Annotated in this window: 630 protein-coding genes, 3 tRNA genes, 2 rRNA genes and 8 pseudogenes (2 of these 643 cut by a window edge); 282 read left to right on the top strand and 361 right to left on the bottom strand. The window is 72.6% G+C overall.

What is annotated here, in order from left to right; all coding sequences use genetic code 11:
* Both WMF33_RS18225 and WMF33_RS18220 read left to right on the top strand, forming a co-directional pair.
* Window positions 1-1,829, top strand: partial view of an alkaline phosphatase family protein gene (locus tag WMF33_RS18225; protein WP_437339492.1) — the 3' portion only. The gene continues 238 nt to the left of window position 1, outside the view; 1,829 of the gene's 2,067 nt are visible here — the last part of the coding sequence; the start codon falls outside the window, past its left edge; it ends in the stop codon at window positions 1,827-1,829.
* A 91-nt stretch (window positions 1,830-1,920) separates the two neighbouring features.
* Window positions 1,921-5,319, top strand: a complete 3,399-nt coding sequence (locus tag WMF33_RS18220; protein WP_437338315.1) for an alpha/beta fold hydrolase — start codon at window positions 1,921-1,923, stop codon at window positions 5,317-5,319.
* Between the two features lie 65 nt (window positions 5,320-5,384).
* On the opposite strand, the gene rpsD is transcribed toward WMF33_RS18220, so the two are convergent.
* The 8 genes from rpsD to WMF33_RS18180 all read right to left on the bottom strand — a co-directional run bounded on the left by rpsD (window position 5,385) and on the right by WMF33_RS18180 (window position 14,068).
* Window positions 5,385-5,996, bottom strand: coding sequence for a 30S ribosomal protein S4 (gene rpsD / locus WMF33_RS18215; RefSeq protein WP_437338314.1), 612 nt, complete (start codon window positions 5,994-5,996; stop codon window positions 5,385-5,387).
* Window positions 5,997-6,127: 131 nt separating this feature from the next.
* Window positions 6,128-6,910: a class I SAM-dependent methyltransferase gene (locus WMF33_RS18210; RefSeq protein WP_437338313.1), complete on the bottom strand. Its 783-nt coding sequence runs from the start codon at window positions 6,908-6,910 to the stop codon at window positions 6,128-6,130.
* A gap of 174 nt (window positions 6,911-7,084) precedes the next feature.
* Entirely contained in the window at window positions 7,085-7,669 is a 585-nt protein-coding gene (locus WMF33_RS18205; RefSeq protein WP_437338312.1) for a hypothetical protein, read from the bottom strand.
* Window positions 7,670-8,520: 851 nt separating this feature from the next.
* Window positions 8,521-9,672 (bottom strand): ferritin-like domain-containing protein, encoded by a 1,152-nt coding sequence (locus WMF33_RS18200; protein WP_437338311.1) that lies wholly within the window; start codon window positions 9,670-9,672, stop codon window positions 8,521-8,523.
* Between the two features lie 237 nt (window positions 9,673-9,909).
* On the bottom strand, window positions 9,910-11,043 hold the full coding sequence (locus tag WMF33_RS18195; RefSeq protein WP_061625397.1) for a UTP--glucose-1-phosphate uridylyltransferase: 1,134 nt from the start codon (window positions 11,041-11,043) through the stop codon (window positions 9,910-9,912).
* Window positions 11,044-11,305: 262 nt separating this feature from the next.
* Window positions 11,306-11,953: a glutathione S-transferase family protein gene (locus WMF33_RS18190; RefSeq protein ID WP_437338310.1), complete on the bottom strand. Its 648-nt coding sequence runs from the start codon at window positions 11,951-11,953 to the stop codon at window positions 11,306-11,308.
* A gap of 343 nt (window positions 11,954-12,296) precedes the next feature.
* Window positions 12,297-12,557 (bottom strand): hypothetical protein, encoded by a 261-nt coding sequence (locus WMF33_RS18185; protein WP_437338309.1) that lies wholly within the window; start codon window positions 12,555-12,557, stop codon window positions 12,297-12,299.
* Between the two features lie 17 nt (window positions 12,558-12,574).
* The gene (locus WMF33_RS18180) at window positions 12,575-14,068 is read right to left on the bottom strand and encodes an O-antigen ligase family protein (protein ID WP_437338308.1); all 1,494 of its coding nucleotides are present in this window, start codon (window positions 14,066-14,068) and stop codon (window positions 12,575-12,577) included.
* 247 nt (window positions 14,069-14,315) lie between these two features.
* Here WMF33_RS18180 and WMF33_RS18175 point away from each other — a divergent pair, with 247 nt between their 5' ends.
* Window positions 14,316-14,921 (top strand): polysaccharide biosynthesis/export family protein, encoded by a 606-nt coding sequence (locus tag WMF33_RS18175; protein WP_437338307.1) that lies wholly within the window; start codon window positions 14,316-14,318, stop codon window positions 14,919-14,921.
* 282 nt (window positions 14,922-15,203) lie between these two features.
* Here WMF33_RS18175 and WMF33_RS18170 read toward each other — a convergent pair whose 3' ends face one another.
* From WMF33_RS18170 to WMF33_RS18160, 3 genes are all read right to left on the bottom strand, one after another.
* Entirely contained in the window at window positions 15,204-16,418 is a 1,215-nt protein-coding gene (locus WMF33_RS18170) for an alpha/beta hydrolase (RefSeq protein ID WP_437338306.1), read from the bottom strand.
* Window positions 16,418-16,954, bottom strand: coding sequence for a VOC family protein (locus WMF33_RS18165; protein ID WP_437338305.1), 537 nt, complete (start codon window positions 16,952-16,954; stop codon window positions 16,418-16,420). The genes WMF33_RS18170 and WMF33_RS18165 overlap by 1 nt, the downstream gene beginning before the upstream one ends.
* A 208-nt stretch (window positions 16,955-17,162) precedes the next feature.
* Complete coding sequence (locus tag WMF33_RS18160; RefSeq protein ID WP_437338304.1) at window positions 17,163-18,377, bottom strand: hypothetical protein; 1,215 nt, start codon at window positions 18,375-18,377, stop codon at window positions 17,163-17,165.
* 102 nt (window positions 18,378-18,479) lie between these two features.
* Between WMF33_RS18160 and WMF33_RS18155 the strand changes: the two genes are divergently transcribed.
* Window positions 18,480-19,292, top strand: coding sequence for a nitrilase-related carbon-nitrogen hydrolase (locus tag WMF33_RS18155; protein ID WP_437338303.1), 813 nt, complete (start codon window positions 18,480-18,482; stop codon window positions 19,290-19,292).
* A gap of 30 nt (window positions 19,293-19,322) precedes the next feature.
* Entirely contained in the window at window positions 19,323-20,342 is a 1,020-nt protein-coding gene (locus WMF33_RS18150) for an AraC family transcriptional regulator (protein WP_437338302.1), read from the top strand.
* A gap of 84 nt (window positions 20,343-20,426) precedes the next feature.
* On the opposite strand, the gene WMF33_RS18145 is transcribed toward WMF33_RS18150, so the two are convergent.
* The 3 genes from WMF33_RS18145 to WMF33_RS18135 form a co-directional block, all read right to left on the bottom strand.
* The gene (locus WMF33_RS18145) at window positions 20,427-20,981 is read right to left on the bottom strand and encodes a GNAT family N-acetyltransferase (RefSeq protein WP_437338301.1); all 555 of its coding nucleotides are present in this window, start codon (window positions 20,979-20,981) and stop codon (window positions 20,427-20,429) included.
* Between the two features lie 73 nt (window positions 20,982-21,054).
* Window positions 21,055-22,080, bottom strand: a complete 1,026-nt coding sequence (locus WMF33_RS18140; RefSeq protein ID WP_437338300.1) for an SMP-30/gluconolactonase/LRE family protein — start codon at window positions 22,078-22,080, stop codon at window positions 21,055-21,057.
* Between the two features lie 33 nt (window positions 22,081-22,113).
* A complete protein-coding gene (locus WMF33_RS18135; RefSeq protein ID WP_437338299.1) occupies window positions 22,114-22,596 on the bottom strand; it encodes a hypothetical protein in 483 nt (160 codons plus the stop codon).
* Window positions 22,597-22,835: 239 nt separating this feature from the next.
* On the opposite strand from WMF33_RS18135, the gene WMF33_RS18130 reads away from it, so the two are divergent.
* The 3 genes from WMF33_RS18130 to WMF33_RS18120 all read left to right on the top strand — a co-directional run bounded on the left by WMF33_RS18130 (window position 22,836) and on the right by WMF33_RS18120 (window position 27,324).
* A complete protein-coding gene (locus WMF33_RS18130; protein ID WP_437338298.1) occupies window positions 22,836-24,170 on the top strand; it encodes a cytochrome P450 in 1,335 nt (444 codons plus the stop codon).
* A 186-nt stretch (window positions 24,171-24,356) separates the two neighbouring features.
* The gene (locus WMF33_RS18125) at window positions 24,357-26,450 is read left to right on the top strand and encodes an alpha-amylase family glycosyl hydrolase (protein ID WP_437338297.1); all 2,094 of its coding nucleotides are present in this window, start codon (window positions 24,357-24,359) and stop codon (window positions 26,448-26,450) included.
* A 199-nt stretch (window positions 26,451-26,649) separates the two neighbouring features.
* Window positions 26,650-27,324, top strand: a complete 675-nt coding sequence (locus tag WMF33_RS18120) for an O-methyltransferase (RefSeq protein ID WP_437338296.1) — start codon at window positions 26,650-26,652, stop codon at window positions 27,322-27,324.
* 501 nt (window positions 27,325-27,825) lie between these two features.
* On the opposite strand, the gene WMF33_RS18115 is transcribed toward WMF33_RS18120, so the two are convergent.
* Window positions 27,826-28,236, bottom strand: a complete 411-nt coding sequence (locus WMF33_RS18115; RefSeq protein ID WP_437338295.1) for a VOC family protein — start codon at window positions 28,234-28,236, stop codon at window positions 27,826-27,828.
* 359 nt (window positions 28,237-28,595) lie between these two features.
* Here WMF33_RS18115 and WMF33_RS18110 point away from each other — a divergent pair, with 359 nt between their 5' ends.
* The 3 genes from WMF33_RS18110 to WMF33_RS18100 all read left to right on the top strand — a co-directional run bounded on the left by WMF33_RS18110 (window position 28,596) and on the right by WMF33_RS18100 (window position 33,054).
* Window positions 28,596-28,841, top strand: coding sequence for a hypothetical protein (locus WMF33_RS18110; protein WP_020735633.1), 246 nt, complete (start codon window positions 28,596-28,598; stop codon window positions 28,839-28,841).
* Between the two features lie 131 nt (window positions 28,842-28,972).
* Window positions 28,973-30,778, top strand: a complete 1,806-nt coding sequence (locus tag WMF33_RS18105; RefSeq protein WP_437338294.1) for a hypothetical protein — start codon at window positions 28,973-28,975, stop codon at window positions 30,776-30,778.
* Window positions 30,775-33,054: a hypothetical protein gene (locus tag WMF33_RS18100; RefSeq protein WP_437338293.1), complete on the top strand. Its 2,280-nt coding sequence runs from the start codon at window positions 30,775-30,777 to the stop codon at window positions 33,052-33,054. The genes WMF33_RS18105 and WMF33_RS18100 overlap by 4 nt, the downstream gene beginning before the upstream one ends.
* Before the next feature lie 271 nt (window positions 33,055-33,325).
* Here WMF33_RS18100 and WMF33_RS18095 read toward each other — a convergent pair whose 3' ends face one another.
* The 3 genes from WMF33_RS18095 to WMF33_RS18085 form a co-directional block, all read right to left on the bottom strand.
* Complete coding sequence (locus WMF33_RS18095) at window positions 33,326-33,901, bottom strand: c-type cytochrome (RefSeq protein WP_437338292.1); 576 nt, start codon at window positions 33,899-33,901, stop codon at window positions 33,326-33,328.
* A 369-nt stretch (window positions 33,902-34,270) separates the two neighbouring features.
* Window positions 34,271-35,239 (bottom strand): TauD/TfdA dioxygenase family protein, encoded by a 969-nt coding sequence (locus WMF33_RS18090; RefSeq protein WP_437338291.1) that lies wholly within the window; start codon window positions 35,237-35,239, stop codon window positions 34,271-34,273.
* A gap of 83 nt (window positions 35,240-35,322) precedes the next feature.
* A complete protein-coding gene (locus WMF33_RS18085) occupies window positions 35,323-36,138 on the bottom strand; it encodes a class I SAM-dependent methyltransferase (protein ID WP_437338290.1) in 816 nt (271 codons plus the stop codon).
* Window positions 36,139-36,677: 539 nt separating this feature from the next.
* Here WMF33_RS18085 and WMF33_RS18080 point away from each other — a divergent pair.
* Complete coding sequence (locus WMF33_RS18080; RefSeq protein WP_437338289.1) at window positions 36,678-37,841, top strand: hypothetical protein; 1,164 nt, start codon at window positions 36,678-36,680, stop codon at window positions 37,839-37,841.
* A 45-nt stretch (window positions 37,842-37,886) separates the two neighbouring features.
* Here the strand turns inward: WMF33_RS18080 and WMF33_RS18075 are convergent, their stop codons facing one another.
* Window positions 37,887-40,853, bottom strand: a complete 2,967-nt coding sequence (locus WMF33_RS18075) for a LamG-like jellyroll fold domain-containing protein (protein ID WP_437338288.1) — start codon at window positions 40,851-40,853, stop codon at window positions 37,887-37,889.
* A gap of 309 nt (window positions 40,854-41,162) precedes the next feature.
* On the opposite strand from WMF33_RS18075, the gene WMF33_RS18070 reads away from it, so the two are divergent.
* Entirely contained in the window at window positions 41,163-42,239 is a 1,077-nt protein-coding gene (locus WMF33_RS18070) for an AraC family transcriptional regulator ligand-binding domain-containing protein (RefSeq protein ID WP_437338287.1), read from the top strand.
* A gap of 11 nt (window positions 42,240-42,250) precedes the next feature.
* On the opposite strand, the gene WMF33_RS18065 is transcribed toward WMF33_RS18070, so the two are convergent.
* The 4 genes from WMF33_RS18065 to WMF33_RS18050 all read right to left on the bottom strand — a co-directional run bounded on the left by WMF33_RS18065 (window position 42,251) and on the right by WMF33_RS18050 (window position 47,652).
* Complete coding sequence (locus WMF33_RS18065; RefSeq protein WP_437338286.1) at window positions 42,251-44,290, bottom strand: rhamnogalacturonan lyase; 2,040 nt, start codon at window positions 44,288-44,290, stop codon at window positions 42,251-42,253.
* Between the two features lie 256 nt (window positions 44,291-44,546).
* Entirely contained in the window at window positions 44,547-44,882 is a 336-nt protein-coding gene (locus tag WMF33_RS18060) for a 4Fe-4S binding protein (RefSeq protein ID WP_437338285.1), read from the bottom strand.
* On the bottom strand, window positions 44,879-46,540 hold the full coding sequence (locus tag WMF33_RS18055) for an FAD-dependent oxidoreductase (RefSeq protein WP_437338284.1): 1,662 nt from the start codon (window positions 46,538-46,540) through the stop codon (window positions 44,879-44,881). Before WMF33_RS18055 ends, WMF33_RS18060 begins: the two co-directional genes overlap by 4 nt.
* A 281-nt stretch (window positions 46,541-46,821) precedes the next feature.
* Window positions 46,822-47,652, bottom strand: coding sequence for an NADPH-dependent oxidoreductase (locus WMF33_RS18050; RefSeq protein WP_437338283.1), 831 nt, complete (start codon window positions 47,650-47,652; stop codon window positions 46,822-46,824).
* Window positions 47,653-47,936: 284 nt separating this feature from the next.
* On the opposite strand from WMF33_RS18050, the gene WMF33_RS18045 reads away from it, so the two are divergent.
* Entirely contained in the window at window positions 47,937-48,662 is a 726-nt protein-coding gene (locus WMF33_RS18045) for an alpha/beta hydrolase (protein WP_437338282.1), read from the top strand.
* A 37-nt stretch (window positions 48,663-48,699) separates the two neighbouring features.
* Complete coding sequence (locus tag WMF33_RS18040; RefSeq protein ID WP_437338281.1) at window positions 48,700-49,644, top strand: hypothetical protein; 945 nt, start codon at window positions 48,700-48,702, stop codon at window positions 49,642-49,644.
* A 212-nt stretch (window positions 49,645-49,856) separates the two neighbouring features.
* Here WMF33_RS18040 and WMF33_RS18035 read toward each other — a convergent pair.
* Window positions 49,857-49,934 (bottom strand): annotated as a pseudogene (locus tag WMF33_RS18035) (hypothetical protein); the annotation flags it as partial.
* 303 nt (window positions 49,935-50,237) lie between these two features.
* Here WMF33_RS18035 and WMF33_RS18030 point away from each other — a divergent pair.
* Entirely contained in the window at window positions 50,238-50,861 is a 624-nt protein-coding gene (locus WMF33_RS18030) for a hypothetical protein (RefSeq protein ID WP_437338280.1), read from the top strand.
* On the top strand, window positions 50,855-52,267 hold the full coding sequence (locus tag WMF33_RS18025; protein ID WP_437338279.1) for a hypothetical protein: 1,413 nt from the start codon (window positions 50,855-50,857) through the stop codon (window positions 52,265-52,267). Before WMF33_RS18030 ends, WMF33_RS18025 begins: the two co-directional genes overlap by 7 nt.
* Before the next feature lie 59 nt (window positions 52,268-52,326).
* On the opposite strand, the gene aroA is transcribed toward WMF33_RS18025, so the two are convergent.
* Window positions 52,327-53,628 (bottom strand): 3-phosphoshikimate 1-carboxyvinyltransferase, encoded by a 1,302-nt coding sequence (aroA, locus tag WMF33_RS18020; RefSeq protein WP_437338278.1) that lies wholly within the window; start codon window positions 53,626-53,628, stop codon window positions 52,327-52,329.
* A gap of 216 nt (window positions 53,629-53,844) precedes the next feature.
* On the opposite strand from aroA, the gene WMF33_RS18015 reads away from it, so the two are divergent.
* Complete coding sequence (locus tag WMF33_RS18015) at window positions 53,845-55,674, top strand: PEGA domain-containing protein (protein ID WP_437338277.1); 1,830 nt, start codon at window positions 53,845-53,847, stop codon at window positions 55,672-55,674.
* A gap of 47 nt (window positions 55,675-55,721) precedes the next feature.
* On the top strand, window positions 55,722-58,880 hold the full coding sequence (locus WMF33_RS18010) for a Kelch repeat-containing protein (RefSeq protein ID WP_437338276.1): 3,159 nt from the start codon (window positions 55,722-55,724) through the stop codon (window positions 58,878-58,880).
* Window positions 58,881-59,084: 204 nt separating this feature from the next.
* Here WMF33_RS18010 and WMF33_RS18005 read toward each other — a convergent pair whose 3' ends face one another.
* The 3 genes from WMF33_RS18005 to WMF33_RS17995 form a co-directional block, all read right to left on the bottom strand.
* Window positions 59,085-59,999 (bottom strand): isoaspartyl peptidase/L-asparaginase, encoded by a 915-nt coding sequence (locus WMF33_RS18005; protein WP_437339491.1) that lies wholly within the window; start codon window positions 59,997-59,999, stop codon window positions 59,085-59,087.
* A gap of 55 nt (window positions 60,000-60,054) precedes the next feature.
* Window positions 60,055-60,618, bottom strand: coding sequence for a hypothetical protein (locus WMF33_RS18000; protein ID WP_437338275.1), 564 nt, complete (start codon window positions 60,616-60,618; stop codon window positions 60,055-60,057).
* Between the two features lie 1,028 nt (window positions 60,619-61,646).
* The gene (locus tag WMF33_RS17995) at window positions 61,647-62,147 is read right to left on the bottom strand and encodes a hypothetical protein (RefSeq protein WP_061626733.1); all 501 of its coding nucleotides are present in this window, start codon (window positions 62,145-62,147) and stop codon (window positions 61,647-61,649) included.
* Between the two features lie 540 nt (window positions 62,148-62,687).
* Between WMF33_RS17995 and WMF33_RS17990 the strand changes: the two genes are divergently transcribed.
* The 3 genes from WMF33_RS17990 to WMF33_RS17980 all read left to right on the top strand — a co-directional run bounded on the left by WMF33_RS17990 (window position 62,688) and on the right by WMF33_RS17980 (window position 68,302).
* The gene (locus WMF33_RS17990; protein WP_437338274.1) at window positions 62,688-64,508 is read left to right on the top strand and encodes a hypothetical protein; all 1,821 of its coding nucleotides are present in this window, start codon (window positions 62,688-62,690) and stop codon (window positions 64,506-64,508) included.
* A gap of 79 nt (window positions 64,509-64,587) precedes the next feature.
* Entirely contained in the window at window positions 64,588-66,003 is a 1,416-nt protein-coding gene (locus tag WMF33_RS17985) for a pyridoxal phosphate-dependent aminotransferase (protein ID WP_437338273.1), read from the top strand.
* A gap of 85 nt (window positions 66,004-66,088) precedes the next feature.
* Complete coding sequence (locus WMF33_RS17980; RefSeq protein WP_437338272.1) at window positions 66,089-68,302, top strand: protein kinase domain-containing protein; 2,214 nt, start codon at window positions 66,089-66,091, stop codon at window positions 68,300-68,302.
* A gap of 83 nt (window positions 68,303-68,385) precedes the next feature.
* Here WMF33_RS17980 and WMF33_RS17975 read toward each other — a convergent pair whose 3' ends face one another.
* The gene (locus WMF33_RS17975; protein ID WP_437338271.1) at window positions 68,386-68,877 is read right to left on the bottom strand and encodes a response regulator; all 492 of its coding nucleotides are present in this window, start codon (window positions 68,875-68,877) and stop codon (window positions 68,386-68,388) included.
* A 397-nt stretch (window positions 68,878-69,274) separates the two neighbouring features.
* Between WMF33_RS17975 and WMF33_RS17970 the strand changes: the two genes are divergently transcribed.
* The 3 genes from WMF33_RS17970 (at window position 69,275) to WMF33_RS17960 (ending at window position 72,209) form a co-directional block, all read left to right on the top strand.
* Window positions 69,275-69,784 (top strand): DUF2505 domain-containing protein, encoded by a 510-nt coding sequence (locus WMF33_RS17970; RefSeq protein ID WP_061628829.1) that lies wholly within the window; start codon window positions 69,275-69,277, stop codon window positions 69,782-69,784.
* A gap of 218 nt (window positions 69,785-70,002) precedes the next feature.
* The gene (locus tag WMF33_RS17965; RefSeq protein ID WP_437338270.1) at window positions 70,003-71,355 is read left to right on the top strand and encodes an NAD(P)/FAD-dependent oxidoreductase; all 1,353 of its coding nucleotides are present in this window, start codon (window positions 70,003-70,005) and stop codon (window positions 71,353-71,355) included.
* 140 nt (window positions 71,356-71,495) lie between these two features.
* On the top strand, window positions 71,496-72,209 hold the full coding sequence (locus WMF33_RS17960; RefSeq protein WP_437338269.1) for a hypothetical protein: 714 nt from the start codon (window positions 71,496-71,498) through the stop codon (window positions 72,207-72,209).
* 21 nt (window positions 72,210-72,230) lie between these two features.
* Here WMF33_RS17960 and WMF33_RS17955 read toward each other — a convergent pair whose 3' ends face one another.
* From WMF33_RS17955 to WMF33_RS17945, 3 genes are all read right to left on the bottom strand, one after another.
* Window positions 72,231-73,721 carry a tetratricopeptide repeat protein gene (locus tag WMF33_RS17955; protein ID WP_437338268.1) on the bottom strand — a complete coding sequence of 497 codons (1,491 nt, stop codon included), beginning with the start codon at window positions 73,719-73,721 and terminating at the stop codon, window positions 72,231-72,233.
* 77 nt (window positions 73,722-73,798) lie between these two features.
* Window positions 73,799-75,964 carry a serine/threonine protein kinase gene (locus WMF33_RS17950; RefSeq protein ID WP_437338267.1) on the bottom strand — a complete coding sequence of 722 codons (2,166 nt, stop codon included), beginning with the start codon at window positions 75,962-75,964 and terminating at the stop codon, window positions 73,799-73,801.
* A 44-nt stretch (window positions 75,965-76,008) separates the two neighbouring features.
* Window positions 76,009-76,665, bottom strand: a complete 657-nt coding sequence (locus WMF33_RS17945) for a hypothetical protein (RefSeq protein ID WP_061623338.1) — start codon at window positions 76,663-76,665, stop codon at window positions 76,009-76,011.
* A 154-nt stretch (window positions 76,666-76,819) separates the two neighbouring features.
* On the opposite strand from WMF33_RS17945, the gene WMF33_RS17940 reads away from it, so the two are divergent.
* Window positions 76,820-78,046: a lipin/Ned1/Smp2 family protein gene (locus tag WMF33_RS17940; protein WP_437338266.1), complete on the top strand. Its 1,227-nt coding sequence runs from the start codon at window positions 76,820-76,822 to the stop codon at window positions 78,044-78,046.
* Window positions 78,047-78,055: 9 nt separating this feature from the next.
* Here WMF33_RS17940 and WMF33_RS17935 read toward each other — a convergent pair whose 3' ends face one another.
* On the bottom strand, window positions 78,056-78,874 hold the full coding sequence (locus WMF33_RS17935) for a lysophospholipid acyltransferase family protein (protein WP_437338265.1): 819 nt from the start codon (window positions 78,872-78,874) through the stop codon (window positions 78,056-78,058).
* Between the two features lie 202 nt (window positions 78,875-79,076).
* Window positions 79,077-80,138: a hypothetical protein gene (locus WMF33_RS17930; protein ID WP_437338264.1), complete on the bottom strand. Its 1,062-nt coding sequence runs from the start codon at window positions 80,136-80,138 to the stop codon at window positions 79,077-79,079.
* A gap of 177 nt (window positions 80,139-80,315) precedes the next feature.
* Here WMF33_RS17930 and WMF33_RS17925 point away from each other — a divergent pair, with 177 nt between their 5' ends.
* Entirely contained in the window at window positions 80,316-80,753 is a 438-nt protein-coding gene (locus WMF33_RS17925; protein WP_437320544.1) for an acyl-CoA thioesterase, read from the top strand.
* Window positions 80,754-80,790: 37 nt separating this feature from the next.
* On the opposite strand, the gene WMF33_RS17920 is transcribed toward WMF33_RS17925, so the two are convergent.
* The 9 genes from WMF33_RS17920 to WMF33_RS17880 form a co-directional block, all read right to left on the bottom strand.
* Entirely contained in the window at window positions 80,791-82,341 is a 1,551-nt protein-coding gene (locus tag WMF33_RS17920) for a class I adenylate-forming enzyme family protein (protein WP_437338263.1), read from the bottom strand.
* The gene (locus WMF33_RS17915) at window positions 82,329-83,339 is read right to left on the bottom strand and encodes a mandelate racemase/muconate lactonizing enzyme family protein (RefSeq protein WP_437338262.1); all 1,011 of its coding nucleotides are present in this window, start codon (window positions 83,337-83,339) and stop codon (window positions 82,329-82,331) included. Before WMF33_RS17915 ends, WMF33_RS17920 begins: the two co-directional genes overlap by 13 nt.
* Before the next feature lie 59 nt (window positions 83,340-83,398).
* A complete protein-coding gene (locus WMF33_RS17910; protein WP_437338261.1) occupies window positions 83,399-84,340 on the bottom strand; it encodes a 1,4-dihydroxy-2-naphthoate polyprenyltransferase in 942 nt (313 codons plus the stop codon).
* Between the two features lie 186 nt (window positions 84,341-84,526).
* A complete protein-coding gene (gene menD, locus WMF33_RS17905) occupies window positions 84,527-86,371 on the bottom strand; it encodes a 2-succinyl-5-enolpyruvyl-6-hydroxy-3-cyclohexene-1-carboxylic-acid synthase (protein WP_437338260.1) in 1,845 nt (614 codons plus the stop codon).
* Window positions 86,372-86,404: 33 nt separating this feature from the next.
* A complete protein-coding gene (gene ubiE, locus WMF33_RS17900) occupies window positions 86,405-87,136 on the bottom strand; it encodes a bifunctional demethylmenaquinone methyltransferase/2-methoxy-6-polyprenyl-1,4-benzoquinol methylase UbiE (protein WP_437338259.1) in 732 nt (243 codons plus the stop codon).
* Window positions 87,133-88,404, bottom strand: coding sequence for a hydroxymethylglutaryl-CoA reductase, degradative (locus tag WMF33_RS17895; RefSeq protein ID WP_437338258.1), 1,272 nt, complete (start codon window positions 88,402-88,404; stop codon window positions 87,133-87,135). The genes ubiE and WMF33_RS17895 overlap by 4 nt, the downstream gene beginning before the upstream one ends.
* An 80-nt stretch (window positions 88,405-88,484) precedes the next feature.
* Window positions 88,485-89,495 (bottom strand): polyprenyl synthetase family protein, encoded by a 1,011-nt coding sequence (locus WMF33_RS17890; RefSeq protein ID WP_437338257.1) that lies wholly within the window; start codon window positions 89,493-89,495, stop codon window positions 88,485-88,487.
* A 154-nt stretch (window positions 89,496-89,649) separates the two neighbouring features.
* Window positions 89,650-90,207 (bottom strand): GbsR/MarR family transcriptional regulator, encoded by a 558-nt coding sequence (locus WMF33_RS17885; protein ID WP_437338256.1) that lies wholly within the window; start codon window positions 90,205-90,207, stop codon window positions 89,650-89,652.
* A 178-nt stretch (window positions 90,208-90,385) separates the two neighbouring features.
* Entirely contained in the window at window positions 90,386-92,134 is a 1,749-nt protein-coding gene (locus tag WMF33_RS17880; protein WP_437338255.1) for a phosphoenolpyruvate carboxykinase (GTP), read from the bottom strand.
* Between the two features lie 166 nt (window positions 92,135-92,300).
* On the opposite strand from WMF33_RS17880, the gene WMF33_RS17875 reads away from it, so the two are divergent.
* Window positions 92,301-93,158 (top strand): metallophosphoesterase, encoded by an 858-nt coding sequence (locus WMF33_RS17875; protein ID WP_437338254.1) that lies wholly within the window; start codon window positions 92,301-92,303, stop codon window positions 93,156-93,158.
* Window positions 93,159-93,194: 36 nt separating this feature from the next.
* On the opposite strand, the gene WMF33_RS17870 is transcribed toward WMF33_RS17875, so the two are convergent.
* Together WMF33_RS17870 and WMF33_RS17865 are read right to left on the bottom strand one after the other, a co-directional pair.
* A complete protein-coding gene (locus WMF33_RS17870) occupies window positions 93,195-95,186 on the bottom strand; it encodes an FTR1 family protein (protein ID WP_437338253.1) in 1,992 nt (663 codons plus the stop codon).
* A 91-nt stretch (window positions 95,187-95,277) separates the two neighbouring features.
* Complete coding sequence (locus tag WMF33_RS17865; protein WP_437338252.1) at window positions 95,278-96,465, bottom strand: aminotransferase class V-fold PLP-dependent enzyme; 1,188 nt, start codon at window positions 96,463-96,465, stop codon at window positions 95,278-95,280.
* Window positions 96,466-96,975: 510 nt separating this feature from the next.
* Here WMF33_RS17865 and WMF33_RS17860 point away from each other — a divergent pair.
* The gene (locus WMF33_RS17860) at window positions 96,976-100,530 is read left to right on the top strand and encodes a protein kinase domain-containing protein (protein ID WP_437338251.1); all 3,555 of its coding nucleotides are present in this window, start codon (window positions 96,976-96,978) and stop codon (window positions 100,528-100,530) included.
* 219 nt (window positions 100,531-100,749) lie between these two features.
* Window positions 100,750-101,433 carry a DNA mismatch repair endonuclease MutH gene (mutH, locus tag WMF33_RS17855; RefSeq protein ID WP_061623594.1) on the top strand — a complete coding sequence of 228 codons (684 nt, stop codon included), beginning with the start codon at window positions 100,750-100,752 and terminating at the stop codon, window positions 101,431-101,433.
* A gap of 27 nt (window positions 101,434-101,460) precedes the next feature.
* Here mutH and WMF33_RS17850 read toward each other — a convergent pair whose 3' ends face one another.
* Both WMF33_RS17850 and WMF33_RS17845 read right to left on the bottom strand, forming a co-directional pair.
* A complete protein-coding gene (locus WMF33_RS17850) occupies window positions 101,461-103,188 on the bottom strand; it encodes a serine/threonine protein kinase (protein WP_437338250.1) in 1,728 nt (575 codons plus the stop codon).
* A 284-nt stretch (window positions 103,189-103,472) separates the two neighbouring features.
* The gene (locus WMF33_RS17845) at window positions 103,473-105,590 is read right to left on the bottom strand and encodes a hypothetical protein (protein WP_061627911.1); all 2,118 of its coding nucleotides are present in this window, start codon (window positions 105,588-105,590) and stop codon (window positions 103,473-103,475) included.
* Window positions 105,591-106,515: 925 nt separating this feature from the next.
* On the opposite strand from WMF33_RS17845, the gene WMF33_RS17840 reads away from it, so the two are divergent.
* From WMF33_RS17840 to WMF33_RS17830, 3 genes are read left to right on the top strand one after another with little or no spacing between them, the layout of a single operon-like run.
* Entirely contained in the window at window positions 106,516-107,847 is a 1,332-nt protein-coding gene (locus tag WMF33_RS17840) for an HD domain-containing protein (protein WP_437338249.1), read from the top strand.
* Window positions 107,847-108,617, top strand: coding sequence for a hypothetical protein (locus WMF33_RS17835; RefSeq protein ID WP_437338248.1), 771 nt, complete (start codon window positions 107,847-107,849; stop codon window positions 108,615-108,617). The genes WMF33_RS17840 and WMF33_RS17835 overlap by 1 nt, the downstream gene beginning before the upstream one ends.
* Complete coding sequence (locus WMF33_RS17830; RefSeq protein WP_437338247.1) at window positions 108,614-109,894, top strand: DUF4147 domain-containing protein; 1,281 nt, start codon at window positions 108,614-108,616, stop codon at window positions 109,892-109,894. Before WMF33_RS17835 ends, WMF33_RS17830 begins: the two co-directional genes overlap by 4 nt.
* Before the next feature lie 40 nt (window positions 109,895-109,934).
* Here WMF33_RS17830 and WMF33_RS17825 read toward each other — a convergent pair whose 3' ends face one another.
* The 4 genes from WMF33_RS17825 to WMF33_RS17810 form a co-directional block, all read right to left on the bottom strand.
* Window positions 109,935-110,867 carry a hypothetical protein gene (locus tag WMF33_RS17825; protein ID WP_437338246.1) on the bottom strand — a complete coding sequence of 311 codons (933 nt, stop codon included), beginning with the start codon at window positions 110,865-110,867 and terminating at the stop codon, window positions 109,935-109,937.
* Between the two features lie 262 nt (window positions 110,868-111,129).
* Complete coding sequence (locus WMF33_RS17820) at window positions 111,130-111,711, bottom strand: ExbD/TolR family protein (RefSeq protein ID WP_061624316.1); 582 nt, start codon at window positions 111,709-111,711, stop codon at window positions 111,130-111,132.
* A gap of 15 nt (window positions 111,712-111,726) precedes the next feature.
* A complete protein-coding gene (locus WMF33_RS17815; protein ID WP_020735581.1) occupies window positions 111,727-112,296 on the bottom strand; it encodes a biopolymer transporter ExbD in 570 nt (189 codons plus the stop codon).
* A gap of 220 nt (window positions 112,297-112,516) precedes the next feature.
* Entirely contained in the window at window positions 112,517-113,137 is a 621-nt protein-coding gene (locus WMF33_RS17810) for a MotA/TolQ/ExbB proton channel family protein (RefSeq protein WP_231864858.1), read from the bottom strand.
* Between the two features lie 1,001 nt (window positions 113,138-114,138).
* Between WMF33_RS17810 and WMF33_RS17805 the strand changes: the two genes are divergently transcribed.
* The 3 genes from WMF33_RS17805 to WMF33_RS17795 are packed head-to-tail and all read left to right on the top strand — an operon-like array spanning window position 114,139 to window position 115,994.
* Window positions 114,139-114,816: a MotA/TolQ/ExbB proton channel family protein gene (locus WMF33_RS17805; protein WP_044985938.1), complete on the top strand. Its 678-nt coding sequence runs from the start codon at window positions 114,139-114,141 to the stop codon at window positions 114,814-114,816.
* 3 nt (window positions 114,817-114,819) lie between these two features.
* Window positions 114,820-115,386 (top strand): ExbD/TolR family protein, encoded by a 567-nt coding sequence (locus WMF33_RS17800; protein WP_020735579.1) that lies wholly within the window; start codon window positions 114,820-114,822, stop codon window positions 115,384-115,386.
* On the top strand, window positions 115,383-115,994 hold the full coding sequence (locus tag WMF33_RS17795) for an ExbD/TolR family protein (protein ID WP_061624314.1): 612 nt from the start codon (window positions 115,383-115,385) through the stop codon (window positions 115,992-115,994). Before WMF33_RS17800 ends, WMF33_RS17795 begins: the two co-directional genes overlap by 4 nt.
* A gap of 114 nt (window positions 115,995-116,108) precedes the next feature.
* Here WMF33_RS17795 and WMF33_RS17790 read toward each other — a convergent pair whose 3' ends face one another.
* The 3 genes from WMF33_RS17790 to WMF33_RS17780 form a co-directional block, all read right to left on the bottom strand.
* Window positions 116,109-119,438 carry an SNF2-related protein gene (locus WMF33_RS17790; protein ID WP_437338245.1) on the bottom strand — a complete coding sequence of 1,110 codons (3,330 nt, stop codon included), beginning with the start codon at window positions 119,436-119,438 and terminating at the stop codon, window positions 116,109-116,111.
* Window positions 119,439-119,530: 92 nt separating this feature from the next.
* A complete protein-coding gene (locus tag WMF33_RS17785; RefSeq protein WP_437338244.1) occupies window positions 119,531-121,747 on the bottom strand; it encodes a sodium-translocating pyrophosphatase in 2,217 nt (738 codons plus the stop codon).
* A gap of 164 nt (window positions 121,748-121,911) precedes the next feature.
* The gene (locus WMF33_RS17780; protein WP_437338243.1) at window positions 121,912-123,423 is read right to left on the bottom strand and encodes a TolC family protein; all 1,512 of its coding nucleotides are present in this window, start codon (window positions 123,421-123,423) and stop codon (window positions 121,912-121,914) included.
* A gap of 441 nt (window positions 123,424-123,864) precedes the next feature.
* Here WMF33_RS17780 and WMF33_RS17775 point away from each other — a divergent pair, with 441 nt between their 5' ends.
* The 5 genes from WMF33_RS17775 (at window position 123,865) to WMF33_RS17755 (ending at window position 131,178) form a co-directional block, all read left to right on the top strand.
* On the top strand, window positions 123,865-125,706 hold the full coding sequence (locus WMF33_RS17775) for a cytochrome-c peroxidase (protein WP_437338242.1): 1,842 nt from the start codon (window positions 123,865-123,867) through the stop codon (window positions 125,704-125,706).
* A 113-nt stretch (window positions 125,707-125,819) separates the two neighbouring features.
* A complete protein-coding gene (locus WMF33_RS17770; RefSeq protein ID WP_437338241.1) occupies window positions 125,820-128,027 on the top strand; it encodes a hypothetical protein in 2,208 nt (735 codons plus the stop codon).
* 99 nt (window positions 128,028-128,126) lie between these two features.
* Entirely contained in the window at window positions 128,127-129,740 is a 1,614-nt protein-coding gene (locus WMF33_RS17765; RefSeq protein WP_437338240.1) for an aldehyde dehydrogenase family protein, read from the top strand.
* Between the two features lie 21 nt (window positions 129,741-129,761).
* Window positions 129,762-130,538 carry a 5'/3'-nucleotidase SurE gene (gene surE / locus WMF33_RS17760; RefSeq protein WP_437338239.1) on the top strand — a complete coding sequence of 259 codons (777 nt, stop codon included), beginning with the start codon at window positions 129,762-129,764 and terminating at the stop codon, window positions 130,536-130,538.
* Between the two features lie 37 nt (window positions 130,539-130,575).
* A complete protein-coding gene (locus WMF33_RS17755) occupies window positions 130,576-131,178 on the top strand; it encodes an adenine phosphoribosyltransferase (protein ID WP_437338238.1) in 603 nt (200 codons plus the stop codon).
* Window positions 131,179-131,182: 4 nt separating this feature from the next.
* Here WMF33_RS17755 and WMF33_RS17750 read toward each other — a convergent pair whose 3' ends face one another.
* Window positions 131,183-132,397: a hypothetical protein gene (locus tag WMF33_RS17750; protein WP_437338237.1), complete on the bottom strand. Its 1,215-nt coding sequence runs from the start codon at window positions 132,395-132,397 to the stop codon at window positions 131,183-131,185.
* 175 nt (window positions 132,398-132,572) lie between these two features.
* Here WMF33_RS17750 and WMF33_RS17745 point away from each other — a divergent pair, with 175 nt between their 5' ends.
* A complete protein-coding gene (locus WMF33_RS17745; RefSeq protein ID WP_437338236.1) occupies window positions 132,573-133,811 on the top strand; it encodes an esterase/lipase family protein in 1,239 nt (412 codons plus the stop codon).
* On the top strand, window positions 133,808-134,572 hold the full coding sequence (locus tag WMF33_RS17740; RefSeq protein ID WP_437338235.1) for a uracil-DNA glycosylase: 765 nt from the start codon (window positions 133,808-133,810) through the stop codon (window positions 134,570-134,572). Before WMF33_RS17745 ends, WMF33_RS17740 begins: the two co-directional genes overlap by 4 nt.
* A 1-nt stretch (window position 134,573) precedes the next feature.
* Here WMF33_RS17740 and grxD read toward each other — a convergent pair whose 3' ends face one another.
* The gene (gene grxD, locus WMF33_RS17735) at window positions 134,574-134,888 is read right to left on the bottom strand and encodes a Grx4 family monothiol glutaredoxin (protein WP_437338234.1); all 315 of its coding nucleotides are present in this window, start codon (window positions 134,886-134,888) and stop codon (window positions 134,574-134,576) included.
* 677 nt (window positions 134,889-135,565) lie between these two features.
* Between grxD and WMF33_RS17730 the strand changes: the two genes are divergently transcribed.
* Together WMF33_RS17730 and WMF33_RS17725 are read left to right on the top strand one after the other, a co-directional pair.
* Complete coding sequence (locus WMF33_RS17730) at window positions 135,566-136,243, top strand: hypothetical protein (protein ID WP_437338233.1); 678 nt, start codon at window positions 135,566-135,568, stop codon at window positions 136,241-136,243.
* 237 nt (window positions 136,244-136,480) lie between these two features.
* On the top strand, window positions 136,481-138,055 hold the full coding sequence (locus WMF33_RS17725; RefSeq protein WP_437338232.1) for a hypothetical protein: 1,575 nt from the start codon (window positions 136,481-136,483) through the stop codon (window positions 138,053-138,055).
* A 3-nt stretch (window positions 138,056-138,058) separates the two neighbouring features.
* Here WMF33_RS17725 and WMF33_RS17720 read toward each other — a convergent pair whose 3' ends face one another.
* The 5 genes from WMF33_RS17720 to WMF33_RS17700 all read right to left on the bottom strand — a co-directional run bounded on the left by WMF33_RS17720 (window position 138,059) and on the right by WMF33_RS17700 (window position 147,362).
* Entirely contained in the window at window positions 138,059-141,166 is a 3,108-nt protein-coding gene (locus tag WMF33_RS17720) for a hypothetical protein (RefSeq protein ID WP_437338231.1), read from the bottom strand.
* Window positions 141,167-141,393: 227 nt separating this feature from the next.
* On the bottom strand, window positions 141,394-142,722 hold the full coding sequence (locus WMF33_RS17715) for a zinc-ribbon domain-containing protein (RefSeq protein ID WP_437338230.1): 1,329 nt from the start codon (window positions 142,720-142,722) through the stop codon (window positions 141,394-141,396).
* A gap of 369 nt (window positions 142,723-143,091) precedes the next feature.
* On the bottom strand, window positions 143,092-144,831 hold the full coding sequence (locus tag WMF33_RS17710) for a sigma-54-dependent transcriptional regulator (RefSeq protein WP_437338229.1): 1,740 nt from the start codon (window positions 144,829-144,831) through the stop codon (window positions 143,092-143,094).
* Window positions 144,832-145,128: 297 nt separating this feature from the next.
* The gene (locus tag WMF33_RS17705; protein ID WP_437338228.1) at window positions 145,129-146,775 is read right to left on the bottom strand and encodes a GMC family oxidoreductase N-terminal domain-containing protein; all 1,647 of its coding nucleotides are present in this window, start codon (window positions 146,773-146,775) and stop codon (window positions 145,129-145,131) included.
* Entirely contained in the window at window positions 146,772-147,362 is a 591-nt protein-coding gene (locus WMF33_RS17700) for a gluconate 2-dehydrogenase subunit 3 family protein (protein WP_437338227.1), read from the bottom strand. The genes WMF33_RS17705 and WMF33_RS17700 overlap by 4 nt, the downstream gene beginning before the upstream one ends.
* A 178-nt stretch (window positions 147,363-147,540) precedes the next feature.
* Here WMF33_RS17700 and WMF33_RS17695 point away from each other — a divergent pair, with 178 nt between their 5' ends.
* Window positions 147,541-149,181: a hypothetical protein gene (locus tag WMF33_RS17695; protein WP_437338226.1), complete on the top strand. Its 1,641-nt coding sequence runs from the start codon at window positions 147,541-147,543 to the stop codon at window positions 149,179-149,181.
* Window positions 149,182-149,248: 67 nt separating this feature from the next.
* Here the strand turns inward: WMF33_RS17695 and WMF33_RS17690 are convergent, their stop codons facing one another.
* The 4 genes from WMF33_RS17690 to WMF33_RS17675 form a co-directional block, all read right to left on the bottom strand.
* Window positions 149,249-151,348, bottom strand: a complete 2,100-nt coding sequence (locus tag WMF33_RS17690; RefSeq protein ID WP_437338225.1) for an ATP-dependent DNA helicase — start codon at window positions 151,346-151,348, stop codon at window positions 149,249-149,251.
* Between the two features lie 10 nt (window positions 151,349-151,358).
* Complete coding sequence (locus WMF33_RS17685) at window positions 151,359-151,784, bottom strand: hypothetical protein (protein ID WP_437338224.1); 426 nt, start codon at window positions 151,782-151,784, stop codon at window positions 151,359-151,361.
* A 128-nt stretch (window positions 151,785-151,912) separates the two neighbouring features.
* Window positions 151,913-152,287 (bottom strand): PilZ domain-containing protein, encoded by a 375-nt coding sequence (locus WMF33_RS17680; protein ID WP_437338223.1) that lies wholly within the window; start codon window positions 152,285-152,287, stop codon window positions 151,913-151,915.
* Window positions 152,288-152,374: 87 nt separating this feature from the next.
* On the bottom strand, window positions 152,375-152,884 hold the full coding sequence (locus WMF33_RS17675) for a hypothetical protein (protein ID WP_061622969.1): 510 nt from the start codon (window positions 152,882-152,884) through the stop codon (window positions 152,375-152,377).
* A 130-nt stretch (window positions 152,885-153,014) separates the two neighbouring features.
* On the opposite strand from WMF33_RS17675, the gene WMF33_RS17670 reads away from it, so the two are divergent.
* The 5 genes from WMF33_RS17670 to WMF33_RS17650 all read left to right on the top strand — a co-directional run bounded on the left by WMF33_RS17670 (window position 153,015) and on the right by WMF33_RS17650 (window position 160,939).
* Window positions 153,015-154,817, top strand: coding sequence for a peptidylprolyl isomerase (locus tag WMF33_RS17670; RefSeq protein ID WP_437338222.1), 1,803 nt, complete (start codon window positions 153,015-153,017; stop codon window positions 154,815-154,817).
* Window positions 154,814-156,109: a M16 family metallopeptidase gene (locus WMF33_RS17665; RefSeq protein WP_061622967.1), complete on the top strand. Its 1,296-nt coding sequence runs from the start codon at window positions 154,814-154,816 to the stop codon at window positions 156,107-156,109. The genes WMF33_RS17670 and WMF33_RS17665 overlap by 4 nt, the downstream gene beginning before the upstream one ends.
* 288 nt (window positions 156,110-156,397) lie before the next feature.
* A complete protein-coding gene (locus WMF33_RS17660; RefSeq protein ID WP_437338221.1) occupies window positions 156,398-157,507 on the top strand; it encodes a methyltransferase in 1,110 nt (369 codons plus the stop codon).
* Window positions 157,504-158,820 (top strand): adenosylhomocysteinase, encoded by a 1,317-nt coding sequence (gene ahcY, locus WMF33_RS17655; RefSeq protein WP_437338220.1) that lies wholly within the window; start codon window positions 157,504-157,506, stop codon window positions 158,818-158,820. Before WMF33_RS17660 ends, ahcY begins: the two co-directional genes overlap by 4 nt.
* Before the next feature lie 46 nt (window positions 158,821-158,866).
* Window positions 158,867-160,939: a bifunctional aldolase/short-chain dehydrogenase gene (locus WMF33_RS17650; RefSeq protein WP_437338219.1), complete on the top strand. Its 2,073-nt coding sequence runs from the start codon at window positions 158,867-158,869 to the stop codon at window positions 160,937-160,939.
* A gap of 21 nt (window positions 160,940-160,960) precedes the next feature.
* On the opposite strand, the gene WMF33_RS17645 is transcribed toward WMF33_RS17650, so the two are convergent.
* Together WMF33_RS17645 and WMF33_RS17640 are read right to left on the bottom strand one after the other, a co-directional pair.
* Entirely contained in the window at window positions 160,961-162,466 is a 1,506-nt protein-coding gene (locus WMF33_RS17645; protein WP_437338218.1) for an MATE family efflux transporter, read from the bottom strand.
* A 66-nt stretch (window positions 162,467-162,532) separates the two neighbouring features.
* Entirely contained in the window at window positions 162,533-165,403 is a 2,871-nt protein-coding gene (locus WMF33_RS17640; RefSeq protein ID WP_437338217.1) for a serine/threonine-protein kinase, read from the bottom strand.
* 278 nt (window positions 165,404-165,681) lie between these two features.
* Between WMF33_RS17640 and WMF33_RS17635 the strand changes: the two genes are divergently transcribed.
* Window positions 165,682-166,176 carry a hypothetical protein gene (locus WMF33_RS17635; protein ID WP_061622011.1) on the top strand — a complete coding sequence of 165 codons (495 nt, stop codon included), beginning with the start codon at window positions 165,682-165,684 and terminating at the stop codon, window positions 166,174-166,176.
* 412 nt (window positions 166,177-166,588) lie between these two features.
* Window positions 166,589-168,625, top strand: coding sequence for a DsbA family protein (locus tag WMF33_RS17630; protein WP_437338216.1), 2,037 nt, complete (start codon window positions 166,589-166,591; stop codon window positions 168,623-168,625).
* 114 nt (window positions 168,626-168,739) lie between these two features.
* On the opposite strand, the gene WMF33_RS17625 is transcribed toward WMF33_RS17630, so the two are convergent.
* Both WMF33_RS17625 and WMF33_RS17620 read right to left on the bottom strand, forming a co-directional pair.
* Window positions 168,740-173,146 (bottom strand): hypothetical protein, encoded by a 4,407-nt coding sequence (locus WMF33_RS17625; RefSeq protein WP_437338215.1) that lies wholly within the window; start codon window positions 173,144-173,146, stop codon window positions 168,740-168,742.
* Window positions 173,147-173,270: 124 nt separating this feature from the next.
* Complete coding sequence (locus tag WMF33_RS17620; protein WP_437338214.1) at window positions 173,271-174,074, bottom strand: sensor histidine kinase; 804 nt, start codon at window positions 174,072-174,074, stop codon at window positions 173,271-173,273.
* Window positions 174,075-174,393: 319 nt separating this feature from the next.
* On the opposite strand from WMF33_RS17620, the gene WMF33_RS17615 reads away from it, so the two are divergent.
* From WMF33_RS17615 to WMF33_RS17605, 3 genes are all read left to right on the top strand, one after another.
* On the top strand, window positions 174,394-174,858 hold the full coding sequence (locus WMF33_RS17615; RefSeq protein WP_061622135.1) for a response regulator: 465 nt from the start codon (window positions 174,394-174,396) through the stop codon (window positions 174,856-174,858).
* Between the two features lie 220 nt (window positions 174,859-175,078).
* Window positions 175,079-175,522: a response regulator gene (locus WMF33_RS17610; RefSeq protein WP_061622134.1), complete on the top strand. Its 444-nt coding sequence runs from the start codon at window positions 175,079-175,081 to the stop codon at window positions 175,520-175,522.
* Window positions 175,523-175,897: 375 nt separating this feature from the next.
* Entirely contained in the window at window positions 175,898-176,707 is an 810-nt protein-coding gene (locus tag WMF33_RS17605) for a sensor histidine kinase (protein WP_437338213.1), read from the top strand.
* 104 nt (window positions 176,708-176,811) lie between these two features.
* Here WMF33_RS17605 and dapE read toward each other — a convergent pair whose 3' ends face one another.
* From dapE to ndk, 4 genes are read right to left on the bottom strand one after another with little or no spacing between them, the layout of a single operon-like run.
* Window positions 176,812-177,915 (bottom strand): succinyl-diaminopimelate desuccinylase, encoded by a 1,104-nt coding sequence (gene dapE, locus WMF33_RS17600; RefSeq protein ID WP_437338212.1) that lies wholly within the window; start codon window positions 177,913-177,915, stop codon window positions 176,812-176,814.
* Window positions 177,912-178,787 (bottom strand): 2,3,4,5-tetrahydropyridine-2,6-dicarboxylate N-succinyltransferase, encoded by an 876-nt coding sequence (locus tag WMF33_RS17595; RefSeq protein ID WP_061622132.1) that lies wholly within the window; start codon window positions 178,785-178,787, stop codon window positions 177,912-177,914. Before WMF33_RS17595 ends, dapE begins: the two co-directional genes overlap by 4 nt.
* A gap of 42 nt (window positions 178,788-178,829) precedes the next feature.
* Window positions 178,830-179,708, bottom strand: a complete 879-nt coding sequence (locus tag WMF33_RS17590; RefSeq protein WP_437338211.1) for a hypothetical protein — start codon at window positions 179,706-179,708, stop codon at window positions 178,830-178,832.
* Window positions 179,708-180,142, bottom strand: coding sequence for a nucleoside-diphosphate kinase (ndk, locus tag WMF33_RS17585; protein WP_061629540.1), 435 nt, complete (start codon window positions 180,140-180,142; stop codon window positions 179,708-179,710). Before ndk ends, WMF33_RS17590 begins: the two co-directional genes overlap by 1 nt.
* A 359-nt stretch (window positions 180,143-180,501) precedes the next feature.
* Between ndk and WMF33_RS17580 the strand changes: the two genes are divergently transcribed.
* The 7 genes from WMF33_RS17580 to phoU all read left to right on the top strand — a co-directional run bounded on the left by WMF33_RS17580 (window position 180,502) and on the right by phoU (window position 187,456).
* Window positions 180,502-181,197: a response regulator gene (locus WMF33_RS17580; protein WP_020735531.1), complete on the top strand. Its 696-nt coding sequence runs from the start codon at window positions 180,502-180,504 to the stop codon at window positions 181,195-181,197.
* A gap of 8 nt (window positions 181,198-181,205) precedes the next feature.
* The gene (locus WMF33_RS17575) at window positions 181,206-182,681 is read left to right on the top strand and encodes an ATP-binding protein (protein ID WP_437338210.1); all 1,476 of its coding nucleotides are present in this window, start codon (window positions 181,206-181,208) and stop codon (window positions 182,679-182,681) included.
* 87 nt (window positions 182,682-182,768) lie between these two features.
* Complete coding sequence (gene pstS, locus WMF33_RS17570) at window positions 182,769-183,884, top strand: phosphate ABC transporter substrate-binding protein PstS (RefSeq protein ID WP_437338209.1); 1,116 nt, start codon at window positions 182,769-182,771, stop codon at window positions 183,882-183,884.
* 89 nt (window positions 183,885-183,973) lie between these two features.
* On the top strand, window positions 183,974-184,936 hold the full coding sequence (gene pstC, locus WMF33_RS17565; RefSeq protein ID WP_437338208.1) for a phosphate ABC transporter permease subunit PstC: 963 nt from the start codon (window positions 183,974-183,976) through the stop codon (window positions 184,934-184,936).
* Complete coding sequence (gene pstA / locus WMF33_RS17560; protein ID WP_437338207.1) at window positions 184,933-185,847, top strand: phosphate ABC transporter permease PstA; 915 nt, start codon at window positions 184,933-184,935, stop codon at window positions 185,845-185,847. Before pstC ends, pstA begins: the two co-directional genes overlap by 4 nt.
* 9 nt (window positions 185,848-185,856) lie before the next feature.
* Window positions 185,857-186,714: a phosphate ABC transporter ATP-binding protein PstB gene (pstB, locus tag WMF33_RS17555; protein ID WP_437338206.1), complete on the top strand. Its 858-nt coding sequence runs from the start codon at window positions 185,857-185,859 to the stop codon at window positions 186,712-186,714.
* Window positions 186,715-186,730: 16 nt separating this feature from the next.
* Window positions 186,731-187,456, top strand: coding sequence for a phosphate signaling complex protein PhoU (gene phoU, locus WMF33_RS17550; protein WP_020735525.1), 726 nt, complete (start codon window positions 186,731-186,733; stop codon window positions 187,454-187,456).
* On the opposite strand, the gene WMF33_RS17545 is transcribed toward phoU, so the two are convergent.
* The 4 genes from WMF33_RS17545 to WMF33_RS17530 all read right to left on the bottom strand — a co-directional run bounded on the left by WMF33_RS17545 (window position 187,453) and on the right by WMF33_RS17530 (window position 189,934).
* On the bottom strand, window positions 187,453-187,956 hold the full coding sequence (locus WMF33_RS17545; protein ID WP_437338205.1) for a molybdenum cofactor biosynthesis protein MoaE: 504 nt from the start codon (window positions 187,954-187,956) through the stop codon (window positions 187,453-187,455). The two genes, phoU and WMF33_RS17545, sit on opposite strands and share 4 nt — an antisense overlap.
* Window positions 187,953-188,468 carry a cyclic pyranopterin monophosphate synthase MoaC gene (gene moaC / locus WMF33_RS17540; protein ID WP_061629535.1) on the bottom strand — a complete coding sequence of 172 codons (516 nt, stop codon included), beginning with the start codon at window positions 188,466-188,468 and terminating at the stop codon, window positions 187,953-187,955. The genes WMF33_RS17545 and moaC overlap by 4 nt, the downstream gene beginning before the upstream one ends.
* A gap of 75 nt (window positions 188,469-188,543) precedes the next feature.
* Window positions 188,544-189,662 carry a GTP 3',8-cyclase MoaA gene (moaA, locus tag WMF33_RS17535; RefSeq protein ID WP_437338204.1) on the bottom strand — a complete coding sequence of 373 codons (1,119 nt, stop codon included), beginning with the start codon at window positions 189,660-189,662 and terminating at the stop codon, window positions 188,544-188,546.
* Between the two features lie 20 nt (window positions 189,663-189,682).
* Window positions 189,683-189,934 carry a MoaD/ThiS family protein gene (locus tag WMF33_RS17530; RefSeq protein WP_063823977.1) on the bottom strand — a complete coding sequence of 84 codons (252 nt, stop codon included), beginning with the start codon at window positions 189,932-189,934 and terminating at the stop codon, window positions 189,683-189,685.
* A gap of 127 nt (window positions 189,935-190,061) precedes the next feature.
* On the opposite strand from WMF33_RS17530, the gene WMF33_RS17525 reads away from it, so the two are divergent.
* Window positions 190,062-193,604 (top strand): protein kinase domain-containing protein, encoded by a 3,543-nt coding sequence (locus WMF33_RS17525; protein ID WP_437338203.1) that lies wholly within the window; start codon window positions 190,062-190,064, stop codon window positions 193,602-193,604.
* 160 nt (window positions 193,605-193,764) lie between these two features.
* Here WMF33_RS17525 and WMF33_RS17520 read toward each other — a convergent pair whose 3' ends face one another.
* Complete coding sequence (locus tag WMF33_RS17520; RefSeq protein WP_437338202.1) at window positions 193,765-194,457, bottom strand: hypothetical protein; 693 nt, start codon at window positions 194,455-194,457, stop codon at window positions 193,765-193,767.
* Between the two features lie 470 nt (window positions 194,458-194,927).
* On the opposite strand from WMF33_RS17520, the gene WMF33_RS17515 reads away from it, so the two are divergent.
* The gene (locus WMF33_RS17515; protein ID WP_437338201.1) at window positions 194,928-196,931 is read left to right on the top strand and encodes a PAS domain S-box protein; all 2,004 of its coding nucleotides are present in this window, start codon (window positions 194,928-194,930) and stop codon (window positions 196,929-196,931) included.
* A gap of 24 nt (window positions 196,932-196,955) precedes the next feature.
* Here the strand turns inward: WMF33_RS17515 and WMF33_RS17510 are convergent, their stop codons facing one another.
* The 3 genes from WMF33_RS17510 to WMF33_RS17500 form a co-directional block, all read right to left on the bottom strand.
* Window positions 196,956-200,519 carry a protein kinase domain-containing protein gene (locus WMF33_RS17510; protein ID WP_437338200.1) on the bottom strand — a complete coding sequence of 1,188 codons (3,564 nt, stop codon included), beginning with the start codon at window positions 200,517-200,519 and terminating at the stop codon, window positions 196,956-196,958.
* A gap of 196 nt (window positions 200,520-200,715) precedes the next feature.
* Window positions 200,716-201,588 carry a fibro-slime domain-containing protein gene (locus tag WMF33_RS17505; RefSeq protein ID WP_437338199.1) on the bottom strand — a complete coding sequence of 291 codons (873 nt, stop codon included), beginning with the start codon at window positions 201,586-201,588 and terminating at the stop codon, window positions 200,716-200,718.
* 234 nt (window positions 201,589-201,822) lie between these two features.
* On the bottom strand, window positions 201,823-202,620 hold the full coding sequence (locus tag WMF33_RS17500) for a hypothetical protein (protein ID WP_437338198.1): 798 nt from the start codon (window positions 202,618-202,620) through the stop codon (window positions 201,823-201,825).
* Window positions 202,621-202,665: 45 nt separating this feature from the next.
* Between WMF33_RS17500 and WMF33_RS17495 the strand changes: the two genes are divergently transcribed.
* The gene (locus WMF33_RS17495) at window positions 202,666-203,385 is read left to right on the top strand and encodes a hypothetical protein (protein WP_437338197.1); all 720 of its coding nucleotides are present in this window, start codon (window positions 202,666-202,668) and stop codon (window positions 203,383-203,385) included.
* A gap of 34 nt (window positions 203,386-203,419) precedes the next feature.
* Here the strand turns inward: WMF33_RS17495 and WMF33_RS17490 are convergent, their stop codons facing one another.
* Genes WMF33_RS17490 through WMF33_RS17480 form a run of 3 tightly spaced genes read right to left on the bottom strand, consistent with a single transcriptional unit; the run spans window position 203,420 to window position 208,390 of the window.
* Entirely contained in the window at window positions 203,420-205,342 is a 1,923-nt protein-coding gene (locus WMF33_RS17490; protein ID WP_437338196.1) for a L,D-transpeptidase, read from the bottom strand.
* A 58-nt stretch (window positions 205,343-205,400) separates the two neighbouring features.
* On the bottom strand, window positions 205,401-206,765 hold the full coding sequence (locus WMF33_RS17485) for a DUF1552 domain-containing protein (protein ID WP_437338195.1): 1,365 nt from the start codon (window positions 206,763-206,765) through the stop codon (window positions 205,401-205,403).
* Entirely contained in the window at window positions 206,762-208,390 is a 1,629-nt protein-coding gene (locus WMF33_RS17480) for a DUF1592 domain-containing protein (RefSeq protein WP_437338194.1), read from the bottom strand. Before WMF33_RS17480 ends, WMF33_RS17485 begins: the two co-directional genes overlap by 4 nt.
* Window positions 208,391-208,741: 351 nt before the next feature.
* Here WMF33_RS17480 and WMF33_RS17475 point away from each other — a divergent pair, with 351 nt between their 5' ends.
* The 3 genes from WMF33_RS17475 to WMF33_RS17465 all read left to right on the top strand — a co-directional run bounded on the left by WMF33_RS17475 (window position 208,742) and on the right by WMF33_RS17465 (window position 213,305).
* Window positions 208,742-210,151 (top strand): hypothetical protein, encoded by a 1,410-nt coding sequence (locus WMF33_RS17475; RefSeq protein WP_437338193.1) that lies wholly within the window; start codon window positions 208,742-208,744, stop codon window positions 210,149-210,151.
* A 14-nt stretch (window positions 210,152-210,165) separates the two neighbouring features.
* Complete coding sequence (locus tag WMF33_RS17470) at window positions 210,166-210,753, top strand: hypothetical protein (RefSeq protein WP_437338192.1); 588 nt, start codon at window positions 210,166-210,168, stop codon at window positions 210,751-210,753.
* A gap of 107 nt (window positions 210,754-210,860) precedes the next feature.
* Window positions 210,861-213,305: a hypothetical protein gene (locus WMF33_RS17465; RefSeq protein ID WP_437338191.1), complete on the top strand. Its 2,445-nt coding sequence runs from the start codon at window positions 210,861-210,863 to the stop codon at window positions 213,303-213,305.
* A gap of 451 nt (window positions 213,306-213,756) precedes the next feature.
* Here the strand turns inward: WMF33_RS17465 and WMF33_RS17460 are convergent, their stop codons facing one another.
* Window positions 213,757-215,319 (bottom strand): tetratricopeptide repeat protein, encoded by a 1,563-nt coding sequence (locus WMF33_RS17460; protein WP_437338190.1) that lies wholly within the window; start codon window positions 215,317-215,319, stop codon window positions 213,757-213,759.
* 141 nt (window positions 215,320-215,460) lie between these two features.
* Here WMF33_RS17460 and WMF33_RS17455 point away from each other — a divergent pair, with 141 nt between their 5' ends.
* The 4 genes from WMF33_RS17455 to WMF33_RS17440 all read left to right on the top strand — a co-directional run bounded on the left by WMF33_RS17455 (window position 215,461) and on the right by WMF33_RS17440 (window position 223,231).
* Window positions 215,461-219,468, top strand: coding sequence for an RHS repeat-associated core domain-containing protein (locus WMF33_RS17455; protein WP_437338189.1), 4,008 nt, complete (start codon window positions 215,461-215,463; stop codon window positions 219,466-219,468).
* A 56-nt stretch (window positions 219,469-219,524) separates the two neighbouring features.
* A complete protein-coding gene (locus WMF33_RS17450) occupies window positions 219,525-220,304 on the top strand; it encodes a hypothetical protein (protein ID WP_437338188.1) in 780 nt (259 codons plus the stop codon).
* A 118-nt stretch (window positions 220,305-220,422) separates the two neighbouring features.
* Complete coding sequence (locus tag WMF33_RS17445; RefSeq protein ID WP_437338187.1) at window positions 220,423-221,700, top strand: hypothetical protein; 1,278 nt, start codon at window positions 220,423-220,425, stop codon at window positions 221,698-221,700.
* Between the two features lie 229 nt (window positions 221,701-221,929).
* Window positions 221,930-223,231 carry a hypothetical protein gene (locus tag WMF33_RS17440; RefSeq protein ID WP_437338186.1) on the top strand — a complete coding sequence of 434 codons (1,302 nt, stop codon included), beginning with the start codon at window positions 221,930-221,932 and terminating at the stop codon, window positions 223,229-223,231.
* Between the two features lie 67 nt (window positions 223,232-223,298).
* On the opposite strand, the gene WMF33_RS17435 is transcribed toward WMF33_RS17440, so the two are convergent.
* From WMF33_RS17435 to WMF33_RS17425, 3 genes are all read right to left on the bottom strand, one after another.
* Complete coding sequence (locus tag WMF33_RS17435) at window positions 223,299-224,876, bottom strand: hypothetical protein (protein ID WP_437338185.1); 1,578 nt, start codon at window positions 224,874-224,876, stop codon at window positions 223,299-223,301.
* Window positions 224,877-225,062: 186 nt separating this feature from the next.
* Window positions 225,063-225,971 (bottom strand): hypothetical protein, encoded by a 909-nt coding sequence (locus tag WMF33_RS17430; RefSeq protein WP_437338184.1) that lies wholly within the window; start codon window positions 225,969-225,971, stop codon window positions 225,063-225,065.
* Window positions 225,968-227,506: a hypothetical protein gene (locus WMF33_RS17425; RefSeq protein ID WP_437338183.1), complete on the bottom strand. Its 1,539-nt coding sequence runs from the start codon at window positions 227,504-227,506 to the stop codon at window positions 225,968-225,970. The genes WMF33_RS17430 and WMF33_RS17425 overlap by 4 nt, the downstream gene beginning before the upstream one ends.
* A 270-nt stretch (window positions 227,507-227,776) precedes the next feature.
* On the opposite strand from WMF33_RS17425, the gene WMF33_RS17420 reads away from it, so the two are divergent.
* Window positions 227,777-231,667 carry a serine/threonine-protein kinase gene (locus WMF33_RS17420; protein WP_437338182.1) on the top strand — a complete coding sequence of 1,297 codons (3,891 nt, stop codon included), beginning with the start codon at window positions 227,777-227,779 and terminating at the stop codon, window positions 231,665-231,667.
* 156 nt (window positions 231,668-231,823) lie between these two features.
* Here the strand turns inward: WMF33_RS17420 and WMF33_RS17415 are convergent, their stop codons facing one another.
* The 8 genes from WMF33_RS17415 to WMF33_RS17380 all read right to left on the bottom strand — a co-directional run bounded on the left by WMF33_RS17415 (window position 231,824) and on the right by WMF33_RS17380 (window position 256,658).
* A complete protein-coding gene (locus WMF33_RS17415) occupies window positions 231,824-233,383 on the bottom strand; it encodes a protein kinase domain-containing protein (protein ID WP_437338181.1) in 1,560 nt (519 codons plus the stop codon).
* A 257-nt stretch (window positions 233,384-233,640) separates the two neighbouring features.
* Window positions 233,641-245,166 (bottom strand): tetratricopeptide repeat protein, encoded by an 11,526-nt coding sequence (locus WMF33_RS17410; protein WP_437338180.1) that lies wholly within the window; start codon window positions 245,164-245,166, stop codon window positions 233,641-233,643.
* A 71-nt stretch (window positions 245,167-245,237) separates the two neighbouring features.
* Entirely contained in the window at window positions 245,238-246,146 is a 909-nt protein-coding gene (locus WMF33_RS17405) for a tetratricopeptide repeat protein (protein WP_437320457.1), read from the bottom strand.
* 671 nt (window positions 246,147-246,817) lie between these two features.
* Entirely contained in the window at window positions 246,818-248,860 is a 2,043-nt protein-coding gene (locus WMF33_RS17400) for an AgmX/PglI C-terminal domain-containing protein (protein WP_437338179.1), read from the bottom strand.
* An 89-nt stretch (window positions 248,861-248,949) separates the two neighbouring features.
* Window positions 248,950-249,192 (bottom strand): hypothetical protein, encoded by a 243-nt coding sequence (locus tag WMF33_RS17395; RefSeq protein ID WP_437338178.1) that lies wholly within the window; start codon window positions 249,190-249,192, stop codon window positions 248,950-248,952.
* Between the two features lie 386 nt (window positions 249,193-249,578).
* Window positions 249,579-251,048, bottom strand: coding sequence for a tetratricopeptide repeat protein (locus WMF33_RS17390; RefSeq protein WP_437338177.1), 1,470 nt, complete (start codon window positions 251,046-251,048; stop codon window positions 249,579-249,581).
* 11 nt (window positions 251,049-251,059) lie between these two features.
* Entirely contained in the window at window positions 251,060-254,905 is a 3,846-nt protein-coding gene (locus WMF33_RS17385; RefSeq protein ID WP_437338176.1) for a hypothetical protein, read from the bottom strand.
* Window positions 254,906-254,996: 91 nt separating this feature from the next.
* A complete protein-coding gene (locus tag WMF33_RS17380; RefSeq protein ID WP_437338175.1) occupies window positions 254,997-256,658 on the bottom strand; it encodes a tetratricopeptide repeat protein in 1,662 nt (553 codons plus the stop codon).
* Between the two features lie 636 nt (window positions 256,659-257,294).
* Here WMF33_RS17380 and WMF33_RS17375 point away from each other — a divergent pair.
* Both WMF33_RS17375 and WMF33_RS17370 read left to right on the top strand, forming a co-directional pair.
* Complete coding sequence (locus WMF33_RS17375) at window positions 257,295-258,146, top strand: hypothetical protein (RefSeq protein WP_437338174.1); 852 nt, start codon at window positions 257,295-257,297, stop codon at window positions 258,144-258,146.
* Entirely contained in the window at window positions 258,031-258,780 is a 750-nt protein-coding gene (locus WMF33_RS17370) for a YraN family protein (protein ID WP_437338173.1), read from the top strand. Before WMF33_RS17375 ends, WMF33_RS17370 begins: the two co-directional genes overlap by 116 nt.
* Before the next feature lie 264 nt (window positions 258,781-259,044).
* Here WMF33_RS17370 and WMF33_RS17365 read toward each other — a convergent pair whose 3' ends face one another.
* The 3 genes from WMF33_RS17365 to WMF33_RS17355 all read right to left on the bottom strand — a co-directional run bounded on the left by WMF33_RS17365 (window position 259,045) and on the right by WMF33_RS17355 (window position 261,224).
* Window positions 259,045-259,914: a HAMP domain-containing protein gene (locus WMF33_RS17365; protein WP_437338172.1), complete on the bottom strand. Its 870-nt coding sequence runs from the start codon at window positions 259,912-259,914 to the stop codon at window positions 259,045-259,047.
* Window positions 259,915-259,990: 76 nt separating this feature from the next.
* On the bottom strand, window positions 259,991-260,755 hold the full coding sequence (locus WMF33_RS17360) for a HEAT repeat domain-containing protein (RefSeq protein WP_437338171.1): 765 nt from the start codon (window positions 260,753-260,755) through the stop codon (window positions 259,991-259,993).
* Between the two features lie 331 nt (window positions 260,756-261,086).
* On the bottom strand, window positions 261,087-261,224 hold the full coding sequence (locus tag WMF33_RS17355; protein ID WP_437338170.1) for a hypothetical protein: 138 nt from the start codon (window positions 261,222-261,224) through the stop codon (window positions 261,087-261,089).
* A gap of 30 nt (window positions 261,225-261,254) precedes the next feature.
* Between WMF33_RS17355 and WMF33_RS17350 the strand changes: the two genes are divergently transcribed.
* The 9 genes from WMF33_RS17350 (at window position 261,255) to WMF33_RS17310 (ending at window position 272,692) form a co-directional block, all read left to right on the top strand.
* Window positions 261,255-263,018 carry a carboxypeptidase regulatory-like domain-containing protein gene (locus WMF33_RS17350; protein WP_437338169.1) on the top strand — a complete coding sequence of 588 codons (1,764 nt, stop codon included), beginning with the start codon at window positions 261,255-261,257 and terminating at the stop codon, window positions 263,016-263,018.
* A 143-nt stretch (window positions 263,019-263,161) separates the two neighbouring features.
* Window positions 263,162-264,523, top strand: a complete 1,362-nt coding sequence (gene ftsY / locus WMF33_RS17345; protein ID WP_437338168.1) for a signal recognition particle-docking protein FtsY — start codon at window positions 263,162-263,164, stop codon at window positions 264,521-264,523.
* A gap of 645 nt (window positions 264,524-265,168) precedes the next feature.
* Window positions 265,169-265,864 (top strand): outer membrane beta-barrel domain-containing protein, encoded by a 696-nt coding sequence (locus WMF33_RS17340; protein ID WP_437338167.1) that lies wholly within the window; start codon window positions 265,169-265,171, stop codon window positions 265,862-265,864.
* A 139-nt stretch (window positions 265,865-266,003) separates the two neighbouring features.
* On the top strand, window positions 266,004-266,804 hold the full coding sequence (locus WMF33_RS17335) for a hypothetical protein (RefSeq protein WP_437338166.1): 801 nt from the start codon (window positions 266,004-266,006) through the stop codon (window positions 266,802-266,804).
* 230 nt (window positions 266,805-267,034) lie between these two features.
* On the top strand, window positions 267,035-267,730 hold the full coding sequence (locus WMF33_RS17330) for a HEAT repeat domain-containing protein (protein WP_437338165.1): 696 nt from the start codon (window positions 267,035-267,037) through the stop codon (window positions 267,728-267,730).
* A gap of 287 nt (window positions 267,731-268,017) precedes the next feature.
* Entirely contained in the window at window positions 268,018-269,631 is a 1,614-nt protein-coding gene (locus WMF33_RS17325) for a hypothetical protein (RefSeq protein WP_437338164.1), read from the top strand.
* Window positions 269,632-269,642: 11 nt separating this feature from the next.
* A complete protein-coding gene (locus WMF33_RS17320; RefSeq protein ID WP_437338163.1) occupies window positions 269,643-271,100 on the top strand; it encodes a cytochrome c3 family protein in 1,458 nt (485 codons plus the stop codon).
* Window positions 271,101-271,208: 108 nt separating this feature from the next.
* Window positions 271,209-271,463: a hypothetical protein gene (locus WMF33_RS17315; protein ID WP_020735484.1), complete on the top strand. Its 255-nt coding sequence runs from the start codon at window positions 271,209-271,211 to the stop codon at window positions 271,461-271,463.
* Window positions 271,464-271,507: 44 nt separating this feature from the next.
* Complete coding sequence (locus WMF33_RS17310) at window positions 271,508-272,692, top strand: hypothetical protein (RefSeq protein ID WP_437338162.1); 1,185 nt, start codon at window positions 271,508-271,510, stop codon at window positions 272,690-272,692.
* A 15-nt stretch (window positions 272,693-272,707) separates the two neighbouring features.
* On the opposite strand, the gene WMF33_RS17305 is transcribed toward WMF33_RS17310, so the two are convergent.
* The gene (locus WMF33_RS17305; RefSeq protein WP_020735482.1) at window positions 272,708-273,604 is read right to left on the bottom strand and encodes a GGDEF domain-containing protein; all 897 of its coding nucleotides are present in this window, start codon (window positions 273,602-273,604) and stop codon (window positions 272,708-272,710) included.
* 77 nt (window positions 273,605-273,681) lie between these two features.
* Between WMF33_RS17305 and WMF33_RS17300 the strand changes: the two genes are divergently transcribed.
* A complete protein-coding gene (locus WMF33_RS17300; protein ID WP_437338161.1) occupies window positions 273,682-274,440 on the top strand; it encodes a DUF3105 domain-containing protein in 759 nt (252 codons plus the stop codon).
* Window positions 274,441-274,481: 41 nt separating this feature from the next.
* The gene (locus tag WMF33_RS17295; RefSeq protein WP_437338160.1) at window positions 274,482-278,963 is read left to right on the top strand and encodes a sigma 54-interacting transcriptional regulator; all 4,482 of its coding nucleotides are present in this window, start codon (window positions 274,482-274,484) and stop codon (window positions 278,961-278,963) included.
* 16 nt (window positions 278,964-278,979) lie between these two features.
* Here the strand turns inward: WMF33_RS17295 and WMF33_RS17290 are convergent, their stop codons facing one another.
* The 7 genes from WMF33_RS17290 to WMF33_RS17260 all read right to left on the bottom strand — a co-directional run bounded on the left by WMF33_RS17290 (window position 278,980) and on the right by WMF33_RS17260 (window position 286,993).
* Window positions 278,980-279,705 carry an SCO family protein gene (locus tag WMF33_RS17290; protein ID WP_437338159.1) on the bottom strand — a complete coding sequence of 242 codons (726 nt, stop codon included), beginning with the start codon at window positions 279,703-279,705 and terminating at the stop codon, window positions 278,980-278,982.
* A 60-nt stretch (window positions 279,706-279,765) separates the two neighbouring features.
* Entirely contained in the window at window positions 279,766-280,764 is a 999-nt protein-coding gene (cyoE, locus tag WMF33_RS17285; RefSeq protein ID WP_437339490.1) for a heme o synthase, read from the bottom strand.
* Between the two features lie 365 nt (window positions 280,765-281,129).
* Window positions 281,130-282,029, bottom strand: coding sequence for a carboxypeptidase regulatory-like domain-containing protein (locus WMF33_RS17280; RefSeq protein WP_437338158.1), 900 nt, complete (start codon window positions 282,027-282,029; stop codon window positions 281,130-281,132).
* A gap of 184 nt (window positions 282,030-282,213) precedes the next feature.
* Entirely contained in the window at window positions 282,214-283,491 is a 1,278-nt protein-coding gene (locus WMF33_RS17275) for a hypothetical protein (RefSeq protein WP_437338157.1), read from the bottom strand.
* 20 nt (window positions 283,492-283,511) lie between these two features.
* Window positions 283,512-284,015, bottom strand: a complete 504-nt coding sequence (locus WMF33_RS17270) for a T3SS (YopN, CesT) and YbjN peptide-binding chaperone 1 (protein WP_061621412.1) — start codon at window positions 284,013-284,015, stop codon at window positions 283,512-283,514.
* A gap of 44 nt (window positions 284,016-284,059) precedes the next feature.
* Window positions 284,060-285,805 carry a hypothetical protein gene (locus WMF33_RS17265; protein WP_437338156.1) on the bottom strand — a complete coding sequence of 582 codons (1,746 nt, stop codon included), beginning with the start codon at window positions 285,803-285,805 and terminating at the stop codon, window positions 284,060-284,062.
* Window positions 285,806-286,147: 342 nt separating this feature from the next.
* The gene (locus tag WMF33_RS17260) at window positions 286,148-286,993 is read right to left on the bottom strand and encodes an SDR family NAD(P)-dependent oxidoreductase (protein WP_437338155.1); all 846 of its coding nucleotides are present in this window, start codon (window positions 286,991-286,993) and stop codon (window positions 286,148-286,150) included.
* Between the two features lie 264 nt (window positions 286,994-287,257).
* On the opposite strand from WMF33_RS17260, the gene WMF33_RS17255 reads away from it, so the two are divergent.
* The gene (locus WMF33_RS17255) at window positions 287,258-288,070 is read left to right on the top strand and encodes a J domain-containing protein (RefSeq protein ID WP_437338154.1); all 813 of its coding nucleotides are present in this window, start codon (window positions 287,258-287,260) and stop codon (window positions 288,068-288,070) included.
* Window positions 288,071-288,114: 44 nt separating this feature from the next.
* Here WMF33_RS17255 and WMF33_RS17250 read toward each other — a convergent pair whose 3' ends face one another.
* From WMF33_RS17250 to WMF33_RS17240, 3 genes are all read right to left on the bottom strand, one after another.
* Window positions 288,115-288,849, bottom strand: coding sequence for an OAM dimerization domain-containing protein (locus WMF33_RS17250; protein ID WP_437338153.1), 735 nt, complete (start codon window positions 288,847-288,849; stop codon window positions 288,115-288,117).
* A 122-nt stretch (window positions 288,850-288,971) separates the two neighbouring features.
* Entirely contained in the window at window positions 288,972-291,053 is a 2,082-nt protein-coding gene (locus WMF33_RS17245; protein ID WP_437338152.1) for a hypothetical protein, read from the bottom strand.
* 502 nt (window positions 291,054-291,555) lie between these two features.
* Window positions 291,556-293,106 carry a lysine 5,6-aminomutase subunit alpha gene (locus WMF33_RS17240; RefSeq protein ID WP_437338151.1) on the bottom strand — a complete coding sequence of 517 codons (1,551 nt, stop codon included), beginning with the start codon at window positions 293,104-293,106 and terminating at the stop codon, window positions 291,556-291,558.
* Between the two features lie 234 nt (window positions 293,107-293,340).
* Between WMF33_RS17240 and WMF33_RS17235 the strand changes: the two genes are divergently transcribed.
* The 4 genes from WMF33_RS17235 to WMF33_RS17220 all read left to right on the top strand — a co-directional run bounded on the left by WMF33_RS17235 (window position 293,341) and on the right by WMF33_RS17220 (window position 298,281).
* Window positions 293,341-293,937, top strand: a complete 597-nt coding sequence (locus tag WMF33_RS17235) for an FxsA family protein (RefSeq protein WP_437338150.1) — start codon at window positions 293,341-293,343, stop codon at window positions 293,935-293,937.
* A 468-nt stretch (window positions 293,938-294,405) separates the two neighbouring features.
* Window positions 294,406-294,924, top strand: coding sequence for an NUDIX hydrolase (locus WMF33_RS17230; RefSeq protein WP_437338149.1), 519 nt, complete (start codon window positions 294,406-294,408; stop codon window positions 294,922-294,924).
* Window positions 294,925-295,304: 380 nt separating this feature from the next.
* Window positions 295,305-295,997, top strand: coding sequence for an oxidoreductase (locus tag WMF33_RS17225; RefSeq protein WP_437338148.1), 693 nt, complete (start codon window positions 295,305-295,307; stop codon window positions 295,995-295,997).
* A gap of 160 nt (window positions 295,998-296,157) precedes the next feature.
* Complete coding sequence (locus WMF33_RS17220) at window positions 296,158-298,281, top strand: RecQ family ATP-dependent DNA helicase (protein ID WP_437338147.1); 2,124 nt, start codon at window positions 296,158-296,160, stop codon at window positions 298,279-298,281.
* Between the two features lie 136 nt (window positions 298,282-298,417).
* Here the strand turns inward: WMF33_RS17220 and WMF33_RS17215 are convergent, their stop codons facing one another.
* The 4 genes from WMF33_RS17215 to WMF33_RS17200 all read right to left on the bottom strand — a co-directional run bounded on the left by WMF33_RS17215 (window position 298,418) and on the right by WMF33_RS17200 (window position 303,155).
* Window positions 298,418-298,630, bottom strand: coding sequence for a hypothetical protein (locus WMF33_RS17215; protein WP_148313657.1), 213 nt, complete (start codon window positions 298,628-298,630; stop codon window positions 298,418-298,420).
* Between the two features lie 394 nt (window positions 298,631-299,024).
* A complete protein-coding gene (locus WMF33_RS17210; RefSeq protein ID WP_437338146.1) occupies window positions 299,025-300,080 on the bottom strand; it encodes a tyrosine/phenylalanine carboxypeptidase domain-containing protein in 1,056 nt (351 codons plus the stop codon).
* A gap of 180 nt (window positions 300,081-300,260) precedes the next feature.
* Window positions 300,261-301,580 (bottom strand): PhoH family protein, encoded by a 1,320-nt coding sequence (locus tag WMF33_RS17205; protein WP_437338145.1) that lies wholly within the window; start codon window positions 301,578-301,580, stop codon window positions 300,261-300,263.
* A 213-nt stretch (window positions 301,581-301,793) separates the two neighbouring features.
* Window positions 301,794-303,155 (bottom strand): sigma-54-dependent transcriptional regulator, encoded by a 1,362-nt coding sequence (locus tag WMF33_RS17200; protein ID WP_020735460.1) that lies wholly within the window; start codon window positions 303,153-303,155, stop codon window positions 301,794-301,796.
* A 411-nt stretch (window positions 303,156-303,566) separates the two neighbouring features.
* Here WMF33_RS17200 and WMF33_RS17195 point away from each other — a divergent pair, with 411 nt between their 5' ends.
* From WMF33_RS17195 to WMF33_RS17185, 3 genes are all read left to right on the top strand, one after another.
* A complete protein-coding gene (locus WMF33_RS17195; protein WP_437338144.1) occupies window positions 303,567-305,255 on the top strand; it encodes an aminotransferase class I/II-fold pyridoxal phosphate-dependent enzyme in 1,689 nt (562 codons plus the stop codon).
* A gap of 89 nt (window positions 305,256-305,344) precedes the next feature.
* Complete coding sequence (locus WMF33_RS17190) at window positions 305,345-306,079, top strand: glutathione S-transferase family protein (protein ID WP_437338143.1); 735 nt, start codon at window positions 305,345-305,347, stop codon at window positions 306,077-306,079.
* 115 nt (window positions 306,080-306,194) lie between these two features.
* A complete protein-coding gene (locus tag WMF33_RS17185) occupies window positions 306,195-306,902 on the top strand; it encodes a hypothetical protein (protein WP_437338142.1) in 708 nt (235 codons plus the stop codon).
* Between the two features lie 87 nt (window positions 306,903-306,989).
* Here the strand turns inward: WMF33_RS17185 and WMF33_RS17180 are convergent.
* Window positions 306,990-307,874 (bottom strand): annotated as a pseudogene (locus WMF33_RS17180) (alpha-amylase family glycosyl hydrolase); the annotation flags it as partial.
* Between the two features lie 447 nt (window positions 307,875-308,321).
* Between WMF33_RS17180 and WMF33_RS17175 the strand changes: the two are divergent.
* The 4 genes from WMF33_RS17175 to WMF33_RS17160 all read left to right on the top strand — a co-directional run bounded on the left by WMF33_RS17175 (window position 308,322) and on the right by WMF33_RS17160 (window position 313,276).
* Entirely contained in the window at window positions 308,322-309,218 is an 897-nt protein-coding gene (locus tag WMF33_RS17175) for a hypothetical protein (protein ID WP_437338141.1), read from the top strand.
* A gap of 66 nt (window positions 309,219-309,284) precedes the next feature.
* Window positions 309,285-310,733 (top strand): serpin family protein, encoded by a 1,449-nt coding sequence (locus WMF33_RS17170; protein WP_437338140.1) that lies wholly within the window; start codon window positions 309,285-309,287, stop codon window positions 310,731-310,733.
* A gap of 220 nt (window positions 310,734-310,953) precedes the next feature.
* Window positions 310,954-312,141, top strand: a complete 1,188-nt coding sequence (locus WMF33_RS17165) for an acyl-CoA dehydrogenase family protein (RefSeq protein ID WP_437338139.1) — start codon at window positions 310,954-310,956, stop codon at window positions 312,139-312,141.
* An 82-nt stretch (window positions 312,142-312,223) separates the two neighbouring features.
* Window positions 312,224-313,276 (top strand): LNS2 domain-containing protein, encoded by a 1,053-nt coding sequence (locus tag WMF33_RS17160; protein ID WP_437338138.1) that lies wholly within the window; start codon window positions 312,224-312,226, stop codon window positions 313,274-313,276.
* Between the two features lie 45 nt (window positions 313,277-313,321).
* On the opposite strand, the gene WMF33_RS17155 is transcribed toward WMF33_RS17160, so the two are convergent.
* Entirely contained in the window at window positions 313,322-314,512 is a 1,191-nt protein-coding gene (locus tag WMF33_RS17155) for a vWA domain-containing protein (RefSeq protein ID WP_437338137.1), read from the bottom strand.
* Window positions 314,513-314,836: 324 nt separating this feature from the next.
* Here WMF33_RS17155 and WMF33_RS17150 point away from each other — a divergent pair, with 324 nt between their 5' ends.
* The gene (locus WMF33_RS17150) at window positions 314,837-315,463 is read left to right on the top strand and encodes an HAD family hydrolase (RefSeq protein WP_437338136.1); all 627 of its coding nucleotides are present in this window, start codon (window positions 314,837-314,839) and stop codon (window positions 315,461-315,463) included.
* On the opposite strand, the gene WMF33_RS17145 is transcribed toward WMF33_RS17150, so the two are convergent.
* A complete protein-coding gene (locus WMF33_RS17145; RefSeq protein ID WP_437338135.1) occupies window positions 315,460-316,170 on the bottom strand; it encodes a DUF2293 domain-containing protein in 711 nt (236 codons plus the stop codon). The two genes, WMF33_RS17150 and WMF33_RS17145, sit on opposite strands and share 4 nt — an antisense overlap.
* Before the next feature lie 220 nt (window positions 316,171-316,390).
* Between WMF33_RS17145 and WMF33_RS17140 the strand changes: the two genes are divergently transcribed.
* Together WMF33_RS17140 and WMF33_RS17135 are read left to right on the top strand one after the other, a co-directional pair.
* Complete coding sequence (locus tag WMF33_RS17140) at window positions 316,391-316,975, top strand: class I SAM-dependent methyltransferase (RefSeq protein ID WP_437338134.1); 585 nt, start codon at window positions 316,391-316,393, stop codon at window positions 316,973-316,975.
* Window positions 316,976-317,062: 87 nt separating this feature from the next.
* Window positions 317,063-317,872, top strand: coding sequence for a fumarylacetoacetate hydrolase family protein (locus WMF33_RS17135; RefSeq protein ID WP_437338133.1), 810 nt, complete (start codon window positions 317,063-317,065; stop codon window positions 317,870-317,872).
* Between the two features lie 427 nt (window positions 317,873-318,299).
* Here the strand turns inward: WMF33_RS17135 and WMF33_RS17130 are convergent, their stop codons facing one another.
* The 4 genes from WMF33_RS17130 to WMF33_RS17115 form a co-directional block, all read right to left on the bottom strand.
* On the bottom strand, window positions 318,300-319,760 hold the full coding sequence (locus tag WMF33_RS17130) for a serine/threonine-protein kinase (protein ID WP_437338132.1): 1,461 nt from the start codon (window positions 319,758-319,760) through the stop codon (window positions 318,300-318,302).
* 160 nt (window positions 319,761-319,920) lie between these two features.
* A complete protein-coding gene (locus tag WMF33_RS17125) occupies window positions 319,921-322,044 on the bottom strand; it encodes a DUF2169 domain-containing protein (RefSeq protein WP_437338131.1) in 2,124 nt (707 codons plus the stop codon).
* 154 nt (window positions 322,045-322,198) lie between these two features.
* Window positions 322,199-323,059 carry a hypothetical protein gene (locus tag WMF33_RS17120; RefSeq protein ID WP_437338130.1) on the bottom strand — a complete coding sequence of 287 codons (861 nt, stop codon included), beginning with the start codon at window positions 323,057-323,059 and terminating at the stop codon, window positions 322,199-322,201.
* Window positions 323,060-323,068: 9 nt separating this feature from the next.
* Window positions 323,069-324,685, bottom strand: a complete 1,617-nt coding sequence (locus WMF33_RS17115) for a hypothetical protein (RefSeq protein WP_437338129.1) — start codon at window positions 324,683-324,685, stop codon at window positions 323,069-323,071.
* 271 nt (window positions 324,686-324,956) lie between these two features.
* On the opposite strand from WMF33_RS17115, the gene argJ reads away from it, so the two are divergent.
* The 6 genes from argJ (at window position 324,957) to WMF33_RS17085 (ending at window position 330,427) form a co-directional block, all read left to right on the top strand.
* Entirely contained in the window at window positions 324,957-326,132 is a 1,176-nt protein-coding gene (gene argJ, locus WMF33_RS17110; protein ID WP_437338128.1) for a bifunctional glutamate N-acetyltransferase/amino-acid acetyltransferase ArgJ, read from the top strand.
* 326 nt (window positions 326,133-326,458) lie between these two features.
* Window positions 326,459-327,319 carry a hypothetical protein gene (locus WMF33_RS17105; protein ID WP_437338127.1) on the top strand — a complete coding sequence of 287 codons (861 nt, stop codon included), beginning with the start codon at window positions 326,459-326,461 and terminating at the stop codon, window positions 327,317-327,319.
* A 169-nt stretch (window positions 327,320-327,488) separates the two neighbouring features.
* Complete coding sequence (locus WMF33_RS17100) at window positions 327,489-328,067, top strand: OmpH family outer membrane protein (RefSeq protein ID WP_236644638.1); 579 nt, start codon at window positions 327,489-327,491, stop codon at window positions 328,065-328,067.
* Between the two features lie 41 nt (window positions 328,068-328,108).
* On the top strand, window positions 328,109-328,576 hold the full coding sequence (gene fabZ, locus WMF33_RS17095) for a 3-hydroxyacyl-ACP dehydratase FabZ (RefSeq protein ID WP_020735442.1): 468 nt from the start codon (window positions 328,109-328,111) through the stop codon (window positions 328,574-328,576).
* A gap of 23 nt (window positions 328,577-328,599) precedes the next feature.
* On the top strand, window positions 328,600-329,301 hold the full coding sequence (locus WMF33_RS17090) for a TlpA family protein disulfide reductase (RefSeq protein WP_437338126.1): 702 nt from the start codon (window positions 328,600-328,602) through the stop codon (window positions 329,299-329,301).
* Between the two features lie 25 nt (window positions 329,302-329,326).
* On the top strand, window positions 329,327-330,427 hold the full coding sequence (locus WMF33_RS17085; RefSeq protein ID WP_437338125.1) for an enolase C-terminal domain-like protein: 1,101 nt from the start codon (window positions 329,327-329,329) through the stop codon (window positions 330,425-330,427).
* 49 nt (window positions 330,428-330,476) lie between these two features.
* Here WMF33_RS17085 and WMF33_RS17080 read toward each other — a convergent pair whose 3' ends face one another.
* Together WMF33_RS17080 and WMF33_RS17075 are read right to left on the bottom strand one after the other, a co-directional pair.
* Window positions 330,477-331,151, bottom strand: a complete 675-nt coding sequence (locus WMF33_RS17080) for a pseudouridine synthase (RefSeq protein WP_437338124.1) — start codon at window positions 331,149-331,151, stop codon at window positions 330,477-330,479.
* Between the two features lie 14 nt (window positions 331,152-331,165).
* A complete protein-coding gene (locus WMF33_RS17075) occupies window positions 331,166-332,374 on the bottom strand; it encodes a protein phosphatase 2C domain-containing protein (RefSeq protein ID WP_437338123.1) in 1,209 nt (402 codons plus the stop codon).
* Window positions 332,375-332,632: 258 nt separating this feature from the next.
* On the opposite strand from WMF33_RS17075, the gene WMF33_RS17070 reads away from it, so the two are divergent.
* A complete protein-coding gene (locus WMF33_RS17070) occupies window positions 332,633-332,782 on the top strand; it encodes a hypothetical protein (RefSeq protein ID WP_020735437.1) in 150 nt (49 codons plus the stop codon).
* Window positions 332,783-333,043: 261 nt separating this feature from the next.
* The gene (locus tag WMF33_RS17065; protein ID WP_437338122.1) at window positions 333,044-334,006 is read left to right on the top strand and encodes an FHA domain-containing protein; all 963 of its coding nucleotides are present in this window, start codon (window positions 333,044-333,046) and stop codon (window positions 334,004-334,006) included.
* 114 nt (window positions 334,007-334,120) lie between these two features.
* Here WMF33_RS17065 and WMF33_RS17060 read toward each other — a convergent pair whose 3' ends face one another.
* From WMF33_RS17060 to WMF33_RS17030, 7 genes are all read right to left on the bottom strand, one after another.
* Entirely contained in the window at window positions 334,121-335,260 is a 1,140-nt protein-coding gene (locus WMF33_RS17060) for an acyl-CoA dehydrogenase family protein (RefSeq protein WP_061622194.1), read from the bottom strand.
* Between the two features lie 76 nt (window positions 335,261-335,336).
* Window positions 335,337-335,480 (bottom strand): hypothetical protein, encoded by a 144-nt coding sequence (locus WMF33_RS17055; RefSeq protein ID WP_020735434.1) that lies wholly within the window; start codon window positions 335,478-335,480, stop codon window positions 335,337-335,339.
* Window positions 335,480-335,764: a CcmD family protein gene (locus WMF33_RS17050; RefSeq protein WP_437338121.1), complete on the bottom strand. Its 285-nt coding sequence runs from the start codon at window positions 335,762-335,764 to the stop codon at window positions 335,480-335,482. Before WMF33_RS17050 ends, WMF33_RS17055 begins: the two co-directional genes overlap by 1 nt.
* Window positions 335,765-335,768: 4 nt before the next feature.
* Window positions 335,769-336,554, bottom strand: coding sequence for a cytochrome c biogenesis protein (locus WMF33_RS17045; protein ID WP_437338120.1), 786 nt, complete (start codon window positions 336,552-336,554; stop codon window positions 335,769-335,771).
* Between the two features lie 118 nt (window positions 336,555-336,672).
* A complete protein-coding gene (locus WMF33_RS17040) occupies window positions 336,673-338,061 on the bottom strand; it encodes a TolC family protein (protein WP_437338119.1) in 1,389 nt (462 codons plus the stop codon).
* A gap of 64 nt (window positions 338,062-338,125) precedes the next feature.
* Complete coding sequence (locus WMF33_RS17035; RefSeq protein ID WP_437338118.1) at window positions 338,126-339,664, bottom strand: sigma-54-dependent transcriptional regulator; 1,539 nt, start codon at window positions 339,662-339,664, stop codon at window positions 338,126-338,128.
* A gap of 22 nt (window positions 339,665-339,686) precedes the next feature.
* Window positions 339,687-340,826, bottom strand: coding sequence for a diguanylate cyclase (locus WMF33_RS17030; protein WP_437338117.1), 1,140 nt, complete (start codon window positions 340,824-340,826; stop codon window positions 339,687-339,689).
* Window positions 340,827-341,006: 180 nt separating this feature from the next.
* Between WMF33_RS17030 and WMF33_RS17025 the strand changes: the two genes are divergently transcribed.
* Window positions 341,007-341,981 carry a COX15/CtaA family protein gene (locus WMF33_RS17025; RefSeq protein WP_437338116.1) on the top strand — a complete coding sequence of 325 codons (975 nt, stop codon included), beginning with the start codon at window positions 341,007-341,009 and terminating at the stop codon, window positions 341,979-341,981.
* A 12-nt stretch (window positions 341,982-341,993) separates the two neighbouring features.
* On the opposite strand, the gene WMF33_RS17020 is transcribed toward WMF33_RS17025, so the two are convergent.
* Window positions 341,994-342,686: a hypothetical protein gene (locus tag WMF33_RS17020; protein WP_437338115.1), complete on the bottom strand. Its 693-nt coding sequence runs from the start codon at window positions 342,684-342,686 to the stop codon at window positions 341,994-341,996.
* Between the two features lie 61 nt (window positions 342,687-342,747).
* Here WMF33_RS17020 and WMF33_RS17015 point away from each other — a divergent pair, with 61 nt between their 5' ends.
* Window positions 342,748-343,323 (top strand): DUF99 family protein, encoded by a 576-nt coding sequence (locus WMF33_RS17015; RefSeq protein WP_437338114.1) that lies wholly within the window; start codon window positions 342,748-342,750, stop codon window positions 343,321-343,323.
* A 9-nt stretch (window positions 343,324-343,332) separates the two neighbouring features.
* Here WMF33_RS17015 and WMF33_RS17010 read toward each other — a convergent pair whose 3' ends face one another.
* Window positions 343,333-344,409 carry a hypothetical protein gene (locus tag WMF33_RS17010; protein WP_437338113.1) on the bottom strand — a complete coding sequence of 359 codons (1,077 nt, stop codon included), beginning with the start codon at window positions 344,407-344,409 and terminating at the stop codon, window positions 343,333-343,335.
* 628 nt (window positions 344,410-345,037) lie between these two features.
* Between WMF33_RS17010 and WMF33_RS17005 the strand changes: the two genes are divergently transcribed.
* The 4 genes from WMF33_RS17005 to WMF33_RS16990 all read left to right on the top strand — a co-directional run bounded on the left by WMF33_RS17005 (window position 345,038) and on the right by WMF33_RS16990 (window position 354,179).
* Window positions 345,038-345,607: a bactofilin family protein gene (locus tag WMF33_RS17005; protein ID WP_063823922.1), complete on the top strand. Its 570-nt coding sequence runs from the start codon at window positions 345,038-345,040 to the stop codon at window positions 345,605-345,607.
* Window positions 345,608-345,775: 168 nt separating this feature from the next.
* Window positions 345,776-346,624, top strand: coding sequence for an SRPBCC family protein (locus WMF33_RS17000; RefSeq protein WP_437338112.1), 849 nt, complete (start codon window positions 345,776-345,778; stop codon window positions 346,622-346,624).
* 473 nt (window positions 346,625-347,097) lie between these two features.
* Window positions 347,098-350,220 carry a PD-(D/E)XK nuclease family protein gene (locus WMF33_RS16995; protein WP_437338111.1) on the top strand — a complete coding sequence of 1,041 codons (3,123 nt, stop codon included), beginning with the start codon at window positions 347,098-347,100 and terminating at the stop codon, window positions 350,218-350,220.
* Window positions 350,217-354,179, top strand: coding sequence for a UvrD-helicase domain-containing protein (locus tag WMF33_RS16990; protein WP_437338110.1), 3,963 nt, complete (start codon window positions 350,217-350,219; stop codon window positions 354,177-354,179). Before WMF33_RS16995 ends, WMF33_RS16990 begins: the two co-directional genes overlap by 4 nt.
* A 48-nt stretch (window positions 354,180-354,227) precedes the next feature.
* Here the strand turns inward: WMF33_RS16990 and WMF33_RS16985 are convergent, their stop codons facing one another.
* The 5 genes from WMF33_RS16985 to WMF33_RS16965 form a co-directional block, all read right to left on the bottom strand.
* A complete protein-coding gene (locus tag WMF33_RS16985; protein ID WP_437338109.1) occupies window positions 354,228-355,016 on the bottom strand; it encodes an SDR family oxidoreductase in 789 nt (262 codons plus the stop codon).
* 261 nt (window positions 355,017-355,277) lie between these two features.
* Entirely contained in the window at window positions 355,278-357,692 is a 2,415-nt protein-coding gene (gene lon / locus WMF33_RS16980) for an endopeptidase La (protein WP_020735422.1), read from the bottom strand.
* Between the two features lie 51 nt (window positions 357,693-357,743).
* On the bottom strand, window positions 357,744-358,589 hold the full coding sequence (locus tag WMF33_RS16975; protein WP_148313651.1) for a hypothetical protein: 846 nt from the start codon (window positions 358,587-358,589) through the stop codon (window positions 357,744-357,746).
* A 98-nt stretch (window positions 358,590-358,687) separates the two neighbouring features.
* On the bottom strand, window positions 358,688-360,664 hold the full coding sequence (locus WMF33_RS16970; RefSeq protein WP_437338108.1) for a hypothetical protein: 1,977 nt from the start codon (window positions 360,662-360,664) through the stop codon (window positions 358,688-358,690).
* Entirely contained in the window at window positions 360,664-361,707 is a 1,044-nt protein-coding gene (locus WMF33_RS16965; protein WP_437338107.1) for a PEGA domain-containing protein, read from the bottom strand. Before WMF33_RS16965 ends, WMF33_RS16970 begins: the two co-directional genes overlap by 1 nt.
* Window positions 361,708-361,858: 151 nt before the next feature.
* Between WMF33_RS16965 and WMF33_RS16960 the strand changes: the two genes are divergently transcribed.
* Both WMF33_RS16960 and WMF33_RS16955 read left to right on the top strand, forming a co-directional pair.
* Window positions 361,859-363,601, top strand: a complete 1,743-nt coding sequence (locus tag WMF33_RS16960; RefSeq protein ID WP_437338106.1) for an OmpA family protein — start codon at window positions 361,859-361,861, stop codon at window positions 363,599-363,601.
* A 76-nt stretch (window positions 363,602-363,677) separates the two neighbouring features.
* Window positions 363,678-365,993 carry a thrombospondin type 3 repeat-containing protein gene (locus WMF33_RS16955; protein ID WP_437338105.1) on the top strand — a complete coding sequence of 772 codons (2,316 nt, stop codon included), beginning with the start codon at window positions 363,678-363,680 and terminating at the stop codon, window positions 365,991-365,993.
* A 165-nt stretch (window positions 365,994-366,158) separates the two neighbouring features.
* Here the strand turns inward: WMF33_RS16955 and WMF33_RS16950 are convergent, their stop codons facing one another.
* From WMF33_RS16950 to WMF33_RS16940, 3 genes are read right to left on the bottom strand one after another with little or no spacing between them, the layout of a single operon-like run.
* Window positions 366,159-367,064, bottom strand: coding sequence for a hypothetical protein (locus tag WMF33_RS16950; RefSeq protein WP_437338104.1), 906 nt, complete (start codon window positions 367,062-367,064; stop codon window positions 366,159-366,161).
* Window positions 367,061-368,233, bottom strand: a complete 1,173-nt coding sequence (locus WMF33_RS16945) for a PEGA domain-containing protein (protein ID WP_437338103.1) — start codon at window positions 368,231-368,233, stop codon at window positions 367,061-367,063. Before WMF33_RS16945 ends, WMF33_RS16950 begins: the two co-directional genes overlap by 4 nt.
* Window positions 368,230-369,909 (bottom strand): serine/threonine-protein kinase, encoded by a 1,680-nt coding sequence (locus tag WMF33_RS16940; RefSeq protein ID WP_437338102.1) that lies wholly within the window; start codon window positions 369,907-369,909, stop codon window positions 368,230-368,232. The genes WMF33_RS16945 and WMF33_RS16940 overlap by 4 nt, the downstream gene beginning before the upstream one ends.
* Window positions 369,910-370,212: 303 nt before the next feature.
* On the opposite strand from WMF33_RS16940, the gene hisB reads away from it, so the two are divergent.
* Together hisB and hisH are read left to right on the top strand one after the other, a co-directional pair.
* A complete protein-coding gene (gene hisB, locus WMF33_RS16935) occupies window positions 370,213-370,800 on the top strand; it encodes an imidazoleglycerol-phosphate dehydratase HisB (protein ID WP_020735415.1) in 588 nt (195 codons plus the stop codon).
* Window positions 370,801-370,803: 3 nt separating this feature from the next.
* Window positions 370,804-371,481 carry an imidazole glycerol phosphate synthase subunit HisH gene (gene hisH / locus WMF33_RS16930; protein WP_437338101.1) on the top strand — a complete coding sequence of 226 codons (678 nt, stop codon included), beginning with the start codon at window positions 370,804-370,806 and terminating at the stop codon, window positions 371,479-371,481.
* 16 nt (window positions 371,482-371,497) lie between these two features.
* Here the strand turns inward: hisH and WMF33_RS16925 are convergent, their stop codons facing one another.
* On the bottom strand, window positions 371,498-372,397 hold the full coding sequence (locus WMF33_RS16925) for a sensor histidine kinase (protein WP_437338100.1): 900 nt from the start codon (window positions 372,395-372,397) through the stop codon (window positions 371,498-371,500).
* Window positions 372,398-372,763: 366 nt separating this feature from the next.
* Between WMF33_RS16925 and WMF33_RS16920 the strand changes: the two genes are divergently transcribed.
* On the top strand, window positions 372,764-373,240 hold the full coding sequence (locus tag WMF33_RS16920; protein ID WP_437338099.1) for a pyridoxamine 5'-phosphate oxidase family protein: 477 nt from the start codon (window positions 372,764-372,766) through the stop codon (window positions 373,238-373,240).
* 57 nt (window positions 373,241-373,297) lie between these two features.
* Here WMF33_RS16920 and WMF33_RS16915 read toward each other — a convergent pair whose 3' ends face one another.
* The 10 genes from WMF33_RS16915 to WMF33_RS16870 all read right to left on the bottom strand — a co-directional run bounded on the left by WMF33_RS16915 (window position 373,298) and on the right by WMF33_RS16870 (window position 387,766).
* Window positions 373,298-374,704 (bottom strand): HAD family hydrolase, encoded by a 1,407-nt coding sequence (locus WMF33_RS16915; protein ID WP_437338098.1) that lies wholly within the window; start codon window positions 374,702-374,704, stop codon window positions 373,298-373,300.
* Between the two features lie 65 nt (window positions 374,705-374,769).
* Window positions 374,770-374,946, bottom strand: a complete 177-nt coding sequence (locus WMF33_RS16910; protein WP_437338097.1) for an HAD hydrolase family protein — start codon at window positions 374,944-374,946, stop codon at window positions 374,770-374,772.
* Window positions 374,947-375,129: 183 nt separating this feature from the next.
* Entirely contained in the window at window positions 375,130-376,014 is an 885-nt protein-coding gene (locus tag WMF33_RS16905) for a PP2C family protein-serine/threonine phosphatase (protein ID WP_020735409.1), read from the bottom strand.
* 852 nt (window positions 376,015-376,866) lie between these two features.
* Entirely contained in the window at window positions 376,867-379,395 is a 2,529-nt protein-coding gene (locus tag WMF33_RS16900; RefSeq protein ID WP_437338096.1) for a penicillin acylase family protein, read from the bottom strand.
* 830 nt (window positions 379,396-380,225) lie between these two features.
* Window positions 380,226-380,909, bottom strand: a complete 684-nt coding sequence (locus WMF33_RS16895; protein ID WP_437338095.1) for an HAD-IB family phosphatase — start codon at window positions 380,907-380,909, stop codon at window positions 380,226-380,228.
* Window positions 380,910-380,955: 46 nt separating this feature from the next.
* Window positions 380,956-381,993 (bottom strand): aldo/keto reductase, encoded by a 1,038-nt coding sequence (locus WMF33_RS16890; protein ID WP_437338094.1) that lies wholly within the window; start codon window positions 381,991-381,993, stop codon window positions 380,956-380,958.
* A 178-nt stretch (window positions 381,994-382,171) separates the two neighbouring features.
* Window positions 382,172-382,714, bottom strand: a complete 543-nt coding sequence (locus WMF33_RS16885) for a non-canonical purine NTP pyrophosphatase (RefSeq protein ID WP_437338093.1) — start codon at window positions 382,712-382,714, stop codon at window positions 382,172-382,174.
* Window positions 382,715-382,726: 12 nt separating this feature from the next.
* On the bottom strand, window positions 382,727-383,569 hold the full coding sequence (locus WMF33_RS16880) for an SIR2 family NAD-dependent protein deacylase (protein ID WP_061625621.1): 843 nt from the start codon (window positions 383,567-383,569) through the stop codon (window positions 382,727-382,729).
* A 260-nt stretch (window positions 383,570-383,829) separates the two neighbouring features.
* On the bottom strand, window positions 383,830-385,290 hold the full coding sequence (locus WMF33_RS16875) for an STAS domain-containing protein (protein ID WP_437338092.1): 1,461 nt from the start codon (window positions 385,288-385,290) through the stop codon (window positions 383,830-383,832).
* Window positions 385,291-385,585: 295 nt separating this feature from the next.
* On the bottom strand, window positions 385,586-387,766 hold the full coding sequence (locus WMF33_RS16870) for a response regulator (RefSeq protein ID WP_437338091.1): 2,181 nt from the start codon (window positions 387,764-387,766) through the stop codon (window positions 385,586-385,588).
* A gap of 366 nt (window positions 387,767-388,132) precedes the next feature.
* Here WMF33_RS16870 and WMF33_RS16865 point away from each other — a divergent pair, with 366 nt between their 5' ends.
* From WMF33_RS16865 to WMF33_RS16835, 7 genes are all read left to right on the top strand, one after another.
* The gene (locus tag WMF33_RS16865; RefSeq protein ID WP_437338090.1) at window positions 388,133-389,131 is read left to right on the top strand and encodes a formylglycine-generating enzyme family protein; all 999 of its coding nucleotides are present in this window, start codon (window positions 388,133-388,135) and stop codon (window positions 389,129-389,131) included.
* A gap of 108 nt (window positions 389,132-389,239) precedes the next feature.
* On the top strand, window positions 389,240-390,913 hold the full coding sequence (locus tag WMF33_RS16860) for a protein kinase domain-containing protein (RefSeq protein WP_437338089.1): 1,674 nt from the start codon (window positions 389,240-389,242) through the stop codon (window positions 390,911-390,913).
* A gap of 76 nt (window positions 390,914-390,989) precedes the next feature.
* On the top strand, window positions 390,990-391,982 hold the full coding sequence (locus WMF33_RS16855; protein WP_437338088.1) for a hypothetical protein: 993 nt from the start codon (window positions 390,990-390,992) through the stop codon (window positions 391,980-391,982).
* An 89-nt stretch (window positions 391,983-392,071) separates the two neighbouring features.
* The gene (gene hisA, locus WMF33_RS16850; protein WP_061621521.1) at window positions 392,072-392,797 is read left to right on the top strand and encodes a 1-(5-phosphoribosyl)-5-[(5-phosphoribosylamino)methylideneamino]imidazole-4-carboxamide isomerase; all 726 of its coding nucleotides are present in this window, start codon (window positions 392,072-392,074) and stop codon (window positions 392,795-392,797) included.
* 37 nt (window positions 392,798-392,834) lie between these two features.
* Window positions 392,835-394,523 carry a tetratricopeptide repeat protein gene (locus WMF33_RS16845; RefSeq protein ID WP_437338087.1) on the top strand — a complete coding sequence of 563 codons (1,689 nt, stop codon included), beginning with the start codon at window positions 392,835-392,837 and terminating at the stop codon, window positions 394,521-394,523.
* Window positions 394,513-395,169 (top strand): CDP-diacylglycerol--glycerol-3-phosphate 3-phosphatidyltransferase, encoded by a 657-nt coding sequence (gene pgsA / locus WMF33_RS16840; protein WP_061621324.1) that lies wholly within the window; start codon window positions 394,513-394,515, stop codon window positions 395,167-395,169. The genes WMF33_RS16845 and pgsA overlap by 11 nt, the downstream gene beginning before the upstream one ends.
* A gap of 44 nt (window positions 395,170-395,213) precedes the next feature.
* Window positions 395,214-395,684, top strand: coding sequence for a hypothetical protein (locus tag WMF33_RS16835; protein WP_437338086.1), 471 nt, complete (start codon window positions 395,214-395,216; stop codon window positions 395,682-395,684).
* 87 nt (window positions 395,685-395,771) lie between these two features.
* On the opposite strand, the gene WMF33_RS16830 is transcribed toward WMF33_RS16835, so the two are convergent.
* Window positions 395,772-398,045, bottom strand: coding sequence for a hypothetical protein (locus WMF33_RS16830; RefSeq protein WP_437338085.1), 2,274 nt, complete (start codon window positions 398,043-398,045; stop codon window positions 395,772-395,774).
* A gap of 223 nt (window positions 398,046-398,268) precedes the next feature.
* Here WMF33_RS16830 and epmA point away from each other — a divergent pair, with 223 nt between their 5' ends.
* Both epmA and WMF33_RS16820 read left to right on the top strand, forming a co-directional pair.
* The gene (gene epmA, locus WMF33_RS16825) at window positions 398,269-399,555 is read left to right on the top strand and encodes an EF-P lysine aminoacylase EpmA (RefSeq protein WP_437338084.1); all 1,287 of its coding nucleotides are present in this window, start codon (window positions 398,269-398,271) and stop codon (window positions 399,553-399,555) included.
* On the top strand, window positions 399,552-400,103 hold the full coding sequence (locus WMF33_RS16820; RefSeq protein ID WP_437338083.1) for a hypothetical protein: 552 nt from the start codon (window positions 399,552-399,554) through the stop codon (window positions 400,101-400,103). Before epmA ends, WMF33_RS16820 begins: the two co-directional genes overlap by 4 nt.
* 100 nt (window positions 400,104-400,203) lie before the next feature.
* Here WMF33_RS16820 and WMF33_RS16815 read toward each other — a convergent pair whose 3' ends face one another.
* Window positions 400,204-401,175: a hypothetical protein gene (locus WMF33_RS16815; protein WP_437338082.1), complete on the bottom strand. Its 972-nt coding sequence runs from the start codon at window positions 401,173-401,175 to the stop codon at window positions 400,204-400,206.
* 112 nt (window positions 401,176-401,287) lie between these two features.
* Here WMF33_RS16815 and WMF33_RS16810 point away from each other — a divergent pair, with 112 nt between their 5' ends.
* On the top strand, window positions 401,288-401,680 hold the full coding sequence (locus WMF33_RS16810; RefSeq protein ID WP_437338081.1) for a DUF423 domain-containing protein: 393 nt from the start codon (window positions 401,288-401,290) through the stop codon (window positions 401,678-401,680).
* 30 nt (window positions 401,681-401,710) lie between these two features.
* Here WMF33_RS16810 and WMF33_RS16805 read toward each other — a convergent pair whose 3' ends face one another.
* From WMF33_RS16805 to WMF33_RS16790, 4 genes are all read right to left on the bottom strand, one after another.
* A complete protein-coding gene (locus WMF33_RS16805; protein WP_437338080.1) occupies window positions 401,711-405,016 on the bottom strand; it encodes an efflux RND transporter permease subunit in 3,306 nt (1,101 codons plus the stop codon).
* Window positions 405,017-406,222 (bottom strand): efflux RND transporter periplasmic adaptor subunit, encoded by a 1,206-nt coding sequence (locus tag WMF33_RS16800; protein WP_437338079.1) that lies wholly within the window; start codon window positions 406,220-406,222, stop codon window positions 405,017-405,019.
* 276 nt (window positions 406,223-406,498) lie between these two features.
* Window positions 406,499-408,055: a hypothetical protein gene (locus WMF33_RS16795; RefSeq protein ID WP_437338078.1), complete on the bottom strand. Its 1,557-nt coding sequence runs from the start codon at window positions 408,053-408,055 to the stop codon at window positions 406,499-406,501.
* A gap of 98 nt (window positions 408,056-408,153) precedes the next feature.
* Window positions 408,154-412,560, bottom strand: a complete 4,407-nt coding sequence (locus tag WMF33_RS16790) for a DEAD/DEAH box helicase (RefSeq protein WP_437338077.1) — start codon at window positions 412,558-412,560, stop codon at window positions 408,154-408,156.
* A 125-nt stretch (window positions 412,561-412,685) separates the two neighbouring features.
* Here WMF33_RS16790 and WMF33_RS16785 point away from each other — a divergent pair, with 125 nt between their 5' ends.
* Window positions 412,686-413,336, top strand: coding sequence for a Uma2 family endonuclease (locus tag WMF33_RS16785; RefSeq protein ID WP_437338076.1), 651 nt, complete (start codon window positions 412,686-412,688; stop codon window positions 413,334-413,336).
* Window positions 413,337-413,356: 20 nt separating this feature from the next.
* Here the strand turns inward: WMF33_RS16785 and WMF33_RS16780 are convergent.
* The 4 genes and pseudogenes from WMF33_RS16780 to WMF33_RS16765 form a co-directional block, all read right to left on the bottom strand.
* A pseudogene (locus WMF33_RS16780) lies at window positions 413,357-413,704 on the bottom strand (sigma factor-like helix-turn-helix DNA-binding protein); the annotation flags it as partial.
* A gap of 199 nt (window positions 413,705-413,903) precedes the next feature.
* On the bottom strand, window positions 413,904-415,118 hold the full coding sequence (locus WMF33_RS16775) for an alpha/beta hydrolase (RefSeq protein ID WP_437338075.1): 1,215 nt from the start codon (window positions 415,116-415,118) through the stop codon (window positions 413,904-413,906).
* Window positions 415,119-415,531: 413 nt separating this feature from the next.
* Window positions 415,532-416,842 carry an MFS transporter gene (locus WMF33_RS16770; RefSeq protein WP_061626714.1) on the bottom strand — a complete coding sequence of 437 codons (1,311 nt, stop codon included), beginning with the start codon at window positions 416,840-416,842 and terminating at the stop codon, window positions 415,532-415,534.
* Between the two features lie 291 nt (window positions 416,843-417,133).
* Complete coding sequence (locus WMF33_RS16765; protein ID WP_437338074.1) at window positions 417,134-417,259, bottom strand: hypothetical protein; 126 nt, start codon at window positions 417,257-417,259, stop codon at window positions 417,134-417,136.
* A 39-nt stretch (window positions 417,260-417,298) separates the two neighbouring features.
* On the opposite strand from WMF33_RS16765, the gene WMF33_RS16760 reads away from it, so the two are divergent.
* Complete coding sequence (locus WMF33_RS16760) at window positions 417,299-417,667, top strand: GNAT family N-acetyltransferase (RefSeq protein ID WP_437338073.1); 369 nt, start codon at window positions 417,299-417,301, stop codon at window positions 417,665-417,667.
* On the opposite strand, the gene WMF33_RS16755 is transcribed toward WMF33_RS16760, so the two are convergent.
* From WMF33_RS16755 to WMF33_RS16745, 3 genes are all read right to left on the bottom strand, one after another.
* A complete protein-coding gene (locus WMF33_RS16755; protein ID WP_437338072.1) occupies window positions 417,568-418,569 on the bottom strand; it encodes a helix-turn-helix transcriptional regulator in 1,002 nt (333 codons plus the stop codon). The genes WMF33_RS16760 and WMF33_RS16755 overlap by 100 nt on opposite strands.
* A gap of 487 nt (window positions 418,570-419,056) precedes the next feature.
* Window positions 419,057-419,434: a DUF6289 family protein gene (locus tag WMF33_RS16750; protein ID WP_437338071.1), complete on the bottom strand. Its 378-nt coding sequence runs from the start codon at window positions 419,432-419,434 to the stop codon at window positions 419,057-419,059.
* Window positions 419,435-419,647: 213 nt separating this feature from the next.
* Window positions 419,648-420,394, bottom strand: a complete 747-nt coding sequence (locus WMF33_RS16745; protein WP_437338070.1) for a 2TM domain-containing protein — start codon at window positions 420,392-420,394, stop codon at window positions 419,648-419,650.
* 109 nt (window positions 420,395-420,503) lie between these two features.
* Here WMF33_RS16745 and WMF33_RS16740 point away from each other — a divergent pair, with 109 nt between their 5' ends.
* On the top strand, window positions 420,504-421,667 hold the full coding sequence (locus WMF33_RS16740; RefSeq protein ID WP_437338069.1) for a serine/threonine-protein kinase: 1,164 nt from the start codon (window positions 420,504-420,506) through the stop codon (window positions 421,665-421,667).
* Window positions 421,668-421,727: 60 nt separating this feature from the next.
* Here the strand turns inward: WMF33_RS16740 and WMF33_RS16735 are convergent, their stop codons facing one another.
* Entirely contained in the window at window positions 421,728-425,639 is a 3,912-nt protein-coding gene (locus tag WMF33_RS16735) for a M36 family metallopeptidase (RefSeq protein WP_437338068.1), read from the bottom strand.
* A gap of 359 nt (window positions 425,640-425,998) precedes the next feature.
* Between WMF33_RS16735 and WMF33_RS16730 the strand changes: the two genes are divergently transcribed.
* Window positions 425,999-426,757 carry a CDP-alcohol phosphatidyltransferase family protein gene (locus WMF33_RS16730; protein WP_437338067.1) on the top strand — a complete coding sequence of 253 codons (759 nt, stop codon included), beginning with the start codon at window positions 425,999-426,001 and terminating at the stop codon, window positions 426,755-426,757.
* Between the two features lie 459 nt (window positions 426,758-427,216).
* Here the strand turns inward: WMF33_RS16730 and WMF33_RS16725 are convergent.
* A pseudogene (locus WMF33_RS16725) lies at window positions 427,217-427,330 on the bottom strand (GNAT family N-acetyltransferase); the annotation flags it as partial.
* A 75-nt stretch (window positions 427,331-427,405) separates the two neighbouring features.
* On the opposite strand from WMF33_RS16725, the gene WMF33_RS16720 reads away from it, so the two are divergent.
* The 3 genes from WMF33_RS16720 (at window position 427,406) to WMF33_RS16710 (ending at window position 432,061) form a co-directional block, all read left to right on the top strand.
* Complete coding sequence (locus WMF33_RS16720; protein ID WP_437338066.1) at window positions 427,406-428,758, top strand: hypothetical protein; 1,353 nt, start codon at window positions 427,406-427,408, stop codon at window positions 428,756-428,758.
* A gap of 79 nt (window positions 428,759-428,837) precedes the next feature.
* A complete protein-coding gene (locus tag WMF33_RS16715) occupies window positions 428,838-430,535 on the top strand; it encodes a L,D-transpeptidase (protein WP_437338065.1) in 1,698 nt (565 codons plus the stop codon).
* 224 nt (window positions 430,536-430,759) lie between these two features.
* Entirely contained in the window at window positions 430,760-432,061 is a 1,302-nt protein-coding gene (locus WMF33_RS16710; protein ID WP_437338064.1) for a UDP-glucose dehydrogenase family protein, read from the top strand.
* A gap of 50 nt (window positions 432,062-432,111) precedes the next feature.
* Here the strand turns inward: WMF33_RS16710 and WMF33_RS16705 are convergent, their stop codons facing one another.
* The 6 genes from WMF33_RS16705 to WMF33_RS16680 form a co-directional block, all read right to left on the bottom strand.
* Window positions 432,112-433,659: a sigma-54-dependent transcriptional regulator gene (locus WMF33_RS16705; protein ID WP_437338063.1), complete on the bottom strand. Its 1,548-nt coding sequence runs from the start codon at window positions 433,657-433,659 to the stop codon at window positions 432,112-432,114.
* Window positions 433,656-435,899 (bottom strand): ATP-binding protein, encoded by a 2,244-nt coding sequence (locus WMF33_RS16700; protein ID WP_437338062.1) that lies wholly within the window; start codon window positions 435,897-435,899, stop codon window positions 433,656-433,658. The genes WMF33_RS16705 and WMF33_RS16700 overlap by 4 nt, the downstream gene beginning before the upstream one ends.
* Window positions 435,900-436,198: 299 nt before the next feature.
* Window positions 436,199-438,277 (bottom strand): S8/S53 family peptidase, encoded by a 2,079-nt coding sequence (locus tag WMF33_RS16695; RefSeq protein WP_437338061.1) that lies wholly within the window; start codon window positions 438,275-438,277, stop codon window positions 436,199-436,201.
* Window positions 438,274-439,386 (bottom strand): hypothetical protein, encoded by a 1,113-nt coding sequence (locus WMF33_RS16690; RefSeq protein WP_437338060.1) that lies wholly within the window; start codon window positions 439,384-439,386, stop codon window positions 438,274-438,276. Before WMF33_RS16690 ends, WMF33_RS16695 begins: the two co-directional genes overlap by 4 nt.
* A 162-nt stretch (window positions 439,387-439,548) precedes the next feature.
* Window positions 439,549-439,857 (bottom strand): hypothetical protein, encoded by a 309-nt coding sequence (locus WMF33_RS16685; RefSeq protein WP_061621885.1) that lies wholly within the window; start codon window positions 439,855-439,857, stop codon window positions 439,549-439,551.
* A 311-nt stretch (window positions 439,858-440,168) separates the two neighbouring features.
* Window positions 440,169-441,641, bottom strand: coding sequence for a DUF4178 domain-containing protein (locus WMF33_RS16680; protein WP_437338059.1), 1,473 nt, complete (start codon window positions 441,639-441,641; stop codon window positions 440,169-440,171).
* A 140-nt stretch (window positions 441,642-441,781) separates the two neighbouring features.
* Here WMF33_RS16680 and WMF33_RS16675 point away from each other — a divergent pair, with 140 nt between their 5' ends.
* From WMF33_RS16675 to WMF33_RS16665, 3 genes are all read left to right on the top strand, one after another.
* On the top strand, window positions 441,782-443,386 hold the full coding sequence (locus WMF33_RS16675) for a polyamine aminopropyltransferase (RefSeq protein WP_437338058.1): 1,605 nt from the start codon (window positions 441,782-441,784) through the stop codon (window positions 443,384-443,386).
* Between the two features lie 4 nt (window positions 443,387-443,390).
* On the top strand, window positions 443,391-445,040 hold the full coding sequence (locus WMF33_RS16670) for an FAD-dependent oxidoreductase (RefSeq protein ID WP_437338057.1): 1,650 nt from the start codon (window positions 443,391-443,393) through the stop codon (window positions 445,038-445,040).
* 265 nt (window positions 445,041-445,305) lie between these two features.
* The gene (locus WMF33_RS16665; protein WP_020735368.1) at window positions 445,306-446,124 is read left to right on the top strand and encodes a PP2C family protein-serine/threonine phosphatase; all 819 of its coding nucleotides are present in this window, start codon (window positions 445,306-445,308) and stop codon (window positions 446,122-446,124) included.
* A 301-nt stretch (window positions 446,125-446,425) separates the two neighbouring features.
* Here the strand turns inward: WMF33_RS16665 and WMF33_RS16660 are convergent, their stop codons facing one another.
* The 4 genes from WMF33_RS16660 to groES form a co-directional block, all read right to left on the bottom strand.
* A complete protein-coding gene (locus WMF33_RS16660) occupies window positions 446,426-447,193 on the bottom strand; it encodes an MBL fold metallo-hydrolase (RefSeq protein WP_061629442.1) in 768 nt (255 codons plus the stop codon).
* 4 nt (window positions 447,194-447,197) lie between these two features.
* Window positions 447,198-447,854, bottom strand: a complete 657-nt coding sequence (locus WMF33_RS16655; protein WP_437338056.1) for a Crp/Fnr family transcriptional regulator — start codon at window positions 447,852-447,854, stop codon at window positions 447,198-447,200.
* A 201-nt stretch (window positions 447,855-448,055) separates the two neighbouring features.
* Window positions 448,056-449,735, bottom strand: a complete 1,680-nt coding sequence (gene groL, locus WMF33_RS16650; protein ID WP_437338055.1) for a chaperonin GroEL — start codon at window positions 449,733-449,735, stop codon at window positions 448,056-448,058.
* A gap of 68 nt (window positions 449,736-449,803) precedes the next feature.
* Window positions 449,804-450,100 carry a co-chaperone GroES gene (groES, locus tag WMF33_RS16645; protein WP_020735364.1) on the bottom strand — a complete coding sequence of 99 codons (297 nt, stop codon included), beginning with the start codon at window positions 450,098-450,100 and terminating at the stop codon, window positions 449,804-449,806.
* A gap of 564 nt (window positions 450,101-450,664) precedes the next feature.
* Here groES and WMF33_RS16640 point away from each other — a divergent pair.
* From WMF33_RS16640 to WMF33_RS16625, 4 genes are all read left to right on the top strand, one after another.
* A tRNA-Gln gene (locus WMF33_RS16640) sits at window positions 450,665-450,738 on the top strand.
* A 39-nt stretch (window positions 450,739-450,777) separates the two neighbouring features.
* Window positions 450,778-450,852: transfer RNA gene (locus WMF33_RS16635), tRNA-Glu, on the top strand.
* 258 nt (window positions 450,853-451,110) lie between these two features.
* Window positions 451,111-451,806 carry an NUDIX hydrolase gene (locus WMF33_RS16630; protein ID WP_437338054.1) on the top strand — a complete coding sequence of 232 codons (696 nt, stop codon included), beginning with the start codon at window positions 451,111-451,113 and terminating at the stop codon, window positions 451,804-451,806.
* 95 nt (window positions 451,807-451,901) lie between these two features.
* A complete protein-coding gene (locus WMF33_RS16625) occupies window positions 451,902-452,294 on the top strand; it encodes a hypothetical protein (RefSeq protein WP_437338053.1) in 393 nt (130 codons plus the stop codon).
* 36 nt (window positions 452,295-452,330) lie between these two features.
* Here the strand turns inward: WMF33_RS16625 and WMF33_RS16620 are convergent, their stop codons facing one another.
* The gene (locus WMF33_RS16620; protein ID WP_437338052.1) at window positions 452,331-453,302 is read right to left on the bottom strand and encodes a hypothetical protein; all 972 of its coding nucleotides are present in this window, start codon (window positions 453,300-453,302) and stop codon (window positions 452,331-452,333) included.
* 539 nt (window positions 453,303-453,841) lie between these two features.
* Between WMF33_RS16620 and WMF33_RS16615 the strand changes: the two genes are divergently transcribed.
* Window positions 453,842-454,726, top strand: a complete 885-nt coding sequence (locus WMF33_RS16615; RefSeq protein WP_061629437.1) for a DNA adenine methylase — start codon at window positions 453,842-453,844, stop codon at window positions 454,724-454,726.
* A gap of 27 nt (window positions 454,727-454,753) precedes the next feature.
* On the opposite strand, the gene WMF33_RS16610 is transcribed toward WMF33_RS16615, so the two are convergent.
* The gene (locus WMF33_RS16610; RefSeq protein WP_437338051.1) at window positions 454,754-455,020 is read right to left on the bottom strand and encodes a hypothetical protein; all 267 of its coding nucleotides are present in this window, start codon (window positions 455,018-455,020) and stop codon (window positions 454,754-454,756) included.
* Between the two features lie 295 nt (window positions 455,021-455,315).
* Between WMF33_RS16610 and WMF33_RS16605 the strand changes: the two genes are divergently transcribed.
* The 4 genes from WMF33_RS16605 to WMF33_RS16590 all read left to right on the top strand — a co-directional run bounded on the left by WMF33_RS16605 (window position 455,316) and on the right by WMF33_RS16590 (window position 464,106).
* Window positions 455,316-459,953, top strand: a complete 4,638-nt coding sequence (locus WMF33_RS16605; RefSeq protein WP_437338050.1) for a DUF2339 domain-containing protein — start codon at window positions 455,316-455,318, stop codon at window positions 459,951-459,953.
* A 76-nt stretch (window positions 459,954-460,029) separates the two neighbouring features.
* A complete protein-coding gene (locus WMF33_RS16600) occupies window positions 460,030-461,280 on the top strand; it encodes a hypothetical protein (RefSeq protein WP_437338049.1) in 1,251 nt (416 codons plus the stop codon).
* A gap of 188 nt (window positions 461,281-461,468) precedes the next feature.
* Entirely contained in the window at window positions 461,469-462,362 is an 894-nt protein-coding gene (locus WMF33_RS16595; RefSeq protein ID WP_061623921.1) for a LysR family transcriptional regulator, read from the top strand.
* Window positions 462,363-462,414: 52 nt separating this feature from the next.
* Window positions 462,415-464,106: a right-handed parallel beta-helix repeat-containing protein gene (locus WMF33_RS16590; RefSeq protein ID WP_437338048.1), complete on the top strand. Its 1,692-nt coding sequence runs from the start codon at window positions 462,415-462,417 to the stop codon at window positions 464,104-464,106.
* A gap of 78 nt (window positions 464,107-464,184) precedes the next feature.
* On the opposite strand, the gene WMF33_RS16585 is transcribed toward WMF33_RS16590, so the two are convergent.
* From WMF33_RS16585 to WMF33_RS16575, 3 genes are all read right to left on the bottom strand, one after another.
* Window positions 464,185-464,907: a type II toxin-antitoxin system RatA family toxin gene (locus WMF33_RS16585; protein ID WP_437338047.1), complete on the bottom strand. Its 723-nt coding sequence runs from the start codon at window positions 464,905-464,907 to the stop codon at window positions 464,185-464,187.
* A 400-nt stretch (window positions 464,908-465,307) separates the two neighbouring features.
* Window positions 465,308-466,849, bottom strand: coding sequence for an aminopeptidase (locus WMF33_RS16580; RefSeq protein WP_437338046.1), 1,542 nt, complete (start codon window positions 466,847-466,849; stop codon window positions 465,308-465,310).
* A gap of 292 nt (window positions 466,850-467,141) precedes the next feature.
* Window positions 467,142-468,254: an S-(hydroxymethyl)glutathione dehydrogenase/class III alcohol dehydrogenase gene (locus WMF33_RS16575; RefSeq protein ID WP_437338045.1), complete on the bottom strand. Its 1,113-nt coding sequence runs from the start codon at window positions 468,252-468,254 to the stop codon at window positions 467,142-467,144.
* 570 nt (window positions 468,255-468,824) lie between these two features.
* Between WMF33_RS16575 and WMF33_RS16570 the strand changes: the two genes are divergently transcribed.
* Window positions 468,825-469,844, top strand: coding sequence for a hypothetical protein (locus WMF33_RS16570; RefSeq protein WP_437338044.1), 1,020 nt, complete (start codon window positions 468,825-468,827; stop codon window positions 469,842-469,844).
* Window positions 469,845-469,907: 63 nt separating this feature from the next.
* On the opposite strand, the gene WMF33_RS16565 is transcribed toward WMF33_RS16570, so the two are convergent.
* Together WMF33_RS16565 and WMF33_RS16560 are read right to left on the bottom strand one after the other, a co-directional pair.
* A complete protein-coding gene (locus tag WMF33_RS16565) occupies window positions 469,908-470,939 on the bottom strand; it encodes a serine/threonine-protein kinase (RefSeq protein ID WP_437338043.1) in 1,032 nt (343 codons plus the stop codon).
* Window positions 470,940-471,628: 689 nt separating this feature from the next.
* Window positions 471,629-472,048, bottom strand: a complete 420-nt coding sequence (locus WMF33_RS16560) for a TerB family tellurite resistance protein (protein ID WP_437338042.1) — start codon at window positions 472,046-472,048, stop codon at window positions 471,629-471,631.
* Between the two features lie 309 nt (window positions 472,049-472,357).
* Between WMF33_RS16560 and WMF33_RS16555 the strand changes: the two genes are divergently transcribed.
* The gene (locus WMF33_RS16555) at window positions 472,358-473,401 is read left to right on the top strand and encodes a serine/threonine protein kinase (protein ID WP_061623916.1); all 1,044 of its coding nucleotides are present in this window, start codon (window positions 472,358-472,360) and stop codon (window positions 473,399-473,401) included.
* 42 nt (window positions 473,402-473,443) lie between these two features.
* On the opposite strand, the gene WMF33_RS16550 is transcribed toward WMF33_RS16555, so the two are convergent.
* From WMF33_RS16550 to WMF33_RS16500, 11 genes are all read right to left on the bottom strand, one after another.
* Entirely contained in the window at window positions 473,444-474,787 is a 1,344-nt protein-coding gene (locus tag WMF33_RS16550) for a GNAT family N-acetyltransferase (RefSeq protein WP_437338041.1), read from the bottom strand.
* 2 nt (window positions 474,788-474,789) lie between these two features.
* On the bottom strand, window positions 474,790-475,920 hold the full coding sequence (locus WMF33_RS16545) for a D-alanine--D-alanine ligase family protein (RefSeq protein WP_437338040.1): 1,131 nt from the start codon (window positions 475,918-475,920) through the stop codon (window positions 474,790-474,792).
* A 519-nt stretch (window positions 475,921-476,439) separates the two neighbouring features.
* Entirely contained in the window at window positions 476,440-478,251 is a 1,812-nt protein-coding gene (gene ftsH / locus WMF33_RS16540) for an ATP-dependent zinc metalloprotease FtsH (protein ID WP_437338039.1), read from the bottom strand.
* A gap of 305 nt (window positions 478,252-478,556) precedes the next feature.
* Window positions 478,557-481,469 (bottom strand): PAS domain S-box protein, encoded by a 2,913-nt coding sequence (locus WMF33_RS16535; RefSeq protein WP_437338038.1) that lies wholly within the window; start codon window positions 481,467-481,469, stop codon window positions 478,557-478,559.
* A gap of 228 nt (window positions 481,470-481,697) precedes the next feature.
* On the bottom strand, window positions 481,698-482,123 hold the full coding sequence (locus WMF33_RS16530) for a DoxX family protein (RefSeq protein WP_061622265.1): 426 nt from the start codon (window positions 482,121-482,123) through the stop codon (window positions 481,698-481,700).
* A 96-nt stretch (window positions 482,124-482,219) separates the two neighbouring features.
* Window positions 482,220-483,074, bottom strand: a complete 855-nt coding sequence (locus WMF33_RS16525; protein WP_437338037.1) for an ABC transporter ATP-binding protein — start codon at window positions 483,072-483,074, stop codon at window positions 482,220-482,222.
* Window positions 483,071-483,994 carry an ABC transporter permease gene (locus WMF33_RS16520; RefSeq protein ID WP_437338036.1) on the bottom strand — a complete coding sequence of 308 codons (924 nt, stop codon included), beginning with the start codon at window positions 483,992-483,994 and terminating at the stop codon, window positions 483,071-483,073. Before WMF33_RS16520 ends, WMF33_RS16525 begins: the two co-directional genes overlap by 4 nt.
* The gene (locus WMF33_RS16515) at window positions 483,991-485,421 is read right to left on the bottom strand and encodes an ABC transporter substrate-binding protein (protein ID WP_437338035.1); all 1,431 of its coding nucleotides are present in this window, start codon (window positions 485,419-485,421) and stop codon (window positions 483,991-483,993) included. Before WMF33_RS16515 ends, WMF33_RS16520 begins: the two co-directional genes overlap by 4 nt.
* Before the next feature lie 4 nt (window positions 485,422-485,425).
* A complete protein-coding gene (locus WMF33_RS16510) occupies window positions 485,426-486,400 on the bottom strand; it encodes a HEAT repeat domain-containing protein (protein ID WP_437338034.1) in 975 nt (324 codons plus the stop codon).
* A gap of 23 nt (window positions 486,401-486,423) precedes the next feature.
* Window positions 486,424-486,708 (bottom strand): 4Fe-4S dicluster domain-containing protein, encoded by a 285-nt coding sequence (locus WMF33_RS16505; protein ID WP_061625266.1) that lies wholly within the window; start codon window positions 486,706-486,708, stop codon window positions 486,424-486,426.
* Between the two features lie 19 nt (window positions 486,709-486,727).
* Complete coding sequence (locus WMF33_RS16500) at window positions 486,728-488,461, bottom strand: fumarate reductase/succinate dehydrogenase flavoprotein subunit (protein ID WP_437338033.1); 1,734 nt, start codon at window positions 488,459-488,461, stop codon at window positions 486,728-486,730.
* A 491-nt stretch (window positions 488,462-488,952) separates the two neighbouring features.
* Here WMF33_RS16500 and WMF33_RS16495 point away from each other — a divergent pair, with 491 nt between their 5' ends.
* The 3 genes from WMF33_RS16495 (at window position 488,953) to WMF33_RS16485 (ending at window position 496,190) form a co-directional block, all read left to right on the top strand.
* Window positions 488,953-493,404 carry a serine/threonine-protein kinase gene (locus WMF33_RS16495; RefSeq protein WP_437338032.1) on the top strand — a complete coding sequence of 1,484 codons (4,452 nt, stop codon included), beginning with the start codon at window positions 488,953-488,955 and terminating at the stop codon, window positions 493,402-493,404.
* A complete protein-coding gene (locus tag WMF33_RS16490) occupies window positions 493,401-494,687 on the top strand; it encodes a patatin-like phospholipase family protein (protein WP_437338031.1) in 1,287 nt (428 codons plus the stop codon). The genes WMF33_RS16495 and WMF33_RS16490 overlap by 4 nt, the downstream gene beginning before the upstream one ends.
* Window positions 494,688-495,068: 381 nt before the next feature.
* A complete protein-coding gene (locus WMF33_RS16485; protein WP_437338030.1) occupies window positions 495,069-496,190 on the top strand; it encodes an ABC transporter substrate-binding protein in 1,122 nt (373 codons plus the stop codon).
* Between the two features lie 187 nt (window positions 496,191-496,377).
* Here WMF33_RS16485 and WMF33_RS16480 read toward each other — a convergent pair whose 3' ends face one another.
* The gene (locus tag WMF33_RS16480) at window positions 496,378-498,576 is read right to left on the bottom strand and encodes a PilZ domain-containing protein (protein WP_437338029.1); all 2,199 of its coding nucleotides are present in this window, start codon (window positions 498,574-498,576) and stop codon (window positions 496,378-496,380) included.
* Window positions 498,577-498,881: 305 nt separating this feature from the next.
* Here WMF33_RS16480 and WMF33_RS16475 point away from each other — a divergent pair, with 305 nt between their 5' ends.
* A complete protein-coding gene (locus WMF33_RS16475; RefSeq protein ID WP_437338028.1) occupies window positions 498,882-499,244 on the top strand; it encodes a hypothetical protein in 363 nt (120 codons plus the stop codon).
* A 7-nt stretch (window positions 499,245-499,251) separates the two neighbouring features.
* On the opposite strand, the gene WMF33_RS16470 is transcribed toward WMF33_RS16475, so the two are convergent.
* A complete protein-coding gene (locus tag WMF33_RS16470) occupies window positions 499,252-504,402 on the bottom strand; it encodes an AAA family ATPase (protein WP_437338027.1) in 5,151 nt (1,716 codons plus the stop codon).
* 262 nt (window positions 504,403-504,664) lie between these two features.
* Between WMF33_RS16470 and WMF33_RS16465 the strand changes: the two genes are divergently transcribed.
* Window positions 504,665-505,306 carry an RNA polymerase sigma factor gene (locus WMF33_RS16465; protein ID WP_061623461.1) on the top strand — a complete coding sequence of 214 codons (642 nt, stop codon included), beginning with the start codon at window positions 504,665-504,667 and terminating at the stop codon, window positions 505,304-505,306.
* Window positions 505,299-506,696 carry a FecR domain-containing protein gene (locus WMF33_RS16460; protein ID WP_437338026.1) on the top strand — a complete coding sequence of 466 codons (1,398 nt, stop codon included), beginning with the start codon at window positions 505,299-505,301 and terminating at the stop codon, window positions 506,694-506,696. The genes WMF33_RS16465 and WMF33_RS16460 overlap by 8 nt, the downstream gene beginning before the upstream one ends.
* Window positions 506,697-506,870: 174 nt before the next feature.
* Here WMF33_RS16460 and WMF33_RS16455 read toward each other — a convergent pair whose 3' ends face one another.
* A complete protein-coding gene (locus tag WMF33_RS16455; protein WP_437338025.1) occupies window positions 506,871-507,611 on the bottom strand; it encodes a hypothetical protein in 741 nt (246 codons plus the stop codon).
* A gap of 462 nt (window positions 507,612-508,073) precedes the next feature.
* Here WMF33_RS16455 and WMF33_RS16450 point away from each other — a divergent pair, with 462 nt between their 5' ends.
* Together WMF33_RS16450 and WMF33_RS16445 are read left to right on the top strand one after the other, a co-directional pair.
* Complete coding sequence (locus WMF33_RS16450) at window positions 508,074-509,204, top strand: hypothetical protein (RefSeq protein ID WP_437338024.1); 1,131 nt, start codon at window positions 508,074-508,076, stop codon at window positions 509,202-509,204.
* A gap of 137 nt (window positions 509,205-509,341) precedes the next feature.
* On the top strand, window positions 509,342-510,715 hold the full coding sequence (locus tag WMF33_RS16445) for a hypothetical protein (protein WP_437338023.1): 1,374 nt from the start codon (window positions 509,342-509,344) through the stop codon (window positions 510,713-510,715).
* Here WMF33_RS16445 and WMF33_RS16440 read toward each other — a convergent pair whose 3' ends face one another.
* Window positions 510,716-511,840 (bottom strand): STAS domain-containing protein, encoded by a 1,125-nt coding sequence (locus WMF33_RS16440; RefSeq protein WP_437338022.1) that lies wholly within the window; start codon window positions 511,838-511,840, stop codon window positions 510,716-510,718.
* A 294-nt stretch (window positions 511,841-512,134) separates the two neighbouring features.
* Window positions 512,135-513,445, bottom strand: coding sequence for an expansin EXLX1 family cellulose-binding protein (locus tag WMF33_RS16435; protein WP_437338021.1), 1,311 nt, complete (start codon window positions 513,443-513,445; stop codon window positions 512,135-512,137).
* 422 nt (window positions 513,446-513,867) lie between these two features.
* Between WMF33_RS16435 and WMF33_RS16430 the strand changes: the two genes are divergently transcribed.
* The 4 genes from WMF33_RS16430 (at window position 513,868) to WMF33_RS16415 (ending at window position 522,215) form a co-directional block, all read left to right on the top strand.
* Window positions 513,868-515,379 (top strand): 3' terminal RNA ribose 2'-O-methyltransferase Hen1, encoded by a 1,512-nt coding sequence (locus WMF33_RS16430; protein ID WP_437338020.1) that lies wholly within the window; start codon window positions 513,868-513,870, stop codon window positions 515,377-515,379.
* Window positions 515,376-517,943 carry a polynucleotide kinase-phosphatase gene (locus WMF33_RS16425; RefSeq protein ID WP_437338019.1) on the top strand — a complete coding sequence of 856 codons (2,568 nt, stop codon included), beginning with the start codon at window positions 515,376-515,378 and terminating at the stop codon, window positions 517,941-517,943. Before WMF33_RS16430 ends, WMF33_RS16425 begins: the two co-directional genes overlap by 4 nt.
* A 348-nt stretch (window positions 517,944-518,291) precedes the next feature.
* Window positions 518,292-520,283 (top strand): S8 family peptidase, encoded by a 1,992-nt coding sequence (locus WMF33_RS16420; protein ID WP_437338018.1) that lies wholly within the window; start codon window positions 518,292-518,294, stop codon window positions 520,281-520,283.
* A gap of 264 nt (window positions 520,284-520,547) precedes the next feature.
* A complete protein-coding gene (locus tag WMF33_RS16415; protein ID WP_437338017.1) occupies window positions 520,548-522,215 on the top strand; it encodes a LamG-like jellyroll fold domain-containing protein in 1,668 nt (555 codons plus the stop codon).
* 439 nt (window positions 522,216-522,654) lie between these two features.
* Here WMF33_RS16415 and WMF33_RS16410 read toward each other — a convergent pair whose 3' ends face one another.
* The gene (locus WMF33_RS16410; protein ID WP_437338016.1) at window positions 522,655-523,056 is read right to left on the bottom strand and encodes a hypothetical protein; all 402 of its coding nucleotides are present in this window, start codon (window positions 523,054-523,056) and stop codon (window positions 522,655-522,657) included.
* Here WMF33_RS16410 and WMF33_RS16405 point away from each other — a divergent pair.
* Entirely contained in the window at window positions 523,016-523,900 is an 885-nt protein-coding gene (locus tag WMF33_RS16405; RefSeq protein WP_437338015.1) for a polysaccharide deacetylase family protein, read from the top strand. The two genes, WMF33_RS16410 and WMF33_RS16405, sit on opposite strands and share 41 nt — an antisense overlap.
* Before the next feature lie 353 nt (window positions 523,901-524,253).
* Here WMF33_RS16405 and WMF33_RS16400 read toward each other — a convergent pair whose 3' ends face one another.
* From WMF33_RS16400 to WMF33_RS16315, 18 genes and pseudogenes are all read right to left on the bottom strand, one after another.
* On the bottom strand, window positions 524,254-524,448 hold the full coding sequence (locus tag WMF33_RS16400; RefSeq protein ID WP_437338014.1) for a hypothetical protein: 195 nt from the start codon (window positions 524,446-524,448) through the stop codon (window positions 524,254-524,256).
* A 78-nt stretch (window positions 524,449-524,526) separates the two neighbouring features.
* Window positions 524,527-524,700, bottom strand: coding sequence for a hypothetical protein (locus WMF33_RS16395; RefSeq protein ID WP_437338013.1), 174 nt, complete (start codon window positions 524,698-524,700; stop codon window positions 524,527-524,529).
* Window positions 524,701-524,886: 186 nt separating this feature from the next.
* Window positions 524,887-526,272, bottom strand: coding sequence for an MFS transporter (locus tag WMF33_RS16390; protein ID WP_437338012.1), 1,386 nt, complete (start codon window positions 526,270-526,272; stop codon window positions 524,887-524,889).
* A gap of 438 nt (window positions 526,273-526,710) precedes the next feature.
* Window positions 526,711-529,746, bottom strand: a complete 3,036-nt coding sequence (locus WMF33_RS16385; protein ID WP_437338011.1) for an ATP-binding protein — start codon at window positions 529,744-529,746, stop codon at window positions 526,711-526,713.
* A complete protein-coding gene (locus WMF33_RS16380; protein ID WP_437338010.1) occupies window positions 529,743-530,030 on the bottom strand; it encodes a hypothetical protein in 288 nt (95 codons plus the stop codon). Before WMF33_RS16380 ends, WMF33_RS16385 begins: the two co-directional genes overlap by 4 nt.
* A gap of 152 nt (window positions 530,031-530,182) precedes the next feature.
* Window positions 530,183-531,154: a macrolide 2'-phosphotransferase gene (locus tag WMF33_RS16375; RefSeq protein WP_437338009.1), complete on the bottom strand. Its 972-nt coding sequence runs from the start codon at window positions 531,152-531,154 to the stop codon at window positions 530,183-530,185.
* A gap of 400 nt (window positions 531,155-531,554) precedes the next feature.
* Window positions 531,555-533,909, bottom strand: a complete 2,355-nt coding sequence (locus WMF33_RS16370) for a pyridoxal-dependent decarboxylase (RefSeq protein ID WP_437338008.1) — start codon at window positions 533,907-533,909, stop codon at window positions 531,555-531,557.
* 349 nt (window positions 533,910-534,258) lie between these two features.
* On the bottom strand, window positions 534,259-535,377 hold the full coding sequence (locus WMF33_RS16365; RefSeq protein ID WP_437338007.1) for an MbnH family di-heme enzyme: 1,119 nt from the start codon (window positions 535,375-535,377) through the stop codon (window positions 534,259-534,261).
* Window positions 535,325-537,211, bottom strand: a complete 1,887-nt coding sequence (locus WMF33_RS16360) for an FAD-binding oxidoreductase (protein ID WP_437338006.1) — start codon at window positions 537,209-537,211, stop codon at window positions 535,325-535,327. Before WMF33_RS16360 ends, WMF33_RS16365 begins: the two co-directional genes overlap by 53 nt.
* A complete protein-coding gene (locus WMF33_RS16355; RefSeq protein ID WP_437338005.1) occupies window positions 537,208-537,336 on the bottom strand; it encodes a hypothetical protein in 129 nt (42 codons plus the stop codon). The genes WMF33_RS16360 and WMF33_RS16355 overlap by 4 nt, the downstream gene beginning before the upstream one ends.
* Window positions 537,337-537,408: 72 nt before the next feature.
* Entirely contained in the window at window positions 537,409-537,735 is a 327-nt protein-coding gene (locus tag WMF33_RS16350; RefSeq protein WP_437338004.1) for a hypothetical protein, read from the bottom strand.
* A gap of 33 nt (window positions 537,736-537,768) precedes the next feature.
* Complete coding sequence (locus WMF33_RS16345) at window positions 537,769-538,812, bottom strand: NAD-dependent epimerase/dehydratase family protein (RefSeq protein ID WP_437338003.1); 1,044 nt, start codon at window positions 538,810-538,812, stop codon at window positions 537,769-537,771.
* Between the two features lie 44 nt (window positions 538,813-538,856).
* A pseudogene (locus WMF33_RS16340) lies at window positions 538,857-539,106 on the bottom strand (deoxyhypusine synthase family protein); the annotation flags it as partial.
* Window positions 539,107-539,661: 555 nt separating this feature from the next.
* Complete coding sequence (locus WMF33_RS16335; protein ID WP_437338002.1) at window positions 539,662-540,834, bottom strand: DTW domain-containing protein; 1,173 nt, start codon at window positions 540,832-540,834, stop codon at window positions 539,662-539,664.
* A 214-nt stretch (window positions 540,835-541,048) separates the two neighbouring features.
* Window positions 541,049-541,231, bottom strand: coding sequence for a hypothetical protein (locus WMF33_RS16330; protein ID WP_061628774.1), 183 nt, complete (start codon window positions 541,229-541,231; stop codon window positions 541,049-541,051).
* 307 nt (window positions 541,232-541,538) lie between these two features.
* Window positions 541,539-541,853, bottom strand: a complete 315-nt coding sequence (locus tag WMF33_RS16325; RefSeq protein ID WP_437338001.1) for an RNA recognition motif domain-containing protein — start codon at window positions 541,851-541,853, stop codon at window positions 541,539-541,541.
* Between the two features lie 769 nt (window positions 541,854-542,622).
* The gene (locus WMF33_RS16320; protein ID WP_437338000.1) at window positions 542,623-542,829 is read right to left on the bottom strand and encodes a hypothetical protein; all 207 of its coding nucleotides are present in this window, start codon (window positions 542,827-542,829) and stop codon (window positions 542,623-542,625) included.
* A gap of 86 nt (window positions 542,830-542,915) precedes the next feature.
* A complete protein-coding gene (locus WMF33_RS16315) occupies window positions 542,916-543,851 on the bottom strand; it encodes a hypothetical protein (protein ID WP_437337999.1) in 936 nt (311 codons plus the stop codon).
* 619 nt (window positions 543,852-544,470) lie between these two features.
* On the opposite strand from WMF33_RS16315, the gene WMF33_RS16310 reads away from it, so the two are divergent.
* Window positions 544,471-545,355 carry an SDR family NAD(P)-dependent oxidoreductase gene (locus WMF33_RS16310; protein WP_437337998.1) on the top strand — a complete coding sequence of 295 codons (885 nt, stop codon included), beginning with the start codon at window positions 544,471-544,473 and terminating at the stop codon, window positions 545,353-545,355.
* A gap of 9 nt (window positions 545,356-545,364) precedes the next feature.
* The gene (locus WMF33_RS16305) at window positions 545,365-545,781 is read left to right on the top strand and encodes a GIY-YIG nuclease family protein (protein WP_437337997.1); all 417 of its coding nucleotides are present in this window, start codon (window positions 545,365-545,367) and stop codon (window positions 545,779-545,781) included.
* Window positions 545,782-545,821: 40 nt separating this feature from the next.
* Here the strand turns inward: WMF33_RS16305 and WMF33_RS16300 are convergent.
* Together WMF33_RS16300 and WMF33_RS16295 are read right to left on the bottom strand one after the other, a co-directional pair.
* Window positions 545,822-545,986, bottom strand: a pseudogene (locus tag WMF33_RS16300) (LuxR C-terminal-related transcriptional regulator); the annotation flags it as partial.
* Window positions 545,987-546,419: 433 nt separating this feature from the next.
* Window positions 546,420-547,070 carry a glycoside hydrolase family 11 protein gene (locus WMF33_RS16295; protein ID WP_437337996.1) on the bottom strand — a complete coding sequence of 217 codons (651 nt, stop codon included), beginning with the start codon at window positions 547,068-547,070 and terminating at the stop codon, window positions 546,420-546,422.
* Window positions 547,071-547,107: 37 nt separating this feature from the next.
* Here WMF33_RS16295 and WMF33_RS16290 point away from each other — a divergent pair, with 37 nt between their 5' ends.
* The gene (locus tag WMF33_RS16290) at window positions 547,108-547,473 is read left to right on the top strand and encodes a hypothetical protein (RefSeq protein ID WP_437337995.1); all 366 of its coding nucleotides are present in this window, start codon (window positions 547,108-547,110) and stop codon (window positions 547,471-547,473) included.
* Window positions 547,474-548,353: 880 nt separating this feature from the next.
* Here the strand turns inward: WMF33_RS16290 and meaB are convergent.
* From meaB to WMF33_RS16270, 4 genes are all read right to left on the bottom strand, one after another.
* Window positions 548,354-549,358: a methylmalonyl Co-A mutase-associated GTPase MeaB gene (gene meaB, locus WMF33_RS16285; protein WP_437337994.1), complete on the bottom strand. Its 1,005-nt coding sequence runs from the start codon at window positions 549,356-549,358 to the stop codon at window positions 548,354-548,356.
* A 1-nt stretch (window position 549,359) separates the two neighbouring features.
* Window positions 549,360-552,017, bottom strand: coding sequence for a methylmalonyl-CoA mutase (gene scpA, locus WMF33_RS16280; RefSeq protein WP_437337993.1), 2,658 nt, complete (start codon window positions 552,015-552,017; stop codon window positions 549,360-549,362).
* On the bottom strand, window positions 552,010-552,462 hold the full coding sequence (locus WMF33_RS16275) for a VOC family protein (RefSeq protein WP_437337992.1): 453 nt from the start codon (window positions 552,460-552,462) through the stop codon (window positions 552,010-552,012). The genes scpA and WMF33_RS16275 overlap by 8 nt, the downstream gene beginning before the upstream one ends.
* 101 nt (window positions 552,463-552,563) lie before the next feature.
* The gene (locus tag WMF33_RS16270; RefSeq protein WP_437337991.1) at window positions 552,564-554,063 is read right to left on the bottom strand and encodes a M14 family metallopeptidase; all 1,500 of its coding nucleotides are present in this window, start codon (window positions 554,061-554,063) and stop codon (window positions 552,564-552,566) included.
* A 188-nt stretch (window positions 554,064-554,251) separates the two neighbouring features.
* Here WMF33_RS16270 and WMF33_RS16265 point away from each other — a divergent pair, with 188 nt between their 5' ends.
* The 4 genes from WMF33_RS16265 (at window position 554,252) to WMF33_RS16250 (ending at window position 557,351) form a co-directional block, all read left to right on the top strand.
* On the top strand, window positions 554,252-554,875 hold the full coding sequence (locus WMF33_RS16265) for a rhomboid family intramembrane serine protease (RefSeq protein ID WP_437337990.1): 624 nt from the start codon (window positions 554,252-554,254) through the stop codon (window positions 554,873-554,875).
* On the top strand, window positions 554,872-555,558 hold the full coding sequence (locus WMF33_RS16260) for a uracil-DNA glycosylase family protein (protein WP_437337989.1): 687 nt from the start codon (window positions 554,872-554,874) through the stop codon (window positions 555,556-555,558). The genes WMF33_RS16265 and WMF33_RS16260 overlap by 4 nt, the downstream gene beginning before the upstream one ends.
* 485 nt (window positions 555,559-556,043) lie before the next feature.
* Window positions 556,044-556,367, top strand: coding sequence for a hypothetical protein (locus WMF33_RS16255; RefSeq protein WP_061628764.1), 324 nt, complete (start codon window positions 556,044-556,046; stop codon window positions 556,365-556,367).
* Window positions 556,368-556,541: 174 nt separating this feature from the next.
* On the top strand, window positions 556,542-557,351 hold the full coding sequence (locus WMF33_RS16250) for a class I SAM-dependent methyltransferase (RefSeq protein WP_437337988.1): 810 nt from the start codon (window positions 556,542-556,544) through the stop codon (window positions 557,349-557,351).
* Window positions 557,352-557,434: 83 nt separating this feature from the next.
* Here WMF33_RS16250 and WMF33_RS16245 read toward each other — a convergent pair whose 3' ends face one another.
* Both WMF33_RS16245 and WMF33_RS16240 read right to left on the bottom strand, forming a co-directional pair.
* Window positions 557,435-557,812 (bottom strand): response regulator, encoded by a 378-nt coding sequence (locus WMF33_RS16245; RefSeq protein WP_437337987.1) that lies wholly within the window; start codon window positions 557,810-557,812, stop codon window positions 557,435-557,437.
* Window positions 557,796-559,811: a PAS domain-containing sensor histidine kinase gene (locus tag WMF33_RS16240; protein ID WP_437337986.1), complete on the bottom strand. Its 2,016-nt coding sequence runs from the start codon at window positions 559,809-559,811 to the stop codon at window positions 557,796-557,798. The genes WMF33_RS16245 and WMF33_RS16240 overlap by 17 nt, the downstream gene beginning before the upstream one ends.
* A gap of 538 nt (window positions 559,812-560,349) precedes the next feature.
* Between WMF33_RS16240 and WMF33_RS16235 the strand changes: the two genes are divergently transcribed.
* Window positions 560,350-565,011 (top strand): AAA family ATPase, encoded by a 4,662-nt coding sequence (locus WMF33_RS16235; protein ID WP_437337985.1) that lies wholly within the window; start codon window positions 560,350-560,352, stop codon window positions 565,009-565,011.
* Window positions 565,012-565,024: 13 nt separating this feature from the next.
* Here WMF33_RS16235 and WMF33_RS16230 read toward each other — a convergent pair whose 3' ends face one another.
* The 3 genes from WMF33_RS16230 to WMF33_RS16220 all read right to left on the bottom strand — a co-directional run bounded on the left by WMF33_RS16230 (window position 565,025) and on the right by WMF33_RS16220 (window position 569,099).
* The gene (locus WMF33_RS16230) at window positions 565,025-566,281 is read right to left on the bottom strand and encodes a cytochrome P450 (RefSeq protein WP_437337984.1); all 1,257 of its coding nucleotides are present in this window, start codon (window positions 566,279-566,281) and stop codon (window positions 565,025-565,027) included.
* Between the two features lie 464 nt (window positions 566,282-566,745).
* Window positions 566,746-567,318 (bottom strand): RNA polymerase sigma factor, encoded by a 573-nt coding sequence (locus tag WMF33_RS16225; RefSeq protein ID WP_437337983.1) that lies wholly within the window; start codon window positions 567,316-567,318, stop codon window positions 566,746-566,748.
* A gap of 332 nt (window positions 567,319-567,650) precedes the next feature.
* Window positions 567,651-569,099, bottom strand: a complete 1,449-nt coding sequence (locus WMF33_RS16220) for an RNA polymerase sigma factor (protein WP_437337982.1) — start codon at window positions 569,097-569,099, stop codon at window positions 567,651-567,653.
* Window positions 569,100-569,568: 469 nt separating this feature from the next.
* On the opposite strand from WMF33_RS16220, the gene WMF33_RS16215 reads away from it, so the two are divergent.
* Window positions 569,569-570,831 (top strand): hypothetical protein, encoded by a 1,263-nt coding sequence (locus tag WMF33_RS16215; protein ID WP_437337981.1) that lies wholly within the window; start codon window positions 569,569-569,571, stop codon window positions 570,829-570,831.
* A 115-nt stretch (window positions 570,832-570,946) separates the two neighbouring features.
* Here the strand turns inward: WMF33_RS16215 and WMF33_RS16210 are convergent, their stop codons facing one another.
* On the bottom strand, window positions 570,947-572,008 hold the full coding sequence (locus WMF33_RS16210; RefSeq protein ID WP_437337980.1) for a hypothetical protein: 1,062 nt from the start codon (window positions 572,006-572,008) through the stop codon (window positions 570,947-570,949).
* A gap of 734 nt (window positions 572,009-572,742) precedes the next feature.
* Here WMF33_RS16210 and WMF33_RS16205 point away from each other — a divergent pair.
* Window positions 572,743-573,561, top strand: coding sequence for a hypothetical protein (locus tag WMF33_RS16205; protein ID WP_437337979.1), 819 nt, complete (start codon window positions 572,743-572,745; stop codon window positions 573,559-573,561).
* A 236-nt stretch (window positions 573,562-573,797) separates the two neighbouring features.
* On the opposite strand, the gene WMF33_RS16200 is transcribed toward WMF33_RS16205, so the two are convergent.
* Window positions 573,798-573,992 carry a hypothetical protein gene (locus WMF33_RS16200; protein ID WP_437337978.1) on the bottom strand — a complete coding sequence of 65 codons (195 nt, stop codon included), beginning with the start codon at window positions 573,990-573,992 and terminating at the stop codon, window positions 573,798-573,800.
* Window positions 573,993-574,152: 160 nt separating this feature from the next.
* On the opposite strand from WMF33_RS16200, the gene WMF33_RS16195 reads away from it, so the two are divergent.
* The 4 genes from WMF33_RS16195 (at window position 574,153) to WMF33_RS16180 (ending at window position 575,989) form a co-directional block, all read left to right on the top strand.
* Window positions 574,153-574,473, top strand: a complete 321-nt coding sequence (locus WMF33_RS16195) for a hypothetical protein (RefSeq protein WP_437337977.1) — start codon at window positions 574,153-574,155, stop codon at window positions 574,471-574,473.
* A 252-nt stretch (window positions 574,474-574,725) separates the two neighbouring features.
* Window positions 574,726-574,857, top strand: coding sequence for a hypothetical protein (locus WMF33_RS16190; protein ID WP_437337976.1), 132 nt, complete (start codon window positions 574,726-574,728; stop codon window positions 574,855-574,857).
* Window positions 574,858-574,859: 2 nt separating this feature from the next.
* Window positions 574,860-575,654 (top strand): hypothetical protein, encoded by a 795-nt coding sequence (locus WMF33_RS16185; RefSeq protein ID WP_437337975.1) that lies wholly within the window; start codon window positions 574,860-574,862, stop codon window positions 575,652-575,654.
* Complete coding sequence (locus tag WMF33_RS16180; RefSeq protein ID WP_061614382.1) at window positions 575,573-575,989, top strand: nuclear transport factor 2 family protein; 417 nt, start codon at window positions 575,573-575,575, stop codon at window positions 575,987-575,989. Before WMF33_RS16185 ends, WMF33_RS16180 begins: the two co-directional genes overlap by 82 nt.
* Window positions 575,990-576,045: 56 nt before the next feature.
* On the opposite strand, the gene WMF33_RS16175 is transcribed toward WMF33_RS16180, so the two are convergent.
* The 5 genes from WMF33_RS16175 to WMF33_RS16155 form a co-directional block, all read right to left on the bottom strand.
* The gene (locus tag WMF33_RS16175) at window positions 576,046-580,236 is read right to left on the bottom strand and encodes an ATP-binding protein (protein WP_437337974.1); all 4,191 of its coding nucleotides are present in this window, start codon (window positions 580,234-580,236) and stop codon (window positions 576,046-576,048) included.
* A gap of 137 nt (window positions 580,237-580,373) precedes the next feature.
* The gene (locus tag WMF33_RS16170; protein ID WP_437337973.1) at window positions 580,374-580,772 is read right to left on the bottom strand and encodes a nuclear transport factor 2 family protein; all 399 of its coding nucleotides are present in this window, start codon (window positions 580,770-580,772) and stop codon (window positions 580,374-580,376) included.
* 112 nt (window positions 580,773-580,884) lie between these two features.
* Entirely contained in the window at window positions 580,885-586,314 is a 5,430-nt protein-coding gene (locus WMF33_RS16165; RefSeq protein WP_437337972.1) for a type I polyketide synthase, read from the bottom strand.
* Window positions 586,301-591,541 (bottom strand): amino acid adenylation domain-containing protein, encoded by a 5,241-nt coding sequence (locus tag WMF33_RS16160; RefSeq protein ID WP_437337971.1) that lies wholly within the window; start codon window positions 591,539-591,541, stop codon window positions 586,301-586,303. The genes WMF33_RS16165 and WMF33_RS16160 overlap by 14 nt, the downstream gene beginning before the upstream one ends.
* A 495-nt stretch (window positions 591,542-592,036) precedes the next feature.
* Window positions 592,037-592,855: a transposase zinc-binding domain-containing protein gene (locus WMF33_RS16155; protein WP_437337970.1), complete on the bottom strand. Its 819-nt coding sequence runs from the start codon at window positions 592,853-592,855 to the stop codon at window positions 592,037-592,039.
* A 1,187-nt stretch (window positions 592,856-594,042) separates the two neighbouring features.
* On the opposite strand from WMF33_RS16155, the gene WMF33_RS16150 reads away from it, so the two are divergent.
* Entirely contained in the window at window positions 594,043-594,210 is a 168-nt protein-coding gene (locus WMF33_RS16150) for a hypothetical protein (protein WP_437337969.1), read from the top strand.
* A 168-nt stretch (window positions 594,211-594,378) separates the two neighbouring features.
* On the opposite strand, the gene WMF33_RS16145 is transcribed toward WMF33_RS16150, so the two are convergent.
* On the bottom strand, window positions 594,379-595,575 hold the full coding sequence (locus WMF33_RS16145; protein WP_437337968.1) for a serine hydrolase domain-containing protein: 1,197 nt from the start codon (window positions 595,573-595,575) through the stop codon (window positions 594,379-594,381).
* Between the two features lie 276 nt (window positions 595,576-595,851).
* Here WMF33_RS16145 and WMF33_RS16140 point away from each other — a divergent pair, with 276 nt between their 5' ends.
* Window positions 595,852-597,546, top strand: a complete 1,695-nt coding sequence (locus WMF33_RS16140; protein ID WP_437337967.1) for an alpha/beta hydrolase — start codon at window positions 595,852-595,854, stop codon at window positions 597,544-597,546.
* A 54-nt stretch (window positions 597,547-597,600) separates the two neighbouring features.
* On the opposite strand, the gene WMF33_RS16135 is transcribed toward WMF33_RS16140, so the two are convergent.
* The 3 genes from WMF33_RS16135 to WMF33_RS16125 are packed head-to-tail and all read right to left on the bottom strand — an operon-like array spanning window position 597,601 to window position 599,938.
* Window positions 597,601-598,266: a glycine-rich domain-containing protein gene (locus tag WMF33_RS16135; RefSeq protein WP_437337966.1), complete on the bottom strand. Its 666-nt coding sequence runs from the start codon at window positions 598,264-598,266 to the stop codon at window positions 597,601-597,603.
* 2 nt (window positions 598,267-598,268) lie between these two features.
* Window positions 598,269-599,285: a hypothetical protein gene (locus WMF33_RS16130; protein WP_437337965.1), complete on the bottom strand. Its 1,017-nt coding sequence runs from the start codon at window positions 599,283-599,285 to the stop codon at window positions 598,269-598,271.
* Window positions 599,282-599,938 (bottom strand): hypothetical protein, encoded by a 657-nt coding sequence (locus WMF33_RS16125; protein WP_437337964.1) that lies wholly within the window; start codon window positions 599,936-599,938, stop codon window positions 599,282-599,284. Before WMF33_RS16125 ends, WMF33_RS16130 begins: the two co-directional genes overlap by 4 nt.
* Window positions 599,939-600,214: 276 nt before the next feature.
* Between WMF33_RS16125 and WMF33_RS16120 the strand changes: the two genes are divergently transcribed.
* Window positions 600,215-600,367, top strand: a complete 153-nt coding sequence (locus WMF33_RS16120) for a hypothetical protein (RefSeq protein WP_437337963.1) — start codon at window positions 600,215-600,217, stop codon at window positions 600,365-600,367.
* 297 nt (window positions 600,368-600,664) lie between these two features.
* Here the strand turns inward: WMF33_RS16120 and WMF33_RS16115 are convergent, their stop codons facing one another.
* The 11 genes from WMF33_RS16115 to WMF33_RS16065 form a co-directional block, all read right to left on the bottom strand.
* A complete protein-coding gene (locus WMF33_RS16115) occupies window positions 600,665-602,797 on the bottom strand; it encodes an ATP-binding cassette domain-containing protein (protein ID WP_437337962.1) in 2,133 nt (710 codons plus the stop codon).
* The gene (locus tag WMF33_RS16110; RefSeq protein WP_437337961.1) at window positions 602,794-605,529 is read right to left on the bottom strand and encodes an ATP-binding cassette domain-containing protein; all 2,736 of its coding nucleotides are present in this window, start codon (window positions 605,527-605,529) and stop codon (window positions 602,794-602,796) included. Before WMF33_RS16110 ends, WMF33_RS16115 begins: the two co-directional genes overlap by 4 nt.
* Window positions 605,526-606,677: an HlyD family secretion protein gene (locus WMF33_RS16105; protein ID WP_437337960.1), complete on the bottom strand. Its 1,152-nt coding sequence runs from the start codon at window positions 606,675-606,677 to the stop codon at window positions 605,526-605,528. The genes WMF33_RS16110 and WMF33_RS16105 overlap by 4 nt, the downstream gene beginning before the upstream one ends.
* 1 nt (window position 606,678) lies before the next feature.
* On the bottom strand, window positions 606,679-607,641 hold the full coding sequence (locus tag WMF33_RS16100; protein ID WP_437337959.1) for a sigma-54 interaction domain-containing protein: 963 nt from the start codon (window positions 607,639-607,641) through the stop codon (window positions 606,679-606,681).
* Window positions 607,642-608,297: 656 nt separating this feature from the next.
* Window positions 608,298-608,735, bottom strand: a complete 438-nt coding sequence (locus WMF33_RS16095) for a hypothetical protein (protein WP_437337958.1) — start codon at window positions 608,733-608,735, stop codon at window positions 608,298-608,300.
* A 95-nt stretch (window positions 608,736-608,830) separates the two neighbouring features.
* Window positions 608,831-609,268 carry a hypothetical protein gene (locus WMF33_RS16090; protein WP_437337957.1) on the bottom strand — a complete coding sequence of 146 codons (438 nt, stop codon included), beginning with the start codon at window positions 609,266-609,268 and terminating at the stop codon, window positions 608,831-608,833.
* 215 nt (window positions 609,269-609,483) lie between these two features.
* Window positions 609,484-612,360: a CHAT domain-containing protein gene (locus WMF33_RS16085; RefSeq protein WP_437337956.1), complete on the bottom strand. Its 2,877-nt coding sequence runs from the start codon at window positions 612,358-612,360 to the stop codon at window positions 609,484-609,486.
* Window positions 612,357-613,418, bottom strand: coding sequence for a hypothetical protein (locus tag WMF33_RS16080; protein WP_437337955.1), 1,062 nt, complete (start codon window positions 613,416-613,418; stop codon window positions 612,357-612,359). The genes WMF33_RS16085 and WMF33_RS16080 overlap by 4 nt, the downstream gene beginning before the upstream one ends.
* The gene (locus WMF33_RS16075) at window positions 613,415-614,155 is read right to left on the bottom strand and encodes an RNA polymerase sigma factor (RefSeq protein WP_437337954.1); all 741 of its coding nucleotides are present in this window, start codon (window positions 614,153-614,155) and stop codon (window positions 613,415-613,417) included. The genes WMF33_RS16080 and WMF33_RS16075 overlap by 4 nt, the downstream gene beginning before the upstream one ends.
* A 312-nt stretch (window positions 614,156-614,467) precedes the next feature.
* Window positions 614,468-614,683 carry a hypothetical protein gene (locus tag WMF33_RS16070; RefSeq protein ID WP_437337953.1) on the bottom strand — a complete coding sequence of 72 codons (216 nt, stop codon included), beginning with the start codon at window positions 614,681-614,683 and terminating at the stop codon, window positions 614,468-614,470.
* Window positions 614,684-614,766: 83 nt separating this feature from the next.
* Window positions 614,767-615,300: a hypothetical protein gene (locus tag WMF33_RS16065; protein ID WP_437337952.1), complete on the bottom strand. Its 534-nt coding sequence runs from the start codon at window positions 615,298-615,300 to the stop codon at window positions 614,767-614,769.
* Between the two features lie 203 nt (window positions 615,301-615,503).
* Between WMF33_RS16065 and WMF33_RS16060 the strand changes: the two genes are divergently transcribed.
* Window positions 615,504-616,532 (top strand): phosphotransferase family protein, encoded by a 1,029-nt coding sequence (locus tag WMF33_RS16060; protein ID WP_437337951.1) that lies wholly within the window; start codon window positions 615,504-615,506, stop codon window positions 616,530-616,532.
* A 110-nt stretch (window positions 616,533-616,642) separates the two neighbouring features.
* Here the strand turns inward: WMF33_RS16060 and WMF33_RS16055 are convergent, their stop codons facing one another.
* Window positions 616,643-617,539 (bottom strand): hypothetical protein, encoded by an 897-nt coding sequence (locus WMF33_RS16055; RefSeq protein ID WP_437337950.1) that lies wholly within the window; start codon window positions 617,537-617,539, stop codon window positions 616,643-616,645.
* 394 nt (window positions 617,540-617,933) lie between these two features.
* On the opposite strand from WMF33_RS16055, the gene WMF33_RS16050 reads away from it, so the two are divergent.
* The 5 genes from WMF33_RS16050 (at window position 617,934) to WMF33_RS16030 (ending at window position 622,811) form a co-directional block, all read left to right on the top strand.
* Window positions 617,934-618,713 carry an alpha/beta hydrolase family protein gene (locus WMF33_RS16050; protein ID WP_437337949.1) on the top strand — a complete coding sequence of 260 codons (780 nt, stop codon included), beginning with the start codon at window positions 617,934-617,936 and terminating at the stop codon, window positions 618,711-618,713.
* Window positions 618,714-618,740: 27 nt separating this feature from the next.
* Window positions 618,741-619,238 carry an anthrone oxygenase family protein gene (locus WMF33_RS16045; RefSeq protein ID WP_437337948.1) on the top strand — a complete coding sequence of 166 codons (498 nt, stop codon included), beginning with the start codon at window positions 618,741-618,743 and terminating at the stop codon, window positions 619,236-619,238.
* 243 nt (window positions 619,239-619,481) lie between these two features.
* Window positions 619,482-621,008: a serine/threonine-protein kinase gene (locus WMF33_RS16040; RefSeq protein ID WP_437337947.1), complete on the top strand. Its 1,527-nt coding sequence runs from the start codon at window positions 619,482-619,484 to the stop codon at window positions 621,006-621,008.
* Between the two features lie 16 nt (window positions 621,009-621,024).
* Window positions 621,025-621,996: a hypothetical protein gene (locus tag WMF33_RS16035; RefSeq protein WP_437337946.1), complete on the top strand. Its 972-nt coding sequence runs from the start codon at window positions 621,025-621,027 to the stop codon at window positions 621,994-621,996.
* Window positions 621,996-622,811, top strand: coding sequence for a hypothetical protein (locus WMF33_RS16030; RefSeq protein WP_437337945.1), 816 nt, complete (start codon window positions 621,996-621,998; stop codon window positions 622,809-622,811). Before WMF33_RS16035 ends, WMF33_RS16030 begins: the two co-directional genes overlap by 1 nt.
* 20 nt (window positions 622,812-622,831) lie before the next feature.
* Here the strand turns inward: WMF33_RS16030 and WMF33_RS16025 are convergent, their stop codons facing one another.
* Window positions 622,832-623,440 (bottom strand): nuclear transport factor 2 family protein, encoded by a 609-nt coding sequence (locus tag WMF33_RS16025; RefSeq protein ID WP_437337944.1) that lies wholly within the window; start codon window positions 623,438-623,440, stop codon window positions 622,832-622,834.
* Window positions 623,441-623,762: 322 nt separating this feature from the next.
* Window positions 623,763-624,896, bottom strand: coding sequence for an STAS domain-containing protein (locus WMF33_RS16020; protein ID WP_437337943.1), 1,134 nt, complete (start codon window positions 624,894-624,896; stop codon window positions 623,763-623,765).
* Between the two features lie 858 nt (window positions 624,897-625,754).
* Between WMF33_RS16020 and WMF33_RS16015 the strand changes: the two genes are divergently transcribed.
* Window positions 625,755-627,290 carry a lectin gene (locus WMF33_RS16015; protein ID WP_437337942.1) on the top strand — a complete coding sequence of 512 codons (1,536 nt, stop codon included), beginning with the start codon at window positions 625,755-625,757 and terminating at the stop codon, window positions 627,288-627,290.
* A 7-nt stretch (window positions 627,291-627,297) separates the two neighbouring features.
* Here the strand turns inward: WMF33_RS16015 and WMF33_RS16010 are convergent, their stop codons facing one another.
* From WMF33_RS16010 to WMF33_RS16000, 3 genes are all read right to left on the bottom strand, one after another.
* Window positions 627,298-628,332 (bottom strand): zinc-dependent alcohol dehydrogenase, encoded by a 1,035-nt coding sequence (locus WMF33_RS16010; RefSeq protein WP_437337941.1) that lies wholly within the window; start codon window positions 628,330-628,332, stop codon window positions 627,298-627,300.
* Between the two features lie 292 nt (window positions 628,333-628,624).
* Entirely contained in the window at window positions 628,625-629,233 is a 609-nt protein-coding gene (locus WMF33_RS16005) for a GrpB family protein (protein WP_437337940.1), read from the bottom strand.
* A 110-nt stretch (window positions 629,234-629,343) separates the two neighbouring features.
* Window positions 629,344-629,751, bottom strand: a complete 408-nt coding sequence (locus WMF33_RS16000) for a hypothetical protein (RefSeq protein WP_437337939.1) — start codon at window positions 629,749-629,751, stop codon at window positions 629,344-629,346.
* A gap of 335 nt (window positions 629,752-630,086) precedes the next feature.
* Here WMF33_RS16000 and WMF33_RS15995 point away from each other — a divergent pair, with 335 nt between their 5' ends.
* From WMF33_RS15995 to WMF33_RS15985, 3 genes are all read left to right on the top strand, one after another.
* A complete protein-coding gene (locus WMF33_RS15995) occupies window positions 630,087-631,883 on the top strand; it encodes a glycoside hydrolase family 15 protein (RefSeq protein WP_437337938.1) in 1,797 nt (598 codons plus the stop codon).
* A 26-nt stretch (window positions 631,884-631,909) separates the two neighbouring features.
* Window positions 631,910-632,953, top strand: coding sequence for a glucose 1-dehydrogenase (locus WMF33_RS15990; RefSeq protein ID WP_437337937.1), 1,044 nt, complete (start codon window positions 631,910-631,912; stop codon window positions 632,951-632,953).
* A 73-nt stretch (window positions 632,954-633,026) separates the two neighbouring features.
* Window positions 633,027-633,491 (top strand): GNAT family N-acetyltransferase, encoded by a 465-nt coding sequence (locus WMF33_RS15985; protein WP_437337936.1) that lies wholly within the window; start codon window positions 633,027-633,029, stop codon window positions 633,489-633,491.
* Between the two features lie 61 nt (window positions 633,492-633,552).
* Here WMF33_RS15985 and WMF33_RS15980 read toward each other — a convergent pair whose 3' ends face one another.
* Together WMF33_RS15980 and WMF33_RS15975 are read right to left on the bottom strand one after the other, a co-directional pair.
* Window positions 633,553-634,413, bottom strand: a complete 861-nt coding sequence (locus WMF33_RS15980) for a hypothetical protein (RefSeq protein WP_437337935.1) — start codon at window positions 634,411-634,413, stop codon at window positions 633,553-633,555.
* A gap of 327 nt (window positions 634,414-634,740) precedes the next feature.
* On the bottom strand, window positions 634,741-636,291 hold the full coding sequence (locus WMF33_RS15975; RefSeq protein ID WP_437337934.1) for an outer membrane protein assembly factor BamB family protein: 1,551 nt from the start codon (window positions 636,289-636,291) through the stop codon (window positions 634,741-634,743).
* Window positions 636,292-636,730: 439 nt separating this feature from the next.
* Here WMF33_RS15975 and WMF33_RS15970 point away from each other — a divergent pair, with 439 nt between their 5' ends.
* Window positions 636,731-637,819, top strand: coding sequence for a HisA/HisF-related TIM barrel protein (locus WMF33_RS15970; RefSeq protein ID WP_437337933.1), 1,089 nt, complete (start codon window positions 636,731-636,733; stop codon window positions 637,817-637,819).
* Window positions 637,820-637,832: 13 nt separating this feature from the next.
* Here WMF33_RS15970 and WMF33_RS15965 read toward each other — a convergent pair whose 3' ends face one another.
* The 5 genes and pseudogenes from WMF33_RS15965 to WMF33_RS15945 form a co-directional block, all read right to left on the bottom strand.
* The gene (locus WMF33_RS15965; protein WP_437337932.1) at window positions 637,833-639,302 is read right to left on the bottom strand and encodes a protein adenylyltransferase SelO; all 1,470 of its coding nucleotides are present in this window, start codon (window positions 639,300-639,302) and stop codon (window positions 637,833-637,835) included.
* A gap of 130 nt (window positions 639,303-639,432) precedes the next feature.
* Window positions 639,433-639,861, bottom strand: coding sequence for a hypothetical protein (locus WMF33_RS15960; protein WP_437337931.1), 429 nt, complete (start codon window positions 639,859-639,861; stop codon window positions 639,433-639,435).
* Between the two features lie 28 nt (window positions 639,862-639,889).
* Window positions 639,890-640,141 carry a hypothetical protein gene (locus WMF33_RS15955; RefSeq protein WP_437337930.1) on the bottom strand — a complete coding sequence of 84 codons (252 nt, stop codon included), beginning with the start codon at window positions 640,139-640,141 and terminating at the stop codon, window positions 639,890-639,892.
* Window positions 640,114-640,425 (bottom strand): annotated as a pseudogene (locus tag WMF33_RS15950) (ester cyclase); the annotation flags it as partial. The pseudogene WMF33_RS15950 and the gene WMF33_RS15955, both read right to left, overlap by 28 nt.
* A gap of 34 nt (window positions 640,426-640,459) precedes the next feature.
* A complete protein-coding gene (locus WMF33_RS15945; protein ID WP_437339489.1) occupies window positions 640,460-641,410 on the bottom strand; it encodes a helix-turn-helix domain-containing protein in 951 nt (316 codons plus the stop codon).
* Window positions 641,411-641,689: 279 nt separating this feature from the next.
* On the opposite strand from WMF33_RS15945, the gene WMF33_RS15940 reads away from it, so the two are divergent.
* On the top strand, window positions 641,690-642,871 hold the full coding sequence (locus tag WMF33_RS15940; RefSeq protein ID WP_437337929.1) for a DUF418 domain-containing protein: 1,182 nt from the start codon (window positions 641,690-641,692) through the stop codon (window positions 642,869-642,871).
* A gap of 225 nt (window positions 642,872-643,096) precedes the next feature.
* Here WMF33_RS15940 and mnhG read toward each other — a convergent pair whose 3' ends face one another.
* The 7 genes from mnhG to WMF33_RS15905 are packed head-to-tail and all read right to left on the bottom strand — an operon-like array spanning window position 643,097 to window position 649,043.
* The gene (gene mnhG, locus WMF33_RS15935) at window positions 643,097-643,726 is read right to left on the bottom strand and encodes a monovalent cation/H(+) antiporter subunit G (RefSeq protein ID WP_437337928.1); all 630 of its coding nucleotides are present in this window, start codon (window positions 643,724-643,726) and stop codon (window positions 643,097-643,099) included.
* Window positions 643,723-643,989, bottom strand: a complete 267-nt coding sequence (locus tag WMF33_RS15930; RefSeq protein WP_437337927.1) for a monovalent cation/H+ antiporter complex subunit F — start codon at window positions 643,987-643,989, stop codon at window positions 643,723-643,725. The genes mnhG and WMF33_RS15930 overlap by 4 nt, the downstream gene beginning before the upstream one ends.
* On the bottom strand, window positions 643,986-644,459 hold the full coding sequence (locus WMF33_RS15925) for a Na+/H+ antiporter subunit E (protein ID WP_129575141.1): 474 nt from the start codon (window positions 644,457-644,459) through the stop codon (window positions 643,986-643,988). Before WMF33_RS15925 ends, WMF33_RS15930 begins: the two co-directional genes overlap by 4 nt.
* Window positions 644,456-645,979: a proton-conducting transporter transmembrane domain-containing protein gene (locus WMF33_RS15920; protein WP_437337926.1), complete on the bottom strand. Its 1,524-nt coding sequence runs from the start codon at window positions 645,977-645,979 to the stop codon at window positions 644,456-644,458. The genes WMF33_RS15925 and WMF33_RS15920 overlap by 4 nt, the downstream gene beginning before the upstream one ends.
* A complete protein-coding gene (locus WMF33_RS15915) occupies window positions 645,976-646,323 on the bottom strand; it encodes a Na+/H+ antiporter subunit C (protein ID WP_061624825.1) in 348 nt (115 codons plus the stop codon). Before WMF33_RS15915 ends, WMF33_RS15920 begins: the two co-directional genes overlap by 4 nt.
* Window positions 646,320-646,739 carry a Na+/H+ antiporter subunit B gene (locus tag WMF33_RS15910; protein ID WP_061624824.1) on the bottom strand — a complete coding sequence of 140 codons (420 nt, stop codon included), beginning with the start codon at window positions 646,737-646,739 and terminating at the stop codon, window positions 646,320-646,322. Before WMF33_RS15910 ends, WMF33_RS15915 begins: the two co-directional genes overlap by 4 nt.
* A 3-nt stretch (window positions 646,740-646,742) precedes the next feature.
* The gene (locus WMF33_RS15905) at window positions 646,743-649,043 is read right to left on the bottom strand and encodes a putative monovalent cation/H+ antiporter subunit A (protein ID WP_437337925.1); all 2,301 of its coding nucleotides are present in this window, start codon (window positions 649,041-649,043) and stop codon (window positions 646,743-646,745) included.
* Between the two features lie 418 nt (window positions 649,044-649,461).
* On the opposite strand from WMF33_RS15905, the gene WMF33_RS15900 reads away from it, so the two are divergent.
* From WMF33_RS15900 to WMF33_RS15890, 3 genes are all read left to right on the top strand, one after another.
* Window positions 649,462-652,437 (top strand): UPF0182 family protein, encoded by a 2,976-nt coding sequence (locus WMF33_RS15900; RefSeq protein ID WP_437337924.1) that lies wholly within the window; start codon window positions 649,462-649,464, stop codon window positions 652,435-652,437.
* 486 nt (window positions 652,438-652,923) lie between these two features.
* The gene (locus tag WMF33_RS15895) at window positions 652,924-654,420 is read left to right on the top strand and encodes an SBBP repeat-containing protein (protein ID WP_437337923.1); all 1,497 of its coding nucleotides are present in this window, start codon (window positions 652,924-652,926) and stop codon (window positions 654,418-654,420) included.
* A 203-nt stretch (window positions 654,421-654,623) separates the two neighbouring features.
* Window positions 654,624-655,769, top strand: coding sequence for an FAD-binding oxidoreductase (locus WMF33_RS15890; RefSeq protein WP_437337922.1), 1,146 nt, complete (start codon window positions 654,624-654,626; stop codon window positions 655,767-655,769).
* 78 nt (window positions 655,770-655,847) lie between these two features.
* On the opposite strand, the gene WMF33_RS15885 is transcribed toward WMF33_RS15890, so the two are convergent.
* From WMF33_RS15885 to WMF33_RS15855, 7 genes are all read right to left on the bottom strand, one after another.
* A complete protein-coding gene (locus WMF33_RS15885; protein ID WP_437337921.1) occupies window positions 655,848-656,897 on the bottom strand; it encodes a hypothetical protein in 1,050 nt (349 codons plus the stop codon).
* 49 nt (window positions 656,898-656,946) lie between these two features.
* Window positions 656,947-657,462: a hypothetical protein gene (locus WMF33_RS15880; RefSeq protein WP_437337920.1), complete on the bottom strand. Its 516-nt coding sequence runs from the start codon at window positions 657,460-657,462 to the stop codon at window positions 656,947-656,949.
* 66 nt (window positions 657,463-657,528) lie between these two features.
* Window positions 657,529-659,151 carry an FG-GAP repeat domain-containing protein gene (locus WMF33_RS15875; protein WP_437337919.1) on the bottom strand — a complete coding sequence of 541 codons (1,623 nt, stop codon included), beginning with the start codon at window positions 659,149-659,151 and terminating at the stop codon, window positions 657,529-657,531.
* 5 nt (window positions 659,152-659,156) lie between these two features.
* Entirely contained in the window at window positions 659,157-663,143 is a 3,987-nt protein-coding gene (locus tag WMF33_RS15870; protein WP_437337918.1) for a serine/threonine-protein kinase, read from the bottom strand.
* 215 nt (window positions 663,144-663,358) lie between these two features.
* Window positions 663,359-663,547 carry a hypothetical protein gene (locus WMF33_RS15865; protein WP_437337917.1) on the bottom strand — a complete coding sequence of 63 codons (189 nt, stop codon included), beginning with the start codon at window positions 663,545-663,547 and terminating at the stop codon, window positions 663,359-663,361.
* Window positions 663,548-663,762: 215 nt separating this feature from the next.
* Window positions 663,763-665,262 (bottom strand): sigma-54-dependent transcriptional regulator, encoded by a 1,500-nt coding sequence (locus tag WMF33_RS15860; protein ID WP_437337916.1) that lies wholly within the window; start codon window positions 665,260-665,262, stop codon window positions 663,763-663,765.
* Between the two features lie 319 nt (window positions 665,263-665,581).
* Window positions 665,582-666,976: an SGNH/GDSL hydrolase family protein gene (locus WMF33_RS15855; protein ID WP_437337915.1), complete on the bottom strand. Its 1,395-nt coding sequence runs from the start codon at window positions 666,974-666,976 to the stop codon at window positions 665,582-665,584.
* 266 nt (window positions 666,977-667,242) lie between these two features.
* Here WMF33_RS15855 and WMF33_RS15850 point away from each other — a divergent pair, with 266 nt between their 5' ends.
* The 3 genes from WMF33_RS15850 to WMF33_RS15840 all read left to right on the top strand — a co-directional run bounded on the left by WMF33_RS15850 (window position 667,243) and on the right by WMF33_RS15840 (window position 671,354).
* Window positions 667,243-668,775, top strand: a complete 1,533-nt coding sequence (locus tag WMF33_RS15850) for a sigma 54-interacting transcriptional regulator (protein ID WP_437337914.1) — start codon at window positions 667,243-667,245, stop codon at window positions 668,773-668,775.
* Between the two features lie 100 nt (window positions 668,776-668,875).
* Window positions 668,876-670,453, top strand: a complete 1,578-nt coding sequence (locus WMF33_RS15845) for a serine/threonine-protein kinase (protein ID WP_437337913.1) — start codon at window positions 668,876-668,878, stop codon at window positions 670,451-670,453.
* A 10-nt stretch (window positions 670,454-670,463) separates the two neighbouring features.
* Entirely contained in the window at window positions 670,464-671,354 is an 891-nt protein-coding gene (locus tag WMF33_RS15840) for a hypothetical protein (protein WP_437337912.1), read from the top strand.
* 46 nt (window positions 671,355-671,400) lie between these two features.
* Here WMF33_RS15840 and WMF33_RS15835 read toward each other — a convergent pair whose 3' ends face one another.
* Entirely contained in the window at window positions 671,401-671,877 is a 477-nt protein-coding gene (locus tag WMF33_RS15835; protein WP_061627788.1) for an SRPBCC domain-containing protein, read from the bottom strand.
* Window positions 671,878-672,049: 172 nt separating this feature from the next.
* Between WMF33_RS15835 and WMF33_RS15830 the strand changes: the two genes are divergently transcribed.
* Window positions 672,050-672,373, top strand: coding sequence for a helix-turn-helix domain-containing protein (locus tag WMF33_RS15830; RefSeq protein ID WP_020735210.1), 324 nt, complete (start codon window positions 672,050-672,052; stop codon window positions 672,371-672,373).
* Between the two features lie 353 nt (window positions 672,374-672,726).
* Here WMF33_RS15830 and WMF33_RS15825 read toward each other — a convergent pair whose 3' ends face one another.
* The 3 genes from WMF33_RS15825 to WMF33_RS15815 form a co-directional block, all read right to left on the bottom strand.
* The gene (locus WMF33_RS15825; RefSeq protein WP_437337911.1) at window positions 672,727-674,625 is read right to left on the bottom strand and encodes an ABC transporter ATP-binding protein; all 1,899 of its coding nucleotides are present in this window, start codon (window positions 674,623-674,625) and stop codon (window positions 672,727-672,729) included.
* A 424-nt stretch (window positions 674,626-675,049) separates the two neighbouring features.
* On the bottom strand, window positions 675,050-675,943 hold the full coding sequence (locus WMF33_RS15820) for a sigma-70 family RNA polymerase sigma factor (RefSeq protein ID WP_437337910.1): 894 nt from the start codon (window positions 675,941-675,943) through the stop codon (window positions 675,050-675,052).
* A gap of 169 nt (window positions 675,944-676,112) precedes the next feature.
* Window positions 676,113-677,414, bottom strand: a complete 1,302-nt coding sequence (locus tag WMF33_RS15815) for an MBL fold metallo-hydrolase (RefSeq protein ID WP_437337909.1) — start codon at window positions 677,412-677,414, stop codon at window positions 676,113-676,115.
* Between the two features lie 404 nt (window positions 677,415-677,818).
* On the opposite strand from WMF33_RS15815, the gene WMF33_RS15810 reads away from it, so the two are divergent.
* From WMF33_RS15810 to WMF33_RS15785, 6 genes are all read left to right on the top strand, one after another.
* Window positions 677,819-678,298: a carboxymuconolactone decarboxylase family protein gene (locus WMF33_RS15810; protein ID WP_437339488.1), complete on the top strand. Its 480-nt coding sequence runs from the start codon at window positions 677,819-677,821 to the stop codon at window positions 678,296-678,298.
* Window positions 678,299-679,111: 813 nt separating this feature from the next.
* The gene (locus tag WMF33_RS15805) at window positions 679,112-680,941 is read left to right on the top strand and encodes a type I restriction-modification system subunit M (RefSeq protein ID WP_437337908.1); all 1,830 of its coding nucleotides are present in this window, start codon (window positions 679,112-679,114) and stop codon (window positions 680,939-680,941) included.
* A complete protein-coding gene (locus tag WMF33_RS15800) occupies window positions 680,928-682,238 on the top strand; it encodes a restriction endonuclease subunit S (protein ID WP_437337907.1) in 1,311 nt (436 codons plus the stop codon). The genes WMF33_RS15805 and WMF33_RS15800 overlap by 14 nt, the downstream gene beginning before the upstream one ends.
* Window positions 682,235-685,276 (top strand): type I restriction endonuclease subunit R, encoded by a 3,042-nt coding sequence (locus WMF33_RS15795; protein WP_437337906.1) that lies wholly within the window; start codon window positions 682,235-682,237, stop codon window positions 685,274-685,276. The genes WMF33_RS15800 and WMF33_RS15795 overlap by 4 nt, the downstream gene beginning before the upstream one ends.
* Window positions 685,276-686,007 (top strand): M48 family metallopeptidase, encoded by a 732-nt coding sequence (locus WMF33_RS15790; RefSeq protein ID WP_437337905.1) that lies wholly within the window; start codon window positions 685,276-685,278, stop codon window positions 686,005-686,007. The genes WMF33_RS15795 and WMF33_RS15790 overlap by 1 nt, the downstream gene beginning before the upstream one ends.
* Window positions 686,008-686,705: 698 nt before the next feature.
* Window positions 686,706-687,656 carry a hypothetical protein gene (locus WMF33_RS15785; protein ID WP_437337904.1) on the top strand — a complete coding sequence of 317 codons (951 nt, stop codon included), beginning with the start codon at window positions 686,706-686,708 and terminating at the stop codon, window positions 687,654-687,656.
* Window positions 687,657-687,698: 42 nt separating this feature from the next.
* Here the strand turns inward: WMF33_RS15785 and WMF33_RS15780 are convergent, their stop codons facing one another.
* The 4 genes from WMF33_RS15780 to WMF33_RS15765 all read right to left on the bottom strand — a co-directional run bounded on the left by WMF33_RS15780 (window position 687,699) and on the right by WMF33_RS15765 (window position 689,626).
* Complete coding sequence (locus tag WMF33_RS15780) at window positions 687,699-688,055, bottom strand: hypothetical protein (RefSeq protein WP_437337903.1); 357 nt, start codon at window positions 688,053-688,055, stop codon at window positions 687,699-687,701.
* Window positions 688,056-688,069: 14 nt separating this feature from the next.
* Window positions 688,070-688,270 carry a hypothetical protein gene (locus WMF33_RS15775; protein WP_437337902.1) on the bottom strand — a complete coding sequence of 67 codons (201 nt, stop codon included), beginning with the start codon at window positions 688,268-688,270 and terminating at the stop codon, window positions 688,070-688,072.
* Window positions 688,271-688,654: 384 nt separating this feature from the next.
* Window positions 688,655-689,011, bottom strand: coding sequence for a hypothetical protein (locus WMF33_RS15770; RefSeq protein WP_437337901.1), 357 nt, complete (start codon window positions 689,009-689,011; stop codon window positions 688,655-688,657).
* A 228-nt stretch (window positions 689,012-689,239) separates the two neighbouring features.
* Window positions 689,240-689,626: a fucose-binding lectin II gene (locus tag WMF33_RS15765; RefSeq protein WP_437337900.1), complete on the bottom strand. Its 387-nt coding sequence runs from the start codon at window positions 689,624-689,626 to the stop codon at window positions 689,240-689,242.
* Window positions 689,627-690,034: 408 nt separating this feature from the next.
* On the opposite strand from WMF33_RS15765, the gene WMF33_RS15760 reads away from it, so the two are divergent.
* Window positions 690,035-690,460, top strand: a complete 426-nt coding sequence (locus tag WMF33_RS15760) for an STAS/SEC14 domain-containing protein (protein WP_437337899.1) — start codon at window positions 690,035-690,037, stop codon at window positions 690,458-690,460.
* Between the two features lie 80 nt (window positions 690,461-690,540).
* Here WMF33_RS15760 and WMF33_RS15755 read toward each other — a convergent pair whose 3' ends face one another.
* Complete coding sequence (locus tag WMF33_RS15755; protein ID WP_437337898.1) at window positions 690,541-693,891, bottom strand: PQQ-dependent sugar dehydrogenase; 3,351 nt, start codon at window positions 693,889-693,891, stop codon at window positions 690,541-690,543.
* 517 nt (window positions 693,892-694,408) lie between these two features.
* On the opposite strand from WMF33_RS15755, the gene WMF33_RS15750 reads away from it, so the two are divergent.
* The gene (locus WMF33_RS15750) at window positions 694,409-695,179 is read left to right on the top strand and encodes a hypothetical protein (protein WP_437337897.1); all 771 of its coding nucleotides are present in this window, start codon (window positions 694,409-694,411) and stop codon (window positions 695,177-695,179) included.
* A 96-nt stretch (window positions 695,180-695,275) separates the two neighbouring features.
* Here the strand turns inward: WMF33_RS15750 and WMF33_RS15745 are convergent, their stop codons facing one another.
* Window positions 695,276-695,776, bottom strand: a complete 501-nt coding sequence (locus WMF33_RS15745; RefSeq protein ID WP_437337896.1) for an MGMT family protein — start codon at window positions 695,774-695,776, stop codon at window positions 695,276-695,278.
* A 92-nt stretch (window positions 695,777-695,868) separates the two neighbouring features.
* On the bottom strand, window positions 695,869-696,636 hold the full coding sequence (locus tag WMF33_RS15740; protein WP_437337895.1) for a thaumatin family protein: 768 nt from the start codon (window positions 696,634-696,636) through the stop codon (window positions 695,869-695,871).
* Window positions 696,637-696,905: 269 nt separating this feature from the next.
* Between WMF33_RS15740 and WMF33_RS15735 the strand changes: the two genes are divergently transcribed.
* Window positions 696,906-697,586 (top strand): hypothetical protein, encoded by a 681-nt coding sequence (locus tag WMF33_RS15735; protein WP_437337894.1) that lies wholly within the window; start codon window positions 696,906-696,908, stop codon window positions 697,584-697,586.
* Between the two features lie 176 nt (window positions 697,587-697,762).
* Here the strand turns inward: WMF33_RS15735 and WMF33_RS15730 are convergent, their stop codons facing one another.
* From WMF33_RS15730 to WMF33_RS15710, 5 genes and pseudogenes are all read right to left on the bottom strand, one after another.
* On the bottom strand, window positions 697,763-699,397 hold the full coding sequence (locus WMF33_RS15730) for a hypothetical protein (protein WP_437337893.1): 1,635 nt from the start codon (window positions 699,395-699,397) through the stop codon (window positions 697,763-697,765).
* The gene (locus tag WMF33_RS15725; RefSeq protein ID WP_437337892.1) at window positions 699,394-703,503 is read right to left on the bottom strand and encodes an RHS repeat-associated core domain-containing protein; all 4,110 of its coding nucleotides are present in this window, start codon (window positions 703,501-703,503) and stop codon (window positions 699,394-699,396) included. Before WMF33_RS15725 ends, WMF33_RS15730 begins: the two co-directional genes overlap by 4 nt.
* 185 nt (window positions 703,504-703,688) lie before the next feature.
* Window positions 703,689-704,090, bottom strand: a complete 402-nt coding sequence (locus tag WMF33_RS15720) for an alpha/beta fold hydrolase (RefSeq protein ID WP_437337891.1) — start codon at window positions 704,088-704,090, stop codon at window positions 703,689-703,691.
* An 85-nt stretch (window positions 704,091-704,175) separates the two neighbouring features.
* Window positions 704,176-704,337: pseudogene (locus tag WMF33_RS15715) on the bottom strand (alpha/beta fold hydrolase); the annotation flags it as partial.
* 186 nt (window positions 704,338-704,523) lie between these two features.
* Entirely contained in the window at window positions 704,524-705,681 is a 1,158-nt protein-coding gene (locus WMF33_RS15710) for a hypothetical protein (protein ID WP_437337890.1), read from the bottom strand.
* Window positions 705,682-705,807: 126 nt separating this feature from the next.
* Between WMF33_RS15710 and WMF33_RS15705 the strand changes: the two genes are divergently transcribed.
* On the top strand, window positions 705,808-707,238 hold the full coding sequence (locus WMF33_RS15705; RefSeq protein WP_437337889.1) for a sigma 54-interacting transcriptional regulator: 1,431 nt from the start codon (window positions 705,808-705,810) through the stop codon (window positions 707,236-707,238).
* A gap of 34 nt (window positions 707,239-707,272) precedes the next feature.
* On the opposite strand, the gene WMF33_RS15700 is transcribed toward WMF33_RS15705, so the two are convergent.
* Complete coding sequence (locus WMF33_RS15700) at window positions 707,273-708,769, bottom strand: hypothetical protein (RefSeq protein ID WP_437337888.1); 1,497 nt, start codon at window positions 708,767-708,769, stop codon at window positions 707,273-707,275.
* A gap of 282 nt (window positions 708,770-709,051) precedes the next feature.
* Between WMF33_RS15700 and WMF33_RS15695 the strand changes: the two genes are divergently transcribed.
* Window positions 709,052-712,948, top strand: coding sequence for a protein kinase domain-containing protein (locus tag WMF33_RS15695; RefSeq protein ID WP_437337887.1), 3,897 nt, complete (start codon window positions 709,052-709,054; stop codon window positions 712,946-712,948).
* 47 nt (window positions 712,949-712,995) lie between these two features.
* Here the strand turns inward: WMF33_RS15695 and WMF33_RS15690 are convergent, their stop codons facing one another.
* A complete protein-coding gene (locus WMF33_RS15690) occupies window positions 712,996-714,174 on the bottom strand; it encodes an acyl-CoA dehydrogenase family protein (RefSeq protein ID WP_437337886.1) in 1,179 nt (392 codons plus the stop codon).
* 30 nt (window positions 714,175-714,204) lie between these two features.
* Complete coding sequence (locus WMF33_RS15685) at window positions 714,205-714,615, bottom strand: YybH family protein (RefSeq protein WP_437337885.1); 411 nt, start codon at window positions 714,613-714,615, stop codon at window positions 714,205-714,207.
* Window positions 714,616-715,169: 554 nt separating this feature from the next.
* Between WMF33_RS15685 and WMF33_RS15680 the strand changes: the two genes are divergently transcribed.
* Window positions 715,170-719,081, top strand: a complete 3,912-nt coding sequence (locus tag WMF33_RS15680) for a protein kinase domain-containing protein (RefSeq protein ID WP_437337884.1) — start codon at window positions 715,170-715,172, stop codon at window positions 719,079-719,081.
* Between the two features lie 18 nt (window positions 719,082-719,099).
* Here WMF33_RS15680 and WMF33_RS15675 read toward each other — a convergent pair whose 3' ends face one another.
* The 5 genes from WMF33_RS15675 to ptsP all read right to left on the bottom strand — a co-directional run bounded on the left by WMF33_RS15675 (window position 719,100) and on the right by ptsP (window position 728,360).
* Window positions 719,100-721,841 (bottom strand): family 20 glycosylhydrolase, encoded by a 2,742-nt coding sequence (locus tag WMF33_RS15675; RefSeq protein WP_437337883.1) that lies wholly within the window; start codon window positions 721,839-721,841, stop codon window positions 719,100-719,102.
* A gap of 9 nt (window positions 721,842-721,850) precedes the next feature.
* The gene (locus tag WMF33_RS15670; protein ID WP_437339487.1) at window positions 721,851-722,861 is read right to left on the bottom strand and encodes an SIS domain-containing protein; all 1,011 of its coding nucleotides are present in this window, start codon (window positions 722,859-722,861) and stop codon (window positions 721,851-721,853) included.
* A gap of 16 nt (window positions 722,862-722,877) precedes the next feature.
* A complete protein-coding gene (nagA, locus tag WMF33_RS15665; protein WP_437337882.1) occupies window positions 722,878-723,975 on the bottom strand; it encodes an N-acetylglucosamine-6-phosphate deacetylase in 1,098 nt (365 codons plus the stop codon).
* A complete protein-coding gene (gene nagE / locus WMF33_RS15660) occupies window positions 723,975-725,702 on the bottom strand; it encodes an N-acetylglucosamine-specific PTS transporter subunit IIBC (protein ID WP_437337881.1) in 1,728 nt (575 codons plus the stop codon). The genes nagA and nagE overlap by 1 nt, the downstream gene beginning before the upstream one ends.
* A gap of 75 nt (window positions 725,703-725,777) precedes the next feature.
* The gene (gene ptsP / locus WMF33_RS15655) at window positions 725,778-728,360 is read right to left on the bottom strand and encodes a phosphoenolpyruvate--protein phosphotransferase (protein WP_437337880.1); all 2,583 of its coding nucleotides are present in this window, start codon (window positions 728,358-728,360) and stop codon (window positions 725,778-725,780) included.
* 432 nt (window positions 728,361-728,792) lie between these two features.
* Between ptsP and WMF33_RS15650 the strand changes: the two genes are divergently transcribed.
* Window positions 728,793-730,370 carry a glycosyl hydrolase family 18 protein gene (locus tag WMF33_RS15650; RefSeq protein ID WP_437337879.1) on the top strand — a complete coding sequence of 526 codons (1,578 nt, stop codon included), beginning with the start codon at window positions 728,793-728,795 and terminating at the stop codon, window positions 730,368-730,370.
* 25 nt (window positions 730,371-730,395) lie between these two features.
* Here the strand turns inward: WMF33_RS15650 and WMF33_RS15645 are convergent, their stop codons facing one another.
* From WMF33_RS15645 to WMF33_RS15635, 3 genes are all read right to left on the bottom strand, one after another.
* Entirely contained in the window at window positions 730,396-731,508 is a 1,113-nt protein-coding gene (locus WMF33_RS15645) for a hypothetical protein (protein WP_437337878.1), read from the bottom strand.
* Window positions 731,509-731,635: 127 nt separating this feature from the next.
* On the bottom strand, window positions 731,636-732,190 hold the full coding sequence (locus tag WMF33_RS15640; protein WP_437337877.1) for a hypothetical protein: 555 nt from the start codon (window positions 732,188-732,190) through the stop codon (window positions 731,636-731,638).
* A gap of 137 nt (window positions 732,191-732,327) precedes the next feature.
* Window positions 732,328-733,692, bottom strand: coding sequence for an extracellular solute-binding protein (locus WMF33_RS15635; RefSeq protein ID WP_437337876.1), 1,365 nt, complete (start codon window positions 733,690-733,692; stop codon window positions 732,328-732,330).
* Window positions 733,693-733,996: 304 nt separating this feature from the next.
* Between WMF33_RS15635 and WMF33_RS15630 the strand changes: the two genes are divergently transcribed.
* The 4 genes from WMF33_RS15630 to WMF33_RS15615 all read left to right on the top strand — a co-directional run bounded on the left by WMF33_RS15630 (window position 733,997) and on the right by WMF33_RS15615 (window position 739,205).
* Window positions 733,997-734,347 (top strand): hypothetical protein, encoded by a 351-nt coding sequence (locus WMF33_RS15630; protein ID WP_437337875.1) that lies wholly within the window; start codon window positions 733,997-733,999, stop codon window positions 734,345-734,347.
* 77 nt (window positions 734,348-734,424) lie between these two features.
* Window positions 734,425-735,777, top strand: coding sequence for a hypothetical protein (locus WMF33_RS15625; protein ID WP_437337874.1), 1,353 nt, complete (start codon window positions 734,425-734,427; stop codon window positions 735,775-735,777).
* Window positions 735,778-736,257: 480 nt separating this feature from the next.
* Window positions 736,258-737,943, top strand: coding sequence for a glycoside hydrolase family 43 protein (locus tag WMF33_RS15620; protein WP_437337873.1), 1,686 nt, complete (start codon window positions 736,258-736,260; stop codon window positions 737,941-737,943).
* Window positions 737,944-738,146: 203 nt separating this feature from the next.
* Window positions 738,147-739,205 (top strand): hypothetical protein, encoded by a 1,059-nt coding sequence (locus WMF33_RS15615; RefSeq protein WP_437337872.1) that lies wholly within the window; start codon window positions 738,147-738,149, stop codon window positions 739,203-739,205.
* A 72-nt stretch (window positions 739,206-739,277) separates the two neighbouring features.
* On the opposite strand, the gene WMF33_RS15610 is transcribed toward WMF33_RS15615, so the two are convergent.
* The gene (locus WMF33_RS15610; protein WP_437337871.1) at window positions 739,278-740,723 is read right to left on the bottom strand and encodes a right-handed parallel beta-helix repeat-containing protein; all 1,446 of its coding nucleotides are present in this window, start codon (window positions 740,721-740,723) and stop codon (window positions 739,278-739,280) included.
* Between the two features lie 454 nt (window positions 740,724-741,177).
* Here WMF33_RS15610 and WMF33_RS15605 point away from each other — a divergent pair, with 454 nt between their 5' ends.
* Window positions 741,178-742,350, top strand: coding sequence for a hypothetical protein (locus tag WMF33_RS15605; protein WP_437337870.1), 1,173 nt, complete (start codon window positions 741,178-741,180; stop codon window positions 742,348-742,350).
* Here WMF33_RS15605 and WMF33_RS15600 read toward each other — a convergent pair.
* Window positions 742,347-742,925 (bottom strand): TetR/AcrR family transcriptional regulator, encoded by a 579-nt coding sequence (locus WMF33_RS15600; RefSeq protein ID WP_437337869.1) that lies wholly within the window; start codon window positions 742,923-742,925, stop codon window positions 742,347-742,349. The genes WMF33_RS15605 and WMF33_RS15600 overlap by 4 nt on opposite strands.
* A 129-nt stretch (window positions 742,926-743,054) precedes the next feature.
* Here WMF33_RS15600 and WMF33_RS15595 point away from each other — a divergent pair, with 129 nt between their 5' ends.
* Window positions 743,055-744,077, top strand: a complete 1,023-nt coding sequence (locus WMF33_RS15595; RefSeq protein ID WP_437337868.1) for a hypothetical protein — start codon at window positions 743,055-743,057, stop codon at window positions 744,075-744,077.
* A 51-nt stretch (window positions 744,078-744,128) separates the two neighbouring features.
* Here the strand turns inward: WMF33_RS15595 and WMF33_RS15590 are convergent, their stop codons facing one another.
* Window positions 744,129-746,360, bottom strand: coding sequence for an ATP-binding cassette domain-containing protein (locus WMF33_RS15590; protein ID WP_437337867.1), 2,232 nt, complete (start codon window positions 746,358-746,360; stop codon window positions 744,129-744,131).
* A 401-nt stretch (window positions 746,361-746,761) separates the two neighbouring features.
* Here WMF33_RS15590 and WMF33_RS15585 point away from each other — a divergent pair, with 401 nt between their 5' ends.
* Window positions 746,762-747,826 carry a hypothetical protein gene (locus WMF33_RS15585; protein WP_437337866.1) on the top strand — a complete coding sequence of 355 codons (1,065 nt, stop codon included), beginning with the start codon at window positions 746,762-746,764 and terminating at the stop codon, window positions 747,824-747,826.
* Window positions 747,827-747,943: 117 nt separating this feature from the next.
* Here the strand turns inward: WMF33_RS15585 and WMF33_RS15580 are convergent, their stop codons facing one another.
* Window positions 747,944-748,957 carry a hypothetical protein gene (locus tag WMF33_RS15580; protein ID WP_437337865.1) on the bottom strand — a complete coding sequence of 338 codons (1,014 nt, stop codon included), beginning with the start codon at window positions 748,955-748,957 and terminating at the stop codon, window positions 747,944-747,946.
* Window positions 748,958-749,070: 113 nt separating this feature from the next.
* Between WMF33_RS15580 and WMF33_RS15575 the strand changes: the two genes are divergently transcribed.
* The gene (locus WMF33_RS15575) at window positions 749,071-749,700 is read left to right on the top strand and encodes a TetR/AcrR family transcriptional regulator (RefSeq protein ID WP_437337864.1); all 630 of its coding nucleotides are present in this window, start codon (window positions 749,071-749,073) and stop codon (window positions 749,698-749,700) included.
* Between the two features lie 60 nt (window positions 749,701-749,760).
* On the opposite strand, the gene WMF33_RS15570 is transcribed toward WMF33_RS15575, so the two are convergent.
* Window positions 749,761-751,377 carry a hypothetical protein gene (locus WMF33_RS15570; protein ID WP_437337863.1) on the bottom strand — a complete coding sequence of 539 codons (1,617 nt, stop codon included), beginning with the start codon at window positions 751,375-751,377 and terminating at the stop codon, window positions 749,761-749,763.
* A 364-nt stretch (window positions 751,378-751,741) separates the two neighbouring features.
* Here WMF33_RS15570 and WMF33_RS15565 point away from each other — a divergent pair, with 364 nt between their 5' ends.
* A complete protein-coding gene (locus WMF33_RS15565) occupies window positions 751,742-753,058 on the top strand; it encodes a sensor histidine kinase (RefSeq protein WP_437337862.1) in 1,317 nt (438 codons plus the stop codon).
* A 174-nt stretch (window positions 753,059-753,232) separates the two neighbouring features.
* Here WMF33_RS15565 and WMF33_RS15560 read toward each other — a convergent pair whose 3' ends face one another.
* On the bottom strand, window positions 753,233-753,637 hold the full coding sequence (locus WMF33_RS15560; protein WP_437337861.1) for a hypothetical protein: 405 nt from the start codon (window positions 753,635-753,637) through the stop codon (window positions 753,233-753,235).
* Window positions 753,638-753,841: 204 nt separating this feature from the next.
* A complete protein-coding gene (locus WMF33_RS15555; protein ID WP_437337860.1) occupies window positions 753,842-755,830 on the bottom strand; it encodes a PAS domain-containing hybrid sensor histidine kinase/response regulator in 1,989 nt (662 codons plus the stop codon).
* Window positions 755,831-756,202: 372 nt separating this feature from the next.
* Between WMF33_RS15555 and WMF33_RS15550 the strand changes: the two genes are divergently transcribed.
* Window positions 756,203-757,036: a hypothetical protein gene (locus WMF33_RS15550; protein WP_437337859.1), complete on the top strand. Its 834-nt coding sequence runs from the start codon at window positions 756,203-756,205 to the stop codon at window positions 757,034-757,036.
* 54 nt (window positions 757,037-757,090) lie between these two features.
* On the opposite strand, the gene WMF33_RS15545 is transcribed toward WMF33_RS15550, so the two are convergent.
* Both WMF33_RS15545 and WMF33_RS15540 read right to left on the bottom strand, forming a co-directional pair.
* Window positions 757,091-757,582 carry a hypothetical protein gene (locus WMF33_RS15545; RefSeq protein ID WP_437337858.1) on the bottom strand — a complete coding sequence of 164 codons (492 nt, stop codon included), beginning with the start codon at window positions 757,580-757,582 and terminating at the stop codon, window positions 757,091-757,093.
* Between the two features lie 80 nt (window positions 757,583-757,662).
* On the bottom strand, window positions 757,663-760,557 hold the full coding sequence (locus WMF33_RS15540; RefSeq protein WP_437337857.1) for a CHAT domain-containing protein: 2,895 nt from the start codon (window positions 760,555-760,557) through the stop codon (window positions 757,663-757,665).
* On the opposite strand from WMF33_RS15540, the gene WMF33_RS15535 reads away from it, so the two are divergent.
* From WMF33_RS15535 to WMF33_RS15520, 4 genes are all read left to right on the top strand, one after another.
* On the top strand, window positions 760,556-761,458 hold the full coding sequence (locus tag WMF33_RS15535; RefSeq protein WP_437337856.1) for an alpha/beta fold hydrolase: 903 nt from the start codon (window positions 760,556-760,558) through the stop codon (window positions 761,456-761,458). The genes WMF33_RS15540 and WMF33_RS15535 overlap by 2 nt on opposite strands.
* Before the next feature lie 251 nt (window positions 761,459-761,709).
* Entirely contained in the window at window positions 761,710-762,168 is a 459-nt protein-coding gene (locus WMF33_RS15530) for a hypothetical protein (protein ID WP_437337855.1), read from the top strand.
* Window positions 762,169-762,254: 86 nt separating this feature from the next.
* On the top strand, window positions 762,255-763,499 hold the full coding sequence (locus tag WMF33_RS15525; RefSeq protein WP_437337854.1) for a winged helix DNA-binding domain-containing protein: 1,245 nt from the start codon (window positions 762,255-762,257) through the stop codon (window positions 763,497-763,499).
* A 68-nt stretch (window positions 763,500-763,567) separates the two neighbouring features.
* Window positions 763,568-764,521 carry a class I SAM-dependent methyltransferase gene (locus WMF33_RS15520; RefSeq protein ID WP_437337853.1) on the top strand — a complete coding sequence of 318 codons (954 nt, stop codon included), beginning with the start codon at window positions 763,568-763,570 and terminating at the stop codon, window positions 764,519-764,521.
* A gap of 59 nt (window positions 764,522-764,580) precedes the next feature.
* Here WMF33_RS15520 and WMF33_RS15515 read toward each other — a convergent pair whose 3' ends face one another.
* A complete protein-coding gene (locus WMF33_RS15515; RefSeq protein WP_437337852.1) occupies window positions 764,581-765,576 on the bottom strand; it encodes a TetR/AcrR family transcriptional regulator in 996 nt (331 codons plus the stop codon).
* Window positions 765,577-765,666: 90 nt separating this feature from the next.
* Here WMF33_RS15515 and WMF33_RS15510 point away from each other — a divergent pair, with 90 nt between their 5' ends.
* On the top strand, window positions 765,667-767,013 hold the full coding sequence (locus WMF33_RS15510; protein ID WP_437337851.1) for a hypothetical protein: 1,347 nt from the start codon (window positions 765,667-765,669) through the stop codon (window positions 767,011-767,013).
* Window positions 767,014-767,062: 49 nt separating this feature from the next.
* On the opposite strand, the gene WMF33_RS15505 is transcribed toward WMF33_RS15510, so the two are convergent.
* From WMF33_RS15505 to WMF33_RS15495, 3 genes are all read right to left on the bottom strand, one after another.
* Window positions 767,063-768,268, bottom strand: coding sequence for an MFS transporter (locus WMF33_RS15505; RefSeq protein WP_437337850.1), 1,206 nt, complete (start codon window positions 768,266-768,268; stop codon window positions 767,063-767,065).
* Between the two features lie 185 nt (window positions 768,269-768,453).
* Entirely contained in the window at window positions 768,454-769,563 is a 1,110-nt protein-coding gene (locus WMF33_RS15500) for a Kazal-type serine protease inhibitor family protein (protein WP_437337849.1), read from the bottom strand.
* A gap of 134 nt (window positions 769,564-769,697) precedes the next feature.
* A complete protein-coding gene (locus tag WMF33_RS15495) occupies window positions 769,698-770,411 on the bottom strand; it encodes a hypothetical protein (RefSeq protein WP_437337848.1) in 714 nt (237 codons plus the stop codon).
* 137 nt (window positions 770,412-770,548) lie between these two features.
* Here WMF33_RS15495 and WMF33_RS15490 point away from each other — a divergent pair, with 137 nt between their 5' ends.
* The 3 genes from WMF33_RS15490 (at window position 770,549) to WMF33_RS15480 (ending at window position 777,220) form a co-directional block, all read left to right on the top strand.
* The gene (locus tag WMF33_RS15490; RefSeq protein ID WP_437337847.1) at window positions 770,549-775,885 is read left to right on the top strand and encodes a sigma 54-interacting transcriptional regulator; all 5,337 of its coding nucleotides are present in this window, start codon (window positions 770,549-770,551) and stop codon (window positions 775,883-775,885) included.
* 294 nt (window positions 775,886-776,179) lie between these two features.
* Entirely contained in the window at window positions 776,180-776,644 is a 465-nt protein-coding gene (locus WMF33_RS15485) for a BON domain-containing protein (protein WP_437337846.1), read from the top strand.
* A 30-nt stretch (window positions 776,645-776,674) separates the two neighbouring features.
* Window positions 776,675-777,220 (top strand): hypothetical protein, encoded by a 546-nt coding sequence (locus WMF33_RS15480; RefSeq protein WP_020735133.1) that lies wholly within the window; start codon window positions 776,675-776,677, stop codon window positions 777,218-777,220.
* Window positions 777,221-777,288: 68 nt separating this feature from the next.
* Here the strand turns inward: WMF33_RS15480 and WMF33_RS15475 are convergent, their stop codons facing one another.
* The gene (locus WMF33_RS15475) at window positions 777,289-777,888 is read right to left on the bottom strand and encodes a cysteine hydrolase family protein (RefSeq protein ID WP_020735132.1); all 600 of its coding nucleotides are present in this window, start codon (window positions 777,886-777,888) and stop codon (window positions 777,289-777,291) included.
* Window positions 777,889-778,119: 231 nt separating this feature from the next.
* Between WMF33_RS15475 and WMF33_RS15470 the strand changes: the two genes are divergently transcribed.
* Window positions 778,120-779,043 carry a Ku protein gene (locus WMF33_RS15470; protein ID WP_437337845.1) on the top strand — a complete coding sequence of 308 codons (924 nt, stop codon included), beginning with the start codon at window positions 778,120-778,122 and terminating at the stop codon, window positions 779,041-779,043.
* A 118-nt stretch (window positions 779,044-779,161) separates the two neighbouring features.
* Window positions 779,162-780,385, top strand: a complete 1,224-nt coding sequence (locus WMF33_RS15465) for a putative sensor domain DACNV-containing protein (RefSeq protein WP_437337844.1) — start codon at window positions 779,162-779,164, stop codon at window positions 780,383-780,385.
* 18 nt (window positions 780,386-780,403) lie between these two features.
* Here the strand turns inward: WMF33_RS15465 and cheB are convergent, their stop codons facing one another.
* Genes cheB through WMF33_RS15430 form a run of 7 tightly spaced genes read right to left on the bottom strand, consistent with a single transcriptional unit; the run spans window position 780,404 to window position 790,139 of the window.
* Complete coding sequence (gene cheB, locus WMF33_RS15460) at window positions 780,404-781,438, bottom strand: chemotaxis-specific protein-glutamate methyltransferase CheB (protein ID WP_437337843.1); 1,035 nt, start codon at window positions 781,436-781,438, stop codon at window positions 780,404-780,406.
* Window positions 781,435-782,265, bottom strand: a complete 831-nt coding sequence (locus WMF33_RS15455) for a CheR family methyltransferase (protein ID WP_437337842.1) — start codon at window positions 782,263-782,265, stop codon at window positions 781,435-781,437. Before WMF33_RS15455 ends, cheB begins: the two co-directional genes overlap by 4 nt.
* 4 nt (window positions 782,266-782,269) lie before the next feature.
* The gene (locus WMF33_RS15450) at window positions 782,270-784,627 is read right to left on the bottom strand and encodes a HEAT repeat domain-containing protein (RefSeq protein ID WP_437337841.1); all 2,358 of its coding nucleotides are present in this window, start codon (window positions 784,625-784,627) and stop codon (window positions 782,270-782,272) included.
* The gene (locus tag WMF33_RS15445; protein WP_437337840.1) at window positions 784,624-787,161 is read right to left on the bottom strand and encodes a methyl-accepting chemotaxis protein; all 2,538 of its coding nucleotides are present in this window, start codon (window positions 787,159-787,161) and stop codon (window positions 784,624-784,626) included. Before WMF33_RS15445 ends, WMF33_RS15450 begins: the two co-directional genes overlap by 4 nt.
* Window positions 787,151-787,588: a chemotaxis protein CheW gene (locus WMF33_RS15440; protein WP_437337839.1), complete on the bottom strand. Its 438-nt coding sequence runs from the start codon at window positions 787,586-787,588 to the stop codon at window positions 787,151-787,153. Before WMF33_RS15440 ends, WMF33_RS15445 begins: the two co-directional genes overlap by 11 nt.
* Window positions 787,585-789,759 (bottom strand): chemotaxis protein CheA, encoded by a 2,175-nt coding sequence (locus WMF33_RS15435; RefSeq protein WP_437337838.1) that lies wholly within the window; start codon window positions 789,757-789,759, stop codon window positions 787,585-787,587. The genes WMF33_RS15440 and WMF33_RS15435 overlap by 4 nt, the downstream gene beginning before the upstream one ends.
* On the bottom strand, window positions 789,756-790,139 hold the full coding sequence (locus WMF33_RS15430) for a response regulator (RefSeq protein WP_437320101.1): 384 nt from the start codon (window positions 790,137-790,139) through the stop codon (window positions 789,756-789,758). The genes WMF33_RS15435 and WMF33_RS15430 overlap by 4 nt, the downstream gene beginning before the upstream one ends.
* Before the next feature lie 510 nt (window positions 790,140-790,649).
* On the opposite strand from WMF33_RS15430, the gene WMF33_RS15425 reads away from it, so the two are divergent.
* On the top strand, window positions 790,650-793,187 hold the full coding sequence (locus WMF33_RS15425) for a hybrid sensor histidine kinase/response regulator (protein WP_437337837.1): 2,538 nt from the start codon (window positions 790,650-790,652) through the stop codon (window positions 793,185-793,187).
* Between the two features lie 122 nt (window positions 793,188-793,309).
* Here WMF33_RS15425 and WMF33_RS15420 read toward each other — a convergent pair whose 3' ends face one another.
* The 3 genes from WMF33_RS15420 to WMF33_RS15410 form a co-directional block, all read right to left on the bottom strand.
* Complete coding sequence (locus WMF33_RS15420) at window positions 793,310-793,840, bottom strand: hypothetical protein (RefSeq protein WP_437337836.1); 531 nt, start codon at window positions 793,838-793,840, stop codon at window positions 793,310-793,312.
* Window positions 793,841-794,368: 528 nt separating this feature from the next.
* Window positions 794,369-794,749: a response regulator gene (locus WMF33_RS15415; protein WP_437337835.1), complete on the bottom strand. Its 381-nt coding sequence runs from the start codon at window positions 794,747-794,749 to the stop codon at window positions 794,369-794,371.
* Between the two features lie 95 nt (window positions 794,750-794,844).
* A complete protein-coding gene (locus WMF33_RS15410) occupies window positions 794,845-797,931 on the bottom strand; it encodes an ATP-binding protein (protein WP_437337834.1) in 3,087 nt (1,028 codons plus the stop codon).
* A 640-nt stretch (window positions 797,932-798,571) separates the two neighbouring features.
* On the opposite strand from WMF33_RS15410, the gene WMF33_RS15405 reads away from it, so the two are divergent.
* The 7 genes from WMF33_RS15405 to WMF33_RS15375 all read left to right on the top strand — a co-directional run bounded on the left by WMF33_RS15405 (window position 798,572) and on the right by WMF33_RS15375 (window position 810,827).
* Window positions 798,572-799,864: a cytochrome P450 gene (locus tag WMF33_RS15405; RefSeq protein WP_437337833.1), complete on the top strand. Its 1,293-nt coding sequence runs from the start codon at window positions 798,572-798,574 to the stop codon at window positions 799,862-799,864.
* Window positions 799,865-799,949: 85 nt separating this feature from the next.
* Window positions 799,950-801,284: a P1 family peptidase gene (locus WMF33_RS15400; protein ID WP_437337832.1), complete on the top strand. Its 1,335-nt coding sequence runs from the start codon at window positions 799,950-799,952 to the stop codon at window positions 801,282-801,284.
* A gap of 32 nt (window positions 801,285-801,316) precedes the next feature.
* Window positions 801,317-801,937, top strand: coding sequence for a peptidoglycan-binding domain-containing protein (locus WMF33_RS15395; RefSeq protein WP_437337831.1), 621 nt, complete (start codon window positions 801,317-801,319; stop codon window positions 801,935-801,937).
* A gap of 13 nt (window positions 801,938-801,950) precedes the next feature.
* The gene (locus WMF33_RS15390; RefSeq protein WP_437337830.1) at window positions 801,951-806,555 is read left to right on the top strand and encodes a hypothetical protein; all 4,605 of its coding nucleotides are present in this window, start codon (window positions 801,951-801,953) and stop codon (window positions 806,553-806,555) included.
* 270 nt (window positions 806,556-806,825) lie between these two features.
* The gene (locus WMF33_RS15385; protein WP_437337829.1) at window positions 806,826-808,463 is read left to right on the top strand and encodes an FAD-binding protein; all 1,638 of its coding nucleotides are present in this window, start codon (window positions 806,826-806,828) and stop codon (window positions 808,461-808,463) included.
* Between the two features lie 11 nt (window positions 808,464-808,474).
* Window positions 808,475-808,810, top strand: a complete 336-nt coding sequence (locus WMF33_RS15380) for a 4Fe-4S dicluster domain-containing protein (protein ID WP_437337828.1) — start codon at window positions 808,475-808,477, stop codon at window positions 808,808-808,810.
* A gap of 253 nt (window positions 808,811-809,063) precedes the next feature.
* Complete coding sequence (locus WMF33_RS15375; RefSeq protein WP_437339486.1) at window positions 809,064-810,827, top strand: ABC transporter ATP-binding protein; 1,764 nt, start codon at window positions 809,064-809,066, stop codon at window positions 810,825-810,827.
* A 57-nt stretch (window positions 810,828-810,884) separates the two neighbouring features.
* On the opposite strand, the gene WMF33_RS15370 is transcribed toward WMF33_RS15375, so the two are convergent.
* Window positions 810,885-811,910: a phosphatase PAP2 family protein gene (locus WMF33_RS15370; protein ID WP_437337827.1), complete on the bottom strand. Its 1,026-nt coding sequence runs from the start codon at window positions 811,908-811,910 to the stop codon at window positions 810,885-810,887.
* A 1,363-nt stretch (window positions 811,911-813,273) separates the two neighbouring features.
* Here WMF33_RS15370 and WMF33_RS15365 point away from each other — a divergent pair.
* Window positions 813,274-813,663 (top strand): KGG domain-containing protein, encoded by a 390-nt coding sequence (locus WMF33_RS15365; RefSeq protein ID WP_437337826.1) that lies wholly within the window; start codon window positions 813,274-813,276, stop codon window positions 813,661-813,663.
* A 118-nt stretch (window positions 813,664-813,781) separates the two neighbouring features.
* On the opposite strand, the gene WMF33_RS15360 is transcribed toward WMF33_RS15365, so the two are convergent.
* Window positions 813,782-815,707 carry a PE-PGRS family protein gene (locus tag WMF33_RS15360; RefSeq protein ID WP_437337825.1) on the bottom strand — a complete coding sequence of 642 codons (1,926 nt, stop codon included), beginning with the start codon at window positions 815,705-815,707 and terminating at the stop codon, window positions 813,782-813,784.
* Between the two features lie 532 nt (window positions 815,708-816,239).
* Between WMF33_RS15360 and WMF33_RS15355 the strand changes: the two genes are divergently transcribed.
* From WMF33_RS15355 to WMF33_RS15325, 7 genes are all read left to right on the top strand, one after another.
* Complete coding sequence (locus WMF33_RS15355) at window positions 816,240-817,535, top strand: endonuclease/exonuclease/phosphatase family protein (RefSeq protein WP_437337824.1); 1,296 nt, start codon at window positions 816,240-816,242, stop codon at window positions 817,533-817,535.
* Window positions 817,536-817,682: 147 nt separating this feature from the next.
* Window positions 817,683-819,335: an FAD-dependent oxidoreductase gene (locus tag WMF33_RS15350; RefSeq protein WP_437337823.1), complete on the top strand. Its 1,653-nt coding sequence runs from the start codon at window positions 817,683-817,685 to the stop codon at window positions 819,333-819,335.
* Between the two features lie 122 nt (window positions 819,336-819,457).
* Window positions 819,458-820,495: a hypothetical protein gene (locus tag WMF33_RS15345; protein ID WP_437337822.1), complete on the top strand. Its 1,038-nt coding sequence runs from the start codon at window positions 819,458-819,460 to the stop codon at window positions 820,493-820,495.
* On the top strand, window positions 820,495-821,946 hold the full coding sequence (locus WMF33_RS15340) for a hypothetical protein (RefSeq protein WP_437337821.1): 1,452 nt from the start codon (window positions 820,495-820,497) through the stop codon (window positions 821,944-821,946). The genes WMF33_RS15345 and WMF33_RS15340 overlap by 1 nt, the downstream gene beginning before the upstream one ends.
* A 31-nt stretch (window positions 821,947-821,977) precedes the next feature.
* Entirely contained in the window at window positions 821,978-823,528 is a 1,551-nt protein-coding gene (locus tag WMF33_RS15335; protein WP_437337820.1) for a thrombospondin type 3 repeat-containing protein, read from the top strand.
* A gap of 471 nt (window positions 823,529-823,999) precedes the next feature.
* The gene (locus WMF33_RS15330; protein ID WP_437337819.1) at window positions 824,000-825,091 is read left to right on the top strand and encodes a hypothetical protein; all 1,092 of its coding nucleotides are present in this window, start codon (window positions 824,000-824,002) and stop codon (window positions 825,089-825,091) included.
* 243 nt (window positions 825,092-825,334) lie between these two features.
* The gene (locus WMF33_RS15325; protein ID WP_437337818.1) at window positions 825,335-826,681 is read left to right on the top strand and encodes a hypothetical protein; all 1,347 of its coding nucleotides are present in this window, start codon (window positions 825,335-825,337) and stop codon (window positions 826,679-826,681) included.
* A 41-nt stretch (window positions 826,682-826,722) separates the two neighbouring features.
* On the opposite strand, the gene WMF33_RS15320 is transcribed toward WMF33_RS15325, so the two are convergent.
* Both WMF33_RS15320 and WMF33_RS15315 read right to left on the bottom strand, forming a co-directional pair.
* On the bottom strand, window positions 826,723-830,994 hold the full coding sequence (locus WMF33_RS15320; protein WP_437337817.1) for a hypothetical protein: 4,272 nt from the start codon (window positions 830,992-830,994) through the stop codon (window positions 826,723-826,725).
* A gap of 279 nt (window positions 830,995-831,273) precedes the next feature.
* Complete coding sequence (locus WMF33_RS15315; RefSeq protein WP_437337816.1) at window positions 831,274-831,900, bottom strand: TetR-like C-terminal domain-containing protein; 627 nt, start codon at window positions 831,898-831,900, stop codon at window positions 831,274-831,276.
* Window positions 831,901-831,977: 77 nt separating this feature from the next.
* Between WMF33_RS15315 and WMF33_RS15310 the strand changes: the two genes are divergently transcribed.
* From WMF33_RS15310 to WMF33_RS15285, 6 genes are all read left to right on the top strand, one after another.
* Window positions 831,978-832,454 carry a hypothetical protein gene (locus WMF33_RS15310; protein WP_437337815.1) on the top strand — a complete coding sequence of 159 codons (477 nt, stop codon included), beginning with the start codon at window positions 831,978-831,980 and terminating at the stop codon, window positions 832,452-832,454.
* Complete coding sequence (locus WMF33_RS15305; protein ID WP_437337814.1) at window positions 832,451-833,053, top strand: hypothetical protein; 603 nt, start codon at window positions 832,451-832,453, stop codon at window positions 833,051-833,053. Before WMF33_RS15310 ends, WMF33_RS15305 begins: the two co-directional genes overlap by 4 nt.
* Window positions 833,050-833,922, top strand: a complete 873-nt coding sequence (locus WMF33_RS15300) for a hypothetical protein (RefSeq protein ID WP_437337813.1) — start codon at window positions 833,050-833,052, stop codon at window positions 833,920-833,922. The genes WMF33_RS15305 and WMF33_RS15300 overlap by 4 nt, the downstream gene beginning before the upstream one ends.
* A 1,191-nt stretch (window positions 833,923-835,113) precedes the next feature.
* Complete coding sequence (locus WMF33_RS15295) at window positions 835,114-836,037, top strand: transposase (RefSeq protein WP_437337812.1); 924 nt, start codon at window positions 835,114-835,116, stop codon at window positions 836,035-836,037.
* Between the two features lie 551 nt (window positions 836,038-836,588).
* Window positions 836,589-840,395 (top strand): transcription-repair coupling factor, encoded by a 3,807-nt coding sequence (gene mfd / locus WMF33_RS15290; protein ID WP_437337811.1) that lies wholly within the window; start codon window positions 836,589-836,591, stop codon window positions 840,393-840,395.
* A gap of 141 nt (window positions 840,396-840,536) precedes the next feature.
* Complete coding sequence (locus WMF33_RS15285; RefSeq protein ID WP_437337810.1) at window positions 840,537-842,306, top strand: metallophosphoesterase; 1,770 nt, start codon at window positions 840,537-840,539, stop codon at window positions 842,304-842,306.
* An 82-nt stretch (window positions 842,307-842,388) separates the two neighbouring features.
* Here WMF33_RS15285 and WMF33_RS15280 read toward each other — a convergent pair whose 3' ends face one another.
* A complete protein-coding gene (locus WMF33_RS15280; RefSeq protein ID WP_061627755.1) occupies window positions 842,389-842,655 on the bottom strand; it encodes a hypothetical protein in 267 nt (88 codons plus the stop codon).
* 300 nt (window positions 842,656-842,955) lie between these two features.
* Between WMF33_RS15280 and WMF33_RS15275 the strand changes: the two genes are divergently transcribed.
* Both WMF33_RS15275 and WMF33_RS15270 read left to right on the top strand, forming a co-directional pair.
* Window positions 842,956-843,399, top strand: a complete 444-nt coding sequence (locus tag WMF33_RS15275) for a PA2169 family four-helix-bundle protein (RefSeq protein ID WP_020735094.1) — start codon at window positions 842,956-842,958, stop codon at window positions 843,397-843,399.
* Between the two features lie 65 nt (window positions 843,400-843,464).
* The gene (locus WMF33_RS15270; RefSeq protein WP_437337809.1) at window positions 843,465-844,457 is read left to right on the top strand and encodes a hypothetical protein; all 993 of its coding nucleotides are present in this window, start codon (window positions 843,465-843,467) and stop codon (window positions 844,455-844,457) included.
* Between the two features lie 134 nt (window positions 844,458-844,591).
* Here the strand turns inward: WMF33_RS15270 and WMF33_RS15265 are convergent, their stop codons facing one another.
* The gene (locus WMF33_RS15265; protein ID WP_437337808.1) at window positions 844,592-845,320 is read right to left on the bottom strand and encodes a hypothetical protein; all 729 of its coding nucleotides are present in this window, start codon (window positions 845,318-845,320) and stop codon (window positions 844,592-844,594) included.
* Between the two features lie 860 nt (window positions 845,321-846,180).
* Between WMF33_RS15265 and WMF33_RS15260 the strand changes: the two genes are divergently transcribed.
* Window positions 846,181-847,599, top strand: coding sequence for a sigma 54-interacting transcriptional regulator (locus WMF33_RS15260; RefSeq protein WP_437337807.1), 1,419 nt, complete (start codon window positions 846,181-846,183; stop codon window positions 847,597-847,599).
* A gap of 590 nt (window positions 847,600-848,189) precedes the next feature.
* Window positions 848,190-848,795: a hypothetical protein gene (locus WMF33_RS15255; RefSeq protein ID WP_437337806.1), complete on the top strand. Its 606-nt coding sequence runs from the start codon at window positions 848,190-848,192 to the stop codon at window positions 848,793-848,795.
* A gap of 178 nt (window positions 848,796-848,973) precedes the next feature.
* Here the strand turns inward: WMF33_RS15255 and WMF33_RS15250 are convergent, their stop codons facing one another.
* A complete protein-coding gene (locus WMF33_RS15250; protein ID WP_437337805.1) occupies window positions 848,974-853,782 on the bottom strand; it encodes an nSTAND1 domain-containing NTPase in 4,809 nt (1,602 codons plus the stop codon).
* Window positions 853,783-854,034: 252 nt separating this feature from the next.
* Complete coding sequence (locus tag WMF33_RS15245) at window positions 854,035-854,511, bottom strand: PEGA domain-containing protein (RefSeq protein ID WP_437337804.1); 477 nt, start codon at window positions 854,509-854,511, stop codon at window positions 854,035-854,037.
* Between the two features lie 745 nt (window positions 854,512-855,256).
* Between WMF33_RS15245 and WMF33_RS15240 the strand changes: the two genes are divergently transcribed.
* Window positions 855,257-856,777: a serine/threonine protein kinase gene (locus tag WMF33_RS15240; RefSeq protein WP_437337803.1), complete on the top strand. Its 1,521-nt coding sequence runs from the start codon at window positions 855,257-855,259 to the stop codon at window positions 856,775-856,777.
* Window positions 856,778-857,027: 250 nt separating this feature from the next.
* Here the strand turns inward: WMF33_RS15240 and WMF33_RS15235 are convergent, their stop codons facing one another.
* The 3 genes from WMF33_RS15235 to WMF33_RS15225 form a co-directional block, all read right to left on the bottom strand.
* Window positions 857,028-857,504, bottom strand: coding sequence for a single-stranded DNA-binding protein (locus WMF33_RS15235; protein ID WP_061627762.1), 477 nt, complete (start codon window positions 857,502-857,504; stop codon window positions 857,028-857,030).
* A 279-nt stretch (window positions 857,505-857,783) separates the two neighbouring features.
* Complete coding sequence (recA, locus tag WMF33_RS15230) at window positions 857,784-858,812, bottom strand: recombinase RecA (RefSeq protein ID WP_437337802.1); 1,029 nt, start codon at window positions 858,810-858,812, stop codon at window positions 857,784-857,786.
* Window positions 858,813-858,968: 156 nt separating this feature from the next.
* Window positions 858,969-860,573: a YifB family Mg chelatase-like AAA ATPase gene (locus WMF33_RS15225; RefSeq protein ID WP_437337801.1), complete on the bottom strand. Its 1,605-nt coding sequence runs from the start codon at window positions 860,571-860,573 to the stop codon at window positions 858,969-858,971.
* Between the two features lie 250 nt (window positions 860,574-860,823).
* Between WMF33_RS15225 and WMF33_RS15220 the strand changes: the two genes are divergently transcribed.
* The 6 genes from WMF33_RS15220 (at window position 860,824) to WMF33_RS15195 (ending at window position 870,149) form a co-directional block, all read left to right on the top strand.
* Window positions 860,824-861,960 (top strand): hypothetical protein, encoded by a 1,137-nt coding sequence (locus WMF33_RS15220; RefSeq protein WP_437337800.1) that lies wholly within the window; start codon window positions 860,824-860,826, stop codon window positions 861,958-861,960.
* Window positions 861,961-862,311: 351 nt separating this feature from the next.
* Window positions 862,312-864,372, top strand: coding sequence for a hydantoinase/oxoprolinase family protein (locus WMF33_RS15215; RefSeq protein ID WP_437337799.1), 2,061 nt, complete (start codon window positions 862,312-862,314; stop codon window positions 864,370-864,372).
* Between the two features lie 34 nt (window positions 864,373-864,406).
* A complete protein-coding gene (locus WMF33_RS15210) occupies window positions 864,407-866,128 on the top strand; it encodes a hydantoinase B/oxoprolinase family protein (protein WP_437337798.1) in 1,722 nt (573 codons plus the stop codon).
* A gap of 31 nt (window positions 866,129-866,159) precedes the next feature.
* A complete protein-coding gene (locus WMF33_RS15205; protein WP_437337797.1) occupies window positions 866,160-867,701 on the top strand; it encodes a hydantoinase/oxoprolinase N-terminal domain-containing protein in 1,542 nt (513 codons plus the stop codon).
* A 10-nt stretch (window positions 867,702-867,711) separates the two neighbouring features.
* The gene (locus WMF33_RS15200; protein WP_437337796.1) at window positions 867,712-868,809 is read left to right on the top strand and encodes a DUF917 domain-containing protein; all 1,098 of its coding nucleotides are present in this window, start codon (window positions 867,712-867,714) and stop codon (window positions 868,807-868,809) included.
* Window positions 868,806-870,149 carry a purine-cytosine permease family protein gene (locus tag WMF33_RS15195; protein ID WP_437337795.1) on the top strand — a complete coding sequence of 448 codons (1,344 nt, stop codon included), beginning with the start codon at window positions 868,806-868,808 and terminating at the stop codon, window positions 870,147-870,149. Before WMF33_RS15200 ends, WMF33_RS15195 begins: the two co-directional genes overlap by 4 nt.
* Window positions 870,150-870,177: 28 nt before the next feature.
* Here WMF33_RS15195 and WMF33_RS15190 read toward each other — a convergent pair whose 3' ends face one another.
* Window positions 870,178-872,640, bottom strand: coding sequence for a SpoIIE family protein phosphatase (locus WMF33_RS15190; protein WP_437337794.1), 2,463 nt, complete (start codon window positions 872,638-872,640; stop codon window positions 870,178-870,180).
* Between the two features lie 17 nt (window positions 872,641-872,657).
* The gene (locus tag WMF33_RS15185) at window positions 872,658-873,035 is read right to left on the bottom strand and encodes an STAS domain-containing protein (RefSeq protein ID WP_061626502.1); all 378 of its coding nucleotides are present in this window, start codon (window positions 873,033-873,035) and stop codon (window positions 872,658-872,660) included.
* Between the two features lie 607 nt (window positions 873,036-873,642).
* Here WMF33_RS15185 and WMF33_RS15180 point away from each other — a divergent pair.
* A complete protein-coding gene (locus WMF33_RS15180; RefSeq protein WP_437337793.1) occupies window positions 873,643-876,438 on the top strand; it encodes a beta-propeller fold lactonase family protein in 2,796 nt (931 codons plus the stop codon).
* A gap of 90 nt (window positions 876,439-876,528) precedes the next feature.
* Here the strand turns inward: WMF33_RS15180 and WMF33_RS15175 are convergent, their stop codons facing one another.
* Window positions 876,529-881,523 carry an AAA family ATPase gene (locus WMF33_RS15175; RefSeq protein ID WP_437337792.1) on the bottom strand — a complete coding sequence of 1,665 codons (4,995 nt, stop codon included), beginning with the start codon at window positions 881,521-881,523 and terminating at the stop codon, window positions 876,529-876,531.
* A gap of 228 nt (window positions 881,524-881,751) precedes the next feature.
* Complete coding sequence (locus WMF33_RS15170; protein ID WP_437337791.1) at window positions 881,752-882,294, bottom strand: SPW repeat domain-containing protein; 543 nt, start codon at window positions 882,292-882,294, stop codon at window positions 881,752-881,754.
* 147 nt (window positions 882,295-882,441) lie between these two features.
* Here WMF33_RS15170 and WMF33_RS15165 point away from each other — a divergent pair, with 147 nt between their 5' ends.
* From WMF33_RS15165 to WMF33_RS15155, 3 genes are all read left to right on the top strand, one after another.
* Window positions 882,442-884,085, top strand: a complete 1,644-nt coding sequence (locus tag WMF33_RS15165) for a ribonuclease J (protein WP_437337790.1) — start codon at window positions 882,442-882,444, stop codon at window positions 884,083-884,085.
* Window positions 884,086-884,431: 346 nt separating this feature from the next.
* Window positions 884,432-885,781, top strand: a complete 1,350-nt coding sequence (locus WMF33_RS15160) for an RNA polymerase sigma factor RpoD/SigA (protein ID WP_437337789.1) — start codon at window positions 884,432-884,434, stop codon at window positions 885,779-885,781.
* Window positions 885,782-886,149: 368 nt separating this feature from the next.
* Window positions 886,150-887,166, top strand: coding sequence for a sugar-binding protein (locus WMF33_RS15155; RefSeq protein ID WP_437337788.1), 1,017 nt, complete (start codon window positions 886,150-886,152; stop codon window positions 887,164-887,166).
* A gap of 48 nt (window positions 887,167-887,214) precedes the next feature.
* Here WMF33_RS15155 and WMF33_RS15150 read toward each other — a convergent pair whose 3' ends face one another.
* The 7 genes from WMF33_RS15150 to WMF33_RS15120 all read right to left on the bottom strand — a co-directional run bounded on the left by WMF33_RS15150 (window position 887,215) and on the right by WMF33_RS15120 (window position 897,304).
* Entirely contained in the window at window positions 887,215-889,686 is a 2,472-nt protein-coding gene (locus WMF33_RS15150) for a substrate-binding domain-containing protein (RefSeq protein WP_437337787.1), read from the bottom strand.
* A gap of 296 nt (window positions 889,687-889,982) precedes the next feature.
* Complete coding sequence (locus WMF33_RS15145) at window positions 889,983-890,978, bottom strand: aldo/keto reductase (RefSeq protein WP_437337786.1); 996 nt, start codon at window positions 890,976-890,978, stop codon at window positions 889,983-889,985.
* A 252-nt stretch (window positions 890,979-891,230) separates the two neighbouring features.
* Window positions 891,231-891,989, bottom strand: a complete 759-nt coding sequence (locus tag WMF33_RS15140) for an SDR family NAD(P)-dependent oxidoreductase (protein ID WP_437337785.1) — start codon at window positions 891,987-891,989, stop codon at window positions 891,231-891,233.
* A 259-nt stretch (window positions 891,990-892,248) separates the two neighbouring features.
* Window positions 892,249-893,013, bottom strand: coding sequence for a hypothetical protein (locus WMF33_RS15135; RefSeq protein ID WP_437337784.1), 765 nt, complete (start codon window positions 893,011-893,013; stop codon window positions 892,249-892,251).
* A 25-nt stretch (window positions 893,014-893,038) separates the two neighbouring features.
* Window positions 893,039-893,890, bottom strand: coding sequence for an SDR family NAD(P)-dependent oxidoreductase (locus WMF33_RS15130; RefSeq protein ID WP_437337783.1), 852 nt, complete (start codon window positions 893,888-893,890; stop codon window positions 893,039-893,041).
* Between the two features lie 94 nt (window positions 893,891-893,984).
* The gene (locus WMF33_RS15125; protein WP_437337782.1) at window positions 893,985-896,195 is read right to left on the bottom strand and encodes a glycoside hydrolase family 3 N-terminal domain-containing protein; all 2,211 of its coding nucleotides are present in this window, start codon (window positions 896,193-896,195) and stop codon (window positions 893,985-893,987) included.
* A 104-nt stretch (window positions 896,196-896,299) separates the two neighbouring features.
* Complete coding sequence (locus WMF33_RS15120; RefSeq protein ID WP_437337781.1) at window positions 896,300-897,304, bottom strand: beta-ketoacyl-ACP synthase 3; 1,005 nt, start codon at window positions 897,302-897,304, stop codon at window positions 896,300-896,302.
* 111 nt (window positions 897,305-897,415) lie between these two features.
* Between WMF33_RS15120 and WMF33_RS15115 the strand changes: the two genes are divergently transcribed.
* On the top strand, window positions 897,416-898,147 hold the full coding sequence (locus WMF33_RS15115; protein WP_061627404.1) for a hypothetical protein: 732 nt from the start codon (window positions 897,416-897,418) through the stop codon (window positions 898,145-898,147).
* A 220-nt stretch (window positions 898,148-898,367) separates the two neighbouring features.
* A complete protein-coding gene (locus WMF33_RS15110; protein ID WP_437337780.1) occupies window positions 898,368-898,811 on the top strand; it encodes a hypothetical protein in 444 nt (147 codons plus the stop codon).
* A 183-nt stretch (window positions 898,812-898,994) separates the two neighbouring features.
* Here the strand turns inward: WMF33_RS15110 and WMF33_RS15105 are convergent, their stop codons facing one another.
* Window positions 898,995-899,366: a hypothetical protein gene (locus tag WMF33_RS15105; protein WP_437337779.1), complete on the bottom strand. Its 372-nt coding sequence runs from the start codon at window positions 899,364-899,366 to the stop codon at window positions 898,995-898,997.
* 253 nt (window positions 899,367-899,619) lie between these two features.
* On the opposite strand from WMF33_RS15105, the gene WMF33_RS15100 reads away from it, so the two are divergent.
* On the top strand, window positions 899,620-901,317 hold the full coding sequence (locus tag WMF33_RS15100; protein WP_437337778.1) for a hypothetical protein: 1,698 nt from the start codon (window positions 899,620-899,622) through the stop codon (window positions 901,315-901,317).
* Between the two features lie 256 nt (window positions 901,318-901,573).
* Window positions 901,574-903,574 (top strand): DUF1565 domain-containing protein, encoded by a 2,001-nt coding sequence (locus tag WMF33_RS15095; protein ID WP_437337777.1) that lies wholly within the window; start codon window positions 901,574-901,576, stop codon window positions 903,572-903,574.
* A 42-nt stretch (window positions 903,575-903,616) separates the two neighbouring features.
* Here the strand turns inward: WMF33_RS15095 and WMF33_RS15090 are convergent, their stop codons facing one another.
* A complete protein-coding gene (locus WMF33_RS15090; protein WP_437337776.1) occupies window positions 903,617-905,140 on the bottom strand; it encodes a cyclic nucleotide-binding domain-containing protein in 1,524 nt (507 codons plus the stop codon).
* Between the two features lie 229 nt (window positions 905,141-905,369).
* Between WMF33_RS15090 and WMF33_RS15085 the strand changes: the two genes are divergently transcribed.
* The 4 genes from WMF33_RS15085 to WMF33_RS15070 all read left to right on the top strand — a co-directional run bounded on the left by WMF33_RS15085 (window position 905,370) and on the right by WMF33_RS15070 (window position 909,154).
* Window positions 905,370-906,206, top strand: coding sequence for a metallophosphoesterase family protein (locus tag WMF33_RS15085; RefSeq protein ID WP_437337775.1), 837 nt, complete (start codon window positions 905,370-905,372; stop codon window positions 906,204-906,206).
* 87 nt (window positions 906,207-906,293) lie between these two features.
* Complete coding sequence (locus WMF33_RS15080) at window positions 906,294-907,028, top strand: AgmX/PglI C-terminal domain-containing protein (protein WP_437337774.1); 735 nt, start codon at window positions 906,294-906,296, stop codon at window positions 907,026-907,028.
* A 182-nt stretch (window positions 907,029-907,210) separates the two neighbouring features.
* On the top strand, window positions 907,211-907,369 hold the full coding sequence (locus WMF33_RS15075) for a hypothetical protein (RefSeq protein ID WP_437337773.1): 159 nt from the start codon (window positions 907,211-907,213) through the stop codon (window positions 907,367-907,369).
* A gap of 75 nt (window positions 907,370-907,444) precedes the next feature.
* On the top strand, window positions 907,445-909,154 hold the full coding sequence (locus WMF33_RS15070) for a L,D-transpeptidase (RefSeq protein ID WP_437337772.1): 1,710 nt from the start codon (window positions 907,445-907,447) through the stop codon (window positions 909,152-909,154).
* On the opposite strand, the gene WMF33_RS15065 is transcribed toward WMF33_RS15070, so the two are convergent.
* From WMF33_RS15065 to WMF33_RS15045, 5 genes are all read right to left on the bottom strand, one after another.
* Complete coding sequence (locus tag WMF33_RS15065) at window positions 909,141-910,397, bottom strand: pyridoxal phosphate-dependent aminotransferase (protein WP_437337771.1); 1,257 nt, start codon at window positions 910,395-910,397, stop codon at window positions 909,141-909,143. The two genes, WMF33_RS15070 and WMF33_RS15065, sit on opposite strands and share 14 nt — an antisense overlap.
* 141 nt (window positions 910,398-910,538) lie before the next feature.
* Window positions 910,539-912,971, bottom strand: a complete 2,433-nt coding sequence (locus tag WMF33_RS15060; protein ID WP_437337770.1) for a S8 family serine peptidase — start codon at window positions 912,969-912,971, stop codon at window positions 910,539-910,541.
* Window positions 912,972-913,078: 107 nt separating this feature from the next.
* Complete coding sequence (locus tag WMF33_RS15055; protein ID WP_061625368.1) at window positions 913,079-914,611, bottom strand: acyl-CoA carboxylase subunit beta; 1,533 nt, start codon at window positions 914,609-914,611, stop codon at window positions 913,079-913,081.
* A gap of 16 nt (window positions 914,612-914,627) precedes the next feature.
* Entirely contained in the window at window positions 914,628-916,031 is a 1,404-nt protein-coding gene (locus WMF33_RS15050; protein WP_437337769.1) for a VWA domain-containing protein, read from the bottom strand.
* Window positions 916,032-916,064: 33 nt separating this feature from the next.
* On the bottom strand, window positions 916,065-916,913 hold the full coding sequence (locus WMF33_RS15045) for a redoxin domain-containing protein (RefSeq protein WP_437337768.1): 849 nt from the start codon (window positions 916,911-916,913) through the stop codon (window positions 916,065-916,067).
* A gap of 24 nt (window positions 916,914-916,937) precedes the next feature.
* On the opposite strand from WMF33_RS15045, the gene WMF33_RS15040 reads away from it, so the two are divergent.
* The 3 genes from WMF33_RS15040 to WMF33_RS15030 all read left to right on the top strand — a co-directional run bounded on the left by WMF33_RS15040 (window position 916,938) and on the right by WMF33_RS15030 (window position 919,025).
* On the top strand, window positions 916,938-917,558 hold the full coding sequence (locus WMF33_RS15040; RefSeq protein ID WP_437337767.1) for a hypothetical protein: 621 nt from the start codon (window positions 916,938-916,940) through the stop codon (window positions 917,556-917,558).
* An 819-nt stretch (window positions 917,559-918,377) separates the two neighbouring features.
* Window positions 918,378-918,451 (top strand) — tRNA-Arg (locus WMF33_RS15035).
* 34 nt (window positions 918,452-918,485) lie between these two features.
* Window positions 918,486-919,025 carry a nucleoside deaminase gene (locus tag WMF33_RS15030; protein ID WP_437337766.1) on the top strand — a complete coding sequence of 180 codons (540 nt, stop codon included), beginning with the start codon at window positions 918,486-918,488 and terminating at the stop codon, window positions 919,023-919,025.
* 150 nt (window positions 919,026-919,175) lie between these two features.
* Here the strand turns inward: WMF33_RS15030 and WMF33_RS15025 are convergent, their stop codons facing one another.
* The 3 genes from WMF33_RS15025 to WMF33_RS15015 all read right to left on the bottom strand — a co-directional run.
* Window positions 919,176-921,515: a biosynthetic peptidoglycan transglycosylase gene (locus WMF33_RS15025; protein WP_437337765.1), complete on the bottom strand. Its 2,340-nt coding sequence runs from the start codon at window positions 921,513-921,515 to the stop codon at window positions 919,176-919,178.
* 392 nt (window positions 921,516-921,907) lie between these two features.
* Window positions 921,908-922,024, bottom strand: a 5S ribosomal RNA gene (gene rrf, locus WMF33_RS15020).
* A 136-nt stretch (window positions 922,025-922,160) separates the two neighbouring features.
* Window positions 922,161-922,746, bottom strand: a 23S ribosomal RNA gene (locus WMF33_RS15015) (it continues 2,422 nt past the right edge of the window).

Below are 922,746 nucleotides of genomic sequence, written 5' to 3'. Positions count from 1 at the left end.
TCGCGCCGAATGAGGAGTTCGCGAGCGTGAACGTCCAGCTCTTCGGAAACGACGACATCGGGCCGGGCGACGCCCCCACCATGAAGGGATTCGTCAAGGATTACATGACAGCCCTCAAGAAATCGGGCGTCGCCGGCGGCGATCCGGACGCGCTCCGGGACCTCGCCGGAGAGGTCATGGAGAGCTACACCCCCGACCAGCTCCCGGTGATCAATGGGCTCGCAGAGCACTACGCCGTCTGCGATATGTGGTTCTCGTCGGTCCCGTCTCAGACGAACCCCAACCGGGCCTTCGCCTTCTGCGGTACCTCCCTCGGGCTGACGGACAACGGCTGGCTCGAGAAGGACCCGAGGGCCAAGCTCGTCGAGGAGAAGGTCGGGTATCGCCTCGGCGACGACCAGTTCGAGACGACCACCCTCTGGAACGCCCTCCATGAGGCCGGGCACGACGACTGGTCGATCTTCTGGCAGACGAGCACGCTCCCCGAGAAGATCTCGATCGCCCTCACCGGCGGGAAGAGCCGCCTCCAGCCGATCATCGAGCACATCGTCCAGTTTGCGGAGGACCTCGACGCCGATCACCAGAAGTACCTGATCGAGCTCTCGTCCGGCGAGCTCCCGTCCTGCTACACGTACCGGCTGTTCCCCGGCCTGCGCGCGATCCCGGGCGTGGAGCGCCGCTTCGCGCGCATCGAACGGTTCCACGAGCAGGCGCGCGCCGGCACCCTCCCGCGCTTCAGCCTGGTCGAGCCGTTCTGGACCGTCTCGCAGGAATCCACGGATCTCTCGTGGGAGCAGAGCCTCGCCACCGCGTTGGGGAACGACTACCACCCGCCCGGGAACCTGAGCGCGGGGGAGACGTTCCTGCAGAGCGTCTACATGAGCCTCATCGCGAACAGGGCGGCCTGGGAGAAGACGCTGCTCATCGTGACGTTCGACGAGGGCGTGGGCACCTTCGACCACGTGCCGCCGCCCGCCGCGGTGCCCCCCTGGGGGAGCGGCGGCTCCGCGCCCACGACCCAGCACGGCTTCAACTTCGATCGTCACGGCGTCCGGGTGCCCGCGATCCTGGTGTCGCCGCGCATCCGGCGAGGCACCGTGTTCCGCTCGACCCGCGAGCAGCCCTACGATCACACCTCGCTCATCGCCACGATCCTCAAGTGGTATGGCGAAGAGCGGCGCTTGTCCGCGTTCCAGGAGCGCGCGATGGGCGCGCCCACGTTCGAGGAGGTCCTCACGCTCGAGGAGCCCCGCCGCGACGAGCGCGACGTCCGGTTCCTCCAGGTGAAGCGCGAGCCGGGGCAGCCGTTCAAGTACCTGGATCGGTTCACCCTGCGGGGCCACGCCGGCGAGCGCATCTCGACCGCCTCCCGAAAATCGACGATCCTGGGCTTGCTCTCGCTCTCGGACCCGAAGGTCGCGGAGTACTTTCCGACCCTCGGCGGCGAGGCCGTCCAGCTCTTCCTGGAGAAGAGCGCGAGGGAGGCCAGCTCGGGCAAGGTGCGCGACGGCGACGAGGTCGCCCTCGTCTCGACCGAGCTGGAGATCGGCGCCTACAACACGCTGGGGGCGTGGAGCCTCACCGGGGACTGTTACTACTTCAACGATTACGATCCGGCCGTGGACGAGGACAGGTACGAGAAGCAGACCTGGGTCCTCGAGGCCGCGGAGAAGGGCCGACCCGTCCGGTTCGGGGACGCGGTGGCCTTCAGGAACAAGCGATCCGGGGCGTACCTGGCCCCGGACGGGAACGGCGTGAAGACCCAGAGGAGCGCTTATCATTGGACCATCGAGCCGATCACCTCCCCGCCCGCGACGCCAGGCCGGTGACGACCGGCGATCCGCGCCGGTGATGGACGCGGATCGACGCGCAGCGCGGCAGCGAATCGTCAAGGAAGCCGAAACATCCATGGAGCAGAGCATGAATCGTCTTTCGTCCGACATTGAAGAGATCGACGGTGAATACGACGTCGTCGTCGTGGGTTCGGGCTACGGCGGCGCGATCATGGCGTCGCGGCTGGCGCGCGCCGGCATGAAGGTCTGCGTGCTCGAGCGCGGGCGGGAGCGGACGCCGGGCGAGTACCCGAACACCGCCCTCGAGGCCGTCGCCGACATGCAGATGAACCTGCCGGAGGTGGGTCACGAGGGCTCGCGCACGGGGCTGTTCGATCTGCACGTCAACAAGGACATCGGCGTGCTCGTCGGCTGCGGCCTCGGCGGCACCTCCCTCATCAACGCGAACGTCTCGATCCGCGCCGAGCCGCGCGTCTTCGACGACCCGCGCTGGCCGGCCGAGCTCCGGAGCGAGAAGATGGAGCACCTCAACACCGGATACATGCTCGCCGAGCGGATGCTCTCGCCGAACCCGTACCCCGAGAGCTACCCGCCGCTGCCCAAGCTGACGGCGCTGCAGCGCTCGGCGCAGGCGATGGGGCAGCCGTTCCGGCGCACCAACATCAACGTGACCTTCAAGGACGGCATCAACGCCGCCGGCGTCGCGCAGAAGGCCTGCAACAACTGCGGCGACTGCTGTTCCGGCTGCAATTACGGATCGAAGAACACCGTATTGATGAACTACCTCCCCGACGCCAAGCGCCACGGCGCCCACATCTTCGTCGAGGTGAGCGTGCGCCACGTCGAGCGGCGGAACGACGGGAAATGGAACGTTCATTACCAGGTGCTCGACACCGGCCGTGAGGCGTTCGACGCGCCGACCTTGGTGGTCACCGCCAAGATCGTCGTCCTCTCCGGCGGGACGCTGGGCTCGACCGAGATCCTGCTCCGCTCGAAGGAGCTCGGATTACCCTTGTCCGACCAGCTCGGCCAGGGGTTCAGCGGCAACGGGGACATGCTCGGGTTCGGCTACAACTGCACGCCTCAGCTCGACGGGCTCGGCTTCGGTCACCGGGCGGTCTCCGCGACGTCGCCGGTCGGGCCGTGCATCACGGGCGTGATCGACATGCGCAACCAGGCCGACATCAAGGACGACATCATCATCGAGGAGGGCTCGATCCCCGGCGCGCTGGCGCCGCTCTTGCCGCTCATGTTCAAGGTGGCCTCCTGCACCGGCGGCTCGAACACGGCGCCGCAAAACGCGTTCGCCCAGGGGGTGCGCGAGGCCGAGTCGCTCCTCCTCGGCGCGTATCACGGCGCCACGATGCACACGCAGACCTACCTCGTGATGGGGCACGAGGCGAACTGCGGCACGATGAAGCTGGAGGGCGATCAGCTGCGGATCGACTGGCCGCAGGTGGGCACCGAGCCGATCTTCGAGAAGATGAACGCGCGCCTCTTCGAGACGACGGCGCCGCTCGAGGGCGTCTTGGTCAAGGACCCGATCTGGTCCCCGAAGATCGGCGACAAGCTGATCACCGTGCACCCGCTCGGCGGCTGCATGATGGCCGACTCGGCCGAGTCGGGCGTCGTGAACCACAAGGGCACGGTCTTCGCCTCGAGCGCGGGCGCCGCGGTCCACGAGGGGCTGTACGTGTGCGACGGGTCGATCGTCCCCGTCTCGCTCGGCGTCAACCCGCTGCTCACGATCTCGGCGCTGGCGGAGCGCTGCGCCATCCACCTCGCCCGCGACCGCGGGCTCCACATCGATTACTCGGACAAGGGTCCGATCCCGCCCGAGCCCCAGACGCGCAAGCCGGGGATCCGCTTCACCGAGACGATGAAGGGCTACTTCTCGAAGGCGGTCGACAGCGATTTCCAGACGGCCGCCGACCTGGGAAAGCAAGAGGATTCGAGCTTCAAGTTCATCCTCACGATCGTGTCGGAGGACGTCGACGCCATGCTCGCGAGCCCCGAGCACGAGGCGCGCACGCTCGGCACGGTGGACGCCCCCGCGCTCTCGGGGCGGCCGCTCACGGTGACGCACGGGACGTTCAACCTCTTCGTGCAAGATCCGGACGCCGCCGACACGCGGCTCATGAAATACAAGATGCGGATGCGGTCGGAGGAGGGGCGCTCGTTCTATTTCTACGGGTTCAAGGTGATCAAAGACCGCCCGTTCTGGGACGCGTGGCACGACACCACCACGCTCTACATCACCATCCACGAGGGCGAGGACGAGACGGGCCCGGCGATCGGCAAGGGCATCCTGGTGATCGAGCCCGAGGATTTCATCCGCCAGCTCGGGACGCTCGACGTCACGAACGCGAAGAACGCCGAGGAGCGCCTCGCGACGACGGTGAAGTTCGGGCGCTACTTCGCGGGCGTGGTCTACGACTATTACGGCGGCGTGGCGGCGCCCCTGGAGTTCGCCGACTCGAACCCCCCGCCCGAGAAGCGCAGGCCGCTGCGGGTGCCCGGCCCGCGCTTCTACCCGTTCAAGAGCGGCGATGGAGTCGACCTCCTCCTGACGCGGTATCAAGGCGGCTCGAAGGGTCCGGTGATGCTCGCGCACGGGCTCGGCGTCTCGAGCCGCATCTTCTCGACCGACACCATCGAGACGAACCTGCTCGAGCACCTCGTGGCGCACGGCTACGACGTCTGGCTCCTCGACTTCCGGTCGAGCGTGCTGCTCCCCGCGTCGAAGACGCAGTACACGGCCGATCAGATCGCGCTTTACGACTACCCCGCCGCGGTGGCGAAGGTGCGTGAGGCGACGGGCGCGGCGGGCGTGCAGGTCGTCGCCCACTGCTACGGCGCGACGACGTTCACGATGGCGATGCTCGCCGGGCTGAAGGGCGTCCGCTCGGCGGTGATCTCGCAGATCTCCACGCACGTGGTCACGCCCGCCATGGTGCACCTGAAGGCGGGGCTGCACGCGCCCAGCGTGCTCGACGCGCTCGGCGTCGGGTCGCTCACGACGAACGCCTCGTCGCACGAGGGGTTCTTCTCGCGCCTCTACGATCGCGCGCTCGCGCTGTATCCCGTCGGGGACGGCGAGCACTGCAACAGCGCGGTGTGTCATCGGATCTCGTTCATGTACTCGCTGCTCTACGAGCACGCGCAGCTCAATTACGCCACGCACGATCGGCTCTACGAGCTCTTCGGAGAGGCGACGATGCGCGCCTTCGAGGGCCTCGCGCTGATGACCCGCAAGGGTCATGTGGTCGACGCCGAGGGGAAGGACGTGTATCTGCCGCACCTCGATCGGATGGCGATCCCGATCCGCTTCATCCACGGCGCGGAGAACCAGTGCTTCCTGCCGGCGAGCACCGAGAAGACCGTCGAGGTGCTGTCGGCGAGGAACGGCGCGGGCCTCTATTCGCGCAACGTCATCCCCGGGTACGGCCACATCGACTGCATCTTCGGGAAGAGCGCGTCGACCGACGTGTACCCGTTCATGGTCGAGCACCTCGACCGCACCTGAGGCCCGCGTTGCGGGCCGGGGCAGCGGCCTCGCCGCGCGCCGGCGCGGCGAGGCGCGCTGCTGCGTCACAGCCGCTGTGAGTAGTACTCGATGATGAGCTGGACCTGGATGGGGAACGGGATGCTCGTCTCGTCCGGCAGGCTGGTCACGCGCGCCTGCCGGGCGTCCTTGTCGACCGAGAGCCACGAGGGGGCCAGGAGGTCCGCTCTCGCGAGCGCCTCCACGACGGTCTGGTGATCGCGGCGCCGCTCGCGCACGCTCACCGTCTCTCCGGAGCTGACGCGGTAGGAGGGGATGTCGACGCGCCTCCCGTCGATGAGCACGTGCCCGTGGGTCACCAGCTGTCGCGCGGCCGGGATGGTGCGGGCGAAGCCGGCGCGGAAGACGACGTTGTCGAGCCGCCGCTCCAGGAGCTCGATGAGCTTGGTCCCGGCGGCCAGCTTGCTCCTGCGCGCCTCGAGCATGAGCGTCCGGAGCTGCGTGTCGGTCAGGCCATAGTTGAGGCGGACCTTCTGCTTCTCGCGCAGCCGCAGCGCATACTCGCTGAGCTTCTTGCGGGCCTGGCCGTGCTGCCCGGGGGGGTAGGGCCGGCGCTCGGTCTTCTTCGCCGAGAGCCCGGGGAGCTCGACCCCGAGCGCGCGCATGACCTTGACGCGAGGTCCGGTGTAGCGGCTCATGGCCAGGCCCTCCGCGAGAGGGCGCGCGCGTCGCGCGGGGGGAGCGCGGCGCCGTCGGGCGCAGGTGCGTCAACGTGTTCCTGAAGGTTCATCGGGATCCTTGTCTTGTTTCCTGGTCTGTTCTTGAGGGCTCACACGCGCCGGAGGTGGCGGAGGATCGGGAAGCGTGATTTGCGGAGGAAGCGCGCGAGCCCGTTCGTGGCGCGAACGCGGGCGCCGAGCGGCTCGGGGTAGTCGTCGTCGTGGAGGACCCGCAACCACGGGAACGTCTCGACGCTGCCGTCATCGCGGTGGAGCTCCACGTGGCGCGCGCCCCTCGCGGCGGCGGGGCGAAGGCGGAGGCAGGGGGTCGCGTCGAGCAGGAGCTCCACATCTCGCTCGAGGCGCAGGGAGGCCTGGGTCAAGAAGGCGGAGATCCGCTCGGGGCCGAGCTGGGAGAAGAGGCCGAGGCCGAGGATCAACGTGGGCCAGCCGCGCGCCTCGGAGAGCTGCTCGATCCAGTGATCGCAGCCAGGGGACGCGGCGGCCAGCGCGTACCGCGGCGTGCGAGGGGCGCGCGGGCGCTTCCAGGCGACCACGCGGGGGACGTCGATATCGATCCAGTGGAGCAGGCCGTTGTCGATGCGTGAGAATCGCGTGCACGGGCCGGTGAAGAGCCCGATGGCCAGGCCGTCCGGGTGACGGCGGAAGAAGTCGTGCACGACGTCGTCCACGAGCAGGGCGCGGGCCGCGAGCGGGCGGAGCTCCTGCTCGGTGAAGCCGGCGCGCTCGACCTCGAGCAAGCGCGCGAGATGGCGGGCCTCCTCGTCGTGGAACCCGAGGTCCGGGAACGCGTCGGAGGCGTAGGCGCACGCGGCGACGCCCGCGAGCTCGCGTCGAGCAAACGAAGGGGCCCGGTCGACATTGAAAGTCATTTTCATTTTCATGACAGATCTGTGGGTTGCTTGTCAAGTTGGCGACTCGGCGCTCTGCGCTCTGCGGCGACCTCAACCAGGTTCGACTCGACCTGCTGCCTCACCTGCAGCGTCGACCAGGTTGACCAGCGGCGTGCCCAGCACCTGGCCGACGACGCCACCGCGGTGAGGCTGCTAACGCCCTCTCCCGGCAAGGGCGACCGCTCGGAGGCCTCGTTCGGCCGGTCGCTCCTCCGAGCGGCGCGTCAGGCGCGTCGGGCTGGCCCAGCGTCGCGCGCCGGCCGCCTTCATCGACGTCGCCATGGCGCGGAGCGCGCGGAGCTCGATGTCGTCGGCGATGCGCTCTTCGAGGAAGCGCATCGGCGAGCCTGGCGTTCGCGCGCTCGCCCAGAGGAGCGCCGCCGCCTCCCTCGCGGGCGCAGCGGCGCGCGCGGTCGCCCAGCGGGCCGCGAGCGCGGCGACGCAGAGCCCACGGTAGGCGCGCACCTCGCCGGCGAGCACGGCGTCGAGCGCGCTCGCGAGCCGGCGCGCCGCGCGGGCGTTCGTCAGCGCGCGGTCGATGAGGACGCGCAGCGCCTCGCCGGACGGCTCCTCTGCGACGGCGCCGTCCTCTCTTCCCATCGCGGCGCTCACCAGGGTGCCGATCGCCTCGCACGAGAGCGCGAGCGCCACGATCAGCCGGAGGACGCGCGGCGAGCAATGCCACGGGCGCGAGCCGGCGAGCCCGAGCGGGGCCCTCGCGGGGACGAGCGAGCGCACGAGCGCTGCGTCGAGCGGCGGGGCGTAGCTCCCCCACCCCCGAAGAGCCGCTGCGCGCTCGCCGACCAACGGCGACGGCGCTGCCGGACCGCCCTTCACGAGCGCCTCCCCCCGCCGCCCGCCACGCCGCGAAACGCGCGGCACCCAGCGTCGCGAAGCGAGAGCTGCCGCCAGAAGGCAACCAGGCCGTCTTCAAACCCCGCCAGAGCGCGCCTTGGATTGATAATGATCTTCATTTTCAATAAACATAGGCCGAAGCGGGTGAGCGGGTCAAGAAATTCCGCGGGGCGGCGACTCGATCCATCCGACCCACCCGACCTGACCCAGGTTGAGGCGACCTGACCCTGAACCGACCTGACCCAGGTTGAGGCGACCCGACCTGACCCAGGTTGAGGCGACCCCGAGGTAACCCAGAGCTGACCGGGGTTGGCGCCATGCCCCAACCCGGGTCGGGTCGCTGCGGCGACCTGACCCGGGTTGAGGCAACCGAGGCAACCCAGACCCAACCCGGGTTGGATCGCTGCGCTGCTGCGGCGCTGCTGCGCCGCAACCTGGTTCGGGTCGACCTGACCCGGGCTGAGGCAACCGGAGGCAACTGACGCGACCAGAACGGACCCGGGTTGGGATCGATGGCGGGCCAACCCGGGTCGGTCGTTCAACCCGGGTCGGCTCAACCCGGGTCGGGCCAACCCGGGCCGGGTCGGTCGTTCAACCCGGATCGGGCCGGTTGATCCTGGGTCCGGCCAACCTGGGTCGGGTCAACTAGCTCAACCCGGGTCGGCCGGTTGCACTCTGGTTGGATCAGCTCAACCCGGGTCGGCTCAACCCCGGTCGGCTCAACCCCGGTCGGCTCAACCCGTCGCCTGCGCCGACAGTAGCGCGCGCATCGCAGGCGTCACGACCTCCGCGATCGCGCGCCTCCACGACGCGGCCACCACGGCGTCGCCGGGGCGACCGTGCGCAGCGAGCGCGTCGGCGGAGGCGTCCGTCGCCGCGACGGACGGCGATGGCGCGGCAAGACCCGCCTCGAAGGCCGCCGCGACCGCGCGGCGCACCGCCTCCCCGCCCGTCTGGAGCGCCCAGGCCACGAAGCGCCACGCGAGCTCGGCGTGCCGCGCCTCGTCGTCCGCGATCGCCGCGAGGACGCTCCGGACCGCGGCGTCGGTCGCGTGCGCGAGCTGCTCGCTGGCCTGCACCGCCGCCAGCGTCTCGCCGATGCAGCCTTCACGCACGGCGCGCGCCGCGAGCTCCGCCAGGTCCGACGTCACCTCGACGACGCCGCCGAACGCGAACGGCGCCGGCTCGATCGCCGCGCCGGCGTACGCGCTCGCCAGCCCGAAGCAGAGCGCCGCGTGGCGCACCTCGTCGCGCGCAGCCTCGTGCGCGGCCGCGAGCATCTCGGCGGGGGCGCCGACCGCCATCATCTCCAGCGCGAACCGCGAGAACGAGGCGACCGATGCGTGCTCGAGCAAGGCGTCGCGGAGCCACGCCTCGGCCAGCGCGGCGCGGGCCTCCTCCCCGAGCCCCGCGAGGTCCGGGCGCGGCGCGCCGCCCCACCCGCCCGCATCTCTCCGCTGCTCCCGCGCGGTGCGGGCGCGCTCGCCCACGAGAAAAGGCCGGCCCGAGCCGCCGCAGCTCGCGGTGAACTCGTAGCAGCACTCGCCATTTCGAAAGACACCGTCACCGATGCTGCTGTACCAGCACCCAGGCGGCGGGAGAGGGACGTTCGCGCCGACGGGATCGAGCGGCTCGCAGGCGCCCGTAAACACGCCGCCGGAGCCCCCCTCGCCCCCCTCGCCCCCCTCGCCCCCCTGCCCCCCCGCGCCGCCCTGCGCCCCGGGGTCCACGCACACCGTTCCTTCCTCGTCCCACGAGACGCCGCCGGCCTGCACCGTCGTGACGCCATCGGCGCCCCCACCGCCCTCCCCGCCCATCCCACCACGCGCCCCCGCGCCATCCTCGCTCGCGCCGCCGCCGCCATCGCCCGGCGCGGGGTCGTCCATGACCACGTTGGCGCAGGCGACGCTTTCAACCGCCAGACCGAGCGTCGCGGTGGCGAGGATTGCGCGGGTCAGACGGCGCGCGAACACGCTTCGAAAATGAGCGGGAGCAGGGGGCTTGATGGTCATTGGCCATCGAGAAGCATCCTGCATACCAGCAAGATTCGCCGAATTCAGGGCTCCTCCGCCGGCGCGCACGGCACAGCGTGGCACATCACGCCGGCACAGGTACCCCTCGACTCAGCCCAGAAACCCTCGCGCTCGCGCGATCGCCTCGATCGCCGGCCGCCGCCGCTCCAGCTCGTCGGTATCCTTGACGGGAAGGAACCGGGCCGCGAGCCCGTCTCGAGGCACACGCAGGAACCTGGCCGGGAGACCGAAGGTGATCTCGTTCAAGATGCGCTCGAACTGGATCGCCTTGCGATCTCCCACCTTCTTCTCGACCTCCACGTAGACCCAGTCCATCGCGAGCGCGCTGAGCGCCTCGGCGCTCGCAAGGAAGGTGTTGGTGTTGAAGACCGGCACCACCTTCGGATCGAAGCCGACCGGCAGCCGGAAATCCTCCGCGATCACCGGGCGGCCGTTCCAGCGCAACGGGCCGCCCCCCTTGTCGCCGCCCTTGTCGACCACCTCGACCGTGAGGGGCCCGCCGTGGCCGAGGTGCCAGCCGAGGATGACCGGATCCACCGTCGCGCCGAGGTTGTCGAGGTTGGCGATCCAGACGGTCTTTCCGCCGCGCGCGAGGAAGCGGCCGAGGACGCCGCTCTCCCGGAGCGCGTCCGGCAGGTCGCCGTGACCGGTCGCATAGACGCTCGGCTCGCCGTCCTCGTCGAGGAACAGATCCCCTTCCGGGGTGAGGCGCAGGGAGACGTGCTGCTCGAACGTGGTGCAGAGATCGCCCTGCTCGTCGAGGCGCGCGCCGAGCGCCTCGCGGATCGGGCCGTTCGTCGCCTCGCTGGTCATCAGCCACAGCGGCACCGGGACGCCCGTCGCGCGCCGGAGGTGATCGCTCTCGGCGAGGCGCAGATCGAGGAAGGTCCGACCGGGCAGCACCTCCACGAGCGCCTTGACCACGCCGCCCATCCGGGTGGCCATCCCGCCCGCGAGGACGCAGAGCGCGACCTCGCCGCGCCGGAGCGCGGCCAGGCCCGCCTCGCGGCAGCGGGCGTGCTCGGGCGTGCCCTCGGCCGGCAGCTCCATGACGTCGCCGGGCGCGGGCGGCTCGACCGTGCCAGGGAGCCGATTGCGGGCGTCCCGGTCCTTGCCGATGGACGCGGCCCACCGGGCGACACGGTCGGGGTCGAACCCTCGTGCCCGGAGGCGGGCGAGCAGCGGGGCGGGGAGCGCGGCGATCTGCTGGGCGAGCGAAGACACGCTATCTTCAAAAGCACGATGCGCCGCGCGAGGCAACGGGAGAGTGCAGCGGTTCGCGCGCCAGCGAGCGCCGAGCGGGTCTCCCGGCGGCGCCGCTCCCGGCGTGCTCCGCCGGGCTCCGGGCCGCGCTGAATGCATCGTACGTTGTTCCCTGATGGGCGTCCGGAGACGCCGATTTCGCGCTCGCCGAGGACGCGCGAGCGCCCCCAGGGAATACGAAGGCCCGTCAGCCGCGTCCGCGCTCGGCCGCTGGCGCGCGCTGCTACGCGTGCTTCGCGAAGGGCGCCATGTGCTCGGCGAGCGCCTTCTGGAAGGCCGGCCTCGCCTCACACCGCAGGCGGTACGCCTCGAGGGCCGGGATCTCCGCGACGAGCGCCGTATGGCGCAGGATGCGCAGCACGGTGGTCATGAGCAGGTCCCCCGCGGTGAAGCGATCCTCGAGGTAGTCCCGCTCGCCCAGCCAGTCGGACAGCTTCGTCAGCCGCGCCTTGACGGCCTCGACCGCCGACGGCCGGCGCAGCTGCGCCCATTCCTCCTTCGGATGGAACAGGTCGATCTCGGCGAGGTTCTGGACATGCGGCTCGACCGAGTTCAGCGCCGCGAACATCCACGACTTCGCGCGCGCGCGACCGACGGGATCGGACGGCATCAGCGCCTCGGAGCGCTCGGCGATGTGCAGCACGATGGCGCCGGACTCGAACATCACGAGCCCGTCCTCCTCGTAGGCGGGCACCTGCCCGAACGGCTGAATGCGGCGGTAGTCCGCGGACGCCTGCTCCTCGTTCCCGATCAGCCGCTCCTCGTAGGTGAGGCCCGCCTCGGCCAGCGCCCAGCGCACGCGGAGATCGCGCACCAGCCCCCGGGCAAAGGGTGGAACCCAGCCAAATGCACATACCGTGATCTTGGGCATCTCGCTTCTCTTCTCTCAGGGGGGCTGACCGGTGAGCTGCCGATCCGCCGATTCGAGGCCAAGGGATGGGGACCGATCCGCGCGAGGTCGTCTCGGCCGCTCCAGCCGAGCCGGCTCTGGCCGAGCGGTCCGATCCGAGCGCCGGCGAGGCTACCAGCGCCCGGTCGCGCCCGTCCATCCCTCGATCCGCCGCCGTCTGCGCGCGGCGCCGCGCCCCATGTCTCCTCCGGCCCGAGGCGCCCGGCAGCGCAAGGCCCGCCCGCGAGGCGGGTTCCATGGAACCTCGCGGCGCGGCTCGTCGCGGACGTGAGTCACGATGGATCGCCGTACTCGCCTCTCGCGGTCAGCGGCCCGCCGACTCCAGGAACAGCTCTTCCACCGCCGTCGCGGTCGCCGCTCGTTGGAGCCATCGCTCCAGCACGCTCAGGTCCGTCTCGCTCAGGATCCGGCCCCTCGCCTCTTCGCTTGCCTGAATGCCGCGCGCGCCGAGGATCATCAGGATCGCCGCCGACGGCCGCTCCAACGCCCGGGGGGCCTCGGCCGGGATCGGCGCGGCGGTGGGGTCGCCCGGCTTGCGGATGGGGGCCGACATGCCGACCAGCATACCACCCCGGGGCGCGCTCACCCGAGGAGCCGGAGCAGGACGTTGAGCAGCACGAGCACGGCGAACATCCCGCCGCACACGAGCGCGACCTCCCTCAGGGACACGCGCACCGAGATGCGGGCGTCCTCGGCCCGCGCCGCTCCATACAGCGCAGCGGAAGCGCCGAGCGTCATGTAAAGGACGTCCTTGTAAGCCCACGACAGGAAGAAGATCCCGAGCAGCGCGCCGCACAGGCTCACGAAGATCGCCGGCGCGAACCGCCTCGCCGCAGGGCCGACCTCGGCGTCGCCCAGCCAGATCGAGAGCGGTACTTTGATCGACGCATACAGGACGAGCGCGAACAGGCACATCCCGAGCAGGCCCGTCTCGGACGCGGCGAGCAGGTAGGAGTTGTGGGCGGTCAGGCCGAGCGACGACTCGTCGCCGAACTGCCCTGCGCCGACGCCGATGCCCCGGGTGCGCCGGATCATCTCGAACGCCTCCCGGAGCAGCTCGACGCGCTCCTCCGAGCTCTCGCTCGCCTCGTCGCCGCTGCGGCCGCCGAGCAGGAGCATGGGCGGGCCGATGAAGCAGGCGGCGACGGCGCCGAGGGTCCCGCTCCACCGGATGAACGTGAGGCCGAGGACCGCCAGGTACACGATCACCCCCGAGCGCGAGCGCGACAGGACGACCATCGCGCCGATCGCCGCGATGACGGCCACCACGGGGAGCGCGCGCAGCGCCGCGGCCGCGCGCGAGAGCAGCCGATCGGTGAGCAGGTGCGGCAGCGCAGGCCGAAGGCGCGCCCCGCCGGGAGCCGCGGGCGCGCGCGGGACGGCACCGCCGGGAGCCGCGGGCGCGCGCCGGCGGCCGCGCCGCTCGGCGAGCGCGATCGCGAGCGGGATCGACATGCCGGCCATCAGGGAGAGCTCGTTCGGATCGGCGAGCGAGCCGCGGTAGCGGACGCGCCCGTCGATCGTCGACGTGCCGAGCGGCCCGGGGCGCTCGCACCGGTAGTTGCCGTCGGGGACGGGCGGATCCTTGCGGCAGTCGAGGTTGGTCTCGCAGGGGCGTCCATCCGGCTCGAGCTCGCCCTTGCCTTCCCAGTCGTCGGGCGCGGCGAGCATGCAGCCGTAGGGCTGGAACGCCTGCACGATCGCGACCGCGGTGGTGACGACGGCGCAGCCGACGAGCGTGATCGCGAGCGCGCGCACCCCGCGCGGCGAAGCGGCGGCGAAGGCGACGGCGAGGAAGACGCCCGCGACGGTCGCGAGCTGCAGGCCGCGCTCCTCGAGGGCGGCCGGGCGCTTGAGCGCGGTCGTGAGGGCCGCCCAGGCGAGGAACGCGAGCGCATAGACGACCTGAGGCGCGAGCGTCGGCTTGAGCCGCCGCCATACGACGTCGAGGGCGACGCAGAGCAGGGTGAGCCCGAACGCCGCGTGAACGAGCGGAATCCCCTCGAGCGCGGGGATGAACTCCTGCGGCTTGAGGATGACGAGCGCGCACAGCGCGCACACGACCCACGCTGCCATGGTGTGGCGCGCCGCGAGCGCCGCGCAGGCCGCCCGCGCCGCGAGCTCACGACGGCCGCGGTGAGGCGCCCTGCGCAAGCGCGATGAGGCGCGGCGCGCATTCCCCCCTTCCGCGCGACGGATCTAGCACCGTGGGCTCGACCGGCACGCGGGAAGCGCCGGTGCGCGGGCGAGGAGCAGGCGCGGGGCGCGGCCGCGGGATCGGCGCTTGCTGGTGCGCGATTCCATCATGGAGGGTGAACACCGCATGTGCTCCCGCTGTGTCCGGATTGCCCTGCTCTGCTCCGCGCTGATGGCCCTCGTGGCGTCCTCGGGTTGCGGCGCGACCGCCCCGCGGGTCGATTTCGAGGCCGAGCGCCGCGCGACGAGCGCCTACGCGGTCGGCCCCGGCGACGTGCTGGAGGTGCGCGCCTGGAAGAACGAGGCGCTGAGCCACCGCGTCACGGTGCGGCCAGACGGGTTCATCACGGTCCCGCTCGTCGGCGATATCCTGGCGTCGGGGCGCACCGTCATGGGCATCGCCGAGGAGATCGCGACGCAGGCGGCCAAGTTCTACCACGAGAAGCCGGTCGTCAGCGTGGAGGTGGCGGAGCTCCACAGCTACCGCGTCTACGTGATGGGCGAGGTGTCGCGTCCGGGCGAGTTCACGCCGAGGGCTCAGATCACCGTTCTCCAGGCGCTCGCCCTCGCCGGCGGCTTCACGCGCTTCGCCGATCCCGACGAGGTGGTGATCGTCCGGCGCGACGCGCTCGGCGAGCGCAGGATTCCGTTCGTGTTCGATGAGGTCGTGGAAAAAGGCGATCTCCGCGGGGATCTGCCGCTGCAGACGAACGATACGGTGGTGGTGCCGTAGGGCGTCGGTGCGCGGCGACTCCGGGCCGCCACGTCCGGCTGGCGATCGGCGCGGCGCGTGTTGGCATCCTGGGCTGGATGCGCCCCGACGCCGCGCTGCAGCTCCTCGCCGCGTTGCTCCTCTCGCTCCCGGCGCTCGCCGCCGCGTGTGCGCCCTCCAGCCCTGGCATCCGGCTCCCGCCGGGCGAGTTCTTCGGGGGCGCGGATCGGGTGGCGCCCTGCCCGCGCAGCGCGGTCGAGGAGGCAGGCCGGCACATCCGCCCCGCCGAGCCGCGCCCCACGCCTATCCGAAGCGCTCGCGGATCCACGCCGCGATGAGCTCCGCCGCCGCCTGCCGGTGCCCGTTCAGGAAGTGCGTCGCCCCCTGGAGCTCCACGTAGCTCCTGTCCTGCGCGGCGCTCGCCTCGAAGCTCTCCCGCGCCTGCCGCAGCCGGATCTCCGTGTCCGCCGTCGCGTGCACGAACAGCGTCGGGATCGCGACCGCGCGCAGGCTGTCCGCGAGCCGCGCCCGCGACGACAGGCTCGACCACGTGGACAGCCACGCTCGCGCCGTGAGCGTCCGCGCCACGCCGCCATAACCGTAGTTCGCGACGAACGGATCCGGCGACGCGAAGATCGACCCGAGCGCGCGGTCGTCCGGCTCGATGGTCGGGTCCAGATACGCCGGATCCGCCACCGTGCGGTACACGGTCATGAATCGCCCATGCGCGCTCCGCCGCCGCACCCGGCTCCACTCGGGGTGCTCCGGGGCCATCCCCTCCAGCGCCGCCGCCGCGTCGGCTTGCGCCTCGACCGCCGCCCGCGCCGCGGCGTCGATGCGCGCGACCCGCGCCCGCTGCGCCGCCCGGTAGCGCGCGAGCCACGCGCGGCCGTACCTGCACGGCTCCGGCCACGGCCGCCAGCCGTTGTCCGGATCGTACATGTCGAGCGACGGATCGACCGACAGCGGATCTCCCTCGTCCACCACCGAAGGGTCGATCGCCTGCTCCAGGAACACCCCCTGCCCCGGGTGCGCCGCCAGCGCGACGATGGCGTCCCCCAGCCGCCGCCCCTCGGCCGCCGCGCCGGCCTCCGCCAGCGCGAGCAGCGCGCCGCCCCCCGAGTTGCCGAGCAGCACCACCGCCTCGGCGCCCCGCGCCCGCGCCGCCTCCACCGCGGTCTCGACGTCGAGCACCGCCTTCTCGTGGAGACAGTCGGTGTCGTTGTTCACGTAGCGCGTCGCGCACCCGAGCGCCGCCACCCCCCGCGCCGCGAGCAGCGGGCAGAGGTAATGGACCGAGAAATCCGCCCGCGGGTGCGCGAGCACCGCCGCCACCTTGAACCGACCGCCCGGCGGCGTCCAGAACAGGCCCCGCACGAGCGCGCCGTCGCGCCCCACGGCCGCGACCGGCTCCCGCCCCAGGGGAACGGCCGGATCGTCCTCGGGCAAGGGCCAGTAACCGACCGCCGAGGGGCGGCGCCCATGCCCCAGCATCGCATCGACGACACGCGCGCTCATCACGCCACCTGCGGACGGTGGATGATCGCGGGCCGCGGCAGCTCGAGCGGCGGCATGGGATCGAGGAGCGCGCGCTCCGCCTCGGCCACCTCCTCCTCCGAGAAGGGCCGCAGCGTCTGGCAAAACTCGACCAGGATGCCGTTGGGATCCATCGTGTAGATGGAACGGCAGAAATCGTGATCCGCCTCGGTGACCTCGTGACCGTGCGAGAGCCACCGCGCGAGCATCCGGCTGTAGAACTCGCTGGTCGGCGCGGTGAAGGCGAGGTGGTTCACCCACGCCGGCAGCCCCAGCCCCGTCGAGATATCCGTCCTGAAGCGCCCCCGCACCGCCTCTTCGTGCACTTCCCAGAACGCCAGGAGCGGCCCCTCCGGCTCGCTCGTCTGATAAAAGGCGTGCCTCGCCCAGCCCCCGTCACGGCTGCCCTCGTAAGGGACCGCCATCACCTTGACGAGGCGGAACCCCATCACCTGGGTATAAAACCGGTGCGTGGCGACCAGATCTCCGGCCGCCAGCGCGATATGATGCACGCCCATCGTACCCCCCTTGTGCAGGACGATCATGCCACGAGCGGGCGAGCTCGTTCAAGGTGAATGCCATCCCATCGCCCCGTCACTCGAGCGCTCGCGCGTCGCGGCGCAACGCGGATGAGCCGCGCGTGCCCCCCTCGGCCGATAAGGCTGCTTCGTTCCGAACGGCGAGATCTCGAGGGCCCCGAGCGCGGTGCGCTCGGGGCGCTCGCCGCTACCGCGGCGTCCCCATCCACACGCGGGACGTGACGGGGTCGAACACGAGCCGCCTCGCGTCCGCATAGAACGACGCGGCCACCTGCGCTGCGGGGATGGACCACGTCCCGATCCCGCCGCACTGCCTGGCTTCGGGCGGCGTGTCCTTGAGGAAGAGCATCACGTCCTGCGCGGCGACGGCGGCGGATCCGTCGGTGCTGACCAGCTCGAACGGCGCGCCCCGGAGGATGCGGTAGGCCGAGACCTGCTCCGCGTGCCCCGGGACGCAGGTGCTCAGCGACATCGCGGCCTCGGGCACCGGCTCGAGGTCGATCCCCGCCGCCTCGATCGCCGCGAGGAAGGCGCGATTGATGTTGACCGATCGCCGGTACACCGCGTCGTCGTACCCCGTATCGAGCTGCGCGACGGCCTGCGCCGCGCCGATGCGCGCCGGGACGGTGGGCACGTTCGGGAAGCCCGCCTGGACCGCGGCGAGATCGGAAGAATAGTATCCCGCGGTCCAGAGCGGCTTCATGCCCTCGGCGCGCAGGATCTCATCGGGGCAGAGCGCCCCGGCGTCGGCCCGGTAGACGGCGCCGTCCTCGTAATCGAGCGTGAACGCATTGAGCGACAGGAAGTCCGTGCCGAGGATGCCGGCCTGGCGCACCGTGCCCTGAATGCCCGAGTGGTCCTGCACGGTGAGGCGGACGGTGCCCCAGGGGCCGTAGAAATCGAAGTCGGCGAACCGATCGGCGCTGCCGGCGATTGGCTCTGGGACCACCCCGCCCGCGAAGCCCTGCGGGTCGATGGTGCTGGCCGTGGTGCCGAAGTCGAGGAGGAAATGGCCTTCCGCCGCGCCGACGCGCGCGAGGGCATAAGGCATCTGGCTGGAGATCACGAGAGGCCGCTTCTCGCCATGACAGCCCTGGAGATCGGCGAGCGGGGCCCCGCCCGCCCCCGCGCCGCCCGCCTCGGCCCCGCCAGCGCCGCCCGCGCCCGCCCCGGCCCCGCCAGCGCCGCCCAGGCCTTCCCCGGCGCCCCCCGCGTCGCCCGCGCCAGCGGACGGCGGCGCCTCGCCCGTGGTCGCGCTCTGGGCGGGCGAATCCGCGCGATCGGGGGCGCCGCAGCAGGCCGAGACCGCGACCAGCGAGAGGACCGCGGCGGCGGCGGCGCGCGGCCTCGCACGAGGGGAGCTCGACCCCAGCGAGCGCTCGAACCCAAGCATCCGCGCCATGGTACCCGGCATTGCCGCATCGCGTCAACCTCGGTGGCTCGATCGCGCGCGGGGCCCATCGGGTACGCTGGAGCCCCGGAGCGCCGCTGGAGGGTCGATCTCATGCGCATCGCCGTGCTGCAGGCCAACGCCGTCCCGGGACAGGTGGACACCAACGTCGCGCGCATCGCCGGCGCGGCCCGGCGCGCCGCCGAGGGCGGCGCTCACCTCTTGGTCACTCCGGAGCTGTTCACGACGGGCTACGTGCCGGCGCTGGTGCCCCGGACGCTGCTCCAGACCTCGCCCGAGGCCATCGTCCGGCGGCTCGCGGACGTCGCGTCGAGCTGCGGCATCGCGCTGGTCGCCAGCGCGCCCGACCGCGGCCCCGACGGGGAGCTCTTCATCGCCGCGCACCTCTTCGATCGCGCCGGGGCGCGCCTCGCGACCTACCGCAAGACGCACCTCTACGGCCCGGACGAGGCCGCGGTCTTCACCCAGGGCCGCGGCGAGCTGCCCATCGCGGCCCTGCACGGCTTCCGGATCGGCCTCTTGATCTGCTACGACATCGAGTTTCCCGAGGCGGTGCGCGGCGTCGCGCTGGCCGGCGCCGATCTCGTGTGCGCGCCGACCGCGCTGCCGGAGCCGTTCGGCGTGGTGGCCCGCACGCTGCCGCCCGCGCGCGCGCTGGAGAGCCAGGTGTTCATCGCCTACGCCAACCACTGCGGGCAGGAAGGAGACACCGTCCTGTGCGGCCAGAGCATCATCGCGGCCCCGGACGGCTCGGTCCTGGCCGCCGCGGGCGCCGCCGGCGAGGACCTGCTCTTCGCCGATCTCGATCCCGAGCTCCAGCGCGCGTCGCGCGCGGACAACCGCTACCTCTCGGAGCGCCGCCCCGACCTGTACGCCGCGTGGGAGCGCCCGGCCCGCGCGGGATAGCCAGCGCGTGCGCTATCCTCGGCCCGCGCCATGTCCTACGGCGAGCTCGTCTTCGCATCCTTGCCGGCCGCGCTCATCGAGTTCGCCTCGTCGCGCGGCGTCCCTCGCGACGATCTCCTCCGCGCCGCCGGCGTCTCGGCCGAGGCGCTCGCCGCGCCCGACGAGCTCGTGCCGTACGCGTCGCTCCTGTCGCTGTGGGCGCTCATGCTCGAGCGCCTCCCCGGCGAGCCGCTCGGGCTGACCTACGCGCGCTGGATCCCGGTCTCGGTCGTGGGCATCGTCGGGCACGTCGCGCGCCACAGCGAGACCCTGCGAGAGGCGGTCGCGGTCTATGGCCGCTTCTTCAGGCTCATGGACCCGCACCTCCGCATCGTCATCGAGGAGCGGGGCGAGGTCTTCCACCTCGCGCTCGAGCACGAGCCGCGGGTCGTCGCGATGGCCGAGCCGATCGAGATGATGGCCGCGGGGCTCGCGCGCTTCATCGCGCTCTACCTCGACGGCGCCGCGCGGCCGCTCGAGGCCATGTTCCGCCACCCCCGCCGGCACCCGACCCCGCTCTACGAGGAGGCGCTCGGCGCCCCGGTCCGCTTCGAGGCGGCCGCGACCGGCCTCGTCTATGACGCGCGCGTGCTCGACGCGCACCTCGTCGGCGCGGATCCCTCGGTCCGCGACTACCTCGTGCGCCACGCCGAGCAGCTGCTCGCCGCGCGCGCCGCGCCCGCCGGCGCGGCGCCGCTCGACGCGCGCGTGCGCGCCCTCATCGGCGAGCGGCTCGATCGCGGCGAGGTGGACCAGGCGCGGATCGCGCGCGCGCTGGGCATGAGCACGCGCTCGCTCCAGCGCGCCCTCAAGGATCTCGGCACGTCGTTCACGGCGCAGCTCGACGAGGCCCGGCGGGGCAAGGCGCTCGAGCTCCTCCGCCGGCGCGATCTCGCGCTCCAGGAGATCGCCTTCCTGCTCGGCTACGGCGAGCCGCGCCACTTCTACCGCAGCTTCCGCCGCTGGACGGGCACCACCCCGGGCGAGTACCGGCGCACCCGCGTCCGATAGATCCGTGCGTCAGACCTCCGGCCTGAGAGACCGGTCGATCGCGAGCGGTCGCGGGAAATCGAGGGCTCGGGAGCCCAGCGCACGTCACCCCTCTGCGACGAACCGCCAGGTTACATCGCCGCTCTCGCGCCGTGTTTCGAGATCTCGCACGCCGAGCAGCGGCAGCGTCTTGGTCCAGAATCGGATCGCCCGAGCGTTGTCATGGATGGCACAGAGGTGCCACCGCCCTGGATACTGACGGAGCAGCAGCTGGAGGGCATGTCGGCCCGCGCCGGTTCCGCGGCTCCCGTGGATCAAGAAGAGCTCGGCGATGCTGAAGTCGACGTCGTCCGGCATGTATCTGAACGGTCGCAGGCCGACACATACGAACCCGACCGGTCGGGCGTCGCTCGCAATGACGTACGCTCGCTGGAACGGCTGCATCGGATCCTGCGCCGACCGCGGAGCGCGCAGGTTGCCGGGCGGCGTGACGCTCGAGACCCAATCATCGACGATGTCCGGTTGCCATCGACCGGCCTCGTCCAGAGCGTAGAAGCTCGTGTCGAAGCCGGAGAGCTCGTGGACGTACATCGGCCAAACGTTCCGGAAGAACTCACGCGACTCCCGCGTGCGCCACGCGTCGACAATGGAGATGTTCATCTCTTCCTCGATATGCCGCGACGACGCCAGCCTGCTGGAGGGAGGCCCGAAGCGCGCATCTTTCGTCCGCAGATCACCTCAGCTCGTAGACGTCGACCGTGTCCACCATCACGTGGGGCACGAGGACGCGTCCGCGCTTCGTGTCATAACCGATATCCGCGGGCGTCTCCTGCTCGGGGATGGCGACCTCGAAGGTCCCGCCGAGCTTTCCGCGGAGCACCGCCGACGCGTCGTGGCTGGTCACGAGGAGCGCATCTCCGAGGGAGATCAGGCCATCGAGGCGGCCGCCGGGCGCCGTGGTGGTCACGTCCCGCTTCGCGCCCTTCTCGTCGAGCACGAAGACCTCGGGTGCGCCGCTCGAGCAAACCACGAGCCCCTCGTCGCTCCACGCGAGGCCGTTCGGCATGCGCAGGGCGGTGGTCTTCGCCAGCGCCCTGGCCTTGCCCTTCTCGATGACGTACACGGCGTCGCTCGACGTCGCCTCGAGGTTGCCGGTCGCGCCGATCGTGAAGCCGGAGTCGGACACGTAGACCTTGCCGTCCGGCGCCGCCGCGACGTCGTTCAGCAACGTCGTGCCGGGGATGGCGATCTCCCCCTTCGGCGCCCCGGTCTTGAGGTCGAACATCCGGAGGGTCGTGAGGTCGGCGACGTAGAGCACGCCCTTCGCGATCGCCGAGCCCGTCGGCGCGTCGAGCCTGACCTTGTTCTTGCCGCCCTCGATCCACTTCAGGCTCGTCACCTGACCGTCGGGCGAGAGGACGGAGATGAAGCCGTTGTTGTCCCTGTCGCCCGGATTGCCGTTGATGTTCGAGACGAGGTAGCGGTCGCTGTCCGCGTCGTAGAGCACGCTCTCCGGCTTGGCGAAGCCGGTGTACCTCGCGACCGGGCTCGGCGCGGCGCGCCTGGGCGGCTCGGGCGCCGCCGTGGACGCCGCGGCAGCCGCCGGAGCCGCAGGCGGGGGCTCGACGCCGCTCGTCGCGACGGGCGCAGCGGAAGCGGAGGCCGCCGGTGCCAGCGCGGGCGGCGGAGCCTCCCCGCCGCAGGAGACCATCGTGGCCGCCGCGACGAGGGACGTGAACATGCCGAGGGCTCGTGCCATGGGAAAACCTCCTGGTGGCGAAGCGGCGCCGGCTCAGCGCCGGCTCAGCCGCCCGATCGCCCGGCCGAGCCGGTAGGCCAGGCGGCCGGACGGCGCGCTTTGCGGCACCGCCGGCGCGAGGTCAACCGCCGGCATCGACCCGGGGTGAGCGCCGCTCGCCGGCTCCCACCGATCGGCCCCGAGGCTCGCGCGCGAGCGCTCCGCCTCCGTGCGCGTGCGCTCCGCCTCGGCGCGCGAGAGCTCCACCTCCGCCATCGCGACCCGCCGCTCCAGCCAGGCGAGCCGGGCCCGCGCCGCCGCGAGCTCCTGCGCGGGCGCCGGACCCCGCCCGCGCAGCAGCCGCCTGAGCGCCCGGCCGAGGTGGTACATGCCCCGGCTGAACGGCCGCGCGGCCTCGGGACCCAGGTTCGCGGCCGCCTCGGCGCGGATCTGCTGCGCGCGCACGCGGCGCAGCCGCTCCTCGAGCTCGTGGATGCGGAGCCGCACCACCTCGATGTCGCTGCGGTACCTGGACATGCGCCGATGATCGCAAGCCGAGCCGCGCGCGCCAACCACGACCGGCCGCCGCGCTCGTGCTCCTCCCGCCGCGGCGCGCCCGCGCCGCCGCGCGCCCGCGCCGCCGCGCCCCCCTGGCGCGATCCGTCGCAACGTTGGCGCCCGACGCCGCTGCCGCGCCGCGGCGCCGGCCTCATCGTTGGATCGATCCCGGCGAGGCGCCGCGCGCCACCGGGATCGAGCTCCTGCCGAGGTGCGCCATGAGCCAATTGCCCCGAGGCCCGCAGGGCCGCCTGCTGACGACCTACCAGTTCCTCACGCGTCCGATCGAGCTCCTGTCCCGGTGCGCCGCCACGTACGGCGACGTCTTCAACGTCCCGATGTACAACGGCGACGTCGTGATGGCCGGCAGCCCCGCGTCGGTGCAGGACGTGCTGACCGCGCCGCCCGACGCGCTCGTCCCGTACGCCACCAAGTCGATCGCCCCGCTCGTCGGAGAGCACTCGCTCGTCATGCTCTCGGGCGAGCGCCACCGGCGCGAGCGGAAGCTGCTGACGCCGCCGTTCCACGGCGACCGCATGCGCGCCTACGCTGCGGCGATGGCGGACGTCGCCGCCCGCCGCTTCGCCGAGGCGGCGCGCGCGCCCCGCGCCGTCGCCCAGGACATCACGCAGGCGATCTCGCTCGACGTCATCCTCCGCGCCGTCTTCGGGGTGGAGGAGCCGTCGCGCATGAGCGCGTTCGCGCGCGCGATCGTCGCGATGACCGACGCGCTGACCCCGGCGCTGACCTTCCTGCCGGTCCTGCAGCGCGAGCTCGGGGGCCTCGGCCCCTACGCGCGCTTCCGCCGGCGCGTCGAGCACCTGGACGCCCTGTGCCGCGAGCAGATCGAGCGGGCGCGCGCGGCGCCGGGCGACGACATCCTGAGCCTCCTGGTCGCGGCCCGCTACGACGACGGCTCGAGCATGAGCGACCAGGCCATCTTCGACGAGCTCCGGACGCTGCTCTTCGCCGGGCACGAGACCACCGCGCTCGCCCTCGCGTGGGCCCTCGACCACGCGCACCGCCACCCGACCGTCCTCGCGCGCCTGCGCGACGAGATCGACGCCCTCGGCCCGGAGCCCGACCCGGAGCGCCTCGCCGCGCTGCCCTACCTGGACGCGGTGTGCAAGGAGGCGCTGCGCCTGCACCCGATCGTCACCGAGGCCCCGCGCATGGCGGCGCAGCCGTTCCGGATCGGCGAGCACACGCTCCCGCCGGGGACGGGGGTCGCGCCGTGCATCCTGCTCGTGCACCACCGCCCCGAGCTCTACCCCGATCCGTCGCAGTTCAGGCCCGAGCGCTTCCTCGAGCGCAAGTACTCCCCGTTCGAGTACCTGCCGTTCGGCGGCGGGAACCGCCGCTGCATCGGCGCGGCCTTCGCGATGTTCGAGATGAAGATCGTGCTCGGCGTGGCGCTGTCGGCGTGGCAGTTCCGCCTGCTCGACGAGCGTCCGCCGCGGCCCGTGCGGCGCAACCTCACGCTGGGCCCCGCCGGCGGCGTCCCGCTCGCCCTGCGCGCCCGCGGCCGCGCCGCCCTCCGCACCGCCGCCTGATCCCGGGCGCCGGCGGCGCGCGGCGAGAGGCCGAGGACCGGAAGACGTTGCCCCGATCACCGGGGCACGGCGGCCCTGGAGGAGAGGGGAGAAATCGCGACATAAATCCTCCGCGCTTTCTGCCCGGCGGCGATCGTCGGAGGTCGTTCTGGAATAGAGGGGCTCCCCCGCTCGCCGCGCAGCCCCATGTCGACTCGCCTCCTTCGCTCGCCCGCCGCCCCCTCCCCCGGTGCAGCCCCCTCCTCGCCGGCCGTCGCGATCGCGATCGACCCGCGCGCGGGCGTCCGGCGGCGGCCCGCGCCAGGCCCGGCGCGGCGCCCGCGGGCGCTCGCCGCGGTCGCGGGGATCGTCGCGCTGCTCTCCGCCGCGCCCGCGTGCGAGTCGGCCGCCACCTCCGCGCCGCCGCGCCCGTCCGGGGCCGCGGACGCCCGGCTGGAGCTGCACGCCGACGACGCCGAGGTGTGGGCCTTCAGCGCGCGCATCCAGGGCGCCCTCGCCGGGCCGGGGACGCTGGAGGACTGCGCGATCCAGGTGGGCGGCGACGTCCACCCCGCCGCGATCGAGCAGCAGCGGCGCTTCGCGGCGGACGTGCCGCTGCTCGAGGGCGAGAACGAGATCGCCGCGCGCTGCCGCGCGACGGGCGCGGGCGAGCTGGCCACGCCGCCCGTCACCTACCGCGTCCGGCTGGAGGACGCGCCCCGGGCCCGCGCCCGCGCGGCGCGGGCCGGCGACCGGCTCGTCCTCGACGCCACGGGCAGCGAGCCGAGCGAGCGCTCGGGCGCCGAGCTCGTCGCCTTCGCGTGGTCCCGGCCGCGCGGCGACGGGACCGCCGAGCGCCTCGGGCAGGGCGCCCGCATCGAGGTGCCGGCGCCGGACGCCGCCGGGCGCGCCATGATCGAGCTCACGGTGCGCGACGCGCGCGGCCGCAGCGACACCGCGCGCGTCGCGCCGCCGCTCGACGCGCCCCCCGGCGCGAGCGCGCCGTCGTGGATCGACGACGCCGTCCTCTACGGCGTCGTGCCGCCCTTCTTCGGCGATCCCCCGCTCCGGAGCGTGCGCGCCGCCCTCCCCGCGCTCGAGCGGCTCGGCGTCACCGCGCTGTGGCTGTCTCCGATCTTCGCCGCGCCCGAGGGCGACTTCGGGTACGCCGTCACGGACTACTTCAGCGTGCGCCCCGACTACGGAGCGGAGCAGGACCTGCGCGAGCTCGTCGACGACGCGCACCGGCGCGGCCTGCGCGTGCTGCTCGACCTCGTGCCGAACCACACCTCGATCGAGCACCCGTATTTCCAGCAAGCCGAGCGGCAGGGGAGCCGCGCCCACACCTTCGCGTTCTACGATCGCGACGCCGGCGGCGAGCCCACCCATTACTTCGACTGGGAGCACCTGCCGAACCTCAACTACGACAACGCCGAGGTGGCGCGCTGGATGCTCGAGGTGTCGCTGCGCTGGGTGAAGCGCTTCGGCATCGACGGCTATCGCGTCGACGCCGCGTGGGGCATCCAGGAGCGGCGGAGCGAGCTCTGGTCCTCGTGGGCCGCCGAGCTCCGGCGCGTGCGCCCGGACCTCGCGCTGATCGCCGAGGCCTCGGCGCGCGACCCGTACTACCTGCAGAGCGGGTTCGACGCGGCGTACGACTGGACCGAGGAGCTCGGGCGGTGGGCGTGGAGCGGCGTGTTCGACGCGCCGCGCGGCATCGCGGCCCGGCTGGGCGCGGCGCTGGCCGCCACCGAGGCGCGCGCCGCGCGCCCCGAGCGCACGCTGAGGTTCATCAACAACAACGACACCGGGGCCCGCTTTATCACGCGCCACGGGCCGGGTCTGACGCGCGTCGCCGCGGCGGCGCTGCTGACGCTGCCGGGCATCCCGTGCCTCTACGCGTTCGACGAGCTCGGCGCCGAGTACGAGCCTTACGGCGGCCTCGCCCCGGTCTCGCGGCCTCCGCGCGGGCCGCTGACCCGGCGCTACGAGCAGCTGATCCGGCTCAGGCGCTCCCTCGCGGCGCTCCGGTCGCCGGGGCTCGTCGTCGTGCACGCCGGGCGGGACGACGAGGTCTTCGCCTACGTCAGGCACGGCGACGACGCGTCGCGCTTCGCGCTCGTGGTCCTGAATTTCAGCGAGCACCCGGCGAAGAAGCGGCTCGCCGTCCCGGAGCCGTTCGCCGCCCACGCGCGCGGCGGCCTGCGCGACGCCCTGGGCGGCGCCGGCGCGCACCTCCAGGCGGGCTCCGTCGGGCTGGACCTCGGGCCCTGGGACGCCCGCGTCCTCGTGCCGCGCTAGATGGAGCGCGCGCAGCCGCGCGGGCGATGTGCCCGCCGCCGACATCTGTTATAACGGACACACATCCAACGGTTAGACTGGCGGCGAGGTGTCCTCGTTGGGGCGCTCGTTGCCTTGATGTCTGTCCATCGAACCACAAGAAGCTCGGCTCACCCGTGCGCGGCGATCCGGGGTCGCCGCGACGTGAGGAGGATCACTCATGACTCAGGAGCAATGGTCAGCTGTCGATCGCTACATCACCGATCTGCTCGTGCCGCCCGACGCCGCGCTGGACGCGGCGCTCGAGGCGAGCGCCGCGGCCGGCCTGCCGCCGATCAACGTCGCGCCGAACCAGGGCAAGCTGCTGAATCTCCTGGCGCGGATCCATGGGGCGCGGACCATCCTGGAGATCGGCACGCTCGGGGGGTACAGCACCATCTGGCTCGCGCGGGCGCTGCCCGCCGGCGGCCGCTTGATCACGCTGGAGTCGGAGCCGAAGCACGCCGAGGTCGCCCGCGCGAACCTCGATCGCGCCGGGGTGGCCGACCGCGTCGAGCTGCGGCTCGGGCGGGCGCTCGACACGCTGCCGAAGCTCGCCGCGGAGGGCCGCGGCCCGTTCGACCTCATCTTCATCGACGCCGACAAGCCGAGCAACCCCGACTACTTCGCGTGGGCGCTCAAGCTCTCCCGCCGCGGCAGCGTCATCGTGGTCGACAACGTCGTGCGCAGAGGGGCGGTGGTCGACCCCGGGAGCGCGGATCCCAACGTCCAGGGGGTGCGCCGCCTCTACGAGCTGCTCGCCGCCGAGCGGCGCGTGAGCGCGACGGCGATCCAGACGGTGGGCGCCAAGGGCTACGACGGCCTCGCCGTCGCCCTCGTCACCGCCGACCCGTGATCGCAGCGGCCGGGCGGCCTGCCGGGCGCTCCCCGCGCCGGAGGACAAAAAAAGAGCGCCCGCTCGACGGTGGGGGGGGGAAACCGTCACGGGCGCTCTGCCCTGCACCTTTAGCAGGACGCGGGCCAGGGGCTCGCCGTAGGTCTTTCGAGCGTTTACCCATCGGGTTTCCCCCGAGGCTTTCGATCCTGAGATCGCTGCGTGCAAAGGTGGCAGCTGCTCGGCTCCCGGATGGCCACCGGAGGCCGGTACCGATCGGCGAGCCGCGCCGCCTGCTCGCCGGGTGGGCGACCCGGGCCGCGAGCACCCCCGCGGCCTGCGCCGCGGTGACGAGGACCGACGCCGCGTGCGCGTTCAAGGCTCACCCCGCCCGATCGTGTGAGCTCCGGATCGCGTGAGGCGCGTTGCCTGCATCGATGAGCTCGGTGGCCGTAGTCCCCGAGCCGATCGTGGCCATCACGCGTGCATCCCCGGAGACATGATGTCGAGTCCGCTGCGCGCTCAGCCGGGCGTGGCGATCTCGTCGTAGCCGCGGCCGCTGAACTGAAGCAGGCACACGCCGTGGCCGAACGGATCGGCCAGGCGGAGCATGCGCCCCCACGCGGCCACCTCGATGTCGGCCTCGGGGACCGCGCCCGCCTCCTGCGCCCGGCGCGCGGCGGCATCGAGATCGTCGACGACGAAATCGAGGTGGACCGGCGTCCAGTGACGCCGGTAATCGCGCGGGGACGCCCCGGCCGCAGGCGCGCTGCCGGCCGGCTTCTCCAGGAGATAGATGGGCGCGGCCGCGCCGAGGAGCTCGACGAAGGCGCCGCCGAAGCGCCGCCCCACGCGCAGGCCGAACGCGCGGGTGTAGAACGCGATGGCCGGCTCGATCTCCGGCACGTCGATGTTGACGAGCAGGTCGGACATGCAAGCACTCTAGCGACGGGGCGCGCCGCGGCGCAATGCGGGCGGCGGCCGGCTCCGCAGGTGCTGCGGCACAGGCGCATCGAGCGAGTCGGCCTGCTGCTCGACGCGGTCATCACGATGTTCGCGCGGGTCGTGTGGCTCCGCGGGCGGCTGTGGGCGATCGAGGATCCGGCGTCGAAGGCCGCGATAGCGCGTGGCCTCCTGGGTGGACACGCAGATCAAGGCATACCCGCGCTCGCCGTTCGTGCTTTCGGCGAGGCCGCAGGGCTATCGAGAGGCGCCGCTCGAGCGCGCGCAGGCGGCGGCTCAATCGAACTTCAGCCCCCTCCCGTCGACTCGTCTGCACCGGGAGGATGCTGATGGACCTGCTAACGTTGCGCCATGCATCAACATCGATGATGCAGCGCCGGGCGTGGTGTTCCTACGCGGTCCATTTGACGGAGTATGCTTGGATTAACCAGGAGCAGATGAAGAAGGACAGGGCCGACGGCCTGCGCGATACGGTGCTCGATTTGCACTGGTTCTTCCACGTGCAACTCGCGCGCATGGCAGGGACGTTCCCGGCCTGGGAGGGAATCCGTCTCGTCCGGGAGCGGTCGGCATAACGCAATGGCAGGCTCTGCATATCGCCTCTGCGCAGCACCACGACGCCCGCCGGGCCTCCAGAGGGCATGCCCCGCCCTGCCTCGCTCATGCGGCTTTACGCCCTCACGCGGATAGGGCAATTCCTCTTTCCATGGAGGCCCCTCGACCCCCGACCGACGCGCAGCCCCCCGCCCCCGAGGCCGATCCGCCGGAGTCCCTCGAGGCGATCGTCCCGAAGCGCAGGCTCTGGCCGGTCTTCGCGGTGCTCGGCCTCGCGATCGCCGCGGCGGGCACCCTCGCCTTCCGCTCGCTCACGGCCACCGATCCGCTGCGCATCCTCGTGGCGATCGATCTCGACGGGTACTGGTGGGAAGGGTCGCTGCCGGCGGCGAGGCTCGCCGACGAGCTCGGCGGGCAGCTCGCCGAGCTCGGGTTCGATCCGGTGAAGGGCGGCGACCCGCGGGTGATGAAGGCGCTGGAGGGCGCCGAGGACCCGAAGCAGGCGGCAAAGGCGCTCGGCGCCGGCTTCATCATCGAGGCGCGCATCGCCCCCGAGATCGTGGAGCACCCGGTCAAGGAGGGCTATTTCGAGCTCCGGGCCGACGCGCCGGTGACGCTCACGTTCCTCGACAAGGGCACCTCGACCGAGGGGCGCCTCCGCGGCTACGCCGGGTCGACGAAGAAGGACCAGGCCATGGCGCTGCTCGCGAACTCCATGGCCTCGCAGGCGCTCGACGCGGTGATCGCGCAGCTCATGGATCACCCCTCGGTGCGCGAGATCACGGAGGGATCGGACATCAAGCTGCTGGAGCGGCTCGCCTCGGCGAGGCGGTTCGTGAAGGATCGCGCCGCGAACCTCGACCGGGCCGCGGGCGCGTACGCCGCCCGCGCGAAGGAGGTCGAGGCCGAGGAGCAGGGGCGCGTGACGTTCCTGTCGCCCCCCGCGGCGGAGGACCTGCTCGTCGGCACGGCCGAGGGCGGCTATTTCGTCAAGACGGCGGATGTCTCGGTGTTCCACTCGGTGAAGTCGAAGGATCTCGCCCGCCGCGAGGCGCTGGAGACGGTCGAGTGGCGGCCGCTCGATCGGCAGGCCGTCCCGACGACGGACCCCGCCGCGGTCAAGCCGATGTGGAGGGGCTATCACGTGTACTCGTACCCGTCCTCGCAGCGCGACGGCGACCGGGTCGCGCTGGTGGAGGACTTCTTCGGCTGGGCGAAGACGATCACGATCGTCGACCGATCCGGGCAGAACAAGCGCGTGCGCGTCGACCCGGAGCACCGCTTCGTCGATCCGAAGCTCGCCCCGGGCGGCAGGTTCGTGGCGGTCTACGATCGCCCGGAGGCCGGCGCGGAGGCCGATCTGATGGTGGTCGACGCGGAGAGCGGCAAGGAGGTGTTCGGCCTCCACACCGAGAACCAGTCGCTCGGCGGGTTCGCGTGGCTCGACGGGACGAGGCTCCTGTTCGTCTATGTGCCCGACGCGGCGGAGGACGACGTGAGGCACCTCGCCGTGGTCGACGTGAGCAAGCAACCCCTGTCGATCGAGCGCCCGTTCCGCGCCAGGCCCGGTGAGGACCTGCGCAACCCGGCGGCGTCGCGGGACGGGACGAAGATCGTGTGCGTCGTCGACGGCGACGAGCCGGGGATCGCCGTCATCGACGCGACGACGTGGCGCCGGAAGGTGTACCCGGTCGACGGCGGCGCGTCGTGGCCCGCGTTCTCGCCCGACGCCGCGCGCGTCGCGTTCGAGACGCGGGGCGCGGGCGGCACCGACATCGCGGTGCTGGCGCTGGCCACCGGCGAGGTGAAGCGGCTGACGGTGGGCTCCGGCCAGGAGCGGGCGCCGTGGTTCTCCGCGGACGGGAAGCGCGTGGTGTTCGAGGTGCGGTACCGCGACCCGGTGTTCCCGCAGAAGCGGTCGCTCTCGCGCATCGCGAGCGCGGCGGTCGAGCCGTGAGCGCGCCCCTGCCTCCTCCGCCGCAGGGCGCCGGGGCTCCGCCGGAGAGCGGCGGCGGCACCCCGCCGCGAGGCGCCGGCGCTCCTCCAGAGAGCGGCGGCGGCACCCTGCCGCGAGGCGCCGGCGCTCCTTCCCAGGAAGAGAGCGCCGCGACCGCGATGTTCTATCGCATGTCGGCCGAGCGCCTGCGCGCGCGCTGCCTCCTGAGCGGCCTCGCGCTCGCGCTGTCGGCCCTCGTCCCGTACGAGGTCGCCTTCGGGCACGGCATCTTCGTGTGGAGCGTGCTCCCCGAGCTCGCGCCCGCGGCGCAGATCGCCGCGCTCGCGCCCGCGCTCGCCGGCCTGTGGCTGCTCTTGCTCGGCGCGCGCACGGGGCGCCGCGCGGGCCTCTTCATCGAGCGGCCGACGTCGCGCGCCGTCGCCGTGCTCGCCGCGCTCGTCGCCGTGAACGTCGCGGTGTGGGCCGGCCGCCGGAGCTCGGCGTGGGACATGCTCCCGCTGCCGGACAGCCTGGTCACGCGGCCGGCCCCGCTCCTCGCGGTCTTCGCGCTCACCGCGGCGGGCGTGGTGCTGCGCTTCCACGCGCGGGCGCGCAGGGGCGGCAGCGCCCTGCTCGTCGCGTCGGTCGCCGCGGCGCTCATCTTCTATCTCTGGCCGTCCCGCGGCGAGATCCCCGCGCAGACGATCGCGCGGGCGGCCGTGCTCGTGGCCACGCTGCCCGACGCGCGCTTCCAGCTCGGGTACGGCATGGTCCTGCTCTTCGCGCTCGGGCCGCTCGCGATCGCGCTGCTGGGCCTCGACCACGCGCGCCGCGTCCCCAGGCGCGAGCACCCGGGCCTCGCGATCGCGGCCGTGTGGGCGATGCCCGCGCTCATGCTGCTCTTCGTGTACCGCGCGTTCCTCGCGGGCGGCTGGGGCGTGGAGGCCGCCACGGTCGCCTTCTTCGCGCTCCTGCTCGCCGCGGTCGTGGCGGTGCTCGCCTCGGCGATCGAGGTGCTCGCGCTCGGCGTGCTGGTGCCCGACGCCGAGCTCGCGCCGGGCGCGCCCGACGGGGCCGGCGCGTCCGGCGCGCGGCCGATCGTGGCGGCCGGCGCCGCCGCGGCCGCCGTCGCCGCGCTGCTCGGGGCGATGCTCGTGCTCGGCCGCCCCGCGCCCAAGGGGGTCGACTGGACGCTCGGCGCGCCCACCGCCGCGTGGGACAGGGTGTTCGGCGAGCTCTTGCCGGGCTGGGAGCGGGCGCGCATCGCGCGCGACGCGCACGCGCGCAGCGCGCAGGGCACGGGCGCCGAGGCGCAGGTGCTGACCAAGGCGCGCAGCCGCGAGATGCTCGCGGCCGCGAGGGCGCAGCCGGGCGGCGAGGGCTTCGCCGCGGCGCTCGCGGCGCTGGCGAGCCAGGTGGACGATCTCGAGCTGTCCGGCCGCGCGTTCGGCCGGCTCGTCGCCGAGGCGAACGACGCCGCGCGGCGCGCCGGCCTGGCCTACTACCTCGATCCCGCCGTGAACCTCGGCGTCTCGGCCGAGGGCACGACGCGGCGGTTCTACACGACGCCTTACCGGGTGAAGGAGGTCCACGCCTTCCGCGTCGGCGGCGACCGCTTCGCGACGCTCCTCGTCGAGCCGATGACCGGCGAGCGCCGCGTCCACCTCGGCTTCTCGCGCGACCAGGACCCGTTCGCGCTCGTCATCGGCTCCGAGGTCCGGGCGTATGCCGAGCGCATCGGCCAGGCGGGCGGCGCCTGCCATGCCGCGGAGGGCGGCGCGGCCGGCGCGCACGCCGGCGCCCTCTCGCGGTGCGACGCGGCGCTCGCGAGGCTGCGCGAGCGCCTCGGCGAGGCGCTGGAGCGGGCGGTGCTCTCCGGCACCGAGCGGCACGAGCTGCAGCATCAGGTCGACGGCCCTCACCTGCCGCTCCCGCCTGCCGTGGCCGAGCTGCTCGCCGGCTTCTCGGACGAGGCGCAGGACCGCGTGGGCCGCGAGCTCTCCGCGTACCTGGCCGAGATGACGGCCAAGGAAGCGCCGCCGCAGCTCACGCTCGTGCACCTGTTCCCCTTCGGGGTGGTCGCGCGCGGCGGCGCCGAGCACCGGGTCGCCACGATCGTCCTGGAGACGCTCTCCGGGAAGAAGCTCCGGCTCGGCGCGCGCGAGGTCGATCCGGAGGCGTACGCGCAGGCGTTCGAGGAGCAGGTGAGCCGCGGCGACGACGAGCTGCGCGAGGCTGCGCGGCGAGGGTACCGCGAGCATTTCGGGGTGGATCTGCAGGAGCCGGTGCGGGAGTGACCGTCGCGGGGCAGCGCGGGTAGCGCCGGGGAGCGGGAACGGTCTCCCGGGGATGCTCGGCCATCCTTCCGACACCGGAAACGGTCTCCACCGGGTTGCTCGGCTAGCCCTCCGGCACCGGAAACGGTCTCCGCCGGGTTGCTCGGCTATCCCTCCGGCACCGGAAACGGTCTCCGCCGGGCAGCTCAGCTGCCTCCACGACACCGGAAGCGGTCTCCCGGGGAAGCTCGGCGGCCTCCCGAACCGGAGCATCGTCGCCGGCCTGCGCGCTTCAGGGCAGGACGCGCGTCTCCCGCGCCGCCGAGAGCGCCGCGCCGCCGGCCCACGGCTCCACGCGGTCTCCCAGCGAGGCGCGCACCTTCGCGACCTCGTCCTTCGTGATGGCGGGCGCGCCGTTCCCCCAGCTCGATCGGACATAGGTGAGCACCAGCGCGATCTCCTCGTCCGACAGGTTCACGCCGAAGTTGGGCATCACGTCGTTGTACTGCACGCCGTTCACCTCCATCGGCCCGGCGGCGCCGAGCAGCGTGATCCGGATCGGCGTCTCCTTGTCCTCGAGCAGCCACGACGCGCCCACGAGGGGCGGATACCGGCCGGGCTTCCCCTCCCCCCTCGCCTGATGGCACCCGGTGCACGAGCGGTAATAGATCTTGCCCCCCTGGGCGAGGTCCTCGTCCGCGACGCCGGAGGCCGCCTCGCCGCGCGCCTGGGTGCGGGCCTCCAGCTTCCGCAGCACCATCCACGGCAGCGCGAGCACGCCGAAGGCCACGATCAGCATGATCACCACGACGTGCGCGGTGCTCGGCTCTCCGTCTCGAGCGTCATCGCGCTTGCCTGCTTCACCCACGGGGCACTCCTCCGCCGCAGATGAAGCGCAGGCGATCCCCGCCGTCAAGGACCCGTCCGGCGGGGCGCGCCGGCGCCGGCGCTGCCGCCCGGAAAGCTGGGTCTCCATGGAGCCGCGTGTCGGGATCGACGTCGGCCGGGAGCTCGGGGCGTATGGCGCCTGACAAGTTCCACGAGTTGCGAAGCCCGACCGCTCTGCCGAAACGCAAGCGTCAGTGGCAAGGAATGCGGGAGAGAGAGAAACCGCAAGGGCGCGAGGGGCGCAAGGAACCAGAGATAAGACAATTTGTCTTCCCCTCGCGTCCCTTGAGTCCTTGCGGTTCCTCTTCCCTTCTGTTGATTTCTTCGGGGCTCTGACGTGATCGGTGCTCTACGCCGTCGCAGCCGCCACAGAGGCGCCCGCGCCGCCGGCGCTCTCGCTCCTCGCCGCGGCGGCGCGCGGCGCCTTCTTGCGGGTGACGCTGCGCTTGCCGTCGATGCTGACGGGCACGTCGCCGTCGACCGTCACCCGGCGCACCACGCGGAGCTGATCGCCGTAATCGTTGACCGCGTAGTGCTGGGTGGCGCGGTTGTCCCAGATGGCCACATCGCCGGCGGCCCACCGCCATCGGACGGTATTCTCGAGGCGCGTCACGTGGTCCTGGAGCACCTGGAAGAGGTGCGCCGAGTCGAACGACGAGACGCCGAGGAGCCTCTTGACGAAGTGGCCGAGCACGAGCGAGCGCTCCCCGGTCTCCGGGTGGACGCGCACCACGGGGTGCTCGGTCTCGTACACGGTCGACGTGAACACCTCCTGAAAGCGCCGCACGTCGTCCGTCGACGCTTGCGGCTTTCGCGCCTGGTAGTCGTACTCGTTGCTGTGCACGGCCCACAGCTTGTCGGCGAGCTCGCGCAGCGCGGGCGGCAGCTCCTCGTACGCCGCGACCGTGTTGGCCCAGACGGTATCGCCGCCGTACGCCGGGATCACGAGCGCCCGGAGGATCGACGCCTTCGGGTAGGCGTCGACGAACGTGACGTCGGTGTGCCAGGAGTTCGCGCGGCCGCCATAGCGCGAGTCGAGCTCATGGATGTAGGAGGTGCCCTGGACGACGGGCACCGTCGGGTGCGCGACGGGCGCGCCGTCGAAGATCGCGGTGAGCTTCTCCTGGGCGGCGTCGTCGAGGTGGTGCTGGTTGCGGAAGAAGATCACCTTGTAACGCAGCCAGGCCTTCCGGATCTCGCTCACCGTGGCGGCGTCGAGATCGGCGGAGAGGCGCACGCCGCGCACCTCTGCGCCGATCCGGCCGGCGACGGGCACGATCTCGAGGACATTGCTGCTCTGGTTCGTCGTGACGCTCATGCGGAATTTTCCTTGTGGTTGTGTCAGCCGAAAAGCATCGTGGGGTGGCGTCGCGCTCGGGTGCCGGCGGACCGGCCCCCGGGTCAGTGCGACGCCGGCTTGTGCGCGATGGCGAACAGCCGCTTGCCCTCGAGGCGGATCCCCTCGGGCGTCCGGAAGGCCTCGAGCTCGCGCTTGATGTCCTCGACGGCCTGGACGCGCAGCGACTCCGGCAGGTGGCCGAGGAAGTTGCCGAACGAGCTCGCCTGCGAGAAGGCGATCGCGGCGCTCGCGTCCGGCTGGTAGTTCACGTTCTCCTGGGCCTCGATCTTCTGCACGGAGAAGCCGGCGCCGCCGAGCAGGCCGGCGAGCTCCTCGGCGGTCACCCAGTGCGGCGTGCCGGCCAGCGACTCCGGGTAGCGCGCGTAGGGCTCGCGCGAGAGCACCTGCCGCTTGATGGCCTGCAGCCGGTTCGGCTGGTCCTTCGCGCCCGTGGTGAGCCCGACGCGCCCGCCCGGCTTGAGCAGGCGGTGGATCTGCCGCAGCGGCTCGGTTTTGTCGGGGAGCCAGTGGAAGACGGCGTTGAGGTACACGACATCGAAGCTGCCCGACGGGAGCCCGTCGAGCGCGTAGGCGTTGCCGACCTGGAACGAGAGGTTCGCCCTCGCCTTGCGCTGGGCGATCTCCACGCGCAGCGGCAGCGGATCGATCCCGAGCACCTGGCCCGTCGGCCCGACGATGCCCGCGACGTGCTCTGCGAGCAGCCCGGTGCCGCTCCCGATATCGAGCACGCGCTCGCCCGCGCGAACGCCGAGCTCGGCGATCAGCCGCTGGCCGTGGCGGAACTGCCGCTCGGCGCTGCGTACCTCGTAGTCCTGTGCGAGCTGCGGCGTATCGAAGACGAGACTGAGTCCACTCATGCGAAGGCTCCGGGAAAGAGAGGTTGCCGGGCGCTCTCGGCGGGGCGACGCCCTCGTCCGCGACCGTCCACCCCGGCGGCGATCGCACGTCGCACGCGCCGTGCCATGCGTTTCCCCGCGCTCCCGCGGGCCCCCGCCCGCCCGGTGCTGCGTCGCGAGCACGCCGCCAGCACCTCGTGCTGCTCTGGCCGCACCTCGTCCGCCGCGAGCGCGTGGCGCGAGGGCGCGCCGCGAGCGCGCGAGGGCGCGAGAGCGCAGCGGACAGACCACAACCGTACATCCCCCCTGGACCGTTTCGCGCCTGAAGGGCGCCGTACAGCAGCAGTGGATACTCGAAGGTTCATTTTTTCACTGGAGCCCCCTTTCGGCATCAGGCGTCATCGAACGCGCTCTGCTGGGCGCACTTCATCGGTCGGCGCGTGCACGTTCACATGGCCGGATGACGCGCGCGGGGCGATGCGACGCGGCGCGGAGTCGGTGAATCCACGTTTCCCGGCGCTCCATTCCTGTGGCACCATGAGCGCATGCTTCATGATGTCGTGAGGAAAGGTTCTGTTGCCGGCGCGCTGCTGGTGGCGATGGGGTGTAGCTCGGGCGGCGGCGATCCGCCGCCCGGGGGCCAGGCGGGGGGGCCGGGCGTGTCGATGCCGGAGGTCGACGCCGGGCCGGACGGCTCGGACGAGCCGGCGTGTGTCGACTACACGATGCCGACCGATGTGGACTGCGCGGCGCCGCTCGACGGCGTGCTGCCGGCAGACCTGCGCTGTACCGGCCTCTACGGGGACTTCGACAAGCGCGAGCTCGCGTGCGGCGTGCTCGAGTACAAGCCTGCGATGGAGCTCTGGAGCGACGGCGCCGCCAAGCGGCGATTCGTCTCGATCCCGAAGGGCCAGCGGGTGGACGTGAGCAATCCGGACGCGTTCGTGTATCCCGAGGGGACGCAGTTCTGGAAGGAGTTCCGCGTGAAGGGCGCGGACGGCGCGCTGCGCATGGCCGAGACGCGCCTCCTGCGCAAGATGGCCGCCGGCTGGGTCTACACGAGCTATGTCTGGTCCGAGGACGAGCGGCAGGCGATCCAGATGCAGAACGACTTCGGCGTGCCCGATCTCTACGGCACCGGCCACATGGTGCCGACGCGGGATCAATGCAAGGAGTGCCACGTCGGGCGCGCCGATTTCGTCCTCGGCTGGGACGCGCTGATGCTCGGCCCTGGCGCCGAGGGGGTCACGCGCGAGTCGCTGGTCGCGCTCGGCGTGATCGAGGACGCGAGCCCGCTCGCCCTGAAGATCCCCGGCGACGAGGTGGAGCGCCAGGCGCTCGGCTACCTGCACGCGAACTGCGGCGTGAGCTGCCACAACGACCTGCCCGAGTCGGCGGCCCACGATACGGGCCTGTACCTGCGGCTCGAGGCGAGCGAGCTGGGCAGCGTGGCCGCGACGGACGCCGTCCGGACGGGCATGAACAAGCGCCCGGCGGAGAACGCGAAGTACGAGGGGCTGAAGAACCCGGACCCGGCCAACTGGTACGACATCCGTCCTGGTGATCCGTCGCGCAGCCTGCTCGTCGCCCGCCAGGAGCTCCGCGGCTTCGAGGGGCAGATGCCGCGCATCGCGACCCGCCAGGTCGACGACACCGGCCTGCAGCTGGTCACGCAGTGGATTCAAGGGATGACCGAGCCGAACTACCCGCCCCCCGGGCCGTAGGCCCCGCCGCCCGCGGCCAGCGCGCGGCGGGCGCCCGCTGCCGGGTCAGCGCAGCGGCCTCGGCAACCCGGCGATGTGCTCCGATTTTTCCCACGTCCTGATGAACGTCTCGGCCGACTGATCGCGCAGCGCGCTCAGGTACTCCGGCCGCAGGCCCACGGCCTCGAGATCGCCGTGCAGCTGCGCGATGAGGCCGTGGTGGGCGTAGCCGCGGGTGTGGAAGTACGCCCAGTCCTTCTCGTCTTGCGTGCTGTAATGGGTCAGGTTCGGGTCGACCGACGGAATGCACGAATCGATGCTCGACAGGGGTTGCGCCAGGCAACCCGCGCACTCACCCAGATCGCCCGGCCGCTGCAAGCACTGCTCGACGGAGTTGCCATTGCACCAGTCGCCGCGATCGGTGGTGTATCCGAGCCGCGGGGCGACCCCCTGTCCGAGGCCCTGGAAGTCGCCGGCCCACGCGACGCGCTTCCCCGCCAGGTCGGCCGCGTACGCCACGCTCTGGGCCAGCGACCGCGTCGAGCGGGCGCAGGAGTTCTCGACGCCCGAGCTCGGGTAGTCGAGCGCGACGTCGCCGCCCGTGAAGTGGCCCGCGAAGCCCTCGGTCTCGGCGATCATCTGCAGGGCGTCGTCGCCCAGCTTGCCCTCCCAGCCGGCGCTGCCGTCGGCGCTGATCCGCCGGGCGTAGACGTGGCTCGCGACGAGCGGGTAGCCGTAGCGCGACGACGACAGCGCATACACGTCCTCGATCGCCTGCTCGGAGATGTGCCCGATCTCGAGCAGCATGCCCTTGTCCATCATGCGGTCCACGACCTGCGCGCCCTCGTAGGTCAGCCCGAGCACGTTCTTGCTCACCGCGACGGGCGCGTCGGTGATCGTCGCGTCGACCCCGGGCATGACGCCGCCGCCCGGGTACACCTTGAAGCCGTCCCAAGCGCCGGCGTTGAGGAAGCGCTCGGCTATCTTGAGCGAGCAGAGCTCTTCGTAGCTCGTCGCGTGCGCGGGCGAGCAGCCGAGCTGGTTGCTCTGGTCGACGGCGAAGGGGTGCTCGGGGTCGGTCGCGAACGGGTTGTTCGGGTCGGTCTGGCACTGCACGTTGTGCAAGAAGCAGTTGAGAAATGACTGCTGCGCGGCGAACTGGGGCACGTAGATGGCCGTGCCGGCGATGCGCGTGTTGAGCGAGTGCGCGAGGAAGGCCGTGCGGGCCCCGAGGTAGTGGTAATATTCGAGGCGGTCGACCGGGCTGTCGTACGGGGCCCACGCGTAGTCGGCCTCGATGCCGATCACCATCGCCATCTTGCCCTCGCTGATGATGCGGCGGGCGTCGGCCGCCGAATAGGCGATCTCGAGAAAGTCAGCGTGGTTGCTGGCGAGCGCCTTCAAGAACTGGATCTGCCTGACGATGCTCTGGAGCGAGTCGGCCATGTCGCACTCGAACCCTTCCTGCCGAAAGGGGTTGGTGCCGACGCCGTTGCGCACGAGCGAGCAGAGCGGGTAATTCTCGACCGCCTGGGCCACGATGAGCTTGAGGCCGCCCTCGAGGGCGCGGCGCAGGTAGCCGTGCCAGTAGCGGGGGTGGGCGTTGGTGTCCCATTTGGGCCACTCGAGGTAGTCATGCTCGGGGTCGCCCGTATGGCCGTCGATCCGCTTGTAGTAGCAGTCGCCGAGCCCGCCGCCGTGGCAGCAGGTGTCGACGCCCAGGAGGTTCGCGAAGCCGACGTCGCAGATGCCGGCGGCGCCGGCATGCGTGTGGCCCGAGCCGTCGCAGCTCTGCATCGCCTCGGCCTCGTCGCCCTCGACCGAGCCCCAGAACCACTTGCCGCTGAAGGCGAGCTCGGAGGCGACGTGCTCGTGGGTGGCGGCGGCCCCGATCACCGGGTCGCCCGTCGTGGGCACGTCGTCGAGGGTCACGTGATCGATCGCTCCCTCGGTCAGGCGAAGGCGGTCGATGTCGGGCGCGGGCCGGCCCGAGCTCGAGAAGGCGATGGCGTTGGGTCCGGCGTCGAGGTCGACGCGCAGCACCCGCGTGGTCGGCGTGTAGAAGTCGCCGTCGGTGAAGGGCACGAACGTCGGCGGCCGGTCGTTGACGCTCACCACCGCTTCGCCCTCATAGCCGAGCCAGTCCACCTCGAGCAGGTAGCGCCCGGCGGTCGGGGCCATGACGCCCTCGAAGCGCAGCGACGCGTCGTAGCCGATGCCCCGGACGACGGCGCCGCCCGAGCAGGACCCGCAGTTGAAGTCGTCGACGTAGAGCCCCTCGAGACCGTTCGACGGCGCCTCGGCCTCGTAGACCGCGGGCAGCGCCCACGGCGGGGGCGGGGGCGAGTTTGCGACGGCGGAGACCTCGCCGGCGCTGAGGGCGCGGTCGTAGAAGAGCACCTCGTCGATCGAGCCCTCGAAGCCGTCCCACGACGGGTGGTTGCCGATGACGATGGGCCGGCTCGACGCCTGCGGCGTGCCGGTGGCGGGCTTCCACGCGGCGAGCACGCCGTCGACGTAGAGCGCGATCCGGCTGCCGTCGTACGACCCCGTGACGTGCGCCCACCGGCCCGCCACCGCCGGCGCGGTGACCGAGACCGTGGTGCCCCACTGCCCGCCCGGGAACGTCACGGCGAACATGAACCTGTCCCCGAGGAACCACAGGCCCCACACGTCGGGGCTCCACCAGCGGTTCACGATCGCGCCCGGCCCCGCGGGCTTCACCCAGGCGGCGACCGTGAACCTGGGCGCGGCGAAGGCCGAGGCGCTCGAGACCTCGGCCCGGCTGTCGGGGGCGCCGTCGAAGACGGCTCCCCCGTCGTAGCGCCCGTCGCCGCAAGCGGCGGTGCCGTGGAGCTGGGCGTGGTGCGGCGTCGCGCCCTGATCGACGACCTGGCCCCCCGCGCAGGCGTCGAAGCTCCAGTGCCCGAACGGCCTGGGCGCCGACACGCCCTGCGCCGCGGCGGTGCTGGGCGCGGCCGCGGCCGCGAAGAGCGCGAGCACCCGGGGTAGAATGACTGTTCGACGAACCATCTTAGCCTCCTTCGATACGAACCCGAGACCACCGAGACCCGCCCCGACGCCGGCGCCGCCCGCCGATCGCGCGCGACGCGCCCCGGCGCCAGCCCGCACGCCGTGACCACGCCCTTCGCGCTCGGCGCGGCCAGGGCGCGCCCGGCGGGCCCTTCGCGGCCCGTGCGCGGCGCCAGCTCGGGCCCGACCTGGCACGCGCAACCACGGGCAGGCCCATCGTGCGCCCGGGGCCCTTCGGCCTTCCAGTGGCATGAGCCGCCACCGCGTTGTCATTTGACGCCATGGCCCCGCGGGCGCGACCATGGCGGCGTGAAACGAGGTGCGCCCGGGCCCGCCGCTCGACCCGCCCCGTACGCCGATTCGCCCCTCTATCGCTCGTTCGTCGTGCGCCCGGCGCTCTGGTGGGCGCAGGGCGCGGGCGCCGACGCGGTCGCGCTCGCCGCGCGCTTCGGCCTCGGGCCATCGGCGCTCGAGGACCGCATGAGCGAGATGCCCCTCGCCGCCTACCGCGACCTCGTCGACGCCTGCGCCGAGGCCGCGCGCGAGCCGTTCCTCGGCTTTCGCATCGCCACGTCGCTGCCGCGCGGCTACCTCGGCGTCTTCGAGCTGAGCGCCTCGTCGGCCCCCACCGCGGGCGAGGCCGCGGCGCGCTTCGTCAAATACCTGCCGCTCGTCAACAACGGGCTCTTGAGCGCCCGGCTCGATCGCGGGGGCGGCGAGGTCATCCTGCGCCAGTGGATCGACGGCGAGCCCCTCGCGCAGGGCCGGCACGGCAACGAGTTCATCCTGACCGCGATGCTGCGCCAGTCGCGCGAGTTCACCGGCCGGCACGTCGTGCCCCGCCTCGTGCGCCTCGCCCACCCCCGCCCGCCCGACGTCGGCGAGCTCGAGCGCTGGTTCGGCGCGGAGCTCTGCTTCGACAGCGGCGAGAACGCGCTCGTCGTCAGCGAGGCGGTCATGGCCCTGCCCCAGGTGGCCGCCGACGGCGCCCTGCTCGAGGTGCTCGACCAGCACGCCGCGCGCATGCTCGACGAGCGCGCCCAGCGCCCCGACGACTTCCTCGCCCGGGTGCGCCGCAGCGTCCGCGAGAACCTGACCCACTCCGAGGCGCTCTTGCCGCGCGTCGCGTCGCTCCTGTCGTCGAGCCCGCGCACGCTCCAGCGCGAGCTGACCGCGCGCGGCACCTCGTTCCGGCGCGTGGTCGACGAGGTGCGGGCCGAGGCCGCCCGCGCCTACGCCGCCGAGGGCGAGCTCGGCGTCGGCGAGATGGCCTTCCTGCTCGGGTACGCCGACACGCCGAGCTTCGTCCGCGCCTTCCGCCGCTGGACGGGCCAGACCGTCGGCGACTACCGGCGCGACGGCGCGCCCGCCGCGCCGCCGCGCTGAAGCTCAGCGCGTCAGCGGACGTGGATGTCCGGCTTCGGCACCGGGGCCATCCCCTCCCCGATGTGGAAGCTCGGGTGAGGCGGCTGGTTGTAAGCGCCGTTTTGCCACGAGATGGCCACGCGGTACTGCGGATCGTGCATCAGCGTGTGGATCCGGTTCTTCGCGACCTGGTTCGTCGTGAAGATGCGAATCGAGTCGCCGCAGCGGAAGATCACCTCCTCGCGCCAGTCGCCCAGGATGTCGGCGCTGAGCGTCGGGCTGCTCTTCGTGCCGTTGTTCGCGGCGCACCCGTTCGCCGTGAAGCCCTCGCCCTCGCCGTCGTACTGCTGGACTTTGTTGCTGTCGAGGAGCTCCCGGCTGAGATCCGCGTCCCACCAGATGAGGAAGTTGGACGACGAGGGGCGGTTCCCGGCGGCGCCTCCGTCCGAGCCGCGCAAGAGCTGGCTGCTATTGACCCACGCCTCGCTCCCGGGGCTGCGCGGATCGATGTCCGCCGCCACGCCCCGGCCCGGGCCCTCCTCGCCGCCGTTGCCCGGCCCCTTCCAGATCACCTCGCACGTGCGGGCGTCGCGCATCGCGTACGCGGGCGACTCCCCGCCCTCGTACGGCATGAACACCTCGAGGCCGGGGCGCGACGGGATGTGATCCGTCACGTGCAGCGCGTCGCCGTGAGCGTAGTAGTCCACCGTGCAGAGGCCCTTGCCGTCGTTGTCGAACGTCGCGCCGCCGTTGATGATCTCCTGCTGCGGATCGTCGTCCACGTTCGCCACGCTGATGGAATGGGCGCCCTTGCCGCCGTACGCCCCGTTTTCGCGGCTCGAGCTGGAGTCGAACGTCCAGAGGTTCGTGAGCGCGCCGTCGCGGTAGTTCCACGCCGACAGCGTGGTGCGCGCGTAGTAGCCCCGGCCGAACACCGCGCTCGGCCGGCCGGTGTCGTCGAGGAACGCGATCGTGCCCACGAAGCGGTCGACGCGGTTGCCGTAACACTCGTTGTTGCCCCAGCTGCACACGTCGCCGCGCCCCACCTTGAACTCCGTCGTCGCGAGCTCGGCGCCGGTCTCTCCGGAGAAGACGGTGAGATACTCCGGGCCGGTGAGGATGTACCCATCGTTGTTGCGGTAATCCTTCGAATCGTCGTCGGCGGCCGCGGGCCCCAGGCTGAGCGGCTCGCCCCGGCCGTCGCGCGTCCCCGGCGCGGTCTTGACCGCCACCTCCGCCTTCCCGTCGCCGTCGAGATCGTAGACGAGGAACGGCGAATAGTGCGCCCCGGCCCGGATGTTCACGCCGAGATCGATCCGCCACAGCCGCTTGCCTTCGAGCGTGTACGCGTCCAGGTAGGTCTTGCCGGTGCGGCCAGCCTTCGAGTTGTCCTGGAGGTTCGACGGATCCCACTTGACGACGATCTCGTATCGCCCGTCGCCGTCCAGATCTCCCACGCTGCCGTCGCCGCTCGAGTACGTGTAGCCGTCCCCGGCCGGCGGCGGCGTCGTCGGGATGGACAGGGATCCATCCTTCCACACGGGCGCAGCCTCCGACTCGCCCTGCTCGACGCCGCCGACGACCGGACGCACCGTGTAGACCGAGCTCGGGGAGCCGCCGCGGTCCACGAAGTTCGTGGAGTCCGCGATCGGCGCGTCGTTGACCTTGGTGCCGTCGCGGTAGACGTTGAAGGCGATGTCGTCGGGGTCGTAGCCGAACAGGCGAAAGCCCACGTAGATCCCGCCGTCCGTGGGAACGGCCACGACGCCGCGGTCGAGGTCCTCCATCTGCGCGAACCCGGTCGGCGCCGGCGCGCCCCCGCCGCCGCCCGAGCCGGTGCCGGCGCCCGCGCCGCCGCTGCCCGACGCAGGACCGCCGCCGGAGCCCGTACCGGTCGCGTCGCCGCCGGAGGCCGTGCCGGTCGCGCCGCCGCTGGAGGCCGTGCCGGCCGCGTTGGCGCCGCCCGTGCCGGGGTCGCCGCCGCCGTCCCCGCCAGCGCCGGTTTCGCCTGAACCGCAGGCCACGAGCCCAGAAGCGAGCGAGAAACAGATCGAGAGAACAGGGCGCCTCATAAGCGTACCTCGCGTTGCCGCTCCTCCGCCGGTCGGCGGCTCGCCTCCCGGACCGTGAGCGGACGGTGATCGGATCGCTCGCCTAGGTTGCGACATCCGCGCAGAACCAGTCACCTGGAGCGCGCAGGGCGTGCATTTTGTCGATGGACTGAAATTTTGAACACGCCCAGGACGGGCGCGTCGTTCGAGGCCGGCGGGAGCGCCGATCCAGCCGGCAAAGCGCTCTCGCGGCAGGAGAGCTCGCGGCGGCGCGGCCTCAGCCCCGGCGCGCGGCCTCGAGGACGCGGAACGTCTGGTCGGCCTCGGCGCCCGGCTTGCGCCGGCTCCCCCACCCGACCGCGGCCCGGTAGCTGCCGAGGAGCCCGGACGCCGAGAGCTGCTCCTCGTCGACCTGGACCGGCCGCTCGGCCTCCGGCGCCACGTAGAGCGCGTCCACCGGGCAATAGGCCTCACACATGAAGCACGTCTGGCAGTCGCGCTGCCGGGCGATCACCGGCGCGCCGCCCGGGACGCGATCGAACACGTTGGTGGGGCAGACCTCGACGCAGAGATCGCACCCGATGCACCGGGCATCGCTGACGAGCTCGATCATGGCGCGTGCGCCTCCGCCGGGGCCGGGCTGACCGATGCCGTCGGCGGCGACTCGGGGCGCACCCACACGCGATCGAGCCCGCCGGTGATCAGCCGCCGCTGCTGCGCCGGATCGAGCCCCGGGTGGTCCTTGTGCTTGTGCATCCCGCGCGTCTCGGTGCGCGCGCGCGCCGCGTTGAACATCCAGCGCGCCGTGGCCACCATCGCCGCGCCCTCGCGCGCCCGCACGACCTCGCGCACCTCCGCCCCCGGCCGGCCCTGCCGCACGTCGCGCCAGAGCGCGTCGAGCCGGTCGAGCGAGACCGCGAGCCCCCGCTCGGTGCGGAACAGGTTCTTGTCGTACGGGAACACCTCGTCCTGCACCGACCGGATCACCGCCTCCGCGTCGAGCTGCCGCGTCCCGCCCGCCGCCGGGAGCGCCGCGCTGCCGGCCCCCCGGGCGGTCCGCTGGCCGGCGCGGCCGCCGAGGCTGCGCGCGAACGCGGCGGCGCCCTCGCCGGCCCACTGCCCCGACGAGATGGCCCACGCGGCGTTGTGGCTGCCGCCGCCCGTGAAGCCGCCGCAGATGAGCTCTCGCGTGGCGGCGTCCCCGGCGGCGTAGAGCCCCGGCGTCGACGTGGCGCAGCTGTGGCTCGTGATGCGGATGCCGCCGGTGCCGCGCACGGTGCCCTCGAGCCGCAGCGTGACGGGGAACCGCTGCCGGAACGGGTCGATGCCGGCGCGGTCGAACGGCAGGAAGAAGTTCGGCTGGGCCTTGCGCATCCAGGCCTCCAGCGCCTCGTCGGCCTTGTCGAGCTGCGCGTACACCGGCTGCGTGAGCAGGGTCTCCGCGATCACCGAGCGGCCGCGCTGCGAGCCGGCGCCCTCGATGACGCGCCCGTCCTCGTAATAGAAGGTCGCCCAGTTGTAGAAGAGCGTCTTCGTGACCGACGCGAAGGCCGGGGCGATGGCGTAAGCGTTCGAGAACTCCATGCCCGACATCTCGGCGCCCGTCTCGGCGGCCATGAGGCCGCCGTCGCCCGTGAGCACGTTGGTGCCGAGGGCCTTGCTGAGGAACGCGCAGCCGCCGGTGGCGATGACCACGGCCCCGGCCTTCACCACCCAGCGCTGCCCGAGCTGCCGGCAGACGCCGGCCGCGCCGGCGACCACGCCGTCCGCGTCGACCAGGAGCTCGAGCGCGGGGCTGTGATCGAGGATGCGGACGCCCGCGAGCTTCACCTGCTTGCGCATGAGCCGCATGTACTCGGGCCCTTGCAGGCTGCGGCGGACGGGCTGCCCGCCGTCGTCGACCGGAAACGGATATCCCCAGGTCGCGAGGTCGTTCACGCTGGACCACGTCCGGTCGAGCACGCGGTCCATCCAGCCCCGGTCGGCGAGGTAGCCGCCGAGCCCTTCCCGGCTGGCCTTGGCGGCCTCGCGCGCCTCGGGGGTCGGGGGCACGTACCAAACGCCGACCCCGGACGGCGCGGTGGCGCCGCTGCTGCCGCAATAGCCCTTGTCCGCGAGCACCACGCGCGCGCCCTGCGCCGCCGCGGCGAGCGCCGCCCACGTCCCGGCGGGCCCGCCGCCCAGCACCAGGACGTCGGCCTCCAGCGCCAGCGTGTCGCTCCCGTCGAGGACGCGCCCGACCTCTCCCTCTGGCTCCCGTACCTCGCTCATGATTGGACGACTCCCTTGCTCAGATCCGCTGCTCTGCCGAGCGCTCTGCCGAACGCCCGGCCCATCGCTCGGCCGAGCGCCCGGCCCACCGCTCTCGCGGAGGCTCGGCCGTTCTCTTTGGATTGCAGCCGACATGCCATGGCCCGTTTTTCCGCTGCGATCTCGCGGGCGGCGCCCTCCCGTTGCTGGCGGCGCACCAGGACCTGCTGCTCGGGTGCTGCTCCTCGCGCACCGGCGTGGCCGCGCGCGAGCGCGCGAGCGCGCGATGGCCGACGCCGGGGCTACTGCAGCCGGAACCCCATCGCGGAGAGGGCCGCGCGCAGCCGGTCGCGCCCGCGCAGCGCCTGGGCCGACGCGACGCGCGCGGCCGAGTGGCGGCTCCAGCTGCCCTGCACGCCCATGCGCTCCCCGGCGTAGAAGCGCTCCATGAGCTTGTCGTAGCCGTCGATGGCGCCGACCTTTCGCTCGAACGCGCCGTACTGCTCGTGGTGCAGGACGACCTCCTGCGGGAGCCGCGGCTTGATGCTCGCCGGGGCCGCCGGGTCGGGCCAGCCGACGCACAGGCCGAAGGTCGCGAACACCTGGTCGGGCAGCCCGAGCTCGGCCGCGACCGCCTCCGGCTGGTTCCGCAGCGCGCCGATGTAGACCGTGCCGAGGCCGATCGACTCGGCCGCGACGAGCGCGTTCTGGGCGGCGAGCGCCGCGTCGACCACGGCCATCACGAACATCTCGAGGTAGTCGAGCCCCTCGTGGCCGACGCCGCGGTGCTCGGCGAGATCGCCGAGCCGCCGCAGATCGGCGAGCCAGACCAGGAACAGCCCGCAGTCGCGCACGTGCGCCTGGCCGCCGGCGAGCTCCGCGAGGCGCCGCCGCCGCTCGGCGTCCTGCACCGAGAGCACGCTCCAGAGCTGGAGGTTGGAGGAGCTCGGCGCCGACTGCGCGGCCGCCACGAGGAGCTCGAGCGTGCCCTCCGGGAGCGGCTTCGGAAGATAACGGCGCACCGAGCGGTGCCCGAGCAGGCTCTCGATCACCTCGTTCCACTGCGCGAAGCGGGGCGCCGCCCCCTCGCCGCCGTATCGCTCGCCAAAATGCTCCAGGGCGCGGTTGCTCATCGATCGTGCTCCTTCTGTCCCGTGGGTCGCTGACGTCGCGCTCCGGCACGCGACGAGGATCCCAGCCTCGACGCGGCGGCGCTCCGGGGGCTGCCGGCGAGCCCGGCGGCGCCGCCGCAAGGCGCGACGCTCGTGGCCTCGGGGCCAGCCACATTCATCCAATAAAACGGATGAATATTCCGTTTCAACAGACACGTCAACGGCGCCGCGGTGGACCGCTTGCGGTCGGCCGGCCCTGGCACAACGCCAGATTTATGAAAATTTCCGCTGTAGCTCTAGCAGCGTTGAGCCTCGCCGTGCTTGCGGCGGGGTGTGGCAAGGAGGAACGTGCGCTCGCGGAGGCGCGCCCGGTGGAGCCGGCGGCGGTGGCCGCGCCGGAGGCGGCGGATCCGCCGCTCGTGGCGACCGAGATGGCCGTGCCCGGCGATCTGCCGGCGTTCGTGGTCACCGGGCGCGGCGGCGCGTGCCCGCGGATGGTGTTTCTCCACGGCATGTGCGGGCACGGGCTCGGCTACGTGCAGGCCATGCAGGGGGCGGCGCGCGAGCACGGCGGGGTGCTCGGGCTCCAGGGCGACGTGCCCTGCGGCGGCGGGCCGTTCAGCAAGTACTCGCCCGACCCCGAGGAGCAGGATCGGCGCATCCGGAGCGCGCTGGCGGCGTGCGGCGGCGAGGCCGAGGATCTCGTGGTCATCGGTTACTCGCAGGGGGCGTACATCGCGGAGCGGCTCGCGGAGCGCTGGCCGGAGCGGTACTCGCGGCTCGTGCTGATCGGCGCGCCCACGACGGCCAACGCGGCGCGCCTCCGCGACCTCCGGGGGGCGGTGATGATCAGCGGCGAGCACGACGCGAAGTACCGCATGAAGGAGGGCGCGGGCGGCCTCATGGCGGCGAAGATCCCGGCGGTCTATCGGGAGATGCCCGGCGCGCGCCACGGGGAGATGCCGGAGGCCGAGCGGGTGATGGATGAGGCGCTCGACTGGCTCGACGCGAACGCGCGGCCGCGCCCCTGACGCGGGCCCGGGCGCGCGTGCTATGGAGCTCGCGCCCATGGTCGAGCGCGCGTCCTCCGCCGGGGCGCCGCGGGAGGCGAGCGCCGCGCTGGCGCCCGCCGATCCGCTCGGCGCCCTCAACCAGGCCTTCCTCGACGCGTACGCCGCGCGCCGGGAGGCGGTCCTCGCCAGCATCGAGCCGATCATCGCCCAGATCGACGACAGCCTCATCCTGCGGCGCGGCGGCCGGCGGTTCGAGGGCCCCGCGCGCACCCGGCGTTACCACGAGCTCAAGGTCGTCGCGCACGCTCCGCTCGCCGTCCACGCGCTGCTCTCGGGCCGGCGCGGCGCGCTCGACGGCGAGGCGCGCGGCCGGCTGGCCGATCTCCGGCAGCGCATCGCCGCCGCCGCGGCCGACCTCGACGGCCGCGGCTTCACCGCGGAGCAGCTCGCCCGCCAGCGCCGGATCCTGGGCGCGTCGCTCGCGCTCCTCGACGAGGCGAGCGCGGCGGGCGGCGTCGCGCCCGAGGCGCTGTCCGCCTTCACCCGCGCGCAGACGCAGGACGTCCTGCTCAACGCCGAGGACGCGGCGCGCGACCAGATCGAGACGATGCACGCCACGGTCGAGGCCTGGAAGCGGGACATGACCGCCGACGAGCGCGAGCGGCTCCGGGCGGTCGTCGCGGTCTCGCACATGGCCCGCCCGGGGAACGTGGCCGCGCAGTACTTCTCGATCACGCTGGGCGAGACCTGGCAGGGCCGCTTCGACCAGGAGGATCTCCGGCCGGGGAAGCGCGTGCTGACCGCCGAGGCGACGTTCGACGAGGCGGAGGCGTTCGCGCTCCTCGCGACGCACGCGCTCGACGCCGGGGTGGCCACGCGGTTCTTCGGCGAGGAGACCCGGCTCGCGCGGGACATCCTGGCCGACGCGGCGGAGCGGATCCTCGCGGGGATGTTTCAGAAGGAGCCGGCGCCGACGGGGCAGGCTGGCGCGGGAGGGTGATGGTCGAGCACGGGGGGTGAGAAGCGCTGCTGGCGTCCGCCTCCCGTCTCGCCTCTCGCGTCTGCCGTCTCGCGTCTGCCGTCTGCCGTCTGCCGTCTGCCGTCTCCCCTCTCCCCTCTCCCGTCTGCCGTCTGCGTCTGGCCTCTGCGTGCGCGTGCGCGTGCGCGCTGACGCCATGGAATCGCGCACGCGCACGCGCACGAAGGACGAGCACGGAAGACGGAAGACGGAAGACGGAAGACGGAAGACGGAAGACGGAAGACGGAAGACGGAAGACGGAAGACGGAAGAATCGGTCATCCACCCGTCAACCACCCGCCATCCATTCGTCGATCGTCCTCCCACACTCCGGTCATTCCGCGCCGGGCTCGAGCCGCTCCTCGAAAGCACCGCTCGGCTCGATCCATTGCCAGGCCCGCCGGAATCCTGCCCATCGCTCCACTCGATTCCTCTTTCGACTAGGGTGCCGCGCCGCTCGGGATGACCTTCACGACACCTCTGTCCTCCGCACGCTTCTCCGCTCCGCTGGGCGCGCTCGCGCTCGCGGCGCTGTCGCTATGGCCGGCCGCGGCCCGCGCACAGCCCGTGGCGCCCATGCACGGCGCGCACTCCGTCCCCGCCCCCGGCGGCACGAACGGCCCGCCGCCGGCCGAGGCGGCGCCGGCCATCCTGTCCGCGCCGAAGCTCCCTGCCACGAGCGGCCCGCGCGCGCTCGCAGGCTTGGCCTGGATCCGCGCCGCGGTGCTCGGGGTTCGCCTCGACGTCGGCTGGCAACTGCCGTTGACGAACGTCATCGCGCTGCGCGGGTACCTCGCGTCGATGTATTCCTACGACTCGATATCCCTGGCGGACCTCGGCGGGCTGGCGCCAGGCAGCGGGCTGTTGCCAGAAGGAGAGCTCGAGATCCACGAGCTCGCGCTCCTGGCGACCGCCGAGATCGACGCCGCGCTCTTCTCCACCGATCAGGGCCGCCTCGCGGCCGGCGGCGGGCTCGGGATGGGGCCCTCGTTCGCATGGGTGAAGATGCCCGATATGCCGTTCCGGCCCGGCGAATGGACGCACGCGAGCGCGGTGATCGGGCGGCTGTCAGGGCACCTCGAGTACCGCTTCGCCTCGGGCTGGGTGCTCCGCGGCCAGCCGTTCGGGGTCCTCTTCTCCGGACAGGAAAACTCGGATACGGCCTACGAGATGGCCATCATGGGAGGATACCAATGGTGAGGCGAGGCGCGGATGGCTTCGCGCTCGGGTGGGTCGGCGCGCTGCTCTGCGCGGGCCTCGCGGCGGTGGCGTGGGGGCCCCTCGGGTGCAGCGCGGGGTGGGAGCCGGCCCCGGACTGCGGGCTCCAGGGAGACACCTGCAGCGAGCACGGCGACTGCTGCTCGTTCGGTTGCATCGCGGGCAGCTGCGCGTGCGCGCCCGTCGGCATGGCCTGCCACACGGACGCCGCTTGCTGCTCGGGTGCGCGCTGCGAGTCCGGCTCTTGCCGGCCGGGGTGTCGCGCGGCGGGCGCCGCGTGCGCCCGCGACGGCGACTGCTGCGACGGGCTCGCGTGCGAGGGGGGCCGCTGCGGCGAGCCGCGCTGCAACCGCGCCGACGAGGCGTGCAGCGACGACGGCGCCTGCTGCGAGGGCCTGACCTGCCTGCCGTCGAGCGACGGGAGCTCGTCGTTCGGCACCTGCAGCTCGAGCTGCGCGGCCCGGGGAGAGAGCTGCAGCAACGGGGCGGCCTGCTGCAACGGTCTCGTCTGCAACTCCGCCACGTGCGTCCAGGCCTGCCGCGAGCGGGAGCAAGGGTGCTCCGACGAGGCGCCCTGCTGCGCCGGGCTCGAGTGCGCGGAGGGCAACTGCCGCGCTTGCGCCGACGTCGGCTTTTCCTGCAGCGCGGCCGGCGACTGCTGCGGCGCGCTCGACTGCGTCGACGAGCGCTGCGCCTGCAAGGCGCCCGGGGAGAGCTGCGCGCGCCCCGACGACTGCTGCACCGGCGGCTGCTTCGACGGCACCTGCGGCTGCCGCCAGACGGGCGGCGCCTGCCAGCGCGCCGAGGACTGCTGCGACGGCTGGGCCTGTCGGAACGGGACGTGCGAGCCGGACGCGTGCTTCCGCTCGGGGCACGTCTGCGCGGTGGCCAGCGATTGCTGCGGCGGCGTCTGCGCGGACGAGGCGTGCTGCGCCGCCGAGGGCAAGGACTGCTCTGACAAGGACGACTGCTGCTCGGGGCTCGTGTGCCACCGGGAGACCGGCTGCGGCCCTTGCGGGGCCATCGGGACGAGCTGCGTGTTCGGCGACGAGTGCTGCGACGGGGCCTGTTACCTCGGCCAGTGCTGCGGCGGCGCGCAGACGGCCTGCGATGCCGCGCGCCCGTGCTGCTACGGCCTCGAGTGCGGGGCCAGCGGGCGCTGCTGCTCGCGCAGCGGCGCGTGCGACGAGGGGGCGGACTGCTGCGACGGCTTCGAATGCAAGGGCGGCTCCTGCGTGGTCGCGCCGGGCGGGCCCTGCGACGGCAGCTTCGACTGCCCCGCCCCGATGAGCTGCATCTCCGGACGCTGCTGCCAGGACCGCCTGACGGCGTGCACGCTCGACACCCAGTGCTGCAGCGGCCGGTGCCACCTGAACGAGTGCCAGTAGGACGAGGAGGTCGAAGACCGCGGCGGCAGGACGAGCCGCCAGATCGCCGCCGCCCGCGGTCACCCCCGCGGCGCGGCGCCGCCGATCGCAGCGCGGCACCGCTCGACGTCCTCCCAGAACGTCGGGTACGTCTTCGCGACGCAGGCCGGGTTCTCGATCGTGATCCCGGGCCGGCACAGCCCCAGGATCGCGAAGCTCATCGCCATGCGGTGGTCGCTGTAGCTGTGCACCAGGGCGGGGGTCAGCGGGCGCGGCTCGATGCGGAGCCAGTCGTCGCCGTGGCTCACCTCCTGCCCCAGGCGGCGGAGCTCCGCGACCGTCGCGGCGAGGCGATCCGTCTCCTTGATCCGGATGTTCGCCACGTTCCGGATCGTCGTCGGCCCCTCGAAGAGCGGCGCGATCGCCGCCAGCGTCATCACGGTGTCCGAGATGTGGTGCATGTCGACGTCGATGCCGCGCAGGCGCCCGTCGCTGCGCACGGTGGTGGCGTCCGCCTGCTTGCTCACGCGCGCGCCGGCCTGCTCCAGGAGCTCGACGAACCGGTAATCCCCTTGCAGCGCCCCCTCGCCGAGGCTGGGCACGGTGATGGCGCCGCCCGCGGCCGCGGCGAGCGCGAACGGGTAGCTCGCGGACGACGCGTCGGGCTCGATCGGGTACCTCCGCGGGCGGTATCCGCTCGCGGGATGGATGGTGAAAGCGCCCGCGGCCTCGTCGATGAGGCCGCCGAAATCCGCGACCATGCGGCGCGTGATCTCGACGTAGGGGCGGCTCACCAGCTCGCCGGCGATGCGCAGATCGATGGCGGACTCGGCGAAGGGCCCGGCCATCATCACCGCCGAGAAGTACTGGCTGGAGCGGTCCCCGCGCATCGTCAGGGTGCCCCCCTTCAGCCGGCCGCCCCGGATCCGGAGCGGCGGGCACCCGGTCGCGCACTCCACGTCCGCGCCGAGCTGCCTCAGGCCGTCGACCAGATCGGCGATCGGCCGCTTGGCCATGTGCTCGTCGCCGACCAGCACCACCTCGCCGGGCACGAGGCACGCGAGCGCCGCCAGGAAGCGCACCGTGGTCCCGCTGTTCCCGACGAACAGCTCGCGCTCCGGCGCGCGCAGCCGGTGCCGCCCCCCCTGCACGACCAGCGTCTGCGGCCCGGCGTCCTGGATCCCGATCCCCAGCGCTTCCAGGGCGGACCGCATGTGGCGCGTGTCGTCGCTGTGGAGCACCCCTTCGAGCGTGCTCTCGCCGTCGGCCAGCGCCGCCAGCACGAGCGCGCGGTTCGTGATGCTCTTCGAGCCGGGGACGCGCCAGATCAGCTCCGGCGGCGAGGAGAGCGGTAGGATGGGCAAGGGACCGGCAGGGATCATGGGGCCGGCAGACTAGATCTTCGCGGCAGCGCTGGCTACGTGCGGGAGCACGGCCGTCGCGTTCCCTGCCGCGCGCCGCGCGCCGCGCAGATTGCCAACGCTCCGCAGCCCTGAACGCCGTTGCTCGGGGGCGCATCGCGGCAGGAAGATCGCTGTCGTCACGACCACCCCGCGCCGTTCGCCCGACGGGGCCACACGAACCGAATCCTTGCCGCGATGCCGCTCTTTCTTCTTCGCCGGGCCCAGCCCGAACGCCACCTCCGCGCCCGTTGCCGCTGTCTCGTCGCGGCGGGGCTCCTGCTCGCCGCGGCGAACGCGGCGACCGCCGCGCCAGCAGAGCCGGCGCTGCCCGCGGCCGAGCCAGCGCTGCCCGCGGCCGAGCCGGCGCTGCCCGCCGTCCTATCGGCGCGGGAGATGGCGGTCGACCACTTCGCGAAGGCCCGGGCGTTTTACGACCGACGCGAGTGGTCCCGGGCGCTCGCCGAGTACCTCGCCGCACGGCAGCTCTACGCCAGCTGGGCCGCGACCTCCGGCGCCGCGGTGTGCCTGAAGCAGCTCGGGCGCCACGACGAGGCGCTGGAGATGTTCGAGGAGCTGCTGCGCACCTTCGGCCCCCGGCTGCCGGTCGCGGCGAAGGAGGCGGCGCAGCGCCAGCTCGACGAGCTGCGCCAGCTGGTCGGCATCCTCGAGGTCGACGGGGCCGAGCCGGGCGCGCTCATCGCGATCGACGGGCGACATCGCGGCGAGGCGCCGCTCCCCGGGCCGCTCCGGCTCACCTCCGGCAGCCACTGGGTGCGCGTGTTCAAGGAGGGGTTCGAGCCGTTCGAGCAGCGCATCGAGGTCGCTGGCGACCGGCTGGTGCGCGTGAGGGCGCGGCTCCGGCCGCTCGCGCGCATGGGGCGCCTGCGGGTGATGGAGAAGGAGGGCCGGCCGCTCGCCGTCGTGGTGGACGGCAGCGTCATGGCCACGGCGCCCTGGGAGGGGCTACTCGCGCCCGGCGAGCACACGGTGGCGCTGCGCGGCGCGGGCCGCCTCGGCTCGCCGCCGGTGCAGGTCGACGTCGAGGTCGACAGGACCGTGCCGCTGACGCTATCGGCCGAGGAGCTCGCCGCGTCGCTGCGCGTCGAGCCGGTGCCGGTGAACGCCACCGTGGCGATCGACGGCGTGACCGTGGGCCGCGGCGTCTGGGAGGGGCGGCTGCGCGCGGGCGCGCACCGGGTGGAGGTCGCCGCGCCCGGGTTCCTGCCGGAGTCGCGCCGCGTGGTCCTCGCGCGCGATCAGATCGAGGTCGCGAGCGTGACGCTGGATCGCGACCCGAGCTCGCCCTTCTGGCGCCGGCCCGCGCGCCCGGCGCGGTTCGTCGTCGAGGCGGTCACGGGCGCCGTGCTCGTGCCGAGCTTCGGCGGCGGGGTCGCGGGCGCGTGCATCCGCGGCTGCGAGGCGCCGCTCGGCACGGGCGGCTCCGCCGTGCTCCAGGCAGGTTACGAGCTCGGCATGGGCCTCGGGCTCGGCGTCACCGCCGGCTACTTCACGGCGTCGCAGCGCGTCCACGGCCGCAACACGGAGGTGACCCCGGTCGGCCTGCCGCCCAACCAGGGCACCGTCGACGATCGGCTGGCGCTGCGCGCCGTGCTCCTCGGCGGATGGCTCAGCTTCGCGTCGCCGCTGGGCGAGCGCGTCCAGCTGCACTTCCGCCTCGGCGCCGGGACCATCGCCGGCGCGCTCCTGGACGAGCGCACGAACGGCGCGTTCCGGACGGGCGACGGGGCGTCGTACGAGCTTGCCCCCTTCGTCCAGAAGCACCCGGCGTTCTTCTTCCACGTGACCCCCGAGGTGCGGATCGGCCTGCCGGTCAGCCGGCAGCTCCAGCTGACTGCGGGCATCGCCTTTCCTGTGCTCGTCGACCTCCGGCGGCCGGCGTGGGACACGAGCCAGGCCGTGCCCGCGGGGGCTGACGGCCGGGGTACGTTTGCGAAAGAGAGGCTCGCTGGCGCCGTGCTCCTCACGGTCGCGCCGGGGATCGGCGTCCGTTACGAGCTCTACTGAGCGGCGCTCGCCACGAGATCCATCGACAGCAAGAGAGGGAATTCGATATGTCCATCGCTGGCTCGACCCGCCTCCTGGGCCGATGCGCGCTCGCGCTCTTCTGGAGCGCCGCGCTGTGCGTGATGCTCGGCTGCAGCGAGATCGCCGATCCGCCGGACGCGCGCGCCCTGCGCCGGCAGTTCCCCGAGCAAGCCGAGGCCATCCTTCAAGGCCCGTTCGCCTTCACCCTGGCGGGCGATTCCTTCGAGGATCTGCGGCCCATCGAGGCGCTCGCCGACCTGTCCGGCGAGGCCGCGCTGCGTTCCCGCTTCCCGCGGCACGGCGGCGGCGCCCTCCGCCTCCCTCTGCCGGACGGCTCCGAGGCGCTGGTGCGGGAGCTCGGCGCCCTGGGCGAGGCGGAGATCGCGGAGAACGCGATCGCCTACCCGCGGCGGGGCGGAGCCTCGTTCTGGACCGCCCTGCAGGATGGCTATGAGGAGTGGCTGCTGCTCGACGCGAGCGCGGTGCGGCGCGACGCGCCCGTGGCCACCTGGCAGATCGACGGCGCGGAGCTGCGCCAGCAGGGCGAGGCGGTGGAGCTCGCAGACGCGCGCGGCGCGCCGCAGATCCATGTCACCGCGCCGGAAGCCTATGCGGCTGGGGGTAGGCCGGTCGCGACACGGCTCAGCGCCCGAGGCGGGCGGCTGGAGCTGTGGGTGGAGGCCGAGGGCGAGGCCGTGCTCGTGGATCCGCGATGGAAGCTCAAGAGAGAGATGAGCACGCCCCGCTTCGGGCACACCGCGACGGCGCTGCCGGATGGCCGGGTGCTCGTCGCCGGCGGGTTCAACGGCGGCAATCATGCGCTCGACACCGCCGAGGTGTTCGACCCGGCCTCCGGCGCATGGCGAGCCCTCCGCATGCTCAGCGCCCACGCCCTGCACACCGCCACGCTGCTGTCGGACGGACGGGTGCTCGTCGTCGGCGGCACTCGGGACAGTGACGAGCTCCACAGCGCCGAGCTGTTCGATCCAGCCTCCGACACGTGGCTGCCCCTCCCGCCCATGCACACCGCCCGCGCCACCCATACCGCCACGCTGCTGCCGGACGGACAGGTGCTCGTCGCCGGGGGCCTTCATCGTGTGGACGAGCTCGACAGCGCCGAGCTGTTCGATCCAGCAGCCGGCGCATGGCGAGTCCTCCCGCCCATGCACACCCCCCGCTCCGAGCACACGGCCACGCTGCTGCGGGACGGCCGGGTGTTCGTCGCCGGCGGCACCAAGGGAGACCGCATCGACAACGTCGAGTTGTTCGACCCAACCTCGGGCACGTGGTCACCCCTCCCGTCCATGTCCACCGCCCGCACCGAGCACACGGCCACGCTGCTACCCGACGGACAGGTGCTCGTCGCCGGCGGGATACAGGATGGGAGCGGTAGCCTGCTCGGCAGCGCCGAGCTGTTCGATCCGGCCTCCGGCACATGGCGACCCATCGACCCGATGTCCACGAACCACGGCGGCCACACTGCCACGCTGTTGCCGGATGGACGGGTGCTCATCGCCGGTGGCTTGGACGGCACAGGAGTGAGCGACAGCACCGAGCTGTTCGACCCGGCTTCCGGCACATGGCGACCCTTCGAGGCCATGCTCGCCGCGCGCTACGGCCATACCGCTACGCTGCTGCCGGACGGACGGGTGCTCGTCGTCGGCGGATCTAGCTCTCGAGGAACGCTCGACAGCATCGAGATGCTCGATTTGGCGTCCAGCCCCTGGCAACCCGTCGACCCCATGCACGTCGCGCGCTACGACCATACCGCCACGCTGCTGCCGGACGGACGGGTGCTCGTCGCCGGCGGCTACGACGGCGACAGCTCGCTCGTTAGCGCCGAGGTGTTCGACCCGACCTCCGGCGCATGGCTATCCTCCGCGTCCATGCTCAACGCTCGCCATCGCCATACCGCCACGGTGCTGCAGGATGGACGGGTGCTCGTCGCTGGCGGCTATGAGACCAGCCTTGAATACGAAGCACCGGCCGACAGCGCCGAGGTATTCGACCCGGCCTCCGGCACGTGGCTGTCCATCGCGCCCATGCTCGCCGCGCGCTCCTATCATACCGCCACGCTGCTGCCGGACGGACGGGTGCTCGTCGCCGGCGGCCACGACGACAACAACACGCACGCTAGCGCCGAGGTATTCGACCCGGCCTCCGGCACGTGGCTGTCCATCGCGCCCATGCTCACCGAGCGCTCCGATCATACCGCTACGCTGCTGCCGGACGGACGGGTGCTCGTCGCCGGGGGCTTGAATCAAGATGGAACGCTCAACCGCGTCGAGGCGTTCGACCCGGCCTCTGGCACATGGCTGCTCCTCGCGGCCATGGACACCGCGCGCTTCGATCATAGCGTCACGCTGCTGCCGGACGGACGGGTGCTGATGGTCGGGGGCATGGGCAACGGAGGCGCGCTCGACAGCGCCGAGATCTTCGATCCCACATCAGGCCTATGGACATCGCTCGCGCCCATGTCCAACTCCCGCTATGCACACACCACAACGTTGCTACCGGATGGGAACGTGCTCGTCGCCGGCGGCTTTGAATACATCGACGGCCGTGCCGACCCAACGCCACTGGCCAGTGTCGAGGTGCTCGATCCGATCCGCGGCACGTGGGTTTCCATCGGATCCATGTCAATGCAACGCGACGCTCATACCGCCGTGCTGCTGCCGAACGGGCGGGTGCTCATCCTGGGCGGCCGGGGCAACAACGGTCTGTACAGGAAGTCCCTCAACACCGCCGAGGTGTTCCGCCCGGTGCCGAACGGCGGCGCCTGCTCCGCGGCCCTTGAATGCCAGAGCGGCTGGTGCGCCGACGACGTCTGCTGTGACCAGCTCTGCAACGTCTACCTCTGCGAAGCGTGCTCGGACTACCGGGGCGCCACCGCGGATGGCGTCTGCACGTCGCTGCACCCCGACTACCAGCCCTTCTCCTGCTCGCCCGTCAACGGGCAGCAGACCAAGCCCTGCAAGTCGGTCCACGACTGCATCGACGGCTTCGTGTGCGAGGCCTACCTGGGCGACTGCGTCCTGCCACCGCCGGACGGCGGTTACGTCGACAAGGGCGGCTGCCATCTCGCCACGCCTGCGGCAACGGAGCCCATGCGACGCGCCCCTGCGGAGCTCGGTCTGCTGATGCTCGCCGCCGCCTCCGCGGCGCTGCGCAGGCGCCGCAGGTGACGGCGTGACCACGGCTTTCGCCCCGGCGCGGACGTCGGCTCCGCGGCGTCATCCTGCACGGAGGCCCTTCGCCGCCGCCTTCGCAGCGCGGCAGCGAAGGCCCGGGCTCTGCTGTCTCTTCCGCTTCGATGGATCTACGTCGGGGCGCGCGTCCAGCGCCCCGCCTGCTCGCCAGCCGAGAAGCCGGACGCCCGTCACTCCGTTTTACACCCCGCTTTCCTCCCCCCAGTCCCCGGCCGCCGCCCACGACATCGTCGCCGTCGAGCGCGCCAGCCCGAACCGCCCGTTCCGGTCGACGGCGATGACGCCCCCGGTCACGTCGAGCCGCGCTGCCAGGTGCGCGATGCTCTCCCTCGCCGCGTCGGCGGCGCCGCTGCCAGCGCGCATCCGCTCCACGGCGGAGTGCGCGGTCGCCAGCCGGATCATCCCCTCGCCGTAGCCGGTCGTCGATACGGCGCCGGCCTCGTCGTCGGCGTACGTCCCGGCCCCGATGAGCGGCGAGTCTCCGACCCGCCCGACCCGCTTGTTCGCCGTGCCGCCGGTGCTCGTCGCCGCGGCGGTGAGCCCGCTCGCGTCCCGCGCGACCGCGCCGACCGTGCTCCCCGCCCAGGAGGTCGCGCGGCCCGCGCCCTGCCGGGCCGCGGCGAGCGCCTCCCGCGCGGCCTCGGTGATGAGCGCCGCCTCGCCCACGGGCGTGAACCCCTTCATCCGCGCGAACTTCGCGGCGCCGTGCGCGGCGTAGAGCACGTGCCGGCCGTCCTCCAGCGCCGCGCGCGCGATCGCGATCGGCTCGGCGAAATCCGACAGCGCGCAGACCGCGCCGGCGCGCAGACCGCGGCCCTCCATGATCGACGCGTCGAGCTCGACATGGCCCTCCTCGTTGAGGACCGCCCCCGTGCCCGCGTTGAAGAGCGGATCGTCCTCGAGGACGCGCACCGCGCGCTCGACCGCGTCGAGCGCGCTCCCGCCCTCGGCCAGCACGCGCGCCCCCTCGCGCGCGGCGCGCAGACACCCCGCCGCGTGCAGCGGCCGCCGCTCGGGGGCGACGTTGCCCGCGCCGCCGTGGACCACGATGCAGCGCTGGCCCCCGCGCCCGCCCAGATGATGGATGACGTGCATCACGCTCGCGGCACCCTACCGCGGCGCGCGCCCCGAGGTCCACGCCCACCCCCGCTCACTCGAGCGGGGGCCCGCTCCTCTTTGCGGAGAGCTCGTAGTCCATCCCGCACGGCAGCGCCGCGAACGCCGGCGCGACGCTGAGCTCGCCGGCCACGAGATCCTCGCAGCGCGATCCCGCCGTGGGCGCGAACGTATAGGACAGCCTCGCCTTGAACCGCGCGACATCGTCGCCCGCGTCGCCGAGCTCCCCGTGCGCCCGGTCGCGCCGCTCGACGGAGCACGGCGGCCCTGGCGGCCCGTCGCCGGCGCGCATGTCCACGACCACGCGCCCCTCGATCGAGAAGCTCACCTGGTCCTCGCCGAGGACGCCCTCGATGACGCTGGCGCCGTTGTCCCAGAACAGCGCGCCGTCGCCGCGCGCGAGCTCGACATCGAACTCCCACAGGCGCGTCGCCCCGAGCGCCCCTTCCCCGCACGTGTTCCCCGTCTGCGTCCCGACCACGTGGAACGTGCCGAGCGCGGTCCCCGGACCAGACGCGGCCTGGTCCCCGAAGGCCTCGACGCACGCCGGGAGCCCAGGCATCACCGACAAGAGCGACGCGAGCAGCAGCATCCGCATCGCCGCCGCGTACCAGACGGGCGCGGCGCAGGCAAAAAAGGCGCTCGCGGGCAAGCTCGCGGGCAATGGAAAGAAAAAACGGGTCGGGTGCTTCGCTTGCACCCGACCCGTCCCGTGGGCCTCTACCGGAGGCCATCTGGACCCCGCTTGATCCCGCCTGTGCGGCGCCTCCCCTGCCCCATCGCGACGAGCGATCGACCCCGGAGCACCGGTGAGAATCGTTCCCGGAAGACCTGAGTCTTCCTCGATTCCCTCTCTGCCGGCCTCGCGGAGGTCGCGATGGCAGTCAACAGGTTGTTAGGCGCCGGACCTGGCCGAGCGCGGAGGCGTCTCGCAAGGCCCCGATGACCCTGCGTCACGCTCCACGAGGGTCAGCTGTTCCCAGCCTCCGGTATAGAAGAGCCACTGGTACTGTGCATGGTGTCCATCCCTCCTCCGGCGTGCCGGCACCCCGCGCCGGATCGAAGGAGATCGTCCGGCATGGCAAGGGTGTTCGATTGCGGATCAGCGGAGAGCCCGCCGATCTGGTGTCGACCTCGGCACCGTGGTGCTCCACGGCAGGACCATCCTGGAGCTGATGCTCCGTCCGAGACCGAGGACCAGCCTATCACCGCTGTTCAGGCGAGCAAGGGCCTCACGCACCGAAACATCGAAAGCAACTCGCTTCCATGCATTCCCGCGCATTCCCGCCTTCCCTCCCGCGCGCGCGCAGCCGTCCCGCGAGCGCAGCCGTCCCGCGAGCGCAGCCGTCCCGCGAGCGCAGCCCTCCCGCGAGCGCAGCCCTCCCGCGAGCGCAGCCCTCCCGCGCGCAGCCCTCCCGCGCGCGAGCGCAGGGCCGCGCTCGAAGCGGCCCGACGGCACGAGGCGCGCTCGGCGGCATGCGCGGCGCGCCCGAGCCCGAGGACGGGAGCACCTCCGACGGAGCGTGTCCGCGGAGCGGAACAGTGGCGAGCACGGCCGCGGCGGAACCGGGCGCGGCGAGCTCCGCCGGAGCCGCGCCGGCGCTCGTCGGCCCTTGCGCGCGCCGGCTACACGTGCACGAACCAGCTCGGCTCCTCGGCCTCGGGCAGCGCCGTGGCGAGGACCGCGAGCATCGCGTCGATCTCTTCCTTCGTGTGCACGCCGCTGCGCAGGATGGCCGCCGGCCCCTCGCCCGCCGGCACCACGACCGACTCGACGGCGAGCGCCGTCTCGACGCCGTAGCCGTAGGACGCCAGCGTCACGACCGCGGTGGCTTCCCGGTCGTCGAGCAGCCTGCGGATCGTCATCGTGCGCCGCACGCGCTCGCTGTCCTCGGCCCACGCCGCGAGCCACGCGCGCGTCGCGTCGTCGAGGCCGACGAGCACGAGCTGCGCGGGGGGCATCGCCTCGGGATCGGCCGCGGCCACGGCGGCGCGGTGGAAGCCCCGCACCTCCCGGCACCAGAGCGGCGGCGCGCCGTCGACCCGGACGAGGAAGCCGTACGGGCCACGAGCCCCCTCGCGCTCAGAGCCCCCCGAAGAAGCGGAAGAGAAACTGTCGTTCGACACGAAGGGAGACGATACACGAGCTCCGCTCGGCGGAGGAAGCCCGCTCAATTGCGCAGCATGTCGAACCGACAAGGCTCCGCCCAGGTCACACGCGGCCCGCGGGTGTGCTCGGCACTTCCGTTCTCTCCCGTTGCCTTCCGTCGTCTTCCGCAGCCTTCCGTCGCCTTCCGTCGCTTCCGATCTCTTCCGCCGTCTTCCGTTCGCTTCCGTTCGCTTCCGTTCGCCTCCCAAGCTTCTCGCGCTTCCCATGCTTCCCGTCGGTTTCCTGCGCTTTCCGCCACGTCCACGGTCCCCACAACGAGAACGCCACACTCCTTGGATTTCGGCTAAGGTGGCGCCCGCCTCCCCCGTGGAGCCCGTCCGGGACGGGGTGCGTTCCGCACCTACGGCGTCGCCCCGGCCGACGGGCTCCGGCCCGCTGCGGCGGGTCGGGGCGGCGGCAGCAGCGCTCGCCGCCGGGCGCGCTGCCGCGGCAGGCCGGCGCAGAGGCCCGCCGGCGCGCCCCCACGTCACCTCGATCCCGATCCCGAACCGCAGGCCATGAAGCTCACGTCCCAAGAAATCATCGAGATCGTCGCCGCGTTCTGCGCCTACTTCGGCGCCGCGTACGCGCTCAACTCCTTCGCCCCGCCGCGCCTTCGCTTGCTCGCGCGGTACGGCACGGTCGCCGCCGGCGTCGCGCTGTTCTTCTATGGCCTGCAGCGGTACGTCGACGAGCACGCCCGCGCGGTGGACCTCGCGAAGGTGCTCATCGCGATGGGCGCCGCGTTCTGCGTCTTCTACGAGACGCAGCGCGAGGGGATGCGCCGGCCGGTCGCGGAGCGCTGGAAGCGGTTCGTCGGCGTGGCGCTCGGGGTCGCCGCCATCATCGCCTACTTCAACGGCTTCCGCTTCGGCTATCCCAAGTACTACCACCGCTGGGATCAGTTCCATTACTACATGGGGGCCAAGTACTTCCCCGAGATGGGGTACGACGGCCTCTACAAGTGCGCGCTGATCGCGCAGGACGAGCTCGGGCTCGTCACGTACACGAACGAGGACACCGGGCGGACCGTCAAGCTCGACATGTCCAAGGAGGTCCGCCACCCGGACAAGAAGATCCGGAACCTCGGCGGCGACAACCTCCTCATGCCGGCGAGCGAGGTGCTCGAAAAGCCCGAGATCTGCAAGGCGCACTTCGCCCCGGAGCGCTGGGAGGCGTTCAAGGCCGACGTGCAGTTCTTCCGGACGGCCTCCGACAAGGGCTACTGGGAGGACATGCAGAAGGACCACGGCTACAACCCGCCGCCGGTCTGGACGATCATGGGCAAATTCTGGGCGGACCTGCAGCCGGCCAGCACCCGCTACCTCCAGTTCCTCGCCAGCTTCGATATTTTCTACCTGCTCGGCATGTTCGCCGCCCTCTACTGGGCCTTCGGGTGGCGGGTCTTCGCCGTCGCGGCGATCTTCTGGGGCTGCCAGTCGTCGGCGCCGTTCTACTGGACCGGCGGCGCGTTCCTCCGGCAGGACTGGCTCTTCTACCTCGTCCTCTCGGCCTGCCTCATCCGCAAGCGCTACTACAAGCTCGCGGGCGCAAGCATGGTCTACGCCGGCCTCCTGCGCATCTTCCCGGGCCTGCCCGTGATCGGCTGGCTGACCGTCGCCGGGATTTACCTCGTCCGCCACAAGCGGATGGCCCGGTCGCACGTGCAGGTCCTGATCGGCGGCGTCCTCGCCGCGGCCGTGCTCATCCCGGTGAGCATGAAGATCTCCGGCAAGGACTCGTACAAGCAGTTCTACGAGCACACCCTCAAGGTGCACGACCAGACGCCGCTGACGAACCACATGGGCCTCCGCGTGCTCGTCGGCCACAAGCCCGGGACCGGCGTCGAGTCCGGTCGGATGAAGTACACGAAGGACACGAAGCTCGTCGATCCGTTCGAGGTCTGGAAGCGGATGCGCAACGAGCGCTACGCGAAATACCGGTGGGTCGCCTACGGGATCATCGCCGCCAGCTTCGCGGGCTTCGTCTACGTGTGCCGGCGGATCCGCTCGCTGTGGGTCGCCCAGTGCCTGGCGCAGATCTTCGTCATTCTGCTCTCGCAGCTCACCTGTTATTACTATTCGTTCATGATCCTGAGCGCGCCGCTCACCCGGCTGAAACGGCAGATCGAGGTGCCCCTGTTCGGCCTGGCCGCCCTCAGCCAGTTCATCTGGATCACGTTCTACTATAACGACGACAAATACACGGCGCTCACCGCGGTCTCACTCGCCTTCTGCTATTACCTGCTCTGCCTCTTCTCGGGTAAGCCGGCGCCGTGGGCGCGGCGCCACGAGCCGGCGATCGCCGACGACGCGAAGCCGGCGGGCCAGCAGGCCTGAGGCGCCGCCCCCGCGCTTTCCCCTCGACATCGCCCTCAACCACGCCCGGAGACGCCGGGAATCGAGCGACAATCGAACGATGACGGACGTAGAGCGAGAGCATCCTGAAGAGCCTGGCGACCTCCACGGAGACGAGGGCCGTCCGAGCGACCCCGGGGCGCCGGTCCCCGCGCCGCCCCGGCGCGTCGAGGAGCGGGCGGTCCACGCCTTCCGGAAGGTCCCGCGGACCGGCGTCATCTACGTGACGACCGAGGCCGCGCGCCTCGGCTTTAACCCGGGTCGGGACTCCGCGTTCGCGGGTCCCTCCAAGCCCGGCGCCGACGAGGGGGCCGACGGCTGGTGCAACCTCGGGCAAGGCCAGCCGGAGACCGGCCCGCTCCCGGGCGCGCCCGAGCGCTGCGCGGCGGTGCCGATCGCCGGCGACGACCAGGAGTACGCGCCGGTGGCGGGCCTGTGGGAGCTGCGCGAGGCGATCGCGTCGCTGTACAACCGCGCGTACCGGCGGGGCATGCCGTCGCGCTACACGGCCGAGAACGTCGCCGTGTCGGGCGGCGGCCGCATCGCCCTCACCCGCGCCGCGGCGGCGCTCGGGCAGATCAACCTCGGCCACTTCCTGCCCGACTACACCGCGTACGAGGAGCTGCTCGACGTCTTCCGGCTGTTCTCGCCGATCCCGATCCTGCTCGAGGGCGAGCGGGGCTACTCGTTCTCGGTCGGCGACCTCCGCCGCGAGATCCTCGGCCGCGGCCTGAGCGCCATCCTCGCGTCGAACCCCTGCAACCCGACCGGGAAGCACGTGCGCGGCGAGGAGCTCGCCGCGTGGGTGCGCACCGCGAAGGAGCTCGATTGCGCGCTCCTGCTCGACGAGTTCTACTCGCACTACGTCTACGGCATGGGCGACGTCGCCCCGATGGAGAGCGCCGCGCGGTACGTCGAGGAGGTCGACCGCGATCCGGTGGTGCTGTTCGACGGCCTGACGAAGAACTGGCGCTACCCCGGCTGGCGCGTCACCTGGACCCTGGGGCCGCGCGAGGTCATCGAGGCGGTGGCGAGCGCCGGCAGCTTCCTCGACGGCGGCGGCTCGAAGCCGATGCAGCGCGCCGCGGCAGAGCTGCTCACCATCGAGCACACCCGCGCCGAGACGACGGCCATCCACCGCGCGTTCTCGCGGAAGCGCGAGCTCATGCTGGCGGGGCTGCGCAAGATCGGCGTCACCGTCGACGCGGCGCCCGAGGGCACGTTCTACGTCTGGGGCTCGGTCGCCGACCTTCCGCCGGGGCTGTCGGACGGCCACGGCTTCTTCCGGGCGGCGCTCGGGGAGCGGGTCATCGTCGTGCCGGGCGAGTTCTTCGACGTCAACCCGGGCAAGCGCCGGGCGGGGCGGCCGTCACGGTTCCGTCACCACGTCCGCTTTTCGTTCGGCCCGAGCGAGGACGTCCTCGTCCGGGCGCTCGGGCGGCTCGAGCGCATGGTAGGCGAGCGTCGCCGGGCCTGACACCGGCGGCGCAGCGGAGCGGTGAGGCGGGGCCGAGCGCCAGGTCTTGTCGCGCTGCACGTCTTCCGACATGGTGGGGGAGCGCGTGGCCAAAGATCCGTGGAGTGATTGGAACGACGACGACCCCGGTAACTTCCAGCCGGGCGATACGATCGGCCCCTACGAGCTGCTGTTCCCTGCGGCCGTGGGCGGCATGGCCGCCGTCTGGGCCGCGCGGCTCCGGCGCCCCAACGGCACCGTCCAGATCGTCGCCGTCAAGCTGCTGTCGGACGCGATGCGGGGGGACGACGACGCGCGCGCGATGTTCCTCGACGAGGCGTGCACCGCGTCGCGCATCCTCCACCCGAACGTGGTGCACATCCTGGCGTACGGCGAGGTCCGCGATCGGCCGTACCTCGCCATGGAGTGGATCGACGGCGCCCCGATCGCGAAGATCTTCTCGAACCAGAAGGCGAAGCGCGCGCTCCTGCCGCTCGGCTGGGTGCTCCACGTGATGATCGACGCGTGCGCCGGCCTGCACGCGGCGCACGAGGTCCGCGACGACACGGGGGAGCTGCTCAACCTCATCCACCGCGACGTCACGCCGGAGAACGTGATGGTGACGTTCGACGGCATGGTCAAGGTCGTCGACTTCGGCGTCGCGAAGACGCGGGCGCGCGCGCAGATCAGCCGCGTCGGCGCGATCAAGGGCAAGACGGGGTACTTCTCGCCCGAGCAGGTGATGGGCGGGGCGCTCGACCGCCGGAGCGATCTCTTCTCCATGGGCGTCTTGCTCTACCTGCTCGTGACGGGTCACACGCCGTTCCGCGGCAAGGGCCCGCTCGAGGCGATGCAGCAGATCGCCAACCGCAACCCGCAGCCGCCGCGCGAGATCATGCCCGAGGTCCACCCGGAGCTCGATCGCATCATCATGCGGGCGCTCGCCAAGAACCCGAACGACCGGTACCAGTCGGCCGCGGAGCTGCGCCGCGATCTCGAGCAGGTGAGCCTCGCCGTCGGCGAGAGCTACAGCGACAAGCAGGTCGGCCAGCTCGTCCGCGATCTGCTCCCCGGGGTCGCCGAGGCGCGCAAGGAGCGGATCGACCAGGCGATCGAGGAGCTCGACCGCATCCTCGCCGAGCGCGCCCACCCGCACAAGCCGCAGGCCGCGCGCCCGGAGGACGCGACCGAGGTGATGCTCCGGCGCATCTCCATGCTGCCGATCCTGCAGGACGGGCCGGAGGCGTCGGAGGACGCGGGCGACGCGGCGCCGCCGTCTGCCGGCCCCGCGAGCTCGCGCATGTCGGGGCCGGCCAGCTCGCGCATGTCCGGGCCCGCGAGCTCGCGCATGTCGGGGCCGGCCAGCTCGCGCATGTCCGGGCCCGCGAGCTCGCGCATGTCGGGGCCGACCAGCTCGCGCCGGTCGAACCCCGATCCGACGCGCAAGTCGAACCCGGACGCGACCCGGAAGTCGCACCCGGACGCGACGAGCTCGCCGCTCGAGTTCGCGGCGGGGCTCTCTCCGCTGCCCCTGGGTTCGCCGCCGGTGCCCCCGGGCCGCCCGGCGGCGCACGCGGGTCCGGCGGGGCACGTGGGCCCGCTGCACGTCGGCGCGGCGCACGCGAACGGGCCTGCGGGCGCGGTCGCGCCGATGCCCGAGCAGCGACCGCGCCCGACTCCGGCGAAGGGAGGCTCGTTCGTCCGCGTGGCGCTGCTCACGCTGGTCGTCCTGGGCCTCGCCGCGGCGGCGTTCCTGCTGGTCCAGCGCTCCGGCGGCCTGCGGCTCGGTTCGCTGACGTTGCCCTTCGCGCGCCCCAGCGCGTCCGGGCCGGCGCCGGCTGCGCCCGATACCTCTGCCGGCGCGGCGGCGCCGGACGCGGCGACGGCGGCGGCGCCTGCGCCGGCGGTGACGCCCGTGAGCGGCGGCGTCGCCGACGCCGCGGCCCCGACCGAGGCGGCCGAGCTGGCCGCCGACGCCGCCGCCCCGGCCGACACGGTCGCCGACGCCGCGGTCCCCGCCGACGCCGCGGTCCCCGCCGACGCCGCGGCCCCCGCCGACGCCGCCGCGCCGCTCCCGAGCGGGCAGCCGGCGTACGGGCCCGGCGGCGCCGCGCCCGCGCCGGCGACGCCGTACCCGTCGCCTCCGGTCGCCCCCGCGCCGCGCGCTCCGGGGACGGTGCCGCCGCCCGTCACGGGGTCGGCCGCGCAGCAGCCTCCGGTGCAGCCTGCATGGCGGCCGAACCCGCCCCGCCCCACGCCGCCTCCGCCGCGGCCGGCTGGGCCGGCCTCGCCGCCCCCTCTCGACCTGGCGCCACGGTAGCGCCGCCCGATCGGGCGCGGCTCAGCTCTTCGCCAGCGCCGCGTGCCCGCGCGGCGCCACGCGCCTCGCCGCGGCGGGCGCGCTCAGTCCTTCTTCGCCCTGTCGGCCTGCGGCCTCTCGGGGACCGGCGTCGCGCGGGACGCAGGCTTGTCGGGGACCGGCGTCGCGCGGGACGCGGGCTTGTCGGGGACCGGCGTCGCGCGGGACGCGGCTTTCTTCAGGGACGACTCCGCGAGCGACACGAGCATTGCGAGGTTCACCGGCTTCGAGAGCAGGAAGATCGCGTGCCGCCGGAGCGCGCGGATGCGCGCCTGCTGCGACTCGTCGGCGGTGACGACGAAGACGGGCGTATCCCGGTTCAGCGCTCCCTTGGCCGAGAGCGACTCGAGCACGCTGAAGCCGTCGACCCCCGGCATGTGCAGGTCGAGCACCACGAGATCGAATTTGCGCGCGCCGAGCCGCCGCAGCGCCGGCGCCCCGCCGTTCGCCTCCTCGACGTCGCCGAGCGGGCGGAGCGCGCGGGCAAACATGCCTCGGATCGCGGTGTCGTCATCGATGACGAGGATGCACGTCACAGCATGAAGATGTTTGCACGGATACGGAAGCGTTGGAAGCCCGCGGCCCGCTCTCCGCACCGCGCGGCGCGAGCGTCCACAACGCTTCGCGCCCCGGGAGTGATTCGCGCGTCCGCCGCGCGCCGCCGCATGAAAGCGCTCGGTCGCGCTCGCGCCAAAGCGCTCGGTCGCGCTCGCGCCAAAGCGCTCGGTCGCGCTCGCGCCAAAGCGCTCGGTCGCGCTCGCGCCAAAGCGCTCGGTCGCGCTCGGAGCCGCGGGCGCGATGTGCGGACGGCCAAGACGGACACACCGTCATCCCAGATCCTGGGCTCCGGGGCTTCGGGCGAGGCGTGGACGCCACGGACGGGCTGCGGTAAACGCGGAGCAAGACCTCACCCGCACCGCAAAGGAACGATCCATGGGCAAGTTCACCATCACGAACGAGATCAACTGCAACGTCGACACCTTTTGGAAGCTGTTCCTGGACAAGACCTTCAATGAGGAGCTTTACCGGAAGGAGCTCGGATTTCCCGAGTACACCATCACGGAGCAGGTCGAGACGGAGACGGAGATCATCCGGAGGTCGGCCGGGAAGCCGAAGATGAATTTGCCCGGTCCCGTGGAGAAGCTGCTCGGCTCCGGCTTCCGCTATACCGAGGAAGGCAAGCTGAACAAGGCCACCAAGGTGTGGACCTTCAAGCTGACGCCAAGCACCCTGGCCGACAAGATGCGCAACGAGGGCGTGGTGCGCGTCGAGGCGATCGGCGACAACAAGGTGCGTCGGATCGCCGAGATCTTCATCGAAGCGAAGGTGTTCGGCGTCGGCGGCCTGCTCGAGAGCAGCGCTGAGAAGGAGCTGCGGCAGGGGTGGGAAGAGAGCGCCGTCTTCATGAACAAGTGGATCGCTCAGGGCAGAGCGGTCCAGTAGCTCGGCCCGCCAGACGCGCCGAGCTAGCCGCCCACGTACCGGCCGGTCGGCCGCAGCGCGCTGTCGCCGCCAGGCACCCAAACGCAGGCACCGCCGGCGAGCGATCCCCGCGAGCGGCCGTCCTCTCCGCCCACCCCGCGCCTGGATGAACAGGCGACGTACACGTCCAGAGTCAAAGCGCGCGATCTTCTGTATTGCCGCTTGCTGAGGCAGCTCACATGAACCAGGGCCACGGCATGGTGCACGTGGTCATCATCGGTGCCGGCTTCGGCGGTCTCTACGCGGCGCAGGCGCTCCGGCGCGAGCCGGTGCGGGTGACCGTGATCGACCGGCGGAACCACCACACGTTCCAGCCCCTCCTGTATCAGGTCGCGACCGCGGGCCTGAACGCGAGCGACATCGCCGCGCCCATCCGGCGCGTGCTCCGCAAGCAGAAGAACACGAGCGTGCTCCTCGCCGAGGTGACGGCGATCGATCCGGCGCGCAAGCGGGTGATCTTCGAGGACGGCGAGATCGGCTACGACAAGCTGATCGTGGCCGCCGGGGCGTCGCACTCCTATTTCGGGCACGACGAGTGGGCGCCGTTCGCGCCCGGGCTGAAGACCGTCGAGGATGCGCTGGAGATACGGCGGCGCGTCCTCCTCGCCTTCGAGGCGGCCGAGCGCGAGACCGATCCGGCGCGGCGGAAGGCCTGGATGACGTTCGTGGTGGTCGGCGCGGGCCCGACCGGCGTGGAGCTCGCCGGGGCGCTCTCGGAGCTCGCGCGGCACACGCTCGTGCGCGAGTTCCGGCGCATCAACCCGCGCGACGCGCGCATCGTCGTCGTCGAGGGCGCCGGGCAGGTGCTGCCGTCGTACGTCCCCGAGCTCGGCGAGAAGGCGCGCGCGCAGCTCGTGGCGCTCAACGTGGAGGTGCGGACGCGCTGCCTCGTCACCGGGATCGACGAGGACGGGGTCTCGATCGGCGACGAGCGGATCGAGGCGAAGACCGTGCTCTGGGGGGCCGGCGTTGCCGCGTCGCCCCTCGCCCGGAGCCTCGGGGTGCCGCTCGACCGGGCAGGGCGCGTGCTGGTGGAGCCGGACCTGACCGTGCCCGGCCACGAGGACGTCTACGTCATCGGCGACCTCGCGTCGCTGAAGCAGGAGGACGGGAAGCCGGTGCCAGGCGTGGCGCCGGCGGCGATCCAGGAGGGGCGCCACGCCGCGCGCAACATCGCGCGCGCCGTGCGGGGGCAGCCGCGGCTGCCGTTCCGGTACCGCGACAAGGGCTCGATGGCGACGATCGGGCGGGCCGCCGCGGTCGCCGACTTCGGCAAGGTGAAGCTCTCCGGGTTCCTGGCGTGGCTCGCGTGGCTCTTCGTCCACGTCCTGTTCCTCATCGGCTTCCGCAGCCGGTTCCTGGTGCTGTTCTCGTGGGCCCTGTCGTACCTGACCTACGAGCGCGCCTCGCGGCTGATCACGGGAGAGACCCCGCGGCTCCTCGAGGATCACCCCGCGCCGGCGCTCGAGCCGCGCAGGGACGGCGGCGCGCTCGGGGCCCAGCCGCTGGAGCACGCGCGCACACGCGCCTAGGCGCCGCCCGACGCGCCCACCGCGGCGCCGCCCCGACGCGCCCGCCGCGGCGGCCCGCTCCGCCCGGGACCGCGCGCGGGAGAGCGGCGTCCTGCGCTCGTCTGGACCTTTGCGCGCGAGCTGCGTTAGCGTCGTAGACCATGCACATCCATCCCGGACAGGGCGGCTCCGCGCACCCCTCGCGAGCCCTCCTCGCCAGCGCAGCATCCCTCGCCGCACTCCTGCTCAGCGCACCCGCCGCCTTCGCGCAGTCGGCGGACGACCCTGCCGGCGCGCAGCCGCAGGCCGCACCCTATGGCGCCCCCCCGCCGTACGGCGCACCTGCCTCCTACGGGCAGCAGCCCGGCTATTACCCGCCGCCTGGGTACCCCCCTCCCGGGTACGCTCCGCCGCCCGGATACGCCCAGACCTCCACCGGGTACCCGGTCGGCCCGAGGATCATGAACTACGAGGAGGGGCAGGCCGTCCCCGAGGGCTACCACGTCGAGGAGAGGGCGCGCCGCGGCCTGGTCATCGGCGGCGCCGTGACGTTCGGCGTCACGTACCTCCTCTCGGCCATGGTCGGGCTCGTCGCGGAGAGCGCGGATCGCGCGACCGGCGGCACCGGGGAGAGCTACATCCCGCTCTACATCCCCGTCGCCGGGCCGTTCATCACGATCGGCACCGCCGACGCGAAGGGCGGCGGGATCTTCGTCCTCATGGTCGACGGGCTGGCGCAGGCCGCCGGCGTCGGCATGTTCATCGGCGGCCTCGCCGCGCCGCAGCAGAAGCTCGTCCGCAACGACGTCTCCCTCTCCGTGAAGCCGATCGTCACCGGCGACACCCTCGGGCTCGGCGTCTCCGGCTCGCTCTGAGCGCGCGCCGCCGCCCCGGCGTCACGGCGCGACCGGCGGCGTCTCGTCCATCGTCTTGACGGCGCGCTTGGCCCGGCGGCGCACGTCGACGTGCAGCGACTCGTCGAAGTTGATGGCCGAGAACGCGGCCCGCGCCTCGATGTTCTTGCCGAGGGCGGCGTAGGCCTCGGCCTCGTTCCAGCGCAGCTTCCAGTCGCGCTTCGAGAGATCCGAGAGCTTCGCGGCGTCGGCGATGATCTCCTCGTACCGCTGCTGCTTGCCGAGCTCGCTCCAGTACTCGGCGCGGAGGTCGTCGTCCCCGGGCGCGAGCGCGACGGCCGCGGCGAAGCCGGCGAGCGCGTCGTCGATCCGGCCCGCGACGAGCTCGGCGCGGGCGAGCGAGCGGCGCGCGCCCGCGCTGTCGGGGTGCGCGGCGACGAAGGCGGCGAGCGCGGGGATCGCCTCGTTGACCTTCAGGATGTCGGCGGGGTCGCTCGGCCAGAACCGGAGCGAGAGCGCGGCGAGATCGCCGGGGTCGCTCTCGAGCGCGCGCTCGATCGCGGCGGGCGCCTCCTCGCCGCGGCCGGCCTGGGAGAGGCATTTCGCGAGCTCGACCCACGCGCCCGACGACGACGGCGCCGTCTTCACGAACGCCTCGGCCGCGGCGAGCGCATCGTCGGTGCGCCCGAGCGCGCGCAGGGCGGCGATCCGCGCGAGGTGCGCCCGCTCGACGCGGTCGCCCTCGCCCGCGACGGCGACGGCGCGGTCGGCGGCGGCCAGCGCGATGTCGTGGCGGAGCTCGCGCTCGTGGTAGGCGAGCTGCTCGAGGTAGAAGGCGCTGTCGCGCGGCGCCGCGTCCCACTGGCCGGTCAGGTAGTCGAGCACCGCGTCGGAGCGCACGTAGACGAGCGAGGCCGCGTCGCGCGGGTTCTCGTAGATCGGAACGAGGACCCCGAGCTGCACCATCGCGTCGAGCGCCGGCTGGCAGTCGGGCTTCGCCTCGAGCGCGAGCACCATCTCGTCGAGGGCGGCGTCCTTCTTCTGCATCGCCAGGTGCACCTGCCCCACTGCCACGTGGTAGTCGGCGTCCCCCTGGAACGTCTTCCGGATCGCCTGGAAGCTCTTCAGCGCCGCGGGGTGGTCGCCCATGTTGGCCTGCGCCGAGGCGAGGTTCAGCCGCGCGGCGTGGTCGTCGGGGTCCATGGTGACGATGCGCTTGAGCGCCGAGATCGCCTTCTCGTAGTCGCGCTCGCCGAAGGCCTTCTGCGCGCGCTCCCAGACCGGCGCCTTGTCGAGGAAGGCCTCGAGCTGCGAGACGAGCGCGCTGTTCTGCTTGCGCCAGACGCCGCTCTTGCCGGCCTCGGAGTTCGTGAGGAAGTCCTTGATCCACTTGCGGGCGGCGTCGATGCTGAGCCCTTTGTCGGCGAGCCCCTCGAACTCGCCCCGGGGCACCGGCATGCGCGCGGGGAGCCCCTGCCGGCGCGCCGTGTTCTCGTCCAGGCCGATCAGCACCCAGTCGCTTTGCTCGCTCATGATCCTAGGACGGTAGCCGCCGTGCCCCGCCGGGATCAAGCGACGTCTCGGCGCAGCGCGCCCGCGCGAGAGGCGCGTCAGGAGTAGAGCCAGGCCAAGAGGACGAACGCCATGAAGGCCGCCGCGGCGACCGCGAGGGCGAGCGCGCGCGGCACCCCGAGGAGCATCGGCCGGAGGCTGGCCTGGAACGCGACCGAGTCCACGGAGCTCGGCGGGATCGGCGGCGCGTCAGGGCCGGACGCGCCGCCCGGGGCGGCGACGGCGGCGGCCGGCGCGCCCGCAGCGCCGCCGCTCGCGCTGGCCGCGGTCGCGAGCTGCGGGGCCGCGACGGCCGGCGCCGCGACGGCGTCGAGGGGCGCCGCAGGAGGGGGCGCGCCGAGGTCCGGCGGCCGCGGCGCCGCGGGGGACCCGAGGTGCTCGAGGCCGAGCTGGGCGAGGATGGCTTGCTGCTCGTTGCCCCACGCGACCGGCAGCGCGGTCGCCTCGGGCGCGAGCGTGAGCGGCGCCGACATCACCTTGTGCATCGCCCGCTCGAGCGCGAGCGCCTCGTCGAGGCGGCGCGACGCGCTCTCCGCGCCGGCGCTCGCGGAGAGGCGCAGCGCGTCGGCGGCCACCTCGGACACGTGCGCCGCCACCTTGGCCAGCGCCAGCTTGCGCTCGGCCTGCGCCACGGCGAAGCGCGCCTCCTCGCGGAACCGGATCGCCTCGGTCGTGAGCCGATCGATCTCGGCGTGGAGCTGCCCCGCGCCCTCCGGCGCGGCGCGGGCCAGAGGAGCAGCCCCGGCGTCGTGCCCGACGGAGAACGCGGCCGCGGCGGTGATCGAGGGCGGCGGCTCGGCGTACGTCGGCGTCGCCCCGGACATCGGGCGCGGCTCGGCGTCCTGCGCGGTGATGGATCCGTACGACGGCAGGCTGCCGCGCTGACGCCCGCCGCTCGAGCTGCTGGACGCCGGGTCGCCGCGCCCGCGGCCGTTGCTCCCGACGACGACGGTCTTCTCGTCGGCCGTCTCGGAGGGCAGCGCCCCGCGCCGCCGCGAGCTGACGTACGCCGTGTCCGTGCCGCGCGAGCCAGGGACCGCCGTGAGCGGCGACGGCGTGACGGCGTCGCCCGCCTCGACGTCGGTCGGATCGTCCTCGCGGCCGGGCGCCGCGCCGCTCGGGCGGAGCCGGTCGGGGGCGCTCGCCCCCCGGTCCCGCGCGGCGGCGGGCCGGCGCGGGATCGCCGTCGCGGCCGAGAGCGAGGGGCGCGGCGCCTTGGCCATCCCGGCGAAGCCGCCGGAGACGGCGCGCTCGAACCAGCGCATCTGCCTCATGGCGTTGCGCCGCACGAACCGGCCGAGCGCCTCCTCGTTCCCCTCGAGGTACCCGTGGCTGCGCAGCCAGCCCTCGAGCCGCGCGAAGATCTCGTCCGCGCTCTGGAAGCGCGAGGCCGGGTCCCGCTCGAGACAGCCCATGACGATCGCCACGAGCTCCTTGTCGATCTTCGGCCGGAGCTCCCGCAGGTCGGCCGCGGGCTGCGTCGTCATGTTGCGCAAGAGCTCGTAGTCGCTCGACGACGGCCACGGGTGCTTGCCCGAGAAGAGCTCGAACAGCACGACGCCGAGCGAGAACAGATCGGAGCGCCTGTCGGCGGAGCCCCCGCGGGCCTGCTCCGGCGCCATGTACGTCGTCACGCGCCGGCGCGCCCCGACGGCCGTGGTCATCACGCGGAGCGACGATTTGGCGAGCCCGAAGTCGGCGATCTTCACCTCGCCCTGGAACCCGACGAGCACGTTGCCCGGCGTGAGATCGCGGTGCACGAGGTTGAGCAGCTCGCCGCTCGGCGCGCGGAGCTCGTGCGCGGCGCCGAGCCCGCGGCAGAGCGTCGCGCCGATGTAGACGACGAGCCGCTCGGAGAAGACCTCGCCCGTGTCGAAGACGGTCTTCATGAGCCGCGCGAGGCTCACGCCCTGCACGAGCTCGACGGCGAAGTACGAGCCCTGCTCGTCGGTCCCCCAGCCGGCGACCTCGACGACGTTCGGGTGCTTGAGCGCCGCGGTGGTGCGCACCTCGTCGAAGAACCGCGTGGCCACCGCCGTGTCCCCGGCGTAGTGCGGGTGCAGCCGCTTGACGGCGAGCAGCTCCCCTGGCCGGTGCGGACCTACCGACCTGCAGAGATCAACGCGGGTGGTCGCTCCGGACGCGATCTCTGCAAGGAACTGAAGCGAGAGCGCGGCCGGCGCGGGCTCGGGGAGCCGAGACATGCACGGTGAAGTCTAGCGGGCGACAACCCCGACCGGAAAGGGCCTCAGACGCCGGCGCGCGCCGCGGCGATGGCGGCGGGGACGCCGGAGGGGGTGGCCTTGAGGTGCACGTCCAGGTGGTCATCCTTGGTCTTCAGCGCACGAACACCGAGCACCGGCGCGCAGATGCGCAGCGCCCGCGCGACCGTCGGATTGCCGCCCACGGCGGGAATCTTGAGCAGATCCAGGGTGATCCTGTCGTCCTTGCCCTCGATCAGCGCGGCGGGCCGGTTGGGGATGAAGGAGACGAGGTTGCCGGGCTTGTTGAGATCGATCGCCCCCGAGTTGATAAGCCCGGCGATCGGCGAGCTCTCGTCCCCCATCACGTGGAGCTTGAGGTCGGCGATCCGCAGGCCGACCCGGATGGCGTCCGCGCGCACGTCGAGCTCCTCGGCGTAGACGGCGAACGAGGCCCGGATCGGCGCGCCCATGGCCTTCACGGTGAGCGCGAGGCGCAGGCCGGGGGGCGCGGCCTCGATCACGATGTCCTTGGGCGCGCGCTTCCCGCCGCTGAGCTCCCGCGCCAGATAGCGCAGCGCATCGATCGGGACGCCGAAGCGCAGGCCGAGCGCGCCGCGCAGCGCCCTCACGATCTCCTCGGGGTGAGCCTTGAGGTAGTCGCCGGCGTGGCGGAGCAGCACCTTCGGGTTGGGCTTGGGCATCGTTGGGGCAGCTACGATTGCCCGGAGTCAGGCCCGCGCGCAAGGGGGCGAGCGCGATCCGGCGCGGGGTGCGTCGGGGGCCGGAGAGGCCGCTGTTCTAACGGGGCCGACTCGGTCACACTCGGGCGCGATGCAGACCAGGATCCTTCTTGTCATGGCGACAACAGCGCTCGCGATCGGCTGCGGATCGGCCGACGCGACGCTCGGGTGGACGCCGAGCGACGAGCCGCCGGGCGGCTCCTCGAGCGAGGGCGGCGGCGATGGCCAGGGCGGCGGCGACGACGACGGCGGCGGCGACGACGACGGCGGCGGCGACGACGGCCAGGGCGGCGACGACGGCGGGGGCGACGACGGCCAGGGGGGTAGCGGCGGCCACCTCGCGAGCGGCGGGGGCGGCGGTTCATCGAGCGGCGGCGGGCCGCTGGGCGCCCTGTGCGACCTGCCCCCGCGGTGCGATGCCGAGCCGCCGGATCCGGGCGAGGAGCTCGCGTGGGATCACGTGTCGTCGTACATCATCGCCGGAGCTGGGAGCCCCAACCACCGTGGGCGCGATCTCTTCCTGACCCCGGATGACCCGCAGTGGATCATCGGCAAGTTCGCCTACGGGATCACGGACAAGGACCTGAAGGGCGAGCGGGTCGACATCTACCTGCTCCGCGGCTGCGGCGGCGCGTGGGAGCGCCTCGGCGCGGCGACCACGACGGAAGCGGACTCGACGCACCCCGAGGTCGAGGGCGTGAGCGACGCCGGCGGCCGCGTCTACTTCCAGATCCCAGCGGCGCAGCGGCTCGGCGTGGGCAGGCACCGGATCCACATGGTCGTCCGCGGCGACCTGTCGAGCGCCGATCTCTTCATCGAGGTCGTCCCCCGCGGCGCCCCGATGTTCGTGAGCGACGTCGACGGGACGCTGACCGGCACGGAGACGGAGGAGTTCACCTCGCTCCTGATCGGCCAGCTGCCCGACGCGCACCCGCACGCCGCGGCGGCGTTCCACCGGCTCGTGGAGAAGGGCTACCGCCCGATGTACCTGACCGCGCGACCGGAGTGGCTCGTCCAGCGCACCCGCGATTTCCTCGAGGCCTACGGCTTCCCGCCCGGCATCGTGCACACCACCCTCGGCCTGACCGGCGCGATCGGCGACGCCGCCGCGGAGTACAAGACGGCCGAGCTAGAGCAGCTCTTCGAGCGGAGGGAAATGGTGCCCGCGTGGGCGTTCGGCAACACGGAGACCGACGCGGAAGCCTACCACAACGCCGGCGTGACGCCCCTCACGCGGCGCGTGTTCTACCAGTTCGACGACGACCTCCTCGGAGGCCGGCGCATCGACGACTACGGCGATCTGCTCGCCGAGATCGACGAGCTCCCCAGCCTCTGCGACTGATCCGGCGCGTCAGCCGGGCGCCTGCTCGGTCTGGGCGCCGCCCGCCGGCGGCTCCGAGGCGGCCGAGGCGCCGGCCGGCGCCTCGACGCGACCGCCGATCGACCGGAGGAGCTCGCTCACCGCGGCGTGGGTGCGATCGCGCAGGTCGTTCACCCGCGCGCCCTCGCGCCCGTCCGGGCGCACGGCGATCGGCGCGCCGACCCGGACGCGGACGATCCGCATCGTGCCGTCGCCCATGTCGATCGCCCCCTTCTTCATGAGCAGGTGCGTGCCGTCGATGGCGACCGGCACCACGGGCACGCCGGCGCGGACGGCGGCGTAGAAGCCGCCGTTCTTGAACTGCCGGAGCACGCCGTCCTCGCTCCGCGTCCCCTCCGGGAACACGAGCAGCGGCTTGCCGTTCCGGAGCACCTGCTCGAACCGCGCGATCGCCTCGACCGCGGCGCGCGAGCCGACCGTGCGATCTACCGGCACGTGGCCCGCGAGCTTGAGGTGCCAGCCGAGGAACGGGATCTTCATGAGCGAGCGCTTGGCAGCCCACTTGAAGTCGCCCGGCAGCACCGCGCCGAGCACCAGGATGTCGAGCACGCTCTGGTGGTTCGAGCAGTAGACGAAGACCCCGGGGGGGAGGTTCTCGAGGCCGCTCGTCTGGATCTCCATGTCGAGCGCGCGCGCGCTCGCCTGGCACCAGCGGCGCATCGCCCAGAGGCTCGCCGAGCGCTGCGGCGTGAGCGGGCCCAGCGTCAGCGACACCGTGCCGTAAGCCATGGTCCTGAGGGAGAAAGGGACCCAGTGGCGCGTCGCCAGCCAGGCGCTCTTGAGATCCATACTACAACGCTTATCACTCTCCATATCGGGCGAAAACGCGTAGCATGTTGCGCAGCTACGCCGCGCGCCGGCATCTTCGGACGGGGTTTCGGGCGCGCTCTCTCGCCGCTGTGCCGGACGAGGCGGGTGGCGCGCGGCGGCTCGCCGGTCCGGCCCGGGCGCACGTCGCGCGACGGGGTCGCCCGAGCGGCACCCTCGCGGCTTACGGCTCGAGCGGCGGCGTGAGCAGCCCCCAGCCGAGCGTGACCGGCCGCCCGGCGCGCTCGAACTTGACGGTGTACAGGCCTGTCTCCTCGGCGCTCTGCACCACCGCGGGGCGCAGCGCGCCGACCCACTCGGCCCAGACGCTCGCCCCGAGCTTGAGGCGCGGCTTGACCGGGATCGGGCGCAGCGCCGACTCGTCGGCGAGCAGGGCGGCGCCGCCGTAACCGAGGGCGAACCACCGCGCCGAGCTGCTGGGCAGCGACGTCAGGACGGCGCCCGACTCCGCCGGAGGGCCGCCGAACCGCGACACGAGGAGCACGTGGCGCCACGTCTCGCCGTCCTTCCATGCGGCGAAGTTGCCGGGCGCGAGCCCCTCGGTCTGCACGACGAAGCGGACGCCCTTGAGCTGCGCGAGCGGGGTCCGCGGATCCATGTCGGTGTAGCGGACCTCGATCTTGTCCTTCACGAAGCGGGTGACGACGCCGTGCTTCATCACCCCGTTCCACTCCGTGAGCACCGGCTCGTGGGGCCGGAGGCGCGGCGCGTCGGGCACGGGGACGACGTAGCCCGGGTGGACCTTGTACGACGGCCCGCCCCGCCCCTCGACGATGAGATCGTCGCCCTCGAAGCCGACCACGGTGGCCGCGTAGAGCACGAGCGTCGACCCGAGCTTGGCGCCGGCGAGCATCCGCTCCGAGGCGGTGAAGACGCGGCGGCCTGGATCGAGCTTGATCGGGGACGCCGGGAGGCCGAGCGGGTTCGACGCGTGCGCCGCGCCGGTCGGCGCCTGCGTCTCCGCGACCGCGGGCCGCGGCAGCGCCGCGAGCGGAGCGACGGGCGGGCTCTGGGAGGGCGTCGGCGCCGGGGGCGACGTCGGCGCAGGCTCGCAAGCCGCCGCGAGGCCAGCGGCCAGGAGGCAAGCGAGCGCGCAAGCCGCGCCGCGGGCGCGCGGCGCCCCGGCATCGAGGCGTCGCGCCGCGCTCGTGTCGCGATCCTTCGCGGCGGCGGGGCCCAGCCTGCGGGCCCCGGCCCCGAGGCCGCCGGGACATCGGTCAGCCATCGGGGGCGAGCATGGACCGCGAAACGGGCGGCGGCGAGCAGAAAGGGACGAACCGTCGCGCGGAGCCGGGTCGGCTGTCCGCAGGCAGGGGCGGCGGCGGCGCGGCGCTCTCCTCGCGACGCGCGCGGCGCTCTCCTCGTGACGCGCGCGGCGCGTCCTGCGCTAGCCTGCGGCGCGATGAAGCGCGCCTTCAGCGTCGATGAGCTCAAGCAGACCGCGCCCCGCCTCGCCGTGGAGCGCCGCGCCGTGCGTTTCCAGGACGTCGACGCCGCCGGGATCGTCTTCTACCCGCGGGTCCTCGAATACTTCAGCGACGCGTACATGATCGCGCTGAGGGAGCGGGGCATCGATCTGCCCGCCCTCATCGCCGGCGGCGCGATCAAGCTGCCGCTGGTCCACGCCGAGGCCGACTACCTGCTGCCGCTCCGGTTCGGCGACGCGATCGAGGTCGAGGTGCTCGCCCCGAAGCTCGGCGACACCTCGTTCACGGTGGGCTACCGCGTGACGACCGCGGGCGGGATCGCCGCCGTCGGGCAGACGGTGCACGTGTGCATCGACGGCGCGCGCTTCGTCCCGTGCCCGCTCCCGGACGATCTGCGCCGCGCGCTCGGGTGACCGCCGCGAGCGCGGCTGCCGGCGCCGCGCTCTCCCGCTACCGCGCCGGGAACGGCGCGAGCGCGGCCGCGAGCTGCGCCGCCGCGCCGAGGCGATCGAGCTTGCCGGCCGCGGTCAGCGGGAGCGCCGCGACGGCGCAGAGGCGCCGCGGGCGCTTGTGCGGGGCGAGCCGCGCCGCGACGACGGCCGCGAGGTCGTCGAGCAGCGCGGGCGAGAGCGCGGCGCCGCCCGGCGCGCCCTGGTCGGGGACGATCGCCGCCGCGACGACGTGGCCCCACCGCTCGTCCGGCACGCCGAACACCACCGCGCCCGCGACGCCGGCGCAGGACGCGAGGACCTGCTCCACCTCGGCGGGGTAGACGTTCTCGCCGCCGGTCACGATGAGGTCGCTCCGGCGGGCGGCGACGTGGAGCCGCCCGGCGGCGTCGAGCGCGCCGAGGTCGCCGGTGATGAACCACCCGCCCTCGTCGACCAGGAGCTCCGGCGGGCGCCCCGGGCCGCGGTAATAGCCGCGGAACAGCACCGGGCCGCGGATCTCGATGCGGCCCACGCCGTCGCCGCCGGCGCCCTCGACGCGCAGCTCGACGCCGTCGATCGGCGCGCCGGAGCCCGGCTCGCGGGCGCGCGGATCGCGCGGGCGCTGCACGGTGACCTGCGAGCACGCCTCGGTGAGGCCGTAGGTGGTGAGCGCCGGGACCCCGCGGCGCGCGCACTCGTCGAGCGTCCTCTCCGGGGCGCCCGCGCCGCCGACCAGCACCGCGCGCAGCCGGGCGAGGACGTTGTCGCGATCGGCCTCGAGGAGCGCGAGCAGCATCGTCGGCACCACGGAGAGCAGCGTCGCGCGGTCGCGGACGATCGAGGCGAGCACCGACGCGGGGTCGAAGCGGGGCGCGAGGATGACGGCGCGCCGCGCGAGCAGGCAGCGCGTCACGATCGAGAGGCCGCCGACGTGGCAGAGCGGCAGGCAGAGCAGCCAGCGATCGTCGTCGCGCACGCCGAGGTTGGCCGCGCTCCCCGCTGCGGCGGCGAGGAACGCGCGGCGCGGCAGCACCGCGCCCTTGGGGCGCCCCGTGGTGCCCGAGGTGTAGACGATCGCGAGATCGCCGGCGGGATCCGGCGGCGGGACGCCGGCCGCCTCGGCGGCGCGCGGCGCGCGATCGCGGAGCGCGGCGAGCTCCGGCCCGGCGTCGCGGAGCAGCGCGGCGAGCGCGGGCTCGCGCAGCACGAGGTCGGGGCGCGCGTCGTCGACGAGGACGCTCGCCTCGCCGTCCGTGAGCCGCGGGTGAATCGGGACGATGACGGCGCCGAGCGCCAGCAGCGCGTGGACGACCACGACCGTCCCGATCGCGTTCGGGGCGACGAGCGCCACGCGAGCGCCCTGACCTATCCCGGCGCGGGCGAGCCGGGAGCACACGGCCGCGACCGCGGGCGCGAGGTCGCCGAAGCGGAGGACGCCGCCGGGGCCGACGCCGAGGCCGGGGACGTCGATCTCGCGCGGCGCGTCCGCCTCGGAGCCGCCGTGGACGAGCGCCGTCCGCGCGGCGACCGCGGGGTCGCGCGCGGCCTCGAGGAGGCTCAGGCCGTCCATCGTCCGACGCCGAGCCCGGGCCGATCGCTGGCCACGACCAACCCACCCTCGCGGAGCTGCGGGATCCGGATCGCGGGCCACGCCGCGAGGCCCGCGTGCGCGTCGAGGCCGCACGCGAGCGGCGGCCGCGGCAGCGCGAGCGCGAGCTCGCACGCGGCCGCGAGCGCGACGGGCCCGTCGAAGAGGTGCGTCACCACCGCGCCGAGGCCGCGCTCCTGCGCCCTCCGGCCGAGGTCGTGCGCGCGCAGGAGGCCGAGCACCGCCGGCTTCAGGATGAACGCGGCGCAGCCTTGCGCGTCGAGCAGGCGCTCCGGCATGCCCTCGAGGGCGAGCGACTCGTCGGCCGCCCACGGGACCGCTTGCGCGCCGAGGCGGTGGAGGAGCTCCGGCGCGACCGGCTGCTCCACGAAGCGGGGCTCGAGCGGCGCGAGGAGGGCGAGCCGGCGGGGCGCGTCCTCGAGCGGCCAGGCCGCGTTCGCGTCGAGCCGGAGCTCGATCGACGGGTGCTCCCGCCGCAGCGCGCGCAGCGCCTCCAGATCGCGGGCGAACCCCTCGTCTCCGCGCGAGCGGAGCTTCACCTTGATCGCGCGGACGCCGCGCGCGACGAGCGCGCGCGCGCTCCCCAGCATCTCCGGCAGGGCGGCCGACGTCGCGAGCAGCCCGTTCACCCGAACCTCGGCGCGCCGCCGGTGGCCGCCGAGGCACGCCGACGCCGGCAGCCCGAGGCGCTGGCCGACCAGGTCGAGCAGCGCCGTCTCCAGGGCGAAGCGCGCCGCCGGCAGGCCGCGGTGCCGCGACGACAGCGGCTCGAGCGCGCGCAGGACCGCGGGCGCCGCCGCCGCGGCCGCGTCCCCGCCCGGCAGGTCGATCGCGCCGAGCGCCCCGGGCAGCTCGGCGAGCGCGCGCTCGACGTCGTCGGCCGCATCGGGCGAGAAGCCGGGGAGCGGCGTGGCCTCGCCCAGGCCGACGCGCCCCTCGTCGTCGATGAGCGACAGCACGAGGCCCTTGCGCGCGACTTCGAGGGCCCGTGGCGCAAGGCTTGCGGCGGCGACGCGCATCACCCATGCAGCTGGGCCGCGAGGCCCAGCGAGAAGAGCAGCGCGTAGGCGAGCAGCAGCTTCGCCGTCCCGGCGAGGCAGTCGTTGAGCGGCCGGCCGTCGGTGGTCGCCAGCACCCGGAGCAGGCGCACGGCGCGCGGGAACGTGGCGAAGACGAGGAGCGTCCACCGGCGGCCCTCGCCGACGGCGAGGGCGACGGGCACCGCGTAGGCGACCGCGAGGAGCATCGCGTACTCGAGGACGCCCGCCCCGCGGCCGAAGCGGACGGCGAGCGTGCGCTTGCCGGCGACGACGTCCGTGTCGCGATCGCGGACGTTGTTGACGACGAGCACGGCGGTGGCGATGGCGCCGACCGGCACGGCGGCCGCCCACGCGAGCGGCGGCACCGAGCCGAGCTGGACGAACGCCGTCCCGCAGACGGCGACGAGGCCGAAGAACACGAACACGAAGACGTCGCCGAGGCCGTGGTAGCCGAGCGGGTACGGGCCGCCGGTGTACGCGATCCCGGAGAGGATCGAGGCGACGCCGATCGCGACGATGGGCCACCCGCCCACGAGCGCGAGGTGCACCCCGAACGGCAGCGCGAGCGCGATCGTGACGAGCAGCCCGACGCGCACCTGCCGCGGCGTGAGCAGCCCGGCCTGCACCGCGCGGGTGGGGCCGAGCCGCTCGTGCGTGTCGGCGCCCTTCTCGTGATCGAAGACGTCGTTCGCGAAGTTCGTGGCGATCTGGATCAGCATCGCGCCCGCGAGCGCCGAGAGCGCCGGGCCGATCCGCATGCCGCCGAGCGCGTAGGCGACCGCCGTCCCGACCATCACCGGCGCGAGCGCCGCGGTGAGGGTCGCCGGCCGGCACGCGAGGAGCCACGCCCGGAACGACCCGGGGCGCACGCCGCCCGCGGCCGCCGCGCCGGCCGCCTGCGAGGCCGCCGCCGCGCTCACGATCCCCTCCCCTGCTCGCGGGCGCCGCGCGCCGCCGCGGGGGCGCGACGGCGCGAGCGCGGCGCGCTGTCCTCGCCGGGCGCCTCGCGCGCGGGGGGCTCGGCTGCGGGGCTTCTGTTCGCGTTGCTCTGGCTCATGACCGTGGATCCCTCTCGGCAAGCTCGGGGTTCTCGGCGCGCGCGCCGCTCATGAAGGCTCGAGATCGGCCGCCGCCCCTTCCGCCGCCGACGCGCTGCTCAGCGCGGCGACCTCGCGGCGGACGTCGGACCAGAGCCGTGCGACGCGGGCGGCGCCGTCGTGAGGCGGCACCACCGCCTCGATCAGCGTCGCGCCGGGCCGCTGGTACGCGGCGGCGAGCGCATCGGCGAGCCCGCTCGCGGTGCCGGCGCGCTCGTACGCGAGCCCGAACATCGCCGCCGCGGGCGCGAAGTCGAGGTGCTGCGGCATGGTGAAGCCCCGATCCAGCAGATCGGCCCCGCGCCTGGCGACGGGGAGGTGCTCGAAGATGCGGCCGCCGTCGTTCTGGACCACCACGACGACGAGGGGCGCGCCGCCGTCGCCCGCCGCCCGCGCGGCGAGGAGCAGCCCGGTCAGGTCGTGCAGCAAGCTGAGATCGCCGAGCAGCAGCGTGACCGGCGCGGCCGCGACCGCGCGGGCCCCGGCCGCCCCCGACACGAGGCCGTCGATCCCGCTCGCCCCGCGCTGGTGCAGGACGCGCAGCTGGCGCGCCGACGGGGGGCAGTACGTGTCGAGATCGCGCACCGGCATGCTGTTGCCGATCGCGAGCAGCGATCCCTCCGGGCACGCGCTCGCCACCGCCCGCGCGACCGCGCCCTCCGTGAGCTCGTCCCCGGCGCACGCGCGCGCCGCCTGCGCCGCCGCGGCCTCGCCGGCGCGCGCGAACGTCGCGGCCCAGCCCCGCCGCCCGCGCCCGAGGTCCACCGCCGCCCCGCCGAGGCGCGCCGCGAGCGCCTCGCACACGTCCGCGGGCTCGGCCATGACGAGGGCGGCCGCGGCGCTCGTCGGATCGTTCCAGCCGTGCGCGGCCACCACGAACCGGCGGCAGCCGGCGTGCTCGGCGATGTAGGTCGCGTACCCGGCCGACGTCGGCGGGGCGCCGAGCTCCAGGATGAGGTCGGGCGCGTTCGCCGCGCGGAACTCGGGCGCGCGGAGGAACGCGTCGAACGAGGCGGGCATCACGACCCCCTCGGCGAGGCCGCCGAAGTAGATCTGGCTCGTGCCCTCGGCGAGCACCGGGAACCCGGTCGCCCGCGACAGCGCGAGCACCGCGCGGCGCGCGCGGGCGTCGTCCTCGCGGCTCGGGGCGGGCCCGCACACGATGAGCCCCCGCTCGGCGCGCGCGCACCGCGCCGCGATCTCCTCGATCGCGCGCGCGTCGACCCCGGCGCGCGCCGGCACGACCCGCGGCCCGGCGCGGCGCATCAGCGCCTCCCACTCGGCCTGCCACGGCTCGGGCCCGGCCACGTCGACCGGCTCGAGCGGCTTGCGGAAGCGCGCGTTGATGTGGACCGGGCCGGGCGTCGGCGCGAGCGCGCGCAGGGCCGCCTGCGCCGCGATGCGCGCCACCGCGCGCAGCGCGAGGGGCGACGGATCCGGCAGCCCGAGCTCGGCGAAGTGGCGCACGTGGTCCCCGAAGAGCTTCATCTGATCGATGGTCTGCGAGGCCGCCGCGTCGGCGAGCTCCCACGGGCGGTCGGCCGTGATCGCGATGAGCGGCGTGAAGCTGTGGTGCGCCTCGATGATCGCCGGCAGCGCGTGGGCGCCGGCGGTGCCCGAGGTGCAGACGAAGGCGCTGGGCCGGCCGGTGACGCGCGCCTGCCCCAGCGCGAAGAACGCCGCGGCGCGCTCGTCGACGACGCTGTGGCAGCGCACCTCCTCGCTCTCCATCGCCGCGATCGCGAGCGGCGTGGAGCGCGATCCCGGGCAGAGGACCACGTCGCGCACCCCGGCCTGCGAGAGCGCGCGGACGAACAGCTGCGCCCAGGCCGAGTGGAGGTTCGAGCCGCTCATCACCGCCTCCGGAGGCCCGCGCGCGCGCGCACCTCAGGCCCCCTCGGGCGTCGCGACGAACAGGCACACGACGCCCATCGTCAGCGGCTCCACGCGCAGCACGCGCAGCCCCGCGCCCCGCATCAGCTCCGCGAACTCGTCCGGCGGAGGGAACCTCGCGATCGAGTCCTGCAGGTACCGGTACTCGTCCCGCCCGGAGATCGCGCCGCCGACGTACGGCACCACCGTGTGGATGTGGAAGCGCGCGAGCTTGCTCATGATCCCCCCGCGCGGCTCGCTGAGCTCCAGGATCGCGATGCGCCCGCCCGGCCGCGTGACGCGCGCCATCTCGCGGAGCGCCCGGGCGCGGTCCGGGACGTTGCGGATCCCGAACGCCATCGAGATGGCGTCCACGCTCGCGTCGCCGAACCGCAGCTGCTCCGCGTCGCCGACCTCGAGCTCGACCCGCCCGGCGAGCCCCGCGGCCTCCACCTTCCGGCGGCCCACGCCGAGCATCCCCTGCGACGGGTCGACCCCGACGACCTTCACGTCGTGCGCCCGCGCGATCTCGAGCGCGAGATCGCCGGTGCCGGTCGCCAGGTCGAGCACCGTCGCGCCGGGCGCGAGCTCGAGCGAGCGCACCGCGCGCCGCCGCCAGCCCTGATCGAGCCCCAGCGAGATGATCCGGTTCAAGAGGTCGTACCGCTCGGCGATCCCGTCGAACATCTCGCCGGTGCCGAACCGGCGCCCGCCGCGCGGCGCCTCGCCCTGATCCGTGTGGCTCATGTCCCGCCCTCCGCCTGCTGCACCGCGCGCGGCGCCTCGGCCCGCTCGGGCGCGAACCGCTTGCCGTCGCCGGGCGGCGCGGCCGCCTCGCTGCCCCCCGGCGCCGTGACGGCGAGCGCGCGCTTCCGCTCGTGGAGCCGCATGTGGCCCCGCTGGATGCCCTCGCTCGCGAGCGCGCGCAGGGCCGCCAGGTTCGAGGCGAGCCCGACGGAGGCCAGCACCACCGCGAGCTCGCGCGCGCTCTTCGCGCCCACGAGCTGCAGCGCGGCGCGCACGCCGGCGTGCACCTCGGTCGAGCCGCCCACCGTCCCGACGGCGAGCGGCAGCTCCGCGCGGCCCACGAGCCCGCCCGGGACGCGCTCCCACGTGCTGAGCGGCCGGTACCGGCCGCTCATCGACGCGTACGCGTGCGCGCCCGCCTCGATCGCCCGGAAGTCCTGCCCGAGCGCGACCGCGGCCGCGTCGAGCCCGTTCATGAAGCCCTTGTTGTGGGTCGCCGCCCGGTACGGATCGAGCTCCGCGAAGCGGCTCGCCCGCGCGATGCCGGTCGCCACGTCCGCGCCGCCGAGCGCGTCGTCGGCGACGGTGGCCGTCACCCGCGCGAGGCGGCGGACCGTCAGGTTCGACAGGATCCGGAGGCCGATCGTCCCGCCCGCGATGCGCTGCACGAGCGGCGCCACCGCCTCGGCCACGGTGTCGACCAGGTTGGCGCCCATCGCGTCGCCGACCTCGACGTAGAAGTGCACGACGAGCACGCCGAGCTCCGCCGACAGGACGCGCACCTCGAGGTCGCGGCAGCCGCCGCCGCGCGCCACCATCCTCGGGATCGCCGCGTCGCCGGCGGCGAGCAGGCTCGCGCGCGCCGCCTCCAGCCGGCCCGCGGCCGCCTCCGCGTCGGGCACGTCGTCGAGCTGGACCTGCGCGGTCATGATCGGCGGGTCCGCCTCGCCGGAGAAGCCGCCCGACAGGCGGACCATGCGCGCCGCGTTCGACGCCGCGGCGATGACGCTCGGCTCCTCCACCGCCATCGGCACCAGCACGTCCCGCTGGTTCACGCGGAAGTTCAGCGCGAGGCCCAGCGGGAGCGCGTGCGTCGCGATGACGTTCTCGCACATCCGGTCGGCCACCGCCGTCGGCAGCCCGCCCCCGCTCGCGAGGTGCGCGAGCGCGTCCTCGTCGAGCAGCCCGAGCGCCTGGATCGCGCGGAGCCTGTCCTCCAGGCACCGCTTGTAGAACCCGCTGATCCGGCTGGACACGTTCTGGCTCATCGGCTGCCTCCGCGCGCCGCGCGCGCTCGCGGGAGCGGCGCGCGCCCTCCGCCTTGCATCGGAAAATCCGCCATCGCCGCTCACCGCCTCCGCCGGGGCGTCGACATCGCGACCCCCTCCAGCGCCGCCTTCGCCGGGCTCTCCGGGAGCGGCTCGATGCTCCGCACAGCGTCCCCGCAGAGCCGGGACGCGAGCTCCAGACAGTCGTCCACGACCCGCTTCTCGACCATGATCTGCGCGATGCGCCGGCTGAGCTCCGGCGGGGCCGCCGCCTCCTCCGACGCGCAGTGCGCCTCGAGGGCGGGCGTGAGCTCGCGGTCGCGCTCCATCGCGAGCAGCAGCGGGTACGTCATCTTGCCCTCGCGCAGGTCCGTGAGCAGCGCCTTGCCGGTCGTCTCCGGCTCGCCCGCGAAGTCGAGCACGTCGTCGACGAGCTGGAACGCGACCCCGAGGCTCGTGCCGAAGCCCTCGAGGGCCTTGCAGAGCGGCTCGCTCACGCCGCCCGCGCGCGCGCCGGCGAACATCGCCCAGCGGAACAGCGAGGCCGTCTTGCCGTCGACGATCTGGAAGTACTCGCTCGTGCTCGTGCGCACGCGGCCGCGCGACGCGAGCTGGAGCGCCTCGGCGACGACCATCTCCTTGACCACCTGGAGCACCCGCTCGAGCACGTCGGGCATGCCCACCGCCTGGACCCTGCAGAGCGCGTCGAGCAGGAGGTAGTCGCCGCCGAAGATCGAGGCGGCGTTGCCGTAGATGACGCGCGCCGCGTCGGCGCCGCGCCGGCGGTCGCCGAGATCGACGACGTCGTCGTGCAGCAGCGTCGCGTTGTGGACGAGCTCGACCGCCACCGCGAAGGTCCGCGCCGCCTCGTTGAAGCCGCCGCCGATGTGGGCGGACAGGGCGACGCAGATCGGCCGCAGCCGCTTGCCGCTCAGCCCGAGCAGGTGCCGCGCGCTCCGGTGCGCCGGCGTCTCGCCGTCCAGCCCGACCTTCGCGAGCTCGCGCTCCACGTCCGCGAGGTCCCCGTCGAGCAGGCGCCTGAGCTCCGCGAGGCGCGCGGCGAGCGTGTCGAGCCCTCGCGCAGCGCACATGCCTCCGAGGCTCGAGACGACATCGCTCCGCTGGACCGTCCCAGTAAACGTTGTTGTCGCAGTCATCCCATCTCCACCTGGAAGCACGAGCGCCCGCGCTCCCCGCACCGCGCGGGGCAACGTGGCGTCCGAGCTCTCCGAAATCACGCGCCCGCTAGGCGCCTCGCCGGGACCGAACGGCCCGGATGGGGAACCGGACCAGGTCCCCGAACCGCGAAAAATCGACGGTCCTGCTCTTGATGAACCCGTCGAGCGCCGTCTGCGCGACGATCACGAACGAGAGGAGCCGCTCCACCCGGTCGAGGCTGAACCGGGTGGCGTCGGTGGGAGGCAGGCTCTCGAGCAACGCCGAGGCGCGCTCGAGGCGTTCCCTCACCGAGTCGGCGAGGAGCCGCTCGCGCTCGGCGAACACTTTGGAAATCATCTTCCAGAAGTCCGTCTCGGCCTCGAAGAACTCCTTCCGCTCTCCCGGTTTCCATACCCTTCGTACTACACCCCACCTTTGCAATTCTGTCAGCGACATACTCATCGCACCGGATGAAACCTGCAGCCGTTCGCCGATCTCGGCGGCGGACAGGGCGCCGCCGGCGATGAACAGGACGGTCCAGATCCGCCCGAGCACGCGGCGGAAGCCCCAGTGCTCGATGACGTCGCCGATCGCGTCCGCCGCGAGCAGCTCCGCCTGGCGCTGGATGTCGTTGGGAGGGCTCATGAAACTTTCAAAATTCTTTGAAGGAACTGTGTGGGCCAACCTGGGGCGGCGTCAAGACATTCCCGACCGTCCTCAGCACAGAACGGACGAGCCCGGCCGTGCAGCGGCGTGCTCGACGCCGCTCCAGACCTCGCGATGCGTGTGGGGGATGGGTGAATCGCTCGGGGACGGCGCTAGCTCACGCCTGCATCCGAGCCACGAGATCCCGGTTCTGCCGGAGCAGCGCCTCGGGGACGCGCGCGCCGAACGACTCCAGGAACGCCTCGCGATCGCGCGCCTCCTCCAGCCACGCGTCGCGGTCGATGGCGAAGAGCTCGCGCATCGCCTCCGGGTTCAGGTCGAGGCCGCTCGTATCGAGCTCGCCGTCGGCCGGCATGATCCCGACCGGCGTCTCGCGCCCCTGCGCTTTCCCGTTCACGCGCCCGTGGATCCAGCGGAGGACGCGGAGGTTCTCTCCGAAGCCGGGCCAGAGGAACTTGCCCGACGCGCCCTGGCGGAACCAGTTCACGTGGAAGATCTTCGGGAACCCCGGGCGCCCGTGGCCGAGCTCGACCCAGTGCCGGAAGTAATCGCCCATGTTGTATCCGCAGAACGGGCGCATCGCCATCGGGTCGCGGCGGACGACCCCGACCTGGCCCGTGGCCGCGGCGGTCGTCTCCGAGGCCATCGTCGCGCCCAGGTAGACCCCGTGCGTCCAGTCGCGCGCCTCGCAGACGAGCGGCGCGAGCCGCGCGCGCCGGCCGCCGAAGACGATGGCCGAGATCGGCACGCCCGCCGCGGCGTCGAACGCCGGCGAGATGGACGGGCACTGGCGGGCCGGCGACGTGAACCGGCTGTTCGGGTGCGCCGCCGGCTCCTTGCTGTCCGGCGTCCACCGGCGGCCCCTCCAGTCGGTGAGCACCGGCGGCGCCGGGCCGTCGAAGCCCTCCCACCACGGCGTCCCCTCCGGCGTGAGCGCCACGTTCGTGAAGATCGAGTTCTGGGCCAGCGTCGCCAGGGCGTTCGGGTTCGTCCTCGAGCTCGTGCCGGGCGCCACGCCGAAGAAGCCGGCTTCGGGGTTGATCGCCCACAGCCGGCCGTCCGGGCCGATCCGGAGCCAGGCGATGTCGTCGCCGACCGTCCACACCTTCCAGCCCTTCTGCGACGCCGGCGGCACGAGCATGGCGAGGTTCGTCTTCCCGCACGCGCTCGGGAACGCCGCGCAGATGTACGTCACCCGGCCCTCCGGGTCCTCCAGGCCGAGGATGAGCATGTGCTCCGCGAACCAGCCCTCGTCGCGCGCCATCGTGCTCGCGATGCGCAGCGCGAAGCACTTCTTCCCGAGCAGCGCATTGCCGCCGTACCCGGAGCCGATGCTCCAGATGAGCCGCTCCGCGGGGAAGTGGCACACGAACCGCCGCTCCGGGCTCAGGTCGCCGAGCGAGTGCAGCCCCCGGCAGTAGTCCTCGGAGCCGCCGAGCGCCTCGAGCGCGACCCGGCCCATCCGGGTCATGATCCTCATGTTGGCGACGACGTACGGACTGTCGGTGATCTCGACTCCAACCTTCGCCGACGGCGACCCCACGGGCCCCATCAGGTACGGAACGACGAACATCGTCCGCCCCTTCATCGCGCCGTCGAACAGCCGCCCGACCCGCTGCGAGGCCTCCTCCGGCGACATCCAGTTGTTCGTCGGGCCCGTATCCTCTCTATCTCGCGTGCAGATGAACGTGAGGTGCTCAGTCCGGGCGACGTCGGTCGGGTCGCTCCGGTGAAGATAGCAGTTGGGGTACCTCTCCTCGTTGAGCGCGATGAGCGTGCCGTCGCTCAGCATCCCCTGGATCAGCGTCCGGTTCTCCGCCTCGGAGCCGTCGCACACGACGACGCGATCGGGCCGCGTCTGGCGCGCGACCTCGTCCACCCACGCTGAAAGATTCCGGTTTTGCATACAGCTCGGAGCCTAGCCCGAGCGAGATGCCCCGCCAAGGGACAGTGCCGCTGGAGTATTGCAATGAATCTGGACGATCTGGCGGATTGCAAGTGAATCAGCAACCGGCCGGCGCGGGGTCAGTTCGCGCGAGGCGAAGGCAGGGACGTTCGGCTATGCTGGAGACGTGCAGCGTGTCGTCGACCTCCCTGAGCGGGGCAGACTGATCGTCGCCACCGACTTTCAGGGCAATGTCGCGGATTTCGAGCGGATCGCCGAGATCTTCGAGCAGGCGGCGGCCGGCCCTGACGGTGCGGTGCTCGTCATTACGGGCGACCTGGTCCACGGGCCCGAGCTCGACGAGGGTGAATGGCCCGACTACCTGGGTTCATTCTACCGAGGCGATTCCGTGACCTTGTTGAAAAAGGCGCGAAACCTCGCGGACCGGCACCCGGGCAAGGTCCATTACCTGCTCGGCAACCACGAGCACGCGCACGTGGGGGGTCCGGTGGTGGCGAAGTTCTTTCCAGACGAGGCCCAGCGGCTCGAGGAGCTCCTCGGTCCGGAGGACACGCTGGCGATGCGGAGCTGGTTCCGCGGATGGCCGTTCGTCGCCGTCGCGCGCGCGGCCCGGCTGGTCATGCTCCACGCCGCGCCGCACGCCCGCATCCAGAGCCGGGAGGACCTGGACCGGCTCCCGCTCGACGGCTTCCTCGACGTGCCGCTGTCGGAGATGAGCCTGCAAGGGACGCTCGGCGCGCTGCTCTGGGCGCGGAGCACCTCGAGCGAGCGCGCCCACGCCTTTCTGCGCGCGCTCGACCCGGACGCTCGCGTGGCGGTGTTCGGGCACGACGTGGCGCGGTCCGGGTACGCGATCGAGCGCGAGCCGATGCTCTGCCTCTCGACGAGCTTCGGCTGCTACGACGGCGACAAGCTCTACCTGGAGTGGGATCTCGCCGAGCCCGCGGAGAGCGCGACCGACGTCGCGTGGCGCGGGCTCCGGTCGCTGTACCCCGAGGCGCCGCGCGTCCACAGCGAGCCCTGAGCGCCGCGGCGAGGACGCCGCGGCGGCAGGCGACGGTCAGGCGGCGGGGCCGGGGGCGATCTGCGCCGGCGGCGCGGGAGGCTTCGGCGTGGCGTTCGCGTGGCGGCGGTCGGCGAGGATGCCGACGACCGCGAGGATCAGCAGCACGAGCTGCGCGCCCAGCGTCTCGACGGTCGGGAAGATGCCGAGGGCGGGCACGCTGCCGAAGGGCAGCGGGTGGACAGGCACCTTGCCGGCCATCTGGAGCGCGGCCACGCCCTGCCCGGCGAAGATGACCGCGAGCGCGTAGAGGAGGTAGCTGGAGATGCGGAAGAAGACCTGCGGCGGCGCGAACCTGCCGGCGCGCGTGTACGCCGCGACCAGCACGACGAGCACCACCGCGCCCACCACGGCGCCCGCGAGGGCCGCGCTCGCGGACGCGTTCGAGGCGAGCAGGGCCTGGTAGAAGAGCACCGTCTCGAACGCCTCGCGGTACGCGGCGAGCAGCGAGACGCCGAAGAGCGAGAGCGCCGCGCGCCGCGGCGAGATCTGCTGCTTCAGGAACTTCATCCAGCGGGCGACCTCGCGCTTCGCGAGGAGCGAGTAGCTCACGTAAAAGAGCACCGCCGTCGCGAGGAGCGCCGTCACCCCCTCGATGAGCTCGCGCTGCGCCCCGGAGATCGCGACGAGGCGGGCCGAGGCGATCCACGTGAGGATCCCGAGCCCGATCGCGGTGATCCAGCCGAGGTGCACGAAGCGCCGCTTGTCCGCGAGCCCCGCCTGGGCGGCGAGGCCGAGGAGCGCGGCGATGAGGAGCGCGGCCTCGACCCCCTCGCGCAGGATGATGCCCGCGCTCGAGAGGGCCGTGGAGGCGAAGCTCTTCGGCGCCGACGCGGGCGACAGGAGCGACTCGGCGCGGCCGACGTCGCGCAGCAGCGCGTCCATCGCGGCGCCCAGCTCGGCGGGGGACGCGCCCCGCTCGAGCTGGCCGCGGAGCTCCATGCTGCGGGCCTCGAGCGCCGCGGCGAGCGAGGCGTCGGCGGCGCGGACCGGGGCCTCGATCGGCTCGATCCCCTCGAGGTACGCGTCGATGAGGTGCCCGCGGGCCGCGTCGCGCTCGCCCCGCGCGATCGCCTGCCGCGCGCGCTCGATCTTCACGCGCACGAGGCCCAGCGGGGAGCGGGCGGCGCGATCCTCGTACGGCGCGCGGAGCCGCAGATCCGCGAGCACCGCGGCCTCGGCGTCGGCCGGGACGCCGGCGCTGCGGAGCTCCTCGCGCAGATCGGCGTCCGTGCGCGCCGAGAGCTCGGCGAGCGTGAAGGCCGGCGCGACGCCCGCCGGCGCCGGCGCGACGCCCGCGTGGCGCAGGCCCGTGACGAAGAAGGCGAGATCCCAGCGGTCGGCGTCGGAGAGGAAGTTGAACGGGACCATCGCCGTCCCGTCGACGCCGAACCGGACCGTGCTCACGACGCGGTACGGGGCGATCGCCTCGCCGCGCTCGGGGTCGTGGAAGTTCACGGGGCGCGGCGTGAACGTGGCCGCGCGCGCGGTGTCCGCGCGCCCGGTCTCGCCGTGGCACGTCGCGCAGTGCTCCTGGTAGAGGCTCTTGCCCCGCGCCGCGTTCGGGGCGGCGCGCGGCGCCTCCTCGATCTGGAAGGCGCCGACGAGCTCGGCGCGCAGCCCCGCGACCAGGGCGACGACGTCCGCGGGCGGCGCCTTCCGATCGAGCAGCTCGCGGAGCTTCGCGATGCGCGCCGCGAGATCGAACTCGCGCCCGGCCGGGATCGACGGCTGGATGCGCGCCGCGATCTTCGCGCCGTCCGCGGCGAGGGACAGCTGCTCGGTGTACTCGTCGGGCACCGTGACGACCCCGTTCGCGACGGAGCCGCCGTAGTCAGCGCCGATGTAGCCGAGGATGTGCACGAGCCGCTGCGCCTCGACCTCCGGCGGATCGCCCTGATCCGCGCGGGCGAGCGGCGCCCCCAGCAGCACGGCAGCCAGGCACAGGATGGCGAGCGTCCACCGGCCGCGCGTGAACTTGATAGTCATATTCAGAAAATACCGTGGGCTGTACGCCGGGATCAAGGCGAAGGCGGGGTCGATTGGATCGAGATGGAACGAGCGTCCGTCGGCGGCGGAGCTAGCGGTCGAGCTCCTCGACGAGGGCGGCGACGCCGGCGTCGATCTCGGCGTCGGTGAGGTACGGCGCCGGGCCGATGCGGACCACGTCGCGGCGCGCGTCGACGAGCACGCCGCGCGCGCGGAGGCGCTGCACGACGTCGCCCGCCCGCGCGGCGCGGACCGCGACGAAGCCGCCGCGCCGCTCGGGCTCGCGCGGCGAGACGACGTCGCCGCCGCGGCCCGCGGCGTCGAGGTGGCCGAGGATGCGCCCGGTCTGCCGCAGCGAGATCGCGCGCAGCCGCGGGACGGTGAGGCCGAAGCGGTCCCAGTGCTCGAGCACGGCGGCGGCGCGGTAGAGCGCGCACGGGTCGAACGTGGAGCCCGCGAAGCGCGCGCCCCCGGGCGCGTACCCGACGCCGCCGCCGCCCGCGAGCGCGCCGAAGTCGGCGAACCAGCCGGTGAAGGCCGGGCGCAGCGCGCAGCCGCGCGGGGCGCGCATCCAGCAGAGCCCCTCGCCCATCGCCGCGTACTTGTAGCCGCCCGCGACCGCGAAGACGTGAGGCGCCGCGCTCCCCCACGCGATCGGGACGACGTTGAAGGCGTGGTAGGCGTCCACCAGCGGGACGGCGCCGATCTCGGCCGCGCGCGCGACGATCTCGTCGAGCCGCGGCACCACCGTGGCGCTCTCGAAGAGCACGGCCGAGATCGCGAGCATCGCGGTGCCCGGCACGAGCGCGGCGAGCAGCCGATCGGCGAGCGAGCGGCGCGGCTCGACGCTCACCCACGCGACCTCGACGCCGTCCTCGCCGAGGCGCGCGAGCTGGCGCCGGAGCGAGTGGAACTCGCCGTCGGTGGTGACGATCCGCGGACGATCGCGCCGAGGGAGCGACGAGATCAGCCGGTAGACGAGCTCGTGCGTGTTCTGGCCGAAGGCGATGTCGTCGCCCCGATCGAAACCCATTCGCTCCAGGATCGCCGCCCCGACCGCCGCGCGCTTCGGGAACACCGCGTCGTCCCACTTGTCGTCGACGAGCCGCGCGGCGTCGTCGAAGCACGCGGCGAGCGCGTCGCGCGCCACGTCGGGCCACGCCTGATGGGAGTGGCCCGTGAGCAGGATGCGCGGCGCCTCGCCCTGGGCGGGCGCGAGGAAGCGCGAGTACGCCGCGCGGAGCGCGCCGAGATCGAACGAGAAGCCCTGCTGTTCCACGTCTCCCTGCATTCCAGCTCTTCGGTGCGGCCCCCGCGCGACGGACGCGCAGGGCGCGGGCTCCGCGCGCGGTCCCGCTTAACCCACTTCGAGGTTCACTTCCACCGGCTCGATCCGCGTCGTCCCGCGCGCGGGCGGCGCCGAGCGCGCCCGTTGCGTCCTCGGCGAGCGCGCGGCGCGAGCCGAGCGCGCTGTCGCGCCCGCCAACGGCCCAGGCGGCCGGGCCCGAGAGAGCCCGCGCCGCCCGCGCGTCGCGCGTCGCGCGTCGCGCGACGACGGCGCCGGCGCGCCGGCCTCGTCCACAACGTGGTCACCCCGGGCGGCGCAGCGGAAAGCGCGGCGAGGGCGCGCCCCAGGCCGGTCCGATCATCGTAGGGGGAGGTGGCTCAATCGGAGCCCGGCGGAGCGCGCGCGCTCCGGATCGAGGTGGGAGGTTCCATGACGCGCGAGGATTGCGGCGGCGTGGGAGGGGGGCCGGCGCGCCGTCGCGCTAGACTGCGCCACCTGTCGATGCGACCGCGCGCGGAATACCTCGAAGGGCTCGTCGATCTCACGTCCCACGACGACCCGAACGTCCGGCGCGCGCTCTTCCGGCAGACGATCGCCTCGCTCGCCCTCGTCGACGCGCTCGACGGCTCGACGCCGCTCGACTCCCTCAGCCCGGATGGCCTGCTCCGCAGCGTCCAGACCGCCATGGCCGACGGGCTGCTCGACGATCTGAGCTGGCTCGCGCCGGCCGCCGCGAGCGTGGCGCTCTACGAGATCGCCGGCGCGCTCCCGCTCGGGCCCGAGCGGCGGGAGCTCGGCCGGCGCGTGCTCAACCAGCTCTACGCCGGCAACGCGGCGACGTTCGTCGCCCTCGCCACGCGCATGGCGGCCGGCTCGGCCCGCGGCCTCTCCGGGGCGGGCATCCGCGCCCGCGTGATGCTCTCGCTCTGGCTCCCCGCGGGCACGGACATCCCGGTCGATCCGCTCGCGCTCCTGCTCGCCTCTCGGCGCGAGCTGTCGCGCGACTGGATCGCGGCGCCCTCGACCGGCTCCCTGCCCGAGCGGCGCCTCGCCGCGCGCCTCATCGAGCGCGCCGCCCGCGAGGCGACCCGCCGGGCCATGCAGGGCGACGACCTCCCGCTCCGGCTCTTCCGCAACGTGAGCGACGGGCGCCGGCGCGATCTCGACCGCAGCGCCGACGGGATCGCGCTCGCGTGGCAGACGCTCCTCGCCGATCGCGAGCCGCTCGTGTGGCGCCACGTCGCCGCGGCGCGCGGCCTGCTCGCGGGGGTGCTGCCCGACTTCGCCGAGGAGGTGCGCGGCCTGCTCGCCCACGATCTCTCCCCCACCGAGTGGCGGCGCGGCGCCGCGTCGCTCGCCGCGAGCGTCGCCGTGGATCCGGACGGCGCGCTCGGCCGCGCCGTCGAGCTGCTCCGGAGCCCGCTGCTCGCGCACGATCCGGGCATCGCCACGGCGATGGTGTGGGGGCTCCCCGTCGGGGCCGACGCGGAGCCCGAGGCCGCCGACGCGCTGCTCGACGAGATCGCGCGCGCGGCCCCGATGGCGACGGCCGAGGCGATCGTCGAGCTCCGGCGCGACCTGCGCGGCGTGACGAGCCGCGGGGAGCCGTTCGGCGCCCGCGCGGCGGCGCGGTGCGCCCGCGCGCTCGAGGACGCGATCGAGGCGCCGCCCAGCGCGCACGCCCGCGACGACGGCCTCGCGGCGCTCGCGCGCGTCGTCCACCGCGATCTCTCGATGGACGGCGCCGGGGTCGCGCTGCTGCGCGGCGCGCTCGACGGCGCCGTCGCGGCGTTCGCCGAGACCGGGCCGCGCGAGGCGCACGGCCGCGCGCTCGAGGCGTACGCCCTGGCGGCCGAGGTCGTGGGCGCGCTCGAGGAGATCGAGCTCTGCGAGCTCGACGACGCGCAGAGCGCCGCGGCGCGCAGGGCCGCGGTGGGGCTCGTGCGCGAGCTCGACGCCGAGCTGCTCGGCTCCGGTCTGCTGAAGGGCCTCCTGCTCCTGAACCGCCGGCCGAGCGAGGACTCGACCGGCGTCGCCTCGCTGGACGACCTCGACGAGCGGCTCGCGCGGTGGCTGCTCCGCGCCGAGGGGTCCGCCGCGCGGTCCGGCGCGGGCGCCTCGCCGCCGCTGCACGTGACCGTGCACCAGCGCAACCTCCGCGCGCTCATCCACCTGATCGACGGCGAGAGCACCGATTTCGGCGGCGAGCCGGAGCTCAAGGCGCGCGTGCTCTCCCGCTGGACCGGCGCCATCGGCGTGCTGCTCGACCGGCTGCGCGCCGACCGCGGCTCGTCGCTCCGCCGCGCCATCGCCGCGTCCGTCGCCCGCGGCCTCGACGCGCTCGTGCGCGAGGGGGCGGCCGACGCGGCCGACATCTTCCTGCACGCCGCGATGCGCGGCGGCGACCCCGACGACCTCGACGTGCTCGGCCAGGCGAGCATGCACCCGGACGTCGCCCAGCTCCTGCGCGCCTACGCGCGGTTCGCGCGCGGCGGGCGCGAGGGCGGCGCGCGCGCGCCGGACGACGAGGACGCCGCGGTGTCGCTCCGGTCGACGCGGAAGGGGGCGCTCGACGCGGAGCTCGCCGAGGCCGAGCGCGCGCGCGGGGCGCTCGAGCGCATCGCCGCCCTCGACGCGCTCGTCACCGCGCTGCCGGCGGGCGCGTCGCAGCGCACCGAGATCGTGCGCGGCGCGCTCGCCCGCCTCGCGCGCGCGCTCGGGGCGGTGAACGCGGCCCGCGCGCTCAGCGCGCTCACCGCGGCGGCCGACGGCGACGCGCACGCCTCGCCGCTCAGCGCCCTGGAGGACGCCCTGACGCGCCTCGGGCAGCTGACCGCCGGCGCCCGCCGCCGCTGCGGCGACCACCCGCCCTCCCCGCCCTCCGGCGCGACCGAGCCGCTGCGCCTCGCGATCGAGGTCGCGCTGCAGGAGGAAGCGGACGCGGAGCCGAGCGTCGCCGCGCCCGTCGAGGCGCTCGTCTCGGCCGCGCGCGCGAGCATCCCGGCGGCGCTCGCCGACGTGGTCGCCCTCGTCGTGCCGCGCGTCATGCAGCTCCCGGTGCGGCGGCCGAGCGCGCCGGGCGGGGTCGCCCGGTCCGAGCAGCCGCTGCCCGCGTGGCTGCCGAGCCGCCGCACGCTCGGCGGCTTCTACGTGCACCGCCAGCTCGGCGGCGGCTCGCTGGGCACGGTGTTCGTCGTCACCCGCACCGAGGAGCGGCACGATCCGTCGGCCGAGCGCTTCGCCCTGAAGGTGCCCGAGTACGATCACACGGCGGCCCGGAGCGTCTCGGAGGCCGACTTCCTCCGCCTGTTCCGGGAGGAGGCGGGCGCGCTCCTCTCGCTGCCCGATCACCCGAACCTCGCCCGCTTCGTCACGTTCGACGCGGGCGCCCGCCCGAAGCCGATCCTCGTGATGGAGCTCATCGAGGGCATCCGCTGCGACAAGCTGCTCGACGCGCGGGGCCTCACCTCGCGGAGCGCGGTGGCGCTGCTCGACGGCATCCTCGCCGGGCTGGAGGCCATGCACGCGGTCGGCGTCGGGCACCTCGACATCAAGCCGACCAACGTGATCCTGCGCGGGGGGCGGGAGCCCGTGCTCGTCGACTTCGGGCTGGCCGGCCGTCACATCCGGCCCGGCTGCGCCACCGGCTGCTACGGCGCCCCCGAGATCTGGGGCGTCGTTCCGCCCGGGGCCATCGCGACCCCGCTCACGGCCGACATCTACAGCTTCGGCTGCCTCGCCTACGAGATCCTCACCGGCAAGACGCTGTTCGACGCGCCCACCGAGGTCGCCCTCATCACGGCGCACATCACGCACGACGGGCTCCCAGCGCCGGTCAAGCGCCTCGCCGACGACCCGAGGACCGCCGACATCGCGGCGTTCATGTACGCATGTCTACGACATAACCCGCAGGACCGCGCGACCGCGTCGTCCCTGCGCGAGATGCTCCTCCGCATCACGGGCCAGCTCGCCGACATGAGGTGGCCGCTCGACGACGTGCGGGCTCCGCGGCACAGCGCCGGAGGATCCCGGAAAAATCATACAGGAGATTCCTGACATCTTTTTCCTCCGAATCCTGTGAGCGCAAGGGGGGATTTCGGCGGTAGGCTCTCTCTTGGCGGCGCGTTCGGGGGGGCCGCGTATCAAGGCCGCCATGGCCCCCGGGTCAGCGCTGCTCGATTCTCATCGACGTTCCGGCGCACCCCGGCGGCCAACCTATCTCGAGCGCGTCGGATCGCTGGAGTCGCGCCGCGCAATGCTCTAAGGGCGGCGTCGTTGATCCCCCCGCTGGAACCGCCTCGCGACGAAGCCGAGCTCCGGTGCCGGGCGTCCGCGCTCGCCGGCCTGACGCTCGCGGACCTGGCGCGCGCGCTCGGGCGCGCGGTGCCCCGCGGCGGCGTGCGCACGAAGGGGGCCGCCGGCGCGCTCGTCGAGCGCGCGCTCGGCGCGACCGCCGGCTCGACGTCGAGGCCCGATTTCCCCCACCTCGGCATCGAGCTGAAGACGATCCCCGTGGACGGGGCCGGGGCGCCGCAGGAGTCGACGTTCGTCTGCTCGATCTCGCTCTCGGACGCCGATCGCGCGGAGTGGGAGACGTCGCGCGCCCGCGCGAAGCTGGCCCACGTGCTCTGGGTGCCGATCGTCGCCGCGCCGGGCGTGCCGAGCGAGGAGCGACGGCTGGGCGCCCCGCGGCTCTGGCGCCCGACGGAGGCGCAGGAGCGCGTGCTGCGCGCGGACTTCGAGGATCTGATGGGGCTCATCGGCATCGGCGCCGTCGAGGGGCTCACCGCGCGCGCGGGGCGCTGGCTCCAGGTGCGACCGAAGGCTGCGAGCGGGCGCGCGAGGACGCTCGCGTTCGGGCGCGACGGCGAGCTGATCGCGGCGCTGCCGCGCGGCTTCTACCTGCGCCCGGGCTTCACCGGCGCCATCCTGAGGGATCCGGCCGCAATGCCGGCGTGACCAGCGTGATCGGCGCGCGGGCGCGCGTCACTTGCAGGGGATGACCTTCTTGGTGCCGTCCGGCATCGTCGCGAAACACGTCTCCATCGAGAGATCGTTGTTCACGGTCGATACGGGGCGCGCCGGCTCGGGATTGCTGGCCGGCGCCGCGTCGGTCGCCCCCGTCGTGCGCGGGCGCCCTCGCCCGCCGGCGCTCCCGCGCTGCGATTTGCCCGGCGCAGCGCTCGCCGCCGCCGTGCCCGCCGCGGACGGCCCGGCCCCGGCGTCCGCCGCGGCCTCGGTCGCGCCGCCGCCCGCGTCCGCTGCGCCCGCGTCCGCTGCGCCCGCGTCGCTCGCGCTCGCCGCGCTCGCGCCCGCGTCGGCGGCCTCCGGATCGCCCACGGGGACGACCTTCGGGATCGCGGCGGCGGTGTCCGTCGGCTGGGGCGACGGCGGCGCCAGATCGGCGGGCGCCGCGGTGTCGCCCGGCGCAGACGCGGGGACGGCCGGGTCTCCCGCTCGAATGCCGAGCTGGCTGCGCTGGAAATAGAGCGCGCCCCACGCGCCCACGACCACAGCGACGGCCCCGACCGCCACGTAGAGCAGCGTGCGCCCGCGGCGCGGGGCCTCGTCCTCGGCCGGGGGCGCAGAGCCGGCGGTGCGCGCCGCCTTGTCGGTCACCGACGGGCCGCCGCTGCTCGTACGCGACGCGCGCGACATGGTCCGCGACATCGCCGCGCGCGAGGCCGGCGGAGGCAGATCGAGCTCCAGGGCGTGCTGGCGCAGGATCCCCGCGATGGTCGTGCGCGTGCCCGGCGCGGCGTACGGCGCGAGCGCCTGCACGAACTCCGCGATCGTCTGGTAGCGATCTTCCGGCTCGCGCGCGATCGACTTCTCGATCACCTCGACGAGGCCCTCCGGCACCTCGGGGCGGAGGTCTTGGAGCGCCTCGGGCGGCGACGTGTAGATCTTCGCGCACAGCTCGGGGAAGCTGTCGGCGACGTAGGGCGGCCTGCCGCCGATGATCTCGAAGAGGCACACGCCGAGCGCGTAGATGTCGGTGCGCGGATCGACGCTCTTCGACGAGCGCATTTGTTCGGGCGACATGTACAGCGCCGACCCGAGGATCGTGGTCGTCTGCGTGAGGGAGACGTTGCCCGTGTCGCCGGTGAGGATCTTCGAGACGCCGAAGTCGAGCACCTTGATGAGCGGGGCGCCGTCGGGGCGCTTCGTGAGGAACAGGTTCGCCGGCTTCAGATCGCGGTGGACGATCCCGAGCGAGTGCGCCTCCGCGAGCGCCTCGCACGCCTGGACGATGTGATCGATGCACTCGCCGATCGCGAGCGTGCCCGCCTCGTGCGCGTGGCCGGCGAGGTCCACGCCGTCGAGGAGCTCCATCACCATGTACGGCTCGCCGCTGTCCAGCGCGGCGACGTCGAGCACGCGCACGACGTGGTGCGTCTGCAGCTTGGCGACCGTGCGCGCCTCGCGCATGAACCGCTCCGCCGCCTCGGTGTACGACATGAACTCCGGGAGCAGGAACTTGATCGCGACGCGCGTATCGAGGTCGAGGTGCAGCGCCTCGACCACGAGCCCCATGCCCCCGCGGCCGATCGTCCGCTCGACGCGGTACTTGCGCGCAATCACGGTGCCAGGCGCGATCGTGTAGACGTTGTCGGCCTTGGGTTCCCCCGCGCCGAGCGGAAACGCAGCCGTCTCCGGCCCGACGGAGTCCTCCCCTTCGGTCGAGTCCGGCTCACCAGAGGAGCGCGCCATCGAGCTAAGGTATACACGTCGCGCTTCTCCGAAGCGATTCCCCTCACGCCGCAGGAATGCAAAGCGTTGCGAAAAAATGACTCCGACGTGGGATGAGCGCGCGGAAGGGGTGGAAGCGAGCGCGGCTCAGCTCCTGCCTGCGCTCATGACGCACCGCGGGCGCGGCGCCCCGACACCCCTCCGACGCAGCGCCCGCGGCGAGCGGGCGCCGACGCTCCCTGCCGCTGTCTCCCGACCGGCATCGACCCGCGGTCGCGCCAGGTCGATGAAGGTTGACAGCGAGCTCAGCGGGTGCGCGCCGGCGGGGTCCGGGAGCGGCGCATGTTCGCCGTCGAGGAGGTCCGGTGCGGCCCCTCGGTGCCGTGCGCCGGCGTCTGCCGCGTGGCCTTGAGGTTGCCGAGATCGGCCTCGATCTCGACGCCGAGCGCGCGGCAGCGCCGGATGAGGCGCTCCAGATCGACCCCCGCCTCGATCAGCAAGCCCGAGGGGGGCGACGGATCGACGAACATCTCGGCCGCTGGCCTCCGCGTGCGGAGCAGCTCGCGGATCTCGGGATCCTCGATCCAGAGGAAGCCGGAGGCGCCGACGAAGCTCGCCTTGCCGATGACCACGCTCGCCTGGATGAGCATGCGCGAGATGGTGTCCGGCAGCGGCGCGACCGCCTCGATGCGCGAGCGCAAGGCGTCGCTGTCGAGCCCCACGGACAGCGCGCGCGCGATCGACGGCGGGGTGAGCAGGAGATCGACCTGATCGCCGACGCGCCCGATCTCGGCGAAGGCCGAGAGCCCGAGCACGGCCGAGACCTTGGCGCTCGCGCCGACGCGCAGCGCGTGCGCCTCCACGAACTTGCTCTTGCCGTTGTCCGAGCTCGGCGCCGAGCCCGCGAGCAACGCCCGCCCGCGCGGCGTGAGCCGGAGCGCCAGATCCGCGCTGGCCACGTCCTCGGCCCCGCCGAGGTCGATGATCCCGAGCGCCGGCAGGGACTCCAGCGCGATCCGCCGCGTGATCTCGGGGACCTCCGGCGCCTCGACCGAGGCGCGCTCGGCCCAGCGGCGGACGAGCCGCTCGACCCCGGCGATCCGCTCGTCGGCCGCGAGGTAGCCCTGCAGCGACTGCCACGGCACCCAGCGGCCTTCGCCGAGGTCGTGCAGCGCGTCGAGCACCATCTCGCGGAGCGCGCCGATGGGGCTCGCGTCGCGGTTGTCGGACGCGACCCGGAGCACCTCCCGCTCGGCCCGCGCCTCATCCCACGCGCCGCCGCGGCGCCACGTCGTGAACAGGAGCGGCGTCAGCTCCTGCACCTGGAGCGAGCCAGGCGGCGTGGCCGGCGACGCGGCCGAGGCGTCCCAGAGCCCGACCGCCCGCGACAGCGCGGCGACGAGCGCGACGCTCTCGACGTCCCGCCCGAAGCGCTGCCCCAGCCGGACGAGCAGCGACCGCGGCGTGCCGACGCCGGGGCGCACGTCGCTCCCCGGCTCGCGCACGCAGTAGGCGAGCGCCAGGGCGAGCATCCCCGGATCCGACGCGAAGCGGGCGCGCCGCGGGGCGTGGTCTTCCTCGAGGACGAACGACCGGATCTGCTCCCGCCGCTTCTCGCGCATCCGGCGGCGATCCGCGCCCACGATGGCGGCGACCTCGGTCGGCACGACGTGGCGGTTCGGGTGGATCGGGATCAGGAAGGCGCGGCGCTCGAGCGCGAAGCCAGCGCCGCGCCGGCTCGCCGTCACCCCGCTCGCGCTGCGGAGGCGCATCGGCTCCCGCTCCAGATCGAGCAGCTCCTGCGTGTCGACCTCGCCGCCGACGGACTCGATCGCCTCGAGCAGGCGGCGCTCGACCGGCGCGAGGCGATCGATCTCCTCGCGGAGCCGGTCCGGATCGCTCAGCGTCTCCCAGGCGACCTCGAGGGACAGCGCGATGGGCGGCGTGGCCGGGCGGCCGAGGTAGTGCGTCGCGATCGCGCTCATCGTCTCGAACGGCGCCTGCGCGAGCAGCGCCCGGATCGCCCGCGGGTCCTCGCTCTCCCAGCTCTTCAGCTGGACCAGGAACGCCGCGGGGAGCACGAGCTCGATGCCTTCGTCGGTCTTGCGCGCGTAGACCACGCCGCGCGCGATGAGCGGCTCGAGCCCGGCCGGGAGCGAGGGGACGACGAGCACGCCGCCCGCCTCCGCGATGCGGTGGAGCAGCTCCCGGCTGGCGGTCGGGAGCCGCGACGGATCGCGCACGTCGGGGAGGCCGACGAGCGCTCGAGCCGCCTGAGAGGGCGCGTCGATGCGCTTCGCCGCGTCGATGCGGATCCCCATGCGCGTGATGAGGCCCTTGAGCTCTGACTCCGGGAGGGCGCGGAGGATCGCGTCGAGCCGCCTCGGCGACTCGTCGAGCTCAGCCTCATCACTGCTCGCCATGCCTCCCGATTCGCGTGTCACCCGACCTAGCTCCTCATCTGCAGGATTCCCCCGCCCCGACTGTCGTCCGTTGGTCGTGGTCATGCGTTCGACCTATCTCCCGAAGTTCCGATGACCCACGTTAACCAGCGGAATAGCCAGCCTCCTAACGTACACCAGGATGCTCGTCCAGCTTCAAGAAATCGAGCACTTTCCTCCTCCGTTCACAATTTTCTCCGTTCACAATTTCGTCGCGGGCCTTGGCGGCGTTCTCGCTCCGTTCTCGCTCGGTTCTCGCTCGCGCCTCGTTCGGTTCTCGTTCGCGCCTCGTGGTTCTCGTTCACGCCTCGTGGTTCTCGTTCGCTCGTTCGCGGCGTCGTGCAACACCATCGCCGGATTCCGGCTCAGGATTCCTGATGCTCACCGCCGCTTCGCTCTCCGCCTGAGCCTTCTCGAGGTCTTGTGTCGTACGGCGGAGCCGCACGCAATCGCACGACCTCGCACGCACGCGCATGCGCCGGTTGCGTTCGCGCGCCGCGGCGCGCGATGCGCGGCGCGACACGTCTCTACGTTACGCTCGACGTCGAGCGCGACATTCCGCGCCGGCGTGACTGCCCCCCGCCGCGAGGATTCCGTCGCGCGCCGCGCGCGCGACGCCGCGGCGTCGCGCGCGCCTCGGTCGCCGGGGAGCCGACCGGGTCGCCCCATCGCGCGCGAGGAACGCTCCCCGACGAGCCGCGCTTGCCTTCCCGTAGGCTCGCGTGGGAACGTCGCGTACCTCCTTGATTTCCCGCCCCTGTCCGATGCGCATCATGCTGTGCTCCACGCCGCACGCCCGGAGCGGCGCGGCCTCCTCTCCGCGCACACGCCCGCAGCTGGGCGCCATCAGGCGGCTCCTGAGTGACCCGCCGCCCTTCGCGCCCATGGGGTCGCGTGGAGAACCATCGTGATCCTTCGTGACCCGGTCCACGGCCTGATCGAGTTCGAGAGCGGCGAGGCGGCGATCGTCCCGCGCCTGCTCGGCGCCCGCGAGGTGCAGCGGCTGCGGCGGATCCGGCAGCTCGGGCTGACCTCGCTGGCGTACCCGGGCGCCGAGCACACCCGCTTCTCGCACGCGCTCGGGGCCGCTCACGTGATGCGCCTCCTGATCGCGAGGTTCCGCCAGATCGACCGCGACCTCCCGTTCTGGCAGAGGGTGACCAGCGATCGCGCGCGCGACGCGATCGCCGCAGCGTTCTTGCACGATCTCGGCCATGGCCCGCTCTCGCACCTGTTCGAGGAAGCCATGCCGGGCGCGCTCCACCATGAGCGCTGGACCGAGCGCATCCTGCTCGACCCGGCCTCGGACGTGCACCAGGTGCTCGTGCGCCAGGATCCATACCTGCCCCAGCGGGTGGCCGACCTCATCGGCGGTCGACACGAGCTGCCGTACCTCGCCAAGGCGGTGAGCGGGACCTTCGACGTCGATCGCTGCGACTACCTGCTGCGCGACGCGCACGCGACGGGCGTGAGGTACGGCGAGTACGATCTGCCGTGGCTGCTGCGCAGCCTCAGGTTCAGCGACGTCCAGGTGGAGATGCCCGGCGGCGGCGCCGCTTCTGCCCCGCCCGCGCCCGCGCTCGCCATCGACGGGACGAAGGGGATGCGCGCGATCGAGTCGTTCCTCCTCGCCCGCTACTTCATGTTCCAGCAGGTCTACTTCCACAAGACCACGCGGAGCGCGGAGTGGATGATCGGCGCCATCCTCCGGCGCGTCGTGGCCCGCCTCGCCGCCGGCGACCGGATCCCCGAGGTCCCCGCCGCCGTCGCGGCGATGGCCGTCGGCGAGATGCCCACGCTGGAGCAGTACCTGGATCTCGACGATCAGGTCCTGCTCGGGGCCATCCACGCGTGGGAGAACGCCTCCGATCCCGTGCTGTCCGATCTCGCCCGCCGCCTGCGCGCGCGCTCGCTCTTCAAGTCGGTCGAGCTGTTCCCCGAGCCCGGCGAGACGCCCGCCGAACGCGACGCGCGGCGCGCGGCGGCGCTCGCGACCGTGCGCGAGATCGCGCAGGGCGCCGGGCTCGACCCGGAGGTGTACGTCGGCGTCGACGTCGCCGAGGACACGCCCTACGCCGAGGACGAGTCGCTCCCGGTCGTTTACCCGAGAGGACGCCCGCGGCGCCCCGCCGAGGTGTCCTTCTTGCTCGATCGGCTGCGCAACGAGACGATGACGCGCATCCGGATCCTCTTCGCGCCCGAGCTGCGAGATACCGTGCGGGAGGCGCTGGTACGCTGATGGCCACCACGAACAAGGCAGCACGGGGATCGGTCGAGCCCGCGCGGGCGCTCCGCCCGGCGCGCGAGCGCCGCGCCGCCGCCAGGGCGCTCGCCGGCGCCGCGGCGCTCGCGGCGCTCGCGGGGGCGTCCGCGGCGCGCGCGGATGGCGACGGCGCGGCGCGCGCGGACGGCGACGGCGCGTACGGCCGCCTCGACGGAGACCTCGATCTGCGCGTGGGCGCGGGCGCCTCGTTCGCCAGCGGGGGCCCGGCGCTCTGCGCGCACGGCGCCGCCGCCTACCTCTCGACCGCAGGCCTGTACGCGCACTACACCGACGCGCTCGGCGCGCAGGGAGCGACCGTCGCGCGCTCGATCGCGGGCGGCGTCTTCATTCAACCGCTGTTCCTCGGCCGGTACGCGAGCGACCTCGAGCTCGGCGCGCCGTGGCTCGACCTGCTCATCGACTCGGTCGCGCTCGGCGTGGGCTCGTTCTGGGAGGCCCCGCCCGGCGGCGGGCTCGCGTCGGAGCCCGGGCTCGAGCTCTCGCTGTCGCTCGACGTGCCGCTCCTGGGCCGCGCCACGGGCCCGTTCCTCGGCGTGCGGGGCGCGCTCCGCTGGGGCGGACCGGCGCTCGCGGGCGACGCGAGCCCGCGCGACGAGCAGCGGGCGCTCGTGTCGATCGCGCTGAGCTGGCACCACGTCGTCTCCGCGCACATCGTCGACGCCGGCGACGGCGCCCCCGCCCAGGTGGCGGCGAGGCGAAGCGAGGCCGGCGCGGGGGGCCGTTGAGCGCCGCGCTCGACGCGCTGCGCGCGGCGCTCGTGTCGGCGTTCCGCGCCGGGCTGGCGGAGCTCGATCCCGCGGGGCTCGTCGAGCGCGCGCTCGACGCCGAGGCCGGCGCGCGCCGCGGCCGCGTGGTCGTGATCGCGGCCGGCAAGGCGGCGCTCGGGATGGCCCGGGGCGCGCTGCGCAGCTGGGGAGACGGCATCGCCGGAGGGCTCGCGGTCACCGTCGCGGACCCGGCCACCCCAGCGCGCGATCCGCATGTCGCGCAGGTCGACCCCGAGGAGGCCGCGCTGCGCCCGCTGCGCCTGATGCGCGCGGCGCACCCGATCCCCGACGCGCGCAGCGTGGAGGCGGCCGAGGCAGCGCTCGCCGCGGCGACCGCGCTCGGGCCCGACGATCTCCTGCTGGCGCTCATCTCGGGCGGCGCCTCGGCGCTGCTCGCGGCGCCGCCCGAGGGCGTGTCCCTCGCGGACAAGCAGGCCCTCGTGGCGGCGCTCCTGGAAGGGGGCGCCCCGATCCAGGAGGTCAACCTCGTTCGCCGGCACCTCTCGCGGATCAAGGGTGGGCGGCTCGCCGCTGCGGCGGCGCCGGCGCGCGTGCTGACCCTGCTCATGAGCGACGTCGTGGGCGGGCTCCCGCACGACATCAGCTCGGGCCCCACCGTCCCGGACCCGACGCGCGTGGAGGACGCGCTCGCCGCGCTCCACCGCCGGGCCCCTCGGCTCGCGCGGCTCGCGCCCGCGCTGAGCGAGTCGCTGAAGCCGGCGGACGCGCGCCTCGTCGAGGCGCGCGTGCTCGCCGATCCGGACAAGCTCGCCGAGCGCGTGGCGGCCGCCCTCGCCGACGGCGCGGGGCTGCGCGCGGTCGCCGCCCCGGCCGAGGACGGCGACGCGCGCGCGATCGTCGAGCGCCGCCTCGCGCTCGCGCGCGCGCTCGCGCGGGGCGAAGCGGTCGTGATCCCTTGCGAGCCGACGCTCGCGCTGCCGGCCCGGCGCGGCGCCGGCGGCCGCGCGGGGTGGATCGCGCTCGCGGCCATGCGCGATCTGCCGCCGGGCGTCGCGCTCCTCTGCGCGGCGTCCGACGGCGCCGACGGCAGCTCCGGCGCGGCGGGCGCGGTCGTCGCCCGCTCTGCGGCCGCCGCGATGGACGACCGCGCGATTGACGCGGCGCTCGCGGGCTTCGACGACGCCGCCGCGCACCGCGCCCTCGGTACGCGCGTCGAGACCGGCCCGACGGGCCACAACCTCACGGACCTGCACATCGTCGCGCGCGCGCGCTGATCGCCCGCGCGCTCCGCTCACCGCGCTGCCCGGCGCGGCCTCACTGCGGCTCGGCGGCGGCCGCGGTCGTGTCGCCCATCGCCTCGCGCACGGCGAGGGCGAGCGCGCAGCTGTTCGCCTGCCGCTGCCGCGCCTCGAGCACGCTCCCCTCGACCGACGGCGTTCCGCCGATGAGATGACCGCTCGCCTCGCGGCGCACCCGCAGGATGGGCTTGCCGTCCGACAGCCGCCACACCCCGACCCGCGCCATGTGCGGCACCCCGAGCAACGCCTCGGTGCTCGTCGCGCCCTCGGCCGGCTCGTCGAGGACGACGAGGTAGTACTGCGCCCGCGTCAGCAGCTCCGCCGCGAGCGGCACGTCGTCGCGCATCGTGTCCTCGAAGCTCGACTCCAGGAGCCGCAGGCGCAGCTCGCTCGACGCGTCCTGCGCGTCGCGCACCCACTCGTCGGAGAGGACGTGCATCGTCCGGTAGGCGACGCGCAGGTTGAACGGCTGCGCGGGCCGCGAGCAGCGCTCGGCCTCGTTGCAGTACTCGCCCGCAGGGCAGTCCCGCGTGCGCTTGCACTCCGCGCCCGCCAGCGGGTTCGGGTTCGGCACCCGCAGGAGGCACGCGGTGAACGCGTCCCGCAGCGACTGCTGCGCGTTCTTGCGGACGGCGTCGACGCTCGCCGCCTCGTCCACGCGGAGGCGCAGGTAAATGCCCGCGAGCTCGCGGAAATTCCACGCCTTGAGCGCCTCCCGATCCACGAGCTCGGCGCCCGCGCTCCGCGCCAGCTCGAGCGTCCAGCCCTCCACGCGCTCGCGCATCGGGAACCAGCGCGGGCCGAGCTCCACGGCGACCGCGCGCTGGCGCGCCATCAGCTTCTGTCGTGCGCTCTCGATCTGCCCCTGGGACCACTTCCAGTGGAGGATCGCCGAGACCGCGAGGACGAGCGCCGTGTAACCCCAGAACTTCCCCCGGGGCCAGCGCATCTTCGAGCGCGCTTCCCGCGCCCTGTAGACCGAAGGCAAGCCGCGTTCGCGGGGCGGCTGTTCAGACGACATACGAGAGGCTCCACGCTGGAGGCACCGGTGCGATCACGCGCGCGCGGCGGCCTCCTCCACACGGGCTGCGCGGAGGGGAACGCCGCGCCGAGCGCGCCGCTGTTGCCACCACGTCCGATGGTGACCGGGGCCGCCGGGCATCGCCCAGCGCGCCCCTTCCTTCTGTGCTCGATAGGTCAAGAAGCGAGGATCACTGCGACTTCGGGAGCTTGCTGACCATGAAGCTGACGTTCGGGTAACCGGCGAACGCCGCGGTCTGGAACACGCTCTTCACGACCAGCGCGGGCACGTTCTGATCGACCTGGAGGATGCACACACCCGGGAACGGCTTGTTCGGCTGCACCTGCTTCCACAGCTCGCGCTTGTTCTTGAGCAGGTTGAAGAGCTCGTCGATCTTCTGGAGGCGGCCGAGCTCCTCGATCGCGCGCGTCGACCCGGCCAGGGCGCCGTCGACGAGGATCTGGTTGCCGTTCACCGCCACCATCGGCGCGTCGATGACGTCTTCGACGTTCTCCGCCTTCGGGAGCTTGACGTTCTTGTCGACGGCGATCTCGCCCGACGCCGAGAAGGACATCAGGAGGAAGATCACGGTCACGACGAGGAAGTCGATGAAGCTCACCAGGTTGAGCCCCGCGTTCGGGCTGCGTGCGCCGTGCCCCGACACCTTGTTCCACACGAACCGCAGCGGCACGCCCTTCATCAGCCGGCGGCCCGGCTGGTGGATCACGTGAGCGTGGGGGTTCTTGTGGTGATTCGGATTGAACCTATCCATGTGCGCGCTCCTGCCTCAGCGGACCGAGAACGTCATGTTGAACACGGGGACCTGCTTGTTCCCCTCCGGCAGCCTCATCTCGCGCTTCGGCGCGTAGAGCGCGTCGAGCACCGCGACGATCTCCTTGAAGGGCGTGCGGTTGTCGGTGTGGAGGATCGCCTGGTCGAGCTTCTTGTCGCTCGGATCCCGGTGGCCGCCGTGCGTCTTCCACTCCTCCTCGATCCGCTTCGCCAGCTCCGGGTAGCGGATGATCTTGGAGCTCGGGTCGCCGAGCTCGACCGGCGCCTTGTTCACCTTGACCTCGTTCACCACCGTCGCGCCCTGCTTCCACACGAGCCCGAACTCGCTCTCGCCGATGTGCAGGTTCAGCACCTTCTCCGGCGTCTGCGGGGTGAGCTCCTTGTTCGGATCGGGCGGGCCAGGGACCTGGGCGTCCGCGTTCATCCGTGAGTTGGTGACCCAGACCGCCGTGATCAACAGGAATGCAATCGTGACCATCAGCAGGTCGATGAACGGGATCATGTTGATATCGCTGTTCGTCGACCGCTTCTTGCCGCCACCGTCGCCGACGTCTACGCCGCCCATATTGCCTTCCCAACGTGAGCCGGAGCTCACTTATCCAAGTTGTTGCGGGAACACCCTGCTCGCAGCTCGCGGAGGGCCACCATGCTGGGTCTGACTTCGTCGCTCTTCTGAAGTTCCCGGGGCCCCGCCGGCGCGAGCCGCACGGGGCTTCGAGGCGCGAGAGCGGGCCCAGGCGGAAGCGCGCGGGACGCGCTCGACGACCTGGGCCCGCCGAGGACCATCAGGCAGCCGCCTGACCGACCGCTGCGACATTCACCTTCTGGCGGTTCGCGACGACGAGGTTGAGGATCTGCACCGACGCCTCGTTGATGTCGTCCTCGATGTGCTGCGTCTTGCCGTTCAGCACGGCGAAGCCGATGAGGCCGATGATCGCCACGCCAAGGCCGAAGGCGGTGCAGTTCATGGCCTCGGAGATGCCGAGGGCGAGCACGCGGGCCTTCTGGCTCGGGTCGACCGACTCGCCGGCGACGGAGCCGAAGGACTTGATGAGACCCGTCACGGTCCCGAGCAGGCCGGAGAGCATCGCGAGGTTCGCGAGCAGCGCGAGGTACGAGGTGCGCGCGCTGATCTTCGGCAGCTCACGAAGAGCCGCCTCGTCCATCGCCGCCTGGACCTCCTCGTCCGGACGGTTCACCTTGACGAGACCGGCCTGGACGATGCGGGCCAGCGGGGCGTTCGCCGCGGAACACATCTTCACAGCCTTGGCGACATCGCCCGCGAGGATGCACTTCTGCATCGTCGCGAGGAAGACGTCCTTGTTGATGGACGAGCCGAACAGGTAGAGGGCGCGCTCGACGATGATGCCGATCGTCAGGATCGACCAGAACAGGATGGGCCACATGCCCCACCCACCCTCTTTGAAAGCTTCATACGCTCCGTGCATTGCTTCTGTCCTCCAGTTCGCCTCGCGTCCCCGGGATGAGGTTTCGCGCAACTCGATCGGTTCCCTATGTCAGACTCGTGTTGCCGAGGGGCGGCAGTCTTTCACTCACACGTAAGAACGGATGAGAGGCCTATTTTGCTTGGCGGCGCTGGCCGTGGACGGCTTGCTCCTGTCGCTCTCTGGCGAGATGCCCACGGGACGCTAGCCGAGCGGCGCTGACCTCTGCAAGAGTCCTGATCGTCTCTTCTGGTCCCGGCGCCCGGCGCCGTCCCAGCTCTCTCACCTGTCGTCCAAGACTGACTTCGCGTCGTCACGCCAGGGGCCCGTGGTGGCTCTGGGCGCGGCTCCCCGTTCACCGCAGAGCGTGCCGTCATCCGGCCAAGCTACGCCGATGCACCCGGGGGACTCGCGCATCTTCGCGATTGAGACCCGGCGCCGTCAAGAGAGATTTGGCCACACGTGAGCGCTCTGATGCGGGCAAAACTTTACAACAATCGCAGGGTTATGTCACCATTCGCCGGGCGCGCGGCGCGCCGGCCCGCAGCGGATCCCGCGAAGCCTGGGGAGACGCGGCGCGCAGCCCGACGGCCGACGGCCGACGGCGCGGCAGCGCACCGCGGCAGTGCGAGCGGCATTACCCCGAGAGGATGCGCGGTGACGCAGCGAGCGAGCGAGCGCTGGACCGGTAGAGCACGGCCGCCTGGCCGGGCGCCGGCGACGGGGACGCGTCAGGGAGCTCCGTACCCCGCCGGCCTCGATCGGCCCGCGCCTCCGCGCCGCGGCCGGCGCGCTCGCCGCGAGAGGCGCCGCTGGTTCTCCGGGGATTTGCGGCGATCCCGGCCTCTCGCCGCACGGCGCGGCCGCATCGCCGAGCTTGCGCACGGGATCGGGCGGCAGTTATAGTCGCCGCGCCTAGAGATTGTCGGGCTTCTGACGACGCTGAGAAAGGGACTTCGAGGATGCGTCATCTGCTGATGTTGGCGGCCGAGGGTGGTGGCGAAGGCGGGATGTGGGAGGCCATCAAGCACAATCCGACCTTCCTGATCGCGAACCTGGTCGTCTCGGCGGTCGTGGTGACGATCATCATCGAGCGGACCGCGTTCCAGCTGGGACGCTACCGCGTGAACTCCAAGGAGTTCTTCGCGCAGGTCAAGAAGCTGGTGGCGGCGGGCAACATCGATCGCGCCATCAAGCTCTGCGACGCCAGCGATTACCCGATCCTGCAGCTCGTGAAGGCCGGCCTGACCCACGCGAACAAGGGCGCGGACGAGATCGACGCCGCCCTCAGCGAGAAGCTGTCCGAGCTCAAGCCCGCCGTGGAGAAGCGCATCGGCGCCCTCTGGTCGCTCGCGAACATCGCGACGCTGATCGGCCTCATCGGGACGGTCTCCGGCCTGATCAACACCTTCGCCTCCATCGCCGCCCAGGGCCTCTCGCAGGCCGACAAGCAGCGGATGCTCTCGAACGGCATCGCGGAGGCCATGTACAACACGGCGTTCGGCCTCGCCATCGCCGTCGTGTGCATGATCGCGCACGTCATCCTCCACACCCGCTCCAAGAACATCCAGCACGATCTGGAGGCGACCACGGAGCGCGTCTTCAACCTGCTCACGATCAGCAGCAAGCCTGGCTACTAGCCCATGGCGGACCCGCAAGACGTCCCGCTCAGCTCGGCGCAGCGATCGAAGATCCGGCGCCTCTCGCAGCCCAAGGAGCCCGAAGCCGGGGAGGAGGCCGGCGAGCTCAACGTCGTTCCGTACCTCGACATCATCACGAACATCCTCATCTTCGTGCTCGCCAGCGTCTCGGTGACATTCGTGTCGTCGATCGACACGACGCCGCCCTCCATCGGCGGGGGCAAGGTGCGCAGCGAGCTCTCCAGCAAGGCGTTGAACCTGTCCGCGTTCATCACCAGCCAGGGGATCTCGCTGAAGACGTCGAGCGGCAACATCGCGACCGGCTGCCAGGACGTGGGCAGCGGGGTCACCGTGCCGAAGACGACGAACGACAGCTATGATTTTCCCGCCCTCACGGCGTGCGCGAAGCGCCTCAAGAACGCCCGCCCCGAGTTCAAAGAGGAGACGCAGGTGACGATCACGGCGAACCCGGGCATCGACTACAAGACGATCATCGACGTGATGGACGCGCTGAGGAGCGACGCGGGGGAGGAGCTGTTCCCGGAGGTCCACTTCGGAGTCGCCCGATGAGCGCCGAGCAGCCCCCCCCGCCCCCGCCGCGGCCGAAGGCGAGCATCGTCCGCTACAAGGCGGCCCTCCGGAAGGCGATCCGCAGGAACCGGCGGGAGCCGGAGATCGACTTCCTGAACATCACGGCGATGCTCGACCTGATGACGATCATCCTCGTCTTCTTGCTGAAGAGCGTGGGGTCGTCGGCGGCATCCATCCCGCAGTCGAAGGACCTCACCCTGCCGAAGTCGGTGATGCAGTCCGAGCCCTCCCAGGAGGGCGTGGTGGTCATCGTCTCGAAGTCGCAGATCCTGGTCGGCGAGGATCCGACCCCGATCGTCCTCTTGCCCAACCGCGAGCAGCTCGCCCAGTCCGGCGTCGACGCGAAGTACAAGCGCAGCGGACCGAACGATCTCTATATCGTGCCGCTCGCGAACGCCCTGTCCCACGCGCGCGAGACGGACAAGGCCATCCGCGCCGCGAAGGGGCTCGATCCTTCGTCGTCCGAGGCGATCATCGTGGCTGATGCCACCACGCCCTACCGCCTGCTGATCGAGGTCATGTTCACCCTCGGGCAGAGCGAGTTCGGCAAGTACCACCTGATGGTCCTGAGCGGCAACAAGCAGTAAGCCGCCCCCCCTGCCCTTCCGGTAAGCCCGCCGCCGCCGATCAGCTGACCCTCGCGCCCTCGCGACGCGCGCTCGCGAGCGGCGCGCTCCCCTCGGAGCGCGCCGCGGGACCGGTCAGTCCACCGCGAACAGCTCTTCCAGGTCGGCCTTGGTGAGCTTCTTGGCGCCGCCCGCGTCCTCGCTGAGGACGGAGGCGACGAGCTGACGCTTCTTGTCCTTGAGCAGCAGGATCTTCTCCTCGATCGTGCCCGCGGCGATGAGCCGGTAGGCGGTGACCACCTTCGTCTGCCCGATGCGGTGGGCGCGGTCGGTGGCCTGCTGCTCGACGGCCGGGTTCCACCACGGATCGAAGTGGATCACCGTGTCCGCCGCGGTGAGGTTCAGGCCGGTGCCGCCCGCCTTGAGGCTGATGAGGAAGACCGGCACGCTCGGGTCGCTCTGGAAGCGCTCGACGCGCTCCGGCCGATCCTTCGTGGAGCCGTCGAGGTACTCGTAGGCGACGCCGTCCTCCTTCATCGCCTTCTCGATGAGCTTCAGCATCATCACGAACTGGCTGAAGACGAGGACCTTGTGCCCGCCCTCGACCGCGTTCGCGATGAGCTCGCGGACCGCGACGAGCTTGCCCGAGTCGTCGTCGCCGAACTCGCGCGGCAACCCGAGCAGCCGCGGATCGCAGGCCGCCTGCCGCAGGCGGGTGAGGCCGGCGAGGATCTGCAGCTGGCTCTTCGCGAGGCCGACGCGCTCGACCTCGCCGAGGACCTGCGCCCGCACCTCGCGCGCGACCTGCAGGTACAGCGCCCGCTGCTCGCCGGTGAGATCGCAGATCTGATCCATCTCGATCTTCTCCGGCAGATCCTTCGCCACCTCCTGCTTCGTGCGGCGCAGGATGAACGGGTGGATCGCGGAGCGGAGCCGCTGCGCGGTCTTGTAGTCGCCCGCCTCGATCGGCCGCGAGAAGCGGGCCTCGAACTTGTCGAGCGAGCCGAGCAGGCCCGGCGAGACGAAGTCGAAGATCGACCAGATCTCCGACAGCCGGTTCTCGATGGGCGTGCCCGTCAGGGCGAGCCGGCGCTTCGCGCGGAGCCGCTTGGCGGCGGCGGCGGTGGCGCTCATCGGGTTCTTGATGTGCTGCGCCTCGTCGAGGATGGCGTAGCTGAGGTCGAGCTGCGCGAGGAAGTCCTCGTCGCGCCGGAGGAGCGCGTAGCTCGTGATCACCACCTCGGCGGCCTTGACCTCGTCGATCTGGTCCTTGCGATCGGCGCCGTGCCAGAGGGCGACCGAGAGCGACGGCGCGAACCGGGCGAGCTCGCGCTCCCAGTTCGTCACGACGCTCGTCGGGGCGACGATCAGCGCGCGCATGTGCTTCTCCTCCTGCTTGACGGCGAGCAGGAGGGCGATCGTCTGGACCGTCTTGCCGAGGCCCATATCGTCGGCGAGCACGCCGCCCGAGCCGATGTCATGGATGAACTTGAGCCATGACAGGCCGGCCTCCTGGTAGGGGCGGAGCGTCGCCTTCAGGTTGCGGGGCCGCTTGGTGCTGCCGATCTCGTCGATGTTGCTGAGCTTGTGGAAGAGCTCGCGCGCGGAGGCGGTCACGTTCGAGCCGCTCGCGTGCTGGAGCAGCTCGTGCACCCGGCCGGCCTGCGCGAGCGGCAGCCGGCCGTTCCTGCCGGCCGCCATCATCAGCTCGACCTCGCGATCGAGCATCGCGCGCACGGCGTCCGGATCGAACGCGGCGAACGACCCGTCCTCGAGGCGGACGTAGCGCTTGCCCTCGGCGAGGCAGCGGCGCAGCTCGTCGCGATCGACGCCGACGCCCTCGCTCTCGAAGCTGAGCTTGACGTTCAGCCAGTCCATCCCCGAGGTGACCTTGGCGAAGACGCCGATCGGCCTGCTGCGCACCTGCGTGTCGACGAGATCCTCGGGGACGAAGAGGTCCCAGTCGTCGGGGAGCTCGGCGAGGCCCTCGGTCCAGAACGTGAGCGCCTGATCGCCGTTCGCGATGAAGCCCTGGCCGGTCTCGTCCGGCTTGAGCCCGAGGGCGAGCAGCTTGCTCGCCGCCTCCTGCTGCGCGGCGATGTCCACGCGGATGCAGCGGGCGCGCTTCATCCCCTCCTCGGGCGGCTGCACGAGCACCGGCGGGGAGATGCCGTCGGCGCGCACGGCGACCTCCGCGTCGCCGTACGCGGCGAACAGCGTGACGCGCGCCTCGATCAGCGAGCCGCCCGCGCGCATGCGGAACGTGGGCACGAGGTCGACGACCTCGGCGATCTGGTTCAGGTCGGGCAGCTCGGCGCCGACCTCGAGGGCGATCTTGGGGAGCCCCTGCATGATGATGCGGGGCAGCTCGCTCATCGGCTCGCCGATGGTCGGCGAGCGGAGCAGGCGGCGCATCGCCGCGGGGGAGACGCGCTTGTCGATGCGGCGCGCGAGCCCCTCCTGCGTGTCGATGTGCCAGCCCGGCCAGCCCTCGAACCACCCGCCTTGCAGGAGCGAGAAGCGGCGCTTGTCGTTCCCCCGCTCGAAGCTCGCCTTCACGATGATGGTGTCGCCGCCGACGGTCTCGAGATCGAAGCGCGGCCGCAGGCTGTCCTCGCCGAAGCGGAGCTGCATCAGCGCGGGCTCGAGGAGCACGCGCTGGCCTTCCAGCAGCGGGAGCAGCTCGGCCACGTCCTCGCCGCGGATGTCGACGGCCGGGTGGCGCGGGTTGCCGCTCTCGAACCGGGCGAGCAGCCGGAGCGCGTCGCGGTCGGGCGTCGGGTAAAGCGCCTGCCAGGCGAGCGCCGCGGACGGCAGCACCGGGACGCGCGCCTCGGCGTCGAGGACGGTGACGGTCAGCGCCCCCTGGCGCACGTGGAGGCGGAACTCCACGCGGCGAGCGCCGGTGACCCCCTCGGGCGGGAGCCAGGCGCCGATCCCGGTCTGCTTGGCCGTGGCGTCGAGGACCGGCGCCGTGAGGGTGACGGCGGAGCCCGGCGGCCCGTGGGTGCCGACGACGGTCGGGACGGGCACCGGCGGCGTGATCGCCAGACGCCCGCGACGGTCGCGCCTGCGCACGCGCTTCAGGGCGTCCCCGCCGGCGTGGGCGGTTTGCGGGACGAGCGCCGGGATCGGCGGCTCGCGCCGGGGCTGCGCGCCGCGGGCCTGGTCGCGGATGCTGATGAGCAGCGCCGCGACGTGCTTGCAATGCTGTCCGGCCTTCTGGAATGCCGGACAGGAGCACTGGGACTGGATTCCATCGGGTGAGAGCTCGACCTTGACCGGATACGGCTCGGAGTCGGCGGCGCGGACGGTGCCGCTCGCCATCGTCTCGTTGATGGAGATGTCCTCGACGACGCGGCGGCGGAAGTACTCGAGCCCGCGGAGGAAGGTGCGGGCGCCAAGGAGCCTTCGCAGGCCACGATCGCTGAGGGTGGAGAGTGCGTCGGAGATCGGAGGCGGCACGTCGTGGGCTCGGGATACATGCGGCGGCAATTCGCCGGGATGGGTCGGGTGGACGGGACCCCTGGCGGAGCCCGCTGGATGAAGAACCGTCATCAGATGAAGAACGGCAAGAACACGATGATCACGGCGGGGAGCATCTTGATGAGCACGTGGAGCGCAGGACCGGCCGCGTCCTTGAGAGGATCGCCGATCGTGTCGCCCACGACGGCGGCGCCGTAGGTGGGGTTGTCCGCCCGCGCCCCCGTCTCATCGACGAGGTAGCGCCCACCGTGCGCGCCGGTCGCGATGTACTGCCTCGCATTGTCCCAGATCGCCCCGGTATTCCCTAAGAAGAGCGACCCGAGGACGCCTGCGACCGTCCCGGCCATGATCAGGGCCGCGACTGAATCCGCCGCGACCAGAGGATTATCTTCCGTCCTTGCAAAGCGCAAGGCAAGTCCCACGACGACGGGCGCCACCGCCGCGACGAGGGCCGGCGCGATCATATGGCGCAGCGCCGCCCGGGAGACCATCTCGACGCACGGCTCGTGGTCGCCGACGAAGCCCGGCGGCCGGGCCCGGGCCTGGCGCTTCACCTCGTCGAGGACGCGGCGGCCGGCCTGGAGCACATTCCGGATACAGCGGCCGGCCAGCCAGAAGACCAGGAGGATCCCGACCAGCGCGCCGAGGTAGACCTCGGGGCGGTCGAGGCGCACGACCATCGCGGCCGTCTCGCCGCTGCTCGCCGCGCTCGACGTCAGCGCGCGCCGCCGGGACTCGTCGAGGTAGCCGGCGACGAGCAGCAGCGAGGCGAGCGCGGCCACCCCCGCCGTGTACGCCTTCGTGAGCGCCTTGGTCGTGTTGCCGACCGCATCGAGCACGAGCGTCCGCCCGCGCACGTCCGGCCGCTCGCGGGCGACCGTCACGGCGACGATGCCGCCCGCGTTGTCCACGATGGGGCCGAACGCATCCATGGCGAGGACGTAGCCCGCGGTGCCGAGCATCCCCATCGTGGCGACCGCGGTCCCGAACAGGCCCCCGCCGGCGAGCCCGGAGCGGGCGCCGAGCAGGTACGAGCCGAAGGTCGCGCCGACGACGACGAGGAGCGGGAGCACCGAGCTCTCGAGGCCGATGGCGAGCCCGCGCAGCACCGCCATCGCGGAGCCGCTGCGGGCGGCCTCGGCGAGCTCGCGCACCGGGCGGTGCCGCTGCTCGGTGTAGTACTGCGTCACGTGCAGCACGCCGATGCCCGTGGCGATGCCGAGGACGCCGCACGCGAAGAAGACGACCCAGTGGGCGCCGAGCAGCCACTTGGCGGCGCCGGCGATGCCGACGGCGTGCAGGATGGCCGTGACGTAGAGCCCCCGCAGCAGGGCGTTGAAGGCGTCCTCGCGGTCGTCGGTCTTGACGACCATGACGCCGAAGAGCGTGGCGATGAGGCCAAACGCGCGGCTGACCAGCGGGAAGAGCACGACGGCGAGGGCGCTCGGGAGCCCGGCGTTGTTGCGGAACAGCATGGCGCCCACCACCATGGCGCCCGCGTTCTCGGCGACGGTCGAGGCGAAGACGCCGGCCGCGCGCCCGGCGCAGTCTCCGACGGTATCGCCGGCCAGGTCGACGATCGTGGCAGGGTTCTGCAGGTCGTCCTCGTCGAGGCCGACCTCGGCGCCCGCGAGGTCGGCCCCGAGGTCGGCCGCCTTGGAGAAGGTGCCGCCGCCGAGCTGCGCCATCAGGGCGGCGAAGGAGGCGCCGAGCGGATAACCGGCGATGACCCAGGGGATGGTCGGCGCGAGCGCGAGCGCCTCGGCCGGCTCGGCCCCGAAGCCGCCGCGGAACGCGAGGACCGCGGCGAACAGGCCGCCGAGGCCGAGCAGGCTCATGCCGACGACGAAGAGCCCCGACACGGCCCCCCCGCGCAGGGCGATCTGCAGGGCGAGGTCGAGGGAGCGGCGGGCGCCGCTCGCCGCGCGCACGCTGGTGCGGGGCGCGATCCAGGTGGCGACCCGGCCCGTGGCGACGGCGCTGGCGGCGCCGACCGCGAACGAGAGCGTCAGCCAGACCCCGAGCTCCAGCGCCGGGACCGGGTTCTTCTCCCCGGCGCTCCGGAGCAGGCCGTACGCGAGGAAGATGGCGCCGCCGAGCATCGCGGAGACCGCGGCGATCACGCTGCTCTGGCGGCGAAAATACGCCTCGGCGACGCCCTGGATGATCGCGGCCACCCGCTGCATCTCGGGCTCGACCGCGGGGCGCGCGACGACCCAGCGAGCGAGGTAGACCGCAAAGGCGAGCCCGATCAGGCCACCGCTGAGGATGAGCGCAAGCTCCGTCATGACGGGCGGACCGGGCGCGCACCGTGGACGCGCTACCTCGGCCGGTGAGGGAGAGTGCGGGCGGTGCCCGCGGAAGCGCCGCAGGAACCCGCGCTGCAGCGGCGCACGCCTTCCCTACTCCGGCCGGGTGGGCCGCGCAAGCGAAGACGACGCGCGCCGTCCGGTCATTTCACGACGTTCGCGTCGCGCCCGAGGGCGTGGTCCAGCCGGGTCTTCGCGACCAGCGCCCCGACGCGCGCGTTGAGCTGCAGCAGCCGCGCCGTCGTGACCTCTCTCTCCGAGTCCACGAGGTCGGTGCTCGTCGCGCGCCCGGCCCGGAACAGCTCCGATTTGACGCGCATCGCCTCCACGGCCGCCGCGAGCTGCCGCTCCGCGGTCTCGATGCTGCGCGCGGCCTTGCTCACGTCGGTGTAGGCCTGGGCCACTTCCATCCGGAGCCCGTCGCGCAGCACGGCCTTTTGCTCCGCGACCTGCGCCGTCCGGGCGCTCGCCTCGGCGGAGGCCGCCGCGGTCGTCGCGATGTCGTTGAGGACCCACGTGGCGCGGGCGCCGGCGGCCCACGTCAGGTCGAACTCCTCCCGCGGCGGGAAGATGCGCTGGTTGGGGTTCGCGTACGTGACGTCGGCGACCGCGTCCAGGCGCGGGAAGTAGCCGGCCCGCGTGAGCTGCTCCGACTTCTTGAGCGAGTACAGCGTCTCGTCGAGGGCGCGGATCTCCAGCCGCTTCGAGAACGCTTCCTCCTGCAACGTGGGGAGCGGCTGGGTCGGCGGCTGCGCGGCGACGCTGCCGGTCATGACGTCGATCCCGACCGTGAGCGGCCTGCCCTGCGCCGCCGATCCGAGCGCGATCCGGATCTGCTCGTCGGCGACGAGGAGCGTCGCCTGGGCCTCGGTGAGCAGCTGCTCTGCGTTCGCCACCTGCGCCTCGAGACGGAGCACGTCCGCCCGCGAGAGCAGCCCCACCTCGAACGTGCGCTGCGCGTCCACGAGGTGCGCCTTCGCCTGGGACACGGCCTCGTCCCGGACGACGACGAGCCCCTTCAGCCCAACCCAGTTGAAGAAGGAGATCTTCGCGTCGGCCGCGATCTTCAAGGCCTCGGCCTGCACCTCGAGCTTCTTCGCGGTCTCGGAGTGGGACGCCGCCGCATATCCCTGGGAGATGCGGAGCACGTAGTCCGAGATGGGCACCGCCAGGCCCGCCGACAGCGAATACTGGTTGAGCATCGGCGCGCCCAGGCCGAGCTGCGCGAACCGCGGGTCCTGCTCCACCTCGGACAGGCGCATGTAGCTGCCTGTGAGGGTGATGCGCGGAAAGAAGTTCACCGCCGCCTGGTCGACCCGCGCGGACGCGGCCCTGAGCTCGGCCTGCTTGGCGCGAAGCGACGCGTGCGTCTGCAGGGCGATCTTCGCGAACTCGTCCGGCGTCAGCCCTCCCGGCTGGGGGGCGAGCGCGGTGGCGAGCGGATCGGCCTTCGGCGCCGGCAGCTGCGCCGCAGCGACGGGAGCCTGGGGGGGCTGCGGCTGACCGGCAGCGGGAGGCGCGGGCTGCGGGGCGGCCGGGGGCGGAGCGGCCGGCTGCGCCGCGGCGGGCGGTGCGATGAGCCCGAGGGCGAGCAGCCCGGCGAGCGTCGAGGCCAGCGAGATGCTGCGTCGAGACGAGGGTGCGGTGCTTTTCATGACCGGTGGGTCACTTATGGGCGGTGAAAGCACCCGTCAAGATCGCAGGCGATCGCGCGCGTCACGCCTCGGCGATCGCTCGCCTCGCCCTCGCGCGAACGTGACCGGGCAGCCGGCGCGCTCGGCGCACGGCGCGTGTCGCCGCGCGAGCGCGCATGAATCCGAGGAGGCGCCCGGCGCGGGCCAAGACCGCGCTGGCGACGTGGTCTGACGTGTTCGTCATGCCGTGCCGCAATGGGCCAGGACAGCCGGGACATGACGGCCGACTCCGGGGAGGGAGCCCCGCGTCCTAAGGACGGTTCGTACCGTCCACGCGCGCTCTGTGGATGGCAGAAATCCGTCGCTTCCCCGGAGGCAACGCTTATTGCGGCGCACTATCGAATGGAAGAACATCTCACCAAGTGGCCGCCATCTTGCTTGGCGGCGACCGGAGGGCCTCACATGCATAGACTGCTTGCATCGCGCCGCAGCTTCTCCCCGATGCTCGCCATCCTCGCGACCGCATCATCGTTTGCCGCCTGCGCACCATGGGAGCTCGGTGAGGACGAGCCCCCCCAGGTCGATGATCCCAGCAGCGTCGCGATCGCGGCGGAGCCGCCCCCCGCCATCAGCGGCGGGACGCTCGCCGTGAGCAAGAGCGCTGCGCGGGCGGTCGCCGCGGACCCGGATCGCGACCGGGTGTGGGTCGTGGACCTCGAGGGACAGCGGTTGCTCGCGGAGATCGCCCTGGAAAAGGGCGACGAGCCAGGCCGGGTCGTGGAGGACGGCGCGGGGCGGTTCCACGTCGCGCTCCGCCGCGGCGGCGCGGTCGTCACGATCGACGCGGACAGCGGGAAGATCGTCGGCCGGCGCGCGGTCTGCGCGGCCCCGAGGGGGATCGCGTACGACGCGAGGACCGACGCGCTCCACGTCGCGTGCCTCGGCGGCGAGCTCATGACGCTCCCGGCGGCCCGCGGAGCCGCGACGCGCCACCTGCAGCTCGACCGCGACCTGCGCGACGTGGTCGTGGACGGGGATCGCCTCCTGGTCAGCAAGTTCCGCTCGACGGAGCTGCTCACCGTCAGCGCGGACGGCAGCGTCGCGGAGCGGCAGAAGCTCCCGCACTTCAACCTGTTCGGGCAGGAGTTCGCGCCGACCGTCGCCTGGCGTACGGTCGGCCTGCCGTCCGGCGGCGTCGCGGTCGTGCATCAACGCGCCCTCGTCGCGCCCGTCGAGGTCGTCGAGGGGGGCTACAGCTCCGGCGGGTGCGACGGGAGCATCGTGCACAGCACGGTGACCGAGGTCGGGGCCGCCGGCTCCACCGAGCGCCCGAGGATCTCCCCTGCCTTCCCGTCCGCGACCCTCCCGGTCGATCTCGCGGTGTCGGCCGACGGCATGTCGTACGCCGTCGTCGCGGCAGGCAGGAGCGAGGTCCTCATCACCACCTCGACGATGTTGAACGCGAACGCGCTCATGGACTTCGGGGACGGGGCGGGCTTCAACAACGGCGAGGGGACCTGCATCGATGCGGAGCAGCGGGTGGCGGTGGACGGCGAGCCCACCGCCGTCGCGTTCGCCGGCAGCGCGGTGATCGTGCAGACGCGCGAGCCCGCGGCCATCCACGTGCTCGGGACCCCTGGCATCTCCAGCAACCGCGTCATCACGCTCCCCGGCGAGAGCCGGAGAGACACCGGTCACGAGATGTTCCACAGGAACGCGTCCGGCCCGATGGCCTGCGCGTCGTGCCATCCGGAAGGCGGCGAGGACGGCCACACGTGGGTCTTCAACCCGATCGGTCCTCGGCGCACCCAGTTCATGAGCGGCGGGATCCTCAACACCGCGCCGTTCCACTGGGACGGCGACATGTCGGGCATCGAGGCCATCATGGACGAGGTGTTCGAGCGGCGCATGGGCGGCGTGCACCAGGGGCCGCGCCGGGTGAACCTCTTCGCCCGGTGGATCGACAGCCTCCCGGCGCCGCCGGTGTCGCTGGTGCCCGACCAGAACGCGGTGGCGCGCGGCGAAGCCCTCTTCCACGACAAGGCCGTGGATTGCGCGCGCTGCCACGCGGGCGCCCAGCTCACGAACAACCAGTCGTTCGATGTCGGCACGGGCAAGGCCTTCCAGGTGCCGTCGCTGGTCCGCATCGGCGCGCGTGCGCCCTTCATGCACAACGGCTGCGCCGCGACGCTGCGCGACCGGTTCACCGACACCACCTGCGGCGGCGGCGACCTGCACGGCAAGACATCCCACCTCGACGCGGACCAGATCGACGATCTGATCGCCTACCTCGAGACCCTCTGACCCCCCTCCCCGCCGGCTCCCCGGCTGGATTTCCGCCGCGGAGCCCGCCCGGATCGCGCCCCCCTCACCGCGAATGATGTAACCCGCGCCGAGCCGCGATATGCTGGCGGGGCGTGAACGTCGCAGAGAAAGTCGCCACCCTCGAAGCGCTCCTCCAGCGGGTGCAGCGGAACGCCGCTGCGCCTCGAACCCGGTCGCAGCTCCCGGTCTCCGCCGAGCTCGTCCCGCACCGCGGCGAGGCGCCCGGCGCCATCGCCAACGACACGGCGGGCGCGGTCTTGCCCGACGCCAGGTTGACCGCGGCGGAAACGTCGCCGGCGAACGAAGCACGACCGGCAGCCGTGGTCGCCGCGGGCGGGCTGTCGGCGCCGCGCGGCGCAGAGCCGGCCCTGGACGACGTCGGCAGCCTCGACGGCCCGGCCGGCGATGCGCGCCAGGTCGCCGCGCAGGCGTCGCAGACCGCCGGCGCGGCGAGGCAGCCGGCCGCCGCCGCCAAGGCACCGCCGCAGCCCACCGCGAAGACGCCGCCGCAGCCTGCGGTGAAGACGCCGGCGGCCACGCCCGCCGCGAGCGGAGCCAAGGCGCCGGCCGGCAAGCCGGCGACCGCCACGCCCGCGGCCGCGACGCCGGCGCGCGTCCCCGCGCCGCCTCCCAGCTCCCCCGGAAGGCAGGCCGCGAGGCCCGGCGCTCCCCTCGATCTGCCGCGGGCCGAGGCCCGCGACGCCGGCCCGCAGGAGACCTATCGCCCGCCCGCGGAGCCCGCCGAGCCGAAGCCGAGGGACGCGGCCAGGCCCGCGGCCAAGGTCGCCAGGACCGCCGCGCTGGGCAAGGACGTGGCCGCTGCCGGCCCGGCGGTGCCCCCCGCGCGCGGCTCCAGCCCGCGCGCAGAAGGGAAGCCGTTCTTCCCGCACGAGGACCCTGCGGCGAGGGCGAAGGTCGCGGAGGGCGACAGCGAGCTCTCGTTCGCGGGGCTCCTCCCCGACGAGCCGGAGCCCGCGCAAAGGCCGGGCGCCGCGCTGAAGCTCCCCGCCGAGCGCAGGCCGGAAGCGGCCGCGCGCAGCTCGTTGCTCGATCGCGCCGAGGCGCCCTTCGCGGCGCACGCCACGACCACACCCGTCGGCAGGGAGGGCGCTTCCGCGCTGGACACGGTCACGGCCCGCGCGCCGTCGGCCGGCGAGCCGGTCACCCCCAAGGCGCCGGAGCAGATCGCCGCCGCCACGCGGCGCGCGATCGGGGAGCCCGCCGGCGAGCACGAGTTCAGCCGCGAGATGGTCGACGACGAGCCGACCGTGATCCGCGGCATGCTCGAGGACGAGCCCACGGTCATCCGCTCTCGCCCCGAGGGCCTCGAAGACGAGGAGACGGCCGTGCGCTCCGCGCGGTCCGAGGCCCAGGCGCTCGCGCGGTCGATCCAGGATCAAGAGACCGTCGAGGCGCCGCCGGGCGTGCTGCCCAAGGTGGCGAGCGAGGAGGCGGACGCCAAGCCCAGGCCGAAGCCGGTCGATCGCGATCTCCTGCCGAAGGTCATCACCAAGGACCCGCCCATCCCCCCGGAGAGGGAGCTGAAGCCGTCCGAGCGCGTCACCACGCGACCGCCCGCGGACGCCAGCGTCAGCGTCACCGATCGCCCGTCGCCGCGCCCGCGCTCCCGCGTGGGCCTGGTCATCGCGGCGGTGGTGCTCCTCGTGGGCGGCGCGGCGGTCGCGCATCGGCTCGGGTTGTTCGGCTCCGAGCCTGCGCCCCTCCCGAACGTCGCCCCCGACACCTCCCCGGGCGCGACGCAGGACGTGACCGCGCAGCCGCAGGTCACGGCGCAGGCGCCGCCCGCCGCGCCCGCCGAGACCGCGCCCGCGCCGTCGGCGGCGCAAACCGCGGCGCCCGCCGAGACCGCGGCGCCCGCCGAGACCGCGGCGCCCGCCGCGAGCTCGGCGCCGGCCGCGGGCAGCGCGGAGGATCTGCCGTCGACCCGTGGGCACCTGCTGGTCAACTCATCCCAGCAGGCGTCGGTGTACGTGAACGGCTCGCTGGCCGGAAACACGGGCGAGACGCTCGACGTGCCCTGCGGGACGCGTTACGTGCGGCTCGGCAAGCTGACGACCGACAAGGCGTCGACGCCCGCGTGGCTCTCCGCAGGCCAGGCGGTCATCGTCGGCTGCCGCAAGCAGACCGTCGTCGCGATCGAGCCGACCGCGGCGAGCCCATCGCAGGAGCGGCCGACCAAGCGCAAAGCCAACCCCGCCGCTCCTGACAACGAGGGCTCGGCCCCCGCCCCCGCCGAAGAGACCACGCCTGCCGCCCCGGCGGACGATCCCGCTCCGTAGCTGCCCCATCCCGCGCCGGCCCGTCGCCGCCCCTGCGCCCTCGAGGGCGACTGCTCGCCCTGCAGGGGGGCGGAAGCGCAGTGCTAGGCTCGGCGCTCCATGGACTCCAAGACGGCTGCCCATCCCGGCGAGGCAGGCGCGGCGGCGAGCGAAGCCGCGGCCTCGCCGGCGCCCGCTGCGGCGAGCGCTGGACCGTTCCCGATGCGCAGCCCTGCAGGCGGTGAGCTCCTCGACGACGTCGCGGCGACAGCGCCGAGCGCCGTCGCGGCGATCGTCGCGCGCGCGCGGGCGGCGCAGGTCGCCTGGGCCGAGGTCCCGATCCGGGAGCGGGCGGAGCGCGTCGCGAAGGTCAAGAGGCGCCTGCTCGCGCGGGCCGAAGAGATCGCGGCGCTCCTGCACCGCGAGTGCGGCAAGCCGATCGAGGAGGCCGCGCTGGCCGAGGTGCTGCCGAACGCCGATCTCGTCGACTACTGGACCGTGTCCATCGAGGAGCTCCTCGACGAGGCCCCCGTCGATCTCGACGCGCTGGCTTACCCCGGCAAGGCCGGGCGCATCCGGAGGGACCCGCGCGGCGTCGTCGCGCTCATCACGCCCTGGAACTACCCCGTCGCGATCCCGCTGCGCACCATCGTGCCGGCGCTGCTCGCGGGCAACGCCGTGGTCTTCAAGCCGAGCGAGGTCACGCCGCGCGCCGGCGCGCTCGTGGCGTCGCTGTTCGACGGGCTGCTCCCGGACGGCGTCCTCACCGTCGCGCAAGGCGGCGGCGACGTCGGCGCCGCGCTCATCGAGGCCGGCGTGGATCTCGTCGTCTTCACCGGCAGCGTCGCCACCGGCAAGAAGATCGCCGTCGCGTGCGCCGAGCGCCTCGTCCCGACGTCGCTGGAGCTCGGCGGCAAGGACAGCGCCGTCGTGCTGAGCGACTGCGACCTGGAGCGCGCCGCGCGCGGCGTCGTCTGGGGGGCCTTCACGAACGCCGGACAGAACTGCGCCTCGATCGAGCGCGTCTACGTCGAGCAGGCGATCGCGGATCGCTTCATCGCGCGCGTCGTCGCGCTCACCGGGCAGCTGCGAGCTGGCGTCGACGTCGGGGCGATGACCACCGCGCGCCAGGCCGAGATCGTGCGGCGCCAGCTCGACGCGGCCGTCGAGGGCGGGGCGGAGATCCTCGCCGGCGGCGCGCCGGAAGCGGGATCGCTCGCCTTCCCGCCGACGGTGATCAAGCTCGATCGCGAGGACACGCCGCTGCTCCAGGACGAGACCTTCGGCCCCATCCTCCCCGTGATCGTCGTGGAGAGCGCCGACGAGGCGATCGCGCGCACCAACGCGTCCCGCTTCGCGCTCACGACCAGCCTGTGGACGCGCGGCTACGAGCGAGCCCACGCGCTCGCCCGGCGGCTGCGGTCGGGCGTGGTGACGATCAACAACCACGGCTTCACGGGCGCGCTCCCGGCCGCTCCATGGACGGGGACCGGCGACAGCGGCCACGGCGTCACGAGCAGCCCGCACGCGCTCGCGGAGCTGACGCGGCCCCGCTTCGTCCTCGAGGATCGGAGCAGAGCGAAGAGCGAGCTGTGGTGGTACCCTTATACGCCATCGCTCCGGACCGTCGCCTTCGCGATGGCGCGGGCGCGAGGTGGAGCCGGCTTCTTCGGCCGCATCGGCGCCCTGGTCGAGCTCGTCGCCGCGTTCGCGAGGCGCCTGCTCGGCCGCTGATCCGGAGCATCGAGCGAACGCATGCGCCCTCTGATCCTCCTCTCCAACGACGACGGCTACTCGGCCCCGGGCCTCATCGCGGTGCGCGACGAGCTCGCCCAGCACGCTGACGTGGTGGTGTGCGCCCCCGCGGTCAACCAGAGCGCGACGAGCCACTCCCTGAGCCTGCACCGCGTCCTCCGGCTGCTGGAGGCCGCGCCCGGCGTGTTCGCGGTCGACGGGACGCCCGCCGACTGCATCTACGTGGCCCTCCACGCCGGCGCGCGCGTGCTGCCGCGCCGCCCGGATCTGGTCGTGTCCGGCATGAACCACGGGCTCAACCTGGGCTCGGACATCTTCTACTCGGGCACCGTGGCCGCGGCGCGCGAAGGCGCGCTCCGCGGCATCCCTTCGATCGCGCTCTCCGCCGACGCGGGCGCGTCGCGCCCGGCCGCGGCGGCGCTCGGCGTGCAGCTCGCCCTCGCCCTCCACCGGGCCGCCGGGCAGGAGGCGCGCCGGCCGGCGCCGCTGCTCAACGTCAACATCCCCGCGGGCAGCAGCTGGCCCGTGCGCGCCACGCGCATCGGCGCGCGCCTCTACACCGAGGAGGTGATCTTTCGCCAGGATCCGCGCGGGCACGAGTACCTCTGGATCGGCGGCGCGGGCGTGCGTCACGACCTCGTCCCCGGCTCGGACACGGAGGCCTACGACGAGGGCGCCGTCAGCGTCACCCCGCTGACCCTCGACCTGTTCGCGGCGCAGCACGAGGGCGTCGCGCGGACGATCGCCGCGGAGCTCAACGACGGCCGCGCCGCCTGAAGGCGCGAGCGTCGCCCTCGATCGCTTTCCGGCTCGGGTGCGCTCGCCTACGCTCGGCGCCATGTTCAACCACGACGCCCTGCCCTCCGAGCACGCGCTCCGCTACCTCAAGGCCCACCTCCGCAACGTCCCGGATTTTCCGAAGCCCGGCATCCTCTTCAAGGACATCACGCCGCTCCTCGCCGACCCGCGGGCGTTCCACATCACGCTGGATCTCCTGGCCCAGCGCTACATCGGGGAGCACGTCGACGTCGTGGTCGGCGTCGAGTCCCGCGGCTTCATCTTCGGCGGCGCGCTGTCGGCCCGGCTGAACGCGAGCTTCGTCCCCGTGCGCAAGCCCGGCAAGCTCCCGGCCGCGACCGATCGGGTGGCGTACGCGCTCGAGTACGGCACGGCGGAGCTGGAGATGCACAAGGGGTCGATCCAGCCGGGGGCCAGGGTCCTCGTCGTGGACGACCTGCTCGCGACCGGCGGCACGGCGTCGGCCGCCGCGGAGCTCGCGCGCAAGCAGGGCGGCGAGATCGCCGGCTTCGCCTTCGTCGTCGAGCTGGACTTCCTGGGCGGCCGGACGCTCCTCGCGCAGCGGGCCGGCGGCGGGGCCCGCGTCTACTCGATCGTGCGCTTCGCCGCGGGCGAGTGATCGTTCAGTCCTGCCCCACGCCGACCTGCAGCTTGCGCGCGACGATGCGGCTCGCGCTGGTCGCCCGGGTCGGCCCGCCGACGGGAAACGTGATCACGACGGCGTCCGCCCCGCCCTTGGCGATGCCGCCGCCGTGCGCCCCGACCAGCTTGCCCAGGGCCGCGGCGTCGAGCGAGGCGCCGGCGCTCCGCAGCGCGTCGATCTGCCCCGCCCCGTGCAGCGCGGCCAGCGCGCCTCGATCGACCGCCGGCATCTCGGCGAAGACGCCGGACGCATACACGAGCGCCGTCGCCGCGGCCGCCGGATCCCGGCCGCGGAACCAGGCGCCCGCGTCGTGGTACGGCAGGTGCGCGCAGCGCGCGTACAGGGCGCCGAGCTCAGCGCTCGCCGCGTCGGCCATGCGATCGGCGAGCGCGACGAAGCGCGCCCGGAGCGCGGGATCGAAGTACGCCCGCGCGTATCCGCCGGAGAACCGGGCGATGACGGCGCGCCACGACGGCGAGCGCCCCGCCTCCGCCTCGTCGAAGCCGGGGACGATCTCGACGAGCCCGTCGGTGATCGCCGCGAGCTCTGCGTCGGCGGCCCCCGTCAGCTTGCCCTGAGCGACGAGCGCCCCCACCCCCACCGACGCGGCGGAGACGGCCTCCTGCCCCGCCGCGCCGGCGGTGGCCTGCGCCGCGCCGAAGCCGCGCGGCGTCGCCAGCCAGAGCTCGGCGACCCAGCCCGCGAGCTCGAACGGCCCCATCGACGCCCCCGAGTAGATCCGCTTGCGAGCCGCCTCGCATGTGCGCGCGTTCCGCGCCGCGTCCTCGCCGGCGGTCGTCTCCGGCGCGGCCGGCAAGGCGGCCGGCGCCTCCCGCGATCGAAGCAGGCGCACCGCGACGAGCACGCCGACGATCGCGAGCACCACGGCGCCGATGGGGATGACGATGTGCCGCGCCGGCCGCACCGGCGCGACCGGCGCGGGCGGCGCCAGCGAGCTCACCGCGCGGTGCGCCTGCGCGAGCCGCCGCGCGAGGTCGGACGCCTTACGTGTGCGCAGGTCCTGCGGCAGGAGCGGCCACTGCTCGACCAGCTGCTCCAGATCGATCACGACCGGCGCCCCGCGACCGTGCAGCGCGATCTGCCTCCCCTGGACGCTCACCGCGCCCGATGTTCCGAACAGGCCCAAGGCCTCCTGGACAGCCGCCTCGATTTCCCGCGCGCTGGAATCGTCCACGATCGCAGAGTACCCGGTTTTCCTGGCGGCATGCCGTCGCAACTTTGCCGAGCGCCCGAGGCTTTCGGGGGCGGGCGCGGGGGGCGCCGGGGCGGCGCGGGAAATGCCGCGGAAGGGCGATGAAAATGGCACATTCCCGCGCGTGCAGAAGACGCGCGTCTACCTATCGCCAGGCATGTTCGGGTTCGCCACCCTGGGCTCCCTCGAGTACTTCGAGCATTTCATCCGCGCGATCGAGGAGCGCTTCCGCGATCGCGGCCGCGCCGTCGAGATCCACGTCTGCGACGTGCACCCGACGGCCTCCATCCTCCGCCGGGCCGCGAAGCTCGCCCGCCTCGTGGACGAGAGCGCCGGGGACGACGGGGGCCCGATCCACATCGTCGGCCACTCGACCGGGGGCCTCGACGCCCGCCTCGTGGCCTCGCCCACGGTGCGCCTGCCCGGCAACGCGCACCGCCGGCTCGGCTGGACGAGCCGGCTGCGGTCCGTCACCACGATCAACACGCCCCACTTCGGCACGCCGCTCGCCGCGTTCTTCGCCACGGTGAGCGGCCAGCGCCTGCTCTACGCCGTCACGGCGCTCACGGTGGCCGGCCTCAAGCTCGGCGCGCCGCCGCTCGCGGCCGCCTCTGCGCTCGTCGCCGCGCTCGGCCGGGCGCAGCTCGGCTTCTTCGAGATCGAGCTCGTCGATCGCTCGGTCGAGAGCTTCATCCGCGTGCTCGACGACGCGTCGAGCCGCGAGCTGCGCGCCTGGCTCAAGCTCCTGCGCGACGACCAGGGCGCCATCGTCCAGCTCATGCCCGAGGCGATGGATCTGCTCCACGCCGGCCTGGAGGACCGCGCGGGCCTGCGCTACCAGAGCGTGGCGACGTACGCGCCGCGCAACGCCGTCCGCGACTGGGTGTCGGCGCTGCGATCGCCGTGGGGCGCCATGTCGGCCGCCATCTTCACCGCGCTCTCGAACATCACGGCCCGCCTGGACGAGCACTACCCCTGTCGCTCGCACGACGGCTCGATCGAGCAGAAGCTCGCGCGCGTCCTCGGCGAGCTGCCGCCGCCGGACGCCAACGACGGCGTGGTCCCGCTCGCCTCGCAGGTCTGGGGGGATCTCATCTGGGCCGGCAAGGCCGACCACCTGGACATCGTCGGCCACTTCCCCGGCAAGGGTGGGCACATCGACTGGCTGGCGAGCGGCGCGCGCTTCAACCGCCTGCGCTTCGACGCGGTGCTCGACCGCATCGTCACCGGGATGGTGGCCGGCGAGCAAAGCAATGTGGCCGAACGCGCCGCGCCTCCGCCCCGCCCGGTCGTGGAGACGCGCGTGCTGGAGCGCGATCTCGACCTGGCGCAGGGCAGCGTCCTCGACGCCGCGCAGGGCGGCGCCTCGACCGGATCGAGCGGAGAGCCCGCGTGAGCCGCGGCGGCGCGGCGCGCGCGCTCCAGGAGATCGCGGCGGAGCTCGTCGAGTGCCGCCGCTGCCCGCGGCTCGTGGCGTGGCGCGAGGACATCGCGCGAGAGAAGCGGCGCGCTTACCGGGACCAGACCTACTGGGGCCGCCCCGTGCCCGGCTTCGGCGATCCGGAGGCGCCGCTCGTGATCGTCGGGCTCGCGCCGGCCGCGCACGGCGCGAACCGCACCGGCCGGATGTTCACGGGCGATCGATCGGGCGACTTCCTGTACGCGGCGCTCTTTCGAGCGGGGCTCGCCTCGCAGCCGACGAGCGTATCGCGCGACGATGGGCTCTCGCTCCGGGGCGTGTTCATCACCGCCCCCTGCCATTGTGCCCCGCCGGACAACAAGCCCATGCCCGACGAGCTCGCGGCGTGCCGCGGCTGGATCGAGCGAGAGCTCGCCGCCCTGCACCGCGCGCGCGTCTACCTCGCGCTCGGTAAGATCGGCTACGACGCCGTCGCCGCGCTCGCCCGCTCGCGCGGCGCGTCCGCCGCCGACCGCGCGCGACCCCGCGCCGAGGCGGACATGCGCCTGCCGCCGTTCGCGCACGGCGTGGAGGCGCCCCTCCCCGACCCGCGCGGCGGCGCCGGGGAGGCGCGGCTCTTCGGCAGCTACCACGTCAGCCAGCAGAACACCCAGACCGGGCGGCTCACCGGCGACATGTTCGACGAGGTCCTGCGCCGCGCCCTGGAGGCGGCCGGGCTTCGCGCCCTTCAGCGATAGGCTAGCCCTGCTGCGTCAGGAGCTTCTGCAGATCGCCCGACTGGAACATCTCCATGAGGATGTCGGAGCCGCCGATGAACTTCCCGTCCACGTAGACCTGCGGGATCGTCGGCCACTGCGAGTAATCCTTGATTCCCTGGCGCAGCGAGGGGTCGGTCAGCACGTTGACGTCTTTGAAGTCCACGCCGCACTTCTTCAGGATATCGACGGCTCGCGCCGAAAATCCGCATTGCGGGAAGGTCTTCGTGCCCTTCATGAAGAGGACGACGCGGTTGCTCTCGACGGTATCCTTGATCGTCTGGTGGATGTCGCTCATGGCTCGTTCCTGATTTCCCGCCGCGAGCGGGATCGCCCGTTGTTCAATCTCCACGGAAGCGGCGCGTGACTGGCGGACCGAATCCGGTGCCGGCCGGCGGAGCTCGCAGCGGGATCACCCTTGGATCGCCAGGCGGACCACGTGACCGCCGCGCGCCGGACGCGCAGCTGAGGGCAGGGTTTTTGGTGTCGTCCTTCGCCCGCGTCAACTGGGCGAGCGCGCCCCACGGGTCCGATCCGGGGAGCAGGGATCCCACGCGCCCGCGGGCGGATGCGACGGCGGCTCGGCGCCTCCTCGACGTCGACGCGACGGGAGGACGGCCACATCGGCCGGGCTCAGCGCGTCCGCCGATGGATCGGACGACCGCTGCCTGGCAGGCCGCGGCGCTCGGCGCGACGCGGGGCGCTCCTCTCCCGTGGGCACAGACGTCGCATGCCGGTCGACCGCGCGCTCCTCGGATCCGAGGCCGCCGCCGCAGCGACCTCCGCTTTTCGCTCGCTCTGCACGCTTCAGCTCGCCGAAAGCTCAGCGTCTGGCCTCGCGCGGCCAAGTCGTTGTAGAACACGCCCCCACCTCAGCCGTCTTACCGACCGTGACCAGCGGCCGTGAGCCGCCGCGGGTGCGGCGAGCGTCCCAATGTCGTGGCCTCACCCCGCACAACCCTGAAGGAGCCTCGTATGCGCTTGTACGTCCTCATCCCTGCGGCCCTGCTCGGCCTCGCGCCCCTCGCTTGCGGCGGCAGCGACCCGGAGCCGAACAACCCGTCGCAGATGCAGAACCAGTACGGGGCGTCTACCTACCCGCCCGGCCAGTACCCCCCCGGGCAGTACGGTCAGCCCGCCCAGCCGGGCCAGTACGGTCAGCCGACCACCCAGCCGGGATACACGCCGCCGGCCACCACGACCCCCACCACGACCCCCACCACGCCGCAGACCGGCACGAGCACCGGGCAGGCGACCCCGATCGCGCCCGCGGCCGTGAGCGCCGCGACCCCTGTGCTCACCGCGATGGCCGCCTCCGAGGTCCAGGGCATGCAGCCGGAAGGCGGCGCCTTCGCCGGGCAGTTCCAGGACGGCCAGACGCTCGAGCAGCCGTTCAACATCCAGCCGGGCAAGTGTTACTCGGTCATCGGCGTGGGCCTCGGCGTCCAGGAGCTCAACCTGCAGATCGTCGCGCAGCCCGCGCCGATGCTGCCCCCGGTGGTGCTCTCGCAGGACAACACGACCGGACCGAACGCCACGCTCGGCGGCAAGGGCCAGTGCTTCAAGAACCCGCTCCCCGTGGGCGGCCCGGCGAAGGCCGTCATGACCGTCCGGGGCAGCGGCCTCGCCGTCGCCCAGATCTACGTGAAGTAACCGCCTCCCTCCGCGGCCCTGCGCCGCCTTCCACGCATCCCACGGCCCCGCGCGGCGCCGCGTCTCGCGCCTCACGGGGCCGCGATGTCGCGGCGTCGCTCGCGGGCTCGCCCGGTGCGCGCTTGCGCCTGCGGCCGATCGCCGATCGTCAGCGTCGCTGGCCACGGCTCGCCGGGAAGCCGCTCTGCGCTCGGCCCTCGGCTTTTCGCCCATGGAGGTGCGAGGTACACTCCACGGGTGAACTTGCCTTCGACGCACTGGGCGCTCCGGGTTGCCATGGTCGGACTGGCGTCCTGCTCGTTTCGTCTGACCGATGGGGCCGCGGGGGAGGCCGATGTTCCCCCGGATGTCTCTCGGCCGGTGACGCTGGCGTTCGACGAGCCAGGCACGCTTCAGCTCGCGCCGGGGGAGCTGCGCACGGTGTGGGTCACGGGCCAGCCGCCCGCCCCCTACGAGGTGAGCTTCACCCTGCTCGGTGAGGCTGCGGGCGCTTGGGTCGACCGCACCACGTCGATCGCGGACGACAGCGGCAGGGCCTCGGTCCAGCTGCACGCCTCGAACCTGGGGAGCACGTTCCGGCTCCGCGCCGCCATGAAGGAGGGCCCGTCCGCTGAGCTCGGCGTGTCGGTGAGCGCCGAGGGCTTCGGCACGCTGCGCGTCATTCCGGTCTACCAGGGCACGCGCGTCGCGAAGAGCTGGACGGCGAGCGTCGTCGCGGAGGCGACCTGCGAGGAGCTCGCCACCGCGGCGCCCCAGGCGCCGGTCGGCGCGCTCGTGGCGCACGGCGGTCCCGACGAGCCGGTCTTCATCGACGGCGCCCCCGTGGGTCCGAGCCTCACCGTCGCGCTCCACAGCGGTCGGATCATGTGGGGCTGCGTGGGCGAGCGGGAGCTGCAGGCCGGCTCCGCCCGCGATGTGTACGTCCCGGTCAAGGACCTGCCGATCGATCTGGCGGCGACGCGCCTCGACGCGAAGCTGACGTTCGCGACGAACGATGGCCTGAACGCGATGCTCGAGGCAGCGACCGAGCGGCTGATCGACGATTTCTTGCCGGCCGGCGCGGAGGCCGCGTCCCTGCTCGACGCCATGCAGCGCGGGGTGCCGTCCGCGCAGGCGGCCGCGTTCGCCGCGCAGCGGCTCGAGCGCGACTGGGACGCGGCGGCGCAGGCGCACCTCGCCGCGCTCCCGGTCTCCCTGCGCGACCGGTGTGGTGAATGGGCCCGCGCCGGGCTCGCCGATACGCCGCTCGCGATCGACGGCCACCTGCGCGGGCTGGAGAACGAGCCGGGAAGCGCGCTCTTCGAGACGAGCTGGCTCGGCAGCGTGACCGCTGACAGCGCGGGCGTACCCGCGGAGCAGCTCATGTCGTGGACAGCGGATCCCGGCGACGTGCTCCGCCTCGCCGGGACGCTCTCGTGGGCCCCGAGCGGTTACGTCGGCGGCGCGGCTGGGCTCGGGGCCGCAGCGGAGACGACGGCGGAGTCCGTCGCCGCGGCGCTCGCCGCCGCAGCGGAGTGCTCGGCGCTGGGCGAGCGGCTCGGCGGCTACGCCGGCTGCGACAGCGACTGCATGGCGACGCTGTGCGCGGGCGGGCTCAAGCTCCTCTGGCGTGAGGGCGTGGAGGCGTCGAAGACCGCCGGGATCGTCGGCGAGATCATCGTGAACGCCTCGGGACCGGCGCAGGTGAACAGCGCCGCGGCGCCGATCACCTGGACGGCAGACTGGCTCGGAACCATCCGCGACGGAGCGGGCCAGGAGGTGGTCGTCGAGGGACAGGTGAACGCGGTGTCCGCCGACGTCACCTCGAACTAGGGCTCACCTGCCCGCGTCCTTCGGCTCGCAGCGCAGCCGCCACCTCCGGCCCGTCGCTCGCTCGGTCGCCGCGAGCGGGATCGCGTTCGCGGCGATGTCGAGCTGCCTCTCGGGCGCCTTCGAGAAGGTGCCCTGGAGCCTCACCGAGATCGCCTCGACGCACGCGCTGCCGGGATCCAGGCGGAGCCGGAACTCGGCGCCGTCGACGGAGGGGTAGCTGCCGCCGAGATCGAAGCTCGGTGAGCCCTCCAGGCTGGTGTCGAGGAGCCAGCCGTCCTGACCCGGGAGACAGCGGTCGAGCGGCGTGTCCGCGAGATCTTTGCGGCCGAGCGGCAGCGCCTCGCCCAGCGCGCCCGTGTCGCGGTCGATCGGGAGCACGTGCCAGGAGCCGGCGCGCACGCCAGGGTCCGGAGCCGTCGAGATGAGCAGGCCGACACCGCCGCCCAGCGCGCGCCGGACGAGGCGCGGCGGATCGGCGCCGTAGCTCGTGCGCCCCGGGCGATAGTACGTCGCCAGCTGCCGCGCGCTCCCGAGATCCGCGCGCCACAGCGCCACGGCGTCGTACGAGCCGCCGGGCGTCGCGAAGAACCAGGTCTCGCCGAGCCGCACGGCGCCGTTCGGAAACGGCCGGAGGAAATTGCCCGCGCGGCCGGCGCTGTCGCGCAACGGAAGCACCGGGAGCCCTTCGGAGACAGCGAACAGGTTGCATCCGGCGCCCCGGCACACGTGCGTCAACGCAGCCCGCCCGCCGGGATCGAGGTACGCCCCCCAGGACGCAGCCCCGTGGGTCGCGACGCCGAGCGCCTCGGCGGCCGACGCCTCATCCGACCAGGGTGAGGCGCTCACGCCGCTGGAGCGCACGCCGCCCTCCGGATCGAAGCGGTCGTCGAAGCGGATGAGCCAGCGCCCAGCGCGCGCCCAGTCCGCGCCGCGCTTGCCCCACGCATAGGCGCGCATCGTCACGATGTCGTACGGCGCTCCGTTGTCGAAGCCGATCTCGTCCGCGCCGAGCGCGGGCGGCGGGGTGTTGCGGAACGGTGCCCACGCGGAGGCCGGCGTCTCCTTGGCCTGCGGGCGCGCGGCCGCCCGCGCTGGCCGCGCTGTCGGAACGTCGCGCGCGGCGCGCGCGGCCGGCGGCCTGTCCGGCAGCGGCGGGGTCGAGGAGCCGAGCGCCTCGCAGCGCATCCCGATCGGGCTCCCCGCGCGCAGCGGCGTCTGGAGCACCGGCGGCGGCTTCGCTTCCGCGAGATCGTCCGGGAGCGCCGTCTTCCCCCAGCCGACCCGGATCCAGCCCTTGAAGACGCAGCCGACAGGGCCGCAGGCGCGCGTCCGGGACGCCGCCGTGTCGTCGTCGCGCTCCGGCACCTCGATCGCGCGCCAGGTCATGCCGCCGTCCGTCGACTCGGCGGCGCGCTCGCCCTCTCCCAGGGAGAGCGCGAAGCGCCCCGAGAGGATCGCACCCGTGGCGTCCTGGCGCGGCGCGCCGGCGCTCACGGCGCCGCTCTTCACGTCGATCCGGACGCCAACGATTGGACCGCCTGCCTCGACCCAGCCGCCGAGCACGCCGGGCTCGCGCTCCTCGAACCCCTCGAGCCACATCCCGCGCTGCAGCTCGCGGGCCGTGCTGCGAGGCTTGGTCGGAAGGATCAACGGGACGGCGGTGACGTCGCTCCCCTTGAGGAGCGTGACTTGCCCCGACGCGCCGGGGCGAGGCGGCGAGAGGACGGCGACCCGGCCGTCGGCGAGCGCGACGACGCGCTCGACGCCGACGTCCCTGGCGGGCGCGCGCACGTGGATCTCGCGGGTGCCTCCGTCGGCGGCGACGATGCAGTACGCGCGGCCGTCACGCACGTCGCCGTCCTCCTCGCACGAACCGCGGATCACCAGGGCGCCGTTGCCGCTCGAGGACACGAAGCGGGGCTTGTCGAAGCGCATCAGGCGGCGCATGCCAAGCGGCGGCTGGAACGCGTAGAGCGTCGTCGGGCCCTCGCGCTCGCCGCAGACGAAGCCGAACGACGCGCCCGTGCGGAGCGCATGGCACGTCGCCTCGCGCTCGGGGTAGGCGTCGGTCGCGACGTCGACGACCGCGCCGTCGCGCAGCGAGACGCGCGCCAGGGCGCCGCCGCGGGCCACCACCGCGGTGGCGATCGAGTCGGGCCAACCGTCCTCGACCGCGGCGCGCAGCGGGCGCCGACCGAACGGCCCCTGGACGCGCGCCGGGAGCTCCTGCACATCGTCGGATGCCTCGAGGGTCCGGTACGTCACGCTGCCGCGCGCGTCGACCGAGTAGAACCCGTTCGCCGTCATCACCGCCGGGTCGCCGCCGATGATGCCCACCGAGGTCGGCCGCGCGTCGATCTCGACCGCGCGCCACGTGGCCCCGGCGTCGAAGGTGACGAGCATCCCGCGCAGATCGGCCTCGACCACGGCGCGCCAGCCGTCGGCGAACGCGAGCTGTCCGTAAGAGCTCGCCGGTGGAAGCGGGCCGAGCGGCATCGCCGCGCCCGTCTGCGCGTCGATCGCGAAGAGCCGGTGGCTGTGCGAGAGCCGCGCGTACAGTCGATCGAACCCCGCGATGATCTCGTTCGCCTCCGACGGCAGCTGGACGAGCGGATCGAGCGGGGCGAGCCACGCGGGAGCCCGCCAGAGCTGCGCGCTGCCGCGGCTCGACGCGTAGAACAGGTAACCGCCGCCGAGCCGCGTCGGGAGCTTGAGCGCGGTGACCTGGCCCGACGGCAGCAGATCGGCGGCGCGCTCGATCGATCCATCGTCGTGCGCGACGGCGCGCATGCGATCGATGAGCACCCGCTTGGCCCCTGCCTCGCTGGCCACCACCCCGCGCTCTCCGACGAGATCCGGCAGCAGCAGCGACGGCGTGACCATCGTCACGAGCGCCCCCTGCGCGGCTCGACCTCCCGGCCCCGTGAGCGACGGCTGCGCAGCGCCGCCGCCGTCGCGCGACGCGGGCCCTCCTCCGGGAGGCGCCACCGCCGCCCGTCCGCCGCACGCCGCAGCGCTCGCGCCGAGGAGCAGCGCCGCGGCGAAGAGCGGCGAAGCGCCCGGGGTCCACCGAGGAATCGGCGCGTATAGCCGCCCGTCGGGCTCGGTCATGACGGACGATGCTAGCGCGCGCCCCGGGGCGCCGCACCGTTCTTGCTGCCGTCCGCTCGACGGAGGCAGAACCGGATCACCCGTGCGTGGTCGCGCCCGCCGGTCCGCGGCGAACGCGCTTCTCGCGGCGTGCGCATGAGCCGCGCCGCAAGAGCACGGCTCATGCGGCGCGGCTCATCGTCCACCGCCGGGGCACCGCCGGGGCCAGATCGACGGCCCCCGCGCGTTCACTTGCCCTTGGCGGAGCACTGCATGGCGCACATCAGATCGCCCGCCGCGCACCCGCAGCCGCCGCGCTTCGGGGCCGGGGCGGCGGGCGCCGGGGACGCCGCGGCGGGCTCCTTCTTGCCCGCCGTGGTGCCGCCGCCGCTGGCCGGACGCGCCGGCCTCGAGGTCGCGCGCCCGCCCGCGGCCGCCGGGGCGGCGGTCGGCGCGGCGGACGCGGCCGCCTCCGCCGTGGCGCTCGCGGTCGCCGTCGCGGTGGGCGCCGGCGCCGGCTCGGGCTCCGGGGGCGCCGTCGTCGCCGGGGCCGCCGCCGCGGGCGGCGTGGTCTCGGCAGCGGTGGACGCCGGCGTCTCGCCGCCGCCCTTCATCAGCAGGAAGACGCCCGCGATCGCGATGCCCGCGATCGCGATGCCCGCGCCGATGATGATCGGCGCCCGGTTCTTGGGAGCCGCCTCGATGGTCGGCGGCGCGACGGACGGCGCCCGCGCCGTGGTCACGATGGGCGCGCTGAGCTGGAACAGGCCGCCGTCGTTGGCGACGATGCTCGCGACCGGCGACGGCGCGCGAACACCCGTCCCCGCGGCGAGGGCCTTCAGGTCGATGAGGCCGGAGTCCTCCGAGGCGCTGGCGCTCGACCGCGCCGGAGCCGGGGCGGCCTTCGCCGTGAGGGCGCTCAGCGAGAACAGCATCGAGTTCTCGTCGCGCTGGCCGGGAGCGGCGCCGCTCTTGAAGAGCGGAGCGCTCGTGGCCACGTCGTCGGAGCTGGGCCGGTGCGCCTCGGGCCCCGCGCTGCCGCCGAAGAGGTCCTGCGTCGGGCGCGCCGGGTCGCGGCGCACCGCCGCCGCGCGAGGAGCGGCCGCCGCGACCGCCTCGACCCCGGAGGACGTCGGACCGGCTGGCGCGGCGGGGCTGGGCACCGACTGCGGCTGCACGGGCGCCGGCTCCTGCGCGGCCGCGGAGGCCGGCGCGCTGCCGGCGTGCAGCGCCGCGACGATCGTGTCGACCTGGCCGAGCGGCTGCCAGTCGGCCATCCCGTCGGCCCAGACGTACGTCTCGGCGTTGATCACCCCCGCCTGATAGCTGGCGACGATCTCCGCTATCGTCATCGAGCGCTGATCGCCGTCCGCCACGTTGACCAGGTACGTGGTCCCGTCGTTCGGAACGCTCGTGCCGGAGACCGGGTCGGCGGGGCCGCCGTTGGTCGTCACGCCCGAGCTGTTCACGAGGATCGTCGCGCCGCATTTGCGGCACTTGATCTTGACGGTTCTGCCTTGGACCTTCTCGTCCGAGACGGTGTATTTCGACTGACAGGACTGGCAGGTGATCTTCATTGGGGGCTGGCCCGCAGGGGTGTAGTGCCGGCGAGGCGTCGCGTAGAGTTTACCTTGATACCGCGCCGGTGGCCCGCTCTCTGACGTGCCAGTCGCGCGTCTGATCTCGCAGCTCCGCTTTACGATAGCCGAGGTCGTCGTCCCTTCGTAAAGCACAAAGGGACGGGCCGCCGCTGGGACCATTGTCGGGGCGCATCGCAGGAGCTCCCAGGCCGGCTCCTCCCGTGGAACCGGCCGCCTGCGGGGCGCCTCCGGCGGCGCTCTTCGATGGGCTGCGGCTCACAACCCGGGCGGGCCGGGCGGCGCTGAGTCGCGCTGGAGTGCGGCGGTGCTGGAGTGCTGCCGTGCGGCAGGACGAGGGCTCGCCGTTCAGGCGTCGCCGCGCACGGAGCCGAGCTCTTCGAGGCCGGGCTCGTCGGTCACGACCGGCACATCGTCGACCGGATCCGGCGCCTCGACGCTCTCGCTCTGCCCCTGGGCCTCGTGGCTGCCGACGTGCTCCCCGTACGCCTGGAGCTTCGAGTAGAGACCGCGTCGGCTGATCCCGAGCACGCGGGCCGCGCGCTGCTTGTTGCCGCGCACGGCCTCGAGGGTCAGGAGGATGAGCTTGCGCTCGGCGTCCGCCAGGCGCGTGCCCACGGGGAGGCGCAGCACGAGCGGGTGCTCCGCCGCCTCGCCGGCGTCCCGCGCCGGCTCGACCTCGTGCGCGCCCGCCTCCCCCGGCGGCCTTCGCGCGAGCGACGCTGGGCCCACGGAAGGCGGCGCAGGCGGCGCGACGACGGTGTGCGACGGCGCCGGGTCGGAGGGGACCGCCATGTCCGACGCGTGGACGATCGGCACCGACAGCGGCTCGGCCGGCTCGGGGTGGGCGACCGGCGCCGCAGCCTTCGCCGCCGGGAGGCTGTCGTACGAGCGCCGGGAAGACCGCCGCTCGATCCTGCCCTGGCCGAGCTGGACGTCGTTCGCCGAGACCAGCTCGTTCGAGGCGAAGAGCGCGGTCTGCTCGATGACGTTGCGCAGCTCGCGGACGTTGCCCGGCCAGTCGTGCTCCGCCAGCCGCTCGACGGCGGCGTCCGAGAGGCGGCGTGCCGGGGTGCCGTAGCGCTTGGCGAACTTGAGCAAGAAGCGCTCGGCGATGGGCAGGATGTCCTCCCTGCGCTCGCGCAGCGGGGGCAGCGTCACCGTGAACACGTTGAGCCGGTAGTACAGGTCCTCGCGGAAGACGCAGTCGTCGACGAGGTCGAGCAGGTCCTTGTTCGTCGCCGCGACGACGCGGACGTCGGCCTCGATCTCCTTGCGGCCGCCGACCCGGGTGAACCGGTACGTCTCGAGCACGCGGAGCAGGCTGACCTGCACGGCAGCGTCCATCGTGCCCACCTCGTCGAGGAAGACGGTGCCGCCGGCGGCCGCCTCGAACTTGCCCTCCGCGGCCGCGAACGCGCCGGTGAACGAGCCCTTCTCGTGGCCGAAGAGCTCGCTGCCGATGAGCTCGCGCGGGATCGCGCCGGTGTGCACCGGGACGAACGGACCGCCGCGGCGGCGGCTCCGGTTGTGGATGGCGCGCGCGACGAGCTCCTTGCCCGTGCCGCTCTCGCCGACGATCAGCACGGGCGCCATCGTCGCGGCGACGCGCTCGATGCGGGTGAAGACCTCCCGCATCCGCGGCGAGCCGCCGATCATCCCCTCGAACACGAGCTGCCCGTGGAGGGAATCGTCGTCGTCGAACTCGGTCGGCGGCGACCAGAGCAGCTCGCGCACGAGCAGCACGAGGCGCGCAGGATCGAGCGGCTTCTGGAGGTAGTCGGCCGCGCCCAGCTTGAGGGCGTCGACGGCGCTCGAGATCGACGCGGCGCCGGTGACCATCACCACGTGCGGCGGCGGCGCCTTCGGCTCGGGGCCGTCGAGCTGCCCCGGGGAGAGCCGGCGCATGAGATCGACCCCCGTCATCCCGGGCAGGTTGAGGTCCGTGACGAGCACGTCAGCCGGCGTCCGCTGGTGGATCTCGAGCGCCTGCTCGCCGCTCGATGCGACGACCACGTCGAGCCCCTCGTGGCGCAGCACCGCCTCGAGGATGGCCGCCTGATCGGGCTCGTCCTCGACGAGGAGCACCCGGCCGTGGTGGCTGTGGCCTCGATGCGGCGAGCGCGCCTGTCCGCGCGGAATTGCAGCTGAAACTGCGTTCGGTCCCAAAGCTTCCCTCCCAGCTCGGCGGACGGACGGCTCGGCCCCGTGCGATATGAAACGTGCCGTTAAACTTGTAGCTCGCGGGGGCCTCTCATCAACTCGGGAGTTGCCTCCTTCTCGGGTGCAAGGCCCCCCTCACATGCCGTCCCTGACATGTCGTTCTGCGCGACGGATGCGACGCCCCGGATCGCTGGCTCCTGTGGTGACACGCCGCCGCGCGCATCACCAGCGCTCGATGATGCCGCACGCGATGCGATCGGCCAGCGCCATGCACGTAAGCATCGGGTTCACGGCGGGACTTCCAGGAAAGACGCTCGTGTCGGCGACGTAAACGTTGTCGAGATCGTGGCAGCGCCCCTCCTCGTCGACGACCCCGTCCCGCGGCCTCCGCGACATGCGCGCCGTACCGAACGCGTGGTTCGCCGCGGTGATCGTGTCGCGCCCGTCGAGCCGCTTGCTCTTCAGGATCTCTGCGTCTTCCGGCGACGTCAGCTCGTCGGGGACGCCGTGCAGCCCGGGCAGGATCGACGCGGCGCCCGCCGCCCAGCAGATGTCGGACAGGATGCCGAGACCGCGCTGGATCTTCTCGACGTCGCGCGGCGCGTAGTCGAACCGCACGTCGGGATCCCAGCTGCCCCGCTTTGGACGGACGGTCCCGCGCGACTGCTCGGCGGCGATGATCACGTCGAAGGGGGCCATCCGGTTGTAGGTCCGGAGATGGCGCTGGTAGTCGTGCCCGAAGCCGGGGAACCGCGCGGCGAGCACGGCGGGGGGCGACCAGAGGACCTCTAGCTTGATGCCCTGCTCGAGGAAGTGGAGCGAGTGATACCCCTGGGTCGCGCCCTCCCACGGATCGATCGGATCGGGGAACACCGCCATGATGGCGAGCCCCGGGTGGAGCTGCAGCTCGTTGCCCACGTAGCCGCTCGAGTTCGCGGCGCCGCTGCGGAGCAGGATCAGCGGCGTGGCCATGCAGCCCGCGGCGAGCACGACGAGCTTCGCCCGGATCTCGACGGGCGCGCCCTCGCGCCACGTGAACGGCTCGATCGTGCGGCCGCGCATCCCGGCGGCCCGCCTGCCCGAGACGAGCAGGTGCTCGGCGCGCACGCTGGTGAACACGCGCGCGCCCGCCCGGATGGCGGCCGGGACGTACGAGACGTCGGTCGACATCTTGGCGCGGTTGCGGCACCCGGTGAAGCACTCGCCCGAGCCGCGGCAGCCGCGGACGTTGCGGTGGGTCGGCTCGCTCGACAGCCCCAGCGCATCGCAGCCGCGCTTGAAGCGCAGGTTGCGCTCGCCCTGCACCTCGATCGGCGTGGGCGCGACGCCGAGCAGGCGCTCGACGCGCTGGTAGTGGGGCAGCAGCGCTTCCAGGGTGATCGCCTCGGTGCCCGTCCGCGCCGCCCACTTGTCGAACACCCAGGCGGGCGAGCGCGCGCAGATCGCCGAGTTGACGACCGAGCCGCCGCCGAGCGCGATGGCCTGCATGGTCGGGATGAGCATGCGCCCGCGGGCGGCGCGCATCCCGCCCTCGCGCAGCGTGCGCGCCAGCGACTCGCCCGCCTCCTGCCGGAAATCCTCCACTCCGAACGGCGGGCCCTCCTCCACGAGGATCACGTCGCGCCCCGCCTCGGCGAGCTCCTTCGCGACGACCGCCCCGCCCGGCCCCGAGCCGACGACGAGCACCTCGCACGAGGCCCTCACCTCGCCCTCGTAGTCGGCGAACACCTTCACCTGCGGGCGCGGCTCGGCGGGCGGGAGCGGCTCCACCTCGGCCCTCGAGCGGAGCGTGGAGAGCGGGAGCGAGCGCCGGTCACCGCGATCGGGGTGCGCGGAGCGCGGCGGCTCCTCCAGGCCGGGGAGCTTCACGCCGTCACCCCCGGCGCGAGCGACGGCGGCTCCACGGCGACCGGCTCTCCCGGAGCGCGCGCGGCCGCGCGCCGCTCGAACGGCGTGGGACAGCAGGCGACGCCGATCGCGCGGGCGACCTTCTCGTTCGCGAGGTAGCCCATCGAGAGCATCGTCCGGAGCGAGAGGAACGTGACCCGCCGGAGGTAGATGCAGCTCTGCGACATCGAGGCGAGCACCGCGATGCGATCGGCCTGCGGGAGGCGCGTGAAGCGGGCGCGGCGCGGCCCGAAGACGCAGGGCGAGAGCTCGACGAAGTGGAGGAGCAGCCGCATGTACGGCCGCAGCGGCCGCGGCGTGCGCGCGACGTAGCGCTCCATGTACTCCACCAGCCCCGCCTCGGTGCCGGAGAGCGGGATCGGACCGCCGGCGGGAAAGAGCGCGTCGGCGCAGGCAGCCACGATGGCCCGCTCCCTCACGGAGAGCGCGCGGGTGGGGGCGCCGGAGGCCGAGGCCCTGCGCGCGAGGCCCACGGCGGCGGCGGCGGCGAGCGCCGCAAGGGCAATGACGAGACAGACCACGGGCAGGTGCGCAACGAGCTCGCTCATCACTCGACTCCTTCCTTCCCAGCGCGGGAAGCCATCGCCTGGCTACCTCGACAGCGTAATCCGACGCCCGGAGTGCGCAATTTCGTTCGCACTGCGTCGGGGTGTTCGCACACCATTCCGTGCTGTTTTACGCAGCCCGAGGTTGCGGGTGTGACAATCGCGGTATCGTCCGCGCCCGATGAGCGACGAGCCCAGGAGCGCGGTGGATACGGACGAAGCGGCGGGAGGCGACGAGGCGACGGAAGACGAGGAGGCGCTGGAACCGGAAGAGGAGCACCCGACGCCGCCGGCGCGCGATGTGCGGGCGTGGCTCGCCGGCGCTCCCCTCCCCCACTGGCTGCACATCGCGCTCGGGCTGGCCGTGCCGATGCTGGTCGCGCTCGTGGCGGCGGTGCGCGTCTCGAGCTTCACGATCGACGACGCGTACATCTCGTTCCGGTACGCGGAGAACCTCGCGAACGGAAATGGGCTCGTCTACAACGTGGGCGAGCGCGTCGAGGGCTACACGAACTTCCTCTGGACGGTGCTCCTCGCCGCGGCGGTGAAGCTCGGCGCGACGCCCGAGGCGGCGTCGAAGGTGCTCGGCGCCGCCTGCGCCGCGCTCGCGCTCGTCCCCACCTACCTCCTCTCGCGGCGGCTGCGCCCGTTCTCGAACGTCCCCTGCCTCGCGACGTGGTTCCTCGCGACGAGCATCCTCTTCTCCGGCTACGCGGTGTTCGGGCTGGAGACGCCGCTCTTCCTCCTGCTCACGCTCGCCGGGACCGAGCTCTTCTTCCGCGAAGAGGACGCCGCCGCCTCGGGCGACGCGCCTCGGGGAGCGCGCGCCTTCTCCTGGTCCGGCGCGGTGTTCGCGCTCGCCGCGCTCACCCGACCGGAGGCGCCGCTGTTCCTCGGGCTGCTCGTCATCTGGCACGCGGACCAGGCGTTCACGCGGCGGAACGTGCTCCGCCTGGCCACGTTCGCGCTCCCCGTCGCCGCGCACCTGCTCTGGCGGCACAGCTACTACGGCGCGTGGCTCCCGAACACGCTCGCCGCGAAGACCGGCAACTTCGCGCAGCAGCTCCAAGGCGGCAGCGACTACGTTCGCAAGTACGCGCAGCACGCCGGCGCCTTCCTCTGGCTCGGGCTCTTCTCGGTCGCCTCGTCCCTCGTCCACCGGCGGCGGAGCGGCCTCGCGATCGCGTCGATCGCGCTGCTCTTCGGCGTGTACGTCGTCTTCGTGGGCGGCGACTGGATGCCGTATTTCCGGTTCCTGGCCCCGGCGGAGCCGTTCGCGTTCCTGCTCGCCGACCACGCCGTCCGCGCGATCGCCGCGCGCCGCGAGCGGGCAGCGTCGCTCGCGATCGCCGCGTTCGGCGCGATCACGCTCGCGACCCGCACCGGAGAGCTGGTGCGGGCCCAGCGGAACATCCTCGTCAACGACAAGGGCTTCTGGGACGACGCGGCCGGGCGCACGGCCGACTGGCTCGTCCAGAACGCGGAGCCCGGCCCCATCGCGATCGCCGACATCGGCTACGTCGGTTACCGCACGGGCTTCCCGGTGGTCGACATGCTGGGGCTCCTCAGCCCCGAGGTCTCGAGCCTCCCGGGCGGGTACACGAACAAGGTGGGGACCGGCTACACCGACGCGCTCTTCTCCAAGAACCCGCGCTACTTCCTGATCATCGCCTCCGGGACCGACTGCAAGGGCCCGACGGTGCCCTCCTCGCGCGCCTCGTACGGCGACCCCAGGTTCAAGAAGGACTTCAAGCTCCGCCAGGCCATCGGCCTGAAGAAGGGCGGCGCCTGGTGCATCTACGGGAAGACGTCGTACCCCTGACGATCGACCGGGCGCGCGCTCGCCGCGCCTCGCGCGCCTCCCGGGATCGCGCGCCCCGCGGCGTGCGTCAGGGCGCCTCGCCCCGCCGGCGCTCCTCCGCTTCCGCGCGCTCCGCCCCCGCGCCGGCCCAGAACGCGCGCACGTCCTCGATGCGCTCGGTCCGGCGCGCGTCGGGCAAGCTGTCGAGCAGCACGCGGCCGTAGCCGCGCGTGCGGACCCGCCGATCCAAAATCGCGACGATGCCGCGGTCGGTCCGCGTGCGGATCAGCCGGCCGAACCCCTGCTTCAAGGTGATCGCGGCCTGCGGGACGCTGTAGGCGATGAACGGGTTGCCGCCGCTCTGCTCGATCGCCGCGCACCGGGCCGCGACGACGGGATCGGTCGGCACCGCGAACGGGAGCTTCTCGATGATCACGAGGCGCAGCGCCTCGCCAGGGACGTCCACGCCCTCCCAGAAGCTCATCGTCGCGACCAGCACGGCGTGCCGCTCGGCGCGGAAGCGGCGGAGCAGCGTGCCCTTGGGCGCGTCCCCCTGCACGAGCAGCGGGGCCTGCTGCCGCGGCGCGCCCCCGCCCGCCCGGGCCTCGGCCGAGGCGCGCGCGAGCCGGACGCGGAGCGCGGCGGCGAGCGCGTTCATCGCGCGGATCGAGGTGCAGAGCACGAACGCGCCGCCGCCCGTGATGCCGATGAGCTCGGCCATGCGATCGGCCGCGCGCTCGACGAACGCCGCGTCGGTCGCCTCGGGCAGATCGCGCGGCGTGTAGAGCAGCGCGGCGTTCGGGTAGTCGAAGGGCGACGGGACCGTGAGCTCGTCGATCGGCACGGGCACGTCCTCGTCGAGCCCCATCCGCGAGCGGAGGAAGCGGAAACCCGACCCGCCGGAGCCGCCCGTCGTGAGCGTGGCGCTCGTCAGCACGACGGCGCCGATCCGCTCGAAGACGTGCTCGCGCAGCATGTTCCCGAGATCGACCGGCGACGCGCCGAACGAGACGCCGCGGCCGCGCACCTCGACCCACGTGACCTGGTTCGTCGCGGGGTCGACGATCCGCGCGGCGTCCTCCCGCAGCTGGGCCGCGCGGTTGCCGACGAGCTGCACCGCCTCGGCGATCGCGTTCGCGCTCGCGTACCCGGCGAGCGCCTCGAGGTGGTTGTCGAGCCGGTGGTAGGCCTCGAGCAGCTCGCCGGACCAGGCGTCCCGGGGGAGCGGCACGCGGGCGTCGCCGCGATCCCCGCCGCCCGCCGCGGGGCCGCCGAGCGCCGCGAGCCGATCGAAGAGGGCGTCCGCGGACTCGCGCACGACGGCCGTGATCGCCGTCCCCTCGCCCCGGCCGAGGATGCGGTCGGCGAGGCCCGACGCGATGAAGGCGCGGTCCGCGTCGCGCAGCATCGAGTCGACCCGCGCCCGCGAGACCCGGACGCCGAAGAAGCTCGTCGCGATGTCCTCGAGCTGGTGCGCCTCGTCGAAGATGACCGCGTCGTACGGCGGGAGCGCGCCCGCGCCGCCGAAGCCGCGGCGCGCCCCGGCGATCTTCAGCGCGAGGTCCGCGAAGAAGAGGTGGTGGTTGACGATGAGGAGGCGCGCCGCCTCGCTGTCGCGCTTCATCCGCGTGACGAAGCAGTCCTCGTAGTAGTCGCACGACGCGCCCAGCCGCGTCTCGCTGGACGACGCCACCTCCCGCCAGACCGGATCCCCCTCGGCGAGGTACGCGAGCTCCGCGACGTCGCCCATCTCGGTCTCCTGCGCCCACGCCTCGATGAGCGGCAGCGAGCGCCCCGCCGCCCCGGCGCCCGCGCCGGGGCTGTGGCGGAGCTCGTTGAAGCGGCGCAGGCAGAGGTAGTTGCCGAGGCCCTTCACCAGCGCCGCGCGCGGATCCAGCCGGAGGTGCTCGGCGACGAGCGGCAGGTCCTTCGTGTAGATCTGGTCCTCGAGCGCCTTCGTCGCGGTCGAGACCACGACCTTGCGGCCGCTCAGGATCGCGGGGACGAGGTAGGCGAGCGTCTTGCCGGTCCCGGTGCCGGCCTCGCAGAGGAGGACGCGGTCCTCGGCGATCGCCCGCTCCACGGCGCTCGCCATCGCGAGCTGCCCCTCCCGGTCCTCGTACCCGGGGAGCCCGCGCGCGAACGGCCCGGAGGGCCCGAGCAGGCTCGCGGCTCGGTCGAAGGGCATCGTCTACCGCTTACCGCGGCAGGGCAGTCTTCTCCAGCGAGAGGGCGAACCCCACCTCGCTGACGGCGAGCTCGAGCGACGCCACGGGCTTCTCGAACTGGACCTCGCACCAGGTGTCGAGCGTCCGCTCGGCGTCGCCGGGGTCGCGGACGTGGCGGAGGGCGGCCTCGCCCTCGGTGTAGCCGCGCGCCACGGCAGGCTCGGCCATGCCGCGCGCGCGCTCGAAGAGCTGCTCGTCCGTCGCGCCCGGGAAATCGTTGCGCTGGGCGCGCACGACGAGCGCGACCCGCAGCGGCTCGGCGCCCACGACGATGCCCGAGTCCATGAGCAGGTTCTCCCGCACCCGCTCCGCGACCTGCACGGCGTCGCCCCGGGTGCGGTAAACCTCGAATCCGGCCTGGAGCAGGGCCCTCTTTATCTCCGCGGGTGTCGGCATCTTCCGCTGGTTTCCGGCTACCCCCAGCTGTCAGCAGGAACATCCATCGCAAAATTGCGGGTGCCTCGTCAAGCTGACAGCGTTCACCAGGGGTGTGGCGCTTTGGCGCGCCGGCGCGTTCGTGCCGCTCACGAGCGCGACCGTGACGACCGCGACGCCCCGGCGTCCAGCCCGCCGCCGCCCTCGGCGCCGTCGGGGCCATCCAGGAAGCACACCCCGACGATGGAGCCGTCCGGCTCGTCCTGCACCCACATGATCCGGCCGGGGCGCGGGGACCTGCCGTCGAGCCAGACCGTTAGCTCCGTACCGGGGTCGAGTGAATTTTCTATCACCACCCGGAGCCCGCCGACGCTCGCGTTGAGCGTCCAGCCGGAGACGGCGCGATCGCCGGTCTCGAGGCGGACCCGCTCGCTCAGCTCGCGGCGGGCGCTCCTGCGGCGGTTGGCCAGGAGCTCAGGGGGAATCTGGAGCGACGGGGGGGTGAGGGTTCTGCGTCGAATCACAGAAGAAAATTACAAGCACACGCCGTGCCCGAGGACAGAAATGTCGAACGAGGCTGATATTCAGCGTGGACGTGAGCGCGGGCACCCTCAGTGGGCGTCGGCGTGGTCGGGCTTGTGGCCGGATCCGTCGCTCGGCTCCTCGAAGACGGAGACGGGCTCGAGCAGGGACAGCTGGTCGCGCTTGATGCCCACGCCCTTGTCGGAGAAGAAGAGGTCGTTCTCCTGGAGCCGCGAGCGCACGCGGGCGATGAAGAGGATAGGCATGCCCGCCTGCGTGTAACCGAGCTGCACCAGCGTGCCCTTCGGCCAGCTGCCGCCGTCGAACGAGAGCTCCTTGCGCAGCGTGTAGAACCCCTCGGCGGGGAGGCGCTGCAGCGTGTCCGCCCACGTCGTTCCGCGGAACGGGACCGCGGGGCCGTGGAAGTGCCAGCGGTTGTGCACGTTGTGATCGGGCGTCGTGACCGTCGGCAGACCGTTGTCCGAGTGGTTGTGGAAGGAGACGAGGATGCCGGCAGGCACCTTGTCTTCGTTTCCGGGGAGCGGCTTTGTCGTCAGGTAGAGGCCGCAATCAGGGAGGTGTGACTTCGAGCTTGCCATGGCCTGAGCCCCTAGCCCCGCTCTCGACCGCCGTCAAAGACACGCCGTCGACGTCGTGCTATGCCGCGCCTGGCCAAGGCGGGAGGCCGCTCGAGGAGCGAGCGGCGCACGCCCCGGGAGCGAGCCCTTCGTGAACAGACTGAGCCAAATCTTCGGCGCCGCCATCGTCATCGCGATCGCCGTCGTCTTCATCGTCCAGTTCCGCCCGAACACGGGCCCCGTGCAGTCGACCGCGAGCACCTGCGCCGTCGAGGTCCGAGGCAGCTGCATCTCCTCGGTCGAGTTCAACGCCTCGAGGAACCTGCTCGGGATGCGCAGCGTCGACGAAAACCGCCTCCGGGCGATGGGCTACCGGCGGCTCACGGCGGAGGGGCTCTACGAGCGGTGGCTGCTCAACGAGGACGCGAAGCGCCTCGGGATCACCGTGTCGGACGACGAGCTGACGTCCGAGCTCGTGGCCGGCAGGGTGCGTGTCTCGCTGCCGGCCGACAAGATCCGTCAGGTCGGTTATGCCCTCAATCTCCGGGAAGACCTCATTCGCTACCTGGACGTCCGCAACCGCCAGACCAAGAAGTTCGACAGCAAGCAGTACGAGAAGCAGATCCGGGCGATCACGAAGATGAGCCCGACCGATTTCCGCGACTACCAGCGGAAGGAGCTCGTCGCCGCGCGGATGCGCGATCTCATCCGCGCGCGCGTCCGGGTCGGCGAGAACGAGGCGTTCGAGCAGTTCTCGCGCGAGAAGTCGACGCGGACGCTCAGCTACGTGCGCTTCGACCGGCGCTTCTACGGCGACCTCGTCGTCGACACGTCGGAGAAGGCGGTCCAGGCCTGGGCGGACGCCAACAAGGAAGAGCTCGACAAGGCGTGGGAGGGGCGCAAGGCGCAATATCTGCCCGAGTGCCGCGTCGCGCGGGACCTGATGGTCGAGGTGAAGCCCGCGGAGGCCGAGCAGGGGCCGGAGGCGGGCAAGGCGGCCGCGAAGGCGCGGATCGAGGCGGCGGTGCAGCGCCTCAAGAAGGGCGAGAGCTTCGCCGACGTGGCGCGCGGCGCGAGCGACGATCCGAGCGCGGCGCGCGGCGGCGAGCTCGGCTGCGTGACCAAGGGCCGGCTCAGCAAGCCCGTCGAGGACAAGCTCTTCGCGATGAAGGCGGGCGAGGTGTCGGACATCATCGAGACCGAGGACGGCTTCCACGTGATCAAGCTCGAGCAGATCGCGAAGGACGCCGACGCCGAGAAGATCGGCCGGCTGGAGACGGCGCGCGACCTCTACACGGCCCACGAGTCGGAGCGGCTCGCGGCCGAGGCCGCGAAGCAGGTGCTCGCCGCCGCCGCGGGCGGGAAGTCGCTGGACGACGCGCTCGCCGCGCACCTGGCCCAGCTCGCGCCCGCGAAGGACAAGGCCGGCGCCGGGGAGAAGGCGGGCGAGCAGCCCGCCGCCGCGAAGCAGGACGGGAGCAAGGACGAGGCGGCGAAGGAAGGCGGCCAGGCCGAGCCTGGCGAGGCGCGGCCGCCCTACACGATGGCGAACCACCCGAACCGGCCCACGGTCGAGACGAGCCTGCCGTTCAACGTGTCAGGCTCGCCGATCACGGACGCGAGGGACAGCACCGAGGCCGCGCGCATCGCCTTCCAGCTCGACAAGCCGGGCGACCTGCCCAAGGACGTCGTGGCGCTCGAGAACGGCTACGCCGTGATCCAGCTCAAGGAGAAGACGTCCGCGAGCCAGGAGCAGTGGGACAAGGATCGCGAGTTCTACACCGCCGCGATGCGCGCCGCGAAGCAGAACGACGCGCTCGTCGGGTACATCCGCCGGCTGAAGTCGACGATCGGCAGCGAGGTGAAGTACGACCAGAACCTCCTCAAGGAGTCCAAGCCGGCCGACGACGGCTCCGGCGAGCCGGCGCTCCCGATCGAGGACGAGGGGGAATGACGCCGCTCCCGCCGCGTGACGCGCGCGACATCGTCCTCTCGAACGGCCTCAAGGTCGTCCTCGTCCCGCAGCCGCACGTGCACCGGGCGGTCGCCTCGCTCTACCTGCGCGTCGGGTCGAGGTTCGAGACGCCGCAGACCAACGGGATCTCCCATTTCCTGGAGCACATGGTGTTCCGGGGGACGCCGACGCTGCCGTCGGCGCACGCGCAGGCGCTCGCCTTCGAGCGGCTCGGCGGGACGCTCTACGCGGCGACCCACGTCGACCACGGCGTGATGAGCATCTCGGTGCCGCCGGCGAACCTGGAGCCGGTGCTCGCGCTGCTCGGCGAGGTCGCCACCTCACCCCGCTTCACCGCGATCGAGGTCGAGCGCGGCATCGTGCGCGAGGAGATCCTCGAGGACCTCGACGACGAGGGGCGCGACATCGACGCGGACAACAATGCGCGCGCCCTCATGTACGAGCGGCACCCGCTCGGGTTCACCATCACCGGCGGCATCGACGCGCTCGACCGCTTCGACGAGCCGATGCTGCGCGCCCACCACGCCCGGCACTACACGACGGCGAACGCGGTGCTCTGCCTCGCGGGGCGGATCGATCCCGACGCGTGCGCGCGGGCCGTCGAGCGGCACTTCGGCGCCATGCCGCGCGGCGAGCTGGTGCCGGCCTCGCCGCCGCCGAACGGCCAGAAGAAGCCGAGGTTCCGCTTCATCGAGAACCAGTCGAGCCAGACCGAGCTGCGGGTGGCGTTCCGGGGCGTGAGCGAGCGCGATCCGCGCGAGCCCGCCGTGGAGATGCTGCTCCGCGTCCTCGACGACGGCATGTCGACGCGGCTCTACGAGCGGATCTGCGACCGGCTCGGCCTCTGCTACGACGTGTCGGGGATGTTCGAGGCCTACGAGGACGACGGGGTCGTCGACATCGCCGCGGGCGTGCAGCACGACCGCGCGACCGTGGTGGTCCGGGAGATCTTCGCGCTGCTCCGCGAGCTCTCCGAGGTCGGCCCGCGCGAGGACGAGCTCGCCAAGGCGCGCGACCGCCACCTCTGGTCGGTGGAGGCGATGCTCGACGACGCCGAGGCGACCGCCGGCTTCCACGGGCTCGCCGCGCTCGCCGACATCACCCGCACCCCGGAGGCGCGGCACGAGGAGCTCGCCCGCGTCACGGTCGAGGACGTGCGCGACGCCGCGCGCGCGCTGTTCCGGCCGGAGCGCCTCACCGTGGTGGCCGTGGGCCTGCTCCGCTCCGCGGAAGAGGCGAAGCTGGAGAAGGCCGTCCGCGCGTTCGGCTGAGCCCGCCAGCACGCGAGCCCGCCAGCGGCGACGGCGATCTGCCGAAATGCTGGAAATCCAGAACAAGTAGAATGAGATCGGTGGGCGAGCCTACCTATGGAAGAGCTCTCCTGCCGTAGGCCCGCTCATCGCCGCTCGCCGAGGCAGCCTGGCGCCACCGCTCGCCCAAGCGCGCCCGCGCGCCGCCGCAGCGGCCTCGCTGCCACAGCGGCCTGCGCCGCCGCGGGCGCGCTCACGCCCGCGAACATTCTATTTGCATCTATGCGCATCGACGCATATACATGAGCCGTGGTCACGGTGACAGAGCTCCCTGCCCAGCCGATGGAGGCGGTCGCGCGCTGCGAGCTGTACCGGCTCCTGTCGGATCCGGTGCGGGTGCGGCTCCTCGGCCTGGCCGCGGCGGAGGAGCTGGCGGTCGGCGAGCTGGCCGAGCTGCTCCGCGAGGGCCAGCCGAAGATCTCGCGCCACGCGGCCGCGCTCCGCGAGGCGGGGATCCTGCTGGCCCGCCGCCAGGGGACGTGGACGCTGCTCCGCCTCGACCCGCGCGCCACGAGCGACCCCGTCGTCGACGACGCCGTGCGCGCGGGGCAGCGCGCGTGCGCGGCCGACGGGACGCTCGCGCGCGTCGAGGAGGTGCTCGCCGCGCGCGACGCCGAGACGCGCGAGTTCTTCGCGCGCGGCGGGCGCCCGTCGCGGTCGGGGCCGCCGTCCGAGCTCGCCGCCTACCTCGCCGCGCTCGCGCCGCTCCTGCCCCACCGCCGCCTGGCGATCGACGCGGGCACCGGCGACGGGGCGCTGCTCGAGGTGCTGTCCCCCATCTTCGACCGCGTGGTCGCGCTCGATCGCGCGAGCACCCAGCTGCAGCTCGCGGGCGAGCGCCTCCGGCGGCGCAGCCTCGAGAACGTCGAGCTCGTGTGCGGCGAGCTCGACGGGCCCGAGGTGCGCCGCGCCGTGGCCCGCGCGCTCGGCGTCGATCTGGAGGAGGCGGGCGAGGCCTTCGCCGGGGGCGCCGACGTGGTCTTCGCGGCCCGCGTGCTGCACCACGCGCCCCAGCCGGCGAGGGCGATGCGCGCCCTCGTCGAGCTCGCGCGCCCGGCCGCGCCCGGCCGCGGCGAGGACGGCGCGCACGCCCGCGGCGGCGCGGTGTGCGTGCTCGATTACGAGGCGCACCACGATCAGGCCCTGCGAGAGCAGGAGGCGGACATCTGGCTCGGCTTCCCGCCGGACGACCTCCGGCGCATGGCCGAGGAGGCCGGGCTCTCCGGCGTCGAGATCCGGCGGCTGCCGTCCGCCTGGCAGGGCGAAGGTCCGGATCGACACCTCGTTTGGCAGCTGCTCGTCGGCTGGCGCGGCGCTCGCTCGAGCGCATTCACCGGAAAAGGCAAAGGGACACCATGACTGCTGAGAAGAAGCTCTCCTACAAGGTCGCCGACATCACGCTTGCAGACTGGGGTCGCAAGGAGATCCGCATCGCCGAGAAGGAGATGCCGGGCCTCATGGCGCTCCGGGCCGAGTACGGCCCCTCGCAGCCGCTCAAGGGCGCGCGCATCGCCGGCTGCCTCCACATGACGATCCAGACCGCGGTGCTGATCGAGACGCTGATCGCCCTCGGCGCCGAGGTCACCTGGACGAGCTGCAACATCTACTCGACGCAGGACCACGCGGCGGCGGCGATCGCGGCGGCCGGCATCCCGGTCTTCGCCTGGAAGGGCGAGACCCTCGAGGAGTACGACTGGTGCATCGAGCAGCAGCTCTACGCCTTCAAGGGCGGCAAGGGCCCCAACATGATCCTCGATGACGGCGGCGATCTCACGATCATCGCCCACGAGAAGCACCCGGAGCTCTTCGCCGGCAACGACCCGATCCGCGGGCTCTCGGAGGAGACGACGACGGGCGTGCACCGGCTCTACGAGATGCACCGCGCCGGCAAGCTGAAGGTGCCCGCGATCAACGTCAACGACTCGGTGACGAAGAGCAAGTTCGACAACCTCTACGGTTGCCGCGAGTCGCTGGGCGACGGGATCAAGCGGGCCACGGACGTGATGTTCGCCGGCAAGGTCGCCGTCGTCTGCGGCTACGGCGACGTCGGCAAGGGGTGCGCGCAGTCGCTGCGCGGCCTCGGGGCGCGCGTGATCATCACCGAGATCGACCCGATCTGCGCGCTGCAGGCCGCGATGGAGGGCTACGAGGTGAAGCGCCTCGAGACCGTCGCCCCGATCGGCGACATCTTCGTCACGGCGACCGGCTGCGCCGACGTCGTGCGCGCCGAGCACATGCTCGCGATGAAGGACGAGGCGATCCTCTGCAACATCGGCCACTTCGACTCGGAGATCCAGATCTCGTGGCTCGAGAAGAACCCCGAGATCAAGGAGGAGAACATCAAGCCGCAGGTCGACCACTTCATCTTCCCGGACGGCAAGCGGCTCATCGTCCTCGCGCGCGGCCGGCTCGTGAACCTCGGGTGCGCCACGGGCCACCCGTCGTTCGTGATGTCGACCTCGTTCTCCAACCAGGTCCTCGCGCAGATCGCCCTGTGGACGGAGAAGTACACGGTCGGCGTCCACCTCCTGCCGAAGCGGCTCGACGAGAAGGTCGCCGCGCTGCACCTGCCGAAGCTCGGGGTCGAGCTGACGCAGCTCACGCAGGAGCAGGCGAAATACCTGGGCGTCCCCGCCGAGGGCCCCTTCAAGGCCGAGAACTACCGCTACTGATCGGCGGGCTTCCGGCGCCTCCGCCGCTGGGGTAGGCGGCCGGTCGATGGATCCTCGCCACAGCAAGGACGAAGCCCAGCGCTACCTCGACACCTACGCCGCGTCCTGCGGCGAGGATCTCGCCCTCCGCGTCTACACCTCGCGCCTGCTCGGCGCCGATCCGTCGCTCGTGCTCCACGGCGGCGGGAACACGAGCGTCAAGAGCACGGCCGTCGACCTGCTCGGCGATCGCGTCGACGTGCTCTTCATCAAGGGCAGCGGGTGGGATCTCGCGACGATCGAGCCGCGCGGCTTCCCGGCGTGCCGCCTCGCGCCGCTCAAGCGCGCCTGCGAGCTCGAGGCGATGACCGACGAGCAGATGGTCGCGCTCCTGCGCGGCCAGATGCTGGATCCGTCGAGCCCCACGCCCTCGGTCGAGGCGCTGCTGCACGCGATCATCCCCGCGAAGTTCGTCGATCACACGCACGCGGACGCCGTGCTCTCGGTGATCGATCAGCCCGGCTCGGCCGAGATCGTGCGGGCGATCTACGGGGACGAGGCGCTGTTCGTGCCGTACGTCATGCCCGGGTTCGCGCTCGCCCGCCGCGTCGCCGAGATCGTCCGGGCGCGCCTCGCGCAGGGCGGGCTCCCGCCTTTGATGATCCTCGACAAGCACGGCGTCTTCACGTGGGGCGAGACGGCCGAGGAGAGCTACACGCGCATGATCGACGCCGTGACGCGCGCCGAGCGCTACATCGCCCAGCGCAGCGCGATCGTCTCGCACCCCACGGTCGCGGCGCCGGACCCGGACATCCGGGCCGCCATCGGGCCGGTCGTGCGGGGCGCGCTCGCCCGCGCCTCGGGCCGCCCCTGGGTCTCCACGCTCCGCACGGGCCTGCAGCTCATCGCTTTCTGCGAGCGCGACGACGTCGCCCGGGTCTCGCAGATCGGCTGCGCGACCCCGGACCACGTCATCCGCACCAAGGCGCGGCCGCTCGTCGTGAGCGGCTGCGACGTGACCGACACGGCGCGCCTCCGCGCGGCCGTCGAGCAGGGCATCGCGAAGTACGTGGCCGAGTACCACGAGTACTTCCGCCGCTCCTGCGCGGCGCGAGGCGTCGTCCGCGACGAGCTCGATCCGTTCCCGCGGGTGCTGCTCTTCCCCGGGGTGGGCGCGCTGTGCGTCGGCGGGTCGCACGCCGAGGCGGAGATCGTCGCGGACGTCTACGAGCACACCGTCGCCGTGATCGAGGCCGCCGAGGCGCTCGGCGGGTACCAGCCGGTCCCGGAGCTCGATCTCTTCGACATGGAGTACTGGAGCCTCGAGCAGGCGAAGCTGAAGCTCGGGGCGGGGCAGAGGGGCCCGCTCGATCGGCGGATCGTGCTCGTGACGGGCGCCGCCTCGGGGATCGGCCACGCGACCGCGGCGGCGTTCCTCGCGGCCGGGGCGCACGTGGCGCTGGCCGATCGCGACGAGGAGCCGCTCGAGAAGGCCGCCGCCGAGCTCGGGGCGCGCCACCGCGGCCGCTGCCTGAAGGTCGCCTGCGACGTGCGCAGCGAGGCGAGCGTGAACCGGGCGTTCGCGCAGGCCGCGGCGCACTTCGGCGGCGTCGATGTCGTCGTGTCGAACGCCGGCCGCGCGTTCTCCGGGCCGATCCACACGTCGGAGGGGCACGAGGCGCTGTGCGCCTCGCTCGAGCTGAACCTGCTCGGCCACCAGAACGTCGCCCGCGCCGCGGCGCGGGTGCTCCTCGCCCAGGACTCGGGCGGCGCGCTCCTGTTCAACGCGTCGAAGAGCGCGTTCAACCAGGGGGCCGACTTCGGCCCGTACGCCGTCGCCAAGGCGGCGCTCGTCTCGCTCATGCGCCAGTACGCCGTCGACCTCGGCCGCCACGGCGTCCGGGCCAACGCCGTCAACGCCGATCGCATCCGGACCGCGCTGTTCGGCGCGGGCCTGCTGGAGGCGCGCGCCCGCGCCCGCAACGTCTCGGTCGACGACTACTTCCGCGACAACCTGCTCCGGCGCGAGACCACCGCGGCCGACGTGGCGCAGGCCTTCCTGTACCTCGCCACCGCCGAGGCCACGACGGGCTGCGTCGTGACCGTCGACGGCGGGAACGCCGCGGCGTTCCCCCGCTGAGCGCGGGTCAGCGCCCCTGGGTTACGGGGCGCCGGGGCCGCCGCCCGCGCCGAGCGCGGCCTCGTCGGGCGGGCGCTGGGGGTCGAGCCGGATCTTCTTCCAGTCCCCGGAGCGGAACTTCCACACCATCGTCGCGGCGAGGAGGACGACGTAGATGACGCCGGCCCCCCAGATGCCCATCAGGCCGAAGCCGAGCGTGATGCCGAGCAGCCACGCGAGCGGGACGAGGCAGGTGAAGTGGAGGATGAGCTCCACCACCATCACGAACACCGTGTTGCCCGCGCCGAAGAGCGCCTGCGTCAGGATCATGCCGACCGCGACGAGCGGCGTGGCGATGCCCATCACCTGGAGCGGCCGGAGCGCCGCGGCCTGGACGAGCTCGCTGCTGCTGGCGAACGCGAGGATCTGCGGGGCGAAGATCGCCTCGAGCAGGCCCACGACCCCGAAGATCGCGAGCCCCAGCCGGACGCTCACCCAGCCGAAGCGCGCGGCCTTGTCGCCGTCCCGCTCGCCGAGCGACTGCGCCACCAGGGTGGCCGTCGACGTGCCGAAGGCCAGGCAGGCGGTGAACGTGAGCTTCAGGATGCCGACGATCACCGTGGTCGCCGCGCCGTAGACCGGCTCCGCGCGGCCGCCCGGGCAGAGCGGCGAGACCACGCCCGCCGGCGCGACCTGATCGAGCTTGCTGGCGATCGCGTAGAACAGGCCGAAGCCGGTCATGATCGCGACGGTGGCGACGGCGCTCGGGATCGACAGCTTGAGGATGGACCAGGTGAGCGGGGCCGAGAGCTTGCTCGAGACGAACGGCCGGTAGACGCTCCGGTACTGCGGCAGGAGCGCGTACGCGAGCATGATCGCGAGGCCGACGTAGGTCGAGATGAAGCCCGCCATGCCCGCCCCGGCGATGCCGTACTTCGGGATGCCGAGCGAGGCGTTGCCGAAGATGAGCAGGAGGCAGAGCACGATGTTCAGCGCGTTCATCGCGACGGCCGAGACGAGGTGGATGTGCGTCTTGCCGATCCCGTCGAAGAACGCCTTCAGGGCGAACGTCGCCGCCATCGACGTCACCCCGAGCAGGCGCCAGCCGAGGTAGTCGAGCGCCGCCTGCCGCGCGTCCGGCACCTTGATGATGACCGACAGGATGTACGGCATCGTCAGGTACCCGAGCGCGGAGAACGCGACGCCGGCGACGAGCGCGAAGAACAGGGCGTTCGCGAGGACCGCGCCCGCGTCCTCGGGGCGCCGCTCGGCGAAGCGGCGCGCGGTGAACGCCTGCGTGCCGACCGAGATCGCGCTGAGCGAGCCGCCGAACAGCCAGAGCACGATCAGCGACGGCAGGAGCGCCGCTTGCGCGTTCGACGACTCGGGGCACGGCAGGTGCGCGAAGAAGACGATGTCGACCTCGTTGACGATGCTCTGGGTGAGCATCGCCGCCACGGTCGGCAGCGCGAGCCGCAGGATGGCGCGATGGGGTGGGCCCGAGGTAACGGCGTTCGAACCCGGCGCGGACAGGGAAATCTGAGCCATCGCAGGCTGCGCGGTATACAACGCGGCAGCGTGCGCGCGAGAGAAATGCGCCGCGTGCGGCGCAGCTTACTCGGCCTTGGCGACCCGGGACCGCCGCTTGTGACGGCGCCGCTTCGCCTCGGTGTGATCCTCGTGCCCGTTGCCCTCTTTCTCTGCCGTGTCGGCGTCGCCGCGGGCGGGCGTCGACGCCGCCGGCTCGCGGGCCGAGGACGAGGACGATCGCTCGCGCGCCTTCGTCTCGCGCTTCGCGACCTCGCGCGAGGCGCGATCCGCCGGGCCGCGCGCCGCGGGCTTGTCGGCCTTCGGCGCCGCGCCGCGCGCCGCCACCGCCGGGCTGCGCGGGGCGGCCTCGCTCCTCGCGGGCGGCTTCGCGGCGTCGGCCTTCGCCACGCCGGGCAGCGCGGGCGGCGCGGCCCCGGCGCGGGGCGCGGCCGCGTCGGACGCGGCGGCGGGCAGGGCCGTGAGGGCGCGAGGGGCATCGCTCCCCTGCCCCGCGCCCGGCGCGAGCCCACCGGCCCCAGCGGCGGCGACCGCGGGCGCGCCGGCGGCCTGCGCCGGCGCGGCGGCGGCGAGGGCCTGCGCGGCTGCGACGCTGGGCGGCGCCGCCGCGCCGGTGGAAGGCGCCTCCGCGGCCCCGGACGGCGCCTCCGCGGCCCCGGACGGCGCGCCGGCGGACGGCGCGTCGACGGCCTCGACGCCGGGCGCAGCGGCCTGAGCCGCCTCCCCCGGCGGCGGGGCCGCCTCGCGCCCGACGTCGAGCAGCGCTGCGGCGGCGGGGACGCGCGCCGCGATCTCGCGCCCCTTGCCCACGACGACCGCGCCCGCGAGCGCCATCACGGCGGCCACGGCCGCGAACCCGACCGCGCGGCGCCGGGCGCGCGCGCGCCCGGGCGTGCCGAGCGCCCTCAGGATGGCCTGACGCATCTCAACGGCGCTCTGGAAGCGGACGCTCGGGTGGCGCGCCAGCGCGCGCATCACCAGCTCGTCGACGAACGGCGGGATCTGCCGCGCCGGGGCGCGCTCGCGGAGGCGCTCGGGGCTGCCCTTGATCTTCGCGTCGAGCAGCGCGACGAGGCTCGGCTCGACGAACGGCAGGCGCCCCGTGAGCATCTCGTAGAGGACGCAGCCGAGCGCGTAGAGATCCGCGCGCCCGTCGATGCGCCCCGACGCCGCCTGCTCGGGCGCCATGTACTCGGGCGTCCCCACGATCGCGACCGCGGCCCGGGCCGGCCCCTCCCCCGCGCCGGTCGCGTCCGCGACGCCGTCGCCCTCGCCGCGGTCGTCGGCCAGGCACTTCGCGAGCCCGAAATCGAGCAGCTTCAGGCCGGCCTCGGCGATGGAGGGCGAGGCCTCGGCGCCGCTCGGGCGCGTCAAGAACAGGTTCTCGGGCTTGATGTCCCGGTGCACGAGGCCCTCGGCGTGCGCGAGCTCGAGCGCGCTCAGCACCTTGATCGCCATGGTGAGCGCGTCCCGCCAGTCGATCGCGGCCCCGCGGGCGAGCACGGCGTCGAGCGTCTCGCCCTCGAGCAGGTCCATGCCGCAGAACAGGCGGCCATCCGCGGCCATGCCGAAGTCGTGGACCTTCACGAGGTGCTCGTGGGAGAGGCGCGAGAGGACGCGCGCCTCGCGGCGGAAGCGGTTCGCGACCGCGTCCGCCGCGGAGTGCTCGGCGGAGACGACCTTGAGCGCCACGCGGCGCCCGAGGTCGACGTGCTCCGCCTCGTAGACGGTGCTGCTCGCGCCGGTGCCGATCTCGCGCAGCAGCCGGTAGCGCGTGCCGGGCAGCATGCCCTCGTCGCCGCGCTCGGCCGAGGCCATCGCCTCGGCGCGGGGGCTCACCGGCGTGACGGCCGCGGCGCGGTGCGCCTTCGCGGCGGCGACGAGGGCCGCGAACTCGCCGCGCGAGCGCCCCGGCTCGCCCGGGAAGAGCCGCTGCATCAGGTGCGCGGCCCGCGCGCGCACGCCGCGCTCGCCGCCCGGCAGCGCGGCCGCCGCGCCGAGGAGCGCGGCGAGGCCGCGCGCGGCGGCGCGGCTCGACGGGTACCGGGCATCCCGGTCGAAGGCCGTGAGCCGCGCGATCGCGGCGTCGAGCGACGGCGGCGCCCCCAGCGAGAGGGCGATCGGCGGCGGATCGTTCTGGTTGCGCGCGACCGCGGCCATGTGCGTCTGCGCGTCGCCCTGGAGGAAGCGGCGCCCCGCGCACAGCTCCCAGAGCATGATCCCGAGCGCGTAGAGGTCGACCCGCGCGTCGCCCGGGTCGCCGTTCGCGACCTCCGGCGCGACGTAGCCCGGCTTCGCGAACACGACGCCCGCGACCGTGTGGCAGCGCCGGTTCTGTCCGCGGGCGGTCCCGAAGTCGATGATCTTCACGTCGCCGGAGAAGCCGAGCATCACGTTCTGGGGCGACAGGTCGCGGTGGACGATGCCGAGCGCGGCGCCCGACGGGTCCTTGCGCTCGTGCACGTGGGCGAGCGCCTCGGCGATCATCGTCGCGATCGCGACCGCCTCCGCCCAGTCGAAGCGGTGCCCGAGCTGCACCGCGCGCGCCCGGACCTCGCCGAGGCTCCGGCCCTCGACGTGCTCGACGACCGCGTACGGCTCCCCGGTCGCCGGGTCGACGTCCGCCTCGATGACCTGCGCGACGCCGGAATGCTGGAGCTGCGCCTGCACCCGCGCCTCGTCCAGGAAGCGGGCGATGTAGCTCGGATCCGACGCGTGCTCGCGGCGGATGATCTTCACGACCACGGGGCGCTCGGCCCCCTCGAGGCCGGTCGTGGAGGCGAGGAACACCTCGCCCATGCCTCCCCGAGCGATGCGCCGCAGGAGCACGTAGCGGCCGAGCGGTCGGGGAACATCGTCCGCAGCGAAGCCGCTCTTGTTGGGCTCATGCGAGGGCGGAAGAACCGGGCGGGGCACGGTCGCGGAGGAGTTCGCCATGAACCGAACCTATCGGATGTAGGACAAGGTGGGCCAACTTCGCGCTGGAGCGTCGAAACGGGCCGCGCTCCCGCGGCGCCGCCGCCGGGCCACACCGTTTCGACACAGGGGCTCTCCAGGTTATCCACAGGGTTATCCACACCCTGTCGACAAGTCGCGGCCCCGGGCGATCGTGCTGAGCGGCTGCGGGATCCGTCCAGGGGGCCCAGGAACCACCGCGTTCTCCTGGAGCCCGGGCCATTGCTCTCCTCTCGGGCCTCGGCTACTCCTTGGCAGGGATGTCGCGACACGCCGCCCAGCGCCTGATGACCTTGCTGACGTTCGCGTTGGCGCTGGTCCTGCCGCTGCGAGCGCGCGCCGCGATCGTTCCGGTCTGCGAAGAGGACCGGATGACGATCGTCGCGCCGCCGGACGAGCCGTCGTGCACGGTCCTGACGAGCGTCGACGACGAGACGGGCGAGACGAGGGCCGCGCCCATCTGCGATCCGCGCGGCGCTTCCTCGGTCGCGCCGCCGCGCACGCTGCCGATGACCGACGACCGGATCGACGCGGCCCCTGGATGCGACAGGGGCGATCTCTGGCCGAGGGTCGGGCCGAACTCGGGTCACCCCAGCCCTGTGAGCGAGCTCTCCAGCCCGCCGCAGCAGGCGGTGCTCGTTCCGGAGCTCGTCCTGCCTGCCCCGTGCGCGCCCGTGGAGGCCTTCTCGTTCCTCGCGACCTCCGGCGGGCCGCGCGCCGGCGTGGCGCAGGGCGTCTACCACCCGCCTCGATGAGGCGAGCTCGCCGGCCAGGCCGCCCCCGATCGCGCCGCGTGGTCTCTCGGAGCCCGCTGCGGGCGATTCGCGCCGGTCTTGCCGCGAGATCCGGAGCGTTTGCCGGTCTGACCCGAGCCCGCTAGGCGCTCGTCCGGGCCCACGTCGCGCAGGCTCGCCCTCTCGAGGGCGGCGCGCCTCGCGCGACGGAGGCCGGGCGTTGGCGCCGGCGTGACCGGTCCAGAGCGGTCCCGGCGCTCCGCCGGGGGCTGCTGCCGCGCCGCGCGGCGGCGGCTCCTTCGGCCCAGGGTGGCTCGCCGCCCTGGGAGCTCACGATTGGCGATCTTGTCGCGAGCGCGCACCTGGTGTCGCGCCCGCGTTGAAGGAGGGGCCCGCCTGGCGGCGCTCCACCACCGTTGAGAGAGGAAACATCATGAACAAGGGAACAGCCATCGTCGGCTTTCTTCTCTGCTTCATCGCAGGGATGGGGCTGATGTGGAGTATCGATCGGAGCGCCGGCTCGCGCGGGCATGAGATCTCCGCGGCCGTCGAGGACGGCCAGCCGTGGAGCGACGAGGACGCGGCGGTGCCCGTGTCGTCGAAGGACCCGGTGTGGGGCGCGCGGACGGCGCCGGTGACGATGGTCGTCTTCAGCGACTTCGAGTGTCCGTTCTGCAGCCGGGTCGAGACCACGATCAACCAGCTCAAGGACAAGTACGGTCCCGAGAAGCTGCGCATCGTCTGGAAGAACAACCCGCTGCCGTTCCACAAGAACGCGCGTCCGGCGGCGCTCGCGGCCGAGACCGTGTTCCGCCTCGGCGGCTCGAAGGCGTTCTGGAAGTTCCACGAGCTCGCCTTCCAGAACCAGAAGAGCCTCACGCCCGACAACTTCGAGAAGTGGGCCGGCGAGGCCGGCGTCGACAAGGCGAAGTTCAAGGCGGCGTACGATCGGCAGGAGTACATGGCCAAGATCGACGCCGACATGGCGGTCGGCAAGTCGTCCGGCGTCACCGGCACGCCCGCCTCGATCATCAACGGCGTGTTCCTGAGCGGCGCGCAGCCCGTCGACAAGTTCACCGCCGTGATCGACGAGCAGCTCAAGGCCGCGCAGGCCGCGATCGCCGCGGGGACGAAGCCCGACAAGGTGTACGCCAAGCTCGCCGCGGAGAACAAGGCGAAGGCGCCGCCCCAGAAGGAGCGCGAGCGCCCGCAGGAGGACGACAAGACGGTCTGGAAGGTGCCCGTCGGCGACGCGCCCGCGAAGGGCCCGGCCACCGCGCTGGTCACCATCGTCGAGTGGTCCGACTTCCAGTGCCCCTTCTGCAGCAAGGTCGTCCCGACGATCGACGACATCCTCAAGACCTACGGGGACAAGGTCCGGTTCGTCTGGAAGAACAACCCGCTCCCGTTCCATCAGCGCGCCGAGCCCGCGGCCGAGCTCGCCATGGAGGCCCGCGCTCAGAAGGGCGAGAAGGGCTTCTGGGACGCGTATGATCTGCTCTGGAAGAACCAGCAGAAGCTCAACGACGAGGACCTGCTCGGCTACGCCAAGGAGCTCGGGCTCGACGTCGAGAAGGTGAAGGCCGCGATCGCCACCAAGAAGCACGGCGCGGGCATCGCCGCCGATCAGGAGCTCGCGGACGACCTGCAGGCGTCCGGGACCCCGCACTTCTTCATCAACGGCCGCCGGCTCGTCGGCGCGCAGCCGATCGACAAGTTCAAGACGATCATCGACGAGGAGATCAAGAAGGCCGAGGGGCTCCTCGCGAAGGGCGTCGCCGCCAAGGACCTCTACGCCGAGATCATCAAGGACGGCAAGGAGCCGCCGCCGCCGGAGCGCAAGGAGATCGCCGCGCCGCCGCCGAACAGCCCGTGGAAGGGCGGCGAGCGCGCGAAGGTCGTGATGCAGGTCTTCTCGGACTTCGAGTGCCCGTTCTGCAAGCGCGTCGAGGACACGGTCGCGCAGATCTCGAAGACCTACGGCGACAAGCTGAAGATCGTGTGGCGCCACCGCCCGCTGCCGATGCACAAGAACGCGCCGCTCGCGTCCGAGGCCGCGCAGGAGGCCTACGCGCAGAAGGGCAACGCCGGGTTCTGGGCGTACCACGAGGTGCTCTTCAAGAACCAGGGTCAGCCGGACGCCTTCTCGCGCGCTTCGCTCGAGAAGTACGCCGAGGAGCAGGGCCTCGACATGACGAAGTTCAAGAAGGCCCTCGACGCGAACACCCACAAGGCGTTCGTGGACTCCGAGAACTCCGTGGCGGACAAGGCGGGCATCAGCGGGACGCCGGCGTTCGTCGTGAACGGCTACTTCATCAGCGGCGCGCAGCCGTTCTCGAAGTTCAAGAAGCTGATCGACAAGGCCCTGAAGGAGGCCGGCGAGACCGCGCCCGCCGCGGCCAAGGCCGACGTCGTGAAGAGGCCGGCGCCCGCCGTGCAGCCGGCCGCCGCCCCCGCCGCCCCCAAGTGAACCGCCCGAGCGCGGTCTGATCTCCCGCCGAACCTGACCCACCTGCCCGAGGGGCGGCTCCCGACGACCGGATGAGCCGCCCGCCTCCCTGCCCTGCGCGGGCCCGGCGAGGCGTCAGCCCGTGGTGCGGAACCGCGAGCGCCCCTCGGAGATCCACCACGCGCGGTAGCGCTCCTGGGCGGCCTCCCGCTCCTGTCGCGGCAGGTCCTCGTAGTAGCCGAAGTACTCCCGGGTGATGCCCTTCAGCTCGTCGATGGCGGCGCGGCGGATGGCGGGCCTCTCGTGCGTGAGCGCGTCGATGATCCACTCGATGCGATGGCGCTCGCCGTTCCTCGACCACCACGCCATCCACTTGCGCGCGTCGCGGCCGAGATCCTCCCGCGTGATGGCGGTCAGCGCGCGGACCGCCGCCTCGACGATCGCGTCGTGCGGATCGGAGAGCGCGCTGATGAGCGCCGGCACGCTGGAGCCGGAGCGGATCTCGGACATGGTGTCGATGGCGCTCAGCCGCCGCGCGGGCGACTCCTCGCGGTCGCGCGCGATGTGATCGAGCCCCTGCAGGATCGGGCCGCCCGCGGGCGGCGCCGCGATCAACAAGGCGGCCGATCGGACCGCGATGCGCCGGACGGCGATGTTGTCGTCGAAGAGCCGCGGGAGCAGCGCGTTGGCGGCTTCCGGGTACGGCAGCTCGCCGAGCACGTGCGTGGCCCAGAAGCGCACCTCGGGGTCGGGCGAGGCGCTCCGCACGGTCATGAAGGGGAGCGCCGGGCGCCGGATCGCGACGATGAGCTCGAGCAGCGGCCCGCACTGGGAGGCAGGCGGCGCGGCGGCGACGTTCGCGGCGCCGTCCGGGCCGGCGAGCTGCTCGCGGAAGCGCTGGCGATCGACCCGGAGCGGACCGGGGAAGCGCGCCGCGACGATCGAGATCGCCGTCTCTCCGTTGCGCACGAGCTCGGCGAACGCCCGCGGGCCCGCCTCGCCGCCCGCGAGGACGTGCTGCACGAGCGAGCTGTACTCCGCGCGCAGCTCGCTGGCCGGAGAGGTCGAGACCGCGGCGCGCCGCTCGGACGGGGGCCTCGGGTACACCGCGGCGGCCTCGACGGCGACGGGCGTGCGGCGCCAGTGGGGGCGCGCGGCGACCGACGACGGCGCCGGCGCGTGATCCCGCTGCTCCTCGGCGCCGGGCTTGATCGAGCTGTCGAGCATCCACGGTGGCCGGGAGTACCGCTTCGTCCGCGCCTCTTCGGGCTCGCCGAGATCGAAGTCCTCGGGCCGCGCGTGGCTCGGCGCCGCGGGGATCTCGAGGTCGGGGATCTCGTCGATGGCCGGCGGCGAAGGCGGCGCCGTGATGACCGGCGAAGCCGGCGCCGGCACCGCCTGCATGAGCGGCTGGGTGACCGCGGGCATCATCGGCGCCGTCACGGCCGTGCCCGACACGACGTCCGCGCCCGCCTCGAGGCCGAGCCGGATCTGCGGCTCGCTTCCGAGGCCCGGCGCGCGCGGCATCGGGGCCGGCGGGATGGTCGAGCTGAACGCCATCGCGTGCGCGACGCCTTCGTCCGGACGCACGGGCTCGGCCTCCACGCCCGTGCCGCGGAGCCCGAACGCCCGCGCGACGGCATCGATCCCGGATCCCCCGTCCTCCGTGGACCAGCCGCCCTGGGGTCGCGGGCCGTTCGGCTCGACGTCCGCGCCGTCCGCTCGCTGTGGCTCGCCCGCGCCGGGGGGCTCGTGCGCGGCGGGGGGCTCGTGCGCGGCGGGCGGCGAGGATGCGTCGTCGGTCGGCCCGTGCGCCTCCGCGCGGACCATGCTGCTCAGCTCCAGCAGCGCGGCGCGGGTGCGCATGGAGAGCGGGCCCTCCTTGGCCTGCTCGTCGCCGTGCTCGTCGTGCGGCGCGTCGGCCTCGTGCGGCGGCGCGGACGACCGCTGCGGAGACGCCGCGGCCTCGTGCGGCGGCGCGGACGACCGCTGCGGAGACGCCGCGGCCTCGTGCGGCGGCGCGGACGACCGCTGCGGAGACGCCGCGGCCTCGTGCGGCGGCGCGGACGACCGCTGCGGAGACGCCGCGGCCTCGTGCGGCGGCGCGGACGACCGCTGCGGAGACGCCGCGGCCTCGTGCGGCGGCGCGGACGACCGCTGCGGAGACGCCGCGGTATCCTGGGCTCCGCCGCTCCGGTTCAGCTTCTTTCGCAGGATGAGCCGCTCCAGCACCGTCGTTGCGACGCCGGCGAGCGCGATGAGATCGCCGATGCTGGAGAGCTCGACCGAGGCGGCGCCGTCGTCACCGTAGACGAGCGCCACGACGCGGCCGCGCACGACGATCGGGACGACCGCCACCGCGGCCGCGTGGACCTTCCTGCCGAGCTCGCGCTGGAGCTCCGCGTCCGGGGCGCTGCCGGCGAGCGCGGCGACGAGCGGCGCGCGCAGCGCGCGCGCCCTGGCGAGGGCGGTGGGACGCTCGAACGGCACGGCGATCTTGGTGACGCGCTCGCGCTCGGCGCCAGGGCCCGCGGCGTTGCGGCCCTCCGCGCGCTCGCCGTGGACCGTGAACAGGACGGTGTACTCGAAGTACTGCTGCGCGAAGTCGAAGAGGACCGCGAGCACCGCCTCGCTCGAGTCGACCGAGGCGAGCTCCTGCTCGGCCATGGCCAGCGTGAACGGGCCCTTGCGCCGCTGCGCCGTCGGCGCAGACCGGCCCGCCTCGCGCATCGAGCCCTTCGCCGCCGAGATCGCGGGCGCGGGCGCCGCAGGCGCGAGCGCCACGGGCGGGGAGGCCGCAGGAGCAGGCGCCGCCGGTGCGAGCGCAGCGAGCGCGGGCGCCACGGGCGTGGCCTCCGCCGGCGTCGTCGCAGCGGGCCCCACGGGCGCGGAGGCCGCGGGGACGGGCGCCGCTGGCGCAGAGCCGCCGGGCAGGCGCGGGTGCGACGCGGCAGCTTGCGGCACCGTGTCCTGCTGAGCGCGGTGCGCGGCCGACGCCCGCTTCAACCAGCCGGTCAACAGGTGCGTGCCCGGCGCCCGCGACCGCGCGCCGGACGGCGCCGGCGGCGCCACCGGCCTCCCGGGCGGCGCCATCGGCTTCAAGGGCGGCGTCGGCGGCTTCGAGGGCGGCGCCGGCGCTTCCACGGCCGGCGCCCTCGCCTCCGCCGCAGGAGCCGCGGGCACGTCCTCCGCTGCCGCGAACGCCGCGAGGCGCGGCGCGAGCTGCTCGGAGCGCGGCGTCGGCTCTGCCGGCTCCGTCGCGGGCTCTCGCTGCGGCGCGGCCAGGTGGCCGGGACGCGCGGTCTCCTCGCCCGGATCCGCCGCGCCGGCGTCGGGCTTCGCCGGCGCCTCAGGGCCCGCTTGGCCGCGCCGCGGGGCGACCTTGGAGAGGCGCGAGGCCAGCGCCTCTGCCCCAGGCGTGTGCGCCTCGAGGTAGCGGAACGAGGGCAGATCGATCGGGTACTCGGCGACGACGGTCGGCTCGTCGTCCAGCTCGTGGAGCGGCGGCTTCCTCGGCGTGGGGACGGCCTCGTTGAGCGAGACCTCCGCGATGACGGTGTCCTCGTCATGGATCGAGGTCAGCGCCTCGACCGTCGGGGCATCGTCGATGCTCGATCGCCTTTGCTGCGCTTCCGCCGCCTCCTCGCGAGCGATCGAGGACGGCGCCTCGACGGTCGGGGCGTCGTCGATGCTCGACCGCTTCTTCTGCCGCGCTTCCGCGGTCTCCTCGCGCGGATGGATGCCCTCGGGCAACGTCGCGTCGGCGTCGACGTCGGCAGGCGCCGCCGCATCGACGTCCGCAGGCGCGACGGCGTCGGCTCCCGCGGGCGACGCCGCGTCGGCCTCTGCGGCCGGAGCCGCCCCTGCCGCCGCGAGCGGAGGCGCGTCGACCGGCGCAGGCGCGACCGGGTCGGCTCCTGCCGGCGGGGCCGCGCCCGCGCCGGCGGCCGGCGCCGGCGGCGGAGCCGCTTCCGGCGGGAGCGCGGCGACGGCTGCGGAGGCGGGCTCGACCGGCTCTGCCGGGCTCGGCTCGGCGCGCGCGTCGAGCTGCTTCACGAGCCGCGACAGGCGCCGCTCGAGGGCGGCGCCGTAGTGCTCCGCGAGCGCCTGACGGATGCGCACCAGCGGCGCGGCGAGCTGCCGCAGGTTGACCCCCAGCGAGAAGCTCAGCTGCTCCGCCACGGCCGGCGCGAGCGGCTCGGCCGTCGCGATCACCAGCGTCGGCTCCGGCTGCGAGGCTCCCGCCGCCGCGATGTCGACGCCCGTGCGCACGTCGAGCGGGAACACGCGGTGCTGGACCGCGAGCTCAGCCGGGATGGTCCGGAGCACGTCGGGCGACGCGGGCCGGAGCCGGCCCACGGCGGGCGGGAGCCCGAGGCTCTCCGCGAGCAACGCGGTGAGCTCGCGCTCGCTCACCGCGCCCAGCTCCAGCACGTTCGTGGCGAGGTCGCCGCCGTGGAGCACTTGGCGGGCGATCGCCTCCTCGACCACCCGCATCGAGGTAACCCCATGCTGCACGAGGAGAGAGCTCAGCGTCGGCATCGAGGCGCATTCATCGTTGTGCGGTGGAAGTTGGAGCACGCTCGCGACGTGCGGCCCGGTTCATCCTAGACGAAGTCTCTATCGGACACGATCCGCGTTGGAGCCCTCGGAAGGGTCTCCTCCGTCACCGGCCGCTCGCCGCGTCGCAGCGACCTCCCGTCTCCGGCAACCTGGTAGGAGGATCCCGCCCAACGCCGCCGAGGAAGCAGGTGAAGCGCAGCCCGGTCGCGGAGAGGTCCGCGGCCGATGCCGGCGCGCCGCCGTCCGCGCGCTCGGACGAGGGCTCCACGGTCAGCCCGCCCCCGTGCGCGCCGAGGATGCCGTGCGCGATCGCGAGGCCGAGGCCGAGCCGCTCGCGGCGGCGCGGCGCGACCGGGTCGGCGGGGATCGCCGCCCGCTCGCCGAACGGCTCGAGCAGCCGGGCGAGCGGCTCCGGCGGGACGGGGCCCGCCTCGTCGACGACGGTCACCACCGGCGCGCCGTCGGCGATCGAGACGCGGACCTGCACCGGCCGATCGCGCGATCGCAGGATGGCGAAGCCGAGCACGTATTCCAGCGCCACCCGGAGGAGCTCCGGATCGCCCTCCACGGTCGCGGCCCCATCGGGCCCGGCCTCGAACGAGATCTGCACGCCGCGCGCGGCGGCCATCGCCTCGAGCTGCACCGCGGCGCGCCGGACGAGCTCGGCCGCGTCGCAGCGGGCGATCGACATCGGTCGGCTCGCGTCCGCGCGGAGCCAGATGGAGTTGTCGAACTCGTCGAGCAGCCGCTTCAGCCGCTCGCCGGCGCCGCGCACGCGCTCCAGCATGTCGCGCGGCGCCGGCCCGAGGTCCTTCTGGTAACGCAGCAGGTAGTGCACCCCCGCCAGCATGGTCGCCAGCTCGCCGCGTAGATCGTGGCCCACCCGCGCGAAAAACTCGTCATCCATCCACATAGACGCCTGCTCCGAATATGCAGCAGCGCGGACCTCGAGCATCAGACGAGCAAGCCAACTGTCGTCGGGACCGCCCCGAAACAGCCGTCGCCAGGCGCTGAGGGCGAACCGCGCAGAGCCCCCATCTGCGCTGGACAGTTGATGGTTGCGGATAAGCGACCTGGGCACAAGGTGTACCCGGGGCTCAGGCTTCGCCTCCACCAACGCAGGGGGACCTTCCAGGAACGCCGGCGGGGAGGTCGTGGCCCTGATGCCCCACATCGAAGCCCGAGCACCTGGGGAGCGCCGTCAGCCGAGCCGCGAGCGGGGGAGCATGTCCGAGGCAGAGCGCAGAGAGTCCGCCGAGCAACACGACGAGGAGGGCGACGAGGATACCCTCGTGGTCGAGCGACGCCGGCGGGTCCTCATCGTGGACGATGATCCCGATTTCCTCGTCATGGCGGAGGCGGCGCTCGCCGCGCACGGCTTCCTGGTCGAGCGGGCGGCGGGTGGGCTGCGCGGCGTGTTCCTCGCCACACAGGACGTGCCGGATGTGATCCTGTGCGACCTGAGGATGCCCGGCATCGACGGGTTCGTCGTCGCCGAGGCGCTGCGCGCCGACCCGGCGACCCAGCACGTCGCCATCTTCGCGTGCACCGGCCGCCGCGATCTCGAGGCCCGCGCCGCCCTCAACGCCTCGGCCTTCGACGGCGTGCTCGTCAAGCCAGTCGACTGGGATAGCGCCGCTCGTTTGCTCCACGAGATCATCGGCGTCCGCCGGCCCTACGGGCCTACCTAGGGCACGTAAGGAACAACCTTAGATCCCTTCAGGCGAGGTGCAGGGCGACCCCTGCGCGGGAGGGGAAATGCCCGGCATCTGGCCGGCAATAAGGTATACAAACATCGCGTGACCCGAGCGGATCGCCCCCCTACATCGCCTGCGTGAGAGACCGGCCGCACGCTGTCGCGTTCGTTCGCGATGTCGGGCGGCGCGCCGACGAATGGAAAGGTTCACTGGGATGGAAGTGAAGTGTGACGACAACGCGTTCTCGCCGCTCGTCCTGGTCGTGGACGACTTCCAGGACAACCGGGAGATGTTCGCGGAATACCTGTCTTTCTCCGGGTTCCGCGTGGCCGAGGCGGCGACCGGTCGGGAGGCGCTCGATCGCGCCTTCGAGCTGATCCCGGACCTCATCCTGATGGACCTGTCGCTCCCCGAGATCGACGGGTGGGAGGCGACGCGCCACCTCAAGAGCGACCCGCGCACGAAGCGGATCCCCATCGTCGCCCTCACCGGCCACACGCTCGCGGGCCATTCGCGCGAGGCGAAGGACGCGGGGTGCGACGCGTTCCTCACGAAGCCGTGCCTGCCGGACACGCTCGTGCTCGAGATTCGCCGCCTCCTGTCGCGCGTCGAAGGCGACACGCGGGGCCCGTCGCCGCAGCCGGAAAGAACGACCTGACGCGTCGCGAATCTGCTCTCCAGCCACCCCGCGAAACCGGCGCGGCGCCCGCACGATCCGCGAGGCGCGCGATCCGGGAGAGGAACAGCGCACGTGCGCTCCCGCGCTGCCATGACTTGACTGAGGCACCACCTGACTATCCCGAGCACAGTCTTTCTGGCTAACTGATCGCTTGAGAGGCAAGAGGGAGCGAGGATGGCGGGGGTGACGAGGAAAAAAGCCGGAAAAGACGCGACGGACAGCGCGGATGGATCGCCCGGCCGCCCGCTCCGCGGGCGCGCAACGGCGGTGCCCCTGCGCTCGCCCAAGAGGGGATCGGCGTCGGTTGCAGCGGCCGGGCCTCGCTCCGCGGGGCCGGCGACCCTGCGCGCCAGGGTGCCCAGGCGATCGAAGGCGGACTCGGACCGGCACGCCCCGCGGGGCGACGCGGCCGAGCGCGAGCGGCTCGAGGAGCAATGCCAGCGGCTGGAGCGCCGCGCCGAGACGGCCGAGCGCATGCTCCGCGAGACGGTGTCCACCATCTCTCACGATCTCAGGAACTCGCTGAGCGTGATCGTGGTCAGCGCCCGCATGCTGATGCGCTCGAGCCCCCAAGAAGGCCCGGGGCGGCGGCAGATCGAGGCGATCACCCGCGCGGCGGACGACATCAACCAGCTCGCGCAGGACCTCGTCGACGCCATGAGCATCGAGAGCGGCTCGCTGAAGGTCGGCAAGGGCGCGCACGAGGTCGAGCCGATCCTCGACCGGGCGATCGAGCTCGTCGCCCCGACCGTCGCGCTGAAGCCGCTCGAGATCGCGAAGGAGCTGCCGCACGACGTGCCGCCCATCGCGTGCGACCGGGAGCGCATCGTCCAGGTCATCGCGAACCTGCTCGGCAACGCGATGCGCTTCACGCCCAAGGGCGGACGCATCACCGTGCGCGCCGAGCCCTCGGGCAACGACGCGCGGTTCTCGATCTCCGACACCGGCCCCGGCATCGCGCCGGACCAGCAGCCGCTGCTCTTCGCCCGGCACGCGCCCGCTCGCCGGCCCCTCGGACAGGGGATGGGGCTCGCGGCGTTCGTCACCAAGGGCATCGTGGAGGCCCACGGCGGCACGATCTGGGTCGAGAGCTCGCCCGGCCAGGGCAGCACGTTCTTCTTCACCATCCCGGCCGCCGGGCTCTCGGTGCGCGCAGCGCCCTGACCGAGAGCCCGCGCGCGCGGAAGAGCGCGCGCGTGACGACCCTCGAGAGCGGCGCGCGCGCCCGCGGGCATGGCCGCGGTGTGCGCGCAGCAGCCGCGCCCCCGTCAGGCCGGCCCGAGCCCCGAGAGCCAGCGGCGGAGGATCGCGCGGCCCTCCGACAGCTTGCGCAGCGACGCCCACTCGTTGCGCTGGTGCGCCTGGGCGTTCTCGCCGGGGCCGAAGTTCACCGCGGGCACGCCGAGCTCTGCGAAGCGGGCCACGTCGGTCCACGCCTGCTTCGGCTCGACCGCGGCGACGCCGGCCTCGCGCAGCGCCACGACGAGCGGGTGCGACGCGTGCGGCAGCGCCGACGGGCTGAGGTCGCGCCACTCGATCTCGGCGCGGCCGGCCACGAGCGCCTCGATGGTCCGCTGCGCCTCCTGGATCGAGGTCCCCGGCGGGAAGCGGTGGTTCAGGTTCATGGTGAACTCGTCGGGAACGACGTTCCGCCCGCGCCCGCCCTGCGCCATCGTCGCCGTCGTCACGGCCCGGTAGACGAACCCGTCGATCTCGACCTCGCGCGGCGCGAGGGCGGCGAGCTCGACCAGGAGCGGGCCCGCCTTGTAGATGGCGTTCTCCCCCTGCCACGGCCGCGCGCTGTGCGCCGTCCGCCCGCGGAACGTCAGCCCCGCGTGCAGCGAGCCGCTCGCGCCGAGGCTCAGCTTGTTGTCGCTCGGCTCGAGGCACACCGCGAGATCGAGCGCGCGGAGGCCCGGCTCGCGCTCGATGACCAGCGCGAGCTCGTTCTCGAGGTACGGGCCCTCCTCCCGGGCGTAGAACACGAGCGTCAGATCGACGCCCGCGACGTCCTCCCGCGCGCCCTCGGCGAGGTCGAGCATCAGCGCGAGGCCCGACTTCATGTCGCTCGCGCCGGGGCCGTAGAGGCGATCCCCCTCGATGCGCGGCGGCCCGTCGTGCGACGTGCGCACCACGTCGAGGTGCCCGGCCAGCGCGATCTTCGGGCCGCCCGTGCCCTGCGTCACCTGCGCGACCAGCGAGTCGCCGTGACGGCGCACCGGCGCGGCGAGCTGCGCCCGACCGAGCCGCTCGGCCACCGCGGAGCACAGCTCCTGCTCCTCCCCGATGGGCGACGGGACCGAGCACAGCCAGAGCAGCGTGTCCGCGAGCGCGGCCTCGGCCGCCGCGCCCCGATCGGGCCGCGCGCTCACACCGGCACCGCGAAGTCGCGCAGCGCCGCGTTGAGCGACACCTTGCGGTCGGTCGCCTCGCTCCGCTTGCCGATGATCAGCGCGCACGGGATCGAGAACTCCCCCGCGGGGAAGCGCTTCGGCCGCGTGCCCGGGATGACCACGCTGCGCGCCGGCACCCGGCCGCGGTGCTCGACGACCTCCGGCCCCGTGACGTCGAGGATCGCCGTCGACGCGGTGAGCACCACGCCGGCGCCGAGCACCGCCTCCTCCTCGACGACGACGCCCTCCACCACGATCACGCGCGAGCCGACGAAGACGCCGTCCTCGATGATCACCGGCCGCGCCCCCGGCGGCTCGAGCACCCCGCCGATGCCGACGCCCCCGGCGAGGTGCACGCCTCGCCCGATCTGCGCGCAGCTGCCGACGGTCGCCCACGTGTCGACCATCGACCCCGCGCCGACCCACGCGCCGATGTTCACGTAGCCGGGCATGACGATCGCGCCCTGCTCGAGGAACGCGCCGTAGCGCACCGTCCCCGGCGGGACGACGCGGACGCCCGCCTTGTCGAGCCCGCGCTTGAGCGGGATCTTGTCGTGGAACTCGAAGGGGCCGACCTCCATCACGCTCATGCCGCGGAGCGCGAAGTAGAGCAGGATCGCCTCCTTGATCCACGCGTGCGTCACCCACCGGTGCGCGGCGCCCTCGCCGGAAGGCGCCGCGCCTTCGCCGCCCGCCTGCGGGGTCTTGTCGGGCTCCGCGACGCGGAGCAGGCCTTGATCGAGCTGCTCGATCGTGCGGAGGACCGCGGCCTCGTGCGCGGGCGAGCGCAGGAGCTCGCGGTCGCGGAACGCCGCCTCAACAAGGGACTTCAGGGATTCGTCGGTGGCCATGGCGGCGCCTTTAGCACGGCCGCGACAGCACCGGCAGCGGCGTCAGAACGTCATGGTGACGACGCGGCCGCCGGGCCCCTCGACGAGGTCGACGCCCGCGCGGCGCGCGACGACGCGGGCCACGGCGGCGGCCCGCTCGCCGCCGTCGCGCAGCACCACGTCGAGGGCGACCGCCGGCGCCCCCTCGCGCGGGCCGCGCTCCGCGATGCGCACCGTCGAGCGCCCGTCCGGCAGGCGGGACACGGCGAGGTGGGGGCTCGCCACGCCCGCGGCGTTGACCATGCCGACGGCGAGCTCCATGAGCCCGCTCACGGCGCGCACGTCGCCCTCCACCTCGTTGGCGCGGCTGTCCGAGGAGGCGACCGAGATGCCGACCACGGGCCGCCCCTCGACCGCGGTGGCGCTCCAGTTGCGGAGCACGTCGATGAGATCGAGCGGCGTGGGGCGCAGCTCGAGGGTCGCGATCACGAGCTCGGACAGGCGCAGCGCGCCGCTCAGCGCCCGGGCGGTCCTGCGCACCGACGCCTCGAGCGCGAGGCGCTGCCGGGCGTCGATGCCGCGCTCGGCGCCGGCGCGCTCCCCGCGGCCGCGCCCGGGGCCGCGCCCCGCCGGGGCGCCCGCGGCGGCGCGCGACAGCTCGTCCGTGAGGCGCGCGACGTCGACGCCCGCGTGCTCGAGCACCGCGCACGCGGCGTCGGCCGCCGCGGGGTCGTCGGTCGCCACGAAGCCGTCGCGGACCGCCGCGGAGAGGCTGTCGAGGGCGGCGACCAGCGCCGCGCACCCCTCGCACACCTCAGGCAGCGCGAGGGCGACCCCGCGCGGCCCGACGCGGCGCGAGCCGAGCAGGTGGGCGAAGCTCTCGATGCCTGCAGCGCCGTCCCGCGCCGCGCCGAGCGCAGCGGCGAGCCGCTCGCCGAGCATCAGTTGGTCGCGCTCGGAGCGACCTCGTAGCCTGCGAAGAAGTAGGCGATCTCGCGCGCGGCGGTCGCCGTCTTGTCGGAGCCGTGGACCGCGTTCTCGCCCACGCTCGCCCCGTGCAGCTTGCGGATCGTCCCCTCCGCCGCCTTCGCCGGGTCGGTCGCGCCGATGACCTCGCGGTACTTCGCGACCGCGTCCTCGCGCTCGAGGGCCATCACCAGGATGGGGCTGCGCGACATGAACGTCACGAGCTCGTCGAAGAAGCCGCGCCCCCGGTGCTCGGCGTAGAAGCCTTCCGCCTCCGCGCGGCTGAGGTGGATGCGCTTCATCGCTTTGATCGTGAAGCCCTCCTGCTCCAGGCGAGCGATGATCGCGCCTGCCTTGTTCTTTTCCATTGCGTCGGGCTTGATGATTGAGAGGGTTCGCTCGAGGGCCATGGGCGGGCCAGTTAGGCGAAAACGCCGAGCGTTGCAAGCGCCACGCATTCCGTCCTCAAGGTCGGCGACCGGCCTCGCTGCGCGTCGCCTGCTGCGCGCCGCCGCGCTCCCGCCGTTCCCGCCCGCCTGCGCCTCGCGCTCCCGGCCGGTCTCCCGGCGGCGCCCAGGGCCGCCTCCGATCGGGCCGTCCGCCGCCCGGCGCGCCCCCGTGCGCCGTCGCGCGCGCATCGCCGCGCTCCCGTCGGCCTCGCGCTCCACCGCCCGCTCGCAGGCGCTCCGCCTCGTGTGCTCGTGGTGACGACGCGCGGCACGCGCGATCGCCATGAAGCTGTCACAATGCGCTGCTACACCCACCGTCCATGCCGAGCCACGTGCTCATCGTCGAGGACGAGCGCGACCTCCAGCGCGTCCTTACGTACAACTTCCGTCAAGCTGGCTTCGATGTGGTCTCCGCCGGGAGCGGAGAGACAGCGCTCCGCGCGGTCAAGGAGGAGCGGTTCGATCTCGTCCTGCTCGACCTGATGCTCCCGGACATGTCGGGCACGGAGATCTGCCGCCGCCTGAAGCAGAACCCGCAGACCTCCGCGGTCCCCGTCATCATGGTCACGGCCAAGGGGGAAGAGATCGATCGGATCGTCGGCTTCGAGCTCGGGGCCGACGACTACGTCGTCAAGCCGTTCAGCGTGCGAGAGCTCATCCTGCGCGCGCGGGCGATCCTCAAGCGCTCCGAGAGCCCCACGTCGGCCCCGGAGAAGTTCGATTTCGGCATCCTCCGGGTCGACCGGGCCGCGCACAGGGCGTGGGTGCAGGAGAACGAGATCGCGCTGACGGCGCTCGAGTTCCGCCTGCTCATGATGCTCTACGATCGCCGCGGGCGCGTGCTCTCGCGCGACCTCTTGCTCGACGAGGTGTGGGGCTCGCACGTCGACGTCACCGCGCGCAACGTCGACACCCACGTGAAGCGCGTCCGCGAGAAGCTCGGGGCCGCCGGCGACTACATCGAGACCGTGCGCGGCGTCGGCTACCGGTTCCGCGCCGAGCCCGAGGCCGCCTAGGGGCCCTCATGCTCGTGTTGAGGCGGCTCGGCATCGGCGCGAAGCTCGTAGCGGCGACGGTGCTCGTCCTCCTCGTCGCGGGCGTGCCGATCGAGCGCCTCGCCGCGCGCGACATGGAGGCGGCGCTGGTCGCGGAGCACAGCCCGCGCGCCGCCGTCGACGCGGCCCTCTCGCGCTCGCGGCGGGCCATGCTGTTCGGCATGGGCGCCGTGATCGTCGTCGCCGTCTCGGTCGGCGCCGCCACCACCTTCTTCATCACGCGCCCCATCCGGCGGCTGACCCGCTTCGCGCTGGCGATGTCCGAGGGCGACCTGTCGACGCGCGCGCCCCTGCGCGGCTCGGGCGAGCTCCGCCAGCTCGCGCGCGCGCTCAACCACCTGACGAGCGAGCTCTCCCGCTCCATCGCCGAGGTCCGGACCGAGCGCGATCTGCTCGCTGGCATCCTCGACGGCATGAGCGAGGGCGTGCTCGTGCTCGATCGCGACGGGCGGATCCTCCTCGCCAACCGGGCGCTGCGCGCGATGGCCTCCCTGGGCGAGGACGCGCTCGGCCGATCGGTCATCGAGTCGATCCGCAACGCGCACCTCACCGAGGCGATCCAGCTCGCCGGCCAGCGGGACGAGCCGGTCGACGTCGAGGTCGAGCTCGGGCGGACGCTGCCGCGGCGGCTGCTCGTGCGGGTGTCGCGCCGAAAGGCCCCGGCGCACGACGCGCTCGACGCGCGCGCGGAGCACGACGGCGCGCCCACGGAGCCCGGGCTCATCGCGGTGTTCCACGACGTCACGGATCTCCGCCGGCTGGAGACGATCCGGACCGACTTCGTCGCCAACGTGTCCCACGAGCTCAGGACGCCGGTCACCGCGATCAGCACCGCCGCCGAGACGCTGCAGCTCGGCGCGCTGCAGGACCCCCACGAGGCCGCCGAGTTCGTCGACGTGATCGATCGGCACGCGAAGCGGCTCCGCCACCTCGTCGACGACCTGCTCGACCTCTCGAAGATCGAGGCGAAGAACTTCCGCCTCGCGCTCGCCGATCTCGACGTCGCCCCCGCCATCGAGCACGTGACGCAGCTGCTCGCCGAGGCGGCGCGCCGCCGCAGGGTCACGCTGACCGTCGACGCCGCCGCGCTCCCGTCCGCGCGGTGCGACCGCCGCGCGATCGAGCAGGTGCTCATGAACCTGCTCGACAACGCCATCAAGTACGCGGGCGAGGGCGCTCACGTCACGGTGCAGGCGCGCTCGGTCGATCAGCAGGTGACGATCGCCGTCGCCGACGACGGCCCCGGCATCCCTCCTCACCACCTGGGCCGCATCTTCGAGCGGTTCTACCGCGTCGACGCCGGCCGCTCGCGCGACCTCGGCGGCACCGGGCTCGGCCTCGCCATCGTGAAGCACCTGGTCGAGCTGATGAACGGCTCGATCGAGGTCGAGAGCGCCATCGGCCGCGGCACCAAGTTCACCGTCCGCCTCGCGCGCGCCGTGTGATCCCAGCGAAGTCGGGAAAATCCGGTACTCGCTGTTCCACCCTGCCGTCACACGGCTGTCACAAAGCTCGACTACGCCTGACGGTGCATGGCTCGAATTCTGCTCACCCTGGCGATGTTCCTCCTGGCCGCTGGATGCGGTCGCTCCGACGGTCCCCAAGAGACCGGCTCGCTTCCCGGCTCGAAGCCGAACGCGGCGCCCCAGCCGGGCGCCGATGGGGAGGTCACCCTGACGGGCGCGGGTGCGACGTTCCCGTATCCGCTTTATACGAAGTGGATCTCCGAGTTCCAGAAGGCCAACTCCAAGGTCAAGATCAACTACCAGTCGATCGGCTCCGGCGGCGGTATCCGGCAGATCACCGAGCGGACCGTCGACTTCGGCGCCACCGACGCGCCGATGACCGAGGAGCAGCTCGCCAAGGCGGCGGGCATCCTGCACCTGCCGACCTGCCTCGGCGCCGTCGTGCTGACCTACAACCTCGAAGGCGTGCCGTCGGGGCTGAAGCTGACGCCGGAGGCGACCGCGCAGATCTTCCTCGGCAAGATCAAGAAGTGGAACGACCAGGCCATCCAGCAGGAGAACCCGGATGTGAAGCTCCCCGACAAGGAGATCGCGACGGTTCACCGCTCGGACGGCAGCGGGACCACCAAGATCTTCGTCGACTACCTGAGCGCGGTGAGCCCGGAGTGGAAGAGCGGCCCCGGGACCGGGACCAGCGTCAACTGGCCGGGCGGCCTCGGCGCCAAGGGCAACGACGGCGTCTCCGCGCTCATCACGAGCACGCCCGCGTCGATCGGCTACATCGAGCTCGCGTACGCGATGCAGAACAAGCTCACCTTCGCCTCGCTCAAGAACAAGAGCGGCAAGTTCGTCGCCCCGTCGCTCGAGAGCACGACCGCCGCGGGCGCCGGCGCCGCCGCCAAGATGCCGGACGACCTCCGAATGTCGATCGTCGACGCCGAGGGCGAGGACGCGTACCCCATCGCCGGCTTCACCTACCTCCTCGTCTACCAGGAGCAGAAGGATCTCGCGAAGGGTAAGGTGCTCGCCAACTTCGTGAGGTGGGCGATGCAAGACGGCCAGAAGTTCACCAACGACCTCCACTATGCGCCGCTGCCGACGGCGGTCGTCGAGAAGGTCAACAAGAAGCTCGCCACCGTGGTGGGCCCCGACGGCAAGCCCCTGCTCACCCCAACGCCATGAAAGAAGGCGCGTCAGCGGCGCGCACGGCGCTCCGCCGCGCGCCGCCGGCGCGCGCGCAGGATAGGCCCATGAGCACGGTAGAAGTCCCCATGCAACAAGCCGCATCGACCGCGTCCGGGGGCGACGCGGCGCGCGGCACGCGCGGCGCGGATCGAGCGTTCCGCGTCATCCTGACGGTGTTCGGCCTGACGGTGCTCGCGGTGCCCACGCTGATGGTGCTGGAGCTCGTCCGGTCGTCCCGGCTGGCCATCGACAAGTTCGGCCTGGGGTTCCTCACCGGCACCGTGTGGGACCCCGCCCGCGAGCAGTTCGGCGCGCTGCCGTTCATCTACGGCACGGTCGTCAGCTCGCTGATCGCCATCGCGCTCGCGGTCCCCGTCTCGCTGGGCCTCGCGATCTTCCTCTCGGACCTCGCCCCCCACCGGATCCGCAAGCCGCTCGGCTTCATGGTCGAGCTCCTCGCGGCGATCCCGAGCGTGGTCTACGGGTTCTGGGGCATCGCCGTGCTCCGCCCCTGGCTCCGGGAGACCATCGAGCCGTTCCTGATCAAGCACCTCGGCTTCCTGCCGCTCTTCGAGGGCCCGCCGCTCGGCATCGGCATGTTCGCCGCGGGCGTCATCCTCGCGATCATGATCGTCCCCACGATCACCTCGGTCTCGCGCGAGGTGATGCAGGCGGTCCCGCAGCTGCACCGCGAGGCGGCGGTCGGGCTCGGCGCCTCCGCGTGGGACACCATCCGCTACGCGGTCCTCCCGTCCGCGCGCTCGGGCATCATCGGGGCGATCATCCTCGGGCTGAACCGGGCGCTCGGCGAGACCATGGCGGTCACCATGATGATCGGCAACGCCCCGAAGATCAGCGCGTCGATCTTCCACCCTGGGTATTCGATGGCGAGCGTCATCGCCAACGAGTTCGTCGAGGCGACGAGCGACATGTACGTGTCGGCGCTCGCCAACGTCGCGCTGCTCCTCTTCGGGGTCGCCCTCCTCCTCAACCTCTTCGCCCGGTGGCTCGTGAGCTCGACCAAGAGCAAGCTGGAGAGACGCGCATGAGCAACGACACCCCGGCCCCCGCGGCGCGCCCCTCCGCCGCCGCTCGACGCACGCTGCTCGAGCCGGCGCCCGGCGAGCGCCTGCGCCGCGCCCGCAGCTACTTCTTCGAAGGGCTCTGCGTCTCGAGCGCCGTCGTCGTCCTGGTCCCGCTGTTTCTGATCTTCATCTACGTGGTCAGCAAGGGCCTGAGCGGGCTCTCCCTCGACTTCTTCACCCAGCTGCCGAAGCCGCCGCTCGGCGACGAGCGCAGCGGCATGGGCAACGCGGTGGTCGGCACGCTCATCCTCGTCGCGATCGGCTGCTGCATCGGGCTGCCGACAGGCATCCTCGCCGGCATCTACCTCGCCGAGATCGGCCGGGGCAAGCTCGCGAGCGCGATCCGGTTCATCGCCGACGTGCTCGGCGGCGTGCCCTCGATCACCATCGGCGTGTTCGTCTACGCCCTCGTCGTGGTCCCGATGAAGCGCTTCTCGGCGCTCGCCGGCGGCATCGCGCTCGCCATCGTGATGCTCCCGACGGTGACCCGCACGACGGAGGAGCTGCTCAAGCTCGTGCCCGCGCACCTCCGCGAGGCGTCGCTGGCCCTCGGCGTCCCGGAGTGGCGCACCAGCCTCCTCGTCGTGCTCCGGACGGCCTCGCCGGGCATCGGCACCGGCGTGATGCTCGCCGTGGCCCGCATCGCCGGCGAGACCGCGCCGGTGCTCCTCACCGCGCTCGGCTTCCAGTACTGGAGCGTCGCCGTCGACCGACCCATCGCCTCGCTGCCGGTGCAGATCTGGAGGAATGCGACCTCCCCCTACCCGAAGTGGCAGCAGGAGGCCTGGACCGGCGCGCTCGTGCTGATCGCCATCGTCTTCTTCCTCAATCTGCTCGCCCGAATCGTCACGTCCCGGAGCGTCAAGGCGCGTTAAAGGCACCCGATGAGCTCGTTTGACTCACCGCACGATGGACAGACCGGACAACGCCGCGGCGGGCTCGACGCGGAGGGCGACCGCCGCTCTGTGGAGTCCGAGCCCGAGGCGCCGCAGGCCAAGATCAGCGTCACCCGGCTGAACGCTTACTTCAACAAGTTCCACGCCATCCACGACATCACGCTGGACATCCCTGACGGCCAGGTCACCGCGGTCATCGGCCCGTCCGGATGTGGCAAGTCGACGTTCCTGCGCTGCCTCAACCGGATGCACGAGCAAGTGCCCGGGGCCACGGCGAAGGGCTCCGTCATGATCGACGGCGTGAACATCTATGATAAGGCGGTCGACCCGGTGCGATTGCGCCGCCGCGTCGGCATGGTGTTCCAGAAGCCCAACCCCTTTCCCACGATGTCGATCCGGGAGAACGTCCTCGCCGGGCACAAGCTCAACGGCGTCTCCGTCAAGGACGCGACCGGCCTCGTGGAGAAGTGCCTTCGCCAGGTCGCGCTCTGGGACGAGGTGAAGGACAAGCTCGATCAGTCCGGGCTCTCGCTCTCCGGCGGCCAGCAGCAGCGGCTCTGCATCGCCCGCGTCCTCGCCGTCGAGCCCGAGGTGATCCTGCTCGACGAGCCGTGCTCGGCGCTCGATCCCATCGCGACCGCGCGCATCGAGGAGCTCATCGATGAGCTCAAGCAGCGGTATACTTGCGTGCTCGTCACGCACAACATGCAACAGGCCGCGCGGTGCTCTGACTACACGGCTTTCTTCTACATGGGGGATTTGGTGGAGTTCGACAGGACCCAGACAATTTTCACCAACCCGAAGGAAAGCAAAACGGAAGACTACGTCACCGGTAAGTTCGGCTGAGGGGAGTGGGAATTTCATGCCGACGTCGCACACGAGCAAGGTCTACGAGCACGAGCTGCGCACGCTGCGCGAAAAGCTGCTGCTGATGGGCAGCCTGGTCGAGGAGATGATCCAGAAAGGCTCGACCGCGCTCGCGACGCGCGACACGGGCCTCGCCAAGGCGACGATACGGCTCGATCGCCGGATCAACCGCCTGGAGTGCGAGGTCGACGAGCTTTGCATGAGGATCCTCGCGACGCGCCAGCCCGTCGCCTCGGATCTGCGCTTCGTCACGACCGCGCTCAAGATCGTCACCGATCTCGAGCGGATCGGCGACCTGGTGGTGAACGTCTGCGAGCGGGTGCAGGAGCTCAACGAGGAGCCGCCGCTCGCGCCGGCGGCGGAGCTGCAAGGCCTCTCGGACGAGGCGATCGAGGTGGTGCACGAGGCGCTCGACGCGCTGGTCGCCCGCGACTGCGACCGAGCGCAGCGGCTGCTCACGCGCGACGACGTGATCGACGAGCACTACGCCCGCATCTTCCAGGAGGTGCTCCTCATGATGAGCCGCGACCCGAGCACCGTGTACAGGGCCACGCGCATCCAGTCGATCGCGAAGTACCTGGAGCGCATCGCCGATCACGCGATGAACATCGCCGAGTCGGTCGTGTTCCTCGTCAAGGGCACGGACATCCGGCACAACAACCGCCTGCAGGAGAACGATCCGCTCTCCACCCCGCCGCCGCCCGGGCTGCGCCTGCGCTAGGCGCCGCCGGCGCCGCCCGGAGGCGCCGCGCCGTCGTGGCCGTGCGCGTGCTCGTGGTGCTCCTCGGGCCCGTGCTCGCCGCCGCAGCGGGCGTCCTCCCAGCCGACCCAGTACGGGCCGTCCGGCCCGTGCTCGCGCTTCCAGATCGGCAGGCGCGCCTTGATGCGGTCGATGAGCAGGCGGCACCCGCGGAACGCCTCGCCCCGGTGCGGCGCGCTCGCGGCGCAGGCCACGGCGACGTCGCCGATCCGCAGCGCGCCCACCCGGTGCGTCGCGGCGACGCGCACGCCGGGGATCTCCGCGGCGATCTCCGCGAGGATCCGCTCGAGCTCGGCCTCGGCCATCGTCCCGTACGCCTCGTACTCCAGCAGCGTGACCGCCCGGCCGTCGTTGACGTCGCGGACCACGCCGAGGAACGTGGCGATGCCGCCCGCGCCAGGGTGGGACACGTCGGCGATGAGCTCGTCGAGGCGGAGCGGCTCGGTGCGGATCCGGCTCACGGCGCGCTCCTCTGGAAGTGACCGGAGCGACCCCCGCTCTTCTCGAGGAGCTTGATGTCCGAGATCACCATCTCGCGATCGATCCCCTTGAGCATGTCGTAGATCGTCAGGCACGCGGCGCTCACCGCGACCATGGCCTCCATCTCGACCCCGGTGCGATCCAGCGCCTCCGCGGCCGCGGTCACCCGGATCGCCGCGGAGGGCTCGTCCACGTCGAGCTCGACCGCGACGTGGGTGAGCGCGATCCCGTGGCAGAGCGGGATGAGCTCCGGCGTGCGCTTCGCCGCCATGATCCCGGCGATCCGCGCCGCGGCGAGCACGTCGCCCTTCGGCGCGTCGGCGCGCGCGACGCGGGCGATCGTCTCGGGCCGCATCAGGACGGCGCCCGACGCGACCGCGCGGCGGTGCGTGACGGGCTTGCCTTCGACAGGCACCATGCGGGCCTCGCCGCTCGGGGACAGGTGGGTCGAGAGCGCTGCGCCCTCGCCGGATCGATCAGGAGTGTGCGACATCGCTCCGGAATCTGACACGGCAGCCCGCAGGACCGGAAGCCGATCCGTGAGCCAGGGCCCGCGCCAGCCGCGGCGTCAGCCGCCGATCGCGCGGATCGACACCGCGGAGGCCGTCTCTTCGGTGCAGCCCTTCCAGACCTTGCCGTCGGGCTTGAGGCGCCACGCCTCGTCCAGGCGCCGCCGGATCGCCGCCGGATCGCCGGCCTTCGCCTCGCGCGAGGCGTCGACGCCGTCGTCCGTGGCGAGGCACGGCCGGAGCACGCCCGTCGACGAGACGCGCAGCCGATCGCAGCTCTCGCAGAACGTGTCGCTCGTGCCCGTGATGAACCCCACGCGGAGCGACGGGTCGCGGCGCGCGCGGACGTACCGCGCCGGCCCCAGGCCGGGATCCGAGATCGCCTCCTCCGGGAGGAGGTGCTCGGCGAGGCGCGCCCTCATCTCGGCCGCGGTGACGAGGTGCTCGCCGACGAGCCGCGCGCCCTCGGCGATCGGCATCACCTCGAGGAAGCGCGGGACCATCCGCCGCTCCCAGGCCCACAGCGCGAGCCGCTCGATCTCGTCGTCGTTCACGCCGCGGAGGACCACCGTGTTCAGCTTGATCGACGAGAAGCCCGCCGCGATGGCGGCGTCGATGCCCTCCAGCACCCGGGCGAGCTCGCCGCCGCGGGTCATCTCGCGGAAACGCGGTGGGTCGAGGGTGTCGATCGAGACGTTCAGGCGGTGCAGCCCGGCGTCGCGCAGCGGCGCGGCGAGCCGCGCGAGCTGCGAGGCGTTCGTCGTGAGCGCCAGATCCTCGAAGCCGAGCGCGGCGAGGGACGCGACGATCGAGACGATCTCGGGGTGGAGCAGCGGCTCACCGCCGGTCAGGCGGACCCGGCGGATGCCGGCGTCGCGCAGGGCCTCGAACATGGTGCGCCAGGCGGGCGTCATCAGCCGGCCGTCGGTGTAGCCGTCGTGGCGCGACGGGCGGCAGTAGGTGCACGCGAAATCGCACCGATCCGTGACCGAGATGCGCACGCTGCGCGGCGCGGGCCCGGCGTGCGCGGAAGGCGCGCCGCGGACGGCGTCGCGGTACGGGATCGCGGCGGCGCGGCGGCCGGCCTCCCCGCCGCCGACGAGCGGCAGCGAACGCCGCCGCTGGGCCGGCGCGTCTCCCCCCACGCGCGTAGAATCGAGGCCGGTCGAAGAAGACATGAAGCGTCCCTCGCGGGCCCCTAGCCGCCCGCCACCGGTGGGATGAGCGCCACCTCGTCCCCGAAACCTACAGGATCGCTCGGCGTCGCATAAACGCCGTTCACCGCCACCCGGATAGAGCCCTTGTAGGGGATCAGCCCCGGATAGCGCGCGCAGACCCGATCGAGGAGCTCCGCCGCGGTGCAGGGGCCAGGCAGCGGCAACGCCACTTCTCCCGCGCCGAGAACGTCCCTCGCGCCAGCGAAAGCGAGCACGCGAACCGCCGCATCCATCGCCGCAACCTAGCATCGCTCCGCGGAAGCGACACGACGAACTGGGGCCGAGCGACCTCGGGCCAGCCGGGCGAGATCGAGTCTACCGGGCCCGGCCGGCACGGCTATCATCGGACCGCTCACCGCCATGTCCGAAGAAGGGTTCTTACCGGGCACGATCCTGGCCGGTCGCTACCAGGTCCGCCGCGAGCTGGGTCGCGGCGGCATGGGGGTCGTCTACCTGTGCCGCGATCTCGTGATCGACGAGCGCGTCGCCGTGAAGCTGCTCGACCGGCCGGGCGCGGCCGCGCGCCCCGAGGACGCCTGGTGGTTCCAGGAGGAAGCCCGGGCGCTCGCCGGCCTCTCGCACCCGGCGCTCGTGAAGGCCCGCGACTTCGGGGCGCTCAGCAACGGGACGCCGTACCTCGTGATGGACGCGGTCCCGGGGAGGTCGCTCCACGAGTGGCTCTACCTCGCCCGGCTCGAGGACCCGCTGCCCTGGCCGATCATCTGGAGCGTCATCGACCAGGTCCTCGGCGCGCTGGCCCACGCGCACGCGCGCGGGGTGATCCACGGGGACCTGAAGCCCTCCAACGTCCTCGTCGACCTCCAGCACGGCGGGGAGCCGCCGCTCGTGCACGTGCTCGACCTCGGGCTCGCCTGGCTCATCCAGGACCGGATCGATCACCGGCTCGACGGCTCGCGGGAGAGCGAGCCGACCGTGCGCTGGGGCGCGGGCACCCCGGGCTGGATGGCGCCGGAGCAGATCCGCTTCGCGGCGCCCCACGTGGGGCCCCCGACGGACCTCTACGCCCTCGGCTGCATCCTCTACGCCCTGCTCGCGGGCGGCGAGGTCTACGACGGCACGAACGACGAGCTCCTCCAGCAGCACCGGAGCTCGCCGATCCCGGATCTACCGCTGCCCCCGGAGGTGCCGAGCGACGTCGCGAAGTTCGCGAAGCGGCTGCTCGCGAAGCGGCCGTGGCACCGCTTCGATTTCGCGGGCGACGCGCGGCGGGTCTGGAAGCGGTTCGAGCCGCGCAGCGACGTGAACGTGACCGCCACGCCGCTGCCGCTGGCGTTGCTGACGACCGGCCGGCTGCCGCCGAGCCGCAAGGAGCTGCTCACCCCCGAGCTGATCGAGCCTCCAGACGACGACCCTCCGCCGTCGGTGACGACCACCGGCCTGCTCGCGCTCCGGCCGAGCCCGTTCGTGGCCCGGACCGGCGAGCGGGCGCGCCTCATGGAGGTCGTCGCCGAGATGGTCGACGCGCCGAAGGCGATGCACCGGTTCGTCCTGCTCGCGGGCGAGGCCGGCGTCGGCAAGAGCCGGCTGGCCGAGTGGCTCTGCGAGGAGGTGCACGAGCGGGCGCTCATGGTGCCGCTCCGCGCGCGCTACCGCCGGATCGCGGCGCCGCTCGACGGCGTCCTCGGCGCCGTGACCCAGCACTACCGGCTGGAGCGGGCCGAGCGCGAGATCGTCGAGAAGGTGCTGATGAACCTCTGGGAGGTGCCGCCCGAGGACGAGGTCGGCAAGACGTGGGTCGCGGCGACCGCCGAGTGGATCAAGCCGTCGCCCCCCGGGAGCGAGGCGGTCGGCCCGACGGGGAAGCGCTTCCGCCTGGACCGGCCGGAGCTGCGCTGGCTGATCATCCGCAAGACCCTGGAGCGGATCGGCCGCGATCGGCCGGTGCTGCTCTGGCTCGACGACCTGCACTACGCGTCCTCGACGACGTTCGAGGGGCTCCTCACGCTGCACCGGGACGCGCCGAACCTCGGCCTCCTGGTCGTGGCGACGGTCCGGAGCGAGGCGGTCGAGTGCGATCCGGTCGCGGCGAAGCGGCTGGAGGGGGCGCTCGCGGCCTACGGCGGGGAGCGGCTCGACGTAGCCCCGCTGAACCCCGCGCAGACGCACGCGCTGCTCCGGGAGACGCTGCCGCTCGACGACGCGGCGGCCGAGGCGGCGACGGCCCGCAGCAAGGGCAACCCGCTGTTCGCGCTGCAGCTCTTGCACGCGTGGGCGGGCGGCGGCCACCTCCAGCTCCGCGCGGGCAAGTACTTCGTGCCGAAGGCGTCGATGGCCGTGCAGGCCGCGACCACGGCCGACCTGTGGGAGGAGCGGCTCGCGGCCCTGCCCGAGGAGCTCCGGACCGGCGCGCGCGCCGCCGCCGCGCTCGGCGGCGACATCCGGCGCGAGATCCTGCGCGCGCTCCTCGCGTCGCTCGACATCGCCGCGGACCGCGCGATCGCGGCCATGCAGCGCGCCCAGATCCTCCTCGCCGTGGGCGATCGGCTCCGCTGGCCGCACGCGCTGCTCCAGGAGCACCTCCTCTCGCAGCTGTTCCTCGAGCCGGACGCGGCGCGCGTCTTCCGCGCCGCCGCCGACGCGCTCGGCGCGCACCCGTTCGCGTCGAGCCGCCGCATCCTCCGGCACCGGGTGGTGAGCCTGCTGCGCGCCGGCGACACCGACGAGGCGGCCGCGCTCATGCACGCGCACGTGGCGGCGCACTGGCAGAGCTCGCGCGACATCGCCGCGACGCTGCGCGATCTCGCCGTGCTCGACGGCAAGCTGCCCGGGGGGAGCGACTCGCGCCCCGGGCTCCGGGGCGCGGAGGCGCGGCCCGTGCTGACCGGGACGCGGCTCGGGACGCAGCTGCGCTTCCGGGCCGAGGCGCTGCGGCTGGCGGGGCGGCTCGACGAGGCGCGGCGCGACGCGGATGACGCGCGGCGCATCTTCGAGCACGCCGGCGACCGGGAGAACCAGGCGCACTGCCTGCGCCTGCTCGGGCACATCGCGTCGGACGTCGGCGCGGAGGCGCAGGGCCGGCGGCTCGTGGCACGCGCGCACGCGATCTTCGACGAGATCGGCCACCGCCACGGGCAGGCGCAGTGCGAGGTGCTGCTCGGGGAGATCGACTACCAGCTCGGGGAGCACGCGCGGGCGCGGGCGGTGCTCGCGTCGGGGGAGGCGCGGTTCCTTGAGGTCGGCGATCGGCTCGGGAGGGCGCAGTGCCTGCTGCTCCAGAGCATGGTCGAGCAGGCCGGGGCGCTCTCCGAGGCGGCGCGGTCGCTGCTCACGACCGCGCGGACCGACTTCGACGCGATCGGCTACCGGCTCGGGCTCGCGCAGTGCGACCTGACGCTCTCGCACGTGGATCACCGCCTCGGCGACTTCGAGGCGGCGCGCGCGGGCGCGCTCGCGGCGCGGCAGAGCTTCCGCGATCTCGCGAACCCGCGCGGCGAGGCGGGGTGCGAGCGGCTGCTCTCGATGGTCGCGCTCGACGCGGGCGCGCCCGAGCTCGCGGAGGAGCACGCGCTCGCGGCCGGCAGGATCTACGAGACGCTGGCGGACCCGTGGGGGCTGGTCGAGGCGCGGCTCTTGTTCGCGCAGATCGCGCTCCACCGCGGGGACGCGGAGCAGGCGCGCGAGCACCTCATGGCGTGCGAGGCGGTGGCGCTCGCGGAGGCGGAGCCGCGGCAGCACCGGCACCTGACGCTGGCGTGGCTCGCGTACCACGAGGGGCGGTTCCACGAGGCGGCGCGGGAGCTCGACGCGGCGCGGGCGTCGTTCAAGGACAGCCGGACCGGGGACCACACGCCGCAGCTCCTGGAGCGGTTCGCGCGGATGGGGTGGCCCAAGCCGGCGGGGACGCGGATCAGCGGGTGGATGCGGACGCTGGCGCTCGCCTGAGGTGAGGCTGGCGTGGGGGCTTGAGGACGTTCCCTGATGCGGCGAACGTCAGGCCCGAAGCGGCAACACGCCCCGAGTGGCCCGTGTGGTTCGCGGGGTGGTGGGGCCCCGACGAGCTTCGCTCGGCGGGGCGGCGGGGGCGCGTGCCCCCGCCGTGTAACTAGAGCGGCAGCCAGAAGTCGGGGCCGAAGAGGCGGCGCGCGGCCTCGATCGTGCGCAGGGCGCGCGGGAGGTCGAGCTTCGCCTGGTGCTCGGCCAGCTGCACGACGTACGGGATCCAGAGCGGCCGGCAGACGACGAGCGCCGCGAAGTGGAACTCCGCCTCGTCGGTCTGGCCGCGATCCACCGCCACCCGCGCGAGGATCGTGTGCACCGGGACCGGCGACCCGAGCGGCGCGATCGCCGTCGCGCAGCGGCGCACGCTCTCCGCCGCCTCCTCGCTGGGATGCCGGCGGAACTCCTGGAACGCCTCCTCGAGCTCGTGCTCGTCGCTCACCTGCTCCGGCAAGTGCTCCGCGACGAGCCGCTTCCAGTGCTCGACGAACGGCAGATCCGCGAGCGCGCTCGACCTGTCGGCGTGGGCGAGGAGCAGATCGGCCTCCTTCCAGTCGCCCGCCTCGCGCGCAAACTCGAGCCCGGAGACGACCCGCGCCTCCTCGTGCAGCCCAGGCTCCTTCGTCATGAGCCAGCGCTGCCAGTAGAGCGCGCCGCGGAACGCCACGCGCGCGAGCGGCTCCTTGCCCTCGGCCCGCTTCGCCAGCGCCGCATCCATGAGCGCGCTCTTGTGCCGCTGCACGTCGTCGACCACGAGGCTCGCCGGCCAGGCGCAGAGCCCGCACGCCTCGGAGATCATCGCGCCCACCTCGCGCCGCACGAGAACCGCCCGCCAGCGGACCGCGCTGAAGGAAACCTCCCCGACACAGAGCAACGCTACCACGACGCGCGCGGCACGCGAGAGGTCGTCGCCGGCAAGTGGCAGGCAGACAACAAGCGTGTGGGCGGCGCAGCCGCGCGCAGCCGCGCACAGCCGCGCGCAGCCGCCAGATGCGACGGTCACCCCGCGCCGAACCGGGCGAGCTGCGCCGAGGCAAGCGCGCCGCGCCGGCGGCGCGGGCGACGTTCGGGGCAGCACGGCCGCGGGGCTTCGCCCGCGGAGCGAGCGGACTCATGATCCTCGATCTCCACCGAGGCTTCCTGCACAATGGGCCGTTGGCGGCAGCGACGGAGGGGGGGCGCAGGCGGCCGCTCGAGGTGCTGATTGGCGATCGAGCTCGAGAGGACAACCCGGCACGAGGGCGCTCTCAGCGCCAGGCGGCGCCGACGATGAGCCATCGTGATCTTTACCGCGCCGCGTTCGAGGCGGCCGAGGACGCGCTCCTCCTCCTCGAGGACGGGCGCGTGATCGACGCCAACCCGAGCGCGGTGCGCCTGCTCGCCGGGCCCGAGGAGGGCCTGCTCGGCCGCGAGCTCGCCGGGCTCTCGCCGCTCCTGCAGCCCGACGGACAGGCCTCCGCGGAGGGCCTGAAGCAGCGCATCGATGCGGCGAGCCGCGGCGAGCCGCAGCGGTTTCGATGGCTCTACCGGCGGCCGAACGGGGGCTTCATCCAGGCCGACACGCAGCTCGCGAAGCTCGCGCTGCCCGACGGCTCGGGGCCGATCCTGCGCGCGGTGGTGCGCGAGGAGGACAAGGAGCAACGCCGCCTCTACGCGCTCGCCGTCGACATGCTCGGCGTCGCGACGCTCGACGGGCGCTTCAAGGAGCTCAGCCCCTCGTGGGAGCGGACGCTCGGGTTCAGCCGCCAGGAGCTGATGGCCCGGCCGTACGTCGAGTTCATCCACCCCGAAGACAAGGCGCGCACCCTCTCGGAGACCGACACGTTCTCCACCGGCGCGCAGACGCTCACCTACGAGAACCGCTTCCGCTGCAAGGACGGCTCGTACCGGTGGCTCGAGTGGAACGCGATGCTCGCGCTCGACGAGGGGCTCGTCTACTTCGTCGTCCGCGACGTCACGCGGCGCAAGACCGCCGAGATGGCGCTCCGCGAGTCCGAAGACAAGCTGCGGGCGCTCTACGAGGGCATCCCGCACGTCCTCATCGTCGCCGACAAGGATGCGCGGATCGTCTCCGTCAATCGGACCCTTCCGGGGCTCGATCCGGAGAGCGTCCTCGGCCGGACCATCTACGACTTCACGTCGCCGGAGTACCACGCGACCCTGACGCAGGCGCTCGACACCGTGCTCACGTCCGGCGGCCAGGCGCACTACGAGGTGATCGGCCTCGGGGCGAACGGCGAGCGAGCGTGGTACGCGAACCACGCCAGCCCGATCCGGGGCGCCCAGGAGGTCACGAACGTGCTCATCGTGACCGAGGACATCACCGAGCGCCGGCGCGCCGAGGAGCAGCGCCGCGAGAGCGAGGCGCGGTTCCACGCCGCCGTCGAGGCCAGCATGGACGCGTTCCTCACGATGACGTCCCGCCGCGACGGGGGCGAGGGGGTCGCCGACTTCGTGATCACGGGCCTCAACGCGCGCGCCGCGGCGATGCTGTCGATGCAGCGCGAAGCGCTCCTCGGCCGGCGCCTCTCGGAGCTCGAGCACTCGGCCGAGGCCGGCGTCCTCCTCGACAAGTGCCTGCGCGTCATCCGGAAGGGGGCGCCGCTCGAGGAGGAGATCCTCCTCCCCGCGCCCCCCGCCCAGCCGTCGCGCCCGCGCGCCTGGGTGCACCACCAGATCGTGCCGATCCGGGACGGCGTGGCCGTGACGATGCGGGACACCACCGACCGCAAGCGGCTCGAAGACCAGCTGCGCCAGTCGATCGAGCGCCTCGAGGCGTACGCCGAGGAGCTGGAAGGCAAGAACCGGATGCTCGCCGAGGAGAACGCCGAGCGCGAGCGGACCGCGAGCGTCCTGCGCCAGCAGCAGGAGGCGATCCGCGCGCTGTCGACGCCGATCATCCAGGCGTGGGAGGGCGTCCTCGTCCTGCCGATCATCGGCGCGCTCGACAGCGGTCGGGCCACGCAGATCATGGAGAAGCTGCTCGGGGAGATCGTCCGCACGCAGGCCCACTTCGCCGTGCTCGACCTGACCGGCGTGGAGGACGTGGACGGGCCGACGGTCGACCACCTGCTCCAGGTGGCCCGGGCCGCGAGCCTGCTCGGCAGCCGCTGCCTCGTCTCGGGCATCTCCCCCGGCGTCGCGCAGGCGATCGTCGAGCTCGGCAGCGACGCGCGGACCTTCGAGACGTTCGGGGAGCTGGAGGACGCCCTGCGCCACGCGCTGCGCGTGTCCGGCGCGCGCCCGCCGAGGCCGCGGCGCACGGCGCGCTAGCTCCGCGCGGCGCTGGCGGCGCGCCTAGGCTTCCTCGGCCGCGAGCTCGTCGCAGAGCTCGCGGGCCCGCGCCGCGTGGCTCGCCGCCGCGGCGCCCTCGCCGATCGCCGCGGCGTGCGCCGCGGCGCGGTCGTACGCCGCCGCGGCCGCCCGCAGATCGCCGCCCCGATCGTAGTGGTGCGCGAGCAGCGCCGCGCCGTCGTCGCCCGGCGCGCGGTGCTCGAGCCAGTCCGCGACGAGCAGGTGGATCCGCCGCCGGACCTTGAGGCTCAGCATCTCGTACGCGACCTCGCACGTCGCCTGCTCGGTGAACACGTACTCGCGCTCGCCGGGGAACGACGCGGGGGAGCGGAGCCGGATCAGCTGGCGATCGCACAGGCGCGCGAGCAGCTCGGCGGTGGACGCGCCGGCGCCGTGCCGCACCGAGAACGGCGGATCGAGATCCTGGAGCTCGGCCAAGATGCGCTCGCTCGACATGGGCGAGCGCGCCTGCGGGGCGTCGTTCCTGAGCCGCTCGACCGCGCCCTCCCAGAAGGTCCGGCCGACGACGGCCGCCTGGACGAGGACCCCGCGCGCGTCGGCGTCGAGTCGATCGAGGCGCGCCTGGACGGCGCCGTGCACCGACGGCGGCAGGCTCAGCGCGCCGAGCGCGCCCTCGTGGACGCGCCACGCGCCGTCCTGCGCCTCGATCGCGCCGGCATCGACGAGAAGCTGGAGCATCTCCTCCACGGTGCGCGGGTTGCCCTCGGCGCGCTCGGCGAGCGCGCGCACGAGCTCCGGATCGAGCTCGGGCGCGCCGCGGAGCCGATCCCGGATCATCTCCTCCGCGTGCCGCCGCGCGAGCGGGAGCGCCTCGACGCGGACGTAGGCCTCCTTCGCGATGCCCCAGTCCGGGCGGCGCTCGTAGAGCTCGGGGCGCGCGGCGCACACCACGCAGAGCGGCAGCCCCTCGGCGTGCGCCACGAGCTCCTCGACGAGGTCGAGCGTGGCGTCGTCGGCCCACTGGAGGTCGTCGCACACGATCAGGATCGGCGTCCGCTCGAGCGCGAAGGTGACGAGCTGCGCGAGCGCGGCGGCGATCCGGCGCTTCGCCAGCACGCTGCCGCGCGCCGCGGCCTCGAGCAGCCCCGCGGGCGCCGGCCGCGCGCCAAGGATGGCCGCCAGCCGGGCGAGGATGTCCTCGACGTCGCTCGAGCCGCTCGACGTCGCCAGCGACGGGGACGGATCGAGCTCGTCGTCGTCCTCGTACCGCACCGCGCCGGCCGCCCTGCGCGCGTTCACGGTCGAGCTGACCGGCCCGCGCAGGGGGACCGCCGACGCGCGCGTCACGATGGGCGACGCGCCCCCGAGCGCGGCCCTCGTCCCCGCGCCGGCGGCCTCCCGCTCGGCGCGGGCGCGGGCGCGCGCGGCGCGCAGGCGGAGCCAGCGCAGGCCGAGGCGCAGCTTGCGCAGGATGACCTGGGCCGGGTCGGCCTCGTGGATCCCGAACCAGCGGCGGAGCAGCGCGCCGGCGAGCCCGTAGCTCGTCTCGCGCGCGAGCGCCGAGCACTGCGCCGAGAGGACGAACGGCGCGTCGGGCGGCGCGGGCGCGGCGCCGCGCCCGGACGAGGGCGCGCCGGACGCCGGCCCGCCGCCGAGGCCCGCGGCGAGCTCGGCGAGCACGCGCGTCCGGCCCACGCCGGGCGCGCCGACCAGCGTGACGAGGCGCGGCCGCCGCTCGTGGACGGCGGTCTCGACGAGATCGCGCAGGCGCTGCATCTCCGCGCCGCGCCCGACGAGGCGCGTCGCGAGCCCGTGGAAATCGTCCGGCGCGAGCCCGCGGCTCGGCGGGGCCTCGCCGAGCACGCGGTAGATCGGCAGCGCCGCGCCGCGCGCGGCGGGCTCCGCCGGCGCCGCGCGCGCCGCGCTCGCCTCGACGGGCTCGACGCGGAAGCGCCCGAGGACGAGGCGGTGGGTGTCGCGGCCGATCACGATCGCGCCGCGCGGCGCGAGCTGCTGCAGGCGCGCGGCGCCGTCCACCGCGTCGCCGATCACGGCGAGATCCTGGCGCGCCGAGCTCCCGGCGCCGACGAACACCCGCCCCGTCGAGATCCCGATCCGCACCGAGAGGCGGACCGTCCGCGCCGCGCGCGGCAGCGCGAGGCGCGGGATCGCGGCCTGCGCGGCGAGCGCCGCGACGATGGCGCGCTCGGCGTCGCAGTCGGTCGCGCGGGGCACGCCGAAGACGGCCATGACGCGCCCGCCGATGGGCCGCTCGACGATCCCGTGCATCTGCTCGACGTGCTCCGCGAGCGCCTGGTAGCAGCGATCGACGACGTCCTTGACGTCCTCGGGGTCGAGCCTGGACGAGAGCGCGGTCGCCTCCGAGAGATCGGCGAACAGGACGGTGCAGATCCGGTGCTCGCCGCCCTCGAACGGGACGACGGCGCGGCCCCTCGGCGCGCTCCGCTCGGGGCCCACGCTCCCGCGGCCCCCGCTGCTCTCCGGGGGCCGCCGCTGCGGCCGCGACGGCGGCGGCAGCGACGGCGGCGGGACCGAGAGCGCGGGCGGCGGCGGCAGCGGCGGCAGGTGGAGGGCGGCGAAGTCGAGCAGCCCGTCGTCGTCGACGGGGTCGGCGGCGTCGGCGCCGAACGCGGGCGCGCGCAGGGTGTCGCGCGCCACCACGACGACGCTGGAGCGCTGGGCGGCCTCGAGGGCGGACCACATCTCGCCGAGGTTGCGGAACCGCTGCGAGGGGTGGATCGCGAGCGCGCGGCCGAGGACCGCCTCCACGTCGGGGCTCGCGCTCACGCCGCGAGCGCGGAAGCTCGGCCGGATCGACTCGTCGCTCGAGGCGACGAAGAGCTGGATGACGTCGCCGCCGGAGAGGGCGGGCTGGCCGCTGGCGACCTCGATGAGGATGAGGGCCATCGCGTAGACGTCGGTCCAGGGCCCGGTGGCGCCGAACCGCGGGCTGAACTGCTCCGGCGCGCCGTACTGCGGCGTGAAGGCGCGGAACGTTCGCCCCGTCTGGACGAGCGCCTCGGCGAACGTCGGCGTCTCGGAGAAGACCTTGGCGAGGCCGAAGTCGAGGACCTTCATGCGGTCGCCGAGCAGGAACAGGTTGGCCGGCTTGACGTCGCGGTGCGACACGTTCTCGTCGTGGGCGACGGCGAGCGCGGAGGCGACCGGCGCGAGGAGCTTGATCGCCTCGGTGAGGCTCCTCGGCGGCGCGTTCTCGGCGCGGCGGCGCCGGAGGTCCTGCTCCAGCGTCTCGCCCTCCAGCCACTCCATGACGATGTACGGCGTCCAGGGGCCGTTCGGCGCGGCCGCAGCGCCGATGTCGAGCGCCTGGACGATGCCCATGGTGCGGCGCGAGAGCTGGTGGAGCAGGCGCGCCTCTTCGCGGAACTTGGCGAGGAAGGCGTCCTGCTGATCAGGGCCCAGGCCCGTCGGGATCTTGAGGCATTTGACGGCGACCGGCGCGTCGAAGCCGAGGTGCCGGGCACGGTAGACGACGCCGAACGCTCCCTCGCCCGCCAGCGCCTCGACAGCGAACTGACCGTCGATGATCGACCCCACCCAGCCGAACGGGTCGCTGGCCTGCATCGTTGCCTAGGCTACCTGTTGCGCCGAACCACGAGCAAGGTGGCAACGGCGGCCGCTCCAGGGGGAACGGGGGGCGGTCGGCGCGAGCCGCTGGGCGGGATACGGCGCGGGCGGGGCGGTGAGCCGAGGAACGCGGACGGTGGGGAATGAAGGGCGCTGTGGGCTGAGGTCGCGCCGCGTCAGCGGACGACCGAGCTCAGTTGATGACCGGGGTAAAGCAACCGATGGACGTGTCGATGCGGAAGTTCGACTCGGTCGTGCGGCGCTCGGCGAAGAAGAAGTCGAGCGCGTACGTGTTGCCCGGCGTGATGCCGAGGTCCTGCGCGCGCGCGTCGAGGTCGATCGTCGCGCTCTCCGGCTTGTGAATGCCGCCCAGATCGATCGCGAGACGGCCGTTGATGAAGGTGAAGAGGTCGTCGTCGCCCGAGAAGGTGAACACCTCGCCACCCTTGTATTCGAACGTGGTGTGGAGCTCGAGCGTGAAGTGATAGTTGTGGCGCCGGTCCTCGTTGCCAAACCCCATGTCGTCGATCGGGAAGAAGTCGGCATCGTCGTACGTGGACGTGCCGTTCCCGTTGTCCACGAGCGAGATGGATATCTGGATGGCGGTGTTCACGTCGGGCACGTCGCGGAACCACTGATCGAAGGCCTCCTTGCCGGTCGTGGTCAACGTGCCCTCGCTGCCGCCCGCATAGACCGGCTTGCCGTCCGCGCCGAGCTGAGCCTCCACGATGCCCCGGTCCTCCCCGGGCCGGGCCTCGAAATCCGGGTGCGTATCCTTGAAGTCGCGCACGATCGCGATGAGCTCGCTGCCGCAGGCGTCGCCGCCCGCGCTCGGGTCACCGCCCGAGCTCGCGCTACCCCCGATGTCGCCGAAGGGGTCCTCCCCGATGTCGCCGCCGCTCGCCGTCCCGTCGCCGCCGCTCGCCGTCCCGTCGCCGCCGCTCGCCGTCCCGTCGCCGCCCGAGGCAGCGTCACCAGCGTCGCCGGTCCCCCCTACACACGCGGTCGCCGCCACGAGGGCCACGCACGCCGATACCGCCACCACCATCCGCCGATAAGCCATCATGTCTTGCCCCTTTTCCCAGCCGCCGGAAGCCATCGAATCCGCATGGAACGACGTCGGAGACACCGCGTCGCCAGCTTCCGCCCCTGTGCGCGGGGGTGGGCAGAACGGGTCAAATTTTTATTCAACAAAATGACCGGCGTTCCCGGCCGCAAAAATACAGCTGCCTCGTCCAGCCCTGGTGAGCTGCTCGTCGGAGGCTCCTGCGCTGGATCGCCGAGCGCCCTCGGCGCCTGCTCATCGCGCAGGAACGCCGAAGAAGTAATACCCCTTGCCCCACAGCGGGAAGTCGTACGTGCCGTACTCCCACGTGAACGTGTCTCCGACCGGGGCGACCATCTCGCGCAGCTCGGCCTCGGTGTAGACGCGGAGCGTGCTCACCAGGCCGTCCCATACGCTGGCCGTGGCGGCGATCGGCGTCGCCCACGTGAGCCACGCCTTGGCGGCCCGGGAGCGGCGCGCGAGCAGCGGGTTCGCGGCGAGCGCGGCGACGCCGACCGGGACCATCGGCAAGAAGCCGAGCGGGTTCCGCTCGAAGCCCTCGGACAGGAAGATGCCGGACGAGCCGCGCGCCGCGTCCGCCAGGATCGCCCGCGCGAGCTCGGGAGAGAAGTGGTGGAAGGCGTTGATCATCAGCCGCGCGCGGCCCTCGGCGAGCGCCCGCGGGATGCGCGTCGCGTCCACCGGCGAGGGCTCGAAGGCGACGAACGCCGGGTGCCGCGCGGCCGCCGCCGCCCACGCCTCCGGCTGCGGCAGGAGGTCGGTGAGCACGAAGCGCGGCGGCGTCGCGCCCGCGCGGAGGAGCTCGTCGATGAGCACCTCCGACGGCCCGGCCGCGCCCGCGCCGAGCTCGATGACCTCGGTCGCGCCCGAGGCGGCGAGGAAGCGCCGGAACGGCGCGATCAGGCCGCGCAGCATGCCGCCCCACCGGATCGTCCGGCTCAGCGACTCGATGATGAGCTCGCGCAGCGGACCGGGAGACCACGGGGAATCGTTCCACTCGAAGAGCGACAGGCGAGGCAGGGCGCGCGGCATCGGTTCACCGTCGACCGCCGGAGGCCGCGGCGCCATCCTGAACGCATGAACTTCCTGCTTCATCGCCACCTCGCCGCGCGCGACCTCGGCTCGGTCGCCGCCGGCGCCGGCGCGATGCTCCCGGACCTCTGGCGCATGGCCGACCGGCGCGTGAAGCCCGCGCGCGCGCCCGAGCCCCCCGCCGCCCCGCCGCTTCGCGTCGCCGAGGTGCTGGCCGGCATCGATCACCACGTCGCCGTCGACCGCTGGTTCCACGCCGCCCCCGTCTTCGTGGAGGGGGAGCGCCGCCTCGCCGAGGCGCTGCGCGGCGCCGCGCTCGGCGCGCCGCGGCTCGCGCTGTTCGCCCACGTGCTCTGGGAGATGTGCCTCGACGGCGCGCTCGTGCGCCGGATCGGCCTCGCCCCTCTCCTCGACGACCTCCGCGCCGGCCTCGCCGCCATCGACGGCCCCCCGACCGCGGCCGCCGCCTCGATCCACCATTTCGAGCGGCGCGCCCCCTCCCCCGCTGCCCTCGCCGATCGCCCCGCCTTCGAGGCGCGTCTTTGCCGCATCTGCGACGAGCTCGCCCGCGGCCCCTGGGTCGCCGGCTACCAGGACGGCGCCGGCCTAGCGTTCATGCTCTCGCGCGTGCGCTCTCGCTTCGGCATGCCCCCGTTCACGCCGGAGCAGCACGACCGCCTCGCCACGCTGCTCGACGGCCTCGCCGGCGCCGCCGACGCGTCGCTCGACGACCTCCTCCGCACGGCTCCCCCCTGCCCCCACTGAAGTCCCCCTCTCTCCTCGAGACGGCGACCGCACATCACTCGTGAATGATGATCGTTGTGCCTTCGCCGAGCTCCTCGCCGGTGTTGATGGCGTGCCACCCGGGCGGCACCGGCGGGTCGGTCCACAGGAACACCCGGTGGGCGTCGATGGGCGCCAGGTTGATGCAGCCGTGGCTGCGCGGCGTGCCGAAGACGTCGTGCCAGTACGCGGCGTGGAGCGCATAGCCGCTCGCGAAGTACTGGATGTACGGCACGTCCTTGAGGGCGTACGTCCCCTCGCCGCGGCGCCGCGTGACGCCGTACTCCCCGTCGCCCTTGCGGGGCACCGCCTTCTGGCCCGCCTCGGGCTTCTCCGCGGCGCTCGCGCCCGGCTTCTTCTTCGCGCGCTCCTTCGACGAGCCGCCCTTGTCCGGCTTCGCGCCCCGCGAGGCCGAGGGCGCCTCCGCGGTCGTCTCCGGGCGGCCGCCGACGCTCGACGACTCGTTCGAGTCCATCGTCGCCGTGATGTGCTTGTTGCGGATGCGGAAGACGCCGCGCACCGTGGCGGTCGTGGTCTTGGGATCGGCCACCCCCGCCTGACCGGTCGAGACCAGCGTGGCATAGACAGGGCGCTTGCCCTCCCAGAGGACGAGCGTCTGGTGCGTGATCGAGACCTCGATCCACTTCTCGCCCTTCTCGGCGACCGCCGGCCACGCGGAAGGGGCGACCGCGAGCCCCACGTCGAGCTGGCTCACGTACCGCTGGTCCTTCGTCCGGTAATACTTCACCCCCTCGAGCCGGCGCATCCTGCCGGTCAACGGGAGGACCTCGCGGAACGGGAGCTCCTTGCCCGGCGTCGCCTTGTCCCCCTCGATCTCGACGTCGCGCGCGCTCCGCGCCCGGACGAACGCGAGCGGCAGCGTGAGCTCGTCGTTCAGCTCGACGCCGTGCCACGGCGAGCCCGTGTCCGGCTTGATCTTCGTCGCGGGCGCGAGCCGGAGATCCGTCGTGATCGCGAACCGCCGGTTCAGCGACTCCGGCCCGGTCGGGAACGAGCCGATCAGCGACAGGCCGGTGAAGCGGCGCGCGCGATCGGCGAAGACCGCGTAGTCCGGGACCTTGAAGTCGCTGATGTTGCGGATGAGGCGCTTGCCGCCCTCCAGCCAGAACGGGATCGGGTCGTTCTCCCCCTCCCCGCCGAGCAGGGCGCCCTCGCCGAGCTCGAGCGAGTTCTTCCCGAGGCCGAGCTCGCCGATCCGCTTGCCCGGCAGCGGCACGCCCCGCGCGTCGATCGGCACGTCGTTCGCGCCGAGGTCCACCCGCTGCACGGTCGCCTTGTTCTCCTCGAACCACGCGAGGTGCTCGTCGAGCTTGAACTCCGACTTCCGCTGCTCCTCGGCGGTGGGCACGCGCAGGTAGAGCGGCAGCACGGCGCGGACGAAGGCATACCGGTACGGGAGCGCGCTCCTCAGGTTCGGCCCGGGACCGGCGGCCTTGAGGATGGGGTCGTCGAGATCGAGCGTCGCGTCCTCGCCGACGCAGAGGAAGCCGCGCGGCTCGATCGCGTACCACCCGCCCGGGCAGCCGGCCGTGCCGGCGGGCTCCGCGGCGCGCGGCACCCTCGAGCCGACGCGCAGGTAGCCCAGCTTCTTCGAGGTGTCGCGCGGCTCTTTGTAAACGGTCGCGACGAACGCGGTGACCCCGAGCAGCGGCTTGTCGCTCGGCGGCCACGCGGCCGCCGGCGCCGGCTCCGCCGCGGGCGCCGCCTCCGCAGCGGGCGCCGCCTCCGCGCCCGCGTCGCCGGCCAGGGCCCCGGCGTCCGCCGGCGCGTCCGCGGGCTTCTTGCACCCGCCCGCGCCGCACGCGACCGCCGAGAGCGCCGCGAGGCGCGCGAGACGAAGGACCAGGCACGCCGCGCGCGTCGAGCGAGTCGACCGCGGCGCGCGGCGAGGCTTCCCTGAAGACAGCAGGCCGCCCATGCGGGCGTACTTGCCAAAAACGGCGCGCGACGAAAAGCCCAAAACACCCGCCCGGCGCTCAGGCCAGGAGGCCCGACAGCGGGCCCGTGCAGTACGCGGGGTTGCCGAACGTGGACACGTCCACGCCCATCGCGTTGCACAGCGTCACGAGCAGGTCGTTGTGGGCGTCGCCGCCGTAGCGCACGTACCTCCCGGTCCGGAGCGCCCCGCCGGCGCCGCCCGCGATCACGTACGGCATGTTGTGCCGCGAGTGGGTCTGCCCCTCCGAGATGTCGGTACACCAGAGGATGAGCGTGTTGTCGAGCAGCGTGCCCGTGCCCTCCTTCACCGCGTCGAGCTTCCCGAGCAGGTACGCGAGCTGCTCCGCGTGCCAGCGCCCGATGTCGATGAGCTGCTGCTGCTTGCCCTCGTCGGTCACGTTCGAGTGCGAGAGCGAGTGGTGCGTGTCCGACTGGCCGAGCCAGGTGAACACCTTCCCGGCCTGCGTCGAGCTCCACTGGATCGACGCGACCCGCGTGAGATCGCAGGCGAGCGCCATCGCGAGCAGATCCATCTGCAGCTTCCCGATCGCCGGGTAGTTGTCGTTCGCGTAGACGTCGAGCGGATCGCCGAGCTCCGGCAGCGCGCACGCGCCGCCGAGGAGCCCCGGCGCGTCGAGGCGCTTCTCGATCTCGCCCACCGCGTCGAGGTGCTGCTCCAGCTTCTGCCCGTCCTCGCCCCCCAGCGTCCTCGCGAGCGAGCCATAGTCCTCCATGACGCTGCCGAGCACCCGGCGGCGCAGGGCGCGCCGCCGCTCGAGGTCCGCGGGGTCGGCGCTGAGGTCGAGGAAGAGCCGGTCGAAGGCCGCGCGCGGGTCGTCCTCGGGCGGGACCGGCTGGCCCGGGCCGAGGTACGAGACGCGCGACGAGACGTTGGCGTACTGGACCTGCACGCCGAGCTCGAGCGACGAGAGCTTCGTGCTCTGCCCGAGCTTCGCGGCGAGGAACTGGTCGACCGAGATGCCGCCGCCCCAGCCGACGCGCGCCGCGGGGTTGCAGGCGTACGGAAAGAGCGTCCCTTCCTGGAGCTCCGTGCCGGTGAGGGCCTGGCCGATGCCCTGCTGGTGGGGATCGCCCGGCCCCTGGTAGGCCGAGTCCATGTTGATGCCGTCGATGACGAGCAGCTTTTCCCGGTAGGGCGAGAGCGGGGCGAGGATCTCGCCGAGCTCGAACGACGCCCCGGTCCCGGTCGGCTCCCACGCGCTCTTGACGGTGCCGAGGCCCGTGAAGAAGACGACGAAGCGCTTCGGGAAATCGACGGCGCTCGCCGAGCCGCCCATCGCGTCGAGGAACGGCAGCGCGAGGGCGAGCCCGCCAGCGCCGCGCACGAAGGTGCGGCGATCCAGGCGTCTCCTCGGCGCGCGGCGCGGCGCGGCGCGGCTCACGGCGCCCCCCCGTCGCCGGGCAGCGCGCGGCGGTAGCGGAACGCGTCCGTCTGGGTCAGCGCCACGAGCAGCGCCTTGATGTTGTAACCGCTCTCGGCGAACGCCGCCTGGATCTGGGTCATGCTGCACTCGTCCTCCGCCTGCTCGGCGCGGCCGTAGCCGAAGCGGAACCACTGCGTCGCGACGCACTGGCGCACCTCGCCGCTCTCCGCGAGGCGGTGCGCGAGCTCCACCGCCCCGTCGAACGGCCCGTCCGCGCCGCCCGTCCCCCCGATCTCGCCGCTCGCGTCGATCGGGACGCCCTGGTCGGTCTCGCGGTAGAGGCCGATCCCGTCGTAGCGCTCGAACCCGAAGCCGATCGGATCCATGAGCTTGTGGCAGCCGGAGCAGCTCGGGTCCGCGGCGTGCTGCTCGAACCGCCGGCGGGTCGGGATCCCCTCCCGCACGTCGGGCGGCTGGATGTCCACGTCGGGCGGCGGCGGCGGCAAGATCTGGCAGAGCAGCCGCTCGCGGACGAACTTGCCGCGGTGAACGGGCGAGGACTGGTTGGGCTTCGCGAGCACCGAGAGCAGGCTCGCGTGGGTGAGGAAGCCGGCGCGCTGCGACGGGTCGAGCGGCACGATCGCGAGCTCGTCCGGCGCCCCGGCGGGGCCCGCCGGGAGCCCGTAGAACGCGCGGAGCTCGGCGTTCATCAGCGAGTACGGCGCCGTCAGCAGCGTCGCCACGTCGCCGGCGGCGTCGTCGAACACGACGTGCTCGAGGAACGCCTCGGTCTCCGCCCGGAGGAGCGCCGGCAGCCCGCCGTGGAAGTGCGGGTACACCGCGGGGTCCTTGGTGAGGGTGTCGATGTTCGACAGCTGCAGCCATTGCGCGTGGAAGTTCGCGACCGCGGCGCGGGCGCGCGGATCGTCGAGCAGGCGGCGGGCGTGCGCGGCGATCTGCTCGGCGGTGCGGAGCTCGCCCGCGTCGGCCGCGGCGAACAGCGCGTCGTCGGGCATCGAGCCCCAGAGCAGGTACGACAGCCGCGAGGCGAGCTCGTGATCGGAGAGCGGCACCACGCCGTCCCCGACCGGATCCGGCATGCCGAGCTCGACGCGGTAGAGGAAGTGCGGCGACTGGAGCATCGCCTGGATCACGAGCTCGACGCCGGTCGAGAAGCCGTGCTCGCCGTTCCCCCAGGCGAAGAGCCGCGCGAACCGCTCGCCCTCCGCCGGCGTGAGCGGCCGCCGGAACGCGCGCTTGCCGAAGCGCGCGATGAGCTCGTCGGCGCACACCTCGGGCCCCTGCACCGCCGGATCGCACCCCTCGAGGAGCGCCTCGATGTTTCGCGCCGCCCGGGCCGCGATCGCCTCGGAGGCCTTCATGAGCTGCTCGGCGAGCAGCGGCGTGACGCCGAGCGCCGCCGCCTGGTTGTTGAACCCGAGCGCCTCCTCCTCGACCACGAAGGCGTCGGCCGGCGCGCTGTCGTCGCCGAGGAGATCCCGGATCGTGTTGTTGTATTCGAAGCGCGTCATCCGCCGCAGCGGCGAGGCGCCCGGCCGGATCTCTGCGCAGCGCGTCGGCTCGCCGTCCGCCCCGGCGCCGGACCCGCCCGAGCAGGCGGCGGCCGCCGTCAGGGCGATCATCGCGGCCCCCAGCGAGGCGCGAGGGCCGCGCCGCGCGCGGGAGTGCCGTCCTCTTGACCGATCCATGTGCCCTCTGCCTGGGACGAGCTGGTCTGCGATGCGTTGCGTCGCGGCGCCGCGCCGCGCATCGCTCGACAGCTTTTCTACTTGATCGAAGGCAGTCAAGGAAGGCGGGCGCGCGGCGCGGCAACCCTTTCGAGTCCGGTCATAGCGGAGTCTCTTAACGACACTGCGTGTCGCGAGAAAGATCCCTCCATCTCTTCGCAAGATGCTGGATTCCGTCCTGACATCGCTTGTAGGCTCGCGCGCGTGCAAGCTTCAGTCGACGCCGCTGCCACCACGAAAAGGCCCGTGCCCAAGCTCACTAGGTTCACCACGCTGTCCCTGTCTTTGAGCCTCTGTGGGAGGATCCTCCTCGGGCTCTCCGCCGCGACCGCGGCCACGTTCGCGGTCTCGCCGGTCGTGCTCGCCGCCCCCAAGGCGTCGAAGTCGATCGCGGTCCACGTCGAGGGGCCCAACGCGGATGCGATCCGCGAGGACATCCTCTCGATCGTGCCGAAGACGCTGGAGGTCGTCGAGCCTGCCGCGTTCTCGAAGGCGCTGAAGGGCGCCGGCCAGACCAAGCCCGTCGGGGACGCGGTGGTGATGAAGGCCCTGCGGAAGAAGGCCCTCGACCGCATTCGCAAGGCCGGCAAGACCGTGAAGGCGGAGGGGGTGATCTACGGCGTCTCGCGGACGAACAAGAAGAAGAAGAAAGAGGTCTACCTCGTTTACGTCGACGAGAACGCGGGCGACCTCGCGGTGGACGGCGCGGTGCCGCTGGGCGGCTCGGACGACGACCGCCAGAAGGCGCTGGAAGATCTGCTCGGCCCGACGCTGGCGCAGATCGCGCCGCCGCCCGCCGACGAGAAGAAGGACGGCGGCGGCGGCGACGGCGACGGCGAGGGAGAGGGCGGCGACGGCGAGGGAGAGGACGGCGGCGGCGACGGCGACGGCGAGGAGAAGGCCGAGGGCGACAAGGACGACGGGGGCCCGGCGCGCAAGCGCAACGACGTCCGCTCGGCGCTCTTCTCGGTCGAGCTCGGCGTCGAGTTCGTGGGCCGCTGGTTCGACTACTCCGATGCGCTCTCGCAGAACCTCCGGCCCTACAGTGTCTTCGGTCAGCCGGCGCTGTCGGTCTCCGGAGAGCTGTACCCGCTCGCGGGGACGAACATCGCGGTGCTCAAGGGCCTCGGGATCACCGCCGGGTACGCGCGGGCGCTCGGCCTCAACTCGGCGGTGGGCGACGGCGACCCGCTCAGCACGACCTACCAGCGCATCAACCTCGGGCTGCGGGAGCGGCTGACGCTCGGCGAGTCGACGGTGCTCGGGATCTCCGCCGGGGTCCGGTTCGTGACCTTCGAGATCGACGCGCCGGACGACCTCGCCGCGACCGTTCCGAACGTCGACTACACGATCTTCCGCGCCGGCCTCGACGCGCGCATCCCGGCCGGCCCGGTCGCGCTGGCGCTGGGCGCCGACTACCTGATGCCCCTCTCGTCCGGCCCGGTCTACGATCGGTTCACCGGCGCCAGCGTCCAGGGCATCGGCGCGACGGCCGGCGTGCTCGTCCCCGTCGCGAAGGGGATCGAGGCGCGGCTGCTCGTCGAATACGCCCGGTTCTTCTCGTCGTTCCAGCCGGAGCTCACCGACGACTACGCCGCCGGCGGAGCAACGGACCAGTACCTGGGAATTCGGCTCGCCGGGGCCTACATCTACTGAGAGTGAGGTAGCACGTGACGACCATCGCTTCCCTTTCCAGGCGCGCCGCCCTCGCCGCTGCCGCGCTGCTGAGCGGCGCCGCGCTGCTCAGCAGCTGCGCGGGGACCCTCGACGAGGACTTCAAGGACGAGTACGCCGCCGGCGGTGACGAAGGCGCCGGCGCCGGCGACGGCCAGGGCGCCACGACGGCCGCCGGCGGCGGCGGCGCCCCCAGCGCCACCACCGGCGGCGACGCGGTGACCACCGGCGACGCGGCGGCCACCACCGGCGGCGACGCGGCGACCACCGGCGGCGGCCCCCCGACGTGCGCCGAGGCCCCGACGCTGATCGCGAACTCGTGCGGCTTCGCAGGCTGCCACGACGAAGGCACGAAGGTCTCGGGCATCGTCCTGGCGGCGGGGTTCGAGACGAAGTTCAGGGACCAGCCGTCCCAGTCGTGCGGCGGCTCGGTGCTCGTGCCGGGTCAGCCGGACATGAGCTCGCTCTACACGAAGCTCATGGATGATCCGCCGTGCGGCAACCGGATGCCGTTCAACATGGAGGCGCTCACCGAAGAGCAGAAGACGTGCGTGCGCGACTGGATCACGGCGCTCCCGCCGTGAGGGACTGAGGGAGCGGAACGCCGCGGGCGGCGGCGGGGGCGGCGCGTCGTTCCACCGACGAGCCTGCCTCGTTGGCGCCCCCGCGGCCAGACGCTACGCTCGCCGCGATGCTGCGCCGGCGCTCGTTCTGGATCGCCGCGGCCGCTGTCGCCTACACGGCCTTCGCCGCGCTCCGGGCGTCCGGCGGCCACGGGCCCGCGTGGCTCGCCCTGCTCGGGCTGCCGGCGCTGCTCGCGCTCGGCCTGCGGTGGGTCGAGCGGCCGCCGCGCGGGGAGGACCGGATCGAGCCGGCCGCCCGCAGCGCCGCCGCCGTGTGCCTCACCGGCGCCGCGATGCTCGCCGCCGCGCGGAGCGGCCCCACCGGGCTCGCGCTGATCGCGCTCGGCAACCTCGGCGCGGCGGCGGCGTCGATGGCCGCCCTGGTCGGGCTCGCGCGCATCGCGGGCCTCGGCGGGCTGCTCGAGCCCCCGCCCAGCACGCGGCGCCTCGACGCCGCGGCGTTCGCCTCGCTCTTCTGGACCGTCGCGGTCGCCCTGCCCGCCGTGTCCGCGGCGGCGCCCGAGCGCGCGGCGGATCTCGATCCGCTGCTCGTGCACTACGCCACCTCCGCGGCGTCGCTCGGCTCGCTCACGGTGATGCTCGTGGCGATCGCGCGCGTCCGCATCGCGCGGCGGCTCGAGCTCGGCGTCGCCGACCGGGTCGAGGCCGCGCTCCTGCTCTCGGCGACCGCGCTCGCGGTCGGCCTCGCGGCGGCGTTCGTCGGCGTCGCGGCGCCCGAGTCGATCCTGCCCGTCACGAGCGCGGTCGCGGCGGTCTGCGTCGCGTTCTGCACCGTGGCCGCCGACGCCGCGCAGGTCTCGCGCGCGCTCCGCCGCACGCTGGCGCTCGCGGCGCTCGCGACCCCGCCGGCGCTCCTCGCGGTGTACGCGGTGCACGAGGCGCCGCGCGGCGATCTCGGGCTCCGCGGCGCGCCGGCGTCGTCGGTCGGCGTCGCCGTGTTCGGCGCGTGCGCGCTCTGCGCGCTCGCCGGGCTCGCCGCGCCGGCCCTCTCGCGCCGGTTCGCGCCGGAGGGGGCGCGCTGGCTCGGCGCGTTCGACGCCGCGACGCGCGCGGCCATGAACCCCGAGCCGGAGGCGGCGCTGGAGGCGGCGCTCTCCGCGCTGCGCGACGCGTCCGACGCCGGCACGGCCGGGCAGGCGCCGCCGGCGCTGTACCTGCTCTCGCCGCCCGAGCGGGTGACCGTCGATCGCGCGGGCTACGCGCACACCGCGCCGGCGGAGGTGCCGGCGCGCCTCATCGAGCTCGCGCAGCTCGAGCCGGAGCGCGTCCTGCGCGTCGAGGCCGCCGAGGCGGTCGAGGTCCGGCGGCCGGAGGTGCGGCCGCTGCTCGCGTGGCTCGCCGAGCGCGACATCGGCGTGGTGGCGCTGGTGAACGACGCGGAGGGGCCGATCGGGGCGCTCGCGATCCCGCGGGGCCGGCGCGCGTCGCCGATGACGCTGGAGGAGGTGTGCGGCCTGCGCGCGGTCGCCGACCGGCTCGGCGCGGTGATCGCGGTGTCGGCGATGCTGTCGGGGTCGCGCGGCCGGGAGGTCGCCGCCCGCCGCGAGGCCGAGGAGCGCGCGCGGGAGGTGAGCCGGCTCGAGCGCGCCGTGGCGCAGGGCGCGGGCCGGTTCCGCGCGATCGCGGCGCTGCTCTCGCGGCCGGCGCGGGCCGCGGCCTACAGCCCCGCCGCGCGCGCGGCGATCGAGCAGCTGGAGCGGCTCGGCGAGGCCGGCGGCCCGGTCACGCTGCTGACCGCGCCCGGGATCGACGCGGTCGCGTGGGGCGCGGTCGTGCACCTGTCGTCCGCGCGTGCGGGCGGCCCGCTGGCGATCGTCGACGGCGCGGCGCCGGTGCCCGAGGGGTTCGCGCAGGCGTTCGCGCAGGCGCGGGGCGCCTCCGCGGGGCCCGCGGGCGGCGCCGGGCCCTCGGGGGCCGAGGGCGCGCCGCCCGCGCTGGCGCTGTGGCGCGATCCGGACAGCTCACCGATCGAGGCGGCGAAGGGGGGCACGCTGCTCATCCTCGACGCCCAGGCGTTGCCGGCCGAGGTGCAGAGCTACCTCGGCGCGGCGCTGCCGGACGACGTGCGGCTCGTCGTGGCGGTGCCTCAGACGGTCGACGCGCTGGTGGCGACCGGCCAGATGAGCGAGCGGCTCGGCGATCGTCTCGGCGATCGTGCGGTCGCGCTGCCGTCGCTGTCGTCGCGCGGCGAGGACCTCCGGGCGCTCGCGCTGGATCACCTCGCGCGCATCGGTGTCCGGCTGCGGGGCCGGCCGTTCGGCCTGGATCTGCGCGCGTTGCAGGCCGTGCTCGATCATCCGTGGCCCGGCAACGACGCCGAGATGGGCGCGGTCCTCCTCCGCGCGGCGCTCATGGCGAAGGGCGACGTGATCGGCGAGCGGGAGCTCGCGGCGATCGGGTTCGCGCCGCAGCCGGAGCCCTCCAGCCAGGGCGGCGCCGCCCGGAGCGAGCCGCGGCGCGCCCGGCGGCGGCGCGCGGAGAAGGCGGGGTAGTACCGCGGGGCGGAGAGCCCGCCAGGGATCTGCCTCGCGAGCGGAGAGAGAGTTCAACGCAAAGGCGCCAAGAGCGCAAAGACGCAAAAATGCAGTGAATTTTTGTTTTTTGCGCCTTCGCGCTCTTGGCGCCTTTGCGTTGAACTCTCTCTCTGGATTCCTGGTGGGTGGAGCTCGCCGAGCGGCCGGCGTGCAGCTCACGGTGGGGGGACCGCCACCGGCACGCAATCCGCCGTGGGGGGACCGCCGCCGGCACGCAATCCGCCGTGGGGGGACCGCCGCCGGCACGCAATCCGCCGTGGGGGGACCGCCGCCGACGTGCAGCGCCGCGTGGGGGACCGCCGCCGACGTGCAGCGCCGCGTGGGGGGACGCGCGCCGACGTGCAGCGCCGCGTGGGGGGACGCGCGCCGACGTGCAGCGCCGCGTGGGGGGACGCGCGCCGAGGGGTCGCTACGCCTCCGGCCGGAGCCGCCGCGCGGCCCTGGGCGGCACGCCGGGCCGCAGCGCCGCGGGACGCAGCATGTCCTTCTGGATGAAGTGCTCGAACATGTGCCGGCAGCTGGGGCAGGGGCTGACGGGATCGCCGGCGTCGAAGTACCTGGACGCCTCGGCCTGGATCGCGATCCCCCCGTCGGGGAGCTCGCGCAGCGCCTGACGGACCCCCGCTTCGCCCGCGCCCCCGAGCGGGAGCCTTCGCTCGCGCTCCCACGCCATCAGGTAGTCGCTGAGCGCCGCGGGCGCCGCGCACCGGGGCGCGGTGATCGGGAGCGCGGCCGGCGCGCCCTTCGAGAGCGCCTCGATCCAGTCGCGGTACCACGCCGTGAAGCTGTCGTGCGTCGGGAGCAGGCCCGAGCCCGCCGCGCGGAGATCGGCCCAGACGGCGCCGGCGCGCGGGCCGCGCACCACGAGCACGGAGAAGTAGCCGCAGCCCATGTGCGCGAGGGCGATCGTGCCGCGGACCGTCGCGTCGGCCTGGTACGCGGCGCGCTCGGGCGCGCTCATCACCCGCAACTGAGGCCGGTAGGGCCGCGTGTGGGGGAAGTCGCCGGTGAGGCTCTCGAGCTGCCCCGGGCCGTCGAGCGGAAGGAGCCCGTAGTAGGGCCCCGCGCCGGCGCTGCCGACCCGGGTGACGAACGCCGCGTAGTCGGCGGGGATGCGGGCGCCCGCGGACGCCTCGATGCGGCGGAGCTCCTCCGGCGCGAGCGGCGGGAGGATGCGGTAGCCGTGCTCGCGGGCGCCGAAGCGGTTGAGCCACGGGTCGTGATCGCGGTGGAGGTGGTCGATCGCCTCGGTGACGCCGGCGATGAAGCCCTCGACGACGGCGACGGGCGCGGGGTGGTGGAGCCCTTCGGCGCGCAGGCGCTCGAGCGCCCGCGCGGCGCCCGCGCTCTCCGGGTGCGCCTTCTCGTACGCCGCGAGCTTGTCGTACCAGGAGGCGTCTCCATCGCGCACGGCGCGGTGACAGGCGTAGGCCGGGAAGGCCACGGGGTGCGCCGGCTGCTTGTCGAGGACGGCCTCCAGGTGGCGCAGGCCCTCGGCGGTGCGGCCGGCTTCGCAGAGCATGGCGCCGAGGTCGCAGCGGGCCGAGACGTCCTCGGGATCGAGGCGGGCGGCGGCCTCGAACGCATCGCAGGCCGCGTCGATGTCGCCTCGCTCCCGGAGGGCGTACGCGAGGCTCACGGCGGTGGCGAACGTGGGCTCGAGCTCGAACGCGCGGCGGGCGAGCTGCGCGGCCTCGTCCAGCCGGCCGAGCTTGCGGAGGATCATGCCGGCGACCCACGCGACCTGCGGGTGGTCCGGGTGGCTTGCGCGGAGCGCGTCGAGGGCGGGCAGGGTCTTTTCGAGGGCGCCGCGGGCCTTCGCGTCGAGGCGCTCGTCGGGGTGGCGGGCGAGCAGCTTCACCAGGCGGTAGACGGCGTCGCCGACATCCATGCGCGCGACGCTCTTCGGGGTGAGCTCCGGGGCGCCCTGTCGTGGCGTGGGTTTCTGCTTGCGCCGCCCGGTCCTGGTCACGGCGAGACGGTAGCGCGCGTCGGCGGCGGTACCAAGCGACGAGCGCGGGGCGGGGCTCTGGTGGGGGCGAGGAGCTTCGCGTGGCGTGGAGGAGCTGCGGGCTGCTTGCCGCAGGTGCGCCCCGCCGGCGAGCATGCGCGCATGGCACGAACGGCGCCCTTTCCGAACGCAGCGGCGATCCCTGGAATGAACCCCGGCGTCTTCATCCTGGGCGGCGGCGGGGCCGGCGGGGGCGGGAGCGGCCGCGGGGGCAACGGCCGCGGCGATGGCCAGGGAGGCGGCGGGAGGAACGGCGGCAACGGCGCACGCGGCGGCGGCAAGGACGCGGGCAGCTGCGGGCCGGGCAGCGGGGGCGGCTGCCCCAACCCCACGCACGGCGGCGGCGGCGGCACCCACGCGGGCGATCCGGTCGATCCGATCACCGGGCGCGTCTACACGGTCGCGGTCGTCGATCTCGAGCTGCCCGGCACGATCCCGCTCGTGCTCAAGCGCAGCTACAGCTCCGCGCGCATCGAGGAGGACGGCGACCTCGGCTTCGGCTGGACGCACTCGCTCTCGTGGCAGGTCGAGGAGGGCCGCCGCGGGCTCCGGGTGCTGGAGCCACACGCAGCGGCGACGGAGCTGCCGAGGAGGCTCGAGCCGGGCGCGTCGGCGCGGTTGCCGTGCGGGGTGCTGACGCGTTACGCGTGGGGCTACGCGCTCGCGGCGGACGGGCTGGCGTACCTGTTCGCGGAGCCGCGGGGCAGCCGATGGCTGCTGAGCCGGATCATCGACCTGCACGACAACCTCATCGAGCTCTCGTACGAGGACGGCCGCCTTGTGCAGGTGATCGACAGCGTGGGTCGGATCATGCGCGTGCGTCGGCACAAGGACGGGCACATCGCCGCCTTCGAGGTCAAGAACGCCTCGGCACACGGGCGCTGGGAGGCGCGGCGGCGGTATGCGTTCGACGCGCGCGGCGACCTCGTCGCGGCCGAGGACGCCGCGGGGCACGCGCAGCGCTTCGCCTACGACGAGGACCACCGCCTGGTGCGGCGCGACGAGCCGGGAGGGCTCGTGGCGGAGTTTCGCTACAAGGATGGGCGTTGCGTCGAGAGCTGGTGCCACCGTGACGGCAACGACGCGCTCGACGACGGCGCGCCAGAGACCCTGTTCGATGGATCGCGGGCCAGGGGGTTTTTGCACGCCAAGATCGACCACCACGACGGCGCGCTCACCGAGGTGATCACCTCGCGCTCGATCCGGCGCATCGACGGCAACGCCTTCGGCAAGCTGGACAGGATGGTCTGGGGCGGCAGCGGCGTGCACACCTTCCGCTACGACGACGCGGGCGCGCTGCTCGAGTACCAGGACGCGACGCAGCGGGTCTTCCGCTGGGAGCGCGACGCGGAGGGGCGGCTCGTGGCCGAGGTCGACCCGATGGGAAACAGGACTCACTACGAGCACGACGCGCGCGGGTTCATCTCGGCCATGACCGACGCGCTCGGCGGCACCGCGCGCTACGAGCGTGACGCGCGCGGCGACGTCGTTGCCGTCTACGACGACGTGGGCTTCGTGGTGGGCTTCGCGTATGACAGCCGCGGCTTGCTCGTCGGCGCCACCCTGCCGAACGGCGGCGAGACGCGCATGGAGGTCGACGCGCTCGCGAACCGCGTACGCGTCGTCGAGCCCGACGGCTCCGAGCGGCGCATCCGGTACGATTTCCTGGGGCGCGTCACGGGCTTCACCGACGAGCGCGGCCACGAGACGCGCTTTGCGTACGATGCGTGCGGTCGCATGTGCGCCGTCTTCGGGCCGGGAGGCGCGGCGACGCGCTACGACTTCGATGTCGACGGCAACCTGGCGCAGATCACGGACGCCGACGGACGCACGACCACGCTGCGCTGGGGCGGCTTCCACGTCGTCACCGAGCTCGTGCGACCCGACGGCAGCAAGGTGCGCTACCGCTACGACCGCGAGCAGGATTTGGTGCGCATCGTCAACGAGGCCGGCGAGGAGCACCGGATCCAGCGCGACGGTGAGGGGCGCATCACCGGCGAGCGGACCTTCGACGGCCGCGAGATCCGCTACAGGCTCGACGCGCAGGGGCGAATCGAGCGGGTGGAGCGCGGGAGCGACAAGGTCGACTTCGAGTACGACCCGCTCGGCAGGCTCGTCAAGCGCACCACCTCCGACGGGCGCGAGGACGTGTTCGACTACGATCCGCTCGGCAGGATCGAGCGCGCCGCGAGCGGCGATGTCGAGTGCCTGTACACGTACGACCGGCGGGGGCGGGTGCTCACGGAGGTGACGCGGCGGGGCGCCGAGGTGCTCGCGGCGTTCGCATGGACCTACGACGCCATGGGCAGGGTCACCGGCGTGCGTGGGCCGGGCGGCGAGATGAGCGTGCAGCGCGACGTCATGGGACGGCCCGTCGCGGCGCAGATCGGTGGAGAGAGCGCGCCGCTGCGCTTCGCGTACGATGCCGGCGGCCACGAGGTCGCGCGGGTGTTGTCCGGCGGCGGCACGATCGCGACCGAGATCGACGCCGAGGGCCTGGTGCAGCGGCAGCGCGTGCTCGGTCAGCCCGCGGCGCCGCGCGTCGGTCCCGGCGAGCCGCCGTGGGTCGGGCCGAGCGCGACGCCCGAGACGTGGCGCAGGACGTACGCCTGGTCGCCCGCCGGGATGCTCCGCGCCGAGGAGGATCTCGGCGGTGCGGCGCGAGCGACGCTCCGCGACGCGAACGGCCGTGTCGTCGAGCGGCGCCGGGGCGGCAAGCCGGCCGAGCGGTTCCGGTTCTCCGCGGCGGGCGAGATGGAACGGGACGGCGAGCGGCGGACCTACGCGCCGGGCGGGCGGTTGACGGAGCGCGCGACGGCACGACAGACCGTGCGCTACGAGCACGGCGAGCGCGGCGACGTGGTGCGGAAGCGCGTGAGCGAGCCGAGGGGTGATGGCGGAGGCGAGCGGGCACCCGAGCGCGTGTGGACCTACGCATGGAGCGCCGATGGACGGCTCATGGAGGCGCGGACGGCCGAGGGGAACGTGATCTCGTTCGCCTATGACGCCTTCGGCCGCAGGATCGAGAAGCGCGTCGCGCGGCCCGGGGAGGTCGAGAGGCTGACCCGGTACGCCTGGCGCGGCGACGTGCTGGTCCACGAGCGCACCGAGCGCGCGCCGGAGGATGGCGACGCGACCGCCGTGGAAGAGCGGAGCTACGTCACGCTGCCGGAGAGCGCGCTGCCGCTCGCCCAGCGGGACGGCGCCGCGGGGGCGCTCAGGTACTTCGTCCACGGGGTCAACGGGTTCCCCGAGGCGCTCGTGGAGGGCGACGGGCGCGTCGCGGCCGAGATCGAGGCGGGGCTGTACGGCGACGTGCCCGACGGGCAGGCCGGGATCACGCCGCTCAGGTTCCCGGGGCAGTACGCCGACGCGGAGACCGGGCTCCACTACAACTGGCACAGGTACTACGACCCGGAGGCGGGGGTGTACCTGAGCCCGGAGCCGATCGGGATCGAGGGAGGCCTGAGGCCGTACGCGTACGTCGACAACTACCCGGTGGAGTGGGTGGACGCCGATGGGCTGATGAAGTGCACCATCACGCGGAACGACGGGCAAATCATCACGCGCAACAGCGGGAGCAAGGCGCCCCTTCATCCTGCCGTCGTCGCTGCGCTACCCCCATCATCCGCGCGCCCTAACCCTGACTTTAGCCCTCCGGCTCACAAATGCGCAGAGCCAGCTGCGCTCAGCGCATACCTTTTCGAATGGGAGCGCAAGCAGAAGCCGAAGGCCTCGTGCGATCCAGAAAAAGATCCACGTTGGCAGCAAAATCTGGCCATAGCGCTCGGTGACATCAAGCGAGACGGGGGCATCCGATCCCACGCCAATGAGGATGGCACAGAACGGAATTACGCATCTTGCCCCAATTGCTCACAGACGATTCCTCGCCTGTACGCGCTCGCCGGGATGAGCCCGCCTGTCAGCCTCATCGCCGCAGGGCAAGACCCCATCGACCCCACGCGGACCAACGTACAAACCTCTCTGCCCTCCCCCGCATGGGAACCGAGCCTCAACCGCGGAGTAAACCCAGCATCTCACGCGGGGTTCGCCGGACAGAGTCCCGGCGCATGGCGACATGACAGCTCGACAGGCTGGAGGCGTATATGAATGTGCGCTCTAGGTCCCCCGCGTCGAAGGTTTTCGAGAATCGCATATCTCGTCGTGTGCAGCACTATTTCGACGCAGAAGGAATGCTGCACGACGCGGGACGCACGTGCTCGCGCGAAGCGCTCCGCCTTCTGCTGGAAAGCGAAGGCATCCCACCCCTCACCCCGGCGCTGGATTTCGAGGAAGCGTTCGGCGGAACCCTATCATCGCCAGACGAAACAGTGCTTTCGTTGGGTACTTTTCAAGCGCTCTTGCACCAGGAAGAGACAGGACGCTACTCGGTCGATGTTCACGCGCAGACACTCGAATCCGACCGGGGCTGGCCTCACGTTCGATGGCGAGGGGCTCCGCTCATCCCTGTCGGACACTGGCACGGCATCGGTGACCTTTACGTCGACGGGGCGGGGGTGCTGCACGGCTACCGGTGGAACGACGATGCGCTTCGCGCTGCGGCCGGAAGCGGACGCACCTTCTTAGAGTCTGTGGCGTTGTGGTGGGAAACCTTCGAAAAACCGATAGATTGCCCCCCGAGCTTCGAGGCGCGCGCACACGCCCAAGTCGCTGTCGGTATCGCGCGCGCTCTCTCTGTCCCCTGCGCCGAGGAAGCTTCTGACAGCGTCTGCACACGCTACCGGCGCGACGACATCTTCATCGAGGAGATCGCGACGTCCTATGCTGGCGGGCCGCTCACCACGGTCTGGGCAGACAAGAAGAGCTTGCTCGATGCGATGCGCATTGCGCGCGCGCTCGCACCCGAGTCACGCATCGAAGCGAGCCAAGACTATGGCGACGACGTGAGGACGCTGCTGCAGAACGCAGGGCTTCTGTCGCGGTGAAAGCGTAGCGTCGGTAATGTTCATCCCGTCCCACGAGCCAGCTCAACCGGCCGAACGCGCACGGCCCCATGAATCTTGGTACGTGGAGTACTGACGACGGCAACTTCGTGAGGCAGCGATGAGCTCCAGGAAGGCGTTTCACCGTGGTCTCGACACCATCAAGCCACCGGCCAGCCTCGCGATGCGGCTAGACCGCCGCGACGAGCACGTCGACCTGCGCATCGACGGCGCCCGCGTCGTGGAGCGTCCAGTCGGGAGGAGCCGCCGTGCGCCCTTCGAACGGAGCTTCCCCAGAGCACATATCGCCGAGATCGTCTTCGAGCACCGCCTTGCTCGGCTCCGCGCCGACGGTTTCGCTGCTGGCGTTCAGCCCATCACCAACGCGCGTTGCGAGGAGGACATGCTCACCGCGCCCCGCATCATCGGCGCGCAACTCGAACGGCGGGGCGACCCGACGGGCACCCTGATCGCCTTTCAGGCCGAGCGGCTGCTTCACGATGGGGACGATGCGCGCGCCATGGAACACGAGCTCCTCGACTCGCTGAAGTCGATGACCTTCGGCCCGGTCTCCGACTTCGGCGAGCCCTTCGCGTGCATCGATGGCGGTCACGGCGGCCTCCTCGCGTGGGCCCACGACGACGACGCGGCCACCATCGAGGACGCGCTCCGGCCAGAGCTCGCGCTCATCGGCCGCGACACGCTCGGCTTCTCGCCGGACGATCCGGACGTCTCGCTCGGCGTCGTCGGACTGCATCGGCTGCGCCGACTCCTGGCGAGCGCCGCCGGACGCTCGCTCGGATCCCTCCGCCTCATGATCTCTGGCGTCCTCGGGCCGTTCCTCGATCTGCTCAACGCGCACGGCTGCGCATCGGTGGTCACGTCGCTCGTGATCCGTGGGTCCAGTCCGCCGGTCGGCGCGGCGCTCCCTGGCCTACGCGGGCTGGGCGCGCCAGAGCGCATCCTCGCGACGCTCCTCGCCCAGCCCGCGCCGACGCTCCGCTACCTGACCATATTTCGCGGCGACGATGACGTACGAGGAGCCCTGGCACCGCTCGACCCAGAAAAGCTCCCGTCGCTCGAGCACCTCGCGCTCTGGTACCGCCCGACGCGCCCCGAAGGGCTCCGTGCGCTCGCAGCGCATCCTCTCGTCCGGCGACTTCGGTCGCTCGAGATCTGGTCGGCAGACGACGCCAGGAGGTTCCCGTTCGAGGAGCTCCTCGCGCTGTGCCCATCTCTCTCTCACCTCGCCCGCATCCTCCTCGGAGGGCACCTGATGCCAGCGCGCGTTCAGGCGCAGCTCGCCGCGTGGCCCGCGGTCGAGCTCGTGAGCTACGATCGACGTGAGGTGCTGGCGCTCGACATCGCCGCGCTCGGCTGGACGCAGGCGCAACGGTGAGCTCCTCTGCGCAGGAACGCGCCTCACGTGCGACGATCCGCTCGGCCGTTCCATGAGCTCCACCGGGTTGCTGCCCGCAGCGAACGCGTCGGTGCTCTGCTCGGGCCGCGGTGCCAAGAGCCGGCGCGCCCCCGACGCCGCGGTTGGTGATACCGGTGGACGCCGCGGTCAGTAGAACCGATACCCGAGGCCCACCGGCGAGGCGATCACGAACCCGTCGAGCCCCTTCATGAAAGTCGAACGACTGAACGGCGGAGCATTCGAGCTCGGCCTATTCCAGCCGGATACTGCACGGCACGCCAAGCTTCGCATTCTCGGCAACGAGTTCGAGCAGACCACAGGGGACACAGGCTCGCAGGAGACGACGCGCCGGACGTACGCAAGCGCGATCGTCGCCGTAACGGCCTTCGAGCATCGCCTGGCAGAGCTCATGGCTGCGGGGTTTCGTTACGCTCCGCCGCCCCCTTCACCCCACGAGGACATCGAGGCGCTGATCGATGACGAGCCCGACGAGCCCGCAGGCTACCTGCTCCTGGCGGAGTCGCTCCGGGCCTCCGCGGACGCCCGCGCGGAGCTCATCGAAGTAGCCGCGGCGCGCCTCGAAGCGGACTCGCCGGAGCTGAGCGAGCGCGAGGAGAAGCTGCTCCTCGCACACGGCAACCGGCTGTTCGGCGCGCTCGATGATGTGCAGCGTGCTCTACCGGGCACGTTCACGTACGAGTGCTTCCTCAGCTTCGTCCGCGAAGCCTGCGTGGCGGACGCCGATGCGGTCGCGCTGGCCGATGTCTTCGAACCGCCGCTGCTTCAGGTCGATCCGCGCGAGCTCGGCTTCGATCCCCGCGTGGAGCGGCCGGCCCCGCACACCTATGCGGTCCACGCGCTCCGCCGCTTGCTGCACCACCCGGCCGGGCGCTTCCTCCGGCGCTTACGGATGGAGATCCGCGAGGAGCTCGAGCCCATCGTGCCCCTCCTCGTGGAACACGGTCGCGTCGACCGCGTCTCGCACCTGACGGTGACCTCACGACGAGGACGCGCGCTGGGCGCGTGCTTTCCGGATCTGCTCGCCCTGGCCTGCTACACCCGGGCGCTCGATCGCTGGCTCGCAGCGCCGCTGCCCGGGCTTCTACATCTCACGTTGCGCTGGGAGCCGACGGCGCTCTCGTCTGTGATCGCCGCGCTCGACTCGACCCGCCTTCCGTCGCTCCAGCACCTCGCCTTGTGGGACACGCCGCTCGACGCGAAGTCGACGGGGTTGGTGCTCGATCATCCCGTCATCGCGCAGCTCACCAGCCTCGATCTATGGTCGCAGATCGCGCCTCAGCGCGGCATGTACGAGGCGTTGCTCGCCAGGCGCGGAAAGCTCCACCATCTGAAGCGCCTCGTCCTCGCGATCCATGGCGCTCCCGCCGAGCTCGTCGCACGGTTCGCTGACTGGCCGGCCGTGGTCTGGGCGGACCGGAGCCGCGCTGGCCTCGAGGAGGCGGATCGAGAGGCCATCGCTGGCTTCCCTCTCGGGGGATTCATTTTCTAGACCGATCGGCAGCTCGCGACGGGGACGCGGCGCATACCATGGCTCGCGAGCTCGTCGATCGCGCTACTCAGTAGAACCGATACCCGAGGCCCACCGGCGCGGCGATCACGAACCCGTCGAGCCCCTTCATGAACGTCGGCCAGGCGCTCAGGAGGAGCGCGCCCGACGTCCAGCTCGAGCTCGGCAGATCCGCCAGCACGAGCGACACCTCGACGCTGCCGCCGAACGCGAGCGTCTCGACGAGCGCGGTCTCGGGGAGGCTGCCCTCGCGCGCGTTCACGTCGACCTCGGTCCGGCCGTAGTTGCGGTCGACCAGCTCGGAGGGGATCTCCCCCTTCACGCCGGTGACCTTCGCGTCCTGCCCCACCGCGCCGACGAGCCCCGTCAGGCCGAGCCACAGGCGCCCGAAGCGCAGCGACGCAGACGGGCCGCCGACGACCAGGTAGCCGCCGCCGAACCGGTAGCCGCCGAGCGCCCGGACGCCGAGGTGCAGCCGCTCGGAGAGCGCGACCCCGACGAAGGCCTGGCCGCCAGCGAACGGCCCGATCGCCGGCTCGAAGCTGGCGTGGCAGACCTCGTCGTTGCAGGGCGCGATGAGCTCGCCCTCCGGCAGGATGTTGTAGCTGTACGAATACGTGCTCAGGTCGCCGAAGCTGCCGGAGTCGATCAGCCCGATCAGCGCGCCGCCCGCCGCGCCGACCTCGAGCACGAAGCTTCCGGCGTGTTTCGGCGAGGCGCCCGGGCTCGCCTCCGGCTCCTCGGCCGCGGCAGGCTCCTCGGCCTGCGCGTCCTCCTCCGGCGCCGCCGCGCCCTTCCCGGCCCCGGCCGCGCCCTTCCCGGCCCCAGCCGCGCCCTTCCCGGCCCCAGCCGCCCCCTTCCCGGCCCCAGCCGCCCCCTTCCCGGCCCCAGCCGCCCCCTTCCCCTCCCCGGCCGCGCCCTTGTCCGGCGCCGCGGTGGCCGCCGCCGTCTCCTTCGCGGGCGCCTCCTCCGCCGGCGCGGGCTCCGGCGCCGCCGAGCCGTCCTTCGCCAGCGCCGGAACCGCCACGGCCTTCCGCTCGCCCCGCTTGATCGAGACCGACGCCTCCCACTTCTTCCGGCCCGGCGCGCTCGCGCTCACCTTGTGCTCGCCGGGATCGATCGGCCGGGCCTGGCCCCAGCTCGCGCTGTCGACCGGCGCCCCGTCGAGCGTCACCTCGAGCCCCTCGACGGCGGCGGCCCGCGGCACGCTCACCGTGAGCCGCGGGAGCCGCAGCTCGAGCCTCGCTCCCCGCGCCTTCGCGTCGGCCTCGAGGCGCTTGTTGCCCTCCTTGCGGGCCGCGGCGCTGAGATCGATGTACTCGGACCAGGCGGTCGCGAGCTTCCCCTGCTTCTCGTGGCAGGTGGCCAGCGCGAGGAGCGTGGCCGACCTCGGGCTCAGCCGGTAGCTCTCCTCGATCTTGGGGCAGGCCTCCGCGAGCTTGCCCTTCTTCATGAGCGCCTTGCCCTCGTCGAGCAGCGCAGACGCCTGGGCGAACGCGACGCCCGGGCTCACCGCGAGCGAGAGCGCGAGCGCCGCGCCGGCGATGCGCGCCCACGGGCTCCGCGCGCGCCGGGCCGCCTCCCGAAGCAGGCCGACGCGGAGAGGGCGCCGGGGAAAAGAAAGCATGTCGTCGGAGTTCTCAGCGTCTTGCCGGTCCAAACGGTTCGTCGCTCCAGCGCGAGGCGCGTGAAAGGGGGCCGAAGCGTATCACGCCCCGTTTGAACCGATCAAAACCGCGCGGCACGCCGCACGTCGCCTGTCGCCCGTCGCTCACCGCGCGGCGCGCGGCGCGCGCCGCGCGCCGCACGCGGGTTACGCGGCCCCGGAGCGCTCGTCGAGCAGCTTGATCCCGGCGGCGACCTCGCTGGCGAACGACTCGGCGATCGCGCGCGCCCGACCGAACCGGGGCGGGACCTCCCTGGCGGCGCGGGCGAGCGTCGCGACGGCAAGGTCGTGCGGCTGGCGCAGGAGCACGCGGTACGCGAGGCTCCGGCCAGGCGGGGTCGCGACGACCGCGAGCGTCGAGGCGGACCACGCGAACGGCGGGCTCTTCCGGGTGGCGGTCGCGAGATCCGTGAGCGGCGTGCGCGTCATCCAGAGGGCGAGCGCGTCCGTGAAATCCGGCGGGGCGAGCCCGGGGATGCCGTGACCCATGTCGGCGAGGCCGACGCGCCGGGTCTCGACCTCGACGTTGCGCAGCTGCCGCCACCGGAGCAGCCGCGGGGGCGGGGGCTGGCCGCGGAAGCTCGCGCGGCCCGTCCACCAGGCGACCACCGCGTCCGTGCGAACGCTGTCGAGCACGCGCGCGAACGTGGCGTGGCGCGACAGCGCGGTCGCGACGTCCGCCGGCGCGGGCACGAGCTCGCAGAGGTCGCGCACGCTCGCGAGCAGGCGCGGATAGCGGCTGCGCGTCAGGACGCCGGCGAGCTCGTGGTTCGTGAGCTGGAGCAGGTCGTTCAGCGCGGCGAGGAGCGCCCAGTCGGCGGCGGTGAGCTCCGGGAGCGTGTCCACCGGCGCGACGAGCCGGGCGACGCGGACGCGGACCACATCGATGCGCGAGCCGAGGTCGCGATCGAGCGCCCCCGCGCCGTCGCCGAGGAGGAGCGCGAGCCGGACGCCGAACGGGCGCACCGGGTGGAGGGGGCCGCCGAGGACGAGCGGGGCGAGCACGTTCGCCTGGAGCTCGGAGAGGCGCTCGGCGATCGCGTCGGGCTCGGTCATTGGGGGGCCCGGCCGACGCCCGGCGGGAGCGCCCTCGGCTCGCCGCTCGCGTCGGGCGGGGCGAGGTCGCGCAGGGGCCGGATGCCGACGCCGCCGAGCACGACCTCGGGCAGCTCGGTCGCCAGCGCGGCCGTGAGGCCCGCCGACTGCGCGGCCAGCGGCGACCACTGCTGCGCCTCGAGGAGCGCCGTCTCCAGCGGGACGAACGCGTCCTCGGGCACGCCGATCGCCCGCCCGTCGCGCCCGATGAACAGCGCCTGCCCGGCCGGGGCGCCCATCGCGCGGAACAGCACGCCGGGCGCGACCGCGGGGACCGCGTCGTAGCCGGCGGGGATGTAGAGGCCCGGGTGGACCTCCCGGAAGAACTCGCCGACCGGGATCCCCTCGATGCCGGTCGGGTGGCGGAGGAACGCGCCCGCGGCCGTGAAGGCGATGCGGGCCCGGCGCAGCGTCTCGGGGCCGAGCGCGTAGGCGACGTGCCGGAGGAGCTGCATCTCCTCGGGCCGGATCCACGACGCCGTCACCGTCCTCCACGGCTCGGAGCTCGGGACCAGGCGGAGCGACAGCACGACCGACGGCGGGCGCCGGGCGTCGCCCTCCGGCGTCACCCGCGCCACCGCGGGCTCGCGGCTGAGCTCGACCCGGGCGAACGCCGAGACGTCCCCCATCGCCGGCAGCTTCGCGATCTCCAGCGCCTCGCGGCCCCTGCCCCGGAAGAGCACGAGGCCCGCCTCGCTGAACACGGGGCAAGCGCGGAGGTTGACCGGGTGCCGGAACCCGATCTCCACCGCGGCGCCGGGGGCGACCGGGACGAAGTACCCGAGGCCCGGCGTGCTCGTGAGCAGCGGGACCATCCGGTCGGGGATGGCCGGCACGCGGAAGAGGTAGCGGAGGACCGGGGCGTCGTCGAAGCTCGACTCCGGCGGCCACTCGCACAGGCCGACCTCGGCCTCGACGCTGCTCCGGGACAGGTAGCGGATGAGCGCCGGGCCGAGCCCCGACTCCGCGACGAGCCAGCGGGGCCCGGGCTCGCGCCCGGCGGCCGGATCGAGGTGCGGCTCGAGCCGGAGCAGCAGCGCGCGCACGTCGAGGCGCCGCTCGACCTCGTACGTCTGCGAGAAGGCGTTGTGGTAGAGCGAGAGCGCCGCGTCGCTGGGCAGGATCTGCGGGACGTCGTACCCGAACGGCGCGGCGGCGTCGCGGTACTGGACGAAGTGCCGGCTCGTCCCGGTGAAGCAGTAGCCGCCGGCCAGCCGGGCGATCTCGGCGACGCGGTCGAGCCGGTCGCTGCTCTCCGCCGCGAACAGGAGGGTGACCTCCCGGGCGCCCAGCTTCGATCGCACGACCTCGACGACGAGCGAGCGGAGGATGTCGCCGAGCGAGCCCTGCCGCGTGTAGAGCGCCAGGAAGGCGACGAGCCGATCGATCGACGGCAGGAGGACGAGCCCCTTGGCCCCGAGCGCGACGCCCTTGGCATCGAGCCCGAGGCCGGGCGTGCGCAGCCGGGTCTGGTGAACGGCGACGCGATCGAGCATCGAGGGACTCCCGACGTTAGCGCAGAGCCGCTGACCGTAAGAGGAGCTTTCAGATCCGTCAAGAGAGGCCCCCGCGCGCTCGATTCTTCTCGATTCTTCCTTCGGGGCGCGACCGCGACACTGGAACTACCCTGGACGACAGCGTAGTCTCCTTGGCGAATGCGCTCCGTCGGAACACCGCAGCCCCGCCCGGCTTGGCGCCATGAGATCGCCTCTCCGCCGCGCCGGAGCGCGCTCGGCGCCCATCCCAACGATCACGTCGGCTAGCGCATGAGCTCCGCGCGCATCGAGCCCGCAAGGCCGCTCATCGCCGGCCGATTCCACATCGAGCGCGAGGTCGGCCGCGGCGGGATCGGCACCGTGCACCGCGCGTACGACGTGCAGACCGAGCGGTACGTCGCGCTGAAGATCATCACCGCGCTCGGCGTCGACGCCGAGGGCCAGGCCCGCCTCTCCCGCGAGGGGCAAATCCTCTCGGAGCTCGATCACCCCGGGATCGTGCGGGTCGTGGCGTTCGGGACGCTCGATTCGACCACGACGGACGCGGAGGGGCGGCGCATCGAGGAGGGGACGACGTTCATCGCGATGGAGTGGCTCGACGGGGAGGACCTGGCGTCGCGCCAGCGGCGCTCCCCGCTGTCGCTGCGCGAGGGGCTGGAGGTCGGGCGCCAGGTGGCGAGCGCGCTCGCGGCCGCGCACGACGCGGGCGTCGTCCACCGCGACATCAAGCCGTCGAACATCCTCCTCCTGCGCGGGCCGCCGGACGCCGGCGTCCGGGTCAAGCTCGTCGACTTCGGGGTGGCGGCGTCGAAGGAGGTCGTGCTCACGACCGACGCGGGCAGCCCCGTCGGCACGCCGGCGTACATCTCGCCGGAGCAGGCGCGCGGCGACGCGACGGTGGACGCGCGCAGCGACCTCTACTCGCTCGGCGCGACGCTGTTCGAGCTGGTCGCCGGCCGGCCGCCGCACATGGGGCCGACCTCGATCGCGACCCTCGTGCGCCTCGCGACCACGCCCGCGCCGCGGCTGTCGGAGTTCCTGCTCGACGTGGTCCCGGCGCTCGACGAGCTGATCCACGCGCTCCTGCTCGCCGACCGGGGCCTGCGGCCGAGCTCGGCGCGCGAGGTCGCGGACAGGCTCGCGGCGCTCGTCGCCGAGCCGCACCTGCCCACCCCTTCCCCGCTGCGCGTGAGCGACAACCCGCCGGGCGTGATGGGCACGCGGCTCGTGACCACGATCGTGGCGCTGCACGTGGCCACCGGCGAGGAGCGGCACCGCGAGCTCGAGGCGCTGCGGCGCCGCGGGGCCGACGCGCTGCCGCTCGGCGCCGACTCGATCGTAGCCCACCTCGGCGTGCGGCAGGCCCACGGCGACGAGGCGTCGCGGGCGCTCGAGCTCGGGCTCGGGCTCGGCGACCGCGGGGGCCGCGTCGGCGTCGCCTCCGGCCGCATGCGCGTCGACCGGACGCGATCGGCCGGCGAGGTCGTCGACCGCGCGGTCGCGCTCGCGCGCGAGGCGGGCCTCGGCCGCGTCCTCGCGGACGCGACCACGGTGGAGCTGTCCCGCGGGCGCTTCCTGGGCGAGCCGCTGGAGAGCGGCGCCGTGCGGGTGCTCTCGCGCGCGCCGAAGCGGCCCGACGCGCAGACGCCCTTCGTCGGGCGGGACGCCGAGCTCATCACCACGGTCGCGGCGTTCGACCGCTGCGTGGAGGACCGGACGCCGGTCGTGGTGAGCATCTCGGGCCCGCCGGGCATCGGCAAGAGCCGGCTCGCGCGCGAGTTCGTCGCCCGCATCGCCGACCGGCAGGATCCGCCGCGGCTCGTCCAGCTGCGCTGCGAGTCGTTCGGCCGGGCGCAGGCGCTCGGCGTGGCCACCGACGCGCTGCGCGTCCTCACGGGCCTGCCGAAGGGCGCGTCGCTGGAGCAGGCCGACGAGGCGGTGCGCGCGCGGCGGCTGCTCCACGGCGACGGCGGGCTCCTCGCGCGCCTCCTCGCGAACCAGCCGTTCCCCGACGGCGTCGACCTGCGCGGCGCGCGCGACGCGCTGTACCTCTCGATGACCGACATCGCGGTCGGCGCCGCCTCCATCGAGCCGTGCGCGCTGCTCGTCGAGGACGCGCAGTGGGCCGACCCGGAGAGCGTCGCGTGGCTCGATCACCTCCTCGGGCGGGCGACGGGCAGGGCGCTCTTCATCATGCTCATGGTGCGCCCGGCGTTCTGGCGCGACCAGGGCCAGCGCTTCACCGGCCGCGACCACGTCCGCGTCGAGCTGCGCCCCATCGCGCGCCGGGCCACGCGCGAGATCGCGCGGGCCGTCTTCAGCGCGGCCGCGGCCGCGCGGCCGTTCGACGACGCGACGCTCGACCGCGTGGCGCAGCAGGCGGCCGGCTCGCCCCTCTTCGCCGAGGAGCTCGCGCGCGTCATCGCCTCCGGCAAGGACGCGGCCACGGCGCCGACCATCGAGGCGGCCATCCAGGTGAGCCTCGACGCGCTCGACGAGCCCACGCGCGAGGCGGTGGTGCGCATGAGCGTCTTCGGCCTGTCCGTGTGGGACGTGGGCCTCGCCGAGGTCGGCGTGGCCGAGCCGGAGACCGCGCTGAAGAAGCTCATCGCCGCGGAGCTGCTCGTCGAGCAGCCCGCGTCGCGCTTCCCGGCCGCGCGCGAGTTCCTGTTCAAGCACGCGCTCGTCCGCGACGTCGCGTACGCCTCGGTCGGCGAGGAGCTCCGGAAGAAGCTGCACGCGGCGGCGGCGCGCTGGCTCGACCGGCTGGGCGAGGACAGCGCCACGGTGGCGCAGCACTTCGACCTCGGCGGCGAGCACGAGGAGGCCGCGATCCGCTGGGAGGCCGCCGCGCGGCGCGCCCTCGCGACGAACTCGCTCCGCGACGCGGTCACGATGGCCGATCGCGCGCTCGTGTTCTCGCCCGACAAGCCGACGGCCTTCGCGCGCGCCGTCCTCCTGGAGGAGGCGTACTCGCGGCTCGACGCGCGCTCGCCCGAGCGCGACTCGGCGATCCGGGCGATGTGGGAGAACGTCTACGACGAGGCGAGCGAGCTGCGCACGCTCACCGCGCGCGCCCGCTACGATCACGCGTGCGGCTCCGGGATGGACCTGGAGGGGCGCCTGACGGCGCTGCGCGACCGCGCCCGGACGATCGATCTCGTCGAGGAGGAGGCGCAGTGCTCGGCCACGCTGGCGCAGGTCCACGCGTTCGCCGGGCAGCTCGCGATGGCGGAGCAGGAGGCCGCGCACCTGCTCGATCTCGCGGCGCGGCGGGGCCTGGTCTGGGCGGCGGTCGACGCGTGGCAGACGCGCGCGGTCGCGCACCAGACGCGCGGCGAGCCCGCCGCGGCGCTGGAGGCGCGCCGGAACGCGGCGCGGGCGGCGCGCCGCGCCGGGCTGCAGGAGCGCGAGGCGATGCTGACGATGAACGTCGGCTTCGCGCTCACGACCATCGGCGCGCGGGGCGAGGCGCTCCAGGAGATCGAGGCGGGCATCGCCCGGGCGCAGGCGATCGGCAGCTCCGGGGCGGCGCGGCACGGGCAGATGATCCTGCTCTGCTGGGCGGCGACGTTCGGCCCCGAGCCGCGGCTCGACGCCGCGCTCGCCGAGCCGCGCGCGAGCGCGGACGAGGCCGCGGGGAGCATGTGGGTCGTGCGCGACCGGGTGACGCTCGGCATCCTGTTCTACCGGGGCTGCGAGCTCCTGCGCGTCGAGTCGTCGGGCCTCGCGCGGGCGCGCTCGCTGCTGAAGAAGGCCACGGAGGCCTACCGCGTCACGGAGAACCGCGACGTCCTCCCCGTGGCGCTCGGGTTCTGCGCCGAGGCGGAGCGCCGCTTCGGCAACGCCGAGCAGGCCCGCGAGATCGCGCGGGAGGCGGCGGCGCTCGTCGAGGCGGGCGCGCCGAGCCTGCTCAACGAGGCGCCGATCTACCTCGCGCTGCACGACGCTTGCGTGGACATGGGCGACCTCGTGGGCGCGCGGGAGGCGATGGAGCGCGCGATGCCGCCGCTCCTGCGCCGGCTGAAGGGCCTGGAGGGGACGCCCTACGCGAGCTCGTTCCTGCTCAACCTGCCGCAGAACTCGGCGCTGCTCGCGGCCGCCGAGGCCTACGGCTGCGTGCCGCCGTCGCTCGAGGCGATGATGAGCAGCAGGCCGTAGTCCCGCTCGCAGCGCGCTTCCGGCGCGGCCGCGGGCCGAGAGGGGCCGCCGCGCCGCCCTCCGGGGCCGCCGCGCCGCCCTCCGGGGCCACCGCGCCGCCCTCCGGACCGCCGCGCGCCCGCCCGGGCGGCTACGGCGAGGCCGGAGCCCTGCCCGTCACTTCCGGGGCGCGGAGCCGCCGCCCTGCTTGGTGGGCGTCGTCTGCACCGGGCGCAGGTTGATGGTCAGCACCTCGTCGCGCGTGAACACCACGAAGCGCGCCTCCGGGGTGTACCCATCGGCCGTGACCCGGATGCGGTGTCCGGTGCCATCCCGGCTGAACCGCGCGAAGAACGGGTTGCTGGGGAGCTCCACGTCGTCGAGGTAGATCTTCGCGTCCATCGGCGTGGCGATGATCCGGAGCTCGATGAGGTTGGCGACGGGCGGCGCCGGCGCGGGCGGGATCACCATGGGCGTGGTCGGGTCGACCGGAGGGGCCACCGGCTCCTGGTCGTCCTTCATCGGGAACTGCGAGACGACCGCCCACGTGCCGCCGATCAAGAGCAGGGAGAGCAGCGCGACCCCCGCGCCCCAGAAGAGCGCCTTGCGCCCCGTCGGCTTGGTGTTGGCGACCATGATCGTGGGGATCGTCTGGCGGTTCGAGATGCTGTCCTCGCGCGAGCTGTCGTCGCCCAGCATCGGATCCGCGACCGGCGCGGCGGCGAACTGCTGCGCCATCTGCGACACCGGCATGCGCTGGGACCACGGCACCGCGCCGCGCTCCTCGAGCACCGGGAGGATCTCGAACTCCTCCGCGCCCTCGCCCGAGGCCGCATGGAGCCGCCCGAGCTGGTCGCTGATGGCGGACCGCACCTCGGCCCGTCGGTTCGCGAACGTCTCGCCGATGAGGCGGCCGATCTCGGCCGACGACGGGCGCCGGCCCATCGTCGCGAGGTAGGCCTCGACGTCCTCGCGCATCTGCGCCGCCGTCGCGTAGCGCTCTTCGGGCGCCATCGCGAGGGCGCGCGAGCAGATCCGATCGAGCGCCTCGGGCGCCGCGGGCCACCGCTCGCGCAGCTGCGGGATCTCGCCGAACGTGAGCCGCTGGAGGATCTGCACGTCGGAGAGATCCCCCCAGAAGCGCTCGCCCACGACGAGCTCCCAGAAGATCAGGCCCATCGAGAAGACGTCCGCGCGGCGGTCGACCGTCGTCGCGAGGGCCTGCTCCGGCGCCATGTACCGGATCTTCCCCTTGACGACGCCCGTGCTCGTGTCCGCGTCGCGCGTCGCCCACTTCGCGATGCCGAAGTCGACGACCTTCGCCTGCCCGTCGTAGGTGACGAAGATGTTGTGCGGGCTGATGTCGCGGTGGACCACCTGGAGCGGCTGCCCGTTGAAGTCCATGAGGTCGTGCGCGTAGTGCAGCCCGGCGAGCGCGTCCGAGAGGATCGCCAGGTACACCGCGCGGTGACGCGAGGGATCGATCTTCCTGCAGATCCGATCGAGCGAGTGCCCCTCCAGGTACTCCATCACGATGTAGTACTGGTCGTCGATCTGGCCGCACTCGTACGTCTGCACGACGTTCGGGTGGTTCAGCCGCGCGGCGAGCCTCGCTTCGTCGAGGAACATCGCGTTGACTTCGGGCTCGGTGGCGATCCCCGGCTTGAGCCGCTTGATCACGACCAGCTTCTCGAAGCCGAGCGGGCCGCGATGCGCAGCGAGGAAGACCTCGGCCATCCCACCCTGCCCCAGCTTTGCGATCAGCCTGTATCTCCCGAAGCCTCTCGCGGACTGCACGGGGAGCCGGACGATCATCGATGATGAGGTCACAGCACCCGATCGTTCGTAAGGATTGCTGACTCGTCAAGCAGACTCATGGATATGTGCCTCCCGACGGCATAGAGCGATCCGAGGCCGGGAGCGAGCCGCCCCCGGCCTCGGATGCTCTGATTCCGATGTAGATTCAGCTATTTAGGGTTCACCGACGCGCGCGCTCACCCCTCGCCGATGGCGATGCCGAGCCCCTGACGCAGCGCAAAATACTGATCGCTTGTCGAGAAGACGATCAGCTCCTTGAGCTTGTCCTGGGGCGGGAGATCCCCGGGCTGCTGCGGCTCGGCGGCGATGATCTTCTTCGCGATCTCGAGATCGCCCGAGAGGAGCAGGCCGGTGCGCGCCGCGGTGATGTCGACGCACTGGACCCACCGCTTGATGTTCGCCTTCGCGCCCTCCGCGAGGAACTTCTTGACCACCATGCGGAGCCCCTCGAGCTGCATCGGCTGCATGAAGCCGCGGAGCGTCTGCGCGGTGGCCATGATCTGCTTCTCGATGTCCTGCGGCACCGGCGTGTCGGGCGCGACCAGCTTGATCCCGGCGAACAGGAGCACCGTCAGCTCGGTGACCGTCGGGAACAGCGTCTTGATGTAGTGCTCGCCGCGGTACATCGCGAGGTGCTTGCCGACGATGAACGTGAGCTCCTGCGGCGAGAACCCGGTGAGGACGGTCTGCCCCGCGACGGACGCCGGCTGCTCGTTCGCCACCGCGACGAGCGCGCCGGGGACGTCGCTGCGCACGTAGAGCCGCGGCGCCGGGAGGCCGAGGACGTTGGCCGCCCACCCGAAGGTCCGGGCGAACGTCACCGTCGAGGTCGCCGGATCCTGCAGGAACCGCGGATCGAGGACCGGGAGCTCCTTCCTCTGCTTCAGCGTCTCGATCTTCGCCCTGAGCGCGGCGCCCGCGATCATCTCGAAGATCTTGCCGACGTAGAGGTTCTCCTCCTCGTGGAACAGGTTCCTGATCCACTGCTCGTTGTCGAGCCGGCTCTTCGCCGGGATCAGGCCCTGCGGGCGGTAGTCCTCGAAGTACTGCTGCTCGTCCGGATCGGCCTTGCGGAGGAACGCGAGCGCCGCCGCGACGCACCAGGCCTGGTCGTAGCGCTTGCCGTCGACGTACAGGCGGTAGAGCCGCTTGTACGGGTCGATCTTCATCGGATCGATCTTGACCATCGCCTGGAACTCGTTGGTCGCCAGATCGAACTGCTCCGACTGCTCGTAGAGCTCCGCCAGGATCAGGTGCTCCGTCGCGTCCTCGGGCTTGAGCCGCGAGGCCATGCGGAACGTCTCGACCGCGGCCGTCCGGTCGCCGAGCCGGTCGCGGTAGATGAGCCCGAGCGCGTGCCAGAGGTTGTACTCGAGGTCCGTGTTCCCCTTGCCGGCGACCCGGTGCAGCATCTTGCGGTACGCCCGCTCGAGCTGCTTCCACTCCTTCTGCGCCGTGAGGATCTTGTTGATGCGCTCGAAGGCCTCGAGGGAGTGCGGGTTCAGGTCCAGCGTCTCGTTGAACAGCTCCACCGCGCGCGCCGGGTCCTCCAGCTTGTCGCGGTAGATCTGCGCCATCGTGTAGAGGTAGCGGCTCTTGCGATCCGGCTGCGGCTCGAGGTCCGCGATCCGCTGGAGGCAGTCCACCATCCGCTCCCACTGCCCCGTGCGCTGGTAGAGCTGGAGCAGCTTGTGGAGCAGGACGTGGTTCTGCGGCTCGAGATCGAGCGCCTCCTCCAGGGCCTCGACGCCCTTCGGGATGTTGTTCTCCTTCTCGACCCAGATGTCGCCGATCTCGTTCAACATCCTGAACCGCTCGGCGCCGTCCATGATGTTGTCGAGGATCAGCCGCTTGTAGTGGCAGACCTGCTTGTAGTCCTTGAGCGCGTCGTAGACGGCGACCATCGCCTCGAGCGTCGGCCGGTGCGACGGATCGGCCCCGAGCGCCTTCTCGAAGTTGTTGACCGCCTGCTTCGACTGCCCCTGCGCCTGCTTGATGCAGCCGAGCTTGTAGTAGACGGTGGCGCGCTCCTCGGTCTCGGCCTCGTCGAGGCTGGTGAGCACCTTCTGGTAGTTCGTCAGCGCGCTCGCCCAGTCGTTCAGCTTGAAGCTGACGTCGGCGAGGCCCCGGATCGTCTCCTGGTCGGTGAGATCGAGGTTGTGCGCCGCCGTGTACGCCTTGAGCGACGCCTCGTCCTTGCCGAGCCGCTCGAGGACCTTGCCGAACGTCCGCTGCAGCCGGTGCTGCTCTGAACGGTCGCGCTTGCCGCTCTTCCTGACGAGCATCTCCGCGAGCGGCTCGGCCTGGGCCCACCGCTCCGTGGAGACGTACTCGTTGAGGAGCGGCATCGCGGCGTCCTCGTTGTCGGGGTCGCTCTGGAGCGCCATCTCGTACGCCTGCACGGCGAGCGTGTGCTCGCCGAGCATGTCGTCGCGGAGCTTGCCGAGCTCGACGAGCAGCCGCGCCTTGGCGCGGGGCGCGTCGGTGTTCATCTGCTCCTGCTCGAGGTAGCGCGCCGCGCGATCCCAGTCGGCCGCGTCGATCGCGATCACCCGCAGCGCCGCCAACGTCGGCACGTGGGTGGGGTCGAGATCGAGCGCCATCTCGAAGCGCTCCTGGGCCAGCCCGCGCTCGCCGAGCTTCTCGTCGAGCTGCCGGCCGATCCGGTAGTACATGTCGACGCGCTGCTTGCCGTCCACGGTCAGGTCCGCGACGCGCGTCATGTACTCGATGGCCTTGGACGAGTTGTCCTGCTTCTCGTAGAGCTTCGCCAGCGCCTCCAGGGACGGGACGTGCGTGTCCTGGATGTCGACGATGTTCAGGTAAGCGTCGATCGCGCGGTCGAGGTCCTCGATCTCCTCGGCGTAGACCTTCGCCGTATGGGACCAGAGCTCGATCTTCTTCTGGCGATCCTCGGCGGCGTTGATGTGGCGGTCGTACGTGTTGATGAGGTCGTGCCACTGCCGCAGCCGGCGGTAGCAGCGCTCCAGGGCCTCGAGCGCGGGCTCGTGCGACGGGTCGATCTCGACCACCTGCTCGAGCCGCGCGGCCGAGAGATCGGGCTTCAGGAACTGCTCCTCCTGGAGGTTCGCGATCTTCATCAGCACGTCGATGCGCTCGCGCTCCGTGGTGACCACGTCGAGCTGCATCTCGAGGACGCGCACGAGATCCGGCCACTGGTGGGTGGTCGTGTACACGCGCTCGAGCCCCCGCATCGCGAGCAGGTTCGACGCGTCGATGTCCAGCACCTCGCGGTAGACCGCGCCGGCCTTCTCGATGAGGCCGAGCTTGGTCTCGTAGAGGCCGGCGGTGCGCAGCTTCACGCTCGCGACGACGTCGGGCTCGCTGACGGCCTTCGCCTTGCGGAGCAGGACGTCGACGAGGTCGTTCGACTGGTCGCGATCCGTGTAGATGCGCTCCAGCGCCTCGAGGGCCGGGAGGTGCAGCGGATCGACGTCGAGGGCGCGCCGGTAGAAGCTGAGCCCCTGCTCGACCTCGCCCATGTGCTTCTCGAGCACCTCGCCGAGCTCGGTCAGGATCTCCTTCCGGTCGACGTCGATCACCGCGACGTTGAGGGCGTTCGTCAGCATCTCGCCCTGCCGCTGCCACTGGCCGGTCTTCTTGAAGAAGTTCGCCATCTGGCGCAGCACCGCCACGTTGTTCGGGTCGTACGCGTAGATCTGCTGGTAGTACGGCTGCGCGTACTCGGGGTGACCGAGGTCCTCCGAGTACCACTTGGCCAGGCGCAGGCAGAGCGTGATCTTCTGGACCGGGGCCGTCTCCTGCTGGAGCCACCCGTTCACCGTCTGCACGAGCTCGGGCCAGCGGTTCGTCGCCTGCGCCATGCGCTCGAGGTACCGGACCGTCTCCATGTCGGAGTAGTCCATCTCGAACGCCGTGAGCAGCGCGTCGAAGGCCTGGGGCCTGTCCTCGAGCTGCTCCTCGAAGACGCGGGCCACCTTGCGGAGGATGTCGGTCTTCTCGTGCACCTCCTCGCGCGACTCGAGCCGCGCGAGGTAGAGCTCGATGAGCGGCTCGCTGCGCCGGGCCGCGTCGTGGAGCTCCTCGAGCGCCGCGAAGGCCTGGTCGTGCGTCGGGTCGAGCTCCAGGACCTTCTCGTACGCGAGCGTGCCGCGGTCCTTCTCCTCGACCTGGTGCTCCCAGATTTGCGCCACCTCGAGGTACTCGCGCACCTTGTCGGCCGGCGACTCGTAGGCCGCCGCCCGGCCCATCTTCACGTCGATGACCTCGACCCAGCGCCCCTCGGCGCGGAGCAGGTTCTCCAGGGCGGCCATCGCCTCGAAGTCCTTCGGGTCGACCTCGAGCAGCTTCCGCCAGGCGTCGATCGCGTCGTAGGCCTGCCCGAGGACGTGCTGGTAGGTCGTCCCGAGCTCGCGGTAGAGCGCGATCACGTTTTCGGCCGGCAGCACGTCGCGCGCCCGATCCACCGTCTGGTGGAGCGCGCTCACGATCTGCTCGGGCTCGTTGCGGAGCCGCCAGATCGCCGCGATGGCGTAGAGCGCCTCGAGGTTCGCGTAGTCGATGTCGAGCACGCGCTGGTAGTCGTCGAGCGCCGAGTCGTCGCGGCCGAGCTGCTCGTGGAACAGCTTGGCGCGGCGGAGCAGCACCGCGACGCGCGACTCGTCGTCGGTCGCGATGTCGTAGTGGCGCTCGAGGACGTCACAGAGCTCGGCCCACTGCCCGACCCGCTCGTACAGGTTGGACAGCGCCCCGAGCGCCTCCGGATCCTCGCCGCGGAGGTCGAGGACGCGCTTCCACGTCTCGACCGCGCCCTGGACGTCGTTCAGCCGATCGGCGAGCAGGTGCGCCATCTTGGCGCGGATATCCGCCTCCTGGCTGTCGCCCATCGCGTTCTCGAGCTCCCGCTCCAGCACGACCTTGAGCTGGGTCCAGGCGCCCTTGGTCGTGTAGATGCGCTCGAGGGCGCTGATCGCCTGCTCGTTCGTCGTCTCGAGCTCGTCGAAGATGCGCCGGAAGGCGCGGATGGCGTCGTCGAGCTGCCCGAGCCGCTCCTCGTACGTCTGGCCGAGCCGGAGGTACAGGTCGACGAGCTCCGGGCGATCCTCGGTCGCGCGCACCCGCTGCTCGAGCACGCTCGCGAGCTCCGGGTACTGCTCGAGCTGCGAGTAGATCCGGTCGAGGTTCGAGAGCGCCTCGGCCTCGAGCGGCTCGATGCCGAGCACGTACCGGTACGTCTCCTCCGCCTTGGCGACGTCGCTGAGGTCGGTCTCGAAGACGCGCGCGAGCCGCTTGCCGATGCTGGTCTGCACGTCCTTGTCGGCGTGGATGCCCAGCACGTCGGCGTACGCGTTCGCGAGCAGCTCCCAGCCGCCGTCGACCGAGCCGGCGAGCCGCTCGACCTCCTCGAGCGTCTTCTCGTCGCGCGGGTACTCCTTCAGCGCCCGGATGAAGACGGCGAGGGCCCCGTCCGGCGAGATGAGGCGCTCCTCCTGGAGCTCGCCGAGCCGGTAGTACATCGACAGCCGATCCGGCTCCTGGGTGAGGTGGGTGAGCTCCGCCTCGAGCACCCCGCCGAGCTTCTCCCACTCCGCCGCCGCCTGGTAGAGCGGCTCCAGGATCGCGCCGATCTCGATCTGCTTGATCCCAGCCGCGAAGAGCCCCTCGAGGGCCTCGAGCGTGGGCGAGTGCTCGGGGGCTGCGGTGAGCACCTCGCGGTACGCCGCGATGGCCGCCGGCAGGTCGTTGAGCCGCGTCTGGTACACCACGCCGAGCCGGTACTTGAACTCGAGGATCTCGTCCGGCGACTGCGCGATCTCCGACTCGCGCGAGAGGATCGTGACGAGGTCGCTCCACCGCTCGGTCGCCGTGAACAGGCGGTCGAGCGAGGCGATCGCCGTCTGGTTCTCCGGCTCGACCTCGAGCACGCGCCGGTAGCGCGCGACGGCGCTGTCGATGTCGTCGAGCTGCGTCTCGAAGATCTGCGCGAGCCGCAGCCCGAGCTCGACGAAGCGCCCCGGCTCCTCGCCGAGCCGGCCGAGCTCCGTGTCGTAGAGCGCGGCGACCTGCGGCCAGCGGTTCACCATCATCGCGAGCCGCTCGAGGTTCGAGAGCGACTCCTCGTTGCCGATGTCGAACGTCACCGCCCGCGCGTACGTCTCGAAGGCGGTCACGTGGTCGCTCAGCATCTCCTCCGAGAGGCGCGCGATGCGGTGGAGCAGGTCGACCTTCTCGTACGGGTCCTCGGCCACCTTGACCCGGACCTCGAGCACGCTGATCAGCTTCTGCCACTCGCCGGACGCGTCGTAGATCGGCTCGAGGACCAGGGCGGCGCCGAGCGGATCGCGGGTGCCGTCCTTGATCTGCTCGAGCGCGCGGAGCGTCGGCTCGTGGTCGGGCATCTGCTGGAGCAGATCGCGGTAGAGCTCGATGGCCCTCGACACGTCGTCGAGGTGCTTCTCGTAGAGCTCCGCGATCCGGTACTGGTAGCTGATGCCCTCGGCCGGATCCGCGGTGATCTCCGCCTCGTGCTGGAGCACGCTGAGCAGCTCGAGCCAGTTCTGCGAGGTCTGGTAGAGGACGTCGAGCCGCCCGAGCGCCTGCAGGTCGTCCGGATCGATCTCGAGCACCCGCTGGTACGTGTCGATCGCGCTCGCGACGTTGCCGAGCTCGCGCTCGTACACCGCGCCGATCTGGTAGTAGATGCGCTTCTTCTCGTTCGAATCGAGGACGAGATCGGCCTTCTTCGCGTAGACCGAGAGCAGCTCCTGCCAGCGCGAGAGGCTGAGGTAGAGCTTGGTCAGCGCGTCGATCGCCCGGAGATCCTCGGCGTCGAGCTCGAGCACCTTGCCGTAGACCGCGATGGCCTGGTCGTGCCGCTCGAGCACCTCCTCCTCGATGCTCGCAGCCTGGAACAGGGCGAGCTTCTTCTCGTTCAGGTCGTCGAGGATCTCCGCCTTCTGCTGGAGGATCTGCGACAGCTCGTTGTACCGCTCCGACGTCCGGAACAGCCGCTCGAGCGACTCGGCCGCGTGCAGATTGCGCTGATCGATCTCGAGCACGCGCCGGTAGTGCCCGACGGCGCTGTCCATGTCGCCGAGGTCGCCCTCGTAGATGCGCGCGCTCATCGTGTAGAGCGTGCTCGCGAGCTCCGCGTCGGTCTGCTGCGCCGCCAGCGTCTCGAACACGCGCGCCAGGTCGGCGAAGCGACCTGTCGCGCGCGCCAGCCGATCGAGCCCCTCCTGCGTCGACTCCGAGGCCGGATCCTGGCTCAGCGCCCGCGCGTAGGTGTCGAACGCCGAGTTGAGGTCGCTACCGGCGTCCTCGTAGAGCACGGCGATCTGGTGGAGCAGCTCGACGCGGCGGGTCACGTCGTCGCTGCGGCGCACCTGCACCTCGTGCACCCCGATGAGCTTCTGGTAGTCGCCCGACTGGCGGTACAGCGGCTCGAGGATCTCCGCGATCGCCACCTCGTGCTCGGGGAGCTTCCCGAGGCGCTCGAGGGCCGCGAGCGCCTCGACGTTGGTCGGCTCGCGCTCGAGCACCTGCCGGTAGATGTCGATCGCCGACTCGACGAGCCGCATCCGCGACTCCCGCAGCGCGGCGAGCCGGAGCATCAGCCGGATCTGCGCCTCCTCCTCGGCCGCGATGCTGAGCTGCGCCTCGAGGTTGTCGGCCAGCTCCTCCCACATGCCCTGGCGGCTGAAGAGCCCGTCGAGCGCCGTCAGCGCCACCAGGCTCGTGTCGTCGGTGGAGAGGACCTCGCGGTAGGCGGCGATCGCCTCCTCCGGCTGGCCGAGCCGCTGCTCGTAGACCTCGGCCATCTGCGCGTAGAGGCTCTCGCGCTCGGCGGGCTCGTGCACGAGCTCGATGCGGCGCCGGTAGACGCCGATGAGATCGCCCCAGCGCTCGGTGCGCCGGTAGAGCGCGTCCATCGCCTCCAGCGCCTCGGAGTCGGAGGGATCGATCGAGAGCACGCGGAGGTAGCCGTTCGCCGCGTCCTCGACCTTGCCGAGCCGCTCGTGGATGCTCGCGAGCCGCATCCAGTACTCGCGGCTCAGCCGGGCGTCGCTCAGCGAGTCGGCGATCTCGCTGAAGATGACGTCGAGCCGGTCCCAGGCGCCCGCCTGCGCGGCGAGCGACTCGAGCTCGGCCCGCGTCTCGGCGTGCGACGGATCGTCCTTGAGCGCCCGCGACTGCGCGTCGAACGCGCGGTTCAGGTCGCTCAGGCTGTCGGCCGCCGTCCGCGCCACCTTCCGGAGCAGCGAGACGCGCGTCGCCGTGTCGCCCTCGGCCGCGGCGAGGATCTCGAGCGCCTGGATCAGCTTCTCCCAGTCGCCGCGCCCCTCGTAGATCTCCTGCAGGATGGCCGCCGCCTCGGCGCGCAGCGACTCGTTCGAGAGCAGCGCCTCGAGCGCGAGGCGCGCCGCGTCGTTGCCCGGATCGAGGATCAGGATTTCCTTGTAGTTCTCGAGCGCTCCCGCCGCATCGTTCAGGTGCTTCTCGAGGGTGCTCCCGAGCCGGAACTTGAGGTCGATGAGCGCCTGCTCGTCGAGCGGGGAGTCGATCCGCTTGCGGAGCACGTCGACGTAGGACTCCCAGTCCTGCTGCTCGCGGTAGAGCTTGTCGAGGGCCGCGAGCGCCTGCGGGTCCGTCGGCTCGTCGTCGAGCACCTGGCGGTGCGTCGCGATCGCCCGCACCGGGTCGCGCAGCTCGCCCTCGTACAGCTCGGCGATCGCGTAGAGGATCTGCTTGCGCTCCTCGGGCTCGGTGATGATGCCGAGCTTCTTCTCGTAGATGCCGAGCAGCTCGCCGAAGCGGCCCGTCTCACGGTAGAGCCGCTCCAGCGCGCTGATCGCGGCCTCGTTCTCGCCGTCCGCCTCGTACACGGCGCGGAACTGCGAGAGCGCCTCGTCGATGCGCTTCACCTCGTCGAGCAGCACGCGCCCGAGCCGGAGCCGGAGATCGACCCCGAGCGCGATGTCCCCCTCGCCCTCGGCGCGGGAGATCGCCGTCGAGTAGGCGTCGATGAGGGCGTCCCACCCCTCGGTGGAGCGCGCCGCCCGCTCGACGTCCTCGATGCACTGCTCGTCCTGCGGGGCGATCTGGAAGGCCGAGAGGTAGCGCTCGAACGCCTTCTGCGGCTCCTTGAGCCGCGTCTCGTAGAGCGCCGCGACCTGCCGGTAGAGGTCGAGCCGGGACGCGTCGTCCTGGTCGTGCGAGAGCTTCACCTCGATCGCGCCGGCGAGCCCCTTCGGGTTGTTCGCCTGCGTGTAGATCGGGATCAGCGCCTCGGCCGCGGCGAGGTGCGCGCCGTCGATCGAGAGCACCTTCTCGTAGGCGCGCGCCGCGCGATCCGCCTTCTGCTTCTGGTTCATCCAGAGCTCGGCGATCTTGACCAGCAGGCTGATCTTGGCCGCGTCGTCGGTCTCCTTCGCCTCCTGCGACTCGAGGACGCGGATGAACTCGTCCCACTTGCCGCTCTCGGCGTAGAACACCTCGAGATCGTCCCAGCGCTGGAGCTGGAGGTACGCCTTCTTGAGCGCCTCCTGCGCCTTGCGGTCCTGGGGGTTCAGCGCGATCACCTCTTGCCAGGCCTTGACCGCCGCCTCGTCGTCCTTGAGGCGCTCGCCGTAGAGCTGCGCGAGCTTGCTGAGGAGCGCGAGCTTCTGGGTGCTGTCGAAGGTCGTGTCGACCTGCTTCTGCAGCACCCGCGCGAACGCCTGGTAGTCCTTGTTCTTCTCGTAGAGGCCCGCCAGCGCGTTCAGCGCCTCCGGGTTCTCCGGATCGTTCGCGAGGACCTCGTCCCAGAGCTCGATGCAGAAGTCGACCTTCTTCACCCGCTCGGACGCGAGCTTCGCGATCTCGAGGTACTTCGCGGCGCGCTCGCCGCCCTCCGGCAGCGCGGCGGCCTCGCGGCGGAGCAGCCCGATGAGCTTCTCCCAGTCGCGCCGCTTCTCGTAGCTCTGGCGGAGGAAGTCGATCGCCTGCGGGTGCTCGCCGTCGATCGCGAGGATCGCCTCGTAGCACTTCACCGCTTCGGCCGCGTTCGAGAACTTGCCCGAGTAGAGCTCCGCCGCCTTCGCGTAGTTCTCGATCTTCTCGGCGGGATCGGAGACCGCCTCGGCGATCTCGATCAGCGTCTTGACGTACTCGTTGTACCGCTTGGCCTGCTCCTGCTTCTGGGCCTTCGCCTTGAGCTCCTCGACGCGGCCCGCGACCTCGGCGGCCGGGGGCGGCGGCGCGGTCGGCCGCCGGCCGATCTCCGAATCGGCGGGCCGGCTCTCGGCGGGGGCGCGCGGCGGCGGCGCCGGCTCGATGTCGGCGACCGAGGACCTCGCGTTGACCTCGTCGGCCGGGGCGTCCGCGGGGGCGCTCGCCCTGCCGCTCACGGGCGCCGGCGCGCTGACCGGGGCCGGCGTGCTGATCGGCGCGCGCACGCTCACGGGCGCCGGCGCGCTGACGGGCGCCTGCGCGCTGACGGGCGCCGGCGCGCTCGTGGGGAGCGGCGTGGCGTCTGCGGCCGCGACGGGCGCGGGCGCGGCCGGCGCGACGGCGACCGGCGCGGGCGCCGCGACGGGCGCGGGCGCGGGCGCGGCGGCGGACGGCGCGGCGGCCGTGAGGCGCTCGCCGATCTGCGCTTCGAACGCGCTGACGCTCGGGTGCGTCGGCGCGACCGCCGACAGCCGCTCGAACCAGCTCCTCGCCCGGATGAGATTGCCGAGCTGCCGCCAGGCGATGCCGCCCGCCTGCGCGATCATGAACGGCGAAGTGCCGTTCTGGTTCGCGGCGCTCTCCGCCAGCGCGGCGACGCGCTCCCAGTTGCCTTCCTTCGTCCCCCAGAGCTCGCGCAGGTAGGCGAACGCCGCCTCGTTCGAGGGGTCGTACCGGAGCGATTCCTCGAGGAGCTTCGAGCCGATCTCGACGTTCTGGTGCCGCGTGGCCCAGCGGACGCCGAACTTGAACGCCGCCTCGCCGCGCGCCACGCCGGTGCGCGACTCGAGGATGCGACGCTGCGTCTCGACGATCGCCTGCGGCCGCTCCTCCTCGGCGAGCAGCCCCTCGAACATCGCCGCGGCCTGCTTGTCGGAAGGCGCCGTCTCGTACGCGCGCCGGAGCAGGCCCTCGAGCTGATCGCGATCGAAGCGCTTGGCGAGGCGCGCCGCGCGCAGCAGCAGCCGCTTGCGCTCGCTCGTGGTCGCGGCGGCGTCGGCCGCCTCGACCAGCTCCGCCATGTGCGCCGCCCACGACGACTGATCGACCTGCATGTCGCCGAGGCAGGCCCGCGCCTCCTCGCTCGTCCCGCCCGAGGCGGCGAGCGCGCGCGCGTACGTCGCCGTTGCGCGCTCGAAATCGCCCGCGTCGCAGAGCACGTCGCCGAGCTCCACGAGGAGCTCGGCGGCCGCCGTCCCCTCCGGCGAGTTCCTCAGCTCAAGCTCCAGGAGCTTCTGGACCATGTTGGTCTTGCCGAGGTCCCAGTAGATGGAACGAGCCGACTCCAGCGCCTCGAGCAGCGCTGGATTCAGCTTGTACGCGTCCTGGAAGTGCTTCAGCGCCTTGACGGCCTGAAGGAACTTCTCCTCGAGCAGCCGCCCGAGCTTCAGGTGATATGCCGCCTTCCGGGTCGCGTCCCCTTCGGCCGCAATCCCCTTCTCGAGCTCCTCGACGAGCCCTTGCCAGTCATGAACCGACTCGAGATGATTGAGACGCTGCGCAAGATCCATTGATTATCGACCCTCGGCCCCGACCTTCGAACGGATTGAAACGCCTTACGTGCCCCGCGCCGCGCGCGACGTCACGAGCCACCGAGCCGCGCGACGAGCGTGTTCGCCGTCTCGCACTCGGTCTTGAAGCTCGCCGCCTTCGATCCCTTGCAGGCGCGCGTCGTGAACCCCTTGAGCATCTGGATCGCCTCCTGCTTGCGCGGCGGATCCAGGGTCGCGTACGTGCTCCCGAGACTCCAGAGGATCTGTACGGCCTCGGGGCCGTCCTGCGGCGCGGCCGCCTTGGCGGCCTCGAGCTCGGTCACCATCTCCGCGGTGGAGCCGCGCTCCTGGTAGACCGACGCGAGCAGGCTGTGGACGCCGAAGAGGTACTTGTCCCCGGGCTTCGCGAACGACTTCGCCTCCTTGAGCACCTGCTCGGCCTCCTTGGTGTAGCCGAGGCGGATGTAGAGATCGGCGAGCGCCGCGTAGTACCGGATCTCGCTCGGGTTGTGCTCGATCGCCTTGGTGAGGTTCTCGAGCGCCTTCTGCTCGTCGTCCGTCCAGAGGTAAACGTTCCCGAGCTGCGAGTAGCAGTCCGCGAAGTTGGGATCGTTCTCGATACACTTCTGGTAGGGCTCTTTGGCCTCTTCGTAGGAGATCGTCTTCTTCTTCGCCTGCTGCTCGAGCGCCCAGCCCCGCTCGAACCAGTAATTGGCGAACTTCGGGGCGATCTGCGTGGCGCGGGCCAGCGTGGAGGCGACCTTATCCCACTCGTCCCGCTTCTTGTACGCCATCGCCAGCTTGAAGAAGATGCGGTGGTTCGTGGGGTCGAGCTTGGTCGCCTGCTCGTACTTGTTGGCCGCGCCCTCGGGGTTGACGGCGACCTCCTTGTCGGCCTGATTCGCCAGGATGACGGCCTCCTGCCGATGCCGGGAGCAGCCCATCCCCGCCGCGCTCGCCGCGACCAGCCCAACCATCAAGAATGCTCCAAGCTTCATCTGCTCACCTTTCGAATGGGATCGACTCTGCCAGCGTCCAAGCGACCGCGGGCGTCGCGTCGCCCCTCTCCAACAGTCCCCGGAGCCGGCTGCGCCGCTCCGCCCAACAGTCCCCGGAGCTGGCTGCGCCGCTCCGTCCAACAGTCCCCGGAGCCGGCTGCGCCGCTCCGTCCAGCAGTCCCCGGAGCCGGCTGCGCCGCTCCTTCAGCAATCCGGAGTCGGCTGCGCCGCTCCTTCAGCAATCCGGAGTCGGCTGCGCCGCTCCTTCAGCAATCCGGAGACGGGCTGCGCCGCTCCGTGTGGCACCGTCACAAGCTTCCTGAGGTGGCGCGCGTTCAACCTCGCGCGGCGTCGCGAGAATAGGCGGAGGGAACCGCGGAAGTCCAGGGCTTCAGACCCCGCCCCTGCGCCGGTCGGCAGCGCCTTCCGGCAGGCCCGCGCCCCCCTCCCCTGCGACGCCGCACGGCGACCTGGTGGGCGTCCACGCGACGCCGCACGGCGACGTGGCGGACGTCCACGCGACGCCGCGCGGCGGCCCAGCGCGCCCCATGCGATCGCGGGCGCGGCGACCGCCGGAGACGCCGCGCGCCTGCTGCGTCCGGTCCAGGAAATGGCGAACGCCCCGCACGGTGCGTGCAGGGCGTTCGAGCGAGCCGACGGGCGAGGCGGGCTCAGCCGCCAGGGCTGAGCATGATCGGGTAGACGACGGTGACGATACCGCCCTCGGGCTGCGGGAACGACAGGCCGTAGAACGCCCGCACCACGCAGGAGACCACGCCGTTGTCCGGCAGATCCGAGCCGCCGTTACCGACGTTCGAGACCGCGCCGTCGCGCCCGATGACGAAGCGCACCGCGACGCGGCCCTGCAGGTTCGGGTTGTTCCTGAGGCCGTTCTCGTAGCAGAGCCGGAATCGACCGAAGTTCTGGCGGACGATACGCTGGATGACCTCGGGCGGCAGGCGACCGCTTACGCTCGTCGCACCCATGCGCACCTGCGGCGGCTTGGTGCGATGCGACCCGCCGAGGCGGCCGTGGCCGGAGCCGAAGCCCTGGCCGGTGCCGGTGCCGGCGCCGTGGCCGATGGTGCCGATCGAGCCGAGGCCGATACCCTCGCCGCGCCCGCCGCCGCCCTCGCCGATACCGGAGAGGCCGAGGCCGCCCGCACCGAAGGAGTCGCCGATCTGATCACCCCACATGTTGCCGCGGGCGCTCAGCGCATCGTTGCCGAGCGAATCGTCGCGGCCCCAGGGCGCGGTCGGGGCGTTCGGGTCGCCGCCGGCGCCGGCGTTCAGCAGACCGATCATGCCGAACTCGGCGGCGTCGCGCAGCGCGGCCTGGCGGGCGATGTGCGGATCCGGGTTGTCCGCGGGGCCCTGGACGCCGTAGCGGTTGCCGGTGGCCTTGGTGTTCGGGTTACCCATCGAACCCTCTTCACCCTTGGCGCGCGTGCCGGTGCCGCCCTCCTTGTTGTCCGCGGCGTTCTCGGCGACCTGCTCGGTCTCCTTCTCCTCCATCTCCTTCTCGGCGGCCGCCGCGAGGTACTGCTGGATGAGGAACTGCTGGTCCGCGGAGATCCCGTCCTCGCCGGTGTCGCCGAGCGGCGGCATGAAGAAGGCCATCGCCGCGAGCAGCCCGAGGTGCACCGCCATGGAGAGGCCGGTGTACAGCAGGCTCTGGGTGTCCAGCTGGAAGTGGCCGGCCACGACCTTGCCCGCGTTCACGGCGGACACCTGGAAGACGATGCCGTCGAGCTCGACCTTCGCCTTGCCGCCGGACGGGAGCGCCATCTGGTAGGCGCCCGACAGCTCCGAGCACGGCTGCGCGCGGCCCTGGTCGATCGCCTGCTGCACCGTGATCTTCGGCGTGCCGGGGATCTCGATGGTGCCGGTGGCGCGGGGAAGGAGCACCACGGAGACCGAGCCCGAGCGGTCGGCGAGGACGATCGGCGCCCGCGTGGTGCCGAGCTTCTCCGACGGGATGAAGTAGTCACACTTGAAGTTCTTGCCCTCCTCCTCACCTACGTAGAAGGAGCGCGGCGGCGTGAGGTGCGCGACGTGAAGCACCGCGGCATCCCAGAGAATCATGATCTCGACGGACGCCGCCGGGACCTCGACCTCCTCGCTCGGCACGTCCGGCCCGTTCTTCACGAGCGTGTACGTGTAGGAGCCTTCGGGCGCGTCCGGGGGCACCTCGTCGACCGCGGGCGCCGACTGCGCGAACGGGTTGTTGTAGGCAAACGGATCTGCCCCGCTCGCGGCGGTCGCGGCGAACGGGTTCGCCGGCGCGGCGGCGAACGGGTTCGCGGGCGGCGCGGCGGCGAACGGGTTCGCGGGCGGCGCGGCGGCGAACGGGTTCGCGGGGACCGGCTTGGCAGGGCCCGCTGCCGCGGCCACCGCCACCGGCTCGGCGCGCTCCAGCATGATCTTCGTGCCGCCGATCTGGAGCTGATCGCCGGGGCTGATCTTGCACTTGTTGACGCGCGCCCCGTTCACCATCGTCCCCGGCTCGTTGCCGAGATCGATGAGCGTGATGTCCTGCGGGGAGGCGACCTCGATGACCGCGTGCATGCGCGAGGCAAGCTCGTCATCGACACGCAGATGGCTCTTCGCGTCCTTGCCTACCTTGACGATATCCTGCGTGATCGTCTCCCGACGGACGAGCGCTTCGTTTTGGTAGAGCGCAAATGTGAGAGCGACCCTTTGCTTGCCTTCCATCTCCGCCAGCCTTCCCTATACGCCCCGCGGCGCACGCCCCCGGCTCCGGGGGATCAATCGACAGGGCAGGTGCCAACCTGCCCAGCACATCAGAGGTTCTCGACCGACTTGAGCATCTCCGGAACGAACGAGGTACGGGGCCGAATCAGCGTCGTCCGGACGGGGCCGGGCCGCACGCGGATGGTGGCGTCGTTGGGGCCGAATCCGCCGGCGTTCAGCGGATCGTCGGAGAACTCGTACCCGTAGCCCTCTTCCTTCTTCGCGCCGCCGCCGCCCTGAGCGGCCTGCGCGAACGCCGATGAGGCGACCACGCTCGTAAGAACGGCAGCCACGACTCCCGCACCCAATCGGGTCAACCCTCTCATTCCAGCCTCCTGACAATGTTCCGACGCGGTTACAGTGCCATTGTACCGCCTACCACGGCGGCCGGTCAACCAGCTTCGCATGCCATCGGTGCGACGGAGAGCACGACCCACGCTCGCCTCGACAACCGAATCCACCCAAGGTTCCCAGAGCGTTGCGACGAAAACGCCGAACCCCCTTCTCTTTACGTCAGGGAGAGAAGGGGGCTCGACGCGCTGTCTGACGCGCCGCTGCGCGGCCCGGCATGCCGGTTGAGCTCGCTCGGAAACCTGAAGGTTTCCTCGCTCGCTCTCCCTGGCGGCACGGGCCGCTCGCGGCGCTCGTCCGACAGCATCTGAGACAAGGCTCCTGCTGCTTACGGAGCCGGAGTCGCCCCTTCTCCCCCTTCGCCCTCGCTCCCGGCAGCGGCCTCCTGCTCGGCTTCCTTCGTCTTCATGTCGGCCTCGGCCGCCTTGCGCTCGGCCTCGGTCTGCTTGTTGAAGGCGATGATCTGGTCGATCTCCTCCATGCGCTCCTTCGACCGCTTCACCGCGTCGGCGAACTCGGCATTGGCGCCCGCCTTCTGGATGAACTGGCCGAACAGCCCCTTCGCCGACATGAGGGCGCCCTCGGCGGACTTGCCGCCCGACTTCGCCTTGTACTCCTGGGTCAGGATCGCCTCGTTGTAGTAGGTCTCGGGGCGCTCCGGGGCGAGCTTCTTGGCGGCGTCGAGCTCGGCGCTGGCGGCCGCCACCATGTTGTCGAAGTTCGAGTCGTCGATCTGACCGCGCAGGGCGAGCGCGAGCCCCAGGTGAGCGTCGTAGTCGTTCGGACGCATCTTCAGGGCCGCGCGGTACGCCTCCTCCGCCTGCTGGAACCCGCGGAACTGCAGGTTCACCGCCGCGTAGTTCATCTGCGCCTCGTAGAAGGTCGGGTCGAGCTTCCTCGCGATGTTGAACTCCTGCACGGCGCCGTTCAGGTTCGCGAGCTCGACCTGGATCATGCCCGCGGTGTTGTGGATCGGCGCGTAGTTCGGGTTCTTGCGGATGGCCTGCGAGCAGACGAGCGCTGCGAGCTCCAGCGCCTGCGTGTCGATCTTCTTCTGCTTGCTGACGTTGGTCGCGACCGCCTTGCCCGACTTCCTGCCCGCCTTCTGCTTCGCCGTCTCCAGGTAGTAGATGGCGAGCTGGTTGAACGCCGGCATGAAGGCGTCGTCGACGGCCAGCGCGCTCTGGATGTACCGCTTCGCGCGCTGGAAGTCGTTGGGGCCGTCGTTGTCGGCGACGTTGTTGCCGCGCTTCATGTACAGGAGCGCGAGGTGCACGAGCGCCTCGACGTTCTTGTACTGGGCGTCGACAACGGCGGCCTGACGCATCTCGCTGATCGCCGCGTCGATGTTCCTCTCGCCCGACTCCGCCAGGTTGTAGAGCGCCACCTGGACGCGCGCCGGGTGGAACTTCGGGTTCTTCTGGAGCGCCTGCTGGAAGTACTTCTTCGCCTCCGAGTCCTTCTTGCAACGCTGGTACGCGAGCCCCGCGTTGTAGATGGCCTCGGCGAACGTCGCGTCCCCTTGCTCGTCCGCCGCGTCGAGGAACAGCTGGGCCGTCGAGCTGCAGGTCGCCTCGCTCCAGTCGCCCGCCTTGTCGTGCTGGACCATGGTGTCCATGGCGGTCTTGAACTTGTTGGCCGCCGCGACCGACACGGCGTTGCCCTTGCTGTCGGTGATCTCCTTGCCGGTCGTCGGATCCTTCGCCGCGCGAGACGTACCGCTGACGCTCCCGCCGCCACAACCCGTTGCGGCCAGGAGGAGCACCGCAACCGCTGCCAATGAGGTGATGCTTCTCATGTTTCGCTCCATCACTTCCTGGGTCGGGTCGTGGCCCGATCGAGCGCCGAGCCTTCCTTCGAGCCGCCGGGCGCCGCCTTCTTGTCCTCACCCTCTTCCTTGCCCGCCGCCGCCGCCGGCTTGTCCGTGACGGTCGGCGCTTCGCGGAAGGGCGTCCCGTCGAGGTTCAGCGGCGCAGGACGATCGCTCAGGCCGGAGTTGACCCGCGACGGAGAGCCACGGAATTCGTCGATGAGGTGGTACTCGGCGCCGTAGTTCTTCGACAGCCACACCTCGCAGGTGCGGGAGTAGTCGTCGAAGTACTGGTACTTCACCGACAGGTCGAGGCAGGTCTTGAACGCGCCCTTCGCCATCTGCTTCTGCGGCTCGCTCGCCTCGTCCAAGCGCGAGTAGTACTCGCCTCGGATCTCGTCGTACGAGACGTCGGTGCCCGGAACCATGCCGTGCCCCTTCCACTCCTTGGGGATGGGAGCGGCGCGGAACTCGGCGACGAACTTGCCCCACATCTGACCGACGCGCGCGCCGGCGGCGATGACCCACTTCGGCGGAGGCGTCGGCTCCAGCTTGAGGATCTTCTGGTACTCCGCGTCGGCCGCCTCGATCGCCGGGCGCTTCTTCTTCACCCAGTCCGCGACCTTGGTGTTGATGTGCTTGAGGACGTCCTCGCGGTTCCCGGCGCCCTTGTACTCGGGGAACTTGATCTTATCGACTTCCTTCCGCTTCTGCTCCGCGAAGTGGAAGTAGGCCTCGCCCACCGCGGTCAGCACCTTGCCGAGGCGGCGCAGCTTCTCCGGCTCCTCGCCGCCGATCGCGTCGAGCTTCTTCATGGCGGCCGCGGGGTCCTTCCAGTAACCGCGGACCTTGTTGTACTCGCCGTTCGCCGGGGTCACGCTCTTCGTCTGCAAGAGGACGCGCGCGTACATCGCGTGCGCCTGCACCTGGACGTCGAACGTCGCGTTGCGGTCGATCTGCGGCATCGCCGTCGACAGCCGCCTGCGCGCCTGATCCCAGTCCTCGCGGTCGATGTAGTGCGCGCCGATCGCGAACGCGATCTGCGCGGTCTGCGCGGGCTTCGCCTTGCCGTAATTCTTGTTGAAGAGGTCGGCGTCCTTGATGGCCTGGTCCTCCTGGCCGAGGCCGAGCCGCAGCACGACCGCGTCCTGGAGCGCCTCCGCGGCCTTCTCCCCCTTCGGGTTCTCGCGGGCGTAGCGCTCGTACCAGCTCGCCGCCTCGTCGTAGACCGCGATCGCCTGGTAGTTGCCGCCGATCTCGTAGATCGACGTCTTCGCCAGCTCGGTGTTGTGGAGGTTGTACCGCGGATCGAGCAGGATCTTACGAGCCGAGATCGACTTGGCGATGAGGCGGGCGGCCTGGAACGCCTTCGCGGCGTTGTAGAGGACCTCCTCGCTCTTCTCGCACGCGGGCTGCTTCGCCTCGCAGGCGGCCTCGCCGTACTTCTTCCACATGTCCATGTAAGCGACGGCGGCCTTCTCGTAATTCTTGAGGGCCTCGACGCCACCGGACGCGTCCGCCGCCTCGACCAGCTTCTGCGCGCGCAGGCGCTCGATGTCGCGCTGGATGCGGATCAGGATGCCGCACTGCTCGGCGTTCTCCTTCTCCTTGCCGCCCTTGCAGTAGAGGTCGATGAACTTGGGCACGTCCGCGGCCATGTCGTCGTAACAAGACGGACGCGGCGGGTCCATGTTCGCGCCGAGGACGTTGAGCGACTCGAGGTAGAGCTGGGACGCGTAGATGCCGACTTCCTTGTCGGCGTGGTTCAGCGCCACGTCGCGGAACGCGAGCGCGGCCTCCTCCCAGTGCTGCGCCTCGAAGTACGTGCGGCCGCGCGCGTACTTCACCTCGACGTACTGCTCCTGCGCCTCCTTGTCGTTCGCGGCGGGCTTGATGTAGCAGACGTAGCGGTTGAAGGCGGTGATCATGCCCTTCTGGCTGTCGCTGAAGTCCTTGGGCTGGAACTTCGCCTTGTCCGCCTTCTTGTCCTTCTCGCCCTTCTTGCCCGTCCCCCCCCCGTCGGGGAGGTTGCCGGACCCCTTCAAGTGGGAGCCGTCCTTGTGGGTCTCGGTGTAGATGTTCTGGTAACAGAGCACCGAGGCGTACGCGGCCTCCGCTGCCTGCGGGCCGTTCGGATCCTCCGCCACGACCGAGTCGAAGGCGGGGCCGCACTTGGCCCAGTCCTTCTGGAAGTACAGAAGGTCGGCCATCGCGTACTTGATCTTGAAGATGTTCGGCCAGTCCTCCTTCAGGATGCGGGGGAACTCGAACTTGGCGAACTGCTCCTGCTTGAAGTTGTTGACGACCTTGTCGTAGAGCTGCGCGGCCAGCTGCATCGTCTTCTTGTCGCCGGTGCCGCGCACGCCGCCCGAGCCCACCGCCTCGAGGTGCCAGGCCATCGCCGTCTCGGTCATCAGGCCGGCGGTGATGTTGGAGCACTTCAGCTTGGCGTCCGCCGGGTGCCCCTCGCCCTGGAACTTGTTGTGGACGTCGAGCTGGCGTCCGAGCACGTCCATGATCTGGTCCTTGTTGCCAGACTTCATGGCGAGCGTCGCCTCGGCGATGTGCCCCTGGTAGACGCAGTACTTCGGGCCCCGATCGCGGGTCATCAGGTCGGTGTAGAGCTCGATGCCCTCCTTGTAATGACCGGTGTCGAGGTAGTTCTGCCCGAGGTCGTCCATCATCTTGAACGTCTTCTCGGAGCTGCCGCCCGAGTCGCCGCTGAGCGGCCGGAGGAAGTCATGGGACTTCCGCGGGTCGCCCGCGAGCGCGTAGACCGGGATGATGTCGCGCCGCGCCGAGACCGCGAGCTGGGCCGCGTTCGGCATCTGCTGGAACTGCTGGCCGTACTCGATCGTCTTCTTGAACTCGCTGATGGCGCGGGCGAAGTCGCCCTTGTTCCAGTAGACGTACCCGAGCTTGTAGTGGGCGTAGCCCCAGACCTTGTTCTCGGGCGGCGGGTACTGGGTGACCTTGACGTACGACTGCTCGGCCAGGTCCCACTTGGACGGGTCGCCCTGCGCCTCGTTGAAGAAGAGCTCGCCGAACGCGAGGTACGCGTTGGGGATGTACTTCGAGTTGGGCCAGTTCTTGATGAGCTCGAAGTAGACCTTGCGCGCGTCCTCGAGCTGCTGCGCCTGCTCGTACTCGTACGCGAGGTAGTAGAGCACCTCGTCCGTGCAGCCCGTGCTCTTCGCGGGGTCGGACGCGTTGGTGCTCTGGCAGTACTTCGGGTACTGCGTCTTGAGCTGCGTGTAGTACTTGATCGCGCTCTTCCGCGCGGCGACGAGGATCTTGTCGGCCTTGCCGACCTCGGCCTGGATCCCGGCGACGGCCTTCGGGTTCTTCCGCTTGGCCTCGTCCGCCTTGATCTGCCCCTCGGTCTTGTCGCGGAACGCCGCCGACTCCAGCTCGACGTACCCCTCGGCCAGGCGCCGCATCAGCTTCGGCCGATCCGGCGCGTTCTTCGGCGTCGAGGCGTACAGGCTCTCGAGGCCCTGGATCTCGGTGATCAGCAGGCTCCTCACCTTCGGGGCGAGGCGGTTGCGCCGCTCGTCGCGCTGCGCCGAGGCCTGCGACGCGGTCGGGTTGGCCGGCTTCGTCAGGTCGTCGCGCTTCTTCAGCTGGATGCCCGTGGGGGCCGACTTGAAGCTGACCTGCGGCTTCTTGCCCGCCGACACCTGCAGCTTGCCGCCCGGACACGCGGCGATCGCGTCCTTCGCGGGCTGCGTGATGCATGCGTCGGCCGCCGACGCGGGGCTCGTCGTGACGGCGCACGCCGCCACGGCCAGCGTGCCTGCCGCCGCGCGGAGCGCATGCAGTACACCGAACTTCGACTGCTTCATCTCCATCTCCGTCCCTCCGCCACGGACCCCCGTGAGGAAGCGCTCCCTGCCCCGCGGTCCCAAGCCGCGGGGCAAACGTTTAAGAAATCTCTCACTTGCTGCACTTCGACGTCACGACCTGCCGGTAGAAGCCGAGCTCGTCGCGCCAGTACTCGCCGTCGAACGGCCACAGCACGTGCTCATCGTCGGGCTTGACGACGCCGTACGTGAGCGCGTCCTCCTTCGAGAGCTGGCCGCTGACGACCTGCTGGTCGAGCTTGTTCCGCTCGGCCGCGGTGATGTCGATGAGGATCTTCGACGAGTCGCGGAGGTGCTCGTTGAGCTCGTCGAGGTTGCGCTGGTAGCGCTCCCGGCCGAGCGTGCCGGCGTTCCGGATCGCGAGGCTCCGCGCGAACTCGAGGGCGTCGGTCACCTCGCTGCCCACCGGAGAGTTGCGGAAGTTGACGGGCGCCTTCTTGAACCGCTCCCCCTCCTCGTCGAGCACGCGCACGTACTCCATGTTGCGGCGGAGCTGGCGATCCGAGAGCGCGTTCTCGACGATCGGGCGGACCGTCGGCGACAGGTTCGCCTTGCCGGCGCTCACGTCCTTGAGGAACTGGAAGAAGCGCTCCTCGTTCCCCTCCCCCTGGAACCGGTTCAGGATCGACTCGAGCTCCTTCTTGATCGGCTCGTACTTCTTCTTCATCTTCGCGACGATCGTCGTCGCGTCGCCGTACTGGCAGATCGTGAAGGAGACGACCGCCTTCAGGATGTCGGCCTCGGGATAGAACGAGTTCGGGAAGTAGGGCGACTCGATCGTGTGGATGTTGCCGAGGGCCTGTGGATACAGCCCGGCCATGAAGTAGGCCCAGGACTGCTCGAAGAGGCTGTCCAGCCAGTACTCGCTCGCGACGTCGACGCGGTTCCAGTACTTGACGGCGGCCGAGAGCTTCGCGGCGTCGATCGTCGGGACGTTGTTGTCGTCGAGGCGGACGGAGGCCGAGTAGTAGGTGCGCGCCATCGAGAGGAACGCGAGGTCGCGCATGCGCGCCTCGTCCTCGACGCCCTCGACGCCCTCGTCGATCGCCTGGACGATCCGCTGGAACGACTTGACCGCCGGCACCGACTTGCGCAGCTGCACGTACGAGATGCCGCTGAAGAACTGGGCCTGGACGTAGTACTTGCTGTTGGGGTCGACCTTCGCGAAGAGGGCGATCGCCTCCTCGTAGTTCCGGTTCCGGTACTTGTAGCGGCCGAGCAGGTAGTTGAGCTGCCAGTAGAGGTCGCGCTGCTGGGGGTTGTTGAACCGCGCGATCTGCTCGGTCTTGTACTTGCCGACGCGCTCGATGATGTCCGCCGGCTCGGGGAGCTGCGTCGCGAGCTTGGACAGCCAGAGCAGCGTCTCGTTGAACTTGAGGTGGCTCGGCTTGTCGGCGATCTGCGAGAAGATCGCATAGCTCGCCTGGTAGAACTGCAGCCGGTACAGCGCGATCGCGAGGTGGTACTGCGCGATCTGACGGTTGCCCTCGTCGTCGCCCGTGTCGCCGTCGACGACGCGCTTCAGCTGCCGCGCGGCGTCGCTCCACCGCTCGCTGTCGAACAGCCGCTTCGCCTGCGCCGCCTCCTCCGTCATCTGGCCCGCGGTCACGGGGCCCGCATCCTCGTCGAGGTTGATCTCCTTGTTGGGCTTCGTGCCGCCCTTGGCGTCCGCCTTTTCAGCCGCGACGGGCTTACCCTTGCCGGCCTGCGCGTGCCCCACGGCGGGGGAGAGCAAGAGGGCAGAAGCTACAAGGCAGATACTCGCCAGCCGGTTCCGCATCGTCGTTCCTCGCTTTCGGCGACGTAAAGATCGTGGCCCCTTCGCCCCGTTCGCGGCTCCACACACCGGAAGCGCGCGCCGTAGACCCCCGAGGCAGCTCGGTCGAGAACCAAAAAGTTCAATGAGAATCAACGGATACTTGCGTGTGGCGGGGGATGGTAGGATTGTGGCGCGCGGCTTGTCAAGCGATGCCGGCCGTGGGGCTGCGCTACATTCCCGGCCTCGGACACCGGGCGCCGCGTCGACCTTGGGGTTGCGCACTGCGTAGCAGTCGAGGGTGGAATTATCGAAGAGCTGCGGCGCCGCTTCCCACACCGGAACGCCACGCGGGCGTCGCGCCGCGGAGGCGTGGCCGCCCCCCCAGCCAAGGGACCGCTGGGCGCGGGGGTCGAACGCTGCGCGCCGGCGACGGCCCCCCACCTCGGCGGGGCGCGCCCCATCCGGCTGTTGACGCTCAAGGCGCGCTTCGTCTAGGGTCCAACCGCTGACGTTGTGCCTTTGAGCACCTCGACTTGAGCGTTTTCTTGCCTCCCGTCCGCGCGCCTTCTGCCGAGGCGATGGCGCGCACCGCCGCCGAAGGAGCACGTTCTGATGACCCGTTCCATTCTGTCCGGCCTGCTCGGCCTGCTCAGCGTCGTCGCTATGGCGAGCCTGCCCTCCGCGTGTGAAAGCGGCGGCGTGGGCGACCCGTGCCTGCCCGAAGACGAGTACGATCCGCAGTTCGCTGGCTTCAAGGTGACGGAAGAGAACATCGAATCGCGGTCCTTCCAGTGCCAGACGCGGATCTGCCTGGTGAACCACTTCCAGGGGCGCGTGAGCTGCCCCCTCGGCCAAGAGGCGCCTGTGCCCTGTACGCCCGGTGCCGGCTCATGCGAAAAATGTGAGCCGTCGGGAACGTACGCGCCCGACTGCAATCCGGCAGCGGAGAACGGCGGCGACGGGGAGTGCGTCAGCAATGACTGCGATCCGGCCGGCTACTGCAGGTGCGCCACCAAGGCGGACTGCCCCACCGAGGAGTGGGAGTGCGGTGGCGACGGGGTCTGCAGGCTGCACCTCTGCCGCGACAACTTCCCCGGCTGCCAGGACGCGACCAAGTCGACAGAGGAGAACCAGGGCAAGGTCTGCTGCGTGCCGGGGACCGACGATCAGGTCGCCTCGCCCGTCTGCGGCCAGTGCGCCCCCGACTCGAACCGGAACGCAGAGCAGGCGGTGTACTGCTCCTGCCGGTGCGGCGTGGCCGACGGAGAGGAGGAGGACCCGAACTTCAACTTCTGCGAGTGCCCGCAGGGCTTCGCCTGCGCCGAGATCCGCCCGAACGTCGGGCTCGGTGACCCGCTCCTCACCGGCAAGTACTGCATCAAGCAGAACTCGCAGTTCGAGGGCGAGGGCGAGTGCGCCGACGTGCCCGGCCGCGTCAACTCGGACCAGTGCGCGGGCTTCTAGGCACCGGGTGACGGGCCGCCGCGCCTCGCGCAGCCCTCGGCGTTCGCCGGTCGACCAGGCCGGCGGCGCCCTCCCCTCCAGCGACGGTTCAGGCTCACACGACGGCTCGCCGCCGGGGCGACCGGCGCGCACGTCGCGCACCGGCGAAGCGCCGGTCCGCGCGACGCGCGACGGCGGGCTCACGGGAGGCGCGCGCGCCGAAGAGCGCGGCGATCCCGGTGGCGCGTCGTCTCGCCGCGCGGCGACCGCGCCCGCTGCCGCTCCGCCGGCGGACGCTCGGAGAGCGCTCGGGGCGCGCGCGGAAGACGCCGTCGTCGCCTACGTAGCGGCGCAAGGGATGGAGGTGGTCGCGCGCAACGCGCGGGTCGGCCGCCTCGAGATCGACGTGATCGCGCGGGACGGCCCGGTGATCGCGATCATCGAGGTGCGGACGCGCGGCGCCGGCTCGTACGTCCGCGCCCTCGACAGCATCGACGCGGGCAAGCGCGCGCGCGTGCGGCGCGCCGGAGAGCAGCTCTGGCGCGCCCGCTTCTCGCGCGTGCGCGGCGTGGAGCGGATGCGCTTCGACGCCGCATCGGTGACGTTCCTCCCGAACGGCGAGGCGGCAGTCGAGCTCATCAAAGCTGCTTTCTAGCGCGGGGCTCGCCCGCTGCGGATACGGGCCCATCTCGACGTTTTCGGTGCTCGGCGTACAAGAGTACGCCTGCGCGCCGAAAACGCCGATCTGAGCCCGTCTCCTGTGCGGGCGAGCCCCGCGCGGCGACGTGGGGGTCGGAAGCGCGCGCGGCCGGCGGCCGCGCCACGAGCTTCGAATTTTTTGGGTTGATTTCGGGTCGATTTCGAGCTGCTGCGGGGCTGCTCGAGGAGGCTCGCGCCGCGCGGGGCGCGCGCGGGCGGGTCACGCGTCGAGCTGCTCTTGCATCTCGGTGCGGAGGCGCTTGAGCTGCGCGATGCCGTCGGGGTCGATCTCGGCGGAGCCCTTCTGCGCGCGCGCGTCGGCCTCCAGCTTCGCGAGGATCGCGTCCATCTTCGAGATCTTGGCCTGCTGGCGCGCCCGCAGATCCTCGACCATCTTCTCGAACGCCTCGAAGAAGTGCTGGAGCTCGTCGCCCTTCCGCAAGCGCTCGCGCACGACCAGCTTGCCCTCGCCGACCTGGCGGAGCAGCCGCTTCATCTTGAAGATCGGACCGGCGATCTTGTGCGTGAAGACGATGCCCGCCACGCCGACGCCGAGGACGAGCAGCGACAGCAGCGCGACGATGAGGCGGAGCAACATCTGCTGGTTGTCCGCGACCTCGGCGGCCTGACGCTCGAGCGCCGCGGCGCGCTGCTGCAGCGACGCAGCGTCGCGCTCGAGCCGCGCCTGCTCGTCCTTGAGCTTGCTCTCGTCGCGCTGCGCCGCCTCACCGAACGTCTTCGCGAGCTCGGGGTCGTCCTTGTACTCCTTCGCGATGTTCATCGCGACGACCTCGCTGACCCGGCGGCTCTGGACGAGCACCTCCTGGCCGCGCTTGACGGTCTCCTGCCCCTGACGGACGGTCTCTTGCCCCTGCTGCACGGCGGAGCGGCTCTGCTCGATGATCTTCGAGCTGGCGTTCCAGAGGAGGATCCCGAGCGCCACGGAGAGCGCGAGGCTGATCCCCACGAGGAACCCCGTGTATTTCAGCTGGAATTTCTGATCGAGCAGGTAGTTCCGCGCGCTCCGCTGGTAGCGCGCTCTGACCTCCGGCGCGGAGGTCTGCGGGGCCGTGCTGGAAGCGTCGCTCATGGGATCCTCGAAGCTGGCTGGAGATGACAAGGGTCGTGAGGCACGGGGAAAGCCAATATCGAGCCGCGATGGTGCGTCACAGCGAGGCGGCGACCTTGTGGAAGGTCTCGACCGCGTTCTCGACGCACATCTTCATCAGGATGTTCTCGCTCTGGACGTCCTTCTTCGGGGTGCCGCTCTGCGTGAGCTTGGGCGCGAACTCGCCCTGGAGCGACTTGGACGGATAGGTCCACATGCTGACGCGCACCACCTGGGTGAGGTTGCCCCCCTGGTACACGGCGGGCTCGACCGTCGCGAGCAGGTAGAAGCCCTTCATTTTCTTGCCGTTCAGAATCTTCTTGCCCTGGGCGAGCGTCTCGCCCTTGGGGGCCACCGCGTAGCCGGCCTTCGCGAGGATCTTCTCCTGCATCGCGGCGCGCACGAGCGGCTCGATCTCGGACTCGGGGCGGCCGCTCTTGTTCGTGATCTCGATGGCCACGTAGTACTTCGTGTCGGGGCCCGGCGGAGGCGGCTGCGACGGGCCGCCCCCGCCGCCGGCGGACAGCGTCGCGATCGACTTCTGCATCTGCGACTTGACGGCCGGCGTCTGCTCCCGGCCCTCGGCGCGCTGCAGGCACGCGAGCCCCGCGGGCTTGCCCAGCCTGCCGAGCGCCGCGGCCGCCGCGACCCTGACGGACGCGTTGGCGTCCGTCAGCGCGTCGCAGAGCGGCTTCGTGGCGGCGTCGTCCCCCGACGCGCCGAGCGCGAGCGCCGCCTGCGTCCGGACGCGGTAGTCGTCGTTGGTCTTGAGCTGCTCGGCGAAGTGGCTCGTACGCTGATCCGCGTAGCTCCTCGTCGGCATCAGCGAGAGTACGAGCGTCACAACCAGCAACACGAGCGCAGGAAAGGGCCGACGCATTCCACGTTCGACGATACACGAGCGCATCGCCGCCGTGGCGATCGGATCAGCGGGCCTGCACTCGAAATTTGGTGCGCACACGCTCGCACTTTTGCCTTGCATTCGCTCGCTCCTCGTTGCCACCGAACTGGACGGTTTGACGCCGCGTGCCCGCGGGGCTTCAAGGCGCGAAACACGTTGGGTTTCAGGGTGAACACGACATCATCATCCACTTATCTACCCGTCTCCACGGCGCTCTGCCGACGTCCTGTCGGCGCGTCGCGTGCACGTCCGCTCACGTCCGCGTACGTCCTCGCTCGCCCGCGCCGCCCGCGCTCGCCGCCGCGCGCCGGGCGAGCTCGAGCTCGGCGCTGCCGCGGATCCGCTTCCCCTTGCCCGGGCTCGGCCCGCGTGACGAATAATGCGCGACCATGACGAGGGGCTCGCCGGAGGCGTTCGGGAGATGCGTGGCTTGAGACGATGTCTGAAGGCGGCGCTCGTCGCGGCGGCCGCGCTCGTCGCGGCGCAGGCGCAGGCGCAGACGCGAGGCGCGCCGCTCCGCATCCAGGTGCGGGGGAGCGCGCAGATCGACGCCGTCGCGTGGACCGAGCCCGACGGGTTCGTCGTGCGCGGCAGCGTCATCGACGACGCGCGGAGCCCGGTCACGGAGGCGCCGCTCTCCATCGACGCCGTCACGAGCGGCGGCGCCCCGGTGGATCTTCCGCAGGCGGAGGGGTGCGCGGACGGCGGCGCGGCGCGCGTTCGAGCGCACCGCGCCTCGCAGGGAGGATACGCGATCACGACCGACGCGCGTGGCACGTTCTGCCTCCGCGGGCGCGCGCCGCTCGCGAACGCGACGCTGCGCGTCCGCTTCCCGGGAGGGAAGCTCTACGAGCCGGCCGAAGCGAAGGTCCCGATCGAGACGCACGCGGCCCCGCTCGCGCCGGTGGACCTCAGGTTCGATCCGCCGGTGGACGCGATCGATCTGGATCGCCCGACGGTCAACGTCACCGTGGCGCTCCGGATCGAGCGCAGCGGCGCCGCGGGCGGCGCGCCGTTCGAGCGCGAGCGGCTCCCCGTCGTGCTCGAGGACGAGCGCGGCACGCGGATCGCGGAGGCGCCCACCGGCGGCGACGGGCGGGCGCGGTTCGAGCTCGCGACCGAGGGCCTCGGCGGCGCCGGGCAGGGCGCGCTGCGCGCGCGCTTCGAGGGGACCGCCGCGCTCGCGAAGGCGACCGTCAGCCAGGGCGTCGTCCGGTACGCGCAGGTCACGCTCGCGCTCTCCCATCCGGTCGAGCCGGCGCGCGCGGAGGACGGCGTGCCGATCGACGTCGACGTGCGCTCGTCCGGCGGCCCGGTCGAGGGCGGCGTCGTCGAGGCGCTGCGCGCGGGCGAGCCGGTGGGCGCGGCGGCGGTGGTCGCCGGCAAGGCGCGGGTGATCGCCGCGTTCACCGCCGAGCGCGAAGGGACGGTGCCGCTGTCGCTCCGGTACGTGCCCGCCGCCCCGTGGTGGATCCCCGGCGCCGAGCTCGCGATCGACGTCCCCGTCGCGGGCCCCGGGGTGTGGCGGCAGCTCGCGCTCGGCGCCGCCGTCCTCGCGATCGCGGGCTGGGTGCTCGGCGGCTGGCGGCGCGCTCCGAAGCGCGCGGCCGCGGGCGCGGCCGACGAGAAGCCCGCCGCGCCGCCCGGCCGCGCGGGCGTGCGGATCGTGGGGCCGATCGACGACGCGACCGGCTGGCGCGGCGCCGTCGCCGACGCGCACGACGGCGCGCCCATCGCGCAGGCCGAGCTCACGATCGTCGTGCCCGCGTTCGACGGCAGCGGCGTCGTCGCGCGCGCCGTGACCGACGACGCCGGCGAGTTCTCGATCGAGGCGCCGTACCGGAACGACGCGAAGCTCGTCGTGCGCGCGCCGACGCACAGCAGCTACGAGCAGGCGCTCCCGCCGCCGAGCAGGCTGGGCATCGCGCTGGTCACGCGGCGCCGCGCCGTGCTCGATCGCCTCGTCCGGTGGGCGCGGCGGCAGGGGGCGCCGTTCGAGGGGCCGCCGGAGCCGACGCCCGGGCACGTGCGCCGCGTGGCGAGCAGGGTCCAGCAGCGCGAGGTCGAGCAGTGGGCGACCCGGATCGAGCACGCCGCCTTCGGCCCCGATCCCGTCGACGAGCGGCTCGAGCAGGACCTCGGCGCGTCGGAGCCGAAGCCCGGCGTCTCGCAGCTCGCCCCGTGAGCCGAGCGCTCGGGGCGCGCGGCGGCGGCCCCGCCGCCGCGCCGACCTGCCGTTTCGCTGGCCGGATCGGGCGACCGCGCGAGCGCACGTTGACGTATGGGGTGCGTCCCATATAGTCGGCTCCCTCGCCGGAGAACGCCAACGTGGAAATCGCCCTAATTATCGTCGGCCTCGTCGTGGTGGCGGCGATCGTCTACTTCGTCACGAAGAAGGCGCCGCCCCCCGAGATCGCAGCGCCCCCCGAACCGAAGAAGCTCCCGGAGAAGGCGAAGCAGCCCACCGAAAAGCCGGCCGACAGGCCGCGCGTCCAGAAGAAGCCTCCGGCGGAGGAAGAGCCTCCGGCGAAGGCGAAGGAGCCCGCGCCGCGGGAGGAGCCGCCCGCGGCGACGCCCTTCCCCGTCGAGGTGCCCGCCGTCCCGCCGCCCTCCGCCCGGGCCGTGCCGCCCGAGCCCGCGGTCGCGGAGGCGCCGCCCGTCGCCGCGACCGTGGTCGAGGCGCCCGCGGAGAAGCCGGCCCCCGCGAGGCCGGCGCGCGAGACGACGCCCCCGGGCGCGCGCAAGCGCGACGTCGAGGGGCTCCGCAAGGGCCTCACGAAGGTACGGGAGCGCGAGGGCTTCTTCGGCCGCCTCAAGGCGCTGTTCGCCGGCAAGAAGGAGATCGATCCCAACGTCGTCGAGCAGATCGAAGAGGTGCTGCTCACCTCGGACGTCGGCGTGAAGACGACGGAGCTCCTCCTCGACGAGATCCGCTCGGCGCTCAGCCGCAACGAGCTCGCCGACACCGACAAGGTCTGGGACGCGCTGCGCGAGCACGCGAAGCGGATCCTGCGCGTCGGCGCCGGCGGCGGGCTGCCGTTGAAGACGCAGCCCACCGTGGTGATGGTGGTCGGCGTGAACGGCGTGGGCAAGACGACCACGATCGGCAAGCTCGCGACGCAGCTCAAGGCCGAGGGCCGGACGGTGGTGCTCGCCGCGGGCGACACGTTCCGCGCGGCGGCGGTGCAGCAGCTCAACGTCTGGGGCAAGCGCGTGGGCTGCGAGGTCGTGCGCGGCAAGGACGGGGCGAACCCGGGCGCCGTGATCTTCGACGCGATCCAGAAGGCGAAGGAGACGGGCGCCGACGTGGTGCTCGCCGACACCGCCGGCCGGCTGCACACGAAGACGAACCTCATGGAGGAGCTGGCCCGGGTCGCGCGCACGATGAACAAGGCGATGGAGGGGGCGCCCCACGAGACGCTGCTCGTGCTCGACGCCACCAACGGACAGAACGCCATGCAGCAGGCCGCGCTCTTCAAGGAGGCGCTGCCCATCACCGGCATCGTGCTGACGAAGCTCGACGGCACCGCGAAGGGCGGCGTCATCCTCGGCATCTGCGCCGAGCACGGGCTGCCCGTCCGTTACGTCGGCATCGGAGAGCGCGCCGAGGACCTCCGCGAGTTCGAGCCCGACGAGTTCGTCGAGGCGATGCTCGGCCGCCCGAGCGGCGCCGAGGACGCGGCCGCCTGACGAGCGCGGCGCCACGCGGCGAGCGATCTCGACCTCACCTCCCAATCACTCCCCTCGACATCGGTCAAAGAGATGGGCGATGGTCCGAGCCCTCGGACCGCCTCGCCCGCGCCGCCTGGCCCCTCAGGAGCCGGCACCGCGGCCGCGCGAGCAACGGCGGTTCCGGGCCCGCGGCGATTGTGCAGCCAATTTGCCGGTCGGCGCGAGTCCCCCGGGCGCGCGCCGCCTGGGGGCTCGCCCGGTCGCCCAAGGCAAAAGGATTTGGTTGTTGATCCTTTTATTTTCGGCGTGATATAGTCCGTCGGGCTTGGCGGTTGACCGAATTAATTAATGAATTCGCGTAGTTAGAAAGCTGTACTACCTGGGCGATCGATCGCTCGCATCGCACGGACTTCGGAAGGGATGGCGATGAACCAGGCTCGCGTGGGGCTTCTCGTTGCGGCTGCGCTGGTCGCGGTGCCGCTCACGGCGTCGGCTCAGCCAAAAGAGCAACCCAAGGAAATTAACCTCGACGAGCCAGAGACTCCTGCCGAGGGCACGGAGCCGGCGGAGGCCCCCGCGGCTCCGGCCGAGGGCGAGGGTGGCGACGAGGCGGGGCTTGGGGACATCTGTAAGATCGACCCTTCGGCGTGTCCCACGATCGACTTGAACAAGGAAGCGGCGAAGGATCTCAACCCTGAGACCTACGCGGTGCAGCAGATCTACGCGCTGCGCTACCACCGCTTCGAGGTGAACCCGTACTTCGGGCTGACGATGAACGACCAGTTCGTCGGGCACAACGGTCCGGGCCTCGCGATCAACTGGTACCTGACCAACGTCCTCGCGATCGGGGTCAACGGCAACTGGTACGCCGGCCTCAACACGCCGTCGGACTTCAACTTCCAGACGAGCAGGGCGGCGCGTATCGGTGAGCCGATCACCGAGTATCAGTGGAACGCGAACGCGAACTTCACGTACGTCCCCGCGTACGGCAAGTTCGCCGGGTTCAGCGACTTCATCTTCCACTACGACTTCTTCGTGCTGGGGGGCGTCGGCGCGATCTCGACGCGGCCCATCGCCGTCGTCGATCCGGACAACCGCACCTTCGACTGGAAGCCCAAGCTCGCCTTCCACGTCGGCGGGGGCCTCCGCATCTTCTTCAACCGCTGGTTCGCGGCCATGGCCGAGGTCAGCGACTACATCTTCTTCGACGAGCTCGAGAACCCCAGCGTCGCGACGAGCACCCCCCAGGACAAGAGCACCTGGCTCGCCGAGGGGAAGAGCTTCACCAACAACGTGCAGGCACAGGTCGGGTTCTCGGTCTTCCTGCCGTTCTCCTGGGAATACCGGCTGCCGAAGTAAGGCCTTTGGACGTGGGGACGCGCCGACGCCGAGCGCGAGACATGGGATGATTCAGCCAAAGACGGGGACAGGCATGATGCGTCGATTCGTCCAAAGCCTCTGCACCGTGGTGGCAGGGCTGACCGGCTGTGCACTTCTGATGACGGCTGCGCCGGCGGAGGCGCAGGAGATCCAGCTGACGGGCCCCCTGGCCGGTGCGCCCGCCGTGCGGAAGCTCCGGCTCCACCGTGACGGACGGTTTGAGGTCGCTCCAGGCGCGTCGTTCACGCTGCTGGACGAGTACCGGCGGACGATTATGCCGGGGCTGCGCCTCACCTACCATCTCACCGACTGGTTCGGCATCGGTGCCTGGGGCGGCTATGGGTTCCAGTACAATACCGGGCTGACAGACGAGCTCCAGCGCGTCGCGATCGACAGCCGCGGCTGCGCCGACCGGCCGTTCACGAAGGCGTGCCAGCTGACCAGGGTCAACCTGACGCGGGGCGACCTCACCGAGGACCAGCTCGCGCAGATCCAGTGGGTCGCGGCGCCGCAGGTCACGGTCGTGCCGTTCCGCGGCAAGCTGGCGCTGTTCGCCGAGCTCTTCGTGGACACCGACGTGAACTTCTTCGCCGGCGTCGCGGCGATCGGGGTCAAGGAGCGCAGGCAGTGCACCACCAACTGCGCCGAGACCTTCGGCCTCGAGAGCCGCATGGCCATCGCGCCGACGTTCGGCCTCGGCTTGAATTTCTACCCGTCGGACTTCCTCGGCTTCGGCGCGGAGTGGCGCGCCCTGCCCTTCGAGTGGAATACTTCGGGCTTCGACAACCACGGGCTAGGTACGGATGAGGCGTTCCCCGACACCCATGTGGACGACAAGGACCGCGAATTCCACTTCACCAGCATGGTCACCGTGAGCTTGAGCATCCAATTCCCCACCGCCATCAAGACGACGGAGTAGACGGCTTCGCCGGCTCGGTGACCGAGCCGCTCCGCCCGGGGCGACCCGGGCGGGGAGCGTCCAGTGCCGGGAGCAGCAGGCTCGGCCCTCGGCAGTGGAGCCCGGCGGCGATCGTCGGGCAGCTCGGACCGCGGCGGCGGGACAGCCACCAGAGGTCAGCGTTGGGTATTTTCGATTTTCTCCGCAAAAGCAATCCTCCGGCCGGGGGTGCCCCCTCCGATAACAAGAAGGTGGCCGGTCCGGCCAAGGTCTGCGCGGACAAGCGCGCTCAGACCTACGACCGCCTCGACGCCATCCAGACGCTCGCGGCGATGAAGAACGCCGACGCAGCGGCGGCGCTCCTCAGGCGCTTCACGTTCTCGATCGACCCCTCGATCACGGATCAGGAAGAGAAAGATCTGGCGTTCCGGGGCATCGTCGACGCGGGCAAGGACGCGGTGCCGGCCGTGGTCGAGTTCTGCGTCAAGGCCGAGACCCTCACCTGGCCGCTCAAGGTCCTGAGGGCGCTGCTCGAGGACGACGACTACCGCGCCGAGCTCGTCCGGCTGCTCGATCGGTGCGACACGGAGTACGCGCGCAACATCGAGCCGAAGCAGCAGCTCATCATCGCCCTCGGCGAGATCAAGGGCGACGACGTGCGGGTCGCGGTGGAGCGGTTCCTCGACGACGTGAACGAGACGGTCCGGTTTCACGCCGTGCAGACCATCTTCGCTCAGGGCGACGAGGCGAGCGTGCCAGCGCTCGTGAAGATGCTCGCGACCGAGGAGTCGGTGCGGGTGAAGAACAAGGTGGCCGAGGGGCTGATGACCCGCGGCTGGACGGTGCCCGCGGAGCTGCGGAGCGACGCGAACCAGGCGCTCCAGGACTCGAACGGCTTCAGCGTCGGGGCGGACGGCAAGCTCCGGAAGGGCGCTGGATACGGCTGAAGGGCGCGCCTTCGCGACAAAGCTGTTCGCCCTGCGATCGGGTTGACAGCGTTGCCGCGCGTGGACGAAACTCCGCGCCATGCTTGTTCAGCCCTCGGCGGCAGCTGAGCGCGGAGGCCGCATAGCGCGGCCCGCAGCAGCGGAAAGCGAGCGCAGAGTCCGTGATTGAGCACCGCTCGTCGATGGCGGAGCTCCCGTCACGACGTCGTGAGCCATGCCCCCGCTCCGGCGAGGCGCGTCGAGGAGCGCGCGAGCGGCGAGCGCGGCGCGCCTCGACGCTGCGCGCGATGACCGCGGCCAGCCTGCTGCCCTTCGCGCTCGCCCCGCGCGGCGCCGCAGCAGCCGACTTCGAGGTCCAGTCGACCACCGGCGTCCAGGCCTACGAGGTCGCGAGCCCCTGGGGAGCCACGAACATCGAGCGACGGCGTCTTTTGCAGACGCTGGGGCTCGCCGTCTACAACATCCAGGGCGACTCGGTGCCGGGCGAGGCCGACTACTCGGCGACCGTGCGGCTCCGGCTCGACGCGGACTTCGGGGTGAACGGCCACCTCGAGGGAGTGCAGCAGGGCGGCGAGACGAACTACAGCGTCGCCGGCGGCTCGCGTTACATCCCGGGGCTGCGCGAGGCGCCGCTCGATCTGATGTACGCGTACTTCGAAGGGCGGAACGTCGCCAGCGGGTGGCTCGGCTTCCGGGTCGGCCGCCAGTACGTGAGCGACGTGCTCGGATGGTGGTCGTTCGACGGCGCGCTCCTCCGGGTCACGACGCCCTACTACGTCCAGATCGAGGCGTACGGCGGCCTCGAGCAGCGCGGCGGCCTGCCGCTCTCGACGTCGCGCTTCGAGGCGCAGGGCATGTGGCGCGGCAGCCACCGGGGCTTCGGCGACGACCGGACGCTGCCCGGGAGCGCGGCCGACTACCCGGCGTTCCAGGAGGCGCAGATCGCCCCGGCGTTCGGCGTCGCGCTGGAGAGCGCCGGTCCGAGCTTCCTCCACGGCCGGCTGACCTACCGGCGCGTCTACAACGTGGGGACCGCGATCACCCAGCAGTTCCCCGACGCGGACGGGGACGTCCAGACGACCGACGGGTCGCGCATCTCGCAAGAGCGGCTCGGGTACGCGGCCAACGTCAACGTGCCAAACCTCGGCGGGCTCAAGGGCGGGGTGACGTACGACCTCTACAACGAGCGCGTCGGCTCGTTCTACGGCGGCCTCGAGGTGTACGCGGGCAGCCGCGTCACGCTGGGCGCGGACGTCGACTACTTCGTTCCGACGTTCGACGCCGACTCGATCTGGAACTGGTTCACCCACGCGCCCATCACCACGATCACCGGGCGGGCCGCGGTCGACATCACCCGCGAGGTCGATCTCGCCGCCTGGGGCGGCACGCGGCTCTGGATGGCCGAAGGGAACCCGGAGGAGTTCGGCGCCGGCCAGTGCGAGGTCGCGCGGCTCGGGCCGGATTGCGTCGGGACGACGGCGCTCGACCCGAGCGACGGCGACCTGGAGGATTACGCGCGCGACGAGGAGAACCGCGCCACGACGATGACGACCGACGTGCTCGCGAACCTCGCGGGCCGCTACCGCACGCGGACGTCGTCGGTCGAGCTCCGCGGCATGCTGCAGACCGGGGAGCGCGGGCGCCGGACAGGCGCCGATCTGTCGGGCGAGAAGCGGCTGCACGGGCAGCGTTACGCGCTCGGGGCGCGGGTGTCGCTGTACAACTGGGCGGATCCGCTCCGGCCGGACCGGGACGCGACGTCGTTCGGGTATGTCCTTGGGGCCGGGTACCGGCCGGGCGAGTTCGCAGACTTCAAGCTCGAGTGGGAGCACGACATGAACCGGCTGGTGGGCCAGCGCTTCCGCGTCGTCGGCCTCGTGAGCCTTCGGGTGGCGCCGTGAGCGAGGAACGCATGGACGCAACACAGGACGGCCCGCGCGGCGCGCGGCGGGACCACCCGAGGCTCGTGCCGGGGTGGGTCGCGATCGTCGCGTGCCTTGGCGCGCTGGCGCTCGCCATCGTGGGCCCCGAGGCGGCCGCCCAGCCGAAGCCGCCGGCGACCGCGGAAGACGACAGCGCCGACGCGGCCGAGGAGGCGGAAGGCGACGCCGAGGAGGGCGCCGCGGGGGAGAAGGCCGCGCATCCGCCGCCGGGCGGGTACAAGTCCGGCCTCCACCCGATGCCCGACGACGCGGAGGTGCCGCTCGCCTGGATGCCGCCCGGAACGAGCGCGACGCCGGTCCCGAGCGACGAGATCTACCCGCCGCAGACGCTGACGATCCGCTTCAACCACAAGAAGCACGTCAAGGGGCTCAAGCAGACGTGCAAGTCGTGCCACGCCGCGGCCTACACGAGCGGTGCGGTCACGGACCGGCTGCTGCCGAGCCCGGCGCAGACCTGCGACAACTGCCACGACGTCGATCACTCCGACCTCACCCAGGTGAAGGCGGGGACGAACGAGAACGGACAGTGCGTCTACTGCCACATCGGCGAAGACGCGGGCAGCGGCGGAAAGGTGGCGCCGCTCGTGCTGCCGCACGCGAACCTCCGGTTCCCGCACCAGAAGCACGTGAGCCGGAACATCAAGTGCAGCCAGTGCCACGGCCGGGTCGATCGCCTCGAGCTCGCCACCCGCGAGCAGCTGCCGCGCATGGCGGGCTGCTTCTCGTGCCACAACATGAGCGGCGCGGCTCAGGGCGACGCGAAGAGCGACTGCGACGTGTGCCACCTGACGCGCCCCGACGGGCGGCTCGTGACCGCGTTCGCCACGGGCGATCTGCTGCCGCCGCGCTGGCTGCACAACGCGGGGCACACCCCCGACTGGCTCGAGCGGCACAAGCAGGTCGCCGCGAACGACAGCGCCTTCTGCGGGACGTGCCACAGCGAGAACTACTGCACCGACTGCCATGACGGGAAGATCCGTCCGCGCAACGTCCACCCGAACGACTTCCTCTCGATGCACGCGCAGGCGGCCCGGCAGGACAATCCGCGCTGCGTGAGCTGCCATCAAGAGCAGACGTTCTGTGCGGACTGCCACCGCCGGACGGGCGTGGCGCGCGAGGCACCGAGCGCCGCTCGGCCCGCAGGGCGCCGCTTCCACCCCCCGCCGGCCGAGTGGACCACCGCGCCGCGCAGCGCGAAGCACCACGCCTGGGAAGCAGAGCGAAACCTGAATGCGTGCGTTTCCTGCCACACCGAGCGGGACTGCGCGACCTGCCACGCGACCCGGGGGATCTCGGGCGGGCAAGGGGTGAACCCGCATCCGATCGGGTTCGACGAGAGCAATTGCAAGGCCGCGTTCTCCCGAAACCCGCGCCCGTGCCTGGTGTGCCATCAGTCGAGCGACAGGTCCCTGCGGGGTTGCCAGTGAAAAGTCAAAATCGGTCAGTATATTCCTTGCCCTGGCCTTCCGGCGACGGGTATAGCGAAGTGCGCGCGGCTTCCCTAACGATCGCCGCGAACGCCAAGGAGAACGGGCGTGAAGGAGCTGATCAAGTACCTGATCGACAACCTCTATCTCGATTTCCAAGGGGAAATCACGCTGGAGACAGTGCGGGGCTTCCTCCGCGAGGACGACGGACGGGAGGCACGGCAACTTTTGTCGAAGCTCATCGAGGAGAAAGGGGTCGACGACATGCTGATCACGCTGGCCGACTGTCTCAAGGAACACATCCAGAGCGGGGTGAACGAGAAGGTCGTCCGCGAGCAGCTCTCGCTCTACGCCGAAAGCTGAGCAGGCTGGCCCGAGCGGCGCGCCTCGCTCCCCTCCCCCTCTGCTTGCACGCAGCCCTCGCGACGGTCGGCTGCGATGTAGGGGAAGCCTCGTACCAGACGATCGACGCTCCCCCTGTCCACCTGATCGAGGCGCGGGCCACGACCGGCCTCGACCAGAACTACCAGCCCGTCCGCACCCCGCTCGCTCCGGACGGCAGCACCTTGGTGCTGTCGACCGCGAGCTTCGTGCTGAAGTTCGATCGCTTCCTGCTGCCCGGCTCGGTGAGCGGCGCTGTGGGGCCCGAGTCGCTGTGCGTCTCGGGCGATCTCGCCAAACAGGTCCTGACGTACGCGGACTGCGTCAACCCGATCCCGCTGGCGCCGACATACAACCCGGTCCAGCGGGAGGTCATCTTCCGCCAGATCGAAGGCATGCCTGGGCTCGTCCCGGGGACGCGGTACGTGCTCTGGGTCCTCGGACCGGTGGACGACGCGGCGCCGTCGGGCATCCGCGCGTTCGACGGCGCGCCCCTGGCCGAGAGCCAGCGCGTCGAGTTCACCGTCGCGGCGACCAACCCGCCCCAGGCGATGCCGGAGCGCCAGCCGAGGGGCGACTTCTATTGCCAGCAGGACCTGGAGTGCATCGGGCGCACGCCAGAGTGCCAGGGCGAGCCTCCGGCCGATCCGACGTGTTTCCCCTGCGTGAAGGGCGCCGCGAAGCTCCTCAACGCCTGCGCGGGGTGCCACAGCGACGCGAACGCCGCCGCAGGGCTGAACCTGAGCGTGGCGGCGCTCGATCCGGCCGTGCAGCAGTTCAGGTACAACCGGCTCGAGCCGCTCTACGACACCGCGATCGGGCACGCCGCGCACCAGACCCAGATGGGCGAGCGCGCGCACGTGGGGGAGAAGACGCCGGAGCGCTTCGGCAGGGCCATGCCGCTCATCGACCCGGGAAACCCTGGGAACAGCTACCTCCTCTACAAGATCATCGTCGGGCAGAGCGCGGTCGACCCCTCCCTGCCCGCCGACCAGGCCGAGCGGCTCCGCGAGGAGATCGAGCGGCTGCGCGCCGCGTTCGTCATGGGGCTGCCCATGCCGCCCCCGGCCTTCCCCGCCTCGTTCTGGTTCCATCCCCAGATGTCGCCCGACCAGGAGGTCACGATGTACGTGGACGGGATGGATATCCTGTCCGCGTGGATCCTCGACGGCGCCGTGCCGCGCGACTGCTCCGTTCCGCTCCCGCCCTGACGCGCCCGCGCGCCGTCACATCACGCGATTCCGCCCGCCCTTCTTCGCGTGGTAGAGCCGCTCGTCGGCGCGGCGGTAGAGCTCCATGGGCGAGACCGGCGCGTCCGGCGTGATGCCGGCGACGCCGAAGCTCGCGGTGACGGCGATCTCGCCGTCCTCGAAGCGGAACGGCGTGCGCTCCACGAGCGCGCGCAGCTTCTCGGCGACGTGGCGCGCGCTCTCGACCGGGATCTCCGGGACGAGCAGCGCGAACTCCTCGCCGCCGACGCGCGCGAGGACGTCATCGCGGCGGACGTTCGCGGCGGCGAGCGCGGCCATCTGGCGGAGCACGGCGTCTCCCGTGAGGTGCCCCCGCGTGTCGTTGATGCTCTTGAAGTGATCGATGTCGAACATGATGAGCGCGAGGTGGCGATGGTAGCGGCAAGCCCGCGACACCTCGCGCTCGAGCGCGACCTCGAAAGAGCGCTTGTTGTGGACCTGCGTCAGCCCGTCGAAGGTCATCAGGCGGTAGATCTCTTCGTGGTACGAGAGCTCGACGTTCCCCCCCTGGATGAACTTGAAGATCGTCCGCCCGATCTTGACCTGATCGCCGTCCTTGAGGGCGCGCTCGTCGATCGAGACGTCGTTCACGTAGGTGCCGTTGGTCGAGCCGAGATCGCGGACGACGTAGCCCATCCCGTTCCAGGAGATGCGCGCGTGCCGGCGGCTCACCGCCTCGTCGTCGAGGGGGATGTCGGTCTGGATCGCGCGCCCGCACTCGATGGAGCCCGTGCCGAGGGCGATGCGGCGCCCGAGCTCCGTGCCGTAGATCACGACCAGGCACGCGGTGCCGGGCTCCACCGGAAGCGCCGGCGGGGCGATGGACGTGCAGGTGACGAGCGTCTGCCGATGATCGTTCTCTTGCTTCGCCACGCTAGAGGACCCAAGTACACCAGAGCCGGCGTTCCGGGGCAACGCACGTCGCGCGTCGGACATGGTAGGCTTCGGCGATGAAACGCTGCGGTTTCGCGCAGATGTGGGTCGCCGCCGCGGCGACCGCCGTGCTCTCCTCTGCCCTGACCGGGTGTGGTCAGAGCGCGCCGCCGGTCGACGTCGACGAGAGCGACGCTTCGCCGCAGGGGCCCGAGACCATCACGCTCTCCCCGGGCGCCCCGCCGCTCCCGGGCGAGGCCGAGTGCAAGGTCGTCGTCCAGACGGGGATCCGCGTGGCCTCCGCGCAGCACGTGCCGGAGTGCACGCCCGTCCAGTACGACACCAACCCGCCGAGCGGCGGAGATCACTGGGCCATCTGGGCCGAGTTCAAGAGCTACAAGGCGGAGGTCCCGCGGGAGATCTACGTGCACAACCTCGAGCACGGCGCGGTCGTCCTCGCCTACCGGTGCCCGTCGTCCGGCTGCGCCGAGGTGGAGGCGATGCTCGAGGAGGTGCGGACCGAGGCCGCTTCGGATCCGAAGTGCCTCACGCTTCCCGGAGGGCCCGAGGCGCGCCTCGTGATGACGCCCGACAGCGCGCTCGACACCCCCATCGCCGCCGCGGCCTGGGGCGCCACCTACACCGCGACGTGCCTCGACAAGCCGTCGCTCGCGCGCTTCGTGGCGGAACACTACGGCAAGGGCCCGGAAGACACGTGCAGCAACGCGGCCGCCGTCGACGTCGATCAGCCAGCGGGGGGCGCGCCGAGCTGCGGTGACGCGCCGCCCGACGCAGGCGCAGGCGACGCGGCCGACGGCGGCCCGCCGGAGCCGTAACCAGGTTGACAGGTGCCTCGCCGCCCAGGAGCATTCCCGGGATGAGCGAGCCGTCGACCGTGGCACCTCGGTTGGCAGAGCGCTTCCGGCTGCTGGGCGTCGCGGGGTCGGGCGGGTCGGCCGAGGTCTGGAGGGCGGTCGACAAGGAGCGCGGCGGCGTGGTGGCGCTCAAGATCGAGCGGCAGAGCGGTGGCGCGCCCGCGGAGGAGCGCGCCGCCGCGCGGCGGGCGCTCGCCCGCGAGGCGCTGCACGCGGCGCTCGCGCTCTCACCGCGGCTGCCGGAGCTCGTCGACGTCGGCTGGCTCTCGGCGCGCGCCGGGGTCGCGCGCGTCGAGGCCGCCCCGGGCGTCGATGGGCGCGCGTTCGTGGCGATGCGGTGGTTCGAGGGGCGATCCGTCGCGGAGGCCGTGCGCGGCCTGCCCCAGGGCGAGCGCGCGGCGCTCGCGCTCGCCGTCGCGCGCGACGCGGGCGAGGCGCTCGGCGATCTGCACGGCATCGGCCTCGCCCACGGGGATCTCAAGCCGGAGAACCTGATCCTGACGCCGGAGGGGCGGATCGGGATGATCGACCTGGGGCTCGCCTGCTCGATCCACGAGACCTCCGTGGACGGGGCGACGCTCAGGTACCTCGCGCGCCACGACGCGGAGCTCGGGGACGCGCGGGCGAGGGATCTGCTCGCGCTGGGGACGCTGCTCGCCGAGATCGCGCTCCCCGGCGTGGCCGCCGCGGGCGATCCCATCGAGGCGGCGCGCGCCGCGGTGGCGGCGCCGAGCGCGGCCGGCCCCGCGCTCGACGCGATCTGCAGGGCGCTCCTGTCGCCTTCACCCGGGGCGCGGCCGTCCTCGGCGTGGGTGACCGAGTCGGGCCGCGCCGCGCTCGCCGGCGCGCAGCCGACGCGCGCGCCGCTCGCCGGGACGCCGGCGCCGCGCGCGGGCCGCGATCCCGGGGCGCCGGGCGAGGAGCGCGATCGGCAGGATCGCGACGCGCGCCGCGTGCGCGCCGCCTACCTGCGCCTGCGGCGGCACGAGCTCGAGGCGGCGCTCGGGGTGCGCGACGACGTGGCCTCCTGGCTCGCGGACGCGTTCGCGGTGGTCCAGCGGGCGCGCGCGCTCTCGAGCGCGGACGTCCGCGCGGGCGACGCCGCGGCCCGCGCGGGCGCGCCGCAGGGCGAGGGGCCGTGGCTGGGCCGGCTCGGCCCGGACCGCGTCGCGCGGTGGCTCACCGCGCTCGTGGGGACGAGCGCCGCGGCGTGGCCGATGGCGACGCTCGCGGCGGCGCCGGAGCGCGCGCTCGCGGAGGCGCTCGTCGCCCTGGCGCGGCAGATCCCCCCGCGGGCCTGGACGTTCGCGGACGTCGAGGCGGCCGTGCTGGGGCGCGGCGCGCGGCGGGCCGCCGCGGCGGCGCGCGATCGCGGCGGCGCCGGCGAGGGCGCCGCGGCGCGGGCCACCTCCGCGGCGGAGGCGGCGGAGCTGGCGCTCGCGATCGCGCGGGTGCCGCCGGATCCGCTCGCGCTCGAGGCGATCGAGCAGCGCGACGACGCGCCCGCCGGCCTGGTCGTCGCCGCGGCGAACGCGCTCCGGCTCCGCGGCGATCTCGGGCGCGCGCGGAGCCTGATGCTGCGCGCGTCGGTGCGGGGCGCGCCGGAGTCCGCGGCGCTCGCGGCGGAGGTCCTGCGGCGCGCCGGGGATCGCGCGCTCGCGGAGGAGCGCGCCCGCGCCGCCATCGAGGCCGGCGCGGACCCGGACGGGCGCGCGGCCGCGGTGCTCGCGCGCATCGCGATCGACGCGGGGGCGCTGGGCGCGGCCGAGGCGCTCGCCGGGGAGGCGGCCACCGCGCCGCTCTGCGAGGCGCGCGCGCTGATCGCGGCGCTGCGCGGCGACGCCGCGCGGGCGCTGTCCGAGGTGGCGCGCGGCGAGGCGCTCGCGAGCTCGGTCGAGGAGCTCGCGCGGATGGCCGCCGTGCGCGGGTACGCGCTGCACGCGAGCGATCCGGAGCGGGCGCACGCGTCGTTCAGCGCCGCGGTCGACTACGCCGTGCGCGCCGGGGCCGTCGTCGAGGAGGCGACCTACCGGACCGGGGAGGCGGCGGCCGCGGTGGATCTCGGCGATCTCGAGGGCGCGATCGCGACCTCGACCCGCGCGGCGCTGCTCTGGGAGCACCTCGGCCGGCCCGCTCAGGCGGCGCGCGCGCTGCTCGCGTGCGCGGCCGCCTACGCCACCGCGGGCCTCGCGCACGAGACCCGCCGGACGGCCGAGGACGCCATCGCGCGGGCCCGCGACGCGGGCGACGCGAAGGCGGAAGCCTACGCGCTCTGGGCGATCGCGGACGTGGCCGCCGCGCGCGGCGGCGACGGCGTCGCGGGCGCGGAGGCGTGCGCGCTCCCCGACGCGCCCGCGGCGGCGGAGCGCGCGGCGGCGCTCCTCGCCGGAGGCTCCGCGGACGACGCGCTCCGGGCGGCCGCGCGGCTCTTGCGCCACGGCGCGGGCGAGATCGACGCCGCCCGCGTCGAGGAGCTCGACGAGCTCGCGAGCGGCCCGGATCTCGCCGCGGCGTCGCGGCTCGACTGGTGGGGGGCGCGCGCCGCGCGCGCGCTCGCCGCGGACGACGCCGTCGGCGGCGCCCCCGCCGAGGCCCCTCCGCGGGGCGGCGCGGCGCGCCCGGCGGCGGACGGCGGGCGCAGCGACCGCGTCCTCGCCGCGCTCGCCGCGCTGGCGGGCGCGCGGGCGCCGATCGCGTCGCGCGGCCCGGCGCTCGCGGCGGCGCACGCGCTCGCGGTCAAGGCCGGGCAGACGGACGTCGCGCACCGGGTGCGCGCGGCGCTCGCCGAGGCCGCGCGCGAGCTCTGCAGGCGCACCGCGGACGCGGGCGAAGCGGCGGCCACGGCGGGCGCGCCGGGCGCGCCGGCGCTCGCCGGCGCGGTGCGGTCGCTGCCGTGGGTGGCCCGGGCGCGGGCCCTGCCGGAGGCCGGCCTCGGGCCCGAGCAGGCGCGCGATCTGGAGGCGCTCGTCGGCGCGCTCGGCGAGCGCGAGCGCCTCGCGCCGCTGCTCGACCGGGTCGTCGACGCGCTCGTGCTCTGGACGGGGGTCGAGCGGGGGCTCCTGCTCCTGCGCGCCCCGAACGGGCGCCTCGTCCCGCGGGCGGCGCGCAACCTGGCGCGCTCGCGCCTCGGCGCCGAGCAGCTCGCGCTGTCGGAGACGCTCGCGCGCCGCGCCCTGGAGGCGCGCGAGCCGGTGGTCGCCGTCGACGCCGCGGGGGAGCTGCCGAGCGTGCACCGCAGCGTGCACGCGCTGAAGCTCCGGAGCGTGCTGGCCGTGCCGCTCATCGCGCGCGGCGAGGCGCTCGGCGTCGTCTATCTCGACGATCGCGTGCGCCGCGGCGCGTTCGGGGCGCAGGAGCTCCGGTGGGCGCGCACCATCGCGTCGGTCGCGGCGCTGGCGATCGCCGACGCGCGCGCGCAGGTGGAGCTGCGCCGCGCCGTGCGCCGCGCCGAGCGCGCCTCGTCTCGGCTCGCCGGGGAGCTCGCGCGGCGCGAGGCGGAGCTCGACGCGGCGGCGCTCGAGCTCGCCAGGGCGCGCGGCGGCCGGGACACGCGCTACCGGTACGACGCCATCATCGGTGAGAGCGAGGCCGTGCGCGCGATGCTGCGCCTCGTGGATCGCGTGACCGCGTCCGAGGTGCCGGTGCTCATCCACGGCGAGTCCGGCAGCGGCAAGGAGCTCGTGGCGCGGGCCATCCACCACAACGGCCCGCGCGCGGCGCACCCGTTCGTGGGCGAGAACTGCGGCGCGATCCCGGAGGGGCTGCTCGAGTCGGCGCTCTTCGGGCACGTGCGCGGCGCGTTCACCGGCGCGGATCGGCCGCGGGCCGGGCTCTTCGAGGTGGCGGATCGAGGCACGCTGTTCCTCGACGAGATCGGCGAGATGAGCCTCGCCATGCAGACGAAGCTGCTGCGCGTCCTCGAGGACGGCCTCGTGCGGCCGCTCGGCTCGGACCGGGCGCGCAAGGTCGACGTGCGCGTCATCGCCGCGACGCACCGCGACCTGGACGCTCTGGTGCGCGCCCGCGCCTTCCGCGAGGATCTGTTTTACCGGCTGAACATCATCACGATCCGGGTGCCGCCGCTGCGCGAGCGCGCGACCGACGTGCCGCTCATCGTCCAGCACCTCGTCGCGAAGCACGGCCGCGGCCCGGTCCGGGTCACGCGCGGGGCGATGGAGCGGCTCTCGGCCTACGGGTGGCCCGGCAACGTGCGCCAGCTGGAGAACGAGATCCGGCGGGCGATCGTGCTCTGCGACGGGACCATCGATCGAGAGCACCTGTCGCCCGAGATCGCGCACGGCGGCGGCGCGGCGCCGCGCGAGCTCGGCCTCAACGTCCGGGCGAGGATCGACGCGCTGGAGACGGAGCTCGTGCGCGACGCGCTGGAGCGCACGCGCGGGAACCAGACGCAGGCCGCCAAGCTGCTCGGGCTGTCGAGGTTCGGCCTGCAGAAGATGATCAAGCGGCTCGCCATCGAGGCGTGAGGCGAGCCCGGGCGCGTCACCGCTGCTTCACGAGGGCGCCGGCGTCGCGGAGGATGGCGGGGATCCCCTCGTCGTTCGCCTCGTAATAGCCGCGGATCACGCCCTCCTGGTCGACGAGCACCAGGCGCTCGCCGTGGAAGATGCTGAAGATGCCCGGGCTCGTCTCCTCTTTGCCCATCGCGATCTTGAAGCCCTTGAGGATCGTCGACTCTATCTGATCGAGAGGGCCTGTCAGGAGCGTCCAGCGCTCGAGCGGGAGCTTCTGCGACGCCGCGTAGGCCGCGAGCACCTCCGGCGTGTCGTTCTCCGGGTCGACGGTGAACGTCACGAGGTGCAGCGCGTCCCCGAGATCGCGCCCCTGCTGCTCGATCTCCTTCATGCGCTGCGTGAGCTTGGGACAGACGGTCGGGCAGGTCGTGAAGATGAAGTCGGCGATCCACACCCGGCCCCGGAGCTGCTCCAGCCCGAACCGCTGGCCGCGCTGATCCGTCAGCGCGAAGGCCGGCAGCGGGATGCGGACCGCGGGCGCCTCCGCGGCGTGGCCGCGGACCCCGCGGCCGACGAAGAACGGCACCGCGAGCCCGCTCAGCGCGACGAGCGCGACGAGCGCGACCCAGAAGAGCGGCCTCTGGGTCAGCGCCCTGCGCCGCGGCGTCGGCGCGGGGGCGCCGCCGGACGGAAGCAGCTCGCTGGCCGGTTCTGCGGGGGGAGGAGCGCCGTTCGCCTGGCGCGTCGGCTCCATGGCAACCATCCGCGGACGCTTAAGGGCCGGTCCAGGGCGCGTCAAGGCGGCGGGCGCCGCTCAGGCGCCGACCATCAGCGCGGCGAAGAGGAGCACCAGGTACACCATCGAGGCGAAGAAGACCCGGCGCGCCCAGCGCGCCTTGGTGCCCGCGAGCAGGCCGCAGGCACCCAGCGCGAAGAAGGCCCCGCCGAGGAGGACCGCGACGCCGAAGTAGACAGGGCCCGCGACGCCGAGCGGGACGAGCAGCATCGAGGCGATCATGAGCAGCGCGAGATAGCCGACGATGTGGCGCCACGTCGCGTGATCGCCCTTCTCGAGCGGCAACACCTTGAGGCCCGCGCGCCGGTACTCGTCCTGACGGAAGAGAGAGATCGCCAGGAAATGCGGGATCTGCCAGAGAAACATGACGGCGAAGAGCAGGAACCCGGGCGCGTCGACCTGCCCGGTGACGCTCGTCCACCCGAGCAGCGGCGGGATGGCGCCGGGGATCGCGCCGATCGGCAGCGAGAGCGTCGTCTTGCGCTTGAGCGGGGTGTAGACGAGCACGTAGCTGAGCAGCGCGAGCGCGGCGAGCGCGCCCGTGACCGCGTTCACCCCGAAGACCAGCAGCGGAATCGAGCTGGCCGAGACCGCGATCCCGAACCAGAGCGCCACGTCCGGCGCGAGCCGCCGCGCCGGCAAGGGGCGGTTCCGCGTCCGCTCCATCAGCAGGTCGGTGTCGCGCTCGATGTACATGTTGAGCGCGTTGGCGCCGGACACGACGAGGACCGTCCCGAGCAGCGCCAGCGCGAGCTGGGTCACAGGGACCGCCGCGCGGTCGATCGCGCCCTCTCCGCCCGTCCCGGCGCGGAGGTAACGGCTCGCGACCCACATGCCGCCGAGCATCGTGGCGACCACCATCCTCGTGATGCGAGGCTTGGTGAGGCTCACCAGGTCGGCCGCTACCTTGAGCAGCGGGCGCGCGCTCGTGGGGAGCGCGGAGCCGTCGCGCTCGGGAACCTCGGGCTGGCGGATGTAAGGGACCGGGGCCCGCTCCGTGGCCTGCTCGACGCTCATGGTCACGCGCACACCTCGCCGCCGCGACCGGCGCTCGCGCCGCGCGGCGACCGCGCGGCACCTCCAGAGACCCTTGTAGGCGGGACAGCCAGGCCGGAAAACGACGTCATCGCCTGAGCGCGGGTGGCGGGTGAGAACAGCATCGGGGCCGGGAGACTAGCGCGCGCAACGCGGCTCGGGGAGTCGAGTTCGACCGTTGTCGCCGCTTCCCTTTAGGGCACGAGGGGCCGAGTGGCAACCGCCGCGACGCCCCATCGTGCTTCTTCGCGTCGAGCGAGCCAGGAAAGCTCGCTCCTCGGCGCTGCCCGCCGCCAACCGGACGGCCCCGGGCGCGCTGGCGCCCGCCGCGAGCGCTGCCGGGGGGCTCACCAAAGGCCCTTGAGCTCGTCCTTGTTTTCCGCCGGCTCAGCCTCGGTGCCGGCGTACGTGAACGTGACCTGGGCGGGCTTGTCGTCCGCGACCGTGACGTCGACCGTCTTGAGGCCATAGCGGGGGTGCCACGCCTCGAGCTTGTACTTGCCGGCAGGCACCTTCTCGATCGCGAAGGATCCGTCACCGCCGCTCACGGCGAAGAACGGGTGATCCGTCACCACGACAAAGCCGCGCATCCACGGGTGGATGTCGCAGGTGAGCTTGATGATGCCGTCGCTCCACGACTTCGTGAGCGGGTCCGCGCCCCGCGGCTGCGCCTGGTTGAACAGCGTCTCAGACCCCTTGTAGGTGTGCACGTTGTGCAGCGTCCGGTCGCTGTTCTTGATGTCGACCTGCTGCCCGGAGACCACGCCCTGGATGCGCGGCTCATACATGCAGTCCTTCTGGTCGACGACGGCGTGGGCGTCGGGCGCCTTCCAGCTGCCCTGCACGCCCCCGACCGCGATGCGGACGAGGGTGTCCTTGAGCTTGCCGTCGTTGACGACGACAGCGTTGTACACGACGTCCTTGTCCTGGCAGACCGGGGCGTCCTTGCGCGCGGCCGGGACCTTCATCTCGACCGGCTTGCCGGTGAGCTTGACGACCCCCTTGATCGTCCCCTTGGCTTCGGGCGTGGGCGGCGCGGGCGGCGCGGCCGCCTGTCCTGTCGCGTTCGGCGCCTCGGGCGCCTTTGGCGGCGCGCTGGGCTTCTCGGCCGAGGCCACGGGCGGGGCCGCGCTCGACGTCGCCGCCGCGCCGCCGGCGGGCCGCGAGGGCTCCTCGGGGCACCCGGCGCCGAGCGTCAGCGCGGCGAGCGCGAGGGCGGACAGCGAGACGAGATCGCGACGATGCATGAGGACTCTCCCGTGCCCATGGCGCGCCACGCGAGCCTGGGCCGCGCCCCGCGAGGCCCGGTGCGAGGGGGAGACCGGCGGGACCGGACGGCCCCCGCGCCGTCCCGGCGGCGAGCATCAGGTGGAACGCTGCGCGCGGATCCCCGCGCGGCGAGGGCGTGCTTAACGAGTGTCGTCGCTCGCGTCAACCGGACGCGCCCCCGGTCGCGTCCGGTTTCCCGGCGCCCGGGAGCGCGCTCGAGGGGCGCTCGCGCTCGGTCGCGAGCACGGCCGCCCAGAAGCCGCGCTCGTCGCGCGCGGCGAGCGCGACGCAGAGGGCGGCGATCACCAGCGACAGCGCGCCGAGCGGCACCTCGGGGGCGCTGCGCGCGACGAGCAGCAGCGCGAGCGCGCCGCCGAGCGCGGGCAGCCGCGGCGGCGCGATGAGCGCGAGCGCGACGACCACCACCGCGAGCGCGGCGGCGAAGAGCTGCATCGAGAGCGGCACGACCGGCGCGGGGCGCGTGAGCAGCCGGTCGAGCGCGCGGCGGAAGAGCGCCTCGACCACGGACGCGTCGTCGGAGGCGCCCGCGAGCGCCGCCCGGGTGGCGAGCAGCGCCGAGGCGAGCGCCGCGAGCGAGAGCGGGCTGACGAGGCGCGGCCGCGGCGGCTCGGCCTCGCGCGGGCGCGCCTCGCGGCCAGCGCCGAGCGCGACCGTCGCCACGAGGACGGCCAGCGCGTCGAGCGCGAACGCGGCCGTCGCCACCGAGCTGGTCGCGCCGGCGAGCGCCTTGGAGCCGCGGTCGTTCGCCCAGACGGCGAGGAGGACGCCGGTGAGCCGCACGAGCGCGGAGGCGCCGACCAGCCCGAGCGCGGCCGCGACCGGCCGCATGAACGGCACGCGGAGCGCCTCCCAGGCGCTGCCGACCGCGAGGATCGCCGCGCTCACGCCGATCAGCGCGGCGGAGAGATCGGGCACGCGCTGCACGGTCGCGTGCAGGACGACGAGGATGACGAAGCTGCCCGCGACGATCGCGGCGATCCGCAGCGCGTACGGGACGCGGCTCCGCACGACCGCGCCGATCAGCGCCATCGCGGTGACGATCGCGCCGATCGCGAAGAGCTGCGAGGCGCCGGCGCCGGCGAGCTCGACGGCGTGCGCGGCGCGCTCGATGCCCACCGCGAGGCCGACCATCGCGGGCGCGAGCATGCGGCCGAGGATCATCGCGAGCAGGGCGAGGACGGCGAGCGGCCGGATCAGCCGGAGCACGGGCAGGCCGGCGAGCGGCGGCCGCTCAGGGGACGACGCGCGCCCTTCGGCCGGCTCGGCGGACGACGCGCGCCCTTCGGCGCGCTCGGGGGACGACGCGCGCCCTTCGGCGGGCGGGGCGTCGCCGCCGTCCTCGCGGCGGGGCGAGGGAGCGGGGTCCGGTGCGGCGGAGGGAGGAGGGGCTTCGGGGGGAAGGTCGATGTTGAGGAGCATTGAAGAAGAGGGCCCGTCGCTCAGCCCTTGTCCCAGGCGCGGGGGGCGTCCAGATCGGTGAAGACCGCGGCGGTCGCCGAGGCGTCGATCAGGTCCTGCATCCGCTGGCCGCCGGCCTCCTCGACGATGCGGTCGTCGTACTCGTCCGCGAGCACCGACAGATCGCGGAGGGCGACCAGGATCTCGTCGGCGTCGAGCGTCTCGCCGCCGAGGAGCGTGTGTACGATGACCACGCAGGAGCCCTGCGCGACGTAGCCGAACGCGCCGAAGCGGATGCGCGCGTTCAGGCGGAGCAGCTTCATCGCGAGATCCGGCGTCATCTCGACGCCGCGGGCGAGCTGCGCCACGAGCCGCACGAGCGCGCGATCCGGCGCCCAGGGCAGGACGTGCAGGTAGACGTACGCCGTCCCCTGGCGGACCACATAGAAATGCGGCTCGATCCGGGTGAACGCCGGAGAATCCGCGAGCGCCGCCTCGATGCGCGCGTTGGTCACTTGAACGGCCGCGTCGGAATCCTTCGACATACCGCCGAGGATACATCGCCGCGGTCCCGGTGCAGAGCCGGGACCTAACGACGGAGCGGAAGCAGCGGTCCAGGCGGCGCCAGCGTCTTCTCGTCGCCCGGGACGGGACGCGGCGCCCTGCGCACCGGCGCCGGCTCGACCGGCGCGGCGTCGGACGCCGCCTTCAGCAGGAAGGGGCGCGCGTTGCGGGTGGAGCACGCGTCGTATGGATCCCTGTGGAACTCCCAGTGCAAGTACACGTTGCCGTCGGGTGAGACGATCGCGTCCGGCGCCTTTCCGAACGGTGACGCGCGGTGCACCGAGTTGAGCGCGACCATGTCGAACGCCGTCATGCCGCTCGGCTTCGTGACCCCGAGGCGCACGATGCTGCCGCTGTCCTTGTTCAGCACGATCTCCAGGTGCGTGACCCGGTTCTGGTTGAACGCGTGCCCCGAAGGCAGGCTCTCGAGCGACGCCAGGAACTCCTCCGCGAAGATCGGGTGGAGCCGGTTGTGGATCATGTTGATGTACGTCGCGAACGGCACCCGCGCGGCGTTGAGGGACGTCTGGTTGCCGGGCTTGACGGAGGGGTCGTAGTTCTCGATCGCGGCGCGCCACTTCTTCCACTTGTCCGTCGTCTCCCACGAGCCCCGGTGCGCGCTCTTGCGGGACGCGCCGTCCGAGGCCCGTTCCGCCCTGAGCTTCTCGTTGCCCACGGCCGCCTGCACGCCGGCCATGTTCAGGTTGAGGTTGGGCCCGCCGGGCAGCCCTGGCGCGCCGAGGCCGATCGAGCCGACGCGGACCGGGCTCTCGTAGGGCTGCGGCGCCGCCTTCTTCCCGGCGACGCGGCTCTTGCCGTCGCCGCCCGGGTTCGCCGGGTTGAGCGTGTATCCCGTGCGCGGGCTGTCGACGACCTCGGGCGACGCCGGGCCCGAGCCGCCCGCGGCGCCCCTCTCCGCCGCCGGCGCGGCGGGCGCCTGCGCCACGCGGCCGCCGCCGGTCGCGCCCGGGACGCTCTGCGGCGGCGCCGCCCGAGACGCCTGCGCGGCCTGCGCCGGGGACGGCGGGCTGTGGTGCTCCGCGCTCTCGCTGTCGGGGCTCTTCTCGCCGGGCGCGTGCTGCTCGTTGCCGGCGCGCTCCTCGCTGTGGCCGCTGTGATCGTGGTCGCTGTCGCCGACCTTGTCCGCCGGCCCCCGCGGGCCGCTCGGGCTCCCGGGCGTGGGCGCGGGATCGTCCTGATCCTTCGAGCGGATCTGCGCCATGGTCTCCTCGGCGACCTTGTTGGCGTCGTCCGCGATCCGGTTCGCCTCGGGGTTGTCTTCCTGGTTCTTCTCGACGTGCTGACGGATGGCGATCCGCCGATCCGCCGGCAGCGGTGGCGGCGGCGGCGCCGGCTGGACCGGCACGACCTTGGCCACCTCTTCCTTGGGCGGCTCCGGCTTGGGCGGCGCCTTCGCCTGGCGCGGCGGCTCCGCCTTTGGCGGCTTCCGCGGCGGCGGCTCCGCCTTGGTCGGCTCTGGCTTCTGCTGCGGCTCGGGCGGCGCGTCCTTGTCGGGCTCGCCGTCCGGCGACCGCTCCGGCGGCGCCAGCGGGGCGGGAGGCGGCGTCGCCGCCACGCCGTCGGTCAGCACCTCGAACGTCGTGTCGGCCGGGCGGAGGCCCTCCCGCACCGCGTGGACCATCCGGCGGAGCTGCGCCCGATCCTCGATGACCTGCGCCACCTCGACCGCGCCCCCGCCGCCCGCCATGTGCGCCACGATCGCCGCGCAGACCCACAGGGCGAGCGGGATGTGGGCGGCGTCGCGCGACATGGTGCTCAGCGCCTCCGCGCCGCAGAGGCCGCACCGCGCGATGTGGCGCAGCCGGAACAGCAGCGAACGACGGTCACCGGTGGCACCTCCAGACTCCGCGTGAACGATCTGCTCGAACAGTACGCCAGTACGCCGATGCGAAAAGCGCACCCAGGAAGCGCCTCGAACCTAGCATCCGGGGATCAGCACAGCAACGGTCGGCGCGCGCCGGGCCCTCGCTTCTGCCGCGTCCGCCGCCGCGCGAGCGGCGCGGCCCGCGCGCACCCACCCCGCGCGCGCACGAGGGCCGCGCGCGCAGCCCCGGGCGGCGCGCTCGCGCCGCGCGCTCCGCGGACGGCGCGATCAGAGCTTGTTGATCGCGTCCCAGTGCTCCGCGATCTCCTGCGCCGTCCAGACACCGCCCTCGTCCTTGAACTTTCCGGGGCTCTGAACGACCTTGTAAATGTACATCTGCGCGCCGGCGACGGCGAGGACGTTGCCGGTCCGATCGGCGCACAGGTCGGACGCGAGGAACAGCGCCGCGGGCGCGACGTGCGCCGGCGTGAGCGTGTCGCCGGCCGACTGGAACATGGGCAGATCCTCCGTCATGCGGGTCTTGGCGATCGGCGCGACGGCGTTGACGGTGATCCGCTGCTTCTGCAGCTCGATCGCGGCGGTGCGGGTGAGCCCGTAGATGCCGGCCTTGGCAGCCGCGTAGTTGGCCTGTCCGAAGTTGCCGAGCATCCCCGAGACGCTCGTGGTGTTCACGATCCGCCCCCCCTCGCCCTGCCCGACCATCTGCTTCGCGGCGGCCTGCGTGCACAGGAACGTCCCCTTCAGGTGAACGGCGATGACGGCGTCCCACATCCCCTCATCCATCTTGAGGAGCGTCTTGTCGCGGAGAATGCCCGCGTTGTTCACCAGGATGTCGACCCTGCCGAACGCGTCGACGGCGGTCTTCACGATCCTCGCCGCGCCCTCGGGGGTCGCCACGTTGTCGAAGCTCGGCGCGGCCTGCCCGCCCGCGGCCCGGATCTCCTCCGCGACCTGCGCCGCCATCGCGTCGCTCGAGCCCGACCCGTCGCGCGCGCCGCCGAGATCGTTGACGACGACCTTCGCGCCCTCCCGGGCGAAGAGCAGCGCCTCCTCGCGGCCGATCCCGCCGCCGGCTCCCGTGATGATCGCGACCTTTCCGTCGAGCAAGCCCATCGCAGAGTCCTCCTGATCCGCGCGCCGGCGCGCCGCGCCGGGCCGTTTTCGCGCGGAGCTTCGCACAGCGGGCCGCGACCTGGGCGCACATTCGTGCAAGCGGGCGGCGTGACGTGAACGCGCGCGCGAGCGGGCCCTTCCGGCGGCGCCGCCTACCCATCTACCTACCTACCCTACCTACCCGCGCGCGTACGTCGGCCGCCTGCCCGCGCCGCGCCGCTTCTTTGCCCGATCGCGGGCGGCGATGATAACGCCGCGATCGCGATGCAACTGCCCAGCCGCCTTTCCACGTCGACCCTGGGAGACCTGCTCGGCGCGCTCTACCGCGAGAGGACCACCGGGCTCCTGGAGCTCTGCGAGCTCAGGACGCCGAGCGGCTCCACGGTGCCCGGCCGGCAGCACAGGATCCAGCTCTTCTCCGGCCTGGTGACGGCCGTCGAGACGCCGCTCCGGGTGCCGCGGCTCGGCGAGATCCTCGCGCGGGAGGGCTCGGCGCCCGAGCCGTCGATCCAGCGGCTCGCCGCGCTCGTCGCCGCGCACCGGGGGCGCCGGACCGGCGAGGTGCTCGTGGCCGCGGGGCTCATCCCCGAGAGCGCGGTCGAGCGCGCGCTCCGGATCCAGCTCCGCGCCCGCCTCGAGGCGCTCTTCGCCATCGAGGAGGCAACCATCTGCTTCCACACGGCGAGGCCGCTCGCCGCATCGCTTCGGCAGACCGGCCCGCTCTCGCCGAGCGACTTCCTCCACGGCCGCCCGCGCGCGCGGGATCGCTACCGGCGCGCCGCGAGCGCGGGCGCCGCGCGCGGCGGGGCGTCGAGCGGCGCATCGTCATCGAGCGCGCCTCCGCGCGGCGGGCCGTCGAGCGCGCCGCGCGCCGCCCGGGTGGACGAGCCGCGCCGCCGGGCCCTCGAGGTGCTCGGCCTGCGCGACGGCGCGACCGAGGCCGAGATCCGCCGCACCTTCCGCCGCCTCGCGGCCGTCCTGCACCCCGACCGGGGCGCGTCGCAGCCCGGCGAGCGCGCGCAGCGCACCGCGCGGTTCGCCGAGCTCTCGGCCGCCTACCACCTGCTCGTCGCCTGAGCGCCGCCTGCCGCCGCGTCGCCTGCCGCCGCGTCGCCTGCCCCCTAGACCCTGCCCACGAGGCGCTCGACCAGGAACGACGCCACGGTGATCGGCTTCGTGCCGGGGCCGAAGCCGGCGTCGAAGCCGAGCTCGACGGCGAGGTTGTGGTCGATTCGCGGGCCGCCGAGGAGCAGGATCACCTTCTCCCGGAAGCCCTGGCGCGTCGCCATCTCGACGAGGGCCGCCGCGTTCTCCTTGTGGCAGTTCCGCTGCGTGATCACCTGCGAGACCAGGATCGCGTCGGCGCCGAGCGCCTTGGCCCGCTCGCAGAGCTCGGCGTTCTCGACCTGCGCGCCGAGGTTGTGGGCGTCGAAGCACTTGAAGCTCTCGAGGCCCTTCTCTCCAGCGAAGCCCTTGTAGTTCAGGATCGCGTCGATACCCACGGTGTGCGCGTCGCTGCCGGTGCAGGCGCCCACGACCACGATCTTGCGGCCGAGCTTCTTCGCCTGTTCCTCGATCTGGTCGCGCGTGAGGGGCTGAGCCGCGAGCTCCTCCACCTCGATGTCCGAGGTGTCGACCCCGTGCTGGGAGTGGCCGTACACGACGAAATAGGTGTGCTCCCGGCTGGCCTGCTCCATGGCCGTGACCAGGGGCTCACGCAGCCCGTGCGCCTCCGCGAAGCGCTTCGCCGCCTCGCGCGCGCGGTCGCCCGGCAGGACGCGGAGGGTGAACGACATCTGGACCATCCCGTCGCCCTCGCGGTCGCCATACGCACGCAGGATGTTTCGCTGTGTCATGGAGCCCATGGTGTACATCACTCGGCGGCGATCCGGTATCGCGCCTCGCCGCCGGCAGGCGGGGAGCGCGGCTCCCCGTCGGACCCCCTCGGACTCTCGGTCGCGGCGCAGCCGTGGAGGTGTCATCTGCGGGCCGAGATCCCGCTGTATTCCAGGGATCGCCGGATGAAATCGGGCATTTCCGCCCATCCGATGCTCGTGATCACGCGGGCCTCCGTCGTGTCGTCTTCGAAGCTCCACCGGCCGAGCACGGACGCGCTCAGGCTCAGCCCAACCGGGAGGAGGACGCTTCCGGAGCCGCCGACGTGAAGTCCCGCTCGCGGCGCCGCGTCCGATGCCTCGTCCGCATCGCTGGTGGCCATCCGCGCCGCGCCAACCCCGAGCTCAACGGCGAGGCTCGCCGGCCGGAGCGCGAGCGTGCCGCGCATCGTCCCTTGGGGGAAGACGCGCCCCGAGGTCTCCTTCGGCTCCCGGAAGTGGACGAGCTCGAACGCGGAGGTCAGCGCGAGGGCGTCGTGCTGCCAATCGAGCGCGAGCCAGAGGCGCGTCGCGTCGTACTGGATGCGCTCGACGTCATCCACGTAGAATCCGGGGCTCACGCCGGCGCCGATCGCCGTGCTCGCCGGCGGCAGGTGGTTCCGGTAGCAGCGCTCCTCCGCGCTCCGGATCATGCCGGAGAGCGCGAGGGACGTGTCGCCGCCAGCGCCACGGTCCTGCCGCGCCTGCTGCGCGGCCTCCTGCAGCTCGGCGACCGCGTCCTGGATACACCGCCCGAGCTCCGCATTCGCGGCTGGATCGCGATTGCCCTTGTAATCGCCTGCGTAGTCGACGGTCATTGCGACCGCGAACTTGGCCCGCGCGCCGAGGATCTGGTCCACGCGCGAGGAGGGCTGGCTCACGGCGAGCGAAATGTTCAGCCCGTCCAGCCAGGGGGAGGATGCGACGGGGCGCGCCAGCTCTTCATGGGAAGGCATGAGGACGGCGACGCGCTCGGAGAGCTTGAGCAGCTCATAGACGAGCGCCGCGCGGGCTGGACTCCTCGCGTTGTTCAGATCGAGCTTGCTGACGACCTCGCGAGCGATCGCCCCAGCGTCCGCGCCGAGGGAGGTGGCTCGCTGGGTGAGCGCGCTTCGAAGCTCCTCCGCGAAGCGCTGCTCCACGGCGTCCCAGATCGCGCCGCCCTTGGACACCAGCTTCCTCGCGAGCTCGTAGGTAAGCCCGTCGTCGGGGCCGGACGCCGCTTTGCCGCCAGCGCGACCCCCTGCGGCCCTCGGGCCCGCGCCCCTCATGCCACGATCGATGAAGTAGGTCTCGAGGGACTGCGCGTCGGGCCCCCGTATCTTGCGAGCAAGTTCGTCGCTCGTCGCGCGTCGTAGGTCCCCGCCGAGCCCCGGCGGGAGGTTGTTCACCATGTCCTCGACGCTGATGTGCACCGCGAGCGCGATGGCCTCCCGGAGGTGGCGCTCATACTCGACGTGGGCCGCGGCTCGCCTCGCGAGCTGCGCCTCGCGCGCCATGCGGAAAGGCGACACCGACACGCCGCCGCCGAGCGCGATCCCCGCCGGAGCTATGGAGGCGGGCACCTCGGCGCTCAGGAGCGGCTGAGCTCCCGGGCGCGCCGCCATGAGCGCGCTCGTGCCGATCGTCGTTGCCGCCGGGATTTGGGGGAGCAGCCCCAGACCGAGAACGATCTCACGCACGTCGTGGCTGCGCAACTCGATCAGCGGCGGAAGCGGGCAGCAGCAGTCGCCCTGGTCCACCCGCTCGTTGGCTTCATGGATATAAAAGTGGTTGTGAATATCAGCTTGCGGCGGAGGCGCAGCGCTCCGCGCCTGGCAGTCGGTCGCAGCGACCTCCCTCCGTATGTCCGCCATGTGCTGGCTCGCCACCACCCCAGGCACACACCCGGGAATGCGCCTGGATCCAGCCCTACCCAGGTAATACACTCGATCATCCAGCGAGCCGCACTCCTCCCCGGGCCTCCTAATTTCTCTGAACGGCTCCGTGCGTTGAACGAACCTATTGATAGCCGCATTGATCGCGGCCGTGTACCTGTCTTCGGGTACCTCGTTGGCGACACAGACGGCGAGGAGCTGGTGCTTCAGCTCAGTCGCGAGGCGGTGAAAATTCTGGCAGCACGCCGGCAAGCCGCTGCGTTCCTGCGCCAGCGTCGATGAGCTCCAGGCAAGGCTGAAGAGCACCACGGCGGCGCAGCTCTGCCACGCGAGCGACGTAGCCGGGCCTGACATGCCCCTGCGGCGAGCACGGTCGCCGCCCCGCCGACGTGCTGAAACACGAGCGTCCATCATGAACAGCAATGCTACATGGTCGTACTTAGATGACACAAGCGGCGCGGAGGCTACGGCGGTAGCTATGTCAAGGTTCTCGAAGACTCGGAGCGCAAGCACACCTCCGTCCTGAACGCCCGCTGTTCGCTCCACGGACAGCGATGGGACGCTTGCTCGTTGGCTCGACATCCGCGGACGGGTCGACCCCCCTCCAGCCTGGCCTCCTGCCCGGTTCTCCGGGGGTCACACCCCCTCCAGCCTGACCTCCCGCCTGGTCCTTTGGGGGTCGCCCCCTCCTCCAGACTGACCTCCTGCCTAATCCTCCGGGGGTCGGCTCCCGCCCGGCCGGCCATCGTGCCCGATCGCGCGGGGGTCGTACCCCCGGGCCGGCCACGGCGCTGCCCCTCCGGGCCATGGACTACAACGACGACCGCTCCAGCACCTCGAGGACCGGATTCAGGTACTCCGGGTGCCGGGCCACGACGCCCGCGTACCCCTTCCCCCCGGTGCGCGTGCGCTTGACGTCGCCGAACGCGCCGCGCCCGATCGCGTCCCAGAGGGTCTCCCGCTCGACCTCGCCGAGGAGCGCGTGCGCCTTGTCGAGGACCTCGCGGGCGCGCGACTCGACGATGCCGCCCGGCTTCCACTGGATCTCGTCGCCGAGGTGGCGCGCCGCCGTGAAGATGTAGCGCGCGCTCTTCAGCGAGAGATACCGGTCCATGAGCAGCGGTGTGTGGATCGCCTCGCTGAACATCCCGAGCAGCTCGATCGACTGGCCGGTCGTGATCCCGACCAGGTTGAACATCGCGTCGTGGACGTGGCTGTGGAAGATGTCGCCCGTCTTGAATTTCGTGGGCGGCATCCACTTGATCGGGTGCCGATCGAAGATCTGCCGGACGAGCTGGGCCTGGGCGAGCTCGAAGAGGAGGCTGTCCTCGAGCCAGGGGTTGATCTCGAACGCGTGGCCGAGGCCCATCTGCTCCTCGCGCAGGCCCGCGCGCCGGGCGAACGCCTCGTTGATGAACTGCGACGCGAGCACCGTGTGGGCCTTCTCGACGGCGTCGGCGGTCGTGAGGTAGTTGTCCTCTCCCGTGTTGATGACGATCCCGCTCCTCGCGATGATCCGGCGGGAGAAGTACTGATCGATGAACGTCCGCTGCATGTTGATGTCGCGGAACAGGATCCCGTACATCGCGTCGTTGAGCAGCATGTCGAGCCGCTCGACCGCCGCCATCCAGGCGATCTCGCTCATGCACAGGCCGGACGAGTAGTTCGTCTGCGCCAGGTAGGTGCCCGTGTCGCGGGTCGCCTCGTCGGTCGCGCGGCGGATGATCCGGAAGTTCTCCTGGGTCGCGTACGTGCCCCCGTACCCCTCGGTGGTCGGCCCCTCCGGGACGTAATCGAGGAGCGACTGGGCGGTCGCGCGGATCACGGCGACGATGTCGGCCCCGGCGAAGCCGGCGGCCTTGGCCTGGACGGCGTCGTCGTAGATGTTGCCGGTCGCGACGATGACGTACTTGAGCGGCGCGACGCCGACCCGGTGCGCCGCCTTGTTGGCGTCGCGCTCCTCGCGGGCCCGGTCGATCCGGGCGATCGCCTCCCGCGTCGCCGCCTCGAGCGCGCCGCGCGCCTCGGCCGCGGTCGGGCCCGCGCCGAAGTCGGCCGCCTCGCTGAACGCCAGCGCCTCGGCCGCCTCCTGCACCGAGGCGGCGCCCTCGCAGAGCGCCCGGCCGAGGTGGTACGCGACGCCCCAGCCCAGCTGCCCCGCCTTGTGGATGCGATCCACGAGCGCGTTCACGAGCGGCGTCCCCTCGGCGTCGGCGCCGACCACGCCGTAGGCCCGGGCCACCGTGCGCTCGACGCCGACCGTGGTGTGGCGGTCGATGAAGCGCTGCACCTCGTCCGCGATGTCGGCGGCGAACGCGCGGCACGCCTCCACCTTTTCCTGCTCCACGGGGACGGTCGTCATGGATTTCTCCGGGGCAGGCGGTCTTAGCGCACTCTCACCGCGGCCGGTACTCTAGCGCCGGCTCCGCGCCGGAGCGGACGGCCGCGAGCGGCGCGGCGTCGGCGCGGCGTCGGCGCGCTCGGCGCGCGGAGAGGCGACGCGGCGCGGCGGCAAGGCGGCATGGCGGCGCGGCGCGCGGGGGCGGCGTGCGGGCCCGAGCGTGCGCCGCGCGGCGGGCGGCGCTAGACGGGGGGCATGGGCAAGCTCATCCTGCTCTTCACGGCGGTCCCCATCCTGGAGCTCTGGCTGCTCCTATCGATCGGCGACCGCATCGGCTTCTGGCCGACGGTGGCGATCGCGCTCGGAACGGCCGTCCTCGGGGCGGCGCTCGCGAAGCACGAGGGGCTCAAGGTGCTCGCCTCCTGGCGGGGCGCGATGGCCGAGGGCCGCGTCCCGGACGAGGGGCTCACCGGCGGGCTGCTCGTGCTCGTCGGCGCGGCGCTGCTCATCACGCCGGGGGTGCTGACCGACGTGGCGGGGCTCGTGCTCCTGCTCCCGCCCGCGCGCCGCCGGATCGCCGCGGCCGTGCGCGAGCGGTTCGAGCGGCGCGCGGCCGCGGCGAGCGCCGCCGGCCTCGGCAGGTTCGGCGGGTTCGGCGCGGGCAACGGGGCGTTCTTCAGCATGAGGGTCATCGACCTCAGCGGCGGGCCGTTCGGCGGACGCGGCGCAGAGCGCCCTGGCGCGCCCCGCGAGCGGCCGGCGTCAGGCCAGGTCATCGACGTCGAGGCGGAGGTGACCGAGGAGGACGAGCGCGGCGGGCAAGCGCGAGAGACGCGACGACTGCCCCGCTGACGCGGCGGTGACATCGACGTTTCGTCGAGCGCACGCGCCCTCCGCGCACGAGCGACTCTGGCGCTCGACGCCCGAACAGCCGCGTCAGGAGCCGGCGAGACACGCGAGCAACGACATCAGATGATGATTCACGCTCGGGCTGCATGAATGAAACGACAAAGAAACAAAGCCTATTGTAGGCTGCTCAACGTCGTCGGAGAGGTCCGACATCTCAGGAGAAGCGACATGAAGATCTGAGCCCACACAACGTCCCGCGACAACGCACAAGGAATCCAACGCAGCAACCCCTATGCAAGATCCAACGCGAACCGCGATCCCATCGACACCACCGCGCCGCCCGGGTACCGGCGCGAAGAACGGCTCTGGCACGGCGTCCAGCCCCGAACGAAAAGGGCGCGCTCACCTGGGCGCGGCCCGCGCGGCGATGCGCCAGCGGCCCCACGTCCTGCCCTCGCGGAGGGTCCCGCGATGAGGCTCATCAAATCCATGGCCGGCTGGCTGCTCGGGTACGCCGATCCGAGGGAGCCTCTCGGCAGCTCGCTGATCAACGCCATCTCCCGGCTGCCCATCAACCTCGCCGCCGACGCCGTGTGCCTCCGGAAGAACGCGGACTCCGGCGCGCTCGAGGTCCTCCTGACCCAGCGAGGAGCGTCGGAGTCGAGCCCCGGAGCGTGGTGCTGCCCGGGGAGCGTCCTCTCGCCCGGCGAGCAGCCCGAGCACGTGCTCCACCGGGTCGGCATGACGATCTCCGACTTCACGTTCGTCGGCGACTACTTCTCCGCCGCCGCGCGCGGCTGGATGCTCTCCCGGGTCCATCAGGCGAAGCTCGCCGAGGTCCCGGCCACCGGCACCTGGTGGCCCGTCGAGCAGCTGCCGAACAACATGGTGCCCAAGCACCGGGAGCAGCTCATTCCGATGGCGATCAAGGCCTTCCACGCCCAGCGCGCGAAGCTCGCGCCGAAGGTCGCCCCCGCGCCGGTCACGTGAGCAGCGCGCCGCGCGGCCCCTCGCCGGCCGCGCGAGCAGGCCCCGCCCCCCTCGAGGCCTCCTGCCACGACCATCGCCGCCGCCGCGCACGCCAGCGACCTCCTCCGGGTGTTCTGTTCCGGGTGTTCTGTCCCGGTCGTGGCCATCTCTGCCCCGGAGAGAGCTCGCATGAAGGCGGGAAGCCGGCCGCGGCGATGGGGAGCCCGCGCACACCGGGGAACCTGGAGCGGAAGCGGAAGGAACCGTAGGGGATCCGCGCCGGCCGGCCGCTCGCGACGCCCGCCGCCGGCCGCTATGGTTCGCGCGCCGCTTGGGTTACGCTGCGCGGTACGGCTGTGGATCCCCGCGGCGGCGCCCTCCGCAGGTGATTCCGCAGGAACATGGAATCCATGACGGTCGACAAGACAGCTCTCATCGTGGGAGGAACGGGCCTGGTCGGCGGCCACTGCTTGCGCCTCCTCGTGCAGCAACCCGCGTACGCGCGGGTCGTCGCCCTGCTGCGCCGCCCGGCCCCGATCGAGGACCCGCGGCTCTCCCAGCGCATCGTCGACTTCGATCGACTGGACGGCGCGGAGTTCGCCGGCGTCACCGACGTGTTCTGCGCGCTCGGGACGACCATCGCCAAGGCCGGCTCCGAAGAGGCCTTCTACCAGATCGACTATCGTTACCCGATCACCATCGCCAGGCTCGCCGAGAAGGCGGGAGTGAAGCAGTTCGTCCTGGTCTCCTCCGTGGGCGCCGATCCGCGCTCGACCAGCTTCTACCTGCGCGTGAAGGGCGAGCTGGAGCAGGAGCTCTCGGGGGCGAGCTTCGCGTCGGTCCACGTCCTGCGCCCGAGCCTGCTCCTCGGCGAGCGGGGCGAGGTCAGGAAGGGCGAGGCGATCGGCGTCGCCGCGGCGCAGACGCTCCGGTTCACGATGAAGGGCGGCCTCCGCAGGTACCGCCCCATCGACGCGAGGACCGTCGCCGGCGCGATGGTGGCGGCCGCGCTCCAGGGGAGCCCCGGCCGCCACGTCTACCACTTCGACGACATGGAAGCGCTCGCCAAGGGCGTCGGCGTGGTCCAGGCCTGATCGCCGCGCCGCCCAGGCGCGCGCGCGCCGGCGGCGCGAGGCCGGCGGCGGCCCCCGGGCGACCCGCGCGCCGCCATGGCGCCGCCACCCCCGGCGCGACGCAAGCCCACGAAAATGCTAGGGCTCGCGGCGGGCACGGCGCTCGCTCGACGCCGCCGCCATGATCTTCGCTGAGCCCCCCTCGCCGATCGTGACCGAGCGCCTCCCCTCCTCCCCGCTGCGCCCTCCGGAGGGCCCGCCCCCGTCGATCGACGCCGTGCTCGCGGATCGGTTCGGCATCGCGTCGTTCCGGCCGTGGCAGCGCGAGGCGATCGACGCCCTGCTCGGGGGCGCCGGCCGCGTCCTCGTCGTCGCGCCGACCGGCGGCGGCAAGTCGCTCTGCTACCAGCTCCCGGCCGTCGCCTTGCCCGGCACGACGCTCGTCCTGAGCCCGCTCATCTCCCTGATGGAAGATCAGGTGCGCGCGCTCGAGGTGCGCGGCATCCCCGCGACGTTCGTCGCCTCCAGCCTCCCGCGCGAGGAGAACGGCCGCCGCCTCGCCGCCCTGCGCCGCGGCGAGTACAAGCTCGTCTACGCCGCGCCCGAGCGCCTCGCCTTCGACGGCTTCCTCGAGGCGCTCGCCGAGAGCCGGCTCTCGCTCGTCGCCGTCGACGAGGCGCACTGCATCGTCCAGTGGGGGCACGACTTCCGGCCCGACTACCTGCGCATCGGCGCCGCGCTCGCGCGGCTCCGCCCGCCCCGGGTCCTCGCCTGCACCGCGACGGCGACCCCCGACGCGCGCGACGAGATCATCCGGCGCCTCGGCTGGCCGCGGAGCTCGCCCGGCGACGACGACGACGGCGGCGCCGCGGGCGAGCCCGGGCCGGAAGGGCCGCCGCCCAAGGTCATCCTGCGCGGGTTCGCCCGGCCCAACCTCCACCTGCAGGTCTCCGCGGTGGACGGCCCGCGCGAGGCCGGGCGCCTCACGGCGCGCGCGCTCCTGGACGCCCTCGGCGACCCCGGGCGGCCCCGCGGCGCCGGCATCGTGTACGCCGCCACCCGCAAGGGGGCGGAGCGCCTGGCCGAGGCGCTCCGCGACGCCGGCTGGAACGCCGAGGCGTACCACGCCGGCCTCGCCCCCGAGTCGCGCGCGCGCCTGTCGGCCGGCTTCGCGGATCGCAGCCTCTCCGTGGTGGTCGCCACGAACGCCTTCGGCATGGGCATCGACCGGCCCGACGTGCGCCTCGTCGTGCACGCCCAGCCGCCGTCGTCGATCGAGGCCTATTACCAGGAGGTCGGCCGCGCCGGCCGCGACGGCGACCCGGCCCGCGGCCTGCTCCTGTTCGCGCCCGCGGACATCGCGCTGCGCCGCCGGCTCTGCCAGCTCGGCGAGGGGGGCGCCGAGGCGAGCGCCGACGACGCCGCGCGCGCGTGGGGGCTCTTCCGCGAGCTCCTCCGCTACATCGACGCCGCGACGTGCCGGCACGACTTCATCCTCCGCTACTTCGGCGACGAGGCCGAGTCGCTCGGCGGCTGCGGCCACTGCGACGTCTGCCTCGAGGTCGACGCCCTGGAGGAGAGCGACCCGGCCGCGCTCGCCCGCGACAACGACCTCGTGCGCCGCGCGCTCGCCGGGGTCGCGCGGGCGAAGGGCGGCGCCGGGATGCAGGCGATCGCGTCGATGCTCATCGGCGAGTCGAACGAGCGCGTCCGCCGCATGGGGCTCGACCGGCTCTCCACCTTCGGCGTCCTCCAGGGGAAGCGCCACGACGAGGCCATGTCGATCCTGCGGGTCCTGCTGGCGAACGCCTGGATCGATCTCACCACCGGCGAGTTCCCCGTCCCGCTCGTCACGCCCGCGGGCTGGCGCGTGATGCGCGGCGAGGTGCCCGCCCGGGTGCGGCTCCCGGTCCCCGCCGCGCGCCGGCGAGCTCCGCGCCGATCGGCGGCCCCCTCGCCCGCCGCGCGCCCCGCGCCGGCCGCGCGCGCGTCCTCCGCGGCGGCCCACGACCGCGCGCCGGCCGCGCCCGTCGCCTCCTCGCCCGCGCAGGCGGACCCCGGGGTCGAGCTCGAGGCGCGGGACGTCCCGCTGTTCGAGGCGCTGCGCGCCCACAGGGCCGCGCTCGCCAAGGAGAAATCGCTGCCCGCCTACGTCATCGCGCACGACCGGACGCTCCGGGAGATCGCGCGGATCCGGCCCGCGTCGCTCGACGATCTCGCGCTCGCGCGCGGCATGGGGCAGGCGAAGATCTCGAGCTACGGCGAGGGCATCCTCCGCGTGGTGCGGGAGTTCTCGGGCGCCTAGCCGATAAAGCCGAGCCCGCGCGCGTCGCTGTCGTTGGGCCGGAGCCGCCGGCGCACGGGAGGCGCGGAGGCGGGGAGAGCGCTCGAGTCGTCTCTCGCCCCGTCTCCACGCCTCCCGGCGCGGTCGTGCCTGCGCTTCACGCGTGGCCCGCGACGCGGAGCTCCGCGATCAGCTGGCCATCCAGGCTCACGAAGGTCGTGAGCCGGCCCTCGACGTTGATGAAGACGTCGAGCATCACGCCAGCGCCGAGATCCACGACGTGAAGATCGTCCTTGAGGACCACCGCCGGGGCCTCGCCTCCCCTCGGCGGCCGCCTGGATTCCCGTTCCATGGCCTTCTTCGAGTTCATGCCCCCCTCCGCCCGCTGGCCCATCCGAGCCGCGCGCCCCCGGAGCCACCTCCGCGCGCCGCGCGGCCCCGCCGGGCGCGATCGCGCGCGCGCGACGCCGCGCTCGCCAGCGGACACGACAAGCGCGTTCCATGCCGTGCTCGCACGGCCGAAGTGATCCTTCCCTTCACGCAGCCCCCTTTCTCTCCGCTCCTCGCCCGACCCGCAGCGCCCTCCATTTCATCGGATCCGTGTGGCGGGAAGATAGGAAGTTCAGGGGACGATCGGACTTTTCTTCCCGCCTTCCCATGCTCCCGCGTGAGCCGGACAACCACGGATCACCAGGCAACCGCGGCCTTCCGCTCGACCGCGCCCGGGGCGCAAGCGACGCCGAACCGGGCCGCCGCGGCCCTTCTCAGCTCACCCGTGCCCAGGACGCAAGCGACGCCGCGGCGCCCACGGAGACCCTGCCCGAGGAGAGCACCTCGCCGAGCGCCGGCTGCTCCAGGAGCGTCGCCTCGACCCGCAGCAGCGCCGGCAGGTAGACGACCTCCCGCGCCAGACCGCCGCCCCGGTGGACCCGCGCCGCGATGCGCAGGGCGTCGGCGGTGGAGCGCGCGCCGCGCGCCTCGAGCAGCCGCGCGGTCTCGACGAAGCTGGCGCCGCGCTCGACGCTCCGCGCGGCGAGGTGGCGCAGCCCGAGCTCGACCCGGCGGGCGCCGACCAGGTACCCCGCGGCGCGCTCGCGGGCGAGCGCCCAGCCCTCCTGGTCGTCGCCGCCGTTCGCCGTCCCGATCGCGAAGATCCCGAGCGGGAGCGCCGCGGCGCGCACGCCCGGCGCCGCGTGCCCCTCGATCTCGTGCAGCACGGTGCGCTCCACGTCGTCGCGCGTGAGCATGCGCCCCCGCGCGACCTGGATCACCCCGTCGCCCGTCGCGGCGAGCGGCGCGATGTCGGCGATCACGACCCGGAGCGGCAGGCGCCGCGCCCCGATCTCGCGCCGCATCCGCGACACGAGCGACCGGGGCGAGCGCGCGTCGTCGCTCCGCACCCGCGCCTCGTCGCCCGCGGTCGCGCCCGCGCCCTGCTCGACCCAGGCCGCGGCGAGCGCGTCCGCCTGCTCGTCGAACGCGTCGCGCGCGGCGTAGCGGCGGCGCGCGGCGGCCCAGCACCCCGCCCCGCCCGCGGCCTCGCAGATCGCGGCCTCCGCGGCGAGCTCGAGGGCGCGGCCGGCGTAGACCGCGCCGAGCTCCCCCAGATCCGCGAGCCGCTCGGCCGCCGTGTCCATCGCTATCCGGAGATCGCTGTGGTCCTGCGCGGGCGCGTAGACGAACCGCGGGACCTCCCCGCCCCCCTTGCCCCACGCCGCGGCGAGCCGCGCGAGCTCCTCGACGAGGTTCACCGGCGTGCTCGAGCCGACCACGCGGATCCGCCGCGCCGCGGCGCCGAGGAGCCGATCCGCGTCCGGCACCCAGGCCGGCGGCCCCGAAGGCCTAGCCCGAGGACGCCGCGCCACGCTCCGCTGCCCCTTTCACGTTCGCCCTCGCCCCGCTGGCTCCCGCCTCGCTCGCTCCTGTCCTGCTCGCCCCCACGCCGCTGGCTCCCGTCCTGCTCGCCCCGTGAGCGCGCCGCGCGCCCCCCGCCGCGCGCGTCAGAGCAGGTTCGCCGCGAGCTCCGCGAGCTCGCTGCGCTCGCCCTTGGCGAGCACCACGTGCCCCGCGATGCGCTCGCGCCGGAACCGCTCCGCCACCACGAGCAGGCCGTTCGACGCGTGATCCACGTACGGGTTGTCGATCTGCTGCGGATCGCCCGTCAGCACGATCTTGGTCCCCTCGCCGCACCGGGTGATGATCGTCTTCACCTCGTGCGGGGTGAGGTTCTGGGCCTCGTCCACGATGAGGTACTGGTGCGGCAGGCTGCGCCCGCGGATGTAGGTCAGCGGCTCGACCTGGATGCGCCCGCTCTCCAGGAGCTCCACGAAGCCGCGCGCGTCGCGCCCCGGCTTCGCGCCGCCGTTCGAGAACAGGAACTCGAGGTTGTCGAAGATCGGCTGCATCCACGGGTTCAGCTTCTCGTCCACGTCGCCCGGAAGGAAGCCCAGATCGCGCCCGAGGGGCATGATCGGCCGGCTCACGAGCAGCCGGCTGTAGGCGTTGTCCTCCGTCGTCCGCTTGAGCGCCGCCGCGAGCGCCAGGAGCGTCTTGCCCGTCCCCGCCTTGCCGATGAGCGTGATCAGCCGGACGGAATCGTCGAGCAGGAGGTCGAGCGCGAAGGCCTGCTCCTTGTTGCGCGGCCGGACCCCCATCACCCCCTCCCGCCCGACGCGGAGCGCGACGATCTGCCCGCGCGCCGCGTCGAACCGCCCGAGCGCGGTGTGGCTCGGCGCCCCCGCGTCGCGGAGGAGAACCGCCGAATTCGGCAAGAGATCCGCGAGGTTGGCGCCGGCGAGAAAGCCGTTCTGGAAGAACGCGTCGACCTCGGCGCCGGGCACCTCGAGCTCCACCACCGACTGCTCGATGGCCGGATCGTGCACCCGCTGGTTCTCGTACGTCTCCGCCGGGATCCCGAGCGCGTCGGCGCGGATCCGGAGGTTCGTGTCCATCGTCACGAAGATGGTCGGCCGGTCCCTGTGCCGGTCGCGGATGTCGATCGCCGTCTGCAGGATGGCGCTGTCCTGCGAGCCCGACTCCAGCCCCACGAGCAGCTCCGGCCGCCGCTCCGGGATCGCGATCCGCAGGGTGCCGCCGCTCTCCAGGAGCACGCCGGTCGCGAGCGTGCCGGCGCCGCGGACCTCGTCGAGCAGCCGGGCGATGGTCCTCGCGTTGCGCCCGCGCTCCGAGCCCTCCCGCTTGAACTGGTCGATCTCCTCGATCGCGTAGATCGGGATGATGACGTCGTTGTCCTCGAACTTGAAGATCGCGTGGGGATCGTGGAGCAGGACGTTCGCGTCGAGAACGTAATTCTTCTTCATAGGGGCGAGCGCGACGGCGTAGTCGCCTGAGGCGACGGGCGCAAGGGCGTGTTGCGCCGCCCGCCCCGGGGATGTCGCCATCCGGAGATCGGCAGGAGCTCCTCGCCGACATCGGAAGAAATACCGAGCTTCGACTCGGCCGGATCCGGGAGATCGCCCGCGGCGCCGCGGCGTCCGCGGCGCCTCCATGCGATTCCAGGCGGGTCGCCGCCGTCACAGATCGATCCGGTAGTCCTTGATCTTGTAGAGCAGCGCCCGGTGGCTGATCTCCAGCACCTCGGCGGCCTTGGTCCGGTTGCCCTTCGTCTTCTGGAGCGCGCGCCGGATGAGGATCTCCTCGATGACGCGCGAGGTCTTCTTGATCGACAGCTCGCCGCTCGTCAGCTGCATCTGGATCGGGTCGCGCGCCTCGCGGATCCGCTCGGGCAGGTCGGCCTCGCCGATGCGCTCGCCCTCGCAGAGCACCATGGCGCGCTCGACGGTGTTCTCCAGCTCCCTCACGTTGCCCGGCCACCGGTACTCCAGGAGCAGCCGCCGCGCCTCGGGCTCGAAGCCGCGGATGTTGATGCCGAACCGCGCGTTGTTCCTCGCGAGGAAGTGATCCATGAGGATCGGGATGTCCTCCCGCCGCTCCCGGAGCGGCGGGATCGCGATCGGGAGCACGTTGATCCGGTAGAAGAGGTCCTCGCGGAACCGGCCGGCCTGCGTCTCGGCCAGGAGGTCGCGGTGCGTCGCCGCGAGGATGCGGACGTCGACCTTGATGTCCTTGTTGTCGCCCAGGCGGCGGATCGTCTCCTCCTGGAGCACCCGGAGCAGCTTCACCTGGAGCGAGAGCGGCAGCTCGCCGATCTCGTCGAGCAGCAGCGTGCCGTGGTTCGCCTGCTCGAACAGCCCCGCCCTGTCGTTCACCGCGTCGGTGAACGCGCCCCGCTTGTACCCGAAGAGCTCGCTCTCCAGCAGGTTCTCCGGGATGGCGCCGCAGTTGACCGCGACGAACGGCCCGCCGCGGCGGCCGGACCTCCGGTGGATCGCCCGGGCCACGAGCTCCTTGCCGACCCCGCTCTCGCCCGTGATCAGCGCCGTTGTCTTGTAGTCGGCGACCTTCGCGATCGTCTTGAAGATCGCCTGCATCGGCGGGCTCTTCGCGAGGATCTCCTCGAACAGGTTCTCCCGCCGGATCTCCTGGCGCAGCGCGCGGTTCTCGCGGCGGAGCGCCTCCCGCTCCTCGGCCTTGCGGAGCGTGAGCAGCACTTCCTCCGCCTTGAACGGCTTCTGGATGTAGTCGTAGGCGCCCGCCTTCATCGCCTCGATGGCCATGTCGACGTTGCCGTAGGCGCTCATCACGATGACCGTGGCCTCGTTCCCCTTCGCCTTGAGCGTCGCCAGGAGGTCGAGGCCGCCCATCCTGGGCATCCGGACGTCGGTGAGGATCACGTCGGGCCCGAACGTCTCGACCATCGCGAGCGCCTCCTCGCCGCTCGAGACCGCCTCGACCTCATAGCCATCCCGCTTGAGGAACGTGCGCACCACCAGGCGCAGGTTTTCTTCGTCGTCAACGACTAGGACGCGGCGCATAGACCCTGAAAACTTTTCCTACACCGGCGCGCATCACTCCGCAACGAGTTGCATCTCGCCGCATGCCGCGGTGCGGTCATCCGCGGGGAGCCGCCGCATGCCGCGGTGTGGTCACCCGCGGGGAGGACGTGGGGCGCGAGCGCGGGCGACCGGGAGGGCGGCGAGCGGGCTCTGCGAAGGGCGACGCGCACCGCGCGAAGGCCGCTGCGCGACGCGGAATGCGCCTGCGCGGCGCGCCGTGCTCCGCGGCGGCCGCGCAGGGCTGTACCCGTTGACGCAGGTCGCGCAGGCTGCTTTAGCGGCGACGCGCACCGGAAGCGAGCAGGGCCGCGGGCGGCCCGACGTGATACGCCGGAGCGGCCTTCGCGGGCAGGACCGCGTCCCTTAACCGATCGCGTGAGGAGCCAGGGCATGAGCATGAAGGATCGTCTGGTCGACCAAGCAAAGAAGCTCGCCTCGTCGAGCACGGTCGTCCGAGTCGTCAGCAACGATCGCGTGATGCGGCTCGCCACCGGGGTCATGGATGCGAAGAACCGCCTGCGCGCCGCCCGGGAGCGGGCCGCGGAGGCGTGGGACATCCTGCTGAACGGGCACGCGCTCCCGAACATCGATCCGGCGCTCGACGACGAGGCCGGCGTCCACGGGGCGACGCCCGCCCGCGCGGCGTCGCCGCGGCCGTCCGCGCGCGCCGCGGGCGCCGCGGGGCTGTCGGCCGTCGAGGAGGCGGCGAGCGCCTCGCCCGAGCGGGCCGCCGCCCGCCCGCACGTGAACGGCGTCGGCGCGAACGGCGCGGCCGTGAACGGCGCCGGCGCGAACGGCGCGGGCACCTACGTGGCGGCGGCGGCCGAGCAGCAGCTCGCGACCCAGATGGCGGCGCGGACGTCGCTTTCGCGGATCGGCGGGCGCGACGTGTTCGAGAAGGCGTACAAGTTCATGACCGCGGACAACGCCCGCGCCATGGGGGTCTACCCCTTCTTCCGCCCGCTCGACTTCAACAACGGCCCGGAGGCGCAGCTCGAGGGGCGGAGCGTGATCATGCTCGGCTCGAACAACTACCTCGGGCTGACGACCCACCCGAAGGTGCGGGAGGCCGCGCGGAACGCCATCGACAAGTACGGCACGAGCATGACCGGCTCGCGGCTCGTGAACGGCTCGATGCGCCTCCACAACGAGCTCGAGGAGAAGCTCGCCGCCTACCACGGCAAGGAGGCGGGGCTCGTGTTCACGACGGGCTACCAGGTGAACATCGCGACGATCTCGGCGCTCCTCAGCAACAAGCGGAGCGTCGCGATCATCGACAAGGACGATCACGCGTCGATCTACGACGGCGTGCGGCTCGCCCAGGCGACCGGCGCCCGGATGGTCCGCTACAAGCACAGCGACCCCGCGGCGCTCGACAGCGCGCTCTCCGAGATCGCCGACACCGAGGGGGCGCTCGTCATCACCGACGGCGTCTTCAGCGCCCAGGGCGAGATCGCGAACCTGCCCGGGATCGTCGAGGTGGTGAAGAAGCACAAGGCGCGGCTCCTGGTCGACGACGCGCACGCCCTCGGCGTCATCGGCCCCGGCGGCCGCGGCACCGCCGCGCACTTCGGCCTCGGCAAGGAGGTCGACCTCATCGGCGGCACCTTCTCGAAGTCGCTCGCCTCGATCGGCGGCTGGCTCGTCGGCGAGCGCAAGGTGCTCGATTATATTCAGCATTTCGCCTACAGCTTCCTCTTCGCGGCGAGCGCGGCGCCGCCCTGCGTCGCCGCGGCGATGGCCTCGCTCGAGGTCATGCAGGAGGAGCCGTGGCGCCAGGAGAAGCTCCGCGAGAACTTCACCTACATGCGCACGGAGCTGCAGCGGCTCGGCTTCGAGCTCGGCAAGACCGAGACGGCCGTGATCCCGATCTACATCCGCGACGACCTCAAGACGGTCATGATGTGGAAGTCGCTCCTCGACGACTACTCGCTCTACGTGAACCCGTTCATCACGCCCGGCGTCCCGCCGAAGCAGCAGGTCCTCCGCACGAGCTACATGGCGACCCACGAGCGCAAGCACCTCGATCACGCGCTCGAGGCGTTCGAGAAGGTCGGCAAGAAGTTCGGCGTGATCTGAGCCGGAGCGCCGCGCCGTCGGGCTCGCCGCCGCGCGCGGGCGGGCCCGAGGGCGGCTCCGCCCCCGCCCGCCCGTGGTATCGAGGGGCGATGACGATCGTCCTCCATCGCTTCCCGCTCAGTCACTTCTCCGAGAAGGCCCGGGCTGCCCTCGACTTCAAGGGGCTCGAGTACCGGATCGAGGAGCACAAGCCCGGTCCCGAGCAGATCGCCATCTACCGCCTCTCGGGCCAGCGCAAGCTCCCCGTGATCGAGCACGACGGCGCGGTCGTCGCGGACTCCACCGAGATCGCGCTCTACCTGGAGCGCACCTTCCCCGAAGGGCGGCGCCTGCTCCCCGACGATCCAGAGCAGCGGGGCGAGGTCCTCGCCCTGGAGGCGCGCCTCGACGACACGCTCGGGAAGTACGCGCCGTTCTGCTTGATGCGCCGCGGCCTCCGCGAGGAGCACTACCTGGACGCGCTGGGCGCCGCGATGGGGCCGTTCGCGCACGCCGGGCTCGGCGCCCTGGCGGCCGTCCTCCCGCTGGCCGAGGCGCGGGTGGGCGCCGTGGAGCGGTGGCTCGACGCCGCGGAGCGCGCCGTGCGCACGACGCTCGCCGAGCTCTGCGCTCGCCTCGAGGGCTCGGCGTACCTCGTCGGCGACGCGCCGTCGCTCGCCGACGTCGCCGCCGTGGCCCTCGTTTATCCGCTCAAGTTCCCGCCGTCGAAGCACCTCTTCAAGCCGGAGCTCGCGGGCACGTCGGTGCGCAGCATCGCCGAGGACCCCGCCCTCGCCCGCTTCTTCGACTTCCGGGATCGGTTCTACCGCGACTACCTCCGGTGAGCGGCGCCGGGCGCCAACGTCGCGCGCCGCGTGTCCCCGCGCCGCTCGCGATCGCGGAGCTCGCCGCCCCCTTCGGGATTTTCGCCGAACCGCGGCCGTGGTGAGGTGGGCGATCATGGATCTCCGACCGTTCATGCAAGGTGTCGCCGCGGCGCTGGGGCCCGCGATCCGCGCGTTCTTCCTGACCGCCGCGACCATGTCGTTCCTGGCCGTCGTGCTCGCCGGGTCCTCCTATGCGATCGCGGCGGACGGCTCTGCGCTGCGCGGGGCGCTCGCGGCGATCGTGGCGCTCGCGCTCTCTGCCGTGCTCGGCTTCACGCTGTCGTGGAAGCGGGCGCTCGGCGCCGGCATCCTGCAGGTCGTGCGGTCGAAGCGCCTCGGCGGGATGCTCGTGACCGCGGTGTTCGAGCGGCTGCTCGGCCTCTCGGATCAGGCCGAGGCGGGCGCGCGCGGCGGGCGGGTGGCGCAGGCGGTGGAGGGCGTGCCGATCAACGAGGCGGTGAAGCAGCTGCGCCTCGCGGTGATCCACCGGGTGCAGGCGGCGCCGCGAGGGGGCGGCCTGCGGGGGCTCTTGCGGCGCAAGATCGAGGCGCAGCTGCTCAAGACCATCGAGGCGCTGACGCTGGCGCGCTTCCGGAACGAGGCCCACCAGAAGGGCGGCATCGACCTGGTCAAGGTGCGGGACGAGCTCGCCCAGGGCGTGGACGACCTGGTCACGGACGAGATCGAGGGGACGCTCCTGGTCACGACGCTGCTCCTCGTCGGGGCCGCCGCGGCCGCGTCGCTCGGGGCGGCCGCGGGCATCCAGCACATCCCGCTCTGATCAAGTCTCGGCGGATCAGCTCCTCGTCCGGGCGCAGCTCGGCGGCCTCGTCGAGCCGCTCCCCTGCCCGATCGAGCCCGGTGGAGAGGGCGCGCCGATGAGGTGGAAGTTGAAGGGCAGGTGCATGCCGGAGAGGTCCTGTCCGTAATAGGCCATCAGCCGATCGAACGGCAGGTAGGCCTCGCCGATCAGCACCCGATCGTCGTAGTCGTCGAGCGCGCGGCGCATGGCGGCGACGGCCTCGTGCACCTCAGGGCGATCGGTCGTATACAGCCGGAGGAGCTCGCGGTGCGGGGGCATGCCGGGCTCAAAGTGCGGGTTCGGCGGGTTGTCCCGGAGCTCGCTGTCCTTGATGAGATGGTGAATCGTGTCCACGCGGAACCCGTCCACGCCGCGATCGAGCCAGAAGCGCATCACCGAGAGCATCGCGTCGCGCACCTCGGGGTTGCGCCAGTCGAGGTCGGGCTGCTCCTTCAGATACGCGTGGTAGTAATACTGGCCTGTCGCCGCGTCCCACGCCCACGCAGGGCCCCCGAACTCGCTGCGCCAGTTCGTGGGAGGGCCGCCGCCCGGCGCCGGATCGCGCCAGATGTACCAGCCGCGCTTCGCGCTCTCGCGCGAGGCGCGCGACTCGAGGAACCAGGGGTGCCGATCCGAGGTGTGGTTCGGCACGAAATCCAGGATGATCTTGAGGCCCACGCCGTGCGCGTCGCGGACGAGCGCGTCGAACTCGTCCAGCGTGCCGAAGCGGGGGTCGATGCCGCAGTAGTCCGACACGTCGTAACCGAAGTCGGCCATCGGCGATGTGTAGATGGGAGAGATCCAGATCGCGTCGACGCCGAGCCACGCCAGGTACGAGAGGCGCGACCGGATACCGCGCAGATCGCCGATGCCGTCGCCGTTCGAGTCCATGAACGAGCGCGGGTAGATCTGATAGACAATCCCGCGCTGCCACCACCGTGCATCGAGCATGTCGGGCGCTCCGTTCGGTCGTTTAGCGGTCTTTTAGCGGCGCGAACGTAGCACGTCGCGCCCGCGGCACGGAGCGCTCGCCGCCTCGGCCGGCGGTGCGCCCGGACGTGATGTAACCCACCGGCCAAACGGCCGCGCTGCGCTCCGCGCGATCGCCCGCGCCCTGGCCGCAGCGCCGGCCGCGGGCGCGATGGACGAGCCGCGCCCGCCTCGGCTGCTGCGTTCGGCAGGCGCGGGCGGCGGCGAGCGCGCCGCCTCAACCGCGGCGGGGGCGGCGAGCGCGCCGCCTCGCGGCGCGGGCGCGGCGTCGATCGCCCGCGCCCATGCACAACGGCTTTGCCTAAGCGCTCTCTACTACGTTACTGTCATCCCGCTGCCGTTACGCTCCGTGTTGCTCTCATGTTTCATGTTGCTTTCACCTCATGTCGCGCAGAGGAGGCAGTTCCAATGATCGAGAACGTTATGGGAAAATGTTGCTCGGCGCTCGCGTGCGTCGTGGGCTTGCTCGCGTCGCCGGCCGCCTGGGCTCAGGATCCCGCGCCGCCCCCGGTTGATCCGGGCGCCGCGGCGGCGCCCGCGGACCCCCCTGCGCCAGCGCCCCCGGTAGAGCCGACCGCGACGGCGGGCGACGCGGCGACGGGCGGCCAGGCGGCGCCCGCCACGCCGGCGCCGGGCACCACCGAGCCGGTCGGAGAGCCGCCGCCGGCGCCGAGCCAGATCCCGAGCTGGTTCCGGTTCGACGCGGACAACCTCGGTCTCCAGGTCTGGGCCGGCGCCTCGCACCAGCTCGGCCCGATCAGCCTCTCGAGCGACATCTATCTCACCACGCTGGGAACCGCCGAGTTCGACATCGGCCCCGCCTTCACGTTCGGTCCGGTCACCCTCAATCCGATGGTGGGCTTCGCGTTCAACTTCGTGACGCAGCAGCCGGCGGCGCTGGTCGCCCCGCAGCTGTTCACCTACATCGACGCGAAGCCGGTTTATTTCGAGTCGTGGATCCTCGGGTCGTTCTCCAGCATGTTCGACGAGACCGTCCAGAACTACCTCTACTCGCGGGACTTCCTCCTCTTCTATCCGACCGAGGACTTCGGCATCGGCCCGCACCTCGAGCTCTCGGTCGACCTCAACGAGATCGTGCGCGCCACGGACGACCCGACCACGGCCGGCGTGAACGAGGAGGACATCGACAACACCGGCCTCTCCAGCCTGCAGATCGGCGGCGTGATCGGGCTGAACTACGGCACGGGGAACAAGCTGCTCCTCTACCTCGGCTACGAGACGCAGAAGGAGAGCCAGCTCAACGACAAGATCGCTGGCCGGTTCACGTTCATCCACAACTTCTGAGCGGCGCAGGCGCCGTCGCCTCGGGGCGGGCTTCCCAGCGCCCTTGCGCGCTGGTACCGAAGCGGCATGGCCCAACGGTTCCTGTTCGCCGCCGCGCTGTGCAGCCTCCTCGGACTCGGGTGCCAGGCCCAGAGCCACGCCCCGCCGCCCGCTTCGACCCCGGACGCACCTGCGTGCCAGCCGGCCGACTGCGGCCCGCTCGCGAAGATCGCCCGCATCTGCGACGACGGCTCCACCGCCGCCCCGCAGTGCGCGCGCGCCGAGGGCGGGGCGTGCCGCTGGGAGCACGTCTGCCCCGGCCCGAAGCCGGCCGCCGAGGCGCCGGCGCCGGGCCCGGGCCAGCCAGCCCCGGCCGCGCAGCCGCCGGCCGAACAGCCGCCCGGCGCGGGCTTCGCCGACGCGAACGCCGCGTTCGCGCAGCGGCTCTACGGCGCGCTCGCCGGCACGACAGGCAAGCTCTTCTTCTCGCCGGCGAGCGTCTCGACCGCGCTGGCCATGACCTACGCCGGCGCCCGAGGCGAGACGGCGGCCCAGATGGCGAAGGCGCTCGAGTTCACCCTCCCGCCCGAGGCGCTGCACCCCGCGTTCGGCGGGCTCGCCAAGCAGCTCACGCAGGCTGGCCCCAAGGCGCCGGAGCTCCGGATCGCGAGCCGGCTGTGGGGCCAGGCCGGGCTGCCGGTCGAGCCCGCGTTCCAGAGCACCACCCAGCAGCACTACGGGGCGGGGATCGAGCTCGTCGACTTCAAGGGCGGGAGCGAGCAGGCGCGAGGCCGCATCAACCGATGGGTCGACGAGCAGACGAACGCGAAGATCAAAGACCTGATGCCGGCGGGCAGCATCACGCCCCTCACGCGGCTCGTCCTCACGAACGCCATCTACTTCAAGGGGAGATGGGCGACGCCGTTCGACAAGCAGGCGACCAAGAACGAGCCGTTCACGGTGAAGCCCGGCACGGCGCCGGCGGTGCCGACGATGCGCAAGACGCTCAAGGCGCGCTTCGGGCAGGTCGACGACGCGTCGGTGCTGGAGCTCGCCTACGAGGCGCAGGACCCCGAGCGCCCGCTGGCCATGGTCGTCATCCTGCCCGCCCAGGCGGACGGCTTGCCCAAGGTGGAGCAGCGCCTCTCGGCCGGGCAGCTCAAGGCGTACGTGGAGGCGCTCCAGCCGGCGCGGGTCGACGTGGCGCTGCCGCGCTTCAAGATGGCCGCGGAGTTCGAGCTCTCGAAGGCGCTGGCGGCCCTCGGTATGCCGCTCGCGTTCGACGCGGCGAAGGCCGATTTCTCCGGGATCACGAGGGCGGAGCCGCTCTTCCTCTCGCAGGTCCGGCACAAGGCGTTCGTCGAGGTCAACGAGGAAGGGACCGAGGCCGCCGCGGCGACGGGCGTCGTCGTGTCCACGCGGGCGGCCCCGGCGCCGCCTCAGGTGTTCCGCGCGGATCACCCGTTCGCGTTCCTGATCCGCGACGTGGCGACCGGCGCCGTGCTGTTCATGGGCCGCGTGACCGATCCGCGCTGACCCGCGTCCCCCGAGCTCCGGGGGGGTGAGGTCGATCCCACGGGCACGGGTGTGGGCCTCCCTGCCCGCGGTGCCCGCGCGATCCCGCCCGAATTAACGCGCGCTCCGCCTGCGGGTGGGACCGAAAGTCCGCGCCTCGCCGGAGAGAACCGAGGTACGATGAACCGTTTTGCCGGAGCCTTCACCGGCTCCGCCGACCCTCGACGTCAAGGAGCGAGCGATGAAGAACGAAGACGCTGCGAAGGTGCTGCATGCCGTGCGTGACCTGGCCCCCGCGATCGCCGCCCGGAGCGCGGAGATCGAGGAGGCGCGGCGCCTCCCGGCGGACCTGCTCGAGCAGCTGAAGGCGGCGGGCTGCTTCCGGATGTTCGTGCCGAGGAGCCATGGCGGCCACGACGTGGACCTGCGCACGGGGATGGACGTCCTGGAGACGCTCGCCCGGGCGGACGGGGCCACCGGCTGGTCGGTGATGATCGGCTCGGAGAGCCCGCACCTGTTCGTGCTCCTGTCGCGCGAGCGCTTCGACGCCATCTACGCCGGCGGGCCGGACGTGATCATCGGCGGCGCCTTCAACGCGCAGGGCGAGGCCCACGCGGCCGAGGGCGGCTATCGCGTCACCGGGCGCTGGAGCTTCGCGAGCGGCTGCGAGCACTCCAGCTGGCTGTTCGGGAACTGCGTGATCCTGGACGGCGGCCGCCCCCGGATGCGCCCTGCGGGCGACGGGCGAGAGATGCGCGAGATGCCAGAGATGCGGGGCATGCTGTTCCCCGCGAGCGAGGTGCGCATCCTCGACACCTGGTCCGTGCTGGGGCTGCGCGGCACGGGCAGCCACGACATCATGGTGGAAGGGGCGTTCTGTCCCGCGGAGCACAGCTTCGATATCTTCCAGGGCCAGTCCTCGGTGCCGGGCCCCGGCTTCGTCGCGCCGGTCCTGCACTGCGTGCTCCACATGGGGGCCGTGGCGGTGGGCATCGCCCAGGGCGCGCTCGACGACCTCGTCGCGATCGCGAGCTCGGGCAAGAAGCGGCTGTACGCGCGCGCCCAGCTCGCCGACTCGCCGGTGTTCCAGGTGCACCTCGGCCGCGCCGAGACCAGCGTGCGCGCCGCCCGCGCGCTCTTGCGCGACCTGGGGGACGAGTTCTGGGCCGCGTGCGTGAACAACCCCGGCGCCGCCGTGGCGATGGCGCCGCGGATCTCGGGCGCGCTGGCCTGGGTGACGGAGGTGGCGGCCCGGGCCGTGGACGCCTGCTACCAGGCCGGCGGGGGCGGCGTCGCCCGGAACGCCTCGCCCGTGCAGCGGCGGTTCCGGGACATCCACACCTTCTCTCAGCACGCCGCCGCCGCGGAGGGGTGGCTCGGCCAGACCGGCGCCGCGCTCCTCGGCCAGCCGACCGGCTACTGGACCTGAGACGAAGACCCTCGACGCCGCGCCCGCCGCGGCGCGCGAGCCCATCGCGCCGCGGCGCCGCCGCGGTATAGGTGGTCGCGCCTTGCGCCCCGGCCCGCTCGCCCCGCTGCTCCTCGCCGTCCTGTCGTCCGTCGCCTGCGCGGGCGCCCCGCGCCCGGCCGCTGCGCCCGCGCCGCCGGCCAGGGACGGCGCCTGCCCGCCCCGCCCGGCCTGCGATGCGCCGCCGCCGGCCGCCTTGCCGCGCGGGTTCAGGCACACGCGCTCGCGCCTCGTCGCGAGCGGGTGGCCGCGCCACCGCGGCCGTGACCTCTTCGCGCGCCCCGAAGGCCCCCAGTGGGCCATCGCGAAGTTCGCGTACGGGCCGCAGGACGACGATCTCGAGGGCGAGGACGTCGAGGCCTATCTCCTCCGCGGCTGCAGCGGCGCCTGGGAGCGGCTCGGCGCCTTCCGGACGAGCGGCGACGATCGCCCGCACCCGACCGCGGAGGGCATCCCGGACACCGGCGGGCGCGTCTATCTCGATCTCACGGCGGGGCGGCGCCTCGACGTCGGCCGGCACCGCGTCCACTTCGCCGTGGCCGGCGACGGCACGAGCGCGGACCTGTTCATCGAGGTCCTCCCGCCCGGCGCGCGCGTGGCCGTCACCGACGTCGACGGGACGCTCACGTCGAGCGAGGTGGCGGTCGTCGGCGAGCTCTTCGGCGGCGCCCCGCCGGCCGCCCACCCCGGCGCGGCCGAGGCGATGCGCGCCCTGGCCGACAGCGGGATTCACCTCTTCTACGTGACCGCGCGCCCCGAGTGGCTCGTGGGGAGCACGCGAGCGTGGCTGAGGAGGCAGGGATTCCCGCCGGGCATCCTCCACACCACCATCGGCGTCACCGGCGCGTTTGGCCGCGCGGCCGCCCACTACAAAACGATCGAGCTCGGGTGGCTCAAGGCGCGGACGGGCATCGTGCCTTCCTTCGGCTTCGGCAACATGCCGAGCGACGTCACGACGTACACGGCCGCGGGGATCGCCCCTTCACGATGCTATTATTACAAGCTCGGCGGCGATCTCCGCGGCGGCGTGCACCACGACGACTACCGGGCTCTCGCCCCGGCGCTCTTCAGCCCACCTGCCGCCTGCGCGCCCTGAGGGGCGCGGGGGCGCGCCCCGTCCAGGCGGCGCCCCCGCCGCCGCTCACAGCGGGATCTCGATCACGTCCTCGCAGGTGAAGTCGACGCCCAGGGCCGCCTCGGGATCGGACTGCACCGCGTTGCACGCGCCCTCGCAGAGCTCGATCTGCGTCGGGTTCGCGGGGTTGTCGTAGCGCCAGGCGTCGCCGCTCGCGCACTCCTGATCGTACGCGAGGGCCCTCGGCTCGCCCTGTCCGCTCGCGTACGTCACGCGCACCCGCTGCTTGTCGAACGTCCTCCCCTCGGGGGCCGGCGGGATCGCGATCGTGCACGACACCGCGGCGCCGCGGATCTGGTCGATGGCCGCCCTGAAGCTGGTCGCCGTCGCGTCGGGGTTGCCGGTCTCGATGATGAACGCCTCCCCCGTGCCGCCGGCGGCGGCGATCTCGGCCAGGTTGTCCACGTTCCCCGGGTTGTCGTCCGGCGGGTTCGCCACCCCGATCACGTAGGTCGGGATGTTGTCCTGGCGCCCCTCCTCGACGTGCTCGACCACGGCCTCGATCGAGTCGGACCCCTCGCACAGCTGCGGGTAGCCGTCGGTCACGAGCACGAGCGCGTACTTACCGGGGTTCTCCCGGCGCTGCTGCTGGACGAACGACATCGTCCCCTCGACCACGAACGCCGTCGGCGTGCCCGTGCGCCAGTCGTCGTCGGGCCCCGGCGTGACGTCATCGATCGCCTCGGCGAACGCCTCGGAGGGCAGCGGCGTCATCTCGACGTCCGGCGAGCTGTAGGTCCTGGCCGAGCACATCCGCCGCCGCTCCGCGCCGGGGAAGAAGGTGAGCGAGGCGGTGAGCCCCGCGGACGCAGGATCCGCGAAGAACTGCTTGGTCGCCGCGACGACCGGATCCCACTTGAGCTCCTTGCTGTGCGAGGGCCGATCGTTCGCTCCCATGCTGCCCGAGACGTCGAACGCGACAGCCAGGTACACGGGCTGGAGCTCGGCGCTCGCCCTGTGCGTGGCGCACGCGTCGCCAGCGCCGGTCGAGCCGCCGGCGCCGCTCGGGCCGCTCGGATTCGAGCCGCTGCCCACGCTCATCCCTGAGCCGACCGAGCCGAAGCCGCCGTCATCGCCGCCCGAGCCGTTCGCGGCGCCCGAGCCGCCCGGAGAGAGATCGTCGCCGCCCGAGCCGCCGCACGCCGCACCGACCGCAGCCACCACGAACAAGGCAATGCCCATCGCAGGCAATCTCATGGCCTGACTCCTTTATAAGCAAGTGCCGGCGCCGCGCGCCGGTAGAGAGAAGCAACCCACCACATGAGTGCCTCACGAGCCGGCGCGCCGCCGGACCGCGCTCATGAGACCTCGCCACCCATGAATAGTATAAGCCAGAAATCTGCCCATTGCGAGACATGGTTTCTAAAATACGGTGTCAGTCGGTGCCCGTCTGCCCCGTCTGCCCCGTCTGCCCCGTCTGAGGCGCCCTCACCGCAACTCACCCGTGTGGCGGCAAAACCTGTAAGCCGATGTGACCTGCGCGCTCACACGGGCGCTCGCCGGTGCTAGGCTTCGTACCGTATGGTCCGTAGGGTCCGCATCGTCCGCGCGGTTTGTTTCGATTTGATGGACACCGTCCTCTACGACCCGTACCGCGAGGCGCTCGCCGCGGCGATCCGGGCGGCCGCGCCCGGCGACGTCGCCCGGCACCGCGACCCCACGTGCTGGCCCGCGTTCGAGTGCGGCGAGATCGATGAGGCCGAGTTCGTCCGCCGGTTCTTCCGTGAGGGCGCCGAGGGCGTCTCGTTCGATATCGACGCCTTCAACCGCGTGCGCCGCGCGGAATATCGCTTCTTGCCCGGCGTGCGGGAGATCGTCGAGGCGCTCCAGGGCCGCGCGCTCCGGTTCGTGGCGAGCAACTACCCCGTGTGGGTCGAGGAGCTGCGCGAGGCCTTCGCGCTCGACGCCCTGTTCGAGGGCGTCTATTCGAGCCATCACCTGCGCGTGCGCAAGCCGGCGCGCGAGTTCTTCGATCGCCTCGTGAGCCGCATCGGCGTCGACGCGGGCGACTGCCTGTTCGTCGACGATCGCGCGGAGAACTGCGACGCGGCGGCCGCGGCCGGGATGCGCGCGCACGTGTTCGACGGCGCCGCGGGGCTGCGCGCCCGGCTCGTCGACGAGGGCTTGCTCGACGCCCGAGGGGGCTAGGCCCGCTCGGCCGGGCCGGGCGCCGTCGCGCCGGCGCCGGCCAGCGCGCCGCAGAGCGGGCACGACGCGGCCGCGTGCGGCGCGTCGCCGCGGTGCAGGTCGAGGATCGCGCGCGAGATCTGCGCGAGATCGCGCCGCACCTCGCGGCGCATCCCCTTCACGCGCGGGATGGCCATCGTGTCGTACGCCGTCGTCTGGTGCCGCATCCACGCGATCACGGCCGACTCGGCGCGCCGCGCGACCGGGATCCGCTCCGTGCGGGCGACCGTGCCGCTGCCCACGGGCGTCGCGTGCTGCGTCACGCGGGCCGCGAGCGCCCGCGCGAGCGCCGCGTAGCGCGGCGAGAACCGGAGGAACGCCGCGACCTCGGCCTCGAACTCGCGCACGTACGCCTCCTGGTCGCGCTCCCGCCGCCGGGCGTCCGCCTCGCGCTTCTTCGCGTAGGAGGGCGTGCTGCGCTCGGCCTCGAGCGCGGCGCGCGCGGCGTCGATGTTGGCGGCCGGCGCCCAGAGGCCCCGGGAGAACGTCTTTCTCCCGCGCTTCTCGACCACCATCCAGGAGGGGCCCGCGAGCTTCACCCGGCGGGTGAGCCCGGCGTCGCCCGGCGGCAGGCACGCCCAGTCCTCGGGCGGCGAGAGCAGCGCGCCGTCGGGCGCGCGGAAGCGGCGGGGATCCGGGGTGGGGGCCAGGGTCAGGCACTCGGGCATGGCGGCGCGGCCGGCGTGGTAGGCCAGGTCATCGCGCGCGTCCAGCCGCCGTCGCCCCGCCCTGCCCTCGCGCCGCCGAACAGGGCGGTGGTAGGCTCCGCGCCGCGCGAGGCGCGCTCGGGCTCGACTCGAGCCCGAGCGCGAGGGGCCCTCGTGCGCGCGCCGCCCTGCGGGGGGCCTGCTCCTGCGCGCGGCGCGCTCCACCGGACAGGAGGCCAGCGTGTCGGACGACGATCGGATCAGGTGGGACGCCCGCTACCGCGAGGGCGGCGGCGATCCGGGCGAGCCCTCGGCGGTGCTCACGGCGCTCGATCCGCTCCTGCCCCGCCGCGGGCGCGCGCTCGATCTGGCCGGCGGCGCGGGGCGGCACGCGCTGTGGCTCGCGCGGCGCGGGCTCGACGTGACGCTGGCCGACATCTCCGAGGTCGGGCTCGGCGTCGCGCGGAGCGCCGCGGCGCGCGAGGGGCTCGCGCTGCGCACGGTGGCGCTCGACGTGGAGCGCGCTCCGCTGCCCGGCGGGCCCTGGGACCTGATCCTGATCTTCTACTTCCTCGAGCGCAGGCTCGGGGCCTGCGCGGCGGAGCTCGCCCCGGGCGGCCACCTCGTCGTCGTGCATCCGACGCGGTCGAACCTGCTGCGGCACGCGCACCCGAGCGCGCGCTGGCTGCTCGAGGACGGCGAGCTCCCCGGCCTCCTCGGCGACGCGCTCGAGGTGGTCCGTTACGACGAAGGGTGGCTCGAGGAAGGGCGCCACGAGGCCCGCCTCGTCGCGCGGCGGCGGGGCGCCGCGCCGCCGCATCCGTGACGACGCGGACGTGACGGCGCGGGCGCGACCGCGCGCCGCGCCGGGCGCGGGCTTGCCGCGACGCGGGGATCGCGCTTTGCTCGCGCGATGCGCTTCGCCCGTCTCTCGCCTCCGGATCAAGATCGCCCGGCCTTCTTCGCCCGCCTCGAGGGCGCGGCCGCGCTCGTCCTCGACGCACCGCCCTGGCTCGGCGGCAAGACCACCGGCGAGGCCGTGGCGTGGGCCGACGTCGACCTCGCCTGCCCCGTGGCCCCCACGAAGATCGTGTGCGTGGGGCGCAATTACGCCGCACACGCGCAGGAGCTGGGCAACGAGGTCCCGGTCGAGCCGCTGCTCTTCCTCAAGCCGCCCTCGGCGCTGATCGGCCCGGGCCAGTCGATCGTGCTCCCGCCGGAGAGCCAGCGGGTCGAGCACGAGGCGGAGCTCGGCGTGATCATCGGCCGCCGCTGCAAGGCCGTGCGGCCGGAGGAGGCGGCGGATCACGTGTTCGGTTACACCTGCCTGGGGGACATCACCGCGAGGGACCTGCAGAGGAAGGACGTCCAGTTCACGCGCGGCAAGGGGTTCGACACGTTCTGCCCGGTCGGGCCGTGGATCGAGACGGCGGTCGACCCCGCGGCGCTCCGCGTGCGGGCCATCGTGAACGGCCAGGTGCGGCAGGACGGGATGACCGCGCAGATGCTCTGGAGCGTGCCCGCGCTGGTCGCGTACATCAGCCGGGTGATGACGCTGGAGCCCGGCGACGTGATCGCGACCGGGACGCCCCAGGGCGTGGGGCCGATCGTGTCCGGCGACGAGCTCGTCATCGACATCGCCGGCGCCACGGCCGGCGCGCCCGGGATCGGGCCGCTGCGCCTGTCCGTCGCGGCCCCGCAGAACGGCGCCGGCGCTCGCTGAGCGACCGAGACGACGACGGCTCGCTCGCCGAGCCCAACGTCGGTCGCGCGCGGCCCGGAGCCCGCTCCGGTGCGTGATGCCTGATCGGCTCACCCGTCCGTCGCCCCTGCGGCGTTCCGTCATCGCGCCGGCGCCCGCTCCCCTGGTTCGCGGCGCTGATCGGCGCGGCCGGATCGGCCGGCGCGCCCGCTGCCCGGCATGGCAGGCCCTGTGCACAGGCTCGCAGGCGAACGGCATCCATCCACCCGCCGTTGCGTCGCCGGAGCGCCCCGGGCCACGGGGCCGCGCGCGCCGCAACAGAGCTCCGAGGTCACCGATGACATCGCCCGAGAACAACTGGCAATGGCACCCCATGGCGCTCCTGGCCTTCGGCGTCGGCGCGGCCCCGAGCGCGGCCGCGCGCGGCCCCGCCGGGCCGAGAGGCGCCTCAGAACGCGTGCCCGTCCCGGAGCACGATGGTCACGTGCGAGAGCCCGGTCCCGCCGAGGAGCATCGCCTTCACGAGGAACTCGACCATCGTGTCCAGGCACTCGGCGGGTGAGAAGCCCGCCCGCCCGGACCCGAGCAGGGGCAGCGCCATGCTCCGGAGCTTCATCGTGTCGGCGTGGTAAAAGCACCCTTCGAGGAGCCGCAGGATGAGATCGCGGGTCGGCCGGTAGGTCGCCACGTGATCCCAGTCGAGCGTGATCGCGTGGAAGACGAACCGCGCGCTCAGCCTGCCGGCGGAGCTGACCACCACCCCGCCGTGGCGCACGGGCACGTACTTGCGCGTCTCCAGGTGGCACACGCCGCCGCTCGCGTGGTTCAGCGCCATCGCCACGCCGGCGGACATCGTGAGCTGCCCGTCGTCCGAGCTCACGAGCGCGTCGGCGGACACGGACGCGATGTTCGCGCGCACGATCGACAGCGTCCTGTCCCCGTGGAACTGGAACGAGGTCACCGGCCCGACCGGGCCGCCCGCCAGGAGGACGGGGCGGACGCGCTGGTACTGCTCCAGGTACGCGCGGAGCGTCATGTCGTGCGGATCGCCCCAGCGCGCGCTCTGCGCGCCCAGGAGCGCGGCCTCGATCTCCTCGAACGACTGGAAGCGGTCCTTCGGGTCCTTGGCCAGGCAGCGCTCCAGGACGGCCTGCACGTCCTCGTCGAGCTCGGGCCGGAGCGCCCGCGGCCGCGCCGGGATGTCCTGCCGGTGCGCGAGCAAGAGCGGCAGGAGCTCCTGCTCCTCGAACGGCCGCTGCCCCGTGGCGGCGTGGTAAAACGACGCGCCGTAGCTGTAGATGTCCGCGCGCGTGTCGCTCTCCTGCGGGCTCCACGCCTGCTCGGGCGCCATGTAGAACGGCGTCCCGAGCACGGTCCCCATCGCCGTGAGGGGCTGCTCGCGCAGGGCCGTGGGCCCGGTCGTGGCGGTCAGGCGCGCGAGGCCGAAGTCGGCGACCTTCAGCTCTCCGGACGGCGCGATCAGCATGTTCGACGGCTTCAGGTCGCGGTGCATCACCCCGAGCTCCGTCGCGGCGGCCATCCCCCGCGCCGCGTGGAGCATGTAGCGCCGCAGGTCGTCGAGCGGCAGCGGCCCGCCCTGGAGGCGCGCGGCCAGCGACGGGCCGCCCACGTACTCCATCACCATGAACGGCGACCGGCTCGAGAGGAAGCCGAAGTCGTAGCAGCTCACCACGTGCGGCGACTTGATGAGGGCCGAGATGCGCGCCTCGCGCAGCATCCGCTCGCCCGCGTTCGGCTCCGCGTACCCCGTGAGCACCTTGATGGCGACGTCCCGCGCCAGCGCGAGGTGGCGCGCGCGGAAGACGGCGCCCATCGAGCCCACGCCGAGCAGCCCATCCACGCTGTACCGGCCCGCGAGCTCCCTGCCCAGCGTCAACGCGTCGATCATGGACGAACCATCGCTTGCACCAGCACCGATGTTCGGAACCCCGCGCGCCGCGGTCAAGGGGCACGGCGCGCCGCGCATGTGCCGGGCGCGGCGTGGGGGCCGGGGCGCGATCGCCCTCGGACCGGACGGCGCGAGGGCGACGGCGCGCGATGCGGCGCGATCAGAGGGCGTGGGCCGACAGCGCGCCGCCCTGCGCGCGCGGCCGCGGCGCCTCGCGAAGGCTCGCGATCTCGGCCTCGACCCGGGATCGGAGGCGCGGATCGTCGGCGAGCCGCCTGGCCCAGACCCGCCGCATGCGCGCCCACACGGTGCGCCGGATCGCGCGCTCGCCGAGCGCAGCGGAGACCCCGTTGCGCTCGGTCGCGACGACCAGCCGGGCGTAGTCGGTCGCGCTCAAGGCGCCGCGGACGGCTTCCCACGCGCTGACATAGGCCTTGTCGAACCGGTCGCGGAGCGCTCGCTCGCGGCGCCTGACCTCGTCCGCCATCGCCTCGCGCCAGCGCCCCTCGGCCTCCTGCCAGCGCGCCTCGGAGAGGCCGTGCGCCTTGAGCACGTCGGCGCGGGGGATCGGCCGCTCCTCGAGCTCCGCAGCGACGATCGCGCACCGCTCGAGGCTCACGTCGTCGTCCTCGCCGAGCGGCGGGAGCGGCTCGGAGGGCGGCGGGTCGCCCGGGCACCGGAGGACGTGAAAGAAGCGGGAGGCGGCCGGCGGCTCGGGCTCGCGGCCGAGGCCCCCCACGGCCGGGGAGGCCGGGAGGACGGCCTCGACGCGCGGGGGCGCGACCTCGACGCGCGGGGGCGCGACCTCGTCGTCCAGCGCGAGGGTCATGAGCCCCGAGGACAGATCGGGCGCCGGCGAAGGGCGCTCGCTGCACCACGGGGCGCCGGGGATCGGCGCGTCGATCGCGAGGCGCGGCGGCGTCGGCTGGAGGAAGAACGGGGTCGCCGGCCGCTCGCTGGCGCGCGCCTCGTCCGCGTCCGACAGGGCGATCGTCCGGCTCGAGGCGGCGATGTCGACCTGCGGTGACGCGAGCCCCGGCCAGCATGGCCGCGCCGGCCCTGGTGCGGCGGGCGCGGGCTCGAACGGCAGCGCCGGCGCGCGCACCGCCGCCGCGCTCAGCTCCTCGGAGAGCGCGATCGTCTGCTGCGGTCCCTGGAGCAGATCGATGATCTCGATCTCGTCGTCCGAGAGGTGAATCGTGCGCCCCGGGTCCGCGCCCCACGGGAGGACCGGCGCGGAGGCGCCGGGCGGCTCCTCGATCAGCACGGTCCCTTCCGGACCGATCCGGGGCTCGGCCGGATGCGCTGCCTCGGCGCGCCCGGCTCGCCCGGGGCGCCGCTCGGGCCACGCGAGCTCCTCGCCGTCGATCGCGACGCCGGCGGCGATCCGCAGGGCCGCGAGGTCGTCCTCGCCGGGGACGGGCACGATCTGGCGCCACACGACCGTGCAGCGCTGCTCGGCGCCGTCGATGCGGAGCGTATCGGCGCAGAGCTCCAGGATCTCGCCCCCGGACGCCGCGAGCCCCTCGATCCGCGCCGCCCCGCGCGCCCTCGGCAGGCGCATCTCCAGCCGCGGCGCGGCCGGGTGCAGGTTCTCGAGCACGATCCACTCGTCGCCGCGCAGGAAATCGATCTGCTGGTCCGGGGGCGCCGCCTGGAAGTACGACCAGTCGAAGCCCGCGGGGATCTCCGCGTTCGCGCCCTCGAGCGCCTCGCGCCGGATCTTGCCGAGCAGCCGCTTGCGCGCGGGCCAGGCGCGCGCGATCGGGCCGAACCCCGCGGGCCGCGCCGGGTCCTGCGGATCGACGACGATCGCCTCGCCCTCGCTCGGGTCGACGCCGAACGGGTTGTCGCACCCGTTCGCGCCGCGGACCGCCTTCTCGTAGACGAGCGGCACCCGCTGGAACGGCTTCTTGTCGCGGACCAGGAGGCGCTTGTCGAGCGCGCAGCCGCTCGCGCCGAAGATCGCGAGCCGCACCGGCAAGGACAGGACCTGCGCGCCGAGGGGGGCGTGCGCGTCGCCCGTGAAGAGGATGTCGGCGCGGCCCAGGTAGGGCGCGAGGTCGCCGGTGAACCGCACGCTCCGCGCGGGGTTCTTGCCGTGATGGACCTCGGCGCGGAGGATCTCCTGCGGCTCCGTCCGCCACATGGCCGCGCCGGGCGTGAACGCGAAGCTCGCCTTGACGATGATCGTGATGTACCGCTGGCCCTGCGTGCGCCAGGCGACGGCGGTGGCCTCGGCGCCCGGGAGCGCCGTGACGATGTCGGGGGGGAGCGCGCTCACGCCCGCGCGCTCCGGCTGCTGCTACCGGCCATGGGTCGCCTCGTCGTCACCATTGCTTCCCGACAGGAGTACCTCGCGGGTGGTGAAGGTCGTGTTGCAGTTCGGTGATCCGCGTGTGGACGCGGCGCGCCCGCCTCGCGGCGCGCGCCGGCGCTCACCCGCCGCGCGGCGTCACCCGGCATGCCCGGACGAAGCCGATCTCGCTCTCCCCCGCCTCGATCCGCTCGAGCCACCAGGCGAGCCCCGGGTAGGTGGTCCGGATGAGCTGCGCCTGCTCCGCGAGCCGCGCCGCGTCGCCCCGCGCGGCGTGGAGCTCGGCGCGCAGCGCGTGGGCCTCCGGCGCATAGACGCCGTCGAGCGCGTCGAGCACGGCCGGATCCACGTCGCAGAGCGACTCCGGCCCGTACATCAGGGCCCGCAAGATGCTGTTGAAGCGGAGCGGATCGCCCGGCGCCCCGCGGGCCGCGGCCGGCGCGCCGCCCTCCGGGGGGAGGCTCGTCCAGCGGCCCCACGAGCCCGCGCGGGCGAGCTCGGGCGCGAGGCGCAGGAGCTCGCGCTGCTCCTCGGCGCTCGGCGCCGCGAGCTCGATCGGCACCGGCGCGCTCTCCACCCGGTCCGGCGGCCCCGCGTAGACGACCGCAAGCGTGTAATTCCCGGGCTCGAGCCCCGCGGGCAGGAACGACGAGACGTCGATGAGCATGCGTCTGCACGCGCCCGGGCACAGGCGAAACACCGGCGTGCCGTGCTCGGGGAGCGCGACCGGCGACGGATCGGTCCTCACGATCTCCTCGCCGGTGCCCGCCCGCGCGAGGCGGACGCCGATCGCGCCGGCGTTGCCCGCCCAGCTCGGGCGCGGCAGGCGCCGGATGCAGGTCTCGGGTCGGTCGGCGCACAGCGTGATGGCCACGTGCAGGGGAAAGCCGAGCACGTAGCGGCGATCGTGATCGAGCGAGCGCAGCGAAAGCCCCGGCGGACCGGCCGGATCCCGGTCGCTCCGCGCGTGTTCATCGGACATGACACCCCCTCATCTCCATCGAAGTCCCTTGTTGAGCTCCAGGCGCACGCGCCGGGTCTGCTTCGCGTGGCGCCCGCACAGGTCGGCGCCGACCAGCCCGGCGGTCCCAGGGATGAGCTGCTGGTCGGCGTCGATCATCCAGTGGGTGCGGTAGTTCATGCAGCACGTCGTCCGGCGCGGCGTCCGGTAGTCGAAGTAGCCGCACTTGTGCGGCATCCCGAAGGCGTGCGTGAGCTCGTGGACGATGGTGTGGAGCGTGCCTTGCTCGTAGCCGGGCCGGGGCTGCTCGCGCGCGGCGTCCCACCACGCCCGGTGGTGGGTGAAGAGGATGGTCCTGCCGGCGAAGTACCTCGCCGTTCCGACGTCGATCGTGGGGCTCATGCCGGCGGCGTAGGCGACGCCCGCCCCCCGCACGACGGCCTCGACGCGCGCCGGGATGCCGTAGCCCGGGGGCTCCCACGAAGCGCCGCTGCGGCGAGCGCGAGGGAAGAAGAAGAGGCGGTCCCTGTAGGCGTGCGCGAGGGACCCGTCGCCCGCGGTGAACTGGCTCTGGATGTCGTGCGGCTCGAGCCAGAGCTGCGTCCGCGGCGGGTCGGACAGGAGGGTCGCGATCGCCACCGAGAACCCGATCTGCTCGCCGTTCCAGCGGAACGTGACATGGCCCGCCTCGGGGTGATGGCCCGGGATCTCCACGTACTCCCGTCGCCTCTCTCCCTCTCCGCCGTCCCGGATCGTGACCACCCCGGTGAACAGCGGCGCGCCCTGGACCTCGGGCACCGGGTGCGGCTCGAGCGCGGCGATCAGGCAGAACCAGCCCGGCTCCCCGGCGTGCGAGAAGGCCTCGCTCACGAAGCGTGGCGCATGCTCCCCGAGCGTGCTCGCGTCGGGCGCGAGGTGCTGCCGGTCCTGGATCACCCGCTCTTCGGAGAAATCGAGCTGGGTGAAGACCGGGGCGAAATGGCTCGGCACCTGGTCCAGCGGCAGCGGGGACGCGCTCTCCATGCGGATGTACTCGACGTCGATCCGGCGCCACATCGTCATGATCCCGGTCTCGTCGGCGGCGGCCTCCGCGAGGCCCTCGGCCTCGACCTCGGCGCGGACGATCAGGTTGTCGCCGGCGATATCGGTCACGTGGCGCCGGATCGTGCTCCTCATCCCCACGATGGCCGTGCTCGCGCTGGTCTCCGTGGCGTCGGACATCGGATAGCCGTCCACCTCTTCCCAGCTGGGGCTCCGGTCCGGCGTCCCCTCGTTGTCGTCTTCGGCCGGCCCCACGTAGGCCCCCGCGGCGTCGTAGTCGTTCTCGTCGAAGGTGGGAGCCCAGTCCGGGTGCACCTCCGGCCGCTCGTTGAACGGGTCGTCGGGATCGCGCGCGCTCCAGCGGATGCGCGCGCCCTCCGGGAGCTCGCCGTCGGGGCTCGTCACCTCGGCGGTGATCTCGATGAGCTGCGTATTCCTCGCCCATCGCCCGTCGAGATCTCGATTGATGTAGACGCGTCCCTGGTTGTCCAGGCTCGTGTATCCGGGGCTGTATCCAGCCGCTCGCGTCGTCCCCGGCGGCGCGGAGCTGTCGGGAGAGCCCGGGAGATACAGACCTTTGATATCGACGATCCGGACGGCGACCATCGTCCCGGAGCATTGCAAAGGTCGCGCTCAGCCCGGCCGCCTCCGGACGTCTCACCCGCGGCGACGCGAAGAGAGGGAAGAGCGGAGCGGCCCTGAGAAACGCGCCGCATCCGAGCTCCCTGGCGGCGGAGCCGCTCCCGAGGACGGGCTCCGCCGCCGGAGCGCGGCGCCGAGCTCCGCGAGCGATCCGCCCGACAGCGCTCGACGTGGCCTCTGGGCCCCCATTGCCGCTTTCTCCCGGCGCGCGTTCGTGCGTAGACTCCGCGCCCTCATGAGCTTCGAGCCAGTTGCAGGGTTTCGCTTCGGCGCCATCAGCGCGGGGATCCGGAAAGACGGACGTATCGACGTCGCGCTCGCGGTGGCCGATCAGCCGGCGGTGGTGGCCGGCATGTTCACCCGGAACCTCGTGCGCGCGGCGCCCGTGGACATCGCCATGCGGCGCGTCCAATCGGGCCGCGCGCGCGCCGTCGTCGCCAACAGCGGATGCGCCAACGCCTGCACGGGCGAGGCCGGCTGGAAGGCCGCCCTCGACACGACGCGCGCCGTCGCCGAGGCCATCGGCGCCCCGGAGGACGAGGTCCTCCCCGCGTCGACCGGCGTCATCGGCGCCGTCCTGCCGGCGCACCGGATCGTCGAGCGCGTCCCCGAGCTGACGGCGCGCCTCTCGCCGAAGGGCTACCTCGACTTCGCCCAGGCGATCTGCACGACCGACCGCTGGCCGAAGCTCTCTCAACGCAAGCTGGCCGGGGGCGCCACGCTGCTCGGCATCGGCAAGGGCGCCGGGATGATCCACCCCGACGTCGGCCCCCCCCACGCGACGATGCTCGTCTTCCTGTTCACCGACGCCGTGCTCGACCCCGGCGAGGCGAACGAGGCGCTCGCGGCCTCGTGCGACGTGACGTTCAACGCGTGCACCGTCGACGGGGACACCAGCACCAACGACACGGTGCTCCTCCTGTCCTCCGGCGCGTCCCAGCGCCGCGCGTCGCGCGACGAGCTCACGGCGGCCCTCACCGAGGTCTGCGGCGAGCTGGCGCGCTCGATGGTGGCCGACGGCGAGGGCAGCACGCACGTCGCCGAGATCCGCGTCCGCGGGCTCTCGACGCGCGACGCGGCGCGCGCCGTGGCGCGCACGGTGGCCACGTCGATGCTCGTGAAGACCGCCCTGTTCGGCAAGGACGCGAACTGGGGGCGGCTGCTCGCCGCCGCCGGGCGCGCCGGCGTGCCCTTCGATCCGGCCGAGGCCCAGATCCTCGTCGGCGGCATCCCGATCGTGCAGAGCGGCGCGCCGATCGGGGCGGAAGCCGAGCGCAAGGCGAACGAGGTGCTCGCGCGCGACACCTACGTCATCGAGCTCGTGCTCGGCAGCGGCCCGGGCGACTTCTCCTACCTGACGAGCGACCTCGGACACGGCTACGTCGACGTGAACGCCGGCTACCGCTCGTGAGCCGCGGGGGGCGGCCGGCCGGACCGCTCGCGGCGAGCGCGCCTGCGCCCTGACCGGAACCCCTGCTGCGTCCGGCGGATCCGTGCGGGCCCGGAGCGACGGCCGCCCCGCCTCGCGCTGCGCCCGCGGGCCAGTGAACCTCGCGCGACGAGCGCTGGTGAACGCAGGTTCACAAAGCGAGAGGCCGATCCGGCTTCCCCGCGATCCTCTCCGGCCGCCCCGTGGGACGCCTCTCCAGCCGCCCCGTGGCACGCTGCGTGTTAGCGCGCGGCATGGTAGTCGTGCGGGAGGGCCGCGCCGGTGCCGGCCGCCGCTGGAGGACTTCGATGCTTCTTCATTCCCCCCTTGCGAAGATCCTGGGTCGAGGCGCGCTGTTCCTGATGCTCGCCGCGACCGCGACGGGCTGTGGCGGCTGCGGCGACGCCGCGGTCCACTGCGACCGCGACGGCGAGAACTGCCTCATCTGCGACGGCTACGGCTGTCGCCCGGCGGAGCCCGACGTCGGCGGTCAGGGCGGCGCCGGCCAGGGCGGCGTCGCCCAGGGCGGCGCCGGTCCGGGCGGCGAGGGCGGCGGAGAGGCCGCCTGCGACGCGGACCTCACCACATGTCCCTGCGACGGCGACGACGCGTGCGCGGACGGCACGCGGTGCGTCGACGGGCTCTGCATCGCGGCGTGCGAGTTCAGCTACGAGTGCGGCGCGGGCCGGCTGTGCGTCAACGGCGAGTGTGCCGACGGCTGCTCCGACAGCGTCCCCTGCGAGGCGCCCGGCACGCGGTGCGACCGCGGGGTCTGCGTCCCCGACGCCGAGAACCCCGAGTGCAGCGACGCGGCGCCGTGCGAGGGCGGCGCGCTCTGCGTCGACGGCGCGTGCGCCGCGGGCTGCGCCACCCACGACGACTGCGCCCCCGGCGAGGTCTGCAACGCGGTGACCGGCGCCTGCATGGCCGACCCGTCGCCGCAGCCCGGCTGCGCCGCCACGTCCTGCGCGGCCCAGGGCCAGGAGTGCATGGAGGACGGCTACTGCCACTACCCGTGCGAGAGCGAGCAAGCCTGCAGGCTCATCGATAGCCGCTTCGTCCGCTGCGAGGACGGCTTCTGCAAGACGCGGGAGGAGGTCGCGCCGGAGTGCACGCTCGACGAGCCCTGCCCCGACGGCAAGGACTGCATCTCCGGCGAGTGCCTCTGATCCACCGCCGCTGACCGAGGGACCCGCCGCCGCTCCGCCGCGGCGGAGCGGCGGAGCGGCGGGCGACGAGCCGCCATCGACGCACCCTCACCTTCCGTGGCCCTGCCCCGCACACCTTGACCGTCCGTCACGCGGCGGGTAATCGCCTCGAATGGTCGCCCGCTCCCCCGTGCATCGTCCCGCGCCGCTCCTCGTCCGGATCGCCCGCGCCGCCGTCGTGTCGCTCGCCCTCGCCGCGCCGAGCGTCGCCGCCGCCGAGACCCGGATCGCCGTGGTCGACGTGCAGCACGCCGTCATGCAGACCGAGGACGGCATCCGCGCGCAGGCCACCCTGAAGAAGCTCTTCGACCGGCGCCAGCAGGAGCTCGACGCCAAGCAGACCGAGCTGCAGAAAGCGCGCGAGGACATCGAGAAGCAGTCGCGCGTGCTCTCGCGCGAGTCGCTGCAAAAGCGGATGGAGGACTGGCAGCGCCAGATGGTCGAGCTCCAGACCGTGTTCGTCGACTACAATAAGGAGCTGCAGAAGAAGCAGGGCGAGCTCACCGGGCCCATCATCAAGAAGATGATGGTCATCGTCGCCCGGGTCGCGAAGAAGTCGGGCTACGAGATCATCCTGGACAAGCAGGCGGCCCCCTACGTGCGCGCGGATCTCGACCTGACGGAGCAGGTGGTTCAGCTCTACAACACCGGCGGCGGCGAGGACGACGCGGGCGGCGACAAGGCGGAGAAGAAGGACGACGCCAAGTAGCGCGCTGCCCGCGCGCGCCACGCCGCCGAAAGGAGCCGGCCTTGCCCGACCGAACCCAAGAGCCCGTCTCGCTCGAGATCCATCAGATCCTGTCGATCCTGCCGCACCGCTACCCGCTCGTGATGGTCGATCGGGTGACGGAGGTCACCGCCAACAAGAGCATCCGCGGCTACAAGTGCGTCGCGTACAACGAGCCCTGGTTCCAGGGGCACTTCCCCCAGCGGCCGATCATGCCCGGGGTGCTGATCCTTGAGTCGCTCACGCAGCTCGGCGGCATCCTCGCCTACGCGTCGGACCCGTTCGACGCGACGTCGAACCTCATGTTCTTCCTCGGCATCGATAAGGCGAAGTTCCGCCACACGGTGACGCCCGGCGATCGGCTCGATCTCTACGTCGAGGTGCTGCACCACCGCTCGAACGTGTGGAAGCTGCGCGGCGAGGCGAGCGTCGACGGGACGCTCTGCGCCGAGGGGGAGATGCTCGCCTCCGTCGTCGATCGCGAGCCATGATGATCGGAGAGGGAGATCGCCCCATGAGCCGGACCCCATCGTTCGCCCGCGTCGCCGCTGTCCTCTGCGCCTCCTTCGCCCTGTCGCTGTCGGCCGGCTGCGGCGGCGCCGCGCCCCCCGCCCCCCCGGCGCCCGAGGCGGGCGGCGGCCTCGTCGGCTCGGCGGCCCCCGAGCTCGCGGCCGAGGTCGTGAGCGGCGAAGGGCCCGCCACGCTCAAGGAGGCGGGCGGCAAGGTGGTGATCGTCGACTTCTGGGCGACCTACTGCCACCCCTGCCGGAAGTCCTTTCCCAAGTACCAGGAGCTCGTCGAGCGCTTCGGCGGCGGGCTCGCCGTGCTCGCCGTCGCCCTCGACGCCCCCGAGGACGTCTCGAAGGAGCAGCTCGTCGCGTTCGCGGACGAGGCAGGCGTCAAGTTCAAGATCCTCTGGGACAAGGACCAAAGCGCGGTGAAGAGCTATAGCCCGCGGCGGATGCCGACCGCCTTCATCGTCGACCGGCGCGGCGTCGTGCGTCACGTCCACGCGGGCTACGAGGACGGCGAAGAGGAGAAGATCGCCCGCGAGATCGAGGCGTTGCTCGGCGAAGCGGCCCCTCCGCCGGCGGCAGCGCCGGCAGCAGCGCCGCCGGCCGATCCGAACGCGCCGGCGCCGGCGGCAGCTCCGAACGCGGCGCCTCCCCCGGCCGAGGCGCCCGCGCCGAACGACGGCGCCCGCCCCTCCCCGTGAGCCTCGCGAGGCGGCGGCTATCCTCATGTCCCCTACCCTGATCCAGCGCGTCTCGGTCGAGGCGCTCGACATCCCGCTGCACGAGCCGTTCGGCATCGCCGGCGGCGCGCAGGAGCGCGCGGCGAACCTCCTCGTCACCGTGGCGCTGGCCGACGGGACGCTCGGCTTCGGCGAGGCCGCGCCGCTCCCCGCCTTCAACGGCGAGACGCAGGAGGCGTCGCGCGCCGCCGCCCTCTCGCTGCGCGCCGCCGTCGTGGGCGCGGACGCGCGCGCGTGGCGCGCCATCGCGGTCGCGCTCCGCGCCGCGGCGGGCGGCGGCGCCGGCGCGGCGCGCTGCGCGATCGAGACGGCGATCCTCGACGCGCTCACGAAGCGCGCGGACATGCCGCTCTGGGCCTTCTTCGGCGGCGCGGGGACGGCGCTCACGACCGACATCACCATCACCACGGGCTCGCCGGAGCGCGCGGAGGAGGCCGCGCGGCGCGCCTCGGCCATGGGCTTCCGCGCGCTCAAGGTGAAGGTCGGCGGCCGCCTCGCCGCGTCGGACCCGGCGCGCCTCGAGGCGATCGTCGCGGCGGCGCCGGAGGCGTCGCTGATCCTCGACGGCAACGGCGGGCTCACGGCGGCCGAGGCGCTCGCGCTCGTCGCGCACGCGCGCCGGCTCGGCGCGACCGTCGCGCTCCTGGAGCAGCCGGTGCCGCGCGACGACTGGGACGGCATGAAGGAGGTCACGCGGCGCGCCGGGGTCGACGTGGCCGCCGACGAGAGCGCCGCCTCCGCGGCGGACGTCCTCCGCGTCGCGGCGGAGCGCGCGGCGACCGTGGTCAACATCAAGCTGATGAAGGGCGGCATCGCCGAGGCGCTCGACGTCGCGGCGGTCGCCCGCGCGGCGGGGCTCGGCCTGATGATCGGGGGGATGGTCGAGTCGGTGCTCGCGATGACGGCGTCCGCCTGCTTCGCCGCCGGCCTCGGCGGGTTCTCGTTCGTCGATCTCGACACGCCCATGTTCCTCGCCGAGAACCCCTTCGACGGCGGCTTCGCCCAGCGAGGCCCGGCGCTCTCGCTCGACGGGGTCCGGGCGGGGCACGGCGCCGCCCCGAAGCGCCGCGATCCGGAAGCCGCCTAGCGCGCTTCAGGCCCCGCGAAGGAGGATCGCCGGCGCGCCGCGGGCGCGCTCACGCCCCAGGCGCCGTGCCGATCCACGCCGGCACGCCGAGCTGGTCGAACGGCCCTCGCAGGTCGTCGGGCAGCGGCGCGGCGATGCGCAGCTGCGCGCCCGTCTCGGGGTGGGCGACGGCGAGCTCGGCCGCGTGCAGCGCGAGGCGGTGCAGCGCGTAGCGCTCGCGGAAGAGGCGGTTGTGCTCGCCCTTGCCGTAGTTCACGTCGCCGATGATCGGGTGGCTGATGTGCTTGAGGTGCCGCCGCACCTGGTGCAGCCGCCCCGTGCGCGGGCGCGCCTCGACCACGGCGTAGCGCTCGAGCGCGTGGAGCCGCTCGAACTCGGTGACGGCCGGGACGCGCGGGCCCCCCTCACGCCGCGGGATCGGGTGATCGATGCACCCGCGCTCCGGCGGCACGCCGCGGACGAGCGCCAGGTAGCGCTTCCGCGCGAGGCCCTGCTCGAACTGCGCGCCGAGCAGCGCCGCCGCGGCCGCGTCCAGCGCGACGAGCAGCACGCCGCTCGTCGCCCGGTCGAGGCGGTGGACCGGGAACACCTTCCGGCCCAGCGCCCGCTCGGCGAGATCGACGAACACGACCGGCGCGGTGCCCCAGCCGCGGTGCACGAGCAGCCCGGACGGCTTCGCGAAGGCCGCGACGCGATCGTCCAGGTGGAGCAGGGAGAGCTGCATCGCGGAGGCGCCGCTCAGCCGGTCCCCAGGGCGAGGTACCGCGCGAGCCGCTGGTACAGGGCCGCCGCGAGCTCGGCGTCGTGCTCGCACACCTCGGCGAAATCGTCCTTGCGGATCCGGATGAGCCGCGTCCGCGCCGCGGCGACCGGCAGGTCGCCCTTGCGCCGCGCGCCGACGAGCGACTCCGGGAAGAGCAGGCCGGAGGAGATGATCCGCCGCCCGTCGGGCAGGTCCACGGCCCCGTCGAGCACCAGGTAGGCGACCAGATCGCTCGCGACGTCGCGCGGGATGCGATCGCCCGCGCCGAGCTCCACCTCGACGCCCGCCGCGAGCGCCCCGAGCACCGCGGCCGGGCTCATGCCGGCGAGGAGCGGGCACGCGGACAGCACCGAGAGGTCGCGCGAGGACGGACCGGCGTCGTCCGCGCGCTTCACGAAGCGATCCATGATGTCGATGACGATCACGCTCGCGTTGTCGAGCCCGCCGCGCTCGCGCGCGTGCTTGAGGAGGCCCTCGGCGACGTCCTGGGGGCCGCCCTTCGCGCAGAAGCGGGAGAGCGACGCCTCGCTCTCGATCGCGTTGTGCACCCCGTCGGTGCAGAGCAGGATGCGATCGCCGCGCGAGAGATCGACGAACAGGGTGTCGACCGAGACGGTGCCGGCGAGCCCGATCGCGTTCACGAGCGGGTTGCGCTGCGGCTTCCTGGCCGGGGTCGGGGTGCCGGCCGCGCGGAGCGTGTCGTAGAGGGCGTGGTCCTGCGTGAGCTGGACGGTGGTGGTCGGGCGGACGAGGTACGCGCGGCTGTCGCCCGCGTGGGCGAAGAAGGCCCGGCTGTGCGCGAGCACCACGAAGTCGAGCGTCGTGCCCATCCCCTGGTAGCTCGGCTCGGTGCGGCGCGCCTCCAGGATGGCCGCGTGCGCCGCCTCGCCCACGCGGCGGAGCAGCGCGAACACCTCGCGGCGCGCCTCGATGTTCGGGTCGGCCACGTAGGCGTCGAGGATGGCGGCCGCGGGCGGGCGGAGCACCTCGTCGCGCACCGTGTCGATCGCGATCTGGGCGGCGACCTCGCCGGCGGCGTGGCCGCCCATGCCGTCGGCGATGCCGAAGAGGGCGAGCTCGGGGCAACAGAGGATCCGGTCCTCGTTGCTCGGGCGGACGAGGCCGACATCGGTCGATGCGGCGAACTCGATGCGATAGTCGAAGCGCGGGAGGATCCGGGACACCGCGACCAGGATAGACACCGTGCGGGCGGCGTCAAAATCGCGCGGCGCTCGGCGACCGCGCGGTCGCTCCGCGCCCGCTCGCCTGCGCTCGTCCGCGCTCGCCCCGGCCCCGCGCCGCGCGATCGTTGCCGGGGCCACGCCGACGCGGCCCGGCACGCCCTGCGCACCGGCCGCGGCGAGGCCGTGCCCCCGGCGGACACACCAGCGTGCAACGCGCACGGATCCACGGTTGGCCCGACTCTCGCGTCTTCCGGGGGCATGCAACTCATCGAGGTGGACGTCGGGCGCTTTCGGCTCGAATTCGGCGGTGGGCTCGGGCTGGAGGTCATCCTCCTGTTCAGCCGCTCGGTCGCCTTCTGGCGCTGGGGCGGCGAGCTCGTTGCGGAGGTCAGCGTCGGCGTGAGCTGAGCCGGACATCCGTCGTCTCGCCCCTCGCCCGGCGGCCGCAGCAGATTCGGGACGTGCAGCGAAAGAGCCTCAGACGAAAAATTCCGGTAGGATTCGGCTCGACCGCATGAGGCCTTGCTGCTGTCTGCCATCCACCACGCTCGCTCCAGCCGCGGCGCCGCCGCAGGCCCGCACAGCGATTCCGCCGTTCACGCTCGAGCCTGGCAGGCCGGCGCCGCGAGCGATCCCGCGCGCGACTCGGCGCGTCGCCCGGAGCGCGCGATGACCGTGCAACCGCGGATCGACGTCGCGACCATGCGGCGCGCCCTGTCCACCGCCGAGGCGGTGATGGCGCTGAACCCGCCCGAGTCGCCGATGATCGAGGGCTACCGCCTGTTCCGGGTGTCGGGCGGCGACGTCGCGTGGCTGGACATGCCCGCGAACACCGGCGCGTACGCCGTGTTCGGCTCGCACCCGCGCTGCGACGTGAAGTTCGCGTCGGGCGACGACGTGTGCGTGCGGCACCTGGTCGCCACGTGCTGCAACCTGCCCGACGGCGGCTTCGGCCTGCGGCTCATGGACCTGCAGACCTCGATCCCGTTCTTCGTGGACGACGACGTGCCGCGGCGCTCGATCGTGGTCAGCGGCCCGCTGCTCGTGCGCATCGGCAAGCACGTGGTCGGCGGGCTCCCGGTCGGGCCGCGCGCCTCGTCGCGGGTGCTAGAGGTGAGCTCGTGCGGGATGAGCGAGCCGCCGCGCGGGCTCGAGAGCGTCTCGGAGAAGCCCGCGGACGGCGCCGTGCCCCCGTCGCCGACCGAGGGCATCACGACCAGCCACCGCTTCGCCCGCGGGGAGATCTCGCACATCACGTCGGTGCGGCCCGTCTCGCACATCGAGGAGATGGTCGCGCCGCGCGCGAAGACCGGGTACGTGCGGCTCACGCTGCAGTCGAGCGAGCGCAGCGCCGCGGTCGAGCTGCCCGAGAAGGCGCTCGAGGACGGCGTGCTGCTCGGGCGCGCGGACAACTGCCTGGATCGCGGGCTGCGCGCCGTCCTGAGCACCCACATCTCGCGGACCCACCTGCTGCTCCTGCGCGACGGCGCCGAGGTCATGGCCCTCGATCTCTGCTCGACGAACGGGACGAGGTACGCGGGCCAGAAGGTGCGCCGCGTGATGATCCCCGCCGAGGGCCTGGCCCTCACGCTGGGCCCCGAGCTGACGCTGATCTGGCACCCGCAGACGTGACGCCGTCCGCCCTCGCGGCGGGCCGGCGCGGCGGCGGCGCGCCGGCGAAGGGCGGGACGCCGGGCGAGGCGATCGCTCCCCCGGCGCCCTGCCGGCCCCGCGGCGCGCCGCGCGCTACGACAGGAGCTGGCGCGCGATGACGATGCGCTGGATCTGGCTCGTGCCTTCGTAGATCTGGAGGACCTTCGCGTCGCGCATCATCTTCTCGACGGGGTACTCCTTGACGTAGCCGTTGCCGCCGAACACCTGGACGGCGTCCACGGCGGTCTGCATGGCGCTGTCGGCGCCGTAGGCCTTCGCGAAGCTCGAGACGATGGGGTCGCGCACCCCGTGATCGAGGTTCCACGCGGCCTTCTGGTAGAGCAGGCGCGTCCCCTCGACGCGGATCGCCATCTCCGCGAGCATCCACTGGATCAGCTGGTGGTTGCCGATCGGCTGGCCGAACGTCTTGCGCTCCTTCGCGTAGGCCACGCACTCGTCGAGGCAGCGGCGCATCAGGCCCGTCGCGGCCGCGCCGATGTCGGGGCGGGTCTGGTTGAAGGTCTCCATCGCGAGCTTGAAGCCGTGCCCCTCCGCCGCGAGGAGGTTCTGCTTCGGCACCTTCACGTCCTCGAGGAACACCTGCGCGGTGTCGCTCGCCCGCTGGCCGAGCTTGTCCTCCTTCTTGCCGACGCGGAGGCCGGGCGTGTCCCGATCGACGATGAACGCCGCGATCCCCTTGTGCCGGAGCTCCGGGTTCGCGGTCGCGAAGATCACGTAGTAGCGCGCGTAGCTCGCGTTCGTGATCCAGCACTTCTGCCCGTTCAGCACGTAGTCGTCCCCGTGCTTCGTGAAGCGGGTCTTGAGCCCCGCGACGTCGCTGCCCGCGTCCGGCTCGCTCGTGCAGTAGCTCGCCATGATCGGCTCGGCGGTGAGCATGCCGAGGTACTTCTTCTTCTGCTCCTCGCTGCCCGCGAGCTTGATGGGCGTGAGCGCGAGCCCGTTCGCGAGGAAGCTCGTCTGGATGCCGGTACAGCCGTACGAGAGCTCCTCGGCGAGGAGGGCGTTCTCCATCTCGCCCATCCCCGGGCCGCCGTACTCGGCCGGACAGGTCGGGTTGACGAGGCCGATGTTCCAGCCCTCCACGAAGACGTCCATCGGGAAGGACGACTTCTGATCGCACTCGGCCGCGATCGGGGTGATGCGCTCCTTCGTGAAGCGACGCGCCGTATCGATGAGAGCCTTGTGCTCTTCGCTCAGAGAGAAATCGACCACGTGACCTCCGGCTAGTACGGCAGGGACGGCGTTCGCCGCGCCCGCCGGCAACGGGGACGAGGGCTCGCGCCCCCGCTCACTCCTTCATTCTGCGCTTGCGTCGCTCGAGCTCGGCGCGCACGGCGCGGCTGCCCAGGATATAGCCGATGATCAGCCCCAGCATCAGCACCACGGGGATGTAGAGCGCGTGCTGCGGGGTCATCTCCCCGAGGTTCGGCATCAGCTCGTTCCCTGACCCGCGCCCGCGCCCGCCCGCGCCTTCCGCACGGCGGCCTCGAGCGCGTCGATGCGCCGGTCGATCTGCTTCTGCCGGCGCCAGGAGAGGAAGACGAGCCCGAAGATGATGAGCCAGATCGCGGCGTAGGCCTCGACGAGCAGCTTCTCGCCGCTCTGCATCTCGTTCCCGCCCTCCACGGGGCGGAACGCCTGCGCTCGGTCGTCCGTGGCCGTGCCCGTCGGTTGCTGCAGGGCCGCGTGGGAGAACAAGGAATGAAGGGATTTCACGTTGTCAGTCCTCTCCGATACCGACTTCGAGGGCCTCTTGCTCGAGCTCCGCGAGCCGCGCGGACGCGAGATCGACGCGGAGGCGCGACCACAGGAGCGCGAGGGAGAGCAGGGTGAACGAGAGGAAGCCGAAGCCGAGCGCCAGCTTCATGTCGGGGTGCCCGAGGCCACCGCCCTTGCCCGTGATGACCGTGGGGTGGTTACCGCCCCACATCTTCACCGAATAATGGATGATCGGCAGGTTGGCCGCGCCGAGGACGCCGAGGGCCGCGGCGAACTTGCGCTCGGCCTCGCTGTCGCCCGTGAAGGCGCGGAGCACGACATAGGCGATGTAGATAAGGACGCTGAGGAGCGAGGTCGTCAGGCGCGGGTCCCACGTCCAGTACACGCCCCACGCCTTGGCGGCCCACAGCGGGCCGGTGATGAGGACGATGAGGCCCATGGCCACGGCGACCTGCGCGCCGGCCTTCGCCAGCGAGTCCCACCACTGCGTGCCGCGCGCGAGGTAGCCGGCCGAGCCGATGAAGCAGGCGGTCGCGCCGAGGTACATCGCGTAGCCGGCCGGGGCGTGGAAGTAGAAGATCTTCTGCACGACCCCCATCGAGGCCTCCGTCGGCACGACGTAGGCGACGAAATGGAGCGTCCCGATGATGGCGAGGGCCGACGCGGCGAGCAGGACCGAGAACGCGATGGTGGAGGCGCCCGACGCGCCGCCCGCGCCGCGCCGCGCCGCATCCCCGCTCGCCGCCAAAGCCACCCTGCGCGGCGCCCGCTCGTCGTTGGCTCCCATATGCTGGCGCGCCACCGTAGTGCCAAGGACGGTCGCGTTCAAGCCGCGGTGAAGGTCGGACGGGGGCGGCCAGGCGCCGGCGAGGCAGCCCACGCGCTCAGCGCGGCCGCCCCCTCGGTCACGTGCCGTCCGGAGCGATCGCGTCCCAGCCCGTCGCCTTCGCGAGGCGCGACATCGCCATGTCGAGCTCCATCGTCGCGTTCAGCTGGCTGAAGCGGTTCGTGGCGTACGCCTTGGCTGGATCAATCAAGTCCTTCTCCGCCATGGTCCCGACGTCGATTCCTTGCTGGACCATCACGAGCCAGCGCTTCCCGTACTTGGCCGCCTTCGTGTAGGCGTCGAGGCGCTTCTGCGCCTCCACCACCTCGGCGTAGGCGGTCTCGACCTCGGTCGCGACCCCGCCCATGGCGAAGCGCTGCGTCGCGGCCATCTCCTCGAGCTGCGCCTCGGCGAAGCGGATGCGCGCCGACTGCGGGAGCAGGTCGAGCTTCCACTGCAGCACGAGCGCGGCGCCGTAGTGGAAGTAGTTGCCGGGGTCGCTGGTGAACGGGTTCAGCTGATCCGCGACCTCGGGCGCGGCGCTCACCCCGGCCTGCAGCCCGATGCCGATGTCGGGGAACAGCTGCGCGCGCGCGAGCCGCACCTGGGCGGACCGCGCGTCGAGGCCCGCGCGCGCCTGCGCGAGCTCCGGCCGGTACAGGCGCGCCGCGGTGAGGTAACGGCTGACGTGCCCGAGCCGGTGCTTCGGCGGGCGGATCGGGACGTCGGGGATGTCGAGCTCCGGGACGCCCGTGTAGAAGCGCAGCCCGGCCAGCGCGACCGAGATGTACTTGTCGACCTCGGCCCCGCGCGCCTCGAGCTCGGCCCCGAAGGTCTGCAGCTTGAGCAGCTCGATCGGATCGCCCTCCTCGCGCTCGACCTGCTCCTCCAGGCGCCGGAGCGCCTTGTCCATCTCGGTCCGCACGTCCGTGAGCAGGCTCCGCGAGTCGCGCGCGAGCTGGAGGCCGAAGTAGGCCTTGCGGACGTCGAGCCGCACCGCGTCCCGCTCCTTCTCCACGCTCGCCTGGTTCACGCGGACGTTCGCCTCGGCGGCGTCCCAGAGGCTCGTGATCTTCCCGAAGGTCCAGAGCGGCACCACCCCGTCGATGTTCGCGCGCCAGGCGACCCCGAGGCTCGAGGTGAGCGAGACGTCGGTGTTCGGGCTGAAGATGTTGTTGCCGCGGACGGTCGGCGCGAGCGCGACGCCGCCGGTCAGCTTGAACTGCGAGAACGGGGCGTAGTGAGCCTCGTCGAGCTGCGCGCGGACCTGGTTCAGCTTCGCGCGGGCGGCGAGGACGTGCGGGTGGTTGCGATCGGCGAGCGCGAGGACGCGCGGGAGATCGAGGACCACCGCCGCCTGCCGACGGGGAGCGCCGCCGGTGTCGGCGGCGGCGGGGAGCGGGGCGAGCCGGACCGCGAGGGAGACGGCGGCGGCGACAAGAGCACCTCGTGCAGCGCGTCGGGCCATTTTCGGCGCAACGTAGCACGAGCTGGCCGCGCGCTTGCGCGGCGCGCTCTGCCCGCCGCGCGCGTCAGCCAGCGCCGCCCCTGCGCGGCGGCGCCGCCGCCTCCGCGTCGTCCCCCTCCCCTGTGCCGTCCCCCTCCCCTGTGCCGTCCCCCTCCCCTGCGCCTTCCCCCATCGCCGCCTCGTCCCCCCGCGACGCGACCTTTTTCTTGAGCCTCCGGAAATTCGAGCGATCCATCCCCGCCTGCCGCGCCGCCTCGCTGAGGTTGTTGCCGGTGCGCTGCAGCAGGCGCCCGATGTAGATCCGATCGAACGCCTCGATGGCGCGCTCCTTGGCCTCCGCGTACGGGAGCTCGCAGAGCTGCGCGGGCAGGACGAGCGCATCCCTCGGCGGGCGCCGATCCGGCCCGGCGCGCCCCGACACCGCGGGCGGCAGATCCGCGGGCAGGATCGCGTCGCCGCGCGCGGAGAGCACGGCGTGCTCGATCGCGCTCTCGAGCTCGCCCGCGTTGCCGGGCCAGGCGTGCTCGCGCAGGAGGCGCGCCGCCTCGGGGCCGATCCGCGCGACGCCGCGCCCGTGCCGGCGCGCGCACCGGTGCAGGAAATGGCTCGCGAGCAGCGCGATGTCGTCCCGGCGCCGGCGGAGCGGCGGCAGCTCGATGACGATGACGCCGAGGCGGTAGAGGAGGTCCTCCCGGAACTCGCCGGCGGCGGCGCGCGCCCTCAGGTCGGCGCACGTCGACGCGATGACGCGGACGTCGACCCGGCGCGGCGCGTCCGCCACCACGGCGGCCCCCGCCGCGGCGACCTCGCCGTGCGTGAGGACGCGCAGCAGCCGGGCCTGGGCCGCGAGCGGCAGCGCCGAGACCTCGTCGAGGAAGAGCGTGCCCCCGTCCGCGGCGTCGATCAGGCCCCCGCCGGCGCCCCCGTCCGGCGCGGCGCCGCGGCCCTCGCCGAAGAGCTCCTCCTCGGCGCGCGGCGTCGGGAGCGCGCTGCAGTCGACCGCGACGAACCGCCGCCCGGCGCGCGGCCCGCGCCGGTGGACGGCGCGCGCGACGAGCTCCTTGCCCGTCCCGCGCTCGCCCACGAGCAGGATGGGCGCGGCCACGGACGCCACGCCGAGCGCCCTCCGGTAGGCGTCCTGCATCGCGGCGGAGCTCGCGATCACCTCGCCGAGCTGCTCGTGCTCGCCGACGCGCTCCTCGAGGGCCCGCGCGCGGCCCTCGAGCCGCCGGCGCTCGATCGCGCGCTCGACGGCGATCGAGAGCGCGGCCTCGGGCTCGACCGGCTTCGTCACGAAGGCGTACGCGCCGGCGCGCACGGCCGCGACGGCGGCGTCGAGCTCGGCGTGGCCCGCCATCACCACGACCTCGACGTCGGGGTGCGCCGCCTTGATCTGCGCGAGCACCTCGGCGCCGCTCATGCGCGGCATGGCGAGGTCGAGCAGCACCGCCTCGACGCGGGTGGTCGCGAGCAGCCCGAGCGCCGCGGGGCCGTCCTCCGCGGTGAGGACGTCGAAGTCGCGCACGAGCGCGCGCGCGAGGTTGCGGCGCTGGGCCGGCTCGTCGTCGACGAGGAGGATGCGGGCGCGAGCTCGGGCGTTCACGAGGCGGAGCGGCGGGGCGGGACTAGAGCGGCTTGCGCGGGGGGAGATCGGTGCCCCGGCGCGTCTGCGGCTCCCTCGGCTCGTCCGTGGCCGCGGCGAAGGCGGGATCGCTGGACTTCCGGAGCTTGGGCGGAGGCGGCGGGGGCGGCGGATCGGCGCTCCCCGTCGGCGTGTAGATCTGGCCGTGCTGCTGGAAGACGCAGATCCGGTTGCCGCCCTCGCGCTTCGCCTGGTGGAGCGCGCTCTCGGCGGCGCGGATCAGAGCGTCCTTGGAGCGGACGTCGCGCGAGGGGTAGAGCGAGACGCCGATCGACACGCTGCACGGCCGCGACGCGCCGCCGAACTCGACCGGGTTGCCGGACGCCTCGCGCCAGATCCGCTCGGCCACGGTCAGCGACCCGGCGAAGTGCGTGCTCGGCAGGACGATGAGGAACTCCTCGCCGCCGTAGCGCGCGACCACGTCGACCTCCCGGACCGAGCGGCGGATCCCGTCGGCCACGCGCCGGATCACCGCGTCGCCGAGGGTGCGCCCGCCGATCTCGTTCATCGCCTTCAGCCGATCGATGTCGACGAGCACGCAGGCGAACGGCTCGTGGTAGCGCTCCGCGCGCTTGAACTCCTCGTTGAGCCGCGTGAAGAGGTAGCGGTAGTTGTAGAGCCCCGTCATCTCGTCGTGGATGGAGAGCTGCTCCAGGTACGCGCGCTGTGCGGCGACGTGGTCGTGCAGCCGCTTGATCCGGAGCATCGCCCCGACGCGCGCGAGGAGCTCCTCCTCCTCGAACGGCTTGCACACGTAGTCGTCGGCGCCGATCTTGAGCCCCTCGACCCGGCTCGCCGTGTCGGCCTTCACCGTGACCAGCACGACGGGGAGGAACGACTCGGCGGTCATGCTCTTCAGCAGCCGGCACGCCTCGAGGCCCGTGAGCCGGGGCATCACGATGTCGAGGAGCGCGAGGTCGACCCCGCCGCGCCCGATGAGCTCGATCGCCTCCTGGCCGTCGTCGACCGCCTCGACCTGGAAGCCGGCCTTGTGCAGGATGCTCACCAGCATCTGGCGCGCGAGGCGGTCGTCGTCGGCGACCACGATCCTCGGCGGTCGACTGCTCAGGAGCTCGGCCGGCGCGGAGAGCGGAGCGCCTCGGATGTCCTCGCTGTTCGGCACGGGCACATCCTCCCTTCGGGCGAGGCCGGGCGCAACGAGATCGCACGACAGCGGAAGCCCGCTCGCCGCCGGTCGCGCGGGCCGCTCGCCGGCGCGGCGCCGGCCGCCGCGGGGGTCGCGCGCGGCGTCGCCGGTCGCGCGCGGGCTGCCGTCGCGCTGGTTTCGCGGTAAGGACCCCGCATGAATCAGGCGCGGTTCTGGAAGCTCGCGGCGCTCGCGCTGGCCTTCACGCTCGGCGTGATCCTGTGGGGCGCGTTCGTGCGCGCGACCGGCTCGGGGGCCGGCTGCGGCAGCCACTGGCCGACGTGCAACGGCGACGTCATCCCACGTTCACCGAGCGCGGCGACCTTCATCGAGTTCACGCACCGCGCCACCTCGGGCGTCGCCTTCCTGCTCGTGGCCTTGCAGCTCGTCTGGGCGCTGGTCGCCTATCCGGCGGGGCACCCGGTGCGCGGCGGCGCGGCGGCGTCGATGCTGTTCATGGTGACCGAGGCGGCGGTGGGCGCCGGCATCGTGCTGCTCGAGTACGTCGCCCACGACGCGTCGGCGGCCCGCGCGCTCTGGATGGCGGTGCACCTCATCAACACGTTCCTGCTCGTGGGCGCCATGACGTGCACGCTCTACTGGGCGCGCGGCGGCCGGCGGGTGCGCTTGCGCGGCCAGGGCGCGACGGGCGCGCTGCTCGCCGCCGCGCTCGCGGGCGTCCTCGCGGTGGGCGTGACCGGGGCGATCGCGGCGCTCGGCGACACGCTCTTCGCGGCGGGCTCGCTCCGCGAGGGCCTCGCGCAGGACTTCTCGCCCGCGGCGCACTTCCTCGTGTCGCTGCGGGTCCTGCACCCGGTCGTGGCGGCGGTCGTGAGCGTCTACCTGCTCTACGCCCGCGGCGCGATCGCGGCCCGGCGCCCCTCGCCGCTGGTCGAGCGGCTCTCCGCGGCGACCGGCGGGCTCGTGCTGCTGCAGATCGGCGCGGGGGTCGTCAACCTGCTGCTGCTCGCGCCGGTGTGGATGCAGCTCGTCCACCTCCTGCTCGCCGACGCGCTCTGGATGGTCCTCGTGACGCTCGCGGCCGCCGCGCTGAGCGAGGAGGTCCCGGCGCCGGACGCGGGCCCGCGCGGGGAGAAGGCGCGGCCGGAGGCGGTCGCCACGCCGGGGTAGGCCGCCAGTGCGCTAGAGGTCGCCCGAGCTCTCGGCGCCCTGCTCGGAGTCCTGCGAGATCGTGCGGCGGACCGCGCGCTGCCGCGTCGGCCCGGCCTGGGCCGCGGCGCTCTGCGCGGGGAGGGACGCGGGGAAGTCGACCTGGAGCACCATCCCCTGGTCGGTCTCGATCACGCGGTAGGTCGCGTCGGTCTGCGCGCGCAGCTCGATCACCATGTCGAGATCGTTGCCCTGGTCGACGAGCTGCACCTGGCTCACCGGGGTCGCGAAGAACGAGGTGACGAGCGGGAACCGGTTCGTCTGGATCGCCCCCGCCCCCTTCATCCGGTAGACGAGGCGCCCGGCGGCCTTCGACTCGGCGACGTCGACCTTGCCGCCGTGGATCTGCACGAACACGCGCGAGCCCCCGGTCGGGAGCATGCGGAAGCCCGGGAAGGTGGCGACCGGCCGTCCGGTGAGGTCGGCCTGCGCGTCCTTCGGCTTCGGCTTCGGCTTGCGCGCGCGCTGCCGGGCGGGCTGCGGCGCGCCGGCGCTCTGGCTGCGCGGGCTGGCGGCTGCCGCCTTCTGCGGGGCGGCGGCGTTCGCGGGCCCCGGCGCGGCCTTCGGGGCGGCCGGGGCGGCGGGCGCGCCCTGCGCGAGGGCGAGCGGCGAGGCGAGGCCGAGGGCCAGCGAGAGGCTCAGCGAGAGATGCCGGGGAGGTCTCACGCTACCAAGTACAGCACGCGCGCCTGGTCCGGAAAAGACGGCAGCGCGTTAAGCTCGGCGCGTGCCGCCCCGCGTCGCCCGCCTCTCCCACGTCATCGGCGTCGACGACGCGCCTTTCGCCCGCGATCACCGCGGCGACGTGCCGGTGATCGGGGCCGTCTTCGCGGGGCTGCGCCTCGAGGGGGTGCTCTCCACCCGCGCCCGCCGCGACGGGCGGAACGCCACCCCGGCGATCGCCGCGATGATCCGGGGCTCCCGCTTCTATGCGCAGGCGCAGGTGGTCCTGCTCCAGGGGATCGCGGTGGCGGGGTTCAACGTGGTCGACATCGCGGCGCTGCGCGACGCCCTCGCCCTCCCGGTCGTGGTGGTGGCGCGGCGCCTCCCGGACCTCGACGCGATCCGCGACGCGCTGCTCTCGCGCGTGCGGGGCGGGCGCCGCAAGTGGGCGCTCATCGAGCGCGCCGGGCCGATGGAGCCCGTCGGCGGCGTGTACGTGCAGCGCGCCGGGATCTCGCTGGAGGACACGACTGCGCTGCTCGCGCGGCTGTCCGTGCACGGCCACCTCCCCGAGCCGCTGCGCGCCGCGCACCTCATCGCCGGCGGGCTGACCACCGGCGAGAGCCGCGGGCGCGCGTGACGCGCGGGGCTACAGCGCGAGGCGGCTCGCGACGCTGGCGGTGCCCGGCTTCTCGACCTTTTTTCCGCGGCCGGTCACCTTCGAGTAGATGACGTCGAGGTTGGCGGTGATGTCGAGATAGAACTGCGCCGTGGGGCTGTAGAAGAAGTTCCTCCGCTTGCCGTCGAGGCCGATCTGGAGGTTCGTGTTGTTGTACCCGAGCGTGAGGTCGACGACCTCGAAGATCGGGTAGTTCAGGCTGACGTCGAAGGCCGTCTGCGGCACGTACGTGGGCCCTTGAGAGCCCTCGTAGGGGGCGCAGCCGGTGGCCGTCTCGGCGCATCCCCCCTCGAACTCGTGCTTGAAATCGCTGAGCAAGGCGAAGCTCGTCCCCAGGGAGAGGTCCTGGTAGAGCGGCACGTCGACCTGGAGGCTCGTGGCCAGACGATCCATCGCCAGCGACGTGCCGCTCAGCTGGTCGTCGGGCGCCGTCTCGCCGCTCGGGGTCATCCGCGGTCGCGCGAGGCCCTCCCGCACCGGCGTGTACGAATCCGAGAACAGGTGGGAGTAGCTCACGCCGAGCGTCGCCGTCACGTGGTTGAGCCCGTCGGCCTTCGCGCCGAGGAGCTTGATCTTCTGGATGAGCTGCGGGCCCAGCGACACGGTGAAGTACTTGCCGGAGTTCCAGCTCGCCGGGGAGGTCGGCAGGATCAGGCGCAGCCGCATGGCGGCGTCGGTCTTGTACTCGCCGCGGTCCGCGCCGCCGCTCTCCCAGAGCTCGCGGCTGTACCGGCCGTTGAGCGCGATGTCCTTGAACTGCGGCTCCCGGTAGGTCGTCGTGATGTCGCTGTTCGTGAGCTCGGTGACCCAGCCGATCTCGGCGGACACCGACACCTTGTCCTTCGGCCGGTCGAGCACGTAGAAGTTCGGCCGGAAGGTGAAATCCCAGCCGTAGACCTGGTCGGCAGGGATGTACTCCCCGCCGACGCCGAACAGGGTCGTGCTGGCGCCCTGGTTCCAGGTGAACGTCGACCCGCGCCAGCGCAGGGTCGTCTCCTCTTCCTCCTCCAGCACGGCGTCTGCCGCGGTGCCCTGGCTCCACCGCACCGCGGGCGACGTGATCGGCCCTGGCTCCGGTCCCGGCGTCTGCGTGGGCGACGGCGGCTCCGCCGGAGGCGCCGGCTCCGCCGGAGGCGCCGGCTCCGCGGGCTGAGCAGCAACGGAAGGCGCAGCAGCGGCAGCAGCACCGGGCGCGGCAGCGGCACCGGGCGCGGCAGGAGCGGCGGGAGCGGCAGGGATGCCGGGAGCGGGCGCGGACGCTTCCGGGGCAGCCGGCGCCGGAGCGGACGGCTGAGCTGGCCCGGCGGGCGGAGCCGGATCGGCCGGCGGAGCCTTCGGCGGCTCGGGCGGCGTCTGCGCGGACGCCACCGAGATGCTGCCCAGGACACCGGCAGCCACAAGCAACGAACGGAACGTCATCTGCACTCCCTCTCCTGGTCCCTTCGGACCCTCACGCTCCACCGCGCGCTCGGCCAGACGTCCGCCCGCGCTCCGCACGCCCCCCGGCCCCCAGGCGCCGGGAACCCGCCCCCTTTGCAGAAAACGTACCCCGCAGCAATTTATCCACAAACAATTGAAATGATTACATATTCATGGCCACCGCCGCGCGCGCGTTACCCTGCTGACGCGCGCCGCCGTTGCGAATGTGACGATGGCTGAAGTAAGCCAACAGGCCATGGACCCGATGTCCTTCCCGGGCGACAGGGACTCGCCCCTCTCGTCGCGATCCCCCGGAGGCCCCCGCGGCGACGACACAGGGGGCCACAGGCCCACCGAGATCAACGCCCTCCTGGGCCGCGGCACGCACTTCGAAGGCAAGCTCTTCTTCGAGGGCCGCGTGCGCATCGACGGCAGCTTCCGCGGCGAGATCCGCGGCGAAGACGTGCTCGTCATCGGCGAGGGGGCGCTCGTGATCGGAGAGATCCACGTGGTCACCTGCATCGTCACGGGGGGCGAGGTCCAGGCGAGCATCCGCGCCCGCGATGCCATCGAGCTCTACGCGCCCTCCAAGGTGACCGGCGCGCTGCACGCGCCCGCCATCTTCATCGATCGCGGCGTGCAGTTCGACGGGTCGTGCAAGATGGCCCCGCTCGAAGACGACGCTGGCGAGCGGCCTCTGCGGCCGCCCGCGGCGTCCTCCGAGCCCGACGCCGATGTCGCCGGACAAGGCGCGAAGACCGCCGAGGACAGCGGCGGCGGCGCGCAGCGCGGCGCGACCGCGAAGCGCTCCGACGCGGATCGCTGAATTCCGACCTCCGCCGAAGATCGCACATTTTCTGTAGCGTGCAGGGGTGCGGCTGCCCGCTCAGCGAGTTACATCTATCGAGCGGCCGCGCTCTCGCCGCCCGAGGCGCACGCCCGCGACGTGGCCGGCAGCCACACGCCGACGGACGCTGCTCGCACAGGAGAGTCCATGAAGAAGTGGTGGTCCCTGTCCCTGATCGCCTTCTCGCTCGCCGTCCTCGCCCTCTCGCTCTCGCCGCGCGCGGCCCGCGCCGCCGACGCCGAGTCCGAGAAGCTCGCTTCGCTCGGCAAAGCGCTCCGATACACGCTGAAGACCACCGGGCCAGCCTCCACGATCGACACCGGGGGCGCGGCGATCCTCATCAAGGCGCCCCTGCCGGCCGTCCGGAAGATCGTCACCTCCTACGGTAGCTACAAGTCGTTCATCACCTCCTTCGACCAGAGCCGCGTGCTCGCGAAGCGCAAGGGCACGAGCGAGGTCTATCTCCAGGTGCCTATCCTGAACGGCGCCGCGCACATCTGGACCGTCGCCGACATGTCGCCGCCCACGAAGGACGGCGCCGACGAGGTGATCTCCGGGCGCCACAAGCGCGGCAATGTCGCCGACTTCCGCGCCCGGTGGCGGCTCCGCGCGGTCGACGAGCACCACACGATCCTGAAGCTCGAGCTCTTCGTGGACCCGAAGCTCCCCTTCCCGCCCTCGGCCGTCACCACGCAGCTCGCCCGGGCGGCCGACAAGGCGGTGACCGCCGTGCGGAACCGCGCGCAGGCCGAGGCGCCCGCCAGCGCGCAGCCGAGCACCACCGCCGCTGCCGATCCCGGCGCACCGCCCAGCGCCGCCCCGACCGCGACCGCCTCGAGCGCACCCGCGACCGCCTCGGGCAGCGCCGCCCCGGCCGCGCAAGCCAGCGAACAGGGCCGTACGAATGCGGCTCCGGCCCCGTCCGAGGTCGCGTCCGAGATGCCGCCGGCCGAGGACGACAGCGTGCGTCGCCACAAGGACATGGCGCGCCGGTAACTATCCCCTCCATCGGTTGGGCGTCTCCCGACCGAGCGACCCAGCCAACCTCCCCCTCAGCCGCTGTCGAGATCGCCCGCGACGCGCATCGTGAAGCGCTGTCGCGGCCGGCAGCCGCCGCGGACCGCCGAGCCTGTTGATAACCGGAGAGCGCCCCGGGCGTGCCCTCTTGCCGCCCGGCCGCTTGCAATTCCGCAGGATTACGGGCGATCGCCGCCCGGTCCGCCCGCGGTTCCCAACGGGCTTTTCAACATGCCTTCCGATCTTCCCACAAGAATTCCCACATTCCGCGGGAGTTTTTCAACAACCCACGCGCCCGGCGGAGGTTGCGAGGGGACGGATGCATGAAGTAAAGGCTCTGCGGTGAGGTATCCCTTGCCGGACGAGCATCCAGGCGCACCGGCGCGCTCCCAGCGTCCTGCCGCGCCGGGCGCCCGCGCTTCCCAGGAGCGGCGACTGGCCGTCTCGTGGCGGTGATCAGGACATCGCTCCTCATCGTCCCGACCGAGCGGCACGTCGAGCGTGAGCTCGCCGCCCTCGACCCGCGCGCCGCGGGCCAGGAAGTGCGCTCTCGGTGGAGCTTCGTGTCCGAGGCGCTCGCCCTGCTGGTGCCGGACGTCGCCGTCGCGAGCCCGCAGGCGACCCGCCTGGCGACCCGGCTCGCCCTCGACGCGCTGCCGCCGGACCGGCTCCGACAGCCGGCCGAGCCCGCCGCGCGCGTCGCGCTCGCGCACGCCCTGGACCGCGCCCTCGGGAGCTTCCGGCGCGCCGGGACGTCCCCGGCAGACCTGCGGGCGCTCGGCACGGGGTACGCGGTCGCCATCGCCGAGGTCCTCGAGCGGGCAGACGCGGCCCTGCGGGCGGCGCGCCTCGTGGACCCGCGCGGCGCAGGGTTCCTGCTCGGCCGGGCGCTCCGGTCCGCGGGCGCGGCGGGCGCGCTGCCGCTGCCGCGCAAGGTCACGATCCGCGGCGCCGTCGGCTGGGAGCCCGACGATCTCGCCTGGGTCGAGGCGCTCCACGCCGCCGTCCGCGCCTCGGGCGGCGCGGGCGTGACGGTCGAGCTGCCCGCGCTGCAGGGCGACGGCGCGGCGGCGGTCGCCGACGTCCTGGAGCGGCGCTGGGCCTCGCTCGACGACGCGCCGGAGATCGCGTGGGTGCCCGACCGGGAGGCGGAGCCGCTCGCCGCGATCGGCGCGAAGACCGCGGAGGGCGAGGCGCGCGCCGCCGCCGCCGAGGTGGCCGCCGCGCTCGGGCGCGGGGTGCCGCCCGAGCGCATCGCCGTGGTCGTGCCCGCGCTCGACGACGCCGCGCTCGAGCCGCTCCGGGCCGCGCTGGCCGACGCGGGCGTCCGCTTCTCGGAGCCGCGCGGCCGCGCCGCGGCGAGCTGCCCCGACGGGCGCGTCGCGCTCGCGATCCTCCGCCTCGCCGTGGGCCCGGTGCGCCGCGAGCAGGCGATCGAGATCCTCCGCGCGCCCGGGGTCCACGCCGGCGCCTGGGTGGACCGCGCGTCCGCCGCCGAGGCAGAGAAGCGCTCGGCCGACCTCGCCCACCGGCTGCGCGACGTGCCCGTCGAGGTGGATCGCACGGGCCGCCTGCTCATCGAGAGCCTCATCTCGGTCGTGGCCGCACGCCGCGCGGACCGCCGCGCGGGGCCGCCGCGGGCCGCCGGGCGCGACGCGCGGCTCGAGGAGGCGGAGCTCGATCTGGGCCTTTCGACGCTGCGCCGCGCGGGCGACGCGCTCGGCGACGACGACGAGGCGTGGATGCCGCACGCGCTCGAGCGGCTGCTCGCGAGCGCCCGCTGGATCGGCGAGGCGACGACGCGGCCCGAGATCGTGCGGCGCTTCGTGTCGCTCCTCGACAAGCTGAGCTTCGGGGAGCCCGGCGTCGAGGAGCTCCGCGCGGCGCTGCGCGGGGAGCGGCGGAGCGGCGGCGCGATCGCGCTCGAGGCGATCGGCGCGATGGGCCAGAGCGCGCGGGCCGCGCGCGCGATCCGCGAGCAGGCCGAGGCGCTCGCGCGGGCGGCGCGCGATCTCGGCTGCGAGGACCGCGCCGCCACCGCGGCGGAGGTCTACGCGGAGCTCGAGCGGGCCGCCGCCGAGCAGGGCGCGGGGCCGCGCGGCGACGCGGGCCGCGCCGGCGCGGTGCGCGTCGACGTCGCCGCCGGGCTCGCGGCGCTCGAGCACGACGTCGTGGTGGTGACCGGGCTCGACGCGCGCGCCTACGGCGGCAGCCCCGGGGCGGACGAGACCCTGCTCGGCGAGGCGCTCCGCGCGAGGCTGCCGGCGCCGATCCGCCCCGCGTCGGGGCGCGAGCGCCAGGCGGCCCAGCGCGCGGAGCTCGGCTGGGCGCTCGCCGGCGCGCGCAGCGTCGCCGTCTGCTTCACGCGCGGGGACGACAGCGAGCCGAACGAGCCGCACCCGGTCTTCGCGGCGGCCGTCGCGGCGGGCGCTCCCCAGCGGACGGAGCCGGCCTCGCGCGTGGCGCCGGACGCGGCGGCGCTCGGGCCGCGCGACGCGGAGCTCATCGCCCTCGCGGGCGGCGGGCGGCCGGCGCCGGACATCGCCGAGCGGGTCCGGATCGAGCGCGCCCGCGCGGACTTCTTCCTGGATCCGCGGGCGCCGATCGATCGCTACACGGGGCGGGTCGTGCTCGACGAGGATCCAGCGCTCGGCGCGCAGCTCCGGGCGGCGATCGGGGGGGCGCACCCGGACCGGCCGATCGCGGTCACCCACATCGAGCGCGCCGTGGGCTGCGCGTTCGCGGGGTTCGCGCGCCGCGTGCTGCAGGTGCGCCGCGCGGAGGACCTCGCGGAGTCGGCCGACGCGCGGGAGCGCGGCACGCTGATCCACCGCGCGCTGCAGGCGTCGTTCGAGGCGCTGCGCGAGCTCGGCCCGGACCGCGATCCGGCCGAGCAGCTCGCGGCCGCGCGCGCGGCGGCGGAGGCGGCGCTCGGCGTGTCGGCGCCCATGGCGCCGCTCCGCCGCGAGGCGGTCGAGAAGGCGATCGCGGACGTGATGGAGGTCGTGGTGCGCGCCATCGACGGGGAGGAGTCGTCGCCGGAGCTCCGCTTCTTCCTGGCCGAGCGGCGGTTCGGCGCGGGGGAGCCGCCCCCCTGGCAGCCGCTCGAGCTGCCGCCGTCGGACGACGACGAGGAGGGCGCGCCCAGCCTGTGGGTCGACGGCCAGATCGACCGGATCGACCGGTCGACGGACCAGCGCGTGGTGCGGGTGGTCGACTACAAGACCGGCAAGCTCCCCGACGCGAAGGAGCGGCGGCGGGCGCTCCAGCTGCCGCTGTACAGCGCCATCGCGGCGCGCGCGCTGGGCGCGGAGGAGGTGCGCGCGGTCTACATCGGCGTGCGGCAGCGCGGGCTCATCGAGGTGTGGCCGGGCAAGGTCGACGAGCAGCGCGCGCTCGCCGAGGGCTGGGCCGAGGCCGGGCGCGCGGCGCGGGCGGCGGTCGTCGCGCTCTGGCAGGGCAAGGCCGCGCCGCGGCCGGTGATGGCGACGATGTGCGCGCGCTGCGACGCGCGCGACGTGTGCCGGCGCCCCGCGGTCGTGCCGACGGACGAGGCGGCGGAGGAGGTCGCGTGAGCGCGGCGCCGCGCGGGGCGGAGCTCGCCGAGGGCGACGCGCTCATCTACGCGTTCCGCCGCAATGTCGTGGTCGCCGCGAGCGCCGGCACCGGCAAGACCCACCGCCTCACGGCGCTCTACGTGCTGCTCACGCTCGGCCTCACCTCCGTCGGCCAGGCCGACGCCGCGACCGCCGCGCCGCCGGTGCCGCCGGACCGCATCGTGGCGACGACGTTCTCGCGCGCGGCGGCGCGCGAGATCGCCCACCGCATCGAGCGGTCGCTCCGGGAGATCGCCCGCTGGGACGGCGCGTCGAGCATCCCCTTCGCCGACATCCTCCGCGCGCGGCAGGCGGCCGTCGCCGGTCCGCCCGGCGCTGGCGGCGGCGCGGCGCTCTCGCTCTCCGAGCTGCGCAAGCGCGCGGAGGACGCGCTCGCCCGCCTCCCGGCGGCGCGCATCGACACGCTCCACGGCGTCGCCAAGCAGATCGTCGACCGGCACGCGATCGCGATGGGGCTCTCGCCATCCGCCCGGATCCTCGACGAGGAGGAGGCGCAGGCGCTGAGCGACCTCGCGGTCGACGAGGCGCTGAGCCGGGCGTTCGCCGAGGGGGGCGAGCGCGCCGAGGCCGCGCGCGCGCTCGTCGCCGCGACGGGCGGCGTGGAGGGCGCGCGGAGCGAGGTCACGCGGCTGCTCGACCGGCTCGACGAGGACGGCCTCGCTCCGCGCCGGCTCGCGGTGTCCGACCACGCCGCCGAGGCCCGCGCGCTCGCGCGGGAGCTGCGCCGCCTCGCGGTCGAGAGCGCCGCGCTCGGCGGCGCGGCGTTCCGCGAGCCGGCGGCGGCGCTCGCCGCGGCGCTCGGCCGCGAGGGCGACGGCGCGCCGTTCCCCGCGAGCGCGGCGAGCGCCCCGCTGATCGAGCTGCTCACGCAGCGCAAACCGCACAAGAGCAAGTGCACGCCGGCGGACGAGGCGCTGCTCGCCTTCCGGGAGGCGCTGCCGGGCGAGACGAACCGCGACAAGGCGCTGCAGCTCGTCGGCTTCCTCCGCGAGGCGCCGGCGCTGTCGCGCCGCGAGGCGCAGATCGTCGAGCTGCTGGAGGAGATCCGCGAGCGGCTCGCGGCCATCCGCCGCACCGAGGGCGGCCTCGGGTTCGGGGACCTGCTGCGCGCCGCCCGCGACGGCCTGCGCGACGATCCGGCGATCGGCGAGGCGGTCCGCGGGTCGGTCGACGTGCTGCTCGTCGACGAGTTCCAGGACACGAGCGCGGTGCAGCGCGATCTCGTGTACCTCCTGCGCGAGCGGGGCGACGCTGCGCTGGCGCGCCCGGCCGGCGTCGCCCCGACGGCGGCCGGCCTGTGGGGCCACGGGCTGTTCCTGGTCGGCGATCGCAAGCAGTCGATCTACGGGTTCCGCGGGGCGGACGTGTCGATCTTCTGCCGCGTCTGCGCGGAGCTCGCGGGCGCCGCCGCGGGCCGCGCGCTCGAGCTCTCGCCCTCGCTGTGGTCGCCCGAGCCGAGCGCCGACTTCGTCGCGCTCCGCGAGAGCCGCCGGTCGACGCCCGAGCTGCTCGCGTTCATCAACGCGTTCTCGGCGCGCGATTTCGCCCAGGATCGCGCCCCCGGGGCGGGCGACGGCGGCGCGGGCGCGCCGCGCGAGTTCGAGATCGCCTACAGCGCGGCGGAGCACCTCGTCGCGGCGCCGGGCGGGGCCACGCGCGAGCCGACGCAGGTCGTGCTCGTCGACGACGACGGCAGCGCCCCGGACGGGGTCGACGCCCTCGTGCGGGACGCGCGGGGGCAGCTGCGCGAGGCGCTGATCGCGGCCGCGTACATCGCGCGGCGCGTCCGCGGCGCGGGCGCCGGCGGCGGGGCGGCGGAGGGCACCGGCGGCGATCTGCGCTTCCGCGACGTCGCCGTGCTCGCCCGGCGCCGGAGCACCATCCCGCTCGTCGAGCTCGCCCTCGCGCGCCTCGAGATCCCGTACGTGGTGGCGGGCCGGGCGCTCTTCGACGCGCCGGAGGTGCGCGACGTGGCCGCGATCCTCCGCCTGCTGCTCGATCCGCGCGATCGCCTGGCGCTCGCGACGGTCCTCCGCGGCCCGGCGGTGGCGCTCTCCGACACGGCGCTCGCGGTCCTCGCGCCGCCGGGCCGCGGGCTCACCGTCCCGCTGCTCGGCCGCTGGTCGAGCGCCGGGCTGGCGCCGGGGGGCCCGGAGGACGAGGGGCCCGGCGGCGCGCGCCCCCCCGCCGCGCTCGCGCGGCTCTCCCCGGCGGATCGCGAGCGGCTCGAGGCGTTCCGCGCCCGCTTCGCCGGCCTGCGCGGCGCGGCGCTCCGCTCGACGCCCGGCGAGGCGATCCGCGCCGCGATCGCCGCCTTCGATCTCGACCGCGTCCTCGCCGCGCTCCCCCGCGCCCAGGCCCGGCTCGGCAACGTCGACCGGCTGATCTCGATCGCCCGCCGCCGGGGTGGCTCGCTCGCGAGCTTCGTCCGCTGGCTCGAGCGCCGGATCCGCGACGAGGCGGACGAGCCCGAGGCCGCCGTCTTCTCGCCCGAGGACGACGCCGTGCGGCTCACGACGATCCACGCCAGCAAGGGGCTCGCTTTCCCGGCCGTGGTGCTCCTGGATCTCAACGCGGAGCCCCGCGCGGATCAGCCCGGCCTGAGCTACGTCCCCGCCGCGGGGGATCGCCCCGCCGCGCTGCTCGTGCGCCATCACGCGCGGCGCGTCGACCGGACGTCGCGGCTCGGGGCGCTCTACGACGTCGAGGCGTCGGCGCACGGGCCGTCGTTGCCCCTCAGCACGCCCGCGCTCCAGGCGGCGCGCGCCGAGGTGCGGGCGCGGGAGCGGGCCGAACGGCAGCGGCTCACGTACGTCGCGATCACCCGCGCCGAGCGCGAGCTGGTGCTCGTCGGCGCTTCGGCCAAGCCGCGGAGCGGCTCGGCGTGGCTCACGCTGAAGGGGCCGAGCGCCGAGGACGCCGCGCCGCTCGCCGGCGCGATCGGCGCGACGCTCGAGGCCCGCTCGCTCCTCGCGGAGGCCAGGCCGCCTGCGCCTGGCACCGACGCGTACGCGCGCGCCGCGCCGGTCCCCCGGGCCGGGCCGGCGGCGGGGCCTGCGCGGGCGCGGACCGTGCTGATCGCGGCCGCCTCGCTCGCGGCGTTCCAGGGGTGCGCGCGCCGCTTCCGGCTGCGGCACCTCCTCGGGATCGGCGAGCCCGCCGGCGAGGGCCAGCTCGGCCTGTTCGACGTCGAGGGCCCGCCGGAGCTGCCGGGCGAGGAGCGCGTCGAGCTCGAGGACGGCGCGGATCCTCGCCCGCCCGGCCGCGCCGCGCACCGGGTGCTCCAGCGCTGGCCGCGCGCGCGCTGGGGAGAGCCGACCGAGGCCGCGGACGTCGTCGCGCGGCTCGCCTTCGAGGGGCTCGCGCCCCACGGCCCGGACGCGCTGCGCACCGCCGAGGGCATCGCCCGCTTCCTGGGCGGGCCCTATGCGCGGCAGGCGCGCGGCGAGGAGGCGGCGCTCCTGCGGGAGGAGGCGCTCGTGCTCGACGTCGAGCCCCAGGGCGCCGGAGAGCGGCGCGGGGCGAGGCTCGCGCTGTCGCTCGCGATCGATCTGGTGGTCTTGCATCCGGGCGGGCTGGTCGACGTCATCGAGGTCAAGCGCGCGCGTCCCCGGGCGGATCTCGCGCCCTACGAGCTCCGCCTGCGGGCGTACGCGCTCGCGTTGCGGAGGCGCCACCCGGACCGCCCGATCCGCGCTGGCGTGCTGTTCCTCGGCGCCGAGCTGGAGCCCGTGTGGCTCAAGGGGTCGGGCCCGATGGGGGCGATCGCCGACGAGGAGCATGCGCGGTTCGAGCGCGAGCTCGCCCGGCTCGCCGAGCGCTTCTCCGAGGCGACGGCGGAGGGCCGCTTCGACGGCGTCCCGGTCGAGGCGTGCCGCAGGCTGCGCTGCGGGTTCGTGCGGGCGTGCCACGGCTAGCCTCCTCGCCGGGGCGCGGCGCCGCGCTCCCGGCCCAGGCCGCGCGGCTCACCAGTGCGCGGGGGCCTTGTCGCGGAACACGCCCCCTTGCGGGCCGCCGCTCGGCAGCAGCGCGAGCCACACCGGCGTCTCGGCCCCTTCTTCCACGGACCTCGGCGCGTGCGCGCCGCCCATGTCCGTGCGCACCCAGCCTGGGCACGCCGCGTTGCAGCGGATCTTGCGCCCGTCGCCCTCGAGCTCCCTCGCGAGGACGCCCGTGAGCGCGTTGAGCCCGATCTTCGACACCGCGTAGGCCGACGACGGCCACCCCTCTGCCGTGTGCCTCCCCGCGCTCACGTCGCTGACGAACTTGCGCATGAGCTGGACGAGCTCCTCGCGCGTCAGCGCTGCCTCCCCGAATTGCGCCTGGAGCGCCTCGGAGATGCTGCGTCGATCGCCGAGCCCGCTGGTCACCATGACGATCCGCCCCTCGGCCCGCATCAGCGGGAGGAGCTCGGTGGTCAGCCGGAGCGCCCCGAAGAAATTGACCTCGATGGTGTTGCGCGCGACCTCGGCGTTGAAGCCCTGCATCGCGATGCCCGCGTTGTTGACGACGATGTCGACCCCGCCGTGCTCGGCCGCGAGCGCGCGCGCGAGCTCCTCGACGCTCCGTTCCTCCGAAACGTCGAGGCGCCGCGGCTCCACGGAGATCCCCTGCTCCTTGAGCGCGGCCGCCGCCGCGTTCCCGCGGCCCTCGTCCCTGCTTCCGAGCACGACGTGGACCCCGCGGCGCGCGAGCTGCCGGCAAATCTCCAGCCCGATCCCCCGATTCCCGCCCGAAACCACCGCGATCCGCATCGGTCGAGTATACCGCCCCCCGCGAGCCCCGAAGCCCGTTCCCGGCGATCTCGACGAGCAGGCTCGACCCAAAACCGTAGGCCGCCGGCGAGGGTGTTCTCGGCGCGGGGCGGGGTGGGGGATGGGCCGATGTCTGAGCCTGAGAGTTGAGCCATCCGGCTTGCCGGATGGCTCAACTCTCAGGCGAGTTCGGCGGGGCCCCCACCCCGCCCCGCGCCGAGAACACCCTCGCCGGCGGCCGGGCGGCCACGGGCCTCTCGCTTACGCCCCCGCCTGCTCCTCGAGCTCGTCCGCCGACGCGCTCTGCGTCGACGCGCGCCGCGGCGGCTCCAGCACGAGCGGCAGGATCTCCTCCATCGACGACACCATCGTGATCTTGACCTGGTCCTTCACGTCCTGCGGCACATCCTCGAGATCCCGGCGGTTCTTCGCCGGGATGAGCACGTGCCGGATGCCGGCCCGGTGCGCCGCCAGGAGCTTCTCCTTGATGCCGCCGACCGGCATCACCCGCCCGCGCAGCGAGATCTCCCCCGTCATCGCGACGTCGCTGCGCACCGGCGCGCCGAGCAGCAGCGACGCCACCGCGGCGAACATCGTCACCCCGGCGCTCGGCCCGTCCTTCGGCGTGCCGTGCTGCGGGATGTGCACGTGCAGATCGATCTCCTTCAGCCACTCCGGATCGAGGTGCAGCCGATCGGCCTTGCTGCGCACGAAGCTCACCGCCGTGCTCGCCGACTCCTGCATCACGTTCCGCATGTTGCCGGTGAGCACCACGTTGCCCTTGCCCGGCATCTTCGTCGCCTCGATGAAGAGGATCTCGCCGCCCGCCGGCGTCCACGCGAGGCCGGTCGCCACCCCGGGCTGGAGCGTCCGCTCCGCGAGCTCGGGCCGGTGCTTGTGCGGGCCGAGCACCTGCTCCACGTGCTCGGGCGTCGCCACCTCGCGCACGTCGTGGCCCTCGGCGACCTTCACCGCCGTGGCGCGGCACACCGCCGCGATCTGCCGCTCCAGGCCGCGGACCCCCGCCTCGCGCGTGTAGTGGTCGACGACCGCCGCGATCCCCGGCTCCGTGAACTCCAGCCGCTCGTCCGTCAGCCCGTGCGCCGACAGCTGCTTCGGCACCAGGAACTCCCGCGCGATCCCGAGCTTGTCGGTCCGCGTGTAGCCGGGCACCTCGATGACCTCCATGCGGTCCACGAGCGGCCCCGGGATGCCGTCCCAGTTGTTCGCCGTCGCGAGGAACATCACCTGCGACAGATCGAACGGCAGATCGAGGTAGTGATCCTGGAAGGTCGAGTTCTGCTCGGGATCGAGCACCTCGAGGAGCGCCGCCGCCGGATCGCCGCGCAGGTCGACGCCCATCTTGTCGACCTCGTCGAGCACCAGCACCGGGTTCTTCGTCCCCGCCTTCTTGAGCGCCTGCAGGATGCGCCCGGGCAGCGCGCCGACGTACGTGCGCCGGTGCCCGCGGATCTCCGCCTCGTCGCGCACGCCGCCGAGCGCGATGCGCTCGTAGCGCCGGCCCATGCTGCGCGCGATCGACTTGCCGAGCGACGTCTTGCCGACGCCCGGCGGCCCGATGAAGAGCAGGATCGGCCCCTTCTTGTCCGAGCGGAGCTGCCGGATCGCCGAGTACTCGACGATCCGCTTCTTCACCTTCTCCAGCCCGAGGTGATCCTCGTCGAGGCAGCGCCGCACGCTCTCGACGCTGAGCTTGTCCACCGTCGTCTTGGACCACGGCAGATCCGCGATCCACTCGAGGTAGGTCTTGGTCACGTTGAACTCGGCCGACTGCTGCGCCATCGAGCGCAGCCGGCTGAGCTGCTTGCGCACGACCTTGTCGACCTCCGCCGGCACCTTGGCGCGGCGGATGCGCTCGCGGAGCTCCTCGATCTCGTCGTCGTCGCCGCCCTCGCCGAGCTCCTCCTTGATCGACTTCATCTGCTGCCGGAGGATGTACTCGCGCTGCGACTTGCCCATCTCCTCCTGCACCATCGAGGAGATCTCCTTCTTGACCCGCAGCACCTCGAGCTGCCGGCCGACCATCGCGAGCACGAGGCGGACGCGCGCCTTCACGTCGAACGCCTCGAGGATCTCCTGCTTGTCGCCGACCGAGGCCTGCGCCTGCGGGAAGTTCGAGGCGATGAGATCCGCGAGCGCGCCGGGCTCGCGCACGTTGTCGAGGATGCCGGCGGTGTCGCGCGGCAGGTTCGGCATGAGGCCGAGCACCTCGCGCGTCGCCTCGCGCAGGCCCGCGCCGAGCGCCTCGAGCTCCACGTCGCGCACGAGCGACTCCGGGATGCGCTCGATCCGCGCGCGCATGTACGGCTCGAGCGAGAACGCCGCCTTGACGCGGAAGCGGCCGAGCCCGTTCAGCACGACCGAGTAGTTGTTCGGGCCGAGCCGGATCACCTTCACGACGCGCGCGATGGTCCCGACGGAGTAGAGCTCCTTGAACGTCGGCTCGTCCACGTCCGGCGACCGCTGGCTGATCACGCCGACCAGCGCGCGCTCGCGGCCGAGGAGATCCTCGACGAGGCGCACGCTCCGCGGCCGGCCGACGTTGATCGGCACGACCGACATGGGGAACAGGACCGAGTTGCGGAGCGGGAGGATCGGGACGCTGTCGGCGTCGGGCGAGGGGGGCGTTCGCGAAGGAGGATCGCCGGTCGGCATGCCGACAACCCTAGTACAGCGCTCTTCTCGAAGCCATGAGCGGGCGCGCCGCTAGAAGTCCTTGATCTTCCAGACCCCGTGCTCGCGCGTGAAGGCGACCGTGCCGCCGGCGCCATAGGCCATCGAGGCGCTGTCCCCGGTCTCCTCGATGGTCGCGGTCGGCAGGGCCGCCTTGATCGCCTGGACGACCCGGTTGATCTGCTCCTTCTGCGGCCCCTCCCAGGCGGCCTTGAGCTTCTCGGGGGTGAGCTGCGCCGCGCCCGCCCCACCCCGCGCCGTCCCGGGCCGACCGCCCGGCTTCTGCGCTGCGTCAGCGCCCGCGCTCCCCGCCGCGCCGTCGGGCGCAGCGGGCTGTGCCGTGCCCTCGGCGCGCGGGGCGCCCGCCTCGCCGAGCGTGGCCGCCTCGCCGGCCGCACCGCCCGCCGGCTCCACGAGGCCCTCCTTCTCGGCGTCGGGAACGTAGCGCATGATGATGTCGTAGCGCCTCCGCTCGAACGCCCTCAGGAACCCCACGAGCGCCTGCCGGGGCGTCGCCTGGCCGTAGAGATCGACCGCCGCCGCGTCGAGCCGCCAGCGACCCCCCTCGAAGACGAGCAGGAGCTCCTCGCCGTTCGGCATGGTGACCGTCGCGGTCACCACCGGATCGGCCGCGGGCCGCGCGATGGCCCGGGCGATCTCGAGCGCGTCGTCCGGGTTGTCCCGGACCGCGCGCCGGAAGGCCTCGAGCGACATCGACCGCTTGGCCTCGTCCGAGAGCAGCCGGTAGGCGGCGTCGACGCGCCCCTCCTGGAGCGCCTGCGCGTAGGCCCGGAGCGTGTCGCTCGGGCCCTGCTGGGCGTAGCTCGATCCGCACGCGGGGAGCGCGAGGGTGAACAGGAGGAGGGCCGTGCGCTTCACCGGTCGGGCCATAGCACACGCGGCGCCGAGCGCGCAGGCGGCGCGCGGGGCGAGCCCGCCGCGGCCCCCGCGCCGCGCGCGGCCCCGGCCGCCCCCCATCACTTCGCGAGCTTCAGGACGGCCCCGTCCTTCACCGGCGTGCCGTCCTCCAGATCCGGCGAGCCCTCGTTGATCCAGTAGACCGTCGTCTCGTCCACCGCGACGTCGCCGGGCCGCGTCTGCTGCGAGGCGAGCGCCTCCGGCGCCCCGCCGTCCTTCGGCATGCGCACGACCGTCCCCTCGTCGCGGCGCGTCCAGTAGACGTGCTCCGCGTCGACCGCGATGCCGTTCAGCTGGCCCTGATCCGAGGCGATCTCCTCGGGCTCGCCCACGGCCTCCCCGCTCAGGTCGGCCCGGAAGACGCTGCCGCCCTCGAAGCTCGCCCAGTAGACCGCCGCCGCGTTCCCCTGAGCGTCCACGTCGAGCGCGAGCTCCCGCGGGGTGAGCTGCTCGGCGGCGACCGTCAGCGTCTCGCCGCGCACGCGGCACGCCACCGCGCCGTCGGCCCTGCCCAGCGTGCCCTGGTAGGTCCAGCACACGACGTCCCCCGCGCTGGCCACGCGGTACGGGGACGCGAACGCCGAGCCGGGCTGCGCGAGATCCTCCGGCGTGCCGAGCGCGACCTCGGCGCCTTCGCCGCTCAGCGTCGCCCGGAAGACGCCGCCCCCCCAGAGCTCGGTCCAGGCGAGCGCGTCGCCCGAGAGCGAGAGCCCCTCGGGCTGCTTGAGATCCGCGAGCAGCACGCGCGGCTCGCCCCCCGCGAGCGGGGCCGCCCTCAGCGTGCCGTCCGCCGCGTTCGTCCAGAAGACGACCTGCCGCGCCTCGTCGACCACGAGGTCCCGCGGCGACGCCTGCGCCGCGCCGAGGACCAGCGGCTCGCCGCCGCCCTGCGGCGCGGTCTTCAGCTCCCCGTCGTCCCGGGCCATGCCGGCCTCGTCGAAGGTGGTGCCGGAGATCCACGCCACGCCGCCCGCGGTCACCCGCAGCGACACCGGGTGGACCTGCGCGACCGCGACCGGGATGGGCGCCGCCGCGTCGGGCCCCGTGTACTGGCCGCCGGCCAGCGCCGACCACGGGCCGCACGTCGGCAGATCCGTGCCCTTCGTGCGGCACGTCCCCGCGCTCTGGCCCGCGTCCTCGCCCGCGATCGCGATCGCGAGCCCCGCGAGCTTGCCCTCCGTCACCCGCTTGCACACCGCGGCGGGGAGCCGGAGGACGTTGCCCTCCTCCACCCGGAAGCCCGCGTCGCTCTCGGCGTCGAGCGGGACGTAGCACGCGCTCTCGCCGCAGATGCCGCCGCCCTGCGTGAGGAGCGCGACGTTCACCTCACCGCTCGGCGCGGTCGCGACGCAGTCCTCGGGGTTCGCCTCGTACCTCGCCCGATCGATCTGCGCCGACGTGGCCGAGGCGAAGCACCGGACGGTGTCGAAGCAGAGCCCGTCGCTCTCGCCGCCGCCGCCGAACACGGCCCGGGCCTCGAACTCGGGCAGGGAGCGCGAGTCGATCTCGCGCGGCTTGCATTCGCCGGCGACGCAGCTCTCGCCCTCGGGGCAGCTGTTCTTGACGAGCACGTTGCCCTGCGCGTCGCGCAGCACGTTGCCCTGCGCGTCGCGCTCGACGTCGGCCGATCCGTCGCACAGGAACTGGATGGGCATGTGGAGCGTCGCGGTGCGGCCCTCGGGCACCGTCGTGAGCACCTCGCGCAGCACGCGCACCCCCTCCTTGCCGCCGCGGCTCGCGATGACGCGCACCCGGAGCGCCTGCGAAGGATCGTCGGGGGTGAGGAAGCCGAGCGTGGCCGGCAGGCGGATCGAGTCCTCGCTCCCGAGCCGCTCGAACGTCTCGTCGTAGACGATGGACCCCTCGAGCGTGGCCTCGACCCGGATCGTGTCGACGTCCTTCGGCAGCGACATGTCCGTCTGGAAGACGACCATGAGCTGCCCCCTCTCCCCGCTGCAGGACGCGGCCCCCGCCGCCCCCGCGATCGCGAGGAACACCGCCGCCATCGACCTCGAGCCCGTCCGCTTCGCGCGCATCAACGCCTCCCTCCAAACCCGAGCGGGACCGTGCCGAGGCTGCCGCGCTCCGCCGGCGTCCCCGGCTCGAACAGCAGCGCCCCCGCGACGAGCGCGCCGGCGAAGATCGCCGCGCCGCCGCCGATCCAGAGCCACTTGCGCGCGCCGCCCCGCTCCGGAGCGCGCTCCAGCGAGACGTCGATGCGGCGGAGCTCCTCGTCGCGGACCAGGACCTCGACCTCGTGCGGCGTCATCCCGGGCGCCGTCACGCGCAGCGCGTGGGTCCCGCTCGCCACCGAGCCCTCCCAGCGGCCCTTGCCCACCACCTTGCCGTCGATCGCGATGAGATCGTCCCCGCCCGCGGCGATCGCGAGCCGCCCGCGGTGCACCGCCCGGTCGAGCCGCGCCACGAGGGCGAGGGTGCCGCCGCCGACCACCGTCTCCCGGCGGACGACGTCGACGAAGCCGGGCTTCGAGACGCGGATGCGGCGGTCGCCGATGTCGATCGGCACCGGCTCGGCGAGCGGCGTCGTCCCGACCGGCTCGTCGTCCACGAAGACCGTGGCCCCCGGCTCGCTCGCCGTGATCTCGAGGCGGGACACGAACGCCCCGGCGGCCTGGATCAGGTCGGCGATGTCCCGCCTGTCGCGGGGCGACAGCGCGGCGCCCGCCTCGGCCTCCATCCGGCGCAGCGTCGCGAGCATCTTGGCGTAGCGCCGCAGGTTCTTCTGGCAGAGCGCGACCTTCCAGAGCAGGCGGTGATCGCGCGACAGCTCGTAGGCGCGCTCGAACCGCGCGAGGGCGCCCGCGTAGTCGCCGTCGGCGAACAGCGCGTCGCCCGCCCCGTGCTCGGCCCTGGCCATCCCGGTCAGCGCCTCCGCGAGCGGCTTCTCCGCGGCCGGCGCGGGCGCGGCCGGCGCGGGCGCGGCCGGCGCGGTCGGGGCGGGCGCGGTCGGGGCGGGCGCGGCCGGCGCGGGCTGGGCCGCCGCACCGCCCGCCGCGAGCCCCACCCCGAGCGCGGCCACGACGGCGCACCCCCAATGGCCCAGATGCTTCCCTCGCATCGATGCTCCTTGCTGGCGGAGGCGGCCCTCGCAGGCCGCGCTCCGGTCAGCGTGATGCTAACCGATGCGCGCGCCCGGCGAGCAACATGGAATCGCCGCGGACAAATCGCCTTTGCTCCGCCTGCGCTCGCGAGGATACCATCCGCCGCTCATGAGAGGCCTCATCACGGTGGGCGCAGCGCTCGCGGGCGCGCTCCTCGGCATCGCCCTGGGCGCACCGCTGGCGCGCGCGGAGGGGCCCGGCGCCGTCGCCCTGAGCCGGTTCGAGCCGACCCCCGCGGGCGACCCGCTCTTCGGCGTGCCGTCGCCGCTCATCGGCGGGCACCTCGTCCCGCGGGGGCTCGTCCTGTTCGATCACGCCGAGGATCTGCTCACGCTCTCGGACGGCGTCTCGCCCGAGCGGGTGATCGTCGGCAGCCAATCGCACCTCCACGTCGGCGGCTCGCTCTCGCTCTGGGATCGGCTGCTCGTGTCGGCCTCCCTGCCGATCGCGCTCGCCCAGAGCGGCGACGGCCCCGCGGCCGCGGCCGGCGCGGGCGCGCCCGAGGCGCCGTCGTCCCCTGCGCTCGGCGACCTGCGCGTCGGCGTGCGCGTCCGGCTGCTCGGCGACGATCGCGGCGCGTTCCAGATCGGCACGGGCGCGGCCCTGCACCTGCCGACGGGCAGCTCGGACGCGTACGTCGGCGAGGGCGCGGTGCGCGTGACGCCGCAGCTCCTGCTGGGCGGGCGGGTCGCGCGCTTCGTGTGGAGCGTCGCGGGCGGCGCGGTGATGCGGAGCTCCGAGAACCCGTCGACGCTCACGTACGGCGGCGGCGCGGCCGTGCTGCTCTGGGACGAGCGGCTGCAGATCGGCCCGGAGGTGTACGCCGAGACGATGCTGCAGGGCGGCTCGCTGTCGCTCACGGAGCGCGAGCGGGTCGCCGTGGATCGGACGACGAGCGGCGAGCTCCTGCTCGGCGCCCGGCTCCGCCCGCTCGCGGGCCTCGTCATCGGGGCGGCCGCCGGTCCGGGCCTCGGGGACGCGATCGGCGCGCCGTCGTTCCGCGCGATCGGGACCGTGGCGTGGGCTCCGCCCGCGGGGCCGCCCGAGCGGGCGGCGGACCCGGACCCGGACGCGGACGGCGTCTCCGGCGCGGCGGACGCGTGCCCGTACGCGTACGGGCCGGCCAGCGCGGACGCGCGGCGGAACGGCTGCCCCGTGGAGGACCGGGACGAGGACGGCGTCGCCGATCCGGACGACGCGTGCCCCGACGCGGCCGCGGGCGGCGGGGGCGGCGATCCGGCGCGGCGCGGCTGCCCCGCGGATCAGGACGGCGACGGCCTGCCCGACGCGCTCGACGCGTGCCCCGCGGAGAAGGGCGACGCGGCGGGCGGCGCGACGCGCCCGGGCTGCCCCGCCGCGGCGCCGAGCCCGCCCGCGGATCAGGACGGCGACGGCCTGCTCGACGACGCCGACGCGTGCCCGCGCGAGAAGGGCCCGGCGAGCGAGGACGCGGCCGCGCGCGGCTGCCCGACGCGGGTGCGGGTGCAGGGCGAGCGGGTCGTGCTGCTGGAGCCCGTCGCGTTCCGCGTGCTGAAGAGCGACCCGGCGCCGATCGATCCGAAGAGCGAGGCGGTGCTCGCCGAGGTGCGCGACGTGATCGCGCAGCACCCGGAGTGGGTGAAGATCGAGGTCGGCGCGCACACGGACGGCGCCGGCAACGCCAAGTTCAACGAGACGCTCTCGACGGCGCGCGCCGAAGCGGTGCGCAAGTGGCTCGTCGAGAAGGGGGTCGAGGCCGAGCGGCTCGTCGCCAAGGGGTACGGGGCGAGCCAGCCGATCGCGGACAACAAGAGCGCGGCCGGCCGGGAGAAGAACCGGCGGATCGAGCTCGTGGTCCTGGAGAAGAAGTAGCCCGCGGGCGGCGGCCGCGCAGCGCCGCCGCGCGATCAGGCCGTGAGACGCGGACCCGGGGAGCAGAAGAGAGAGCATGAAGCGAACCGTCATGGCCACGGGGCTCGGCGTCGCGCTGGCGCTCGCGGCGGCGCCGCGGAGCGCGGCGGCGCAGTGCGGCGCCGCGCCGCCCTTCGAGCAGCTCGTGGATGGCCGCGCCTTCCTGTGGGACGTCGGGATGGACGGGGTGATCAACAACGGGAGCATCGACGCCTTCGACACCGGCATGCTGCTGCGGGTGGACGGGTTGAGGTTCCCGTCGTCGGCCCGGGCGGCGGAGATGGACGGGCGGCAGCTCGTCCACGGGCCGGCGCTCCTCGGCAGCCTCGAGGTCACCCGGAAGGTGTACGTGCCCACCGAAGAGGGCTGGGCGCGCTTCCTGGAGATCGTCCACAACCCGACGGCCGCCGCGCTGCCCGCGGTCGTGCGCGTCGAGACGAACGTCGGCTCCGACAACAGCACCGTCATCACGCAGTCTCACACCGGCGATCTGGAGTTCACGCCGGCGGACCGGTGGCTCGCCACGGACGACGTCGATGCGGGCGGGGATCCGAGCCTCCACTTCAACTTCTACGGGCCTTCGGCGGCGGTGGTGCCGGGGAGCGTCGGGATGGTCACCGACGACTGCGCGGCGACGCAGGGGCCCGTTGTCGAGTTCGCGCTGTCGGTGCCGCCCGGCGGGACGCGGGTCCTCATGCACTTCGGCGGGCAGCACGCGAGCCAGGCCGACGCGCACGCGAGCGCGGTCACCCTCGACGCCCTCCCGGCGGCTGCGCTGCTGGGGCTGACGGCGGCCGAGCGAGCCGGCGTCGTCAACTGGGACCTCGGCGACGACGCCGACGGCGACGGGGCGGGCGACGCCGACGACAACTGCCCGTCGGTGCCGAACCCCGAGCAGATCGACTTCGACGGTGACGGGCTGGGCGACGCCTGCGACGGCGACGACGACAACGACGCGTCGAGCGATGAGGCCGACAACTGCCCCCTCGTCCCCAACCCCGACCAGGCGAATCACGACAGCGACGGGCTGGGCGACGCCTGCGACGGCGACGACGACGACGACGCGTCGAGCGACGAGGCCGACAACTGCCCCCTCGTCCCCAACCCCGAGCAGCTCGACACCGACGGCGACGGGCTGGGCGACGCCTGCGACGGCGACGACGACGACGACGCGTCGAGCGACGGGGTCGACAACTGCCCCCTCGTCCCCAACCCCGAGCAGCTCGACACCGACGGCGACGGGCTGGGCGACGCCTGCGACGGCGACGACGACAACGACGCGTCGAGCGACGGGGTCGACAACTGCCCCCTCGTCCCCAACCCCGAGCAGCTCGACACCGACGGCGACGGGCTGGGCGACGCCTGCGACGGCGACGACGACGACGACGCGTCGAGCGACGAGGCCGACAACTGCCCCCTCGTCCCCAACCCGGAGCAGGCCGACGCCGACGGCGACGGGCTGGGCGACGCCTGCGACGCGGGCGCGCTCGACAGGGACAACGACGGCGTGGAGGACGGCTCGGACAATTGCCCCTCCACCCCCAACGTCGACCAGTCCGACATCGACCGCGACGGCGACGGGGATGCGTGCGACGACGACGACGACAACGACGGCGCGCCCGACGGCGCCGACAACTGCCTGTTCCTGTCGAACCCGAGCCAGAGCGACACCGACGGCGATGGCCAGGGCGACCGGTGCGACGACGACGACGACAACGACGGCGCGCCCGACGGCGCCGACAACTGCCCGCTCCTGTCGAACCGCGGGCAGGAGGACGCGAACAGCGACGGCGTGGGCGACGCGTGCGCCTGCGACGCGCCCCCGAAGCCCGACGGCACGCCCTGCGACGACGGCGATCCCTGCACGCTGGCCGACGCGTGCGACGGCGGCGTCTGCAGGGGCGGCGCGCCGGTCGAGTGCGCGCCCTCCGGGAACGTCTGCACCGCCGCGCGGTGCCACCCGAGGTACGGCGAGTGCACGCTGGTCCCGAACGAGGGCGCCCGCTGCCCCGGCGGCACCTGCGTGGCCGGCGGCTGCGTGCCCGACGATGCCGGCAACGGCGGCGCGGGCGGCGATGCCGGCGCGGGCGGCGACGCTGGCAGCGGCGGCGCAGGCGGGGACAGCGGCGCAGGCGGCGCAGGCGGCGATGCCGGCGCGGGCGGCGACGCTGGGAACGGCGGCGGTGGCGGCGCGGACGGCGGCGGCGCGGCTCCCCGGCCCGGAGGCGCGGATCCGCGGGCGCACGGCAACGGCTGCGGGCTCGCGGTGCGCGGGGATGGGTCGGCGACCTCGGCGGCGGCGTGGCTCGCCGCTGCCGCGCTCCTCGTGGGGTGGCGGCGACGGCGCGCGTGACGCCGCGCGCCTGCGCGGGCGCCCGAGTGACGCGCGGCCCCGGCGTGCGCGGCGCGAGGCCGAGTCCTGGCTCGCGCCGCGGCGAGCGCTCTCCCGCGGCGCCGACGCCGCTTGGGCGCTATCCCCGCGGCGCTGGGCGCCATGCCCGCGGCGAGGGCCCCTCGGTCAGGGCTCCTTGGACCCCGACGCGAGCCACGGCCCGCACGTCGTCAGCCCCGCGGTCTTCTGTGCGCAGTCCGTCGCGGGCGCCGTCAGCACGGCCGCGATCTTCTTTTGCGCCATCTGCTCGCACACCTTCGGCGGCAGCTGGATCCGCCCGTCGGCCTCCACCTGGAAGCCGTTGTCGCTGTCGGCGTTGAGCGCCACCAGACAGCGGCGGTCCTCGTCGTCCTCGTCGCCGTCGCAGATGCCGTCGCGACCGGCTGTCTCCAGCGCCACGTTCCGCGGGCCCGCGCCGTCGCCCGCGATCGTGCAACCCGCCGTGTCGACCTCCGCCGGTGTCGCTTCCGCGAAGCAGGCCGTCACGTCGAAGCACTCCCCGTCCCCGCCGCCGTAGACGTCCCTGGACGAGTAGTCGGGCAGCGTGCTCGAGTCGATCTCGCTCGGCACGCACGCCCCCGCGACGCAGGTCATGCCATCGCCACACGTGCTCTCGACGTCGATCCCCGCGCCCCTCCCCGAGCCGTCGCAGAGAAAATCGAGCGGTACGGTGAGCAACGCGACGCGATCCTTCGGGATCCTCGTGACCACCTCGCGCACGATGCGCACCGGGCCGGTATCGCCTTGGACCTCGCCGTTGGTGCGGGCGGCGACCTTGATCGTGATGGCTTCACCCCCGGCGTCCGAGGAGAAGAACCCGATCGTCGCCGGGAATCTCGCCTCGGCGTCGGACGCGCCGAGCCGCCGGTAAGCGTAATTGAACTTGCCGTCGACCTGGACCTGAAGGACATCGAAATCCTTGGGCACGGCGAGATCCGTCGAGATGGCGACGACGATCTCGTCCACCTCCCCGCAGCCTCCGCACGCGAGCGCCACGAGCGCCGCGAGCGCGAGCCGACGGCCGCGGCTCATCGGCCGCCCCCGAAGGGGATCGCGAACGAGGCGCCGCCCCGCGAGGACAGGGCGACCGAGCCGGGCGACAGGTTGCCGTCGACCGGCGGCTCCGACGCGAAGACGCCCAGGCCGACCAGGAGCGCGCCCGTCAGCACGGCCACGCCGCCGCCGATCCAGAGCCATTGCTCGACGTTGCTCTTCTTGGGCGCCGGCTCCAGCGAGACCTGCACGCGGCGCGTCTGGTTGTCGTAGATCATGACCTCGGACTGGTGCGACACCATGTCGGACGCCGTGACGCGGAGCGTGTGGCCGCCGCTCGGCACCGGGCCGTCGTAGCTGCCGCGGCCGACCACGCGGCCGTCGATGGAGACGACGGCGTTCGGCGGCGCCGCGACGATGAGCCGCCCTTGATGCACCTCTTTCTCGAGCGTGGCCGCGACGGTGACCACGCCGCCGCCCGGCACCTGCTGCGAGACCTCGAAGGCCTCGAAGCCCTTCTTGGTCACCCGGATCTTCCGGGTGCCGACGTCGAGCAGGACGGGCTCGCGCAGCGGGGTCTGACCGACCTCCTCGCCGTCGACGAAGACGGTGGCGCCCGCCTCGCTGGCCTGGAGCTCGAGGCGGCTCACGTACGCCTTCGTCGCCTCGATGAGCGCCGCGGCGTCCTTGCGATCCTGCTCCGAGAGCTGCGGGCCCGCGTCCTGGAGGAGCTTCTCGACCGTTCCGAGCAGGCGCGCGTAGCGCTGCAGGTTCTTCTGGCAGAGGGCGATGTTCCAGAGCAGCCGCGGGTCGCGGGACAGCGCGTAGGCGCGCTCGAACTTGATGATGGCGTTGCGGAAGTCGCCGTCGTTGAAGAGGATGCGCGCGGCCTCGTACTCGGCCTTGGCCTCCCCCGCGAGGGTCTCGGACAGCGGCCCCTGGGGGGCAGGAGCGGTCGCCGCAGGCGCGCCGGCGGGCGGGGCCGCGGCGCCGGCGGGCGGCGCGGGCTGGGCTGTCGCGGGCGCAGGCTTCGCCGCGGGCGGCGCGGGCTGGGCTGTCGCGGGCGCAGGCTTCGCCGCGGGCGGCGCGGGCTGGGCCGCCGCCGGCGCGAGCCCCGTCAGCGCGGCGCCGCCGAGCGCGAGCGCGGCGCAGACGCGCAAGCTGGCGCGGCTCCGCAGCGAGAGCCGTTCGCTTCCAGGCCAAATCATCTGGGCTTCCCTTTGTCGTTCAGCACATCGAAGACGCTGCGGTTGCCGTCCCCCTGCGACGTGGCGGCCGCGGGCGGCGCGGCCGAGGGCGCCGCCGTCGCGGCGGCCGGGGTCGAAGCCGCCGTGGGGACCCTCGGCCGGGGCGCCGGGGCGGTGGACGACGGGGGCGCCTTCGCGGTCGCCGTCGTAACGGTCGGCGTCGCGGAGCTCGACGAGGACGCCGAGGCCGTCGGCAGCGCCGCGGTGGTCGGCGGCGGCGCGCTGGTGACCGCGGTCACGGCGGTGACTTCCGGCGGAGACGGCACGGCCGTCGTCGCGACCGCCGGCGGCTCGGCCGAGGTGGTCGCGGTCCGCGGCTCGACCGGCGGATCCGCCGCGTTGCCGCGGAACGTGAAGAAGCGCAGGACCCCGCCGAGCGCCACCGCGACGCCCACCCCGGCGATCGCGAGCACCACGCCGGTCCGCCTGCGGCCGGAAGGCGCGGGCCCCGCGGCCGTCCAGCCCGGAGCCGTGCCCGCCGTCGGGCCGACCGCGGCGCCCGCGGTCGCGCCGGCGGGCGGCGCGCTGGACCGCCCCTGCGCGGTCGCCGCCGGCACGCCGCTCATCCGGTCCTGCGCGGTCGCTGCCGGCACGCCGCTCATCCGGTCCTGCCCGGTCGCCGCCGGCACGCCGCTCATCCGGTCCTGCGCCGTCGGCCACGGGGGAATGCTCCTCCGATCGCGCGCCGCGCTCGCCCGGTCGCGCCAGGCGACCGCGGGCACGAGCCCCAGCGTCCGCTCGACCCGCTCCAGCGACGCCAGCGCGAGCGGGGGGCCGAAATCGACGATGGCGCCCGCGAGCTCGGCGACGGACTTGAAGCGCTTCGCGACGTCCCTCTCGAGGCAGCGCAGGATCGCCGCCTCCAGGCCCGGCGGCAGATCGGGCCGGTAGGCGCTCGGCGGCGGCGGCGGCTCGGTGTTGATCATGATGATGAGCTCGGACAGCGACGTCGCGTCGAAGGGCACCCGCGCCGTGAGCAGCTGGTAGAGGATGGCGCCCATCGACCAGATGTCCGCGCGCGTGTCCACCGTGCGCGCCGAGCGCATCTGCTCCGGCGCCATGTAGAGCGGCGAGCCGAGGACCATCGACGTCTTCGTCAGCCCGAGCTCCGGCGCGGTCCCGGCCGCGGACGGCTCGGCGAGCGCCTTGGAGATGCCGAAGTCGAGCACCTTCACCATGCCGCTGCCGTCCGCCCCGCGCGTGAGGAAGAGGTTCGCCGGCTTGAGATCGCGGTGAATGATGCCGGCCGCGTGCGCCTCGGCGATGGCCTCGCAGGCCTCGAGCACGTAGCCCACGGCCTCCTCCAGCTCGAGCGGACCGCGCTGCCGCAGCGTCTCCTGCAGGTCGCTCCCCTCCAGGTACTCCATCACCATGAACGGCGCGCCGGTCTCGAGCGTCCCGACGTCGAGCACGCGCGCGACGTGCTCGCTCTTCAGGCGCACGGCCGCGCGCGCCTCGCGCACGAAGCGCTCCACCATCTCGGCGTTCGCGCCGGGGTGGAGCATCTTGATGGCGACCCGCTGGTGGAGCTGCTCGTGCAAGGCGGCGACGACGACGCCCATGCCACCTTGCCCGAGGATGCGCTCGACCCGGTATTTCCCCGACAGAATTTGACCTTCGGCAACCGGTGCGCTCACGGACGCTCCTGCCTTGGGGCTGCCTTCAGGGCGCCACCATCGACACGTTATCCAGGGGGCCACCTTATTCCATCCGGCGCTCGCATCCAAGACCTCGCCTCGGCCGGTCAAGCCCGGTCGAGGCGCCTTGGTCGCCGTGCTTGGTCGCCGCGCTTGGTCGCCGTGCTCGGGGCGCCGCGCTTGGTCGCCGTGCTCGGGGCGCCGCGCTCGGGCGACCCTGCGCCCGGCCAGGAGGGGCGAGCCGGGCGGCCGGCTCATCCGTGGCGCTCCCCATCCCCGGCCGGGGCGACTACCCTACGCGCCATGCCCCGCATCGCCAAAGTCGAGCGCAAGACGCGCGAGACGGACATCCGCATCGAGATCGATCTCGACGGCCAGGGCCGCTCGTCGATCAGGACGCCCCTCCCCTTCCTCACGCACATGCTCGATCAGATCGCCCGCCACGGCCTGTTCGACCTCACCATCCACGCCGAGGGCGACGTCGAGATCGACGGCCACCACACCACCGAGGACTGCGGCATCACCCTGGGCGCGGCCGTGCAGCAGGCGCTCGGCGACAAGGCGGGCATCGCGCGCTACGGCGAGGCGACGCTCCCCATGGACGAGGCGCTCGCGCAGTGCGCGCTGGACCTCTCCGGCAGGCCGTACTTCGTCTGGCGCGTCCCGCTGCCCAAGGCGAAGCTCGGCACGTGGGACGTCGAGCTCGCGCCCGTGTTCTTCGAGGGCTTCGCGCGCGGCGTGGGCGCGAACCTCCACGTCCGCCTCCTCGAGGGGGACAACCTGCACCACATCGTCGAGATCTGCTTCAAATCCTTCGCCAAGGCGCTGATGAAGGCGACCCGCATCGAGCCGCGCGTCGCCGGCATCCCGTCCACCAAGGGGAGCCTCTGACCCATGCAATCGATCGCTCTCGTGGATTTCGGGATGGGCAACCTGCGCTCGGTGGAGCGCGCGCTGCTCCAGGCCGCCGGGGACGCCGGCGCGCCGTGCGCGGTGACGCGCACGGGCGATCCGGAGGTCATCGCGCGGGCCGACAAGGTGGTGGTGCCCGGCCAGGGCGCCTTCCGCGACTGCGCGGCGGCGCTGCAGAGCGGCATCGGCGAGGCGCTGCGCGAGCAGATCCGCAAGGGGACGCCGTACCTCGGCATCTGCCTCGGCATGCAGGCGCTCTTCGACTCGAGCGAGGAGGCGGAGGGCGCGCGGGGGCTCGGCGTGTTCCCCGGCACGGTCAAGCGCCTCACCCCGGAGCCGAGCGCCGCCGAGGCGACGGCGGCGGCCGGCGGGTCGTGGGTCGGGATCAAGATCCCCCACATGGGGTGGAACCGCATCGCGATCACGCGCGACGTGGCGGGCCCGCTCGGCGTGTTCGCGGGCGAGAGCCCGTTCGTCTACTTCGTCCACAGCTACCACGCCGTCCCGCGCGACCCGGCGCTGGTCGCGGCGACGACGGAGCACGGCCAGCACCGGATCACCGCGGCGATCGAGCGGGACAACGTCACCGCGACGCAGTTCCACCCGGAGAAGAGCCAGGAGACCGGGCTGCGCCTGCTCGTCCGCTTCCTCGACGGGTGAGCCGACCGTGGCCGGCCTAGTGCGGCCGCTGCGCCCGGTGGTGCGCGTGCTTGACGTGCGCCAGCTTGAGGTGCGCGCTCAGGGGCAGCTCGGGCGACCGGCGGGCGAGGCCGCGCCGCGGCGGGCGCGCGCGGCCCGCGCGCGCCGCGCGCTCGCGCCCCAGCGGCCGCGGCGCGAGGGGGAGATCGACGATGAACGCCGCGCCGCGACCCAGCTCGCTCTCCACGCGGATCGCGCCGCCGTGCGCGCGCGCCGCGGCGTGCGCGATGTAGAGGCCGAGCCCCAGGCCGCCGAAGCGCTCCGCCGGGACGGCCCGCTCGAAGCGCGCGAAGATCCGCTCCTGGTCCTCCCGCGCGATCCCCATGCCGTGATCGCGCACGATGAGCCGCGCCCGCGCGCGCGTCGCGCGCACCTCGATCGCGATCGGCTTGCCCTCGCCGAAGGTGAGCGCGTTCTTGATCAGGTGGAACGCCATGCGCTCGATCTGGGATCGCTCCCAGCGGCCGACGACGGCGCCCTCGGCAGCGACCGCGATGGCGCCGCGCGCGGCCGGCCGATGCGCGACCGCCGCCGCCACCACCTCGCGGACGAGGGCGACGAGATCGACCGGCGAGCGGGCCGACGCGCGCTGGGCCGGCTCGACGCGCCGGACCTGGAACATGTCGTCGCACAGCCGGGCGAGCCGGCCGAGCTGACGGTCGAAGACGGCCAGCATCGCCGCCGCCCAGGCCGGGGTATTCTCCGGCTCCCGCTCGCTCATCCGCTTCGTCAGCTGGAGCTGCAGGAGGAGCGAGGTGACAGGCGTCCTGATCTCGTGCGCGGCGAGCACGAGGAAGTCCTCAGGGAGCCGGGCGATGTCTTCCCGGATCGGGACGGCGGGGACGCGGTCGTCGAGTTCGTCGCAAAACGCGGTCATGGCGGAGCCTGCTGGCGGGGTGGAGTCGTGACCCGGCAAAGCATGGCTCGTGCCGCTCATGGCTGTTCTCGGATCGGCACCTCCCGCGGCAGGACAGGGCCACGTCTGCCGAGCGGACGCGCGTCAAGGCGTCGCATTGCGCAACCGACTGCGCAAAACCTCGCGGAGGGAGCCGCCTGGACCGTCGGGCCGCGCGCGGCGCCTCGGGCCGCGCCGGAGCGCCGACGGGCCGCGGCGCAGGCGGGTCCGGGCGCGCCCTTGCTTGGCGGGGAAGCGCGCGCGGAGCAGCTTTTCCGCATGCAACACCAGAGCGGAGAGCAACACCAGGGCGGAGAGCCAGGAGCCACGGCTCAGGCCCGCGGAACCATGGGTGAGCTGCACGCGATGCTCAGGGAGTTCGACACGGCCATGCTCGTCACCATGACCCCGGAGGGGCTGATGCGGGGTCGGCCGATGGAGATCCAGGAGCCGGCCGAGCAGCTGGACTGCGATCTCTGGTTCGTGACGCACGACGAGACGCCGAAGACCGGCGAGATCGTCCGCGAGCACCAGGTGGCGGTCTGCTGCTACCGGCCGCGGGATCGGGCGTACATCTCGATCTCGGCGCGCGCGACGATCGACAGGAACGAGGAGAAGATCCGGAGCCTCTGGAAGCCCTCGTGGAAGGCGTGGCTGCCGGACGGCCCCGATCACCCGAACGCCGCCATCCTGAAGCTGTACGTGGAGCGCGCCGAGTACTGGGAGCCCGAGGGCGGGCGGCTCCGGATCCTCTACGAGAAGGCCAAGGCGCTCGTCCAGGGGAAGTCGGCGAGCGACAAGCTGAACCCGCCGAAGCACATCTGACCGCCGCGCGGCCCGGCGCCCCGGCGCCCCGCGCCGAGCGGCGGCGAGCGATCGAGATCAGTAGACGTTGTCGGCCTGGTCGGGGATGACCGCGCCGGCCTCATCGAGGCACGGGACCGCGGCGCCGTCCTCGTCCACGCAGGCCGTGGTCGAGCACGGGTAACCCGAGGCGAGGTGTCCCTTGGGCGCGATGAACATCGGGTTGATCAGCCAGGTGCCCGCGTAGTTCCTGTACGCGTTGCACATCAGCTCTTTCTTGTTGCGGTTGATCGCGAGCCTGAGGCCGGTGGCGTCCTGGAGGAAGCTCAGATCGGTGTCCGAGTCGCCCGCCCCGAAGACCTGGCGCTGGGATGCGTCCGGGTTCTTCTCGAGCGCGGCGGGGCCCGACGCGCCGAAGATCACCTGGTTGATCCAGCACCGCTTTCCCTCGATGTAGGTGATCAGGCTGTTCCCCGAGAACTCGCCGGCGCCGTCGTTGGCGCCGTCGGGGATCGGACCGCACCCCTGCAAGTTGTACGTCAGCTCGCCGTCCTCGGTCGTCACCTGCCGGACGCCGATGACCCGGTCCGCGGCGATGTTCACCCTCGCCGCGAACGGCTCGACCACGAACTGCGGTGAGGCGGACACCACCCAGACGTCGAAGCCGTTCTTTTGCAGCACGTCGATCAGGTCCCGGATCGGCTCGTAGATCCGGAGCCAGGCGGTCAGCCCCGCGCGCGTCCCGATCGTCTGGACGGCCCCCTCCTCCGCCGTCAGGTTCTCCTCGATCGCCGAGGCGGCGAACGCCGCGATCTCGTCGGGCGCGTGGCCCGCGCCGAGCTGGGCGAACCAGGCGTACGCAGGCTCCAGGGTGCGGCGGTTGTGACCGTCGAAGGCGGCGTCGCCGCCGGTGGTCTCCCCGTCGACATAGACGCTGAGGATCTCGTCGGCGCAGGCGGCCATGGTGCTCGTCGGCAGCGGCTCGCCAGGCTCGGCGGCCGCGCCGCACGCCTCGCCGAGCGAGGAGACCGCGGCGGCCGTGAGGTAAGGGCTCGTCCACGCCCAGTTCCCGTCCGGCGGCTGGAGGATCTTGTCGTGCCGGAGCATCCAGAACATCGTCGCGTCGCCGACATCGTTCTTGATGACGGTGTTGTCCCAGTCGAACACGGCGACCGGCTTCCGGTCGGGGTCGTAGCCGGGGCTCACGGCGCCGTGCTCGTCGATCATGGCGTCGATCCGCTGCCGGTTGTCGCCGTACCACTCGAGCGTCGGATCGAGGTCGGGGAGCGCGCCGCTGCCGCCGTCGCCCCCGCCGCCGGCCGCTCCGCCGCCGCCGCCGCCCGTCGCGACAGACGATGTCGTCGCGGAGCCGGTGGTGTTCTTCACCGGCTCCGTGGACTCGTCGCCGCCGCAGTGGAGCAGCAACACGGAGAGCGGCGCCACGACCAACGTGGTGATGTGCGCCGTCAGCGCTCGTCGAGACATAGAAGTGCACCTCCCAGGAGCGTAGAATTTTCCATATCAGAAGGAACGCACGCGCGCCGCGCGAGCTAGCGCGCCGGAGCCGCCCCGAAGATGCGGCCGATCGCGTCGGTGAGGGAGCCGTCGTCGTTGCTGCCGACGATCAGCGCCGCCGCCTGCTTGAGCGGTTCCGGGCCGTGGCCCATCGCGATCGGAAGACCGCGGGCCTTCAGCAAGGCCACGCCGCGGAAGGTCCCTGGGACCATGCGCGCTCTCCTGCCTGCCGCCCGCCGTACCACGGCCGAGCGCGCGCGCGCGAGCTCTCGGGCGGCCGCCGCGCGCGGCGGCGACGGAGGCTCGGCGCGGAGAGGCGCCTGACGTCACCTCGCGGCGCGCGGGCGCACCGGGGCTCGGGCGCTGGGAGCTCGCGGAGCCGACGTGGCTCGGCGTCAGGCCTTCTTTCTCGGGTCGAACTCGGTGACCGTGTGGAGCGTCTGGGTCGGCTTCTCGCCTCTCCTCGGCGGCGTGAGCCCTCCTCCGTGCAGCTCGGCGACGATGGCGGTGATGTTGTCCTCGCCGCCGCGATCGTTCGCGAGGGCGACGAGCCGCTCGCACGCGGCCTCGATCGAGGGACCCCGCTCGATCACGGCGAGCATGTCCTCGGCCGAGAGCTTGTTCGAGAGCCCGTCGGAGCAGAGCAGGAGGCGATCGTCGCGCCGCAGATCGAGCCGCGCGACGCTGGCCTTCACGTCGGGATCGAGGCCCATCGCCTGGAGCAGCATGCTCCTCATCGGGTGCTGCTCGGCCTCCTCGGGTTGGATCATGCCGGCGTCGATGAGCGCCTGCACGAAGCTCTGATCGTGCGTGATCTGGAGGATCTGCCCGTTGCGGATCAGGTAGGCGCGCGAGTCGCCCACCTCGGCGACGTGCGCTTCGGTCCCGTGCACGCAGATCGCGGTGAGCGTCGCGCCCATGCCATGGCGGCCCGGCTGCTGCGCGGCTTGCCACACCTCGCGGTTGGCGCGCTGTACGGCCTGGAGGGTCGCGTCGTCCCAGTTGCCGCGCGCCGAGGCCATCGCCCGTCGGAGCGCCTCCACGACCAGGGCGCTCGCGACCTCGCCGGCCGCCGCGCCGCCCATGCCGTCGGAGACGGCGAGCAGGACCGGATAGGAGGCTTCGAAGGTGACCTCATGGGCAGGCGGCGCGGTCTTGGCGGCGGAGGTGAGGTGGGCGATGAGGAGCGTGTCCTCGTTGTTCTTACGGACCCGTCCGAGGTCGGTGATACCGCAGGCCTTCACGGTGATGTCCCCGGCTCCCAGTGTCGCTTCTGTCATGTGATGTCTCCTGTTTCCTCGTTTCCATCCATGAACCGACCGTTCCCGCCGAGCAGCAGGCATGGGAGCGGCGAGCTGCGCGCGCTGCCGAGCGCTGGCCGACGCGCACGCCGACCGCCGGCTCCACCGTTGCACCGTGTCGTCGCGCAAGCGAGGTCGGAGGGACGCGCTGCGCCGGCGAGGCGGGGAATGTAGGGCGGAGGGGCGCCACCGCAGCCACCGCAGCGCGCTCGACCTGTCCAGCGGGCGCGCCGCGCGGCGAGGCGGAGCGGGAACGGCATGGCGCATCCGGCTCGCGCCAGGAGAGGGAGCTCACGACGAACCCCGGTGCGCGCATCCGACGGGTGGAGGACGGCGTGGCGGGCCTCCTGGATTCCCTGATGGCGATAAGGCGGGAACGTAGAAACTGTTATGCGGATCACGCCGAATACCCGCGTGGGTCTTTGGAGTGCCGTGGGTCGGTCGCGGATCGCCGCCATCGCTACGTCGTCTGGTACGGCGGCGGGCCACGTCAAGCAGGGCCTGGCGCCCTGACCGGCGGGGGCCTGATCGGCGGGGGCCTCACCCGGGTTCGGTGGCCGGTAGGTCGACCGAGGTCCGTCGGTCGTGGGTCACCGACCCAGGTTGGGGCCACCGACCCGGGTTGAGGTCACCGACCCGGGTTGAGGTCACCGACCCGGGTTGAGGTCACCGACCCGGGTTGAGGTCACCGACCCGGGTTGAGGTCACCGACCCGGGTTGGGGTCACCGACCCGGGTTGGGGTCACCGGCGGCAGGTCGGCCGGCGGCAGGTAGGGCGTCGCTATCAGGATGGGCCAATCACCGTCGGGTCGCCCGCCAGCGGCGGTCCACTCAAGGGATCGCTGCGGACGTGAACGGCATCGGGAAGATCTGACCCGACCTCCACGCTTCGGCATGATCCGCGTAATGGCACGTCCGCGGATCCCCGCTGATACCGGTGCTCATCACCCCGAGCGAGCCGTCGAGCGGGGCGAGGTTCCAGACCAGCCGCGTCGCGCTGAGCGAGTCCTGGTCGAGCGCGCCCCGCACCCCGCCTGCGGCCTCGAACTCGCCGGGCGGAAGCGCCAGGATACCGACCTTCGCGAACCAGCCGCCGATGTTCACCGTCTCCACATCGCCGGTCGCCGGGAAGGTGCCGATATCGAAGCGCGCGTCCTCGCCCGCAAGCGGGTGGTTGTAGGTCAGCTCGTGGATCCCGCCCCAGGTCCACGCGCTCACGTCCGGCCCCAGCGCCCCGCGGAGCATCGCGTCCGCCTCGCCCAGCGCCCGGCGCACGGCCTCGTCCCGCGCGACCCCGGGATCCACGCCCTCGCTGATGCCGAAATACGGCGCGCGCGGGTTCTCGAGCACGTCGATCAAGCCGTTGAGCTGGTTCGTGAGGAACACGTTGGGCGCGAAGAGCGCATATTCGTCGGGGCCGATCACGTCCGTCACCGTGTTGCGCAGCAGGATCAAGGTCAGCATCTCGTAGACGGCCGCGCCGCGGCTGCTCGCCGCCGCGTTCCCGTCCCACTGCTGCAGGGCCTCCACCGCCGCGACGGCGCTCGGATCGTCCGCGGGCAGCCCGACGCGCCCGAGCGCAGCCAGGTAGCTGTCGCGCAGCGGCAACCCGATCGTGGTCTGCGTGTCCAGCTGGATCGACGCCATGTCCTGCGGCGTGAGCGGCTGCGTCGCCGTCGTCAGACGGGTCATGATCCGCTGCGCGCGCCACGGCATGTCCCAGTAGTTCGCGAGGTGCACCGGCCGCCCCTGCGGCGCGTAGTTCCGCGGCACCATCCGGTTGTTCGCCGTCACGAGGATATGCGACGGCGGATCGTAGACCGAGGGCAGCTCGGCGTTCGTGGCGTACCCGGTCCACTCGTGCCCGCCCGTCCCCGGCACCGGATAGAGCGCGTTCAGCGGGCTCTGGCGCTGCGGCGCGAGCCCCGAGTTCTGGTAGCCGATGTGGCCGTGCGTGCCCGCGTAGTCGGCGAAGATGAAGTTCCAGCCGATGCTCTGCTTCAGCGCCGCCGCCTTGAACTGCGGGAAGCTCTGCGCCGCCGGCATCTCGAAGTAGCCGTCGACCTTCCACTCGGGCTGGCCCGCGGTCGACTTGAGCGCGAGGGTCCCGAACGCCTCCAGCCCGTCCAGACCGTCGTTGAGGATCGGCCCGTGCGGCGTCGAGCGGAACGTCCGCTGCACATCCGGCTGCCCCTTCACACGGATGGTCTCCACGCGCTTGGTGACCGGCTTCCACTGGCCGTTGATGAGCACCTCCTGCTTTCCTCCGCTCGCCGGGCGGAGCGTCTCCACGTACAGATCGACGCTGTCGAAGAGCGAGAACGTCGGCACCCAGGCGATGCTCTCGGTGTGACCGCTGATGAACCCGGGGAACCCGGGCACCATCCAGCCTGCCACGTTGTACTGCCCGTTCACCTTGAGCTGGGCCAGGTAGACGGCGGACGGGGTCGCGTGGGGGAAGTGCGGATCGGTCGCGAGGAGGGGCTTCCCGGTCGAGGTGAGGTGCCCGTCCACCGCCCACGCATTGCTCGCGCGCCCGCTCACAGGCGTCATCTGCCGGAGCTGCTCCGTGAGCCGACGCGCCCCCTCCAGGCACGTCGGCGGGGGCGGGTTCACGATGGTGGCAGACGGCGTGGTCGGGCCAGGCGGCACGAGGAACGTCGAGATCGGGTTCAGGTTGCCCTGCGCGTCGAACATCGACACCTCGTTCGGAGCCTCCTTGATCAGCGTCGTCGCGACCTCCGTCCCCGCGATCGAGGCGACGGCCGCGCGCTCGAGCTTGGTGAACCACGTCAGGGTGTCGAAGGTGACACCCACGTAAATATAGGCGAGGACGCTGTCCTCGGGCGTCCAGGGATCCGGCTGGTAACCGAGGGTCTGGAACTCGAGCGGCAGGCCGCCGCTCGACGCCTTGGCTTCGGAGATGTACTTGTTCACGCCAGCGGCGCAGCCCTGCAGCGCGCGCTTCGTCCGCGAGGCCGCCGCTGCGTAGCGCGCCGCCGCGAACGCGCGCAGGTTCTGCGCGCGGGCGAGGAGATCCTGGCCGAGGATGGCGTCATCGTCGCCGGGCCCGTAGATCTCCGCGAGGCGCCCCTCTGCGCTCCGGCGCAGCACGTCCATCTGGAAGAGCCGGTCGCGCGCCATTGCATAGCAAAGGCCGCCGTAACCCGCCTTCTCGTCCCATGCGGTGACGTGGGACATCCCGCGATCGTCCACGCGGATGTACGCCACATCGAGGCCGCTGATCTCGACCGCGGTCTCCTTCGCCGCGGTCTGCTCTGCCAACCCCTGATCATCCTGGGCCACGCTGCACGCGGCAGCAGAGAGCAGGAATGCCACGCCGGTCATTCGCCTGATCATGCCGATCTCCTTCTGCTGGCCCCCTCGCAAGGACCGCAGTTTGCAGGTCACGTGCGCCACGCTCACCCTGGGTCGCATGCCGCCTCGCATGGCGATGCGCGGCGAGCGGCTGTCAGCACAAAATGCTGCCCCGAACGATCAGGCGATCAGACGGTTGCTGAGCAATCACTGACAAGCAGCGGACAAGACGAACGAGCGCCTCCTACGTTGCTTTCACATGCACGAGATAAGCGGATAGGAACTAACCAATGGGATTCGAAAGTCAAGCTATTCGTTAATTACACCCTTTATACAAACACACTGTACACTGTCGCTGATGGACGCTGTCTCAAACGATCTAGGTCGCCAAAGCGCGCACGGTTTGCGCGATTTGCGCGTGTTTGCGCGAGGATTGCGCGCGGGTTGCGAACGGACAGCCCGTAAAATCTGCAACCTAGCACCCAGTCGGCATACGCGCCATGCGGCACGGGCCCTGAGCTCAATTCAGACGCCCTGGCCGTTCACCGCCGCTGCTCCCGCGTTGTCCCGCCTCGTCCCGCCTCGTCCCGCCTCGTCCCGCCTCGTCCCGCAGTGTTCCCGCGGTGTTCCCGGCTCGTGTCGCGATGCGTGGCTCACGGGCCGCCGCCGATCCATCGATCGTCCGCGGCGCTGCTCGAGCAAGAAACCGTCGCCGGACGGTGAGGTCACCCCGGGAGGTCGCTTTGCCGCAACGCCGTCTGGCACGCCTGACCGGCCCGGCGCGGCGGTGCCCCCCTCTCCTCCGTATCAGGACGTATCAGGACCTTCGAGCCCCGGCGAGGGGGTCGCCCGAGGGCCGAGGAGAGCTCGCGTCAGCCGCGTCCGGGAGCTCGCTCTCCGGCTCGGGCGGCGCCCGCGGGGCGCTCGTCGCCGAGGTCGAGCGCCGCGCAGACCTCGGTGAAGCTGTCGAACGGCGTGCACGGCACCCCGTCGCGCGCGCAGAGCACGTCGAGGGCGCTGCCCCGCACCGCGAACACACGGTCGCAGCACCGCGCCGCGGGATAGTCCAGCCGACCGTCGCCGATGTAGACGGTGGCCGCCTCGCCGGTCGCGGCCTTCAGCTGGTCGAGGACGCGGATCTTGAAATCGTCGCCGGGGCCGAGCCGCACCGCCTCTGGCACGGTCACGCGCCAGCGGCCGTCGAAGACGGCATCGAAGCAAGAAAACGCGGTGCCCGGCGGCAGGAACTCGCGGATGTAGAACGGCAGCCCGTGGCTGACCACATGAAACACCCACCCCCGGCGGGCGCACAGCGCGAGCAGCTCCTCGAAGCCCGGACGAAGCCCGGCGTGGGGGCGGAGCAAGGCCAGGAGCTCGTCCGCCGGGCGATCCACATCGGCATAGCCGCGCCGGAGGAGCTCGAGCGGCGTGATCTGGCCGCTGGCCGACAGCGTGAGCAGCTCCTTCCGCCAGTCATAACGGAGGTGGGCGTCCCAGACTTCGTTCGTCAGGTCGGCGCAGGTGATGGTTCCGTCGAAGTCGCTGAGGATGAGCACGGCCGCGGATTGTGCACGCCTTCGCGCCGGCCGCCAGCGCAGACGGTCAGACCGCGACGGGGAACGGGTTTCGCTCGGCGAACCCGGTCTGGTGGAAGTAGGGGTACGCGAGCGGCGTCTTGCTCGCGGCGTCCAGCCTCGCGATCTGCGCCGGCGTCAGGGTCCACCCGACGGCCCCAAGGTTCTGCCGAAGCTGCTCCTCGTTGCGCGCGCCGATGATCACGTTGGCGACGCTCGGCCGCTGGAGCAGCCAGTTGATCGCGATCTGCGGGACGGTCTTGCCCGTCTCCTTCGCCACCTCGTCGAGCGCGTCGACCACCCGATAGAGGTACTCCTCATCGACCTGCGGCCCGCCCTCGGCAGCCAGCTTGTTCCGGAGCCGGCTGACCTCCGGCAACGGCTGTCCGCGCCGGATCTTGCCGGTGAGGCGCCCCCAGCCGAGCGGGCTCCAGACCACCGCGCCGACCTTCTGGTCGAGCGCGAGCGGCATCAGCTCCCACTCGTAGTCACGCCCGACGAGCGAATAGTACGCCTGATGCGCCACGTAACGAGAGAGGCCGTATTTCTCCGACACCGCGATCGACTTCATCAGGTGCCAGCCGGAGAAGTTCGAGCAGCCCAGGTACCGGATCTTCCCCGCCCGCACGAGGTCGTCGAGCGTGCCCAGCGTCTCCTCGACCGGCGTGAGCGCGTCGAAGCCGTGCAGCTGAAAGAGGTCGATGTAATCCGTCTGCAGCCGGCGCAAGCTGCCCTCGACCGACCGGAGCAGGTGGTGCCGCGAGGAGCCGACGTCGTTCGGACCCGGGCCGAAGCGAAAGGTCGCCTTCGTGGAGATGATGACCCGATCGCGCCGGCCCTTGATCGCCTGGCCGAGGATCTCCTCCGCCAGCCCGTTGGAGTAGATATCGGCCGAATCGAACATGTTCATGCCGGCCTCGAGCGAGACGTCGACCAGCCGGGTCGCCTCGGCCACGTCGGTCGCGCCCCAGCCCCGGAAGAACTCGTTGCCTCCGCCGAACGTGCCCGTCCCTAGACTCAGCACGGGCACCTTGAACCCTGACCCGCCCAGCAGCCTGAATTCCATGGATCTTCTCCGCGTAATGAGGACAACCTCCGACGCAGGGAGCGGACGCCGGACTCCAGGCGCTTGCCCCTTTGCCGCGGTCGTGGACGGTTAGGAACTCCAGGGCGATCCGAAAGTCAAGCGCCATCGGGCGCCGCGCGTCGCCCCGGGGTGCGCGGGCCGCGCCGCGCGGCGCCGATCACAGGCCGATGTCGCTCCGGAACGCCCGCAGGGCCTCGGTGCGCGCCGAGCAGCGGAGGCGCTCGTCGCGGTGCATCTGCCCGAGCGTCCGCGCGTGCCCGGCCGGGATGAACATCGGCTCCCAGTGGATCCCCTCGTCGCCCCGCCGCTCACAGGCGATCTCCCCGAGGACGCTGCCCGTGTAGATGCGGAGCGTCCGGCCGTCGCAGTAACACACCTTCTGGACGACCCGCGCGGCGCGCGACATGCCCGGGGGGATGATGGAGCATATCCGGTCTTGAAGCCGCTCCCAGAACGGCTTCACGAGCGGCCCCGGAAAGCCGTTCAGGTGCTCGATGAACAGCCCGCCGTGCTCCACGAAGAGCGGCACGAGCGCCAGCCGGAAGGCGGCGAGCGCCTTCTCCCGCACGACGACGTCGAGATCCGAGGAGAGCACCTCGGGCACGTCGAGCCTGAGGACCCGGAGCGGCGTCGGGCCGTCCTTCCACGCGTGGATCATGTCCTCGAGCTTGTCCTCGTTCGAGGAGACGAAATAGACCATGATCGTCGGCCCTCATCCATCCAGCGCGTCGAGCAGGTCCACCACGCTCTTCGTCTTGTCGTTCGGGTCGAGCTCGATCACGTCGATGTGCCAGTCCTCGAGCAGCGCCGGCTGGACGAGCCCGGCGCCGAAGGTCGCCCAGTAGCCGCGGCGGTTCAACGCGCGCTTCGCGCCGGGCGAGCTGCCCTCGAGGCGCATCTGCTCCATGCGATACCAGATGTAACGGATGTCCACGTCGCTGAAGCTGTAGCCGAGGAAGAGAAAGGTGTTGCTGAGCAGATCGGCCCGCAGGCGCTGATCGGGCGCGGCCTCGAGCCGGAGGCGGCCGAAATACTGGGCCTCGGTCAGCACCACGGTCTCGGGCCAGTTGAGGTCGCCATGAAACTTGATGACATGGCACGCCCCCTGGGCCGGGCAACGCGCGAAGTCGTCGAACGTGGAGAGCGCCACGGCCTCCTTGCCCGCGTCGCGGAGCGCCTCCTCGATGTGATGCTCGAAGTTTGTCGTGTAGATGGTCCGGAAATGACGGCGCGCCAGCGCCTTGTGCTGGCACGAGCTCCTGCGGCGCTCGTTGACCTCGCGCGCGTGGAAGCGCGCGCGCATCTCGGCGATGAAGCTGTCGAGGCCGCCGTCGCACTCCCGGGCGAAGAAGCCGGCGAGCTGAGGGGGCAGGCCGTGCAGCTCGAAGAGCGCAGGCTCGAAGCCGAGCGCCTGGCCCATCCACCCCATCAGTTCCCTCCACATCGGCAGCTGGAGCGGGGCGGAGAAGCCTGCGCCGAGAAAAGGGATGAGGCGCCCTTCCCGGTACGCCTGCCGGAGCGGGACCGCCGCTTGCTCGAGCGTCAGAACAGCCATCGTCGGCGAGCGATGGTATCCGCCCGCCGACCTCGCGCAACCAGCCCTGGCTCGGCCAGGGCGCTTCGCGATCCCGTCCGGGCCGCTCGCTCGCGGCGCATCTCGGCCACGGCGGACAGGGCAGGAGCGCCGCCGGCGCTCGGCGGCACGAACGAGGCGCTCGCTCGGTCGCCGCGCGGCGCGCGGACGGACCGGAGGAATGCGGCGCGTCACGAGCGCAAGAGGCCCGCCGCCGCCCGACCACGCCTCCCGAGCTCCGCTCAGGCCCTCCGCCGGCGCGTCACGGACATCAGCGCGGCCCGCATGGTGCCGAACGTCCGCGCCTTCTCGATCCCGGTCCCGAGCTGCGTCATCGTCTGCGCCACCGCGGGCCGGATCCCCGAGATCAGGCACGTCGTGCCCAGCAACTCGACCGCGCGCACGATGCGCAGGAAGTGATCGGCGATCGCCGAGTCCACGACGTCGACGCCCGTCAGATCGAGGATCGCCACGCGCGCCTGCGTGCTCACGATCTCCCGCAGCAGGCTCTCGGTGATCGACGCCGCTCGGCGGCTGTCGATCACGCCGACGAGCGGCAGCGCCAGCACCCCGTCCCACACCTGGATGATCGGCGTGGACAGGACCTGGATCATCTCCTGCTGCCGCTCGATCACGTTGAGCCGCTCCGTGAGCGCCTGTTCGGCGCGCACGCGGTCGGTCACGTCGCGCTCGACCACGGTCACCCCGCCGCGGCCCGAGACAGGATCCCGCAGGATCGAGAGCTTGGCGCTGAAGAACCGCTCCTCTCCCCCCTGCTCCCGGGCGTAGCTCACCGCGCGCGGCGCCCCATCCAGAGCGAGATCCGCGATCGCGCCGAGGAGCACGGCGGCGATCCGCTGCGGCATCGCGTCGCGCACGTGCCGGCCGATCGCGCGCTCGGGCGCCTCGTGGAAGGCGCTCATCTCCTTCGGCACATGATAGCTCGTGAGCCGGCCCCCCTCGTCGAGCGTGAAGACGACCTCGCTGAGCGAGGCGAGGATCGCCCGCTGCTGCGCCTCGCTCTGCCGGAGCTCCAGCGTCCGCTCCTCGAGCTTCCGCTTCGCCTCCTCGTGGTGCGCGAGGCGCAGCCGCGTCATCTCCGCGTCGAGCGTCCTGTCCGAAGGATAGACGCGGAACTCGACGGAGGCCTCGGCCTCGTCCGGCGCGCTCAGGAGCTCATCCGCCCAGCAGTTGACCCCGAGGGCGAGAGAGAGGATTCCGATGATCTTCCCCTGGAGGAACGGGCAACCCCAGCGCACCGTCGAGCCGCGCTGCATCTCGAGCTCCCAGGGATTCCGCACGACCACCACGGCGCGCCGAGACTCCTTGTCGAACACAGGGAGCTCGAACCGGCCCCACCCGCCCATGCCCACCGCGCTCCCCCAGGCGAGGAACCCCTCCTCGAAGGTCTTGCCCAGCGCGGTGACCATCGTGTCGTAGTCCTCGGCCGTGCCCAGGCTCGAGTGCTGAGCCACCATGAGGCGGAAGAGCGGGACGCCGACCTCGTGGACGAGCGGCTCCAGCATGCGATAGAGCGACGGGTTGAGCCAGAAGAGCACCGACGGCAGACCGTGGGTGAACAGCATCCCCCGGTCGCACTCCCACCGGAAACGCCCCAGGTTCAGCTCGAGGGTATGGGTGGTCCCGACGCTCTTGACAGTGACGGGCTTCTCCTCGGTCTCCCGGCTCAGGTCGTCTTGCATCGATCGATCGCCCTTCCGCTCGCCTCGAAGCCGAGAGCAGCTCAGGAGTCTCCGCCCGCAAAGCCCCGAGGAGACGCCCGGTCGCAGCGAGCGCGGAGCGGCTTTCGCGGACTCGTGTAAGGGGCCTCATCTTGCACGAAAGCGCCAGGAAGGGCTAGAGAAGCCGATCTCGGAGGCCACGACACCCCGCGATCTGCGCCAGGCTCGCCCATTGGGGCCCATCGGAGGACACGCGCTCACCTCGCGAGCCCATGCGCTGATCCGGTCGGCGACGCCTCGGCGCCGAGGCCACGCGCTACGTGCGGGAGAGATCGGGCCCGCCGGGGTGGGCCAGGCGGGCGATCACCTCGACGAGCGCGGCGGGATCGACCGGCTTGGGGATGTGCATCTGGTATCCCGCGGAGAGCGTCCGATCGCGCGCGCTCTGGCCGGCATGCGCGGTGAGCGCGATCGCGGGCGTCGCGCCGCCGCGCTCGGCCGGCAGCGCCCGGACGCGGCGGATCAGCGCGTGGCCGTCCTCGCCGGGCAGGCCGATGTCGCTCACGATGACGTCCGGCCGCCACGGCTCGACGAGCTCGAAGCCCTCCAGCGCCAACCCGGCGACGCGGACCTCGGCGCCCGCCCCCGAGAGGAGGTGCGCCATCAGCTCCCGCATGTCCGGCGCGTCGTCGATCACGAGGACGCGCAGCCCGGCGAGGACCGGCGGGGGGGCCGCGCCGCTGCCCCGGGGCGCGAGCATGGCGCGCGGGGCAGCGGGCACCTCGACCGACGGCAGGAGCGGCAGCTCGACGGTGAACGTCGCGCCCTGGCCCGGACCGCCGCTCTCGGCGCGGACCGCGCCGCCGTGCAGCTCGACGAGGTGCCGCACGATGGAGAGGCCGAGGCCGAGCCCGCCGCGCCGGCGCTGGATCGAGCTGTCGGCCTGGCGAAAACGCTCGAAGACGAGGGGCAAAAACTCCGCGCTGATCCCCTCGCCCGTGTCGCTGACGCGGATCTGGGCCGTGGCGCCGACCTTGTCCAGCGACACGGCGACGCGCCCGCCAGGCGGCGTGAACTTGACGGCGTTGCCGAGCAGGTTCCAGACGACCTGCTGCAGGCGACCGCCGTCTCCCCAGACCTCGCCGACCTCCGGATTCAGCGACAGGGAGACGCTGACGCCCTTGGCGTCGGCGGCCAGCGTCAGCGCGTCGAGCGCGGCGCGGAGGACCGAGGCCAGGCAGACCGGCTGCGCCTTCAGGGTCATCTTGCCGCTCACGATGGCGGAGACGTCGAGCAGATCCTCGACGATCTGCAGCTCGGCCAGGCTGTTGCGCTCGATGGCCTCGAAGGCGCGCCGCATCGTGCCCGCGTCCAGCGTGCCCGTGCAGAGCAGCTGCGCCCAGCCGACGATGGAGGTGAGCGGCGTGCGCAGCTCGTGGCTGAGCGTGGCGAGGAACTCGTCCTTCAGGCGGTCGGCGGCCTCGGCCTTCTCGCGCGCGGCCTGCTCGCGGGCGAGGAGCGCCTCTCGCTCCTCCTCCGCCCGCTTGCGCTCGGTGATGTCGGTCGAGATGCCGCAGACGGCCCACGGCTCGTCGGCCGCGTCGCGCAGCGGGCACTTGATGGAGATGTAGGTGTGCAGGCCGTCGTCCTGCATCACGAGCTCCTCGGCCTGGAGCGGCGTCCGGGCGTCGAGCACCCGCCGGTCGTGGGCGCGGAACGCGCTGGCCTGCGCGGGCGGGAACAGCTCGTCATCGGTCCTGCCGAGGACCGACGCCTCGGTCACATGAAAGAGCCTCTCGAAGTGGCGATTGATGAGCACGTATCGCCCCGCCGCGTCCTTGACGTAGATGACGGCCGTCGAGTTGTCGATGACGGCCCGGAGGAGGTGCTGACTCTCGCCCAGGGCCGCGAGGGCCCGCTTGCGCTCGGCGCTCTCCTCGCGGAGCGTGGCGTTCGCCGCAGCGAGCTCGACCGTGCGCTCGGCGACGCGCTGCTCCAGGGCGCCGTGGGCGAGCCGCAGCGCGGACTCGAACTGCTCGCGCATCGCGATCTCCCGCTGCAATTGCGCGTTCTGCGCCGCGATCTTCCGGCGCATCGCGTGCATGGCCAGGTGCGTCCTGACGCGCGCGACGACCTCGTCGAGCTGGAACGGCTTGGTGACGTAATCGACCCCGCCGGCCTCGAACCCCGCGACCTTGTCGGCGGTGTCCGCCAGGGCGGTCATGAAGATCACCGGGATCTCCCGGGTGCTCGCGGACGCCTTCAGGCGCCGGCACGTCTCGAAGCCGTCGATCCCGGGCACCAGCACGACGTCGAGCAGGATCAGATCGGGCCGCAAGAGCTCCGCCCGCTCCAAGGCCTCCTCGCCATCCTGGGCGATCGCGATCTCGAAGCCCTGGTCCTCCAGGTGAGCGAGGATGACAGCCAGGTTGGCGGGCGCGTCGTCGACGATCAGGAGGGTCTCCGGTCGAGCGCCCTCCGGTCCGTTCACGTCCATGGGCTCGGCCCGCCGTTCGGCGAGGGCTTCGTGTCCGCGCGCAGTCGACTGTGTGATGTGCATCCCCGCCTTGCCCGCAATCCGCAGTCACAGGGGCAAGACGAGCGCGTCGCGCGTGCGCTCCTCCGCTCCCCCATGCTCCTCCTGCCTCACGCCCGCTCGCCGCTCCGGACCACGTGGAGATCGAGCCTGCGCCGGAGCTTACCAGCAGCCGTCGGACCTCCGCCACGCCGTTCGGGTCCGGCGCGCCTCGCCTCGCCGCGCGCGGAGGTGCGGTAAGGTCCAACACCCGGCCGCCGGGGTCAGCCGCTCACGCCACGCGGGCCCAGCGGTGCCGACGGCGCGATTGCCGTAGGGAGAGAGACGATGGAGATGAGCAGGTCGGCGGTGGCGATGTGGACGGCGTCATGCCTCGCGATGGGGGGCTGCACGGCGATCGTGGGCGTGGACGAGCCGTACCACCTCGCGGACGGAGGAGGAGGCGGCGGGGCCTCGGGCGGCGGCGGCAGCGTCCCGAGGAGCTGCGCCGACATGGACGCGATCTGCGGGCCGCGCGGGGACGAGAGCTGCTGCGCGAGCCTGGTGGTGCCCGGAGGCACGTTCGATCGCGGCGACGCCGAGCCGCGCCTGGCGACGGTGAGCGACTTCCGGCTGGATCGATTCGAGGTCACGGTGGGGAGGTTCCGGGCGTTCGTCTCGGAGTACCCGGCGGCGTGGCCGGTCGTGGGCGCGGGAGCGCACCCGAAGATCCCGGACAGCGGGTGGCGCGCCGAATGGGACGACAAGATGCCAGTCGACCGAGACGCGTTGATGGCGTGGACGCACTGCGAAGATCCTTATTACTCGTGGACCGACGAGGTCGGCGACCGCGAGCTCCTGCCGGTGACCTGCGTGAGCTGGTTCGTGGCGTTCGCGTTCTGCGCCTGGGACGGCGGCCGACTGCCCACGGCGGCGGAGCGGCGCTACGCGGCGGCCGGCGGGGACGAGCAGCGGCAGTACCCCTGGTCGAGCGCGGACAGCGCCGCGGAGCCCGACGAGAGCTACGCGGTGTACGGCTGCGGCCTCGACGGGTCGTGCGAGATCGCGGACCTCCAGCCGGGCGGGTCGAGGTCGCCGCGCGGGGACGGGCGGTGGGGGCATGCGGACCTGGGCGGAAACGTGTGGGAGTGGGTGCTGGATTCGTTCGCGGAGGAGATCCCGCTCGAGTGCGAGGACTGCACCGTCCTCACCCCCGACGCGAACCACATGATCTGGGGCGGGGGCTGGCGCAGCGAGGAGGAGACGTTGCTCACCTCGGCCTTCGAGGAGCGCAGCCCCGGCGGGGAGTTCGCGGGCACCGGGTTTCGGTGCGCGCGCGCGCCGTGATGGGCCCGCTCCGCCATCGCGAGCGCCGGGCTGCGCGGCGCGCGCGCTGCGCCCAGCGCCGCTCCCTGAATCCTTGACGCGACCGCCGCCGCGCGCGACCCTCCCGCCGTGTCGGCCACGCTCGCGGACGGAACGGTCTTTGCGCACCGCTATCGCGTGGTGCGCCTCCTCGCCGTCGGCGCGATGGGGTCCGTCTACGAGGCGGTGCACCTCGAGACCAACCGCCGCCGGGCGCTGAAGGTGATGCACGCGTACCTCTTCCAGAGCGAGGAGATGCGCAGCCGCTTCAAGCGCGAGGCGCAGATCACGGCGGACATCGAGAGCGAGTACATCGTCGACGTCTTCGACGCGGGCATCGACGACGCGACGGGGATGCCGTTCCTGGTGATGGAGCTGCTCCGCGGCGAGGAGCTCGGCCAGCGCCTCAAGCGCCTCGGTCGGCTGCCGCCCGGCGAGGTCGCGACGTACCTCCAGCAGACGGCGTCGGCCCTCGACCGGACCCACGCCGCGGCGATCATCCACCGGGATCTGAAGCCCGAGAACCTGTTCGTGACCCACCGGGACGACGGCACGCCCCGCATGAAGATCCTCGATTTCGGCGTGGCGAAGCTGCTCGCCGAGGGCGGCACCGCGGCCGGTCTCACGCGGAGCCTCGGGACGCCCATCTACATGGCGCCCGAGCAGTTCCGCGTCGACACGAAGCTCACGAGCGCCGTCGACATCTACGCGCTCGGGCTGATCGCGTACACGCTGCTCGTCGGGACGCCGTACTGGAGCCCGGAGGCGCTCAGCGCCGGCGACGTGATCGCGTTCGCGCTGGTGGTCGTCCACGGGCCGAAGGAGCCGCCGGTGCAGCGCGCGATGGCGCATCGGGTGGTGCTGCCGCCGGGCTTCGACGCGTGGTTCGCCAAGGTCGCGGCCGTCGATCCGGCGGCGCGGTTCCGCACCGCGAGCGAGGCGGCGCAGGCGCTCTCCGAGGTGCTCGGCTTGGCCGCGGCCAGCAGCGGACCCGTGCCCCACCCGAGCGCTCCGTCCTGGTCCCTGGCGAGCGCCCCCACGCCGGCGCTCGGCACGCCGTCGCCCGGGACGACCGCGCCCGGGATGCCGGCGCTCGCCACGCCGGCGCCCGGGATGACGGCGCCGGGGACGACCGCGCCCGGGATGCCGGCGCCCGGGATGCCGGCGCCCGGGATGACCGCGCCCGTGCTGATGACGCCCGCGATGACGAGCGTCGCCCCGCTCGGCCCGGAGCACCCGGCCCGCGCGCCGGGCGTGCCGCTCGCGGCGACCATGATGGAGACCTCGATGACCTCCGTCCCCGCAGGGCCGATCGCGCCTGCGAAGCCCGGCCGGGCGCCGTTCGTCGCGGCGGCGGCCGTCCTCGGGCTCGGCGTGCTGGTCGTCGCGGGGAGCTGGCTCCTGATGCGCACCGGGGCCGAGCCGGACGTGGCCGCGTCGCCGGAGGCCGCCGCGCAGGACGCCGGCGCGTCGGGCGCCGCCGTCACCCCCGCGCCGAGCGCGGCGCCGACCGCCGGGCCCTCGGCGTCGACGGAGCCCTCGGCCGTGGCGGCCGACCCCTCGGCGTCGGCCGGGCCCTCGGCCGCGGCGGCCGACCCCTCGGCGGCGCAGCCCGACGCCGCGGCGTCCGCGCCGAGCGCCAGCGCGGGCCCGGCCGCGCGCAGGCCGGCGAGCGCTCCCCCGAAGGCGCCGCCGAGGCCGGCCCCGAGCGAGCGAAAGGGCACCTCGACGCGCCCCAAGGTCCCCTTGCTCGGACGGGATTGAGATCCATGTCCGCCGCGATGCCGGCTCCCTCATCGCCCACGCCGTCCGACCTCTCGCCCTGTGGATGCGCCAGACCATGACACGTTGCCTGCGCCGGATTGCCGCTCTCGCCCTCGCCCTCTGCCCGCTCGCCGCCGCGGCGCCCGCCGCGGCGCAGGACAGCGCGGCCGCGGAGACCCTCTTCAACCGAGGCCTCGCCGACATGGAGGCGGGCCGGTACGAGGCGGGCTGCAAGGCGATCGCCGAGAGCCATCGGCTCGAGCCCAAGCTGGGGGCGCTCTTCACGCTCGCGACCTGCGAGTCGCGGTGGGGCCGCATCGCCGCCGCGTCCGCGCACTTCGGCGAGTACCTGGCGCAGTACGAGCAGCTGCCGCCGGAGCAGAAGAGCCGGCAAGGGGACCGGCCGAAGGTGGCCAGGCAGGAGCGCGACAAGCTGGCCCCGCTCGTGCCGGAGCTCTCGCTCGCCCTCCCGCCCGGCGCCCCGACGGGGACGGTGGTGAAGCGCGACGGCGACGTCGTGGACAGCGCCGCGCTCGGCGCGAGCGTCCCGGTGGAGCCGGGGGAGCACGTCGTGTCGACCCAGGCGCCGGGAGGGTCGGTCTGGGAGACGCGGATCCAGCTCGCCCAGGGCGAGAAGAAGCGGGTCGAGCTGCAGGTGAACGGCGCCGGGGCGGCCCCCGCGGGCGGCGCGTCGGGCCGGCGGACCGCCGTGTACGTGGCCGGCGGCGTCGGCGTGGCGGGGCTCGTGCTCGGCGGGATCACGGGCGCGCTCACCCTGGGCCGGAAGAGCGTCGTCGAGAAGCACTGCGGCAGCGGGATCGGCTCGAGCGACGAGACGGCCTGCGACCAGACCGGGCTCGACGCCGCCGAGAGCGCGAGCGCCACGGGGCTCGTGAGCACGATCGGCTTCGGCGTGGGGCTGGTCGGGCTCGGGGCGGCGGCGGTGCTCTACCTGACCGAGCCGACGCAGAGCGAGGCGACCGCCGGCGCGACGTCAAGGCGGATCCGCGCCGGGGTGCTCGCGGCGGGGCCCGAGGGCGTGGTGCTGGGGGCGAGCGGGGCGTGGTGACGCGGCGGGCGGCGCGGCGCCCGCGCGGACGAGCGCGCGCGCCCTCGCCGCCCCTACCCGCCGGCGCGGAGGCGCGCTAGACCCGCCGCGTGCAGCTCATCCCCGCCATCGATCTCCTCGGAGGCCAGGCCGTGCGCCTCCATCAAGGGCGCTACGATCAGGTCACCGTCTACGACCAGGACCCGGCGGCGCTCGCCGCCCGCCTCCGCCGCTCCTGCGATCGGCTGCACGTGGTCGATCTGGAGGGGGCCCGGGCCGGCCGGCCCGTGCAGGCCGACGCGGTCCGCGCCGTCGTCGCGGCGTTCGGCGTGGACGGGGGCAGCGTTCAGGTGGGCGGCGGCATCCGCTCCGCCGCCGCGGCCGAGAGCTACCTCGCGCTCGGCGCCGATCGCATCGTGCTCGGGACCGCCGCGGTGAACGACCCCGCGCTCGTGCGCGACCTCGCCGTCCGCTTCCCGGGGCGCGTCGTGGTCGCCGTCGACGCGAAGGACGGGCGCGTGGCCGTGCAGGGCTGGGAGCAGGTCTCCTCGGTCACGGCGCTCGACGTCGCCCGCGCGCTCGCCGGCGCCCCCATCGCCGCGCTCCTCTACACCGACGTCTCCCGCGACGGGACGCAGGTCGGCCCCAACCTGGAGGCCACCCGTGAGCTCGCCGGCTCGTGCGGCTTCCCCGTGCTCGCCTCCGGCGGAGTCGGCTCGCTCTCTCACCTGCGCGCGCTCGCGCAGATCCCCGGCGTGAGCGGCGTCATCGTCGGCCGCGCGCTCTACGAGGGGGCCTTCACGCTCGCCGAGGCGATCGAGGCGGCGAGCGCCTGACGGCGCGTGTGCGTTTTCGTGTACGCTCCAGCCGACGATGCCCGAGCGCGACGACCCCCGGCCTTCCACCCGCGAAGTCGCAGCGGAGGAGTTCCTGTTCCACCTGCACCGGGGCAGCGAGCTCCTGCAGGACAACCGGGTCCACGCCGCGAAGGCGGAGCTGGAGCGCGCCCTCTCGCTCCAGCCGAGCGATCCCAAAGGGCAGGACCTCCTCGGGATCGTCTACTTCAGGCTGGGGCTCTATCCGCGCGCGATCGCGATCTACGAGCGGCTGATCCAGGCCCACCCGGAGGCGGTCGAGCCGCGCATCAACCTCGCGCTCTCGTACCTCAAGACCGGGCAGCCCGCGCAGGCGCGGTCCGAGCTCGAGAAGGCGCTCGAGCAGAACCCGAAGCACCAGCGCGCCTGGGGCTACCTCGGGCTCGCGTTCCAGCGCATGGGCGACTACGAGCGCGCGAGCCACGCGTTCGCGGCGGGCGGCCATGACGCGATGGCGCGCCGCCTGCTCGACATGACGGGCGGCTCCACGGGCAGGTACCCGGCCGAGCCGCCCGACACCGAGGACCAGCCGCCGCTCGAGGCCAAGGCGGAGGCGAGGGCCGAGGTGCAGCGCGCCGCGGGCGAGGCGGTGCAGGCGCTCGACCGCGCCGGCGCGGGCTTCCGGCACGACTCGGATCTGCCGCGCATCCCGTCCGGGACCTGGTCGGCGATCGAGCCTGGCCGCGAGACGATGCCGACGATCCCGGCCCCGCCGTCGCTCCGGAGCCTCGGGGCGGACGGCCGCGCGGGCGGCGCGGCCGGGCCGAACCGATCGCCCGCGCCGAGGGGCGGCGCGGCGCCGACGGTCCCGTCGATGGCGGCGGTCCAGGCGCCGCCCGGCGGGGGCGCGGCGCCGGCGGTGCGGCGCGGCTCGATGGCGCCGGAGGAGCCGTCGATGACGGGCCGCTTCACGGTCCCGGTCTCCGCCGCCGGCGACGCGGCGCTCGCGGGCAGGAAGGCGGCCGCGCGGGCGTCGTCGTCGTCGCTGCCGCCCCCCACGGCGGCGCCGGGCACGCCGCCGCCGGCCACGACGCCGCTCGCGGTGCAGCCGCCGGAGGCGCTGCTCTCGGTGGCGCGCGAGCGGCTGCTCGTCTTCCCGCGCGACGTCGCGGTGGCGCGGCACGCGAGCGGCGTCGTCCTCGTGCAGGCCGCGAAGGGCTTCGTGGCGCGGCTCGACGCGCTCCGCACGATGAGCACGCTCCCCGGGACGGCCACGCACGTGCTGAAGCGGCAGGCGCGCGGCCGCGTCTTCGACGAGCCGCTCGGCGGGCCGAGCACGCCGTTCGTCGAGATCGGCGCGCGCTGCGAGCTCGTGCTCGGCGCGCTGGAGGGGCGGCGGCTGCACGCCGTGACGCTCGGTGAGGAGCCGATCTTCCTGCGCGAGGACGTGCTCGTCGGCTTCGAGCTGCCGATCGGCTACGAGAACGGCCGCCTTCCGGCCGGCGACGGCGAGGCGGTCGCGATGGTGCAGCTGCGCGGCCGCGGCCACATGGTGCTCTCGGTGCCCGAGCGCGCCGCGGCGCTGGAGATCGCCCCGTCGCGGCCGACGTCGATGCGCGCGACCGCGGTGCTCGGGTGGATGGGCCGGCTCCTGCCGCGCACGCTGCCCGCGACCGAGGCGCCCGGAGGGCTGCAGGGCTTCGTGACGTTCGGTGGAGAGGGGATGGTTCTCGTCGATGGTCGCTAGCGCGGAAACGTCCCTGCGGGGCATCAAGGCGCAGCGGCGGAGGACGCTCTGGGAGGACGCGAAGAACCTCCCGAACCTGCTCACGTTCGCGCGGATCCTCATGATCCCCGCCGTCCTCCTGCTGCTCTCGAGGGGCGCGCCGCGGGACTGCTTCTGGGCCGCGTGCGTCTACTCGCTCGCGGCGATCACGGACATGCTCGACGGCTACCTGGCGCGCCGGCAGGGCCTCGTGAGCGTGCTCGGCAAGTTCCTCGATCCGCTGGCCGACAAGCTCATCGTCGCCGGCACGCTGGTGTGGCTCGTCCCGATGGGCCGGATCCCGGCGTGGGCGGTGGTGCTGCTCATCTCGCGCGAGATCACGATCACGGCGCTCCGCTCGATCGCGTCGACCGAGGGGCTCGTCATCGCGGCGGGCGACGGCGGGAAGATCAAGACGGCGCTGCAGATGATCGGCATCGTCTGCCTGATCCTCGGCTACCCGTACCACATCCACCTCGGCGTCGACTTCGGCGAGGTCGACGTGGTGCACGTGGGCCGGCTGCTCATCTATCTATCGCTCGTCTTCTCGATCACGAGCGCCGCGCAATACATGGGCCTGTTCATCGACGCGATCGACGCGAAGAACCGGGCCGCTCCTCCGCCGTAGATGGGCAATAGGCAAGCCCGCCGGGTTCTGCTAGACCAGCGCGCGTGAAAGCCCTGAAGACGTCGCGCAACGCCTTGCGCCCCGCGCTCCTCCTGGCCGCGCTCGCCGCGGCGTTCGTCGCCTCCGCCGCGAGCTGCAGCCAGCAGCAAGAGGGCGAGCCCTGCGAGATCGCGAACGGCAACGAGGACTGCGCGAGTGGCCTCGAGTGCAGGGGCATCGGCCAGCAGCAGCTACAACACCGCTGCTGCAGGCCCGGCGTGGTGACGCAGGTCTGCGATCCGACGCAGAATCCGGTGACGAGCACCGCGACCACCACGACCACCACGACCACCGCGAGCGGTACGGGGGGTGCTGGTACGGGCGGCAGCGGCGGTGACGGCGCCGCCGCCGGCGATGGCGGCGGCGGCAACGGCGGAGCGGGCACGGGCGGCAGCGGCGGCGCCGGCGGGGCGGGCACGGGCGGCAGCGGCGGCGCCGGGGGCGCCGGGGGCGCCGGCGGAGCCGGCGGACGTTAGCGCAGCGGACGCGGACGCCGCGTCACGGCGACCGCAGCGAGGCGCACGAGCGTCGGCGCCTCGCCGGCCATCCTGGCCCGCGCGGCTTCAGCGCGGCTCCCTCCGTGCCAGCTGATTCCGGCGCGCGCCGCGCCTGAGCGCCGCCGCTGCGGCGAGCGCGATCCCGGCGAGCGCCGTCCACGGTGCGACCGGCGCGCTCGGCGCGGCGGCGCGGCACGCGCACCCCGCAGCGGGCGGCTCCGCGGGCGTCTCCTCGGCCGGATCGGTCGGCTCCGGCGTCGCGCCGCCCGTCGAGCCGGGCTCCGGCTCGACCGGGTCCACGGGATCGACCGGCGGCGGCTCGACCCCGAGATCGGCGCTGTCCACCGACACGGCGGTGGACGGGCAGTTCGCGTGACCGATCACCATGTAGTACGTCTGCGTGGGATCGAACGGCGGATCGGACGTCTCGTCGATGACGATCTCCCCGTACGTGTCCGTGATCCCCTCGACGCTGTAGTCGTAGTTCCTGGCCTCCGGCATCACGTCGCCCATCGCGAAGCCGACGTGCCGGCCGCTCCTCACGTAGATGCTCCAGTCGAGATCGGTGCCGCCGCGGGGCTCGAGCTCCACGGTGAACCGGATGCCCTTCGCGGTCCGGTCCGGCGTGCTCTTGAAGTGGAAGAGGCTCTGGAGGCTGAGCTGCCTGCGCCACTCCACGCACGACGCCCCGGTCCCGTAGACCAGCGAGTCGATGCCGAACATGTGCGTCCTGCGCGACTTGCCCCCGCTCAGGTCGAGCACCTCCTCGCAGTCGTCCAGGCCGCGGCTCTTGAGCAGCGCCGCGACGGTGTCCGCGTCCGCCGCCGTGAGCTCGCCGGAGCCCACCAGCTTGTCGGTCGCCCTCGTCAGCGCCTTGGCGAAGTCGCCGAGCGAGGCGTTGCGGGTCAGCAGCGTCAGCGCGCTCCAGACCAGCTTGTCGCCCAGCTCGGCCCCGAATTTCTCGTGCAACGACCACGCGAGGCTCCCGATCAGCTCGCCGTCGTCGTGCACCTCGCCGACCAGATCGTCGGGGCACACCTTGACGTCCTCCGAGAGCTCGCGCTGCGCGCCGAAGGGCTCGAGCGACGCCTCGCCGAGCGTCGAGTCGCCGTTCACGGTGCACGCGAAGTAGTCCGCGAGGCCCTCGTCGATGCTGCCGGCCCACGGGGAGAGCCCGTACTCGCTCACCGCGAACTGGCCCTCGCTGTAGCCGACCGCGTTGGCGGTGACGTAATGGGTGAACTCGTGGAGGAACACGTCGGAGTCGTCCGAGAAGTCGAAGAACGAGCCCTGGCCGATGGCGATGAGGTTCGGCGCGCTGAAGGGCGCCTCCGAGCCCATCGGCGAGAAGAACGCGTTGTCCATCGGCCGGCCCGACTCCAGCATGTTGGCGATCGCGACGAGCTTCCAGCTCGGCGACGCCATGTCGAGCTGATGGGCCGTCGTGAAGTAATCCCGCATCCGGGTGAGGTGGTAATAGACGCCGACCTGCGCGAACTCGTCGCGCGCGTCGTCCGCGCTCCTCGGCGGGTCGTAGAGGAAGTCCTCGCCCGCGTTCGGGCCGACGCGCTGCTCGAGGGTGAGCGGGACGCCGCTCATGAGGTCGCCATCCACGTAGTTCACCACCCTGAGGTTGCCGCCCCAGCCGCTCAAGGTCTGCGGGTCGCCCGCGTCGAGGTCGACGAGCTCGCGATCCTCGAGCCGCGGCGTGACCGCGGAGCTGATCGGGTAGACGCGCCCGCGCGCGTGGACGGCGAGCGATCGCCGGTGGACGATCTTGCCGGCGTGCGCGTCCACGAGGAAGCGTTCGCCGCCGAGCTCCGACCGGACGTCGACGACCCAGACGAGCTTGCCGCCCGTCTCCGCCTCGGGGAACACCGCGAGCGCCGCGCTCGGCCGCTCTGGCAGGCTCATCCCGTAGGTCGCCTCGACCGCGCTCCGCGCCGCCTCCTCTCGGTATTTCGGCGCCGCCGGGACGGACAGGTCGCGCGCCACGTCGAGCACCACGAGCTCCACGCGGCCCCCGGGGGCGACGTGGACCGCCGCGGCGCCGCCGAGCACGGGGAGCCCTGCGTGGAGCTGCGCGAACCGGACGGTGCGGTGATCGCCGTCCTGGAGCTCGCGCTCATAACGCAGCGAGACCCCCTGGAGCCGGAGCTCCGAAACGGCGCGCTTCAGGTACGCCTCCGCCGCGCTGCGCGCGCCGCCGGCGACGCGCAGGGACGGGTCGGTCGACACCGAGCTCGGCGGTACAGTGTGCCACTCGGACGCGGCAGCGGCCCCCGCGAAGGTCAACGTTGCGAGCGCGGTCAACGGAAGCAAGAGCAGCTGTCGTCCCATGATTCTCCTCTCCGGCTGGGTTTCTGCGAGCGGCGCTCGCGCGAGGCGCGGCATGGCCGGACCGACGAGCGCGACCAACGTATCGAGTTACGTTGGCTCATCAAGGAGGAGAGGCGCGGTGCTCTCCCGGAAAAATAACGAGTTGTAGCGTCCGTTGGCTTCTTGCCTGACGTCTTTGGTCGACTTGCGTGATATGTCTCCGGCACACCCGGCGCAGGATCCTGTGACTCTCCTCCACACCGACGTCTCGACTGGGGCCCCGGCGACGCTCGCGCCGAGCGACATCGCCTCCGCCGGTGCGACGCTGCCCGGAAGGGTGCGCGTCGGCGGTCGCGTGCTCGACGTCGCGGAGGGCGCGGTCGTCCTCGGCGACGCCTTCGGCGCGCTGCGCGTCGCGCTGGAGGGCGCGCCCGCGCCGCCGGTCGAGATCGGCGATCTCGCGGTGGTCGAGGGGGCGCCGGCCGGCGGCGCGCTCGCCTCGGCGCGGCTCGTCGAGCGGATCGCGCCGCGGAGGCCGCCGCGGGGGCGCTCGGGGGCCGCGGCGCCGCCGTCGAGCGAGACCGAGCGGGCGATCCACCGTGGCCTCGGCCTCGCGCTCGCGCGGCGCGCGGCGGCGCTCGCGGCGGTGCGAGCGCTGTTCGCCGAGCGCGGGTTCCTCGAGGTGGAGACGCCGAGCATGGTCCCCTCCCCCGGGCTCGACCTGCACCTCGACGCGTTCGCGGTGGAGGCGGCGCGGCCGACGTTCCTGATCACGAGCCCGGAGTACCAGATGAAGCGGCTGCTCTCGGGCGGCGTCCCGCGCTGCTTCCAGCTCGCGCGCTGCTTCCGGCGCGGGGAGCTCGGGGACAGGCATAACCCGGAGTTCACGATGCTCGAATGGTACCGCGCCTTCTCCGGTGTGGACGAGGTGATGTCCGACACGGAGGCGATCGTGCAGCGCGTCGCGGGCGCGCTCGGCGCGGACGGCGCGATCTCGGTGTCCGGCAGGGCGGTGCGGCTCACGCCGCCGTTCCCGCGCATCTCGGTCGGCGACGCGTTCGCGCGCTGGGCCGGCGTGCCCGCGGACGACGCGATCGCGCTCGCGTCGAGCGACGAGGAGCGGTTCTTTCGCCTGCTGGTGGACGCGGTGGAGCCGGCGATCGCGGCGCTGCCCCACCCGGTGTTCCTGGTCGATTTCCCCGCGCCGTTCGCGTCGCTCGCGCGGCTCAAGCCGGGCGATCCCCGGGTGTGCGAGCGGTTCGAGCTCTATGTCGCGGGGGTCGAGCTCTGCAACGGCTTCGGCGAGCTGACCGACCCGGTCGAGCAGCGCGCGCGGCTCCTCGCCGATCAGGCGGCGCGGGCGGCCCGGGGCAAGCCGGTCTACCCGATCGACGAGCGCTTCCTCGGCGCGCTCGAGGAGGGGATGCCGCCGGCGGCGGGCAACGCGCTCGGGGTCGATCGCCTCGTCGCGCTGTGCCTCGGCGCCGCGTCGATCGGCGACGTCCTCGCGTTCCCCCACGGCTGGCTGTGACCTCCGGGGCGGTCCCCGAGGACGGCGCGCGCCTCTCGCCGGACATCCTGGCGCAGCTCGCCCGCAAGTACCGCACGCTCGCGGAGCTGCGGCGCGCGCGGGCGGCCGGCGAGCCGATCCCGGGCAAGGAGGTGTTCCGCGCGCTCGCGGGGGAGTTCCCCGGCGCGCTGAACGAGCTCGACAACCTCCCGCTCGACGAGATCGATCGGCGCCACGACGCGCTCTCGCGGGCCCTCGCCGGGGGCGCGGAGGAGCGCTGGATGGCGTGGATGCACGGCTACCACGCGCTGATGCGGGCGGCGCTCTACGTGAAGATCCGCGTGGCGCGGCGGCAGGAGCTCTCCGAGGGCGAGGCGGCGGCGCTCGCGGAGCGGGCGGCGAGGCACGCCGGTGCGCCGGTCGACGCCGCGTTCGTGATCGCGGTCAAGGCGCCGCCGGACGGCCGGCTGAACCGCGTCGTCCTCGGCCGCCTCGCGGCGATGTCCGGCGCGTCGATGGCCGAGATCCGGGGGACGATCTTCCCGCGGCGGCCGGCGCCGGGCGGTTGACGCGCCTGGCGCGACTCGCGCATCGTCGGCGCGAGGCGTGCTGGCCGGGCGCGCGGCGTCGGCGCGCTGGCCGGGCGCGCGGCGCCGGCCAACCGGATCGTCAGGAGTCGGCCGGCGCGGCGAGCCAGATCGACAGGTCGTCCACGGAGAGGTCCAGCACCACATCGCCGACCTTCTCCGGGCCGTCGGCGTGCAGCCGCCCGTAGAGGCGGCCTCGCTCTTCCGCCGTGAGCGGGCGCCCCAGCCGCCGCTCGACCTGGTGTGCCAGCAGCGCCACGCCCTTCTCCAGCCCTTCCTTGAGCCCGGCCGCCTTGCCTTCCCTGTAAATCGAGTTCTGCATGACGATCTCCCGCGGCAGCAACGACTTTACCACATCCGCAAGACCCCGTTCACGCCTGTCCGCCTCGGCGAGCGCCATCATCGCTGCGCCGAGCTCCGCGAAGTCACGCTCGCCGGATCGGGCTCGGATCGCCTCGATTACGTGCGTCAGCTTCCGGCCGTCCGCGTCCGCCGCCAGCGGCGCGAAGATCAGCCAGAACGGGCTCTCCCGCGCCGCCAGCTCCGCCACGGTCCGCTGATAGACCGGCTCGATGCGAAACTGCACCCCGGAGAACGGCTCGCCTGGCGCCGAGGTCCTGTAAGCGCCGTGGGATGGCCAGGGCTCTTCCCGGCCGGAGAGCACCACCACCACGCTGTCGATGGGCGAAAGCCGCGGAGCCGGCGCCCCCTTGCTCGCCCGCGCCTCGTCCGCCATCGCCAGCGCCGTCAAGCAGTTGTACTCGAACACGCGGAAGGGCATCTCGTCGGTCATCGCCAGCGTCCACTCGGTGTGGAGCAGCCGCTGCTCGCCGCCGACCCTGACGGAGAGCGCCCGATCGAGCCGCCGCTGGCGACCGGTGACCTGCGTGTCCACCCAGCCGAGCGGCTCGATGGGCTCGGCCGTGCCGAGCAGGGCGCGCGCCACGTCGCGCGGGAACTGCCGCGATACGTGGCGGAGGATCAGATCGACGTCGTCCTGCTCGTCGCGCGGCGTCCTGGTCCCCGATCGCTGCCTGCGGTGTCGCTTGCCCATGTCGACGCGCCGTCCTCCTGCACCTCGACCATCGACGCGAGCGCGCCGCAGTTGCGTCGAACCCGCGCGCGCCTCGTGACGCGCTCCAGCCATGGGCTAAGCTCCGCGCCCGATGGAACGGCTCTTCTTCCTGCTCTCCGGTGTCTACGGCTTCCTCGGGGTGGCGCTCGGCGCCTTCGGCGCCCACGGCCTCAAGGCGATGTTCGACAGGCTGCCGGACGGCGCGTTGCGCGCCTCGTGGTGGCAGACGGGCTCGCTCTACCACCTCGTCCACGCGCTCGCGCTCGCGCTCGCCGCCCACCTCGCCGCGCGCACCGGCGGGACAGCGGCGACGGTCGCCGGCTTCTGCTTCGCGGCCGGCGTGCTCCTCTTCTCCGGCAGCCTCTACGTGATGACCTTGACCGGCGTCCGCGTCCTCGGCGCGGTCACGCCGCTCGGCGGGCTGTTCTTCCTCGCCGGCTGGGGCGCGGTGATCGTGGCCGCGCTCGGGCTCGCGAAGGGCTGAGGCGCCCCCGGGCCGACCACCCCGCCCGGCCTACGTCGACCTGCGCGCGCGCGCGAAGAGCCGCCCGATCCGCGCGGACGTCCGCTCGCCGAAGGCGCCGACGCGCGCCCGGGCGCGCCCCCAGCGCTCGCTGTGCGCGAGATCGTCGAGCAGCGAGTACGAGACCGGCGTGACGATCAGCGTGAGGAGCAGGCTCAACGACTGGCCGCCGATGACCACCACCGCGATCGTGTGGCGCTCCTCGGCCCCAGGCCCCGTGCCCAGCCAGAGCGGGAGCATGCCCGCGACCAGGGCCAGCGTGGTCATCAGGATCGGCCGCAGCCGATCGCGGTTCGCGTGGAGGATCGCCTCCGCCCGCGGCATGCCCTCGGCGCGGAGCTTGTTCATGTGATCGACCTGGAGGATCGAGTTCTTCTTCACGACGCCGAACAGCACGAGGAAGCCGAGCGCCGAGTAGAGGTTCAGCGTGTTCCCGGTCGCCCACAGGCTCAAGAGCGCGAACGGCACCGACAGCGGCAGCGAGAGCAGGATCGTGACCGGGTGCACGAGGCTCTCGAACTGCGACGCCAGGATCATGTACATGAGCACGATCGACAGGAGGAACGCCCAGATAAACTCGCCGAACGTGCGCTCCAGCTCCGCGCCGCGGCCGCGCACGCTGGTCGTGTACGCCGACGGCATGTCCATCTCCCGCGCCGCGCCGCGCAGCGCCTCGAGCCGGTCGGCCAGCGCGTAGCCGGGCGCCACGCCGGCCCGCAAGCTCGAGACCCGCTGGCGATCGAGCCGATCGATGCGCGACGGGCTCTTCGCCTCCTCGATGCGCACCAGGTTGTCGAGGCGCACCAGGTCGCCCCGGAGCAGCGGCGCGCCCGACGCGGGCGCCGTCGCGGCGCCAGCGCTGCCCGCCTGCGGCCGCGCCGTCCGCGGCACGTAGAGCCGGCGGACGGCCGCCAGCTGATCGCGATCCTCCTCGACGAGCCGGAGCTGCACGTCGTAGTTCTCGTTGGCCTCCTCGTCGCGGAAGCGCGAGACCTCCTGATCGCCTCCCACCATCAGGCGCAGCGCGCTCGCGATGTCCTGCGTCCGGACGCCGAGCGCCGCGGCGCGCTCGCGATCGATGATCACCCGCAGCTCGGGCCGGTCGATCTTCAGCGTCACGTCCGCGTCGACGATGCCGCCGAGCTGCGCGGACCGCTCCCGGAGCTCGTTCGCGTAGCGCTCGAGCGCCTCGATGTCCGGCCCCTGGATCGCGAAGTCGATCTCGAAGTTCCCGCCGCCGATGTTGAACGACGGCACGTTGCGGACCGAGATCCGGAGATCGGTGTACTTGCGCAGCTTGCGCCGCACCTCCTGCATCACCTCGCTCTGCGCGTAGTTGTCCTTGAACGCGCGGAGGGGGTTGCCGGAGAACGTCTCCCGGAACAGCCGCGTCAGGGAGAAGGTGCGCTCGTCGTGCGGGGCGATCCGGACGAACGCCTCGCCCGAGCTGACGCCGCCCACGAAGCCGCCGCCCGCCGTGGCGAGCACGCTGCGCACCCCGCGCACCGAGCGCACGTCGTCGCTGATCCGCCGCATCACGTCGTCCATCGCGCCGATGCTGGCGCTGAGCGGGCCCGTGACGCGGATCTCGAACTCCGCGTCGTCCGCGCCGGAGGGGATGTACTCCTGCTTCACGAGCCCGTAGAGCGGCACCGCCGAGGCCGTCACGAGGACGGCGAAGGTGGCGACGAGCGCGCGGTGCCGCATCGCGAACGCGAGGGCGCCCATGTACTTCGCCTCGAGCCGCCCGTAGAAGCCCGTGCGCGTCACCGCCTCGCCCCCGCCGCCCGCCTCGCCCGACGCGTGAGCGCGGCTCGCCTCCTTGCGGAGCAGGCGCGCGCTCATCATCGGGGTCAGCGAGAAGCTGACGAGCAGGCTCACGAGGATCGCGACGGTGGCCGTGATCCCGAACTGGAACAGAAACCGCCCCGAGATCGACGACATGAACGACACGGGGACGAAGATGACGACGAGCGACAGCGTCGTCGCGAGCACGGCCAACCCGATCTCCTGCGTGGCGGCCCTGGCCGCCTCGAAGGAGTCCATCTTCTTCTCCTCGACGAAGCGGAAGATGTTCTCGAGGACGACGATGGCGTCGTCGATGACGATGCCCACCATCAGGACGAGCGCCAGCATCGTCACGCTGTTCAGCGTGAAGTCGAGCGCCCACATCATCCCGAACGTCGCGACGACCGACGTCGGGATGGCGACCCCCGCGATGATCGTGGATCGCCACGACCTCATGAACAGGAGCACGACCGCGCACGCCAGGAAGCTGCCGAGGACGAGGTGCACGTTGATCTCGTGCAGCGCGGTGTAGATGTAGCCCGACTGGTCGCGGATCACCTCGAGCTTCACGTCCGAGGGGAGCTGGTCGGAGAGCTTCGCCACGTTCGCCTTCACGGCCTCGATCACCGCGACCGTGTTCGCGCCCGACTGCCGCACGACGTCGAGGACGACGGTGGGCCTCCCGTCGAGGCGCGCGAGCGACCGCTGCTCGTAGGTGCCGTCCTCGGCGCGGCCGATGTCGCGCACCCGGATGGGCCTCCCGTCGACCTGCCCGACGACCAGGTTGTTGAAGTCGCCCGCGTGCTCGAGGCGACCCATGGTGCGCAGCGTCCGCTCCTCTTCCTTGCCGGTGACGTTGCCGGCGGGGATGTTCGCGTTCTGTTGGACGATCGCCTCGCGGACTGCGGTGATCGGGAGGCCGTAGGCGGCGAGCCGATCGGCGGAGAGCCAGATCTTGATCGCGCGCTCCTGCCCGCCGACGACGCGCACCTCGCCGACGCCCGAGGAGCGCTCGAGCTGCACGCGCACGAGCTTGTCGGCGATCTCGGTGAGCTCCCGGATCGAGCGATCGGCGGAGAGCGCGATCGTCATCACGGGGGTCGAGTCGTTGTCCTGCTTCGCGATGACGGGCGGATCGGTGCCCACCGGCAGGCGGCGCAGCGCCGCCTGCACGCGATCGCGCACGTCCTGCGCCGCCGAGTCGACGTCCCGGTCGAGGTTGAAGGTGGCGATGACGACGGAGCTGCCGCTCGTCGAGATCGAGCGGAGCTCGGCGATCCCCTCGACCGTGTTGACCGCCTCCTCGATCTCCTCGGTGATCTCCGCCTCGACGTCCTCGGGCGCGCCGCCCGGGAGCGTGGTGCGGACCGAGACCGTCGGCAGGTCCACGGCGGGGAAGCGATCCACGCCCAGCCGGAAGTACGCCACGGCGCCGACGACGATGAGGGCGAGCCCCAGCATCGCGGCGAACACGGGCCGCTGGATGCAGATCCTGGCGAGCGCTTGCATCTAGCTCCCCTCCACCACGTGCACCGGCTGCCCCTGCTGGAGCGAGCCGGGGCGGGCGACGACCGACTCGCCCACCGCGATGCCGGAGACGATCTCGACGCGATCCCCCGCGGTCTTCCCGGTGACGACCTGCTTCTCCTTCGCCTTGCCGTCCTCGATCGTGATCACCTTCGCGAGGCCGGCGAACCGGACGATGGCGGTCGCGGGCACCGACGGCGCCGGCTTCGAGGTCACGACGATCTGCGCGGTGACCAGGCTGCCCGGCCGCAGGTGGCCGGGGTTCTTGATGTCGCTCTCCACGAGCAGCGTCCGGCTCTGCGGGTCGATCGCGGGTGCGAGGCGCGCGACCGTCCCCGCGTAGACGGCGCTGTCCCCCGGGACGGTGACGCGCACCTGCTGCCCGGCGCGCACGCCGGCCGCCTCGGTCTCCGGGATGGCCACGCGCAGCCGCAGCGGGTCGACGCGGACGATGTCCGCGATCGGCGCCCCCGCGGCGAGGAACTGGCCCACGCTCGCCCGCCGCACCTGGACGACGCCATCGATCGGCGACCGCACCGCCGCGTCCGCGAGCTGCTGCCGCGCCATGCGCAGCTCCGAGCGCCGCTGGCGCACCGCCGCCTTCCGGATCCGCACCTCCTCGCGCGCCGACTGCACGGCCGTCTCCGCGCGGACCGCCGCCGCCTCGGCCGCGTCGAGGTCCATGCCCGACATCAACCCTTCCTTGGCGAGGCTGCGCGCGCGCACCTGGTTGGCCTGCGCCTCCTTGAACGTCGCGAGGGCCTCCCTCACGATCGCGACGCCCTCGATGTCGAGCTCGTCATCGGGCCCGTCCTGAGGCAAGCCGAGCTGAGCGCGGCTCTGCGCCAGCGCGGCCGCGGCCTGCTCGATGCGCAGCTCGTAATCCCTCGTCTCCAGCTGGGCGATGACCTGATCTTTCGTGACCGGGCTCGCCAGATCGACCGCGATCGACGCGAGGCGGCCTGGCACCTTGGCCCCGACGGTCACCTGCTCATCGGCGTCCAGCGTCCCGGAGATGTCGATGGTTTGTTCAACGACCAGCTCTGTCACCGGGGCGAGCGTCACCTCCTTGGCGCTCGGCGCGGTCTTCGCCCCCTTCGCGCCTTCAGGCTGGGGCGCTGCCTTCTTGTCGCACGCAGCGCACTGCAGAAGCACCACCAGGAGCGCGGCCCAGGACGTCCAGAACACCCTGAGCTGACTGCGGGAACAGCTGACCGAGTTGGAGGGTTGGTTGGTGGGTTGGCAGAGCGCTGGATGGGCAATCCACATGTCGGCGGCCTCAGATGACCAGGAACGCCCCCCCGAGCGCGTGCAGCGAACGGATATTGACGCATCAGCGTTGGGGCGCAACGTGCGCTCAGGCACGCCGGGGCCGCGATCGCCGGAGCGCGGGCGGCCCGCGCCTCGGCGCTCGGAGCCGGGCGCGGGCTCCGGCCGAGCGGCGGCCCCCGCGCCGTGCGTCGCTCAGGGGTCGAGCTTCATCAGGTAGCCGTCGGTCTCGCCGCGCGTGGTCACGGGGCCGCCGCCGAAATCCACGGTGCCGCGGAACGCTCCGACGGCGAACACCTCGCCCTTGGGGCCGAGGGCCACGCCCCCCGCCATCTGCATGTCGGGATCGCCGATCTGACGGCTGAAGAGGTGCTCGCCGTCGAGCCCGAGCTTCGCGATGAAGATGTCTCCCCCGCCGAGATACCCATTGCGGTCCTCTTTCGTGCCCTGGCTCTCGAGCACGGTGCCGTCGAAATCGATGCTCCCGAGGAAGGTCCCCGTGACGACCGCGCTGCCGTCCGGAGCCACCGCGATCGACGCGACCTCCTGCAGCTCGGAGTCGCCGAATCCACGGCTGTACAGGTGATTTCCCGCCGGATCGAACTTGGCGACGAAGAAGTTCGGCTTCGTGCCGAGCGCGACGAGCGGCCCGCCGCCGAAATCGACGCTCCCCTGGAACATCCCGGCCAGGAACACGTTCCCCGCGGCGTCGAAGGCCACTTGAGAGGCCGCGTCGTAAAGGCTGTTGCCGAACGCCTTCTGCCAGAGCAGCCCGCCCTTCGGGCCGACCTTGGCAAAGAAGATATCGCGTCCCCCCTTGGAGACGAGGGGCGGCGCGCTCATCGGGTCGAGGTTGAAGCTCTGATCGAACGTGCCGGCGATCGCGACGTTGCCCTCCCCGTCCACGGCCAGCCCGCCCGCCGCGAGCGACGCCCTGCCATCATCGATGTAGAGCGTGAAGGCGTGATTGCCGTCCGCGTCCAGCTTCGCGACATAGACCGCATTGCCGCTGATGGCGTCGCCGACCGGCCCGCCGCCGAAATCGGCCGTTCCGCCGAGGGTTCCGGAGATGAGGACCGCCCCCTGCCCGTCGACGGCGACGTACTCGAGCTCTTTCACGTACTGATCGCCGAACCCCTTGCTCCAGACGTGGTTGCCGGTGCCGCCGTCGAACCTCGCGAGCCCGAGCCCGCCGTTGTTCTGGGGCAGCGGGCCGCCGCCGAAATCGAGGTTGTTGAAATAGCTCCCGCCCACGAAGAGCCCGCCGCCGGGGCCGTGCGCGACGTGCTGGCCGCCGGGGAGGCTCAAGCCGAACGACCTGCTCCAGAGGTGCTTGCCGTCGCCATCGAACTTCGCGAGGAACGCCGCGGAGCCGTCCTGCGCGACGATGGGGCCGCCGCCGAGATCGATCGCGCCGGAGAACCGCCCGATGACGATCGGGTTCCCCTCGGGGTCCACGGCGACGCTCGCGGCCGAGTCGAAGCCGTTCTCGCCGATCTGGATCGCCCATCGAAGCCGCCCCGGCGCCGCCGCGGCGCCCCCCTCCCCGCCGCCGCCGCCGTCTCCGCCGCTGCCGCCGCCGCCCGCGGCCGGCTCACCTCCGCCAGCGCTGCCGCCGCCGCCCCCCTCGCCGACACCGCCGCTCCCGTCGCCGTAATTCCTCACCTTGGGCGAGCAGGCCGCGGCGCCGAGGGCGGCGATCGAGAGCAGCACGAGGGCGCGAACATGAGTGCCATGGTTGGGTGAACGCATCCCTCGAGTATATAAACGGCGCGGGCGCGAGGTTCCTTTGAATCCGCGGGCCGCCGCTCAACGCTGTAGCGGAGGAGGCGAGGAGCGCGGCGGAACGCTCACACCGCTGCTCGCGAGAACGCGGCCTGCGCCCGGGGCCGCTCGCCCGCCGCGGGGGCGATGGGCGCGAGCGGGACTCCATCGCGGTAGATCACCACGTGACCGAGCGCGGCCGGGATGCGCGGCCCCGGCGTGACGATGCCCACGAGGTTCAGCGGATCGCACGCGCACAGCTGGACGATCTCCCCGGACGGGGGCTCGCGCCGGACGGCGCGGAGCCCGTCGAGCGCCTCGGGCAGCGCGAAGTGCTCGCCCACGAAGCCGGCGATGAGGTGGCCGCCCCGGATCTGCCCGGCCATCTCGAGCCGCCGGTAGACCCGCAGGAGGTCGCGCCACGCCGGCGGCCGCGGCTCGCGCGCGAGCAGCTCGCGGCAGACCACGCCGTAGCGGCGGAGGTACTGGTGCGCGAGCGCCTCGACGACGTCGAGGCCGTCGGCCCCGTCCGCGCCGGCGCCGGGCGCGTCCGGGCGCGCCCGCAGCAGCGACCACCGGCCCGACGCGACGGGCCCCGCCCGGCGCGACCCGCCCCGCAAGCGGCCGGCGCCCAGCGCGACGGGCGCGGCGGCGCCGCCGCCGAGCAGCGAGCGCAGCGCCGCGAAGCCGTCGCCGGTCACGAGCCCGGCGGCGACGAGCTCCCAGAGCGCCTCCTCGACCTCGGCCCGGGACCGGCCCGCGCCCGCGGCGATGTCGTCGAAGAACGACGCGCCCGCCCGCCCGAGGAACGACAGCACGCCCTGCGCCGGCTCCGAGAGCGACGCCGGCGGCGGCTCGCCCTCGGCCTCCCGCGGCGCGAGCAGCCACGGGAGATCGCGCCGCAGGGCCAGCGTGATCGGCGCCGCGCGCGTGGGCGCCGACGCGTCGCGCGGGACCACGCGGCCCCAGGCCACCTCGCCGGACAGGCAGAGCGCGTCGAGCAGCCCCTCGTCGTAACCGGCCACGCGCGCGGGCAGCACCTCGCTCTCCCACGCCCCGGCGGCGAGCTCGAAGCCCTGCAGCTGCTCGATCACCCGCCCGAGCCCCCCCGGCCCGCGCGCCTGGGTGCCCGGCGCCACGCCCTGCCACGCGAGGAGGAACCGGATGAGCTCCGCCGCGGTCGCCGGCTCGATCGCCTTGCGCAGGCCCGTGACGGTGCGGCGGTGGATGCGCGCGAGGAGGCGGCGGTCGCACCACTCGATCGACAGATCGCATAGATCGCCCGGCGCGCCCCTCAGGAAGCGCCCGCGCAGCGCGCCGCCCGCGAGCTCGATCCGCGCGAGCGCGGACAGCGCCTCGTCGGCGGGCACGTCGAGCCGCCGCGCGAGCTCCTCGGTCGAGACCGGCCCCGCGGCGCTCAGGAAGCCGCGCACGAGCGCCGTGATCGCGGCGCCGCGGTCTTCGCCCCCGCCCTCGGGGCGCAGCGCGGGCGGCACGGCGACGTCGGGCGCGAACGCGGCCCCGGGCCAGATCGCCTCGACGAGCGGCCGCCGCTCCGTCGCGACCCAGCGCGGCGCGGCCGGCGACCCTGCGCCGGCGTCGCGCGCGGCGCGCACCTCCGCCGCCCGCCCCGCGGCGCAGAGCGCCTCGAAGAGCCGCGCGAAGCCGCTCCGGATCCCCTCCTCGGCGGGCAGCGCGACCCGGTCGAGCAGGAGCTCGTGCAGCTCGTCCGCGTCGCGCACCTCCGGCCGCGCCTCGGCGACGACCTCGGCGATGACCGCGGGATCGAGCCCGCCCAGCCGCTCCGACACCTCCACCGGGAGCCCGCGCCGCACCCGGACCGCGCGGGCCCGCCGCTCCTCCAGCGGGGCGTCGTCGAGGAACGCGTAGGGGTTCGCGTTCAGGATCTCGTGCGAGAAGACGCTCGGCTCCGGCGTGTCGAGCGCGACGACCTGGATCGCCCCGCTGCGCAGGCCGACGAGCAGGCTGCGCAGCCCCTCGACGTCCATGAGCTCGGTCAGGCAGTCGCGCAGCGCCTCGCGGACGAGCGGGTGGTCCGGCGGGTCGACGTGCGCGAAGAGCCCGTGGTTGTCCTGGCACCCCTGCTGCTCGGGGAAGATCGAGAGCAGGAGGTCGTCGGCGCGCATGCGCTGGAGCGCCGGCGGCACCCGCCGGCCCCCGCGGAAGCGGAGCAGCGCGAGCGCGCGGGACGCGGCCCAGCGGAACCGCGTGCGGAACATCGGGCCCTGGAGCGCCGCCTGCACCAGCACCTCCTCGAGGCCCTCGGGGCGGACGAGATCGAGCACGTCCTCGATCGGCAGCCCGTGCTCCGCCGAGAGCGACAGCAGCACGCCGTCGTCGGTCGCCGCCGCCTGGAGCTCGAAGTCGAACGAGCGGCAGAAGCGCTTGCGGAGCGCGAGCCCGAGCGCGCGGTTCACCTTGCCGCCGAGCGGCGTGTGCACGACGATCTGCTGCCCCCCGGCCTCGTCGAAGAAGCGCTCGACCACCACGGTCGCGCCGCCCGGGACCGCGCCGAGCGCCGCGCGCCCGGCCTCGATGTAGTCGCGCACGAGCAGCGCGCCGCGCGCGTCGAGCGCGCACTCCTGCATGAGCCACCGCGCGGCCAGCGACCTCGCCGCGCGCGCGTCCTCGCCGCCGCCCTCGCCGCGCCGCGCCCCCGGCCGGCCGGCCTCGGCGCGCTCCTCCTCGAGCCGCGCGGCGACCTCGGCGCGGAGCGCCGCGACCTCGGCCGAGAGCTCCGGCGTGCGCGCGGGCGCCTCGCCGAGCCAGAACGGCACCGTCGGCGCGGCGCCGTGGGCGTCCTCGACCCACATCTGCCCGCCCTCCAGCCGGAGCACGCGCCACGAGGTGTTGCCCAGCAGGAACACGTCGCCCGCGGACGACTCGATCGCGAAGTCCTCGTCGAGGGTGCCGACCTTCGTGCCGTCGGGCTGGAGCACCACGTCGACGGCCGCGAGGTCCGGGATCGCCCCGCCCGACGTGAGCGCCGCGAGCCGCGCGCCGCGCCGCCCGCGCAGCCGGCCCCCGATGGCGTCGCGGTAGACGAGCGACCCGGCCCGCTGCCGCGCGCCCCGGGCCACGGAGGCGCCCTCGCCGCCGGGGCCCGCGGCGCCGCCCGACACCATGGCCACGATCGCGTCGAACTCGCGGCGCGACAGGCCCTCGTACGGCGCGGCCCGCCGGACGAGCGCGTAGAGCCCCTCCTCGTCCCGCTCCTCGCACGCGCACGCGGCGATGATCTGCTGCGCCAGCACGTCGAGCGGCCCCTCGCGCGACGTCATCCGGTCGAGCTCCCCGCGCCGCGCCGCGCGCACGATCGCCGCGCACTCGACGAGCTGGTCGCGCGTCAGCGGGAAGAGCCGCCCGCGCGGCGTCGCCGCGAGCGCGTGGCCCGAGCGGCCGATGCGCTGGAGGGCGACGTTGATCGACCGCGGCGAGCCCACGAGGCAGGCGAGGTCGACCGCGCCCACGTCGATGCCGAGCTCGAGCGACGCGGTCGCGACCACGACGCGGAGCTCCCCCGCCTTGAGCCGCCGCTCGGCCGAGAGGCGCCGGGCCCGCGAGAGGCTGCCGTGGTGGGCCGCGACGATGTCCTCGCCGATCCGCTCGGCGAGCGCGTGCGCGACCCGCTCGACCAGGCGGCGCGTGTTGACGAAGACCAGGGTCGAGCGCGCCTCCCCCGCGAGCGCCGCGATGCGGTCGTAGATCTCGGCCCACTGTTCGTTCGTGCAGACCGCGCCGAGCTCGTCGCGGGGCACCTCGACGGCGAGGTCGAGGTCCCGCCGGTGCCCGACGTCGACGATCTCGGGCAGCGCGCGCGCGCCGGCGACGAGCCGGGCGGCGATCTCGATCGGGCGCACCGTGGCGCTGAGGCCCACGCGCTGCGGCCGGGCGCCGCCGCGGGAGATCACGAGGTCCTCGAGCCGCTCGAGCGTGAGCGCGAGGTGGGCGCCGCGCTTGTCCCCGGCGACGGCGTGGACCTCGTCGACGATGACGGTGCGCACCCCGGCGAGCGCGCGCCGCCCCGACTCGCTCGTCAGCAGGATGAACGCCGACTCCGGCGTGGTGACGAGCACGTGCGGCGGCCGGGCGGCCATGGCGCGCCGCTCCTGCGCCGGGCTGTCCCCGGTGCGCACGACGGCGCGGATGCCCGGCGCGGGCAGGCCCGCTTCCCGCATGGCCGCCGAGATCTCGGCGATGGGCTGCTCGAGGTTGCGGTGGACGTCGTGGGAGAGCGCCTTGAGCGGCGAGATGTAGAGGACGTCGGTGCGGTCCTCGAGGGCGCCCCGCGCCGCGTCGCGGACGAGCCGGTCGAGGCAGAAGAGGAAGGCGGCGAGCGTCTTGCCGGCGCCGGTCGGCGCGCAGATCAGCGTGTCGCGGCCGGCCGCGATGACCGGCCAGGCGCGCTCCTGCGCGGGGGCGGGGGCGCCGAAGCGCCCCTGGAACCACCGGTCGACGACGGGGTGAAACATCCGGCCGAGGGTAGCCGGGGCGGCCGCGGGGCGGAAGCGGGAGGGCGGGAAGCGCCGGCCCGCCGCGGGGCCCGGGCGATGCCCCGAGGAGACCGGCGACGGCGTGCTACGCTGGACCCGTCATCATGGTGCAGGGCGCAGTCGTCATCGGGCAGAGCGCGGTCAGCGAGGCGCCGGCCAGGCCGAGGCTGACCCTGGCCGACTGGACCAGCCTGCCGGAAGACGAGCCTGGCGAGCTCGTGGACGGCGTGCTCGCGGAGGAAGAGGTGCCGGACGCGGTTCACGAGGTCGTCGTGGCCTGGGTCGTCGGGGTGCTCCGGAGCTGGCTGATCGCGCGGGGCGGGCTGGTGCTCGGCTCCGAGGCGAAGTTCGCCGTGACCTCCTCGTCGGGCCGCAAGCCCGACGCCTCCGCGTACCTGCCCGGGAGCCGCAAGCCGCCGCGCCGCGGCGTGATCCGCGTCCCGCCCGACATCATGGTCGAGGTGCTCTCTCCGTCGCCGCGCGACGCGCGCCGGGACCGCGTGGAGAAGCTGCACGAATACGCGCTCTTCGGGGTGCGCTGGTACTGGCTCATCGACCCGCAGGCAGCGACGCTCGATCTCCTGGAGCTCGGCGCGGACGGCCGGTACGTGCACGCGCGCGCCGCGGCGGACGGCGTGGTCTCCGGCGTGCCGGGCCTCGAGGGGCTCACGCTCGACCTCGACGCCCTCTGGGGCGAGGTCGAGCGGCTCGGCCCTGAATCCGGCGAGGCGCCGCTCGGCGAGCAGCCCGAGTAGCGGCGCCGCCCCTGCACCTCCGGCACCCGGGGCAGCAGCGCGTCGAGGGTCCGAACGAGGTGCGGCGAGAGTCGCACGAGATCGCCACGGATGGGCGCGTCATCGCCGGTCGACCAATATCCCTCGTTGAAGATCAGGTGGATCGCCGCGAGCGCAGCGTGCATCCGCGACGGCGCCTCGGCCGGAGCCGGCACCTCGTAGCGCACGCGGCGCTCGCGGAGCCGCTCGCGCGCGCGGCACAGCCGGCGCTCCATGGCGTCTCTTCCGACCAGGAACGCGCGCGCGATCTCGTCCGTCGACAGCCCGGCGACCGAGGACAGCGCGAGCGCCGCGCGACGAAGAGCGCCGGGGGCCTGCCCGGCGACCATGAGCACGAGGAAGAGCAGCGACCGCTACTCCTCGATCCCGAGGTGGAGCCAGCTCGTGGAGAGGTGATAGAGGTATAGAGGAGCCCGAAGGGTCTCGACGATCTGCCTCGCTCGCCGACCGAGTCCGGCGCCGCTCGACGGAGCCGGCAAGACGCCTATGGCTCCTCGCGTGAAGCCGCACGGAGCGACGCTCGACGGATCAGCCTTGATTCCGTCTTGCTCGCGCTCTGAAGAGGACGGCGCCGATTGCCGCAAGATAGAGCCCGAAGCGCCAAGGCGGCGTTCCGGGGTTGGACCCGGGGACCGAGCAGCTGCAGCCAGAGTCGTCCGTCGGGGGCGTACCTTCGTCGGTGCCGCTGCTCCCACTGCTCGCGACCTGCCCGCCAGTCGCTGGAGAACCGCCTGTCGTGACGGCATCACCTCCGGTCGCGCCCCCGCCGTTTCCGCCTCCGTCCCCTGCACTACCGCCGTCGCCCGAGGCCCCGCCCGCCCCGCCGCCGCCCGCCTCGCCGCCGGCCGCCCCGCCGCCGCCCGCCCCGCCGCCGCCGCCGGCCCCGCCGCCGCCCGTCGCGCCATCGTCGAGGAAAATGCGTTGGGCGAAGTTGTAAAAGCTGCGGTTCCAGACGGTCTTGGTATGGCCTTCATTCGGCTCGATCTGGTAAATATGGTCGATGTTGTTCGCGTCCAGGAAGTCGTGATAATTTTTGCTGTTGCCGATCAGCCCGTCCGTACTCCCGCAAGAGATGAAGATGAGCTTCACGTTCTCCTTGACCGCAGCCACATCCCTGATGGTCTGACTTGGCTGCTGGGTGTTGGGCGCAGCCGAATACGGCCCGATGTAGTGGAAAACATCGGTATTAGGGAACCCGAAGTTGAAGGTCTGCCCCCCACCCATTGACAGGCCGGAGATGGCCCGCAAATCGGCATCCGTCGCGGCGGAATACGTCCTCTCGACCCAGGGGATCAGGTCGTTGAGCAGGACGTCCCCGAAATTCGCGAAGCGCGCGAAATCGTCCGCTCCGTCCATCTTGCCGCTGGGCATCACAACGATCATGGGTTTGGCCAAGTTCTTCGAGTACAGATAGTCCATGATGTTGTCGGCATTGCCTTCGTTGCTCCCCTGGCCGATCCAGGAAACCTCATTGCCGCCGATTCCATGATGCAGGTAAACGACAGGATATTTCCGGTCCGTCGAATACCCCGGCGGCATATAAACCGTCACCTTCCGCATTCCGTAGTTCCGGGTCGGATAGCTGACGGAGACGTCCAGCTTCCCATGGGGAATGCCGGGGTTCTTGGCATCGAAACCCGCGGGCGGAACGGGAAGGTTAGCGGGGTCGCTGGCATACACCGCGGCGGGGAGGACAGAGATGACCGAGAGCGAAAGGACAGCAGGCCAGTTCTTTAGGTGCATGAGGACCTCCAACGCGCATCAGTGCCAAAATCGAATTCCGTAGCCCGCGCCATCAATGCATTGGCGCATTTTGCATTCTCACCGCGGTGTCCTAAGCGCGCAGCGCGCTGCAGGTGGCGTGCAAAACTACGCCTCAGGCGTTCCGGAGAGCAACTGGGCTAGGGAATCAAAAAGCGATTCAAATGTCAAGCTCCTCGATGGTCGAGCCTTGTCTTCAACCGGCCGATGCGGCACATCGAATGCGATCCACCACCCCCGGAAAAAGCGACGCCATCTCAACCATTGATTCACGCATCGAAGGCGCCGCCTTCACTCCACAGCCACGACCTGCGAAATGCGAATTGCAGGGCGAACGCGGAAGAGGGCGATCGCCACCGGCACGCTCGGCGCGTCCGGCTGATTCCGCCGGCGCCCTACCAGTCCGCCAGCCGGGGGACGAGCACCTGGATGCTGACGCCGGCGATGATCAGGCAGCCGGCCAGGAACAGCATGGGGGCGAGCTGGCTGCCGGTCGCGTCGTAGATGCGCGGCACCACGTTCTGGGCCACGAATCCGCCGAGGTTGCCCACCGAGTTGATGGCGGCGATGCCGGCGGCGGCGTGCGGGCCCGCGAGGATCTTCTGGGGCACGCTCCAGAACACCGGCTGGCCGGCAAAGATGGCGGCGGCGGCGACGCATAGCAGGGCGAACTTTGGCGCTGCGCCCGGCACGACCACGCTCAGCACCAAGGTGAGGGCGCCCAGCAGCATGGGGCCGGAGATGTGCCAGGCGCTGACGCCGTTGCGGGCGGCATGGCGCGGCACCCACCAGAGCGCCAAGGCGACGAAGACCCAGGGGATGACGTTGATGAAGCCGTTCTGGACGTTGGAGGCGCCGAAGCCCTTCACGAGGGTGGGCAGCCAGTAGCTGAGGCCGTAAGCGCCGAGCGGCAAACCGACATACAGTCCGGCGAGCGCCATCACTCGTATGTCCAGCAAGGCCCGCCAGGGGGAGCCTTCCGCCTGTTGGCGGGGCTCCGCGGCAAGGGTACTGGCGAGCCAGGCCTTCTGGTCGGGGGTGAGGAAGCGGGCCTGCTCGGGGTGGCTCGGCAGGCGCCAGAGGACGTAGGGCGCGAGCAGGACGGCGGGAGCGCCGGTGGCCACGAACACCCATTGCCAGCCGGCCAGTCCCAGGAGGCCGTCGAGGTCGAGCAGCGCGCCGCCGATGACGGACCCCACCGCGTTGGCCACGGCGCTGGCGATCATGAAGGCGCCGATCATGCGGGCGCGGTGCGCCTGCGGGTACCAGAGGGTCAGGACATAGAGCACGCCCGGGAAGAACCCGGCCTCCGCCACGCCCAGCAGAAAGCGCAGGACGAAGAACATGGCCGGGCTCTGGGTGAACCCCAGCGCGATGGTGACGAGGCCCCAGGTGCCCATGATCCGGCTGAACCAGACCCGGGCGCCGACGCGGACGAGGATCAGGTTGGCCGGCGCCTCGAACAGGAAGTAGCCGAGGAAGAACAGCGAGGCGCCGAGGCCGTAGGCGGCTTCGGTGAGGCCCAGGGCGCCCACCATCTCCAGCTTGGCGTAGGAGACGTTCTGCCGGTCGATGTACGCGATCAGGTACATCAGGCAGAAGAGCGGCATCAGGTGACGGGTGATCCGCTTCAGGGTCGCGGGCCCGATGTCCGGGTTCAGGGTCGCGGGGCCGATGTCCGGGGCCGCGCCCCCTGCGTGCCGCATGCCATCCTCCAATCCTCTCCATATGTTAGGAAATCCAAACTCGATCCTAAAGTCAAGCTCTCATAGCGGCCGTCCCAACGTACAGCCACGCTGCGCGCGCTGCACGCTGATTAAAATGCGTTTGGCTGTGGGTCGCCGTTACGCCCCACATTGCGCTGTTCCTCGCGACGTCACGGCACGGATCAGACGAAGTTGCGGTGCCGGCGATCGCTCTTCGTCATGATGACGTCCGGCATCGTGCCACTCCCCCGCCGCGGCGCCTGCCTGGCGCCCCGACCGCCGAGCACGTCCTCACGCAGCCAGCGCGAGGAGGTGCGCCACCCGCGAGCGGTCGAAGCGGAACAGGTCCATGGCGCGGTCGGCGAGCAGGATGAAGATCAGATCTTCGTACGACATGCCCATCTCGGGGAGACCCATGACGACCAGGCTCAGGGGGTTCTTCAGATCCGCCTTCGGATGGGCCTTGAGGACGTAAAGACGCTTGTGCTCGTCGGCGCGCAGGTCGATCCGGATGAGCGACCTCGGTCGAAGGCTCGAGTAGAGCTCGCGGGCCGATTCCAGCAGGGCCCGCCTGAGCGCTGGGTCCGTGTCCGGACAGGCATCGTGCGGTCGTGGTTGATGGCCCTCCTGTCCATCCTCCGCGCGCTCGAGGAGCAGGCGCTGGCCCTCGGCCGGACGCGCCTCGTGCTCGAGACCGGGGTGAGGCAGCCCGAGGCGATCGCGCTCTACCGCCGCGCGGGCTTCGTGGAGATCCCGCCGTTCGGCGAGTACCTGGGCTCGCCGCTCAGCGTGTGCATGGGCAAAGATCTCCCCGGGCCGCGCTGACCGCCGCCGGACGAGCCCCGGCGGAGCACAGGAAGCGCAGGCCCGTGCGGAGGCAGAGCCGCAAGGGCTCCGCTCCTGGGCGCGGCGCGGCGGGGCGCGCCGCGCGCGCGCGCCCGCCACTCGCTCGGGCTCTGCCCCGTCGCCTTGCGGAACATCGCGCTGAAGTGCTGCGCCGACGCGCAGCCCACGTCGAGCGCGATCGTCGTCAGGCTGTCGTCGCCCGTGAGCATCCTCCCCTGGGCGACGCGCACCCGCGCGGCGTTCACCTCGGCCTGGAACGTCGTGCCGGCTCGCCGCAGGTGCCGCTGCAACGAGCGCTCGGAGAGGTGGAGCGCCCGCGCCGCCTCCGCCAGGGTGGGCCGGCAGGGCGACGCGCAGAGCAAGCGCCGAAGCGAGCCGAGCACGCCGGCGGCCTCGCCGGCCTGCTCTCGCAGCCCGATCACGCGCCCGACCAGCGCCTCGCGATCGCCAAAGCCGAGCCAGGCGAGCGCCTCGCCGATGCCGTCGAACACGGCGACCGGGAACGAAGGCTTCAGGACCTCGTAAAAGCCGGAGACCACGGCGCCGGCGAAGCCCGGCGGCCGCACCAGCGCCTGCCGTAGGACCAGCTCGCGAAACGGCTGCCAGCGCGCCGAGAGGTAAGCCGCCATCGACGCGAACGCCGCCGGGTCGGCGCCCTCGAGGCCCTGGAGGTCGACGAACGACACGTGACGGCCGCCGTGCGGCGTCAGCACCGCGTCGTTCAGCCGATTGAGGCGCTCGATGTCGCCGGCGCTCGGCCGCCCCCACAGCGAGAACCCCTTGAAGGCGCGCTCGGGGTACCAGAAGACGAACGTCGGGTCGACGAAGTACTTGCCGATCGGATCGACCAGGAGCTCATCGATGCTGGAAGCGCTCTTCAACTCGTCGAGAGAGACCATTGGCGGACATCGGACGTGCGCCATCGATCGAGCGCTGTACGCCGCGGCGCGCGGAGCGCGCTGCGGCCGTTCAGCGCCGACGCGGAGGGCTCGGGTTGTCGGTTGGTCAGTTCGTTAGCCTGACTAACGCACTCGACATGCCACGCGCCCGGCCGCGCCCCTCGCCTCGGCGCCAGCCGCCTCCACGCCCTCGCGGGGCCCGCCTCTCCGCGCGCTTTCCGGAGCGCGCGCGCCCCGGCCCCCCGCGCCGTCCGCACCGGCGCGCGTAGGCCACCGCCGCCCCGGGTGCCGGCGTTAGGACCGCGCCAACCTGGGCCATCGGGGCTGGCGCAGGTCGGCGCACCACCGGGGCTCCAGCGCCAAGCCTGCTCGGTCCGCACCGGGCCTGCTCGGTCCGCGCCGAGCCTGCTCAGTCCGCGCCGAGCCTGCTCAGTCCGCGCCGAGCCTGCTCAGTCCGCGCCGCGTCCGCTCAGAAGGCCGGGCACGAGGAGCCGACGCACGCCACGGACGGCGGGCCGCCGGGGACCGCGTTGTCGTAGCAGATGTAACAGTTCGTCGACGGAAGCCCGGGCATGGTGCTGCCGGGGCAGTTGTAGCGACGCTGCTTGTAGTACCTCGACGCTTCTCCGAAGAACTCATTATAATCGGGGTCGCAGTCGCGGGTCTCGACGCCAATCGGTGTCTTGAACGAGCTGTCGCTGTAATAGGTCCGGGTGAAGCCGGTCGACATCAGCGCCTGCTCGGCGGAGTCCACGGCCTCCTCGCCGGCGACCGCCTCGGCCTCAGGTGCCGATTCGCTCGGCTCGGCCATGCAGGCGGCAACAGAGGTGGCGAGTCCGAGAGCCATCAAGATGTTCTTCAGCATGGTCTGCTTACTCCCTCGTTGTGATGGCGCGAACGCGCACCCCGGCGCCCGCCCGCGGCAGCGGGTCGGCGCGCAGCCGGGGTGAGCGAAGGGCGCGCCCGTCGCGCGATCGTCGTGAGGATGTGTACGCGCGGGGCGGTGGGCGCGCGTTCACGAACGCGCCATTCGGTTGTGCGTTCGCGCCACCCGCCGCCGTCAGCGCCCGCCGCGGCCTCGCCGGGCCGCGCGATCCGCCTCCTCCTCGCCGAGCGCCTCGGACTCGGCGTCGTCCGCCCCGGCCTCGTCCGCGCCGAGCGGCGCGATCCGCCGCCCGCGCCGCGCGTCCTCGGGCGACGGCGGCGGCGGCGCGCTGCCGCGGATCTCCTGCGCGATCCGCGACAGCACCGTCGCGACGCCCTCCTCGACGGCGTGCCCGAGCTCCTCCGCGCTCCGCTCGAGGCGCTGCTTGCGCTCGAGCTGCTCCGCCCTGCGCCGCTCCTTCAGCCGCCGGTGCTCCTCCCGCTGCGCCAGCGCGGCGCTGCGCTCGATCGCCCGCCGGAGCTGCCGCGGGGACACGTCGCTGGAGAGCGCGGCGCGCGCATGGAAGGCGAGCCCCAGGCCCCAGCCGAGCAGCGGCCAGAAGAACCACCACGGCCCGGGCGTGAGCGCGTTGACCGCGAAGAGGAACGCGTTCACGACGAGGAACGAGAACAGGTGCGAGCGGAACCCCCTGCGCCGGCGCGCGAGGATCGCCGCGCGCGCCTCCTCCTCGCCCCGGACATGCTCGATGTCGCGCGACGCGGCCTCGATCGCGCCCCGCGAGATGCCGATCTCCTCCGCGGCCGCGACCAGCTCGTCATGGCCGACGTCGCGCGCCTGCGCGTCCCGGAGGGCGCGCTCCAGGATCGCCCGCACCTCGGCCTCGGTGTACCGCCGCCCGCTCTGCTTGTCCGGTTTCGCCATCGCTCTGCCTTCCCCCGCGCGCGGAGAGCATACGCTTGACCGCGTGCGCCCGCCCCGCTTCCATGGGCCCAGCAAGGACCCCATGAGCAGCGACACGGCCTTACAACGCGTGGGGACCACGATCCGCAACAAGTGGACGCTGGAGCGGCTGCTCGGCGCCGGCGGCATGGCCGCCGTGTACGTCGGCGTCCACCGCATCGGGCGCCGCGACGCGCTCAAGATCCTCCACCCGCAGGCCGCGCAGTCGAAGGAGATCTGCGACCGGTTCGAGCGCGAGGCGCAGGCCGCGAACCGCTTCCGCCACCCGGGCGCCGTCGAGATCCGCGACATCGACGTCGCCGAGGACGGCGCGCCGTTCCTCGTCATGGAGCTGCTCGAGGGCGAGTCGCTCGCCGAGCGCGAGCGCCGCCTGGGCGGCCTGCCGCTCGCCGAGGTGCTCGGCTTCGCCGCGCAGGTGCTCGACACGCTCGGCGCGGCGCACGCGCAGGGGATCATCCACCGCGACATCAAGCCGCCCAACCTGTACGTCGTCCGCGAGGCCCCCGCGTCCACGCCCGCGCCCGCCGGCGGCCCGCGCATCAAGGTCCTCGATTTCGGCCTCGCGCGGATCCGGCAGGACTCCAGCCTCCAGGGGGAGCTCACGCGGATGGGCCTCGTGCTCGGCACGACGCCGTACATGCCGCCGGAGCAGGCCAAGGGCCGCGACATCGACGCCCGCGCCGATCTGTTCGCCGTCGGCGCCACCATGTTCCGGCTGATCGCCGGCCGCCACGTGCACGAGGCGAGCACCGACTTCGACCTCCTGCTGAAGATGGGCCGGGAGCCGGCGCCGCCGCTCTCGCAGCGCGCGCCGTACGCGCCGCGCGACGTGTGCCTCGTCGTCGACCGCGCGCTCGCCTTCGACCGCGACCAGCGCTACCCCGACGCGCGCCTCATGCTCGAGGACGTCCTCGCCCTGCTGCGCCGCGAGCCGCCCCCGTACGCGTCGCGGTTCGCGCACGCGCTCGATCCCGACGCGATCACGCTGCACGGGCAGCGCGCGCCCGCCGCCCCGGACGACGACAACGGGCCGATCACGGTCCCGGTGGGCCCCGCGAGCAGCCCGACCGCCGTCGACAGCATCGCGGTCGAGTGGAGCGACGAGCCGCCCGTGAGCGGCGGATCGATCACCACCGAGTGGGAGCGCCCCGCGGGCGCGAACGAGGAATCGATCGCGGTCGAGTGGAGCGACGAGCCGCCGGACGCGCCCGCATCGCACCGCGCGCGGCGCTGACGGGCTCGGCGGCCCGTCAGCCCGCGTCCGCTGGATCGCGCCTCGCCGGGCCGCGCCCGGTCAGGCCGCGCCCCGGCGCCGCCGCAGCCCGAGCAGCGCCATCGCCAGCAGCGTGGCCAGCGGCCCCGCGGTCCTGGTCGCGCCGCCGCCGGGCACCTGGCAGCCGCAGCCGTCGCCCTCGGCGACCACCGGGGAGCCATCGGTCGGCGCGTCGGCTCCGCCGCCGCCCGCGCCGCCCTCGCCGCTCGGGGCGCCTCCCGCGCCGCCGGCGGCGCCCTCACCGCCGCCGCCGCCCTCGCCGCCCGCCCCGCCCTCGCCGCCGGCGCCGCCCTCGCCGACCGGATCGCCGCACCCGGGCGCGTCCGGGACGAGCGCGCCGAACGGCGTGTTCTCGATGCCGCGGATCTCGATGTCGTCGATCTCCCAGCCGAAATCGCCCGAGTAGGCGTCGGTGCCGATGCGGAAGCGGACCTGCACCGTCTTCCCCGCGAACGCGTCGCCGAGATCGAGCGTCACCTGCTCCGGATCGGGCCAGGCCTCGTTCGCGCCGACGAAGCCCTGGCGGCCGGCGAGCGGGTTCACCGACGGCTCGTCCACCGTGTTGCCGATCGGGCCGCCGTACCCGGGATCCGCGTACGCCGCGACGTCCTGCCACGTCGCGCCGTCGTCGCCGCTGATCTCGATGAGCCCGCCGTCCCAGTGGACCGCCGCCTCGTCCTCCGTCGCCGGCGAGATCTCGAACGAGTACCGGTGCTTGAACGAGATCACGAGCGGCTCGCCCTCGCCGACCGAGAGCGGCGGCGAGACGAGCTGCGTGTCGGAGAGGCTCGGGTGGTCGACGCCGCGCCACGCGTGGTTCGTCAGATCCGTCTTCTCGCGCGACCAGATGGCGTCCGCCTCGTCGCCGTCCTTCGACCAGGCGGGCGCCTCGCTCTCGACCGAATCGACGGCCGACGCCGCCGGCACGTCGTCGACGTTGACGCGCGCCCCGACGACGCCGGCGACCATCACCTCGCACGCCCGGGGGGCGGTGACGTCCACGCGGAGCTCCAGCGCCTCGATCCCGACCGCGGCCTCGTCCACCTCGACCTCGACCTCGACCGTCCCGGCCCCGAACGCCGGGATATCGGGCAGCAGGATCGCGGTCCCGTCCGGGAACGACAGGTGCTCGTTCGTCGAGGAGACGATCGCCGCGGCGCCGAGGAGCGGCAACGGCCCCGCGTTCCGCACCTCGATCGCCACCTTGCCGCGCTCGCCCGCGTCGAGGAAGCCGTCGTCGTCGCACGAGCGCACGCCGTCGTCCGGCTCCCCCGGCGAGACGGCGGCGAGCGGCGCCATCGCGAAGCTCTCGACCACGCCGGCGAAGTCCTCCGAGTCGCGCGGCGCGGACACCGCGCACGTCCCCGCGCCGCGCCGCGCGAAGCCGTGGGCGAGCGCGAGCATGTCGGCCTCGCTCCGCGCGAACGCGGCCGCGAGCAGCGCGTCCCGCTGCTCGGTGTAGGTCGCGTCCACCGGCGCGAGCTTCATCCCCGCCACGACGATGTCCGACATGAGCCGCCGCGCCTCGTCGTGCGTGTAGATGCGGCCGCCCTCGTCCTCGCGCGCGAGCAGCTCGACGTAGCCCTCGAACAGCATGAGCGCCCAGATCTCGCCCGCGTTGTGCTCCTCGGAGTTCCTCGGGTCGCTGCCCTCGAGGATCGGGTGCTCCGGGAGCTCGACGCCGTCCGTGATGTGCCTGAACGTGAGCCCGTTCTTCGAGAAGTTGATCGTGTAGGGCGCCCGGCGGCCGCCGTAGTAGGCGCTCTCGCCGCTCTCCTCCGACGCGTAGATCCCGGTCGCGAAGGTGCCGCCGAGGTCGTCGCCGTCGCGGATCGCCATGTGCAGCGCGATGAAGTCGCCCCAGCCCTCGCTCTGCGCGCCGCACTGCGCGGTGAAGCACTGGGTCAGGCGCCGGTGGATGTAGTGCCCCCACTCGTGCGCGGTGACGGTGTTGTCGATCGTCCCGTCGCGCACGACGCCGAGCACGCGCTCCATCGCCGCCCTGACCGTCCCTTCCAGGAGCGCGGCCTTGAGGCTGATCCCTTCCTCGTAGGAGGTGGAGAGCACCGGGATGGTCACCACGGCGTCCTCCGGCGCGCCGTTGCCCATGCCCGGCGCGGGGGCCCCGGGCGCGTTGTTGGCGATGATCAGCGCGGCCGCGCCGGCGGCCTGGGCGTTCACCGCCTTCTGCTTGAAGGAGCAGACGCCCCGATCGACGAGCAGGATCTTGCCCGTGACGTCGGCGACCGGCGCCTCGCACCCGTCCCGCGTTCCATCCACCGCGTCGTCGGGCGTGGCGTCGACGCCGTCGTCGACCAGCGCGATCTCGGCGGAGAGGTTGAAGTTCCCGGCCCCGAACGCGGCCGTGCCGGTGCTCAGGCTCGCGCCGCCCGGGTCGAGCGTCAGCGTGCGCCGGACGTCCTTGCTGTTCCAGAGGTACATCTGCATCCGCGGCGAGGCGCCGTCGGACATCGCGTTCATGTTCGCGTTGTTGCGCTGGGCGTTCGGCACCAGGGCGCCGTCCTGCGCCTCGGCGTGCAGCGGATCGCCGCCGAGGCCGCCGCGGCCCATGTTGTCCAGCTGGGCGTTGCCGGCGGCCTCGTCGAAGCCCGAGTCGTAGTACCAGTCGTGCAGCCAGTTGTTCACGTAGAACAGCTGGGTCACGGCGGCCATGGTCTGCGCCTCGCTCGACACCGGATCGAGCAGCGGGTCGTAGACGTGGTCGAACGTCCGCGCCGCGGTGAGGGTCGCCCGGACGTCGCCGTTCGAGAAGCCGTCGGGGGCCCGGTGGTCCGCGTAGGCGTCCACGTTGTTGCCGAAGGTCTGGACCGCGTCGTTCGGCAGCCAGGGGTCGGCGGCGCCGCCCGGGCCCTTGTTGAACCCCTCCATCGAGACGAGCGGCGCCGGGATGAAGTCCGGCTGCGACCCGTCCGGCATGCCGGTCGGGTGCGGCAGGAAGTCGGCCTGGGGCCCGTCGAGGGGCCGCCGGTCGCCGGTGGTCTCGGCCCAGACGCGGTAGTTGAACGCGTCGTACTCGATCAGGTCGCGGCGGTAGAGGACGCGGCCGTCGTCGGCCGCGATCACGTAGTCGTAGGCGTCCGAGGAGACGGACTCGACCTCTCCCGAGATGAACTCGACGAAGTACGCCGGGATCAACCCCTCCGGCATCGGGAAATAGACCCTCTTCACGCGGGCCGGCTCGACCAGGTGGAGGCCCGCGGCGCGGAGCGCGCTGCCCGGCGCGAGGTCGAACGCCTGGTAGTCGCCGGCGGGGCGCTGGAGATCGACGACGCCGCGCTGCCCCGGGTGGATCCCGTGGAGGTCCTCGAGCGCCCGGCCGAGCGCCTGCCTCGGCGAGAGGCGGAACGCATGGCGGCGCGCGCGCGCCATGGCGGGCACGGCGGCCGGGTGCAGGTTGCCGGAGATGGCGACGAGCGCGAGGTCCTGGCGCATGAGCACCTTCACGTCGGTCTGGAAGACGTCGGCGCCGTCGACGCGCTGCCGCAGGACGACGATGACGGGGCCCTGGCCGAGGTCGTGGACGTGGACCACCTGCGCCGCCTCCAGCGCGGCCCGGGACAGGCCGTAGGCCGCGGCGAAGCGGGCGAGGTGGCGCCGGGCCGCGGCCTCCGGCGTGGCGCCCGGGGCGACGGCCGACGGGGCCTCGGCCGGCGCGGCCCCGCTCGCGGCCCACAGGAAGGTCGGCGCGCCGCGCTGCTCGTCGATGGACGTGACGACCCCGCCCGCGCGCGCGGCGCGGGCGGCGGCCGCGGCGCGCGCGTCGCCGATGGCGCGCGCGGCGCCGAGGGCGCGCGCGGCGCTTGGCGCGCGCAGGTAGGCGTTGAGGTCGGGCCGCTTGCCGGGGGCCGCGTGCGCGAGCGAGCCGGCGAGGAGCGCGAGCGAGAGCGTGAGACCGCGAATGGAACGCTTCATCCGATCTACTCCGTGCGTGGCTGGACAGCGGTCGTGCCGCCGGATCGCTTCGTCCCCGAGGGGGAAACCGGCCTGATGAATGAAGACCCTTTGATAGACGTTCCCGCCGCACGAGGGAAGCCGCTCGGCGGCTTGGGGCGGGCGTTGACCCCGGCGAGAGCGGCCGCGACGGCGGCGGGCGGCGGCGGGCGGGCTCTTCGCTACCGGGACGAAGCCCGGAGGAAACACGCCCGGAGGGCGGGAGGAGGCGCCAGGAGACGGGGCGCGCGCCGCGCGCGGTGCGGATTGTGCGTCGGGCGGGGCGGCGCGGAGCGGTTTGTGCCCTTCCCGTCGGACCGCCGCTCTAGGATGCGCCCGCCATGCTCGGCGAAGCGAAGCGCATCTACCTGGCCACGCGGAAGAAGCACGATCAGCTCTTCAACACCTACGTCATGCGCCCGCTCGCCGGCGGCGTCGTCGCGCTGCTCGCGCGGACCTCGATCACGCCGAACCAGGTCACGCTGCTCAACCTCGCCGTGTTCGTTGTCGCGGCGGCGTTGCTCGTCGCGCTGCCCACGGCGGCGGGGGGCCTCGTCGCCATCGGCGTGCTCGAGCTGAGCTACCTCCTCGACTGCGCCGACGGGATGCTCGCGCGCCACAAGCAGATCGCGTCGAAGGAGGGTCACCTCTTCGATTTCTTCACGGACGAGCTCAAGGCGGTGCTCCTCTCGGGCGCCCTCTCGGTGCGCTTCTTCCTCGCCGGCGGCCTCGGCCTCGACGGCGCGCTCTGGCCCGCGGGCGACCCGCGGTTCCTGCTCGCGGGCGTGGTCGGGGTCGCGGTGATCGCCTCGGCGATCTCGCTGACGAACTTCGTCCGCCGCCCGGAGATCAGCGGCAAGGAGACGTCGGTCTCGGCGCACTACGAGAATGTCACGGAGGAGCGCCCGCGGTCGCCCGTCGCCCGGGCGGCGGCGCTCGTGACGACGTTCCTGCGCTTCCTGAACCACTACCCGAGCCACATCTGGGCGTTCGCGCTCGCGGATCGGCTCGACGTGTTCTTCTGGATCTACGTGCTGATCAACGGCCTTTACCTGGCGCGGGGCTGGCTCGGGCTGCTGCTCAGGTTCGGGCGGGGCTAGCCCTCCTGGGGAGGTCGCGACCTGCCCGCGACCCCTCCCGAGGGGGTCGGGTCGATCCGAAACCGAACCGGACGCCTCCGAAGCCCGCTCCGCCACGTCCCGACCTGCCCGCGACCCCTCCGAGGGGGGTCGGGTCGATCCGAAACCGAACCGGACGCCTCCGAAGCCCGCTCCGCCACGTCCCGACCTGCCCGCGACCCCTCCGAGGGGGGTCGGGTCGATCCGAAACCGAACCGGACGGCCTCCGAAGCCCGTTTCGCCACATCGCGACCTACCTGCACCCCCTCGCGAGGGGGTCTGGGTCGATCCAGACCTCGCAGGAGACGCTTCGAAGCCCGCTCCGCCACGTCGCGACCTGGCCACGCCCCCTCGCGAGGGGGGCGCGCCCCGTTCGAGACGCTGCCGGACGGCCTCTGAAGGCCGCCCGCGGAAGAGCGCCTCGGGTTGGCCGTCATCCCCGAGCTTCATCAGCCCAGCCTCGGTCGGAGCGAAGCCCGCGCCCCGGCAGAAGCCGGCGAGGTGCAGTTCGAAATCCACGTGCAGCCAGCGCATGCCGCGCTCGCGCGCCACGGCGGCCGCGCGCGACACGAGCGCTGAGCTCCAATCCACTCCTTGCGGGCTCCCCGAAGGCTCGGTTAGAGGGCGAGCATGATGAAGCCCCTGGCGTGGCTGGCCTGCTCTCCCCTCGTCCTCGCCGCCGCCTGCGGCGAAGAGGCCGACGATACGACCCGAGCCCCATTTCCCGAGTACACGCATCCGTTGTCCGAAGGGGAGAGCGCCTGTGGGCGAGCCGACTTCGAGGAGCTGTTTCCTTTCTCTATCCGCTCCGCGACGCTCCCCGTGCTCGTCCACTACTCCCGGGAAGAGGAGCGCGACACAGCCCGTCAGGTCCTCGCCTTCGTGGAGAAGGGGTGGGACTACCACGTGAATCGGATCGGCATGCGCCCGCCGCTGACGGATGCAGGAGAGTGCGGGCCCGACGACGCGTTCGACGTTCTCGTGTGGAGAGGCCACCGCAGCTGCCTGGTCGACGTCCTCGGCGATGAGCCGTCGACCTCCTGGAACGACTGGCACCCTTTCATGATCGTCGATCCGTGGGGGCCTTATGGCGGCGCCGATCTGGAGGAGACCGTCGTGCACGAGATGGCGCACGCGTCGCAGGCCTCCGACGACTGGAACGAGAGCCCCGTCCTCTTCGAGATGTCGGCCAGCTTCCTCGACCAGATCTACATGGATCGCTATGCGGACGAGGGCCTCGCCGATTTTCAAAGGCACCCGGACCGGGCGATCGACCACGACGACGGTTATGAGACGTGGGCCATGTATGGCTCGTCCATGGTCCTCCTGTACCTCAAGGACCGGTTCTTCGACGGCGATCCGACGTTCGTCTCCCGCATGTGGCTCGACGCGCGCAACCCTAGAGGCGCCGAGGGCGCGCTGGATCGCAACGAGCCCGACTTCGTCGACGCGCTCGACGCGATGCTGCGCGAGGTGGCGGACACCAGCTATGTCGACATCGTCCCCGAGCTCGCGCGCTGGCGCTGGTATACCGGCGATCACGTCGACGACCGGCACTTCCGTCACTTCGCGGGGGGCCTCGAGAACCTCGAGGAGGCCAGGCTGACGCTGGCGGCCCAGGTCGAGGCCGCGCCAGGCAGGATCGACATCCGCGAGGACGCGCCGATGATGCTCGGCACCAGCTACATCGAGCTGTCGGCGGGCGCGGACGCCGCGCGGCCGGTCTGCGTATCCCTCGAAGCGCCCGACGACGCGAGGCGCCGCTTCGTCGTCCAGGCCGTGCCCGGGCTCACGCCCGACTCCGACGGCGAGCTCCTCGACCTCTCGTCCGGCCCCGCGCCCCTGGAGCTCGCGGCGGACGGGCAGCGAACGCTCGTCGTGACCGTCTTGCCCAGGGGCCCTTACGACCCCGACACCCGAGGAGAGGAGCGGTATCCCTTCACGGTGGTCCTCCACCCACGGAGCGGCCGCTGCTCCGGATGAGCGAGCGCATCGCTCTCTGTCGGATCGAGCGCCGAAAACTGGCCCTCCTCCCCCTCCTGTGCACTACGGTCGCCCCGCCATGGACACGCCGCCCCGAACGCGCCCCGCAGCACCGCGCGCGGCGCGCCGCCCTGCGCTCGCGTCTCTCGCCCTCGCCGCGCTCCTCTCGGGCTGCGGACAGTCCCAGTCCGGGAGCACCCCCGACTCGCCGGCCGAGGCCCAGGGCGGCGCCGCCGCCAAGGAGGCCGCCGCGCAGGGCCCCGCCTCCGCCGCTTCCGGCGCCCCCTCCGCCTCCCCTGCCCCGGCCGAGGATGAGCCCCCGCCCGGCCAGCCCCAGGGCCCGCCCATCGTCTCGCTGAGCGGCGTCGCCACCCCGCCCCCGCCGCCCGCGGAGGGCAGCCCGCGGCTCGCGAGCATCGCGATGCTCACCCGCGTCTACGCCCGGCCCAGCACCGGCGCCAAGCGCGTCGGCTTCCTCCGCGCCGGCGCGATCGTCGAGATGGATCCCGAGCCCGCAGGCACCGACGGCTGCCCCGGCGGCTTCCGCAAGATCAAGCCGTTCGGCTACGTGTGCCTCGGCCCCGACGCGACGCTCGACCTGAACCACGAGATCGTCCGCGCCGCCGCCCGCCGCCCCGACGTCACCCACAAGCTCCCGTACATGTACGGCACCGTCACCCGCGGCGGCCCCGCGTACGCGCGCATCCCGACGCAGGACGACCTCGAGCGCCACGAGCCGAGCCTCAAGAAGCACCTCGATCGCTGGGCGAAAGACGAGGAGAGCGGCGCCACCTACGGCCTCGACGTGTGGCTCAAATGGAGCAACGAGCCGGCCCCGCCCGCGCTCGACGCCCTCGCGCAGCGCATCACCGATCGCGAGATCCCGTGGTTCTTGCGCGACGGCCGGAGGGCCCCCAACCTCTCCGGCCTCATCAAATCCGACGACGCCGTGAAGATCGACGAGGTCTCGCGGCGCAACGGCATGGCCTTCATCGAGTCGTTCCTCCACGAGGGCCGGCGCTACAACGTCACCACCGACCTGCGCGTCGTCCCCGCCGATCGGTTCCGCCCCATCCGCGGGTCCGACTTCCACGGCGTCGAGATCGGCAAGGACATCGACTTCCCGTTCGCGCTCGTGCGCCGCGCCGGCGGCAAGCGGTGGCGCGTGGAGGGCAAGAAGCTCGTCGACGCCGGGGAGCTCGAGTGGCGCGCCGCGGTGCCCCTCACCGGCAAGCAGCAGTTCTTCGGCGGCAAGCTGCACTACGAGACGAAGGACGGCGACTGGGTCGACGATCGCCACGCCGGCCGCATCGACCCCGCCAAGAAGATGCCGGCCTGGGGCAAGAACGGCGAGAAGTGGCTCGACGTCAACATCACGAAGCAGGTGCTCGTCGCCTACGAGGGCACGAAGCCGGTCTACGCCACCCTGATCTCGAGCGGCGAGGCGGGGCTCGAGGACCACGAGTCCAGCACCGCGACGAAGCGCGGGATCTTCCGCATCCACACGAAGTACATCTCCATCACGATGGACTCGGACGCCGTCGGCGAGGAGTTCGAGCTGCGCGACGTCCCCTACGTGCAGTACTTCGAGGAGGGGTATGCGCTCCACGGCGCCTACTGGCACGACAAGTTCGGCCGGCCCAAGAGCCACGGCTGCATCAACCTGTCGCCGGAGGACGCCCGCCGCCTCTTCTTCTGGACCGAGCCGGCCGTCCCGCCGGGATGGCACGGCGCGGCGCGCTCGCTGACCGGAACGGTGGTGTTCGTGCACCCCTGAGCCACGCGCCCCTCGGGGCGGGCCTGCTGTCGAGCGCCCGGCCCCGCGCGCGCCCGAGGGCAGGCCCGCCCCGACGGCGGCGCGCGAGGCGCGCGGCCGGCGAGGCCCGCGCCCGGCCCCGGCGCGGGCGCGCGCGCTTGACGTAGCGGGACAGATCGATCGGGGATCACACTTCGCGCTCCTCCCGGCTCGAACAGCCCGAGAGTCGTGGTAGCGTCCCGCGCATGCAGCTTGCGGTCGTGGGAACAGGGTACGTCGGCCTCGTGGCCGGCGCGGGTTTCGCGGACTTCGGGAACGACGTCGCGTGCGTCGACGTGTCCGCCGCCAAGATCGAGATGCTGAAGCGCGGAGAGATGCCGATCTTCGAGCCCGGCCTCGACGTGCTCATCGCCAAGAACACGCGGGACGGCAGGCTCCGGTTCTCCACCGACGTCGCCGGCGCCATCCGCGACGCGGAGATCGTCTTCATCGCCGTCGGCACGCCGCAGGCCGACGACGGCTCCGCCGACCTCTCCGCCGTCGAGGCCGTCGGCGAGACGATCGGCAAGAACCTGAATAACTTCAAGGTGATCGCCACGAAGAGCACGGTCCCGGTCGGGACCGCGGATCGGCTCAAGCAGATCATCGGCGGGCTCACCACCCAGCCGTTCGCCGTCGCGTCGAACCCGGAGTTCCTCAAGGAGGGCGACGCGGTGAACGACTTCATGAAGCCCGACCGCGTGATCATCGGCTCGGACGACCCGAAGGCGCGCGAGATCCTGCGCCACCTCTACAACCCGTTCGTGCGGGCGAGCGACCGCATCCAGCTCATGGACGCCCGCTCGGCCGAGCTCACCAAGTACGCCGCCAACGCCCTGCTCGCGTCGCGCATCTCGTTCATGAACGACCTGGCGGTGCTCGCGGAGAAGCTCGGCGCGGACATCGAGCTCGTGCGCAAGGGCGTCGGGGCCGACCCGCGCATCGGCACGAAGTTCCTCTTCGCGGGCCCGGGGTTCGGCGGGTCGTGCTTCCCCAAGGATCTCTCGGCCATCCTCTACACGGCGAGCACGGTGGGGCACGACCTGGAGATCGTGCGGGCGACGGAGCGGATCAACGCCCGGCAGAAGCGGCTGCTCGGGAGCAAGGTGAGCGCCCACTTCGACGGCGCGCTCAAGGGCAAGACGATCGCGGTCTGGGGGCTCGCGTTCAAGCCGCAGACCGACGACATCCGCGAGGCGCCCGCGCTCACGCTGATCGACCAGCTGCTCGAGGCGGGCGCGACGGTCCAGGCGCACGATCCGCAGGCCATGCCGAACGTGCGCGCCATCTACGGGAACCGCATCCTCCTCAGCGACGGCATGTACGGCGCGGCCGAGGGCGCGGACGCGCTGGTCGTCGTCACCGAGTGGCACGAGTACCGGCGCCCCGACTTCCACCGGCTGAAGCGCATCCTGAGCTCCCCGACGCTCTTCGACGGGCGCAACGTCTGGGAGCCCGACGAGCTCCGCGGCATGGGCTTCGTCTACACCGGCATCGGCAGGAAGTAGCGCGCCGCCCGGGCGCGGCTCGGCCGTCGCCCGCGCCGCCCGGGCGCGGCTCAGCCGTCGCCGGGGTCCGACGGCAGCGAGAGCCGCCGGCTGCTCGGCGGCTCTTCGCCGAGGTACCGCGGCGCGTTCGCGGGCGAGAGCCGCCGGCTGCTCGGCGGCTCTTCGCCGAGGTACCGCGGCGCGTTCACGGGCGTGACCCGCCGGCTGCTCGGCGGCTCCTCGCCGGTGTGCCGGTCCCACCGCCGCTCGAGCATCTTCCGATCGACGCCGATGAGCCGCGCCGCGGCCGCCTTGTTGCCGCCGCAGCTCTCGATCGCGTGGTGCAGCACCGCGCGCTCGATCACGCGGAGCTTCGATCCGAGCCGCTCGGGCAGGGCGAGCAGCGCGCGCGCCAGCCGGTCGATCTCCGCCGTGGCGTCCACGATCGGCCGCTCGCGCGCGAGCTCCTCGAGCGTCGGGACGTCGATGAGATCGTCGTCCGCGAGCAGCCCGAGCCGCTCGACGACGTTCCGGAGCTCCCGCACGTTGCCGGGCCAGGGCCGCCGGACGAGCCACGCGATCGCCTCGTCGGTGTAGCGGAGCTTGCGCGGGAGCTCCGCGCTGAAGGCGAGCAAGAGCTCGATGAGATCCGCGTCGCGCTCGGCGAGCGACGGGACGTGCACCGTGACCACGTTGAGCCGGTAGAAGAGATCCTCGCGGAAGCGCCCCTCGCTGATGCGCTTCTCCAGGTCGACGTGGGTCGCCGCGAGGACGCGGGCGCGCAGCGGGATCTCCGACTCGGCGCCGAGCGGGCGGAAGCGGCGATCCTCGAGCACGCGCAGGAGCTTCGCCTGGAGCTCGCCGGGCATCTCGGCGATCTCGTCGAGCAGGATCGTGCCCGCGCCCGCGAGCTCGAGCTGGCCGCGGATGCGCTTCTCGGCGCCCGTGAAGGCGCCGCGCTCGTGCCCGAAGATGAGCGACTCGATGAGCGTCCCCGGCAGCGCCGAGCAGTTGACGGCCACGAACGGCTCGCCGCGGCGCGAGCTCATCTCGTGCAGCGCGCGGGCGACCATCTCCTTGCCGCTGCCCGTCTCGCCGCGGATGAGCACGGTCTTGCTCGACTCGGCGACCCGCTCGACGATCCGCCGCACGCGCTCCATCGCCGCGGACGAGCCGAGCAGCGCCTTCGTCCCGAACGTGCGGTCGACCCGCTCGCGCAGCCGCACCACCTCGCCCTTGAGGAGCAGCCGCTCGCGCTGCCCCTCGATGATCGGCAGGAGCATCTCCGGGCAGAGCTCGTCCTTCAGCACGTAGTCCTGCGCGCCGAGCCGCATGGCCTCCCGGATCTCGGACAGCTCGCTGACCGAGGTGACCATCACCGCCGGCGTGCTCCGCCCCGAGGCGCGCACCCGCCGCAGGATCTCCAGGCCGCCGCGGTCGCGCGGATCGTCCGAGAGGCGCACGTCGAGGAGCAGGAGGTCCGGCGCGCTCCGCTCCACCGCCGCCATCGCGTCGTCGAGGCCGACCGCCTCCAGCACCTCGACCTCGTCGAGCGCGGCCAGGATCTGCCGGAGCGTGCGGCGGCCGCTCCGCTGATCGTCGACGACCAGGATCTTCACGCGACCTCGTCCTCTGCGGTCATGGTGACGTCGGCGGCCGGGATCGCGATCACGAACAGCGTCCTGCCGTCGCGCCGCTCCGGGTCGATGGACCACCCGTGGGCGCGGACGATGCGGTGCGTGATGGCGAGCCCGAGCCCGGTCCCGCGCGGCTTCGTCGTGTACCAGGGCGCGAAGATGCGCGAGGCGTCCCCGCCGAAGCCCGGCCCGGTGTCCCACACGACGAGCTCTGCGCCGCCCTCCGCGGGCTCCCAGGTGACCCCGACGGTCCCCTTGTCGCCGGCGGCGTCGAGGCCGTTCGAGAGGAGGTTGACGAGCACCTGCGTGGCCTGGTCCGGGTCGCAGCTGAGCCGCGGCGTCGCGCTCACGCGCGCCTCGATCCGACGCTTGCCGAGCTGATCGCGCAGGAGCATCTCCGCCCGGCTCACGAGCTCCTCGACCGCGAGGCGGCGGCGCTCGAGCTTCCTGTGCGTCACCCGGCGCAGGCCCATCACGAGCCGCTCGAGGCGCTCGACCTCCTCGCAGCCGATCTCGACCTCCTCGGCGTCCAGGCTCTGGTTGCTCGAGCCGCGCTTGAACACCGAGCGGAAGAAGTTGATCGGGTAGCGAACCTCGTGGGTGATCTCGGCCGCGAGCGTCTCGATGAGCGCCGCGCGCTCGTCCCGCCAGGCGGCGGCCTGCTCGCGCCGCCGCCGCTCCAGCTCGGCGTAGCTGTGCGCGTGCGCGAGGGCGAGCGCGGCCTGGTTGCCGATGGTGCGGAGCAGGTCGAGGTCCTCGCTCGTGAACAGGGCGCCGCCGCGCTTCTTGCCGACCTCGAGGACGCCGAGCAGCCGGCCGCGGAACATGAGCGTGAGCGAGAGCTCGCTCGCGCTCGCCGGCGGCGGATCGATCCCGATGAGCCGCTCGCCGCTCGCCTCGGCGGCGCGCGGCACCTGCTCGCCGGGGGCGTCGGCGGCGTCGACCTCGATGCGGCGGAAGGTGACGCGCTCGCAGGACAGCCAGCGCGCCACCGTGCGCTCGACCGCGTCCGCGACCTCGTCGGGATCGGCGACGAGGGTCAGCTCCTCGCTGAGCTGCTCGACGGTGGGCTTGTACTCGGCGCGCGCCGGGAAGAGCTTCCGGTCGCCGGCGCCGAGCGCGAACACGACCAGCGCGGCGCTGACGATCGCGGCGGGCGCGGCGACCTTGATCGCGCCGAGCAGCGGGAGGCCGGCGTACCCCGCGCAGGCGGAGCAGACGATCACCGTGAGCGCGACCATCATGCCGGCGATGATGATCCGCGTGAGCGGGCGCGACAGGAGCGCGCGGCTGCCCCAGAGGTCGTAGCGGATGAACGCGACGACGCTGGAGACGGGCGTGAGGGCGAGCGCCGGGATCGAGAACCACGCGAGCGCCGACTCCGCGACGCCGAGCATGGCCAGGAGGAACCCGACCGCGATCACGACGTGCGGCGGCGCCATGGCGAGGAGCAGCGCGCGCAGCGTGCGACGGCGGTCCCCCTCCGCGGCGGCGAAGCGGAGGATCAGCGTGATCGCGAAGAAGAGGAACGAGGCGACGACCAGGGTCGCGCAGACGCCCCGGATCCCGACGGTGGTCCAGCCCATGGCGTGCGAGGCGAGCATGCCGGCGGCGAGCAGGCCGCCGAGCCCATGCGCGATCCGCGCGAAGGCGGGGTAGCGCGCGATGAGCGCGACGTCGTCCGGCAGCCGCAGCGCCAGGGTGAAGAAGCTCATCGGGACGAGCGCGTACGCGACGTGGAAGAACGGGACGAGGTCGCGCGAGCTGTGGTAGTCGAAGATCGAGAACTGGAAGAGCGCGGTGAACAGCGCGGCCGTCGCGAACGCGCGCGCGAGCTTGCCGCGCGGGCTCGCGCTGAGGGCGATCAGCGCGGCGCCCACGTAGAGCGAGGCGACGACCATCAGCCCGCCGGCGTAGAACCACCACGCGAGCGGATCGAACGGGACGAGGGAGAGCTCGACGTCGCGCACCCCCTCGGCCGTCTCGACGCGGGCGTGCACCGAGCGCTGCCCCTCGCGCGCCGCCTGCTCGATCGCGGCGTCCCAGGTGCTGGCGCGGTAGCGCCCCTCCGTGCTCTCGAGGCGCCAGCCGTTGACCTCGACGACGCGATCGGGGAACCGGAGGCCCTTCTGGAAGCCCTCCCAGGACGGCAGGCCGAGGCTCGAGACCACGCCGTCCGGGTCGACGAGGACGCCCGGGAACGGGCGCTCGTACCAGCTCACGGCGCTCCTGATCCCGGAGCCGCCCAGTACGAGCGTCGCGAAGACGACCGCCGCAAGGAGCCAACGCCGATTCTCGATAGCTGGCATCGGGAGACTCGACGGCGCGTAAATTGCGCCACGAGCCACCCACGATACGCTGGAACCCCGGGTGAACCAACGGGGCTCACGCGCCGGACGGCACGCCGCGCCGCGATCGCCCGCGCCCCGGCGGGCCCGGCGGCGCTGTTACGCGATTTTCATTACGTTTTCATGCGTGGGTGAGAGGGGGATCACGCCGCGCCGCCGGTGAGGGAGCGCGCTCAGGCCGCGCCCTGGCGCGCGCGGCGCTCGGCGGCGTCCGCGAACACGGCGTCGGCCAGCTCGCCGAAGCGCGACTCGACGGCCTGGACCGCGGCGGCGTCGGTCGCCGAGCGCTCGAGGTCGTCGAGCAGGGCCGCGACCTCGCCGCGCACGCGCGGCGGCGCCGACGGCGCCTGGCGGCTCGCGGCGAGGCCGCGGACGAGGACCGAGAGCTGCCGCAGCACGATGCCCGCGCCGTGGGCGCGCCGGCGCGCGTCGTCGCCCGCGGTGAGGCGGGCGTGGCGCGCGAGCGCGCAGACGCCGTGGCAGAGGCTCGGGTCGGCGAGCAGCGCCCGGACGGCCCAGCGCGCGAGGCGGCGCGAGTACAGGCCGCGGGCGAGCGGGCCCGCGGCGCGGGCGTCGTGCCAGGCGCGCGCGGCGCGGTCCTCGCCGATGAGCACCAGCGCGAGCGCGACGGGGTCGCCGGCGGCGAGGCAGGCCCGGCCGGCGTCGATGCGGCCGTAGCCGTGCTTGGCGTTGTGGCCGTCGCGATCGCGCCCGTCGGGGAAGAGGTCCCAGGGGTCGGCGATCGGCTCGGCCGACGCGGGCGCCGCGGGGGGCACCGGCGCGAGCGTGCGCAGGACCAGGGCGTCGAGCTCGGGCAGGCGCAGCGCGGGGTTGCGCGACAGGACGAGGAGCAGGACGCCCGCGGCCAGGGCCGAGGCCCCGCTCGACTCGGCGTGGCAGAGCCGCTCGGCCAGCGGCGCGGCGCCGGATTCGGGCGCCGCGCCGGATGCGCCGGAGGCGGGCGCCGCGCCGGATTCGGGCGCCGCGCCGGACGCGCCGGAGGCGGGCGCCGCGCCGGATTCGGGCGCCGCGCCGGACGCCGGCGGCAGCGGGCAGGTGAGATCGTCGCCGGGCGCGAGCCATCGCACCGCCGGGCCGCGGTTGGCGAAGGGGCGGCTGCGCCCCCGGCGGTCCCGCCAGAGGAACCACCCCTCGCCGCGGGCGCCCGGGCCGACGCAGAACACCCGCGGGTCGCTCGCGGGCTCGCCGAACCCGAGCGAGAAGCTCGCGTGCAGCGACGCGGGGGGGCTCGAGGCCTCGCGGCCCGTCGGGAACACGACCGGGCAGCCCCGGCCGCGGCGCCCGAGGCGGGCGGCGAACTCCAGCGCATCGTCCAGCATGGGCGTCGTCGAGCCCTCGACGTACGCGGCGCAGACCACGACGTCGGCGCCGTCGCTGACGGCCTGGATGATCGCGACCGGGAGGGCCAGGACGCACGAGCCGGGCTTCGGGATCAGGTAGAGCCGCGGCGACGCGTCCGGCGCGACGCCGCGGAAGCCGCCGGGGCGGCGGGAGCCGACGGCCCAGGCGACCATGAACGAGCCGTGCGCCTGGCTGCGCGGCGGGTGCTCGAGCATGACGAGCACCTCGCGGTCGAGGCCGAGCTCGTCGGCCGCCCAGGCGTCGTCGTCGATGACCCCGAGCCGCATCCCCGCGCCGCTCCCGCAGCGGCGGCGGTCGACCCCGATCCCGCCCTCCTCGTCGCGCAGGAACCAGCGGCCGGGCGTGACGGGATCCTCCTCGAACGACGCGCCGCGGACGGTCCACCCGTCGGGGCGCGCCGCGGCGCCCGCGGCCGCGTCGAAGCGCGGCGCCACGGCGGCGCTCGGGCGCCGGGCCGACGCGACGTAGCGCACCGGGAGCGCCGCGGCCGAGAGCGCGGCGGCGACCTCGGCGCGCCGCCCGCCGTCGGGCGACCGGACGCGGAGCCAGAAGATGGGCGGCCGCTCGATGACCCGCTCGACCTCGACCGCGGACCAGCGCGCCGAGAGCGCCGCGACGACGTCGCCGGGGGCCGCGGCGCAGCGCAGGGCCACGACGATGTCGAGGGGGCAGCCGTCGTCGTCGCCCGCGGCGGTGGGCACCGGGGCGTAGCCGAAGTCCCACGGCGGGCGCGCCGGGCGCGCCCTGGGGGAGGCGGTCGACGCGGGGGGCGGCGCGCTCGGGCGGCCGCGCGCCGGGCGAGCGCGCGCGGGCCCCTCCTCCGGAGCGCCCGCTCCCCCCCGCGAGGCCGCGTCGCGGCCCCGGCTCATGCCAGCACGGCCTTGGCCCAGGCGTTGAGCGCGTGGGCGCGGTTGGCGAAGCCCGGGCTCTCGGCCTCGCAGCGCGCGAGCTCCTGCGCGTGCGCCTCCCTCGCCGCCGCCCAGGCGGCGACGCGGCGGGCGCCGAGGGCGGCCGCGCGCCGGCGCGCGGCGCCGAAGCACCGGCGCTCGCCGTCGAGCATCGCCGCGAGCACGCCCGACTCGAGGACCATGCGGCGCACGGGGACGAGCGACGAGGCCGCGCTGGAGGCCGGCGGCTCGCTCTTCGCCCTCGGCGTCGCGGCGATGCCCCAGGGCGGCGTGCCGAGCGGCCCGTACGCGATCGCGCCGCGGTGGTACGACCCGGACGCGCGGTCCTGATCGCGCGCGCCCCCGGACGTGGTGTCGGGCTCCCCCTCCGCCCGCGATCGGAGCTCCGAGGCCAGGACGACGGCCCAGGCGCCGCCTCGCTGGTAGTCGTCCTGCCAGTCCATGACGTCGTCGTGGAGCTGCAAGCCGAGCCACACCGACGAGAGCAGCCGCGCGAGCACCTCGCGCTGCGCGGCGGTCCAGCCCGCGGCGTGCGCCAGGGCGATCGACGCCGGGAAGCCGACGCTCTGCTTGCCGAGGGAGAGCGCGTAGTAGCGGCTGAAGCCGGCGGGCTCGCCGCTCGCGAGGACGCTGCGCTCGGCCTCGATGGCGAGCAGCGTCGCCTCGTCCGCGCGGGCGAAGTCGATGGCCGGGTCGTCGACGTCGGGCGCGACGCGGCGCAGCGCCTCGTCGCGCGCCCGCCGCGCGTGGGCCAGGATGGCCTCGAGCTGCCAGGTCGGCCGGACCTGCGCGTCCTGGATGCGGTCCGTGCCGAACGCCTCGATGACGGCGAGGAGGTGCGCGAGCAGGGCGTCCTGCACGGTGGCCCCGCGGACCCCTGGCATGGCCTCGGCGAGCAGCGCGGGCGCGGCCAGGGTGATCTCGTTGCGGAACACGGCGCTCCAGGGCACGTCGCGCGACGGGGCCAGGCCGAGCGTGTAGGCCAGCCCCTGCGCCTCGGCGTGGAGCATCCCCGGGAGGGTCCGCCAGAACGCCGTGTAGAGCTCGTCCACCCAGAGCGCTTCATCCATGGGCGGACACCTCCGCGGCCGGGCGCGACGCGCGCGGCCCGGCGCTCGCGGCCGAGGCGCGGCGCGGGCGCCGGGCGCCGGGAGATGGGACCGGGGCGGAGCCGCGCCGGTGGGACGTACGCCGATGGCGGTGCAACCCCGCCTGTCGCCTGCGCCGCAGCATCAATAAATGTTCGACTCCTTCCAGGGCGACAGGCACACGTTGATGCGCTCCTCGACCACGATCGCGCGCCACTGGAGCACCTGGGCGGCGCTCAGCCCATCGAAGAAGCCGCCGATCCAGGAGCGGATGCGGCTGTTGAGCAGCGCGCGGACCCTGGCGGCGTCCACCGGCTCCTCGTCGGCCTCGGGCGAGACGATGTAGAGGGAGAGCAGCTGCTTGAACTCGTCGAAGTGCTCCTGGTTCCGGAGCAGGGAGATGTAGAGCGCACGCAGCTGTGCGTGCGGGTCGACCGAATTCACGGTTTGCATGGGCCTCCGTCACCGGTCCGCGCCGGCTTCGGGCGGCACATTGCACGTCATGGGCCGCCGCAGGCCAGCGTGTAAACCATTGAAATCATTCGATCGAGGGGAGCGGCCGGAGGCGACCGATACCCGAAACCGACCATCACCTGCCCGGATTCGACCGTTCCCTTCGACGTGAGGCCGCGCTCTCCGCGACGGTGGACATAGAGATGTCCAGGCCCGAGCGCGCCCGATTCGGCACCACCCGGGACCATGGCATTCCCGGCCCCGCGACGGCCTCTAATTCAGATTCAGCCGAATCTGGCAGTAAAGCTGGATCACTTCCCGCCCCCGAAGCTCGGGCTACCCCCCCCGGTCGGAACGAAGATGACGCCGCCGCCGCCCCCACCACAGTCGCTGAGCGCGATGAGGATGAGGAGGACGATGACCAGGACGACGACGAGGACGATCACCGTGCCGGCGCTCATGCCCGTCCCGCTGCCGAGCCCGGGTTTCGGCGGGGGCGGCAGGTGGAAGGCGGCGGCGAGCTCCGGGCCGGGCAAGGGTGCGCAGAACGACACGCTGACCTCGGTCGGGGCCTGCTCGATGCTGATCTTGCCGCCTTCGCCCTGGTACTCGGTGGCTTGTACCCCCTCGCCGATCTCCACCTTCCAGTAGAACTCGCCGATGACGTATTCCACCTCGGCGTGGACGCTCTGTTTGAGCGCGTACGTCCTCCCCTGGTAGCTCGCGGTCGACCCCATCGGCTGGACCTCGCCGGGCGACAGCGGCGTCACGAGCTGCCAGGCGCCGTCCTCTTCCATCAGCCACAGGTAGCCGACGCTCGGTCCGCCGTAGAGCAGGTACTCCCGCCAGCGGTAGCGCTCGCCCTCCACCGTGCAGCCGCGGATGACGAAGCCGATGCAGAGCACGCGCATGCCGCGGAGCTGGCCCTCGGCGCCGAGCGGGACGTACGGCTCCATGGGCGGCCGGGGCACCTGGCCGAGGGCGACGAGGGCGCCGTTCGTGAGGTCGCTCGCCGTGCCGCAGTAGCGGCAGACGATGCGCTCCGCGGTCCCCGGGGCGGCGAGCGGGAGGTTGCCGCCGCAGTTCGGGCAGGCGAGGGCCGTCACCTGCGCGGCGGGCCGCTCCACGGGCGCGCCGGCGTCGAGCTGCATCACGGCCGGGTCGATCTGCCGGCCGAGGTAGAGCTTCGGCGGGATGATCCGACCGTCGCCGTAGTCGAGGGTCCCGAACTCGCCCCGCGGCCCCGCGATGTCGACGAAGCCGGTCACCACCCCCGGCGCGGCGACGTGCGGCATCTCGCCCTCGGCCGAGATCACGCGCCGGCGGCCGACCTCGACGACGGTGAACACGCCGTGCCCCTCGAGGTGGACGCGGCCGCCGGGCTGGAGGGAGGCCCACGGGGGCAGCCCGTTCAGCGGGAGCGGCGCCTCGGTGGTCGCGTACCAGCGCCCCTGGGCGTAGGCGACCCACGTCCAGCGGCCGCTGGCCGGGAAGGCGATGAAGATCTCCTGCCAGGGCGCGCCCGGCGCGCCGGCGCGATCGAGCTGCACGCGGCCGTCGACGACGAAGGGCTCGTTGCCCCAGCGCCCCGTGACCCCGAGCTGGAGGGGCGTGGGGATCTCGACAAGGTCCGCGACGCGCCCGACGGCCCGGAGGTCCCGGTCGGTGCGGGCGACCACGAACTTGCAGTGCTTGCACACCTGCGCCATCGCGCCCGCGAAGCGAAACGTGATCGGCGCGCCGCACGAGGGGCACGCGGCTGCTCGGTCGAAGGGCGTGCTCACGCGAGCACCATACTAGAAGCGCCGGCCAGGGAAGAGGAAGCGTTTCAAGGCCGCTTCCGCGCCGCGGGCTCGCACAGGCGCGCGTGAACCCGCGCGCGAACCGGCTGTGATCCCGCACGAGCGGTGGTAGGACCGCGCCGATGCCGGCCACCGAGGAGAGCTCGACGGGCGCTCGGGGCGCCCCGCGCGGGGACGCCGGGGCGAGCGCGCCTGCGGCGCAGCCGCTGCCCCGGCTCGTGCACCCCGCGCTCCTCGCGAGCGTGTTCGTCATCGCCACGTCGGGGCTCATCTACGAGCTCATCACCGGCACCCTCGCGAGCTACGTCCTCGGCGACTCGGTGACGCAGTTCAGCTTCGTCATCGGCCTCTACCTGTTCGCGATGGGGATCGGCTCGTACCTCTCGCAGTACATCGAGGGCCGCCTCCTCGAGCGCTTCGTCGAGATCGAGCTCGGCCTCGCGCTCGTCGGCGGGCTCTCCGCGCCGATGCTCTTCCGCGTGTACACCGCGCTCGGGGCGTTCCGCGCGCTGCTCTACGCGCTCGTGCTGCTCATCGGCGTGCTCGTCGGCCTCGAGATCCCGCTGCTCATCCGGCTGCTCAACTTCTCCCTGGATCTCAAGCGGCTCGTCGCGCGCGTGCTCACGCTCGATTACATCGGCGCCCTCGCCGCGAGCCTGCTCTTCCCGTCGCTCCTGCTGCCGCGCCTCGGGATCCACCAGACGAGCCTGTTCTTCGGCCTGCTCAACGCGGCGGTCGCGCTCACGAGCACGTTCCTCTTCCCGCTGGAGCGCTCGGTCGTCGTCCGGCTGCGGGCGCTCTGCGTGGTCGTGATGGCGGGGCTCGGCGTCGCCTTCGCGCTCGTCTCGCGGTTCGTCGAGCGCTCGGAGGCGCTCTACTTCGGCGCGCCCATCGTCTACGCGGCGCAGTCGCCGTACCAGCGCCTCATCATCACGCGGAGCCCGCGCACGACGCGCCTCTTCCTGAACGGCAACCTCCAGTTCTCGTCCGACGACGAGCACCGGTACCACGAGGTGCTCGTGCACCCGGCCGTCGCCGCCCTGGGCCGCGATCCGCGGCGCGCGCTGATCCTCGGCGGCGGCGACGGCCTCGCCGCGCGCGAGCTGCTGCGCTACCCGTCGATCGAGCAGATCCTGCTCGTCGACCTCGACGCCGCCGTCACCGGCGCCTTCCGCGACCTGCCGCTCGTCGCGGCGCTGAACGGGGGCGCGCTCCGCGATCCGCGCGTCGTCGTCCGCAACGAGGACGCGTTCAAGTACCTCGAGGAGTCGACCGAGTCGTTCGATCTCGCGGTCGTCGACTTCCCCGATCCGGGCAACTACGCCGTCGGCAAGCTGTACACCGACGCCTTCTACCACCTGCTCCGGCAGCGGATCTCCGTGCGCGGGCTCGCCGTGATCCAGGCGACGTCGCCGCACTACGCGCGCGAGTCGTTCTGGTCCGTCGTGACGACGCTCGAGGCGGCCGGCTTCAAGGCCGCGCCGCTGCACGTCTACGTGCCGAGCTTCGGCGAGTGGGGGTTCATCCTGGCGGGCGGCGAGGGGCTCGCCGCGCCCGGCGCCCTGCGGATCGACGCGTCGAAGCTCCGCTACCTCGACTCGAGCGGCCTGCCCGAGCTCTTCCGGTTCCCGCGCGATCTCGGCCGCGTCGACGCCCCGGTCAACCGGCTGAACGACCAGAAGCTCGTCTCCGTGTACACGCGCGAGTGGGCGGAGTGGACGCGGTGACCCGGTGAACCGCCGCGGCTTCCTCAGCTCCGTGGCCGCCGGCTGGCTCGTGCACACGGCCGCGCCGGGGCGGGCGCCGCTCGCCGGCGAGATCGTGGGCGCGGCCCACGGCGCGGGCCACCTGCTCCGCGGCGGCGCGCCGCGCGCCTCGACGTCCGGCCCGTCCGGCCCGGCCGAGCGCGCGGACGTCGTCATCGTCGGCGGCGGGGTGAGCGGCCTGTCGGCCGCGTGGCGGCTCGCCGGCGCCGGGCTCGATCTGCGGGTCCTCGAGCTCGAGCCGCGGCCCGGCGGCACGAGCGCGTGGGGCGAGGACGGCGTCGTGCCCTACCCGTGGGGCGCGCACTACCTGGCCGCGCCGAACGTCGAGGCCCGCGCGACGCTGCGGCTGCTCGAGCAGATGGGCGTCGTCACCGGGTGGGACGCGGCCGGCCGCCCCACGTTCGATCCGCGGCGGCTGTGCCACGCGCCGGGCGAGCGGCTGTTCTACGAGGGCGCCTGGCACGCCGGCCTCGCGCCGGTCGACGCGCTGCCGGCCGACGCGGTCGAGGAGCTCGAGCGGTTCCACGCGCTCGAGGAGGAGCTCACGGAGCTCCGAGGCAGCGACGGGCGCGCGGCGTTCCAGATCCCGCTCGACCGCTCGTCGCGCGATCCCGAGCTGCTCGCGCTCGACCGGATGAGCATGGCGGCCTGGCTCGATCGCGAGGGGTACCGCACGCCCTTTTTGCGCTGGTACGTGCGCTACGCGATGCTCGACGACTTCGGCGGCGAGCTCGAGGAGATCTCGGCCTGGGCGGGGCTGCACTACTTCGCGGGGCGCAAGGCGCGCACCCCGGAGCTCGCGGGCAGCCGCTACCTGATCTGGCCCGAGGGCAACGGGCGCCTCGTGAAGGCGCTGCTCGAGCGCGCGGCGCCGCGCGTGTCGCTGGGCGCGCTCGTCACGTCGGTGCGCCCGCAGCCGGGCGGCCGCGTGGAGGTCGACTACGTCGACGTGCAGCGCGGCGAGGCCCGCCGCGTCGAGGCGCGCGCCGCGATCCTCGCGGCGCCGGCGTTCGTCGCGCGCCGCATCTTCGCGGGCGGCGCGGCGGGCGAGCTGCCGGCGCGCGTCGCGTCGGCGTGGCTCGTCGCGAACCTGCACGTCGAGCGGCCCCTCGATCCAAACCACGCGTGGGATTCCGTCCTCTACGGCGCGGAGGGGCTCGGCTATGTGGACGCGCGCCACCAGCTCACCGACCTCGCCGCGGGCACGACGCAGCGCTCGCGCCTGGAGGCGCCGATGCAGCGCACCGTGCTGACGTACTACCGCGCGTACGGCGGGCCCGACGTCGCCGGCGCGCGCGCGGCGCTGCTCGGCGCGCCGTGGGCGTCGCTCGCCGAGGGCGTGCTGCGCGATCTCGCGCCGGCGCACCCGCACCTGCGCGACGACGTGGGCCGGATGGACGTCATGATCTGGGGCCACGCGATGCCGCGCCCGCGCCCCGGCTTCCTCGGCCCGCGGCCGTTCGAGCCGGTCTGCGCGCTCGACGAGCGCGTCGCCTGGGCGCACGTCGATCAGCCCGGGATGGCGCTCTTCGAGGAGGCGCATGCGTCTGGCGTGCGCGCCGCCGAGACGATCGCGGCCGCGCTCGGGCTCGCGATCGGCGAGAGCTGGCTCTGAGCTCGCGCGCCCGGGCGAAAGCGCGCGGCGCGGGCGCGCTTTCGCGGCGCGCGGCGCCGCTCGGCGGGAACCCCACGTCCCCTCTCATCTTTCAAGAGCAAAGTGCGTCCGGCGGGCGGGCGCCTCCGGGAGGGTCCGTCGCCCCCGCCGCCGGCCGCTTCTGCGCCGCGTGGAGCCGCCGCGGTGGGAGATCCGGCCCAGGATTTCAGCTTTGCCCTCGCCTTGAACTTGCGCTGCCCCCCGGCTCCGCGTCTACTCTCTGCCCATGTTGCGGACCCGGTTTGCCGGGATGACGGATACCGGGCTCCTCCGGGACCACAATGAGGACAACCTCCTCGTCAGCGAGGAGTACCGTGTGGTGGCCGTGGCGGATGGAATGGGCGGACACCGCTCGGGCGACGTGGCGAGCCAGCTTGCTGTGAGCACCCTCTCGGACTTCCTGTCCGTGACGGTGGGGAGGGACGCCACCTGGCCGTTCCCCGCCGATCCGAACCTCACGGAGGAGGAGAACTACGTCGTCACCGGCCTCAGGCTGGCGAACCGGCGCATCTTCGATCGCTCGCTGAAGACGCTCGCCGACTTCGGCATGGGCACGACGATCGTGGCGGCGATGTTCTCCAAGGACGCCGAGCACGTGACCGTGGGCCACGTGGGCGACAGCCGCTGCTATCGCCTGCGCGACAGCCAGATCACGCAGCTCACCCGCGACCACTCGCTCGTCAGCGACGCGGCGCACATGGCGCCGTGGATGACCGAGGAGGAGGTCCGGCAGCTGCCCGCGAACGTCATCACGCGCGCGCTCGGCATCCGCGAGGACGTCCTCGTCGATCTCGTGACGGACGAGACACGCCACGGTGACGTCTACCTCCTCTGCTCCGACGGCCTGTCCGGCCTCGTGAGCGACGATCAGATCCTCGAGCTCGTGATGTCGAGCGGCTCGCTGGACGCGGCGTGCAAGGCGCTCATCGATCGGGCGAACTACTTCGGCGGCACCGACAACATCACGGTCGTCCTCGCCCGCGTCGAGGAGGTCCCCGACGGCAAGCGCGCGTTCGTCGACGAGCCCACGCAGGAGAGCCGCTAGCCCCTGTCGCGCGCCCGCCACCGCCGCCTCCCGGGGCGGCGAGCGCGCGGCACCGGCCAGGCCGGGCGCACCAGGGCGCTCGGCGGCTGGCGCGCGGGCTCCGGGCGGAGGCTGCGCGCCGGCTCTAGCCGACGGCAGGCGCGCAGGCTCTGAGCCCGCGGCTGGCGCGCAGGCGCTGAGCCCGCGGCTGGCGCGCAGGCGCTGAGCCCGCGGCTGGCGCGCAGGCGCTGAGCCCGCGGCTAGCGCGCAGGCGCTGAGCCCGCGGCTGGCGCGCAGGCGCTGGCCGACGGCTGGCGCTCCGCTACAGGACGAAGTGATCCATGAGCTGAAGGACCTCCAGGTTCAGCCCCTTCAGCGCGGCGCACTCCCGCTCCACCTCGGCCTGGAAGACGGGCTTGATGTGGTAGAGCATCGTCGGCAGATCCTTCGGCGCGCGGAACTTCTGGAGCTCGACGGCGAGCGTCTGCGGCGTGTGGTGGCCGCTCACGGTCGCGAGCCGCTGCTCCCGATCGGGGAAGCTGACCTCCATCAGCAGCGCGCGGAGGTCCTGCTGCTGGTTCAGCACCTCCCAGAGCCGCTCGGTCGGCCCGGTGTCGCCGCTGTACGCGATCGCGCCGCCGCTCCCCTCGATCACGAAGGCCGACGCGTCGATCGTGTGCGTCACGTGGACCGCGCGCACGAGCCGCCCGGCGACCATCGTGGGGCGCTCCGGCTTGAGCTCGAGGTACTCGATGGTCGGCTGCGCGGGGCTCGGGATCACCGCGAAATCGGGCCACAGCACGTTGTTGAAGAAATGCTTCTTCAGCGTGCGCAGCGTCTCGCGCGTGCCCGCGATCACGAGCGGCGGGCACCCGAGCTGGCAGCGGTTGTCCGCGATCGTGGCCAGATCGCGGATGTGGTCGAGGTGCGCGTGGCTCACGAGGCACGCCTCGATCTTCGCCTGCTCCTTCACCTCGAGCCCGCTGGTCAGCGAGCCCGCGTCGATCGCGAGGACGTCGTCCACGACGAACGCGCACGTGCGATGCCGGGGGGTCTCCCCGCCGTGGCAGCCGATGACGCGCAGCTCCACGGGCTCAGCTCGCTCCGCCGAACTTCTGCGGCGTCTCCAGGAATTCGATGAAATCCTGAAACCTCCGCATGTCGGTCACCATGATCGCCCCCTGCCCAGGGGGCCCTTCCGCGAGGAGCTTCAGCCGGCGGAGCCGCGCCATCACCTCGTCCACCATTCCTTGCTCGACGTCGACCTCGCGCGCGATGTCCGCGGGGGAGGCGCGGAGGCGTATTCCTTGCGGCGTCTCTTCCCCGAACGCCTCGGCGTGGCGGGCGAGCGCGAGCATCACCCGCGCCTTGGGGTCCCGGTGCATGAGGATCTCGGCGAGCGCGTCCGCCGCGTCGAGCCGCTTCGCGAGCTTCTTGATCAGCCGGAACGCGATCTCGGTGTCCCGCTGCAGCATGGCCTTGAGCTTTCGCGCCTCGACCACGAGGCAGCGGGACGGCTCGCTGACGGTGGCCGTCGCGTTGCGCGGCTTGCCGTTCAGGATCGCCATCTCGCCGACGAACTCGCCGGGCCCGAGCACGGCGAGCACCTTGTCCTCGCCCTCGACCGATTTGGTGATCCGCACAGCGCCGGACTGGATGACGAACATGACGTCGCCGGGGTCGCCCTCGCGAAAGAGCACGTCGCCCGGCACATACTCGCGGCCATAGCGGGCGAACGACGACTCCGACATTGCCCGAGAGTCTAGCGCCGCGCGTGACCGCGGGTCAAAAACCCAGGCAAAGGCTCTCGGCCTCACAAAGCGCGAGGGGCCCTCCAAGCCAGCATGCTTTGGAGGACCCCTCGGCCCGCTTCGTCGGGAGCGGCGCGCGCCGCGTCGACCGCCCGGCGCCGCCGGAGCGCGGCGACGACCGGCGCGCGGCCGGACAGGCGCTCAACCCATGTCGAAGTCGCCCATGCCGCCCATGCCGCCCATACCCCCCATGCCGCCCATGCCGCCCATGCCGCCGGGGGCGCCGCCGGCCGCCGGCTTCTCCTTCTTGGGCTTCTCGGCGACGAGGGCCTCGGTCGTGAGCATCAGGCTCGCGACGCTGGCCGCGTTCGAGAGCGCGTGCCGCACGACCTTGGCCGGGTCGATGACGCCGCCGGCGAGCAGGTCCTCGTACGCGTCGGTCGCGGCGTTGTAGCCGAACGTGGCCGCGCCCGACCGGACCTTCTCCACGACCACCGTCCCGTCGACGCCCGCGTTCTGGGCGATCTGGCGGAGCGGCGCCTCGACGGCGCGGCGCACGAGCCGCACGCCGACGTCGCGCTCGTCGTTGAACTTGAGCTGCTCCAGGGCCGAGGCCGCCCGGAGGAGGGCCACGCCGCCGCCGACCACGATGCCTTCCTCGACGGCCGCGCGGGTCGCGTGCAGCGCGTCCTCGACGCGCGCCTTCTTCTCCTTCATCTCCGTCTCGGTCGCCGCGCCGACCTTCACCACCGCGACGCCGCCGGCGAGCTTCGCGAGCCGCTCCTGGAGCTTCTCGCGATCGTAGTCGCTCGCCGTGTCCGCGATCTGCTTGCGGATGGCCTCGATGCGGCCCTTGATCGCGGTCTTGTCGCCCTGGCCGTCGACGATGACCGTGTTGTCCTTGTCGATCTCGACGCGCTTGGCCGTCCCGAGGTCGCGCACCGTGGCGCTCTCGAGCTTCTGGCCGAGGTCCTCCATGAACGCGGTCGCGCCGGTGAGGATCGCGATGTCCTTCAGCATCTCCTTGCGGCGATCGCCGAAGCCGGGCGCCTTCACGGCGGCGACCTTGATGGTGCCGCGCAGCTTGTTCACGACGAGCGTGGCGAGCGCCTCGCCCTCGATGTCCTCGGAGAGGATGAGCAGCTCGCGGCCCTGCTTCACCACCTGCTCGAGCAGCGGCAAGAGGTCGGCCATGGCCGAGATCTTCTTCTCGTGGACGAGGATGAGCGGGTTCGTGAGGACCGCGGTCATCTTCTCGGGATCGGTCACGAAGTAGGGCGAGAGGTAGCCGCGGTCGAACTGCATGCCGTCGACGGTCTCGAGCTCCGTCGTCATGCGCTTGTTCTCCTCGACCGTGATCACGCCCTCCTTGCCGACCTTCTCCATGGCGTCGGCGAGGATCTGGCCGATCTCCTTGTCGCCGTTCGCGCTGACGGTGGCGACCTGGGCGATCTGGTCCTTGTCCTTGGTCGGCTTGGCGGCCTGCTGCACGGACTCGATGACCTTCGCGACGGCCGCGTCGATGCCGCGCTTCAGGTTCATCGGGTTGTGCCCGGCCTCGACGAGCTTGAGGCCCTCGCCGAAGATCGCCTGGGCCAGCACCGTCGCCGTCGTCGTGCCGTCGCCGGCCTTGTCGCTGGTCTTCGAGGCGACCTCGCGGACCATCTGGGCGCCCATGTTCTCGAGCTTGCCGGCGAGCTCGACCTCCTTGGCCACCGTGACGCCGTCCTTCGTGACGACCGGCGCGCCCCAGCTCTTCTCGATGACGACGTTCCGCCCCTTGGGCCCGAGGGTCACCTTGACCGCATCGGCGAGCGTGTTCACGCCCTTCAGGATCGCGGCGCGGGCGCCGCGGCTATAAACGATCTGCTTCGCAGCCATCTCTCAATCCCCTCGCGGCCGCGCGGCCGCGTCTGCTAGCGCTTGGGTTCGGTTTCCGTCGATCCGGATCAGGAGGCGGACTCGGTCACGGCGAGCACGTCGTCCTCGCGGATGAGCACGTGCTCCTCGCCGTCGAGCTTCACCTCGGTGCCGCTGTACTTGCCGAACAGCACCTTGTCGCCGACCTTCACCTCGAGCGGGCGAACCTTGCCGTCCTTCAGCACCTTGCCGTTGCCCACCGCAACGACGCGCCCCTCGATCGGCTTCTCCTTCGCGGCGTCGGGGATGATGATGCCCCCCTTGGTCTTCGTCTCGCTCTCGACACGCTTGACGACAATCCGATCCTGCAGCGGCCTGATTTTCATGGTGGCTCCCTCGTCCTCGGCTGGTTGACTGACCATCGGCTCGCCGGAGGTCCCGTTCGCCCCCCCGCAGGGGCCTTCCGCCCACACGACGAGAGCTAAGTGCCCGGGATCACAGTCGCTTGGCACTCTCCTAGGCCGGTGGCTAAACCGCGGCCGAAAGTAAATCAGTCGCCCGGCACGTCAAGGGCGCGCAGCAGACAGTCGCGACTTTTCCGGGGCCGCCGCCCCCGTGGAACGAAGAAGGAGCTCCTGGAGAGAGCGTCCGGGCAACCGTCGCAATGCCGTGGCGACCCCCTCCGGAGATCGGGCGGCCGAGGGCGAGCGATAACGCTGCGGACGGACGGGACGGCGGCGCCGGACGGCTGCGAGAGAGCGGCAGCGAGAGCGCGGCGGGCTCGATGCGGGCGGAGGGGACGGAGCGAACCGCGCGAAACGCGCGAAACGCCGAAGATTTTCGGCCCCGTGAGGTTTTCTTGGTCGGGTCCGATTTTGATCGCTTGACAACCCCACCGGTCCGAGTAGATTCCGCGGCCCGTGGCGCTGATGAACACAGCGCTGACCCCTTGGGGGATCGTCTAACGGCAGGACGCAAGATTCTGGCTCTTGCTATCAAGGTTCGAATCCTTGTCCCCCAGCCAGGTCGATCAGCTCTGCTATCGGCCTTCTCGACAGTACAAGGTCCCATCGTCTAGCGGTTAGGACATCGGCCTCTCACGCCGGTAACGCGGGTTCGATTCCCGCTGGGATCGCCAGTATCACCTCAGCTCTCCTCGCCACCGAGAGCTCCCCTACGCCGCCCTGCGGCTGCGGCTCGCGAAGCCGCGAGGGTGCGCCGCCGGCGTCTGCACGTCGCGCGGGGCACAGTGCGCGCCGGAGCAGCTCGTCGAGCATCGCCGGGCGCTCCAGCCTCGTCGCCCGGCACGTGAGCTTCTCGATGAAGCACGGCTTCGTCGAGGAGCACGCAGGGTAGCAACGGCGCCCTCCGCTCGAAGTGCGCTACCCTCGGGCCCATGGCGGCGCAGGACGGGGACGAGCTGTTCGACATCTTCGATCGCAGCGGCAAGCCGCTCGGCGTGCGCAAGGCGCGCAAGCTCGTCCACCGCGACGGCGACTGGCACCGGAGCCTCCACGTGTGGGTGGTCCTCGAGCGCGAGCCCGACGGCCGCCGGAGCAGCGCGGAGCCCTGGGTGCTCTTCCAGCAGCGCAGCCAGGACAAGGACACCTGGCCCGGCGCGTTCGAGGTCGCCGTGTCGGGGCACTACCGCGCCGGCGAGGATCTCGCGGAGGCGCTGCGCGAGGCCGAGGAGGAGATCGGCCTGCCGCTCGCGCCGGGCGACGTGATGCGGCTCGGCACGTGCCGCCACATGGACGACCACGCGCCCGGCATCATCGACTGCGAGCTGGTGGACGTGCTGCTCGCGACCACCCGCCGCGCGCTCGCGGCGTTCCGCCCCGATCCGGCCGAGGTCACCGCGCTGCTGTCGCTCCCGCTCCACGCGGCGCAGCGCCTCGTCCGGGGCGAGGTGTCCAGCGTGACCGGCCTGATGCGGCAAGCGCCGGACGAGAGCGGCGCCGTGAAGATCGCGCCGCGCGACGTGCGGCTCGAGGAGTTCGTGGCCGCGCGCGACGGCTACTACGAGCGCGCGCTCGAGAGCATCCGCCGCCACGCCGCGGGCGAGACGCCGGCTCCGTGGACGCTCGGGTAGCGCTCCCGCCGAGCTCGTCCTGGCTCCGGCGCGCGGGCGCCGATTTCTTGGGCATCCGCGCCGGGCGGGGCAGAGTCGCGGCCGGAGGCTGCCCGATGAACCGACAGAAGACTCCGAGCGCTGTCCCTCGAGATGCCGTGGGGCGGTACCTGGCGAAGGCCACGCAGGGGAGCGGCGTGCGCGCCGTCGCCCTCGCCGGCGAGGAGGGCGCGCTCCTCGGCGGCGCGCGCGCCGCGGGCGCCGCGGCGAGCGACGACGATCTCGCGCTGCTCGCCGCGCTGGGCGCCGGCTGCGCCGACAGGATCGCCGGCTACGACGAGCTCGACGAGCTCGTCGATGCGGTCGCCGGCGACGACGACTTCTACGCGACGCGGCTCACGGTGTGCGAGCGGACGCTCTACCTCGCCTCGATCGGCGCGCGCGTCCCGCAGCAGAACAAGGTCGCCGCGGAGCTCGGCCAGATCCTCGCGCCCGCGCTGTCGGCCTGAGGCGGGCGCCCCCGCCAGCTCCCCGCGCCCGCGCTGTCAGCCTGAGGCGCGGCGCGGCTCCGCGGGCCGCCGGGCCCTCTCGGCGGGGCCCGCCGTCGCGACGAGGAACCCTTCGGCCCGGTGCGGGGCGAGGCCGCAGCGCGCGTTCATGCGCTTCGCGATCTCGTCGCCGGCCCGGACGAGCGCGTAGAACCACCGGATCCCGAAGCGATCGTGCCCCTCCCGGAGCGCCGCGGCCTGCAGCGGGGCGCCGAGCCCGCGGCCGCGGTACTCCTCGCGCAGGCAGGTGCAGATCGGCATGCCCGTCCACGAAGGCGCCTCGCCGACGTCGGAGATCCAGAGCGGCGGGGCGCCCAGGAGCCCGAGCTGGGAGAGCGCCCTGGGCCCGCCGTCCTCGGCGGCGTCGGGCCGCGTCAGGACGCACAGGGTCGTGCAGCCGATCAGCGCGCCCCGGCCGTCGCGCAGCGCGAGGGTCACGGAGCGCCCCTCGCCGCCGCGCAGGGTCCAGCCAGGGAGCGGCGCGTGGCCGCTCTCGGCCTGGAGCTCCTGGAGCGACCGGATCGTGGCGTCGTCGTCGTCCGGGGACACCCGGAAGAGGCGGAGGCCCGCCGGAAAGGAGCGAAACCGGCCGAGCCCCTGCACGGCGGCGCGCACCTCGCCGGCCGGGGCGCCCATCACCGAGAGCCCCTCGTCCACGGAGAGCCCGGCCTGGCGCAGCGACGCGGCAAGCGCAGGGAGCTCCGGCCGGGGGGCGTGCAGGAGCACCCGCTCGAAGCAGCGCACGAGCGCCTCGCGCCGCTCCGGCGGCGTCCGCTGGGCGTGCAGCAGGATGAGCGAGCGCCCGTCCGTGGTGATGCCGTCCTGCTCCGCGATCCAGCCGCGCGCGGCGTACAGGATCCGCTGAGCCCGGTAATCCACGGCCTCACCGAAGCAGCCCGGCCCGTCCGCCGGAGCGGGGCCGCGCTGCTGCGGGGCGTCGTCGCGATCGAGGTCGAAGGCAAGCATCATGGCGGCATTCCTCCTGTCGAGAGCGAACGGCGGCTCCCACGAGAGCCGAAAGCCGGCGCGGGGCGCCCGCGCCCTGCGCCCGGGCGAGCCCCTGCCGCGCCGCCGAGGTCCACCGGCGAGATGGCCTGAAGCGGCGGTGCGTGAATTCGGGAGAACCCCGCTTTCCCGGCGGCTGTTCAGCCCGCGTGTCGAGACTTCAACTTATCCCTGCTCGGCGATCACGCAAGCCGCGACATGCCATGATCCGGGCAGCGCTCGAGCCGGGACACGCGCGCTCACGCCTGCTTATAAATCATTGAATCTGCTCACAAAACTGAGCAACATCCCCGTTTGTCCACAAGGCATCTCGCCGTCCGGGGCCGCCGGGGAGTGGACATAGAACGACCTAGCCTGGAGCGACGCGTGGCGCGGGACGTCGCGCGGGGGAACGCGCGCCGCGGGCGGACCGGCGGGGGCCCTGGACCAGAGAGATCGCCGGCATGACCTCGGCGGTTGAGGACGATCGCGCGCCCTGGTAGGTTGGCGTCCAGTATTGCGCGATGACCACCGCCCTTGTCACCGAACCCGACAGCGCCGCGCCCCTGCTGCCACGTCCGTTCCTCAAATGGGCGGGCGGCAAGGGCCAGCTGCTCCGGCAGTTCCAGCCGCTCCTGCCCGCGTCGTACGGGCGCTACTTCGAGCCCTTCGTCGGGGGGGCCGCGCTGTTCTTCTGCCTGCAGCCGAAACGCGCGACGCTGACGGACGTCAACGCCGAGCTCATCGACTGCTACCGGGCGGTGCGCGACCGGGTCGAGGAGGTCGTCGCCGCGCTGGGCAGCCACGCCTACGAGGAGGCGCATTACTACCGGGTTCGCGACCTCGACCCCGCCTCGCTCACGCTGCCCGAGCGCGCCGCGCGGACGATCTTCCTGAACAAGACGGGGTTCAACGGGCTCTACCGGGTCAACAGCGCCGGCCGCTTCAACGTGCCTTTCGGCCGCTACGTCAACCCGTCGATCTGCAACGCGCCCCAGCTGCGGGCCTGCTCGGCGGCGCTGCAGGGCGTCGAGCTCGAGGTCCGCGACTTCGAGCGCGTGCTCGACCACGCCAGCGAGGGCGACTTCGTCTACCTGGACCCGCCGTACTCGCCCGTCTCGCCGACCGCGAACTTCACCTCGTACAGCGCGGGCGGCTTCAGCTTCCGCGACCAGGAGCGCCTCGCGGCGCTGTTCGCGGCGCTCGACGAGCGGGGGGTCCAGGTGATGCTCTCGAACTCCGATGTTCCCGAGATCCCGCCGCTCTACAAGCGGTTCAAGATCGACCGCGTCGCGGCGCTCCGGAGCATCAACGCGAAGAGCGACGCCCGGGGACGCGTGGGAGAGATCGTGATCCGGAATTACGCGACCCGGCGGAGCCGCAAGGCGGCGGCGGACAAGGCGGGCTGAGCCCCGCGCCGCCGCGGGGCGCGCGCCTCAGTCGACGGTCTTCGACCCGTGCTTCTTCGGATCGGGGGCGGCGCGCTCCTCGGCGTACGCCATCGCCACCTCGATCTCCTCGTGGATCTCGCTCGAGGCGACCTTGTTCCCCGACGGATCGACGGCCTCCCACACGAAGCCACGGAGCTCGCCCGGGCGCTCCGGTCTCCAGCGGACCCGCAAGGTCCAGCCGTTGATCTCGGCGGTATACCCACCTTCCTCGTGATCTCGCTGCCATGCCGAGACCGTCGGGTGCTTCAGCATCGCGAGGTCTCCGGAGCAGCGAGGCGAGAGGACAAAAGAACTGTTCCCGAATGGCCGCGCTCCCCCCCCGAGCAACGCCGCCGTCCGGGAACACGGGGAAGATAGCAGGCGCCCCGGGCCGGGCGATCAGGCAGGCGTGTGTTCCTCATGGGGGTGCACCTTACTCCAGTCCCAGCGCGCGCCGAAAGGTGTCGCAGGCGCGGGTGGGCCGTCGGCAGGGGCAGCGTGAACAGCGCAGGCGTCATCGCGCGGACGGGCGGCGCCAGCGACAGGCGCCCCATGCTACGAAGCCCTCATGGGGGCAGGAATCGTCGTCTTTTTCGGGCTCGCGCTCGTCGGCTATCTCCTGGTTGCCCCGCTGGTGGCCTTCGTGTTCGCCGTCCGGGCCAACCGGCGCAACGAGGATTTGCTGCTGCGGATCCACGCGCTGGAGCACCGGCTGGCCGAGCTCTCCGGGCAGCGCGGGCGCCCCGAGCCGACCGCCGCAGTGGAGAGCCCGCGCAACGCGCAACCCGTGGAGCCGGCGCGAGCTGCCCAGGACGCCCTCACGCCGCCGTCGGTCGCGCCCCCTGCGGCCACCGGGGCCGCAAGCGCGCTGCCCGCGATCGACGAGGGGTCCGCCGGAGCACCGCCCGCGTTCGGCGCAGGGGCGGCGCCCGCGTTCGGCGCAGGGGCGGCGCCTGCGTTCGGCGCAGGGGCGGCGCCCGCGTTCGGCGCCGGCGCACATCCTGGGCTCGGCGCTGCCGGCGCGCCGCCGGGGATCGCGTTCCCGGACGTCACCACCGACGCCGCCGGCGTGCCGCCGGCGATCGCGCTCCCGGAGACCGCCGCCCCCCTCCCGCCTCGCCTCGCCGCGCCGCTCGACGAGAGCGCCGCCGGCGCCGCCTCGGCCGCGCGCCACGCAGGCCCGGAGACACCCACCATCGAGGAGAGGCTCGGCCTCACCTGGCTCACCCGCGCAGGCGCGGCAACCTTCCTGCTCGGCGCGCTCTTCTTCTTCAAATACGCCTCGGACAACGCCTGGATCGGGCCCCTCGGGCGCGTGGCGATCGGCGCCGTGACCGGCGCCGCGCTCCTCGCGGCGGCCGAGGTGCTCCGCGGGCGAACGCAGCGCCGCTTCGTCCACGCGCTCATCGGCCTCGGGCTCGCGGTCCTGATCGTGTCGGTGTGGGCGAGCGCGGCGCTGTACGAGCTCATCCCGATCCCCGCCGCCTTCGCGGCCGACACGGTGCTCCTCCTGCTCGGCGCCGCGCTCGCGCTCCGCCACCGCGGCGAGGCGATCCTGATCCTCTCCCTCGTCGCCGGGTTCCTCAACCCGGTCATGCTCTCGACCGGGCAGGACCGGCCGCTCGTCCTGTTCAGCTACCTCCTGCTCATGACGAGCGTCGTCCACGCGGTGGCCGCGAAGCTCGGCTTCCGCGTCGCGCCCTGGCTCGCGCTCGCGGGCCACGCGGCGCTGTTCTGGGGCTGGTACGATCGGCACTTCGACGCGAGCGCTCCCCCGGACGGCGGAGACCCGAGCGCGCTGCCCTGGCTCGACGCGCCGGGCCAGGCGCTCCCAGGGCCCTACCTCCCGCTCGCCGCCCGCGCCGTGCCGCTCGCGTTCGTCGGGCTCGCGGCCTTGCAGGGCCTCCTGCGCGCGCTGTGGGCGCGCCGCGCGACCGCCGCTCCCGGCGCCGCGCCTGCCCCGACCGCCGCCAGCGGCGCGGCGTCCGCCCCGGGCGCCGCTCCCGGCGCCGCGCCTGCCCCGACCGCCGCCAGCGGCGCGGCGTCCGCCCCGGGCGCCGCTCCCGGCGCCGCGCCTGCCCCGACCGCCGCCAGCGGCGCGGCCGCGACCGTCCCCGGCGCGGCGCCCGCGGACGCCACCGCGCTCGCCGCCGCCTCGCTCGCGCTCGCGCACGCAGGCGCGGGCGCGCTGCTCTTCGACGCCCCGCGCGCGCTCGCCGCCGCCGCCATCGCGCTCGCGATCGCGGCGACCGTCGCGCTGCGCGCGCTCGGCGAGCGCAGCTGGCTGCTGGCGCCGATGGGCTCCGCCTTCCTCGCCTTCGCCGCGACGTTCGCGGACGCGCCGGCGCCGCACCGGACGGCGCTCGCCGCGCTGGTCGCGCTCTGGACGCTCGTCTACCTCGCCGGCTGGCTCCGCGGCGCCGGGGCCTTCGGCCGCCTCGATCGGAGGACCGCCGTCGCGTGCTCGGCCGGCGCGGCGCTCTTCGCCTGCACCGCGGGCATGCTGTTGCTCGAGCCCGAGCCGGCGCTCTTCGCGGTCGCGATCGCGGGCGCCGCCGCCGTCGCGGCGTGGATGGCCGCGCGCGCCGAGCTCCCTGCCCTGCTCCTCGTCGCGGCGGTCGCCTCGGCAGGCGCGCTCGCGGCGGCGGCGCCGCGCGCGCTCGCGCCGGACGACGCGGCCGCGCCGGCGGCCGTCGACGCGGGTTTCCTGGGCGCGTCGGCGCTCGTCATGCTCGTGTTCCTCGGCGCCGTGGGCGCCTCCGCGCGGCGCCCGCGCGAGCCCGGCGCGACGGCGCTCGCCTGGTCCGGCGCGCTCGCCGCCAGCGTGGCGACGCTCGGGTTCGTCGCGGCCGCGCTGGGCGCGACGCCCGAGGAGACGCCGACGCTCCGCGCGCTGCTCACCGCCGTCGCCGGCGCCCTGGACCTCGCGCTCGGCGCGGCGCTCCTGCGCGCCGGCGCGGCGCGCGCCGCCGATCGCGTCGCCCTGCTCCTCGGGCAGGCCCTCGCGCTGTTCGCCGCGGCCGTCGCCTTCGGGCTCGGCGGGGCCACGGTCACCGTGGTCTGGGGCATCCTCGCGGCGGTCGCGGCGGCCATCGCCGCGCGCACCGGCGAGCGCGCCTGGCTCGTCGTCACCTCGCTGCTCTTCCTCGCCGCCCTCGCGCGGGCGCTCGGCGTCGATCGGGTCGAGACCGAGGCGCTCGTGACGACCTGGTTCGACACGCGCGGCCGCGACGGGGTCATGGCCGTCCCGGTCCTGCTCAACGCGAGGGCGTACGCGTTCGCGGGCGTGAGCGCGGCCCTGCTGGCCGCAGGCCGCCTGCTGTCCCGCGCCGGCGTCGCGCGCGCCGAGACCGCCGGGCGCGCCGTCCACCCCGCGCGCGCCGACCTCCGCGCCGCGGGGCTCACGGCGCTCGGCGCAGGGTACGCCTTGCTCCTCGCGACCGTCGTCATCGAGGTGCGGAGCGCGATCACCGCGCTGCCCCCCGCGCCCCCCGCCCCGCTCGACGCGGCCGAGTTCGCCGAGTTCGCCGTGCAGCATCGCGCCGCCCTCGAGGGCCAGCAGGGCAGCCTCGCCATGGCGACGACGCTCGTGCTCGCGCTCGCCGCCATCGCGCTGCTCACGGCGGGGTTCGCGGCGCGCGACGCCTTCCACCGGTACGCCGGGCTCTCGCTGTTCGCCGTCACGATCGCGAAGCTCGTGGCGTGGGACGTCTGGCACGTGGAGCGCATCTACCAGATCGCGCTCTTCACCGGCGTCGGCGCGCTGCTCGTCGGCGGCGGGTTCCTCTACGCGCGGTTCGGCCGGCGCCTCGTGACGCTCCTGCGCGCCGGGCCGAGGGGCGCGGCCGGGCTCTTCGCGCTGCTCGCGGCGACCGGCCTCGCGCGGCCCTCCGGGGCGCAGACCGTCGCGCCGCTGCCGACCGAGAGGCACGCGCTCGTCCGGCCCATCGACGGCGTGGACGCGGCCGGCGACCACCGCATCGACGTCGATCTCGACCTCTACCGCGAGAGCCGCGCCGAGGACCTGCTCGCCGACGTCCGCATCGCCGGGCCCGACGGCGCCGAGGTGCCGTACGTGCTGCGCGAGACGGGCGCCTCCCCCTCCTCCGGGCGGATCGCCGCCACGATGCTCGATCCGGGCGTCGACGCCGCCGGCGTGGCGCACGCGACCTGGGCCCTCGACGCGCCCGGTACGCGCCACTGCCGGGTCGAGCTCAGCGTCCTCGGCGGCAGCTTCCTCCGCGAGGCGCGCGTCGACACCGGCGCGGACCCGAGATCGCTCAGCGAGGTGGCGCGCGGCGCCTACGTGTACCGGATCCCGCAGGGCGCCGAGGCCGTCGAGCACCTCTCGGTGGCTTATCCCCTCTCGCGCGCCGCCCTCGTCCGGATCCGCCTCGTCCCCGAGCGCGCCCCGGCGCCCGGGGCGGCCGCGGACGTCCGGATCACGGGCGGCACCGTCGCGTGCGAGCCGCCGGCCGCCGCCGAGAAGGCCGCGCAGCTGCCGCTCGCGATCGTCGAGACGCGGCGGGACGCCGACGCGCAGGCGACCCTGGTCACGCTCGACGCCGGCGCCGACGGCGCGCCGCTGCACGCCGTCCTCCTCGACGTCGCCACGCCGGAGTTCAGCCGCCGGGTCGACGTCGCCTCGACCACCTACCGCGCGGTCTGGCCTGCCGTGGGGAGCGGCCAGATCCATCGGATCCGCCCGCGCGGCGAGGCCGGGCCGGCGCTCGCGTCGACGCGGATCCCGCTGAGCCCGACGCGGAAGCGCTTCCTCCGCCTCACGATCCACGACGGCGACTCGGCGCCGCTCTCCCTCTCGGGCGCGCAGGGCGAGGTGCGGGCCCGCGAGATCGTGTTCCGCGCCGCCCAGCCCGGTCCGCACCGGCTCTACGTCGGCGACGCCCTCGGCAAGCGCCCTCGCTACGACCTCGGCGACGTGCTCGACCGCGTCGAGCGCGAGCGTCCGCCCGTCGCCGCGAGGCTCGGCGCCGCGCAGGCCAACCCGGGCTTCGGCGCCGCCCCGGTCGCCCGCGACCTCCCGTTCACCGAGCGACACCGCGCGCCGATCGGGGTCGCGCTGGCCCTCGGGCTGCTGGCGCTCGCTGCGTGGGCCGCGCGCCTCCTGCGGCGAGGGGCCGAGACGCCGGACGACGGGTCCGTGCCCTCGCGGCAGGGAGCAGCAGACAGGGAGCCGCGGCCGTGATGGGATTGGATGTGCGACGGGCAGCCGGAAACACGAGGGCCCTCCGGCGGTCCGAGCGACCATCGAGGGATGCACCATGAGAGGCCGGCGCTTCATCTACTTGGGTCTCTGCGCGAGCGTCGGGGCGGCGCTCTGGTCGTCGAGCGGGTGCTCCGCCGCGTCGCGCGACCAGCAGGGGCCCGGCGCGGTCGGCCGGGGCGTGGGCGGGGGCGCGACGAGCGCCACGACGGCGGAGGCCGGCGCCGGCGGGAGCCCCGCGGGGGCGAGCTCGGGGATCGATTTCGGCCACGGCGGCGCGCCGAGCAGCGAGCCCGAGCAGCGCGACAACGACGGTGACGGGTTCACCGTGGAGGACGGCGACTGCAACGACGACGACGCGAACGTCAACCCGGGCGCCCTCGAGGTCGCGATCACCGAGCCTGACGACACCGGCGTCGTGCCCGAGCCGGCCGACGAGGACTGCGACGGCGAGATCGACAACGTGCCGCCGACGTGCGACCGGAACATCGCGCCCGCCGATTTCGACGCCATGCACGGGGCTCACGCCGTCGACCTCTGCGCCAAGGCGTCGCCCGGCGACAGGAGGTGGGGCGTGCTGAGCGCGGCGTACGTGCGCGGCGACGGCTCGCGCGCGGAGCCCACGCCGGCGGTCGGCGTGCTCGACTCGTTCGGCCCGAACGTGCGCGTGCAGGGCGGGGACCGCATGCTCGTCCTGTCCACGGGCCGCGCCCGGATCGCCCACTGGCCGGGCGCGTGCAACATGCCGAGCTGCACGAACTACGGCCCCGGGGAGGCGCCGCCCGGCTTCCCGCAGGACAACCCGGACTGCCCTCCTTCGTCGAACATCAACGACGACATCGGCCTCGAGCTCGTCATCCGCACGCCGACGAACGCGACCGGCTACGAGTTCGCGTTCAAGTTCTACACCTTCGAATACCCGGAGTTCATCTGCGACCACTTCAACGATCAGTTCCTCGCGCTGGCCACGCCGGCCCCGCCCGGGTCGCTCAACGGCAACCTCTCGTTCGATAGCCTGGGCAAGCCGGTCAGCGTCAACATCGGCTTCTTCGATGTCTGCGAAGGGTGCGACCTCGGGGCCGACGAGCTCGAGGGCACCGGGTTCGGCCTGTGGGACGACGCCGGCGCGACCGGCTGGCTCCGCACGCAGGCCCCGGTGAAAGGCGGCGAGGAGCTCAAGCTGCGGTTCATGATCTTCGACACCGGCGACGCGGATCTCGACTCGACCGCGCTCGTCGACGGCTTCAGGTGGGTCGCGAACGGCGGCACGGTCGCGGTCGGGACCGCGCCCGTCGAGGATCCCCAGTAACGCCGGCGGCCGCCTCCCGGCCGCACCCCGGCGGCGCCGCGCGCGCGGCCGTGCGCCCCCGCAGCGCCCCGCGCGACCGCGTGACCACGCGTCGGCGTCCCACGACCGCGCCGGCGACTCCCGCGCCTGCGGATCGCGGATCGATATTTCACCGCCTGGATTGTTGCGCTGGGCGATACAATGCGGCCATGCGGCTCCCGTCCTTGGAGAACCTCGCCTGCTTCGAGGCCGCGGCGAGGACGCTGAACTTCCGGACCGCGGCGCGCGCCGTCGCGCTCAGCCCCGCGGCGTTCGGCCAGCGCATCCGGCAGATCGAGGAGCAGGTGGGCGCGCCGCTGTTCGAGCGGACCACCCGGCGGGTGCACCTCACGCCGCAGGGGCTCGCCTTGCTGCCGCGCGCCCGCCAGTGCCTGGCCCTCGCCGAGGACTGCCTCCGCGGCGCGATGAGCCCCGCGCCCGCCCCGGTCGAGCTGACGCTCGGCACGCGCTTCGAGCTCGGGATGTCGTGGATCGTCCCCCAGCTCGGCGCGCTGACGCGGCGGCGCCCCGAGCTCATCCTCCACCTCTACTTCGGCGCCTCCGACGATCTGCTGCGGCGCCTCTCCGATCGCAGCGTCGATTGCGTGGTCACGAGCGCCCGCTGGAGCGCCGCGAGCCTCGCGGCGGAGACGCTGCACGAGGAGCGCTACGCCTTCGTGGCCTCGCCCAGGCTGCTGCGGCGCGCGCCGTTCTCCCGCGCCGAGCACGCCTCGCGGCACTGCCTGCTCGACGTCGACGCGACCATGCCGCTGTTCCGGTACCTCGCGGACCAGGCGGGCGGCGTGGGCCGCTTCGCGTTCGCGCGCCACCGCTGGGTGGGGCTCGGCGCCGCGATGAAGACGCTGGTGCTCGCCGGCGAGGGCGTGGCCGTGCTGCCGCTCCACATGGTCGCCGCCGAGCTCCGCGGCGGCAAGCTGAAGCGGCTCCTCCCGTCGGCGTCGCTCGCGCGCGATCATTTCCGGCTCGTCTACCGGCGCGACGACCCGCGGAGCTCGCTCTACGCGAAGCTCGCCGAGTCGCTGCGCGCCGTGCCGATCCAGTGAGCGCGCCGGCCCCGGCGCGCCGCGGCCTCGGGTAGACTCCCGGCCGAGGATCATGAGCGAGCCCCCCCACGGCGGCGCGTGCTGCCGCAGGACGCCGATCACGGCGCAGGACATCAACGGCGGACCGGACCCGACCCGCCGTGTCCCCTTCGTCATCACGGCGCCTGGTCATTACGCGCTGGTCGAGGACGTCGACTGGGTGGCGGCGGACGAGAACGCGCGGGCGATCACGATCGCCAGCGACGATGTCACGCTGGACCTGTGCGGGAGGACGCTGCGGCAGATCGACCCTCCGGCGCCCGCCCGCGCCCCGGATCCGAGCGCGCGGCCGTGCCGGGGCGAGGTCGTCTCCGGGAACGTCGGCGTCTACGCCGAGGGGCGTCGGCGGCTCGTCATCAAGAACGGCAGCGTGCTCGGGGTCCAGGGGGTGGGGATCGTCACCAAGGCGTGCTGCCAGGTGGATCTGATCGGCCTGTCGGTCAGGCGGTGCGGCGGCGACGGGGTGATCGACACGACCTTCCTGTGCCGCAACGGCGGGATCTTCGTGATGGGCGCGCAGGACGCGGAGGGCAACATCGCCTTTGCGTCCGACATCCGGATGCTCGACTGCGTGTGCTCGGAGAACACGAGCCGGCTCGATTTCGTGGTGACGCTGGGCGCGCTCGTCCTGTTCTGCGACGACGTGGAGGTCAAGCGGTGCGTGTTCAACCGCACGGCGAACACCAGCGCTGAGCCGAGCGGGGTGCAGTTCAACGTCGTCGGCGCCGACTTCGTCATCTGCCGGAACGTGCTCGTGGAGGACTGCGAGGCGCACGACAACACGTCGGGCGGCGAGCCGGCCGGCTTCTTCGCCTGGGGCGAGAATTACAAGTTCCTGCGCTGCCGGGCGAACCGGAACTTCACGCTCACCGGCAACCGGGCGTGCGGATTCAACGTCTCGACCACGAACAACCTCGAGATGGTCGATTGCGAGGCGGACGGGAACTACAACGCGAACCCGGCCGCGTCCGCCGACGCGGTCCGCGATTTCTCCGCGCTCGGCTTCCGCATCGGCCGGGCGGTGTTCCGCGCGTCGATCGAGCGCTGCCGCGCGCTGGGCAACCACAGCGTGGGCGCGAACGCGCCCGCCGCCGGCTTCGCGCTCCACGCGACCGGCCAGGTGGTGCTGCGGCGCTGCGTGGCCCTGGGCAACAGGAACGCGAGCGGGACGGCCGAGAACGACGGCCTCGCGGCCGGGTTCATCGCGTCGGCGCCGCTCGCGGACCCGGGGGGCGGCCTCGTGGGCGGCGAGGGCAACGCGTTCATCGACTGCATCGCCGACGGCAACACGGTGCACCGCGCCCCCCTGTTCGTGCAGCCCCCGGCCCCGCCGGTCGACGCCGGTCCGTCGCGCGGCGACCCGCGGAAGGGGGCGGGGTTCCTGCTCGACCGGCAGAAGGACGCGCGGATCGTCGGGTGCAATGCCGCCAACAACGACGGGAAAGGGATCTGGCTGCGGGGCTGCGCGCGCGCGCTGGTCGAGGGAAACACGCTGTCGGGGAACACGCTTTACGGCATCCAGAACGAGGATCCCGCCGGGCTGAGCGCCTTCCTGGGCAACCGGGCGCACCTGAACGGGTCTCGCCACCGCCACAGCTACGTCGGCCTGCCCCCCGGGACGCCGATCCGCAAGTGGACGCTCGGCGCCCCTCCCCCGGACGGCCCGTGGGGGCCGGTGGACAACCTCAGCGTCCGGATGCCCTGAGGCGAGACGCGGACGTCGCGCCTCCGGAGAGAGCCGCGCCGCTCGGCGTTCGCCTCGCCGGCCTCGCTCCGGCGCGCGTCAGCGGTTCCCGTCCTGCGCCTGCTCGGCGCGCGCCCGGACGGCCGCGACGGCGCGCGCCGAGCCGTCCAGGTTCTCTGCGTTGAGGAGGCTCTTCGGCAGCGGCAGCTTCGGCCGGAGGAAGACCTCGAGGGACACGCGCGTCGTCCGGGCGTCGATCTTCTCCAGCTGCCAGGTGGCCTGGAGGTCTTTCACGTTGCCGGCGACGAAGCGTGACGAGTAGGTCTCGACCCCGTCCACGAGGGCGGCCTTCTGGAACTCGATTCGCGCCCACATCGTGACGGCGCCCTGCAGCGCCGAGACCTCCATGTAGATATCCCATCCGCCTGCGGGCGTGCGCCCGAGCACACGGCACTTCTTGTAGTGCGGCATGAACTCCGGATAGCGCTCGAACGAGAGCACGGTGGCGCGCACGCGCTCCAGCGGGGCCTTGACGACGGCCGTCGACCTTCCGCGCGAGAACCCGGTGCTGCCGATCGGGACCGCCACGCTCGCGATCCCTGCGGCGTCCGGCGCCGGCTGCGCGCGCTCGCCTCCGTCGTCGCTGGCGGCGGCCGGCAGGACATCTCCGCTGTCGCGCTGTGTCAGCGGCAGGCTCGGTGCATCCAGGGTGCTCCCTTGTTCACCGGCGCCGCACGCGGCGATCGCGAGCGCGAGTCCTCCGGAGAGCGAGGGCGGGATCAGGGCGCGATGGGCGATGGTGGTCGAGCGAGTTCTCCCCATGACCGCCGAGCTTGCCAGCGACGTGCCCGCCGCCGCCCTCCGGCGCTGATACCGCTCCGCACATCAACGCTCAGGCCCCACCCCACCCCGCCGCCAAGAACGGATCCCCTCCCCACCGCCCCCCGCTCGCCCCCGGAGAACAGGGAACCCTCCCTACCCCCCTAAAGCGCCCCACGCGCACACCCCCGTCCCCTCCGAAGACCCCTCCGAATCCAGCCGACTCTCTCCCCGCCAATTCCGTCCACCTCTCTCCCCTCTCCCTCTCTCTCCCCCGACGGTTGCCGGGGCACACCCGCACAGGAGACGGGCCCAGATCGGCGTTTTCGGCGCGCAGGCGTACTTCCTGTACGCCGAGCACCGAAAAGGCCGAGGTGGGCCCGTCTCCGAAGCGGGTGTGCCCCTAAGATTCACCAGAGAGGTAGGCGGTTAGGCTGGGGATGGGGACGCCGGTGGGGCGGCCGAACTGCCAGTCTGCGGACTCGACGCTGACGCCGCCGATGTCGAGGTGGATGAACGGGAGCGTACCCCCCTTGAGCCCCGAGGCGATGTCGAGGAACGCGAAGGGGAACTGGTGGCCGCGCGGCGTGTTCACCGAGGCGAGGCGGTTCGACGACACCACGTCCTCGGCGCTCGACCGCGGCGCGACGAACGCGTAGTCCTCGCGCCGCGGCCGCACGCGCTCCATCGGCTCGCCCCAGCGCTCCGCGAGGACGTCGAGCCGGTCGAGCTCGGGCCGGGCGGCGGCGTTGCCGATCGCGCCGGTGTACGGCCCGTGGGCGCGGTAGACGTGCCCCGTCAGCGTCGCGACCGAGAACAGGATCGGGTCGGCGGCGCCGCTCATGGCGAGCTCCCGCCCGAGCGCGAGCAGGTCGGCCAGGATGAGGCGCCCCTCGGCGTCGGTGTTGCCGATCCGCACGCGCACGCCGGCGCGGCTGCGGATGATCTCGTCGCTGACGTACGACTCCTCGCCGATGCTGTTGCGCACGAGCCCGAGCAGCCCGACGATGCGCACGCCCTCCAGGCCGAGCGCCGCGGCCGCGCGCACGAGCCCGGCGACCGCGCCGGCGCCGCCCTTGTCGCGGGACATCCCGGCCATGTGCCCGTCGGTCTTCAGGTCGACGCCGCCGGTGTCGTAGGTGACGCCCTTGCCCGCGAGCATCACGGTGCGCCGGATCTCCCCGCGAGGCCGGTAGTCGAGCCGCACGACGCACGGCCGGTGCCGCTCGACCACCCGCGACGCCCGCGAGACCGCGCTGATGAGCGGGTAGTCGTCGACGTTGCGCTCGATCTTGACGAGCACGCCCGTCCTGGCGAACGCCGCCTCGCACATCTCGGCGACGCGGCGGGGCGCCATCCGCTCCGGCTCGGTGCCGGTGATGTCGCGGCAGAGCGCGCGGCCGACCTCGATGGCCGCGATCTCGCGGGCGCGCGGCTCGGGCAGCCCGAGCACCGCGAGCGACTCGGCCGAGCGCGGGGCCATCTCCGCCTCCCGCGCCTCCAGCGGGGTCCACTGGCTCCCGAGCGCCGCCAGGGCGCCCACCTCGATCGCCCGCGCGAACCGCGGCGTGGACGGCGCGCGCACGACGAGCAGCGGCCGGCTCGCCCCCGCCTCCACCGCCCGCGCGAAGCCGGCCGCCGCCGCCTCCGCGATGGAGCGGACGTCGTCGATGTCCTCCGAGAGCGCCCCCGCCGGCGCGAGCACCAGACGCCCGCCGGGCACGCCGGGCGCCGGCAGGACGAGCGGCGCACACTTGCCCTCCAGTGCGCAGTCGACGCGCGCGGCCGCCTCGACCACCGCGCCGATCGCGGGCCCGAGCCCCCCTGCGTGCTTCGCGATCGGCGACGGCGCGACGAGGACGACAGCATCGCAGCCCGCGGTCGCCGAGGTCGACTCGGCGAGGGCGTTCGCGGGCAACCCCGCCAGCGAAGTGACATGCACCATGGCGGCGGATGATGTCACAGGGGTCAGCATTTTTGCAGCATCCGTCGCCGCCCGGCAGGGTACCGACACCTGCCCCGATGGCCGCTGGCCGGACGTGGCCGGCCGCCGCGTGCCCGCGCCGCGGCTCGCCCGCAGGCGCGATGACGCGCGCGTCCGCCCCGACGGTCACGGTCGCGGCCGAGCGCCACCGCCGGCCGCGCTCCCTCCTCGCGCGGCGCGGGCGAGCGCTCGTGGTCGGGAATGGAGGGGAATCGGAGCGAGAGGAGCGAGAGGAGCGACGGAGAGGCGCGCTTCAGGAGAAGAGCACGACGCTGCGGATCGACTCGCCGCTGTGCATGAGGTCGAGCGAGCGGTTGATGTCGTCGAGCGGCATCGTGTGGGTGATGAGCTCGTCGATCTTGATCTTGCCCTCCATGTACCAGTCGACGATCTTGGGGACGTCGGTGCGCCCCCGGGCGCCGCCGAACGCGGTGCCCTTCCAGACGCGCCCGGTGACGAGCTGGAACGGGCGCGTGGAGATCTCCTCGCCGGCGCCGGCGACGCCGATGATGATGCTCGTCCCCCAGCCCTTGTGGCAGCACTCGAGCGCCTGGCGCATGACCTTGACGTTGCCGATGCACTCGAAGCTGAAATCGGCGCCGCCCCGGGTCAGGTCGACGAGATAGGGCACGAGATCTCCCTGCACCTCGTTCGGGTTGACGAAGTGGGTCATGCCGAACTTCTCGGCCAGCTCACGGCGCTTCGGGTTGATGTCGACGCCGACGATGAGGTCGGCGCCGGCCATCCGGGCGCCCTGGATCACGTTGAGCCCGATGCCGCCGAGGCCGAAGACCACCACGTTGTCGCCGGGCCGCACCTGCGCGGTGTTGATGACGGCGCCGATACCCGTCGTCACGCCGCAGCCGATGTAGCAGACCTTGTCGAACGGCGCGTCCTCGCGGATCTTGGCGACGGCGATCTCGGGCAGGACGGTGAAGCTCGAGAACGTCGACGTGCCCATGTAATGGTGAATCCGCTCGTTGCCGATCGAGAAGCGGCTCGTTCCGTCCGGCATGAGCCCTCGGCCCTGCGTGGCGCGGATGGCCTGGCAGAGGTTGGTTTTTCCGCTGGTGCAGTAAGAGCACTGCCGGCATTCGGGCGTGTAGAGGGGGATGACGTGATCGCCCTTCTTGACGCTCTTCACCGACGGGCCGACGTCGACGACGACGCCCGCGCCCTCGTGGCCGAGGATCGCGGGGAAGAGGCCTTCCGGATCCTTGCCCGAGAGGGTGTAAGCGTCGGTGTGGCAGACGCCGGTGGCCTTGATCTCGATGAGGACCTCGCCTTCGCGAGGGCCCTCCACCTGGACGTCCTCGACCGTGAGCTTCTCGCCGGCCTTGTGGGCCACGGCTGCGCGCGCTTTCATGATCGGTGGTTCTCCTCCCGCAAGCGGGGCGTTCGGGGCCCGAGCGGCGCCCGAGCCCCTCCAATAGCCGGCCGGGGAAGCAGGTTTCAAGGGGGACCCGGCCGGCCCCGCCCCGCGCCACCGCCCCGCCCGCTCGCGTCGCGGCGCGCGCCGGCGCGGCCCGCTCGCCCCCATTTCGGCGGCCCCGCCCGCGCGCCCGGCCTGGCGCGCTCCCACTCCGCCCCACAGCGACGCGCGCCGCTCGTGGGGCAGACGACCTCTGTCGTGCAGAGGCATTGCGCGTCGTTCACGCGACCTCGCGAGAGGCTGCTCTCGGCCGGCGAGGCAGGGATTCGGATGGCGCTCGTGGACCGGCGAGCGTACCATCGCTCCGTTATCCTTATGCGCACCGCTCGTCGCATACCCGGTCACCGCGCCCTCACCGCAGCAGCCGCGCTGTCCCTCGCCGCCTGCTCAGGGGGCAGATCGCCTGGAGACGCGGCCGCGGGCGAGGACGGCGGCGGGGGGAGCGCCCCCTCCGAGGGCGGTCAGGGGGGCCTGGGCGGCGGGCAAGGCGGGCTGGGCGGCGTCATGGAGTGTGTCGACGAGTGCCCTGCGGAGAAGGGTGGAATCAAGATCGGCTGCGAGACGCGCTTCATGTTCGGAATGAACTACGCGTGGCACAACTTCGCCGGCGATTTCGGCGGCATCGCCGCGTGGGACAAGCGCGGCGTCGCGGCCGAGGCGGAGACGCATGCGAAGAACCTCGCCGGCATCCGCGCGCACGGGGCGAGCGTCGTGCGGTGGTGGATGCTGCCGGAGCTGCGGGGTGAGGGCGTCGTCTTCGACGCGAACGACAACCCGACCGGCCTCGGCGGGACGACGCGGGGTGACGTCGAGAAGGCGCTCGAGCTCGCCGAGCAGGCGGACGTCCACCTCATGTTCTGTCTCTTCTCCTTCGACAACTTCCATGCGACCCGGGTCGACGCCGACGTGAGGACGGTCGGCATTGCCCCGCTCGTGACGGACGCCGCGCGGCGCGCGGCGCTCCTGGAGAACGTCGTCAGGCCGCTCGCCCAGGCGGTCGAGCAGAGCCCGTACCGGCACCGGATGGTCGCCTGGGACGTCATCAACGAGCCCGAGCTGGCCATGACCGGCCCGAGCCCGTACGGCGACCCCGACTACGACCCGGATCCCCAGGTGGAGCCGATCGCGCACGAGCGGATGGAGGCCTTCCTCCGCGACACGATCGGGGTATTGCGCGCGGAGAGCAGGGCGCTCATCACGATCGGCTCGGCCTCGATGAAGTGGGCGCGCGCGTGGACGACCACCGACGTCGATTTCTACACATTTCACATGAACGACCGGGTCAACCGCTACTGGCCTTACAACCAGTCGCCCGCGGACTACGGCATCACCGACAAACCGGTCGTCATGGCCGATTTCCCCGTCGCCGGCCTGGCCACGGCCACCTTGTCGATGCTCCTGGAGAGCTGGTACAGCCAGGGCTATGCCGGCGCGATCAGCTGGGCCTACGGCGACGCGACCCCGACCGAGCTCGATACCATGAAGGCCTTCGCCGATTCGAAAGGCTGCGACGTGCAGTACTGAGCCGGCCCGACGAGAGGCAGCTCTTCGCGCGGCGCGGGGAGCGCCGACGTCTCGGCGCTGGGATCAGGAAGAGGGCAGCCAGTAATCGACGAGCGAAGCCCCCGTCACGTCGTGGGCGACCCCGGCCGCGATCGCCCACTGGGCCAGCGCCCGCCCCAGCGACGCCATCGCGGGGAACCGCCCGTCGGGGGACTTGGCCAGCCCCCGCTCGATGATCTCCCAGAGCCGCGGGTGCGCCTCGAACGCCTCCGGACGCGGCGGATCGACCCGCAGCACGTCGTGCACGATGGAGATGCTCCCGGGCCCGCCGAACGGCCGCCGGCCGCTCACGAGCTCGTAGAGCACCACGCACACGCTCCACACGTCGGAGCGCGCGTCCGACTCCTGCCCGCCGCGGACCTGCTCGGGCGCCATGTAGGCCGGGCTCCCGACCAGCGCCTCCTTCTGCCCGCCGTCCACCGCGCGCGTGTCCGTGAAGGCGATCCCGAAATCGATCAGCTTGGGGACCGTCCGGCGGCCGTCGCGCACGAGCACGATGTTCGCGGGCTTCACGTCCCGGTGCACGACCCCCGCGCCGTGCGCGGCGCTGAGCGCCCCGATCACGGGCAGGAGCAGCTGGACCGCGGAGATGGGCGACATCGCGCCCGACTCGGCCACCACCTGGGCCAGCGACCGGCCCTGGAGGAGCTCCATCACCACGAACGGCTCCCCTTCCTCGGTGAAGCTGAGATCGAACACCCGCACCGCCGCCCGGTGGGACACGCGCGCCGTCGCCTGCGCCTCCTTGAGCAGCCGCGAAGCAGCCTCCGGAACCGCGCAATCACGACGGATGAGCTTCAGCGCGACATCGAGGTTCAGGGCGAGATTCCGCGCCTTCCAGACGGCGCCCATGCTGCCCTCCCCGATCGGCTCCGTGAGGCGATAGCGCCCCGCCAGGACGTCGCCTGGGGCGTAGCGCCGCAGCGCGGCGGCCGGCGCGTCGGTCGCCGGAGCCGGCAGGGCGACGGCAGGCGACACGCCCGCGAGCCCCGCCCGCAGCGTGGCAGGCGGCACGCTGGCCGGGGCGGGGGTGTCGCTCGCCGGCTCCAGCGGCACGACCTCGCCGCCAGGACGCCGTACCGAGGCGGACGGCCGCGACAGCCGGCCTGACGTCCGGAAATCGACGGGATCGAACGGGGGGCGGTGCGCCGAAGACCAGCGCGGAGATCGCGGCGAGCGGTACGCGCGCGGAGAAGAAGCTCTGCCCCCGCTCGGGGGACGGGAGCGATTCGAGGCGGGATCCATCGATGCGCCATGTGGCGTCGTGGAGCTGTCGGTTCGTCGGGTGTCCATGACCTTGCTTTGGCCCTCTGGCCCTCCGGCCCACGATATTGCAAGGATCAGGCCGACAAAAACCGCCGCAAATGCGCCTCTTTCGCGCCCGCCGCGGCGCCGAGGTGCGGGGTCGAGACCTCAGATCCGGTGCCCCTCGCCATCAGCGCGCCTCACGCCCTCCGGGCGCCGCCTGGAGCGGCCCCGGACAGCGCGCGACGGCCAGCGGCGCAAGGGTTGTAGCAGAGCGCATTCCCTGCGCCCGGTCCCTGGGGAGGACGAGCACATCGGCGTCGGGTGTCAGCCCCCCTGCCCCTCGGCAGCGTGAGGCGCGTGGCCGGGGCCGACCAGCGCGCCGGGCTCGGTCGCGGACGAGGCGGGGAAGTCGCGCACCAGCTCGCCATCCACAGTGAACCCCACCCCCGGCTCGCGGCGCGGCCGCCGCCCGCGCGCGTCGCGCGGTTCGGCGCGGTTCAGCGCGCCGAACCGGAGGCGACGCGCCCCTTGAACGCGATCGGCACCTCCAGCGCCCTCGCCGCCTCGACGAGCAGCGCGTGCTCGCTCTCGTGGATCACGCCGTCGGCGGCGACCAGCCGGACCGCCAGCTCGATCGCGGCCTCGCGCATCCGCACGTCGGGCAGGCGCGCGCGGAGCGCCGCGAAGCGGCCATTCCTGCCCTCCTCCCGCACCGAGCGCTCGATGATCGAGATGAGCGACTCGACGACCTCCGCCCCGAGGCGGCCCGCGCTCATCGCCGCCGCGTGCGCCGTGAGCTCGGCGCGCTCGGCCTCGTTGATGGATCCGTCAGCGTACGCGGCGAGGAACATGATCTCGACCATCGCCTCGAGCTTGCTGAGCTCGAGGTGAGGAAAGGAAAGCTGCGTTTCTTCCATCATGCGATCCGAGGCTAGCGTATCACGACCCCACGGGACACAGCGCCACCGCGCCCGCCCGCTCGCCGCCGGGGCGCTCGGCCCGGCGGCGAGCGGGCGGCGCGCTGCCTGGATCTGCCCGTCGAGCGCCGCGCCGCGGTCGCCGCCGGGATCCAGGGAGTCCGGGAGCGCGCGGCGAAACTTCTCATCGAGCGCGGCGCCGGTTGGTGCTCAACTCCACGGTCAGATACATCAGCCCCGCGACCGCGGTCCTCACCCCCACGCGACGCCTCCCCCACCCGAACCCTCCCCCACCTCGACGCCCCCACCATGACCTCCACCACTCCGACCGACCTCTTCCTCTCGCTGACCCCGCACAAGGTGATCGAGGCCGTCGAGGCCGCAGGCGTCCTCTGCAACCGCGTCTGCTATCCGCTGAACTCGTTCGAGAACCGCGTCTACGAGGTCGAGCTCGAGGACCGCACCCGCATCGTCGCGAAGTTCTACCGGCCAGGGCGCTGGACCCGCGAGCAGATCCTCGAAGAGCACCGGTTCCTCGCCGAGCTGGCGGACGCCGAGATCCCCGTCTGCCCGACGCGCCCGTTCCCCGACGGCGAGACGCTCAAGCAGATCGACCACATCCAGTACTGCCTCTTCGAGCGCATGGGCGGCCGCGCCCCCGACGAGCTCGGGGACGAGCTGTTCGTGCGCCTCGGCAGGCTCGCCGCCCGCATCCACAACGTGGGCGCGCAGCGGACCGCCGAGCACCGCGTCCGGCTCTCCGCCGACTCGTACGCGCGCGAGGACCTCGGCTGGCTCGCCGAGCGCAAGGTCATCCCCGCCGCCGTCGCGCCGCGGTACCTCGCGGCCGCGCGTGCCGTCGCCGACGCGGCCGAGGAGCGCCTGCGCGGCGTCGACGTGCACCGCATCCACGGCGACCTGCACCCGGGCAACCTGCTCCTCCGCGACGGCGCCCTCCGCGTGCTCGACTTCGACGACATGGTCGTCGGCCCCGCCGTGCAAGACCTCTGGCTCCTCCTCCCGGGCCGCGACGCGACCGCCCGGCGGCAGCGCGAGCTCTTCATCGAGGGCTACGAGGAGCTCCGCCGCTTCGACCGCTCGACCCTCGCCCTGATCGAGCCGCTGCGAGGGCTCCGCCTGATCCACTACGCCGCCTGGATCGCGCGGCGGTGGCACGATCCCATTTTCCCGAGGACTTTCCCGCACTTCGGCACGGAAGCGTACTGGCGCGACGAGGCGAGCTCGCTCGAGGAAGTGATGCAGATCGCGCGTTCTGGGGACGGCGGCGGGCCCGACGGGGGCGAGGACGAGCCGCCGCCGAGCGGGGGCAAGTACTTCTGGGACCTGAACTGAGCGGCGCGCCGGCGGGGAGCGCCGCGCGGCGCCGGGGGGCGATCAGACGCGCTTCAGCACGAGGATCAGCCGCCACGCGGCGGCGTGCTCGAACGGCACGTCGACGTTGAAGTCGCCGAGCGTCGCGACCAGCGAGAGCTCCGGCACCCGCTCCGCGACGCGCCGCCAGCCGGCCAGGTCCGGGATGTACCAGGTCGCCTCCTGCCGGAACGACGAGAGCTCCCGCGGCGCGCCGCCGTTGCGCCGGGCCGAGCACACCACCTCGAGGCTCACCGGCACCACGCGATCGGGCGTGGCCCGCTCGGTGTGGATGCGGAACCGCGCGTCGATCGACTGCTCGCCGCGCAGCTCGGTCCACTCGGTCCGGTTCACGCCGGACGGCGTGAGATCGGCCGGGTGCGTCGCCTCGATGACGTGGACGCCGCCCGGCAAGAGGAGCGAGGCCGCGAGCCGGAGGTGGCGCTCGAGCGCCGCCGGCGTGGCCAGCTGGTGGATCGCCGAGAGCGGCACGAACGAGAGATCGACCGGTGCGACGTCGGGGCGCTCGTCGAGCTCCGCGCAATGGAAGCGGACGCCAGCGCCGGCGCCGCGGGCGCACGCGGCGCGCTCGGCGTAGGCGATCATCGCCGCGGAGCCGTCCGCGCCGGCGCAGCCGACGCCGAGCTCGGCGAACGCCTCCAGGTGCCGCGCAGGCCCGCACGCCCACGAGAGCACGCGCTGCACCGGGCGGGCGCCGAAGCGGCGCGCGCACGCGAGCAGGAAGTCGCGCTCCGCGGCGTAGTCGCGGTAGCCGAAGGCCGCGTCGTAGAGCGCCGGCTCGCCCGGCGCGGGCGGCGCGGCCGGCGAGGCGGCGCCCGCCCCCCTGCCGGCCGGCGGCGCGGCCGAGGCGCGCGCAGGAGCGACCCGCTTCGTGTAGATGATGAGATCGTCGCCCGGCGCGTAGAAGTCGTCGATGACCGCCGCCCGCGCGAACTGCACCGCGTCGTAGAAGCGCACCGCCGCGCCGTGCCCCTCCCGGCTGCCCGTCTCCACGCGCACGAGGCCGCCGCCCTCGCGCGCGATCTCGCTCTCCATGGTGGCGACGAGCCCGCGCGCCACCCCCGAGCGCGCGAAGTCCGGCGAGGTCGCGATCCAGTACAGGTCGTACGTGGACTGCGTCATCGGCGTGCGGCCGTAGCAGAGGTACCCCGCCAGCCGGGGCGCTCCGCCGCCGCCCGGCGCGCCCTGGAAGCTCAGCACGAACCGGTAGCCGTCCGACGAGGGCTGGGCCAGCGTCGCGTCGACGAGCTCCAGCGCCACCGCGCGCTCGTCGGCCGTGAACGCCGGGAGCGACTCGAGCAGCTCCGCGATGAGCGGCCGGTCTTCGGCGCAAAGGCCGCGCTGCATGATCACGGCGCCTCGGGCGCGGCGGCGAGGGCGCTGCGCGCGGCGGGGCGCGCGCGGCCCCGCGCCGGGGCGCGGCCGCGCGCGCGGAGCAGATCGCCCTGGCGCGGGCCGCGGGCGAGCGCGGCGCGGAGGATCTCCCCGATCACGTCGGCGTAGGAGAGGCCGGCGCGCGCCGCCGCGCGCGCGAAGCCGGCGTCCGGCGAGAGGTCGCAGTTCGGGTTGACGTCGATGACGTACGGCGTCCCGCGCTCGTCGAGCCGCACGTCGACGCGGCCGTAGTCGCGCAGCCCGAGCACCTCGAAGGCGCGGCGGCCGACCGCGACGACCCGGCGCAGCTCGAGCGGCCGCAGCACCGCCGCGGTCGACGGCGTGCCGATCGACGCGGCCGTCTCGGGGCGCCACTTCGATTCATACGTGACGACGTGCGGGTGCCCCTCGGGCAGGCCCTGGAAGGTGATCTCGCCGGGCGGCAGCACGCGCGGCGTGGGCCAGCCGAGCAGCGAGACCGAGAGCTCCCGCCCGTGCACGTAGCGCTGCACCACGACCGGCTGGCGGCACCGCGCGACGACCGCGGCCACCTGGTCGCGGAGCGCGGCGCGATCGCGGACGACCGAGCCCCGGTCGATCCCGGTCGAGCCGTCCTCGCGCTCCGGCTTGACGATGGCCGGGAAGGCGACGTCGGGGATGCGATCCGGACCGTCGACCCGCACCGTCTCGGGCACGCGCACGCCGGCGCGCGCGAGGATGCGGTTCGCCTCGGCCTTGTGCAGGCAGCTCCGGAGCGCGACGTGATCGCTGCCCGTGAAGGGGAGGTCGAGCCCCGCGAGCAGCCACGCGCACATGACCTCGTGGCGGCTGTCGCCGTCGAGCGCCTCGCACAGGTTGAAGATCACGTCGGGGCGATGATCGCCGATCGCCGCGAGCACCTCGCTCGGCCGGAGCACGGGCCGGTGCGCCACGCGCGCGCCCGGGGCCGCGGCGAGCGTCGCGAGGACGCTCTCGGCGACGGCCGCGCTGCCGTCCTCGCGGCCGAGCCGGAGGCGGCCGCTCCCCACCCGCTGCGCAAGTGGCGGCTCGTCGACCGCCTCCTCCGGGTCTCTGTTGGACAGGAGCAGTATCCGGGGCTCAGGCACCGCGCGCCTCCGGGCCACGGCGCCGCGCGCCCGCGCAGGGCACATGAGCGCGCGACAGCGGCGCCGCGCTCGGAGAGCGACGCGGGGCCCGGCCGTTCGAGCCGAAACGTGGAGAGAGCGCCTCGTCGAAGGAGATGCGAAGGCGACGGAATCCGTGCATGCAAGTGGCGCCACTTCACCAGCTTGCCCGGCAATCGCAAGGGGAGATTTGCGCTCTCCGGACGGAATGGGCAATGCGGCGCGCCATGGCTCCGAGACGCCGCGCCGCATCCCGTCCTGCGCGACACGCCCGCGGGCGAGCTCTTCCAGACGACGAGGCCCCGGACACCTCAGGTCCGGTGAGCCAGCCGCCACTCCGGGAGCCTCCGCGACGCCTCGGGGAGCGCCCGTGGCGAGCAAGGGATGGATTGCAGGAGAGAGGGGGAGCGCGGGCGAGCGCCCGTGAGGAGGCGGATCGCGGAGAGGACCCGGGGACGCCAGAAAGAGCTTTCCTTCCCGGCGCCCTCGAGCCTGCGCGGCTCAGGCGTCCGCGCGGGCGGCGGCGCGCGGCCGTCGATCGGCCGGGAAGCAGGCCTGGATCTCGTCCATGCCGAGCGTCTCCTTCGCGAGGAGCGCCGTGACGAGCGCGTCGATCTCGCTCCGCCGGGACTTCACGATCTCGACGGCGCGCGCGAGCTGGGCGTCGGTGAGCGCCCGCGCCGTCTCGTCGACGCGGTCGAGGAGGGCCGGGCTCCGCGCGGGGTGCCCATCGCCGACGCAGATGGGGCCGAGGTGGCTCATGCCGAGCTCCGCGACCATCTTCCACGCGATCGTCGAGGCGCGCTGGATGTCGTCCGAGGCGCCGGCCGTCATCGTCCCGAGGATGACCATCTCGGCGGCGCGACCGCCCATCAGCATGCAGATCTGATCCTCGAGGTACTCTTTCCGGTACATCAGCCGATCCTTCTCGGGCAGCGCCTGGGTGACGCCGAGCGCGCGTCCCCGCGGCAGGATCGACACCTTGTGCACCGGGTCGCAGCTCGGCGCGAGCAACCCGACCGCGACGTGCCCGGCCTCGTGCACGGCGGTCGCGTAGCGCTCGTCCTCGTCGACGAGCACCCCCTTGCGCTCGAGCCCCATGAGCACCCGGTCGCGCGCGCGGTCGATGTGCGTCGGATCCACCGCGTCGGCGCCCTCGCGGGCCGCGAGGATGGCCGCCTCGTTCAGGAGGTTGGCCAGGTCGGCGCCCGAGAAGCCCGGCGTGCCGCGGGCGATGTACCCGAGATCGACCTCGCCCTGGAGCGGGATCGGCCCGGCGTGGACGTTCAGGATCTCCTCGCGGCCGCGCACGTCGGGCAGCGGCACGGTGACCTTGCGATCGAAGCGCCCCGGCCGGAGCAGCGCGGGATCGAGCATGTCGACGCGGTTGGTCGACGCGATCACCACGATGCCGGTCGCGTGGTCGAACCCGTCCATCTCGACGAGCAGCTGGTTCAGCGTCTGATCGTGCTCGGCGGACGCGGAGTCGCCCTGCCCCTTCGCGCGCGCCCGCCCGACGGCGTCGATCTCGTCGATGAAGACGATGCACGGGGCGGCCTTGCGCGCCTCGGCGAAGAGCGCGCGGACGCGGGAGGCGCCGACGCCGACGAACATCTCCTGGAAGCTCGACCCCGACGCCGAGAGGAACCGCACGCCCGCCTCGCACGCGACCGCGCGCGCCAGCAGCGTCTTGCCGGTCCCCGGCTCGCCCGTGAGCAGCACGCCGCGCGGCGGGCGGCCGCCGAGGCGCGCGAAGCGCTCGGGGCTCTTCAGGAACTCGACCGTCTCGGCGAGCTCCTGCTTGACCTCGTGCATCCCGGCCACGTCGGCGAAGCGCACGGGCGCGCGCGCGACCCCGGCCTTGGCGTCGGAGAAGACCTTCGGGCTGCGGCGCCGGCTCACCGTGAAGAGCGCGAACCCGACCGCGGCGAGGACGACCACCGGCAGCGCGGTGGACGCGGCGCGCGACGGCTCCTCCCGGGAGGCGAAGTCGACCGAGGCGCCGGCGCCCGCGAACCGGGAGACCAGCTCCTGCCGGAGCGTCGGCTCGTCGACGACGGCGGTCACCGCCACGCCGCCCGCCTGGCGCACGAAGAAGCGATCGCCGCTCACCTCGACCGCGGTCGCCTGCCCCGCCTGCGCGATCTGGAGCAGCTCGGTGTACGTCGCCGCGCGCTCCGTGGGCGACTCGCGGGCCGCGCGGAGAGCGAGCCCGAGCGTCACCGCCAGCACCACCCCCAGGATCCCGAGCACCCAAAGCCGACGCCCCGCGGGCCCCAGCCGCTTACCCACCTGCAAGAACCAGGAATTCACTGCTGCGCCACCTCACTACCCCGACGTCGGGCCGGAGCGGATCTCAGGTGTAGCAAGGATACGAACCTCAGGAAGTTCCTTCTGCGATCATTCTGAGCGGCCTGAGCACAGAATACTGCGAAAGGATGGTGGCGCCGTAAAACGGAATGCGGAGAACGAAGTTCGGTGTAATAAAACTCGCCAACTCGACTGCCCAGCTCGTCAGTTGGAACTGCCGAGCTCGCTGGCCTCGAATCGTGGAGCTCGCCGCGGGTCCTCGCGCGAGGTGGAGCTCGGCGGCGGGGCAGGAGACGCGCTGCTGCGCGCTACGCGCCGGCGGCGGGCGCGGGATGCGCGAGCGGCAGCGAGAAGCGGAATGTCGTCGCGCCGCCGGGGGTGCTCTCGACAGCGATGGTGCCGCCGTGCGCCTCCACGAGCCCCTTCGTGATGTAGAGGCCGAGGCCCACGCCGCGGACGCGGCGAGGATCGCCCTCGGCCACGCGCGAGAAGCGCTTGAACAGGTGCGGCAGAGACGCCTCTGCGATGCCGCGGCCCCAGTTGGTCACGGCGATCTGCGCGAAGGAGCGGTCGGCGCTGACGGCCACCGCGATGTCGCCGTTCGTCTGGCCGTACTTGGCCGCGTTGGAGAGCAGGTTGGTGACGATCTGCTCGAGCCGGCCGGGGTCCGCCAGGACGTCGGGCACGTCGCCGCGCACCTCCAGCCGCACGGCGTGGCCCGCGGTCGCCGCGGTCGATTTCTCGACGATCTCTCCGAGCTGCGCGCGGAGGTCGACCGGAGAGCGATCCAGCGTGAGCTCGTGCGCCTCGATGCGCGAGGCGTCGAGGAGGTCGTCGATCATGCGGCGCAGCCGCTCGACGGACGAGGCGATCCTCCCGAGCTGCTTCTCGCCGTCCGCGACGAGCTGCCCGCCGGACCGAGCGTACAGGAGCTGGCTCGCGGTCGCGATGACCTGGATGGGCTGGCGGAGGTCGTGCGCGATGATGCCGATCCACGCCTGGCGCTGCCGCTCCATCTCCTTGAGCGCCGAGATGTCCTGGAAGACGGCGACGGCGCCCTCGATCTCGCCGTCGTCGGAGCGCACCGGGGCGGCGTTGACCAGCACCGGGACGAGGTCGCCGCCTTCGCGACAGAGCAGCCCTTCGGCGCCCGTCACGACCTCCCCGCGATGCAGGGCCCGGGTCAGCGGGCGATCGGCCCAGCCGACCGGCTCTCCTCGCGGCGTCCTGGGATCGAAGAGCACCGCGTTGCCCCACGGATCCAGCTCGCCCGCCGCGCGCGAGACGTACTGGAGCGCCAGCCTGTTGCACGTGATGAGCCGCCCCTCGGCGTCGACCAGGATCGCCGCCTCGGGCATCTGCTCGACGACGGCCTCGAGCCGCCTTCGCTCGTTCGCCTCGACCCGGCAGAGGCGCGCGGTCTCGATCGAGCTGCACGTCCGGTCGGCGAGCAGCGTCGCGGCGCGCTCGTCGTCCTCGGTGAACGGCGGGCGGCCGGGGCGCTTGCCGAGGTACAGGCGGCCCACGCTCCGGCCGCGGAAGCGGAGCGGCACGCCCAGGAACGCCTCGATCGGGGGGTGGTGCGGCGGCAGCCCGATGAAGTCGGGGTGGGCGCGGACGTCGTCGAGCCGGATCGGCCGGCCGTCGCGGCCCACCGCGCCGAGGACGCCGACGGGGCGCGGGATCGCGCCGATCCGCGCGATCTGCTCCGCGGGGACGCCGCTCGGGACCCAGGCGTCGAACGGCCGCCGGCCGTCCTCTCCGACGCCGAGCGACGCGTAGTCGGCGCCCGAGATCTCCTTCGCGTGCCGCGCGATGACCTCCAGCACGGCGCGCATCCCCGACTCGGAGCGCGGCTGGTTCGCCAGCGTCTCCGAGACCGCCGCGCACGCGGCGCCGACGGCCTCGAGCTGCGCGCGGAGGCGCCACTCCGCCGCGTGAGCGCTCGCGACCGCCGCCTCCATCGCCCTGCGGCGCCCGATGTCGCGGCAGATCGTCGAGACGCCGGTGATGCGGCCCGAGGCGTCCACGATCGACGAGGCCGTGACCTCGATGTCGATATCCCTGCCGTCCTTGGTCCGGCTCACGGCCTCGAAGCGCTCGACGCGCTCGCCGCGGCGCAGGCGCGCGAGGATCGCCTCCGCCTCGCCGGCGCGCTCGGGCGGGCACAGGATGGGCAGCTTCTTCCCGATCGCCTCGCCGGCGCCGTAGCCGTAGAGGCGCTCCGCGGCCGGGTTCCAGCTCTGGATGGTCCCGTCGAGGGCGCTCCCGATGACGGCGTCGTCGGAGGACTGCGCGACGGTCGCCAGATAGGCGCGCGCCTCCTCGGCCTGGCGCCGGGCCTCGTCGAGCAGGTTCAGGCGCGCCGCGCTGACCCAGAGCGCGGCCCCGAGCAGGAGCGTCGAGATGGCCGAGGCGAGCGAGAACGACGCCGCGAGGGGGTAGGCCCCGAGATCCGCGCCGATCAGGAAGAGGCGGCCGATCGCGAGCGGGGCCAGGACGACGAACGGCAGGGAGCGCCGCAACAGGACGCCCCCGGGCCCGCTGGCCGTCAGCACGGCGAACGCCCCGCCATCGCGCCGCGCCGCGAGGAGCCCGGCGCAGAGCGCGAGGAAGGCGATCGCGGCGTGGAGCGCCATGCCCGTGAACGGGAACAGCGGCGGCAGGCCGTAGAAGTAGCCGACGCCGAAGACGTACCCGGTCAGCGCGGTCAGCGCGAGCGCGGCGGCCGAGAGCGCGCCGCCGTCCGAGAGCCGGGAGGCTCGCCGCGTCTTCACGGGCAGCGAGAGGAGCGCCGCGCCGATCAGGACGCAGCAGAGCGCGGTGTTCGGCGGCGGCCTGCCGGGGAACTTGCTCGTGAACGCCACGCGCGCCGGGAAGAGCAGGCGATCGAGGCCGAGGTCCCACCCGAAGACGTACTGACCGAGGGCCGCGAAGCCGAACGCGACGACGCCGGCGGCGCACGTCCGCCCGAGCAGCCGGCGGAGCGGCGCCGGACGCTCCCGCCCGCCCAGCGCCCAGAGCGACGCCGCCGCGAGGACGAGGGCGACCGCGGTGTTGGGCACCATGCTCGGCAGGCCGTCCGCGATGGAGACGAGGCGGGTCGACTCGATCGACCAGCCGAGCAGCCCCACGGACCCGAGGGTGAACGAACAGGCGGCCGCGATGGCTACACCGCGCGGCGCGCCGTTCGAGAGCGACCTCGCCCCGCCGTCGTTCATCGAGCCCCTCCCAGCGGCAGCATAATGCCGGGGCTACCGGGACGGCCTCGCTTCATTGGCGCAAACGGCGGCGATGCGCTCGCCGTCCGACCTCGATGGAACCGCGGGCTCCCGCGGTGCCCATCCCAAGCGCCGGGCCGGAGGGATCGGCCGGCGAGGCTCAGGCGCGCCGCCGGAGCGCCGGCGGCGACGCGAGCGCGCGCGTCGGGCGAGCGCGCGCGGAGCAGCTCAGCGCTTCGGCCCGAAGATCGCCGCGTCGGCGGAGAGCCTCCCCGGCCCGAGCAGCAGCAGCACGAGGGAGATGCTGAAGTAGACGGCCGCCGCCTCGTAGGAGGCGGCGCCCATCGCGAAGAACGGGTCGCCGTTCATCACGTGCACCGAGACGGCGACGGCCATGGTGATGGCGATCCCGAGCGACGCGAGCGGCGTCAGGAGGCCGAGGATCCAGGCGATGCCGCCGCCGACCTCGGCGAGGACGGCCAGCGCCTGCAAGAACCCGGGGACGGGCGCGGTGGGCCCCATCCAGCCGAAGGGGGCCTGGATCTTCCCCCAGCCGTGAAAGATGAAAGCAATGCCGGTGACGACGCGAAGCGCGAGCAGCCCGACCGAGCCGGAAAACGGCACGTCGGTCACCCGCAGGAACCTGGTGAGCATCGGGGATCACTCCTCTCGGCTCGGTAGTAAGGAAAAATGCAGAGAACATCAAGGCCGTGCGCCTGAGCTCGCCCCGCAGGCGCGCCGGTCGGCGCTTCACGCGGTCGGGCGCTGGTCGAGGCCGCGCGCGGGGGCCGCGGGCGGCGCGGTGATCACGCGCCCGTCGTTCAGGGCGTCGAGGCACCGCCGCTTGATCGCGGCGAACTCGCTCGAGCCCACGATCGCGGCGCTCCTCGGCCGCTCGAACGGCACGGCGATCTGCGCGCCGACGCGGCACGGCCGGCGGGTCATGAGGGCGATGCGGTCGGACAGGAAGATCGCCTCGTCGATGTCGTGCGTGACGAACAGCACCGTCGTGCGCACGTGGCGGATGACGTCGAGGAGCAGCGCCTGCATCGAGAGCCGGGTCTGGGCGTCGAGCGCGCTGAACGGCTCGTCCATCAGGACCACGCGCGGCTCGGTGATCAGCACGCGCGCGATCTCGACCCGCTGCTGCATGCCGCCGGAGAGCTGCGCCGGATAGGCGTCCTCGAACCCCGACAGCCCGACGAGATCGAGCAGGCGGCGGGACGCCTCCCGGCGCTCGCGCTCCGGGACGCCGCGCATCTTGAGGCCGAAGCCGACGTTGTTCAGGACCGTCTTCCAGGGGAGCAGCGACGACTGCTGGAAGACCATGCCGCGCTCCGGCCCGGGCGCGTCGACCGGCTCGCCGCCGACGGCGATGCTGCCGCGCTCCGGCGTCACATACCCGGCGACGGCGTTCAGGATCGTCGATTTGCCGCACCCGGACGGGCCGAGCAGGCTCACGAGCTCGCCGCGCTCGACGGTGAGATCGAGATCCCGCACCACCTCGACGCGGCGGGGGCCCGCCCCGAGGGCCACGGACAGGCCGCGGATCTCGACGGCGCCCCCCGGGCTCTCCCGGCGCGCCGCGCTCGCTGCGGGCGTCATCGGCCCTTCTCCTCGGGCCGGTGCCAGGGCGTGAGCCACGCGCCGATCCGCTGGACGAGCGCGCTGCTGAGCATGCCCATCAGGCCGATGAGCAGCATGCCGAGGACGATGTCCGGGTAGCGCTGCAAGTTGTACGACTCCCAGGTGAAGTAGCCGATGCCGTACTGGCCGCCGATCATCTCGGCGGTGACGAGGCAGAACCAGGACGTGCCCATGCCGATGCTCATCCCGGTGATGATGCTGGGCAGCGCGCCCGGGAGGACCACCTCGAGGAAGAGGCGGAAGGGGCGCGCGCCGAGGCTGCGCGAGCTCGCGATGAGCCGCGGATCGAGGGCGCCGACGCCGAGGATCGTCGCGAGCAGGATCGGGAACAGCGCGCCCATATAGGTGATGAAGATCATGCTCAGCTCGGCCGACGGGAACATCAGGATCGCGAGCGGGAGCCAGGCGACGCCGGGGATGGGGCGCAGGACCTCGAGCGGCGGCAGGAGCGTGTCCTCGGCGAGCCGCGAGCGGCCGATGGCGAGCCCGAGCACGACGCCCGTAACGCCCGCGGCGACGAAGCCCGCGAGGACGCGGAGCACGCTGCTCCGGAGGTGCAGCAAGAGCTTCGGCGAGCCGAAGAGCTCCCGCGCCGCGACGAGGACCTCGGTCGGCGCGGGCACGTTGACGAACGTGACGAGGCCGAGGTCGACGCGCGACATCGACGCCCACTGCCAGAGGGCGACGCACGCGGCCACGGACAGGACGCGCAGCGCGGCGCGGCCGAGATCGCGCCGCGGGCGCCGCTCACCGCCCGGCGCCGGGGAGGCGCGCCGCCGCGACGCGCTCGCGCTGGCCGGCGCGGGCGCGGGCGCGAAGGTCGCGCGGCCGCCGAGCTCCGCCGCGGCGGGCGCGCTGCGCTCCGAGATCATCGTCATGGCGCCGCCGCCGTGAGCTTGGTGACGTCGCCCCGCAGGGTCGCGAAGTCGACGACCGCCGCGGCGTTCTCCGCGGCCCACCGCTCGGCGTCCTCCTTCGCCAGGAACGCCGCGAGGCTCCCGTCGGGGCGCCGCGCGTACCACGCGCGATCGGCGAGGAGCTTCACCCCGCTGAGCCGGTCGTGCACGAAGGCGGCGCGGATCTCCTTGCCCTCGGACGCGAGCTGCTTCAGCGCGGCGAGCGCGGAGCCCGGGCTCGCGTACGCGCGCACCTTCGGCTCGCCCCCGACCCAGATCTGCGCGGCCAAGGTCGGCTCGGCGATCGGCGCGCCGGACAGGGCGTCGCTCCCGGAGAGCGGGAGCTTCGCGTAGCTCGCGAGCCGCGCCTCGTAGTCGAGCCCGAGCTCCTGGGCCGCGCGCCGGATGTACCGGTCGTCCACGAACGCGCCAACGTCGAGCGTCGTGTCGGTGCGCTTGAGCAGCGTGAGCGTGTCGACGGCCACCTGGAGCGCGCGGCGGACCTCCGGCTTGACGGTGAAGTCCCGCGTCTGGATGCCGAGCGGCCCGTGGAACATGTAGGCGACCTCGGCGTCCACGCCGGTCACCTTCTCGATGAGCTCGCTGTACTTCTCGGGCTCCTCCGCGAACAGCCGATCGGCCTCGAGCGCCGCCTTGAGGAAGGCGACGACGATCTCCGGGTGCTCCTCCGCGTACGCCGCGCGCACCAGGACGCCGTGCGCCGTCGGCACCTCGACGCTGGCGCCGTCGTAGATCTTCCGGGCGAAGCCGCGGAACGGGAACAGCTCGGCGAACGGGACGAAGTCGGCGTGCGCGTCGATCTTCTTCGCCTTCAGCGAGGAGCCGCCGACCTCGGGCGACTGCGACACGAGCGTCACGTCCTTGTCCGGATCCCAGCCGAGATCGCGGATGGCCCGGAGCAGCATGCCGTGGGCGGACGAGCCGAACGGGACCGAGATCTGCTTGCCCTTGAGGTCCTTCAGGCCCTGGGCCGGCGAGTCGATCGGCACCACGATGCCGTTGCCGCTCCCGAGCGCGCTGCCCGAGAGCGTGGCGATGTAGAGGCTGCGGCTCCCCTGCTTCTGGTGGGCGACGCCGTTCAGCACGCCGGGGAAGTCGGCCATCGCGCCGATGTCGAGCTTCCCGGCCACCATCTCGGTCGTCAGCGGCGGCCCCGAGGTGAAGTCCTTCCACTCGATCTCGTAGGAGACGTCCTTGTACTTGCCGTCCCTCGGGAGGTGCTTCTCGAGCAGCTTGAGCTCCCGGATCAGGAGCCCGCCGGTGGCGCAGTTGATCGTCGTGTCCTGCGTCCCGATGGCGATGCGGATCGTCCGCTTCTCTCCCTTCGTGCACGACAGGCCGACGAGGACCGCCACGAGGAGCAACAGCACGCGCGCTGCCTTGATCATCGGCTCAATCCCTCGCGAAGGTTCCATGGCGCCCGGCCCCTGCCCGGATGGCGTCGAGGGCGCGGGACGCCGCCTTCCGCACCTCGACGTCGGCGTCGCCGAGCAGCCGCCCGAGCGGCGCCTCGGCCGACGCCGCCGCGAGCTCGCCGAGCGCCTGAGCGGCGGCCTTACGCAGGTCGGGCAGCTCGCTCCCGAGCAGCCCGACGAGATCCGTCGCGGCCGAGGCCGCCCGGAGCCGCCCGAGCGCGAGCGCCGCCTCCTTCCGCACCTGCCAGGCCGCGTCCTTGAGCGCGGTCCGGAGGTGCGGCGCGGCGAGGCCGTGCGCCGAGCGCCCGAGCACGATCGCGGCCTCGACGCGGACCCGCCAGTCGGGGTCGGACAAGAGCGCGACGAGCTCCTCGACGAGCGCCGGCGCGCCGAGCGGCTCGAGCGCGCCGATCGCGACCTGCCGCACCCGCGCGTCGGGATCGCGCAGGCTCCCGCGCAGGGCGCGCGCGGTCTCCGGCCGCCGCAGGTAGGCCAGGGCGAGGACCGCCTCGCGCCGCACCTCGGGCGAAGGGTCGAGGAGCGCGCCCTCGAGGTGCTCGAGCGCCCGCGGATCGCGGATCTCCCGGAGCGCCACGATCACCGACATGCGCACGAACGGGTTATCATGACGCATTGCGTCGATCAGGTGGGTGGCCGCCTCTGCCCCGCGGAGCTCGCGGAGCGCCGTGGCGGCGGCCTCGCGCACGTGGGTCTCGTCGTCGTCGAGCGCCCGGAGGATGGCGGGCACCGCGCGCGGGTCGCCGAGGTCCTCGAGGTGCCCGAGCGCGAGCGCCCGCACCGTGGGGTCCTCGTCGCGGACGGCCTCGATGAGCGGGTGGAGGATCTCCGGGTCCGAGAGGTCCTCGATCTGGGTCAGCGCGAGCTGGCGCGCGCCGGGATCGGGATCCCTGAGCACGCTCACGAGCTCCTGTGCGAGCGAAGCCTGTGTCATGTCGTCTCTCCGCCTCGAGGCCGCTACCGGATGAGGAAAGGGATCTTCACGGTGATGGCCTCTTTCGGGCAGTCGATCTCGCACGCGAGGCAATACCAGCACTCGTCGTAGGCCATGTGCGCCTTCTTCGTCTCTGGATGGATGGCGAGGCAGTCCACCGGGCACGAGTCGATGCAGATGCGGCACCCCTTGATGCAGGACGCCTCGTCGACGACGACCGGCAGATCGAGCCGGACGGAGGCCTCGGCGTGGCCGACGGTCCTGGCGCGCTGCGCCTTGACGGATTCGCGGTTGAGAAGGTGACCCATGGATTGACCTCGTTGCTCGTCAGAGCGGCGCGCGCTGCTCTTCGGCCGGGATGCGCAGCCGGTGGTAGGTTTTGAGCTCGCCGTCGTCGATCGGGAAGAGATAAGGCTCCACGGGCCGCTTGAAGGCGACCATCTCGCCGTCGTCGCCCTTCTTCAGGTTCACGTGGGTGAACCAGCGGCGGTCGTCCATCTCGGGGTAATCGAGCCGGTAGTGGTAGAGGCCCCAGCGGCTCTCGGTCCGGTACAGCGAGGCGCGCGCGGCCATCTCCGCGCAGTCGCGGATGAAGTGGCACTCCATCACGCGCATGAGCTCGTGGGGGCTCGCCGCCGTGACCTCGTCGAGCTCGTCCTTCGCGCGCAGGAAGTACTCGAGGCCGAGGGTCATCCGGTTGCCCGTCTTCGGCGGCTGCAGGTAGTCGTTCACGAGGCGCCGCACCTTGTATTCGTACTGGTGGGGCGCGACTCCGCTCTTCCGGGAGAGCGGGGCGAGGATGCGCTCGCGCTCGGCGTCCACGTCGGCCGCGAGCGGCTCGACGGCGGGCGTGCGATCGAGGTAGTCGAGCGCGTTCTGGGCGCAGATTTTCCCGTAGGTGAGCGCGCCGAGGAGGTAGTTGTGCGGCACGCACGCCATGTCGCCGGCGGCGTAGAGCCCGGGAACCGTGGTCTCGCCCTTCTCGTTGACCCAGACGCCCGAGGCGCTGTGGCCGCTGCACAGGCCGATCTCGGAGATGTGCATCTCGACGAGATCGCTCGCGTAGCTGTGCCCCCTCCCCTCGTGGAAGCGGCCGCGGCTCGGGCGCTCCGTCTGGTGGAGGACCCGCTCGACCTCGGTGATCGTCTCCGGGGCGAGGTGCGTGAGCTTGAGGTAGACAGGGCCGTTCGCCGAGTGCAGCTCCCGGTAGAACTCGAGCATCATCTGCCCGCTCCAGTAATCGCTCTCGATGAAGCGGTGCCCGCGCGCGTTCACCGTGTGCCCGCCGAGCGGGCCGGTGACGTAGGCGCACGCCGGACCGTTGTAGTCCTTGATGAGCGGGTTGATCTGGAAGCACTCGATGCCCGTGAGCTCGGCGCCCGCGTGGTAGGCCATCGAGTAGCCGTCTCCGGCGTTCGAGGGGTTCTCGTACGTCCCGTGGAGATAGCCGGACGCGGGCAGGCCGAGCCGCCCCGAGGCGCCGCAGCAGAGGATGACCGCCCTGGCCTTGATGATCTCGATGTGACCCTCCCGGGTGTCGAAGCCGATCACGCCGGCGACCTGCCCCTCGGTCACGAGGATCCGTGTGGCCATGACGCGGTTGATGACCCGCACCCCGGCGCGCTTCACCATGCGCGTGAGGATCTTCTTGAGATCGTAGCCCTCCGGCATCGGGAGGACGTAGCTCCCGTTGTGGTGGACCTTCTTGACGTCGAAATCGCCCGAGCGCGTCTTCTGGAATTTGACCCCCCAGGAGTCGAGCTCCTGGAGCATCGCGAAGCTGTTCCGCGCGTATTCGTAGATGGCGCGCTGGTTCACGATGCCGTCGTTGGCCACCGTGATCTCTTTCACGTACTGCTCCGGCGTCGCGTGTCCGGGGATGATCGCGTTGTTCAGCCCGTCCATGCCGATCGCGATGGCGCCGCTCCGCTTGATATGCGCCTTCTCGAGGAGCACCACACGCCCCCGCGGCAGGCGCTGCTGTGCCTCCACCGCTGCAGTCGAGCCTGCGCTTCCGCCGCCCACGACGACGACGTCCGCCTCTGTCACGCGAATGTCCATGTCGAACCCCTCGAGGTCTCCAGCGCGCACACGACGACCCCGCCGCCGATCGGCCCGGCCGCCAGGGTCGGATGCACGGCGTCTTCCATGACGGACGCCGCATCCGCTGTACCGGATCCGCTTTAACAGACGGTCGCACCCTGGGCAATCGCTTTGTTGCCCTCGGCCGGCCGCGGCGGCCCGGGGGCGAGCCCCGCGTGAGGGCGCCTTGCAAGCGAAAATTCAGCGTCGATGGTGGACGGCCGCGCCGCCGCGGACCCGCGGCGCGCGGGCGGGCTCACCGGGCGCGCCAGCCTCCGACCCGCCCAGAAAGATTCGCCTTTCCACCATGGTTGTCTCCCCGAAGACGCGGGCGGGACGCTACCATGCGGGTCAACCCGTAGTCCTCCCATGGATCGGGGGGAACCGCGCGCGGTCCTTCTTTCATCGGTCTCCCTGATCCACCGCGCCCGGCCCCTCCCAGCCGCGGCGCCCGCGCGCCGCTTCGCTGCATGGCCAAGCACCCGTCCCAGCTCGCCGACCTAGAGATCCAGCGCCGCCTGGGCGCTGGCGGCATGGCGGAGGTCTTCCTCGCCAAGAAGCGCGGCGCCGAGGGGACCTACAAGCTCCTCGTCGTCAAGCGGATCCTCCCCGCGCACGGGGCCTCGCGTCGCTTCCGCGCGATGTTCGTCGAGGAGGCCCACCTCGCGACCCGCCTGAACCACCCGAACATCGTCCAGGTCTACGAGTTCTCGGACCACGGCGAGGACGGGCTGCTCCTCTCGATGGAGTACGTCGAGGGCTTCGACCTCGGCAAGCTGATGCGCGCCGCCCAGCAGAAGGAGTCGCGGATCCCGCCCCTCGTGTCCGCGTTCATCGTCTCCGAGGCGGCGAAGGGGCTGCACTACGCCCACGAGCGCAAGGACGAGGGCGGCATGCCGCTCGCCATCGTCCACCGCGACGTCTCGCCGCAGAACATCCTCCTGTCGTTCGAGGGCGTCGTGAAGATCGCCGACTTCGGCATCGCCAGCGCGAACCTCTTCCGCGAGGAGCCCGGCGTGCTCAAGGGCAAGTTCGGGTACATGTCGCCCGAGCAGGCGCGCGGCGAGCGCGTCGACCGGCGGAGCGACATCTACGCCCTCGGCGTCGTTCTCTACGAGCTGCTCGCCATGCGCTCGCCCTACGGCAAGCTCGACGACGAGGCGCTCCTCCAGGCCGTCAAGGAGGGCCTGTTCGACCCCCCGTCGGCCCACGCGCGCGACATCCCGGCGGAGCTCGAGGCGATCGTGATGCGCGCCATGGCGCACGCGCCCGAGGACCGCTTCCAGACCGCGCGCGATCTCGCCGGCGCGATCGCGCGCGTGCTGCTCGCGAAGCAGGAGCTCGTCGACAACGCGTCGGTCGAGCAGACCGTGGCCCACCTGCTCGGCCGCGATCGGCACGAGGACGCGCGCGACAACGCCGCGGGCGGCGCGGCGGAAGAGGCCCCGGACAGCGGCTCCATGGCGCAGCCGCAGACGCTCGCGGCGGTGCCGGCCGCGCGCACGGGCGGCGAGGCCGAGAACACCGGGGCGCCGCGGGTCGTGCGCGAGGTGCGCCACGTCGCCGTGGTGACGCTGCGCATCGAGGGGGTGGACGAGCTGCTCGGGGCGCAGGGGCGGCTCGCCGGCAAGCGCAGCGGGCGCTCGATCCGCACGACCCTCGACGCGATCGCCTTCAAGCACGGGGCGATCTGGTCGTGGGAGTCGCACGCGAGCGCGCGCGCCGTCGTGGGGCTGCTCGCGAACCCTTCGCGCGCCGCGGCCGACGCGGCCTCGCTGGCCGTCGACGTGCACGAGGCGCTCGCCGGCGCGTCGGAGGACCTGCCCGTCGAGCTCCGCGCCGCGATCGGCATCGTCCGCGGCATCGCGTACGGCGAGCGCGACGAGCAGGGGCACCTCATCAACCACGTGCTCAAGGAGCCCGCGAATTTCCTGGCCGAGCGCCTCGGCAGCCGCACCCCGTTCGGCAAGACCTGGGTCGCGGGCGGCGTCTACCGCCTCGTCCGGCGCGACTTCCGCTGGGGCGACGCGCCGTCGCTCGATCTCAACGACGCCGGCGGCTACCAGGTCCCGCACCAGATGCGGCTCTACGCGCTGCAGCGCCCGCTCACCCGCGAGGAGCGGATGGCCGAGATCGCGCTGTCGCCGAACGACCTCGTGGGGCGCGACGCCGAGCGCGCGGACCTGCACGCCGCCTACCACCGCGCGGTGTCGCCGCCCGTGAAGGGCCTCGCCGAGCCGCCGTCGCGCTACGGCGAGAGCGAGCCGCCGCCGCCGCCGAGCCGGCAGAGCAAGCCGCCGAGCCCGCCGGGCGGCGCGCTCCGGGGCCAGTCGGTGGCGCGCGTCATCGTCGGCGAGATGGGCATCGGCAAGAGCGCGCTCATCTCGACGTTCCTCTCGGAGCTCCCCGGCGAGGCGCGCGTGCTCCACGTCGAGTGCTCGCCGGTGAAGAGCGAGCTGCCGCTCGCCACGGTCTGCGACGTGCTCCGCGACGTCACCGGGATGGGGCTCGACCACTCGATCGACGACGCGGCCCACGTGATCCGCGCGCTGCTCGGCTCGATCGCGCGCTCGCCGCTCGGGGCGCGCATCGTCACGCGCCTCGCCGAGCTGGTCACGGGCAAGCAGCTCGACCACCCCGAGGAGGACGCGTCGGCCTACGGCCGCGACGTGGTGGTGCGCGGCGTGAAGTACCTGCTCGGCTCGCTGGCGCGCCACCAGCCGCTCGTCGTCGTCATCGACGGCCTGCAGTGGGCCGATCGCCCGAGCCTGGAGCTCATCTCGGAGCTCCTCAAGCAGCGCTCGGAGCGGCTGCCGATCCTCGTGCTGCTGCTGACGCGCCCCGAGGAGCGCGTGACGCCGTTCATCGAGGGGCTCGTGCGGATCGAGCTCCGCGGCCTCAGCGCCGAGGAGCAGATGCGCCTCGTCGAGGCGCGCCTCGGCGTGCGCGAGGGCGTCTCGGCGGTCTGCGGCGAGCTCGTGCCGCGCGTCGCCGGCAACCCGTTCTTCCTGCTCGAGATGGTCGACGCGCTGCTCGAGCGGGGCACGCTGGAGATCGTCGAGCACCCGGACGGGCGGCACGAGCTCGTCCGCCACGACCGGACCGGGGATCGCGGCGAGCCGCTCCCGTCGACCCTGGAGCAGCTCATCGGCGACCGGCTGCGCGAGCTGCCGCCCGCGGAGCACGACGTCGTGAACTGGCTCGCGGTCGCCGGGGGCCCGCTGCTCAAGGACGACATCCTGAACCTGACGCGGCTCGCGGACGACGAGGCGGTGACGCGCCTCTGCGCGCGCGGCCTGTGCGATCGCCGCGCCGGGGCGGTGGACTTCCGGCACCCGCTCGTGCGCGACGTCGCCTACCTCGCGCTCGACAGCGCGAGCCGCGTGCGCATGCACCGCCGGCTCGGCGAGCACCTGTCGACGACGCCGCTCGCGCAGGGGCTCTCGGCCGCGATCGTGGCGCAGCACCTCGCGCGCGGCGAGGCGCCCGGGCCGGCGGCGGAGCTCTACCTCGACGCGGCGCGGGCCGCGCGCGCCGGGCACCAGGCGCAGCTGTCGCGCCGGTACTACGAGCGCGCGCTGTCGCTCCTGCCGACTGGCGACACCCGCCGGATGATCGCGCACGAGGCGCTGGAGGCGATCTTCCGCCACCTCGGCCGCCGCCGCGAGCGGAGGAAGCACCTCACGGCGCTGCGCCAGCTCGCGAAGGAGAGCGGGCAGGCGCGGTGGGCCGCGCTCGCGCTCGTGCGCACCGCGCGGCTCGACCTCGACGACGGCCACCTCGCCCGCGGCCTGCCGGTGGCGCAGCGGGCCGCCGAGATCGCGCGCATCGCCCGGCGCCCGGCGCTCGAGGTCGAGGCGCTCACGATCCTCTCGGAGGTGCTGCGCGAGCTCGGCGACGTCCAGGGCGCGATCAGCGCGGCCGACCGGGCGCTCCGGGTGACGCACATGGGCGGGCTGACGCCGCGGGCGCGCGCGGAGGTGCTGCGCACGAAGGGGGTGCTGCTGCGCCGGGTCGGCCGCGTGCAGGAGGCGGTCGAGGCGTACGCCGAGGCGATCGCGGTGTTCCGCGCGGTGGGCGCGCGCCGCAGCGAGGCGCGCGCGAAGAACTCGCTCGCGGTGGCGATGTTCGTGCTCGAGCGCTTCGAGGACGCGATCGCGGTCGGGCTCTCGTCGATTTCCATCGATCTCGCGATCGGCGGGAGGTTCCAGATCGCGAAGACGCTGAGCAACATCGGCCACGCGTACGCGAAGCTCGGGGACATGCCGCGCAGCCTCGCGTACATGAAGCGGGCGCGGGAGGCGCACGAGCGCTATGACGACCAGGATGCGCGGGCCGACACGCTCCTCTGCACGGCGGGGATCCTCCTCGAAGCGGGCGACGCCGACGCCGCGCACACCCTGTGCGCCGACGCGGGCGCGCTCATCGCGGTGACCGGCAGCGTGTACGACATGATCCACGAGCGCAACGTGCGCGGCCTCCTCGCGAAGGCGCAGGGCGACGTCCAGGCCGCGATCGCGAACGCCTCCGAGGCGCGGCAGCTCGCCGAGTCGCAGGGGCTGATGAGCTACCACGCCTACGCGACGGCGATCGAGGCGGCGGCGCGGGTGGACGCGGGCGAGGTGCACTCCGGGGTGCTGCTCGCGCGGACGGCGCTCGGCGCGGTCGAGGCGGGCAGCTCGGAGTACGGCATCGAGGTGCGCGACCTCTGCTGCGAGGCGCTGCAGAAGGGCGCGCCGGCGAGCGCGGCGGACGCGTACCACCGCGCCGCGCTCCACGTGCAGAAGGTGGCGAGCTACATCCGCGACGCGCGGCTCAGGGCGCTGTTCCTGGAGCGCGCCGTGGTGCGGCGCATCCTGGCCGCGGAGGCCGAGGGTCCGGCGGCGGGGCACGACCCGCTCCGCCGCGGGGAGATGGCATGACGGGTACCGGCGGAAGGACAGCGGCGAAGCCGCGGCGCAAGGTCGCGGTGATCCTCTCGGGCGGCGGCGCGCGGGGGGCGTACGAGGTCGGGGTGATGTCGTACGTGCTCGACGCGTTCGCCCGGCTGCGGGGCGCGCCGCCGAGGATCGACATCCTGTGCGGGACGTCGGTGGGGGCGGTGAACGCGTGCTACCTCGCGGCGCACCTCGACGATCCGACGCTGGGCGTGCGGCGGCTCGTCAACCTGTGGACGCAGCTGAAGCTCGAGACGGTGCTCGGCTTCGGGGTGCGGCAGGCGATCTCCTTGCCGAAGCTCATGTTCGGCGGCGGCTCGGAGGGCGTGGGCCTGTTCGACGTCTCGCCGATGCAGCGGCTCGTCGAGCGGGAGATCCCGTGGCGCGCGATCGCGCGCACGCTGCGCCACGGGTACCTGTCGGCGGTCAGCGTGTCGGCGACCGAGATCGCGACGGGCCGCACGGTGATCTTCATGCAGACCGGCCCGGACGGCGCGCTGCCGACGACGGCGCCGCCGCGGACGATCATCCGCGGGGCGCTGATCGGCCCGCCGCACGCGCTCGCGTCGGCGGCGATCCCGATCCTGTTCCCGCCGGTGCGCATCGGCCGGGATCTGTACATGGACGGCGGGGTGCGGCAGAACACGCCGATCGCGCCGGCGCTCCGGCTGGGGGCGACGCACGTGCTGGCGATCGGGCTGTCGCGGGAGGTGCGGAGCATCGACGCGGGGGACAGCGGCAAGCCGCCGGGGATGGCGCTGGTGCTCGGCAAGGTGCTGAACGCGTTCCTGCTCGACCACATCCAGACGGATTTCGAGGTCCTGACGCGGGTCAACCACATGATCGAGGACGGGGAGCGGGCCTTCGGGCCGGATTTCCTGCACTCGATCAACGGGGCGGCGGCGCAGCGCGGGGCGCTGCCGTACCGGCGGGTGGAGACGCTGGTGGTGCGGCCGAGCGTGGATCTCGGGCGGCTGGCGGCGGAGCACGTGAAGGCGGGCAAGGTGCAGGGGGGGCCGGCGATGATGCGGCGGCTGCTCTCGCTGGTGGACGTGGGGGCGGAGAACGACGCCGATCTGGCGAGCTACCTGTTGTTCGACGGGTCGTTCACGCGGAAGCTGATCGAGCTCGGGCGGGCGGACGCGGAGGCGAGGCGGCACGACGTGGCGGACTTCTTCGGGAGCGCGGCGGAGGAGGCGGAGCCGAGGCTCTCGGACAGCGCGGAGTGGTCGATTCCGCCTCCGGTGGGGCCCGGAGGGTCCGTCTAGCTCGGCCAGGGCTGCCCGGCCCTCGGAGGGGGTGTTCGTCGCGCGGTGCGGGGCCCCGCCGAACTCGCCTGGCTCATGGGTGCTCCGGCAAGCCGGAGCACCCATGAGCCAGGCTCAAACATCGGCCCGTCCCCACACCGCGCGACGAACACCCCCTCCGACGGCCTACGGTTTCTTTTCTTCGCGTTGAACAGAGCTGCTGCGGCAGCAGCAGCAGGGGCGAGGAGCTGCTCGAATCGGTGCAGCGATGCGGCCCGAGGAGCGCGCCGGCAGATCGCGAAAGCGCGATTTGGGAGGGATGCGGGAGCGCAGGGGGACGGCATATGTGTTGCTACCACCGCCACCGGCTACCTCCATCCCTCGAACGAGACGAGAACCATCATGCCGACCCGAGCGACTCGCGGTGAGACAGCTCCCCTCCGGGGCTCCCCTGAGGCGCCGACGCGCGGGCGCGGCGCGCTGACGCTCCTCTCGGCGCTCCTCACCCTCATCGCAGGCGCCTGTAGCAAAGCTGAGCCCACGCGGGCGTGGCACGAGGGTCGTGAGATCGAGACGCTGGAGCTCCGATATCAGGGCTCACCGGGCTCGGTGTCGCCGCCCGAGCTGGCAGAGGACCTCGGGTATCTCGCGCCCATCCGCCTGGTGCACGTGGGCGACGTGCTCGGCGGACCGCAGAGCATCCAGGCCGTCGTCACCGGGGACACGGACTTCGGGAGCGCGTTCAACGGCGCCATCATCAAGCTGATCGCCGCAAAGGCGCCCCTCCGATCGGTCCTCGGCTCGTACGGCGTGAGCGAGCAGTTCTGGAGCGGGTTCTACGTGCTCGACGACAGCCCCATCCGCGGCGCGCGGGACCTCATCGGCAAGAAGATCTCCATGAACACGCTCGGCGCCCACAGCGAGTTCATGACGAAGGAATACCTCTTCCGCAACGGGCTCGGCGCGGAAGCGCGGCAGGTCACCCTGGTCGTCATCCCCCCGGTCAACGGCGAACAGGCGCTCCGGCAAAAGCAGGTCGAGGTCGCGATCCTCGGGAACGTCTACCGCGATCGGGCCCTCGAGCGCGGCGGCGTCCGGGCGATCGCCACCGATTACGAGCTGTTCGGCGCATTCACGGCCGGGAGCTACGTCATGAGCACGAAGTTCATCGAGGAGCACCCGAACGCCACGCGCAAATTCGTCGAGGCCACGGCCAAAGCGATCGCCTGGACGCAGACCACGCCGCGAGAGGAGGTCCTCGCGCGCTTCGCCTCGATCCTCCGCAAGCGGAACCGCAATGAAGACGACAGCATCCTCAAGTACTGGCGCAGCTACGGCGTCGCAGGAAAGGGCGGCGTGCTTGACGACAGGGACTTTCAGATCTGGATCGACTGGCTGATCCGAGACGGGGAGCTACGCCCGGGACAGGTGAACGCCCGCGACCTGTACACGAACGACCTCAATCCCTACGCGTCCGGCAAGCCGCCTCACGATCGAGGCCAGACGCCCGCGGCCACGCCGTGATGTGAAGGCCTCGCACCCGCCGAGCACAGGCCCGAGGACGCAGCTCGAATCGTGAGCTTCCCGCGCTGCGGGCACGCGCCCTGGCGCAAACGACACAGCCGCGGAGCGTTCCTTCGAACGCTCCGCGGCTGGAGTGCCTCGAACACAGCGCCCTGGCGGCCCCTCGCGCCCGTCCCCGGGCCGCCCCTCAGCGCTCCCTGTCCTTCTTGCCGCTCGGCTTATCGCCCTTCTTCTTCTCGTCCGCGGCCTTCGCCTTGTCCTTCTTCGACTTCGACGCCACCTTCTTCGGCTCGTCGCGGCCGAGCGCGATCTCCAGGCGATCGCCGCGCGCCTTGGCCTTGTAGGCGGGCACGCCGTCCTTGAACTGCAGGGTGATCTCGGCGCCGTGCGGCGTGTTGACGACGCGCACCGACGCGATGCGCTTGTCCTTCCGGGCGAGGCCGCTGCCCGAGGACAGCGCGCGCCGGTCGGGCAGCGACACCGTGAAGCCCATCGCGCCGGCCGCGCCGTTCAGCTCCTCGATGGGGCCGTCCATCTTCAGCTTCAGCACGATGGGGTTCCTCACGGACCCCTGGCCCCACTCCTTCGGGCCCTCCTGCGCGTCCTCGTCCGCCTCCGCGTCGCCCTCGTCGCCTGGGCCGCCCGGGACCGCGGCGGACCGCTCGAGCGGATCGCCGGCCTGAGCGCCCGGATCGGCGGGCGGCGTCGGCGGCACGGGCTCCGTCGTCGACAGCGGCGTCGCGCCGAACAGCGGGACGTTCGCGGTCAGCACGCCGCCCGGCGCGGCCGCCGTGGCCGCGGCCGCCGGCAGGGCCGGCGCGCCGGACGACGCCGGCAGCGCCGACGCGCCCGCGGCCGCCTCCGCGGCCCCGGCGGCGGGCGCGTCGCCGCCGCGCAGGCCGAGGAGGCGCGCGGCCCCGAACACCACCAGCACCGCCGCCAGCCCGAGGAAGCTCCCGGCCGCGGCCGCCTTCTTGTTGAAGCGCGGCGGCTCCGCCCCCTCGCCCGCCGCCTCTTCGGCCTCCTCGCGCACCAGCCGGCGCCCGCCGGACTTCAGCGCGCCGGCCGGCGGCGGCGCCGTCTTGCGGCGCGGGCCGCCGTCCTTGCCCGACCCGTCCTCGCCGGCCGCGCGCGCGGCGCGCCGCGCCTTGATCCGCGCCACCATGCCGGCCATCGCCGTGGCCGCGCGCGCCCCGGCGCCGGCGAGCGCCGGCCCGAGCTTGCCCGCCACGGCCTTGCTCGCCATCGCGGCCTTCTCGCCGACGTCGCGCAGCCGGCTCGGCTGCGCGCCGGCCGCCTGCGCGGAGCCCGCCTCGTCCGACCCCTCCTGCGAAGGCGGCGCCGCGTCCTGCGCCGAGGCCGGCGCCGCGTCCGCCGCGGGCGCCTCCCGCGCCGAGAGCGCCGGCGACATGTCGCCGTCGTGATCGTCGTCCGCCGGGGCCGCCGCGCCGCCGCTCGCGCCCGCGCCTGCCGTCGCGCGCTCGCCCTGCGGATCGCGCGGCGGCGCCGACGACGCCCGCGCCGGGGCGCGCTCGCCCTGCGGATCGCGCGGCGGCGCCGACGACGCCCGCGCCGTCGCGCGCTCGCCCGGCGGCGCCGACGACGCCCGCGCGCCCTCGCCCGGCGGCGGCACCGACGGCGCCCGCGCGGGCGCCCTGGCGTCGAGCGCCGCCGCGGGCTTCGCCGGGGGCAGCGTCTCGGACGACGCCCGCGGCCGCGACGCCCTGGCCGCGCGGGGCGCCTCGTAGCAAAGCGTGACCACGAGCTGCGGCACGCTCGTCGCCGGGTCGACCTCGACCTTCACGTGGTCGATGTACGCCTCGCGGCGCGTGCCCTGCTCGACCTCCTCCAGCTCGAGGGAACGCCCCACCTTGAGGAACTCCAGGTTGGAGCCCACCTCGAGGTCGTCGAGCCCACCCGCGCGCACGCGCGCCTTCATGGGCGAGCCCAGGCCGTCGATGTGGAGCCGCACGCGCGCGCCGCGCTGCGCCGTCCCCTGCCCCGTGCCGGACGGGATCGTGAGCGCCGGCGCGGAGCCCGCGGCGCCGGCGTCCATCGACGAGCACATCGCGCGCACCGCCTCCTCCGCCTCCTGATCGAGGCCGGTGAAGCGCAGGCCGAACTCGCCGCCGCGCGCCTGCTCGGCGCGCCAGCAGACCTCGCCCTCGACGACGAGCTCCTTGCCGAGCCCGTCGAAGCGGCAGATCAGCGCGTCGCCGACCCGCGGCAGGTACGCCGTGCGCAGGCGCATGCCCTCGGGCGACATGTCGATCGACTCGGCCTCGAAGCCGCCGCCCGACGTCTCGCCGACAGCGACGAGCGCCTCGATGCGGACACGCTGCCCGGCGCCGGCGCGCCGCTCGCCGCCCTCGCGGTCCTTCTCCAAGGATTCCGGCGCCCTGCGAACGCCATCTCCGTCTGCGCCTCGAACGTTCATACGCCCATTCCTCCGCCTCGGCCGCGAAGCCGCGTCCGCGATCGCGGGACCTCCACGGTGCAGAGGGCCCACTGGCCGGCAGTACGGCGTAAGCCCCACGCTGGCCAAATTTTGGAGGCCGCGCGGCGCCGCGGGACGCGCGCGCCGCGTGGATTTCTGGACGCCGCGCGGCGCCGCGGAACGCGGGCGCCGCGTGGATCCGACCGCTCGCTTCGCCTGGCGCCCCCGGGGGCAAACGTGGGAAGCTCTCGGCAATGGGCAAGGACGAGCCGCCGCAGAAAGACGACAAGCCCGCGCCGCCCGCGAACCAGGATGTCGTCTTCATCCACAGCCCCGTCGAGCAGGGCGAGGGCTTCCGGGTCATCCGGAGCCGGGAGGACCGGCTCGAGATCGGCGAGCTGCGGCCCACCGAGCACGGGCGCCCGCTGACCGGGGAGCTCGTGAAGCTGACGCAGCGCTCCGAGCACGCCCGGCTCTTCGACGTCGAGGTGCTCCTCCCGGCGCCCGGCGGGGCCGACGCGCCCCGGTCGGGCCCCGCCCAGGTCGCGACCGACGCCTACCGCGCGAACTGGGAGGCGATCTTCGGCCCGCGCGAGGAAAACAAGCTCGCCAACTGAGCCGCGCTCAGCGGCGGCCGCCGGACGAGCGGCGCCCGAGCCGCGGCGCCTCGCCGGTCCTCCGGATGGCGTAGGCGATCCCGCGCTGGAGCGTCCCCTGGACGACGGTCCCGCCGAGGTCGATGTCGAGGCCGACGAGCGTCTGCGACACGCGGGGGCCGATGCCGGTGATCACCGCCTCGGCGCCGAGCAGGCGCAGCGCGGCGGCGGCGCGCAGGAGCGTGGCCGCGACGCTGCTGTCCACGCCCCGCACGCCCGTGATGTCCAGGATGACGACCCGGGCCCCCGTCTCCGACACGCCGCGGAGCGCCGCGGCGAGCGCCTCGTCCGCGCGCTGCGCGTCCATCGTCCCGATGAGCGGCATCACCATGACGCGATCGGTGATCGGGATGAGCGGCGTCGACAGCTCCGCGAGCCGCTCGCGCTGCACGCGGATGAGGTCCTCCTGCAGGCCGGCGCGCTCCTGCTCGGCGCGCGCCCGCTCGGCGAGCTCCTCCTCGAGCCGCGCCATCGCCGACGAGAGCTCCGCGGTGCGGGCGGCGACGGCCGCCTCGAGCGCGTCGTTGGCGCGGCGGAGCTCGTCGCTCGCCGCCTGGACGCGCGCGTAGAGCAGCGCGTTGTTCACGGCGATGGCGGCCTGCGCGGCGACGAGCTCGAGCACGTCGAGGCGGGCGGGCGAGAACACGTCGGGCGCGGCGTTGTTCTCCAGATAGAGGACCCCCGAGAGCTCGCCCTGGCTCACCATGGGCAGCGCGAGCACCGATCGCGGCTTGCGCGCCGCGACGTAGGGATCGCCATCGAGCCGCGCGTCCTGCGCGGCGTCCGCCACGACGACGGCGCCCCCGGTGCTCATCGCGAGCTCGATCACCCGGGCGGCCGCGGCGCCGCTCTCGCGCACGGGCGTGGACGGCCCGACGCGCACCTCGCCCGCGTCCTCGACGACGGCCTCCACGCGCGGCCCGCCCTCGTGGCCCAGGATCAGCGCGCCCCGCTGGGCGCCGACGCTCTCGACGGCGAGCCGGAGCAGCCGCGTCATGACGCGGCCGAGGTCGATCTCGCGCGCCACCGCCTGCGCGGCGCGGATGAGCGCCGCCGCGTCGAGCAGCGCCACGCGCCGCGCGACCATCTCCGTGGTCGACACGGCGACCGAGGTCAGGTTCGACAGGAGGTCCGCGGACGCGGGCTGGCCCGCCGCCGCGCGGGGGATCAGCTCGACGTAGGCCTCCTCCATCTGCCGCAGCTTGGCCGTGGCGCCCCAGCGCGCGTAGGCCTGGTAGGCCTCGACGAGGCACGACCGCGCGAGCCACGGCATGCGCCTCGAGGCGAGGAACCTGCCGCAGAGCTCGCTGACGAGCGCGCGGTAGCGCACGTACCCCGCCTGCTCCGCGGCGTGGCTCGCCTGCTGGTAGAGCTCGAGGATCGGCTCCAGCGCCTCCCCGGCGACGCGCGCGCGCTCCGCCCGGACGAGCAGCTCCAGGTGCCGGAGCTCGGGGCAATTCCGCGCGAGGACGGCGAGCTTGTCGTGGTTCGACGCGAGCATCTCGGCCAGCGCGCCGCCCTCCTCCCCGCTCGCCCGAGGGCCGAGCGCCAGGAGGGTGAGGCAGGTGTAGAGCGGCAGATCGACGATGCCGATGTACTGGCCCGTCAGGGCGCGGGCCCGCTCCTGCGCGCGGCGCGCCATCCGGAGCGCGCCCTCGTGATCGCCGTAGAGGTACGCGAGCGCGAGCTTGTTCGTGTAGTAGAAGCCGGCGACGATCGCGAAGCCCACCCCCTCGAGCTTCGGCACGAGGGCGTCCTCGTCGAAGCCGGCGTCGCTCAGCGTGCCGCGGTCCAGCGTGCGCCCCTCGAGGTTCTGGATCACCTGTCGCGCGACGGTCTGGACCGCCGTCGACAGCGCGTCCTTCGTGCGGGAGGTGAAGCGCAGGAACCCGCCGACGTCCTCGCGCACGCGCCGGAGCTCGCCTTCCAGGCTGAGCTTCATCTGGGCGACGATGTTGGAGGACGCCGACGCGAACATGAAGTCGCCGGTCTCCATCCCGGCGACCCGCGCCCGCTGGAGGACCTCGAGCGCCTCGCGCTGCGGCCTCGAGAGGTTCATGACGACCCCGTAGTTGAAGTCGAGCTTCGCCCTGATGGCATCGACCCGGTACCTGTCGTTCAGGGCGACGCCCATCCGCACGATCCTGTAGCCCTCGTGCGGCTGGCCCCAGAACGCGGCCAGGTAGAAGCCGTGGTACACGTACGCCACGCTGGCCATCGGCGAGCTCCCGTGCCGGAGCGACAGGTTCGCCATCCTGACGGCGAGGAGCTGGGCCAGCGGCGGGTTGAGGAAATACGCCGACGGCGAGCCGTAGCCGAGCATCTCCACCACGACCCTGACGCGCGGATCGGCGAGCTCCGGGTCCGCGCCGACGTCCTCGCCCCGCCGGGCGGCGAAGCCGCGCTCGGCCTCGGCGAGCTCCGCGCGGAGCGCGGCGGCGAGCGCCTCGCCCTCGGTGGGCACCTCCACGCCGAAGAGGCGCAGGCCCTGGAGCGCCACCGCGAGCGTGTCCGCCCAGCGGTGCTGCGCGTTGTAGAGGACCATCCGCATGCAGTAGACCCGCGCGCGCTCCACGTCCGAGGCGGCGCGCTCGAGGAGGGCGTCGAAGAGCGCCTCCGCCTCGTCGAAGCGGCCGCTCAGGTGCGCGCACTCGGCCTTCGCGGCGTGGATGTTGAAGACGTCGAAGGCGTCGAAGGCGAGGCCCGGCTCGCCGGCCCATGGGTCCGGGCCGAGCGCGGACACCGCGGCGCTGAGGTAGCCGAACGCGGCGTCGTACGCGGTCGCCGCCTGCGCGCGCCGCCCCGCGGCCAGGTTGAGCCGCACGAGCTCGCCGCGCTCCGCCGCGCCCTCGATCAGGGCCGCCGCGACGTTCAGGTGGCCGACGACGACGAACAGCTCCTCGTCGCTCGGGTGCTCGCCGAGGCTCGCCGCGAGCAGCCGGCCGATGCGGTGGTGCAGCCGCTTGCGCTCCGGCTCGTCGATGAGCGCGTACGCCGCCTGCTGGACGCGATCGTGCAGGAACCGGTACGAGACGCGGAACGAGGGGTCCTCGAGCAGCCTGCCCGCGACCGCCGCGTCGCCGGCGTGGACGAAGCGGTACTCGGGATCGAGAGGCACGACGAGGCCCTCCCGCAGGGCGTCCCAGAGCGCCGCGGCCACCTCGCCCGGGGGCTGCTCGGCGACGAGCGCGAGCGTCCTGAGGTCGAAGCGGTGGCCGACGCAGGCGGCGAGCCGGAGGGCGCGCTGCGCGCCGGGCGCGAGCCGCCGGATCTTCGCGGACATCAGCTCGACGACGCCCTCCGCGCCCTCCGCGCTCCGGGCGCGCTCGAGGCTCCACGCCCACGCCCCCGCGGCCGGATCGAAGCGCACGATCCCCTCGCCGGCGAGCGCGTGCAGGAGCTGGTGGATGAAGAACGGGTTGCCCGCGGTCCTCTCCAGGATCAGCGCCGCGAAGGCGTCCGTGTCCTCGAGGCGGCAGCGCAGGGCGTCGGCGAGGAGCCGGCGGATGTCCTCGATCTCGAGCGGCCCGAGCCACACATCGGACGCGGGCGCGTTCGCCGCCCGCAGGTCGCGGACGAGCCTCGCCAGCGGGTGGGCGTCGTCGACCTCCTGGTCGCGGTAGGCGCCGATCACGAGCACCCCGCGGCCGTCGGGATCGGTCATCAGGAGCTCGAGGAGCCTCAGCGAGGCCGGGTCGGCCCACTGGAGGTCGTCGATGAAGAGCACGAGGAGGTGCTCCTCCGCGACGGCGCGGACGAAGGTCTGGAACGCGAGGCTGAAGCGGTTCTTCGACTCGGTCGGCCCGAGCGGCTGCACGGCGGGCTGGGGTCCGACGACGCGCTCGAGCTCGGGGATCACGTCGACGACGACCTGCCCGATCGCGCCGAGCGCGGCGCTCAACCTGGCCTTCCAGCGCGCCACGGGCTCCTCGCCCTCCGACAGCATGCGCTCGCACAGCTCGCCGAACGCCTGCGCGATGGCCGCGTAGGGGGTGCGCTGCTTGAGCTGGCCGAACTTCCCCGACACGAAGTACCCGGGCCGCTGCGCGAGCACCTTGTAGACCTCGCGGACGAGGGCGGACTTGCCGACGCCGGCGTGGCCGGAGATGAGGAAGAGCTCGACGGCGCCGGCCGCCGCGCGCTCGCACGCGGCCACGACCGCCTGCGTCTCGGCCTCGCGCCCGTAGAGCTTCTCCGGCAGCCAGAGCCGGCCGCCCGCGTCGCGCTCGCCGAGCGGAAAGGGATCGACGCGGCCGTCGGCCTCGTACCGCCGGAGGCACTCCTCGAGATCGGCGCGCAGCGCCTCGGCGCACGGATACCGATCCTCGGCGGCCTTGGAGAGGAGCTTCATGACGAGATCGGAGACGACGCGCGGGATCTCGGCCGACGCGGCGTGCGGCGGCGTCGGCGTCCTGGCCAGGTGGCAGTGAACGAGCTCCATGGCGCTCGGCGCCGTGAACGGGGGAGCGCCCGTGAGCATCTCGTAGAGGGTGGCGCCGAGGGAGTAGAGGTCCGTCCGGCAGTCGAGGCTGCGGTTCATCCAGCCCGTCTGCTCGGGCGACATGTATGCCAGGGTCCCCTCCGCGGCGTCCGGGCTCTCGGCCCGCGGCGCCTCCTGCGACAGGCGCGTTGCGATCCCGAAGTCGGAGAGCTTGACCACCAGCGGATCGAGGCGGACGAGGATGTTGTGCGGCTTGACGTCCTTGTGAATGACGCCCGCGTGGTGCAGCGACGCGAGGGCGTCCGCGACGTGGATGCCGATCCGCAGGGTCGTCGCCAGGCTGAGCCTGTCGCTCCGCAGGACGATGTCGAGCGACGCGCCGCCGAAGTCCTCCAGGACGAGCACGGGCCCCCCGTCGCTCTCCTCGACGTCGAGGATACGGAGGACGCCCGGGTGCGCGATCTCGCGCGTGATCACCTGCTCGTGGCGGAGCCTCGCGATCGCCCGCGGCGACGCCCGCCCGGCGCTCGGTCCCTTCAGCACGACGGGCTGCCCGTCCGACGCGCGGCGCGCGCGGCGCACGATGATCATCCGCCCCTCGTGGAGGACGGCGTCCGCGGCGTAGCCCTGCAGCGGGCTCGCTGATGCGGTAGCATGAACTGCGCCGAGTGTCGTCATGTGTGCAGGTTACAACTGATGCGGAGACTCCCGAGACGGCGTTCGACGGCGCGTCGGGGGCCGCCGCGGCCAAGATCAGTGATTCCGCGCAGATCCAATCGATGTTCCTCCTCGTTCCTTGGCTCGAGCTCCTCCGGCGCGCGGGTGTGCCGAATCTTGAGCCGCGGCGGACCTCCGGAGAACACTGCTGGACGTGATCCGAAGCCGTCGGTCGACCGTGCCGCCATTGACAGCGGTCGCGCCCTCCACGCAAAGGGGGAGCGTGCAGGCGTTACCGCTGTCCGCGACCGACGACGTGGCGCTGGCGCGCGCCGCCGCGCAGGGGCACCCGGGCGCCGCGCCGATCGTGTGGCAGCGGTTCGCGCCGCTCGTGCGCCGGATCCTGAAGCGCACCCTCGGCCCGGGCGACGAGGTCGACGACCACGTGCAGGACACGTTCCTGCGCTTCTTCCGCGTGGCGAAGGACCTGCGCGATCCGTCGCTGCTCTCGAGCTTCATCGTCGGCATCGCGGTGCGCGTCGCGCGCGCCGAGCTGCGGCGCCGGCGCCTGCGGCGCTGGCTCCAGCTGTCGCCCTCGGGCGAGCTCCCGGACGTCGGCAGCGCGCAGCAGGATCCGCAGGGGCGCGCGGCGCTCGCGCGGCTCTACGGCATCCTCGACCAGGTGGACGACCGCTCGCGGACGCTCTTCGTCCTGCGGTTCATCGAGGGGCTCGAGCTCACCGAGATCGCCGCCGCGCTCGGGTGCTCGCTGGCCACGACGAAGCGCCACCTCGCCCGCGCGTCCCACCGGATCCTCACCGCCGCGCAGCGCGATCCCGCGCTCTCGGCCTACCTCACGAAGGCCCCGCAAGCGCTCGATCAGCCCGGGAGCCTCCTTGCCTGCGGAGGAGAGCATGATGAATGAAGCGGAGAAGTTGAGCCGGCTCGCCGACCTCGCGCGGGAGGGCATCCCCGCCGACGTCGACGCGGCGCACGACGCCGCCGAGCGCGCCCGCTTCGTGGAGGCGGTGAGCCGCGGGGCCGCCCAGCGGCGCGGCGGCGTCCTGGGCTGGGTCGCTGCCCTGAGCCGCATCGACACGTGGCTCCGCTTCCTCGGGCTCTCGCCCGCGCACGCGGGGCGCGCGCGGTGGGGCCTGGCGCTCGCCGGCGCGGCGGCGCTCGCGGTCGCGCTCGTCGCGCTCTGGCCGGCGCGGCGGCTCGACTACGCGGTCGAGGGCGCGCCCGGCGCCGCGGGCGGCTACATCGCCGCGGCGGTCGAGGAGGCCCGGCTCCGCTTCACGGACGGCACCACCGTCGCGCTCGCGCCGGGCAGCGCGCTGCGCGTGGCGGAGGTCGACGCGGCCGGGGCGCGCATGCTGCTCGAGGACGGCCGGGCGTCGCTGCGCGTGACGCCGCGGCCGAAGGCGCGCTGGTCGGTCGAGGCGGGGCCGTTCGCGGTGCTGGTGACCGGCACGGCGTTCGACGTGTCGTGGACGCGCGCCGACGGCACCCTGCGCGTCGATCTGCGCGAGGGGAGCGTGACGGTGCGCGGCCCGCTCGCGCCCGAAGGGCTGCCGCTCCGCGCCGGGCAGCGGCTCGTGGCGCGGATGCGCGAGGGCGACGTGCAGATCTCGAGCCTCGACGCGGCCGGCGCGGTGGGCAGCGCGGCGGGGCCGGCGGAGCGGGCGCCGTCGCCCGCGGGCGCGGCGCCGCCCGGAGGAGAGAAGAATACCGGGCCCGGCGACGTCGACGGCGACGCCGGGGCCGCACGGCCGGGGGGCTCGCGGGCTGAGGGGGCGCCCGCGGGCCCTCCGCCGGGCGGTTCGACGGCGGCGCCGGACGGCGCGGCGGCGGCGCCGAGCTGGGCGAAGCGCGTGGCGGCGGGGGATTTCCGGTCGGTCCTGGCCGAGGCCGAGCAGCGCGGCCTCGGCGGCGTGCTCGAGCACGGCTCGCTCGACGACCTCGTCGCGCTGGCGGACGCAGCGCGGTACGCGCGCCGCGGCGACGTCGCGCAGCGCGCGCTGACGGCGACGCGCAAGCGGTTCCCCGGGACGAGCCACGGGAAGGCGGCGGCCTTCCTGCTCGGGCGCATGGTCGACGACGGCGGCTCGCCGGGGGCAGCGGTGGCCTGGTACGACGCGTACCTCGCCGAGTCGCCGGGCGGACCGTTCGCCGCCGAGGCGCTCGGCCGCAAGATGGTCGCCGTCGAGCGCACGGCCGGCCGGGCGGCGGCGCGGCCGGTCGCGGAGCTCTACCTGAAGCGCCACCCGCGCGGCGCGCACGCGCCCGTGGCGCGCGATCTCGTGGAGCCGTGACGCGCGGCAGGTGACGCCGGCGGCGCCGGGGCGGCCAGCGGTCAGCCCCGAAACGCCTAGAAATGAAGCACAGAGGCGCAGAGGACACAGAGGAACAACGAAATTACTCTGTGCCCTCCGTGCCTCTGTGATTCCAATCTCCTCATCCTCGCGCGTCTCAAGCCGATCGGCGCCCTAGACGCCGTAGAACGCATAGAAACTTTGAATCGGCGCCTCAACGGTCAGGACGGGAAACGGAAAGCAGTCGCCCAGGCCAGCGATCGATCGACGCTCGGCGATGGCCTCCAGAAATGTTCGCGCCATCGCCGTCTTCACGCCGCCTCCGTAATGCAGGAACTGGCCCCACAACGGCATGGATCGATAGAGGCCGTGGACCGCGCGGGCCGATGCGGCATAGTCGGGCGGGAAGAGCCTTCGGTAGGCGTTGAGGTTGTACAGCCACGAGACTCCCGCGACGACGAGCTCCCGCGCAGACTCAGACTTGATCTGAGCAAATAGCTTCGTCAGCTCGGCGCGTCGCTGTCCATACCGCGCGGCCGAGAGCGGCGAGCACCCTTCGGGGTCGACGTTGCGGAAGTGCAATCGGACCACGTCGCTGTCGAGTACGGCATATGAAAAGCAGCCAACGGTCGCGAGGACAGCCGGCGACGTGTTCGCCTCTGCGTCCATCAGGTAGTAACGATAGGTCCACTCACGAGCGTCCGCCGCGGTCTTCAGTCCAGCCACGTAGGCGCGCCACAGCTCATGCTCGCTGTCGAAGTCGCGTCCGAGACCGAACCGAACATACAGGTTCGTATACTTGAGCACGGCCAGCTCCAGAGGGATCCCGGACAGCGCTGCGGCTGTCTCTGCGAACGTGAGCTGGAGATCGAAGAATTCTCTCGCGAAGATCGTCCGACCGTCACGCGACGCCACGTTGAGCTCCCGCGAGGGCGCCATCCCAGCGTCGAGCGTGCGACGCTTTCATCGGGCGTGCAAGTCCGCGCGTGGGTCGCCCATCGCTGGCATCGAGACCTCCTCGGCTCCCGGCTTCCGCCGTTCGGAGGCTCGCGGTCCGATGCGTCCGGGAGGGCCACCGCGCCGGCGCCGGCCGCGACATCGGCGGCGCGCTGGGCGCGCACGGCGGTGCGGTGATCGCGGAGCGTGGGAGCAGGCGGAGCGCTGCGTACCTGGCCTCCTGCCCTGCCCGCAGCGTGCCATCGTCGATCCGTCCTCGGACGGACGTAGCGGGCGCAGGTCGGGCCGCTCCGAGCGCGCGATTCTCCTTGGAAATCGTCGGAGACCGCGGCTCGCGGCGCGCGTGCGCCCCTCGTCCGGGGTCGCTTGGAGCCGTGATGCGTCTCCGCGTGCCGGCTGCGATCTGATAAGCCCTGGCGTGTGCGCTCCTTCACCCTCCTGGCCTCGCTCCTGCTCGCCCCGGCGCTCGCCCCCGCGCGAGCCGCGGCGGCGCCGCCTGCGCCGTCGCAGCAGGCCGCGGCGGCCGCCTCGCGGGTCGTGATCGTCGAGGCCGACGCGGACGACCCGCTGGTCCACGAGGCCGCCACGCGGCTCCGGGCCGAGCTCGGCGCGGCGGGGTTCGAGGTGGTGCGCGTCCCGCGGGGGCGCGAGGGCGACGCGCGCGCCGCGCTGGAGCGCGCAGCGCAGGACGAGGGCGCGTTCGCGGCCGCGGCGATCTTCCGCTCGCGGGCGGGCGCGACGGCGGACCTCTGGATCGTCGACCGGGTGACGCAGAAGACGGTCGTGCGCACGGTGGAGGTGTCCGGCGCGGCGGCGCCCTCGGTGATGGCCGTGCGCGCCGTGGAGCTGCTGCAGGCGAGCCTGCTGGAGGCGAGCCTGCTCTCGTCGCGCGCGCCGTCCGAGGGCGCGGCGGGCGGCGCGCGCGCCGCCGTCCCCGAGGACGTGCAGCGGTGGATGGCGCCGGTGCGGCGGCAGGCCGGCGCCGATCTGGCGCCGGCGGCGGCGCGGCCCGGGATGCTCGCGGGCTTCGGCGTGGAGGCCGGGCTCGCGGCGCTCCTCAGCGCGGGCGGCATCGGGCCGGCGCTCGGGCCGGCGCTGCGGCTGTCGTACGGCGCGGCCGGCGGGGGCGCGCTGCCGGCGGGGCTCGCGGCGCGGCTGACGTTCGCGGGGCCGGCGATCGGGCCGGCGCTCGAGGGCGCGCTCGGCGCGGTGTCGGTCCGGCAGGAGATGGCGCTGCTGGAGGCCGTGTGGGCGCCGGAGACGGGCGCCGCGATCTCGCCCGTGCTCTCGGCCGGCGTCGGCGGGGTCCACCTGTTCATCGCCGGCGATCCCCTGCCGCCGCTCCGGAGCGCCACCGGCGAGGTCTGGTCGATCGCCGCGAGCCTCGGCGGGGGCGCCGGGCTGCGCCTCACGGATCGCGCGGCGCTCCTGCTCGACGTGCACGCGATCTTCGCCGAGCCTCGCGCCGTCGTGACGCTGGGGGGCGAGCGGCTCGGCACGGCGGGCAGGCCGACGTTCGCGGGGTTTCTGGGGCTGCTCGTGCGGCTTTGACGCGAGATCACGGCCGCGCGCCAGGCGGCGGCGCGCGGCCGTTTGTCGCTGTTGGCGCAGCGCGATTCCGTTACTGTCTCGAGGTCGGTCGAGGGCGCGCCCGCTGCGGGCAGGGCCTCCTGGCCCGGGAGACATCGATGAAATTGCGAACGATTTCGGCGACTTTGCTCACCACGCTCGCCTTTTCGACAGGGCTGCTCGGCTGCTCTGACGACACCGACGGCGGCGCGGGAGGGGGCTCGACGAGCGCGAGCACAGTTTCGGGGAGCGCCAGCGCGGGCGTGGGCGGCTCCGGCGCCGACGGCGGCAGCGGCGGCAGCGGCAGCGGCAATGGCGGCAGCGGCGACGGCGGCAGCGGCAATGGCAGCAGCGGCGACGGCGGCCGCGGCGGCAGCGGCGACGGCGGCAGCGGCGATGGCGGCAGCGGCGATGGCGGTAGCGGCAGCGGCAACGGCGGCGGTGGCAACGGCGATGGCGGCAGCGACGGGAGGCTCGGCGCCCGGTGCGAGGTGGACGCGGACTGCGGTCCGAGCGGCGTCTGCCTCTCCGCATCGGGTGATGGGTTCTTCGGCGGAGGCCCGGCAGGCGGGTACTGCACGACGTCGTGCGCGGCAGACGGCGATTGCGAGGGCGAGGGCAGCGCGTGCCTTGAAGGCATCTGCCTTCTGGGATGCACCCTGGGAGCTCCCCCGCTCGCCACGATCGTCGACGAGCTCGATCCGGCGAAGTGCCATGGCCGCGAGGATCTCCGCTGCGACACCATCGGTGATGTGTCGGTGTGCATGCCGAGCTGCGGCTCGGACACCCAGTGTCCCGGCCGCGTGTGCGACCCCCGGATCAACCTCTGCGTCGACGAGCCGACGACGGGGCTGCCTGCGGGCTCACCGTGCGAGGTCGGCGACGAGGGTACGGACCCCTGCGCGGGGTGGTGCGTCGGGTTCGGCCCGAGGCTCGGCGTGTGCTCCGGGCTGTGCGCGCTCGGCGGGGACATCGCGAACGAGGACTGTGGAGGGCTGCAGAGCGGGCTCTGCCTCTACGCGCTGGAGGAGGATCCCGGCATCGGCGACGTCGGCGTCTGCACGAAGGCGTGCACGAGCCATGACGAGTGCCTGATGCCGCACGCCGCGTGCGCGTTCGTGGGACTGAACCGCAACGGCTTCTGCATCTTCGGACCGACGAAATGCCCGCGCGGCCAGAGGGATTGCACGAAAGCACGCGAGATCTGCACCGAGACGCCGGACGGCCCGCTGTGCCTCGATGAGAGATACCCGTGGGGCGATTCGGGCACGGGCGGCGCCGGCGGCACGGGCGGCGCCGGCGGCACGGGCGGCGCCGGCGGCACGGGCGGCGCTGGTGAGACAGGCGGCGCTGCTGGCACGGGCGGCGCTGCTGGCACGGGCGGCGCTGGCGGCACGGGCGGCGCTGCTGGCACGGGCGGCGCTGGCGGTACAGGCGGCGCCGGCGGTACAGGCGGCGCTGGCGGCGCAGCTGGCGCTGGCGGCGCCGGCTGACTACCTCCCGACGCCGCCGGCGGGCGCGCCCGCCAGCGATCGAAGGCACATCCGCAGCCCCTCGCGAACGCTCCGCAGCGTGGCCACGGCGGCCATGTCGAGGCCGAGCGACGTGATCAGCGCCGCCACCGCGGGGCGCACCCCGGTGATCACCCCCTTGGCGCCGAGCAGCTCGACCGCGCGGACGATCCGGATCACGTGGTCGGCCGTCGCCTCATCGATGCCGTCGACCCCGGTCATGTCGAGGATCGCATAGCGGGCGCCGGTCCGGACGATCGCGTCGAGCAGCCCCTCCGTGATCACCCCGGCCCGCACGCCGTCGAGCGTGCCGATCAAGGGGAGCGTCAGCACGCCGTCCCACACCTGGATGATCGGCGTGGCGAGCGCGCGCAGCTCGCGCTGCTGCCGCTCGATGAGCGACAGCTTCTCGCGGAGCTCCTGCTCGGTCTTCTGGAGCTCCTCGGCGATGCGGGCCCGCTCCTCGACCTCGCGTTTGAGCTTGTGCAGCGCGATCGCCAGATCCGCCTTCGTCGCCCGCTCCTCGTCGAGCAGGCGGTTCAGCCGCTCCTCCAGGGTCGTCGTCGCGGGGCGCACCGTGAACTCGTCGTGGGGATCGCCCCGCGCCGCGAACGACGTTTGCTCGACCTCGCACTCCTGACCGAACAGCCTCGTGCAATATCCAGCCAGCTTGCCCGCCATCATGCTGCTCCCCCAGCAGACGTCGAGCTCCTTCTGATAGAGCGCTTCCCACCCGTTCACCACGCGGAAGCGCGCCTCGTTCCGCTCTCGGTCGATGGAGACCGCCTGCCACAGGCCCCAGCCCGCGGTCGCCGCCCCGATGCCGAGCGCCCTGAAGCCCTCCTCGAACGTCGGATAGCCGGAGAGGAACGTCCAGTCGTCATCGACGCTGAGCCGACCGCCGCTCTCCACGGCGAGGTTGAAGCGCTCGGTCCCCGCCATCCGCTGGAAGCCCGACATCAGCCCGAGCACGCTGCTCGGCACGAACATGGACACCGACGGGACGCCGGCCCAGGTGCACTGCCCGCGCGCGACGTCCCACTCGATCGGCATTCCCCCGACGTCGACGCGGATCTTCGCGTCCAGAAGCTGAGAGCTTGTGCTCATAAATTCTCCGAATCCACGAGCTCACCCGCCCGCCTGACGCAGTGTACCGGCTCAGCCCGGCACGCGTCGCCCTCGACGGGCGAGCCGCGACAGGCCCCGTTCCGGCCAAGACGGCAATCCGCGGCTCATGCAGGAGCGCACGTCCGTGACGGCCTCCTCGGGGGGTGAGTCCGGAGCAGCGGTGAGAGGATCCCCTCGCCGGGGTGGGCGCGAATCACGGCGGCTCCGGCGGGGCAGCGGGCGCCGCGCGCCGGAGCGTGGATGTGAGGAGCGGGTGCGGTGATGGGCTGGGGCTCACTCGCACGTCGAGAACTGGGCCGACGCGGTCTGCTCGGCCGTGGTGACCTGGACCGTGGTCTCGATCACCTCGTCGAAGACGTCGATCACGCGCACGCGCCACGGCCCCGGCTTCATGTTGCCGTCGCCGACACGCCAGTAGTTGTAGTCCCGCCGCGTGGCCTCCTTCCACGCCCCGTCGAGCTGGACCTGGACCCTGGCGATCGGGTTGCGGTGGCCCTGCACCCGGAACTCGTTCCACCAGTTGTTCTGCTCCTTCAGCGAGATGGAGAGGTCCCCCTCGACAGGGCATGAAACGAACTTCCACGAGATCTTGCCCTTCGCCCCGCCGTTGCCGGTCCCGAGATAGCCTTCCTCGGCCGACCCGATCTGCAGGAAGGCGTCCTTGCTCAGATCGATGTGCCCGGCCGTGCACTTCGGGTTGCTGCCGGTCGGACATTGATCGACGACCGTCGCCACGACCTTGCGCCCGTCGTCGCGGCTCACCTCCACGCAGGCCCCGCACGCGGCCGCGGTGTCGTAGTCGGCCGTGTTCAGCGCCGCGAAATACCGCCCTCCGCCGGTCGCCACGTGCGCGACCTTGTCCGGGTTGCTCCCGAGCACCGGAAAGCTGCAGTTCACCGCGCCGCCCGAGCCCTGGCCGAGCGTGTACCACGTCACCGATCCACGGCCGTCCTCGTAGCTCGGGAGCGGGATCGAGCAGGTGCCGCCGCTCCCGTCGCCCTCGGAGCCGCCGCCGGTCACGGCGCTCCCGCCGCCCGAGCCGCCGGCGCCGGTCGTCGCACCCCCGCCGCTGCCCCCTGCCCCGCCCGAGCCGCCCGCGCCGGTCGTGACCCCCGAGCCGGTCGGGCCGCCGGAGCTCGTCGTCGCGCCGGAGCCGGTCGCGCCGGTCTGGGTCATGGACACCATCACCGGCTGGTAGTCGCTCCCGGTCGCGGTCGCGCAGAACCCGAAGCTGGCCGCGCCCCCCACCGGGATCTGCCCGCGACCGGAAGCCGGGGTCACCGTCAGGAGCGAGCCGCTCCGGCTGGACTGGGCCTCCCACAGGTTGCTCAGGGTCGACTGCCTGAGATCGATGACGACGGTCCACGACGTCACCGGCGTGGTCCCCTCGTTCACCACGTTCACGTTCGCGCAATAGCCGCTGCCCCAGTCGGACGATCTCGTCAGCGCCGCGACCCCGAGCCCGTCGGTCGTCACCACGGCGCTGGTGAGGTCGTCCGCGGCCTCCTCGCCGGGCACCTCGGCGGTGCACGCGGCGGCGAAGAGGCCAGAGAGAGAGAAGGCAACAGCGGTTCGGTAAGCCATAGATCGCATCCTAAGTCTCCACGTCGTGGGCGCGCCGAGAGGGCGCGACCGGCAACACCTCCCTTAATGCAGATTCATGAGCTCGCCATCGCTCCAACGCACAGAAACGTCATTTTGATAAACAAGCACCCTGAAATGATCTCCCACGACCGGAGAAATCCCCTGTTCCATCGAAGATTTCAACTCAGTCACAAGCATCTACACAGGCACTGATTGCCCACATCACTCCCCACGAGCGCCCCTATCACCACCGGCTCCCCCTCGAGCGTTCGACGTCAGCGAACCCGAGCTGGCCTGTCGATCTCGCGCCGGCGCGCCCTGCCGAGCGGCGCGCTTTCGCGGTGGCGATCGTGCTCTGCGCCCCGGGGCTCCGGGCGCGCGGTTGTCGCGCGTCGCTCGGCTCCCGTAGACTGCGGCGCTCGATGCTCCTCACGCTCACCACCACGCACCGGCCGGCGACCGATCTCGGCTACCTGCTCGTCAAGAACCCGGCGCACACGCAGTCGTTCGCGCTCTCGTTCGGCAAGGCCCACGTGTTCTATCCGGAGGCGACCGAGGAGCGGTGCACCGCGGCGCTCCTGCTCGACGTCGACCCCGTGGACCTCGTGCGCGGGCGCGGCGGCGGCGAGCCGGGCACGCTCGCCCAGTACGTCAACGACCGGCCCTACGTCGCCTCGTCGTTCCTCTCGGTGGCGATCGCGCAGGTCTTCGGCTCGGCGCTCGGCGGCAAGTGCCGCGACCGCCCGGAGCTCGCCGACGTGCCGCTCCCCCTCTCCGCCACGATCGAGGCGCTGCCGTGCCGCGGCGGCGAGGCGATGCTCCGGCGGCTCTTCGAGCCGCTCGGCTACGAGGTCGCGGCCGAGCGCCTCCCGCTCGACGAGGCGTTCCCGGACTGGGGCCAGAGCGTCTACCTGCGCGTCTCGCTCGCGAGGACGTGCCGCCTCCGGGAGCTGCTCGCGCACCTCTACGTGCTCGTGCCCGTGCTCGACGACAAGAAGCACTATTACGTGGGCGACGCCGAGGTCGAGAACCTCCTCGCCAAGGGCGAGGGCTGGCTCGCGGAGCACCCCGAGCGCGAGGCGATCGCGCTCCGCTACCTCAAGCACAGCCGGCCGCTCTTCCGCGCGGCGCTCGCCCGGCTGGTGGCCGACGAGGAGGCGAGCCCCGAGGAGGCCGAGGACGACAAGGCCGCGCCCGAGGACAGGGCCGAGGCGCGGATGAGCCTCGACGAGGAGCGGCGCGCGGCGGTCGTCGCGGCGCTCCGCCGCGCCGAGGCGAGGAGCGTGCTCGACCTCGGCTGCGGCGAGGGCAAGCTGCTGAAGCGCCTCGTCGACGAGCGCGTCTTCGAGCGCGTCGCCGGCGCCGACGTCTCGATGCGCAGCCTCGAGATCGCCAAGAACCGGCTCCGCCTCGACGACCTCCCCGACAAGCAGCGGCGGCGGATCCAGCTCTTCCAGGCGTCGGTGACGTACCGCGACGCCCGCTTCTCGGGCTACGACGCGATCACCTTGATCGAGGTCATCGAGCACGTCGACCCCCCGCGGCTCGGCGCGCTCACCCGCGCCGTCTTCGAGCACGCGCGGCCGCGCGTCGCCGTCGTGACCACGCCGAACGCCGAGTACAACGTGCGGTTCGAGGGGCTCCCGCGCGGCGCGCTCCGCCACGGCGACCACCGCTTCGAGTGGACGCGCGCCGAGTTCCACGCGTTCTGCGCCGAGGTCGCGGGCGCGCACGGCTACGCCGTCGAGCACCTGCCCATCGGCCCGATGGATCCGTCGCTCGGCGCGCCGACGCAGATGGCGATCTTCACGCGCGCGGCCGGAGAGGACGGCGCGAACGGCCCGGGCAAAGCGGACGGCCACGGCGGCGCGAACGGCCACGGCGGCGCGGACGGCGGCGGCGCCGGGGCGCAGGCGGAGGAGGACGCGTCGTGAGCGAGCCGAAGCCGCTGGTCGTCCCCGCGCTCTCGCTGGTCGTGCTCGTCGGCGCCTCCGGCTCCGGCAAGAGCACGTTCGCGCGGGCGCACTTCAAGCCCACCGAGATCCTCTCGTCCGACCACTACCGCGGCGTCGTGTCCGACGACGAGAACGACCAGGCCGCCAGCGCCGACGCGTTCGAGGTCCTGCGCTTCATCGCGGGCAAGCGGCTCGCGGCGGGGAGGCTCACCGTCGTCGACGCCACCAACGTGCAGCCCGACGCGCGCAGGCCGCTCGTCGCGCTCGCGCGCGAGCACCACGTGCTGCCGGTCGCCATCGTGCTCGACCTGCCCGAGAAGCTCTGCCACGCGCGCAACGCCGGCCGCCCGGACCGGCAGTTCGGCCCGCACGTCGTGCGCGGCCAGAGCCGCGAGCTCCGCCGCTCGCTCAGGGATCTCCGGCGCGAGGGCTTCCGCTACGTGCACGTGCTCTCCTCGCCCGAGGAGGTCGCCGCCGCCACGATCGAGCGGCAGCGCCTGTGGACCGATCGCCGCGACGAGCGCGGGCCGTTCGACATCATCGGCGACGTCCACGGCTGCTTCGACGAGCTCGTCGAGCTGCTCGAGGCGCTCGGCTACCGCCTGGAGGGGCTGCCGGACGCGCCGCGGGCGTCGCACCCCGAGGGCCGGCGCGCGATCTTCCTCGGCGACCTCGTGGACCGCGGGCCGCGCTCGCCCGACGTGCTGCGCCTCGCGATGGCGATGGTCGCGTCGGGCGCGGCGCTCTGCGTGCCCGGCAACCACGACGTGAAGCTGCTCAAGAAGCTGCGCGGCCGCGACGTGCGGCCGACCCACGGCCTCGAGCTGACGCTCGCGCAGCTCGAGGTCGAGACGGACGAGTTCAAGGCGAAGGCGGCGGACTTCATCGACGGCCTCGTCAGCCATTACGTGCTCGATGACGGCAACCTCGCGGTCGCGCACGCGGGCGTGAAGGAGGCGTTCCAGGGCCGCGGCTCGGGGGCGGTGCGCGAGTTCTGCCTGTACGGCGAGACCACGGGCGAGACCGACGAGTACGGCCTGCCCGTGCGGTACAACTGGGCCTCGGAGTACCGCGGCAAGGCGATGGTGGTCTACGGCCACACGCCGACGACCGTGGCCGAGTGGGAGAACCGCACCATCTGCATCGACACGGGGTGCGTGTTCGGCGGCGCGCTCACGGCGCTCCGCTACCCGGAGCGCGAGCTCGTCGAGGTCAAGGCGCGCCGCGTGTACTACGAGCCGCAGAAGCCGCTCGCGCCGCGCGGGGCCGACCCGAAGGCCGACCCGCGGGGGCCGGCGGACGACGCGCTCGACATCGACGACATCCGGGGCCGCCGCGCGATCCGGACGCGGGTGCACGGCATGGTGACGATCCGCGAGGAGAACGCCGCGGCGGCGCTCGAGGCGATGAGCCGCTTCGCCGTGGATCCGCGCTGGCTCATCTACCTGCCGCCGACCATGTCGCCGAGCGAGACGTCGAAGGACGGGGGCCTGCTCGAGCACCCGCGCGAGGCGTTCGCGTACTTCCGGCAGAACGGCGTGGGCCGCGTCGTGTGCGAGGAGAAGCACATGGGGTCGCGCGCGGTGCTCGTCGTGTGCCGCGACGAGGCCGCGCGGAGGCGGCGGTTCCGCGTCGACGACGGGCCGCTCGGCGTGTGCGTCACGCGCACGGGCAGGCCGTTCTTCGCGGACGAGACGCGGAGCCGGGAGCTCATCGACCGGGTGCGCGCCGCGATGGACCGCGCGGATCTCTGGGCCGAGCTCCGCACCGACTGGGTCTGCCTCGACGCGGAGCTCCTGCCCTGGTCCGCGAAGGCGCAGGACCTCTTGCGCGGGCAGTACGCCGCCGTGGGCGCGTCCGGCCGCGCGTCGCTCGACGCCGCGGTCAAGGCGCTCGAGCTGGCGGCCGCCCGAGACGAGAGCGCGCGGCCCTTGCTCGAGCGCCACGCGGCCCGCAAGGCGGCGATGGACGGGTACGTGGCGGCCTACCGGCGCTACTGCTGGCCGGTGCGGTCGATCGCCGATCTCCGGCTCGCGCCGTTCCACCTGCTCGCGAGCGAGGGCGCGGTGCACGCCTCGCGGGATCACGGCTTCCACCTGCGGCAGCTCGGGCGGCTCTGCGAGGTCGATCCGGCGTTCTTCGTGCCGACCCCGCACCGCGTCGTCGACCTCTCGGATCCGGCGAGCGAGGCGCAGGCGGTGGCCTTCTGGACGGAGATGGTCGAGCGCGGCGGCGAGGGGATGGTGGTCAAGTCGTGGGAGTGGGTGGTGCGCGGCCCGCGCGGGCTCGTCCAGCCGGCGATCAAGTGCCGCGGGCCGGAGTACCTGCGCATCATCTACGGCCCGGAGTACCTGATGCCGCAGCACCTCGCGCGGCTGCGCCACCGCAGCGTCTCCGCGAAGCGCGCGCTGGCGCTGCGGGAGTACGCGCTCGGGCTGGAGGCGCTCCACCGCTTCGTGGAGGGCGAGCCGCTCTACCGCGTGCACGAGTGCGTGTTCGGGGTGCTCGCGCTGGAGAGCGAGCCCATCGATCCTCGGCTTTGACCTCTACAGCGCGGCCTGAGCTCCTCCCTGGGTACACAGGTATCGCCGATCCGCCCGGCCCGCGGGGATGCGTCGTCAGCGAGGAGCTCAGAAGACGCGACACCAGCGCGGTAGAGAGAGCGCTGAGAGGAACAGCCGATTCCGTGCCGGTCGCGCTGCCCTGGACAACGGCGAAAACCCGTTGCGCAGGGGGGAGGCGGTGGGATCATGCACCGAGTTCATAAGGGAACAAGGCTGTCATCGCCGTGATGACATAGCCACGACGCCCTGGATGAACATCATTGCTTGAAGTCAAGCGGGGCTCGTGGATCGCAGCCACGCGTCGACCCGCTCAAGGGGGGGATCGCGATGAAGCTCTGGGGGATCTCTGCGTGTGCTCTCTCGATGGTGCTGATAGGGTGCGTGGGCGAGCCCAGCTGGGAAGAGGAGACGGATCTGCAGCAGACCGCGCAGGCGCTGCACGAGCGCAAGCGCGACCTGATGTCTGGGCCGGGCGCGAAGCTCGGGCCTCATCTGCGCGCGCTGCAGCGCGCGGCCGAGGCGCGTCCGTCGGCCGACGAAGCCGCGTTCGACCGGAAGTTCCCAACGCTCCGCGTGCAGGACGGCTACGTCGCCGTCAGCGCGTACGGCGACGACGGCGCGGCGCTCGCGGCGCAGCTCGCCCGCGAGGGCATGCTCGACGCGCGGGTCCATGGCGAGTCCGTGTCGGGCCGCGTCCCGATCGCGCGCCTCGGCGCCATCGCGGCCATGGGGGACCTGAAGTACATGAAGCCCACGATGGCCACGACGCAGGCAGGTCTGGTCACGACGCAAGGCGATCGCTCGCTGCGGAGCGACGTCGCGCGCGCGCGGTTCGGCGTCAACGGCCGGGGGGTCCGTGTCGGCGTGCTGTCGGACAGCTTCGACTGTCGGCATGAGCCGCTCTTCCCAGGGCAGATGTTCACCGACGCCGCTGAAGACATCCGCAACGACGACCTGCCTCGCGATACCGTCGTCCTGCAGGATGTGGACCGGACGGCGTTGCCCGACTGCATCGACGAAGGCCGCGCCATGATGCAGACCATCCACGACGTCGCGCCGGGGGCGAGCCTGTCCTTCCACACGGCGCTCTTCAGCCAGGAGGACTTCGCCGCCGGGATCGTCGAGCTCGCCGACAATGGCGCGAAGATCATCGTCGACGACATCATCTATTTCGCCGAGCCGATGTTCGAGGACGGGGTGATCGCCGACGCGGTGGACCAGGTGGTCAAGCGCGGCGTGGCGTACTTCTCGGCCGCCGGCAACCAGGAGCGCCAGTCGTACCAGTCGAGGTTCCGCGACTCCGGTCGAGCCGGTCACTCCGGCGGGCGACGCCACGACTTCGATCCGGGGCCGCGCGTCGACGACCTGCAGCGCGTCTCGGCGAGCGCGCGCTCGATGACGCAGCTGGCGTTCAACTGGGACCAACCGTCGCTCTCGGCCAACGGCAGGCGCGGTTCACGGAGCGACGTGGATATCATCTTCTACCACGAGAACGGCGAGCCCGTGGAGGAGTGCACGCTGGATCCCGCGCAGGTCGTCTGCCAGGTCGCAGGCATCGCCAACAACCTCGGCGGGGACGCGGTCGAGGTCCCCATACTCGTCAACGGCTCTGACGAGGACATGGACTTCAAGATCGGCATCGAGCTGGTCGCGGGCCCGAAGCCGGATCTCATGAAATACGTGTGGTTCAATATCGAGGGCACGTTCAGCGTCGACGAGTTCGACACGCGGAGCTCCACGATGTACGGTCATATGAACGCCGCTGGCGCCGAGGCGGTCGGCGCCGCGGCGTGGTTCCAGACCGAGGAGTGGGGCCCGCTCAACCCGGCGTGCGTGCCCGCATGCCTGGAATCCTTCTCCTCCGTCGGCGGCACGCCGATCTTGTTCGACGATCGCGGCAGGCGCCTCCCGATCCCAGAGGTGCGGCTGAAGCCCGGCGTGACCGGACCGGACGGCGGAAACACGACGTTCTTCTTCTCCCCCCTCATGCTGGAGATCCCCGGCAGCACCGAGCCCGATCAGTTTCCGAACTTCTTCGGCACGTCGGCGTCTGCGCCGCACGTCGGTGCCGTGGCTGCCCTGATGCTCGACGCACGCGCGCGCGACGTCGCGGCCGGCACGAGCATCCTCGGCGCACACAGGCTCCCACCGTCGCTCGTCTATCTGGTGCTGAGGCTCACCGCGGAGGACATGCGGCTGCGGGACCTCAGAGGCGAGATCGGCCCGGTACCGGTCGAAGGCGCGCGCGGCTTCGACTTCGAGACGGGCTTCGGCTTCGTGGACGCGGTGCGCGCGCTGCGAGCGGTCTTGAACCTCTAGCGAAGGCCGGGCTCGACGCTCGGGCCACGCAGCGCCACGCGCTGGGGCGCTCGCCGGCGGCTGCCGCGCGCAGCCAGCCGGCGCGTCGTTTTCTTGCCGTCATGTCAGACGCCCCGAGGGCGCGGCGAAGGAATGGGCAGGCGGGTCGCTCGGGGCGAATCTCCCCGGGGCCCTGCCTCATTCCACGGCGCAGGCCGCGCCGCTGGCCCACCGGCAGCGCACGCTCCCGTGGGCGCGCGCCAGGCAAGAAAGGCACTCATTTCCATGCGAACTCCCATGCACACGGTATCTCTATCGGTCGCCCTCGCCCTGCTTTCGAGCCTCGCGGGCTGCGTCGCGCCCGGCCCTCTGGACGAGGCTGAAGGCGAGGCGGTGGACACCGCGTCCGGCGCGCTCGTGGCGGACCGGGCCAGCCTGCCGACGCCGGCGGCTTACTGGAGCTTCGACACCTGCACCGACGGGACGAACGCGCGGGTCCGGGAGGACTCGGGCCGGGGGGCGTTCGGGGTGATGTCCGGCCGCGGCCTCTGCAGCCCGGGGAAGTTCCTGTCCGCCGGCGACTTCAACGGCGCCGGCGATCAGGTGGAGATCAGCAGCGCGGGGCGGAGCTACCTCCACTTCCAGGACCAGATCACGGCGGCCGCCTGGGTCAACCCGCGGAGCGTGACGGGGAACCGCACCATCGTGAACCAGTGGTACGCCGCGGACTCGTTCCTGCTCGGCATCGCCCAAGGCAAGTACTTCTTCTCCGTCGCCTTCCCCAACGGAGGCGCGGGTCAGCACGTCCTCGTCGAGACCCCGGCCGTCGCGAACGCCTGGGCCCACGTCGCCGGCGTGTACGACGGCGCGGCGCTCAAGCTCTACGTGAACGGCGAGCTCCGCGCCTCGACGCCCGCGTCCGGCGCGCTGCAGCAATCGACGCGGCCCATCGTCATCGGCGGACACCCCGCCTGGAACGCCTACGATGGCCTGATCGACGAGGTCCGCCTCTACCAGCAGGCCCTGAGCTCCACGCAGGTGGCGCAGCTCGCCGCGGGCGAGGTCTACCCGGTGAGGGCGTATTACGTCTATCCGAACGACCAGCCGTATCACCAGGAGTACGTCGACGCCATCAACACGACCCTCGCCGAGCTGCAAGGCTGGTATCGCCAGCAGTCGAACGTCTCGTTCCACCTCGTGGGCTCGGTCCAGGCGGTGCGCTCGCCCCAGAACTACGTGAACATGCGCTGCGGCTCGTCGCCGTCGAGCGCCTGCCAGAACAACCCGATCGAGATCCCGAACTGGCTGAACGCGGTGTCTCAGGCCGTCGGCGGCTTCCCGGCGCGGCAGTCCACGCTGGTGTTCTCCCAGGGCGGCGGCGGCTATGCCGGCGCCAACCTCTATGGCGACTACACCGGCTTCGCCGTCGTCGGCGACTGGGTGCTGGAGCCCATCTCCGGCGTGCGCGAGCCGCTGGCCATCCACTGCGGGTACGCCACGTGGCAATGCCTCGACGGCACGCCGAAGGGGACCGTCGCGCACGAGCTCGGGCACTCGCTCGGCCTGCACCACCCGGACAGCTATCCCGGCGAGTCGATCATGGGGTGGCACGGCGGCTACCCGACGACCATCTTCTTCGATCACGAGCAGATGATCCTCCAGGAGAGCCCGATGCTCTCGTCCGGCGTGCTCGTGCGCGGCGGGCTCTGGCTCGACTTCGGGAACGCCGATTATATGTACTCGAACACGACGGTGACCCTCGCCGGCTCGGGCTTCGGGCCCGGCGCACAGGTCGAGTTCGTGGATGCAACGCACACCGCCCTCGTAATCCCGACCAGCATCAGCGCCACGAGCCTCACCGTGCAGGTCCCGAGCGGCCTCGGTCCCGGCTACATTCGCGTGCGCAACGGCAGCGGCGCGAGCAACAAGGTCTCCGTGAACTTCTATCCCTGAGGGGAGGACGCCCCTCGCGAGCGCGTCCCGGCGCTCGCGCCGTGAGCTGCGTTATCCTCCGCACACGCCGCACGGGGGTCCGACGGCTGAGCGTGCTCGTCCTCGGTCCGGCCTGGCTGCTGCCGCCGCGCGCTGAACGACGGCGCTCGCGCCGCGGGCCCTCTTGACCTCGCGCGTCGACAATGCGACAAGAACAGCACGACAAACGAGGTCGCGAGACCGAGCACGGCGCTGCACACGAGGCCGAAGCACAGCTCGGGAGTTCCAGCAATCGCCGTGTCGCTCGAAAGTCGACGGCGCGCTCCGTCGACGCGGCCCTCGCTCCTTTCTGGCACCTGCAAGCGGTTCATGCGTCGCGTCGATGCGCGTGCGTCGTGATCATCCGAGCGCCTTGCGGGAATCTCTGCGGTTAAACTATGTTGAAAATATCGCGATTGCGCTACATCGGAAATTTTACTTCATCGTCGTCACCGGTGCTCGGTGCGATGTTGCTGCTGGGCGCGCTGTACTGCAGCGGATGCGGCGATGACGGTGAAGGTGACGCCGGCACCAGCGGCTCCGGCGGCGCCGGTGGCCAGCCGACTGCGACCAGCAGCGGCACGACGAGCAGCACCAGCTCCGGTGATGTGGGCGGCACCACCTCGGCGTCGACCGGCGGGGATGCAAGCACATCGAGCGCCAGCAGCGCCAGCGGCGGCGGCGGCGGCGACGGCGGCGGCGGCGACGGAACGGGTGGAGAAGGAACGGGCGGTGGAGAACCGATCGATTCCGGCCTTCCCGTGCCCCCCGGCGCCGGTAACGTGCCGAAGCCGTCCGGCGCGCCCGGCGGGTTCAAGGTCATCGATTGGGCCGGCTTCACGGGCGCCGTTTCGTATACCTTCGACGACTCGAACTCGAGCCAGATCCAGCACTACAACGAGCTGAACGCGCTCGGCGTGCCATTCACCTTCTACCTCCAGACCGGCAAGAACGAATCGAACGATCCGGTGTGGCAGAAGGCGCTGACGGACGGGCACGAGCTCGGCAACCACACGAAGAGCCACTCGAGCAACGACGACGGCTCCGATACGGACGCCGCGACGCGTTTCATCGAGGAAAAGTTCGGCATCAAGGTGTGGACGATGGCGGCGCCGAACGGCTCGTCGACCTACACGGGCATCGCCCGGACGCGCTTCCTCATCAATCGCGGCGTGGCCAACGCCCTGATCGCCCCGAACGACTCGACCGACCCGTTCACGCTCCCCTGCTACATCCCCCCGACCGGCGCCAGCACGGCGGCGTTCGACGAGCAGGTCACGACCGCGCGGTCGGCCAAGAGGTGGCGCACCGTCCTGGTGCACGGCTTCACCGGCGGCAGCGACGGCGCCTTTCAGCCCGTGCAGCTCTCGGCCTTCGTCGATCACGTCAAGCACGCCAAGGATCTCGGCGACATGTGGCTCGACAGCGTGGTCAACGTCGGCGCCTACTGGCGCGGCCAGAAGGCGGTCACCTCGGGCACCAAGACGGAGTCCGGCGGCGAAACGACGTACAAGTGGCAGCTCCCCGACAACTTCCCGCCAGGCAAGTACGTGCGCGTGACCGTCACCGGCGGCACGCTCAAGCAGAACGGCGTCGCGATTCCCTGGGATCCGCACGGCTACTACGAAGTGGCGCTCGACCCGGAGTCCGTCACGCTGTCGCCCTGACGCAAGCGTGACGGCTCGCCTGTGACGTCCGCGAATCGCTAAGCCTCTCCCCTCCTCACACGCGCCGGCCCGCGGAGATGTTCTGCCGCGGGCGCCGGTTCTCGGCGGCGCGGCGCGCACCTCGCTCGACGCAAACCGCGCCCGCGCCCGATTCGATGGCGGATCCGCGCATCACGCCACGATGGGATCTATCGTCTGGAGACCCAGACGTCCGGCCGCCCGCGGTCAGGTCTCTGGCCGTCGGCGAGCAGACTTCTGGCCGTCCGTGGCCAGACGTCCGGCCGTCCGCGGTCAGACGTCTGGCTGTCGCGCTCGTCAGCGCAGATCTCGACGGAGTGCCCTGCCGGCGCGCCTCAGGGCACGGGCATCTCGAACGCCACCGCGTAATTCGGCTGCGCGGTCCCGGTGATCGAGCCGACGAACGGATCCGAATCGCGCAGCTGGCCCGAGCGCCACGTCCGGCCGGAGAACGCCGTGCCGTCGCTGGTCATCGCGTAGCCGACCCAGACGCCCGTCGAGGGGAGATCGTTGCCGACGGTGATGCGCACCGAGTCGCCCGAGATCGCGACGGAGGAGATCGGGATCCGCGCGCTCGCCGTGCGGACCTCGAAGCCGCGCCCCTGCGCTCACTCGGTGACGGCGCCCTGGTGCGGCGCGGGGAGCGAGCTGTCCCAGGCGAGCGGCGGCACCGGCACATGGAAATGCACCGTGATCACGCGCCCGCTGCGCTCGACCCGGGTCGGCTGCAGCGGCTGCCAGTCGCGGCCCAGCACCACCTTCTCATGGTAGACATCGAGCACGGCCGCTCTCTCACCCTGACATCGGATCACAAATGATGCGTGAGGAGAGAGAATTGAACCACAGAGACACAGAGGGCACAGAGGACAGAGATTTTTCTCTCCTCTGTGCCCTCTGTGCCCTCTGTGCCCTCTGTGGTTCAAATTCTCTCACGAGATCGGAGACGACCTCGACGAGATCGGCGGACGTCAGGACTCGCGCGGGCGCTCGAGCTCGTCCCAGAGGCGCACGTCGCTGCGCTCCTTCAGGAAAATCCCGCCGACCACCACGGTGATGAGCGCCACCGCGATCGGGTAGAGGAGGCCCGCGTAGATGTTACCGGTCGCGACCGTCACCGAGGAGGCGATGAGCGGGAGCAGCCCGCCGAACACGCCGTTGCCGACGTGGTACGGGATCGAGAGCGACGTGTAACGCACCTTCGCGGGGAAGGCCTCGACGAGGTAGGCCGCGATCGGGCCGTAGACCATCGTCACGAAGAGCACGAGCACGAACACCAGAAGGGTGAGCACGACCGGGCTGTCCGCGTTCTGCTTCATCGCCCAGAACACCGGGAAGAACCCGATCGCGCCGCACAGGTTGCCCGCGATCATGATCTTCTTCCGGCCGATGCGGTCCGAGAGCGCGCCGAAGAAGACGAAGAACGGCATGCCGAGGGCGAGCGCCGCGGCGACCACGACCGTGGACGTGATGAACGGGACCTTCAGCGTGTTTTGCAGGAAGTAGAGCGCATAAAACTGCCCCGTGTACCAGACCACGCCCTGGCCGGCCGTGGCGCCGAAGAGGGCGATCAGGATGACCTTCCAGTTGCGCTTGTTGCCGAGGCTGTCCTTGATGGGCGCGGCCGACGTCTTCCCCTCGGCCTTCAGCTTCGCGAAGATCGGCGACTCCTTGAGGCGGACGCGCACGTAGAAGGACACGCCGACGAGGAGCACCGACAGGAGGAACGGGACGCGCCAGCCCCACTCCTTGAACGCGTCCTCGCCGACGATGAGGCGGCTCCCGAGGATCACCGCCAGCGAGACGAACAGGCCGAGCGTCGCCGTGATCTGGATGAACGAGGTGTAGAAGCCGCGCTTCTCGTCCGGCGCGTGCTCGGCCACGTACACCGCCGCGCCGCCGTACTCGCCCCCGAGCGCGAGGCCCTGCACGAGGCGGATCAGGACCAGCGCCAGCGGGGCGACGAGCCCGGCGCTCTCGTACGTCGGCAAGATGCCGATGAGCGACGTCGCGCCGCCCATGAGCAGCAAGGTCACGAGGAACGCGTACTTCCGGCCGACGATATCGCCGATGCGCCCGAACACGAGCGCGCCGAACGGGCGGACGACGAAGCCGGTGGCGAACGTGCCCAGCGTCAGCAGAAAGCCCGCCGTCGGGTTGTCCTTCGGGAAAAAATGCGTGGAGATGATCGCGGCCAGACTCCCGAAGATGTAGAAATCGTACCACTCGATCATTGTGCCGCCGGCGGACGCGAAGATGACCTTCCAGAGCGTGCCGCTGTCGACGACCTCGCGCCCGGCCTCGCGGGCGCGGCTCGGTGGGGTCACGGCGAGGATTTCGGGAGACGTCTGTGCCATGGGAGCGGTTCCTCGAAGGAGTTCCAGCGCTTGTCGAGAGGGCGGAAGCCGGGCTCGCGCCGGCGTCGCGCCGTGGAGAGGGAGCCACGGTGTCGCGCAGGGCCTCTCCCGCGCCACCCCCCAGTGTTCCGTCTGCTGATCTCCAGGATCCGAATACCACGCGAGGCCCCGCGAGAGTACACGTTCTGCTACGGGCCAATCACGTAGACAGGCCCGTCCGGTGACATCCCGTTACGATCGGTAACACCCGCCGGTGCTCCAGGTGGCATCTCGGCGACTCAGGCCCGTCCGGTGACACCCCGTTACGATCGGTAACACCCGCCGGTGTTCCAGAGGCCATCTCGTCGACTCAGGCCCGTCCGGCGAGACCCCGTTACGATCGGTAACACCCGCCGGTGTTCCAGAGGGCCATTCCGCCCTCGCCCCGCGCGGTCCGGCTCACGGCGCCGCCTCGGGCCCGCGCCGCGCCCCGGGCGCGCCGGCGAGCGGGAGCCGCACGACGACCGTCGTCCCCTGCCCCACCGCGCTCCGCAGCGTGAGCGTGCCGCCGTGATCCTGGACGATCGAGCGCGACAGCGGCAGCCCGAGCCCCGTGCCGCTCGGATCGCGCTTCGTCGTCACGAACGGCTCGAACACGGCGGCGAGGAGCTCCTCGGGGATGCCCGAGCCGTGGTCCTCGACCTCGACCACGATCTCGCCCGCCTCGATCCGCCCGCGGACGGCGATGGTCGCGCCGGCCCCGGAGGCGTCGCGGGCGTTCGCGAGCAGGTTGACGAAGACCTGCACGAGCTCGCGCCGATCCCCGACGACGACGAGCGACTCCGGGCAGGCCTGCTCCACCCGGACGTGCGGCGCCGCGCGGTCGAGCCGGAGCAGCCGCTCGGCCTCGGCGATCACCTGGGCGAGCGACACGCGCCCGACCCGCGCGCGCGGGCCCTCGCCGGGCGACGGCACGGCGCCGGTGCGGCTGTGCTCGAGCAGCGTCCGCAGGATGGCCTCGATGCGCGCGGCCTCGCCGAGGATGAGCCCCGCGCGCGCGCGGATCTCGTCGCTGTCGGCCTCGGCCCGGAGGTTCTGCGCGAGGCAGGCGATGCCGGTGAGCGGGTTGCCGACCTCGTGGGCCACGCCCGCGGCGAGGCGGCCGAGCTGGGCGAGCCGGTCCTTGTGGGCGAGCTGCGCCTCGAGCGCGCGCTGCTCGGTGCGATCCTCGACGAGGAGGACGACGCCGCCCGAGGCGGCGCGCGCGTCGAGCGGATCGAGCGCGGCGCGGTGCACGCGCAGCGAGCGCGCGCGCCCGGCCACGTGCGCCTCGATCTCCTCGGCGCCCGCGCCGGCCTCGCCGGCGGACGCCGCGCGGACCGCGCGGGCGAACAGCTCCGCGAACGGGGCCGGCAGCCGGTCGAGCGGCGCGCCGACCAGGTCGCGCTCCGGGGCGCCGACGAGCGCCTCGAGCCGCCGGTTCACGAGGCTTACCGCGCCGTCGGAGCCCACGGCGCAGACGCCGAGCGGCAGCTGCGCGAGCACCGAGCGGAGCCACCGCCGCAACAAATCGAGCTCGCGCGCCGCGCCGACGAGCCGCGTCTCCCCGCGCGCGAGGCGGCGCTCGAGCCACCGCAGCTCCTCGGTGAGCGCGCCGCCCGCGCCCGGCGCCGCGGCGGGGGCGCCCGCCTCCTCCGCGACCGTCCTCGCGAGCACCGGGCCGACGAGCGGCGACAGGTTGCGGTGCAGCCGCTCCTGCAGCGCGTGGAGCTCGGTGGGCCGCGTCTCGTCGCGCGGGATGTCGAGCTCGATCCGGGCGCGCGTGACCTCGATGCCCGCCGCCTCGCGGCCGAGCAGCCGGGCGAGCCGCTCCTCCAGCGCGCCGACGCTCGAGGCCACGGTCGCGCGCTCCACCGACGGGCCGATCTCGCGCCGCCGGCACAGGCGCGCCGCCTCGCGCTCCGCCTTGGCCGGCGGGCGCAGCAGCGAGACGAGCGCGAGCGTGCCGCCGTTGACGGCGAGCGACACGAACGTCGGCAGCGACCACGTGTCGATGGGCAGGGCGCGCGCCGCGCGCGCGGCGCGGCCCCCGTGGTCCGCGCCCTCGAGCAGGAGGCCGAGCCACGCCGGATCGAGCCCGGGCATCCCGGGCAAGAGCGGCGCGAGGCACAGGGCCGTCCAGCAGGCGATGCCGGCGAGCAGCCCGGCGATGAACCCCGCGCGCGTGGCGCGCTCCCAGAAGAGCACGGCGAAGAGCCCCGGCAGGAGCTGCGCGAAGGCGACGAACGACACGATGCCGCTCTCGACGAGCAGCCCGCGGTTCGCCTGCGCGCGGTGGAAGAGCCACCCGCCCACGAGGATGGCGGTGAGGAGCCCGCGGCGCATCCACAGCACGCGCGCGTAGACGTTGCGGCGCAGCGTCCTCCGGGCGAGCGGCAGGAGCAGGTGGGTCGCGCTGTCGTTCGCGAGGGCGACGGCGGTGACCATGACCATGGCGCTCGCCGCGGAGATGCCGCCGATGAAGGCGGCGAGGGCGAGCCAGCGCTGGTCGAGCAGCTGGGGCACGAGCAGCACGTAGCTGTCGGCGGGCCCGGCCGGGGCGAGGCGGGTCCCGGCCCAGAGGATGGGCAGGACGGGCAGGTTGAGGGCGAGCAGGAACAGCGGGAAGGCCCAGGCCGCCCTGGCGAGCGCCCGGTCCCCGGCGCCGCTGGCGAAGGCCATGTGCCACTGCCGCGGCAGCAGGAAGGCCGCGGCGAAGCTGATGACGAGCATCGAGGTCCAGCCGCTGTCCTCGCGCACGGGGCGGGCGAGCGCCTCGACCTCGGCGGCGTGCTCGCGGAGCCAGCCCGCGAGCCCGGAGGCCCCGCCGAACGCGCCGAGCACGGCGACGAGGCCCACGGCCGCGAGCACGGCGAGCTTCGCCGCCGACTCGAACGCGACCGCCGTCGCGAGGCCGTCCTCGCGGCGGCGCTCGGCGGACGGGCGGGCGCCGAAGAACGCCGTGAACAGGGCGAGCAGCGCGCAGAAAACGGCGCCCACGGCCTCCTCGTGCCCCGGCCCGGACAGCACGCGGACCGACTCCTCGGTCGCGCGGAACTGCTGCGCGACGTAGGGCAGGCTGGCGACGAGGGAGAACGCGGCGACGAGCGCCCCCGCGGCGGGGCTCTGGAAGCGGAAGGCGAGCAGGTCGGCGAGCGACGAGAGGCGCTGCTCGCGCGTGATGTGGAGCACGCGCGACCAGAGGAGCGGCGTGGCCATGCACGCGAGGGTCGGGCCCAGGTAGACGGCGAGGAAGACGAGCCCGTGGCGCTGCGCGAAGCCGACGCCGCCGTAGTAGGTCCACGACGAGGCGTAGACGCCGAGCGAGAGGGCGAGCACGAGCGGGTGGCGCGCGAGCGCGCGGGGGATCCGCTCGCGCTGGGCGGCGAGCGCGATGGCGGCGAGCACGGCGAGCCACGCCACCGTGGCGGACAGGAGGACGCCGACGTCGATCACGGCGGCGGCTCCCGCTCGCCGCGGTCGCCGTCGCCGCGGCCGGCGTCGCCGCGGCCGGCGTCGCCGCGGTCGCCGTCGCCGCGGCCGGTGTCGCCGCGGTCGGCGCGCGTCGCGAGCCAGGCGAGGGCGATCAGCGCGACCCACACCGCGAAGACGGCCGCCACCGCGAGCGGGCCGCGCGCCCAGAGCAGGCGCGCCGGCGACACGAGGAGGACCGCGCCCAGCAGGGCGAGCACGAGCGCGCGATCCGCCGCGCCGGCCTCCGCGTCGTGTCCTCCGCGCATACGGCAAGAGGCTACTCAGGGTGGGGTCGAGTCGTGGTCAAATTTGAACAGGAAGGCGGGAAGGCGGGAAGAAAACCTTGATGATCTTCTCTCCTTCCCGCCTTCATGTGGACTCTCTCCGGGCGAAGTCGACCACTACCCCCCGGGACCGCTCACCTGCCCTCGGCCGCGATCTGGGCGAGCATCGAGCGCGCGTGCGCGATCACGCCCTCGTTGCCCGTGTCCATCCCCCACTTCGCCGCCATGGCGGGCCAGGCCGCCCAGCGCTCCTGGGCGTGGGCCGCGAGGCCGGCCCAGGTCGCGCCGCCGGCCGCCTCGAAGCGCGCGATGCACGCGTCGAACGCGGCCTTGCTGAAGGCGCCGGCGAGGAGGGCGAAGTCGACCGACGGATCGCCGAGGTGGGCCTCGGTCCAGTCGAGGATCCCGGTGAGCCGGCCGCCCTCGTCGAGGAGCATGTGCCCGGGGTGGAGGTCGCCGTGCACGAGGGCGAGGTGGCGCGGCCAGACCTCGTCGTTCGCGAGCCAGCGCTGCCACCGCGCCCAGAGGGCGTCGGGGGGCGAGAGCGCGGCGCGCGTCTCGTCCATGGCCCGGGCGTGGAGCTGCCGCGTCTCTTCGATGGACTTCACCGGGACGCCCGCCGCCGCGATCGCCGCCACGTCCACGCGCTGCAGCGCCGCCAGGGCGTCGGCCACCGACGCGATGAACGCCTCCGAGGGCGCCGCCGGGTCGACGCGGTTCCAGCGCACGCCCGCCTCGGGGTCGATGGTGATCGCGGGGACGTCGCCGAGCCTCGGGTAGGCGATCACCTGGTCGGTGTGCACGCGCCAGTCGGGGACGGCCACCGGCAAGCGCCCGCGCACGAGGGCGAGCACGCGCGCCTCGACGCGCGCGGCCTCGACCACCGCGGCCCGGCGCGGCGTGCGCACGATCCACGGCACGCCCTCCTCGTCGCGGGCGTGCACGGCGAGGAAGTCGAGCCCGGTCTGGTCGAAGCCCTCGTGCGAGGCGACGAGCCGGAGCCCCTCGCGGCGCGCCGCATCGAGGAGCGCGCCGACGGAGTCGATGGGCGCGAAGGAGGAAGGAGACGGGGACGGGGTGGACGGCGTGTTGGAACGTTCGGTCATGATCGCGAGCCTCGTCGCGCGCCGCCGCTGCGGGCGGCGCGCGTGGATGGGGAAGACTCGCGGCGCGAGCTCACGACCGGCCAGGCGTGCGTGGCATGCTCCTTCCAGGCTACCGGGCGTGAGGCTCCGCGCCCCGGTCTTCCGCGTTGCGGTGGAAGACAGGGCACGGACGGGCACCCGCGCGCTCGCCACGTCGACCCGGCCGTGCCGGGGTTACGGGGGAGACGAGGATGCCGAGCTCAGCGCAGCCGGATGAATGCCACGGACGGAGCATCTCACGCCGCGCCCTGCGCCGCAACAGCGTTCGCGGCGCTCGGCGCGACGCCGGCCCCGCGGCACGGCGGCGCCGCGAGCTCCCGGCTCGGCCTCCCTCCAGGCGGCGAGCGTCCCCTTCACCTGGCTACGCCTTCGCGTCTCTCCCGGAGAGCTTCGCCTTCACCAGGAAGTGCGAGAACGCCCCGAGGAACTCGCTCACCGACACGCTGCCGTTCTTGTCGACGTCGCAGACCTGCAAGAACTCGTCGATATCGCCGTCTTGAAAGCCCTTCTCGCGGAACTTCGCCATGATCTCGGCGACGTCCAGGGTGCCGTCCCGATTCGTGTCGATCTCCTCGAAGACCTGGAGCATCGAGTCGCGCATCATCGCCTTGAAGATCGCGTCGCGGAGCTCGATCTCGAGCACGTCCAGGATGCTCCCGTCGGGAGACTCCAGGAGCCAGGGCGCCATCATCGTGGATCTCAGCACCGTCACCGTCGCCCCCGGCGACGCCGAGACCCCGAGGCGCCGCTTGTAGTCCTCGATGAAGACCTTGCCGTAATGCTCCTCGCTGAAGTCGGTCGTGCTCACGATCATCCGATAATGATAGATGTCGTCCCCGGGGGCGATGCTCAGGAGATCATAGATCGCCTTATTCAAGCGGTTCATCATGTCGAGGCTCGTGTTGATCGAACCGTCGGGGTGCTTGAAGTTGACCGCGTAGGTGAGGATGTTCTGGTCGGGGCCGAGCTCCGGCAGCAGCGCCATCGCCTCGGGGTCGGCCAGGAGCTCCTCGAGGCTCGGCCGGTCAATCCGCTCGCGGATGAACTGCAGCTCGCTCTCCGCGTCGCCGCCCCCGATCTCCGCCGGGAGCCGCGGGACCGGGACGAGGATGAACCGGTCGTCCGGGCGAGCCAGGCAGAGGAGCCGCGCGTAGAACCTCTTGCAGTTGAACAGGGCCTTCCGGTGGAGCTGCCCGTACCCGCTCCGGGTGGGTCGGATGACCTTGTGGCTCAGGTAGACCGCCGCCACCGCGGCGCCCGGCTTCGACCCTTCGAGCCCGTAGATGCCCACGGTCGGCTCCGCGTCCCCGTGGACGATGTACGGGGCCTTGAACGTCACCATGTCGCGCATCGCCGAGTTCCGGTAGCAGAGCGCCCCGGCCGGGTAAGGGACATAGCCCGACTTGTGCGGGTCCACCGTGATCGAATCCGCCCGGCCGAGCGCCGAGAGCTGCGCCGTCACGTACCTGCTCATCCCGATCTCGGCCGCGGGTCCGGAGGGCGCGTCCTTCGCGCGCGGCCCCTCGTCGGGGCGGAGGATCGAGGCGAAATAGCCGCCCCAAGCGGCGTCCGCGTGGACCGCGAACGAGAGCCCCTCCTTCTGGAATCGCTGGCGCAGCTCGAGGATCCCCTTCAGCGGATCGACCGCGCTCTCCTCCGTGCTCCCGACGACGCTCACCACGGTGTAGACCGGCCGCCGCTCGTCGAGGCAGCGCTTCAGCGTCGCCTCCAGCGCGGAGAGGCTCATCCGCGCGTCGCAGTCCACGGGGATGTCGAGCACGTTCGCCGAGCCGATGCCGAGCACCGCCGCGGCCTTGGGGAATGAGTAATGCTTCGTGGCGGGGACGAGGAACACGGGCGAGCACGGCAGGTCCGCCCCGCATCGCCGGTAGAGCTCCTGGATGCCGAGGTGCTGGAGGGAGTGGCCCGCCATCGCGGCCGTGATCGTGTCGCTCGAGATGCCGTACTCCTGCGTGAGGCGCGCGGGCAGCGCGAGGATCTCGTCCACCTTGAGGTTCAGGAGCGACCAGGCGTCGAGCGCGCCGAGCAGCGCGCGCCTGCCGTCGCACGTGGTCACGACGAGCTCACGCGCCGCCGAGAGGCTCGGCTCGGACTTCAGCGCGTCCCGGAGCGACAGCGGGTAGAACTTCAAGTTCCTGGCGGACCAGATCGCCTCGATGTTCGCGACCGTGCCGCCGCAGGTGATGTGCCCCCACGGTCGAACGGCCTTGTCGTCGGCGCCCTCGTCCGGCAGCGCATAGCCGAGCATCCGGCAGAGATCGTCGCCCACGATCATCTCCAGGATCGTGGTCGCCGTGGACCCTTCGAACGCGACGTTGTTGGGGTTGTAGAGCATCGCGGCGAAGTAGCCGAGCACGCTGGGGATCGAGGTGTCCCAGTTCATGTGCCCCTGGTACCGATCGCTGAAGAAGGGCACCGACTTCTTGAGGAACGACATGAGCGACCGGAAGTTGTCCTTCAGCGAGTCCATCGCGTGGAGGTAGGCCGGGTGTCGCTTGGACTGCTCGGTGATGTGGGTGGGATCCTGAGGGTGGAAGTTCCGTCGCCAGAACGAGTGATCCCGGATGGCCTCGACGATGAGCCTCTCGAGCTCGTCGGCGTTCTCGGCCTTCGGGCCCAGAAACCACGCCTCCGGCGCCCTGGTCCCGGCCCCTTTGAGGAACGGGCCGTCGCCGAATTGGAAGGCTTGTTTCATCCTGGATTTGTCGTTCGACGCCCGCCCGCTCATGGTGCTTTCGCTCCTCAGCTCGTCGTCTCGAGGGAATCTCGCAACGAGGGTGGCCGGACGGTACAGGGTCACGTTGGCCACGGTCAAGCCGGCGCGATCCGCCCGGAGCCGGTGAGGACGCGGCGTGAACTGCGGCACGGGCTACATCGGCTTACCTCGGGCCGCCGAGGAGCGAGATGATCACCATCCCGGCGAGCACGGCTGGCACCGCCCTTGAGCTGGGGGCCCTCAAGGAAGGTCCGCCTCATGCGCTCTGTTCGACGCGCGACGCGCAGCCCCGCGGCCGCGCGCTCGCGACGGGCTCGCGCTCGACGGACTACGGCGCCTGCGCGCCGTCCACCACGGCCGCGAACGCCGGATCGGTCAAGCTCTTCATGAAGGCCACGACATCCGCCTTCTCCTCTGGCGTGATGGTGAACCCCCTGATGAGCGAGCTCTTGTTCGGGTTCTTGCTGCCCACGCCTGCGAACGGCCCCTCGTCGATGATCCTGCCTCCTGCGGCGTAGTGGTCGACGACCTCCTCCAGGGTGGCCACGCTCCCGTCGTGCATGTAGGGCGCCGTCAGCTCCACGTTGCGCAGCGAAGGGAAGCGGAATTTCCCCTTGTCCGCCGGGTCGCCGGTGAACTCGAACAGCCCTTCTCCGCCGGGCGGATAGCCCCCGTCCAGGCCGAGGTCGTAGAGGCCGGTATTGTGGAAATCCATCTCCTCCTGCTTCGTTTCGGCGCTCCGGAAGGCGGTCGTGAAGTTGATCCCGCTGTGGCAGTGATAGCACTCGAGCCGCTCGGAGAAGAAGAGGTCCATGCCGCGCAACGCGGCCTCGGACATCGCGTCCGATTCTCCGCCGTAGCTATAACGATCGTACGCGGAGCGGCCGGAGATGAGCGTCCTCTCGAACGTCGCGATCGCCTTCACGACCGTGTCGAGCGTGATCGGCTCGCTCTCGCCGGGGAACGCGGCGGCGAACGCGGCCTTGTAGGCATCGTCGCCGCGGAGCCGGCCGAGGACGACCTCCTCGGCACCGGTGATCCCGAGCTCGACCGGCCTCTCGCCGAACATCGGGACGAGCGCCTGCTCCTCGAGCGACGACAGCGTGGGGTTGCCCCACGTGAGCAGCGGGAAATAGGCGACGTTGGCCAGCCCCATCGCGTTGCGCGGAATCGCGTCCCCCGTCGAGCCGGTCGGGGTCACCTTGCCGTCGGCAAGCCCCCTGTCGCGCTCGTGGCACGAGGCGCATGCCATGGTCCCGTTGCCCGAGAGGCGCTGGTCGAAGAACAGGAACGCGACCTTGTCGCGGCCTTGAGCCCGCAGTCCGGGTCCACCCAGCGCTGATGGCCAGGCAGCACGCGCGCCTCGCGCTCGAGCAAGTCGAGCATATGCCCGGTCACGGCGCCTGCTCCGTCTCGCCGGCGAGCGCGACGGCGCCGCGCACGCCATGGTTCGACGCGCCGAAGAGGTTGTCCGGATCGAGCGCGCGCTTGACCTCGCGGATGGCCGTCCGCGCGCCCTCGGAGTACACCTCGTCGAGGAAGCCCTGCCGGATCTTCCCCACGCCGTGGTGGTGCGAGAGCGTGCCGCCGGAGGCGAGGATCTCCTCGCGCGCCGCATGCTCGAGGGCGGCATACTCCGCGACGGGATCGGCGACGCCCTTCGCGTAGAAACCGAGGTAGAAGTACATCGCGACGCCCGTCGAGTAGATCTGCGTGAGCCGACCGGTGAAGAAGGGCCGTCCGGGTAGCCTGCGGCGCTCGTGCTCGAGCTCCACGCGGCGTTTGACCCGCTCGTAGAGCTCGAGCGCGCGCGACCATGGCACGCTCGTCTCGAAGCTCTCCGCGATGGCCCAGTGCTCGAACGCCAGATCGCGGATGTACGCGATGCCGAACGTGAGCTGGTAGCCGCGCTCCCCGTTGGCGGCGCCTCCCTGGAGGCCGACATGGCGCGCCGCGATGGCCCGGAGCGTTCGCTCCTGAAAGGCGACCTCCGCGGCCGTGCCTTCGAAGACCACCGTCGCCACGCACATCTTGTACGGATCGAAGCCCTTGATCCGCGTCACCACGAGCGCCTCTGCTCGGCTCTTGAGCCTCGCGGCGAGGCCCTTCGAGGCCGGCTTCAGCGCCTGTCCGAAATGGAACTGGGTGTTGTCCATCACGCGCACGCTCGCAGGAACGGCGCCGCTCTGTTGCAGGTCGTAGAGGAACTGGAAGCCGTGCTCGAGGTCCGGGAAGATCACGCTTGCGTAGCGCTTCACCTCGGGCAGGGGCCATACCTTGACCACCGCGCTGGTGATGACGCCGATGTTACCCTCGCTCCCGAACAGGAAGGTCTTCGGGTTGACGCCGACGCTCTCACGCGGGCCCACGGCGGGGCGTTCAATCACGCCCCGCGTCGTCACCGCCGTGACGTCGAGCACGATGTCCTCGATATTGCCGTAGCGGTTCTTCTTCATCCCGCTGGCGTTCGTGGCGATCCACCCGCCGAGCGTCGAGAACTCCGCGCTGTCGGGCTCGTGTCCGAGCGTCAGCCCGTGCTTGGCCAGCTCGGCGGCGATATGCCGGCCCGTGGCGCCCGCCTCGATGCACGCCGTGCGGTTCACCGCGTCCACCCAGCGCAGCTTGTTCATACGGCGCATGTCCAGCGCCACGACGACGCGCGCTTCGTCGACGGGCAAGCGCAGCGCGTCGGTGACGTTGGTGCCGCCGCCGAAGGGGATGAGGCAGGCCCCGCGCGCGTGCGCCACCTCGACGAGCCGCTCCACCTCGGCGTGGGCCTCGGGGAAAACGACGAGATCGGGTACGCGGGGGAGCCGACCGTAGCGAATCGCCCAGATCTCGGCCCCGGTGTGGCCGTGGCCATGCCGCAGCCGGACCAGCGGCTCGTCGCTCACCTGATCGTCGCGGAGGAAGCCGCGGAGCGCCTCGAGCAGCGCCTCGTCGCGCCGCGCGGCGGGGACCGCGGGCGGATAGCGGGGCACGTTGCGGTTGTCGTGGGCGAGCGGAGCCTGAAGAATGCCCGACAGCCACGGCAGCAACTTCGGTAGATCGAGCCCGCTGATGTTGTAGCGGCGTCCCGTGAGCGTCACGTGGCCGTCCGGCTTCACGACGAAGCGTGTATCCTTGAATCCCCAGCCGTCGAGCGCCTCCTCCTCGTCACCGAGCGGCGCGGCGGGCGCCGGTGTCCTGCCGCCACCACCCCGCGAGACCCAGCCCAACCGGCTCGCGACGCTCGCTCCTGCGCGCTCGATGCGCGACCGCAACCCTCGCTCCTGATTCATATCGTCACCTCGACGACCTCGTGCCCCTCCGCGCTGGCCAGGTCGAACATCGCCAGCGCGGTGACGACCCACGGCGGACGAGCCGACGCCCGCCGCCATCGCAGCGTCCGATGCCTATCCGTCAAGCAGCACATTCCGAACTACACGTGCCACCCATGCATTCCCACCGACGAACTCCGGCGGGCCAGGTGCGGCGCTCAGTTTGCGAGCCGGCCCGCCTCCATCGAGACGAGGCCGCCCCACACCTCACCGCCGACGATCACGACGACCCAGCACTGGTTGGACGGTGCCCGTCGCGCCAGCTTACCGGCGACGCGGAAGGCGCCCATGCGGAGGGCATACTCGCCCGCCTCCTCGCGCGAGACGATCATCGAGTCGAGTCCGTCGCCGTCGCCGGCAATGACGACAGCCAGGGCCGCCAAATCCTCTCCGCGCAATCGCCGTGCCTCGAGATCCTGCGAGATCGTAGGCCAGACCTCGCGAATCACTCGCCCGGCGCTCGTCTCCAGGGTCTCTGCACCCATATCGGGACCTCCGCTTTCCCGGCCCCAACAGGCTCAGAAGAACGCCTTCAACAGGCCGATCGCGCCCTGCTTCCAGGGCACGCGATGGGTCACGCCCGAGCGGCTCTCGAACTCGCTCCGGTGCGCCCGGTACCACTCGAGGTTGCGCACCAGCGCGTCCTTGTTCGAGTACTTCGGCGCGAAGCCGAGCACCCGCTCCGCCTTCTCGATCGACACGAAGGAGTCCTTCGATGCCGTCTCGTAGACCCACTTGTAGAGCGGTGACAGGCCCATCGCCTCGAGCGCGCGCAGGCCGAGCACCGCCGGCGCCGCGGGGAAGGGCACGATCTTCTTGCCCTTCCCCACCGCGTCGAGCACCGCCTGGTAGTCCTCGCCCATGGTGGTGAACTCCTTCGCGCCGATGTTGAAGGTGTCGTTGACCGCCGACGCATCCTTCGTCAGGCACAGGTAGATGGCCTCGCAGAGATCGGCCACGTCGAGGAGCTGGTAGCGGTTCTTGCCGTTGCCGATCATGGGGAAGCCCTTGCCGTCGAGCGCCCAGTCGTAGAGCAGGGCGAAGACCCCGAGCCGCTCCGGGCCGATGAAGGACTTGGGCCGGATGATGGGCACCACGAGCCCCCGGCCGCGCTCCTCCAGGCAGACGAGCTCGGCCTGGATCTTGGCCTGCCCGTACGGGCCCACGCCGTCGAGCCGGTCGTCCTCGCTGAGCGGGTGGTGGTCGGGGATGCCGTACACGGCCGTGGAGGAGATGTGCACGGCGCGCTCGACGCCGTGGCGGCGCGCGGCGCTCATGACCACGCGCGTGCCGATCACGTCGGTCGTGTAGATCTCCTCCGGCGTGTACAGGGGCAGCGCCGCCGCCGTGTGCACGACGAAGTCCTGCCCCTTCATCGCGGCATCGACGACCGCTGCGTCGCGGATGTCCCCGCGCACCTCGCGGATGCGCGACCGCTCGGGGTAGTCGAAGTCCAGGAGATCGAGCGACGTGACGTCATAGCCGCGCTCGAGCAGGTGCCGCACCAGATTGATCCCGAGGAAGCCCGCGCCGCCCGTGATCAGGACCTTCTTCTTGCTCATCGTCTTGCAACCTCGCTTCAGGGGAAAGAGAGCCGCCGACGCTCACCGTAGGACGTCGTCGAGTCGGAGATCTGGCAGAAGTAGGCCCAGGGCCGGGCCGGCTCGCCGAGATCGTGCTTGAGCGACGGCACCACGCAGATGGGGGAACTCCCCCGCGATGCCCCCGCCGATCTGGAAGAACCCCGCGCCTGCGCTGAGCGCGCGGTGCTGATCGTACAGCGCGGCCATGTACTCGATGCCCGACTTCACGATGCTCGCGCTGCACTCGCCCCGCCTCACGTAGGACGCGAAGAGCGTCGTGGACGCCCACGTCGTTCCAGCCATGTTTCGCCGAACCTCGGCGACCACTGAGTCGTCCCGGTGGCCTCAGGTCGCGCAGGCCACCAGGGACGCGCTACGGACCGGCGCAGGCCGGGCCGCCATCGCAGCGTCGGGTGGCTTCGGGAGGGACCGTAGCACGAATCGTCCGGATCGTGTCAAGCCGTCTCGATGACCGCGAGCCGTGCGTGAGGCGTGCGCCGCCCTGAACGGCGCGATCGCGTGAGGTCCGGTCCTCCGGCCGCTCGGAACGCCTCCGGGACGTCCGGAGCTTCCGCCGCGATCGCGGATGGCCGGATCATGGACATCTGCCTCGCGTTCATAGGACACGGGCACGCGTTCGGCGATACGCGTTCCATCCGATGTCATCGTGCCACACAGTTCCATGACCAGGGGCGACATGCGCCGACGCAAGGTTCTAGAGCGCGACCGGTCAGACGCGATGAAGGGAATCGTTCTCTCCATACGTAGGGGAGCTCGGAGCTGTTCTCGATGACCGGCCCTCGTCCAGACGCCCGGCCACGGAGACCGTCAGTCGCCTCCCGCAGGGCGCTTCTCGCTGCCTTTTGCCGTGTCCTCCCCCGCGAGGGCGAGCAGCCGCGCGAGCACGACCTCGAGCCACCCCACCGTGCGCCCGCACCGGCCGGCGCCGCGCGGCCCCGGCTCCCCGGCCTGGAGCGCCCGCGCCCCGTTGGCGATGCCGCCGGACCGCCGCCGCAGGTGCCGCATGCAGAGGTCGCGCAGGTCGACGAAAGGCGGGCGCTGGAGGCCCTCCTGCGCGAGCAGGTCCACGGTGAAGACGCCCCAGGTGCCCAGCACGCCGTCGCCGACGAAGGCGCGGAACCGGGCCAGGGCGGCGCCCGCGTCCTCGCCGTCGCGCAGGCGGGCCTCGGGCACCTCGAGCTGGTGCGCGACGCTCGGGCCCAGCGGGCGCCGCGGCCGGAGGAACGCCTCGAAGCGCTCGCCCGACGCGCGGCAGGCCACGAGGTGGACGAGCTCGGACCTGGGCTCGACCGCGCCGTCGGCGGCCGGCCAACCGGCGTTGGCGCCGCCGTCGACGACCACCACCCTCGCCGGATCCGCGAGGTAGGGGCGCAGCGGCGCGAGCGGCGGGGGCGCCTCGGCGCGCCGCTTCCGCGGGGCCGTACTCCGCGCCTGGTGCTCGATCTGCCGGTCGACCATGAACGCGAAGGCCCGCAGCATCGCGTCGAAGCGCGCGGGCTCGCCCTCGAGCGCGCCGAGCGCGCTGGCCACCGCCTCGACCGTGGCGAGGCACTCGGGCCGCGGCTCCCTGCGGATACGGTAGTTGCCCGGCGCCCGGGGCGTGACGCCGATGCGGCGCACCGCGGCGAGGCGGGGGTTCAGCGCGAGCATCTTCCTCGACTGCCACCACGTGCCGTCGACGACGATGAGCGAGCGCACCGGCGCCCCGTCCGCCGGACGCGCGTCGCCCCCGGGATAGAGCACGGCCGTCGTCGGATCGGCGGCGAGGGCGGCGATCCTGGGGTCGTCCTCGAAGACGACGCCTTCGTGCAGCTCGGAGTTGGGCAGCGAGAGGTGGGTCATGCGCGCCGTGCCGATGCCCACGCGCCGCTCGCGCGGGTGCTGGAGGAGCACGACCCGGGTCCTCGTCGGCAAGGAGGGCAGGAGCGCGCAGTAGCAGACCGGACGGGGGCGCCGGCAGCGCCAGCAGACGTCGCGCATGGGGGCACCCTAGAACACCGGCCGGGTCGATCGACCGAGAAGTGAACCGCCAAGGGCGCCACGACGAGAACGAAATGTCGGCGTCTGCGCGCCTTGGCGAGGCCGAGCCCCCTCGAGGAGCAGGGCGTGAGCCGTCAGGAAGGTCTATCCCGGCAGGGCATCGGCTCGCGACCTGCGCCGCGCGGAGCGGCGGGGCGCGGCGCGGTGACCGGGCTCAATCGACGGCGGGCGGCTGCGGCCCTGGGACGATGCCGGCGATATCCGGATCTTCACCCGGCGCCAGACCGCCGCTCGATCCCTTGTCATTGCGGCGCTCGAGGCGGTTCGCCGTCTTCTCGCGCTGCTTCTCGATACGGGCGCGCTCTTTCTGGCGCTTCAACGCGGTCTGTCGTTGCATGATGACTCCAGGTTCAGGACGCCTCTGATCGGGCGCCCTGGAATAGGCTTCTCGGTGAGATCTGCCGGCGCACGCCCGGACGGACCGACATGTGGTCGCGGTCGAGCCGGAGCGTGTGCCCACACGTTACACGAGCAGCCTGGTTTCTCTGGCACGTTCGACGAGACGAGCACGCGGAGAGGCCATCTCCGGCGCGCTCGGTAGTCCGCTCGAGCTCGACTGGCTCGTGCGCAGGCTCACGCGGTGGCAAAAAAAGCGGCGGACCTTCGGGGTCCGCCGCCCTATTTCGACGGTTCGAGCAGCGCGATCAGTAACGACCGCGGCCGCCGCCGCCACCGCCGAAGCCGCCGCGCCCGCCGCCGCCGCCGCCGGCCGGGCGCTCCTGCGCCTCGTTGACCTTGAGCGCGCGCCCGTCGAGCATCAAGCCGTTGAGCTGCGAGATCGCGCTGTTCGCATCCTGGGCCGAGCCCATCGTGACGAACGCGAACCCGCGCATCTGGCCGGTCTCGCGATCGGTCGGCATCGAGATCTCGCGGACCTCGCCGGTGCCGGAGAACGCGCTCTCGAGAGACTCGCGCGTGGTGTTGTACGAGAGATTGCCGACGTAAAGACGATTACCCATGACACATTGCTTTCACGGCCTGCAGCTGCGCTCGTGAGCGCTCATTCGCCTGCCATTCGATGAAGCCGTTGCGGATCGAACGGTGACGTGCCGCGCGGCGAATCCCGCGCAGGCACACGGTGCGTCGTCCAGTCATCCGCGCGAGCAACGCCTCCCTCGTACGGAGGGAGAAAAAGCATCGTGTCGAGGGCCAGTGACGTCGTGAGGAAGGCAGGGTACTCCGGCACGGCGTGATGCGCAAGGGGTACCGTGCAGGATTCTTCCATGCGCGGCGTGTCCCGGGCGATCTGCGAGGAGTCAGGGCACAGGCGCGGGCGGCCCTTGCAGAGGGCGGCGCCGATCCGCCGGTGATGAGCCCGCCGCCGTGGCCGGGCTCCAGAAGTACTCCCTTGTACCCAACGTCACGGTGACGCCGCTGGCAAACGGGAGCAGCGGCGAGGTCGGTGGCCGATGCCGACCGCGCGGGCACGACCGCCCAGCTCCTCGGGCTCTCCGATGGAGTCGTGCTCGTCGCGCGGGCTTCGGCCCCTCCACGGAAGTCGAAACGTCGTCCCCCCCACAACAGCCCACGACCGGCAGCGGCCGCCATCTTGCGCTACCGGGGCCGGAAGTGCCGTTCATAGACCTCCACCTCCGAGGTGAGGTCACTCCACTCGCGGCGTGTGCGCGCAAAAACATGACAAATCTTGATGTGCTTGGTGTTCAGGAAGGCCGCATCATCAAACGTGCCTGCCGGCACGAGGGCATGCGATAAAGCTGCGCCGCGCTCTCAGTCCGTTATGTAGCAGGCCTTGAAAATGCCAAAGGCGGGATCGCCGAAGGTGTCGTTGTTACAGTCGATGCCATTGGTCGCGGTCCGATAAAACCACTGATCGCCCGCGCCGTATGCCACGGTATGCGTACCGACGAACCGGCATCGTTGATGCTCGTCCGCGCACTTCCTCCACGCCGCCAATACATAGGGGGTCAATTTCATGCTCTCGCGATGACTCTGAGCCCGTCTGCTCTGGCTGTCGGAGGTCGCCGCGACCCGTGGCTCTCGTGGCCAGCGCCACGGCCGACTCAGAATTTGCCGCCCAGCGCGACGCGGACCGTCGCGAGCTTGCCCTGCTCCAGGCCGAACCCGAGCGGCTCGTCCAGCGCCACGAGCAGGCCGGCCCGGAAGTACAGGCCCGACGTGGGCGGCTCCACCCCGACGAACGGCTCGGCCGCGAGCGCCACCTTGTCGGTCCGCGTGAGCGGGAACGCGGCCTGGAGCCGCGCGCCGACCCCGAACCCGCCCAGGCTGCGCAGCTCCGCCTCGGTGGCGTGCTCGATGAAGACCTCCGTCTCCCCGTCATCGGTGGGGATGGCGAACATCGCCACGAGATCGCTCCGCACGTAGAACGCCTCGATCGGGCGCAGCTCGACGCCGCCGCGGGCGCGCAGCGGGACGTGCTCCAGGAGCGTCCGCTGCGCGTCGAAGTACCCGCGCACGGCCAGCGCCGCCGCCGCGGCCGCCGCCGTGTCGTCGGACGGGTCCTGCGTGATCGGGATGGAGGCCGAGAGCCCGCCGATGACCATCAGCGTGGGGAAGACGCTCGCGACGTAGTGGAGCCCTATCGAGGGGTTGCCGAAGAAGAACCCCTCGAGCTCCGGCGCGACGGTCGCCGCGTCGCCGACCGCCGCGTCGGGCGGCCTCGCCTGGCTGCTCCCGTACGCGAACGGCAGCTCGGCGTCGAGGTGGAGCCCCGCGAAGAGCGGGATCTGGGCGGCCGCCGCGAACGACGCCGCGAAGGAGCTCGCCTCCCCGCCGGCGCTCGCCCCGCCGGCGCTCGCCGCCTCGCGGCGCGGGAGGTTCGCCTCGATCGTGCTGACGAGCACGTCCGCCTCCACGCCGAGGCGGAAGCCACGGGCCTTCGCCCAATCCTCTTCCTTGACGGTCTCCTCGGCGAGCGCCGGCGCGGCGGCCGGGAGCAGGAGAGCGAGGGCGGCGAGGGACAAGACAAGCGGACGCATGCCGATATCTTAGCGAGTTCTCCGGCCCGGGGCCCTCCGCGGGACCATGGACCAGGAGGAGCGCCCGTCGTCCCGCTCTGGTCGAGGCCGGCCGGCGGAGGGGATTTTTCTCGCGGGAGCGCGCGCCTCCGGCCGCGGGGGCGTCCCCGCGAGGACCAGCGCGTCGAGCGGCTCCAGCGAGCTCGGGGATGGCTTAGAGGCGCCGAGGACGCGCTCGGGCGCAGGACGGCCCCGTAGAAGCGCCAGAGACGAGCTCTGGACGGCGGCGGCCTCCTGGAGCACCCCCGCCCCCGGTACGAACATGCGGCCGCGCCGCGGCACCGCTCTCACCGCTCACCGGCGTCGCTCCCCAACCGCGAAAGCGCCCCCGAGGAGACCAGAACGGCCAGACCGCGCGCAACTGCATGATATCGCTCATGTTGTGGCACTCGCCTCTCCGGCGGATCAGCGCCCGACGCAGTGGGATACGAACCGTGTAATTCCGAATACTTGCGCGCTGTCTGGCTGGTTTGCACGCCTTCGCGGTCGCTGGGCCAAGTCGTCGCGGCGCTGCTGTCTGCACATCGATCTCGAAGGGCATATCCTGCGCGGCGCGTGAACGTGATAGCGTCCGCGCCCGATGAGCACCAACCAGAAAACGCTTGAAAACAAGGTCGCAATCGTCACCGGAGGCGCCTCCGGCATCGGCCGCGCGCTCGGTGAAGAGCTCGCCCATCGAGGGTGCGAGGTCGTGCTGGCGGATCGCCAGCACAGCGTCGCCGCGGAGGTCGCCAAAGGCATCACCGACCGCGGAGGTCGCGCGACCGCCGCCGAGCTCGACGTGCGCAGCCTGCCGGCCTTCAAGGCCATCGCAAAAGACACGCTGCAGCGCTCAGGCCGCATCGACTACCTGTTCAACAACGCCGGCATCGTCGTCGGGGGCGAGATGGCCAGTCACGTGCAAGAGGACTGGGACGACGTCATCGACGTCAACCTGCGCGGCGTCGTTTACGGCATCCAGGCAATCTACCCGATCATGGTGAAGCAGGGTTCAGGACACATTTTGAATACAGCCTCCGTCGCAGGCCTCGTCGCGGGCTTTAACGAGGGCGCCTACACCGCCACCAAGCACGCCGTCGTCGCCGTCACCAAGGCCCTCCGCGTGGAGGCAGAGCGCTACGGCGTCCGCGCCTCCGTCCTGTGCCCCGGCACCATCCGCACACCCATCCTCACCGGCGGTGTGTACGGCCGTATGAACGTGGAGAACGTCTCCAAAGAGGCCATCATGCGCATGTCGGAGCGCCTGCGCCCAATCCCCCCCGAAGAGCTCGCGCGCCGCACGCTCGACGCCGTCGCCCGCAACGAGGCGATCATCGTCCTGCCCAAATGGTGGAAGGCATTCTGGTACCTCGATCGCCTGTCTCCGGCGCTCAGCCTCAAGCTAGCCAGCTACAGGCACAAGCGCATGCGCGAGGAGATGCTGGCCGCCGGCGCCAAGCCCAAGAGCATTGACGCCGACGCGTGAGCGGGATCCGTGAGCACATTGAATAGAGCCGAACTGGGCGACGCTTCGGTGCCGTGCGAGTTCGATGTCCACGCCATGATCTGGTCCGAGGATGCCCCCGCTTTGGAGAACGCTCTTCACCGTGAGTTCCACTACCGGCGGGTCAACCTGATCAATGAGAGGAAGGAGTTCTTCCACGTCGAGATCGATGAGGTCGCGGAGGTTGTGCGCAAACTGCACGGCGAGATCGAGATCACCAAACTGGCCGAGGCCAAGGAGTACCGGCAGAGCGTCGCGAAGCGGCAGGAACGACAGGTGGCCAAGTCCGCCGGACTTCCGCTGACGCCGCCCCCGTCGCAGGTCGAGCCGATGCCGGCGTTCGCCTCAACGTGGATCAGGCTTCGGTCTTCACCACCCCGCCCCGAATTCAGGATCCAACCCAAATGAAGGCTGGTTGTGAACGTAGCGCTTGATCAGGGTCTAGAGCTCAAATGTAACCCAGCTCCAGGCCCCGCAGCACGGCGCGGGTTCGGTCGCGCACGCCGAGCTTGGCGGAGATGCTCGACGCGTGGTTTTTGACCGTCCCCTCCGCGGTCCCGAGGGCCTCGGCGATCTCGCGGTTGCTCGATCCGATCGCCATCAGGCGCAGGATCGGGTGTCCGGTTGGAGCTCAACGTTTCCTTCGCTGCTGGTGGCCCTGGAGCAAGGTGCCTGGACGGTTTCTCCGAAACGCCGCAGCCGCCGAACAACGCGTTGCACGCCGACGAGGCGCGAGCTGACGCTCGCGACCTCGCGGGTGAACGCTGACCGTTCGGCGGACGGGCACATCTTTCTAGCTGTTCAGTGGTTCGGGTGTTCGTCAACCATGTGGTGGACGAACAGCGCCCACCCAGGAATCCGCGGCGCCGCGCACGACGCCGCTTGACTATGGCGGCGGCACCGCACTTCCCCGCATGGGCTTCGACCTCTACGACCGGAGCGGCAGAGAGGGGCCGCGCCGAGCTCGCGCCCGCGCTCCTCGCCGCCGGCACCGGTGTTCGCGCCGTACACCTACGAAACGCTTAGGCGCGCCACATTTCTTTCGATTAGGGCGTCTCGTCCCAAACGCGACCAGCTGCAGTTCCATTGCTGCCGGGGTTGAACACCTCGACGGCCATGACCTGATAGGTGGGATCGTCACTCGCATCCAGATTGTTCATGTTCGGAACAATCCAGCCGGTATCGGCCCATGCCTTCACGTGATCGGCGAAGATGATTTTGTGGTCCTGTCCGAGGGCCTGCGGCCGAGCAGGCTTGCTCCAGTATTGGTAGAAAGTGGAGCGACCATTGATAGAGGGCTGCTGCTGCCGCGTTGAGCGGTATGTGGAATACTCAACCCCATCGCTCATGAAGGTCTTGCCAGGGGTAGCACCCTGGCTGGGGTCATAACTCCATCGTTGCAGAATGTAATACTCCACCAGGTGTGCCGGGTTCGAAGTAGGCATAGTCTTGTCGTACCCCCAGCCGTACAAAGCGATATAGCTCGCGCCGCTGTCGTTATTCAAGCGGTAGCCGATCACCCTGTTCTCATCTCCGTAATGCCATCCCGGACCACCGACATAGTTATAGCCGCCGCCCTGCCAGGTCACGCTGAACTCGCCATTCGGGTCCACAGTCAAAGATGTCGAGCCGCCATCTTTCCAGTGAGTGAAGAAGAAATCACCAACATGGCCCGTTGCGTGATTTGAAGTGATCACGGTTTTTTCAGTGTATTGCTCAGTGTAGGCTGAATACTTGGAGAAATCAGGGAGAGGCGTACCCGTTGTATCCCCGCCTCCAGCAGAACCAGAAGAACTAGCGCTGCTCGAAGCCGAGCTAGAGCTGCTCGAAGCCGAGCTAGAGCTGCTCGAAGACGAGCTAGAGCTGCTCGAAGATGAGCTAGAGCTGGAGCTGGAGCTGGAGCTGGAGCTGGAGCTGGAGGATGAAGAGCTGCTAGAAGACGATGAGCCGCCCGAGGGCTCCATGGTATCGGCACCACCGTCACAGCCTGCTAGCGCGACTGACGCGAACGCCAGTATGAACCACCGAGAGGACCGATTCTGCTGCAAATTTTTCATGGACGCTTTCCAGAATTGCTTGCTGACGATTGTTATCATGTGATGTTTCACGGCTTATATCTTCGCCCATTCTCGGGCAACTGTGCCCTGGGCCATGCTCTCTCTGGAAGATTGATCGGCCCACGCTGCACGCGCCGCTCCCCGCTCTCGCCGGAGGCGGCGAGCAGCCGGTACATCGTGCGGATTGTGACCGGGCTTACGCTCCGCGAGAGCCTCGCTGCCGTGGAGGGCGAGCAGCTTGCGCCACGCCGCCAGGAGGGGCTGTCGATGCCCTCGCGACGCAGCAACGCGTCGCTGTCCCCGCGCTGGGTGCACGCAGCCGCCTCGCGAACGATGCGCAGCTTCTCCGCCGCCGAGAACTTCCGCCTCTTGCCCGGCTTCGCCACGCTCTCGACGGCGGCGCCACTCGGGCGGGGCGCAGCGCCCTGCGCCGCTGGGGCGGGGGTAGGATCGACGGATCGGAGATGGGAAAGCTTCGGCACGGGTCAGGTCCATTCTCCGCCCTTTCACCACAGATTTCCAGGGGCAGTTTGTCTCACCCGACGTTGGCACAGAGGGGAGCGCACTGGAACGTCGGTGGGCTCGCCAAGCGCGGTGAGGAAGCGGGCGATGCTCCTTGGCTCGGTGAGCATGGCGACGAGCTTCATCCTGCCTTTGCAAGCTGGACACGCGAGGACATCGATCGCAAGCGTGCGGCGCAGAAGCTCGGCCCACGGCCGGTAGGCGCCCCGCTTGCGTTTGGGAGCGGGCTCGTCGTCCGCCCTCCGGGTTGAATGCAATTCTACCGGCAGGCTCTCGGCAGCCTTTGGGTTGATTCAATTCTACCGGGAGCCTCTCGACCCCCCTTCCGGGCGGCGCGCGCCTTCTCTGGACGTGACGCGCGCCGACCTACCCCTCCCGGCGCCCGGCCCGGTGGCCCCCCGTCACCCCTTCCCGCCCGCCTCCCACGCCTCCAGCAGCTGCCGCGCGGCCCGCAGCGGGCTCAGTGCGCCAGCCTCCACCAGGCCCTCCAGCCCCGGCATCCGCTCGCGCACGGCGTCGCTCCTCAGGAACGCCTCCCGCAGGTGCCCCTCGATCAGCTCGACGAGCCACCGGCGCGCCTGCGCGGCCCGGCGGCGCTGCAGCCACCCGCTCTCCTGCATGTGCGCGCGGTGGCGCAGCACGAGCTCCCACGCCTCGCGGACGCCGCGGTTCTCCTGGGCCGAGCAGACGCCCACCACGGGCGCCCAGCCATGGGGCGGCGGCGGGAACAGGTGCAGCGCGGCCTCGTACTCGCTCCGAGCGCGCGCGGCCCGGCCCTCGCTCCCGCCGTCGGCCTTGTTGATGATCACGAGGTCGACGAGCTCCATGATCCCCCGCTTCATCCCCTGAAGCTCGTCCCCGGCCCCGGGCAGCATGAGCAGCAAAAAGCAATCGGTCATGTCGGCGACCGCGACCTCGGACTGCCCGACACCGACGGTCTCCACCAGGATGTTGCGGTATCCGGCCGCCTCGCAGAGCACGATCGCCTGGCGCGTCGCCCGCGCCACGCCGCCGAGCGAGCCGCCCGACGGCGACGGGCGGATGAACGCCCGCCGATCGCTCGCCAGCCGCGGCATCCGGGTCTTGTCGCCGAGGATGCTCCCGCCGTGAACGGGGCTCGTCGGGTCGACCGCGAGCACGGCGACCGTCTCCTCCCGCTCGCGCACGAGGTGCACGCCGAGCGCGTCGACGAACGTGCTCTTGCCGACGCCCGGCACGCCGCTGACGCCGAGGCGCACGGCGCCGCCCGCGCGCGGCGGCGCGTGCGACAAACACAGCTCCAGGACCTCCTCGGCGAGCTCCTGATGGCGGGGGAGCGCGCTCTCGGCCAGCGTGATGGCGCGCGCGAGCGCCGCGCGGTCGCCCGCCACGAGACCGTCGACGAGCTGCCTCGGATCCGGCTTCAACCTAGCGAGCCTCCTGCGCCGAGAGCCTGTCGATCAGCGTGCGCACGATCCGCGCCGCGGCGTCGGGGATCACCGTCCCCGGCCCGAAGACGCCCGCCACGCCGCGCTCCTCGAGATAGCGGTAGTCCTGCGGCGGGATCACCCCGCCGGCCACGACGAGGATGTCCCCGCGGCCCGCCGCCCCGAGCGCGTCCATCAGCTGGGGCACGAGCGTCTTGTGGCCCCCCGCGAGCGACGAGACGCCGACCACGTGGACGTCGTTCTCGACGGCGTGCCGGGCCACCTCGTCCGGCGTCTGGAAGAGCGGGCCGATGTCGACGTCGAACCCGAGATCCGCGAAGGCGGTCGCGATCACCTTCATGCCCCGGTCGTGCCCGTCCTGCCCCATCTTGGCGACCAGGATGCGCGGCCGGCGCCCCTCGAGCGCCGCGAACTCGCGCACGAGCGCCTCCACCTCGCGGCCCGCGCCCGCGTCGCGGATCTCCGCGCCGTACACGCCGCTGACCGCGCGCACCGGGGCCTCGTAGCGGCCGAAGACGCGCTCCAGCGCCTCGGAGATCTCGCCGAGCGTCGCGCGGCGGCGCGCGGCGTCGACGGCCAGCGCGAGCAGGTTCCCCTCCCCCGTCGCGGCGGCGCGCGTGAGCGCGGCGAGCGCCTCGCCCACCGCGGCCTGCGCGCGGGCCGCCTTCACGGCGCCGAGCCGCGCGACCTGGCGCTCGCGCACCGCCGTGTTGTCGACCTCGCGCAGCTCCAGCGGCGCCTCCCGCTCCAGCCGGTACGCGTTGACGCCGACGATGATGTCGCGCCCCGCGTCGATGCGCGCCTGCTTGCGGGCCGCCGCCTCCTCGATGCGCATCTTGGGCAGGCCGTTCTCGATCGCCTTGACCATGCCGCCCAGCGACTCCACCTCCTGGATGAACTGCCACGCGCGCCGCGCCAGCCGGTCCGTGAGGCGCTCGACGTGGTGCGAGCCGCCCCACGGGTCGATGACGCGGCAGACGTCGGTCTCCTTCTGCAAGAAGAGCTGGGTGTCGCGCGCGACCTTGGCCGAGAAGTCCGAGGGGAGCGCCAGCGCCTCGTCCAGCGCGTTCGTGTGCAGCGACTGGGTGCCGCCGAGCACGGCCGCGAGCGCCTCGATGGCCGTGCGCGTGATGTTGTTGAACGGGTCCTGCTCGGTCAGGCTCCATCCCGACGTCTGGCAGTGCGTCCTGAGCGCCATCGACTTCGGGCTCTTCGGCTGGAAGCCCTTCACGATCTTCGCCCAGAGCAGCCGCGCCGCCCGCAGCTTGGCGACCTCGGTGAAATGGTCCATGCCGATCCCGAAGAAGAACGAGAATCGACCGGCGAAATCGTCGATATCCATGCCCGACGCGATGCCGGTGCGCAGGTACTCGAGGCCGTCCGCGAGCGTGTACGCGAGCTCCAGCTCCGCGGTCGCCCCCGCCTCCTGCATGTGATAGCCGCTGATGCTGATCGAGTTGAACTTCGGCATCTTCTCGGCGGCGAACCGGAAGATGTCGGCGACGATCCGCATCGAGGGCGCCGGCGGGTAGATATACGTGTTCCGGACCATGAACTCCTTGAGGATGTCGTTCTGGATGGTCCCGGAGAGGAGCTCTGCCCGCACGCCCTGCTCCTCGGCGGCGACGATGTAAAACGCCATGACGGGGAGCACGGCGCCGTTCATGGTCATCGACACGCTCATCTTGTCGAGCGGTATCTGGTCGAAGAGGACCTTCATGTCCTCCACGGTGTCGATGGCCACGCCGGCCTTGCCCACGTCGCCGACCACGCGGGGGTGGTCCGAGTCGTAGCCGCGGTGGGTCGCGAGGTCGAAGGCGACCGAGAGCCCGGTCTGCCCGCCGGCCAGGTTGCGCCGGTAAAACGCGTTCGACTCCTCGGCCGTCGAATACCCGGCGTACTGGCGGATGGTCCACGGGCGGACCACGTACATGCTCGTATACGGCCCGCGCAGGAACGGCGGAATCCCGGCGGTGAAGCCGAGGTGCTCGAGGTGCTCGAGCGGCGCGCCGCCCTCCGGGGCCGCGGCCTGCGCGGGGAGCTCCGCGGCGCCGTCGATCTGCCGCAGCGCCGCCCGCGCGAGGCTCCGGGTGAGCTGCTCGACGTACCAGCAGCCCGCGGCCGGGCTCCCCCCGGCCTCGAAGTGGGCCTCCTCGCGGAGGATGACCCGGGCGTTGCCGAGCAGGCGCTCGGGCGGCGTGATCACGACGTCGTCCGCGCCGCCGGCCACGGCCGCCATCATCGCCACGATGCCGCGGAGGAGGTTCTTGTGCGGCTCGTCGCCGGGCACGGCGGCCGACGGGATCACGGCGGTGACGGTGGCGCCCGGCCGCAGGCGCTCGGCGAGGAGGCGCGCGGCGCGGAGGCGGGCGATCTCGAAGAAGTAGCTGCTGCCGAGCGTGAAGCGCAGCTCCGACGCGCCGCCCCGGAGCTCGGCGACGAGCGACTCGACGAGCGGCCCGCCCTCCGCGGCGGGGAGCGGGGGGCTGTCCGGCGCGAAGATCGGCGGCACGAGCAGCCCCTCGGCGCTCGCCCAGGAGAGATCGTCCGCGGTCTTGCCCTTGAGGTCCCGCGCGAGCGCCTGTCGCCACGTCTCCAGCGCGACCGGCGCGAACTCGGAGAAGAGCCTGTCATCCATGGGCCTCCACGACCTCGATGAGGTGGCCGAACGGCGCGTCGTCGCGCGACTTCGGGTGCATGAAGAAGATCGTCGTGCCCCGGGAGCCGGGCCGGGGCGCCGCGTCGATGACGCGGAAGCCCCGCGCCTTGAGCGCGTCGAAGGCCGCCTGGACGTCGCTGACGCGGTAGGCGACGTGCGCGAAGCCGCCGCGGCCGCCGTTCTTGTCGATGAGCTTCTGGACCGGCGACTCGGCGGAGAGCGGCTCGAGGAGCTGGATGTGATTGTCGCTGTCGCCGACGCGGAGCATCACCTCGCGGACCTGATCGGTGCCCCGCACCTCCTCCCGGTGCACCTCGCGGAAGCCGAGCAGCTCGTAGGCCGCCACCTGCGCGTCGAGCTGCCCGGCGGGCACCGCCATGGCGACGTGGTCGATGAACAGAAAGCCGGGAATCTGGTCCTTCATGCGCCCTCCTCCAGGTCAGCGAGCGGCATCGAGCGGCGAGGATGTGGAGCGATCGCCCCCCGTGAAAAGCAGAACGCGGGAGAAATGTGAAGCCTCCGGGCTCACCGGACCCGCCACGCCGGGTGCTCGTCCCCGACGGCGGGCGCCGCGATCAGGCCGTTCTCGGCCGCCCCGTCGTCGCTCTCGGGCTCGCACAGGTACACGGCGATCGCGCCGAGCGGCTGCTCGGTGTCGACCCGGGACCACCCCTCCGGGGCGCGCCGGGCCTCCGCGCGCCATTCGACGGCCGCCTCGCCGACCTGGGCCGCCTCGAGGATCGCGCGGCCGTGCTCGGCGCCGAGCGACGCCACCCGGGCGACCTCGACGTCGTGCACCCCCTCGGCCGGCGCGACGCGGAGCCCGTGCCGCCGCAGCGCCTCGGCGATCGCCGGCGGCACCAGGTAGGCCCGCGGCCGATCCACCACGGTCGTCCCGACGAACCGCGCGAGGTGCGGGATCCGCACGGTGACCGGCTCGCCGTCGAACGCCCGCGGGCTGCGCGTGAGGACGTCGATCGGGGTCGCGGTCGGCTCGAGGCGGTAGCGGACCGCGACGCGATCCGGCGGCCGGGCGCTCGAGGCCACGACCTCGCGGATGGCATCGGCGTGCGCGGCGGCCCAGGACAGGGTCTCGATCTGCCACGCCGACGCGGTCTGGACCCGCTCCTCGAACGAGAGGTAGCTGTAGCACTCGAGCAGCAGGTCGAGCCGGCCCGTGAGCCCGCGGTAGTTCGAGCCGAACCGCGGGTGGTGCGGGTACGTCATCCAGCCGAGCCCGACGGGCGCCGCCGGATCCGCGTCGCCGCCCGCGTCGAGCGCGCGCTCGTCCTCGACGAAGTTGCCGTACCAGCCGCTCTCGAAGCCGCGCTTGCGCACCGCGGCCATCACCTCGGGGACCAGGCGGTCGCGCACCATCGCGATCGGCTCGGCGCGCCCCGACTCGGCGGTGTGCGGCACGTCGACCGTCATGTGGAACCGGTGCACCGAGCCGTTGGTCGCGTGGTTGTCGATGGTGAGATCGGGCGCCCACGGGATGCACACGCGCTCCTGGAGCAGGCGCATCTCGGGCGCGGCCTGGCGGAGGTAGTCGCGGTTCAGGTTGATGCCCTGGCTCTGCGTCCGGGTGCCGACGACGGGGCCTGGCTGGCCGGTGAGCTTCTTCAGGTCGAGGCGGCGGTTCTGCGGATCGAGCGCGTCGTTGCCGTCGGGGTTGAACAGCGGCGCGACGAGGAGCACGAGCGTGTCGAGCCAGTCGGGGTGCCGGCCGTCGAGCAGGTCGCGGACGAGCGCGAGGCTGGCCTCCTTGCCCTCCACCTCGCCCGGATGGATCCCGTCGAGCATCAGCACCACCGGGCGCCCGGCGCGGCGCGCCTCGGCCGGGGAGCGCACGCCGTCCTTCGACAGCACGAGCAGCGGCAGCTCCCGTCCGCCCGGGCTGGTCCCGAAGGTCGTCACGGCGAGGCGCGGGTCGTCGCGGGCGTCCAGCGCGCGGACGAACCGCATTACGTCGGCGTGGAGGGATGTCTCGCGAAATCCGGTGGCTTCAGCGCGGGTGAGCAGCATGAGCCCGATCTCTACCGCGCCGCTCGCCGGACGGGACAGCTATCGGCACCGGGGGCGCGCCTCGCGGGAAGCCTCGCGGAAAGAGACGGGAGGAGGCGGGAAGAGAGCGCGCGCGTGGCTGTTGCACGCGCTAGGCTCGAAGCGTGGGTCCCCTCTCGGCGGGCCGGCGAGGACAGCGCGAGGACAGGATGAGCACCAGCGAAACCAGGGCGATCACCCGTGAGCTCAAGCTGCATGCGGCGCTGCTCGGAGGCGTCGTCGCGCTCCTCTGGGCGATCGAGATCCTCGACATGGCGGTGTTCCACGGATCGCTCGATGCCCTGGGAATCCGTCCTCGGACGATCCCGGGCCTCGTCGGCATCGCGCTCGCGCCGTGGCTGCACGGCGGGTTCGCGCACCTCATCGCGAACACGGTGCCGTTCGTCGCGCTCGGCTGGCTGATCCTGCTCCGCAAGAAGAGCGACCTCGCCCTCGTGACGCTCCTCTCGGCGCTCGTGGGCGGCCTCGGGGTCTGGCTCATCGGGTCGAGCAGCTCGGTGCACATCGGCGCGAGCGGCGTCATCTTCGGGTATTTCGGCTTCCTGCTGCTCCGCGGCTGGTTCGAGCGGAGCCTCCTCTCGATCGCGCTCTCGCTGGTGGTCGGCTTCGTCTACGGCGGGATGATCTGGGGCGTGCTCCCGACGCGGGTGGGCATCTCCTGGGAGGGCCATCTCTTCGGCTTCCTCGGCGGCGTCCTCGCCGCGCGCCTCCTCGGCGGCCGCCTGCGCGCGCAGGCCGCCGGCGCCGCGAGGCGCCCGATGTCGACGCGATGAGGCGCCCCGCGCTCCGTCTTCCCGTCCTGAGCGCGGAGGAGCGGCTCGCCGCGCTGCACCGCGAGCTCGAGGCGTGCCGCGCCTGCCCGAAGATGATCGGCCCGGTGGTCCACGGCCCGCCCGTCCCGAGCCGGATCCTGCTCATCGGCCAGGCGCCCGGCCCGCGCGAGGGCAGCCTGGGCCGCCCGTTCGCGTGGACCGCGGGCCGCACCCTGTTCCGCTGGTTCGAGGCGGCGCTCGGCGTGCGCGAGGACGAGCTCCGGCGGCGCGTCTACATGTCGGCCGTCGCGCGCTGCTTCCCCGGCAAGGCGAAGGGCGGCGGCGACCGGAGGCCCGATCCCGAGGAGATCCTGCGCTGCCGGACGCACCTCGCGCGCGAGGTGGGGATCCTGGAGCCGAGGCTGATCCTGCCGGTGGGCAGCCTCGCGGTGGAGCAGGTGCTCGGCCACCGAGGTCCGCTCGCGGGCGTGATCGGCGAGGCGCGCCGGGCGCGCTTTCACGGCGTCGAGGCCGACGTCATCTGCCTGCCGCACCCGAGCGGCGCGTCGACCTGGCACAGGACCGAGCCGGGGATCTCGCTCCTCGGCCGCGCGCTCCGCCTCATCGCGGAGCACCCCGAGGCCGCGCGCGCGTTCGCGGGCGCCGCGCCCGCTGCCGCGGCGGCGTCCGACGAGCCGCGGTAGGCGCGCGGGGACTCGCGGAAGACGCGCGGACCCCCCGCCGAACATGCGCGGAAACCGCGCGGAGAGGCCTCTCCCGACGAAGCGCGGACATCCTGTCGAGGACGGCCAGGCCGACAGCTCAGGAGACGCGTCGACAGCACGAAACGCGCGACAACTCCGTCGGGCGTGCGCCGTATTTCGTACGTGACGACGCGCAACGACGCGCAACGACGCGAAACGACGCGAAACGACGCGAAACGACGCGAAACGACGCGCAACGACGACCGCGCACACCACGGTCGCGGCGTCTCCGCAAAACGGATTGTCATTTTGGCAGGATGCGCCAATGTACAGGTCGCCGACGTGTCCACTTTGGCAGAGCAGCACCAGAAGCCCTGTGATCCATGCGGTGGATCCGCCGGAGGGCGGGTGGCACGAGGCTCGCATTGACAGGCAGCAAAGGCGCTGGCGGCGGGCGGGCGCTCGCGAACGAGGCAGGTAGCACCATGTTGAAGATCCTCCGGAAGTTGAATGAAGGCAGCCTCCTCCAGCGCACCATGATGCATATCGCGGTGTTCGTCGCCGGATCGGCGAGCGTCGTGGGGCTGACCAGCGTGCTGCTCGTGTCGACCGCGAAGGCCGTGCTGCCGCCGCACGACGCGACCGAGGCCGGCGCAGACTCGGCGGATGCGGAAGCGGAGAAGGGCGAGAAGGGCGCGGACGCGGAGCCGGGCTCGCCGGAGGCGGCGGCGCGCCCCGCCGGCGCGAGGGCCGGAGCGAAGGCGCTGGCGCGTGTGGCGAATCGCCGCGAGGGCGCGGTCGCGCAGTGACGGCCGCGCCGGCGCGGCCGCTCGGAGGGGCGCCGCCGGGGAGGACCGCGCCGCGCTCCGTACAGCTTCTCCTGGTGTAGGTCGTTTCGCCTCTTCTGGTTCTGGGCGTCGTGGGGCGCCGCCGGGCAGCGCCGGCTGGATCGGCGCGGCGCGCGCGTGATAGCACCGACGCCGATGACCCAGCCCCCGAGCCCCCTCGCCACCCCGGTCGCCTGGGAGATGGTCGCCGACGACTACGCGGTCGACATCGTCCCCCACTTCGAGAGATACGCCGCCGACGCCCTCCGGCTCGCCGGCGTCGACCCGGGCGCGCGCGTGCTCGACGTGGCCGCCGGGCCAGGCACCCTGTCCCTCCTCGCCGCCCGGGAGGCGCAGGTGACCGCCCTCGACTTCTCCCCGGCGATGGTCGAGCGGCTGCGCGACCGCGCCGCGCGCGCGGGGCTCGCGGTGGACGCCCGCGTCGGCGACGGCATGGCGCTGCCCTTCGAGGACGGCGCCTTCGACGCCGCCTTCTCGATGTTCGGGCTGATGTTCTTCCCCGATCGCGACCGCGGCTTCCGCGAGCTCTTCCGGGTGCTGCGCCCGGGTGGCCGGGCCGTCGTCGGGAGCTGGGCGCCGATGGACCGGTCGCCGATCATGGACGAGCTCTTCTCGGCGATCCGCGCCGAGCTGCCCGGGCTGCCCTTCGGCGAGGGCAAGGCGCCGCTCGGAGATCCGGCGGAGCTCCGCGCCGAGATGGAGGCCGCAGGGTTTCGCGACGTCTCGGTGCGCGAGGTCGAGCACGCCTGGGAGGCGGCCTCGACCGAGGAGCTCTGGGGCTCGATGCGCCGGAGCAACGCGCCGCTGGTGCTCCTGCGGGACAAGCTCGGCGAGGCGCGCTGGGACGAGCTCGGCGAGGCGATCCTCGCCCGGCTGCGGGCGCGGTTCGGCGAGGGTCCTCAGCGCCTCGGGATGGTCGCCAACCTGGGCGCCGGAACGCGCTAGCTCCACCCACCAGGAGTCCGGTCAGGGATCCGGAGAGCGCGAGCTCGACGCAGAGGCGCAAAGGCGCGCTCCCCGACACGGGCTCACTGTGTCCGCGCGACCACGGCGAGAAGGGTGTCGAGCTCGATCGGCTTCTTGAGCAGCGCGCACGCGTCCAGGGTGGCCGCTTTGGCTTCCAGCGCGTCGACGCCCGACAGGATCGCCACCGGGATGTTCGCCAGCGCGGGCTCCTGTCGCTTGAGCGCGAGAAACTCCCAGCCATTGATCTCCGGCATCATGAGGTCGAGCAGGATGATGCTCGGGCGGAGGCCGCGGCGGAGCAGATCCAGCGCCACCGAGCCATTCTCCGCGCAGACGACCTCGTAGCCGAACGCCTGCAAGAGCTCCTTCACGACAGAGCGAAACCCGCTGTCGTCGTCGACGAGCAAGACACCGTCGCGAGGATCATCCTGCGGGCTCATCGGGACCTCCGGCCGGCGGGGACACCTCGGTCGGCAGCGCGTGGCGGCGCCGGCGCAGGGGGAGGTCCACGATGAAGGCCGCCCCCGCGCCGAGCTCGCTCTCTACGCGAATCGAGCCACCATGGGCGTCCACGATCCGGCGGCTGATGTACAGGCCGAGGCCGAGACCGCCGTAGTGCTGCGCCGAGACGCCTCGCTCGAAGCGTTCGAAGATGTACGGCACGCAGCTCGCGTCGATCCCGATGCCGCGATCGGCGACGACCAGCTTGGCCATCTCGCCGTCGGCCGCGACGCTGATCTCGATCGGCTTGCCCCTCCCATACTTGATGGCGTTCAGCACCAGGTTCGTCACCACCTGCTCCAGGCGGGCCCTGTCCCACAAGCCGACCACGGGAGCGTCGGCCCGCCATGTCACCGTACTTCCGGATTGCTTCAGCTCCACGTCGAAGTCCTCCACGACCTCTCGCGAAAGCGCCCGGAGATCGACGTCTTCCAGCTTCAGCTCGAGCTTGCCTGCCTGGATCCGGGCCACGTTGAGCAGATCTTCGATGAGCCTGACGAGCCGCCGGCACTGCCGCTCGGCCATCCCGGCCAGCCTCTGCGCGCCGGCGGGGAGCGCCGTCGCCTCGCGCATCAAGCCTTGCACGGCGAGCTTCAGGCCCGCGATGGGGGTATAGAGCTCATGAGAGGCGATCGACACGAAGTCGTCGCGCATCCGCACCGCTGCCTCGGCGGCGGCCCGGGCCCTCTGCTCTTCCTCCAGGAGCAGGGCGCGCTCCGCCTCGATCTTCTTCCGCTCCGTGATGTCCGTGGAGATGCCGCCCACCGCGTACGGGACGCCGGCGGCGTCGCGCAGAGGGAACTTGATGGCGAGATAGGTGTGCACGCCATCGTCGTGAGGCATCACCTCCTCGTCTTCCAGCGCCGTCCCAGCGAGGATCGCCCGCTGGTCGAACGCGCACAGCGCCTCGGCGTGCTCCCGGGAGAACACGTCATAGTCGCTCTTGCCCACGATGGCCTCGCGAGCGACGCCGAACAGCTCCTCGAAGCGGCGGTTGACGAGGATGTAGCGCCCCTCGATGTCCTTGACGGAGACGACGGTCGTCGAGCTGTCGATGATGGCGCGCAGGAGCTCCTGGCTCGTGCGCAACGCCTCCTCCGCGCGCCTGCGCTCCTCCGCGACCTTCCGCAGCGCCGCCTCCGTCCGCTCGTGCTCCGCGATCTTGCGCCTGAGCTGGGCGTTGGCGTGGCTGAGCTCGGCGGTGCGCTCGGCGACCTGCTGTTCCAGCCGCTCTTTTGCCCGGGCTTCTTCTGTCAGGCGAGCCTCGAAGGCGAAGATGGATTTCAGGTCCACCTCGATCACATCGCGACACTGCGCCACGAGCGTCTGGTAGGTCTTGCTGTACTGGTTCGCGCGGTCATCCAGCACGCAGATGGTTCCGAAGATGTCCCCCGTGGGCCAGGCGATCGGGAAACCGAGATAAGATATCATCCCGAGCTTGACATCCGGGCTCGACTCCCACTGCTCGTCCTTCAAGGCGTCAGGGACCAGCAGCGGCGTTCGGGTCTTCATCACGGTCTCGCAGTAGAGCCCGGTGTCGAGGCGCGCGCGTTCGTTGGGCTCATAAGGGTTCCCCTTCGACTCGCTGGAGACGCAGACGACGATCTCGGGCGGCTCGACCCTCATGATCAGGGCGGCCGGGACGCGCAGGATCTCCGCGAGGAGATCGGTCATCTCCTGCCACTTGCGAGCGATGTCCGTCGGAATGTCGATCGCGACCGTGTTTGATCGGCTTCTTCGGCCGCTCGCGGGCGAAGCGGTCGTCGTCCCGAGGTCGTCCGTACGCTGCTCCGGCGGGCAGCCGGAGGCGGCCCCATGCGGCCCGAGGTCCGCGCTCTCAGCGCGCTCCGAGGGCGCGGGCCCGCCCAGCCCCGGGTGGCGGGCATGGTCTACAACCAGCGAGCCTGGCTCTGTGTGATCGTCGGTCCCGGTACGCATGAGCCCCCACGATGACGAATCGTGCCAAGGGCCATCAGGTTGTCAAGGTGGGCGCGACGGCACCGCTTCTGAGGACGCAGCGCGACGAGCCGGCCGGCGGTCGAACCCTACCCTGGCTCGCCCTACCCTGGCTCGCCCTACCCTGGCTCGCCGCCCAGGCGCCCTTCGGAGAGCGGCGAGGACGCCCTCGCGTTGATGCGCTGGGCAACGGCGCAGCGCTCCGGCAGGCTCATCAAGCGCGCCCTCGACCGCATGGCGCTGCTCGCGATCGGGCGCGGAACCGGTTGAAATTGTTCCTCGACCAAGGCATCTTCGGGAAGGGATCTCTGACGGCTCTTCCTCGCTTTCCGCGGGGCAGCGCTTCGGAACGGGGCGGCGGCGAGGTGTTCGTTGTCTGCGGGGCGGCCCATGGCGCCTGTCGCAGCGCGGTCGTCCGTCTCCATTTGCCTTTGCACCATCGCGATGAGGGTTGCGCCGCGACCGTACCTGGGGCCTGCCGGGTGACGGCCAGCCCAGACGCCTGTTCGAGGAATCCACCATGGTACCGCTCAAGCAACTCATCGGCTCGCCCATGGATCCTGCGCGGTTCGTCAGGATCGCGATCGCCGCGTCGGCCGCGCTCTCGTCGGCTCATCGCGCCGAGCCCCACGGGGATGTCCGGCCAGGCACCCTGCTCGTGGACGAGGGCAGCGGCACGGCACAGCTCGTCGGCCCGGCCGCGGAGGAGGGCGTCGCGGGGCAGCAGAGCGGCCGGCACGCGGTCGCGCCGGAGGCGCTGCCTTACATGGCGCCCGAGCGGACGGGCCGCACCAGCCGGGCGGCAGACCATCGGACCGATCTCTACTCGCTGGGCGTCGTGTTCTACGAGCTGCTCACCGGAGCTCTGCCGTTCCAGGCCGAGGGTGTCATCGAGTGGGTGCACTGCCACATCGCTCGACGTCCGCGCCCGATATCGGAGCACGCGCCGCGCCTGCCCGCGCCCATCCGCGACATCGTGATGAAGCTGCTGGCCAAGATGCCCGAGGACCGGTACCAGACGGCGGCCGCGCTGGGGCGGGACCTCGCGCGCTGCCTGCGAGCGCTCGAGTCCGGACAGGAGCTCTCCTCGTTCCCCCTCGGCGCGGGCGACGTCCCCGAGCAGCTCCGCATTCCCCACAAGCTCTATGGCCGCCACGCCGAGATCGCCTCGCTCTCCGCGGCGTTCGATCGCGTCTGCTGCGCGGCGGGCGCGCCGGAGCTCGTGCTCGTCGTCGGGAACCCCGGCATCGGCAAGTCCGCCCTGGTGGACGAGCTCCATCGCCCGGTGGTCCGCCGGCACGGCCTCCTCGTCTCGGGCAAGGCCGATCAGTACGAGCGCGGGGTCCCCTACGCGGGGATCGTCCAGGCGCTCGATCGGTTCGTGCAGCGGATGCTCATGGAGAGCAAGCCGCGGCTCGCCGAGTGGCGGCGGCAGCTCCTCCACGCCGTGGGCGACGACGGGCAGATCATCCTCGACATCGTCCCTCGCCTCGAGCGGGTCATCGGCCCGCAACCGCCGGTGGAGCCGCTGCCGGGCAGCGAGGCGAAGGGCCGGTTCGAGCGGGTCTTCCGGGCGCTCTTCGGGGCGATCGCGAGCGCGGAGCACCCGGTCGTGCTCTTCCTCGACGACCTCCAGTGGGCGGACGCCGCCAGCCTCTCGTTCCTCGTCAGCCTCCTGTCGCGCGGCGAGATCCGCCACCTCCTGTTCATCGGCGCCTACCGCGACAACGAGGTCGGGGCGGGTCACCCCCTGAGCGCGGCCATCGACGAGATCCAGAAGGCCGGCGTCCGCACCGAGCGCGTCACGCTCGATCCGCTGTCCCGGCAAGACGTCGCGGAGCTCGTCGCCGACGCGCTCCGGTGCGGCGCCGAGGAGGCCCGGCCGCTCGCCGGGTTGATCCACGACAAGACCCACGGCAACCCGTTCTTCGCGACCCAGTTCCTCAAGATGCTCGATCAGGACGGGCTGGTCGTCTTCGACCCGGAGCAGCTCGTCTGGCGCTGGGATCTCGCGAAGATCGAGGCCGCGCGCCTGACCGACGATGTCGTCGAGATGGTGCTCCACAAGCTCCGCCGGCTGCCGGAGACAGCGATGCTCTCGCTGCGCCTGGCCGCCTGTATCGGCGGGGAGTTCGAGATGGACACCCTCGCCGCCGTCTGCGAGGCGCCGCAGGCCGAGCTCCACGAGCGCCTCGCGCCCGCGGTCCAGAGCGGGCTCCTCCTGCGCTCCGGCGGCGGGTACGCGTTCCTCCACGATCGCGTCCAGCAGGCCGCCTATCTCCTCACGCCGGAGGCCGAGCGGGCCGACGTGCACCTGCGGATCGCGCGCGCGCTCAAGGCGCGATCCGCGGAGCTCGGCGACGAGCTCTTCGCGATCGCCAACCAGTACAACCTCGGCGCCGCCCACATCTCCGACCCGGAGGAGCGCAGCGCCGTGGCCGAGCTCAACCTCGCGGCCGGCAGGAGGGCCAAGGCATCCTCGGCGTACGGCGTCGCGGCCGGGTACCTCACGGCCGGCGCGGCGCTGCTCGACGAGGCGAGCTGGCGCAGCGATCACGAGCTCATGCTGGCGCTCCACGGCGAGCTCGCCGAGTGCGAGCACCTCTCCGGCAACGGCGCGGAGACGCGCCGCCTCTGCGCGCTCCTCCTGGAGCACGGCCGGACCCGGCTCGACAAGCAGCTCGCCTACAGGCTCCTCATCGAGCGGAGCACGGCCGAGCTCGCGATCGGCGAGGCGATCCACGCCTGCGTCGACTGCATGCGCATGCTCGGCATGGACATGCCGACGAGCGCCTCGGACGCGGACGTCGAGGCGGAGTTCGAGCGGATCTGGGCGGCGATCGGCGACCGGCCCATCGCGTCGCTCGCGGATCTGCCGCCGATGACCGATCCCGAGATCCTGGGCGCGGTGACGGTGCTCAGCGTCACCTACGTACCGGCCTGGTACTACGACCAGACGCTGGCGCACTGGATGATGGCGAGGACGATCTACCTCAGCGTCCTCCACGGCAACGCCGGCCCTTCGGCGATGAGCTACGCGACGGCCGCCATGGTCCTCATGCCGAGGTTCGGCGACTACCGCCGTGGCTACGAGTTCGCGAAGATGGGCCACGAGCTCGCCCACCGCACGGGGACGCCTTATTGGCAGAGCATGATCAGCGCCGCGCTCGGCTCCTATGCGGCCGTGTGGTTCGAGCCCTTCGGCCGCTGCGTGCGGGTCCTGGAAGAGGGCCTCTCGGCGGGGCGCCGCTCGGGGAACGTCACGTTCATCACGGTGAACAGCGTGCAAGGGCTGTCGCTGATGATCTCCTCGGGGCGCCGGCTCGACGAGGTGTACCGGGAGAGCGAGCGGCTGCTCGACATCACCGGCGGCGTGGAGCGCAGCATGACCGCGCCCATCATCGTCGGCATGCAGCGGGCGATCCAGTGCCTGCGCGGCCTCACGGCGAGCGTCTCGACGATGAACGGCGGCGGGTTCGAGGAGGAGGCGTTCGAGCAGGCCAATCCCCCGAGCTCGCTCATGGCCTTCTACTTCTATCACGGCCGCAAGATCCAGGTGCGGCTCCTCGCCGGGGAGGTGGAGGAGGCCGTGCGGCTCTCGGAGCGGTTCAAGCCGTTCCTCTGGAGCATGGGCTGCCAGGCCCTCCTCGCCGAGTGCACGCTCTACATCACGCTCGCCCTGCTCGGCCATTTCGACGACGTGGACGAGCAGAAGCAGCGCGAGTACAGGGCCGAGATCGCGGCGAACGAGGGGCTGCTCGCGGTCTGGGCGGAGAACTGCCCCGCGAACTACCGCGCCATGAAGCTCCTCGCCGGGGCCGAGATCGCGCGGGTGGAGCGGAGGGCCGACGACGCCCTCCGGCTGTACGACGAAGCGGCCGAGTCCGCGCGCGAGCACGGGCTCGTGCAGATCGAGGCGCTCTCCAAGGAGCTCGCGGGCCGCTTCTGCCTCGCCCGGGGCCTCGGCTCCATGGCCGGGGCGCTGCTCCGCGACGCGCGGGCCTGCTACGCGCGCTGGGGCGCCGACGGGAAGGTCCGCCAGCTGGAGCAGCGCTATTCGCGGCTGCTCGCGGCCGATCCCGCCCGTGCCGGCGCGGCGCCCGGCGCGCAGCTCGACCAGATGGACGTGCTCACGGCCGTCAAGACGTGTCAGGCCATCTCGTCCGAGATTGACCAGGACAGCCTGCTGTCGACGCTGCTCCGGATCGTGGTCGAGCACGCGGGCGCCGAACGCTGCCATTTCCTGGCGGCGAGCGGCGATGCGCTGGTGATCGCGGCGTCGGCCGAGGTCGGCGAGGACGGCGTCGACGTCGCGGTGCACTCGCCGCGCGTCGCGCTCGACGCCGGGCGCCTGCCGGAGTCGATGATCCAGTATGTCCAGCGGACGCACGAGCAGATCATCCTCGACGATCCGGCCGCGCAGTCGCTGTTCTCCGGAGATCCGTACGTCGAGCGGGTGCGGCCGCGGAGCGTGCTGTGCGCGCCCGTCCTCCGGCAGTCGGCGCTCGTGGGGGTCCTTTACCTGGAGAACAACCTCACGCTGGGCGCGTTCAGCGCGCGGCGGCTCGGGCTCCTCCAGCTCATCACGGCGCAGGCGGCGATCTCGATGGAGAACGCCGCGCTCTACAACGCGCTCCGGCTGGAGAACGCCGAGCGCCGCCAGACGGAGGGCACGCTGCGCGAGAGCCAGGAGCGGCTGCGCCGGTTGCTGGAGGAGCGCGAGGCCTCCGCGGCGACCCTGAGCGAGAAGCTCGCGATCATCGAGCGGCAGCAGCAGGCCATCAGCAGCCTGTCGACCCCGATCATCGAGGTGTGGGACGGCGTGCTGACGATGCCAGTCCTGGGCGACATCGACGCTCGCACCGCCGCTCACATGATGGAGGCCTTGCTCGACGCGATCGTCCGCAAGCAATCCCGGCACGTGATCCTGGACGTGACGGCGCTCCAGTCGGTGGACAGCGCCACGGCCGATCACCTGATCCGCGTGGTGCGCGCGGCGAAGCTGCTCGGCTCGGAGGGGATCATCGTCGGGATCCGGCCCGAGGTGGCGCAGACCATCGTGTCGATCGGGCTGGACCTCGCCTCGGTGGCGACGCACGCGAACCTGCGGCAGGCCCTCCTCCGGTGCATGATCCGCGACAAGATGAACGGCTCGCCCGCGCCGGTGCCGGCCGGCGCCTAGGACACAGAGCGGGTCAACGGACGATCACGCGCACCGGAGAGCCGGGCAGCCCCTGCAGCCCCACCCGCACCGGCTTCTTGGACACGAGCTCGAAGCTGTAGCGCCGCAGCAGCGTGCCCAGGATCAGCTTCATCTCGTACAGCGCGAAGGCGGCCCCGATGCAGCGCCGATTGCCGCCGCCGAACGGCAGGAATTCGAAGGGGGAATAGGTCCGCTCCAGGAATCGCTCGGGACGAAACACCTCCGGCTCCGGAAATACCGCGGGATTGTGGTGGGCCCAGATGATCTGCGCGAACACGCCTGCTCCGGCCGGCAGCTCGTAGCCCGCGATCTGCATCGGCGCGTTCAGCTTGCGTCCCACCCCCGGGCTCGGCGGGCGCAGGCGCAGCGTCTCGTTGCACACCGCCTCCAGATACGGCGCCTTGGCCAGCGCCTCGGGCTCCGGATCCGCGCCCAGCGCCGTCAGCTCGTCCTGCAGCCGGCGCAGCGCGGCGGGCGCGTGTCCGAGAAAATAGAGCACCCAGGAGAGCGCGCCCGCGGTCGTGCTGTGCCCCGCGAAGAGCAGCGTGTGCAGCTGCTCGAAGATCTGCTGGTCGTCGAGCGCCGTCCCGTCTTCCTGGCGGGCTTCCAGGAGCAGGCTCAGGATATCGGTGCGCTCGACGGGCTCGGCGCGGCGGCGGGCGATCTCCGGATCGAGGAAGCTGCGCAGGTCGCGGGTCGCGCGCTGCCTGCGCGCCCACGGGCCGAAGCCCCGGAACTCCCGGCGCAGCCAGGGAATGATGAGGGTGATGGTCAGGCCGAAGGAGAAGCTCTTGCGCAGCTCCTCGAGCAGCTCCTCGAGGCGCGCCGCTTCCGCCGGTGTGGTGACCCCGAACACGAGGTGGATGATCGTCTGCAGCGAAATCTTGTGCATCAGGTCCTGCGCCACAAGCTGCAGGCCCGGCTTGAAGTCCCGGGAGCACTGCAGGGTCAGGTCGCAGATCTGCTTCCCATACAGGCGCATGCGCTGTCCGTGAAACGGCGGCATGAGCAGCTTGCGCATGGCCGCGTGCCGCGCGCCCGAGAGCGAGAACAGCGACGACTCTCCCACCGCCGCGGTGAAGCTCTCGCCCAGCATCTGGTCGAGGTTTTCCGGCGGCACCGCGAACACGGAGCGCAGCCCCTCCACGCTGCCGGTGGCCAGCACCGGTTTGCCGTTCATCTTCGGGCACGACATCGGATCGCCGTAGCGCTCCCGCATGCGCAGCGTGTAGCCGATCGGGTCGAGCATCCCCTGAATGTTCGCCAGGATGTTGTTGCTGGGGCCTTTGGGCAAAGTGGTCATGGGTCGCGTCCCTTCGGTTGTACGGCTTCCGCGGCTCGATGCGGGTGACGTGGGCGCTGAATCGCTGGCGATCGCCGATCGTCCCCCGTCGATGTGGATTGTTCCGGGCTCGATCGCGGGGCGGGATCCTCCGCGAGATCGCCCGCCCCGTCAATCCGACCGCCGGAGCTCGCCGGCCGCGCGACCCCGCCGCCAGCTTCGGGATCGACGACGCCGCGATCGAGGAATTCCGGCTCAGCGCCGAGGAGGCTTGTCGCGGGCATCGGACGATGATGAAGGACGCTCCGAGCGCATGTCTGGCGGAGAGAGAGCGGCCGGTGGCCGACTCCGTGCTTCGTCGTGTCGTCAGAGAGGAGCTGCCTCGCTCGTCACGGCCGACGAAGCGCTCCGGAGCGGCGGCGGCGCCTGGATTACCAGCTACGCCGCGCGATCCGATCGGCGAGCGCCTTTCGAGCGGCGTGCAGCCTGCGGGCGGTGGTGGCCGGGTTCAGGCGGTGCGCCCTGGCGCAGGCGGTGATGGTCTGGGGACCTGCCGCGGCGAGGAGGAGCTCGCCGTCCTGCGCAGGCAGCGCGACGAGCGCGCGGAGCGCGGCGCGGGCCAGGAGCCTCCCCTCCAGGTCGACGCAGCCTTCGCCGACCAGCGCGCGCGGGTCGTCGACCGGGACCTCCCGGCGGACGCGGGCGCGCCCCAGGTGATGGCCCGCCTGCCGCCATGTGATGCCGCGCAGCCAGCCCTGGAGCGCGCGGCGCGGATCGGCCCGCGGATCAGGGCGGTATCTGCCCTCCTGGACGGCTCTCCAGGCGGCCATGAGCACGTCCTGGAGCACATCCTCGCGATCGCGCGCGTGGACGCCGCAAGCGGCGAGCACGGCCGCGATCAGGCGCCGCTCCGCGACGAGGGCGCCGATGGGCGGCGAGACCGCGGGACGGCGCGGCGTCGAGCGCGCCGGTGCAGGCGGCGCACCGCGCTTGCGACGGCTCATCGGGAGATCCGGCGCGCCGCGCCTCGGCCGGCCGCCGGCAGGCAGCGGGGTGAGCGTTCGCGATGGAGCGTGGGTGTTCCGGCGGCGCGCCGCAGTACGCCGCTGTTGCGTTCCAGGGTGATCCATCGCTGCTCGTCGAAGGACGCGTCCATGCGCGCGAGTTCCCCGGCGACCCCGCGCTTCGCTGCAAAATCGATCAGGCACGCTCGTTTTCACGCACGTGGCGCCGACGCGGCGCTCGCGCCGGAGCAGATCTCCTGGTGCTCACGGTGCCTTGACGGCTCTCTGTTCCGATCGAGGACGCGAGCGGGCGTGGGGGCGTGGGCTCGTCTTCACGGTGCGCCGTTCAACGCGTCCTCGATGGCGGGCAGGTAGGCGCTGCCGGGGAACGCCTCGCGGAACCGGGCGGCGCGCGCCGCGGCCTCGGCGCGCCGGCCGGCCTGGTCCAGCGCCTGGATCGCCAGGGTCTCGCGTTGCTGGGCTCGCGGGCTGCGCGGGTAGCTCCGCGCGTGGCGGTCGAGCGCCTCGAGCGCCTCGGTCGCCCTTCCCGCTCCGAGCGCGGCGATCGCGCGCTGGATCAGGGTCAAGTCGGTGTCCATCGGCGGGAGGGCCGCCTTCGCGCCGGGCGCGGCGGGCGGCGCCTGCGCGGGCGCCGCCGAGGAAAACGCCGCAGCGACGTCGGCGCGCGCGGCCGGCGCGCCCGCGCTGGCCGGGACCGCCGCGAGCACGTCGCCGCGGACGAGGGCGCTCTCCGGCGGGGCGGGGCGCGGCAGGGCCGCGTAGAGCGCGCCGGCGCCGGTGCCGGCCCCGCCCAGGAACAGCGCCGCGCCTGCTGCGGCGAGCTTCGCCCGCGCGACCCGGATGCCTGCCCGCGCGAGGCTCGCCGGGGCGCGGCGCGCTTCCCACCCCAGGACGGCCTCCGCCGCGGCGTCGCCGGGCGGGAAGGCGCGCGCAGCCTGGCCGGCCGGCGCGCCCCCGTCGCCCTCCGGGCGGGCGAGCCGCGCCTGAAGCCGCGCCCAGAGCAGCTCGCCGAGGCCTTCCGGCAGGTCGAGCCGGGCGTCCCCCAGCTCGAGCAGCAGCGGCCCGTGGGCCAGGGCGAGCGGCGCCAGGGCGGAGCGCGCGTGCACGCCGAGCGCGTCGCGCTCCCTCGCGCCGAGCCGCACGACCGCGGCCGCAAACTCCTTGCGGGCCCGCCGCAGCCGGTCCCACGCGGTGTTCTCCGGGATCTCGAGCGCCGCGGCGATCTCGCGCATCTCGATCCCCTCGAGCTCGTACAGGAGGAACACGACGCGCCGGTCGCCCTCGATGCGCTGGACGAGCGCCCGGACGATCCGCTGCGTCTCGGCCTGCGCGAACCGCTGCTCCGCGTCGTCGCTCGGGTCCGCGACGTCGATGCGCTCGGCGTCCGACCGCGCGAGCAGCTCCCGCCGGTTCCGGGAGAGCCGCTGGTGCCGCAGGGCGAGGTGCGACGCGATGCTCGCCACCCACGCCTTCATGGAGAAGCGAGGGTCGTAGTCCCCGAAGCGGCGGTGGACGACGAGAAACACCTCCTGGGCCACATCGCGCAGGTGCCTCGCCGGGACCCCCATCCGCCAGAGCACCCGGAGGACGTACCGGAGCAGGCCCGTATAGACCTCCTCGAAGGACGGCCGCGGGGGCGGCTCGGGCGCCGGCCCGGCGCCGGCGTCGGCTGCCGATCCGGGGTCGGCGTCGGCTGCCGATCCGGGGTCGGCGTCGTGGTCGGGGGCCAGCGGAGGCCGGGGGGGTTGAGGCTCCGTCATCGCCGCTTCTTCCCGCGAGGCGGGCTGGATTGTGGCGAAATCGTACGCGGGGCAGAAAAAAGACAGGACCGGGGGGTCGTGCGGTCCGCCGGCTGCGCTTGCAGCCGCCTCGCTCGCCGACGCCCGCCTGCCGCTTACGTGGCGTCTCCGTGTTCCGTTGCGAAATCAACCAGGCGCGTCGGGGACCGGGCGTCCATGCGGCTGCCACGGGCTCTCGGTGCGATGGGGGCCTCTGGTGACCCGGGGGTCGCTCGGCTGAAGCGGGCGGCACACGATTTTTTTGCGCAGCAGATCCTGAGAAAGAAACGATGATTTTCGGAACGTAACCCTGCGAGCCACCACGACCCCGCGAGCCTGCATGAGCCTGAGGGGGCTTCTCGCGTCCTTCTTCATGTGGTTCCCTGCCGAGGCGCTGGCGCCATAGCGCTGCGCGCGCGGCGGCTGCCCGCGGAACGACCGAGGTGAGACGATGAGGCGATGGGCTCGACGGGTGACGAGCGGGATGGTGATGGCGTCGGGCGCCATGGCCGTCGTGCTGGGGACCTGGGCCGGTGGCTGCGCAACGCCCGAGGACTGGTACTGCCCCTGGGATCCCGAGCCTGGATTCAAGGACCATCCTTGTCTCGTGACGGAGGAGCCGGTGGATGGCGGCGAGGGCGCCGACGCGTGCGGCGATGCCGGTCCTGACGCAGGCGACGCCTGCGCGGACGGGGGTGCCGGCGCCGATTTCGACAGCGCGACCGTCCCCGAGCTCGACACCGGCACGCCGGCGGCCTGTCCGGGGCAATGCGTGCCGAGGGAGCCGTTCGGCTGGTCCGAGCCGGCGCTGCTCTGGATCGGCCCGCAGGACCGAGCACCGGACTGCCCCGCCGCCGCGCCCATCGTCGCCTACGAAGGCCGCGCGGACTTCACGGCGGGGGCGCCGCGCCCATGCCCGGCCTGCCTGTGCGACCCGCCGGACGCGTCGTGCGAGCTACCGGCGGCGTGGAGCACCTACGCCAGCTTTCCCTGCGACGTTCCCGGCGCCGCCGAGACGCCGTTCGCTGCTCCCGGAGGTTGGGACGGGTCCTGCACCACGGCCGGCGCGATCGCCGCCGGACAGATGTGCGACGGCGCCGTGTGTGCGCAGTCGCTCGAGATACCGGCCCCCCGCGTACTCCCGGGGAGCTGCGCGCCGAGGATCGCGGAGAGACCCGAGGAGCCGGAGGCACCTGAAGGCGCCGGGGGCTTCGCGGTCTTCGCGCGGGCGTGTACCGGCACCGCGTTCGCGCCGTGCGCCGATCCCGGGACGACCTGCACCCCGGCGCCGCCGGCCGGCGATGCCGCGCCGCCCGAGGGGTTCTTGACGTGCATCCACCGCGAAGGCGAGCGCGACTGCCCGGCGACCTACCCGGACCGGCACGTCTTCTACGCGGGCGCCGAGGACACGCGCGGCTGCGCCCCATGCGGCTGCGCCGAACCTACCGGCGGCACCTGCAGCGTCCTGGCATCGGCGTTCAGCGATGAGGCGTGCTCGCAGCTCGCCGTCGGCGTGGTGGTGAGCTCCGCGGCCCCCTTCTGCGGCGCTATCTCCCCCGGGACGGCGCTCGGGAGCAAATCGGCGAGCGTTGTCCGCCTCGAACCGGGCACCTGCGCGCCGACGGGCGGCGAGCCGACCGGCAGCGTCGCGTTGCTCGGCGCAGCAACGCTCTGCTGCCGCCCTGAGCCGATCCCTGATCCGGTACCTGCCTGAGGCGGGTGGACCTGGGTTCTCACGGCTGCGTCCACGCGGAGCCGCATCCACATGCTTCCATCACACGTGATGCTCCAGGCCCGCGCACGCCGATTGGCGAACAACCGAGCCCGGCTCAGAACGAAGCGACGAGGTGCAAGCCTCCCGCCGTGGAGGTGCCGGCCACGGACAAATTCTCACCGCCACCGAGATGAAGCGTGGGGCGCACCAGGTTGGCCACGAGCTCGCCAGTGAGCCGCGCGGCAAGGTCGTACGAGAACGGCACCTCAACGCCGCCGCGCAGCCCGAGCCCCGCATAGGGCCGCAACGCCTCCCCCACGACATCGACCATCCCGAAGCGCCGCACGCGGCCTGCCGTGACGAGGCCGCAACCGAAGAACCAGGCCACGTGCCCGCAGGAGACGACCGAGCCGCCAAGCGAGGACACCGCGAATGTCCTCCCCTGATACGGGTCGGTGGCGACCGGCAGGTCTACGCGTCCCTCCAGCGACAGCGAGAACGCCACCCATCGAGCCCCCACGAACCCCGAGAACCCGACCGCCGGGTCCGGCGCTAATCCCTTGCTGATCAGCGCGCCCACGCCGACCTGAAGCCGCAGCCCGGCCAGCGCGGCGTCACGGCGCTCCACCGGCCGCGCCGGCGCGACGGGCCGGCACGGCGGGGCCGGCGGGGCCGGCGCCGCAGCCGGCGCGCGCGGCGGACCCGCGGGCGCCGCTCGCGGGGAGGCCGTCTCCGGCGGCTCCGGCGCGGAGGCTGCCTCCGACGGCCGCGGCGCTGACGGCGGCGTCGGCGCTGACGGCGCCGCCTCCGACTGCGCCGGCTCCCGCGCCGGCCGCACCGGCCGCAGCACGATGGCGAGGGCGGTGCCGACGTCCTCCACCAGCGCCCCGCAGGCCGCGCTCGTGAGCTCCTGGCCGCCGAGCCGCCGGCCATCGCCGTCGTACAGCGCGATCTCCCCCAGGAAATGCCGCCCCTTGCGCCCGAGGACCACCTCGACCCGCCGGCCGCCGCCGCCGTCCACGAACGGGTCCGTCCCGCCGAGCTGCGCGGCGACGACGTCCCGGAGCGCCTGCTCCTCGGGGCACCCCTCCGCACCCGGGCCGCGCGTGTAGGACAGCCGCGCGCCGCCCGGCGGGACCTGACCGAGGGCCGGCGGCGCGGCCAGCACCAGGGACACGGCAAGACTCCACCCGATGGCGTTCAGACGTGGATGGCGCAAGGGACTCCGCTCGAGCGTCAGGCAAGGGCCGCAGGTCGATGGCGAGGGGCCACGGCCGGCTGCGACCTGCCCGACTGGAATTACGGACCACGACCCGCATCCGGCAACGGATTTTTCCGGGCCGCGGCGCCCCGCCACGCCCGCGCCGGCGGGCGCCGGAGGCCTCGAGGTCTGCCGGACGGGTCGATCACCCGTTCCGGGAGACCTCCCGGCCTCTCCAGCAGGTCGACGACCTCTGAAAAGAGCCCGATCGGCCCGCGCCACCACGACGGCGACCCGTTCCGGGAAGCCCCGGGGTATCTCCGAGCGCGCTGGCAACCTGCCGACGAACCCCCTCGGCATCTCCGAGCGGGCCGGCGACCCGTCGAGGCCCCCTCGAGGGGGGTGGTCCACCCTCGCCCCTCCCCCGCCCTGCTCCGGGATGCAACCGGCCCATCCCGCCCGTGTCAGGCCGGCAGTGCTCACGATTGAACATGAAGGCAGGAAGGCGAAGGCGGGAGGGAAAGCTCAATGTTCTTCCTGCCTTCCCGCCTTCATGGGAGCTCTCTCCGGGCAACTTCGAGCACGACCGTCAGGCCCGCGCTCCAGCACCTCCGTAGATATCCGCTGAGCTGCGCACCAGCGCAGTCGATAGCACGTTAACGACGACAGGCGCGCTGGACGTGGGAGAGGGCGATGCTCATCGTGCCACGATGGACTCAACGTTCGATGCTTCGATCTACGTTCGCGCTCCCATCATCAACATCGCCAATGGCGTGACCCTCGCCAACGCGCTGGTCGCAGCCTGTCCGGAGGCGGCGCCGGAGAACGTCGCCAAGGCGTGTACGAAGCTGAAGGCCGCCGGGGAGGCAGGCCAGAAGGCGCTCACCGCGCGCCGCCGGGTGAACGGCGCCCTGTCCGAGGACGACGTGCGGGGGCTCGACCGGGAGGCCGACGCGAGCTTCGGGGCGCTGCGCATGCGCCTCATCGCGACCTCGATGCTGCCCGAAGCGCGCTTCCCGCAGGCGCGGCGCGCCGGAGAGCTGGTCAACGAGCTCTTCGGCGATGACGGCCTCTCGTTCCTCACGGCCGAGTACTCCGTGCAGAACACGGTCATGGCCTCCATCCTCGCGCACATCGAGGAGGCGGGCCTGAAGCCGGAGATCGACGCGCTCGCCGGGCCCGAGTTCCTCGAGCAGATCGGCAACGTCCTGCCGCGCTACGACGCGATGGTGCGGGACAAGCTCCAGAAGGAGGCCGCCGCGACATCGAACCTCGCCACGCACGTGCGCGCCATCCAGACGGCCATCGTCAACTACGCGACAAAGGTCGCCGCCATGGTCGACGAGGACGAGCCCGCGACCGTCGAGGCCGTCCGGAAGGCGCTCCGCCCGCTCGACGTGCACCGCGAGGCCGGCGCGCGGCGGTCCCAGGGCGGCGCCAAGGGCGAGGCCACGAGCGGCGCCCCGCCCGCGCCGGCCGCCCCGCCGGCGACCGGCGCGGGCGTCGACGGCGCCGGCGAGCCGGTCTGAAGAGCTGCGCGCGCCGGCAACCAGCAGGCCTGTGCCGGGGAGGAAAGCAGCCGAGGCCCAGGTTCCGGGGGCTCCAGCGCAGCCAGGAGCACCAGCAGGCACTGCGCCGACGCGAGCGGGAAGGTTCGCTGGGCATGCGTACGCGCGACCCCACGACCCGAGCGAACCGGTCGTAGCCCGACGAGAGCACCCTTCGGAGTAGGCGCGCCCGTCAAGAGCTGTTAGGGTCGAGATAACTACTGCCGGGAGGGCTCCTCCGTGTTCGCCCGCATCCCCATCATGCCGCCGCTGATCCAGCGTAAGGCGACCGTCAGCTCCCCGAAGGGGCAGTGAATGGCGAGGAAGAACATGCTGGACGTTCCGCGAGAGGCACCTTCCTTCCCCCTGATCGCCGCCGAGATGCTCGGGAGCGCGCCGCCGGCCATCGTCACGCAACGCTTCCTCCTGCACGTGGAAACGTGGCGCACGGAAACGCTCGCCTGGCTCAGCGGTCCCGAGCGAGCCGCGCACCTGTCGGACCGTCTAGCGGAGTTGCTCCGCGCGCTCCTCGGCGATCCGTCCGCGCGCCGGTCGAGGGAAGTGCCTCTCACCGTGACGAGCTATCCCGCGCCGAACCGGAGCGCGGTAGGCCTCGCGGAGCACCGGAGCGCACTCGACATCCTCGTGTGGCGATCGACGCTCGTCGACTATCTGCAAGACGTCTGGGACGTCATCGGTCCTGCGCTGTTCGAGGTGCAGGAATGCGGGTTCGCCGTCGACATCCTCCTGATGCCGCAGCCGCCTTCCGGAGTGAGGCTGTGCATCGACTGCCTCCAGCCTCTTCCGGCCGACAGCGCCGGGCAAGCCGCACACTACTTCCACTGCCGCGTCCGAGCCCTGGTGGGCTTCCCGGCGGTGCCCGCCGGAATGTGAAGCACGAGAACGGCTTCGCGAAAGCAGGCGGCGGCACCGGTATCTCGGCAATGCGCTCCATCCAGCGGCTCGCCGCCCGATCAGCGACCGTTCAACAGAATCGTGTCAGAGCACTGGTTCCGCGGGTCAGAGCTCCCGCCAGGGATTTCTGCGACAGCGAGAAGGGGCCGGAAGATAGCTCGGCATTTCCAACACTTTCCGTCTGTCTTTCCGCCGAGCGGGGCTCGGTCGTGGCCCAACGCGGCGGTCGCGGTGGAGCGCGCCGATCTCCCGCTGTTCTGCGCGGCGGTCTGCGGTGTCGGTCTGCAAGGCGCGTTCGTGCAGCAGTATCGCTTCGCGATCCTCGAGGGGGCAGCCGAGCAGCAAGGGCGCCGGGCCTGCTGACCATGATCCAGCTCGCCAGCGCCGCTGGCATCGTCCCCGGCATCTCGCTCTTCGGCCTGCTGGAGGGGCGGACGTCCAGGTACATGCCCGCTGCCCTGCTGATGCTCGCGGCGCTCCAGCTCATGGCGGCGCTCTCGTTCGCGGCGTACGGGCCGCAGGAGGCGCGCGCCGCCGAGGCCTCCGCCGCTCCGGACGCGCGCGCCCGCGCGCTGTACTGGCCCATGGTGGCCATGGGCGCGGGCGCCTTCCTGGTGATGAGCCTCCTCATGGTGCCGACGCCGCTCCAGATGTGCGGCGTCGAGCAGCGCTCGGTCCAGCAGGCGAGCTGGGTGATCCAGGTGCACCTCCTGAGCATGTACCTGCCCTCGCTCTCGGTCAGCGCCCTCCTGAAGCGGATGTCGATCGCGCAGCTGCAGGGCGTGGGGCTGCTGTTCCTGCTCGTGGGGTCTCTGGTCAGCTGGGTTCCGGGGTTCGAGGGGACACCTGGTCGGCTGGCGCTGGTCGGGGTCGTGTGGTGTTACGTGTTCGTGACCGCGACGACCCTTGTCGCGCGCAGCCGCCCGGGCTCCGAGCGCTTTCGCGCGCAGGGCGTCGCGCGTCGCCTCCGGGGTGCTGTATGCTCGGCCGAGATCAGGCTCGGATCGGTACGGGAGCAGCGGAGCGCATGGAGTCCTCGGAGAGAAAGCCGGCAAGTCCAGAAGATTCGGTTCGCCAGATGCTCGTCGAGTTCGCGCGCGCCTTCGAGCGAGGCGACGTGGACGCGTTATGCGACATGTTCGTACGTGACGATGCCCTGATCTTCTACGGCACACACGACAAGCTGCACTTCACGCGCTGGGCCGAGATCGAGGCCTCGTTCCGGCGGCAGAGCGAGATCCTGAAGGACCTCGTGTGCAGGATCACCGGCGATGTCCAGGTGCGTCTGCTGGCCGGGGGAGCGGCCGCCTGCGCCGGGACGGCCGGCTTCGGTATCCACGCCACCATGGGCGGCGTGCGCTTCGACCTGCCCGCGCTCCGACTGACCTGCACGGTGGAGCGCCACGGGGATCACTGGCGGTTCGTGCAGCTCCACCTCTCCGTGTCGGACAGGCCGTTCCTCGACAGCGTGGGCCACGTGCTCGAGAGCGCCTGAGAGCGCCTGAACGCCGCGCCGCCACACCACGCCGGTGCGGCGGCGCGGCCCGCGCCTCACGTGGGGACGTCGCTCGACTCCGCCAGATCCCGGAGCGCCCTCTCGCTCCGGCGCAGCGCCTCCTCGGTCCGCTGGAGCTTCAGCGCCTCCTGCTCCAGCTCGCCGCGGAGCACGGTGTTCTGCAGCGACAGCGCGGCCAGGAACTCGAGGAGCGGCAGCCGGCGCAGGATGAACGCGCCGTGGACCAGCCGGTTCTCCAGGTAGAGGAGGCCGCCCACCTCGCCGGGGTTCTTCATGAGCGGCATGCACAGCACCGACTTCGGCCGCTCGCGCACGAGGTACTCGTCCCCGGCGAAGGCGCCGCTCGCCCCGACGTCGCTGAGCACCACCCGCTCCCGCGTCCGCTCGACGTAGTTGACGATCGACGCCGGGACGCGGGTCGCGAGCGGCGCCGTGCTCCGCTCGTACACGCGGATGCTGATGCCGTCGCGGTCCACCACGGCCTCGGCGGCGAGCCGCAGGCCGTCCCCGATGAGCAGGAGACAGCACCGCTCCGCCCCCTCGTGCTCGACGACGAGCCGCATGAGCGACTCCATCATCTCCTTCGGCGTCATGTCGCTCGAGAGCGACCGCGAGACCTTCACCGCGGTCTGCGCGTCGATGGCCTCCGCCGCCATCGTCATGACGCCGCTGCTCGTCGCGCGGCGCTGCTCCTGGTTCAGGACGAGCGCATGCCGCTGCTCGAGCTGCCTCACCTTCTCGCTCGCGCCCCAGCGCGAGTACGACGCCACCGCCTCCCGCAGGTAGAGCCCCGGCAGGCCGCTGTAGCCGCGATCCAGGTAGAACCGGGCGGCGAGCTCGCTCGCGAGCGCCTCCTGGTGGATGAACCGGGACTCGCGGAAGGCCACGATCGCCTTATCGTAGAGCGCCGCGGCCTCGTCGTGCCTGCCGTCGACGCGCGCGCGCTCCGCCGCTACGAGCGCGTGTTTGCCGGCGAAGTTGTCGGGGCAACTCTCGGCCCAGACGCGCAGCTGCTCCTCGTGGCCGGCGAGCGACCGCCGGAGCCCGGCCTGCTCCTCGGCCGGGGCCCCCGAAAAGCGGGCCGCCCGGGCGAGGGCGCCGAAGTAGTGGTACTCGGCCGAGAACAACATCCCGTTGCCCCCCGAGATGTTGCGCTCCGCCTTCTCCGCGGCCAGGGCCGCCTCGTCGGGGTTGGAGGCCAGGAGGTGCTGCGCGGTCTTCATCACGTAATGGACGAGCCGCACGCTCGGGAAGCTCTCCTTCTCGAGGCGGTCCTCGAACGCCTGCTCGTCGAAGTCGTCCGCGCTCATCGTGCCGAGGTGGCGCGTGGCGCCCCTCATCGCCTGGACCAGGCGCAGCATGCTCGTCACGGCGTCCGCGGCGAACGTGATCTTCGCCTTCGTCGCGTAGTCGAGCGCGCTCACCGCGACCTTGTACGCCTCCTCGATCGGGTCGCCCCGCACGATCACGTTCAGGGTGAGCTGGATGTTGCTGAAGCTCCCCCACGTCAGGTTCCCGACCTCGTTCGCGGCCTGGATGCTCACGCGCTGGCAGGCGATCCCGGTGTCGATGTGGCGTGTCCAGACCGAGATCAGACAGCCATAGAGGTTGGCCACCTCGGGCTTGTAGACGAGCGCGTTCATCTTCTCGGTCAGCTCGTAGCCCACCCTGCCGATCCGGTCGCCGTCCTGGTACGCGCCGAGCTTCTGGCAGAGCGCCTTGCCGAGGCACGTGTACCCGATGCCGGTCGGCTCCGCGTTGCCGTGGAGCAGGCTGAGCCGGACCATCTGGCAGACCAGGAGGTCGTTGAGGTTCGGATCGGTGTAGAAGGTCGAGGCGTACATCACGGCCATCACGCCCATCGCCGCGAGCATCGGCGGCGCCGTCATCCTCGGCTGGCCGAGGATCTCGTCGGCCGTGCGATCGCGGAGCGCGTCGCGCAGCGCCGTGATCTCCGCGACAACCTCCTCGTCGGCCGGCTGCCTCCCGAGCTTGATGCCGAGCAGCGCGAGGCACTCCAGCCCGACGCCGATGCACGCGTCGTGCTCGGACCGGGCCATGTGGTTCTGCATCAGGACGCGGTAGGCCGCCGCCTTGTCGAGCTGCGTGCGCGCGCGCTCGAGGAGCATCGAGCAGAGGTCGATGGACCGATCGAACTCCCCGTTCACGCACGCGCTCTCGGCGAGATCGAGGTGCAGCGCGAAGGCGAGCAGATCGTCGGCTCCCGCCCAGTCGTCCTCCCCGATCAGCGCGCAGCCCGCGGCGAAGTAGGCCACCGCGGAGCCGTAGGCCCCGGAGGCCCTCGCCTTCCTGCCGGCGCGGAGGTTCAGCTCGGCCGTCCTGCGCCGCTCGCCCGGATCGGTGATGAAGGAGGCGCCGATGTTCAGCTGGTTCGTGATCTCGAACAGCCGGTCCTCCAGCGCCTCCTCCGGCGTCTGGACGAGCAGCAGGCGCCCGATGCGCAGGTGCGTCGAGGCGTGGTTGCCCTCGCGGATGAGCAGGTACGCGGCCTGCTGCACGCGGTCGTGGAGGAACTTGTACGTGCTGCCTCGGCGCGCCACGAGCCCCTCGCGGATGGCCGGGGAGATGGCGGCGTGCGTCGTCTCGGTCGACTCGCCGTACATGGCCGAGAGGACGTCGGCGTCGAAGCGGGCGCCGAGGCACGCGGCGAGGGAGAGGACCCGCTGCGTCTCGCCGTCCAGCCGCCTGAGGCGGCCCAGCACCAGGTCGACGACGTTGTCGGTCAGGTTCTGCGCGGCGATGGCCTCGATGTTCCAGCACCAGACGGCGCTCACGGGATCGACCCAGACCAGCTTCTGGCGATAGAGCTCCGTCAGGAACTGGCCCACGAAGAACGGGTTGCCGCCCGTCCTCTGGACGAGGAGCCTGGTGAGCTGAGCCCCCAGCTCGTCCTCGCAGCGGAAGGTGTCGATGACGAGCTCAAGGACGTTCTCGTGCGGGAGCGGGTCGAGGCTGAGCGTCGAGACGCGCGCGCCCGTGGCGTGGATCTGCCGGAGCACCTCCATGAGCGGGTGCGACGGGGTCACCTCGTTGTCGCGGTACGCCCCGATCACGAGCAGGTGCCGCTTCTCGGGCGCCGCGACGACGTCGCGGATGAGCCTCAGGCTGGCGGGATCTGCCCACTGCAGGTCGTCCACGAACAGCACGAGCGGGTGCCGCTTGCGCGCGACCACGCCGAGGAACGCATGGAACACGCGGACGAAGCGGCTGCGCGCCTCGTTCGGCGCGAGCGGCGGCACCGGCGGCTGCTCGCCGAGGATCAGCGAGAGCTGCGGGATGATGTCGATGATGACCCGCCCCTCCTCGCCGAGCGCGTCGCTCAACCGGTGCTTCCACCCCGCGAGCGACTGCGGGCTCTCCGTCAGGATCTGCCGGACGAGCTCCCCGAACGCCTGGGCGATCGTGCGGTAGGGGATGTCGCGCTGGAGCTGATCGAACTTCCCGGAGATGAACGCCCCGCGCTCGCGGACGATGGGCGCCTGCACCTCCTTCACGAGCGAGGTCTTCCCGACGCCCGAGTACCCGGTGACGAGCACGAGCTCGGCCGTGCCCGTGGCGACCACACGCTCGAACGCCTTGAGCAGGATCGCGCGCTCGCGCCTCCTGCCGTAGATCTTCGTCGGGAGCTGCAGCCGGTCCGGGATGTCGGCCGTCCCGAGCGGGAACGAGTCGATCATCCCGAGCTCCTCCAGCTCGGTCTGGCACATGAGGAGATCCGACCAGAGCCCGCGGGCGGTCTGATAACGCTCCTCCGGAGACTTCGCGAGGAGCTTCATCACGATCTCGGAGACGATCCGGGGCACGTCATGCACCAGCTCCGCGAGCGGCACAGGGGCCCTCGCGATGTGGGCGTGCGCCCAGGCGGGCGCGTCCTCGGCGTCGAGCGGCAGCTTGCCGGAGAGCAGCTCGTACAGCGTGACGCCGAGCGAGTAGAGATCGGCGCGCTCGTCGATCGGCCAGTCGACGCGGCCCGTCCGCTCCGGCGCGATGTAGGGCAGCGACTCCGGGTTGATCTTCGTCTCGTCGGAGAGGCCGAGATCGCCGCGCACCACGGCCAGCCCACCGTCGAGCGACACCTCCCCGCTCTCCGGGTGCACGGAGAGGTTCGCGGGGCGGATGTCCAGGTGAAGGGTGCCTGACTTATGAAGTTTCGACAGCGCAGATGCGATCTGCACCGCGTGCGTGAGGAACCGGCGAAGATCCATGAGAGCCCTGGTGATCGTCGATAGGACAATCCTGAGTGTACGGTACTCGAAGCAGGATCCCTGTCAACGTTTTCTCCGGCCTCGCCGGCGAGGCGCCGGCCGCCGGAGCGCTTCGACGCGGTCGACGCGGACGTCGATCACGACGCGTCATGGATCCTCGTCGTGTGGTGCACGAGGGCTTTCCATTCACCGCCCTTGAGCTCCCAGACCGCGGTGAAGGCGATGGTGTTATCGAGCTTGACACCGCCCTTGAGCTCGGCGCGCGAGCGGTAGACGCCGCTCACGATAGCGACGTCCCCGCCGACGATACGCACGTCGCACTGCTGGAGCTCCTGCGTGTACGTCAACATGCTGTCGACGAGCTTCAGGTACTCGTCCTTGCCGCGCTGCACTCCGTTGTAATCGACGTACCGCCAGCCTTCGGCCAGGTGGCGATCGAGGAAGCCGTAGTCCTTGACGGCCCCCACCGCCTTCGTCCACGCCTTGAGGAGCGCGACGTGCTCCTCTCTCGCCTGCTCCGCGGTGATCTTCGACATTCTCCACCTCCGCCGCGCGCCCTGGCCGCACTCGAGCCCGCGCGACCGCGCGGGGGCGCCGCCGTCGCCGCTCCACACCCATGGTAAAGAGCCCGCCGGCCGGGCGTCAACATCAGCCCTGATGTCCCGCCGCCTCGAGGGCCGCGCGCAGATGATCGGCCATGACTTGCACGTTCGGCGGCAAATTCATGGTGATGTGATTGCCAGGGACCTCGTGGACAGTGAGCTGGCCCTGGATCAAATCGAGCCATCCCCGCGCCGGGTTGTTCACGGTCATGGCGTCGCGCTCGCTCGCCTCGAAGAAGAGCACGTCACCCGGGTAGGGGCGGGGGACGTAGCGCAGCATCGCCTGCAGGTTGGCGGTGACGATCTTGCGGAACGTGGCGAGCTCCTGGAGCGCCAGCTTCGGGAACATCCGGGAGACACCCTTCTTGCGCTGGAGCACGTGGAGCAGCTGCTCGTCCGGGGAGAGGTGCCGGATCTCCTCCGCGGGGACGGGGAGACTCGCATCGCCGCTGATCAGGTAGGCGAGGCGCTCGGGGGTGTCGAGATCCTCGGGGAACACCGCCGAGGGCGCGGGCGTGTCGATCATCATGAGAAGCGCGACGCGCTCGCCCCCGGAGATGAGCTGGTGCGCCATCTCGAAGGCGACGACCCCGCCGAAGGACGACCCGCCGAGCACGTAGGGGCCCTCCGGCTGGATGTGCCGCCGTACCGCCTCGAGGTAGCGCGCGGCCATCTCCTCGACGCGGGTCAAGGGCGGCGCCTTGCCTTCGATGCCCTGCGCCTGCAGCCCGTACACGGGCTGCGCCGGGTCCAGGCAGGTGGCGAGATCGTGGTAGAAGTAAACGTGCCCTCCGACCGGGTGCATCAGGAAGAGCGGCCGCCCGGTGCCGGGCTTGATCCGCACGAGCGACGCGGGCAAGAGGCGCGCGGGAGAGCGCCTCGACAGCGAGGTGGATGAGGGCGAGTCGGACTGCGCGATGAGGTCGGCCAGGGCCGCCACGGTCGGCGCGTTGAGCAGGCTGTGGCCGGGGAGATCCATGTTCACGACGCTGCGCAGCCGGGAGATGAGCTGGACGGCGAGCAGCGAGTCGCCGCCGAGCGCGAAGAAGTCGTCGTGGACGCCGATCCGCTCGATGCCGAACAGCTTCTCCCACGTCTCGGCGACGGCGCGCTCCAGCGGATCGCGCGGCGCCACGTAGGCCGTGCCGAGGTCGGGCCGCGGGTGGACGGATCTCGGGATGCCCTCGGACTCGACGTCCCGCGAGGGCGGCGCGATCGAGCTGGCCGAGGGGCGCTGCTTAGCCTGCGCTTCCCGCTTCAGGACCAGGACGTGGGGCGTGGGGCTCGTGAGGACGCGCATCCAGGCGTCGAGCGCCTCGTCGCGCGAGATCCCCTCCTCCGCGGCGGCCGCGCCGCCCTCGCTCGAGTCGGCCGCGGGCTCGGGATCCTTGCCGCGCGAGGCGTCCTGCCGCTGCCACGGGTCCCACTCGATCGCGATCGTGAGCGGGCCGTCACCGGCGGCCCGCCGCTGCGCGAAGGCGCCGAGGAAGGCGGTCGCGGCGCACTGGCCCGCGAGGCCCGCCCCGCGGGCGCCCGCGGTCCGCGCGGCGCACAGCGCGACGAAATCGGGCCGGAGGCCCCGGAGCGACTCGTCGAGGACGAGCGCGCCGTCGAGCTTCGGGGCGAGGAGCGCCTCGCCCTCCTCGCGCGTCATGCGCTGGAGGGGCACGGCGCGGCGGGCGCCCGCCGCGTGGATTACGCCGTCGATCCGCCCGAAGCGCTGGAGCCCCTCGGCCACCGCGCGCTGCATGTCGTCGAGCCGCGTGACGTCGGCCGTCACGAGCAGCACCTCGGCGCCCAGCCGCTCCATCTCGAGCACCGCGCCGATCTTGCGGCGTAGCGCGTCGAAGGCGCCCGCGCCGGCGAGGCCGTCCCAGGCCTCCCGGGGCGGGAGCGCCGTCCGGCCCGTGAGCACGAGCTTCGCGCGCGCGACCTTCGCGAGGTGCTCCGCGAGGGCGGAGCCGACGGCCCCGAGCCCGCCGGCGATCAGGTAGACGCCGCCCTCCCGGAGGCGCGGCGGCAGGCCCTCGGCGCGGTCCATGCGCGCGGGCTCGAAGATCCGGACCCAGCGCTCCCCGTTCCGGTAGGCGATGACGGGCTCGGTCTGCTCCAGCGTGACCTCGGCGAGGAGCTGGTCGATGAGCCTCGCCTCCTGCAGCGTCCGCGGCTCCGGCAGGTCGATGTCGACGCTGATGCACGAGACGTTCGGGTACGCCCTGGGGATGGCCTCGCACGGGCCGAGCAGCGTGGCCTTCTCGGGGCAGAGCACGGCCGCGTCGGTCACCTTCTGCATGTGGCTCGTCACGACGCCGAGCCGCACCTCGTCGCGAATCCCCGCGTCGCCGATCCCCTGGGCCAGCGCGACGAGGCTGGCGAACCCGAGCCGCTGGGCCTCCGCGAGGCGGCCGGCGTCGAGCGGCGCGCGCGCGGGCTTGGTCACGCCCCACAGGAACATGATGCGCGAGGGGGACACGCCCGCCGCGCGCAGCGCGCCGAAGAGGGACGCGTGGTCCGCGCGGCTCGCGGGGGCGACGGTGAACTCGCCCTCGCCCGTCTCGGCGAAGCCCTCGCCCGGCCGCACGGTGATGACCTTGTAGCCGTCCCGGCGGAGCCGCATCTCCATCCGGGCGCCCAGCCCGTAGCTGTCGGCGAAGACGACGCAGCACTGCGCCCTGGCCGGCCGGGCCGACGCCTTCATCGACCCCGACAGCACCGAGCGCTTCCAGGCCAGGAGGTGGATCAGGCCGGCCGGCTCCGGCGCGCTGCGCGCCGGCCGGCGCGCGGCGCTCGAGGGCGGGTCGATCCAGTACCGCTTCCGCTCGAACGGGTAGGTCGGCAGGGGCACGCGCCGGCGGGGCTCGTGGGTGTAGAAGCCCGACCAGTCGACGCGGACGCCGGAGAGCCAGAGCTGGCCCAGCGTCTCCAGCAGGAACCCGATGTCGGACTGGCGGTGATGGACGTGCCGGATCGACGAGAGCATCACCCGGCGGGCGCCCCGCGCGGGGTGCTGCTTGGCCAGGGTCGCGAGCACCCGGCCCGGGCCGACCTCGAGCAGGGCGCGCGTCGGATCGGCGAGCACCTCGCCGAGCCCCGCCATGAAGCGCACCGGCTCGCGCACGTGCCTCGCCCAGTACCCGGGGTCCTGCGCGTCGGCCGCGGACAGCCAGGTGCCGGTGACGTTCGACGCGATCGGGATCTTCGGGGCGCTCGGGCGCGCGCGGGCCACGATCGCGGTGAACGACGCGAGCATCGGCTCCATCATCCGGGAGTGGAACGCGTGCGACGTCTGGAGGCGCGTGCACTCCAGCTCGCGCTCGGCGAAGAGCCGGTCGGAGAGCGCCTCGACGGCGTCCTCGGGCCCGGCCACGACGCAGGCGGCCGGCCCGTTGACGGCCGCGAGCGAGAGCGCGCCGCCCCCCTCGTCGAGCAGCGGCTGCACCTCGGCCTCGGGCAGCGGGACCGCGAGCATCGCGCCCGGCGGCATCTCCTGCATCAGCTTGCCCCGCCGGGCGACGATCTTCAGCGCGTCCTCCAGCGAGAAGACGCCCGCGAGGCAGGCCGCGACGTACTCGCCGAGGCTGTGGCCGATCATCGCCGCGGGCCGGATGCCCCACTCCATCCAGAGCGTGGCGAGCGCGTACTCGATCACGAAGAGCGCGGGCTGGGCGAAGCGCGTCTGCTTGAGCAGCTCCGCGGCCGCCGCCTCCCGCCCCGGGGGCGGGTAGATCACCTCGCGGAGATCGAACCCGAGCTCGGGCTGGAGCATGGCCGCGCAGAGATCGACGCCGGCGCAGAACGTGGGCTCCCGCTCGTACAGCTCCCGCGCCATGCCGGCGTACTGCGTGCCCTGCCCCGGGAACATGAGGACGACCGGGCGATCGATGGCCTCCTCGACGTGCGCGAGGACCCGCCGCTCCCCGAGCGTCGACAGCAGGCTCACCGCCTCGTCTGCATCGTTGCAGACGAGCATGCGCCGGTGCGGGAACGTCTTGCGGCCGACCTGGAGCGTGAACGCGACGTCCGGCAGGCTGACGTCCGGGTGCGCCTTGAGGTACCCGACGAGGTTCTCGGTGATCGTGTCGAGCGCGGTCCTCGTGCGGGCGGAGAGCAGGAGGAGCTGCCAGGACCGCCCGCCGGGCGCCGCCGCCGCGTGGGGCGCCTCCTCGAGGATGGCGTGGGCGTTGGTGCCGCCGATGCCGAACGAGCTCACGCCGGCGCGGCGGGGCCCGTCGCCGGGCTCCCAGTCCGCGAGCGCCGCGTTGACGTAGAACGGGCTGTTCGCGAAGTCGATCTCCGGGTTCGGCGTCTTGAAGTGCAGGCTGGCCGGGATCTGCCGGTGGCGGAGCGCCTGCACGACCTTGATCACGCCGGTGATGCCGGCGGCGACGTCGAGGTGCCCGACGTTCGGCTTGACCGAGCCGAGCGCGCACCAGCCCTTGCGCTGGCCGCGGGACCGGGCGCGGAACGCCCGGGTGAGCGCCGCGACCTCGATGGGATCCCCGAGGCGCGTGCCGGTGCCGTGGGCCTCCACGTAGCTGATCGTCTCGGGATCGGTGTTCGCCATCGCCAGGGCCTGCGCGATGACCTGCGCCTGCCCCTCCACGCCCGGCGCGGTGAACCCGATCTTGCCCGAGCCGTCGTTGTTGACGGCCGAGCCCCGGATCACCGCCTCGATGTGATCGCCGCTGTCGAGGGCGTCCTCGAGCCGGCGCAGCACGATGACGCCCGCGCCGTTGCCGACCACCGTCCCCTGCGCCTCGGCGTCGAACGCGCGGCAGCGCCCGTCGGGCGAGAGGATCATGCCGTGCCGGTACAGGTAACCCGACCGCGTGGGGACGTTGATGGCCACGCCGCCGGCCAGCGCCATGTCGCACTGGTAGGTGAGCAGCGCCTGGCAGGCCATGTGGACGGCCATGAGCGAGGTGGAACAGGCGGTCTGGACCGCGACGCTCGGCCCGCGGAGGTTCAGCTTGTACGAGGTCCGCGTGGGCAGGAAGTCCTTGTCGTTGGCGACGTAGACTTGATAGTCCATCGCCTTCCTGAGCTCGTGGTTCGGGTAAAGGTTGCTCAGGAAGTACGTGTCGTGGCCGCTCGCGCCCGCGTAGACGCCGATGGTCCCCTTGAACGCCTCGGGGTTGTACCCGGCGTGCTCGAGCGCCTCCCACGCGCACTCCAGGAAGAAGCGGTGCTGCGGATCCAGGATCTCGGCCTCTCGCGGGGTCATCCCGAAGAAGGCCGCGTCGAACCACTCCACCTCGTCGAGCACGGCCCGCGCGCGGACGTAGCTCGGGTCCGAGGCCACCTCCGGGGGCACGCCCGCCGCGGCGAGATCCTGATCCGAGAGCGCCGCGATCGACTCGACCCCATCGCGCAGGTTCTGCCAGAAGGCGTCGACGCTCCTCGCGCCCGGGAAGCGGCCGGCCATCCCGATGATCGCGATTTGGTCCTCCGGGACGGGTTGATCAAGCGGATCCATTCTGTCTGCTCTTGGCTGCCTGCTTCTTTCGTTTCAGGATCTCTCGCTGTTTCAGCGCCCGGGCGTTGACCTCCGAGAGGTCGCTCCCGCCGCCGCTGCCGCTCGCGAGGAACGCGGCGAGATCGGTGACCGTCGGGCGCGCGAACACATCGACGATGGAGAGATCGCTGCCGAACGACTCCCGGACGCGCTCGTGGAGGCGCATCAGGAGCAGCGAGTGGCCGCCCAGATCGAAGAAGTTGTCCTGCACGCTCACGCGCTCGATGCCGAGGACGTCCTGCCATATCGCGGTGAGCCGCTCCTCGATCGAGCTCCGCGGCGCCACCATGGGCGCGCTCTCGGGGCGGAGCTCGACGGGGGCCGGCAGGGCGCGGCGGTCCACCTTGCCGTTGCCCGTGAGGGGCAGCGCGTCGAGCAGCACGATGGCCGAGGGGTGCATGTAGTCGGGCAGCCGCCGCTGCGCGTGATCGCGGATCGCACGCTCGAGCCCGCCGGTCGGATCCGCCATGAACGGGCGCGCGCGGGCCCCGGCTTGCGCGGGCGGCGCCGCGGCCCTGCCGCCGTGCGGGACGACGTACGCCACGAGGCGCCGGTCGCCCGAGCGCGCCGGCTGCGCCACCACGACCACCTCGCGCACGGCCGGGTGCTCGCCGAGGACCACCTCGATCTCGCCGAGCTCGATCCGGTAGCCGCGGACCTTGACCTGCTGATCCATGCGGCCGAGGAACTCGAGCTGCCCGTCCGGCATCAGGCGGACGCGATCGCCGGTCCGGTACAGCCGCCCTCCCGGCTCGCCGCCGATGGGATCGTGGATGAACCGCTCCGCGGTGAGCTCCGGCAGATCGAGGTAGCCGCGCGCGAGGCCCTCTCCGCCGATGCAGAGCTCCCCGGGGACGCCGGCCGGGACCTCGTTGAGATCCCGGTCGAGCACGCGCACCCTCGTGCCGGGGATCGGGCTTCCGATGGGCACCGTGTGGCCGACCGGGCGCTCCACCGCGGCGCAGCAGGCGAACGTCGCGGCCTCCGTGGGCCCGTAGCCGTTGATCATCCGGCACCCCGGGAGCTCGGCGAGGACCCGGTTGACGTGCTGCGGGGACAGGACGTCCCCCCCGGCCACGATCTGGCGCAGGCCGCGCAGCGCCGTGATCCGCTCGTCCACGAGGAGGTGGAAGACGCCGGCGGTGAGCCACACCGTGGTCACCCCGTGCTGCCGGATCACGCGATCCAGGTCGTCGAGCGACGCGGGCGCGGGGGGCATGACGACCAGCCGGCCGCCGTTGAGGAGCGCGCCCCAGATCTCGAACTGCGACGTGTCGAAGGAGATCGACGCGAGCTGCAGGAAGACCTCGTCCGGCGCGAAGCGCGCGTACGTCGTGCCCTTGACGAGCCGGGCCACGCCCCGGTGCGGCACGGCCACGCCCTTGGGCCGGCCGGTGGAGCCCGACGTGTACATGACATAGGCGAGTTGGTCCGGCGTCGCCAGCTCCGTCGGGTTGTCGTCGCGCGCCCGGCCGATCTCCTCGGGATCCGCGTCCAGGCAGAGGACGCGCGCGCGGCACCCCGGCAGCACCGCGCCGACGCGCACCTGGGTGAGCATCACGCGGACCCGGGCCTGCTCCAGCATGAACGCGAGGCGCTCGGTGGGGTAGGTCGGATCCAGGGGCACGAAGGCGAGGCCCGCCTTCAGCACGCCGAGGAGCGCGACGATCATCTCGATCGACCGGTACATGCACACGGCCACGCGGTCTTCGGGCGCGAGGGCGCCCTCGTCGGTGCGCGCGAGGGCCCCCTCGTCGGGGCCGGGCGCGGCTTCGGGCCGCGGCGCCCCCGGCGCCCCCGGCGCGCGGAGGCCGAGCAGGGTGTGCGCGAGCTGGTTGGCCCGCCGGTTCAGCTCCCGGTAGGTGAGCGACGTGACGTTGCCCGCGCCGTCGTCGAAGACGACCGCGACGGCCTCGGGAGAGCGCTCGACCTGGGCCTCGAAGAGGCGGTGAATGCACGCGTCCGACCCGGGGCCGGCCGGGGCGGTGCCCCACGCGCGGAGCGCGCTCCGCTCCTCGGGCGTGAGCAGCGGCAGCGCCGAGAGGCGCAGATCGACGTCGCGCGACGCGCCCTCGAGCAGGGCCTCGTAGTGGCCCGCCATCCGCTCGATGGTGCGGGCGTCGAACAGCGCGGTGCTGTACTCGATGCGCCCGATGATGCCGTCCTCGCGCTCGTCGAGCTCCAGCATCAGGTCGAACTTGGACGCGCCCGTGTCCACGTCGAGCTGGCTCAGGGTCCAGCCCGGATCGAGCGCCGGCACGGGCGGCTCCAGCACGAAGGCGACCTGGAACAGCGGGTTCTGGCCGGGGACCCGCTTCGGCTGGAGCGCCTGCACGACGCTGGCGAACGGCACGTCCTGGTGCGAGAGCGCGGCCTGGCTCACCGCTCGCACGCGCCCGAGCAGCTGCCGGAACGTCGGGTCGCCGCGCAGGTCGGTGCGCAGCACGAGCGTGTTCAGGAAGAAGCCGAGGAGGTCCTCGGTCTCCGGCGGGTGGCGGCACGACGCGGACGTGCCCACGACGACCTCGTCCTGCCGCGCGTACCGGTAGAGCATCGCCTTGAAGGCCGAGAGCAGGACCACGAAGAGCGTGACGCCCTGCTCCCTGGCCAGCGCCTTCAGCCGGAGCGTGAGCTCCCGCGACAGGGCGACGCAGTGGCGGGCCCCCGCGAGGCTCGGGGCGGCCGGGCGCGGCCTGTCGGTCGGCAGCTCCAGGGTGGGCAGGTCGGCGAGCTGTCGCCTCCAGTAATCGAGCTGCGGCTGGAGGGCGCCGCTCAGCTGCTGCTCCCGTTGCCAGACCGCGTAATCGGCGTAGTGGATCGCGCGCTCGGGCAGCGGCGACGGCCTGCCCGCGGCGAACGCCTGGTAGAGCGCGTGGAGCTCCCTCGGGAGCGTGTCGAAGATGGAGACTCCATCCATCAGGATGTGGTGCACCACCACGAACAGCACGTGGTCGGCCTCGTCGAGCCGGACCAGCGTGGCCCGGAGCAGCGGGCCGCGGGCGAGATCGAACGGGCGCCGGGCCTCGTCTGTGGCGAGCGCGACGGCGCGCCCCCACCGCGCTTCAGCCGATAGCGCCGGCAGCGCGGTCAGCTCGACGACCGGCAGATCGAGCGGCGCCGGGGGCAGGATCTGCTGCACGGGCTCGCCGCCGACGACCGCGACGACGCTCCTCAGGATCTCGTGGCGCCTGAGGAGCTCGTCGAGGGCGCGCCCCAGGACCGGGACGTCGAGGGGCCCGCGGAGGCGCAGGGAGAACGGCTCGTTGTAGAACAGCGCGCCCGGGTGGAGCGAGGCGTGGAGCCAGATCTGCCGCTGCCCGTGCGAGAGGGGGATGGGCCGGTCGCGCGGCGCAGGCCGGATGGCCGCGGCGGCCGGGCGCTGCTTCGGCCGGGGGAGCGACTCCACGAGCTCGGCCAGCGCGGCGACCGTGGGGGCGTCGCACAGGCTCTGCAGGGAGAGCTCGACGCCGAGCGCGCGGCGCAGCCGCGACAGCACCCGCGCGGCGAGCAGCGAGTGCGCCCCGAGGTCGAAGACGTCGTCGTGGGCGCCGAGGTGCTCGATCCCGAGCGCCTCGGCCCACGCCGCGGCGATCGCCGCCTCGATCTGGTTGCGCGGCGCGAGGGGCTCGCCGTCGCCGCGATCGGGCCGGGCGGCGTCCGGCGGCGGCAGGGCCGCGCGGTCCACCTTCCCGCTGGGGCCGAGCGGCAGCGCGTCGAGCAGCACGAACGTCGACGGGATCATGACCTCGGGGAGGCTCTCGCGGAGGAAGCTGCGCAGCGCGGGCACGACGGCCCGGGGGGCGGCCGGGGGCGCGTCCGGCGCGTCCGGGCGCGCGACGACGTAGGCGACGAGGCGGCCCTCGCTGGCGACGGCCACCGCCGCGCGGACGGCAGGGTGGCGCCCAAGCGCGGCCTCGACCTCGCCGAGCTCGACGCGGTGGCCGCGGATCTTCACCTGCTGGTCCACGCGCCCGAGGAAGGCGAGATCGCCGCCGGGCAGGCGGCGCACCACGTCCCCCGTGCGGTAGAGCCGGGCCTCCGGGGTGGAGCTGAACGGATCGGGGACGAACCGCGCCGCCGTGAGCTCGGGCCGTCCCAGGTAGCTCCGGGCCAGCCCGGGTCCACCGAGGTAGAGCTCGCCGGCCTCGCCGTCCGGGACCGGGCGCATGGCATGGTCGAGCACGTAGCAGCGCGCGTTCCTGATCGGCCGGCCGATGGAGAGGGGCTCGCCGGGGTCCCGAACCGGGTCGAGCCCGTCGGCCATCGTGGCGCACACGGTGAACTCGGTGGGACCGTAGGCGTTGATGAACCTGCGCCCCTGCGCCCAGCGCGCGGCGAGGTCGGCCGGGCAGGCCTCGCCGGCGACGATGAGGGTCCGGAGCGCGGGCAGCGAGCGCTCCGCGCCCTCGGGGAAGGCGGCGAGCGCGGAGGGGGGGAAGGTCGCGATCGACACCTCCTCCGCGCGCATCCGATCGAGCAGCGCGGGCCCGGGGATCATCTCGGCCTGCGCCCCCATCACCAGGGTGCCTCCCCGGGCGAGCGTCATCGCGATTTCCCAGACCGACGCATCGAAGCTGAGGGACGCGAACTGGAGCACGCGGCAGCCCGGCGCCACGTCGAATCGCTCGGCCAGCGCGCGGGTGAGGTTGGTGAGGCCGCGGTGCGTCAGCAGCGTGCCCTTGGGCCTGCCGGTCGAGCCCGACGTGTAGATGACGTAGGCGAGGTCGTCGGGGCCCGTGGTGTCCGGCGGGTCCTCGCCGCTGAAGCCCGCGGTCAGATCGCGATCGCCGTCCAGGAGGACCACGCGCGCCCCGTGGCGCGGCAGCGACGGGAGCAGCCGCGCCTGGGTGAGCAGGACGGGCGCCCCGGCGTCCTCGAGCATGAAGGCGACCCGCTCCCGCGGGTACGCGGGGTCGACAGGGACATAGGCGCCGCCGGCCTTGAGCGCCGCGAGCAGCCCGATGAGCGCCTCCAGGGAGCGCTCGGCGCAGAGCGCGACGAGGACGTCGCGGCCGACGCCCAGGCTCCTCAGGTGGTGCGCGAGCTGGTTCGCGCGGCGATTCAGCTCCTGATAGGTGAGCCGGTCAGGGCCGAAGGATGCGGCCACGACGCCGGGCGTGCGCCCGGCCTGGAGCTCGAACGAGCGGTGAATGCTGGCGTCCTCGGAGCTGAAGTCGTGATAGGTCATGTCGTGTGTGGTGGCAGGAGTCTCTTCAGGGGCAGAACATCAGCCGCCGTGTGCGAGCCCGAGCAGCGACGCGAGGGCGTCACGCATCTCGTTCAGAACCGTCCCAGGAGCACCGGAGTGAGCTCCAGGGCGGCAGCCGGTGACACGGGCGCGCCCCCGACGTTTCAGGGGCGCTGTCGGCACGGATACCATGCTGCATCACGCTGGTACTCACGCTTCGATGGGCGAGTCCATCGACGCCGTGGCAGGGTGACGGTCCACAATTCAAGGCTATTCGCAGCGCAGCCGATTACACACAACCGCGGAATGAAGGTCAAGCGGGACGTACGGCTTTTTTCGGCGTGGAGGGGCATGTGGTCGCGGCGCTGCGTCATGAGGCGATCGCTCCCGGCCGGCAGTCGTGGCCCGCGTGGCCCGCGTGGCCCGCGACGACCGCGCCGGGCTCGCACACCGCGGCGGAGCCCGCCGCGAACGAGGCGTCGGGAGCACTCGTAATCAGGTGGTGATCGACGATGTCCCGATTGCCGATCGTACGGGTTTCATGAATCGAACATCGCCGATCTTCAGAGGTCGCCGAGAGGGGCTGTCGAGCGTCCGCCCCGGCCCCGACCGCACCGAGACATCCCTCGCGCGGAGCCCTGCCGCGGGGCGGGCCCGCGGCGCGTCCATCGCCGGCGCCGCCTCACCGCGCCTCCGCGGCGGACGCGCCGCGACCCGGACCGGCGCCGCGCTCACCCGATACCCACGCGCTCCTCGTTGAAGCCCTCCGTCCGCGTCATCGCCGACTGGAAGAGGCTCGCCAGCACTTCCGCTCTTGACCGCGCCGCACGCGCCTCGGCGCGCGGCGCGCTCTTCGTAGAACCGCTCCACGCTCTCGACGAAGATGCGGGTCAGCACGCCGAACAACGCCCCGTCCTGGGCGAGCCTGCGCCGCCACGGAAACGGAGACGTCACCCCCCACGGACGGTGCGCCACCTCGGGCAGGACGTCCTCGATCAGGTTCGCCGCCGTGGCACACATGCGTCGGCCCAGACACGACGGGCAGAAACCGCGTCCTTTACAGCTGAAGGTCACCAGCCGACTCTCTTCGCAGCGCTCGCACCGGAGCCGCGCGAACCCGCGGCAGAGCAGCCCGCAGTCGAGGTAGGCTTCGAGCTCCTTCTTCGCGTGCTTGGGTATCCGGACGGCGATGGCGCCGTCGTCGATGGCCCCGTACAGCGTCTCCACGTTGTCGCGCACGATCTCGTAGAGCGTCGTCTTCTCGGGGCGACGGCGCTCGTAGACGACGCCCGTGGTGCGAGCCGCGCTGGCCACACGGCGCCGACACCGCACGCCGCACGCCGCACGCCGCGCGGTGACGGCGCGTTTTCGCCGCGAAGTTCGACAACCCGCCGGGCTATCGCCCATGGCGGAGCGGCGGGCCGGGGGGCGGCGGGCCGCGACGCGCGCTGCCGCGGCGGCGGAGGCGCTCGCCGAGCACCCGGCTCGCGCTCGATATGTCGGCGCGCGAGAACGCAGAGCGCGAGCGGGCAGCGTTGCAGGAGGAGATCATCCGGGTGCAGCAGAGCCGGCTAGCGGAGCTGTCCACGCGATGATCCCGATCACCGAGCAGGTGATGGTCATGCCTCTCATCGGGACCATGGATGAGCAGCGTGCCAGGCACGTGCTTGAATCTGCGCTCTCTAGCGCCGAGGCGTGGTGCGCGTGCCGCCTTCGTGCCAGCATGCAGGAGCCGCTTCGCCACTCGTTTTCCCACCGCTCCCCGCGGCGTCCGCAGTTCCGCCATGGCGTCGCCATGCAGCATCGCGGCGAGAGAGGGTCGTCGCCTGCGCACGCCGCCGCGCTTGCCTCCCGGCACAGGCCTGGTGCTTGCCGGCATCACTTTCCGGATGCCTCCGGGGCGCTTCGGCACGCAACCGCCGCGCGTGGGCGATCCCAGTAGAGCCTGCGGGCACTGGCGAGCGGCAAGGCTCCGCCAGCGAGTCGACGCGAGCGGCGGGCTCGACGTTCGGCCCAAGCTTGCTAACCGCTCCGGTGCCATCGGCAGCCCGAGCAGCCGACCGATCGCCTCGTGCACGACCCAGGCTGCCTCCGCGTCCCCGAGGGCGACGGCTCGGCTCAGCGTGCCGGCGAGCGACGCAACCACGGCGGATCGAGGCGATAGATCGACCGTCGCGAGCTCTCCGGGCCCAGGGCTCGGCGGTTGGGCCGGGGTTGGGTCCATGCCTCCTGAGGGGGTGCGATCCGTCGTCACGCCCTCCCAGAATGCCTGGCGATGCGACGGATCGCGACGGTTCGCCCCCACGGATTCGTCCCGCCAGGGATCTGCCTCGCGAGCAAAGACAAATTCAACGCAAAGACGCAAAACTACAAATCTTTTTTGCGCCTTTGCGCCTTTGCGCTGAACTCTCTCTGGATCTCTGGCCCGACTCCTGGTGGGTGGAGCTAGACCAGCTCGCCTGGGTCGATCGCGCGCTCGGCGCTACGGGAGGCAGGTATTGATGAGCACGCTCACGTCTTCGCTGACCCGGTTCGCGACGGCGAGGTCGGGCTTGCCGTCGATGTTCATGCCCACCACCGCGATCTCCAGGGCGCTGACGGCGATCTACACGGCGCGCGCCCTGCGCATCGACACCTCGCTCCTTGCCCCTGTCGCGCCAGGCGACTGAGGCGGTCGTCCACGATGTTGCCGGGCGTGAAATGGCCGGCGAAGCCGCAGCGCGCCCGGGCAGGGACCCTCTTGGCGCGCAGCAGGGCGACCAGGAGCACCGTGAGCTGGCGGCGGACGCCGACGAGGCGCGTCTCGAGCGGCCGCGCCTCCCGCGCCGGGCCCACGCTCAATCGGCGCACATGAGCTGATCGATGATCTTGAAGGTGTCGATGGTCGTGGCGTACGAGGCCTCGGGGTCGTCGGTCGACGTCGACAGCGACATCACGACGACGCGAGAGCCGTCGTCGCTGGCGGCGTTCCGGGTCGAGTACCCGAGCGTGCCTCCGGCGTGGCTCCAGTACCCTCCACCGCAGCTGGTCGGGATCCACATGATGCCGAGGCCATAATCGGTGCCGGGCGCGATCGGGTCGAAGGCAGGCGCCGGGACCGTCTCGTGGAGCTCCGCCATCTGCTCCGGATCGAGCAGCGATCCTTCGGTCAGCGCCCGCCAGAACTTCGCGAGATCCGCGGTGGTCGTGACGAGGGAGCCGGCGGCGCCGGCCATGGTATGGTTCGCGATCGTGACGTCGACGAGCGGCCCGCCGACCTCGTACTGCTGGTACGCCACGGCGTGCGGGGCAGGCAGATCAGGCGCATCGCCGGGATCGAACGTGTGGTCGAGGCCGAGCGGATCGAGGATGCGCGCCTCGACCTCCTCGCTCCAGCGGTTTCCGGTGGCACGCTCGATGATCATGCCGGCGAGCACGTAGTTCGTGTTGGAGTAGTCCCACTGCGTCCCCGGATCGAAGCTCGGCTTGTGTTGCAGGGCGAGCGCCACGAGCTCTTCCGCGTCCATGTGGTCGAGCCGATGCTGCATGTACTCGTCGGCGGAGCGCAGCACGGCCAGGGACGGCCGCGGATCCGGGCCGTCCGGATCGGCCGGACCGATGTAGTCATAGAGGCCGCTCGTGTGCTGAAGTAGCTGGCGGATCGTGATCAGCGAGCCGTCATTGCCGTTGCCCGACACGACGCCGGGCAGCCACTGCTCGACCGTGTCGTCCAGCGACAGCGCGCCCTCGCCGGCGAGCTGCAGCACGACGACGGCGACGAACGTCTTGGTGTTGCTGCCCATCCGGAAGTAGCTGTCGAAGTCGACCGGCGTCTCGCCGTCGAGCTGCGCCACGCCGCTCCGGGCGCGGATCCGTCGGTCGCCTTCGAGCATCTCCGCATGCACGGCGACGATGCCGCTCGCTTGAATCCTGTCCACCCCCTCCTGGAGCAGCTTGTCGTACGTCGCGTCGCCCTCCTCGGGAGAGTCGCGCGGGCAACCCGCGACGAGAGATGCCATGCAGAAGAGCGGAATCGAGAGCTTGTTGAGTGCCATGTCCGTGTGTTCCCTCTCGGCTTGGTTCCGTTCAACGGTCTCTACGATCTCGTCGATGTCGCACGATCCCGCAGAAATATGGCGCGCCGCGGACCGCTGCACGTGCCTGCGGCGCCGAGCTCCCTTTCGTTGAACAGATCCAGGCCGAGCGGGAACACACAGCACGGCGCTCGACGTCCGCACGCTCGTCGACGCCGCCGGCGCCATGGTCATCGCCACCGCAGACCTCGCGCCGTTCAGCCTTTGTCCGTTCCGGTGATTGCGAGGGTAACGAAGATGATCACACAGACTGTCCTTCGGGTGGGGCTCCTCCCCGTGGTGCTCGGGTTCACGGCGTTCGCCGCGGGCTGCCCCGGCGGCGATGACCAGGCCAGCCCTGGCACGAACGGCGATGGAGCCTCGGGCGGCAGCTCGGCGGTCGAATGGGGAAGCTGCCCAGACGACTTCATCTCCGAGTGCGCCACGGTCGCGCTGCCGCTCGATCCATCGAAGCCTGACGGAGAGACGCTGCCCGTCTTCGTAGCGCGCCACCTCGCGCCGGGCGGCGCGGCGAAGGCGCAGGTCTGGCTCCTGCAAGGCGGCCCCGGCGACTCCGGCAACATGTTCACGGGCTTCATCGAGCAGCTATGGGAGCGCGTGATGCCCGATGTGGACTGGTACGTGCTCGAGCACCGCGGCGTGGGGCTCTCGAGCCGCCTCGGATGCCCGGTCCAGGAGGACCCGAGCTCGGAGGACGGGGCGGACATCAGCGCGAGCGAGTGGCCCGCCTGCATCCAGGCGTTGAAGACGCAGTGGGGCGACGATCTCGCGCACTTCACGACGTCGGCCGACGCCGACGATCTCGCGCGCCTCCTCGATCTGACGCGCGAGCACGGCAAGAAGGTGATCCTTTTCGGCGCCTCGTACGGGACGGCGCGCGCGCTGCGCTTCTTGCAGAAATACCCCGAGGCGGTCGACGCCGTGATCCTCGACTCGATCGCATCGCCGGGCGCGCAGTACCTGTCCTTGTACGATACGCAGTTCGACCCCGTGGTGAAGGAGCTGTCCGCGATCTGCGCCGCCGATCCGGTCTGCGGGGCGAAGCTCGGGCCCGATCCCTGGGCGAAGCTCGACGCGCTCTTCGGCAAGCTCACGGAGGGGCACTGCTCGCAGCTCGGCATCGACGCCGCGCTGTTCGCGTCGATCGTCCCGGCATTCGCGCAGCTGCGCAGCGTGCGGACGCACCTCTTGCCGCTCGCTTACCGCATCGACCGCTGCGACGCGGGCGACGTGCAGGTGGTCGGCCACTACATGCAGGCGCTGAGCGGTTCCTCCTCGCAGGCCGACGGCGGCGAGCCGCGGCGCTCGGTCGTCCTTGGGACGCACGTGGCCCTCTCCGAGATGTGGGAGGACCCGGCCCCGACCTCGGCCGAGCTCCAGGCGCGCTGCGATGCGCAGCGCTTCTGCCCGGGGGCGGCGCTGGAGATCGGCCAGCTCTACGATGCCTGGCCGCGGTATCCGCACGACCCGTTCTGGAGCGAATGGCCGCGCTCCTCCGTGCCCATCCTGGCGATGAACGGCCTGCTCGACCCGCAGACGCCCATCGGCCTGGCGGAGCTTGCGGCCGACAGGCTGACCGCGCCCCACCAGACGTTCGTGGCGGTGCCCTGGAGCCCGCACGTGGTCACGTTCGAGTCCCCCGTGAAGACCGCCGGTGCGGCGCCCTGCGGCACGCAGATGATGGCGAAGTTCATCGCGGATCCCGAGGCCCCCGTCGATACGACGTGCCTCGACGACCTCGTGCCCGTCACGTGGGACGAGGATCCGGCGGTCGTCGAGAAGCTCTTCGGCACGAAGGACATGTGGGAGAACACGGCTTCGCCCGCCCCCGCGCCGAGGATGGTGGCGCCGATCGACTGGGCGGCCGTCGCGCGCCTCGCGCGTGAACTGGCAACGCCCTCGAAAGCCGCACCGCGGCGGCGCGGTCGGTAGGCCCGGCGAGGGCCCACGAAGCAGCGCCGCTCCTCGCGGCGCGACGGCGCGGGATTATGGGGCGACCCGGAGCGTCCCCGAGGCCACGAGCGCCCGGCAGAGGGCGATCCGGTCGTCCAGGTCGAGCCCGGGGAGCTCGCGCACGTAGAAGATGCCGTGCCGGGCGATGAACCGCAGCGCGGGCTCGCCCCAGGCGTCGACGCGCACGAGCACCGCGTCGCCGTCGACGAGCTCCGCCTTGCCGCCGCTCAGCCGGACCGACACCTCGCGATCGCGGATCACGCGCCGCGGGCCGCACACCGACGCCGCGTCGTTCCACACCTCGGGCGGCGGCTCGCCGTAAAGGGTGCTGTACGCGGCCGCGAACTCGTCCCACGTCGCCTCCGGGACCGCGTGCGCGACAGGCGCGTTGGCCGGGGCGTGGTGCAGGAAGCGACCGAAGAAGCGCTGGCAGAACTCGGCGTACTCGATCGTGAAGAGGACGAACTGGTGCCAGGCCTCGTCGACGCGCAGCGAGAACATCGGGTAACCGCGGGTGCGATCGGACTCGACGAGCCAGAGATAGCGCGCGAGCTCGCGGAACAGCGCCTCCGCCTCGCGCTCGGTGGCCACGGTCTTGTTCATGAGCAGCTTGTCGATGACGAACTGCGCCCGGTAGGCAAAGAGATCGGGCCGCCTGCGCGCGCTCGCCGTCACCACATCGGTTTGCATCGGTTGCATGGTCAGTTCTCCTGGGCTGCGAAGGGCTGAAACGTCCCCCAGTCGACGAGCGCTCGGGCCAGCGCGAGCTGCTCCGCCTCGGCCAGACCGGGGATGTCGCGGGGCCTGAGCTCGCGCGCCGCCGCGAGCGCGCGGAGCGCGGGCTCGGCCCACGCCTCGACCCGCACGAGGAGCTGCGCGCGCTCGCCGCAGCGCGCGCGGAGCTCGGCGCGGCCCGCGATCCGGACCACGTCGAGGTCCACGCCCGGCCAGCGGCGCACGAGCGCGGCGCGCGCGTCGAGCTCCTCGGGCCGGCCGAGCGCGCGGGCGGCGCGCGCGCGGGTGCCGGCGTCGCCGCGGGCGTGGAGGCGCGCGAGGAGCGCGGCGGCCCGCGGGCCGCGATGCGCGAGGGCGTCGACCTGCGCCCGGCGGACGCACTCCCGCTCGTGCGCGAGGAGCGCCGCCGAGAGCGCGTCGTCCGCGGCGGCGGGCCGCGGCGCCGCCGGGGTCAGCCCCTCGACGGGGCCCACCTGCGCCTCGAGCACCGGGCCGTCGCTCGGGCCGAACAGGTGCAGCGAGATCGACCAGCGCGCGGTCGGGTTGCGCGGATCGTGGATGCACGGCCCGTAGATGTGGCCGACCCGGCCCGCCTCCGCGGAGAACAGGCGCTTCGGCACGAGCCGCCGCGCGCGGGCCGTCGCGTCCCAGTCGAAGGTCGCGACGTCGAGCGCGTTGTGGAGCACCGCCGTGACCGTCCAGTCCGAGTGCTCGTGCGCGCCGGCCGCGCGCCCGGGCCGCCAGTACGCGAACGCGACGCGGACGCCGACCTCGGGGACCACGTGGAACGGCGCGAGCTCGGGCGCGCCGTCCCGGCGCTCGATCTCGAGCGCGAGGAGCTCCAGCGGGAGCTCGTCGTCCGAGAGCCCGGCCCGGACCGCGCCCTCGATCGCGCGCACGTGATCGCGCGGCGGGCGGGCGTGGCCGTCGGACCGCGGGAATTCGAGCTGCCCGAAGAGGGCGGTGAGCTCGGCGAGCCTCATGGCGCGATCCGGAGGAAATCGCCCTTCACGAGCGGACGGCAGAGCGCCACGCGCTCCGGGTCGTCGAGGCCGGGGAGCTCGCGGACGTAGAAGTGATCGCAGTCGACGATGAACTGCAGGGCGTCCTTCGCCCACGCGTCGATGCGCAGGAGGACGCGCGGCGGCTCCAGCGACCACACGAGATCCGCCCTCCCCTCCTCGACCCGCACGAAGATGGGCCGGCCGAACTTGACGCGGATGAGGCGCGTGTCGGGCGTCACGGCGAGCTCGTCCCTCCACGCCGGGGAGATGGGCCCGAAGAGCGCCTCGTACTCGGCGCGGTACGCGTCGAAGGTCATCTCGGGGCGCGCGCCGAGCTCGCCGCGAGGGGCGGTGTTGGCGGTGTGGTGCACGAACTCGCCGAAGAAGCGGTGGCCGAACGCCGCGTACTCCTCGGTGAAGAGCACGAACTGGTGCCAGACCTCGTCGATCCTCCGGGAGAACATGGGGACTTGCCGGGTCCGGTCCGCCCTGCAGACGAAGATGTACTTCTTCACCTCGTCGAAGAGCCGCGCCGCCTCCTCGCAGGAAGAAGCCATCCGGTCCTTGACCAGCTTCTCTTCGAGCCACGGCGCACGGAACGAGAGCAGCTCGGGGATCATGGATGTGTCCATCGCCCATGGCTCGTTGCCAGTTCCGTGCCCGCCTCCGCGCGCCGCGCTTGGGGGGCCCTGCGCACCTCGAGGGAACATCGATTCCCGACGCGCTTCCCCAATTGGGAAACGGGTTGCTCAACGGAGGCCGCCGCCCTGCGAAAACAGGCCCTCGTGACGCGAAAACAGCGGCCTTTGCCGCGCAGAGACCGCGGTGGCACGGCCGCTGCAATAGCCCATGTCGCGGGACGACGAGTCCGCAACCGAAATAACCAACCCAGCTACGGAGCAATCACCATGAACGAGCAGATCAAGGTCGAGGTCGAGGTCGAGACGAAGCAGGAGACCATCGAGGAGCGCCCTGCGCGCCTGACGGTGGAGGTCCCCACGGAGCTCCAGGCTGGCGTGGGGCCGGCCGTCTGCACCTGTCCGCCCGGCTGCTGCTGCTGAACCGCCCGCGAGGGGCCGGGGGCCGCATCCAGCGGCGACCGGCCCCTCGAGCCTGACGACACGACCGCGGAGGCCCGCGCTGCGAGGAGCAGCGGCGGGCCTTTCGCGTTTGGCACGCGAGAGAGGCCGGCGGATTCGACCCGTTTGTTGCCCCTACAACGCCGATCACGTTGAAGATTCATGGGAAGAGGACCGCAAGGGCGCTAGGGGCGCAAGGGGAAGAGATGAATACAATTCCATCTCTGTTCCCTTGCGCCCCTTGCGCCCTTGCGGTCTCTCCTCTTACTGCATGGCTGGTCAGGGGTGCGCGATGACGACCAGCGCCGGGGCACGCTCGAGCACGGCGCCCACGCACTCGCGGGCCGTGAGCGGATCCAGCGCGCCGAAGCTCTCGTCGAGGATGACGGCATCCGCGCGCTGGAGCAGCGCGCGCGCCAGGAACAGCCGGCTCCGCTCGCCGTGCGACAGCTGCCAGCCCGTCTCGCCGACGACCTGATCGAGCCCCGACGGCATGCGGTCGAGCAGCGGGCCCAGGCCGAGCTTGCGGCACACGAGCTCCGCCTCCCGCCGGTCCTCCGGCGACGCAGGCCACGCGCGGCCCATCAGCAGGTTGAACGCGAGCGTCCCCGAGAGCACGTGGTTGTCGTGGAACTGCGGCGCGCTCGCGACGCGGCTGCGCCACGCGGCCCCGCCCAGCGTCCGCCGATCGAGGCCGCGGAGGAGCACGAGGCCCGACGACGGGGCGTGGAGGCCGCTGAGCACCGCCGCGAGCGTCGACTTGCCGCCCCCGGAGCGCCCCTCGAGCAGCAGCCGGTCGCCCTTCGCGAGGACCAGGCCGCAGTCGCGCAGGACGGGCTCGGCGCGCTCCCCGCCGTAGCGGAACGAGACGCCCCGCGCCTCGAGCACGACGTCCGACGCCGCGGGGCGCCCGAGCACGGCCTGCGGGATCCCGGGCGGCTCGCGGGCCTCGGCCGCCGCGAAGAGCCGCGCGATCGAGCGCCACGAGACGGCGGCGGAGAGGAGCGCGCCGAGGCTCGTCGCCAGCGTCGCGAACGCCGCCTGCGCCTGCAGGATGCCGCCCGTGGCGACCACGAGCGGGCCGACGCTCACCCCCGCGAGGACCGCAGGGACGAGGCCGAGCAGCCCGAGCGCGAGCCACCCGCGCGCCGGGAGCGACGCGAGGAGATCGCCCACGCGGTCCATCGCGCGCGAGGCGGCGTGGTAGCGCTCGAGCACCGCGTCCTCCTCCACGTGATGGAGGTGCGGGGCCTGCTGGGCGACGCGCGTGCGGTGGCCGACGACGTTCTCGACGAAGCCGCTCGTGATCGCGAACCGCTCGCGCGTCCACGCCGCCCGCCGCCCGGCGAACCGGCGGGCGAGCAGCGCCACGGAGGCCGTCCACCCAGCGAGCAGCGCGACGTGGAGGCCGCCGCCTGCGCCGGCGGAGAGGACCAGCGCGGCGCTCGCGAGCTGCACGAGCGCGACGACCGCGCCGAGCGCGCCGCCGAGGCCCGCGGTCTCGACGGCCTCGGACTCGGAGACCATGGCGAGGAGCTCGCCCGAGCCGCGCGCGCGGATCGCGGCCGGATCGAGGCGGAGCGCGCCGCAGAGCAGGCGCTGCTTGAGGAGCGCGGCGACGTCGATCGTGAGCAGCCCGCCCGTCCAGGAGGCGAACAGCTGCACGAGGATGGCCGAGAGCGACAGGAGCACCCACGCGAGCAGCCAGCCGGGCTGCACGGCGCCGTCGAGTGCGCCCGCGCCGATCAGCCACCAGGCGAGCACGCCGAGGGCGATCTGCGCGGCGGCGGCGGCGAGGAAGAGCGCGCCGCGGCGGAGCGCGCCGCGCATCGAGAGCAGGCGCCGGAAGCTCGATCCGGGATCGGGGCGGAGCAGCCACATGCCCTCGATGGGGCGGTCCGCGACGAGCTGGGCGAGGAGCTCGGCGCGCGCCCGCGCGGCGCGCCGCGGCGGGATCTGCGCGGCGGCGAGCCACTTGTCGACGTGCGACGCGGGGCGGTCCTCGAGGTGGGCGGAGAGCGCCCGGCGCACGGCCTCCAGCGGGATCCGCGCCCGCGTGAGCGCCGGCGTCAACACCGAGAGGCCCCGGCGGTCCGCGGAGACCACCGCGAGGTAGCCGCGATCGAGGCGGACGATCGCGGGGCCGAGCGACGCGATGGCGCGCGGCAGGTCGGCGAAGCTCGACTGGACCGCCTCCGCCTCGATGCCCATGCAGCCCGCGTACGCCTCGATCCACGCGGTGGGGTCGCCGTCCGGCGGCGCGCCGGGCGACGGCGCCGCGCCGCTCGCGAGCCCGCACGCGGCCGTGAGCGCGCTCATCGCGTGCCCGAGCGCGGAGGGCTGCCACGCCACCTCGGCCAGCGCCGCCGCCGCCGGCGCGGCCTCGTTCGAGCTCGTGTCCGTCGCCTTCATGCTGCCCCCTCGGTGAGCCGGCCGCTCTCCATGATCGCGCTCCGGAAGCGCCCCTTCGACCAGACCTCGTCGCGCGCCCGCGCGTCCGCCTCGGCGAGCGCGCGGTAGCGGCTCCGCGGGTCGTCCATGAGGGCGCGCGGCGCGCCGTCCTCCACCACCCTGCCCCCCTCGACCACGAGCACGCGATCGAAGCCGAGCGTGTCCATCACGTCGTGGCTGACGAACACCAGCGTCGCGCGCGCCCAGCGCTCGCGCGCGCGGGCGAGGAGCGCCCGGCGCCGCTCGCGCTCGAGCCCGCGGAACGGCTCGTCGAGGAGCACGAGGCGCGCGTCGGCCTTCATCAGCGCCCGCGCGAGGCGGACGCGCTGCCCCTGCCCGCCCGACAGCCGCGCGCCCCCCTCGCCGATGGCCGAGAGGAGGCCGTCGGGCAGGGTCTCGAGCACGCCGGTGAGATCGGCCTGGCTCATCGCGAGGGGCACGCGCGCGAGGGCGTCGCCGGCGTGGCCGAAGGTGATGTTCTCGAGGAGCGTGCGGTTCCAGAGCTGGACGGCCGGGTCGACCCACGCCGTCGCGCGGCGCAGGCGCGCGACCGCCGCGTCGTCGAACGGCTGCCCGTCGACGAGCACCTCCCCCCGGGACGCCCGGAGCCACCCGAGCAAGAGCGAGAGCAGCGACGACTTCCCCGCGCCGGACGTGCCGACGATGGCGACGTGCGACCCCGCCGCGAGGCTCAGCGAGACGTCGGACAGGAGCGTGTGCCCCCCGGCCTGGACGCTGACGCCGCGGAGATCGATCGACGCGGCGCCCGGCGCGGCGGCGCCTCCGTCCTCGGGGGCGGGCGCGCGGGGGAGGTCCATCTCCGGGGCCGCGAGCGGCGCGAAGAGGCGCACGGAGGCGTTGCGCACGTTCTTCCAGCCGACGAGCGCGGCGACGAGCTCCTGCGCCACGACGGGGAGCCGCAGCGACCAGAACACGAGCAGGAGCAGCGCCGCGGGCGGGCCGCCGGAGGCGACGTAGCCGCCGACGATCGCGACCGCCACGGCGGTGCTCGCGAGCCCCTGGACGGCCTGCATGGCGGTGGCCTGGGCGTGCGCGAGGCGGCCGGTCCGCGCCCACTCGACGAGCAGCGCCTCGTGCTCGCGCCGCACCGCGCGCTCGGCGCCGTGGACGCGGATGGGCACCGCGCCGAGCAGCGCGTCGAGGTAGAACCGCTCGAGCGACGCGGCGTGCGTGCGCAGGCGCATGAGGCTCTCGACGAGCGGCCTGCGCGCGAGGTACGGGGCCGCGAGCGCGACCGCCGCCGCGACGAGCGAGAGCCACGCGCCGCCCGGGTAGAGCCAGAGGACGCCGACGAGCGTCGCGACGAACGACAGCGCCGCGCGCGCGATGCGCGAGAAGAGCGCCGGCGCCTCGCGCATCAGGTGCATCGCGTGGCCGCGCGCGGTCATGTCCGAGGTGGGCCGGCTGCGCAGGTAGCGGTCCTCGAGCCGCGGCAGCTTCTCGAGGAAGGCGGCCCGGAAGCGCACCTCGAGGGCGCGCCCGAGGCGCGAGACGGCGTGGGCCGCGAACAGCTCGAGCAGGAGGGCCCCGGCGGCGAACGCGACGAGGGCGAGGAGGCCGAGCGCGCGCTGGTATTCGACGGTGACGTGCTTCACGGCGTCGAACAGCCCGCGCAGGACGACAACGTCGATCGCGGCGATCGCCGCGCTCGCCGCGAGGGCCACCCCGACCAGGGCGAGGGCCCGGCCCGCGTCGGCGCGGAGCATCGACAGGAAGAGGCGCGCGGGCGACGGCGTGGGCCGCTCGAGCTCGCGGCGGACGGGCGCCGGGAGCACCGCGGCCGCGACCGCGCGCGGCGCCTGCTCGACCGGCGGGGCCGCCGGCGCGGCGCTGCCGCGGTAGCTCGGCGGGGGCGGCGCGGCCGGGCCCGCGGCGCCGGCGGGGGCGCCGGCGGGCGCGGGGGCGCGGGCGGCGACGTGGACGATGACGGCGCCGTGCACGAGGAGCTTGCCCGGCGCCTTGCCCTCCGTGGCCCAGAAGAACCCCTTCGGGATGGCGCCCGCCTCCCCGGCGAGCGCGCGGTCGAAGACGCCCTCGAGCACGCGCTGCGCCTCGCCCCCGCGCGCGATCGCGCCGCCCCGGACGAGGCGCGCGGCCATCCGCACGGCGGCGTCGAGCGCCGCGAACGAGCGCCACCCCGGGTCGGCGTCGGCGCGCGCGATGAGCGCCTCCCCGCGCGCGCCCAGCGCCCGCAGCTTCGCGCGGAGCGGGGCGAGCGCGTCCTCGGACGACGCCCACCGCCGGAACCGCTCGATCGAGATCGGGATCGGGAAGTGCGGCATGTCCTCCAGGAAGCGCTCCGCGCGCACCCAGCGGCGCCCGCTGCTCGGGTCGAGGATCTGCACGAACGGCCCGAGCCGGCGCCAGACGACGAGGAAGTGGAGCGCGTCGCCCGCGCCGCGCTTGACCACGATCGCGGGCAGGCAGTCGGCCTCGGGCAGGAGGAAGCTGTCGTGCGGGACCACCATTTCGGCCGTCGCGAGCCCGAGCTCCTGCCCGAGCGCGGCGAGCGCGTCGATCGACGTCCCGTCGACGTCGGTCTGGCAGCGGTCGCGCAGCCACTCGTAGTGCACCTCCACGCCGAACCCCTGGAGCACCGCCTTGAGCGCGGCGGGGCCGCAGTCCATGAGCGACGTCTGCAGCACCTCGGGGACGAGGAAGGCGCGCTTCATCGCGGGCCTCCCGGCGCCACGGCGCGCAGGAGGAGCGTCCACGGGGAGACGCGCTCCACCTCGACCTCGGTGGTCCCCGGCATCCCGTGCTGCACCGGGATCGACGCGGCGCTGTCCGGCCGCACGAGGAGCTCGACGCGGATGGCGCCGTCGAACGGCTCGCTGGCGACGTGGGAGACCTCGCCCTCGAGCATGCCGAACTGCGTCCACGCGAACCCGTCGAGGCGCATCCGCGCCTTCTGGCCGGGGACGACGCGCCCGACCGCGTCGGACGGCGCGAAGAGCGCGACCGCGTGCACGTCCTCGCCCGGGACGACCGTCGCCACGAGGTCGCCGGGCTTGAGCACGTCGCCCGCCTGGAGCGCGGCGATGTTGCCGAGCTTGCCCGCGATGGGCGCGCGGATCTTGCGCCGCTCGATCTGGGCGAGCGCCGTGTGGACCGCGGCCTCGGCCGCCCGCTGCTCGGCCACGAGGTCGCCGAGCGCGCGCTCGAGCTCGGCGAGGTGGGCCGCCGCCTGCCGCTCGTCGTGGCGCCGCGCGACCGACAGCCGGTGGAGATCGGCGCGCGCCCCCTCGGCCTTGAGGAGCTCGTCGGCGGCGCGGGTCTTCGCGTCCAGGTGATCGGCGGTCGACGCGAGCCGCTCGTCGTGCAGCCGCTCGGAGATGGCGCGGAGCTCCTCGCCGTGCGCGGCGGAGAGGTCGCGCTGGCGCAGGTCGATCCGGGCGCGCGCGATCGACGCGTCGGAGAGCTTCTCCTGCAACGCGCGCACCTCCTCCTCGACGGCGATCTGGCGCCGCAGCGCCTCGAGCTTCGGCGCGAGCACGGCCACCCGCGTGCGCTCCTCCTCCAGGCGCTTCTCCTCGACGGACGCGTCGAGCTCGACGAGCACCTCGCCCGGCGCCACGTCGCGCCCGAGCTCGACCCGGACGACCGCCACGCGCCCGGCCTCGGCGGCGGCCACGCGGTGCGCCATCCGGCTGACCTCCAGGCGCGCCTTCGCGGTCGTGGCGTAGACCGACACGCGCGCCGCGTGCATCCAGGCCGCCCAGGCGCCGAGGACGGCGAGGGTCGCGGCGAGGCGGAGCCAGGTCCGCGCGCCGCGCTCGAGCTCGAGCGACCGCATCGTGCGGTGGAACGGGGAGGCCACGTCAACAGCCCTCCAGCGCGACCTTCTTCCGGGGCCGCGCGATGCCGTAGGCGTTGAGCTTGTTGGTGAGCGTGCGCCGCGACACGCCGAGCAGCTCGGCGGCGCGCGTCTGGTTCTGGCGGGTCCGGTCGAGCGCGGCGACGATGCGGTCCCGCTCGAACGTGCGCAGGTCGCCTCGGATCCCGGCCTCGGCCTGCGCGCGCGGCGCCTCGAGCATCAGGTGGTCCGCGACGATCGGCCCCCCCTTGGACATGACCACCGCGCGCTCGATCACGTGGCGCAGCTCCCGGATGTTGCCCGGCCAGGTGTGCGCGAGGAGCGCCGCCGTCGCCTCGGGCGCGAGCCGCGGCGCCGGGCGGCCGAGCCGCCGCGCGAGGCGCGCCGCGAAGAGCTCCGCGAGCGGGAGGATCTCGGTGATGCGGGCCCGGAGCGGCGGGATGCGCAGCGTGACCGCGTTGAGGCGGAAATAGAGGTCCTGGCGGAAGTCCCCGTCCCTCACCATCTGCTCGAGATCGCGGTGCGTCGCCGCGATCACCCGGACGTCGACGCGCCGCGGCCGCGTGCTGCCGACGCGGACGATCTCGCCGTACTCCAGCGTGCGGAGGAGCTTCGCCTGCGTGCGCGGGGACAGCTCCCCGACCTCGTCGAGGAAGAGCGTGCCCTCGTGGGCGGCCTCGAACAGGCCTTCGCGCGGCGCCACCGCCCCGGTGAACGCGCCGCGCTCGTGGCCGAAGAGCTCGCTCTCGACGAGCGACTCCGACAGGCTCGCGCAGTTCACCTTCACGAACCGCTCGCGCGGGTGCCGCGACATGCCGGCGATCCACTCCGCCACGACCTCTTTGCCCGTCCCTGTCTCGCCGAGGATCAGGACCGGCAGCGGCGTGGGGGCCACGGTCTCCAGGGCCTCCCGAAGGCGCCGCATCTCCGGATCGATCGCGAGAAAACCGGGTTGACAGTCATCCACGATGAACGCTCCTCATCACGACGAAAGGGCGTGATTCATGTCTCTCACGTGCCGTGGCCGCCGGGGTCCGACGCTGACTCCGGTACCGGCGCCGGCTCCGAGGCTGCGAAGGGCCTCGTGCGGCGGTGCGGACGTCGCCTCCGCGAGGGCCGCGCTGGCGCTCGGGGTGTCGCGGCGGCGACGGGTCGGCGGCGACTCGAAGCAAGTCGGTGGCCAACGCCTCAGCCCGCCGGCGGACCCGCGGCGCGCCGCGGAGCCGGCGGACCCCTCCGGTCGAGCCTGGACGACGAGTCGAGCAAGGACGGCGCAATCTGACGCAAGCCCGCGCATCCCGTGCTGCCCTCGCGGAACGCCGCGCCGCGAACCCTGGACTGGAGGGAATCGCAGCGGCGCTCCGGGGCCGCCCGTGGCGCGGAGCACCGCCGCTCCGGTGAGCGCGCGTCCGGCGCGATGTCCCGAGCGGCCCCGCGCGCCGAGGCGCGTCGCACCACGTGGAGGTTGGAGCCTCCACCTGAGGGCTGACGCCACCACCAGCGTGGATGGCTGGAGAACGTGAGAGGAAGGGAGATGAGCGCGGCGCGGGCGCGCCGCTGTTACGGAGTCGAGCTCAGCGTCGGTGTGGCTGGCCGGCCGGCCGGCCGGCCAGCCAGCGCGCGCTACTCATCGCATTGCGGTTCGGGATCATCGACGGTGACGTCCTCGGTCCGGACGTAGCCGTAGGGGTGCTTCCAGCGCACCACGCCCGAGCCGACGTCCTTGGTCGGCCCTTGCGGCACGTAGTACACGGCATAGAGCGTGTTGACCTGGACCGGCTTCAGCGCTCCATAGGTGCCCACGCCGCCGCCGTCCGGCTCGTAGAGATCGAGGACGACCGCCGGTATCTTGTCGAACTTGGCGAGCGACACGTAGAGCAGCCGACTCCGCATGTTGTAACAGGCGCCGCACGGGGTCGTGGGAGGCTGGATGTCCGGCGGGATCTCCAGGTCCGAAGGCCCCGTCTCCGACGCCGCGGCCTCGGGGCCCGCGAAGGCGAGGGCCGCCACGGCGGCCCCGGCGAGAAACAGACCAGCTGATTTGATGCGATGCAGAATCATCCCTGGTTCCTCCTGGCGCTCGCTCGACGGTCGTCCTCGTCGTCCCCTGCTCGCCGGCGCGAGAGCCCGCGCCCGGCCTCGCGCGATCGCTTGTTCTACTCCGCCTCGCCGCCGGCAGCCACGATGACCGTCATCGTCCGGAACCTCCCCTGCGAGGTCACCCAGTGTATCCTGCCCCCTCCGACGTCCTCGGTCGGCGCTTGCGGCACCAGGTACTCCACGTAACCGTTCGCCACGCGGTACGGCGCCAGCTGCTCTCCATAGGCCGACTTGCCGTCGCGCAGCAAATCGAGCTCGAGCGATATCGCCTTCGCGCTCCCGATGGCTTCGAGGGACACATAGAGCCGGCGGTCCCGCATGCTGTAACAAGCGCCGCACGGGGTGACCACGGGGTTGGGATCGTTGGTCGCCGGTCCGTGGCGCACCGTCGACGCTCGCTCCGCCGCCATCGCGTCGGTGGTGGCGATGCCGAGCGCCGACATGACGCCCGCGGCGAAAAGGAGACCAGCTGCTCTGAGGCTGTTCCGAATCATGGCGAGATCCTCCGTGGCGCCCGGCCTGGGACCGTCGTGTCCCCCGCCGATCGCCGGCGCTCCTCGATCCGCACAGCGGGTCGATCCCGCTGCGCGGCCCCGAGGCTCGCGGGGTTGGATGGTTGAGACCCGCGATCGATACGCGCCGCCGCGCCGGATCCTTCCGCGGCTCCCCCCGGCGCCGGAGCGGCCGCGATGCGCCTGCCGCGGCCCGCTCACGGCACCAGCGCCCGGAAGCTCGCCCAGTCGGACGAGGGGGTCGCGCGCAGCGCCGCGAGCGTCGCCTCGCGCAGCTGCGCGCCGGGGTCCTCCTGCCCGGCGGCGACCAGCGCCACCATCATCCGCTCCGCCAGCGCGTCGTCGACCGGGCGCGTCGCCGCGATCACCGACCCGGCGCCGGCGACGAGGAACGCCTGCGCCAGGCCGAGCCCGAGCCCCCGGGCCCCGGGCGCGGCCCCGGTGCGCGCCGTGTCGCAGCCGGACAGGACGACCTGCGCCGGCGCTCGCCGCAGCGAAAGGATGTCGCTCACCGCGAGCTGGCCCCCGCCGGCGAGCGGGAGGCCGCTGTCCCAGCCGTCGATCCCGCCGAAGAAGCCGTGGCCCGCGTAGTGGAACAGCGCGATCCCGGGCTGCTCCAGCGCGGAGGCGACCGCGGCGTGCGTGGCCACGCCGCCCGAGAGCCGCTCCACCGCGCGCCCCTGCCCTTCGAGCGCCGCGGCCACCGCGTCGGCCTCGCGCCGCGCCGCAGGCAGATCGCGCTGCGGATCCGCGACCACGAGCGCGCCGCGCGCCGCGCCGGCGCCGGCGACCTCCGTGGCGGCGCCGCCCGGCAGATCCAGGCCGTAGACGACGGGCATCCGCGCGACGAGCGGCGCGCCGTCCCAGGGCAGCGCGTGGACGTCGATCCGCTCGAGCTCGCCGTAGGCCGAGACGCGCAGGCGCCCGGCCGCGCGGAGCGGCGCCTCGAACGGCCCGAGCAGCCGCGCGGCGAGGGTCGCGGCGGGGGCCGCGGGATCGATCGCCGGCAGCCGGCGCGCCGCGACGCCGTCCCGGGTGACGGCGAAGCCGGCCCACCCCGCGCGGATCGGGTGGAAGGCCAGCATCAGCTCGCGCTCGTCCAGACGCGGGGCCTCCGCGGGCGCCGCCGCCGCCGGCTCCCCGCGCCGCACGAGCAGCAGCGCCTCGTCGAACCGCGCCCGGATCGACCGGCCGCGCGCCGCCCGTGCCGCCCGTGCCGCCTCGAGCTCGCCCGAGGACAGCCGCCAGTCGTCGCGGCCCTCCTCGTCGAGGGCGGCGCGCTCGCGGCGATACGCCGAGAGCGCGGCCTCCCAGCGCGCCCGCGCCTCGCCGTCCAGCGACGCGATGCGGTCGACCCAGCGGAGCGCCGCGAGCGCCAGGGCGCGCGACCGCCGGGCGGCCGCGAGGGCGCGGGCCGGATCGCGCTGGAGCAGGAGATCGACCGCGCGGCGGGCGCCCTCCTCCAGGCGGCCGAGGAAGGCGCCCCGCCCCTCGCCGAGGGGCACGAGCAGGCTGAGCTCGCCGCGCAGCGCCTCCGCGGCCTCGTAGGCCGCGAGGGCGCGATCGGGCTGGCCCAAGGCCTCGAGCGCCTGCCCGCGGCCGAGCGCCGCCCGGTAGCGCCCCTCCGCGAGCGCGCTCGCCTCCGCGAGCCGGGCGAGCCGCTCGTACCGCCGCAGCGCCCCGGCGGCGTCGCCGCCGTCGAGCGCGAGGCGCCCCTCGATGTCGAGCCAGTACATCGCGACCCCGGGGTCGGGGCTCGCGTCGGTCCGGCGCGCCTCGCCGAGGAGCGCGCGCGCCCGCGCCGTCTGCCCCGCCGCGAGCTTCGCCAGCGCGAGGTTCGTGAGCGCGTTCGCCCGCTCGGCCGGCCTCGGGCACGGCCCGCCGTACAGCGTGAGCGCGGCCTCGAGCGCGGCCTCGGCGTCCGCGACGGGCTCCCCGGGCGAGGCGCTCGCCCAGGGCGAGGCGCTCGCCCACGCCACCTGCAGGGCGCCCCAGCCGAGGTTGTTCTGGAGGGCGGCCTGCTCGCACGGCGGGCTGCCGGCGGGGAGGGACGCCTCCACCTCCCGCAGGAGCGCCTGCGCCTCGAGCGGCCGACCCAGGAGCTGGAGGCCCTCGGCGCGCTTCTGCAGGACGTGGCGCCGGTGGTCGCGGAGGCCCAGGCGCTCGGCGGCCGCGGCCGACGCGTCGAGCTGCCGGAGCGCCGCGCGCAGGTCGCCGGACTCGAACGAGAGCAGCGCGGCGTAGTACGGCTTGAGCGCGCGCCCCTCCGGGTGGCTCGCCTCGAGCGGCGCGAGCGGGTCGAGCGCGGCGCGCGCCTCTGCGAACCTGCGGCCGTTGTAGAGGAGGGTGTAGGCCAGGGCGAAGCGATCGAGGAACTCGTCGGACAGCCGCCCGGCGGCGCGGTGCGCCCGGATCGAGGCCTCGAAGCGCGCGATCGCCTCCGGGATCCGCCCGCGGGCGAGATCCACGCGCGCGAGCTTGCCGATCGCCAGGGCCGTCAGGGTGGGGTCCTGGCCCGACGCGAGGCCGCCCAGGGCCGACGCCGCCTCGTCGAGCCGGCCCTGCCGGCGCAGCGCCTCGGCCTGCGCCAGCGCGGGCGCGGCGAGGGGCGGGAGCAGCGGCAGACGAACGACCGCGCGCGCGCCGTTCTGCTCGGCGGTCACCGAGACGGCCGCGGCGCCGTCGGGCACGGGGACCCGGACGAGCAGGCCGCCCTGGATCGGCGCGCCGTCGAGCGGGATCGGGGTCGCGCCGGCCTCGACGGCGACGCGCGCGCCCTCGGGCGCCTTGATCCAGAGGCGGATCGCGCGATCGTCGGGCAGGGCGCAGGCGGGGCCGGCGAGCACGGCGCCGCAGCCGGCGAACTCGACCTCCAGGGGCGGCGGTGGCGCCGCGGGGGCCGCCGGGTCGCGCGCGTCGCCGGCGGAGGGCGCTGGCTGGTCGCGCGCGCCGCCGGAGGGGGCCGCGCCGCCGGGGGCGCCGCTCCGGGAGACGAGCGCCGCCGCGCCGAGCAGCGCCGGGACGAGCAGCGCCGCGCCGAGCCCGGCGGCCCGGATCGCCCGGCGGCGGCTCATGGAGTTTGCGGCGGCGGGGCGGGCGGCGGCGGCGGCGCCGCGCCGGGGAGCAGGCGCACCTTGAGGCGCAACACGCGGAATGCGTTGGGGGTTTCGCCTTCGCCCGGCGGCCCGTCCGCGAGCTCGGCGGGCCTGTCCGGCAGCGCCTCGGGCCGCCCGATCGCGATCGCGATCTCCCATTCGCCCTCGGGCACCCCGCGGAAGAGCGCCTCCGTGTCGCCGGCGATGCGCGCCGCGCCCTGCGCCGACACCTCGGGGCGCACGTCCCAGGGGAGCGCCTTGTCCCCCGCGATCAGGAAGGCGCGCACCGCGACGGGGCCCTCGACCCGGGTTGCGGGCCGGAGGGCGATCTCGAGCCTCGACCCCGGGCCGAGGCGCGCGACTTCGGGCGCGGCGGGGTCGCCGTTCGCGGACCGTTGCCCGGCCTCGCCGCCCGCGATCGAGACGGCGTAGTCGGGCACCGGGGCGGGCGCATCGAGGAGGGCCAGCGCGCCCGGGTCTCCGGTGGCGCTGCCCTGGTGGCCGGGACCTAGGCGCGCGACGAGGACCCACGCCGCGGCCGCGGCCAGGACCGCCGCGGCGGCGAGCCAGCGCCGGCGACCCGGCGCAGCCGCCAGCGGGATCACCCGGCCCGCGGAGGTTGCCTGGGAGCTCGCGGCCGACCGCGGCGCGCCGGTCGTCTCCGCAAGCGGCGCGCCGGTCGTCTCCGCAAGCGGCACGCTCGCCGCCGGCGCACCTGCGCGTGCCGCCGGCCCGCTCGTGCTCACCGCCGCCCCGCCCTCGCTCGCCGCCTGCGCGCCGCGCTCCGCTCCGTTCGCCTGCAGCCCGGCCAGGATCCTGTCGGCGATCCGCGCCCGCGCCTCGCCGTCCAGCGGGCGCGACGCCTCCCAGGCCTCGCGGTCTTCGGCCGACCGCTGCGCGAGCGCCTCCAGCGCGTCGAGCTCATCCTGCGCGAGCGCGCCGTGCACCCTCGCCGACCAGCGCGGATCGCTCGCCCGATCCTCCGCGCGCGCGGCGCTCGCCAGCGCCTTGAGCAGCTCCTCGTCCCTGTCGGTCATCGTGCGCGCTCCGGGGTGGTTGGGTCTGCCGCGGGCGCCCGTCCCGGCGCCTCTGCCTCGGCGGCGAGCTCCGCGGCGATCTGCCGGACCAGCCGGCCGATGCGGCTCCTCCACGCATACACGGCGTCCGCCGTCATGCCGGTGAGGGCGCACGCGTCCTCGGTGGATCGCTCGTCGACGAGCAGCAGATAGAACAGCTCGAGCCCGCGCTCGCTCAGCCGGTCGCGGAGCCGCACGGCGAGGGTCGCGAGCAGCTCGCGCGAGATGGCCGCCGGCTCGGGCGAGACGGACGCGCCGTCGACGCGCTCGAGCGCGTCGTCCTCGGTGGGCTGCTCGGTCCAGGGGTTCCGGCGGCGGCTGCGCAGGATCGAGCACGCCTCGCGCTCGGCGACGAGCCCGACGAAGCTCGTGAGCGAGAGCCCCCGGGCCGGATCCCACTGGCGGAGCGTGCGCCCGCCGTCCGCGAAGAGCGCGAGGAACACGCTCTGGGTCATGTCCTCGACCTCCTGCCGCACGTCGCGGTGCCCCGCTGCCCGGCGGCGGCGGAGCAGCGGCCGCATGACGCGCTCCTGGATGGTGGGCGTGAGCAGATCGACGAGCGCCCTGACCGCCGCCGGCTCCCCGCCCACGGCCCGCGCGATCAGCGCGAGCGCCGCCTCGGAGGTCGCCGCCGCCGCCCCGGGCTCCCGCCAGGGGCCGTCGGCGGGCGTCCACGGCTGCGCGGGCGAGGGGGACATCGATGGCATCAACGCACACGGATAGACGCGCGCAACACGGCCGTCAATCGAAGCAGGGTCTCGCCGGACGACTCGACCCCTGCGAGGCCGCGATTTTTTTCTCGAGACCCGTGTCAGAAACCGCGGGGGCGCGGCGAAGCGATCTACGGACGGATGGACATTCAGGCAGGCAGAGGGCTCGGGGCGAGCCCTGAGGTCGGCCCCTGTCCATCGTTCGTCGTTCCGTCGTTCCGTCGTTGGATCGTTGCAGAGAGGCGCGCCGCCCGGGGCGCGAGCGGCGCGTGGCGAGGCTCGACGCGATGCGGACTCAGGTCATCCAGGATAGGTTGTCTTGCGCTTCTCGACGCCTGGCACGCTCTCCCACGCCCAGAACCACATCACGATGCCGTCCGCCGCCGTGGCACCGGTCATCGTCCACCTTCCATCGGCCCTCACGTGGTCGGGCTCCTGCGGATCGTCGCAATAGGCATTGCCGTTCGCGAGCCTGCCGTAGCGTCCCAGGGTCGTCGCTCGTATCACGCCGCTCATGCAGCCACCGTCTTTCGTTGCGTCGTGGGGGCGCGCCCGGCGGCCGCCTGCTCGCGGGCGTCGGGCGCTCTGCGCCGCGGAGCCTATCGCAGGATGCCGAGGGCGAGCTCGATCTGCTGGCGGGAGAAGACGCCGTGGTCGTCGACCGAGTAGTCGTCTGCCTCGAGCCGGAAGGTGCGCGTGGCCGTGACGTCCGCGCGGCCGCTGAAGCGGTACGGGATGACGGGCGTGGCGAACGACTCGCGGACCAGCTGGAGGCCGAGATCGACGGGGATGCTGATGGGGACCCGGACCTGGGTGGTGCGGTCGGAGGGGAGCCAGACGCCGTCGCCGTCGGCGCGGAAGTCGACCGGCAGCGGGTAGCGGCCGGCGAGCACGACCTGGCCGCGGACGGCGCGCACGGCGACGTCGTACGAGTTCGGGTTGTGGACGTTGACGACCACGGTCATGAGGACGCCGAGGCTCGGCGGGAAGCCGATGCGGATGCCGGTGATCTCGGCGTGATCGAGCTGCATCGTCGGCTTGCTGACGCAGGCGGGACCGGCGATCGCCGTCAGCGCTGCGAGCGTGAGCGCGGGCAGGCTGCGCAGGAGGTGGTTCTTCCGGGGGCTCGGCACGGGCGGGAGCTTAGCCGCGGAGGGACGCGCCGTCACCTCGCACCGTGGCGGCGCGCGAGGCGCCGGCGAGGGGGCGACGTTGACGCGCGGCCGCGCGGCGGGGATGCTCCGGCGCGCGTCGAGGCTCGCGACGAGATCCCCCTGCCCTTCGACCCCTTGCCCTTTCCGGCGTCCCCGCGCTCCGCGACCTGCGAGGATATTTGATGGAGCTCACGACGATCGAACGTGCGCCCGCGGACGCGCATCGTGCGCTGACGGCGGAGCAGATCGCAGCGATGTGCCGGCGCGCGTTCGGGGAGAGCGCCGTTGTCGCGTCCGCCCGGGAGCTGGGGGGCGGCACCTTCAATACGACGTACCTGGTCTCGCTGGCGCCGGCGCAGGTCGAAGAGCGGCGGGTCATCCTGCGGGTCGCGCCGCCGGACTCGGCCGCGCTGTCGTGGGACGAGGCGGCGCTCATGCGCCGCGAGCTGCACGTTCAGCCGTACTTCGCCGGCCTCTCGACGCTGGCGCCGCGGACGCTGGCGGCGGACTTCACGCGCCAGCTCATCGATCGCGACTACGTGTTCCAGACCTTGCTCCCCGGCGAGCGCTGGGACGACGTGGCCGACGCGCTGTCGCCGGCGGAGTCGCTGGCGCTCTGGGAGCAGTTCGGCCGCATCACGAGGACGATCCACGGGACGGCCGGCTCCGCGTTCGGCGGGCCGTTCCCGGTGCCCGAGTTTCCCGCGTGGAGCGAGGCGGTGCTGTACCGCCTGGCCTGCTCGCTGCGAACCATGGCAGGGGCGTCGCTCGACGTGACCGAGATGGCCGCGGCGATCGAGATCATCCGCGGGGGCGCGGCCGTGCTCGACGAGATCCGGGAGCCGCGGCTCCTGCACGGCGATCTGTGGCTGTTCAACCTCCTGATCGAGCGCGGGGCGGAGGGGCCCAGGATCGTCGGGGTGATCGACGCCGATCGGGCGTTCTGGGGCGATCCGATGGCCGACTGGACGATGTTCGTGCTGTCGAAGTCCGCGTCGCCGGATAACCGGCCGCTCTACGATCGCTTCTGGGAGGCGTATGGCCGGCCGCCGCAGACGCGGGCCAGCGCGTTCCGGGCGGCCGCGTACGAGGCGATGAACGTCGGGGTCGCGCTCCCCTGGGCCGCGCGGCACGGCCACGGCGACCTGGTGGAGCGGGGGAAGCGCGAGCTGCGCGAGGCGCTGGAGGCGCTGCGGCGGCTCCGGCCGTAGGGCGTCCGTATGCGGTGGAGGATGCGCTGTCCGGGAGCCGTCGCCGGGGGAGCGGGGCGGCGAAGGCAGGAACGCACGCGCTGGGATGGAATGGCGTCGTCGCGCGGCGGTCAGGACGAACGCGCGGGGGGAGCGGCGGAGAGGGCGTCGTGCACCTCGTCGCGCGTCCCGGTGCCGGCGAGGACGAGCCATGTCCGGAGCGTCGGCAGGTCGCGCATGGCTTCGACGGCGGAGCGCAGCGATGGAGGCATGGGGCCGAAACGAGCTTCGTACAGCGCGATGGTTCCCTGGGCGATCCCCTGCGCCACTCCCTGCGCCATCCCCTGTGTGCGTCCCTGCTCGATGAACTGCTCGACGAGCTCCTCGGTGGTCATCACGAACTCCTCTTCCTCCGGCGTCGCCGGCCCGCGCTGTTCGACCTCCGCGCGGAAGCGTAGCAGAGGACCGAGCGCGATGGCGCGCTCCGGCGCATCCTTCGGCAGCTGGCGGAAGTCCTCGATCGCCTCTCGCAACACGCGCCCACCGCCCATCAGCCGGATCAGCACGGTCGAGCGCACGCGGGGCAGCTCGCCGAGCACGACGACGGCGGCCCGCAGCAGGCTCGGTCCTTCGTACACGCCCGCGGGCCAGCCGGCCATCGGCTCCGCCCGCAGGCCGTCGAGCACGGCCGTGGGACGGCCAGTCGACAATACCCAGAGGAACGGGGGCTCTGCCTCGCGATTACGGGCCGAGCTCCTTCGCCACAGGGCGAGGTGCTTCTCCACGCACGCGCGCGCCTCCTCGACGCTCGGCGTATCGCTGTAGGCCTCGATGGTGCACGCCGTCGCCGCGATGCGGCCAAGGAGCCCGAGCCGCTCTCGACCCGAGGCGCGCGCCGGGTCGGGCTCGTACCACACGTCCGCATGCTGCGCGTCTCCGACGACCTCGGCGTTGGTCACCACCTTGCCTATCGGCGTGAGCCCCTCTTGAGCGATGTCCTTTGCCAGCCGATCGAATCGGTTTCGCATGGCGGGCGCAGGCTGGCACGCCGCGCGGACGAGACCAAGAAAAAGGCACGCTCAGGCTGCGCGTTGGGACTGCGAGGGGGCCTTACGAGCTGCCACCGTGATACATTTGGAATTCGACACATCCTCATGCAACCGATGGGATGATCGCACCGTCATCAAAGGTATGACCGCGGCCCCCCAGCTCTCCGTCGCTTGATCCGTCGTTGGATGCACCCTCGATCGCCTGCCGCCCGCCCGAGAGCCACGGTATCTCGCCGCGCCTACCGGCGCGCCCCCTTCCGAGGGAAATAGCGCCAACCCTTCCCGTCGAGGCCCGCCCCACGGCGCGGCCCGCACCGCGCCCGCCCTTGCGCCGCCCTCGACGCCGGCCCCTCGACCATGGCATGACGGCTCCATGCCCGAGCGAGCCCTCTCGATCCCCCTCCCCGACGGCAGCGCCGTCTCGGGCGTGCTCCACGCGCCCGCCGCGCGCGCGAAGCGCTCCGGCGTGGCCGTGGTGCTGGGCCACGGGGCCGGCGGCGACATGCACGCGCAGCTCCTGGTCGACGTCGCCAGGGGGCTCAAGGACCGCGGACACACGGCGCTGCGCTTCAATTTCCCCTACAAAGAGCTCGGCCGCAGGGCGCCCGACAGGCCGGAAAAGCTCGAGATGGCATACGAGGCCGCGATCGCGCGGCTGCGAAAAGACAAGCCCCAGCGGCTCTTGATCGGCGGCAAATCCATGGGCGGCCGGATCGCCTCGCTCCTCGCCGCGCGCGGCGTCCCCTGCGACGGGCTCGTCTTCCTCGGCTACCCGCTGCACCCCGCGGGCAAGCCCGCCGCGCTCCGCGACAAGCACCTCTCGGCCATCGAGGCGCCGATGCTCTTCCTCCAGGGCACCCGCGATCCGCTCTGCAGCCTCGATCTCCTCCGGCCGGTGCTGAAGCGCCTCGGCGCTCGCGCGAGCCTGCATGTGGTGGAGGGCGGCGACCACTCCCTCGAGCTCCTGAAATCCGCCGGACGGACCGCCGACAGCGTGCTCGCCGAGATCCTCGCCGCCATCGACGCCTGGCTCGCGAAGCAGGCCCCCGGCAAGCGCGATGAGCCCCGCCCGCCGAAAGCAGGTGGCGCCCCGCGCAAGCGAGCCGCCGGACGCCGGCCCGCGGCGCCCCGGGCCGCACGTCGACAGCCATGACCGAGCCAGATGGAGGGTGTGAAGCCGATGATCCCGCAAGCGCTGTTCTTCCTGACCCTCGCGTCGACGCTCGGGTGTGGGCTGATCGCGGGGGTGTTCTTCGCGTTCTCGAGCTTCGTGATGCCCGCGCTGGCCAGGCTCCCGCCGGCCGAGGGCATGGCGGCGATGCAGTCGATCAACGTGGTCGTGCTGAATCGCTCGTTCCTTGGCGTGTTCGTGGGGACCGCGGGGGCGTGCCTGATCCTCGCCATCGTCTCGATGCTCCGCTGGTCGGAGGCGGGCTCGGCGCTCCGCATCGCCGGGGGCGCGCTGTACCTCGTCGGCACGTTCCTGGTCACGATGGTGCGCAACGTGCCGCTCAACGACGCGCTGGAGCGGGTCTCGCCGGAGGCCGCGGCGGCCGCGGAGACGTGGGCTCGCTACGTCCCCGCGTGGACGACGTGGAACACCGCGCGGGCGCTCGCGGCCCTCGCGTCCGCCGCCCTGCTCACGCTCGCCCTCGTCCAGAGCGCACGCGCCGGGTGATCGCGAGTCCGACAGGGAGAGAGCGCGGCGCCGCGTCGTCGATGCCAGAGACGCCATGACGACCCGCACATCGTGGCGTCCCCCCCGAAGGCAACGGCCGAGTCGGGACGCCGCGACATCGCAGCGGGCCCAGCGCACGATACGACCGCGATCGCTCGATCGAGCGGCCGAAGCGGTGGAATTGCAAAAACCGCTCAACGTGGCATATTGGACGTCCCTGCGCAACCCCGTCCAGTCCTTCCCATGTCCACCTCCACCCCCGACGAGCTCTCGATTGGAATTGCCCCAGGAGACGTGCTCCTCGGCAAGTACCGCGTGGAGAGCGTCCTCGGGCGGGGCGCCATGGGGCTCGTCGTCGCCGCGCGCCACCTCGCGCTCGACGATCGCGTCGCGATCAAGGTGCTCCTGCCGCGGTACGTGCAGGATCCAGAGATCCTCCAGCGCTTCCTGAGGGAGGGGCGCGCCGCGGTGCGCATCCGCAGCCCGCATGTCGTGCGCGTCGCCGACGTCGGCACGCTGGAGAACGGCGCGCCGTACATGGTGATGGACCACCTCGAGGGGAAGGACCTCGCCGCCGTGCTCGCGGAGAGCGGGCCCCTCTCGGTTCCCCTGGCCGTCGACCTCGTGCTCCAGGCGTGCGAGGCGCTCGCGGAGGCGCACGCGCAAGGCATCGTCCACCGCGACGTGAAGCCGAGCAACCTGTTCCTCACGCGGAACGCGGACGGCTCGCCGTGCGTCAAGGTGCTCGACTTCGGGATCTCGAAGATGTCGCACGCGGAAGACCACGCGCTGACGCGGGTCGGGGGCGTGCTCGGCTCGCCCCTCTACATGTCCCCCGAGCAGCTCCGCTCGGCGAGCGACGTCGACGGCCGCGCGGACATCTATTCGCTGGGCGTCGTGCTCTTCCAGCTGCTCACGGGGCGAACGCCGTTCGTCGCGCTGGAGCTCGCGCAGCTCGTCTATCTGGTCACGCAGGGCGAGCCGCAGCGCCCCCGCGCGCTGCGCCCGGACATCCCGGAGCCCCTGGAGCAGGCGATCCTCACGGCGATCGCGCGCGATCGCGATCGCCGCTTCTCCACCGCCGCGGACTTCGCGCTCGCGCTCGTGCCCTTCGCCCCGCCGCACCTGCGCGCGGCCGCCGAGCGCCTCTTCGGCGCGCTGCGCGGCGCGCTCCCGGCGGCAGCCCCGCCGCAGGGCGGCGCTGTGCTCGCGGCCTCGGCGCCCGGAGCCGCCACCGCCGCGGCGGCCATGCCCGCCGACGGAGCGCACACGATCGTGCCGGTCGGCACGACGAACCGCAGGCCAGCGTCGCTCGAGCGGCGCGTCCTCCCCATCGCGCTCGGGCTCGGCCTCGCGGTCGTGGCCGGCGGCGTGTTCCTCTCGCGCCTATCGCCCGAGACCGCGCCGACCGAGGGCGCGCAGGGCGCTCAGGCGGAGCCCCGCGCCGCGCCCCCGAGCGCCGCGCCTTCCGTGGCCATCGAGCCTTCCGCGAGCGCCGCGCCGTCGCCCGCGGCGGACGAGCCCCCTCCCGCGGCGGACGAGCCTCCTCCCGCGGCGGCCAAGCCTTCCGCGAGCGCCGCGCCGCCGCCCGGCGCCGCGCCCGGCGCGTCGGCCGGCGCGTCGGCCGAGGGGCAGCACGACCAGGCGCGCGCCACGCCCACCGCAGCGCCGAGGCCCGCGAAGCCGACCGGCTCGGCTCCCCCGAGGCGCAACGCGCCGTTCCCGAAGCGGCCCACCGGCGCGGATCCCTTCCAGCGCGACGTCTTCTGATACCCTCGCCGACACGATGACGCCGCCGCAGACGACGAGCCGAGCGACGCGCGGGCCCAGGTGGATCGCAGGCCTCTGCGCGATCGGCGCCGGCCTGACGGCGACGCTCGCGGGAGGCCCCGCGGCGAGGGCCGACGACAAGGCGGGCGCCGTGGCGCTGTTCCGGGAGGCGGGGGCGCTCGTCGACGCCGGCCAGGCGGCGCGCGCCTGCCCCAAGTACGAGGAGAGCCTGCGCCTCTACGACAGCGTCAACACCCGGTACTTCCTCGCCGATTGCTACGAGCGCGTCGGCAAGATGGCGTCCGCGTGGGCGCAGTTCCTCGAGGTCGCCGCCCGGGTGCGCGCGAGCGGCGACCCGGCGAAGGAGGCGAAGGCGCGCGAGCGCGCGGCGGCCGTCCAGCCGAAGGTCTCGCGCCTCACGGTGGCCGTCGAGGCCGCGAGCACGCCGGGCCTCGAGGTGAAGCGCGACGGCACGCCGGTCGGCCCCGGCCAGTGGGGCGTGCCCATGCCCGTCGACGCGGGGACCCACGTCGTCGAGGCGAGCGCGCCGGGCAAGCGAGCGTGGACGGCGCAGGTCGAGGTCGAGCCGGGCGGCGCGACCTCGACCCTCGTCGTGCGCGCGCTGGAGGACGACCCCGCGTCGGCGGACGCGGGCGGCGACGGCAGCGGGCGCCGCACGCTCGCGCTCGTGACGGGCGGCGCGGGGATCGTGGCCGTGGGCGTCGGGACGGCGCTCGGCTTCGCGGCGAAAGCGCGGTTCAACGAGTCGCGCCCGTTCTGCAACGGCGACCGCTGCGACAAGCGCGGCATGGACATCCGCGACGGCGCCGTGGCGCGCGCCAACGTCGCGACGGTGGTCTTCGGCGTCGGCCTCGCGGCCATCGCCGGCGGCGGCGTGCTCTGGCTGACCGCGCCGAGCCCGTCGAAGGGCGCGTCGGTCGGGCTGACGCCCACGCTGGGCGGCGCGCTCGTGCGAGGCAGCTTCTGATGCGCCTCCGGGTGCTCGCCGCCGGCCTCTGCGCGTCGGTGCTCGCGGCCGGGTGCGGCCTCGTCCTCGGCATCTCGTCCGGCGAGTACGACCCCGACCCGTTCGGCCTCGATGGCGGCGCCGCGGGCGCGGGCGGCACCGCGGGCTCTGGCGGCGCCGCGGGCACGGGCGGCGCCGCGGGAGCCGGGGGCGCCGGCGCCTCGGACGCCGGGGCCGAGCCGCCTCCCTGCACGGCGCTCCTGGACGACCTCGAGGACGGCGACAGCGCGATCCTCCGGTGCCAGGGCCGCGTCGGCAGCTGGTACACGTACAACGACGGGACCCGGAGCGGCACGCAGACGCCTTTGCCCGGCCGCCCTTTCGTCCCGGTCTCGCCCGGGCACGACCCGAGCAACTACGCCGCCCACGTCGCCGGGAGCGGCTTCGTCACGAGGGGGGCCGGGATGGGGTTCGACCTGAACCTCGCCCCGGGAGGAGCGAAGTTGAGCTACGACGCCTCCGCCTACGTGGGCCTGACCTTCTGGGCCAAGGCGGCGGCGCCGACGCACATCTACGTGAACTTCCCCGACCGCAACACCGATCGCGAAGGCGGCGTGTGCGAGGGCTCGGGCTGCGGCGACCATTTCGGCGAGGGGCTCGACCTCACGACCGAGTGGGCGCAGTACACCGTCATGTTCTCCATCCTCAGCACGGACGGCTGGGGCGTCCCGGCGCCCCCGGCGTTCGACGCCGCGCACGTCTATTCGATCGAGTTCCACACGGCGAAGTCGACCGTGTTCGACATGCTCGTCGACGACATCGCGTTCGTCCCCTGAGCTGCGCGCGCGGCGCTCGCTCAGGGCTCCGGCGAGTCGATGCGCATGAACGAGAGGGTGCGGAACGTGCGCTTGCTGAGCTTCCAGCCCGAGCTCGTCAAGACTGCCTCGTTCTCGTAGGTGCCGTGCGCCACCTGGACGCTGCTCAGCGGGTCGTAGACGTGCGTCGCGATCAGGTAGGAGGTGATCTTCGCCCGGCGGCCGCCAGGGAGGATGTCGATACGAACGTTGCTGATCAGGTGCTGCGTGCCCACATAACCGGACTCCGCGAACAGGACGTCGATGAAATCGGCCCAGGCCTCGGCGCTGGGCACCGAGACCACCGGCGGGTCGCCCGGATCGGCGCCGGCTTCCCAGATGATGACGGGCGCGTCCTCGGTGAAGCACCTCGCGTAGATCGCCTTGCCCGTCTCCAGATCACCGCGGCCGATCGCGTCGGTCCCGGCCGCGTAGCAGTACTCGAGCTGCTCGATCTCCTGCAGCGCCTTGAGCTCCGGCAGGCCGTTCGGGGGCGTGCCCTCCGCGGGCTTCGCGATCGACATGGTGACGGCGCCCGCCAGCGCGAGCGCGGAGGCCGCCGGCAAGGCACGACGCAGAAAGCCGCTGAAACGATCGCCGTTCGTGCTCATGGAACTCACCCCTTTCGGTGGGCGTATGCAAGTCGCCAAGGATCAAAGATATAACCTAAATATCTTAACAAACTCCGTCAAGGACAGATTGCCCCGAGCTTCAGGATCTGACGCGAGGGCGTCGCGTCATCGCGTCATCGCGTCATCGCGTCATCGCGTCATCGTGTCATCATGTGGCAGGTTCGACGCTCGAGCTCCACAGGTTCGGGCGCACGTGCGGAGCCGTCGTCCGCCCGGCGCTCGCCGGCGACGTCGACGCACGCTGTCAGATTGTCCACCTCGCGCCGCGCGGCCAGCGCTGGTGAGCCGCGCTACACGCGCGCTACGTGGCGCTGCGGCGCATGCTGCGAATGCAGTGCTCGAGCCCCTGGCGCAGCGTCGAGCGCGTCTCGATCGACGAGAGATCCACGCCGAGCCCGACGATGGTCTGGGCGATCGCCGGGTGGATGCCCGTGATGATCCCCTCGGCGCCGAGGAGCTTGATGGCCGCGGAGAGCCTCAAGAGGTGGTTCGCCGTCTCCGTGTCCATCGCGTCGATCCCGGTGAGATCGAGGATGGCATAGCGCGCCTGCGTCCGGACGACCTCGCGGAGCACGCTTTCCATCACGTCGGCGGCGCGCGTGCTATCGAGCATGCCCACGAGGGGCAGCGTGAGCACGCGATCCCACACCTGGATGATCGGCGTCGACAGCGAGCGGATGACCTGCTGCTGCCGCTCGATGAGATCGAGCTTCGCGCGGAGCTCCTGCTCGATCCGCTTCGAGGCCGTGACGTCGAGGGTGACCCCCGCGACGTGGGTGACGTCGCCGCGCTCGTTCTGGATGGGGAGATACCAGGCCTCCCAGTGGACGCCGTCGATCTCGTTCACGAAGGTCGACATCGTGCCCTCGAGCGCCTTACGCAGGACCGCCGTGCCCGACTCCGGGTAGATCTCGAAGATGTTGAGGCCGACGAACTGCCCCGGCTTGAGCCCCGCGGACTCGAGCCCCTTCCCGTCGTGGAGGACGAACTCCCCCCGCGCGTCGATCGCCCACAGGCAGACGGGGAGGTGGTCGTTGATCGCCCGGAGGAGCTTCAGCTGTATCTCGTGCTCGATGCGCTCCTCGGCGTCGCGGAGCGTTCCATAGACCTCTTCCTTCTCGGGCACCCATCGCGCGTCGCACTGGAAGTACTTGAAGGATCCGTCGGCCGTCTTCAGCCGCACGTCGACGGCCATGGGCTCCGCCGCGGCGCGGACACGCCGCCACGCCTCGTCGAACGAGCGCCTGTCGTCCGGATGAACCAGGGGGCCGAGCCCTGCTGCAGACTCCCCGTCGAGGAGCTCGGCGCCCATCGCGCGCGTGAGCGCGCGGCTCGCGCGGAGCAGCGCGCCACCCTCGCCGGCGATGAAGACCAGCTCCGTACAATGCAGGAAAAAGTCGTCGAGCGTGCTGGTCGTGCTGTCTGGCTGTGGCATGTCCAGCTTGGCAGACTACCTCGATCGAGCCGTCAGTGTCGAGAATCCATGTCGAGCAGACGGGTTACCGGCGCGCCTCGAGCGCTCCACCACGCTCGCCCGCTCGGGGCATCTTGGGTGCTCTGTGTGCTGCCGTACTCACGTGTCGATTGGGACGGCGCGCGTCCAGGTCGCCCGGGGGATGCCGCGAGGCGCCATCCACGAGGCGCCGCGGCTCCCCGCTCCTCCCGATACCTGGATAGAGAGCGCCGCGACGGCGATCGCAGCGCCGACAGCCATCGAGCGGCCGGCGTGCACCATGGTGGGACAACGGCGCACCGTCTCTCGCTGCCACCGCCGCGTGCCCGCGAGCCGTCGAGCGAAGGCACGTACACGACAACTGTGCAGCTTCGCCGGCGCCGGCGGCCGCCCCCCGCGATCCGCGGCGGAGCACGGCAACGGCACGCGGCATCGCAGCGCCGCCGGGTGAGGCATTTTGCTCCACAGAACGCTCGGTGAGGCGCTTTTGCGCCATGCAATGCTCGTCGGCCTATCGGGCGAGAGCGGGCGCCGAGGGTCATTGGCTTCGCGGCTGAGGCCGCCGGAGCGAAACAAGATGATGACATTGCATCATGAAACCTTCTGGTTCCAGGTCATGGAAACCCGTTGCGAACGTGGTCGAGCATGGTAAGCCAAGCAGGCTTCATCGTCGTAGCCGCGCGATCATCGTCGATCACCGTCAATCGCCGTCGATTGTCAAATTCCGTCGCGAGCCAGGTCGGACGAGGCCCTACGAAATCGATGCCAGGACGTCGCTTCGGCCTCGCCCGGGATGACCTTTCGGCGAGCAAACGGACTGCCAACATGGATGGAACGATCATGAAGAGACATGGATGTTCTCGGTACTGGTTGACCGGACTGGCCACGCTGGCGCTCTTCCCTGCCGGCTGCATCGACGATCCAGGCGCAGACCCGGAGGCGCTCGACACCGACGAGGCGGCCGCCGTGACGGGCGCCCCGTTGACCAGCGTCGCGTCCGGGAAATGCCTGGACGTGAAAGGGAGGAGCACCACGACAGGGACCGCCCTGCAGATCTACACCTGCAATGGACAGGACAACCAGAGCTTCAATTTCACATCCGCCGGTGAGCTCCAGGTCTACGGCGGCACCCGGTGCGTCGAGCCGGCGAACGGCGCGACCACCGCGGGGACCAAGGCTGTGATCGCCAATTGCAGCGGCCAGGCTCGCCAGAAATGGACGAGGAGCTCGGCCGGCGCCATCGTCCACCAGCAGTCGGGGCTATGCCTGGACGTGGAGGGGCAGCGGACGACCAACGGCACCGCCGTTCAGATCTGGACCTGCAACAACCAGACGAACCAGCGATGGTCGTCGACGGGGTCGGGCTGCAGCTCGGGGGTCTGCGAGGTCGTCCAGGTCGCCACGGACACCGACCTCCCGTGGGGCCTGGTCTCGCTGCCGGACGGCACGGTCCTCTACAGCCGGAGGGACGCGGACGACATCGTCCAGCTCAACCCGAGCACCGGCGCGAAGACCTCGATCGGCACGGTGCCTAACGTCGCGGGCACGGACGGCGAAGGGGGCCTGATGGGGCTGGCCATCGCGCCGACGTTCGAGACCGACCGCTGGCTCTACATCATGCACACGTCGCCCACGGACAACCGGATCGTGCGGATCCAGGTCGTCGGCAACCAGCTCGACACGTCCACCGAGCAGGTGCTGATCTCGGGCATCCCCCGCAACAAGTACCACAACGGCGGCCGGCTGCGGTGGGGACCGGACGGCAAGCTCTACGCGACGACGGGCGACGCGCAGAACGCGAACCTGGCGCAGGACACGAGCAGCCTCGCCGGGAAGGTCCTGCGGCTCGAGCCCGACGGCAGGGTCCCGTCGGACAACCCGTTCGGGAACTACGTGTGGAGCTACGGCCACCGGAACCCGCAGGGGCTGGCGTTCGACTCCATGGGTCGGCTCTGGGAGCAGGAGTTCGGCAACACCGTGATGGATGAGACCAACCTCATCCAGAAAGGCGGCAACTACGGCTGGCCGAACTGCGAGGGCACCGTCTCGCAAGGCGGCAGCGGGTGCGGCACGGCGGGCTACATCGCGCCCAAGCTCACGTACCCGACCTCCGAGGGGTCGTGCAGCGGGATCGCGATCGTGGACGACGTCTTCTACGCCGCGTGCCAGCGGGGGACACGGATGTACCGCGCGGTCATCAGCGGGAGCAGCCTCACCAGCGTGCAGCAGCTGTTCGTGGGCACCTACGGCCGCCTCCGCACCGTCGAGCCCACCCTGGACGGCAATCTCTGGCTGACGACGACCAACACCGGGGGCACGGACAGCGTCCCCAACAACAGCAACGAGCGCATCTTCCGCGTCGTCCTCGGCGACTGAGCCTGTATCAGAACGGGGTGCCGCCGTCCTCCGGGACGATGATCGATTTCAGCGCCCCGTCCTGACAATCCGCCTGCAAACGGAAACCCTTCTCGGCGTCCGACAGATCGAAGCGGTGGGTGACGATAGAATCGACGTCCACCGCGCCCTCGGCGACCATGTGGATCGCCCGCGGGTACACATGCCCCATGCGCCGGGAGAACTTCACCTTCAGCCCCTTGCGGCGGCACAGCGCCGCCGGCAAAGCGTAGCGGTCGCCCTCGGGGATGCCCGCCAGCAGGATCCGCCCGCCGATGCGCGCGGCTTCGGCCGCGTGGTGGAAGCCGTCGGGCGAGTTCGTCGCCTCGAGCACGAGATCGGCGCCCCGGCCGCCCGTCCACTCCAGGACGGCCGCCAGCGCCGGCGCCGCGTCGTGCGCGCCCAGCCGGCGCGCCGCCTCGGCCCGGTAGGCCACGGGGTCGATGGCGAAGACGCGGGCGGCGCCCGAGCGGCGCGCGAGCTGGACCAGGCACAGGCCGATCGGCCCGCAGCCCAGCACCACCACCGTCTCCTGCAGGTGGGGCCGGGCGAGGTCGATGGCGTGGATCGCGACGCCGAGCGGCTCCAGCATCACCGCCCGGCGCACCGAGAAGCCCGCCGGGACCGGCACGACCTGGTCGGGATGCACGACGACCCGCTCCGTCATGCCGCCATGGAGCGGCGGCGCCCCCAGAAACTCCACGAAGGGGCACAGGTTCACGTGGCCGCGCTGGCACCACTCGCAGCGGCCGCAGGAGTGCGCGGGGTCGACGGCGACCAGCTGCCCCCTGGACAGGCCCAGCTCCGGATGGTCCTGGACGACCCAGCCGGCGAGCTCGTGTCCCGGCACGAAGGCGCGGTGGATCTGCGCCGAGCCGATCCCCCCCTCCAGGTAATAATGCAGATCGCTGCCGCAGATCCCGCAGCCGGCGACCTGGATCATCACCATGCCGTCGCGCGGCTGCGGAGGCTCGACCTCGCCGAACCGGACGTCGCGGATGCCGTGAATGAAGGTTGCGCGCACGCCTCACTCTCCCTTTCCCCCGCCCGGCCGGTACCCGGCCGCGCGGTGCTGAACAATTCTGCCGGCGCGAAGCGGCATGTAATCCGTCTTCGTGAGCGCCTGTCAACGATCCCGAGCGACCCGCACCGCACGGCGATCCTGCGGGCCGTGGGGGGATCTCGGATGCGTGATGCACGATAAGTTAGTCTAACTATTCTTTCGAGAAGAGTCGGACCGCATCACAGGACGGCACGGGACGCGGCGCTCGGCCGCTTCTTCCCTTTGCCCTTGCGCCGCGAGGCCGGCGCGCCCTTCAGCGAGTGAGCCCGCTCGCGCGGAACATCCGCTCGTAGATCGCGCGAATCACCGGCTCCTTGTGCTTGTTGTAGTCCATCACCATGCCGCTGCCCGCCGAGATCGCGGACGCGGCCGCGAGCTTCGCCCGGCGGTAGAGCTCGAGATCCTCCGGGTGCTCGGTGAGCCACTGGCGGAACATCCGGTGGCGGATCACCTCCGGACAGTCGGGGCCGAAGACATGCACGTTGCTGCTCGGCTCGGCGAGCTGGAGGCACCGGTGCTCGTGCCACTCCGGCTCGCGAATGACCAGCGTGAACCCGGCGCTCGACAGCGCGGGGACGTACGCGCGCTCGTCGGCGGGATCGGCGACGGTGAGGTCGACGTCGATCGTCGGCTTGGCGTGCAGCCCTTTCACCGAGGTCGAGCCGACGTGCTCGATCGCCAGCGCGGCGTCGCCAAGGGCGGCGCGGATCTTCCGCGCGACAACGTCGAACAGCCCCGGCCAGCGCTCGTCGTAGTCGACGACGGCGATCGGCGCCGGCGCCGGCGCCGGCGGGCCGTTCACCCACGGGTTCTGACCCGGGGCGGGCTCGTGGTGCTTCGTGATCTCCTCGGCGGTGGGCACGGCGCGAGTATAGGCGTGCCGCGCTCCGCGTCCCGCGGAAAGATCGGCTGAAGCGCCGAGCCCGCGGCGAGGGGGCGCGAGATGAGATCCGCGCCCCCCGGAGGCCGCGATCAGCGATAGCGCGGCGGCGCGTTGGCGATGTAGGCGAGCAGCTCGTCCTCGCTGTCGCTGATGATGCGATCGACGCCGTCCTCCCGGCTATGGCGCCGGACCTGCAGCGCCCCGGCGGAGGTGGCCACGAGGACGGCCACGCACCCGAAACCGCGCACCGCGGCCGTCCGCAGCCGCAGCGTCGCCTCTTCGAATTGCGGATCGTTTCGCCCCGGAGCCGCCCGAATGTCCAGGAGCAGCGACATCGCGCTCCGGTCGACCGGGGCGAGCGCAGCGATGATTTCCAGGCACTTCTGCTCGATCTGCTCGAGGGAATCGAACGGCGCGGCGGTCCGCGTGACCCGCACGATCCTCGCTATGGGATCGACGGCCACGATGAAATGGACGTTGCGCAGGACCTCGGGCATGAGCGCTCCACCATCGTACCGTGGATCCCGCCCGAGGCGGGTCGCTTGCGCGGCCTCGAAAGACACGACGTCGAGCTCGGCCCCCGATTCTGAGCAGCCCAGGAATCTCTGCCGCGCCCGAGCCATAGGGTCGTGTCCGCTGCGCCGCGACACCGTGGTTGTGCCCCGCGACGCCCGCACACGACGGTCGTGCCCGTCGGCCGTCGCTGTGCACGGCGTGGCCATCCGCGCCCGGACCACCCGCCCGGACCCGCGGCGCGGCGCGTGGCATCCTCCGTGCTCGCGCCGCAGCGCGTGGCGCCGGCGCTCGCCGCCGCGCCGGTCGGGGAGCTCGCATGCCGCTGCGGATCGAGGATTACGCGCTGCTCGGGGACACGCAGACCGCGGCGCTGGTCGGGCGCGACGGCTCCATCGACTGGCTGTGCCTGCCGCGCTTCGATTCGGCCGCCTGCTTCGCCGCCCTGCTCGGGGCGCCGGAGCACGGCCGCTTCCGGATCGCGCCGAAGGACCCGGCGCCCCGCGTCGCGCGCCGCTACCGCGAGGGCACGCTCGTGCTCGAGACCGAGTTCACCACGGCCGAAGGCGCGGTCCGGCTCGTGGACTGCATGCCGCTGCGCGGGAGGGCGCCGGACGTCGTGCGCGTCGTCGAGGGCGTGCGCGGCCGGGTCCCGGTCTCCCTGGAGCTCATCATTCGCTTCGACTACGGCTCGATCGTGCCCTGGGTGCGCTCGATCGGCGGCGCGCTGCGCGCGGTGGCCGGGCCCGACGCGCTGATCCTGCGCGCGGGGGTGCCGCTCCGCGGCGCGGGGCTCACCACGGTCGCCGACTTCGACGTCCACGCGGGACAGCGCATCCCCTTCGTGCTCACGTGGCACCCGTCGCACGAGCCGCCGCCCGAGGCGCTCGACGCCGAGCGCGAGGTGCAGAACGCCGAGGCGTGGTGGCGCGCCTGGTCGGGCCGCTGCGCCCACGCCGGGCCGTGGCGGGAGGCGGTCGTCTCGTCGCTCGTCGCGCTCAAGGCCCTCACCCACGCGCCCACCGGCGGGCTCGTCGCGGCGCCGACGACCTCGCTGCCGGAGTGGATCGGCGGCGTGCGCAACTGGGACTACCGCTGCTGCTGGCTGCGCGACGCGACCCTCACGCTCTACGCGCTGCTGCTCGGCGGCCACAGCGACGAGGCCGAGGCCTGGCGCGACTGGCTCCTGCGCGCCATCGCGGGCGACCCCTCGAAGCTCCAGATCCTCTACGGCATCGCGGGCGAGCGGCGGCTCCGCGAGGTCGAGCTCCCCTGGCTGCCGGGCTACGAGGGCTCGCGGCCGGTGCGCGCCGGCAACGCCGCGGTCGCGCAGCTCCAGCTCGACGTCTACGGCGAGGTGATGGACACGATGTACCAGGCGCGCCGCACCGGCCTCGCGCCGGAGCCGGAGGCCTGGCGCCTCCAGCGCAAGCTGATGGACTTCCTCGAGTCGAACTGGCGCCGGCCCGACGAGGGCATCTGGGAGGTGCGGGGCGGGCCGCGCCCCTTCACCTATTCGCGGGTGATGGCCTGGGTCGCGTTCGATCGCGCCGTGAAGACCGTCGAGCAGCTCGGGCTGGAAGGCCCGGTCGACCGCTGGCGCGCGCTGCGCGACGCGGTGCACGCCGAGGTGTGCGAGAAGGGGTTCGACCGGGGCCGCGGCGCGTTCACGCAGTCGTACGGCAGCCAGGTGCTCGACGCGAGCACGCTGCTCATCCCGCTCGTCGGCTTCCTCCCGCCGGACGACCCGCGCGTCGCGGGCACGGTGCGCGCGATCGAGCGCGAGCTCCTGCGCGGGGGCTTCGTGCTCCGCTACCCGACCGGCCCGGCGGGGGCGATCGACGGCCTGCCCGGCGGCGAGGGGGTGTTCCTCGCGTGCAGCTTCTGGCTGGCGGACTGCTACGCCCTCATGGGCCGCGCCGCCGAGGCGCGGGCGCTGTTCGAGCGGCTGCTCGCCCTGCGCAACGACGTCGGCCTGCTCTCGGAGGAGTACGACCCCGCGAGCGAGCGGCTGCTCGGGAACTTCCCCCAGGCGTTCAGCCATCTGGCGCTGGTCGACACCGCGTTCAATCTTGCCCTGGACCGCGCGGGGCCCGCGGCTCATCGATCTCGTTGAGGCTCACACGAAGAAAGGAGAGCTCGATGCGCGCCATCACGGTCGAGCCCGGCAAACCGAGCTCCGGGCGCCTGGACGACATCCCCGAGCCGCCCATCGCGCACGGGCCGGTGCTGGTCAAGACGCTCGCCGTCGGCGTGTGCGGCACGGACGTCGAGATCGTGGGCGGCGGTTACGGGTGGGCGCCGCCGGGCAAGGCGCGGCTCGTGATCGGGCACGAGTCGCTCGGCGAGGTGCTCGAGGCGCCGCCCGGGAGCGGGCTCGACCGGGGCGACTGGGTGGTGGGGATCGTGCGCCGCCCCGATCCGGTCCCGTGCGCGAGCTGCGCGGCGGGCGAGTGGGACATGTGCCGCAACGGCCGCTACACCGAGCGCGGCATCAAGGCGATCGACGGCTACGCCTCGGAGCGGTACCGCATCGAGCCCGAGTTCGCGGTGGTCGTCGACAAGAAGCTCGGCGAGCGCGGCGTGCTGCTCGAGCCGGCGAGCGTCGTGGCCAAGGCGTGGGACCAGATCGAGCGCATCGGCGCGCGGACGACCTGGCGGCCGCGGAGCGTGCTCGTCACCGGGGCGGGCCCCATCGGCCTGCTCGCGGCGCTGCTCGGCGTGGAGCGCGGCCTCGAGGTGCGCGTGCTCGACCGGGTGACCGAGGGGCCGAAGCCCGGCCTCGTGCGCGATCTCGGGGCGACGTACCACGCGAGCAGCGTGCAGGAGGCCGGGGCGGGCGTGGACGTGGTCATCGAGTGCACGGGCGTCGGGCGGCTCATCTACGACGCGATGCAGGTCGTGGCGCCGGTCGGCCTGGTGTGCCTCGCCGGGGTGTCGTCGGGCGGGCGGACGCTCCCGGTCGACGTGCAGGGGCTGAACCGCGAGATGGTGCTCGAGAACACGGTCGTCTTCGGCACGGTCAACGCGAATCGGCGGCACTACGAGGCGGCCGCCGCGTCGCTCGCCCGGGCGGATCAAGGCTGGCTCGACCGCCTCCTCACCCGCCGGGTCCCGCTCGACCGCTGGGCCGAGGCGCTCGTGCGAAAGCCGGCGGACGTGAAGCCCATCATCGCCTTCGCGTGAGCGCGCCGGCGCCGCCGGAGCAGGGACCTCTCGGGCCCGCGGAAGAGGGCATTTATGGTAATGAGAGAGGCCCATGATCGAGGTCGAGCACGCCGCCAGCCCCGAGCAGATCGAGCAGGTCCGCACGCTGTTTCTCGAGTACCAGGCGTCGCTCGACGTCGACCTCTGCTTCCAGGGCTTCGCCGAGGAGCTGGCGCGCCTCCCCGGCTCCTATGCCCCGCCGTCGGGCCGACTCCTGCTCTGCACCGTCGAGCGGGCGCCGCATGGCTGCGTCGCGCTGCAAGCCATCACCTCCGAGGACGGCGAGATGAAGCGGCTCTATGTGCGGCCGGGGCAGCGCGGCCTCGGGCTCGGGCGGCGGCTCGTCGCCCGGGTGCTCGACGAGGCGCGCGCGATCGGGTACCGGCGGATCTTCCTCGACACGCTGCCGTCGATGGTTCGCGCGGCGGCGATGTACGAGGCGCTCGGGTTCAAGGACGTCGCCCCCTACCGGCACAACCCGGTCGCCGGCACCCGCTACATGGCCCTCACCTTGTGACGGGCCGAAGAGCGGGTCGCGGGCGCCGCGCGCCCCGGATACCGCAGGAGCTCGAAGACCGTCACTGGACGCCGCAGTCGGGCGCCGAGCTCGGGTCGGCGACCCACGCCGCGAGGCGCGCGGTCCCGGCGTCGCCCCACGCGTCGTGCGCCAGCTGATTGAGCCGGCACCACTCATGACGTGTCTGCTGGACGGCGAGCGACTTCGCCGCCAGGTGCTGCGCCGTGCGATCCGTCAATGAGGTTTTGTCCTTGCTGAGCTCGTCGTGCGTCATCGCGACCGGAGGCGGACAGTAGTCCCCCTGCTCGTACTCGACCGTACCCGAGACGAGCCCATAGGCCTTCTTCCGCTCGACCCGGACCGTCACGATGGCGTACTTCGGGTACGGTGCGCGGGCGTCGCGCGTCACCGCCGCTCGCTTCGGCTTGTCGCCCTGCACGACGATGAAGCCCGTCGACGGGATCGCGGAATACGGCGCGAGCGCGGGGAAAGCGGTGAGCGACTCGTCCACGAGGACGTCGCCGCCGAGCTCGACCCAGTTCGTGTGTGCGTAGAAGTCCTGCACCGCGTGGAGCGAACGCCCGAAGGCCAGCATGGCCCGGGCATCCCCATCCAGGAGCGGAATGCCCGGGCCCAGCGCGCGCACCGCCTCGGCTTGACTCGCGGCGACGAAGGCGGCGCCTCCGCTGAAGTTGCAGTCATCGAAGTGGGCGGCGTTGCTGAAATGGAACGCGACGTCCGTGGACACGTTCCCGACCTTCAGGGCGGTGAGCACGGCGGGCTTCAGGAACGACAGGGCCGTGTGGGTGATCTCCTCGTGGTTCGGCTCGCCGGGCGCCGTCGAGAATGCATCGGCGCTCTCGTCGAGCGCCTCCGCGGTTTCAACTTCGCCGACGCAGCCGAGCGTCAGCGAGAGACCCATGATTGCCAGTCCGAGAGCGGTGTGTCGATGCATGTTCCGCGAGATTGCAAGTCACGATCCAGGCGTGCGGGCTGAGCGTCTGTTGAAAAAGCGCACGAGAGGGGTTTGCAACGATGCGCCGGAGCCCGATGAGGACATGTCATCACGTGTCGTTACCTTTCACGCGCGACCTGCACGCGCGCCCCACTGCGACAATTCGCCACGTGCTTTGCTCAGGAGGAGTGTCGGTCGAGGCGCTCCAGGGACGTCCGGCCGACGCGCTGGCGCGATGGGGAGGGCGATCGGAGCGCGGGCCGCGCTCGACCTGCGGATTGCCTGCGGGCAGCGTTACGGCAAGCTGAACGCGAACAGCGTGTTGCCCGGCGTGCCGATCCCGAAGCTCTCGTAGCCGCTCCCCCAGTACACCGTGCCGCGCGCCACCGCCGGCCCGGCGCTGACCGAGCCGTCGGCCGGATGGCTCCAGAGGATCGCGCCCGTCGCGGCGCTCAGGGCGTGCACGTTGCCGCTCATCGAGCCGGCGTAGAGCACGCCGTTCGCGACCGTCAGCGGCCCCCGATCCTGCGCGCCCGGCGTGGGATCGGGCGTCTGCCACAGGATGTCGCCCGTCGCGGTGTCGAGCGCGCTCCACGATCCCCACGAGACGACCTGGCCGGAGGGCTCCAGCGTGTACTCGACCCCGCCGTTGTTGCCGATCGGCACGTAGATCCGGCTCTCGTCCACGGCGACTCCCCACATGATGCCGCCCAGCTCCCCGCCGGGGCCGACCAGCGTGCTCCACACCACGCTCCCGTCGTCCCGGTCGAGCGCCCAGAAGATGCCGCTCTTCTGGCCGGCGCCGACCAGATCGCGGCGCTCCGCCCCCGCGCCGGCCGAGAACAGCGTGGCGCCCGTGCCGAAGTCGTAATCCGGGCCCGCCGGATCAGGGCACCAGTCGCCGCCGAAGTAGCACGCGCCCGTCCATGCATCGAAGCCCTGGAGCCGCCGCGCCCACTTCAGCGCGCCGGTGTCGAGGTCGAGCGCGAGGATCGCATCGATGTAGTTGTCGGCCGGGAGGCAGGCCTCCACGGCGAGGGCGTCGTCGCCGGCCGCCTCCACGCACGCGGAGACGGCCGGTGGCACGGTGTAGTTGTTGCCGGTGGCCACGTACAAGGTGCGACGCCCGAGGTCGATCGCGGGCGCGCCCCCCCAGACGGCGCCGCCGGTGAAACCGGCGGGGACCAAGTAGCGCTGCCAGAGCACCTCCCCGGTCACCGCGTCGAGCGCGACCACGCTGCCGCGGAACGAGCAGCACGGATACGCGTTGTCCGCGGCGAACAGCTCCTCGCGCGAGGAGACGCCCACGTACACGCGCCCGCCGTGCACGACGGGAGACTGCGTGATGATCGCCGCGGGGTGCGGGTCGAGCTGCGTCTTCCACAGGAGATCGCCGGTGCGGCTGTCCACGGCGAGCATGTGCGCGCCGGCCTGGGTGCCGACGAACATCATGTGGCCGTGGAGCGCGGGGCTCGTGCGCGAGACGGCGTCCGCCGTGCCCGTGAGGCTGGGGATCGAGCGCGTCCAGATCGGGACCCCGGTCTCGGCGTCGAGCTTGTACAGGTTGCCGCCCCCGTCCGGAAAGTACACCGCGCCGTGGTCGACGGCCGGCGTCGCGGGGACGATGCCAGTCGTCGTGAAGGCCCACTTCACGGAGAGCGAACCGACGTTCGACGTCCCAATCTCGTTCTCGCCGGTCGCGTGGTGCGTGTTGGCGAGATCCCTGCCGTACATCGTCCAGCGCCCGGTGCCCGTGCCCATGGCGGTGCGACCTTGGGCGATATAGAGCCCGGCGAGACATGCGGCGGCCGCGACCGCGGACCGCGCCCAGAAGATGCGCTTCATGATGATCCTCCTGGGGTATCGAGGTGAGCGGCGCTCGACGGCCCGGCTCGTTCGTTCCGCCGTTGCGGCAACACGACACCCCGGACATACGTCACGCCGAATCCGGCTGCGTGTCAATCGGATAGAGAGGGTGGCCGAAGCGCCCGTGACATGGCCGAGGTACGGATACCGCGACGCAGGTTTGAGCACCTCGGGATAGCCTGCGGCTCACCGCCGCGCGCGGCAGGCGCGCTGCTGCGGCCGCAGCAGGGTGCGGAACGCCTGCCCGGCGCGCAGCGACGTGGCAAGCGCCGTCGCGTCCGCGCCGCGCCTCGCCGCCGGTCCCGCCGCGCGTCGCGCCACCGCCGCTGCGCTGCCAGCGCGCCGCGCGCCCCCCGCCGCGACCCGAGCGCGCGCGGCACGGAGCGCGTGTGGCCCGGCGAATGCTACACACTCGCCCGTGACCTCACCCCTGCTCTCGCCTTTCTCCTTCCCGAACGGCCTCACCGCCAGGAACCGCGTCTGGCTCGCCCCGCTCACGAACGGGCAAAGCCACGACGACGGCTCCCTGGGCGACGACGAGCTCCGCTGGCTCTCCTACCGCGCGCAAGGCGGCTTCGGCGTGGTCGAGACCTGCGCCGCCCACGTCGCCGAGGACGGCCATGCCTGGAAGGGCGAGCTCGGCGTCTTCGCCGACCGGCTCTTGCCCGGCCTGCGCCGGCTCGCGGCCGCGGTCGCCGCCCCCGGCGCCCTGGGCCTCGTCCAGCTCTTTCACGGCGGCCTCCGCGCCAATCCGCAGGTGTCCGGCCTGCCCACGTGGAGCGCCAGCGCCGTCGCCGAGCCGGACCTGCCCGTCCCCCGCGCCGCCACCGAGCAAGACATCCTCGGTGTCATCGAGCGCTTCCGCGACGCGGCGGCGCGGGCGCTCCTCGCCGGCTTCGCGGGCGTCGAGCTGCACGGCGCGCACGGCTACCTCCTCGGCCAGTTCCTGTCCGCCACCCAGAACCGCCGCACGGATCGCTGGGGCGGCGCGTGGGAGAACCGGGCGCGCCTGCTGCGCGAGACCCTCCGGGCGGTCCGCGCCGCGGTGCCCGCGTCCTTCGTCGTCGGCGTGCGCCTGTCGCCCGAGGACTGGGGCCAGGCCAAGGGGCTCGACCTCGACGAGAACCTCGAGCTCGCTCGCTGGCTCGTCGAGGACGGCGCCGACTTCCTCCACCTCTCGCTGTGGGACGCGAGCAAGCCCTCGCGGAAGCGCCCGGACGCCCACCCGCTGCCGCTGTTCCGGGAGGTGGTGGGGCCGAGCCTGCCGCTCGTGGTCGCCGGCGGCGTGTGGACGCGCGCCGAGGCCGAGGCGCTCCTCGACAAGGGCGCCACCGCGGTCGCGCTGGGGCGCGCCGGCATCGCCAACCCCGACTGGCCGCAGCGGATCGCCGATCCCGCCTGGGAGCCGCGGCGGCCGCCGCTCACGCGCGCCGAGCTGCTCGAGCGCGGCGTCTCCGAGACCTTCGCCGGGTACCTGCGGCGATGGAAAGGCTTCGTGGCCGACTGAAGGTCCGCCCCGCTCACGTCCCGCAGAACGTGTACTGCACGCGCTCTTCCAGCTGCGGGGGCTCGCTCAGGTGGGCGAGCTCCGGCTGATCCTCGTACGGGCGCTCGAGCACCCGCACGAACGTCTCGAAGGGCTCGAAGTCGCCGCGGACGGCCGCCTGGATGAGCGCCTCGATCCGGTGGTTGCGCGGGATGAACGCGGGGTTGACGAGCCGCATCGCCCGCGCGCGCGACTCGGCCGCGACGTCCTCCCTGGCGAGCCGCCGGCGCCACGCCTCGGCCCAGTCGCGGAAGGCGCCGGGCTCCGCGAACAGCGAGGCCACCTGCGCGTCCGCGGCGGGGTCCTCCGCCGACGCGCACAGCCGGCGAAAGAAGAGGGTGTAATCGACGCCGTTCGACGCGAGCCGGTCCAGCAGATCGGCGGCGAGCGCGAGGTCGTCGTCCTCCTCGCGCGCGAGCCCCAGCTTCGCCCGCAGGACGCGCTCGTGCGCCTCCACGAACAGGCCGGTGAAGCGCTGCACGCGCTCGGTCGCCAGGCGGACCGCCTCGTCCTTGTCGTCGGCGAGGAGCGGCAGGAGCGCCTCGGCGAGCCGCAGCATGTTCCACTGGGCGATGCCCGGCTGGTTCCCGAAGGCGTAGCGGCCGCCGCGATCGATCGAGCTGAACTTCTTCTCGGGGTCGTACTCGTCGAGGAACGCGCACGGCCCGTAATCGATGGTCTCGCCGGAGATCGAGGTGTTGTCGGTGTTCATCACGCCGTGCACGAAGCCGACGCCCAGCCAGCGCGCGACGAGGCTCGCCTGCGCCTCGATGACGCGCTCGAGCAGCGCCAGCGCGTCGTTGCCGCTGCCCGCGGCCTCGGGGTAGTGCCGGGCGAGCGCGTACGACGCCAGGGTGGAGAGCGCCTCGCGGTCGCCCCGCGCGGCGAAGAACTGGAACGTGCCCACGCGGAGGTGGCTCGCGGCCACGCGCGTGAGCACCGCGCCCGGGAGCACCTCCTCGCGGAAGACGGGCTCGCCCGTGGTCACGGCGGCGAGCGCGCGCGTCGTCGGCACGCCGAGCGCCGCCATGGCCTCGCTCACGACGTACTCGCGCAGCACCGGCCCGAGGGCGGCGCGCCCGTCTCCGCCGCGCGAGAACGGCGTCCGCCCCGCGCCCTTGAGCTGGATGTCGCGCCGCTTGCCGTCCTTGCCGACGACCTCGCCGAGCAGGATGGCCCGGCCGTCCCCGAGCTGGTTCACGAAGCTGCCGAACTGGTGCCCCGCGTACGCGAGGGCGATCGGCGCCGCGCCCTCGGGCAGCGCGTTGCCCGAGAGCACCTCTGCCCCCTCCGCGGACGCGAGCTGCTCCGCGTCGAGCCCGAGCACCTCCGCGAGCGCGCGGTTGACCCGCACGACGCGCGGCTCGCGGACCTTGGCGGGGGAGACGCGCGCGTAGAACCGGTCCGGGAGCCGGGCGTAGGTGTTGTCGAAGGGGAGCTTCATCGGAGAACCTCGGGGCGGGTGGGGGCCATCGGCGTCATCGGACGCGTCGTTCTGCCGAGGTTCTACTGCAATCCGCGCGCTCGCGCCGCCCCGCAAACGAGCGAGCGCGGCGGCGCCGTGCGCGCCCCGATCACTCGTACCACGTCGGCACGATCGCCCGCACCTCCGGCAGCGCGGCGATGCGGCAGATCTTGTCCCAGGCCGCGTCCTCGAGCGCGCCGTGGCGCGCGACGCACTCGGCGTCTCCGGTGGGGAAGAAGTACAGCGTCTCCGCGGGCACATCGCACCTGGCGCGCCCGGGCGACGAGCCCGCCTGGATCGTTGGCGCGATGTCCCGCACCCGGGCGACGAGCGCCTCGTCGCCCGTCGGCAGGCAGAACTCGACGGATCCATCGTTCGCGCACCCCGTCTCCCGGGTGAACGCGAGCTTCTCGGTCGGACACGCGACCGTGGGCGGCGGAGGCCCCTCGACCTGCCCCTCCCCCGGCGCGGACGGCGGCGCGGACGTGCAGCTCGACAGGCAGGCGATCAGCAGATGACAGATGGCGAATCGTCGCATGGCGCTCCTCCCCGTGTGCTTCGCCGGCTCACCGGCAGCCGATGGCCTCCCGCAGCTCGTCGAGCGACGACCGGAACGCGGCTTCGCTCACGTCGATGACTGCGAGCAGCCCGATGCCGCGCGGATGTTGATTTGCGAACGCCACGCACGCGTCGGTCACGCGGCGCACGGCATCCTCGGTCGTCTCTCGGCGCCAGATGGCGCAGAAGATCTGGCGCCAGATGGCCACCACGTAGTCGGGGCGATTGGCGATCAGGTGACAGGGCTCGAGGGAGGGCAAGGCCTGGAGAGCGTAGAGGAGGCGGATGCCCAAGCGCAACCGCCCTCCGCCTGCCAGGGCGACGCCTCCTGAACGCGCCGCCGGCGAGGTCGACGGGCGCAGGTTTGCTGGCCGGACCACGTCCAGCGCACGGCCACGCGATCGCCCGCGGCCAGGGTCTCCTCCACCTGGAAGCGGAGGCCGCGGATGGCCGAGCGGAGCTGGGTCGCCGTCGCGGCGAAGCCCTGCGGGCCGCGCTCGCCGCTGGCGTCGAGGAGGTCTTCGGCCACGAGCTCGGGGAAGAGCTCGAAACGGCCGTCAGCCGGCGGGGCACAGCGATCAGGTCAAGGTCCTCTCCCGGTGGCAACTGAGGGCCTCCCGCTGTGTCGTCGTGAGCCGATCGAGCCTTGCGCTGATGGCATAGGTGCCGGGCGCGGCGCACCGGACGGCGACGGGATCGATGACGTCCGGGTGCTGTTCGGCGTCGCGCAGGGCGCTCGTGACGCGCTCCGCGGGCCAGTCCAGCGCGGTCGCCAGCTGGTGCACGGTGAGCGGCGCGCTCGCGTGCACCAGCGCGGCGACCGCCGTGAGCGCGTCGCCCAGGGCGGCTTCGACAGGGCCGCCCGCCATATCATCGCTGAGGCGCGCGAAGAATCGGCCCACGCGGTCCAGCCGGGCTCCGGCGGGCGTGACGGCACCGAAGATATCAGCCCCCTGCCGGGCAGCATCCGCCCACATCGCGTTCGCGCGCGCGCTCGCCATCCACGACCGCTCCCAGACGTCGTCGTCGACGACGTAGCGCTCCCCTCGCCCGGGGCCGCGCTCGCGCCGGACCACTTCCAGCCCCTCCAGATAGCCGATGGCCTTGGACACCGACGCAGGGCTGACCCGCAGACGCCTGACCAGCTCGGTGGCGGTCATGGCGCCGGCGTCGATCGTGTACAGCGAGGCGAGCACCCGGGCCGCCGTCCGTGGCAGCCCCGTCTGGACCATCAGCGCCGCGAATCGCTCGATGTAGGCGCGCACCGCCTCGGCGTCCCGACCGTCCGCGCCGACGGCCTCCGGCAGCTCCGCCGGCGGACCCAGCCTGCGCCGGCGAGCGCGTCGCCCGGTCGCCTCGTGGGCGTGGTCCGCCCGGTAGCCCACGGGACCGCCGTTGCGGGCGACCTCCCGGCTGATTGTCGACGTCGGCCTGCCCAGCCGCCTTCCGATCTCGGCGTACCCGAGCCCCTCGGCCAGCCATGACGCGATAAGCCCGCGGTCCTGGTCGCTCAGCCTGCCTCCCGGCATCGTCGACGGCCTCCTGTGGGTCGATGGTCGAGCCCAGTGTGCATTCATGATCAGCACATTGCAACGACCGAGCGCCCAACCGTTGCGTTCATCGACAACGCCATTGCAACAATGGCCATGAACTCGCCGCACATCGCGAGAAACCGCATGATCCATCGTTGACGACGCATGAAACGCTGCGTAGCTTTCGTCGCTGTTCGAATAGCCTGGTGAGGCGCCGGCGCGCTCGGCCCACGTACCGGGTCGGCGCGGCCGGGCCCCAGCATGCGGGTGACGTCCATGGACCTTTCCCACCACCCCCGAGCGCTCACCGACGTGGCCAGTCGGTCCCTCGCGCCGGACCTCGCGCGCGGCTTCATGCTGCTGCCGATCGCCGTGGCCCACGCGCCGGCGTTCGTCAGCCATTGGGATCTCGGACCAGCCGCCCCCAACGCCCTCGCCGCGTTCGTCCGTTCCCTCTTCGCCGAGAACCAGGCCCGCGCCATGTTCGTCTTCCTCTTCGGCTACGCGCTGGGACAGTTGACCCAGCGGCAGCACGCGCGAGGCAGCGACTGGGCCTCGATACGCGAGTTGCTGCGGCGCCGGGGTCTCTGGCTGATCGTCATCGGCTTCGCGCACGCGGCGCTGCTCGTCCCGCTCGATATCGTCGCGGTCTACGGGCTGACGCTGCTCCTGCTCGCGCCGCTGGTCCGGAGCCGGGACTCGATCTTGGGGTGGACCAGCGCCGTGACGCTCGTCCCCGCAACGCTCCTGCTCTCCTGGCAGAGCGTGACAGCCCAGACCGCCGCGGCCATGGGCGAGCCCATGACCCTGGCGCCGAACATGGCCCCCGACTACGTTGCCCACGTCCTCGCCGGCCTTCCGTTCTGGCCGCTGAAGACCGCCGTCTCCACCGTCGTTGTGGTGCCGGGCATGCTCCCGGGCATCTGGGCCGCCAGGCGCCGGCTCCTCGACGAACCGGAGCGTCATGCGCCGCTGTTGTGGCGCGTCGCCGCGATCGGCATGGCGATGTCCCTCTTCGGCAGGCTTCCGATGGCCCTAATGCTGATCGGCGCATGGACGACGTCCATGACCTGGACGGTCGCCGGCGCACACGCCTTGACGGGATACGCTGGCGGCATCGGCATGGCCGCCGCCGCCGGACTCGTCGCGATAGGGGTCGGACGCAACCAGGGCCCCCTCACCACGGCGCTCGCCGCGCTGGGCCAGCGGTCGTTGACGTTCTACTTGTTTCAATCGGCGGTGTGGCTCGCGCTGTTCTACCCGTTCACCCTGGACTTGATGGATGACATGGGCTTCGCCGCCAGCTGCGCGGTCGCCGTCGTCCTCTGGATCGCCTCGATCCTGCTGGCCGATGGGATGCGCCGCGCAGGCCACCGCGGCCCGGCGGAGGTGCTGCTGCGGCGGCTGTCCTACCGCCGCATCGAGCCTGCCCGCGTGTCGTCGAGCCCTCACGGCTGACCGCCTCGGCATCGCCGGCGGCGCGATCGTGAGGGCCGCGACCGCCAGGGCCACGGAGCGCCCCGGACCACGCGATATTCCGCCGGCGGCTCGTGCGCAGCGTCTCCCCATCACGTGGCGCTCGCGCGGCGCGCCCCCGGGCGCGCGGCGAGGTAACCGAGGGCGACCGCGACGAGCTCCTCCTCGAACGCCGGGTCATGGAGCGCCGCTTCGTCGTCCTCGATGCTACGAGGAGGCGCTCGATTTGCCGTCCGGATCGTCCGTCGCCGTCGTCGCGGCCCGGGCCAGGAAGATCTCGCGCACGCGGCCGATCTCTGCCGGCTCCGCGAGCACGTCGAGCCTGTCGCCGACCTCGAGGATCGTTTGGCCCCGGGGCACGACGGTCCCGCCCTCCCGGTGAATGGCGCGGATGAGCACCCCGGCAGGCAGGCCGAGCTCGGCGATGCGCTTGCCGACGACGGCGGCCCCGGGCGCGAGCTCGAACATGCGGCTCCTCGGCTCCGCGCCGGCGAGGGTGTGGGTCGTCGGATCGTACTGCCCCGCGAGCTCGTTCACCACGGTCTCGGGCGAGAGGGGCGTGTTGGTCGTGTAACCGGCGCGAGCGAGCAAGTGCGTCGCGACGGGCATCGTCAGCACCACGAACGCGATGATGACGATGGCCCGGGCCGTGATGGCCGGGTCCTGGAAATGAAGGGCGGAAGCGGAGATGATGCACGTCATCCCGAACACCGAGGCCTTCGATGTCACCTGGAGGCGGGTGAACAGGTCCGGCATGCGCAGGATGCCCACGGTCGCGAGCAGCATGAAGATGCATCCGATGACGAGGAGCGCGCCCTCGACGAGCTCGCGGATCACGACGACTCCCCCTGTCGCTCGAGGTAATACGCGAACGCGATGGTGCCGAGAAAGAAGATGAGCGACAGCACCATCACCGCGTCGAGGAGGATGCCTTGGTCGGTCACCATCGCGTAGAGGGCGATGCCCCCGCTGCCGACCGTCGCCATGAGGTCCATGGCGACCACGCGGTCGGGGAGGCTCGGCCCGAGCAGGAGCCGGATGAACGCGACGACGAACGCCACCGTGACGACGGCGATCGCGACGAGCAAGAGCGGGGTCATCGGAAGAGCTCCTTCACGCGGCGCTCGAGGTCGTTCTTGATGGTCGCGCGCAGCGCGTCGGCGCTGTCCACGAACATCGCATGGACGAAGAGGACCGTGCGGTCGCTCGACACGTCGAGGCCAAAGGTGCCGGGCGTCAGGGCGAGGAGGTTCGTCAGCACCGTGATCTCGAGATCGGTCGTCAGATCCAGGGGGACCGCGACGATGCCGGGGCGGCTCTTTCGCCTGATCGAAATGACGTCGCGGGCGACCCTGATGTTCGCCCGCACCATCTCTCTCGCATAAAAGAGCAGGAAGGACAGCACCCCCGGCAGCTTCTCGAAATAGGTCGTGGGGCCGAGCAGGCGCCGGAGCCCGAAGAGCAGGAGGTACCCGAGGAGGAAGCCGAAGACGAGGCCCCCCGCGGTGACGCGGCCGAGCAGGGTCACCCAGACGATCGCCAGGAACAGATTGAGGACGAGGGCTCTCATGGGCGCCCCTCCCCCAGCACGGTGCGCACGTATTCGGTCGGCTCGGCGAGCTGCGCGGCGGCCCGGCGGACGACGGCGAGGAGCGGCTCGGGCGCCATCCCGAGCGCGAAGCCCAGCGCCGTCAAGAGGACGACCGGCGCGTAGAGGAGCGCGCGACGCCGCGCGCCGCCCTCCCGCGCGGCGAGGTCGGCCCCGGCGGGCGCGGGCTTCCAGAAGGCCTCATTCCATATCTTCGTCATCGAAATGAGGGTGACGAGGCCGACGGCGAGGCTGGTGGCGACGACGGCCGCGGCCTCGCGCGAGCCGACCTCGAGCCCCGACCGCACCAACATGAGCTTGCCCCAGAACCCCGACAAGGGCGGCATGCCGGCGAGGGAGAGGGCCGTGACGAGGAAGCAGGCGGAGAGCCCCGGGCTCCGCGCGAGGAGCCCGCCCTGAAGCTCGAGGGGGACGTCTCTCCTGTCGGATCGCATGATCCCGCTGATGAGGAAGAGGTTCGACTTGATGATGGCGTGGTGCAAGACGAAGAAGATCGCCCCCGAGAGCGACGACAACGTGAACAGGCCGAGGCCCATGACCATGTAGCCGACCTGGCTCACGCTGTGAAACGCGAGGATCCGCCGGACCTCCCGGTGGGACACCGCGCCGAGCACGCCGACGGCCATGGTGAAGGCCGCGGTCCCGAGGAGGAGCGCGTGGGTGACTTCCCCGTCGGCCACGAAGACGAGGGTGAAGATCCGCACGAGGGCGTAGACGCCCACCTTCGTCAAGAGCCCCGCGAACAGCGCGGTGACCGTCACGGGCGGCGTGTGATACGAGTCCGGCAGCCAGAAAAAGAGGGGGAAGACAGCGGCCTTGATGCCGAACGCGACGAGGAAGATCATCGCGAGGGTGAGCCGGATCGGCGGCGCGAGGCCCGGCAGCTTGAGCGAGAGGTCGGCCAGGTTGAGGGCGTGCACGGATCCGTAAAGGATGCCGAGGCCGGTGAGGAAGAGGGCGCTCGAAATCAGGTTCATCGCGACGTACTTGATCGCGCCCTGCATCTGCGGCCGCTCGTTGCCGAGCACCAGGAGCACGAAGGACGCGATCAGCGTCACCTCGAACCAGACGTAAAGATTGAAGAGGTCGCCGGTGACGAACACGCCGTTCGCCCCCATGAGGAGCGCGTGCATGAGCGGGTAGAACCCGCGCGCCCGCCGCTCCCGGTCGATGTCCGACAGGGAGTAGATCGACGTGACGACCGCGATGATGCCCGAGAGCAGGACCATCAGCGCCGAGAAGAGGTCGACCACGAAGGTGATGCCGTACGGGGCGGGCCAGCCTCCGAGCTGGGTCGATTGAATGCCTCCCCGGTGCACGGCGCGGAGCAAGACGACGCCGACGGCGAGCTGAACGACGCTCCCGACGAGGCCGAGCGCGGGGTGCCGCCCCGCGCGCTGGCCCACGCGCTGGAAGGAGAGGAGCGAGAGGGCCGCCGTGGTCAGGGGGACGAGGACGGGCAGGACGAGGAGCACCTTCATGGGTCGGCCGATTCGAGGGAGTCGATGTCGTCGCTGCCCATGGTCCGATGAACGCGATGCAGGAGGACGACGGCGAACGCGACGACAGCGAAGCTGATGACGATCGCCGTCAGGATCAGCGCCTGGGCCATGGGATCGGCCGGCGGCGCGTGGAAGGCCTCTCCACCCCTGGGGATCAGCGGGGGACGGCCGCGGACGACGCCGCCCGCCGTGAGGATGAGGAGGTTCGTGCCGTGCCCGAGCAGCACGAGGCCGAAGGCGAGCTTCACGATGCTGCGCCGGAGCATGAGAAACAGCCCCGACGCATAGAGCCCGCCGACGACGATCGCGAGGAGGACCGTCATGAGCTCATCTCCGCGGTCATGAGGACGATCATGAGCACCATGCCCATCACGGCGGCATACACGCCGACGTCGAACAGCACCGGCGTCCCCACCGCGACGTCGCCGAGCCCCGGCACCGGGACGGTCGCCCACACGCCTTGCAGGAAGGCTCCGCCGGCCACGAGCCCGATGACGCCCGAGAGCAGGATCGTCGAGAGCCCGAGCCCCATGAGCGTCTGGGGTGCGACGCGGAGCAGCCGCCGCGTCGAGGGGACGTCGTACGCGAGGACGTGGAGCGAGAACGCCGACGCGATGATGAGCCCGCCGACGAACCCGCCCCCGGGCTCGTGGTGACCGCGGAGGAGCGCGTAAATCGAGACGATGATCAGGAGCACCATCAAGACCGGCGCCGCGGCGCGCAGGATCACGGAGGGCACGGCTCAGGCTCCCTTCCGCGTACGGGTCGCGAGCAGCGCATAGACCCCGATCCCGGCCACGCAGAGGACCGTGGACTCCCCCAGCGTGTCCATCGCCCGGAAATCCACGAGGATCACGTTGACGATGTTCCGCCCGTGGGCCTCGGCGTACCCCTTCTCCACGAAGAACTCGCTCAGGATCGGCTCCGGGGAGAGCGACGACGACATGAGGATGAGCAGGGTCACCGTGCCCCCGAAGATCACGGAGACGATCGCGTCCGGGATCCACACGCGCGCGGGGGATCGGGGCACGAAGCGCGGCAGGTGGTGCAGGACGAGGACGAAGATGACGATCGTCAGCACCTCGACCATGATCTGCGTCAGCGCGAGATCGAGCGCGCTGAAGATCACGAAGACGAGCATGACGCAGGTGCCGATCGCGCCGAGCGCGGCGACGACGGCGAGGCGCGATTGCGTGCGCGTCGCCATGGCCGCGGACCCGAGGATCACGCCCGCGAGCACGAGCTCCGGGAGCTCCACGGCGAGCGACGGGACCGTGAATGGGAGGCTCCGGAGCAGCGGCGTCCCGACGAGCACGACCGTCGTCAGGACCGTGATGAGCAGGTAATGGCGCAAATGCCCCGTCTGGAGCCGCCGGGTCAGCCACTCCGCGAACCGGAGGAGCCCCGCGAAGGCAGCGTCGTACACGCGCGCGGGGCCCCACGCTCCAAGGCGCGTGGCGGCGCGCGTGGCGGCGTCGAGGAGGCGCGCTTCTCGGCCGGAGAGGACGCGGAAGAGGCCGAGTCCGGCGAGGAGGGTCGCGACGCTGAGCCCGAGCACGGGGGTCAGGCCGTGCCACAGGCGCAGCTCGAGCGGCGCGGGTCGGCCGAGGATGGCGGTCGCCGAAAGGCCCGGGAGGTCGCCGAGGAGCCGCGGCGCCACCCCGAGGACGAGGCCCGCCGCCGCGAGCGTGGCAGGCCCGAGCCACAAGGACGGCGGCGCTTCGTGGGGGAGCGTGGGCGCCGCCGGGGAACCCCCGAAGAAGGGGCGATGGGCGACGACCAGGCTCACCACGACGAGGAGGGCGCTCGACAGGACCGCGGCCCCGGCGAGGACCGCCGTCATCGAGGGCGGCGCGAGGACGGCCTCGTAGAAGAGCTCTTTCGACAGGAAACCGAGGAGGGGCGGCGCCCCCGCGCTCGAGAGCGCCGCCAGCACGGCCGCCGTCGCGGTGATCGGCATCCGCCGCGCGAGGCCCCGCAGGCGGGTGACGTCGCGGGTCCCGGTCTCGTGGTCCAGGGTCCCCGCGGTCATGAAGAGCGCGCCCTTGTACAGCGAATGCGCCGCCAGATACACCACCGCCGCGGAGACGGCCGCCCGGGTCCCGATGCCGAGGAGCATCGTGAGGAGGCCGAGGACGCTCACGGTCGAATAGGCGAGGATCCGCTTGAGATCCTTCTGCGTGACCGCGAGCGCCGCGCCCGTCACCATCGTGGCGGCGCCGAAGCCCGTCACGACGAGGGTCCATTCGCGCGTCGCGCCGAGCGTGGGGTGCAGGCGCGCGAGCAGATAGACGCCGGCCTTCACCATCGTGGCCGAGTGCAGGTAGGCGCTGACCGGCGTGGGCGCCTCCATCGCCCGAGGGAGCCAGAAATGAAAGGGCACCTGCGCCGATTTCGTGAAGGCCCCCGCGAGGACGAGGAGCAGGATCGGCAGGTAGAGGGGGCTCCCGCGGACGACGTCCCCCGAGAACCGCGAGATCTGCGTCTCGCCGGTGACCACGACGAGGAGGACGAGGCCCGCGAGCATGGCGAGCCCGCCGCCGCCCGTCACGAGGAGCGCCGTCAAGGCGGCTTTGCGCGCCTCCGGCCGCTCGTGGTCCCACCCGATGAGGAGATACGAGCTCACGCTCGTGAGCTCCCAGCACACGAAGAGGAGAATGACGTCGTCGGCGAGCACGAGGCCCGCCATGGATCCCGTGAACAGGAGCAGATAGGCGTAAAACCGCCCGAGCCGCGGGTGCGAGCGCAGGTATTCGCTCGCGTACACGAAGATCAGCGCCCCGATGCCGCAGATGAGCCCGAGGAACACGAGCGAGAGCCCATCCAGCCTCACCGCGAGCTCCACGCCGAGCGACGGGATCCACGGCAGCGACGCGCGATGGGCCTCCCCCGCGGCGAAGAGCCTCGGGACGAACCGCATCGGGAGCACGAGCGGAACCAGCGGGAGCGCCGCGAAGAGCCAGCCGGCCTGGCGGCCGAGCCTGCGATGGAGGGGCGGCGCCAGCAGCGCTCCGACGAATACGCTCAGGACAGCCCACAGCATCGCAGCAGGTTCCCCTTCGATGCCGGCGACGGCCCGAGGCTGCCCCCGGCGCGCTGCGCATCCGCGGAAAAGTCGGTCGCGAGGACGAGCGTCATGCGCGTGGCTCCCACTCCGAGCGAGCACGAGCGGCTCCAACCGCCCTGTCGATGAACTGGGTGGAGCCAGAGCTCTCACGGCGCAAGCTCCACCTCGGCGGCTGCCTGCGTTTGGCCGGAAAGCGGGCGCGTCGGCCCCTCTCCGTGGTCCCAGCGCGTCCTCGCGCGACCGGGCGAGCCGCCCTGCCCGCGGTCCCGGCTGCCAGCTCGCGTGCCCGTGCGTCGCGGACACGCATTCGCGGCTCTGGATCGGGCGCGGACCTTGCGCCCTGAGGGCGCACACGTCGCGCCCCGCGTGGGGCCCCGCCAAAGGGAGGCATCGAATGTACATTCTTTTCATCGTGGTGCTGCTCGGCGCCGGAGCGGCCCTGATCGCGTGGGGGATGTGGATGCGCAGGCGCCTGCCCGTCGCGGCGGGAGCGCTGCTCGCGGCCGGCACGCTCGCGTTCTTCGGGTTCCTGAGCTTCTGGGGCGAGTACCTCTGGTTCGCCGAGCTCGGTTACACGGCGCGCTTCTGGACGGCGACGCTGGCCCGGTCGATCTCGGCGCTCGCGGCCGCTTCGCTCGGCGGGCTCCTCGTCTTCCTGCTGACCCTCCCTGCGCGGTCGCTCGGCGCGCGCCGCGTCCCGACCTTGCTCGGCGCGGCGTTCGGCGCACTCTGGGGCTTCTTCGGCTGGGAGGTGATCCTGCGCTTCCTCGCGCAGGTGCCCACGGCGCTGCGCGACCCCATCCTCGGCCGGAGCACCGCGTTTTACCTGTTCTCGCTGCCGTTCTACGATGCGGTGTACTTCCTGCTGTGGACCCTCGCGCTCTTCGCGCTCGCCGGGGCGGCGGTCGACGCGGACCTCGCGTCGGCGCGGCGGACGACCGGTCCCGCCGCGGAGCACGTCGCGGCGCCTCCTGCGGAGCGCATCGCGGCGCCTCCTGCGGAGCAGGTCACGGGGCCCCCGGCGGACCTTCCTGCGGAGCGCGCCGCGGCGCCGGACATCGCGGCTCCCGCCGCGGACGCCGCGCAGGCCGGCGCAGCACGGTACCGCGCGCTCTTCTTCTCTCTCGGCGCGCTCGCGCTCGTCATCGCCTGGGGGCGGTGGCTCGCGGCCTATCACCTCATGTACTCGTCGTGGGGCGTGGTCGTGGGCCCAGGCTGGACCGACGTCCACGTGCGCCTGCCCGCCACCCGCGTCGTCGCCGTCATCGCGGCGCTCGTGGGCATCGCGCTCTTCCTCCCGCCCGTGCAGCGCGCCCTCTGCCGCGCCGCCGCCGTCGAGCGCGGCGCGGGCCGGCGCGCCCTGGCGAGGCTCGCCGCGCTGCCGGCGCTGCTCGTGGCGGTGCCGTGGGCGCTCGGCATGCACGTGCTCCCGGCGCTCGTCCAGTGGCTCAAGGTCGTGCCCAACGAGCTCGCGCTCGAGCGCCCCTACCTCGCCCACAACATCGCGTTCACCCGCGCGGGGTTCCGCCTCCACGACATCGAGGTCACCGAGTTCCCCGTCTCCGACCGGCTCACCCGCGAGACCCTGGCGGACAACCACGATCTCCTGTCCGAGGTGCGCCTCTGGGACCCGCGCGCGCTCGACGCCGTGATCCATCAGTTCCAGGCGATCCGCCTCTATTATGAGATGCCCGGCATCGACATCGATCGCTACGCCGTGGGCGACCGCTACCGCCAGGTCATGCTCGCCCCGCGCGAGCTCAACGCCGAGAACCTGCCGCGCGAGCACCAGACCTTCGTCAACCGTCGCTTCAAGTACACGCACGGCTACGGCGTCGCGATGGCCTCGGCGCACGACTTCACGCCCGACGGGCAGCCGAACCTGCTCGTGAAGGACATCCCGCCCGTCTCCGCCTCGCCCGAGCTCGCGATCGAGCGGCCGGAGATCTATTATGGAGAGACCACCCACGGCTATGTGGTGGCCAACTCCAGGGAGCCGGAGTTCGACTATCCGAGCGGCTCGGAGAACGTCTACACGCGCTACGCGGGCACCGGCGGGATCGAGCTCGACGGCTTCTTCCGCAAGCTCCTCTTCGGGTGGAAGCTCGGCGGCACGAGCCTCCTCGCGTCCGGCATCCCCACGGACGACAGCCGGGTGATGTTCCGCCGCGAGGTCCGCGAGCGCGTGGGGGCGATCGCCCCCTTCCTGGCCCTGGATCGCGATCCGTACATCGTCGTCGCCGGCGGGCGGCTCTACTGGATCCTCGATGCGTACACCACGTCGAGCTACTACCCCTACAGCGAGAGCTTCTTCTCGGCCGAGGGCGCCGGGATGAGCGCGGCGAGCGCGCCGGGCGACGCGGCCGGGCGGGCGGGGTTCGCGCATCACCTCCGCCGCGCGAACTACGTGCGCAACTCGGTCAAGGCGGTGGTCGACGCCTACGACGGCTCGGTGCGGCTCTACGTCTTCGAGCCGGAGGATCCGATCCTCCAGGTCTACAGCCGCATCTTCCCCGGCCTGCTCCTGCCGCGCGAGGAGATGCCGGCGGAGCTCCGCGCGCACGTGCGTTATCCGGAGGATTTCCTCCTCGCGCAGGGCCTCGTTTACGCGAAGTACCACATGACGGATCCCGAGGTGTTCTACAACCAGGAGGACCTCTGGGCGCGCGCGACCGAGAAGTACTACGACAAGGTCCAGCCGGTGGAGCCCTATTATGTGATGTGGAAGCCGCCGGGCGAGGGTCGGCCCGAGTTCACCCTGATCCTGCCGTTCACGCCGAAGGACCGGCAGGTGCTCATCGGCTGGATCGCCGGCATGTCCGACGGCGACGACTACGGGCGCATGCTCGCGTACAAGTTCCCGAAGGACACGCGGGTGCTCGGCACCCAGCAGATGGACACGAAGATCGATCAGGATCCGGTGCTGTCGGCGCAGCTCTCCCTGTGGAGCCAGCGCGGTCAGAGGGTGATCCGCGGCAACGCGCTGGTCATCCCTGTCGAGGACACGCTCCTCTATGTCGAGCCGATCTTCCTCCAGGCGGACACGGCGGCGTATCCGGAGCTCCGCGTCGTGGTGGTGATGCACGGCGACCGGATGAGCTTCGCGAGCTCGCTCGACGCGGCGCTGCGCGGGCTCCTCGAGGGCGGGCCGCCCCCGACGCCGGCCGCGGCGGGCGTGCCCGGCGTGCCAGAGGCCCCCGGCGCGCGCGGCGTGAACGACGGGCTGGCGCAGCGGGCCAACGACGCGTTCGCGAGCTACCTGCGCCTGCTCGGCGAGCGTCGCTTCCACGAGGCCGGCGCGGCGCTCGAGGCGCTGAGCCGGACGCTCGAGGAGCTAGAGGGGCCGTCGGCCTTCCTCGACGAGCGATAGCGGGGACGCCCGCGCTGCTGAACGGCGCCACGTCGCCGGCCATGTAGCTCGTGCTGAGCGTGCTGCCGCCGAAGTCCGCCGAGCCTCCAACCCACCCGACCATGCACTTGGCCGAACGCGGGCGCTTCGCCCTCGAGGCGCCCGAGGCGACGCCCTGGGTGTCCGATTCCTGCTGCGCCCCACGAAAGGGTTGACGCGGACGGAATTGTAGTGTCGAATACAGATACTCAAGTTTATCCATATTCAAGCGCCGCAGAAACACGCTTGTCTCATAGACGTGCTGCGGCGCCGTTCGCGAGATCCGCCGTCGTTTCGCGGGGGCCGAGGAGAGCACCGACTCGGCAGACTGCGGACCTCATGAACGCACCGCACCCGCTCGCTGGCCTTCGCCGTCGAGCCCTGCCTCGCGACGCGCTCATCGCGGTGGGTCGCGTTGCGGTCGATTCCCACGATTGCAGCGGAAGGAGTTTGATGATCATGGTTCGAATGAAGCGACTCATCATGGTCGGCCTCTGCGCGGCGTCCTCGGCCACCGCTTGCAACGGCGTGCCGTCGGGCGAGGGCGAGCTCGGCCCCTCGGAGAGCATCGCGACCGCGGAGCAGCCGCTGACGCACAGCTGGAGCGCGTCCTTCGGCGACCCTGACTATCAGTACGGGGGCGACGTCGTCGTCGATGGGTCCGACAACATCATCAACCTCGGATTCATCGGATACGGCGGGACCGTGGATTTCGACGGCGCGGGCGGAGCACCGGCCCTGAGCACGTCCACCGCAGCCGACTATGTCGCGAAGTTCACCGAGTACGGCGTCCACGTCTGGAGCAAGAGCTTCGATGGCGTCTCTTTCAACAAAGCCGCGGTGGACAGCAGCGACAACGTGTACGTCACCGGCATCACCATGGCGGAGTACGTCGACCTCGGCGGAGGAGCCATCTATGCCGGCGACGGCTTCGGCGTCGTCGTCTTGAAGCTGGACAGCAGCGGGAACCACGTCTGGAGCAAGGTGTTCAGCGGCTACAGCGCATCGGATTATGCGACTGGCATCGGTATCGCAGTCGACTCGTCGGGAGACGTGCTCATCACCGGTCCCACGATCGGCAACATCGAGATCGGCACTGAATCCAATTCGACAAACGAGTGGGTATACAATGTGCACGCCTACGTGGCGAAGCTCGACGGCAGCGATGGAAGCCTGATCTTCGCCGACTTCTTCCCCGGCGACGGCGTCGTGTCACCCAATAGCATCGCGGTGGATCCCAACGACGACAGCTTCGCGGTCACCGGGCTGCTCGGCGGCAGCGTGAATTTCGGCGGTGGCCTGCTGACAAGCAACAGCGCATGGGCCTCAGCCGAATACGGCGACGGCTATGACGCGTTCGTGGCGAAGTTCGAGTCCGACGGCGATCACCTCTGGAGCAAGAGGTTCGGCGACGACTATTCTGCGCAAGGCATCGATATCGTGATCGACAGCTCCGGAAACGTCGACGTGATCGGCGAATTTGACGGTGACGTCGACTTCGGGAGCAACACGCCGACGCTCACCCACCCGGGAGGCGAGACGAGAGATATATTCCTGGTGCAGTTCAGCGCCGCCGGCACCGATGTGTGGAGCAAGCAGTTCGGCGACACGGGCCTCGGCAGCGACGACAATGGCACGGGCGTGGCGGTCGACAGCGCAGGAAACGTGAGCATCGTCGGGTACTTCAGGACCAGCATCGACTTCGGCGGCGGGACGCTGACCTGCGTAGGAGCTACCGATGTCGCCGTCGCCCAGTTCGATGACACCGGCGCCCACCTCTGGAGCGCCAGTCTTGGCGGCGACAACACCCAGCTGGGCAATGGCATCGCGGTGGACAGCTCCGGGAAGGTGACGATCTCGGGCGAATTCCACCACAGCGCGGACTTCGGCGGCAGCACCCTGGTCGACTTGCCCTCGTATTGGACCGGGGGTGGCTCCATCTTCCTCGCCCAGCTCGCTCCCTGAAGCGCGGGCCTCTCGACCCCTCGATGCAGCGCCAGAGACCTCCCCGGGGAGCATCGTGAGCCGATGATCCTGGCGCGCGAGCCGGCGCCGGCCTCGTAAGTGCGGTATCGACACGGCCTCCGGCATCGTGCCGGAGGCCGCCGGCGGGTTCATCGTGGGTGCCGTCCTTGGCGCCGCTTTCTCCCCCCGTGTACGCTCGCCCCGTGCGCCCCCCGCAGCAGCTCCGCGACCTCTTCTCCGCGTTCGCGCCGCGCGTCGTCTCCGCCCCGATCTCCCATTTCGGCCGCCTCCGGCAGAGCGCCGACACCTTTTGCGAGATCGCCCCCGCCTCGTCCGCCGAGCTCGTCGACGCCATCGGAACGGCCCACCGCCACGGCATCCCCGTGCGGATCCGCGGCCAGGGCCACGCGCTGAACGGCGCCTCCCTGCCCGCCGCGCACGAGCTCCTCCTCCGCACGGAGCGCCTCGGCGACGTCCGATTCGAAACCGAAGGCACCGTGACCGCGGGCGCCGGCGTCGTCCTCTGGAGCCTGCGCAACGTCGTGGAGCGCCACGGCTACACCGTGCCCGTCGTGAACGACGGCCACGCCGGGCCCTCGGTCGCCGGGTTCGTCGCCGCGGGCGGCTTCGGGCCGCGCTCCAACCTGCACGGGGGCTTCTGGGAGAACGTCGCGGCCCTGACGCTCGTCGACGGCACGGGCCGCCTTCAGCGCGTCGACAGGCATCATGCGCTCTTTCCGTGGCTGTTCGGCGCGATGGGCCAGCTAGGCGTCGTCGTCGAGGCGACGCTCGATGTCTGCCCGCTGGACACCGCAGCTCCCCCGCCCTACCCGGCCGGCGCCGGCGCCAGCCGCGAGCTCATCGCCGCCTCGCCAGACCTGCAGGGCCCCGGTCCGGACGAGGCCGAGCGCGACGAGCGCCTCCTGTGGTTCACGCTGTTCACCCCGGGGAGGAGCCTCGCGAAGGCGCAGGCGCGGCTCGCCGCCCTCGAGGCGGAGCACGCGGGCCTGCTCTCGTACCGCCGGCGCTACGCATACCCGATCCGCCAGCGGCGCCCGGTGCCGCCGCTCGTCTACCCGCGCGACGAGCCGTTCTTCGCGCTCGGCTCCTGGGGCGCGCTGCGCCTGCCCCCCGGCGATGCGGCGGGCCCGCTGCGCGCCTATGACGAGGCGCTCACGCGCGCCGCCATCGAGCTCGGCTGCCGCCGCTACATCCAGTCCGAGTCGACCTCTGGCGCCGACGCCTACCGCGCGTGCTTCGGCGAGGAGACCTATGCGGCGCTCCGCGGCCTCAAGGCGCAGCAGGATCCGGGGGGCATCCTGAACCGCGGCTCCGTCTTCCCCTCTTGATCCGCCGAACCCCGATCGCGATCGCCCCGCCCGCCCCGGCCGCGCCCACCGACTCGCCCTCTCCGCCCGCCGCCGCGCTCACCCGAACAGCGCCACGTACGGCGTGATCCCGAGATACGCCTTCGCCTCCAGCGGCGCGTCCGGCCGGTAGACCAGCTTGAGCATGACGCCCTGGCGCAGCCGCGTCGGCCACCCCCGGCCCGGCCAGGGCCGCGCGTCCGCCGGCCAGGCCAGGATCGCGTCGCGCTTGTCCGGCAAGCACGCGCCGAGCGCGACAAGCCGATCCAGCGCCGTCGCCCAGCGGACATCCACGACCGGAACCGAGATCTCCAGGCCCAGCATCGGCTCCACCGCCGCGCCGACGTCGAGGTGGAAACTGACATGGCTCGTGAAAGGAACCATGCTGTCGAGGAGCGCCTCGATACTCGCGATCGATCCGGGCCAGTCGATCCGCGCCAGGTACGCCGGGACATCGGCCTTCCCCATCGCGACCACCAGGCGGACCGCGGCGCGCCCCCGCACGGCGAGCGGGGCCACATGCATCGCGCGCCCGCTCGGCGGCAGCCGCGCGATGCACCGGAGCAAGGCGCCGTCGACCGCGGGCGGCACGGGCTCGCCCAGCAAAAGCGCGAGCGCCCGCCGGATCACACCCGTCTGCTCCGGAAGCCCCGCCCCATCGCCCGCAGCGCCCGGCGCGACGCCGCCCGGCACCGCGGGATCGACGCAGGGAAACGGATACGGCGCCGGCACGGACGACGGCAGCCGCGCCCCGTCGTCAGGAAGGTCGAGCTCGAGCCAGAGCAGCGGGACACCGCAGTAGAGCGGCGATCCAGGGTCCGCCCACTCCGCGCAAAACGTGGCCACCCGCGCCCACGCCGGCTCGGCGAGGAGGTCGAGATCCGCGCGCCGCCGCGCGAGCGCGCGGTGCCCCCCCTCCGCCGCCGTCAGACAGACCAGCAGATCGACCCGCTCGGAGCCGCCGAGCCGGCACTCGACGGCTGCGCAGGAGGCCGCCGCGGGCAGGCCGGCCGCCGCCGCGGCGAGGCGCGCGTACGCCGCCGGGGACACCAGCGCCGGCGGGAGCAGCGCCGCGCCCTCGGCCATCAGCGCGTGCACCGGGACGATCACCCCGGCCCTCCCCGCGGGGCCGCGCCGCCCCGGCCGCCGGACAGGCCGCTCACACCGGCGTCTGGCGAGCGCGCTTCACCTCGAACGCCCTCGGCAGCGTGCTCTCGGCCTTCCGCGACCTCGCCTGCACGCCGTACGGGCCGGGGACCGCGTTGGCCAGGTTGAACCGCACATCCATCCGCGAGTTCATCCCCGTGACCACGTTCGACACGACCCCGGAGATGACCGAAGTGCCCTGCACCAGCGAGCACGCCATCGTGCTCTCGAAATACGTGCCGTACACGACCGTCTTGACCTCTTGCCCGTGCACGCCGCTGTTCGGCTCGACGGCCGTGACATGGAGCACCGGGCCGATCCAGTTGACCACCGGGTTCACCGACCGGATCGGCAGGGCCTCGACCTCCTGCGCCACCGCGTCGGCGATGCGCTTCGGATCGCGGGTCCGCAAGAGCGCCTTCTGCTCGTCCGAGAGGCCGGCTTGCGCCATGGCGCGCTCCGGATCCTCGCTGAAGGCGGCCTGCAGGTTGGGATCGCGCGCGAGATCGGCGATGAAGAACATCAACATGAGAACCGCTCCACGGCTAGGGTGATGGACGCGGCAAGGGCCCTGCGCCCACGCGCCGCCCGGCGCTCACCGAGACGACGTCCGATGATAGTAGATGAAATTCGATGTATCCCAGTTCGTCTCGACGATGTCCAGCTCCGTCGAGTACGAATAGCGGACCTCCACCTCATCGCCGGGCCGGAGCCGCTGCGCGAACGAAACCCAGCTCCCGCCCGGGAGCGAGGCGACGTCGCGCGGCGCGACGGGCGCGCCGTTCCGGCGGATCTCGTCGATCTGCTCGATGACCGGGCGAGAGAGCGTGATCACGGCCTGCTCGCGCTCGATGCGGAACGTCTCGGTCGCCGACTGCAATGCCTCCCGGCCCAGGTCGGCGAGCGCGATGGTCTCCTGCACCGTCATCGTCGCCGAGGACCAGACGGGCTCCCGGGTGAACCCGCCGCCCAGCCCGAGGTAGATCTGCAGCGGCGCGCCCAGCGCGTTCGGCGGCGGGGCCGGGCCCCAGCGGCCCGCGATCAGATCGAGCACGCCGTCGCCGCTCACGTCGGCCAGCGCGACGCCGGCCCCCCAGCCGGCGCTCGCCGACCTCCAGGTCGGGCCGCGCTGGCGCCCTGGCGCATAGGCCTCGAACCGCGTCGAGCTCGCGCCCGCGCCTGCGCCCGCCGCCCCCCGCCCGGGCGCGCCCGAGAGCCGCGCGCGGCCCGCCGGGGCGGCGCCAGCACCGAAGTCGCTGTACGAGACCACGAGCCCGGTCGAGGCGCCGAGTCGCCCCGCGTCCAGGAACATCGGATACTGGATGGACTCGCTCGCCGCCCAGGCAGGCTCCCGCGGGAGGGAGATGACGCCGCCGTCCCGCAGCACGCCGCGGAAGATCGGCACGCCCGGCATCGCGACGGCGAGATCCAGCAGGCCGTCCTCGTCGATGTCGGCGAACTCCATGCCGAAGCTGTGATCGACCCTCGCGCTCTTCCAGCCCGGCAGCGGGGACAGCGCGCCGCCGACGTTCTCGTAGATCCGCGCGGGGCCCGGCGCATACCCCTCCTCGAGCGCCACGGAGGCCGCGAGATCCAGATCCCCGTCGCCGTCCGCGTCGCCGAGCGCGCAGCCGACGCTCGAGTAGCCGTCCGCGCTGCGGTAGCCCGGCGTCGGCTCCAGCGCGCCGCCGCGGTTCTTGTACACCTTGACGTGCCCGAGCTTCAGGGTGCCCGGCTCCCGGGGGCCGACGCTCACCGCGACATCCACCCAGCCGTCCCGATCGATGTCGCCCACGGCGAGCCCGGTGTTGTAGTCGGCGTCCGCCGACGACCAGCTGGGCTCCGGCGGGAAACGGCCCGTCCCGTCGTTGTGATAGACGACGATCGGCTGTTTCGTCATGTCGTTGCCGTTCGCCACGACGATGTCCTTGAAGCCGTCGCCGTCGATGTCGGCCAGCCCGAGGCCCATCGAGTACACGTCCTCTTCATGGCGCGACCGCCAGCCCGGCTCCGCCGCATAGGGCAGCGGCCGGGCGACGAAGGGCGAAAGCGCCTGTGCGTCCGATTGCGCCGGCTCCGGCGGCGAGGCGAGGCCGGCCTGCGAGGTGCAACCCAGGCAGCCGACGGCCGCGGCGAGCGCGGGCCAGAGGGCCGCGGCCCACGCCGCCCACGCCGGAGGCATCGAGGAGGCGCGCGCGGCGCGGGAGCGGCGAAGCATCGAGGTCAGCCTCCTGGGCCGCCGAAGCCCGGCAGGTAGAGCGCGGTCCATCGATCCGGGCGGCGGACCCCCTGGCGGGCCATCGCCTCGTCGGCCTGCGCGACCAGCGCGCGCCCGGCGTCGCCGCCGAGCAGCTCCCCCCGGCCGCGGCGGGCGCAGGCGCCGTGGAGCGCCATGTCCACCGCGTCGAAGCCGCGCGCCGCGGCGCCGAGCTGCACGATCGCCTCGCTCGGCCGGTCGCGGAGCCGCGCGACGCCCGCCCGGAGCAGCGCCGCGAGCGGGGCGCCGTCGCGCCGCACCTCGCGCTCGAGCCGGGCCGCGTCCGCCTCGGCCTCCCGGAGGAGCGGCTCCCGGCCGGAGCGCCGCGCCGCGGCCGCCGCGATCGCCGTCCGCGCGCGCAGGAGCAGCATGTCCATGCGGGCCGGCTGGACCCGCAGCTGCTGCGAGCGCTCGATGCCGCGCCACTCGGCGAGGAGCCGCGCGCGCGCCGCGTCGGCCTCGCCCTCGTACAGGTCCGCCAGCGTCTCGAGGCGCAGCGCGTAGAGGTGCTGCACGTGCATCGCCCCCCGCGCCCCCCTCGCCCAGCGCGCGACCACCTCGCGCACGCACCTCCGCGCCTCGGCCGCGTCGTCCGCGGCGAGCAGCGGCACCGCGGACGCGATCGTCGCGGACACCGACGCGAACAGGTTGCCCACCGCCGTCGCGCTGCGGCGCCAGCTCGCCGTGCGCTCCGCGAGCTCCACGAACCGGCCGAGCGCCTCCAGCGCGACCACGGCGCCGGCCTGCGCCAGGTTGCGCTCCATCTCGACGCCGACGCAGCGCTCCTCGAGCTGCCGGCGGGTGGCGTCGTAGTAGTCGAGCGCCTCGCGCCACGCCCCGCGCACGAGGTGCGCGCCGCCGACGTAGATGCGGATGACGCTGCCGAGCCGGCCGTCGCCGAGCCGCTCCGCGATCGCCTCGCCGCGCGCGAGCAGCCTCGACCCCTCCTCGATCGCCGCCGGCGTCCCCTGGAACGCCGAGATGAGCCCGAAGGCGGAGAGCCCCAGGGCGACGCGGGACGGCTCGCCCGCGTCGAGCGAGAGCAGCAGGCTGCGGAACAGGAACACCGTCGAGCGCAGCGGATCGACGTCGGTGAGCGCCTTGCTGACCGAGAGGCAGAGATCGATCCGCGTGAGCACCTCGGGCGGGATCTCGGCCGCGGCGCGCTCCTGGAACGCCTGGCCGCGCAGCCGGATGCGGGCGTAGAGCGCCGCCACGGTCATGACCGCGCGCGCGGTCGTCGCCGGATAGCCGAGCCCGACCTCGGCGAGGAGCGGGACGAGCGCGGAGGTGCCCTCCTCGAGGTGGCCGCCGACGAGGTACTGCTCGGTGGCACGCCGGCGCAGATCGAGCGCCACGGCGGGCGGCGCGCCCTCGGCCGCGGCGAGGAAGAGCGGCGCGGCGTCGCGGCAGCGCCCGGCGTTCGCCAGCGCGGTCGCGCGCCGGACCTGGAGATCGCGGCGCGCCTCGGGGGTGTCGCCGGGGCCGCCGCGCCCCCACGCGAGCGCCTGCGCGTAGAGCTCGGCCGCGCGGTCGAACGCCAGCGCGCCGCTCGCCAGATCGGCCGCGGCGGCCGCGTGCCGCGCCGCCTCGAGGAGCTCCCCCGCGCCGTGGAAATGGACCACGAGCGCCTGCGGTTCGGCGCGCCCCGTCGCCTCGAACGCGCGCGCCAGCCGGGCGTGCCGGGCGGCGAGCGCCGCGGGATCGAGCTCGGCGAGGACGGTCTCGCGGATGCGGTCGTGGGTGATCTCGAGGCGCGGGCCGCCGCGGGCCTCCGTGATCCGGACCAGGTTGGCGGCGCGGAGCGGGGTGAGGCACGAGAGCGCCTCCTCGCCGAGCTCCGCGGCCGCGAAGGCGACCTCCTGTTCGATCGGGCATCCGGCGACCGCGACGATCTCGATGAGCCGCCGGGCGCGCTCGGGCATTTCGTCGATCCTGCTCATGATCACCCGCCGGAGGCTGATGTCGCCTCCCCCCCCAGACGGTGCGAGCGTGCCCCCGTCCCGGCTCGAGAGATACTGGATGAGCTCGCTCACCGACAAGGGGTTTCCCTCGGACTCCCGGGCGATCGCCTGCGCGCGCTCGAGGCGCGCGCCCGCGGCGGGCCCGAGCCGCTCGATGGCCAGGCGCATCGCCTGCTCGTACGAGAGCGGCTCGACGGTCAGCTCGCGGATCTCGACGGCGGCGCCGCACCGGGTGGCGAGCCGCCGGAGCTCGCCGACGGCGGCGCAGCGCTCCGCCTCGTCGCTCCGGTAGCAGGCGATGAGCAGGAGCCGCGGCGCGTCCGGGGGCGAGAGCAGCTCGGCGAGCAGGCGCGCGCTGTCCGCGTCGCCCCACTGCAGATCGTCGATGCAGATCGCGAGCGGCCGGCGCGCCGCGAGGCGGCGGAAGAGCGCCTTGAGCGCCTGGAACGCGCGCCAGCGCGCCTGCCGCGCGTCCGGCGCGGTCGCGGGCGCGCCCTCGACCTCGGCGCCCGGGACGGCGCGGAGCGCGGGGAAGAGCCGGGCGAGCGCGTGGATGTCGTCCGGCAGGACGCTCGCCGACTCGGCGGCCGGCATGCGCCGGAGGTGCTCGCAGAGCGCGTCCACGAGGCTGTCGAGCGCCTTGTAGGGCACGGACTCGCGCTCGTGGCAGCGCCCGGCGAGCACGGTGGCGGCGCCGCGCTCGCGCAGCGCGCGCAGGAAGCTCGACGCGAGGGCGCTCTTGCCCATCCCGGACCGGCCGGCGACGAGCACGACCATCGTGCGCCCGGCGGCGCTCGCGCGGAACCCGTCCTCCAGCGCGCCGAGCTCCCGCTCGCGCCCCACGAGCCGCTCGGCGCCCTCGGGCGGGGCGCGGAGCCACCGGACCGGGTGCGCCGGCCGCTCGCCGTGCAGGCGCCGCACGACCTCGGCGCCCGACGGCCGCGCGGCCGAGTCGCGCTGCAGGAGCGCCGCGCAGAGCTCGTCGAGGTCGCGCGGGACGCCGTCGACGAGGAGCGACGGCGGCGGCGGCGTCGACCAGAGCTTGGCGGAGATCGTGTCGACCACCGAGCCCGCGAACGGGAGCGCGCCGGTGAGCGCCTCGTAGAGCATCACCCCCACGCTGTACCAGTCGCTGGCCTCCGTCTCGGGCGCCGAGGTGATCCGCTCCGGCGGCATGTACGCCGGCGTGCCCACGAGGTCCTCGACGGTCGCCTCGCCCGGCGCCCTCGGCGTGAGCTCCTTGGCGATCCCGAAGTCGAGCAGCACCACGCGGCCGTCGCGCGTCACGAGGACGTTCGAGGGCTTGAGGTCGCGGTGGAGGATGTTGGCGGCGTGGAGCGCGGAGACCCCCTCGACGAGCTGCGAGAAGGCGGCCCGGAGCCGCCGCGTGTCGAGCGAGAAGGTCTGCCGGAGCGGTCGGGGCGGCAGGCTGGATGCGCGCTCGGGCCAGCCGCCGTTCAGGCGCCGCGCCGGGGGCGCGGGGGTCCCGAGCAGCGCGTGGGTCACCTCGTCCGGGCCCGCGACGCCGCCGCCGGCGCCGGCGCCGGCTGACGCGCGCTCCACCCACGTGGCGTCGTCCGTCGGGAACGGGCGCGCGGTGCTCGGCTCGAGCGACGCGCGGTCCACGAACGCGTCCGAGACGATCGTCTCCAGCTCGGCGTGCGCGCGGTGGCTGGGCAGCTGGACGCGCACGAAGCTGAGGAAGTCGACGCCGTCGACGAGCTCCATGGTGAAGCACCACGTCCCGCCGTCGGAGAGCAGCTCGTGCAGGGTGACCAGGTTCGGGTGCACGAGGTCGGCGAGGCTGCGGAACTCCTGCTTGAAGCGGAGCAGCGCCGTCGGCTCGGACTGCTGGTAGAGGGCCTTGAGCGCGATCACGCAGCCGTAGCGCCGGTCGACGGCCTCGTAGACGGCGCCGAACCCGCCGGCGCCGAGCTGGCGCCGGATCTCGAAGCGCTCGCCGTGCTCGAAGGCGCGGAGGGGCTTCATGCACGCCGCCCGGTGCGGAAGGCGGTCCGCCGGCGCGGGGCTCGGGCGGTGAGCGGGCGATCAAAGCTCGAGATCTTCCACGGCACAGACCGTAGGATATATCACTAGCGTCGGCGCCATCACGCGACAGTGGGGTCGGCGGTCGCGTTGTTGGCTCCGTCACCCGCGCGGGCGTTCAGGGGACCGGCGTCTCGAGCGAGGCGCGGCGGCGCTGCTCACGGCGACAGGGGGAGCGAGCCGGCGTCGAGCGCGACCTCGTAATCGCCGTGGTCGTCCCAGGCGAGCGCGCTGCCGCCCTGCCTGAGCGTGCCGCCGTCGACCTTCACGCGCAGGAACTTGCCCGGCGGGAAGTGCGCCGGCAGCGTCCAGGTCCAGGTGGTGTTGCTGCCGGACGTGGTGCGCATGGCCGATTAAAAGAAGACAAACCTCACAGGCACAGAGGGCACAGAGAGGAAGAGGAGAACGATCTCTTTTCTTTCTCTCTCCTCTGTGTCCTCTGCGCCTCTGTGGCTCATATTTCACTTCGAAGACTCGGCCCGACGCCGACGGTATCGTCGTGCGAAGGGGCACGACCGGAAGCGTGTTCTGATGAGAAAAGCTCGTCTGGCGGCGCCTGGTGCTAGCGCGGCCGGGGGATGCCGAGCCGCTGGCGGCGCTCCCAGAGGGCCTTGCGGCTGATGCCGAGGCGGCGGGCGATCTCGGTCTCGGTCAGCGCGTGCTGGTGCTCGAGGACGAAGCGGCGGAAATACCCCTCGAGCGAGTCGGACCGCGGCTCGCTCTCGTGCGCGGCCGGAGGCGGCGCGGGCTGCGCCGCGTCGTCGAGCCCGAGCAGGCCCACCCCGATCTCCCTGCCCTCGGCGAGGACCATGGCGCGGTGGATGGCGTTCTCCAGCTCGCGGACGTTGCCCGGCCACGGGGCCGCCGCGATGGCGGCGCGCGCCTCCGGCGACAGCGCGAGCGGCCGCTGGCCCGTCGCCCGCGCGCGCCGCGTGAGCAGCGACTCCGCGATGCGGACCGCGTCGCCCGGCCGCTCGCGCAGCGGCGGCAGGCGGAGCTCGAGGACCCGCAGGCGGAAGTAGAGATCGCTCAGGAAAGACCCCTGGCGCACCATCGCCACGAGATCCCGCTGGGTCGCCGCGACGAGGCGCACGTCGACGCGCCGGGCCTGCGCCGCGCCCACGCGCCGCACCTCGCCGGTCTGCAGGAAGCGGAGGAGCCGCGCCTGCACGCGCGCCGGCAGGTCGGCGATCTCGTCGAGCAGGAGCGTCCCTCCCTCCGCGGCCTCGCAGAGCCCCGCGCGCGCCGAGAGCGCGCCCGGAAAGGCGCCGCGCTCGTGACCGAAGAGCTCGCCCTCGATCAGCCCCTCGGGGATGGCCGCGCAGTGGACGCGCACGAACGGGCACTGCCGCCGCGGGCTGAGCCGATGCACGGCGCGGGCGAGCGTCTCCTTGCCGGTGCCGCTCTCGCCGAGCACGAGCAGCGTCGCCTCGCTCGGCGCCACCTTGCGCACCCGCGCGAACACCTCGCGCATGGCCGCCGAGCCGCCGATCATGCCCTCGAGCTCCTCGTCGTCCGGCGCGGGCGGCACGGACGCCGCGGGCGGCACGGACGCCGCGGGCGGCACGGACGCCGCGGGCGGCACGGACGCCGCGGGCGGCACGGACGCCGCGGGCGGCACGGACGCCGCGGGCGGCACGGACGCCGCGGGCGGCACGGACGCCGGCGACGGCGGGCGCGGCGCGCTCTCCCCGGGCGCGCCTTGCGCGGAGCGCGCGCCGGCGAGGTGGTGATCGACCAGCGCGACGAGCTCGGCGTGATCGAACGGCTTCGACAGGTAATCCGCGGCGCCGCGCTTCACCGCGTCGACGGCCGCCTTCACGGTCGCATAGCTCGTCATGAGCACGACCGGCGCGCCGCCGCACCGGCCGACGAGCTCCGTGCCCGGCGCGCCGGGCAGGCGCACGTCGGCGAGCACCAGATCGAACGCGCGCAGGTCGTGCGCCGCCTCGGCCTCGGCGATCGACCCCGCCTCGACGACGTCGTGCCCGTGACGCGCGAGCAGCCGCCGGAGCTCCATCCGGATGACGACCTCGTCCTCGACCAGCAGGATCCGGCTCACGGCGCCACCTCGGGCCCGCCGGCGCGTGGAACGAGCCCGCCCGACGCCGCGAGCGCGGGCGCACATTCCGTGGCGACGGCCTCCGCGTCGTGTCCTCCGCACATGGGACAAGGCTACTCAGGAGCGCAACGGATGAACATGTGTGGACGCACAACGCGACGCGTCAACACCGAGAAATCAGCGGTACCGGTGGGGTATTTCCCCCAGTACCCTCGATCGCAACGCGATCGCCGCGGCTCCCCGCCGGGGAAGTGGGGGCCTTGGCCGGGCAAGCAAGGATGTCGCGTGCCCGGCCGTGCTCCCCCATGATCGCTTCGCTTTACTTGGTGAACAGGTCGAGGTCGACGGCTTTCGCCATCGCCTCCAGGCCAGTCGGGTTCAGGTGCAGCCCGTCATTCTCGAAGTCGAGGTCATCTTGCAGCTTGGCAGGGTCGTTGGGGTCGACGACCGCCGGGTCCAGGTCGATGACCGCGTCGTACTTGCCGCTCGTGCGGATCCAGGTGTTGACCTTCTGACGGGCGGCCTCGTGCGCGTCGGAGTAGTACCCGTTGCCCTTGAACGGCAGGATGGGGATTCCGTAAACGAGCATCCCCTTGGCGTGCGCCTTGTCGATGAACTCCTGATAGGCCGTGATCAGGGCGTCGGCGACGTTCGGCGCGCTGTCGCCGCCGATGTCGTTCACGCCGATGAAAATGACCGCCCAGCGAGCCCCGCGCTGGTCCAGGATGTCGCGCTGGTAGCGCAGCTTGGCGGTCGGCCCGAGCCCGCCGGCGAGCACGGTGCCCCCGCCGATCCCCAGGTTCAGCACGGCGACGTCCTCGGTCCCGGGATTGGCCCGCAGCCGGCGAGACAGGAAGTCCGGCCAGCGCGTGTTCCCGTCCGTGACCGAGCCGCGGCCGTCCGTGATCGAGTCGCCGAGGATGGCGATCGCATGGGCCGTGGGGTCGGCCATGACGTCGAGGCCCGTGATGTAGTACCAGTGAGCGGTGCTCACCGGCGACGTCAGCGTCGGCGACGAGACCCCGTTGCCGGTCTGGATGTACGAGTTCGTCCGTGAGCCCGGGTGCCCGGTGATCCCGCTCGGGACGGCGCCGAAATGGATGGTCACCGCGAGCTTGGTGAGGGGCTTGAGGTCGTAATCGATCGGATCGGAGAAGACCGACTTGCCCACCGGGATGGTCACCGACTCGGAGCCCTCGAAGGTCAGGGCCGTGTCGGTGCTCGCCTCGATGCCGTCGGCGGTCGTCGAGTCCGCGATGTGCACGGAGCTCATCGTCACCGGCCCGTCGCCGAACTCGTTCGAGAGCAGCAGCCGCACGTTGCTGCCGCCGATCGAGGTGTAAATGACCTGGCGCAGGGTGTTGTTGGCGAGGCCAGGCGCGGGCGGGTTGTTGTTGGTCTCGGTCAGCTGCGGGCCGGTCGTCCAGGTGCCGACCCAGCGCCTCTCCCCGGAGCTGCCGCCGTCGCCGCCGCCCTCGCCCCCCGTGCCGCCAGCGCCGCCGGTGGCGCCCGCTCCGCCTCCGCCAGCGTCGTTGCCGCCGCCGCCGCCGCCGCCGGTGCCGGAAGCCTCCGACCCGCTGGAGCTCGTCGCGCCCCCGGAGCTCCCCGAGCTGGTCGTCGCGCTCGACCCGGTGCTCGTCGTATCGGATCCGGGCGAATCATCGCCGCAGCCGGTGATCGATAGAAACAGCAGTGCGTAAAGAATTTTCCGCATGGTCCTCGTCCGACGCTATATCCCTACAAGTGCGGCCCAAGGTGCCACACGCGGGGCCTGAGCGACACCATGTTTCATGGCGGGCGGGCGCGCTGGACGCCTCGATCCGCGGCATTGCGTTACGATCGGTAACACGTTGGCCAGCGCGCGTTACGCTCGGTAGCAATCCGATCACGCCGGAAACCCACCGTGTTCGTGGACCGGGCACGCGCCGCGGCGCCGCGGCGCCGCGTGACGCCGGCGCGGAGGCCTGCTGAGATGGGCGCATGCCCCCGTGGAACGACGACGACGCCGCCTCCACCGAGCTCGTGCCCGGGCCGCTGCGCCCCGGCGCGGCCGCGGCCGAGAGCTTCGCCCTCTCCGTCATGGCGGGCCCGGACGAGGGCCTCCGGTTCACCGTGGCGCCGGGGCTGCCCGCCCGCGTGCTCGCCGGCACCAGCCCGGCCTGCGACATCACCCTCACCGACCGGCTCGTCTCGCGCCGCCACGCCGCCTTCGAGCTCGCCGGCGCCCGGCTGCGCGTCACCGACCTCGGCTCGACCAACGGCACCTTCGTCCAGGGGATCCGCGTCGGCGACGCTTACCTCCAGGGCAGCGAGCTCGTCCGCATCGGCGAGACCGTGCTCCGCGTCGAGGCGCTCGGCGTCACGCAGGCGGCCGAGCTGTCGCGCGCCGTGCGCTTCGGCAAGCTGGTCGGCGCCAGCGAGGAGATGCGGCGGCTCTACCCGCTCTGCGAGCGCCTCGCGGCCTCGAGCGTGCCCGTCGTCATCGAGGGCGAGACCGGGACCGGCAAGGAGGTGCTCGCGGAGGCGATCCACGAGCAGGGGTCGCGCGCCGCCGGGCCGTTCGTGGTCTTCGACTGCACCGCGGTGCCGCCGACGCTCGTCGAGTCGGCGCTCTTCGGGCACGAGCGCGGCGCCTTCACCGGCGCGAACGAGACCCGCCGCGGCGTCTTCGAGGAGGCGCACGGCGGCACGCTGCTGCTCGACGAGATCGGCGATCTCGATCTCGGCCTGCAGGCGAAGCTGCTCCGCGCCATCCAGCGCTCGGAGGTGCAGCGCGTCGGTTCGAACAAGTGGATCCGCGTCGACATCCGGGTGCTCGCGGCGACGCGGCGCGACCTGGAGCGCGAGATCCAGGCGGGGCGGTTCCGGGACGATCTGTTCTTCCGGCTCGCGGTGGCGCGGATCGAGCTGCCGCCGCTGCGCAAGCGGCGGGGCGACGTCACGGTGCTCGCGCACCACTTCTGGCGGCAGCTCGCGGATCGCGGCGCGCCGTTCCCCCAGGGGTTCGCCGAGCGGCTCGAGGACTACGACTGGCCGGGCAACGTGCGCGAGCTCTACAACGCCGTGGCGCGCCGGGTGGCGCTCGGCGAGGCCGCGCCGATCGAGACCAGCCGGGCCGGGCTCGCCTCCGCAGGCGCGCCGGCCCCGCCCTCCGGGCCCGCGTCGGTGACCCAGCCGGCCGCGGCGAGCGGGCCCGCGTCGGTGCCTCAGCCGGCCGCGGCGAGCGGGCCCCCGTCCTCGGCGCTGCCGCCGCCCACGCCCGCGCCGCCCGCCTCCGCGGGCGCCGGGGCCGGCGAGGGAGCCGAGACTGCGACATCCAACGACATCATCGAGGAGATCCTCGCGCTCGACCTGCCCCTGCCGCGCGCGCGGGAGCGGATCGTCGAGCACTTCGAGCGGCGGTACGTGCAGCGCGTCCTCGCGCAGCACGGGGGCAACGTCCGGAGCGCGGCGGCCGCGTCGGGCCTCGCGCGGAGGTACTTCCAGCTCCTGCGCGCGCGGCGGTCCACCTGAAGAGGCCGCGCGCGGTGCTCCGGGCCGAGGCGCCGCGCGAGCCGCGCGCCGGCTGACATGCCGCCGCGGCATCCGCCGCGGGCGTGTTATCGTCGCCCCGATGTTGCGGGCCCAGGGCGGCGCATCGGCTGTCGTCCGCTACCTGCTCTTCGACGAGATCGGGGCCGGCGGCATGGCCACGGTGCACCTCGGGCGCCAGCACGGCTCGGCCGGGTTCCGGCGGACGGTGGCGGTCAAGCGGCTCTACCCGCAGTTCGTCCGGGATCCCGAGCTCGTGGCCATGCTCCTCGACGAGGCGCGCGTCGCGGCCCGGATCCGGCACCCGAACGTGGTCGCGACGATCGACGTCGTGTCGAGCGGCGGCGAGGTGCTGCTCGTGATGGAGTACGTGCACGGCGAGTCGCTGGCGCGGCTGCTGCGCGCGGCGACCAAGGACGGCGGCGCGCCCCCGCCGCGCATCGCCTGCGCGGTGCTCGCCGGCGCGCTCCACGGCCTGCACGCGGCGCACGAGGCGACCGCGGAGGACGGCGCCCCGCTCGGCCTCGTGCACCGCGACGTGTCGCCGCACAACCTGCTCGTCGGCGAGGACGGGGTGGCGCGCGTGCTCGACTTCGGCGTGGCGAAGTCGGCCGGGCGCGCGCAGATCACGCGCGACGGGCAGCTCAAGGGCAAGCTGGCCTATATGTCGCCCGAGCAGATCGCGGGCGAGCCGCTCGACCGGCGCGCGGACGTGTACGCGGCCGGCGTGGTGCTGTGGGAGACGCTGACGGGCGAGCGCCTGTTCGAGGGGCGCGGCGAGGCGCTCTCGATCCTGCGGCTCTTGCAGGCGGGCGTGGATCCGCCGAGCGCCCGCCGGCCCGGGGTGCCGCCGGAGCTGGAGGCGATCACGCTGCGCGCGCTCGCGCGCGGCCCCGAGGACCGGTTCCCGACGGCGCGCGAGATGGCGCTCGCGCTGGAGGCGACGGGCCTCGCGGCGTCGACCTCGGAGGTTGGCGCGTGGGTGGCGTCGCTCGCGGGCGAGGCGCTCTCGCAGCGCGCGGCGCTGATCGCCGCGATCGAGCCGGGGGCGGCCACGCCGAGCGCGCCGCCGGAGCTCGGATCGGCCCTCGAGACGACCGGGGCGGCCCTCGGGACGGCCGGGGCGGCCCTCGAGACGACCGGGTTGGCCCTCGGGACGGCCGGGGCGGCCCTCGGGACGGCCGCGGCGGGCCCGGCGGAGGCGGCCGTGGCGAGCGCGCCGCAGCCCGCCGCCGCCAGCCCGAGCCGGCGGCGCTGGGGCGCGGCGGCGGCGGCGGGCGCGGCGCTCGCGATCGCGGCGGCGGCGATCGGGTTCGCGCGCGCCGAGGCGCCGCCGCGCGCCAGCGCGAGGGCCGGCGTCGCGGCGGCGGCGGCGCGCGCGCGGGTCGCGGCGCGGCCGGCGGCGCTCCCGCACGGGGCGCAGTTCGCGGCCGGAGCGGCCGGCGCGGGCGCGGCCGGCGCGGGGGTGCCGGATGCGTCGGCGACGCCCGGCGCGCCCACGGCGGCCGCCGCGACGGCTGCGCCCTCGGCGCCCGCCGCGAAGGCGGCCGGCGCGGGCGCGCGGCGGCTGCCGCGCCGCGAGCCCGCGCGCGACGGGTGCAATCCGCCCTTCGTGATCGATGGACAGGGCCACAAGCGCTACAAGCGCGAGTGCTTCTGACGGAGGCCCGATGACCCCGCGCACCTCTCCCCGCTTCCTCGTCGCCGCCGCCCTCTCGGCCGCCGCGTGCCTCCAGCCCGCCCGCGCTCGCGCCGGCGACGCCGAGGCGTGCTTCACCGCCTCCGAGGAGGGCCAGCGCCTGCGCGACGAGGGCCGGCTGCGCGAGGCGCGGGCGCGCTTCATCGCGTGCGGCGGCGCCGACTGTCCGGATCTCGTCCAGTCGGACTGCGCGGGCTGGCTCTCCGACGTCACGGCGCGCGTGCCGACGCTGATCCTGAGCGCCCAGGACGAGCAGGGCCACGACGTGGCCGACGTGCGGGTTACGATCGACGGCGCGCCGCTCTCCGCGCGCCTGGACGGCAAGGCCGTCGAGGTCGACCCGGGCGAGCGCGTGCTCCGGTTCGAGCGCGCGGGCAGCGCTCCCGTGGAGCTGCGGCTCGTCGTGCGCGAGGGCGAGAAGCTGCGCCGCGTCTCGGCCCGCCTCGGGCGGACGGCCGCGCCGGGGGCGAGCGCGGGCGCGCCGGGAGGCGGCGCCGTCCCGCCCCGCGAGGACCGCGCCGCCTCGTCGCCCGCGAGCGCGCTCGTCCTGCCGATCGCGCTCGGCGGCGTCGCGGCCGGAAGCGGGGTCGCCTACGCGGCGCTCGGCCTGAGCGCGCGCGCCGACGCCGACCGCCTGCGGGCGACCTGCGCCCCGCGCTGCGCGGAGGCGGACGTCGACGCCGTGCGGGCCAAGATCCTCGGCGCCAACATCGCGTTCGGCGTCGGCGTGGCGGCGCTCGCCGGCGCCGTGGCCGCGCTCGTCCTGCGCCGCGCCGAGCCCGGAGCGCCCGCCGCGACCGCGGCGGTGCACGTCGTCCCCTTGCGCGGGGGCGCCGCCGCCGCGCTCGGCGGCCGGTTCTGAGCTGCCGGGCTCGCCGCGGGCCTGGGACCGCGGCCGGGCGCCCCGCTCAGAACGAGCCCTCGCGCAGGTTGATGCCGTGCTCGAGGTACGCCTTCAGGCAGCAGGCCATGTGCATCCACCCCTGACAGTTGCCGTAGGAGGCCTGCAATCCCTGCTCGGTCTCCTTCCAGCCCGACTCGGCGATCCGGACCATCGTCGAGCTCGGGCCCAGGGCCTCGAAGTGCATCTCGACCCGCGTGTTGTAGGGGAGCTCGTTCACCGGTTTCCCGTCGTCGCCGGGCTCGCCGGCCGCCCACTCGAACGCGATGAGCTTGTCGGCGATGACCTGCTTGACGTAGACCGGGAACGGCTTGCCGCCGTCGAAATCGGCGAAGCTCCACATCACGGTCTTTCCTTCGTCGAGCGGCCCGCTCGCGCCGCCCGTCGTGAAATACCCGCTGAGCTTCTTCGGGTTGTAGACCGCATCGAAGACCTCGTGGACGGGCTTCTGGACCTTCGTCTGCACCTGAAACTTGAGCTCCATGACGCCTCCTTGTCGCGGCGATGCCTCGGCCGCGGACCGCGCGCGACGCGCGGGTGCACCGGCGCACCCGCGCCCGAGCACCTCGGCGCGCGGACGCACCGGTGCGCCGCCCGTACGGACCCAGCTTCGCGCGGCGATTGACCGCCCGCCCATCATGTTATATTCTTATAACATGTCAAGCGCGGATCCGGACGACCTCGTCTTCAAGGCGCTGGCCGACGGTCGGCGGCGAGAGATCCTGGACCTGCTCAAGGACGGGCCGAAGACGACGGGCGAGCTCTGCGCTCATTTCGCCGACTGGGATCGCTGCACGGTGATGCAGCACCTCGGCGTGCTGGAGAAGGCCGAGCTGGTGATCGTCAAGCGCGAGGGGCGCCACCGCTGGAACTACCTGAACGTGCTCCCCGTCAAGCGGATCCACGACCGGTGGATCAGCCGCTACGCGTCCGCCGCGGTCGACCTGCTCGACCGGCTGAAGCGGGATCTGGAGACGTGACGCGGGGGCCCGGCGCGCGCGGCATCGGGCGGCCGCTCGGCGTGGGGCAAGCCGTTCAGGGGCGCAAACGTTACAGCATCACCGGAATTAATCCATGCGACGGCGCGCCTGAAGCCTCCGGGTTGAATTTCAATTCTCCCCGGGAGCTCCCGGCAGCCTCCAGGTTGAATTTCATTTCTCCGGGGACGCTCCGGGCAGTCTCCGGGCTGAATTTCATTTCTCCCCGGCAGCTCCCGGCAGCCTCCGGGTTGAATTTCATTTCTCCCCGGAAGCTCCCGGCGGCCTCCGGGTCGAATTTCGCGAGCCTGCCCGCCCGGACCTCCACGTCCGGATGACAAGGCGCCGCCGCCGGCTCAGTCCACGTAGTAGCTGGCCTGCTTGGTGAACATCTCGTGGTACTTGCCCTTCAGCCCCATGAGCTCTCGGTGCGATCCCGCCTCGATGATGCGCCCCTTTTCCAGCACGACGATCCGGTCCACGAAGCGGGTGAGCGCCAGCCGATGGCTCACCACGATCGACGTCTTCCCGCCCATCATCTCGCGGATGAGCTGGATGATGTGGTGCTCCGCGTCCGGATCGATCGCGGACGTCGGCTCGTCGAAGATGAGCAGATCCGCCGTCTTCGCGTTCAAGAGCGCCCTCGCGATGGCGAGTCGTTGCCACTCCCCTCCCGAGAGCTCGGTACCCCCATCGACGCCTTTCCAGAGGACCGTGTCGAGCTCTCCCGCGAGCTCGTCGAGCCCGACCCGCTTCAGCGCCGACCTGATGTCGTCATCGCTGGCCCCGGTCTGCCGCACATCGACGTTTTCGCGGACGGACAGGGGGAACCTCGCGAAATCCTGGAAGACGGCGCATATCCTGCTCGTGTCTCCGCGCCCGTCGCTGGCATCGACGTTCGCGGCGGCTCCGTCCCACCGGATCCGCCCCGACGTCGGGCGGTAGAACCCGCAAATCAGCTTCACCAGGGTCGATTTGCCCGACCCGTTCTCTCCGACGACGGCGATCTTCTCTCCTCGAGCGATCAGGAGGTTCACGTTCCGGAGCGCGAGCTCCGCGCTGCCCGCATACCGCAGGGATACGTCCTCGAGCCGGATCCCCGGGACAGGATACCGCTCTGCCTCCGGGCGCGCGTCCCCGCGCGGCGGTTCGGGCAGGTTCAGCAGCTCGATCAACGGCTTGGTCGCCAGCAAGGCGCCGATGATGTCTCCACCGTTGTAGATGATGACGGCCAGCCCGTTTCGTATCTGCACGATGACGCCGATGAGCAGCGACACGTCTCCGACCGTGAAGCCTCCATCCAGGGCTTCCTTGACGACGTACACGAACGGGACCGACATGCCGAGGCCGCTCAGCAGGGACCAGATCGATATCTGATGCGCTCCTCTCTTGCGGACGGCCTTGAGATCCCTGAGGAACGTCTCGTACAAGCAGCTCCATCGCCGGAGGACCCACTCCTGCATGGAAAAGAGCCTGAGATCCTTCGCGAACTCTTGCTGCGTGAGGATCCGCTCGCCGAGCTGCAGCCGATTGAACGTGGCCGCGTGAAAGGTCTCGATGTCCCAGCTCTTTCGCTCGTTGGTCGCCTTCGCGTACAGCACGGGGGTCATGCTCGACACGACCACCAACGGGATCCACCACCTCAAGCTGGCAGCCAGGACGAGCGCCGGGACCATGCCCAGGACGCCCATGAGCGTATAGGACGACGTGTGGACCAGCTCATTGATCGAGCTCAAGCTGCGGCGCGCGAGGATCACCAGGTGATTCAACCTCGGCTCATCGAAGAAGGTGAGCAGCGGTTGCTTCGATATCTCCTCGTTGATCCTGAGCGACACGTTCCTTCGCACGCGGTCCTTGAACGAGTCGCCGACGAAGCCCTCCATCGCCTCCAGGACGTCGCCGAGCGCGTTCAGCAGGACGACCAGGACAGCCAGGAGCAACGCCGAGTAGGCCAGGAGCTCGTGCGCGCTCCTCGGTCCGGCGCCGGCGATCTCGTCGACGATCATCGCGTTCAGCCAGACCGTGAGGCTGGGGGTGGCCCCGGCGAGCGCCTGAAAGAGGACGAGCGCCGCGAGGCTCCCCCAGGAGGGACCGACGAGCACCTTGAGCAGGAGCGGCAGGCGACGGAGCGCCGCGCGGTGAGGATGTTCCTCGTCCGCGAGGACGCCCAGGTGGTCGCCGTCGCCGTCATCGAGCGCGTCGTCCTGCGCCGGACCGTCGCCTTCGTTGCCTCGTTCGCCGTTCGCTTGCTTCATGCCAGCCCTCGAACGAGCTCCACGTCAGCGATGGGCCCAGGCTCTCTCAGGCGGCATCTCCTGCCGAGGTGGTCCACAGGGCCGCAGACATCGATGTGCTGGAAGACCGCCTGGGTGTCGGAAATTTCATTCTCTCCGACCCTGGAGGACATCCTCCGTAGTCCAAGCACGCTTCGTGCCGAGGCGCGAGCGGCACCAGCCCGGAGACCGAGCCCGCTCGTCTACCTCGTATTGCCGGCCCTAGTTTCCGCCCGCCAGAAGTCCGGCCAGGGATCCGGAGAGAGAGTTCAACGCAAAGGCGCAAAGAAAAACAAAAAAAAAGAATTTGTAGTTTTGCGCCTTTGCGCCTTTGCGCCTTTGCGCCTTTGCGTCAATTTCTCTTCGCTCGCGAGGCAGATCCCTGGCGGGAGTTCTGACCGCGGTACTAGGTTTCCGCGTGCGGTCCGTCGTCGAGGGCCGACAGGTCGAGATCGCGCAGCTGCTCGGGGTCGCCCATGACGTCGATCTGGGCGATCTTCCCCTGCGCGAGCGTGAAGCGGAGCACCCGGAAGAGCCGCCCGCGCGGGGCCAAGACGACGCCCACCGCGCCGTCCACGAGCGCAGGCCGAGCGAGCTTGGCGCCGCGCGCGCCGGAGAGCGCCCGCTTGGCGCAGGCGCGCGCGCCGCGGAGCTCGATGCCGGCCGGGGGCGCGGCCGTGGCGTCGCTGCGGAGCACGACGTCCGGGTCGAGGATCGACACGAGCGCGTCGAAGTCGCCGCCGCGCATGGCCGCGAGGAAGGCATCGACGACCTCGCGCTGGCGGCCGACGTCGGCGTCCGGGGACGGGGGCGCGCCCTGCACGCGGCGGCGGGCGCGGCTCGCGAGCTGCCGCGCCGCGGCCGGGGAGCGGCCCACGATGGAGGCGATCTCCTCGAAGGGCACCGCGAACAGGTCGTGCAGCACGAACGCGAGCCGCTCGGCCGGGGTCAGCGTGTCGAGCACCACGAGCAGCGCGAGGCCGACGGAGTCGGCCAGCACCGCCTCGCGCTCGGGGTCGGTCCCGGCCTCGCGGTCCGCGGCGGGGTCGGGCGCGGCCATCGGCTCCTCGCGCCGCGCCTTGCGCGAGCGCAGCATGTCGAGGCACACCCGCGCCACGACCGTCGTCAGCCACCCGCCCAGGTTCTCGACGCCGGTCGTGTCGGCGCGGCTCAGGTGGAGCCAGGCCTCCTGCACCGCGTCCTCCGCCTCGCCCACGGAGCCGAGCATCCGGAACGCCACCGCCCGCAGGTGAGCCCGGTGGGCCTCGAACCGCTCCGCCAGCCAACGATGTTCATCCATCCCGTCACACTCCCTTGTCCTGCTTCGTCATGGCTGTGACGAACCAACCCTAGCCGATGTGACGACGCGAACGGGCGTTCAGCGCCCGGTCACGTTGGCGAGCCCACCCCTACCCCTCGAGAGGATCACGATCCTGCGGAAGGCACGGAGGAAGCTCCTCGCGATGAGCTCAGCGTGTTTGGAGCGTGTCCCGGCGCGCGGCGAGCCATACGGCCCCGGCGGCGGCCAGGAGGGCGGTGGCGCCGAGGAGATAGAGCCGGCGCAGGGCGACCGCCGTCTTGTCGGGATCGAAATCGGTGAGCGAGCTCCGCGCGCCGCGCGGCAATACCCAGGCGTCGCTCCCGCCGCCGATCGCGCGCACCGCCCGGCCGAGCCTGCCCTCGGGCGCGATCCGGCCCTGAGCGTACAGGATCCAGCGGCCCAGCGGCGTATGCCCCTTCGGCTTCTGCTCCATCGACGCGATGACGCGGCGGAGCTCGTCGGCCGTCTCGGCCGCGCTCCCCTCGCCCGGCAGGCGGGCCCATTCCCCGTGACCCGGCAACACCCACGCGAACCTCAGCCATCCGGCCTCGGCCGCCGCGAGCAGATAACGCACCGATCGGGTCTGACGCTCCCAATCCTCCCAGCATTGCAATCGATGCGCCACGAGTCGACCCAGGACGCGCGAATAGCTCAGGTGATCGCCGGTGAACAGGAAGCGGCCTCGGTACAGGAGGCATAGCGAGCCCGGCGTGTGTCCGGGCTGCGGCACGATCACGATCTCGGCCTCCTTGGCCGCCTCTCTCGAGAGCGGCTCCCCCTCGGGCGAGAGCGCGCCGAGCTCGTCCCCGAGCTTGATCTCCACGTCGCCGGTCGAGGCCATGTGCTCGGTCTCACGGAGGTTCACGTCCGCGGCGCCGATGATGCGGCGACAGCCCGGGAAGCGGCTGGCGAACTCGGCGTGGTGGTGCGCGTGATCCCGGTGCGTCAGAAAGAGCCACCGCACGCCGCCGTGCTCCGCGAGCCAGCGGAAGACCTCCTCGCTCGGCTTCGGGGGATCGATCAGCACCCCGCCTCCGTCCCGCTCGATGAAATAGGACAGGGCGCTGATGTTCTTGATGGATGGCTGTCCGATGATCCAGACGTTATCCTCGATGAGGCGCGGAAAACCGCGCCAGGGCGAGCCGAGGGCGCCCCGGCGGACCCGCGACGCGCCCGGCTTGAGCTTGATGGCGCCGAACGGGCACGCCGCGACCGCCGTCCGCGCCGCCATCAGATCTTCCTGGCTCCGCGGCTGCCGCAGCACCCCCGTGAAGGCGCCCGCCTCGTAGGAGCCCGGCAGCACCGAGAGGCGGCGGCCTTCCGGGAGGTCGCTGGCCGGCACCACCTCGCCGAGGAGCTCCGGCGCGTAGTTCCGGCACGTGCCGGCGCCGCAGCACTTGCGCGTGACGAACAGCTCTCCCCAATCCTCGACCTGCATTTCGTCTTGCATCGCGGTACCTCGTGGATGGCAATCGCTGGTGGAGCGTCTCTCAGCCGAGCTCGGCGCGCGAATCGTGCGAGCTCGAGGGAGGTGCTCGCCGCGCGGCCCGCGCTCGACGCGGCAGTGTCAAGGGCGACGGTAGCTTCTCCGGCTGCGCTTGACCAGGCGGCGACGTGCTGCGCGACGCCTCCTTATCTCGAGCCAGCATCGCCTCGCGCTCCGGGTCGCGGGCCTGGCGGGCCTCGAACCGCTCCGGCAGCCAACAATTTTTCATCCATCGGTCACACTCCCTCGCCGCGCTTCGTCATGGCTGTGACGAACGAACCCTCGCCGATGTGACGACGCGAACGGACGTTCAGCGTCCGGTCACGGTCGGCGAGCCCACCCCTATCCTCGAGAGGATCACGATCATGTTGAAGGCACGGATGAAGAACCCCGCGATGCTCATGCCCGAAGTCATACAGCCCATCCACGCCCTGCTCGGCACGGCGAAGAAGAGCGGCGTGCCGGCGCGGACGCTCGAGCTCGTCCACCTGCGGGTGAGCCAGATCAACGGGTGCGGCTTCTGCGTCGACGTGGGCGCGCGCGATCTCAAGAAGGCGGGCGAGACCGACGAGCGCATGTTCGCCGTGGCGGCCTGGCGCGAGACGCCCTATTTCACCGACGCGGAGCGCGCCGCGCTGGCGCTCGCCGAGGCCGCGACGAGGCTCAGCGATCGCGCGGATCCGGTGCCCGACGACGTCTGGGAGGAGGCGGCGAGGCACTACGACGAGCGGGCGCTCGCGGGGCTGATCCTGCACATCGCGCTGGTCAACTGCTTCAACCGCTTCAACGTCACCACGAGGCAGATCGCCGGCTCGATGAAGTTGGAGGCGCGGGCGGACGGTCGCTGAGGAGGCGATAGGGGCCGGGTTCACCGGCGTTCGGTCAGGGGGCTTTGCATTGGTATACCGGCCCTCTTCCCTCTTCCCTCTTCCCTCTTCCCTCTTCCCTCTTCCCTCTCTCGTGCGCGTGCGCGGTAACTCCGGGGAATCGCGCACGCGCACGCGCACGAAGGACGAGCACGGAAGACGAAGGACGAGCACGGAAGACGAAGGACGAGCACGGAAGACGAAGGACGAGCACGGAAGACGGAAGACGTCTGCATGAAACCCGCGCGAAAACCGCTCTCGAGCCACGTCTCGGCGCCCTTGCCGTCTCTCAAGTCCTGCTGGGCGGGGCTCGCGATGCCTCCAGCGCGGCCTTGCGAGCGGCGGTCTGGGTTCGCGAGACGTCCGCGGTCGCCTGCGAGGCGCGACAGGGCGGGTGCCTCCGGGAAGCGCGTCCAGCGGGAGGCGGAGCGCCTCGGCGGCCCCGCTCGGGCGAGACGTGCGAGCCAGCCCGACCAGGCGAGCTCCCCCTTCCCGACCGCAAGCTGCCCCTCCCCGGCATCCGCCGCCTGAGCCCGCCTGCCTCGACATCTCCGCGGAGGAGGTCTCCGAGGCACCGGCTCCGGCCAGGACCCGCCCCCGGGCGAACCGGCCTCGTCCCACCGCCTCGCTCACCTCGCCCGGCCGGCCAGGCCGCCGTGGAGCTCCCTCGGGCGGCGCATCCCACGGGCAGCGGCCCTGGAGCACATCCCCCGAGGCCCGCGCGCTCCGGCCCTCGCCGACACGCCTTCGCCTTGATCGGTTCCGTCCCGCCCGCGTAACGTCGGCATCGTGCCGATGGTGCAGAAGCGAACCGTTCTCGAACACCTCACGCGCGACGAGCTGATCTCCATCGCCGACGCGTTCGATGTCCACGTCCAGGATCGGCGGAGCAAGGAGAAGCTGGTGGAGGCCGTGGCGGCCTCCAGGAGCGCCACGCTGGCCGCCGTTCTGCCGTCGTACTCCCGGGACCGGCTGAAGGAGCTTTGCCGGGCCCTGAACCTCGACGACGGCGGCCGCGAGAAGGCCGTGCTTGTCGCGCGGCTCGCCGGGGGGAAGGCGTCCGAGCCGCCGGCGGCTCCGAAGGCGAACGGGGCGGCGCGGGCGGTGCCCGAGCAGGTCGAGCTGGCCCTCGGGGAGAAGCTCACGATCGACAGGCTCGAGCGGCATCTCTGGTCGGCCGCGGACATCCTGCGGGGGTCGATCGACTCGAGCGATTACAAGAACTTCATCTTCGGGCTCCTCTTCCTGAAGCGCCTGAGCGACCGGTTCAACGAGGAGGTCGAGGCGCTGAAGGGCGTGCCGAACGCCGATCCCGAAGACCCCGACGAGCACGGCTTCTTCGTGCCGAAGCGGGCCCGGTGGTCCGAGCTGCAGAAGGTCGCGAGCCAGGTCGGCGACGCGCTCAACAAGGCGGCGTCGGCGCTGGAAGAGGCGAATCCGCAGCTCGAAGGGGTGCTCGCCGGGATCGACTTCAACGACGAGCGGAAGCTCGGCGACGCGAAGAATCGGGACGTGGTGCTGGGGCGATTGGTGCAGCACTTCTCGAAGCTGTCGCTCAAGAACGCCGCGCTCTCCGAGCCGGACATGCTGGGCCGGGCGTACGAGTACCTGATCGAGAAGTTCGCGGACGACGCCGGCAAGAAGGGTGGCGAGTTCTACACGCCGCGCATGGTGGTGCGGCTCATCGTCGAGCTCCTGGAGCCCAGGGCGGGAATGCGGATCTGCGACCCGACCGCCGGATCGGGCGGCATGCTGATCGAGTGCGCCCACTACCTGGAGCGGCACGGGCAGAACCCGAAGGACCTGTCGCTCTTCGGCCAGGAGAAGAACCTGGGGACCTGGGCCATCTGCAAGATGAACATGCTGCTCCACGGGCTGCCCGACGCGCGGATCGAGAAGGGGGACACGATCCGCGATCCGAAGCTGCGGTACAAAGAGGGGCTGATGGTGTTCGACCGGGTGATCGCCAATCCGCCGTTCTCGCTCGACGAGTGGGGGCGGGACGTGGCCGAGAACGATCCGTACCGGCGCTTCCGCTTCGGCGTGCCGCCCAAGACCAAGGGGGATCTCGCGTTCGTGCAGCACATGATCGCGACCACCAACGATAAGGGCAAGGTGGGGGTCGTGATGCCGCACGGGGTGCTGTTCCGCGGGGCCGCGGAGGGGGAGATCCGCAAGGGCATGCTGGAGGAGGACCTCGTCGAGGCCGTGGTGGGGCTGCCGACGAACCTATTCTATGGGACGGGGATCCCGGCGGCGGTGCTGGTGCTCAACAGGAGCAAGGCGGCCGGCAGAAGGAAGAAGGTGCTGTTCATCGAGGCGTCGCGGGAGTTCAAGGAGGGGTCGGCGCAGAACTACCTGCGCGAGGAGGACGTCAAGAAGATCGCGGCGACGTTCAGGGCCTTCAAGGACGTGGACAAGTACGCGCGGGTCGTGGGGCTCGAGGAGATCGAGAAGAACGACTTCAACCTGAACATCTCGCGGTACGTCGAGACGGCCGAGGCCGCGGAGAGGGTCGAGGTGGCGCATGCGCTTCAGAAGCTACGCGAGCTGGAGAAGAAGCGGGGGGCGGCCGAGGCGAGGATGAACGCATACCTCAAGGAGCTCGGGTATGGCGAGAAATAGACTGTATCCGCCGAGCGTAGACCCGGGTTTCCCTGAGTTGCCCCCGACGCCGAGTGGGTGGAACAGGTCCAAATTCAAGAATCTGGTGGACGCTATCGAGCGCCCCATCAAGCTGGGCCCCGATTCGACTTACCGGCTGCTCACAGCGAAGAGAAACCGCGGCGGCATAACACTCCGCGGCGAGCTAAAGGGACGAGAAATCCTAACAAAAACTCAGTTCGAGGCCCATGCAGGAGATTTCTTAATATCCCGCCGACAGATTATTCATGGCGCCTGCGGCGTTGTTCCCGAAGCATTACACGGGGCAGTGGTATCGAACGAGTACTCGACTCTTCGGACCCGCACCGGCTTTCTCATGGACTTCTTACGCCACCTTTCACATACGGCATACTTCCAACGCACATGTTTCCACTCCAGCCACGGCGTCGATGTCGAGAAGATGGTCTTCAAGCTCGATCAGTGGCTGGACTGGCCGGTGAATGTTCCCCCGATTGGCGAGCAGCGGAAGATCGCCGCCATCCTCTCCGCCGTGGACGACGCTATCGAGACTACCCAGGCGGTCATCGACCAGCTCCAGGTCGTCAAGAAGGCGATGATGGCCGAGCTGCTGACGCGAGGGCTTCCCGGCCGGCACACGCGGTTCAAGAAGACCGAGATCGGAGAGGTGCCGGAGGAGTGGGAGGTGGTTCCGGTGTCGGCGGTCGCAGAGGTGACATACGGCCTCACCGTGAACTCGGAGCGCAGAAACGCATCGGTGCGACGCCCCTACCTAACTGTCGCAAACTTACAGGAAGGTGGATTTGACCTAAGAGAAGTCAAAAGCATCGGCGTGCTTCCGGGTGATGTGGAGCGTTTCGGCGTCAAGGCTGGCGACCTTCTCGTTGTCGAAGGCAACGCAAATATCCTACGCCTAGGCCAAGCAGCAGTGTGGAAGGGGGAGATTCCTGGGGCCCTCCACCAGAACCACTTGATTCGGATTCGGCCAACAAATCCGTCCGTCATCTCGAACTGGCTCACTCACTGCTTCAACGGGGAACGCGGCCGCCAGCAATTGGAATCTTGCGCAAAAACCAGCAGCGGCTTACACACGATCAACTCCCGTGTAGTCAGCGAACTCCGCATAGGTTTGCCGAACCTGCAAGAGCAAGAGGCCATTTGTGGTGCTATTTCGGCTATTGACGAAAGAATTGAAGCCGAGAGGGTTCAAGCTTCTTCTGGACGGAGTGCTAAGTCTGCCCTCCTCTCCTCCCTCCTCACCGGCGAAATCCGCGTCACCCCCGACGAGGCCTCCCCATGACCCCACCTGGCACCGCCTGGAACGAGGTCTCCCTCTCCGAGGATCCCGCCGTCGCCCTCCTCGAGAAGCTCGGCTACCGCTACGTCGCCCCCGAGGTCCTCGAAGCCGAGCGCGAGGGCCTCAGGCAGCCGCTCCTCCCCGCCCGCCTCGCAAAGGCCCTCAAGAAGCTCAACCCCTGGCTCTCCGACGACAACCTCCACAAGGCCGTCCGCTCCGTCGGCGCCATCCAGTCGGCCACGCTCATCGAGGCGAGCGAGGAGGTCTACAAGACCCTCGCCCACACCCGCTCGTTCGAGCAGGACCTCGGCGACGGCCGCAAGAGCCACGACGTCCGCTTCATCGACTTCGATAAGCCATCGAACAACGAATTCCTCGTCACCCGCCAGTACGCGGTGAAGGGCGCCAAGAAGACCATCCGCCCCGACATCGTGGTCTTCGTCAACGGCCTCCCGCTCGCCGTCATCGAGTGCAAGAACCCCACGCTCGGCGAGGCCTGGAAGCTCGAGGCCATCGACCAGTTCAGCCGCTACCAGGAGCTCGACGACAAGTACCGCGAGCTCGGCGCCCCCAGGCTGTTCGAGACCGTGCAGGTCCTCATCGCCACCTGCGATCAAGCGGCGGTCTACGGCACGGTCACCACCCCGTACCGCTTCTTCGCCGAGTGGAAGACCCCCTGGCCGATGCCCCCGGAGAAGCTCCGCGCCCTCGTCGGCCGCGAGCCGACCGCGCAGGACGTCACCCTCGCGGGGCTGCTCGCCCCGCAGAACCTCCTCGACCTCGTCCGGAGCTTCGTCGTCTTCGAGCCCGACCGCGACACGGGCCGCGTCGTCCGCAAGCTCTGCCGCTACCAGCAATTCACGGCCGTCAACAAGGCGATCGAGCGCGCCCGGACGGCGAAGAAGCCGGCCGACCGCGGCGGCGTCGTCTGGCACACGCAGGGGTCGGGCAAGAGCCTCACCATGCTGTGGCTCGCGCTCAAGCTCCGCCGCGACCCGCTGCACGAGAACCCCACCCTCGTGCTCGTCACCGACCGCAAGGACCTCGACGCGCAGATCACCGGCACCTTCCAGGCCTGCAAGTTCCCCAACCCGGAACGGGCCGAGAGCGTCCGGCACCTGCGCGAGCTGCTCTCGGGCCCTCCCGGCAAGACCGTGCTCACCACCGTGCAGAAGTTCCAGGAGCTCGCCGCCACCGGCGGGAAGCCCGGAAAGCGCGCCTCACGACAGGAGCACCCCGTCCTCTCCGACGCGCACAACCTCTTCGTCCTCACCGACGAGGCCCACCGCACCCAGTACGGCGGGCTCGCCGCCAACATGCGCAAGGCGCTCCCCAACGCGGCCTTCTTCGGCTTCACCGGGACGCCCATCGACAAGAAGGACCGCTCGACCCTCTCGACCTTCGGCCCGTACATCGACACATACACCATCGAGCAGGCCGTCGCCGACGGGGCCACCGTGCCCATCTTCTACGAGGGCCGGCTCCCCGCGCTGCGGATCATCGGCAACACGCTCGACGCCCTCTTCGATCGCGTGTTCGCCGACCGGTCCACCGAAGAGCGCGAGGCTATCAAGAAGAAATACGCCAACGAGCAGACCCTCGCCGGGGCGCCGAAGCGCGTCGAGGCGATCTGCCTCGACCTCATCGACCACTACGCGAAAGCCATCCAGCCCGGCGGCTTCAAGGCCCAGGTCGTGGCCTGCACCCGCGAGAACGCCGTGCTCTACAAGGAGACCCTCGACCGCCTCCACGGGCCGCCGTCGGCGATCGTCATCTCGGGGTCGAACAAGGACGCCGCCCACCTGGTCAAGCACCACACGAGCGAGGACCAAAGAAAGACCCTGATCGACCGCTTCCTCGCGAAGGACGATCCGCTGAAGGTCCTCGTCGTCTGCGACATGCTCCTCACCGGCTTCGACGCCCCGATCGAGCAGGTCATGTACCTCGACTCCCCGCTGAAGGAGCACACGCTGCTCCAGGCGATCGCCCGCGTGAACCGGACCGCCCAGGGGAAGAGCTACGGCCTCATCGTCGATTACTGGGGCGTCTCGGAGGCGCTCACCGAGGCGCTCGAGATCTTCGCCCCCGCCGAGGTCAAGGGCGCCATGGCGCCGATGACCGACGAGCTCCCGCGGCTGGAGGCACGGCACGCGGCGGCGCTGGGTTACTTCGCCCGGGTGAAGGACAAGGACGACCTCCACGCGTGCATCGCCGTCCTGGAGCCGGAGGACGTGCGGGCCGAGTTCGACGCGGCGTTCAAGCGGTTCTCGCAGAGCCTCGACATGCTGCTGCCGGATCCGAGCGCGCTGCCCTACGTCGCGGACGCGCGCTGGCTCGGGAAGATCCGGCAGTCGGCGGCGGCCAAGTTCCGCGATTCGAAGATCGATATCTCCGACTGCGGGGCCAAGGTCCGGAAGCTCATCGAGGAGGCGGTGGCGGCGGACGGGATCGAGATCCTGGTCAAGCCGATCTCGCTCTTCGCGCCGGAGCTCGAGGACAAGCTCAAGAAGCTGAAGACCCCCGAGGCGCGGGCGAGCGAGATGGAGCACGCGCTCCGGGACGAGATCCACGTCCGGCTCGACGACGACCCCGTGTTCTTCACGTCGCTGCGCGAGCGCCTCGAGCAGATCATCGAGGACCGCAAGGCGAAGCGCATCGACGCGGCCAAGCAGATGCTGCTGTTCGACGAGGTGAAGAAGAAGATCCACAACCGAGCGCAGACCGCCGAGACGCTGGGCCTCTCGGAGACGGGGCTCGCCATCTACGGGCTCATCTCGGAGCGCAAGCCGCTGAACGCCGCGGAGACGACCGGGAACGCTTACGGGAAGGTGGATGAGGCCAAGAAGGAGCTGGCCTCGCTGCTGGAAGAGCAGATCGAGCCCCAGGTGTCGCTCGTCGACTGGGTGCACAAGGACGATGTGCAGCGGGAGATGCGCAGGCGGATCAAGCGGCAGCTGCGGGCGGCGGGGTTCGCCGGCGACACGATCGACGCGACGGCGGACAGCATCGTCGACCTCATGAAGCGGCGCCGAGGGCGGTGATGCTCCCGGAGCGGTCCGAGGTGACGTGGGGCACGACGCACCTCGCCTACGAGATCCGGCGGAGCGCCCGGAGGTCCACGGTGTCGATCGCGATCGACCCGGACTACGGGCTCGTCGTGACGGCGCCCGAGGCGACGCCGATCGCGCGGCTGGACGCGGTGGTCCGGTCGAAGGCGCCCTGGATCGTCCCGCGGCTCAAGCGCCGGAGCGAGCGGCCGCCCCCGAGCGGGGCGCGGGAGTTCGTGAGCGGCGAGTCGTTCCTGTACCTCGGGCGGCAGCTCCGGCTCCGCCTGCTCCCCGAGCAGGACCCCCGCCCGCTGGCCCTCCGCGGCGGCTGGCTCGATCTGCCGCTCCCGCGGGGGCTCCCGCCCGAGCACCGCAGCGCCTACGCGCGGGCGGCGCTGCTCGACTGGTACAAGCGGCGCGCCGCGGAGCGCCTCCCCGCGTGGGCCGCGCCGTGGGCGCAGAAGCTCGGGGTGACGTGCCGGCGCCTCCTCGTGACCGACCAGGCGAAGCGCTGGGGGAGCTGCTCCCGCGGCGTCCTCCGGCTCAACTGGCGCATCGTGCAGGCGCCGAGGATCCTGGTCGACTACGTGCTCGCCCACGAGCTCGCGCACCTGATCCACGATCACCATGGGCGGGAGTTCTGGGCGACGCTCGGCAGGGTGATGCCCGACTACGAGACCAGGAAGGCCCGGCTGAGAGAGCTCGGTCCGGCGCTCCTGTGGTGACGGCGTCGGCCGCGGTCGGCGACTTCGGTGCTCTCTTGAAGCCTATCGGCTGCATGGGAACCCGCGCCGGAGGTGTCGATGCACGAGAGCACACGCACCTGGCAGCCGCCGCCGAGCTCGCTGCCGCACGCGTCGACGACTCAGGCGACTGGGCACGCCCCGGCTCCCATGCGCAAGGACCGCATGGACATAATGTGACCCAGATTACCTGTTGACGCCGCCTCTTCGCTGAGAGAACGGTGCGCTCAGCGGGAAGGGGAGGAACATGAAACACGGCTTAACGGCGAAAGCGAGCGCGCTCGTGCTGTGCGGGGCACTCGCGATGATGCTCGCGTCGGCCTGCGACTTATCGTACACCTGCGAGACAGTGGAGTCGGGAGGCGTGGGTGCTGGATACCCAACCGAATCCGTAGGGGCGGGAGATTACCCGAACAACGGCGAAGAAGGCGAAGGAGGGGGCGAAGAAGTGGGCAGTGAATCATTCGCGCTGATGGCAGGATGTACCCCGGTCGCCAGGTGCAGCGAGTACTTCGACGATTGTCAAGCCAAAGGGTGGCCCTGCACGCGCATAACGACAAGCGGCCATACGTTCTGCCGCGACTGCCTTGATTATTGCCTTCGCAACGAACCCTACGAATTCAGTGAGTGCCTTCGCTGTGGATATCGCTAGCGCGACGCATATAGTTTTCGAGTCGCGCGTGGCGGATCGCATTGCGTCGCTGGGTGCCACCAACGCGGTCGTCGACTCAGACTGCCTTCTCGTTGGGCCGTCTCGTAGGGGCACGTCAGAGCATGCTCTCGCGCGTCAGGCATGGTGGGGCTCTTTCGTCGACCCCATCGGCGGTGATCGCAAGATGGGCCGCGTGGTCGTGTGGGTTTCGTCCACAAATCTGCGCGAACGCGTGGGTCTCTGGAGGGTCTGCGGTAGGCTGCGCGAGTATCGCATTCCGCGCAAGGACATCGCTATCGTCGAGCTGGACCCGCCATTCCGCGGGCCGGATACGCGCGAATCTGCCGTGCCGACGTGGTGCTCCGCCTCTGAGCTGGGTACCCTCCCGGCGCGGCTCAGTGACGCGCGCCCCTGGCCGCGCGAACGCTACTGGCGCGCCGTCCGCCTCTGGAGCCAGTACACCGCAGCGGACCCGAGGCGGCTCGCGCAGAACTGCGCACGCGGCATCGAAGGGTTTCCAGAGCTCGCTCCCTTATGGGCACTCCTCTCTTCTTTTTTTCCAAGGAGGACCACGGAAGGGACCCTGCGCCTCAGTCGATTCGACGAGCTGCTCATGACCGCCCTGTCCTCGGAATGGCAGACTCCTCTCGCGGTGGCTAGCCGCGACTTGCGATCTGGAATGGATCTGTGGCGGACGCTCTCCTGCACAGGCGACCTGTTCCTGCCGCGCCGGCTAGAACATTGGGCGGACCACGATGCAAGCGCGGCCGTGGAGCGCGCGCCTGGCCCCAAGCCACCTGACGCTGGTTACCCGATGCTCTCGGAGGTCTACCGCCTCACCGAACGCGGGATGCGGCTCCGCGACGAGGGGCTGACTCGGCTGACGGACGCGCCGAGCCTGCCGATCGCCGGAACCGAGGCGTACTCGGCTTCGGCTCCCTGGGTGCTGCTCGAAGATGGCCGGCTCGCTCGGCCGTGAAGGCTAGCCGCTGGCAGGTGGCCGGCCTGCGCCGCCTCGACGTCACTGACTCCCCTGCCCGGCCGGTGATGTGTCACTTTCTTTCAACGCGCGCACGCACCGTTCCGCCAGAGCGTGAATCTCCTGAGCTGATTGACGCGCTTCGTCGCTGTCGAAGCCCGGCGCAATCAGCCGGTTGACCCGCTTGACCAGCTCGAGGTTGCCAGCCGAGAAGTCGGCCGTTCCGACGCCGATCTTGCCCGCCGCATGAAGCTCGATGAGCCGCTCATACGCCTTCTCGAACGACGCGAGCCTCTCAAGGACGTCCCGGCGGTTTGCGACCACATAGGCCCACGCGGCAACGACATCGAGCGCGTGCGCCCCGTTGTAGAAATCAACCAGGGAATCCTCGATATCCATCACATTTCTCTCCGTCACAGCCCACGCTTCGCATCTCCCACGAACTCCACATCAAAACAAACGGCAAGCCTGGGGTCGGCACCGATCTGGATCCCGCCCACGGTCACGCCACCGCTGAGCTCGAAAGCCGTTGCCGGCGCCGGAACAACGACCAGCGCGCAGGCACACCCGCGCAGCACGAGCGCGCACGCCTTCCCCTTCAGCCCGTTCCCCATGCCCTCCCCCACCCCGAATCCCGAGGCTTCGCCTGCCGGAGAGCGGCGTCAACAGTGATCTAGGCCACGTTACGTCCTCGGTGTTTCTGAACCGGCGTGCCGAGCGCGGTGTGTCGAATCGCTAGACCGGGGCGCCCGCCAGCGACACGGCACCGTCTCCGGTATAGGCCGACCGAGAACGGCTCGACCGGGCCTGGCGAGGCCGCACCGCCCTGCTTACGGGCACCGACCCGGGTTCGTGACGCCGTGTGACCTCCGTGGGCCCCGACGCCAGGGCACGAGGCTTCCACCTCGCGTGCGGCCCCCAGATGGCCGGCTCGCTCGGCTGTGAAGGCTAGCCGCTGGCAGGTGGCCGGCCTGCGCCGCCTTCCCGCCGCCTCGACCTCACGGACTCCCCTGCCCGGCCGGCGACGTGTCGCTTTCTTTCAACGCGCTCGCGCACAGCTCCGCCAGCGCATGGATCTCTCGAGCTGCTTGACGCGCTTCGTCGCTGTCGAAGCCCGCCGCAATCAGCCGATTGAGCCGCTTGACCATCTCGAGGTTGCCAGCCGGAAAATCGGCCGCTCCGACGCCGAGCTTGCCCGCCGCCTGCAGCTCGATGAGCCGCTCATACGCTTTCTCGAACGAGGCGAGGCTTTCAAGGACGGCCTGTCGGTTTGCGACCACATAGGCCCACGCAGCTACGACATCGACCGCGTGCGCCCCACTGTAGAAATCAACCAGCACATCCTGGATATCCATCACAATCCTCCCCGGCGCTGCTCCCGCTGTAGTTCTCTCCCAGGCCGACCCCCACGTCGGCCTTGGCGCGTTCGACCTTCCGGAGGGAGCCGATGGCGATCCCGGCCGCGGTGGCGAGCAGCCCGCCCACTCCACCAGCCTGGCGCGGCGCGCCGCCGGAGCTCAGGGGGCCCGTTCGACGCCGCCAGCTGCCCCTCCGGCGCCCCACCTCCGGATCTCCCGCCAGGACTACGTGGACGTGCTCCAGCTGAGCTCGAGCACGCTGTCGTTGTAGTCGCTGTCGTCTCCGTTCTCGGCGACGATCACCAGGAGATTGTAGCTGCCGATCGCGTAAGGACCGCCCGATTTCAGCTGGTGCGACTTGCGCCACTCTGCGTTGATGTCCGTTTGATACTCGAACTTCGCCTGCAGCTTCGCCCGCGAGTTGGCGACGATGGTCGACTGGCCCGTCATGGCGTTGCGCTCGCCAGAGCCCGCGAAGACGCACAGCACCTCATCGTTGCGAGTCACCGTGATCCGTTGAGTGTGCCTCGAGTTCGTCGTCACCTTGATGGTCACGGTCACACCATCCGGGAGCTCGTCGATTTCACAGGTGTTGCCGTTCAATTGAGGCATCTGCTCATGCTCCTTCTTGGGGATCGCGCGCCGCGGCCGGGAGGACGACCGTCGAGCGCGGGGACGGTCTCGCGGCGTCAGAGGATGGCTATCAAACCTGCCGCAAGCGTGCAACGACAAACATCTTCCTGCGCTGGACGCGGTCATGCGCGGACCGATCTGGCTCAGCCGGCCCACGGCGCGCCGATGCCGCGGCGGCCTACCCTGGTGTCTCCCGGGTTTCTCCCGGGCGAGCGCGGGTCGCCAGGCGCCGCCCCGCCGGGCTCGGCGTCCGGGCGCGGAGCCGGTCCGGTGTGGGCGCGGCGGATACGATGGCGGTCGCGGCTCCTCCCCGTGAGGGCGCGCCGCTCCCCTTCGCACCGAGAGACCCCTGTCGCCGTGCGACGCAGAGCGGCTATGCTGCCCGCCATGCACGAGCCGGATCCCAGGCGCGGAGTCCTCGAGCTCCGCGAGGAGCCCAACGGAATCCTCTATGTGACGGCCGAAGGAGAGCTCTCGGAGGAGATGGTGCGCTCGATCGCCGCAGCGTCCCGGCGCATCGCGGAGAGCGGCCGCGAGGTCCTGGCGCTCGCCGACGTGAGCCGCATCAAGGCCATCCCGCATGACGTGCGCAAGCTCATGGCGGGCGGAACGCTCGGGGCGCGCCACGACGCGGTCGCGGTCGTCGGAGCGAGCTTCGCCCTGCGCGTCCTCGCGATGCTCACCCTGAGGAGCGTGAACCTCCTCACGTCACGCTCCTATCCCGTCGATTTCTTCGCCACGGAAGCCGAGGCGTGCGCGTGGCTCCTCGCTCGGCGGGACGAGATCCGGGCCAGGCAGCAGCCGGCCGCGTGACGCTGCCCGCCGCACCCTCGCCCAGCATCGCCCGCTGAAGCTGCGGAAGAGTCACACCGCATCTCGACGCGATCGTCGTTCTAGGGACAGCCCGTCAGGCCGTCAATCCACTGCGCTAGCAGCGCCGCGCCTCCGCCGTCGGCGAGCTTGCTGCCGATGGGCGGCATGAAGCTCGCCGCGCGCTGGCTCATGCGCAGCCAGACCACCGACGCCTCGTGAGCGCCCGGCTCGATCAGCGCGAGCCCCGAGTAAGCCGTCAGGATCGACTCCTGGTCGCAGATGTTCTTGCCGGCAAGCGGCGTGTCGTAGCGATAGTCCGCGGTGCCGTAGCCGGGGCCGCCCGGGCGGTGGCAGTTCGAGCAGTTGACATGCAGGTAAGCGTCGGCGCGCATCTGCAGCGACGCGTCCGGCTGCGCGTGCGGCGGGAACGGCGGCAGGCTGGTGAGGTTGCCGCTCAGCATGCCGATGGCGTTCAGCGTGTCGAACTGGTTCGCCGTACGGCCGGTCGACGGATAGAGCCGGGTCACGTTGAGCTGCCGCGTCTCGAGGCCCAGGCTGAAACCGGCGGCGCTGGTGTGGCACTCGAAGCATTGCGCTTCGGTCGGGTAGCTCCAGACGTGGCCTCCGGCGAGCGTCTTGGAGGCGCCGTCGATCGGATCGACCAGGAAGGCCTCGTCCTGCGCGTCGCTCCACCGGTACGTGTAGGCTCCGTAGGCGCCGTTCGTGAAGCGCACGAAGAAGCGTGTCTCGAAGTACTGGCCTTGCCACTGGAAGCTCTTGATCGTGACGGCCCCGGGCGGCAGCTCGAAGTCGCCGTCGTTCTTCACGTCGAACGTCGTGCCGTCCGGCAAAGCGAGGTACCGCGACTTCACCGCGCCGTCCGACCAGAACGGCTCGGCGATCGCGTACGGGAGCACCCCGGGGGCGAGCGCCGGCGGGTTCGCGACGCTGGTGAAGCAGGGGTGATCGCTGAGCAGGACCGGCGGATCGATCGCCCCATCGCCCGCCACGCACGCCGTGTTCGACGGCCGCGCATCGAGGCCGAGCTGGCTCCCCATGCAGGTGTCGCAATCCCACGGGCAGCTCGCGCACGTCTCGCCGCCGTTGCAGGCGCGATCGCCGCAGACCGGGCCGGCGTCGGGGAAGCCCCAGACCTCGATCTCGGCGAGCTCGACCGGTCCGCCGACGTTTTGCATGCACACCGACACGCGCGAGACGCCGGGCACGTCGGCGAAGTCCACGGTATTCCAGGCCGGCATCGCGCTCGGCGTGTCGGTGTACGCGAAGGCGTCCACATAGCCGCTGCCGGTCTGGTACTGCACCTTCCAGGTGTCCGTATGCCAGGCGCCGTCGTTGTCCTCGAGCAGGCGCGCCGAGCTGATGGTGTAGGTCCCGCCGAGATCGTACGTGGCGCAGCTCGGCGAGGCCGCGCTGCTCACCTTGGCGGTCAGGTTGCCGTCGGTGAGGCCGGCCGCGCTCGACCAGCCGCCGCTGTCGCTCACGTGGGCCAGCGTCAGCTTGGCGGGTGTGCCGCTGCACGTGCCGCAGTCCGCGGCGCAGCTGCCGCACGTCTCGCCCGCGTCGCAGGCGCCGTCGCCGCACGAGGGGCCGGCGCCGCCGCAGGCCGTCGCCTCGAGATAGAAGCGCTCCCAGGACGTGGCGTCCCCCGTCACGCAGCTCGTGCCGTTGCCGCCGTCGCCGCTCTTGATCGGGCCAGCGGTGCTCGTCGCCTTCCAGTGCGGCGCCGCGCCGGTGAGCGCCGCGTAGCCCTTGCCGTTCGGGTAGAGGCCGCCGCTCGAGCAGTCGTATTCCGCAAACGCGGCAGCGGTCGCCGACGTCGCGTCCATCGTGAGATCATTGGCCACCACGCGCAGGTAATCGCCTGAGCTGCTCTTGAATTTGAACGCGGCCCCCGACGGGACCTTCTCGAAGATCTGCGCGCCGGCCTGCGTGGCGCCGGGCACGACCTTCTTGGCAGCGTCGAGCACCAGGTAGTTGTTCGTGCGCTGGGAGCGTATCTTGACGCAGCTGTTGCAACTGCCGTTGTCCACGTACTGGCACATGCCGCTCACGCACGCGTCCGTGGTGCAGGTCGAGCCGTCGTTGCAGGTCGCCGAGCTCGTGCAGCACTGGCCGTTGTCGGTGTAGGCGCAGCCGCTCGTGGCGTTGCAGCCGTTGGTCGTGCAGGGGTCGCCGTCGTCGCAGCTCAGCGGTGTGCCGGCCTGGCACTGCCCGGCGACGCAGGTCTCCGCGCCGGTGCAGACGTCGCCGTCGCTGCAATCGGCGTTCGTGGTGCAGGCCGGCTGCGCCACGTAGATGCGCCCGACCTTGGCGCCGCTGCCGCGCTGCAAGTAATAGAGCGAGCCGTCCAGGCCGACGTCGAGGTCGACGGGGTTGTTCAGCTCGCCGTTCGAGTCGTCCGCGAAGACGGCGACGCCCGTGCCGTCCTGGTTCATGGACCAGATCTGGCTGGAGCAGTAGTCGGCGAAGAAGTACTTGCCGACGTAGGACGGCGGGAAGTTCACGACCGTTGGGTTGTAGAAGGTGCCGCCCGTGATCGCGCAGCGCCCGGCGTCGCGCGGGTAGGCGTGGACCGGCGGCACCGGCGAGGGGCCGCCCCCATGGCCGTAGTTCGAGCCGCGCGTGATGTGGTCGATCTCCTCCGGGTCGCCTCCGCCCACGTCGTTGGCGAAGATCTTCCCTGACGCGCGCTCGACGGAGAAGGTGAACGGGTTGCGCAGGCCGTACGCCCAGATGGCGCGCGCGAGGCCGGTGGAGGTGCCGTAAAAGGGGTTGTCGGTGGGGATGCTGCCGTCGGGGTTGAAGCGATGGATCTTGCCGAAGGTGTGGTTCAGGTCCTGGGCGTGCGCCGTTTCGGCGTTGTCGCCGTGCGCGACGTAGAGCTTGCCGTCGTTGCCGAAGTGGAGCGCGCCGCTGTTGTGGTTGCCTGCCGCGCTGAGCGGGGGAAACTCCACGAGCACGACCTCGCTGCCGGCCGCCGCCACGTCGCCGCTCGCCGTGAAGCGGCTGACGCGGTTGTGCGCGCTGCCGCTGGTCGAGGTGTAAAAGAGGTAGACGTGACCGTTGCTCGAGAAGCTCGGGTCGAGGGTGATGCCGACCAGGCCTCGCTCGTTGACGCTGTCGACCGTGACGGTGACGAACGGCGCGGCGAGCAGCGCGTTGTTCTTGATGACGCGCACCTGCCCCGTCTGCTGCGTGACGAAGATGCGACCGTCGGGCGCGATCGCCATCGCCGTCGGCTGGCTGAGCCCCGTCGCGATCACCTGGTGCTGGAAGCCCGAGGGGATGACGATGGGCTGCCTGGCTTGGCCGGCCTCGCCTCGATCGGGCTGTTCGGGGCTCTCCGACGCACAACCCAGGGCGACGAGGCCGACGGCGAGCGCAGACGGCCGCAGGATGTGCCTGGCCACCGAGCCGAACCCATGAGCGCAGCTGCGCAACGAGAGTAGGCGCGCTGCGGCCCACGGCGTGGGGACACGAACTATATATTTGCGCATTCCAGATGTACCTCGGCCATCATCGTCAGAAGGGTTCACGCGGTTTCATCGAGCGCTCGCGCGCGGCGTAGGTCGTTGCGGATGCAGCCGTCTCGGCGCCTCATGCCCGAGCGAACACACGCAACGCGCCCTCACGGAAGGTTCGATGTCGATACGAAGAAGTGTGCATGGCGAAGGCGCACCGCCGCGCTCCCGGCGTCCCGTTTCCTCTCACACACCTCGTTGCCGGAGCGGGTGGCTTCCGTGATCGAGTCGACGCGCCACCTGACGATTTTTGTAACGTCCATGGAGGCGCGCATTTTTCGATGACGCTGGCCCCCCCTCGCAGGTATGGTTGGGCCGGTTGTCCTGGACGCCCTGGTCGCTGACCGCCCGGCACGACGGCCGGCGAGCTCCGGGCCGGCCAGGTCACCCTCCACGGGAGCTTCTGATGAGAGAGCACGCAGCAGTCCGGACGACGGAGCCACGCGCGATGGTGATGGCCGCGGCGCTCGCCCTCGCGTGCGGGATCGCGGCATGCAACGCGATCTCGGGGGTCGACGAGCTCGACTTCTCGGGCACCGCCGACGCGACGGGCGGCGGCGCGGCCGGCAGCGGCAGCGGTACGGCCGGAGGTGAGGCGGGCAGCGGCGGCGCCGGCGGCACGGGCGGCGATGGCGGCGCCGGCGGCACGGGCGGCGATGGCGGCACGGGCGCCAGCGGCACCGGCGGCACGGGCGGCGATGGCGGCACCGGCGGCGATGGCGGCGCCGGCGGCGCCGGCGACATCTCTTACGACATCAACTGTGGGGGCGGCAATGTCGCTGTCGGCGTCCACGGCCGGAGCGGCGGCTCGCTCGACAGCATCGGCCTGATGTGCGCTCCGCTCGCGAGCGACGGCACCCTGGGCACCCCCTTTCAGACCCTGACCGCCGGCGGCGACGGCGGGTCGCCCGGCAGCGTGATCTGCCCTGCGAGCCAGGTCATGGTCGGGATGAACATCTGGGTCGACGACAACCGGGTTTACCGGGTCGAGCTGCTGTGCCAGACCATCGAAGCGTGGAAGGTGGACGACATGAACCTCAATGTCGGCCCTGGCATCGGCCCCGTCCAGGCCGACGGTTTCGGGGTCAAGTGCCCGAAGGGGACCGCCGTCGCCAAGATCACCGGAGAAGCCGACACCCTCGTGCGCGCCGTCCATCTCGCTTGTCGCACGCTGTGACGGGCCGCTCTGCTTCCCGGCTGCGGCGCTCGTGAGAGCGGCTCACGGAACCGGACCGAGCCAGCGGCAGGAGACGCATGGCAAGGAGCAGCGGCCTCACGATCGCCGCTTCCGGGGCGCCGCGCCGCGGGCCTTCTTCGCGGGCGCGGCGGCGGGCGTGCTCCGGAACCACCCGAAGCGATCGAGCGACACGTTGCCGCGATCGTCGAACTCGACGCCCTCGGCCTCGAGCAGCATGCGCTGGAGCGCGCCGCCCACCGGATCCTTGATGGTGACGGCCGCGCGATGGCGCGGGCGGCTCCCGAGCACGCGCTGCCACGGCACGCCCGCGCCGTCGCCGGTCTCCTTGAGCGCGGCGAGGGCATACCCGACGTGGCGCGCCGCGCGGGGGTGCCCGGCCATCGCGGCGACCGCGCCGTACGTGCACACCCGCCCCGCGGGGATCCGGCGAATGACCCGGTAGAACGCGGCCCACCAGGAGATCGTCTCGGGGAGCGCCGCGGGCTCTCGCCGCCCCCGGCGAGGCCCCGGGGCCACCGGGAGGCGGCGGCCGACCTCCGGAGCTTGCTTGTGGGCGCGGCGGTCCTTGGTGGCCACGCGGCTGACCTAGCACGGAGGACCGCGCCCGGGGATCCCCTGTTCCGTGATGCCGCGGCGATTGACCTGATGCGGGAATGCGAGGGAGCAGGTCAAGGGCAGAACACGATGTCGTAGTCTTCCCCCGCGCAGGCGGCCATCGACTCCTGGTCGTCGCCCGACCAGGAATAGGCATCCTTGCATCGCTCTTCGAAGTACACGGCCACGGGGTTCGTGGGATCGTCCCGGTCGGGGCTCACGCAGGAGATCGTCGCGCCGCTCGCGTCCTCGTAGCGGCCCGCCTCCGGGCACCCCGCGAGCAGGCTCTCCGGACACGACAGCGTCCGGCAGTCCGGCAGGCCGACGGGCACGATCGCCAGCGGGAGGTTGTGCGCATCCACGTGGCTGATGTTGTACCAGTCGAAATCGTTGAAATCGGTGTTGAGGGTCATCTCGGCCAGCGTGTGTCGGCCGCCGCCCGGGTCCGCCCCGGCATACGCCCAGTAGCGCAGCGACGACAGCGGCTCCTCGCTGGTGCCGACGTCGCGGCACGCGAACTGCCCGGGGCCGAGCTCCCCGCCCTCGATGAGGCTGCCCAGGAACTGGAGCGGCTTGTCGCACCGGTTGACGAAGGCCAGCGTGGACTTCCCGTCCCCCGGCGTGCGGCAGTCGACCTCGACCGGATCGCCGGGCGGCTGGCCTGTCGAGGCGCTGCTGGCCTCGCTCGACAAGGCCCCGCCGGTCGAGGTGGACGCGGAGCTCACCGGGCTGGATCCGCCGCCCGTGGCGCCGGGCGAGGCGTCCTGCCCAGGGTCGGCGCAGCCGGCGTCGAGGAGCGCAAAGGCGAGCGGCACGGCCGCGATCTTCCAACGTTGCGACATGGCGGTCTTCCTTACGGCGTGTCCTGGGAGGAGAATACAGAACGTCCGGAACGATGTCCCGCCCGCCGAGCTCGACGCATGGCAGCGGAGCCGGCGACCAAGGCCCGCTGGCCGGCTGCCATGCGGCCCTTGGGCCATCGAGCTCCCTCGGATGTGCCACGGCACAATCTGGCACTCGGCGCTATCGTGCGCCGAGCGCCTGAATCGTCGCGAGCAACGCTTTTCGCATTCTCCCGCCCTGGCACCGGAGCTGCATGGTCGGTACAGCCATGAATAACAGATCGGTCTTTGTCGCTTTGATTCCGCTCGTGCTGACCGCCTGCGACCCTGCTTTCTGGGACGGCGGCTCGGTCGATATCTCCGACGTCTTCAACGGCGGCGCGCACGATCCGCCGGATTCGAACGATCCGCCGGGGCCGCCAGGCACCGGCGGCGCGGGCGGCGGCGGGGGTGGCGATTCGGGCCCGCTGTCGGCGGCCGTCGCGATGACGCGCGCGCAGCGCGAAGCCCTCATGCAGGCGTATTACGATCAGATCATGAACGAGACCGGCAGCGTGGTCTCGACCGCGGCGGCCGGCGGGCAGCCCGACCAGGATCCCAACGACCTCATGCTCCACATCTCGGACATGGGCGAGTCCTGCGACGTCTATCCCAGGTCCCTCCCCTGCGGTGAGCACTGGCAGCTGCGCCTCGTCCTGCCGATCGCCTACCAGCAGGTCGGCGTCTACGATCTCGACGATTTCGCGCTCCACGCGACGGTCTTCGAGACGGGCGCGCCCTACTCTCCGGCGCCGGACGACTGTCCGATGGGCGGCGGCACGCTCTTCGGCTCGGGCACGCTCGAGATCCTCGCGATCGACAGCGCCGAGGTGCGGTTCCGCGTGACCACCGACGCGGCGCTCATGGGCGGCAACCCGAGCGGAGAGTACACGGCGCCGCGCTGTCCGTGACCCCGCTGCGACGACGCGCGCCAGCGCGCAGTGCGGCGGCGGGCGCGGCGTTGCCGTGAAGGGGGCCAAAGCCGGGTCGTGCGGCTCCGCTCGAGCCGGGCGAGCGGCGTGGAACCGATGCGATCCGGCGCGCTCGCGCCGCGACACGATGCGCAAAGCATCCCGCAAGCGCTCTCTCAGTGGATGGATGTCACATCCCGCAGGCCCGCCGCATGGAGCGCTGCGATGCGAGGCTGTCCTTCGAGGCTGGACGTCACGACGCGCAGCTGGGCTTCAGGCGCGAGCTCGCGAGCGAGCCGGGCGAGCCGCACGAGCTCTTCCGATGTCCTCGCCACGATCCGGGTTTCTGCCCGGTTAGGGCCCAGCTCCGACACGCGGTGGATCCATGACAGCTCGCCCACGTGGTGCGCGCTCACTACGTCCGATGCCTCATCGACGCGCGTCGTGCCCGCCTGCTCCGCGAAGTCGCCACCGAGGTCGCGGTCCACGATGAGCGCAGCGAGCCTGCCCCAGCCGTTCGCGCGCTCATCCACGAGGGCCGTCTTCTCCAGCATCCCGAGCACCGACTGCGCCAGGCATGACAGCCGGCCGATCTCGCGATCACCCAGGAATACGAAGCCGCGCGGATCGATGGAGATGTCTTGATCCTGATCGAGTGTGCCGATGAGACAGAGCTCGTGCTCGCCCCACCGCAGGAACGGGAAAGCACGCGGCAACTCCTCGGTGTCGGGGCTGTCTCCCCGCCCCTCGGCCTCGAGCTCCTCCGCGAGCCTCACCGCCAGCCAGGGCCCGAGCCGCATCCTCGGCGGGCCCGGCCACAGCGGCTCCTGGATGAGGCCGCCGAAGTGCGCCTCGACGTGCAGCAACACATCCCAGCCGCGGCAGCCCATCTCAGCAAGATACGTCGAGAGGCCTTCCACGGAGGTGAGGCTCGCTGCCCGGCCGAGCGGCGCTGACACGGCGTAGCGGGCGAGCCTTGGTGAGCCGCCTTTCAGGACGGGCGACGACGTGACGGTCACACGACGTGGGGCGATCTCGCGGCGCTCGATGACGTCGCCGTACCTCTCGAGGCGCTGGACGAAGCCTGCTCCCGTCGGCCGCGCATCTATCCTGGCGGTGCGTCCATGCTCCTCCCGTACATAGATCGATACCAGGCCAGCAGCCTCGTCCGCGAGGAGCGAAGGCGGCGCGGTCTCTGGTTGCGAGGCGGAGAAGCACACGGCGATGTCTTTCCGAGCGGCGAACCGGAGGCAGCGCGCCACGTCGTCCGCGGCGACACACGCGACCGTCGTCTCGCTCCATTGCTCTTCGATCAACGCGCGCCCCGTGGCGATCCAGAGATCTTGTCCCATGGATCGGCCGATCGGCGGGATGCCGAGCTCACGCCCCAGGGCTTTTCCCCACCGTCCAAGGGCGACGAGAGAGAACGCAGGATCCCTGAAGGAGTCCAGAGCAACGAGTCGGTCGACGAGCGACGCCGGATCGTCAGCGAGCACCCGAGGCGGATGCTCCGACGAGAGCGCGCGACCGTTCCGATCGAGGAAGATCGCGCAGCGCAGCGGGTTCTCGGCGATGATGACGCGATCTCGGGTCGCAGGATCGGGCCGCTTCATCAAGGCGCTCGCCGCGGCATGGCCGAGCACCCAGCCAGCGAGCACGGGAATACCCCGCTTCCCGGTCGCCTCGTACAGTGCGGCCTCAAGAGAGCGCGCGACTTCTGGAAGCGCGGCCCTGGCAGCATCGGGCGCCCGGGCCGTCACCGTCGGAACATGGAGGAGATAGGCCGATGTCTGTTCGGAGAGTTGGATCATACGCGCCGCCACCGCCCCTGGCTGTTGCGCCGTGGGCTCGGGTTATCGTAGCGATATGCGCCCGCCTCGGGGATGTTCTCCGCGCGGCCGGGGCTCTGCCAGCCCATCTGCCGGACCGCTTCCTCGTACCTAGCTCGGTTCGGCTGGCGAGGATCGGCGCCCGGCCCGCCGCGCATCACGGCGGCGAGATCCGAGTCCCCCTGCGGGTCTTCGTAGGTGCCCCTGGTCGCCCGCTGACCTCGCGGGGCGACGCGTTGTCCCGGCTGCATGGGGCCGATCCGCTGTGAACGGGGCGGAGGCAGCCCGGCGAGCGCATGCAAACGCGAGATGGTCTGCGAGCAGTTCGGGCATGGAGCGCGGGGCCCCGCCCCTTTGCCGATCTGGTTGGATTCGAACGAATCTACGCTCCGCAGAGCGTCACGCAGGTTGCGCCGGCCGCGCGCAGTCGCCGGGTCGCATCGTCGCGGCGGGGTGTGGCTGTTCTCCCACGCACGGATGTAATCGCTGAACGCGTGCGGATCACCGCACTGCGTGATGGGATGCTCCATCCCTGTGCTCTGGTAACGTCCACGGGCGTTGTGAGCTGGTAGCGCGGCGGCTACGGCCGGGTGCAGCGGCCGATTCACGTTGGAGCCGTTCGCGTCGACTGATGTCGAGATCGGCCGCCCGTCTCCGCCCACACCCCTCACGGTGGATCGGACGACGGCCAGGCCGTCGGGATCGACGCCACGGAGCGGCATGTTGTCCGCGTACGCATACGTGAGGAGGCTTCCCTCGAGACCGATCGGTTCAGGGCTGATGAAGACGCCTGCGTCAGGATCATAGTAACGATATCGGTTATAGTGGAGGCCCGTCTCGCTGTCGGCGACCTGCCCGGGCAACCGGATATCGGTCAGATGGCCTTTCGCTGGGTCTACCTTCCCGTGGAGCGACGCCCCGATGCGCGCGAGCACCTCGCCGTTGCCGTCGAGCAAAGCCTCCGGCTGCAGCGTCGTGTAATTCGAGAGGAAGTACTCCCAGCGCGCGTCCTGATGGTCGGTGCATACGCGCTGCGCGAGAGGAACCAGGCTGTCCGGGAGCTGCAGATAATCGCGCGTCTGACAGACCACCGCTCCGGTCTCGGCGAGGCGCTCCTCTGCCGAGCGCAGCACGACCTCTCCATCCCACGCATAGCTCGTTCTCGAGACGATTTCGTTGCCCTTCCGCGTACGCTTCTCGATCCGCCGGCCGAACGGATCGTAGACGAACTCCGTGCGCTCCCCTCCGGGGCTCACCACGGACGAAAGTAGACCACTCGCCGCCCAGGAGAACGTCCACTCGGACGTCGTGCCAGAGGGACCACGAACGCACTTTTTGATAAGCCTACCGCGCCCGTCATACCGCATCACGACGCCGTCACGCTCCAGTAGGCGACCACCCTTACCGTAACGACGCCTTGTCCCCGACGATGTCGGCTCATCGAGATCGCCGCTCGGCCCGTAGCGGAACACAGTCGGGTCGCCCTTGCTCAGCCTTTCCGCCAGCACGCGGCCGTTCGCGTCGTAGCTCATCTCGGTTCGGCCGGCCCCCGCATCGTCCACCCAGAGGAGGTGCCCCCCCGGAGACCAGGCGAACGAGCGGCGCAGCGTCTCCTCGCCCTGCAACGAGCCGACCCACACCGGTTCTCCCGGCCGTACGGCCCGATCGCTCGAGGGCCGTCGCACAGTGACGCGCGAGAGCGAACGATCCTGCCCGATCTCCGTCTCGATGCGGCCCCCGTGGGGCAGCAACCGCAAGCTCTCCGTGCCATGAGGATCATAACGGAGTTCTATCGGTGTTGTCGGGCCATGCCACACCTGAAGCGCTCGACCCACTACATCCCGGGTCAAACGGATCTCCAGCTCCGCTGCCGGCACAGCGCCGGTCTGCCGCCGGCTCCACTTGCTGGTCATCCCGGTGCGTGCGCCGAGCGCGTCGAAGGTCGAGTCCACGAGGTGGACATCCCCGGCGTAGGTGGTCGTCTGTCGCGTGACATCGCCGCGTGGGTTGTATGTGTAGGCGCAAGCGACATCGTTGTTCTCGGCGGAGGTGAGACGACCTGCCGCATCATACTCGAAACGGTCGACGCGATCGTCGGAGTAGCTCCGCGTGATGAGCCGACCGAGCACGTCGTACTCGAGCTCCACAAAATCGCCTTCACCATAGTCGATCCGCGTGACCCGCCCCTGGTAATCATAGCGGTAGCTCACGTTGCGCCCGTCGAACGTATGCTCCTCGACAATCCGACCTTCGTTATTGCGATCGAGCCGGTGCTCGTCCCCCACTTCGTTGACGATGCGCACGAGCTCCTGCTCTCGATCGTAAAAGTAGCGGACCATCGTCCCGTCAGGGCGGACCACACCTATCACGACGTTGAAGCCGCCGCGCACGAGCGTCGTCGAGCGACCATCTTGATCGGTGATACGGACAAGCTCGCCGTCCTCGTCGTACTCGTAGAACGCCACGTCGCCCGTCGGCCCGCGTACGCCACGTAGATTTCCGCACTCGTCGTAGCTGAGCCACGTCCCCATCCCGCGCTCATCGACGATGCACAGGACACGGCCAAGGTAATCGTAATGAATTCGTCTGGCGGCTCCGTCCGGCTCCACGATCGCGATGCGGTTCCCCTGCTCGTCATACGTGAGCGTCGTCGTCCCTCCGTTGGGAAGCGTCGCCTCGACGAGGAGACCGCGCGGGTCGTATCGGAGTAAGGCGACGCTCCCCGCATCGTCGTCGATTGATAGGACGTTCCCTCGCTCGTCTCGGGTATAGCGTGCAAACCCGCCGAGGGCGTCCCACGCCTGCACGAGGAAACCGCGCTCGTCGTATTCATACTCGTTCGTGTGGCCTAGTGGGTTCACCGTGCGCACGAGGAGGCCACGGGCGTCCCGCTCCCACCGCCATTCGCCGCCGTTCGCGTCGGTGTACGACACGAGCTGTCCCAGGTCGTCGAACACCTGGGTGTGGACACCGCCGCCCGAGACGACCTTATCAGTCATCCCGAGATCGTTGCCGTGAATGCGTCGTATCGTTCGCGACGCAATGACCTCGCAGAAGTCGTCGTAGTAGTCGACCTTGACGTGCAGGAAGCCCTTCGCTTGCGTGCTCCCGTCCGCGAGCGTCGCGGAGATATCCGGAGCGAGGCCCGTTTCGCCGCGGACTCGGTGACACCAACTCTCGACGCACCGGCCTTCGCCGTCGTACCGGAGCTCGGTGCTCAAGCCGGCGGCCGTGAGGCGGGAGAGCAGGCGGTGCTCCTCGTCGTAGGCGAACCGTTCGGCGTAGCCGCGGGCGTCGATCGCGGCGGCCAGGTTGCCAGCGTCGTCGTAAACATAGTGCCGGAAGGCGACCCATTGTCCTTGCGACTTGGCGTTTTTGACCTCAAACGCCGCGATCCGGCCCACCGCGTTCCGACGGACGCGAACCAGCCTACCTGCGCTGTCGACCACGGCCGAAAGGCCAGCATCGCCATAGAGGAGCTCGATAGCGGAGCCGTTCGCATCCGTGATGCGCGAGAGACGAAAGTGTCTGTCGCGGGCGTCTTCCAGGCGAAAGATATAGAGGTCATCGTCTCGCTCGAGCACGTACCCGTGCTCGAGCCGTCGGAGCCGCCCGCACGGCAAGGGGAGCGTCTCGCCGAGGTCTGGCTTCTCGACGATGGTGGGAACGCCGAACGGCTCAATGACTCGGATCTCCGAACGGGTCTCGATGATCGACCACGCGAGCGAATGCTTCCACCCGGCCCCGAGGCCGACGTCCTCGTCCGCAGCCGAGCTCGAGTAGGCGCGCTCCAGAACGAGCGGCAGCGGTCCGGGGAGCGAAAGATCCGCGACCGCGATCGTATAGGCGCGACCGGTAACGGGATCGATGGGGTCCCCCGCGTGGGTTCCGCGGCGCCCGTGGACCGGGTTGGAACAACCGCCGCCGCTACCCGGCCCGCATGATCGTGCGTTTCTGCCGCCTCCCCGGGCCCGGCGGCCACCGTTCTTGCCGCCGGCGCCCTGCCTAGCCTTGCCGCCGCGGCCTCCACGCCCCCCGCCGCCGCCACCGCCACCGCCTCCCCCCATCACGAAGACGCCAGGGTTCATCCCGGGTATTGCAGGTATGTTGGGTACCGGAGCCGTCCTTGCCATGCTCGAATACTACACCGATCCCGGCCGCGCACACCTGCTTCAGCGAGGACCTCGATCCGACGATGCGCTGCGATGTCCCCGCACGGCATTCGCGGTCGGTTGCGACGGCCATCCGGGCGCCGGGTCGCCGGAAGCCCCCCTCACGCGAGGAACTCACCCACGCCGCGCAGGAACAGCTCCGGCTGGTCCTGGAATGCGACGTGCCCGGCGCCCGGGATCTCCAGCACCCTCGCATCCGGGATTCGCTTCGCCAGCCTGTCGATAGCGTCTCTCGGCGCGAGGTGATCGTTCTCTCCGCGCACGATGAGCACCTTGCAACCGATCCTCTCGACCGCGTCGTTCGGGTGCCCGGATGGGCCCGCGTCGAGCCACATCGCGACGACCGCCCGGGCAAATGCGTCGAAATTCGGCGCCGGATTCAGCCGCTGGTAACTGTCGTAGGTGGAAGGGAACCGCTCGCGCCAGCTCTCCGGCGTGACCTTCGCCAGGATCCCTCGCACCGGATCGTCCTCCGGCAGGTCGCCCTGGGCGCCTATCGCCACCACGCGCTCGATGGCCGACGCCCCCCCGGGAGGCCATCCTGTACGCCACGATGCCTCCGTCGCTGAAGCCGATGACGCTGTACCCGTCGAGCTTCAGCCGGTCGACGATCCGCTCCGCGTCCTCCTGGAGGCGCTGGTACGTCAAGGGGACCTCGCCGAGCGTCGACCTCCCGTGCCCGCGGCTGTCGACGCCGATGACCCTGTACCTCCGGGTCAACTCCGGCAGCAGCCCATTGAAGTCCTCCATGTCGCCGAAGCCGCCGTGGAGCAAGAGGAGCGCCGGACCGTCGTCCGGGCCGACGATCTCGTAATAGATGCTCGCCCCATCTATCTCGATGGATTGCCCCGATCGGTGGTCGAACTGGCTCATGTCCTCCGCGCCTCCGTGGTTCCTTCTCTCATGCAACCAGCGATGCGCCCGGTCAACACGGCGCTACCGCGCCACGCGCACCACGCGGCCGCCGCCGGCCTCGTCGATGGCGTAGACGCAGGCGCCCTGCACCGCCACGGCCGCGGGGCGCGTCAGCCCCTCGGCGAGCACCTCGGGATAGCCGGGGCAGCCCGCGGTCGGACAGCGCATCACCGTGCCCCCGCCTCGGTCCGCCCAGTACGCGTCGGCGCCGTCGACCACGAGCGCCGCGGGCTCGCGCAGCGGCCGCGACGGCTCGGCCTGCGGCGCGAGCTCCGCCGCGGCGCACGACGCCACGAGGCCGCAACGGGAGACGCCGCCCGAGGTCCCGTCCGGGTGGGCCCAGGTCCAGAGCACCTCCGCGTCGCCGAGCGCGATCCGGTCCGGATAGTCGAGCAGCACCGCGATCTGCGCCGCGACGGCGCCGGACGGAGCGCCCTTGTCGAGGCCGAGCACCCGGCCGAAATCGGCGCCCGTGCCGCGCTGGACCCAGACGACGCTCCCCGCGTCGCCCGGGGCGACCGCCACGCCGCGCGGGTGCGACTGGCTCGGCGCGAGCAGCTCCGGGGCCGCGCCGCAGCCCTCGGCGACAGGGCAGCGCAAGAGCTCGCCGGCGGTGCCGCTCGGCTCGTCGCGCGTCCAGTAGACGTGCCGCCCATCCGTCGCCAGGCCGCGCACGGCGTCGGCCTCGCCCGCGCCGAAGGCGAGGAGCGAGGTCGCCCCCGCCGCGCAATCGTCGACCGCGCACCGCCAGAGCCCGTTGGCGGCGACCCAGACGACGAGCTCGCCAGAGGCCGCCAGCAGGCCCGGCGACGGCATGGACGACACGAGATCCTCCACCGCGCCCGTCGCCGGGTCGAGGCGGCGGAGACGATCGCCCGCGCGGCTCGTCCACACCACGTACGGCCCGGCCGCGGCGATCGCCGCAGGGCCGCCGGCCTCCTCGGCCGCGGCGACCACGCACGGGCCATCGCAGTCCGCCGGCGCGCAGCGCCCCGGGTCGCCGGCGTCGGGGCCGGCCAGGCCCCCGCCGCCGGCACCCTGGCCGCCCCCGCCGCCGACTCCCCCGCCGGTCAGGCCGTCGAGGTCGATGTAACAGCCGGGCAGCAGCGCGAGGAGGGCCAGCGCGGCCCCCGTCCGCCGTGCGATTCTCGACCCGCCGCTCACCGATGCACCCCTCATGGCGTGCTCTCGAAGAGAAGCAATCGCCTGGCGGGCGTCAACCCCGGCCGCTCGCGCCACGTGCGGCGTGCATCGAGCTCCGAACCTTGACGCGCGGGGGGGACGCGCGAACATGGCCCCGCGTTCATGGGCGGGGACGACACGAAGATCTGCACCCTGACCGACGGCGAGGAGAGCTCGATCGTCCTGCCGTCGGCGCAGGTGATCGCGACGCTCCCGCACAACGTCACCCGCGAAGCGCGCCTCACCATGGACCTGATGGTCGTCGGCACGGGCCCGGAGTGCGATCTGGTCGTCCCCGACGCGCGGGTGTCGCGCAGGCACTGCGAGCTGAAGCTCACCCGGCGGGGCGTCGTCCTGCGCGATCTCGGGAGCAAGAACGGCACGTTCATCGGCGAAATCCCCGTGATGGAGGCGATCCTGCCGGTCGGCGCGATCGCGACGATCGGGAGCACGCGCCTGTCCATCGCGCTCGAGGGCGCCCCGTCGCTCGTCCGCCTGTCGGCCTCCGAGCGCTTCGGCGAGGCCATCGGCAGGAGCGTCGTCATGCGCGCGCTCTTCGCCCAGCTCGAGCGCGCCGCGGCCACCTCGGAGACGATCCTCCTCCTCGGCGAGTCCGGCACGGGGAAGGAGGTGCTCGCCAGGGCGATCCACGCCGCGAGCCCGAGGAGGGACGGGCCGCTCGTGGTCGTCGATTGCAGCGCCGTCGCCCCGAGCCTCGTCGAGGCCGAGCTCTTCGGCCACGCGCGCGGGGCCTTCACGGGCGCCGTGGCCCCGCACGCGGGCCTGCTCGAGCAGGCGGACGGCGGGACGCTGTTCATCGACGAGCTCGGGGAGCTGCCGCTCGATCTGCAGCCGAAGCTCCTCCGCGCGCTCGAGGCGCGCCAGATCCGCCGGGTGGGATCGAGCGAGTGGCGCTCGTTCGACGCGCGCGTCATCGCCGCCACCCACCGGGACCTCCGGGCGCGCGTCACCGAGGGCACGTTCCGCCAGGACCTCTATTATCGTCTCGCCGTCGTCGAGGTGCGGGTGCCGGCCCTGCGCGAGCGCAAGGACGACATCCCGGCGCTCGTGGAGCGCTTCCTGGCCGCCCAGTCGCCCCCCCGCGCCCTGTCGGATCTGCCCCCGAACGTGATGGATGTGCTGCTGTCGCACGACTGGCCAGGCAACGTCCGCGAGCTCCGAAACATGGTCTCCCGCCTCGTGATCTTCCCCGACCTCGCGCGGGAGGCGCTCGGGGTCGCGCTGGCTCCCTCGAGGGTCGAGGCCGCGCCGCCGGCGCGCCGCGCGGAGGCGCCCTCGCCGGCGAGCGCGGCGGAGCGCGCCGAGGCCCCGGCGGCCGGCACGGCCGAGGACGGCCTGAGCGCGCTGCTCCAGATGCAGCTCCACGAGGCGCGAGATGCGGTGGTCGAGCACTTCGAGCGCCGTTACATCGCGGCCAAGCTCCGCGAGCACGGCGGCAACGTCTCGCGGACCGCGGACGCGATCGGGGTGTCGAGGCAGCTCGTCTATCGGCTCATCGAGCGCTACGGGCTCCGCGGGGCGGAGCGGGCGTGAGCGGCGGCGCGGACCGCGCTCCGTGCAGCCAGGATCAGCTGTTGTGCCACTCCGGCCTGCGCATCTTTCGGGGGTCAGCGTTCGAGGAGCTGCGCGCCACCTCGAGGAGCGGGCCCGCCGGAAGGCCGTTGAACGGCGAGCCCTCCACGCGCTTGCCGTCGCGGTCGAACGTCGCGATCCGCCCCGCCGCGGAGACGTGGAGGGTGCCGCGCTCTTTCACGCGCTCGGCGGGGACGACGCCGCCCGAGCGCAGCGGGTTCACGCCCGGCGCGCCCGGGTCCGTCGGGTGAACCTGGAGCTCCGCCACGTGCGGAGAGCCCGCGCGGGTGAGGCGGAGCGCGCCGTCGCCCTCGTCGACGGTCAGGGAGAGCCGCCCCTGCCCGGGCACGTGCGGCAGCTCGTGTGAGCCGTGATGGCGGAGCTCCGGGCTGAAGCGCAGGAGCTTCCCGGCGGAGACCGAAGCGACGATCAGCCGGTTCTCCGCGGCGTCGAACGCGAGCGCGTCGATGGGACGGTCCAGGGCGGCGCGGCTCACCTCCTGGCCATGGTCGTCGAGCGCGACGACGTGCCGGTCCTGGGCGACGAACAGGCGGCGCGACCGCCCGCCGTGCGCCAGCCGGCGGGCGCCGGGCAGCCGCGCGAGCCGCCTCGAGTCGCCGCTGATCAGATCGACGGCCACGACGTCGCCGCTCCCCTCGCCGAGCGCGGCGACGCGCATCGCCGGCTGAATCGCGAGATCGGCGATGCCCGCGGAGAGCGGCGTGGGGATCTCACGCGCCTCGACGGCGTCGCTCGTGAGGCTCGCCGAGTAAACGGTGAGCGCGCCGCCGCTCAGGTTCGTGACCGCGAACAGCGGAAAGATGATCATGACATGGTCGATGAACTCATACGGTGATTCCGAGCTCCCCCAGCGGAGCATCGTCGCCAGGGTCCCGTCGAACTTGCCGAACGTCGGCGTGAGCTTCCCCGTCGATTTCTTCGGGTAGGACTGGGCCTCCGGGTCGCCATCGTCCTGGGCAGGATCGTGCACGACGATCTGCTTCCCCGCGGAGGTGGAGCTCAGCCCGACGACCGTGAGCGCGTGGCCGCCCGCCCGAAAGTATTCACCGTTGATTTTGTAGTACCGCCCCCGCGCGATCGTCAGCAGGCCCCCCGCGGCGGCGCATTGCTGCAGCCGGTCGAACAGGATCCACGAGTCGTCTTCCACGGTGAAGAGCAGCGCTATCGCCGGAACTTGTCGATGCTTGAGCCACGCGTCGAGCCCCTGGTGCCAGGATCTCCCGGAGGTGCCGCGCTCCGGGTGCGTGAGCATGAACAGGCTGAGCATCAGCACGTTCATCGGGGTGGACGAGGACGCGGAGGGGTCGGCAGGCGGGAACATCACCGCCGAGGGACGGCCGTGACTGGCGATGTAGTACATCCAGTTCATGGTCGAGGTGGGCACGCAGAAAGCGCTGCCTCCGCCCGGCAGGCTGGCCCACCGTTGATCGATGTCGGGCACGTTCGCGATTGAGTATTTGAAATCAGGCACGATGAACCGCCCTTGTTGATGGCTGGTGAGCCCCAGGGATGAAGCGACGCCGGGGCCCGCGAGGGCCCGGCGTCCAGCCCTCCGTCGAGGGCCATGCCATCGCGCAGAGCAGAAGCCGGGCCAGGGGAAGCTCCGGGCGTTCTTTGTGCGCCGAGCGGGAACGACATCCGCGCGCAACATCGGGTGTGATCCGCGCGCAACATCGGGTGTGATCCGCGCGCAACACGGAGCGTTATGCCCCTGGACACGCGGGATCGAGGAGCCGACAATGCGCGCGCGAAGATGCGGGTGGGGGACGTGCTGGAGGGCCGCTTCACGCTGGACGCGCGCGCCGGGTCGGGCGGCATGGGCGAGGTCTTCCGCGCGCGCGACAACGCCACGGGTCAGGCCGTCGCCGTCAAGGTCATGCTCGCCAGGCACGCGGGCGAGCGCGCGCGCTTCGAGCGCGAGGTGCGGCTCCTCTCCGAGCTCAGCCACCCCGCCATCGTCCAGTTCGTCGCCCATGGCCAGACGCCCGACGGCGAGCCCTATCTCGCGATGGAGTGGCTCGAGGGCGAGGACCTGCGAGCGCGGCTCGCCCGCGGCATGCTCGGCGTCGACGAGAGCATCGCGCTCGCCGCGCGCGTCGCCGCGGCGCTCGCGACCGCGCACGCGCGCGGCGTCGTCCACCGCGACCTCAAGCCCAGCAACCTCTTTCTGCCGGCCGGCGACGTCGCGCTCGTGAAGGTGCTCGACTTCGGCATCGCCCACCTCGGCGACGTCACGCGCCTGACGCGCACCGGCGCCATCCTCGGAACGCCGGGCTACATGGCGCCCGAGCAGGCCGGCGGCGCCGGCGCGCTCGACGCGCGCGCCGACGTCTTCGCGCTGGGCTGCGTGCTCTACGAGTGCCTGACCGGCACGCCCGCCTTCGCCGGCGAGCGCCTGATGGCGGTCCTCGCCAAGATCTGCTGCGAAGAGCCGCCGCGCGTCGCCGCGCTCCGGGCCGGCGTGCCGCGCGCCCTCGACGCGCTCGTCGCGCGCATGCTGGCCAAGCAGCCCGACAGGCGCCCTCGCGACGGCGCCAGCGTGGCGGCCGAGCTCTCGGCGCTCGCTGACGATCCATCTGGCGCGCACCCGGACCCGGCCCCGGCGGGACCCCTTGCCCCCACGCTGACGGCGGGCGAGCGGCGGGTGGTCTCGGTGGTGATGGTCGGGAGAGAGGTCCCGCTCTGGCTCGACACGACGGAGGTCGAAGCGCCGCCCAGCACGCCGGCCGAGCACGAGCTGCGCGACACGGCCGCGTCGTTCGGCGGCCGCCTCGACGTCCTCGCCGACGGCTCGGCGGCGGTCACCATCTCCGGCGACTTCATCGCCACCGATCTGGCGGCGCGCGCCGCGCGCTGCGCGCTCGCCCTGCACGCCATCCACCCGAGCAGGCCCGTGGCGCTCGCGACGGGCCGGAGCGATGCCTCCGGCGCGGGGCTCTTGGGCGACGCCATCGATCGCGCCGCGAGGCTCGTCGCGCGGCGCGGCCCCGGCGCGCAACGCATCCTCCTCGACGATGTGACGGCGGGTCTCCTCGACGCGCGGTTCGAGGTGGCCGCGGGCGAGGCCGGGTACGAGCTGCTGGGCGAGCGCGAGGTCATCGCCGAGGCGCGGGCGCTGCTCGGGAAGCGAACCGCGTGCGTCGGCCGCGCGCGCGAGCTTTCGATGCTTGAAGGGCTCCTGTCCGAATGCGTGGACGAGCCGGTCGCGCGCGCGGTGCTGGTGACGGCGCCCGCCGGCGTCGGCAAGTCGCGCCTCTGCCACGAGTTCCTGCGCGCTGCTCGCACGCGCGGCGAGCCGATCGAGATCTGGATCGGGCGCGGCGACGCGCTCCGAGGCGGACAGGCGTTCGGCGCGCTCGGACAGGCGCTCCGCGGCGCGTGCGAGATCCGCGAGGACGACCCGCCCGAGGCGCGCCGGGACAAGCTCCGCGCCCGCGTCGCCCGACGCGTGGCCCAGGCCGACCGCGCCCGGGTGACGGCGTTTCTCGGCGAGCTCGCCAGCGCCCCCTTCCCCGACGACGAGAGCGCGCCGCTCCGCGCCGCGCGCGCCAAGGCAGAGCTCATGAGCGAGCAGGTCCGCCGGGCCTGGGAAGACTTCCTCCTCGCCGAGTGCGCGGCAGGTCCGATCCTGCTGGTCCTCGACGATCTGCACTGGGCCGACCACGCCACGGTGCGGCTGGTCGACGCGGCGCTCTGGAGCGCGCGCGACTTGCCCTTCATGGTGCTCGCGTCGGCGCGGCCGGAGGTCCACGAGCGGTTCCCGCGCCTCTGGGCCGAACGCGAGCTCCAGGAGATCCGGCTCGGGGCGCTGACGCCCAAGGCGAGCGCGCAGCTCGTCCGGCAGGTGCTCGGCGACGGTGTATCCCCCGACATCGTGGAGCGCCTGGTCTCCCGGTCGCGAGGGCACGCGTTCTATCTGGAGGAGCTGATCCGGGCCGTCGCGGAGGGCCGCGAGACGCTCCCCGAGACGGTCGCGGCGATGGTGCAGGCCTGGATCGAGCGGTTCGAGCCCGAGGCCCGGCGGCTCTTGCGCACGGCCAGCGTCTTTGGCGAGGTCTTCTGGCCGGGCGCCGTCGCGTCGCTGCTCGGCGGCGGGCAGGATGCCGGCGACGCCGGCGTCGAGCTCGCCCTGCTGATCGACCAGCTCTTGCGGCAGGAGGCGCTCGTGCGCCGCCCGGAGAGCCGGTTCGCGGGAGAGCCGGAGCTCGCGTTCCGGCACGCCCTCCTCGCGGAGGGCGCGTACGCGATGTTGACCGAGGACGAGCGGGTCCGCGGCCACCGGCTCGCCGGGGCGTGGCTGGACGAGCGCGGCGAGAGCGCCCCTGTCGTGCTCGCCGAGCATTTCGAGCGCGGTGGGGAGCCGGCGCGCGCCGCGGGCCTCTACCGCCGCGCCGCGGACCAGGCAGTGCGCATGGGCGACACGGAGGCGGCAATCGCGCACGGCCGCCGTGGCCTCGCGTGCGCCCCTTCGGACGAGCTCCGGCTCGCCCTCCTGAACATCCTCTGGGAAGCCCATGTCTTTGGCAGGGATCTCGCGAACCCTGACGCCGCGCACGATGCGGGAGTGATGATGAGCCTGGCCACGCCGGGCAGCGGGCCCTGGGCGAGGGGCGCACTCCTGAAGCTCTTCGCCGCGCTCGCGCGCGGTGAGCTCGAGGAGCCCACAGCGATGCTGGACCTCGTGCGATCCGTCGAGCCCCTCCCCGATGCGGCTGCCGCCGTGGCCGTGACGCTGTACAAAAGTATCTGCCACCTCGTGGTCACGGGTCACGCCCCCCTTGCAGCGTCCTTGCTGAGCTGGATGGAGGCCGTCGTGCGGCCGGTCGAGGAGCACGATCCCAGCGCGCGGGGGCTGCTCGACCTGTCCCGCTCCTTCTACGCTGCGTGGGCGGACGAAGATCCATGGTCCGGTCTGCGATGGGCCGAATCGGCCCTCGAGCACCTCGAGCAAGGCGGCTCGTCCACGGATCTCCTGCAGGCGCGGATCGACATCAGCCTGAACCTCTGGTTTCTCGGCGCATTCGCGCGGGCCGAGCGCGCCCTGTGCGAGTCGCCGGAATGCACGGACGAGGAGCTGTGGATCGTTGCGGTGAACCGGTCACTCGTGCTCGGGGGAATCATGATAGCGCAGGGAAAGCTCGAGGAGGCACGTGCCGTCGCCGAGGGCATGCTCGTGGCATGGCGTGCCCGAAGCGCCATCGCCGAGGGGATGGGACACAGCCTGCTCGCCGAGCTCTCGCTTCTTCACGGCGAGCTGGAGGCCGCCGAGCGCGAGGCCCTCACCGCACGCGAGCAGCTTGCCGGCATGCCGAACACGCAAACGCCGGTCATCATGTCTCTCGCGCTCATCCGGCTCGCGCAGGGCCGGATCGCCGAGGCGCTCGCCGCCGCGAAGGAGGGAATGGCTCAGTACGAGGCGCTCCAGATGCTCAGCGCGAGGGGCTCGAGGGCGCGGCTCATCTACGCCGAGGTCCTCATGGCCGCGGGCGCCCGCGAGGAGGCGCACGTGGAGATCGCCGTAGCCCGCGCGCGCCTGCTCGAGAACGCCGCCAAGATCGGCGATCCGGAGCTCCGCCGGAGCTTCCTCGAAGACATCCGCGAGAACGCGCGCACCCTCGAGCTCGCGCGCGCGTGGCTCCGCGAGGCCTGACCGCCGAGCGTGGCACAGCTGCCGGGGCTCTACGACCGATCCGGGCGTCAAATGAAGGACAGGTTCGGCGAGAGCCCCAGCGTCACGCGGCCGTGGGCCTCGAGGTTGGTCGGCAAGCAATACGCCGCGTGCTGGCAGATGGCGCGCGCGTCGCGCGCGATGCGCTGGATCGGGTTCGACAGCGCCAGCGCGCTGCCCCCGCTCGCGCCGAACAGCGTCTCCACCGCCTCTCGGCACAGGTGGACCGCGAAGGCGACCTCTGTCCGGATCCTGACCAGGAACTCGACGTCCGTCGCTCCGGCGCCCGCCGCGCGGCGCTCGAGATCCTCCACCGCGGCGTGGAGCAGGAGGTCCGCCGCGCGGACCTTCATGGCCGCCTCGGAGAGGAGCAGGTGCGTCACGGGCGCCTCTACCTTCTTCTCGTACAGGGTGAAGGAGATCCCGCGCCCCTCCGTCTGCGCCTTGAACACCTCGATGGCGGCCTGCGCCATCCCGAGCGCGCAGCTCGCCGCCGTGACCACGATGCCCTGCACGATGGGGCAACGGTACGGTGAGCCGGTCAGATCGGGAGAGAGCAGCTCGCCGGAGAAGACGGTGGATACCGGCGCGACGCGCCGGTCGGGCACGAACAGGTCATGCGCGGCGGTGCTGTTGCTGCACGTCCCGCAGAACCCGCTCACGTGCCAGTCGTCCAGGATCTCGAGCGCGCTCGCCGGGACGATGAAGAAGGCCGGCGCGGCGCCCCAGCGGCCGTCCTCCACGGAGAGCCCGAGGCCGATCCACGTGATGTGGTGCGAGCCGGAGCAGAACGGCCAGACCCCGTTGACCTTGTAGCCGCCCGCGACCCGCTCCGCCGAGCCCCGCCCGAGCAGCGCGAAGAGGATGGAGCTGTCGGGCTGCCGGAGGATCTCCTCCCGGACGCCCTCCGGCAGGGCGCAGGCCATCCACATGGCGAGGTTCAACTGGCTCACGATCCACGACGTCGACCCGCAGCCCCGCGCCAGCTGCGTCCCGACCTCGAACGCCGTGCGCAGGCTCGCCTGGAGCCCGCCGTGGCTCCTCGGCTTGAAGAGGTCGAGCAAGCCGGAGGCTCTGAGCTCGCCGATCGTCTCGTCCGGCAGGCGGCGCAGCGTCTCCGTCTCTCGCGCGCGCTCGCGCAGGCGCGGCACGAGCCTCGCTGCGCGGGCCACCAGATCGTCGTGGATCATCTCTGCACCTCGGGTCATGATCGCTGGTCCTTTCATGGGCGCTTCCCTTCAGCTCGGGATCTTCCACTGGATGGATTCATGGGCGTGGAGGAAACGCCACTCGCCGTCGCGCTTGCGCGACAGAATGCTCGCCCTGATCCGCACGGCGAATTTTTCGGCGCCCATTCTGAAGCCCCAGTCGATGTGAGCGACCACGTAGGTCAGGCCGCCCATCTCGCGGACGACCACATCGCCGACCTTGCCCTCGGTGACGACGAACGTGCCCGCCAGCTCGTCGTAATAGGCCTCGAGCGCCGGAGCTCCGAAGATGGGCCGCTCGATCTCGGCGCCTATGTACGTGCGGTCGATGGCATCCGGGTCCCAGAGGGCTTTGACCTGCTTCATGTTTCCCGCGACAAAGGCGGCGACGTACCGCTCGAGGAGCGTCCGAAACTGGATCGCGACATCTTCGTGTCTCATGCGGCTTCTCCTGTGTGCAAGGCGAGACATGCCCACTGTCGTGGTGGAGCTCCAGGCCGCAGGCTCGACGAGCCACAATGCGGCCCCCGGCGCCGACCTGCTTCCGTCCGGTCTCCAGCAAGGCGCCGCGGGACGCGGTCTGCCTCTCCTGTCTGCCTTGCGTCATTACAACTCACGTGCCAGAGCGAGCGCGCGCGGCGGGCTCCACCACGAGGCGCGCATGTCTGCATGAGGCGGCTCCGGCGGGGTGTTCCCGGCGCGGGACAGCCTGTGAACCCGCGGTTGACACGGTGTTGCGGGGGCGCAACAAACGCCTCTGCGCGAGCCGGGTGGCGGCGACGGCACGCCAGCGTGTCAGGTGGCCGGCGAGGCACCGAGCTGCGGGATCGCCACGCCGCAACCGCCGCGAACGCCGCCTGGTCCGGCACTTGCCTGAGATGCAGTCGGCTCTGCATACCTCGCTTGCGCTGCCAATCGATCCGGCCCGCCGCTCGGCGTCGATCGACAATGGTCTGGACGCGTCGAATCCAGGAGCCGACAATGCGCGCGCGAAGATGCGGGTGGGGGACGTGCTGGAGGGCCGCTTCACGCTGGACGCGCGCGCCGGGTCGGGCGGCATGGGCGAGGTCTTCCGCGCGCGCGACAACGCCACGGGTCAGGCCGTCGCCGTCAAGGTCATGCTCGCCAGGCACGCGGGCGAGCGCGCGCGCTTCGAGCGCGAGGCGCGGGTCCTGTCCGAGCTCAGCCACCCCGCCATCGTCCAGTTCGTCGCCCACGGCGAGACGCCCGACGGCGAGCCCTACCTCGCGATGGAGTGGCTCGAGGGCGAGGACCTGCGAGCGCGGCTCGCCCGCGGCATGCTCGGCGTCGACGAGAGCGTCGCGCTCGCCGCGCGCGTCGCGGCGGCGCTCGGCACCGCGCACGCGCGCGGCGTCGTCCACCGCGACCTCAAGCCGAGCAACCTCTTTCTGCCGGCCGGCGACGTCACGCTCGTGAAGGTGCTCGACTTCGGCATCGCCCACCTCGGCGACGTCACGCGCCTGACGCGCACCGGCGCCATCCTCGGAACGCCGGGCTACATGGCGCCCGAGCAGGCCGGCGGCGCCGGCGCGCTCGACGCGCGCGCCGACGTCTTCGCGCTCGGCTGCGTGCTCTACGAGTGCCTGACCGGCACGCCCGCCTTCGCCGGCGAGCGCCTGATGGCGGTCCTCGCCAAGATCTGCTGCGAAGAGCCGCCGCGCCTCGCCGCGCTCCGGCCCGGCGTGCCGCCCGCGCTCGACGCGCTCGTCGCGCGCATGCTCGCCAAGCAGCCCGACAGGCGCCCTCGCGACGGCGACAGCGTGGCGGCCGAGCTCTCGGCGCTGTCGGCGCTCGATGACGATCCATCTGGCGCGCCCCCGGACCCGATCCCGGCGGGCCCCCCCGCCCCCACGCTGGCGGCGGGCGAGCGGCGGGTGGTCTCGGTCGTCATGCTCGGAAGGGAGAGCCCGCTCTGGCTCGATGCCACCGAGCCCCTGGGGCCCCACAGCACGCTAGAGCCGGAAGAGGACGAGCTGCGCGACACAGCCGCGTCGTTCGGCGGCCGCCTCGACGTCCTCGCCGACGGCTCGGCGGCGGTCACCCTCTCCGGCGTCTTCGTCGCCACCGATCTGGCGGCGCGCGCCGCGCGCTGCGCGCTCACCCTGCACGGCATCCACCCGAGCCGGCCGATGGCGGTCGCGACGGGCCGGAGCGAGGGCGCCGGGATGCGGCCGCTCGGCGACGTCATCGATCGCGCCGCGAGGCTCGTCGCGCGGCGCGGCCCCGGCGCGCAGCCCGTCGTCCTCGACGACCTGACGGCCGGCCTCCTCGACGCGCGGTTCGAGGTGGCCGCGGGCGAGGCCGGGTACGAGCTGCTCCGCGAGCACGACGGCGTCACGGGATCACGGACGCTGCTCGGGAAGCGGACCGCGTGCGTCGGCCGCGCGCGCGAGCTCGCGGTCATGGCCGGGCTGCTGTCGGAATGCGTGGACGAGCCGGTCGCGCGCGCAGTGCTGGTGACGGCGCCCGCCGGCGTCGGCAAGTCGCGCCTCTGCCACGAGTTCCTGCGCGCCGCCCGCACGCGCGGCGCGCCGATCGAGATCTGGATCGGGCGCGGCGACGCGCTCCGAGGCGGACAGGCGTTCGGCGCGCTCGGACAGGCGCTCCGCGGCGCGTGCGAGATCCGCGAGGACGACCCGCTCGAGGCGCGCCGGGACAAGCTCCGCGCCCGCGTCGCCCGGCGCGTGGTCCAGGCCGACCGCGCCCGGGTGACGGCGTTTCTCGGCGAGCTCGCCGGCGCTCCCTTCCCCGACGACGAGAGCGCGCCGCTGCGGGCCGCGCGCGCCAAGGCCGAGCTCATGAGCGAGCAGGTCCGCCGGGCCTGGGAGGACTTCCTCCTCGCCGAGTGCGCAGCGGGCCCGGTCCTGCTCGCGCTCGACGATCTGCACTGGGCCGACCACGCCACGGTGCGCCTGGTCGACGCCGCGCTTCGGGTCGCGAAGGACCTGCCGCTCCTGGTGCTCGCGTCGGCGCGGCCGGAGGTCCACGAGCGGTTTCCGCGCCTCTGGGCCGAGCGCGAGCTCCAGGAGATCCGGCTCGGGGCGCTGACGCCCAAGGCGAGCGAACAGCTCGTCCGGCAGGTGCTCGGCGACGCGGTGCCCGCCGAGACGGTGAAGCGCCTGGTCTCCCGGTCGCGAGGGCACGCGTTCTACCTGGAGGAGCTGATCCGCGCCGTCGCCGAGGGCCGCGAGACGCTCCCCGAGACGGTCGCGGCGATGGTGCAGGCCTGGATCGAGCGGTTCGAGCCCGAGGCCCGGCGGCTTCTCCGCACGGCCAGCATCTTCGGCGAGGTCTTCTGGCCGGGCGCCGTCGCATCGCTGCTCGGCGACGGGCAGGAAGCCGGCGACGCCGGCGTCGAGCTCAGCTGGCTCATCGACCGGCTCGTCCAGCAGGAGGCGCTCGTGCGCCGGCCGGAGAGCCGGTTCGCGGGAGAGCCGGAGCTCGCGTTCCGGCACGCCCTCCTCGCGGAGGGCGCGTACGAGATGCTGACGGGAGACGAGCGCGTCCGCGGCCACCGGCTCGCCGGGGCGTGGCTGGAAGAGCACGGCGAGAGCGCCTCCGTCGTGCCTGCCGAGCATTTCGTGCGGGGCGGGGAGCCGGCGCGCGCCGCGGGCCTCTACCGCCGCGCCGCGGAGCAGGCCGCGCGGCTCGGCGACACGGAGACGGCGATCGCGTATGCCCACCGGGGCCTCGTGTACGCTCCCTCGGACGAGCTCCGGATCGCCTTCCTGAGCGTGCTCTGGGAGGCCCACCTGTGGGCCAGGGATCTCACGAACCCCGCTGCCGCGCGCGTCGCGGAGCAGCTGATGACCCTGGCCACGCCGGGCAGCGGGCCCTGGGCGAAGGGCGCGCTCCTGAAGCTCTTCGGGCTCATGGCCACGGGGCAGTCCGAGGCGTTCACGGCCACGCTGCGCGCCGTGCGCGCCGTCGGGCCGCTCCCCGATGCCGCCGTCGCCGTCGCCGACGCCCTCCGCACGGGCGTGACGAACCTCCTGACAGGCGGTCAGCCCGAGGTAGCGGAGCCTTTTCTGAGGTGGCTGGAGGCCATCGTGGAGCCCGTCGCAGAGCGCGACCCGAGGGCACGGGGGATGCGCGACATGGCGCGCTCGTTCTACGTGATGTACGCGGACGAGGATCTGTGGTCAGGCTTGAGGTGGGCCGAGATAGCCCTCGAGAGCCTTGAACAAGCGGGCTCCCCAGCGGAGATCACGCACGCGCGCACGCACGTCGCCATGGGCTTATGGTTGCTCGGCGCGTTCGCGCGTGCGGAGAAGACGCTGCGAGAGGCGCCCTCTTGCACAGACGAGGACCTGTGGCACGCGGCGGTGCACCGGTCACTCTTCCTCGGGGCAATCCTGATCGAGCAAGGCAAGCTCGCCGAGGCACGAGTCGTCGCCGAGGGGATGGTCGAGGTGGGGCGTGCCCGGAGCAGCTTCGCCGAGGGGATGGGGTACAGCCTGCTCATCGAGATCTCCCTCCGCCACGGGGATCTGGAGGCTGCCGAGCGCGAGGCCCTCACCGCACGCGAGCTCCTCGCTAGCACTCCCAGCATGTTAGCGCCGGTCATCAGGTCGCTCGCGTGCATCCGGCTCGCGCAGGGCCGCGTCGCCGAGGCGCTCGCCGCAGCGGAGGAGGGAATGGCTCGGTATGAGGCGATCCGGATGTTCTCCATCAAGGGCTCCCCCGCTCGGCTCATCTACGCCGAGGCGTTGATGGCGGCGGGAGACCAGCCGAGGGCTCTCGCGGCGATCGCCGAAGCCCGCGCGCGTCTGCTCGCCACTGCGGCCAAGATCGGCGATCCGGAGCTCCGCCGGAGCTTCCTCGAAGACGTCCGCGAGCACGCGCGCACCCTCGAGCTCGCGCGCTCGTGGCTGGGCGAGGCCTGACCGCCGAGCGCGGCGATCCTACGGCGACGCCCCCGCTCCGATGACCGACGTGCGGCTGCCACGCCCGCGCGTGTCGAACGTCCTCAGCTTCACGACGCCGCTCACCGCCACCGGCCCTTCATAGACCGCCGAGTCGGCGCCAGGCTCGGCGCCATCGGTCGTATAGCGGATCTGCAGCCCCGGGAACGCCACGTTCGCCACGAGCTTGCCGTCCTCGATGCGCGCGCCCGGCAGCGGAAGCCGGTAGTCCACGCCGCCGCTCAGGTGGTCGAGCCGCGGCAGCTCGCGCTGCCCGAGGCTGTTGGCGAAGCGACTCCACGCCTCGGCGAGCAGGCCCGCGCGCGCCGCCCCGTCCTCCTCCGCCGCCCACGCCGGGTCCGGCGCCCAGGCCCGCTCCGCGAGGCCGATCAGCTTCGGGAAGATCAGGTACTCCATCGCCCCCTGCCCCTTCGCGTTCTCGGCCCAGAGCTGCCCCTGGATGCCGAGGATATTGGCCCGGCCGGCGTCGGTCAGCTTGACGTGGTCCCGGAACATCTCGGCCGGATCGATCGGATTGCCCATGCGGTCGGCGTGGGCGCTCTTGTAGACGTCGAACGGCACGAACTCGTACGGCTTGCGCGTGTCCACGAACCCCGCCCAGTAATACCCAGGCTCGACAGGATCCTTGTCGTAGGCGAGGTCGAAATACAGGTTGGTGGCGTTGGAGAGGACCACCGGATACCCCGCGTTGGCGAGCTTGTACCCGTTGTCCTCGTCCCCCCACCCCCAGACATTGTTCCAGACATACGCCCTGAAATTGCTGCCCAGGAACTCGGGGTTCGCTACCTTGTCGACGCCGCCCTCCGCCTGCACCTTTTTCAAGGCGATCTCCTCCCAGCCTCCGGTCACCAGGCCGTGGGACGCGACGATCGCGTTGAGCTCGCGGAGGAAATGGCTCGCCAGGTCCTCCACGGACTCGACGCCGCCCGGCGCCTGGCCGAGGAGGGCCTCGCACGACGGGGATTGCTCCCAGACGCCGTCCGGCACCTCGTCGCCGCCCGTATGGATGGTCGTGAGCGTCGCGCCGGCCTCGGCGTAGATCGCGACGACGTCGTCCACGACCTTCCGCAGGAACCTGTAGGTGGACTCGCGGCAGGGGTTCACCACGTTGTCGGTCCACATCTGCACGGACATGTACTGGGACGGGTCCTCCAGATCGCTCAGCAGGAACTCCTCGGCCTTCTCTACATCGCCCTCGGCCGCGAGCCTCGCGTAACGCGCCTCCATGGCCTTGACCGCCGCGCGGGCGTGGCCCGGCATATCGATCTCGGGGATCACCTCGATGTGGCGCGCCTTGGCATGGCGCAGGATCTCCACGAGCTCGGCGCGCGTGTAGTGGCCGCTGCCGCTCGACGACGGCGACGCCGGATCCGGCCCGGAGCCGAACGAGGGGACGATCTGGTCGCGGTCGTCGACCGTATGGCCGCGCCGGGCGCCGACCTCGGTGAGCTCCGGCAGGCCGCTCACCTCGAAGCGGAACCCCTCGTCGTCGGTCAGGTGGAAATGGAACTTGTTGAGCTTGTAGAAGGCCATCACGTCGAGCAGCTTCAGCACGGCCTCCTTGCGCTGGAAGTTGCGCGCGACGTCGAGGTGCATGCCGCGGTACCCGAAGCGCGGGGCGTCCTCCACCGTCACGGCGCCGATCGCGATCTCGGGCTTCGCGGTCCGGTACGCCTCGACCGGCGCGAGGGCGCGCAGGCTCTGGATGCCATAGAAGACGCCGGCCGCGTCGCTGCCCACGATCTCGACCCCCTCGGCGGTGACCGTGAGGCGATAGGCCTCGTCGCCCGCCTGCTTCGGCTGGCCGCCGACGTCGATCGCGCCCGTCGCCAGCGCGATCGCCGCCGTCCCCGCGGGCGGCGCGCCCTCGCGGACCTCCGGCGCGGCGCCGAGGAGCGCCCCCAGCGCCTCCGCCAGAAAGGCCGCTTCGCCCTCGAGCCCGGCAGCGTGGTAGATGGGCACGGCCGACGAGAGCGAGAGCTCTCCGGCGCCCGCCTCGAGGAGCACCGGCGTGGGCACGACCCTGGCCACGTCGCCCGCCGGGAGCAGGCGGACAGCGAGGTTCTCGTCGTAACGAGACGTCGCCGTCGGCACGGGCGTCATGTCGTCGGGGAAACGGTCTGTCTGCTTCTTCTCCACGAACGGCGCGACGGCCTCGGAGCCCACCGCCTCCGGCGCCGAGGCGACGCCCTCGCCGTCCGTGAACACGAAGTAATAGCCCGCGGGCGCGTCCGTCTCCTTGATGGCCCAGTACGATCCGTCGAAGGGGATCACCGCGCTCTGCCCGGGTTCCAGCGGCTGGAACGCCTCGGTCGGCTCCAGCTTGAAGAAGTCGCCGTTGATGTGGGTGACCTTCACCCCCGCCGGCAGGCTCTCGGGCACGATCAAACGCACGAAGTTGAAATAGAGCGTCCAGCCGCTGTTCCCGAGCGCGACCTTCCCGCGGTTTTCGATGGTCAGCTCCGAGCCGAAGCTCACCGCGGGGTTCTTGTGGTTGTCCAGCACGCCCCAGGTGACGGCGAAGTCCGCGCCCGACGGGCGCTCCTGCGCCGAGCCGCCGCCACCTCCGGTGCCGCCGCCGCCGCCACCTCCGCCGCCGTCGTTGCCCGTGCTGGTGCTCATCGTGGTGCTCGCCGTGGACGAGGACGTCCCGTCGTCGCCGCACCCTGCCACAAACAGGGCGCCGGCGAGCAGCCCAAATCGGTAAACAGGCCTTCTCATGACGCACTCCTACAGTGTTTTGGTGACCTTCTTGAGCCGCCTCGGCGCGTCGGGATCGAGCCCTCGGGCCTCGGCCAGGGCAGCGGCCGCCAGGTAAAACGCCAGGATCTGACAGAGCGGGTCGAGCAGCTCGTGAGCAGACGCGGGCACCGCGAGATCGACCCCCGGCAGCCCGGCCGGGCCCACGAGGATCACCTTCGCGCCCTGCCCCCGGAACTCCTCCGCCACGCGGGCGAGGCCGGCCTGCGCCGGGCCCCGCGGGGCGAAGACGAGCAGCGGGAACCGCTCGTCGATGAGGGCCATCGGCCCGTGCTGCACCTCGGCGACCGTGAACGCCTCGGCGTGGACGCCGCACGTCTCCTTGAACTTGAGGGCCGCCTCCAGCGCGATGGAGAAGCCAGGGCCCCGCCCGAGCACGAGCAGGCGCTCCTCGCCCGAGAGCGCGTCCACGAGCGGGCCCACGTCGCTCTCGCTCGCGGCGGCCATCGTCTCCGGCAGCGCCTCCAGCGCGTCGAGCAGGGCGGCGTCCTCGCCCCACATCCCCACCACCCTCGCCATGGCGCTCAGGCTGGCGATGAAGCTCTTCGTGGCGGCGACGCTGCGCTCGGGGCCGGCGCGCAGGGGGATCGTCGTCGCGGCGGCCTGGTCGAGGGGCGAGCCGAGCTGGTTCACCAGCGCCGCCGTCATCGCGCCCGCGGCGCCGCACGCCGACAGCGCGCTCACCACGTCCGGGCTCTGCCCCGACTGAGACACCGCGACCGCCAGGCCGCCCGGGAGCCGCAGCGGCGCGCGGTAGAGGGTCACCACCGACGGCGGCAGGCTCGCGACCGGACAGCCGAGCTGCGTCGTCACGAGGTACGCGAGGTAGCTCGCGGCGTGATCCGAGCTGCCGCGGGCGATCGTGACCACCGACGGCGGCGGCGCCGCCCGCAGGCGGGCGCCCAGCTCGCGGTAGGCGTCCTCGTCCTGCGCGAGCTGCTGCGCGACGATCTCCGGCGCGGAGCGGGCCTCCTCGGCCATCATCGAGGTCGTTCGGTCACTCAAGGGGCTCCCCCTCCACGAGGACCTGCCGCAGGGCGAGATCCTCCTCCAGGACCAAGAGATCCGCGAAGCAACCCGGCGCGATGCGCCCTCGATCCTCGAGGCCGAGGTGCTCGGCCGGGAACTGGCTGCACCGGCGCGACGCCTCGGCCAGCGAGAGCCCGAGGTCGACGAGGTTCTTGAAGGCCTGGTGCATCGTCAGGCAGCTCCCCGCGAGCGTCCCGTCGGGGAGCCGCACGCTGTTCTGGCACTTCGCGACGGCGTGCGCGCCGAGCTGGTACGGCCCGTCCGGCATCCCCGAGGCCGCGGTGCCGTCGGTCACGGCGTAGAGCCGGGGGATGCAGCGCAGGGCGGCGCGGATGGCGCCCGGGTGCACGTGGACGAGATCCGGGATCAGCTCGGCGAAGTCGCCGTGGGCCAGGGCCGCGCCCACCGCGCCGGGCTCGCGGTGATGCAGCCCGTTCATCGCGTTGAAGAGGTGCGTGAAGCCGCTCGCCCCGGCGGCGAGCGCCGCCACGACCTCCTCGTAGCTCGACAGCGTGTGCCCGATCTGGACCCGCACCCCGAGGCCGGACAGGCGGCGGACGAGCTCCAGGTGGCCGGCGAGCTCCGGCGCCAGCGTGAGCACGCGGATCGGCGCGATGGCGCTCAGCGCGAGCGCGGTGTCGAGATCCCCGCCCACCACGCACGGCGGCTGCGCGCCCAGCCGACCCGGGTTGAGGAACGGGCCCTCGAGGTGGACGCCGAGGACGCGCGCCTCGCCGCGGCGGCGCGCGTCCATGGCGGCCCGGATCGCGCGCAGCGCGGAGGCGATCTCCGGGAGGGGCGCCGTCATCGTGGTGGCGAGCAGGCTGGTGGTCCCGGTCGCGGCGTGCGCGCGGGCCATCGCGCGGGGCGCGTCGCCGCCCTCCATGACGTCCCGGCCGCCGCCGCCGTGCACGTGCAGATCGATGAAGCCGGGCACGATCCGCGGCCCCTGGCCGGGCCCTTCGGCCGGCGCGCCCGCGATCTCCTGGACCCGCGCGCCGAAGTACAGGCGCCCGCGGAGCCAGCCGTCCGGCGTGAGGATGTTGCCCACGAGCTCCACGCCCATCACCCCTTGAGCTTCTGCGCGAGCGCGGCGGCGTACCGCGGCGCCTCCGGGCCGACCAGGAGGTGGACCACCTGGTCGGGCAGGCGCATCACGCCCTTCACGTCGGCGGCCTCCAGCGCCGCCTCGTCGATCGGATCCGCGTCGGCGAGCTCGACGCGCACGCGCCCGCTCGAGAACCCCTCCACGGACCGGATGTTGGCCGCGCCGCCGAGCGCCGCGAGCCAGCGGTCGATCCACGCATCTTGCCGCGCCGCGGCCGCCGCGGCCGCGCCCCCCCGCGCGGCGCCCGCCACCTTCGGCTCGCCCGCCGCCGGCGCGCGGCCCGCGAGCTCCCGCATCTCCTTGGCGATCGACTCGGCCATGGGGCCGAGGATCACCTGCAGGCTATCGGTCCCCGGGCGCACCACGCCCTTGGCGCCGAGCGCCCTGAGGTCCGCGTCCTTCACGCGATCGCGGTCGACCATGACCAGGCGTAGACGGGTGATGCACGCGTCGATCTCGCGGATGTTGCCGTGGCCGCCCAGCGCCCGCAGGAACTGCCCCGCGAGCCCGCCGGCGCCCGCCTCGGCCCCGCCGCCCGCCTCGGCCCCGCCGCCCTCGGACGCGACCGCGGAGGGCGCCGCCGCGGCCTCGCGCCCCGGCGTGGCCAGGTTGAACCGCTCGATGCAGACGACGAAGAGGCCGTAATAGACGACCGCGTAGGCGAGGCCGATCGGCACGATCATCCAGCCCTTCGTCGAGAGGCCGTAGTTCAGCGCATAATCGATGAACCCGGCGGAGAAGCTGAAGCCGTGCTTCACGCCGAGCACGTCGAGCAGCGCCAGCGAGAGGCCGGTCAGCACGGCGTGGACCGCGTAGAGGGCCGGCGCGAGGAACATGAACGCGAACTCGATCGGCTCGGTGATGCCGGTCAGGAAGGCGGTCAGCGCGGCCGAGAACATCACGCCGAAGGTGGCCTTGCGGTTCTCCGGGCGCGCGGTGCGGTAAATCGCGAGGCACGCGGCCGGCAGGCCGAACATCATCACCGGGTAGAAGCCGGCCATGAACACCCCCGCCGAGGGATCGCCGGCGAAGTAGCGGTTCAGATCGCCGGTCACCGCCCCCTTCGCGCCCTGGAACGAGCCGACCACGAACCAGGCGAGGTTGTTGAGGATGTGGTGCAGCCCGGTCGGGATGAGCAGGCGGTTGAGGACGCCGAAGAAGAAGGCGCCGACCGGCCCCGAGGCCACGATCCAGCCGCCCACCGCGTCGATGGCGCCCTGGATCGTCGGCCAGACGACGCCGAGGACGAGCGCGAGGGCGAGGCTCGCGCCGCCGGTGACGATGGGCACGAAGCGGCTGCCGCCGAAGAAGCCCAGGAAGGAGGGCAGCTTCGTGTCGCGGAAGCGGTTGTACATCGCCCCCGCGAGGACGCCGGCGAGGATGCCGGCGAGGACGCCCATCTTGATCTTATCGTCGATGCTCTTCACCCCGTTCGTGATCACGAGGTAGGCGATCATCCCGGAGAGCCCGGCCACGCCGTTCGTCTCGCGCGCGAGGCCGACCGCGATGCCGACCGCGAAGATCAGCGCCAGGTTGTCGAAGATGGCGCCGCCCGCCTGGGCGACGAACGCGATGTCCAGCACGTCGGGCTGCCCCAGCCGGAGCAGGAGGCCCGCGACCGGCAGCACCGCGATGGGCAACATCAGCGCCTTGCCGACGCGCTGCAGCTCGTTGAATCCTCTCATACGACGCTCCTCCTCCGTTGGGCGGGGCGGCCTCCGCGCCGCGCCGCCCCCGGTCTGCTTGCTGGGCTCTCGGGATCAGCCGGGCCGCGCGCCCGGCGCGAGCAGCGCCCGCACCTCGGCCGCGGTCCCCAGATCGAGCGCGGCCCGCGCGATCTCGCGGCACCGCGCGGCGTCGAGCTCGCGGATCCTCGCCTTCACCTCGGGGATCGCCTGGACGCTGACGCTGAGCTCGGTCACGCCGAGGCCGACCAGCACGGCCACGGCCTCGGGGTCGCTCGCCACCGCGCCGCAGATCCCCACGTGGCGCTCGCGCTTCTTCGCCGCCTGCACGGCCGTGTCGATGAGCCGGAGCACCGCCGGGTGCAGCGCGTCCTGCCGGCCGGCGAGCCGCGGGTGCGTGCGGTCCATGGCCAGCGTGTACTGGGTGAGATCGTTCGTGCCGATCGAGAAGAAATCGACCTCCGCCGCGAACCTGTCGGCCTGGACCGCGACCGACGGCACCTCGACCATCACGCCGAGCGCCACCGGGGGCGAGCCGGCGCGCCGGCGCTCCTCCTCGAGCACCTGCTTCGCCTCGCGGAGCTCCTCGAGGCTCGCGACCATGGGCAGGAGGATCCGGTGCCCGGCCGGGGCGCGCGCCGCCAGGATGGCGCGGAGCTGGCTGCGCAGGAGCGCCGGGTGGAGCGCGCCGATGCGCAGGCCGCGGATGCCGAGGAGCGGGTTGTCCTCCGCGGGGAGCGGCATGTACGAGAGCGGCTTGTCGCCGCCGACGTCGAGCGTGCGGACGACGAGGGGGCGCTCGCCCAGCGCGTCGGCGATCTCCTGGTACGCGGCGGTCTGCTCGGCCTCGGTCGGCGCGGCGTCGCGATCGAAGAACATCAGCTCGGTGCGCAGGAGGCCCACGCCCTCGGCCCCGAGCCGGACGGCCTTGCGCGCGTCGTCGGCGCTCGCGATGTTGGCCAGCACCGCGACGCGGACCCCGTCCCGGGTCACCGCGCGCTCCCCCGCGGCCGCCTCCTGCCGCTCGCGCAGCGCCTTGCGCGCCCCGAGCCGACCGCGGTAGGCGTCGAGCTCGGCCTCGGTCGGGCGGAGCAGCACCACCGCCCCCTCGGCGTCGAGCACGGCCGTCGCGCCCGCCTCGACGGCGAGCAGCGACGCCGAGGCGCCGACGAGGTACGGCAGGCCGAGCGAGCGCGCCAGGATCGCCGCGTGCGAGGTGGTGCCGCCGAGCACGCTGACGAGGCCGGCGACCGGCTGATCGGCGAGCCGCACGACCTCGGAGGGCGTCAGGCTCTCGGCGACGACGATGCTGCCCGCGGGCGCGGCCTGCGCCTCGCCGCCGCCGACGAGGTGCCGCAGCGCGCGGCCGCCCACGTCCCGGAGATCGTTGGCGCGCGCGGCGAGCAGCGGGTTCGAGAGGCGCGCGAGCTCGCGGCACGACGCCATCACCGCCTCGCGCCACGCGAACGCGGCCGACTTGCCCTCCACGATGGCGACCTCGGTGCGGGTGATCATCTCCGGGTCGTCGAGCATCGTGAGGTGCGCGCTGAAGATCTGGGCCTGCTCGACGCGCTTGCCCGACGCGGCGACGAGCTGCTTCAGCTCGAGCCGGGTGTGGCGCAGCGCCTTCTGCAGCCGCGCGAGCTCCGCCTCCGTGTCGCTCGCGTGCTCGTCCACGTCGGCGGCGAGCGGGTCGATCTTGCAGATCGGGCCGATGGCGAGGCCGGGCGAGGCGCTCACGCCGTGCACGTGCCGCGCGTCGTCGGCCGCGCGCGGCGTGGAAGAAGCGGGGGCGGCGGCGCGCTCGGGCTCGGCCATGCGCGCGGCGTTCGCGGCGGAGAGGTCCTCGCCCAGCCCGCTCCGGACGAGCTCGACCAGGCGGGCCACCGCCCGCGCCGCCTCGCTGCCGCTCCCGACGATGCGCAGCTCCGCGCCCGGGCCGGCGCCGAGGTTCATCAGCGCGACGACGCTCTTCGCGTTGGCGTTGCGGCCGGCGAGCTCGACGCTGATGTCGGCGGCGAACGACTTCGCCTCGCTGGCGAGCACCGCGGCCGGCCGCGCGTGCAGCCCGTGCGGGTTGGGCACCACGACGAGGGCCGACGTGACCCCGACCGTGGCCCGCGGCGGCGGCCTGGACGCGCCCGCCTCCCCCGCGCTCGAAGCCCGCGGCGCTCCTCCGCCGGCCCGCCGCCGGGGGCTCACGGTCATGAGGCGGCTCGCGCCGGCCCTGGCCACGCCGCTCGCGCGCTCGACGATGGCGCTCGTCTCGCCGCTCAGGACCACGATCTGCGTGAGCAGGCTGGGCGCCTTGCGGAGGAGGAGATCCGCGTCGAACTCGAGGAGCGCCTGGCCCGCCGAGACCCGGTCTCCCTGGCTCACGCGCGCCGTGAAGCCCTCGCCCTTCAGGCCGACCGTGTCGATGCCGACGTGGATCATGATCTCCACCCCGCCCGCGGCGCTCAGGGTGATGGCGTGCCGCGCCGCGTGGAGCTGGGTCACCGTCGCGTCGCACGGGGCGAGCAACGTCTGGGAGATCGGGTCGATCGAGATGCCGTCGCCGACGATCTTGTCGGCGAAGACCGCGTCGGGGACCGACTCGATCGGCACGATGGGACCGGAGAGCGGTGCGAGCAACGTCAGCGATTCGCCGGGGTGCATGTCGACCGCGATCCTACCCGGATGTGGCTCGACAGGTTCCTGGCCGAGGGGCGCGATGGTTCCGTCCACGGATCGAGGCGAGAGCAAGCGTCGTGCCCTGCGCCAGGGCTGGCTGCTCCGGGAGGGAGGTGATCGAGAAAAGCGCGCTGCGCGCGGGGATCGCCGGCGATCTCCCGACGATCGCGCGGACGGCGAGGGGGCGATCCGGGAGCGCTCCTGCGATCGGGGGGATCGCCCGGCGATCTCCGGGATCGCCCCCCTGCTCGCCGGGATCGCCGGGCGCGACGGAGGCGGCACCCGTCCTGGCGGCGCGCAAAAACGCGCCGAGGGGGCGCCGTGGCGGCGGCTGTCGAGGGCGTCGCCGCGACCGGTACGCCGATTGCTCGTTGGACCAGCAACGACCGGCAACCGGCAAACTAAAGGAGATCCGTTATGAAGCTTTATGCCCTCACGACCCTGCCGCTCTTTGCTGTGATCGCGCTGGCCGCTTGCGGCGGCATCGATGGCGGCGACGCGGAGCGCTTCGGCCCCGATGGAGCAGAGCTCGAATCGACGGAGCAAGCCGCCGTCGCCGCTGCGTGGGCGCCGTATACCGCGTATGCGGTGAACGCCGAGGTGACCTACGGCGGCGTCACGTACCGCTGCATCCAGGCGCACACCTCCCTTCCGGGCTGGGAGCCGCCGATCGTCCCGGCGCTGTGGCAGCCGGTCAGCGGCGCCGGCAGCACCACCACGAGCAGCAGCACCACGAGCTCCAGCACCAGCGGCGCGGGCGGCTCTGGAGGCAGCGGCGGCTCCGGCGGAGGCGGCGGCTCCGGCGGCTCCGGCGGAGGCGGCGGCAGCGGCGGCTCCGGCGGAGGCGGCGGCGGCAAGAAGGTGATTGGCTACTTCGCGGAGTGGGGCGTCTACGGCCGCAACTACCACGTCAAGAACATCGACACGAGCGGATCGGCCGAGAAGCTCACGCACATCAACTATGCCTTCGGCAACGTGGTTGGAAACCGGTGTGCGCTCGGCGACACCTATGCCGATTACGACAAGGCCTACAGCGCCGCCGACAGCGTCGACGGCGTCGCCGACACCTGGGACGCCGGCGCGCTCCGCGGCAGCTTCAACCAGCTCCGCAAGCTGAAGCGCAAGCACCCGCACCTCAAGGTGCTGATCTCGCTCGGCGGCTGGACCTGGTCCGCCGGCTTCTCCGACGCGGCGCTGCCCGCGAACCGCGCGTCGTTCGTCTCGTCGTGCGTCGATCTCTTCATCAAGGATCCCCGCTGGGCGGGCGTGTTCGACGGCATCGACATCGACTGGGAGTACCCGGCCGCCTGCGGCAGCACCTGCAACCAGCGCCCCGAGGACACGCAGAACTTCACGGCGCTGCTCGCCGAGTTCCGCAGCCAGCTCAACGCGGCGCGCCCCGGCCTGCTGCTCACGATCGCGGCGCCCGCCGGGCTCGACAAGATCGAGAAGATCCAGGTCGGCCAGATCCACCGGCACCTCGATTTCATCAACCTGATGACGTACGACATGCACGGCGCGTGGGAGCGCACGACGAACTTCCACTCGCCGCTCTACAACTCCGGCGCGAACCCCGCGAAGGCGTTGAAGTACAGCACCGACGAGGCGGTCACGGCCTGGCTGAACGGCGGGACGCCGGCGAGCAAGCTGGTCGTCGGCGTGCCCTTCTACGGCCGCGGCTGGACCGGTGTCACCAACGCGAACCAGGGAGTGTGGCAGTCGGCCGCCGGCGCCGCCCCGGGCACGTACGAGGCGGGCATCGAGGACTACAAGGTCCTGAAGGCGAAGGGGCACCCCGGCTTCACCCACCCGGACACGAAGGCGTTCTACACCTTCAACGGGACCGAGTTCTGGAGCTACGACAACCCGGCCTCGCTCGGGACCAAGATGCGCTACATCAAGGACAAGGGCCTCGGCGGCGCGATGTTCTGGGAGCTGAGCGGCGACACCGCGAACGGCGAGCTCGTCACGGCGGTGAAGAACGGCCTGCGGTGACGGCGTGAAGGGCCGCGCGGCCGCGCTATGCGGCCGCGCAGAGGGTGCCGACCTCCTCGAACTCTCGCACCATCCGGTCGAGCCCGCCCTCGTCGACCCTGAGGCCCAGGGCCGCCGCGGCGTGTCCGAGGAGCTTCCGCTCCCGCAGCGAAGCCACCTTGTCCACCGCCACCGCGATCTCGAGCGCGCACAGCAGCGGGGCCCGCGCGCCCTCCGGCACGCCGCGGAGGCGCTCGATCCAGGCGATGTCGTCGGCGAGCCGCTCGTTCAGGCCAGCGCGCGCCGAGGCCGGCAGCTGCCGCAGCACGGCCGCGAGCAGCGCGGTCTCCTCCGGCTTGAGGCGGCCGTCGGCGGTGAAGATGAACCAGAGCCCGTCGAACAGCCGATCGAGGTGCGGGCGCAGCGCCTCGTCGCAGAGCGCCCCGTCGAGCGCGCGCCGGTAACGCAGGTATCGGCGCCCGGTGTCCCCGAGGCGCCGGGTCACGAACCAGCTCGCGATCGACGACGAGGCGACCGAGAGCACGGGCACCAGGTTGCGCGCCACGCTCTCGCCGGCGAGCCGCGCCGCGAGCTGCTTGGCCACGTCCGAGCCGCGCTCGCGCGCCGAGCGCACGAGCACGCCCGCGGGATCGTCCGTGTCCTGGGGGTGCTCCGCGACGCCGAACGTGAGGGCGAGCAGCGCCCACACGTCGGCCGGCTCGTCCGGATCGAACCGGAGCCCGAAGAGATCCGCGAGCTCGCAGAGCATCCGCACGTGCAGGACCAGCCGGAGCACCGTCTCGCCGCCAAGCGCGAGCGCGGCGGCGGGGATCGCGACGAGCCCGCCGAGCCCGTTCGTCTCGGCCGTGGCGGCGGCCGCGCCGGTCGAGAGCGCCCCGGTCGCGCCGCCCGCGAGCGCCGAGCGAACGCAGGCGCGCCGGATGACCGCGCACGCCTGCATCCGCTCGGTCACGCCGGTGGACGCCGCGATGGTCGCGCGGCGAGGCCGCCGGTTGTAGCGGCGCACCGCGCGGGACAAGAGCTCCTCGAGCCATGCGTGGACCGAGCGCGCGCCCACGCCCGCTCCGCTCGTCGCCTCGGTCAGCGGGAGCGCCGCGGCCCCCGCTGCGTCACCAGGATGCGCAGCCTCGTCGCTCATGGTTCAGGGCGGTTCAAGATGCATTCCGCGCAGAGCGGCCGACGAGGCCGAGCGTGTCCGCAGCCTTGCCGAGATCGGCTATCGCCGGATCGGCTCGACATCGCCCGGAGCGCTCGGCGCTCCGAGCTCACTCGCTTGTGTCGAACTCGCACTCGGCGACCTCCGGCGCGCACGCGCCCTCCACCTCGGCGGCCACCGAGGCGAGGCAGGCGTCGCACTCGGCGCTCCGCGCCTCGCCGGCGCCGCACCCGTCATAGCAGGGCGAGCCCTCCACCGCGCCGCATTCGGCGCACAGGCAGTCCATGAGCCCCCCGTAGATCGCGGCCGACCACTCGCACATCTCCGCCGGATCCGCGGTGTCGTACGGGGGTAGCGAGCAGGTCGCGCACCCGGCGCTGCCGCCGCCTCCGCCCCAGCCGCCGACCTCACCGCCCGCTCCGCCCCAGCCGCCGACCTCGCCGCCGGCCTCGCCTCCGGTCCCGTTCCCGCCCGTGCTGCCGCCGGCCTCGCCGCCCGTCCCGCTGCCGCCCGCGCCGCCGCTCGCCCCGCCGCCTCCGCTCCCGCCCACCAGATGGTAGGCGTCGTCCAGCCCCGCCAGCGCGGTACACCCGACGGCCGCCACAGCCGCCAGCCCCATCAGCGCCATCGCCAGGAATGCGTCCGCCCGCTTCGAGCCCGCCATGGCGACGGAGCATCATCCCCTGGCGCCCCCGGCGTCAAGGGACCGTACGGCCGGTGAAGCCGCCGCAGCGGCGTGCGCCGCCGGCTATCGCTGTGCGACTCCCTGGCGCGCCCGCCGCCCGCGGAGGACGGCCGGGATCAGGGAGCGGACGTCAAGGTCGCGAGGAGGTCATCTCGCATCTCGCTCCTGACGTCGACGAGCCCGCCGTTCGGGAAGCTCTTTCCTTCCTCCGTCAGCGCGTTGATGGCCTGGTAGAAGGGATCCGCGCTGATCGTCGACGCCGAGTACGCATCGAACGTCCCTGCCATGAGGTAGCGTGGAACGCGGGTCTCCCGCGGCGCGTCCTCGCTCGCGAGGATCCACGCGAAGGTGCTGGCCGAGCTCATGTAGGCGACGAACGCGGCGGCAGCATCGGCGCAGGCGTCCGTGCACCTCGCGCTCACGACGAAGCTGTCGGTGAACAGCAACGGGTGGTTGCCGTCCCCGAGGGGCGCCGAGGCGAGCTTGATCTCGGCCGGATCGCCGCCAGGAGGGAGGCTCTTCAAGATGGTGTGGAGCCGCTCGGAATAACCGAAGGTCGCGTCGACCTCCCCTGCCGCGAACCGCTGCGCCGGGAGATCGACGTTCTCTTCCCGATCGTAGGTGCCGTCGAGGCACGGATTGCTCCCCTCGCTCTCGCACGTCCTCGCGAAGATGCCGAGCGCATCGAGGGTCGCCGCGTCGTACATCGTGGTGGAGATCGCCGATGCGACCCCCTCAGGCCCGTTCGTGTCCGCCCACGCGTCCAGGTACAGCGACGGTAGGTTCCAGCTTCCGAGCAAGTTGCCGGCCATGTCCGGCGCATCCGTCTGGAGGTCGACGAGCGCCGACGCCAGCTCGGCCGCAGTGCCAGCGCTCTCCACGGACGGGTCCCTGGAGAAGGTGAAATGGCCACAGAGCCAGTGCGGGACGCCGTAGATCTCGCCGTCGTAGGTCGACGCCTCGACGCCCGCTGGGTGCCAGTCCGCGGGAGGAAGCTCCAACCAGGGACGGATCGCGCCCGTGGCCACGAGCTCGCCGAGCAGGATCATGTCCGTCTCGATGACGTCGACCTGACAGCCGGCGTCCTCCCCGGCGAGGCTCACGGCCAGCGCCGCGGGATCGTAGACATCCGCCGCGAAGCAGGGCGGATTCACCACGAGATCGATCCCGGAGTGCGCTTCCTCGAACTCGGCCTCGATGCGGAGCGCCATCGCCGCGAGCTTGTCTCCCGCCGCGTCGGGGATATAGGGGTACAGGGGAACCCGGAGCGCGGTCTTCTCCCCGGCGCTGCCCCCCTGCCCGCCGCTCCCGCCCTGGCCCTCGCTCCCACCAGCGCCGGCCGACGATCCGTCATCCATGCCGCTCGAGCAGCCCAGCGTCGAGAGCAACGTCAGACCGACCATCCGGGCCAGGTTGCGCGCCATCGAGGCCGTTGGCCCCCACGACGGCGAGTTTCCGCTCTTGGATTCCCTCGTTCCCATGGTGACACCTCGTCGCTCGCAGCTGGCCACGACTCCCCGGAAAAGTCGAGACATGGCGCGCTGCACGCGCTCGCGCCGCCGGCGCCGCCAGCCCCGGCGCGCTCGATCCGTCCCCCGGGGGCTCGCCGGCGGCGAGCAGACTGCACAAGTGCCAGAGGAGCAGAAGTTGACGCATCGTTGCACGCTCCTGCTGCAAGGATATGCCATCTCCGGTCTCGGAGCTCGGGGCGAAATGCACTAGGGTCGATCGGCAGGTCGAGGTGCGGAAGGGCGCCGAGCTCCGGCGCCGGGTGGGAGCAGCGCGATGGTCGTGATCGATTTTTACAAGCTTCCGCGTGCCATTCAGGACGGCGTGATCGAGGCGTTCCGCGGCCGGTTCGCGCCGGCGCCGATCGTCAGCCGGCTCGGGACTCGGCGCACCATCGTGGCTTGGCTCGCGGTCAGCGTCGCGGCGGGCCTCCTCTTGGCGGCGCTCTGCGCGGCCGGCTTCGGCGACGTCGACAGCCCCGTCGCGCTCCACCCGACGGCGGCGGCCGCCGCGTACGTGCTGCTCGCCGCGACCACCGCCATCGGCGTGGTCCAGGCGCTCGCCTACAACGCCGAGCTCGTCTCGCTGCCGTTCGCGCCCGCCTGTTCGTCTTCCCCGCGAACCTGATCGACGCGCGCGACCACAGGCTCCGGGTCTTCTCGCTCGCGGAGCTCTCGCGCGTCTCGGCGGGCCCTCGGGGCGCCGTGGTCCTCACGTTCGGCGGCACGCGGCACGCATTTCCCCTGGAGGACCCGTCGCGCTCGGACGACGTGATCCGGGAGATCGAAGCGGCGTGGAGCCGCATGAAAGCGAACCCCGACCCCGCGGAGCTGCGCCGGCTCGATCCATTCCAGCCGCCTGCCATCGAGAGCCCGTTCGCGTCGCCGATCCCGCTCTCGCGCGTGGTCCCGGGGTGGCAAAGCTATGCATGGCTCCTCGCGGCCGCGGTCGGCGTGGCCCTCGGCTTGGGGCTCTTCTTCCTCCGCAACCGGATGAGCGACGCTCGGATGTACGCCGCGGCGCGGGCGCGCGACGACGTGGCCGCGTACCAGCGCTACATCACGCGCGGCCGCGGCCACGGGGAGGTCGTCTCGCAGGTGCTGCTGCCGCGGGCCGAGCTGCGCCTCGCGGTCGCGAAAGGCTCGGTGGAGGCCATCGACGACTTCATCCGCGCCTACCCCAAGACGGGCATCCAGGCCGAGGTGGCCGCGGCCCGCCGCGCCGCGCTCGCCGCGGCGCTCGAGCGGGCGCGGGAGGTGGGCACGCTCGCGGCGCTGCTGGCGTTCGCGGAGCGCTACCCGAAGCACGGCCTGGACAAGGCGTTCAACGACGCCAGGCACGCGCTCTATGTGCGCGCGCTCGATCGGTACAAGCGCGAGATGCCCGAAGGGAGCGAGCAGAACGCGGATTTCGTGCGGCGGCTCCTCGCCTACGCGGAGCGCGTCGGGCCCAAGAGCACGCCGCAGGGCCTGCGCGGCCCGGCCGTCCAGGTCCGCTTCCGGCGGCTTCCGTCGCAGGACCTGGAGCGCGCCGACGAGCTCGTGATGAAGAGCCCGATGTTCAGCGGCGTCACGTCCCTGCCGACGCGCTACGTGGATGCGACCCGCCTCGATCCCCAGGAGAAGCGGACCGCGACGGCGCTGGCGGAGGGGCTCGCGCGGGGCTTCGACCTCGAGCTCGTCACCTTCGAGCCGGGCCCGCCGTTCGAGGGCTCCGCCGAGGCGCAGCTCTCCGTGACCGTGCCCTCCCTCGTGGTGAGCTATCGCGTCGAGTCGTCCGGTATGGCCTATGGCAGCAAGAAGCCGCAGATCATCGTGATGGGGCTCAAGTTCCTCTTCAAAACGGAGTTCATCTTGCCCGGAGACGCGGAGCCGCTGCTCACGAGCCACAAGATCGCGCGGCAGATCCCTGCCGGGCTCATCCAACAGCAGGTGGGCTCCCCGCCCCGCGGGGCCCTCGAGGCCATCGTCTACGAGGCGATGATGCGCGAAGCCTTCATCGACCTCGGGGAGCGCTACCTCTCCACGTGGTTCCGGAAGCGCGACGAGCCTCGGTGAGGGTGGACGAGCTCCTGTCGTCGCCAGGCGTGGTCGATCGGAATTGACACCGACAATGTGAGCGTTCACAATGGGCCCGAGTGGTACCCTTTTGCTGTAAACGTTCACGGATCGGATCCATAAAGGCAACGATTTCGCACACTTGCAAGGCCGAGCTCGCTTATGCTGCCCATGATCGATGGGCTCGTAAGTGCCCGAATTAGCTCAGGAGCGCGCTCCGACCCGTGAACGGCTATCGTTTGCTTAGCCTGGATCGGTCATGCGCACCGAGACCTTCGTCATCCGATCGATCTCGATCTCGGCCTCGGCACTGATTCCATTCGCCCGATCGTCTCGGACGCGATGCTGATGAGCTCTTGATGGGCCGGGCTGCCATCGCGGCGAAGCGCCCATCGAGCGGCGCCGGAGAGCCATCGCCTGAGCGTTCTACGACATCTGGCGTCACTTGACGATCCTTCAGGAGAGCAGCGAGGTCCAGGAATGGCCACGGTTACGACATCCCTCCAGCACAAGCACCTCATCGCGGCGTTGCTGCTTTGTAGCGCGACCGTGTTTCCGTCCGAATCCATGGCGGACAACCCCATCGTACAGACGATCTACACCGCGGACCCGGCCCCTCTGGTCCACGACGGGACCCTGTACCTCTATACCGGACATGACGAAGACAGCGCTTCGACGTTCTTCGGGATGAACGAATGGAGGGTGTATTCGTCCACGGATATGGTGAACTGGACGGATCGCGGTTCGCCGCTGAAATACAAGGATTTCAGCTGGTCGAAGGCAGATGCCTGGGCAGGTCAGGTCGCCCACAGAAACGGGAAGTTCTATTTCTACGTCCCTACGACCAGCCGGACGCACAACAGGATGGTCATCGGCGTCGCCGTGTCGGACAGTCCTGTCGGCCCGTTCGAAGACGCCCTGGGGAAGCCGCTGATCAACGCCAATTGCGGCGACATCGATCCGACGGTGTTCATCGACGACGACGGCCAGGCCTATCTCTACTGGGGAAATCCCAACCTGTGCTACGTGAAGTTGAACGAGGACATGGTCTCCTACCAGGGAGAGGTCGTACGCGTACCCATGACGGCGGAGAGCTTCGGAGAGCGCACCGGGAGCGCCGAACGACCGACCCTGTACGAGGAAGGTCCGTGGCTCTATAAGCGCAATGGAATGTACTACCTGGCGTATCCGGCAGGCGGCATCCCCGAGTACATCGCCTACTCCACGAGCAGCAGCCCCACCGGCCCGTGGACGTACCGGGGGGTCATCATGCCCACGGAGGGCGACAGCTTCACCAATCATCCGGCCATCATCGACTTCAAGGACAACTCGTACTTCTTCTACCACAACGGCGCTTTGCCGGGCGGAGGAGGGTATCACCGTTCGGTGGCCGTCGAGCGATTCACGTACAACGAGGATGGTACCATCCCGACGATCACGATGACCGAGGCGGGACCGCCTGGCGTCGACACCCTCAATCCGTACGTCATGACGGAGGCTGAGACCATCGCCTGGGAATCCGGCGTCGAGACCGAGGCATGCAGCGAGGGCGGGATGAACGTCACGTCGATCGAAGACGGGGACTACATCAAGGTGAAGGACGTCGATTTCGGTTCCGGCGCGGGATCGTTCGACGCAAGGGTCGCCTCGGCGACCAGCGGCGGCAGCATCGAGCTGCGCCTCGACAGCCCGACCGGCACGCTGGTGGGGACCTGTGTGGTTGAGGGTACCGGCGGCGCCCAGACCTGGGTTACCAAGTCGTGTCCGGTCGACGGTGCGAAAGGGATACACGATTTGTATCTGAAGTTCACCGGTGGGAACGGTCCCCTGTTCAATTTCAACTGGTGGAAATTCGCTACGCTCGACGCCACGGATCCGACGGGCGGCGGGGGCGGTCCGGACACGGGTGAAGGGGGAGCGACGGGCAGCGGCGGCTCGGGTGAGGGTGGGAGCGTCAGCAGCGCGGCGACGACCGGCAGCGGCACGGGCGGCGCTGGCGCCGCCCCGCCAGACAGCGCCGGCGAGGACGAGGGCGGGTGTGGGTGCCGGGTCAAGACGGGGCCCATCTCCCCGGCGAGCGTGCTCGCCGCCCTGACCGCGTTGGGCGCGATCGTCGCGCGGCGTCGTGCGCGAAGAGCGGGGCGGAGCGGGGCCGTCGCGAACTGACGGTGCCGGTGCCCGGAGCGATGATCCAGCGGGCGCGCTCCCGGTGAACGTAGAGAGTGCCCGGGTCCGGCGCGGCTGGCTTTCAGAGAGCTGGGACAGAGGGGAGCAGGCACGGCGAACGCCGGCCCGAACCGCGCGCCATCGCGTGGGACAAGAGAATAGAGCGTAGAGAGGATGCTATGAGATCAGTTTTTGCTCTGGCAATGTGCGGCTTGCTGGCTGGCTCGTTCGTCACGATGGGCTGCGGCGGTGACGACGACGGGACCGGTGGAGGCACCACGACGAGCAGCTCGAGCAGCTCGTCGACGAGCGGTACCGGGAGCACGGGAGGCGACGGCGGCGCGGGCGGCGACGGCGGCGCGGGCGGCGACGGCGGCGCGGGCGGTGACGGCGGCACGGGCGGCGACGGCGGCGCTGGCGGCGACGGCGGCGCTGGCGGCGACGGCGGCGCGGGCGGCGACGGCGGCACGGGCGGCGACGGCGGCGCGGGCGGCGCTGAAGAAGTGGACATCGGTCCCGGTCCGGACGAGCGCTGCTCGGGCTGCGCCCGGCTGGCCGTGCCGCTCACCGAGGCCGACACAGGGACGCTGTTCCAGTTCGACTTGCCGGATCTGATCGACCTGACCGGCGCCACCGTCACGTTCCGTGTGAAGACGTACGCCGGCACCGGCGGTGGCGTGCAGACGTTCGTACAGAATGGAGGTGCACAGGCCTGGATAGGCCTCCCCTGGGCCTGGACGGACCTCAGCAGCCTGCAGGAGTGGACAGAGCTCACCATCGACGTCGATGCCGCCGCCGCTGCGGATGAGACCATGACGTTCGACAAGACCAAGGTGAGGCGCATCGGCCTGAGGGTCGACGCAGGTATCTCGGGGCCCTGGGCCAACCCGAGCGTGGTCTATGTCGACTTCATCAGGATCACGAGGCCCGGCGGCGCCGGCGGCACGGGCGGCGACGGCGGCGCAGGCGGTACGAGCGGCACAGGCGGCGCAGGCGGCGACGGCGGCGCAGGCGGCGATGGCGGCGCAGGCGGCGACGGCGGCGCAGGCGGCGACGGCGGCACCAGCGGCACAGGCGGCGACGGCGGCGCCGGTGGCACAGGCGGTGCGAGCGGCGACGGCGGCGCCGGTGGCGCCGGTGGCGCCAGCGGCGAGGTGGTTCACGTGCTCGGTCCGTTCGAGTTCACGAGCGAGCTGCAGGGGTTCGCGATCGGTGACTACAGGATGGTGCCAGGCTCGAGGCTGGATCTCCTGGACGAGTGAACCTGGCTGCCCGCGGCGCTCGCGCGCGGCATCCTCGATCTTCTCAACCCCCGGCGCCGTCGGGCTCCCGCCTCATCGCTCGTCGGCGCCGATGTCGATGCGCGCCCCGCGCGTCCGCGCCTCGCCGTCGATGTCGGACGCTCCGCCCTGCGCGCCCGGATCGACGCCCGCGTCGACGGCCGGCGAGCCGCTCGTCAGGTGGAGGTCCGACGGCGGCCCGGCCAGGAGCGGGTCGACGAACCGCGCGCGCGGGTCGGTGAAGGCGCCGGCCGAGGTCTTGCTCGCGCCGAAGAAGATGTTGTTGTCGACGCGCACGTTCCTGTTGTTGCGGCCGCTGCTCACGTAGGCGTTCGTCGCCTTGGCGTAGAGGATGTTGTTCTGGATGAGCACGCCGTCCGAGTTGTTCTGGAGGATGATCTCGCCGCCGGCGGCCTGAACCAGCGTGTTGTTGAGCACCGAGATGTTCGCCGCGCTGCCCACGCTCGTGGAGTAGCCGCCGACCATGATGTTGCCCTGGTAGCTCCGCGACACGAAGTTGTTCCGCACGGTGATGTTGCTCGTGGTCCTGCCCCGGTGCTCGCTGGCGACCTCGATCCCGATGTCGCTGTTATCGACCTTGTTCCGCTCGATGACGATGTCCCTGCCGCCGTCGACGTAGATGCCGTCGGCGGACCGCTCGCCGTCGTAGGCTGGGTTCTGGGCCGAGGTGATGTTGTAGACGACGTTGTCCACGCACACGCCGTTCCTCGCCTGATCCGAGCCCGAGGGGCCGACGCCCTCGAAGCCGATGAAGTCGATCCCGATGTTGTCGTTGTCGTGGACCTCGTTGCGCGAGACCACGAAGTTCGTGACGTTGCCGTTGAGGACCAGCGACTCGCTCGAGCCGAGCTTGCAATCCCGGATCTCGTTGCCGTCGATGAGGATGTCCGTCATCGGCGTCGCGGACGTGCCATAGACGGCGATGCCGTGGGCGTCCTCGGAGCTCTCGATGTGGTGCACGACGTTGTCGCGGATCTCGAGGAAGCTCGAGCTCCCGCTCGCGCTGATGCCGATCGGCGTGTCGGCTCCTTTGAAGTTCTGCACCGTCATGCCGGCGACCCGGATGTAGCTCTTGCTGGCGATCTCGATCCCGGCGCCGTCCCTGCCTGTCCCGTCGAGGATCGCGCCTGTCTCGCCCTGCAGGGTGATGCAGCCGGCGGCGGCCGTGCCGCCCCTCCCGAAGGAGACGTTCTCCCTGTAGGTGCCCGCCTTGACGAGCACGGTGTCGCCCGCGGCCGCCGCGTCGAGGCCGGCCTGGATCGTGCGATGATCGCCGCCCGAGGGAGCGACGGTGATGATCTTGCCGCTCGAGCGATCCCCGCACGGCCCGGCCGCCGCGGCGAGCCCGGCCTGAAGCGCGTCTGCGCCCGCGTCGTCGGGGCCGGACGGCGCTGCGCACGCGGGAGACAGCCCGACGGCGAGCAGCAGGATGCCGGACGGAGCGAGGCGGTGCGCCGCGTGCGGCGCGCGGATTCTCATCGATCGATTCATGAGCCTTTGTCCTCGAAGTGTTGCCTGTCACGTTGAAGTCGCGACCCTGGCGCGTGCGCCGGGCGCTTCGACGCGGGGACATTGCAAGCGGGCGGCCATACCGCCCGCCGCGGGAGGACGCCGGGGAGAAGGCCGCAAAGGCCCTTGGTCGCCTCGGGCCGATCACGAGATCTTGCGCAAGGTTCGTACAGCTGCGCAGCGCACGGACAGCCGCTCGCCGGCGAGGCGGCGAGGCGAGAAGGTATCCAGTCCTGCCGAACAGTGCGCGGCCCCCGGGCTCCTCCGGCGGAGCGCTCGCGCGCCTGCTGCGCGTACCCGCTCGCTGCGCAGCGCCGCTTCACGCGGGCGCGGCGCGCGCTGGCGCGACCGGAGGGCTCGCTTCGCACTGGCTTCCTCCGCTAGCATCGGCGGCGCGCTGCACGGGTATGCGCAGGAGGTTTTCTTGATCAAGGCGACGAAGCACAAGCCTCTCGCAACGACCATCACCGGCTCTCTGCCGCGGCCATCCTGGTATGTCTCCGGCCTCGCGGGCCGCAGGTTCTCGACGGCCATGGCCGATCTCGTGTTCAGGGAGCAGTACACCGACACGCTCGCCGTCCACATCACCGATCAGGTCAGGGCCGGCCTCGACATCCTGACCGACGGCGACGCCCGCTTCGACATGGATGTCGGGGGCCGCTCCTGGTTCGGCTATCTGGCCGAGCGCATGGAGGGCATGGCCGATCCCGGCCTCCGGCCCCAGCCATGGACGTCGCCGAGGGAGCGGGAAGCGGGCGATATCCTCCACGAGGTGATGGAGGCCCGCCTCCCCTTCTTCGTGCGCGGCCCCGTCGGCCGCGGAGGGCTGGAGTACGCGCGCGTCTGGAAGGCGGCGCAGCGCATGACGAGCAGGCCCATGAAGCTCGGCACCTGCTGCGGCCAGCTCCTCGAGGCCGTCCTCCTCAACCAGCATTACGCGAACCGCCGCGAGCTCCTCTTCGCCATCGCCGACAGCCTCAATCAGGAGCTGCACGAGGTCGCCGACGCGGGGTGCCCCGTCATCCAGCTCGAGGAGCCGATGCTCCATTACGTCGCCGGCCAGGACAAGGGGGCGGAGCTGACCGCGGCGCTCTACGTCGACGCCTTCAACCGCGAGGTCGCCGGGCTGCGCGACAAGACCGAGGTCTGGGTGCACACCTGCTGGGGCAACCCGGCGGCGCAGCGGGTGGAGGTCGCGACGAGCGGCTACGAGGGCGCGCTCGGGCTGCTCGACCGGCTCGACGTCGACGTCATCACGTTCGAGGCCGCGAGCGACGGCGGCGCGGCGCTCCCGGCGATCGGCGAGGCGATCGGCAAGGACAAGAAGGTCTGCATCGGCGTCGTGCACCACCGCAGCCTGGAGGTGGAGACCCCCGAGCAGGTCGCGGCGCTCGTCCGCAAGGCGCTCCGGTTCATCGAGCCGGAGCGGCTGATCCTCAGCAGCGATTGCGGCTTCGGCCGACAGGGCATGAGCCGGATGCACGCGTTTCACAAGATGGTGTCGCTGGTGCGCGGCGCGAACATCGTCCGCCGCGAGCTCGGCCTCGAGCCGGCGCCGTGCCTCGCGGCGGAGCAGCGCTATTCGATGCTCGTTTAGCGCGCCGAGGTCGGTCCCCGGGCGCCTCGGCCGCGGATCAGCGGGAGATAGACCTCGTCGACGATCTCGACGAGCACGCTGTCGGGCACGCTCGGCGCGCCCCGGGTGATGAACTCGTTGCGCAGGAGGACGACGGCCGCCGTCGCGACGCGGGGGTGCAGCGCCTCGGGCGGCGCCTCGCCGCGCGCGACCGCGCGGCCGAGGACGCTCAGCCACAGCGCGCTGCCGCCGTCGTTCGACGCCTCCTGGAGCTCCCTCAGCAGCTCGGGCTCGCCGCCGACCCCTGCCAGCAGGCCGCGGAGCACATCGCCGAGCGGCGACGACCAGTGCCGGTTCGCCCCCCGCAGCAGCTCGAGCGCGTCGGCGCGAAGCGAGCCGGTGTCCGGCAGCGCCGCGCTGTCGGCCGCGAGCTGCCGGTACGCGGCCACGGCGAGCCCGGCCCGGCTCGGCCACCGGCGGTAGATCGCGTTCTTGTTCGTCCCCGCGCGCCTCGCGACCCCATCCATGGTCAGCCCCGGGAAGCCGACCTCGGCGAGCTCCTCGGCCGCGGCGCGCAGGATCGCCAGCTCAAGCACCGCTCCACGCCGTCGTTCCGCCGCCACGCCGTCACCCGCTCTCGGACATGTAACTTAAATTACGTTGCGCGCACGCCGAGACGATTTAAGGTACGCTCAGTACCTTAACCGGCGTGAGGGCCATCGATCATGCGAGCCTACGGCATTTGCTACGACACGGGCTTTCTCAACAAGGGCAACAGCACCCACGAGCCGTTCGACCCGGACCGCGTGCGGCGGGACATGGGGGTCATCCGCGGCGACCTGCATTGCACCGCGGTCCGCATCACCGGCGGCGATCTGGGCCGGCTGAAGATCGCCGCCACCCACGCCGCCGCGGCGGGCCTGGAGACGTGGATCTGCCCGTTCACCACCGATCTGACCGGCGACGAGCTGCTCGCGTTGCTCGCCGAATGCGCCGAGCACGGCGAGCGGCTCCGCCGCGCGGGGGCCGAGGTGGTGATCGTCACCGGCTCGGAGCTCAGCCTGATGAACGAGGGCTTCGTGCCCGGCGAGACGTTCCTCGACCGGAGCAAGGTGTTCACCGGGCGGGGGCCGGAGCTCCGCGAGCTGCTCGCCGCGATCCCGGCGCGGTTGAACGCGCTCCTCGCCCGGGCCGTCGCGGTGGTCCGCGCGCGGTTCGGCGGCAAGGTCACCTACGCTTCGCTCTCGTTCGAGGGCGTCGACTGGACGCCGTTCGACATCGTCAGCACCGACGCCGCGTACCGGTACGCGCAGATCGCCGACCGGTTCCCCGAGCTCATCCGCGCCTTCGTCGCCCAGGGCAAGGCGCTGGGCAAGCCGGTCGCGATCACCGAGTTCGGCTGCGCGACCTACGCGGGCGCGGCCGACGCCGGCCCGCGCGGCAGCGATATCATCGTGTGGGACGAGGCGACCGCGACGCCGCTCGGGTTGAACGGCGCGTACGCGCGCGACGAGGCCGAGCAAGCCAATTACCTGCGGGAGGTGCTCGAGGTCCTCGACGCCGAGGGCGTCGACGCCGCATTCGTGCACGCCTTCGCCGGATACATCCTGCCGCACGACCCGGGCGAGCCGCGCAAGGACCTCGACCTGGCCAGCACCGGCGTCGTGAAGGTCCTCAAGGACGGCACCTGGGCGCCCAAGCAGGCGTTCTCGATGCTCGCCGGTACCTACGGCCGGCGGCGCCAGTAGCTCCACCCGCCGGGAGTCCGGACAGGGATGTGGAGGGACGGCCCGCCGCGCTCAGATGAACTTCGCCGTGATGCTCCGCTCGCAGCCCTTCAATTCGTAGGGCGGCCCCGCGAACAGCACCTCGCCGCCGGCGCTGCCGCCCTCCGGGCCGAGGTCGATGATCCAGTCCGCCTGCCGGATCACGTCGAGGTGATGCTCGATCAGGACCACCGTGTTCCTGGCGTCCACCAGCCGGTCGATGATGCCCATGAGCAGCCCGATGTCGGAGAGGTGCAGCCCGGTGGTGGGCTCGTCCATCACGTAGACGCTGCCCTGCTTGTGGATCTCGGTGGCGAGCTTCAACCGCTGCCCCTCCCCGCCCGACATCGTGCTGAGCGGCTGGCCCAGCTTCAGGTACCCGAGCCCCACGTCGTTCATGGCCTGCACAACGGCCCGGATCTTCTTCTCGCCGAAGAACGCCAGCGCCTCCTCCACGGTCATGTCGAGCACGTCGCTGATCGTCTTGCCGCGCAGGCGGTACGCGAGCACCTCGGCCTTGAACCGCTTGCCCTCGCAGAGCTCGCAGGTGGAGACGATGCCCTCCATGAACGCCAGATCGGTGTAGACCACGCCCAGCCCGTTGCAGTTGGGACAGCTGCCCTCCGAGTTGAAGCTGAAAAGCGAGGCGCTGACCTTGTTGGCCTTGGCGAACGCCTGCCGGATGTCGTCCATGATGCCGGTATACGTGCACGGCGCCGAGCGGCTGTTGGCCGTCACCCGGGACTGGTCGATCACGATCGCCTCCGGGTGCTGCTCCAGGAAGACATCGTTGATCAGCGTGCTCTTCCCGGAGCCGGCGACCCCCGTCACGACCGTCAGCACGCCCGTGGGGATGCCCACCGTGACGTTCTTCAGGTTGTGCAATGCGGCGTTCTTGATGAGCATCTGCCCGGTGGGCTGCCGGACCTTCCGCTTGATCGGGAGGTGCTGCTTCAGGGACCTTCCGGTCAACGTGTCGGCGTCCTTGAGGGCCTCATAGCTCCCCTGGAAGACCACCTGACCGCCGTGCACCCCCGCCTTCGGGCCCATGTCCACCACGTGATCCGCGATCGCCACCACGTCCGGATCGTGCTCGACGACGAGCACGGTATTGCCCTTGTCGCGCAGCTTCTGGAGCAGCCGGTTCAGCCGGGCGACGTCGCGCGCGTGCAGCCCCACGCTGGGCTCGTCGAGGATGTACAGCATCTCGGTCAGGCTGTTTCCGAGGTGCCGGATCATCTTCACGCGCTGCGACTCGCCGCCGGACAGGGTGGCGGTCTCCCGGCCGAGGCTCAGGTAGCCGAGGCCGATGTCCACGAGGTGCTGCAGGCGCTCGATGAGCCGCGCGGCCAGCCGCACGGCGACCGGATCGGTGAGGCCTTGCAAGAACTCGATCAGCTCCGTCGCCTCCAGGTCGGACGCCTCGGCGATGTTCCGGCCGTTGATCCTGCAATTCAGGGCCGCCTGGTTGAGCCGCGCGCCGCGGCACGCCGGGCAGGTCTGCGAGGTGGTGAACTGCTCGAAGACCGCCCGGTTGCGGTCGGACATCGCCGCGGCGTCCTTCTTGAGGTACATGCGGGTGAAGCGCTCGACGAGGCCCTCGTACTTCGAGCCGAACTCGCCGAACGAGACCTTCACGTCGGCGCCGTACAGGAGCGCGCGGAGCTCCTCCTCCGAGTAGTCCTTGATCGGCTTGTCGCTGTCGAAGAGCCCGGAGAGCGGGTACATCTTCCACATCCATTTGCCGACCTTGAAGTCCGGATGGAGGATGGCCCCGCCGTTCAGGGACTTGCTGCGGTCGAGGAACCTGTCCAGATCGAGCTGGACGGTCTTGCCGATACCCTCGCACTCCGGGCACATCCCCTGCGGGTTGTTGAACGAGAAGCCGAAGGCCGGCCCCGCGGCCGGCTGCCCGACCCGCGAGAAGAGCAGCCGCAGCAGCGCGGCGATGTCGGTGTACGTGCCGGCCGTCGAGCGCGAGCCGCCGCCGACGCGCTTCTGATCGATGATGATCGGCGCGTTCAGGTGCTCGATGCGATCGACGTCGGGCTGGCCATAATGCGGCAAAAAGCCTTGCACGAAGGCGGTGAAGGTCTCGTTGAGCTGGCGCTGCGCCTCGGCGGCGATGGTGTCGAAGACCAGGGAGGACTTCCCGGAGCCGGATACGCCGGTGAACACCGTGATCTTCTGCTTGGGGATGTCCAGCGAGACGTCCCTGAGGTTGTTCTCACGCGCGCCGCGCACCTGGATGAACTGGCGATCCATCACGATTGCCTCCTTCTCCGAGCCCGAAACGCCCGACCGCCGCAGTCTCCCCGAAGGCCACGATCAGAAACCGACGCGGCTCTCCACCTCGCGGAACCGAGACGGCGGAACCGAGACGATCGAGCGTCGAACATGTCCGCGTGGGCCCCCCAGGCGGCATCGCGCGCGCCGGACGCAGTCCACGCCTCGAGGTCGGCCGGCTCCTCTAGCGCGAGGGGTCAGGAAAAGCAAGACGAATCGGAAATGTCAAGGGGCCAGAAGCGCGAGCCGATCGGCGTGGCCGACCTCGCCGGCGGTGGGCCTGAGCCGCCTGAGCCGCGACCAGGCATCGAGCGTCCTCGCGTCGCCGTCGCCGGCGCTTGCTGGGGTGGGGCCGGCAGGGTAAGGATTCGGCGGAAATCATGGGAATCGCGCCCACATGCTGCGGCGATCGGCCGGCGCGCGGTCGGGACTCCCTCTTTCTGCTCGTTGCATTCCTCCTCCACGCGGGCGGCGTCGTGGCCGCGGTTGCGCTCGTGCCGCAGGTCGTCGACGAGCGCGCCGGCGCGGGCGCGGAGGTCGAGCCGCTCGTCCTGCTGGATCTCGACGTGTCGCCTGACGAGCCCAGGGCGCCGCACGACCCGCCGATGGAACCGCCGCGGGGCCTCTCCCGGACGAGCGGCGCCGACCCCGGCTCCGCGCGCGCCGCGTCGAGAGGGCGGGCGCCGGCGCCGCCCGAGGCGCCTTCCGCGCAGGCGCCGAGCTCCGGACCGGAGACCCACGAGGCGGCGCCCCCGGACGAATACGGCGCGCCTCCCCCCGCCGCGGCCCCTCCCGGCCTCGATGGATCGCCGGTCTGGGCCTTGCCGGGTGTCTTGCCGGCGGCGCCTCCGGCCGGCTCTCCCGCTCCCACGCGCCCCGTCCCGCCGCGCTCCGCGAAGAACGACGCCGAGGAGGGCGGGAGAGGGCCCATGCTGGTGTTTCCCGCGGCGGGCACGCTCGCCTCGGCCGTCGCCGACGAGGTGTCGTCGTCCCCGGCGCCGGAGGTCTCCGAGAGCTCGTTCGAGCTCACCCTGAACGCGAAAGGCCACCTGATCTCGGCGCGCTTCCTCCGGGCGAACGCGGGGAGCGGCGAGGACTGGCGGCGCATCGCCCAGGCCGTGCTGCGGCGCTTTTCGGGGCGCGCGCTGCCGATGAACGGCGATTTCGCGGCCGGCAGCAGGGTCATCGTCCACGTGAACAGCCGGGTCGTCGTGCCCGACGGGACGGGGCACGGGATACCGATGCCGATGCTGAAGCACGACGGCGGCAAGCCGATCATCCGCGAAGACTCGCTGGACGATCGCTTCCGCTCGCCTCACCTCGCGCCTGCGCCTGACGAGAAGAAATTCGTGCTCTCGTTTCTCACCGATGTCGCGAACATCGGCGCGCAGCGCCGGAGGGTCGTCAGCACGCGGGTCGAGGCCGTTCCTGTCGCGCTGCCATGACGCGCTGGATCGCGGTCCGATCGCCGCGCCACGCCGGATCCCGCCCCCGCGGACGGCCGTGGCCCCGTCCCGCCGGAGCGCGTCCGGCGGCCCGGCGCTCAGGCCAGCGCGCGGCGCTCAGGCCAGCGTGCGGCGGACGCGCGCGCCGAGCTCCTCGAGCCGCGCGATGGCGCTCGCCGGGTCGAGCACGCTCTCCGGGTTGTAGAGGCCCGGGCCGACCGGCGGGCCGCCCGCGAGCCCGAGCAGGCGCTCCGTCGCGATCGCGGCGCCGTACGCGCTGAGGCGAGAGAGGTTGTCCGCATCGACGATGTCGTAACGCAGCCGCGCCCCCGACCCGTCGCGGCGCCGCCCCGACACCTCGACGATGAGCTCCGTCAGGGGGCCCGCGCCGCCGGCCGCCCTGCCGCGCGCGGCGAGGTCGGTCCGGATCGATCGCGCGTCGGTCGCCGCCGCGAGGCTGACCACGTCGGACAGCGGCAAGGCCTGGCCGACGTGCGCCGCGCCCTCGGCGTCCACGACGCGCCTGGTGGCCGCCTCCCCGCGCAGCCAGGTCCATTTCCCGTCATCGAGGACGAGCGCGGCCTCCCCGACCTGCCGGAGCCGCTCGAAATCGGCGCTCGACGCGGGACCGCCGTGATCGTCCGCGCCGATCACGGCCGCGATCGCGATCGCGTCGACGCTCCGGAGCTCCTGGGCGAGGTGCAGCGCCGCCAGCGTCGCCGTGCCGCCGAAGGTGTGGCCCAGCATGAGGATGGGAGCGCGCGTCGGGCGCGCCACGTAATGGGCGACCAGGGGGCCTATCTCCGTGACGAAGTCCGAGAAGGCGAGATAGGCCACGCCGTCCGCCTGCGCGCGCTTCAGCGCGTTCGACGACTCGTCCTTGACCAGCGTGACGATGGCGCTGAACGACGAGCCCGGCTCGAGGCCGAGGTCGCTCCTCTGGACGTCGACCGTCACCGCCGCCGTCGGACCGCCGACCTCCGCGGCGACCGCCGCCGCCTTGCGCCCGTCGCGCCCGCCGATCGCGATCCGGAGATCCGGATGCAGGCGCCGGAGCGCCCTCGCCGCGCGCGCGCCGACGTGACCCGAGCCGCCGATCAAGAGAACTGGAGACATCGTACGTGTGCTCATCGGAATGGACTCCTCCCGCCGGGTCGCGCGAGCGGCCGGGCGTGCTCGAAGCAACCTACCATCAGTAAGTTACCTTTGGTAACATGAACCTACTCGTGGTAGTGTCAAGGCGCATGGCGAAGACGAACGCAGCGCGGACCCCGACCCGGCCGAGGGGCGATGCCCCCGGCAAGCGCCTGCCGAAGGCGGAGCGCCGCGAGCAGCTGCTCGAGACGGCCGAGCAGATCGCGCGCGAGGAGGGCACCGAGGCGCTGACGCTCGGCCACCTCGCCGAGCGCGCCGGCGTCAGCAAGCCGATCGCGTACGAGCACTTCGAGACGCGGTCCGGGCTCCTCATCGCGCTCGCGCGGCAGATCGACGATCGCCAGGTCGCGGCGCTGCTCGAGGCGCTGACGCGGACGCAAAAGCGCCTGGAGGACGTCGCGCGCGTCGTCAGCGCCGCGTACATGCACTGCTGCGCGACGGTCGGGCCCCAGTGGTTCGCGATCCTCGCGGCGCTGAAGGGCGACGAGCAGATGGACGCCGTGGAGCGGGAGCTGCTCGACAGGTACGTGACGATCTACCGGGACGCGCTCGCGCCGTGCGTCCAGCTCTCGAAGCGCGAGCTGCACCTCCGCTGCGTGGCGATCATCGGCGCCGCCGAGGCGCTCGCGGCCGAGATGTTCCGCGGCCGCGCCGACGAGGCGGCCGCCGCAGAGGCGCTCGAGTCGCTGATCGTGCGGTGGCTCTCGAAGGGCGGCTGAGCGGCGCCATCCGCGGTGGCCGCGAGGCGGCGGGCCCCCGCCGCCGGCCGGGCCGATCGCTCAGAACCGATAAAGGACGTTGGCCTTGTCGCCGGACACGTAGATCGCGCCCGACGGGCCCACGGCGACGCTGCTCATCGCGAAGGTCGGCGGCGTCCCGGTGATCGCCGGGAGCCCCACCTCGAGGTGCTTTGCCAGAACCGTGATCTCTCCGGTCGACGGGTCGATGCGCAGGAGCTTTCGCCTCCCGCTCTCCACGACGAGCAGGGTGCCGTCCAGATCCACCGCCATCCCCTCGGGCTGCCACAGGCCGGCGGCCACCACGAGCGGCGGAGAGAGCGTCGCGCCGCCGGACACCAGCTGGAGGACCTCGCCCGTGGCCCAGTCGGCGGCCCAGAGGTCGCCGCCCTCGACGGCGAGGCCCGAGGGCACGGACATCGGCGCGAGGGTCACGCGCCCGCCGCCGGTCTCGCGGACGACGCGCCCCGCGCCCTGCCCCGCGCCGAGCTCGGCCACCACGAGATCGCCCTGGAACCGGACCGCGTTGAGCGGCGTGGCGAAGTCGCTGTAGGTCTCGAGCACCGAGGCGGTCGCCGGGTCGTAGACCTGAACCACGTTGGCGAACCACGAGGTGAAGATCAACGCCGGGCCGTCCGCCGACACGGTGGTGGGCGCGTGCATCTCGGAGACGCCGAGGAACGACCGCTCAACGCCGAGCGGCTCGCCCGTATCGCCATCGAACGTGCGGAGCGAGGCCGTGTCGCCGACATAGACCGTCTCGGCCCCTCCCTCGCTCAGCACGGCCACGCCGCCGGGCAGGACGAGGCCACCCGGGAGCAGCGAGCGCACCCCGCCGTCCGGCTCGATCCGGACGACGAAGCCGTCGGTGGCGCTCGAGACATAGAGCTTGTTCTGCGCGTCGATGGCGAGGTTGTCGAGGCCGGGCGGGAGCACCGCGAGGACCTCCGTGTCGCCGGTCGCGACGTCGATCCGCACCACCTCGCCGTTCTGATCGACCGCGTGGAGCCGGCCGAGCCCGTCGAACTTGACCGCCGCGGGGATGAAGAAGCCGTCGGCGACCGTCCGGATGTCGCACTCCGCCTCCGGGTCGACCGCGCCGGTGCAGGAGTCCACATCGATGCTGACCACCCTGCCCTGCGTCCAGATCGGCCCGTACAACCTGCCGTCGGGGCCCCAGTCCATGCCGTTCAGGAAGCCGAGGTTGCCCGCGATGAAGCGCGGCGGCGCCGACAGATCGGGATCGAGCTCGTAGAGGCCGTCGCCGAGGAAGTCGAGGGCCACGAAGAGCCGCCCCGTATCGGAGAAGGTGATGGGGTTGACCCCGAGCGCGACGTTCTGCGCGGTGATGTCCCCCGACGGCGAGCGCCGCACGACGTTCCCGGTGAGGAGCGACGTCCAGTAGAGCGAGCCATCCGGGCCGAACGCGAGGTCGTCCGGGCCCTCGACGCCGTCCGACCCGTCGAGCCGGTCCACGACGCTCCCGCTCTTGCGGTTCACGACGGCGATCTCGTCGCCGAGCAGGCTCGCGACGTACAGCCGGCCATCCGGCCCCACGTTCATCCCGTTGGCGCCGTGGAGCCGCGCCCCCTCGACGAGGACCGACGGCTTCGCGTGCGCCGGCGGCGAGACCCCAAGAGCGATCGACCCAGCAAGCACGAATGCAAAGGACCTAGGCATAGTTCTCCTTTCACCGTCGCGCGTGGGCCCGAGACCCCAGGATCAAGTCATCGAGCGGGGGACCAGCGTGACGGAGCGAACACCCGGTGAACTGTCGAATCAAGCAGATCGCCTCACACGATAGCACGGTGATTGAGGAATATCCATGGATGCATGGGCCCGCTCCGCTGTCGTTACGCGTTCGCCGCGTTGCGCGCGTCCGGCGCGTCCGGCGCGTTCGGCGCGTTCGGCGCGGGCGAGCAGAGCGGCGTCGGCCGAGGTGCATGAGCTCGCAGGCCGCGCCGCGCGCGGCGCCGGCGGTTCGCCTTGTCGGGCGAGGGGCCAGGCGTTAGAGCATGCCGAGATGAACCCAAAGGGCCCAGGAGATCCAGCCCGCTCGAACGGTCAGGACCCGAGCTTCCGAGAGAATCACGGCGCGGAGCGCCTGCTCTGCGCCGTGGGGGAGCTGTGGCGCGCGCCCGATCTCCCGACCCTCCTGAACGTCGCGGCCCGAGCCGCCCGGGAGCTCACCGGCGCCGACGGCGCGTCGTTCGTCCTCCGCGACGGTGAGCTTTGCCACTATGCCAGGGAAGACGCGATCTCCTCGCTCTGGCAGGGCAGGCGATTCCCGATGTCGAGCTGCGTCAGCGGGTGGGTGATGCGGAATCGGAGGCCGGCGATCGTCGACGATATCGCGCTCGATCCCCGGATCCCCCTCGGCGTCTACAGGCCGACGTTCGTGCGGAGCATGGCGATGGTGCCGATCCACGCGCGCGCTCCCCTCGGGGCGATCGGGTGCTACTGGGGCTCGACGCGCGTGGCCACGGCGCACGAGGTGACGCTGCTCCAGGCGCTCGCCGACGGCGCCGCGCTGGCGATGGACAACATCGCCCTCCGCGAGCGCATGGAGAAGGCCGAGGCGCGGATCGACGAGCTCGACGCGCTGACCCGCGATCTCACGGAGCGGCACGAGGCGCTCGCGGAGAGCCAGCGGCAGGGCGACGCGCTGAACGAGCTCCTCGCGCACGACCTCAGGAGCCCCGCCGCCGGCATCCTGCTGACCGCCAGGGCTCGGCTGCGGGATCCGGCGCTGGAGGAGCGGGAACGGCGCCGCTGGAGCCGGGTGCTCTGCTCGGCCGAGCTCATCCAGCGCACGGCGATGAACCTGCTCGACACCTCGAGCCGGCAGCTGGGGGCGCTCGTGCCTCGGCTGGATGAGCTCGACCTCACGGCGTTGCTGGAGGAGGTGGCCGAGATCCTCGAGCCGTTCGCGGCCTCCCGCGACCAGCGCATCGCGCTCCGCCCCGGCGCGCCGCGCTGCTGCCGCGCCCGGGGCGACGCGGATCTCCTGCGCCGGGTGCTGCAGAACCTGCTCGACAACGCCCTCCGCCACACGCCCGCGCGCGGCGCCGTGCACGTCGATGCGCGGCCGGTCGACGCGCGCTGGGTGGAGGTGCTCGTGTGCGACGAGGGCCCCGGCATCCCTGCCCACCTGCGCGACCACATCTTCGACAGGTACGTCCGGCTCGACGATCCGAACGTCGCGGCGCGCTCCGGCCGCGGGCTGGGACTGACGTTCTGCAAGCTGGCCGTCGAGGCGCACGGCGGCACGATCGAGGTGCGGGACAACAGCGATGGGCGCCCGGGGAGCTGCTTCTGCGTCCGGCTCCCGGCATGCTGACGGGTCACCCGCAAGAGCGGCGCTCACCCGCTTCGGATACGGGCCCATCTCGACGTTTTCGGTGCTCAGCGCACTGGAGTGCGCTTCCGCGCCGAAAACGCCGAGCTGGACCCGTCTCCTGTGCGGGTGAACGCCGCTCTGGAGCGCATGTACTGGAGAGGGGTGAAAACCGCTTTAGGCGGACTGGTCGATTTCTCGCAGCGTCTCGCGGAGGGCCTGGGCCTCCGCACCCTCGAGGATCACGGACGCGGACAGGGGCGTGGGCACGTGCTCGCGAAACTCCACGGGCTGGAAGGCGGCGAGGGCACCGGACGCGGTGTAGGCGAGATCCAGGCGCACGGCGGAGGTGTCCGGGTCGCCCTCCGCGTCGAGGGCGAAGGGGAGCTTCGCGATGGCGGCGAAGTCCCGCCTCGCCAGGGCGGCGGTGAGGGCCTCGACTGGGCAGGTGAAATAGCGGAAGCCCTCCTCCACCTTCTCACGCGTAGGTAGGTAGACGAGCTCGCTCAGGATCAGCCATTTGCGACGGGTGGTGAAGCGAGGGTCGGCGCGCAGGGAGTCCGACAGATCTTTGATCTCCATGAGTCCGTTCATACCGCAAGCGGGCCCAGCAATCGTCACTTTTCCAGGAGAGATGCGGATCGAGTAGGGTTTTCTATGTCAACCAGCGCGCGCAGGGTGGCAATAGGGTGAATAGGGTGAATGGTGCGACCGGTGATACCGCGAGCCCTTCACCGCGGGCGACGCGGCGGCGGAGGGCGCCCCGCTGGGCCACGCCGGAGGGAGCTAGACCTGCCCTCGCCCGAGCTTCCGGACGAGCCTCACCAGGTCCTCCGGGTGGACCGGCTTTCCGAGGTGCTCGTCGTACCCCGCCTCGAAGGCGAGCCGCTGGCTCGCGCCGCTCGTGTACGCCGTGAGCGCGATCGCGGGCGTCGCGCCGCCGTCGTCCCGCGCCATCGCCCGCACGCTCCGCATGAACGCGTAGCCGTCGAGATCGGCCATGCCGACGTCGCTCACGATGACGTCCGGCCTCACCGCGGCGATCGCCGAGAGCGCCTCCGACGCGGAGCTCGCGACGTGCACCTCCGCCCCTCGCGGGCGGAGCACGGCGCTCACGAGCTCGCGCGCGTCCGGCTCGTCGTCGACGACGAGCACGCGGAGGCCGTCCAGCTGCGCCTGCGTCGGCTCCCGAGCGGCCGCCTCGGGGGGTCGCTCGGCGTCGTGCTCGGGCGCGGACGCCACCGCCCGCACGGGCAGCGTGACGAAGAAGCTGGACCCTCGGCCATGGCCGGCGCTGCGGGCCGAGACGGTGCCGCCGTGGAGCTCGACGATGTGGCGGACGATCGACAGCCCGAGCCCGAGGCCGCCGAACCTGCGGGTGATCGAGCTGTCGGCCTGCCAGAACCGCTCGAACACGTGGGAGATCATCGCCGGATCGATGCCGCGCCCGTCGTCGTGCACGGCGAGGTGGATGCTCGCCCCTGCCTGCTCGATCTCCACGCGGACATGCCCCCCCTTCTCGGTGAACTTCACCGCGTTGGACAGGAGATTCCACACCACCTGCTGGAGCCGCGCCGGATCCCCGAGGAGCATGAGGGGGCGCCCTCCGCCCTGCACGACGAGCTCGATGCCCTTGGCGTCCGCGGCCGGGCGGACGACCTCGATCGCCTGATCCACGATGGCCGCGAAGCTCAGCGGCCTGGTCTCGATGCGCATCTTGCCGGTGATGATGCGCGAGACGTCGAGCACGTCCTCCACGATCCTCGCCTGCGCCTGCGCGTTTCGCCGGATCGTGTCGAAGGCCTTCGCGATCTCGGGGTCGCTCACGCTGTCGCACAGGAGCGACGACCACCCGAGGATCGCGTTGAGCGGCGTCCTCAGCTCGTGCGAGATCGTCGCGAGGAACTCGTCCTTCATGCGGTTCGCCTCCTGCGCCTGGACGAGGCGGAGGCGCTCCTCCTCGGCCCGGCGCCGCTCGGTGAGGTCCCTCGTGACCTTCGCGAACCCGACGAGCTCCCCGTGGGGGCCGCGGAGCGCCGTGATGATGACGCTGGCCCAGAACAGCGATCCATCCTTGCGGACGCGCCACCCCTCGTCCTCCACCCGCCCGTCGCGGGCGGCGACCTCGAGCATCCACGCGCATTTGCCGGCGCGGACGTCCTCCTGCCGATAGAAGCGAGAGAAATGGTGCCCGAGGATCTCCTCGGCCGTGTACCCCTTGAGCTCCTGCGCCCCGCGGTTCCAGGTCGTGACGACGCCCTGCGGATCGAGCATGAAGATGGCGTAGTCTTTGACGCTCTCGACGAGCAGCCGGAAGCGCTCCTCGCTCCGGCGGAGCGCCTCCTCCGCATGCCGGCGCTCCGTCAGATCCCGGGTGATCTTCGCGAAGCCGATCAGGGCGCCATCGCGGTCCCGCAGCGCCGTCATGACGACGCTGGCCCAGAACAGCGTGCCGTCCTTGCGGACGCGCCACCCCTCGTCCTCCACCCGCCCGAGCGCGGTCGCCTGCTCGAGCTCGCGGTCGCACTTCCCCGCGGCCACGTCCTCCGGCGGGTAGAACGTCGAGAAATGGCGGCCGACGATCTCCCTGGCCTCGTAGCCGTTGATCCGCTCCGCCCCCGGGTTCCACGTGGCCACATGACCTCGGTCGTCCAGGATGAAGATGGCATAGTCCTGGATGGTCTCGACGAGCAGCCGAAAGCGCTCCTCGCTCGCACGAAGCGTTTCCTTGACGCCCGGATCGGCCAACCCGCTCGGCTGTAACAAAACAGACATGACGCAGAGAGGATGCTCGATCCACGCCCTGCTGACCACTTCCGCGACGAGCGTGAGCGAGCCGAACGGCAGCGCTTCCTCCCCCGGAAGCGGCGCCCCGCGCAGGTCACGTCTCGAAACGCCACGCGCGCCGCGGGCCGAGGCGCTGGTCGGTATTCCGCCCTCCGCAGACATTTCTGCCGCTCACTCGGAATCAGGATCTGGATGAGGCTGCTCGGAGGGGCATCATGCCGATGCGGAGCCCTGACGCGCGACATGAGAGGAGATCCAGACGCGGAGACACCCGCAGACGGCGATCGCCGGATCGGCGCCGCGACGGGGCCGTGACCCGCGGGAGGGATGCCGTAGATTGATGCGGCAGGAGGCTTGGTGATGAGGCTCTCGAAGATCGCATTTTCGCTCTGCTGCTCGTCGGCGCTCTCGCTGCTCGTCGCTGCGTGCGGGAGCTCGCCGCTGGGCGGCGGCGCCGGCGGTGACGGCGGCGGCGCGAGCAGCGCCGGCCATGGCGCCGGCGCGTCGAGCGGCCCCGGCGCCGAGTGCGGCGGCCCGAGCCCCGTCGGCTGCCACGCCCAGGGCTGTCCCGTGGGCCAGACCTGCGTCGACGAGGGCTGCGCGCCCTCGCGCTGCGGGTGCGATCCAGAGACCGGCACGTGGTACTGCACCGACGACTGCGAAGGCGGCACCTGCGTGCCCGACGAGCCGAGGTGCAGCGGTCCCAGCCCGGTCGGCTGCCACGTCCAGGGCTGTCCCGAGGGCCAGACCTGCGTCGACGAGGGCTGCGCGCCCTCGCATTGCGGGTGCGATCCCGAGTCCGGCGCGTGGTACTGCACCGAGGACTGCGAAGGCGGCACCTGCGTGCCCGACGAGCCCACCTGCAGCGGTCCCAACCCGGTCGGCTGCAAGACCCAGGGCTGCCCCGAGGGGCAGACCTGCGCCGACGCGGGGTGCGCGCCCTCGCAGTGCGCCTGCGATCCTGCGACCGGCGCGTGGGCCTGCACCGAGGACTGCGGCGGCGGCACATGCGTGCCCGACGAGCCCGCGTGCAGCGGTCCCAGCCCGGTCGGCTGCAAGACCCAGGGCTGCCCCGAGGGGCAGATCTGCGCCGACGAGGGGTGCACGCCGTCGGTGTGCACCTGCGATCCCGACAGGGGCCATTGGCTCTGCACCGCCGACTGCGGCGGCGGGACCTGCGTCCCCGCGCCCTGAGCCGGTCGCCGCGCCGGCGCGGTCCGGCGGTCATCGCGCCGGCGGCGAGGAGGGCTAGAGGCTGTTCAGGTGGTCCCAGCCCAGCCACGTGTTCACGAGGGGGATCAACATCTCGTGGATCGCGCCGGTCTTGTCGCTCCAGCGCATCACCCCCCATTCCGCCACGTCCGGCGTGGGCCCCCCCGGGACCGAATAAGCCATCCTGCCGCGGCCGAAGTACGCGCCCGACTTGAGCACGTAGATGCCGACGAGCTCGCGGCTCCGAGAATAGAAATCGAGGCGCATGTCGGGCGCCGTGCCCTCACTCGAGAGGATCGCATAGAGCCTCTGCTCCTGCAGGCTGTACACGGCGCACGCGCCGCACTGGGGGTCGGACGGATCCATCCCCCCGTCGCCGTCCGTTCCCTCCTCCCCGGCGAGCTCGCCGTCCGGCGCCAGCTCCGCGTCGGGGATCGCCGGCTCGGCCGCCGCGAGACCTGCGCCGCTCGACAAATGGAGCGCGGCAAGGAGGAAAGCACCAAGACACGACACGACGCGATGTACCATCGGTTGGTTTCTCCGTTGTTGTCCGGGATCGCTGTCTTCTACGCCGCGGCCACGGCGCCTCTGACGAGGGTTTCGTGCGCTCAGGGGACCAGCGCCCGGAAGCTCGCCCAGTCCGACGACGGCGCCGCGCGCATCACGGCCAGCGCCGCTTCCCGGAGCCGCGCGCCGGCGTCGGCGGTCGCGAAGCCGGCGCCGCCGTACAGCGCCGCCATCATCCGCTCCGCCACGGCGTCGTCCACCGGCCGCGCCGCCGCGATGATCGACCCGGCGCCCGCGAGCAGGAACGCTTGCGCCAGGCCCAGCCCGAGCCCCGCGTCGCCGGCGGTCGGCGCCGTGCGCGCCGTGTCGCAGCCCGAGAGGACGACCCGCGCGGGCGCCCGCTGGAGCGCCAGGACGTCCCCCACGGCGAGCTCGCCGCCCGCGGCGAGGCGCAGGCTGCTGTCCCAGCCGTCGCGCCCGGCGAAGGCGCCGTGACCCGCGTAGTGGAACAGCTCGAGCGAAGGGCGCTCCAGCGCGTCGCGCAGCGATGGGTGCGTGGCCGCGCCGCCCGACAGCCGCTCCACCCGCAGCCCCTGGCCGGCGAGCGCCGCCGCCACGATCTCGCCTTCGCGCCGCGCGGCCGGCAGATCGCCGCGCGGGTCGGCCACGACGAGCGCGCCGCCCCCCGCGCCCGGCGCGGCGCGCTCGCTCCGACCGGGCAGATCCATGCCGTACGTCACCGGCGCGTGCGCGACGAGCGGCGCGCCGCTCCAGGGCAGGGCGTGGAAGTCGACCTGCTCGAGCGCGCCGCTCGGCACGAAGCGGAGGCGGCGCGCCGCGGCGATGCTCTCCCGGAACGGCGTCAGGAGCGCCGCGGACAGCTCGCCGGCCGGCGTCGCCGCGGACAGCTCGCCGGCCGGCGCCCCCACGGGGCGCTCGCCGGCCGGCGCCGCCGCGGACAGCTCGCCGGCCGGCGCCGCCCCGGAGGTCGCGGCGAGCCGCCGCGCCGCGACGCCGGCCCGCGTGACCGCGAAACCCGCCCAGCCGTCGCGGACGCGATGGTAGACGAGCATCAGCTCCCCCTCCCCCAGCGCCGGCAGCGCGCCGTCGTCGGCCGCCTCCGGCTCCGCGCGCCCCAGCACCGCGAGCGCCTCGTCGAGCATCGCCCGGATCGCCTGGCTGCGGTGCTGCCGCGCGGCGGTCGCGCGCTCGAGCTCGTCCGCCGCGAGCTGCCAGTCCTGCCGGCCTTCCGCGTCGAACGCCTCGCGCGCGCGCCGGTACGCCGCGAGCGCGCCCTCCCAGCGCGCCCGCTCCGCCGCGCTCAGCGACGCGAGGCGATGGCTCCAGCGGAGCGCCGCGAGCGCGCGCGCCCGCGACCGCCGCGCGGCCCCGAGCGCCCGCGCCGGATCGCGCCGCAAGAGGAGGTCCACGCGCAGGCGCGCGCTCTCCTCGAAGCGGCCGAGGAACGTCCCGCGGCCCTCGCCGAGCGGCGCGAGCAGGCCGAGCTCCCCGCGCGTCGACTCCGCGGCGGCGTAGGCCCCGTCCGCCTCGTCGAGGCGCCCCAGCGCCTCGAGCGCCTCGCCGCGCCCGAGCGCCGCCCGGTAGCGGCCGTGCGCGAGCGCCGACAGCTCGGCGAGCCGCGCGAGCCGCTCGTAGATCCGCAGCGCCTCCGCGCCGTCGCCGCGCCCGAGCGCGATGCGCCCCTCGATGTCGAGCCAGTGCAGCGCGAGGCGCGCGTCGGGGCTCGGGACCGCCCGCCGCGCCTCGTCGAGGCGCGCGCGCGCCCCCGCCGCGTCGCGCGCGCGGAGCGCGGCCAGCGCGAGGTTGGTCAGCGCGTTGGCCTTGCTCGCGGGCTTCGGGCACGGCCCGCCGTAGAGCGCGAGCGCCTGCTCCAGCGCCCCGCGCCCGTCCTCGATGGGGCCGCCGGCCTCGGCCACGTGGAGCGCGTTCCACCCGAGGTCGTTCAGGAGCGAGGCCCGCTCGCACGGGGGCGCGTCGGGCGGCGTGGACGCCTCGAGCTCGCGCAGGAGCGCCCGCGCCTCGCCGGCGCGCCCGAGGCTCTGGAGCACGTCGGCGCGCTGCTGCAGCACGTGCCGGAGGTGCGCGCGCATGCCCAGGCGCTCGGCGCCCTCGGCCGAGGCGTCGAGCTGCCGGAGCGCCGAGCGCAGGTCGCCGGTCTCGAACGAGACCAGCGCCGCGTAATACTGCTTCATCGCGCGCCCCTCCGGGTGGCTCGCCTCGAGCGGGCCGAGCGCGTCGAGCGCCTCCCGCGCCTCGGTGAACCGCCGGCCGTTGTAGAGCAGGGCGTACGACAGGGCGAACCGATCGAGGAACTCGTCGGAGATCCTCCCTTCGGCCCGGTGCGACCGGATCGCCTCCTCGAAGCGCGGGATCGCGTCCTCGACCCTGCCGCGCGCGAGGTCCACGCGGGCGAGCTTGCCCGTCGCCAGGGCCCGCGTCGCGGGATCCGGGCTCGACGACAGGGCGCCGAGCAGCGCGGCGGCCTCGTCGAGCTTGCCCTGCCGGCGCAGGGCCTCGGCCTGCTTGAGCGCGGGCGCCGCGGTCGACGGGATGAGCCGCGCGCGGAACGAGGCCCGCGCCCCCGCGCCCTCGGCCGTCACCTCGAGCTCGCGCGCCCCGTCCGGCGCGTGGACGAGGGTGAGCACGCCGCCCTGGACCGGCGCGCCCCCCTGCGCGACGGGCGTCCCGTCGAGCGCGAGCGCGGCGCGGGCCTGCGCCGGCGCCCGCACCCAGACGCGGATCGTCCCGTCCTCCGGCAGCTCGCAGACGCCCTTGGCGCGCACGGCGCCGCATCCGGCGAGCTCGACCTCGAGGGGCAAGGGCGGCGGCTCGGGGGCGGCCCGGTCGCACGCGTCGCCGCCGCACGCGAGCATCGCCGCGCCGAGGAGCGCGAGACCCGCCGCGCGCGGGATCGCGCGGGCGCGGCGCGGGGCCGGGTCGACGACCGGCCGAGCGGGCCCTAGGAGGACGGCCATGAAGGCCACCCTAGATTCACGGAACAGCGCGCACACGCCCGATCTCGCGGTTCGACATCGTACCATCTCGGTCGACGGGGTCCGGATCTTCTACCGTGAGGCCGGTCCGGCGAACGCGCCGGTCGTCCTGCTGCCGCACGGATATCCGTCGTCCTCGTTTCAGTTCCGCAACTTCATGCCCGCGCTCGCGGACCGATGGCGGCTGCTCGCGCCCGACTATCCTGGCTTCGGCTACAGCGACACGCCCGCGGGCTTCGCGTACAGCTTCGACGGGTACGCCGACCTGCTCGACCGGTTCGCGAGGGCGCTGGGGCTCGGGCGATACGCCCTTTACCTGCACGACTACGGCTCTCAGATCGGCCTGCGCCTGGCGATCGAGGCGCCCGAGCGCGTCGCCGCCTTGATCCTCCAGAACGGCGATATCTACGAGGACGAGCTCGGGCCCAAGTACGAGACGTTGAAGGGGTACTGGGCGAACCCGACGCCGGAGGGCCGCAAGAAGCTGTACGAGGCCGTCAGCGAGGAGGGGTTCCGTCACGAGTTCGTGGGCGAGATCGATGAGCGGCTCGTGGAGAGGATCCCTCCCGATCTGTGGAAGCTCTCCTGGCCGCTCATGACCGAGGAACGCCGTGACATCATGGTGGGCTTGATGGAGGGCCTGAAGGACAACCTCGCATGGTTCCCCCGGTACCAGGCGTATTTGCGCGAGCGCCGCCCGCCGACGCTGATCGTCTGGGGGCCGCAAGACGGCTACATGCCCGAGGGCGCGGCGCGCGCGTATCTCCGAGACTTGCCCGACGCCGAGCTCCACCTCCTCGACGGCGGGCACTGGGCGCTCGAGACGAACCTACCGGAGATCGTGGCGCTGACGCGAGACTTCCTCGGGCGCGTGCACGCCTGAACGCCGTCGTAGATGCCATACAAAAGAGATCGCCCGGCGTGTCGATCGGGCGGCATCTCGTTCGTCATCACGGTAGAACCAGCGCCCGTCCGGTCGGGGCCGTCCGGGCGCCCGGCTTTGAGCCAGAAGGAGACATGACGATGCGAGCCATGAATACCTTGGGACCGGCGATGCGCGACGCGCAGACGGGGGCAGCGCTGCCTCACCGCTCGCCACCTCCAGGTCGCCGGAGGAGCAGGGACAACACGGCCGTGAAGCGCATCTCGATGGCCGCTTGCCTGTTCGTCGCCGCGTGCGGCGGTGGGGACGGCGGCGAACCGGAGCCGGTCGCGTGGAAGGACATGAGCTTCGAGGAGCGCACCGAGTACATGACCGACGTCGTCCTGCCGCGAATGGCGGCCCTCTTCGCGGAGTACGACGCGAAGTACGAGACCATGACCTGCACGACGTGCCACGGCGACGACGCGAACGGCGGCACTTATGCCATGCCGAACCCGCAACTCCCCGCGCTCCCCAGCACCGAGGAGGCGTTCTTCGAGTGGGTCGCGGACCCGGCGCACCCGGAGCGCGAGAAGTTCGGCACCTTCATGTACGAGCGGGTCCTGCCCGAGATGGCCGACGTGCTCCGGGTCCCCGTGTTCGATCCGGAGAAGCACCCCGACGGGTTCTCGTGTAGCAGCTGCCACCCGATGGCTGTGGCCGAGCCGTGAGGCCGCGGGGCAGCGCCCGGCTCGACGCGGAGGCGCTCGCGGCTCGTGTGGGGTGAGCCTCGTTTCGGGTAAGCTCGCCGGGCTGCATGCCCACCACGACGCTGACACGAAGAGAGCTCAACCGCGCCACGCTCGCGCGACAGATGCTGCTGTCGCGCGAGCGGACCGCGCCCGTCCGCGGGATCGAGCGGCTGGTCGCCCTCCAGGCGCAGCTGGCGCGGCCGCCGTTCATCGGGCTCTGGTCGCGGATCGAGGGGTTCCGGCGCGAGGAGCTGGTCCGGCTGATCCGGCGCCGCGAGGTGGTCCGGGCGCCGTTCCTGCGCGGCACGCTGCACCTCGTGAACGCGAAGGATTACCTGGCGCTGCACCCGGTCGTCGCGCCGGTGCTCCACGCCGCGGTGCGGTCGATCCTCCGCGACCGCGCGGACGCCCTCGACGTCGCCCGGCTGGTCGCCGAGGCGCGCGCGTATTTCGACGAGGAGCCGCGGACCATGGACGAGCTGCGCGACCACCTGGCCGCGCTCCACCCCGAGGGCGACGTGCGGGCCATGGCCCTCGCGGTCCGCATGCACCTGCCGGTCGTCCAGGTGCCCGCCGAGACCGCGTGGGCCTACCCGGGAACGGCGGATTTCGCCCCGGCGGCGTCGTGGCTGGGCGCGCCGTTCGGCGAGGGCGGCGGGCCTCGCGCGCTCGTGCTCCGGTACCTCGCGTCGTTCGGTCCGGCGACCGCGGCCGACGTGCAGACCTGGTCCGGCCTGACCGGGATCAAGGACGTTCTTCGATCCCTGGGGGACCAGCTCTGCACGTTCCGCGACGAGCGGGGCCGGGAGCTCTTCGACCTGCCCGACGCGCCGAGACCGCCCGCGGACGCCGCGGCGCCGGCCCGGTTTCTCCCCGATTACGACAACGTCCTGCTCGCGCACGACGACCGCACGCGGATCATCGCGGACGAGCATCGCGCGCGGATCGTCCTGTCCGCCAACCTGCGCATCCTGCCGACCTTCCTCGTGGACGGCTTCGTGGCCGGCACCTGGGGCATCGAGCGGAAGAAGGCCTCGGCAACGCTCGTGATCGAGCCGTTCGAAGCCCTCTCCCGGGCGGCGCGCGAGGAGCTCGCCGAGGAGGGGGAGGCGCTCCTCCGCTTCATCGAGGAGGACGCCGGCGCGTTCGAGGTGCGCTTCGACAAGGGTGGGGCCGCGAAGGCGCCGGCGGCGCGCGCGAAGGGCAATGGCGCCGCGAAGGCGCCGGCGGCGCGCGCGAAGGGCGATGGCGCCACGAAGGCGAAAGCAGTGCGGGCGAAGAGCGTGGCAAAGGAGCAGAGACGACGATGATCTCGTATCACCACGTGGGCCTCGCCGAGCTCGGCTGATCGCAGCGTTCGCGCGCAGGAAGGAGCATCATGCTGGACACGATCTGGGATCGCCATCGCGCCGCCGGGCTCGACGCAGCGGCCGCCGCCGTCGCCGCGCCGTCGCCGGAGGACCTCTGCTACCTCGCGATGCTGGCGTTCTCCGACGAGCGCTACGCGGACGCCGCGGCCTTCGCCGCCCGCGCCGCGGCGGCCTCGCCGGGGGACATCCTGTTCCACGCGGCCGCGGAGCACCTCGCGCGGGTCGCCCGGGAGGGCAAGCGCAACGTCTACGTGTCCGCCGAGGGGTTCGCCGCCTTCATCCGCGGCGGCGGCAATGTGCCGCTCTACCGGGAGACCAGCGCGGCGCTGGCCAGCGAGTACCCGGAGGCGCCCTTCGATCTGCTCGACATCGGCGCCGGCGACGGGCTGGCGCTGCTGCCCGCGCTCACGCCGGCGGTGCGGCGGGTGACCGTCGTCGAGCCGGCGGCGCCGCTGCTCGAGCGATGCACCGCCGCGCTGTCCGGCCGAGGGGTCGACGTCGAGGCGTTCGGCGGGCGGCTCCAGGATCTCGCCGCAGACCCGGACATGGCGCCGCGGCGCTGGTCGGTGGCGCAGGCGACGTTCTGCCTCCACGCGATCGCCCCGGCCGAGCGGCCGGCGCTGCTCCGCTGGGCGCGCGCGCGCTGCGACCGGCTGCTCGTCGCCGAGTTCGACGCGCCGCGCATGGATGAGCCGCTCTCCCCGGACACCGCGCGGCACGTGCTCGAGCGCTACCGCGAAGGGCTCCTGGAGTACGCCGGCGCCGAGCGCGACACGGTCGCCCAGGGGTTCCTGATGCCGGTGCTCTTCGGCTACGTGGACCGCGGCGCCACCCGCACCACGTTCGAGCACCCCATCGACGACTGGGCCGCGCTGCTGCGCGAGGCCGGCTTCGCGCGCGTCGACCGACGGCTGCTCCACCGCTACTGGTGGGCCCCGGCCTTCCTGCTCTCGGCGCGCTGAGGCTGCTGGGCGAGCGCGGGCCTCCAGCCGCTCGGGCGGCCGGGCAGGACGAGCGGCGATCACCGCCGATCCGACGCATTGCGCGCCCGGTAAGCGCGCTGCTGGCAAGCCCGCGAGCAGTACGCCCGCGGCCGCCCCGTGGCGGGCTGGTCGATCGCGCCGCCGCACTGCGCGCACGTCGGCGCCCCGTCCGTCCGCGGGGCCTCGTCCGGAGTTTCGTCACGATCCTGCGCCGTGGGCCGTGACGTTTCGCGACTTTCGTCACACTGGCCGGAGCGCGACCGGACGAGCGCCTCGATGCCGTCGAGCACGCGCTGCAGGCCGAACAGGAACATCCCCTCCGTGAACGGGTGCTCGTCGAACGTGCCCGACCCCATCATCCTCGCCATCGTCGGATAGCGGGCCGGGTCGAAGAGCTTATCGAAGAAGTACGCGCGCTCGGACCACCACTGCTCGTCGGTGACGCCGGTCTCCTGCTCGGCCTCGGCCCGGTCCACCGCGAGCCTCCCCGCGCCGCGAACGTAGCTATCGACGAGGTGGACGGCGGCGAGCATCTCGCGGTCGGTGAGGCCGATCCCGGCGACCGCGCGGAGCACCGCCTCGTACGACGCCATCCCGTTCGGCCCCATCACGGGGCGCACCGGCGTCACGTGCAAGAACCACGGGTGCCGGTGGTAGAGCGCCCAGTCCGCGAGCGCCGACGCCTCGAGCTTGGCCCGCCACCCCCCGGGGACGCCGTCGACGAGGGGCGGCTCCCCCACCGCGGTGTCCAGCATGAGGTCGAGGAGCTCGGCCTTGCTCGGCACGTACCGGTACAGCGACATCGTGGTGAACCCGAGCTTCGCGGCGACCCGCTGCATCGACAGCGCCGAGAGCCCCTCGCCGTCGGCGAGCTCGATCGCGGCCCGGACGATCTGATCGAGGCTCAGGCCGGGCTTGGGCCCCCGGCTCGGCCGCCGCCTGATCCCCCAGAGGAGCTCGAGGCTGCGCACGGCGTCGCCGCCTCCGCTGTACTCGGTCGCAGTTTTTCGTCGCCGCTTGGGTTTGACAGCCATCGAATAACTGCGTATACCACACACAATACAGTGTACGTGATAAACAGTTTTCTGGAGGTCCGCATGAAGCAGCACGACGAGAGGCGACCGATGCGATCGAAGACCCAGCTTTTCCGAGCGCGCGGCCTCGCGGCCGCCGTGCCGCTCGCGTTTTCGCTCGGGTGCGCGGCGGAGGAGCCGGCACCGGAGCCGACGTTCTGGCAGGACGTCGCGCCGATCACGGCATCCAAGTGCACCGCGTGTCATCAGGAGGGCGGGCTCGGGCCCTTCCGCCTCGACGACTACACCTCGGCAAAGGCGCGCGCGGGCGCGATCGACGCTGCCGTGCAGGGCGGCCATATGCCTCCGTTCCTCGTGGCGCACGACGGCTCGTGCGGCGACTTCAAGGACGAGGCGACGCTCACCGCCGAGGAGCTCGATATCATCCATCGCTGGGCGACCGGGGCGCGCGCCGAGGGGGAGCGCGCGGGCGCGCCGCCCACCCCGCCCATGCCCACGCTCGAGGGCGGCGTCGACTACATGACACCGCCGATCACCCCCGTGGTCGACCCCGCCGATCCCCTCGCGGCCTACGACGAGTGGCGGTGCTTTCCTGTCGACCCGGGCCTCGACGCCGACCGCTTCATCACCGGATATCAGGTGACGCCCGGGGTCCGGTCCATCGTTCATCACCTCACGGTCTACCGGGTGACTCCCTCGGAGCCGTCGCTCGTCGAGGGCAAGACGAACCAGGATGTGATGACGGAGCTCGACGACGCCTCGCCGGACCGGCCCGGCTGGGAGTGCTTCGGCGGCCCGTCCGACGCGCTGCCGTTCCAGCCGCTGTTCGCCTGGGCGCCCGGGCAGAACGTCGTCGAGTTCCCCCACGGCACCGGGGCGCCGGTCTCCTCGAAGGACCATTTCGTCGTCCAGGTGCATTACAACCTCCATGATCGCGCGGGCGCATCCGCCGAGGACTCGACGCGCCTCCGGATCCGATACGAGGACACCGTGGAGCGGCGCGCCGTCTTCATCGGGGACGACGGCTTCATGACGAGCCTCTTCGAGCCGGACGGCCCGGACACGCTGCCTCCCCGCCAGAAGAACGCCGCCTACACGTGGAAGCGGACGCGGGCGGAGCTCACGCTCGACCCGGCGCTGCCCCCGATCGAGGTGCTCGGCGTGATGCCGCACATGCACGAGCGCGGGCGCACCTTCGATATCCGCGTGACCTCGGGGGCGCAGGAGAGCTGCATCGCGCGCGTGGACGACTGGGACGTCCACTGGCAAGACGTGTACTGGTACCGCACGCCGCCGCTGCTCGACCCGAGCTCGTCGCTCGAGGTGACATGCACCTTCGACACGCGCGACGCTCAGGACCCCGTGCTGCCCGGGTGGGGCACGCAGAACGAGATGTGCAATGCGAACATCCTTGTCGCGCTGCCGATGACGCCCTGACGTCGCGACCGCCGCCTCCCCGCGGTCCCCTTGGTCGCCGCGCGTCCCCTCAGCCCCCGCCCGCCGCGCCCTGCGCCTCCCGCGTCGACCCGGCCCACAACAGGCCGAGCGCCGCCGCCGACATCGCCCCGCCCGCCGCGCACACCCCGAGCCACCCCCAGCGCGTCCAGGCGGCGGTGCCGAGCCACGCGCCGGCCGCCCCGCCGACGAAATAGGTGGTCATGTAGATCGTGTTCATCCGGCTGCGCGCCTCGGGGCGCAGCGCGTACACGCGCGCCTGGTTCGAGATCTGGTTGGCCTGCGCGCCCAGATCGAGCAGCACAACGCCGAGCGCGATGCCCCACAGCCACCCTCCGAGCAGCCACAGCACCCCGAACGACGCGAGCAGCACCCCGAGCGCGAGCGCGTTGATCCGGCGATCGCCGCGAACGTCGGCGTACCGGCCCACGAGCGGCGCGGCGGCGGCGCCGGCCACGCCGACGAGGCCGAAGAAGCCCGCGACCTGCGGGCCGTGGCGCTCGGGCATGCTCTGGAGGTAGAGCGCGAGCGTCGCCCAGAAGGCGCTGAAGGCGCCGAACGAGAGCGCGCCGAGCGCGGAGTGCAGCCGCAGCGCAGGCTCGCTCCGGGCGAGGCGCCCGAGCGAGCGCAGGAGCTCCGGATACGACATCGCCGCGGCCGGCGGCTGCGCCGGCAGGGCCAGGCGCAGCACCGGGCCGAGCGCGATCATGAGCCCCGCCGCCGCCCAGAACATCGCGCGCCACCCGAGGTGCGTGCCGACGACGCCGGCCACGGTGCGCGACAGGAGGATGCCGATGAGCAAGCCGCTCATCACCATCCCCACCACGCGCCCGCGCTGCTCGTCCGGCGCGAGCTGCGCCGCGAACGGCAAGATCAGCTGTGGCACCACGCTGGTGATGCCCACCGCGAAGCTCGCCGCGATGAGCCACGGCAGGTCCGGCGCGAGGGCGGCGCCGCACAGCGCGAGGCTCGCCAGCGCCGTCATGATCACGATGAGCCGCCGCCGCTCGTGGCTGTCGCCGAGCGGCACGAGGAGGAGCATGCCCGCCGCGTACCCGACCTGCGTCATCGTCGGCACGAGCCCGAGCGAGCCGCCCGCGCCGCCGAGCTCGCGGGCGATGTCCCCGAGCAGCGGCTGGTTGTAATAGAGGTTCGCCACGGTGGCGCCGGAGACCGCCGCCATGAGCCAGACGAGCCCGCGGCGGAGCGACCGAGAAGGTGAGGAAGAGGTCTGCATGGGAAAGGGAGGGCAGCGCAGGCATACGCCGCGTGCCCTCCCCCATCAATCGCACAACCCCGTCCGGCGTCTCCCGATGAGCCGGACACGGGCTGTCCCCCGGGGTGCCCCGAGGCCAAAGGGGCGCATCGCCTACCGAGCTGGCGTCGCGGGGGCGCGGCGCGGCCGGCCCCCGCGGCGCTCGCTCACCGGCGCGGGCACTCGCCGCGCAGCGCGACCGAGACGCCCGCCGCGTGCGCGAAGCACGCGTTGCTGTACGTCTTGTCGTCGCAGCCGCAGACCGGGTCGTACTGCTCCGTGCACGCCTCCGGGATCGTCTCGCAGACGCCCGTCTGGTCGGCCGCGCCGCAGATGGCCTCCAGGCTGTAGTTGCAGAACTCGCCGGGGTCGCACGCGAGGCCGGCGAGGCCGCCGCAGTGCTGCACCTCGGAGGGCGCGCACTCGCCGCGCGACGCCACCGACACGCCCGCCGCGTTCGCGGCGCACGCGTTGCCGTAGGTGTTGCCGTCACAGCCGCAGACCGGGTTGTACTCGAACGTGCACGCCTCCGGGATCGGCGCGCAGGCGCCCGGCAGATCGGTCGCCCCGCACGCGGCCTCGGGCGCGAAGTCGCAGAAGAACCCGGGCTCGCACGCCGCGGCGCCGCGGGTGCCGCACACCCCTCCCGGAGCAGGCGCGCACTCGCCGGGCGACGCCACCGACACGCCCGCCGCGGCCGCCATGCACGCGTTGCCGTAGGTGTTGCCGTCGCAGCCGCAGACCGGGTTGTACTCCTTCGTGCACCCCTCCGGGATCGGCGCGCAGACGCCGGTCTGATCGGCCGCGCCGCACATGGCGTCGGGCGCGTAGTCGCAGAACTCGCCGGGCTCGCACGCGAGGCCCGCGAGGCCGCCGCAGTCCCGCGCCGGGGGCGGCTCGCACTCGCCGCGCGACGCCACCGACACGCCCGCCGAGTTCGCGGCGCACTCGTTGCCATACGTCTTGCCGTCACAGCCGCAGACCGGGTTGTACTCCTCCGTGCACGCCTTCGGGATGCGCTCGCAGGTGCCCGTCATGTCGAACGCGCCGCACATGGCCTCGAGCTCGTAGTCGCAGAAGTAGCCCTTCTTGCAGCTGAGGCCGGCGAGGCCGCCGCAGGCGCGGCCGTGACCGCCGCCCGACACCTCCTCCGAATTGGTGCCGGTGTTGTCGCCGCCCAGCTCGACCTGACAGCCCACCGCGAGCGGGATCATCGACAGCGCGAGCCAGAGAACGGAACCGATACGGCTGCTCTTGATGCGATTCTGAACGTTCATGATGTTCCTCCAACACAAGGCCTCGCCGTCGCCGGCGAGGCGAAAGACATGCACGAGCCCCTCCCCTCCCGAGGAAGGGCGCCCTTGCGCCGCGCGAGCGCGGCGCGTGATCCGTGGGTCGCTTCCCCGACCGATCAGTCGGGGAGCGTGAGCGTCAGCGCGCGGCGCCCGGGCTCGGGCGCCGTGACGTCGAGGAAGAGCACGTCCTCGCGCTCGTCCCCGTCACCGTCCGCGCGCACGGTGACGACGGTGGACCCGCCCGGCGGCACCACGAACGGCGCCTCCGGGCTGACGCGGAACGGCGCGGCGCCGCGGCGCAGGCGCGGCGCCTCGATGGCCACGTCCTCGGCGCACCCGTTGCGGACGACCACGTCGCGGGGGCCGCCGTCGGCCTCGAACGTGACCCACGCGCCCGGCGTGAGCTCGAGGCACGGCAGGTGATCGAGCGTCTTCTCGGTCGAGCTGGGCCCCGCGAGCCGCAGATCCGCCGGGTCCGACCGGAGCTCGCCCTGCTTCACCTGCATCCGGAGGACGTGCTCGGTCCGGGCGAGCACGGTGGCGATGAAGCTCCCGTCGGGGTTCACGTCCGCGACCACCGGCGCGTCGAGCGTGTCGAGGTTCGTCACCACGATCACGCCCTCCGCCGGCGTGACCGCGCCCGGCTTCCCTTCGAGCGCGATCTGGTCGGCGAAAGGCATGACCGCGTCCACCACGCCGACGAGCCCCCCATCGAGGATAGGCTCGCGAACCGGCGGGCTCGGCTGCGGGCTCACGACACAGCCGCCGAGGAGCACCGCGAGGAGCGCCGAGACGACCGCGCCCCGCCGGTCCCCGTGTCCGCCTGTCATCCGCATCGCCATGCCCGAGCCTAGAGCAAACGTGGTGCCGACGGAAAAACATCGGAAATCGTCTTGAAATCGCGCCCGAGGATGTCTCATCGATTGTCTCACTGTCTCAGATGGCACATCCGTGAGACACTGTGCGGATGATCCCAGCCGAAGGGACCCTCGTCGCCCGCCGCTACCGCCTGATCCGACCGCTGGGCCGGGGGGGGCTGGCCACGGCGTGGCTCGCGCGCGACGAGGCGCTCGGGCGCGACATCTGTCTGAAGCTGCTCGGCCGCGCGCGAAGCGCGGAGCGGGCGGCGTTCCGCGGCGAGTTCAGGATGCTGGCGGGCCTGTTCCACCCTCACCTCGTCCGGGTGCACGACTTCGGCATGCTCCGGGAGACCGGCGAGCCGCGCTTCTACTTCACGTCGGAGGCGGTGCTCGGCGCGCCGCTCGACGCGTACGTGACAGGCCGACGCTTCGAGGAGGTGCGGGCCGCGATCGTCGACGTGCTCGACGCCCTGCGCTTCCTCCACCGGGCGCGCATCCGGCACGGGGACGTGAAGCCGGCCAACATCCTCGTCGACGCCTCGGGGCGCGCGGTGCTGATCGATCTGTCGTGCGCGGCGCGGGTCGGCGAGCGGTCCGACGACGGGATCTCCGGCACGCAGGGCTACGTGGCGCCCGAGGTGATCCGCGGCGAGGCGGCCGACGGGCGCGCGGACCTGTTCGCGCTCGGCCGCACCCTCGGCGCGATCGCGCCGCTGCTCGCGGAGCCGCCGCCGGAGGCGATCGCCGCGCTCGCCGAGCGCCTCGTGCGGCCCGAACCGCGCGACCGCCCGGCCGACGCGGGCGAGGTGCTCGACTGGGTGGGCGCGTCGCCGCGCGCCCTGGCCCCGCCGCCGCCGGAGCCGCCCCACCTGGTCGGCCGCGACGCGGAGCTCGGCGCGGTCGCAGAGGCGCTCGCGGCGCTGGAGCGCGGGGAGAGCGGGCCGCGGCTGTGCGTGATCGCCGGGGAGCCCGGCTGCGGGAAGAGCCGCCTCCTGCGCGAGGCGAAGTGGAGCGCGGAGCTCAGGATGGAGGCCGTGGAGGGGTTCGCGCGGGCCGGGGCGCGGGTGGGCTCGGTCCGATCGATGCTCGGCCGCGCGACCGGGGAGGAGGCGCTCCCCGCGGGCGCGCTCGGCGCGCTGCGCGCGCACGAGCGCCTGACGCGCGCGCGGTCGGGCTCGGGGGCGGAGCCGCTGGTGCTGGTGCTCGACGACGCCGACGAGGTGAGCGGGGCGGACCGGGAGATGCTCGAGGCGCTGGCGCGGCTGCTGGGCCCCGACGATCCGGTGCTGCTCCTCGCGGCGGAGCGCATCCCGCACGGCGGGGGCCGGGCGCCGCTCGCCGCCGTGGCCGCGGAGGCGGGGCGGAGCGTCCGCGAGGTCGCGCTGCCGCCGCTCGGGCGCGAGGCGGTGCAGCGCTGGATGGACGCCATCGGGCTGGGCGACGCGACCGAGGCGGTGCTGCGCGCGAGCGCCGGGTGGCCCGCGGATCTGGTGGTGACCGCGGGGCGGCTCGCCGAGAGCGGGGACATCGGGGGGCTCGACGCGACGACGCCGGGGGCGAGCGCGCGCTACGCGCTGCGGCTGCGGGGGCTCGCGCGGCCGCTGCGCGACGCGGTGGCGACGCTGGCCGTGCTGGGCGGCGCGGCGGCGGACGAGGCGCTGCCGTCGCTCGGGCTGCCGGTCGCGCACCTCGCCGAGCTCGCCGCGCGCGGCGTCGCGGCCCGCGCGGCGGGGGGCTGGACGCTGACGCGGGCGGGGCCGATCGCGGCGCTCCTGGCGGCGCTCGGCGGCGAGGCGGTCCGCGCGGCGCACGCGCGGGCGGCGGCGGCGTTCCCGGCGCGGGTCGAGCAGCAGGCGCTGCACCTCGCGCTGTCGGGCGACACGGCGGCGGCCGAGCGCGTGTTCCTGGCGCGGCGCGCCGAGCGCGAGGCGGACCCGGGGCCGTGGGCCGCGGCGGCCGAGGCGCTGCTCGAGGCGGCGACGGCGGCGGAGACGCGGCTCGAGATCGCGTCGACGCTCCAGCGGGGCGGGCGCGCGGCGCGGGCGCGCGAGGTGCTGGAGCAGCTGCTCGCGGAGGGGCAGGCGGCGGCGCTCGGGGCGCGGCGGGGGCAGGCGCTCGTGCGGCTCGGCGCGTGCTTGCTCGAGCTGGGCGATCCGACGGCGGCGCTCGCGCGGCTCGAGGAGGCGGAGCAGGCCTCCGGGGAGGCGCCGTCGTTCGCGCCGCGCGAGCGCGCGTGCCTCGCCGATCTCGCGAGCCGGGCGCTCTTGCGGCTCGGGTCGCACGCGGAGGCGCGGGCGCGCGCGGAGCCGGCGCTTCCGTGGTGCGACGAGCCGGAGGTGCTGGCGAGCCTGCACGAGGACGTGGGGGTGGCGGCGAGCTACCTCGGGGAGCGGCGGCTCGCGGGGCTGCACCTCGGGCTGGCGGCCGGGCTGCACCGGGACCGGCGCGCGCCGCGGGCGCTGGTGCGCGCGCTGTCGTACCAGGCGATCGACGCGTTCCGCGCGGGGGAGGTCGAGGCGGCGCTCGTCGGCTACCGGCAGGCGCTCGCGACGGCGGAGGAGCACGGGCTCGGGGATCTGGTGGCGCGCTGCAGCCTCAACGTGGGTACGGCGTGCCACCAGTCGGGCGAGCTGGGGGAGGCGCTCGCCGCGTACGAGCGCGGGGCGCGGCTCGCCTCGGCGCTGGGGCAGGCGGACCTGGTGCTGGTGCTCGATTTCGATCTGGCGAAGCTCTGGGCGGACGTGGGGGCGTTCGAGCGGGCCGGGCGCGTGGCGTCGCGGGTGGAGGCGGAGGCGGCGCGGCGGGGGGCGCCGTTCTTCGCGGCGGCCGCGGCGTCGGTGCTCGGGGATTGCGCGCTCGCGGCCGGCGACGCCGAGGAGGCGGCGCGCTGCTTCGAGCGGTCGAGGCGGGGGTTCGAGGCGCAGGGCGCGCAGCGCGAGGTGGTGGAGGAGGAGCTGGAGCTGTGCCGGGCGCACCTTGCGCGCGGGGCGCTGGGCGACGCGCGGGCGGCGCTGGCGCGGGCGCGCGAGCACGCGGCGGTGCGGGAGGCGCCGGACCTGGGGGCGCGGGCGGCGCTGCTGGAGGGGCGGCTGGCGTTGCTCGATGGGGACGGCGGTGGGGGGGACGGCAACCTGGGTCAGGCGGGGGACGAGCTGGGGGAGCCCAATCTGGGTGAGGGCGGGCTCAACCCCGGTCGGCCCAACCCCGGTCGGCCCAACCTGGGTCAGCCCGCCCTCAACCCCGGTCGGCCCAACCCCGGTCAGCCCAACCTCGGTCAGCCTGCCCTGCCCAACCTGGGTCAGCCCGCCCTCAACCCCGGTCAGCCCAACCCCGGTCAGCCTGCCCTGCCCAACCTGGGTCAGCCCGCCCTCAACCCCGGTCAGCCCAACCCCGGTCAGCCCAACCCCGGTCAGCCCAACCCCGGTCAGCCCAACCCCGGTCAGCCTGCCCTGCCCAACCTGGGTCAGCCCGCCCTCAACCCCGGTCGGCCCAACCTGGGTCAGGACCTCGCCGCGGCCCGGGAGCTCCTCGAGCGCGCCCTCGGCCTCGCCGAGCGGGCAGCCCAGCCCGACCTCATCGCCGACGTCCGCCTGGCGCTCGCCGACGCCGCCGAGCTCGCCGGCGAGCCCGACGCCGCGGCCGCCCAGCGGCAGCGCGCCACCGCCGCCTGGACCGCCATGGCGCGCTCGCTGCCAGAAGCCCTCCAGCACGCCTTCTGGACGCACCCCCGCCGCCGCGCCGCTCGGCCCGCCCCGGCCAACGCCGCAGCGCCGCCCGGAGCGGCCGCCGGCCCCGAGGCGCAGCCCGCCACCGAGCGCGCCGCCAAGCTCGAGCGGCTCCTCGCGATGTTCCGCAAGCTCAACTCCTCCGTCGAGATCGCCGACATCCTCGCCATGGCCATGGACGCCGCGATCGACCTCACGGCCGCAGAACGCGGCTTCGTGCTGCTCGAGCAGCCCGGCGGCGAGCTGCGCGTGGCCGTCGCGCGCAACGTCGACCGCGAGAAGGTCGGCAGGAGCCACCTCAAGTTCAGCTACAGCATCGCCGAGCGCGCCATCGCGGCGCAGGAGCCCGTCGTCACCGTGGACGCCCAGGACGATCCGCGGTTCCGCGAGCACGCGTCGGTGCACGCCATGCGGCTCCGCTCCGTGATCGCCGTGCCGATCCGCTCGCCGGACGGCGTGCTCGGCGCGCTCTACCTCGACAACCGCTTCCGGCGCGCCCGCTTCGCCCCCGACGACGTCGACCTGCTCCTCGCCTTCGCCGACCAGGTCGCGCTCGCGCTGCGCAACGCGCGGCTCGTCGACGACCTGCGCCGCCGCACCGTGGAGCTCGAGGCCGAGCGGCGCCGCGTCGAGGAGCTCCTGCGCGGACAGGCCGCCGAGATCGACCGGCTGCAAGAGGAGGTGCTCGTCCGCCAGCAGGCCCTGGAGCACCGCTACGACTACGGCGCCATCGTGGGGCGCGGCCCCGCCCTCCGCGCGGTGTTCGCGACGCTCGATCGCGTGGTCGACACACCGGTCAGCGTGCTCGTAACCGGCGAGAGCGGCACCGGCAAGGAGCTCGTCGCGCGCGCCATCCACTTCGCCGGCCCGCGCAAGAGCGGCCCGTTCATGGGGATCAACTGCGCCGCGCTCCCCGCCGCGCTGCTCGAGTCGGAGCTCTTCGGCCACGTCCGCGGCGCGTTCACGGGGGCCGACCGGGACCGGACCGGCCTCGTGGTCGCGGCGCGCGGCGGGACGCTGTTCCTCGACGAGCTCGGGGAGATGCCGCTCGAGGTGCAGGCGAAGCTGCTCCGGGTGCTCCAGGAGCGCGAGGTCCGCCCCGTCGGCAGCGCCGAGGCCGTGCGCGTGGACTTCCGCCTCGTCTGCGCGACGAACCGCGATCTGCTCGCCGAGACCGCGCGCGGGCGCTTCCGAGAGGACCTCTACTACCGCGTCGCGGTGGTGCAGATCCGGCTGCCGCCGCTGCGCGACCGGCTGGAGGACCTGCCGGAGCTCGCGCTCCACTTCGTGCGCCGCGCCGCGGAGCAGCTCGGCCGCCCGGCGCCGCAGCTCTCCCGCGAAGCGCTGCGGCGGCTCAGCCAGCACGGCTGGCCCGGCAACGTGCGCGAGCTGGAGAACGTGATCACGAAGGCCGTCGTGCTCTGCGACGGCCGCAGGATCGGCCCCGACGACGTGGACCTCCCGCGCGCGCGCGAGGGCGGCGGCCGCGGCGCGCCCCGCGCCCTCCCCGACGAGCGCGCCGCGCTGCTCGCCGCCCTCGAGCGCACCGGCTGGAACGCGCTGCAGGCCGCGCGCGACGCGGGCATGTCGAGGGCGACGTTCTACCGGAAGCTGCGGCGGCTCGGAATCCAGCGACCGGCAGGGCCTCCGGCAGAACGCTCGACCGAGCGCTCGGCAGAGCCCCCGAACAGCGGCCCGACGAGCGCCCGCGGCGACTGACCACCTCCGCCCACACGCCCTATCCGCCACAGGCAACCTCGCGCGGGTCGGTTTCGTCCGAGAAGGCAAATTCTCCTGAATTCGACGCGGCCGGCACGGGGCAGTTCGCCCCACCTGAGGCACTCCGGCCTTTGCCAGTCATGAGCTCGCTAGGCGCTCCGCGTCGCGCGAGCGAGCCGCCCACGATGCGGCGCAGAAAAAAGACAACTCATGTTCAGGGGTAGCGGCGTCCATGTTCCGCCCCGACCACAGCCGTGGACCGACAGGCGCTCTCGGCCCGAGGTGGCCCGAGCCTTGCGACGTGGTCCGGGCATGAACACAGCGAAACTCTTTCTGCTGATGTCTCTCTCCGTCGCGGCCGCGGTTGGCTGCGACAGAGCAGAAGGCACGACGCGTTCGGACAACAACACCGCGACGGTGCCGGGCGAGGTCGCCCAGAGGGCGAACAACCCCACGCCCGCGGCCGCCGACAACACGGACAAGAACGATCGCGATCGCGATCCCGCCGCGCTGACCCCCGGGGATCAGGGCGAGAACGAGACCGATCGCACGATCACGCAGAAGATCCGCCAGGCGGTGGTGGCGAACGACACGCTGTCGATGAACGCCAAGAACGTCAAGATCATCACGAACGGGCAGGTCGTCACGCTGCGCGGCCCGGTGAAGAGCGACAAGGAAAAGGCCGACATCGAGGCGGTCGCCAAGGGAACCCCGGGCGTCCAGCGGGTCGACAACCAGCTCGAAGTTGACGTTGACTGAACCAGTCTGAAAGGCTGAAAGGAAGACATCATGGCAACGAAGAAAGCGGTCCTGGGCCTCGTGAGCACGCTCGCTCAGGCAGACATCATCGTCGGCGAGCTACAGCGCGCCGGCTTCATGACCAGCGATATCTCGGCGCTCTTCCCCGACAAGCACGGCACGCGGGACTTCGCGCACGAGAAGAACACGAAGGCGCCCGAGGGCGCGACCGCGGGCGCCAGCGCCGGCGGCGCGATCGGTGGGACCATCGGCCTGCTCGCCGGCATCGGCGCGCTCGCCATCCCCGGCCTCGGGCCCTTCATCGCGGCCGGCCCGATCATGGCCGCGCTGAGCGGCGCCGCGGCGGGCGCGGCGGTCGGCGGCGTGACCGGCGCCCTCATCGGGCTCGGCATCCCCGAGGTCGAGGCCAAGCAGTACGAGGGCAAGATCAAGGGCGGCAACATCCTGATCTCCGTCCACGTCGAGAACAGCAACGAGCGGACGCTCGCCAAGCAGGTCCTGGAGCGCGGCGGCGCGACCGACATCGCGGTCCTCACCGAAGAGGGCCTCTCGTCGAAGCAGCGGGCCGTCGCCTGAGCGTAACGCGCCTGCGGAACACCTGACCTCGGCAGCTGCCCGTCCGACGCCCGGCCCCCCCAGAGGCGTCAGGCGGGCAGCCGCTCGAGGTCGACCTCGTCGGACGGCGCGATGTCGGCCTTGAGGAAGCGCTGCATCTGGTGGAGCGCGTAGCGGTTGTCTTCCTCGCTCTCCGACGCCAAGCAGTCCGACGGGACGAGCAGCCGGTAATCGCGCATGTACGCGTCGTTCGCCGTGAACAGGACGCAGATGTTCCCCGCCATGCCGGTGAGGATCAGCGTCTGCACGCCGAGGGACTCGAGCAGGATCTCGAGCGTGGTGCCGTAAAAGCCCGAGTGCTTGGGCTTGAGCACGAAATAATCCTCCTCTCCGGGCCGCAGCAGCGCCGCGATCTCCCGACCGCGGACGCCCTCCTCCAGGCAGTGCTCGATCTGCCGGTGGAAGTTGGACTGCCAGCGGCCGAAGTTGTCGTTCACGTAGACCGCGGGGATGCCCGCGTCGCGACACCGCTGCTTCAACGCCCGGATGCGGTGCGCCATCGGGAGGGCGTGGGCGAGCAGCTGGTCGCCTTCCGGGAACTCCAGGTCGTTGATGACGTCGATGAGGAGGAGCGCGGTCCGGCTGTTGTCCGGCGCAGCTCCGTGGAGGTCGTGGGTCCGCCGCGGCATAGAGACCGCGGGTTATACAGCGGGCCACGGCCAGCGGGGCAGCAATCGCCGCTCGCTCAGCCCGCTGTGGCGAAACGCGACGCCGGCCGCGGCGGCGCCGCGGCGCGGCGGGCCGGGAGCGGCCAGGACGGGCGCGGCGCGCGGGACCTCCGGGATCGCGCCGTCGGCCGCTGGCTTGCATTGCCTCTCGACACGGACCTGAAACGGACCTCTTGGGTCGAAGGAGAGCGCATGCCTCGCAGCATCTGGAAAGGGAGTATCAGCTTCGGGCTCGTGCAGATCCCGGTCGCCCTCTACCCCGCGGAGGAGCCCAACGAGCTCCACTTCACGCAGCTCGACCGGCGCAACATGACGCCGATCCGCTACGAGCGCGTGAACCGGGAGACGGGCGAGCCGGTGAGCTGGGACGATATCGTCCGCGGCTATCCCTACGAGAAGGGCGAGTATGTGGTCATGTCCGACGAGGACCTGCGCCGCGCGAACGTGGAGGCGACGCAGACCGTGGACATCCTCGACTTCGTCGACGCCTCGGAGATCGACCCGATGTACTACGAGAAGCCGTACTATCTCGCCCCCGCGTCGACGAACAGCAAGAAGAAGTCGTCGGTGACGGCGTACGTGCTCCTGCGCGAGGCGCTGCGGAAGACGGGGAAGGTCGGGATCGCGAAGGTCGTGATCCGGACGCGCGAGCACATCGCCGCGGTGCGGCCGCACGGCCGCGCGCTCGTGCTGAACCTGCTGCGGTTCGCGCACGAGCTCCGGTCCGATGAAGAGCTCGACCTGCCCGAGATGGATGTCGACGCAAAGGGGCTCGGCAAGCGGGAGCTCGAGATGGCCGAGCGGCTCGTGGCCGAGATGGCCACCGAGTGGAAGCCGGAAAAATACAAGGACGAGTACCGCGACGACGTGATGAAGATGATCGAGAAGAAGGTGAAATCCGGTCAGACCACGACGCCCGCGGAGCCGGAGGAGGAGGAGAAGCCCCGCGACACCGGCACGGTCGACCTCATCGCGCTGCTCAAGAAGAGCCTCGGCCAGAAGGGCGCGAAGGTCGCCAACGACGCGAGCGACGACAAACGGGAGAGCGCCCGCGCGAAGCCGCGAAAGGCGGAGACGTCGAAGCGAAAGGCGAGCGGCTCTCGCCGGGCCGCGTGACGCCGCGCGACGCGGCCGGACCGCACGCCGCCGCGGCGCTCAGCGCCGCGGCGGCGGGCCGAGCCCGCATGCAGCCGTCGGCCTGACCGTCGACGGCGCAGGATGGTATACCGAGCTCATGCGCCTCAAGTATCCTGCGGATGTCACGGCCGCATTTCTCGATCTGCAGGAGCAGCCACAGCTCACGGCGCAAACGCTCTCGTGCAGGGGCAGGGTCGAACCGGGCGCGGCGGCGCCGCCGCCCTTCGCCGCCGTCCTCACCGAGCTGATCGAGACGATGTTCTTCGCCTCCATGGCGACCGAGGAGGGGCGGCTCAACCCGGTCGGCGTCGTGTTCGCCGGGAGCCTCGGCGATCTCGAGCTCGACGAGCCCGCGTGGGATCTCGTGCGGTTCGGCGCCGCCGTGGCGTTCGACGTGGAGCACGTCGCCAACCTCGCCTCGGCGTGCGCGTGGCCGCGCTCCTTCCTGTCGGTGGTGCCGCTCGATGGGTCGCTCGTGATCGCCGGCATCGCGACGCCGCATAGCCGGCGCTCCTTCGAGCTCGATCAGCTCGTGCGCGTGGTGGTCCCGAAGCCCGGCGTCGTGGCCGTGTACCGCGGCGAGTGGGAGATCGTCCGCTACGAGCGCGGCGCGGTGCGGACGTGGATGCCGAAGAACCGACCGCAGCTCGACTCGATCGAGCGGACCGTCCTCCGGGACCTCGCGAGTCCGCACGGCCGCCGCGTGAGCAAGTATCTCCTGCGCATCGTGGAAGGGATGGTCGAGCTCGGGCGCGGCGGGCTGCTCGTCGTGCTCGGGCCGGGCGAGGGCCTGCCGCAGCTGTTCGGCGAGGAGGGCAATCCGTTCGACACCGAGGTCAAGCGGCTGGATCCCGCCCTGTGCCTCGGCTCGGCCATCCTCGAGCTCTCCGTCTCCGCCGCGCGCGAGAGCCAGCCGCCGAGCGAGCCGCGGCAGGTGGACGGGAAGAAGCCCGCGGCGGACGGGGCGGCGCGCGGCCCGGACCACCGGTTCAAGAGCTCCGAGCGCCTCAACCGGCTGCTCGACCTCATCGTCCGGCTGACGACCGTCGATGGCGCGGTGGTGATGGACCACGGCCTCGACGTGCTCGCGTTCGGCGCGAAGCTGCCCCCGCCGCGGTCGATCATCTCCGAGGTGTACGCCGCGACCCCCGACCAGCGGATGGACGTGAGCCTGAGCCTCGACGCGCGCGGCACCCGCCACCGCGCGGCCGCGGCGTTCGTGGCGGGGTACCCGGAGCGGATCGCGTTCATCGTCTCCCAGGACGGCAACGCGGCCACGTTCCAGGAGATCGAGGGAAAGGTCGTTTACTGGCCGCTGTGACGGGCCGGCCGCCCGACGTCAGAGGTGCCGCACGATGGCCGCGGCCATCTCGTCGATCGGCGCCTCGGCCACGGCGAGCCCGGCCTCCCGCACGCGGCGGGGCATGCCGTGGACGACGCAGGACGACTCGGCCTCGGCGAGGATCCTGCCGCCGGCCTTGTGGATCGCCCGCGACCCCTCCAGGCCGTCGTCGCCCATGCCCGTCAGCACGACCCCGAGCACGCCCGCCCCGAACTCGGCGGCGGCGCTCGAGAAGAGCAGATCGACCGACGGGCAGTACAGCGACGCCCTGGACGCCTCCGCGAAGCGGACGCTGGCGCGGTCCCGGTGCCGCCGGACCTCGAGGTGCGCCCCGCCGCGCGCGATGACCGCGAGCCCGGGCCGGAGCTGGAGATCGTCCGACGCCTCGACGATCGAGAGGGCGCTCGCGTCGTTCAGGCGGCGCGACAGGGACTCCGTGTACCCGGCGGGGATGTGCAGCGCCACGACGATGGGGACCGGGAAATCGCCGGGCATCGCCGCGAAGAGCCGCGTCAGCGCCTGGGGGCCGCCGGTGGACGTGCCGATCACGACGAGGCGCGCGCGCGGCAGCGCGGGGATCGCGCCGGGCACGGGCGGCGGCTGCGGGCGCGGGACTTCACGGCGGACCCGCGCCTCGGCCGCGGCGAGCACCTTGCGGACCAGCTCGTCCGAGAGCTCGAAGAGGCGATCGGTCGCGAGCGACGTCGGCTTCTCGACGAGATCCACCGCGCCCTGCTGGAGCGCCTTGACGCCGAGCTCGCTGTCCGCCTCGGAGTTGCTCACCACGACGACCCGCGGGGCGCCCTCGCGCGGCAGCGACGCGAGCACGCCGATGCCGTCGAGGTTCGGCATCACGAGGTCGAGCGTGACCACATCGGGCTTGTAACGCTCGATCTTCTCCAGCGCGTCCAGGCCGTCCATGGCCGTGTCGACGACCTCGATCGCGGCGTTCGCGCCGAGGACCTGCCGCAGGACCTTGCGCACGAAGGCGGAGTCGTCGACCACGAGCACGCGGACAGCCGGGTTCTTCATCGCGCGGTCTTCCGGTAGAGAAACACGCCACCCCGCTCCTCGCAGGCGAGCGCGGTGCCAAGCCGCAGCAGCGACTCGGAGATCCCGACCAGGAGGGCCCCGTCCGCGGCGAGCGCCCCCGAGAGGTTCGCGACCACCCACCGCGCCGTGTTGTCGTGGAAGTAGATGAGCACGTTGCGGCAGACGATGACGTCGAAACGCCCGAGCGACGTGACGTCGGACGCCTCGAGCAGGTTGATCCGCCGCCAGTCGATCGCCCCCTTCAGCTCGGCGCTCACGGCGACCCGGTCGGGCGTCACCTCCAGCCACCGGGTGGCGAAGGGGGGCGGCGGGGCGTTGCTCCGGATCGAGCGCGGCCCGTACACCCCGGCCCGGGCGCGCGAGAGCGCCCGCGCGCTGATGTCGCTCGCGACGAGGTCGACCTTGCCGAGCAGGCCCCGCTCGGCGAGGAGCATCGCGATCGTGAACGGCTCCTCTCCGGTCGAGCAGGCCGCCGACCAGATCCGCAGCCGCTCCCCCGCCGCGACGCGCGGCGCGACGAGCTCCGCGACCGCGACCTCGAGCTGCGCGAGCTCGCGGAAGAAGTACGTCTCGCCGACGACCAGCACGTCGATCAGCGCGTCCAGCTCGGCCGCGCCCGCGGGGTCGTACCGGAGGAAGTAATAGTAATCGAGCAGCGAGTCGAAGCCGGCGTCGATCGCGCGCACCGAGACCTTGTCGCCGAGCAGCTCGCGATCGCCCGCGTCGTAGTGGATGCCGATCTTCTCGGCGATGAGCGCGGTGAAGATCGCGAAGACCTGCGGCGAGATGGGGAGGCGGCTCGTCATACCGTCACGCCCACTGCGAGAGGACCGAGGCGGCCACGCGCCGCACCTCCGGGTCCGCATCGGTCCGCGAGACGTGCTCGACCGCGGCGAACCCCTCCCGCGTGGCCACCGCGGCGAGCGTCGTGGCCGCCGCCTTCCGCGCCGGCGCGGAGGGCAGGCCGAGCGCCTGGAGGAGCGCGGCGTGCCCCGCGGGCTGCCGCATCCGCGCCAGCGCCGCGGTGAGGACCGGCGAGAGCTCGTCGTCCGCCGTCCCGAGCGCCTCGAGGATGCCCTCGACGCGCCCCGGCACCGGCGTGGACAGCGCGGCGAGGAGCGGGCCCTGCGCCGGCGAGGCGACGAGCAGCGCGATGAGGCTCCGCGTCGCGTCGACCCCGGCCCGCCCCGCGATGAAGCCGGTCGCCGCGGCGCGCACGCTCTCGTCGGGATCGCCCGCGGCGCGCACCAGCGCCGGGAGGACCTCGGGCGACGAGAAGCCGGAGATCGCCGAGACCGCGACCAGCCGGGTCGCCACGTCCGGCGACGAGAGCGCGCCGAGCAAGGTCGGCAGAGACTCCGCCCGCCCGGCGATGCCGAGCCCGATCAGCGCCGAGCGGCGCATGTCCGTGTCGCTCGCCTGGGCCGCCTGCTCCAGCGCAGCGAGCGCGAGATCGCCCTTGATCGCCGACAGCGCCTCGATCGCCGCCACGCGCACCTGGCCGCTCTCGTCCCGGAGCCGCTCGGCGATGAGCCCGGCCGCCGCCTCGCACCCGAGCTTCCCCAGCGCCTGGCAGGCGTAGTAGCGGACCCACGCGTCCTCGTCGCCGAGCCCCGCGCGGAGCGCGTCGACGACGCGCGGCGCCCGCTGCGACTGCCCGAGCGCCCGCATCGCCACCGCCCGGACCCGCTCCGACGCGTCGGCCGCGAGCGCGGCGAGCGCGTCGATCGCCTCCGGCTGCGCGAAGGACGCGAGGCCGTGGATCGCGCGCTCGCGCGTCCGCAGGTCGGGGTCGCGGACGCCGTCGAGGAAGAGCGGCAGCGCCGAGGCGGGCGCGAAGTAGGCGAGGATCCGCAGGGCCGTCCGCCGCGCGGACGGGGTCCCCTCGCGGGCCGCGGCGATCGCGAGCGCCTCGACGTCGGGGCCGCCGAGGCACTGGATCGCGGTCGTCGCGGCGTGGACGACGCGGGGGTTCGGATCGTCGAGCAGCCGGAACAGCGCGCGCGCCGAGCTCGGCTCCGAGATCCGCGCCAGCGCGTCGCACGCCGCCGCGCGGACCTCCGGGTCCGGATCCGCGAGGCAGCGCTCCACGTCGCCCGCGGCCGCGGCGCTCCGGACGAGCGGCAGGAGCAAGAGCCGGCGGGAGCTGTCGCCGTCGCGCAGCGCCGCGAGCACCCGGGCGTCGGCGCTCCGGGAGAGCTGGAAGAGCGCCTCCGCCGCGGCGCTCGCGACGGCGGGCTCGGCGTCGAGCAGGCGCGTCAGATCGAGCAGGACGTCCTCGCCCCCGATCGCGCCGAGCACGCTGCAGATGAGGACCTGCTCGGCCGGATCCGCGCCGCCGAGGCTCTGCGAGAGCCGCCGCGCCGCGCCGGGCGCGGGCGCCTCGCCCCGGAGCGCCTCGTCGATCGGCCCGGCCGTCCCGTAGCGCTCGCGGTACCGCTCGCGCAGCTCGGCGAGCGCCACCGCGGCGACGCGCGCGACCGCGTCGCTCGGGCGCCCGAGCAGGCGCATCAGCGGCGCCACGGCGCTCCGGCTGCCGGTGCGGCCGAGCGCCCGCGCCGCCTCGAGGAGGTAGCGCGGATCGTCGAGGAGGGCCGAGAGCGGGGGGATCGCGCGCGGGTCGCCGCTGCGGCCGAGCACGTCGATCGCCGGGAAGATGCGGAAGAAGTTGCCGCTCGTGACGGCGTCCACGAGCGCGTCGACCGCCGATCGGCCGCCGACCCGGCCGAGCGCCTCGATCGCGGCGACCGCGACGTTGTCGTCGGCGTGCGACGTGAGCTCCGCGAGCCGGGGGACCGCCTTCGCGCTGCTGCGGCGCCCGAGGATCTGCGCCGCGTCGGCGACGACCGCGGGGCGAGGGTCCCGCGTCAGCGCGAGCACGGGGTCGTCGACGTCGCCGAGCGACGCGACGAGCGCGTCGACGCTCGCGGCGATGCGCGCCTCGCTGTCGCGCCGCGCGGAGAGGCACGCGCAGAGCGGCCCCACGGCCGCGTCGCCGAGCGCGGCGAGCGACGCGACGACGGACCGCCGCACGCTCCAGCTCGGATCCGCGAGCATCTCGATGAGCGCCGGCACCCCCGCGGTCCCGGAGGCGGCGAGCCGATCCACCTGCTCGACGCGCTGCCGCTCCGCGTCCGAGACGGAGAGCGCGGGGCGACGGGAGATCACGCGGTCTCCGGCGGCGCGTGGGGCTGGCTTCCGTTCGCCCTGAGCTGCGCGACCGCGGCGGCGACCACCGCGACCGCGTCCACGTGCTCGGCGCTCGCGTGCCGGATCCGGCCGACCTGGTCGAGCACGTGGCCGGCGTCGGCCGCGACCGCGCCGGAGTCCCTCGCCTGCCGTGCCGCGGCGGCGGCGACCTCCCGGACAGGCTCGCGCAGGCGGGCGAGCGACGCGGCGTGCTGCTCGCTCCGGGTCGACAGCTCGGCGGCCGCCCTGACGACGCCCTGGAGCGACGCCGCCTGCCGGCTCGCGCCCGACGCGAGCGCCGCGATCGACTCGGCCTGATCGGCCACCGCCCGCGCCATCTGCTTGGCGATCCGGCGCACGGACTCCCCCTCCTTCGCGAGGGACGCCGTCGCCTTGCTCTGGTCCGCCGTGGCGGCGGTCACCGTCGCCGCGAGCCGCGCGACCTGGCGGGCGGACGCCTCCAGCTGCTTCGCGGCCCGCGCCTGCTCGCCGATCCCCCGGGCCGAATGGGCGGACAGCTTCCGGATGTCGTCCATGGCGCGCGCCACCTCGGTCGCGCCGCCGGACTGCTCCGCGAGGCCGGCGACCATCCGCTGCGACGCGCCCGCGGCCTCCTGCGTGAGCGCCGAGATCCCGGCCAGGGCGCGGGTCTGCTCGGTCACGGCGGTGCTGGTCTGATGGGTCAGCGCGCGCATCTGCGCGGCGACCTTCGCGAGCTGCGACGCCCCCGTCGCCTGCTCCTCCATCGCCCGCGACACGCGCTCGGCGCTCGAGGTGAGCTGCCCGTTCAGCTTCACGGCGTCGCGCAGCGCACGCGCCTGCTCGGCGGTCGCCTCCTTCGTCTGCCGGGCCATGCGCCGCATCTCGGCGCTCCCCTGCGCGAGCGCCTGGATCGCCTTGGTCTGCTCGGCCGCGGAGCGCGCGACCGCCCTGCCTTCCTCGCTCATGCGCGCCGCGGTCTGCGTGAGAGAGCCCACCGCCTGCACCTGATCGGCGTTCGCCCGGTCGATGTCGCGGATCGAGCGGCCGAGCTCCTCGACGCCCTGCAGGATGGACGCGAGCGCCCGCTCGGCGTCGCCCGCGAGCCGGGTCCCCTCGTCCGCGACCTTCACCCCCTCCGTCGAGGCGGCCACCGCCTCGCGGGCGCTCGCCTGGAGCGCGCGGACGATCTTGGCGATCTCGGCGCTCGAGACGGCGGCGCGGTCCGCGAGGTTCCGGATCTCCTCGGCGACGACGGCGAAGCCCCGGCCGTGCTCCCCTGCCCGCGCGGCCTCGATGCTGGCGTTGAGCGAGAGGAGGTTCGTGCGGTCGGCGATCAGGTTGATCGTCTGGACGATGTCTCCGATCTCCTCGGCTCGCTTGCCCATCTCCTTCATGACCGACGCGGAGTCGGCCATCGCCTGCCGGATGCTGCCGAGGCCGGCGATGGACCTGCCCACCGTCTCCGCGCCCTGGCGCGCCGTCGCGACGCCCTGCTCGGCGGTCGCGCGCGCGGTCTCGACGATGGAGACGATCCGCCGCGTGGTGCCCTCGACCTGCGACGAGGCGGCGGCGTTGCCGGCCGCGAGCCCGCTGATCTGGTCGGCGCTCTGCGCGACCTGCTGCGCGGTCCGCGCGAGCTCCTCGGCGGCGACCGCGTTGGCCTCGATGGTCGCCGCGTTCTTCTCGGCCGTGGCCGCGACCTCCTCGACCGAGCTCGCGATCTCGGTGATCGTGCTCGCGGTCGACGACGCGCTCGCGTCGAGCGCCTTCGCGCTCTCCGCCACCCCGCGGGTCGAGCGCGCCATCTGCTCCGCGGTCGCGGCGGTCTCCTCGACCGCGCTCGCCATCTCCGTGGCGTCGCGCGCGACGCGGTCGAGGGAGGCGCTCACGCCCGCGACGGCGCCGGCCATGGTCGAGATCTGCGCCCCGAACCCCCGGGCGTCGGACGAGATGCGCGCCATGCCCTTCGACATCTCCTCGATGGTGGCCCCGATCTGCTCGAGCGCTGCGGCGCTGCTCTCGCCCCGGGCCGCCGCATCGTCGGCGGCCCCGCTCGTCACCGAGACGGAGCTGAGGAGCTCCTCGCTCGAGGACGCGAGCTCCTCGGCGCTGGCGCTCACCGACTTCACCGAGCGTGCGATCTCCTCGAGCGCCGCCGCGGTCGTCTCCGCGGAGCCGGCGAGCGCCTCGGCGTCGCCCCTCACGCCGGCGAGCGCGGGGGCGAGCGTCCCGAGGCCGCTCGTCGTGACCTCGGCGCCCTGCGCGACCTCGGCGGCGGCGTCGCTGATGCGCTGCCCCGACCGCGCGAGCGCCTGCGCCGCGGCCGCCGCCTCCTCGATCTCGCCCGCGAGCGCGCCCGCCACGGCGCCCTGCTGCCTGCCGGCGGCGGCGTGCTCCGCGCCGGCGGCGGCGAGCCGCGCGGCCGCCTGCTCGACGCCGGCCACGGCCGTGATCGCCTGACGGAGCGAGCGCTCGGTCTGCTCTGCCCGCGCGAGCGCGCCGTCGATGTCCGCGATTGCCTCAACTGCCATGTTCCTGCTCCTCACCGATGATCCTGCCGACGTCGACGAGCATGACGAGCCGCTTCCCGAGCTTCGCGACCGCCCTCACGAACCCGGCGCTCTCCTCCGCCATGACCTCGGGGGGCGCCCGCAGCTCGCCGGCGGCGATGTTGACGACCTCCCGCGCGCTGTCCACGAGGAGGCCCACGGTGCGGCCGCCGCGCTGGACGACGATGACGCGCGAGTCCAGCGTGGGCTCCACGGTGGGGAGCCCGAACCGGGCGCGCAGATCCACGACCGGCACGACGCGGCCGCGGATTTGGATGAGGCCGCCGACGTACGGCCGCGTGCCCGGCACCCGGGTCGCGCCGGTGAACGACTCCATGTGGAGCACGTCGGCCGCCGAGATCGCGTACTCGGTGTCCGCCACCTTCAGGACCACGTGCAGGTCGCTCATGAGGCCACCCGCACCAGGCCCGCGCGGCCGCCCTGGCCCGCGGAGAGCCGCCCGCTGAGGCTCACGAGGTCGAGGACGAGCGTGGGGCGGCCGTCGCCGAGATCGGTCGAGCCGGACACGCCCGGCACCTTGACGAGCGGGTCCTCGAGCGGCCGCACGACCACCTCCTGCTGGCCGAGCACGCGGGTCACGGCGAAGGCGAAGGGCGCGCCGTTGCGCCGCACGACGAGCGCCCTGCTCGCAGACGAGGCCCCGAGCTCGAAGAGCGCGGCGAGGTCGACGAGCGGCACGACCTCGCCGCGCCGCTCGATCAACTCGGTACCGCCCCGGGCGCGGTCCGGGGCTGGCAGCTCGGTACCACCCCGCGCGCGGCCTGCGGCCGGCAACTCTGCAGCCCCGCGGGCGGGGCCCAGCGCCGGCAGCTCTGCCGCACCTCGGGCGGGGCCCAGCGCCGGCAGCTCCGCACCGCCCCGCGCGCGGCCCGGCGCCGGGCCGCGGAAGATGCGGGCCGCGTCGATCTCCATGACTTCCTCCACGCCCGCGACGGGCGTCACGAACGGCTGGTCCCCGCACAGGAAGGAGAACGCGTCCACGATGGTCAACGTGAGCGGGATCCGCAGGGTGAAGGTGGTGCCGGCGCTGCGCGCCGTGCTCACGGAGAGCTCGCCGCCGAGCTGCTCCACGGCGATGCGCCGCACAATGTCCATCCCGAGCCCGCGGCCGCTGGTCTTCGTCGCCTGGTCGAGCGTCGACAGCCCGGGCAGCGTGATGAGGTCGAGCAGCGCCGCGTCGCTGTCCGGCGCGGGGCGGCCGGCCCGCGCCGCGATGAGCGCGCGGTCGATGCCGCGCCCGTCGTCGGCGACGCTGAGCTCGAGCTGGTTGTTGGAGCGCTCGAAGCAGGAGACCCGGACGACGCCCTCCTCGGGCTTGCCCAGCCGCCGGCGCTCCGAGGGCGGCTCGATCGCGTGATCGACCGCGTTGCGGAGCAGGTGCACGATCGCCGGGAAGATGCGCTCCGCGACCGCCTTGTCGAGCTCCGCCTTGCCCGCGTCGATCTCGATCCGCACCTGCTTGCCCGTCGCGCGGCCGAGGCCGCGGACGACGAGCGGCACGCGCTCGAGGAGCTCCGTCACCGAGATCATGCGCGCGCGCATGATGGCGCCGCGGAGGTCGCGCAGCTGGCGGTCGTGCTCGCGCAGGATCTCCGAGAGGTCGCGGACGTCCACCCCGCGGGCGCGCAGGTCGGCGGCCGCCCGGGCGAGCCGGAACCGCGTGACGACGAGCGCCGACAGCTTGTCGAGCGCGTCGTCGAGGCGCGCCACCTCGACGCGCACCACGCCGCGGAGCTGGGGCTCCCGGTCCGCCGGCTCCTCCGGCTCGGCCTCGGCCAGGGCCGCGACCGCCAGCGGGACGGGCGGCGCCACCGTGAGCGGGCGGACGCCGTCGGCGCCCGCGGCCCGCGCGATCTCCTCGTCGGGCGCGCTCGTGAGCACGAGGAGCGCGAAGGCGATGCCGCCCGGCGCCCTGTCGCTGGCCGGGATCGAGAGCGGGACGACCTTGACGATCTCGGCGAGCTTGCCGACGCGCTCGCGGACGGTCGTGATGTTCATCCCCTCGGCCGTGCGCGCCGGCGACGGGACGAAATCGACCCGCAGCGCGCGCCGACCGGCGGCCAGGCCCTGCGCGAGCTGCACCCGCTCGCCGGCCCCGAGCTTCGCGAGGATCTCGGGGTCGGCGCTGATCGTCGGCGCGGGCGGCGACGGCGCGTCGGCGAGATCGAGCGCGGAGAGGGCGTCGAGCAGCGCGGGCGCCGCGGGCGGCACCGGCTGCTTCCCGGCGAGGGCGCGGGTCCGCTCCTCGATGGCCCGGAGCCCGCGGAGCAGCACCTCGATCGACTGCGCGGAGAGGCTGCCGGCGGCCCTGTCCACCGCCCGGAGCACGGTCTCCATCGCGTGGGCGATGTCCACGATCGGCTCCACGCCGACCATGGCGGAGAGGCCCTTGATGGTGTGAAGAGAGCGGAAGAGCTCGCGCACCGCCCGCGGGTTCGACTCGCCGGCGCGGACGGCCGCCTCCGCGGCGAGGAGGTTCGCGGTCGACGCGGAGAGGTGCTCCTCCACCTCGACGAGGTAGCCGGCGACGAACTCGTTCACATCGAGCGCGTCGCTCATCCTGCGCCCGCGACGCGCTCCCCGAGGAGCGCTCGCACGCTGGCCAGGATGGCGTCGGGCGTGAACGGCTTCGTCATGAACTCCGAGGCACCCGCGCCGAGCGCGCGGGCCCGGGACTCCTCATCACCCCGGGTGGTCACCACCAGAATCGGCAGGCTCCGCAGCTTGTCCTGGCCACGGATGAACTCGATGACCTCGAGCCCTCCGATATCGGGCATGTTCAGGTCGAGCACCACGAGATCGAACGGCCTGAGCGAGAGCGTCTCAATCGCCTCGAGCCCGCTCGCCGCGTGCGCGAACGAATACTGCTCGGCCCGCAGGCAGGCGACGACCATCTCACGCATTACCCTGCTATCGTCGACGACGAGGATCTCTGCCACAGCGACACTCGGCCCAGGGCATAGCCGGCCCGCGTGCTGGGTGTCAATTGCGCGGCGGAGCGAGCCCGGACGAATCAGGGAAATCCCGTCGGACTGGCCCCGAGGTTCACGACACGCGGGCGCGGGCGCGGGCGACGAGCGCTCGTTCGGGTCCACGCCGGCTGCGCCGCGTCCGTCCGGCAACGGCGCCGAGGGGCGCTCGCTCGGGCCAGGGCGCGGCGCGCGCCGCCCGCCTCGCGCGGACACCGAAGCCCGACGCGCGGCGCGCGGCGCGCGTCCACGGAGCGCGTCCCAAAACGGAAGCCCGCGCGTCGAGGCGCCGCGAAGCGGCGGAACGCGGCAGCGCGCTTTTCAGCGCATGGGGCTTGCGTCGTTGTGGGCTCTCGATCAGATGAGACTGGGCGGTAACGACTCGCGCAGAGCCAACTCCTCTCCGCGCCCCGGTTTCAACCCGGAGAGCGGCCTCTCGCGGGAGAGGGGCGTTGCGGTCCCTGCTGCTCCTGGAGAACCATGAATCGGCGGACAACGATGGATTTCGTGCTCGCGGACGCGGCGCGCGAGCCGATCACCTCGCCGCGGCGCGGCGCGGCGCCGGCGGGGCGCGGCGACCGGGAGGCGAGCGCGGAGCCGCCGCCGAGCGAGCGCGCGCGCCGCGCGGTCGTGTGGATCCTCGACGACTCGCCGCTGGAGGCCGAGATGGCGGCGCGCTCGCTCGCCGCCGGGCACGAGGTCCAGGTCTTCACGGACGCCGCGGTGATGCTGGAGCGCGTGACGAGCAGCGAGCTCCCCGACGTCCTCGTGCTCGACCAGGTGATGCCGGGCATGTCCGGCACAGAGATCTGCGGCCTCCTCCGGTCGCGCCCCGCCACGGTCGGGCTCCCGATCCTCATCCTGACCGTCGCCGGACACGAGCAAGACCTCGTCGAGGGGCTCACCGCGGGCGCCGACGACTACGTGGTCAAGCCCTGTCCCCCGGCCGCCCTGTCGGCGCGCGTCGGGGCGCTCCTCCGCTCGAAGCGGCTCCGCGAGCGGGCCGAGCGGGCCGAGCGCGTCGCCGCAGTGGAGCGCGATCTGCTGCGCGCCCTCATCGATCAGAGCGGCGACGGCATCATGGCCACGGACGAGCGCGGGGTGCTGCGCATCTGCAACGGCGAGGCCCAGCGCCAGCACGGCGTGTACGCCCGGGACGCGAGCGCCGCGATCGAGGCGCTCCGGGCCAATGGGCTGCTCGCCCTGGACGGGCGCCCGCTGCGCCCCGACGAGGACCCGCTCTACCGCGCGATCCGGGGCGAGAAGGTCGAGAACGCGCGCTGGCTCGTGACGCGCCCGGACGGCTCGATCCGCGCGCTCGCCGGGACCGCGTCGCCGCTCCGGCAAGCCGACGGATCGCCCGCCGGCGCCGTGCTGATCACGCGCGACGAGACCGACGCGCTCGAGGCGGAGCGGGCGCTCCGGGACAGCGAGGAGCGCTACCGGGTGATCATCAGCGCGCTCGAGGAGGGCATCACGCTCCAGGACGAGCGCGGGGTGATCCGCACCGCGAACGCGAGCGCCGAGCGGATCCTCGGGCGGCCCGTGGCGCAGATCGTCGGGTCGACGATGCTGGATCCCGCGTGCAGGTTCGTGCGCGAGGACGGCTCGCCGTTCCCGTTCGAGATGTTCCCCGCGCAGGTCGCGCTCCGGACCGGCGCGCCCCAGTCGGCCGTCCTGCTCGGGATGGAGCGGCAGGACGGCTCGGTCCTGTGGCTCTCGGTGAACGCGCAGCCGCTCCGCCGCGCGGACGGCGCGGTGGCCGGCGTCGTGTCCTCGTTCTTCGACATCACCGCGCGCAAGCGCGCCGAGGAGGAGCGGCAAGGCCTGCTCGCCGCGGCGCAGGCGGCGCGGGAGGAGGCCGAGGCCGCGAGCCACCTGAAGGACGAGTTCCTGGCGACGATGAGCCACGAGCTGCGCACGCCGCTCACGGCCGTCCTCGGCTGGGTCCGGATGCTGCGCACCGGCAAGCTGGCCGAGGATCGGCGCGACAAGGCGCTCGAGACGGTGGAGCGCAACGCGCAGGCGCAGGCGCAGCTGATCGACGATCTGCTCGACATCTCGCGCATCATGGCCGGCAAGCTCCGGCTGGAGGTGCAGCCGGTCGAGCTCGTGGCCGTGCTCGACGCCGCGCTCGAGGTGGTGCGTCCGGCCGCCGACGCCAAGGGGGTGCGGCTCGAGCCGCTCCTCGAGCCCGGGGTGGGCCCTGTCGCGGGGGACGCGGGCCGGCTGCAGCAGGTCGTCTGGAACCTCCTCAGCAACGCGGTGAAGTTCACGTCGCGCGGAGGGTCCGTGCGCATCCGGCTCGAGCGCTCCGAGGCGTCGGCCGAGATCGTCGTGTCCGACACCGGCCAGGGCATCGATCCCGCGTTCTTGCCCTACGTGTTCGAGCAGTTCCGGCAGGCCGAGAGCGGCACCACCCGCAAGCACGGGGGCCTGGGCCTCGGGCTCACGATCGTGAAGACCCTGGTGGAGATGCACGGCGGCACGGTCCAGGCGCTGAGCGACGGCGAGGGGCGGGGCGCGACGTTCATCGTCCGGCTGCCGCTCTCGGTGACGGCGAGCCACGCCCGGGATCGCCGGGGGATGTCGCTGCCCGGCGCGGGCGGGACCGAGCGCCCTCCGGAGCTCGAGGGCCTGAACGTGCTCGTGGTGGACGACGAGGACGACACGCGCGAGCTCCTCGTCACGATGCTGGAGCAGTGCGGCTCGCACGTGACGGCGGTGGCCTCCACCGCCGAGGCGCTGCTCGCGCTCAAGGCGCTGCGGCCCGACGTGCTCGTGTCCGACATCGCCATGCCCGGCGAGGACGGCTACGCGCTGATCCGCAAGATCCGCGCGCTCCCGTCGGCGGGCGGCGGGCGGACCCCGGCGGTCGCGCTCACCGCGTATGCGCGCACCGAGGACCGCACGCGCGCCCTGCGGGCCGGGTTCAACACCCATGTCCCGAAGCCGATCGAGCCGGCGGAGCTGCTCGCGGTGCTCGCGAACATCGCTGGATCGCGGGGAGAGGTCTAGCTCCGCCCGCCAGAGGTCCGGCCAGGGATGGCGGACTTCTGCGCCGCTTCGCGGCGGCCTCGCGCGGGCGGACCTGGCTTTGTCTCCCCGGGGCGCGAGGCCGGCCTTTCCGTCTCACGATCTCACAGGCATTCGGATACGCACGTGATGTACGCGGTGCACCCCTCGTCCGCGGCGCATTGCTCCGCGGATGTATCGATGCAAGCGTCTTCCTGGAGCCCGCCAACGCAGTCCCGGCACGCCTGGTTTCCGATGAGCCCCTGCAAGTTGGCGGATCCATCGTCCTCGCAGGCGTCGGTCTCCGCTTCGGCCGTGTCGCAGTCGCTGGCGCACGCAGCGCTCTCCGCACAACCGCACGCCTCCAGCGTCATCTCGAGGAACGCGACGGCCCCCTGCTGGTTGTCCTCGATGCACTGCGTGGCGCAGTCAGCGCCGCCGCCCTCGCCGCCGCCGCCCTCGCCGCTGCCACCCTCGCCGCTGCCGCCCGTCCCCGTGCCCGTCGTGACGGTCGAACTCGACGACGAGGAGGTGGTGGTGCCGGACGCGCCGCCCCCGCCGCCCGCCCCGCCGTCACCGCCCGGGTCGCCGTCATCCGAACAGGCCGCCACCGCGCACGCCGTGACCAGAATCGCTGCGAAGCTGAGACTCTTCATGGAGGTTTCTCCTGACAACAAAGGTTACGCTGCTCCGGCTCGAACGAGACGACGAACGCCACCGCCCCTGCGGAGCGTCTTCTCCTTCGCGCTCTGGCACCGTGCCGCGGCGCCGAGCGTCTACCCACATCAGCGCTTTACACGATGGTTTCTACCGCGTGCGCGCCAGCACCCCTTGTCGCCGGCATTGGCCATCTGCCATCCGCGCACTCAGCGTGAGCATTCACACAACCGTCCAGCAGATCCGCCGGCGACGTCCTTGTACAGAAGAGCTGATCTTAGCACGTCGAAAACCTGTGCCATTCCGATTCGCCACGTGGAGAACTTGCTCTCCATGGCGGCCTGAAGGGTGGAGCGCTCCCTGAGGGTGATGCGGGCGGATGAACCCGAGACGGCGCCGCGGCGATGAGGCCGCTTGCCTATTTGCCGCTGCTGTTCACGACAGCCGGGCTCTCGGTCGCGTGGATCCCGCCGTGAGGCACCCTACCCGCGCCGCGCCTCGGCCAACTCGATAGCTGCGCGGGCGGCTCACTCGCTACGGCAGCTCCGCTCGATGGTGTCCATCAGCTTGAGCACGTCGAACGGCTTGCTGATCACCGCGTCCGCGTCGATGCCGGCGCGGTCCGTCCCGCCGCGCGCGGTCATCACCACGATCGGCATGGAGGCGAGCATCGGGTCGCGCTTCTGCTCGGCCCGGAACTGGAACCCATCCATGACCGGCATCATCAGGTCGAGCAGGACCAGCGAGATGGACGACGGATCGTCCCGCAGGTAGTCCAGGGCCTCGCGCCCGTTCGCGACCGACGCGACCAGATACCCCTCATCTTCCAGGAGCTCGCTCAACGTCTGGCGGATCGCCGCGTCGTCGTCGACGATCAGGATGCACTTGTTGGGACGGCTCATCGTCATGCGCAATCGCTCTCTTCCCGAGCTCTCCCCGAGGCAGCAGGGTCCTGTGGCGCCTCGGCCAGGCGCCGGCCCGCGGCCCGCTCGCGCCGATCGCCTCAGGCGCGCCCGGAGCCCGGCCCGCCCCCCGGCAGAGCGGCGGCAGGGCCGGCCAGCGGCAGGGTGACCTTGAAGGTCGAGCCCTCGCCCAGGACCGAGCTCACCTCGATCGAGCCGTCCAGCGCCTCGACCAGCTGCCTCGTGATGTAGAGCCCCATGCCCAGACCGCCATAGTGCCGCGCCGACACGGCCCGCTCGAACCGCCCGAAGATCCGACCGAGGTTCTCCGGCGCGATCCCGATACCGTGGTCCGCGATCGTGAGCGTGGCGCTCGAGCCCGCCGAGTCGACGGCGATCTCGATGGGTTTTCCCTGACCGTACTTGAGCGCGTTCGAGACGAGGTTGTCGACGACCTGCTCGAGCCGCAGCCGATCCCAGTTGCCGGCGCCGTCGTCGCCCGCGCTCACGGTCACCCGGGAGCCGGATTCCGCGATCTCCCCGCCCTCGTGGAAGCGGGCCACCACCTGCCGGACGATCTCCGACAGCCGGACGGGCTCCAGGTCGAGGGCGAGGCGCCCCGCGGAGATCCGGGAGATGTCGAGCAGGTTGTCGACGAGCCGCCTCAGCCGCTCGCCCTGGCGGCGGACGAGCCCGAGCCGGTCCGTGAGCCACGCGAGGCGCTCCTTGTCGGGGCAGAGCTCCGGCGCGCGGCGCGTCAGGATCTGGATCTGCAGCGACAGCGGGGTGAGCGGCGTCTTCAGCTCGTGGGAGGCGATCGAGAGGAACTCGTCGCGCAGCGCGATCGCGCTCTGGGCGTCCTTGTACAGGCGCGCGTTGTCCACGGCGAGCGCGCAGCGGCGCGCGAGCTCCTCCGCGCCCGCGAGGTCCTCCCGGCTGTACCGGCGCCCGGACTGCGCGGCGATGAAGGTGAGCGTCCCGAAGAGCCGCCCCCGCCGCGCCAGCGGGACGCACATGTACGAGCGCCCCCCCATGGCCCGCATCACCCGGAGGTGCTCCTCGTCGTGCGCGATGCCGCGCATGTCCTCCTCCGTGAGGCGCTCGACGAGGAGCGGCTCCCGCGCGATGAACACCCGCGTCGACGGGTGCTCGCGGTTGCCGTCGAGCTTGAGCGTGAAGCGCTTCGCCTCCTCGGCCAGGGCGGCCTGCGAGGGGTCGGCGCAGGCCACGCTCACCCGCCGGAACGTGCCCTCCTCCTCGTCGAGCAGGTCGACGAGGCAGAAGTCGGCGAGGACCGGCACCGCGAGCTGCGCGACCCGGGCGAGCGTCGTCGGGTAGTCCAGCGAATCGGCGAGCACCACGCTCGCCGCGTCGAGGAAGCGGGGCAGCTCCAGCGCGCGCTCCCGCTCCGCGGCCTCGGCCGCCCTCCGCCGCATCCGCGCCATCTCGATCTGCGTCCGGACGCGCGCGAGGAGCTCGCGCGCCGAGAACGGCTTCACGAGGTAATCGTCCGCCCCCGTGTCGAGGCCCTCGACGACCGCATCCTCGCCCGCGCGCGCGGACAGGAGCATCACGGGGACCATGCTCGTCCTCGGATCCGCCCGGAGCTCGCGGAGGAGGGAGACGCCGTCGAGCCCGGGCATGATCACGTCGCTCACCACGAGGTCCGGCGGGCGCGCGAGCGCCGCCTCCAGGGCCGCCCGTCCGTCGGAGACCGCCTCCACGTGCCACCTCGGCGAAAGGAGGTGGACGAGGTAGTCGCGCATGTCCGCGTTGTCGTCGGCGACGAGGACGCTGCCCTCCCGCTCCCCCGGCGCGGCCCCGGCGCGAGCCTCCGGCGCGGCCCCGGCGCGAGCCTCGGGGCCTCCGGGCGCCGCGCCTTTGCGCGCCTGCGGACACCACTGCGACGCCTCGATCACGTGGAGGCTCGTGCCGACCGGCGAGGGCGCGGCCTCCGGGGCGGCCGCGGCGACGCGCTCGGCGGGCAGGTGCGCGTGGCCCCTCGGGATCGACACGGTGAACGCGCTCCCCCGGCCCGGCTCGCTCGAGACGCGCACGGCCCCCCCGTGGACCTTGACGAGCTCCTGGACGAGGGCGAGCCCGATGCCGGTGCCCTCGATGCTCCGGCAGCGCGCGCCGTGGACGCGGTGGAACCGCTCGAAGATGCGCGGGAGCTCGTCCGCCGGGATCCCGGCGCCGGTGTCGCGCACGCACAGCTCGACGTGGTCCGGAGAAGGCTGGAGCGAGACCGCGATCTCCCCTTCGAACGTGAACTTGAAGGCGTTCGACATGAGGTTCGAGACGATCTTCTCCCACTGCGCCCGGTCGACGTAGATGGGCTCCGGCAGCGGCGGGCAGTCCACGACGAGCGACAGGCCCGCGCCCTCGACCAGCGAGCGAAAGGAGCTCGCGAGCTCCGCGGTGAGCCGCGCGAGGTCGGTCGGCTCGAACGTCCGCTGGAGGCGCCCCGCCTCGATGCGGGAGAAGTCGAGCAGCGTGTTGACGAGCCGGAGGAGCCGCAGGGTGCTGCGGCGCACCGCGGCGAGGCCATCGCCCGAGAGCGAGGCGCCGGGGTGGGCCAGCGCGTCCTCGACGCGCCCGAGGATGAGGGTGAGCGGGGTGCGGAACTCGTGGCTCACGTTGGCCACGAACTCCGTCTTGAGGCGGTCGAGCGTCGCGAGCTCGTCCCTGTGCCGGGCGACCTCCCGCTCGAGCCGCCGCTGCTCGGTGACGTCGCGCCCCTCGGCGATCATGAAGACGACGTTGCCTTGCCGGTCCTTGACGGGCTTCAGGTTGAAGTCGATCGTGATGATCTCCTCGCCCCGGTTGCCCCCGAGGATCTCCACGTCGTACCGGACGAACTCGCCGCGCGCCGCGTGCCGCACCGCGTCCTTCAGCCGCTCCTGGGCCTCGGGCGCGCCCTGCCACCAGCGGCAGTCCCAGAACGGCACTCCGTGCACCTGCCCGAGCCCCACGCCGGCGCCGCGGACCGAGGCGTAGTTCGACTCCCAGTTCGTGCCGCGGGCGTCGAGCAGGCCCCAGAACTGGAAGGCGCTGTTCATCGCGACCCGCGCCGCGAGCAGCCGCATCAGCCCGGACTCGCGCCCTGGGCTCGCGCGCGCGAGCTCCTGCTTCAGGAGCTCGGTGTCCTGGAGGAGGCGTTCCTCGGAGTCGTCTACGGGTCTCACGATCGTGAGGTCTTCCAGGCGTTCGATGAAGTCGCGCCCTTCCGCTCGTTCCTCGCTGCACCGCTGTTTCATCCCGTCGCTCATCCCGCCTGCGGCTCCGCTCCACGCAGGGAACAGCTCATCGTGAAGCGCTTAGTGGAGATCGACCTTCGCGCAAGGCCCGATCGCCTGGGCGCGGGCGAGCGAGCTTTTGTGGACGGTCGCGATGTCTGGATACGCGGGCGGGCCGGGCTTTGGGGCGCGCGGCGCCGCGTCCGGCTGCCGGCCCGGCCGGCGGCGTGGCGGGCAGCCGGACGCGGCGCCGCGATGCCTGGTAAGCTCGCCGGCCATCCACCATGAGCGCGCCCCCCGAGGTCGTCGTCGTCGGCAACATCGGCATCGACACGAACATCTATCTTCATGGCGAATCCATCGACTGGAGCGTCGAGGCGAATTTCACCCACAACACGGACTCCGTGGGGCAGGCGGGCGGGTACGCGAGCCGCGGCTACGCGGGCCTCGGCGCCTGCCGCGCGGCGATGGCCGGCGCGCGGCTCTGCCATTTCAACCTCGGGTGCACACCGCCCACGGCGTTTTCGGCCGTGCGCGCTGGGCGCAGCGCCCTTTCGCGCGATCACCGAACCCGGTACGCTCGGGCACTATGGTCGAAGAGAGCACGCGTCAGGAGCCGCCGGTCGCCGACAGGTTGCGTCGCGTCGGCGCGCTGTTCGAGCCCTTCTCGTCGAGCTATGCGGACAACCCCGCGCTGGCGTTCTATCAGGCGGCGCACCGGGAGGCGCCGGTCGCCTACAGCGAGGCGTTCTCCGCTTACCTCGTCGTGGGGCACGCCGAGCTCACGCAGGTGCTCCGCGAGCCGGTCGGGTTCTCCTCGGCGCACATCCTCGACCTGCCGCCGGATCTGCCGCCGGAGGTGACCGCCGAGCTCCGGCGCGGCATCTACCAGATGCCGCCGGCGCTCTTCAACAACGACCCTCCCGGGCACACGCGCGCGCGGGCGCTCTTCTCCAAGGCGTTCACGCCCGCGCGGGTCGCCTCCCTCGAGCCGACGATCGCCGAGGCGGCGGAGGCGCTGGTCCGCGCGATGGCGCCGGGCGACGGCCCGGTGGATCTGATGCAGGCGCTCGCCTTCCCGCTCCCCTTGCAGATCATCACCGCCCTCATCGGGATACCGCTCGTGGACGCGCCGCTGCTCAGGGCTTGCCAGGACGACCGACTCAAGCTCTACGACCCGGCGCTCGACAAGGCGCGCCAGGTCGAGGCGGCGCGGAGGTGCGTGGCCTACGAGCGATATCTGGCCGACCTCATCGAGCGACGCCGCGGCGCGCCTGCCGACGACCTGATCACCGCCCTCATCGGCGCCCGCGTCGACGGCGAGGCGCCCCTGTCGGTGGAAGAGATGATCTCCCACCTCATCGTCCTGTTCTTCGCCGGCTACGAGACCGTGGCGAGCCTGATCGGCTCGCTCGTGCTCCGCCTGCTCGAAACGCCCGCGCTGTGGGACGCCATCGGCAGCGACCCAGCGCTGCTCCAGGCGGCGATGGAGGAGACGCTCCGGATCGACGCCCCGGTGCAGATGGAGCCGCGGCGCGCGACGGCGCCGGCGGTGGTCGGCGGCGTCGAGATCCCCGCGGGGGCCACGGCGTTCGCCTTCTTCGGCGCCGCGAACCACGATCCGGCGATATTCCCGGATCCGCTGCGGTTCGACGTGAATCGCTTTGCCGCCGGCCCGCGCGCGCGGCACCTCGGCTTCGGCTGGGGTGTTCACACCTGCATCGGCGCCTCGCTCGCGCGCATCGAGGTGCGGTGCGCCGTGCAGGCGCTGCGCGCTGCGTTCCCCGGCCTGCGCCTCGCCGCCGAGGCGCGCCCGAGCTATGCGCCCAGCATGTTCTTCCGGAAGCCCACGGCCTTGCCCGTGACGCTCGGCGCGGCATGACCGGGCGGCTCCTCCTGCCGGCCGACGGCGAATCCGCGCCGGCGGGCGCCGGCGGCGCGCGCGGCCATCGACTATCCTCGCGTCGATGCCCTGTCGCCTCAGCCTCGCCGCCGGCGCGGCGCTCGCCGCCGCGCTCGTCTCGTCGCCCGGGCTGCTGTCGTGCGCCCGGCCCCAGCCCTCCGCGCCTTCCCCTTCCCCTCCCGCCGCGCCTCCCTCGCCCTCCGCGCGGCCAGCGGCGGCGCCGCCGGCCGACGGCGCGCGCCGCCGCGCCCGCGAGCTCGGCATCGTCATCGGCCGCCTGCCCACGGGCAGGCTGAACGCGATCACCGATGTCCCCGGCGTGCGGGTCGGGCACGTCACCCACCATCGGGGCGCTGGCCGGCTCGCCCCGGGCAAGGGGCCGGTGCGGACCGGCGTGACGGTCATCCTGCCGACGTCGGACGACTTCTGGCACCACAAGCTCCCTGCCGCGAGCTTCGTCCTGAACGGCAATGGGGAGATGACCGGGCTGCACTACGTCAACGAGTTCGGCGTCCTCGAGTCGCCCATCGTCTTCACCAACACGCTCGCCGTGGGCCGCGCGTTCGACGGGGCGGTCCAGTACATGCTCCGGCGTTATCCGGCCATCGGCATCGACGAGCCCACCGTGGGGCCCATCGTCGGCGAGTGCGACGACAGCGCGTTGAACGACATCCGGGGGCTGCACGTGTCGGCCGAGGACGTGCTCACGGCGGCGGAGCAGGCGGCGGACGGGCCTGTTCAGGAGGGGGCGGTCGGCGGGGGGACGGGCATGATCTGCTACGATTTCAAGTGCGGTATCGGCACGGCCTCGCGCGTCGTGCCGGAGGCCGCCGGCGGGTTCATCGTGGGCGCCATCGTGCAGGCCAATTTCGGGGCGCGGGGCGAGCTGCGGATCGACGGCGTGCCGGTCGGCCAGGAGATCCGCGACCTCTTGCCCGTGCCGGATTACCATAGCGAGGGCTCGCTGCTCGCCGTGGTCGCGACCGACGCGCCCCTGTCGGCGCGGCAGCTCGGGCGGGTCGCGCGCCGCGTCTCGCTCGCGGTGGGGCGCACGGGCACGATCTCCCGCGACGGGAGCGGCGACCTGTTCCTGGCCTTCGCGACGGGGAACAGGATCGCGGCCGAGCCCAGGGAGCTGACCCGGACGCTCCGCGAGGTGGACGACGGGCGCCTCAACCCGGTGTTCCAGGCGGCCGAGGAGGCGGTGGAAGAGGCGATCCTCAACGCGCTGACCATGGCGACGACGACGTTCGGGCAAGACGACCACGTCGCTTACGCCATCCCGCTCGACCGGCTGCGCGAGGTGATGAGAAGGCACGGGAGGCTCGCGGCGCCAGGCTCTGGCACGCTCGGGCGCGACGTCGCTGCGCCCCGGGCTCGCACCACGGCGGAGCCTTGACAGCCCCACCCCCGGCGCGTCTATTCGAGATCGTGCCCCGGCAACACGTCGTCTCGATCGGTGAGTGCGCCGCCAGCATCGCCGACCGTCATGGCTTCACGATCGACACGATCTGGCGTCACGCCGACAACGCCGCGCTCCGGGCGAAGCGGGAGAGCCCTTATGTCCTCGAGCCCGGCGATCGGGTGACCATCCCGGATCGGCGGCTCCGCGAGGAGGCGTGCGCCACGGGGCGCCGCCACGTCTTCCGCCGCCGCGGCGTGCCGGAGAAGCTGCGGATTCGCCTCCTCTCGGGCGAGGTCCCCCGCGTGGGCCTCGCCTACGAGCTCCGGGTCGACGATCTCTGCTTCTCCGGCGAGACCGACGGTGGCGGCTGGCTGGAGCACTGGATCCCCCCGGGAGCACGAGCCGGGCGGCTCGTCCTCGCCGACGGTCAGGTCCACGAGCTCGCGCTCGGCCAGCTCCTTCCCCACGCCTCGACGGCGGGCGCCCGCGCCCGGCTCGCCAACCTCGGCTACCTCCGCGAGCCCGCCGCCGCGGCGGAGGACGTGGAGCGCGCCGTCGCCTCGTTCCAGCGCGATCACGCGCTCGAGGCCACGGGCGCGCTCGACGAGCAGACCCGCCGCGCGCTGCTCGACGCCCACGGTTCCTGAAGCCGGAGACCGCATGCCCCGCATCCATCACCGATTGCCCCCGGGCGTCCGCACGCGCGGGATCCGTACGCAGAAGAAGCACCTTCGCGCGCTGAAGGGCCGGTTGCGCCGGCCGGAGAGCGACAAGGACGAGGTCGCGGCCGAGATCATCCGCCTGGTGCGGAGGCTGCGGCGAAAGAGCGCCGTCCCGCTCCGGGGGCGCCTCTGGCACCGGAAGCAGGCCGCCGAGATCGCCGCCCTCCTCCAGCAGGATCGCGAGCTGATCGCCCTGCTCGAGGGCGGCCCCTCCTTGGAGGAGGTCATCTCCAGGGCGCTCACGCAGCCCGGAGGCGGGAAGTCGAAGGGCGTCAGGAAGAGGCGTGTCCTCGAGATGCTCATCCACCTCCCCACCCGGGCGAGGCCGCTCGCGAAGGGCCGCGGCGGCAACACCTTCGACACCCGCCCACCGCGGCGCTATTACGCGTTCGTCGACTCCATCAGCCGCAGCGACGGCGATCGCGCCCATGTGCGCCTCGACTGCGTCGATCGGGGCTGGATGAACAAGGTCTGGCTCGAGCTGGTCAACGATCGGGCGGCGGAGCGGCTCGTGCAGATCCTCCGCGGCAGGAAGTTCGACGACGTCTTTCCGAAGCTCCGGACCGACGAGATGAGCTTCCTGCACGCGCTCTATTCCTGGTACCTGCTCCGGGTCCTGGAGGCGGGAGACGAGGCCCCCGTCGCCTCCTTCGAGTACGTGATCCCCGCGGCGGAGCTCGGCCGCGGGCTGCCGGTCGAGTGCGACTGGTACGAGGTCGAGATCCACCGGACCCGGGGCGCGGACGCGAAGTACGTCGGCGACCTGGTCGTCTTCGGGATGAACCCCTCCGGCGACGTGCGCGAAGCAGGGCTCTTCACCGGCGTCCCGAGGCGCCTGCCCGACTCGTCCCCGGACCTCTGGCGCATCACGCAGGGCGCTATCAAGGCGCTGCATTTCCCCCAGCTCGCGGCGAAGGCGAGGCCCAGAAGGCCGGCGCCGCTCCGGGGGCGCCGGAGGCGACCGGGACCGACGGCCATGGCCCTCGAGAGCGAGGGTTCGTTCGGCGACGGGTCACCGGGGACCAGCGGTGGGGATTCCGGGCCCGGGTCCAGGGAGATCTTCCGGACGAGCCTGCCGGAGCTCCTTCGCCGGCTCCTCGCGGGGCCGAAGGCGGCCTGGCAGCGGGGCGTCGAGGCGATTCGCGATTTCTTCGGCGGGTTTCCGTGGGATGGCGGGCCGCCGCTCGCGCTCGCGGGCGTGGGGGCGCTGCCGGCGACCTTCGCCGCACCCACCCGCCGCCCCCGCCCTCGGGAGGAGGGGCGGGGCGGCGCGGCGATGGCCTATGTGGGCAGCCCGCCGAACGGCGCCCCGCCGCCCGCGCAGCTCCCGAACCCGATGGTGATCGCAGGAGGCCAGCAGCCCTTCGTGGCCGTCTTCGACGTCGGCCAGGGCGGCTGCAACGCCCTTCACGACAACCAGGGACGTGTCATCGCCTATTACGACGTGGGTTTTCCGGACAACAAACTCGGGAGCTGGCCCGTGCCCGACACGCGCCTCTGCCTCTGCCACGATCCGCTGATCATCCTCTCCCATTTCGATCTCGATCACATGCAGCTGGCTCGCTACCAGCACGACCTCTACCGCCGGCGCTGGCTCGCTCCGCAGCAGCACATGGGCGCAGGCCAGGTCCGGGAGACCATCGCCCGCGTGCTCCACCACGGGGGTGAATTCCACCTCTGGGTGGCCGGCGGCGGCTCGCAGATGCATTTCCCCTGGGGCTTCCTCGAGCGGTGCCAGGGCAACAACGCCTATCGAGAGGGGGAGAAGAACAACTCCGGCGTGGCGATGTACGTGTGTGTCGACGACAACCCGGCCGCGGCGGCGGCCGTCCTCGGCGCCGCGGCGGCGCCGGCCGGCAACGCGGCGGGGGTCGCGGGCTGGGGGGGATGCGGGCCGCTGACCTTCGCCAACGCGGCCGCCACGATGCTCGAGGACGGCCTGCTGGTGAGGGGTGTAGACACCGCGCTCGAGAACGCCGAGATGAAGGCGGCCATCGCCGCGGTCGCGCGCGCGGCCGCGGCGCAGGCCCAGGCGCTGGGCGCCGGCGCGAGGGTGATCGCGATCGCCGCCGCCGCGGCCACCAGGACGGCGGAGTTCGCGTCCGAGAAGACCCGGGGGAATCGGGCCACCAAGCTCGCCAGGGTGCGGCACCTCGCGGCCAATCCGGCGCGGGACGCCATCGTGGCCGCCGCGATCGCGGCGGACGCCTCCGTGGCTGCCGGGGCCCCGGTCGCCGCGACCGCGACCGCGGCCACGGCGGCCGCCGCGGTGCCCGCCGACGCGACCACGGTGCATACGGCGGCCAGCTTCGTCGTGACCAACCACGCGAGGGGCGCGGTCGCCCTCACGGGCGATGCCGTCGTGACGGGAAACGCTCCGGGCTCGACGCCCCAGGTCGTGACCGCCGGACTCGCCGTGGCAGGCGGAGGCGCCGTGAACGTGGCCGACACCGCCGCGCGGTCCATCGTCGTTCCCAACCTGACGCCGGCCGAGGCCAGCACCCTGGTGACCGCGACCGTGAAAGCGGCAATCGCCGCGCCCGAAGCGCAGACGAAGGCGGCCGCGATCAGCACCGCCGCGGGCAACGCGGCTGGAAACCCCGTGGCGGCCATCGCCGCCGCCGCGGTGGCCGCCGCCGCGGCGCCCGCCGACGCGGCCACAGCCCACACGGCGGCCATCCACGCCGTGACCAACCACGCGGCGGGGCGCGCCGCGCTCATCGTCGATGCCACCGTGACGGGCAACGCTCCCAACGCCGTCGGCGAGGTCGTGGACGCCGCGCTCGCGGCGCACACCGCCGCGGGGCAGCCCGGGGCGTCCGCCGGGTCGGTCGTGAAGGCGGCGGCCGGCGCGGTCCCCCGCATCGCGCTGTGGGAGCTCGACGCCGTCTCGGCCGCCGTGATCGCCGCCGCGGCGGGCGTGCCGGCGGTCGGGATCACCCGCGCCGCGGCGCCGCTCGTCTTCGAGACGGTCACCGACGCCGTCGCCATCGAGGACAACGCCCTGACCCCGATCGTCGCCGCAGCCGTGCTGGCCGCCCCCCTCCTGGCGCGTCCAGCCCTCCGGCCCGTCCTCGATCATGCCGTCTCCCACGGAGCGGCGGAGAAGTACGTGCTGCTCACCGGCGACGCGGATTTCAGCAACGTCCGCTCGCAGGCGCTCAACCCGCCGCCGCTCGTCGTCGCGCTCACGGCGGTTCACCACGGAGCGATCACCGAACTGGGCGGGAACCACGAGCACATCCCGTGGGCCCCCGGCTCGGACGCCGTCAAGGCGGCGACCGCGGCCATCCAGTGCACGGCCGACGGCGGCAGCGTGGTCGCCGTGGCGCTCGCCGCCGCCGTGGCCCTCGACCCCGCGGCGGCGGCCGCCGGTCCCACGGCTGCCCAGATCTCCCTGGCCGCCCGGCGCGCGGTGGCAGGCGACAACACCGCGCAGGTCACCACCGCGCTGGGCAACGCCGCCCTCGGCCCGCTCGCGACCTCGGCTTGCAACGCCGTTGCCACGGCGCAGCTCCGCGCCGGACAGGCGGCGGCCACCATGAGGAGCGCGGTGGCCGCCGGCGCGGTCGTGGCAGGCTCGGAGGCCGCCATGGCCGGCGCGTGCATCGCCGCCGTGCAGGCGCAGGTGGCCGGGGCCGGCGGCTCGGCGACCGAGCGCCGGCTCGCCGTGGCGGCGGCCGCGCTGCTGGGAGCGCACCTCGAACCGACGCTGCCGGCGAGCCTCTGCGGCGCAACGGCGTTCGCGGCCGCGCAGGTGGGGCTCGCGGCTCCGCTCGGTCCGGCGGCGCTCGCGGGTCTGCTCGCGCCGCTCCGCGACCGGAAGCTCGCCACCCTCGTGCCGGTGCTCCCTGCGCCCGTCACCGCGGCGACCACGCCGGCCACGACCCTGGACGCCGAGCTCGCCGCCGCCATCGTGGTCGGCGGCGCGGTTGGCGGGACCGGCAGCGTGGAGGGCCACATCCTCGCGATGCAGCGGGAGTGGAAGAGCACCATCGGCGACGCGGTCGCGGACGCGCTCCGGAAGATCATGACCGCCGCGCCGGGCGGCGTCGCGAACCCGCTCGCGCCGGGCGCCGCGTCGCTCGGGGTGCCCGGCGCCGCCTGGACGCCGAGGAACTGGGCAGCGAGCGCAGGCGCCGCGAGCGGGGCCGCCGAGGCGCTGAACGTGAGCGCGCCCCTCGTCGACGCGGCCGTGAACGCGGCCCGGTCCGGCACCGCTCTCCCCAATTTCGGCGCCATGCCCGCCAGCGGGAAGATCGCCTATTCCTACGGTGTCGCGCGCGCCGACGGACACCACTACTACCTCGCGGCGCCCGGCGCAAAAGGGCATCCCCACCCGGCCGCCGTGGCCCTCTACGAGTCCCACGGCTGGACCGAGCGGCGCAACACCGCGCAGCTCGCGCACGCGTCCCAGCAGCCCGACGCCGCGAGCCCCCACGGCCACGTCGCCCTCGGCTGGGATCAAGGGATCCCCGGCCCGCTGGCCGCCCCGCTCCAAGCGGGGTGTCCGAACTGCCAGCCTCATGCCTTCCTGGTCTGAACGACCGTCGGCGCCCGTCCCGAGGACCCCGGCCCGACCTGCCCGCGCGCGGTCCGCTGGCGAAGGGGCGCGCCGAGCGGTCGCCCATCTCGCGCGCGCGACGCGGCCGCGCCGCGAGGCGCTGGCGACACCGATCCTGTCCTGCGCGCGCCGCAGCAGCCGATCACCACCCGGCTGCTGCTGAGGCAGCAGCCGAGCCCCCCGCCGCACGTCCACGCCGGCCACAGCGCTGGCCCGATCGGTGCTTGGGCCCGCCGCGGCGGATCCCCGATGAGCACCCCAGCGACGCCGTCCCCACCTCGCGCCTCCGAAATCGACGACGTCGCCGACGTCCTGGTGATCGGCGGCGGCCCCGCCGGCGCGTGGGCCGCGCTCGGGGCCGTCGCGAGCGGCGCGCGCAGCGTGGCGCTCGTCGACAAGGGATACTGCGGCACCTCCGGCGCCACCGCCCCCGCGAACACCGGCGCCTGGTACGTGACGCCCGAGGGCGACGCGCGCGAGCGCGCCATCGAGGCGAGGTTCGCGCGGAGCGGCGGGCTCGCGCACCGCGACTGGATGGCGCGCGTCCTCGACGCGACCTGGGAGCAGATCAACCGCCTCGCCGAGTGGGGCTATCCCTTTCCGCTGGACGACAGCGGCCTTCAATACCGCGCCAACCTGCGGGGCCCCGATTACATGTATTTCCTGCGCCGCCAGCTCCGGCGCGCGGGCGTCCGCATCCTCGACCACGCCCCTGCCCTCGAGCTCCTCGTCAGCGAGGGCGTGGTCGCCGGCGCGGCCGGCCACGCCCGCCAGCAGGACGCCGCCTGGCGCATCCGCGCCGGGGCCGTGGTCCTCGCGAGCGGCGGCTGCGCGTTCCTCAGCAAGGCGCTCGGCTGCGACGTCAACACCGGAGACGGCACCCTGATGGCCGCCGAGGTCGGCGCCGAGCTCTCCGGGATGGAGTTCTCGGCGCAATACGGGATCAGCCCCGCCTACGCCTCGGTCACCAAGGGGCTGCCCTATTTCTGGGCGACCTTCACCACCGAATCGGGCGAGGTCATCGACAGCCGGGGCAATCGCATGCTCGCGGTGGCCAGGGCGCTGCGCCAAGGGCCGGTGTACGCGGTGCTCGACCGCGCCGGCCCCGAGATCCAGCGCTGGCTGCGCGACGGACAGCCGAACTGCTTCCTGCCCCACGATCGGCTCGGGATCGACCCGTTCAAGCAGCGGTTCCCCGTCACCCTCCGCTCGGAGGGCACGGTGCGCGGCAGCGGCGGGATCCGCATCGTCGACGACGGGTGCGCGACCGGCGTCCCGGGGCTCTACGCCGCGGGCGACGCGGCCTCGCGCGAGCTCATCGTCGGCGCCTCGAGCGGCGGCGGGAGCCCCAACGCGGCCTGGGCCATCTCGAGCGGCACCTGGGCGGGCCGCGCCGCGGCGCGCTTCGCGCAGCGCCTCGGCGACCGCGCCGCCGCGCGGGCCGTGCGCCCCGCCGGGACCGTCGGCCTCCGGCCCGGCGGGACGGCGGGCGGGCCCTTCGCCAAAGAGATCATCGACCTCGTCCAGCAGGAGGTGCTGCCGCTCGACAAGAACCTCTTCCGCCGGGGCGATCGGCTGGCGGCCTCGGTCGAGCGGCTCGACGGCGCGTGGCGCGACGCCGAGGCGCACCTCCACGCCGCCGGCGCCGCCCGGATCCGCGCGCGCGAGGCCGCCGCGCTGCTGGCCACGGCGCGGTTCTGCTACAGGAGCGCCCTCGCGCGCGCCGAGTCCCGGGGCCTGCACCAGCGCACCGACCTGCCGCACACCGACCCGGACCAGGCCCACTGCCTCGCGACCGGCGGGCTCTCGTCCATCTGGGTCGAGCCGCGCCGGCCTACGCACGGGTCCGGCCCGCCCGCCCCTGACGCCTCTGACGCCCCTGATTGAGGAGACCTCGCATGATCGAGCTCTTGAGCGACGCCCGCTGCATCGACTGCAACCTCTGCGTCAAGGTCTGCCCCACGAACGTCTTCGAGGCGCGGCCGGGCGCGGCGCCCGTCATCGCGCGCCAGGAAGACTGCCAGACCTGCTTCATGTGCGAGCTCTACTGCCCGACCGACGCGCTCTACGTGAGCCCGCTCGCCGAGCGCCGCGATCCCGTCGCCGAGGAGCGGCTCGCGCAGGACGGCCGCCTCGGGAGCTACGCGCACCACCTCGGGTGGCGCGCCGCGCGGCCCGGCGGTACGGATCGCGACCCCACGTTCCGGTTCCGCGCCGTGACGGCCGGGCAGTGAACACAACAGCGTGACGCTCCCTGCGCCGGCGCTCTCCCTCCCCGCGCGGGGCGCCCTGCCCGCGCGGGGCGGGCGCCGCGCGGGGTGGAAGAGCAGACGACCGTCGGCCCATGAGGGCGCGCGAGGCGCCCAGGACAATGCGGTGGAATCCAAGACCTCTCTGCAGCGCGCCCCCGGCGCTCCGGCGCTGCCGGACACGCCCTTTCGGTTCATCCTTCATTTCGTCCGCCGATACCGCGCCTGGTATCTGGCGATGTTCGTGTTCGAGTCGGCCCACGCCTCGTTCGGGATCATGATCCCTTATGCCATCGGGCAGGTGATCAAGGGCGTGACGCAGGCGCCGGACGGCGACCGGGCCGCGCTGAGCGGCCAGCTGCGCAGCCCGCTGACGCTGTTCGTCGCGCTCATCGCCGGCGAGTTCCTGTTCAGCCGCGTCGCGGGCCTCTGCCAGATCCTCGTCGGGCCGTGGCAGCGCCAGAACGTGACCCGCAATCTCTACGCCTACCTCCAGCACCACTCCCACCGGTATTTCAGCAACAACTTCGCCGGGGCGCTCGCCCACCGCATCAGCGAGACGTCGATGGGCGTCTCGCAGACGCTGTGGGCCATCCTGTTCGACTTCTGGCCGATCGCCATCGTCTTCTCCGTCTCGATCGGCCTGCTCTACCGCGCTCACCCGGAGCTCGCGGCGTTCGTCTCGGCCTGGGCGGCGCTGTTCGTCGGCATCTCTTACTGGCTCGCGACCCGCTGCCAGCCGCACGCGGTGCGGGCCGCGGGCGCGCGGAGCGAGACCACGGGCAAGGTCGTCGACTCGGTCACGAACCTCACGAGCGCGCGGCTCTTCGCCCGGCTCGGCTTCGAGCGCGAGTACCTCGACGAGCAGCTCGTCCGGGAGCTCCGGGCGGTGCGCCGGTCGAACTGGTACTCCGAGCGCGTGCGCTGGTTCCAGTTCGCGTCGGCCGCGCTGCTCAAGGTGGGGACGCTCTACTACGCGCTCGCGCTCTGGCAGCGCGGCGCCATCGGCGTCGCCGAGTTCGTGATGGCGACCAGCCTGTCGCTCCTCATCATCAACGAGGCGCGCAACCTGAGCCGCCGCTTCCTCGAGTTCTTCGAGTTCGTCGGCAACGTCGCGAACGGGGTGAACACCATCATCCGCTCCCACGAGCTCGTCGACCGGCCGGGCGCCGTCGCGCCGCGCATCGAGCGCGGCCGGATCGAGCTCCGGAACGTCACCTTCGGCTACACGCCGGACGACACGATCTTCGAGGGGCTCAGCGTGACGATCCCGCGCGGCCAGCGGGTCGGGCTCGTCGGCTTCTCCGGCTCCGGCAAATCGACCTTCGTCAACCTCATCCTGCGCCTCTACGACATCAACTCCGGTCAGATCCTGATCGACGGCGTGGACATCCGCGACATGACGCAGGACGCGCTGCACGCGCAGCTCAGCCTGATCCCGCAGGACCCGAGCCTCTTCCACCGGACGCTCCTCGACAACATCCGCTACGGGCGCCTCAGCGCGACCGACGAGGAGGTCGTCGAGGCGGCGCGCAAGGCGCGCGCGCACGAGTTCATCGCGCAGATGAAGGACCAGTATCGCTCCATGGTCGGCGAGCGCGGCGTCAAGCTCTCGGGCGGCCAGCGCCAGCGCATCGCGATCGCGCGGGTCATCCTGAAGGACGCGCCGATCCTCATCCTCGACGAGGCGACGTCGAGCCTCGACTCCATCACCGAGAAGGCCATCCAGGACACGCTCGACGGGGTCATGAAGGGCAAGACGGTGCTCGTCGTGGCCCATCGCCTCTCGACGATCGTCCACCTCGATCGCATCCTCGTGTTCGAGGACGGCCGGATCATCGAGGACGGCACCCACGCCGAGCTGCTGGCGCGGAACGGAGCCTACAAGCGGCTCTGGAGCAAGCAGTCGGACGGCTTCCTGCCCGACGGGGGCGCCGAGGAGCGCCGGGGGGCGCCGCGGGCCCAGGCGGCCGCGGCGCAGAGCGCGGTCCCGGCCACGTGAGGCGCGGCGCGCGGGCGGCTCAGGCGGGCGGCGCCGCCGCCGCCGGAGGCGCCGCGGCTACCGGAAGCTCCACGGCTGCGGCTGGTCCATGCGGGCGCGGAGGCCCTCCTCCCAGCGGACGAGCCGCGGCGTGAGCCACGCCGCCCCCGTGGCCAGCGCGACGCCGGCGACCACGTCGACCGCGTAGTGCCAGCGGAGGAGCATGGTGGAGATGATGATGTTGAAGGAGAAGAAGGCGGCCACCACGGCCAGCCAGAAGAGGCGCCGGTCCGTGCGCGCGCGGTGGAACGTGTACAGGGCGAACCAGAGCGGCGCGGCCGTGTGCAGCGAGGGAAAGACGTCCTTCATGGCGCCGCCGGCCTGCACGATGCTGCTCACGCACCCCCAGAAGAAGCCGCCGTCGAGCGGCCCCTGATAGAGGTGGCTCAGCGCCTGGATCGGGCCGTACGCCGGGACCGCCATGTAGCCGAGCTGGCCAACGCAGTAGACGATCGACGTGCCGACCGCGTACTCGGTCGTGCCGCGGCCGGGGCGGGCCACCCAGACCGCCAGCACCATCGAGGTGAAACAGATGAAGAAGTAGCTGAAGTAGAAGAAGGAGAACCACTCCACGACGGGGCGCGTGTTGAAGCGCTCCATCCAGAGCGCCGGCTCGAACCGGAAGAGGAGGAGGTCGAGCTGGAGGAGCTCCGCGTCGAGGCTGTCGCTCCGGACCGTCGGCAGGATGGTCCGGAGCGAGAGGTAGTTGAGGAGGAAGGTGCCGACGAGCGAGAGCCGGTAAACCACGCTCCGCAGCAGGCTGGGCACGAACGTCGCGCGGCGCACGAACACGCAGAGGGACACGAGCGCGACGATGGCGGCCAGATTGCGGTGCACGCAGTGCGCTTGCACCTCGGAGGGCGGCGCGCCGAGCAGGCAGACCGTCGTCACGACGAGGTAGCCGATGAGGATCGCGTCCTGGAGGGCGAACACGGCGACCAGGCCGCGCAGCGCGTCCTTCAGGAGCGTGCCGGGGCGCTCGATGTCGACCAGGCCGCGGGAGCCGGCGACTTTATCACAGTCCGTTGTCAGCCTCTCTTGCATACGGGAATGTTCCAGGGATGGCGTGATGCGCGCGTGGGTCGCCTACGTCCGTTGCGTCCGTTGCGTCAGGTCGCTCTGTATCACGTGTGGCGTCGCCGTGACATCCGTGACGAGCGCGCGCATCTGGAGAGCAACTCGGAGGCCACGCGGACGTCGAGTTTTTGACGGGCTGCTTCGCGTTGCGCGACAGCCGCGGGCGCCGCGCCGCGCGCCGGAGCGACGCGCCCCGGGCGCGGCCCGCCGCCGCGCCGCGCGTGCGAACGCGCAGCGCGCCGCTTCGCGCGTGCGAACGCGGCGACGCAGCGGCGCAGGTCCTACGCGTCCCACCGTGCGCTTTCGCTTTCTGATCCTCACTGCCGAGCTGCGGAGCGCGCAGAATCTGCGCGACTGCAGCTCCGCAGGATCTGCGTGCTCGCCGTACCCATCGCGCCTGTCGGACGCCGGTGATGCGGTGATCACGATCGCGAGAAGCGCAATGTCAACCCGCCGACGGCGCGCCCGGGCGAGCGTCGCTCCGCGGCGTGCGCGTCGCGCTGCGCGCCTCCCTCAGCGGCGTGCACCTCGGCCTGACGATGGGCCTTGAGCGGCGTGCCCGTCGCGGTCAGGAGGCGCGGCTGCTCTCGATCGTCAAGGCCCACGCGCGCTGGCCCCGGCGATCCCGATGGCGGCGCGGCGCCGTGACGGCGTCGCGGTGCGGTGTCGCGCGGTATCGCGCGGTGGAGCGTGACGGTGGGTAAGGCGCGGTGAGGCGACGTGGATGACTTTCCCGCCTTCCCACCTTCTCTTCTTCCTCGGCGATCTCTCCGGATGAACGGCGGCGCACCGCCGGCCGCGCGGCGCCGACGGGGAGCGCGGCCAGCCGCCTCATCCGCGCGACGGCGAGCGCTGAAGGCCAGACGTAACGCGCTGAGCTCGTGAGCTCGCGCGCGTCCGCTCGCCGCGGATCTCGGCGGCGCGCGGACGAGGCGCGATGGCCCGCGCGCCCACGGCCGGTGGGGCAGTCTGCCGCGACGCGGATCTCCTGCTGAAAACCTGGATCGGCCAGGCTGAGCAGCGCGCCTCGCGAGCTGAGCGGCGCAGAAGCCCGCGATCCGCGTCGCGACGCGTTTGCGCCGACGCGCACCGTTGTCGTTCGCCCTGGGCGAGACGCCCCCGGGACGACCGCGGGCTCGCGCGGCGATCCCCGGGAGCTCTCGCTGGATCCGCGCTGGAGAGGCCCAATTTCCATGGGTTCTACTCCATGGCATCCACGTTGCAGTTACCCCTCCTGCCGACATCGTTCAGCGAAGATCGGGCAGGGTGCCGCAGCTGCGTTGTCCCGCGCCGGCGCCGAGCGATGCGCCAGACACCAAGGAGACCTATCATGGCACAGCAACAAGGGCAGAGCAGCAGTCGCGGGTTCGCGGCGATGGACCAGAAGCAGCAGCGTGCCATCGCGAGCATGGGTGGCAAGGCCGCGCACGAGAAGGGCACAGCCCACGAGTTCAGCTCCGAGGAGGCCCGCGCCGCGGGCCGCAAGGGCGGCGCGGCCGTGAGCCGGAACCGCGAGCACATGGCCGCGATCGGCCGCAAGGGCGGCGCGGCCGTGAGCCAGAACCGCGGGCACATGGCCCAGATCGGCCGCAAGGGCGGCGAGGCGCGCGGCGACGGCTCGAGCAACGCGAGCGCCGCGCAGGCCGAGGGCGAGCGCGAGCAGGGCGGCAGCCACGAGCAGCACATCCAGGCCGTCCAGCAGAGCCACGAGGCCCACTGATCGGCGCCGCTGCCGGCGGCCGCCGGCGCGCGGGTACGCGCGGCAGCTGGGCTCGCCAGCTGCTCGCGCGCGCCGCCCCGCGGAGCTCGACGAAGCTCCGCGCGGCCGTTCGAGGGTGTCAGGGCGAGAGGGTGACGAGGAAGACGTCGCCGTTGTTGCGATCGCGCGCGGGCGCGCTGTGCTCGAGGGCGGGGAGCCCGCCGCCGAGCTCGAGCCGCTCGCCGCAGAAGAGGCCCGCCACCACGGTGTTTCCGCCGGCGGTGACCGCCTGCGCGGTGGCGTACGAGAAGAACTGATCCCGGTAGACATCGGACCAGAGCTCCTCGGAGAAGTCCGGGCTGAGCTTCGCGACGAACGCGTCGCCCGTCGAGGGCGCGCCGACCGAGAGGGGCTCTCCGCCGAGCGAGAGCGACCTCGTGAAGTAGCCGCTCAGCACGTGGTTGCCCCAGGGATCCTGCGAGAAGCCCCACACGAACTCGTCGCCGTCGGACAGGAACGCGCGCGCGGCGAGCGGCTCCCCCGCATCGGCGTCGAGCCGGGCGACGTAGAGGTCGTATCCCGCCGCCTCGGTGTGCTCGACGTCGATGGAGCCGACCTGGAACGGCGCCCGGTGGTTGCCGAGGACCACGGGGTGGCCGTCGACGCCGACGCTGACGTACTTCGCGTACTGCTCGCCGGCGGCGCCCAGCGAGCTCGCCCAGACCAGGCTGCCCGACGCCAGATCGAACCGGGCGACGAGCCCGTCGATGCTGTAGATCGGCTCGCCGCCGCCCCCGGCGCCGCCGGCGCCCGTCGTCACGCCGCTGACGGCGCTCTCCAGGAGCCGGTGGTCGAGCGCGAGCCTGCCGCCGAACGCGCCGGCCACGTAGAGGGCCGAGCCGCTGGTCGCGAGGCTGGCGAGGCGCTGCCAGCTCTCGAGGGACCCGAACCGCTTGCTCCAGAGGTGGCCGCCGGCGGCGTCGAGCTTCGCGACGACGGCGCCGTCGCTGCCGGTGCCCGTGAGCTCGGCCCCGGGATCCTCGCTGAAGTTGATGGCGCCGTCGGCGACGCCGAGGACCACGATCTCGTCCTCCGCGGTGACGACCAACGCCGAGGCGTACTGGTCCAGCGCGTCGCCGAAGCGCTTGCTGAAGAGGTGGTTGCCGTCGGGGTCGAGCTTGGCGACGAAGATGTCCCGCTCGCCGGCGCTCACGAGCGCCGTGCCCGGGTCCGCGCCGAAGTTGAGGGTCCCCTCGAACTCGCCGGCGATGACGATGTTGCCGCTCGAATCCGTGGCCACCGCGATCGCGTATTGATCCGACGCGTCGCCGAAGCGCTTGCTCCAGAGGTGGCCCCCGGCCGGGTCGAGCTTCACCACGAAGATGTCGTGTTGGCCCGCGCTCACGAGGCGGTCGGCGTCGCCGCCGAAGTTGATCGCGGTCTGGAAGCCGCCGACCAGGACGACGTTCTCGCCCTGATCCGCGGCGATCGCCTCGACGCGCTCGCCCCTCTCCTCGCCGGCGCTGGCGCCCCAGAGCGCGTCTCCGAGGAACTCGGGAGGCTCGCCGCCGCCGCCTTCGCCGCCGCTGCCGCCGGCGCCGCCGAAGCCGCCGACGCCGCCCGGCCCGGCGCCGCCGGTGCCGCCCGCGCCGCCGAAGCCGCCGACGCCGCCCGGCCCGGTGCCGCCGGCGCCGCCAGCGCCGCCTTGCCCGCCCGAGCCGCCTTGCCCGCCAGCGCCGCCCGAGCCGCCTTGCCCGCCAGCGCCGCCCGAGCCGCCTTGCCCGCCAGCGCCGCCCGAGCCGCCTTGCCCGCCAGCGCCGCCCGAGCCGCCGAAGCCGCCTTGCCCGCCGTCGCCGCCCGCGCCACCGGAGCCGCCTTGCCCGCCGGATCCACCGTCGCCACCGCTGGCCCCCGCGCCCCCGTCCCCGCCGACGCCGCCCTCCCCGCCGATACCGCCCTCACCGCCGCCGCTCGATGAAGCGGTGGTGCCGTCGTCAGGCTCCGAGTCGCAGCCGCCGCAGCCCACGGGGAGCCCCATGCTCGTCAGCAGAGCAATCTGGGCCACTCTCGTCACGAAGCGCTCTCTCATCATTCCTCCATGTCTCGACGAAGAACCCTCGCCGCGGGGCGTTCGGTGGAGCCAAGGACGGTCCGGTCCCCCATCGCTGTGGGGTGTCGAACGTCCTATCCGCTGTGTCGTGAAGCTGGAGTACGCGTGCCCGCCGTTCGAATCAACAGCTGTCTCGGCGAAATCCGGGGCGACAACCTGCTACCTCCGGTTCCGCCTCCACGGCACGTCCCGATTCCACAGCGCGCCCCGCGCGAGCGCGGCGCGCCCCGAGACAGCGCGCCGCGGTTCGCCTCAGCGCCCGTCCCGCGCTTCGCTCCCCCACCTCGAGCGCGCGCCCCGCGCGTCGCTCCCCCACAACGATGCGCGTCGGCGCTCGACGCGCGGCCGCCCTGCCCGGTGCAGCTTTGTCCCATTGTGGCGGAATGCCTCACCGCGCCCACGCGCGAAGGCGGGACGTCCTCGGCCGAGCGCGCCGTGCGGGGCGGCGGGCGACCGCGGTACGCGATCTGCATCGTGCAGCAGCCTGATGCAGACGGCTTGGCTTCGGAGCGCGGCGATCCTCGGTGCGCTCGCGCTCTCCGCGTGCAGCGGCGACAAGAGCCGCGCGCTGGAGAGCGCCGGCGCGCCCGAGGGCGGCGTCGCGCTGCCGGCCGCCGCGCCGCAGCCGGGCGCGCCGGAGGACGCGGCGCGCGGCAGCGCCGGGCCGAAGCAGGCGTCGCCGTTTCGCGTGGCCACCTACAACGGCGGGCTCGCGATGGGCGTGCTCAAATACGTCGACGAGCGGGCGGAGCCGCTCATCCGCGCGCTCGCCGAGCAGCCCGCGGATCTGCTCTGCGTGCAGGAGTTCTGGCTGGAGGAGCACTGGCAGCGGCTCGTCTCCGCCACGTCCAGCGCCTTGCCGCATACCTTCCGGCTGCCCCCGGGCCACGAGGACGGCGGCTGCACGCAGCAGGAGACCGAGCCGCTCGTCGCGTGCGCCGCGAAGAGCTGCGCCGGCCTGACCCAGCACGCCTTGCTCCCGTGCCTCCTCCAGAGCTGCTCGGCGAGGCTCACCAGCCTGTCGCCCGACTGCTTCAACTGCCTCTCCGCGAACCCGCGGCAGGGGCCTGACGAGCTTGCTCGAGCGTGCCTTCGCACACGCACGAACAGCGCCGCCGGCGCGCGTCCCCCCGCGCGCGCCGGCGGCGCGACGGCCGTGGAGGCCTACGCCGGGGCCTCCGGCACCGCCATCCTGACGAACGCCGAGATCCTCGAGCGCGACGCGCTGGTGCTCCCGTCCGCGATCGATCGGCGCGCCGTGCTCTATGCCCGCATCTCGCCCCCTTCCGTCGGCGAGCTCCACGTCTTCTGCACCCACCTCACGGCGAGCCTGGAGGGCGTCCCGCACCCCCGCAACACGTCGTGGCAAAAGGACCAGTCCGCGCAGATCGACGCGCTCCTCGATTACATCGATCGCAAGACGGGCGGCCGCGGCGCGACCGCGCTGCTCGGCGATCTCAACACCGGCCCGGCCAAAGCGCCCTCGATCTCGGCGCGCCTGCCCGCCCATTACGACCGGCTGCTCGCGCGCGGCTTCGTGAACCCCTACGCGTCCCAGGGGGACGCGAAGTGCACGTATTGCTTCGACAACCCCCTCGACGGGGGGAAGGGCACCCGCGGGCTGCTGATCGACCACGTGCTGCTGCGCGGCTTCGAGGGCGACGCGCGCGGGGCCCAGATCATGCGGTCGAACCTCACGATCGAGGCGGGCAAGAAGAAGGTGAAGAGCGGCTTCTCCGACCATTACGGGCTGCTCGTCACCCTGTCGAGGCGCGACACATGACGCGCCCGGGCGCCCTTCGTCACCGCGCCTCCCGGGGGGCAGAGCGACACCGCGCCTCGCGCGAGGCGGGCGAGACGATCGATTGACGACGGATGACCGAGACCGAGCGCCGGGATGCAGCCCTCGGCGTCCACACGCGGAGCGATTATGACGGAGCGAGCCTACGATAAGAACACCGTCTGGACCCACGCCGTCCTCCCTCCCATGGCCCCCCTCGCGACCGATCACACGGCGGACGTGTGCGTGGTGGGCGCCGGGATCGCCGGGCTGACGACGGCCTATCTCCTCGCCAAGGCGGGCAAGCGCGTCATCGTCCTCGACAACGGCGCGGTCGGCGGGGGCGAGTCGGGCTTCACGACCGCGCACATCACCCACGCGCTCGATCGGCGCTGGGCCTCGCTCGCGAAGCTCCACAACGTGAGCCACCTGCGGCTCGCCGCGCGCAGCCACACGATGGCCATCGACACGATCGAGCGCATCGTCAAGGACGAGGAGATCGACTGCGACTTCCGGCGCGTCCACGGCTATCTCTTCGCGGCCCCGGGGTCGCCCCCGATGACGCTCCGCGACGAGATCCAGGCCGCGCACCGCGCCGGGCTGGGCTCGGTCCATTACGTCGACCGGGCGCCGCTCGTCGATTTCGACACGGGGCCGGCGGTCTGTTTCCCCGATCAGGCGCAGTTTCATATCCGCAGGTACCTCGCGGGGCTATCGCGGGCGATCGAGCGCGACGGCGGCAAGCTCTACACGCTGGCGCACGTGGTCGACGTGGACGAGGGCGCGGCGCCGCACAAGGTCGTCGTCAAGACCGCGCGGGGCCTCCAGGTGGTCGCGAGCGAGGCCGTGCTCGCCACGAGCTCGCCGTTCATCCCGCGCATCAGCGTGCACATGAAACAGGCCGGATACCGGACCTACGTCATCGGCCTGCGCGTGCCCCGGGACGCCGTCGCGCCGGGCCTCTACTGGGACACGGCCGATCCGTTCCATTACGTCCGCGTGGCGAACGTCGACGGCGCGGATGGCCCGGACCAGGTGCTCATCGTGGGCGGAGAGGACCACAAGACGGGCCAGGCCAGCGACGCAGACCAGCGGTACGCGCGGCTCGAGGCGTGGGCGAGGGAGCGCTTCGCGCAGGCCGGCGAGGTGCTGCACCGCTGGTCCGGCGAGGTGATGGAGACGGTCGACGGGCTCGCGTACATCGGCCGCGTCAAGCGGGACTCGAGGATCCTGATCTCCACGGGCGACTGCGGCAACGGCATGACGCACGGGACCATCGCCGGGCTGGTGATCTCGGATCTCGTTCAGGGCCGGGAGAACCGGATGGCGTCGCTCTTCGATCCCACGCGCGTCAACCTGAGCGCGGCCGCCGTCTCGGAGTACGTGAAGGAGAACGTCAATGTCGCCTGCCAGTACGCCTCGTGGCTCGGCAAGGGCGATGTCGGCGACGTGGCGCAGATCGCGCCGGGCAGCGGCGCCGTCGTGCGCAGGGGCCTCAAGAAGCTCGCCGTCTACCGCGACCCGCAGGGGCAGATCCACGAGATGTCGGCCATGTGCACCCACCTCGGCGGCATCGTGTCGTGGAACCCGGCGGAGCGCAGCTGGGACTGCCGCTGTCACGGCGCCCGGTTCGACGCCATGGGCCGCGTCCTGCGCGGCCCGGCCACGGCCGATCTCGCGCCGGTCGCGCCGAGCGAGGCGCCCGCCGGCGCCGGAGAATCGGTGACGCCGAAGGGTACGCCCGAGGTCGTCGCCGTCCCGGTGTCGGCCGTGAATCTGCCCCAGAGTCGCCCGGCCACCTGATCGGCGAGCGCCATGCGCGCTTGCGCGCGACGCGCCGCGTGAGGGCGCAGTTGACCCCCGCGCGAGCCGCGTGCGATCATCACCGGGTGGTCCGGGAGGGTTCCCGGCGGCTTGGTGATGAGATGAATTTTCTGCGCCCTCGTGCCCCGCGCGCCGCGGGCATCGCCGTGGTTGTCCTCTCGGTCGCCGTGGCGCTCCCGGCGCGGGCCGAGCCCTCGGCGGCGGATCGACAGACCGCGCGGACGCTCCTCATCGAGGGGCGCAAGAAGCGCGACGCGGGGGACGTAGCGGCCGCCCGCGCGGATTTCCAGGCCGCCCACGCGCTCGTCCGCGCCCCCACGACGGGGCTCGATCTGGCGCGCGCGGACGAGGCGCTGGGCCACCTGCTCGAGGCCCGGGAGACGGCGTACGAGGTCGTCCACCTGCCCCTCGGGAAGGACGAGCCCGCGGCGTTCACGCAGGCGCGGGCGGCGGCCGCGGCGCTGGTCGAGCAGCTCGACGCGCGCATCCCGTCGCTCGTGCTGCGCGTCGAGGGCGCGTCGCTGGACCAGATCGAGGCGCGGGTGGACGGCCAGCCGATCCCCCGCGCGGCGCTCCCGTACCCCCGCAAGCTCAACCCCGGTCGCCACGAGGTGGTGGTGGCGGCGCCCGGCTTCCAGACCGAGCGGCGCGAGGTCGCGCTGAAGGAGGCGGAGCGCGCGCCGGTGGAGGTCCGCATCGCCCTCGTCCCGGGGCGCGGTCCCGCGGCCGAGGCCAGCGCCCCGGGCCAGCCGCCGCCCGAGAGCGCGCCCGCGGAGCCTCGCGCGCCCGTGCCGCTGTGGGCGTGGGCGGCGGGCGGCGTCGGGCTCGCGGCGCTCGCGGGGAGCGTGGCGTTCGCGGTCGACCACGCGGCCGCGCGCGATCGGGTCGAGCGGGACTGCCCTGGGTCCGTGTGCGATCGGCGCGCGTACGACCTCGAGAGCATGGAGGCGCTCCGGGCGCGGTGGAACCGGAGCCTCGGGCTGTCGGTGACGCTCGGCGCGATCGGCATCGCCGGCGTCGGCGCGGCGCTCGGCGGCATCCTCCTGCGACCCAGGACGGGCGACGAGCGGGCGGCCGCGTCGCTCGTGCCGCTCGTGACCCCCACGGCGCAGGGCGTGGTGTGGCAGGGGGCGTTCTGATGATGGCGCGACAGTTCATGGCGGCTTCGGCCGCGGCGGCGCTCGGCTGCGTGGCGCTCGGCGGCGCGGCGCTCGGCTGCGCGCCGGAGCTCAGCCTCTCGGCCGCGACGACGGGCTCGGGCGGCGCCGGGGGCGCGGGGGGCGGCGGCGCGCCGCCGGCGGGCGGCGAGGTGCAGTGGGCGCGCGCGCTCGGGGGCGACGGGGAGCAGGCCGGGGCGAGCGTGGCGGTCGCGGACGACCGCAGCGCGGCGCTCCTCGGCCGGCTCACGGCGGCGGAGGGCGTGGCCCTCGACGACGAGCGCGTGACGCCGATCGGCGTGGAGAACGTCTTTTGGGCGCGGCTCTCGGCGAGCGACGGGGCGGGGCTCGGGCTGAAGCGCTTCGGGGCGTTCGACCCGCAGATCGTGAACGCGGTCGCGACCGACGGGAACGAGGGCCTCCTCGTGGCGGGGGAGTTCTCGGGCAAGCTGGAGTTCGGCGGCGCGCCGCGGACGAGCGCCGGCGGGCGGGACGGCTACGTCGCGCGGCTCGACGCCGAGGGGCGGGAGCTGTGGCTGCAGCCGCTCGGGGGCGTCGGCTTCCAGGCGGCGACGGGCGTGGCGGCGATCGCGGCGGGGCGCCTCGTCGTGGCCGGCCGCTTCTCGGGCGCGCTGAGCGTCGGCAAGGACCGGCTCCAGAGCGCCGGCGGCAGCGACGTGTTCGTGGCGAGCTTCGACGCCGACGGGACGCCGCTCTGGAGCGCGCGGTTCGGCGACGGCTTCGATCAGCAGGCCCGCGCCGTGGCGATGGACGAGCGCGGCAACGCGATCGTGGTCGGGGACTTCGCCGGGACGCTCGATCTGGGCGGCGATCCGCTGGAGAGCGCCGGGGATCTCGACGTGTTCGTGGCGAGCTTCGACGCGCTCGGCAAGCACCGCTGGAGCAAGCGCTTCGGCGACGCGGGGCTGCAGCGGGCCAGGGCGGTGGCGGTCGACGGCGCGGGCAACGTGATCGTGGGCGGGGAGCTCAGCGGGGCGATCGACCTCGGCGGGGGGCCACGGGTGGCCGGAGAGCGGCCGGCGGTGTTCGTGGCGAAGCTCGATGCGAAGGGCGGGCACCTCTACAGCCGGGTCATCGGCGAGCAGGGCGCGACGCTGGGGCAGCTGCTCGTCGATGGGACGGGGGACGTGCTCGTGGCGGGGGGTTTCCGGGGCGAGGCGTCGCTCGCGGCGGGGCCCGTGAGGAGCGCGGGCGGCGACGACGTGTTCGTGGCCAAGCTCGATCCGGAGGGCGGCTTCCGGTGGAGCCACCGCTTCGGCGGGGCGGGCGCGGACCGGGCGACGGGGGTGGCGATCGACCGGGAGCGGCAGGTGTTCGTCACGGGGGCGTTCACCGGGACGGTGGAGTTCGGGGAGAAGCAGCTCGATGGCGGCGAGGGCACGGACGTGTTCGTGACCAAGCTGTCGCCGTGAAGCGGCGGTTGCCGCGAAGGATGGAGGCGCGATGATGCGTGCGGGGAAAAAGGGCGTGCGGTCGCGCGGGCGGCGGTTGGCGATGGGGCTCGCGGCGGGCGTGATCGGGGTGATGCTGCCGGTCGCGGGGTGGGCGGTCGAGGATACAGATAGTGATGGAGTTGCCGATCCGAATGACAACTGCCCGATGCTGGCAAATCCGGCGCAGGAGGACTCCGATGGAGACGGGCTCGGCGACGCCTGCGACAACTGCCCGTCCGTGCCCAATCCGACCCAGGAGGACCTCGACGGCGATGCGCTCGGGGACGCCTGCGACGACGACTTCGACGGCGACGGCGTCCCCAACGACGCCGACAACTGCGAGAGCCTGCAAAACCCAGATCAGACGGACTCCGATGGAGACGGCATCGGAGATCCCTGTGACGACGACACCTCTGCGCCGGACGACGACGGCGACGGTGTAGCCAACGAGGTCGACAACTGTCCCAGCGTGGTCAACCCGCTCCAGGAGGACCGGGACGACGACAAGCTCGGCGACGTCTGCGACAACTGCCCCGTGACGCAGAATCCGAACCAGGAGGACAGCGACGGCGACGGCGTGGGCGACTTCTGCGAGCCCGACTTCGACGCCGACGGCGACGGGCTCGTCAACGCCGAGGACAACTGCCCTGCGGAGCGGAACCCGGATCAAACGAACACGGACGGCGACAGCCTCGGAGACGCCTGCGATCCGGACAGCGACGACGACGGCGTGCTCGACGGGGAGGACAACTGCCCCCTCGCGTCGAATATCTTCCAGGAAGATACGGACCGCGACGGCACCGGCGACGCCTGCGAGGACGACGACGACAACGACGGCATCGCGGACGAGCGCGACAACTGCCCCTTCGTGTCGAACCAGGACCAGGCCGACGGCGACGCCGACGGCCGCGGCGACGCCTGCGACCTCGGCGCGGACGCCGACGCCGACGGCGACGGCATCCCGAACGAGGCCGACAACTGCCCGGAGGTCCCGAACCCCGATCAGACGGACACGGACGATGACGGCACGGGCAACGCCTGCGCGGACACCGACGGCGACGGCCTGACCGACGCGGCGGACAACTGCGACGAGGAGCCGAATCCCGAGCAGACCGACAGCGACGGCGACGGGCAGGGCGACGCCTGCGACGGGGACGACGACGGCGACGGCGTGCTCGACGAGGCGGACAACTGCGACGCGGTCCCGAACGCCGACCAGGCCGACAGCGACGGCGACGATCAGGGTGATGCCTGCGATGTCGACGACGAGGACGACGACAACGACGGCGTCCAGGACGGCGACGACAACTGCCCGCTGGCGGCCAACGCGGATCAAGCGGACGCCGACGCCGACGGGATCGGCGACGTCTGCGACGGCAGCGGCGGCGCTGGCGGCGGCGGGACGGGCGGCGGCGGGCAGACCCCGGAGCCGGAGGTCTCGTCGGGCCTGGTCTGCGCGATGCAGCGAGGCGAGGGCGGCGGCGCGCTCGTCGGCCTCGCGGCGTTCCTCGCGGGCGCGCTCGGCCTGGGCTCCCGCCGGCGTCGCGGCCGCGCGGCGTGATCGCCGCCGCGCGCGGCGCTGCGGCGCAGCGGTCGTGAAGGGCTGCCGGCGCGCGGCAGCACGGTCAGCCGGACGTGAGGGCGGTCGGCGTCGAATTAGACCAAGACCATAGCGTTCGATCCTATCCCGGTTGGATGAGAGAGGGACCCACCGAGGCACAGAGGCGCAGCGGAGAGGACAGAGAAACTCTGTGTCCTCTGTGCATCGGTGGGTCCCAATTCCTCCTCATCGCACGACCAGGAAGAACGAACGACGCGAGCGCTCGCTCGGTGGCTACCTGGGAATTGCCGCAAGCACGGGGTGGGTCATGACCCCACGCCGGTTCCGGGCGGGCTCGGCCGCCTCCCCGATCCGAGCATTTTTCTGAGCCGTGGCTGCGCGGCGGTGTAACTGCTCCGACTGAACGCGCCGGACGCTCGCTCCGCAGCCCGCGCTGCGGGTGGGCCGTCTGGAGCCACCTTTGGAGACACCATGCGCCTAGCTCTGCCGCTCTCTCTTTCGTTGCTGACCACCCTGTTCGGGCTCACGTTCGGCGCTGGCTGTAGCGATGGCGTCGTCGATGGCGCCGCCCCGTCCGGCGGCGCGGGCACGGGCGACAGCGGCGGCGGCGCCGCGAGCGGCGGCGGCAGCGCCAGCGGCGGGGGCAGCGGCGGCGGCAGCGCCAGCGGCGGCGGCGGCGGGGCCGGGGCGGGCACCGGCGGCGCGGGCGGCGGCGTCATCCCGACCCCGACGACCACCGTCACGTGCCAGGGCAAGATGTACCAGTGCGGGGATCTCATCGACAACGACGGGGACGGGCTCCTCGACGCGCAGGACCCGGACTGCCTCGGCGCGTGCGACAACACCGAGGACAGCTACTACGGCGGGATCCCCGGGCAGGCAGGGCCGGCGTGCACCGTCGATTGCTACTTCGACCAGGACTCCGGGTCCGGCAACGACGATTGCCACTGGAACCATCAGTGCGATCCGAACGAGGTCGCGCCCGACTATCACCCCGAGTCGATCAACGGGTCGATGTGCGCGTACGACCCTGCGGCATCGACGCCGGGCGCCCAGGGCAGGAGCTGCAGCCAGCTCAAGATGGAGCAGTCCGATGCCTGCCACGATGTCTGCGGTCCGCTCACGCCGAACGGCTGCGACTGCTTCGGCTGCTGCGAGCTGCCCGCGGGCAGCGGCCTCTACGTCTGGCTCGGCTCCGACGCCGACGGCACCGGCCAAGGCTCGTGCTCGCGCGACGGCATCTCCGACCCGAGCCGCTGCGAGCCGTGCACGCCCGTGGACGCCTGCCTCAACGATTGCGGCCGCTGCGAGCTGTGCCTCGGCAAGGACACGCTGCCCGCCGATTGCGTCGAGACCGGCACCGGCGCCGGCGGCGGAGGGACCGGCGGCGGCGCGGCCGGCAGCGGCGGCGACGGGGTCGGCGGCGGCGCCGCAGGGAGCGGCGGCGGCGACCCGGGCGGCCAGTGCGCGCCGGGAGTCCAGCCCTGCGGGCTCGCCGGCCAGGAGCCTTGTGCCGCCGATTACTACTGCATCACGGGCTGCTGCCAGCCCATCGTGAAGTAGCACCGATAAGCGCGAGCTCTCCCTGGATTCCAGGCCAGGGAGGGAGCCTTGAAGAGCGCTGAAGACACGGAGGTTTGTTACAACTCTCCTCTGTGCCCACAGCGCCTCGGTGGTGTATTGCGTCCGTGCGAGCTGGAGACGAGCTTGGGGGGGACGCAGCGCTGACCGCCCGCGAGCTGAGACATTGTGTCTGCGGCGACGAAACATCGTTTGAAAGGAGACGAGTCGATGAGGATGCGCTCGATGGCTGTTGGGATGCTCTGCGCCTCGCTGGGGATGGGGTGTGGCGGCGACGACGAGGATCAGCCGAAGCGCTGCTCGGTGGCCGAGCAGACGGGGTGCACCGCGCCGCAGGTGTGCGAGGAGGTGGAGGGCGCCGAGCCCGCCTGCTTCGATCCGGTGACCCTGAAGGGCCGCGTCTACGACTCGCTCGACGACAAGGGCATCGCCGGCGCGCGCGTGCTCGCCCGGGACGCGAACGACGCCGTGATCTCCCGGGTCGCCGTCACCGGCGCCGACGGCAGCTACGAGCTCGCGGTGCCCGCGCGGCGCGACGCCAGCGGGGCGCCGGTCGAGACCGACGTCACGCTGCGCGCCGACGCGCTCGCTTACGAGACCTTCCCGAAGGCGCCGCGGGTCGCGTTGCCCATCGACCTCTCGACCGCGTCGGGCAAGCCGCTCGGGATCGCGTCGGCGGCCACCGAGATCGCGCTGTTGCCGCTGCCCGACAGCGACGGGCTCGGCTCCATCTCCGGGGTCGTCCGCGCCGACCAGCCTGGCGGGACGCTGCTCGTCGCGGGCGGCGCCACCGGCGCGGCCGATCTCGACGGCAGCTACACGATCTTCAACGTGCCCGCGGGCGAGGTCACGGTGAAAGGCTACGGCGCCGGCCTCGCGCTCGACACGGCGAGCGCGACCGTCAGCGCGGGCAAGGAGACGGCCGGCGTGGATCTGCACGAGACCGGCGCGGCCACGGCGGTCGTGAGCGGCAAGGTCGAGATCGTGAACGCGCCCGGCGGGAGCGCGACCTCGGTCATCCTGGTCGTGGCCGATACGTTCGACGAGATGACCGCCCGCGGCGAGACGCCGCGCGGGCTCCGGCAGGGCGGCGTGACCGGCGAGTTCTCGATCGACGGGGTGCCCGACGGCGAGTACGTCATCCTCGCCGCCTTCGAGAACGACGCGCTCGTGCGGGATCCCGACACGTCGATCGGCGGGACCGAGATCGTGCGCATCAAGGTCTCCGGCGATGATCTGCCGGTGCAGGAGTCGTTCAAGGTGACGGGCGCGCTCGCCGTCGCCTCGCCCGGCGCGCGCTCGCTCGAGGAGGTGAGCGGGACACCGACGTTCGTCTTCGAGGACGACTCCAGCGAAGATCTCTACGAGGTGATGCTGTTCGACGCGCTCGGGGCGAAGATCTGGGAGAACCTCGAGGTGCCCAGGGTGTCGGGGAGCGAGAACGTCTCTGTCGAGTACGACGGTCCGGCGCTGATGCCTGGGATGATCTACCAGTTCAGGGCCACCTCGAAGAAGGGCGGTACGCCCATCTCGCAGACCGAGGACCTGAAGGGCGTCTTCCTCTACCGATGATCGGACATCCGTGATCGGGCCGGCGCGCGCCGACGCCGCCGTCAGCGGCGGCGGGCGCGGCGCGCGCTGCCGAGCGCGAGGAGGAGACCGTAGAGCGCGAGCGCGCGGGACGGGCCCGGCGCGCGCCCTGCCTCGCCGCCCACGGCGGTGACCGCGCAGTTGATGTTGATGTTGAAGCAGCAGCTGCATTCGTCTGAGGGCGCTCCTCCGCCGGCGTGATCCCCTCCCCCTGCCCCGCCTGCCGCCTCCCGGCCTCCGCCGGCGCCGCCGCCAGCTCCGCTCGCCGCGGCGCCGCCCTCCCCGGCAGCCCCCTCGCCCCCGGCTGCGGCCGTGCCGCCACCCCCCTCTCCTGCGCTGCCAGCGCCGCCGACGGCGCCCACGCCGCTCGCATCGCCCCCCTGCCCTGCGCCGCCGCCATCGCCTGCGCCACCGCTCGCTCCTGCGCCGCCCCCCTGCCCTGCGCCGCCGCCATCGCCTGCGCCACCGCTCGCTCCTGCGCCGCCCCCCTGCCCTGCGCCGCCGCCCTCGCCTGCGCCGCCGCCGCCGCTCGCTCCTGCGTCGCCCCCCTCCCCTGCGTCACCGCCCTCGCCTGCGCCGCCGCCCGCCGCGTCGCGCCCACCGCCGACATTGCCGCCGCCCGAGCCGCCACCGGCGCCCCCGCCGGAGGCGCCCGGATCCGAGGTCGGTAGATTGCGGCAGCCGAAGCGAGGGTGGCACTCGTCCGTGGTCGTTGGATCCCCATCGTCGCAGTCGAGGGGGATGTCGCTCACGCAAGCCCCCTGGAAGCACAGCTCGATGCCGTTGCAGACGTCGAAATCGTCGCAGAGGTCCCCGTCCGGCAGGGTCACGTCCGCCGGGCAGCGCCCTGCGCCGTCGCAGTACTCCCCGGGATCGCAGGGCGAGCTCGAAACGCGGCAGAGCAGCGTCGTGGGCTCGGCGGTGCACCGCGCCGAGCAGCAGTCCCCGTCGAGCCGGTTGCCGTCGTCGCACGACTCGCCCCGCCCGAGCACGCCGTCTCCGCAGATCGCGGGCCGCACCGTGAAGACCGTCGGATCGGCCGCGCCGGCGAACAGGGGCTCGTCGGTCAGCACGCTCGACTCGTTGACCCCATCCGAGTCGGCGTCGAAGAAGAGCTTCCCCTGGTTCCTCACGACGAGCCCCTCGGTGCGAGGCCGGAGCGTCGCTTCTATCGTGATGAACATCCACTCCCCGGGCGCGATGACGCCGTCCCAGCCGATCGTGTTGGTGGCGGGATCGGACGTGATCGCGCCCTCCTCCGCGACCGCGCCCTCGAGCAGGAGCTCCGGCGGGAGCACATCCACGAACTCGAACCCCGCGTTGTCGGGCTGCACGCGACCGCCCTTGTTGTTGATGAGCAGCGCATAGGAGACGTCGTCGCCGGCTTTGCGCTCGCTGAGCACGGTCAGGTAGGCGATCAGGCGCGTCGGCACGGAGACGTTCGTCTTCACCACGCCCTGGTTGTTCTCCGGCACGGGGTCGTGCTCGCGCGCGGTGACCTTCGCCGTGCTGTCGATCTCGAGGGCGACCGCGGGCGGCGTGAGCGCGGGCGCGGTCAGGGTGACCGCGATCGACGAGCTCTCCAGCGCCGCGAGCGACGCGCGCCGGCACACGAGCCCCTCGGTGGCCAACCTGCACGTCCAGTCGGCCCCGGAGGCGCCGACGAAGCTCGCCCCGGGCGGCAGGACGTACGTCACGACCACGTCGCTCGCGTCGCCCGGCCCCTGGTTGGAGACGCCGATCGTCGCGACGAACTGCGCGCCGGGCGACACGGGATCTGGCGCGTCGGTCAGCGTGAGCGCCAGATCCGCCCCGCAGGCCCCGGTCGCGACCGGCACCGCCGCGAGCACGACGTTGTCGATCGCGACGCCGCACGGCCCGGGGCGCCCGATATCCGTGCAGACGAGGGTATCGTCCTGCGTGTAGTCGAACCGGAGCTGGACGGTCCGCCCGACCAACCCCGCGCCAGGGAAGCGGATCGACACACGCTTGCTCCCGCCGGAGCTCCCCGACCAGACCGACTGATCGCCGAAGTATCCCGGGTCGTCCCTGGCGGGAAGGTGCTTGGGGAAATGGTGGCTCGCGCCCGTCAAGATCTGCTCGGCGAACGCCTCGGCCAGGACCGCGCGCGGCGCGGCGCCGGCCGTGAGGTCCTCCACGCGCAAGGTCAGCCCGTCGAACGCCTCGACGAGCCGTTGCGGATCGTCCTCCAGCTCGTAGGTGAGATCGAAGTCGAGCGTGACGTGCGATTCTCCGGAGCGCTCCGGGATCGTCACCGCGGGAGACACCAGCGCGACGTGCGACGTCGCCGGCTCCTCATCGTGAAATGCGGCGTTGTCGCCGGGCGTCAGCGTCTGCGCGACGATCCACGGCGACGCGGAGGCCGCTCCGCCCTCGCGCACCGACTGCCAGCCCGAGGGGAGCGCGGGCGGGCTCGCGTCGTCGAAATCCTCCTCGAGGAGGACCTCCGGGTCGCCCGGCACGCCCGTTTCGAGCTGGATGGGCAGCTCGATCGTGCCCTGTGCGGAGCTCACCGTGAGCGTCAGATCGATCGGCGCGCCAGGGGTGAAGTCCCGCGCCGTGGCGACGAGGAACGGCGCGTCGCTCGCGGCGACGCGGAGCGGCTCGATGTCGGGGTAGGTCGCGCTCGCCCGCGCGACCGTCACGGCGGGCGTCTCCGTCTCGAGCGTGGCCGTGATCCCGGAGACGGTGGTGCTGCCCGAGACGGGGTTCGCGACGTAGTTCTCGAGGTAGACGCCGACCTCGATGAGCTCCCCAGGATCGACGCGCTCGTTCGCGAGCGCGCCGCACGCCGTGTCCGCGATCCGGGTGCCCGCGGCGCGCAGCGGCGGGACGCGCGCGAACTCGTCGAGGGCGTCGAGGTGGACGTTCGGCGCGATCATGGAGGTCGACGTCGGCTGTCCCTCATCGAACCGCGGCTTTTCGGCCGTCATGCCGAAGACGCTGTAGAGCTCGCCGGCGAGCGCCACGCCGCCGATGCGATCGCCGAGGTTCGGCCGGGAGATGTCGTTGCCGTGGCCCGCGTGAAAGGGGTGGTCCGAGATCGGCGCAGGGGGGCTGAAGGAGGCGCCTTGATCGCTCGACGCGGTGTGCATGATCTCGGTCAGATCGCCCGTGCCGGCGACATCCTGGTCGTAGTAGACGACGTGCGCGGTGCCCGTCGTTCGGTCGACGGCGACGAAGGGGAAGAGCTGGGCCCGGTCGCGCCCAGGATCGCTGTTGAGGAGGACGGCGTCGCCGGCGGCGCACTCCTCTGTGAAGGAGCGCAGGGCGATGTCGCCCGTCCCCCGGTCGCCGCTCCGCGGATAGACCACGTAGACGCGGCCCGTGGCCTGGTCGACGTCGATCGACGGGGAGCTCCTCGCGTGGTCCACGCCGAGGACCTGGTCTTCCGGGGGGTAGCCGGCCGCGTCGAGGAGGACGAGCGGTTCCCAGGTGGCGCCGCCGTCGGTCGAGCGGCGGCATCCGATGTTGCGCAGCGAGGTCCCCGGCTCGATGGAGCGGAAGACGGCATAGACGATGGACTCTCGAGCGATGGCCCCGGGGAGGACGCGCGCGTTCGGCCCGTCGAGGTCACCGCCGGCCGGCGCCTGCGCGAGCACGGCCGCGGGCGACCAGGTCTGGCCGAGATCGTCGGAGTGGCTGTAGAGGATCCTGGGCGACGCGCCGCCGCGCTGGACCCAGGTGACGGACAGGCGCCCGGTCGCCGCGTCGACGTCGATGGAGGCCTGCTCGGCGCTCTCCCCCGCGACGAACGCGGGAGCGACCTCCACCGGCGCGGACCACGAGGTCCCGGCCGCGCTGCCGGGGCTCGAGCCGTGGATGCAGAGGCCCTGGACGCCGTCGGCGGGGCGAACGTAGGTGGAGGCGCTGATGAACACGTCGCGGCTCGGATCGTGGACGACGCGGGGGTCGCCGAGCACCTGTCCGCCTGGGGCCGAGGGCAGCCCGCGCTCGCCGCTCGGGTCGAGCACCTCGTCGAAGGACCTCCCCCGATCGGTGGAGCGCGCGACGCCGGACAGGCGGATCGGGCTCGCGAGCGCGCCGCGCGGATCGGTGTAGGTCACGACGAGGATGCTCGCGTCCGCGTTCGCGGCGATCGCCGCCTGGCTCTGGGGGCCGAGCGCGTCGGGCGCGTGCACGTCGCGGTCCTCGCCCGCGGCGATCGCGAGCCGAGCCGCGCCGGGCGCCGCCGGTTCGTCGCTGCCGCAACCCGCGCCGGCGGCGAGCAATCCCCCGCCGAGCCACCAAGCGATCCTGCGTCGCGCGCGCATAAGCACCTCCGAACGGAGATCGATGCCGCGAGCTCGCAGGACGTGCCGATTTCCCCCACATGGCACGGCCCGTCCAGCGAAGCGGCCCGATGCGCTGCGGTCGTTCTCGGGCAACGCCGACGCACGCCGCCCGTCGGCGGGGCCGATGCGCCCGGCGCGAAGGCCTGCCTCGACGCCCTTTCCTGTTCTTCCCGTGCGGCGAGCCGGGCGCGCCGGGCGTCGCGCGCGGAGCATGGCGCGCGCCCTCGGCCGCGGGCGGGCGCCTGGGGGTGGGCCGGATCAGGCGCTGCGCCGCGGGCCCCGGTCGCCGATCGGCGGCGGTGCGGGCGGCTCCGGGGGGCGGGCGGGGAGCACGAGGTCCGCGAGCCGTCGCGCCGCGGCGAACGCCACCTCCTCGTCCGGAGCGGGAGCGTCACCGAGGTTGGCGCGCCCGCTCAGCGCGAGCATCGCGATGCCGTGGAGGCCCGCGAAGAGCACGTGGGTGTCCTCCGCCGGCCGCGCGCTGCCGTAGCGGCGCAGGAGCTCGACGAAGCCGCTCCACAGCGGGCGCGCGAGCCGCAGGCGCCCCTCCTCGCGCAGGCGGGCGCGGTCGAAGCGGCGCTCGGCCATCAGCCAGTAGAGGTCCGGGTGGCGCAGCGCGAACTCGACATACGCGACGGCGAGCGACCGCGCGTCGGCGCCGGCGCGCGCCCGCGCCTCGAGGAGCCCCGCGAGTCGCCGCCAGCCGGCGCCGTCGACGCGGATGAGGAACCCGTCGAGCGAGCCGAAGTGGTGGTACAGCACCATCGTCGTCTGGCCGAGGAACGCGGCGATCTTGCGGGCGGTGAGATCGTCGCGCGCCAGCCGACCCTCGCAGAGCGCCTGGAACACGCGCTCCACCGGCTCATCGGCGTCCGTCACACCCATGCCCGCGATCCTGCCACGTCCGTGCTTCGCCCGTTGACGCGCGCAGCATAACACTGTTATGCCGGATGGATATGGGATTGCTTTGCGCTGAGGCGGCGGCTTCCGGGGCGCGCCGCGGGGGGCGCGCGCTCGCGGTGGGGCTCGCGCTCGCGGCGGGCGGGCTCTCGGGGGCGTGCACGTCGCGGCCGCCGGCGGCGGACGACGCGCCGGTGGGGCCGTACGAGGTGGTGGACGGGTGGCCGCGCGTCCCCGAGGGGATGGTGTTCGGGCCAGCGCTCGACGTGGCGGTGGACGGGCGCGGGCGCGTGCTGGTGAGCCATGCGGCCGGGCGCGCGTCGGGCAACGACGCGCCGATCGGGGAGGCGACCATCCTGGTCTTCGATCCGGAGACGGGGGAGCTGCTCGACGCGTGGGGTGAGGGGTTGTTCGTCTATCCGCACGGGATCGAGGTCGACCGGGATGGCTTCGTGTGGGTCACGGACTCCGAGCAGAACCGGGTGTTCAAGCTGACGGCGGAGGGGAAGGTGGTGATGACCCTCGGCGAGGTGCCGTGAAGAAGAGGAGCGGCGTGTGGCTCTTGGCGTCGCTCGCGGGGCTCGGGTGCGCGGCGAGCCCGGAGCAGCTCGATCGGCCGACGAACGTCGCCTTCGGCCTGGACGGCGACGTCTACGTGGCGGACGGCTACAACCACGCTCGCATCGCGCGCTTCTCCGCGGGCGGCGAGCTCCTGTCGGAGTGGGGGGAGAAGGGCTTCGGGCGGGGACAGTTCGATACGCCGCACGGGATCGCCACGGACGACGAGGGGCGGGTCTATGTGGCGGACCGGGAGAACGCGCGCGTGCAGGTCTTCAGCGCGGACGGCGGCTACCTCGCGCAGTGGAAGAGCGCCGCGCTGGGGCGGCCATGGGCGATCGCCTTCGGGCCCGATCGGCATGTCTACGTGGTCGACGGTGGCGACCAGGATCCGGAGCGGCCGCGGGGGCATGTGCTGCGGCTCAACCTCGGTGGGGAGATCGTGGACCGGTGGGGAACCTCGGGGGACGGCCCCGGGGAGATCGACTGGGGGCACGGGATCGCGGTGGGTCAGGACGGGAGCGTCTACGTGACGAGCCTGAGGGGTCGCGGCGTGCAGAAGTTCCGGAGGACGAAGTGAGGGGGCGAGGGCGGGCGCTCGCGCTCGCCGCGGTCGCGGCCGGCGCGCTGACCGCGGCGCCTGCCCGGGCGCAGGGCGTGGGCGACATGCCGATGCGGCCGGAGGACCGCGGGTATGTCGCGCTTTACGGCGTCTTTTCGGCCTCGCCGCAGGACGGCGAGCAGGCGACGGCGCACGTCGCCCCGCAGGTGGCGGCGGGCGCTCGCCTGAACGGGTGGCTGAGCGCGACCCTGGATGTGACCGCGGCCTGGACCACGTTCCAGGTGGAGGGCGAAGCGCGGCGCTCGTCGTTCCGGTTCGGGAATCCGTTCGTGACCCTGCAGGCGGCGCTGGTCGAGGGGCGAGGGCGATCGATCCATGCGGGGCTCGGGGCTGCGCCGCCGCTCACGACGTTCCCTGGGACGATCCCGGCGAACACGGAGGTCGAGTACAACTACGCGGTCGCGAGCGCGGCGCGCGGGTTCGCGGACCCCTGGATGTGGGCGCCGAACGCGATTCCGATCGCGCTCCTGCTCCGCAGCCGGGCGGAGCTCTTGGCGCGCGTGGTGCTCGGCGCCGAGCTGGATCCTGCGGTGCTCGTCTCGGTGAACTCCACTCCATCGCGGCTCGCGATCGTGGCCGCCGCGCACGCGGGCTTGCGGCTCGGGCCGGTGACGCCGGGGCTGCGGGTACAGATGCTCGCGCAGTCGGCGCCCCTCGCAGGGCGCAATTTCTCGCAGTGGTCGGCGGCGCTGTACGCGCACGCGGAGCTCGAGGCGGTCTTTGTGCGCGCGCAGGGCGTGGTCAACGTGGACGCGCCGTTCGGCCTCGCCGGGCAGCGAGGGGCCACCGTGTGGGGGGCGTCGCTGGGCGGCGGGATCCGCCTGTAGCGGAGAGCGCGAGGCGACGCGGCGCTCGTCACGGCGCGACGCGCGAGGCGCCGTCGCACCTCGCTTTCCTCCGCTGCGCTGCGCGCCGTCCGGCTCACGCGTCCCTGGGAGGGGTCACGGCCGGTCGAGATTCGAGGTCGCAGGCGCAGCTGCAGCGCCGTGGAGGCGGTGGCCTGGGCGGCGACGCAGCTGCGAGGCACCGCCGGCGGGCGGCTGAGGGGGGCCGAGAGACCAAGCCTGACAAGGAAAAACGTCGGGGCTGCACGTCGGTTGCTCGCAGCAACACGGGAGAGAGCTCATGACGACCGCATCAGGCGTCCGTCCGCCCATTCACCTGCTGGGCAACAACGCACCGGTCTCCGAGGAGGTGACCGTGGAGCCGCGCGAGGTGCTCGGAAAGCTCCCGAGCGAGCTGTTGGGCTGGTATGGTCGCAACGGGTCAAGCCGCGGACCGGACGGTCGCCCAATGCATTCGCCGGCGACGGGATGGCCCAGGCATTGCGGTCGAGGACGGCCAGGTCCGCTCGTACCGGAACCGGTATGTCCGGAGTCCGCTTTACGAGAACCCGGGCGTGACGCGCTTCGGTCGCAACCACGGTCGGATCGGTCGCGTGCGGCCGCAACCACGGGCGGCCGCAACCACGGGCGGCCGCAACCACGGTCGGTTAGGCGGTCGCGCGCCGGGGCGGTCGCAACCACGGTCCGTTGGTGGAGCGGGCCGAATCGCAACCACGGTCCGTTCGGGCGGGCGGCGATGGCCTCGGGGCGGTCGCAACCACGGTCGGTTAGGTCGCGGGCGGCCGAAACCACGGTCGGTTAGGCGGTCGCGCGCCGGGCGGTCGCAACCACGGTCCGTTGGTGGGGTGGAGCGGGCCGAATCGCAACCACGGTCCGTTCGGGCGCGGTCCGTTCGGGCGGGCGGCGATGGCCTCGAACCACGTTGAGATGAATCTGAGATGAATCTATGGATCTCGGATCTCTCGATCTTTGGATCCTCGAACAATGTAACACATTTCACATTTCGTCTCGATTTCAGATTTGTTAGACCAATCACACTTACCGATCGACGAGATCGTTGCTCCACTGGCGAGACGTGGCGGAGAGGGTGGCGGCCGCCACCCGCCGAGCGTCAACATCGTCCGAATCAGCCGCTTTCGCAGCGTGGCACGACTCTTGGTATGGCCCACGAACATGAGTCAACCCCGAGCGATCGTCCCTGGCGCTACCTACCTTCTCACGCGCCGGGTCCTGCGACGACACTTCCTCCTCCGACCCGATTCCGCCATCACACGACTCGTGGTCTATAGCCTGGCGGTCTCGGCACAACGCTATGGAGTCCTCGTGCACGCACTCTGTGTGATGTCCACCCATCTTCATCTTGTTGTCACAGATACGCGTGGCGAGCTTCCACGCTTCCTCCAGCGGTTCCACCGCATTGTCGCGCTCGGAGCAAAAATCCTGCGAGCCTGGGAAGGTCCAATATGGGACCATGAGGCAACGAGCGTAGTACACTTATCAACAAGGGATGCGTTGGTGGAGAAGATCGCCTACACACTTGCCAATCCGGCGATCGCCGGCCTCGTCGAGCATGCTCACGAATGGCCAGGCGCAAAAGTGCTCGTCCGCGAACTCGGCTGCGGCACACTGCGCGCCCGACGCCCTGAGATTTATTTCAATCCGAAGAACCCCGAATGGACCGAGGAAGCCACCGTACCAATCACACTTCCGCCCACGATCGCGGACAGCGACGCCGAGCGGTTTAGGCGCGAGGTCACAGTACAGATCGATCTGCACGAAAAGCAGGCTCGTGCCACCCTGAAGCAACAGGGACTTAGCTTCCTCGGGCGTGCACGAGCAGGCAAGATTTCCCCTTACAAACGCGCGACAACTATCGAACCGATCCGTGGCCTCAACCCAACTTTCGCGGTTGGGCGCGGACGAACAGATGCGCGAAACAATGCTATCGCCGCGATGTACGCCTTCCGCACCGCATATCGCAGATCACTTGAACGATGGCGCGCTGGTGTACGCGATACAATCTTCCCCATCGGGACATGGTGGATACGTGTGTTCCACGGGGTTAGCGTCGATCGCGGCGAGCTCGCCGAAGCATAGACAGGATGATCATACCTGAACATCAACGAGGAGGAAGCGTCGGTCACGGGTGCTCCCTCTCTCGTCGCACGACCATGAGCTGAAGCGTATCGACGTACTCTATGGATGAAGGACCGGCGCAACCACGGAGGACGCGCAACTGCGGCCGAGGAGGACCGGACTGCGCCTGTGCGCGCGATTGGATGGGACCGAGGACTGCACAATTTCGGTCGGGTCGGTCTGGTCGCAGTTGCGCAACCACGGTCGTGTCCGCGGTCTGGTCGCGGTTGCGCAACCACGGTCGTTTCCGCGTGCGCCGCCGCTCCGCCGCCGCAACCACGGTCCGCCGCCGCGGTCCGCCGCCGCCGCCGCCGCCGCAACCACGGTCAGGACCGCGCGGTCCGGGTCCGCTCGCGGTCGGGACCACGCGGTCCCGGGTCCGCTCGCGGTCGGGTCCGTGCTGGATCCGCAGGTGCGGTCGGGGTTCTCGCGGATGCGCTCAGGGTCGCGGAGCCGGTCCGGGGCGGTCCGGGGCTGCAGATAGCGCCCGGTCGGGTCGGATGGCGCCGCCCATGCTAGACCGCGCTGCGCCGATGCCCTCCGAGCGCTCCCTCCTCTCCCCCGCAAGCTCCCCACTCACCGCTACCCTCAGCGAGCTCTCAGGCGGCCTCGACGACACCGCCTCGAACGACACCTCCACCAGCGGCCCTCCCGCCTCCACGCCGGCCGACCACGAGCCGCTCCCGTCGTTCGACCTCCCCTCGGACCGCCGGATCGTCACCCCCCGCGATCTCGCCGCGGAGCTCGCCGCAGCGCCGCCTGGCACGTTCCACGTGACGGGCTCAGCCGGCTCGGCCGGCGCGCTCGTCATCCGTCGCCTCGTGGCAGCGGCCGCCGGCCGCCGCATCGTCGCCCTCACCCCTGACGTCGACAGCGCCCGCGCCCTGGCAGCAGACGCCTCGTTCCTGCTCGCCGACCGAAACGCCGACGACGCCGAGGCCACCGGCTCCACGGCCTCTGGTCGCGTCCTCCTCTACGTGCCCAACGAGGCCAGCCCCTACGCGGACGTCAACCCGGACCGCCGCGGCGCCCAGACCCGCCTCGCCACACTCTTCCACCTCGGCATGGACCTGCCGTGGTCGGTCCTCGTCTGCCCCGTCGCCGCGCTCGCCCGCAAGGTCGTTCCCAAGGACGAGGTCACCGATCACGCCGAGCTCGTCATCGCCGAGCAGGAGATGGATCGCGACGCGCTCTCCGCCCGCCTCGGCGCCGCTGGCTACGTGCGCAGCCCCCTCGTGGAGGACCCTGGCTCCTTCGCCGTGCGCGGTGCCCTCCTCGATGTCTGGGCGCCTTCGGCCGAGCTGCCAGTGCGCATCGATTTTTACGGCGACGTCATCGCTTCGATCAAGACCTTCAACCCCGACGATCAGCGCACGGTCGCCGACGTGAAGGAGGTCTGGCTGCCGCCGGCCCGCGAGGCGATCCTCACGCCAGGCAATGTCGAGCGCGCCCGCCAGCGCGTCCGTGCCGCGTGCGACGCCATCGACTTCCCCTCGACCAAGGCGCGCGCCCTGGTCGACGACGTTGCCAGCGGCCGTGCCTTCTTCGGGGCGGAGGGCTATTTGCCGGCGTACATCGACCTCGCCGCCTTCAGCTCGTACCTGCCCGGCGACGCGCTCGTCGTTCTCGAGGATCCGGCCTCCCTCACCGCCGCCCTGCGCGACGAGCTCGGTCGCGCCGCCGCCGACCGGAGCCACAAGGATCGCGAACCGCACTTCCCGCTCGGCGCCTTCTACGAGGACGAGGCGCACGTCGCGTCGTGGCTCGGGGACCGCACCGTGGTTGCGCTACATCGCACCGGGGTTGAGGGCGCTGTGGAAAGTCAGGACTCGCTGGAGCGCTTCGAGGTCGTCCCCGAGGATGCCCCCTCGATCGCCACGCGGGACCAGTCGGACCTCGAGCGTGCCATCAAGGCAGCCCGCGCTTCACGGGGCAAGCATGGCGCTCTGGACCCGCTCGTCCGTCGCGTCGTCGCATGGCAAGAAGCGGGCCTACGGGTGCTAATCGCCGCGCGCGCACAGACCCAGGTTGAGCGCCTGGTTGCGCTGCTCCGCCACCGAGACGTGCGGGTGAAGGCCAACCTCGGTCCGTTCGACCCGGCGTTCCTCGACGGCAGCAGCTCGATCGTCCCACGCGACACCGCCCTCGTCGTCACCGGCTCCCTTGCGCGTGGCGTCATCGCTCCGGCCGAGGGGCTAGCGCTGGTCACAGAAGAGGAAATCTTCGGAGCCCGGGCCCACCGCCGCGCCGCTCGCGCCTCCGCCTCCGCCACCAAGCCCGCGCAGGCCTTCCTTGAGGACCTCCGCAACCTGGGCGTCGGCGATTACGTCGTCCATGTAGAGCACGGCATCGGACGGTACCTCGGCCTCGTCCACAAGCAGGTCGGCGCAACCACGGTCGACCTCATCGCCGTCGAGTACGCCGGCGGCGACAAGCTCTACCTGCCGGTCTACCGCCTCAACCAGATCCAGAAATTCAGCGGCGGCGAAGGCGCCCCCAAGCTCGATCGGCTCGGCGGGCAGACCTTTGCCAAGACGAAGGCGCGCGTCGAGAAGAGCGTCCGTAAGATGGCCGACGAGCTCCTGCGCCTGTACGCCGAGCGCCGCGCGGCCACGGCCGAGCCCATTCCGTCTCCGGACGACGATTACCATGCCTTCGAAGCGACTTTCCCCTTCGACGAGACGCCCGACCAGGCGCGGGCCATCACCGAGGTTGCGGCCGACCTCGAGTCCGGCCGTCCCATGGACCGCCTCGTCTGCGGCGACGTCGGCTTCGGCAAGACCGAGGTTGCCATCCGCGCCGCCTTCCGCGCCGCCAACGCCGGCAGGCAGGTGGCCGTCCTCTGTCCAACCACGGTGCTCGCGCAGCAGCACTACCTCAGCTTCAAGTCCCGCATGGCCTCCTACCCCATCGAGGTCCGCGCCATGTCCCGCTTCCAGACCAAGCAGGAGCAGGACGAGGTCTCCCGCGGCCTCCGCGACGGCAGCGTCGACGTCGTCATCGGCACGCACCGCCTCCTCTCCAAGGACATCCACTTCAAGCGGCTCGGCCTGCTCGTCGTCGACGAGGAGCAGCGCTTCGGCGTCACCCACAAGGAGCGCATCAAGGCCCTCAAGACCAACGTCGACGTCCTCACGCTCTCGGCCACCCCCATCCCCCGCACCCTCCAGATGGCGGTCTCCGGCCTCCGCGACATGTCGATCATCACCACCCCCCCGGTCGACCGCCGCGCCATCCGCACCGTGGTTACCCGCCACGACGAGGCCGTCATCCGCGAGGCCGTCCTCCGCGAGCTCGGCCGCGGCGGCCAGGTCTTCTACGTCTACAACCGCGTCGAGGGCCTCTACGAGCGCGCCGCCCGCCTCGCCGAGCTCGTCCCGAGCGCCCGCATCTGCGTCGCGCACGGCCAGATGAGCGAGCAGAACCTCGAGCAGGCCATGCTCGACTTCGTCGAGGGGCGCTACGACGTCCTCTGCGCCACCGCCATCATCGAGAGCGGCCTCGACATCCCCCGCGCCAACACCATCCTCATCGACCGCGCCGACATGTTCGGCCTCTCGCAGCTCTACCAGCTGCGCGGCCGCGTCGGCCGCTCCAAGGAGCGGGCCTACTGCTACCTCATCGTCCCGCCCCCGAACGCCATGACCGACGAGGCCCGCGCCCGCATCGAGGCCCTCGAGCGCCACACCGAGCTCGGCTCCGGCTTCCAGATCGCCTCGCTCGACCTGGAGCTGCGCGGCGCCGGCGACCTCCTCGGCGCCGAGCAGAGCGGCACCGTCGCCCAGGTCGGCTTCGAGCTCTTCTGCCAGATGCTCGACGAGGCCGTCCACGAGCTCCGCGGCGAGCCCGTGGTCCACGACGTCGACACCGAGCTCTCCTTCGACGCCGATGCGCTCCTGCCAGAGGAGTACATCTCCGACGTAGGCGTACGCCTCTCCCTCTACAAGCGCTTCGCCAGCGCCGGCTCGGCCGAGGACGTGCAGGACCTCGCGGTCGAGATGGAGGATCGCTTCGGCCCGCCGCCGATCGAGGCGCGCCGGTTCGTGCACCTCATGCGGCTGAAGACCGAGCTGCGCCGGCTGAAGGCGCTCGCGTGCGAGGCGAGCGCCAAGGGGGTCACGCTGCACCTGCGCGAGGACACCCCGCTCGACCACGCCAAGGTGCTCCGGCTGGTCCAACCGAAGGGCTCGCCCTACCGGATCTCGCCCGACATGCGGCTCTCCCGTCGCCCCAGGGACGGCGAGGTCTTCACGAGCGGGCTGGAGGCGACCGACAAGCTCCTCAGCGAGCTCGCCAACTGCCTCAAGGACGGCGCCTGATCGCGCGCCCCGCGCGGCCTCCGGGGCTGCCCGGCATCCCCCGGTGAGCTCGCGGCGCGGGATTGACCACGATCCGGCCCCGCGGCGCGGAGGCGACGCCGCGCTCCGGCGGTGATACCGTTGCGCTACGGGAGGGAATGGATGACCGATCGCCGGGATCGCGAGCGGCTCGAGGCGCTCCAGCGGAGCACCATGACGAGCTGGTACAGCCCGTTCCAGCTGGCCCGCGCCGCGCTCGACCTGACCGTCTCCCGCCTGATCGGCGCGCGCGGCGATTTCCGGCTCATCGAGGCGATCGCGGGGCCGCAGCCGCCCTTCGACTATGCCGTCCGAAACGGCCTCACGCGCGACGAGATCTGGATCGACTACGTGGCGGACACGGGCGATGGCTTCAACCCCACCTACGCGATCGCGAGCCTGCTCGCCCGGCCGACGCTCTCGCTCGGCGGCCGGGAGACGCGGCGCGGAGACGTGCTGATCATGGGCGGGGACCAGGTGTATCCCTCGGCCACGCGGCAGGCGTACTGGACGCGCCTCGTCGAGCCCTACGCGGCCGCGCTCCCGAAGGCGGACGTGAAGGAGCCGCCTCACCTGTTCGCGATCCCGGGCAATCACGACTGGTACGACGGGCTGATGAGCTTCATGCGCCTCTTCGGCCAGAAGCGCACGCTCGGCGCGTGGAAGACGCTCCAGTCGCGGAGCTACTTCGCGCTGAGGCTCCCCAACGGCTTCTGGCTGCTCGGCGTGGACATCCAGCTGGAGTCCGACATCGATCAACCGCAGATCGAGTATTTCTGCAAGCTGGCGAGGCACGACATGCGCGACGGGGATCGCGTGGTCCTCTGCACCGCGGAGCCCGACTGGGTGAAGGGCGCCATCTACAACCCCGATCTCCAGAGCAACCTCGCCTTCTTCGAGAAGCAGCTCGCCGACGCGCGGCCCGGGATCGAGGTCGTCGCGCGCATCGCCGGAGATCTGCACCACTATCGACGCCACGAGTCCGCGGACGGCCGGCAAAACATCATCGCCGGCGGCGGCGGCGCGTTCCTCCACCCGACCCACGGCGAGCCGGTCGCCGTGGTCCGCTCCGGCGCGGGCGCGGACCAGCGCCCCTACACCCTGAAGGCGTCATTTCCGTCGGAGTCCGAGTCGCGCCGCCTCACCTGGCGCAACCTCTTGTTCGCCCGATACAACCTCGGCTTCTGGCCCGTCGCGGCGTTCGTCTACATGCTCTCTTCGCTGACGCTGCCCCGCCCCGGTCCGGGCGCCGTCGCGTGGGTCCTCGTCGTCCTGCTCGTGTTCATCGTCTTCACCGACACGCACAAGACCTGGTATCGCCGCCTCGCCGGCTCGCTCCACGCGCTCGCGCACCTCGGGGCCGCGCTGGGGCTCGCGTACGCCGGCGGCGCCCTGCTCGGCGTCGACGTCCGGAACCTCCAGTCGATGTGGAGCATCATCGGCGTGACGCTCTTCGTCGGCGTGACCGGCGCCGTGGTCGGGTCGACGCTGATGGGCATCTACCTCCTGATCTCGCTCAACGTGGCGCGTCGCCACGGCAACGAGGCGTTCTCGGCGCTCCAGATCGAGGACTACAAGAACTTCTTGCGGATTCACGTCCACCGAGAGGGGCTCACCATCTACCCCGTCGGCCTGCGGGATGTGCCGCGCGCGTGGAAAGTGGCCGAGGATCGCAGGCCCGGCGAGCCGCGCCTCGTCCCCGAAGGCGGCGCGCTCGCCCCGGAGCTCATCGAGGAGCCCGTCACGATCCCGATCGCGCCGCAGCATCGCCGGACCGACCGGTCCACCCCTGCCCCGGCGGACGCCGGGCTCCGCGAGTGCCCCGCCGGCGAGCCGCGGAGCCGCCCCTCTGCGGCCGGTTCCACGGTGAAGGACGGCGCCCCAGAGCCGTAGGATCGTTCCTGCGGGTTGAGGCAGTTCGCCTCAACCGGGACATTCTGCCGTCGTCGTGGCGAGCACGGCCTCGATCGGGCGGTCAGGGCGTGGCGGCGAGGTTGGGCAGGGTCGGCGGAGAGACCTTGGGACAGATCTCGCGTTGCTCGCCGGGGGGCGCGAGCGGATCCGGGCCTTCTCTCGGGCACGAGCGCGGGCCGTTTGCGATGGCGTCGTGCTCGCGGTCGTCCGGGGTCCATTCGCGGTTGATGCTCGGCGCGTTCGCGAGCCCCTCGGCGCACGCCGCGGAGGCGGCGACGAGGAGCAGCGCGAGCGCGGCGCGGATCGAGGAGCCAAAAGAGCGTTTCATAGGCACATCCCATCTCCCCACGTGGCCGGCGCTGGCCGCGTCGGTCCGCGGAGGTCGTCAGGGTTTCCCGACGGGGTTCACGGTCCGTGCCAGGTCGAGGCCGCCGGGCTGAACGGGCTGCCAGGCAGCCCCTCGCGACCGCCGCCGGCCGCGGCTCGTCGCGGGCCGTCGAGCCGAGCGCGGCCACGGCGGCGCCAGGCTCGGCGCACAGCCCGCGCGCGGCTTGCGTCCCCGCGCAAATGCCCAAGGTGGTCGGCGGGGGGGTCCGCGCGGAGCGCGACCCCGGAAGGAGTGTCGATCATGGCGAGAGACGTCATCGAGGTGCTCAACGATCTCATCCAGCTCGATCGCGACGCGATCGCCGCTTACGACCAGGCCATCAAGGCGTGCGAGCACGCTCAGACCAGGGAGATGCTCGCGAGGTTCAGGGACGATCACGGGCGCCACGTCGTGGATCTGAGCGCACACGTGACGTCGCTCGGCGGCGCCCCGGCGGCGAGCCGCGACCTCAAGGGCAAGCTCATCGAAGGGTTCACGGCGATCACGAGCATGGGAGATCAGAGCGCGCTGCTCGCGATGCGCGGCAACGAGGAGCTGACGAACCGGCAGTACCAGGGGGCGCTGAACGAGTCGCTCACGACCGAGGCGCGGGCCATCGTCGAGCGCAATTACGCCGATGAGCAGCGGCACCTCGCGTGGATCAAGGACGCGCTGTCGCGGAAGGTCTGGGAGCGGGCCGCCTAGGCGGACGGTCGGCCTGAGGTGGTGACGAAGACGATCGGAAACAGGTTTTACGCTGGGGGGGTAATATGAAGTCGAATCGGTCCATTCATCTCGCGCTCGCCATGGGCGTGCTCGCGGCCGCGCCGGCGCTCTCGGCCGCTCAGACGGGCAGCACGAGCCCGCCGCAGCAGCGCGAGTCGGGCACGCCGGGAGCGGCCCAGGGCGGCGCGCAGCAGCAGGGCGGCAGCGGGCACCAGGGCGGCGCCCGCGGGGCGGCGCAGGGCGGCGCGCAACAGGGCGGCGCGCGGCAGCAGGGCGACCAGCCTGGCGCGAGCGGTGGGCAACGCGCGCAACAGCAACAGCAGCAGCAGCAACAACAGGGGCAACGCCAGAAGAAGGCGATGACGCTCAAGGAGCAGATTTCATTTAAAGTCGAGGAAGGGTGCACCTACACCGCTTCCGTGAACGGCCGGATCGACCCGGCCCCGGCGGGCAAGGCGCAGCAGCCCTCGGGCGCTCAGCCGGGCGGCGGCCCTCAGGGGCGAGGCGGCGCGGGCGCGCAGGGCCAGACCGGCGGCGCGGCGCAAGGCGCTACCGGCGGCAGCCAGGCTCAGGCCGGCGGCGCTCAGGATGGCAGCCGTGACACCGGCGGCAGCCAGGCTCCGGCGGGCGGTGCTCCAGGCGGCAGCCAGGCCGGCGGCGCTCAGGGCGGCAGCCAGGCCCATGCAGGCGCTCAGGCCGGCGGCGGCCAGGCGGACGGCGCGCAGGGCGGGGGCCAGGCAGGCCCAGGGGCCGGCGGCCAGGAGAGGGTGAAGCCCAACCTCACCGTCTCCGCCTCGATGAGCTGCCCGAACACGCCCGAGCTCCGGGTCACGGACACGCTGAAGACGGACACCGCCGTCACGCGCTCGGAGCTCGAGGGCATGATCTCGCGCCGGGCGAGCATCGCGACCCAGAAGAGCGGGCGCTTCTGCATGTATGTGCCGCAGTTCGAGCTGACGAGCGAGAGGCTGAGCGGCCGCGGCATCGCGCAGCTCTGCCGCGTGCCCGCGGCTGATCAGAAGCAGGGAATGCGGTGAGCCCGAGGTCCTCCGCGCCCGCGAGAGGCGAGGACGTCCGCGCTCGAGAGGCGCGGAGCGACGAGAGCGCTCGTTGATCTCAGGCGCGCGCCGGCGCTCGGCAGGCGCGCGCCGGCGCGGCGCTCAGCGGCGGATCAGAGCAGGGGGCAGGATTGCTGCCTGGCGATTACGAAGGAGCGCACGGGGTAAGTCGTCCCGCTCTGCGCGTAGAAGGTGCCGCCCGAGGTGACGCTCCAGGTGTGTCCGGTCAGGGCTCCCGTCGTCGCATCGGCATAGATACGCATGTAGGCCGTCCCCACCCCGCCCCTGAACGTCCCGGTGCACGAGCCTGGCGCCGAGGCGACGAAGCGGCTGTCGGCATAGACGGTGCTGCACCCATGCACCGAGGTGGTGGAGTCGACGATCGGCAACGCCCATTGCGTGGAGCCGCTGATCTTCGGGTTGAGCGCGGTGATCTGCTGCGGCAGCCCGGTGACGATGGCGGTGTGCCCGCTGTAGGTGCCGGTCGCGTCGATCACCAGGACGTCGCCCGGGAGGATGTCCGCGACGCTCGCGATCGGCGTGAAGTCATCGCCCGGGTCAGTGCCTGCGACGTCGATCAGATCGACGGCGTTATCGTAGTAGACACCGGAGCTCGGGCTGGGTGACCCCCAGAGCAAGGCGATGTCCGAGGACGGATAACTCCAGACATTCTTCTGGATGAGCGTGTAGAGCGCGGCGCCGCTGGCGAGCGGCGTCTGAGCGTTGGCGAGAACGATCGCCTCATCAGCGATCTCCTGGCACGCCTCGGCGGGCGCGGCGCCGAGCGCGACGAGAGAAGCAGCAGCAGAGACCATCAGGAGACGAGCAGCATTGCTGAGCATGAAGTACCTCGGTTGACGGTTACCACGTTGCCGTTCCGCAGGCCGAGCAGATTCGGTTGAGGAGGTCGATCGTGTACAGCAAGAGAATCGCACCTGGTCGGGTCGAGCCTAGCATCCAATGTTTACTGTCAATACACGGCATCCGTCAACATGCTTCGAACATTTCCCGAGGCGTTGATTCATTTTCATGTGCTCATGTAGGACACAAGAGCTCTTCGGCCGGCACCGCCGGATAGTGTCCACCCGTTGATGGCGACCCCGAGTCATCGACTCAGCCACCTCGCGGCTGACGCTGCGCGCCAGCGACCGCGAGGGACGGCGTCGTGAGGCATCGGTCTCGGAAGCTCGTCCCGCTGGAATCCAGCAACACTCGATTCGCTGAGCGCTGGGGCTCAATGCATCTGCGATGGGGTGGGGCCCAAGGAGAGAGAGGGGCGAGAGGCCGTTCACGATGAGCCGCGCGCCCCAGGCGGCCGAGAGGCTCGCGTCCAGGGCGCGCCGGGGGGCGGACGATGGCGGGGCGGCCGGGGTGCGGCGCGGCCATGTGAAAGGCGTTTCGCTGCGGCACCGCTGCGGTCTCGCAGCGGCGCGGGGCGCCGCGGCCGGTGCAGAGGAGCTAGGCCCAGGGGGAGAGATGGACCGGGACGGCTCACCCGAGTGGGGCGGTTGCCGCTCGCGTGGGCCCCCTCGCGTCCGTGCGGGGCGAGATCGCGATCGCGGCTGCGGGCGAGAGCCGGCGGACGGCGGATACGCCGTCTGGCGCCCGGTGCTCCGTGACCGCAACAGCCGCCCCGCGCACCGGCCCCAGCATGCCCCCGCGCGTATTGACCGCGTGAGCGCGACTGGGTAGGCAGTGGTTCGTGCCAGGCGCTCGCGATACCAGCACCACGCTCTCGTCGTCGTCCGAGTCCCGCGAGCTCTCGGAGCGCCCGAGCAGCCCGCATCTCTACCTCGTGCTCGAGAGCCATCGTCCGCTCGCGCCGCCAGCACGCATGTCTCTCCACGGCTTCGACGAGGTGGTCGTCGGCCGGGGCCGGCCGCGAGCCTTCTTGCGCCGAGACGAGGGCGCGCGCCGCATCCTCGAGGTCCGCTCCGAGGATCAACGGATGTCGTCGAGGCACGCTGTCCTCCGGCGGTCGACGAGGCAATGGGAGCTCGAGGACCTCGGTTCCAGGAACGGTTGTATCGTCAACGGCGTCCAGCGGACGCGCGCCGAGCTCGTCGACGGCGATGTGATCGAGATCGGCTACACCTTCTTCATCTACCGCGAGGCGGTGTCCCTCGAGGAGGGGGAACCCTCGCTGCTCGACGGCGCCAGCCTGCCGCCGTCCGTCCCCGGGTTGTCGACCATGGTGCCGGCTCTCGGCCGGATCTTCGCGCGGCTCTCGCTGATCGCGCAATCGACCGTCCCGGTGCTCGTCGAGGGAGAGAACGGGACCGGCAAAGAGCTCCTGGCACGGGCGATCCACGAGCTCTCGGGCCGCACCGGCGAGTTTGTCCCGGTCAACAGCGCGGCGCTGCCGCGCGAGCTCATCGAGGACGAGCTCTTCGGGCATCGCAAGGGAGCCTTTACCAGCGCGGTGGCGGACACCCCCGGCCTCGTGCGCGCCTCCGATCGCGGGACGCTCTTCCTTGACGAGATCGGCGATATGCCAGCGCAGGCGCAGGCCGTCCTGCTGCGGGTGCTCCAGGAGCGCGAGGTGCGCCCGGTGGGGGCCACGCGCGCGCTCCGCGTGGATCTGCGGGTGGTCGCGGCGACGCACCAGCCGCTCGACCGGATGGTCGAGGACGGCAGGTTCCGGGCGGATCTGCTGAATCGGCTCACCGGGCACCGCGTCGAGCTGCCGCCGCTGCGCGCCCGGCGGGAGGACCTCGGCCTCCTGCTCGCGGCGCTCCTGCGCCGCGCCGATCCAGAGCTCGCCGGGGAGCTCCGGATCCGCCCTCGCGCGGTGCGGGCGCTGCTTCAGCACAGGTGGCCTGGGAACGTCCGCGAGTTGGACAAGGCGGTATCCTCGGCGATCCTGCTCGCCAGGGCCGAGCGAGAGATCGGGCTCGATCACCTGCCGTCGAAGTTGCAGGAGGCCCTCGGCGGCGCCGCCGCTGCCCGGAGCAGCGAGGACGACGCCAGGCGCGATACGCTCCTCGGTCTCCTTCGGCAGCACGAGGGCAACATCGCGGCCGTGGCGCGCGCGATGGGCAAGGAGCGCATGCAGATCCACCGCTGGCTGAAGCGGTACGGGATCGACCCGGACAGCTTCCGGGCGAGCGACGATCGCTGAGCTGACGCGACGTGTCCGGCGGGACAGACGGCGTACCGCTCAGCCCCCTGCCCTGACCGGGAGCTCAGCGCGCCCCCGCGGCCCCCGTTGGGCCTGTTACGCCTGTTACGCCTGTTGCGCCTGAGTTACGGGGACGAGCTGGCTGGGCGACGTCGATCTGTCGGGAAGTCGTCGGACGCGCCGCCGCGAAGCTGCCGCGAGGGCCAGTTTCCCATGGCGGGTCCGCGCTCCACATCCAGGCGCATTCCTCGATGATCTGAGCGGCACGAGCCTCTGGCAGCTGGCCCGACGCCGCGTGTAGCCGCGTGGCTCGGCGATTGCTCACCTCCCGGGCGCTGGCGATCGCGCGCTCGCCCTGCCGGGCACAGTCGGCCCAAGGCTCGCCCCTGGCCGCGTCGCGCGAAGCCGCGAGAACCACGCAGCTCAGCCGGAGGAATCGTCACGTGAAGCCGCTGCTTTCCGAGCGATCGCGCCTGCAGTCCCGCCTTGCCCTGCTCGCGCTCATCTTGATCGGATGTGAATCTCCATCCGAGGCGCCCGTCGTCGGGTCGGACCCCGTACCGAGCCATGTCCTTTGGGCCCGGGATCTGGTGGATAACATAGAGCCCGAGCGCAACGAGTACGGAAGCAACCCGAGCTACGTCCTCTGGGCGGGCGTCGACGGGGCCGACGAGTACGAAAACCGCAGCGTGTGCGGGACCTTCGTCACGCACACGCTGCGACACGCCCATGGCTTCTCGACCTCGGACATCGACGCGTGGTTCGGGAGCACGAGCCCGAACGCTGCTAGATACCACGACACGATCGCGGCGGAGATCGGGTTTCGAGCGATACGGGACGTGCGCCGGATCGCCGCCGGCGACATCCTCGCGGTGAAACATCCGGACGAGAGCGCGCCTTCAGGGCATGTCGGCATCCTCGCGGGCCCGGCCGAGGAGCGCGCCCCGACGGCGCCGCTCGTGCCGGGAACAGCACAATACGCGGTCGAGATCCTCGACTCGAGCAGCTCCGGCCACGGGGAGACCGACACCAGGCGAAATCCGGACGGATCGTGGCATGACGGCGCAGGCGCGGGCGTCATGCGCCTCTACGCCGACGAGGATGGGCAGATCGCGGGGTACACCTGGAGCGAGGACCCATCGTCCGTGTATCATCCCACCTCGGATCACGCCCTCGTCGTCGGCAGATTGCGGTGAGCCACCCGCGCGCTTCCACCGCGAAGCCGCGGCGCGCGTGAACGGCTATCCCCAGCGAGACGCCGGCTCGCGCGCTTCGGACGCTACCCGCCGCGCTCGCCCCCCGGGGAGGGAGCGGGCTCGTAACCAGGTGAAGAGCCCGCCGGCCGCGCGCCTCTCCAGCGCTGGCGGCGCCCCCTCAAGGATTCGCCGGAGGCGCGAAGTCCGCCCCGCGAGCCTGTTCGACACGGCGCAGGCATGCGTCCTGTTGAGCATGCGCGGTGGCCTCGGGGACGTTCAGGATCTTGATCCTGCGCTCGACGGACATGCAGTAGGTGGTCGCGGTCCACAGCCTGGGATCATCGACGCCGCGAAGCGGGTCGAGGTCGGCCCATATCCATACGCTATTGTCATCGGAGGCGGCGGCGATGCTCTTCCCATCCGGGCTGAACACCGCGTGGTTGTACGCCATACCGGCGCCGCGGAGGACCAGGGGGTCACCCGTACCGTCAGCGTTCCACACCCGCACGGTCTTGTCCTGAGATGCGGTGACGATATGCTTGCCGTCAGGGCTGAACGCAGCCGAGATGACCCAGTGGTCGTGGCCGCGCAGCACTACCGGCTCACCCGTGCCGTCGGCGCTCCAAACGCGCGCCGTCCTGTCCCACGACGCCGTGACGACCCGCTTGCCGTCAGGGCTGAACGCGGCCGAGTTGACCCGTTCCTCATGACCGCGCAGCACTACCGGCTCACCCGTGCCGTCGGCGCTCCACACGCGCGCCGTCCTGTCCCACGACGCCGTGACGACCCGCTTGCCGTCAGGGCTGAACGCAGCCGAGTTGACCCGTTCCTCATGACCGCGCAGCACCACCGGCTCGCCCGTACCGTCGGCGCTCCACACGCGCGCCGTCTTGTCCCACGACGCCGTGACGACCCGCTTGCCGTCTGGGCTGAATCCTGTGGAATAGACGCCATCCGCATGACCGCGGAGCACCAGCGGCTCGCCCGTAGCGTCGGCGCTCCAGATACGCGCCGTCTTGTCCCATGACCCGGTGATGATCCGCTTGCCGTCAGGGCTGAATGCCGCCGAATAGATCCGATCGTCGTGACCGCGAAGAACCAGAGAAGCACGCGTATCGCCCGTGCGCCACACGCGCGCCGTCTTGTCCGCCGAGGCGCTGACGATGCTCTTGCCGTCGGCGCTGAACGCCACCGCATAGACCCCGGCCTCGTGACCGCGGAGCACGAGGAGATCGCCTGTGCCATCGACACTCCACACGCGTGCCGTCTTGTCCCATGATGCGCTGACGATGCTCGTCCCATCAGCGCTGAATTTCGCTGAATAGATACCATCCTCGTGCCCTCGGAGCACCAGGAGATCACCTTTGCCGTCAGCGCTCCACAGCTGCACCGTCTTGTCCCATGACGTCGTGACGATACGCTTACCATCCGGGCTGAACGCCGCAGAGTAGACCCCCGCCTCGTGGCCGCGAAGTACCAGCGGCTCGCCCGTGCCGTCGGCGCTCCACACCCGCGCCGTCTTGTCCCACGATGCGGTGACAATACGCCTCCCATCCGGGCTGAACGCCGCAGAGTAGACCGCGCCGGCGTGACCGCGGAGCACCAGGGGCTCGCCCGCACCATCAGCGCTCCACACGCGCGCCGTCTTGTCATGCGATGAGGAGACGATGCGCTTGCCATCCGGGCTGAACGCCGCAGAGTAGACTCCGGCCGCGTGACCGCGAAGCACCAGGGGCTCGCCCGCACCATCGGCGCTCCATATACGCACGGTGTGGTCGAAGGACGCGGTCACGATGCGCTCGCCGTCGGCGCTGAACGCCGCGGAATGGATCCGATCGGCGTGACCACGGAGCACCAGCGGCTCGCCCGTGCCGTCGGCGCTCCACACGCGCGCCGTCTTGTCGAAAGACGCCGTGACGATGCGCTTGCCGTCGGGGCTGAACGCCGCCGACCAGACCCGATCCTCGTGGCCGCGGAGCGCCAGGGGCTCGCCCGTGCCGTCGGCGTTCCACACGCGCGCGATGTTGTCGAAGCACGCGGAGACGATGCGCTTCCCATCGGGGCTGAACGCCGTTCCCAGGACGGCCTCCGGATGCGTGAGCACCACCCGGGCGACCCCGGCCTGCAGCGCTCCGCGCGAGAGCTCGGACCACCCTCGCGGCACCTCCGGCGGCTCCACCTCGCGCAGCAACGCGAGCGCCGTCGTCGGATCCGCCTGCTGCTCGCGCGCCGCCGCGATGCGCGTCGCATTGCGCGCCTGCCGCGCCTCGGCCTGCGCGCGCTCCGCCTCCTGGTCCGCGCGCGCAGCCTGCCGCGCGGCCATCGCGGCCTCCTCGTGCGCCCATTTCGCCGCTCGATCGGCGCGCACCGCGAGGTACGACACCGCCACGGCGGCCGTCGCGAGCCCTCCTATCGCGCCCATCGCGATCCTCCAGCGCCGGCGCCGCGCGCGCTGGGCCAGCGCGATCACCGCCTTCAGGTAGCGCTCCTCTCCGAGCGCGAGCTCGCCGGAGTACCGCGCGCGCCAGCGCTTCGCGTCCGCCGCCGCCTGCCCGCGCCAGAGCAGACCTTCAGACCGGCCGCTCGCCTCCCACTGCGCGGCCGCGCTGCGGAGCCGCGACAGGAACGCCGCGTCCTCCTGGCTCTCGGCCACCCACCGCGCCAGCGTCGGCCAGGCCTCGATCAGCGACTCGTGCACGATCTCCACCGTCGCCTCGGCCGCACCGCCGCCCTCGACCGTCAGCAGCCGGGCGTCGATGAGGCGGCTCAGGACCCGATCCCGGTCCGACGGCACCGCGGAGAGCTCACACAGCTCGCCCAGCGTGCACAGGGCCCGTGTCCGCTCGGGGGTCACGAGCCGGAGCAGCGCCGCACGCGCCAGCGTCCGCTCGCTGGACGACATGGCGTCGAGCACCGCGTCGGCATGGCCGGCGAGCGTCCCGGCGACGCCGCCCATCCGCCGGTAGCTCGCCTCGGTCAAGGCGCGCCGCGCCCGATCGCGCTGCTCCCACAGCTTGGCCGCGGTGAACGAGAGCAGCGGCAGCGCGCCCGCGGTGTGCTCCAGCTCGTCGAGCATCTCCTCGACCAGCTCCGGCGGCTCGAACCGATGCTCCACCGCCTCGAGCGGCCGCAGCAGCGCCTCGCGCAGCCCCTCGCGGTCCATGGGCGACAGCAGCATGAGCCCGCGGTTCAACCCGGTCGTGGCGGCGTGCGCCTCGGCGACGAGGTCGAGGAAGTCCGAGCGCAGCGTGAGCAGCACGCGGAGCGGCGAGCCCGGGTCGTCGGCCACGCCGGCGAGGCACGCATAGAACGCGGCGCGCTCTCGCTCGCCGCCCCGCGCCAGCGTGTAGAGCTCCTCGAACTGATCGACGAAGAGCACGGCGCGCTTGAGCTTGCGCCGAGCCCGCGCGCGGAGCTGCGCGCCCAGGAACCCCGGCTCCGCGCGCAGCTTCGCGATGAGCCCCTCGCGGTCCTTGCCTCCCGGGGCGGACGCGTCGCGCGCGGGGCGGGCGGCGTCCTGCGTCGACGTCTCGAACTCGCGGGCGAGCAGCAGCTCGGCCAGGGCGGCCAGGGGATGAGCGCCCGGGCGAATGGTGAAGGACTCCCACGCCTCGCCCGTGCGGCCCAGCGCGGGGATCACGCCGGCGCGCACGAACGACGACTTCCCTGCCCCCGACGGCCCCACCACGGCGATGAGCGGCTGCTCGGCGAGCCGCGCGACCACCTCGGCGACCGACCGGGCGCGGCCGAAGAAGCGCGACGCGTCGCTCTCCTGGAACGCGGCCAAGCCAGCGTAGGGGTTGTGCTCCTCGCCCGCGGAGGGCCTCGACCACGCTGGCGCGAGCGCTTCGAGCTCGGCGAGCAGCTCGCGGGCGCTTCCGAGCCGGTCCTCTCGCCGCTTGATCAGGCATCGATCGATGATCGAGGTCAGCTTGCCGAGGTCCGGGCGCATCTCGCGGAGGCTCGGCATGGGGACATTGAGGCGGGCGATCGTGGACAGCTCGTAGAGCGACAGCGGCGAGAGCGGATGCCGGCCGAGCACGAGCTTGGCCAGCAGGATGCCGGCCGCCCAGATGTCGGTGCGGTGATCCACGGGGCCCCCGCCCCATTGCTCCGGCGACATGTACGGCGCGGTTCCGAGCCGGGCGCCGGCGCCGGTCAGCACGAGGGCGTTGGCGTCATCGTCGAGCAAGGTCTCCGCGAGCGCGACGTCGGCGGCGCCGTCGCGCTCTCCGTCGCGCGCGCCCAGCAGCTTGGCGAGACCGAAATCGAGCACCTTCACCGTGCCCGTATCGCTGATCATGATGTTGGACGGCTTCAGATCGCGGTGGACGATGCCGCGCTCGTGAGCGCAGACCAGCGCGCGGACGACCGGGATCATCAGCTCGACGGCGCGGCCCGGCGGCAGGCCGGCGGCGGCCGGCGCCGAGGGGGGCGCCTCGGCGTCCTCCTCGTCCCGCTCGCCGTCCAGGCCATCGCGTTGTTTGTTGAGGAGCTCGCTCAGCGTCTTGCCCTTGATGTACTCGAGCACCATGTAGGGCCGGCCGTCGTGCTCGCCGAGCTCGTGGATCACGACGATGTTCTCATGGCTGATGTGCGCGGTGGCGCGCGCCTCGATCAGAAAACGCTGCGCGCGCTCGCCGCTGTGCTTGAGGAGGACTTTGATGGCCACGAGGCGACCGAGGCGCGTATCGCGGGCGAGGAACACGGTTCCCATGCCGCCGCTGCCGAGAGCACGGATGAGCTCGTAATGGCGGATGACAGAGCCCGCCGCGATCGTGCTGCTGGCTTGCGGAGCGCCGGCTGAATCTGCAACGACAGCGGTGGTGACCGGTGCGGCGGGGGGCTCGAGAGGCGCGTCCGGTGCGCGAGGAGTCGGGTTGTCCTGCGGGGCTGGCTGCGCCACGTGGCTCGCGCGCCGCATCGCGTGGACAATTCCGGTGAGTGTGTCGACGCGAGCGTTCGGGGCTTCGGAATGCTTCGACATATTGCTCACGATGCTCAGGGAGCAAGTCCCCATCCTATCCAATGGTATCCATGACAAGCCGCAAAGAGACCTGAACACACAGAATCCAGATTAACAATGAGCCATCGAAGCGAACCAATATTCGTCATCTACATATCGACGCCACAAACCAAAACCCACTTCGAGCTGTCCTCGCCGCGCAGGACCACCGTGTGATCGCCGACCGCGATCGGCCCTTCCCACGGCGTCGTGCCCACCTCGAACCATCCACCATCACGGCGAGCGCCCTGCCTCTCCGCTCCGCGACGCGCTGCCGGCCGGACGCGACGAGCGGCGCGCAACCACGCTCGTCGTTTGACCGCCAGCCACCGATGCGGCGCTCTCGAACGGCTCGAACCTGTCCTTGGAAATGCGGACCACGGGGGTACCCGCAACGACGCTCAGCGGCGCGGCCGACGGATGTGCCCCGCGAGCTCGTTCGTCGATCACGACGGCTGCGCCCGGCTCGGCCCTGACGAGCGCGATCGTCCCGCCCCCGTCACGGAGCGCGAGCACCGCCTTTTGTGCTGCGGTCTTGACAGCGGCCGGGAGAGTGTCCCCGTACGTCGCAAGCAGCCCCTCGAGCGCCTCATCGAAGCGCCCGAGGTTCATCAGGCAGGCACCGGCGCTCGAGGTGGCGCTCCAGGTCGCGTAGAGCCGCCTCGACTCGAGAAACTCCGCGAGCGCGGCGTCCCACGCGCCCTCCAGCAAGAGGCGACGCCCCCGTCGAAAACGCCCCTCCGCCTCCTCCCTCGCGCCGGTCTCGTATGGCGCAGGCACCGGCGCGCTCGGCGCCGCGACCGCGACACCACCGCCTAGAGGCGGCACCGTCGGCGGCGCCACGCGACGCGCGGAAGGCTGGGCGGCGAGCGGCGCCGACACAAGCTCCAGCGTCAAGAGGGCCGCGCAGGCCCAGGCGAAAAGGGAGCGGCGGAGCATCGTTCGGAACCGTCGTGAAGCGCAAAGCGATAATGCAGCGGCAGCGCCGGATCAATCACGGCGCTTGCGAAACGATGCTACACCGACGCGACCGGACCCATCCGCGCAAGGATGCTCCTTACGCCTTTGGGATACCTCCTTGATCTCTTCCGGCGCATCTTCGGAGTGCGGCGCGCAGCCCCGCGGAGCGCTCGTGGCGCCTTAACGCCGCCCCTTCGCGCGGGTCGACCCGCGGCCCAGCAGCCGTTTCCGGCTCGCTCTCAGGCGCCACGGACGCAGGCGCCCTCCGCTGGGTACACGCGTCCAACTGACCGGCTAACCTGATGACTCTACGCGTCTTTTTCAGACGCCATGCGCGCCGGCGCGCCGGCGCTCCACGACCGCGCGCGCCGCGTGAGAGGGCTCGTGAACGCGCCGAGCCCGTGGTATATAAGCTTCCTGACGGGACGACTGCGGCCCGTACGGCGCAGAATGAGCGACCGCACCACGGTAGAGCACCTTCGAGAACGCTGCGGTTATGAACGCCAGAACGCTCAACGGTAGGTACCTGCTGGGCTCGCTGCTCGGCGAGGGGGGGATGGGGGCGGTCTACGAGGCCGAGGACCTCGCCGAGAAGCGGCGCGTCGCCGTGAAGCTCATCAACCCGGAGCGCGCGGAGCGCAGCGGCTCCGCCATCGGGCGGTTCGAGCGCGAGGCGAGGGTCGCCGGCGGCATCGACACCGACCACATCGCGCGCGTGCTCGACAGCGGCAAGGACGCGGAGAGCGGCGCGCCCTTCATGGTCATCGAGCTGCTCCGCGGCGAAGACCTCGGCCAGCTCCTCGGCCGGCTCGGCCCGCTGCCGCCGCCCCTCGCCCTCCGGATCGTCGCGCAGACGTGCGTGGGCCTGCAGAAGGCGCACGAGGCCGGCGTCATGCACCGGGACATCAAGCCGGCCAACCTGTTCCTCGCGCGCCGCGAGGGAGAGCCGACGATCACGGTCAAGCTGCTCGACTTCGGCATCGCCAAGATCAGGCGGCCCCACGGCTCCGAGGACCCGTCGACGGGCCTCACCCAGACAGGGACCATGCTCGGGACCCCGCGGTACATGTCGCCGGAGCAGGCGCGGGGGCGCAGAGAGATGGACCACAGGACCGACATCTGGTCGCTCGGGATCGTCCTCTACCGCGCCCTCGCAGGCCGCACGCCGCATGAACATATCGAGGCGTTCGTCGAGCTCATCGCCGCGCTCGTGCAGGAGCCGCCCCCGCCCGTGCAGGACTTCGCGCCGTGGGTCTCGCCCGAGATCTCCAGGATCGTGCACACGGCGCTCCAGCACGACCGGGAGCGGCGCTACCCGAGCGCCGCCGCGATGCTCAAGGCGATCCTACCGCTGCTCGACGGGGATCTCACCATCGACGAGAGCATGCTCGTTCCCCTCACCGAGACCGAGCGCGCGATGGTGGCCGACCGACCCGACATCGCGACGACCATCGGTGTGACCGCCCGCGACGTGAATACAACGACGCTCACGTCGAGCAACACCATCCCTGAGCCCCCCGCAGCAGCCGCGGCGCCGCAGCCGAACGGGCTGGCGTGGCGTCGCATGTGGCACGCGGCCGGGATCAGCGTGTTGCTCGCTGGGAGCCTCGGCGCCTACACCGTGGTTCGAGCTGTCAACGGCTTCGCGCAGGGCGGCGCCTCCCAGGCGTCACCGCAAGCGACAGCCGAGCAGCCCGCGCCCAGACGCCGCGTCAACCTGGTGGTGCTGCCCGCCGACGCTTCGGTGGAGATCGATGGGCGCCCCGCGACGATGCGGGACGGCATCCTCGAGCTCGAGGGCGAGCTGGGCAGCATGCGCCGGGTTCGCGTCTTCAAGGGCGAGGTGGAGATCGTCGCGGACGTCGCGGTGACGGAGTTCGGCGCGCATCCGACCAAGCTCGAGCTGCCACAAGCGCCTCGCAAGGATGGAACGGAAGACGCATCGACCGCGCCGTCCCTCGCCTCGACGAGCGCCGCGGCGCCGAACGGCTCCAGCCCTCCGAAGCGCGCGCCCTAATCCTCCCCGCTCGTCCCGAAGAAATTCGAGTAGTCGCTGGTGCTCCGCGCAACGGCGTCGACGACGACGCGCGCAGCGGCCGGGTTGCGACGGGTGCGGGAACTCTGTCCTCGCCCTCGCGGAGATTCCCCGGTCCATCGGGGCGAGCGCGTCATCGCGTGCCCGGCTGGGTTAGGTGAGATAGGCGGCGAGGCGTACTGGGAGCGCCGCGAGGCGGCTTCACCCAGCCGCCTCGCCCGTCTCTCCGCCCTCAGTACGGCAGCTCATCCAGCGCAGGCACCTCCGGCGGCCGCCCCCGCGCGCCGTTCTTCCCGGGCCGCGCGGTGGCCGGCACCGCGGCCCCGGGCTGCGTCGCCTCGCCGTCGTCCTCCAGCCCGGGCGGCGGCTGCGCCATGGACCGGCGCCCGGTGAAGCGGAGCTCCCGCGCGATCACCTCGGTGCGGTAGCGCCGGATCCCGTCCTTCTCGTAGCTCGACGTCCGCAGCCCGCCCTCGATCAGCACGCCGTCGCCCTTGGTCAGCACCTTCGCGAGCGCCTCGGCGCGCGGCCCCCAGAACACGATGTTGTGCCACTCGGTGCGCTCCTTGGGCTCCTTGTTCTTGTCGACGAACGACTCGTTCGTCGCCATGCGCAGCTGGAGCACCGGCGTGCCGTTGCCGGTGTAGCGCAGCTCCGGATCCGAGCCGAGATTGCCCATGAGGATCACCTTGTTCATTCCGTCGTTCATGATGCGCTCCAGATCGTGATGTTGTTGTCGTCGTAGTCGTTTGCTGTCGTTTCTTGTCGTCTGCTGTCGATTACGTGGTTTGCTGTCGATCACGTAGTTGGCTGTCGCATTCCGCTGTCACCCGTCGCTCGATATCGCTCGAGCGCCGTCCATCGGGATCTCCTGCTGCCTCGCGCCTCTCTCCACGAGGCGCGGTGTCTCCCCGTGAGCAAACCGTCGTTCGACCCGAGCGGGCGGCGCCCGGCAGCCCCGGGCCGCCGGCGCGCCGCCCGCTCGGGCTCACGCATCCATCGCCGCGCTGGCGCCGGGCCGCGCCGGCGCGGCCGCGTCGACGGCCGCGCGGAGCGACGTGGCCAGCGTCGGCTTGCCGATCAGCGCCTCGCGGGCGCGCTCCCTCCCCTGCCCGATGTGCTCGCCCGCGAACGACAGGTGCGCGCCGCTCTTCTCCACCACCCCGAGCTGGCACGCGAAGTCGATGAGGTCCGCCGCGCCGTCGATGCCAGCGCCCCAGCGGATGTCGAACTCGGCCTCTCGGAAGGGCGGAGCCATTTTGTTCTTTACCACCTTGACACGTGTCCTCGACCCTATGGCCTCGTCGCTCACCTTCACCGGCCCCACCCGACGCACGTCGAGCCGCACGCTCGCGTAGAACTTGAGCGCGTTGCCGCCGGTCGTCACCTCGGGGTTGCCGAAGACGACGCCGATCTTCTGCCGGAGCTGGTTGATGAAGATGAGCGTCGTGTCCGTCCGGTGGCATATCCCCGTGAGCTTCCGCAGCGCCTGGCTCATCAGCCGCGCCTGGAGGCCCATGTGCGACTCGCCCATGTCGCCCTCGATCTCGGCCTTGGGCGTGAGCGCAGCCACCGAGTCGACGACGATCACGTCGACCGCGCTCGAGCGCGCGAGCATCTCGACGATCTCCAGCGCCTGCTCGCCGTTGTCCGGCTGCGAGACGAGGAGCCGGTCGATGTCGACGCCGACCGAGCGCGCATACGTGACGTCGAACGCGTGCTCGGCGTCGATGAACGCGGCGACCCCGCCCGCCCGCTGCGCCTCCCGCATCGCGTGGAGCGTGAGCGTGGTCTTCCCCGACGACTCCGGGCCGTAGATCTCCACGATCCGCCCGCGCGGGTAGCCGCCGATCCCGAGCGCCGCGTCCAGCGACAGCGAGCCGGTCCGGATCAGGCCGATGTCCCTGGTCTCGTTCTCATCGTTCAACGACATGATCGCCCCCTTCCCGAACTGCTTCTCGATGGTGCCGACGACGGTCTTCACGGTGCGGAGCTTCTCAGCGATCTCGGTCATCATCTTGGTCTCTTCCTTTCAACGTGCCTTCGTTGCGTGTCGCGTGCTTCGCGTGCGCGCCCCCGAGCGCGCGAACAGCCGATTCGACGCGGCCGTCGGGGCGGCCGCGATCGCGCCTGCGTCGCTGCAGGCGCGATGATCTTGGGTCGCGCGGCAGGCTCAGGCGCCCGCCGCGGCGGTGACGGGCGGAGGCCCGGACGCGGCCTCGCGGTCGAACAGCCGCGCGCCGATCGCCTCGGCCACGTGCGCCGCGCGCACGGCAGCGCTCCTGTCCATGTCGGCGAGCGTCCGGGCGACCCGCAACACCTTGGTGTACGCCCGCGCCGAGAGGCCGAGCCGCTCCACGGCCGACGCGAGCACGCGCGCCCCGGAGACGTCCGGCATGGCCACGCGCGCGAGATCCCGCGGGCCGAGCTCGGCGTTGTGCGTCGCCGCGACCTCCCCCGCCTCGAAGCGCGCGCGCTGCGCGGCCCGGGCCTCGACCACGCGCGCCCGCACCGCGGCCGAGCTCTCGGGCGCGTGCAAGGGCGCCCGGCCGTCGTCCATCGCCGTCCCGAGCGGCGCGCACAGGTGAGCGACGTCGACCGGAGGCAACGCGATGTGCAGATCGATGCGATCGAGCAGCGGCCCGCTCAGCCGCGCGCGGTAGGCGCGCACGCGGTCGAGGGAGCAGACGCAGCGATTCCCGCGATCCCCGTAGAAGCCGCAGGGACAAGGGTTGATGGCGGCGACCAGGATCGGACGCGCGGGGAAGACGACGCGGGCGCGCGCGCGACAGAGGGCGACCGTGCCCTCCTCGAGGGGCTCGCGGAGGGCCTCGAGGACGCCGCGGCGGAACTCGAGGAGCTCGTCGAGGAACAGGCAACCATGGTGGGCCAGGGAGACCTCGCCCGGGCGGATCGGATCGCCGCCGCCGACGAGGCCCGCGGCGCTCACGGTGTGGTGCGGGGCGCGGAAGGGGCGCGCCGCGACGAGGCCCCGGTCCGGGGAGAGCAGCCCGGCGACCGAGTGGATCGCCGTGATGTCGAGCGCCTCCTCGTAGGACATGGGCGGCATGATCGTGGGCAGTCGGCGAGCCAGCATGGTCTTTCCGCTGCCCGGCGGGCCCAGCATGATGAGGTTGTGTCCGCCGGCGGCCGCGATCTCGAGCGCGCGGCGCGCCCCGTGCTGGCCGCGGACCTCGGCGAGATCCACCGCCGCGGCGCTGGGCTCGGCGACGACCGTGGCCACGGAGCCGGCGCCGGGGAGGGCCTTGTTGCCGCGGAGGTGCGCGATGACCTGGCCGAGGTGCTCGGCGATGAAGACGTCGACGCCGGCCACGCTCGCCGCCTCGCGCGCGTTGCCGTGAGGCACGATCGCGCGCAGGATCCCCTGCTCCGCCGCGCCGCGCAGCGCCGGCAGCACGCCGCGCACAGGGCGCACCGCGCCGCTCAACGAGAGCTCGCCGAGCAAGCCGATCTGATCGAGCCCTCCGGCCGGGACCTTGCCGAGCGCGGCGAGCGCGGCGATGGCGATCGCGAGGTCGTACGCGCCGCCGCTCTTCTTGAGGTCTGCCGGGGCGAGGTTCACGGTGATCACATATTCGTCGAGCTCGACGCCGAGTTGCTGGAGCGCGGCGCGGACGCGCACGCGGCTCTCTCGGACGCTCGCCTCGGCGAGGCCCACCATCTGAAAGAACGAGGGGCCGCGGCCGGAGTCGACCTCCACGCGGATGGGGTGGGCGTCGAGCCCGAGCAGCGAAAACGTGAGCGCCGTGGCCTGCATGTCCGAGCCCTTTCGCGAACGGCGTGCCAGGCAGGGACGCACGCAATTTCAGGGACTTACGGGCAGCCAGGGGTGGCGGATGCGGCGGAGGGGGTGGCGGCCGCCAGGGGCGCCGGGACCGAGGCGCTCGCGGGCCCCTCCCCCCGGCACACCCACGTTGGGTTCGCGGCAGGTCGACACGGCCGCTCTCGGTTCCTCAGGCAGGCAGCGCCTGGCGCGCTCGGCACCTCATTACGTGCGCCAGGCGTGCTTGGTCAGGAATAGCAAGAAAGGTTCTCACGAATGCTCCGGTGGGTCGGCGGGCCTCATCAGACGAGCATCGATCTCCCGACTTGATGCCTCGCCAACTCTTCTCGCGTCGAGTAGAGAGGAGCGCATGCCGGGAACACCGCACGAGGTGCTCATCGTCGCGCTGCGGGACCGTCCAGCGCTGCTCGCCGACCTCTTCCAGCGGATCACCGGTAGCTCGTTCGGCACGCCGGCCGAGGCGGTCGATGCCACCGTGCGTTTCACCAGGGCCATCGAGGTTCGTCCGGACCTGCTCCTGCGTTCGCGGCGGCCGGGGTGGGTGATGGTCGAGATCCAGAACTCCATCGATGAGCGCAAGCGGAGGAGCTGGCCGCTGGCGGTCAGCGTGCTCGTCCATCAGGAGAAGGCGATGGGCGAGGTGATCGTGATCACGGCCAGCCGCCGCGTAGCCTCGTGGGCGAAGCGGGCCGCGCGCTTTCGCGGCGAGCTCGGCACGCGTTTCGAGCTGACGCCGCGGGTGCTGCTCCTTTCGGGTCGGCGCGTCGAGGCGCTGCTCGATCCGGCGCATCCGGAGCTCGCGCTCTTCGCCGCCTGGGCCGTGCACCACCGCCACGGGCCCGCTGCGCGCAGGGTCGTGGTGCGCGCCTTGGAGCTCACCGAGCAGCACCTCGCCGACGAGCCGTTGCGAGACGCGCAGGCGCGTGCGATCCTGGCCGTGCTGAGCGACGCCATGCTCGCCTCGCTCAGGGAGCTGGCCATGGATCCGAGCAAAGTCCCTGAAACCCAAGCGTCTCGGCGTTTCCGGCTCTTCTTTGAAAAGCGCGGGAGAGCCGCGGGCAAGGCGGAGGGCAGGATCGAGGGCAAGATCGAGGGCATGCAGGAGGCCCTGCTCGCCGTGCTCGACGCGCGCGGCCTGTCGCTGACGGCTGAGGAGCGCGCTCACGTCAAGGCCTGCACAGTCCCGGCGGAGCTCGATCGATGGATCGCCCGCGCCGCAACGGCCGCCTCCGTGAGCGAGGTGTTCGCGCCGGAACCGGCCAGGGCGGCACAGCGCTCGATCCCGGGGAATCGCTCGCGCGTCCCGGAGCGGAAGGGGCGTACGTCGCCGACCCCGCGGAAGCCGACGCGGGCGTCGTAACGAACGCGCCGGCTTCCCCGGCCGGCATCCGCGGGCCACCGGCCGCTGGCCGCCGTCGGCACTGGAGGTCCTGGACGCGCTCACCCTGCGTGCGCACGCACGCGGCGTTGCGCCCTCCCCGCGCGGGCGGACTGCTGCCCGGCACGCATGCCCGAAGCCTCCGCCGTCGCGCCTTACGCGCGTGCGCGAGCTCCCTCATTGACACGGCTGCGCGCAGAGCACAGGGAGGGTCCGAGCCAGAACGAATGCGCTGCCATGGTGCCCCGGCGGGGGCGATCCGGCGAGGGGGAGCGGCCCCTGACCGCCCGCCCCGCAGCCGCGATCGCCCGGCCCGCGCAGGAGGACGCGCTCATGCGTGTTGCCAGCGATATCGGCGGGACGTTCACCGACCTCGTCGCCTTCGATGAGGAGACAGGAGAGCTCTCGCTCGCCAAGGTCCCCACCACACCGGACGATCTTACGCGAGGTGTCCTCGAGGCCCTCGATCCGGCGCGGATCGACGCCGCTCGCATGGGGTCCTTCATCCACGGCACCACCCTGATCATCAACGCCCTCACCGAGCGCAAAGGCGCCCGGACGGGGCTGCTCACGACGCGGGGCTTTCGCGACGTCCTGGAGATCGGCCGGGCCAACCGGCCGGACATCTACAACTTCTCCTTCCGCAAACCCGAGCCCTTCGTCCCTCGAGACCTCCGCCTCGAGGTCACCGAGCGGCTGGACCACAAGGGCGAAGTGCTGACGCCGCTCGACGAGGACAGCGTGCGGCGCGGCGTCCGCGCGCTCCTCGACCGGGGCGCCCGCGCCATCGCCATCTGCTTCCTGCACGCCTACCGGAACCCAGCCCACGAGCGCCGCGCCGCCGAGATCGCCCGGGCAGAGGCCCCCGCCACGCCGGTGACCGCGTCGTCCGAGATCACGCGGGAGTGGCGCGAGTACGAGCGCACGAGCACCGCGGTGCTAAACGCCTACGTCCAGCCGCTCGCCGCCGTGTACCTGAGCGGCCTGGAGAGCCGATTGACCGGACGCGGCGCGGCGAGCTCATCGCTCCATGTCATGCAGTCGAGCGGCGGCATCACGACGTTCCTCGAGGCGGGCGCCGCGCCCATCCGCCTCGTCGAGTCCGGGCCTGCAGGCAGCGTCCTCGGCGCCATCGCCCTCGGGCAGCTCCTCGGGCAGCGCGACATCATTTGCCTCGACATCGGGGGCACGACCGCCAAGTGCGCCGTCCTCCAGGGCGGAGAGGCGCGCGTCACCACCGAATACAAGGTGGAATGGACCCCGACGTCCCCCGGATACCCCCTCATGATCCCGGTGATCGATATCGCGGAGATCGGCGCAGGCGGCGGATCCATCGCCCGTATCGACGAGGCCGGACGGCTGGAGGTCGGCCCGCGATCGGCAGGCGCTGTGCCGGGGCCGGCCTGCTATGGTCGAGGTGGAGAGGAGCCGACCACCACCGACGCGAACCTCCTGTGCGGCCGCATCAACCCCGCGTACTTCCTCGGCGGCCGCATCCCGCTCGACGTGCAGGCCGCCCGCAGGGCGATCCGCCGCATCGCCGCGCCCTGCGGTATCACCGAGGCCGAGGCCGCGCGCGGGATCGTCCGCCTCGCAAACGCGATCACGGAGAGCCTGCTCAGGCGCGTGACCGTCCGCCGCGGGCATGATCCGCGGGAGTTCGCGCTCGTCGCCTTCGGCGGCGGCGGCTCGATGCACGCCTCGGCCCTGGCGCGCAGCCTCCGGATCCGACGGGTCATCATCCCGGTCGCACCCGCGCATTTCTCGGCCTGGGGCATGCTCATGGCCGACGCGCGGGTCGACCTCGTGCGGACCGCGCTGGTGCGCGTCGAGCCCTCGCAGACAGCGGCGCTCGCCGCGCTCCTCCGGGAGCTCGAGCACGAGAGCAGCGCCCTCGTCTGCCGGGGAGGAATGGCCCCGGCCCGCGTCTCCGCGCGCCGCTTCGCCGAGCTGCGTTATGCCGGTCAGGAGCATACCGTCAAGGTCCCGCTCCCCGACGGCACGCTGGACAGCGCTGCGCTGAACGAGACCCTGAGGCGCTTCCACGCCCTCCACGAGCAGCGTTACACGTTTCGCCTGAACGTGGCCGTGGAGATCGTGAGCCTCCACGTCGCAGCCGTCGGCGCCGTGGACAGGCCGCGTCCGGCGCGGCTCGATCGCTCCCCGCCGGATCCCACGCCCGCGCGCAAGGGCGCTCGCGCCGTCGACTTCGACGAGCTCGGCGTGCTGGAGAGCCCCGAGTACGAGCGCGCTCGCCTGAGGCCGGGCATGAGCGTCGAAGGACCCGCTGTCGTCGAGGAGCCGGCCGCCTCGACGATCCTGTCTCCAGGAGATCGCCTCACCGTGCACGAGCAGGGCAGCCTCCTCATCGACATCGACGCCGCAGCCCGGTGAAGCGCGCCTCGACCCCTCAGCCAACGGATCTGCCATGAGCACGAGAACGAGGATCGATCCCTTCACGCTCGAGATCATCAAGAACGATCTCGTCGCCGCGGGCGACGAGATGTTCCACGCGCTGCAGCGGGCCGCCATGAGCCCCATCATCTACGAGGTCCTCGACTATGCCGCCGGGCTCACGGACGCGCGCGGAGACCTCCTCACCCAGGGCAACGGGGTCGCCGACTTCATCGGCGCGCTGAGCTTCGGCGTGGCCCACGTCCTCGACAAGTTCGGCAAAGAGCGCCTGGCCAGCGGCGATGTCGTCATCCTGAACGATCCCTACGTGGGCGGCGGCACGCACCTCTCCGACGTCGCGCTGATCATGCCGATCTTCCACGAGGGCGAGCTCGTCGCGTTCGCCGTGGACAAGGCGCACTGGACCGAGGTGGGCGGCAAGGATCCGGGCTCCTGGACCACGGACGCGACCGACGTGTTCCAGGAAGGGCTCCAGTTCCCAGGCATCAAGCTCTTCAATGCCGGCAGGCCCGACGAGGGGCTCCTCGAGCTCATCCGGGCCAACGTGCGCACGCCCGACGCGACGCTCGGCGACCTGTACGCCTGCGCGGGCGCGCTGCGCGTGGGCGAGCGCGCGCTGCACCGTATCCTCCGCAAGTTCGGCAAGGGGACCGTCCTCCACGCCATGCAGGAGCTCCTCGGCGAGGGGGAGCGCAGGGCTCGCCTGGAGCTGGAGAGGCTCCCCCGCGGGACATACGAGGCGACCGACTTCATCGACGACGACGGCCTCGGCAATGGCCCGTTCGAGGTGCGGGTGAAGGTGACGATCGACGACAGCTTCCTCTGCGACTTCACAGGGACGAGCGCGCAGGTGCCGGGACCGATCAACTGCGGCCGAACCGGCCTGCATTCCGCGGTACGCCAGGCCTGGAAGGCGATCACCGATCCGCAGCTTCCGACCAATGAAGGCGTATTCCGGCCGGTCCGGGTCGTGTGCCCTCCGGGGACGATCTTCACGGCCGACAGGCCGGCCCCGGTCTCCACCTACTGGGAGACCATGCAGTACGCGACGGATCTCGTCTGGAGAGCCCTGGCGCACCTCGCCCCGCGCCGCCTGACCGCCGGACACTTCCTCTCCGTCTGCGGGACGATCATCCATGGCATTCACCCCGACGATGGCACCCCCTACCTCCTCGTCGAGCCGCAGGCGGGCGGCTGGGGGGCGGGCGCGGACAAGGACGGCGAGAACGGCCTCGTCTGCGCCGGCGACGGAGAGACCTACATGATCCCCGTCGAGATCTGCGAGGCCCGCTACGGGCTCCGCGTCGAGCAGTATGCGCTGGATATCGTGGACGGCGGGGCCGGCGAGCGACGCGGCGGGCGAGGCCTCGTGCGCGACTACCGCGTCACGTCGGCGTGGGCGAAGGTGACCGCGACATTCGGTCGGCATCGATTCCCGCCATGGGGCCTGAACGGCGGCCAGCAGGGCTCGCCCAACTACCTGGAGCTCGTGCACGAGGACGGCAGTCGGACCGCGATCGGCAAGTGCGCCCGCCACCTCCTCGAGCGGGGTGAGCTCTGCCGGCTGCACACGGGCACCGGCGGCGGGTACGGCGATCCGGCGCGGAGGAGCCGCGAGCGCGTGCTCGACGATCTGCGCTGCGGCTACATCACCGAGGATCAGGCCAGGCGCGATTACGGCCTCGACCCTGCGCATGAGCCAGCAATCAAGGCCCTCCGCTCCGAGGAGGGATGAGCCTCACGGCGCCCTGTGGAGGAGACCGCTCATGCGCATGGGCATCGACGTCGGCGGGACCAACACCGACGCTGTCATGATGGACGGCAGCGAGGTCGTGGCGAACGTCAAGGTGCCCACCACCACCGATGTGAGCTGCGGTGTCCTCGACGCCGTGACGCGCCTGCTGGCGCGAGCGCGGGTACCGCTCGGCCAGATCCGCGGCGTCATGGTCGGCACCACCCACTTCACGAACGCGCTCGTCGAGCGCCGCCGGCTGCAGCAGGTCGCGGCGGTGCGGCTCGGGCTGCCGGCGACCGCGGCCCTGCCGCCCATGGTGGACTGGCCTCTCGATCTGCGGAGCGAGCTCGGCGACCACGGCTTTCTCGTCCATGGAGGCCACGAGTTCGACGGTCGCAGGCTGTCGCCCGTCGACGCCGGCGAGCTGCGCCGCGTCGCCCGGGAGATCGGCCGAAGGGGCGTCCGCTCCGTCGCGATCACGAGCGTCTTCTCACCGGTCAACCCCGAGGCCGAGCTCGAGGCCGCGGCGATCCTGCGCGAGGTGCTGCCGGACGCGTCGCTCAGCCTTTCGCACGAGATCGGCCGGATGGGCCTCCTCGAGCGCGAGAATGCGTCGATCCTGAACGCATGTCTCCAGGATCTGGCGAAGACGACCATCCGCGCGCTCCGTGAGTCGCTGGCGCAGGCCGGCGTCTCGGCGCCGCTCTACCTCGCCCAGAACGACGGCACCCTGATGAGCGCCGACCGGGCGGAGCGTTCTCCGGTGAGCGCCCTGTGCTCCGGTCCCACGAACTCGATGCGCGGCGCCGCGTTCCTCACGGGCATCACGGACGCGATCGTGGTCGATATCGGCGGCACCACCACCGACGTGGGCGCGCTGCGCCGCGGGCTCCCGCGCGAGGCGTCGATGACACTCCAGGTGGCCGGCGTGCGCTGCAACTTCCGCATGCCCGATGTGCGCTCCATCGGGCTCGGCGGCGGCACTCGCGTGCTCGACGCCCCTCTCCGGATCGGGCCGCGGAGCGTCGGCCACGAGCTGGCTCGCCGAGCGCTGGTGTTCGGCGGCGACACCTTGGCAGCCACCGACATCGCCGTGGCCGCGGGGTTCGCCGCGATCGGCGACCGCGCGAGGGTCGCGCATCTGTCAGGCGAGCTCGTCGCGCGCGCGGCCGAGCGGATCCACGAGATGGTCGAGGCCGCCGTCGATCGGGCCAAGCCGGCGGCGGGAGACATGCCGGTGGTCCTCGTGGGCGGCGGCGCCTCGCTGATTCGCGGGCCGCTCCAGGGGATCTCCGAGATCATCAGGCCTCAGCACGCCGAGGTCGCCAACGCGGTCGGCGCCGCCATCGCGCAGGTATCCGGCGAGGTGGACCGGATCGTCAGCCTGGAACGCGTCTCCCGGGAAGACGCGCTGGCCGAGGCGCAGGCGGAGGCGATCGCGAGGGCCTCCGCCGCCGGCGCCGACCCGGCCAGCGTCCAGCTCGTCGACGTCGAGGAGGTGCCGCTCGCCTACCTACCGTCGAACGCGACCCGGATCCGGGTCAAGGCGATCGGCGATCTCCGGAGCGCGTGAGGAGGCCGGCATGGGGCTCGTGCTCGAGCGCAAGGACCTGCGCGACCTGTCCCTCGGCGCGGCCTTCCTCGGCACGGGCGGCGGCGGAGATCCCTACATCGGCCGGCTGATGCTCGAGCGCGTGATGGCGGAAGGGCGCCGCGTGGAGATCGTCCGCCTCGGGGAGATGTCCGACGGAGATCGCGTGATCCCCACGGCGATGATGGGGGCGCCGACCTGCCTCGTCGAGAAGATACCCAGAGGCGACGAGAGCGCGCTCTCGCTGCGCCGGCTGGAGGCGTTCCTCGGCGTCCAGGCGACGTGCACCATGCCCATCGAGGCAGGCGGGATGAACGCAACCGTGCCGCTCATCGTGGGAGCGCAGCTCGGGCTGCCCGTCGTCGACGCGGACGGGATGGGCCGGGCCTTTCCCAACCTCTACCAGGATACGTTTCATGTCCACGGCGTCCCCGGGACGCCGATGGCCATCACGGACGAGCACGGCGATACGGTGATCCTCACGGCGTGCGACGACTTTCGGAAGGAGTGGATCGCCCGCGGCGTCACGATCCGCATGGGAGGCTGCGCGCACATCGCCGAGTACCCCATGGATGGGCGGACGGCGCGGAGAGCCGCCATCGCTGGCACCCTGAGCGTCTGTCTCGCGATCGGGAGGGCGATCCGTGAGGCGAACGAGCAGCACAGCGATCCGTTCGATCGCCTCGTCGGCACCCTACGCGACACGCCCTACCGTCACGCCCGCGTCCTCTGGACCGGCAAGGTGATCGAGGTCTACCGCCGCACCACCGAGGGCTTCGCCAGGGGCTGGGCGCGGCTCCGGGACACCGAGGGATCCGGGGAGACGCTGGACGTGCTGATCCAGAACGAGAACCTGGTCGCCCGCGCCGGGACGCGCGTCCTGTGCAGCGTGCCCGATCTCCTGTGCATCCTGGATCGCGAGACCGCGGAGCCGATCACCACGGAGGCGCTGCGCTACGGGCAGCAGGTGAAGGTCGTGGGCGTCGCCGCGCCGCCGATCCTGCGCGCGGCCGAGGCGCTGGAGGTCTTCGGGCCGCGCGCCTTCGGCATCGATCTCGACTTCGTTCCCATCGAGGAGAGCGCGCCGTGAGCGCGCGCGACGGGCGCGAGGCTCCGCGCGCGAGCCAGCACCACGGCCGCGGGGCCGCGGCCCGGGCCTCGATCGGGCGCGACGACTTCCCCCTGGCCCGGGTGCCCGGGGCCGAGCGCTACCCGTGGTGGAGCGTGGCCGTCCAGCGGTTCGGCGAGCTCTCCGCGCTGTCACAGCTCCTCCTCGGCGCCACGCTCGGTTTCCACATGACCTTCTGGAGCGCCTTCTGGGCGCTGACGCTGGGTGTCGTCCTCCTGGAGATCACCGCGGTGCTCACCGGAGTCGCCGGCCAGCGAGAGGGCCTGTCCACGTATGTCCTCGCCCAGTGGGCCGGCCTGGGGCGTCACGGCTCCTCCTTGTTCGGACTGTGCACGGCGGTGAGCCTGGTCGGGTGGTTCGGTGTCCAGAACGCCATCTTCGCCGAGGGCCTCGCGGCGCTCGCCGGCGCGGGCCTGCCGCTGTGGGCTTATTGCATCATCACCGGCGCCGCCGTCACGCTGATCGTGATCTACGGGTTCCGCTCGATGGCCTGGACCTCGTACATCACGGTTCCCCTCTTCCTGGCCCTGAGCGCCTGGGCCATCCGGAACGCCCTCGCCCGGCACGAGCTGGCCGATCTCGTAGCGATGCCCCCGAAAGGAGAGCCCATGAGCGTCGCGGCCGGCGCGACCCTGGTGGCCGGCGGGTTCATCGTGGGTGCGGTCGTCACCCCGGACATGACCCGCTATAACCGTTCGGCGGCCGACGTGGTCAAACAGACCCTCGTCGGGGTGACCCTCGGCGAGTACACGATCGGGCTCACCGGCGTGCTCCTGGCGCACGCCGTCCAGAGCGCGAATGTCGTCCACATCGTGACGACGGAGGTCGGGGTCGCCGGAGCGGCGATCCTCGTGACGGGCACGTTGAAGATCAACGACTGGAACCTGTACTCGGCTTCCCTCGGCCTGGTAAACACGGCCCATCAGACGGTGGGCCGCCACGTCGGGCGGGGCGCGATGACGCTCGCGGCCGGCGCCGCAGGGACGGCGCTCTCGATCGCCGGGATCCTGGAGCACCTCATCGGATTCCTCACGCTGCTCGGGGTCGCCTTCCCGCCCGTCGCCGGCATCATGATCGCCGACTACTACGTTGTCCGCCGGCACCGCGCGGCGCTCGAGCGCACCCGGTCCGCCGGCTCGCTTCCCCCGCAGGTGGAATCCCCGAGCCTTCGCCCGCTCCTCGCCTGGGCAGGCGGGGTGGCGGCGGGATACCTCGTCCCTGTCGGCATCCCGGCCATCAACGCGCTCCTGGGCGGCTTCCTCGCCCACGTCGCGTTGAGCCCAGGACGTGTACCTCGATGACCTCGGGCGCTCGCAGGCCTCGGGCGCGCTACTCGGGCGCGCGATGCCTCGCCACGACGATCGTGATGTCGTCGTCCGGGCTCGGGCACCAGCCCTCGACCGCCTCGAGGATCCGGTCGCGGATCACGTCGACGGGCGCGGTCTGGACCGCCTCGATGATGGCGCACAGCCGCTCCAGCCCGAACTGCTCGTGCTGCGCGTTGCGCGCCTCGGTCACGCCGTCGCTGTAGAGCACGAGCACGTCCCCGTCCTCCAGGAAGAGCTCGGCGTCCCGGGTCATCGCCCCGATCTCGGGCAGCGCGCCGACCCAGACCCCGGAGCTCGCGATGCACGTGCAGCGCCGGGTGCGCGCCGAACACACGATCATGTCGTCGTGCGCGCCGGCGAACGTCACGCGCCCGCTGCGCTCGTACCGGAGCAAGAGGAGCGTCGCGTGCTCGTCGCGGTCCAGGCGGCCGCGGACGTTCTTGTAAATCGCCTTGTTGAGCGCGACGACGACCCTCGCCGGGCTCGCGCTCGGGTCGTTGCTCGTCAGCGCCGACACCATGCTCTGGATCATCAGCATGATGAGGCCCGCCGCGAGCCCGTGCCCGGCCACGTCGCCGATCCCCAGCCAACCGCCCCCGGGCGTCGCGAGCACATCGTAGTAGTCGCCGCCGACCTCGGCCGCCGGCTGCATCACCGCGCAGAGCTCGAGCCCCTCGATCGAGAGCTGCTTCGGCACCAGCGCGGTCTGGATGCGCGCCGCGACCTGGCTCTCCTGGCGCACGCGCTCCTGCTCCAGGCGCTCGCGCAGCTCCACCTCCCGCACGACCTCCCGGTGCAGCGCCGCGGCCTTGACCGCGGAGCCGAGCTGGAGACGCAGCACGTCGTAGCTCATGGCGCTGGCGCGGCTGTCGAGCACCGCGACGCCGAACGTCTCCACGTCGCCGAACGCGACCGGGAGGACGATCATGCTGCTGCGCTCCGCGCCGCCGAGGAACCCCGGCGGCGCGAGGCGGCGCGCCGGGAAGCTCACGGGCGGCGCCTCCACCTCGCGGCCACGATCCATCAGGAACAGCGGCCTCAGCGAGGCGCGCTGGGCGTCGTCGTAGAGCGACACCGCCACGTGCGACAGCTGCATCCGCGGCAGCTCCGACGCCAGCAGGCCCTTGAGGACCGGCAGGCTCAGGCACGCGGCGAACCCCCGAGCGCCGTAGATGACATCGATCGCGGCGAGCTCCACGCGCAGCCGCTGCTCGCCCTCGACGTGCACGGACTCGCTCCCGATGAGGATCCGCGCAGCGTGCCAGAGCGGCTCCAGGGCCGCCGCGTCGCCGGCCGCGGCCGCCGGCCGGACCCGCTCGCGCAAGAGGGAGATTACGGCCTGGAGCTGGTCGAGGAGCACGCCCTCGCGCCTCGCCTCGTCGAGGAGCGCCTGGAGCGCGCGCAGGAAGCGGCCCCGGTCGCCCGCGAGCTCGTCCTCCAGCGCCGTCAGCAGGTCGCCCGCCCAGCCGTCGAGGGCGCCGATCGGGATCGCCACGCTCCTCCTGAGCGCGCTCTCCAGAGAGGCCCGCTGGTCGGAGGCCGGGCGCGGAGAGCCCTGCGCCGGCGGCGACGGCGGGAGGACCGTGTCGCCTGGGCGGTAGCCGCAGCCGCAGGACTCGCGCTGCGTGAGCTCGACCTCCGCGAGCTCCAGCGCCGGGACGGTCTCGCCGCCGATCAGGCGGAGGATCGTGCTCACGGCCATCCCCCCGAGGCGCTTGATCGGCTGATGGACGGTGGTGAGCGACGGCTTCGTGAAGCGGGCAATGCCGACGTCATCGAAGCCGCACACGAGGACGTCCTCGGGGATGCGGAGCCCCTCCGCCTTGAGCACCTCGATCGCCGCGAGCGCCATCCTGTCGTTGGCGGCCACCACGGCGTCGAACTCGGCCCCGCGCGCCAGGATCTCGCGCATCGCCTCGCGCCCGGTCGGTATCGTGAACGCGCCGACCGCCACGAGGCGCTCGTCGCAAGGGAGCGCCCGCGCCGCGAGCGCCCTCCGGTACCCGCCGGCGCGCAGCTGCGCCTCCTCGCTGCTCAGCGGCCCGCCGATATACGCGATGCGCCGACGCCCGTGCTCGTCGGCCAGGTGCGCGACCGAGATCTCGCTCCCGAGGGCGTTGTCGACCATCAGGCTCGGGACTCCATCGATCGCCGTCCCGATGCTGCACACCGGCAGCGGCGCGAAGGACCGGCAGAACGCCCGCATGACGTCGACGCCGCCGTAGCGGGAGAGCGTCGACGAGGCGACGATGACGCCATCGGCCGTGTCCGGACCGATGAGGTGATAGAAGGTGCTCCGGTCCGTCTCGTCCGGCCGGAGGGCGCTCGACGGGTCGCCGAACGCCGTCAGCAGGTTGACGTCGTGCGCCTCGGCCGCGCGCTCGACCCCCGCGCGCAGCTCCGACTGGTAGTCGCCGACGACATTGTCGATCAGAAACGCGATCGTCCGGCGCTTCCTCGTCATGGCCTCGGGCCCTCGGCTCATGCGTCGGCGATCGAGACGAGCTCCGGGCACATGCGATCCAGAGGCCTGAGGCTCCGGCGCTGCCACGCGAGCTGCGGGTCCGTCACGAACCGTATCCTGCATTTCATGCCGTGGCCGACGAGGCTGCAGATGAGGCTGACGAACGCCTTGAGGCAGCTCGAGCTCATGAAGCACAGCCCGCGCACGTCGAGCTCGAGCGTGCTCACCGAGAGGCGCGCCACCTCGCCCTCCAGGGCCTTGACGTACCTGCTGAGCGGCGCGGCAGCCGCCATGTCCCCCCTGCCGGTGAGCTTGACGCTGAGGGTGTCGTCCCTCAGGGCCGGCTCGATCCCGAAGCCATCGGTAACGAGAGGGTCCACGCGCAAGCTCCTCATAGCTTCTCCATCCCTCGACCGGCGCGCCGTGCCCGCCAGATCGCCTCCCTCGGTACTACAGCCAGAGCTGGTCCGGTGGTCGATACGAGCCCTCCACCCTACAGCGTCCTCGCGCTGGATCCAATCCCCTCCTGCGCGCACAGCCGTTCGGAGCGCGACCCGCGCGCGTCATTCGTGCTCCTCATCACAGCCGAGCCCGTCCCCCCGCTCCGCCGATGCTCCGATCCCCGTCGGCCCCCGCCGGCACCGGCGACGCGGTCCACCGGCGCTGAGCGCGACTCAGGTGACTCACGTAACCCAGGTAGACGAGCGATCACGCCGCCTCGCCTCCCGCGTCGCACGCGCGCCCAGCCGCGGTGACGCGTCGCCCAGCGCGCCGCCGCTATCGACGCCTACATCAGCGACAGAGACGCGAAATCGGCGATAGGGCGCGAGGACGAGATGACGAGAGGACGCGAGAACGAGAGGACGCGAGAACGAGAGATCGCCCCTTTGCAAAAAATCGCGCCGAGCTTCTTTGCATGCTTGAACAATCATTCGATTTTGTCTTACAGTCTTGGATTGTCGTTGTGTGGCTGGGGAGCCACTCGACACCACGGAGGCATCCATGACTCGATTGCCCGGTTCACGGTGGGCGACGCTAGGCGCTCTCGTCGCATCCCTGACTGCAGTATCGCTCTCCGGGGCCCCGGCGCTCGCCGCGCCGTCGTTCACCGCCTTCGAGAGCGGCCAGGTCCGCCCGCTGGCCATCTCACCCGACGGGAAGCTGCTCTTCGCCGTCAACACGCCGGACAACCGCCTCGAGGTGTTCCGCATCGGCAGCGGCGGCCTGGAGCACCGCACGTCGATATCGGTCGGCCTGGAGCCGGTGGCCGTGGCCGTCCGCAGCAATAACGAGGTCTGGGTCGTCAACCACCTGTCGGACAGCGTGAGCGTCGTCCAGCTGGGCCTCGGCGGGCAGACCGGGCGCGTCGTGCGCACGCTCCTCGTCGGCGACGAGCCGCGCGACATCGTGTTCGCCGGTCCGGGGCGAAACCGCGCCTTCATCACGACGGCGCACCGCGGCCAGAACGTCCCCTACGACCCTCAGTTCACGACGCCTGGCGTCGGTCGCGCCGACGTGTGGGTCTTCGACGCAAACCAGCTCGGCCAGTCGCTCGGAGGTAATCCGCTCAACATCATCACCCTCTTCAGCGACACGCCGCGCGCCCTCGCCGTGACCCCGGACGGCACCCGCGTGTACGCGGCGGCGTTCCACTCCGGCAACCGCACCGCCACCGTCAACGAGGCGCTGGTCCCCGACGGCTTCGGGCCGAACGGCGCGCCCGGGCCCAGCACCAACTTCGAGGGCGCGCCGGCGCCGGAGGTCGCCGTCATCGTGAAATACGACGGCGGACACTGGTACGACGAGCGGGGCAAGCTCTGGGACGACCAGATGAGGTTCTCGCTGCCCGACAAGGACGTCTTCGTCATCGACGCCACGGCGAACCCCCCGGCGTGGATCAGCGGAGCGCAGGGCTTCTTCTCCGGGGTCGGGACGATCCTCTTCAACATGGCCGTCAACCCGGTGAACGGGAAGGTCTACGTCGCGAACACCGAGGCGTTCAGCCAGCAGAACTTCGAGGGCCCCGGCCTCTTCGCCGGCGAGACCACGCGCGGCCACCTGCACGAGAGCCGGATCACCGTCCTCAGCCCGGGGAGCGTCGCGCCGCGGCACCTCAACAAGCACATCGACTACAGCACCTGCTGCGCCCCGGTCCCCAACGCCGAGAACGCGAAGAGCCTCGCCTTCCCGCAGGAGATGGCCGTGACCAGCAACGGCGCGACGCTGTACGTCGCCGCGCTCGGGTCGAGCAAGATCGGCGTCTTCAGCACCGCCGCGCTCGAGAACGACACGTTCGTGCCGAGCACCGCGAACCAGATCCCGGTGAGCGGCGGCGGGCCGACCGGCCTCGTGCTCGACGAGAGCAGGAATCGCCTCTACGTGCTGACCCGCTTCGACAACTCCATCTCGATCATCAACACCACATCGAAGACCGAGGTGGGACACGTCCCGATGCACAACCCCGAGCCGGCCAGCATCGTGAACGGCCGCCGCTTCCTCTACGACGCCTCGCTCACGTCGAGCCACGGCGACTCGGCCTGCGCGAGCTGCCACGTCTTCGGCGATCTCGACGACCTGGCCTGGAACCTCGGCAACCCCGACGCCCCCGTCGTGCCGGACCCGGGCCCGTTCCCATTCGGCCTCTACGACGTCATCTTCAACCAGGAGATCACGGACCCGATCTTCCACCCGATGAAGGGGCCGATGATGACGCAGAGCCTGCGGGGCCTCGCCAACCACGGGCCGATGCACTGGCGCGGCGACCGCACCGGGGGCAATCTCGAGCCGTCCGCGCAGCCGGACGACGGGGCGTTCGACGAGCGGGAAGCCTTCCGGCAGTTCCAGGTGGCGTTCGCCGACCTGCTCGGGCGCAGCGGGCCCCTCCCCGCTGAGGACATGGAGGCGTTCACCGACTTCATGCTCCAGGTCACCTACCCGCCGAACCCTATCAGGAACCTGGACAACTCGCTCACGCCCGATCAGCAGGCAGGGAAGGACTTCTACAACGGCCCCGTCGTCAACTCGATCGCGAGCTGCGGCGGCTGCCACGTCGTCGACCCGGACGCCAACCCGGGCGACGACTTCCCCGGCTTCTTCGGGACGAGCGGCGCCTCCGTCTTCGACTTCCAGACGCAGCTCTTCAAGATACCGCAGCTCCGCAACGTGTACACCAAGGTCGGCGCCTTCGGCCTCGCGGATATCCCCTTCGTCTTCCTGCCGCGCGACAACCAGCACATGGGGGACCAGATCCGCGGGTTCGGCATCCTGAACAACGGCACCGTCGACACGATGTACCGGTTCTTCTCCGCGATCGGGTTCTCCGACCAGTTCCCGAACAACCCCGACGCCATCCCCTTCACCCCCGCGGGCGACGTGCTGCGCCGGCAGCTCGAGGCCTACGTGCTCGCCATCGAGAGCAACATGGCGCCGATCGTCGGCCAGCAGGTGACGCTCAAGCATAACAACAGCGCGGTGGCCGGGCCGCGCATCGACCTGCTCATGGATCGCGCCGACGTCGGGGAGTGCGATCTCGTGGCGAAGACCCAGGGATTCCTCCACGAGGTCGGGTTCCTCTACGTCGGCAATGGCCACTTCCTCACCGACCGGCAGCTCCTCCCGCCCATCAGCGACGCGGTGCTCCGCCTGCTGTCCACCCAGACGCACCACGATCTGACGTACACGTGCATGCCGCCCGGCTCGGGCGCGCGCGCCGGCATCGATCGCGACAGCGACGGCTTCCTCGACGGGGACGAGCGCGACGCCGGCAGCGACCCCGCCGATCCGAACAGCACGCCCTGACCCTCCCCGACGCCGCTGCGCGCGCCGCGCGCGCGCGCGGCGGCGCCGCCCGCACCGCCTAGGCGGAGCGCGCGCAGCGGCGCCGCGCGATCACGCCTGCCGCGACGCCCCCGGCCGACGCCCGGGCGAGCCGGACAGGCCGTTCGGGCCCAGCGCATACGCGATGCTGCTCTGCAGCGTCCCCATCGTCACGATCGACCCCAGGAAGACGTTCTGCTCGATGAGCGCGCGCGCCACCTCGGGCCGCACCCCCGACAGCACCGTCTTCGCCCCGAGGAGCTGCAGCGCCTTGGCCGTCTTGATCAGCGCGTCCGCCACCGTGGCGTCGACCTGCGCCACGCCGGTGATGTCCAGGATCACCACCTTGGCCTGCCTCGAGTGGAACCCGGTCAGCGCCGTCTCGAGCACCTGCTGCGCGCGCTCCCCGTCCATCGCCCCGACGATCGGCATGACCAGCACGTCGTCCGTGATGGGGATGATCGGCGTCTGCCGGCGCATCATCTCCTGCTGCAAGAGCGCCCGCTCCGCCTCGGACGCGGCGCGCAGCTCGAGCTCCCGCTGCAGCTGCTCGTTCGAGCGCTGCAGCGCCTCGGTGCCCGCGCGGATGCTCGCGATGAGCAGCGCGTTCTCCAGCGCGATGGCCGCCTGTGAGGCGAGGAGCCCGCAGACCTCGACCCTGCCGGGCGTGAACGCCCGCTGCACCACGTTGTTCTCCAGGTACAGGAGCCCCGCCGAGCGCCCCTGGTGCGTCATCGAGAGGCACAGGATCGAGCGCGGCCTCCGCTCCGCGACGTACGGATCCGCCGCGAAGCGGCTGTCGTGGCGCGCGTCGTTCACCACGACCGGCTCCCGCGTCCTCGCGACGAGCTGGACGACGCTCGCCGCGACCTCCCTGCCGTCGAGCGCCGGGATCGACAGCCCCGTCTCCACCACGTCGGGATCGACGCGCATCGACGCCACGATCGCGAGCTTCCCGTCGCGCTCCAGGATCAGCGCGCCCCGCTGCGCCCCCGCGTTCGCCACCACGCTCCGCATCAGCCGGTCGAGCAGCCGATCGAGCACGTTCTCGCCCGCGACCGCCTGCATGGCCTTCACGACCGTCGCGACGTCGAACGACTCGGTGCTCCCCCGGCGCGTCACCGTCGTGCCGACGACCCGGGACGGCTGCGCCTCGCCGAGGGACGCAAGGTCGAGCAGCTGCTCGTGCTCCTTCGCGAGGTGCTCCGCCTTCGCGGTCGCCCCCCACCGGACGTACGCCCGGTACGCGTCGGCCATGTGCCACCGCGCGATCCGCTCCCGGCCCCGCTGCAGGTAGAACCGCGCGCACAGCTCGTGCGCGAGCGCCTCCTGGTGCGTGAACTGGCCCTGCCGCGCGCCCTGGATCGCCTGATCGTAGAGCTCCGCCGCCTCCGCGTCGTCGCCGAGGACGCGCGCCACCTCCGCCCCGATCAGCCGCTCCTTGTGCGCGTAGTTCTCCGGCGCGTGCCGCGCCCAGCCCGCGATCTTCGCCCGGTGCTCCGCGACGGCCGCGAGGTGCCGCTCCCGCTCCTCCGCCGTCGCCGTCGCGCACAGCGCGAGCAGCGCGAGGCTCACGTAGAAGGGGATGTCGTTCGCGAGGAACAGGCCCATCGCGCTCCCGCTGTGCTTCTCGGCGCGCGCCGCCATCAGGAGCGCGCCCTCGGGGTCGCCGTACAGCACCGCGAGCACGAGCATGTTCACGAAGTACCAGCACCGCGGCAGCTCCTGCGCGGGCGCGAGCCCCGCGAGGAACGCGCCCTCGTCGAACGCGCCGTCGCTCAGGCTCCTCCGCCCGTTCGTCCTGCCCTCCAGGCAGGCGATCATCTGCTGCGCGACGACGAGCACCGGCGTGCCGAGCGGATCCTGCGTCCGCTGCAGGAAGCGCAAATACCCGGTCAGATCCTCGCGGAGCGCGCCGAGCTCGTGGCCCGAGCAGAGCAGGATCGTCACGATGTTCAGGCAGGCGTACGCCCCGAAGCTGAAGTCGCCCGAGCTCAGCCCGGCCTCGTACGCCCTGGCGAGGCACGCGACCGAGGCGCGGACCGGCTCGAAGAGGTGGGACGGCGCGCCGCACACGACGTACGCCTTGCACTGGAGCTCCACCCCCGCGGGCCGCTCGCAGAGCGCCAGCGAGACGCCCTGGAACTGCCGCGCCTCCTCCGGCCGCCCCATCCCCCCCGCGAGCAGCAGGCAGTAGAGGCCGTACGCGCACGCCGCCGCGGGCGAGTTGCCGTACCTCAGCGAGAGGTTGACCTGGGTCGCCGCGATGAGCGCGAGCAGCGCCGGGCTCAGCGTGTACGCCCCCGGGATCATCGCCGCCAGGAGCCGCAGCGCGGCCAGCTGCTCCTCGTCGCCGACCCACGGCGCGTCCGCGAGCTCCTCGACGCGGCGGCCGGCCAGGTGGACCGGCACCTCCGCGAGCGCGGCCCCGAACGCCGCCTGGATCGCCTCGAGCGGCTCCGGCAGCTCGATCCCGAAGAGCGCCACGCCCTCGCGGCCGACCCGCAGCACGTCCTCGAACTCCCCGCGCATCGTGTGCACGAGGATCCGGAGGTTATAGACCTCCGCGCGCTCGAGGCGCGAGCGCGCGTGCCCGAGGAGCTCGCGGATCGAGGCCTCCGCGTGCTTCTCGTTGCCGCTCAGCCACTCGGACTCCGCCCGCTCCCGGTGCAGCGCGAAGCAGAGCGCGTAGTCCTCCTCCCACCCCCGCGGCCCGAGCAGCGACAGCCCCGTCCTGAAGTGCTCGGACGCCGCCGCGTGCGCCATGGACGCCTTGGCGCGCTTGCCCACGGTGAGGTTGAGCCGCGCGAGCTCGAGCTGCTCCGCCCGGTCGTCGATCAGCGCCGCGCCGAGGTTGCAGTGGCTCACGACCTTGAACAGATCCTCGTCGCGCGACTCCCCGCTCAGCTGCGCCCGCATGAGGCGGCCGATCCGGAGGTGCACCTCCTGCTTGCGCGCGTCCTCGATCAGGCTGTAGGCCGCCTGCTGCCCCCGGTCGTGCAGGAACCGGTATCGCACCGAGAGCGGCAGCTCCGCCGGCGCGCCGCCCGGCGCGTGCAGCAGCCGGTAATCGGAGTCGAGCGGCAGCACGAGCCCCTCGCGCAGCGCCTCCCAGAGATCGGCCGCGACGTCCGCCGGCGGCAGCTCGCGCACGGTCGCCAGCGTCTTCAGATCGAACTGGTGACCGATGCACGCGGCGAGCTGGAGCACGAGCTGCGTCCCCGGCGAGAGGCGCTGCATCTTGTCGATGAGCAGATCGTGCACGTTCACGGCGCCCCAGCGCTGCCGGATCGGCTCGAGGTCCCACGTCCACCGCCCGGCGCCCGGGTCGAAGGACACGAGCCCCGCCGCATAGAGCTCCTTGAGCAGCTGGCTCAGGAAGAACGGATTGCCCTTGCTCGTCGCATACAGCACCTCCGCGAGCGCCTGCACCTGCTCCGGGCGCGCGCCCAGCGCGTCCGCGACGAGCTTTTGCACGTCCGCGAGCGAGAGCGGCGGGAGCAGGAGCTCGCGCCGCGGGACGCCCGCCGCCTTGAGCTCGCCGAGCCAGGTCATGAGCGGCTGTCCCGCGATCGCCTCCTGGTCGCGGTAGGCGCCGATGATCAGCAGGTAGGCTCCGCCCGGATCGGTCAGGACGACGTGCAAGAGCCTCAGCGAGGCCGAGTCGGCCCACTGGAGGTCGTCGAGGAAGAGCACGACCGGGTGCTCCGCCGACGTGATGACGCGCAAGAAGTCCTGGAACACCAGGTTGAAGCGGTTCTGCGCCTCGTTGGGCCCGAGCTCGGCCACCGCGGGCTGCGGCCCGATGACGAGCTCGAGCTCCGGGATGAGCTCCACGAGGATCTGCGCGTTCTTCCCCGCGGCCGCGAGGAGCTTGTCCTTCCATTGCTCGAGCGACTCGGCCGGCTCGGTCAGGAGCTGACGGACGCGCTGGCGCAGCGCGCCCGCCACAGGCGCGTGCGGCATGTTCCGGCTCAGCTGATCGAACTTCCCCTCGATGAAGTGCCCGCGCCGCTGCGCGACCTCCTTCTGGAGCTCGTTCACGAGCGCCGATTTCCCGATCCCGGCGCCGCCCGCGATGAGCAGCAGCTCGCACCGGCCCCCGCGCGCCCGCTCGAAGGCCGCGAGCAGCTCCGTCATCTGCGCGTCGCGCCCGTAGAGCTTCTGCGGCAGCCTGAGCTCGCTCGAGACATCGCGCGACCCGAGCTCGAACGGCTCGATACGGCCGGTCGCCTCGAGCGCCGAGAGGCACGCGTCCAAATCGGCCTTGAGCCCGGTCCCGCTCTGGTACCGCTCCTCGGCGACCTTGGACATCAGCTTTTGCACGATGTCGGACACGGCCCTCGGGATCTCCGGCGAGCGCTCGCACAGCGGCGTCGCGACCCGCGCGATGTGGCTGTGCATGAGGTCGACCGGATCGGCCGCCTGAAAGGGGAGCACCCCGGCGAAGAGCTCGTACAGCGTCACTCCCAGCGAGTAGAGGTCAGTCCGGTAATCGATGACGCGGTTCATTCGGCCGGTCTGCTCCGGCGACATGTAGGCCAGCGTCCCCTCGAGCAGATCCGGGCGCTCCGCGGCCAGCGTCTCCTCCGAGAGCCGCGTCGAGCTGCCGAGGTCCGTCAGCTTGACCTGCCACGTCTCCGGGTTGACCAGGATGTTCTGCGGCTTGACGTCCTTGTGGATGACGTGCTTTCCGTGCACCGCCGCCAGCGTGCCGGCCAGCGACGAGGCGATACGCAGCTTGGCCTTGAGGTCGAGCGGCGCCGAGCGGGCGAGCTTGTCGAGCGGCGCCCCCGGGAAGTACTCCATCACGAGCGCCGCCCCGCCCGGGATGCTCTCCAGCCGATGGGCGCGAACGACGCTATCGATGTTGAGGTGACGCGAGATCTCGAGCTCGTGCCGGAGCTGCGCGACATGCCGCTGGCCGGGGTGCTCACCCTTCAGCACCTTGATCGTCACCGGAGTACCATCGGCGTCGCGCTTCGCGCGGTAGATGACGGTATCCGCGGTGTCGTACATCTGCTCAACCAGTGTGAAGGGCAGATCTTCGATCCTGGTCTTGCGCATGGTTTGTCGATGGTTGCATGGGCCGAACGCCCGTGGCAAGCGCTTAAGCTCGCTGCGGCAGGGCGGGCGATGTGCGCTGTGGTGCGGTGATCGCGAGTCCGATCGGCGCGATACCGCAGTTCGTGGAGCGTGGGTGAGCCGGAGAACGGCGGGTCTCGGTGCGGGGCGAGTGCGCACCTCGGGAGGCTCGTCGCCGGCCGGGCGCACATCGCGTTGCCGCGCGCGCGGCTAGGCGATGCGCGCCCGGCGGCCGACGCCCCTCACCGCGCGGTAGTCGGTGAGCAGCGATCCGAGGATGGTGGCCGCGCCCGTGGCGGCGTGGATGAGCGCGGCGAGCGGCGAGCGCTTCGCGTAGCCGAGCACGAACGGCGCCGCGATCGCCGACGCGCCCCACGCGTGGTCGATGGCCTCGTGCACCTCGATGGGAATCAGCTTCGCCAGGCTCAGGCGATAGTCGGTGAGCAGGGAGACGGACACGACCGATGCGCCGAGGATCACGCCGGCGATCCTCGCCGACGGCTTGCGCGCCGACAGGCCGGCGAGGGCGACGATGATGCCATTCGAGCAATCGATGACGGAGTGGACGTCCTGGGGGACGACGCGCGCGAGGGGCAGGACGCCGAGGAGCGGCCTCGAGGGGATCGTCGCCCTCCGCTGCGTCTCCCGCGCGAAGAGGCCCGGTCGTTCGAGCTCTGCGGTGGGCCGGTCGTCCGGCGGCAGGCGGGTCGCCGGCAGGTCGTCCGCGCCCAGAGAAACGTTGGATTGTGCCATGGATACCTCCCGTGACGCGGGAGAGGCAATCCGCAGACCGGAGCACACGCGCACACACCTCTTCATCGGGCGAGCCGGCTCAGCGGGCGAGCCGGCTCAGCGGACGAGCCGGCTCTCCGGGGATGGGCGATGCTAGGCTGCGCGCCCATGGGAGTCCGGATCATTCCTCTCGGCGGCCTCGGCGAGGTCGGGATGAATGCGATGCTGATCGAGGAGGATGGCCGCCGCGTGCTCGTCGACTGCGGCGTCATGTTCCCCAACGACCAGGTGCTCGGCGTCGAGGTGGCGATCCCCGACCTCAGCTACGTGCGCGAGGCGGGCGGGGTCGACGCGGTGATCGTGACGCACGGCCACGAGGATCACATCGGCGGGCTGCCGTCGCTGCTGCGCGAGTTCCCGGTCCCCGTGTACGGGACGCGCTTCACGCTCCGGCTCGTGCGCGAGCGCCTCGTCGAGCACGGCATCGACGTGCCGCTCCGCGAGGTCGAGCCTCAGCAGCACTTCACGGCGGGCCCGTTCCGCGCCGAGCCCCTGCGCGTGACCCACTCCATCCCCGACGCGGTCGGCTTCGCGATCGAGACGGGCGAGGGCATCCTCATCCACACCGGCGATTACAAGATCGATCTCACCCCCGTGGGCGGCGAGCGGCTCGATCTCGGCCGCTTCGCCGAGTACGGCCGCGCCGGCGTGGCGGCCCTCCTGTCCGACTCCACCAACTCCGAGCGCGACGGCTGGTCGGTGAGCGAGACCGCGGTGGCCGAGGGGTTCCTCCGGCCGTTTCGCGAGGCGAAGGGCCGCATCCTTGTCGCGCTGTTCGCCTCCAACGTCCACCGGGTCCAGAGCGTCCTCGATCTCGCCGCCCAGCTCGGCCGCAAGGTCGTGCTCGCCGGCCGCAGCCTCGCGACCAACACGCGGATCGCCGAGGAGATCGGCATCCTGACCATCCCCCCCGGCGTGCTCGTCGACGACGCCACGGCGGCCACGCTCCCGCGCGAGCGCCTCGTCGTGCTCGCCTCGGGCGCGCAGGGCGAGCCGAACAGCGCGCTCGCGCGCATGGCCGTCGGCGATCACCACCGGCTGCGGGTCGACCCGGGCGACACGGTGATCTTCTCGTCCCGCGCCATCCCCGGCAACGAGATCGCCGTCAGCCAGCTCGCCAACCGCCTGGCGAGGCGCGGCGCCGTGGTGCTCGATCGCGGCCTCGATCCGATCCACGCGAGCGGCCACGCCCAGGCGGAGGAGCAGAAGGTGCTCCTCGACGCGGTCCGGCCGGAGCACTTCGTCCCGATCCACGGCGAGTACCGGATGCTGCTCGCCCACGCGCGCACGGCGCTCCGGATGGGCGTGCCGGCGTCGGGGGTCTTCGTGGTCGAGGACGGCGAGTCGCTGGTCATCGAGGACGGCCGGATGCGGCTCGGGGACGCGGTGAAGAGCGGGCGCGTGTGGCTCGACGCGCGCGGCGGGCTCGACGTCTCCGAGCTGGTGCTGCGCGAGCGCGAGCAGATCTCGGATCAGGGCCTCGTGATGGTGCTGGTCGTGGCCGACCGCAAGACGGGCGAGGTCCTGCGCGGCCCCGAGCTCCTGGGGCGCGGGGTGGCGCACTTCGAGGAGGGCGGCCCGCTGTTCGCGGCCGCGCTCGAGAGCGCGCGCGACGCGCTCGCGGCGCTGTCGCCGGCGGCGCGCACGCTGGCGCCGACGCTGGAGGACGCGCTCAGCCGCGGCGTGCGGCGGGTGTTCCGGCGCGAAGCCTCGCGCCGCCCCGCCGTGCTCCCCCTGGCCGTGCTCCTGTGAGGCGCCGCGGGCGCGCGGGCGGCGTCGTGCGCCGCACGCGGCGCGGGCGGCGTCGTGCGCCGCGCGCGGCGCGGGCGGCGTCCGGCGGCGGACCGGGGGCCTCAGGCGCCGCGCCGCGCGCTGACGCGCCCATTTCCCGCCTCCTCACGCTGGGCCCTTTCCTGAGCGCGACGAGTGATTACGGTGCAGGGACCGGCGGAGCCCCTTTGCTCTGCCGTGGCACGGCCGGCGTCGGCTCGTGGTTCCTCCTGGGGATTGCCTCCAGGGCTTCGCGCTCCGGTGCGCAGCCGGGTGGACCACCGCGGCACGGCCCCATGGTGGAGCGATCGAGATGAAGGAGAGGCCCATGAGCTCGCTCCTGGCGGGCGAGACCGGAACGACAAAGAGGGAAGAGAGGGACGCTCGCGACGAGGTGCAGCTCGACGCCGGGCTCGGCGCGGCCTTGCCGTCTCCGTGGGACGCGCCTCCCGGCGAGCGAGCTGCGCCGCCGGGCGAGGACGTGACCGAGATCTACCTGCAGGAGATCTCGCGCAACGCGCCGCTCAGCCGGGATCTCGAGGTGGAGCTCGGCCGGCGGATCGAGTCGGCGGAGCGCGCGGGGATCGAGGCCTGGGTGGCGTCGCCGGTCGCGCTGCGCGAGCTCGCGGCGCTCGCGGACGACCTCCGGGCGGGGCGGGTCACCGTGAGCGAGCTGCTGCTGAACGCGGACGCGGACGAGGAGGTGCGCCACGCGGCGTCGGCGCGGCTCGCGCGGCTGCTCGGGCTCGCGCAGCCGGTAGCCGCGGCCGGCGAGGGCGCGTCGGGCCGAGCCCGGGGCGAGCTCTCGGCCGGGCTCACCGACGCGCGCCTGGGCCCCGCGGTGGAGGAGCGGATCGAGCGCGCGCTGCGCGAGGCCGCGGCCGCGGCCGGCGGGCCCGAGCGAGCGGCGATCGAGGGGACGCTCTCGGCGATGCGCGACGCCCGCCGCGCGGCGGCGGAAGCGCGGGCCGAGATCGTCCGCGCGAACCTGCGCCTGGTGGCGTCGGCCGCCCGGCAGCTGAAGCACCGCGGCGTGCCGCTGCTCGATCTGATCCAGGAGGGCAACCTCGGGCTGATGCGCGCGGCGGAGAAGTTCGACTACCGGCGCGGGTACCGGTTCAGCACGTACGCCACCTGGTGGATCAAGCAGGCGCTCTCGCGCGCGCTGCTCTACCAGGCCCAGGTCATCAAGGTGCCGGTCCACTTCGCCGAGACCCGGCGCCGGGCGCTGCAAGCGCGCAAGGAGCTCGAGCAGGAGCACGCGCGCGAGGCGGCGCCGGAGGAGGTGGCCGAGCGCAGCGGGCTGCCGATGGAGAAGATCCAGACGCTGCGGGAGATGGCGCTGCCGCTCGTGTACCTGGACGCTCCGGCCGGGGACGACGACGGCGCGCGCGCGGGCGACTTCTTCGCGAGCGAGGGAGCGGCGCCGGACGAGCTCCTGGTCCACCGGCGGCTGCACACGCAGGTGCGCTCGCTCCTCCAGTCGCTGACCCCGCGCGAGCGCGAGGTGCTGCGGCTCCGGTTCGGCCTCGACGGCGAGCAGACGCACACGCTCGCCGAGATCGGCGGCATGTTCTCGGTGAGCCGGGAGCGGGTGCGGCAGATCGAGGAGAACGCCCTGAGCAAGCTGCGGACGCTGTCGCGCCGGCGGGCGCTCGACACCCCGCTCGGGGGTTAGGGCCGGCCGCGCAACACGGTCCGATTCACCGCCTCTCCGCGCTCCCGATCTGGCCCTCAGTGCGCGTCGCGCTCACCACGTCGCCGCCTCGCGGACACATCCTCGGCAGCAACCCCACAATCAGGAGGTTCGCGCGGCATCTCCGATGTACCTCGCCTCACTTGTTCTCCAGATCTGGTGGGCTCGCCCCCCAGCCATCCGGAACAGGTGGACCGGCGCGTCGCCTCGAGGATCGGACTGGGGCGCTTCCACGAGGCGCGACATCGGCGAGGTGAGTCGCTAGCATCGATCCGGGGGATCACCGATCTCGCGGATCAGCGACGTCGTCTCGACGCACGCTTGGCACGGACGAACCGAGGAGAACTGCCGTGAATCATCAGAAGGATTTCTGGAGGCTCGCGTGTGCAGCGTTCGCCATGCTGTCGATGGCGTCGATCGCAGGCTGCGACCAGGGGGGTGGGAACGAGGTCAGCAGCAAGGACAACGGCAAAGAGGCCACGACCGACGTCGTCAAGCTCGCGTTCGTGACGAACGGGTCCAGCGACTTCTGGAAGATCGCGTTCGCCGGTGTCCATAAATACGAGCGAGAGGCCAAGATCCAAGTTGACATCAAGGTGCCGCAGATCAGCACGCCCACGGAGCAGAACCAGATCCTCGAGAGCCTCGCCAGCCAGGGCTACGACGCCATCGGCGTGAGCGTCCTGGCGCCGGACGATCAGGTGACCGTGCTCAACAAAGTCGCGGAGAAGGTCAAGCTGATCACGTTCGACTCCGACGCCCCGAAGTCGAACCGGCTGCTCTACATCGGCACGAACAACTACGAGGCCGGCAAGGTGCTCGGCAACGAGATCGTGAAGCTCTTGCCAAACGGCGGGAAGATGGCCGCCTTCGTCGGCATGTTCGCGGTCGACAACGCGGCTCAGCGCCTCAAGGGCATCCAGGACGTGGTCGCTCAGCACGACATCCAGCTCGTCGACAAGCGCGAGGACAACACCGATCTCGCCAAGGCGCGCGCGAACGTGGAGGACATCATCAACGCCCACCCGGACATCAACGTCGCGATCGGCCTCTGGTCGTACAATGGGCCGGCCATCGCCGCCGCCGTCGACGCGCTCGGGAAGAAGGGCAAGGTCCTCCCGGCCGTGTTCGATGAGGAGGACGCGACGCTCGCCGGCATCGAGAACGGCACCGTCGCCTGCACCGTCGTGCAGAAGCCGTTCCAGTTCGGTTACCTGGGGAGCAAGTGGCTCCACGACCTCGCGACCAAGGGCGACGCGGCCATCGCCGCCATCCCCCCGAGCAAGGTGATCGACACCGGCGTCGACGTGATCAACAAGGAGAACGTCGCTCAGTTCAAGGCCACGCTCGCCGAGATGAAGAAGTAGCCCGTTCGCCCCGCGGCTCGGGCGAGGGCGTCCCCTGGCCGTCTCGGTTCAGCTCGGCTCAGAAGGGCTGGACGCGGGTGAGCGGCGATAGACGATCTGGCCGCCGGTCTTCGACAGCGCGTAAGCGAACCCGAGCTCCAGGGTCGAGCGGGTGATCAGGCTCCCGAGCTCCACGCCCTGCTCCACCATCAGCCGCGCCGCCGCCGGCGTGACGCCGACGAGCACGACCTCGGCGCCGAGCAGCCGCGCCGCCCGCGCCGCCCGCAGGAGGTGCTCCACCGACGCGGCGTCGACGACCGCCATCCCCGTGACGTCGACCAGCACCACGCGCGCGTGGTGCTCGGTGATGTCCTGCAGCATCGACTCGATGAAGCGGCCGGATCGCTGCGCGTCCATCGTCCCGACGATCGGCATCACGAGGATGTTCCGCGCGATGGGCACGACCGGGCTCGAGAGCTCGCGGATCGTGTCGAGCAGCGACTCCTGGTGCCGGTTCGCGCGCTCGAGCTCGTGGGTCCGCTCGGTGATCCGGTGGACGAGCCGCGCGTTCTCGATCGCCACGGCCATCGTGTCGACGACGCGCTCGATCATCGTGAGGTCGTCGAGCGAGCACGCCGCCCGGCGCTCGCTCTCCAGGACCAGGGCGCCGAAGGCGGACCCGCCGGCGAGCAGCGGGACGGCGACCAGGGTGCGCGCTCCCTTCTCGCGCGCCTCGACGACATCGGGCGCGTCGTGGAGCTCGCTGGAGTGCGTATCGACGACGAGCGGCCGGGCCGCGCGCAGCACCCGCCCGACCATCGACCTCGCGTCGAGGGGGGCCCGCTCCTCGCGGTACCCCTCGTTCCCCGCGTCCACGGTGACGAGGAGGAGCACCTTCGCGCGGCTCTCGTAGGGGATCTGCTCCCTTCGCTTCGCCGCCTTGCGGTTCGCGTCCAGGGCCAGATAGTCGGAGAGGGGGAGCGACCAGGGCGTGCGCTCGATGGTCACGACGTCGATGCCGGTGTCGATGAAGCGCAGCGCCGACCCTGCCCCGGAGCCGGCGCGCGTGGGCAGCCCGGCCAGGGCCGCCTCGACGCCCTTCGATGCCATGTCGTGGAGCACCTGCACCGCGCGGTAGCCCATCTCGTGCTCGCGCTGGACGAGGACCGCGTGGATGGTCCCTTCCCGGAGCATCGCGAGCGTGTCCGTGAGGAGATCGAAGGCGACGATCTTGAGCTCCCCCGCCCGCCCCAGCGCCCTCGCGGCCGCGCCCCACGACAGGCCGTTCTCGGCGCAGACGCCGAGGGCGCCGGCGATCCCTCCGCTCTGCACGGCCTCCCGGGCGATCCGCATCCCGAGCTCGATGTCGAACCGGTCCTCGGCCGGCGGCTGCAGGTCGAAGGGCGTGCCGGAGGCCGCCGCACGGAACGCGTCGATGCGCTCGCGGCTGTTGATGGCGCTGAGCCAGAACGTCAGCGCGCCGATCTTGCCTCCGCCCGGGAGCAGCCGGGCCATCATCTCCGCGGCGAGCCGCCCCGCCGCCACGTTGTCGGTGCCGATGTAGGCTCGAGCGCAGCTGCCCTCGGCGGGCGGCGTGTCGATCGTGACCACCGGGACCCCGGCCTCCGCCGCCCGACGGATCGCCGGCTCGAGGACCTCCGGGGTGATGGGCGCAACGGCGATACCGTGCACGCCCCGGTCGATGGCGTCCTCGAGGATCCCGCGCTGCTCGACGGCGCTGTGGGCGGGGGCGTTGCGGACGTCCACGTGGATGCCGACGCTGCGCCCCGCGGTGAGGGCGCCATCGCGGACGTTGTTCCAGAACGACAACGGCGACCGGTGCGGGACGTGGTAGATGCGGAGCTCGCGGGCCTCGGCGTCGCCGCGCGCGCCCCCGGAGGGGGCGTCGCTCAGCAGGACGAGGTGCACCGAGCGCCATTGCGGCGTGAGCTGCACGCTCTTGATGCCTTTCGAGATCATCTCGACGAGCTCATGCGTGCTGGTCCGCGTGGCCACCGCGTTCAGCACCGCCTCGAGTACGCGCACCTCCTGGGCCGACCGCGCCTTGTCGTTGTAGAGCTCTCGCCGCTCCAGCGCCGCGCCGGCGCTCGCGGCCAGCGCGAGGAGCCGCGCCCAGCGCTCGCCGGAAGGCGCCTGCCCGTCCGGCTGCTCGACGGCGAGCACGCCGATCGTCTGCTCCTGCACGCGCACCGGGGTGAGGACCACGACCGCGCCCGCCGGGACGAGGTGCAGCGCCGATGCCCCCGGCAGGTGCTCGCGGTACCAGTCGGCGGCCGCCATGACCCGAGCGCCGTCCGCGGAGTCATGCCTAGAGAGCGCCGCGATCACGGTGGCCGGCCCCGCGCCGCCGACGACCTCCTGCGGGCTCGCCAGCACGCCAGCGAGGCCGACAGAGGCCTTGTAGACCAGCTGCTCTCCGTCCCGGACCAGGAGGCTCCCGCGCTGCGCAGAGGGCACGGTGCCCACGGCGTCGATCACGATATGATGCAGCGTTGCATGAAGATCGAGACCGGTGACCATGCGCCTTGCGTCCCTGCACCCCACCCCGACGACGGCGCGGCTTCACGCCAGTGGGCGTGATTGGACAGCATCTTGTCAAGGGGTGACCGAGCCGCCTCCGGGCGCCGTTCGCCTCCTCCGCGCGGCGTCCTCCGCGCGGCGTCCTCCGCGCGGCGTCCTCCGCGCAGGGTCGAGGGAAACTTTGGGTTAGGCGGACAGGGACCCAGAAAGGCGAGCGCCGATGCAAAGGACGATCGGCGCGCTCGGCGGGATGGCCTCGAACGTGAGCCGCGGCTGGATATCGCGCGAGGCGCGGCTCAGCGCGGCGAGTCGCCGCGGCGGTACTCCGCGGTCACCTCGTCGAGCCGGGCCTTCAGCTGCGGATCGAGCGTGATCTCGGCCGCGGCGAGCGTGGCGTCCAGCTGGTCGGGCCGGCTGGCGCCGATGATGGCCGAGGTGATCGCCGGGTTGGCGAGCACCCACGCGACAGCGACGGTCGTGAGCGACTGGCCGGCTTCGGCGACGATGCCCTGCAGCTTCTCGACGGTCGCGAACGCGCGCTCGTTCCAGTAGCGCTGCTGGTAGTTGCTCGCCGCCGTGCCCAGCGTGAAGCGCGTGCCCGGCGTGGGCTCGCCGCGGCGGTGCTTGCCCGTGAGGAGCCCGCCGGCGAGCGGGTTGTACGGGATCACGCCGAGGCCCTCCTCCTGCGCGAGCGGGAGCAGCTCGCGCTCGATCTCGCGGAACAGGAGCGCATAGCGCGGCTGCACGGACACGAGCCGCGTGAGCCCGCGCACGTCGGCGCGGCCGAGCGCGCGCGCCAGGCGATAGGCCAGGTAGTTGGAGACGCCGATGTACCGCGCCTTACCGGAGCGCACCACCGTGTCGAGCGCCTCCAGCGTCTCGTCGATCGGCGTGTCGCGATCGTCGGAGTGGAGCTGATAGAGATCCACGTAATCGGTGCCGAGGCGGCGCAGCGAGGCGTCGATGGCGTCCAGGATGTGCTTGCGCGAGGCGCCCTGATCCCAGTCGTTCGGGCCGACGCGGCCGACGCACTTTGTGGCGAGGATGAAGCGGTCGCGCTTGCCCTTGAGCCAGCGGCCGACGATCTCCTCGGTGCGCCCCGCGGTCGGCAGGCCGCCGCCCAGCGGATACACATCGGCGGTGTCGAGGAAGTTGACGCCGGCGGACGCGGCCTTGTCGAGGATGGCGCGGGAGGTCTCCTCGTCCGTCTGGAAGCCGAACGTCATCGTGCCCAGGCACAGGCGAGAAACGGTGAGGCCGGTACGGCCGAGGCGGGTGGTCGGGATGCTCATGGTCTTCCGTGGGTTCTTCGGGGGCTGGCCCGTACAGTTTCAGACAGGGCGGCTCGGGGCGTCAATCGGGTACGCCGAGCGGGGTGAAGCGGGGTGAAAACGAGAGAGAGCGACCGCAGAGGCACAGAGAGCACAGAGGGAGAGACGGAGAGGGGGAGAGAGAGTTCCCCTGCTCTCCGTGGCCCTGTGGCCGATCCGTCGGTGGTCCGCGCCGCTCGGCGCGCGAGCCGAGGGCCGGCCGAGCGGGGCAGATCAGTAATAGATCGGCCCGACGCTGCCGCCGCCGGCGACCACGGCGTCGCCGTTGATCGCGACGCTCCTCGGCGAGGCGAGGAACGTGACGACCCACGCGACCTCGCGCGCGTCGACGAGGCGGCCGATGCTCACCGAGGCGGCGAGGTCCTTCTCCGGCTCGGGCCGGACGCGCTCGGTGCGCGTCGCGCCGGGGTGCACGACCGTGACGTTGATCCCCTTCGGGCCCAGCTCGTCCGCGAGGTTCTTCGTGATCGCCGCCACGCCGACGTTGCGCAGGGTGGCGACGGGGCGGCCGGTCTTGCGCACGGCCAGCCCGCCGATGTTGATGATGCGACCCCAGCCGTTCGCGATGAGGTGCGGCGCGACGGCGCGCGCGGTCCGCAGGTAGCCAACGACCTTGATGTTGATGTCCTCGATCACCTGCGCATCGACGATCTGATCGAGGCGCGTGGCGGGCGAGATCCCGCCCGGCAAGGCGGCGTTGTTGACCAGGATGTCCACGCCGCCCAGCGCGGCGACGGCGCGCTCGACGAGCGTGTTGACCGAGGTCTCGTCGCCGGTATCGACCACCAGCGGGACGACGCGGCGGCCGGTCTCCGCCGAGAGCTCCGCGGCGGTCGCCTCCAGCTTGTCCTTGCCGCGCGCGGCGATCACGACGTCGGCGCCCTCGCGCGCGAGCTCGCGCGCGATGGCCTTGCCGATGCCGCGGCTGCCGCCGGTGACGATGGCCCGCTTGCCGGTGAGTTCGAGATCCACGATCAGCTCCCTTTCCTTCGCAGACACGACGCCTGCGGCCTCGTACGTGGCGGGAGCCGCGCAGGGCACGTCTCGTTCCATGCTCGTCTCGCCATGTTCGATCCGGGGAGCGAGCGCGCGGCTCGCCCGGTCCTGGTTCCGGCGCGCCCTCCGGGCGGCGCCCGCGGCGAAGGCGGGCCCGGCGCCCGCCTGCTTCGCGAGCAGCAGGCTGCTTCCGCTGTGTTGCCGGCGGAGCAGCCCGCGCGCCGCGCGGCTCGGATCAGCGGGGGGCGGCCTTCCGGAAGAGCCTCCTCGCGACGGCGCGGGTCATGGCGAGGAGGTTGTCGCTGGTGAAGCGGAACCAGAAGCCGGCGTAGCAGCCGTTCGTGCGGAAGCCCGGGTTGACCGCGGCGTAGCGCCTCGCGGCCGGGCGGTCGAAGTAGCGCGGCGGATAGCGGCTCAGCGTCTCTTCGGTCATGAAGATGTTGACCAGGAAGAGCCCGGTCTCGTCGTCGACGTGGTAGTTGCTCTCCCCTGCGAGCCGGAGGAACGCCTCGCGCACGGCCTCGTCCTCCGCGGTGCTCCGGCGCTTCGGATCGAAGATCTCGTAACGCGCGAGCGCCTCGGTGATGGAGACGAAGCCGAAGAGGCTGGCGATCGAGAGCCGGTAAAGACGCGTCCGCGGCGCGCGGCGCTTCGTCTCCAGCAGGAACAGGAGGCCGGAGGCGAGGTGCAGCCCGCGGGTCCGGAAGTCGGGCGCGATCCGCAGCTTCCCACCGACGATGGCCCGGCTGCGAGGCAAGGCGATGGGCGCGGTCTTCCAGAACTGGAATCCGACGATCGCGCCCGTGTCGACGCGGCGGAAGACGTGGACGACGTCGTTGGTCCTGGCGTGGACGCAGAAGTGCTCGAAGCGCTCGGCCATGAGCGCGTTCGAGAGGGCGTGGAGCTCGCGCAGGCGCTGGTCGTCGAAGTCGCGCCGCTCGATGGTCTCGACGCGGACCGCGGGGCGCAGCGGGGAGAGCTGGAGGAGGAGGTTCAGCATGATGGCGCCGGCCCGCGGAGGTCGTCTACGCCCCGTACATGGCGAACAGCGTCCGCCCGGCCTCGTCCGCGGCGGCGTTCACGGGGCCGACCAGCGCCGCATCCATGCCGAACGTCGTGCGCAGCGGCCTCTGGCCGTGCGGCATCTCGAGGAGCTTCAGCAGCACGCTCGCGAGCTCCGCCGGGTCGGGCCCCGTCAGCGTCTTGACCGCCTCGAGCGTGGCGCGTATCACGCCGTCGAGCTCGCCGTACTCGGCGGCGCGCGCCTCGTCGTCGTGCGCCCAGGCGTTGTGGAAGATCTTCGTCTGGACCAGCCCCGGCTCCAGGATCACGACGTCGATCCCGAACGACGCGAGGTCGGTCTTGTAGCCCTCGGCCATCATCTCCATCGCGGCCTTGGCCGCGCAGTAGTGCGCCGACCTCGGCATGAGGATGCGCCCTCCCATGCTGGACGTGAAGGCGAGCACCCCCGCCTTGCGCCGGCGCATGTGCGGCAACACGGCGCGACAGACGCGCTGCGCCCCGAAGACGTGCGTCTCGAAGAACCGTCGCAGCTGATCGACGCTGCTGCACTCGGTCAGGCCGATCAGGCTGTTGCCCGCGTTGTTCAGGACCACATCGATCTGCCCCGTCTTCTCCACCACCGTCGCGACCGCCGCGGCGACGGACGCGTCGTCCGTCACGTCGAGCGCGACCGCCTCGATGGGGACGCCGGCGGCCGAGAGGCCGGCCACCTCGTCGCGCGCCGCCCGGTTCTTGCCCTCGGGATCGCGCATCCCCGCGAAGGCCACATAGCCGTTTCGCGCGAGCGCCTCCGCCACGCTCCGGCCGATCCCCGTGCTCGCGCCCGTCACCAGCGCCACCCGCTTCGCCGTCATCGCCCCTCGCCTCCTCGAGCGCCGGGGCCCTACCCGGCGCTGCCCGCGCGAGCGATGCTAACACGCGGCCTCCTGGATCGAGGTCGGCGCGCGGCTATGCGACGGCGAAGCCGGCGCTCAGCAGGTCCTGCGGCCGGGACGAGGCTCCGATGTGGACGCGGAACTCCCCCGGCTCCACCACGCGGCGCCCCTCCGCGTCGATGATCGACAGCGCCGAGGCGGGGAGCTCGAAGCGCACCGTGCGCGCCTCGCCCGCGGCCAGGCTCAGGCGGCGGAACGCCTTGAGCTCCTTCACCGCCCACGTGGACGACGTCACCAGATCCTCGATGTACAGCTGGGCGATCTCGACCCCCTCGCGCCCTCCAGCGTTGGCGATCGTCACCTCGAACGAGGCCACGCCGTCTCGCCCCACGCTGGGCGTCAGGACCTTCAGGTCGGCATAGGCGAAGCGCGTGTAGCTCAGGCCGAAGCCGAAGGCGAACGCCGGCTCCTGCGTGAGGTCGGCGTAGCGGCTCCCGTGCTGGCCGCGGGCCTGGTTGTAGAACACCGGCTGCTGGCCCACGTGGTAGGGAAACGAGATCGTCAGCTTGCCCGAGGGGTTGAGCCGCCCGAAGAGCGCCTCGGCCACGGCCCGCCCGCCCATCATCCCCGGATTGAACGCCTCGACGATGGCCGACGCGCCGAGCACCGAGCGCGGCAGGACGAGCGGCTTGCTGTTGACGAGGACCGCGACCGTGGGGACGCCCGTCCTGGCGATCGCGTCCGCCAGGGCCTTTTGCCCGCCCATGAGCTCCAGGGTCGCCGTGCTCTTCGTCTCGCCGATGAACTCGATCCGATCCCCGAGGACCAGGACCACGACGTCGGCGCCCCGGGCGAGCTCCACCGCCGCAGCGATGCCCGACTCGTCCTCGCTGACCACCGAACAGCCTGCCGCGTGCACCACCTCGCACCCCGGCGGCGCGAGCTCCCGGAGCCCGTCCACGATCGTGACGATGCTCGAGCGGGGGTGCTCGGGGCCGTTGCCGCCGCTCATCTGGCCCGATCCGAGCGACCAGTCGCCCAGCTGGGCGATCGGGTCGTCCGCGTTGGGGCCGATCACGGCGATCCGCCGGAGGGGCCTCGGCCCCGCGCCCGCCCCGGCGGCGGCGCTCGCGCCGTCCGCGAGCGGCAACAGGCCGTCGTTCTTCAGCAAGACCAGCGAGGCCCGCGCCGCCTCCAGGTTGAGCGCCCGGTGGGCCTCGCACCCGATGACCTCCTTGATCCGCCGCTCGCTGCTGTACCCGGGGTCCTCGAAGAGCCCGAGGGAGAACTTGAGCGCGAGGACGCGCCGCACCACCGCGTCGATCTCCGCTTCGGCCAGGAGCCCGCGGCGCACCGCCTCCTGCGCCCCCTCGTAGAACTGCGGCGTCGCCATCATCAGGTCGTTGCCGCTCCGGATCGCCACCGTCGCCGCCTCGGCCATGTCCTTGCAGACCTTCTGATCGAGCACGAGGTTGGCCACGTTGTTCCAGTCGGTCACGACGATCCCCTCGAAGCCCCACTCCTCCTTGAGGACCTCGGTCAGCAGCCAGCGGTTGGCGGTCGCCGGTATCCCGTCCATGGACTGATATCCGGTCATGAACGCCATGCAGCCGCTCTGCGCGGCCCTCTCGAAGGGCGGCAAGAAATACGAGCGCAGGTAGCGCCGCGAGATGTTCGCCTCCGAGGCGTCACGGCCGCCCAGCGTCTCCGAGTAGCCCGCGTAGTGCTTGGCCGTGGCCAGCACCGCGTCCGGATCGTCGAGGCCCTTGCCCTGATAGCCCTTGACCATCGCGCACGCGAGCTCCCCGATGAGGTAGGGATCCTCGCCGAACGTCTCCCCCACCCTGCCCCAGCGGAGATCGCGCGTGAGGCACAGGACCGGAGAGAACGTCCACTTGAGCCCCGTGGCCCGCATCTCGGCGGCCGTGACCCGGGCGACCTTCTCCAGGAGCCCCGTGTCCCAGCTGCACGCCATGCCGAGCTGCGTCGGGAAGATCGTGGCGCCCGCCCAGAAGGAATGACCATGAATCCCGTCGTCGGCCATCAGCACCGGAATGCCGAGCCGGGTGCCCAGCGCGCGCTCGATCGCCGCGTCCGCGTCCTTCCCGTTGCAGTGCAGGAGGCTGCCGACCTTCATCCGCCCGATCGCGTCCTCGAGGTCCCCCTGCGCGTCCAGCTGCATGAGCTGGCCGACCTTCTCATCCAGGGTCATCCGGCTCAGGAGATCTTCCACCCGCTTGCCCACGGGCTGCTTGGCGTCTTTGTAAAGGGGAGCGTCGTTCATGAGTCCTCCTGAGCGACTCCTCGAGCCGCCGTTCAGCGAAGCGCGGCGCGCGCTCGTTCGACGGGCGCGCCTTCCGGGCCACCGTCGGCCTCGCCGCGGTCAAATCACATGCGGACCACCGCGCTGCCCCACGTGAGCCCGCCGCCGAGCGCGCACAGCAGCACGTGATGCCCGGGCAAGATCCGCCCGTCGCGGAGCGCCTCGTCGAGCGCGCTCGCGACCGAGCCGGCGCTCGCGCCGACCGCGCTCTCGCCGTCGCGCGCGCCGAGGACGCGCTGCCGCGGGCACCCGAGGCGATCGGCGAGGTGCGCGGCGAGCTGGGCGTCGGCGTGGTGCGGGATCACCCAGTCGACGTCCGCGGGCGCGAGCCCGGCCGACGCGAGCGCCGCGAGCGCCTGCGCGCCGAGGTGCTCCTCCACGGCCTGCCGCAGCTCGGGCTGCTTCACGCGCAGGTACTGCCGCCGGTCGGCGAGCCGCTCGACCGTGAGCGGCTCCGCGGATCCGCCGCCGGGGACCTGGAGCACGTCGGCCCTCTTCCCGTCGGCCCGGAGGCTGACGCTGAGGATCCCGCGCCCGTCGCCGACCGCCGGCCCGACGACGACCGCGCCGGCGCCGTCGCCGAAGAGCTGGGCCGCGGCCCGGTCGCGCGGATCGACGCGGCGCGAGAGCAGGTCCGCGCCGATCACGAGGACGTGCTTCATGGTCCCCGCCGCGACGAACTGGCTCGCCACGGACAGCCCGTAGAGGAAGCCCGTCAGCGAGGCGGAGAGGTCGAACGACGGGATGAGCTCGGCGCCGAGCTTCTGCTGCACGTACACCGCGGTCGCCGGCATCGGCGCGTCGCCGCTCGAGGTCGCGAGGATGATCATCTCGAGGTCGCGCGGCCCGAGGCCGGCCGCGTCGAGGGCCGCCTTCGCCGCCCTCGTCGCCAGGTCGCTCGTCGTCTCGCCGGCCGCGCCGCGGCGCCGCTCGTCGGCCGCGCTCGCGTCGCCCGCGGCGCCGTCCGCTGGCGGCGCGCCTGCGTGCGCCTCGCCCTCCGGGGCGGCGAGCGGCAGGGAGCGGCCTGTGCCGAGGATGCGCGCGCGGGGATTTCTGGCATCGGACGTCATTGGAAGCGCAGCCTACATCATGGGCTGCGGGTTGGGACGGGCGATCGCGCGCCGGGCCCGGTACACGGAATGCTTGAGTCGCGGACGCGCTCCGGTACATAAAGCGCCGCGATGGCTACGAGCTCCGAAGACAAAGACCGCCCCGACACGGACGACGCTCCTTCCGGCGAGGCCGACGCGCAGGACACCAGCAGGGAGGACGGCGAGGACCGCGCCGCTGCCCGCGCCGACGCAGCGGCCCCCGCGAGGGCCTCGCGCCCTGCGAAGCCGGCGGGCGCCGCGCGGCGCCCGGCCGGCAAGAAGCCCGGGGCGCGGCCTCGCGCGGCCGCCCAGCCGCAGGGCGGCTCGCTCGGCAAGAGCATGATCCTGTTCCTGATCATCATCGGCGGCCTGGCCGCGGCGTTCGCCTATTTCGGGCGCGAGCCCGCGCCCGGCGCGGCCGGTCCGAAGTGGAAGCCGGGCGACAAGGCGCAGGTCGAGGTCACCCTCGTGGCCAGCGACATCAAGGACCTCGCCTGCTGGTCGGCCGAGGAGATCAGCGGCCGGCACTGCGCGTTCGAGTCGCCCACCAAGGGCTGGTCCAAGGGTGACGCGGACGACAAGAAGCTGCTCCGTCCTTACACGACGACCGACCGCGTGCAGTTCCTCGCCGCCGGCCTCTGGAGTGAGCCCGCCCTCACGAACAAGCTGCCGTCCGCACGGTTCGCGGTGAAGTGCACCTACACCGTCGAAGGCAAGATGAAGAAGCCCGGCATCCGCTGGTCCAGCGAGGGCGCATGGCTCGACAGGACCGATGACTGGTACACGGGGCTCTTGTCGGATTGCAAGCTCATCAACCCCTGATGTCGCAGGCGCTGCCGCGTTCGCCTGCGTCGCGCCTGGCCCGCGACGCAGCGCAGGCGGCGCGCCGAGCGTGCTGCGCCATCGCTCTCGTGTGACCGCGACCCCCCGTGGTAGTGTCATGATCGGCTTGGAGGTGTTCATGCCCAGTCATCGGGTGACCGCATTGGTGTCGTTGGCCGCATTGTTCGCCGTTGCTGGATGTGAAGCTGACCCGGGCACCGTGAACGTCCTGCCGATCTACGTCACCGTATCGAGCTCCTCTGGCGGCGGCGCGGGCGGAGAGGCCGGGGCGACGACGACGACCACCACCACCGTCTCGACGACGAGCGCTGGCGGCGAGGGCGGCGCCGGGGGCGTTGCGTGCACGTGCGACGCCGGGCTCTCGTGCTGTGGACCGGCCTGCGTCAACCTGGCCAACGATCCGCACAACTGCGGAACGTGCGGCACGCGCTGCCCCGACGAGCAGGCATGCATCCAGGGCGAGTGCAAGGATCCCTGCGATCCGAACTTCGGGTGCGAAGAGGGCATCTGCTGCGGGGTGGAGTGCTGCCTTGGCGGCACGATCTGCTGCGACTACGGGACCAGCGCCGAGGCGCCCGACCTGCACTGCCAGCAGCCGGAGAACGGGACCTGCCCGCTCGCCTGCACCGGCTGCGGGAGCTGACGGACATCGACAGCGGCGCGCGGTGCGCCCGGGCGATCCGGGAGCGCCGCGCGTCGGCGCATCGCGCGCCTCCCGGGAGCTGCGCGCATCGCGCGACGCGCCGGCCTGCTGCGCGCCGCGCGGGCGCCCGTGCGGCCCGCGCCGCCCTGCCGAGCGCGCGCATCGTCCGCGCGCGCGGACGGCTCACGCCTTCTCGAAGGCCTTGCCCGGGTACTTCCGCTCGAAGTGCCCCACGACGCCATGGCCGATCGCCTCGATCGTGAGCCCGGCGATCCCCATCTTGATGGCGGGTCCGACCAAGGGGACGAAGCCGACCGCCCGGGTGGCGAGGAATTTCAAGCCTCGCCCGAGGATGGCGAAGCTCCCGCCGGCGGCGGTCGTCGCCACGGATCCGACGCTCTCGCCGTAGATCGCGCCGATCATCGACATCATGTGGGTCTCGATCGCGACGAGCCCGGCGGACGTCGAGATCGGGAGCGGGAGCGCGGCGAAGGCGGCGCCGCCGATCGCGTAGCGGTGAACCCAGCGAAGAGCTTCATCCCTGCACGTCGTCATGCCTCGAGGTTGCCGCAAGTCGCGCCGTCCGTCCATCGCGCACCGCGCTGACGCCGCGGGCGCGACGATCGGCCGGGGCGCACGGCATGTCGTGTGTGCGCTGCCTTCCCGGCCGGCGGGAATCGCGCATGCATGACCGTCGCTCGGCTCGACCTCCGTGCTCGCGCCGGAGGTCGGCGCCGAGGCCACGCGACCCCGCGAGGGGATGTCGATCCGTCGGAGCCCCGGCCACCCGGGCTCCAGCGAGGTGACCATGACAGCGCGACGCGCGCCCTTCCGCCTGCCCTTCCTCTGCGCCTGCGCCGCCCTCGCGGCGTGCGGCGCGGCGCCACGTCCCGCCTCGCCCCGAGCGGATCCGCGGCCCGGCCACGATGCCGCGGGGGCGCCCTTCGCCGGGCGCGTCCCGCTGTTCGAGGACATCGGCTCACTCCATCACCCCGTGACGACGTCATCGGAGCTCGCGCAGCGCTATTTCGATCAGGGCCTGCGGCTCGTCTATGCGTTCAACCACGACGAGGCGCGGCGGGCGTTCGAGGAGGCCGCCCGCCTCGATCCCGGCCTCGCCATGGCCCGCTGGGGCGTCGCGCTCACGCTCGGCCCCAACATCAACCTGCCGGCCGAGCCAGCGCGGGAGCGGGCCGCCTTCGAGGCCGTCCAGCAGGCGCGCGCGCTCGCCGCGTCCGCGACCGCGCGCGAGCGCGCGTACATCGAGGCGCTGGCCGAGCGCCACGCCGCGGCGCCGGGCCGCGACCGCGACCGGGCGGCGCGGGGCCGCGCCTACGCGAGCGCGATGCGCGAGCTCGCCCGTCGCTTCCCCGACGATCTCGACGCCAGCGTCCTCTTCGCCGAGGCGCTCATGGACCTGCGCCCGTGGGATCTCTGGACGCTGGACGGCCGGCCGCAGCCGGGGACCGAGGAGATCGTCTCCACCTTGGAGGGCGTCCTCCGGCGCGATCCCGAGCACCTCGGCGCGAATCACTACTACATCCACGCCGTGGAGGCGTCGCGCGCGCCGGGGCGCGCGCTGCCGAGCGCCGAGCGGCTCGGCGGTCTGGCCCCAGGGGCTGGGCACCTCGTGCACATGCCGTCGCACATCTTCATGCGGGTCGGCCGGTACGCGGACGCGTCCGACGCCAACGAGCGCGCGGTCCTGGTCGATCGCCGGTACATCCGCGAGCAGCGGCCGGAGGGCATCTATCCGATGATGTACTTCCCTCACAACCTCTATTTCCTCTCGGTCTCCGCGAGCATGGAGGGGCGCAGCGCCGTCGCCGTGCGCGCGGCCCGCGAGCTCGGCGCCGCGGTGCCCGACCGCCACGTCCGGCACATGCCGATGCTCGAGATGTTCCGGCCAGCGCTGCTGTTCGCCCTGGTCCGGTTCGGCCTCTGGCAGGACGTCCTCGCGCAGCCGGCGCCGCCGTCCGAGCAGCGTTACGCGACGGGGATATGGCACTATGCGCGCGGCCGGGCGCTCGCGTCGACGGAGCGCCCCGACGACGCCGCGCGCGAGGCGGCGGCGCTCCGGGCGGTGTCGTCCGAGATCGCCGGGGTCACGATCGGCATGAACCGCGCGGAGGACCTGCTCGAGATCGCCTCGCTCGTGCTGGAGAGCCAGATCGCCTCGGAGCGCGGCCAGGCCGGCGACGCCGTCCGCGTGCTCCAGGCGGCCGTACGCGTCGAGGACACACTGCGTTATTTCGAGCCGCCGGACTGGCCCGAGCCGGTCCGCCACACGCTCGGGGCGGCGCTCCTCAAAGCGGGTCGACCGCGCGACGCCGAGGCGGCATATCGGGAGGATCTGGCCCGTAATCCCGACAACGGCTGGTCCCTCTCGGGCCTCGAGCAGAGCCTGCGCGCACAGGGCAGGGAAGAGGAGTCGGCCGCCGCACACGAGCGCTTCGAGCGCGCCTTCGCGCGAGCCGACGTGCGGCTGTCCGGGTCGCGCCCGTGAATGTCCGGCCTCGAGCGGCCGCGGACGACGAGGAAAAGCGCGCTTCGCCGGCATGCGCGTCGATTCGATCTGCTACGTTGATGGGGTGTTGTGCGCGAAGCTTGGACTCTCAGCGCTCCTGTGTCTCTTCTCTTTCACTGTCAGCCTGTGCGCCGCGTCGCTCCTCGGTTGCGAGGGCTCCGAGCTCCCGCCGAATACGTACGTCCCGCGGAACGACGCGGGCGAGCCCCCGTGTGCGCCGGGGCAACTCCGCGGCATGAGCGGGTGTGTCTCCGTGGGCGTCCAGGGCTGTACCGACGATTCCGTCGGTGAGGACGGGCTCTGCCGTCCCGCGCTCGAGCGGTGCTCGCCCGGGACCGTCCCGACGTTCGACGGGGGCTGCCTCGAAGCCGGGATCCCCGGGTGTGCAGCGGAGTTCGTGGAGGGCGGCGGCTGTCATCCCACGATGGCCAAGTGCCCGGAAGGGACGTTCGCGGTCCCGCAGAAGGGGTGTATCTCCATCGACGGCCCAGACGGCTGCGGCTCGGGGCCATGGGGCCAAGTGGCCGAGGCGCCCGGCGACATCCACGTCGATCCGAGCTACGCGGGTGGGGGCGGCGACGGGTCGCGGGACAGGCCGTTCGCGACGCTGGCGGCGGCGCTCTCGGCGGTGCAGGCGGACGGCCGCGTCGTCCTGGCCGAGGGCGAGTACGACGAGCCGGTCGAGATCTCGAAGCCCATCGAGCTGGTCGGGCGGTGCGCCTCCCGGGTCGTGCTCCGGGGTGAGCAGAGCGACCCGAGCGGCAACGTCAGCGCGGTCTGGATTCATGACGTCGAGGGCGCCGGCGTGCGCGGCGTGAGCGTGATCAGCCCGTCCATCGGGCTGCTCGTCCAGGCGGCGGAGGTCTCGGCGCGCGACGTCCGCGTGACGGGCGGGAGCGGCAGCGGCGTCGTGGTCGCGCTCCCCGGCGCGAGCCTCGATCTGTCGCGCAGCCTGGTCCAGGCGTCGTGGGCGGGCGAAGGCACGGGCGATCAGTGGACGAGCGTGCTGGTCCTGTCCGGGGCGCGCGCGCGGCTCACCGAGAGCGCGCTTGTCGACGGCACGGTCCACCTGCGCATCACCTCCGGGGCGGAGGGGGTGGTCGCCGAGGGCAACCTCCTGGAGATCACGCCCCAGCAGGCGGAGACGACCGCCCCGGTCGGCGTGATCCTGGAAGCGGGCGCGCTGCAGCTCGACGCGAGCGCCCTCGTCCACCACCGCCTGGGCGCGCTGGTGACGGGCGCCTCCGCGGAGCTCACCGCGACGCGCTCCCTCTTCGCCGCTCCGCCCGAGGGGGTGCAGGAGGCCGGCGACGTGGTCGTGGAGCAGGGCGCTCGCGCGACGCTCGAGGGCAGCGTGCTGTCCGGCGCGTGCGACGCGCAGCTCGCCGTCGCGGGCGCCGGCACGGCGGTCGAGGTGTCCGGGACCCTCTTCCAGGGCGCGGCCGCCGCGGAGGCGGGCCGCCTCGGGTACGCCGTCGAGCAGCGGGGCGGCGCGCTCTCGCTGTCGTCGAGCGCCGTGCGCCAGGCCGGCGACGCGGGCCTGGTCGTGTCGGGCGGGACGTTCTCCGCCAGCGGTGTGGTCGTCGCGGGCACACGCGCGCGCCCGATCCATCGGGATCGCGCTGCTGGCGTGCTGGTGCGCGGCGCGCGCGCCACGCTGGCGTCGACGGTTGTCCTGGGCGCGCATGTCGCGGGCGTCGCCGCGTTCCAGGGAGCGGAGCTCGATCTCACGGAGAGCCTCATCGAGGGGACGCGGCCGGAGGAGCGCGACAGCACCGGCGGCGTCGGCCTGCTGAGCGCCGGGTCGGCGCGGATCGTCGTCCAGAGGTCGGCGGTGCTGGAGAGCCGCGTGGCGGGGCTGCTCCTGCTCGCCTCGCCGAGCACGGTCGAAGAGACGCTCATCCAGGGGGTCGAGAGCGGGACGTTCTCCACGCTCAGCGCCGGCGGGCAGATGGAGTCGGTTTCGGACCTGGGCGACGGGCTCCTCGTCCTCCGCTCGACGGCGCAGGTGAGCTCGGTGCAGGCGGAGGGCTGCGCGCGCGCGGGGCTGCTCTTCGGCGACAGCGACGGCGCGCTCGCGCACGCTCGCTCCACGGGCAACCGGTTCGGCCTTGTCGTGCAGGGCACGCGGGCGCCGGAGCTATCGCAGGACAACACCTTCGAGGACAACCAGGAGAGCGATCACGTCACCGAGGGCGCTCTCCCCGTCCCGAGCAGCGCCGCGCCCGCCCCGTGACGCGCCCGCTGGACGCGGCGCGCCCGTGTCCCCGCCGTGGAGCTAGACCGAGAAGAACTGCCTGATTTTCTCGAGGAGCGCGGTCGTCTTGGCCTCCTCGGCGCCGGCGCGGGCGCGGCGCACCGACACGTTCTCGTCGAGCGCCGACTGCCGAGCGACCAGCACCTCCGTGATCTTCTCAGCGATGCCGGGCGCCGCCGCGAGGATCTCGTGGAAGGCCTCCTTGTCGACCTTCACGAGCTCGCAATCGCTCACCGCCTGGATCGTCGCGCTGCGCGGCTCCCCGGTCATCAGCGACATCTCGCCGAAGAACTTGCCCGGGCCGAGGCGCGCCACCTCGGCCGTGCTGCCGCCCTCGCGCCCCACGACGACCGAGACCTCGCCCGACTGCACGATGAAGAGCTCGTGCCCCGCGGCCCCCTGCCGGATCACGACCTCTCCGGTCATGTAGCTGCACGTCTTCGACAGCGTCGCGAGCCGGTCGAGGAGCGGCGGGGGGAGCGCGGCGATGAAGTCGACGACGCGCAGCGACTGCAGGCGGCGCTGCCGCTCGTCGGCCTCGCTGCGCGCCTGCGACTCGGACGGCGCCTCGGCCATCCGGACGATGCGGGTGGGGAACGGGACCGCGATGCCCTCGCGGTGGAACGCGTACCAGATCCGCTGACGGACCTCCGAGTCGATGCGATCGCGGCGGGCGAAGTCCTCGATGAAGAAGTTGACCTGATAGCCGATGCTGCTCTCGTCGAACCTCGCGGCGAGCACGAACGGCGGCGGCGCGAGCAGCACCCCGGGCGCCGAGGCCACGGCGCCGAGCAGCGCCTGCTCGACGATCCGCGGCGACACCTCGTAGGGGCCCCGCACCTCGATCATCCGCCGCGCGAGGGCGGTGGGCTTCGTGAAGTTCCGGATCGTGCTCTTCGCGAGCGTGCCGTTCGGCACCGTGAGCTCGATCTGATCGTTCGTGAGGACCGTGGTCGCGCGCCAGTTGATCTCGATGACCTGCCCGATGAGCCTCGGATCCGGGTCGATCTGGATCCAGTCCCCCACCTCGAACGGCCGCTGCGCCTGGATCGCGAGCCCGGCGAACAGGTTCCCGAGCGTCTCCTGGAGCGAGAGGCCGATCACCGCGGTGAGCAGCGCCGAGGTGGTGAGCAGCGATCCCGGCTCGACCCCGGCCGCGCGGAGCGTGATGAGCGCGACGCCCGCGTAGACGAGCCCCTGGATGATGTCGTGGATGATCCTGGAGAGCGGCCGCCCGAGGCGCACGCCGAGGATCAGGTCGACGACGAGGAGGAAGGCGGCGCGACCGAGCGCGGTCAGCAGCAGGAAGAGCGCGACGACCGAGAGCGCCACGTGAAGCGACGACGCCGGATCGAGCGGGAGCCGGGCGAGCAGCGCCGCCACGTGGAGGCCGAGCAGCGCGGCCGGCAGCCGCAGCTTCCCGCGCTGGGCTTTCGGCATCAGCAGCCGCAGCGCGAGGAGCAGCGCGGCGGCGATCCCGATGCCGATGGCGCCCGACGACGCTATCCGCACGAGCACGTCCGAGATGGTTGCGGCGCCGCGCATGGCGGCCGATGGTAGAGCTCCGCCTGCCCCTGTCACAACCGCGTCGCGATCGGGCTTCGTGACCGTCACAGCGCCCGTCATCGGCTGCGCCTGCGGCGCGCGTCGCCTGCCGAGGCCGCCGCGGGCGCGCCGCGATCGCCGGGGCGCCTCGCGCAGCGGCGGATGGAGTCGCCGAGAGCTTGCGTCGATGTCGCCGGAACGACGTCGGTCCGGTCTCACGATCGCGTCGATGACGACGATCGCTCACCTCACGGACTTTCATCTCCTCGAGGCGGATCACGACCGCCGCCGCGGCGCCGAGCGGTGGCGGCTTCGTTATCTGAGCTTCGGCCGCCCCATCGACGCCGCGCAGCGCCGCCGCCGCGCGCTCGCCGCGGTCGTCGAGGCGTGGCGGAGCGGGGCGGATCACCTGGTGCTCACCGGCGACCTCACCGAAGACGGGACGCCTGCCCAGTTCGAGGTGCTCGCCGCGGTGCTTTCGGAGAGCGGCTGGGACCCGGCCCGCGTCACGCTGGTGCCTGGCAACCACGACGCGTATGGCGGGGGCGACGCGTGGGAGCGCGCCCTGGAAGGCAGCCTCCGCCCCTTCGCGGCCACCAGCGGGCGGGGGGCGGTGGTCGCCCTCCCTGGGGCCTTCGTGACGGCGGTATCGACGGCCATGATGCAGCCGGTGACCCGCTCGGCGGGCTCGATCGCGGACCTCGAGCTCGCGCGCGTCGCCGCGCTCGCCGCCGAGACGCGCCGCTCGGGCGACGCGCTCGTGCTCGCCCAGCACCACCCGCCGCTCCCGCACCCGATCGGCGCGATGCAGTGGCTGGACGGCCTCATCAACAGCTCCGAGCTCATGGCGCTGCTCCACGAGCACGATCACCTCCACGTGATCCACGGCCACGCGCACCGGGACTACGACGCGCCCGTGCGCTCCGGCGCTCCCCCTCGCATCTTCTGCGCGCAGGCGCTCGTGGACGGACCTTCTCCGCTGCGGTTCTACCGTGTGCGTTACGGGCGCCTTCTCTCGGAGCGCACGCGGGTCCGGAGCGGCGCGTCGACGTTCGCGTTGGCGTAGAATCTCTCACATGCACTGGAGGCGCGGGCGCCCCTCACCGCCCTCTTTTCGCCGGAGACGTGGCTCGTATAGAGTCCTCGCCGGATCATGAAATTCAATGTCTTGCTCAGGGGCACGGTCACCCTCGTTGCTGTCTCGGCGCTCGCGGCCCTCCCGGGCTGTGGCGGCGCCGAGCCCACGCCTGCGGCGCCGGTGATGCGCGACGCCGAGCCTGTCGAGACGTCGCGCCCGACGATGAGCTCGCGGTCCGAGATCGGCGGCATGAACGAGGAGAAGGTGCAGGCGGCGTTCGAGCGCGCCTCTCCGCGGCTCTCGCGCTGCTACCAGAAGGGCGTCGCGCGGATCCCCTACCTCGGCGGCGAGATCCGCTTCAAGGTCCGGGTGACCGAGGAGGGCACGGCGCGCTGGGCGTTCGTGAAGGACTCGACCCTGGGCGACCGCGAGACCGAGGCGTGCATGCTCAGCGTCCTGAAGGCGACGAGGTGGCCGAAGCCCGTCGGCGGAGAGGGCCTGGCGGAGAACAGCTTCACCTTCGAGCCGAGCAGCGACGAGCGCCCGCCGGTGCCGTGGACGCCCGACCAGCTCGGGACGCCGTACAAGAAGGCGCGGCCGGCGCTCGAGTCGTGCCGGAGCCAGGCCGGCGGCACCCAGCTCAAGGCGACGCTCTACATCGACACCGACGGCAAGCCGCTCAGCGTGGGCGTCTCCAGCGCCGACGAACGGGGCGAGGAGGCGGCCGAGTGTGTCGCCGGCGCGCTCCGCGACATCACCTTCCCCTCCCCCGGCAGCTACGCGTCGAAGGTGAGCGTCGACATCGACTGACGCCGCTCGCTGCCGGCTGCTCGCACGCCGTGCCGGCGCCGGCGGCCGGGCGCGCCGAGAGCCGCTGCGTCCCGGCCCGGTCGGGCGTGGAGTGGAGGACGGCCGTTGGCGCTGTCCACCGCGCGCGAAATCTCCCGCCCTTGCTGGGGGCGCGCCCCGCGGGACTGCGCTAGGCTCCGATCGTGGGCAAGGTCCTCTGGCAGATCCTGGCGCTCTTGTGGAAGGTGGCTCGCCTCGTCCTGTGGAAGTGGCTGAAGCCGCGGCTGATGAGGCTGATGATGATCGCCGCGGCGGTCGTCGGGGTGATCCTGCTCGTGGTGGCCGTGCTCGGCAGGCTGTAGGGCGGTTCTCGCGGGACGGGCGAGCGCCGCTGGCTTGTCCGCGGCGGCTTCCGGCAAGTAGTCTCTCCGGCTTGCATGCCTAGCTCACCGTCCTCCTTGCTCCTCGCGGCCCTGACGTGCGCGATCGCGTCGGGGGGCGCCGCCGCTTGCTCGGAAGAGAGCCCCGCCGCGGCGGCGCCGGCTTCGCTCGAGGCCGATGTGCCGCGCGCCCCTGCCGAAGCCGATGCGCGCCGCGCCGCGACCGTCGAGGCCGACGCGCCGCGCGCCGCGATCGTCGAGGCGGCGCACGTCGCGAACGCGCCGGCCCCGGTCCAGGCGGAGGACGGAGCGACGCCCCCGGCGAGCGCGGCGAGCGCGGCGAGCGCGGCGAGCGCGGCGAGCGCGGCGAGCGCGGCGAAGGAGAGCGCGCGCATCTATTCGAAGGCGCGGTTTGCCTGGATCAACCCCGGCCCGTACCCGACGCGGGGCTGGAGCGGCTACCTGGGCCTCGGCGGGTCCGTCGCGCTCCGCGGCGGCAGCGTCGAGGCCGCGCGGACGCCGGGGGAGGGCTGCGACGCGTGGTACGCCGTCGAGCCGCGGGGTTACATCTGCGCCGGCGCCAGCGCCACGGTCGACCCGAACGATCCGGTGGTGGCCGCGCTGCGGCCGCACGCGCCCAAGATCGACTCGCCGTGGCCGTACGACTACGCGGAGTCGACCGGCGCGCCGCGCTACCAGCGGCTCCCGAGCGCGAAGGAGCAGCGGCGCTCCGAGTGGGACATCGAGGCGCACCTCGCGAGCGTCTCGAAGGTGCGCGCCGCCGAGGGGTTGAGCGACGAAGCGATCCGGGAGATCGACGAGGCCCTCGTGGGCGTCGATGTGAAGCCCGCGGGCGTCGCCGCCCCGGCGCTGTTTCCCTTCGGCGACCTCGTGCGCGAGGCGCGCGACCGGATCGTGAACGGCTCGACGGTGGCGTTCACCCGTGCGTTCGACGCGCAGGATCGGACCTGGGTGGTGACCTCGGACCAGGCGTACATGCCGAAGGATCGGCTGAAGCCCTACCCGCGCTCGAGCTTCCAGGGGGTGTGGCTGAAGGACGGGCGTTCGCTCCCGCTCGCGTTCTTCCGCAAGACCGATCGGCCGAAGTACCAGCGGGGCGCCGGCGGCCGCTTCGAGCCCACGGGCGCGTCGTTCGCGCGGCTCGCCTCGGTCGGGCTCACGGGCCGCGCCGAGGTCGAGGACGGCGAGCGGTTCCTCGAGACGCAGGAGCCGGGGGTCTACGTGCTCGCCGACGACGCCGTGGTGGTCGAGGCGGCGAAGCGCGCGCCGCTCGAGGGCGAGAACGATCCCTCGTCGCCGCCGCGCAAGTGGATCGAGATCAGCGTCCTCGGCGGCTGGTTCGTCGCCTACGAAGAGCTCACCCCGGTCTTCGCCACGCTCATCTCGCCGGGGCGCGGCGGCGTCCCGCAGAAGGGCATCCCCGCCATCGAGACCGCGGCGACGCCGACGGGGCGCTTCCGCATCGACGGGAAGTTCGTGACGGCGACGATGGTGTCGAGCTCGAACGACAACATCGTCCACTCCGAGGTGCAGTTCGTGCAGAACTTCCACGGCCCGCACGCGCTGCACGGCGCGTACTGGCACGACGCCTGGGGCGAGCTGAAGAGCGGCGGCTGCGTGAACCTCTCCCCCATCGACGCGAAGCAGATGTTCGCCTGGACCGACCCGCCGGTCCCGGAGGGGTGGCACGGCCTGCGGGCCTCTCGCGACGCCGGCCGTTCCACGGTCGTCCTCATTCACCGCTGATCGCGCGCGCCATCCGGTCCACGAGCCGCAGCGCGGCCTCCGCGAACACCTCCGGCTCGAGCAGCAGCCCGACCACGAGGAAGCCGTCGCGCGGCATGTCGAAGAAGTAGCCGGGGTGGACGATGATCCCCTCGTCGCGCACGAGCAGCTCGACCCAGCCGTCCTCGTCGTGCACGCGCGGGACCTCCAGCGTCGCGTACCACCCGCCGTCGATCGGCAGCCGCCGGACCGCGCCCCCGGCGCGCGCCGAGATCGCCGCGTCGAGCGCCGCCAGGTTGGCCTGCACGCGCGACAGGATCGCGCGCTGGACGGGCGCCCGCGCGGCGAGGATCTCCGGCAGCGCGAGCTGCACCGGGGTGCCGACCGAGAGGTAGGTATCGGCGATGATCTCGAGCCGCTCCACCGCCGCGGCGGCGAGCTCCGGCGGCCCCGAGACCGCGATCCAGCCGAGCTTGAGCTGCGGCAGCGCCATCACCTTGGACAGCCCGCTCAGCACGAAGGTCAGCGCCTGCCGCCGGCCGGCGAAGCTCGGCAGGCGGTCCGGGGCGAGGTCTCCGTGCGCGTAGTCGCCGAAGACCTCGTCGACGATCAGCGCGAGGCCGCGCTCCCGGGCGCACGCCTCGAGCGCCGCGGCGTCGTCCCGGCGCACGAAGGAGCCGGTCGGGTTGTTCGGGTGGACGAGCACCACCGCGCGCGTCCGCTCGCCGGCGGCGCGCTCCAGCGCGCCGAGGTCGATGCGCCACCCCTCCTCCTTGACGAGCGGGTACGGCGTGAGCGCGACGTCCTCCAGGCAGGCGAGGTACTCGAGGAGCGGGTACGACGGCACCGGGACGAGCACGTCGTCGCCGCGCTCGGCGAGCAGCTTGAGCAGCCAGCCGTACGCCTCGCTGGTGCTCGCGGTCAGCACGACGCCCGCCGGATCCACGTCGATCCCGCGCTCCCTGTAGTAGCGCGACACCGCGGCGCGCGCGCCAGGGTCGCCGAGCGGCAGCGGCGCGTACGTGGAGCCGCGCGGCTCGCCCAGGCGCGCGATCAGCGGCGCCGTCTCGACGATCCCGCAGCGCGTCGGGTTCGACTCGGTGAAGTCGACGAGCGCGCGCCCTGCCCGGCGGGCCTCGACGAGGACGGACGCGAGCCGGTTCTCCGAGAGATCCCACCCCGTGCGCGCCGCGAACCGGAGCGGTCTCGGCGCGGGCGCGCGCCCCGCGTCTGCCTCTTCCGTGGGAGGTCGATCTGCGCTCATCCGTCTCTCCATGGTCCCTGCTCCATCCTCGTCGTGGTCTGCCCTGCCGTGCCGCCCGGCCACGCTGACATGGGCCGCGCCGGACGGCAGCCGGGGCGCGGGCCCCAGGGCGCGACGCCGAGCGCCGCGGGTGGCGAGCGCTCAGCCGCGGCGCCGGCGGCGCGCCGCGAGCGCCGCGGCAAGGGCGCCCGCGAGCCCGACGGCGACGCGGCGCGACGGCCCGTCCCGGTCCGCGCCGGCGGCCGCGCAGGTGCACGCGCCGCTCGTCACCTCGAGCTCGCCGTTCGCCATCCACACGTCGCTCCCGACCGGGAGCTCGCGCGCGCCGAGCGAGACGCCGTCGTAGAGCACGTCCACGGCCAGCGTGGCGCCGCCGGAGCCGTGCGGCGCCGCGACCGCGAACCGCCACAGCCCGCGGCGCACCTCCGTGAGCGGCGCGTGCGTCACCCCGCCTTGGACCGCGACCGTGAGCTTGTCGGCGGGGACCCTCACCGGGGCCCCGTCCGCGCGTCGCAGCTCGATCGTCCCCCAGACGGGCCAGGACGGGTCGGGCCTCGCGTAGGTGCTCGACAGCACGTACCAGCTCCTGTCGAGCGCCGGCGTGTTGTCCCCGCTCTCGGCGGCCTCCAGCGCGAGCCGCGTGCCCTCGAGATCGAGCACGCCGGGCCCGAGCTGCACCTCGAGCGGCACGGCGCCCCTCGGGTACCGCGCGCCCGCCTGGAGCGCGTCGGTGACCTCTGCCTGGGTCAGGTTCGGGTTGACCTGGAAGAGCAGCGCGATGGCGCCTGCGACCTGCGGGGCCGACATCGACGAGCCCGACGCGATCGCGTGGTAGTCGTCGACGACGAAGCAGGGCTCGTCGTCGGGGCACCCGGGCGTGTCGAACAGCCCTCCGGGGCCATTGCGCGGGTCGACCCCGCTCCCCATCGCGGCCGCGACCAGGCCGCCGGGCGCGCTGATCTCGGGCTTGGCCACCCCGAACGGCGTGGGGCCGGCCGCGCTGAAGTAGCAGGCGCTGTCCTCCTGGATCGCCTCGCCGTCGAGGCTCGTGAGGCGAATGCTCGTCGAGCTCCCCTGCGGCTGCCAGCGGACGCGGTTGATGGTGCAGCCCACGGCGAGCAGGCCGGGGTGGCTGGCGGGCACGTTGATCGTCCCTTGCTTGATGCCGCGCGTGAACTGGAGCCCGAGGTCGTGCGACGCCGAGACGTCGCCGAGCCCCGTCACCCAGAGCTGCGCGTCCCCGCGGCCTTTCAGGTGGATCGCGAACTCGCCCGCCTCCCACGCCCCGCTGAAGGCCACGACGGCGCTGTTCGTGTTCGCGTCGATGGGCTTTCCGTTCGCGATGCGGTTGATCACGGCGCCCGTCGTCTCGCCGTCGTCGGCGGTGTAGCCGGCGCTCTCTCCGGGCTCGATGAGGCCGATCCACGTCTCGCCGCCCGGCCCCTCGAGGCCGACCGAAACCTCATCCCCGGGTCGGAAGGTGATCCAGACGTATGCCTCCCCGTTCGAGGCCCTCGGCGTGCGAATGGGCACGCGCGTGTCGGCGTACGGCGAGACGTGCGCCTCGGTGTGGATCCCCATCGGCCCCTCACCGTCGATCTCGTACAGCGCGCCGCTGTTGCCGGCGGCGACGACGATCGCGCGTCCCGGGTGATTGTCGCCGACCATCGCGGCGAGCCCTGCCTCGAGCGGGCTCGTCCCGTCGTGCGGCCCGAAATCGCTCCCGACGCTCAGGTTGACGACCGCCGGCATGCCGAGCTCCTCCGCGCGGTCGAAGATGAACCGCACCGCCTTGAGGATGTCCGGATCCTCGAAGCCCTCACCGGGCAGCGAGGGCGCGGCGACGACCAGGGTCGCCGCCGGCGCCACCCCGACGTACCGCGGCCGCGCGTTGACCATCGGCCCGCCGTTGCCCGCCGCGATGGAAGCCACGTGCGTGCCGTGCCCCGCGACGTCGCGGACAGCGCGCAGATCCCCGCTCTCGATCATGGCGTCGATATCGGCGTCGGAGAGGATCGCGCACCGCGACTGGTTCGGGTCATCGCACCCGTAGTCCTCCTCGAGCTGCGCGTGCACCCCTTTGGGCTTCCCCGCCTGAAGCAACCATCGGATCCGCGTCTTGCCGTCCTTGCGCCGGAAATCCGGGTGGGCCACGTCGATGCCGGTATCGACGATGCCGACGATCACCCCGGTGCCGTCGGCCCCGGTGGCCTTCCGGTACGGGTCGACGCGGATCCACACCTTGGATCGATCGAGCTGGGGCTGCCGCGGCGGTCCTGTGAACAGCGAGAGCTCCGGGTGCGCGTCGGCGAAGGCGCCGATCTCGCCCGGCGCGAGCCGGACGGTCCCGAAGCCCGGCGCGACCGGGAGCAGCCCGAGCGACCGCGCGTCGGCGCCGGCGGGCAGCGGCACCAGCACCGGGATGCGCCCGCCCGGATCGGCGAGCGGGTGCCGCCCGAGGCGCGGGCTGAGCAGCCGCGCCACCGCCGCGGCCGGGACGTCGGCGCGCGCTTCGCCTGGCGCGAGAGCGAGGCCGAGCAGCGCGAGGGAGAGCGGGAGCCTGCGGGCAAGCACGCGGCGAGTCTACACCACCTTCACGCGCGGCCGGCCCAGCGGAGCGCGGCCCTCGCGGCGCGCGCTCGAGGGCGCCGCGGCGAGCCGCGCGCCTGCCGGCTCGCCGCTCACACCGGCGGGACGAGGTGCTTCTTGCGCGGCCGCTCTTCGACCTTGCCGGCGTACCGCTCGAAGCGGCGCGCCACCTCGCGGCGGAGGTTCGCCGCCGGCACGACCGCGTCGATCACGAGCTCGCTCGCGAGCTTCTCCAGATCGACGTCCGCGCGGTACTCGTCGCGCAGCTTCTGGACGAGCGCATCGCGCTCCGGCCCCGCCGGTATCGCCTGGATCTTGTTGAAGTAAACGGCGTTCACCGCGGCGCTCGGCCCCATCACCGCGATGGACGCCGAGGGCAGCGCGATGCACTCGTCCGGCGCGAACGCCGGCCCGCACATCGCGTAGAGCCCGGCGCCGTACGCCTTGCGCACGACGACGGACAGCTTCGGCACGGTCGCCTCGCTCACCGCGGCGATCATCTTCGCGCCGGCCCGGATGATCCCCTGCCGCTCGACGACGGTCCCGATCATGAAGCCGGGCACGTCGGCGAGGTACAGGAGCGGGATGTTGAAGGCGTCGCACAGCCAGATGAACCGCGCCGCCTTGTCGGCCGAGTCGACGAACAGCACGCCGCCCTTGTACTTCGGCTGGTTCGCGACGATCCCGACCGCTCGCCCCTCGATGCGCGCGAGCCCCGTGACGATCTCCCTCGCGTAGAGCTTCTTGATCTCGACGAAGCTGCCCTCGTCGATGACCGCGTCGATCACGGCCATGATGTCGAACGGCTTGTTCTCGTCCGCGGGGATCACGCCCTCGAGCGGCCGCTGCCCTGGCTTCTCCGGCCTCGGCTCGACGCGGGGCGGGGCCTCCGCGGAGCTCTGGGGCATCAGCGCGAGGTAGCGCTTCGCGAACGCGATCGCCTCCTCCTCGGTCTTCACGAGCACGTCCCCGCACCCCGAGACCGAGCAGTGCATGCGCGCGCCGCCGAGCTCTTCGAGGGTGACCTTCTCGCCGATCACCATCTCCGCCATCCGCGGCGAGCCCAGGTACATGCTCGCGTTGCTCTCGACCATGCACACGACGTCGCAGAACGCCGGGATGTACGCGCCCCCCGCCGCCGACGGGCCGAACAGCAGGCAGATCTGCGGCACCAGGCCGCTCAGCTCGACCTGGTTGTAGAAGATCCGGCCCGCGCCGCGCCTCCCGGGGAACATCTCGATCTGGTCGGTGATCCGCGCCCCCGCCGAGTCGACGAGGTAGAGCAGCGGGCACCGGAGGCGCCGCGCGGTCTCCTGCACGCGCAGGATCTTCTCGACGGTGCGGCGCCCCCACGAGCCGGCCTTCACCGTCGAGTCGTTCGCCATCACGCACACCGGGCGCCCGCCCACGGTCCCGCTGCCGGTGATGACGCCGTCGGCCGGCAGCTCGGGATCCAGCGCGTTGGCGAGCGCCGCGTCCTCGATGAAGCTCCCTTCATCGAGGAGCAGCGCGACGCGCTGCCGCGCGAACAGCTTGCCCTGCTCCGCGTTCTTGTCGTGGTACTTCTGCGCGCCCCCCTTCTCGATGCGCGCCGTGAGCTCCCTCAGCTTCTGATCGAGCGACATGGCGCGACCCATAGCCCTAAGCGCGCCGGGCGACCACCTCCCGCGCCGCCGTTTCGAGCTCCCGCGCGGTCCGGGCGACCAGCACCTTGGTCGACGCCGCGGCGTAGCGCAGCATCGCGCTGTCCCCCGTCCCCCAGGCGCCCGGCCCCTCGGGGCAGAGCCAGAGCAGCGCCCGCGCCCGGTCGCGGAGCCTCCTCACGACCTCCGCCTCGTCCGCGAAGTAGTTCGTGCGCCCGTCGCCGAGGATCACGAGGGTCACCCGCCGGTCCACGTCCCGCCCGTACCGCTCCTCGAAGGCGCTCAGGACGCGCCCGTAGTTCGAGTTGTGCGCCCGGCTCACCACCTCGCCGCGCTGGATGCGCTCGAGCGCCGCGCCCGCCGGCATCGCCCCGAAGAGCTCGGTCGTCTCGGCGAGCTCGCTCACGAAGACGAACGAGCGCGTCCGGTCGAAGAGCTCCTGCGCCGCGCAGACGAACTCGAGCATGAACCGCGCGGCGACGCGGACCGAATCCGACACGTCGCACAGGACCATGAGGCGCGGCTTGTCGCGCCGGCGCGCCCGCCGGGCGGGCTGGAAGGGCACGCCGCCGGTCTGGAGGCTGCGCCGCAGCGTCCGGTGCGGATCGATCCTGCCGCGCCGCGCGCGGCGCCTCCGGAGCCTCTCCGCGCCGCGGAGCCGCTCGGACAGCGCCCGCACGGCGCGACGCACCTCGTCCATCTCGCCTTCGCCGAGCGAGGCGAACGGCACATCCATGCGGCCGGGGGCCGCGGGCTCCTCGCCCTCGACGCGCCGGAGCGCCAGCGTCACGTGCTCGCGCACGCGGTGCCGCATCCGCTCCATCTCCGCGGCGAGCGCGTCGGCGAGGGCCTTCCCCCGGTCCTCGCCGAGCGCTTCCTCGAGCGCGCTCCGGATCCTCCGCAGCGCGCTGGCGACGGCGGGCACCCCGAGCTGATCCATCACCCGCTGTGCGAAGAACCCGACCTGGAGCGAGCTCGTCATCGGCGCGAGCACGCGCGCGATCCCCGCCGACCGGAGCGCCTGGTCGAGCTCCCCTGCGGTCCCTGCGAGCGCCTGGAACCCGAGCGCGTCGCCCGACGCCCCGCTCCGCTCGGCCGCCGCTGTCAGCAGATCGCGGAGGGCGGAGAGCTCCCCCTCCGAGAACCCTCGCTCCCGGAGGCGCGCCCACAGGTCGCCGACGTGCGCGCCCTCCGGGGAGAAGAAGCGGTCGAAGCAGGCGCGGTACCGGCGGAGATCGGCGGCGCGCTCGACGATCACCGCGCCGAGCGCGTCCCGCAGCCTCGCGCGGTCGCCGAACCCGACGAGGGCGCACGCGCGCGCGGCGTCGATGGCCTGCGCCGTCGACACCGCGAAGCCGTCGCGCCGCAGCGCCCACAGAAATTCGTCGATGGAGAGGAGCATCGGGGGCCTCGCCGGTCGCGCGACCCGCGGCGGCTACGGCGCCGGCTCCGCGAGCAGCGCCTGGAGGAGCTTCTCGACCTGCGCGTGCCGGGACGGGTCGTACCCGACCACCACGTCGCGGATGACGCCTTTCTTGTCGATCACGAACATCGTGGGGAGCGCCTTGACGCCGTAGGCCGCGGAGGTCGACTCCGAGGCGTCCGAGGCGACCGCGTAGCGCATGGACAGGGCCTGCGCCGTCTTCGTCGCGACGCCCACGCTGTCGGTCGTCAGGCCGATGACCCGCAGCCCCTGCGCGGCGTACGTCGTGTGCCACTTCGACAGCTGCGGGGCCATCAAGCGGCACGGCCCGCACCAGGTGGCCCAGAAATCGAGCAGCACCACGTTTCCGCGCAGCGCCCCGATGTTCGCCGGAACCGTCCCCGCCACGGTGGCGAGCGGCTTCCAGCCGGGCGCGAAGGTGCCGATCTTGTCGAGGCGAAGGATCTGATCGTGCCCTGGGAACGGCACCAGCGTCGGCGCGACGTCTCGCTCCTGCCCGCCGCGTCGGATCCGGAGGTTCACCACGTTGCCCGGCCCCGCGAGCGCGACGCGGGCGACCAGCTGCTTCGGATCTTCGAGCGGCACGCCGTCCGCCGCGACGACGTGGTCCCCGTCCACGATGCCCGCCTTGGCGGCCGGCGAGCTGGTGACGACGTGCTTCGCGACCACCCCCCCGGCCGGTCCGGGCGCCAGCTCCACGCCCAGCCAGGCGCGGCGGGACGCTTCCTGCGCGACCGCCCGTGAGGCCCCTCCCATCAGCGCGGCGCCTGACAGCGCCACCAGCGTCGCAGCGAAGAGGGCGCGCCACGCGCGGCCTCGCCTGGAAGAGGCCAGGTGCATCCTGGCAGTGTAGCATCTCGACCGGTGCGGTCCCGAACCCGCCTCCCTGCGTGGTGCGCGGTCGCTGCGGCGACCCTGGCCTCGCCGATCCTCTCGATGGAGGCGCAGTCCCGTCCCGGGTGGGCGCCCTTGCCCCTCGGCTGCGCGCCGTCGCGCCCCCGGACGCCCCACGAGGAGGCGACCGCGTGGATCGAGCGCGGCTCCAGCCCCGTCGCCGAGCCGCGCGCGACGGCCGTCGCGCCCGCTGCGTCTGCGCCCGCGGAGCCGTCGGCGTGGGAGCTCGCCGGGCAGCTCGCGAGCTTCACGCCGGCCACGGGCCGTGCTCGCTCCCAGCATTTCACCGGCGAGATGGAGGCGGAGGTGCGCATCAACGCGGCCGCCGCTCCCTACCCGGCGCTCGGACCGGCGCGAGCGCTCCCGCCGGGCGCGGCCCTGGTCGAGCTCCACTACCCGGCGGGCTCGTCGGAACCGGCGACGCTGCTCGCCATGGTGAAGCGCTCGGCCGGCTACGACCCTGACGGCGGCGATTGGGAGTACCTCGTCCTCACGCCACAGGGCACGTCCACCCACCGCGGCGCCTTGCCTCTCTGCAAACGTTGCCATGCGGACGCCCCGCACGACCACCTCTTCGGAGGCCCGCGATAGCGCGGCGCATCATCCCGCTCCATCGACGCGTGGCTCAACTCCGCAAAGATTGCGGGCCACGACCCCCGACGCGACACCGCTGCCCGAGCCTTCGTGGTGCGGAGCTTCGTGACCGCTCAGGAAACCGCTGCGAAACGCGAATATTCCGCCGGGGCGTTCCGCGCCGAGGGTGTGCCGGCGTCGACGCCGCGCAATGGCACGGAGGCTGCTCCAGGCGGAATTGACCGTGTTCTTCGCTGTGGGCTGCAGCGTGTCGCGGTCCTCCTCCCTCCTGACGGGCCTCATTAGCTTGCGCTTGGTCGTCCAGCTGGCGCGACTTCGCCTCGTCCGTCGCTCAGCTGCTGCTTGGCTTACGCCTTCTGCTGTTCTGTCTGCTTGGCCTGCTCGCCTCGTGGTGCGCTTCAGAGCTTCACTTGCCTTCGAGAGCGTGTGAGAGCGCGCGGCCATTCCGTGACGGAATCGCCGCGCGCCATGTTTTGTCCTGCGGTGGATGCCCCGGCGGTCGGCTCCGTGCGCATGGACGCCCGTGCCGCTGCAAGGCTCGCTCGCTCGGTCGTCTCGTTCGTACGGCGGTGCGACGGCCTAGCGATGAGGCGGGCTCAGCGCTTGGCGGGAGCCAATCGACCGGAGGGGGCCATGAGAATCGAGCGGCGTTCGCCCGTGAAAGCCACGCCCTCGAGCGAGCGTCCCCAGGTCTCGATCACTTTTCCTTTGACAGGCCGCTCTGGGGCGTATAAACGCCGGCACTCACTTCGCGCAAACGAGCGCGACGCGAGGAACGCGGTGGCGTAGCCACGTCTTGCTACTTGTCTTTACAGAGCGCCCATAGCTCAGCTGGATAGAGCATCGGCCTACGAAGCCGGGGGTCGGAAGTTCGAATCTTCCTGGGCGCGCCTGATCGGTTGTGTGACAGATCCAGAGACCCACATGGATGACGGAGCCGAGGTGCTCCTCTCCGCCGTGTCGCGGGCGGAGGATGCCGACGTCGGGGATGCTGCTGGCATCGACGTGATGCGGATGCGCGAGGCGCTCATCGAGGCCGAGGTCGCAGCAGCCGCTGGCGATGTGCCGGTCGGGGCGCTCATCGTCGATGCGGCGGGGGTCGTGCTCGCGCGCGGTCGAAATCGGCGCGAGATCGATCAAGATCCGACCGGACACGCCGAGGTCGACGCGCTGCGGGCGGCGGCGAGGCAGCTGGGCCGGTGGCGGCTCGAAGGGGCGACCGTCTACGCGACGCTGGAGCCGTGTCCCATGTGCGCGGGCGCGCTCGTCAACGCCCGGATCGCGCGGCTCGTCTACGGTTGTCCGGATCCGAAGGCAGGGGCGGTCGACACGCTCTTCGCGATCGGGCGCGACACCCGGCTCAACCATCGCTTCGCGGTCACGTCGGGCGTGCTCGCGGACGAGTGCGCTGCCCTGCTTCGCGCGTTCTTCGCCAAGCTCCGGACCGCCGCGCAGCGACGCTGACCGCGGGGGCGCGGGTCGCGTCGCGCAGGTGCGGGTCGGCATGCAGCGGCTCAGCGGTGGGACCCGCCAGAGCGCCGCGCGCGCAGGTTGTGGTGCGGGGTTGACGGTGAAGACCACGAGGGCGCGGGGTCAGGGCCGCGCGGGCGCGGGTCAGGGCGCCGTCCAGGCGCCCCCCTGCTCGTCGGGTCGATCCTCGATGGCTTCGTCGCCGTCTCCGGCGGGTTGCCTGGGCGCGAGATGGGGCGCGGGGGAGCCTCGCACGACGGTCTCCTGCAGCCCCTTCTCGAGCTCCTCGTCGGAGATCCGGTTGCGCCTGTGCGCGATCTGCATGAGCTTGCGCAGGTACTCGCTCCATGCGGGCGTCACCTCCCCGCTCGCATCGAAATGCTGCACGCTCGGGTTGGGCAGGATCGACGCGATGTAGAGCGCCTGCCCGAGCGAGAGCTGCGCCGCGGACGCGTTGAAGTAGTGCCGCGCGGCGGCGCCGATGCCGTAGACCAGCGGCCCGAACTCCACCACGTTCAGGTAGAGCTCCATGATCTGCTCCTTGGTGAGCTCCTGCTCGAGGTACATCGTGAGCAGGGTCTCCTGGAGCTTGCGCGCCACGCTCTTGGTCCGCTCCAGATACAGGTTCTTGGCGAGCTGCATGCTGACGGTGCTCGCCCCCCGTACGAACCGCCTCTTCCGGAGGTTCTCGCGGATCGAGTTCTTGATGGCTTCCTCGTCGAACCCGTGGTGCCGATGGAAGCCGCCGTCCTCCGTGGTCAGCACGGCGACCTCCATGAAGCGGGAGATGTCCTCATAGGGCACCCACTCGGCGGTCCCCGGACCGGACTCGACCTCGACGCGCTGGCCGCCTGGTCCGTAGACCAGGCGCCGGAACGCGCGCTTGAAACGATCGACGCTCAGCTCCGGCGGCATCTCGGTCACGCGGCAGGTGTTGGAGATGCCCCAGTCCAGCGAGAAGGTCCGATCCAGGTTGGCGGTATCGAAGCGAAGCTTCCCCTCGATCCCGAACGAGCCGGCGAGCCTCATGCCGTGGAGCTTCGCCACCACCCCCTTGGGCGCCGAGTCCAGCATCGACTGGCACGCCGACAGGGGCACCTCGAAGCTGCCGCGGACCCGGTGCGAAGCCCCGACTTGCTCGTACTCGCCGCGCGCGATCAGCCGCAGGGCGCCGAGGTCGATCTCGGCGTCCTCTGCGACGATCCTGGACCCGTCGAGCTTGCCGTTGGCCTTTGCCCGCCATGCCAGGTCGAGCCCGGCGATGGGCTCGTCTGCCAGGGCCGCGCTCCGCAGGGAGAGGTTCTTCAGCCTCCCGTCGCCGTCGACGCCCAGCGTCTGACCATCGGCCGACAGGACCACCCGCGCGCGGCTCACGATCGAGGTCCGCGCCACATCGAACAGCCCCAGGTCGCCCTCATGGACACCGAGGGTCGAGAGCCAGATGGGCCCCCCCTGCACGTCGGCGACGATCTCTTGCGGGGTCTCCTTCGCGTCATTGATGGGCACGCGAAGCCGGAAGGTGAGCGCCTGCTGGGCGTCGGAGCCGGCGGTCGAGATCGCCGCCTCGCCGGGCGAGAGCTCTACCACGAGGGAGCCGACCTCGCGCCGTACGGCGAGGCTGCCCGGTCCCAGGTTGAGCATATCGGCCCTGCGCTTGAGGCGTGCCGTGACCCCTGCGACGTCGACTTTTGCCCCCTCCCCGAGCGCCAGATCGATCATCCGGGCCGTCCGCAGGAGCGCTTCTCGGATCGCAACCCCGCGGTTCTGGCCCGAGTCGTCGCCCTCGCCCGGTTCCGCCGCTCTCTTGATCTGCGCCGGCCGGGTGTTCCCACCCTGCTCGGGCGCCACCTGGGGTTCGGGTTCGACCTCCGGGAGCGTCACCTCGGCGTCGATGGCCGCGGCCGAGAGCTCGCTCACCTGGTAACGAGCCTGCTCCCGGGCGAGCACCAGCCGGCCCTCTCGGACCGAGAAGGCGGCGTGTCCCAGGGACAGCATCGCTTCCTGCGCGGAGATGGAGGTCCGCCCCTCGGCGCGCGCCAGGTGTACCCCGGCCGCGGACAGGCTCTCTCTGGGCGTGTCGGTTCGATCGGACCAGACGACCTTCAGACCCTCCAGGTCGGTGCTCCCGCCCCCCTCGCTCGGGACGGCGCCGGAGCGCCCTGGCGTCTGCCCAGCCCGCCATGTCTCCAGTTCGTGGAGGATCACTTCCCGCGGGCCGACGGCGGAGACCGTGCCCCCGCGCATCGCCACGCGGCGTCCCGAGAAGCCGAGCGCGACGGCGACCTCATCCAGTCGGATGGCGATGCTTGGCGCGCCTCGCAGCCGGACGTCCACGCCCCTCAGCGAGACGCCGTACCACGTCGGTCGAACCTGCTCGATCGCCAGCGATGCCCCGTATCCTGCGGCAGCCTTCTCCGCCTGGTAGCGCACGAACGGCGCAAACCCGGCGATGAGCCCGCAGCCGAGGGCGCCACCGGCGATCAACGCGATTCTCTTGCGCCTGGGTCCCAAGGTTCCCCTAGGGTAGCAACGCCTGGCCGCCGGGAGAAAGTCGCTCCGTCACCTCGCGAGCACCCGACCACTCCGCGCCGGTGCTCGCGCCCTCGCGCTCGTCGCCCCTTCGGGGCTTCATCATACCGCGTCGGGGAAGTTCATCGCCCCCATCGCCGTTCTGACATACGGTAGGCACCCCTGAGGGGTGCTCGGAACGCCCTTCCCTGCGGGCCCCGAGCTCGCCGCCGCCGCGCCTGTCCCCGGAAGCCGAAGGCGGCCACCGCGCCGCGCCCGCGGCGCAGCCCCCGAGACCCAGAAAGTCCCAGGACAAAAAAATAAAAAAACCTGCGCACGGCTCGCACCATGCGCAGGTTCAAAGAAAATCCCGGCGGCGTCCTACTCTCCCACCAGGTTGCCCTGGCAGTACCATCGGCTCCAAGAAGCTTAACTTCCGAGTTCGGTATGGGATCGGGTGTGACCTTCTCGATATCACCACCGGAAACTTGTGGGTGCGTCCAATCGGAACCCCGCGGAGCCCGCTATCGCGGCGCTCTACTCATTTACGCAGGGCCAGCTGTGTCACGCTGCTCGTCACCCGAACTCCGGGCGCGACGCTTCGATGTTTGCCTTAGAAGTATGGTCAAGCCGCACGACCTATTAGTACCGGTTAGCTCCGCCGATTGCTCGGCTTCCACACCCGGCCTATCAACCTCGTGGTCTACGAGGGGTCTTTAGGGGCCTTGCGGCCCGGGACACCTAGTCTTGAGGCCGGCTTCCCGCTTAGATGCTTTCAGCGGTTATCCGTTCCGTACATGGCTACCCGGCTATGCCCTTGGCAGGACAACCGGAACACCAGAGGTACGTCCACCCAGGTCCTCTCGTACTATGGGCAGCTCCTCTCAAGTGTCCTACGCCCACGGCAGATAGGGACCAAACTGTCTCACGACGTTTTAAACCCAGCTCGCGTACCGCTTTAATCGGCGAACAGCCGAACCCTTGGGACCTGCTCCAGCCCCAGGATGCGATGGGCCGACATCGAGGTGCCAAACCGCGCCGCCGATATGAACTCTCAGGCGCGATCAGCCTGTTATCCCCAGAGTACCTTTTATCCGATGAGCGATGGCCCTTCCATACAGAACCACCGGATCACTAACGCCTGCTTTCGCACCTGTTCGACCTGTCGGTCTCACAGTTAAGCTCCCTTGTGCGTTTGCACTCTACG

The organism is Sorangium sp. So ce394, assembly GCF_051474665.1.
In the GTDB taxonomy this organism is placed as follows: domain Bacteria; phylum Myxococcota_A; class Polyangia; order Polyangiales; family Polyangiaceae; genus Sorangium; species Sorangium cellulosum_D.
Note: the sequence above shows the minus strand (reverse complement) of the source record. Positions and strands in the feature narration are given on the sequence as shown.

Bases quoted from the DNA above. Each gene is read 5' to 3' on its own strand.
- WMF33_RS15990 (WP_437337937.1), top strand. From the start codon at position 631,910: ATGCGCGCCATCACGGTCGAGCCCGGCAAACCGAGCTCCGGGCGCCTG.
- WMF33_RS15505 (WP_437337850.1), bottom strand. From the start codon at position 768,268: ATGCAGACCTCTTCCTCACCTTCTCGGTCGCTCCGCCGCGGGCTCGTC.
- WMF33_RS17425 (WP_437338183.1), bottom strand. From the start codon at position 227,506: ATGCTCGATCGCGTCGCCGTTCACCAGACCCGGCTGCGCACGCCCGGC.
- WMF33_RS15705 (WP_437337889.1), top strand. From the start codon at position 705,808: ATGGGCGGGGACGACACGAAGATCTGCACCCTGACCGACGGCGAGGAG.
- WMF33_RS17135 (WP_437338133.1), top strand. From the start codon at position 317,063: ATGCGCTTCGCCCGTCTCTCGCCTCCGGATCAAGATCGCCCGGCCTTC.
- WMF33_RS17700 (WP_437338227.1), bottom strand. From the start codon at position 147,362: ATGAGCGAGCTCGTTGCGCACCTGCCCGTGGTCTGTCTCGTCATTGCC.
- WMF33_RS15840 (WP_437337912.1), top strand. From the start codon at position 670,464: ATGACCCCGCGCACCTCTCCCCGCTTCCTCGTCGCCGCCGCCCTCTCG.
- WMF33_RS17115 (WP_437338129.1), bottom strand. From the start codon at position 324,685: ATGGTCGCCGTCCGGATCGTCGATATCAAAGGTCTGTATCTCCCGGGC.
- WMF33_RS16710 (WP_437338064.1), top strand. From the start codon at position 430,760: ATGCAGCTTGCGGTCGTGGGAACAGGGTACGTCGGCCTCGTGGCCGGC.
- WMF33_RS16715 (WP_437338065.1), top strand. From the start codon at position 428,838: ATGGACACGCCGCCCCGAACGCGCCCCGCAGCACCGCGCGCGGCGCGC.
- WMF33_RS16410 (WP_437338016.1), bottom strand. From the start codon at position 523,056: ATGACCTTGAACCCGCCGGGCGCGCCGGACGGCTTCGGCACGTTACCG.
- WMF33_RS16875 (WP_437338092.1), bottom strand. From the start codon at position 385,290: ATGCAAGACGACCTGAGCCGGGAGACCGAGGAGAAGCCCGTCACTGTC.
- WMF33_RS16675 (WP_437338058.1), top strand. From the start codon at position 441,782: ATGCCGGCCACCGAGGAGAGCTCGACGGGCGCTCGGGGCGCCCCGCGC.
- WMF33_RS15610 (WP_437337871.1), bottom strand. From the start codon at position 740,723: ATGAGAATCCGCGCGCCGCACGCGGCGCACCGCCTCGCTCCGTCCGGC.
- hisH (WP_437338101.1), top strand. From the start codon at position 370,804: ATGCAATCGATCGCTCTCGTGGATTTCGGGATGGGCAACCTGCGCTCG.
- mfd (WP_437337811.1), top strand. From the start codon at position 836,589: ATGCTAGACCGCGCTGCGCCGATGCCCTCCGAGCGCTCCCTCCTCTCC.
- WMF33_RS15420 (WP_437337836.1), bottom strand. From the start codon at position 793,840: ATGAAGAGTCTCAGCTTCGCAGCGATTCTGGTCACGGCGTGCGCGGTG.
- WMF33_RS15435 (WP_437337838.1), bottom strand. From the start codon at position 789,759: ATGAGCGACGCGCTCGATGTGAACGAGTTCGTCGCCGGCTACCTCGTC.
- WMF33_RS16900 (WP_437338096.1), bottom strand. From the start codon at position 379,395: ATGATCAGGCGAATGACCGGCGTGGCATTCCTGCTCTCTGCTGCCGCG.
- WMF33_RS15210 (WP_437337798.1), top strand. From the start codon at position 864,407: ATGAGCACGAGAACGAGGATCGATCCCTTCACGCTCGAGATCATCAAG.
- WMF33_RS17045 (WP_437338120.1), bottom strand. From the start codon at position 336,554: ATGGGAGCCAACGACGAGCGGGCGCCGCGCAGGGTGGCTTTGGCGGCG.
- WMF33_RS16520 (WP_437338036.1), bottom strand. From the start codon at position 483,994: ATGACGATGATCTCGGAGCGCAGCGCGCCCGCCGCGGCGGAGCTCGGC.
- WMF33_RS15725 (WP_437337892.1), bottom strand. From the start codon at position 703,503: ATGAACCCTGGCGTCTTCGTGATGGGGGGAGGCGGTGGCGGTGGCGGC.
- WMF33_RS15490 (WP_437337847.1), top strand. From the start codon at position 770,549: ATGATCCCAGCCGAAGGGACCCTCGTCGCCCGCCGCTACCGCCTGATC.
- WMF33_RS16060 (WP_437337951.1), top strand. From the start codon at position 615,504: ATGGAGCTCACGACGATCGAACGTGCGCCCGCGGACGCGCATCGTGCG.
- WMF33_RS18170 (WP_437338306.1), bottom strand. From the start codon at position 16,418: ATGAGCGCGCGTGTCGTCGATGCGATGCTGGGGCATGGGCGCCGCCCC.
- WMF33_RS18060 (WP_437338285.1), bottom strand. From the start codon at position 44,882: ATGATCGAGCTCGTCAGCGATGCCCGGTGCATCGGGTGCGATCTCTGC.
- WMF33_RS15650 (WP_437337879.1), top strand. From the start codon at position 728,793: ATGAAGCTTTATGCCCTCACGACCCTGCCGCTCTTTGCTGTGATCGCG.
- WMF33_RS18000 (WP_437338275.1), bottom strand. From the start codon at position 60,618: ATGCGGATGCTGCTGCTCGCGTCGCTCTTGTCGGTGATGCCTGGGCTC.
- WMF33_RS17825 (WP_437338246.1), bottom strand. From the start codon at position 110,867: ATGCGCTGGCCCCGGGGGAAGTTCTGGGGTTACACGGCGCTCGTCCTC.
- WMF33_RS16020 (WP_437337943.1), bottom strand. From the start codon at position 624,896: ATGCCACAGCCAGACAGCACGACCAGCACGCTCGACGACTTTTTCCTG.
- WMF33_RS16775 (WP_437338075.1), bottom strand. From the start codon at position 415,118: ATGCACCTAAAGAACTGGCCTGCTGTCCTTTCGCTCTCGGTCATCTCT.
- WMF33_RS16170 (WP_437337973.1), bottom strand. From the start codon at position 580,772: ATGTCGAAGATCACCGCGGAGCAGGCGAGAGAGGAGCACGTCGCGCTC.
- WMF33_RS17255 (WP_437338154.1), top strand. From the start codon at position 287,258: ATGCAACTGCCCAGCCGCCTTTCCACGTCGACCCTGGGAGACCTGCTC.
- WMF33_RS15470 (WP_437337845.1), top strand. From the start codon at position 778,120: ATGCCTCGCAGCATCTGGAAAGGGAGTATCAGCTTCGGGCTCGTGCAG.
- WMF33_RS18180 (WP_437338308.1), bottom strand. From the start codon at position 14,068: ATGGCAGCGTGGGTCGTGTGCGCGCTGTGCGCGCTCGTCATCCTCAAG.
- WMF33_RS16030 (WP_437337945.1), top strand. From the start codon at position 621,996: ATGCGCCTCCGGGTGCTCGCCGCCGGCCTCTGCGCGTCGGTGCTCGCG.
- WMF33_RS15355 (WP_437337824.1), top strand. From the start codon at position 816,240: ATGCAGACGGCTTGGCTTCGGAGCGCGGCGATCCTCGGTGCGCTCGCG.
- WMF33_RS16090 (WP_437337957.1), bottom strand. From the start codon at position 609,268: ATGATTCGGAACAGCCTCAGAGCAGCTGGTCTCCTTTTCGCCGCGGGC.
- WMF33_RS16665 (WP_020735368.1), top strand. From the start codon at position 445,306: ATGTTGCGGACCCGGTTTGCCGGGATGACGGATACCGGGCTCCTCCGG.
- WMF33_RS15515 (WP_437337852.1), bottom strand. From the start codon at position 765,576: ATGGCTGTCAAACCCAAGCGGCGACGAAAAACTGCGACCGAGTACAGC.
- WMF33_RS15920 (WP_437337926.1), bottom strand. From the start codon at position 645,979: ATGAAGGTGCTCCTCGTCCTGCCCGTCCTCGTCCCCCTGACCACGGCG.
- WMF33_RS15590 (WP_437337867.1), bottom strand. From the start codon at position 746,360: ATGGATCGCCAGTTCATCCAGGTGCGCGGCGCGCGTGAGAACAACCTC.
- menD (WP_437338260.1), bottom strand. From the start codon at position 86,371: ATGAGCGGCTCGAACCTCCACTCGGCCTGGGCGCAGCTGTTCGTCCGC.
- WMF33_RS17675 (WP_061622969.1), bottom strand. From the start codon at position 152,884: ATGGCAAGCTCGAAGTCACACCTCCCTGATTGCGGCCTCTACCTGACG.
- WMF33_RS16075 (WP_437337954.1), bottom strand. From the start codon at position 614,155: ATGTCCCCCTCGCCCGCGCAGCCGTGGACGCCCGCCGACGGCCCCTGG.
- WMF33_RS17385 (WP_437338176.1), bottom strand. From the start codon at position 254,905: ATGAAGCAGTCGAAGTTCGGTGTACTGCATGCGCTCCGCGCGGCGGCA.
- WMF33_RS15975 (WP_437337934.1), bottom strand. From the start codon at position 636,291: ATGAAGCGCATCTTCTGGGCGCGGTCCGCGGTCGCGGCCGCCGCATGT.
- WMF33_RS17435 (WP_437338185.1), bottom strand. From the start codon at position 224,876: ATGCTTTCTTTTCCCCGGCGCCCTCTCCGCGTCGGCCTGCTTCGGGAG.
- WMF33_RS17610 (WP_061622134.1), top strand. From the start codon at position 175,079: ATGGAAGTGAAGTGTGACGACAACGCGTTCTCGCCGCTCGTCCTGGTC.
- WMF33_RS15235 (WP_061627762.1), bottom strand. From the start codon at position 857,504: ATGAACGACGGAATGAACAAGGTGATCCTCATGGGCAATCTCGGCTCG.
- WMF33_RS15180 (WP_437337793.1), top strand. From the start codon at position 873,643: ATGACTCGATTGCCCGGTTCACGGTGGGCGACGCTAGGCGCTCTCGTC.
- WMF33_RS16050 (WP_437337949.1), top strand. From the start codon at position 617,934: ATGCCCGAGCGAGCCCTCTCGATCCCCCTCCCCGACGGCAGCGCCGTC.
- WMF33_RS16445 (WP_437338023.1), top strand. From the start codon at position 509,342: ATGAAATTGCGAACGATTTCGGCGACTTTGCTCACCACGCTCGCCTTT.
- WMF33_RS16240 (WP_437337986.1), bottom strand. From the start codon at position 559,811: ATGCGTACCGGGACCGACGATCACACAGAGCCAGGCTCGCTGGTTGTA.
- WMF33_RS15475 (WP_020735132.1), bottom strand. From the start codon at position 777,888: ATGCCGCGGCGGACCCACGACCTCCACGGAGCTGCGCCGGACAACAGC.
- WMF33_RS15510 (WP_437337851.1), top strand. From the start codon at position 765,667: ATGCGATCGAAGACCCAGCTTTTCCGAGCGCGCGGCCTCGCGGCCGCC.
- WMF33_RS16770 (WP_061626714.1), bottom strand. From the start codon at position 416,842: ATGCGGCACGCAGGGGGCGCGGCCCCGGACATCGGCCCCGCGACCCTG.
- ndk (WP_061629540.1), bottom strand. From the start codon at position 180,142: ATGGCCCTCGAGCGAACCCTCTCAATCATCAAGCCCGACGCAATGGAA.
- WMF33_RS17260 (WP_437338155.1), bottom strand. From the start codon at position 286,993: ATGGGCTTGCTCGACGGAAAGGTCGCGATCATCACGGGAGCCGGCGGC.
- WMF33_RS17090 (WP_437338126.1), top strand. From the start codon at position 328,600: ATGAGCCGGACCCCATCGTTCGCCCGCGTCGCCGCTGTCCTCTGCGCC.
- WMF33_RS17420 (WP_437338182.1), top strand. From the start codon at position 227,777: ATGAGCTCCGCGCGCATCGAGCCCGCAAGGCCGCTCATCGCCGGCCGA.
- WMF33_RS18190 (WP_437338310.1), bottom strand. From the start codon at position 11,953: ATGCCCAAGATCACGGTATGTGCATTTGGCTGGGTTCCACCCTTTGCC.
- WMF33_RS16085 (WP_437337956.1), bottom strand. From the start codon at position 612,360: ATGAGCCGCCGCCGGGCGATCCGGGCCGCCGGGCTCGGCGCGGCGCTG.
- WMF33_RS15500 (WP_437337849.1), bottom strand. From the start codon at position 769,563: ATGAACGTTCAGAATCGCATCAAGAGCAGCCGTATCGGTTCCGTTCTC.
- WMF33_RS16165 (WP_437337972.1), bottom strand. From the start codon at position 586,314: ATGGATCCGCTTGATCAACCCGTCCCGGAGGACCAAATCGCGATCATC.
- WMF33_RS17235 (WP_437338150.1), top strand. From the start codon at position 293,341: ATGGGCAAGCTCATCCTGCTCTTCACGGCGGTCCCCATCCTGGAGCTC.
- WMF33_RS17965 (WP_437338270.1), top strand. From the start codon at position 70,003: ATGAACCAGGGCCACGGCATGGTGCACGTGGTCATCATCGGTGCCGGC.
- WMF33_RS17055 (WP_020735434.1), bottom strand. From the start codon at position 335,480: ATGCCGAACCTCGGGGAGATGACCCCGCAGCACGCGCTCTACATCCCC.
- WMF33_RS16070 (WP_437337953.1), bottom strand. From the start codon at position 614,683: ATGAGCGGCGTGATACGAGCGACGACCCTGGGACGCTACGGCAGGCTC.
- WMF33_RS15345 (WP_437337822.1), top strand. From the start codon at position 819,458: ATGAATTTTCTGCGCCCTCGTGCCCCGCGCGCCGCGGGCATCGCCGTG.
- WMF33_RS16255 (WP_061628764.1), top strand. From the start codon at position 556,044: ATGTTGAAGATCCTCCGGAAGTTGAATGAAGGCAGCCTCCTCCAGCGC.
- WMF33_RS15740 (WP_437337895.1), bottom strand. From the start codon at position 696,636: ATGTCGCAACGTTGGAAGATCGCGGCCGTGCCGCTCGCCTTTGCGCTC.
- WMF33_RS18175 (WP_437338307.1), top strand. From the start codon at position 14,316: ATGTGCTCCCGCTGTGTCCGGATTGCCCTGCTCTGCTCCGCGCTGATG.
- WMF33_RS15080 (WP_437337774.1), top strand. From the start codon at position 906,294: ATGAAATTCAATGTCTTGCTCAGGGGCACGGTCACCCTCGTTGCTGTC.
- WMF33_RS15525 (WP_437337854.1), top strand. From the start codon at position 762,255: ATGCCCACCACGACGCTGACACGAAGAGAGCTCAACCGCGCCACGCTC.
- pgsA (WP_061621324.1), top strand. From the start codon at position 394,513: ATGGTCGCTAGCGCGGAAACGTCCCTGCGGGGCATCAAGGCGCAGCGG.
- WMF33_RS15200 (WP_437337796.1), top strand. From the start codon at position 867,712: ATGGGGCTCGTGCTCGAGCGCAAGGACCTGCGCGACCTGTCCCTCGGC.
- WMF33_RS17815 (WP_020735581.1), bottom strand. From the start codon at position 112,296: ATGGGCGGCGTAGACGTCGGCGACGGTGGCGGCAAGAAGCGGTCGACG.
- WMF33_RS17730 (WP_437338233.1), top strand. From the start codon at position 135,566: ATGCGCTTGTACGTCCTCATCCCTGCGGCCCTGCTCGGCCTCGCGCCC.
- WMF33_RS17665 (WP_061622967.1), top strand. From the start codon at position 154,814: ATGACGCCGCTCCCGCCGCGTGACGCGCGCGACATCGTCCTCTCGAAC.
- WMF33_RS16655 (WP_437338056.1), bottom strand. From the start codon at position 447,854: ATGTCGGAGTCGTCGTTCGCCCGCTATGGCCGCGAGTATGTGCCGGGC.
- WMF33_RS15735 (WP_437337894.1), top strand. From the start codon at position 696,906: ATGAATAACAGATCGGTCTTTGTCGCTTTGATTCCGCTCGTGCTGACC.
- WMF33_RS15285 (WP_437337810.1), top strand. From the start codon at position 840,537: ATGACCGATCGCCGGGATCGCGAGCGGCTCGAGGCGCTCCAGCGGAGC.
- hisB (WP_020735415.1), top strand. From the start codon at position 370,213: ATGCCCCGCATCGCCAAAGTCGAGCGCAAGACGCGCGAGACGGACATC.
- WMF33_RS18160 (WP_437338304.1), bottom strand. From the start codon at position 18,377: ATGGCGCGGATGCTTGGGTTCGAGCGCTCGCTGGGGTCGAGCTCCCCT.
- WMF33_RS17455 (WP_437338189.1), top strand. From the start codon at position 215,461: ATGGCACGAACGGCGCCCTTTCCGAACGCAGCGGCGATCCCTGGAATG.
- ubiE (WP_437338259.1), bottom strand. From the start codon at position 87,136: ATGAGCCACACGGATCAGGGCGAGGCGCCGCGCGGCGGGCGCCGGTTC.
- WMF33_RS15565 (WP_437337862.1), top strand. From the start codon at position 751,742: ATGAACCCAAAGGGCCCAGGAGATCCAGCCCGCTCGAACGGTCAGGAC.
- WMF33_RS16485 (WP_437338030.1), top strand. From the start codon at position 495,069: ATGCCGACCCGAGCGACTCGCGGTGAGACAGCTCCCCTCCGGGGCTCC.
- WMF33_RS16325 (WP_437338001.1), bottom strand. From the start codon at position 541,853: ATGGGTAATCGTCTTTACGTCGGCAATCTCTCGTACAACACCACGCGC.
- WMF33_RS17300 (WP_437338161.1), top strand. From the start codon at position 273,682: ATGAAACGCTGCGGTTTCGCGCAGATGTGGGTCGCCGCCGCGGCGACC.
- WMF33_RS16890 (WP_437338094.1), bottom strand. From the start codon at position 381,993: ATGGAATTCAGGCTGCTGGGCGGGTCAGGGTTCAAGGTGCCCGTGCTG.
- WMF33_RS15685 (WP_437337885.1), bottom strand. From the start codon at position 714,615: ATGAGACACGAAGATGTCGCGATCCAGTTTCGGACGCTCCTCGAGCGG.
- WMF33_RS15090 (WP_437337776.1), bottom strand. From the start codon at position 905,140: ATGCGCGGCGCCGCAACCATCTCGGACGTGCTCGTGCGGATAGCGTCG.
- WMF33_RS17430 (WP_437338184.1), bottom strand. From the start codon at position 225,971: ATGACCGAGCCCGACGCGATCGCCGAGCGCCTCTCCGAGCTCCAGGCG.
- WMF33_RS17930 (WP_437338264.1), bottom strand. From the start codon at position 80,138: ATGGCTGACCGATGTCCCGGCGGCCTCGGGGCCGGGGCCCGCAGGCTG.
- WMF33_RS16220 (WP_437337982.1), bottom strand. From the start codon at position 569,099: ATGACGGAGCCTCAACCCCCCCGGCCTCCGCTGGCCCCCGACCACGAC.
- WMF33_RS16970 (WP_437338108.1), bottom strand. From the start codon at position 360,664: ATGCGCGCGAAGCGGACGGGCTCGAGGTCGATGGCGGCGGTGTTCCTC.
- WMF33_RS17365 (WP_437338172.1), bottom strand. From the start codon at position 259,914: ATGAGCGACGCTTCCAGCACGGCCCCGCAGACCTCCGCGCCGGAGGTC.
- WMF33_RS17070 (WP_020735437.1), top strand. From the start codon at position 332,633: ATGCAACTCATCGAGGTGGACGTCGGGCGCTTTCGGCTCGAATTCGGC.
- WMF33_RS17465 (WP_437338191.1), top strand. From the start codon at position 210,861: ATGCTGCGCCGGCGCTCGTTCTGGATCGCCGCGGCCGCTGTCGCCTAC.
- aroA (WP_437338278.1), bottom strand. From the start codon at position 53,628: ATGATCCCTGCCGGTCCCTTGCCCATCCTACCGCTCTCCTCGCCGCCG.
- WMF33_RS17890 (WP_437338257.1), bottom strand. From the start codon at position 89,495: ATGTGCGCTGCGCGAGGGCTCGACACGCTCGCCGCGCGCCTCGCGGAG.
- WMF33_RS18185 (WP_437338309.1), bottom strand. From the start codon at position 12,557: ATGCTGGTCGGCATGTCGGCCCCCATCCGCAAGCCGGGCGACCCCACC.
- WMF33_RS17230 (WP_437338149.1), top strand. From the start codon at position 294,406: ATGAGGCTCATCAAATCCATGGCCGGCTGGCTGCTCGGGTACGCCGAT.
- WMF33_RS15915 (WP_061624825.1), bottom strand. From the start codon at position 646,323: ATGACGGTCCTCCTCGCGATCGTCGTCGGCGGGCTCTATGCGTCGGGG.
- WMF33_RS16865 (WP_437338090.1), top strand. From the start codon at position 388,133: ATGGAGATGAGCAGGTCGGCGGTGGCGATGTGGACGGCGTCATGCCTC.
- WMF33_RS17025 (WP_437338116.1), top strand. From the start codon at position 341,007: ATGAATCAGGCGCGGTTCTGGAAGCTCGCGGCGCTCGCGCTGGCCTTC.
- nagE (WP_437337881.1), bottom strand. From the start codon at position 725,702: ATGAGAGGATTCAACGAGCTGCAGCGCGTCGGCAAGGCGCTGATGTTG.
- grxD (WP_437338234.1), bottom strand. From the start codon at position 134,888: ATGAGCGACATCCACCAGACGATCAAGGATACCGTCGAGAGCAACCGC.
- WMF33_RS16745 (WP_437338070.1), bottom strand. From the start codon at position 420,394: ATGGCGAAACCGGACAAGCAGAGCGGGCGGCGGTACACCGAGGCCGAG.
- WMF33_RS16370 (WP_437338008.1), bottom strand. From the start codon at position 533,909: ATGAAACAAGCCTTCCAATTCGGCGACGGCCCGTTCCTCAAAGGGGCC.
- WMF33_RS15710 (WP_437337890.1), bottom strand. From the start codon at position 705,681: ATGAGGGGTGCATCGGTGAGCGGCGGGTCGAGAATCGCACGGCGGACG.
- WMF33_RS15680 (WP_437337884.1), top strand. From the start codon at position 715,170: ATGCGGGTGGGGGACGTGCTGGAGGGCCGCTTCACGCTGGACGCGCGC.
- WMF33_RS17215 (WP_148313657.1), bottom strand. From the start codon at position 298,630: ATGAACTCGAAGAAGGCCATGGAACGGGAATCCAGGCGGCCGCCGAGG.
- WMF33_RS17175 (WP_437338141.1), top strand. From the start codon at position 308,322: ATGATCGAGAACGTTATGGGAAAATGTTGCTCGGCGCTCGCGTGCGTC.
- WMF33_RS16180 (WP_061614382.1), top strand. From the start codon at position 575,573: ATGCTCGTCGAGTTCGCGCGCGCCTTCGAGCGAGGCGACGTGGACGCG.
- WMF33_RS16150 (WP_437337969.1), top strand. From the start codon at position 594,043: ATGAGCACGCTCACGTCTTCGCTGACCCGGTTCGCGACGGCGAGGTCG.
- WMF33_RS15675 (WP_437337883.1), bottom strand. From the start codon at position 721,841: ATGAGAAGGCCTGTTTACCGATTTGGGCTGCTCGCCGGCGCCCTGTTT.
- WMF33_RS16795 (WP_437338078.1), bottom strand. From the start codon at position 408,055: ATGCGTTCACCCAACCATGGCACTCATGTTCGCGCCCTCGTGCTGCTC.
- WMF33_RS17595 (WP_061622132.1), bottom strand. From the start codon at position 178,787: ATGGCCACCGACGAATCCCTGAAGTCCCTTGTTGAGGCGGCGTTCCGC.
- WMF33_RS15495 (WP_437337848.1), bottom strand. From the start codon at position 770,411: ATGACAGGCGGACACGGGGACCGGCGGGGCGCGGTCGTCTCGGCGCTC.
- WMF33_RS16035 (WP_437337946.1), top strand. From the start codon at position 621,025: ATGACGCCGCCGCAGACGACGAGCCGAGCGACGCGCGGGCCCAGGTGG.
- WMF33_RS16510 (WP_437338034.1), bottom strand. From the start codon at position 486,400: ATGACACAGGCTTCGCTCGCACAGGAGCTCGTGAGCGTGCTCAGGGAT.
- WMF33_RS15165 (WP_437337790.1), top strand. From the start codon at position 882,442: ATGGGAGTCCGGATCATTCCTCTCGGCGGCCTCGGCGAGGTCGGGATG.
- WMF33_RS16945 (WP_437338103.1), bottom strand. From the start codon at position 368,233: ATGATTTGGCCTGGAAGCGAACGGCTCTCGCTGCGGAGCCGCGCCAGC.
- WMF33_RS15265 (WP_437337808.1), bottom strand. From the start codon at position 845,320: ATGCTCAGCAATGCTGCTCGTCTCCTGATGGTCTCTGCTGCTGCTTCT.
- WMF33_RS16490 (WP_437338031.1), top strand. From the start codon at position 493,401: ATGACGGGTACCGGCGGAAGGACAGCGGCGAAGCCGCGGCGCAAGGTC.
- WMF33_RS17785 (WP_437338244.1), bottom strand. From the start codon at position 121,747: ATGACGGAGCTTGCGCTCATCCTCAGCGGTGGCCTGATCGGGCTCGCC.
- WMF33_RS15125 (WP_437337782.1), bottom strand. From the start codon at position 896,195: ATGAACGACGCTCCCCTTTACAAAGACGCCAAGCAGCCCGTGGGCAAG.
- WMF33_RS15055 (WP_061625368.1), bottom strand. From the start codon at position 914,611: ATGTCGCTCGATCAGAAGCTGAGGGAGCTCACGGCGCGCATCGAGAAG.
- WMF33_RS17355 (WP_437338170.1), bottom strand. From the start codon at position 261,224: ATGGTCGCGCATTATTCGTCACGCGGGCCGAGCCCGGGCAAGGGGAAG.
- WMF33_RS16045 (WP_437337948.1), top strand. From the start codon at position 618,741: ATGATCCCGCAAGCGCTGTTCTTCCTGACCCTCGCGTCGACGCTCGGG.
- WMF33_RS15385 (WP_437337829.1), top strand. From the start codon at position 806,826: ATGAGCACCCCAGCGACGCCGTCCCCACCTCGCGCCTCCGAAATCGAC.
- WMF33_RS18090 (WP_437338291.1), bottom strand. From the start codon at position 35,239: ATGAGCGTCACGACGAACCAGAGCAGCAATGTCCTCGAGATCGTGCCC.
- WMF33_RS17150 (WP_437338136.1), top strand. From the start codon at position 314,837: ATGGTCCGTAGGGTCCGCATCGTCCGCGCGGTTTGTTTCGATTTGATG.
- WMF33_RS16460 (WP_437338026.1), top strand. From the start codon at position 505,299: ATGAATGAAGCGGAGAAGTTGAGCCGGCTCGCCGACCTCGCGCGGGAG.
- WMF33_RS15960 (WP_437337931.1), bottom strand. From the start codon at position 639,861: ATGCGACGATTCGCCATCTGTCATCTGCTGATCGCCTGCCTGTCGAGC.
- WMF33_RS15105 (WP_437337779.1), bottom strand. From the start codon at position 899,366: ATGACGACGTGCAGGGATGAAGCTCTTCGCTGGGTTCACCGCTACGCG.
- WMF33_RS16550 (WP_437338041.1), bottom strand. From the start codon at position 474,787: ATGCAGCGCGGCCTTTGCGCCGAAGACCGGCCGCTCATCGCGGAGCTG.
- WMF33_RS16965 (WP_437338107.1), bottom strand. From the start codon at position 361,707: ATGCGAGGGAAGCATCTGGGCCATTGGGGGTGCGCCGTCGTGGCCGCG.
- WMF33_RS17375 (WP_437338174.1), top strand. From the start codon at position 257,295: ATGACCCGTTCCATTCTGTCCGGCCTGCTCGGCCTGCTCAGCGTCGTC.
- WMF33_RS18025 (WP_437338279.1), top strand. From the start codon at position 50,855: ATGGTGAGGCGAGGCGCGGATGGCTTCGCGCTCGGGTGGGTCGGCGCG.
- WMF33_RS15085 (WP_437337775.1), top strand. From the start codon at position 905,370: ATGACGACGATCGCTCACCTCACGGACTTTCATCTCCTCGAGGCGGAT.
- WMF33_RS16185 (WP_437337975.1), top strand. From the start codon at position 574,860: ATGATCCAGCTCGCCAGCGCCGCTGGCATCGTCCCCGGCATCTCGCTC.
- WMF33_RS16025 (WP_437337944.1), bottom strand. From the start codon at position 623,440: ATGAGCACGAACGGCGATCGTTTCAGCGGCTTTCTGCGTCGTGCCTTG.
- WMF33_RS18105 (WP_437338294.1), top strand. From the start codon at position 28,973: ATGGAGGCCCCTCGACCCCCGACCGACGCGCAGCCCCCCGCCCCCGAG.
- WMF33_RS17390 (WP_437338177.1), bottom strand. From the start codon at position 251,048: ATGAGAAGCATCACCTCATTGGCAGCGGTTGCGGTGCTCCTCCTGGCC.
- WMF33_RS15985 (WP_437337936.1), top strand. From the start codon at position 633,027: ATGATCGAGGTCGAGCACGCCGCCAGCCCCGAGCAGATCGAGCAGGTC.
- WMF33_RS17795 (WP_061624314.1), top strand. From the start codon at position 115,383: ATGAGCGCCGAGCAGCCCCCCCCGCCCCCGCCGCGGCCGAAGGCGAGC.
- WMF33_RS17065 (WP_437338122.1), top strand. From the start codon at position 333,044: ATGACCGTGCAACCGCGGATCGACGTCGCGACCATGCGGCGCGCCCTG.
- WMF33_RS16785 (WP_437338076.1), top strand. From the start codon at position 412,686: ATGGTGCAGGGCGCAGTCGTCATCGGGCAGAGCGCGGTCAGCGAGGCG.
- WMF33_RS16505 (WP_061625266.1), bottom strand. From the start codon at position 486,708: ATGGGTCACCTTCTCAACCGCGAATCCGTCAAGGCGCAGCGCGCCAGG.
- WMF33_RS16130 (WP_437337965.1), bottom strand. From the start codon at position 599,285: ATGAGGCTCGCCGAGCTCACCGCCCTCTTCGGGCAGCTCGAATTCCCG.
- WMF33_RS17510 (WP_437338200.1), bottom strand. From the start codon at position 200,519: ATGCAGGCCAGCGACCCGTTCGGCTGGGTGGGGTCGATCATCGACGGT.
- WMF33_RS17265 (WP_437338156.1), bottom strand. From the start codon at position 285,805: ATGTCGCGCGACGCCGCCCACATCCCGCTCGCCCTGTGGGTCTGCGCG.
- WMF33_RS17325 (WP_437338164.1), top strand. From the start codon at position 268,018: ATGACCGCGGCCAGCCTGCTGCCCTTCGCGCTCGCCCCGCGCGGCGCC.
- WMF33_RS16630 (WP_437338054.1), top strand. From the start codon at position 451,111: ATGGCGGCGCAGGACGGGGACGAGCTGTTCGACATCTTCGATCGCAGC.
- WMF33_RS15295 (WP_437337812.1), top strand. From the start codon at position 835,114: ATGAGTCAACCCCGAGCGATCGTCCCTGGCGCTACCTACCTTCTCACG.
- WMF33_RS15190 (WP_437337794.1), bottom strand. From the start codon at position 872,640: ATGACGAGGAAGCGCCGGACGATCGCGTTTCTGATCGACAATGTCGTC.
- WMF33_RS15905 (WP_437337925.1), bottom strand. From the start codon at position 649,043: ATGCTGTGGGCTGTCCTGAGCGTATTCGTCGGAGCGCTGCTGGCGCCG.
- WMF33_RS15150 (WP_437337787.1), bottom strand. From the start codon at position 889,686: ATGGTCACCGGTCTCGATCTTCATGCAACGCTGCATCATATCGTGATC.
- WMF33_RS16515 (WP_437338035.1), bottom strand. From the start codon at position 485,421: ATGATCAAGGCAGCGCGCGTGCTGTTGCTCCTCGTGGCGGTCCTCGTC.
- WMF33_RS17695 (WP_437338226.1), top strand. From the start codon at position 147,541: ATGAGCGACGAGCCCAGGAGCGCGGTGGATACGGACGAAGCGGCGGGA.
- WMF33_RS15980 (WP_437337935.1), bottom strand. From the start codon at position 634,413: ATGGGTCTCTCGCTGACGCTCGGCTGCGTCGGCGAAGTTGAAACCGCG.
- WMF33_RS17615 (WP_061622135.1), top strand. From the start codon at position 174,394: ATGTCCGAGGCAGAGCGCAGAGAGTCCGCCGAGCAACACGACGAGGAG.
- WMF33_RS18075 (WP_437338288.1), bottom strand. From the start codon at position 40,853: ATGGTTCGTCGAACAGTCATTCTACCCCGGGTGCTCGCGCTCTTCGCG.
- WMF33_RS15400 (WP_437337832.1), top strand. From the start codon at position 799,950: ATGCCCTGTCGCCTCAGCCTCGCCGCCGGCGCGGCGCTCGCCGCCGCG.
- WMF33_RS16750 (WP_437338071.1), bottom strand. From the start codon at position 419,434: ATGGCTCTCGGACTCGCCACCTCTGTTGCCGCCTGCATGGCCGAGCCG.
- WMF33_RS15225 (WP_437337801.1), bottom strand. From the start codon at position 860,573: ATGCAGGCCACGGCGCTCACGTTTTCGCTGCTCGGGCTCGACGCCCAC.
- WMF33_RS16320 (WP_437338000.1), bottom strand. From the start codon at position 542,829: ATGAAATTGACCCCCTATGTATTGGCGGCGTGGAGGAAGTGCGCGGAC.
- WMF33_RS17250 (WP_437338153.1), bottom strand. From the start codon at position 288,849: ATGACACAGCGAAACATCCTGCGTGCGTATGGCGACCGCGAGGGCGAC.
- WMF33_RS17205 (WP_437338145.1), bottom strand. From the start codon at position 301,580: ATGAAGAAGAATTACGTTCTCGACGCGAACGTCCTGCTCCACGATCCC.
- scpA (WP_437337993.1), bottom strand. From the start codon at position 552,017: ATGGATGACAGGCTCTTCTCCGAGTTCGCGCCGGTCGCGCTGGAGACG.
- WMF33_RS18085 (WP_437338290.1), bottom strand. From the start codon at position 36,138: ATGAGTGGACTCAGTCTCGTCTTCGATACGCCGCAGCTCGCACAGGAC.
- WMF33_RS15775 (WP_437337902.1), bottom strand. From the start codon at position 688,270: ATGGGGAACGGGCTGAAGGGGAAGGCGTGCGCGCTCGTGCTGCGCGGG.
- WMF33_RS16110 (WP_437337961.1), bottom strand. From the start codon at position 605,529: ATGAAGCGCGCCTTCCTCGTCCCCGAGGTGCTGCAGACGTCGCTCATG.
- WMF33_RS15575 (WP_437337864.1), top strand. From the start codon at position 749,071: ATGGCGAAGACGAACGCAGCGCGGACCCCGACCCGGCCGAGGGGCGAT.
- WMF33_RS16760 (WP_437338073.1), top strand. From the start codon at position 417,299: ATGGGCCTTGAGGACGTAAAGACGCTTGTGCTCGTCGGCGCGCAGGTC.
- WMF33_RS15670 (WP_437339487.1), bottom strand. From the start codon at position 722,861: ATGGCCGAGGAGGCCCGCTCCGCGCCGGAGATCGTCGCGCAGCAGCTC.
- WMF33_RS17920 (WP_437338263.1), bottom strand. From the start codon at position 82,341: ATGGACGGCCTGAGCCTCCTCGAGGCCGCGCGCGACCCCGCGGTCGCC.
- WMF33_RS17960 (WP_437338269.1), top strand. From the start codon at position 71,496: ATGCACATCCATCCCGGACAGGGCGGCTCCGCGCACCCCTCGCGAGCC.
- WMF33_RS16080 (WP_437337955.1), bottom strand. From the start codon at position 613,418: ATGACCGACAGGGACGAGGAGCTGCTCAAGGCGCTGGCGAGCGCCGCG.
- WMF33_RS17505 (WP_437338199.1), bottom strand. From the start codon at position 201,588: ATGATGGCTTATCGGCGGATGGTGGTGGCGGTATCGGCGTGCGTGGCC.
- WMF33_RS17225 (WP_437338148.1), top strand. From the start codon at position 295,305: ATGGAATCCATGACGGTCGACAAGACAGCTCTCATCGTGGGAGGAACG.
- WMF33_RS18065 (WP_437338286.1), bottom strand. From the start codon at position 44,290: ATGAGGCGCCCTGTTCTCTCGATCTGTTTCTCGCTCGCTTCTGGGCTC.
- WMF33_RS17185 (WP_437338142.1), top strand. From the start codon at position 306,195: ATGGATCTCCGACCGTTCATGCAAGGTGTCGCCGCGGCGCTGGGGCCC.
- WMF33_RS15240 (WP_437337803.1), top strand. From the start codon at position 855,257: ATGAACGCCAGAACGCTCAACGGTAGGTACCTGCTGGGCTCGCTGCTC.
- WMF33_RS17320 (WP_437338163.1), top strand. From the start codon at position 269,643: ATGGACGCAACACAGGACGGCCCGCGCGGCGCGCGGCGGGACCACCCG.
- argJ (WP_437338128.1), top strand. From the start codon at position 324,957: ATGAGCTTCGAGCCAGTTGCAGGGTTTCGCTTCGGCGCCATCAGCGCG.
- WMF33_RS16245 (WP_437337987.1), bottom strand. From the start codon at position 557,812: ATGAGCCCGCAGGATGATCCTCGCGACGGTGTCTTGCTCGTCGACGAC.
- WMF33_RS16015 (WP_437337942.1), top strand. From the start codon at position 625,755: ATGAAGAGACATGGATGTTCTCGGTACTGGTTGACCGGACTGGCCACG.
- WMF33_RS15095 (WP_437337777.1), top strand. From the start codon at position 901,574: ATGAGCGGGTGTGTCTCCGTGGGCGTCCAGGGCTGTACCGACGATTCC.
- WMF33_RS15760 (WP_437337899.1), top strand. From the start codon at position 690,035: ATGCACGAGCCGGATCCCAGGCGCGGAGTCCTCGAGCTCCGCGAGGAG.
- WMF33_RS15795 (WP_437337906.1), top strand. From the start codon at position 682,235: ATGACCCCACCTGGCACCGCCTGGAACGAGGTCTCCCTCTCCGAGGAT.
- WMF33_RS17190 (WP_437338143.1), top strand. From the start codon at position 305,345: ATGACGATCGTCCTCCATCGCTTCCCGCTCAGTCACTTCTCCGAGAAG.
- WMF33_RS17275 (WP_437338157.1), bottom strand. From the start codon at position 283,491: ATGCTCCTCAACATCGACCTTCCCCCCGAAGCCCCTCCTCCCTCCGCC.
- WMF33_RS17780 (WP_437338243.1), bottom strand. From the start codon at position 123,423: ATGAAAAGCACCGCACCCTCGTCTCGACGCAGCATCTCGCTGGCCTCG.
- WMF33_RS16960 (WP_437338106.1), top strand. From the start codon at position 361,859: ATGAGAGGCCTCATCACGGTGGGCGCAGCGCTCGCGGGCGCGCTCCTC.
- WMF33_RS17950 (WP_437338267.1), bottom strand. From the start codon at position 75,964: ATGTCTCGGCTCCCCGAGCCCGCGCCGGCCGCGCTCTCGCTTCAGTTC.
- WMF33_RS18155 (WP_437338303.1), top strand. From the start codon at position 18,480: ATGCGCATCGCCGTGCTGCAGGCCAACGCCGTCCCGGGACAGGTGGAC.
- WMF33_RS15520 (WP_437337853.1), top strand. From the start codon at position 763,568: ATGCTGGACACGATCTGGGATCGCCATCGCGCCGCCGGGCTCGACGCA.
- WMF33_RS16830 (WP_437338085.1), bottom strand. From the start codon at position 398,045: ATGGGACGACAGCTGCTCTTGCTTCCGTTGACCGCGCTCGCAACGTTG.
- WMF33_RS15875 (WP_437337919.1), bottom strand. From the start codon at position 659,151: ATGCTTCGCCGCTCCCGCGCCGCGCGCGCCTCCTCGATGCCTCCGGCG.
- WMF33_RS16435 (WP_437338021.1), bottom strand. From the start codon at position 513,445: ATGGCTTACCGAACCGCTGTTGCCTTCTCTCTCTCTGGCCTCTTCGCC.
- WMF33_RS17295 (WP_437338160.1), top strand. From the start codon at position 274,482: ATGAGCGAGCCGTCGACCGTGGCACCTCGGTTGGCAGAGCGCTTCCGG.
- WMF33_RS15325 (WP_437337818.1), top strand. From the start codon at position 825,335: ATGGCTGTTGGGATGCTCTGCGCCTCGCTGGGGATGGGGTGTGGCGGC.
- WMF33_RS16120 (WP_437337963.1), top strand. From the start codon at position 600,215: ATGAACGAGCAGATCAAGGTCGAGGTCGAGGTCGAGACGAAGCAGGAG.
- WMF33_RS16625 (WP_437338053.1), top strand. From the start codon at position 451,902: ATGAACCGACAGAAGACTCCGAGCGCTGTCCCTCGAGATGCCGTGGGG.
- WMF33_RS15865 (WP_437337917.1), bottom strand. From the start codon at position 663,547: ATGCGCACCACGTCCGGCAGCAACACCACCTGGACCTGGACGCTGCCG.
- WMF33_RS16360 (WP_437338006.1), bottom strand. From the start codon at position 537,211: ATGAATCAGGAGCGAGGGTTGCGGTCGCGCATCGAGCGCGCAGGAGCG.
- WMF33_RS16145 (WP_437337968.1), bottom strand. From the start codon at position 595,575: ATGGCACTCAACAAGCTCTCGATTCCGCTCTTCTGCATGGCATCTCTC.
- WMF33_RS15145 (WP_437337786.1), bottom strand. From the start codon at position 890,978: ATGAGCATCCCGACCACCCGCCTCGGCCGTACCGGCCTCACCGTTTCT.
- WMF33_RS17005 (WP_063823922.1), top strand. From the start codon at position 345,038: ATGGACCCGATGTCCTTCCCGGGCGACAGGGACTCGCCCCTCTCGTCG.
- WMF33_RS16810 (WP_437338081.1), top strand. From the start codon at position 401,288: ATGGAACGGCTCTTCTTCCTGCTCTCCGGTGTCTACGGCTTCCTCGGG.
- WMF33_RS17155 (WP_437338137.1), bottom strand. From the start codon at position 314,512: ATGAGATTGCCTGCGATGGGCATTGCCTTGTTCGTGGTGGCTGCGGTC.
- WMF33_RS17415 (WP_437338181.1), bottom strand. From the start codon at position 233,383: ATGGCCGAGGTCTTCCTCGCTGCGCATCGCGGCCCGCTCGGCTTCGAG.
- WMF33_RS15780 (WP_437337903.1), bottom strand. From the start codon at position 688,055: ATGGATATCGAGGATTCCCTGGTTGATTTCTACAACGGGGCGCACGCG.
- cheB (WP_437337843.1), bottom strand. From the start codon at position 781,438: ATGAAGAACCCGGCTGTCCGCGTGCTCGTGGTCGACGACTCCGCCTTC.
- WMF33_RS15270 (WP_437337809.1), top strand. From the start codon at position 843,465: ATGAAGTCGAATCGGTCCATTCATCTCGCGCTCGCCATGGGCGTGCTC.
- WMF33_RS15790 (WP_437337905.1), top strand. From the start codon at position 685,276: ATGCTCCCGGAGCGGTCCGAGGTGACGTGGGGCACGACGCACCTCGCC.
- WMF33_RS15545 (WP_437337858.1), bottom strand. From the start codon at position 757,582: ATGGTACATCGCGTCGTGTCGTGTCTTGGTGCTTTCCTCCTTGCCGCG.
- WMF33_RS15620 (WP_437337873.1), top strand. From the start codon at position 736,258: ATGGCCACGGTTACGACATCCCTCCAGCACAAGCACCTCATCGCGGCG.
- WMF33_RS15535 (WP_437337856.1), top strand. From the start codon at position 760,556: ATGAAGGCCACCCTAGATTCACGGAACAGCGCGCACACGCCCGATCTC.
- WMF33_RS15320 (WP_437337817.1), bottom strand. From the start codon at position 830,994: ATGCGCGCGCGACGCAGGATCGCTTGGTGGCTCGGCGGGGGATTGCTC.
- WMF33_RS16350 (WP_437338004.1), bottom strand. From the start codon at position 537,735: ATGGGTGCAGAGACCCTGGAGACGAGCGCCGGGCGAGTGATTCGCGAG.
- WMF33_RS15480 (WP_020735133.1), top strand. From the start codon at position 776,675: ATGGCAACGAAGAAAGCGGTCCTGGGCCTCGTGAGCACGCTCGCTCAG.
- WMF33_RS15205 (WP_437337797.1), top strand. From the start codon at position 866,160: ATGCGCATGGGCATCGACGTCGGCGGGACCAACACCGACGCTGTCATG.
- WMF33_RS18220 (WP_437338315.1), top strand. From the start codon at position 1,921: ATGAATCGTCTTTCGTCCGACATTGAAGAGATCGACGGTGAATACGAC.
- WMF33_RS16095 (WP_437337958.1), bottom strand. From the start codon at position 608,735: ATGATTCTGCATCGCATCAAATCAGCTGGTCTGTTTCTCGCCGGGGCC.
- WMF33_RS15335 (WP_437337820.1), top strand. From the start codon at position 821,978: ATGATGCGTGCGGGGAAAAAGGGCGTGCGGTCGCGCGGGCGGCGGTTG.
- lon (WP_020735422.1), bottom strand. From the start codon at position 357,692: ATGCCGACCGGCGATCCTCCTTCGCGAACGCCCCCCTCGCCCGACGCC.
- WMF33_RS17650 (WP_437338219.1), top strand. From the start codon at position 158,867: ATGGATCCTCGCCACAGCAAGGACGAAGCCCAGCGCTACCTCGACACC.
- WMF33_RS17940 (WP_437338266.1), top strand. From the start codon at position 76,820: ATGGCGACAACAGCGCTCGCGATCGGCTGCGGATCGGCCGACGCGACG.
- WMF33_RS16225 (WP_437337983.1), bottom strand. From the start codon at position 567,318: ATGAGCCGTCGCAAGCGCGGTGCGCCGCCTGCACCGGCGCGCTCGACG.
- WMF33_RS18010 (WP_437338276.1), top strand. From the start codon at position 55,722: ATGTCCATCGCTGGCTCGACCCGCCTCCTGGGCCGATGCGCGCTCGCG.
- recA (WP_437337802.1), bottom strand. From the start codon at position 858,812: ATGATGACCGAGATCGCTGAGAAGCTCCGCACCGTGAAGACCGTCGTC.
- WMF33_RS17280 (WP_437338158.1), bottom strand. From the start codon at position 282,029: ATGCATCGTCGCGATCTCGTCTCGCTGTCCGCCCTCGCGCTCGCCGCG.
- WMF33_RS15340 (WP_437337821.1), top strand. From the start codon at position 820,495: ATGATGGCGCGACAGTTCATGGCGGCTTCGGCCGCGGCGGCGCTCGGC.
- ptsP (WP_437337880.1), bottom strand. From the start codon at position 728,360: ATGCACCCCGGCGAATCGCTGACGTTGCTCGCACCGCTCTCCGGTCCC.
- WMF33_RS16115 (WP_437337962.1), bottom strand. From the start codon at position 602,797: ATGAAGGCGACGGACACGAGCTCGAACGAGGCCGCGCCGGCGGCGGCG.
- WMF33_RS15275 (WP_020735094.1), top strand. From the start codon at position 842,956: ATGGCGAGAGACGTCATCGAGGTGCTCAACGATCTCATCCAGCTCGAT.
- nagA (WP_437337882.1), bottom strand. From the start codon at position 723,975: ATGGGCGTGGAGCTCGTGGGCAACATCCTCACGCCGGACGGCTGGCTC.
- WMF33_RS16730 (WP_437338067.1), top strand. From the start codon at position 425,999: ATGCTCGGCGAAGCGAAGCGCATCTACCTGGCCACGCGGAAGAAGCAC.
- WMF33_RS16040 (WP_437337947.1), top strand. From the start codon at position 619,482: ATGTCCACCTCCACCCCCGACGAGCTCTCGATTGGAATTGCCCCAGGA.
- WMF33_RS16620 (WP_437338052.1), bottom strand. From the start codon at position 453,302: ATGATGCTTGCCTTCGACCTCGATCGCGACGACGCCCCGCAGCAGCGC.
- WMF33_RS15585 (WP_437337866.1), top strand. From the start codon at position 746,762: ATGGGAATCGCGCCCACATGCTGCGGCGATCGGCCGGCGCGCGGTCGG.
- WMF33_RS16955 (WP_437338105.1), top strand. From the start codon at position 363,678: ATGAAGCGAACCGTCATGGCCACGGGGCTCGGCGTCGCGCTGGCGCTC.
- WMF33_RS17445 (WP_437338187.1), top strand. From the start codon at position 220,423: ATGAGCTCCAGGAAGGCGTTTCACCGTGGTCTCGACACCATCAAGCCA.
- WMF33_RS16570 (WP_437338044.1), top strand. From the start codon at position 468,825: ATGGAGTGTGTCGACGAGTGCCCTGCGGAGAAGGGTGGAATCAAGATC.
- WMF33_RS16055 (WP_437337950.1), bottom strand. From the start codon at position 617,539: ATGCGAAACCGATTCGATCGGCTGGCAAAGGACATCGCTCAAGAGGGG.
- WMF33_RS18165 (WP_437338305.1), bottom strand. From the start codon at position 16,954: ATGGGCGTGCATCATATCGCGCTGGCGGCCGGAGATCTGGTCGCCACG.
- WMF33_RS17860 (WP_437338251.1), top strand. From the start codon at position 96,976: ATGCGACCGCGCGCGGAATACCTCGAAGGGCTCGTCGATCTCACGTCC.
- pstC (WP_437338208.1), top strand. From the start codon at position 183,974: ATGCAACAAGCCGCATCGACCGCGTCCGGGGGCGACGCGGCGCGCGGC.
- WMF33_RS17885 (WP_437338256.1), bottom strand. From the start codon at position 90,207: ATGAGCCCTCCCAACGACATCCAGCGCCAGGCGGAGCTGCTCGCGGCG.
- WMF33_RS17955 (WP_437338268.1), bottom strand. From the start codon at position 73,721: ATGAGCGAGCAAAGCGACTGGGTGCTGATCGGCCTGGACGAGAACACG.
- WMF33_RS16925 (WP_437338100.1), bottom strand. From the start codon at position 372,397: ATGACCGCGTTTTGCGACGAACTCGACGACCGCGTCCCCGCCGTCCCG.
- WMF33_RS15995 (WP_437337938.1), top strand. From the start codon at position 630,087: ATGCCGCTGCGGATCGAGGATTACGCGCTGCTCGGGGACACGCAGACC.
- WMF33_RS16985 (WP_437338109.1), bottom strand. From the start codon at position 355,016: ATGCGGATCGCGGTGGTTTCGGGCGGGAATCGGGGGATCGGGCTGGAG.
- WMF33_RS16430 (WP_437338020.1), top strand. From the start codon at position 513,868: ATGCTCCTCACGCTCACCACCACGCACCGGCCGGCGACCGATCTCGGC.
- WMF33_RS17880 (WP_437338255.1), bottom strand. From the start codon at position 92,134: ATGCAAAACCGGAATCTTTCAGCGTGGGTGGACGAGGTCGCGCGCCAG.
- WMF33_RS17620 (WP_437338214.1), bottom strand. From the start codon at position 174,074: ATGGATGACGAGTTTTTCGCGCGGGTGGGCCACGATCTACGCGGCGAG.
- WMF33_RS16575 (WP_437338045.1), bottom strand. From the start codon at position 468,254: ATGAAAGCGCGCGCAGCCGTGGCCCACAAGGCCGGCGAGAAGCTCACG.
- ahcY (WP_437338220.1), top strand. From the start codon at position 157,504: ATGACTGCTGAGAAGAAGCTCTCCTACAAGGTCGCCGACATCACGCTT.
- WMF33_RS17405 (WP_437320457.1), bottom strand. From the start codon at position 246,146: ATGAAGCTTGGAGCATTCTTGATGGTTGGGCTGGTCGCGGCGAGCGCG.
- WMF33_RS18005 (WP_437339491.1), bottom strand. From the start codon at position 59,999: ATGCACGTCATCCATCATCTGGGCGGGCGCGGGGGCCAGCGCTGCATC.
- WMF33_RS17335 (WP_437338166.1), top strand. From the start codon at position 266,004: ATGACGGCTGCGCCGGCGGAGGCGCAGGAGATCCAGCTGACGGGCCCC.
- WMF33_RS17945 (WP_061623338.1), bottom strand. From the start codon at position 76,665: ATGCCCAAGCCCAACCCGAAGGTGCTGCTCCGCCACGCCGGCGACTAC.
- WMF33_RS15280 (WP_061627755.1), bottom strand. From the start codon at position 842,655: ATGAAACGCTCTTTTGGCTCCTCGATCCGCGCCGCGCTCGCGCTGCTC.
- moaC (WP_061629535.1), bottom strand. From the start codon at position 188,468: ATGTCGCACACTCCTGATCGATCCGGCGAGGGCGCAGCGCTCTCGACC.
- WMF33_RS16230 (WP_437337984.1), bottom strand. From the start codon at position 566,281: ATGCTCGACCCGATCGGCTACACGCTGCGCATGCGGGAGCGCTACGGC.
- phoU (WP_020735525.1), top strand. From the start codon at position 186,731: ATGCCGACGTCGCACACGAGCAAGGTCTACGAGCACGAGCTGCGCACG.
- WMF33_RS15690 (WP_437337886.1), bottom strand. From the start codon at position 714,174: ATGACCCGAGGTGCAGAGATGATCCACGACGATCTGGTGGCCCGCGCA.
- WMF33_RS17640 (WP_437338217.1), bottom strand. From the start codon at position 165,403: ATGGCGAACTCCTCCGCGACCGTGCCCCGCCCGGTTCTTCCGCCCTCG.
- WMF33_RS16205 (WP_437337979.1), top strand. From the start codon at position 572,743: ATGGACTCAACGTTCGATGCTTCGATCTACGTTCGCGCTCCCATCATC.
- WMF33_RS15065 (WP_437337771.1), bottom strand. From the start codon at position 910,397: ATGAGCGCAGATCGACCTCCCACGGAAGAGGCAGACGCGGGGCGCGCG.
- WMF33_RS18125 (WP_437338297.1), top strand. From the start codon at position 24,357: ATGTCGACTCGCCTCCTTCGCTCGCCCGCCGCCCCCTCCCCCGGTGCA.
- WMF33_RS15455 (WP_437337842.1), bottom strand. From the start codon at position 782,265: ATGACGAGCCGCCTCCCCATCTCGCCGCAGGTCTTCGCGATCTTCACC.
- WMF33_RS15315 (WP_437337816.1), bottom strand. From the start codon at position 831,900: ATGGGTGTGACGGACGCCGATGAGCCGGTGGAGCGCGTGTTCCAGGCG.
- WMF33_RS15800 (WP_437337907.1), top strand. From the start codon at position 680,928: ATGGCGAGAAATAGACTGTATCCGCCGAGCGTAGACCCGGGTTTCCCT.
- WMF33_RS15870 (WP_437337918.1), bottom strand. From the start codon at position 663,143: ATGAAGCCCCTCCGCGCCTTCGAGCACGGCGAGCGCTTCGAGATCCGG.
- WMF33_RS15555 (WP_437337860.1), bottom strand. From the start codon at position 755,830: ATGTCTGTTTTGTTACAGCCGAGCGGGTTGGCCGATCCGGGCGTCAAG.
- WMF33_RS15030 (WP_437337766.1), top strand. From the start codon at position 918,486: ATGGATGACGGAGCCGAGGTGCTCCTCTCCGCCGTGTCGCGGGCGGAG.
- WMF33_RS18150 (WP_437338302.1), top strand. From the start codon at position 19,323: ATGTCCTACGGCGAGCTCGTCTTCGCATCCTTGCCGGCCGCGCTCATC.
- pstA (WP_437338207.1), top strand. From the start codon at position 184,933: ATGAGCAACGACACCCCGGCCCCCGCGGCGCGCCCCTCCGCCGCCGCT.
- WMF33_RS17970 (WP_061628829.1), top strand. From the start codon at position 69,275: ATGGGCAAGTTCACCATCACGAACGAGATCAACTGCAACGTCGACACC.
- WMF33_RS17590 (WP_437338211.1), bottom strand. From the start codon at position 179,708: ATGCTCGGCGAGCGGCTCGCCGCTGCGCTCGGCGCGGCGCGGGACGGC.
- WMF33_RS17000 (WP_437338112.1), top strand. From the start codon at position 345,776: ATGAAGAAGTGGTGGTCCCTGTCCCTGATCGCCTTCTCGCTCGCCGTC.
- WMF33_RS17195 (WP_437338144.1), top strand. From the start codon at position 303,567: ATGAGCATGAAGGATCGTCTGGTCGACCAAGCAAAGAAGCTCGCCTCG.
- WMF33_RS16125 (WP_437337964.1), bottom strand. From the start codon at position 599,938: ATGGACACATCCATGATCCCCGAGCTGCTCTCGTTCCGTGCGCCGTGG.
- WMF33_RS16135 (WP_437337966.1), bottom strand. From the start codon at position 598,266: ATGCAACCGATGCAAACCGATGTGGTGACGGCGAGCGCGCGCAGGCGG.
- WMF33_RS17165 (WP_437338139.1), top strand. From the start codon at position 310,954: ATGAAGAACGAAGACGCTGCGAAGGTGCTGCATGCCGTGCGTGACCTG.
- WMF33_RS16535 (WP_437338038.1), bottom strand. From the start codon at position 481,469: ATGAACGACGGCGGGGCGAGGTCGCTCTCGAACGGCGCGCCGCGCGGT.
- WMF33_RS16595 (WP_061623921.1), top strand. From the start codon at position 461,469: ATGCGGCTCCCGTCCTTGGAGAACCTCGCCTGCTTCGAGGCCGCGGCG.
- WMF33_RS16530 (WP_061622265.1), bottom strand. From the start codon at position 482,123: ATGCTCACCAGGTTCCTGCGGGTGACCGACGTGCCGTTTTCCGGCTCG.
- WMF33_RS15465 (WP_437337844.1), top strand. From the start codon at position 779,162: ATGCGCCTCAAGTATCCTGCGGATGTCACGGCCGCATTTCTCGATCTG.
- WMF33_RS15540 (WP_437337857.1), bottom strand. From the start codon at position 760,557: ATGGCCGTCCTCCTAGGGCCCGCTCGGCCGGTCGTCGACCCGGCCCCG.
- WMF33_RS17985 (WP_437338273.1), top strand. From the start codon at position 64,588: ATGACGGACGTAGAGCGAGAGCATCCTGAAGAGCCTGGCGACCTCCAC.
- WMF33_RS15120 (WP_437337781.1), bottom strand. From the start codon at position 897,304: ATGACGTCCGATGCCAGAAATCCCCGCGCGCGCATCCTCGGCACAGGC.
- WMF33_RS17040 (WP_437338119.1), bottom strand. From the start codon at position 338,061: ATGGCCCGACGCGCTGCACGAGGTGCTCTTGTCGCCGCCGCCGTCTCC.
- WMF33_RS16265 (WP_437337990.1), top strand. From the start codon at position 554,252: ATGAGCACCAGCGAAACCAGGGCGATCACCCGTGAGCTCAAGCTGCAT.
- WMF33_RS18050 (WP_437338283.1), bottom strand. From the start codon at position 47,652: ATGAGCAACCGCGCCCTGGAGCATTTTGGCGAGCGATACGGCGGCGAG.
- WMF33_RS15415 (WP_437337835.1), bottom strand. From the start codon at position 794,749: ATGACGATGAGCCGTCCCAACAAGTGCATCCTGATCGTCGACGACGAC.
- WMF33_RS18210 (WP_437338313.1), bottom strand. From the start codon at position 6,910: ATGACTTTCAATGTCGACCGGGCCCCTTCGTTTGCTCGACGCGAGCTC.
- WMF33_RS15135 (WP_437337784.1), bottom strand. From the start codon at position 893,013: ATGCTGAACCTCCTCCTCCAGCTCTCCCCGCTGCGCCCCGCGGTCCGC.
- WMF33_RS16555 (WP_061623916.1), top strand. From the start codon at position 472,358: ATGACCTCCACCACTCCGACCGACCTCTTCCTCTCGCTGACCCCGCAC.
- WMF33_RS17645 (WP_437338218.1), bottom strand. From the start codon at position 162,466: ATGGCTCAGATTTCCCTGTCCGCGCCGGGTTCGAACGCCGTTACCTCG.
- WMF33_RS17105 (WP_437338127.1), top strand. From the start codon at position 326,459: ATGCTTCTTCATTCCCCCCTTGCGAAGATCCTGGGTCGAGGCGCGCTG.
- WMF33_RS15845 (WP_437337913.1), top strand. From the start codon at position 668,876: ATGTTGCGGGCCCAGGGCGGCGCATCGGCTGTCGTCCGCTACCTGCTC.
- WMF33_RS15895 (WP_437337923.1), top strand. From the start codon at position 652,924: ATGAAGCGACTCATCATGGTCGGCCTCTGCGCGGCGTCCTCGGCCACC.
- WMF33_RS15215 (WP_437337799.1), top strand. From the start codon at position 862,312: ATGCGTGTTGCCAGCGATATCGGCGGGACGTTCACCGACCTCGTCGCC.
- WMF33_RS17895 (WP_437338258.1), bottom strand. From the start codon at position 88,404: ATGAGCCAGAACGTGTCCAGCCGGATCAGCGGGTTCTACAAGCGGTGC.
- WMF33_RS17845 (WP_061627911.1), bottom strand. From the start codon at position 105,590: ATGGCGAGCAGTGATGAGGCTGAGCTCGACGAGTCGCCGAGGCGGCTC.
- WMF33_RS17170 (WP_437338140.1), top strand. From the start codon at position 309,285: ATGGCCCAACGGTTCCTGTTCGCCGCCGCGCTGTGCAGCCTCCTCGGA.
- WMF33_RS15615 (WP_437337872.1), top strand. From the start codon at position 738,147: ATGTGCGGCTTGCTGGCTGGCTCGTTCGTCACGATGGGCTGCGGCGGT.
- WMF33_RS16880 (WP_061625621.1), bottom strand. From the start codon at position 383,569: ATGGCTGTTCTGACGCTCGAGCAAGCGGCGGTCCCGCTCCGGCAGGCG.
- WMF33_RS16765 (WP_437338074.1), bottom strand. From the start codon at position 417,259: ATGGGTCTCCCCGAGATGGGCATGTCGTACGAAGATCTGATCTTCATC.
- WMF33_RS16315 (WP_437337999.1), bottom strand. From the start codon at position 543,851: ATGCGTCCGCTTGTCTTGTCCCTCGCCGCCCTCGCTCTCCTGCTCCCG.
- WMF33_RS16390 (WP_437338012.1), bottom strand. From the start codon at position 526,272: ATGGCACAGACGTCTCCCGAAATCCTCGCCGTGACCCCACCGAGCCGC.
- WMF33_RS16275 (WP_437337992.1), bottom strand. From the start codon at position 552,462: ATGAAGGACCAGATTCCCGGCTTTCTGTTCATCGACCACGTCGCCATG.
- WMF33_RS17515 (WP_437338201.1), top strand. From the start codon at position 194,928: ATGAGCCATCGTGATCTTTACCGCGCCGCGTTCGAGGCGGCCGAGGAC.
- groL (WP_437338055.1), bottom strand. From the start codon at position 449,735: ATGGCTGCGAAGCAGATCGTTTATAGCCGCGGCGCCCGCGCCGCGATC.
- WMF33_RS15050 (WP_437337769.1), bottom strand. From the start codon at position 916,031: ATGCTCCTCTCCATCGACGAATTTCTGTGGGCGCTGCGGCGCGACGGC.
- WMF33_RS17765 (WP_437338240.1), top strand. From the start codon at position 128,127: ATGGACTCCAAGACGGCTGCCCATCCCGGCGAGGCAGGCGCGGCGGCG.
- WMF33_RS17525 (WP_437338203.1), top strand. From the start codon at position 190,062: ATGTCCGAAGAAGGGTTCTTACCGGGCACGATCCTGGCCGGTCGCTAC.
- WMF33_RS15115 (WP_061627404.1), top strand. From the start codon at position 897,416: ATGGCTACGAGCTCCGAAGACAAAGACCGCCCCGACACGGACGACGCT.
- WMF33_RS17625 (WP_437338215.1), bottom strand. From the start codon at position 173,146: ATGCCGACGCTGAGCTCTCTCCTCGTGCAGCATGGGGTTACCTCGATG.
- WMF33_RS15550 (WP_437337859.1), top strand. From the start codon at position 756,203: ATGAGGCTCTCGAAGATCGCATTTTCGCTCTGCTGCTCGTCGGCGCTC.
- WMF33_RS15405 (WP_437337833.1), top strand. From the start codon at position 798,572: ATGGTCGAAGAGAGCACGCGTCAGGAGCCGCCGGTCGCCGACAGGTTG.
- WMF33_RS15445 (WP_437337840.1), bottom strand. From the start codon at position 787,161: ATGGCAGTTGAGGCAATCGCGGACATCGACGGCGCGCTCGCGCGGGCA.
- WMF33_RS18115 (WP_437338295.1), bottom strand. From the start codon at position 28,236: ATGTCCGACCTGCTCGTCAACATCGACGTGCCGGAGATCGAGCCGGCC.
- WMF33_RS16910 (WP_437338097.1), bottom strand. From the start codon at position 374,946: ATGGTCCCAGGGACCTTCCGCGGCGTGGCCTTGCTGAAGGCCCGCGGT.
- WMF33_RS17200 (WP_020735460.1), bottom strand. From the start codon at position 303,155: ATGCGCCGCGTCCTAGTCGTTGACGACGAAGAAAACCTGCGCCTGGTG.
- WMF33_RS15850 (WP_437337914.1), top strand. From the start codon at position 667,243: ATGCCCCCGTGGAACGACGACGACGCCGCCTCCACCGAGCTCGTGCCC.
- WMF33_RS17720 (WP_437338231.1), bottom strand. From the start codon at position 141,166: ATGACCGAGCCCGACGGGCGGCTATACGCGCCGATTCCTCGGTGGACC.
- WMF33_RS16950 (WP_437338104.1), bottom strand. From the start codon at position 367,064: ATGAGCCGCGGCCGTCGGCTCGCGCTCGCGGCGCTCGTGGCGCTCGCG.
- WMF33_RS18120 (WP_437338296.1), top strand. From the start codon at position 26,650: ATGACTCAGGAGCAATGGTCAGCTGTCGATCGCTACATCACCGATCTG.
- WMF33_RS17440 (WP_437338186.1), top strand. From the start codon at position 221,930: ATGAAAGTCGAACGACTGAACGGCGGAGCATTCGAGCTCGGCCTATTC.
- WMF33_RS16605 (WP_437338050.1), top strand. From the start codon at position 455,316: ATGGGGGCAGGAATCGTCGTCTTTTTCGGGCTCGCGCTCGTCGGCTAT.
- WMF33_RS15940 (WP_437337929.1), top strand. From the start codon at position 641,690: ATGGACCTTTCCCACCACCCCCGAGCGCTCACCGACGTGGCCAGTCGG.
- WMF33_RS16475 (WP_437338028.1), top strand. From the start codon at position 498,882: ATGGGCAAGGACGAGCCGCCGCAGAAAGACGACAAGCCCGCGCCGCCC.
- WMF33_RS15635 (WP_437337876.1), bottom strand. From the start codon at position 733,692: ATGGGAACGAGGGAATCCAAGAGCGGAAACTCGCCGTCGTGGGGGCCA.
- WMF33_RS15160 (WP_437337789.1), top strand. From the start codon at position 884,432: ATGAGCTCGCTCCTGGCGGGCGAGACCGGAACGACAAAGAGGGAAGAG.
- WMF33_RS15365 (WP_437337826.1), top strand. From the start codon at position 813,274: ATGGCACAGCAACAAGGGCAGAGCAGCAGTCGCGGGTTCGCGGCGATG.
- WMF33_RS16615 (WP_061629437.1), top strand. From the start codon at position 453,842: ATGACCACCGCCCTTGTCACCGAACCCGACAGCGCCGCGCCCCTGCTG.
- WMF33_RS15825 (WP_437337911.1), bottom strand. From the start codon at position 674,625: ATGAAGCAAGCGAACGGCGAACGAGGCAACGAAGGCGACGGTCCGGCG.
- WMF33_RS16600 (WP_437338049.1), top strand. From the start codon at position 460,030: ATGAGAGGCCGGCGCTTCATCTACTTGGGTCTCTGCGCGAGCGTCGGG.
- WMF33_RS17835 (WP_437338248.1), top strand. From the start codon at position 107,847: ATGGCCACCACGAACAAGGCAGCACGGGGATCGGTCGAGCCCGCGCGG.
- WMF33_RS15390 (WP_437337830.1), top strand. From the start codon at position 801,951: ATGCCCCGCATCCATCACCGATTGCCCCCGGGCGTCCGCACGCGCGGG.
- WMF33_RS16440 (WP_437338022.1), bottom strand. From the start codon at position 511,840: ATGAGCACAAGCTCTCAGCTTCTGGACGCGAAGATCCGCGTCGACGTC.
- WMF33_RS15835 (WP_061627788.1), bottom strand. From the start codon at position 671,877: ATGGAGCTCAAGTTTCAGGTGCAGACGAAGGTCCAGAAGCCCGTCCAC.
- WMF33_RS15350 (WP_437337823.1), top strand. From the start codon at position 817,683: ATGACGGAGCGAGCCTACGATAAGAACACCGTCTGGACCCACGCCGTC.
- WMF33_RS17925 (WP_437320544.1), top strand. From the start codon at position 80,316: ATGAAGCGCGCCTTCAGCGTCGATGAGCTCAAGCAGACCGCGCCCCGC.
- WMF33_RS17360 (WP_437338171.1), bottom strand. From the start codon at position 260,755: ATGCCGACGAGGAGCTACGCGGATCAGCGTACGAGCCACTTCGCCGAG.
- WMF33_RS17495 (WP_437338197.1), top strand. From the start codon at position 202,666: ATGAACTTCCTGCTTCATCGCCACCTCGCCGCGCGCGACCTCGGCTCG.
- WMF33_RS16335 (WP_437338002.1), bottom strand. From the start codon at position 540,834: ATGCGCGACGTCTGCTGGCGCTGCCGGCGCCCCCGTCCGGTCTGCTAC.
- WMF33_RS17935 (WP_437338265.1), bottom strand. From the start codon at position 78,874: ATGGATCTCAAGAGCGCCTGGCTGGCGACGCGCCACTGGGTCCCTTTC.
- WMF33_RS17085 (WP_437338125.1), top strand. From the start codon at position 329,327: ATGTCCCCTACCCTGATCCAGCGCGTCTCGGTCGAGGCGCTCGACATC.
- WMF33_RS17690 (WP_437338225.1), bottom strand. From the start codon at position 151,348: ATGCCCTTCGACCGAGCCGCGAGCCTGCTCGGGCCCTCCGGGCCGTTC.
- WMF33_RS17410 (WP_437338180.1), bottom strand. From the start codon at position 245,166: ATGGATCTTGCGCAGCGTCTCAATCATCTCGAGTCGGTTCATGACTGG.
- WMF33_RS16140 (WP_437337967.1), top strand. From the start codon at position 595,852: ATGATCACACAGACTGTCCTTCGGGTGGGGCTCCTCCCCGTGGTGCTC.
- WMF33_RS18200 (WP_437338311.1), bottom strand. From the start codon at position 9,672: ATGGACGACCCCGCGCCGGGCGATGGCGGCGGCGGCGCGAGCGAGGAT.
- WMF33_RS15805 (WP_437337908.1), top strand. From the start codon at position 679,112: ATGGTGCAGAAGCGAACCGTTCTCGAACACCTCACGCGCGACGAGCTG.
- WMF33_RS16690 (WP_437338060.1), bottom strand. From the start codon at position 439,386: ATGGATGAAGCGCTCTGGGTGGACGAGCTCTACACGGCGTTCTGGCGG.
- WMF33_RS15380 (WP_437337828.1), top strand. From the start codon at position 808,475: ATGATCGAGCTCTTGAGCGACGCCCGCTGCATCGACTGCAACCTCTGC.
- WMF33_RS17575 (WP_437338210.1), top strand. From the start codon at position 181,206: ATGCTCGTGTTGAGGCGGCTCGGCATCGGCGCGAAGCTCGTAGCGGCG.
- WMF33_RS17685 (WP_437338224.1), bottom strand. From the start codon at position 151,784: ATGCCGACACCCGCGGAGATAAAGAGGGCCCTGCTCCAGGCCGGATTC.
- WMF33_RS16260 (WP_437337989.1), top strand. From the start codon at position 554,872: ATGAGGCGCCCCGCGCTCCGTCTTCCCGTCCTGAGCGCGGAGGAGCGG.
- WMF33_RS17745 (WP_437338236.1), top strand. From the start codon at position 132,573: ATGTTCGGGTTCGCCACCCTGGGCTCCCTCGAGTACTTCGAGCATTTC.
- WMF33_RS15830 (WP_020735210.1), top strand. From the start codon at position 672,050: ATGTCAAGCGCGGATCCGGACGACCTCGTCTTCAAGGCGCTGGCCGAC.
- surE (WP_437338239.1), top strand. From the start codon at position 129,762: ATGCGCCCTCTGATCCTCCTCTCCAACGACGACGGCTACTCGGCCCCG.
- WMF33_RS15630 (WP_437337875.1), top strand. From the start codon at position 733,997: ATGGTCGTGATCGATTTTTACAAGCTTCCGCGTGCCATTCAGGACGGC.
- WMF33_RS15330 (WP_437337819.1), top strand. From the start codon at position 824,000: ATGCGCCTAGCTCTGCCGCTCTCTCTTTCGTTGCTGACCACCCTGTTC.
- WMF33_RS17130 (WP_437338132.1), bottom strand. From the start codon at position 319,760: ATGATCGACGCGTTGACGCTGGGCAGGGAGCTCGCGGGCCGGTACAGC.
- WMF33_RS15750 (WP_437337897.1), top strand. From the start codon at position 694,409: ATGAGAGAGCACGCAGCAGTCCGGACGACGGAGCCACGCGCGATGGTG.
- WMF33_RS18145 (WP_437338301.1), bottom strand. From the start codon at position 20,981: ATGAACATCTCCATTGTCGACGCGTGGCGCACGCGGGAGTCGCGTGAG.
- WMF33_RS16250 (WP_437337988.1), top strand. From the start codon at position 556,542: ATGACCCAGCCCCCGAGCCCCCTCGCCACCCCGGTCGCCTGGGAGATG.
- WMF33_RS17775 (WP_437338242.1), top strand. From the start codon at position 123,865: ATGCATAGACTGCTTGCATCGCGCCGCAGCTTCTCCCCGATGCTCGCC.
- WMF33_RS16500 (WP_437338033.1), bottom strand. From the start codon at position 488,461: ATGGACATTCGCGTGACAGAGGCGGACGTCGTCGTCGTGGGCGGCGGA.
- WMF33_RS15100 (WP_437337778.1), top strand. From the start codon at position 899,620: ATGACAGCGCGACGCGCGCCCTTCCGCCTGCCCTTCCTCTGCGCCTGC.
- WMF33_RS15820 (WP_437337910.1), bottom strand. From the start codon at position 675,943: ATGGATGAACATCGTTGGCTGGCGGAGCGGTTCGAGGCCCACCGGGCT.
- WMF33_RS15045 (WP_437337768.1), bottom strand. From the start codon at position 916,913: ATGCACCTGGCCTCTTCCAGGCGAGGCCGCGCGTGGCGCGCCCTCTTC.
- WMF33_RS16310 (WP_437337998.1), top strand. From the start codon at position 544,471: ATGAGCACCAACCAGAAAACGCTTGAAAACAAGGTCGCAATCGTCACC.
- WMF33_RS17805 (WP_044985938.1), top strand. From the start codon at position 114,139: ATGCGTCATCTGCTGATGTTGGCGGCCGAGGGTGGTGGCGAAGGCGGG.
- WMF33_RS16845 (WP_437338087.1), top strand. From the start codon at position 392,835: ATGCCCGAGCGCGACGACCCCCGGCCTTCCACCCGCGAAGTCGCAGCG.
- WMF33_RS15130 (WP_437337783.1), bottom strand. From the start codon at position 893,890: ATGACGGCGAAGCGGGTGGCGCTGGTGACGGGCGCGAGCACGGGGATC.
- WMF33_RS18140 (WP_437338300.1), bottom strand. From the start codon at position 22,080: ATGGCACGAGCCCTCGGCATGTTCACGTCCCTCGTCGCGGCGGCCACG.
- groES (WP_020735364.1), bottom strand. From the start codon at position 450,100: ATGAAAATCAGGCCGCTGCAGGATCGGATTGTCGTCAAGCGTGTCGAG.
- WMF33_RS17530 (WP_063823977.1), bottom strand. From the start codon at position 189,934: ATGGATGCGGCGGTTCGCGTGCTCGCTTTCGCTGGCGCGAGGGACGTT.
- WMF33_RS15765 (WP_437337900.1), bottom strand. From the start codon at position 689,626: ATGCCTCAATTGAACGGCAACACCTGTGAAATCGACGAGCTCCCGGAT.
- WMF33_RS16365 (WP_437338007.1), bottom strand. From the start codon at position 535,377: ATGGCGTGCGCGGCGCCGTCGCGCTCGCCGGCGAGACGGAGCAGGCGC.
- WMF33_RS15070 (WP_437337772.1), top strand. From the start codon at position 907,445: ATGCCTAGCTCACCGTCCTCCTTGCTCCTCGCGGCCCTGACGTGCGCG.
- WMF33_RS18015 (WP_437338277.1), top strand. From the start codon at position 53,845: ATGCCGCTCTTTCTTCTTCGCCGGGCCCAGCCCGAACGCCACCTCCGC.
- WMF33_RS15185 (WP_061626502.1), bottom strand. From the start codon at position 873,035: ATGAGGAGCTTGCGCGTGGACCCTCTCGTTACCGATGGCTTCGGGATC.
- WMF33_RS16420 (WP_437338018.1), top strand. From the start codon at position 518,292: ATGAAGCTCTGGGGGATCTCTGCGTGTGCTCTCTCGATGGTGCTGATA.
- WMF33_RS15440 (WP_437337839.1), bottom strand. From the start codon at position 787,588: ATGAGCGACCTGCACGTGGTCCTGAAGGTGGCGGACACCGAGTACGCG.
- WMF33_RS15880 (WP_437337920.1), bottom strand. From the start codon at position 657,462: ATGTTGATGTTCTTCATCGCCGATCTCGCGCGCGATCCCAACCTGCAG.
- WMF33_RS16805 (WP_437338080.1), bottom strand. From the start codon at position 405,016: ATGCAAGCGCTCGCCAGGATCTGCATCCAGCGGCCCGTGTTCGCCGCG.
- WMF33_RS16470 (WP_437338027.1), bottom strand. From the start codon at position 504,402: ATGACGACACTCGGCGCAGTTCATGCTACCGCATCAGCGAGCCCGCTG.
- WMF33_RS17290 (WP_437338159.1), bottom strand. From the start codon at position 279,705: ATGGAGCCGACGCGCCAGGCGAACGGCGCTCCTCCCCCCGCAGAACCG.
- WMF33_RS17580 (WP_020735531.1), top strand. From the start codon at position 180,502: ATGCCGAGCCACGTGCTCATCGTCGAGGACGAGCGCGACCTCCAGCGC.
- WMF33_RS16235 (WP_437337985.1), top strand. From the start codon at position 560,350: ATGGTACCGCTCAAGCAACTCATCGGCTCGCCCATGGATCCTGCGCGG.
- WMF33_RS18055 (WP_437338284.1), bottom strand. From the start codon at position 46,540: ATGAGCGAGGTACGGGAGCCAGAGGGAGAGGTCGGGCGCGTCCTCGAC.
- cyoE (WP_437339490.1), bottom strand. From the start codon at position 280,764: ATGAGCGTCGAGCAGGCCACGGAGCGGGCCCCGGTCCCTTACATCCGC.
- WMF33_RS15965 (WP_437337932.1), bottom strand. From the start codon at position 639,302: ATGAAGCTCCCCTTCGACAACACCTACGCCCGGCTCCCGGACCGGTTC.
- WMF33_RS15730 (WP_437337893.1), bottom strand. From the start codon at position 699,397: ATGATCCAACTCTCCGAACAGACATCGGCCTATCTCCTCCATGTTCCG.
- WMF33_RS17810 (WP_231864858.1), bottom strand. From the start codon at position 113,137: ATGTGGCCCATCCTGTTCTGGTCGATCCTGACGATCGGCATCATCGTC.
- WMF33_RS17120 (WP_437338130.1), bottom strand. From the start codon at position 323,059: ATGTCCGATGAACACGCGCGGAGCGACCGGGATCCGGCCGGTCCGCCG.
- WMF33_RS15175 (WP_437337792.1), bottom strand. From the start codon at position 881,523: ATGCGCAAGACCAGGATCGAAGATCTGCCCTTCACACTGGTTGAGCAG.
- WMF33_RS15595 (WP_437337868.1), top strand. From the start codon at position 743,055: ATGCGAGCCTACGGCATTTGCTACGACACGGGCTTTCTCAACAAGGGC.
- WMF33_RS16495 (WP_437338032.1), top strand. From the start codon at position 488,953: ATGGCCAAGCACCCGTCCCAGCTCGCCGACCTAGAGATCCAGCGCCGC.
- WMF33_RS17350 (WP_437338169.1), top strand. From the start codon at position 261,255: ATGCGTGGCTTGAGACGATGTCTGAAGGCGGCGCTCGTCGCGGCGGCC.
- WMF33_RS15370 (WP_437337827.1), bottom strand. From the start codon at position 811,910: ATGCAAGAGAGGCTGACAACGGACTGTGATAAAGTCGCCGGCTCCCGC.
- moaA (WP_437338204.1), bottom strand. From the start codon at position 189,662: ATGTCTTCTTCGACCGGCCTCGATTCTACGCGCGTGGGGGGAGACGCG.
- pstB (WP_437338206.1), top strand. From the start codon at position 185,857: ATGAGCTCGTTTGACTCACCGCACGATGGACAGACCGGACAACGCCGC.
- WMF33_RS16380 (WP_437338010.1), bottom strand. From the start codon at position 530,030: ATGCGCGGAGGACACGACGCGGAGGCCGGCGCGGCGGATCGCGCGCTC.
- WMF33_RS16585 (WP_437338047.1), bottom strand. From the start codon at position 464,907: ATGGGGAGAACTCGCTCGACCACCATCGCCCATCGCGCCCTGATCCCG.
- WMF33_RS17145 (WP_437338135.1), bottom strand. From the start codon at position 316,170: ATGCCCGAGTGCCTGACCCTGGCCCCCACCCCGGATCCCCGCCGCTTC.
- WMF33_RS17270 (WP_061621412.1), bottom strand. From the start codon at position 284,015: ATGTCGAAGGATTCCGACGCGGCCGTTCAAGTGACCAACGCGCGCATC.
- WMF33_RS16815 (WP_437338082.1), bottom strand. From the start codon at position 401,175: ATGGGCAAGCGACACCGCAGGCAGCGATCGGGGACCAGGACGCCGCGC.
- pstS (WP_437338209.1), top strand. From the start codon at position 182,769: ATGGCTCGAATTCTGCTCACCCTGGCGATGTTCCTCCTGGCCGCTGGA.
- WMF33_RS17990 (WP_437338274.1), top strand. From the start codon at position 62,688: ATGAAGCTCACGTCCCAAGAAATCATCGAGATCGTCGCCGCGTTCTGC.
- WMF33_RS17220 (WP_437338147.1), top strand. From the start codon at position 296,158: ATGATCTTCGCTGAGCCCCCCTCGCCGATCGTGACCGAGCGCCTCCCC.
- WMF33_RS17800 (WP_020735579.1), top strand. From the start codon at position 114,820: ATGGCGGACCCGCAAGACGTCCCGCTCAGCTCGGCGCAGCGATCGAAG.
- WMF33_RS18030 (WP_437338280.1), top strand. From the start codon at position 50,238: ATGCACGGCGCGCACTCCGTCCCCGCCCCCGGCGGCACGAACGGCCCG.
- WMF33_RS17490 (WP_437338196.1), bottom strand. From the start codon at position 205,342: ATGGGCGGCCTGCTGTCTTCAGGGAAGCCTCGCCGCGCGCCGCGGTCG.
- WMF33_RS16915 (WP_437338098.1), bottom strand. From the start codon at position 374,704: ATGTCTCGACGAGCGCTGACGGCGCACATCACCACGTTGGTCGTGGCG.
- WMF33_RS15250 (WP_437337805.1), bottom strand. From the start codon at position 853,782: ATGTCGAAGCATTCCGAAGCCCCGAACGCTCGCGTCGACACACTCACC.
- WMF33_RS17630 (WP_437338216.1), top strand. From the start codon at position 166,589: ATGAACAAGGGAACAGCCATCGTCGGCTTTCTTCTCTGCTTCATCGCA.
- WMF33_RS16720 (WP_437338066.1), top strand. From the start codon at position 427,406: ATGATGAAGCCCCTGGCGTGGCTGGCCTGCTCTCCCCTCGTCCTCGCC.
- WMF33_RS16345 (WP_437338003.1), bottom strand. From the start codon at position 538,812: ATGAGCAAGAAGAAGGTCCTGATCACGGGCGGCGCGGGCTTCCTCGGG.
- WMF33_RS16580 (WP_437338046.1), bottom strand. From the start codon at position 466,849: ATGGTGCATGTCACTTCGCTGGCGGGGTTGCCCGCGAACGCCCTCGCC.
- WMF33_RS15695 (WP_437337887.1), top strand. From the start codon at position 709,052: ATGCGGGTGGGGGACGTGCTGGAGGGCCGCTTCACGCTGGACGCGCGC.
- WMF33_RS18130 (WP_437338298.1), top strand. From the start codon at position 22,836: ATGAGCCAATTGCCCCGAGGCCCGCAGGGCCGCCTGCTGACGACCTAC.
- WMF33_RS17820 (WP_061624316.1), bottom strand. From the start codon at position 111,711: ATGGATAGGTTCAATCCGAATCACCACAAGAACCCCCACGCTCACGTG.
- WMF33_RS16270 (WP_437337991.1), bottom strand. From the start codon at position 554,063: ATGCTGCTCACCCGCGCTGAAGCCACCGGATTTCGCGAGACATCCCTC.
- WMF33_RS16870 (WP_437338091.1), bottom strand. From the start codon at position 387,766: ATGGACGTGAACGGACCGGAGGGCGCTCGACCGGAGACCCTCCTGATC.
- rpsD (WP_437338314.1), bottom strand. From the start codon at position 5,996: ATGAGCCGCTACACCGGACCTCGCGTCAAGGTCATGCGCGCGCTCGGG.
- WMF33_RS16160 (WP_437337971.1), bottom strand. From the start codon at position 591,541: ATGACCTATCACGACTTCAGCTCCGAGGACGCCAGCATTCACCGCTCG.
- WMF33_RS15815 (WP_437337909.1), bottom strand. From the start codon at position 677,414: ATGCAAGACGAAATGCAGGTCGAGGATTGGGGAGAGCTGTTCGTCACG.
- WMF33_RS18110 (WP_020735633.1), top strand. From the start codon at position 28,596: ATGGACCTGCTAACGTTGCGCCATGCATCAACATCGATGATGCAGCGC.
- WMF33_RS16590 (WP_437338048.1), top strand. From the start codon at position 462,415: ATGAGCGAGCCCCCCCACGGCGGCGCGTGCTGCCGCAGGACGCCGATC.
- WMF33_RS17850 (WP_437338250.1), bottom strand. From the start codon at position 103,188: ATGGCGCGCTCCTCTGGTGAGCCGGACTCGACCGAAGGGGAGGACTCC.
- WMF33_RS16735 (WP_437338068.1), bottom strand. From the start codon at position 425,639: ATGAAGCGTTCCATTCGCGGTCTCACGCTCTCGCTCGCGCTCCTCGCC.
- WMF33_RS15645 (WP_437337878.1), bottom strand. From the start codon at position 731,508: ATGAGCGACGAGGCTGCGCATCCTGGTGACGCAGCGGGGGCCGCGGCG.
- WMF33_RS15930 (WP_437337927.1), bottom strand. From the start codon at position 643,989: ATGACCCCGCTCTTGCTCGTCGCGATCGCCGTCGTCACGGTGGCGTTC.
- WMF33_RS17520 (WP_437338202.1), bottom strand. From the start codon at position 194,457: ATGATCTCCGAGGCGTGCGGGCTCTGCGCCTGGCCGGCGAGCCTCGTG.
- WMF33_RS17240 (WP_437338151.1), bottom strand. From the start codon at position 293,106: ATGACGACCGTCCCCGTGGAGCAGGAAAAGGTGGAGGCGTGCCGCGCG.
- WMF33_RS16000 (WP_437337939.1), bottom strand. From the start codon at position 629,751: ATGCCCGAGGTCCTGCGCAACGTCCATTTCATCGTGGCCGTCGATCCC.
- WMF33_RS16375 (WP_437338009.1), bottom strand. From the start codon at position 531,154: ATGACCGAACGTTCCAACACGCCGTCCACCCCGTCCCCGTCTCCTTCC.
- WMF33_RS17635 (WP_061622011.1), top strand. From the start codon at position 165,682: ATGTCGCGACACGCCGCCCAGCGCCTGATGACCTTGCTGACGTTCGCG.
- WMF33_RS16525 (WP_437338037.1), bottom strand. From the start codon at position 483,074: ATGACGCCCGCAGCGAGCGCGGCGCGCCGGGAGAGCCCGGGGGGCGCC.
- WMF33_RS18040 (WP_437338281.1), top strand. From the start codon at position 48,700: ATGGTCGAGCGCGCGTCCTCCGCCGGGGCGCCGCGGGAGGCGAGCGCC.
- WMF33_RS15640 (WP_437337877.1), bottom strand. From the start codon at position 732,190: ATGGCGGGCTCGAAGCGGGCGGACGCATTCCTGGCGATGGCGCTGATG.
- WMF33_RS16695 (WP_437338061.1), bottom strand. From the start codon at position 438,277: ATGAGCCGGGGCCGCGACGCGGCCTCGCGGGGGGGAGCGGGCGCTCCG.
- WMF33_RS15425 (WP_437337837.1), top strand. From the start codon at position 790,650: ATGAATCGGCGGACAACGATGGATTTCGTGCTCGCGGACGCGGCGCGC.
- WMF33_RS16855 (WP_437338088.1), top strand. From the start codon at position 390,990: ATGACACGTTGCCTGCGCCGGATTGCCGCTCTCGCCCTCGCCCTCTGC.
- WMF33_RS17080 (WP_437338124.1), bottom strand. From the start codon at position 331,151: ATGCAGCTCTCCCTGCTCCACCTGGACGATCGCGTCGCGGCCTTCGCG.
- WMF33_RS15945 (WP_437339489.1), bottom strand. From the start codon at position 641,410: ATGCCGGGAGGCAGGCTGAGCGACCAGGACCGCGGGCTTATCGCGTCA.
- WMF33_RS15925 (WP_129575141.1), bottom strand. From the start codon at position 644,459: ATGAGAGCCCTCGTCCTCAATCTGTTCCTGGCGATCGTCTGGGTGACC.
- WMF33_RS17715 (WP_437338230.1), bottom strand. From the start codon at position 142,722: ATGAAGATCACCTGCCAGTCCTGTCAGTCGAAATACACCGTCTCGGAC.
- WMF33_RS17870 (WP_437338253.1), bottom strand. From the start codon at position 95,186: ATGACTATCAAGTTCACGCGCGGCCGGTGGACGCTCGCCATCCTGTGC.
- WMF33_RS15900 (WP_437337924.1), top strand. From the start codon at position 649,462: ATGTACATTCTTTTCATCGTGGTGCTGCTCGGCGCCGGAGCGGCCCTG.
- WMF33_RS15375 (WP_437339486.1), top strand. From the start codon at position 809,064: ATGTTCGTGTTCGAGTCGGCCCACGCCTCGTTCGGGATCATGATCCCT.
- WMF33_RS15580 (WP_437337865.1), bottom strand. From the start codon at position 748,957: ATGAGCACACGTACGATGTCTCCAGTTCTCTTGATCGGCGGCTCGGGT.
- WMF33_RS15855 (WP_437337915.1), bottom strand. From the start codon at position 666,976: ATGCGGAAAATTCTTTACGCACTGCTGTTTCTATCGATCACCGGCTGC.
- WMF33_RS17500 (WP_437338198.1), bottom strand. From the start codon at position 202,620: ATGCCGCGCGCCCTGCCTCGCCTGTCGCTCTTCGAGTGGAACGATTCC.
- WMF33_RS16610 (WP_437338051.1), bottom strand. From the start codon at position 455,020: ATGCTGAAGCACCCGACGGTCTCGGCATGGCAGCGAGATCACGAGGAA.
- WMF33_RS16905 (WP_020735409.1), bottom strand. From the start codon at position 376,014: ATGACAGAAGCGACACTGGGAGCCGGGGACATCACCGTGAAGGCCTGC.
- WMF33_RS16215 (WP_437337981.1), top strand. From the start codon at position 569,569: ATGAGGCGATGGGCTCGACGGGTGACGAGCGGGATGGTGATGGCGTCG.
- WMF33_RS15560 (WP_437337861.1), bottom strand. From the start codon at position 753,637: ATGGAGATCAAAGATCTGTCGGACTCCCTGCGCGCCGACCCTCGCTTC.
- WMF33_RS16920 (WP_437338099.1), top strand. From the start codon at position 372,764: ATGGGTGAGCTGCACGCGATGCTCAGGGAGTTCGACACGGCCATGCTC.
- WMF33_RS16560 (WP_437338042.1), bottom strand. From the start codon at position 472,048: ATGGAAGAAACGCAGCTTTCCTTTCCTCACCTCGAGCTCAGCAAGCTC.
- WMF33_RS16175 (WP_437337974.1), bottom strand. From the start codon at position 580,236: ATGGATCTTCGCCGGTTCCTCACGCACGCGGTGCAGATCGCATCTGCG.
- WMF33_RS15770 (WP_437337901.1), bottom strand. From the start codon at position 689,011: ATGGATATCCAGGATGTGCTGGTTGATTTCTACAGTGGGGCGCACGCG.
- WMF33_RS16330 (WP_061628774.1), bottom strand. From the start codon at position 541,231: ATGCAACGACAGACCGCGTTGAAGCGCCAGAAAGAGCGCGCCCGTATC.
- WMF33_RS17400 (WP_437338179.1), bottom strand. From the start codon at position 248,860: ATGGAAGGCAAGCAAAGGGTCGCTCTCACATTTGCGCTCTACCAAAAC.
- WMF33_RS15170 (WP_437337791.1), bottom strand. From the start codon at position 882,294: ATGGCACAATCCAACGTTTCTCTGGGCGCGGACGACCTGCCGGCGACC.
- WMF33_RS18135 (WP_437338299.1), bottom strand. From the start codon at position 22,596: ATGTCCAGGTACCGCAGCGACATCGAGGTGGTGCGGCTCCGCATCCAC.
- WMF33_RS16885 (WP_437338093.1), bottom strand. From the start codon at position 382,714: ATGGTCTATTTCGTCTCCTCGAACGAGGACAAGCTCGAGGACATGATC.
- WMF33_RS16790 (WP_437338077.1), bottom strand. From the start codon at position 412,560: ATGTTTCACCCCGTCGTCGACCGGTGGTTCCAGGGGCGCTTCGGCGCC.
- WMF33_RS16685 (WP_061621885.1), bottom strand. From the start codon at position 439,857: ATGCAAACCGTGAATTCGGTCGACCCGCACGCACAGCTGCGTGCGCTC.
- WMF33_RS17480 (WP_437338194.1), bottom strand. From the start codon at position 208,390: ATGATCGCCCTGACGGCGGCCGCCGCCTGCTCGGGCGGGTCCGGCGCC.
- WMF33_RS16415 (WP_437338017.1), top strand. From the start codon at position 520,548: ATGCGAACTCCCATGCACACGGTATCTCTATCGGTCGCCCTCGCCCTG.